At 60.2% G+C, this 922746-nt stretch carries 790 protein-coding genes, 20 tRNA genes, 3 rRNA genes, 25 pseudogenes and 2 riboswitches (2 of these 840 cut by a window edge); of the genes and pseudogenes, 493 read left to right on the top strand and 345 right to left on the bottom strand.

Annotation, left to right across the window (positions count from 1 at the left end; translation table 11 throughout):
* Positions 1–209 carry the 5' end (the start) of a bifunctional diguanylate cyclase/phosphodiesterase gene (locus GKKCFE_RS18450; protein ID WP_445576928.1) on the bottom strand. It extends 1573 nt beyond the left edge of the window, so only the first 209 of its 1782 coding nucleotides appear in the window; the start codon lies at positions 207–209; its stop codon lies beyond the left edge, outside the window.
* A 130-nt stretch (positions 210–339) separates the two neighbouring features.
* On the bottom strand, positions 340–2418 hold the full coding sequence (locus tag GKKCFE_RS18445; protein WP_173407522.1) for a carboxy terminal-processing peptidase: 2079 nt from the start codon (positions 2416–2418) through the stop codon (positions 340–342).
* Between the two features lie 139 nt (positions 2419–2557).
* Here GKKCFE_RS18445 and GKKCFE_RS18440 point away from each other — a divergent pair, with 139 nt between their 5' ends.
* From GKKCFE_RS18440 to GKKCFE_RS18425, 4 genes are all read left to right on the top strand, one after another.
* Positions 2558–3520, top strand: a complete 963-nt coding sequence (locus GKKCFE_RS18440; protein ID WP_139049396.1) for a zinc-binding dehydrogenase — start codon at positions 2558–2560, stop codon at positions 3518–3520.
* 257 nt (positions 3521–3777) lie between these two features.
* On the top strand, positions 3778–7032 hold the full coding sequence (locus tag GKKCFE_RS18435) for a hypothetical protein (protein WP_445576927.1): 3255 nt from the start codon (positions 3778–3780) through the stop codon (positions 7030–7032).
* Positions 7033–7320: 288 nt separating this feature from the next.
* Positions 7321–7956 carry a DUF1326 domain-containing protein gene (locus GKKCFE_RS18430; RefSeq protein ID WP_139049403.1) on the top strand — a complete coding sequence of 212 codons (636 nt, stop codon included), beginning with the start codon at positions 7321–7323 and terminating at the stop codon, positions 7954–7956.
* Positions 7957–7958: 2 nt separating this feature from the next.
* Positions 7959–8747 (top strand): DUF2182 domain-containing protein, encoded by a 789-nt coding sequence (locus tag GKKCFE_RS18425; RefSeq protein ID WP_316912073.1) that lies wholly within the window; start codon positions 7959–7961, stop codon positions 8745–8747.
* Positions 8748–8853: 106 nt separating this feature from the next.
* Here GKKCFE_RS18425 and GKKCFE_RS18420 read toward each other — a convergent pair whose 3' ends face one another.
* The 6 genes from GKKCFE_RS18420 to GKKCFE_RS18395 form a co-directional block, all read right to left on the bottom strand.
* Positions 8854–9507 carry an HAD family hydrolase gene (locus tag GKKCFE_RS18420; protein ID WP_107321754.1) on the bottom strand — a complete coding sequence of 218 codons (654 nt, stop codon included), beginning with the start codon at positions 9505–9507 and terminating at the stop codon, positions 8854–8856.
* A gap of 46 nt (positions 9508–9553) precedes the next feature.
* Positions 9554–10543 (bottom strand): ABC transporter ATP-binding protein, encoded by a 990-nt coding sequence (locus GKKCFE_RS18415; protein WP_047229650.1) that lies wholly within the window; start codon positions 10541–10543, stop codon positions 9554–9556.
* Positions 10540–11340 (bottom strand): ABC transporter permease, encoded by an 801-nt coding sequence (locus GKKCFE_RS18410; RefSeq protein WP_047229649.1) that lies wholly within the window; start codon positions 11338–11340, stop codon positions 10540–10542. Before GKKCFE_RS18410 ends, GKKCFE_RS18415 begins: the two co-directional genes overlap by 4 nt.
* Positions 11327–12163, bottom strand: coding sequence for an ABC transporter permease (locus GKKCFE_RS18405; protein ID WP_160893164.1), 837 nt, complete (start codon positions 12161–12163; stop codon positions 11327–11329). Before GKKCFE_RS18405 ends, GKKCFE_RS18410 begins: the two co-directional genes overlap by 14 nt.
* A 5-nt stretch (positions 12164–12168) precedes the next feature.
* Positions 12169–12975 carry an alkaline phosphatase family protein gene (locus tag GKKCFE_RS18400; protein ID WP_047229647.1) on the bottom strand — a complete coding sequence of 269 codons (807 nt, stop codon included), beginning with the start codon at positions 12973–12975 and terminating at the stop codon, positions 12169–12171.
* Positions 12976–13189: 214 nt separating this feature from the next.
* Complete coding sequence (locus GKKCFE_RS18395; protein WP_047229646.1) at positions 13190–14257, bottom strand: ABC transporter substrate-binding protein; 1068 nt, start codon at positions 14255–14257, stop codon at positions 13190–13192.
* Positions 14258–14606: 349 nt separating this feature from the next.
* On the opposite strand from GKKCFE_RS18395, the gene GKKCFE_RS18390 reads away from it, so the two are divergent.
* On the top strand, positions 14607–15338 hold the full coding sequence (locus GKKCFE_RS18390; protein ID WP_047229645.1) for a UTRA domain-containing protein: 732 nt from the start codon (positions 14607–14609) through the stop codon (positions 15336–15338).
* A 7-nt stretch (positions 15339–15345) separates the two neighbouring features.
* On the opposite strand, the gene GKKCFE_RS18385 is transcribed toward GKKCFE_RS18390, so the two are convergent.
* The 6 genes from GKKCFE_RS18385 to minC all read right to left on the bottom strand — a co-directional run bounded on the left by GKKCFE_RS18385 (position 15346) and on the right by minC (position 20040).
* Entirely contained in the window at positions 15346–15528 is a 183-nt protein-coding gene (locus GKKCFE_RS18385) for a hypothetical protein (protein ID WP_047229644.1), read from the bottom strand.
* A 232-nt stretch (positions 15529–15760) separates the two neighbouring features.
* Positions 15761–17050 carry a M18 family aminopeptidase gene (locus GKKCFE_RS18380; protein WP_047229643.1) on the bottom strand — a complete coding sequence of 430 codons (1290 nt, stop codon included), beginning with the start codon at positions 17048–17050 and terminating at the stop codon, positions 15761–15763.
* Positions 17051–17294: 244 nt separating this feature from the next.
* Positions 17295–17930, bottom strand: a complete 636-nt coding sequence (locus GKKCFE_RS18375) for an RluA family pseudouridine synthase (RefSeq protein WP_018612476.1) — start codon at positions 17928–17930, stop codon at positions 17295–17297.
* A 105-nt stretch (positions 17931–18035) separates the two neighbouring features.
* Entirely contained in the window at positions 18036–18290 is a 255-nt protein-coding gene (minE, locus tag GKKCFE_RS18370; RefSeq protein WP_003179111.1) for a cell division topological specificity factor MinE, read from the bottom strand.
* Positions 18290–19102 carry a septum site-determining protein MinD gene (gene minD, locus GKKCFE_RS18365; protein ID WP_042728954.1) on the bottom strand — a complete coding sequence of 271 codons (813 nt, stop codon included), beginning with the start codon at positions 19100–19102 and terminating at the stop codon, positions 18290–18292. The genes minE and minD overlap by 1 nt, the downstream gene beginning before the upstream one ends.
* A gap of 200 nt (positions 19103–19302) precedes the next feature.
* Positions 19303–20040 (bottom strand): septum site-determining protein MinC, encoded by a 738-nt coding sequence (minC, locus tag GKKCFE_RS18360; RefSeq protein ID WP_139049407.1) that lies wholly within the window; start codon positions 20038–20040, stop codon positions 19303–19305.
* A gap of 118 nt (positions 20041–20158) precedes the next feature.
* Here minC and GKKCFE_RS18355 point away from each other — a divergent pair, with 118 nt between their 5' ends.
* On the top strand, positions 20159–21091 hold the full coding sequence (locus GKKCFE_RS18355) for a lipid A biosynthesis lauroyl acyltransferase (protein WP_139049408.1): 933 nt from the start codon (positions 20159–20161) through the stop codon (positions 21089–21091).
* A gap of 35 nt (positions 21092–21126) precedes the next feature.
* Positions 21127–22287 carry a patatin-like phospholipase family protein gene (locus tag GKKCFE_RS18350; RefSeq protein WP_047229640.1) on the top strand — a complete coding sequence of 387 codons (1161 nt, stop codon included), beginning with the start codon at positions 21127–21129 and terminating at the stop codon, positions 22285–22287.
* Between the two features lie 74 nt (positions 22288–22361).
* On the opposite strand, the gene GKKCFE_RS18345 is transcribed toward GKKCFE_RS18350, so the two are convergent.
* The 6 genes from GKKCFE_RS18345 to puuE all read right to left on the bottom strand — a co-directional run bounded on the left by GKKCFE_RS18345 (position 22362) and on the right by puuE (position 28156).
* Entirely contained in the window at positions 22362–23147 is a 786-nt protein-coding gene (locus GKKCFE_RS18345; protein WP_316912069.1) for an outer membrane protein OmpK, read from the bottom strand.
* Positions 23148–23654: 507 nt separating this feature from the next.
* Positions 23655–24962: a urate hydroxylase PuuD gene (locus tag GKKCFE_RS18340; RefSeq protein ID WP_188252396.1), complete on the bottom strand. Its 1308-nt coding sequence runs from the start codon at positions 24960–24962 to the stop codon at positions 23655–23657.
* Positions 24963–25014: 52 nt separating this feature from the next.
* On the bottom strand, positions 25015–25518 hold the full coding sequence (locus tag GKKCFE_RS18335; RefSeq protein ID WP_047229637.1) for an ureidoglycolate lyase: 504 nt from the start codon (positions 25516–25518) through the stop codon (positions 25015–25017).
* A gap of 121 nt (positions 25519–25639) precedes the next feature.
* Complete coding sequence (alc, locus tag GKKCFE_RS18330) at positions 25640–26635, bottom strand: allantoicase (protein WP_188252397.1); 996 nt, start codon at positions 26633–26635, stop codon at positions 25640–25642.
* Positions 26636–26702: 67 nt separating this feature from the next.
* Positions 26703–27218, bottom strand: coding sequence for a 2-oxo-4-hydroxy-4-carboxy-5-ureidoimidazoline decarboxylase (uraD, locus tag GKKCFE_RS18325; protein WP_047229635.1), 516 nt, complete (start codon positions 27216–27218; stop codon positions 26703–26705).
* Positions 27215–28156: an allantoinase PuuE gene (gene puuE / locus GKKCFE_RS18320; protein WP_076383794.1), complete on the bottom strand. Its 942-nt coding sequence runs from the start codon at positions 28154–28156 to the stop codon at positions 27215–27217. Before puuE ends, uraD begins: the two co-directional genes overlap by 4 nt.
* A 412-nt stretch (positions 28157–28568) precedes the next feature.
* Here puuE and uraH point away from each other — a divergent pair, with 412 nt between their 5' ends.
* Positions 28569–28922 (top strand): hydroxyisourate hydrolase, encoded by a 354-nt coding sequence (uraH, locus tag GKKCFE_RS18315; protein ID WP_188252398.1) that lies wholly within the window; start codon positions 28569–28571, stop codon positions 28920–28922.
* A 97-nt stretch (positions 28923–29019) separates the two neighbouring features.
* Here the strand turns inward: uraH and GKKCFE_RS18310 are convergent, their stop codons facing one another.
* The 5 genes from GKKCFE_RS18310 to GKKCFE_RS18290 form a co-directional block, all read right to left on the bottom strand.
* Entirely contained in the window at positions 29020–30426 is a 1407-nt protein-coding gene (locus tag GKKCFE_RS18310; RefSeq protein WP_188252399.1) for a hypothetical protein, read from the bottom strand.
* Between the two features lie 266 nt (positions 30427–30692).
* A complete protein-coding gene (locus GKKCFE_RS18305; RefSeq protein WP_445576926.1) occupies positions 30693–34409 on the bottom strand; it encodes a calcium-binding protein in 3717 nt (1238 codons plus the stop codon).
* Between the two features lie 138 nt (positions 34410–34547).
* Positions 34548–35177: a LysE family translocator gene (locus GKKCFE_RS18300; protein ID WP_047229631.1), complete on the bottom strand. Its 630-nt coding sequence runs from the start codon at positions 35175–35177 to the stop codon at positions 34548–34550.
* Between the two features lie 63 nt (positions 35178–35240).
* A complete protein-coding gene (locus GKKCFE_RS18295) occupies positions 35241–36590 on the bottom strand; it encodes an NCS2 family permease (RefSeq protein WP_076383799.1) in 1350 nt (449 codons plus the stop codon).
* A 345-nt stretch (positions 36591–36935) separates the two neighbouring features.
* Entirely contained in the window at positions 36936–37367 is a 432-nt protein-coding gene (locus tag GKKCFE_RS18290) for a MarR family winged helix-turn-helix transcriptional regulator (protein ID WP_188252401.1), read from the bottom strand.
* Between the two features lie 83 nt (positions 37368–37450).
* Between GKKCFE_RS18290 and GKKCFE_RS18285 the strand changes: the two genes are divergently transcribed.
* Positions 37451–38617: an aminotransferase-like domain-containing protein gene (locus GKKCFE_RS18285; protein WP_188252402.1), complete on the top strand. Its 1167-nt coding sequence runs from the start codon at positions 37451–37453 to the stop codon at positions 38615–38617.
* Positions 38618–38760: 143 nt separating this feature from the next.
* Here GKKCFE_RS18285 and GKKCFE_RS18280 read toward each other — a convergent pair whose 3' ends face one another.
* From GKKCFE_RS18280 to GKKCFE_RS18260, 5 genes are all read right to left on the bottom strand, one after another.
* Entirely contained in the window at positions 38761–39132 is a 372-nt protein-coding gene (locus tag GKKCFE_RS18280; RefSeq protein WP_047229660.1) for a glutathione S-transferase N-terminal domain-containing protein, read from the bottom strand.
* A 104-nt stretch (positions 39133–39236) separates the two neighbouring features.
* On the bottom strand, positions 39237–39782 hold the full coding sequence (gene folE / locus GKKCFE_RS18275) for a GTP cyclohydrolase I FolE (RefSeq protein ID WP_003204506.1): 546 nt from the start codon (positions 39780–39782) through the stop codon (positions 39237–39239).
* Between the two features lie 77 nt (positions 39783–39859).
* Entirely contained in the window at positions 39860–40417 is a 558-nt protein-coding gene (locus tag GKKCFE_RS18270) for a Smr/MutS family protein (RefSeq protein ID WP_025214971.1), read from the bottom strand.
* A gap of 74 nt (positions 40418–40491) precedes the next feature.
* Positions 40492–40812 (bottom strand): hypothetical protein, encoded by a 321-nt coding sequence (locus GKKCFE_RS18265; RefSeq protein WP_047229627.1) that lies wholly within the window; start codon positions 40810–40812, stop codon positions 40492–40494.
* Between the two features lie 131 nt (positions 40813–40943).
* Positions 40944–41534 (bottom strand): cysteine hydrolase family protein, encoded by a 591-nt coding sequence (locus tag GKKCFE_RS18260; protein WP_188252403.1) that lies wholly within the window; start codon positions 41532–41534, stop codon positions 40944–40946.
* A gap of 266 nt (positions 41535–41800) precedes the next feature.
* Here GKKCFE_RS18260 and prmB point away from each other — a divergent pair, with 266 nt between their 5' ends.
* On the top strand, positions 41801–42709 hold the full coding sequence (gene prmB, locus GKKCFE_RS18255; RefSeq protein ID WP_047229625.1) for a 50S ribosomal protein L3 N(5)-glutamine methyltransferase: 909 nt from the start codon (positions 41801–41803) through the stop codon (positions 42707–42709).
* A 161-nt stretch (positions 42710–42870) separates the two neighbouring features.
* On the opposite strand, the gene GKKCFE_RS18250 is transcribed toward prmB, so the two are convergent.
* Together GKKCFE_RS18250 and GKKCFE_RS18245 are read right to left on the bottom strand one after the other, a co-directional pair.
* A complete protein-coding gene (locus tag GKKCFE_RS18250) occupies positions 42871–43659 on the bottom strand; it encodes a hypothetical protein (protein WP_047229624.1) in 789 nt (262 codons plus the stop codon).
* A 99-nt stretch (positions 43660–43758) separates the two neighbouring features.
* Positions 43759–44724 (bottom strand): alpha/beta hydrolase, encoded by a 966-nt coding sequence (locus GKKCFE_RS18245; RefSeq protein ID WP_445578055.1) that lies wholly within the window; start codon positions 44722–44724, stop codon positions 43759–43761.
* A gap of 143 nt (positions 44725–44867) precedes the next feature.
* Here GKKCFE_RS18245 and aroC point away from each other — a divergent pair, with 143 nt between their 5' ends.
* The 5 genes from aroC to mtnC are packed head-to-tail and all read left to right on the top strand — an operon-like array spanning position 44868 to position 49008.
* Entirely contained in the window at positions 44868–45959 is a 1092-nt protein-coding gene (aroC, locus tag GKKCFE_RS18240; protein WP_139049418.1) for a chorismate synthase, read from the top strand.
* A 34-nt stretch (positions 45960–45993) separates the two neighbouring features.
* Positions 45994–47139 (top strand): MFS transporter, encoded by a 1146-nt coding sequence (locus GKKCFE_RS18235; RefSeq protein WP_445576925.1) that lies wholly within the window; start codon positions 45994–45996, stop codon positions 47137–47139.
* Positions 47136–47756, top strand: a complete 621-nt coding sequence (locus tag GKKCFE_RS18230; RefSeq protein WP_107321768.1) for a methylthioribulose 1-phosphate dehydratase — start codon at positions 47136–47138, stop codon at positions 47754–47756. Before GKKCFE_RS18235 ends, GKKCFE_RS18230 begins: the two co-directional genes overlap by 4 nt.
* Positions 47757–47774: 18 nt before the next feature.
* Positions 47775–48320 carry a 1,2-dihydroxy-3-keto-5-methylthiopentene dioxygenase gene (locus GKKCFE_RS18225; protein WP_047229620.1) on the top strand — a complete coding sequence of 182 codons (546 nt, stop codon included), beginning with the start codon at positions 47775–47777 and terminating at the stop codon, positions 48318–48320.
* Between the two features lie 4 nt (positions 48321–48324).
* On the top strand, positions 48325–49008 hold the full coding sequence (mtnC, locus tag GKKCFE_RS18220; protein ID WP_274091340.1) for an acireductone synthase: 684 nt from the start codon (positions 48325–48327) through the stop codon (positions 49006–49008).
* Between the two features lie 42 nt (positions 49009–49050).
* On the opposite strand, the gene GKKCFE_RS18215 is transcribed toward mtnC, so the two are convergent.
* The gene (locus GKKCFE_RS18215) at positions 49051–49329 is read right to left on the bottom strand and encodes a DUF3509 domain-containing protein (protein WP_042732342.1); all 279 of its coding nucleotides are present in this window, start codon (positions 49327–49329) and stop codon (positions 49051–49053) included.
* A gap of 354 nt (positions 49330–49683) precedes the next feature.
* On the opposite strand from GKKCFE_RS18215, the gene GKKCFE_RS18210 reads away from it, so the two are divergent.
* The 4 genes from GKKCFE_RS18210 to GKKCFE_RS18195 all read left to right on the top strand — a co-directional run bounded on the left by GKKCFE_RS18210 (position 49684) and on the right by GKKCFE_RS18195 (position 53061).
* Positions 49684–51510, top strand: coding sequence for a long-chain-acyl-CoA synthetase (locus GKKCFE_RS18210; RefSeq protein ID WP_107321770.1), 1827 nt, complete (start codon positions 49684–49686; stop codon positions 51508–51510).
* A gap of 94 nt (positions 51511–51604) precedes the next feature.
* Complete coding sequence (locus tag GKKCFE_RS18205; protein ID WP_047229617.1) at positions 51605–52123, top strand: ankyrin repeat domain-containing protein; 519 nt, start codon at positions 51605–51607, stop codon at positions 52121–52123.
* A gap of 144 nt (positions 52124–52267) precedes the next feature.
* Positions 52268–52798: a hypothetical protein gene (locus tag GKKCFE_RS18200; protein WP_076383801.1), complete on the top strand. Its 531-nt coding sequence runs from the start codon at positions 52268–52270 to the stop codon at positions 52796–52798.
* Positions 52799–52869: 71 nt separating this feature from the next.
* Positions 52870–53061 (top strand): PLDc N-terminal domain-containing protein, encoded by a 192-nt coding sequence (locus GKKCFE_RS18195; protein WP_047229615.1) that lies wholly within the window; start codon positions 52870–52872, stop codon positions 53059–53061.
* Between the two features lie 63 nt (positions 53062–53124).
* Here GKKCFE_RS18195 and GKKCFE_RS18190 read toward each other — a convergent pair whose 3' ends face one another.
* The 9 genes from GKKCFE_RS18190 to gcl form a co-directional block, all read right to left on the bottom strand.
* Positions 53125–54330, bottom strand: a complete 1206-nt coding sequence (locus GKKCFE_RS18190; RefSeq protein ID WP_316912063.1) for an MFS transporter — start codon at positions 54328–54330, stop codon at positions 53125–53127.
* A 161-nt stretch (positions 54331–54491) separates the two neighbouring features.
* Positions 54492–55490, bottom strand: coding sequence for a sulfate ABC transporter substrate-binding protein (locus tag GKKCFE_RS18185; protein WP_047229613.1), 999 nt, complete (start codon positions 55488–55490; stop codon positions 54492–54494).
* Positions 55491–55584: 94 nt separating this feature from the next.
* Positions 55585–56406, bottom strand: coding sequence for an ion transporter (locus tag GKKCFE_RS18180; protein ID WP_047229612.1), 822 nt, complete (start codon positions 56404–56406; stop codon positions 55585–55587).
* A gap of 21 nt (positions 56407–56427) precedes the next feature.
* Positions 56428–57330, bottom strand: coding sequence for an urea transporter (locus GKKCFE_RS18175; RefSeq protein WP_445576924.1), 903 nt, complete (start codon positions 57328–57330; stop codon positions 56428–56430).
* A gap of 123 nt (positions 57331–57453) precedes the next feature.
* Complete coding sequence (gene pyk / locus GKKCFE_RS18170) at positions 57454–58869, bottom strand: pyruvate kinase (RefSeq protein WP_047229610.1); 1416 nt, start codon at positions 58867–58869, stop codon at positions 57454–57456.
* Positions 58859–60139 carry a glycerate kinase type-2 family protein gene (locus GKKCFE_RS18165; RefSeq protein ID WP_047229609.1) on the bottom strand — a complete coding sequence of 427 codons (1281 nt, stop codon included), beginning with the start codon at positions 60137–60139 and terminating at the stop codon, positions 58859–58861. Before GKKCFE_RS18165 ends, pyk begins: the two co-directional genes overlap by 11 nt.
* A 150-nt stretch (positions 60140–60289) precedes the next feature.
* Complete coding sequence (locus tag GKKCFE_RS18160; protein WP_047229608.1) at positions 60290–61180, bottom strand: 2-hydroxy-3-oxopropionate reductase; 891 nt, start codon at positions 61178–61180, stop codon at positions 60290–60292.
* 163 nt (positions 61181–61343) lie between these two features.
* Positions 61344–62126, bottom strand: a complete 783-nt coding sequence (gene hyi, locus GKKCFE_RS18155; protein WP_316912058.1) for a hydroxypyruvate isomerase — start codon at positions 62124–62126, stop codon at positions 61344–61346.
* Positions 62127–62263: 137 nt separating this feature from the next.
* A complete protein-coding gene (gene gcl / locus GKKCFE_RS18150; protein WP_047229606.1) occupies positions 62264–64039 on the bottom strand; it encodes a glyoxylate carboligase in 1776 nt (591 codons plus the stop codon).
* Positions 64040–64305: 266 nt separating this feature from the next.
* Here gcl and GKKCFE_RS18145 point away from each other — a divergent pair, with 266 nt between their 5' ends.
* Both GKKCFE_RS18145 and GKKCFE_RS18140 read left to right on the top strand, forming a co-directional pair.
* The gene (locus GKKCFE_RS18145) at positions 64306–64746 is read left to right on the top strand and encodes a GlcG/HbpS family heme-binding protein (RefSeq protein WP_139049429.1); all 441 of its coding nucleotides are present in this window, start codon (positions 64306–64308) and stop codon (positions 64744–64746) included.
* A 211-nt stretch (positions 64747–64957) separates the two neighbouring features.
* On the top strand, positions 64958–65416 hold the full coding sequence (locus GKKCFE_RS18140) for an REP-associated tyrosine transposase (RefSeq protein ID WP_139049430.1): 459 nt from the start codon (positions 64958–64960) through the stop codon (positions 65414–65416).
* Positions 65417–65546: 130 nt separating this feature from the next.
* Here GKKCFE_RS18140 and GKKCFE_RS18135 read toward each other — a convergent pair whose 3' ends face one another.
* Positions 65547–66152, bottom strand: a complete 606-nt coding sequence (locus GKKCFE_RS18135) for a TetR/AcrR family transcriptional regulator (RefSeq protein ID WP_188252411.1) — start codon at positions 66150–66152, stop codon at positions 65547–65549.
* Positions 66153–66283: 131 nt separating this feature from the next.
* Between GKKCFE_RS18135 and GKKCFE_RS18130 the strand changes: the two genes are divergently transcribed.
* On the top strand, positions 66284–67198 hold the full coding sequence (locus tag GKKCFE_RS18130) for a DUF808 domain-containing protein (RefSeq protein ID WP_076383808.1): 915 nt from the start codon (positions 66284–66286) through the stop codon (positions 67196–67198).
* Positions 67199–67331: 133 nt separating this feature from the next.
* On the opposite strand, the gene GKKCFE_RS18125 is transcribed toward GKKCFE_RS18130, so the two are convergent.
* Both GKKCFE_RS18125 and GKKCFE_RS18120 read right to left on the bottom strand, forming a co-directional pair.
* Positions 67332–68120: an MlaA family lipoprotein gene (locus tag GKKCFE_RS18125; protein ID WP_076383809.1), complete on the bottom strand. Its 789-nt coding sequence runs from the start codon at positions 68118–68120 to the stop codon at positions 67332–67334.
* Positions 68113–69411 (bottom strand): serine/threonine protein kinase, encoded by a 1299-nt coding sequence (locus GKKCFE_RS18120; RefSeq protein ID WP_188252412.1) that lies wholly within the window; start codon positions 69409–69411, stop codon positions 68113–68115. The genes GKKCFE_RS18125 and GKKCFE_RS18120 overlap by 8 nt, the downstream gene beginning before the upstream one ends.
* A gap of 429 nt (positions 69412–69840) precedes the next feature.
* Here GKKCFE_RS18120 and GKKCFE_RS18115 point away from each other — a divergent pair, with 429 nt between their 5' ends.
* From GKKCFE_RS18115 to GKKCFE_RS18105, 3 genes are all read left to right on the top strand, one after another.
* Positions 69841–70692, top strand: a complete 852-nt coding sequence (locus tag GKKCFE_RS18115) for a glycine betaine ABC transporter substrate-binding protein (RefSeq protein ID WP_047229600.1) — start codon at positions 69841–69843, stop codon at positions 70690–70692.
* A 317-nt stretch (positions 70693–71009) separates the two neighbouring features.
* Positions 71010–71321 carry a DUF485 domain-containing protein gene (locus tag GKKCFE_RS18110; protein WP_047229599.1) on the top strand — a complete coding sequence of 104 codons (312 nt, stop codon included), beginning with the start codon at positions 71010–71012 and terminating at the stop codon, positions 71319–71321.
* A complete protein-coding gene (locus tag GKKCFE_RS18105) occupies positions 71318–72976 on the top strand; it encodes a cation acetate symporter (protein WP_047229598.1) in 1659 nt (552 codons plus the stop codon). Before GKKCFE_RS18110 ends, GKKCFE_RS18105 begins: the two co-directional genes overlap by 4 nt.
* A gap of 306 nt (positions 72977–73282) precedes the next feature.
* Here GKKCFE_RS18105 and gltA read toward each other — a convergent pair whose 3' ends face one another.
* Positions 73283–74572: a citrate synthase gene (gene gltA, locus GKKCFE_RS18100; protein WP_003204440.1), complete on the bottom strand. Its 1290-nt coding sequence runs from the start codon at positions 74570–74572 to the stop codon at positions 73283–73285.
* 364 nt (positions 74573–74936) lie between these two features.
* Here gltA and sdhC point away from each other — a divergent pair, with 364 nt between their 5' ends.
* The 11 genes from sdhC to GKKCFE_RS18045 all read left to right on the top strand — a co-directional run bounded on the left by sdhC (position 74937) and on the right by GKKCFE_RS18045 (position 88902).
* Positions 74937–75311 carry a succinate dehydrogenase, cytochrome b556 subunit gene (gene sdhC / locus GKKCFE_RS18095; protein WP_024780620.1) on the top strand — a complete coding sequence of 125 codons (375 nt, stop codon included), beginning with the start codon at positions 74937–74939 and terminating at the stop codon, positions 75309–75311.
* On the top strand, positions 75305–75673 hold the full coding sequence (sdhD, locus tag GKKCFE_RS18090; RefSeq protein WP_003204438.1) for a succinate dehydrogenase, hydrophobic membrane anchor protein: 369 nt from the start codon (positions 75305–75307) through the stop codon (positions 75671–75673). Before sdhC ends, sdhD begins: the two co-directional genes overlap by 7 nt.
* A 3-nt stretch (positions 75674–75676) precedes the next feature.
* Complete coding sequence (sdhA, locus tag GKKCFE_RS18085; RefSeq protein ID WP_047230489.1) at positions 75677–77449, top strand: succinate dehydrogenase flavoprotein subunit; 1773 nt, start codon at positions 75677–75679, stop codon at positions 77447–77449.
* Positions 77450–77460: 11 nt separating this feature from the next.
* Entirely contained in the window at positions 77461–78165 is a 705-nt protein-coding gene (locus GKKCFE_RS18080) for a succinate dehydrogenase iron-sulfur subunit (protein ID WP_047230491.1), read from the top strand.
* 262 nt (positions 78166–78427) lie between these two features.
* Positions 78428–81259, top strand: coding sequence for a 2-oxoglutarate dehydrogenase E1 component (locus tag GKKCFE_RS18075; protein ID WP_047230488.1), 2832 nt, complete (start codon positions 78428–78430; stop codon positions 81257–81259).
* 42 nt (positions 81260–81301) lie between these two features.
* Positions 81302–82525, top strand: coding sequence for a 2-oxoglutarate dehydrogenase complex dihydrolipoyllysine-residue succinyltransferase (gene odhB, locus GKKCFE_RS18070; protein WP_445576923.1), 1224 nt, complete (start codon positions 81302–81304; stop codon positions 82523–82525).
* Between the two features lie 109 nt (positions 82526–82634).
* Positions 82635–84080, top strand: a complete 1446-nt coding sequence (gene lpdA, locus GKKCFE_RS18065; protein WP_445576922.1) for a dihydrolipoyl dehydrogenase — start codon at positions 82635–82637, stop codon at positions 84078–84080.
* Between the two features lie 196 nt (positions 84081–84276).
* A complete protein-coding gene (sucC, locus tag GKKCFE_RS18060; RefSeq protein ID WP_003179235.1) occupies positions 84277–85443 on the top strand; it encodes an ADP-forming succinate--CoA ligase subunit beta in 1167 nt (388 codons plus the stop codon).
* Positions 85443–86327 carry a succinate--CoA ligase subunit alpha gene (sucD, locus tag GKKCFE_RS18055; RefSeq protein ID WP_014339581.1) on the top strand — a complete coding sequence of 295 codons (885 nt, stop codon included), beginning with the start codon at positions 85443–85445 and terminating at the stop codon, positions 86325–86327. Before sucC ends, sucD begins: the two co-directional genes overlap by 1 nt.
* 316 nt (positions 86328–86643) lie before the next feature.
* Positions 86644–87957 carry a branched-chain amino acid transport system II carrier protein gene (gene brnQ / locus GKKCFE_RS18050; protein ID WP_047230485.1) on the top strand — a complete coding sequence of 438 codons (1314 nt, stop codon included), beginning with the start codon at positions 86644–86646 and terminating at the stop codon, positions 87955–87957.
* Positions 87958–88164: 207 nt separating this feature from the next.
* The gene (locus GKKCFE_RS18045) at positions 88165–88902 is read left to right on the top strand and encodes a DUF599 domain-containing protein (protein ID WP_139049436.1); all 738 of its coding nucleotides are present in this window, start codon (positions 88165–88167) and stop codon (positions 88900–88902) included.
* 73 nt (positions 88903–88975) lie between these two features.
* Here GKKCFE_RS18045 and GKKCFE_RS18040 read toward each other — a convergent pair whose 3' ends face one another.
* Complete coding sequence (locus tag GKKCFE_RS18040) at positions 88976–89239, bottom strand: hypothetical protein (RefSeq protein ID WP_139049437.1); 264 nt, start codon at positions 89237–89239, stop codon at positions 88976–88978.
* 158 nt (positions 89240–89397) lie between these two features.
* Between GKKCFE_RS18040 and GKKCFE_RS18035 the strand changes: the two genes are divergently transcribed.
* The 4 genes from GKKCFE_RS18035 (at position 89398) to GKKCFE_RS18020 (ending at position 93123) form a co-directional block, all read left to right on the top strand.
* On the top strand, positions 89398–89874 hold the full coding sequence (locus GKKCFE_RS18035) for a PaaI family thioesterase (protein WP_445576921.1): 477 nt from the start codon (positions 89398–89400) through the stop codon (positions 89872–89874).
* A complete protein-coding gene (locus GKKCFE_RS18030; RefSeq protein ID WP_188252025.1) occupies positions 89871–90332 on the top strand; it encodes a PaaI family thioesterase in 462 nt (153 codons plus the stop codon). Before GKKCFE_RS18035 ends, GKKCFE_RS18030 begins: the two co-directional genes overlap by 4 nt.
* An 87-nt stretch (positions 90333–90419) precedes the next feature.
* Positions 90420–92324 (top strand): molecular chaperone HtpG, encoded by a 1905-nt coding sequence (gene htpG, locus GKKCFE_RS18025; protein ID WP_445576920.1) that lies wholly within the window; start codon positions 90420–90422, stop codon positions 92322–92324.
* 70 nt (positions 92325–92394) lie between these two features.
* A complete protein-coding gene (locus tag GKKCFE_RS18020) occupies positions 92395–93123 on the top strand; it encodes a dienelactone hydrolase family protein (protein ID WP_047230333.1) in 729 nt (242 codons plus the stop codon).
* Positions 93124–93283: 160 nt separating this feature from the next.
* Here the strand turns inward: GKKCFE_RS18020 and GKKCFE_RS18015 are convergent, their stop codons facing one another.
* Positions 93284–94144, bottom strand: a complete 861-nt coding sequence (locus GKKCFE_RS18015; protein ID WP_445578054.1) for a pirin family protein — start codon at positions 94142–94144, stop codon at positions 93284–93286.
* A gap of 132 nt (positions 94145–94276) precedes the next feature.
* Here GKKCFE_RS18015 and GKKCFE_RS18010 point away from each other — a divergent pair, with 132 nt between their 5' ends.
* Together GKKCFE_RS18010 and GKKCFE_RS18005 are read left to right on the top strand one after the other, a co-directional pair.
* Positions 94277–95287: an amidohydrolase family protein gene (locus GKKCFE_RS18010; protein ID WP_047230335.1), complete on the top strand. Its 1011-nt coding sequence runs from the start codon at positions 94277–94279 to the stop codon at positions 95285–95287.
* A gap of 151 nt (positions 95288–95438) precedes the next feature.
* Positions 95439–95903, top strand: a complete 465-nt coding sequence (locus tag GKKCFE_RS18005; protein ID WP_047230336.1) for a DUF3859 domain-containing protein — start codon at positions 95439–95441, stop codon at positions 95901–95903.
* A 188-nt stretch (positions 95904–96091) separates the two neighbouring features.
* On the opposite strand, the gene fabB is transcribed toward GKKCFE_RS18005, so the two are convergent.
* From fabB to GKKCFE_RS17980, 5 genes are all read right to left on the bottom strand, one after another.
* The gene (fabB, locus tag GKKCFE_RS18000; RefSeq protein ID WP_047230337.1) at positions 96092–97312 is read right to left on the bottom strand and encodes a beta-ketoacyl-ACP synthase I; all 1221 of its coding nucleotides are present in this window, start codon (positions 97310–97312) and stop codon (positions 96092–96094) included.
* An 11-nt stretch (positions 97313–97323) separates the two neighbouring features.
* Positions 97324–97839: a 3-hydroxyacyl-[acyl-carrier-protein] dehydratase FabA gene (fabA, locus tag GKKCFE_RS17995; RefSeq protein WP_047230338.1), complete on the bottom strand. Its 516-nt coding sequence runs from the start codon at positions 97837–97839 to the stop codon at positions 97324–97326.
* Between the two features lie 248 nt (positions 97840–98087).
* Positions 98088–99995 carry an ATP-binding protein gene (locus tag GKKCFE_RS17990; protein WP_047230339.1) on the bottom strand — a complete coding sequence of 636 codons (1908 nt, stop codon included), beginning with the start codon at positions 99993–99995 and terminating at the stop codon, positions 98088–98090.
* Positions 99992–100924: an ABC transporter substrate-binding protein gene (locus GKKCFE_RS17985; RefSeq protein ID WP_139049440.1), complete on the bottom strand. Its 933-nt coding sequence runs from the start codon at positions 100922–100924 to the stop codon at positions 99992–99994. The genes GKKCFE_RS17990 and GKKCFE_RS17985 overlap by 4 nt, the downstream gene beginning before the upstream one ends.
* Positions 100925–103084, bottom strand: a complete 2160-nt coding sequence (locus GKKCFE_RS17980) for a TonB-dependent receptor plug domain-containing protein (protein ID WP_223194528.1) — start codon at positions 103082–103084, stop codon at positions 100925–100927. It lies immediately after the preceding gene.
* A 164-nt stretch (positions 103085–103248) separates the two neighbouring features.
* Between GKKCFE_RS17980 and GKKCFE_RS17975 the strand changes: the two genes are divergently transcribed.
* The 8 genes from GKKCFE_RS17975 to GKKCFE_RS17940 all read left to right on the top strand — a co-directional run bounded on the left by GKKCFE_RS17975 (position 103249) and on the right by GKKCFE_RS17940 (position 109588).
* Entirely contained in the window at positions 103249–104274 is a 1026-nt protein-coding gene (locus GKKCFE_RS17975) for an NAD(P)H-dependent glycerol-3-phosphate dehydrogenase (RefSeq protein ID WP_047230341.1), read from the top strand.
* 30 nt (positions 104275–104304) lie between these two features.
* Positions 104305–104652, top strand: a complete 348-nt coding sequence (locus tag GKKCFE_RS17970; protein WP_445576919.1) for a DUF4389 domain-containing protein — start codon at positions 104305–104307, stop codon at positions 104650–104652.
* Entirely contained in the window at positions 104649–105101 is a 453-nt protein-coding gene (gene sixA, locus GKKCFE_RS17965) for a phosphohistidine phosphatase SixA (RefSeq protein ID WP_047230343.1), read from the top strand. Before GKKCFE_RS17970 ends, sixA begins: the two co-directional genes overlap by 4 nt.
* Positions 105102–105155: 54 nt before the next feature.
* Entirely contained in the window at positions 105156–105599 is a 444-nt protein-coding gene (locus GKKCFE_RS17960; RefSeq protein ID WP_047230344.1) for a hotdog fold thioesterase, read from the top strand.
* Positions 105600–105895: 296 nt separating this feature from the next.
* The gene (locus GKKCFE_RS17955) at positions 105896–106690 is read left to right on the top strand and encodes an alpha/beta fold hydrolase (RefSeq protein WP_047230345.1); all 795 of its coding nucleotides are present in this window, start codon (positions 105896–105898) and stop codon (positions 106688–106690) included.
* Entirely contained in the window at positions 106687–107538 is an 852-nt protein-coding gene (locus GKKCFE_RS17950; protein WP_047230346.1) for an alpha/beta hydrolase, read from the top strand. Before GKKCFE_RS17955 ends, GKKCFE_RS17950 begins: the two co-directional genes overlap by 4 nt.
* 143 nt (positions 107539–107681) lie before the next feature.
* On the top strand, positions 107682–108488 hold the full coding sequence (locus GKKCFE_RS17945; protein ID WP_076386576.1) for a DUF4892 domain-containing protein: 807 nt from the start codon (positions 107682–107684) through the stop codon (positions 108486–108488).
* A gap of 62 nt (positions 108489–108550) precedes the next feature.
* Positions 108551–109588, top strand: coding sequence for an AI-2E family transporter (locus GKKCFE_RS17940; protein ID WP_047230347.1), 1038 nt, complete (start codon positions 108551–108553; stop codon positions 109586–109588).
* A gap of 117 nt (positions 109589–109705) precedes the next feature.
* Here GKKCFE_RS17940 and xopAW read toward each other — a convergent pair whose 3' ends face one another.
* The 3 genes from xopAW to GKKCFE_RS17925 all read right to left on the bottom strand — a co-directional run bounded on the left by xopAW (position 109706) and on the right by GKKCFE_RS17925 (position 112375).
* Complete coding sequence (gene xopAW / locus GKKCFE_RS17935; RefSeq protein ID WP_445576918.1) at positions 109706–110431, bottom strand: XopAW family type III secretion system calcium-binding effector; 726 nt, start codon at positions 110429–110431, stop codon at positions 109706–109708.
* A gap of 142 nt (positions 110432–110573) precedes the next feature.
* Positions 110574–111617 carry a sensor histidine kinase gene (locus GKKCFE_RS17930; protein WP_445576917.1) on the bottom strand — a complete coding sequence of 348 codons (1044 nt, stop codon included), beginning with the start codon at positions 111615–111617 and terminating at the stop codon, positions 110574–110576.
* Positions 111617–112375 (bottom strand): response regulator, encoded by a 759-nt coding sequence (locus GKKCFE_RS17925; RefSeq protein ID WP_047230350.1) that lies wholly within the window; start codon positions 112373–112375, stop codon positions 111617–111619. Before GKKCFE_RS17925 ends, GKKCFE_RS17930 begins: the two co-directional genes overlap by 1 nt.
* A gap of 291 nt (positions 112376–112666) precedes the next feature.
* Here GKKCFE_RS17925 and pyrF point away from each other — a divergent pair, with 291 nt between their 5' ends.
* The gene (pyrF, locus tag GKKCFE_RS17920; RefSeq protein ID WP_160893102.1) at positions 112667–113365 is read left to right on the top strand and encodes an orotidine-5'-phosphate decarboxylase; all 699 of its coding nucleotides are present in this window, start codon (positions 112667–112669) and stop codon (positions 113363–113365) included.
* 121 nt (positions 113366–113486) lie between these two features.
* On the opposite strand, the gene GKKCFE_RS17915 is transcribed toward pyrF, so the two are convergent.
* Positions 113487–114491, bottom strand: coding sequence for an NADP-dependent oxidoreductase (locus GKKCFE_RS17915; protein WP_445576916.1), 1005 nt, complete (start codon positions 114489–114491; stop codon positions 113487–113489).
* Positions 114492–114717: 226 nt separating this feature from the next.
* Here GKKCFE_RS17915 and GKKCFE_RS17910 point away from each other — a divergent pair, with 226 nt between their 5' ends.
* The 4 genes and pseudogenes from GKKCFE_RS17910 to GKKCFE_RS17895 all read left to right on the top strand — a co-directional run bounded on the left by GKKCFE_RS17910 (position 114718) and on the right by GKKCFE_RS17895 (position 119158).
* Positions 114718–115479: an SDR family oxidoreductase gene (locus tag GKKCFE_RS17910; protein ID WP_047230352.1), complete on the top strand. Its 762-nt coding sequence runs from the start codon at positions 114718–114720 to the stop codon at positions 115477–115479.
* A gap of 206 nt (positions 115480–115685) precedes the next feature.
* Complete coding sequence (locus tag GKKCFE_RS17905) at positions 115686–117083, top strand: aminotransferase-like domain-containing protein (RefSeq protein ID WP_160893095.1); 1398 nt, start codon at positions 115686–115688, stop codon at positions 117081–117083.
* 110 nt (positions 117084–117193) lie between these two features.
* Positions 117194–118249: pseudogene (locus GKKCFE_RS17900) on the top strand (HAMP domain-containing protein); the annotation flags it as partial.
* Between the two features lie 27 nt (positions 118250–118276).
* Entirely contained in the window at positions 118277–119158 is an 882-nt protein-coding gene (locus tag GKKCFE_RS17895; protein ID WP_370695205.1) for a methyl-accepting chemotaxis protein, read from the top strand.
* A gap of 79 nt (positions 119159–119237) precedes the next feature.
* On the opposite strand, the gene GKKCFE_RS17890 is transcribed toward GKKCFE_RS17895, so the two are convergent.
* Positions 119238–119996 (bottom strand): hypothetical protein, encoded by a 759-nt coding sequence (locus GKKCFE_RS17890; RefSeq protein ID WP_076383820.1) that lies wholly within the window; start codon positions 119994–119996, stop codon positions 119238–119240.
* Positions 119997–120367: 371 nt separating this feature from the next.
* Here GKKCFE_RS17890 and GKKCFE_RS17885 point away from each other — a divergent pair.
* The 4 genes from GKKCFE_RS17885 to GKKCFE_RS17870 all read left to right on the top strand — a co-directional run bounded on the left by GKKCFE_RS17885 (position 120368) and on the right by GKKCFE_RS17870 (position 120781).
* Positions 120368–120443 (top strand) — tRNA-Glu (locus tag GKKCFE_RS17885).
* A gap of 2 nt (positions 120444–120445) precedes the next feature.
* Positions 120446–120521, top strand: a tRNA-Gly gene (locus tag GKKCFE_RS17880).
* A gap of 105 nt (positions 120522–120626) precedes the next feature.
* Positions 120627–120702 (top strand) — tRNA-Glu (locus GKKCFE_RS17875).
* 3 nt (positions 120703–120705) lie between these two features.
* Positions 120706–120781: transfer RNA gene (locus GKKCFE_RS17870), tRNA-Gly, on the top strand.
* Between the two features lie 59 nt (positions 120782–120840).
* On the opposite strand, the gene GKKCFE_RS17865 is transcribed toward GKKCFE_RS17870, so the two are convergent.
* Positions 120841–121710 (bottom strand): response regulator transcription factor, encoded by an 870-nt coding sequence (locus GKKCFE_RS17865; RefSeq protein WP_188252034.1) that lies wholly within the window; start codon positions 121708–121710, stop codon positions 120841–120843.
* A 292-nt stretch (positions 121711–122002) separates the two neighbouring features.
* Between GKKCFE_RS17865 and GKKCFE_RS17860 the strand changes: the two genes are divergently transcribed.
* From GKKCFE_RS17860 to GKKCFE_RS17805, 12 genes are all read left to right on the top strand, one after another.
* Entirely contained in the window at positions 122003–122197 is a 195-nt protein-coding gene (locus GKKCFE_RS17860; RefSeq protein WP_008070254.1) for a Flp family type IVb pilin, read from the top strand.
* A 156-nt stretch (positions 122198–122353) separates the two neighbouring features.
* Complete coding sequence (locus GKKCFE_RS17855) at positions 122354–122548, top strand: Flp family type IVb pilin (protein ID WP_047228300.1); 195 nt, start codon at positions 122354–122356, stop codon at positions 122546–122548.
* A 26-nt stretch (positions 122549–122574) separates the two neighbouring features.
* Positions 122575–123105 carry an A24 family peptidase gene (locus GKKCFE_RS17850; protein WP_047228159.1) on the top strand — a complete coding sequence of 177 codons (531 nt, stop codon included), beginning with the start codon at positions 122575–122577 and terminating at the stop codon, positions 123103–123105.
* Between the two features lie 2 nt (positions 123106–123107).
* Positions 123108–124436, top strand: coding sequence for an AAA family ATPase (locus GKKCFE_RS17845; RefSeq protein ID WP_107322004.1), 1329 nt, complete (start codon positions 123108–123110; stop codon positions 124434–124436).
* 15 nt (positions 124437–124451) lie between these two features.
* Positions 124452–125264: a Flp pilus assembly protein CpaB gene (gene cpaB / locus GKKCFE_RS17840; RefSeq protein ID WP_188252035.1), complete on the top strand. Its 813-nt coding sequence runs from the start codon at positions 124452–124454 to the stop codon at positions 125262–125264.
* A gap of 76 nt (positions 125265–125340) precedes the next feature.
* The gene (locus tag GKKCFE_RS17835; protein ID WP_373685065.1) at positions 125341–126678 is read left to right on the top strand and encodes a TadE/TadG family type IV pilus assembly protein; all 1338 of its coding nucleotides are present in this window, start codon (positions 125341–125343) and stop codon (positions 126676–126678) included.
* 8 nt (positions 126679–126686) lie between these two features.
* On the top strand, positions 126687–127166 hold the full coding sequence (locus tag GKKCFE_RS17830) for a TadE/TadG family type IV pilus assembly protein (protein WP_047228162.1): 480 nt from the start codon (positions 126687–126689) through the stop codon (positions 127164–127166).
* Positions 127166–127660 carry a TadE family protein gene (locus tag GKKCFE_RS17825; protein WP_047228163.1) on the top strand — a complete coding sequence of 165 codons (495 nt, stop codon included), beginning with the start codon at positions 127166–127168 and terminating at the stop codon, positions 127658–127660. Before GKKCFE_RS17830 ends, GKKCFE_RS17825 begins: the two co-directional genes overlap by 1 nt.
* Positions 127654–128874: an AAA family ATPase gene (locus GKKCFE_RS17820; protein ID WP_047228164.1), complete on the top strand. Its 1221-nt coding sequence runs from the start codon at positions 127654–127656 to the stop codon at positions 128872–128874. Before GKKCFE_RS17825 ends, GKKCFE_RS17820 begins: the two co-directional genes overlap by 7 nt.
* A 3-nt stretch (positions 128875–128877) precedes the next feature.
* Positions 128878–130311: a CpaF family protein gene (locus tag GKKCFE_RS17815; protein WP_047228165.1), complete on the top strand. Its 1434-nt coding sequence runs from the start codon at positions 128878–128880 to the stop codon at positions 130309–130311.
* Complete coding sequence (locus GKKCFE_RS17810) at positions 130308–131294, top strand: type II secretion system F family protein (protein WP_047228166.1); 987 nt, start codon at positions 130308–130310, stop codon at positions 131292–131294. Before GKKCFE_RS17815 ends, GKKCFE_RS17810 begins: the two co-directional genes overlap by 4 nt.
* Before the next feature lie 27 nt (positions 131295–131321).
* Positions 131322–132287 (top strand): type II secretion system F family protein, encoded by a 966-nt coding sequence (locus GKKCFE_RS17805; protein ID WP_047228167.1) that lies wholly within the window; start codon positions 131322–131324, stop codon positions 132285–132287.
* Between the two features lie 585 nt (positions 132288–132872).
* Here GKKCFE_RS17805 and GKKCFE_RS17800 read toward each other — a convergent pair.
* From GKKCFE_RS17800 to GKKCFE_RS17785, 4 genes are all read right to left on the bottom strand, one after another.
* Complete coding sequence (locus tag GKKCFE_RS17800; protein WP_047228168.1) at positions 132873–133142, bottom strand: DUF3613 domain-containing protein; 270 nt, start codon at positions 133140–133142, stop codon at positions 132873–132875.
* Between the two features lie 22 nt (positions 133143–133164).
* Positions 133165–133875, bottom strand: a complete 711-nt coding sequence (locus tag GKKCFE_RS17795) for a tetratricopeptide repeat protein (protein ID WP_274090968.1) — start codon at positions 133873–133875, stop codon at positions 133165–133167.
* A gap of 56 nt (positions 133876–133931) precedes the next feature.
* The gene (locus GKKCFE_RS17790) at positions 133932–135155 is read right to left on the bottom strand and encodes a type II and III secretion system protein family protein (RefSeq protein ID WP_305466492.1); all 1224 of its coding nucleotides are present in this window, start codon (positions 135153–135155) and stop codon (positions 133932–133934) included.
* Between the two features lie 409 nt (positions 135156–135564).
* Complete coding sequence (locus tag GKKCFE_RS17785; protein WP_445576915.1) at positions 135565–136203, bottom strand: LysE family translocator; 639 nt, start codon at positions 136201–136203, stop codon at positions 135565–135567.
* A gap of 163 nt (positions 136204–136366) precedes the next feature.
* Between GKKCFE_RS17785 and GKKCFE_RS17780 the strand changes: the two genes are divergently transcribed.
* On the top strand, positions 136367–137323 hold the full coding sequence (locus tag GKKCFE_RS17780) for a LysR family transcriptional regulator (protein WP_139049453.1): 957 nt from the start codon (positions 136367–136369) through the stop codon (positions 137321–137323).
* Between the two features lie 30 nt (positions 137324–137353).
* Here the strand turns inward: GKKCFE_RS17780 and GKKCFE_RS17775 are convergent, their stop codons facing one another.
* Positions 137354–137761 carry a PA2817 family protein gene (locus GKKCFE_RS17775; protein ID WP_047228173.1) on the bottom strand — a complete coding sequence of 136 codons (408 nt, stop codon included), beginning with the start codon at positions 137759–137761 and terminating at the stop codon, positions 137354–137356.
* A gap of 88 nt (positions 137762–137849) precedes the next feature.
* Positions 137850–140297, bottom strand: coding sequence for an acyl-CoA dehydrogenase (locus GKKCFE_RS17770; RefSeq protein ID WP_445576914.1), 2448 nt, complete (start codon positions 140295–140297; stop codon positions 137850–137852).
* A gap of 381 nt (positions 140298–140678) precedes the next feature.
* On the opposite strand from GKKCFE_RS17770, the gene GKKCFE_RS17765 reads away from it, so the two are divergent.
* The 4 genes from GKKCFE_RS17765 to GKKCFE_RS17750 all read left to right on the top strand — a co-directional run bounded on the left by GKKCFE_RS17765 (position 140679) and on the right by GKKCFE_RS17750 (position 143849).
* Complete coding sequence (locus GKKCFE_RS17765) at positions 140679–141338, top strand: transglutaminase-like domain-containing protein (protein WP_445576913.1); 660 nt, start codon at positions 140679–140681, stop codon at positions 141336–141338.
* 45 nt (positions 141339–141383) lie between these two features.
* Entirely contained in the window at positions 141384–142007 is a 624-nt protein-coding gene (locus GKKCFE_RS17760) for a glutathione S-transferase family protein (protein ID WP_445576912.1), read from the top strand.
* Positions 142008–142140: 133 nt separating this feature from the next.
* Entirely contained in the window at positions 142141–143073 is a 933-nt protein-coding gene (locus GKKCFE_RS17755; RefSeq protein WP_047228177.1) for an ABC transporter ATP-binding protein, read from the top strand.
* A complete protein-coding gene (locus tag GKKCFE_RS17750) occupies positions 143070–143849 on the top strand; it encodes an ABC transporter permease (RefSeq protein ID WP_047228178.1) in 780 nt (259 codons plus the stop codon). The genes GKKCFE_RS17755 and GKKCFE_RS17750 overlap by 4 nt, the downstream gene beginning before the upstream one ends.
* A 101-nt stretch (positions 143850–143950) precedes the next feature.
* Here the strand turns inward: GKKCFE_RS17750 and GKKCFE_RS17745 are convergent, their stop codons facing one another.
* Entirely contained in the window at positions 143951–144466 is a 516-nt protein-coding gene (locus tag GKKCFE_RS17745) for a DUF2062 domain-containing protein (protein ID WP_047228179.1), read from the bottom strand.
* Between the two features lie 145 nt (positions 144467–144611).
* Between GKKCFE_RS17745 and GKKCFE_RS17740 the strand changes: the two genes are divergently transcribed.
* The 12 genes from GKKCFE_RS17740 (at position 144612) to GKKCFE_RS17685 (ending at position 156096) form a co-directional block, all read left to right on the top strand.
* Positions 144612–146852, top strand: coding sequence for a DNA internalization-related competence protein ComEC/Rec2 (locus tag GKKCFE_RS17740; RefSeq protein ID WP_445576911.1), 2241 nt, complete (start codon positions 144612–144614; stop codon positions 146850–146852).
* 102 nt (positions 146853–146954) lie between these two features.
* On the top strand, positions 146955–147590 hold the full coding sequence (locus GKKCFE_RS17735) for a MotA/TolQ/ExbB proton channel family protein (RefSeq protein ID WP_177513903.1): 636 nt from the start codon (positions 146955–146957) through the stop codon (positions 147588–147590).
* Positions 147587–148015: an ExbD/TolR family protein gene (locus GKKCFE_RS17730; protein ID WP_047228182.1), complete on the top strand. Its 429-nt coding sequence runs from the start codon at positions 147587–147589 to the stop codon at positions 148013–148015. Before GKKCFE_RS17735 ends, GKKCFE_RS17730 begins: the two co-directional genes overlap by 4 nt.
* Complete coding sequence (gene lpxK, locus GKKCFE_RS17725) at positions 148015–149025, top strand: tetraacyldisaccharide 4'-kinase (RefSeq protein ID WP_445576910.1); 1011 nt, start codon at positions 148015–148017, stop codon at positions 149023–149025. Before GKKCFE_RS17730 ends, lpxK begins: the two co-directional genes overlap by 1 nt.
* Positions 149026–149048: 23 nt before the next feature.
* Complete coding sequence (locus GKKCFE_RS17720) at positions 149049–149234, top strand: Trm112 family protein (protein WP_003179363.1); 186 nt, start codon at positions 149049–149051, stop codon at positions 149232–149234.
* Complete coding sequence (gene kdsB, locus GKKCFE_RS17715) at positions 149231–149995, top strand: 3-deoxy-manno-octulosonate cytidylyltransferase (RefSeq protein WP_445576909.1); 765 nt, start codon at positions 149231–149233, stop codon at positions 149993–149995. Before GKKCFE_RS17720 ends, kdsB begins: the two co-directional genes overlap by 4 nt.
* Positions 149995–150459, top strand: a complete 465-nt coding sequence (locus GKKCFE_RS17710; RefSeq protein WP_445576908.1) for a low molecular weight protein-tyrosine-phosphatase — start codon at positions 149995–149997, stop codon at positions 150457–150459. Before kdsB ends, GKKCFE_RS17710 begins: the two co-directional genes overlap by 1 nt.
* Positions 150456–151475 carry a UDP-N-acetylmuramate dehydrogenase gene (gene murB / locus GKKCFE_RS17705; RefSeq protein WP_047228186.1) on the top strand — a complete coding sequence of 340 codons (1020 nt, stop codon included), beginning with the start codon at positions 150456–150458 and terminating at the stop codon, positions 151473–151475. Before GKKCFE_RS17710 ends, murB begins: the two co-directional genes overlap by 4 nt.
* Positions 151476–151731: 256 nt before the next feature.
* Complete coding sequence (locus GKKCFE_RS17700; RefSeq protein ID WP_047228187.1) at positions 151732–152202, top strand: (2Fe-2S)-binding protein; 471 nt, start codon at positions 151732–151734, stop codon at positions 152200–152202.
* Positions 152199–154514 (top strand): xanthine dehydrogenase family protein molybdopterin-binding subunit, encoded by a 2316-nt coding sequence (locus GKKCFE_RS17695; RefSeq protein WP_139049460.1) that lies wholly within the window; start codon positions 152199–152201, stop codon positions 154512–154514. Before GKKCFE_RS17700 ends, GKKCFE_RS17695 begins: the two co-directional genes overlap by 4 nt.
* Positions 154514–155485, top strand: coding sequence for an XdhC family protein (locus GKKCFE_RS17690; protein ID WP_047228189.1), 972 nt, complete (start codon positions 154514–154516; stop codon positions 155483–155485). The genes GKKCFE_RS17695 and GKKCFE_RS17690 overlap by 1 nt, the downstream gene beginning before the upstream one ends.
* Before the next feature lie 20 nt (positions 155486–155505).
* Entirely contained in the window at positions 155506–156096 is a 591-nt protein-coding gene (locus GKKCFE_RS17685) for a nucleotidyltransferase family protein (RefSeq protein ID WP_107322015.1), read from the top strand.
* A gap of 308 nt (positions 156097–156404) precedes the next feature.
* Here GKKCFE_RS17685 and rne read toward each other — a convergent pair whose 3' ends face one another.
* Entirely contained in the window at positions 156405–159599 is a 3195-nt protein-coding gene (rne, locus tag GKKCFE_RS17680) for a ribonuclease E (RefSeq protein ID WP_445576907.1), read from the bottom strand.
* Between the two features lie 699 nt (positions 159600–160298).
* Here rne and rluC point away from each other — a divergent pair.
* From rluC to GKKCFE_RS17665, 3 genes are read left to right on the top strand one after another with little or no spacing between them, the layout of a single operon-like run.
* Positions 160299–161255: a 23S rRNA pseudouridine(955/2504/2580) synthase RluC gene (gene rluC, locus GKKCFE_RS17675; protein ID WP_047228192.1), complete on the top strand. Its 957-nt coding sequence runs from the start codon at positions 160299–160301 to the stop codon at positions 161253–161255.
* Positions 161245–161907: an HAD-IA family hydrolase gene (locus GKKCFE_RS17670; protein WP_281459946.1), complete on the top strand. Its 663-nt coding sequence runs from the start codon at positions 161245–161247 to the stop codon at positions 161905–161907. The genes rluC and GKKCFE_RS17670 overlap by 11 nt, the downstream gene beginning before the upstream one ends.
* Before the next feature lie 21 nt (positions 161908–161928).
* Entirely contained in the window at positions 161929–162918 is a 990-nt protein-coding gene (locus tag GKKCFE_RS17665; RefSeq protein WP_047228194.1) for a S49 family peptidase, read from the top strand.
* A 134-nt stretch (positions 162919–163052) separates the two neighbouring features.
* On the opposite strand, the gene GKKCFE_RS17660 is transcribed toward GKKCFE_RS17665, so the two are convergent.
* Positions 163053–163631, bottom strand: a complete 579-nt coding sequence (locus GKKCFE_RS17660) for a Maf family protein (protein ID WP_188252044.1) — start codon at positions 163629–163631, stop codon at positions 163053–163055.
* Between the two features lie 105 nt (positions 163632–163736).
* Here GKKCFE_RS17660 and GKKCFE_RS17655 point away from each other — a divergent pair, with 105 nt between their 5' ends.
* From GKKCFE_RS17655 to araH, 23 genes are all read left to right on the top strand, one after another.
* Positions 163737–164264, top strand: a complete 528-nt coding sequence (locus tag GKKCFE_RS17655) for a YceD family protein (protein ID WP_003204262.1) — start codon at positions 163737–163739, stop codon at positions 164262–164264.
* Positions 164265–164277: 13 nt separating this feature from the next.
* The gene (gene rpmF / locus GKKCFE_RS17650) at positions 164278–164460 is read left to right on the top strand and encodes a 50S ribosomal protein L32 (protein ID WP_003179396.1); all 183 of its coding nucleotides are present in this window, start codon (positions 164278–164280) and stop codon (positions 164458–164460) included.
* Between the two features lie 3 nt (positions 164461–164463).
* Positions 164464–165474, top strand: coding sequence for a phosphate acyltransferase PlsX (gene plsX / locus GKKCFE_RS17645; protein ID WP_445576906.1), 1011 nt, complete (start codon positions 164464–164466; stop codon positions 165472–165474).
* Positions 165475–165597: 123 nt separating this feature from the next.
* Positions 165598–166536, top strand: a complete 939-nt coding sequence (gene fabD, locus GKKCFE_RS17640; protein WP_107322018.1) for an ACP S-malonyltransferase — start codon at positions 165598–165600, stop codon at positions 166534–166536.
* 15 nt (positions 166537–166551) lie between these two features.
* Complete coding sequence (fabG, locus tag GKKCFE_RS17635; RefSeq protein WP_047228198.1) at positions 166552–167295, top strand: 3-oxoacyl-ACP reductase FabG; 744 nt, start codon at positions 166552–166554, stop codon at positions 167293–167295.
* A gap of 191 nt (positions 167296–167486) precedes the next feature.
* The gene (gene acpP / locus GKKCFE_RS17630; RefSeq protein WP_047228199.1) at positions 167487–167723 is read left to right on the top strand and encodes an acyl carrier protein; all 237 of its coding nucleotides are present in this window, start codon (positions 167487–167489) and stop codon (positions 167721–167723) included.
* A gap of 109 nt (positions 167724–167832) precedes the next feature.
* Positions 167833–169077, top strand: a complete 1245-nt coding sequence (gene fabF / locus GKKCFE_RS17625; RefSeq protein WP_047228200.1) for a beta-ketoacyl-ACP synthase II — start codon at positions 167833–167835, stop codon at positions 169075–169077.
* Positions 169077–169892 (top strand): aminodeoxychorismate lyase, encoded by an 816-nt coding sequence (pabC, locus tag GKKCFE_RS17620; RefSeq protein ID WP_047228201.1) that lies wholly within the window; start codon positions 169077–169079, stop codon positions 169890–169892. Before fabF (GKKCFE_RS17625) ends, pabC begins: the two co-directional genes overlap by 1 nt.
* A gap of 3 nt (positions 169893–169895) precedes the next feature.
* Positions 169896–170990: an endolytic transglycosylase MltG gene (gene mltG, locus GKKCFE_RS17615; protein ID WP_445576905.1), complete on the top strand. Its 1095-nt coding sequence runs from the start codon at positions 169896–169898 to the stop codon at positions 170988–170990.
* A 19-nt stretch (positions 170991–171009) separates the two neighbouring features.
* A complete protein-coding gene (tmk, locus tag GKKCFE_RS17610; protein WP_047228202.1) occupies positions 171010–171642 on the top strand; it encodes a dTMP kinase in 633 nt (210 codons plus the stop codon).
* Positions 171635–172621: a DNA polymerase III subunit delta' gene (locus GKKCFE_RS17605; RefSeq protein ID WP_445576904.1), complete on the top strand. Its 987-nt coding sequence runs from the start codon at positions 171635–171637 to the stop codon at positions 172619–172621. The genes tmk and GKKCFE_RS17605 overlap by 8 nt, the downstream gene beginning before the upstream one ends.
* A 42-nt stretch (positions 172622–172663) precedes the next feature.
* Positions 172664–173020, top strand: a complete 357-nt coding sequence (locus tag GKKCFE_RS17600) for a PilZ domain-containing protein (RefSeq protein WP_047228204.1) — start codon at positions 172664–172666, stop codon at positions 173018–173020.
* An 11-nt stretch (positions 173021–173031) separates the two neighbouring features.
* On the top strand, positions 173032–173826 hold the full coding sequence (locus GKKCFE_RS17595; RefSeq protein ID WP_445576903.1) for a TatD family hydrolase: 795 nt from the start codon (positions 173032–173034) through the stop codon (positions 173824–173826).
* 384 nt (positions 173827–174210) lie between these two features.
* Complete coding sequence (locus GKKCFE_RS17590) at positions 174211–174849, top strand: TetR/AcrR family transcriptional regulator (protein WP_003204240.1); 639 nt, start codon at positions 174211–174213, stop codon at positions 174847–174849.
* A 138-nt stretch (positions 174850–174987) separates the two neighbouring features.
* Entirely contained in the window at positions 174988–175956 is a 969-nt protein-coding gene (locus GKKCFE_RS17585) for a GTP 3',8-cyclase MoaA (protein WP_107322022.1), read from the top strand.
* 185 nt (positions 175957–176141) lie between these two features.
* Positions 176142–176747 carry a DUF4823 domain-containing protein gene (locus tag GKKCFE_RS17580; RefSeq protein ID WP_047228207.1) on the top strand — a complete coding sequence of 202 codons (606 nt, stop codon included), beginning with the start codon at positions 176142–176144 and terminating at the stop codon, positions 176745–176747.
* Between the two features lie 16 nt (positions 176748–176763).
* On the top strand, positions 176764–177324 hold the full coding sequence (locus GKKCFE_RS17575; RefSeq protein WP_047228208.1) for a DUF1285 domain-containing protein: 561 nt from the start codon (positions 176764–176766) through the stop codon (positions 177322–177324).
* Between the two features lie 168 nt (positions 177325–177492).
* The gene (locus GKKCFE_RS17570) at positions 177493–178239 is read left to right on the top strand and encodes a FadR/GntR family transcriptional regulator (RefSeq protein WP_047228209.1); all 747 of its coding nucleotides are present in this window, start codon (positions 177493–177495) and stop codon (positions 178237–178239) included.
* Positions 178236–179111: an SMP-30/gluconolactonase/LRE family protein gene (locus tag GKKCFE_RS17565; RefSeq protein ID WP_445576902.1), complete on the top strand. Its 876-nt coding sequence runs from the start codon at positions 178236–178238 to the stop codon at positions 179109–179111. Before GKKCFE_RS17570 ends, GKKCFE_RS17565 begins: the two co-directional genes overlap by 4 nt.
* Before the next feature lie 226 nt (positions 179112–179337).
* Positions 179338–180156 carry an SDR family oxidoreductase gene (locus GKKCFE_RS17560; RefSeq protein ID WP_445576901.1) on the top strand — a complete coding sequence of 273 codons (819 nt, stop codon included), beginning with the start codon at positions 179338–179340 and terminating at the stop codon, positions 180154–180156.
* Between the two features lie 175 nt (positions 180157–180331).
* Positions 180332–181336: a substrate-binding domain-containing protein gene (locus tag GKKCFE_RS17555; protein WP_047228212.1), complete on the top strand. Its 1005-nt coding sequence runs from the start codon at positions 180332–180334 to the stop codon at positions 181334–181336.
* A gap of 75 nt (positions 181337–181411) precedes the next feature.
* Positions 181412–182956: an L-arabinose ABC transporter ATP-binding protein AraG gene (gene araG, locus GKKCFE_RS17550; protein ID WP_047228213.1), complete on the top strand. Its 1545-nt coding sequence runs from the start codon at positions 181412–181414 to the stop codon at positions 182954–182956.
* A gap of 9 nt (positions 182957–182965) precedes the next feature.
* The gene (gene araH / locus GKKCFE_RS17545; protein ID WP_076383836.1) at positions 182966–183934 is read left to right on the top strand and encodes an L-arabinose ABC transporter permease AraH; all 969 of its coding nucleotides are present in this window, start codon (positions 182966–182968) and stop codon (positions 183932–183934) included.
* A gap of 178 nt (positions 183935–184112) precedes the next feature.
* On the opposite strand, the gene GKKCFE_RS17540 is transcribed toward araH, so the two are convergent.
* Positions 184113–184493 (bottom strand): Rho termination factor N-terminal domain-containing protein, encoded by a 381-nt coding sequence (locus tag GKKCFE_RS17540; protein ID WP_047228215.1) that lies wholly within the window; start codon positions 184491–184493, stop codon positions 184113–184115.
* A 66-nt stretch (positions 184494–184559) separates the two neighbouring features.
* Positions 184560–184901: a hypothetical protein gene (locus GKKCFE_RS17535; RefSeq protein WP_188252048.1), complete on the bottom strand. Its 342-nt coding sequence runs from the start codon at positions 184899–184901 to the stop codon at positions 184560–184562.
* A gap of 179 nt (positions 184902–185080) precedes the next feature.
* On the opposite strand from GKKCFE_RS17535, the gene GKKCFE_RS17530 reads away from it, so the two are divergent.
* Positions 185081–185563, top strand: a complete 483-nt coding sequence (locus GKKCFE_RS17530) for a GNAT family N-acetyltransferase (protein ID WP_047228217.1) — start codon at positions 185081–185083, stop codon at positions 185561–185563.
* 5 nt (positions 185564–185568) lie between these two features.
* Here GKKCFE_RS17530 and GKKCFE_RS17525 read toward each other — a convergent pair whose 3' ends face one another.
* The gene (locus GKKCFE_RS17525) at positions 185569–186201 is read right to left on the bottom strand and encodes a glutathione S-transferase family protein (protein ID WP_445576900.1); all 633 of its coding nucleotides are present in this window, start codon (positions 186199–186201) and stop codon (positions 185569–185571) included.
* A gap of 187 nt (positions 186202–186388) precedes the next feature.
* On the opposite strand from GKKCFE_RS17525, the gene GKKCFE_RS17520 reads away from it, so the two are divergent.
* The 5 genes from GKKCFE_RS17520 (at position 186389) to GKKCFE_RS17500 (ending at position 191571) form a co-directional block, all read left to right on the top strand.
* Positions 186389–187369 carry a 2-dehydro-3-deoxygalactonokinase gene (locus GKKCFE_RS17520; protein WP_445576899.1) on the top strand — a complete coding sequence of 327 codons (981 nt, stop codon included), beginning with the start codon at positions 186389–186391 and terminating at the stop codon, positions 187367–187369.
* A 19-nt stretch (positions 187370–187388) separates the two neighbouring features.
* Positions 187389–188009, top strand: a complete 621-nt coding sequence (locus GKKCFE_RS17515) for a 2-dehydro-3-deoxy-6-phosphogalactonate aldolase (RefSeq protein ID WP_047228220.1) — start codon at positions 187389–187391, stop codon at positions 188007–188009.
* 49 nt (positions 188010–188058) lie between these two features.
* Entirely contained in the window at positions 188059–189207 is a 1149-nt protein-coding gene (gene dgoD / locus GKKCFE_RS17510) for a galactonate dehydratase (RefSeq protein ID WP_047228221.1), read from the top strand.
* A 190-nt stretch (positions 189208–189397) separates the two neighbouring features.
* Positions 189398–190708 (top strand): MFS transporter, encoded by a 1311-nt coding sequence (locus GKKCFE_RS17505; RefSeq protein ID WP_445576898.1) that lies wholly within the window; start codon positions 189398–189400, stop codon positions 190706–190708.
* A gap of 59 nt (positions 190709–190767) precedes the next feature.
* Positions 190768–191571, top strand: a complete 804-nt coding sequence (locus GKKCFE_RS17500) for an IclR family transcriptional regulator (protein ID WP_013693986.1) — start codon at positions 190768–190770, stop codon at positions 191569–191571.
* 6 nt (positions 191572–191577) lie between these two features.
* Here GKKCFE_RS17500 and GKKCFE_RS17495 read toward each other — a convergent pair whose 3' ends face one another.
* Positions 191578–192630: an NAD(P)-dependent alcohol dehydrogenase gene (locus GKKCFE_RS17495; RefSeq protein ID WP_076383841.1), complete on the bottom strand. Its 1053-nt coding sequence runs from the start codon at positions 192628–192630 to the stop codon at positions 191578–191580.
* Positions 192631–192809: 179 nt separating this feature from the next.
* On the opposite strand from GKKCFE_RS17495, the gene GKKCFE_RS17490 reads away from it, so the two are divergent.
* Positions 192810–193700, top strand: coding sequence for an AraC family transcriptional regulator (locus GKKCFE_RS17490; RefSeq protein ID WP_047228224.1), 891 nt, complete (start codon positions 192810–192812; stop codon positions 193698–193700).
* 183 nt (positions 193701–193883) lie between these two features.
* Here the strand turns inward: GKKCFE_RS17490 and GKKCFE_RS17485 are convergent, their stop codons facing one another.
* Complete coding sequence (locus GKKCFE_RS17485) at positions 193884–195548, bottom strand: electron transfer flavoprotein-ubiquinone oxidoreductase (protein WP_445576897.1); 1665 nt, start codon at positions 195546–195548, stop codon at positions 193884–193886.
* 546 nt (positions 195549–196094) lie between these two features.
* Between GKKCFE_RS17485 and GKKCFE_RS17480 the strand changes: the two genes are divergently transcribed.
* From GKKCFE_RS17480 to GKKCFE_RS17430, 11 genes are all read left to right on the top strand, one after another.
* Positions 196095–196844 (top strand): electron transfer flavoprotein subunit beta/FixA family protein, encoded by a 750-nt coding sequence (locus GKKCFE_RS17480; RefSeq protein WP_007908338.1) that lies wholly within the window; start codon positions 196095–196097, stop codon positions 196842–196844.
* A gap of 1 nt (position 196845) precedes the next feature.
* Positions 196846–197775: an electron transfer flavoprotein subunit alpha/FixB family protein gene (locus GKKCFE_RS17475; RefSeq protein WP_107322026.1), complete on the top strand. Its 930-nt coding sequence runs from the start codon at positions 196846–196848 to the stop codon at positions 197773–197775.
* Between the two features lie 90 nt (positions 197776–197865).
* Positions 197866–198690, top strand: a complete 825-nt coding sequence (locus tag GKKCFE_RS17470) for a substrate-binding periplasmic protein (protein ID WP_076386580.1) — start codon at positions 197866–197868, stop codon at positions 198688–198690.
* Positions 198691–198699: 9 nt separating this feature from the next.
* The gene (locus GKKCFE_RS17465) at positions 198700–199059 is read left to right on the top strand and encodes a DUF4398 domain-containing protein (protein WP_139049474.1); all 360 of its coding nucleotides are present in this window, start codon (positions 198700–198702) and stop codon (positions 199057–199059) included.
* Positions 199056–199865: an OmpA family protein gene (locus GKKCFE_RS17460; protein ID WP_076383844.1), complete on the top strand. Its 810-nt coding sequence runs from the start codon at positions 199056–199058 to the stop codon at positions 199863–199865. Before GKKCFE_RS17465 ends, GKKCFE_RS17460 begins: the two co-directional genes overlap by 4 nt.
* 200 nt (positions 199866–200065) lie before the next feature.
* Positions 200066–201505 carry an aminotransferase-like domain-containing protein gene (locus GKKCFE_RS17455; protein ID WP_107322027.1) on the top strand — a complete coding sequence of 480 codons (1440 nt, stop codon included), beginning with the start codon at positions 200066–200068 and terminating at the stop codon, positions 201503–201505.
* Between the two features lie 89 nt (positions 201506–201594).
* Positions 201595–202071, top strand: coding sequence for a translation initiation factor 2 (locus GKKCFE_RS17450; RefSeq protein WP_445578053.1), 477 nt, complete (start codon positions 201595–201597; stop codon positions 202069–202071).
* 137 nt (positions 202072–202208) lie between these two features.
* Positions 202209–202463, top strand: a complete 255-nt coding sequence (locus tag GKKCFE_RS17445; RefSeq protein ID WP_107322029.1) for a YkgJ family cysteine cluster protein — start codon at positions 202209–202211, stop codon at positions 202461–202463.
* 37 nt (positions 202464–202500) lie between these two features.
* Positions 202501–203109, top strand: coding sequence for an START domain-containing protein (locus GKKCFE_RS17440; protein WP_188252055.1), 609 nt, complete (start codon positions 202501–202503; stop codon positions 203107–203109).
* Positions 203110–203247: 138 nt separating this feature from the next.
* Positions 203248–203484: a hypothetical protein gene (locus GKKCFE_RS17435; RefSeq protein WP_047228233.1), complete on the top strand. Its 237-nt coding sequence runs from the start codon at positions 203248–203250 to the stop codon at positions 203482–203484.
* A 201-nt stretch (positions 203485–203685) separates the two neighbouring features.
* Positions 203686–204027, top strand: a complete 342-nt coding sequence (locus GKKCFE_RS17430) for a ribonuclease E inhibitor RraB (RefSeq protein ID WP_047228234.1) — start codon at positions 203686–203688, stop codon at positions 204025–204027.
* A 95-nt stretch (positions 204028–204122) separates the two neighbouring features.
* Here GKKCFE_RS17430 and GKKCFE_RS17425 read toward each other — a convergent pair whose 3' ends face one another.
* Entirely contained in the window at positions 204123–204935 is an 813-nt protein-coding gene (locus GKKCFE_RS17425) for a c-type cytochrome (protein ID WP_419417506.1), read from the bottom strand.
* A 617-nt stretch (positions 204936–205552) separates the two neighbouring features.
* On the opposite strand from GKKCFE_RS17425, the gene GKKCFE_RS17420 reads away from it, so the two are divergent.
* The 3 genes from GKKCFE_RS17420 to GKKCFE_RS17410 all read left to right on the top strand — a co-directional run bounded on the left by GKKCFE_RS17420 (position 205553) and on the right by GKKCFE_RS17410 (position 209752).
* Entirely contained in the window at positions 205553–206758 is a 1206-nt protein-coding gene (locus GKKCFE_RS17420; RefSeq protein ID WP_445576896.1) for an acetyl-CoA C-acetyltransferase, read from the top strand.
* A gap of 25 nt (positions 206759–206783) precedes the next feature.
* On the top strand, positions 206784–208928 hold the full coding sequence (locus GKKCFE_RS17415) for a 3-hydroxyacyl-CoA dehydrogenase NAD-binding domain-containing protein (protein ID WP_445576895.1): 2145 nt from the start codon (positions 206784–206786) through the stop codon (positions 208926–208928).
* Between the two features lie 89 nt (positions 208929–209017).
* Entirely contained in the window at positions 209018–209752 is a 735-nt protein-coding gene (locus tag GKKCFE_RS17410) for an amidotransferase (RefSeq protein ID WP_047228238.1), read from the top strand.
* A gap of 99 nt (positions 209753–209851) precedes the next feature.
* Here GKKCFE_RS17410 and GKKCFE_RS17405 read toward each other — a convergent pair whose 3' ends face one another.
* The 3 genes from GKKCFE_RS17405 to GKKCFE_RS17395 all read right to left on the bottom strand — a co-directional run bounded on the left by GKKCFE_RS17405 (position 209852) and on the right by GKKCFE_RS17395 (position 212664).
* Positions 209852–210823, bottom strand: a complete 972-nt coding sequence (locus GKKCFE_RS17405; RefSeq protein ID WP_047228239.1) for a magnesium and cobalt transport protein CorA — start codon at positions 210821–210823, stop codon at positions 209852–209854.
* Between the two features lie 214 nt (positions 210824–211037).
* The gene (locus GKKCFE_RS17400) at positions 211038–211760 is read right to left on the bottom strand and encodes a lysophospholipid acyltransferase family protein (RefSeq protein WP_076383849.1); all 723 of its coding nucleotides are present in this window, start codon (positions 211758–211760) and stop codon (positions 211038–211040) included.
* A gap of 214 nt (positions 211761–211974) precedes the next feature.
* Complete coding sequence (locus GKKCFE_RS17395) at positions 211975–212664, bottom strand: crotonase/enoyl-CoA hydratase family protein (protein WP_047228241.1); 690 nt, start codon at positions 212662–212664, stop codon at positions 211975–211977.
* A 307-nt stretch (positions 212665–212971) separates the two neighbouring features.
* Here GKKCFE_RS17395 and GKKCFE_RS17390 point away from each other — a divergent pair.
* The 3 genes from GKKCFE_RS17390 to GKKCFE_RS17380 all read left to right on the top strand — a co-directional run bounded on the left by GKKCFE_RS17390 (position 212972) and on the right by GKKCFE_RS17380 (position 214621).
* Positions 212972–213061 (top strand) — tRNA-Ser (locus GKKCFE_RS17390).
* Positions 213062–213258: 197 nt separating this feature from the next.
* Positions 213259–213786: a hypothetical protein gene (locus tag GKKCFE_RS17385; RefSeq protein WP_439125146.1), complete on the top strand. Its 528-nt coding sequence runs from the start codon at positions 213259–213261 to the stop codon at positions 213784–213786.
* A 334-nt stretch (positions 213787–214120) separates the two neighbouring features.
* Positions 214121–214621, top strand: a complete 501-nt coding sequence (locus tag GKKCFE_RS17380) for a nuclear transport factor 2 family protein (RefSeq protein WP_274090953.1) — start codon at positions 214121–214123, stop codon at positions 214619–214621.
* A 77-nt stretch (positions 214622–214698) separates the two neighbouring features.
* Here the strand turns inward: GKKCFE_RS17380 and GKKCFE_RS17375 are convergent, their stop codons facing one another.
* From GKKCFE_RS17375 to GKKCFE_RS17365, 3 genes are all read right to left on the bottom strand, one after another.
* Positions 214699–215766, bottom strand: a complete 1068-nt coding sequence (locus GKKCFE_RS17375; protein WP_439125145.1) for an alpha/beta fold hydrolase — start codon at positions 215764–215766, stop codon at positions 214699–214701.
* A 179-nt stretch (positions 215767–215945) separates the two neighbouring features.
* Positions 215946–216422 carry a GNAT family N-acetyltransferase gene (locus GKKCFE_RS17370; RefSeq protein WP_076383851.1) on the bottom strand — a complete coding sequence of 159 codons (477 nt, stop codon included), beginning with the start codon at positions 216420–216422 and terminating at the stop codon, positions 215946–215948.
* A 104-nt stretch (positions 216423–216526) separates the two neighbouring features.
* Positions 216527–216877, bottom strand: a complete 351-nt coding sequence (locus GKKCFE_RS17365; protein WP_439125144.1) for a DUF7079 family protein — start codon at positions 216875–216877, stop codon at positions 216527–216529.
* 137 nt (positions 216878–217014) lie between these two features.
* Here GKKCFE_RS17365 and GKKCFE_RS17360 point away from each other — a divergent pair.
* The 5 genes and pseudogenes from GKKCFE_RS17360 to dapF form a co-directional block, all read left to right on the top strand.
* A pseudogene (locus tag GKKCFE_RS17360) lies at positions 217015–217398 on the top strand (GNAT family N-acetyltransferase); the annotation flags it as partial.
* Between the two features lie 96 nt (positions 217399–217494).
* Positions 217495–218070, top strand: a complete 576-nt coding sequence (locus GKKCFE_RS17355) for a GNAT family N-acetyltransferase (protein WP_445578052.1) — start codon at positions 217495–217497, stop codon at positions 218068–218070.
* Between the two features lie 75 nt (positions 218071–218145).
* Positions 218146–218547 carry a PaaI family thioesterase gene (locus GKKCFE_RS17350; RefSeq protein ID WP_047228246.1) on the top strand — a complete coding sequence of 134 codons (402 nt, stop codon included), beginning with the start codon at positions 218146–218148 and terminating at the stop codon, positions 218545–218547.
* 106 nt (positions 218548–218653) lie between these two features.
* A complete protein-coding gene (locus GKKCFE_RS17345; protein WP_445576894.1) occupies positions 218654–219019 on the top strand; it encodes a VOC family protein in 366 nt (121 codons plus the stop codon).
* On the top strand, positions 219010–219831 hold the full coding sequence (gene dapF / locus GKKCFE_RS17340; protein WP_439125143.1) for a diaminopimelate epimerase: 822 nt from the start codon (positions 219010–219012) through the stop codon (positions 219829–219831). Before GKKCFE_RS17345 ends, dapF begins: the two co-directional genes overlap by 10 nt.
* Here the strand turns inward: dapF and GKKCFE_RS17335 are convergent.
* Positions 219813–220550 carry a GntR family transcriptional regulator gene (locus GKKCFE_RS17335; protein ID WP_107322040.1) on the bottom strand — a complete coding sequence of 246 codons (738 nt, stop codon included), beginning with the start codon at positions 220548–220550 and terminating at the stop codon, positions 219813–219815. The two genes, dapF and GKKCFE_RS17335, sit on opposite strands and share 19 nt — an antisense overlap.
* A gap of 167 nt (positions 220551–220717) precedes the next feature.
* Here GKKCFE_RS17335 and GKKCFE_RS17330 point away from each other — a divergent pair, with 167 nt between their 5' ends.
* Together GKKCFE_RS17330 and GKKCFE_RS17325 are read left to right on the top strand one after the other, a co-directional pair.
* Positions 220718–221542: an amidohydrolase family protein gene (locus tag GKKCFE_RS17330; protein WP_445576893.1), complete on the top strand. Its 825-nt coding sequence runs from the start codon at positions 220718–220720 to the stop codon at positions 221540–221542.
* Between the two features lie 34 nt (positions 221543–221576).
* Positions 221577–222875, top strand: a complete 1299-nt coding sequence (locus tag GKKCFE_RS17325; protein WP_445576892.1) for an SLC13 family permease — start codon at positions 221577–221579, stop codon at positions 222873–222875.
* A gap of 145 nt (positions 222876–223020) precedes the next feature.
* Here the strand turns inward: GKKCFE_RS17325 and GKKCFE_RS17320 are convergent, their stop codons facing one another.
* The gene (locus tag GKKCFE_RS17320) at positions 223021–223182 is read right to left on the bottom strand and encodes a DUF2986 domain-containing protein (protein ID WP_076383854.1); all 162 of its coding nucleotides are present in this window, start codon (positions 223180–223182) and stop codon (positions 223021–223023) included.
* A gap of 101 nt (positions 223183–223283) precedes the next feature.
* Entirely contained in the window at positions 223284–224057 is a 774-nt protein-coding gene (gene glcC / locus GKKCFE_RS17315) for a transcriptional regulator GlcC (protein WP_047228250.1), read from the bottom strand.
* Between the two features lie 251 nt (positions 224058–224308).
* Here glcC and glcD point away from each other — a divergent pair, with 251 nt between their 5' ends.
* From glcD to GKKCFE_RS17285, 6 genes are all read left to right on the top strand, one after another.
* Positions 224309–225808 carry a glycolate oxidase subunit GlcD gene (gene glcD, locus GKKCFE_RS17310; RefSeq protein WP_445576891.1) on the top strand — a complete coding sequence of 500 codons (1500 nt, stop codon included), beginning with the start codon at positions 224309–224311 and terminating at the stop codon, positions 225806–225808.
* Between the two features lie 5 nt (positions 225809–225813).
* On the top strand, positions 225814–226872 hold the full coding sequence (gene glcE, locus GKKCFE_RS17305; protein WP_445578051.1) for a glycolate oxidase subunit GlcE: 1059 nt from the start codon (positions 225814–225816) through the stop codon (positions 226870–226872).
* A gap of 2 nt (positions 226873–226874) precedes the next feature.
* Positions 226875–228092 (top strand): glycolate oxidase subunit GlcF, encoded by a 1218-nt coding sequence (glcF, locus tag GKKCFE_RS17300; protein WP_445576890.1) that lies wholly within the window; start codon positions 226875–226877, stop codon positions 228090–228092.
* A gap of 12 nt (positions 228093–228104) precedes the next feature.
* A complete protein-coding gene (locus GKKCFE_RS17295; protein ID WP_047228253.1) occupies positions 228105–228506 on the top strand; it encodes a heme-binding protein in 402 nt (133 codons plus the stop codon).
* Positions 228507–228584: 78 nt separating this feature from the next.
* Positions 228585–230762, top strand: coding sequence for a malate synthase G (locus GKKCFE_RS17290; protein WP_445576889.1), 2178 nt, complete (start codon positions 228585–228587; stop codon positions 230760–230762).
* A 249-nt stretch (positions 230763–231011) separates the two neighbouring features.
* A complete protein-coding gene (locus tag GKKCFE_RS17285) occupies positions 231012–232709 on the top strand; it encodes an L-lactate permease (protein ID WP_188252067.1) in 1698 nt (565 codons plus the stop codon).
* Positions 232710–232849: 140 nt separating this feature from the next.
* On the opposite strand, the gene GKKCFE_RS17280 is transcribed toward GKKCFE_RS17285, so the two are convergent.
* From GKKCFE_RS17280 to GKKCFE_RS17270, 3 genes are all read right to left on the bottom strand, one after another.
* Positions 232850–233128: a short-chain dehydrogenase gene (locus GKKCFE_RS17280; protein WP_445576888.1), complete on the bottom strand. Its 279-nt coding sequence runs from the start codon at positions 233126–233128 to the stop codon at positions 232850–232852.
* Between the two features lie 264 nt (positions 233129–233392).
* Entirely contained in the window at positions 233393–234157 is a 765-nt protein-coding gene (locus GKKCFE_RS17275; protein WP_188252068.1) for a Fic/DOC family protein, read from the bottom strand.
* Positions 234154–234414, bottom strand: a complete 261-nt coding sequence (locus tag GKKCFE_RS17270; protein ID WP_139049492.1) for a hypothetical protein — start codon at positions 234412–234414, stop codon at positions 234154–234156. Before GKKCFE_RS17270 ends, GKKCFE_RS17275 begins: the two co-directional genes overlap by 4 nt.
* 392 nt (positions 234415–234806) lie before the next feature.
* Here GKKCFE_RS17270 and GKKCFE_RS17265 point away from each other — a divergent pair, with 392 nt between their 5' ends.
* From GKKCFE_RS17265 to GKKCFE_RS17240, 6 genes are all read left to right on the top strand, one after another.
* Positions 234807–236999 (top strand): response regulator, encoded by a 2193-nt coding sequence (locus GKKCFE_RS17265; protein ID WP_445576887.1) that lies wholly within the window; start codon positions 234807–234809, stop codon positions 236997–236999.
* 681 nt (positions 237000–237680) lie between these two features.
* Positions 237681–238097 (top strand): glycine zipper domain-containing protein, encoded by a 417-nt coding sequence (locus tag GKKCFE_RS17260; RefSeq protein WP_047228264.1) that lies wholly within the window; start codon positions 237681–237683, stop codon positions 238095–238097.
* A gap of 193 nt (positions 238098–238290) precedes the next feature.
* Positions 238291–238458 (top strand): hypothetical protein, encoded by a 168-nt coding sequence (locus GKKCFE_RS17255; RefSeq protein ID WP_171061338.1) that lies wholly within the window; start codon positions 238291–238293, stop codon positions 238456–238458.
* Positions 238459–238527: 69 nt separating this feature from the next.
* Positions 238528–238731 carry a hypothetical protein gene (locus tag GKKCFE_RS17250; RefSeq protein WP_076383858.1) on the top strand — a complete coding sequence of 68 codons (204 nt, stop codon included), beginning with the start codon at positions 238528–238530 and terminating at the stop codon, positions 238729–238731.
* A gap of 90 nt (positions 238732–238821) precedes the next feature.
* The gene (locus GKKCFE_RS17245; RefSeq protein ID WP_139049495.1) at positions 238822–239181 is read left to right on the top strand and encodes a hypothetical protein; all 360 of its coding nucleotides are present in this window, start codon (positions 238822–238824) and stop codon (positions 239179–239181) included.
* A gap of 196 nt (positions 239182–239377) precedes the next feature.
* Positions 239378–240073: an HAD-IA family hydrolase gene (locus GKKCFE_RS17240; RefSeq protein ID WP_047228267.1), complete on the top strand. Its 696-nt coding sequence runs from the start codon at positions 239378–239380 to the stop codon at positions 240071–240073.
* A 210-nt stretch (positions 240074–240283) separates the two neighbouring features.
* Here the strand turns inward: GKKCFE_RS17240 and GKKCFE_RS17235 are convergent, their stop codons facing one another.
* The 3 genes from GKKCFE_RS17235 to GKKCFE_RS17225 form a co-directional block, all read right to left on the bottom strand.
* The gene (locus tag GKKCFE_RS17235) at positions 240284–241012 is read right to left on the bottom strand and encodes an aspartate/glutamate racemase family protein (protein WP_445576886.1); all 729 of its coding nucleotides are present in this window, start codon (positions 241010–241012) and stop codon (positions 240284–240286) included.
* 62 nt (positions 241013–241074) lie between these two features.
* Positions 241075–242604, bottom strand: coding sequence for an NCS1 family nucleobase:cation symporter-1 (locus GKKCFE_RS17230; RefSeq protein WP_139049497.1), 1530 nt, complete (start codon positions 242602–242604; stop codon positions 241075–241077).
* 453 nt (positions 242605–243057) lie between these two features.
* Positions 243058–243801 (bottom strand): phosphoadenylyl-sulfate reductase, encoded by a 744-nt coding sequence (locus GKKCFE_RS17225; RefSeq protein ID WP_288912120.1) that lies wholly within the window; start codon positions 243799–243801, stop codon positions 243058–243060.
* Positions 243802–243974: 173 nt separating this feature from the next.
* On the opposite strand from GKKCFE_RS17225, the gene thrH reads away from it, so the two are divergent.
* Complete coding sequence (thrH, locus tag GKKCFE_RS17220) at positions 243975–244592, top strand: bifunctional phosphoserine phosphatase/homoserine phosphotransferase ThrH (protein WP_047228272.1); 618 nt, start codon at positions 243975–243977, stop codon at positions 244590–244592.
* A 138-nt stretch (positions 244593–244730) separates the two neighbouring features.
* Here the strand turns inward: thrH and pabB are convergent, their stop codons facing one another.
* From pabB to rloA, 4 genes are all read right to left on the bottom strand, one after another.
* Positions 244731–246074 (bottom strand): aminodeoxychorismate synthase component I, encoded by a 1344-nt coding sequence (pabB, locus tag GKKCFE_RS17215; protein WP_076383860.1) that lies wholly within the window; start codon positions 246072–246074, stop codon positions 244731–244733.
* 162 nt (positions 246075–246236) lie between these two features.
* Positions 246237–247223, bottom strand: coding sequence for an alpha-L-glutamate ligase-like protein (locus tag GKKCFE_RS17210; RefSeq protein ID WP_047228274.1), 987 nt, complete (start codon positions 247221–247223; stop codon positions 246237–246239).
* Positions 247223–248755 carry an osmotic stress tolerance membrane protein RloB gene (rloB, locus tag GKKCFE_RS17205; RefSeq protein WP_047228275.1) on the bottom strand — a complete coding sequence of 511 codons (1533 nt, stop codon included), beginning with the start codon at positions 248753–248755 and terminating at the stop codon, positions 247223–247225. Before rloB ends, GKKCFE_RS17210 begins: the two co-directional genes overlap by 1 nt.
* 5 nt (positions 248756–248760) lie before the next feature.
* Positions 248761–249297 carry a retropepsin-like aspartic peptidase RloA gene (gene rloA / locus GKKCFE_RS17200; RefSeq protein WP_047228276.1) on the bottom strand — a complete coding sequence of 179 codons (537 nt, stop codon included), beginning with the start codon at positions 249295–249297 and terminating at the stop codon, positions 248761–248763.
* Between the two features lie 284 nt (positions 249298–249581).
* On the opposite strand from rloA, the gene GKKCFE_RS17195 reads away from it, so the two are divergent.
* The 5 genes from GKKCFE_RS17195 (at position 249582) to prpF (ending at position 256372) form a co-directional block, all read left to right on the top strand.
* Positions 249582–250295 (top strand): GntR family transcriptional regulator, encoded by a 714-nt coding sequence (locus GKKCFE_RS17195; RefSeq protein ID WP_445576885.1) that lies wholly within the window; start codon positions 249582–249584, stop codon positions 250293–250295.
* Positions 250292–251176 (top strand): methylisocitrate lyase, encoded by an 885-nt coding sequence (prpB, locus tag GKKCFE_RS17190; protein ID WP_047228278.1) that lies wholly within the window; start codon positions 250292–250294, stop codon positions 251174–251176. Before GKKCFE_RS17195 ends, prpB begins: the two co-directional genes overlap by 4 nt.
* A gap of 43 nt (positions 251177–251219) precedes the next feature.
* Positions 251220–252347 (top strand): bifunctional 2-methylcitrate synthase/citrate synthase, encoded by a 1128-nt coding sequence (prpC, locus tag GKKCFE_RS17185; protein WP_047228279.1) that lies wholly within the window; start codon positions 251220–251222, stop codon positions 252345–252347.
* Between the two features lie 196 nt (positions 252348–252543).
* Positions 252544–255135, top strand: a complete 2592-nt coding sequence (acnD, locus tag GKKCFE_RS17180; RefSeq protein WP_445576884.1) for a Fe/S-dependent 2-methylisocitrate dehydratase AcnD — start codon at positions 252544–252546, stop codon at positions 255133–255135.
* A 43-nt stretch (positions 255136–255178) separates the two neighbouring features.
* Positions 255179–256372 carry a 2-methylaconitate cis-trans isomerase PrpF gene (prpF, locus tag GKKCFE_RS17175; RefSeq protein WP_107322049.1) on the top strand — a complete coding sequence of 398 codons (1194 nt, stop codon included), beginning with the start codon at positions 255179–255181 and terminating at the stop codon, positions 256370–256372.
* Between the two features lie 188 nt (positions 256373–256560).
* Here prpF and GKKCFE_RS17170 read toward each other — a convergent pair whose 3' ends face one another.
* The 10 genes from GKKCFE_RS17170 to soxR form a co-directional block, all read right to left on the bottom strand.
* Positions 256561–257460 carry a metal ABC transporter solute-binding protein, Zn/Mn family gene (locus tag GKKCFE_RS17170; protein ID WP_445576883.1) on the bottom strand — a complete coding sequence of 300 codons (900 nt, stop codon included), beginning with the start codon at positions 257458–257460 and terminating at the stop codon, positions 256561–256563.
* Positions 257461–258360 carry a metal ABC transporter permease gene (locus GKKCFE_RS17165; RefSeq protein ID WP_047228283.1) on the bottom strand — a complete coding sequence of 300 codons (900 nt, stop codon included), beginning with the start codon at positions 258358–258360 and terminating at the stop codon, positions 257461–257463.
* Positions 258360–259112 carry a metal ABC transporter ATP-binding protein gene (locus GKKCFE_RS17160; RefSeq protein ID WP_047228284.1) on the bottom strand — a complete coding sequence of 251 codons (753 nt, stop codon included), beginning with the start codon at positions 259110–259112 and terminating at the stop codon, positions 258360–258362. Before GKKCFE_RS17160 ends, GKKCFE_RS17165 begins: the two co-directional genes overlap by 1 nt.
* On the bottom strand, positions 259109–260035 hold the full coding sequence (locus GKKCFE_RS17155; protein WP_047228285.1) for a metal ABC transporter substrate-binding protein: 927 nt from the start codon (positions 260033–260035) through the stop codon (positions 259109–259111). Before GKKCFE_RS17155 ends, GKKCFE_RS17160 begins: the two co-directional genes overlap by 4 nt.
* A 35-nt stretch (positions 260036–260070) precedes the next feature.
* Positions 260071–260646, bottom strand: coding sequence for a DUF6162 family protein (locus tag GKKCFE_RS17150; protein WP_139049503.1), 576 nt, complete (start codon positions 260644–260646; stop codon positions 260071–260073).
* Positions 260643–260969, bottom strand: coding sequence for a hypothetical protein (locus tag GKKCFE_RS17145; RefSeq protein WP_076383865.1), 327 nt, complete (start codon positions 260967–260969; stop codon positions 260643–260645). The genes GKKCFE_RS17150 and GKKCFE_RS17145 overlap by 4 nt, the downstream gene beginning before the upstream one ends.
* Positions 260966–261508, bottom strand: coding sequence for a thiamine pyrophosphate-binding protein (locus tag GKKCFE_RS17140; protein WP_076383866.1), 543 nt, complete (start codon positions 261506–261508; stop codon positions 260966–260968). The genes GKKCFE_RS17145 and GKKCFE_RS17140 overlap by 4 nt, the downstream gene beginning before the upstream one ends.
* A complete protein-coding gene (locus GKKCFE_RS17135) occupies positions 261505–262719 on the bottom strand; it encodes a PepSY-associated TM helix domain-containing protein (protein WP_047228289.1) in 1215 nt (404 codons plus the stop codon). The genes GKKCFE_RS17140 and GKKCFE_RS17135 overlap by 4 nt, the downstream gene beginning before the upstream one ends.
* Before the next feature lie 276 nt (positions 262720–262995).
* Positions 262996–263457 (bottom strand): VOC family protein, encoded by a 462-nt coding sequence (locus tag GKKCFE_RS17130; RefSeq protein ID WP_047228290.1) that lies wholly within the window; start codon positions 263455–263457, stop codon positions 262996–262998.
* Between the two features lie 105 nt (positions 263458–263562).
* Complete coding sequence (gene soxR, locus GKKCFE_RS17125) at positions 263563–264015, bottom strand: redox-sensitive transcriptional activator SoxR (RefSeq protein ID WP_305466420.1); 453 nt, start codon at positions 264013–264015, stop codon at positions 263563–263565.
* A gap of 96 nt (positions 264016–264111) precedes the next feature.
* On the opposite strand from soxR, the gene GKKCFE_RS17120 reads away from it, so the two are divergent.
* From GKKCFE_RS17120 to GKKCFE_RS17105, 4 genes are all read left to right on the top strand, one after another.
* Positions 264112–264477, top strand: coding sequence for an antibiotic biosynthesis monooxygenase (locus GKKCFE_RS17120; protein ID WP_445576882.1), 366 nt, complete (start codon positions 264112–264114; stop codon positions 264475–264477).
* Between the two features lie 116 nt (positions 264478–264593).
* Positions 264594–264860, top strand: coding sequence for a hypothetical protein (locus tag GKKCFE_RS17115; protein WP_047228292.1), 267 nt, complete (start codon positions 264594–264596; stop codon positions 264858–264860).
* A 101-nt stretch (positions 264861–264961) separates the two neighbouring features.
* Positions 264962–265576, top strand: a complete 615-nt coding sequence (locus GKKCFE_RS17110) for a LysE family translocator (RefSeq protein ID WP_047228293.1) — start codon at positions 264962–264964, stop codon at positions 265574–265576.
* A gap of 109 nt (positions 265577–265685) precedes the next feature.
* Positions 265686–267494: an aminopeptidase P family protein gene (locus GKKCFE_RS17105; RefSeq protein ID WP_139049506.1), complete on the top strand. Its 1809-nt coding sequence runs from the start codon at positions 265686–265688 to the stop codon at positions 267492–267494.
* A gap of 9 nt (positions 267495–267503) precedes the next feature.
* Here the strand turns inward: GKKCFE_RS17105 and GKKCFE_RS17100 are convergent, their stop codons facing one another.
* Positions 267504–268094 carry a 2-hydroxychromene-2-carboxylate isomerase gene (locus GKKCFE_RS17100; protein WP_445576881.1) on the bottom strand — a complete coding sequence of 197 codons (591 nt, stop codon included), beginning with the start codon at positions 268092–268094 and terminating at the stop codon, positions 267504–267506.
* 36 nt (positions 268095–268130) lie between these two features.
* Complete coding sequence (locus tag GKKCFE_RS17095; RefSeq protein ID WP_047228296.1) at positions 268131–268859, bottom strand: SDR family oxidoreductase; 729 nt, start codon at positions 268857–268859, stop codon at positions 268131–268133.
* A gap of 90 nt (positions 268860–268949) precedes the next feature.
* On the opposite strand from GKKCFE_RS17095, the gene GKKCFE_RS17090 reads away from it, so the two are divergent.
* Entirely contained in the window at positions 268950–269519 is a 570-nt protein-coding gene (locus GKKCFE_RS17090; RefSeq protein WP_339491202.1) for a TetR/AcrR family transcriptional regulator, read from the top strand.
* An 8-nt stretch (positions 269520–269527) separates the two neighbouring features.
* On the opposite strand, the gene GKKCFE_RS17085 is transcribed toward GKKCFE_RS17090, so the two are convergent.
* Both GKKCFE_RS17085 and rhtA read right to left on the bottom strand, forming a co-directional pair.
* Entirely contained in the window at positions 269528–269809 is a 282-nt protein-coding gene (locus GKKCFE_RS17085; protein WP_047228298.1) for a hypothetical protein, read from the bottom strand.
* 166 nt (positions 269810–269975) lie between these two features.
* Positions 269976–270863, bottom strand: a complete 888-nt coding sequence (gene rhtA, locus GKKCFE_RS17080; protein WP_076383873.1) for a threonine/homoserine exporter RhtA — start codon at positions 270861–270863, stop codon at positions 269976–269978.
* Positions 270864–271534: 671 nt separating this feature from the next.
* On the opposite strand from rhtA, the gene GKKCFE_RS17075 reads away from it, so the two are divergent.
* The 5 genes from GKKCFE_RS17075 (at position 271535) to rrf (ending at position 276753) form a co-directional block, all read left to right on the top strand.
* A 16S ribosomal RNA gene (locus GKKCFE_RS17075) occupies positions 271535–273071 on the top strand.
* Between the two features lie 123 nt (positions 273072–273194).
* Positions 273195–273271 (top strand) — tRNA-Ile (locus GKKCFE_RS17070).
* A 10-nt stretch (positions 273272–273281) separates the two neighbouring features.
* Positions 273282–273357: transfer RNA gene (locus GKKCFE_RS17065), tRNA-Ala, on the top strand.
* 239 nt (positions 273358–273596) lie between these two features.
* Positions 273597–276487: ribosomal RNA gene (locus GKKCFE_RS17060) — 23S ribosomal RNA — on the top strand.
* 150 nt (positions 276488–276637) lie between these two features.
* A 5S ribosomal RNA gene (rrf, locus tag GKKCFE_RS17055) occupies positions 276638–276753 on the top strand.
* The 16S, 23S and 5S rRNA genes sit together here with 2 tRNA genes alongside, the layout of an rRNA operon.
* A gap of 102 nt (positions 276754–276855) precedes the next feature.
* Here rrf and GKKCFE_RS17050 read toward each other — a convergent pair.
* Positions 276856–277257, bottom strand: coding sequence for a lysozyme inhibitor LprI family protein (locus GKKCFE_RS17050; RefSeq protein ID WP_188251399.1), 402 nt, complete (start codon positions 277255–277257; stop codon positions 276856–276858).
* Positions 277258–277380: 123 nt separating this feature from the next.
* Here GKKCFE_RS17050 and GKKCFE_RS17045 point away from each other — a divergent pair, with 123 nt between their 5' ends.
* Complete coding sequence (locus GKKCFE_RS17045) at positions 277381–277839, top strand: SRPBCC family protein (RefSeq protein WP_047230567.1); 459 nt, start codon at positions 277381–277383, stop codon at positions 277837–277839.
* Positions 277840–278091: 252 nt separating this feature from the next.
* Here the strand turns inward: GKKCFE_RS17045 and GKKCFE_RS17040 are convergent, their stop codons facing one another.
* Positions 278092–278376, bottom strand: coding sequence for a hypothetical protein (locus GKKCFE_RS17040; protein ID WP_445576880.1), 285 nt, complete (start codon positions 278374–278376; stop codon positions 278092–278094).
* 181 nt (positions 278377–278557) lie between these two features.
* The gene (locus tag GKKCFE_RS17035) at positions 278558–279505 is read right to left on the bottom strand and encodes an AraC family transcriptional regulator (RefSeq protein WP_047230448.1); all 948 of its coding nucleotides are present in this window, start codon (positions 279503–279505) and stop codon (positions 278558–278560) included.
* 202 nt (positions 279506–279707) lie between these two features.
* On the opposite strand from GKKCFE_RS17035, the gene GKKCFE_RS17030 reads away from it, so the two are divergent.
* Positions 279708–280445, top strand: coding sequence for an SDR family oxidoreductase (locus GKKCFE_RS17030; RefSeq protein WP_047230449.1), 738 nt, complete (start codon positions 279708–279710; stop codon positions 280443–280445).
* Positions 280446–280542: 97 nt separating this feature from the next.
* Here the strand turns inward: GKKCFE_RS17030 and inhA are convergent, their stop codons facing one another.
* Complete coding sequence (gene inhA / locus GKKCFE_RS17025; protein ID WP_445576879.1) at positions 280543–281229, bottom strand: isonitrile hydratase; 687 nt, start codon at positions 281227–281229, stop codon at positions 280543–280545.
* A gap of 99 nt (positions 281230–281328) precedes the next feature.
* Between inhA and GKKCFE_RS17020 the strand changes: the two genes are divergently transcribed.
* A complete protein-coding gene (locus GKKCFE_RS17020; RefSeq protein WP_188251395.1) occupies positions 281329–282321 on the top strand; it encodes a GlxA family transcriptional regulator in 993 nt (330 codons plus the stop codon).
* On the opposite strand, the gene GKKCFE_RS17015 is transcribed toward GKKCFE_RS17020, so the two are convergent.
* Together GKKCFE_RS17015 and GKKCFE_RS17010 are read right to left on the bottom strand one after the other, a co-directional pair.
* Entirely contained in the window at positions 282290–283192 is a 903-nt protein-coding gene (locus GKKCFE_RS17015) for an alpha/beta fold hydrolase (RefSeq protein ID WP_139049519.1), read from the bottom strand. The two genes, GKKCFE_RS17020 and GKKCFE_RS17015, sit on opposite strands and share 32 nt — an antisense overlap.
* A gap of 28 nt (positions 283193–283220) precedes the next feature.
* Positions 283221–283598, bottom strand: a complete 378-nt coding sequence (locus GKKCFE_RS17010) for a hypothetical protein (protein ID WP_139049520.1) — start codon at positions 283596–283598, stop codon at positions 283221–283223.
* 604 nt (positions 283599–284202) lie between these two features.
* Between GKKCFE_RS17010 and GKKCFE_RS17005 the strand changes: the two genes are divergently transcribed.
* On the top strand, positions 284203–284571 hold the full coding sequence (locus GKKCFE_RS17005) for a DUF6124 family protein (RefSeq protein ID WP_445576878.1): 369 nt from the start codon (positions 284203–284205) through the stop codon (positions 284569–284571).
* A 153-nt stretch (positions 284572–284724) separates the two neighbouring features.
* Here GKKCFE_RS17005 and GKKCFE_RS17000 read toward each other — a convergent pair whose 3' ends face one another.
* The 4 genes from GKKCFE_RS17000 to tam all read right to left on the bottom strand — a co-directional run bounded on the left by GKKCFE_RS17000 (position 284725) and on the right by tam (position 289425).
* Positions 284725–286548 carry a glycoside hydrolase family 15 protein gene (locus GKKCFE_RS17000; protein ID WP_445576877.1) on the bottom strand — a complete coding sequence of 608 codons (1824 nt, stop codon included), beginning with the start codon at positions 286546–286548 and terminating at the stop codon, positions 284725–284727.
* Positions 286541–287341: an SDR family oxidoreductase gene (locus tag GKKCFE_RS16995; protein ID WP_445576876.1), complete on the bottom strand. Its 801-nt coding sequence runs from the start codon at positions 287339–287341 to the stop codon at positions 286541–286543. The genes GKKCFE_RS17000 and GKKCFE_RS16995 overlap by 8 nt, the downstream gene beginning before the upstream one ends.
* 107 nt (positions 287342–287448) lie before the next feature.
* The gene (locus tag GKKCFE_RS16990) at positions 287449–288582 is read right to left on the bottom strand and encodes a cupin-like domain-containing protein (RefSeq protein WP_173406727.1); all 1134 of its coding nucleotides are present in this window, start codon (positions 288580–288582) and stop codon (positions 287449–287451) included.
* A 72-nt stretch (positions 288583–288654) separates the two neighbouring features.
* On the bottom strand, positions 288655–289425 hold the full coding sequence (gene tam, locus GKKCFE_RS16985; RefSeq protein ID WP_047230458.1) for a trans-aconitate 2-methyltransferase: 771 nt from the start codon (positions 289423–289425) through the stop codon (positions 288655–288657).
* A 144-nt stretch (positions 289426–289569) separates the two neighbouring features.
* On the opposite strand from tam, the gene GKKCFE_RS16980 reads away from it, so the two are divergent.
* The 5 genes from GKKCFE_RS16980 (at position 289570) to GKKCFE_RS16960 (ending at position 322468) form a co-directional block, all read left to right on the top strand.
* Entirely contained in the window at positions 289570–290304 is a 735-nt protein-coding gene (locus tag GKKCFE_RS16980) for a thioesterase II family protein (protein WP_445576875.1), read from the top strand.
* Positions 290305–290566: 262 nt separating this feature from the next.
* A complete protein-coding gene (locus tag GKKCFE_RS16975) occupies positions 290567–302917 on the top strand; it encodes a non-ribosomal peptide synthase/polyketide synthase (RefSeq protein WP_445576874.1) in 12351 nt (4116 codons plus the stop codon).
* The gene (locus GKKCFE_RS16970) at positions 302917–316446 is read left to right on the top strand and encodes a non-ribosomal peptide synthase/polyketide synthase (protein ID WP_445576873.1); all 13530 of its coding nucleotides are present in this window, start codon (positions 302917–302919) and stop codon (positions 316444–316446) included. The genes GKKCFE_RS16975 and GKKCFE_RS16970 overlap by 1 nt, the downstream gene beginning before the upstream one ends.
* Positions 316443–319673 (top strand): non-ribosomal peptide synthetase, encoded by a 3231-nt coding sequence (locus GKKCFE_RS16965; protein ID WP_445576872.1) that lies wholly within the window; start codon positions 316443–316445, stop codon positions 319671–319673. Before GKKCFE_RS16970 ends, GKKCFE_RS16965 begins: the two co-directional genes overlap by 4 nt.
* 335 nt (positions 319674–320008) lie before the next feature.
* On the top strand, positions 320009–322468 hold the full coding sequence (locus tag GKKCFE_RS16960; protein ID WP_188251385.1) for a TonB-dependent siderophore receptor: 2460 nt from the start codon (positions 320009–320011) through the stop codon (positions 322466–322468).
* 810 nt (positions 322469–323278) lie between these two features.
* On the opposite strand, the gene GKKCFE_RS16955 is transcribed toward GKKCFE_RS16960, so the two are convergent.
* From GKKCFE_RS16955 to pvdM, 5 genes are all read right to left on the bottom strand, one after another.
* On the bottom strand, positions 323279–327436 hold the full coding sequence (locus GKKCFE_RS16955; RefSeq protein ID WP_445576871.1) for an amino acid adenylation domain-containing protein: 4158 nt from the start codon (positions 327434–327436) through the stop codon (positions 323279–323281).
* Positions 327437–327450: 14 nt separating this feature from the next.
* Positions 327451–329109, bottom strand: a complete 1659-nt coding sequence (locus GKKCFE_RS16950; protein WP_445576870.1) for a cyclic peptide export ABC transporter — start codon at positions 329107–329109, stop codon at positions 327451–327453.
* Positions 329110–329302: 193 nt separating this feature from the next.
* Positions 329303–330178, bottom strand: a complete 876-nt coding sequence (gene pvdO, locus GKKCFE_RS16945) for a dihydropyoverdine dehydrogenase (protein WP_445576869.1) — start codon at positions 330176–330178, stop codon at positions 329303–329305.
* Between the two features lie 24 nt (positions 330179–330202).
* The gene (gene pvdN, locus GKKCFE_RS16940; RefSeq protein ID WP_445576868.1) at positions 330203–331483 is read right to left on the bottom strand and encodes a pyoverdine-tailoring periplasmic protein PvdN; all 1281 of its coding nucleotides are present in this window, start codon (positions 331481–331483) and stop codon (positions 330203–330205) included.
* Entirely contained in the window at positions 331480–332850 is a 1371-nt protein-coding gene (gene pvdM / locus GKKCFE_RS16935; RefSeq protein ID WP_160891250.1) for a pyoverdine-tailoring dipeptidase-like protein PvdM, read from the bottom strand. Before pvdM ends, pvdN begins: the two co-directional genes overlap by 4 nt.
* Before the next feature lie 314 nt (positions 332851–333164).
* Here pvdM and pvdP point away from each other — a divergent pair, with 314 nt between their 5' ends.
* Positions 333165–334781 carry a pyoverdine maturation tyrosinase PvdP gene (pvdP, locus tag GKKCFE_RS16930; protein ID WP_445576867.1) on the top strand — a complete coding sequence of 539 codons (1617 nt, stop codon included), beginning with the start codon at positions 333165–333167 and terminating at the stop codon, positions 334779–334781.
* Between the two features lie 215 nt (positions 334782–334996).
* On the opposite strand, the gene GKKCFE_RS16925 is transcribed toward pvdP, so the two are convergent.
* From GKKCFE_RS16925 to GKKCFE_RS16910, 4 genes are all read right to left on the bottom strand, one after another.
* Positions 334997–335323, bottom strand: a complete 327-nt coding sequence (locus GKKCFE_RS16925; RefSeq protein ID WP_139049537.1) for a DUF6124 family protein — start codon at positions 335321–335323, stop codon at positions 334997–334999.
* A 549-nt stretch (positions 335324–335872) separates the two neighbouring features.
* The gene (locus GKKCFE_RS16920; RefSeq protein ID WP_445576866.1) at positions 335873–337267 is read right to left on the bottom strand and encodes an efflux transporter outer membrane subunit; all 1395 of its coding nucleotides are present in this window, start codon (positions 337265–337267) and stop codon (positions 335873–335875) included.
* Positions 337268–337277: 10 nt separating this feature from the next.
* On the bottom strand, positions 337278–339248 hold the full coding sequence (locus tag GKKCFE_RS16915) for a MacB family efflux pump subunit (RefSeq protein ID WP_445576865.1): 1971 nt from the start codon (positions 339246–339248) through the stop codon (positions 337278–337280).
* Entirely contained in the window at positions 339249–340400 is a 1152-nt protein-coding gene (locus GKKCFE_RS16910; protein ID WP_076383897.1) for an efflux RND transporter periplasmic adaptor subunit, read from the bottom strand.
* Between the two features lie 462 nt (positions 340401–340862).
* Between GKKCFE_RS16910 and GKKCFE_RS16905 the strand changes: the two genes are divergently transcribed.
* The 11 genes from GKKCFE_RS16905 to GKKCFE_RS16855 all read left to right on the top strand — a co-directional run bounded on the left by GKKCFE_RS16905 (position 340863) and on the right by GKKCFE_RS16855 (position 355110).
* A complete protein-coding gene (locus tag GKKCFE_RS16905) occupies positions 340863–341345 on the top strand; it encodes a sigma-70 family RNA polymerase sigma factor (protein WP_419418025.1) in 483 nt (160 codons plus the stop codon).
* Between the two features lie 145 nt (positions 341346–341490).
* Complete coding sequence (locus GKKCFE_RS16900; protein WP_445576864.1) at positions 341491–342825, top strand: lysine N(6)-hydroxylase/L-ornithine N(5)-oxygenase family protein; 1335 nt, start codon at positions 341491–341493, stop codon at positions 342823–342825.
* 197 nt (positions 342826–343022) lie between these two features.
* Positions 343023–346307, top strand: coding sequence for a transporter substrate-binding domain-containing protein (locus GKKCFE_RS16895; protein WP_445576863.1), 3285 nt, complete (start codon positions 343023–343025; stop codon positions 346305–346307).
* 128 nt (positions 346308–346435) lie between these two features.
* Positions 346436–346870 (top strand): chemotaxis protein CheY, encoded by a 435-nt coding sequence (locus GKKCFE_RS16890; RefSeq protein WP_047229284.1) that lies wholly within the window; start codon positions 346436–346438, stop codon positions 346868–346870.
* A gap of 115 nt (positions 346871–346985) precedes the next feature.
* Positions 346986–347600, top strand: a complete 615-nt coding sequence (locus tag GKKCFE_RS16885) for a response regulator transcription factor (RefSeq protein ID WP_339491173.1) — start codon at positions 346986–346988, stop codon at positions 347598–347600.
* A 180-nt stretch (positions 347601–347780) separates the two neighbouring features.
* Positions 347781–348647, top strand: a complete 867-nt coding sequence (locus tag GKKCFE_RS16880; RefSeq protein WP_160891261.1) for a pirin family protein — start codon at positions 347781–347783, stop codon at positions 348645–348647.
* Positions 348648–348838: 191 nt separating this feature from the next.
* Positions 348839–350281, top strand: coding sequence for a mechanosensitive ion channel family protein (locus tag GKKCFE_RS16875; protein ID WP_047229281.1), 1443 nt, complete (start codon positions 348839–348841; stop codon positions 350279–350281).
* A 111-nt stretch (positions 350282–350392) separates the two neighbouring features.
* Entirely contained in the window at positions 350393–350833 is a 441-nt protein-coding gene (locus tag GKKCFE_RS16870) for a carboxymuconolactone decarboxylase family protein (protein ID WP_047229280.1), read from the top strand.
* A gap of 218 nt (positions 350834–351051) precedes the next feature.
* Positions 351052–351552, top strand: coding sequence for a sigma-70 family RNA polymerase sigma factor (locus tag GKKCFE_RS16865; protein WP_047229277.1), 501 nt, complete (start codon positions 351052–351054; stop codon positions 351550–351552).
* 37 nt (positions 351553–351589) lie between these two features.
* Positions 351590–352573, top strand: coding sequence for a FecR family protein (locus GKKCFE_RS16860; protein WP_445576862.1), 984 nt, complete (start codon positions 351590–351592; stop codon positions 352571–352573).
* Positions 352574–352671: 98 nt separating this feature from the next.
* Positions 352672–355110 (top strand): TonB-dependent siderophore receptor, encoded by a 2439-nt coding sequence (locus GKKCFE_RS16855; protein WP_139049548.1) that lies wholly within the window; start codon positions 352672–352674, stop codon positions 355108–355110.
* 217 nt (positions 355111–355327) lie between these two features.
* Here the strand turns inward: GKKCFE_RS16855 and GKKCFE_RS16850 are convergent, their stop codons facing one another.
* Positions 355328–356479 (bottom strand): MFS transporter, encoded by a 1152-nt coding sequence (locus tag GKKCFE_RS16850; protein WP_188251373.1) that lies wholly within the window; start codon positions 356477–356479, stop codon positions 355328–355330.
* A gap of 177 nt (positions 356480–356656) precedes the next feature.
* Between GKKCFE_RS16850 and GKKCFE_RS16845 the strand changes: the two genes are divergently transcribed.
* On the top strand, positions 356657–357649 hold the full coding sequence (locus GKKCFE_RS16845; RefSeq protein ID WP_445576861.1) for a diaminopimelate epimerase: 993 nt from the start codon (positions 356657–356659) through the stop codon (positions 357647–357649).
* 174 nt (positions 357650–357823) lie between these two features.
* Here the strand turns inward: GKKCFE_RS16845 and codA are convergent, their stop codons facing one another.
* The 5 genes from codA to GKKCFE_RS16820 all read right to left on the bottom strand — a co-directional run bounded on the left by codA (position 357824) and on the right by GKKCFE_RS16820 (position 362957).
* Entirely contained in the window at positions 357824–359071 is a 1248-nt protein-coding gene (gene codA, locus GKKCFE_RS16840) for a cytosine deaminase (protein WP_076383904.1), read from the bottom strand.
* A gap of 14 nt (positions 359072–359085) precedes the next feature.
* Entirely contained in the window at positions 359086–360357 is a 1272-nt protein-coding gene (codB, locus tag GKKCFE_RS16835) for a cytosine permease (protein ID WP_445576860.1), read from the bottom strand.
* A 171-nt stretch (positions 360358–360528) separates the two neighbouring features.
* Entirely contained in the window at positions 360529–361359 is an 831-nt protein-coding gene (locus tag GKKCFE_RS16830) for an alpha/beta fold hydrolase (protein ID WP_445576859.1), read from the bottom strand.
* A 78-nt stretch (positions 361360–361437) separates the two neighbouring features.
* Positions 361438–361794 carry a 6-carboxytetrahydropterin synthase QueD gene (gene queD / locus GKKCFE_RS16825; RefSeq protein ID WP_047229269.1) on the bottom strand — a complete coding sequence of 119 codons (357 nt, stop codon included), beginning with the start codon at positions 361792–361794 and terminating at the stop codon, positions 361438–361440.
* Between the two features lie 83 nt (positions 361795–361877).
* The gene (locus GKKCFE_RS16820; protein ID WP_274090760.1) at positions 361878–362957 is read right to left on the bottom strand and encodes a patatin-like phospholipase family protein; all 1080 of its coding nucleotides are present in this window, start codon (positions 362955–362957) and stop codon (positions 361878–361880) included.
* Between the two features lie 163 nt (positions 362958–363120).
* Here GKKCFE_RS16820 and GKKCFE_RS16815 point away from each other — a divergent pair, with 163 nt between their 5' ends.
* The 7 genes and pseudogenes from GKKCFE_RS16815 (at position 363121) to GKKCFE_RS16785 (ending at position 369207) form a co-directional block, all read left to right on the top strand.
* Positions 363121–363426: a PepSY domain-containing protein gene (locus GKKCFE_RS16815; RefSeq protein ID WP_047229267.1), complete on the top strand. Its 306-nt coding sequence runs from the start codon at positions 363121–363123 to the stop codon at positions 363424–363426.
* Entirely contained in the window at positions 363426–363737 is a 312-nt protein-coding gene (locus GKKCFE_RS16810) for a PepSY domain-containing protein (RefSeq protein WP_047229266.1), read from the top strand. Before GKKCFE_RS16815 ends, GKKCFE_RS16810 begins: the two co-directional genes overlap by 1 nt.
* Positions 363737–364405, top strand: a complete 669-nt coding sequence (locus GKKCFE_RS16805; protein WP_445576858.1) for a response regulator transcription factor — start codon at positions 363737–363739, stop codon at positions 364403–364405. The genes GKKCFE_RS16810 and GKKCFE_RS16805 overlap by 1 nt, the downstream gene beginning before the upstream one ends.
* Positions 364402–365715: an ATP-binding protein gene (locus GKKCFE_RS16800; RefSeq protein ID WP_107322235.1), complete on the top strand. Its 1314-nt coding sequence runs from the start codon at positions 364402–364404 to the stop codon at positions 365713–365715. The genes GKKCFE_RS16805 and GKKCFE_RS16800 overlap by 4 nt, the downstream gene beginning before the upstream one ends.
* Positions 365716–365991: 276 nt before the next feature.
* Positions 365992–367308: a Na+/H+ antiporter family protein gene (locus tag GKKCFE_RS16795; protein ID WP_160891366.1), complete on the top strand. Its 1317-nt coding sequence runs from the start codon at positions 365992–365994 to the stop codon at positions 367306–367308.
* A 219-nt stretch (positions 367309–367527) separates the two neighbouring features.
* Positions 367528–368301, top strand: a pseudogene (locus tag GKKCFE_RS16790) (cache domain-containing protein); the annotation flags it as partial.
* An 84-nt stretch (positions 368302–368385) separates the two neighbouring features.
* A complete protein-coding gene (locus GKKCFE_RS16785; RefSeq protein ID WP_411157104.1) occupies positions 368386–369207 on the top strand; it encodes a methyl-accepting chemotaxis protein in 822 nt (273 codons plus the stop codon).
* A gap of 269 nt (positions 369208–369476) precedes the next feature.
* On the opposite strand, the gene trhP is transcribed toward GKKCFE_RS16785, so the two are convergent.
* Positions 369477–370802 carry a prephenate-dependent tRNA uridine(34) hydroxylase TrhP gene (gene trhP, locus GKKCFE_RS16780; protein ID WP_076386590.1) on the bottom strand — a complete coding sequence of 442 codons (1326 nt, stop codon included), beginning with the start codon at positions 370800–370802 and terminating at the stop codon, positions 369477–369479.
* 146 nt (positions 370803–370948) lie between these two features.
* Between trhP and GKKCFE_RS16775 the strand changes: the two genes are divergently transcribed.
* Positions 370949–372010 (top strand): AI-2E family transporter, encoded by a 1062-nt coding sequence (locus GKKCFE_RS16775; protein WP_139049554.1) that lies wholly within the window; start codon positions 370949–370951, stop codon positions 372008–372010.
* Here GKKCFE_RS16775 and GKKCFE_RS16770 read toward each other — a convergent pair.
* The 3 genes from GKKCFE_RS16770 to GKKCFE_RS16760 form a co-directional block, all read right to left on the bottom strand.
* Entirely contained in the window at positions 372007–372189 is a 183-nt protein-coding gene (locus GKKCFE_RS16770) for a hypothetical protein (RefSeq protein WP_139049555.1), read from the bottom strand. The genes GKKCFE_RS16775 and GKKCFE_RS16770 overlap by 4 nt on opposite strands.
* Before the next feature lie 88 nt (positions 372190–372277).
* Positions 372278–372472 carry a hypothetical protein gene (locus GKKCFE_RS16765; RefSeq protein WP_047229259.1) on the bottom strand — a complete coding sequence of 65 codons (195 nt, stop codon included), beginning with the start codon at positions 372470–372472 and terminating at the stop codon, positions 372278–372280.
* A gap of 245 nt (positions 372473–372717) precedes the next feature.
* Positions 372718–372793, bottom strand: a tRNA-Asn gene (locus tag GKKCFE_RS16760).
* Between the two features lie 234 nt (positions 372794–373027).
* Here GKKCFE_RS16760 and GKKCFE_RS16755 point away from each other — a divergent pair.
* Positions 373028–373255 carry a hypothetical protein gene (locus tag GKKCFE_RS16755; RefSeq protein ID WP_047229257.1) on the top strand — a complete coding sequence of 76 codons (228 nt, stop codon included), beginning with the start codon at positions 373028–373030 and terminating at the stop codon, positions 373253–373255.
* A gap of 109 nt (positions 373256–373364) precedes the next feature.
* Here GKKCFE_RS16755 and GKKCFE_RS16750 read toward each other — a convergent pair whose 3' ends face one another.
* Complete coding sequence (locus GKKCFE_RS16750; protein ID WP_107322238.1) at positions 373365–374561, bottom strand: amino acid aminotransferase; 1197 nt, start codon at positions 374559–374561, stop codon at positions 373365–373367.
* A gap of 332 nt (positions 374562–374893) precedes the next feature.
* Here GKKCFE_RS16750 and uvrB point away from each other — a divergent pair, with 332 nt between their 5' ends.
* The 11 genes from uvrB to GKKCFE_RS16695 all read left to right on the top strand — a co-directional run bounded on the left by uvrB (position 374894) and on the right by GKKCFE_RS16695 (position 383173).
* Positions 374894–376909 carry an excinuclease ABC subunit UvrB gene (gene uvrB / locus GKKCFE_RS16745; RefSeq protein WP_076383911.1) on the top strand — a complete coding sequence of 672 codons (2016 nt, stop codon included), beginning with the start codon at positions 374894–374896 and terminating at the stop codon, positions 376907–376909.
* Between the two features lie 230 nt (positions 376910–377139).
* Positions 377140–378621 (top strand): glutamate--tRNA ligase, encoded by a 1482-nt coding sequence (gene gltX / locus GKKCFE_RS16740; protein WP_014337445.1) that lies wholly within the window; start codon positions 377140–377142, stop codon positions 378619–378621.
* A gap of 146 nt (positions 378622–378767) precedes the next feature.
* Positions 378768–378843, top strand: a tRNA-Ala gene (locus GKKCFE_RS16735).
* A gap of 79 nt (positions 378844–378922) precedes the next feature.
* Positions 378923–378998, top strand: a tRNA-Glu gene (locus GKKCFE_RS16730).
* A 53-nt stretch (positions 378999–379051) separates the two neighbouring features.
* A tRNA-Ala gene (locus tag GKKCFE_RS16725) sits at positions 379052–379127 on the top strand.
* A 75-nt stretch (positions 379128–379202) separates the two neighbouring features.
* Positions 379203–379278 (top strand) — tRNA-Glu (locus GKKCFE_RS16720).
* 180 nt (positions 379279–379458) lie between these two features.
* On the top strand, positions 379459–379998 hold the full coding sequence (locus tag GKKCFE_RS16715) for a TetR/AcrR family transcriptional regulator (RefSeq protein ID WP_076383913.1): 540 nt from the start codon (positions 379459–379461) through the stop codon (positions 379996–379998).
* Between the two features lie 28 nt (positions 379999–380026).
* Complete coding sequence (locus tag GKKCFE_RS16710; protein WP_047229252.1) at positions 380027–380860, top strand: alpha/beta fold hydrolase; 834 nt, start codon at positions 380027–380029, stop codon at positions 380858–380860.
* A gap of 84 nt (positions 380861–380944) precedes the next feature.
* On the top strand, positions 380945–381394 hold the full coding sequence (locus GKKCFE_RS16705) for an acyl-CoA thioesterase (protein WP_445576857.1): 450 nt from the start codon (positions 380945–380947) through the stop codon (positions 381392–381394).
* 247 nt (positions 381395–381641) lie between these two features.
* Positions 381642–382601: a tRNA dihydrouridine synthase gene (locus GKKCFE_RS16700; RefSeq protein ID WP_092400391.1), complete on the top strand. Its 960-nt coding sequence runs from the start codon at positions 381642–381644 to the stop codon at positions 382599–382601.
* A 119-nt stretch (positions 382602–382720) separates the two neighbouring features.
* Positions 382721–383173, top strand: a complete 453-nt coding sequence (locus tag GKKCFE_RS16695) for an Hsp20 family protein (protein WP_003203872.1) — start codon at positions 382721–382723, stop codon at positions 383171–383173.
* 75 nt (positions 383174–383248) lie between these two features.
* Here the strand turns inward: GKKCFE_RS16695 and GKKCFE_RS16690 are convergent, their stop codons facing one another.
* Positions 383249–386527, bottom strand: a complete 3279-nt coding sequence (locus GKKCFE_RS16690) for an EAL domain-containing protein (RefSeq protein ID WP_047229248.1) — start codon at positions 386525–386527, stop codon at positions 383249–383251.
* Positions 386528–386596: 69 nt separating this feature from the next.
* Complete coding sequence (locus tag GKKCFE_RS16685; RefSeq protein ID WP_047229247.1) at positions 386597–387487, bottom strand: LysR family transcriptional regulator; 891 nt, start codon at positions 387485–387487, stop codon at positions 386597–386599.
* A 156-nt stretch (positions 387488–387643) separates the two neighbouring features.
* On the opposite strand from GKKCFE_RS16685, the gene leuC reads away from it, so the two are divergent.
* From leuC to GKKCFE_RS16590, 19 genes are all read left to right on the top strand, one after another.
* Positions 387644–389062 carry a 3-isopropylmalate dehydratase large subunit gene (gene leuC, locus GKKCFE_RS16680; protein WP_076383915.1) on the top strand — a complete coding sequence of 473 codons (1419 nt, stop codon included), beginning with the start codon at positions 387644–387646 and terminating at the stop codon, positions 389060–389062.
* A gap of 11 nt (positions 389063–389073) precedes the next feature.
* Positions 389074–389718 carry a 3-isopropylmalate dehydratase small subunit gene (gene leuD, locus GKKCFE_RS16675; RefSeq protein WP_047229245.1) on the top strand — a complete coding sequence of 215 codons (645 nt, stop codon included), beginning with the start codon at positions 389074–389076 and terminating at the stop codon, positions 389716–389718.
* Between the two features lie 148 nt (positions 389719–389866).
* Complete coding sequence (locus tag GKKCFE_RS16670) at positions 389867–390631, top strand: class I SAM-dependent methyltransferase (protein ID WP_288916052.1); 765 nt, start codon at positions 389867–389869, stop codon at positions 390629–390631.
* Positions 390632–390682: 51 nt separating this feature from the next.
* On the top strand, positions 390683–391765 hold the full coding sequence (gene leuB / locus GKKCFE_RS16665; protein WP_047229243.1) for a 3-isopropylmalate dehydrogenase: 1083 nt from the start codon (positions 390683–390685) through the stop codon (positions 391763–391765).
* Positions 391766–391819: 54 nt separating this feature from the next.
* Positions 391820–392932, top strand: a complete 1113-nt coding sequence (gene asd, locus GKKCFE_RS16660) for an aspartate-semialdehyde dehydrogenase (RefSeq protein ID WP_047229242.1) — start codon at positions 391820–391822, stop codon at positions 392930–392932.
* A 250-nt stretch (positions 392933–393182) separates the two neighbouring features.
* Positions 393183–394193: an aspartate-semialdehyde dehydrogenase gene (locus GKKCFE_RS16655; protein ID WP_076383917.1), complete on the top strand. Its 1011-nt coding sequence runs from the start codon at positions 393183–393185 to the stop codon at positions 394191–394193.
* Between the two features lie 208 nt (positions 394194–394401).
* The gene (locus tag GKKCFE_RS16650; RefSeq protein WP_445576856.1) at positions 394402–396966 is read left to right on the top strand and encodes a FimV/HubP family polar landmark protein; all 2565 of its coding nucleotides are present in this window, start codon (positions 394402–394404) and stop codon (positions 396964–396966) included.
* 304 nt (positions 396967–397270) lie between these two features.
* The gene (gene truA, locus GKKCFE_RS16645) at positions 397271–398095 is read left to right on the top strand and encodes a tRNA pseudouridine(38-40) synthase TruA (protein WP_047229296.1); all 825 of its coding nucleotides are present in this window, start codon (positions 397271–397273) and stop codon (positions 398093–398095) included.
* Positions 398096–398157: 62 nt separating this feature from the next.
* Entirely contained in the window at positions 398158–398781 is a 624-nt protein-coding gene (locus GKKCFE_RS16640; protein WP_076383919.1) for a phosphoribosylanthranilate isomerase, read from the top strand.
* A 265-nt stretch (positions 398782–399046) separates the two neighbouring features.
* Positions 399047–399967, top strand: a complete 921-nt coding sequence (accD, locus tag GKKCFE_RS16635) for an acetyl-CoA carboxylase, carboxyltransferase subunit beta (protein ID WP_047229238.1) — start codon at positions 399047–399049, stop codon at positions 399965–399967.
* Positions 399964–401271, top strand: a complete 1308-nt coding sequence (folC, locus tag GKKCFE_RS16630) for a bifunctional tetrahydrofolate synthase/dihydrofolate synthase (protein ID WP_445576855.1) — start codon at positions 399964–399966, stop codon at positions 401269–401271. Before accD ends, folC begins: the two co-directional genes overlap by 4 nt.
* Positions 401255–401923 (top strand): SPOR domain-containing protein, encoded by a 669-nt coding sequence (locus GKKCFE_RS16625; protein ID WP_417694782.1) that lies wholly within the window; start codon positions 401255–401257, stop codon positions 401921–401923. The genes folC and GKKCFE_RS16625 overlap by 17 nt, the downstream gene beginning before the upstream one ends.
* 99 nt (positions 401924–402022) lie before the next feature.
* Positions 402023–402583, top strand: coding sequence for a CvpA family protein (locus GKKCFE_RS16620; RefSeq protein WP_039593931.1), 561 nt, complete (start codon positions 402023–402025; stop codon positions 402581–402583).
* 41 nt (positions 402584–402624) lie between these two features.
* Positions 402625–404130: an amidophosphoribosyltransferase gene (gene purF / locus GKKCFE_RS16615; protein ID WP_047229235.1), complete on the top strand. Its 1506-nt coding sequence runs from the start codon at positions 402625–402627 to the stop codon at positions 404128–404130.
* Between the two features lie 56 nt (positions 404131–404186).
* Complete coding sequence (locus GKKCFE_RS16610; protein WP_047229234.1) at positions 404187–405398, top strand: O-succinylhomoserine sulfhydrylase; 1212 nt, start codon at positions 404187–404189, stop codon at positions 405396–405398.
* The gene (locus tag GKKCFE_RS16605; protein WP_047229233.1) at positions 405395–406168 is read left to right on the top strand and encodes an SDR family oxidoreductase; all 774 of its coding nucleotides are present in this window, start codon (positions 405395–405397) and stop codon (positions 406166–406168) included. Before GKKCFE_RS16610 ends, GKKCFE_RS16605 begins: the two co-directional genes overlap by 4 nt.
* Before the next feature lie 169 nt (positions 406169–406337).
* Positions 406338–406413 (top strand) — tRNA-Val (locus tag GKKCFE_RS16600).
* Positions 406414–406471: 58 nt separating this feature from the next.
* A tRNA-Asp gene (locus GKKCFE_RS16595) sits at positions 406472–406548 on the top strand.
* A gap of 89 nt (positions 406549–406637) precedes the next feature.
* A tRNA-Asp gene (locus tag GKKCFE_RS16590) sits at positions 406638–406714 on the top strand.
* 208 nt (positions 406715–406922) lie between these two features.
* On the opposite strand, the gene GKKCFE_RS16585 is transcribed toward GKKCFE_RS16590, so the two are convergent.
* Positions 406923–408206, bottom strand: coding sequence for an NAD(P)/FAD-dependent oxidoreductase (locus GKKCFE_RS16585; protein ID WP_445576854.1), 1284 nt, complete (start codon positions 408204–408206; stop codon positions 406923–406925).
* Positions 408207–408389: 183 nt separating this feature from the next.
* Here GKKCFE_RS16585 and GKKCFE_RS16580 point away from each other — a divergent pair.
* A tRNA-Val gene (locus GKKCFE_RS16580) sits at positions 408390–408466 on the top strand.
* 129 nt (positions 408467–408595) lie between these two features.
* Here the strand turns inward: GKKCFE_RS16580 and GKKCFE_RS16575 are convergent.
* A complete protein-coding gene (locus GKKCFE_RS16575) occupies positions 408596–408883 on the bottom strand; it encodes an antitoxin (RefSeq protein WP_445576853.1) in 288 nt (95 codons plus the stop codon).
* Positions 408884–409301: 418 nt separating this feature from the next.
* Here GKKCFE_RS16575 and GKKCFE_RS16570 point away from each other — a divergent pair.
* The 7 genes and pseudogenes from GKKCFE_RS16570 to GKKCFE_RS16540 form a co-directional block, all read left to right on the top strand.
* Positions 409302–409844: pseudogene (locus tag GKKCFE_RS16570) on the top strand (NlpC/P60 family protein); the annotation flags it as partial.
* A gap of 331 nt (positions 409845–410175) precedes the next feature.
* Positions 410176–411195 (top strand): hypothetical protein, encoded by a 1020-nt coding sequence (locus GKKCFE_RS16565; protein WP_339491153.1) that lies wholly within the window; start codon positions 410176–410178, stop codon positions 411193–411195.
* A gap of 179 nt (positions 411196–411374) precedes the next feature.
* Positions 411375–411719, top strand: a complete 345-nt coding sequence (locus tag GKKCFE_RS16560) for a hypothetical protein (protein ID WP_339491152.1) — start codon at positions 411375–411377, stop codon at positions 411717–411719.
* Between the two features lie 382 nt (positions 411720–412101).
* Positions 412102–413346 (top strand): serine hydrolase domain-containing protein, encoded by a 1245-nt coding sequence (locus GKKCFE_RS16555; protein WP_316911994.1) that lies wholly within the window; start codon positions 412102–412104, stop codon positions 413344–413346.
* A gap of 49 nt (positions 413347–413395) precedes the next feature.
* On the top strand, positions 413396–413866 hold the full coding sequence (locus GKKCFE_RS16550) for a hypothetical protein (RefSeq protein WP_316911993.1): 471 nt from the start codon (positions 413396–413398) through the stop codon (positions 413864–413866).
* Positions 413867–414724: 858 nt separating this feature from the next.
* The gene (locus GKKCFE_RS16545; protein WP_188251356.1) at positions 414725–415054 is read left to right on the top strand and encodes an MFS transporter; all 330 of its coding nucleotides are present in this window, start codon (positions 414725–414727) and stop codon (positions 415052–415054) included.
* A complete protein-coding gene (locus tag GKKCFE_RS16540; RefSeq protein WP_316911992.1) occupies positions 415051–415395 on the top strand; it encodes a hypothetical protein in 345 nt (114 codons plus the stop codon). The genes GKKCFE_RS16545 and GKKCFE_RS16540 overlap by 4 nt, the downstream gene beginning before the upstream one ends.
* A 71-nt stretch (positions 415396–415466) precedes the next feature.
* Here GKKCFE_RS16540 and GKKCFE_RS16535 read toward each other — a convergent pair whose 3' ends face one another.
* Positions 415467–415805 carry a YceK/YidQ family lipoprotein gene (locus GKKCFE_RS16535; protein WP_188251354.1) on the bottom strand — a complete coding sequence of 113 codons (339 nt, stop codon included), beginning with the start codon at positions 415803–415805 and terminating at the stop codon, positions 415467–415469.
* A 564-nt stretch (positions 415806–416369) separates the two neighbouring features.
* Between GKKCFE_RS16535 and GKKCFE_RS16530 the strand changes: the two genes are divergently transcribed.
* Positions 416370–416570: a hypothetical protein gene (locus GKKCFE_RS16530; RefSeq protein WP_188251353.1), complete on the top strand. Its 201-nt coding sequence runs from the start codon at positions 416370–416372 to the stop codon at positions 416568–416570.
* Positions 416571–416601: 31 nt separating this feature from the next.
* Here the strand turns inward: GKKCFE_RS16530 and GKKCFE_RS16525 are convergent, their stop codons facing one another.
* Both GKKCFE_RS16525 and GKKCFE_RS16520 read right to left on the bottom strand, forming a co-directional pair.
* Positions 416602–416817, bottom strand: a complete 216-nt coding sequence (locus tag GKKCFE_RS16525) for a DUF6434 domain-containing protein (protein ID WP_214914446.1) — start codon at positions 416815–416817, stop codon at positions 416602–416604.
* Positions 416818–416943: 126 nt separating this feature from the next.
* Positions 416944–417618 (bottom strand): annotated as a pseudogene (locus tag GKKCFE_RS16520) (AraC family transcriptional regulator); the annotation flags it as partial.
* Positions 417619–417892: 274 nt separating this feature from the next.
* On the opposite strand from GKKCFE_RS16520, the gene GKKCFE_RS16515 reads away from it, so the two are divergent.
* The 5 genes from GKKCFE_RS16515 to GKKCFE_RS16495 all read left to right on the top strand — a co-directional run bounded on the left by GKKCFE_RS16515 (position 417893) and on the right by GKKCFE_RS16495 (position 420530).
* The gene (locus tag GKKCFE_RS16515; RefSeq protein WP_139049567.1) at positions 417893–418399 is read left to right on the top strand and encodes an AAA family ATPase; all 507 of its coding nucleotides are present in this window, start codon (positions 417893–417895) and stop codon (positions 418397–418399) included.
* A 182-nt stretch (positions 418400–418581) separates the two neighbouring features.
* Entirely contained in the window at positions 418582–418779 is a 198-nt protein-coding gene (locus tag GKKCFE_RS16510) for a hypothetical protein (protein WP_047228562.1), read from the top strand.
* A 205-nt stretch (positions 418780–418984) separates the two neighbouring features.
* Positions 418985–419353, top strand: coding sequence for a hypothetical protein (locus tag GKKCFE_RS16505; RefSeq protein ID WP_047228561.1), 369 nt, complete (start codon positions 418985–418987; stop codon positions 419351–419353).
* A gap of 161 nt (positions 419354–419514) precedes the next feature.
* Complete coding sequence (locus GKKCFE_RS16500) at positions 419515–420225, top strand: AzlC family ABC transporter permease (protein ID WP_173406747.1); 711 nt, start codon at positions 419515–419517, stop codon at positions 420223–420225.
* The gene (locus GKKCFE_RS16495; RefSeq protein WP_445576852.1) at positions 420222–420530 is read left to right on the top strand and encodes an AzlD family protein; all 309 of its coding nucleotides are present in this window, start codon (positions 420222–420224) and stop codon (positions 420528–420530) included. Before GKKCFE_RS16500 ends, GKKCFE_RS16495 begins: the two co-directional genes overlap by 4 nt.
* A gap of 49 nt (positions 420531–420579) precedes the next feature.
* On the opposite strand, the gene GKKCFE_RS16490 is transcribed toward GKKCFE_RS16495, so the two are convergent.
* Positions 420580–420786, bottom strand: a complete 207-nt coding sequence (locus tag GKKCFE_RS16490) for a hypothetical protein (RefSeq protein ID WP_047228558.1) — start codon at positions 420784–420786, stop codon at positions 420580–420582.
* 204 nt (positions 420787–420990) lie between these two features.
* Positions 420991–422205 (bottom strand): MFS transporter, encoded by a 1215-nt coding sequence (locus tag GKKCFE_RS16485; RefSeq protein ID WP_445576851.1) that lies wholly within the window; start codon positions 422203–422205, stop codon positions 420991–420993.
* A 125-nt stretch (positions 422206–422330) separates the two neighbouring features.
* Here GKKCFE_RS16485 and GKKCFE_RS16480 point away from each other — a divergent pair, with 125 nt between their 5' ends.
* Positions 422331–422849 (top strand): anti-virulence regulator CigR family protein, encoded by a 519-nt coding sequence (locus tag GKKCFE_RS16480; protein ID WP_107322251.1) that lies wholly within the window; start codon positions 422331–422333, stop codon positions 422847–422849.
* A 99-nt stretch (positions 422850–422948) separates the two neighbouring features.
* Here the strand turns inward: GKKCFE_RS16480 and GKKCFE_RS16475 are convergent, their stop codons facing one another.
* A complete protein-coding gene (locus GKKCFE_RS16475; RefSeq protein WP_274090741.1) occupies positions 422949–424793 on the bottom strand; it encodes a sigma-54-dependent Fis family transcriptional regulator in 1845 nt (614 codons plus the stop codon).
* A gap of 418 nt (positions 424794–425211) precedes the next feature.
* Here GKKCFE_RS16475 and GKKCFE_RS16470 point away from each other — a divergent pair, with 418 nt between their 5' ends.
* The 6 genes from GKKCFE_RS16470 to GKKCFE_RS16445 are packed head-to-tail and all read left to right on the top strand — an operon-like array spanning position 425212 to position 431161.
* Positions 425212–426306 carry an ABC transporter ATP-binding protein gene (locus GKKCFE_RS16470; RefSeq protein WP_047228554.1) on the top strand — a complete coding sequence of 365 codons (1095 nt, stop codon included), beginning with the start codon at positions 425212–425214 and terminating at the stop codon, positions 426304–426306.
* Positions 426306–427415 carry an ABC transporter ATP-binding protein gene (locus GKKCFE_RS16465; RefSeq protein ID WP_047228553.1) on the top strand — a complete coding sequence of 370 codons (1110 nt, stop codon included), beginning with the start codon at positions 426306–426308 and terminating at the stop codon, positions 427413–427415. The genes GKKCFE_RS16470 and GKKCFE_RS16465 overlap by 1 nt, the downstream gene beginning before the upstream one ends.
* On the top strand, positions 427412–428278 hold the full coding sequence (locus GKKCFE_RS16460; RefSeq protein WP_047228552.1) for a carbohydrate ABC transporter permease: 867 nt from the start codon (positions 427412–427414) through the stop codon (positions 428276–428278). The genes GKKCFE_RS16465 and GKKCFE_RS16460 overlap by 4 nt, the downstream gene beginning before the upstream one ends.
* Positions 428279–428288: 10 nt before the next feature.
* Positions 428289–429089: a carbohydrate ABC transporter permease gene (locus GKKCFE_RS16455; protein ID WP_047228551.1), complete on the top strand. Its 801-nt coding sequence runs from the start codon at positions 428289–428291 to the stop codon at positions 429087–429089.
* Positions 429090–429099: 10 nt separating this feature from the next.
* On the top strand, positions 429100–429372 hold the full coding sequence (locus tag GKKCFE_RS16450; protein WP_047228550.1) for a DUF2160 domain-containing protein: 273 nt from the start codon (positions 429100–429102) through the stop codon (positions 429370–429372).
* Positions 429373–429418: 46 nt separating this feature from the next.
* Entirely contained in the window at positions 429419–431161 is a 1743-nt protein-coding gene (locus GKKCFE_RS16445; RefSeq protein ID WP_047228549.1) for an ABC transporter substrate-binding protein, read from the top strand.
* A 190-nt stretch (positions 431162–431351) separates the two neighbouring features.
* Here the strand turns inward: GKKCFE_RS16445 and GKKCFE_RS16440 are convergent, their stop codons facing one another.
* The 17 genes from GKKCFE_RS16440 to GKKCFE_RS16360 all read right to left on the bottom strand — a co-directional run bounded on the left by GKKCFE_RS16440 (position 431352) and on the right by GKKCFE_RS16360 (position 449723).
* Complete coding sequence (locus GKKCFE_RS16440; RefSeq protein WP_107322253.1) at positions 431352–432293, bottom strand: alpha/beta hydrolase; 942 nt, start codon at positions 432291–432293, stop codon at positions 431352–431354.
* Positions 432294–432573: 280 nt separating this feature from the next.
* On the bottom strand, positions 432574–433365 hold the full coding sequence (locus tag GKKCFE_RS16435; protein ID WP_445576850.1) for a ChbG/HpnK family deacetylase: 792 nt from the start codon (positions 433363–433365) through the stop codon (positions 432574–432576).
* Positions 433337–434515, bottom strand: coding sequence for a GNAT family N-acetyltransferase (locus GKKCFE_RS16430; protein ID WP_445576849.1), 1179 nt, complete (start codon positions 434513–434515; stop codon positions 433337–433339). Before GKKCFE_RS16430 ends, GKKCFE_RS16435 begins: the two co-directional genes overlap by 29 nt.
* Positions 434516–434520: 5 nt before the next feature.
* Positions 434521–435210 carry an N-acetyltransferase gene (locus tag GKKCFE_RS16425; protein WP_445576848.1) on the bottom strand — a complete coding sequence of 230 codons (690 nt, stop codon included), beginning with the start codon at positions 435208–435210 and terminating at the stop codon, positions 434521–434523.
* Positions 435211–435424: 214 nt separating this feature from the next.
* Complete coding sequence (locus tag GKKCFE_RS16420; protein ID WP_445576847.1) at positions 435425–436114, bottom strand: N-acetyltransferase; 690 nt, start codon at positions 436112–436114, stop codon at positions 435425–435427.
* Positions 436115–436353: 239 nt separating this feature from the next.
* The gene (locus GKKCFE_RS16415; RefSeq protein ID WP_445576846.1) at positions 436354–437658 is read right to left on the bottom strand and encodes a lipopolysaccharide biosynthesis protein; all 1305 of its coding nucleotides are present in this window, start codon (positions 437656–437658) and stop codon (positions 436354–436356) included.
* Complete coding sequence (locus GKKCFE_RS16410; RefSeq protein ID WP_107322255.1) at positions 437655–438659, bottom strand: polysaccharide deacetylase family protein; 1005 nt, start codon at positions 438657–438659, stop codon at positions 437655–437657. The genes GKKCFE_RS16415 and GKKCFE_RS16410 overlap by 4 nt, the downstream gene beginning before the upstream one ends.
* An 11-nt stretch (positions 438660–438670) precedes the next feature.
* A complete protein-coding gene (locus GKKCFE_RS16405; protein WP_047228542.1) occupies positions 438671–439807 on the bottom strand; it encodes a glycosyltransferase family 2 protein in 1137 nt (378 codons plus the stop codon).
* Complete coding sequence (locus tag GKKCFE_RS16400; RefSeq protein ID WP_160891307.1) at positions 439800–440756, bottom strand: glycosyltransferase; 957 nt, start codon at positions 440754–440756, stop codon at positions 439800–439802. The genes GKKCFE_RS16405 and GKKCFE_RS16400 overlap by 8 nt, the downstream gene beginning before the upstream one ends.
* Entirely contained in the window at positions 440753–442123 is a 1371-nt protein-coding gene (locus GKKCFE_RS16395) for an O-antigen ligase family protein (protein ID WP_445576845.1), read from the bottom strand. Before GKKCFE_RS16395 ends, GKKCFE_RS16400 begins: the two co-directional genes overlap by 4 nt.
* Positions 442120–443223: a glycosyltransferase family 4 protein gene (locus tag GKKCFE_RS16390; RefSeq protein WP_076383949.1), complete on the bottom strand. Its 1104-nt coding sequence runs from the start codon at positions 443221–443223 to the stop codon at positions 442120–442122. Before GKKCFE_RS16390 ends, GKKCFE_RS16395 begins: the two co-directional genes overlap by 4 nt.
* Entirely contained in the window at positions 443220–444812 is a 1593-nt protein-coding gene (locus GKKCFE_RS16385) for a GumC family protein (RefSeq protein WP_047228538.1), read from the bottom strand. Before GKKCFE_RS16385 ends, GKKCFE_RS16390 begins: the two co-directional genes overlap by 4 nt.
* 2 nt (positions 444813–444814) lie before the next feature.
* Positions 444815–445882 carry a polysaccharide biosynthesis/export family protein gene (locus GKKCFE_RS16380; protein WP_445576844.1) on the bottom strand — a complete coding sequence of 356 codons (1068 nt, stop codon included), beginning with the start codon at positions 445880–445882 and terminating at the stop codon, positions 444815–444817.
* Positions 445883–445903: 21 nt separating this feature from the next.
* Complete coding sequence (locus GKKCFE_RS16375; protein ID WP_445576843.1) at positions 445904–446548, bottom strand: CpsD/CapB family tyrosine-protein kinase; 645 nt, start codon at positions 446546–446548, stop codon at positions 445904–445906.
* Complete coding sequence (locus GKKCFE_RS16370) at positions 446549–447295, bottom strand: sugar transferase (protein WP_047228535.1); 747 nt, start codon at positions 447293–447295, stop codon at positions 446549–446551.
* A complete protein-coding gene (locus GKKCFE_RS16365; RefSeq protein ID WP_107322257.1) occupies positions 447292–448362 on the bottom strand; it encodes an NAD-dependent epimerase in 1071 nt (356 codons plus the stop codon). The genes GKKCFE_RS16370 and GKKCFE_RS16365 overlap by 4 nt, the downstream gene beginning before the upstream one ends.
* On the bottom strand, positions 448359–449723 hold the full coding sequence (locus tag GKKCFE_RS16360) for a UDP-glucose dehydrogenase family protein (protein ID WP_047228533.1): 1365 nt from the start codon (positions 449721–449723) through the stop codon (positions 448359–448361). Before GKKCFE_RS16360 ends, GKKCFE_RS16365 begins: the two co-directional genes overlap by 4 nt.
* Positions 449724–450101: 378 nt before the next feature.
* On the opposite strand from GKKCFE_RS16360, the gene GKKCFE_RS16355 reads away from it, so the two are divergent.
* The gene (locus GKKCFE_RS16355; RefSeq protein ID WP_445576842.1) at positions 450102–451853 is read left to right on the top strand and encodes a sulfatase-like hydrolase/transferase; all 1752 of its coding nucleotides are present in this window, start codon (positions 450102–450104) and stop codon (positions 451851–451853) included.
* A gap of 156 nt (positions 451854–452009) precedes the next feature.
* On the opposite strand, the gene GKKCFE_RS16350 is transcribed toward GKKCFE_RS16355, so the two are convergent.
* Entirely contained in the window at positions 452010–453929 is a 1920-nt protein-coding gene (locus tag GKKCFE_RS16350; RefSeq protein WP_445576841.1) for an acyltransferase family protein, read from the bottom strand.
* Positions 453930–454176: 247 nt separating this feature from the next.
* Here GKKCFE_RS16350 and GKKCFE_RS16345 point away from each other — a divergent pair, with 247 nt between their 5' ends.
* The 5 genes from GKKCFE_RS16345 (at position 454177) to GKKCFE_RS16325 (ending at position 458886) form a co-directional block, all read left to right on the top strand.
* On the top strand, positions 454177–454845 hold the full coding sequence (locus GKKCFE_RS16345; RefSeq protein ID WP_047228530.1) for an ABC transporter ATP-binding protein: 669 nt from the start codon (positions 454177–454179) through the stop codon (positions 454843–454845).
* A complete protein-coding gene (locus GKKCFE_RS16340) occupies positions 454845–457313 on the top strand; it encodes an ABC transporter permease (protein WP_445576840.1) in 2469 nt (822 codons plus the stop codon). The genes GKKCFE_RS16345 and GKKCFE_RS16340 overlap by 1 nt, the downstream gene beginning before the upstream one ends.
* Complete coding sequence (locus GKKCFE_RS16335) at positions 457303–458376, top strand: lipocalin-like domain-containing protein (protein WP_445576839.1); 1074 nt, start codon at positions 457303–457305, stop codon at positions 458374–458376. Before GKKCFE_RS16340 ends, GKKCFE_RS16335 begins: the two co-directional genes overlap by 11 nt.
* A 65-nt stretch (positions 458377–458441) precedes the next feature.
* On the top strand, positions 458442–458684 hold the full coding sequence (locus tag GKKCFE_RS16330) for a hypothetical protein (protein WP_047228527.1): 243 nt from the start codon (positions 458442–458444) through the stop codon (positions 458682–458684).
* Between the two features lie 31 nt (positions 458685–458715).
* Positions 458716–458886: a hypothetical protein gene (locus GKKCFE_RS16325; protein WP_445576838.1), complete on the top strand. Its 171-nt coding sequence runs from the start codon at positions 458716–458718 to the stop codon at positions 458884–458886.
* A 313-nt stretch (positions 458887–459199) separates the two neighbouring features.
* Here GKKCFE_RS16325 and GKKCFE_RS16320 read toward each other — a convergent pair whose 3' ends face one another.
* The 4 genes from GKKCFE_RS16320 to GKKCFE_RS16305 form a co-directional block, all read right to left on the bottom strand.
* Positions 459200–459718, bottom strand: coding sequence for an Hcp family type VI secretion system effector (locus GKKCFE_RS16320; protein WP_047228526.1), 519 nt, complete (start codon positions 459716–459718; stop codon positions 459200–459202).
* Positions 459719–459948: 230 nt separating this feature from the next.
* The gene (hglS, locus tag GKKCFE_RS16315) at positions 459949–461325 is read right to left on the bottom strand and encodes a 2-oxoadipate dioxygenase/decarboxylase HglS (protein ID WP_445576837.1); all 1377 of its coding nucleotides are present in this window, start codon (positions 461323–461325) and stop codon (positions 459949–459951) included.
* Between the two features lie 156 nt (positions 461326–461481).
* A complete protein-coding gene (locus GKKCFE_RS16310) occupies positions 461482–462411 on the bottom strand; it encodes an alpha/beta fold hydrolase (protein ID WP_047228524.1) in 930 nt (309 codons plus the stop codon).
* A gap of 16 nt (positions 462412–462427) precedes the next feature.
* A complete protein-coding gene (locus GKKCFE_RS16305; protein ID WP_445576836.1) occupies positions 462428–463882 on the bottom strand; it encodes a flavin-containing monooxygenase in 1455 nt (484 codons plus the stop codon).
* A gap of 182 nt (positions 463883–464064) precedes the next feature.
* Here GKKCFE_RS16305 and GKKCFE_RS16300 point away from each other — a divergent pair, with 182 nt between their 5' ends.
* From GKKCFE_RS16300 to GKKCFE_RS16290, 3 genes are all read left to right on the top strand, one after another.
* A complete protein-coding gene (locus GKKCFE_RS16300; protein ID WP_445576835.1) occupies positions 464065–465150 on the top strand; it encodes a diguanylate cyclase in 1086 nt (361 codons plus the stop codon).
* Between the two features lie 124 nt (positions 465151–465274).
* Positions 465275–465961, top strand: coding sequence for a cysteine hydrolase family protein (locus GKKCFE_RS16295; protein WP_076383957.1), 687 nt, complete (start codon positions 465275–465277; stop codon positions 465959–465961).
* Positions 465962–465965: 4 nt separating this feature from the next.
* Positions 465966–466853 (top strand): LysR family transcriptional regulator, encoded by an 888-nt coding sequence (locus GKKCFE_RS16290; RefSeq protein WP_274090733.1) that lies wholly within the window; start codon positions 465966–465968, stop codon positions 466851–466853.
* A 122-nt stretch (positions 466854–466975) separates the two neighbouring features.
* Here the strand turns inward: GKKCFE_RS16290 and GKKCFE_RS16285 are convergent, their stop codons facing one another.
* Entirely contained in the window at positions 466976–467893 is a 918-nt protein-coding gene (locus GKKCFE_RS16285) for an AraC family transcriptional regulator (protein ID WP_047228519.1), read from the bottom strand.
* 247 nt (positions 467894–468140) lie between these two features.
* On the opposite strand from GKKCFE_RS16285, the gene GKKCFE_RS16280 reads away from it, so the two are divergent.
* From GKKCFE_RS16280 to GKKCFE_RS16270, 3 genes are all read left to right on the top strand, one after another.
* The gene (locus tag GKKCFE_RS16280) at positions 468141–469163 is read left to right on the top strand and encodes an alpha/beta hydrolase (RefSeq protein WP_445576834.1); all 1023 of its coding nucleotides are present in this window, start codon (positions 468141–468143) and stop codon (positions 469161–469163) included.
* A gap of 121 nt (positions 469164–469284) precedes the next feature.
* Positions 469285–470505 carry an MFS transporter gene (locus tag GKKCFE_RS16275; protein ID WP_107322266.1) on the top strand — a complete coding sequence of 407 codons (1221 nt, stop codon included), beginning with the start codon at positions 469285–469287 and terminating at the stop codon, positions 470503–470505.
* Between the two features lie 123 nt (positions 470506–470628).
* Entirely contained in the window at positions 470629–470889 is a 261-nt protein-coding gene (locus GKKCFE_RS16270) for a hypothetical protein (protein WP_173406760.1), read from the top strand.
* Between the two features lie 75 nt (positions 470890–470964).
* Here GKKCFE_RS16270 and GKKCFE_RS16265 read toward each other — a convergent pair whose 3' ends face one another.
* Positions 470965–472116 (bottom strand): mechanosensitive ion channel family protein, encoded by a 1152-nt coding sequence (locus GKKCFE_RS16265; protein ID WP_047228517.1) that lies wholly within the window; start codon positions 472114–472116, stop codon positions 470965–470967.
* 192 nt (positions 472117–472308) lie between these two features.
* On the opposite strand from GKKCFE_RS16265, the gene arsN2 reads away from it, so the two are divergent.
* Positions 472309–472740 (top strand): arsenic resistance N-acetyltransferase ArsN2, encoded by a 432-nt coding sequence (gene arsN2, locus GKKCFE_RS16260; RefSeq protein WP_445576833.1) that lies wholly within the window; start codon positions 472309–472311, stop codon positions 472738–472740.
* Here arsN2 and chrA read toward each other — a convergent pair.
* The gene (chrA, locus tag GKKCFE_RS16255) at positions 472737–474092 is read right to left on the bottom strand and encodes a chromate efflux transporter (RefSeq protein WP_160891330.1); all 1356 of its coding nucleotides are present in this window, start codon (positions 474090–474092) and stop codon (positions 472737–472739) included. The genes arsN2 and chrA overlap by 4 nt on opposite strands.
* 299 nt (positions 474093–474391) lie before the next feature.
* On the opposite strand from chrA, the gene GKKCFE_RS16250 reads away from it, so the two are divergent.
* From GKKCFE_RS16250 to GKKCFE_RS16235, 4 genes are all read left to right on the top strand, one after another.
* A complete protein-coding gene (locus tag GKKCFE_RS16250; protein ID WP_445576832.1) occupies positions 474392–475963 on the top strand; it encodes a sensor domain-containing diguanylate cyclase in 1572 nt (523 codons plus the stop codon).
* 107 nt (positions 475964–476070) lie between these two features.
* Positions 476071–476865, top strand: a complete 795-nt coding sequence (gene xth, locus GKKCFE_RS16245) for an exodeoxyribonuclease III (protein WP_445576831.1) — start codon at positions 476071–476073, stop codon at positions 476863–476865.
* A gap of 110 nt (positions 476866–476975) precedes the next feature.
* Positions 476976–477794, top strand: coding sequence for an arylamine N-acetyltransferase family protein (locus GKKCFE_RS16240; RefSeq protein WP_107322271.1), 819 nt, complete (start codon positions 476976–476978; stop codon positions 477792–477794).
* A gap of 140 nt (positions 477795–477934) precedes the next feature.
* Positions 477935–479455, top strand: a complete 1521-nt coding sequence (locus tag GKKCFE_RS16235; RefSeq protein WP_445576830.1) for a nucleobase:cation symporter-2 family protein — start codon at positions 477935–477937, stop codon at positions 479453–479455.
* A 96-nt stretch (positions 479456–479551) separates the two neighbouring features.
* Here GKKCFE_RS16235 and GKKCFE_RS16230 read toward each other — a convergent pair whose 3' ends face one another.
* A complete protein-coding gene (locus GKKCFE_RS16230; protein ID WP_047228510.1) occupies positions 479552–479902 on the bottom strand; it encodes a hypothetical protein in 351 nt (116 codons plus the stop codon).
* Between the two features lie 161 nt (positions 479903–480063).
* Here GKKCFE_RS16230 and GKKCFE_RS16225 point away from each other — a divergent pair, with 161 nt between their 5' ends.
* Positions 480064–480882, top strand: coding sequence for a shikimate 5-dehydrogenase (locus tag GKKCFE_RS16225; protein WP_107322272.1), 819 nt, complete (start codon positions 480064–480066; stop codon positions 480880–480882).
* Here the strand turns inward: GKKCFE_RS16225 and GKKCFE_RS16220 are convergent, their stop codons facing one another.
* Positions 480883–481530: a YceH family protein gene (locus tag GKKCFE_RS16220; protein ID WP_047228508.1), complete on the bottom strand. Its 648-nt coding sequence runs from the start codon at positions 481528–481530 to the stop codon at positions 480883–480885.
* A 129-nt stretch (positions 481531–481659) separates the two neighbouring features.
* Here GKKCFE_RS16220 and GKKCFE_RS16215 point away from each other — a divergent pair, with 129 nt between their 5' ends.
* Positions 481660–482169, top strand: a complete 510-nt coding sequence (locus tag GKKCFE_RS16215; RefSeq protein ID WP_047228507.1) for a DUF1993 domain-containing protein — start codon at positions 481660–481662, stop codon at positions 482167–482169.
* 186 nt (positions 482170–482355) lie between these two features.
* Here GKKCFE_RS16215 and sstT read toward each other — a convergent pair whose 3' ends face one another.
* Positions 482356–483588: a serine/threonine transporter SstT gene (gene sstT / locus GKKCFE_RS16210; protein WP_339491133.1), complete on the bottom strand. Its 1233-nt coding sequence runs from the start codon at positions 483586–483588 to the stop codon at positions 482356–482358.
* 283 nt (positions 483589–483871) lie between these two features.
* On the opposite strand from sstT, the gene GKKCFE_RS16205 reads away from it, so the two are divergent.
* Positions 483872–485029 (top strand): MFS transporter, encoded by a 1158-nt coding sequence (locus tag GKKCFE_RS16205; protein ID WP_445576829.1) that lies wholly within the window; start codon positions 483872–483874, stop codon positions 485027–485029.
* Here GKKCFE_RS16205 and nhaR read toward each other — a convergent pair.
* Complete coding sequence (nhaR, locus tag GKKCFE_RS16200; RefSeq protein ID WP_076383964.1) at positions 485026–485922, bottom strand: transcriptional activator NhaR; 897 nt, start codon at positions 485920–485922, stop codon at positions 485026–485028. The genes GKKCFE_RS16205 and nhaR overlap by 4 nt on opposite strands.
* A 136-nt stretch (positions 485923–486058) precedes the next feature.
* Here nhaR and GKKCFE_RS16195 point away from each other — a divergent pair, with 136 nt between their 5' ends.
* Together GKKCFE_RS16195 and GKKCFE_RS16190 are read left to right on the top strand one after the other, a co-directional pair.
* Entirely contained in the window at positions 486059–486310 is a 252-nt protein-coding gene (locus tag GKKCFE_RS16195; RefSeq protein ID WP_445576828.1) for a hypothetical protein, read from the top strand.
* Positions 486311–486338: 28 nt separating this feature from the next.
* Positions 486339–487088, top strand: a complete 750-nt coding sequence (locus GKKCFE_RS16190; protein WP_305466302.1) for a TerC family protein — start codon at positions 486339–486341, stop codon at positions 487086–487088.
* A gap of 75 nt (positions 487089–487163) precedes the next feature.
* Here the strand turns inward: GKKCFE_RS16190 and GKKCFE_RS16185 are convergent, their stop codons facing one another.
* Positions 487164–487331 (bottom strand): hypothetical protein, encoded by a 168-nt coding sequence (locus tag GKKCFE_RS16185; protein WP_171061342.1) that lies wholly within the window; start codon positions 487329–487331, stop codon positions 487164–487166.
* A gap of 223 nt (positions 487332–487554) precedes the next feature.
* On the opposite strand from GKKCFE_RS16185, the gene GKKCFE_RS16180 reads away from it, so the two are divergent.
* Both GKKCFE_RS16180 and GKKCFE_RS16175 read left to right on the top strand, forming a co-directional pair.
* A complete protein-coding gene (locus GKKCFE_RS16180) occupies positions 487555–488232 on the top strand; it encodes a peptidase C39 family protein (protein WP_339491132.1) in 678 nt (225 codons plus the stop codon).
* Positions 488233–488331: 99 nt separating this feature from the next.
* Positions 488332–488535, top strand: a complete 204-nt coding sequence (locus tag GKKCFE_RS16175) for a DUF6021 family protein (RefSeq protein WP_076383965.1) — start codon at positions 488332–488334, stop codon at positions 488533–488535.
* 45 nt (positions 488536–488580) lie between these two features.
* On the opposite strand, the gene pbpG is transcribed toward GKKCFE_RS16175, so the two are convergent.
* Both pbpG and folD read right to left on the bottom strand, forming a co-directional pair.
* A complete protein-coding gene (gene pbpG / locus GKKCFE_RS16170) occupies positions 488581–489519 on the bottom strand; it encodes a D-alanyl-D-alanine endopeptidase (protein WP_076386598.1) in 939 nt (312 codons plus the stop codon).
* Positions 489520–489787: 268 nt separating this feature from the next.
* Entirely contained in the window at positions 489788–490642 is an 855-nt protein-coding gene (gene folD / locus GKKCFE_RS16165; protein ID WP_047228500.1) for a bifunctional methylenetetrahydrofolate dehydrogenase/methenyltetrahydrofolate cyclohydrolase FolD, read from the bottom strand.
* 281 nt (positions 490643–490923) lie between these two features.
* On the opposite strand from folD, the gene GKKCFE_RS16160 reads away from it, so the two are divergent.
* From GKKCFE_RS16160 to GKKCFE_RS16105, 12 genes are all read left to right on the top strand, one after another.
* Positions 490924–491000 (top strand) — tRNA-Arg (locus tag GKKCFE_RS16160).
* A 41-nt stretch (positions 491001–491041) separates the two neighbouring features.
* Positions 491042–491117: transfer RNA gene (locus GKKCFE_RS16155), tRNA-His, on the top strand.
* A 57-nt stretch (positions 491118–491174) separates the two neighbouring features.
* A tRNA-Leu gene (locus GKKCFE_RS16150) sits at positions 491175–491259 on the top strand.
* 1440 nt (positions 491260–492699) lie between these two features.
* The gene (ltrA, locus tag GKKCFE_RS16145; protein WP_445576827.1) at positions 492700–494403 is read left to right on the top strand and encodes a group II intron reverse transcriptase/maturase; all 1704 of its coding nucleotides are present in this window, start codon (positions 492700–492702) and stop codon (positions 494401–494403) included.
* A gap of 129 nt (positions 494404–494532) precedes the next feature.
* Positions 494533–495843, top strand: coding sequence for a trigger factor (gene tig / locus GKKCFE_RS16140; protein WP_047228499.1), 1311 nt, complete (start codon positions 494533–494535; stop codon positions 495841–495843).
* 93 nt (positions 495844–495936) lie between these two features.
* A complete protein-coding gene (gene clpP, locus GKKCFE_RS16135; RefSeq protein ID WP_003183177.1) occupies positions 495937–496578 on the top strand; it encodes an ATP-dependent Clp endopeptidase proteolytic subunit ClpP in 642 nt (213 codons plus the stop codon).
* A gap of 107 nt (positions 496579–496685) precedes the next feature.
* Positions 496686–497969 (top strand): ATP-dependent Clp protease ATP-binding subunit ClpX, encoded by a 1284-nt coding sequence (gene clpX / locus GKKCFE_RS16130; protein ID WP_047228498.1) that lies wholly within the window; start codon positions 496686–496688, stop codon positions 497967–497969.
* Between the two features lie 161 nt (positions 497970–498130).
* The gene (lon, locus tag GKKCFE_RS16125; RefSeq protein WP_076383967.1) at positions 498131–500527 is read left to right on the top strand and encodes an endopeptidase La; all 2397 of its coding nucleotides are present in this window, start codon (positions 498131–498133) and stop codon (positions 500525–500527) included.
* Positions 500528–500675: 148 nt separating this feature from the next.
* Positions 500676–500951, top strand: a complete 276-nt coding sequence (locus GKKCFE_RS16120; protein WP_047228496.1) for an HU family DNA-binding protein — start codon at positions 500676–500678, stop codon at positions 500949–500951.
* Between the two features lie 225 nt (positions 500952–501176).
* Entirely contained in the window at positions 501177–503048 is a 1872-nt protein-coding gene (locus GKKCFE_RS16115; protein WP_316911969.1) for a SurA N-terminal domain-containing protein, read from the top strand.
* A gap of 220 nt (positions 503049–503268) precedes the next feature.
* Positions 503269–504207: a DUF2242 domain-containing protein gene (locus GKKCFE_RS16110; protein ID WP_445576826.1), complete on the top strand. Its 939-nt coding sequence runs from the start codon at positions 503269–503271 to the stop codon at positions 504205–504207.
* A gap of 116 nt (positions 504208–504323) precedes the next feature.
* Positions 504324–504470 carry a hypothetical protein gene (locus tag GKKCFE_RS16105; RefSeq protein WP_171061343.1) on the top strand — a complete coding sequence of 49 codons (147 nt, stop codon included), beginning with the start codon at positions 504324–504326 and terminating at the stop codon, positions 504468–504470.
* Between the two features lie 41 nt (positions 504471–504511).
* On the opposite strand, the gene GKKCFE_RS16100 is transcribed toward GKKCFE_RS16105, so the two are convergent.
* Positions 504512–505549 carry an AraC family transcriptional regulator gene (locus GKKCFE_RS16100; RefSeq protein ID WP_305466299.1) on the bottom strand — a complete coding sequence of 346 codons (1038 nt, stop codon included), beginning with the start codon at positions 505547–505549 and terminating at the stop codon, positions 504512–504514.
* A gap of 4 nt (positions 505550–505553) precedes the next feature.
* Positions 505554–506684: a carbon-nitrogen hydrolase family protein gene (locus GKKCFE_RS16095; protein ID WP_439125111.1), complete on the bottom strand. Its 1131-nt coding sequence runs from the start codon at positions 506682–506684 to the stop codon at positions 505554–505556.
* A 209-nt stretch (positions 506685–506893) separates the two neighbouring features.
* Between GKKCFE_RS16095 and GKKCFE_RS16090 the strand changes: the two genes are divergently transcribed.
* Positions 506894–508933 carry an oxidoreductase gene (locus tag GKKCFE_RS16090; RefSeq protein ID WP_047228491.1) on the top strand — a complete coding sequence of 680 codons (2040 nt, stop codon included), beginning with the start codon at positions 506894–506896 and terminating at the stop codon, positions 508931–508933.
* 199 nt (positions 508934–509132) lie between these two features.
* Entirely contained in the window at positions 509133–510041 is a 909-nt protein-coding gene (locus tag GKKCFE_RS16085; RefSeq protein WP_281460004.1) for a 1-aminocyclopropane-1-carboxylate deaminase/D-cysteine desulfhydrase, read from the top strand.
* Positions 510042–510047: 6 nt separating this feature from the next.
* On the opposite strand, the gene GKKCFE_RS16080 is transcribed toward GKKCFE_RS16085, so the two are convergent.
* Together GKKCFE_RS16080 and GKKCFE_RS16075 are read right to left on the bottom strand one after the other, a co-directional pair.
* On the bottom strand, positions 510048–510596 hold the full coding sequence (locus GKKCFE_RS16080) for a cytochrome b (protein ID WP_107322278.1): 549 nt from the start codon (positions 510594–510596) through the stop codon (positions 510048–510050).
* A 189-nt stretch (positions 510597–510785) separates the two neighbouring features.
* A complete protein-coding gene (locus GKKCFE_RS16075; RefSeq protein WP_445576825.1) occupies positions 510786–512192 on the bottom strand; it encodes a type VI secretion system Vgr family protein in 1407 nt (468 codons plus the stop codon).
* A 220-nt stretch (positions 512193–512412) separates the two neighbouring features.
* Between GKKCFE_RS16075 and GKKCFE_RS16070 the strand changes: the two genes are divergently transcribed.
* A complete protein-coding gene (locus tag GKKCFE_RS16070; RefSeq protein WP_047228487.1) occupies positions 512413–513117 on the top strand; it encodes a YebC/PmpR family DNA-binding transcriptional regulator in 705 nt (234 codons plus the stop codon).
* Here the strand turns inward: GKKCFE_RS16070 and GKKCFE_RS16065 are convergent.
* The 8 genes from GKKCFE_RS16065 to GKKCFE_RS16030 form a co-directional block, all read right to left on the bottom strand.
* Positions 513114–514469 carry a leucine-rich repeat-containing protein kinase family protein gene (locus GKKCFE_RS16065; protein ID WP_445576824.1) on the bottom strand — a complete coding sequence of 452 codons (1356 nt, stop codon included), beginning with the start codon at positions 514467–514469 and terminating at the stop codon, positions 513114–513116. The two genes, GKKCFE_RS16070 and GKKCFE_RS16065, sit on opposite strands and share 4 nt — an antisense overlap.
* 152 nt (positions 514470–514621) lie before the next feature.
* The gene (locus GKKCFE_RS16060) at positions 514622–515683 is read right to left on the bottom strand and encodes an ABC transporter substrate-binding protein (RefSeq protein WP_047228486.1); all 1062 of its coding nucleotides are present in this window, start codon (positions 515681–515683) and stop codon (positions 514622–514624) included.
* An 18-nt stretch (positions 515684–515701) separates the two neighbouring features.
* A complete protein-coding gene (locus GKKCFE_RS16055) occupies positions 515702–516817 on the bottom strand; it encodes an NAD(P)/FAD-dependent oxidoreductase (protein ID WP_047228485.1) in 1116 nt (371 codons plus the stop codon).
* Positions 516814–518169 (bottom strand): FAD-dependent oxidoreductase, encoded by a 1356-nt coding sequence (locus GKKCFE_RS16050; protein ID WP_445576823.1) that lies wholly within the window; start codon positions 518167–518169, stop codon positions 516814–516816. The genes GKKCFE_RS16055 and GKKCFE_RS16050 overlap by 4 nt, the downstream gene beginning before the upstream one ends.
* Positions 518170–518323: 154 nt before the next feature.
* Positions 518324–518614 carry a (2Fe-2S)-binding protein gene (locus tag GKKCFE_RS16045; protein WP_047228483.1) on the bottom strand — a complete coding sequence of 97 codons (291 nt, stop codon included), beginning with the start codon at positions 518612–518614 and terminating at the stop codon, positions 518324–518326.
* Positions 518615–518621: 7 nt separating this feature from the next.
* A complete protein-coding gene (locus GKKCFE_RS16040) occupies positions 518622–519416 on the bottom strand; it encodes an ABC transporter permease (RefSeq protein ID WP_445576822.1) in 795 nt (264 codons plus the stop codon).
* A 6-nt stretch (positions 519417–519422) separates the two neighbouring features.
* Positions 519423–520292 (bottom strand): ABC transporter permease, encoded by an 870-nt coding sequence (locus GKKCFE_RS16035; RefSeq protein ID WP_139049602.1) that lies wholly within the window; start codon positions 520290–520292, stop codon positions 519423–519425.
* Positions 520289–521314, bottom strand: coding sequence for an ABC transporter ATP-binding protein (locus tag GKKCFE_RS16030; protein ID WP_445576821.1), 1026 nt, complete (start codon positions 521312–521314; stop codon positions 520289–520291). Before GKKCFE_RS16030 ends, GKKCFE_RS16035 begins: the two co-directional genes overlap by 4 nt.
* 246 nt (positions 521315–521560) lie before the next feature.
* Between GKKCFE_RS16030 and GKKCFE_RS16025 the strand changes: the two genes are divergently transcribed.
* Positions 521561–522397, top strand: a complete 837-nt coding sequence (locus GKKCFE_RS16025) for an IclR family transcriptional regulator (protein ID WP_076383978.1) — start codon at positions 521561–521563, stop codon at positions 522395–522397.
* A 44-nt stretch (positions 522398–522441) separates the two neighbouring features.
* On the opposite strand, the gene GKKCFE_RS16020 is transcribed toward GKKCFE_RS16025, so the two are convergent.
* Positions 522442–523194 carry an anti-sigma factor family protein gene (locus tag GKKCFE_RS16020; RefSeq protein ID WP_139049604.1) on the bottom strand — a complete coding sequence of 251 codons (753 nt, stop codon included), beginning with the start codon at positions 523192–523194 and terminating at the stop codon, positions 522442–522444.
* On the bottom strand, positions 523191–523697 hold the full coding sequence (locus tag GKKCFE_RS16015) for a sigma-70 family RNA polymerase sigma factor (protein ID WP_047228477.1): 507 nt from the start codon (positions 523695–523697) through the stop codon (positions 523191–523193). Before GKKCFE_RS16015 ends, GKKCFE_RS16020 begins: the two co-directional genes overlap by 4 nt.
* Positions 523698–523861: 164 nt before the next feature.
* Here GKKCFE_RS16015 and GKKCFE_RS16010 point away from each other — a divergent pair, with 164 nt between their 5' ends.
* Both GKKCFE_RS16010 and GKKCFE_RS16005 read left to right on the top strand, forming a co-directional pair.
* Positions 523862–524944 (top strand): catalase family peroxidase, encoded by a 1083-nt coding sequence (locus GKKCFE_RS16010; protein ID WP_445576820.1) that lies wholly within the window; start codon positions 523862–523864, stop codon positions 524942–524944.
* The gene (locus GKKCFE_RS16005; RefSeq protein ID WP_047228475.1) at positions 524941–525477 is read left to right on the top strand and encodes a cytochrome b; all 537 of its coding nucleotides are present in this window, start codon (positions 524941–524943) and stop codon (positions 525475–525477) included. Before GKKCFE_RS16010 ends, GKKCFE_RS16005 begins: the two co-directional genes overlap by 4 nt.
* 98 nt (positions 525478–525575) lie before the next feature.
* Here GKKCFE_RS16005 and GKKCFE_RS16000 read toward each other — a convergent pair whose 3' ends face one another.
* Together GKKCFE_RS16000 and GKKCFE_RS15995 are read right to left on the bottom strand one after the other, a co-directional pair.
* On the bottom strand, positions 525576–526727 hold the full coding sequence (locus GKKCFE_RS16000) for a M14 family metallopeptidase (RefSeq protein ID WP_445576819.1): 1152 nt from the start codon (positions 526725–526727) through the stop codon (positions 525576–525578).
* 491 nt (positions 526728–527218) lie between these two features.
* Positions 527219–527560 (bottom strand): DUF6124 family protein, encoded by a 342-nt coding sequence (locus GKKCFE_RS15995; protein ID WP_445576818.1) that lies wholly within the window; start codon positions 527558–527560, stop codon positions 527219–527221.
* A 129-nt stretch (positions 527561–527689) separates the two neighbouring features.
* Between GKKCFE_RS15995 and GKKCFE_RS15990 the strand changes: the two genes are divergently transcribed.
* The gene (locus GKKCFE_RS15990) at positions 527690–528337 is read left to right on the top strand and encodes a LexA family protein (protein WP_107322285.1); all 648 of its coding nucleotides are present in this window, start codon (positions 527690–527692) and stop codon (positions 528335–528337) included.
* A gap of 30 nt (positions 528338–528367) precedes the next feature.
* Here GKKCFE_RS15990 and GKKCFE_RS15985 read toward each other — a convergent pair whose 3' ends face one another.
* The 4 genes from GKKCFE_RS15985 to GKKCFE_RS15970 all read right to left on the bottom strand — a co-directional run bounded on the left by GKKCFE_RS15985 (position 528368) and on the right by GKKCFE_RS15970 (position 534013).
* Positions 528368–530317 (bottom strand): acetyl/propionyl/methylcrotonyl-CoA carboxylase subunit alpha, encoded by a 1950-nt coding sequence (locus GKKCFE_RS15985; protein ID WP_076383980.1) that lies wholly within the window; start codon positions 530315–530317, stop codon positions 528368–528370.
* Positions 530317–531132, bottom strand: coding sequence for a gamma-carboxygeranoyl-CoA hydratase (locus tag GKKCFE_RS15980; protein ID WP_316911959.1), 816 nt, complete (start codon positions 531130–531132; stop codon positions 530317–530319). The genes GKKCFE_RS15985 and GKKCFE_RS15980 overlap by 1 nt, the downstream gene beginning before the upstream one ends.
* Positions 531133–531145: 13 nt before the next feature.
* Complete coding sequence (locus GKKCFE_RS15975; RefSeq protein ID WP_288912745.1) at positions 531146–532750, bottom strand: carboxyl transferase domain-containing protein; 1605 nt, start codon at positions 532748–532750, stop codon at positions 531146–531148.
* Positions 532751–532849: 99 nt separating this feature from the next.
* Complete coding sequence (locus GKKCFE_RS15970; protein WP_256232995.1) at positions 532850–534013, bottom strand: isovaleryl-CoA dehydrogenase; 1164 nt, start codon at positions 534011–534013, stop codon at positions 532850–532852.
* Between the two features lie 187 nt (positions 534014–534200).
* On the opposite strand from GKKCFE_RS15970, the gene GKKCFE_RS15965 reads away from it, so the two are divergent.
* Entirely contained in the window at positions 534201–535898 is a 1698-nt protein-coding gene (locus GKKCFE_RS15965; protein ID WP_076383982.1) for an AMP-binding protein, read from the top strand.
* Between the two features lie 629 nt (positions 535899–536527).
* On the opposite strand, the gene GKKCFE_RS15960 is transcribed toward GKKCFE_RS15965, so the two are convergent.
* The 3 genes from GKKCFE_RS15960 to GKKCFE_RS15950 all read right to left on the bottom strand — a co-directional run bounded on the left by GKKCFE_RS15960 (position 536528) and on the right by GKKCFE_RS15950 (position 538998).
* Positions 536528–537427 carry a hydroxymethylglutaryl-CoA lyase gene (locus tag GKKCFE_RS15960; RefSeq protein ID WP_288912735.1) on the bottom strand — a complete coding sequence of 300 codons (900 nt, stop codon included), beginning with the start codon at positions 537425–537427 and terminating at the stop codon, positions 536528–536530.
* Positions 537428–537474: 47 nt separating this feature from the next.
* Positions 537475–537876: a MerR family transcriptional regulator gene (locus tag GKKCFE_RS15955; protein ID WP_047228465.1), complete on the bottom strand. Its 402-nt coding sequence runs from the start codon at positions 537874–537876 to the stop codon at positions 537475–537477.
* A 192-nt stretch (positions 537877–538068) separates the two neighbouring features.
* Complete coding sequence (locus GKKCFE_RS15950; RefSeq protein ID WP_047228464.1) at positions 538069–538998, bottom strand: LysR family transcriptional regulator; 930 nt, start codon at positions 538996–538998, stop codon at positions 538069–538071.
* 178 nt (positions 538999–539176) lie between these two features.
* Here GKKCFE_RS15950 and GKKCFE_RS15945 point away from each other — a divergent pair, with 178 nt between their 5' ends.
* Positions 539177–540406 carry an acyl-CoA dehydrogenase gene (locus tag GKKCFE_RS15945; RefSeq protein ID WP_445576817.1) on the top strand — a complete coding sequence of 410 codons (1230 nt, stop codon included), beginning with the start codon at positions 539177–539179 and terminating at the stop codon, positions 540404–540406.
* A gap of 73 nt (positions 540407–540479) precedes the next feature.
* Here the strand turns inward: GKKCFE_RS15945 and GKKCFE_RS15940 are convergent, their stop codons facing one another.
* The 8 genes from GKKCFE_RS15940 to GKKCFE_RS15905 form a co-directional block, all read right to left on the bottom strand.
* Positions 540480–541349, bottom strand: coding sequence for an isocitrate lyase/PEP mutase family protein (locus GKKCFE_RS15940; RefSeq protein WP_047228462.1), 870 nt, complete (start codon positions 541347–541349; stop codon positions 540480–540482).
* A 234-nt stretch (positions 541350–541583) separates the two neighbouring features.
* A complete protein-coding gene (gene astA, locus GKKCFE_RS15935) occupies positions 541584–542618 on the bottom strand; it encodes an arginine N-succinyltransferase (RefSeq protein ID WP_445576816.1) in 1035 nt (344 codons plus the stop codon).
* Positions 542619–542679: 61 nt separating this feature from the next.
* A complete protein-coding gene (locus GKKCFE_RS15930; protein ID WP_445576815.1) occupies positions 542680–543696 on the bottom strand; it encodes an arginine N-succinyltransferase in 1017 nt (338 codons plus the stop codon).
* A 111-nt stretch (positions 543697–543807) separates the two neighbouring features.
* Positions 543808–545157 carry an APC family permease gene (locus GKKCFE_RS15925; RefSeq protein WP_076383984.1) on the bottom strand — a complete coding sequence of 450 codons (1350 nt, stop codon included), beginning with the start codon at positions 545155–545157 and terminating at the stop codon, positions 543808–543810.
* Positions 545158–545231: 74 nt separating this feature from the next.
* Complete coding sequence (locus tag GKKCFE_RS15920; protein WP_047228458.1) at positions 545232–545984, bottom strand: N-formylglutamate amidohydrolase; 753 nt, start codon at positions 545982–545984, stop codon at positions 545232–545234.
* A complete protein-coding gene (locus GKKCFE_RS15915; RefSeq protein ID WP_445576814.1) occupies positions 545968–547320 on the bottom strand; it encodes a glutamine synthetase in 1353 nt (450 codons plus the stop codon). The genes GKKCFE_RS15920 and GKKCFE_RS15915 overlap by 17 nt, the downstream gene beginning before the upstream one ends.
* Positions 547317–547961, bottom strand: a complete 645-nt coding sequence (locus GKKCFE_RS15910) for an isochorismatase family cysteine hydrolase (RefSeq protein WP_274090712.1) — start codon at positions 547959–547961, stop codon at positions 547317–547319. The genes GKKCFE_RS15915 and GKKCFE_RS15910 overlap by 4 nt, the downstream gene beginning before the upstream one ends.
* A 2-nt stretch (positions 547962–547963) precedes the next feature.
* Complete coding sequence (locus GKKCFE_RS15905; RefSeq protein ID WP_439125103.1) at positions 547964–548818, bottom strand: MurR/RpiR family transcriptional regulator; 855 nt, start codon at positions 548816–548818, stop codon at positions 547964–547966.
* A gap of 299 nt (positions 548819–549117) precedes the next feature.
* Here GKKCFE_RS15905 and GKKCFE_RS15900 point away from each other — a divergent pair, with 299 nt between their 5' ends.
* Positions 549118–549696: a histidine phosphatase family protein gene (locus GKKCFE_RS15900; RefSeq protein WP_445576813.1), complete on the top strand. Its 579-nt coding sequence runs from the start codon at positions 549118–549120 to the stop codon at positions 549694–549696.
* Positions 549693–550448 carry a precorrin-6A synthase (deacetylating) gene (gene cobF / locus GKKCFE_RS15895; protein ID WP_139049617.1) on the top strand — a complete coding sequence of 252 codons (756 nt, stop codon included), beginning with the start codon at positions 549693–549695 and terminating at the stop codon, positions 550446–550448. The genes GKKCFE_RS15900 and cobF overlap by 4 nt, the downstream gene beginning before the upstream one ends.
* 63 nt (positions 550449–550511) lie before the next feature.
* Here the strand turns inward: cobF and ftrA are convergent, their stop codons facing one another.
* Entirely contained in the window at positions 550512–551486 is a 975-nt protein-coding gene (gene ftrA / locus GKKCFE_RS15890) for a transcriptional regulator FtrA (RefSeq protein WP_076383987.1), read from the bottom strand.
* A gap of 103 nt (positions 551487–551589) precedes the next feature.
* Here ftrA and GKKCFE_RS15885 point away from each other — a divergent pair, with 103 nt between their 5' ends.
* The 4 genes from GKKCFE_RS15885 (at position 551590) to GKKCFE_RS15870 (ending at position 554988) form a co-directional block, all read left to right on the top strand.
* Positions 551590–552024, top strand: coding sequence for a rhodanese-like domain-containing protein (locus GKKCFE_RS15885; protein WP_047228451.1), 435 nt, complete (start codon positions 551590–551592; stop codon positions 552022–552024).
* A gap of 186 nt (positions 552025–552210) precedes the next feature.
* The gene (locus GKKCFE_RS15880) at positions 552211–552990 is read left to right on the top strand and encodes an ABC transporter substrate-binding protein (protein ID WP_047228450.1); all 780 of its coding nucleotides are present in this window, start codon (positions 552211–552213) and stop codon (positions 552988–552990) included.
* 104 nt (positions 552991–553094) lie between these two features.
* Positions 553095–554207: a M14 family metallopeptidase gene (locus tag GKKCFE_RS15875; RefSeq protein WP_076383988.1), complete on the top strand. Its 1113-nt coding sequence runs from the start codon at positions 553095–553097 to the stop codon at positions 554205–554207.
* A 64-nt stretch (positions 554208–554271) separates the two neighbouring features.
* Complete coding sequence (locus GKKCFE_RS15870; RefSeq protein WP_107322292.1) at positions 554272–554988, top strand: alpha/beta hydrolase; 717 nt, start codon at positions 554272–554274, stop codon at positions 554986–554988.
* Between the two features lie 214 nt (positions 554989–555202).
* Here the strand turns inward: GKKCFE_RS15870 and GKKCFE_RS15865 are convergent, their stop codons facing one another.
* The 3 genes from GKKCFE_RS15865 to GKKCFE_RS15855 all read right to left on the bottom strand — a co-directional run bounded on the left by GKKCFE_RS15865 (position 555203) and on the right by GKKCFE_RS15855 (position 557632).
* Complete coding sequence (locus tag GKKCFE_RS15865; protein WP_445576812.1) at positions 555203–555790, bottom strand: hypothetical protein; 588 nt, start codon at positions 555788–555790, stop codon at positions 555203–555205.
* A gap of 70 nt (positions 555791–555860) precedes the next feature.
* Positions 555861–556646 (bottom strand): hypothetical protein, encoded by a 786-nt coding sequence (locus GKKCFE_RS15860; RefSeq protein WP_047228446.1) that lies wholly within the window; start codon positions 556644–556646, stop codon positions 555861–555863.
* A 53-nt stretch (positions 556647–556699) separates the two neighbouring features.
* The gene (locus GKKCFE_RS15855) at positions 556700–557632 is read right to left on the bottom strand and encodes a LysR family transcriptional regulator (protein ID WP_047228445.1); all 933 of its coding nucleotides are present in this window, start codon (positions 557630–557632) and stop codon (positions 556700–556702) included.
* Between the two features lie 111 nt (positions 557633–557743).
* Here GKKCFE_RS15855 and GKKCFE_RS15850 point away from each other — a divergent pair, with 111 nt between their 5' ends.
* Complete coding sequence (locus GKKCFE_RS15850) at positions 557744–558238, top strand: DMT family transporter (RefSeq protein ID WP_445576811.1); 495 nt, start codon at positions 557744–557746, stop codon at positions 558236–558238.
* A gap of 2 nt (positions 558239–558240) precedes the next feature.
* The gene (locus tag GKKCFE_RS15845) at positions 558241–558693 is read left to right on the top strand and encodes a DMT family transporter (protein ID WP_139049622.1); all 453 of its coding nucleotides are present in this window, start codon (positions 558241–558243) and stop codon (positions 558691–558693) included.
* 5 nt (positions 558694–558698) lie between these two features.
* Here the strand turns inward: GKKCFE_RS15845 and GKKCFE_RS15840 are convergent, their stop codons facing one another.
* Entirely contained in the window at positions 558699–558983 is a 285-nt protein-coding gene (locus tag GKKCFE_RS15840; RefSeq protein WP_076383991.1) for a hypothetical protein, read from the bottom strand.
* Between the two features lie 139 nt (positions 558984–559122).
* On the opposite strand from GKKCFE_RS15840, the gene selD reads away from it, so the two are divergent.
* Both selD and mnmH read left to right on the top strand, forming a co-directional pair.
* Positions 559123–560157 (top strand): selenide, water dikinase SelD, encoded by a 1035-nt coding sequence (selD, locus tag GKKCFE_RS15835; RefSeq protein ID WP_047228441.1) that lies wholly within the window; start codon positions 559123–559125, stop codon positions 560155–560157.
* Entirely contained in the window at positions 560157–561260 is a 1104-nt protein-coding gene (gene mnmH, locus GKKCFE_RS15830; protein ID WP_139049623.1) for a tRNA 2-selenouridine(34) synthase MnmH, read from the top strand. The genes selD and mnmH overlap by 1 nt, the downstream gene beginning before the upstream one ends.
* A gap of 104 nt (positions 561261–561364) precedes the next feature.
* Here the strand turns inward: mnmH and GKKCFE_RS15825 are convergent, their stop codons facing one another.
* The gene (locus GKKCFE_RS15825; RefSeq protein ID WP_047228439.1) at positions 561365–562039 is read right to left on the bottom strand and encodes a hypothetical protein; all 675 of its coding nucleotides are present in this window, start codon (positions 562037–562039) and stop codon (positions 561365–561367) included.
* A gap of 368 nt (positions 562040–562407) precedes the next feature.
* Between GKKCFE_RS15825 and GKKCFE_RS15820 the strand changes: the two genes are divergently transcribed.
* From GKKCFE_RS15820 to GKKCFE_RS15795, 6 genes are all read left to right on the top strand, one after another.
* Positions 562408–567249 (top strand): RHS repeat-associated core domain-containing protein, encoded by a 4842-nt coding sequence (locus GKKCFE_RS15820; RefSeq protein WP_445576810.1) that lies wholly within the window; start codon positions 562408–562410, stop codon positions 567247–567249.
* 3 nt (positions 567250–567252) lie between these two features.
* Entirely contained in the window at positions 567253–567654 is a 402-nt protein-coding gene (locus GKKCFE_RS15815) for a hypothetical protein (RefSeq protein WP_107322621.1), read from the top strand.
* Between the two features lie 126 nt (positions 567655–567780).
* On the top strand, positions 567781–568479 hold the full coding sequence (locus GKKCFE_RS15810) for a glutathione binding-like protein (RefSeq protein ID WP_076383995.1): 699 nt from the start codon (positions 567781–567783) through the stop codon (positions 568477–568479).
* A gap of 8 nt (positions 568480–568487) precedes the next feature.
* Positions 568488–569333, top strand: coding sequence for a PhzF family phenazine biosynthesis protein (locus GKKCFE_RS15805; protein WP_445576809.1), 846 nt, complete (start codon positions 568488–568490; stop codon positions 569331–569333).
* A gap of 113 nt (positions 569334–569446) precedes the next feature.
* Positions 569447–570421: a porphobilinogen synthase gene (hemB, locus tag GKKCFE_RS15800; RefSeq protein ID WP_047230550.1), complete on the top strand. Its 975-nt coding sequence runs from the start codon at positions 569447–569449 to the stop codon at positions 570419–570421.
* A gap of 436 nt (positions 570422–570857) precedes the next feature.
* Entirely contained in the window at positions 570858–571952 is a 1095-nt protein-coding gene (locus GKKCFE_RS15795) for a DUF1615 domain-containing protein (RefSeq protein WP_160894132.1), read from the top strand.
* Between the two features lie 149 nt (positions 571953–572101).
* Here GKKCFE_RS15795 and GKKCFE_RS15790 read toward each other — a convergent pair whose 3' ends face one another.
* Complete coding sequence (locus GKKCFE_RS15790) at positions 572102–572653, bottom strand: phage infection protein (protein WP_076383999.1); 552 nt, start codon at positions 572651–572653, stop codon at positions 572102–572104.
* Positions 572654–572915: 262 nt separating this feature from the next.
* Here GKKCFE_RS15790 and GKKCFE_RS15785 point away from each other — a divergent pair, with 262 nt between their 5' ends.
* Positions 572916–573545: a glutathione S-transferase family protein gene (locus GKKCFE_RS15785; protein WP_445576808.1), complete on the top strand. Its 630-nt coding sequence runs from the start codon at positions 572916–572918 to the stop codon at positions 573543–573545.
* Positions 573546–573649: 104 nt separating this feature from the next.
* Here GKKCFE_RS15785 and GKKCFE_RS15780 read toward each other — a convergent pair whose 3' ends face one another.
* The 5 genes from GKKCFE_RS15780 to GKKCFE_RS15760 all read right to left on the bottom strand — a co-directional run bounded on the left by GKKCFE_RS15780 (position 573650) and on the right by GKKCFE_RS15760 (position 577606).
* Entirely contained in the window at positions 573650–574186 is a 537-nt protein-coding gene (locus GKKCFE_RS15780) for a PqiC family protein (protein ID WP_047227756.1), read from the bottom strand.
* A gap of 17 nt (positions 574187–574203) precedes the next feature.
* The gene (locus GKKCFE_RS15775; RefSeq protein WP_445576807.1) at positions 574204–575862 is read right to left on the bottom strand and encodes a PqiB family protein; all 1659 of its coding nucleotides are present in this window, start codon (positions 575860–575862) and stop codon (positions 574204–574206) included.
* On the bottom strand, positions 575843–576502 hold the full coding sequence (locus tag GKKCFE_RS15770) for a paraquat-inducible protein A (protein WP_047227758.1): 660 nt from the start codon (positions 576500–576502) through the stop codon (positions 575843–575845). Before GKKCFE_RS15770 ends, GKKCFE_RS15775 begins: the two co-directional genes overlap by 20 nt.
* On the bottom strand, positions 576499–577095 hold the full coding sequence (locus GKKCFE_RS15765; protein WP_445576806.1) for a paraquat-inducible protein A: 597 nt from the start codon (positions 577093–577095) through the stop codon (positions 576499–576501). Before GKKCFE_RS15765 ends, GKKCFE_RS15770 begins: the two co-directional genes overlap by 4 nt.
* 70 nt (positions 577096–577165) lie before the next feature.
* Positions 577166–577606, bottom strand: coding sequence for a CBS domain-containing protein (locus GKKCFE_RS15760; RefSeq protein WP_047227760.1), 441 nt, complete (start codon positions 577604–577606; stop codon positions 577166–577168).
* A gap of 222 nt (positions 577607–577828) precedes the next feature.
* Between GKKCFE_RS15760 and GKKCFE_RS15755 the strand changes: the two genes are divergently transcribed.
* Complete coding sequence (locus GKKCFE_RS15755) at positions 577829–580192, top strand: DNA polymerase II (RefSeq protein ID WP_445576805.1); 2364 nt, start codon at positions 577829–577831, stop codon at positions 580190–580192.
* Positions 580193–580336: 144 nt separating this feature from the next.
* Here GKKCFE_RS15755 and GKKCFE_RS15750 read toward each other — a convergent pair whose 3' ends face one another.
* Together GKKCFE_RS15750 and GKKCFE_RS15745 are read right to left on the bottom strand one after the other, a co-directional pair.
* On the bottom strand, positions 580337–581158 hold the full coding sequence (locus GKKCFE_RS15750; protein ID WP_445576804.1) for an aldo/keto reductase: 822 nt from the start codon (positions 581156–581158) through the stop codon (positions 580337–580339).
* A 108-nt stretch (positions 581159–581266) separates the two neighbouring features.
* A complete protein-coding gene (locus GKKCFE_RS15745; RefSeq protein WP_445576803.1) occupies positions 581267–582418 on the bottom strand; it encodes an aldose epimerase family protein in 1152 nt (383 codons plus the stop codon).
* A 319-nt stretch (positions 582419–582737) separates the two neighbouring features.
* On the opposite strand from GKKCFE_RS15745, the gene GKKCFE_RS15740 reads away from it, so the two are divergent.
* The 3 genes from GKKCFE_RS15740 (at position 582738) to GKKCFE_RS15730 (ending at position 585180) form a co-directional block, all read left to right on the top strand.
* Positions 582738–583463, top strand: coding sequence for a hypothetical protein (locus GKKCFE_RS15740; RefSeq protein ID WP_370695203.1), 726 nt, complete (start codon positions 582738–582740; stop codon positions 583461–583463).
* Positions 583464–583565: 102 nt separating this feature from the next.
* A complete protein-coding gene (locus tag GKKCFE_RS15735; RefSeq protein WP_047227884.1) occupies positions 583566–584351 on the top strand; it encodes a sulfite exporter TauE/SafE family protein in 786 nt (261 codons plus the stop codon).
* 280 nt (positions 584352–584631) lie between these two features.
* Entirely contained in the window at positions 584632–585180 is a 549-nt protein-coding gene (locus GKKCFE_RS15730) for a DUF4174 domain-containing protein (protein ID WP_076384005.1), read from the top strand.
* A 67-nt stretch (positions 585181–585247) separates the two neighbouring features.
* On the opposite strand, the gene ampC is transcribed toward GKKCFE_RS15730, so the two are convergent.
* Positions 585248–586396, bottom strand: coding sequence for a class C beta-lactamase (ampC, locus tag GKKCFE_RS15725; RefSeq protein ID WP_445576802.1), 1149 nt, complete (start codon positions 586394–586396; stop codon positions 585248–585250).
* A gap of 252 nt (positions 586397–586648) precedes the next feature.
* Between ampC and GKKCFE_RS15720 the strand changes: the two genes are divergently transcribed.
* Both GKKCFE_RS15720 and GKKCFE_RS15715 read left to right on the top strand, forming a co-directional pair.
* Positions 586649–587527, top strand: a complete 879-nt coding sequence (locus GKKCFE_RS15720; RefSeq protein ID WP_047227767.1) for a Dyp-type peroxidase — start codon at positions 586649–586651, stop codon at positions 587525–587527.
* 91 nt (positions 587528–587618) lie between these two features.
* Positions 587619–588365 carry an SDR family oxidoreductase gene (locus GKKCFE_RS15715; RefSeq protein ID WP_076384007.1) on the top strand — a complete coding sequence of 249 codons (747 nt, stop codon included), beginning with the start codon at positions 587619–587621 and terminating at the stop codon, positions 588363–588365.
* A gap of 150 nt (positions 588366–588515) precedes the next feature.
* On the opposite strand, the gene mapR is transcribed toward GKKCFE_RS15715, so the two are convergent.
* The 3 genes from mapR to GKKCFE_RS15700 form a co-directional block, all read right to left on the bottom strand.
* Entirely contained in the window at positions 588516–589925 is a 1410-nt protein-coding gene (gene mapR / locus GKKCFE_RS15710; protein ID WP_047227769.1) for a GntR family transcriptional regulator MpaR, read from the bottom strand.
* A gap of 184 nt (positions 589926–590109) precedes the next feature.
* The gene (ccoG, locus tag GKKCFE_RS15705; protein ID WP_047227770.1) at positions 590110–591522 is read right to left on the bottom strand and encodes a cytochrome c oxidase accessory protein CcoG; all 1413 of its coding nucleotides are present in this window, start codon (positions 591520–591522) and stop codon (positions 590110–590112) included.
* Between the two features lie 248 nt (positions 591523–591770).
* Positions 591771–592007 carry a DUF3203 family protein gene (locus tag GKKCFE_RS15700; protein ID WP_076384009.1) on the bottom strand — a complete coding sequence of 79 codons (237 nt, stop codon included), beginning with the start codon at positions 592005–592007 and terminating at the stop codon, positions 591771–591773.
* A 136-nt stretch (positions 592008–592143) separates the two neighbouring features.
* On the opposite strand from GKKCFE_RS15700, the gene GKKCFE_RS15695 reads away from it, so the two are divergent.
* Positions 592144–592644 (top strand): MgtC/SapB family protein, encoded by a 501-nt coding sequence (locus tag GKKCFE_RS15695; RefSeq protein ID WP_076384010.1) that lies wholly within the window; start codon positions 592144–592146, stop codon positions 592642–592644.
* Positions 592645–592731: 87 nt separating this feature from the next.
* Here GKKCFE_RS15695 and GKKCFE_RS15690 read toward each other — a convergent pair whose 3' ends face one another.
* Positions 592732–592893, bottom strand: coding sequence for a hypothetical protein (locus GKKCFE_RS15690; protein ID WP_172833790.1), 162 nt, complete (start codon positions 592891–592893; stop codon positions 592732–592734).
* A gap of 221 nt (positions 592894–593114) precedes the next feature.
* On the opposite strand from GKKCFE_RS15690, the gene GKKCFE_RS15685 reads away from it, so the two are divergent.
* The 3 genes from GKKCFE_RS15685 to glgB all read left to right on the top strand — a co-directional run bounded on the left by GKKCFE_RS15685 (position 593115) and on the right by glgB (position 600896).
* Positions 593115–595115 (top strand): alpha-1,4-glucan--maltose-1-phosphate maltosyltransferase, encoded by a 2001-nt coding sequence (locus tag GKKCFE_RS15685; protein ID WP_076384011.1) that lies wholly within the window; start codon positions 593115–593117, stop codon positions 595113–595115.
* A gap of 190 nt (positions 595116–595305) precedes the next feature.
* Positions 595306–598650: a maltose alpha-D-glucosyltransferase gene (gene treS, locus GKKCFE_RS15680; RefSeq protein ID WP_107322631.1), complete on the top strand. Its 3345-nt coding sequence runs from the start codon at positions 595306–595308 to the stop codon at positions 598648–598650.
* Between the two features lie 11 nt (positions 598651–598661).
* On the top strand, positions 598662–600896 hold the full coding sequence (gene glgB / locus GKKCFE_RS15675; protein WP_047227775.1) for a 1,4-alpha-glucan branching protein GlgB: 2235 nt from the start codon (positions 598662–598664) through the stop codon (positions 600894–600896).
* 131 nt (positions 600897–601027) lie between these two features.
* On the opposite strand, the gene gudD is transcribed toward glgB, so the two are convergent.
* Positions 601028–602371 carry a glucarate dehydratase gene (gene gudD, locus GKKCFE_RS15670; protein ID WP_139049631.1) on the bottom strand — a complete coding sequence of 448 codons (1344 nt, stop codon included), beginning with the start codon at positions 602369–602371 and terminating at the stop codon, positions 601028–601030.
* A 45-nt stretch (positions 602372–602416) separates the two neighbouring features.
* Here gudD and GKKCFE_RS15665 point away from each other — a divergent pair, with 45 nt between their 5' ends.
* Complete coding sequence (locus GKKCFE_RS15665) at positions 602417–602590, top strand: hypothetical protein (protein ID WP_445576801.1); 174 nt, start codon at positions 602417–602419, stop codon at positions 602588–602590.
* 84 nt (positions 602591–602674) lie between these two features.
* Entirely contained in the window at positions 602675–603388 is a 714-nt protein-coding gene (locus GKKCFE_RS15660) for a FadR/GntR family transcriptional regulator (RefSeq protein WP_188251033.1), read from the top strand.
* 384 nt (positions 603389–603772) lie between these two features.
* On the opposite strand, the gene GKKCFE_RS15655 is transcribed toward GKKCFE_RS15660, so the two are convergent.
* From GKKCFE_RS15655 to GKKCFE_RS15645, 3 genes are read right to left on the bottom strand one after another with little or no spacing between them, the layout of a single operon-like run.
* On the bottom strand, positions 603773–604954 hold the full coding sequence (locus GKKCFE_RS15655) for an acetyl-CoA C-acetyltransferase (protein WP_173406782.1): 1182 nt from the start codon (positions 604952–604954) through the stop codon (positions 603773–603775).
* A gap of 11 nt (positions 604955–604965) precedes the next feature.
* Positions 604966–605631: a CoA transferase subunit B gene (locus GKKCFE_RS15650; RefSeq protein ID WP_003180355.1), complete on the bottom strand. Its 666-nt coding sequence runs from the start codon at positions 605629–605631 to the stop codon at positions 604966–604968.
* 35 nt (positions 605632–605666) lie between these two features.
* Positions 605667–606365, bottom strand: coding sequence for a CoA transferase subunit A (locus GKKCFE_RS15645; protein WP_047227779.1), 699 nt, complete (start codon positions 606363–606365; stop codon positions 605667–605669).
* A gap of 167 nt (positions 606366–606532) precedes the next feature.
* Here GKKCFE_RS15645 and GKKCFE_RS15640 point away from each other — a divergent pair, with 167 nt between their 5' ends.
* Positions 606533–607435, top strand: coding sequence for a LysR substrate-binding domain-containing protein (locus GKKCFE_RS15640; RefSeq protein ID WP_445576800.1), 903 nt, complete (start codon positions 606533–606535; stop codon positions 607433–607435).
* Positions 607436–607555: 120 nt separating this feature from the next.
* On the opposite strand, the gene GKKCFE_RS15635 is transcribed toward GKKCFE_RS15640, so the two are convergent.
* Positions 607556–608395, bottom strand: coding sequence for an NAD-dependent protein deacetylase (locus tag GKKCFE_RS15635; RefSeq protein ID WP_445576799.1), 840 nt, complete (start codon positions 608393–608395; stop codon positions 607556–607558).
* A 192-nt stretch (positions 608396–608587) separates the two neighbouring features.
* On the opposite strand from GKKCFE_RS15635, the gene GKKCFE_RS15630 reads away from it, so the two are divergent.
* From GKKCFE_RS15630 to GKKCFE_RS15585, 10 genes are all read left to right on the top strand, one after another.
* On the top strand, positions 608588–609097 hold the full coding sequence (locus GKKCFE_RS15630; RefSeq protein ID WP_139049636.1) for a ferritin-like domain-containing protein: 510 nt from the start codon (positions 608588–608590) through the stop codon (positions 609095–609097).
* Between the two features lie 61 nt (positions 609098–609158).
* Entirely contained in the window at positions 609159–609422 is a 264-nt protein-coding gene (locus GKKCFE_RS15625; protein ID WP_047227782.1) for a hypothetical protein, read from the top strand.
* 41 nt (positions 609423–609463) lie between these two features.
* Positions 609464–609658: a metallothionein gene (locus GKKCFE_RS15620; protein ID WP_316911940.1), complete on the top strand. Its 195-nt coding sequence runs from the start codon at positions 609464–609466 to the stop codon at positions 609656–609658.
* A 291-nt stretch (positions 609659–609949) separates the two neighbouring features.
* The gene (locus GKKCFE_RS15615) at positions 609950–610264 is read left to right on the top strand and encodes a general stress protein (protein WP_445576798.1); all 315 of its coding nucleotides are present in this window, start codon (positions 609950–609952) and stop codon (positions 610262–610264) included.
* Positions 610265–610594: 330 nt separating this feature from the next.
* Positions 610595–611476 (top strand): manganese catalase family protein, encoded by an 882-nt coding sequence (locus GKKCFE_RS15610; protein ID WP_047227785.1) that lies wholly within the window; start codon positions 610595–610597, stop codon positions 611474–611476.
* A gap of 107 nt (positions 611477–611583) precedes the next feature.
* Entirely contained in the window at positions 611584–612513 is a 930-nt protein-coding gene (locus GKKCFE_RS15605; protein ID WP_047227786.1) for a ZIP family metal transporter, read from the top strand.
* A 250-nt stretch (positions 612514–612763) separates the two neighbouring features.
* Positions 612764–613420, top strand: a complete 657-nt coding sequence (locus GKKCFE_RS15600) for a hypothetical protein (protein WP_445576797.1) — start codon at positions 612764–612766, stop codon at positions 613418–613420.
* Entirely contained in the window at positions 613417–613848 is a 432-nt protein-coding gene (locus GKKCFE_RS15595) for a phage holin family protein (RefSeq protein WP_047227788.1), read from the top strand. Before GKKCFE_RS15600 ends, GKKCFE_RS15595 begins: the two co-directional genes overlap by 4 nt.
* Positions 613845–614645: a DUF3618 domain-containing protein gene (locus tag GKKCFE_RS15590; protein WP_047227789.1), complete on the top strand. Its 801-nt coding sequence runs from the start codon at positions 613845–613847 to the stop codon at positions 614643–614645. The genes GKKCFE_RS15595 and GKKCFE_RS15590 overlap by 4 nt, the downstream gene beginning before the upstream one ends.
* A gap of 126 nt (positions 614646–614771) precedes the next feature.
* Complete coding sequence (locus GKKCFE_RS15585; RefSeq protein ID WP_445576796.1) at positions 614772–616178, top strand: saccharopine dehydrogenase C-terminal domain-containing protein; 1407 nt, start codon at positions 614772–614774, stop codon at positions 616176–616178.
* 74 nt (positions 616179–616252) lie between these two features.
* Here the strand turns inward: GKKCFE_RS15585 and GKKCFE_RS15580 are convergent, their stop codons facing one another.
* Both GKKCFE_RS15580 and GKKCFE_RS15575 read right to left on the bottom strand, forming a co-directional pair.
* Positions 616253–617497 (bottom strand): NAD(P)/FAD-dependent oxidoreductase, encoded by a 1245-nt coding sequence (locus tag GKKCFE_RS15580; protein ID WP_445576795.1) that lies wholly within the window; start codon positions 617495–617497, stop codon positions 616253–616255.
* A gap of 6 nt (positions 617498–617503) precedes the next feature.
* On the bottom strand, positions 617504–618922 hold the full coding sequence (locus tag GKKCFE_RS15575) for an aminotransferase-like domain-containing protein (RefSeq protein ID WP_188251040.1): 1419 nt from the start codon (positions 618920–618922) through the stop codon (positions 617504–617506).
* A gap of 294 nt (positions 618923–619216) precedes the next feature.
* Between GKKCFE_RS15575 and GKKCFE_RS15570 the strand changes: the two genes are divergently transcribed.
* The 5 genes from GKKCFE_RS15570 (at position 619217) to GKKCFE_RS15550 (ending at position 623560) form a co-directional block, all read left to right on the top strand.
* A complete protein-coding gene (locus GKKCFE_RS15570) occupies positions 619217–620182 on the top strand; it encodes a substrate-binding periplasmic protein (RefSeq protein WP_188251041.1) in 966 nt (321 codons plus the stop codon).
* 54 nt (positions 620183–620236) lie between these two features.
* A complete protein-coding gene (locus GKKCFE_RS15565; RefSeq protein ID WP_445576794.1) occupies positions 620237–621013 on the top strand; it encodes an amino acid ABC transporter ATP-binding protein in 777 nt (258 codons plus the stop codon).
* 3 nt (positions 621014–621016) lie between these two features.
* Positions 621017–621697, top strand: a complete 681-nt coding sequence (locus tag GKKCFE_RS15560; RefSeq protein ID WP_339492054.1) for an amino acid ABC transporter permease — start codon at positions 621017–621019, stop codon at positions 621695–621697.
* 1 nt (position 621698) lies between these two features.
* Entirely contained in the window at positions 621699–622346 is a 648-nt protein-coding gene (locus GKKCFE_RS15555; protein WP_316911935.1) for an amino acid ABC transporter permease, read from the top strand.
* Between the two features lie 194 nt (positions 622347–622540).
* Positions 622541–623560 (top strand): hypothetical protein, encoded by a 1020-nt coding sequence (locus GKKCFE_RS15550; protein WP_107322636.1) that lies wholly within the window; start codon positions 622541–622543, stop codon positions 623558–623560.
* A gap of 8 nt (positions 623561–623568) precedes the next feature.
* Here GKKCFE_RS15550 and GKKCFE_RS15545 read toward each other — a convergent pair whose 3' ends face one another.
* Positions 623569–623763 (bottom strand): hypothetical protein, encoded by a 195-nt coding sequence (locus tag GKKCFE_RS15545; RefSeq protein WP_047227792.1) that lies wholly within the window; start codon positions 623761–623763, stop codon positions 623569–623571.
* A gap of 279 nt (positions 623764–624042) precedes the next feature.
* Here GKKCFE_RS15545 and glsB point away from each other — a divergent pair, with 279 nt between their 5' ends.
* The gene (gene glsB / locus GKKCFE_RS15540; protein ID WP_047227793.1) at positions 624043–624951 is read left to right on the top strand and encodes a glutaminase B; all 909 of its coding nucleotides are present in this window, start codon (positions 624043–624045) and stop codon (positions 624949–624951) included.
* 53 nt (positions 624952–625004) lie between these two features.
* On the opposite strand, the gene GKKCFE_RS15535 is transcribed toward glsB, so the two are convergent.
* Positions 625005–625334, bottom strand: coding sequence for a hypothetical protein (locus GKKCFE_RS15535; RefSeq protein WP_417697443.1), 330 nt, complete (start codon positions 625332–625334; stop codon positions 625005–625007).
* 649 nt (positions 625335–625983) lie between these two features.
* Positions 625984–627930, bottom strand: coding sequence for a DNA topoisomerase III (locus GKKCFE_RS15530; RefSeq protein WP_445576793.1), 1947 nt, complete (start codon positions 627928–627930; stop codon positions 625984–625986).
* A 241-nt stretch (positions 627931–628171) separates the two neighbouring features.
* Here GKKCFE_RS15530 and GKKCFE_RS15525 point away from each other — a divergent pair, with 241 nt between their 5' ends.
* The 4 genes from GKKCFE_RS15525 (at position 628172) to GKKCFE_RS15510 (ending at position 632749) form a co-directional block, all read left to right on the top strand.
* A complete protein-coding gene (locus GKKCFE_RS15525) occupies positions 628172–628579 on the top strand; it encodes a response regulator (RefSeq protein ID WP_047227796.1) in 408 nt (135 codons plus the stop codon).
* Between the two features lie 113 nt (positions 628580–628692).
* Entirely contained in the window at positions 628693–629214 is a 522-nt protein-coding gene (locus GKKCFE_RS15520; protein WP_047227797.1) for a sigma-70 family RNA polymerase sigma factor, read from the top strand.
* Positions 629211–630170 (top strand): FecR domain-containing protein, encoded by a 960-nt coding sequence (locus tag GKKCFE_RS15515; RefSeq protein ID WP_339492048.1) that lies wholly within the window; start codon positions 629211–629213, stop codon positions 630168–630170. Before GKKCFE_RS15520 ends, GKKCFE_RS15515 begins: the two co-directional genes overlap by 4 nt.
* Positions 630171–630271: 101 nt before the next feature.
* Positions 630272–632749 carry a TonB-dependent siderophore receptor gene (locus GKKCFE_RS15510; protein WP_445576792.1) on the top strand — a complete coding sequence of 826 codons (2478 nt, stop codon included), beginning with the start codon at positions 630272–630274 and terminating at the stop codon, positions 632747–632749.
* A 42-nt stretch (positions 632750–632791) separates the two neighbouring features.
* Here GKKCFE_RS15510 and GKKCFE_RS15505 read toward each other — a convergent pair whose 3' ends face one another.
* Both GKKCFE_RS15505 and GKKCFE_RS15500 read right to left on the bottom strand, forming a co-directional pair.
* Entirely contained in the window at positions 632792–634414 is a 1623-nt protein-coding gene (locus tag GKKCFE_RS15505; RefSeq protein ID WP_445576791.1) for an MFS transporter, read from the bottom strand.
* Between the two features lie 204 nt (positions 634415–634618).
* Complete coding sequence (locus GKKCFE_RS15500; RefSeq protein ID WP_445576790.1) at positions 634619–636262, bottom strand: GMC family oxidoreductase; 1644 nt, start codon at positions 636260–636262, stop codon at positions 634619–634621.
* A 129-nt stretch (positions 636263–636391) separates the two neighbouring features.
* On the opposite strand from GKKCFE_RS15500, the gene GKKCFE_RS15495 reads away from it, so the two are divergent.
* From GKKCFE_RS15495 to GKKCFE_RS15480, 4 genes are all read left to right on the top strand, one after another.
* On the top strand, positions 636392–637276 hold the full coding sequence (locus GKKCFE_RS15495; protein ID WP_445576789.1) for a LysR family transcriptional regulator: 885 nt from the start codon (positions 636392–636394) through the stop codon (positions 637274–637276).
* A gap of 159 nt (positions 637277–637435) precedes the next feature.
* Positions 637436–637807, top strand: a complete 372-nt coding sequence (locus GKKCFE_RS15490; protein ID WP_047227803.1) for a c-type cytochrome — start codon at positions 637436–637438, stop codon at positions 637805–637807.
* Between the two features lie 115 nt (positions 637808–637922).
* A complete protein-coding gene (locus GKKCFE_RS15485) occupies positions 637923–639221 on the top strand; it encodes a D-arabinono-1,4-lactone oxidase (protein ID WP_274091027.1) in 1299 nt (432 codons plus the stop codon).
* A 74-nt stretch (positions 639222–639295) separates the two neighbouring features.
* A complete protein-coding gene (locus GKKCFE_RS15480) occupies positions 639296–640504 on the top strand; it encodes a DSD1 family PLP-dependent enzyme (protein ID WP_445578050.1) in 1209 nt (402 codons plus the stop codon).
* 139 nt (positions 640505–640643) lie between these two features.
* Here GKKCFE_RS15480 and GKKCFE_RS15475 read toward each other — a convergent pair whose 3' ends face one another.
* Positions 640644–641582: a SphA family protein gene (locus tag GKKCFE_RS15475; protein WP_445576788.1), complete on the bottom strand. Its 939-nt coding sequence runs from the start codon at positions 641580–641582 to the stop codon at positions 640644–640646.
* 206 nt (positions 641583–641788) lie between these two features.
* On the opposite strand from GKKCFE_RS15475, the gene GKKCFE_RS15470 reads away from it, so the two are divergent.
* From GKKCFE_RS15470 to GKKCFE_RS15440, 7 genes are all read left to right on the top strand, one after another.
* Entirely contained in the window at positions 641789–642829 is a 1041-nt protein-coding gene (locus GKKCFE_RS15470) for an AraC family transcriptional regulator (protein WP_445576787.1), read from the top strand.
* A gap of 76 nt (positions 642830–642905) precedes the next feature.
* Complete coding sequence (gene lexA, locus GKKCFE_RS15465) at positions 642906–643523, top strand: transcriptional repressor LexA (protein WP_047227808.1); 618 nt, start codon at positions 642906–642908, stop codon at positions 643521–643523.
* Positions 643523–644155, top strand: coding sequence for a translesion DNA synthesis-associated protein ImuA (gene imuA, locus GKKCFE_RS15460; RefSeq protein WP_047227809.1), 633 nt, complete (start codon positions 643523–643525; stop codon positions 644153–644155). The genes lexA and imuA overlap by 1 nt, the downstream gene beginning before the upstream one ends.
* A gap of 7 nt (positions 644156–644162) precedes the next feature.
* Positions 644163–645584, top strand: a complete 1422-nt coding sequence (locus GKKCFE_RS15455; protein ID WP_445576786.1) for a Y-family DNA polymerase — start codon at positions 644163–644165, stop codon at positions 645582–645584.
* Positions 645581–648658: an error-prone DNA polymerase gene (locus GKKCFE_RS15450; protein ID WP_445576785.1), complete on the top strand. Its 3078-nt coding sequence runs from the start codon at positions 645581–645583 to the stop codon at positions 648656–648658. Before GKKCFE_RS15455 ends, GKKCFE_RS15450 begins: the two co-directional genes overlap by 4 nt.
* Before the next feature lie 159 nt (positions 648659–648817).
* Positions 648818–650929, top strand: coding sequence for an ATP-binding protein (locus tag GKKCFE_RS15445; RefSeq protein ID WP_445576784.1), 2112 nt, complete (start codon positions 648818–648820; stop codon positions 650927–650929).
* A 95-nt stretch (positions 650930–651024) separates the two neighbouring features.
* Positions 651025–651306, top strand: a complete 282-nt coding sequence (locus tag GKKCFE_RS15440; protein WP_445576783.1) for a hypothetical protein — start codon at positions 651025–651027, stop codon at positions 651304–651306.
* 71 nt (positions 651307–651377) lie between these two features.
* On the opposite strand, the gene srmL is transcribed toward GKKCFE_RS15440, so the two are convergent.
* Entirely contained in the window at positions 651378–652538 is a 1161-nt protein-coding gene (gene srmL / locus GKKCFE_RS15435) for a PheS-related mystery ligase SrmL (RefSeq protein ID WP_173406788.1), read from the bottom strand.
* 445 nt (positions 652539–652983) lie between these two features.
* Here srmL and GKKCFE_RS15430 point away from each other — a divergent pair, with 445 nt between their 5' ends.
* Positions 652984–653910: a hypothetical protein gene (locus GKKCFE_RS15430; RefSeq protein WP_107322650.1), complete on the top strand. Its 927-nt coding sequence runs from the start codon at positions 652984–652986 to the stop codon at positions 653908–653910.
* A 243-nt stretch (positions 653911–654153) separates the two neighbouring features.
* Here the strand turns inward: GKKCFE_RS15430 and GKKCFE_RS15425 are convergent, their stop codons facing one another.
* Positions 654154–654675, bottom strand: coding sequence for a DUF4142 domain-containing protein (locus tag GKKCFE_RS15425; protein WP_047227815.1), 522 nt, complete (start codon positions 654673–654675; stop codon positions 654154–654156).
* 217 nt (positions 654676–654892) lie between these two features.
* On the opposite strand from GKKCFE_RS15425, the gene GKKCFE_RS15420 reads away from it, so the two are divergent.
* On the top strand, positions 654893–655129 hold the full coding sequence (locus GKKCFE_RS15420) for a YdcH family protein (RefSeq protein WP_047227816.1): 237 nt from the start codon (positions 654893–654895) through the stop codon (positions 655127–655129).
* Between the two features lie 64 nt (positions 655130–655193).
* On the opposite strand, the gene GKKCFE_RS15415 is transcribed toward GKKCFE_RS15420, so the two are convergent.
* The 3 genes from GKKCFE_RS15415 to GKKCFE_RS15405 form a co-directional block, all read right to left on the bottom strand.
* Positions 655194–656057, bottom strand: a complete 864-nt coding sequence (locus GKKCFE_RS15415; RefSeq protein WP_047227886.1) for a LysR family transcriptional regulator — start codon at positions 656055–656057, stop codon at positions 655194–655196.
* Positions 656058–656331: 274 nt separating this feature from the next.
* The gene (locus GKKCFE_RS15410) at positions 656332–656649 is read right to left on the bottom strand and encodes an SCP2 sterol-binding domain-containing protein (RefSeq protein ID WP_445576782.1); all 318 of its coding nucleotides are present in this window, start codon (positions 656647–656649) and stop codon (positions 656332–656334) included.
* A gap of 51 nt (positions 656650–656700) precedes the next feature.
* Positions 656701–657411 (bottom strand): histidine phosphatase family protein, encoded by a 711-nt coding sequence (locus GKKCFE_RS15405; RefSeq protein WP_047227818.1) that lies wholly within the window; start codon positions 657409–657411, stop codon positions 656701–656703.
* Positions 657412–657640: 229 nt separating this feature from the next.
* Here GKKCFE_RS15405 and sohB point away from each other — a divergent pair, with 229 nt between their 5' ends.
* Positions 657641–658672, top strand: a complete 1032-nt coding sequence (sohB, locus tag GKKCFE_RS15400; protein ID WP_445576781.1) for a protease SohB — start codon at positions 657641–657643, stop codon at positions 658670–658672.
* A 202-nt stretch (positions 658673–658874) separates the two neighbouring features.
* On the opposite strand, the gene GKKCFE_RS15395 is transcribed toward sohB, so the two are convergent.
* The 4 genes from GKKCFE_RS15395 to metH form a co-directional block, all read right to left on the bottom strand.
* The gene (locus tag GKKCFE_RS15395) at positions 658875–659369 is read right to left on the bottom strand and encodes a DUF934 domain-containing protein (RefSeq protein ID WP_339492039.1); all 495 of its coding nucleotides are present in this window, start codon (positions 659367–659369) and stop codon (positions 658875–658877) included.
* Complete coding sequence (locus tag GKKCFE_RS15390; protein WP_047227821.1) at positions 659353–661011, bottom strand: nitrite/sulfite reductase; 1659 nt, start codon at positions 661009–661011, stop codon at positions 659353–659355. Before GKKCFE_RS15390 ends, GKKCFE_RS15395 begins: the two co-directional genes overlap by 17 nt.
* A gap of 538 nt (positions 661012–661549) precedes the next feature.
* Entirely contained in the window at positions 661550–661768 is a 219-nt protein-coding gene (locus tag GKKCFE_RS15385) for a DUF2970 domain-containing protein (protein ID WP_047227822.1), read from the bottom strand.
* A 113-nt stretch (positions 661769–661881) separates the two neighbouring features.
* Entirely contained in the window at positions 661882–665592 is a 3711-nt protein-coding gene (gene metH / locus GKKCFE_RS15380; RefSeq protein WP_047227823.1) for a methionine synthase, read from the bottom strand.
* 154 nt (positions 665593–665746) lie between these two features.
* Here metH and GKKCFE_RS15375 point away from each other — a divergent pair, with 154 nt between their 5' ends.
* A complete protein-coding gene (locus tag GKKCFE_RS15375) occupies positions 665747–668038 on the top strand; it encodes a fatty acid cis/trans isomerase (RefSeq protein ID WP_445576780.1) in 2292 nt (763 codons plus the stop codon).
* Positions 668039–668132: 94 nt separating this feature from the next.
* Positions 668133–668717, top strand: a complete 585-nt coding sequence (gene nfuA / locus GKKCFE_RS15370; protein ID WP_003182850.1) for a Fe-S biogenesis protein NfuA — start codon at positions 668133–668135, stop codon at positions 668715–668717.
* A 191-nt stretch (positions 668718–668908) separates the two neighbouring features.
* Here the strand turns inward: nfuA and cobM are convergent, their stop codons facing one another.
* From cobM to GKKCFE_RS15350, 4 genes are all read right to left on the bottom strand, one after another.
* Positions 668909–669655, bottom strand: coding sequence for a precorrin-4 C(11)-methyltransferase (gene cobM, locus GKKCFE_RS15365; protein WP_316911924.1), 747 nt, complete (start codon positions 669653–669655; stop codon positions 668909–668911).
* A 75-nt stretch (positions 669656–669730) separates the two neighbouring features.
* Entirely contained in the window at positions 669731–670135 is a 405-nt protein-coding gene (locus GKKCFE_RS15360) for a cobalamin biosynthesis protein (RefSeq protein WP_076384038.1), read from the bottom strand.
* Positions 670132–670827, bottom strand: a complete 696-nt coding sequence (locus GKKCFE_RS15355; protein WP_047227827.1) for a CbtA family protein — start codon at positions 670825–670827, stop codon at positions 670132–670134. Before GKKCFE_RS15355 ends, GKKCFE_RS15360 begins: the two co-directional genes overlap by 4 nt.
* Before the next feature lie 11 nt (positions 670828–670838).
* Entirely contained in the window at positions 670839–671027 is a 189-nt protein-coding gene (locus GKKCFE_RS15350; protein ID WP_047227828.1) for a CbtB domain-containing protein, read from the bottom strand.
* A 102-nt stretch (positions 671028–671129) separates the two neighbouring features.
* Positions 671130–671352, bottom strand: a riboswitch (cobalamin riboswitch).
* Between the two features lie 200 nt (positions 671353–671552).
* Positions 671553–671766, top strand: a riboswitch (cobalamin riboswitch).
* A gap of 99 nt (positions 671767–671865) precedes the next feature.
* On the opposite strand from GKKCFE_RS15350, the gene cobW reads away from it, so the two are divergent.
* The 7 genes from cobW (at position 671866) to GKKCFE_RS15315 (ending at position 680966) form a co-directional block, all read left to right on the top strand.
* Positions 671866–672930 carry a cobalamin biosynthesis protein CobW gene (cobW, locus tag GKKCFE_RS15345; RefSeq protein ID WP_445576779.1) on the top strand — a complete coding sequence of 355 codons (1065 nt, stop codon included), beginning with the start codon at positions 671866–671868 and terminating at the stop codon, positions 672928–672930.
* 3 nt (positions 672931–672933) lie between these two features.
* Positions 672934–676695 (top strand): cobaltochelatase subunit CobN, encoded by a 3762-nt coding sequence (gene cobN, locus GKKCFE_RS15340; protein WP_445576778.1) that lies wholly within the window; start codon positions 672934–672936, stop codon positions 676693–676695.
* 194 nt (positions 676696–676889) lie between these two features.
* Positions 676890–677891, top strand: coding sequence for an ATP-binding protein (locus GKKCFE_RS15335; RefSeq protein ID WP_047227831.1), 1002 nt, complete (start codon positions 676890–676892; stop codon positions 677889–677891).
* A gap of 53 nt (positions 677892–677944) precedes the next feature.
* Positions 677945–678568, top strand: coding sequence for a vWA domain-containing protein (locus GKKCFE_RS15330; protein ID WP_370695202.1), 624 nt, complete (start codon positions 677945–677947; stop codon positions 678566–678568).
* A 165-nt stretch (positions 678569–678733) separates the two neighbouring features.
* Entirely contained in the window at positions 678734–680380 is a 1647-nt protein-coding gene (locus GKKCFE_RS15325; protein ID WP_445576777.1) for a phospholipase D-like domain-containing protein, read from the top strand.
* 66 nt (positions 680381–680446) lie between these two features.
* On the top strand, positions 680447–680695 hold the full coding sequence (locus GKKCFE_RS15320; RefSeq protein ID WP_107322657.1) for a type II toxin-antitoxin system Phd/YefM family antitoxin: 249 nt from the start codon (positions 680447–680449) through the stop codon (positions 680693–680695).
* Positions 680685–680966 (top strand): type II toxin-antitoxin system RelE family toxin, encoded by a 282-nt coding sequence (locus GKKCFE_RS15315; RefSeq protein WP_053121508.1) that lies wholly within the window; start codon positions 680685–680687, stop codon positions 680964–680966. Before GKKCFE_RS15320 ends, GKKCFE_RS15315 begins: the two co-directional genes overlap by 11 nt.
* Here GKKCFE_RS15315 and GKKCFE_RS15310 read toward each other — a convergent pair.
* A complete protein-coding gene (locus GKKCFE_RS15310) occupies positions 680942–681415 on the bottom strand; it encodes a thioredoxin family protein (RefSeq protein ID WP_139049656.1) in 474 nt (157 codons plus the stop codon). The genes GKKCFE_RS15315 and GKKCFE_RS15310 overlap by 25 nt on opposite strands.
* Positions 681416–681760: 345 nt before the next feature.
* Between GKKCFE_RS15310 and GKKCFE_RS15305 the strand changes: the two genes are divergently transcribed.
* The 8 genes from GKKCFE_RS15305 to GKKCFE_RS15270 all read left to right on the top strand — a co-directional run bounded on the left by GKKCFE_RS15305 (position 681761) and on the right by GKKCFE_RS15270 (position 688452).
* The gene (locus GKKCFE_RS15305) at positions 681761–682609 is read left to right on the top strand and encodes a transporter substrate-binding domain-containing protein (RefSeq protein WP_047227834.1); all 849 of its coding nucleotides are present in this window, start codon (positions 681761–681763) and stop codon (positions 682607–682609) included.
* Positions 682610–682663: 54 nt separating this feature from the next.
* Positions 682664–683326 carry an amino acid ABC transporter permease gene (locus tag GKKCFE_RS15300; RefSeq protein WP_047227888.1) on the top strand — a complete coding sequence of 221 codons (663 nt, stop codon included), beginning with the start codon at positions 682664–682666 and terminating at the stop codon, positions 683324–683326.
* Between the two features lie 9 nt (positions 683327–683335).
* Positions 683336–683998 (top strand): amino acid ABC transporter permease, encoded by a 663-nt coding sequence (locus tag GKKCFE_RS15295; RefSeq protein WP_047227835.1) that lies wholly within the window; start codon positions 683336–683338, stop codon positions 683996–683998.
* Entirely contained in the window at positions 683995–684786 is a 792-nt protein-coding gene (locus GKKCFE_RS15290) for an amino acid ABC transporter ATP-binding protein (protein WP_047227836.1), read from the top strand. Before GKKCFE_RS15295 ends, GKKCFE_RS15290 begins: the two co-directional genes overlap by 4 nt.
* A 42-nt stretch (positions 684787–684828) precedes the next feature.
* Positions 684829–685218: a RidA family protein gene (locus GKKCFE_RS15285; protein ID WP_047227837.1), complete on the top strand. Its 390-nt coding sequence runs from the start codon at positions 684829–684831 to the stop codon at positions 685216–685218.
* Positions 685219–685363: 145 nt separating this feature from the next.
* The gene (locus tag GKKCFE_RS15280) at positions 685364–686128 is read left to right on the top strand and encodes an IclR family transcriptional regulator (protein WP_047227838.1); all 765 of its coding nucleotides are present in this window, start codon (positions 685364–685366) and stop codon (positions 686126–686128) included.
* A 29-nt stretch (positions 686129–686157) separates the two neighbouring features.
* The gene (locus GKKCFE_RS15275; protein WP_107322659.1) at positions 686158–687375 is read left to right on the top strand and encodes an amino acid deaminase; all 1218 of its coding nucleotides are present in this window, start codon (positions 686158–686160) and stop codon (positions 687373–687375) included.
* Between the two features lie 153 nt (positions 687376–687528).
* Complete coding sequence (locus tag GKKCFE_RS15270; RefSeq protein ID WP_047227840.1) at positions 687529–688452, top strand: sugar kinase; 924 nt, start codon at positions 687529–687531, stop codon at positions 688450–688452.
* A gap of 37 nt (positions 688453–688489) precedes the next feature.
* On the opposite strand, the gene GKKCFE_RS15265 is transcribed toward GKKCFE_RS15270, so the two are convergent.
* Positions 688490–688765: a peptidylprolyl isomerase gene (locus tag GKKCFE_RS15265; RefSeq protein ID WP_076384045.1), complete on the bottom strand. Its 276-nt coding sequence runs from the start codon at positions 688763–688765 to the stop codon at positions 688490–688492.
* Between the two features lie 48 nt (positions 688766–688813).
* Positions 688814–691351: a PAS domain-containing protein gene (locus GKKCFE_RS15260; RefSeq protein ID WP_445576776.1), complete on the bottom strand. Its 2538-nt coding sequence runs from the start codon at positions 691349–691351 to the stop codon at positions 688814–688816.
* Positions 691352–691485: 134 nt separating this feature from the next.
* On the opposite strand from GKKCFE_RS15260, the gene GKKCFE_RS15255 reads away from it, so the two are divergent.
* Positions 691486–692604, top strand: coding sequence for a PilT/PilU family type 4a pilus ATPase (locus tag GKKCFE_RS15255; protein ID WP_047227842.1), 1119 nt, complete (start codon positions 691486–691488; stop codon positions 692602–692604).
* Between the two features lie 151 nt (positions 692605–692755).
* Here GKKCFE_RS15255 and GKKCFE_RS15250 read toward each other — a convergent pair whose 3' ends face one another.
* The 4 genes from GKKCFE_RS15250 to GKKCFE_RS15235 all read right to left on the bottom strand — a co-directional run bounded on the left by GKKCFE_RS15250 (position 692756) and on the right by GKKCFE_RS15235 (position 698738).
* Positions 692756–694711 carry an acetoacetate--CoA ligase gene (locus GKKCFE_RS15250; RefSeq protein WP_305466236.1) on the bottom strand — a complete coding sequence of 652 codons (1956 nt, stop codon included), beginning with the start codon at positions 694709–694711 and terminating at the stop codon, positions 692756–692758.
* A 134-nt stretch (positions 694712–694845) separates the two neighbouring features.
* Complete coding sequence (locus tag GKKCFE_RS15245; protein ID WP_445576775.1) at positions 694846–695622, bottom strand: 3-hydroxybutyrate dehydrogenase; 777 nt, start codon at positions 695620–695622, stop codon at positions 694846–694848.
* An 8-nt stretch (positions 695623–695630) separates the two neighbouring features.
* Positions 695631–697022: a GntP family permease gene (locus GKKCFE_RS15240; RefSeq protein WP_047227845.1), complete on the bottom strand. Its 1392-nt coding sequence runs from the start codon at positions 697020–697022 to the stop codon at positions 695631–695633.
* Positions 697023–697322: 300 nt separating this feature from the next.
* Positions 697323–698738 (bottom strand): sigma-54 interaction domain-containing protein, encoded by a 1416-nt coding sequence (locus tag GKKCFE_RS15235; protein ID WP_139049660.1) that lies wholly within the window; start codon positions 698736–698738, stop codon positions 697323–697325.
* A gap of 223 nt (positions 698739–698961) precedes the next feature.
* On the opposite strand from GKKCFE_RS15235, the gene GKKCFE_RS15230 reads away from it, so the two are divergent.
* On the top strand, positions 698962–699177 hold the full coding sequence (locus GKKCFE_RS15230; protein ID WP_160894197.1) for a TIGR02450 family Trp-rich protein: 216 nt from the start codon (positions 698962–698964) through the stop codon (positions 699175–699177).
* Between the two features lie 167 nt (positions 699178–699344).
* On the top strand, positions 699345–700679 hold the full coding sequence (locus GKKCFE_RS15225) for a methyl-accepting chemotaxis protein (protein WP_339492017.1): 1335 nt from the start codon (positions 699345–699347) through the stop codon (positions 700677–700679).
* Positions 700680–700690: 11 nt separating this feature from the next.
* On the opposite strand, the gene GKKCFE_RS15220 is transcribed toward GKKCFE_RS15225, so the two are convergent.
* The 6 genes from GKKCFE_RS15220 to GKKCFE_RS15195 all read right to left on the bottom strand — a co-directional run bounded on the left by GKKCFE_RS15220 (position 700691) and on the right by GKKCFE_RS15195 (position 707628).
* Positions 700691–702265 (bottom strand): ABC transporter ATP-binding protein, encoded by a 1575-nt coding sequence (locus GKKCFE_RS15220; RefSeq protein ID WP_288915348.1) that lies wholly within the window; start codon positions 702263–702265, stop codon positions 700691–700693.
* Between the two features lie 27 nt (positions 702266–702292).
* Positions 702293–703315, bottom strand: a complete 1023-nt coding sequence (locus tag GKKCFE_RS15215) for an ABC transporter permease (protein ID WP_047227850.1) — start codon at positions 703313–703315, stop codon at positions 702293–702295.
* Complete coding sequence (locus GKKCFE_RS15210; protein WP_188251063.1) at positions 703315–704373, bottom strand: microcin C ABC transporter permease YejB; 1059 nt, start codon at positions 704371–704373, stop codon at positions 703315–703317. The genes GKKCFE_RS15215 and GKKCFE_RS15210 overlap by 1 nt, the downstream gene beginning before the upstream one ends.
* Positions 704373–706241, bottom strand: a complete 1869-nt coding sequence (locus tag GKKCFE_RS15205; protein ID WP_445576774.1) for an extracellular solute-binding protein — start codon at positions 706239–706241, stop codon at positions 704373–704375. The genes GKKCFE_RS15210 and GKKCFE_RS15205 overlap by 1 nt, the downstream gene beginning before the upstream one ends.
* 130 nt (positions 706242–706371) lie before the next feature.
* Positions 706372–706653 (bottom strand): peptidylprolyl isomerase, encoded by a 282-nt coding sequence (locus GKKCFE_RS15200; protein WP_007898306.1) that lies wholly within the window; start codon positions 706651–706653, stop codon positions 706372–706374.
* A gap of 96 nt (positions 706654–706749) precedes the next feature.
* On the bottom strand, positions 706750–707628 hold the full coding sequence (locus tag GKKCFE_RS15195) for an esterase/lipase family protein (RefSeq protein WP_047227853.1): 879 nt from the start codon (positions 707626–707628) through the stop codon (positions 706750–706752).
* 287 nt (positions 707629–707915) lie between these two features.
* On the opposite strand from GKKCFE_RS15195, the gene GKKCFE_RS15190 reads away from it, so the two are divergent.
* On the top strand, positions 707916–709016 hold the full coding sequence (locus GKKCFE_RS15190) for a hypothetical protein (protein ID WP_445576773.1): 1101 nt from the start codon (positions 707916–707918) through the stop codon (positions 709014–709016).
* A 31-nt stretch (positions 709017–709047) separates the two neighbouring features.
* Here the strand turns inward: GKKCFE_RS15190 and GKKCFE_RS15185 are convergent, their stop codons facing one another.
* Positions 709048–710115 carry a 3-deoxy-7-phosphoheptulonate synthase gene (locus GKKCFE_RS15185; RefSeq protein ID WP_445576772.1) on the bottom strand — a complete coding sequence of 356 codons (1068 nt, stop codon included), beginning with the start codon at positions 710113–710115 and terminating at the stop codon, positions 709048–709050.
* A 692-nt stretch (positions 710116–710807) separates the two neighbouring features.
* On the opposite strand from GKKCFE_RS15185, the gene GKKCFE_RS15180 reads away from it, so the two are divergent.
* From GKKCFE_RS15180 to GKKCFE_RS15155, 6 genes are all read left to right on the top strand, one after another.
* Positions 710808–711242: a GNAT family N-acetyltransferase gene (locus tag GKKCFE_RS15180; protein ID WP_047227856.1), complete on the top strand. Its 435-nt coding sequence runs from the start codon at positions 710808–710810 to the stop codon at positions 711240–711242.
* A gap of 127 nt (positions 711243–711369) precedes the next feature.
* The gene (gene gacA, locus GKKCFE_RS15175; RefSeq protein ID WP_024781217.1) at positions 711370–712011 is read left to right on the top strand and encodes a response regulator transcription factor GacA; all 642 of its coding nucleotides are present in this window, start codon (positions 711370–711372) and stop codon (positions 712009–712011) included.
* A gap of 2 nt (positions 712012–712013) precedes the next feature.
* The gene (gene uvrC / locus GKKCFE_RS15170) at positions 712014–713837 is read left to right on the top strand and encodes an excinuclease ABC subunit UvrC (protein WP_047227858.1); all 1824 of its coding nucleotides are present in this window, start codon (positions 712014–712016) and stop codon (positions 713835–713837) included.
* Positions 713838–713869: 32 nt separating this feature from the next.
* Positions 713870–714430, top strand: a complete 561-nt coding sequence (gene pgsA, locus GKKCFE_RS15165) for a CDP-diacylglycerol--glycerol-3-phosphate 3-phosphatidyltransferase (protein ID WP_047227859.1) — start codon at positions 713870–713872, stop codon at positions 714428–714430.
* A 63-nt stretch (positions 714431–714493) separates the two neighbouring features.
* Positions 714494–714569: transfer RNA gene (locus GKKCFE_RS15160), tRNA-Gly, on the top strand.
* A gap of 226 nt (positions 714570–714795) precedes the next feature.
* Positions 714796–715095 (top strand): Arm DNA-binding domain-containing protein, encoded by a 300-nt coding sequence (locus GKKCFE_RS15155; protein ID WP_445576771.1) that lies wholly within the window; start codon positions 714796–714798, stop codon positions 715093–715095.
* 206 nt (positions 715096–715301) lie between these two features.
* Here the strand turns inward: GKKCFE_RS15155 and GKKCFE_RS15150 are convergent, their stop codons facing one another.
* Entirely contained in the window at positions 715302–715658 is a 357-nt protein-coding gene (locus tag GKKCFE_RS15150) for a type II toxin-antitoxin system RelE/ParE family toxin (RefSeq protein WP_024698770.1), read from the bottom strand.
* 2 nt (positions 715659–715660) lie between these two features.
* Positions 715661–715951, bottom strand: a complete 291-nt coding sequence (locus GKKCFE_RS15145) for a type II toxin-antitoxin system ParD family antitoxin (protein WP_024698769.1) — start codon at positions 715949–715951, stop codon at positions 715661–715663.
* A 445-nt stretch (positions 715952–716396) separates the two neighbouring features.
* On the opposite strand from GKKCFE_RS15145, the gene GKKCFE_RS15140 reads away from it, so the two are divergent.
* The 3 genes from GKKCFE_RS15140 to GKKCFE_RS15130 are packed head-to-tail and all read left to right on the top strand — an operon-like array spanning position 716397 to position 719999.
* Complete coding sequence (locus tag GKKCFE_RS15140) at positions 716397–717074, top strand: vWA domain-containing protein (protein WP_024698768.1); 678 nt, start codon at positions 716397–716399, stop codon at positions 717072–717074.
* Entirely contained in the window at positions 717019–717822 is an 804-nt protein-coding gene (locus GKKCFE_RS15135) for a PP2C family serine/threonine-protein phosphatase (protein WP_256349405.1), read from the top strand. Before GKKCFE_RS15140 ends, GKKCFE_RS15135 begins: the two co-directional genes overlap by 56 nt.
* Positions 717819–719999 carry a protein kinase domain-containing protein gene (locus tag GKKCFE_RS15130; protein WP_177091788.1) on the top strand — a complete coding sequence of 727 codons (2181 nt, stop codon included), beginning with the start codon at positions 717819–717821 and terminating at the stop codon, positions 719997–719999. Before GKKCFE_RS15135 ends, GKKCFE_RS15130 begins: the two co-directional genes overlap by 4 nt.
* A 60-nt stretch (positions 720000–720059) precedes the next feature.
* Here the strand turns inward: GKKCFE_RS15130 and GKKCFE_RS15125 are convergent, their stop codons facing one another.
* The 4 genes from GKKCFE_RS15125 to GKKCFE_RS15110 form a co-directional block, all read right to left on the bottom strand.
* Positions 720060–720230 carry a hypothetical protein gene (locus GKKCFE_RS15125; RefSeq protein ID WP_445576770.1) on the bottom strand — a complete coding sequence of 57 codons (171 nt, stop codon included), beginning with the start codon at positions 720228–720230 and terminating at the stop codon, positions 720060–720062.
* A 976-nt stretch (positions 720231–721206) separates the two neighbouring features.
* Complete coding sequence (locus GKKCFE_RS15120; RefSeq protein WP_445576769.1) at positions 721207–722022, bottom strand: hypothetical protein; 816 nt, start codon at positions 722020–722022, stop codon at positions 721207–721209.
* A gap of 236 nt (positions 722023–722258) precedes the next feature.
* Positions 722259–724511, bottom strand: a complete 2253-nt coding sequence (locus GKKCFE_RS15115; protein WP_445576768.1) for a Mov34/MPN/PAD-1 family protein — start codon at positions 724509–724511, stop codon at positions 722259–722261.
* Positions 724508–725680: a metallohydrolase gene (locus tag GKKCFE_RS15110; protein ID WP_223523711.1), complete on the bottom strand. Its 1173-nt coding sequence runs from the start codon at positions 725678–725680 to the stop codon at positions 724508–724510. Before GKKCFE_RS15110 ends, GKKCFE_RS15115 begins: the two co-directional genes overlap by 4 nt.
* A gap of 342 nt (positions 725681–726022) precedes the next feature.
* Here GKKCFE_RS15110 and GKKCFE_RS15105 point away from each other — a divergent pair, with 342 nt between their 5' ends.
* Together GKKCFE_RS15105 and GKKCFE_RS15100 are read left to right on the top strand one after the other, a co-directional pair.
* Entirely contained in the window at positions 726023–726916 is an 894-nt protein-coding gene (locus tag GKKCFE_RS15105) for a helix-turn-helix transcriptional regulator (RefSeq protein WP_405627153.1), read from the top strand.
* 6 nt (positions 726917–726922) lie between these two features.
* Positions 726923–727708, top strand: coding sequence for a hypothetical protein (locus tag GKKCFE_RS15100; protein ID WP_405627155.1), 786 nt, complete (start codon positions 726923–726925; stop codon positions 727706–727708).
* Between the two features lie 583 nt (positions 727709–728291).
* Here GKKCFE_RS15100 and GKKCFE_RS15095 read toward each other — a convergent pair.
* From GKKCFE_RS15095 to GKKCFE_RS15050, 10 genes are all read right to left on the bottom strand, one after another.
* A complete protein-coding gene (locus GKKCFE_RS15095) occupies positions 728292–728840 on the bottom strand; it encodes a GIY-YIG nuclease family protein (RefSeq protein ID WP_445576767.1) in 549 nt (182 codons plus the stop codon).
* Positions 728841–729094: 254 nt separating this feature from the next.
* Positions 729095–732496: a UvrD-helicase domain-containing protein gene (locus tag GKKCFE_RS15090; RefSeq protein ID WP_445576766.1), complete on the bottom strand. Its 3402-nt coding sequence runs from the start codon at positions 732494–732496 to the stop codon at positions 729095–729097.
* Positions 732493–735147, bottom strand: coding sequence for a PD-(D/E)XK nuclease family protein (locus tag GKKCFE_RS15085; protein ID WP_445576765.1), 2655 nt, complete (start codon positions 735145–735147; stop codon positions 732493–732495). Before GKKCFE_RS15085 ends, GKKCFE_RS15090 begins: the two co-directional genes overlap by 4 nt.
* A gap of 85 nt (positions 735148–735232) precedes the next feature.
* Positions 735233–737404 carry a DEAD/DEAH box helicase gene (locus GKKCFE_RS15080; protein ID WP_445578049.1) on the bottom strand — a complete coding sequence of 724 codons (2172 nt, stop codon included), beginning with the start codon at positions 737402–737404 and terminating at the stop codon, positions 735233–735235.
* A 43-nt stretch (positions 737405–737447) separates the two neighbouring features.
* A complete protein-coding gene (locus tag GKKCFE_RS15075) occupies positions 737448–738743 on the bottom strand; it encodes an ATP-binding protein (RefSeq protein ID WP_445576764.1) in 1296 nt (431 codons plus the stop codon).
* The gene (locus GKKCFE_RS15070; protein ID WP_445576763.1) at positions 738740–741163 is read right to left on the bottom strand and encodes a tellurite resistance TerB family protein; all 2424 of its coding nucleotides are present in this window, start codon (positions 741161–741163) and stop codon (positions 738740–738742) included. Before GKKCFE_RS15070 ends, GKKCFE_RS15075 begins: the two co-directional genes overlap by 4 nt.
* 378 nt (positions 741164–741541) lie before the next feature.
* A complete protein-coding gene (locus GKKCFE_RS15065; RefSeq protein ID WP_445576762.1) occupies positions 741542–742552 on the bottom strand; it encodes a Wadjet anti-phage system protein JetD domain-containing protein in 1011 nt (336 codons plus the stop codon).
* Positions 742553–742694: 142 nt separating this feature from the next.
* Positions 742695–746147: an SbcC/MukB-like Walker B domain-containing protein gene (locus GKKCFE_RS15060; protein WP_445576761.1), complete on the bottom strand. Its 3453-nt coding sequence runs from the start codon at positions 746145–746147 to the stop codon at positions 742695–742697.
* Positions 746104–746706, bottom strand: a complete 603-nt coding sequence (locus GKKCFE_RS15055) for a DUF4194 domain-containing protein (protein ID WP_445576760.1) — start codon at positions 746704–746706, stop codon at positions 746104–746106. The genes GKKCFE_RS15060 and GKKCFE_RS15055 overlap by 44 nt, the downstream gene beginning before the upstream one ends.
* Entirely contained in the window at positions 746706–748118 is a 1413-nt protein-coding gene (locus tag GKKCFE_RS15050) for a Wadjet anti-phage system protein JetA family protein (protein WP_445576759.1), read from the bottom strand. Before GKKCFE_RS15050 ends, GKKCFE_RS15055 begins: the two co-directional genes overlap by 1 nt.
* 96 nt (positions 748119–748214) lie before the next feature.
* Here GKKCFE_RS15050 and GKKCFE_RS15045 point away from each other — a divergent pair, with 96 nt between their 5' ends.
* The 5 genes and pseudogenes from GKKCFE_RS15045 (at position 748215) to GKKCFE_RS15025 (ending at position 753787) form a co-directional block, all read left to right on the top strand.
* Positions 748215–749060, top strand: a complete 846-nt coding sequence (locus GKKCFE_RS15045) for a WYL domain-containing protein (protein WP_445576758.1) — start codon at positions 748215–748217, stop codon at positions 749058–749060.
* Positions 749061–749553: 493 nt separating this feature from the next.
* Positions 749554–749820, top strand: a pseudogene (locus GKKCFE_RS15040) (Arm DNA-binding domain-containing protein); the annotation flags it as partial.
* Positions 749821–750715: 895 nt separating this feature from the next.
* A complete protein-coding gene (locus GKKCFE_RS15035; protein ID WP_445576757.1) occupies positions 750716–751036 on the top strand; it encodes a hypothetical protein in 321 nt (106 codons plus the stop codon).
* Positions 751037–751960: 924 nt separating this feature from the next.
* On the top strand, positions 751961–753403 hold the full coding sequence (locus tag GKKCFE_RS15030) for an ATPase domain-containing protein (protein WP_200868932.1): 1443 nt from the start codon (positions 751961–751963) through the stop codon (positions 753401–753403).
* Between the two features lie 21 nt (positions 753404–753424).
* Positions 753425–753787 carry a response regulator gene (locus tag GKKCFE_RS15025; protein ID WP_413795194.1) on the top strand — a complete coding sequence of 121 codons (363 nt, stop codon included), beginning with the start codon at positions 753425–753427 and terminating at the stop codon, positions 753785–753787.
* A 67-nt stretch (positions 753788–753854) separates the two neighbouring features.
* Here GKKCFE_RS15025 and GKKCFE_RS15020 read toward each other — a convergent pair whose 3' ends face one another.
* The gene (locus GKKCFE_RS15020; RefSeq protein ID WP_445576756.1) at positions 753855–754049 is read right to left on the bottom strand and encodes a hypothetical protein; all 195 of its coding nucleotides are present in this window, start codon (positions 754047–754049) and stop codon (positions 753855–753857) included.
* A gap of 126 nt (positions 754050–754175) precedes the next feature.
* On the opposite strand from GKKCFE_RS15020, the gene GKKCFE_RS15015 reads away from it, so the two are divergent.
* The 3 genes from GKKCFE_RS15015 to GKKCFE_RS15005 all read left to right on the top strand — a co-directional run bounded on the left by GKKCFE_RS15015 (position 754176) and on the right by GKKCFE_RS15005 (position 756039).
* Positions 754176–754847: a hypothetical protein gene (locus tag GKKCFE_RS15015; protein ID WP_445576755.1), complete on the top strand. Its 672-nt coding sequence runs from the start codon at positions 754176–754178 to the stop codon at positions 754845–754847.
* On the top strand, positions 754840–755547 hold the full coding sequence (locus GKKCFE_RS15010; protein ID WP_445576754.1) for an RES family NAD+ phosphorylase: 708 nt from the start codon (positions 754840–754842) through the stop codon (positions 755545–755547). The genes GKKCFE_RS15015 and GKKCFE_RS15010 overlap by 8 nt, the downstream gene beginning before the upstream one ends.
* 243 nt (positions 755548–755790) lie before the next feature.
* Positions 755791–756039 carry a hypothetical protein gene (locus GKKCFE_RS15005; RefSeq protein WP_445576753.1) on the top strand — a complete coding sequence of 83 codons (249 nt, stop codon included), beginning with the start codon at positions 755791–755793 and terminating at the stop codon, positions 756037–756039.
* Between the two features lie 133 nt (positions 756040–756172).
* Here GKKCFE_RS15005 and GKKCFE_RS15000 read toward each other — a convergent pair whose 3' ends face one another.
* Positions 756173–756385, bottom strand: a complete 213-nt coding sequence (locus tag GKKCFE_RS15000) for a hypothetical protein (RefSeq protein WP_445576752.1) — start codon at positions 756383–756385, stop codon at positions 756173–756175.
* A 269-nt stretch (positions 756386–756654) separates the two neighbouring features.
* A pseudogene (locus tag GKKCFE_RS14995) lies at positions 756655–756830 on the bottom strand (general stress protein).
* A 306-nt stretch (positions 756831–757136) separates the two neighbouring features.
* Here GKKCFE_RS14995 and GKKCFE_RS14990 point away from each other — a divergent pair.
* The 3 genes from GKKCFE_RS14990 to GKKCFE_RS14980 are packed head-to-tail and all read left to right on the top strand — an operon-like array spanning position 757137 to position 758334.
* A complete protein-coding gene (locus GKKCFE_RS14990; protein WP_445576751.1) occupies positions 757137–757358 on the top strand; it encodes a hypothetical protein in 222 nt (73 codons plus the stop codon).
* A gap of 14 nt (positions 757359–757372) precedes the next feature.
* Positions 757373–757882: a hypothetical protein gene (locus tag GKKCFE_RS14985; protein ID WP_445576750.1), complete on the top strand. Its 510-nt coding sequence runs from the start codon at positions 757373–757375 to the stop codon at positions 757880–757882.
* Positions 757883–757890: 8 nt separating this feature from the next.
* Positions 757891–758334, top strand: a complete 444-nt coding sequence (locus GKKCFE_RS14980; RefSeq protein WP_445576749.1) for a DUF421 domain-containing protein — start codon at positions 757891–757893, stop codon at positions 758332–758334.
* Between the two features lie 182 nt (positions 758335–758516).
* On the opposite strand, the pseudogene GKKCFE_RS14975 reads toward GKKCFE_RS14980, so the two are convergent.
* Positions 758517–759070, bottom strand: a pseudogene (locus GKKCFE_RS14975) (CheR family methyltransferase); the annotation flags it as partial.
* 181 nt (positions 759071–759251) lie between these two features.
* Here GKKCFE_RS14975 and GKKCFE_RS14970 point away from each other — a divergent pair.
* A complete protein-coding gene (locus GKKCFE_RS14970) occupies positions 759252–760109 on the top strand; it encodes an SDR family oxidoreductase (RefSeq protein ID WP_445576748.1) in 858 nt (285 codons plus the stop codon).
* A gap of 17 nt (positions 760110–760126) precedes the next feature.
* Positions 760127–761917 (top strand): thiamine pyrophosphate-requiring protein, encoded by a 1791-nt coding sequence (locus GKKCFE_RS14965; protein WP_445576747.1) that lies wholly within the window; start codon positions 760127–760129, stop codon positions 761915–761917.
* Between the two features lie 243 nt (positions 761918–762160).
* Here the strand turns inward: GKKCFE_RS14965 and GKKCFE_RS14960 are convergent, their stop codons facing one another.
* Positions 762161–762301 carry a hypothetical protein gene (locus tag GKKCFE_RS14960; RefSeq protein ID WP_155742057.1) on the bottom strand — a complete coding sequence of 47 codons (141 nt, stop codon included), beginning with the start codon at positions 762299–762301 and terminating at the stop codon, positions 762161–762163.
* A 1329-nt stretch (positions 762302–763630) separates the two neighbouring features.
* On the opposite strand from GKKCFE_RS14960, the gene GKKCFE_RS14955 reads away from it, so the two are divergent.
* The 3 genes from GKKCFE_RS14955 (at position 763631) to GKKCFE_RS14945 (ending at position 765574) form a co-directional block, all read left to right on the top strand.
* Positions 763631–764803: a zinc-dependent alcohol dehydrogenase gene (locus GKKCFE_RS14955; protein WP_445576746.1), complete on the top strand. Its 1173-nt coding sequence runs from the start codon at positions 763631–763633 to the stop codon at positions 764801–764803.
* Positions 764804–764806: 3 nt separating this feature from the next.
* Complete coding sequence (locus GKKCFE_RS14950; protein ID WP_445576745.1) at positions 764807–765238, top strand: DNA methylase; 432 nt, start codon at positions 764807–764809, stop codon at positions 765236–765238.
* A 102-nt stretch (positions 765239–765340) separates the two neighbouring features.
* Positions 765341–765574: a hypothetical protein gene (locus tag GKKCFE_RS14945; protein ID WP_445576744.1), complete on the top strand. Its 234-nt coding sequence runs from the start codon at positions 765341–765343 to the stop codon at positions 765572–765574.
* Positions 765575–765583: 9 nt separating this feature from the next.
* Here the strand turns inward: GKKCFE_RS14945 and GKKCFE_RS14940 are convergent, their stop codons facing one another.
* The 8 genes and pseudogenes from GKKCFE_RS14940 to GKKCFE_RS14905 form a co-directional block, all read right to left on the bottom strand.
* Positions 765584–766135: an ATP-dependent Clp protease proteolytic subunit gene (locus GKKCFE_RS14940; protein WP_445576743.1), complete on the bottom strand. Its 552-nt coding sequence runs from the start codon at positions 766133–766135 to the stop codon at positions 765584–765586.
* 93 nt (positions 766136–766228) lie between these two features.
* Positions 766229–766492, bottom strand: coding sequence for a hypothetical protein (locus GKKCFE_RS14935; protein ID WP_155742058.1), 264 nt, complete (start codon positions 766490–766492; stop codon positions 766229–766231).
* Between the two features lie 470 nt (positions 766493–766962).
* Positions 766963–767187, bottom strand: coding sequence for a hypothetical protein (locus tag GKKCFE_RS14930; RefSeq protein ID WP_058545198.1), 225 nt, complete (start codon positions 767185–767187; stop codon positions 766963–766965).
* 228 nt (positions 767188–767415) lie between these two features.
* Positions 767416–768717, bottom strand: coding sequence for an erythromycin esterase family protein (locus GKKCFE_RS14925; RefSeq protein WP_058545199.1), 1302 nt, complete (start codon positions 768715–768717; stop codon positions 767416–767418).
* Between the two features lie 32 nt (positions 768718–768749).
* Positions 768750–770093: an SDR family oxidoreductase gene (locus GKKCFE_RS14920; RefSeq protein ID WP_445578048.1), complete on the bottom strand. Its 1344-nt coding sequence runs from the start codon at positions 770091–770093 to the stop codon at positions 768750–768752.
* Between the two features lie 97 nt (positions 770094–770190).
* Positions 770191–770451 (bottom strand): metallothionein, encoded by a 261-nt coding sequence (locus GKKCFE_RS14915; RefSeq protein WP_445576742.1) that lies wholly within the window; start codon positions 770449–770451, stop codon positions 770191–770193.
* Positions 770452–770600: 149 nt separating this feature from the next.
* Positions 770601–770954, bottom strand: coding sequence for a general stress protein (locus tag GKKCFE_RS14910; protein ID WP_445576741.1), 354 nt, complete (start codon positions 770952–770954; stop codon positions 770601–770603).
* A 260-nt stretch (positions 770955–771214) separates the two neighbouring features.
* Positions 771215–771382: pseudogene (locus tag GKKCFE_RS14905) on the bottom strand (general stress protein); the annotation flags it as partial.
* A gap of 356 nt (positions 771383–771738) precedes the next feature.
* On the opposite strand from GKKCFE_RS14905, the gene GKKCFE_RS14900 reads away from it, so the two are divergent.
* Positions 771739–771909, top strand: a complete 171-nt coding sequence (locus GKKCFE_RS14900; RefSeq protein WP_155742059.1) for a general stress protein — start codon at positions 771739–771741, stop codon at positions 771907–771909.
* 523 nt (positions 771910–772432) lie between these two features.
* Here GKKCFE_RS14900 and GKKCFE_RS14895 read toward each other — a convergent pair.
* Positions 772433–772687: a hypothetical protein gene (locus tag GKKCFE_RS14895; RefSeq protein WP_445576740.1), complete on the bottom strand. Its 255-nt coding sequence runs from the start codon at positions 772685–772687 to the stop codon at positions 772433–772435.
* Positions 772688–772844: 157 nt separating this feature from the next.
* Between GKKCFE_RS14895 and GKKCFE_RS14890 the strand changes: the two genes are divergently transcribed.
* The 3 genes from GKKCFE_RS14890 (at position 772845) to GKKCFE_RS14880 (ending at position 774726) form a co-directional block, all read left to right on the top strand.
* Positions 772845–773033, top strand: a complete 189-nt coding sequence (locus tag GKKCFE_RS14890; protein WP_445576739.1) for a hypothetical protein — start codon at positions 772845–772847, stop codon at positions 773031–773033.
* A gap of 220 nt (positions 773034–773253) precedes the next feature.
* Complete coding sequence (locus GKKCFE_RS14885; RefSeq protein ID WP_445576738.1) at positions 773254–774138, top strand: manganese catalase family protein; 885 nt, start codon at positions 773254–773256, stop codon at positions 774136–774138.
* Positions 774139–774216: 78 nt separating this feature from the next.
* Positions 774217–774726: a ferritin-like domain-containing protein gene (locus tag GKKCFE_RS14880; RefSeq protein ID WP_445576737.1), complete on the top strand. Its 510-nt coding sequence runs from the start codon at positions 774217–774219 to the stop codon at positions 774724–774726.
* A 693-nt stretch (positions 774727–775419) separates the two neighbouring features.
* On the opposite strand, the gene GKKCFE_RS14875 is transcribed toward GKKCFE_RS14880, so the two are convergent.
* The 5 genes from GKKCFE_RS14875 to GKKCFE_RS14855 form a co-directional block, all read right to left on the bottom strand.
* Positions 775420–775635, bottom strand: coding sequence for a hypothetical protein (locus GKKCFE_RS14875; protein ID WP_445576736.1), 216 nt, complete (start codon positions 775633–775635; stop codon positions 775420–775422).
* Positions 775635–775934, bottom strand: coding sequence for a hypothetical protein (locus tag GKKCFE_RS14870; RefSeq protein WP_445576735.1), 300 nt, complete (start codon positions 775932–775934; stop codon positions 775635–775637). The genes GKKCFE_RS14875 and GKKCFE_RS14870 overlap by 1 nt, the downstream gene beginning before the upstream one ends.
* 2020 nt (positions 775935–777954) lie before the next feature.
* Positions 777955–782097: a CheR family methyltransferase gene (locus GKKCFE_RS14865; RefSeq protein WP_445576734.1), complete on the bottom strand. Its 4143-nt coding sequence runs from the start codon at positions 782095–782097 to the stop codon at positions 777955–777957.
* 466 nt (positions 782098–782563) lie between these two features.
* Positions 782564–782866, bottom strand: coding sequence for a hypothetical protein (locus GKKCFE_RS14860; protein ID WP_445576733.1), 303 nt, complete (start codon positions 782864–782866; stop codon positions 782564–782566).
* Positions 782867–782904: 38 nt separating this feature from the next.
* On the bottom strand, positions 782905–783669 hold the full coding sequence (locus GKKCFE_RS14855; protein ID WP_445576732.1) for an OBAP family protein: 765 nt from the start codon (positions 783667–783669) through the stop codon (positions 782905–782907).
* Positions 783670–783876: 207 nt separating this feature from the next.
* Between GKKCFE_RS14855 and GKKCFE_RS14850 the strand changes: the two genes are divergently transcribed.
* A complete protein-coding gene (locus tag GKKCFE_RS14850) occupies positions 783877–784941 on the top strand; it encodes a M42 family peptidase (RefSeq protein WP_445576731.1) in 1065 nt (354 codons plus the stop codon).
* 225 nt (positions 784942–785166) lie between these two features.
* On the opposite strand, the pseudogene GKKCFE_RS14845 reads toward GKKCFE_RS14850, so the two are convergent.
* The 4 genes and pseudogenes from GKKCFE_RS14845 to GKKCFE_RS14830 form a co-directional block, all read right to left on the bottom strand.
* Positions 785167–785347 (bottom strand): annotated as a pseudogene (locus tag GKKCFE_RS14845) (IS66 family transposase); the annotation flags it as partial.
* Positions 785348–785380: 33 nt separating this feature from the next.
* Positions 785381–785623: pseudogene (locus tag GKKCFE_RS14840) on the bottom strand (IS21 family transposase); the annotation flags it as partial.
* Positions 785624–785772: 149 nt separating this feature from the next.
* Positions 785773–786750, bottom strand: a complete 978-nt coding sequence (locus GKKCFE_RS14835) for a DMT family transporter (RefSeq protein WP_445576730.1) — start codon at positions 786748–786750, stop codon at positions 785773–785775.
* On the bottom strand, positions 786747–787319 hold the full coding sequence (locus tag GKKCFE_RS14830) for a TetR/AcrR family transcriptional regulator (protein WP_445578047.1): 573 nt from the start codon (positions 787317–787319) through the stop codon (positions 786747–786749). The genes GKKCFE_RS14835 and GKKCFE_RS14830 overlap by 4 nt, the downstream gene beginning before the upstream one ends.
* A 163-nt stretch (positions 787320–787482) precedes the next feature.
* On the opposite strand from GKKCFE_RS14830, the pseudogene GKKCFE_RS14825 reads away from it, so the two are divergent.
* Positions 787483–787629 (top strand): annotated as a pseudogene (locus GKKCFE_RS14825) (transposase domain-containing protein); the annotation flags it as partial.
* A gap of 161 nt (positions 787630–787790) precedes the next feature.
* Here GKKCFE_RS14825 and GKKCFE_RS14820 read toward each other — a convergent pair.
* Complete coding sequence (locus GKKCFE_RS14820) at positions 787791–788000, bottom strand: hypothetical protein (protein ID WP_445576729.1); 210 nt, start codon at positions 787998–788000, stop codon at positions 787791–787793.
* 221 nt (positions 788001–788221) lie between these two features.
* Here GKKCFE_RS14820 and GKKCFE_RS14815 point away from each other — a divergent pair, with 221 nt between their 5' ends.
* A complete protein-coding gene (locus GKKCFE_RS14815; protein ID WP_445576728.1) occupies positions 788222–788626 on the top strand; it encodes a response regulator in 405 nt (134 codons plus the stop codon).
* A 114-nt stretch (positions 788627–788740) separates the two neighbouring features.
* Here the strand turns inward: GKKCFE_RS14815 and GKKCFE_RS14810 are convergent.
* Positions 788741–788970: pseudogene (locus GKKCFE_RS14810) on the bottom strand (TerC family protein); the annotation flags it as partial.
* On the opposite strand from GKKCFE_RS14810, the pseudogene GKKCFE_RS14805 reads away from it, so the two are divergent.
* Both GKKCFE_RS14805 and GKKCFE_RS14800 read left to right on the top strand, forming a co-directional pair.
* A pseudogene (locus GKKCFE_RS14805) lies at positions 788926–789024 on the top strand (KUP/HAK/KT family potassium transporter); the annotation flags it as partial. The pseudogenes GKKCFE_RS14810 and GKKCFE_RS14805 sit on opposite strands and share 45 nt — an antisense overlap.
* 277 nt (positions 789025–789301) lie before the next feature.
* Positions 789302–789414, top strand: a pseudogene (locus GKKCFE_RS14800) (transcriptional regulator); the annotation flags it as partial.
* A gap of 179 nt (positions 789415–789593) precedes the next feature.
* Here the strand turns inward: GKKCFE_RS14800 and GKKCFE_RS14795 are convergent.
* Positions 789594–789998 carry a helix-turn-helix domain-containing protein gene (locus GKKCFE_RS14795; protein ID WP_445576727.1) on the bottom strand — a complete coding sequence of 135 codons (405 nt, stop codon included), beginning with the start codon at positions 789996–789998 and terminating at the stop codon, positions 789594–789596.
* Positions 789999–790359: 361 nt separating this feature from the next.
* Between GKKCFE_RS14795 and tnpB the strand changes: the two genes are divergently transcribed.
* From tnpB to GKKCFE_RS14780, 3 genes and pseudogenes are all read left to right on the top strand, one after another.
* Complete coding sequence (tnpB, locus tag GKKCFE_RS14790; RefSeq protein ID WP_445576726.1) at positions 790360–790599, top strand: IS66 family insertion sequence element accessory protein TnpB; 240 nt, start codon at positions 790360–790362, stop codon at positions 790597–790599.
* Positions 790600–790688: 89 nt separating this feature from the next.
* Complete coding sequence (locus tag GKKCFE_RS14785) at positions 790689–791054, top strand: histone-like nucleoid-structuring protein, MvaT/MvaU family (RefSeq protein ID WP_445576725.1); 366 nt, start codon at positions 790689–790691, stop codon at positions 791052–791054.
* A gap of 220 nt (positions 791055–791274) precedes the next feature.
* Positions 791275–791576 (top strand): annotated as a pseudogene (locus tag GKKCFE_RS14780) (Arm DNA-binding domain-containing protein); the annotation flags it as partial.
* 495 nt (positions 791577–792071) lie between these two features.
* Here GKKCFE_RS14780 and dksA read toward each other — a convergent pair.
* Positions 792072–792494: an RNA polymerase-binding protein DksA gene (dksA, locus tag GKKCFE_RS14775; RefSeq protein WP_445576724.1), complete on the bottom strand. Its 423-nt coding sequence runs from the start codon at positions 792492–792494 to the stop codon at positions 792072–792074.
* 289 nt (positions 792495–792783) lie between these two features.
* Between dksA and hisI the strand changes: the two genes are divergently transcribed.
* The 4 genes from hisI to GKKCFE_RS14755 are packed head-to-tail and all read left to right on the top strand — an operon-like array spanning position 792784 to position 795324.
* Positions 792784–793191 (top strand): phosphoribosyl-AMP cyclohydrolase, encoded by a 408-nt coding sequence (gene hisI / locus GKKCFE_RS14770; RefSeq protein ID WP_445576723.1) that lies wholly within the window; start codon positions 792784–792786, stop codon positions 793189–793191.
* On the top strand, positions 793188–793427 hold the full coding sequence (yidD, locus tag GKKCFE_RS14765; protein ID WP_175360070.1) for a membrane protein insertion efficiency factor YidD: 240 nt from the start codon (positions 793188–793190) through the stop codon (positions 793425–793427). Before hisI ends, yidD begins: the two co-directional genes overlap by 4 nt.
* Complete coding sequence (locus GKKCFE_RS14760; protein WP_420232900.1) at positions 793424–793984, top strand: gamma carbonic anhydrase family protein; 561 nt, start codon at positions 793424–793426, stop codon at positions 793982–793984. Before yidD ends, GKKCFE_RS14760 begins: the two co-directional genes overlap by 4 nt.
* A 2-nt stretch (positions 793985–793986) precedes the next feature.
* Positions 793987–795324, top strand: coding sequence for a dihydroorotase (locus GKKCFE_RS14755; protein ID WP_445576722.1), 1338 nt, complete (start codon positions 793987–793989; stop codon positions 795322–795324).
* 31 nt (positions 795325–795355) lie between these two features.
* Here the strand turns inward: GKKCFE_RS14755 and GKKCFE_RS14750 are convergent, their stop codons facing one another.
* The 6 genes and pseudogenes from GKKCFE_RS14750 to gstA all read right to left on the bottom strand — a co-directional run bounded on the left by GKKCFE_RS14750 (position 795356) and on the right by gstA (position 800366).
* Positions 795356–796207: a universal stress protein gene (locus tag GKKCFE_RS14750; protein WP_445576721.1), complete on the bottom strand. Its 852-nt coding sequence runs from the start codon at positions 796205–796207 to the stop codon at positions 795356–795358.
* An 11-nt stretch (positions 796208–796218) separates the two neighbouring features.
* A complete protein-coding gene (locus tag GKKCFE_RS14745; RefSeq protein ID WP_214994481.1) occupies positions 796219–797706 on the bottom strand; it encodes a SulP family inorganic anion transporter in 1488 nt (495 codons plus the stop codon).
* 371 nt (positions 797707–798077) lie between these two features.
* Positions 798078–798405: pseudogene (locus tag GKKCFE_RS14740) on the bottom strand (type II toxin-antitoxin system RelE/ParE family toxin).
* 519 nt (positions 798406–798924) lie between these two features.
* Positions 798925–799329: a nuclear transport factor 2 family protein gene (locus GKKCFE_RS14735; RefSeq protein ID WP_445576720.1), complete on the bottom strand. Its 405-nt coding sequence runs from the start codon at positions 799327–799329 to the stop codon at positions 798925–798927.
* Entirely contained in the window at positions 799319–799690 is a 372-nt protein-coding gene (locus tag GKKCFE_RS14730) for a Rid family hydrolase (protein WP_445576719.1), read from the bottom strand. Before GKKCFE_RS14730 ends, GKKCFE_RS14735 begins: the two co-directional genes overlap by 11 nt.
* 64 nt (positions 799691–799754) lie before the next feature.
* Entirely contained in the window at positions 799755–800366 is a 612-nt protein-coding gene (gstA, locus tag GKKCFE_RS14725; RefSeq protein ID WP_445576718.1) for a glutathione transferase GstA, read from the bottom strand.
* Between the two features lie 257 nt (positions 800367–800623).
* Here gstA and GKKCFE_RS14720 point away from each other — a divergent pair, with 257 nt between their 5' ends.
* Complete coding sequence (locus GKKCFE_RS14720; protein WP_445576717.1) at positions 800624–801538, top strand: transcriptional regulator GcvA; 915 nt, start codon at positions 800624–800626, stop codon at positions 801536–801538.
* A 426-nt stretch (positions 801539–801964) separates the two neighbouring features.
* Here GKKCFE_RS14720 and GKKCFE_RS14715 read toward each other — a convergent pair whose 3' ends face one another.
* A complete protein-coding gene (locus GKKCFE_RS14715) occupies positions 801965–802678 on the bottom strand; it encodes a LuxR family transcriptional regulator (protein ID WP_445576716.1) in 714 nt (237 codons plus the stop codon).
* Between the two features lie 389 nt (positions 802679–803067).
* Here GKKCFE_RS14715 and GKKCFE_RS14710 point away from each other — a divergent pair, with 389 nt between their 5' ends.
* The 5 genes and pseudogenes from GKKCFE_RS14710 to GKKCFE_RS14690 all read left to right on the top strand — a co-directional run bounded on the left by GKKCFE_RS14710 (position 803068) and on the right by GKKCFE_RS14690 (position 808030).
* Entirely contained in the window at positions 803068–803277 is a 210-nt protein-coding gene (locus GKKCFE_RS14710) for an acyl-homoserine-lactone synthase (RefSeq protein WP_223194377.1), read from the top strand.
* Between the two features lie 133 nt (positions 803278–803410).
* Entirely contained in the window at positions 803411–804010 is a 600-nt protein-coding gene (locus GKKCFE_RS14705; protein WP_139049693.1) for a histidine phosphatase family protein, read from the top strand.
* A pseudogene (locus GKKCFE_RS14700) lies at positions 804004–804318 on the top strand (transposase); the annotation flags it as partial. The gene GKKCFE_RS14705 and the pseudogene GKKCFE_RS14700, both read left to right, overlap by 7 nt.
* Before the next feature lie 628 nt (positions 804319–804946).
* Positions 804947–806638: an Hsp70 family protein gene (locus GKKCFE_RS14695; protein WP_445576715.1), complete on the top strand. Its 1692-nt coding sequence runs from the start codon at positions 804947–804949 to the stop codon at positions 806636–806638.
* A gap of 6 nt (positions 806639–806644) precedes the next feature.
* Positions 806645–808030: a J domain-containing protein gene (locus tag GKKCFE_RS14690; RefSeq protein ID WP_445576714.1), complete on the top strand. Its 1386-nt coding sequence runs from the start codon at positions 806645–806647 to the stop codon at positions 808028–808030.
* Between the two features lie 256 nt (positions 808031–808286).
* Here the strand turns inward: GKKCFE_RS14690 and GKKCFE_RS14685 are convergent, their stop codons facing one another.
* From GKKCFE_RS14685 to GKKCFE_RS14660, 6 genes and pseudogenes are all read right to left on the bottom strand, one after another.
* Positions 808287–809339 carry an alpha/beta hydrolase family protein gene (locus GKKCFE_RS14685; RefSeq protein ID WP_445576713.1) on the bottom strand — a complete coding sequence of 351 codons (1053 nt, stop codon included), beginning with the start codon at positions 809337–809339 and terminating at the stop codon, positions 808287–808289.
* A 215-nt stretch (positions 809340–809554) separates the two neighbouring features.
* Positions 809555–809842, bottom strand: a pseudogene (locus GKKCFE_RS14680) (transposase); the annotation flags it as partial.
* 257 nt (positions 809843–810099) lie between these two features.
* Entirely contained in the window at positions 810100–812490 is a 2391-nt protein-coding gene (locus tag GKKCFE_RS14675; RefSeq protein ID WP_445576712.1) for a TonB-dependent siderophore receptor, read from the bottom strand.
* 118 nt (positions 812491–812608) lie between these two features.
* Complete coding sequence (locus GKKCFE_RS14670; protein WP_445576711.1) at positions 812609–813589, bottom strand: FecR domain-containing protein; 981 nt, start codon at positions 813587–813589, stop codon at positions 812609–812611.
* Positions 813576–814091, bottom strand: a complete 516-nt coding sequence (locus GKKCFE_RS14665; RefSeq protein WP_445578046.1) for a sigma-70 family RNA polymerase sigma factor — start codon at positions 814089–814091, stop codon at positions 813576–813578. Before GKKCFE_RS14665 ends, GKKCFE_RS14670 begins: the two co-directional genes overlap by 14 nt.
* A 231-nt stretch (positions 814092–814322) precedes the next feature.
* Entirely contained in the window at positions 814323–815291 is a 969-nt protein-coding gene (locus tag GKKCFE_RS14660) for a cupin domain-containing protein (protein WP_445576710.1), read from the bottom strand.
* 102 nt (positions 815292–815393) lie between these two features.
* Here GKKCFE_RS14660 and GKKCFE_RS14655 point away from each other — a divergent pair, with 102 nt between their 5' ends.
* From GKKCFE_RS14655 to GKKCFE_RS14610, 10 genes are all read left to right on the top strand, one after another.
* Positions 815394–816644, top strand: coding sequence for an MFS transporter (locus GKKCFE_RS14655; RefSeq protein ID WP_445576709.1), 1251 nt, complete (start codon positions 815394–815396; stop codon positions 816642–816644).
* Between the two features lie 47 nt (positions 816645–816691).
* A complete protein-coding gene (locus GKKCFE_RS14650) occupies positions 816692–816886 on the top strand; it encodes a hypothetical protein (RefSeq protein WP_047229710.1) in 195 nt (64 codons plus the stop codon).
* Between the two features lie 806 nt (positions 816887–817692).
* Complete coding sequence (locus GKKCFE_RS14645) at positions 817693–821049, top strand: type III effector HrpK domain-containing protein (protein WP_047229709.1); 3357 nt, start codon at positions 817693–817695, stop codon at positions 821047–821049.
* 592 nt (positions 821050–821641) lie between these two features.
* The gene (locus GKKCFE_RS14640; protein ID WP_163006721.1) at positions 821642–821803 is read left to right on the top strand and encodes a hypothetical protein; all 162 of its coding nucleotides are present in this window, start codon (positions 821642–821644) and stop codon (positions 821801–821803) included.
* Positions 821804–821929: 126 nt separating this feature from the next.
* Positions 821930–822874, top strand: coding sequence for a SctD/MshK family protein (locus GKKCFE_RS14635; RefSeq protein WP_047229708.1), 945 nt, complete (start codon positions 821930–821932; stop codon positions 822872–822874).
* Positions 822871–823233, top strand: coding sequence for a hypothetical protein (locus tag GKKCFE_RS14630; protein WP_047229707.1), 363 nt, complete (start codon positions 822871–822873; stop codon positions 823231–823233). Before GKKCFE_RS14635 ends, GKKCFE_RS14630 begins: the two co-directional genes overlap by 4 nt.
* Positions 823230–823565 carry a tetratricopeptide repeat protein gene (locus tag GKKCFE_RS14625; RefSeq protein WP_047229706.1) on the top strand — a complete coding sequence of 112 codons (336 nt, stop codon included), beginning with the start codon at positions 823230–823232 and terminating at the stop codon, positions 823563–823565. The genes GKKCFE_RS14630 and GKKCFE_RS14625 overlap by 4 nt, the downstream gene beginning before the upstream one ends.
* Entirely contained in the window at positions 823562–825700 is a 2139-nt protein-coding gene (gene sctV, locus GKKCFE_RS14620; RefSeq protein WP_445578045.1) for a type III secretion system export apparatus subunit SctV, read from the top strand. The genes GKKCFE_RS14625 and sctV overlap by 4 nt, the downstream gene beginning before the upstream one ends.
* On the top strand, positions 825700–827034 hold the full coding sequence (locus tag GKKCFE_RS14615; RefSeq protein WP_047229704.1) for a type II and III secretion system protein family protein: 1335 nt from the start codon (positions 825700–825702) through the stop codon (positions 827032–827034). Before sctV ends, GKKCFE_RS14615 begins: the two co-directional genes overlap by 1 nt.
* A gap of 13 nt (positions 827035–827047) precedes the next feature.
* Positions 827048–827473: a hypothetical protein gene (locus GKKCFE_RS14610; protein ID WP_047229703.1), complete on the top strand. Its 426-nt coding sequence runs from the start codon at positions 827048–827050 to the stop codon at positions 827471–827473.
* Between the two features lie 11 nt (positions 827474–827484).
* Here the strand turns inward: GKKCFE_RS14610 and GKKCFE_RS14605 are convergent, their stop codons facing one another.
* Positions 827485–828264 carry a tetratricopeptide repeat protein gene (locus GKKCFE_RS14605; RefSeq protein ID WP_047229702.1) on the bottom strand — a complete coding sequence of 260 codons (780 nt, stop codon included), beginning with the start codon at positions 828262–828264 and terminating at the stop codon, positions 827485–827487.
* Positions 828265–828430: 166 nt separating this feature from the next.
* On the opposite strand from GKKCFE_RS14605, the gene GKKCFE_RS14600 reads away from it, so the two are divergent.
* From GKKCFE_RS14600 to GKKCFE_RS14535, 14 genes are all read left to right on the top strand, one after another.
* Complete coding sequence (locus tag GKKCFE_RS14600; protein ID WP_445576708.1) at positions 828431–829039, top strand: type III secretion protein; 609 nt, start codon at positions 828431–828433, stop codon at positions 829037–829039.
* Positions 829040–829104: 65 nt separating this feature from the next.
* Entirely contained in the window at positions 829105–829317 is a 213-nt protein-coding gene (locus GKKCFE_RS14595) for a hypothetical protein (protein ID WP_047229701.1), read from the top strand.
* Positions 829318–829326: 9 nt separating this feature from the next.
* Positions 829327–829776 (top strand): hypothetical protein, encoded by a 450-nt coding sequence (locus tag GKKCFE_RS14590; protein ID WP_445576707.1) that lies wholly within the window; start codon positions 829327–829329, stop codon positions 829774–829776.
* Between the two features lie 4 nt (positions 829777–829780).
* Positions 829781–830563: a type III secretion system inner membrane ring lipoprotein SctJ gene (gene sctJ, locus GKKCFE_RS14585; protein ID WP_047229699.1), complete on the top strand. Its 783-nt coding sequence runs from the start codon at positions 829781–829783 to the stop codon at positions 830561–830563.
* Positions 830560–831198 (top strand): type III secretion protein, encoded by a 639-nt coding sequence (locus GKKCFE_RS14580; RefSeq protein WP_445576706.1) that lies wholly within the window; start codon positions 830560–830562, stop codon positions 831196–831198. The genes sctJ and GKKCFE_RS14580 overlap by 4 nt, the downstream gene beginning before the upstream one ends.
* On the top strand, positions 831195–831788 hold the full coding sequence (gene sctL, locus GKKCFE_RS14575) for a type III secretion system stator protein SctL (protein WP_047229697.1): 594 nt from the start codon (positions 831195–831197) through the stop codon (positions 831786–831788). The genes GKKCFE_RS14580 and sctL overlap by 4 nt, the downstream gene beginning before the upstream one ends.
* Entirely contained in the window at positions 831785–833107 is a 1323-nt protein-coding gene (locus tag GKKCFE_RS14570) for a FliI/YscN family ATPase (RefSeq protein ID WP_047229696.1), read from the top strand. Before sctL ends, GKKCFE_RS14570 begins: the two co-directional genes overlap by 4 nt.
* 16 nt (positions 833108–833123) lie before the next feature.
* Positions 833124–833600, top strand: coding sequence for a hypothetical protein (locus GKKCFE_RS14565; RefSeq protein WP_107322709.1), 477 nt, complete (start codon positions 833124–833126; stop codon positions 833598–833600).
* Entirely contained in the window at positions 833597–834655 is a 1059-nt protein-coding gene (gene sctQ, locus GKKCFE_RS14560; protein ID WP_305466207.1) for a type III secretion system cytoplasmic ring protein SctQ, read from the top strand. Before GKKCFE_RS14565 ends, sctQ begins: the two co-directional genes overlap by 4 nt.
* On the top strand, positions 834652–835311 hold the full coding sequence (gene sctR, locus GKKCFE_RS14555; RefSeq protein ID WP_047229694.1) for a type III secretion system export apparatus subunit SctR: 660 nt from the start codon (positions 834652–834654) through the stop codon (positions 835309–835311). Before sctQ ends, sctR begins: the two co-directional genes overlap by 4 nt.
* The gene (gene sctS / locus GKKCFE_RS14550; protein WP_047229693.1) at positions 835311–835580 is read left to right on the top strand and encodes a type III secretion system export apparatus subunit SctS; all 270 of its coding nucleotides are present in this window, start codon (positions 835311–835313) and stop codon (positions 835578–835580) included. The genes sctR and sctS overlap by 1 nt, the downstream gene beginning before the upstream one ends.
* Before the next feature lie 5 nt (positions 835581–835585).
* The gene (sctT, locus tag GKKCFE_RS14545; RefSeq protein ID WP_305466205.1) at positions 835586–836398 is read left to right on the top strand and encodes a type III secretion system export apparatus subunit SctT; all 813 of its coding nucleotides are present in this window, start codon (positions 835586–835588) and stop codon (positions 836396–836398) included.
* A gap of 25 nt (positions 836399–836423) precedes the next feature.
* Positions 836424–837470, top strand: coding sequence for an EscU/YscU/HrcU family type III secretion system export apparatus switch protein (locus tag GKKCFE_RS14540; protein ID WP_076384085.1), 1047 nt, complete (start codon positions 836424–836426; stop codon positions 837468–837470).
* A gap of 215 nt (positions 837471–837685) precedes the next feature.
* Entirely contained in the window at positions 837686–840640 is a 2955-nt protein-coding gene (locus tag GKKCFE_RS14535; RefSeq protein WP_445576705.1) for a type III effector HrpK domain-containing protein, read from the top strand.
* Here GKKCFE_RS14535 and GKKCFE_RS14530 read toward each other — a convergent pair.
* Both GKKCFE_RS14530 and GKKCFE_RS14525 read right to left on the bottom strand, forming a co-directional pair.
* Positions 840556–840780, bottom strand: a pseudogene (locus tag GKKCFE_RS14530) (GMC oxidoreductase); the annotation flags it as partial. The gene GKKCFE_RS14535 and the pseudogene GKKCFE_RS14530 overlap by 85 nt on opposite strands.
* Positions 840771–841189: pseudogene (locus GKKCFE_RS14525) on the bottom strand (esterase/lipase family protein); the annotation flags it as partial. The pseudogenes GKKCFE_RS14530 and GKKCFE_RS14525, both read right to left, overlap by 10 nt.
* An 88-nt stretch (positions 841190–841277) precedes the next feature.
* On the opposite strand from GKKCFE_RS14525, the gene GKKCFE_RS14520 reads away from it, so the two are divergent.
* Entirely contained in the window at positions 841278–842717 is a 1440-nt protein-coding gene (locus GKKCFE_RS14520; protein WP_445578044.1) for an HD domain-containing phosphohydrolase, read from the top strand.
* Between the two features lie 23 nt (positions 842718–842740).
* Here the strand turns inward: GKKCFE_RS14520 and GKKCFE_RS14515 are convergent, their stop codons facing one another.
* Complete coding sequence (locus tag GKKCFE_RS14515) at positions 842741–843658, bottom strand: LysR substrate-binding domain-containing protein (RefSeq protein ID WP_445576704.1); 918 nt, start codon at positions 843656–843658, stop codon at positions 842741–842743.
* A 106-nt stretch (positions 843659–843764) separates the two neighbouring features.
* Between GKKCFE_RS14515 and GKKCFE_RS14510 the strand changes: the two genes are divergently transcribed.
* Positions 843765–844097 (top strand): nuclear transport factor 2 family protein, encoded by a 333-nt coding sequence (locus tag GKKCFE_RS14510; RefSeq protein ID WP_076384089.1) that lies wholly within the window; start codon positions 843765–843767, stop codon positions 844095–844097.
* Positions 844091–844867, top strand: coding sequence for an SDR family oxidoreductase (locus GKKCFE_RS14505; protein ID WP_047229688.1), 777 nt, complete (start codon positions 844091–844093; stop codon positions 844865–844867). Before GKKCFE_RS14510 ends, GKKCFE_RS14505 begins: the two co-directional genes overlap by 7 nt.
* A gap of 81 nt (positions 844868–844948) precedes the next feature.
* On the opposite strand, the gene GKKCFE_RS14500 is transcribed toward GKKCFE_RS14505, so the two are convergent.
* Positions 844949–845992: a LacI family DNA-binding transcriptional regulator gene (locus tag GKKCFE_RS14500; protein ID WP_305466202.1), complete on the bottom strand. Its 1044-nt coding sequence runs from the start codon at positions 845990–845992 to the stop codon at positions 844949–844951.
* Positions 845993–846154: 162 nt separating this feature from the next.
* Between GKKCFE_RS14500 and GKKCFE_RS14495 the strand changes: the two genes are divergently transcribed.
* From GKKCFE_RS14495 to GKKCFE_RS14480, 4 genes are read left to right on the top strand one after another with little or no spacing between them, the layout of a single operon-like run.
* Complete coding sequence (locus tag GKKCFE_RS14495; RefSeq protein WP_445576703.1) at positions 846155–847243, top strand: fatty acid desaturase family protein; 1089 nt, start codon at positions 846155–846157, stop codon at positions 847241–847243.
* 36 nt (positions 847244–847279) lie between these two features.
* On the top strand, positions 847280–847600 hold the full coding sequence (locus GKKCFE_RS14490; protein ID WP_445576702.1) for a MocE family 2Fe-2S type ferredoxin: 321 nt from the start codon (positions 847280–847282) through the stop codon (positions 847598–847600).
* 18 nt (positions 847601–847618) lie between these two features.
* Positions 847619–848860, top strand: a complete 1242-nt coding sequence (locus GKKCFE_RS14485) for an NAD(P)/FAD-dependent oxidoreductase (RefSeq protein WP_445576701.1) — start codon at positions 847619–847621, stop codon at positions 848858–848860.
* On the top strand, positions 848853–849719 hold the full coding sequence (locus GKKCFE_RS14480; RefSeq protein WP_445576700.1) for a sugar phosphate isomerase/epimerase family protein: 867 nt from the start codon (positions 848853–848855) through the stop codon (positions 849717–849719). Before GKKCFE_RS14485 ends, GKKCFE_RS14480 begins: the two co-directional genes overlap by 8 nt.
* Here GKKCFE_RS14480 and GKKCFE_RS14475 read toward each other — a convergent pair.
* Together GKKCFE_RS14475 and GKKCFE_RS14470 are read right to left on the bottom strand one after the other, a co-directional pair.
* Positions 849702–851393 carry a thiamine pyrophosphate-binding protein gene (locus GKKCFE_RS14475; protein WP_139049721.1) on the bottom strand — a complete coding sequence of 564 codons (1692 nt, stop codon included), beginning with the start codon at positions 851391–851393 and terminating at the stop codon, positions 849702–849704. The genes GKKCFE_RS14480 and GKKCFE_RS14475 overlap by 18 nt on opposite strands.
* Before the next feature lie 273 nt (positions 851394–851666).
* Positions 851667–852176: a hypothetical protein gene (locus tag GKKCFE_RS14470; RefSeq protein ID WP_445576699.1), complete on the bottom strand. Its 510-nt coding sequence runs from the start codon at positions 852174–852176 to the stop codon at positions 851667–851669.
* A gap of 426 nt (positions 852177–852602) precedes the next feature.
* Between GKKCFE_RS14470 and GKKCFE_RS14465 the strand changes: the two genes are divergently transcribed.
* Genes GKKCFE_RS14465 through GKKCFE_RS14450 form a run of 4 tightly spaced genes read left to right on the top strand, consistent with a single transcriptional unit; the run spans position 852603 to position 856914 of the window.
* Positions 852603–853460, top strand: a complete 858-nt coding sequence (locus tag GKKCFE_RS14465; protein ID WP_445576698.1) for a sugar phosphate isomerase/epimerase family protein — start codon at positions 852603–852605, stop codon at positions 853458–853460.
* Positions 853453–854502 (top strand): isopenicillin N synthase family dioxygenase, encoded by a 1050-nt coding sequence (locus tag GKKCFE_RS14460; protein ID WP_047229680.1) that lies wholly within the window; start codon positions 853453–853455, stop codon positions 854500–854502. The genes GKKCFE_RS14465 and GKKCFE_RS14460 overlap by 8 nt, the downstream gene beginning before the upstream one ends.
* A 23-nt stretch (positions 854503–854525) precedes the next feature.
* Positions 854526–855323 (top strand): transporter substrate-binding domain-containing protein, encoded by a 798-nt coding sequence (locus GKKCFE_RS14455; RefSeq protein ID WP_445576697.1) that lies wholly within the window; start codon positions 854526–854528, stop codon positions 855321–855323.
* Between the two features lie 49 nt (positions 855324–855372).
* Positions 855373–856914 carry an amino acid ABC transporter permease/ATP-binding protein gene (locus tag GKKCFE_RS14450; RefSeq protein ID WP_445576696.1) on the top strand — a complete coding sequence of 514 codons (1542 nt, stop codon included), beginning with the start codon at positions 855373–855375 and terminating at the stop codon, positions 856912–856914.
* A 153-nt stretch (positions 856915–857067) separates the two neighbouring features.
* Here the strand turns inward: GKKCFE_RS14450 and GKKCFE_RS14445 are convergent, their stop codons facing one another.
* Both GKKCFE_RS14445 and GKKCFE_RS14440 read right to left on the bottom strand, forming a co-directional pair.
* Complete coding sequence (locus tag GKKCFE_RS14445) at positions 857068–857766, bottom strand: SDR family oxidoreductase (protein ID WP_047229677.1); 699 nt, start codon at positions 857764–857766, stop codon at positions 857068–857070.
* A gap of 63 nt (positions 857767–857829) precedes the next feature.
* Positions 857830–859041 carry a multidrug effflux MFS transporter gene (locus GKKCFE_RS14440; RefSeq protein ID WP_160894257.1) on the bottom strand — a complete coding sequence of 404 codons (1212 nt, stop codon included), beginning with the start codon at positions 859039–859041 and terminating at the stop codon, positions 857830–857832.
* A gap of 114 nt (positions 859042–859155) precedes the next feature.
* Here GKKCFE_RS14440 and GKKCFE_RS14435 point away from each other — a divergent pair.
* Together GKKCFE_RS14435 and GKKCFE_RS14430 are read left to right on the top strand one after the other, a co-directional pair.
* Positions 859156–859317: pseudogene (locus GKKCFE_RS14435) on the top strand (hypothetical protein); the annotation flags it as partial.
* 636 nt (positions 859318–859953) lie between these two features.
* Positions 859954–860319 (top strand): MarR family winged helix-turn-helix transcriptional regulator, encoded by a 366-nt coding sequence (locus GKKCFE_RS14430; RefSeq protein WP_410479146.1) that lies wholly within the window; start codon positions 859954–859956, stop codon positions 860317–860319.
* On the opposite strand, the pseudogene GKKCFE_RS14425 reads toward GKKCFE_RS14430, so the two are convergent.
* Positions 860288–860587 (bottom strand): annotated as a pseudogene (locus GKKCFE_RS14425) (hypothetical protein); the annotation flags it as partial. The gene GKKCFE_RS14430 and the pseudogene GKKCFE_RS14425 sit on opposite strands and share 32 nt — an antisense overlap.
* Positions 860588–860658: 71 nt before the next feature.
* Here GKKCFE_RS14425 and GKKCFE_RS14420 point away from each other — a divergent pair.
* The 8 genes from GKKCFE_RS14420 (at position 860659) to GKKCFE_RS14385 (ending at position 868049) form a co-directional block, all read left to right on the top strand.
* On the top strand, positions 860659–861006 hold the full coding sequence (locus GKKCFE_RS14420) for a hypothetical protein (protein ID WP_188251092.1): 348 nt from the start codon (positions 860659–860661) through the stop codon (positions 861004–861006).
* Positions 861007–861492: 486 nt separating this feature from the next.
* Complete coding sequence (locus GKKCFE_RS14415) at positions 861493–861792, top strand: hypothetical protein (protein ID WP_188251093.1); 300 nt, start codon at positions 861493–861495, stop codon at positions 861790–861792.
* A gap of 271 nt (positions 861793–862063) precedes the next feature.
* A complete protein-coding gene (locus GKKCFE_RS14410; RefSeq protein WP_076384100.1) occupies positions 862064–862570 on the top strand; it encodes an RNA polymerase sigma factor in 507 nt (168 codons plus the stop codon).
* Positions 862567–863493, top strand: a complete 927-nt coding sequence (locus tag GKKCFE_RS14405; RefSeq protein WP_310662869.1) for a FecR family protein — start codon at positions 862567–862569, stop codon at positions 863491–863493. Before GKKCFE_RS14410 ends, GKKCFE_RS14405 begins: the two co-directional genes overlap by 4 nt.
* A gap of 131 nt (positions 863494–863624) precedes the next feature.
* Positions 863625–866024: a TonB-dependent receptor gene (locus GKKCFE_RS14400; RefSeq protein WP_188251096.1), complete on the top strand. Its 2400-nt coding sequence runs from the start codon at positions 863625–863627 to the stop codon at positions 866022–866024.
* A gap of 351 nt (positions 866025–866375) precedes the next feature.
* Positions 866376–866678: an ArsR/SmtB family transcription factor gene (locus GKKCFE_RS14395; RefSeq protein ID WP_047230144.1), complete on the top strand. Its 303-nt coding sequence runs from the start codon at positions 866376–866378 to the stop codon at positions 866676–866678.
* Positions 866679–866740: 62 nt separating this feature from the next.
* The gene (locus GKKCFE_RS14390; RefSeq protein WP_445576695.1) at positions 866741–867715 is read left to right on the top strand and encodes a zinc-dependent alcohol dehydrogenase family protein; all 975 of its coding nucleotides are present in this window, start codon (positions 866741–866743) and stop codon (positions 867713–867715) included.
* A gap of 40 nt (positions 867716–867755) precedes the next feature.
* Positions 867756–868049 (top strand): antibiotic biosynthesis monooxygenase family protein, encoded by a 294-nt coding sequence (locus GKKCFE_RS14385; protein WP_139049732.1) that lies wholly within the window; start codon positions 867756–867758, stop codon positions 868047–868049.
* Positions 868050–868510: 461 nt separating this feature from the next.
* On the opposite strand, the gene GKKCFE_RS14380 is transcribed toward GKKCFE_RS14385, so the two are convergent.
* On the bottom strand, positions 868511–869404 hold the full coding sequence (locus tag GKKCFE_RS14380) for a LysR family transcriptional regulator (RefSeq protein WP_445576694.1): 894 nt from the start codon (positions 869402–869404) through the stop codon (positions 868511–868513).
* A 94-nt stretch (positions 869405–869498) separates the two neighbouring features.
* Here GKKCFE_RS14380 and GKKCFE_RS14375 point away from each other — a divergent pair, with 94 nt between their 5' ends.
* The 7 genes and pseudogenes from GKKCFE_RS14375 to GKKCFE_RS14345 all read left to right on the top strand — a co-directional run bounded on the left by GKKCFE_RS14375 (position 869499) and on the right by GKKCFE_RS14345 (position 876971).
* Positions 869499–870665: an MFS transporter gene (locus GKKCFE_RS14375; protein ID WP_445576693.1), complete on the top strand. Its 1167-nt coding sequence runs from the start codon at positions 869499–869501 to the stop codon at positions 870663–870665.
* A gap of 150 nt (positions 870666–870815) precedes the next feature.
* Positions 870816–871289: a carboxymuconolactone decarboxylase family protein gene (locus GKKCFE_RS14370; protein WP_445576692.1), complete on the top strand. Its 474-nt coding sequence runs from the start codon at positions 870816–870818 to the stop codon at positions 871287–871289.
* Between the two features lie 46 nt (positions 871290–871335).
* Entirely contained in the window at positions 871336–871713 is a 378-nt protein-coding gene (locus tag GKKCFE_RS14365) for a MerR family transcriptional regulator (RefSeq protein ID WP_445576691.1), read from the top strand.
* A 412-nt stretch (positions 871714–872125) separates the two neighbouring features.
* A complete protein-coding gene (locus GKKCFE_RS14360) occupies positions 872126–873226 on the top strand; it encodes an ABC transporter substrate-binding protein (protein ID WP_445576690.1) in 1101 nt (366 codons plus the stop codon).
* A gap of 109 nt (positions 873227–873335) precedes the next feature.
* A pseudogene (locus GKKCFE_RS14355) lies at positions 873336–875516 on the top strand (ATP-binding protein); the annotation flags it as partial.
* Positions 875508–876113: pseudogene (locus tag GKKCFE_RS14350) on the top strand (ATP-binding response regulator); the annotation flags it as partial. The pseudogenes GKKCFE_RS14355 and GKKCFE_RS14350, both read left to right, overlap by 9 nt.
* On the top strand, positions 876087–876971 hold the full coding sequence (locus GKKCFE_RS14345) for a sensor histidine kinase (protein ID WP_445578043.1): 885 nt from the start codon (positions 876087–876089) through the stop codon (positions 876969–876971). The pseudogene GKKCFE_RS14350 and the gene GKKCFE_RS14345, both read left to right, overlap by 27 nt.
* A 34-nt stretch (positions 876972–877005) precedes the next feature.
* On the opposite strand, the gene GKKCFE_RS14340 is transcribed toward GKKCFE_RS14345, so the two are convergent.
* Positions 877006–877707 (bottom strand): hypothetical protein, encoded by a 702-nt coding sequence (locus GKKCFE_RS14340; RefSeq protein ID WP_139049737.1) that lies wholly within the window; start codon positions 877705–877707, stop codon positions 877006–877008.
* Between the two features lie 268 nt (positions 877708–877975).
* Here GKKCFE_RS14340 and GKKCFE_RS14335 point away from each other — a divergent pair, with 268 nt between their 5' ends.
* From GKKCFE_RS14335 to GKKCFE_RS14325, 3 genes are all read left to right on the top strand, one after another.
* On the top strand, positions 877976–878590 hold the full coding sequence (locus GKKCFE_RS14335) for a TetR/AcrR family transcriptional regulator (RefSeq protein ID WP_047230136.1): 615 nt from the start codon (positions 877976–877978) through the stop codon (positions 878588–878590).
* Positions 878591–878868: 278 nt separating this feature from the next.
* Entirely contained in the window at positions 878869–879648 is a 780-nt protein-coding gene (locus GKKCFE_RS14330) for a thioesterase family protein (RefSeq protein ID WP_445576689.1), read from the top strand.
* Between the two features lie 50 nt (positions 879649–879698).
* Positions 879699–880970, top strand: a complete 1272-nt coding sequence (locus GKKCFE_RS14325) for an OmpP1/FadL family transporter (protein ID WP_445576688.1) — start codon at positions 879699–879701, stop codon at positions 880968–880970.
* Positions 880971–881072: 102 nt separating this feature from the next.
* On the opposite strand, the gene GKKCFE_RS14320 is transcribed toward GKKCFE_RS14325, so the two are convergent.
* Complete coding sequence (locus GKKCFE_RS14320; RefSeq protein WP_047230133.1) at positions 881073–881858, bottom strand: SDR family NAD(P)-dependent oxidoreductase; 786 nt, start codon at positions 881856–881858, stop codon at positions 881073–881075.
* A 69-nt stretch (positions 881859–881927) separates the two neighbouring features.
* Positions 881928–883388, bottom strand: a complete 1461-nt coding sequence (locus GKKCFE_RS14315; protein ID WP_445576687.1) for an efflux transporter outer membrane subunit — start codon at positions 883386–883388, stop codon at positions 881928–881930.
* Between the two features lie 222 nt (positions 883389–883610).
* On the opposite strand from GKKCFE_RS14315, the gene GKKCFE_RS14310 reads away from it, so the two are divergent.
* From GKKCFE_RS14310 to fabF (GKKCFE_RS14300), 3 genes are read left to right on the top strand one after another with little or no spacing between them, the layout of a single operon-like run.
* On the top strand, positions 883611–884720 hold the full coding sequence (locus GKKCFE_RS14310; RefSeq protein WP_445576686.1) for an efflux RND transporter periplasmic adaptor subunit: 1110 nt from the start codon (positions 883611–883613) through the stop codon (positions 884718–884720).
* A complete protein-coding gene (locus tag GKKCFE_RS14305) occupies positions 884717–887797 on the top strand; it encodes an efflux RND transporter permease subunit (RefSeq protein WP_445576685.1) in 3081 nt (1026 codons plus the stop codon). The genes GKKCFE_RS14310 and GKKCFE_RS14305 overlap by 4 nt, the downstream gene beginning before the upstream one ends.
* Before the next feature lie 56 nt (positions 887798–887853).
* Entirely contained in the window at positions 887854–889143 is a 1290-nt protein-coding gene (gene fabF, locus GKKCFE_RS14300) for a beta-ketoacyl-ACP synthase II (protein WP_445576684.1), read from the top strand.
* 11 nt (positions 889144–889154) lie between these two features.
* On the opposite strand, the gene GKKCFE_RS14295 is transcribed toward fabF (GKKCFE_RS14300), so the two are convergent.
* Positions 889155–890858, bottom strand: a complete 1704-nt coding sequence (locus GKKCFE_RS14295) for an ABC transporter ATP-binding protein/permease (RefSeq protein WP_076384124.1) — start codon at positions 890856–890858, stop codon at positions 889155–889157.
* A gap of 199 nt (positions 890859–891057) precedes the next feature.
* Here GKKCFE_RS14295 and fhuF point away from each other — a divergent pair, with 199 nt between their 5' ends.
* Positions 891058–891741, top strand: coding sequence for a siderophore-iron reductase FhuF (gene fhuF / locus GKKCFE_RS14290; protein WP_310662878.1), 684 nt, complete (start codon positions 891058–891060; stop codon positions 891739–891741).
* Between the two features lie 214 nt (positions 891742–891955).
* On the opposite strand, the gene GKKCFE_RS14285 is transcribed toward fhuF, so the two are convergent.
* From GKKCFE_RS14285 to GKKCFE_RS14265, 5 genes are all read right to left on the bottom strand, one after another.
* Positions 891956–893602 carry a cyclic peptide export ABC transporter gene (locus GKKCFE_RS14285; protein ID WP_445576683.1) on the bottom strand — a complete coding sequence of 549 codons (1647 nt, stop codon included), beginning with the start codon at positions 893600–893602 and terminating at the stop codon, positions 891956–891958.
* A 1-nt stretch (position 893603) separates the two neighbouring features.
* Positions 893604–897440 carry a non-ribosomal peptide synthetase gene (locus GKKCFE_RS14280; RefSeq protein WP_445576682.1) on the bottom strand — a complete coding sequence of 1279 codons (3837 nt, stop codon included), beginning with the start codon at positions 897438–897440 and terminating at the stop codon, positions 893604–893606.
* The gene (locus GKKCFE_RS14275) at positions 897437–907642 is read right to left on the bottom strand and encodes an amino acid adenylation domain-containing protein (RefSeq protein ID WP_445576681.1); all 10206 of its coding nucleotides are present in this window, start codon (positions 907640–907642) and stop codon (positions 897437–897439) included. Before GKKCFE_RS14275 ends, GKKCFE_RS14280 begins: the two co-directional genes overlap by 4 nt.
* Before the next feature lie 93 nt (positions 907643–907735).
* Positions 907736–921682, bottom strand: a complete 13947-nt coding sequence (locus GKKCFE_RS14270; RefSeq protein ID WP_445576680.1) for a non-ribosomal peptide synthase/polyketide synthase — start codon at positions 921680–921682, stop codon at positions 907736–907738.
* Positions 921683–921740: 58 nt separating this feature from the next.
* Positions 921741–922746, bottom strand: the 3' portion of a protein-coding gene (locus GKKCFE_RS14265) for a non-ribosomal peptide synthetase (RefSeq protein ID WP_445576679.1). It continues 2057 nt past the right edge of the window; the window shows 1006 of its 3063 coding nt (coding positions 2058–3063); its start codon lies beyond the right edge, outside the window; it ends in the stop codon at positions 921741–921743.

The following is a 922746-nucleotide window of genomic DNA, read 5'->3' as shown; positions in this document are numbered from 1 at the left end:
AGTTCCAGCTCACTGAGGCGTCCGGCCTGGCGGGCCACGGAAAGCAGGGCGATGGGCGAGTGCAGCGGGCTGTTGGACGGGCCCCGGGTCAGGGCTTCATAACCGACGATGCGCCGTTCGGAAAGGCAAATGATGGGTTGGAACAGGCTGTGTAAACCGCTTTGAGCCAGGATCGAACTCAAGGCACTCAGCTGTTCTGTCGTGGTCATGGCAATCTCTGGCGATAAAAAAAGGACTGGGCGCCACCCGTTCAAGGGGGCGCCCAGTCCTGTATTTCACGACAGAATGATGTCAGTTTGATGACGCTCCGGGGAGCGTCAGCATTAAATGGCCATCATGTCAGTGCTTGGCAATCGCCGTGTTGAGTTTCAGGTAATCGATGAGGATACGACCGGTCTCGCTCAGGTAGGCATCGTCTTCCGGTTTGGTTTTTTCCGGCTCGGCGATCAGGTCTTCATCCTCTTTCTTCAGTTCCTTGAGCGGCTCTTCACCCTTGGCCTTGCGTCGCAGGTTTTCCATGGTCAGTTGCTTGGCTTCGATGTCGGCATGCTGTGCGCGACGCTCGGCTTCGTTGAGGGTGACGGTTTTCTCCAGCATCAACTTCTGCGCCAAAGCCAGCTTGTCGCGAATGAAGACAAACTCCGCGTCCTGGGACGTGCGAGCGTCATGATCGGACTTGAGTTGCGCCAGGAATGGCTTGAACGGATCCACGGCCGGCTTGATCGCAGGCCGGATGGTGTCCCACGGCATGGCCTCGGGCAGGGCGCTTTCACCGATTTCCTTGGTGTCGATGATCGACGGGTAATCGATGTCCGGCAGCACACCCTGGTGCTGGGTGCTCTGGCCGGAAACCCGGTAGAACTTGGCCAGGGTCAGCTTCAGTTCGCCATGGTTGAGCGGCTGGATGGTCTGCACGGTGCCTTTGCCGAAGGTCTGGCCGCCGATGATCAGTGCCCGGTGATAGTCCTGCATGGCGCCAGCGAAGATCTCCGAGGCCGATGCCGACAGACGGTTGACCAGCAGGGCCATCGGGCCTTTGTAGAACGCCCCCGGATTTTCATCCTCGAGCACATCCACGCGGCCATCGGCGTTACGCACGAGCACGGTCGGGCCCTTGTCGATGAACAGGCTGGTCAGTTCCGTAGCTTCCTGGAGGGAGCCGCCGCCGTTGTTGCGCAAGTCGATGACGACACCGTCGACTTTTTCCTTCTGCAACTCGGTCAGCAGCTTCTTCACATCGCGCGTGGTGCTCTTGTAGTTCGGATCACCGGCGCGGAAGGCCTTGAAGTCCAGATAGAAAGCCGGGATCTCGATCACACCGAGCTTGTAGTCCTTGCCATCCTGTTTCAGTTTGAGGACGGATTTTTTTGCAGCCTGCTCTTCCAGCTTCACCGCTTCACGGGTGATGGCCACGACTTTGCTGGTCTGGTCGTTCGGCGCATTGCTGGCCGGGATGACTTCCAGGCGCACCACCGAGCCTTTCGGGCCGCGGATCAGCTTGACCACTTCGTCCAGGCGCCAGCCGACCACGTCGACCATTTCCTTGTTGCCCTGGGCGACACCAATGATCTTGTCCGCCGGGCCGACCTGTTTAGTCTTGTCGGCAGGTCCTGCCGGCACCAGGCGCACGATCTTCACTTGATCGTTGTCGCTCTGCAGCACCGCGCCGATGCCTTCCAGGGACAGGCTCATGTTGATGTCGAAGTTTTCCGCATTGTCGGGCGACAGATAATTGGTGTGCGGGTCGTAGGACATGGCGAAGGTATTGATGTACGCCTGGAAGATATCTTCGGCGCGAGTCTGGTCCAGACGGGCCAGTTGGTTCTTGTAGCGTTTGGTCAAGGTTTCCTGGATCTGCTTGGAGTCCTTGCCGGCGATCTTCATGCGCAGCACTTCGTCCTTGACGCGTTTGCGCCACAGGTCGTCAAGTTCAGCGGTGCTTCTGAGCCAGGCGGCGTCCTTGCGATCCACCTGCAAGGTTTCCTTGGTATTGAAGTCGATCTTGTCGACGCCTTTGTTCAACTCGGCAAGGGTGTAATCCAGACGCGCCTTCACGCGATCCAGGTAGCGCTTGTAGATGATGAACCCGGCGTTCAGGTCGCCGCTCTTGAGGAAATCGTCGAACTGGGTTTTCCACTTGTCGAATTCAGCGATGTCGCTGGCCAGGAAATAGCTGCGCGAGGGATCAAGCAGCTTCAGGTAGCTGTCGTAGATGATGACCGAGCGCGCGTCATCGAGCGGCGGCTTGCTGTAATGATGGCGCTTGAGCAATTCAACGACGTTGAGGCTGGCAATCACCTCGTCGCGATCGGGCTGAAGCTTGTCCCAGCTATTGGCTGCGAACGTATCGCTCGACAGCGGCAACAGACCGAGGCCAATGACAAGCGCGAGGGCGGTGCTGGGGAACAGGTGCTTCATGCTGATTCGACGCAGGGACAATTGATAACGCATATTAGGCCGTCTTTGAAGTCGCCGGTTCCATGTGGCCCGGGCGCATAATGCAAGAAAGCCCGGCGTTACAGCAGCGGGCCCAGTCGAGACTCACTATGGAGGCACCGTGAAAGCATTGCAAGGCGTTGAAGGCCAAGTGGTATGGGCAGATGAGCCAAGTCCGACGTGTGATGTAGGGCAAGTCCGCATCCGTGTGGCGGCCGCCGGTCTGAATCGAGCCGATTTGTTACAAAAGGCCGGACATTATCCGCCGCCGCCCGGTGCCAGTCAGGTGCTGGGCCTGGAGTGCTCCGGGGTGATCAGCGAGGTCGGAGCGGGCTCCTCGTGGCAGATTGGCGATCGCGTTTGCGCCCTGCTGGCCGGCGGCGGGATGGCCGAAGAGGTGGTGGTCGATGGCCGGCATGTCCTGCCTGTGCCCGAAGGGTTATCCCTGGCTGAGGCGGCCGCGCTGCCTGAGGTTTACAGCACCGCGTGGCTCAATCTGTTTCAGCTGGCTGCACTCAAACCGGGGGAAAAGGTGCTGCTGCACGCCGGGGCCAGTGGTGTCGGTTCGGCCGCGATCCAGTTGTGCAAGGCCTTTGGCAACCCGTGCTGGGTCAGCGTCGGTTCGGCTGATCGTCTGAGTTATTGCGAGGCGCTGGGGGCCCAGGGCGGTGTGATACGCACCGATGGCCTCGAGAGCCTGAACGACTTCGCCCCCTTCGATGTGATCCTCGATCCGGTGGGCGCGAACTACGCTGCGTTGAACGTGAAACTTTTGTCAGTTGACGGCCGTTGGGTGTTGATCGGCCTGATGGGCGGGCGCTCGACCGAACTCGATCTGGCGCAGGTACTGGGCAAGCGTATCCAATTGCTCGGCTCGACCTTGCGCAGTCGTGACGATCAGTTCAAGGCCGACCTGATCAGTGAACTGGGGCACCAGGTGTGGCCGCTGTTCACTGACAAACGCCTGAGCCCGCAACTGGCTAGGACCTTTGCGATCAAGGATGCCGAAGCGGCGTTCGCGGAGCTGGCGACCAATAAGGTGTCTGGGAAGTTGGTGTTGGTGATCGATGAGAGCCTGAGCTGACTCCCGGAGCCGGGTGCGGACCAGTGGGAGCGAGCCTGCTCGCGATGGCGGTGTGTGGCATTCAGCGTGGACACCGCCAGCCCAGTCCCGGTAGGTGCTTTGTCGCTTGCACTTTCATTGTCCGATAAACGGCCCCTGCTTACCCCTGCAAACTGTCATTCCTGACAGTAGACGCAACGCCCCATCCGCCCGTTAATAACCCCACGGTTGTAGGCCACGCCCCCTCTGCGGCGAGCACCCGACGCAAGGGTATTTCCATGAAAAAGTCTGCTGACCCTGCCGCATCAGGCAATGACAACTTATTGCGCCTTGATCCGCTGCACATCCCCAACATGGCCCCTGCGTTCGAAGACTACGCCGGCGGCATCGGGGTCGGGCTGGTCGAGGATGGGTTGAAATGCTACGTCGATATCTGGTTCCCCAACGGCGACGGCGACGCGATTGCCTTCTACTGGGACGATGCACAAACCCCGGTCTGGAACCACACCATCGATGACAATCCCCCTGATCGGCTGCCGATTCAGCTCAACAGGGGGCTTGTCCGGGAAGGCGATGTCGACCCGGTGTTCTACAGCGTGACCCGTCCCTCGCAAACTCCCGTGGACTCGCCACGGCAGAAGTTTCTGGTCAAGCTTAATCGCCCCGGCGGCTATGACGATCAGCCGTCAATCCCCGGCCATTCCGGGCTGCGCTATGAGGTGCCCCAGGAGATTATCGACAACGGTGTCGGCCCCAGCGAAGCCGACGCCGGGGTGGACATCACCATCTTTCACTATGAACACATGCGCAAGAACGACCGTATTCGCCTGGCCTGGGGGCGAGCGACGGTGGAGCACCTTGTCCAGCCGGACGAGGTGGACACGGATATCACCATTCATGTCGACAGAGCGACGATCGAGGCTGGTCGTGAGGGGCAGGTCACCATCGCTTATCAGGTGGTGGATGTCTGCAACAACTACCCTGATGAACGCGCGCCCTGGTCTGCCGATACCACTGTGGTGGTCGATCTGAACGGTAATCGCCTCGACGCGCCGCAGGTGCTGGTCAATGGTATCCCCACCCAGACGATCGACCTCGAACAACTGGCCGGCGCCGATGTCATTTGCCGGGTGTACACCAGCCCAACCGACTATCTGGTGGGCGATACCTTGCGCCTGACCTGGGTCGGCACGCCTGCACAGGGTGATTCCCAGGTCATCGTCGGGCCGCTCGACAAAACCGTCGAGTACGTGCCGTTTCCATACGACTTTTCGATCCCCAATGAAGACGTGGTCGCCATCGCCAAAGGCCGGGCCTCAGTGTCCTACGTTCGGATCAGAAATGGCGAAGCGGATCGTCCATCGAACAATGCTTCCGTGACGGTCGTCGGCGACATCCAGCAGCCGGCCAGACCCGACATTATCGAGGCGACGGGCAGTGCCCTGGACCCGGACCTGAATTTCTACACCGTCTCAATCCCCTATTACCCAGGTCGCCAGCCCGGCGATCATCTCTACATCCTGTTTGAAGGCCTTGATGCCAGTAACGGCTCGACCAGCTTCGACGATAACGCCTACGTCGGCTCGGAGGCGGATGGCGATCCGGTTCTGCGCAACGTGAACAAGGCCGAAATCAAGAAACTCGATGGCGGCTCGCTCACGGTTTATTACTGGATCAACAGCCAACGCAAATCCTTGGAGCTGCAACTGGCCGTGGGCAGCGGGCAAGCGGAAATGGTAAAGCCCAACGTTATCGAGGCCGACAGCAACGATGTGCTGGACCCCGAGAAGGTGAATCCCAATGTGGGGGCCAATGTCATTGTTACTTTCACCGACACCGTGCCCGATGACATTATCGGGCTGCGCTGGAGAGGCTCGCGCATCAGTGCGCCGGTTGACGAGCGGCCGCTCAATGCCAACTCAGCGGGAGCCCCGGTGCCGTTCACCGTGGCTTACCGTTATGTGCTCGACAACTTGAACGGCACGGTGGACGTCGACTATTACCTCAAGCGCGGCGCAGAAGTGCCGCGTTACTCGCGGGTGCGTTCGCTGACCATCGGGGCGGCCATGAACCTGTCGGCGCCGAGCGTCAAGGAGGCCACGGGCATTGCGCCAAGTCAGCAATTGAACCCGGTGGCGGGCAAGGACAAGCTGACCGTGGTGATACCGGATTACGGGGTGCAGCCGGGCGATCAAGTCAGCGTGACCTGGGCGGGCACTGCCGGGGGCGGGTCCTACACCTCTCCTATGGAGGTGCTGTCCCCCGATAGGGAGATATCTATGCCAGTTTCAGTGATTGGCTACAATCTGAATAGAACAGTAACCATCACCTACAGGATTCGAAACAACGTCGAATCCGACCCTTCCAGTCCTCTCACCCTGAGAGTGCAGAGCATCCCTGAATCCGAACTGCCACCCTTGGTGATTCTGCAGGCCAGCACAGACCAGGTGGACGTTCACGGCATCGTGACCTTTCGAGTCGACGCTTGGCCGTTCTATCGGCAGGGTGATCGGGTGTGGCTGACATTGGAAAGTGACAACCCGAATGGGACGACCGATAAATTGTCCATTTGGACCGCTTCACCGATTACTGCCGCAGAATTTAACCGGAAATACCTGCAACGAGTAATTACCGACACGGCTGCTCATGCGGCATGGTTGCGGGCGCTGCCGGGCGGGAGGGAAGTACGGGTGGTGTTCAAGGTCGTGTTCGGTGGAGGATCCAACGAAGCGGATGCGCAGGTATTTCCAGTGTTGAAAATCGGTGTTGTGCCGCAGCCTCAATGGCCACGAAGTAAAATGAGCTATCTCAGTTGGCAGAATATGGCCGCCACCGAAACCTTGCATGTACCGACATGGGCCTTCGCTAAACAAGGTCAGCAAGTGTGGCTGACATTGGAGGGGCGCACAGGCCTGGGGGGCTCTCATAATTTGCCGATCGATAACGGTACGACGATTACAGCCACAGAAGCCAGATCAGGATTGAATCGCGCGATCCAAAAAAGCTATTTCGATCAACTGGGACATGACACCACGCTAAGGGTGGTCGGTCAAATCAGCCTGGATGGGGGAGTGACACGGGTGAATCTTCGGCCTCTGGAGGTGATGTTCACCCAGTATTTCCTGCTGGCGGCCAAACGCATGGACGGCGATGAGAGAGGGCGATTTGTTCCAGATGTGCCCGGAACCTTCGCATTTATCATGCCATCGGCAGAAATGGGCCCCACTGCATTGCGATGGGGAGGAGTAGGGTTCACGAACTTGAGTATTCCAGTTACCAACAGTCAGGGGACCGTTAGAAATGTTGTAGTGAGAGGTCAGCGATCGATGGGCGATGGGGGCCATGGTCCGTTTAATAACGCTGCAGGTGTAGCCGGTGGTGGGAGTACATTCATGCATCTTGACTTTGTGATGCAGGACAACAGCACCCTGCCAACGGGTAGCTATAAGGGGACCTTTCGAGCGATTTTGAAAGGCTACAATACACCCTCGTTCACACAAGATGTTTGGGTTCAGGTCCTCATCGAAAAGTAATGCGGCTCTAAACAAGCCCGGTGCGGTGCGCCGGGCAAATCCAATGACTGCAAAATAACTCCGCATGACCCACAAATATATCGGCTCAGTAAAAACCGCATGCCCCTGCAGGCTTGACTGGTTCCATTATCGCTATCGCCGGTGGCTCCACATCTGACTGGCGAACCCAGGCAAACCGACCTTTGGTCGGCAGCCCATAGCCGATGCGCGCACCCTGCTAGCGTTAATTAATGGAGGGATGGGGGTAACCGCAGCTTTCATTTCACCCACCAGGTGAAGAGGTTGATCATGACCATCGCCGAATGGCGTATGCAGGGCGTCGAATTCATTGCCTGCAACTGCAATTGGGGCTGTCCCTGTCAATTCGATGCGCCACCGACCCATGGCCACTGCCACGCGGTGGCGTCGATGCGGGTGGAACACGGGTATTTCAATCAAGTGGCACTGGGAGGCTTGTGTTGGGCCGCCACCTTCGCTTGGCCGGGCGCCATCCATGAGGGCAACGGCAGTTGTCAGGTGTTCATCGATGAACGCGCCGACGAGGCGCAACGCCAAGCCCTGCTGACCATCCTCTCTGGTCTGGAGAGCGACCCCGGGGCCAACGTGTTTCAGGTGTTCAGCAGCACCATGAGTGAAATGTTCGAACCGCAGTTCGTGCCCATCACCCTGTCCATCGATGTCGATCAGCGTTTGGCGCACCTGGACATTCCCGGCGTATTGCAGGCCAGCGGCGAGCCGATCCGCAGCCCGATCGACGGTTCACCTCATCGAGTCCGCCTGTCCCTGCCCAACGGCTTCGAGTTCCTTGAGGCTGAAGTGGCCAGCGGCAGCTACCAGACGCATTCAGCCCTCAAGCTTCAATCCCAGGACAGCCATAGCCACCTCGCCCACGTGCATTTCACCGGTCATGGCATAGAGCCGTAAAGATGGCAGAACCCCAGGCGGCGGCGCAGAGCAAGCGACTGACAGGCGAGCAGTTGTTGTTCCTGCTCTGCCTGCTCGCGCTGACCGCCTTGGCCTGGCTGGTACTGCTGCAGATGGCCCGTGACATGAGTGCGCCGGGCGGCATGGCCGATGCGGCAATGGCCGGTATGCTCATGCCCTGGAGCCTGGGCGATGCGCTGCTGATGTTCGCCATGTGGGCGGTGATGATGATCGGCATGATGCTGCCCAGCGCCTTGCCCATGCTGCTGATCTACCAGCAGATGCTGCGCAAGCGTATGCCGGCACCGCAGCGACACCTGGCCCTGCTGCTGTTCTGCAGCGCCTATGGCCTGGTCTGGGTTGGTTTCGCCCTGGGCGCCACGGCGCTGCAATGGGCGCTCGAGCGGCTGGCCTTGCTCAGTCCGGGGATGCGCAGCAGCAGTACCGCGCTGGGCGCTGGCCTGCTGCTGGTCGCAGGCATCTATCAGTGGTCGCCAAGCAAGGCGGTCTGCCTTGAGCATTGTCGCGGGCCACTGCATTTTCTTCTGGGCTACTGGCGCCCCGGCGTGCTCGGCGGCTGGCGCATGGGACTGGCCCATGGCGCTTACTGCCTGGGCTGCTGCTGGGCCCTGATGGGCCTGCTGTTCGTGGTCGGCGTGATGAACCTGCTCTGGGTGGCAGTGATCGGTGCCTTCATCCTGCTGGAGAAGAACCTGCCGCAGGGACTCTGGCTCAGTCGTATCTGCGGTGTGTTGTTGCTCGGCTGGAGCCTGTGGCTGTTGCTGGGCTAGGCTAAACCTGTGTGGGAGCGAGCTTGCTCGCGATTGCGATGGATCAGCAGGCATTGATTTAACTGACACACCACAATCGCGAGCAGGCTCGCTCCCACAGGGGGGCTTATTTCCAGGTATGAATCGGCCACCCGGCCGATTCGGCATGGGCCTTCAACACCGCATCCGGGTTCACCACATGGGGATAATCCACCCGCTGTAGCAGCGGCAGGTCGTTGCGCGAGTCGGAATAGAAACTCGCGCCCTCAAGGTTTTCTTCCTCGGCATCCAGCCAGTCCAGCAGTCGTGCGATCTTGCCTTCGCGATAGGTCAGGGTGCCGACGGTCTTGCCGCTGTACACCCCATGACTCACCTCAAGCTCAATCGCCAGGATCTCATCGATGCCCAGGCGTTCGGCAATCGGCTTGACCAGGTGCGTGCCGGAGGCGGAGATCACCAGGATCCGGTCACCGGCCTTGCGGTGTTCGGCGATGGTTTTGGTGGCATCGCTGAAGATAATCGGTTCGATGAAGTCTTCCACCCACGGCGTCACCAGGTGTTCGATTTCTTCCGGGGTGCGGCCGATCATCGGTTCCAGGCTGAAGTCCATGTATTCTTCCATGCGCAGCTTGCCGTGGCTGTAGGCGTCCATCAGCTCATTGTTGCGACGCATGAACGACTCTGGATCGACCCAGCCCAGGCGCCCCATCTGCTCGCTCCAGAGGGTGGCGCAATCGCCGTGGATCAGGGTTTCGTCCAGATCAAAAATTGCCAGGGCCATCAGCGCGTTTCCCTTTTCAAAATCAACTTCAAAATCAATAAAGCCATCAGGCTACCTCACACAGCGCCGTCGAATCGATGGAAAGTGACAGTCGTGTGCCATCGGGGTGCAAATCGGCGGCGGAACGATTGAGCACGTCGACCACCAGCTCTACGCCGCGAGCCTCGACCCGGTAGCGGATCACGTTGCCCAGCAGGCTGTGGCTGCGGATCAGGGCATCGGGCTCGCCGCTGCGGCTCAGTTCAATGGCCTCCGGGCGAATGGCGATGCGACCGGTCACTGGCCGTTGCAGCAGTTTGCTGGCGCTGTCGGCGTCCAGCAGGTTGTAGTTGCCGATGAAGCCGGCGGCAAAGACATCGACCGGCGCAGTGTAAAGGGTTTCGGCATCGCCGCTTTGTACGATCTTTCCCTGGTTCATCAGGAAAATCCGGTCGGACATGGTCAGCGCTTCTTCCTGATCGTGTGTGACGAAGATCGTGGTCAGGCCCAGTTCGCGTTGTATCTGTCGGATCTGCTCGCGCAAATGTTTACGAATCCGTGCATCCAGGGCCGACAGCGGCTCGTCCAGCAGCAACAGGCGCGGACGGGTCACCAGGGAGCGGGCCAGGGCCACGCGCTGGCATTGGCCGCCGGAAAGTTGATGGGGGTAGCGAGCGGCGAAGTCGTGCAGCTCCACCAGCCGCAAAATCTCCAGTACCCGTTGGCGGCTGTCCTCGGTCGCAACCTTTTGCATGCGCAGGCCGAAGGCGACGTTCTGTTCCACGGTCATGTTGGGAAACAAGGCGTAGCTCTGGAACACCATGCCGATCCCGCGTTTCTGCGGGCTCAGCGGGACGATGTCCTGGCCGTCCAGCAGGATCTGCCCGGCATCCACCGCGGTCAGGCCGGCAATGCAGCGCAGCAGTGTGGACTTGCCGCAGCCGGAAGGGCCGAGGAGGGTGACGAACTCGCCCTTGTGGATTTCGCAATTGATGTCGCTGAACACCGGTGTGCCGGCATAGCTTTTTTGCAGGTGTTGGACGCTGACGTAGCTCATTGGCTTTTGTCCTTGTTCAAGATGTTGGCCGCCCAGGTCAGGACCAGTACGAAGAAGAAGTAGGAAATCACCAGCGCACTGGTGAAGTGACCGCTGCTGTTGCGCATGTTGTTCAGGTACACCTGCAGGGTTTCATAGCGAGTGCCGACGAGAATGTTGGCAAACACGAACTCACCGAACAGAAACGAGAAAGACAGCAGCAGCGCCACCATCAAGCCCTTGCGCAAGTTCGGCAGTACCACCAGCAAAGCCGCCTGGAACGTGCTGGCGCCGAGCAGTTGGGCGGCGTCCATGAGGTCGCGCAGGTTGATGGCTTGCAGGTTGTTGGTGATCGCCCGATACATGAATGGCAGGGCAACGGTGAAGTAGCAACCGATCAGGATCCACGGCGTGCCCACCATCGCCAGCGGCCCGGAACCGTAGAGTTGCAACAGCCCCACTGAAGACACCACCGGCGGCACCGCGAAGGGCAGCAGGATGAGGATGTTCATCAGTGCGTCGAGCTTTGGAAAGTGGTAATGCACCACAAACAGCAGGGGCAGGATCAACACCACGGACAGCACCAGCGCCCCGACGCAGACGATCAGCGATTGGCCGAAGGCGTTGAGAAAGCGCGGATCGCTCCACAGCTGCACGTACCACTTGAAGGTGAAACCGCTGGGCAGCACGGTGGCCGACCAACTGCTGGCGATGGAGTAGATCAGCGTGCCGGCCAGGGGCAACAGCAGGATGGCGAACAGCAAATACACCACCAGCCGATGATAGAGCCCGGCAGAGCTCGATTCAGCGCGAGACATGGTAGCTCCTCTTGAGCAGCAACTGATGGACGACGGTCACCAGGGTCATCAGCGCCACCAGCACCACGGCCAGGGCGCTGGCCATGTTCGGGTCAAGGGAGATGTCCCCGGAGACCATGGCGGCGATGCGAATCGGCAGGACGTTGAAGTTACCGGTGGTCAGCGCATACACCGTGGCGTAGGCACCGAGCGCATTGGCCAGCAGGATCACGAACGTGCCCAGCAGCGCCGGCGTCAGCACCGGCAGGCCGATGTGCCGCCAGAACTGCCAGCCGTTGGCGCCCAGCAGCGCAGCGGATTCGCGCCAGTCCTCGCGCAGCGCGTCGAAGGCCGGGTAGAGCAGCAGTACGCCCAGGGGAATCTGGAAGTAGGTGTAGAGGATGATCAGCCCGGTTTTCGAGTACAGGTTGAAATCCTCAATGATCCCCGCCTGTTTGAGCATGATCGTGATGCTGCCGTTGAACCCCAGCAAAATGATGAAGGCGAAGGCCAGGGGCACGCCGGCGAAGTTGCTGGTCATGTTGGCGAAGGCGTTGACGAAGTTGCGCAGGCGCGAATCGACCCGACGCAGGGAATAGCTGCCGAGCACGGCGATGATGATGCCGAACACGCTGGACCAGAAACTGATTTCCAGGCTGTGCTGGATCGCTTGGCGGTAGAACTTCGAACTGAAAATCTTGCTGAAATTGGCCAGGCCCCAGCCGAACTCTTCCGATTCCAGGCTGTTGACCAGCACCCAAAGCAGCGGCGCGATCTGGAACACGATGAAGAAAATCGCGAAGGGCACCAGGCACAACGCTGCCAGCCATTTGCCGCGCGTCATGGCATTCACTTGAGCAACTCCTGGCAATAGGGTTTGTCGTGGGCAACGCCGAGCAACTGGCAAATGGTGCCGCACAGTTCAGTCTGTCGGGGTGCGGCGTCGGGGTTGAGGCTGAAGCCGTTGCCCAGCACAAACAGTGGCACTTCCCGTTCTTCAGCCAGCAGGCCGTTGTGGGAGCGGTCGTTGTTCATGCCGTGGTCGGATGTCACCAGCACCTGGTATCCGGCGTCGAGCCAGGCTTGCAGGTAAACCGCCAGGTTGATGTCGGCCGAGCGGGCGCTGTTGCGGTATTGCGGGGTGTCGAGGCCGTGCTTGTGGCCGGCATCGTCGATGTTCATGGGATGCACCAGCAAAAAATTCGGCAGGTAGCGCTGACGCAGGTGTTCGGCGTCGGCAAACAGATGAGAGTCGGGGTAGTGGTCATTCCAGTAGAAATGCCCGTATTGAATCGGCAGCTCGGGGTTGTCGGTATGACGATCGCGACCGGCCACGAACGGCGAAGCGTTGTACAGCTCGCTGACCCAGTGATAGGCCGCGGCTGCCGTACTCAAGCCGCCTGCGGTGGCGTAGTGGAAGATGCTGCGCTGGTTCGACAGGCGCGAGACATTGTTGTGCACGATCCCGCTGTCGAGGGGCACGACGCCGGTCAGAATGCATTCATAGAGCGGACGGGACAGGGCGGGCAGTTCACATTCCAGTGTGTAGAGCGCCGCGCGTCCTGCGCCGACATAGGCCTGCAAATGCCCCATGGCATGGCGGGCGACCTCGTAGTTGAGGCCGTCGAGCACCACCAGGATGACGTTGTGCTTCATGGGTAGCGGGACTCCGGACAGATACCAGGAAACTCGGATTCACCAGGGACCTGATGTGGAAGCCAGCTTCTGTGGGAGCCGAGCTTGCTCGCGATGAAGGCGACACGGTTCAACTGCAAGACCGTGTCATCGTTCATCGCGAGCAAGCTTTGCTCCCACAGTGCTCGCTCCCACAATTGGATCTCCAGTGGATTTCCGAGCGGGAGCTATTGCCTCACTCCATATTGATGATCACTTCTTCCTGCCACTTCTGCGGCAGTGTCTTGGAGGTTTTTTCCCACGCATCCGCATCCTTGATCGGGGTCACGCCTTTGTACTGTTCGTTGGGCAGCAACTTGGCCTTGACCTCTTCAGGCAAGGTCAGGTGCTCGGCGCGGATCGGACGGGCGTTGCCCTTGGCCAGGTTGATCTGGCCGGCATCGCTGAAGATGTACTCGCGAGCCAGTTTGGCGGCGTTCGGGTGCTTGGCGTATTTGTTGATGATGGTGGTGTAGCCGGAGATGACCGAGCCGTCGGATGGAATCAGTACGACGTAATCATCCGGGTTGGCCATCTTGGCCTTGTAGCTCAGGCCGTTGAAGTCCCAGACCACGCCGACTTCGACTTCACCTTTTTCCATGGTGGCGATGGTCGGGTTGGCCATGGACAGACGCCCTTGCTTGGCGATCTCGGCGAACATCAACAAGGCCGGTTGAACGTTTTTCTCGTTGCCGCCATTGGCCAGGGCCGCTGCCAGCACACCGTTGGCGGCTTGGGCGGCGGTGCTCACGTCACCAATGGAAACCTTGTATTTGCCGGTTTTCAGGTCGGCCCATTTGGTTGGCACTTCGGAGCCGTGCAACAGCTTCTTGTTGACGATGAAAGCAATGGTGCCGGTGTAGGCCAGGGCCCAGTTGCCGTCCTTGTCCTTGGCCCAGTCTGGAACCTGTTCCCAGGTGCTCGGTTTGTAGGGTTGAACCACGCCTTGCTTGACCGCGATCGGGCCGAAAGCTGCGCCGACGTCACCGATATCGGCGCTGGCGTTGTCTTTCTCGGCGGCGAACTTGGCGATTTCCTGGGCAGAGCTCATGTCGGTGTCGATGTGTTTCAAGCCATAGATTTTGGCCAGGTCATCCCAAGTGGCTTTCCAGTTCGCCCAGTCATCGGGCATGCCGACGCTGTTCACGGTGCCTTCCGCTTTCGCAGCGGCTTCCAGTGTTTTCAAATCGGTGTCAGCGGCCATGGCAACAGTGCACATGGCAATGGTCGAGCCTAACAGTGATGCCAGGAAAAACTGTTTCATCCGAAGCTCCTATGGGCGTTTTCAACGCTGCGATTGCGGTTGTGTTGGTCTAGGTCAGCAATACCTGAGCCAATGTAGGCGAGCCCTGTGACATTTTGATGTCGGTGCAGGAGATGCCGGCATGTGCCAGGCGGGGGCAAAGTGGCTGCCAACTAAGCGTAGACCATGGTTAACCGGCTGATCTGCAAGGAGTTGGCCGCTAACTTGCAGGGATGGCAATGAACCGTTCGGCGGTTCTGTCATCTACCAGTCATGTGCAGTGCCTAGGCTTGCAAGCATGAGAAACGGATGGATGTTCCATCGATTTCGCCCCGAAAGAGTGCTGGTCTAGTCCAGATAGGTAACGTTGATGCGCATCGAGACAACCAAAGCGGTGACAACCATCGGGCAAGTCCTGCAGGAGCAGCTCGACCATGGCTTGCTGGCGCCCGGTAGCAAGTTGCCGGCCGAGCGCAAGCTCAGTGAGTTGTTCGGCACTACACGCATCACTGTGCGCGAAGCGCTGTTACAGCTCGAAGCCCAGGGGCAGATCTATCGCGAGGAGCGCCGTGGTTGGTTTGTCTCGCCGCCACGCTTGGCCTATAACCTGATGCAGCGCAGCCATTTCCACGCCATGGTGACTGCCCAGGGGCGAGTGCCTTCCACTCAAGTGATCTCGGCCCGTCTGCAGCCGGCTTCGGCAGCAGTGTGTGCCTGGTTGCAATTGCCGGCACTGTCCAGTGTGATCCAGATCTGCCGCGTGCGGCGTATCGATGAGCGGCTGGTGCTGTATGTCGAGCACTACCTGAACCCGCAGTACTTCCCGGACATCCTCGAATTCGACCTCAATCAGTCCATCACCGAGTTGTACGCCCGTCATTACGACTTGCACTACGGCCGGGTGAAGTTCGAGATTGTGCCGACCTCGCTACAGCCTGAAGCGGCGGCGGCGTTGAAAGTCTCGGTTGGCAGCCCTGGCTTGCGGATTGCCCGGGTCAATTATGACCAGCATCAGCGGTTGATCGATTGTGACCTGGAGTTCTGGCGTCACGATGCGATTCACGTGGGGGTGGACGTGCCGGAGCAACCGTCGGCTGCCTGAGGTGAGGTCAGATCGATTCGTTGAGTTTGGCCAGGATCCTGAACACCACTGTGGCGAGGATCAACAACATGCCGATCCACATGGCAAACACCCCGACGTTCTTGTCTCGGAAGTTGAAGCCGATGGCCAGCAGGATCATGCCGGCGATGATGGGCACCAGCATGGCATTGAACGCAGACATCGGAATCATGGCGACGGCCTTGTCGGAGGGGATAAGGTCAGTCTAGTTGGGGTTTTGCCGGGGTGTGATGATGTATGTCATGGCCACCTCGAATCTTGAGGCGGACATCATTGTGGCGAGGGAGCTTGCTCCCGCTCCAGTGCGCAGCACTGGCAAACCTGCATTCAGTTGCAGGTAGGGGGCTGCTGCGCAGCCCAGCGGGAGCAAGCTCCCTCGCCACAGGGGTTAGCTGCAACGGCAGCTATGGCAACTCACGACAGGCATAAAACGCGCTCAACACTTTCACCAGGTGCGCCAGGTCATGACTGCCGCACAGCTCGCGGATCGAGTGCATGGCGAAGGTCGGCAAACCGATGTCCACCGTGCGTACACCCAACTGACTGGCGGTGATCGGGCCGATGGTCGAGCCGCAGCCCATGTCGCTGCGCACCACGAAGCTCTGCACCGGTACTTCCTCGGCCATGCACAGGTGACGGAAGAACCCGGCGGTTTCGCTGTTGGTGGCGTAGCGCTGGTTGGTGTTGACCTTGATCACGGGCCCTGCATTGAGTTTCGGGCCGTGGTTGGCGTCGTGTTTGTCGGCGTAGTTGGGGTGCACTCCGTGGGCGTTGTCCGCGGAAACCAGCAGGGATTTCTGGATGGTCCGTACGAACTCTTCACCTTCAGGCAGCAAACGACGCAGGGTTTGTTCCAGCATCGGACCATCGGCGCCACAGGCCGAGCAAGAGCCGACTTCCTCGTGGTCGTTGCACACCAGCACGCAGGTCTCTTCGGTGTCGGCGTTCAACAAGGCTTGCAGGCCGGCGTAGCACGACAGCAGATTGTCCAGGCGCGCGCCGGCAATGAAATCACCATGCAGGCCGATGAGCGCGGCGCTTTGGGTGTCGTAGAAACTCAGCTCGTAATCAAGCACCACGTCCGCATTCAGGCCGTGTTCGCGGGCCAGTTGATCGGTGAGCACGGCGCGGAAGTCGACGCGCTCGTCACCGGCGAACTGGGCGAGAATCGGTGGCAGCTCATTCTGTGGGTTGATCGCCCAGCCCTGGTTGGCTTCGCGATTGAGGTGGATGGCCAGGTTCGGAATCGTGGCGATCGGCGCCTTGAAATCGATCAGCTGGCTTTCGACCTTGCCATCGCGGCGGAAGGTCACGCGCCCGGCCAGGGACAAGTCGCGGTCAAACCACGGCGCCAGCAGCGCGCCGCCATAAACTTCCACGCCCAGTTGCCAGAACCCGTGGCGTTGCAGTTCCGGCTGGGGCTTGACCCGCAGGCAGGGGCTGTCGGTGTGGGCGCCAACCAGGCGGATGCCGTCGTGCAGCGGTGAGTTGCGGCCCAGCTTGAAAGCGATGATTGAAGAGTCGTTGCGCGTGACGTAGTAACGACCGTTGGCCTCGGTGGCCCAGGTCTCGCGTTCGTCAAGACGCTGATAACCCTCTGCCTCCAGACGTTGGGCAAGGCTGGCGGTGGCGTGGAACGGGGTGGGGGAGGCCTTGAGAAAGTCGATCAGGCCTTGGTTCAACTCTTCGCGCATAAATAACTCCAGACAGCAATGCGCGGGAGTTTACCGTATTGGGGGGCGATGGGGAGGGGAGAGGGGTAGGTATATGGGGAACTTGGGTTGTTGAACCCGTGGCGAGGGAGCTTGCTCCCGCTGGGCTGCGTAGCAGCCCCAACAGCGGCAACCCAACAAGCAGGCATGCCGAGGTGTCAGCCTTTAGGGCCGCTTCGCGCCCCAGCGGGAGCAAGCTCCCTCGCCACAGTGTCGGTGGCGTCTCTCAGAACGGCGCCGGGCACTCGAAGCGTAGGCGTTCGCCGCTTTGCGGGTGGGTGAAGCTGAGCATGCTGGCGTGCAGGCACAGCCGTGGCCACGCAGCGAGGGCCTGGGGATGGGCGTAGAGGCCGTCGCCCAGCAGCGGATGACCAATGGACAGCATGTGCACGCGCAACTGGTGCGAGCGTCCGGTAATCGGCGTCAGTTCGACCCGGCACCAGTCGCCGCAACGCTCCAGCACGCGCCAGAAGGTCAGGGCGTGCTTGCCCTGCTCATGATCCACCACGTGGCGCGGTTTGGTCGGCGGGTCGTAGCGCAGGGGCAGGTCGATGCTGCCACTGTCCAGCTCCGGTTGGCCCCAGCACAATGCTGTGTAGGCCTTTTCGGTTTCCCGGTCATGAAACTGCCGAGACAGTTCGCGATGGGTGTCCGGATCCCGGGCCAGCAGGATGATGCCAGAGGTTTCCCAGTCCAGCCGGTGCACGATTCGCGCTTCCGGATAGCCGTTTTCCTGCAGGCGGGTGATCAGGCAGTCTTTGTTGTCGTCGGCCCGGCCGGGCACGGACAGCAGCAGGGTCGGCTTGTCGACCACCAGGACGGCGGCGTCCTGATGGATGATGCGGATGTTGGACAGGGGCATTCAAACAGTCTCGTAACAAACGCCAACGGCGGCTCGGGCCCTTTTTCCTAACCCTGTGGGAAGGACTTTGGGACCCGGAGCCGCCGTGGGCACCTGCAGGATCGATCAGCGATCCGGCAGGGTGATATTGAGTTCCAGAATCGAGCAACTGCCCTGGCTTTCCAGCGCCACATGCACATCATCGGACCCGATGTTGACGTACTTGCGGATCACTTCCACCAGTTCTTTCTGCAAGGCTGGCAGATAATCAGGGGTACTGCGCTGGCCGCGCTCGTGCGCCACGATGATCTGTAGACGCTCTTTCGCGACCGAGGCGGTACTTGGCTTTTTGTTGGCACGAAAGAAGTCAAAAAGATTCATTACCTACCTCCAAACAGGCGCTCGAAGAAACCTTTCTTCGTTACATCGAGGAATCGATGCTCTACGGTTTTGCCCAGCAGGCGATCGACCGCATCGCTGTACGCCTGACCGGCGTCGCTCTGGTCGTCGAGAATCACCGGCACACCCGAGTTGGAGGCCTTGAGTACCGCTTGGGATTCAGGAATCACACCCAGCAGGGTAACAGCGAGGATTTCCTTGACGTCTTCGACGCCCAGCATTTCGCCATCGCTGACACGTTGCGGGTTGTAGCGGGTCAGCAGCAGGTGCTCCTTGATCGGCTCTTCGCCGTTCTCGGCGCGACGGGATTTGCTCGCCAGCAGGCCGAGCATGCGATCGGAGTCGCGTACCGACGAGACTTCCGGGTTGGTCACGACGATCGCTTCGTCAGCGAAGTACATCGCCAGGTGGGCACCTTTCTCGATACCGGCCGGGGAGTCGCACACCACGAACTCAAAGTCTTCCTTGAGCTGCATCAGCACTTTTTCCACGCCTTCCTGGGTCAGCGCGTCTTTGTCGCGGGTCTGGCTGGCGGCCAGCACGTACAGATTCTCAAGGCGCTTGTCCTTGATCAGGGCTTGCTGCAGGTTCGCTTCACCGTTGACCACGTTGACGAAGTCATAGACCACGCGACGCTCGCAACCCATGATCAGGTCCAGGTTACGCAGGCCGACGTCGAAGTCGACGATGACTGTTTTGTGGCCGCGCAGAGCGAGGCCGGTACCGATAGCGGCGCTGGTGGTGGTCTTACCCACACCACCCTTGCCGGATGTAACCACGAGAATCTTGGCCAAGGTGTTTCACCCCTAAGGAAACAGGACTTTTTCAGCCCCTGAAAAACATCTCTTGAAACTGCTGCAATTGGACAGGCTTGGCTGGAATCGGATGCGGGACGGGGTCTACCTCCGGTAAACACTGCCTTATCCTTTTTCCTACGTCGTTTAAGCCGTTTTCGCTACGTTTTAGAGATGCTTGGAAAATGCGGCAGTATCCGTTAAAGCCGAATGATGTTCAACACGTCGCCCGACAGGCTGACCTGGACACCGGCCCCCCACAGCGGGTCGCGACGCAGATCCTCGGAAACCTTGTACTGCCCGGCGATAGAGACCAGTTCAGCGCTCAACTGCTGACAGAAAATCCTGGCTTTCGTATCGCCCTTGACACCGGCCAGGGCACGGCCACGCATCGGGCCGTATACATGGATGTTGCCATCGGCCAGAAGTTCCGCGCCCGGGCTGACCGAGGACACCACGACCAGATCGCCACCCTGGGCATAGATCTGCTGCCCGCCACGTACCGGAGAGGTGATGACTCGGGTCGGCTTGATGGTCGGTTCTGGTGGCTTTTCCGGCTTCTTCCTGGTCTCGACCGGGCTCAGTTCCAGCACCCGTTCCCGGGCGCCGGAGGGCGGCAGCACCGGAATGTCCACGGCGATGGCGGCGGCGATGTCTTCGATACGGCTGGCCCGGATCGCCAGGGTGCGCAGGCCGTGCTGGCGACAAACCCGCATCAGGCCCGGCAGATCCACGGCACCTTCGCCGGCCGGCAGTTTGTCCAGCGCCAGCACCAACGGGGCATTGCTGAAAAAATTCGGGGCCTGGGCGACTTTTGCCGCCAACTGCCGGTCAAGGCTCTCCAGGTCGTTGCGGGCCAGCTCCAGCACCGTAATGGCGAGCATGCTGCCCTTCAGCTGGAACACGGGATCTTGGTCTAGCGGTTCGGTTTGGCTCATGGTCGGCGTACAACGGCTTGTCACTAAAAGTGCCGAGACTTATAGCGAGATCGTCTCCGGGCCGCAAGCCGGGTCGAACGATGTAGAATGCGCGGCCCATGTCTTTATGGAAGCTGTAATGGATCGCCCGCGTTTTCGAGCTGCATTTTTTCATCCGCGTTTCTGGCTGCTGTGGTGCGGTCTGGGGCTGTTGTGGCTGATCGTTCAGCTGCCCTATCCGCTGCTGCTGCGCGCCGGTCGTGTATTGGGTGCGCTGATGTATCGTGTGGCCGGCGACAGACGGCGCATCGCCCAGCGCAATCTGGAACTGTGTTTTCCTGAAAAGTCCGCTGCCGAGCGCAAGCGCCTGCTCAAGGAAAATTTTGCCTCCACCGGTATCGCCTTCTTCGAAATGGCCATGAGCTGGTGGTGGTCGCGCTCGCGCCTGGCGAAGCTGGCCCATGTCGAAGGGCTGGAGCATCTCAAGCAGGCCCAGCGCGAGGGCAAAGGGGTGATCCTGATGGCGCTGCACTTCACCACGCTGGAAATCGGCGCGGCATTGCTCGGCCAGCAGCACACCATCGACGGCATGTACCGCGAGCACAAGAACCCGCTGTTTGACTACATCCAGCGTCGCGGGCGCGAGCGGCACAATCTTGATTCCCTGGCGGTGGAACGCGACGACGTGCGTGGCATGCTCAAGCTGCTACGGGCGGGACGGGCGATCTGGTATGCGCCGGACCAGGACTACGGCGCCAAGCAAAGCGTCTTCGTGCCACTGTTCGGCATCCAGGCCGCGACGGTCACAGCCACCAGCAAGTTCGCTCGCCTGGGCAAGGCACGGGTGGTGCCATTCATCCAGGAACGCCTGGCTGATGGCAGGGGTTACCGTTTGGTGATCCAGACGCCACTGGAAGATTTTCCAGGGGAGAGCGAAGAGGCCGATTGCATCCGTATCAATCGATGGGTGGAGCAGTCGGTCAGCAGATGCCCCGAGCAATACCTCTGGGCTCACCGGCGCTTCAAGAGTCGTCCGCCGGGCGAGCCGAAGCTGTATGACAAACGCGGTTAAGCCTGTAGTCCACTTAATGAACACGGAGCGTTGCGATGACCCCACTTGAACCGGTGACAGGTTTGATTCTTTCCGGCGGCGGGGCTCGGGCAGCGTATCAAGTGGGGGTATTGGCCGCGATTGCCGAACTGTTGCCGGACGGGGCGGATAACCCGTTCCCGGTAATTGTCGGCACCTCGGCCGGGGCAATCAACGCGGTCAGCCTGGCCAGCGGGGCGATGGACTTCAAAACGGCCATTGAGCGCCTGACTGCCTTCTGGCAAGCGGTGCGCAGCCATCAGGTGATGCGCAGCGACTGGTGGGGCGTGATTGCCCAGGCGACACGTTTTATCAGCCACAGCCTGCTAGGCCTGGGCGCCCGGTTACCAGTGGCGCTGATCGACAGTTCGCCGTTGCGTGAACTTCTCCAGTCTCAATTCCACGCCTCGGGCATCGAACAGGCGATCGCGCAGCAGCAACTGCGGGCCGTGGCGGTGACTGCGTTCGGTTATGAGTCCGGCCAGGCCGTGACCTTCTACCAGGGCCGCGGCACCATCGAATCCTGGCTGCGGCACCGGCGCATCGGCGTGCCGACCCAGTTGTCGGTGGAACACCTGCTCGCCAGTTCGGCGATCCCCCTGCTATTCGCGCCGGTCAGGATCGGCCCGGAATATTTCGGCGACGGCGCGGTGCGTCAATCGGCTCCCATCAGCCCGGCCCTGCACCTGGGGGCCAATCGCGTGCTGGTCATCGGCGTCAGCGGCAATCCGCGTGGACTTGGTTCGCCAGAGCCGTTGCAGCGCAGTTACACCGGCCAGCAACCGACGCTGGCGCAGATCGGTGGCCACATGCTCAACAGTACGTTCATTGACAGCCTGGAAAGCGACATCGAACTGCTGGAGCGTCTGAATGGCTTCAGTCATCTGCTGCCCGATGACGTGCCGGCTCATGCGCTGGGCGCGGCGCCGGTGGAGGTGTTGGTGATTTCGCCGAGCCAGCCGATCGACGAAATCGCCGCCCGCCATCGCCTGGAATTGCCCCGCGCGCTGCGCATGTTCCTGCGCGGGCCGGGCGCGACCAAGACCAGCGGCGCCGGGGTGCTGAGTTATCTGCTGTTCGAAGCGGGCTATTGCAGTGAACTGATCGAGCTGGGACGCCAGGATGCGTTGGCTCAGCGCGAGGAGTTAAGCCGGTTCTTGCGGGTGACGGCGGGGTGATGCAGTAGCATCCACCGCCATCGCGAGCAGGCTCGCTCCCACAAGATTTCCTGAGCATCGAGGATCGATGTGGATCAGAAATGATACTTCAGCAAGAAGCTGGTATTGCTCTGATTGGTCTTGAAGCCTTCGCTGTCTTTGATCGCGTACTTGTTCTTCCAGTAGTCGTATTCCACGCCCACGTACAATTGCTTGGCGCCCAGCTTCAATGCCTTGCCCAGGTCATATTTGATCTGCGGGACGATGTGCAGGTTGGCGTGGTAGGTGCCCTTGGCGTTGCTGTCGTTATCCACGACCCAGTCGATGAAACCGTCGAACAGGATATCGGATGAGCCCACCGGGAGGGTGTAGGCCCAGACCGGGGTGATCTGCCAGACATTGTCGCCAGCGCGCGGACCTTCGGTCTGGCGGTTGTAGAAATTCAACTGGAAGTAATCGAAACCGGGAATCGCCAGGTCGAAGCCCGGACCGATCAGGTACGACTCGTTGTCGCCCTCCCCGAACTCGTAGGTCATGGCCAGCAATACATCTTTGATCGGACCCAGTTCCAGCTTCTGGTCGAAGATTTTGCCGAACGACAGGCGTGGGCTGAACTCACCGTAGTAGGTGTTCGGGCCGGAATTGCTGTCGTCCTGGCCGTTGTAGAAGATCCGGTCGAGGAAGAAGAAGTTGTCGCCGTATTTCCAGGCATCGGCGTGCTCGAAGGTCACGGTTTGCTGGATGCGCGGGTTGATCTGGAAATCCTTGCCGTACAGGTAGCTCAGACTGTTGTTCTGCCACTGCAGCAGGTCATCGGCCATCGCCTGGCCCCCGGCCAGCAAAGAGCCTGCAAGTATCAGCTGGGTAGACGTACGTTTCATTCAGTTTGCTCCCAAAGGTAAGTGGTACTGCATTTTTTTAAGATCAGCGCTCTGGTGTGGCGCTTTTTTTCTACGGAAAAAACATCCGTTCGGTCAGCTTTTTGTTTATGACAAGCGCTGACAGCAAGAGCTGAGCCAAGACCGGGATAAATCGGAAAAATGGCTTGTTCAGTGGTTTGAAGCGATCGAAAAAGTGTCTTCAGCGGGAACCGATATCTGCCAACACTGCAATAGTTGGCGTATCGGTCAGGATCCGTTGGTTTTACGCGGCACCGGACTCAAACGGCCGCGCAGGATACGGCCCTGCATTCATGGGCTCAAGTGCCCTGCAACGGCGCATTCGTGGCGAATTTGGGGCGTGATGGCGGGGCTGGTTCATCTGGTGCTTTCCTCTTGTTTTTATTGTTGAGGCGCAGGCAGGCGCTGACGGGCGACCGGTCGTGTGCCGGTCTGCCTGTCAGCGGTATTACGTGTAGCGGGTGATGTCAGGTTTGATGTCGGCGGGACTCAGTTGGTCCGCGCCCCCTGGCTGATCCACGCGCCGATCAGGTCGCGTTCCTGTTGGGTCATCTGGGTGATATTGCCCAGGGGCATGATCTGCGTGGCCACGGCCTGGGCCTGGATGCGCGCGGCTTGTTGCTGGATCTGCTGCGGGGTATCGAACATCACCCCGCCCGGCGCGGCGCTGAACAACGGGCTGGTGGGTTTGGCCGAATGACAGACCGAGCAGCGCTCCTGAATCACGCTGTGGACCTTCTCGAACGAAGGGCCTTGGGCATTGGCGGTCTGGGCCGGCGTCGATGCCGGTGCGGCCGCTGCCGCTGCCGTCGCCGGTTTTGCGCCGCCGCCCACCGCCGTTTCCGGCAACGGTTGGTACTCGATCACACCAGGGGTTTTGGCCACTTCCGGCGCTGTGGCCATGGGCTTGGGACCCGTGACATAAGCCAGGCAGATCATCGCCAGAGCGCCGACCGGCAGCGTCCAGGCATACTTGTTGCTGTCGTGGCGGGTATTGAAATAGTGCCGCACCAACACCGCCGCCACGGCGATCCCAGCCAGGATTAACCAGTTGTACTGGCTGCCATAAGTGCTCGGGAAATGGTTGCTGATCATGATGAACAGCACCGGCAGGGTGAAGTAGTTGTTGTGGCGCGAGCGCAACAGGCCCTTGGCCGGCAGCGCCGGATCCGGCGTGCGGTTCTCGGCAATGGCCGCCACCAGCGCGCGTTGGGCCGGCATGATGATGCGGAACACGTTGCCGACCATGATCGTCCCGATGACCGCCCCGACATGCAGGTAGGCACCGCGACCGCTAAACACCTTGCTGAACCCGTAGGCCGCGGCGATCAGCAGCACGAACAGGATCAGGCCGAGCAGGGCAGGACGTTTGCCCAGGGCCGAGTCGCAGAGAAAGGAATACACGAACCAGCCGACGAACAACGAGCCGATGCCCAGGGCGACACCTTCGGGCCCGCTCAGGCTGCTGCCCGGTGCCAGCAGGTACAGGGTCGGGTTCCAATAGAACACCAGGCACAGCAGGGCGACGCCCGACATCCAGGTGAAGTAGGCTTCCCATTTGAACCAGTGCAGGTTGTCCGGCATGGACGGCGGCGCGAGTTTGTATTTTTCCAGGTGGTAGATGCCGCCACCGTGGATGGCCCACAAATCACCGGCCAGACCGCTTTTGGGGTTGACGCGATTGAGGTTGTTTTCCAGCCAGACGAAGTAGAACGACGCGCCGATCCAGGCCACGCCAGTGATCATATGAACCCAGCGCACGCTCAGGTTCAGCCATTCCAGCATATGTGCTTCCACAGTCTTTACCTCTCGCCCGTCACGCTTGTTTTCGCGTGATCGGACGCTTCTCTTATTGGTGGGGGGCGAGGATCAACAACTCATCCTCTTTGAAAAAATGCTCATCGCAGTTATTGCCTGTGCCACTGCGATCAACCACCAGGAAGTCATCCCGCTTTTCGATCGTCAGCACCGGGTGGTGCCAGACGCCGCGATGGTAATTAATGCCCTGCCTGCCGTTGGTGACGAAGGCGCGGACCAAGCCTGATACAGGTACATCGCCAAGTGGCGCGACCACGATCAGAAAGGGGTTGCCGAGCAGCCCGATGAAAGCCTGGCTGCCCAGCGGATGGCGCTCCAGCATGCGTACGGTCAACGGCATCTCCAGCGCCTCGGCGCGGAAGATGCTGATGATCGCCTTGTCGTCCGGTTCGGCGGTTTCAACCGTCGCCAGGCGATGGAAGCGCATGGTCGAACCATTGTTGATCATGAAGTGATCGCTGCCGTCGGTTTCGATCACGTCACCGAACGGGGCGAAGGCTTCTTTGGTCAACGGTTCGATCTTGAGTGTGCGCATGCTGGTCTTCTTACCTTGAATTCTGTGTTGTTTGTTGTGCCGCCATCGCGAGCAAGCTCGCTCCCACAGGGGAATGCATTTCAAATGTGGGAGCGAGCTTGCTCGCGATTCGGGTTCACTCTTATTTCGACACCTTGCCAAGCACCCGCAGGCGACTCACGCCACCGTCCGGGAACACATTCAGACGGATGTGGGTGATCGGCCCCAACGCCTTGATCTGCTCGGCGAAGGTGTGTTCGGCGTGCATTTCCAGCTTCTGGCTGGGCAGTAATTCGCGCCAGAACAGCGACTGGGTTTCGATCTGGCTGTCGGTGCCGCCCTTGACGAATGCGCCCTGGATCGAGCAGCTGTCCGGGTAGTTGCCCTTGAAGTGCAGGGTGTCGACGATGACTTTCTCGACCTCGCCGGCATGGCCCAGGGCGACGATCACCCAGTCATTGCCCGGGGTGCGACGTCGGGCGGTTTCCCAGCCGTCGCCCATGTTCACCCCGCGACCGGGGTTGAGGATGTTGCTCATGCGACCGAAGTGTTCGTCGGAACAGGCCAGGGCGCGACCGCCATTGAGGGCCGCGGCGAGGTCGATCTGTTCGTTGTCGCCCACGGCCGACCAGTCGCGGTACGGAATGCCGTAGACCCGCAGGCGGGCCACGCCACCATCGGGGTAGATGTTGAAGCGCAGGTGGCTGAAGGCCTGGTCATTGCTGATTTCATGGTAGTGGTGGCTGTTGCCTTGCAGTTCCACGGCCGACAGCACTTCAGTCCATTGGGTATGTTCGTCTGGCTCGCCGGAGGTCAGGAAGCAGGCTTCCAGGGACGCCGACGGCGGGTAGTTACCGGTGAAGAATGAAGTGTCGATGTCCACGCCTTTGATCGAACCCGGCACGCCCAGGCGGATCACCGCGCTGTCGTAGCCTTCGAAGCGCTTGCGGCGCGACTCCCAGCCGTCCATCCACTTGCCGTTGTCATCGAACACGCCCTCCTTCCATACGGCCGGAGTCGGCTGGAACAGACGGTTGGCGTCGGCGAACCAGTCATCGGTGACCGAAATGATCTTGGTGCCCAGGCGGGCGTCGGCCAGGTTGACGAACTTCTCGAAGGGTACGGCGTAAGCTTTCATTCTTCTTGTCTGCCTTTAATAAGTTGGCTGGGGATGCTTGCAGGGGCCTGGGCCTCAGGGCTGCTTGCTAAAGAGTCAGTAATCGGAACAACGCGATCTTGTTGATCTCTGCCAGCGCGCATTTGAACTCGGTATCTGCCGAGTGGTGAATGCGCGTTTCGAACGCCGCGAGGATCTGATGCCGGTTGCTGCCTTTTACCGCCATGATGAAGGGAAACTTGAACTTGGCTTTGTAGGCCTCGTTCAGCTCGGTGAAGCGTTGGAACTCATCGCTCGAGCATTGGTGAATACCGGCGCCAGCCTGTTCGTTGGTACTGGCCTCGGTCAGTTGGCCCTGGACGGCGGCTTTACCGGCCAGGTCCGGGTGTGCGTTGATCAGCGCCAGTTGGCTGGCGTGATCGGCGCACAGCAGGATGTCGCTCATGCGCTGGTGCAGGGTTTCGATCTGGTCGATCGATGGGTCCTGGCCCAGGTCGAAAGCCTTTTCGGCCACCCATGGCGAATGTTCGTAGATGTCGGCGAAGGCTTTGACGAACGCTTCGCGGCTCAAGGTCGAAGGCTTGAGGGTCTGGAATGCGGTCATTTCGAAGCCCCTGATTTCAAAGCGCCCGGATGTGGGTGGGTCTGCTGCCAGTGGCGGGCGATGTCGACGCGACGGCTGAACCAGACCTGCTCATGACCCTTGGCGTATTCAAGAAACCGCTTGAGGGCCGCGAGACGGGCAGGACGGCCGATCAGGCGGCAGTGCAGGCCGATGGAAAGCATCTTCGGCGCCTCGCTGCCTTCGGCATACAGCACGTCGAAGGCATCCTTGAGGTATTGGAAAAAATCGTCGCCCTTGTTGAAACCCTGGACCTGGGTGAAGCGCATGTCGTTGGTGTCCAGGGTGTACGGAATCACCAGGTGCGGCTTGCCGGTGGGGGTGTTCGGTTCCCAGTAGGGCAGGTCGTCGTCGTAGGTGTCGCTGTCATAGAGAAAACCGCCTTCTTCCATGACCAGCCGGCGGGTGTTGGGGCCTGTGCGGCCGGTGTACCAGCCCAACGGACGTTCGCCGGTGATTTCGGTGAGGATACGGATCGCTTCGAGCATGTGCTCGCGTTCCTGGGCTTCATCCATGTATTGATAGTCGATCCAGCGATAGCCATGGCTGCAGATCTCGTGACCGGCGGCGACCATGGCACGGATCACATCCGGGTGGCGCTGGGCAGCCATGGCCACCGCGAAGATCGTCAGCGGAATATCGAATTCCTTGAACAGCTTGAGGATCCGCCAGACACCGGCGCGGCTGCCATATTCGTAGAGCGATTCCATGCTCATGTTGCGCTCGCCCTGCAGCGGTTGCGCCGAAACCATTTCCGAGAGAAACGCTTCGGACTCCTTGTCGCCATGCAGCACGTTACGCTCGCCGCCTTCCTCGTAGTTGAGCACGAAGGACAGGGCGATGCGGGCGTTGCCCGGCCACTGAGGATGGGGAGGGTTACTGCCGTAACCGATCAGGTCGCGTGGGTAGTCAGCGCTCACTGCAGTTTTCCTTCTTGTTCGAACCATGTAGGTGGCGCCTGGGCGATGAATCACAGGCTGGCGTCACAGCGATGGGTTGATTGTATACAACTTTATGCGCACTTTGTAAGCCTGATTTTTTGCATTTTTCACAGCTGCCTCTGGCGTGTCTACACTGCAAGAAACCTGCCCATTTGGTCAGCTAAGGTATGACAATCCTGTGTGTCTGTTGGTTTTATTACTGATCGGGTCTGAACCCTTCTCGAATATGGCAGGCGATAAATTTCTGTTTTTTATTGTGTACAATTTTTATTTAAAGTGTCTTAATTCGCTCATCGCCGCAGCGTTTCGTGCTCCGAAACGGTGCGGCCTGTCTTTCAACTGATTCAGGAGGCGTCGGGCCGGACTGCTTGCAGCGAGGCGCGCACAATCAATGGGACGTTTGACTACTCACGTTTTGGATGCCGCGCACGGCTGCCCGGGCAGCTCGATCAAAGTCGAGCTGTACCGCGTCGAAGGTACGCAACTGCAATTGCTCGCCAGCGCGCTGACCAACAGCGACGGCCGTTGCGATGCACCGTTGTTGCAAGGGGATGACTACCGTAGCGGCGTCTATCAGATTCAATTCCATGCCGGCGATTACTACCGTGCCCGTGGCATCCAGCTGTCCGAGCCGGCGTTCCTGGATGTGGTGGTGCTGCGCTTCGGCATTTCGGCCGAGCAGGAGCATTACCACGTGCCCCTGCTGATTTCGCCCTACGCTTACTCAACGTATCGAGGCAGCTGATCCCCCAAGCAGTTGCCTTGTCCTGGAAGCGACTGCGCATGTAGCTTCTTTGGTTTTTCGCCCGCTCACACTGCGGGCTTTTTTTTGAGCCGTGTATTTACAGCCTGGAATTGTCATCCCGGATGATAAAAATCGTGTCTGCAACGCCGGGACGGATTTCAGTACCGCCCTTGAGCCAGATGATTTTATTGGCACTGTGGGCATCGTTGACGGCTTTCGCAGCGACTCCGCCAACCTGGGTTTCCAGGCGCAGCTCGGCTGTCTTGGGATCCATATACATGGGGAGGGAAATCTTCGGAATTCTGGTGCGGTGCAGGCTCATGAAAAATACATAGTCATGCCCTGTGCGGCGAAATACCAAAGCGGGAAAACTGTTGAAAGAGTTGGGCTCAATGACTGTATAGCCATTACGCGTCAGAAGGGCGGCCATAAAGCGTTTGAATTCCACTGGCGAGTACGACGTCAGATAAAGAAGCCACTGTCGCTGGAACCGCAGGGGATCAAAATCCAACCGATTCAATATTCCTGTTGAGAAGGGGTTAGGCAAGGCTATCGAGCGGGCAGCGCCTCGGGACGCCGAAGAGGTTGGAAGAATCGGAAGCATCAACAGTGGATCGGACCATTGCGGATGTGGCGAGTGGGTCGCGTTTTCCCAACTGCTGTAAATCTGCCGGAGTGCGGTCAAACCCGCAGAGTCGGCGAACGGCGAATCATTGCTGAGTTCAAATTGCCTTCTTGCGATATTTTCCAGGGTGACGGTCGTGACTTCTGGAAAAAAATCCCTGACGTAGGCCGTCAGTGTTTTTTCAAAGGGTAGCCTGGCGTCAATTTCCCAATGGTTGTCCGGCGGAACTTGTATTGCGCCTCGGGGTTGCTCGTCAGGCATATGCCTGAGGGTGGCTTCCAGCAAGTCAAAATCATAGATGGGATGAGCGGGTGACTGAATGTAGGTGATCGGGGATTCTCGCGCGTCGGTACGTGTCACCACCTTATAGTGAACATTGTTTATGGTGATCAATTCGGACAGCGTGAATCTTGGGTCAACCCCCCAGTTTTTCCTGAATGCCCGTGTAGGCGGGAGATTGGAATCACTGTGGTGCGTCACGTCGCGGTGCGCAGTTGGACGCCATAGAAGGCTGCCCTCCACTTGTTCCAGGCGTGGTCCGGAGGCAACAAGTTCAGTGCCTGATCGGGCTCTGTAGTTCTGTTCGGAATCGCGTCCAAGCAGCACCGTCCCTCCCTCTGCAAGCTCAACGTAGGTGCGTGTCTTGAACGTTCGGATCCCAGAGGTTGCGTCCGGCTCCGATAACAGGGGCACCAGCTCGGGTGAAAGGTAATAATTGTCCAGCGATACCGACAGGGAGCCATCACTGATGGCTGTCGCGGATGCGATTTCGGATACCTGAACGGTCGGGCGCTGTGATTCAGTCGCTTCAGTTTGGCGTCCGGTTGGCGAGCCGGACGCCTGATCGGTTTCTGCGCCTCTCAGGGGATTGCCGAGCATTGTGTCCAGTGACGTATCGCGACTGGAGTGAGGCGTATCAGGGGACGACTTTGTAAGCGTGGGTCGGGTGTTTCGTCTTGGACTCATTGAAAATGTCTGCTCTTGAGTTTGAATATTGATGATTCAAGTAGGTATCAAGCTAATGGCCTGTCGTAGAGCCGGAGGCTGACAGGCCCTGGGTTCCAGGATGTTCGTGGAAAACCAGCAGACAGGTGCACTACATATGTATGGCGTGTGAAAGAAACCGTCGAAGACGTTCTTCAAGGTCAGGTAGGTTCGGGAGACGCCTCAGCCAATGAGAGGAACCAGCTCAATTGCGAGAGCCTTATGCCGAAGACCGCGCTCAGCGCTAACGCCCGCGCAAACATCACTGAGTTGTCCAAAGTGAAGCTTTCTATCAGCTCCACGCACTTTTCCCGCAACAGGCGAAGTGTGTCATCACCCAGGGGCGGCGTCTGATTGAGCCCCTCGCGGGCCAGATCCTGATAGATCTTGAGGGCGTGGTCACACAGGTCTGTTTTTTTCAGGTTCGCCGCCTCAATGACTCGGGACTTATCGGTGTCAAGGATCCATTTACGGGTTCTGAGGTTGTAGCTCAGTGTGCCGGGAGACCCATCTTTGACAGCAACGTGAAGAACCTTCAGTTCTTCGGATGTCAGGCTCGACAGTTCGCTGGGCAATGGGATGTTGGGGTCGGTGAGCGGGGCAAAATACCGGCCATCAAGCGCTTCTACATAAACCCGCTCAAACAGGCTGTCGACAGCATGAACAACGCCTTGTGCAGTGATGACTCGTATCGGGTCGACAAGGTCTTCAGCTTCATAGACGGGAAGATGGATGGTCGTTCCACCTATTTGCAGCAGGTTGGAGGACAGTTTTATCTCGACTTGGCCCAGGCGCGTGGCATCCAACTCCCATAGGGAAGCACGGGGTAACCGAGGATTGGCGCCGGCCAATGCACCTGGCGTGGACAGGCGTAGCGTCATGTTCGGGCTCAGGTGAACAAGGTAGGTGGCGCCTTCGCCAATCAGGACTTCGATACCCGTTTGTTCCGTGGGCGATGTCAGCAGGGCGCAGGTTGCCCAGCTGCGCATGTAATAAGGTTTTTTGTCCAAGGGTTGTAGATAGGCGTATTTCTTTTTGGTAGGCGTCAATGGCAATGGAACGTCTGTTTTCCATTCCACCGGATCTTTACCTATGAATGTTTCGTCCAGCAACAGGCCATAGTCGGGCGAGGGTTGGACCACGCGGTACGACGAGCCGTCGTTCAGGGTGAGGATAAAAGTATGATGCGAACCGAGGGCGGAAAATGCACGCCGACCGGTTTTTGCGTTTTGCGCGCTATAGCGCTCATCGGAACTTGCCAGATTTTTCAGTACGACTTGGCGAACACCAAAGTGCAAGGTCAGGCCGCATTCGCCATATTTGATGCTGTCCCCTTCATCTTTCTGAGTGACATGAGCCTTGTAGTAGGCCTCGATACGGGTCAGCTCGGCGTTGGCGTAGTCCAGATGAAGGGTGGTGGAAAATTCGCTTTTGTGTTTGACCTTGAGTGCGGTCAGTTCATTGAGATGTGAAACATAGTAGCTGGTGTCTTTGTCATGGCTGATCGGCTGCTCGCTTCGATCAGGCAGGATAGCCGGGTTGCGGGGTGTGCCTGGCTGCACCACAACTGTTTCAATGTCGAGCGGGCTGCTGGATTCGATCGTATCGGGCAGGTCGGGCACCAAATGGTAGCCATCCTGGGTGATGAACGTCAGTCTGTTGTTTTGTAAGGCTCTTGGAAAAGCAGAGTCTTCATAGACTTCCCTGATGGTGACTTTGCGCAACTCCCGGTCGCTTGCATCAAAGCATGAAGTAATGACCAGATGACCGTCTTCAATTCGCCAGCTTTCAATCAGGTCAGCTCTCCAGTCCAGCGCGATGACGCTATTGTCCACACCATTTTCGGTGATGGAAACGTGGCCGGGTTTATGAGCGATGGCATAGATATCTTCACCCGGTCCGCCGTCTGCGTTGCGGTTATTTCCATTGAGAATGAAAATTCGGTCATCTCCCGCGCCGGCGTCGATTGAATCGTTGCCGCGGGACCTGATGATGTTTGGGCCGGCTGTCCCCTTGATGATGTTGGCACCGCCCTCGGGAATTTCTACGTTTTCAATGCTTTCAAGGTCCGCATGGCGATGAGGCTTGCTCTGCGTGTCATGACTTTTTTGAGTGATGATGGACACTTGCCCGGCGTCCAGGTCGACCTGGTAACCCAGACGCGGCTCCTGATGACTGCTGCTACGGCCCGACAACACCACGGTGTCGTTGCCCAAGCCACCCACCAGGTTATTTGCTGACGTTTCACTGAGGGTTTCCGTGGAGCCTTCAAAGATAAACACGTCGTCTTTTGTGCCCCCGGTCAGTTTTTTAACGCCCGCCCCGTAGTGAAAGACGTTTGGCTTGTTTTCGACGCCTTCAACGATGTCGTTGCCGCCGCCGATGTACCAATGGATAGCTTTATGTTCGGCCGACGTTTCAATGACTGCGCCGGGCGTCTGAGCCGTAACGCCTTTACGCGCATCGATCCGGTCGTCGTTGTCTTTGATCTTCGGACGGACTGTCGTCGCCCGGTACCTGGCACCGGTCCACCAGTTCCAAGTGTTGTAGGGCACCGGTTCAAGCTCCACGGTGAATGTACCGTTTACGATTGCCTCAGTGCTGTCTTTCAGTGGGCCTTTGAGCAAGTGCGAGGCATTGGCCTGCAGCAGCTTTGTATGTTCGGCGGTAGCCTTGGCGATGGTGTAGCGATCCTGGATATCTTTATCAGGGCCCATTGCCCAGAAGGCCAACCAACCAGTGCGCAGACGCTCGTGTACGGTGAGTTCTATGTAGTCGTCGATGTCATCGACTTGACGAACCGCGCCCCAGATTTGTGAGCCAACCACCAGGATAAGTCCGGCGGCAAGGCCCGCAGGACCGGCTGAACCAAATCCCGCCAGCGCCGCTATGCCAATGGTTAAGGTCATCGCGGCGCTGGTGACGCTCAAGGCTGCGCTGACATAGTGATCGGTGGCTTCTTTGCCAGTGGCGTGGGCAGCCGCCTTGAAAGAATCAACCGCGGCGATGATATCGAAAGGAAGTGTCAGGACGCTGGCAATCAGCCCACTTCCACGGGCGAGGCGCGTGGCAAAGGTCGTTTTGGCAAAGTCCTCAAGGGAACGTTGGCCGGCCCTGATCATCTGAGAGGCTTGTCTGGTCACCGCAGCTTCGACACCGATTGAAGCGACTTCGGCGGCCACGCTGGTCCCATTGAAAATGGTCTGGTAGGAGTCCTTGTTACGGATGGCGTCTTGCAGGCCGCGCAGACCGCTATAGATTCCGAAGGCCTGAAGTCCAAGCCCTGTAGGGATGAGGATATTGCTCTTGGTTGTATTTGCCCAACTGAATGCTCTATGACTAAGCCCTTGTATATCGAGTCTTTGGGCCGATTTCAGGAGTTTTTCCAGTGTTCTCCGATGGCTGGCAGGTTCGGCCTGTGTTTCAGGCGTTTGCCTCAATAATGGGGGCGCGGCGGGTGAGCGCTGGCTCGCCATTTCAAACAGCAACGTGGGCAGCCGATAGTCGTTGGCGTCGGCGGTCAGTTTGAGCCGTGTTTCAATATTGTTTGCGTTGAACTGTAACGAGTTCACGAAAAAACGATTGAGGCTGCGGAAAAAAGTATTGTCGCCGTTCAGCGGCTGTCCATCGGTGGTTGCGCCTAACGCATCCAGGGCTGAACGGGTGACAGTCACGGAACCGATGTGCAGCGGGCCGTAAAGTTTATCGACGATTTCGAGTTGGGCTTGTCTATGTTTGTGCTCCGAACTCAGCTGCGTCCCATCGGCAGTCTTGAAATCGAGTGTTTCGATGGTGTGCTTATTTGTAGGCACGCCTAAGTCGGTAATGACTACGGCATAGTCGTCGGGCACCGGGCCGTGCTGGAAAATCTGGGCCATTGTGAACGTCCTTGTTCAACGATGATTGAGCGGCCCTATATGTAAGATGCTTCCTGGCGGGGTGTATATCGATGGGTTGTTTCTACGTTTTGCGAAAGCCTCGAGTAAAAGATGAGGCTGTTTCGCAAAATCAGGGACTCAGTGAGTGGACATCAACGAGGCCGCGCCCGCACCGCCAAAGAGTCCTGCACTGATGCGGTTGAACCAGCTCTGGCCTTTACCCGTTCGCAGATACCGCGCCGCGCCGTGGGCGCCGAGGCCGTAAGCCAGCTTGCAGAGCAGGTCAAGAACGGTCCAGGTGGCGATCATGATCAGCAGTTGCGGCAGGAACGGTTGTTCGGCGCTCAAGAACTGCGGCAGGAAAGCAGCGAAGAACAGAATGTCCTTGGGGTTGCTGGCACCCAGCACGAATGCCCGGCCGAACAGGGCGCGAAAGCGCGGGATGGCGGCGGCCTGGGGCACTTCGGCACCCTGGGACGGCTGGCGCGATTGCTGCCAGCTCTGCCAGGCCAGGTAAAACAGATACAACGCGCCGACCATCTTTAGGGCGCTGAACAGTTGCTCTGACGCCAACAACAATGCACCGAGCCCCAGCGCCGATGCGCTCAGCAGGCAAATCGAGGCGATCACGCCACCCAGGAACGCCGGATACGAACGGCGCAGGCCATAGTTCAGGCTGTTGCCGATCATCAGCAGCGACAGTGGGCCGGGGATGAGGATCACCACCAGAGCGGCGCCGCTGAACAACAGCCAGGTTTCCAGATTCATTGCTTTGCTCCTGATGCAAGAACGCCTCACCCGACGGGGTGAGGCTGATGAATAATCCCGTGCCTACAAGAAGATGAACTTGGCGATGAAGATCGCGCAGAGCACCCACAGACTGACAGAAATTTCCTTGTGTTTACCCGTGCCGGCCTTAAGCACCACATAGGTGATGAAGCCCAGCGCAATACCGTCGGCGACCGAAAAGGTCAGGGGCATCATGATGGCCGTGACGATGGCCGGGATGCTGTCGGTCGCTTCGTCCCATTCGATGTGGGCCATGCCCCCCATCATCAGCATGGCGACATAGATCAAGGCACCCGCGGTAGCGTAGGCGGGGATCATCCCGGCCAGGGGTGCGAAGAACATCGCGGCAATAAATAGCACACCGACCGTCACGGCGGTAAGCCCTGTGCGGCCACCCGCCGCGACACCGGCGGCGCTTTCCACGTAGCTGGTTACCGGCGGCACGCCGACCATGGCGCCGAACACGCTAGAGGCGCTGTCGGCTTTCAAGGCCTTGGACAGGTTCTCGATCTTGCCATCAGGTTTGACCAGCCCGGCACGCTGGGCAACGCCCATCAGGGTGCCGGCGGTGTCGAACATGTGCACGAACAGGAAGGCCAGCACTACGCTGATCATGCTGACGTTGAATACGCCGACCACATCCATCGCCATCCAGGTGGGCGCCAGGCTCGGAGGCGTCGACATGACCCCGTTGTATTGCACCAGTCCCAGGCCCCAACCGGCCAGGGTCACGGCGATGATGCTGATCAGGATCGCGCCGAACACGCGGTGATAGCTGAGCACGGCGATCATCAGGAAACACACCGCAGCCAGTAACGGGCCGGGCTCGTGCAGGGAGCCGAGCTTGATCAGGGTAGCGGGGCTGTCCACGACGATGCCGGCGGTCTTCAGGCCGATTAGTCCGAGGAACAACCCGACTCCCGCACCCATGGCATAACGCAGGCTCACCGGAATGCTGTTGAGCAGCCACTCACGCACCCGCGACAGGGTCAGGAACATGAATAGCACCCCGGAAACAAACACCGCGCCCAATGCGGTTTCCCAGTTGTAGCCCATGGTGCCGACCACGGTGTAGGTGAAAAACGCGTTCAGGCCCATGCCCGGTGCCAGGCCCACTGGCCAGTTGGCGTACAGGCCCATCAACAGGCAACCCAGGGCGGCGGCGATGCAGGTCGCGACGAATGCGGCGCCGTGATCAATGCCGGCGTCGGCCATGATGTTGGGGTTGACGAAAATGATGTAGGCCATGGTGATGAAGGTCGTCAGACCGGCAATCAGCTCGGTCTTCACCGTGGTGCCATGCAAGCTGAGTTTGAAGATGCGCTCCAGCCAGCCAGTGCGTAGTGGCGGCGAGAGGTCCAGCGTCCGGGCTTCGGGTTTGCGGCTTTCCACAGCGAGTACTCCTCAAGAGTTTTATTGTTATTTCCAGCACGCCCGCCCCCTGAGGGTGGCGGCGTTGCTTTGAGGCAGGTAAGGCAGGCGAGGTTTTTTGACCTTATGGTCAAGAACTCGCACGAAGCGAATTATGCTTTTGTATACAAATAAAGCAAATAATGTTTTCTGTGTTGTCGACGAAATGTCTGGCGATAGGGATATATCGCCCATGCGGGCGCTATCGCGAGCAAGCTCGCTCCCACAGGGGAACGCCGTCAAACACAAATTATGTGCTCACCACACTCCCACTGTGGGAGCGAGCTTGCTCGCGATAGCGCCAGTCCAGGCAAAGCCAATCTGAGCCTAGGCCTTGCCCAGTGCCAGATTCACCGCCAACCACCCATCCACCGCCTCCTCCCCAGCCTCGGCAAACACCCGCTCCAGCAATTTCACCTGCTCGCGACGCAACGCCTGTTCGAAGCGCTCGCCCTCGGCCGTCAGTTCCAGCAGCCGCTTACGCTTGTCCGTCTCGGACGCGACGCTGTTCACCAGGTGCATTTCCATCAACTGCCGCAACGGCATGTTCAACGCCTGTTTGCTCACGCCAAGCAGCGTCAGCAATTCCTTCACGCTCAGGGATGGGTAGCGGGCGATAAAAAAAACGATGCGCTGATGCACCCGGCTCAGCCCGCGACGCTCAAGCATTTCATCGGCCTTGGCGGTAAACGCCTGGTAACCGAAGAAGAACGCTTCCATAGCCAATTGCTGGGAGGCCGGGTTTTTAAGGTCAAGCATATTGACGTATCCAGAGAGGTCGGAGTAATTTCGGTCAACTAGTTTGACTCATTTTTTCAGTGACCCGCTACAGGTGACCCCCTATGGCTTTTTCCGAACGTGTTTCGCGCCTCAAAAGTTCTTTGATTCGAGAAATCCTCGCCGCCGCGCAGCGTCCTGAAGTGATGTCGTTCGCCGGTGGCCTGCCGGCCGAAGCCATGCTGCCGAAAGTCGAATGGGCGGCCATGCCGGTGTCCATGGGCCAATACGGCATGAGCGAAGGTGAACCGGCCTTGCGCGAAGCCCTGGCGGCACAGGCGCGGTCATTGGGCCTGGCGTGTGAAGCCAGTCAGGTGCTGGTGGTCAGCGGCTCCCAGCAAACCCTCGACCTGGCGGCCAAGCTGCACATCGATGTCGGCACTCAAGTCATGCTGGAAGCGCCGACCTACCTGGCCGCGTTGCAGATTTTCCAGCTGTTTGGCGCCGACTGCATCACGGTGCCCCTGGAGGCCGATGGGCCTGATCTGAAACAGTTGCGAGCCCGGTTGGAACAGCATCGCCCCGCGTTCATCTACCTGATTCCCACCTTCCAGAACCCTTCGGCGGTGCGCTACAGCGAGACCAAGCGCGATGCCGTGGCGGCGCTGCTGGATGAGTTTGGCGTGACCCTGGTGGAAGACGAGCCCTACCGTGAGCTGACCTTCGACGGCGGCAGCGCCACGCCGATTGTCAGTCGCTTGAAGAAAGCCAGCTGGATCTACACCGGCACTGTGTCGAAAACCCTATTGCCCGGGCTACGTGTGGGTTACCTGATCGCCAGCCAGGATCTGTTCCCACACCTGCTGCGGCTCAAGCAGTCGGCGGACCTGCACACCAATCGCATCGGTCAGTGGCAGGCATTGCAATGGATCGACACCGAGCAGTACCAAAGCCATTTGAGCGAGTTGAGGGATTTTTACCGGGATCGTCGCGACCGGTTCCAGGCGGCGCTGCAAACACATTTTTCCGATATCGCGCATTGGAACGTGCCTCAGGGCGGGCTGTTTTTCTGGCTGACCCTCAAGCAACCGCTGGACACCCGCACCTTGCTCGACGCCGCGCTGGCTGCCGACGTCGCGTTCATGCCGGGAGAGCCGTTCTTTCCCGAGCCGGACAAGCATCCGGGGCACCTGCGGTTGAACTTCAGCCACATCGACCCGGCGCGGCTGGATGAGGGGCTTAAGCGGTTGGCGGGGGTGGTGCGGGAGGCTTTGGCGGTAAAAGCAGCCTGACTTATGTGGTGACTGGACTGGCCCCATCGCGAGCAGGCTCGCTCCCACAGGGTTCAGAGTCGATCACAAAACCCAGTTATCCACAGTTCCATTGTGGGAGCGAGCCTGCTCGCGATAGGGCCCGCAAATACACCGTAAAACTATCAGACTGCCGCAAACCGCTTATCCAGATAATCAATGATCACCTTGGACTCATACATCCAGGTGGTTTCGCCGTTCTCTTCGATGCGCAGGCACGGTACTTTGATCTTGCCGCCTTGCTCCAGCAGCGTCTGGCGATCCTGCTCGTTGTTTTTTGCATCCCGCAAGGCCACCGGCACGTTGAGGCGGTGCAGGGTGCGGCGGGTCTTCACGCAGAACGGGCAGGCGTGGAACTGATAGAGCGTCAGGCTGCGGGCGGCCTGATTGACTTGCGCCTGGGCTTCGGCCGGACGTTGCTTCTTGCCGGGGCGGGTGATGAAGTCGATGAAAATAATCAGCTGGCCCAGGCCAACTCGCAGCGCTTTGACGATCACGGTATTAAGCCTCACGACAGGGAAGAAGAGGGCGCGCAGCTTACCTGATTTTTCACGGGCGAAAAAAAACCGGCGATCAATGCCGGTTTTTTTCATGCGGGGGGTTACTTGATCAGGCTGAGGAACTCGCTGCGGGTCGCGGCGTTTTCGCGGAACTCGCCGAGCATCACCGAGGTGATCATCGAAGAGTTCTGCTTTTCCACACCGCGCATCATCATGCACATGTGCTTGGCTTCGATCACCACCGCCACGCCCAGGGCACCGGTCACCTGCTGGACCGCGTCGGCGATCTGGCGGCTGAGGTTTTCCTGGATCTGCAGGCGACGTGCGTACATGTCGACGATGCGTGCGACTTTCGAAAGCCCCAGCACCTTGCCACTCGGAATGTAGGCCACATGGGCCTTGCCGATGAAGGGCAGCAAATGGTGCTCGCACAGCGAGTACAACTCGATGTCCTTGACCAGCACCATTTCGCTGTTGTCGGAGCTGAACAAGGCACCGTTGGTGACTTCTTCGAGGGTCTGTTCGTAACCGCGGCAGAGGTACTGCATGGCCTTGGCAGCGCGCTTGGGCGTGTCGAGCAGGCCCTCGCGGGAAACGTCCTCGCCCAGTTGGCCGAGAATCGCGGTGTAATTCTGTTCCAGAGACATGAAACTACCTGTGGGATTTTACGCAAAGGGCAAGGGTACGGTGGCGGACACGGCGCTGCAAGCTCGGCAATCGGGTGCTACTCGTCGCGGCCTTCCATCATGGTGCGCTTGAGCATCACGTACACCGCCCCGGCGCCACCGTGTTTCGCCTGGCAGGAGGTGAAGCCCAGCACTTGCGGGTGCTGGCGCAGCCAGGTGTTGACGTGGCTCTTGATCATCGGCCGCTTGCCGTCCAGCCGCACGGCCTTGCCGTGGGTGACGCGCACGCAGCGGATTTCGAATTTGGTGGCTTCGGCCAAGAAGGCCCAGAGGGTTTCCCGGGCCTTTTCCACGGTCATGCCGTGCAGGTCGAGGCTGCCTTCGAAGGGGATCTGGCCGACCTTCAGCTTGCGCATCTGGCTTTCCTGAACGCCGTCGCGAGCCCACATCAGCTCGTCTTCAGGACCTACGTCGATCACGAACTGGTCGGACAAGCCATCCACGGTGGTGGCGTCGGTGCGCACCGTGGCGGCCTGGCGCAGCTTGGCGATTTGTGCGCGATCCGCCTTGGGTTTGCCGGTTTCGGCACGGTCGTGCTTGATCGGTTTAACACCCTGGATTGCACTTTTGAACAGGGAAAAGTCGTCGTCTTGCATGTCAGCCTCCGCGAAGGCCGGCCAGTTTACCCAACTCCTGCGGGATCCGGCGCGACAAAACGTCGGGCGGCGGGTCAGTCGTGCTTTTTCATCAAGTGAGGAGCCATGGCCAGCTCCAGGGATTGGCGGGCCCGACGGCGGCAAAGACGCCACAGCCACACGCCCAACAGCAGTACCAGCAAGCCGATCACCAGAATGATCGTTGAGCCGAGCGGGGTTGCGTTCAACTCGCCCAGGGCGGGCGGGCGACCCAGCAGGCTGGCGGCGCCCGCCATCGACAGCAGTACACCGAGCGTTGCCAGGAGCGCCGCGAGCGCGGCACCGAAACGCAAGCGCCAGTTGCTCGGGCCTTTGGGCCGCAAGCGACGTGCGTCAAAACCATCGGATAACTTCATTCCGACCTTCCTCAATGGGTATCGGCCCTTCGACCGGAAGATGTTCGGGTTGTTCCTGACACTACGGCAATTGCGGCAAATGAGAGGCTTTTGCGGATAAGCGGCGCAACGGGCCGCTTATCGAAGGGGTGTCAGATGAAATCGCGGGTCAGGGCCAGGGTGGCGAAGTTGTCCGCCATGATCGCCATTTCGGTCTGGTGCACGTGTTCGGCGCTCAGGACACCGCCCTTGTACGGCAGATCGCGAGTGGCGCAGGCGTCTTCGACCAAGGTGCAACGAAAGCCCAGGTTCTTGGCGGCACGCACGGTGGTGCTGACGCTGGAATGGCTCATGAAACCACAAACGATCAGGTCCAGGGGGCCGAGGTCCTCCAGGCGCTTTTTCAGTTCGGTGCCGTGAAACGCGCTGGGCAGCAGTTTTTCCACCACGGTTTCGTCGCCCTGGGGTTCCAGGCCGTTAATGAACTCCCCGCGTTCGCCCTGTGGGTCGAACAGCCCGCCATGGGTGCCCAGGTGACGCACATGCACGATCGGCCGGCCGGCAGCACGGGCCGCGCCGAGCAATTGCTTGATGTTCGCGACCGCCGCATCCATGCTACTCAACGCCAGGGGGCCGGCGAGGTATTCTTTCTGGGCATCGATGATGATCAGCGTCGCTTGACTCAGATTGGCCGCCGCGTAACCGCGACCGCTGAGTTGAAACATCGTTTTTGGAACGGACATTCTGGGGCTCCTTCGAGTGGGGCTTTTGCGACATTCTCCTCTGGCTGAGCGGTTCTGTGAATCGCTTCCATCGCAAGGGCCGTCGTTGCTGGCCTACAGCCTTGTCAAGATGTCTGTCTTGTTCAATAGTCAGCGCGAAAAACGGATAAATCCTACATCTGCCCCGTCCTTTTTCGTGCGTGTTTTAGGTGTGTTTGAGGCGTGCTTTGGTGAGGGGAGTGTTTGGCTGGTAGACTCGCCAGTCGTTTTTTCTGGAGTTTGCCGCCGTGATCACTTCCCGTCTCCGTACCCTGCGCGACCATATACGTTGGGCCGTCAGTCGTTTCCATGGAGAGGATCTGTTTTTCGGCCATGGCACCGACAATGCGTGGGATGAAGCCCGGCAACTGGTGTTGGGCGCGTTGCATCTGCCGTGGGAGATTGCCGATAGCTACCTGGACTGCCGTCTCGAAGATGAAGAGCTGGTCCATGTGCAACGCCTGCTGCGCCGACGCATCGCCGAACGCATCCCGGCGGCCTACCTGCTGGGTGAAGCCTGGTTCTGCGGAATGTCTTTCATCGTCGACGAGCGCGTGCTCATTCCACGCTCGCCCATTGGTGAACTGATCGAAAACCGTTTTGCGCCCTGGCTGGGTCAGGAGCCGGCACGGATTCTCGACCTCTGCACCGGTTCCGGCTGCATCGGCATCGCGTGCGCTTTCGAATTCCCCGAGGCGGAGGTGGTGCTGGCTGACCTGTCGTTCGAAGCGTTGGAAGTGGCCAACCAGAACATCGAGCGTCACGGCGTCGACGAGCGCGTGTTCACTGTCCAGGGGGATGGTTTCGAGGGCTTGCCGGGCCAGCGTTTCGACCTGATCGTGTCGAACCCGCCCTATGTCGATGCCGAAGATTTCGCCGACATGCCCCAGGAGTATCAGCACGAGCCGGAGCTGGGCCTGGCCTGTGGCGATGATGGCTTGAACCTGGTACGTCGGATGCTGGCCGAGGCCGCCGACCATCTGACCGAGAAGGGTTTGTTGATTGTCGAGGTGGGCAACAGCCAGGTCCACGTCGAGGCGTTGTATCCGGAAGTCGATTTTGCCTGGCTGGACTTCGAACGCGGCGGGCATGGTGTGTTCATGCTCAGCGCCGAACAGTGCCGTCAGCATCAGGCGTTGTTTGCTTCGCGGGTTTGACGACAATTGATCTGACGGGCGCGCCCGGGTCTGTCACCGAGGATGCAAACCTGTGGGAGCGAGCCTGCTCGCGATGAGGGGGTGTCAGTCAGTTTGAAGACTGCTGACACGGCGCCATCGCGAGCAGGCTCGCTCCCACAGGGGTTAGTCGGTGTTCAGTCTTAGCTACGCGTCGCAATCCAGATCAACAACCCGGCCTGGAACATGGCAAATGCCACCAGGCAGGTGATGGTGAAACGCAGGCCGTTGTCTTCGCGTTTGAACTTGGCGACCTTTTCTTCCTGCTGCTTGAGTTTGACTTCCTGCTCCGCCAGGTTCTGCTCGGCTTGCTGGAGCATCTGCGCGGCTTCGAGAATTTCCACGAACTGCAGTTTTTCGGTGTTCCAGTCCCCCAGCAGATTGCCAACCTGGGCTGGCTTGACGCTGCCTTTGAGGTGCTGGGCGTCGGCGTAGACCACTTCGAAACCATGGGCTTTCAGGAAGTGGTCGCGGCGCAGGCGGGTGTCTTCGTTCAGCGCGTCCTTGTTATTCAGGTCGCTGCCATCGACCCGGTAGCTCGACCAGCGCTTCTTGGCCCAGGTAATGCCCTGTGCGGCGAGGAAGCGGCCAATGCCACGGTTCAGCGGCTCGACCTGCAAGCTGTCCGGGGAAAAATACAGGCGTTTATCGACGTGGTCGGCCCAGACGTCCAGGTGATTCTGTTCCTTGCGCACCCGCTGGCCCGGCAACTGGATGCTCATGCGCAGCAAACTGCGCTCCTTGCTGTGGCGCTCGGCATAGCTGAATTCGACAAACCGCAGCGGCCGCGCACCCGTGGCACGGTCGGTCTTGAGCGGTGCCAGCCGGAGCATTTTATGGTGCTCGGCCTGCACATCCGCCCAAGGCAGCTCCGCCACTGGAGCGGCGGGCGTTTCGGCGGGGGTGTCGGGTGAAGTTTGAGTGTCAGTCATAACGGCAAAATCCTGTCCAGGCCGGCCCGTCGGCAGCCATGGCGCTGTCCGACACCGGTCTATCGGCCGTTTTTGCCAGGACTGGAGGGGAAAAACCGCTTATCGAGCGGGTAATGAGCTAATAAAACCCAGAATGTGCGTACCCAGTTCGGCCGCCAGGGGCAGGTTTGGATTTTTGTAGGAGGCCAATTGCCGCTCCATGTCGTTGGGGACGATGCGCATGACATGGTTCATGCCCTTGATCAGCGCCAGCTCGGCGTCGGGTTTGGCGGCTTGCAACTGCCTGGCGTCATCGACGCTGACTTGAATGTCATGGCTGCCCTGGATAATCAACGCTGGCATCTTCAGCGCCGCGAAAGCCTGGGCCGGCGTCTGGCGGAACAGCGAGATCAGGTAGGGCTGCACGCTAGGGCGAAAGATGACCTGCAGTTGCGGCGGCACGTTCGGGTCGAGCCGACCGGCCTTGAGGCTGTCCAGCAGCTCATTGGCGCGCACCATCAGGGGGGGAGGGAGGCGGCTGCTCAGTTGTTGACGCAGCACCTGGTCGATCGGCCGGGCACTGCCGCACAGCGAGATGACCGCAGCTGCATTGGCCTGGGGCGCTGCGAGACTGGCGATCAGTGCGCCTTCGCTATGACCCAACAGGATCAATGGACCCATTCGCGGATCGGCAGCCAGTTTGCGGCTCCAGGCCACGGCGTCGGCCACGTAGGCTTCGACGCTCAGGTTGCGTTCGTCCGGGGTCGCCGCAAGGCTGGCGGCCACCCCGCGTTTGTCATAGCGCACGCTGGCAATGTTGTGCTTGGCCAGCACCCAGGCCAGGCGCTTGAGGCTATCGTTGCGCCCGCCGTCGGGGTTGTTTCCGTCACGGTCGGTAGGACCCGACCCGGAAATGATCAGGACAACCGGCACTGGTGCGTCGGATTTGGGTAACAGCAGCGAGCCGAAAAGCTCGCCGTTGCCGGTGTCGAGGCTGATCGGTCGTTGCAGGACGGTGGCCTGGGCCAGGCTGGAAAGCAGGCCGGTCAACAGGGCAAGGCTCAAGGCAAGCAGTTTTAACATCATCACGCCATTAGTTACGAAGGTGCCGGTTGGACTGACAGGCATCGATAAGGTTCGAGGATGAACTCGTCGGGGAGCCTGCGTATACTGGCGCCCACTACGAATCCAAGGTTGAGTCTCTCAGCGTTTTTCACGGAGCACCCTGCATGTCCGGCAATACCTACGGCAAGCTGTTCACCGTTACCACCGCGGGCGAAAGCCATGGCCCGGCGTTGGTCGCCATTGTCGACGGCTGTCCGCCGGGCCTGGAGATTACCCTGGACGATCTGCAGCGTGACCTGGACCGGCGCAAGCCGGGCACCAGCCGCCACACCACCCAGCGCCAGGAAGCCGATGAAGTCGAAATCCTCTCCGGCGTGTTCGAAGGACGCACCACCGGCTGCGCCATTGGCCTGCTGATCCGCAACACCGACCAGAAGTCCAAGGACTACTCGGCCATCAAGGATCTGTTCCGCCCGGCCCACGCCGACTACACCTACCACCATAAATACGGCGAGCGCGACTACCGTGGCGGCGGCCGCAGTTCGGCCCGGGAAACCGCCATGCGCGTGGCGGCCGGCGCGATTGCCAAGAAGTACCTGGCCAGCCAGGGCATCGTGATTCGTGGCTATATGAGCCAGTTGGGTCCCATCGAAATCCCGTTCAAGACCTGGGATTCGGTGGAACAGAATGCCTTCTTCTGCCCCGACCCGGACAAGGTGCCGGCCCTTGAGGCCTACATGGACCAATTGCGTCGCGACCAGGATTCGGTCGGTGCGAAGATCACCGTGGTGGCCGAAGGTGTGATGCCGGGCCTGGGCGAGCCGATCTTCGACCGTCTCGACGCCGAACTGGCCCACGCGCTGATGAGCATCAACGCGGTGAAGGGTGTGGAAATCGGCGCCGGTTTCGCTTGTGTCGCCCAGCGTGGCACCGAGCACCGCGACGAACTGACCCCGCAAGGTTTCCTCAGCAACAATGCTGGCGGCATCCTCGGTGGCATTTCCTCGGGCCAGCCGATCGTGGCGCACCTGGCATTGAAGCCAACCTCCAGCATCACCACGCCGGGGCGCTCCATCGACATCCATGGCAACCCGGTGGACGTCATCACCAAGGGCCGTCATGACCCGTGCGTCGGCATCCGCGCCACGCCAATCGCCGAGGCGATGATGGCGATTGTGCTGATGGACCACCTGCTGCGTCATCGCGGCCAGAACGCCGATGTGCGAGTCAGCACCCCGGTGCTGGGCCAGCTTTGATGGCTGACCTGCCGACCGCCGTGGCCTGACGACCATGGCGGCTCTGCCGTACTGGCGGCTCTCCAGTTTCTATCTGTTCTATTTCGCGCTACTCGGTTCGACGGCGCCGTTTTTGGCGTTGTATTTCGATCACCTGGGGTTCAACGCGGCGCGCATCGGCGAGCTGGTGGCGATCCCCATGCTGATGCGCTGCGTGGCACCGAATATCTGGGGCTGGCTGGGGGATTACACCGGTCAGCGCCTGGCGATCGTGCGTTTTGGCGCCATTTGCACGCTGCTGACGTTCTCGCTGATCTTCATCGATCAGAGCTACGCCTGGCTGGCGCTGGTCATGGCGCTGCACGCGTTCTTCTGGCACGCGGTGTTGCCGCAGTTCGAAGTCATTACCCTGGCCCACTTGAGCGGGCAAACTTCGCGCTACAGCCAGATCCGCCTGTGGGGCTCCATCGGCTTCATCATTACCGTGGTTGCGCTTGGCCGGCTGTTCGAATGGCTGAGCCTGGACATTTACCCGGTGGCGCTGGTGCTGATCATGGGCGGCATCGTGCTCGCCAGCTTCTGGGTCCCCAATGCCCAGCCGACACAGGGGCCGCGAGTCGCGGGGGTAGGTTTTCTGCGGCAATTGCGCAACCCTGGGGTGCTGGCGTTCTATGGGTGCGTGGGGCTGATGCAGGTCAGCCACGGGCCGTATTACACCTTTCTGACGCTGCACCTGGAAGGCCTGGGCTACAGCCGCGGGTTGATCGGTATGCTCTGGGCCATTGGCGTGGTCGCGGAAGTCTTGATCTTCCTGCTGATGAGCCGGATCCTGGCGCGGTTTTCCGTGCGTCGGGTGCTGCTGGTGAGTTTCCTGCTGGCGGCGTTGCGTTGGCTGCTGCTGGGCTCACTGGCCGAATTTTTCTGGGTCCTGTTGTTTGCCCAGGTGCTGCACGCGGCGACCTTCGGCAGTTTTCACGCCGCTGCCATCCATTTCGTGCAACGTAGCTTCGGCCCACGCCAGCAAGGCCAGGGCCAGGCGTTGTACGCCGCCCTGGCCGGCATGGGCGGGGCGTTGGGCGCGTTGTATTCCGGCTACAGCTGGAACGCCCTGGGTGCCAGTTGGACTTTCAGCATCGCCAGCCTCGCAGCCTTCGCTGCAGCCGTTATCATTGCCACACGTATGCAAGAGGACAGGCCATGAGCCTTACCCGTGAACAGCTCGCCCGGGAAATCATCGACGCCGGGCGTTTTTTGTATGGCCGCGGCTGGTCCCCGGCCACCAGCAGCAATTATTCGACCCGGCTTGCCCCTGACCAGGCCTTGCTCACCGTGTCCGGCAAGCACAAGGGGCAACTGGGCCTGGATGATGTGCTCGCCACCGACCTGGACGGCAACAGCCTGGAGCGCGGCAAGACACCCTCCGCCGAAACCCTGCTGCACACCCAGCTGTATCGCTGGCGCCCGGAGATCGGCGCGGTGCTGCACACCCATTCGGTGAATGCCACGGTGTTGTCGCGCCTGACCCACCAGGCTTTCATCGACTTTGAAGACTACGAACTGCAAAAAGCCTTCAGCGGTGTGTCGACCCACGAATCCTGTGTCCGCGTGCCGATTTTCGACAACGACCAGGACATCGCGCGCCTGGCCGGCCAGGTGCAGCCGTGGCTCGAGGCTCACCCCGATTGCGTCGGCTACCTGATTCGCGGGCATGGCCTGTATACCTGGGGGCCGAGCATGAACGATGCCCTGCGCCAGATCGAAGCGTTCGAGTTCCTGTTTGAGTGTGAGCTCAAGACCCGCGCACTCCTGAACCGTTAATTTGCTGGAGCCCTAACCATGAGCAGCCTGTCCGTCTATCACGTCTCAAGCCCCGACATTCCGAACAAGGTGCTGACCCATTTCGAAGACATCGCCGCGACCCTGGCCGATAAAGGTGTTCGCTTCGACCGCTGGGAAGCGGCAACGAAAATCCAGCCAGGCGCCGGCCAGGACGAAGTGATTGCCGCCTACAAGACCCAGATCGACCGGTTGATGACCGAGCGCGGCTACGTCACGGTCGACGTCATCAGCCTCAACAGCGATCACCCGCAAAAAGCCGAACTGCGGGCCAAATTCCTCGATGAACATCGCCATGCTGAAGACGAAGTACGATTTTTCGTCGCCGGTCGTGGCCTGTTTACCCTGCACATCGACGATTACGTCTACGCCGTACTGTGCGAAAAGAATGACCTGATCTCGGTGCCTGCGGGCACGCCGCACTGGTTCGACATGGGCGAGCATCCACATTTCGTTGCCATTCGCCTGTTCAACAACCCGGAAGGTTGGGTCGCGAAGTTCACTGGCGACGACATCGCCAGCCGTTTCCCGCGCCTGGAGGACTGAGCCTGTGTCGATCAAAGCCATTCTCACGGACATCGAGGGCACCACCAGTGCGGTGAGTTTCGTGTTCGATGTGTTGTTTCCCTATGCCGCCAGGCATCTTCCGGATTTCGTTCGTCAGCATGCCAACCGCGCCGACGTCGCCGAGCAATTGGCAGCGGTGCGGCAGGACAATGGTGAGCCGGGGGCTGACACCGAGCGCGTCATCGCGATCCTGCTGGAGTGGATCGCCGAAGACCGCAAGGCCACGCCGCTCAAGGCGTTGCAGGGCATGGTCTGGGAGCAGGGGTATCAGGCGGGGCAGTTGAAAGGGCACGTTTACCCGGACGCGGTGCAGTCACTGCAGCGCTGGCATCAGCAAGGTTTACGGCTGTTCGTTTATTCCTCGGGCTCGATCCAGGCACAGAAGCTGATTTTCGGTTGTTCCGAGGCTGGCGATCTGTCGCCGTTGTTCAGTGGTTATTTCGACACCACATCGGGACCCAAGCGGGAAGTCCAGTCCTACCAGCGCATCAGCGCGGCGGTGGGCGTAGCCCCGGAGGAGATTCTGTTTCTGTCGGACATCGTCCAGGAACTGGATGCGGCCCGTGATGCCGGCATGGCTACGTGCGGAGTGGCGCGCGAGGGCGGTGAGCTGCAAGGGCATGTCACGGTGGACAGTTTTGCCCGGATCGATCCTGCGCGTTTTTGATAGAGGAGTGTGGGAGCGAGCAAGCTCGCTCCCACAACACGATCAGGCGCTGTGATAGGTCGGCAGCGCAAAACGATGCTGGCTTTGCAGCATGGCGATCTGCGGCAACTCGCTGGCCTGTTCCGCCAGGTCGCGACGGATTGCGCTGATTGCCCAGGACAGTTGGTCCCCGGCGTGCAACTGGGCGTAGGAAATTGTGCGTTTAAACAGTTTGCCTTCGCTGTTGCGCAAGGTCAGCAGGATACCGCCATCCGGGCGGGCCTGAGTGGTCACTTCGTAGTTGGAGAAGAGGGACGCAAACTTTTCTTGAATCATGTTCATATTTGACTGCTCCATGGTGGTGGCAAACCGTGGAGAGGTAGTTGCAGTGTCTGTGCCAGCGTTGGGCTTGATTAAAAAACGTTATAAAACAATCAGTTAACAATTCCTCCTATTTTTGCTTTCGTGCAACTTGCATGAATGGCCATCGTGCATCCTGCATTTTGCGTGGTCGGCTGATCTTTTGTTGAACCAAATGGATTTCTGGCGCTCATGCTCCGCCTGTCCGGAACGGTGGATACAAAACATTGCAAAAACCGCATGTACAGCGCCGGAATCGCTGGCGTAATTTCGAGCGCAATTGAGCTCCAGCCCGACAACAAGAACCCAGACCCACGAGGTCGAACGGGAGTGACCATGAGTCGTACATCCAGCGACGCCATTACCTGGGGCAAGATGCTGCGCAAGCTACCCACTATTGCCAGAGCCATTCCCCGTATCGTCAAAGGCATGAAGCTCGCCAACGTCCAGGACCCGACCCAGCCTTGCGGCCTGGGCTGGTGTTTCGAACAGGCCACCCAGCGCAATCCCCAAGGGCCGGCGTTGTTGTGTGGCGACACGGTATTGAGTTACGCGCAGGCCAACGAACAGGCCAATCGCATCGCTCATTACCTGTTGGCACAGGGCATCGGCAAGGGCGACTGCGTGGCGATTTTCATCGAGAATCGGCCAGAGATGCTGGTGACGGTGCTGGCGGTGGCGAAGGTCGGTGCGGTCAGCGCCATGGTCAACACCTCGCAGACCGGGGACGCGCTGGTGCACAGCCTGGCGTTGGTCACGCCTGTCGCGGTGGTGGTCGGGGCAGAACGGGTCGCGGCCTTCAACGACGTGCGAGCCCGCACCTCACTGTCCGGCCACCGAACCTGGTGGGTCGCCGACCAGGACAGCGCCGTCGTTCCTTCCGGTTTTGTCGATCTGATAAGTAGCAGCGCCAGCCATCCAGGTGACAACCCGGCCAGCAGTCAGCAGGTTTTTTTCAACGACCCATGTTTTTATCTCTACACCTCGGGCACTACCGGGCTGCCCAAGGCCGGGGTGTTTCGCCACGGGCGCTGGATGCGCACTTCCACCAGTTTCGGCCTGATCGCCCTGGACATGCAGCCCGCGGATGTCTTGTATTGCACGCTGCCGCTGTACCACGCCACGGGCCTGTGCGTGTGCTGGGGAGCGGCGATCTGCGGCGCCTCGGGGTTTGCGATACGGCGCAAGTTCAGCGCCAGCCAGTTCTGGAGTGACGTTCGCCGTTACCGGGCCACCACCCTGGGCTATGTCGGTGAATTGTGTCGCTACCTGGTCGACCAGCCCGCCAGTGCCGAGGACCGGCGGCACGAGGTCCGGAAGATGATCGGCAACGGCTTGCGCCCCGGGGCATGGTCGGCCTTCAAGACGCGTTTTGGTGTCGACCATATCTGCGAGCTGTACGCGGCCAGCGACGGCAATATCGGCTTCACCAATGTGCTGAATTTCGACAACACCGTCGGATTTTCCCTGATGGGCTGGGAACTGGTGCAGTACGACCATGACAGCGGGGCGCCGTTGCGCAACCTGCAAGGCCGGATGCAGAAAGTACCCAAGGGAGAACCGGGCCTGCTGATGGCGCGCATTGACGACAAGGCGCCGCTGGACGGTTACACCGATCCGGCCAAGACCGAAAAAACCATCTTCAAGGATGTCTTCGTTCCTGGTGACCGTTACTTCAATACCGGTGACCTGCTGCGCAACATCGGCTTCGGCCATGGGCAGTTCGTTGATCGCCTCGGTGATACCTATCGCTGGAAGGGCGAGAACGTCTCCACCACGGAAGTTGAAAACGTATTGCTACAGCACGCGCAAATCGCCGAGGCGGTGGCTTATGGCGTCGAAATCAATGGCACCAATGGCCGCGCCGGCATGGCGGCGATTACTCCGTCCGAATCCCTGGCTACCCTGGATTTTGCTGAGCTGTTGCAATTTTTGCAGTGCAAGTTGCCGGCCTATGCGGTGCCGTTGTTCTTGCGCATCAAGGTAAAAATGGACACCACCGGCACCTTCAAATACCAGAAAAACCGCCTCAAGAGCGAAGCCTTCGACCCGTGCGCCACGGACGATGAGCCGGTCTACGCCTGGCTGCCCGGCACCGCGACCTACGTGCGGGTCGACCGGCAACTGGCGGCGCAGATTCAGCAGGGACAGTACCGTTATTGATTCTGACTATGCACGGTGCAGAGAAAAAAGGGATGACAGGCCTGGAGTCCCTCGGGAAACTAGCCGCTTTGCGAAGACTTAAGTGGAGTTTCCCATGTCCGATACAAGCCGCCAGATGACCCCGGAAGAGGCTGCGGAGTTTGCCGAACAGGTGTTCAATGTCGCACGCCAGGGTGACGCCGCCATGATGGCCGCCTTGCTGAGCAAAGGTTTGCCCCCCAACCTGCGCAATCACAAGGGTGACACCTTGCTGATGCTGGCCGCTTACCACGGGCATGTGGAGACGGTGAAGGTATTGCTGGAAAACAAGGCTGATCCGGAAATCCGCAATGACAATGGCCAGAGCCCGATTGCCGGTGCGGCGTTCAAGGGCGACCTGGCCGTGGTCACCGCGCTGGTAGACGGCGGGGCGCAGGTGGAAGGCTCGTCCTTCGATGGTCGCACCGCGTTGATGATGGCGGCGATGTTCAATCGTGTGGAGATCGTCGATTACCTGATCAGCAAAGGCGCCGACCCCAAGGCCAAGGATGCAAACGGCGTCTCGGCGCTGGATGCAGCCAGGACCATGGGCGCGGTGGATACCACGGCGCAGTTGGAGAAGTTGTTGGGTTGATCCCTATCTTTTAGGGCTGCTTTGCAGCCCAGCGGGGATAAATCCCCTCGCCACAAAAGCTCCCAGGCCACAGCTTTCTGACTCAATCAATGTGATGCGCTATCCTGCGCGCCCTCAAAACCCAATCGCCACAGGATTTTCCCCATGAAAGCCGCACTCGTCGAACTCATCAGCAAAATAAGCTCCGGCTGCCTGGGCGATGCGGACGTTGCGAAAATCGCTGACGAAGCGGCCCAGGCCTACGCCGACCCGGCGGCTTTTCTGGCGGCCAACCCGGACATCAACTACGACGACAGCTTTCCGATTCCACTGGGCGAGTGGGTGGTGGTGGGGAGTCTGCCGGACACCGTGTTGTTTCAGGCCGACACTTATGTAGAGCTGTTCGAACAGATCGTTGCCTCGTTCGGGCCCGGTGTGGCCTTCAACCTCAAGCCCAAGCAACTGGCGAAAACCGAAGCCCTGACGGCGCTCAATCGCATCCAGATCCAGATGAGCAGTCTGAACAAGGAAAACGGCGGTTATGTGCTGATGAATTTCAGCCAGTTGCTCGACGATGAACTGCAAATGGTTCTGGTGTATGGCAACGACGTGCCACGCGTGCTGGAGCTGTGCGCCGAAGTCGGCATCGCCGCCGCGCCGGCCCTGGAAGCGTTGAAGGTTGCGATCCACGTCTGACGCAATAAAACGGAACCCTCGCCGGGCCCCCGCTATCCTAAGTGGGCATATCACCATCTGGGAGCGACACCATGGGTTCCACCTTCAACGGCCTGATTGGCCTGATCATCCTGGCGCTCGATATCTGGGCGATCATCAATGTGCTCAAGAGTGGCGCGGGAACGGGGGCAAAAGTCCTGTGGGTGCTGTTGATCCTTCTGTTGCCGGTGCTGGGCCTGATCATCTGGGCGATTGCCGGGCCGCGGGGCAACGTGCGGATCTGACCGCTTTTTGATGTTGCCCGGCAGGCCTCGGCCGCCGGGCATTACGACCCTGTCGCGACGGTGTCAGGCTGTCGCCAGTGCGTGTTTTTTCGAGGTCTTCAGGAAACTCAGCAAGGCCAGCAGCGGGAAGCCGCTGCCGATGATCACCACCCATAACCAGCCGCCGTGCTCGTACACCGCGCTGGCAATCGATGAACCAAACGCGCCGCCGACGAAGATGCTGGTCATGTACAGCGCATTGAGACGACTGCGGCTTTTGGCATCGAGGGCATAGATGGTGCGCTGGCCCAGGACCATGTTCATCTGCACACAGAAATCCAGCACCACGCCCGTAACCGCCAGGCCAATAACGCTGTAGAGCGGATGGATGAACGCTGGCAGAAAACTCAGGCTGGCCAACAGCATTGCCAGCAACGAAGCGATGCGGGTATGACCGGCATCCGCCAGGCGACCGGCAATGGGCGCGGCGATGGCGCCAATGGCACCGACCAGGGCGAACAGGGCGATTTCAGTTTGCGACAGACCATGATTGCGCGACAGTTCCAGCGGCACGGCGGTCCAGAACAGACTGAAGGTGGCGAACATGCAGGCCTGGTAAAAGGCTCGTTGGCGCAACAATGGCTGCTGGCGCAACAGGGTGCCGAGCGAGCCCAGCAGCTGGCCATAAGAGGCGCTGTGGTCGGGTTGGCGCTTGGGCACGGTCAATGCGAGGACGATGCTGATCGCCGCCATCAAGGCGGCGGCGATCATGAACATCGCCCGCCAGCCGAAGTGATCGGCCACCACGCTTGAGATCGGCCGCGCCAGCAGGATCCCCAGCAGCAGGCCGCCCATGATCCCGCCCACGACCCGCCCTCTGGACTCTTCCGGGGCCAAGTGCGCGGCCAGCGGGATCAGGACTTGCACCGACACCGAACTGAACCCCACCAGCAGCGAGACCAGCAGGAACACGTTCGGCTGGTCGGTGAACGCTGCCGCCAACAGACTGGCAATCGCCACAACGGTGGTGAGGATCATCAGGCGACGGTTTTCCAGCAGGTCCCCCAGTGGCACCAGGAAAAACAGGCCCAGGGCATAACCGATCTGAGTCAGCGAGACGATCAGGCTGGCCATGGTGCTGCTCAGGCCGACGTCGGGTGCGATCAGTTCGATGATGGGCTGGGCGTAGTAGATGTTGGCGACAATGGCGCCGCAGCAGAAGGCGAAGAGCAGGACCATGCCGCGAGTCAGGCTTGTACCGGCGGGCACGGAGGAGGGATGGGCACTCATGGCAATCTCATCATTAGCTTGAAAGGATGGCGTGAGGCTAAAGAGTTAGCGGGCTCTGGAACAGGCTTTGTGGCTGATATCGGACATGCTTGCTATTGATGATGAAACAGGCCTGATCGTTCCCACGCAGAGCCTGGGAACGATCAAATGTGGATAGGACGTTATTGCCCGCTGTAGATCTGGTCGAAAACCCCACCGTCATTGAAGTGAGTCTTCTGCACCGTGCGCCAGTCGCCGAAGGTTTTTTCCACGGACAGGAAGTCCACTTTCGGGAAACGGTCGGTGTATTTGGCCAGTACCGCAGGGTCCCGCGGACGCAGGTAGTTGGCGGCGGCGATTTCCTGGCCTTCGGGCGACCACAGGTACTTGAGGTAGGCCTCGGCGGCCTCGCGAGAACCTTTCTTCTCGACCACTTTATCGACCACGCTCACCGGTGGCTCGGCTTCGGCAGAAACGCTCGGGTAGATCACCTCGAACTGGTCGCGGCCAAATTCGCGGGCGATCATCTCGGCTTCGTTTTCAAAGGTCACCAGTACGTCGCCGATCTGGTTGGTCATGAAAGTGGTCGTCGCGGCACGGCCACCGGTATCCAGTACCGGCGCCTGCTTGAACAGTTTGCCGACGAAGGCTTTGGCCTTGTTCTCGTCACCGCCATTCTTGAGCACATACCCCCAGGCCGACAGGTAGGTGTAGCGACCGTTGCCGGAGGTCTTTGGGTTGGGCACGATCACCTGCACGCCGTCCTTGAGCAGGTCGGGCCAATCCTTCAGCGCTTTCGGGTTGCCCTTGCGCACGATGAACACGGTGGCCGAGGTGAACGGGGCACTGTTGTTCGGCAAGCGGGTGACCCAGTTTTCGGGCACCAGTTTGCCGTTATCCGCCAGGGCATTGATGTCGGTGGCCATATTCATGGTGATGACGTCAGCTGGCAGCCCGTCGATCACCGAGCGTGCCTGCTTGCTGGAACCGCCGAAAGACATCTGCACGATGATGTTTTCGTTGTGCTCGGCCTGCCAGTGTTTCTGGAAAGCCGTGTTGTAGTCCTTGTAGAAATCGCGCATCACGTCATAGGAAACGTTGAGCAGGGGCGGGGCGGCGTGGGCCAGGCTGCCAAAGGTCAGGCCAGCGGCGAGAAGGGAGGCACCAAAGAAGTTCTTCACTGCGAATTCCTTTTTATTTGAAAGGGGTTCCGGGCAATTAGCCGGCACACTAGCGGCAAGCCAATAGGCCATCAAGCATTAAAAAGTGCTTTGCTTATTCCAATTTCTTAAACAGCGCATTGCCGCAACGGGAGCAGAAAGCAGCTCCATGATCGTGGTTGTTTTTGCTGCAGACCGGACAATCATGCTTGAGCTGGTCACCGCGCATGGCCGTGGCCAGTTCAGCGGTGAAAATGCCCGTCGGCACGGCGATGATCGAGTAACCGGTGATCATCACCAGGGACGAAACCACCTGGCCCAATGCCGTCTTGGGCACGATGTCGCCAAAGCCCACGGTGGTCAGCGTGACGATGGCCCAATAGATGCCCTTGGGAATGCTGGTGAAACCGTTCTCGGGACCTTCGATGACGTACATCAAGGTGCCGAACACGGTCACCAGGGTCGAGACGCTGACCAGGAACACGATGATTTTCTGCTTGCTGCCCCGCAGCGCCGCCAGTAGGTAGTTGGCTTGCTTGAGGTAAGGGCTGAGCTTGAGCACGCGGAATATCCGCAGCATGCGAATGATCCGAACGATCAGCAGATACTGGGCGTCGCTGTAGTACAGCGCCAGGATCCCGGGCACGATCGCCAGCAAGTCCACCAGGCCGTAGAAGCTGAACGCATAGCGCAGGGGCTTGGGCGAGCAGTACAGGCGCAGGCCATATTCGACGATGAAGATGAAGGTGAACCCCCATTCGATGGCGGCCAGCAGGGAGGCGTAGTTCTGGTGCACGCTGTCGATGCTGTCGAGCATCACGATCACCAGGCTGGCGAGGATGATCAACAGCAGTGTGCTGTCGAAGCGCCGGCCGGCCACGGTGTCGGTCTGGAAAATGATCACGTAGAGGCGTTCACGCCAGTTGCTGCTATCCATAACCTTCGCCTGAACCAATAGTCAGCGAAGCCTAGGGTGATTGCCCCGCAAAGCGCAAGGCGCAGTGTCCCGACTGGCCTGTTGCCACACTCGGTGGGTGGCATGAACCAGCCAGCAGGCCAGGATGAAGGGCGCGGTCAGCGGCGCCAGACCGAGGGCAAGAAAGCCCGGTGTGAGTATGAGCGCCAGCACAATACCCGCCAGCGGCAACCATCGCTGGCGGCGTTGTTGGCTGAGGGCCAGCGCCACCAGGGCCGGGTTATAACCGCCGAGCCCCGACAGGGCTTGGGTCGTGTCGTGATGCAGCAGGGAGAACGCCAGGCCTGCGGCTGAACCCAGCATCGCCCACCCGGCGGCGCGTGGATTGGCAATCAACAATCCCACAGCGATCAGCGCACCGGCGAATGGCTGGTCAAGAAACATGACCTGACCGAGTCCGCTCCAACAAGCGGCCAGCAAATTGGCCATCGTCAGTTCAACCGAAATGGGTGATGGCTGTGCCGGGGCAAAACTCAGCAGCAACCAGCCCAGCGCCAGGAACGGCGCGGTGTAGGCGGGCAGGCACTGAGGGCCGCGGCTGCGCTTGAGCCATTGCTCGGTCAACATCGCGCTGAGGCCGCCGCTGGCAATAATCAATGGCGGCAACACGGCTGACCAGGGTAACGCGAGGCTCAATAGCAGGCCCAGCAGGATGCCGTTGTAACTGAACAGTCCGGCCTGTCGATCAACCTTGGCATAACCGCGTCGCTGGGCGGTGAGCAACCCGGCCACGCCGCCGAGTAACGCACCGCCAAACAAGGCGGGTGCGGTGAAGAGAATCGCCAGCAGGCACAGCAGACCGCACAGCGGATGACGCTGGAGGAAAATCTGGCTGAAGCCGTTGAGCAGGGCTGTGGCCCAGTCGGGGCAGTGGGTGTAGGGCATGGTGGGTATGTCTGATGGGACGGAGTTGCCCTTATCGCGAGCAAGCTCGCTCCCACACTGGATTTGCGGCGATCACAAACCCCTGTGGGAGCGAGCTTGCTCGCGATGAGGCCAGTACAAACGCTAGATCAACGTCTCAATGCGCAACGAATTGGTCGACCCCGGCTGCCCGAACGGCACGCCGGCTGTGATCAGTAGGGTGTCGCCGCGTTGGGCCATGCCCTGGGCCTGGGCGATTTCCAGGGCGGTGGAACACACTTCGTCCACCTGGCGCAGCCGATCGTTGACCACCGAATGCACGCCCCAGGCCACCGTCAGACGGCGGGCTGCTTGCAGGTTGGGCGTGAGGTTGAGGATCGGCACCGTCGGCCGCTCCCGCGCCGCCCGCAGGCTGGAGCTGCCCGATTCGCTGTAGTTCACCAGCACCGCTACCGGCAGTACGTTGCTGATACGCCGGATTGCGCAACTGATGGCGTCCGACGCCGTGGCTTCGGCCTTCGGCCGGCTGACATCCAACTGCGCCTGGTAATCCGGGCCGTTCTCCACCTGGCGGATGATCTTGCTCATCATCTGCACGGCTTCGAGGGGGTAATCGCCCGACGCGGTTTCCGCCGACAGCATCACTGCATCGGCCCCTTCAGCCACGGCGTTGGCCACGTCGGTGACTTCGGCTCGGGTGGGTGCGGGAGAAAAACGCATGGATTCGAGCATCTGCGTGGCCACCACCACCGGTTTACCAAGGGCGCGGCAGGTGCCGATGATGTTCTTCTGGATCTGCGGCACGCTTTCGGCCGGCACTTCGACACCCAAGTCACCCCGGGCAACCATGATCGCGTCGCTCAGTTCGGCGATCTCCCGAAGCTGGGTCACCGCCGACGGTTTCTCGATCTTGGCCATCAGGAATGCCTTGTCGCCAATCAACGCACGCGCCTCGCGGATGTCCTCGGGGCGCTGCACGAACGACAGCGCCACCCAGTCCACGCCCAGCTCCAGGCCAAAGCTCAAGTCGCGACGGTCCTTGGCGGTCAGCGGGCTCATGTCGAGCACGGCCTGGGGCACATTCACGCCTTTGCGGTCTGACAATTCGCCGCCGTTGAGCACTTGGGTGTCGATGGCATCGGCGTGTTTGGTGGTCACACGCAGGCGCAGCTTGCCGTCGTCCAGCAGCAGGTCCATGCCCGGCTCCAGGGCCGCGATGATCTGTGGGTGGGGCAGGTTGACCCGCTGTTCATCGCCGGGCGTGGCGTCCAGATCCAGGCGCAGGGCCTGGCCGCGTTGCAGCAGCACTTTGCCGTCGGCGAATGTACCCACGCGAAGTTTCGGGCCCTGCAAGTCCATCAGAATGCCCAGTGGGTAGTTGAGCTGCTGCTCGACGTCACGAATCCACTGGTAGCGCTGGGCGTGGTCGGCATGCTCGCCGTGGCTGAAGTTCAGGCGGAAAATATTCACGCCGGCTTGCACCAGTTCACGGATGTCATCGATCCCACGGGTTGCGGGGCCAAGGGTCGCGAGAATCTTGACCTTTTTATCAGGCGTCATGTTTGGGGTTCTCAAGAATCAGGATGGCGCGAAAGTCGTTGACGTTGGTGCGCGTCGGCTCGGTAACGATCAACGCCTCCAGCGCGGCGAAGTAGCCGTAGCCATTGTTATTGTCCAGCTCGTCGCTGGCGCTCAGGCCCAGTTCGGCGGCTCGGCGATAGCTGTCCGGGGTCATGATGGCGCCGGCGTTGTCTTCGGAACCGTCGATGCCGTCCGTGTCACCGGCCAGTGCGTAAATGCCGGGATGGCCCTTGAGGCTGTCGGTCAGGCTGAGCAGGAATTCTGCGTTGCGTCCGCCCCGGCCATTGCCGTGCACGGTGACTGTGGTTTCGCCGCCGGAGAGGATCACGCATGGCGCCGCCAGAGGCTGGCCGTGCAGGGCGATTTGCCGGGCGATACCGGCGTGGACTTTGGCCACTTCCCGGGATTCGCCTTCCAGGTCGCCGAGGATCAACGGGCTGAAACCGGCCTGGCGGGCTTTCACCGCCGCCGCTTCCAGTGATTGTTGGGGACGGGCGATCAATTGGAAGTGACTGCGGGCCAGGCGCGGGTCGCCGGGTTTGACGGTTTCCGATTCCGGGCTTTGCAACCAGTTGCGCACCGAGGCCGGTACTTCAATGTTGTAGCGCTTGAGGATCGCCAAGGCTTCGGCCGACGTACTGGGGTCGGCCACGGTGGGGCCGGAGGCGATGACCGTGGCGAGGTCGCCGGGCACATCGGAAATCGCGTAGGTGTAGACCGTCGCCGGCCAGCAGGCCTTGCCCAGGCGCCCGCCCTTGATTGCCGAGAGATGTTTGCGCACGCAATTCATCTCGCCGATGGTGGCACCGGACTTGAGCAAAGCCTTGTTGATCGATTGCTTGTCGGCCAGGGTGATGCCAGCTGCCGGCAGCGCCAGCAACGCCGAGCCGCCGCCGGACAGCAGGAAAATCACCCGGTCGTCTTCGTTGAGGTTGCTGACCAGCTCCAGCACCCGTTGGGCCACCGCCAGGCCCGCCGCATCAGGCACCGGGTGAGCGGCTTCCACTACTTCGATCTTCTGGCAAGGCGCGCCATGGCCGTAGCGGGTCACCACCAAACCGGTGACGTCGCCCTGCCAGCAGCGCTCGACCACCTGCGCCATCGCCGCGGCGGCCTTGCCGGCGCCGATGACGATCACCCGGCCGCTGCGATCGCTGGGCAGATACTGTTCAAGGACATGCTGCGGATGGGCCGCATCGATGGCTGTGGCAAACAGCTCACGCAGCAATTGTTGCGGATCGACCGACATGGCGGGCTCCCGATTTTTATTATTGGATGAAGCGACTCGATTCCCTGTGGGAGCGAGCCTGCTCGCGATGGCGTTAATCCAGTCACTTTATGTGTTGAATGTAAGACCGCTATCGCGAGCAGGCTCGCTCCCACAGGGGTTAGTGCAGGTTTACTTGTCGCGAATCGAGAAATTCGCCATGTGCTCCAACCCCTTGATCAACGCCGAGTGATCCCAGTTGCTGCCGCCGATGGCCGCGCAGGTGCTGAACACTTGCTGGGCGTTGGCGGTGTTGGGCAGGTTGATGTTCAGCTCCTTGGCGCCTTGCAGGGCCAGGTTCAGGTCCTTCTGGTGCAGGCTGATGCGGAAGCCCGGATCGAAGGTGCCCTTGATCATGCGCTCGCCGTGTACTTCCAGGATCTTCGAGGAGGCAAAACCGCCCATCAGCGCTTCGCGAACCTTGGCCGGATCGGCGCCGTTCTTCGCGGCGAACAGCAGGGCTTCGGCCACGGCCTGGATGTTCAGCGCGACGATGATCTGGTTCGCCACTTTCGCGGTCTGGCCGTCGCCGTTGCCACCTACCAGGGTGATGTTCTTGCCCATGGCCTGGAACAGCGGCAGGGCGCGCTCGAAAGCGCCGCTGTCGCCACCGACCATGATGCTCAGCGTGGCGGCCTTGGCGCCGACTTCACCACCGGAGACGGGGGCATCGAGGTATTGCGCGCCTTTTTCATTGATCCTGGCCGCGAACGCCTTGGTGGCGGTGGGGGAGATCGAGCTCATGTCGATGACCACCTTGCCCGTGCCCACGCCCGCCGCGACGCCATCGGCCCGAAACAGCACGTCATCGACCTGCGGGGTGTCCGGGACCATGACGATGATGAACTCGGCTTCCTGGGCGACTTCCTTCGGGTTGGCCAGCGCCACCGCGCCGCCGGCCAGCAGATCGGCGGGGGCCGGATCGTGGTGCTGGCTCAGGAACAGACTGTGCCCGGCCTTTTGCAGGTTCATTGCCATGGGATGGCCCATGATGCCGGTGCCGATGAATCCGATTTTAGCCATGAGAAAATCCTCTCTTATTTAGATGTCCCGGGTCTCTGTGGCGAGGGAGCTTGCTCCCGCTGGGTCGCGAAGCGGCCCCAGAAATCCATGTTGGGTGAAAAATCATGCGTCTGCTTCGCAGCCGAGCGGGAGCAAGCTCCCTCGCCACAAAGGCCGTATCGGGTCAAATCGCGTTATGGCTTTTCAGCCACCCCAGACCCGCTTCCGTGCTGGTCAGCGGCTTGTATTCGCAGCCGACCCAGCCCTGGTAACCGATGCGGTCCAAGTGTTCGAACAGGAAGCGGTAGTTGATCTCGCCGGTTCCCGGCTCGTTGCGTCCCGGGTTGTCCGCCAGTTGCACATGGTTGATCTGACCCAGGTGCGCCGACAGGGTCCGGGCCAGGTCGCCTTCCATGATTTGCATGTGGTAGATGTCGTATTGCAGGAACAGGTTGGCGCTGCCCACCTGCTCGCGGATCGACAGGGCCTGGGCGGTGTTGTTCAAGTAGAAACCGGGAATGTCGCGGGTGTTGATGGCTTCCATCACCAGCTTGATGCCTTTGGCCTGCAGCTTCTCGGCAGCGTATTTCAGGTTGGCGACGAAGGTTTTCTCCACCAGGGCCTTGTCGCAGTTCTGCGGACAAATGCCGGCCAGGCAGTTGACCTGGGTGTTGCCCAGCACCTGGGCATAAGCGATCGCCAGGTCAACGCCCGAGCGGAACTCTTCAACCCGGTCCGGAAGACAGGCAATGCCGCGCTCGCCCTTGGCCCAGTCGCCGGCCGGCAGGTTGAACAGCACCTGGGTCAGGCCATTGGCCTGGAGCAGCGCCTTGAGCTCGGCGGAGCTGTAGTCATAAGGGAACAGGTATTCGACACCGGTGAAACCGGCCTTGGCGGCCGCTTCGAAACGGGCGAGGAAATCCTGCTCGGTGAACAGCATGGACAGGTTGGCTGCAAAACGCGGCATGATGGTCTCCTATAAATAGTTGGCAGGCCCCCTGTGGGAGCGAGCTTGCTCGCGATAGCGGTGTGTCTGCTTGCATCCATGTTGAATGTAGCGCCGTCATCGCGAGCAAGCTCGCTCCCACAGGAGTGCGTCGGCATTCAATCGAGCAACGAAATCGCTGTCGGCGCATCGTTGCCCACCAGCGCCAGGTCTTCGAATTCGTTGACGGCGTTGATCTCGGTGCCCATGGAAATGTTGGTCACCCGTTCCAGGATGATCTCGACGATCACCGGCACCTTGAATTCTTCGATCAACTCCTGGGCCTTGCGCAGCGCCGGCTGGATGCCGGACGGTTCGAACACCCGCAGCGCCTTGCAACCCAGGCCCTCGGCCACGGCGACGTGGTCCACGCCATAACCGTTGAGTTCCGGGGCGTTGAGGTTGTCGAAGGACAGCTGCACGCAGTAGTCCATGTCGAACCCGCGCTGGGCCTGGCGGATCAACCCCAGGTAGGAGTTGTTCACCACTACGTGGATGTACGGCAGCTTGAACTGCGCGCCTACCGCCAGCTCTTCGATCATGAACTGGAAGTCATAGTCGCCCGACAGCGCCACGACCTTGCGGCTCGGGTCGGCCTTGACCACCCCCAGTGCCGCCGGAATGGTCCAGCCCAACGGGCCGGCCTGGCCGCAGTTGATCCAGTGGCGCGGTTTGTAGACGTGCAGGAACTGCGCCCCGGCGATCTGCGACAGCCCGATGGTGCTGACGTAGCAGGTGTCCTTGCCGAACACCTGGTTCATTTCTTCGTACACACGCTGGGGCTTGACCGGCACGTTGTCGAAGTGGGTCTTGCGCTGCAGGCTGGCCTTGCGCTGCTGGCAGTCCTGCAGCCAGGCGCTGCGGTTTTTCAGTTTGCCGGCGGCTTGCCATTCGCGGGCGACTTCGATGAACGCCGTCAGTGCCGAAGCGGCGTCGGACACAATGCCCAGGTCGGGGGTAAACACACGGCCGATCTGGGTCGGCTCGATGTCCACATGAATGAAGGTGCGGCCTTCGGTGTAGACATCCACCGAACCGGTGTGGCGGTTGGCCCAGCGGTTGCCGATACCCAGCACCACGTCCGATTTGAGCAGCGTCGCATTGCCATAGCGGTGGGAGGTTTGCAGGCCGACCATGCCGACCATCAGCGGGTGATCGTCAGGGATGGTGCCCCAGCCCATCAAGGTAGGGATGACTGGGATGCCGGTCAGTTCAGCGAACTCCACCAGCAGCTCGCTGGCATCGGCGTTGATGATCCCGCCGCCGGCCACCAGCAAGGGGCGCTCGGCCTGATCGAGCATGGCCAGGGCCTTTTCGATCTGCACGCGGTTGGCGGCGGGTTTGGCCAGGGGCAGCGGTTGGTAGGCGTCGATGTCGAATTCGATCTCGGCCATCTGCACGTCGAACGGCAGGTCGATCAACACCGGGCCCGGCCGGCCGGAGCGCATCTCAAAGAAGGCTTTCTGGAAAGCGTACGGCACCTGGCCCGGTTCCAGAACGGTGGTGGCCCACTTGGTCACCGGTTTGACGATGCTGGTGATATCCACAGCCTGGAAATCTTCCTTGTGCAGGCGGGCGCGGGGCGCTTGGCCGGTGATGCACAGGATCGGGATCGAGTCGGCCGAAGCGCTGTAGAGCCCCGTCACCATGTCGGTCCCCGCCGGTCCCGAGGTGCCGATGCACACGCCAATGTTACCGGCCTTGGTGCGGGTGTAGCCCTCGGCCATGTGGGAGGCGCCTTCAACGTGGCGAGCGAGGACATGATCGATGCCACCCACCTTTTGCAGGGCAGAGTACAGCGGGTTGATCGCGGCACCCGGGATGCCGAAGGCGGTGTCCACGCCTTCACGGCGCATCACCAGAACGGCGGCTTCGATTGCTCTCATTTTGCTCATGATTTTGTGCCTCTTACGTTTTGTAATTGTATACAAGTGGCTTTGCGTTGAGTGTATTCACGGCGGACGGCGCAGGTCAATCCATTTTCTCAAGCACCTGTTTCATTCGTCGGAAGGCCGTAAATGCTGTGGCTTTTCGTCGATAAGGTTACGTTGTTGGATTTATTGTATACAAAAAATATTATCATTGTGTTCTATTGTTTGCGTCTGGTTTTGCCAAAGGCATTGCCAGGAACGCTTCCCACAACAAAAAAAGGACAGCACCCATGAGCGCTTTAACCTTGAAAGTCGCCGTCAGCCTGACGGGGCAAGCCCTTGCCGCAGGCCGTGAAATCAGCGCTGCACCGCTGACCATTGCGGTCCTGGACAGCGGCGGCCATCTGATTGCCTTGCAACGCGAAGACGGTGCGAGCCTGCTTCGCCCTCAGATCGCCATCGGCAAGGCCTGGGGCGCCATCGCCCTGGGCAAAGGCTCGCGCCTGCTGGCCCAGGACGCCCAACAACGCCCGGCGTTCTTTGCCGCTTTGAATGGGTTGGGCCAAGGCAACGTCGTACCGGCCCCGGGTGGGGTGTTGATCAGGGATCAGGAGGGGAGGGTGCTGGGGGCGATTGGTGTCAGTGGGGATGTTTCGGATGTGGATGAGCAGGTGGCGATCAGGGCCGTGGAGGCGCTGCAGTTGAGGGCGGATGTCGGGGTGGTTGCTTGATTTTGTGGTGAATGGACTGGCGTCATCGCGAGCAAGCTCGCTCCCACAGGGGTTGATGTTGGACACATAATGTCTGAACACCGCAAACCCTGTGTGGGAGCGAGCTTGCTCGCGATGATGACCTCCCAGACACATCCAGCCAAGAGTCTGCCCGGTATTCAAAATCCACTGATCTAGCCTTTGATGACCTGATCATTGGAGAGGCGAAGGAATGCCTGATTTACCTGCTTCACATCGCTTGCGTACTGGCCGTTACGGTGAGTTGAATCGAATCTATTTATTGACCTCTAACACGGCTGAGCGAAAGCCGATTTTTCAGGATTTCGCTTTAGGCAGGTTGGTCGTTGAACAGTTTCGATGTGCCCAGGATGAGGGATGGGCGAAGTCACTGGCTTGGGTGGTCATGCCTGATCATTTCCATTGGTTGATTGAATTGCAGCAAAGCCCGTTGAATGAGTTGATGCAAAAAACCAAGTCCTTGAGTGCTCGGGCGGTGAACATATCCACAGGGCAGAGAGGTCGCCTTTGGCAACCGGGATACCATGACCGCGCACTGCGGCGGGAAGAAGAGTTGATCATAATGGCGCGCTATGTCGTCGCTAACCCGTTGCGGGCAGGTCTCGTGAAGCGGCTTGGCGATTATCCGCTGTGGGATGCCATTTGGCTTTGACTTGAAATCGAGCTGTCTTCAATCGCGAGCAAGCTCGCTCCCACAAGGGATTCAGGTTTGCTAGCAGAACCTATATTCACAACAAAACCTGTGGGAGCGAGCTTGCTCGCGATAAAGGCAACTCGATCTATCAGCCTGGCTCACACCCCTTCAACACCAACCGAATAATCGTCTGCGCCGCCGCTTCGTAATCCGCCTCATCCAGCTTCGCCTTGCCGGTCACGGCGCTGATCTGCCAGTCGAAATCGGCATAGGTCTGGGTGGCGGCCCAGATGCTGAACATCAGGTGGTTGGGGTCGATGGGGGCGATCTGGCCGCGGTCGATCCAGGTCTGGATGCAGTCGATGTTGTGCCGGGCCTGGGCGTTGAGTTGTTCCACCAGGTCGGCACTCAGGTGTGGGGCGCCGTGCATGATTTCGCTGGCGAAGACTTTTGAGGCGAAGGGCAGGTCGCGGGAGATGCGGATCTTGGAGCGGATGTAGTGGCTCAGCACTTCGCCGGGCACGCCGTCCGCGTTGAACGGGGTCGAGGCCTGGAGGATTGGCTCGATGATACTTTCCAGCACCTCGCGGTAGAGGTTTTCCTTGGATTTGAAATAGTAGTAGACGTTGGGTTTTGGCAGGCCCGCCTTGGCCGCGATATCGCTGGTTTTGGTCGCCGCGAAGCCCTTGTCGGCAAACTCTTCGCTGGCGGCACGCAGGATCAGTTCTTTGTTGCGCTCGCGGATAGTGCTCATAAACCCAGGGGTTCCTTGCCTGTTCTGGCGGTTGCGCATGGTAGCACCGGCCTCGCGAAGCGCTCAAGAATGCCCCGCGGCCACGTCGGGCGCGCTATGCTGCGCAGCATTATTGTTCAAGGAGTTCCTCCATGGCCGGAAGCAGTTTGCTGTTACTGATCGACGATATCGCCACAGTGCTCGACGATGTTGCATTGATGACCAAGATGGCCGCCAAGAAAACCGCCGGCGTGCTCGGCGATGACCTGGCGCTCAATGCCCAGCAGGTGTCAGGCGTGCGTGCCGAGCGGGAAATACCGGTGGTCTGGGCGGTGGCCAAGGGGTCGTTCATCAACAAACTGATCCTGGTGCCGTCGGCGTTGGCCATCAGCGCTTTCGTGCCCTGGCTGGTGACGCCACTGCTGATGGTGGGGGGCGCCTACCTGTGCTTCGAAGGGTTCGAGAAACTGGCCCACAAGTTCCTTCACAGCAAGGCGCAAGACCAGGCCGAGCATGCGCAACTGGTCGAGGCCGTGGCCAATCCGGCGGTCGATCTGGTGGCCTTCGAAAAGGACAAGATCAAAGGTGCGATACGCACCGACTTCATCCTCTCGGCGGAAATCATCGCCATCACCCTCGGCACCGTCGCTGATGCACCGCTGACCCAGCAGGTGATCGTGCTGTCGGGTATCGCCATCGTCATGACCGTCGGCGTCTATGGTTTGGTGGCCGGGATCGTCAAGCTCGATGACCTGGGGTTGTGGCTGACGCAGAAGCCGGGGCAATGGGCCAAGAGCGTCGGTGGCGCCATCCTGCGCGCCGCGCCCTACATGATGAAAGGCCTGTCGGTGATCGGCACGGCGGCGATGTTCCTGGTGGGCGGCGGCATCCTGACCCATGGCGTGCCGGTGGTGCATCACTGGATCGAAGGTGTGACGGCCAGTGCTGGCGGCGCCGGGTTCATTGTGCCGTTGCTGCTTAATGCGGTGGCCGGGATTGTGGCGGGGGCGCTGGTGTTGGCGGGAGTGATGGTGGTGGGCAAGGTCTGGAAAGCGCTGAAAAGCTGAATCTGACAACAGATGACAACTGTGGGAGCGAGCCTGCTCGCGATAGCGGTCTACCAGCCAACATAAATGTTGAATGGCAGGCCCTCATCGCGAGCAGGCTCGCTCCCACAGTGGGTTTTGGGGTGGCCGGGAGTTACTCGGCAATCTGCAACTTGCGCGACTCGGTATACACGTAACGCACCTTCTCATATTCGAATGGCGAGTTCAGTTGGCCATAGCGGAAGCTGGTCTGGTGGCGCTTGTCCACGGCGCGCAGGAGCAGCAGTTCCGGGTGGTTGCCGCTGACTTCTGAAACGTTGAGGAAGTTGATCGCCGATTCAGCCGTGTAGTCCACCAGCAATCCCGAGGTATCGCGAAGGTTCGAAGGGCCGAAGATCGGCAGTACGAAATACGCGCCGCCGGGCACGCCATAGAAGCCCAGGGTCTGACCGAAGTCTTCGCTCTGGCGCGGCAAGCCCATGGCGGTGGCCGGGTCCCACAGGCCGGCGATGCCGACGGTGGTGTTGAGCAGCAGGCGTGCCGTGGTTTCCATCGAACGCTTGCCCTTGAATTGCAGCAGGCTGTTCATCAGGTTCGGCACGTCTCCCAGGTTATTGAAGAAGTTGCTCACCCCGGTGCGCAGGAAGCCTGGCGTGATGTAACGGTAACCATCGACGACTGGCAGGAAGACCCACTGATCGAATCGATAATTGAAGTGGTAAACGCGGCGGTTCCAGGACTCCAGCGGGTCATAGACGTTCAGGGCGTTGAGGGTCGAGCGTTCGAACTCGCGCTGGTCCAGCCCGGGGTTGAACTTGAGCTTGCTCAACGGTTCCTTGAAACCGTCGGAGTCCACCACCACAGGCGCGTTGGCCTTGCTGTTATCGGCGTGGACCATGCCAGCACTCATTAACGCGGCGATAAGCAGGAGATATTTAGCCACGGAAGAACTCCAGCATGGCGTCGCTGTTGACGCGGTAGTTTAGGTTGCCGCAGTGGCCGCCCAATGGGTAAACCGTCAGGCGGTCGCCAAAGGTCTTGCGCAGGAAGCCCAGATCGCCCGGGCCGAGGATGACGTCGTCGGCGTTGTGCATGACGGCAATCTTCGGACTGTCGTGCAGGTAATCCTTGAGCGCATAAAGGCTGACCTGATCGATCAGTTGCAACAGGCTGCCGCCGTCGGTGCGCGCGCGCCACATCGGAATCACCTGCTCGGTGAGATAGCAGTCGAAATCGCATTGCAACGCGCGCTTGAGGAACGGCGTCAGGCTGGTGCTTTCGGTAATCGGGAATTTGGGCGGGATGATCAGGCCGCGACGGTTGATCAGGTCCGAGGTGAATGCAATGTCGGCCGCCGAGAAGCGGAACGAAGTGCCGATCAGCATCGCCATCTGCTCGTTGGTCAGGTGCTGCTTGGACTGCTGGAAATCATAGAGCAGGGCATCGTTGAGATCGATGTAGCCTTTTTGCTGGAAATAACGAGTCAGCTTGTTGAGCACCAATTCATAAAAAGTGGTGGTGTTGTTGATGCCCTTGACCTCGGTCTGGACCAGTTTGTCCAGGTTGGTGATCGAGGTGTAGAGGTTGACCGGCGGGTTGAGCAGCAGCACTTTCTTGAAGTTGAAGCTGCGTCGGGTTTCGTCCAGATGGGCGACGAAGGCCGCGTCCAGGGCGCCGAGGCTGTAGCCGGTGAGGTAATACTCGGTCACGGGCAACTTGGGGTTCTGCGCGCGCACGGCCTGCATCACCCGGTACATGTCTTCGGCGTCTTCCTTGGTGATGCCGGGTGTGGCGAAGCGCGAAGCGGCACTCATGAAGTCAAAGCTGGTGGGCGACGACAGCTGCACCACGTGGTAACCGGCCTTGTAATAGAGGCGCTTGAGGTATTCGTTGAGGCTGCTGTCGTATCGTGCGCCGGTGCCAGCGATCAGGAAGATCAGCGGCGCGGGCTTGTCCTGGGTCGCCATGCGGTAGGTGAGGCTTTTCACCGGCCAGAAATTGTCTGGCAGGATGAACTCGCGTTCCGGGCGCAGGGTCAGGCTGTGGTCCGCCTGGTCGATATCTTCGATCAAGGGCAGTTCCGGGCGCAGGTCCGGTGGCGTAGTGGCGATGGTCGCCTCGAACGGGTTGGTCAAGGGGTAGCCATAGCTGGCGGCATCGATGTCCACCGCCAGCGCGGACGCACTCAGAATAAGGCCGCCGGCGAAGGCAGCGAAGCGCAAGGAATGGAGCATGACTGGATCCCTTAAAGGAAGATGCCGATTGAAGTTCGCAGGCTATGACCGCCGAAGTGAAGCCAAGTGCCATGATTGGCACAAAACAGGTACAAACGGGGCGCAATAGTAGCGCGAAGATACACGTTCACGCGTGGTAGCGGCTAGTTATCTGGCGGTTTGCCGAAGTCTGGCGTGACCGCCAGGACGGCATTTTTGTTGGCCCGAATGGCGCAGGCAGGTAGCTGGCGTTCTGATGTCGTTTCTCGTTGCTTCAACGTCGCAGGCAGAGCAGGTTCCAGATCGGCGCAGGTTGATGATCAACGAGTCAGTACTCCACTGACGTTCGAACCGGTTTTGCAGGCGAGCGTGATGGGGGCGCTGTGCACCATAACAATACGTTGACGCCGCTCGGCATCCGTCGGGCGCAGCACTTTCGGGGAAGTAACGATGAGAATGCGACGACTCTTGGGCGCAGGTGCCGCACTGGTACTGGCGATCAGCTCCACACTGGCCAGCGCCGAAACCAAAACCCTGAGCATCGGCTATGTCGATGGCTGGTCCGACAGCGTCGCGACCACCCATGTGGCGGCCGAAGTCATCAAGCAGAAACTGGGCTATGACGTGAAGCTGCAAGCGGTTGCGACCGGGATCATGTGGCAAGGCGTAGCCACTGGCAAACTCGACGCGATGCTCTCGGCCTGGCTGCCGGTGACCCATGGCGACTACTGGACCAAGAACAAGGATCAGGTGGTCGACTACGGTCCGAACTTCAAGGATGCAAAAATCGGCCTGATCGTGCCGGAGTACGTCAAGGCCCAGTCCGTGGCCGACCTCAAGACCGATGACAGCTTCAAGAACCGCATTGTCGGTATCGACGCTGGTTCAGGTGTCATGATCAAGACCGAGCAGGCCATCAAGGATTACGACCTGACCGGGTATCAACTCAAGGCCAGTTCCGGCGCCGGCATGATTGCCGAGCTGACCCGTGCCGAGAAGAAAAAAGAATCCATCGCCGTCACCGGTTGGGTGCCGCACTGGATGTTCGCCAAGTGGAAACTGCGCTTCCTGGAAGACCCGAAAGGCGTTTACGGCGCGGCTGAAACCGTGAACAGCATCGGCAGCAAGGAGCTGGACACCAAGGCGCCGGAAGTGGTCGCGTTCCTGAAGAAGTTCCAGTGGAACTCGAAAGACGAAATCGGTGAGGTCATGCTGGCGATTCAGGAGGGCGCCAAGCCGGACGCCGCTGCCAAGGATTGGGTTGCCAAACACCCGGATCGCGTGGCGGAGTGGATCAAGTAATCGACTTGGTCTGACTGTTCCGAAAGCCGCATGACTGTCTGTCATGCGGTTTTTTTGTGCCCGAAATTCCTGGATTCCCCACAATCCCCTTGTGGGAGCGAGCTTGCTCGCGATAGCGGTACATCTGCTTGCATCCTTGTTGAATGTAGCGCCTCCATCGCGAGCAAGCTCGCTCCCACAGGAGGGCAATTGTGAAAGTGTGCGGGAAACCGGCAGCACCGTCATGTCGTTCTAATACTAAGGTCGTCTGGAACCTGGCCTTCAGCCGCATAGAGTAGAGCTGTTCCAATTAAATCTGTGCTGCGAGGATAAAAACAATGAACGACAGCATTTACCTCTCGATTCAAAACAGCCCGCGCTTCAAGGAGCTGGTGAGAAAAAGAGAAAAGTTCGCCTGGATTCTCTCGGCGATCATGCTTGGGTTGTATTCAGGCTTCATTCTTCTGATCGCCTACGGGCCGCATGTTCTCGGGGCCAAGATTTCGCCCGAGTCCACCATTACCTGGGGTATCCCCATAGGTGTCGGCCTGATCGTCTCGGCCTTCATCCTGACCGGTATCTACGTGCGACGCGCCAACGGTGAGTTCGACGATCTGAACAATGCGATTCTCAAGGAGGCTCAGCAATGATCCGGCGTCTAATGGCTCTGTTGAGCATCGCAGCTTTCGCACCGGGGGCCTGGGCGGCTGAAGCCCTGACCGGTGCCGTGCAGAAACAACCGCTTAACGTTTCGGCCATTGTCATGTTCGTGGCTTTCGTTGGCGCGACCTTGTGCATTACCTACTGGGCGTCCAAGCGCAACAACTCGGCAGCCGACTACTATGCGGCGGGCGGGCGGATCACCGGTTTCCAGAACGGCCTGGCGATTGCCGGTGACTACATGTCGGCGGCGTCCTTCCTGGGGATTTCCGCGCTGGTGTTCACGTCTGGCTACGACGGTCTGATCTACTCCATCGGCTTTTTGGTCGGCTGGCCGATCATTCTGTTCCTGATCGCCGAGCGCCTGCGTAACCTGGGTAAATACACCTTTGCCGACGTGGCGTCCTACCGCCTGGGGCAAACCCAGATCCGCACCTTGTCTGCCAGCGGCTCGCTGGTCGTGGTGGCGTTCTACCTGATCGCGCAGATGGTGGGTGCCGGTAAGCTGATCCAGCTGCTGTTCGGCCTGGATTATCACGTTGCGGTGATTCTGGTCGGTATCCTGATGTGCCTCTACGTGCTGTTCGGCGGCATGCTGGCCACTACCTGGGTACAGATCATCAAGGCGGTGCTGTTGCTGTCGGGCGCTTCGTTCATGGCGCTGATGGTCATGAAGCACGTCAACTTCGACTTCAACATGCTGTTCTCCGAGGCGGTCAAGGTTCACGCCAAGGGTGAAGCGATCATGAGCCCTGGTGGCCTGGTCAAGGATCCGATCTCGGCGTTCTCCCTGGGTCTGGCGCTGATGTTCGGTACCGCTGGCCTGCCGCACATTCTGATGCGCTTCTTCACCGTGAGTGACGCCAAGGAAGCTCGCAAGAGCGTGCTGTACGCCACTGGCTTCATCGGTTACTTCTACATCCTGACCTTCATCATCGGCTTCGGCGCGATCCTGCTGGTCAGCACCAACCCGGCCTTCAAGGACGCGGCAGGTGCCTTGCTGGGTGGCAACAACATGGCGGCGGTGCACCTGGCTGACGCGGTGGGTGGCAGCATCTTCCTGGGCTTCATCTCGGCCGTAGCCTTTGCCACCATCCTGGCGGTAGTGGCGGGTCTGACCCTGGCCGGTGCCTCGGCGGTGTCCCATGACCTGTATGCCAGTGTCGTCAAGAAAGGCAAAGCCAACGAGAAGGATGAGATCCGCGTGTCGAAGATCACCACCATCGCCCTGGCGGTGCTGGCGATCGGCCTGGGCATCCTGTTCGAGAAGCAGAACATCGCGTTCATGGTGGGCCTGGCGTTCTCCATCGCGGCAAGCTGCAACTTCCCGGTACTGCTGCTCTCGATGTACTGGAAGAAACTGACCACCCGTGGCGCCATGATCGGCGGCTGGCTGGGCCTGGTCAGTGCGGTGGGCCTGATGGTGCTCGGTCCGACCATCTGGGTGCAGATCCTGGGGCACGAGAAGGCGATCTTCCCGTATGAATACCCTGCGCTGTTCTCGATGGCCATTGCCTTCGTCGGCATCTGGTTCTTCTCCGTCACCGACAAGTCGGCTGAAGGCGTGAACGAGCGTGCACTGTTCTTCCCGCAGTTTGTGCGTTCGCAGACTGGCCTGGGGGCGAGTGGGGCGGTTAACCATTGATGTAGCGAGAAGTGCTTGAAGAAATACCCCGGTCGAGAGGCTGGGGTATTTTTTTGTGCCGGGTTTAAGGATGGCAGGGCTGCCGTCATCGCGAGCAAGCTCGCTCCCACAGGGGATTTTCAGTGAGTACAGGTTCTGTGTTCACAACAGGTCAACTGTGGGAGCGAGCTTGCTCGCGATGACGTCGGACCGGTCAATGCCGCTTCTGGATCAGATGAAAAGAGGCACAAACAAAACAGCCCCTGCTCTTATATAAGAAGCAGGGGCTGTTTCGGTGCAGCTCAAGACCTCATTGCAAGGCAGGTCTTACTTGCGGTCTTCCAGCTGGGTGATGTCACGCGACTCGTAGCCGGTGTACAACTGGCGCGGGCGGCCGATCTTGTACGGGCTGGAGAGCATTTCCTTCCAGTGGGAGATCCAGCCCACGGTCCGCGCCAGGGCGAAGATCACGGTGAACATGCTGGTTGGAATGCCGATCGCCTTGAGGATGATCCCCGAGTAGAAGTCGACGTTCGGGTACAGCGAGCGTTCGATGAAGTACGGGTCGGTCAGGGCGATCTCTTCCAGGCGCATGGCCAGTTCGAGTTGCGGATCGTTCTTGATCCCCAGTTCCTTGAGCACTTCGTCGCAGGTCTGCTTCATGACGGTGGCGCGCGGGTCGCGGTTCTTGTAGACCCGGTGACCGAAGCCCATCAGCTTGAATGGATCGTTCTTGTCCTTGGCCTTGGCGATGAACTTGTCGATGTTCGAGACATCGCCGATTTCATCGAGCATGGTCAATACCGCTTCGTTGGCACCGCCGTGGGCCGGGCCCCAGAGTGCGGCGATACCGGCGGCGATACAGGCGAACGGGTTGGCACCCGAGGAGCCGGCCAGGCGCACGGTGGACGTGGAGGCGTTCTGCTCGTGGTCGGCGTGGAGGATGAAGATCCGGTCCATGGCCTTGGCGAGCACCGGGCTGATCGGTTTGATCTCGCACGGGGTGTTGAACATCATATGCAGGAAGTTTTCTGCATAAGTCAGGTCGTTGCGCGGGTACATCATGGGCTGGCCCATGGAGTACTTGTAGACCATGGCTGCCAGGGTTGGCATCTTGGCCACCAGGCGGATCGCGGAGATTTCGCGATGCTGGGGGTTATTGATGTCCAGGGAGTCGTGGTAGAAGGCCGAGAGGGCGCCGACAACGCCGCACATGACGGCCATCGGGTGGGCATCGCGACGGAAGCCGTTGAAGAAGGTCTTCAACTGTTCGTGAACCATGGTGTGGTTCTTCACGGTGCTGACGAACTGGGCCTTTTGCTCTGCGGTTGGCAGCTCGCCGTTGAGCAGCAGGTAGCAGGTTTCCAGGTAGTCCGACTTTTCAGCCAGTTGTTCGATCGGGTAGCCGCGGTGCAGCAGGATGCCGTTGTCGCCGTCGATATAGGTGATTTTCGACTCGCACGAAGCGGTCGACATGAAACCCGGGTCAAAGGTGAAACGGCCCGTGGCCGTCAGGCCCCGTACGTCGATTACATCGGGACCAACGGTGCCGGTTAAAATGGGCAGCTCGACGGGGGCTGCGCCCTCGATGATCAACTGCGCTTTTTTGTCAGCCATGTGGCCTCCTATTAATGCTTGGAATCATCAGACAGACCCCCCACGCAGGGCCCGCACCACTATAGTGAGATAAATTCGAATGTCAATTTGCCTAAAGTCTTGCTCCAGAAGGCTTTAACCGGACTTTTTCCGCGAAATTGCCTGCCGTTTACGCCTTTTGCTTCATATGTGCAATGCGCTATTAGGGGAAGGTGAACGCGTTGTCATTAGTAGCCTAACTGTCTATACTCGGCCACCGACCGCCAGGGGCTTTTGGGCCTGCTTTCTTGGGGGTCGTCACTCCCTGGGTGGTGAGTACCTGACCAGTGCGCGCCCCAACAACTTTGCCCTGATTGTTAGGGGCTCTTCAGTGTGAAAAAAAGCCGTGAAAAGCCAACGACCTGTAAACCTAGACCTAAGGACCATCAAACTCCCAGTCACTGCTTACACGTCCATTCTTCACCGTATCTCCGGTGTCATTCTCTTCGTCAGCCTGGCCATCATGCTTTATGCATTGGACAAGTCGCTCGACTCGGAAGAAGGCTTCGGTCAGGTGAAAGCGTGTCTGACCAGTCCGCTAGCCAAGCTAGTGATTTGGGGCATCCTGTCCGCCTTGCTGTATCACCTGGTTGCCGGTGTGCGCCACTTGATCATGGACATGGGCATCGGTGAGACGCTGGAAGGCGGCAAGCTGGGCTCGAAAATCGTTATCGCCGTTTCCGTGGTGGTAATCGTTCTGGCAGGAGTCTGGATATGGTAACCAACGTCACGAACCTTTCCCGTTCGGGCCTCTATGACTGGATGGCGCAGCGTGTGTCTGCGGTCGTTCTCGCGGCTTACTTCATTTTCCTGATCGGATATGTCGTAGCAAACCCTGGCCTTGGCTATGCCCAATGGCACGAACTGTTCGCAAACAACTGGATGCGTATCTTCAGTCTGCTGGCGCTTGTCGCACTGGGCGCTCACGCCTGGGTCGGCATGTGGACCATCGCGACCGACTACCTGACGCCGATGGCGTTCGGCAAGTCGGCGACTGCCGTACGTTTCCTCTTCCAGGCAGTATGCGGCGTCGCGATGTTTGCGTACTTCGTCTGGGGTGTGCAGATTCTTTGGGGTATCTGATTCATGGCTAACATTCCTACGATTTCTTTCGACGCCATCATTATTGGTGGCGGCGGTGCCGGCATGCGCGCTGCGCTGCAACTGGCACAGGGTGGTCACAAGACTGCCGTGATCACCAAGGTTTTCCCGACCCGTTCGCACACTGTTTCCGCCCAGGGCGGCATCACCTGTGCCATCGCTTCGGCTGACCCGAACGATGACTGGCGCTGGCACATGTACGATACCGTCAAGGGTTCCGACTACATCGGTGACCAGGACGCTATCGAATACATGTGTCAGGAAGGTCCGGCCGCGGTTTTCGAACTGGACCACATGGGCCTGCCGTTCTCGCGTACCGAAACCGGCCGTATCTACCAGCGTCCGTTCGGCGGTCAGTCCAAGGACTACGGCAAGGGCGGCCAGGCTGCGCGTACTTGCGCGGCGTCCGACCGTACCGGTCACGCACTGCTGCACACCCTTTATCAGGGCAACCTGAAAGCCGGTACCACGTTCCTGAACGAGTACTACGCCGTTGACCTGGTGAAAAACCAGGATGGCGCTTTCGTCGGTGTGATCGCGATCTGCATCGAAACCGGCGAAACCACCTACATCCGCGCCAAGGCTACCGTATTGGCGACTGGCGGTGCCGGCCGTATCTACGCGTCCACCACCAACGCCCTGATCAACACCGGTGACGGTGTCGGCATGGCGCTGCGTGCTGGCGTGCCGGTACAAGACATCGAAATGTGGCAGTTCCACCCGACCGGCATCGCCGGCGCCGGTGTACTGGTCACCGAAGGTTGCCGCGGTGAAGGCGGTTACCTGATCAACAAGCACGGCGAGCGTTTCATGGAGCGTTATGCTCCGAACGCCAAAGACCTTGCCGGTCGCGACGTAGTTGCCCGTTCGATGGTCAAAGAAATCATCGCCGGCAACGGTTGCGGTCCGAATGGCGACCACGTGATGCTCAAGCTCGACCACCTGGGCGAGGAAGTGCTGCACAGCCGTCTGCCAGGCATTTGCGAACTGTCGAAGACCTTCGCTCACGTCGACCCTGTCGTTGCGCCGGTTCCAGTAGTTCCAACCTGCCACTATATGATGGGCGGCGTTGCCACCAACATTCACGGCCAGGCGATCACCCAGAACGCCGAAGGCGTGGACGAAATCATCCCTGGCCTGTTCGCAGTGGGTGAAGTGGCTTGCGTATCGGTTCACGGTGCCAACCGTCTGGGCGGCAACTCGCTGCTCGACCTGGTGGTATTCGGCCGCGCTGCCGGCCTGCACCTGGAAAAAGCGCTGACCGAGGGTATCGAGTATGACGATGCCACCGACGCCAACATCGAAGCCGCCCTGGCGCGTCTGTCCGCTCTGAATGAGCGTACCGAAGGCGAAGACGTGGCGACCCTGCGTCGCGAGCTGCAAAACTGCATGCAGAACTACTTCGGTGTGTTCCGTACCGGCGAGTACATGCAGAAGGGTATCGCTCAGTTGGCTCAGTTGCGTGAACGAATCGCCAACGTGAAGATCAACGATAAGTCGCAGGCGTTTAACACTGCACGTATCGAAGCGCTGGAACTGCAGAACCTGCTGGAAGTGGCCGAAGCCACCGCCATCGCGGCAGAAGTGCGCAAAGAGTCCCGTGGTGCCCATGCCCGCGAAGACTTTGAAGACCGTGATGACGAAAACTGGTTGTGCCACACCTTGTTCTTCCCGGGTGAAAAACGTGTCGCCAAGCGTGCGGTGAACTTCTCGCCGAAGACCGTTCCGACGTTTGAACCCAAGATCCGGACTTACTAAGGGTGGCCGCCATGTTGCAAGTCAGTGTTTATCGCTACAACCCTGATCAGGACGCCGCGCCGTTCATGCAGGATTTCCAGGTTGATACCGGTGGTAAAGACCTGATGGTGCTGGACGTGCTGGCCCTGATCAAAGAGCAGGACGAAGGTTTTTCCTACCGTCGTTCCTGCCGCGAGGGCGTTTGCGGCTCCGACGGCATGAACATCAACGGCAAGAACGGCCTGGCGTGCATCACGCCGCTGTCCGCCGTGGTCAAGGGCAACAAGCTGATCGTTCGTCCGCTGCCAGGTTTGCCGGTTATTCGTGACCTGGTCGTCGATATGAGCATCTTCTACAAGCAATACGAGAAGGTGAAGCCATTCCTGCAGAACGATTCGCCGGCTCCGGCCATCGAACGTCTGCAGTCCCCGGAAGAGCGTGAAAAGCTCGACGGTCTGTACGAGTGCATCCTGTGCGCCTGCTGCTCGACCTCGTGCCCATCCTTCTGGTGGAACCCGGACAAATTCCTGGGCCCGGCCGCTCTGCTGCAAGCGTATCGCTTCCTGGCAGACAGCCGCGACACCAAGACGTCCGAGCGTCTGGCTGCACTGGATGACCCGTTCAGCGTATTCCGCTGCCGCGGGATCATGAACTGCGTCAACGTCTGCCCGAAAGGCCTGAACCCGACTAAGGCCATCGGTCACGTACGTAACATGCTGCTGCAAAGCGGCGTGTGATTCAGCTGCTGTACCCGTAGAACCGCTGTACCCGTACAGGTCGGGGCGTGGGCTTCAACCCGCGTCCTGGCTATAACCAGAACCGCCGCTCACAAAGCGGCAGTTCTTATTTTGAAGAAATGAGACAAGCAGGGGCATCCGGGCTGGTACCCGGACTATCAGCGTGATCCTAAGTGGCTTGTTTTGGTCGCTGCATTCGGACTTCTGCAAGTTTGCTCGGTGTTTTCGCCGATGGTGTTCCCCAAATCGAGGGTGACCAAGCATGCAAGAAAGCGTGATGCAGCGCATGTGGAACAGTGCCCACCTCTCCGGTGGTAACGCTGCCTATGTGGAAGAGCTCTACGAGCTCTACCTGCACGACCCTAACGCTGTGCCAGAAGAGTGGCGCACCTACTTTCAGAAGTTGCCGGCTGACGGTAACTCTGCCACTGATGTTTCGCACTCGACAATTCGCGATCATTTCGTGCTGCTGGCAAAGAACCAGCGCCGCGCTCAACCGGTGTCTGCCGGCAGCGTGAGCAGTGAGCACGAGAAGAAGCAAGTTGAAGTGCTGCGACTGATCCAGGCCTACCGGATGCGCGGCCACCAGGCAGCCCAGCTGGACCCGCTGGGGCTGTGGCAGCGTCCTGCACCTGCAGACCTGTCGATCACTCATTACGGCTTGACCAATGCCGATCTTGATACGACCTTCCGTGCCGGCGACCTGTTCATCGGCAAAGAGGAAGCGAGCCTACGCGAAATTCACGAAGCGTTGCAGCAGACATATTGCCGCACCATCGGTGCCGAATTTACGCACATCGTCGATTCCGAGCAGCGCCAGTGGTTCCAGCAGCGTCTGGAAAGCGTTCGTGGCCGTCCGACCTTCTCCGCTGACGTCAAGAGCCACTTGCTCGAGCGCGTCACTGCCGCCGAAGGCCTGGAAAAGTACCTGGGCACCAAATACCCGGGCACCAAGCGTTTCGGCCTGGAAGGTGGCGAAAGCCTGATCCCGCTGCTGGACGAACTGATCCAGCGCTCCGGTTCCTACGGCACCAAGGAAGTCGTCATCGGCATGGCCCACCGCGGCCGTCTGAACGTGCTGGTCAACACCTTCGGCAAGAACCCGCGCGAGCTGTTCGACGAGTTTGAAGGCAAGAAGAAGGTCGAGCTGGGCTCCGGTGACGTCAAGTATCACCAGGGTTTCTCGTCCAACGTGATGACCACCGGTGGCGAAGTTCACCTGGCGATGGCCTTCAACCCGTCCCACCTGGAAATCGTTTCTCCGGTGGTCGAGGGTTCGGTCCGTGCCCGTCAGGATCGTCGCAACGACCCGACTGGCGAAAAAGTCCTGCCGATTTCCATCCACGGTGACGCTGCATTCGCAGGTCAGGGCGTGGTCATGGAAACCTTCCAGATGTCGCAGACTCGCGGCTTCAAGACCGGCGGTACCATTCACCTGGTGATCAACAACCAGGTCGGCTTCACCATCAGCAACCCGGAAGACTCGCGTTCCACCGAGTACTGCACCGACGTTGCGAAGATGATCCAGGCACCGATTCTCCATGTGAATGGCGATGACCCGGAAGCCGTGCTGTTCGTGACCCAGTTGGCCATCGACTACCGCATGCAGTACAAGCGTGACGTGGTGATCGACCTGGTCTGCTACCGTCGTCGCGGCCACAACGAGGCCGACGAGCCAAGCGGCACCCAGCCTCTGATGTACCAGCAGATCGCCAAGCAGCGCACCACCCGTGAGCTGTATGCCGAGCGCCTGACCCAGAGCGGTGTGCTGGACGCTGAGCGCGTCCAGGAAAAAGTCGATGAATATCGCAATGCCCTGGACAATGGCCTGCATGTTGTAAAAAGCCTGGTCAAAGAGCCGAACAAAGAGCTGTTCGTGGACTGGCGCCCGTATCTGGGCCATGCCTGGACCGCTCGTCACGACACCCGTTTTGATCTCAAGACCTTGCAGGAGCTGTCCGCCAAGCTGCTGGAAATTCCGGAAGGCTTCGTGGTCCAGCGCCAGGTCGCGAAAATCTACGAAGACCGGCAGAAGATGCAAGCCGGCGGCCTGCCGATCAACTGGGGTTATGCCGAAACCATGGCATACGCGACCCTGGCGTTCGAAGGTCACCCTGTGCGCATCACCGGCCAGGACGTAGGCCGCGGCACTTTCTCGCACCGTCACGCGGCGCTGCACAACCAGAAAGACGCCAGCACCTACATCCCGCTGCAACACCTGTACAAAGGCCAGCCACGTTTCGACCTGTACGACTCGCTGCTGTCCGAAGAAGCCGTCCTGGCGTTCGAATATGGCTACTCCACCACCGAGCCGAATGCGCTGGTGATCTGGGAAGCCCAGTTCGGCGACTTCGCCAACGGTGCCCAGGTGGTTGTCGACCAGTTCATCACCAGCGGCGAGCACAAGTGGGGCCGTCTCTGCGGTCTGACCATGCTGTTGCCACACGGTTATGAAGGGCAGGGGCCGGAGCACTCTTCGGCACGTCTGGAGCGTTACCTGCAGCTGTGCGCCGAGCACAACATCCAGGTGTGCGTACCGACGACCCCGGCTCAGATCTACCACTTGCTGCGCCGTCAGGTGATTCGCCCGCTGCGCAAGCCGCTTGTAGTGCTGACACCGAAGTCATTGCTGCGTCACAAGCTGGCGATCTCGACTCTGGAAGATCTGGCCGAAGGCTCGTTCCAGACCGTTATCCCGGAAATCGACGCTCAGGATCCGGCCAACGTCGGTCGCGTGGTTCTGTGCAGCGGCAAGGTCTATTACGACTTGCTGGAAAAACGCCGTGCCGAAGGCCGTGACGATATCGCCATCGTGCGTCTCGAGCAGCTGTACCCGTTCCCGGAGGACGACCTGGTCGAAATCCTGGCTCCGTACAAAAACCTGAAGCACATCGTCTGGTGCCAGGAAGAGCCGATGAACCAGGGTGCGTGGTACTGCAGCCAACATCACATGCGCCGCATCATCAGCGCTCACGACAAGTCGCTCGTACTTGAGTACGCCGGCCGTGACGCTTCTGCTGCACCTGCTTGTGGTTATGCATCGATGCACGCCGAGCAGCAGGAACAACTGCTGCAAGATGCCTTTACCGTTTAATGCCTTCGCGCACCTGAAACCGAATTTAAGGAACCACAGATAATGGCTATCGAGATCAAAGCCCCCACTTTCCCGGAATCGGTTGCCGATGGCACGATTGCCACCTGGCACAAAAAACCGGGCGACGCGGTCAAGCGCGACGAACTGATCGTCGACATCGAAACCGACAAAGTTGTCCTGGAAGTGTTGGCCGAAGCTGACGGCGTCCTGGGCGCCATCATCAAGAACGAAGGCGACACCGTACTGTCGGCCGAAGTGCTGGGCTCCATCGAAGCGGGCGGCGCTGCTGCCGCTGCTCCGGCTGCTGCTGCCGCACCGGCCGCCGCTCAGGCTGCTGCTCCTGCCGCTGGCGGCGAAGACGATCCAGTCGCCGCTCCTGCTGCTCGCAAGCTGGCTGAAGAGAATGGCATCAACATCGCTTCCGTTGCCGGCACCGGCAAGAGTGGTCGTGTGACCAAGGAAGACGTGGTTGCAGCGGTTGCCGCCAAGAAAGCCGCTCCGGCCGCTGCGCCAGCCAAGGCTGCCGCGCCTGCCGCTGCCGCTCCGGTGTTCGCTGCCGGTGATCGCGTTGAAAAACGCGTTCCGATGACTCGCCTGCGCGCCAAGGTTGCCGAGCGTCTGGTTGAAGCCCAGTCGAACATGGCGATGCTGACCACCTTCAACGAAGTCGACATGACCGAAGTCATGGCCCTGCGTTCGAAGTACAAGGACCTGTTCGAGAAGAGCCACAACGGCGTACGCCTGGGCTTCATGTCGTTCTTCGTCAAGGCTGCCACTGAAGCACTCAAGCGCTTCCCGGCCGTCAACGCGTCGATCGACGGTTCCGACATCGTTTACCACGGTTACGCCGACATCGGTGTTGCGGTCTCCAGCGACCGTGGCCTGGTGGTTCCGGTCCTGCGTAACGCCGAACTGATGAGCCTGGCTGAAATCGAAGGCGGCATCGCCACCTTCGGCAAGAAAGCCCGTGACGGCAAGCTGTCCATCGAAGAGATGACCGGCGGTACGTTCACCATCACCAACGGTGGTACATTCGGTTCGATGATGTCGACCCCGATCGTCAACCCGCCACAAGCGGCGATCCTGGGCATGCACAACATCCTGCAACGCCCGATGGCGATCAATGGTCAGGTCGTGATTCGTCCGATGATGTACCTGGCATTGTCCTACGATCACCGTCTGATCGACGGTAAAGAAGCCGTGACTTTCCTGGTAACCATCAAGAACCTGCTTGAAGATCCGGCTCGTCTGCTGCTGGATATCTGATTCGCCGCAAGGGCCGGTCGGTTGACCGGCCTCTTGCTGAAATAACCGGTTTCGTCCCACGACGGTCTCCACAAGTGACCGTCCGGTTTGATTCGAGAAGGAATGACTCATGACTCAGAAATTCGACGTGGTAGTGATTGGTGCGGGCCCTGGCGGCTACGTAGCGGCCATCAAGGCTGCGCAACTGGGCCTCACCACTGCCTGCATCGAGAAATACACCGACAAGGAGGGCAAACTGGCCCTCGGCGGTACTTGCCTGAACGTCGGTTGCATTCCCTCCAAGGCGCTGCTGGACAGCTCCTGGAAGTTCCATGAAGCGCAGGATGGCTTGGCCATCCACGGCATTGGCGGTGTCAACCGCGAAAGCGTCACCATTGACGTACCTGCCATGGTTGGCCGCAAGGCCAACATCGTCAAAGGCCTGACCTCTGGCGTTGCCACCCTGTTCAAGGCCAATGGCGTGACCTCGATCCAGGGCCACGGCAAGCTGCTGATGGGCAAGAAGGTCGAAGTGACCAAGCCAGACGGCTCGGTTGAAGTGATCGAAGCCGAGAACGTCATCCTGGCACCGGGCTCGCGTCCGATCGACATTCCGCCGGCTCCGGTGGACCAGAACGTGATCGTCGATTCGACCGGCGCTCTGGAGTTCCAATCCGTACCAAAACGCCTGGGCGTGATCGGCGCGGGTGTTATCGGTCTGGAGCTGGGTTCGGTCTGGTCGCGCCTGGGCGCGCAAGTAACCGTCCTCGAAGCACTGGATACCTTCCTGATGGCCGCCGACGCCGCGGTTTCCAAGGAAGCGCTGAAAACCCTGACCAAGCAAGGCCTGGACATCAAGCTGGGCGCTCGCGTGACTGGCTCCAAGGTCAACGGCGAAGAAGTCGTGGTGAACTACACCGACGCCAACGGCGAACAGACCATCACCTTCGACAAACTGATCGTTGCGGTTGGCCGTCGCCCAGTGACCACTGACCTGCTGTCCGCCGATTGCGGCGTGACCCTCGATGAGCGCGGCTTCATCGCGGTTGACGAGCAATGCGCAACCGACGTTCCGGGTGTCTACGCCATCGGTGACGTGGTACGCGGCATGATGCTGGCGCACAAAGCGTCCGAGGAAGGCATCATGGTGGTCGAGCGCATCAAGGGCCACAAAGCCCAGATCAACTACGACCTGATCCCGTCGGTTATCTACACCCACCCGGAAATCGCATGGGTCGGCAAGACCGAGCAAACCTTGAAAAACGAAGGTGTTGAAGTTAACGTCGGCACCTTCCCGTTCGCAGCCTCCGGCCGTGCCATGGCAGCCAACGATACCGGTGGTTTCGTGAAAGTCATCGCTGATGCCAAGACGGATCGCGTATTGGGCGTTCACGTGATTGGCCCAAGCGCTGCCGAGCTGGTACAGCAAGGCGCGATCGGCATGGAATTCGGCACCAGCGCTGAAGATCTGGGCATGATGGTCTTCTCCCATCCGACCCTGTCCGAAGCCTTGCACGAAGCGGCCCTGGCCGTAAATGGCGGTGCCATCCACGTGGCCAACCGCAAAAAGCGTTAATAGACAATAAGAAACCACGGCGGTATGGCCCGTCGTGAGCCTTGCGAGCAAGACTCACCGCGGAATATCCGCTGGACGCAGCCTTGCGTAGCGGCACCGGTCAACCGGAACGCTACGCAAGCAGCAGTCACAGGTGGTGCGGCACCATAACGGTGCAGCACCGAATGCGCAGTACCTAACGAAGACGGTAATAAGCATGAATCTTCACGAGTATCAGGGTAAGCAGCTGTTCGCTGAGTACGGCCTGCCAGTATCCACCGGCTACGCGGTAGACACCCCGGAAGCGGCAGCAGAAGCTTGCGACAAAATCGGCGGCAGCGAATGGGTTGTCAAAGCCCAGGTTCACGCCGGTGGTCGCGGTAAAGCGGGCGGCGTCAAGCTGGTTCGCAGCAAAGAAGACGCCAAAGCCTTCGCACAGCAGTGGCTGGGCAAGCGTCTGGTGACCTACCAGACTGACGCCAACGGTCAGCCAGTCACCAAGATCCTGGTTGAATCGTGCACTGATATCGCTAAAGAGCTGTACCTGGGCGCTGTCGTTGACCGTTCGAGCCGCCGTATCGTGTTCATGGCTTCCACCGAAGGTGGCGTGGACATCGAGAAAATCGCTCACGATACCCCTGAGAAAATCCTCAAGGCCACCATCGATCCACTGGTTGGCGCCCAGCCATTCCAGGGTCGCGAGCTGGCATTCCAGCTGGGCCTGGAAGGCAAGCAGGTCACTCAGTTCGCCAAGATCTTCGTAGGCCTGGCCAAGCTGTTCCAGGACCACGACCTGGCGCTGCTGGAAGTGAACCCGCTGGTGATCAAGGCCGACGGCGATCTGCACTGCCTCGATGCCAAGATCAACATCGACGCCAACGCCATGTACCGTCAGCCTAAGCTGAAGACTTTCCACGATCCGTCGCAAGACGATCCGCGCGAAGCGCACGCTGCCAAGTTCGAACTGAACTACGTGGCCCTGGAAGGCAACATCGGCTGCATGGTCAACGGTGCTGGCCTGGCCATGGGTACCATGGACATCGTCAACCTGCATGGCGGCAAGCCAGCCAACTTCCTCGACGTGGGCGGTGGTGCTACCAAGGAACGCGTAACCGAAGCGTTCAAGATCATCCTGTCCGACACTAACGTCGCTGCAGTACTGGTCAACATCTTCGGCGGCATCGTTCGTTGCGACATGATTGCCGAAGGCATCATCGGCGCCGTGAAAGAAGTCGGCGTGAAAATCCCGGTTGTTGTTCGCCTCGAAGGCAACAACGCTGAGCTGGGCGCTAAAGTACTGGCAGAAAGCGGTTTGAACATCATCGCTGCTACCAGCCTGACCGACGCTGCTCAACAAGTCGTTAAAGCTGCGGAGGGCAAATAATGAGCGTCCTGATCAATAAAGACACCAAGGTTATCTGCCAGGGTATTACCGGTTCGCAAGGTAGTTTCCACACCCAGCAAGCTCTGGAATACGGCACCAAGATGGTTGGTGGCGTAACGCCGGGCAAAGGCGGCACCGAACACCTGGGCCTGCCTGTCTTCAACACCGTCAAAGACGCTGTTGCTGCCACTGGCGCTACCGCCAGCGTGATCTACGTTCCAGCTCCTTTCTGCAAGGATTCCATCCTTGAAGCAGCGTTCGGCGGTATCAAGCTGATCGTCTGCATCACCGAAGGCATCCCGACCATCGACATGCTGGAAGCCAAGGTCAAGTGCGACGAGCTGGGTATCACCCTGATCGGCCCTAACTGCCCAGGCGTGATCACTCCAGGCGAATGCAAGATCGGCATCATGCCAGGTCACATTCACTTGCCAGGCAAGGTCGGTATCGTTTCCCGTTCCGGCACCCTGACTTACGAAGCCGTCAAGCAGACCACTGACGCCGGTTTCGGTCAGTCGACTTGCGTCGGCATCGGCGGTGACCCGATTCCGGGCTCCAACTTCATCGACATCCTGAAGCTGTTCCAGGAAGACCCGAAGACCGAAGCGATCGTCATGATCGGTGAGATCGGCGGTTCGGCTGAAGAAGAAGCGGCTGCCTACATCAAGGCTAACGTGACCAAGCCGGTTGTTTCCTACATCGCGGGTGTGACTGCTCCTCCGGGCAAGCGCATGGGCCATGCTGGCGCAATCATCTCTGGCGGCAAAGGCACTGCGGACGAGAAATTCGCTGCTCTGCAAGACGCAGGCGTGAAAACCGTGCGTTCGCTGGCAGACATCGGCAAGGCCCTGGCCGAGCTGACTGGCTGGGAAATGAAGAAGTAAGCTTCGGCTGACTTTTTTGTTCCAGCAACAAAGGCCACCTTCGGGTGGCCTTTGTCGTTTTCGGATGAGGGAATTGCAGTCAGCAACCCATTTAGATGCAAAAACGCGACACGGAAATGTCGTGTATCGGATAGTTCGCCCTGTAACAGTGCGTTATTCACACTAATTCGTTAGGCTACCCGCCATTTTTGCGACCGCTACCCACAAGGAAGCGGCGCGCTAAACGGGTTGGTCTTATACGGATCGGCAGCATTTCCCTCCATCCTTAAGGGAAGTCCCTCTCTAAATTCCGATTCAGCAGTGTGGTTTCCTTAAAATGAAAGTGTTGAAAGGCCAGGACATCCTGGCGCTTGGTTTCATGACCTTTGCCCTGTTCGTCGGGGCTGGCAACATCATCTTCCCGCCGATTGTCGGTTTGCAGTCCGGGCCCCATGTCTGGATGGCGGCGCTGGGCTTTCTGGTCACGGCGGTCGGGCTACCGGTCATCACCGTCGTTGCGCTGGCCAAGGTCGGTGGGGCGATGGATGCCTTGAGCAGTCCTATCGGCAAGGTGGCCGGTGGCCTGCTGGCGGCTGTGTGCTACCTGGCCGTTGGGCCGCTGTTCGCGACTCCACGCACCGCCACCGTCTCCTTCGAAGTCGGGCTGGCGCCGTTGACCGGTGAAAGCCCGCTGGCACTGTTTCTCTACAGTGCGGTGTATTTCCTGCTGGTGTTCTTCATCTCGCTCTATCCCGGCCGCTTGCTGGACACCGTCGGGCGATTCCTTGCCCCGCTGAAAATCATCGCTCTGGCCGTGCTGGGCATTGCCGCGTTTGCCTTGCCCGCCGGCGATATCGGCGTGGCGACACCGCAATACGTGGCCGCGCCATTCTCCCAAGGGTTCATCAACGGTTACCTGACCATGGATACCCTGGGCGCATTGGTGTTTGGCATCGTCATCGTCAATGCGATCCGTTCCCGGGGCGTTGAATCGCCTGCCTTGATCACCCGCTACGCCATCATCGCCGGGCTGATCGCCGGGGTCGGGCTGGCGCTGGTCTATGTCAGTCTGTTCCGCCTGGGGTCTGGCAGTCATGAAGTGGCCGCGGGCGCGACAAACGGCGCGGCTGTGCTGCATGCCTATGTGCAACACACGTTCGGCAGCCTGGGCAGCGGTTTCCTGGCGGTGCTGATTTCCCTGGCGTGCCTGGTCACTGCAGTTGGCCTGACGTGCGCCTGTGCCGAGTACTTCAGCCGTGTCTTGCCGCTGTCGTACAAAACATTGGTGGTCATCCTGGCGGCGTTTTCGCTGCTGGTGTCGAACCTCGGACTGACCAAGCTGATCGCTTTCTCGATCCCGGTCCTGACCGCGATTTACCCACCGTGCATTGCCTTGGTGGCCCTGAGCTTCTGCAAGGACTTCTGGCATGAGCAGGGGCGCATCGTCGGCCCGGTCATGCTGGTGTCGTTCCTGTTCGGCCTGATCGATGCGCTTAAAGGCGCTGGACTGGCGGATTGGATGCCGACGCAAATGGCCCATCTGCCATTGAGCGAGCAGGGTCTGGCCTGGCTCGTGCCGTCGGTGATGACCCTGGCGGTTGCGTTGGTGTGTGATCGTCTGCTGGGCAAGCGCAGCGAAGCCTTGGCCTGAGTTGCCGCGGCCTGCCACGAGCGGGCCCACCGGTAAAAAACAAATGCCCCGTATCCATCGATACGGGGCATTTTTTATGGCGCGGGTGCAGTGTCTTTTTCCTTGGACTAACGTCGAAGCATTGTCTTGAAAGGCTTGTGCCGGCCCTGTGGACTGAGCAGGGTCAATCGCAAGCTGCTCCATGTTCTTCGTCAGATAAGGAATTACATGTCATTCATCCAAGCCAATCTGATCCATCTTCTGGCCGCGGTCTGGTTCGTCGTCTGCTGGGGCGGCTACACCCGTTATGCGTCGTTGAAAGCCCGCGATACGGCCTGTCTGGCCAGCGTCATGCACTTGTATCGCGAAGACTGGATGCGCCGCATGTTGCTGCGCGAAAACCGTATCGCCGACGCCAGCGTGATCGGCAACCTGGAGCGCAACGCGTCCTTCTTCGCCTCCAGCACGCTGATCATCCTGGCGGGCATCCTGACGGTGCTTGGGGCGTCCGATCGTGCGGTGTCGTTGTTGGCCGACTTGCCGATGGTGCAGCAGGCGTCCCAAGGCATGTCCGAGGCCAAGTTGCTGTGCCTGGCGCTGGTGTTTGTGTATGCCTTCTTCACCTTCAGCTGGTGCATGCGCCAATACAACTTCGCGGCGGTTCTGGTGGGATCGGCGCCAATGATCGGCGAGCGACATGTATCGGCGCAGGAACGCAAGGCCTTCGCGCTCAGGGCGGCGCGGGTGATCTCCATGGCGGCCAACCAGTTCAATTTTGGCCTGCGCGCTTATTATTTCGGCATGACCATGTTGGCGTGGTTCGTCAGCCCCTGGCTGTTCATGTTGATGAGTGCAGGCGTGGTGTTGGTGCTGTACCGCCGGGAGTTTCATTCCGACGTGCTGCAGGTCATGGTTTACACCCCCACCGAAGCGCCATTGCCTGATATAAGCAAGGACCCGGCCTGACAGGACGGTCACTACTAAATTGCAGACAAAAGAAAACCCGCGCCAGGCGGGTTTCTTTTAAGCCCAAACCGTATCAGTTGGTAGCTGGTGCGGTGGCGGGCGCTGTTGCAGGTGCTTGTTCCTGTGTAGCAGCTTCGTTCGATTCGGCCTGATCTTTGGCGGCTTCGGCGTTTTCTTTCGCTGCGTCGTTCACTTTATCCTGTGCTTCGTTCATTTTTTCCTGAGCTTGCTCAGAGTGTTCGGCGGCATCTTGAGCTTTGTCCTCGGATTTTTTATCGCAGGCAGCGAGACCGAGGGAGGCGGCCAACATCAAGGCAATAGCTAAAGTCTTACGCATGGGGTGTTTCTCCTTATGGAAATAACTACTGGCCTTTTGAACGCCCCCCCTTGGATTAAGTTCCTCTTTTGCTACAGATATATAACTTTGCATGGGAACGGAACTTTACAGGGCATGCTCGTTACCGCGACTGCTCATTAATAAAGGCGTTAAATCCAATGGCGCAAGACCCCGTTTTTGAGCGTGCGACACGCTTTCTGTCCGCACTGCGACATTGTCAGGTGCTGGGCTTGAAGTTGCACAGTGCCAGTCCCGAGGGGCTGACTGTGATCCTGCCTTACAGCCCCCAGATCGTCGGCAACCCCCTTACGGGCATCATCCATGGTGGCGCGTTGACCTCATTGATGGACACGGCGTGTGGCATGTCGACGTTGTGCGTGTTGCCGCAGTTCGAGGTCTGTCCGACCCTGGATCTGCGCATCGACTACATGCACGCCGCTGAGCCGAACAAGGACGTCTATGGCTTTGCCCACTGCTATCGGGTCACTCAGGACGTGATCTTCAGCCGTGGATTTGCCTATCAGGACGACCCCGAACAACCCATCGCCCATGTGGTGGGCACCTTCATGCGCCTGGGCCAGCACGCCAAGGGAATCAAAAGGGGTGGCCCGATGGCTGCCGTAGACAAGCCATGAGCGATATCACTCAGGAACAACTGCGCCACGCCTGCGAGCGGGGCGACTACGCGCTGCTGCTGGCCTCGATTCCTTATGCGCGGTTGATCGGCGTGGAATGCTCGCGTCAGGGCGAGGAGCTGCTGTTTCGCCTGCCGGCCAACCAGGACAACATTGGTAACCCTTTATTGCCGGCCATCCACGGCGGCGTCATCGCCGGTTTCATGGAGTTGTCGGCCGCGGTGTATCTGTTGATTGCCACCCGTGCGACGGGCGTGCCGAAAATCATCGATTTCTCCCTGGATTACCTGCGCGCCGGGCAGTTTCGCGACACTTATGCCAGATGCCAGGTCTGGCGCCAGGGGCGCCGGGTAGCCAATGTTGCGATCACCGCCTGGCAGGATCTCGAGGCCGAACCCATCGCCACCGCCCGGGCGCATTTCAAGATTCAGGAGTCTTCAAAAGCGCATAGCCCTTGAAATCATCAGCGTTGCCCCCACCTTGAGGACATCCCGCCGCCAATCTCTGCGAGGCGGACACCACCATCCACTTGGAGTTTGATGACCATGAGCGTGGAAACTCAAAAGGAAACCCTGGGCTTCCAGACCGAGGTGAAGCAACTGCTGCACCTGATGATTCACTCGCTGTATTCGAATAAGGAAATTTTCCTTCGCGAGCTGATTTCGAACGCCTCTGACGCTGTCGACAAATTACGTTTCGAAGCCCTGTCCAAGCCAGAGTTGCTGGAAGGCGGCGCCGAACTGAAAATCCGCGTGAGCTTCGACAAGGACGCCAAGACCGTCACCCTCGAAGACAACGGCATCGGCATGAGCCGCGAAGAGGTGATCACTCACCTGGGCACCATCGCCAAGTCCGGCACCGCCGATTTCATGAAGAACCTCTCCGGCGACCAGAAAAAAGACTCCCACCTCATTGGCCAGTTCGGTGTCGGTTTCTATTCCGCGTTCATCGTCGCTGATCAGGTCGAAGTGTTCAGCCGCCGTGCCGGCCTCGCTGCGAGCGAAGGCGTGCATTGGTCGTCCAAGGGCGAGGGCGAGTTTGAAGTCGCCACCGTCGACAAGGCTGATCGCGGTACCCGCATTGTGCTGCACCTCAAGTCCGGTGAAGACGAGTTCGCCGATGGCTGGCGCCTGCGCAACATCATCAAGAAGTACTCCGACCATATCGCGCTGCCGATCGAGCTGCCGAAGGAAGTCACCGCTGCCGAAGGCGAAGAAAAGCCCGAAGTGGAATGGGAAACCGTCAACCGCGCCAGTGCCCTGTGGACCCGTCCGCGTACTGAGGTGAAGGACGAGGAATACCAGGAGTTCTACAAGCACGTCGCCCACGACTACGAGAACCCGCTGAGCTGGAGCCACAACAAGGTCGAAGGCAAGCTGGAGTACAACTCGCTGTTGTACGTGCCGGCCCGTGCGCCGTTCGACCTGTACCAGCGCGAAGCACCACGCGGCCTGAAGCTGTACGTGCAGCGTGTGTTCGTGATGGACCAGGCCGAATCGTTCCTGCCGCTGTACCTGCGTTTCATCAAGGGCGTGGTCGATTCCAATGACCTGTCCCTGAACGTTTCGCGGGAAATCCTGCAGAAAGACCCGATCATCGACTCCATGAAGTCGGCGCTGACCAAGCGTGTTCTGGACATGCTGGAAAAACTGGCGAAAAACGAGCCCGAGCAGTACAAGAGCTTCTGGAAGAACTTCGGTCAGGTGATGAAGGAAGGCCCTGCCGAGGACTTCGCCAACAAAGAAAAAATCGCTGGCCTGCTGCGCTTTGCTTCGACCCAGGGTGATGATGGCGAACAGATCGTTGGCCTGGCCGATTACCTGGCCCGCGCCAAGGAGGGTCAGGACAAGATCTACTACCTGACCGGTGAAACTTATGCACAGGTCAAGAACAGTCCGCACCTGGAAGTCTTCCGCAAGAAAGGCATCGAAGTGCTGCTGCTGACCGACCGCATCGACGAATGGCTGATGAGCTACCTCAGCGAGTTCGACGGCAAGAGCTTTATCGACGTGGCCCGTGGTGATCTGGACCTTGGTAACCTGGATTCGGAAGAAGACAAGAAAGCCGCCGAAGAAGTCGCCAAGAGCAAGGAAGGCCTGGTTGAGCGGATCAAGACTGCCCTGGGCGATGCCGTCAGCGAAGTGCGGGTTTCTCACCGCCTGACGGACTCCCCGGCGATCCTGGCCATCGGTGAACAGGACCTGGGCCTGCAGATGCGGCAGATCCTTGAAGCCAGCGGCCAGAAAGTCCCGGACTCCAAGCCGATCTTCGAATTCAACCCGGCTCACCCGCTGGTGGATAAGCTCGACAACGAGCAGAGCGAAGAGCGTTTCGGCGACCTGTCGCACATCCTGTTCGATCAGGCCGCCCTGGCGGCGGGTGACAGTCTGAAGGACCCGGCGGCCTATGTGCGCCGCCTGAACAAGCTGTTGGTTGAACTGTCAGCTTAATCAAGTGCAGGAAAAACCCGCTTCGGCGGGTTTTTTCATTTCTGGTGTTCCGTTTCAAGAGGAGTCCGTCATGAGTCAGGTTACGGTTAGTTCGCTGGAGTATCAGATCGATGGTCGAACCTATGAGGGCCGCCTGGCCTTCGACGTTAGCCAGCAGGGCTCGCGCCCGGGTTTGCTGATGGCGCCCAATTGGATGGGCGTAGGGGCGGGGGCCGAGGAAATCGCCAGGTCAGTGGCGGCCAACGGCTATGTTGTGTTGATCGCCGATCTTTACGGCCAGGACGTGCGCCCGACCAATGCCGATGAAGCCGGGGCTGCGATGATGCCGCTCAAGAATGATCGTGCCTTGTTGCGCAAGCGCATGCAGGCGGCATTCGAGCAGCTGCAAAGTCAGGGTGAGGCGCAGGTCGATGCGTCGAGACTTGCCACGTTCGGTTTCTGCTTCGGCGGCTGCTGCTCCCTGGAGCTAGCACGCACAGGCGCACCGTTGAAGGCCGCTATTTCGTTCCATGGCACCCTGGACACACCCAATCCGGCGGATGCGCAGAACATCAAGGGGGCGGTGCTGGTCATGCATGGCGCCTCGGACCCATTGGTGCCCAAGGAGCAACTGCCGGCTTTCGAAGACGAAATGAACGCCGCCGGGGTGGATTGGCAACTGCTGAGCTACGGTGGTGCGGTGCATTCGTTCACCGATCCACAGGCCAATGTCCCGGGCAAGATGATGTACGACGCCAAGGTTGCCGCACGGGCGTTCCGGTCGATGCATAATTTGCTGGATGAAGTGCTCAGGGGCTGAGATCGGGCCTGGTGCTGAATAGGCTGTCGCCTGCCAGACTGCTATCGCGAGCAGGCTCGCTCCCACATTTGACCGAGGTGTTCGCGCCATTTGCGAATGGCAACGATCCAGTGTGGGAGCGAGCCTGCTCGCGATGGCGGCCTGTCAGACACCGCTGAATTCAGGGCAATTCGATCCGCTCACTTTCCCCCGGCACGGTCGGCCAGTCCCCGGCCGCCCAACGCCGGCGGGCTTCGTCTATTCGCGCCGGATCGCTGGAGACGAAATTCCAGTTGATCCGACGTGGCCCATCCAGCGGCGCGCCGCCGAACAGCACCGCATGGCAGTCGCTGTCGGCGAACAGTGTCATTTGTTCCCCGGCCGGGAGCACCACCAACGAGTGGCGCTCCAGCGGTTCACCGTCCAGCTGCGCCTCGCCGCTGAGCACATACAGTGCCCGCTCTTCATGCTCGGTGGGAATCAGCAGGGTCGTTGCGGTTTGCAGGTTCAGTTCGGCGTACAGGGTCGGGGACAGCGTCGGCACCGGTGATTCCAGGCAAAAACCCGACCCGGCGATCATCCGGATCTTTACCCCCAGGTTATCGCTGACCGGCAGGGTGTGCGCCGGATGATGGCTGTAGTGTCCAGGCCCCTGTTCGTGGGATTGGGGCGAGGCCAACCAGACTTGCAAGCCGTGCATGACGAAGTCGCTGCCCAGCAGTGATTCGGGCGTGCGCTCGACATGGGCGATGGCGCTGCCCGACGTCATCCAGCTGACGTCCCCGGCGTCCACCACTTGATCGGAGCCAAGGCTGTCCTTGTGCTGGAGCTGCCCTTCGAACAGATAGGTGAGGGTCGACAACCCGATATGGGGATGCTGACGAATGTTCATGCCTTGACCGGCTTTGTAGGAGGTTTGCAGCATGTGGTCGAAAAAAACGAACGGTCCGACGCTGCGACACTTGGCGGACGGCAGCGGGCGAAGAATCGGCTGGCCTTCCACATCTTCTGCGCGTGGGCGAATGGTCAGGGGCGTGATCATGATGTCTTCCAGGTTGAACAACGGATGGGCAAAGCATAACCCGACGGACAACTGACGGCACATGCGCCGTGAACCCGGACGCGACGGTCGGGGTCTATCCTGTTCATAACTTTCTGGAGTCCGCCCGTGCCCATGACCCGTCTGATCTTCGCCTGGCTGCTGGCCGTTTCGAGCAGTGGCGTCATGGCCCGCGAATATGCCTACAGCGATGCACACCTGCATTACGTCGATTTCTTTCAGGAAACCGCCGGCATGCCCGAGTTACTGAAGGCGATGGCCGACAATCGCATCGAGCATGTGATGATTTCAGGCATACCGGTGGCCAAGAAATGGCATGAGGATGAGCCCAAGCGCCCGCGTTACTACGCCGGTGACGATGCGGACGCCTATTGGTACAGCGCCACCGATGTAATTGTCGCGGCGGCGGTGAGCAAGTTGACCGCTGAACAACGCCAGCACTTTCATCCTTTTTTGTCCGGTTTCAACCCCAACGACAAAAACTCCGCCATGCACATCCAGCGCATGCTCGATCTGTATCCGGGTTTGTGGCAAGGCATTGGTGAGGTGTTCACCCGCCATGACGACCTGACGGCACTGACGTCGGGGGACACCCCGCGGGCCAACAACGAGGCCATGACGCGGATCTATCATCTGGCGGCGGAGAACGATCTGCCGGTGCTGCTGCACTCCAACATCACCTCCAAGCGTGAGAAAAATGCGCTGTATTTGCCGGAAATTGAAGAGCCGTTGCGCAACCATCCTCACACGCGGTTCATTTGGGCGCATGCCGGCACCAGCATGGAGATCCATCGTCACCAGACGCGGCTGGATTTTCTGTTGCCGACACTGACCCGGATGCTGGAGACCTATCCGAACCTGTACATCGACCTGTCCTGGAGCGTGCTCACGCCTTACCTGCTGGACGAGGCGGGCAAACCCCGCGAGGCGTGGCTCAAGCTGGTGGAGCGCTTCCCGGAGCGTTTTATGTTGGGGTCGGATGTAGTGGGGCGTTTCGACAATGTCGGTAAGGAATTACGCAGCTTCGATCCGTTCCTGGATGCGTTGCCGGAAGAGGTGGCGAAGAACGTAGCTCGGGATAATTTCCTGGCGGTGTTGTGTGGGAGCAAGGCTTGCCCGCAATGAAGGTATTGCAATTTCGCAATTGAGGGCGCCTGCAGCGCGAGCAAGCTTTGCTCCCACAGAAGCTCTCAGTGCACAAGGTGACCATCGCCTTGTCATCAGCCTGTCACCGCCGCGTCATACCCTCGCGCTCATCACAATCAAGGAGCGCACTATGCACCTCACCCGTTCAAGCGCACTGGTCGCGCTGTTGTCGGTCTGCGGCCTGGCCCAGGCGGAAGTCCGTGTCGAAGGCCCGGTGGAGTACGGTATCTTCGAAGGGCCCCAAGCCGAACTGCAATCAGGGGAGCGGGTTCTGCGCCGCAGCAACGAGCAGATCCGGCAGACTGAAAGTGTACCGGCCAAGCTGGGCACCAAGTTCGGTCTGCGCTACCGCTTGGCGGACAAGGTGGCTGACGACCAGCCATTGACCCTGTTGTATTTCACCCCAGGCATTCGCACCCCCGATGGCGTGCGCCACGATAAATTCGAAGTCACCCAGAAACTGGTGCCCGGTGCACCGCAGGATGTGATGGCCTACGAGTTCACCGAAAGCCACGAAGTGGTGCCGGGGGAGTGGCGGTTCATGGTGTTCCAGGGCGATCGATTGCTGGCGCAGCAACGGTTTGTCGTGCGCTGAATCTGTGAGAGCGAGCCTGCTCGCGATAGCAATCTGTCAGCCAACATAGATGTTGAATGTCAGGGCCTCATCGCGAGCAGGCTCGCTCCCACAAGGGAATTATCCACAGGGAATGTGGTGTGCAGAGCAGCCAAAAAAAACGCCCCGAACCAGTCGGGGCGTTTTTGTGTGTGGCGTTGCGGCGGGGCTTACTTGCCCTGCCAGCGCTTCAATACCAGGGTGGCGTTGGTGCCGCCGAAGCCGAAGCTATTGCTCATCACGGTGTCGATCTTGGCGTCTTCGCGAGTCTTGGTCAGGATCGGCAGGTCGGCCACTTCTGGGTCCAGTTCGTCGATGTTGGCCGAGCCGGCGATGAAGTTGCCTTCCATCATCAACATGCAGTAGATCGCTTCGTGAACGCCCGCGGCGCCCAGGGAGTGACCCGACAGGCTCTTGGTGGAGCTGATGGCCGGGGCGTTGGCACCGAACACTTCGCGCACGCCTTTCATTTCCGCAACGTCACCGACCGGGGTCGAAGTGCCGTGGGTGTTCAGGTAGTCGATGGGCGTGTCGACGGTGGACATGGCCATCTGCATGCAGCGGATGGCGCCTTCGCCGCTTGGGGCGACCATGTCATAGCCATCGGAAGTGGCGCCGTAGCCGACGATTTCCGCGTAGATTTTCGCGCCACGGGCCAGAGCGTGTTCCAGCTCCTCGACCACCACCATGCCGCCGCCGCCAGCGATGACGAAGCCGTCACGGTCGGCATCGTAGGCGCGGGAAGCTTTTTCCGGGGTGTCGTTGCGCTTGCTGGACAGGGCGCCCATGGCGTCGAACAGGAACGACTGGCTCCAGTGTTCTTCTTCACCACCGCCGGCGAACACGACGTCCTGCTTGCCCATCTGGATCTGCTCCATGGCGTTGCCGATGCAGTGGGCACTGGTGGCGCAGGCAGAGGCGATGGAGTAGTTCAGGCCCTTGATCTTGAATGGCGTGGCCAGGCAGGCGGAAACGGTGCTGCTCATGGTCCGAGTGACGCGGTACGGGCCGACGCGCTTGACGCCTTTTTCGCGCAGGATGTCCAGCGCTTCCATCTGGTTCAAGGTCGAGGCACCACCGGAACCGGCGATCAGGCCGGTGCGCGGGTTGGACACCTGCTCTTCGGTCAGGCCGGAGTCAGCGATGGCGTCCTTCATGGCCAGGTAGGCGTAAGCCGCCGCATGGCCGACGAAACGGTAGATCTTGCGATCGATCAGCTCTTCGAGGGGAAGGTCAATGGAGCCGGAAACCTGGCTACGCAGACCCATTTCGGCATATTCCGGATTGAACCGGATGCCAGGGCGACTTGCACGCAGGTTAGCGGAGACGGTCTCTTTGTCATTGCCCAGGCACGAAACGATGCCCAGACCAGTGATAACGACGCGGCGCATGCGGATAACCCTTAGAAGTTGTCAGTGGAGGTGAAAACGCCGACCCGAAGGCCTTCGGCGGTGTAGATCTCGCGACCATCCACAGCCACTGAACCATCGGCAATGGCCATGTTCAGCTTGCCCTTGAGGACGCGTTTGATATGAATGTTATAGGTAATCTTCTTCGCGCTCGGCAGAACCTGACCGAAGAACTTCACTTCGCCCGACCCCAGGGCGCGACCGCGGCCTGGCAGGCCTTGCCAGCCGAGGAAGAAACCGACCAATTGCCACATGGCATCCAGGCCCAGGCAGCCCGGCATCACCGGATCACCTTCGAAGTGGCAGGCGAAAAACCACAGGTCAGGAGTGATGTCCAGCTCGGCGACCAATTCACCTTTGCCGTACTTGCCACCCTCTTCGCTGATATGGGTGATGCGATCCACCATCAGCATGTTCGGGGCGGGCAGTTGCGCGTTACCTGGGCCGAACAGCTCACCGCGACTGCAGCGCAGCAGGTCTTCCCGAGTAAAGGCGTTTTGTTTGGTCATGCGAGCTCCTCAATAGTCCCATGCGGCAGGGTGGGGCAAATCTTCCCGGCCGATCGAAGCGTTCATGCCTCGAATCGACAGCCTACTCATAGACTATTGCGTTGTAGTGAAAGTCACAGCACACGGGAAATGAATGTACACCTGTGCACTGAAATTTTTATTCAAGCCCCAATCGGGACTTGTTCGGGTGGTTAAGACTGCCGCACTTTCGCCTTTCACGCCAGTCGCAGATGGTCGAAACGCCTGCACTAACGCACCCAGCGCTGCAGAATTTGCTGCAGATCAGCTCTTTTGAACGGTTTGGCCAGGTAATCGTTCATGCCCGCCGCGAGACAGGCTTCGCGATCGCCCTGTAGCGCATTGGCCGTCAGAGCGATGATGGGCACCTCGCCGCAGCCGGGTAACTGGCGGATCTGTCGCGTGGCTTCGTAGCCATCGATGATGGGCAACCGGCAATCCATCAGAATCGCCTCGAAAATCAGACTTTCGGCACTGCGGATGGCCTGGGCGCCGTCGGCGGCGATGCTGACGGTGAAGCCCAGGCTGCGCAGCATGGCTTCGATCACGGTCTGGTTCACCGGATTGTCTTCTACCAGCAGCACGTTGCGGCCCTCGCCATGACCGCTGCCGATGCCGTCGGGGAGCTTTGGCGCCAGGGCTATCGGTGCCTTTTTCGACAGGGCCAGAGGGATCTCCAGGGTAAACACCGACCCCTGGCCTTCTTCGCTCTGGGCGCGCAATGTGCCCCCCATGCGCTCAGCCAGGGTGCGGGCAATCGGCAGCCCCAGGCCGGTGCCACCGTAGCGCCGGGAAATCGAACTGTCGGCTTGCTGGAAGGCATCGAACATGCGCTCCAGGCTTTCGGTCGCGATCCCGATGCCGCTGTCGCGCACCGTGCAGGTAAACCACAGGAGTTCGTGATCCAGTGCCTGCCACTGGCATTGCACGGTGACGCGGCCTTGTTCGGTGAATTTCAGGGCATTGCCGATCAGGTTGACCAGGATCTGCCGGATCCGCGTCGGGTCGCCTTGCACCTGTAAGGGCTGCATGTCATCAGGGATCAGCAGGTCCAGGCCCAGCTTGCGTTGCGCGGCGCTGTGCTGGAACGACTGGGCGCAACTGGCGACCAGCTCCGCCAGATTGAACGGGATGTGTTCCAGTTCCAGGGCCGAGCGTTCGATGCGCGAGAAGTCGAGGATGTCGTTGATGACTTTCAGCAGGTGCTCGGTGGATTCGCTGGCCAGCGCCGTGTACTCGAATTGCTCCTCCGTCATTTCGGTGGTTTCCAGCAGTTGCAGCATGCCCAGTACACCGTTCATGGGGGTGCGCAGTTCATGGCTCATCATCGCCAGGAATTCGGACTTGGCGCTGTTGGCCTTCTCCGCTTCTTCCCGGGTTTTGATCAGTTGCGCCATGGCCTGGTGCTGTTCACGGCTGGCTTGCTCGAGACCGTCGGCCAGATTGTTGATATGCCGCGACAAGGCCCCCAGTTCGGCATCGTCGACGATGGGCAGCGGCGTACCGTAGTCGCCTTGCTGGATCGCCATGACTGCGTTGCCGATGTCGCGGATCGGCCGGGACAGGTTGGACGCCAGGCGACGCGCCACCAGGAAGGTGAACAGCAGGGCGAACAGCGCCAGGATCGCGGCCTTGAGGAGGATTTCCTGCTGCCGCTGGCTGAAGGCGTCACTGGACATGCCGACGATCACCCGGCCCAGGTAATCCTCATCGGGCGCCTCGATGGTCATGCTGTTGCCTTGCAGGAAATCATTGTTCAAGGCAATGCGCTGCAAGCGAACCGGCGCCTGGAAAACTTCGATCTGCTGGGAATGCTTGCGGCCTTGCGCGGGCTGCTCGACATACACCACAACCCGGTCCTTGCTGTCTTGCACCTCCAGAAAACGCACATGAGGCGTGGCCAGGGTGGCGGTGAGCAGGCTTTCCAGCACCTCGTTATTGCCCGATATCACCCCATACTCCGTGGCCGGGGCCAGTTGGTTGGCGATCAACTGCCCGGTGTGGTTGAGTTCCTGGCGCAGGTCCTGGATTCGCACAAAAGTAAAGAAGCTGATCAACAGCACCGTCAGCAGCAAGGCCGGGCCGAGGGCGATAAGCTGGGTGCGGGTATTGATGTCCCAGCGGCGACGCAAGGTCATGGGCGTTGTTCTCCTTCGGCCAGCTGTGCAGCGACGGATTCGGCGTCAATCGGCTCGATCCCCAGTGAGCGGGCGACCTGCTGGTTGCTCAGGACTTTGAAGCGGGCCGGATACAGGGTGCGGGGCCAGGTGGCGGCGGGACGGTCCAGCAAATCGTCGAGAATTGCCAGCCAGTCCTCCTGGTCGCTGTAGGTGCTGGCCAGGCTGCCAGCCTTGACGAAAGCGGCGTTGGGCCCGATCAGCGCACGTTGCCGGGCGTAGCTGCTGAGCAACAGATTCTTTACCGTCTTGGGGTTGTACAGATCGGGGTCGTCGAGCCCCAGCAGCACATCGCTGCGGCCCAACAGCTTTTGCAGAGGGCGGCTGTCACTGGTGTCGTCCCAGCGTTCACTCACGATCTCCAGCCCCAACGGCGTTGCTGCCTGGCGGATTTCCTTGAGCAGGAACTCGCTGTGCCCATCGAACAGCACGCCGACCCTGCGCATTTGCGGAAGGATCGCGCGGATCAGACGCAATTGCCGCGTCAGCGGCGGATCGCTCCACAACAGGCTCAGATGATCGGGCGTTGTCTCGCCCAGGCGGTCCCTGGCTTGTTGGCGGCTGATTCGCAGTACCAGGGTGGCGGGCCCGTGGGTTTCCTGCAGGCGCCAGTCGAGGCTGGGCAGGTCAAGCAAAATCAGGCGGACATTGCGTGGCAGTTTGCCGGGCGCCGGCAGGCTGGCCAGCGGAGTAAACCTGACGTCGTCCTCGGGGCGCAGGACTTTCAGGGCCTGGGTGAAAGACTGCACGCCAGGACTGTTACGCACGCCGGTCAGTACAATCTCGGCGGCCCGGGCCTCGATCGTTGCCAGCCAGCCTGCAAACACCAGGCACAGCGCCAGCGGCAGGCGGCCACGAAAGGGCGTCTTGCGCGATTGACCCCGGAACATCTAGAACGACAACTCCGCAGTGAAATACAGGACGTGACGGGAGTCGTAGCGGTTGTCGACAAACGTAGTGGGCTGGTTGTCGAGACGCTGTTGCAGGATGCCCGCCAGTTCCAGGTTGGCCTTGCCCAAAGAAATGCGTTTGGCCAGGCGGGTGTCGACTCGTTCAAAGCGATAGCCGTTGAGGTCGTCGGCGCCATAATAGAACACCGCGCTGTTCCAGCCTCGGCCCCAGTCCCGCAGCCAGCCGGCCGAACCGCTATTGCGGGCGGTCGGCTGTTCGTCGAGGGCGTTGCTGGCCAGCGCATCGACGTAGGCATAGGTCAGGCGCAGGCGGTCGGCGCTGGTGATGCGCCAGTCGAACTGGGTTTCGGCCCCGGAAAACTGTGATTCATTGGCGTTGCTGGCAATGTACTGATTGTTGCGCAGGGGTTCGCTGATCATGCCGGTGATTTCGTCATGGAACAGCTTCACATCGACGCTCAGCCCCAGGTTCATGAAATAACCGTTGTAGCCCAGTTCCCGGGAGCGCATGTGCTCCTGGTCCAGGTTCCCCGGCCCTCGGGTCTGGACAAAATAACGGGCACTGCTCTGGCCGAAGGCGGTGGGCTTGAGGTTGGTGACCTGATAACTCCAATTGACATTGTTCTCGAACATGTCCGGCGAGCGCACCGCCTCGGAGTACACCGCCCGCAGGCCATGGCGTGGCGTGATCAGGTAGTTGACCGCCACCCGCGGCGTCAGCGAGCTGCCGGTCAGGTGGGTGTCTTCGAACATCGCACCGCCCTGTACCAGCCAATGTTCGCTGGCCCGCCACTCCAGTTGGCCGAACAGGCGCCAAGTGGTGTCGTCCAGCGTGCCGTTGAAGTACGTCTCGGAGTCGGCCCGGTCGTAGCGATAGTTTGCCCCGGTGACCAGTCGCAGGCTGTCGGACAGGCTCAGGGTGTCCTGGATTTCCAGGTCGTAGCGCGACTCACGGGCGCTCTGGTCGATATCGCCGCACAAGGTTTGCGAGGCGCCGTTGCGCCATTGATCGAGCACCTGATTGGCCAGCGCCTGTTCTTGCGGGGTGCCGGGCGGCGCACCGGTGCCGGTGAAGCTGGGAATATTGCGCGCCAGCTTCTCGGCGTAGTTAGGGTTGAGCAACCACAGATCGGTCAACTGCGGGCTGAAGGAGACCTCGGCATCGCAGGCGCGCCAGGTCTGCTGGCGATCCCAATGCTGGAGCGAGCCTTGTACATAAAGGCTGTGGTTGGGGTTCAGGTCCAGGTTCCAGCGCAGCGAACCGGCGTAGTCCTTGGCGACGACATCGGAGTTATCCCCGGCGGCCGTAATCCCGGCGAACACTGGACGGTAGGTATAAGGCCGCTGATTGGTCCCGTCCTTGGCGTTCAGTTGCCAGTCGATGCTCTGCTGTTCGTTCAGGGTCTGGCTGACGGACAGGTTGAAACGGTTCAAGCGTCGACTGTCGCGGTAATCGGCGCCGGTGCGGTTGCTGTCAAAGCCGTCGTCTTCCTGGCCGGACAGTGACAGCCGCAGGTCACCGCTCTCCCAACCGCTGCCCTGGCTGGCGTACCAGTCGCTGATGCCACGCTGGCCTCGGGTGATTTTCAGGCGGGTGCCGTGGCTGTCGGCCGGAGCGCGGGTGATGATATTGACCACCGCCATCAGTGCATTGGCGCCGTAGCTGACGGTGTTGGGGCCGCGGAAAACTTCGATCCGCTCGATGTCTTCCATGGCCACTGGAATATCGCTCCAGTCCACCGTGGCCAGGCCGGCGCGATACACCGAACGGCCATCGATCAGCACCTGCATGCGCCGCGCTTCGGTGGCGTTGGTGCCGTGGTAGTTCACGGCGGCCTGGTTCCCGCTGATATTGCCGACCATCATGCCCGGCACCAGGCGCAGCAGTTCGCTGATGTCCCGGGCGCCACTGGCCTTGATCAATTCGCTGTCCAGCACGGTCATGCTGCCGGGGACCGCCGCCGGCGATTGTTTCAGGCGCGTGGCCGTCAACACTTGGGGCAGGGGCTGACTGTCGACGAACAAGTCGTCGGCCAGCACTGGCGGGCTGATGAACAGCGCCAATACGAGCGACGAACCTGAACGGGAAGGGCCAACGAACACGGCACAGCCTTTGATTAGGGAAAGGATGGCCGGCATGTTAACTGAGGTGAGCGACTTTTCCATTCACGTTGACAGCATTTTCCTAGGAATTGATGGTCAGCTTCCTACAACTGCCGGTAATTGTAGTCGGGGCTGGTCGCGGTGTGGCCGCTCCGTATAATGCCCGGCATTGCCACTTGGTATGGATGAACGGATTGCATATGACTGAACAGCGCCCGATTGCGGTCCTGGGGGGCGGGAGTTTCGGTACCGCCGTGGCCAATCTGCTGGCCGAGAACGGCCACCCGGTGCGCCAATGGATGCGTGACCCGGAGCAGGCCGAGGCCATCCGGGTCAATCGCGAGAACCCGCGTTACCTCAAGGGCATCAAGATCCGCCCTGAAGTTGAACCGGTGACTGATTTGCAGGCCACCTTGCAGGACTGCGACCTGTTTTTCGTCGCCTTGCCGTCCAGCGCCCTGCGCTCGGTCCTGGCGCCCCATGCCGAACGCTTGAGCGGCAAATTGCTGGTGAGCCTGACCAAGGGGATCGAAGCCCAGACCTTCAAGCTGATGAGCGAGATTCTCGAAGAAATCGCCCCAAAGGCTCGAATCGGTGTGATTTCCGGGCCGAACCTGGCGCGCGAGATCGCCGAGCATGCGCTGACCGCCACCGTGGTCGCCAGTGAAGACGAAGAACTGTGCCAGCGGGTCCAGGCCGCGCTGCATGGGCGAACCTTCCGGGTCTACGCCAGTGCCGACCGTTTCGGTGTGGAACTGGGCGGGGCGCTGAAGAACGTCTATGCCATCATCGCCGGCATGGCGGTGGCGCTGGGCATGGGGGAGAACACCAAAAGCATGCTGATCACCCGGGCGCTGGCGGAAATGACCCGTTTTGCCGTCAGCCAGGGTGCCAATCCGATGACCTTCCTGGGGTTGGCCGGGGTCGGCGATTTGATCGTCACCTGTTCCTCGCCTAAAAGCCGCAATTACCAGGTCGGCTTCGCGCTCGGTCAGGGGTTGAGCCTGGACGAGGCTGTGTCGCGCCTGGGTGAAGTGGCCGAAGGAGTGAATACGCTCAAGGTGCTCAAGGCCAAGTCTCAGGAGTCCGGGGTCTACATGCCATTGGTCGCGGGGCTGCATGCGATTCTGTTCGAAGGGCGCACGCTGGAGCAGGTGATCGAACTGTTGATGCGTGGCGAGCCCAAGACCGACGTCGATTTCATTTCCACCAGTGGCTTCAACTGAGCCTCTATTGATCAGAAGCGGGAGCAAACCATGAGCGATCCAAAAGAGCAGGCCCGATACGAGTCCATCCTGCTGCGTGTGTTGTGGATGGTGATTTACCTGCTGGTCTGGCAGGTGGCGCAGTTCATCCTGGGCGCGGTGGTATTGGTGCAACTGATCTACCGGCTGATCTATGGCGCGCCCAGTGCCAGCCTGATGAACTTTGGTGACAACCTGAGCCAGTTCCTGGCGCAGATCGGCCGTTTCGGCACCTTCCACAGCGACCAGAAACCCTGGCCATTCGCTGACTGGCCCACCCCGCGCACGCCGGAAGGTGAAGCGCCGCACGTGGTGGCGCCGGCTCCGCATCCGGTCCGGGACGAGGAGCCCAAGCTATGAAATTGTGGGTATTGCGTCATGGGGAAGCCGAGCCATACGGTGCCCGTCCCGACCCTGAGCGGGCGCTGACCGCTCACGGTCGCGAAGAAGCACTGCGCAGTGCCGCCGCGCTGATCGGCCAGCCGCTGAGCGCCATTTATGCCAGCCCGTACCTGCGCGCCCAACAGACCGCCCAACTGGTGCGCGAAGCCTTGGGCTTCGCGCCTGAGTTGATCACTGTTGATTGGCTCACGCCGGAAACCCGCCCGCAAAAAGTCCTGGAACAGCTGGTTGATCAGGGCGACGTGCTGCTGGTCAGCCATAACCCGCTGGTGGGCAGCCTGCTGGGCTTTCTGCAACACGGTCACCTGCAACAACCCGAACAGGTTAAAACGGCTGGCCTGGCCGAGCTGGAGGGTGACCTGCCGCTGGCCGGGGCGATGCAGCTCAAGGGCATTCAGCATCCCTGAGAGGTCTCTGGTCGCAGGGTTGAGCACAACAAAAAACATAAAGGAAGGACAACGATGAGTCTGTGGCGCACCACCCCCAACATCGAGCAACTGAACGCCGCCGGTAAAAACACCATCAGCGAAGTGCTGGACATTCGTTTCGAATCTTTCGACGACGAGTCCCTGACCGCCAGCATGGTGGTCGATCACCGCACCCACCAGCCATTCGGCCTGTTGCATGGCGGTGCATCGGTGGTGCTGGCTGAAACGGTCGGGTCCATGGCGGCCTATCTGTGCGTGGACACCAGCAAGTTCTATTGCGTGGGCCTGGAGATCAATGCCAACCACTTGCGTGCTGTGCGCAGCGGTCGGGTGACGGCCACGGCCCGGATGGTCCATCTGGGCCGCACCACCCAGGTCTGGGATATCCGCCTGACCAACGACGAAGGCAAAGTCAACTGCGTGTCGCGCCTGACCATGGCCGTGGTGCCGCTGGGTGAACAGCCGCCGGCGCGTTGAAACCCGAATGCATGTTTGTGACTGATGGGCCGCTCTTGTGGCGAGGGAGCTTGCTCCCGCTGTGCTGCGAAGCGGCCCCGCAAACCCATCGACTCGGTTAGCCTGCCACACCGCGACGCCTGGTTTTGGGCCTGCTGCGCAGGCCAGCGGGAGCAAGCTCCCTCGCCACGGGTTTACATCGCTCATACAACGCCATAGCCCAAGCCCGACTGTCATCATTGCTGTCAGTTACGGTCATTGCCGCGCCACCGGGATGTGCGGACAATCGGTTCCAGTTTCCCTATGGATCCACTGTCATGTCGCAACAGGTGTTTTTCGCCCACGCCAATGGTTTTCCCTCGGCCACTTACGGCAAGCTGTTCGCCGCGCTGGCGCCGCAGTACGAGGTCGCGCATCTGGAATTGCACGGCCATGACCCGCGTTTTCCGGCAGACGATAACTGGCACAACCTGGTGGACGAGCTCATCCATCACCTGGAACAACAACCTGAACCGGTGTGGGGCGTCGGCCATTCCCTGGGTGGCGTTCTGCATCTGCATGCCGCATTGCGCTGTCCACAGTTATATCGTGGCGTGGTAATGCTCGATTCGCCGGTGCTGACCCGCGCCGATCAGTGGGTGATCCTGGCCGCCAAGCGCCTGGGGTTCATCGATCGTCTGACTCCAGCGGGACGGACGTTGGGCCGGCGTGAAGAGTTCGCAGACCTGGAGTCGGCCCGGCAGTATTTTTCCGCCAAGACGCTGTTCCGCGGGTTTGACCCGGAATGCTTCGACGCCTACCTGCAACATGGCTTGCAGCAAGTCGGCGACCGCTTGCGGCTGCGCTTCGATCCGGCCACGGAGATCAGCATTTACCGCGGCGTGCCGCACACCAGTCCCGGCCGGGCCCGTATGCTCAAAGTGCCGTTGGCGGTGGTGCGCGGCCGGCAGAGTCGCGTGGTGATGCGCCATCACACCCGTTCGGTGGGTCGAATGCCCCATGGCGAATCCCTGAGCATGCCCGGCGGCCACATGTTTCCCCTGGAACGTCCGCAGGACACGGCCAGGTTGCTCAAGGATCTCTTTCAGCGCTGGGAAGGGCGCAGCTTATGAGTGGGGTTGAAGAAGTCCGTCTGAGCCTGCCCCACATTGAACTGGCGGCCCACCTGTTCGGGCCGGAGGATGGCCGGCCGGTGATCGCCTTGCACGGTTGGCTGGACAATGCGAACAGCTTCGCCCGGCTGGCTCCACGGCTTGAGGGCCTGCGGGTCATTGCACTGGACATGGCCGGTCACGGTCACTCCGGGCATCGCCCACCCGGTGCTGGCTATGCCCTGTGGGACTATGCCCATGATGTGCTGCAAGTCGCCGAACAACTGGGCCTGGCGCGTTTCGCCCTGCTGGGGCATTCCATGGGCGCCATCGTCTCGCTGGTGCTCGCCGGAGCCTTGCCCGACCGGGTCACGCACCTGGGGCTGATCGACGGGGTGATCCCTCCCACGGACAAAGGCGACAACGCCGCCGAGCGCATGGGCATGGCCCTGCAGGCGCAGCTGGATTTGCAACAAAAACGAAAACCGGTCTACAAAACCCTCGACCGGGCCATTGAGGCCCGCATGAAAGGCCTGGTGGCGGTCAGTCGCGAAGCCGCCGAATTGCTGGCCCAGCGCGGCCTGATGCCGGTGCCGGGAGGGTATACCTGGCGCACCGACAATCGCCTGACCTTGCCATCGCCGCTTCGCCTGACCGATGAGCAGGCCATGGCCTTCGTGGCGCGGGTCGCTTGCCCCGCGCATCTGGTGGTGGCTGCTGACGGCATGCTTGCCCGACACCCCGAGTTGCTGGAGCGTCTACCCTTCAGTCATGAACGGTTGCCCGGCGGTCATCATTTGCACCTGAACGACGAGGCTGGCGCCGCGCTTGTAGCAGACTGTTTCAATCGGTTCTTCACCGTTTCTTGACTTGCGCCTGGCAACTGTCGAGGCTGGGCGGGTTGAAAAAGGGAGACAACCATGACAGATCTCTGTTTAGCGGCCTCGCAGTGCATCGATGACACCGGCCTCACCCCAGAGACCCAGGCCATGCCGATCCGATGAAATTATCCATTCATTCACTCGCCTTGCTTACGCTGGCCTGCTTCAGCCCGGCATCGTTTGCCGCCGATGTTCCCGGCAGCCGGGACCTGGAGCGGGTGCCCCGCATGCCCGACGCGCAAATTGTCGATTACCGGCAAACCACTGACCTGGAGCGGATTTATCCCCTGGGTTCGATCCGCAAGATCAGCGGCCAGTTGCGCTTCGATGGGCAGGTCGATGCCCGTGGCAACACCACGTCGGTGACTTACGAACTTCCGCCGGAACACTCCGCCACCCAGGCCTTCACCGCCGCCCGCGAAGCCTTGCAGAAGCAGGACGCGCAACTGTTGTTCTGGTGCCAGGCTCGTGATTGCGGCGAAAGCAGCCTGTGGGCCAACGAAGTGTTCGGCAATGCCAAGCTCTATGGTGCCGATAACGGTCAGTCTTATCTGCTGCTGCGCCTGGCGCCGCCCGCGGACAACACGCTGATTGCGCTGTATGGCATTACTCGCGGCAATCGCAAGGCTTACCTGCATGTCGAGCAGTTCGAGGCAAACGCCTCGCTGGGGAACCTGCTGCCCACATCGGCCACGCTGTTGCGCCAGCTCAAGGACACCGGCGTGCTGGACTTGCCGCGTCTGGTCGGCGAACCGGACGAAACCTGGTTGCGCCTGCTATCCCGGGCGCTGAACCTGGACACGGGTCTTCGAGTCACTGTCGCCGGACCCCAGGCCGAGGCCTGGCGGCAAGCATTGATCGATCAGGGGGTCCGGGCGGCGCGAATGGAGGCCGCCAGGGGCGATGCGGCGGGCCTGCATCTTGAGCTGCTGCGTTAAGCTGTTTCGGGTGACGTGCTTCACGCCGTCAGCCCGGCCCTGTTTTTATTTCGAGACCTGACATGCTCAATAACGATCGGCTGTTGGTGCAGATCCTGCTCCTGGTGTTGTTCGGTGCAAGCTTCTGGGTGATGGCTCCGTTCTGGTCGGCGCTGTTCTGGGGCGCGGTGCTGGCGTTTGCCAGTTGGCCGCTGATGCGCCTGTTGACCCGCTGGGTCAATGGTCGTGAGTCGCTGGCGGCGGCTTTGCTGACCGTGGGCTGGATGGTGCTGGTGGCGGTGCCGCTGGTGTGGCTGGGCTTCAACCTGGCTGATCATGTACGCGACGCCACGGCATTTATCAAGAACGTGCAGGTCGATGGCCTGCCTGATCCCCCGGTATGGCTGGCGGGCTTACCGCTGGTGGGTGGGCGGTTGGTGGGCATCTGGAACAGCATCGATCAGCAAGGTGCAGCCATGATGGTGTCCGTCAGGCCGTACCTGGGTCAGGTCGGCAACTGGCTGCTGGCTCGCAGTGCCCAAATCGGCGGTGGCATTCTCGAACTGACCCTGAGCATTGTGTTCGTGTTCTTTTTTTACCGTGACGGCCCGCGCCTGGCGGTGTTCGTGCACGGGTTGCTGGAGCGTCTGATCGGCGACCGTGCCGGTTACTACATCGAACTGGTGGCCGGTACGGTGCAGCGTGTGGTCAACGGCGTGATCGGCACCGCGGCGGCCCAGGCGGTGCTGGCGCTGATTGGTTTCCTGATCGCTGGCGTACCGGGGGCATTGGTGCTGGGCATCGTCACCTTCCTGCTCAGCCTGATTCCCATGGGGCCGCCCCTGGTCTGGATCCCCGCCACGGCGTGGCTGGTGTGGAAGGGAGAATACGGGATGGCGGTGTTCCTGGGGATCTGGGGCACCTTCATCATCAGCGGTGTGGACAACGTGCTCAAACCCTACCTGATCAGCCGTGGCGGAAACCTGCCGTTGGTGATCGTATTGCTGGGGGTGTTCGGTGGCTTGATTGCCTTCGGCTTCATCGGACTGTTCATTGGCCCGACCCTGCTGGCGGTGGCCTACAGCTTGCTGACGGACTGGAGCAAGAGCCAGGCGCGATAACCCCACTCCTGAGACCAGCACCAACCTTTTTGTAGTGAGGGGATAGATCCCCTCGCCACCAATGGGCTTCGATCCAGCAGGCAAGCCTGGCTCTGAAAAACCAGGCTTGCCGGTCAATCACGTCGCCACGTTCAGGTATTTCCCCACGGGGGCGACATCATCCAGCGAGTATTGTCGACTGAGGTTGGCGATCATCCTGTTCAGCGCTTCACTGACATTGGTCTGGTCGGTGGAGCTGTCGCTGGTGCGGTTGGCCTGTACCGCGCTGGTCAGTTCGCTGGTGCCGGTGTTGCTCTGACCATCGGCATCGAGCTGGCTGAACAACGCCTCACTGGAGGCCTGTTGTGGCGGTGGCGGGGGGAGGCTGGCGGCGAGTTCGTCGAGGCTGACGGTACCGTCTTCATTCTCGTCCAGGGCCGAGAACAGTTCCTGGCTGTCGGCAGTGCTGCCGGCGCTCGCCAGACCATTGCTCAGCTCCTCGCTACTTACCTCGCCATCACCGTCGGCGTCCAGGGCGCTGAGCAGCGCATCGGCCAGTTCGGTCGTCGGTTCCTGGTCCCGTGGCGGCGGAGGCGGTGGCGCCATCGCGGCTATCTCATCACTGCTCAGGTCGCCGCTACTGTCGCTGTCCAGGTCGCTGAAATTGTCGCTCAGGCTGACCAGGATGCCGTCGTCACTCTTCTGCGACAGGGCCGTGCTCAATTCTTCCTGATCGACCGAGCCGTCGGCGTTGCTGTCGAGTTTGCTGAGCAGCTCCTTTTGAAACTGCTGGCTGCGGGCACTGCTGGTCGCGGTACTGCTGGTGCTGGTATAGGGCGAGTAACTGCTGACGCTACCGATCATGGGCGCTCTCCTTGGGCTGGAATGCCGGTGGGTGCACCGGCTTATGCAGCGTCGGCGGGGCAGTTGTCGTGGGTGTGTGGAGTTTGTACCGGCGGGTGTACAAACTCAGCCCCCGGCGCTCCCACATGGGATTGAGGTGGTTTCAGGCGCGGGGCAAGCGGATCACTGCCGTCAATCCACCCCCTGGCGTTTCTTCCAGGCTCAATTGCCCGCCCAAGCGTTCGGCGGCTTCCCTGGCGATGGTCATGCCCAGGCCGACACCGCCGGAGTTGCGGTTGCGTGAGCCTTCCAGGCGATAGAAGGGCTCGAACACTGCTTCGCGTTTATCCGCCGCAATCCCGGGGCCGTGGTCAATCACCCGAATCACTACCTGGTCGCGCTGGTCTTGCAGCGTAATCAACGCATGGCCGGCGTAGCGCAAGGCATTGTCCATGAGGTTGTTGATACACGAGCGCAACGCCATCGGCTGCACCTGTAACGGCGCGCAACCACCGCTGGCTTGCACGTCGGCACCCTGGTCCTGGGCGTTTTCGCTCAGCGATTCCACCAACGCCTGCACGTCCATCCATTGCAGCGCTTCGCTGGTGCGTTGCTCGTGCAGGTAGGTGAGGGTGGCGTCGAGCATGCCAATCATATCGTTCAGGTCCTGACGCATCTGGCCCTGCAGCTTGATGTCATCGATCTGTTCCAGGCGCAGCTTGAGCCGTGAAAGCGGAGTGCGCAGGTCATGGGATACCGCACCGAGCATGCGCGAACGCTGCTGCACCTGCTCGCGAATTCGCTGTTGCATGAGGTTGAACGTATGGGCAGCCTGGCGGGCCTCCCGAGGGCCGGTTTCTTCCAACGGTGGGCTGTCGAGGTTTTCGCTCAGGCGTTCGGCGGCATCGCTCAGGCGCTGGATTGGCCGGGTCAGCAGTTTGGCGCCGTACCAGGCGGCGACGATCAGGCACACAAACTGAAACGTCAGCGGTACCACCGGCCCACCTAACCATGGGCGCGCAGGGCGGTTGGGTGGGGGCCCCGTGGGCCCAGGGTGCTGGCCTTGCCGGGAAAATTCGGGGGGTGGCCCCAAAGGCGGTTTGTCGTATTGAGAAAACCAGGCAAAGGCCAACAGGTGCGCCAGGACGATCGCCAGTAACAGCACGCCAAACAGGCGGCCGAACAAGGTGTCGAGGCGCAAGCGCATCAGCCGATGTCCCGGGCGTCGAACAGGTAGCCTTCGCCGCGCACGGTCTTGATCAGTTGCGGCGCCTTGGGGTCGTCACCCAGCTTTTGGCGCAGGCGCGACACCAGCAGATCGATGCTGCGGTCGAACGCCTCGATGGAGCGCCCACGGGCGGCGTCCAGCAACTGTTCGCGGCTCAGTACCCGGCGCGGTCGTTCGATGAATACCCACAACAGCCGGAACTCGGCGTTGGACAGCGGCACCACCAGCCCGTCGGCGGAGATCAACTGGCGCAGTACGCTGTTGAGTCGCCAGTTATCGAAGCGAATATTGGCCCGTTGCTCGGTGCGGTCGTCGCGTACCCGGCGCAGGATCGTCTGGATCCGCGCCACCAGTTCCCTGGGTTCGAACGGCTTGGCCATGTAATCGTCGGCGCCCAGTTCCAGGCCGATGATGCGGTCGGTGGGCTCGCACCGGGCGGTGAGCATCAGGATCGGGATGTCCGATTCGGCGCGCAGCCAGCGACACAATTGCAAGCCGTCTTCGCCCGGCAGCATCAGGTCGAGCACAACCACGTCGAAATGCTCGGCCTGCATCGCCCGGCGCATGGCCGCGCCATCGTTCACGCCGCTGGCGCGTATGTTGAAACGGGCCAGGTAGTCGATCAGCAGCTCGCGGATCGGCACATCGTCATCGACGATCAACGCCCGGGTACTCCAGCGCTTGTCATCGTCGGGCGCTTTTTGATCGTCAGAATTTGCAACAGGGGTGTTCTGCATGGATGCATCATCTGCCAGATAGGCTGCCAACCGCAAAGAAGGCGGCGAGGTTGAGGCTTCAGCATAGGCTTCGTGCCGCTAGGCGTGAAGCGCTGAAAGGACGGGGGTGCGGCGCCAGACGGTAGCGTGCCGGCGTGTTGTGCGCGTGTCATGAGTGTATCGACTTCGACACAAAGGCCGGCATCGTCCATGCTGTCCGGACGCGATGAGGATTTACCGATCATCGGGTCCCGCACGGGCGCTGGTTCCGCTACAATGCGCGCCGATTTCGACTTGCCTGAGAGCCCACTCATGTCCGCCTGCCAGACGCCCATCATCGTTGCCTTGGATTTCCCTACCCGTGACGCCGCCCTGAAGCTGGCCGACCAGTTGGACCCCAAGCTGTGCCGGGTCAAAGTCGGCAAGGAGCTGTTCACCAGTTGCGCTTCGGAAATTGTCGGGACCCTGCGTGACAAGGGTTTTGAAGTATTCCTGGATTTGAAATTCCACGATATTCCCAATACCACCGCCATGGCCGTCAAGGCGGCCGCCGAAATGGGGGTGTGGATGGTCAACGTGCATTGCTCCGGCGGCCTGCGCATGATGGCGGCCTGCCGTGAAGTGCTGGATCAGCGCAGCGGGCCGAAGCCGTTGCTGATCGGCGTGACCGTGCTGACCAGCATGGAGCGCGAGGACTTGGCCGGTATCGGCCTGGATATCGAGCCTCAGGAACAGGTGCTGCGCCTGGCGGCGCTGGCGCAGAAGGCTGGCCTGGACGGTCTGGTCTGCTCGGCCTTGGAGGCCAGCGCCCTGAAAGCGGCGCACCCGTCGCTGCAACTGGTGACCCCGGGGATTCGTCCGGCGGGCAGCGCCCAGGACGATCAACGCCGCATCCTGACCCCGCGTCAGGCACTGGATGCCGGTTCCGACTACCTGGTGATCGGCCGACCGATCAGCCAGGCGGCTGATCCTGCCAAGGCACTGGCGGCCGTAGTCGCCGAACTGGCCTGATCAGACCTGAAGATCCCTTGTGGGAGCGGGCTTGCTCGCGAAAGCGGTGTGTCAGTTGGCATAAATGGCGCCTGACAATCCGCCTTCGCGAGCAAGCCCGCTCCCACAGGTGTTTTTGTGACTAGACCTTCAATACCAACTTCCCGAAATTCTCCCCACTGAACAATTTGGTCAGCGTCTCGGGGAATGTCTCCAGTCCTTCAACGATGTCTTCCTTGCTCTTGAGCTGCCCCTTGGCCATCCAGCCGGCCATTTCCTGCCCGGCGGCGGCGAACTGAGAGGCGTAGTCCATGACCACGAAGCCTTCCATGCGCGCCCGGTTGACCAGCAGCGACAAGTAGTTGGCCGGGCCTTTCACCGCTTCTTTGTTGTTGTACTGGCTGATGGCACCGCAGATCACTACGCGGGCCTTGAGGTTCAAGCGGCTGAGCACCGCATCGAGGATGTCGCCGCCGACGTTGTCGAAGTACACATCCACGCCTTTGGGGCATTCACGCTTGAGACCGGCATGGACGTCTTCATTCTTGTAGTCGATGGCGCCATCGAAGCCCAGTTCATCGATCAGGAATTTGCATTTGTCAGCCCCGCCGGCGATGCCCACCACGCGGCAACCTTTGATCTTGGCGATCTGCCCGGCGATGCTGCCCACCGCACCGGCGGCACCCGAGAGCACTACTGTCTCGCCGGCCTTGGGCGCGCCCACGTCCAGCAGGGCGAAATAGGCGGTCATGCCGGTCATGCCCAATGCTGACAAGTAGCGCGGTAATGGCGCCAGTTTCGGATCAACCTTGTAGAAACCACGCGGCTCGCCGAGGAAATAATCCTGCACACCCAGCGCACCGTTGACGTAGTCACCGACCGCGAAGGCCGGGTTGTTCGAGGCGACTACCTGGCCTACGCCCAAGGCGCGCATCACTTCTCCAATGCCTACCGGCGGGATGTAAGACTTGCCTTCGTTCATCCAGCCGCGCATGGCCGGATCCAGGGACAGATATTCGTTCTTCACCAGAATCTGGCCGGCTGCCGGCTCGCCGACCGGTACTTGCTGATAGGTGAAAGTCTCGCGGGTCGCAGGGCCTACCGGGCGTTTGGCGAGCAGGAACTGGCGATTGGTCTGGGCAGTCATGGCTGGCACTCAAGATGAATGAAGCCTTGTTGATAGACCTTCGAAGCGTTTGTCGCAAGGTTTGCTGATGCAGCGAATGCAGTTCGATCGAGCCCAGTGATAATGGCGCCGGGGCCGTTATCACTGGCGCCCATGAATACCCAAACGGCAATTGGATAGTGCTGCCGCATCGTCCGGACCTGTGACTAGACTGGCGTCATCTCCCGCACTCTTCGAGGATTTGACAATGAGCATGACGTTTTCCGGACAGGTCGCCGTGGTCACGGGCGCAGCCGCGGGCATTGGCCGTGCGACCGCCCAGGCATTTGCGGCAGAGGGCCTGAAAGTGGTGGCGGCCGACCTGGACGTGGCGGGCGGCGAAGGCACAGTGCAGTCGATTCGCGAGGCGGGCGGTGAAGCGCTGTTCGTGCGCTGCGACGTAACGCTGGAAAGCGACGTGCAGAACCTGATGAGCGAAGTGATCAATGCCTATGGCCGGCTGGATTACGCCTTCAATAACGCCGGGATCGAAATCGAAAAGGGCAAGCTGGCCGACGGCACCCTCGATGAGTTCGACGCCATCATGGGCGTCAATGTGAAGGGCGTCTGGCTGTGCATGAAGTATCAATTGCCTTTGCTGCTGGCCCAAGGGGGCGGTGCCATCGTCAATACCGCCTCGGTAGCGGGTCTGGGGGCGGCGCCGAAGATGAGCATTTATGCAGCGTCCAAGCACGCGGTGATCGGTCTGACCAAATCGGCGGCGATTGAATACGCCAAGAAGAAAATCCGCGTGAACGCGGTTTGCCCGGCGGTAATCGACACCGACATGTTCCGTCGTGCCTATGAAGCGGATCCGAAAAAAGGTGAGTTCGCCAACGCCATGCACCCGGTAGGACGCATCGGCAAGGTCGAGGAGATCGCCAGCGCGGTGCTGTATTTGTGCAGCGATGGCGCTGCATTCACCACCGGTCATTCATTGGCGGTGGACGGCGGCGTCACGGCTTTCTGAAGAACGTTGTATTTAGCGTGTAGGACTAGGCCCGCACTTGTTGTGGGCTTTTTCTTTGGGGGTTAAAAATGCCCCGTGTCAGCCCCTGAATGTGTTTCAAAGGGTGAGAATCGACCGTTTTGGTGACGTTGTCGTACATCGTCCAGAGACGGCCTGTGCTTAACTGTTTCCAGAGATAAAACAGTTGCTTAGGAGCTTGGTTACTCATGGAGTTGAGAATCGACCGGCAGGCCCTGGTGCCTGTCGTGCAGCAAATTGTCGACGCGCTGGCCGGCTGGATTCGACAGGATGCGGTGCAACCGGGAACCCGACTGCCCTCCATTCGCCAATTGGCCCGGGAGAATCTGCTCAGTCAGTCCAGTGTCAACGAGGCGTGTGAACGCCTGGTGGCCCAAGGGGTGTTGGCGGCGCGCCATGGTTCGGGTTTTTTTGTCGCGCCGCCTCCGTCGTCCAGCTACGAGCCCTCCGACAAAGACTGGCTGGAAGACGTGCAGATCACCCAAGACAGCGTGCCCCAGAACTCGCAGTGGGAGCTGAAGCTCGGCTGTGGCGGGCTGCCCGAGAGTTGGCGCGAAAGCGATGATCTGGGCTACGCGATCCGTCAAGTCACCCGCACCGATATGGCAGGACTGTTCAGTTACAGTACGCCGATGGGGCTGCCCGCTCTGCGGGAGCAACTGTCCAGGCGCCTGAAACAATTCAATATCCACGCCGATAAGAACCTGATCCTGACCACCACGGGCGCGACCCACGGTCTGGACCTGATTGTGCGCACACTGCTTGAGCCTGGATGCTGCGTTGTGGTGGAGAGTCCGGGGTATTCGAAGCTGTTCGACCTGCTCAGGTTTCATGGCATCGACATGATCGAACTGCCCAGGACTCCGCGCGGCCCGGACGTCGATGCACTCCAATGTCTCTTGGCGACGCACCGGCCCAGCGCCCTGTTCGTCAACAGCGCCTGCCACAACCCGACCGGCAGCAGCCTGGCCCCGGTCGTGGCCCAGCAACTGCTGCAACTGGCGAAAAAACACGCCATGTTGGTGGTCGAAGACGATGTCTATGCCGACTTCCAGAACTCAACCCGGACCCGACTGGCAGCGCTGGATACCGACGTGGTGTACGTGGGCAGCTTCTCGAAAACCCTGAGCAGCTCATTGCGAGTCGGTTTCGTCGTGGCCGGATCGTCTGTCATCGCACGCTTGAGGGACGTCAAGGGCATTACCAGCATGGGCAGTTCACGCTTCTGTGAGTCAGTGCTGGCCAATCTTCTGGCCAGCGGCGCCTATCGCAAACTGGTCCAGCGTCAGCGCCAGCGTTTGAGTGCCGACATGGCAGCGGTGTTGCAGGTGCTAGAGGATGCGGATTGGGAAGTGTTTGGCAGGCCGGCCGGCGGGCTGTTCATTTGGGCGCGTCCACCGTTATGCGACTACGCTGCATTGCAGCGCTTGGCCAAGCGGTTCGGTGTGGTGCTTTCTTCTCGTACAGCGTTCAGCCCGTCGGGTGCTGTCAGCGACTGGCTGCGGATCAACGTGGCCCACGCCTGCGATTCGAGGGCCCAGGCATTCTTCCGCGCGGCGGCTCTGGATCGACCTCAATTGTCCTGAAAACGACGGCGCTGTAGCTTTTTGCCATTATTCCGACGCCAGCATCTTGTGTTACAGGGCATCTCGTTGCGAATCTGCAATCAACACACACTGGCAGAGGACTGGGCGCAATGATTTCGGCCGTGCAAAGACGTTTTGCCAACCTGGGTATGGCAAAGAAACTGGGCCTGGGGTTTGTCCTGGTGCTGCTGCTTACCGCCGTGGTGGCGGCCATCGGTGTCTGGTCCCTGCAGACCATCAGCTATCGTTTCGATGGCCTGAAACAGATGTCATCCCTCAATAGCGGCTTGCTCAAGGTCCGCCTGCTTGAGCAGGAATACGCCTTGCGCTCGGACCCGAAAACGGTCGATGCCTTGCGGCTGGGCGTGGACGGACTGATTGCCCAGGCCAACGAGCTCAAGGCGCAATCGGCGGCCAACGTGCCGGTGATGAACGACGTGGAGCAAGCCTTGGCGGCTTATCGCAAGGCGTTCGACGAATTCGTCGAGTTGAGCCAGAGCAAGGATCTGGCACTGGAAATGGCCAGTTGGTCAGTGTCCAGCGTTGCCAATAACCTGGATGTGCTGCAAGCGGGCCTGGCAGATGATGGCGCTTATACCCTGAAAGAGTCCGAAGGCAAGGAGGGCGGCGAGTTCATTGAGCAAGCCAATCAGGTCAGCGAAGTGTCTCGGTTGATGTTGCAGGCCATGAACGAAGCGCGGGTACGCCTGGATCAAAGCCGCAAAGGTTCTGAAGAGGGCGGGCAGGGCACTATCGAACAGGCCGAGCAAGCCATGAAGCAGGCCGAGGTGCTCAAGACCACCGTCAAGGACCCGGGATACCAGACCGTGCTTAACGAAGTGGCCGGGCATATCGCTGGTTTCAACGAAAAACTCGCTGAATACACCGGCCTGCTGGCCCAGGAGAAAATCGTCTACCAGCAACTGCACGAGCGTGCCTCCCAGGTAGTGGAGCGGGTTGACCAGGCTTACACCGCCGAGGATGGTGCCATGCAGACGGAACTGAAGAAGAATTCGCTGCTGATCATCGGCTCGTCGGCCCTGGCGCTGCTGGTGGGACTGATTGCGGCCTGGGTCATTACCCGGTTGATCGTCGGGCCGTTGCGCAGCGTCATCCGTGTTGCACAGCAGATTGCCTCGGGCGACTTGAGTGCAACGGTGCAGGTGACGCGCCAGGATGAGATCGGTCAACTGATGCTCGCCATGCAACAGATGGGGGCGGGCCTGAGCAGTATCGTCAGCGGTTTGCAGGCCGGTATCGAACAGTTGGCCAACTCCGCCCAATCGCTGTCGGCCGTGACCGAGCAGACCAACCTGGAGGTCAGCAGCCAGAAGGAGGAGACCGAACAGGTCGCCACGGCCATGAACCAGATGACCGCCACCGTGCACGACGTGGCGCGCAATGCCGAAGAGGCGGCCCAGGCGGCCCAGACCGCCGACGATAAGGTTGAAAGCGGTCAGCAGGTGGTGCGTCAGAGCATGGTGCGCATTGAACAATTGGCCGACTCGGCCACTTCAGCCAGCAGCAGTATCGAAAGCCTCAGCGCTGAGATCCAGAACATTGGCACGGTGTTGAGCGTGATCAAGAGCGTGGCTGAGCAGACCAACTTGCTGGCGCTCAATGCGGCCATCGAAGCGGCCAGGGCCGGTGAGCAGGGCAGGGGCTTTGCGGTGGTGGCCGATGAAGTGCGGGCCTTGGCCAAGCGCACGCAACAGTCCACCGAGGAAATCGAACGCCTGGTGAGCGCCTTGCGCTCAGCAGCCCAGACCTCCGTGCAGCAGATCCAGAGCAGTGGCGAGCTGGTGAAGATGGCGGTCAGTGATGCCCTGCAAACCGAAAGCGCCCTGGGGAGCATTGCGGCGGCGGTGTCGCTGATCCAGCAGATGAATCAGCAAATTGCCGCGGCGGCCGAGCAACAGAGTTCGGTGGCTGAAGAGATCAACCGCAGTGTCACCAGCATCCGCGCCAGTGCCGATCAATCTTCCCTGGCGATGCAGGGCAATGCCGCGTCGAGCATTGAGCTGGCGCAGCTAGGGGTTGAGCTCAAGGGGATGGTGGGGCATTTCAGGCTGTGAGCTGTCGACGGACCCTGTGTAGCGAGGGGATAAATCACCTCGCTACACAGGAGTCAGGCTTGAGAGCCTAACCCGAATATCAGTCGTAAACCTTCTTCTTCTTCCACTCGTCGTTTACTTCGGCGTCCTTCAGCCCTTCGGTCAACTGGTTGACTTCGCCTTCGACCGGCTGGGTGCTGGCCAGAACCATGGCATTGGCGCGGGCCAGGAGTTTTTCCAGGTAGTCCAGTTGTTCGGCATAGACCTGCGGTTCCTGTTGCTTGCGCAGGTACTGCACACCCCGTTCGAACGCCAGGCGGGCCTGCCCCGGTTGTTCTTGCTGCAAGGCGTGTTGGCCGAGATTATTGAAGAACTCGATGTGCAACAGCACCAGGATGTGTCGCACTTCGCGGATCCAGCGCTTGGCTTCGTTGGGCGGCAGGAAACCATCCTGGGCGGCGCGGGTAATCTGACCGTGAAGGGCCTCGAGCAGAAACCGCACATCCTTGGCCTTGGCTTCGGTCTGGATCGGTGCCGGTGGGTTGTTCACCGGAATCGATTCACCCTGGGCGGCCAGCGCATTCAGTTCGTCCAGGCGCGCCTTGACCGCTGTATTGGTTTTCTCCAGGTTCAGCAGGCGCTGGCAGACGTTGATCTCAAGACGCGTGATCAACAGCTTCAGGGCCGGGGTCATCAATTGTCCGGGAAAGGTTTCAGTGAGCTCGCCACAACGACGCAAGCGGTCGTTGAGTTCAATCTTGGTACGGGCCTTTTCCAGCTTGTTGTTTTCCACCACATGGTTCATGTAGCCAATGGCGATCAACAGTGCGATCCCGGCTACGACGAGCAGGGTGATCATGAGTGGTGTCACCGGTAAGACCTCTTTATTGGGGTTCGCATATCAAGAGTGTAGTGGCTTGGCTTTTAAGCGCATAGGCCTGTGCGATGCGATTAGACAGGCGTGGCGCTGCGTATGGAAGTGCGGCGAATATGGATGCACATTGCCACTATTTGTCGGACACGACTATAACGTCTTGGCGGATGACAGAATATAGGCGCCAGAGACTGGACGGGCAAAATGTGCGAACAGCCCCTAAACCGGGCGAAGTCATTGATTTAAATAAATTTATATCTGGGGGTTGACGACCCAGCAATCCATCCATAGAATGCGCGCCACTTACAGCGTAAAGCACTTAGCCAAACGCGATAAGCAGTGAATGTTGTACGTGTGTCCCCTTCGTCTAGTGGCCTAGGACACCGCCCTTTCACGGCGGTAACAGGGGTTCGAGTCCCCTAGGGGACGCCAATGCGGGAATAGCTCAGTTGGTAGAGCACGACCTTGCCAAGGTCGGGGTCGCGAGTTCGAGTCTCGTTTCCCGCTCCAATTTTAAACAGCGTTGCCTTCGGGCAGGGCTGAGTGAAACCAGAATCGATATCTTCGGGTACGGATCTGGGCACTGGAACACACACCATGTGTTCCGGGCAGCGTGTCCCCTTCGTCTAGTGGCCTAGGACACCGCCCTTTCACGGCGGTAACAGGGGTTCGAGTCCCCTAGGGGACGCCATTTGCGGGAATAGCTCAGTTGGTAGAGCACGACCTTGCCAAGGTCGGGGTCGCGAGTTCGAGTCTCGTTTCCCGCTCCAAATTCAAAAAAACGCCGCTCATTGAGCGGCGTTTTTTTCGTCCGTGAAAAAAGCGTGCTTCAATCTTCGAGGCTCTCCACCAGGCTCTCAAGTGCGTCTGCACGCTCGTTTTCCGGCAGCTCGGGAGCGGGAATCATTGTTCGCATCTGCCGCGCCAGGCGGTATTCACTGGGTGTGCAGTTGGCGTACTGCTTGAAGGCGCGGGCGAAGTAGGAGGGATCCTTGAACCCGGCCTCATAGCCGATGCTGGTGATAGGCATCTGGCTATTGTCGAGCAGTTCCTTGGCAAAGCTCATGCGTTTGTTCAGCACGTAATCGGTGAAGCCAAGCCCGTTGGCTTCCTTGAACACACGGCTGAAGCGAAACGTGGTCATGCCGCATCGCTTGGCCAGGTCCCGCTGATCGATGCTGTCGCGAAAATGTTGGTCGATGTACAGCATGATATGGCTCAGGGCCTGGTGTTTCTGGTGCCCCGAGGTCAGGCGGATGCTGTCTGGCAGGGTTGGCGCGTGGTCGATCAACGAAGTCTTGCGCGGGCCACAGGTGTGGCGGCGTAACTCGCATAATTGCACCAGGGCAGTCAGGTAGCGCTTCCTCTCTGTGGCTGACAGGGGCAGTACCATGTATTCCCACACACTCGAGCGCATGGCCCAGACCGCCAGTTCTTCGGAGTGCTGCACGGTGAACATGGTGATGGGAGTGGCAGGGACGGTGCGTTTGATCTCCAGTAACCGCCTCAGGCCCGGCGTATCCGGGCGATCGAAATGGATGCAGATCATGTCCGCCTGTTCCCCGCCGGGCAGCAGGGCATCTTTTGCCTGGGTGCAGTCGCAAGTGTCCTCGAACTGGCTGACAAGTTCCGGGGTGGACCGATCGTGAGTCAGATCGAACCACAACAGCTTTGGCTTTCTGGTCAGATTCGACGGCATGTGCTTACCACTCAGCGTTGCGACTGCCCTTAAGCTAGCAGTATTGCCAATGTGCCATCACTTCGCCGAATAATTTTTTATAAAAAGCCGGTTTTTTAAGCGCCGTATGCTCAGAACGCCAGAGCGCGAATCGTTGCGAGTTGCAATCGCAAGGCATGCCTGGCTCCCCCCGCAAAATAATCCTAGCGATGTGCAAAATCCTCCTAACGGCTATCCCCACCCGCTGACTAGGGTTGCATCAGGCAGTTGCAAATGTACTGCCTCTGAAAACAACCCTGATGAGGTGCGCAAAATGACTCTTCAAACAATCAAGGCTTCGGTGCTGAAGTTCGCCAAAGATGAAGACGGCCTGACCATTGTGGAATACGCCGTGGCCGGTGGGTTGATTACGGTGTTGGTGGCCGCCGCCTTCGTTCTTCTGGGCGGTGCCGTGAATACCAAGATCCGCGCGCTGTGCCAGGCCGTCAACGGCAACGTTGCCTGCTGATAGCGATAACTGCGCGGGGACACGGCAGCTTTCAAGGAAGCCTCGCTTGCGACTCTTTTGCTGTGAGTACAACGAATCACTCAAATGGACTTGGCGTTGTCCCCGACAACTCAGTTCATGGCGTTACAACCTTTATTCAAAGGTGAGGTGAAAAAAATGACTCTGCACACAATAAGAACTTCGATCAGCCGGTTCGCCAAAGATGAAGATGGCCTGACCATTGTTGAATACGCCGTCGCGGGAGGTTTGATCACGGTGTTGGTGGCGGCAGCCTTCGTTCTTCTGGGCGGCGCGGTGGACACCAAGATCCGTGCGCTGTGCCAGGCCGTCAACGGCAACGTGGCCTGCTAACGATAACTGCAACAGGGAGACGCGCCATGTCCATGGAATTGCTGGTGTCGACGGTGCTGCTGCTAGGACTGCTGGGTGTGGCGGTGGTGAGCGATTTGCTTCGCCACCGCATCCCCAACACGCTGGTCCTGTTGGGCCTGGCCTTGGGTTTGGCCGGTCAGACTTATACAGGTGGGATCAGCGGAACGGGCGACAGCCTGCTGGGCATGCTGGTCTGTTTTGCGCTGTTTTTGCCCATGTATGCGGTGGGTGGCATGGCCGCCGGAGACGTCAAGTTGATGGCCATGGTGGGCAGTTTCCTGCCGGTTCATTACGCATTGTGGGCTGCGCTGTTCAGTCTGATTGCTGGTGGCGTGTGCGGTTTTCTGATCGTGCTGGCCCGCGGTCAGTTGCTCCAGACCCTCCAGCGTTACTGGCTGATTGTGCGGGCCCAGGCTTACCTGGCACCTACCGCGGATGAAGTGGCCGGCAAACCTTTTCCTTATTCGATCGCGATCCTGATCGGCACCTTGAACAGCGTCTACTGGCAGCTGATTGCCGATGGCTGGGGAGTCTAGTCATGCACGTCATCAACGATAGTGATGCCTACCCCAGTGAACGGGAAGCGGTGCAACGCCTGGCACCTCAGCCATGCACGATTCAAGACACCGGCCTGAGCGACAGTTTTCTCGGCGAGCTGGTCTGCAAGCATCTGCACGACGCCGGTGTGTTGGACCTGCCGCGGCTGGTGGAACGCCTGGCGCTGACCGGCGCGGTACTGGAAGAAGTCCTGGCGTTCCTGCGCAAGGACGGTCGTGTCGAAGTGCTCGGCCAGCTCGGGCAAACAAGTGTGCAGGCCTTGCGTTACGGCCTGACCGAACGTGGCCGCAGTGCCGCCCGCGATGCCCTGTCTCGCAGTGGCTATATCGGTGCGGCACCTTTTCCGGTGAGTAGCTATCGGTCCCTGATCAAGATCCAGACCATTCACCATGGGCGTATTACCGCCACCGACATGCAACGGGCCCTGGCCGGCATGGTGCTGTCGCAAGGCATGCTCGATCAGTTGGGTGTGGCACTGAATTCAGGGCGGGCGATCATGATTTACGGCCCGGCGGGCACGGGTAAGACCTATGTCAGCAGTCGTCTTATCCGGCTGTTCGCCGAGGCCATCTGGGTGCCCCATGCCATCGTCATCAATGAGTCGGTGATCGAGATCTATGACCCGCAAGTGCATCAGCGCCTGGATGACAAGAGTCAATCGAACAATCTGATGCTTAATGAAGGCATCGACCGTCGGCTGCTGTGCTGCAAACGCCCGATTGTCATCACGGGCGGCGAGTTGAACATGGAGCAGCTGGACGTTCGCTATGACCCCTTTACTCGCCAATACCAGGCCGCGTTGCAGCTCAAGGCCAGCAACGGCCTGTTCATCATCGATGACATGGGACGCCAGCGCATGGCCCCGGCCGAATTGCTCAATCGCTGGATCGTGCCGATGGAAGAGAAGCGCGACTTCATCAACCTGGGCGGTGGTCGCCATTGCGAGTTGCCGTTCGATCTGGTCCTGGTGTTTTCCACCAACCTCAACCCCCTGGAACTGGCTGACGAGGCCTTTCTGCGCCGCATTGGCTACAAGGTGCAGTTCGGTTACCTCAAGCCCGAAGAATACGAGCGCATCTGGCGCCAGGAGTGCGAACGTCTGGGCATTCCCCATGACCCGCTGCTGGTGCGCTATGTGCTGCAGCAGCTTTATGCCGGCGAGGGCATGCCGCTGGTGCCTTGCCATCCCCGTGACCTGTTGAACATGGCGCTCGACCGCCAGCGTTACCTGGGCGGTTCCGGGCCCCTGTTGCCGCAAGAGCTGGAATGGGCCTGGCACAACTACTTCGTTCAGCTCGACTTCCTTTGAATCGGAGATACCGACATGAGCTCTCGTACGCTTTCGCTGATTGGCGTTTCCCTGGTAATGGGCCTGGGTGCCGCATGGATGGCTGACTCCTGGCTGAGCGCACGACTTAACGCCAAACCCGATGACCACTTGCGAAGTGTGGTGGTCGCCACCGTACCAATTCCCTTCGGGCAGATGGTTGAGGCCCAACAGGTCACGACCGTGCGCATGCCCATGGATACGATCCCGGACGATGCCTTTGACTCCAGCGAACAGGCCGTGGGCAAGATCGCAACGTTCGACATTCTGCGCGGTGACATCGTGCGGGGTGCGCGTCTGAGTGAGCACCTGGGTGGCAGCACCCTGGCGTCTCTGATCGATCCTGACAAACGCGCCATATCGGTACGGGTCGATGATGTAGTCGGTGTGGGTGGGTTCCTGTTGCCGGGGAACCGGGTCGACGTGCTGGCAACCAAGACCACCAGCGCCGGCAGTAACAACGCCGTGTCCCGGACCATCCTTGAAAACCTGCGGGTGCTGGCGGTGGATCAGACGGCGGGCACCGACAAGACCCAGCCGGTGGTGGTAAGGGCCGTGACGCTGGAAATGTCGGCCACTGAAGCGGAGGCCCTGGTGACTGCGCAGACCGAAGGCAAGTTGCAACTGGCCTTGCGTAACCCGCTGAACCTGGAGAAAAAAACCGTGGTCGTGGCGCCCCCTCCGGCTCCGGTGATGGCGGTGGCGACTGCTGTGGTGCCAAAGCCCGTGGTGCAGCGCAGCCCCAAAGCGCAGGCCAGCGGGATCACGGTGATCCGTGGAGTTGAAAGCAGCGTCGTCAACGTTCACTGAAACGCGTAGAAAAATGCCTGGTCCCTTCGGCCATGGCGATGCCGATCCTCACGTGTCGGCAAACGAGGGCTCGATCATGAATCCCAGTATCCGGCAGCCTGTCACTGCGACGTCTCGGCGCCAGGAAGGAGCAGTGAGTGTATTGATGGTGATCGCGTTAATGGCGATTTCCATGATGGCGGCATTGGCCCTGGATGGCGGACACATGCTGCTGAACAAGACCCGTCTGCAAAATGCCGTGGATGCCGCGGCCCTGAGCGGCGCCAAGACCCTGAGTCAGGTGACGGGAGGGCTCAACATGGCCAGCACGACTCGGGCCGCTGCCCTGGACACGCTGACACGCAATGCCGACGCTGCGGGCAACGCTGAACTGGCAACCGCTGTCGCCGGCAACCCGGCTGCGTTCGCCGCAGTGGAGTTGGCCAGCAGCGTTTATGGCCCGTTCTCCTATCCTGGGCCGGCGGATGCCAAATACGTGCGAGTGTCGGTGTCCAGCTATCGGTTGAGCGGTTTTTTCTGGAGTTTCGTTCAAACGATGGGCAGTGCCGGCCTGGGCAACAAGGCCGTGGCGGCGATCGCCACCGCAGGCCCCAGCCCGACGGCTCCGTGTGATCTGGCGCCCTTGATGGTCTGCGGCGACACCAGCCAATACGACCCGGCTGCCGGGAATTTCTGGAGTTACCGCTTTGGCGACCTGACGGTGCTGAAGACGGCCGCGGGCAACACGTCGCCCATTGGCCCGGGCAATTTCCAACTGCTCGATTTCGGCTCCGGCGGCAGTGCCGTGCGCGAAGACCTGGCGGGCGGCGGTTCGGTCTGCCGCAGTGTCGGGGACAACGTCCAGACCGCACCGGGCAACAAAGCCGGCCCGACTTCCCAGGGCTTGAACACGCGATTCGGTATCTATAACGGGCCGGTCAGTTCTTCGGACTATCCACCCGACCTGGTCACCACTTCGAGCAACCCGGCGATGACCTATAACGATTCGCTCTCCCAGGCGCAATACAAAGGACAGCCCATTACTTCGAGCAGCGGTGATCTCTCGGCCGGCGGCGAGGCAATACTGGACTACAACGACTGGCGAACAGCGGTTGCCGCCTGTGTGGCCGGAGCTGGCAATGGCTGTGAGAGCAACGGGGTTTTCGAACGGCGGATGCTCAAGATCGTGATCGGTGATTGCACCGGCAAACTGAGCGGTTCTACCTCGATTCCCGTCCTGGGTTTTGGCTGCTATTTCGTCGTGCAACCGGTGAATGGCGGAGGTTCGGACTCCATCATCTTTGGCCAGTTCGTCCAGGAATGCGAAGGCGATAATGTGCCCGGCCCCACGCCGGTCAGCGATACCGGGCCGCAGGTCATTCAGCTCTACAAAACCTATCTCAACGGCAGCGGCACTCCGAGCACCGACTCGTAGGAGGCGTCATGAGACTTGCCCATTTCAAACCCGCGCAGGCCCAGCAAGGCGTGGCGCTGGTGGAATTCACCCTGGTGCTGCCGTTGTTGTTGCTGCTGTTGCTGGCTTTTGGCGAGTTCGGACGCATGCTCTTCCAATACAACGTGCTGCTACAGGCCAGCCGTGATGCCAATCGATTCGTCGCCAGCCAGGCCTGGAATACCACCCTGGGCACCATTGCCCTGAACAACACGCTGCAGACCCAGACGAAAAACGTCGCGGTGTATGGCACCCCGAGCCAGGCCGGCACCGCTGTGGTGGCCGGGTTGACCACGGCTAACGTGGAGGTCGCGGCGGTGGGGGCTGACCATGTGCGTGTCACCATCACCTACACCTTTTGCCCGGTGATTGGAGCGGGCAATTGCGGCGGAACAATCCCCGGTTTTTTCGGCAGTGCCATTGCGCTGGGTATCCCACTGGTCGCGACCACCGTCATGAGGGCGTTGTGATGAACAACAAGCACATGCAAGGCACCTATATCGTGGAGTTCGCCTTCGTTGGCCTGCTGGTGTTCATCCTGCTGTTTGGCGTGGTGGAGATGGGCCGGCTGTATTTCACCGCCAATGCCTTGGATGAGGCCGCGCGGCGCGGTGCGCGTCTGGCGGCGGTGTGCAACATCAACGATCCGGTGGTGTTGCGCCGGGCCATCTTCAACGCCGCGACGGACGCAGGCACCAGCCAATTGATCAGCAGCCTCGCCACCTCGAACCTGGCGCTGACCTATCTGGATGTGAACGGCGCGGTGGTGGCGAACCCCGCCGACACGGTCAGCGCCAACGGCTTCCGCGCTATCCGTTACGTCCAGTTGAGCGTGCAGAACTTCGTTTTCAATCTGTTCATTCCTGGGTTTGGCGTGCCCATTACCTTGCCCACATTCAGGGCGACCTTGCCACGCGAAAGCCTTGGGCGTCATTCCGATTCCGGGGAGATCACACCATGCTGAATACCAGGGAAACTCCACTGTCGACCGTCACCGGCAAAGCCGGGCTGCGGTTACTGATCAGCAGCCGTGACGCTTCGTCCCTGCGCGACTTGCAATGCGTCTGCCAGCGCATGCCTTGCCTGGAAGTGAGCACGCGCCTGGTGAGCAACGGCCATGTCGATCCGCTCTATGGCCTGGAGCGAATGCCCGATCTGCTGTTGTTGCGGGTCAGTCACTTGTGGCGCGAAGAGCTGGCGGCTTTGCTGCAGCGGCCTGCCCATGAGCGTCCTCCGATGCTGGTGTGCGGTCTGATGGGCGAGCAGGAAGGCATGCGGCTGGCAATGCAGGCCGGTGCCCGGGACGTGCTGCCCGAGCCTTTCGCCGAGACGGAACTGGTGGCCGCCCTGAATCGTCTGGTTGCGGAGGTCCGCGTCGGCCACGGCGCCGAAGGCAAGCTGGTCGCCGTGATCGGCGCCAAGGGTGGTTCCGGTGCAACGCTGGTGGCCTGCAACCTGGCCCAGCAACTCAGCGCCCAGGCAGGAACCACTCTGCTGCTGGATATGGACCTGCAATTTGGCAGCGTGACCCACTATCTGGATGTGGCCCAATCCCATAGCCATCTGCAAGTGCTGCAACAGGTCGAGGACCTGGACAGTATCGCCCTGCGGGGTTTTTGCAGCCACTTCAGTCCGACCCTGCACGTGCTGGGTGGCCGTAGCGGCGAGTTGTGCCTGCCACAGGACGCCCAGCCGGAACAACTCGACGCCCTGTTGCAATTGGCCCGTGCCAGCTATGACTGGGTGGTAGTGGACCTGCCGCGTCAGATCGACCACCTCACCGGCTCTGTGCTGGAGCAGGTCGACCGGGTCTACGTGGTGGTTCAACAAAGCGTCAGCCATCTGCGCGATGCCAGCGCCCTGGTGCGGATTCTTCGCGAGGACCTGGGCGTGCGCGGGGACCAGTTGCAGGTGGTGGTCAACCGCTATGACAAGGCGGCTGCGGTCAGCCTCAAGGATGTCGCAGAAGCTCTGCGGTGCACCAACCTGTCGAAATTACCCAATGACTTCAACCTGGTCAGCCAGAGTCAGAACACTGGCGTGCCGTTGGGGCTGCATGCGCCGAGGGCGGCCATCACCGTTGCCCTGCGCGATTTGACCGAAGACCTGGTCGGTCACCAGATGGCCGCAGACAAAGGCCTGCTCAAACGTGCCTTCAACCGTTTTTTCGGGGGATGACCCATGATCAGCGACTTCCGCAACCGCTTGCGTAAACAGTCCGGTAAACCGGCCATTGAACTGGCTGGCGACAGCCTGCCGGATCCGACAGAGCAATTGATGGCCTGGGAACATGCCATCCCCGACGTGCTCTACGAAACCCGTAGTCAGGTCACCCCGGTGGAAGCCCAATGGCGGGAAAAAATCTACCAGCAACTGCTCAAGGTCATGGACCTGTCCTTGCTCGACTCCCTCGAGCAGGCCGAGGCGGCGAGGCAGATACGCGATATCTGCCAGCGTTTGCTCGATGAGCATTCGGCGCCGGTAAGCTCCGCCAGCCGTCAGTTGATCATCAAGCAGATCACCGACGAAGTGCTCGGGCTGGGGCCTTTGGAGCCGTTGCTGGCCGACCATAGCGTGTCCGACATCCTGGTCAACGGTTTTGCCTCGGTCTATGTCGAGCGCTTCGGCAAGCTGCAAAGAACCGACGTGCGCTTTCGCGACGACCAGCATCTGCTGAACATCATTGATCGCATCGTCTCCAGCCTGGGCCGGCGTATCGACGAGTCGTCCCCTTTGGTGGACGCCCGGCTCAAGGACGGCTCGCGGGTCAACGCAATCATCCCGCCACTGGCCATCGACGGTCCGAGCATGTCGATCCGTCGTTTTGCGGTGGACCTGCTCAACACTGACAGCCTGATCCAGGTGGGCACCATGACCCCAGCCATTGCCTTGTTGCTCAAGGCGATTGTCCGTGGGCGCTTGAATGTGCTGATTTCCGGCGGCACCGGCAGTGGCAAGACCACCATGCTCAACGTACTGTCCAGTTTCATCCCTCACAACGAACGCATCGTTACCATCGAGGACTCGGCCGAACTGCAACTGCAGCAACCTCACGTGGTGCGCCTGGAAACCCGTCCTTCGAACATCGAGGGGCGCGGCGAGGTCAGCCAGCGGGAACTGGTGCGCAACAGCCTGCGGATGCGTCCGGACCGCATTGTCATCGGCGAAGTGCGCGGCGCCGAAGCGCTGGACATGCTCACCGCCATGAACACCGGCCACGATGGCTCGTTGACCACAATCCACGCCAATACCGCGCGCGATGCCTTGGGGCGAATCGAGAACATGGTGTCGATGACCGGCGCGACTTTTCCGATCAAGGCCATGCGTCAACAAATTGCCTCTGCCATCGATGTGGTGATCCAGCTGGAGCGTCAAGAAGACGGCAAACGTCGTGTGGTGAGCATGCAAGAGATCAACGGCATGGAAGGGGAGATCATCACCATGACCGAAATTTTCTCTTTCACTCGCCAAGGCATCGGGGAAAACGGCGAGGTGCTGGGGGATTATCGGCCCAGCGGCATGATCCCGGCCTTTCGCGACGTGTTGGCCAGGCGCGGCATCGAGTTGCCGCTGACCCTGTTCCGCCCTGAGTGGATGGAGGCTCGGACGTCATGAACAACATCCCCAGTGAGTTCATCCTGATTTTTCTCGCCATGGTGTTCATCGCCGTCTTCCTCCTGTCCCAGGGCGTGGTGGTGCCGGTGTTCGGCGAGGCCGGCAAAATGCGCAAGCGCATCCGTGGGCGCCTGCATGTGCTGGAGAAAGCCAACCATCTGCCCAACATGCAGACCGTGTTGCGGCAGAAGTACCTGACACGCTTGTCGCCCCTGGAAGCCCGGCTTGAACAATTGCCGTTCATGGCCAACCTGACCCAGTTGATCGAGCAGGCCGGCCACGAATACCGGGCCTATCGGGTAATGGCGCTCGGCCTGGCCCTGGGCGTAGCGGCCGGTGCCGTGGTGTTGATGTTCTGGCCGGTGTGGTGGATGGCGCTGCTGGCGGCCTTTGCGGTGACCTGGCTGCCGGTGCTGAAGATCATGCGTGATCGTAGCAAGCGCTTCGCCGCCTTCGAGGAAGGCTTGCCGGATGCGCTGGACGCCATGTGCCGGGCCTTGCGCGCCGGGCACCCGTTCAACGAAACCCTGCGCCTGGTTGCCGAGGAGCACAGGGGGCCGGTCGCCCAGGAGTTCGGCATGACCTTCGCCGACATCAACTATGGCAACGATGTGCGCCGGGCCATGCTCGGGCTGTTGGAGCGCATGCCGAGCATGACGGTGATGATGCTGGTGACCTCCATACTTATCCACCGCGAAACCGGCGGCAATCTGACCGAAGTGCTGGAGCGCCTGAGCCGCTTGATCCGCGGACGCTTCCGCTTCCAGCGCAAGATCCGGACCTTGTCGGCGGAAGGGCGCATGTCGGCCTGGGTGCTGGTGGCGATCCCTTTCGTGCTGGCGATCGCCATTGTGCTCACCAGCCCCAGCTACATGCCGGTGCTGATCAACGACCCTATAGGCCACAAGCTGATCATGTTCGCGTTCGGCGCCATGTTGCTGGGGATTCTCTGGATCCGAAAAATCATCCGGATCCAGGTTTAAGCGCCCTTGCGGCGAGAGGTATCAGTCATGGATTTTCTGCTCGGGTTGTTCAGTCGGTTTACGGGAAACGAGGAGGCGGCACGGCTGTTGTTCATCGCCGTGATCGGTCTCAGTACGGTACTGGCGGTCGTCGCCATGATCTTGCTGATGCTCGGCCTGCAGGACCCGGTGCAACGGCGTCTGGCGCTGATCAAACGGGGATATTCCGGCAGCACGCAAGGGCAGGAGGCGCCAGGTAACCTGCAACTCTTGCTGGAGCGGGTCGGCCAGCGGTTCGCAGCGACTGACCCGGCCCAGGCCAGCGCCACCCTGACCCTGCTCACACACGCCGGCTACCGTTCCGCATCGGCGGTGCAGATGTACTGGGCCGTGCGCCTGATGCTGCCGTTGCTGCTGCTTGGCGTTACGTTACTGCTGCTGCCGCTGATCAAGGTGTCCTTGATTGTCGGTTTGCTGGTGGCGACCTTGATGGCGGGTATCGGATGGTTGCTGCCGGCGCTGTACGTCGGCAAGCGTAAGCAGGCGCGACAAGCGCGGCTGCGGGCGGCATTTCCCGATGCGCTGGACCTGATGGTGGTGTGCGTCGAGTCAGGCCTGGCTCTGCCCACCACCATAGAACGGGTGGCCGAAGAGATGTCGGTCAGCCAGGTTGAGCTGGCCGAAGAGCTGGCCCTGGTGAACGCGCAGATCCGCGCGGGTATCACCAGCACCGACGCTCTCAAGCAACTGGCCCTGCGCACCGGCCTGGATGATATCCAGGGCCTGGTCAGCCTGTTGGCCCAGAGCATCCGCTTCGGCACCAGCGTGGCCGATACCCTGCGTATCTACGCCGATGAGTTTCGTGATCGGCGCACCCAGGCGGCCGAGGAAATGGGTGCCAAAATCGGCACCAAACTGATCTTTCCGCTGATCTTCTGCCTCTGGCCAAGCTTCTTCTTGGTCGCCATCGGCCCCGCCATGATTGGCGTGTTCAGGGCCTTTGGAAATATGTAGAGGGACATACGGTCCCGGTTGTACAAGCCTGTGGCGAGGGAGCCTACTCCCGCTCGAGCAGCGCTGCAGCCCCGGTTTGCGGCTGCTGCGCAGCCCAGCGGGAGCAAGCTCCCTCGCCACGATAGTGACAGTCTGAAAGCCAACACTCAGCCAGGGGTTATTTTTGATCGTTCCCACGCTCTGCGTGGGAATGCATCCCGTGACGCTCTGCGTCACCTTCCAGAAGCGGAACGCGTAGCGTCCCTGGCGACATTCCCACGCAGAAGCGTGGGAACGATCGAAGTCCATACCCAACCGAACTCCAACGCCCGTGGCGAGAGGGTTGATCCCCGCTGGGCCGCTTAGCGGTCCTGAAACCGGGGATTGGCGTCTCACCCATTGGCCGGACCTGCGCAAGACTCAGTTCGCATGGGCGGTTGTTTCCTGAAGGGCTGCGCAGTCCCGCGGGGATAGGGTCTCGCGCCACAAACAGGCGCGTTCAGCTTTATGCAAGGCAGAGCAAAAGATCGCAGCCTTCGAAAAGGCCTACACCGGATCGGATGTAGGCCTTTTCGAAGGCTGCGATCTTTTGTTTTCCACTGTGTTTCAGTTGCTGCTGGTGATTTCCCCACCCGAGTCCTGTTCGAAGAATTCCGGGATCGGGTAATTGAAGCTATTGAGCCAGCGCTGCATGGCCAATTCCCGTTCGGTGGCCGAGGCGGTTTGCAGGTGGGTTGAGGCCACCACCCCGCGAATCTGCAGCTGCATCCAGCTCTCCGTGCCCTGTTGCGCAGCCGAAGAGGGGCCGGGTTCAATGGCCCAGGCGGTGGCGGACAGGCAAGTCATGCACACGATCAACAGTTGTCTGGTTTTCATCTCTTGGACTCCTCGTAAGGCGCTACTTGACCGCATCGGATGAGGCGTCGGCCACATCGGTCAGACGGTTCGCGGGGGATGTCGCCCCGGCAGGGGCCGAGCCTCTGATTTTTTCCGCCCGGGCTTGAGCATCTGCCACTTGTTTGGGGCTCAGATTGGCCATGTTTGCCAGTTCGGCTGCCTGCTTCCAGTTGTCCTGGTAAATCAGCAGCGTCACCATGTTGAAGGCGGCCAGCGAGTCTGACTGTCTGAGCTCCATGGCGGTCATGAACTCGAAGCGGGCTTCAGGGATCCGTCGCTGATTGAGATAGACAACTCCCAGGTCATTGCGGATTTTTCCTTCGGTGGGGGACATTTTCACAGCGCGCTCAAGGTGTTCGGTGGCGCCAGCATGATCATGCCTGGCGGCAGCCAACTGGCCGAGGCCATGCTCGCCATCAGCGGCCAGGCAAGTGCCGAGTAGGCTCTGGTACAACGGCTCTGCCTCGTTACGTCCCATCAGACGCAGCACTCGCGCCTTGCGCAGGCGGACCTGGACCAGATCCTCCGGCAGACCTTCGAGGTTCGCCAGGCTGGCATACAAACGTCCGTCATTGGCCATGTCATCGGCCAGGTTCAGCGCCAGTTCCTGATCGGAGCCTGGCTTGGCGCAACTGGTCGGACGTGAAGCCACGCCGTTGCTGGCGCAGCCGACCAGCAGCACCGTTGCGGCTATCGCGATCACCGCTTTCATTGAATGTCCCCTCGTATCAGGTTGAACACGTGGACGCTTGCACTTCAGGCACCGGCTCATTGGGACAGCCCGTTACGGTTGTCGAAATCGCCGTTTTCAAGGAAGTACATGCGGTAGAAATTCGGGTCGTAATTGCGCAGCTGTTCGCCCGGCAACGTCGGCAGTTGTGCGTCGGCGGCCAACGGTTGGACCAAGTGCGGCGTGACGATCATCAGCAGCTCGCGTTCTTCGCGATTGATGGAGTTATCGCGAAAGAACGCACCGAGAATCGGAACATCGCCCAACCCCGGTAATTTGTTCACCTGAGAGGCATTACGTGTGCTGATCAGGCCGCTGATGACAAAGCTTTCGCCATCGGCCAGGGCAATACTGGTATCGGTACGGCGTACGGTGAGCGCCGGAACCAGCGTGCCAGCGATGTTCACCGCGTTGGTGAAATCCAGTTCACTGACTTCCGGTGCGACCTTGAGCATGATGCGGTTGGTTCCGACGACGGTGGGCGTCAAGGTCAGACGGATACCGAATTCCTTGTACTCGATGGACACGTTGTCGCTGCCGGCACTGGGCACCGGGATCGGCACTTCGCCGCCGGCCAGGAAGCTCGCGCTCTGCCCGCTCAGGGCCACCAGGCTCGGCCGCGCCAGGGTGTAGGCAAAGCCACTGCCTTCCAGCGCATTGATCATCAGCAGGGTTTGTCCGGTGGCAAAGGACAGGTTGAACATGTCGTTGTTGACCGGCAATGAAGGCCGCACCACGCCACCGATGGTGGGCAGGGTTCTCGGCGCGCCGAACAGGAAGTTGCCACGGCTGCCGAAAATAGAGGTTGAAGCTTCCTTGAGCTTGGTCCGACTGACTTCGACGAAACGGATGTCAGTCTGCACCTGGGCAAGCAGCATGGGGTCTTCGGAGGGTACGCTCGCGGCGCTGGTCAGTGCCGAGGTGGCTCTGCCTTTGACGAAGATCATGCTCTGGCGGGGGATTTTTGAGCAGGCCGTCCAGACCATCAGGCTGGTGGCGCCGGGCGCCAGGCCCGTAAGAATGAAGGCATCGCTGCCGCTGGGTTGCACGTCGGCAATTTTCGGGTCGCCCACTGCCAGCTTCGTTACGGGGGCCAGGATACGCAATTCGTTCTGAAGCCCTTGGCCAACCTCGAAGGTCGCCGGCAAATTGTCCAGCTGAGCACAATTTGCCGTTGCGGCCTGGGCCGCTTCCAGGCCAAGGCCCATCCAGAACAGACCATGGATCAAGTGCTTTAAAGCGGGCGGGGTACGATAGCTCATGAAGTGATCCTCGACAGAGAGGCCGTCCCTAGGCTTAACAAATGCCTCGGATCACTTAAGGGGCCCGGGCTGCCCCTTGTATTGCACCAGACCATTGAGCGGCGGCGGTGAGCGCCTCGTCGCTTCAAGCGAGCGAGCGCATCCCACCGGCCTGACTGAATGGCAGGCAGCTTTCGAAAAAACTGTTTGAGCCCCGCGATACCGGGGTGACGAGCAGGGGTGACCGGTGTTGATCGGGTCGCCCTAGGGGGTGATTTATTCACCGCCGTGCCCGCTTCTTTTTGAAGGTAGTTCATGCATGGCAAAGCGCCACGCCATAAACAAAAAAAACGACTAAAAAGTGACGGGAGGGAAATTCTCGGCAAAGTCGCCGTCAATAATTTGTCTTTTGTGCGATTTCGGGACGTATTTACAGCGAAAGGATCAACCGCCCGGCAAACAGAATCAGGATGACGCCCATGGTCCGTTCGAACCAATGACCCATGCGCATGAACACTTCCCGTACCCGGGCGCTGGAAAAAAACAACGCGATGACGACAAACCACAAAGCATTCACCAGGCACATCCAAACCCCGTACAACGCCTGGATCTGCAGCGGTGTGGTGGTGCTGATCAGGGTGGTGAAGATGGCCAGGAAAAACAGCGTGGCTTTCGGGTTGGTGGCGTTGGTCAGAAACCCGGTGACAAACGCTTTGAATGGCGTTTGCCGAGCAGCGTTTTGAGCGATGGGGTGTTCACCTTCAAGCGTGGATTTGGGTCTGCTGCGCAGCAGGCTGACGCCCAGGTAAAGAATGTAGGCACCGCCCACCACCTTGGCGACCATCAGTAACCAGGGGAAGGTGTGCATCAGCGCACCCACCCCGAGCAAGGTGTAGATCACATGCACCGAGATACCGGCGCCTATGCCCAACGCTGTGCAGATCCCGATCCAGCGGCCAAAACGGACGCTTTGGCGGATCGTCACGGCGAAATCAGGGCCGGGTGCGACCACCGCAAGAAAATGAACGGTGGCCAGGGCCAGGAATTCGCCCAGGTAGCTCGATAGCATTTCAACTCCGAACGGTCAGGGGCGAGGCATCGCGGCGCTAACCGATTAAAAAGAGAAAAGGCTCAGGTGCAGATATTTCATACCCGCATCGGAATGTGTGCGGGATTATAAGTTGTGTGTAAATTGATGATAATCCGTTCAAATTTCACAGGGCTTTTGCTCCATGAGCACAAATCAATCACTGGCCTTACTCGCCGAAATGGCCATTTTCGTCAAGGTCGTGGAGACCGGCAGTTTCTCCGAAGCGGCCAGGCAATCAGGCGTGTCACCGTCGGCTGTTAGCCGAAGCATCTCGCGTCTGGAAAAAGCCTTGGCGACCCGATTGCTGCAACGCACCACCCGCAAGCTGCGCTTGAGCGATGGCGGAGAAGAAGTGTTCAAGCGTTGTCGGGAAATGGTCGCCGCCGCCCGATCGGTGATGGAAATCAGTGGCCAGTTCGCCCATGAAGCCGAGGGGCGGATCCGAGTCAGCGTGCCCAAGGCGGTGGGGCGCTTTGTCATTCATCCCCACATAGCCGAATTCTTGCGTCGTTACCCCAAGGTCGATGTGGAGTTACTGCTGGAGGATCGACAGGTCGATCTGATCGACGATCACGTTGACCTGGCGCTGCGGATCACCGACCAGCCGCCGGTCGGGCTGGTGGGACGTCAGTTGTTGACCATTGACCACCTGCTCTGCGCAACGCCGCGCTACCTGGCCGAACACGGCATCCCCGAGCATCCCCACGACCTGCTGGAGCACAGTTGTATCTACCTGGGAGAAACCCCACACGACGCTCGCTGGAAATTCAAGAAAGGCACCAAGTCCGTCCATGTGGGCGTGCGCGGACGTTATGCTGCCAATCATACGGGCGTGCGGCTGGAGGCTGTCTTGCAGCACATTGGCATCGGCAGCTTGCCGTACTTCACCGCCCGTCATGCGCTGGAGCAAGGCTTGATCGTGCAGGTGCTGGCGGATTGGACGTTCCTGGCCTCTTACCAGGGTGGTTTGTGGCTGCTGCATTCGCCCACCCGTTACCTGCCGCCGAAGTTGCGGGTGTTCATTGATTATCTGGTGGAGTGCCTGGAGAAGGAGCCCACTTTGAACAAGGCGGGCCACAAAAAAGGCCCGCCGGATTAACCGTGCGGGCCTTTGCATGACTGATCGCAATCAGTGCTTGCTGTCCTGATCCGACATCGCCAGCAATTGCTTTTCCTGGTTCCAGTCGAAGGGTTCGTCATTTTGCTCGGCTTCGAAACGACGTTCTTCCAGAGCCTGGTACAAGGCGATTTCTTCGTCGGGCATGTAATGCAGGCAGTCACCGGCGAAGTACCACAACAGGTCACGAGGCACCAGGTGGGCGATCTGTGGATAACGGACGATGACCTGGCACATCAGGTCCTGGCCCAGGTACTGGCTTTCGATCGGATCAACGGGCAACTGCGCGCGCAATTCGTCGAAGCGCTCCAGAAACAGGGCATGGCTTTCTTCGGGAACCTGGTCTGCCTCACCCACGGCGACCAGGATGCTGCGCAAGTGGTCAAGCAAGACAAGGTGATCGGCAACGACGTTGGACACGAGATAAGTCCTCAAGAGCAAAACGGGCGCAGGAGTATAAAGCGCTTGCGCCCGTTTTTACATGGCACAGAGCACAGGGTCGACAGGATCAGCGGACCTTGTCCTCGGCGAGCGTGAGTTCCTCCTTGTCGAAATCATCCACGTCGATCACTTTACGTCGGGCCGCTTCGGCCTCTCGCAGGGTCTGGGCTTCGCCGGCCTGTAGCACGCCGGCTTCAAGGGCTGCGTCGATGACCTGTTCGCCTGGAGCGGGGTTGAGCTGACCCTGTTTGAGCGCGCCGTGCATTTTCTTGTGCAGCGGATGAGCCGCGGCCAGCAGGTCGCAAGCGTGCTGCAGCGCACCCACCGGATCGTCGACCGATTGCGGGCGATAGCAACCCTGCAGCAGCTCCTCGAGGGTCGGGTCGCCCTTGACCCGGCCGATCACTGCAGCCACTTCAGCGTCCAGCCTGTCGCTCGGACCTTTGTGGCGACGACCGAAGGGGAATACCAGCACGCGTAACAGGCCACCCAGCACCCGGTTCGGGAAGTTGTCCAGCAGTTCGTCCAGGGCCCGCTCAGCCTGGCCCAGGCTTTCTTCCATGGCCCAGGTGAACAGCGGTTCCATATGGTCCGGCGAGTCCAGGTCGTGGTAGCGCTTGAGCGCGGCGGAGGCGAGGTAGAGGTTGCTCAATACATCCCCAAGGCGCGCCGACAAGCGTTCGCGACGTTTGAGTTCACCGCCCAGCAGCATCATGCTCAGGTCCGCCAGCAGGGCGAATGCCGCCGCCTGCCGGTTGAGGGCGCGGAAATAACCCTGGCTCAAGGCGTTGCCGGGGGCTCTTTCGAAACGCCCCAGGCCCAGGTTCAGCACCAGGGTGCTGGCGGCGTTGCTGATGGCAAAACCGATGTGTTTGAGTAGCAACCCGTCGAATTCGATCAGCGCCTGGTCTTTGTCTTCACGCGTGGCCAAGGCCATTTCCTTGAGCACGAACGGATGGCAGCGAATCGCACCCTGGCCGAAGATCATCAGGTTACGTGACAGGATATTTGCGCCTTCGACCGTGATGAAGATCGGTGCACCTTGCCAACTACGCCCCAGGTAGTTGTTGGGCCCCATGATGATGCCCTTGCCGCCGTGTACGTCCATGGCGTGGCTGATGCATTCGCGACCGCGCTCGGTCAGGTGGTATTTGAGGATGGCCGACAGCACCGAAGGTTTTTCTCCCAGGTCCACCGCGTTGGCGGTCAGCATACGGGCGGCGTCCATCATCCAGGCGTTGCCACCGATACGGGCCATGGCCTCCTGAATACCTTCAAAGGCCGACAATGGCACGTTGAACTGCTCGCGTACCTGGGTGTACTGGCCGGTCACCAGGCTGGTGAACTTCGCCGCCCCGGTGCCCACAGCCGGCAGGGAAATCGACCGACCGACCGACAGGCAGTTCATCAGCATCATCCAGCCCTTGCCGAGCATGGGCTGGCCGCCGATGAGAAAGTCCAGCGGGATGAACACGTCCTTGCCCCAGTTCGGTCCGTTCATGAAAGCGGCGCCAAGGGGCAGGTGACGACGGCCGATATTGACGCCAGGGGTGTCGGTGGGAATCAGGGCGAGGCTGATGCCCAGGTCTTCTTCATCCCCCAGCAGGTGATCGGGGTCATAGGCCTTGAAGGCCAGGCCGAGGAGGGTGGCCACCGGTCCCAAGGTGATGTAGCGCTTTTCCCAGTTCAGGCGCAGGCCCAGGGTTTCCTGACCTTCCCATTCGCCCTTGCAGATGATGCCGGTGTCGGGCATCGCCCCGGCGTCGGAGCCAGCCAGTGGCCCGGTCAGGGCGAAGCAGGGAATATCGTCGCCACGGGCCAGCCGTGGCAGGTAGTGGTTGCGTTGTTCGTCGGTGCCGTAGTGCAGCAACAGTTCGGCCGGGCCGAGGGAGTTGGGGACCATCACGGTGGAAGCCAGATCGCCGCTACGGGTGGCCAGTTTCATCGCCACCTGGGAGTGGGCATAGGCGGAGAAGCCCTTGCCTCCATATTCCTTGGGAATGATCAGCGCAAAGAACCCGTGCTCCTTGATATGTGCCCAGGCGGCGGGTGGCAGGTCCATGGCCTGACCGATCTGCCAGTCGCTGACCATGGCGCAGAGTTCTTCGGTGGGGCCGTCGAGGAAAGCCTGTTCCTCCTCGGTCAGTTGCACCTTGGGATAGGCCAGCAGCGTGTCCCAGTCCGGCCGGCCACTGAACAGTTCACCGTCCCACCACACCGTACCGGCGTCGATGGCGTCGCGCTCGGTTTCTGACATGGGAGGCAGGGTCTTCTGGAACCAGTTGAACATCGGCGCGCTGAAATACTTGCGGCGCAGGTCCGGCAGCAGCAGTGGAGCCGCGACGGCGGCGAGCGCGATCCAGAAGATCAGCATCAGCCAACCGGGAGCGGGGCTGAACAGGCTCATGGCCAGCAGGTAGGCTGCGATGATGCCCAGCGCGGGCAGCGGGGCGGTACGCCGATGCGCCAGCCAGGCTTTCCCGACAACCAGAACCAGTATCCACAACAACAGCATATGTAATCCTCCGTGAACCAGGGCAAAACCGACCCTCAGAGCTTAGACGGCATCTGCAAAACCGGCGGTCGGCGCGATGTGATTGATTTCGTGGGAAACCCTGGATGCATTGCGCCAGTCTGGTTGGCAACATCCGTGGGAAATCGTTCGTTAACAAAGTGAGAAAGCGCCATTGTTTGGCGTAAACGCCGTTATTGCCGAGGGTGGGCTTTGGATAGACTCGAAGCAAGCCCTATAGGCGCTGCCGAAGGAGCAGGCCGCGTTCGGACGATCTTTTGATCTGTCTGTTTTCTCTCAGGGCTCAATGGTCCGGGAAAGATCGCCGCCTCGTTGCACTCGGCAGCTCCTACGGACGCAGGCGTTTTCCGTGAGGTCTTGACCATGCAGCAATACCTGAACCCCAGCCGCTTCATCGACAGCGATCACCCTGCGGTCATCGAGTTCGCCGAAACTCATCGCGGCACTGATCGCGACCCGCAGGCACAAGCAATCAGCCTGTATTACGCGGTACGCGAGGCCGTGCGCTACAACCCCTATACCTTCAGCCGCGATCCGCAGACCCTGCGTGGCAGTTACGCACTGGCCTGCGGTGAAAGCTATTGCGTGCCCAAGGCGACCTTGCTGGCCGGCTGCGCCCGCCATTGTGGTATCCCGGCGCGCATCGGCCTGGCGGATGTGCGTAATCACTTGTCCACTGCACGCCTGCTGGAGTTGCTCAAGAGTGACGTGTTCGCCATGCACGGTTATACCGAGTTCTATCTGAACGAGCGCTGGGTCAAGGCCACGCCGGCCTTCAATCAAGGCTTGTGTGAGTTGTTCGATGTGGCCCCCCTGGAATTCGATGGCCGCGAGGACAGCGTTTTCCACCCGTTCAATCGACAGGGCGCCAAGCTGATGGAGTACGTCACCGACCACGGCCAATTCGCCGATGTGCCCGAAGCGTTCTTCTTCGAGCACCTGGAAAAATGCTACCCGCACCTGTTCGGCGAGCAACTGCCGCCCCTGCTTGGCGACATGCAGGACGATTTGAGTCGCGGCTGATCCGGCGTATGCTGCTGCGGCATTTATTCATCGGAGCAAGCCGTGATGCTGAAGATCTGGGGTCGGAAAAACTCATCGAATGTGCGCAAGGCGCTGTGGTGCGCCGAGGAGCTGGGGCTGGCCTACGAGGCCATCGACGCAGGGGGTGCGTTCGGCGTGGTGGACACGCCCGAGTATCGCGCCAAGAACCCCAACGGCCGTGTCCCGATGATCGAAGATGACGGTTTCGTGCTCTGGGAGTCCAACACCATCGTGCGTTATCTGGCGTCTCGCCATGCTCCGGGTTCGGCCTGGTATCCGGCAGACCCCCAGGCTCGCGCCAGGGCTGAAAAATGGATGGACTGGACCACCTCCTCGTTTGCCGATCCGTTTCGCACCGTGTTCTGGGGCGTCTTGCGCACTCCCGCCGAGCAGCAGGACTGGGCGGCCATCCATGCGGCGATCAAGGTCTGCGATGGTTTGTTGGCGATGGCGGACCAGACGTTGAGCGAGCAACCCTACCTCTCCGGGGATGAAATCGGCATGGGCGATATTCCCTTGGGCAGTTTCATTTATGCCTGGTTCGAGATGCCCCTCGAGCGGGCTGCGCTGCCTCATCTACAGGCCTGGTACGCCCGGCTGCAGCAGCGTCCGGCGTATCGCAAGGCGGTCATGACCGCGTTGACTTAATACTTACTATCGACACGCTTGACTGTACTTGTGCGGCGACGCCACGCACCATTGCCTTCGTGCGCCGTGGTTGTATTGCTCGCCGTGCGCCCTTATCTAATTGTTTCTTCCCCTTCTTGGTGCGTAATCCGATATGAGTTCCGCTCTGTCCATCCGGCAGCTAACCAAAACCTACGGCAACGGTTTCCAGGCCTTGAGTGGTATCGATCTGGACGTTGCCGAAGGTGATTTTTTCGCCTTGCTCGGCCCCAATGGAGCCGGTAAATCCACCACCATCGGCATTCTTTCAACCCTGGTGAACAAAACCAGCGGTACGGTGAATATCTTCGGTCATGATCTGGACCGTGAGCCCGCCGCTCTCAAGCGCTGCATCGGCGTGGTGCCTCAGGAGTTCAATTTCAACCAGTTCGAAAAGACCTTCGACATCGTCGTGACCCAGGCGGGTTACTACGGTATCCCGCCGAAGATCGCCAATGAGCGCGCCGAGAAGTATCTGACTCAACTGGGTTTGTGGGACAAGCGTGATGTGCCGTCCCGTTCATTGTCCGGCGGCATGAAGCGGCGCCTGATGATTGCCCGTGCCCTGGTCCATGAGCCGCGCCTGCTGATTCTCGACGAGCCGACCGCGGGCGTCGACATCGAGTTGCGTCGGTCGATGTGGACCTTTCTGACCGAGCTGAACCAGAAAGGCATCACCATCATCCTCACCACCCATTACCTGGAAGAGGCCGAGCAGCTGTGCCGCAACATCGGCATCATCGACCACGGCACCATCGTCGAGAACACCAGCATGCGACAGTTGCTCAGCCAACTGCATGTGGAGACGTTCCTGCTGGACCTGAAGAACGATCTGAAGGCCGCGCCGCAACTGATCGGCTATCCGGCCCGGCTGGTGGACCACCACACGCTGGAAGTCCAGGTGGATAAAACCGTCGGTATTACCGGCTTGTTCTCCCAACTGGCGCTGCAAAACATTGAAGTGCAGAGCCTGCGCAACAAAACCAATCGCCTCGAGGAGTTGTTCGTGTCTCTGGTGGAGAAAAATCTGGCGAAGGTGGCTGTATGAGTTCCGAACTGCGACCCAACCTCATCGCCCTCAATACCATCGTTTATCGCGAAGTCCGACGCTTCATGCGGATCTGGCCGCAGACCCTGCTGCCGCCGGCCATCACCATGGTTTTGTACTTCGTGATTTTCGGCAACCTGATCGGTCGGCAGATCGGCGACATGGGTGGCTTCACGTACATGGACTACATCGTACCGGGGCTGATCATGATGTCGGTGATCACCAACTCCTACGGTAACGTGGTCTCGAGTTTCTTCGGCAGCAAGTTCCAGCGCTCGATCGAGGAACTGATGGTCTCGCCGGTTTCGCCCCATACGATCCTGATCGGCTACACCCTGGGCGGTGTATTGCGCGGGTTGGCGGTGGGCTTGATCGTGACCTTGCTGTCACTGTTCTTCACCGATCTGCAAGTGCACCATTTGGGCGTGACGATATTGGTGGTGGTGTTCACCGCCACGATCTTTTCGCTGCTGGGGTTCATCAATGCCGTGTTTGCGCGCAACTTCGATGACATTTCCATCATCCCGACGTTCGTGCTCACGCCACTGACTTACCTGGGCGGAGTGTTCTACTCGATTTCCCTGCTGCCACCGTTCTGGCAGACCGTGTCCCTGGCCAACCCGGTGCTGCACATGGTCAACGCGTTCCGCTACGGCATCCTTGGGGTGTCGGACATCCGGATCAGCGTCGCGATCACCTTCATGCTGGTGGCAACCGTGGTGCTCTATGTGGGATGTGCACGGCTGTTGGTCAGTGGGCGAGGGATGCGTACTTAGAACTCGGCAGGTGTGCTGACTGGTATACCGCTATCGCGAGCAGGCTCGCTCTCACATCGAAATGCAAAAAGGCCTCCATTCACTGGAGGCCTTTTTGCATTTCACATCCGGCTTTTCTTGCGCCGTTTCCATTGCCGCGCCACCCACCAGCGCCAATAGATCATGGTCATGAAATAGGCGAGGGCGCCGAGCACTAGGCCCGTCACCACCGACCCCAGCAAAAACGGCTGCCACAAGGTAGACAACTGGGTGGTGATCCATTCCCAGGTCAGTTCATCCGGTAACGTGCGGGCAGGCACATCCATCAACCAGGCCCCGGTCTGGTAGGTGCAGAAAAACACGGCGGGCATGGTGATGGGGTTGGTCAGCCAGACCAGGCTCACCGCAATCGGTATGTTGCCGCGTACGGTGATGGCCAGTGCCGCGGCCAGCAGCATCTGCAAAGGAATCGGCAAAAAGGCAGCGAACAGACCAACGGCCATGGCGCGTGCCACGGAGTGTCGATTGAGGTGCCAAAGGTTGGGGTCGTGCAGCAAGGAACCGAGAAAACGTAAGGACTTATGTTCCCGAATACTCGCTGGGTCAGGCATGTAACGTTTGAAAAGGCGCCGGGGCATAAGGCTTCTCGGTCGGTTCAAAGCGGTGAGGCCGCAAGTATGTCCGCATTCTACGGCTGACTGATTCAGACTTTGTGACAATTGTTAACGCGCACCGTGCCGTAGACCGACTATGCCTGAAGAGAAGACTCTCAAGGACAGGCTTATGCGCACAGGGATGGTCGCGCTTGCACTCGGGCTGCTGACCCCGGTTTTTTGCCCGGCGCTGCCGCCGCTGTGGCTGATTGCGGTCATGCCTGTGCTGGCGCTGATGGTTTTGCCGTTTCGAACTCATCCGCTGGGTTTTTTCCTGATCGGGCTGGCTTGGGCGTGTCTGTCGGCGCAACTGGCCATGGACGATCGGTTGCCTGCCGCGCTGGATGGAGAAACCCGCTGGCTCGAAGGGCGCGTCGTCGGTTTACCGCAATATAACGAAGGTGTGGTGCGCTTTGAACTGGCCGATGCCCATTCCCGCCGCACACGGCTGCCGTCGTCGATGCGCCTGGCCTGGTTCGGTGGACCGCCTGTGAGCAGCGGCGAACGTTGGCGATTGGCGGTAAAGCTCAAACGCCCCACCGGGCTACTGAACCCCAATGGCTTCGATTACCAGGCCTGGCTGTTGAGCCGCGGCATCGGCGCGACTGGCACGGTCAAGGACGGTCATCTCCGGCAACCTGCCCAAGGTGCCTGGCGTGACGGCGTGCGTCAGGCGCTGGCGCAAGTCGACGCCCAGGGCCGCTCCGGGGCGCTGGCGGCATTGGTCCTGGGGGACGGCGCCGGGCTGAGTCGTGATGACTGGCAGGTACTGCAAGACACCGGTACGGTCCATCTGCTGGTGATCTCCGGGCAGCACATCGGCCTGCTTGCCGCACTGGTGTACCTGCTGGTGGCAGGTGCGGCGCGCTATGGCATGTGGCCGGTGCGTCTGCCGTGGCTACCTTGGGCCTGCGCGCTGGCCTTTATCGCAGCCTTGGGTTATGGCTTGCTCGCCGGCTTCGAGGTGCCGGTGCGGCGCGCTTGCGCGATGATCGGCCTGGTGCTGCTGTGGCGTTTGCGTTACCGGCATCCGGACCCCTGGTGGGCGTGGCTGCTGGCTTTCAATGGGGTGCTGGTGTTCGATCCATTGGCCAGCCTGCGGCCAGGGTTCTGGCTGTCGTTCGTCGCGGTGGCGATCCTGATGTTTACTTTCGGCGCACGCTTGGGGCCCTGGCGCTGGTGGCAAACCTGGACCCGTGCCCAATGGCTGGTGGCAGTCGGACTGTGCCCGATCCTGTTGATATTGGGTTTGCCGATCAGCCTCAGCGGGCCTCTGGTGAACCTGGTGGCGGTGCCTTGGGTCAGCCTGCTGGTGTTGCCGCTGGCGCTGCTCGGTACGGCGTTGTTGCCGGTGCCGTTCGTGGGCGAAGGGCTGCTTTGGATCGCCGGCGGGTTGCTCGATCTGCTCTTCAAGGGGTTGGCGCTGGTGGCCGGACGAATACCCGCATGGGTGCCTGCGGCTATCCCCCTGTGGGTGTGGTGCATGGCCGCTCTGGGGGCTTTGTTACTGTTGCTGCCCAAAGGCGTGCCACTGCGGGTACTGGGATGGCCCATGGTGCTGCTGGTGGTTTTCCCTCCGAGGGAGGATGTGCCCCCGGGGCAAGCCGAAATCTGGCAACTGGACGTGGGCCAAGGGTTGGCGGTGCTGGTACGCACCCGTCACCATGCCTTGCTTTACGACGCGGGGCCGCGCTTTGGCGAGGCCGACGCGGGTGAGCGCGTGGTGCTGCCGACCCTGCGCAAGCTGGGCGTCGCCGGGTTGGACCTGATGCTGCTCAGCCATGCCGACGCCGATCATGCCGGCGGCGCCCAAGCGGTGCGCAATGGCTTGCCAACGGTCCGGGTGGTCAGTGGCGACCCCGCCGCGTTGCCTGCCACCCTGCAGGCAGAGGCGTGCGACAGTGGCGCGCGCTGGGAGTGGGACGGGGTCAGGTTCGAGCTGTGGCAATGGTCATCTGCCCTTGAAAGCAATCAGAGATCCTGCGTTCTGCTGGTCGAGGCCGGCGGTGAGCGGTTGTTGCTCACCGGCGACATCGATAGCCATGCCGAGCGCGCGTTGCTCGACGGGCCCCTGGCAGTGCCGGTCCAGTGGCTGGCGGCGCCCCATCACGGTAGCCGCAGTTCATCCTCGATGTTGCTGTTGTCGCGGCTCAAGCCCCATTCGGTGTTGATCTCCCGCGGCCAGGGCAATGCGTTCGGCCATCCTCATCCGCGGGTGCTGGCTCGCTATCGCCGCTTGGGCATGACGATCTACGACAGTGCCGAACAGGGTGCCATTCGTCTGCAACTGGGGGCTTTCGAAGCACCGCGCCTTCAGGCCGGCCAACGGCGCTACTGGCGCGACCCGCCGTCTGCGGGACCATGGCCGTAACCTTGACCCGGGTCATCCTTGACGACGGTGTTATCGGCGGGGCGGGCCTGCAAGGCGAGTCTGTATGATAAAGTGGCGCACTTTTTCGAGGGGGCTGTCACTGTGTGGGAATTGGTCAAATCCGGCGGCTGGATGATGTTGCCGATCATTCTGAGTTCCATCGTGGCGCTGGGAATCGTTGCCGAACGCCTGTGGACCCTGCGGGCCAGCCGCGTGACCCCGGAGCATTTGCTCGGGCAGGTCTGGGTCTGGATCAAGGACAAGAAACTGAACAAGGACCGGCTCAAGGAGCTGCGGGCCAGCTCACCGCTGGGTGAAATCCTCGCCGCGGGGCTGGCAAATTCCAAGCATGGTCGCGAGATCATGAAGGAATGCATCGAAGAAGCCGCCGCCCGGGTCATCCATGAGCTGGAGCGCTACATCAATGCCCTGGGCACAATTGCCGCCATGGCCCCGTTGCTGGGCCTGTTGGGCACGGTGCTGGGCATGATCGATATTTTCAGTTCGTTCACCGGCGCCGGCATGACCGCCAATGCCTCGGTGCTGGCAGGGGGGATTTCCAAGGCCTTGATCACCACGGCCGCCGGGTTGATGGTGGGGATTCCTTCGGTGTTTTTCCATCGCTTCCTGCAACGGCGCATCGATGAGTTGGTGGTGGGCATGGAGCAGGAGGCCATCAAGCTGGTCGAGGTGGTGCAAGGCGACCGTGACGTGGACCTGGCCGAGGGCAAGAAGTGAAATTCCGCCGCAAACCACGGGAAACCGTCGAGATCAACCTTGCGTCGCTGATTGACGTGGTGTTCATCCTGCTGCTGTTTTTCGTCGTGACCACCACCTTCACCCGGGAAACCCAGCTCAAGGTGGAACTGCCAGAAGCGGTCAGCGGCTCGCCTGCCGAAGACCAGCAACTCAAGAACCTGGAAGTCACGATCAGTGCCGAAGGGACGTTTTCGGTGAACAATCAGTTGCTGCCCAAGAGCGACCTGGCGAGTCTGATCGATGCGCTGCAGAAGGAGTCCGGCGGCGACACCAGCTTGCCGCTGTCCATCAGCGCCGACGGCAAGACCCCACATCAATCCGTCATCACCGCCATGGACGCGGCCGGCAAGCTCGGCTTCAGCCATCTGCGCATGACCACCGTCGAGGCGGCGCCGGCACCCTGATGGCCATGTCTGATCGATTGCTCGCCGCCTGGTACGAAGGTCACCCGGCCCTGACGCTGTTGCGGCCACTGGAGTGGTTGTACCGTCGGGTGGTGATGGGCAAACGCGAGCGTTTTCTGGCGGGCGAGGGTGAGATTTACCAACCGCCCGTGCCGCTGGTGGTCGTGGGGAACATCACGGTTGGCGGCACCGGCAAGACCCCATTGATCCTGTGGATGATTGAGCATTGCCAGCGCCGTGGCCTGCGGGTCGGCGTGGTAAGCCGGGGTTATGGCGCCAAACCACCCCATTTGCCCTGGCGAGTCGAAGCCGGGCAGGGCGCCGACATCGCGGGTGATGAGCCACTGCTGATTGTCCAGCGTAGCGGCGTGCCATTGATGATCGATCCGGATCGCAGCCGGGCGGTCCAGGCGCTGCTGGAGACTCAACCGCTGGACCTGATCCTGTCCGACGACGGCATGCAACATTACCGCCTGGCTCGGGATCTTGAATTGGTGCTGATCGACAACGCCCGCGGCCTGGGCAATCGACGTTGTCTGCCTGCCGGTCCGCTGCGTGAACCCGTGGAGCGTCTGCAATCGGTCGATGCCGTGCTATTCAACGGCGCCAGCGCCGACCGCGAAGACGGCTTTGCCTTCGAGCTGCGACCCACAGCTCTGGTGAACCTGGCCAACGGCGAACGGCGTCCACTGGACCATTTCCCGCCCGGCCAGGCCCTGCATGCCGTGGCCGGGATCGGCAATCCCCGGCGTTTCTTCAACACCCTCGAAACGCTACACTGGCGACCTATACCGCACGGGTTTGCCGACCACGCCCAATACAGCGCCCAGGCATTGAATTTCACGCCGTCGTTGCCGGTGGTCATGACGGAAAAGGACGCGGTCAAATGCCGTGCCTTCGCCGAGCCCCACTGGTGGTACCTGGCGGTGGATGCCGCGCCGTCGCCAGCCTTCGCGGACTGGTTCGATACCCAGTTGATGCGCCTGTTGCCGGATCGGCTTTTGCCTTAAACCATTCATCCAGGGAAATGTTCATGGACACCAAACTGCTCGACATTCTGGCCTGCCCGGTCTGCAAAGGCCCCCTCAAGCTCAGCGCCGACAAAACCGAGCTGATCAGCAAAGGCGCCGGCCTGGCCTATCCGATTCGCGATGGCATCCCGGTGATGCTCGAAAGCGAGGCCCGTACCCTGACCACCGACGAGCGCCTGGATAAATGACCGCAGCCTTTACCGTTGTCATTCCGTCGCGCTTTGCCTCGACGCGCCTGCCCGGCAAACCGTTGCTGTTGATCGCCGGCAAGCCGATGATCCAGCACGTATGGGAACAGGCCTGCAAAAGCAGCGCCCAGCGTGTGGTAGTGGCGACCGACGATGCGCGCATCGTGGAGGCCTGCAAGGGCTTTGGCGCCGAAGTGGTCCTGACTCGCGAGGATCACAACTCCGGAACCGATCGTCTGGCGGAAGTCGCCGCCAAGCTGGGCCTGGAACCCGACGCCATCGTGGTCAATGTGCAGGGCGATGAACCGTTGATCCCGCCCAGTGTGATCGATCAGGTTGCAAACAATCTGGCAGCCCATCCCGAAGCGCGCATGGCCACCCTGGCCGAGCCGATCGAGGATGTGCAAACCCTGTTCAACCCCAACGTGGTCAAGGTCGTCAGCGATCTCAATGGCCTGGCGCTGACCTTCAGCCGCGCCACCTTGCCCTGGGCCCGTGATGCATTTGCGCAAAGTCGGGACGTCATGCCTGACGGCGTGCCGTACCGCCGCCACATCGGCATCTACGCTTACCGCGCCGGTTTCCTCCAGGATTTCGTCGCCTGGGGCCCGTGCTGGCTGGAAAACACCGAATCCCTGGAGCAACTGCGTGCCCTGTGGCACGGCGTGCGAATCCATGTCGCCGATGCGCTGATTGCTCCGCCGACCGGCGTCGACACCGTGGAAGACCTCGAGCGCGTTCGTCGCCTGCTGGAGGCCTGATGCGGGTTCTGTTTGTCTGCCTCGGCAACATCTGCCGATCACCCACCGCCGAAGGCATCCTGCGGCACAAGCTGCGCGAGGCCGGACTGGCCGAGCAGGTGGAAGTCGCCTCCGCCGGCACCGGTGACTGGCACGTCGGCAAGGCCCCGGACAAGCGCAGCCAGGCTGCGGCCCTGCGACGCGGCTATGACCTGTCGGCCCAGCGTGCCCGCCAGGTCTGCCGGGCCGATTTCGCCACTTATGACCTGATCCTGGCGATGGACGGCAGCAACCTGCGCAATCTGAAAGCCCTGCAACCGAGCAATGGCAGGGCCGAACTGGATCTGTTCCTGCGCCGCTACGAGGCTGAACTCGATGACGTGCCGGACCCGTACTACGACGGCGAACAGGGTTTCGAGCAAGTGCTGGACCTGATCGAGCGTGCCACGGACCGCCTGGTGATCGAATTGAAGGGGCGGCTATGACCTTGCAGGTGCGGGCCGGCGTCAGCCTCAAGCCGTTCAACAGCTTTGGCGTGGACGTCACCGCCCGGTTATTCGCCGAAGCCCACAGCGACGCCGATGTCCGCCAGGCGCTGGCCTATGCCAGCGCCAATGACGTGCCGTTGCTGGTGATCGGTGGCGGCAGCAACCTGCTGCTGACCGGTGATATCGACGCGCTGGTGTTGCGCATGGCCAGCCAAGGGATTCGTCTGCTCAGCGATGATGGCGAGCGGGTGCTGATCGAAGCCGAAGCAGGCGAACCGTGGCACCCCTTCGTCCAGTACACGCTGGCGCAAGGCTGGTCGGGGCTGGAGAACCTCAGCCTGATCCCCGGTACGGTGGGGGCCGCACCGATGCAAAACATCGGTGCCTACGGTGTGGAGATCAAGGATGTGTTCGCCGGCCTTACCGCCCTGGATCGGCAAACCGGCGAGCTGCACGATTTCACCCTCGAAGAATGCCGTTTCGCCTACCGCGACAGCCTGTTCAAGCAGCAAGCGGGTCGTTGGCTGATCCTGCGGGTGCGCTTTGCCCTCAGTCGCGCCGCGCATCTGCACCTAGAGTACGGCCCGGTCCGCCAGCGGTTGACCGAACTGGGCATCGAACAGGCGACTCCCTCGGATGTCAGCCGGGCCATCTGCAGCATCCGCAGTGAAAAGCTCCCTGACCCGGCCGTGCTGGGCAATGCCGGCAGTTTCTTCAAGAACCCGCTGGTGCCGGCTTCGCACGTCGCGCAACTCAAGCTTCAATACCCGGATCTGGTGGCTTATCCACAACCCCAAGGGCAGATGAAAATTGCCGCCGGTTGGTTGATCGAGCGGGCCGGCTGGAAGGGCTTTCGCGAAGGCGACGCCGGGGTGCATAAGTTGCAGGCGTTGGTGCTGGTCAACTACGGCTGCGCCACCGGTCCACAATTGCTGGATCTGGCCCTGCGTATCCAGAAAGACATTGCCGAGCGTTTTCAGGTCAATCTGGAAATGGAGCCCAATCGGTACTGAACCTGGCTTTCACCGAGCGCCCTGCACAACCTCGCACAAGGATCATTTGTGCAGGATTGTGCAGGGCGTTTTGCTTAATCCTGGGTTAATTTAGTGAGCTAACGATGCGACCATCGCATCATTGAAGGCCCGGTGCAGACGTCTGCGTGTTTGCACAAGAGAGCCCGATTAGCCTGAGTCAGTCTGCGCCAACCGAACCGTTGTCCAAACGGCAGATTGCTCGACCCCATAATTCGATCACCGTGCGGGCGTGCTCATGATTACCTTGAAACTCAATGGAAAAGATCACCAACTGGATGTGACCGAGGACATGCCGCTGCTGTGGGCTATCCGGGATGTGGCCGGTTACAACGGCACCAAGTTCGGCTGCGGCATGGGCCTGTGTGGCGCCTGTACCATTCACATCGACGGCGCCCCGGCGCGCAGTTGCATCACCCCGATTGGTTCGGTGAAAGGCCAGAACGTCACCACCATCGATGCCCTTCATGTCGACCCGGTCGGGCAAATTGTCCAGAAGGCCTGGCTCGATACCGCCGTGGCCCAGTGCGGCTACTGTCAGGGTGGGCAGATCATGTCCGCGACCGCCTTGCTCAAGACCAATCCCAACCCGAGCGATGAGCAGATCGAAGAGGCCATGGTCGGCAACATCTGCCGTTGCGGCACTTATAACCGGATCAAGACTGCGATCCGCCAGGCTTCCACCCACCTGAAGGAGGCCAAGGCATGAGCCGCTTGCCCAATGATTTTGTGCTGAGCAACCTCAGCCGCCGTGGTTTCCTCAAAGGCGCGAGCGCCACGGGTGTGTTGGTGCTGGCCGCCAGTTGGGGCCTGCCGGACGCTTTTGCCGAGGACAAGAAGTTCGGCGGTGAGGGCATGCCCAATGGTGTGATCGACGACCCGCAGGTGTACGTGAGCATCGCCACCGATGGCAGCGTGACGGTGATCTGCAACCGTTCGGAAATGGGCCAGGGGGTGCGCACCAGCCTGACCATGGTGGTGGCCGATGAACTGGACGCTGACTGGGCGCAGGTCAAGGTGCGGCAGGCACCGGCGGATGAGGTGCGCTTCGGCAACCAGGACACCGATGGCTCGCGCAGTATGCGCCACTGGTACGAACCAATGCGTCGTTGCGGGGCCGCTGCCCGGACCATGCTGGAGCTGGCCGCCGCTGCCCAGTGGAATGTCCCGGCGAGTGAGTGTCGTGCTCAATTGCACAAAGTCGTGCACCAGCCTTCCGGTCGGGAACTGGGGTATGGCGCGTTGGCCGCCGCGGCCAGTGCCTTGCCAGTTCCCGCCCGTGACAGCCTGCGCCTCAAGCAACCTTCGGAGTTTCGCTACATCGGTAAGGAGTCGAGCCGGGCCATCGATGGCGAAGACGTCGTCAACGGTCGTGCCGTGTTCGGGGCTGATGTACATTTCGATGGCATGCTCTATGCCGTCGTGGCTCGCCCGCCAGTCTATGGTGGCAAGGTCAAGCGCGTGGACAGCAGCGCGGCGCTGAAAGTACCGGGCGTGGTCAAGGTGCTGCAGATCGAAGGACGTCCGTTGCCCTCCGAGTTCCAGCCTCTGGGCGGCGTGGCGGTAGTGGCGAAAAACACCTGGGCGGCTATCAAGGGCCGCGAGGCGCTGAAAATCGAGTGGGATGACGGTCCGAATGCCGGCTATGACTCCGTCGCCTATCGCAAGGAACTGGAAGCTGCGGCCCTCAAGCCCGGGAAAGTCTTGCGCAACACTGGTGATCTGGACGACGCGCTGGCCAAGGCTGACGCAACCCTGGAGGCGTCCTATTACCTGCCGCACCTGTCGCAGTCGCCGATGGAGCCGATGGTCGCCGTCGCCCGGTTCAAGGATGGCCAGTGCGAAGCCTGGGCACCGAGCCAGGCGCCGCAGGTCACCCGTGAACGCGTCGCCGAACGGTTGGGGATCCCTTTCGACAAGGTTACCGTGCACATCACGCTGCTGGGCGGTGGTTTCGGGCGTAAGTCCAAGCCCGATTTCGTCCTCGAGGCGGCCGTGTTGGCCAAGGAGTTTCCAGGCCAGGCGGTGCGGGTGCAATGGACCCGCGAAGATGACATCCATCATTCGTATTTCCACACCGTATCGGCCGAATACCTCAAGGCTGGCCTGAACCAGGACGGGATGCCGTCCGGCTGGCTGCATCGCACCGTAGCCCCGAGCATTACCGCACTGTTTGCACCGGGCATGACCCACGAAGCGCCGTTCGAAGTGGGCATGGGCGTGACCAACATGGCCTACGCAATTCCCAACATGCGCCTGGAGAACCCCGAAGCGGTGGCCCATACGAGGGTTGGCTGGTACCGCTCGGTGTCGAATATTCCCCACGGTTTTGCGATTCAGAGTTTCATCGACGAATTGGCCCACAAGGCCGGCCAGGATCCACTGGCGTATCACGTCAAATTGCTTGGCCCGGACCGTAAGATCGATCCGCGCACCTTGAATGAAGAATGGAACTACGGCGAATCCCCCGAGCGTTATCCCATCGATACGGCGCGGATCCGCACCGTGCTGGAAACCGCCGCCAAGGCCGCCGGTTGGGGCCGCAAACTGCCCAAGGGCCGTGGCCTGGGGCTGGCGGTGCACTACAGCTTCGTCACCTATGTGGCGGCAGCGCTGGAGGTGGAGGTCAAGGACGATGGTACGTTGATCGTGCACAAGGCCGATATTGCCGTGGACTGCGGCCCGCAGATCAACCCCGAGCGTATCCGTTCCCAGTTCGAAGGCGCCTGCGTCATGGGCCTGGGCAATGCGGTGGTGGGGGAGATCAGCTTCAAGGACGGCAAGGTCCAGCAAGACAACTTCCACATGTACGAAGTGGCGCGCATGTCCTTGGCTCCCAAGGAGGTCGCGGTGCACTTGGTCACGCCGCCGGGCGAGGTGCCGTTGGGCGGTGTGGGTGAACCGGGTGTGCCGCCGATTGCGCCGGCGCTGTGCAACGCGATTTTCGCCGCCACCGGCAAGCGCATCCGCGAGCTGCCCGTGCGTTATCAGTTGCAGGGCTGGCAGCAGGCCAAAACCTGATGGACAGCGTTGATCTGAACGTCCTGCGCAGCGTGCTTGAGTGGCGCCGCGCCGGGCAGCGGGTGGTGTTGTTCACCGTGGTCCAGACTTGGGGCACGGCGCCGAGGCCGCCGGGGGCGATGCTGGCCCTGCGTGAAGACGGCGTGGTGATTGGCTCGGTATCGGGCGGTTGTGTCGAGGATGACCTGATCGCCCGGCTGCACGACGGGCGTATTCCGGCGGACGGTCCGCCAGTGCAGCTCATCACCTATGGCGTGACTCGTGAGGAGGCGGCGCGCTTCGGCCTGCCGTGCGGCGGCACCTTGCGCCTGACCGAAGAACGGGTCGGCGATCCGCAATGGGTCGCGCAACTGTTGGAACGCTGCGACGGCCATGAGATTGTCGCCCGTGAGCTGACCGTCGCCACAGGCGAAGTGCTGCTGACGCCGGCCAGCAAAACCGACGCGCTGGTATTCGACGGTCAAGTCCTGCGGGCCATCTACGGCCCGCGCTGGCGGCTGCTGTTGATCGGCGCGGGGCAACTGTCGCGTTATGTGGCAGAAATGGCCCGGTTGCTGGATTTCGAGGTGTTGATCTGCGATCCGCGCAAGGAATTTGTCTACGGTTGGGAAGAGCAGCATGGCCGCTTCGTTTCCGGCATGCCCGACGAAGCGGTGTTGAGCATCCAGACCGACGAGCGTACCGCCATTGTCGCCCTGACCCATGATCCACGATTGGACGATATGGCGCTGCTCACGGCCCTGGACTCCAAGGCGTTTTATGTCGGGGCCCTGGGCTCTCGGGTGAACAGCCAGAAGCGCCGGGATAACCTGGCTCAGCTAGGCTTGTCTGCACAGGCTATCGAACGGCTGCATGGGCCGATCGGTTTGCACATCGGCAGCCATACGCCGGCGGAAATTGCCTTGTCTTTGCTGGCTGAAATCGTGGCGATCAAGAATGGCGTCGAGTTGCGTCAGAAAAAGCCGCTGTAATCGGCGGGCGAGGAGACGGGATGACTGAATCGATTGGCGTGATCATTCTCGCGGCAGGATCGGGCAGCCGTTTCCGTCAGGTTGCAGGCCAGGACAAAGATAAGCTGCTGGCCGATTGCACGGGGCGTGACGGCGCTGTCCGATCGGTCATCGAGCAGGTGCTGGTGAACTTGCCGCCTTCTCTGGAAAAACGCGTGCTGGTGACCCGTGAGGACCGTCCACAGGCTATTCGCATGGCCCAGGCTTACGGGTGCGATTTTGTACAACTGGACTCGCCTGGGCTGGGTGACAGTATCGCTGCGGGTGTCCAGGCTTGCCCGGACCTGGATGGCTGGTTGATCGTGCTCGGTGATATGCCGTTCATCCTGCCGTCAAGCATCGAGCAGGTAGTGGCGCAGATCAGCGAAGAGGGCATCAGTGTGCCGGTCCTGGCGGGTGAGTATGGGCATCCCGTGGGGTTTGGTCGTGCGTTTGGCCCGCAATTAATGGCATTGACCGCTGATCGCGGCGCCAAGGGGTTGTTTACCGGGGCGCGGGTGGTCGAGGTGGCAGTGGACGATCCTGGGGTGGTTTGGGATGTGGACGTGCCTGAAGCGCTGATCTTCAAGTAACAGCCGACGCGGATTCCTGTGGGGCAGGCAACATTGATACAAGCCGGGCCGGCGCTATCGCGAGCAGGCTCGCTCCCACATTGAATTTCGATGGTCGCGAAATTTATGCCTGCCGCCAATCTCCTGTGGGAGCGAGCCTGCTCGCGATAGCGCTGCGTCAGCTTGCATCAAGGGTGGACGCCGGGCCATGTTCGCCAGCAAGCCCGCTCCACACCATCCAGCTTCCAACACTCATGTAACTAAGTCTGAAGACATAAAAAAGCCCCGCCTGGCGTCAACCAGGCGGGGCTTTTTACTGGGCGGTGGAATCAGGCGTGAGGTTTAGGCTCGTGCTCTTTTTCCAGGGCTTCAGTGTGGCGAGGTGCGACTTCTTCAGCGGAGTGCTGAGGTTCGTCGATCACTGGCGCCGATTCAGCGGGAGCGGTTTCGCTGGTGGTTTCAGCGACCGGGGCAGGGGCTGCCTCGATTGCTTGCTCCACGGGTGCTGGCTCAGCGGCAGGCGCTTGAGCAGCGGCAGCGGCAGCTTGTTCGGCTTCCTTCTGCAGACGCTCGGCTTCACGCTTGCGACGACGCACTTCACGCGGATCGTTCGGAGCACGACCGTTGGGGGTCAGGGCGCTGGCAGGGGCAGGCGCCTCCACCTCTACCGGGGCTGGAGCTTCGGCAACCACAGGCGCTTGAACCGCTGGAGCTGGCTCGACCACGACCGGCTCGGCTGCTTTCACGGCTTCTGCTGCCGGCTCGGCTTCGACGACGGCTGGCTCGGCGTGCCAGTTGAACGCGGTCTGTTCTTCGCGAACCGGCTCCGGCGCTTTTTCCTCGATCACAGCTTCGATCACAGGTTCAGCGGCAACCACAGGTTGCTCGATGACAGGTGCAGGCTCGGAAACTGCTTCTGCCTGAGGCTCGGCTTCACGAACCGGGGCGAGTTCCACTTCTGGCGAAGCGGTGGTTTCTACCGGGGTAGTGGCTTCGACCACAGGCGCTTCAACCGATGCGTTTTCCACCACGGCGGTAGCGCGCTCGGCCTGTTCGTGAGCCTCGGCTTCAGCGGGGGCGCTGATCGAGCTGCTGGCAACCGCGGCGGTGACGGCCAGGCCGGCGGCCAGGTCGGCAGCGCTTGGCGCTTCGGCGTTCTCGGCGGATTCGGAGGCTTCCGAACCTTCGATCACATTGCCGTTGGCGTCGCGTTGACGCTCACGACGGTTGCTGCGGCGACGCTGCCCACGGGAGCGGCGGCGTGGACGATCGCCTTCGGCGTTGTCCTGACCGTCTTCCTGCAGTTGCTCTTCGCTGTTCAGTACTTCCTCTTCGGTGGCAGCGGCAGCCTGCTCGGCGCGTGGTTGACGCTCTTCACGTGGCGGACGCGGTGCGCGCTCTTCGCGAGGCTGACGGGCCGGACGCTCTTCAGCGGTGGCGGCAGCAGCGGCGGGAGCGGCATCCAGCGGTTCGCGCAGCTCGCGAACACGTTCTTCACGCTCGCCACGTGGCTTGCGATCTTCACGAGGCGCGCGGGGTTGGCGCTCTTCACGCGGCGGACGCGGCGCGCGTTCTTCGCGGGCTACGGCTGGCACTTCCTCACGGGCTTCGCGAGGCTGGCGTTCTTCACGTGGCTCACGTGGTGCGCGCTCTTCACGCGGTGCACGCTCTTCACGGGGTTTGCGCTCCTCGTCACGACGACCGTTGCGGTTGCGGGTCTGCTGACGACCATTGCGACGTTCTTCGTTGCGGGCTGGACGCTCGGTAGCCGCTGGCTTGGCGACAACGGTCGGCGCAGCCGGCTCTTCCTTGGTGGCGAACAGGCTGACCAGGGATTTCACAAGGCCTTTGAACAGGCTTGGTTCAGGTGCAGCGGCAGGTGCCGGTGCCGGCGCGGCTGCTTCGGTCGGAACCGGTGCATTGGCGCGGGCTGGAGCCGTCTTGACCGCAGCTTCCTGGCGAACCAGGGTGCGAGTGGCAGCAGCCGGCTGCACTTCTTCCACTTCGGCAGCGGCAGCAGCGATTTCGTAGCTGGACTGATTGGTGTGGGCTTCCGGGCTGTCATCACGCAGGCGCTGCACTTCGAAGTGCGGCGTCTCGAGGTGATCGTTCGGCAGGATGACGATACGGGCGCGGGTGCGCAGTTCGATCTTGGTGATCGAGTTGCGTTTTTCGTTGAGCAGGAACGCAGCCACCGGGATCGGCACCTGGGCGCGAACTTCGGCGGTGCGGTCTTTCAGGGCTTCTTCTTCGATCAGGCGCAGGATCGCCAGGGACAGCGACTCGACGTCACGGATGATGCCGGTGCCGTTGCAACGCGGGCAGACGATGCCGCTGCTCTCGCCCAAAGAAGGACGCAGGCGCTGACGGGACATTTCCAGCAGGCCGAAGCGCGAGATGCGACCGACCTGTACGCGGGCGCGGTCGGCTTCCAGGCACTCACGAACCTTCTCTTCCACGGCGCGCTGGTTCTTGGCCGGGGTCATGTCGATGAAGTCGATGACGATCAGGCCGCCGATGTCGCGCAGGCGCAACTGACGGGCGATTTCTTCGGCGGCTTCAAGGTTGGTCTGCAGGGCGGTTTCTTCGATGTCGCTGCCTTTGGTGGCGCGCGCCGAGTTGATGTCGATGGACACCAGGGCTTCGGTCGGATCGATGACGATGGAGCCGCCGGACGGCAGTTCGACGACGCGCTGGAACGCGGTCTCGATCTGGCTTTCGATCTGGAAACGGTTGAACAGCGGAACGCTGTCTTCGTAGAGTTTGATCTTGCTGGCGTACTGCGGCATGACCTGGCGGATGAAGGTCAGGGCTTCGTCCTGGGCTTCAACGCTGTCGATCAACACTTCGCCGATGTCCTGGCGCAGGTAATCGCGGATCGCGCGGATGATGACATTGCTTTCCTGGTAGATCAGGAACGGCGCGGAGCGATCCAGCGAGGCTTCCTTGATGGCGGTCCACAGTTGCAGCAGGTAGTCGAGGTCCCACTGCATTTCTTCGCTGCTGCGGCCAAGGCCGGCGGTGCGAACGATCAGGCCCATGTCGGCTGGGGCAACCAGGCCGTTGAGGGCTTCGCGCAGTTCATTGCGCTCTTCGCCTTCGATGCGGCGGGAGATACCACCGGCGCGAGGGTTGTTCGGCATCAGGACCAGGTAACGGCCCGCCAGGCTGATGAAGGTGGTCAGGGCTGCGCCCTTGTTGCCACGCTCTTCTTTTTCGACCTGGACGATGACTTCCTGGCCTTCGCTCAGGACGTCCTTGATGTTGACGCGGCCTTCAGGGGCCTTCTTGAAGTATTCGCGGGAGATTTCTTTGAGGGGCAGGAAGCCGTGGCGCTCGGAGCCGAAATCGACAAAGGCAGCCTCAAGGCTTGGTTCGATGCGAGTAATCCGGCCTTTATAGATGTTGGCCTTCTTCTGCTCGCGTGCACCGGATTCGATATCCAGGTCGTAGAGGCGCTGGCCGTCTACCAGTGCAACACGCAACTCTTCGGGTTGAGTTGCGTTAATCAGCATTCTTTTCATGTAGTACCGTCGGTTTCCGGGCTGCCGGAAACGGCGTTCGGCACACACGACTTCTCACGGTCGGTGTCAGGTGCGTCATGGAAGTGGCCGGGCCATTCCAGTGTCCAGCGAGTTCGACCCAATGATGGCGAAGTCGCGACGGACGCGTCCTGCTTGCTGGCTGTTCAAGCACTCAGTCAGGAGGAGGAATCAACCGGCGCCTGTGGACGAGATGAAGCGTCTAAATATAAGCCTAGTGCTACACAGTCCGACGGTTGTACATCTCCACCCTACACGTATCCCTGATAATCGGGTGCTGCCGCGCGCAGAATCCGCAGCGGGTTGGCATTTACCGTGAGCTCCGAAAGGGGAGGTCACGCATCATGGCTAATTTAGGCGTTGTTTCCGAAGCTCTCGCTCGGGGTCGTCTACCGGTGACTGCACTTTGTGAACTGGCCGTGAATGTGGCGCGCAAGGCGAGTCAAAACTCTGCTTTGCCGCGTATTTCAGGCCTCATGTCACCTGCGCTCGTTACACCTGCAAACTCTGCCGTTATCTAGCAAAAGCCCCGTAGGACGGCCTCTCGTCCTCGTGAATTGCGTTGGTCAGGGCCGGTTTTTGACCGTTAGTCCGCTGTCCGGCCGCTTTTGGCGGCGTTCGCGACTATAGCAGCAATGATTAAGTGCTTCAATTCCATAAAAAATTGTTATCATCGCCGCCATGACGACTACTGCCCCTTCGACCCCTGGCGTTCAACTGCTCGAGGTCTCGCCGGAATATGCCGGCCAACGAATCGATAACTTCCTTCTAGCCCGACTCAAAGGCGTGCCCAAGACCTTGATCTATCGCATTTTGCGCAAGGGTGAAGTGCGGGTGAACAAAGGACGGATCAAGCCCGAATACAAGCTTCAGGCGGGCGATATCGTGCGCGTGCCGCCGGTTCGCGTGCCCGAGCGCGATGAGCCCGTGCCCCTGGCCCAAGGCCTGTTGCAGCGCCTGGAAGCCTCGATCGTCTTCGAAGACAAGGCGCTGATCGTGCTCAACAAGCCTGCGGGCATTGCGGTTCACGGCGGCAGCGGCCTGAATTTCGGCGTGATCGAGGCCTTTCGTCAGTTGCGTCCCGACGCCAAGGAGCTGGAGTTGGTCCATCGCCTGGATCGCGACACCTCCGGCCTGCTGATGATCGCCAAGAAACGCAGCATGTTGCGGCATTTGCATGAGCAATTGCGCGGCGATGGCGTCGACAAGCGCTACATGGCGCTGGTGCGGGGACGTTGGGATACCTCCATCAAGCAAGTTCGGGCGCCGTTGCTCAAGAGCAACCTGCGTTCCGGCGAGCGCATGGTGGAAGTCAACGAAGAAGGCAAGGAGGCCCTGACAGTGTTCAAGGTCCTGCGCCGCTTCGGTGATTTCGCCACCATGGTCGAGGCCAAGCCGGTGACTGGCCGCACCCACCAGATTCGCGTCCATACGCTACATGCCGGGCATTGCATCGCTGGGGACAGCAAGTACGGCGATGACGACTTCACCCGGGAAATCCGTGATCTGGGTGGCAAGCGCCTGTTTCTCCATGCCTACATGTTGACCGTGCCGTTGCCCGATGGTGGTGAGCTGAAATTGCAGGCTCCCGTGGATGAAATGTGGGCCAAGACCGTGGAGCGGTTGAGTGCATCCTGAATACAAGCTGCTGATCTTCGATTGGGATGGCACTCTGGCGAACTCCATCGGTCGGATCGTGGAGGCAATGCATGCCGCCTCTGATCGTGCAGGTTTTGCCAGGTGTGATGATTTTGCCGTGAAGGGCATCATCGGCCTCGGCTTGCCGGAAGCGATCCGCAGTCTGTACCCGGAGATCAGTGACCCTGAGCTGCTGGTTTTTCGCCAGTATTACGCTGATCACTACATTGCGCTGGAGGCTGAGCCTTCGCCGTTGTTTGACGGTGTGGTAGACACTCTTGAAACCTTGAGGGGCGAGGGGTATCGCTTGGCTGTCGCCACCGGCAAGGCGCGTCGCGGGCTGGATCGAGTGCTGAAGTCCCATGGCTGGGACGATTATTTCGATATCACCCGGGCTGCGGACGAAACGGCGAGTAAGCCGCATCCGCTGATGCTCGAGCAAATCCTGGCTCACTGCGGCATGCAGCCGGAACAGGCGTTGATGGTGGGGGATTCCTCGTTCGACCTGCAGATGGCGCGCAACGCCGGTATGGGGTCGGTTGCGGTGAGCTACGGCGCGCAGACGATCGCGGCGCTGCAAGCCTTCGAGCCACGGCTGGCGATCGACCATTTTCCTGAATTGCACGCCTGGCTGAGCCGGCGGGCCAATTAAGTTTTTGCTGGGGATACTTGCATGACCGACGAATGGAAGGCACCGGCCAAGGCGAGCGCCGAGAACGGTGACGACAAAAGCTGGAAGCTGTTGGAGAAGACCTTGCTGGCCGGTGTGCAGGAGCAGCGTCGTTCCCGCCGCTGGGGCATTTTCTTCAAGCTGCTGACGTTCGTTTATCTCTTTGTCGCGCTATTGCTGTTCACGCCCCTGTTCGACATGGAAAAAAGCGCCGTGCGGGGTTCTGCGTACACCGCATTGATCGACATCGAAGGCATGATTGCCCATAAGGAGCCTGCCAGCGCGGACAATATCGTCGGTAGCCTGCGGGCTGCTTTCGAAGATCCCAAGGTCAAGGGTGTGATATTGCGCATCAACAGTCCGGGTGGCAGCCCGGTGCAGTCGGGTTATGTCTATGACGAGATCGTCCGGTTGCGCGCGTTGCACCCGAACACCAAAGTCTACGCGGTCATTTCCGATCTGGGGGCTTCCGGTGCGTACTATATTGCCAGCGCGGCCGATCAGATCTACGCCGACAAAGCGAGCCTGGTGGGCTCCATTGGCGTGACGGCGGCCGGCTACGGTTTTGTCGGGACGATGGAGAAACTGGGCGTGGAGCGTCGGGTGTACACCTCCGGCGAGCATAAGTCGTTCCTTGATCCGTTCCAGCCGCAAAAACCTGAAGAAACCGCGTTTTGGCAGGGTGTGCTCGACACGACCCACAAGCAATTCATTGCCAGCGTCAAAAAAGGCCGGGGTGAGCGCCTCAAAGACAAGGAGCATCCCGAGCTGTTCTCTGGGCTGGTCTGGTCTGGGGAGCAGGCCTTGCCGCTGGGCTTGATCGATGGCTTGGGCAGCGCCAGCTCGGTGGCGCGGGACGTGATTGGCGAAAAAGAGCTGGTGGATTTCACCATCGAAGAGTCGCCGTTTGATCGCTTCTCGAAGAAGCTGGGGGCGAGCATTGCCGAGCATCTGGCGATGTGGATGGGGTTCCAAGGGCCGTCATTGCGCTAGTTCGTTGGTTTGCGCGATCCCCTGTGGCTTGTCTGTGGGGGCAAAGCTTGCTCGCGATGAGCGATAACCAGGCTGGTCTGCATCATCGCGGCGCCTGCATCGCCGCGGGCAAGCCTTGCTCCCACAAATTTGGCTTAGGGAACCTGCACGCCCTCGACCAGCAACATATCCACAAGGCGAATCAGTGGCAGGCCAACCAGGCTGGTGGCGTCTGGCCCTTCCGTGCTCTGGAACAGGCTCACGCCAAGTCCTTCGGCCTTGAAGCTGCCCGCGCAGTCATAAGGTTGCTCGGCCAGCAGGTAGCGTTCGATGCGTGCAGGGTCCAGCGTGCGCATGTGGACGGTAAACGGAACGCAATCGACCTGGCAGGCGCCGGTCTGGCTGTTAAGTACCGCCAGGCCGGTCAGAAAGCTGATCCGGGCGCCGCTGGCGGCCAGCAGTTGTTCGCGGGCGTTCTCGAATGTATGGGGCTTGCCCAGGATGCGCTCGCCGAGCACGGCCACCTGGTCCGAACCGATGATCAAATGTGCCGGATGGCTGCTCGCCAGGGCCTGGGCTTTTTCCCGGGCCAGGCGTTTTACCAGGTCGAGTGCCGCCTCGTCAGGCCGGCGGCTTTCGTCGATGTCCGGTGAACTGCAGACGAACGGTAGCCCCAGACGGGCAAGCAATTGCCGGCGATACACTGAGCTTGAGGCGAGTAATAAAGGCAGCATGGGCATCTCCAAAAGGCAGGGGCGAATTCTAGCGAGGCGCGCAAGTGACGGACAGGGCTGAATTTCCTTTGACATGGCCGGGGGCATCCCTATAATGCTGCGCCTATGTTGAATGACCCGATTCCACCTCACGTTGACCCGCGCAAATTGGCTGACCGTGGCACCACCCTTCAAGGTGAACTGCTGCTGGCCGATTTGAAGAGACTCTGCGACCCGCTTTCCGACGATGTCGGTACGGTCCAGGCCAAATTCGTTTTTGAACGAGATGAACGTAAATCTGTGGTAATCCACAGCTTTATCGACACTGAAGTCAAAATGGTTTGCCAGCGTTGTCTTGAGCTGGTCACCCTGCCGATCCACAGCGAATGCAGTTATGCCGTGGTGAAGGAGGGTGCGAATACCCAGTCGTTACCGAAAGGTTATGACGTGCTGGAACTGGGCGAAGATCCATTGGATCTGCAGTCACTGATCGAGGAGGAGCTTCTGCTCGCCTTGCCCATTGTGCCTGCTCATCATCCGGAAGAATGCCAGCAGCCGGCGGGAGCAGATGAGCCCGAACCGAGCGAGGACGAGGTAACGCGGTCCAACCCGTTCAGTGTATTGGCGCAGTTAAAGCGTGACCCAAACGTTTAGGAGTTAATCAATTATGGCTGTTCAGCAGAACAAAAAATCCCGCTCTGCCCGTGACATGCGCCGTTCGCACGACGCTCTCGAGGCTAGCACCCTGTCTGTAGAAAAAACCACCGGTGAAGTTCACCTGCGTCACCACGTATCGCCAGAAGGCGTATACCGTGGTCGTAAAGTGATCGACAAGGGCGCTGACGAGTAATCCTTGTCCGCTCAAGTCATCGCGATTGACGCAATGGGCGGGGACTTCGGTCCCCGCAGCATTGTTCAGGCCAGCCTTGCTTGTCTGAATGCTACACCCTCGTTGCACCTGACCCTCGTCGGTCAACCCTCCCTTCTAGAAGAAATGCTCAACGGCCAATCGGCTGTGAATCGTTCGCGCCTGGCGATCGCACCTGCGTCCGAAGTCATCACCATGGACGAAAAACCTGCCCAGGTCCTGCGTGGCAAGCCTGACGCCTCGATGCGTGTAGCCCTTGAGCTGCTGCGCGATGGCAAGGTCCAGGCGTGTGTCAGTGCAGGCAATACCGGTGCACTGATGGCGCTGTCGCGTTACGTGCTCAAGACCTTGCCGGGCATTGACCGGCCGGCGATGGTCGCGGCCATCCCCACCCAGCGTGGTTTTTGCCAGCTCCTTGATCTGGGCGCCAACGTCGATTGCAGTGCCGAGCATCTACTGCAATTTGCAGTGATGGGCTCGGTAGCGGCTGAAACCCTGGGTATCGTGCGCCCTCGTGTAGCGCTGCTGAACATCGGTACCGAAGACATCAAGGGTAACCAGCAAGTCAAGCTGGCAGCCACGTTGTTGCAGGCTGCGCGGGGTATCAATTACATCGGCTTCGTTGAGGGCGATGGGTTGTACCGGGGTGAGGCGGACGTGGTGGTGTGTGACGGTTTTGTCGGCAATATTTTGCTCAAGTCCAGCGAAGGCCTGGCGACCATGATCGGCGCGCGTATCGAGAAGCTGTTCAGGCAGAACCTGGCCTCGCGGATGGTCGGCGCCCTGGCGTTGCCGTTGATGCGTCGGTTGCAGGCGGACCTGGCGCCGGCGCGGCATAACGGTGCAAGTTTTCTCGGGCTGCAGGGCATTGTGATCAAGAGTCATGGTTCGGCGGGCGTGCAGGGGTTTCAAAGTGCGATCAATCGCGCCCTGATCGAAATCCAGGAAAACCTGCCGGAGCGTCTTCATGGGCGCCTCGAAGATTTGTTAACTTAGGCGTTTTCGTCTGACAATGCTTAAATGTGACCGGTCGGTTCAAGCCGCCATCCAACTGTCAGTTTCCTAGCGCCCCCTGGGGCGTCAATTTTTGACGACAAGATCATTAGGGGCTTTGTTTTCATGTCTGCTTCTCTCGCATTCGTCTTTCCTGGGCAGGGTTCGCAGTCCCTCGGCATGCTTTCCGAGCTGGGCGCGCAATACCCGTTGATCCTCGAAACATTCAAAGAAGCTTCCGATGCTCTGGGCTATGACCTGTGGGCACTGACCCAGCAAGGGCCGGAAGAGCAACTCAATCAAACCGACAAAACCCAACCGGCCATCCTGACCGCCTCGATCGCACTCTGGCGCCTCTGGCTGGCCGAGGGCGGTGCGCGTCCGGCGTTCGTTGCCGGACACAGCCTGGGCGAATACAGCGCTCTGGTGGCTGCTGGCAGTCTGAGCCTGGGTGACGCGGTGAAGCTCGTGGAGCGTCGTGGCCAGTTGATGCAGGAGGCCGTTCCGGCCGGGCAGGGCGGCATGGCCGCGATTCTCGGCCTGGAAGATGCCGATGTGCTGGCCGCCTGCGCCGAAGCCGCGCAAGGCGAAGTGGTCAGCGCTGTGAACTTCAACTCACCGGGCCAGGTGGTGATTGCCGGTGCCAAGGCTGCTGTGGAGCGCGCCATTGAAGGGTGCAAGAGCCGTGGTGCCAAGCGTGCCATGCCGTTGCCCGTCAGCGTGCCGTCGCACTGCGAACTGATGCGTCCGGCCGCTGAGCGTTTTGCCGAATCTATTGCTGCCATTGACTGGCAGGCGCCACAGATTCCAGTGGTACAGAACGTCAGCGCCGATGTGGCTGCGGATCTTGAGACCCTCAAGCGCGATCTGCTGGAGCAACTCTACAAACCGGTTCGCTGGGTCGAATCGGTGCAGACCCTGGCGGCCAAGGGCGCGACCGAACTGGTCGAGTGCGGTCCTGGTAAAGTGCTGGCCGGTCTGAACAAACGCTGCGCCGAAGGCGTATCGACTTCCAATCTCAATACCCCAGATGCTTTCGCTGCCGCCCGTGCAGCGCAGGCCTGAACAGGAGAAGCTTGCATGAGTCTGCAAGGTAAAGTTGCACTGGTGACCGGTGCAAGCCGTGGCATCGGCCAGGCCATTGCCCTGGAACTGGGTCGTCAAGGCGCCATCGTTGTTGGTACCGCGACTTCCGCTTCGGGCGCCGAGCGCATCGCCGCTACCCTGAAGGAAAACGACATCCAAGGCACCGGTCTTGAACTGAACGTCACCAGCGATGAATCCGTTGCGGCGGTGCTGGCAAGCATTCAGGAACAGTTCGGTGCGCCGGCAATCCTGGTCAATAATGCCGGCATCACCCGCGATAACCTGATGATGCGCATGAAAGATGACGAATGGTTCGATGTGATCGATACCAACCTGAACAGCCTGTACCGGCTGTCCAAGGGCGTTCTGCGTGGCATGACCAAGGCCCGTTGGGGTCGAATTATCAGTATCGGTTCGGTTGTGGGTGCCATGGGCAACGCAGGCCAAGTAAACTATGCTGCGGCCAAAGCCGGTCTGGAAGGTTTCAGTCGTGCGCTGGCGCGTGAAGTGGGTTCGCGTTCGATTACGGTAAACTCGGTAGCCCCGGGTTTCATCGATACCGACATGACCCGTGAACTGCCGCAAGCGCAACGTGAAGCCTTGTTGACACAAATTCCGCTGGGTCGTCTGGGGCAAGCTCAAGAAATCGCGTCCGTGGTCGCTTTTCTTGCGTCGGATGGTGCGGCATACGTGACTGGGGCTACAATCCCGGTAAACGGCGGGATGTACATGAGTTAAATGTGACGGATTGCTTCAAAAAAATGTCATACGAGCTGTCTAAAATCCGTTATAAAGCTGCAATCTATTTATAGGCGGCGGGCTGCTGGGTTTGAGGAGTGAAGCTTTCGGTTGAAAAACCGAAAAGTCTTTCTATACACTTACCCACCGGCCAGCTGCCTGAATTTGTCCATTAGGAGTGAAAACAAGGTATGAGCACCATCGAAGAGCGCGTCAAGAAAATCGTTGCCGAGCAACTGGGCGTCAAAGAAGAAGAAGTGAAGAACGAAGCTGCCTTCGTTGAAGACCTGGGTGCCGACTCCCTTGACACCGTTGAGCTGGTGATGGCTCTGGAAGAGGAATTCGAGACCGAAATCCCTGACGAAGAAGCTGAAAAAATCACTACTGTTCAGCTGGCTATCGACTACATCAATAAGCATCAGGCTTAATTATTTTTAGTCGTCGCTAGCTGTCATGGAAAAACCGCACTGCCATCATGGCGTGCGGTTTTTTCTTTAGGCCTGATGCAAAGTCGTCATTAGAATAAAGGAGAGTGCTGTGTCGCGTAGACGCGTCGTAGTCACCGGTATGGGTATGTTGTCGCCACTGGGCACGGATGTGCCGAGCAGTTGGCAGGGCATTCTGGCTGGCCGTAGTGGCATTGGTCTGATCGAACACACCGACCTTTCTGCCTATTCCACCCGTTTTGGCGGCTCGGTAAAGGGTTTCAATGTCGAGGAGTACCTGTCGGTCAAAGAGGCCCGCAAGCTCGACCTGTTCATTCAATACGGCCTGGCAGCCGGATTCCAGGCCGTACGTAATGCCGGTCTTGAAGTCACCGATGCCAACCGTGAACGTATCGGCGTGGCCATGGGGTCGGGTATTGGCGGCTTGACCAATATCGAAGAAACCAGCCGTACGCTGCACGAGTCGGGGCCGCGACGGATTTCTCCGTTCTTTGTGCCGGGCTCGATCATCAATATGATTTCCGGTTTCCTGTCCATCCACCTGGGTGTGCAGGGGCCTAACTACGCTATTGCTACGGCGTGTACCACGGGCACCCACTGCATTGGCATGGCCGCGCGCAACATCATGTACGACGAGGCTGACGTGATGATTGCCGGCGGCGCCGAGATGGCGGCCTGCGGGCTGGGCATGGGTGGCTTCGGCGCATCCCGTGCGCTGTCGACCCGCAACGACGAACCGAGCCGCGCCAGCCGGCCGTGGGACAAGGGCCGAGACGGCTTCGTATTGTCCGACGGTTCCGGTGCGCTGGTACTCGAAGAGCTGGAGCATGCCAAGGCGCGCGGCGCGACCATTTATGCCGAGCTGATTGGCTTTGGCACCAGTGGCGATGCCTACCACATGACCTCGCCACCCGCCGACGGTGCCGGTGCTGCCCGCTGCATCACCAACGCACTGCGTGACGCGAAGGTCAACGCCGAGCAGGTGCAGTACATCAATGCCCATGGCACTTCGACCCCGGCGGGCGATCTTGCCGAGGCCCAGGCCATCAAGACCGTGTTCGGTGAGCACGCCTACAAACTGGCGGTCAGCTCGACCAAGTCCATGACCGGCCACCTGCTGGGTGCCGCGGGCGCGGTGGAAGCGATCTTCAGCGTACTGGCGATCAACAGCCAGGTCGCGCCACCGACCATCAACCTTGACGAGCCGGACGAAGGCTGCGATCTGGACTTCGTGCCACACACGGCGCGTGGCATGGACATCGATGTGGTGCTGTCCAACTCCTTCGGCTTTGGCGGTACCAACGGCTCGCTGGTGTTCCGCCGGTTCGCTGGTTGATGGAAAGCTGGGTCGACGGTCAGCCTGCCGACGTTCTGTCGCTCAAGGACCGCGGCCTGGCTTACGGCGATGGGTTGTTTGAAACCATCGCTGTGCGCAATGGCAAACCGGTGTTGCCTGAGCGTCACCTGCAGCGTCTGGCGCTAGGTTGTCAGCGGTTGACGCTCCAGGTTGACATGGGGGCGTTGGAGGCTGAGTTGCGCGCCTACGCGCAATGCCTGGGTGACGGCGTACTTAAGTTGATCGTGACCCGCGGTGATGGTCTTCGCGGTTATGGCGCTGATCCCTCGGCGCCGTCCCGGCGCATCCTGCAGGGCAGTCCGCCGGCCGCCTATCCTCCAGTGCATGCCGAGCAGGGCGTTCGCCTGTTTCCCTGTGCCACCCGCCTGTCCGAGCAACCCTTGCTGGCCGGTCTCAAGCACCTCAATCGTCTTGAGCAAGTGATGGCCCGCGCCGAATGGCGCGATGCCGAGCACGCCGAAGGCTTGATGCTGGACACGTCCGGGCGAGTGATCGAAGGCGTCTTCAGTAACCTCTTTCTGGTGCGCGATGGTGAATTGGTCACGGCGGACCTGAGCCGTTGTGGCGTGGCTGGCGTGATGCGGGCCGAATTATTGTATCAAGCCGAGTCTCAAGGCATCGCCACACACATCACCGACATCCGCCTCGAACAGCTGCACCAGGCCGACGAAGTCTTCGTCTGCAATAGCGTTTATGGCGTATGGCCGGTACGTGCATGCGGTTCGGCGCGCTGGTCGACCGGGCCGCTCACCCGTAAACTGCAGACCCTTGCCCGCACGCTATTGGATGTTTGATTCGTGAGACGTAAATTCTTGCTTCTGCTGGAAACCGGACTGGTTCTGGCGGTGCTGCTGTTGGGCACTTGCGCCTGGAAAATTCATTCGGCGTTGCAACAACCGCTGAACATCACCCAGGAAGAACTGCTGGACGTCCCCAACGGGACCACCCCCACCGGAACCCTCAAGCGCCTCGAAGCGGACGGCCTGATCAAGGACGCTTTCTGGTTGCGCGTCTATTGGCGCTTCAATCTGGCCGGCCAACCGTTGCATTCCGGTGAGTACCGGATGGTGCCGGGCATGACGATGGAAAGCCTGATCGAGGTCTGGAAGCGCGGGGACGTGGTGCAGTACAGCGTCACCCTGGTGGAGGGGTGGAATTTTCGCCAGGTTCGCGCGGCACTGGCCAAGGATGAAAAACTCCAGCAGACCCTCGCCGGTCTGAGTGACAGCGAAGTGATGGACCGCCTGGGTCATTCCGGGATATTCCCCGAGGGACGGTTCTTCCCGGACACCTATCGTTTCGTGCGTGGCACATCGGACGCTGACCTGCTGAAAATTGCCTACGACCGGCTCGAAGACGTGCTCGCCAAAGAGTGGGCGCAACGCGCCGCCGATTTACCTTACTCCCAGCCCTATCAGGCGCTGATCATGGCATCCCTGGTGGAAAAGGAAACCGGCGTGCCTGAGGAGCGTGGGCAGATCGCCGGTGTGTTCGTGCGCCGTATGCGCCTGGGCATGCTGTTGCAAACCGACCCTACCGTGATCTACGGGCTGGGCGAGCGCTACAACGGCAAACTCACCCGTGCTCACTTGCGGGAAGAAAACCCCTACAACACCTATCTGATTCCTGGCCTGCCGCCGACACCGATTGCGATGGTGGGACGCGAGGCGATTCACGCCGCGTTGAACCCAGTTGCCGGCAACAGCCTTTACTTCGTCGCCCGTGGTGATGGTAGCCACGTGTTTTCCGATGACCTGGATGCGCACAATAACGCCGTGCGCGAATATCAGCTCAAGCGCCGAGCCGATTATCGCTCCAGTCCGGCCCCGACTGTGCCGGACGAGGAGGCTGTCGACGAACCGAATGCCAGCGAGCCGCCGCGCTCGCAATGACTTTGTTTAAGGATCGCCCGTGACTGGCTTGTTTATAACGCTGGAAGGCCCTGAAGGCGCCGGCAAGAGCACCAACCGCGAATACCTGGCCGAACGCCTGCGAGCCGCCGGCATCGAGGTGGTGTTGACCCGCGAGCCCGGAGGTACGCCGCTGGCCGAGCGGATTCGCGAGGTGCTGCTGGCGCCGATCGAAGAAGTCATGAACCCTGACACCGAGCTGTTGCTGGTGTTCGCCGCCCGGGCACAACACTTGGCCGAAGTGATTCGCCCGGCGCTGGCCCGTGGCGCGGTGGTGCTCTGCGATCGTTTTACCGATTCGACCTATGCCTATCAGGGCGGTGGAAGGGGCTTGTCCCTGGAGCGCATCGCCGCGCTGGAAACCTTCGTCCAGGGTGACCTGCGGCCGGACCTGACCCTGGTGTTCGATCTACCGGTGGAAATCGGCCTGGCCCGCGCCAGCGCCCGGGGCCGGCTGGATCGTTTCGAATTGGAAGGCCAGGCGTTCTTCAACGCGGTGCGCAATGCCTTTTTGAGTCGGGCCAAGGCCGATCCGGCGCGTTATCTGTTGATTGATGCCGCTCAGCCGTTGGCGCAAGTCCAGCAGGCGCTGGACGGTTTGTTGCCGCGTTTGTTGGAGCGTGCCCGTGGCTGAAGCCTATCCCTGGCAGGACGGACTCTGGCAGCAACTGGCCGGAAGGGCACAGCATGCCCATGCCTATCTGCTGCACGGCCCGGTCGGTATCGGTAAGCGGGCGTTGGCCGAGCGTCTGATGGCCAGCCTGCTTTGCCAGCGCCCGGGTGTCTCGAACGCGTGCGGTGAGTGCAAGTCCTGCCTGTTGCTCAAGGCCGGCAGTCATCCTGACAATTACGTGTTGGAACCGGAGGAGGCGGACAAGGCGATCAAGGTCGACCAGGTCCGGGATCTGGTCAGCTTCGTGGTCCAGACCTCGCAGATGGGCGGGCGCAAGGTGGTGCTGATCGAGCCGGTGGAATCGATGAACATCAATGCCGCCAACGCCTTGCTCAAGAGCCTTGAAGAGCCTTCCGGCGATACCGTGCTATTGCTGGTCAGTCACCAGCCGAGCCGCTTGCTGGCAACCATCAAAAGCCGTTGCGTACAACAGGCCTGTCCGTTGCCCAGTGAGGCGATGAGCTTGAAGTGGTTGGCCGAGGCCTTGCCTGACAGCAGCGACGAAGAACGCGTCGAGTTGCTGACCCTTGCCGCCGGCTCGCCGTTGGCGGCCGTCAGCCTTCAGGCCCAGGGTGTGCGTGAACAACGGGCGCTGGTGGTGGATGGGGTGAAGAAGCTGCTCAAGCAGCAACAGTCTCCCACGCAACTGGCAGAAGGCTGGAACGCCATCCCGCTGCTTCTGCTGTTCGACTGGTTCTGTGACTGGTCGAGCCTGATCCTGCGCTACCAGCTCACCGAAGACGAAACCGGCCTGGGACTGGCGGACATGCGCAAGGTGATTCAGTACCTGGCGCAAAAAAGCAGCCAGGATAAAATCTTGAACATTCAGGACTGGATTCTTGGCCAACGTCAGAAGGTGCTGAGCAAGGCGAACCTCAATCGGGTGCTGTTGCTCGAGGCGCTGTTGGTGCAATGGGCGAGTTTGCCTGGTCGAAACTGACAGACACTGCCTAAACTCAGCTCAATCGCAGCGGAGATCAGCATGAACGAACCTGTCAGTCCCGGGCCACGCAACGGCATACTGTCCCTGACCATCAAGGACAAGTCGGTGCTCTACGCCGCCTACATGCCCTTCATCAAGAACGGCGGCCTGTTCATCCCCACCAACAAGAATTATCGCTTGGGCGATGAGGTGTTCATGCTCTTGAGCTTGATGGACGAAGCGGAGAAGATCCCGGTCGCCGGCAAGGTGATCTGGATGACGCCCAAAGGCGCCCAGGGTAATCGTGCTGCCGGTGTTGGTGTGCAGTTCAACGACGGCGACCATTCAGCCCGTAATCAGATCGAAACCCACCTGGCCGGAACCCTGAAATCCGACCGTCCCACCCATACGATGTAGCCCGGCCCTATATGCTTGTAGATTCCCATTGTCACCTTGATCGTCTCGACCTCGCCGCCCACGACGGCTCCCTGGATGCTGCACTGGATGCCGCCCGCCAGCGTGGTGTGGGTCACTTCCTGTGCATCGGCGTCAGCGCCGACAATGCCGCCGACGTCAAAGCCCTGGCCGAACGCTATGCAGATGTCGATTGTTCAGTCGGCATCCATCCTCTGGACGTCCAGCCCGAGGCTACGCCTGCCCTGGATTGGCTGTTGCGCGAGCTCGACCATCCACGGGTGGTCGCCATTGGCGAAACCGGCCTGGACTATCACTACGAACCGCAAGCCGCCGAGGTTCAGCAGGCTTCGTTCCGGCTGCATCTGGAGGCTGCGCAACAGACTGGCAAACCGGTGATCATCCACACCCGCGGCGCCCGGGCCGATACCCTGGCCTTGTTGCGTGACGCCGCGTTGCCCCAGGCGGGTGTGCTGCATTGCTTCACCGAGGACTGGGACATGGCCAAGGCCGCGCTGGACATGGGCTATTACATTTCCTTGTCCGGCATTGTCACGTTTCGCAATGCCGATGCACTGCGGGATGTGGCCAGCAAAGTGCCGGCAGATCGCCTGTTGGTGGAAACCGATTCACCGTACCTTGCGCCGATTCCGTATCGTGGCAAGCCGAACCTTCCGCAATACGTGCGGGAAGTGGCGGAGTTCCTGGCGATGTTGCGGGGCGAGTCCTACGAGCGATTTGCCGAACAGACTACAGAGAACTTCAAGCGGCTGTTTCCGCTGGCCCATGTCCGCGCGGCGTCTGCCTGAGTTTCAGGCAAAAAAAACCCGGGTTCTGGGGGGTGAATCCGGGTTAAGACCATTAGGAGTAAAACAAAGGCACGCGGTCCGTTGGTACCTTTACCGGCGCGTCACTTGGGGGAGATGTCGCGCCGACAGTTCAAGTATTGATCAGTATGCTGACGCGTCCAGTTTAGCCGGGCTGGTTTTTAAACAAATTTGGAATACGCTCGCTTCGGATAAGTTCTCACTGCCGTCAAAGCCAGTCGTTACGGTGCGGCGAAGCGAATGACAGGAAGCAGGAGGTGCACGGTTTTGTGAAGAACTGTGGTTGGGAACGGATGATCCGTGCATTTTTGCGTAAGTTAGGCATAATACTCGGCTTCGAATTTTGACCCTTCAGACCTTTTTCCTATGCACAAAGAACCCCGTAAGGTCCGTGAGTTTCGTCGCCGCGAGCAGGAAATTCTCGACACCGCGCTCAAGTTGTTCCTCGACCAGGGTGAAGACAGCGTCACCGTCGAGATGATTGCGGATGCCGTGGGTATCGGCAAAGGCACGATTTATAAACATTTCAAATCCAAGGCGGAGATCTACCTGCGCCTGATGCTTGATTACGAGCGCGATTTGAATGAGCTGCTGCATTCGGCCGATGTGGACAAGGACAAGGAGGCCCTGTCCCGGGCCTACTTCGAATTCCGCATGCGCGATCCGCAGCGTTATCGCTTGTTCGACCGCCTGGAAGAGAAGGTGGTCAAGGGCAACCAAGTGCCGGAGATGGTCGAGGAACTGCACAAGATCCGCGCCTCGAACTTCGAGCGCCTGACCCTGCTGATCAAAGGCCGTATCAGTGAAGGTAAGCTCGAAGACGTGCCGCCCTATTTCCACTACTGCGCCGCCTGGGCGTTGGTGCACGGTGCGGTGGCGCTGTATCACTCGCCGTTCTGGAGCAACGTGCTGGAAGACCAGGAAGGCTTCTTCCAGTTCCTGATGGACATAGGCGTTCGCATGGGCAACAAGCGCAAGCGTGACACCGACGTTCCGAGCAGCTAAGTCATTCAGCTGCCTGATTGCGCCATGTCCGCTTACATGGCGCAGTGTCCCAGGAATATACTCAGGCTTGGGCCTTGCGAAAACTTGAGTTCTGGGTCAAGTTTCGTAAGTCCGATTCTTCTTTCGCCGGAGTGATCCATGATCGTTGACCGTCAAGGCAGGCGTTTCCGCAATTTGCGAATCAGCCTGACTTCAGCCTGCAATTACGCCTGTACCTACTGCGTGCCCAACGGCAAGCGGCTGGTGGCTGCGCAGGATGAACTGTCGGCCGAGGCCATGGCGCGCGGTGTGGCCTACCTGATCGAAGCTGCCGGTATCGAGCGGCTGCGCATCACCGGCGGCGAGCCGCTGGTCAGCCCCAAGCTTGAAAGCTTCATGATGGCGGTGGGGCAGATGGGCCTGGAGGACATCAGCCTGACCACCAATGGTCAGTTACTGGCCAAAAAGCTGCCTTTGCTGGTAGATGCCGGCATCCGCCGCATCAACGTTTCCCTCGATACCCTGGACCCAGGGGCGTTTCGCAGTATCGCCCGCGGTGGCGATCTGGCAACCGTGCTCGACGGGATGGATCAGGCCCGTGCTGCGGGAATGAAGATCAAGGTCAACATGGTGCCGTTGCGCGGGCAGAACCTGGATCAGGTGATGCCACTGCTCGAGTACTGCCTGGAGCGCGGCTATGAGCTGCGCTTCATCGAGCTGATGCGCATGGGGCACCTGGCCAGCGACTCCAACGCGTTCCTGCAGCAATTCGTCAGCCTTCAGCAGTTGCTGAGCCTGATCGGCGACCAGTACGAGTACCTGCAAGCCGACGCTCCAGTGGATGCCACCGCAGTGCGCTATGAAATTCCGGGGCTAGGGCATTTTGGCGTGATCGCTAACGAAAGCGTGCCGTTCTGCCGTACCTGCTCACGGTTGCGGCTGTCCTCCACGGGTTGGCTGCATGGCTGCCTGTCGTCGAGCAACCGGCACTTTGTCGGCGATCTTCTGGACAAACCCCGGCATCAGGCCTTGCCGGCTCTGCAGCGCTTGCTGGTCAAGGCGTTGGGGGATAAGCAGGAAGTGGCGTTCTCTGGCGGCGCAACCATCATGAAAATCATCGGCGGTTGACGAATGCTATCGCGGGCAAGCTTTGCTCCCAGGTGAACACCGTACCTGTGGGAGCAAGGCTTGCCCGCGATAGCAATTTCCCCTTCACTTGGATGTGTCTGACACCCCCATTTCGATGAGCTGGCGCAAAAGCTGCATCCAATGGCCATTCGCCGGTTTTCCGTCACCGGTTTTTGGAGGGTAGGATGCGTAGCCTGGTTTTGCTGCTGGCCGTTTTGGCGCTCGGTGGCTGCATGAATGTCAGCGACATGGGGGAGGGCGTTCGCTATCACATGAGCGACGCCGGTTTGCTGGACCACAGCGACAGCCGGCGTGTGAATAACCTGCGCATCCAGCCGGATTCGTTCATCTACATTGCCCAGGGTGCCTTCGCGCCTCCCGGCAGTGCCTACCCACGGCCCAATGTCGTCGCTGAAGAGGCCTTCAACGGTTTCATCGAGTATTTCCCCATGGTGCGTCGTGCCCGGGTTCCCGAGGGTCTGGACCAGGCCATGGGCGAAGCCCGAGCCGCCGGTGCTCACTACTTGCTGTATACGCGGTTCGCCAAGGCAGACAACCGTATCGGCAACACCGACGAATGGCTGGATGAAGAGGCCGTGGACCGTTTGGGTGTCGACACCAGCGTCATTCAAATCATGTTGATCGAGACCAGCACCCAGTATTTGATTGATACTGCACGCATCAAGAGTCGTGGCGGTTTACTGACGTTGCACGACAAACAGCCAGAAGACCTGATCGCTCCCCCTTTGCGCGAGTATGCCCGCAGCCTGTTGGGAGTGAGCGACCAGTAACATTCAAGGAGTCACCATGAGCGGACCGCAAAAAGCCAATGACCTGCTGGGGCAGATCCCCAAGACCAAAGGTTTGCCGCCAGTCCACTTGTGGAATCCTGACTTCTGCGGCGATATCGACATGCGCATCGCCCGTGATGGCACCTGGTATTACCTGGGTACGCCAATCGGGCGCAAGCCGATGGTCAAGCTGTTCTCCACTATCATCCGCCGCGACGGCGATGATTACTTCCTGATCACTCCTGTGGAAAAAGTCGGCATCAAGGTCGACGATGCACCGTTTGTGGCGGTGACCCTGGAGGTTGAAGGGCAGGGTGAGCAGCAGCGACTGCGCTTCACCACCAACGTCGAGGAAACCACTGAGGCCGGCGGTGAACATCCGATGCGGGTGGTGATCGATCCGCAAACCCAGGAACCCGCGCCCTACGTGCACGTACGCAGCAACCTCGAAGCGCTGATCCATCGCAATGTGTTCTACCAGTTGGTGGAGCTGGCGGTCAGTCGCGAGATCGACGGGCAGAGGTGGTTGGGGGTATGGAGTGGTGGGGTATTTTTCCCGATAGGCCTGGAACCCTGAACCCTGTGGGGGCGAGCCTGCTCGCAGCATGGCCAACCTTGTCTTAACTGATCCACCGCTATCGCGAGCAGGCTCGCTCCCACCCGGGTGAAGCCGTAAAATTCAAATTGACACCCAATCATATGATGATTAGTTTGGGCCTCTATAGAAAGTGGCCCCGGGGTGTTCATGTCCAGCAGTTTTCACGCATCGACCGTCGATTGGCTGGGGGGCTGGATAGCCGCCGGTCAGGTCAAGCCTGGGCAGACCATCAAGGTTGAGGCCGACCTCGGCCAGCAATTGGGCGTCAGCCGCACGGTGATCCGCGAAGCGATCAAGACCCTGGTGGCCAAAGGCATGCTGGAAGTCGGCCCGAAAGTCGGGACACGGGTGCTGCCGGTGCGTCGCTGGAATCTGTTTGACCCGCAGGTGGTCGGTTGGCTGTCGCGCAGTGGGCTGCCGGAAAATTTCGTCGATGACCTGCTGGACCTGCGGCGTACCATCGAACCGATGGCGGTGCGCTGGGCGTGTGAGCGAGCGACGGCTGATCAGGTGCAGGCGATCCGCCTGGCCTACCATGCCCTGGAGCGGGCGGTGGACAGCGGGGCCGATTACAACCGTGCCGACCAGTTCTTCCATGAGTGCATCCTCGCTGCCAGCCATAATCAATTTATTGAGCAAATGGTCCCGGCCCTGGGCGCGCTGCTGGCGGTGTCGTTCGAGGTGTCCGCCGCCGACCCGGATGAGCTGCGCCGCACGTTGCCGATCCACAAGGATATCGCCGAAGCCATCGCTGCCCGTGACGCGGCGCGGGGCGTCTGGGCCTGCATGACCTTGATCGATAACGCTGACCTGGCGATCAAGCGTTTTTACCCTAACGTCATGGCCGGGCGGACAGAGATTGCCGGGCAAGCAGGAAACAGGAGTGTTCAATGATGTGGACGGCTGTGACGGAACACCGGGCGATATTGGGGGAGGGCCCCTTCTGGGACGAGCCGACCCAAGCACTGTATTGGGTCGACATTGCCGGTAAACAGGCGCTGCGGCTGATCGGCGCGAATGTGCAAATCTGGCAGATGCCCGAGCATGTGTCCGCTTTCATTCCGACACAAAGCGGCGACGCCTTGGTGACCCTGAGCAGCGGTGTCTATCGACTCGATCTGGATTCGCCGGGACTGGAACCGAGCCTGAAATTGCTGTGCATGGCCGATCCCCGGCCAGGGAATCGCGCCAACGAGGCCCGTTGCGATGCCCTGGGCCAGCTCTGGCTCGGCACCATGCAGAACAACATCGGCGAAAACGCAGAAGACCTGCCCATTGAAGGACGATTCGGGGGCCTGTTTCGCATTGGCGCCGATGGCCGGGTCATGCCGCTGCTGCGCGATCGGGGCATTCCCAACACGCTGTTATGGAGTCCTGACGGCACTACGGTGTATTTCGGCGAAAGTCTCGACGGCACGCTTTACCGACATTTCATTTATCCCGACGGCAGCCTGGCCCCCGCCGAGGTCTGGTTTGGCCCTCACCCGCGTGGCGGCCCCGACGGCTCGGCAATGGATGCCAGGGGCTATGTCTGGAATGCTCGCTGGGACGGTAGCTGCCTGCTGCGACTGGACCCGCAAGGTCAGGTTGATCGGGTGATCGAGCTGCCCGTCAGTCGTCCCACCAGCTGTGTGTTTGGTGGTGAGGACCTCAAGACACTGTACATCACCAGTGCGGCGAGCCCACTTAACCATCCACTCGACGGCGCGGTGTTGTCGATGCGAGTCGATATACCCGGTGTGGCTTGTACGCGGTTTGCGGGTTAGATCCCAAAATATGGGATGTAAATATATATATTGAGATTATTTGGCGAGCGGGTTTATAGTCGGTCCCATCAGCGACACGCACTCACACTAAAAAAACAAGACAGGTGAAGTGATGCAACGATCTTCCTCCGTACCGCCCGACGGCGTACGCGATTCCAAAAGCCTTTCGACCGGTCATCTCTGGATGTCCGGTTTTTGTCGTGCTTGCGGACAGGAGTCTTGAGTCATGGCCCACACCCTGTCCTTGTTACCGATGCCCGAACCCCCGAAAGGCGAACGCCTGAAAAACAAAGTTGTGCTGCTGACCGGGGCTGCCCAAGGCATTGGCGAGGCGATCGTCGCCGCGTTCGCCTCGCAGCAGGCACGCTTGGTCATCAGTGATATCCAGGCCGAGAAGGTTGAGACAGTCGCAGCCCTCTGGCGTGAACGCGGGGCGGATGTGCAGGCACTCAAAGCCGATATATCCAACCAGCAGGACCTGCATGCCATGGCCCGTCGTGCCGTCGAACTGCACGGTCGCATCGACGTTCTGGTGAACTGCGCGGGCGTGAACGTATTTCGTGACCCGCTGGAAATGACCGAGCAAGATTGGCGGCGTTGTTTCGCCATCGACCTGGATGGTGCCTGGTACGGCTGCAAGGCTGTGTTGCCGCAGATGCTTGAGCAGGGCGGGGGCAGCATCATCAATATCGCCTCGACTCATTCATCCCACATCATTCCCGGCTGTTTCCCTTACCCGGTGGCCAAGCACGGACTGCTCGGCCTGACCCGCGCATTGGGTATCGAATACGCGCCCAAAGGTGTGCGGGTGAATGCCATTGCGCCGGGTTACATCGAAACCCAATTGAATATCGACTACTGGAACGGCTTCGCCGATCCACATGCCGAACGCCAGCATGCGCTGGATCTGCACCCGCCACGCCGAATCGGCCAGCCGATCGAAGTGGCAATGACGGCGGTGTTCCTGGCCAGCGATGAAGCACCTTTCATCAACGCCTCGTGCATCACCATCGATGGTGGACGTTCGGTCATGTACCACGACTGAATATTTCGGGATTTCAGTCGGAAACTTCGCCTGTAATCCAATCATCATACGATATGACTATTTGGACCTATGCTGTACAGCAACATGTTTGACCGCCCAGCCTGCGCATTTCCACTGATGTTGGAGCAGGGCCCTGGACGTTTTGGCTTTCAATAAAAAAAACAAGGAGACAGCTATGAATCATCGTCGTGGGATCCGTTCCCTGTGCCGTGCCGCCCTGGCGGTTACTGCCGTCAGCCTCAGCAGCACCTTGCTGGCGGCCGAAGAAGTGAAGATCGGTTTTCTGGTCAAGCAGGCCGAAGAACCCTGGTTCCAGACCGAATGGGCGTTCGCCGAAAAGGCTGGTAAGGACCGGGGCTTCACGGTGATCAAGATCGCCGTGCCCGACGGCGAGAAGACCCTCTCGGCCATCGACAGCCTCGCCGCTAATGGCGCCAAGGGCTTCGTGATCTGCCCACCGGACGTGGCTCTCGGCCCGGCCATCGTGGCCAAGGCCAAACTCAATGACATGAAAGTGATTGCTGTGGATGACCGTTTCGTCGGCTCCGATGGCAAGTTCATGGAAGACGTGCCGTACCTGGGCATGGCCGCGTTCGAAGTGGGCCAGAAGCAAGGCGACGCGATGGCCGCTGAGGCGAAAAAGCGCGGTTGGGACTGGAAAGACACCTATGCCGTGATCAACACCTACAACGAGCTGGATACGGGCAAGAAACGTACCGACGGTTCGGTCGACGCCCTGAAGAAGGCCGGCTTTCCAGACGATCACATCCTTTATACCGCGCTGAAAACCCTCGACGTGCCGGGCAGCATGGACGCCACCAACTCGGCCCTGGTGAAACTGCCCAGCGGGGCGAAAAACCTGATCATCGGCGGCATGAACGACAACACAGTGCTGGGCGGCGTGCGCGCCACCGAAAGCGCCGGGTTCAACGCGGCCAATGTGATCGGGATCGGCATCAACGGCACCGACGCCATCGGCGAACTGAAAAAACCCAACAGCGGTTTCTTCGGTTCGATGCTGCCAAGCCCGCACATCGAAGGCTACAAGACCGCCGAAATGATGTACGAGTGGATCACCACCGGCAAAGAGCCACCGAAGTACACCGCCATGGACGAGGTGACGCTGATCACTCGGGAGAACTTCAAGCAAGAACTGGAGAAGATCGGCCTGTGGAACTGATGGTCGGTTGATTCAAAAGCGGCCCTGGCCTGACGAGTGCCGGGGTCGCTTGATCTCTGTGAGTTCGAGGTGGTTATGCAAGCGCAAACAGCGACACAGCAACACAACATGGGCGGCAGCTTGCGGTTCAACGGGATTGGTAAATCCTTTCCCGGCGTGCAGGCGCTGGCCAATATCAGTTTCGTTGCTCATCCGGGACAGGTCCATGCTTTGATGGGCGAGAACGGCGCGGGCAAGTCCACGTTGCTGAAGATCCTCGGCGGTGCCTACATCCCCAGCAGCGGCGACCTGCAGATCGGCGAGCAGACGATGGCTTTCAAAGGTACCGCCGACAGCATTGCCAGCGGCGTGGCGGTGATCCACCAGGAGCTGCACCTGGTGCCGGAAATGACCGTTGCCGAAAATCTGTTCCTGGGGCATTTGCCGGCCCGTTTCGGCCTGGTCAATCGTGGGCAATTGCGCCAGCAGGCGTTGGCGTTGCTCAAAGGCCTGGCCGACGAAATCGACCCCCAGGAAAAAGTCGGTCGCCTGTCCCTCGGCCAGCGCCAACTGGTGGAAATCGCCAAGGCCTTGTCCCGTGGCGCCCATGTCATTGCCTTCGATGAACCCACCAGCAGCCTCTCGGCGCGGGAAATCGACCGCCTGATGGCGATCATCACCCGCCTGCGGGACGAGGGCAAAGTGGTGCTGTATGTCAGCCACCGCATGGAAGAGGTGTTCCGCATCTGTAACGCGGTCACGGTGTTCAAGGACGGCCGTTATGTGCATACCTTCGAGAACATGAGCGAGCTGACCCACGATCAGTTGGTCACCTGCATGGTCGGTCGCGACATCCAGGACATCTACGATTACCGTCCCCGCGAGCGCGGCGATGTGGCGTTGCAGGTCGAGGGGCTGCTCGGCCCGGGCCTGCGTGAGCCGGTGAGTTTCCAGGTGCATAAAGGTGAAATCCTCGGCTTGTTTGGGCTGGTGGGTGCCGGCCGTACCGAGTTGCTGCGGTTGCTCAGTGGGCTGGAACGCCAAACTGACGGGCGCCTGGTTCTGCATGACCAGCAGTTGAAACTGCGTTCACCCCGGGATGCCATTGCCGCGGGCGTGTTGCTCTGCCCGGAGGATCGCAAGAAGGAAGGCATCATCCCGTTGGGCAGCGTGGGCGAGAACATCAACATCAGCGCTCGCGGCGCCCATTCCACCCTGGGGTGTCTGTTGCGGGGCGACTGGGAACGGGGTAACGCCGACAAGCAGATCAAGGCGCTGAAAGTGAAGACGCCATCGGCGGGTCAGAAAATCATGTACCTGTCTGGCGGCAATCAGCAGAAAGCGATTCTTGGTCGCTGGCTGTCGATGCCGATGAAAGTCTTGTTGCTGGACGAGCCCACGCGCGGTATCGACATCGGCGCCAAGGCCGAGATTTATCAGATCATCCACAACCTGGCGGCCGATGGCATTGCGGTGATTGTGGTGTCCAGCGATCTGATGGAAGTGATGGGCATATCCGACCGAATCCTGGTGCTCTGCGAAGGGGTTATGCGCGGCGAGCTGCCGCGTGACCAGGCCAACGAATCCAACCTGCTGCAACTGGCGCTGCCACGCCAACGCGTTGCCGACGCGGCGAACTGAGAGGTAAACATGACCATTCAAAACAATGCACTGCCAACGGCACGCAAACCCCTGGATCTGCGGCGCTTCCTGGACGACTGGGTCATGCTGCTGGCGGCTGTCGCAATCTTTGTGCTCTGCACCCTGATGATCGACAACTTCCTGTCACCCCTGAACATGCGAGGCCTGGGCCTGGCGATTTCCACCACGGGCATCGCGGCCTGCACCATGTTGTATTGCCTGGCTTCCGGGCACTTCGACTTGTCGGTGGGCTCGGTGATTGCCTGTGCCGGTGTGGTCGCGGCGGTGGTGATGCGTGACACCAACAGCGTGTTCCTCGGCGTCAGCGCAGCGCTGGTGATGGGGCTGATCGTCGGGCTGATCAATGGCATCGTCATTGCCAAGCTACGGGTCAATGCGTTGATCACGACGCTGGCGACCATGCAGATCGTCCGGGGCCTGGCCTACATCTTTGCCAATGGCAAGGCGGTGGGCGTGTCCCAGGAATCGTTCTTCGTGTTCGGTAACGGCCAGATGTTCGGCGTGCCGGTGCCGATCCTGATCACCATTGTCTGCTTTCTGTTTTTCGGCTGGTTGTTGAACTACACCACCTACGGGCGCAACACCATGGCCATTGGTGGCAACCAGGAGGCGGCGTTGTTGGCAGGGGTGAACGTTGATCGGACCAAGATCATCATCTTCGCCGTGCATGGTGTGATCGGTGCCTTGGCGGGTGTGATCCTGGCCTCACGCATGACCTCGGGCCAACCGATGATCGGCCAGGGCTTTGAACTGACCGTGATCTCGGCTTGCGTGTTGGGCGGGGTGTCGTTGAGCGGCGGTATCGGCATGATTCGCCATGTCATCGCCGGGGTGCTGATTCTGGCGATTATTGAAAACGCGATGAACCTGAAGAACATCGACACCTTCTACCAGTACGTCATCCGTGGCTCGATCCTGTTGCTGGCGGTGGTGATCGATCGAATGAAACAACGCTGAAATCTGCCCCGACCGGGCTGGACCCAATCGCGAGCAGGCTCGCTCCCACAGGATCTGTGCCGGATTCCGAACCCGAGCACGGCGCAGATCCCCCTGTGGGAGGCTCCGAACTCCAGTACGGCGCAGGACCCTGTGGGAGCGAGCCTGCTCGCGATGGCGTCATCCCTGACGCCAGCGATCAACCGGCCTTGCGCAGCGCTTCAACCAATTCCTGCTTACGCATCTTCGAACGTCCGGGAATGTTCTTCGCCCGGGCCTCTTTCATCAGGTTATCCACAGTCTGGGTCGCGCGGGAGGCCTTGCTGGTGCGCGGCTGACCCTCGCGGGTCTTGGCTGCGCGACGGGCCGATTCCTTGCGGTCGGTTTTCTTTTCTGCTGCCGGTTTTGTCTTCCCCGACCCACCGGAGCGTTCGCCACCGCCAGACTGCTTGTTGACCGTCGCCCAAGCACGAGCCTCGGCCTTGTCCTCGGATAACCCCTTTTTCTCATAACTTGCTTCAATGTGTTCGGCTTTGCGCTTTTGCTCGGCTGTGTATTTTTCTTTGCTTCCACGAGGCATGGGAATCTCTCCTCAAGTGTGTGAGCAGAGCCACCCGCCAGGAGCGCGTCGCTCGCTCCCTGGGGGTTACTGGCTGGCGCCGCCCTCGGAACCCGACCCGCCGGTGGTGGTTTTTGAGCCCGTGCCGGTTTCGGCGTTATCGGGCGCATTGGAGTCCGGCGTATTCATGCCGCCCTGACGACCAGCATCATTGCCCTGCACCCGCGGATCGGTGCCGTTGGCGGGAGGCTGACCATTGTTCAGGCCACCGCCGGTGCCATCGGTGTTCAACTTGGGCAGGCCCTCCGTGGCCGGGGAATTGGGCGCCTGTACCGGATCGGTCGGCCCGGTGCCGTCGGTGGTGGCTGCGAAAGCCGCCGAAGACAGCAGCGTGGCGAATGTGAATGCAGTCAGCCTTGATGAGATCATGGTGTCGCCTCCATTTTTTAGAATGCTTGCCTGATTTTGGGCTGTCCTGAATCCGGGTTGGTGCCTGACAGGCGACGAATGGTGCCGTAGGGGCCGTCACTCAAAATTTGTCTTCGAGGTGTGACGAGCGCAGCGTGGCGGCTTAGTATGGCGCTTTCAATTGGCTACAAGGCCCGTTCATGTCGATCCAGATTCGTCCTGCGCAACCCAGCGATGCGCCTCAAATCCTTGCCTTCATCACTGAACTTGCCGATTACGAAAAGGCCCGCCACGAAGTCATCGCCAGCGTGACGGACATTCAGCGCAGCCTGTTCAGCGAGGGCTCCACTGCCCATGGACTGATTTGTCTGCGTGATGGCGTGCCCATCGGTTATGCGGTGTTTTTCTTCAGTTATTCCACGTGGCTGGGCAGCAACTGCCTATACCTCGAAGACCTGTACATCACGCCTGATCAGCGCGGCGGCGGGGCAGGGAAGACGCTGCTGCGTCACCTGGCGAAAATTGCCTGTGACAACGACTGCGGTCGCTTCGAGTGGAGCGTGCTGGACTGGAACACGCCGGCCATCGAGTTCTACAAGTCCCTCGGTGCGCAACCACAGGAAGAGTGGGTGCGCTACCGGATGGACGGCAAGGTGTTACGGGATTTCGCTAACGGCAATTGAGCACTTCATGAGTGGGCGTCGGATGCCCACTCGGCAAACCCCGGCCGTTGTTCGAGTCGTTTGCAATAAGCGGCCACGGCCGGGTAGTCGGGGCGTTCCATGGGCGTCTGGCGCCAGCGATGCACCGACAGACCGATGAGCACATCCGCGAGGGAAAAATCCGCACCGGCCACGTAGGCGCCAGTGCGGCTCAACTGATCCTCCAGCAACCCCATCTTTTCGTTCCAGCCTTTGACCCCGGCGGCGATGCGTTGTGGGTCCTGAAACTCCGGGTTCTTGCGCACCAATGCATGAAACGCATAGCCCCATGACGGGTTGAGTTCGGTCGCTTGCCAGTCCATCCACTGTTCGATTCGGGCGCGCGCGGCCGGTTCGACGGGCAGTAGATCGTTGCCTCCATACTTGCCTACAAGGTAGCGACAAATGGTGTTGGACTCCCACAGCACACCGTTTTCATCAATGATCACCGGCACTTGGGCGTTGGGGTTGAGCGCCAGAAACTCGGGGTCATGGGTCGAGGCAAAGCCGATGCCCCAGTCTTCGCGCTCGTAGGCGATCTCTAGCTCCTGACAGGTCCACAACACTTTTCTGACGTTGATCGAAGAAGTGCGGCCGAGGATTTTCAACTGTTGTCCCATCCCTTTTTCCCTGAGTTGTTTGGCGTCCGATCAGAAACGTAGCAGGGTCTTGAGCAGATGGCGATTGGCTTTGTCGTCGATGCATTTAATCCCAATATATGGGAGTGATATTTATATATTGAGATTTTGTTGCGCTCAGGTTTATAGTCCGTGCACTCACTGCCAAAAAACAAAACAGGTGAAACGGATGCAGGCGCAATTGATTGCGCTCGATTGGGGGACCACCTCATTACGGGCTTACAAACTCGCCGCTGGTGGCGAGGTGCTCGAACAGCGCTCCCTGTCGTCGGGGATCATGCAGTTGCCCTCCGGGCCGCGAACGGTGGCCGGTCAGGTGTGCATCGACGGTTTTGAACTGGCCTTCGACGAGGCGTGCGGCGATTGGCTCGACGCCCAGCCAGGCCTGCCCGTGATCGCCTGCGGCATGGTCGGCAGCGCCCAGGGCTGGCGCGAAGCGCCTTACTGCGACACGCCTGCCAACGTCGCCAATCTCGGACATTCCCTGCAAATCATTCGTAGTCTTCGCGGTGTCGATGTGCACATCGTGCCGGGGGTGATCCAGCGTTCGCGGTTGCCCAATGTCATGCGCGGCGAAGAAACCCAAGTGCTTGGCGCCTTGCACAGCCTGCCGGATGAAGCGGTACTGATCGGCTTGCCCGGCAGCCATTCGAAATGGGTGGAAGTGGCCAACGGCTGCATCGTGCATTTCGACACTTTCATGACCGGCGAGATTTTCGCCGTGCTCAGCGACCACAGCATTCTCGGCCGCACCCAACAACGTGGCACGGCGTTCGATAGTCTGGCTTTTGATCGCGGCGTGCAGGTGGCGTTGTCGGTGGACGGCCAGATCGGCCCGTTGTCGACCGTGTTCAGTGCCCGCAGCCTGGGCTTGACTGGCGAGCTGAGTGCCAGCGCCCAGGCGGATTACCTTTCCGGCCTCCTGATCGGTCATGAGCTGACAGCCCTGGCCTCCGTGCAACGCCAACGGCGCGACAGCCGCCATCTGCCGACGGTGGTGCTGATCGGCAATTCTCAACTCTGTGCCCGTTATCAACGGGCCCTCGACGCCTGCGGTTTTGCCCGGGTGACCCTGGCCGAACAGGCCACCGAACGTGGTTTGTGGCAACTGGCTGTGGCGGCCGGGCTGCTCGCTTCCACCGCCCCCTGAACCTGACTGGAGGTCTGACATGCTCACACAAGCACTGGCGCACAACGGGCTGATCGCAATTTTGCGCGGTCTGCGGCCGGAAGAGGCCGCCGCTATCGGCGAAGTCCTTTATGGCGCCGGATTTCGCGTCATCGAAGTACCGCTCAATTCCCCCGAACCGTACGAAAGTATCCGCATCCTGCGCAGTACCTTACCCGCCGATTGCCTGATCGGGGCCGGCACGGTGCTCACGCCGGAACAGGTCGAGCAAGTGAAAGCCGCCGGCGGTCAAGTCATCGTTATGCCCCATAGCGATCCTAAGGTGTTGCGGGCGGCGAAAGCGGCAGGGCTGTACTTGTCGCCCGGTGTTGCCACGCCCACCGAAGCCTTTGCCGCACTGGCCGAAGGTGCCCATGTGTTGAAGATGTTTCCGGCCGAGCAAATGGGCCCGGCGGTGGTCAAGGCCTGGCTCGCGGTATTGCCGGCCGGAACCGTGCTGGTGCCGGTGGGCGGGATCACGCCGGACAACATGGCGGTGTTCGTCGAGGCCGGCGTCAAGGGCTTCGGCCTGGGTTCCGGGTTGTTCAAGCCGGGCCTGACGGCTGACGAAGTGGCGGTGCGCGCCAAGGCCTACGTGGCCGCGTGGAATGCCTTGAACTGAAGACTTTTCCAGCGCCCCGCGCGCTGCATCTGATAAGAGAGACAACAAGATGAAAATCACCAAACTGACCACGTTTATCGTTCCGCCGCGCTGGTGCTTCCTCAAGGTTGAAACCGACGAAGGCGTCACTGGTTGGGGCGAACCCGTGGTTGAAGGCCGCGCCCACACGGTGGCGGCCGCCGTTGAGGAATTGTCCGACTACCTGATCGGCAAAGACCCACGCAACATCGAAGACATCTGGACCGTACTCTATCGTGGCGGCTTTTACCGTGGCGGCGCGATCCACATGAGCGCCCTGGCGGGTATCGACCAGGCGTTGTGGGACATCAAGGGCAAGGCCCTGGGCGTGTCAGTCAGCGATTTGCTTGGCGGGCAGGTACGCGACAAGATCCGCGTGTATTCGTGGATCGGTGGCGACCGCCCGGCGGACACCGCCCGAGCGGCGAAAGAAGCCGTGGCGCGGGGTTTCACGGCGGTGAAGATGAACGGCACCGAAGAACTGCAGTTTCTCGACACCTTCGAAAAAGTCGACCTGGCCCTGGCCAACGTCGCGGCGGTGCGCGACGCGGTGGGGCCGAACGTCGGCATTGGCGTGGACTTCCACGGCCGTGTGCACAAACCGATGGCCAAGGTGCTGATGAAGGAGCTCGACCCTTACAAGCTGATGTTCATCGAAGAGCCGGTGCTCAGCGAAAACTACGAAGCCCTCAAGGAATTGGCGCCGCTGACCAGCACCCCGATTGCCCTGGGCGAGCGGTTGTTCTCGCGCTGGGATTTCAAACGGGTGCTCAGCGAAGGCTACGTGGACATCATCCAGCCGGATGCGTCCCACGCCGGTGGCATCACCGAAACCCGCAAGATCGCCAACATGGCCGAGGCCTACGACGTGGCGCTGGCACTGCACTGCCCGCTGGGCCCGATCGCCCTGGCGGCGTGCCTGCAACTGGATGCGGTTTGCTACAACGCGTTCATCCAGGAGCAGAGCCTGGGCATCCATTACAACGAGAGCAACGACCTGCTGGATTACATCAAGGATCCGCGGGTGTTCGACTATGACAAGGGTTTCGTGAAAATCCCTAACGGTCCAGGCCTGGGCATCGAGATCAATGAGGAGTACGTCATCGAACGCGCCGCCATCGGCCACCGCTGGCGCAACCCGATCTGGCGCCATGCCGATGGCAGTTTTGCTGAGTGGTGAGTCACGCCTGATCCACCCGCTTCCCCTGTGGGAGCGAGCTTGCTCGCGATGGCAATGTATCAGTCACACATGCGCCAACTGACACACCGTCATCGCGAGCAAGCTCGCTCCCACAGTCTGATCTTCGCAAGCAGGGAGATCTTCTTCGATGCGCCCGATTCCTCAATAAACATAAAAAGAGGCACCTCACATGCAAGCGCACACCCTGAGCGCGCAAGCGTCGTTGGTGACGCCCAGCCGCAAGCGTTTTTTCATCATGGTCCTGCTGTTTATCACCGTGGTGATCAACTACCTGGACCGCAGCAACCTTTCGATCGCCGCCCCCGCGCTGACCAGTGAGCTGGGCATCGATCCGATCCACGTCGGGCTGATTTTCTCGGCGTTCGGCTGGACCTACGCCGCCATGCAGATCCCCGGCGGCTGGCTGGTGGATCGGGTGCCCCCGCGTATTCTGTATAGCGTTGCACTATTGCTGTGGTCGGTGGCCACGGTGATGCTCGGTTTTGCCGCCAGCTTCATCGCGTTGTTCGTCCTGCGCATGGCGGTTGGCGCCCTGGAGGCACCGGCCTACCCGATCAATAGCCGCGTGGTGACCACCTGGTTTCCTGAGCGCGAACGGGCCACGGCCATTGGTTTCTACACCTCGGGGCAGTTCGTCGGGCTGGCCTTCCTGACGCCGGTATTGGCGTGGCTGCAACACGCCTTCGGTTGGCACATGGTATTTGTCGCCACGGGCGCGGTGGGCATCATCTGGGCGGTGATCTGGTACGCGGTGTATCGCGAACCGCGGGATTTCAAAGGGGTCAACGCCGCCGAGATCGAACTGATCCGCGAAGGCGGCGGGTTGGTGGATATCCAGGCCGATACAGCCAAGGCCAAGGCCAAGTTCAGTTGGGCGGACCTGGGGATCGTCCTGACCCAGCGCAAGCTGTGGGGCATTTACCTGGGCCAGTTCTGCCTGAATTCCACACTGTGGTTTTTTCTGACCTGGTTCCCGACCTACCTGGTGAAATATCGCGGCATGGACTTCATCAAGTCCGGCCTGTTGGCGTCATTGCCGTTCCTCGCCGCGTTTGTCGGTGTGTTGTGTTCCGGGTTCTTCTCCGACTGGTTGATCCGTCGCGGTTCCACGGTGGGGTTCGCCCGCAAGCTACCGATCATCGGCGGGCTGCTGATCTCTACGGCGATCATCGGCGCCAACTTCGTTGAGTCGACACCGTTGGTGATCGCTTTCCTGGCCCTGGCGTTCTTCGGCAATGGCCTGGCGTCGATCACCTGGTCGCTGGTCTCGACCCTGGCGCCCGCGCGGTTGCTTGGCTTGACGGGCGGGGTGTTCAATTTCATCGGTAACCTGGCGGCCATCGCCACGCCCATCGTCATCGGTTTCCTCGCCTGCGGCGATTCGTTTGCCCCGGCCATCACCTATATCGCCGTGCTGGCGTTGATTGGCGCGCTGTCCTACATCCTGCTGGTAGGGAAGGTCGAGCGCATCGAGTTGTAGTCCGACGGGGCGGGCGACCATAATGCCGCCCGTTCCCCGCTCACTGTTGAAGGCCGGATATGCAGCAAGACGATCCAAAAATCACCAAGGACGCGGCGCCCACAGGCACCCAGACACTGCTGCGTGGTCTGGGTGTGGTCCAGGCGGTCGCCAGCGGCGCCCGTGACCTGAAGGAAATCGCCCGGTTGATCGGCACCACCCGTAGCACCACCCATCGCCTGGCCAGTTGCCTGGTGGATGAGCGCTACCTGCGGGTGGTGCCGCAAGTGGGTTATCTGTTGGGGCCGAAGCTGATCGAGCTGGGTTTTCAGGCCCGGGAAGAGTTGCCGTTGGTGAGCCTGGCGGGGCCGTACCTGGACGAGTTGTCGGCGCTCACCGGTGACACTGTTCACCTGGCGATTCGCGAGGGCGACGAGGTGTTGTACCTGCTGAAAAATCCAGGGCGCAATGGCCCGGAAATGCGTTCGCGCGTGGGCCATCGCATGCCGCTGGCGCGTACCGGGATCGGTAAGGCGCTGATGCTCGATGATTCTCAGGAACAATGGAAAAGGCTGTATGAAATCAGCTTGCCGGCGGGAGGGAAGAATCAGTTCTGGCCCCAGCATCAGGAGCAATCCTGGGAGCAGTTCCAGCAGCGGATGGTGGAGTATGTAGCGGGTGGTTATGCCTTCGATCTGGAAGACAACGAGCCGTCGATTCGTTGCGTGGCGGCGCCGATCCGAGACGCCGGCAAGCGCATCGTCGCCGGTATCAGCATCGCCAGCACCGTACCGTATATGCCGCTGGAAAAAATGGCCGAGCTGATTCCCCTGGTCAAAGGGGTCACAGCCCGGCTGTCGGCGGAACTAGGCGCGAAGGTCTGACGAACGTCAGGCTTTGAGCGTCGCCATGTCGATGACGAAGCGGTACTTCACGTCGCCTGCGATCATGCGGCTGTAGGCCTCGTTGATCTGGCGGATGTCGAGCATTTCAATGTCGCAGCTGATGTTGTGTTCGGCGCAGAAATCCAGCACTTCCTGGGTTTCTGCGATACCGCCGATCAGCGAGCCGGCCAGGACCCGACGGCCCATGATCAGTTTGGCCGCGTGTACCGGCGGATCGATCGGCTCGACCAGACCCACCAGGATATGCACGCCGTCGAAACGCAAGGTGTCGAGGTAGGGATTGAGGTCGTGCTGCACCGGAATGGTGTCCAGCAGGAAGTTGAAATGTCCGGCGGCAGCGGCCATCTGTTCTGCGTCGGTAGACACGATCACGTGGTCGGCGCCCTGGCGTCGGGCTTCCTCAGCCTTGCTCGCCGAGCGGGTGAACAGCGTCACTTCCGCGCCCATGGCCTTGGCGAACTTGATGCCCATGTGGCCGAGGCCGCCCATGCCCAGCACGCCTACCTTGTCACCGGCTTTCACGCCATAGTGCTTGAGGGGCGAGTAGGTGGTGATGCCAGCGCAGAGAATCGGCGCGGCGCCGGCCGGGTCGAGGGTTTCCGGGATGCGCAGCACAAAGTGTTCGCTGACCACGATGCTGTTGGAGTACCCGCCCATGGTGTGGCCGCCGCTGATACGGTCCGGGCTGGCGTAGGTCTGCGTCATGCCTTGGTAGCAGTATTGTTCCAGGTCCGCGCGACAGGCTTCGCACTCGCGGCAGGAGTCGACCATGCAGCCAACGCCCACCAGGTCGCCAATCTTATAGCGGGTGACATTCGCACCAACGGCGGTGACTTTTCCGACGATCTCATGGCCGGGCATCAACGGATAAACGGCAATGCCCCATTCATTGCGGGCCTGGTGGATGTCGGAATGGCATACGCCACAGTAGAGAATGTCGATCGCCACATCGTCGGCTCGCGGGCTGCGGCGTTCGAACTTCATTGGGGCGAGGGGAGTGGTGGCCGATTGGGCGGCATATCCGATAGCAGTGTACATAATGGACCTCGCTAAGCAGTGAACGGTGAGGTGGACCATTGTGGGAGTCATGTCGCTTCGCGGCGATGGCGATTCCTACGCGTGTCGTGCCTATTCCTCCGACATTGGCTATGGTTTGATCCTACGAAGCATTAGACCTGCGATGATGCTTTCATCCCTTTTTTCGTGAAGTTTTTCCCATGTTGTTGACCCGTCATCTTGATGCCAATGCCCCTTTGGTCTCGCTGATTGAACCCCTGGCGACCCGCGACGGATTCGTGCCCACGCAGTTGCCGGGCGTACAGGTGCTCAGGGCCAGCCAGGACGTTGCCCGTGGTCCACAGCTCTACGAGCCGAGTCTGGTGATCATTGTCCAGGGCAGCAAACTGGCGTTCCTGGGGCCACGCACGCTGGAGTACGGTGCGGGGCATTATTTGATCCAGGCGCTGCCGGTGCCGTTCGAATGCGAAACCTACGCCATGCCCAATGCTCCGTTGCTGGGGGTTTCCGTGGCAATCGATCGGGCGATACTGGGGGAGCTGGTGCTGGCCATGGGACTGGTGCCGGGGCGCAGCCTTGCGCCGCAGACCCCGGAGTCGATGACGTGTGCGGTGCTCGATGACGCCATGCGTGGATGTGTCGAGCGCTTGTTGCACTGCCTGCACGATCCGTTGGAATGCCAGGTCATGGGGCAGGCGCGGCTGCGGGAGCTGCTGTTTGTCGCCTTGCGCGGGCCCCAGGCCGACGTACTGCGCGCGCTGGTGGAGCAGCAAGGACAGTTTGCCCGGATTGCCGCTGCCCTGAGCCATCTGCACGCGCATTTCACCGAGCCGTTGAACGTCGAGACGCTGGCCAGTTGCGCGAACATGAGTGCTTCGACCTTCCATGAACATTTCAAACGCAGCACGCTGTTGTCGCCGGTGCAGTACCTCAAACGACTGCGTCTGCTCAAGGCTCAGCGGTTGCTGCTGATCGAGGGCATGGGCGTGGCCCAGGTTGCGCACCAGGTGGGGTATCAGAGTTCGTCGCAGTTCAGCCGGGAGTACAAGCGTTACTTCGAGCGCAGTCCCGGGGAAGAGCGCGTCGCTTGATCACTCAGGATTCCTTGTGGGAGCGAGCCTGCTCGCGATAGCGCCTTGTCATTCAAGATGAATGTCGACTGACGCGCCGCTATCGCGAGCAGGCTCGCTCCCACATGGGTTCGGTGTGGTTGACAGAATCGCAGGCAACAAAAAGGCCCCCATGTCGGGAGCCTTGATGTTCAGCGAATCGGCTTACATATTCGGGTAAGTCGGCCCGCCGGCGCCTTCCGGCGAAACCCAGGTGATGTTCTGTGCAGGGTCCTTGATGTCGCAGGTCTTGCAGTGAACGCAGTTCTGGGCGTTGATCTGGAAGCGCTTCTCGCCATCTTCCTGGGTCACCACTTCGTACACCCCGGCCGGGCAATAGCGTTGGGCCGGTTCGTCATACAGCGGCAGGTTCTTGCTGATCGGGATGCTCGGATCGGTCAGCTTCAGGTGGCAGGGCTGTTCTTCTTCATGGTTGGTACCGGAGATGAACACCGAGCTGAGTTTGTCGAAGCTGATCTTGCCGTCCGGTTTCGGGTAGTCGATCTTCTTGCAGTCAGCCGCCAGTTTCAGGCAGGCGTAGTCCGGTTTGGTGTCATGCAGGGTGAACGGCAGCTTGCCGGCGAAGATGTTCTGGTCGAGCCAGTTGAAGCCGCCGCCGATGATAGCGCCGTACTTGTGAATCGCTGGGCCGAAGTTACGACTGGCGAACAGCTCTTCGTACAGCCAGCTGTTCTTGAAACTGTCGATGTAGGCGGTCAGTTCATCGCCGCCTTCGGATTCGGCGAACAGGCGATCGGCCACCGCTTCGGCGGCGAGCATGCCGGACTTCATGGCGGTGTGGCTGCCTTTGATCTTGGCGAAGTTCAGGGTGCCGAGGTCGCATCCGATCAGCGCGCCGCCCTTGAAGACCATTTTCGGCAGCGAATTCAGGCCGCCCTTGCAGATGGCACGCGCACCATAGCTGACGCGCTTGCCGCCTTCCAGGTACTGCTTGAGCACCGGGTGATGCTTGAGGCGCTGGAACTCGTCGAACGGCGACAGGAAAGTGTTGCTGTAGGACAGATCGACGATCAGGCCGACGACCACCTGGTTGTTTTCCAGGTGATAAAGGAAAGAGCCCCCGGTATTTTCGGTGCCCATGATGTCCAGCGGCCAGCCGGCGGTGTGCACCACCAGGCCCGGTTGATGCTTGGCCGGGTCGATTTCCCAGATTTCCTTCAGGCCGATGCCGTAGTGCTGGGCGTCGGCGTCGCTGTCCAGGTTGAAGCGCTTGATCAGTTGCTTGCCGATATGACCACGGCAGCCTTCGGCGAACAGCGTGTATTTGCCACGCAGTTCCATACCAGGGGTGTAGAGGCCTTCTTTCGGCTTGCCTTCACGGTCGACACCGAGGTCGCCGGTAATGATCCCGCGTACGACGCCGTTCTCGTCGAACAGCGCTTCCTGGGCGGCGAAGCCCGGGTAGATTTCCACGCCCAGGTTCTCGGCCTGCTGGGCCAGCCAGCGGCACAGGTTGCCCAGGGAAATAATATAGTTGCCTTCGTTGTGCATGGTCTTGGGCACAAAGAAGTCAGGGATTTTGCTCGCGGTCTCGGCGTTTCTCAGGACAAAAATGTCATCGCGCACGACGGGCGTGTTCAACGGTGCGCCGAGTTCTTTCCAGTCCGGGAACAATTCGTTCAGGGCGCGGGGTTCGAATACCGCACCGGAGAGAATGTGCGCACCGACTTCGGAGCCTTTTTCGACCACGCAGACGCTGATTTCCTTACCGGCTTCGGCGGCCTTCTGTTTCAGTCGGCAAGCGGCAGACAGGCCAGCGGGGCCGGCACCGACGATGACCACGTCGAATTCCATGTATTCGCGTTCCACAGGCTATCTCCTACTCAAGGCTCAACAGTTTTTTCTAATTGGAGGTTTGGCGTTGCATCCACGATCTGCTTCGCGAAATCGACGAAAGCGGCAATGAATGACCCGCGGTTCTCTCTTAAGCGGCGCATTATATCTACACCACTCTCAGGGTCCAATACAAACGTTTGTTTGAAATAGCCGCAGGCCAGATAAATCACTGACGTACGGCTTATGACTGACCATTTTGCCGTATTGACCGGAATGGGCGTTCCGGTCAAGATACGGGCGGTTTTGCGCTCGCCGTAGGCTGACTGTTGGTTCCAAGAGCACCTCTAAAGACAGGGCGAAGGCAGCACAAAGTGACGTATTGCGTGGTTCGGACGCGCAGTTTACACGCCGCGATAATGAATGACTCGTCGGTCATCACTGACGAACGGTCTTCACTCCCGTGAGCAAGGTCATGTGTGGTTCATGCCGGCGTTTTTAGAGGTGCCCTTGCGCCCATGAGCATCAACCGCCAGGTTCGCCTAGGCGACTTTCTTTTCACCGGAGAGTAACGAGGAATCCATGAAGGTTCTTGTAGCTGTCAAACGAGTGGTCGACTATAACGTCAAGGTTCGCGTCAAGGCGGACAACTCCGGCGTCGACCTCGCCAACGTCAAGATGTCGATGAACCCTTTCTGCGAAATCGCTGTAGAAGAAGCCGTACGCCTGAAAGAAAAAGGCGTGGCGACAGAGATCGTCGTCGTCTCCATCGGCCCGACCACTGCCCAGGAGCAACTGCGTACCGCGCTGGCGCTGGGTGCTGATCGCGCCATCCTCGTCGAATCCGCCGAAGACCTGACTTCCCTGGCCGTGGCCAAGCTGCTCAAGGCCGTTGTCGACAAGGAACAGCCACAGCTGGTGATCCTCGGCAAGCAGGCCATCGACAGCGACAACAACCAGACCGGCCAGATGCTCGCGGCATTGAGCGGCTACGGTCAGGGCACCTTCGCGTCCAAGGTTGAAGTGTCCGGCGACAGCGTTGCCGTGACTCGCGAAATCGACGGCGGCGCGCAGACTGTTTCCCTGAAACTGCCGGCCATCGTCACCACCGACCTGCGTTTGAACGAGCCGCGCTACGCGTCCCTGCCAAACATCATGAAAGCCAAGAAGAAGCCGCTTGAAGTGCTGACTCCGGACGCTTTGGGCGTTTCCACCGCCTCCACCAACAAGACCCTGAAAGTCGAAGCGCCGGCTGCACGCAGCGCGGGCATCAAGGTCAAGTCGGTGGCTGAACTGGTCGAGAAACTGAAAAACGAAGCGAAGGTAATCTGACATGACTATCTTGGTAATCGCCGAACACGATAACAAGGCGCTGGCTCCGGCCACGCTGAACACCGTTGCTGCCGCTGCGAAAATCGGTGGTGATGTCCACGTTCTGGTGGCCGGTCAAGGCGTTGGCGCCGTGGCTGAAGCCGCTGCGAAAATCGCGGGTGTGGCAAAAGTGTTGTCGGCCGACAACGCTGCCTATGCGCACCAGTTGCCGGAAAACGTTGCACCGCTGGTGGCCGAGCTGGGCAAGGGCTACAGCCACATCCTGGCTGCCGCCACGTCCAACGGCAAAAACATCCTGCCGCGCGTTGCAGCTGCGCTGGACGTCGACCAGATCTCCGAGATCATCTCGGTGGAAAGTGCCGACACCTTCAAGCGCCCGATCTATGCCGGTAACGCCATTGCTACCGTGCAGTCCAATGCTGCGGTCAAGGTCATCACCGTACGTGCTACCGGTTTCGACCCGGTTGCCGCCGAAGGTGGCTCCGCTGCTGTTGAAGCGGTGGCTGCTGCTCACGACGCCGGTATCTCCAGCTTCGTCAACGAAGAACTGGCCAAGTCCGATCGTCCGGAACTGACCGCTGCCAAGATCGTCGTTTCCGGCGGGCGTGGCATGCAGAACGGCGACAACTTCAAACACCTGTACGCCCTGGCCGACAAGCTGGGTGCTGCCGTCGGTGCTTCCCGCGCCGCGGTCGACGCAGGTTTTGTACCTAACGACATGCAGGTCGGCCAGACCGGCAAGATCGTTGCGCCACAGCTTTACATCGCCGTCGGTATCTCCGGCGCGATCCAGCACCTGGCCGGCATGAAAGACTCCAAGGTGATCGTCGCGATCAACAAGGACGAAGAAGCGCCGATCTTCCAGGTGGCTGACTATGGCCTGGTAGCGGACTTGTTCGAAGCCATCCCTGAGCTGGAGAAGCTGGTCTAATCCGGCGTCTTCACTTATAAAGAGCCCGGCCCTTTGGCCGGGTTTTTTATTATCTGCACGTTGTTGTCACTGCAAGGGGAGCATATCGCCATGGATCTTCGCCGTTTGGCTGGCGTGTCGTTGCTGTGGGCGCTGGCCGTCGTGCCAGGTCTGTCTGTCGCCGCCGGCAAGTGTGAACGTCTGATCGCCACCGGTAGCCCGGATGCGCCGCCCTACCTGTGGCAAGACCCCCAGGATCCCAAACACCTGATCGGCGCCAGCGCCGACCTGCTGGCGCAAGTGGCGACGGAGCTGGGGATCAAGATCGAATTGCTCTATGCCGGCAAGCGTGCTCAGGCCCTGGACGAAGTGCGCAGCGGACGCATGGACCTGCTCGTCGACGCCGCGCTGACCATCAGCGAGCTTGAAACCCTGGACTATGTTCATCCGCCCTTGCTGAATAACGATTACCTGGTGTGGACCCGCAAGGATTCGACATTGGTGATCGCTCAGCCCGAGGACCTTCATGGTCATCCCGGGGCATTGTCGCAAAAGGCGCGAATGACCCAGGCATTTGGCGTATTTGCCGAGCAGCAATTGTCCCTGACCCGTACCCCCAACCTGACTGAAGCCTTTCAAAAACTGCTGCTGGGGGAGGTGGAGTATGTCCTGGCAGGGCGTTACTCGGGCCTGGCGATGGCCCAGACATTGGGCATGGCCAATGACCTGCAGGCCGCGCCGCAACCAGTGGATACCCCGGGGCTGTTCCTCGCGGTTTCCCATAACTCCGCCTGCAATGACCCATGGTTGCGCGGACAGCTGGCGCAAAAGATGACAGAATTGGCCGCGTCCGGCCTGACGGAGGCTGTGTTGCAGCGCAATATCGAGCGTTGGAAAACACAGTTGCAGCCACCTGTTGGTGCCCCAAAACAGTAGGAAACATTAGTGACTATTCGACCTCTTTTCGCTGCCCTGGCCGTACTGGCTCTGGCGGGTTGCGCAGCCGATCCGGCGCCGAATGAACAGATTCGCCTGACCGAACAGGCGCTGGAGCAAGCCCGCGCCGTGGGCGCCACCTCCGAAGAAGTGCCCGAGTTGAAACTCGCCGAAGAAAAGTTCGCCCGCGCCAAGTCCAACATGGCCGATGAGTCGTTCAAGAAGGCCCGCATGCGCGCTGAACAAGCCGAACTGGATGCACGCCTGGCCGAAGCGAAGGTGCTGACCCTCAAGGGCGAGGAACACCTGAACGTGCTTAACACCCGCATCGAGCGCTTGCGCAAACAGTTGAGAGATGATGCCCAATGAAGCAGTCCCAAGTATTTGGCGGCCTGATTCTCGCGGGCCTGGCCAGCTTGTACGGTTGTGCGGGTCAGCGCAGCGAAGTGGCGCTGGAAAAGGCAGGTGCCGACTTCCAGAAGGTCAAGGAAGACTCCAACGTATTGCGAGCCGCGCCCAAGGATGTCATCCGCGCCGGTGAATCCCTGGCCCGGGCCGATCGCTTGTCCAGCTACTGGGGCAGCAGCGAGGATGTGCTGCATTACGCCTACCTGAGCCAGCGTTACAGTGAGATTGCCCGTGAGCACAGCAATCAGGTGCTCAATGAAGAGCGCGCGGCGAAGCTCGAACTGGAGCGCCAGCGCCTGCAATTGGCCCTGCGCGAGTCCAAGTTGCTGAGTGTCCAGCAACAGGGCAAGTGGCTTGAAGAGCAGATCATGGCGATGGCGACCACCCAGACCGATCGCGGCCTGGTGATGACGCTCGGTGACGTGCTGTTCGACACCGGCCAGGCGCAGTTGAAGAACTCGGCAAACCGGGTGGTGCTCAAGATCGTGCAATTCTTGCAGCTCAACCCCAAGCGTGTGGTGCGTATCGAAGGTTACACCGACAGCACCGGCGGCAAGCAGGAAAACCTCAAGCTGTCCCGTAACCGGGCCCAGGCGGTGGCGGACGTGCTGGTGGACCTGGGGATCGACGAAAAGCGCATTCAGGTCGAAGGCTACGGTGATGAGTTCCCGGTCGACGTCAACGCTTCCGAGCGTGGTCGGGCACAGAACCGTCGGGTTGAAATTGTGTTCTCCGACGAGAAAGGCCAGCTAGGCGCCGCCCGCTAAGGGCTGCGTTGCTGGAAAACCCGGCCCCTTCAGAGGCGCCGGGTTTTTTTGGGCCTGCGAATCAGTGATTCATGAGTACAGTTGGGGCTGTCACTGCCCTGTAGGGTCGGGTAATCTGGCAACTGTCCCAGTACACTTCTAAACTGTTCCGGTACTATCTCTCACAAAAATAAAATGCCCGTGAAATCGAGTGCTGCGTCATGACCAACCTCTTGCTCTATCAACGTATTGCCCAACAACTGGCTGAAGACATCCGGCGCGGTGTGTATCAGCCCGGCGAACGTGTGCCTTCGGTGCGCAAGATGAGCTCGCAGCTCAACGTCAGCCATGCGACGGTGCTGCAGGCCTACGCCAACCTTGAAGATCAGGGGCTGATCCGTGCGCGGCCGCAGTCCGGTTACTACGTGCATCAAACCCCGGCCCTGACGGCGCCGACGCCGGACATCGCGCGGGTCGAGCGTCCGGGGCTGGTCACGCGCAGCAGCATCATCCAGCAGGTGTTGGTTGAGTCGCGCCGCGAAGGGGTATTTCCCCTGGGCGCGGCGGTGCCGAGCGTCGACTACCTGCCTGTACGAGCGCTGCACCAGCAACTGGCCAAGGTCACGCGCTTCCACAGCCCGCGGGCGTTCAGCTACATGTTCAGCCCGGGCTTCGAACCCTTGCGCCGCCAAGTGGCGATTCGCATGCGCGATGCCGGGGTCGTGGTGGATCCCTCCGAGGTGGTGATCACTCACGGTTGCGTGGATGCCCTGCAAATGTCCTTGCGGGTGCTGACCCGGCCAGGAGACCTGATCGCCGCCGAGTCGCCGACCTACTACGGCTTGCTGCAACTGGCGGATCTGCTGGGCCTCAAGGTCATCGAGATCCCCAGCGACCCGGTCACCGGCATGAGCCTGGAAGCCCTGCAACTGGCGGCCAATCAGTGGTCGATCAAGGCGCTGGTGCTGACCACGCGCTTGAGCAATCCCCTCGGTGGGACGATGCCCGAGGAGCGGCAAAAGCAACTGTTGCGCCTGGCCTCGGATTTCGACATCCAGATTGTTGAAGACGATATTTATGGCGAGTTGATGTTCGAGCAGGGACGCACCAAGGCGCTCAAGGCCTATGACCGGTTGGACCGAGTCATTTACTGTTCGAGTTTTTCCAAGACGTTGTCACCGGGCGTGCGCATTGGTTGGATGATTGCCGGTAAATTCCAGCAGGAAATCCAACGGCTCCAGACCTTCAGCACGCACTCGGCATGCAGCGTCACGCAGATGGGCATCGCGGCGTACCTGGAAAATGGCGGCTATGATCGGCACTTGCGTTATATCCGCCAGGAGTACCGCAAAAACCTCAGTGCCTTTCAGTTGGCAGTGCAGCAATACTTTCCCGAAGGTACGCAAATGAGCCGGCCTAATGGAGGCTTCATTCTGTGGGTCAGTCTGCCGGGGCGGGTCAACACTCAGGAGTTGCATGTACGGGCGTTGCAGCAAGGTATCAGCATTGCACCAGGGCTGATTTTCAGTAACACCGAACAGTTCAACCATTGCATCCGCCTCAATTGCGGTACGCCTTGGAACCGCGAAGCTGAACGGGCCTTGATGACGCTCGGCTTGCTGGCCACCCAACTGTGCCAGGAGACCACCAGCGGTTTTTGATAGAAACTGGCGGCTCCTGCCTGATGTGCTTGTCAGCGGCTGAGTAACAGGCGAGCATGGGGATCTCTGCCGTAAGTGCCGTAGTGTCTATGAAAGCCATTGCTCCTGCCGCCTGGGTTTTGATCGGCCTGTTGACTGCCTTCCATTCGGAAGGTGTCGTGGCTGCGTCGGCGCAGGAGAAACCGGCCGCCAGTGCCACTAAAAGCGCCTCGAAGAAAAAACCGGCAGTTGTTAAAAAAGCGCCGGCTAAAAAAGCTGCGGCAGCGAAGAAAAAGCGCGCCCCTGTCGCTTCCAAGAGTCAATCTGCCCGCGAGGTCGCCAAAACCCGGTTACCGCCGGCCAAGCTGGATTTGAGCCTGCCTCAAGACATGGTCGAGGATCTGCAGCCTCCGGGGGCGGTGCCGTTACCCAAGCGTGAGCCTTTGTTGCCCTCCATGTTTGGGGAAAAACCGGGACCGTTTCAACTCAATGGCCGTTTGCTGAGCAATGAAATGCAATTGCCATTGCGCAATCAAGAGCGCAATGAAGTCGAAGGCGCGGCGTTGGATTTCGAATTCAAGCAGTAATCCTCCCTCTCGCCGCTGACTGTAGGGTCATCCTGGCGTAAAAGAAAAAACACACGGACGGTAATTTAAAACGAGTGTTTTAGCCGTTACTCTGTGTTCTGTTACCAATCATTACTTGCCGTGAGGATGTTGTCGTCATGAAATGCCGCGAAGGCTGTGGCGCCTGCTGCATCGCCCCTTCCATCAGTTCGCCGATTCCTGGCATGCCCCACGGCAAGCCGGCGGGCGAACGTTGCGTGCAGCTGTCAGTCGATAACCTGTGCCAGATATTCGGCCAGCCGGAGCGACCGAGGGTGTGCTCGGCGTTCGAGGCCGACATCGAGGTCTGCGGCAACAGCTCTGAAGACGCCATCCGGCTGATCGGTTGGTGGGAGCAAATCACGGCAGCGTAATGGGCCAGTTCGGAACTTCGATAACAAGGAAAAAACTATGGGTTCGCTGCATCGTATGGCTGTGTTGTGTGGTTTGACCGTGCTGCTGGCAACGGCTACCGCCCAGGCAGAAGACTGGAAAGTCGCCAAGGAAGAGGACGGCATCAAGGTTTCACTCAGTGAAGTGGCCGGTTCCAAGTACAAGGCCTACCAAGGCGTGACCGTCATGAAAACCACCATGGCCAAGCTGCAAGCGCTTCAGGAAGACGTTTCGGCTGCCTGTGCCTGGATTCACGAATGCAAGAGCCAGGAGCTGCTCAAGCATGAAGGGGACCAGAGCTGGACCTACACCCAGTTCAACACGCCCTGGCCGGTTACCCCGCGGGACTCGGTGTTGCAAGTGACCACCGTCAAAGGTGCCGATGGCAGCCTCACCCGCAACCTCAAGGGCGTGCCAACCTACATGCCTGAAAAAAAGGGTTTTGTGCGGGTCACTCAAGTTGAAGGCTTCTGGAAATTCACGCCCAAGGACGCCGGCCAGGTCGAAGTGATCTATCAGGTCCACACCGAACCAGGTGGCGATGTTCCTTCCTGGCTGGCCAACAAGTTCGTGGTGGATGCGCCGTTCAATACGTTGAAAGCCTTGAAAGCACGTGCCGAGAAATAATCACTTGCGCTGCATGAAAAAACCGCCCGTGAGGCGGTTTTTTCATGGCCGCCGTCCAACGACTGAGCGGAACGATTGTTCAGCCCTGAATGTCGAGATAGAGGTAAGTCAGGCCCTGAATTGATCGAGGAGACACCGATGCAAAAGTGGGAAATCACTTTCGTTGATGATCACGGCGAAGCCATCGCCGAGCGGTTCGACTATGAACAGGAGCCCACGATGGAGCAGGCTGCGCAGTTGATTCGCCAAAAGCTGCTCCCCGTACCCGCCAAGCTTGATCTCAATGACCTGGAGGGCCGCACCGCAGACCCTACGGTCAAGAATCTCAAATCCCAGCACAGTATCGAAATCATCAGCATTACACCGATTTCATGAAGTCACTGCCTGGCCCCGCTTGGCAGTGACCACTACTTGCAGCTACTCTGCAATTGAGATCAGCGAAAGGATCGCTTAGGTCCGGTCTTGTCAGCTACATGCTTGTGTCCCGACGGTAATTTGATGCCGTATCGCTGCAACCCAAGGGTTGCCCGCACGGGAAGACGGAAAGTCTATCCATCGGTTTGAGGAGGACGTTTCATGAGCACAGCCTATCAAGAAGACATCAGCACCAGTGTGCTTCGCCGCATGAAAGAAGGCGGTTTCGATTTCTCACAATTCCATCCCATCGAGTTCTACGCCATTTTCCCGGATGAGGAGCGGGCGCGCAGGGCGGCAGGTCAATTTCGGGGTGAGTCATTGAATGCACAGATCAGCGCACGGGATGACGGCGCCTGGTCATTGGAGTTGAGCCGGGTGATGTACGCCACCTACGATGACATTGGAGACTTCGAACAAAACTTCGAGGCGGTGGTGGAGCCTTTGGGTGGCATCATCGAGGGTTGGGGTGTCAAACAGGAAATACGGCGCCTGCACGCCTGACCGTTCATTCACGCAACCCGAGCAACGGCTGACCCATGTGTCGGCCGTTTTCATAGGTGTGCTCCCACCAGATTACTTCAGGCACAAAACCGACTTCATGGGGCCAACGGCTGTTTACGCCCCGCCATGTGCTTGAGATACCCCACCAGCAGATCCAGCTCCGCATCCGGCAGCACCGTGGCCGAGAACGCCGGCATCTTCCCTTGGGGCCAGCGACGCAGGCTTTGTGGGTCGCGGATATAGCGCTTGAGGAAATCCCCGGAAAAGTACTCGGTAGGATTGAAGGGGATGTTCAGGTCCGGGCCAAACTGCGCGTCGCCTGCGCCGTTGAGCCGATGGCAAGCCAGGCAGTTTTTCTGGAACAGTTCAAAGCCCTTATAGACCGGGTCAGCCTGAGTCACCGTGGGCGCCGGCAGCAGGGCAGGGAAGCGCTCGGCTACCGCTGACAGGCGCTTGATGGTCGCTACCGCGTACGGCCATTGTTCGGGGCTGATGTGACCTGCCAGGGGGTTGGTCCAGACCAGATAGAAAGGCCCGGCGCTGCCCTTGCCTTCACCCAGTGGGGGCCAGGGGTGGGCCGGGTCTTCGATCGCCAGCCAGGCTCGCGCGCCGTTTGTGTTGAGTAACGGTGCTGCGGGCAATTCGGCGGCAAATCCGTCCAGCGCCACGGCCTGGAGATGGTCGTCGGGCTCGACGCCAGTCAACAGCGCTGTCAGCGGCACGGCGCGATAATTCATCGGCTTTTTGTAGGAAACGTCTTCAGCGATCTGGATCGTTCGGGCTTCAGGATGCTGGAGCAGTTCTTCGGTCTGCCAGGTGCGGGCAGTCGTGCCCAGCTCCAGCACCAGCTGCGCGGCAAACAAGGGCGTGCTGAGCAGCAGCGCGCCGAACACAATGAGAGCTTTCACGAGGGTCGTCTTCCATGTCGAGGGAGTGCCGCAAAGGTTGGCACAGCCACCGCGACTCGAACAACGAACTCGTCACATTTTTTGATGATACAAGCGCTACCGCTTGCCGATGGTACAGGCACCCGCGCGCCGGATTCAGCCGATCACCTTGGTGATATTCGGCACAATCAACAGCAGCGTCGTGGCGAAGAGAATGAGTCCGGCTTGGCGAACTTTCGAATGTTTGAACATGGCTGACCCGCCTTTTTTGTTATTTCCTGAGGCCAGCCTGCATATCTCCTGACGGCTGGCGTTGCACTTCCTGTCTGACAAGCGCCTCGGCAAAACCCGACGACTATCTTGTACAAGGATTACATTAGGGGCCGCAGCCGCCTTGGCTTAGATCCAATTCGTATTAGTTTGCTGCCGTCCGCTCTTAAAGTGGTATGAGGCCTAGTGCCACCTTCGTGAAGGCCCTTTTGCTAGACACTTTGCTCACCTGAATCGGTTAACCCGATAGCATGCTACCGTTCGTCTGAGCGTGGCCGTCAACGTGGTTGAGCACTGCGGTCATTGAATCTCGGGCCGCTGGGCTTATGGTTGGAGCTATTGCATTGTCCCAGTGGTTTGAGGATGTCATGACCGAAGCTTTGATTTTTGACGCATTACGCACCCCCCGTGGCAAGGGCAAGGCCGATGGCGCTTTGCACAGCGTCAAGCCGGTGAACCTGGTGGGCGGCCTGCTCACCGCCCTGCAGCAGCGCATGGGCCTGGACACCAGTCAGGTTGACGATATCGTGCTCGGTTGCGTGACGCCGATAGGTGATCAGGGCGCCGACATCGCCAAGACCGCCGCGCTGATCGCCGATTGGGATGTCAGCGTGGCAGGCGTGCAGCTCAACCGGTTCTGCGCCTCGGGCCTGGAAGCGGTAAACCTGGCGGCGATGAAAGTGCGCTCCGGGTTCGAGGATCTGGTGGTGGCCGGAGGTGTCGAATCCATGTCTCGCGTGCCCATGGGCAGCGACGGCGGCGCTTGGGCGCTGGATCCTCAATCCAACCTGCAGGGCCACTTCACACCTCAGGGCATCGGTGCTGACCTGATCGCAACCCTGGAGGGCTTCAGCCGCGAGGACGTCGATGCTTTCGCGCTGCACTCCCAGCAAAAGGCCGCCCGGGCCCGGGCCGACGGTTCGTTCAACAAATCCCTGGTGGCGGTGCGGGACCAGAATGGCATCGTGCTGCTGGATCACGACGAATTCATCCGTGCGGACTCGACTCTGGAGGGCCTGGGCAAGCTCAAGCCGAGTTTCGAAGCCATGGGCCAGATGGGCTTCGACGCTACGGCGCTGCGGGTCTACAGCCATGTGGAACGGATCAACCATGTCCACACGCCGGGCAACAGTTCCGGCATCGTCGATGGGGCGGCGCTGATGCTGATCGGTTCCGAAGCCAAGGGGCAGGCGCTGGGGCTGCAACCGCGGGCGCGGATCGTCGCCACGGCTGTCACCAGCACCGATCCGACCATCATGCTCACCGGCCCGGCGCCGGCTACCCGCAAGGCCCTGGTGAAGGCTGGGCTGCGGGTGGAGGACATCGACCTGTTCGAAGTCAACGAAGCGTTCGCCTCAGTGGTGCTCAAGTTCATCAAGGACATGGCCGTCGACCCTGCCAAGGTCAACGTCAACGGCGGCTCCATTGCCATGGGGCATCCTTTGGGGGCTACAGGCTGCGCAATCCTCGGCACTTTGCTCGATGAGTTGGAGGCGCGTCACCTGCGCTATGGCCTGGCGACGCTGTGTGTCGGCGGCGGCATGGGCATTGCCACCGTTATTGAACGTCTCTGAGCCCCGATTTCAAGGAATACTTTTCATGAGCGATGCCATCCGTTACGAAACCGGCCAGGACCGGATCGTCGTCCTGACCCTGGACATGCCAGGCCAGAGCGCCAACATCATGAATGCGACGTACCGCGAGGCCATGGCTGCCTGCGTCGCTCGGTTGACCGCCGAAAAAGACTCGATTGCCGGGGTGATCATTACCTCGGCCAAGAAGACCTTCTTCGCTGGCGGTGACCTCAACGAGCTGGTCAAGGTCGGTAAACCCCAAGCCAAGGCATTCTATGAAATGGTGCTCGGCCTCAAGGCGCAACTGCGTGCCCTGGAAACCCTGGGAAAACCGGTGGTGGCGGCCATCAATGGCGCGGCCCTGGGCGGCGGCTGGGAAATCTGCCTGGCTTGCCATCATCGTGTGGCGCTGGATCACCCGTCGGTGCAGATTGGCTTGCCGGAAGTCACCCTGGGCCTGTTGCCAGGTGGCGGCGGGGTGGTGCGGATGGTGCGGTTGCTTGGCTTGGAGAAAGCCTTGCCGTATTTGCTCGAGGGCAAGAAGGTGCGCCCGCAACAGGCACTGCAGGCCGGTCTGATCGATGAGCTGGCGGTGGATCGCGAGGACCTGCTGAGCAAGTCCAGGGCCTGGATTCTCGCCAACCCCAGCGTGGTCCAACCTTGGGATGCGAAAGGCTATCAGATCCCGGGTGGCACGCCGTCTCACCCGAAAGTCGCGCAAATGCTGGCGATAGCACCTTCCATCCTGCGCAACAAAACCCAGGGTTGCCTGCCCGCGCCGGAGAAAATTCTCTGCGCGGCAGTGGAAGGTGCCCAGGTGGATTTCGACACCGCCCACGTGATCGAAACCCGCTACTTCACTGAGCTGACCACTGGCCAGGTGGCCAAGAACCTGATCGGCACTTTCTGGTTCCAGCTCAATGAAATAAAGGCCGGCGGTTCGCGCCCGCAGGGCTTTGCACCTTATCTGACTCAAAAAGTCGGGGTGCTCGGCGCTGGCATGATGGGGGCTGGTATCGCCTACGTCAGCGCCATGGCCGGGATTGCGGTGGTGCTCAAGGACGTCAGCCTTGCCGCCGCCGAGAAAGGCAAGGCCCGTACGGCGGCGCTGCTGGATAAGAAGGTCGCCCGCGGGCAGCTCACCGTCGAGCAGCGCGAAGCCACGCTGGCGCGGATTCAAACCACTGACAGCGACGCGGACCTGGCCGGTTGCGATCTGGTCATTGAGGCGGTGTTTGAGGATCGCGCCCTGAAAGCCAGCGTCACAGCCGCTGCCCAAGCGGTTGTTGGGGCGGACGCGGTGCTCGCCTCCAACACCTCGACCCTGCCCATCACCGGTCTGGCGACGGCTGTACCGGATCAGACGAAGTTCATCGGCCTGCATTTCTTCAGCCCGGTGGAGAAAATGCCTCTGGTGGAAATCATCAGGGGCGCCCGTACCAGTGGCGAGACCCTGGCACGAGGTTTCGATTTCGTTCTGCAAATCAACAAGACGCCGATCGTGGTCAACGACAGTCGTGGTTTCTTCACCTCTCGGGTATTCGGCACCTTTACCAACGAAGGCATCGCCATGCTGGGTGAGGGCGTGAGCGCGCCAATGATCGAGACTGAGGCGCGCAAGGCCGGGATGCCGGTGGGGCCTCTGGCGATCTCTGACGAAGTTTCCCTCAGCCTGATGAGCCATATCCGCGCGCAAACCGCCAAAGACCTGCAAGCGGAAGGGAAAACACCGATCGAGCACCCGGCGTTCGCCGTGATTGACTTGCTGCTCAACGAATACAAGCGCTCGGGCAAGGCAGCCGGGGCCGGTTTCTACGAGTATCCGGCCGACGGGCAGAAACACCTGTGGCCGGAGCTCAAGCATCGTTTCGAGAAAGCCGACGGGCAGATTTCGCCTCAGGATATCCGCGATCGCCTGCTGTTCATCCAGGCCCTGGAAACCGTGCGCTGCGTAGAGGAGGGCGTGCTCACCTCCACGGCGGACGCCAACGTCGGCTCGATCTTCGGTATCGGTTTCGCCGCCTGGACCGGCGGTGCGTTGCAGTTCATCAACCAGTACGGCCTGCGGGATTTTGTCGCCCGCGCTCAGTATCTGGCCGAGCAGTATGGCGAGCGATTTTCACCACCGGCCTTGTTGCTGGAGAAAGCCGCCAGGCAAGAACTGTTCTGACTGACAGGGGAAGGGGCTTGCCTTGGGACGGTATTTCAAGGCACGCTCAGGGGTGTGCAATATTCCCATCATCGTGTCAGGTATTTTTTATGTCGCTGCGCATCTGCATTTTGGAAACCGATACCCTGCGTCCGGAACTGATCGACCAATATCAGGGTTACGGGCAGATGTTCCAGCGCCTGTTTTCACAACAGCCCGTCGCGGCTGAGTTCATTGTGTACAACGTGATGCAGGGGCAATACCCCAACGATGATGAGTCGTTCGACGCTTACCTGGTAACCGGCAGCAAAGCCGACTCCTTCGGCACCGACCCCTGGATTCAAACCCTCAAGACCTTCTTGCTGGATCGCTACCAGCGAGGCGACAAGTTGCTGGGCGTGTGCTTCGGTCATCAACTGCTGGCGCTGTTGCTGGGCGGCAAGGCCGAGCGCGCCACTCAAGGCTGGGGCGTGGGCACCCACCGCTACAAGCTCGCGGCCAAGGCGCCATGGATGAGCCCGGTGATGGAAGAGCTGACCCTGCTGATCAGTCACCAGGACCAGGTCACCGAGCTGCCGGAAAACGCCACGGTGATCGCGTCCAGCGATTTTTGCCCGTTCGCCGCCTACCACATCAACGATCAGGTGCTGTGCTTCCAGGGCCACCCGGAATTCATCCACGATTATTCCCGGGCGCTGCTGGAGATCCGCCAGCAACACCTTGGCGAGCAGATCTACCGCCAAGGCATGGCCAGTCTTGAACAGGCGCATCACGGCACCACGGTGGCTGAATGGATGATGCGTTTCGTCGCGCACAAGCCTGAAACCGCAGCGGCCCAAGACTAAAACACCATCGCCCCCACACTTGATAGACAGGTAATCAAGTGTGGGAGCGAGCCTGCTCGCGATGAATGTCACGCCAGCCTCAACCGCCTACAAGCGCGCTTACAACCACCCCGAGCGCTTGAAGCTCCCCCACAACGCGGTACAGCCCACCGCGATAAACCCCAGCACCAGAAAGTACCCGTAGTGCCAGGTCAACTCCGGCATGTTCTCGAAGTTCATCCCATAGATTCCGGCTACCGCCGTGGGGAACGCCAGGATCGCCGCCCACGCCGCGAACTTGCGCTGCACCACGCTCTGGCGCGACGCTTCGAGCAGCACGCCGACTTCAATGGTCTGGCTGGCGATGTCCGCCAGAGTCGCCAGGTCTTCCATCTGCCGCGTGACGTGAATCTGCACATCGCGGAAGTACGGGCTCATGTTTTTGTCGATGAAGGGAAAGTCCAGTCTTTGCAGTTCTTCGCTGATTTCCACCATCGGTGCTGCATAACGGCGCAGGCGTAATACGTCACGGCGCAAGCTGTGCAAGTTCTGAATATCCCGCTCGTTCAGGGAGCTGCACAGTACGTTGCGCTCCAGTTCATCGATCTCGGCGTGAATGGCTTCACCCACCGGCTGGTAATTTTCAATGACGAAATCCAGGATGGCATAGAGAACGAAATCTTCCCCGTGCTCCAGCAGAATAGGCCGCGCCTCACAGCGTTGTCGCACGTGGGCGTAGGACGCCGAGTGGCCATTGCGGGCGGTGATGATGTAGCCGTTGCCGGCGAAGATATGAGTCTCGATGAACTGCAGCTTGCCGTCCTTGCGCACCGGCGAATACGTGACGATAAACAGTGCATCGCCAAAGGTCTCCAACTTGGGGCGACTGTGCTTCTCCATCGCGTCTTCAATCGCCAATTCATGCAGGTTGAATTGACGTTGCAGGTTGGTCAGTTCCTGGGCACTGGGCTCTTCCAGGCCGATCCATACAAAGTGGCCCGGTTTGGCTGCCCAGGCGCTGCCTTCGTCGAGGGTGATGTTGGTGACTTTCTTACCGGCGCTGTAAACCGCAGCAGCAACGACTCTACCCATGATGGTGGTTCACTTCTTCTTGGAAAATGGCAGTGGCAGGCAATCTGTAGCTTAGTGTGCCCTGCTGCTTGAGAGTCAGCAAAATCCACCGAGTTCGCCGGTGGAGTCAAATGCCCTACAGGTGGAATCAGAATCGTGCGGGTTTTTGTGGTGAGGGGATAAACCCCCTCGCCACAGGGTTATGTGCCCGGCTGGCTATTGTTTAACAGGCTCGTTAAACAGCCTGCACCTGCCGGTCCATCACCGCGATGCACTCGCGCATTTGCTCACGGCACTGGGCGATGAGCTGGGGCATGTCATCCAGGCTCAACCCCGCCGTGGGAATGGCCGGTAGCGAGCGTATGAGGATGTCGCCGCCTCGCCAGCGATTGAGGCGCATGTGCTTGATGTAGCTGCTGACGCACACCGGAACAATCGGCACCCCGGCGGCGATCGCCATCTGGAACGCGCCTTTCTTGAAGGGCAGCAGATCCTCGCCAAGATTGCGCGTGCCTTCCGGGAATACCCAGATCGATGTGTCCTCGTGCTGCAACGTGTGAGTGGTGGTCAACATCGACTGGCGCGCCTTGATCGCGTTACCCCGGTCAATCAGCACATTGCCCGCCAGCCAGAACAATTGCCCGAACAACGGCACCCACTTCAGGCTCTTCTTACCGATGCACACGGTGCGGTAGGGCACCACGTTACCGAACACGAACAGGTCATAGTTGGACTGGTGGTTGGCAATGATCACGCAGCTCTGGGACTTGTTTACCAGCGTGTCGACCTCGGCCTTCACCCGCAGACGCAAAATGCACATGGCGGGCCACGCATACAATCTGGCGCATAAACGGCTGTTGTCTGGATTGAACGGCCGACACAACCCCAGGATCACCCCGAGCACACCCGCCAGCACAAAATGCACACCCATCAACAACATACGCAATAAAAACAGCATCTACAGGCCCCGTCGGGACAAAAGGTGGCGCAGTGTACGGATGTGCACTGTTTTCGGCAATTGCCGCTATAGAGGTAGGAGATGGGCGATGTTTGAGCGCATGTTTCCGATTAACGTGTCAGAAGCAGGCTAGAGCGGTTGTCGGTTTTTAAACGGAGCATGTAAGAAAAAGCCCGACACAGCGGTCGGGCTTTTCGTTTTGCGCTGAGGCAAGTTAACCCATGTGCTCCTGATCCAGCAGGATTGCACTGTCCAGCGTCTCCAGCAGGGCCTTGCGCACTTTCAGCTTGGTGTTCTTGTGGGCGGTCATGTTGATTTTCTTCAACTGACGCGCGGCCTCCAGCGCCGCACCCTGCAGCTCATCGGTCGACACCACCTTGTCGAGGAAGCCGGCGTCCACCGCGCTCTGCGGGTTGAACATCTCGCCATTGATCACCGAGCGATGAAACGCGGATTTGCGCAGGCGATCGCGGGCCAGCTCGATACCGGCGTGGTGCATGGTCATGCCGATCTGCACTTCGTTCAGGCCAATGCTGAACGGTCCATCGACACCGATGCGATAATCCGCCGACAGCAGCAGGAACGCTCCCTTGGCCACCGCATGCCCTGGGCACGCGACAACGACGGGGAAGGGGTGCGACAACAGGCGACGGGCCAGGGTCGAGCCGGCCGTGACCAGACTCACCGCTTCCTTGGGACCGGCGGTCATCACCTTCAAATCATAACCACCGGACAGAATCCCCGGTTGCCCGGTAATGATCACCACCGCCCGATCCGTCACAGCCTGATCCAGCGCAGTGTTGAACGCGGCAATCACATCCGGCGAGATGGCATTGACCTTGCCGTTGTTCAAGGTCAGGGTCGCGATACCGTCTTCGAGATGGTAGGCAATCAGGTCGCTCATGGCGCTATTCCTTGTAAGAGAAGTGACGCAGACGTTACCCACCGGCGCAGGCCAGGTAAAGCGCTGTGACTGACTCACCGGTCAGCCCCCAGCCCCGACAAACCGCCTGACCGCCCCATCGCCCGCGCCTTGCTCCATGGAACACTGCACACACAAACCCGAAGATTGGCCGGTTTGCCATGCCCTGACGCGTTTGAAATGCCCGACCACCTTAACCGCATGAAAATTCTGAAAAAAACCTTTGCCATCGGAAAAGCTTTCGACTACATTAGCGCGCCTCGACAGACTGAACAGTTTGCCGAGACACGGTGAAGTGTCCGAGTGGCTTAAGGAGCACGCCTGGAAAGTGTGTATACAGGAAACTGTATCGAGAGTTCGAATCTCTCCTTCACCGCCACATTCTGCAAACACAAACCCCTGATTTTCCTAGAGAAAGTCGGGGGTTTGTGGTTTTTGGTGTCTGAAAAAGGGTCATATGGGACAGATTTGGGACGGAGCTCGATTTCTTGTGGTAATCCAATATCTCCCCGGACTATCGATTACAGACAGTCGACCCACGCCTAACTATGTAGACCGTTAATGGAGCGAAGCAGAATGGATCAAGAGGATTGGGACCAAATCGGACGTGTGGTGGATGCACACGCGGAAGCCATTGGCGAACTCAAGGATTTTCAGCAGCGGCTGGAAGAGGACAAACACGTGGCCCTGCTGATGCAATTGAACGAGAAACAGATGGCTAGTGCGGCTACGTACACAAATCTAATCTTAGTCGCAGGTTACGCGGGTTTTTTTGGGTTCTGGTCCACGCTTTCTCTGCGACTGCCGCTCTGGTTGTATTCCCTCTGCGGACTGCTTGCCCTTTTTTCTCTTATGCTGTTTGTTTCTTGGGAGATCGTCAAAATGATCTGGAGTAATTTCCATATCGCTAAAACGAACTCAATGATCAAGGCAATCGGAGGTGCGAAGCTTCTTCAGTTATTCGAAGCTTCGCAGTTGCAGTATCAAATTCGATCTCAGCGGGTCTGGTGGGTTTTTTTACTTCCCGCGGTGCTAAGCGGTTTGGCTGCTGGCTTTTTGCTCATTGGTTTTTTCTGCATTCAACTCTGGGAACAGCTTCATTAGCCCAATTCCACTGGGCCCGCTACGACTGGATACTTTAAAGGAGTGATCTGGAGGGTGGCAGTCAGAGCTTTAGCGCTAACTGCAACATCCCCGCAACATCCGGTCCATCCTCATTGATCCACGTCCCATAATGCTGGCGGATCATGTTCCCTAGGTATGGTGGCGGCACTCCATGAACCGTCATGTGGCGATAACACGGCAAGTCAAAGGGAGGAAAATTACCAAACAGCATCGGGCAATCTCACAGCAGTATCGAGCAAAAGCTTCCGAGCCCATGCCGTTAAGGTTCCTCTTGAAGAGGTTCCTATCAACGTATTGTTGTGAGAGAAAGATCATGACCCCATGGATGAGTTTGGCTGTGCGCCTTCAGGCTGTCGCGCTGTGTTTGGTGCTTTCAACGAACACGGTTTCAGCGTCGCAAGCCGCTGACCAAAACATCAATACCGACCTGGTGCGCCAAGCATTTACCCACTGGCAACAAGGCCAAGGCACGGTTTTCGATCTGCTGGCGCCCGACGCAACGTGGACCGTATCTGGATCAAGCCCGGTTTCTGGTGTGTATAACAGCAAGACGGATTTAATCGAACGAGCCGTACGACCGATCACCGCTCGGCTGGCAACGCCCATTTCCCCTACCGTGCAAAGCATTGTGGCTGAGGGCGATGTCGTAGTGGTTCTCTGGAAGGGAGAGGCCATGGCCCTTGACCGCAAGCCCTACAACAACACTTACCTGTGGCACATGACACTCAAGGATGGCCAGATCACAGAGGTAACAGCCTTTCTGGACACCTACGTGTTGAATGACCTTATGCGTCGGGTTGATCCTGTTCGGTAATAGCCCGCAAAAAGACGGCTCGTTGAATAAACGAGCCGTTTTTTTATGCCGGTGTTATCAAGGCAAGGGGCTGACTATCAAAGATGATCCGCATCAATCACAGCCTTGGCAAACGCTTGCGGATCTTCCTGCGGCAAGTTGTGGCCGATGCCGCCGCTGATCAACCGGAACTCGTATTTGCCGGTGAAGCGCTTGGCGTAATCCTCGGGAGCTGGGTGCGGCGCGCCGTTGGCATCGCCTTCAAGGGTGATGGTCGGCACGCTGATGGAGGGCGCCGTCGCCAGTTTCTGTTCCAGCGCGTCGTATCGGGTCTCGCCCTGGACCAGACCGAGACGCCAACGGTAGTTGAATACGGTGATCTCGACGTGGTCGGGGTTTTCCAGCGCCTTGGCGCTGCGGTCGAAGGTGGCGTCATCGAATGCCCATTTTGGCGACGCCAGTTGCCAGATCAACTTGGCGAAGTCGTGGGTATTTTTCTCGTACCCGGCGCGGCCACGGTCGGTGGCGAAATAAAACTGATACCACCATTGCAACTCGGCCTTGGGTGGCAGCGGGTTCTGACCGGCGGCCTGGTTGCCGATCAGATAGCCGCTGACCGCGACCAGCGCCTTGACCCGCTCCGGCCATAGGGCCGCGACGATGTCCGCCGAACGTGCGCCCCAATCGTAGCCACCGAGCACGGCTTGCTTGATTTTCAGCGCATCCATGAAGTCGATCACGTCACTGGCCAACGCGGCTGGTTGACCGTTGCGAAGCGTTTTTTCGGACAGGAAATGCGTATCGCCGTAGCCCCGGGCATAGGGCATCAGCACGCGGTATCCCTTCGCTGCCAGCAAGGGCGCGACTTCGTCATAGCTATGAATGTCGTACGGCCAGCCGTGCAACAGAATCACCACCGGCCCATCGGCGGGGCCGGTTTCGGCATACGCCACGTCCAGCAGACCGGCCTTGATATGCTTCAGCGCACCGAACGGGGAGGGCGTTGTATGCGTGACGCCGGACTTGTTCGCGGTTGGCTGCGCGGCGCTGGTGGATTGCCCGTGGGCTACCCCGAACGCGCCGAACAGACTGAGAGCGAGGATGGATGAGCCGAGCAGGCGGCGATGGGTTTTACCGGTTTTGCTGTGCTGCAGTGCCGTTTTCATGGTGATGCCTCCATTGCGAGCCATGGGTCAGGGGCTCTGGTTGATGCCCTTGAAACCTTGGGTGCATTTGAACGGGGCAACGTATCCGGGCTGTGTCGAATGGGAGGTAAAAGTGCAAGGTTATGTAGCGATGTATCCTCGGGATACACGAGGATACATCGCAGCAAGATTGCCGGCGGCTAACGATTTTGGCCGGCTGCAGGATCGTTCTGTCGCAGATAATAATTGTCGAACTCACCGCTTTCGATGAGTTGGAAACCGTGGCGGATGTAGAAGCGATTCGACGCGCTTTCTTTGAGAGCGCCCACTCGTAATGGCAGCGCAGCGGCATCCGCCTCTTTGAATATTTGGCTGAGAACAGCAGAGCCTATTCCTGATCCCTGCGCGTCAGGGTGCACGTACAAGTGGTCAAGCAAGAGTTCATTGTCGTGACGTTTGATGACTACGAACCCCACCCTCTGTCCTGTTACCACGATGTGGCGTGTGCAGTCTGGTTTAAAACCGCCTAGAAATCGCTCGCGTGCGCGCACGGGATCAAATCGCCCGACACGCTCAAGACTTTCGCGCATGGCTTCGATTCTGACGGCTACCAGATCGTCCAGGTCGCTGTTTTGAGCGGGGACCAAGGTGACAAGCGAATGGGGTGTGAGGGGCATTATTTCGTGCTCTATCATTTTGCCGAAAGACGTTGATCAGTGTGAGATTGTTGCCTGCCGGGTGCGGCATCCTGAGCGCGCGAGGGAGCGGATAAAAACCGGGATCAGGCATATCCCGATGGAAGCCGGGTCGCCACATGGTTCCAGCATCTGGCGATCTCCACGGCAATACTGCCGCTGGGTTTTCGGACCTCGAGTTGATCATTTATCGTGAGCTGCTCCAGCAGCCACTCATCCGTCCATCCCGCCCATTCGCCTGCGACGGACCTGAGGTTGGCTTCCAGGACCGGGAACACTTCATTCCATAGGATGCTGTGGATTACCTTAGGTGAATAGCCGGTTTCAAGGATCACGCGAGCGATGTAGTCGTAGGTTAATTCGTCGATCTCGGTGTCGAGAAACAGTGATGAAAGGGCTTGCCAGATTTTCAGGCGATTGGGGTCAGCGGTTTTCATGCTTTGACTCTTTTTGTTGATGGCAAGGCTGGGCGTGTTCGTTTGAGTAATCGGCAATAGCATCCGTGGTTCAGCCTTCGGCCTGGACGTCTTGAAACTATCTTTCTGTCGTGGTTTCTGTCCATTGTCATGCGTCTATGATCACTGATCACCCGGAGCGAGAACTTGAAATGGATGCCTACATTCGCCTCGCAACAGTCGAGGACGCGCAAGCAATAAGCAACGTTGTGATCAGCGCTCTGCGTCAGTCCAATACGAAAGATTATCCGGCCGATGTAATCGCCCGGGTAGAGCAGAACTTTTCTCCACTGGCGATTGAGCGATTGATGGCGCGGCGTCGGATGTATGTGGCATCTGTCGATCAGCGTGTCGTCGCGACTGCCAGCCTCGATGGAGATGTGATCAGAAGTGTTTTTGTAGCGCCGCGGTATCAAAGAGCAGGCCTTGGCAGACGGCTAATGTCGGTCATTTGTTCAGCCGCTCTCGACATGGGTCTGGTCACTTTGCATGTGCCATCCTCCATCACGGCAGAGAGCTTTTACACAGAGCTGGGATTTCAGAAGGTACGTGACGAATTTGACGGTGCTGAACGCACGATCATCATGCGTAAATCCATGATGGAAACCACCCCCACGATTCAGACCCGCCGTCTTATCCTCACGCCTTTACAACTGGCCGATGCACCGGCTATCCAACAGCTGTTTCCTCATTGGGAAGTGGTGCGTTATCTCGACAGTCGCGTGCCATGGCCCTATCCGGAAGACGGCGCGCTGACGTACGTTCGCGACCATGCGCTTCCCGCCATTGCGGCCGGGCGCGAGTGGCATTGGATGATCCGCACTTGCGAAGATCCGGCACATTGCATCGGCAGCATCAGCCTGTACGATCAACCGGGCAACAACCGAGGCTTTTGGCTGGCGCCTCAATGGCAGGGAAAGGGCTACATGCGCGAGGCCTGTGAGGTTATCAACGCCTATTGGTTTGAAACCCTGGGGCGTCCCGTCATGCAAGCCCCCAAGGCGGTGGGCAATCATGCTTCGCGTAAAGTTTCGGAACATGAAGGCATGCGCATGATTGCAACACGGCAGGGCGATTTTGTCTGTGGGTCGTTGCTAAAGGAAGTTTGGGAAATGACGCGGGAAGCATGGCTCGAGAAAAAAGCGGCTTTGGGGCCATTGAGCAGGGAGCAATGAGTCTGGTCGCTTTTGACGACCATTAATTACAGTCGCCGGACCTGAATATGCCTACAGGGTAAAGGAGTGAAAAAAATGGATATTCCACAGGATTTCAAACCGTTATTTCGGAGCAGCCCTTTTCTTGATCTACTGGGCCCTTTCTACTATCGGGAAAACGCCGAAGGATTCACCGTTGGGATTCGGGTCGAGGAGAAACACACCAATGCGCGTGGACTCGCTCACGGAGGGTTGTTCATGGCGCTGGCTGACATTGCTTTGGGCTACAGCGCTGCCTTCTCGAAAGATCCGCCCCTCAAGCTCGTGACGACCACAATGACCACTGATTTCGCAGGCTCCGCTAAGGTCGGTGATTGGTTGGAGGCGGCTGTCGATATTCAAAAGTCCGGTAGCCGACTGGTTTTCGCCAATACCTATATAAGCGCTGGGGAGGAGCGCGTGGTACGAGCCAGTGCGTCTTTTCTTGTGGTTGGTTGAAAACATCTGGAGACGCACTACAAACGTCGAGCTTTGCATCCAAGCCCCGCTGCGATGATGCACAGCGTGCTTAGTTTCACCGTCAGCAGTGATCAAGGAAGAACACATGGAACCGACACTTAATCGAATCATGCTGTACGTACGGAACGTCCCGGCAACCTGCGCTTTTTATGAGCAACATTTCGGCTTTGTCAGTGAAAAGCATGTCGATGATCGCGTCACGGAATTGAAGCCTGCAAACGGTGGCGCGATTCTGATGGTTCATGCGGCAGGGAAGAGCGTTAAAACGGGACAAGTCACAGTCAAGCTGGTTTTTGATACCCGGGATGTTGAGGGCTTCAAGGAGAAGTGCATGGCCCAAGGCTTGAAGTTTGGCGCCACCCACAAGGCCGACGGCTATTCATTCGCCAATGCCAAAGACCCTGATGGCAACACCATCTCTATTTCCAGTAGAGCGTTTGCATGCCGCTGAACTTTCACAAAATGCACGCCAACGGCGATGATTTTGTTGTCGTGGACGCGCGAAACTCAGCCAACCCCATAACCAGTGCCCTGGCCCGGCGGATGGGTGATCGCAACCGAGGCATCGGTTTTAATCAGCTCGCGGTGATGCTCGATTGTGAGGATGCAGACGCACGCCTGATATTCTGGAATGCAGATGGTTCCACGCTGGACGTTTGCGGCAGCGCGACGCGGGGCGCTGCGGATCGGCTGATGCGCGAATCGAATTTGACTTCGATAACGCTGCGCACCCATCGCGGTCTGCTCACGTGCGAACGAATTTCAACCGGTGCAATTTCCGTCAACATGGGGCAGCCGCTTTTCGGCTGGTCGGACATTCCCCTGGCTGGGGACCTGGACAGCGCTGTTCTGCCACTGGCGGGTAGCCCGATAGCGTGCAGCATGGGCAACCCACACTGCACTTACTTTGTGGACGATCTGGCCGACGTTGATATCGCGACAGTCGGACCGGCAATTGAAACCAGCGCGCTGTTCCCGCTCAAGACCAACGTGCATTTCGTTCAGGTCATCAATCGAAAGCACATTCGTTTGCGCATATGGGAACGAGGCGGTGGCATCGCACTGGGCTCAGGTTCCTGCTCTTGCGGCGCCGCTGTGAACGGGATTCGTCGTGGCTTGCTGGATCATTGTGTTGAGGTTGAATGTGATGGTGGAAGCGTGACGGTTCAATGGGATGGCCGGGGACCGGTGTTTCTCATCGGACCGGTAGAGGCAACGTTTTCGGGAGCTATCCCCGATAGTTTTCAGCAAATCTCCACCTGATAGCGAAAAGTGTCGGCTGCGCCGCGCGACAGTCGGTATTCCAGGGGTTGACGGTCGTAGCCCAGGGCCACCCGTTCGACTACCACCACTGGGCTGCCGGCGCTGACTCCCAGCGTGGCGGCCAGCGGCTCATCGGCCGAGGTGACGGTGAGGGTTTCCCGGGCTGATGCGACGCGCATGCCGCAGCGTTCTTCGTAAAAGGGGTAGAGCAGGGTGCCGAAGTCGTTCAGGTCGGTGTCGAGCAGGGCGCCGAATTGAGCGGCCGGTAGCCAGATCTGCTCGTGGAACAGCGGCCGGCCGTTCATGAGGCGCAGGCGCTCCAGGCGGATGGTGGCGTCGTGCTCGGTCAGATTCAGCGCCTGGCGCACGTGGGCGTCCGGGGTCTCCTGGGTGCGACTCAGGATGCGGCTTTGCGGCACTTGCGATTGACCGCTGGCATCGACCTGTCGAAAGAAACGAAACAGTGAACCGTCGAAGTTGGGTCGGCGCACGAATGTGCCACGGCCCTGGACGCGCAGCAGTAACCCTTCCCCGACCAGCGTTTCCACCGCTTTGCGTACCGTGCCTACCGCAACGCCGTAGTGGCGGGTCAGTTCTGCCTCGGTGGGAATGGCTTCACCGGGCAGCCATTCGCCTGCGGCGATTTTCGCCAGCATCTCTTCACGCAGTCGTTGATAGAGCGGCAGTCGCTCGTCATGTCCAAGGTGTGTAAGGGCCATACCGTCAATCCGAATCCAAGCAATGCGCCACTTTACCTCACTGGGCGCGTTGACAGGGATGGTTGTTTATAGATATGGTCATCCAGTCATCTATATGAATTTCAGGTCTGTAATCACCTTACATGCCTGGCGGGCTCCCACAAAAAATCAACAAAGGCAGCTTCCTGATGTCCCTGTCGTTCGAAGGCATAGATACTCACGCCCACATATTCCGACATGACTTGCCCATGGCGAGTGATCGTCGCTACAGCCCTGATTACGACGCCTTGGCCGAGCACTATCTGGGGCATCTGGATCGCTGCAACCTTGCCCAGGGCGTGCTCATCCAGCCGAGCTTCCTGGGAACCGACAACCGTTTCATGGTCGAGGCCCTGCAACGTTATCCGCAACGTTTGCGAGGCATCGCGGTGGTCGAACCGGACATCGAGGATGCACAGCTCCACGCTTTGGCCAAGGCTGGCGTGGTAGGCATTCGCTTGAATTTGATCGGCAAGGCGCCGCAGGACTACATCGATGCCCGCTGGCAGACGTTTTACCAGCGACTGGCCCGACTTGGCTGGCAGGTTGAAATCCAGTGCGGCTTCGACGCCTTGGTCCTGGTTGTACCGTTCGTTCTGGCGAGCGGCGTCACGGTGGTCGTGGATCACTTCGGTCTTCCGTCCAACGGTATCGACCCGAGTAACCTCGCCCATCAGGGCTTCCTGGCCTTGCTCGGCGAGGACCGGCTGTGGGTCAAGTTGTCTGCCGCCTATCGCAGTCAGTCAGACCTGCCCCGCGCGGCTTGCGTGTTGGCGCAATTGCGCCAGGCGTGTGGCGGTATCGATCGTTTTGTCTGGGGCAGCGATTGGCCCCATACCCAGTTCGAGTCGCGCACCGGCTATGACGCGCAATTGGCCTTTGTGCATGCCTTGTTTCCCGACCCGGTGGAGCGCCGGCAGGTGTTGGTGGATAACCCCACAACCCTGTTCGGCTTTGCTGCGTCGACGCGTTGAACTCCCCATAACAAAATAATACGGAACACACATCATGATGAGCCTGTACGTCGTCGCCGCGATCGTTCTTGCTGTCGCGCTGGGATACACCACCAAAATCAACATCGGCCTGTTCGCCATCGCCTTTGCCTATCTACTGGGCTGTTTCGGCATGGGCTTGAGTCCTTCCGAAATCATCGCCATGTGGCCGCTGAAGATTTTCTTCATCATCTTCTCGGTCTGCCTGTTCTACAGCTTCGCCATCGTCAACGGCACGCTGGAGAAACTGGCCGAACACCTGCTCTATCTCTGTCGTAACGTGCCGCACCTGCTGCCTTATGCGGTGTTCCTGACCGCTTGCCTGATTGCCGGGCTCGGTGCGGGTTACTACACGGTGCTCGCTTTCATGGCCCCGCTGACGCTGCTGCTGTGCCAGCGCACGGGCATGAGCCTGATACTCGGTGGCATGGCGGTGAACTACGGGGCCCTGGGCGGTGCCAACTTCGTGTCCAGCCAGAGCGGTATCATTTTCCGAGGCCTGATGACCGGCCTGGGTGTTCCTGAAAGTGAAGCCTTCATCAATGGCCTGGCGATCTTTGCCAGCACCATGGTCATTCCGCTGGTGGTCATCACTGCGTTCGTATTCTTCGCCGGCCACGGCCGTGCGCTGAAGAATGCGGCGGTCGCGATCGAGACGCCGAGCCCGCTCAACCGTGAGCAGAAAATCACCTTGTGGCTGACCTTGCTGATGATGCTGATCGTGTTGGCCGGTCCCATCGCGCACATCCTGTTCCCGGACAATGCGACGGTGACGTTCGTCAACTCGAAGGTGGACATCGGCCTGATCGCCAGCGTGTTCTCGGTGATTGCGCTGATGCTCAAGCTGGGCGACGAGCGCAAAGCCATCGCCTCGCTGCCGTGGGGCACGCTGATCATGATTTGTGGCGTGGGCATGCTGATCTCGGTGGCGATCAAGGCCGGCGCCATCGACGCTTTGGCATCGTGGATTGGCGGCAATATCCCGCCTGTGCTGGTAGCCTTGGTGTTCGGTGTCGTCGCTGCGCTGATGTCGATTTTCGCCAGCACCTTGGGAGTGGTTACACCCGCACTGTTCCCCATGGTGCCGACGCTGGCCGCCGCCATGTCGATCGACCCCATGGTGCTGTTCATCAGCATCGTGGTTGGCGCCCAAGCCACCTCCATCTCGCCGTTCTCCTCCGGCGGCAGCCTGATCCTGAGCTCCTGCGCCGATGAGCAGAGCCGAACCCGGCTGTTTCCCCAATTGCTGCTGCGTGCCGCGCCCATCGGCTTCGTCGCGGCCATGCTGTTTAACCTTGCGCTGACTTTTATCTGAAGAGTTCGCTTTGGCAGGTCTGGGAGGTGCAATTCACTCAAGACCTGCCTGACCACTGTGGCGAGGGAGCTTGCTCCCGCTGGGCTGCGCAGCAGCCCCACTTTCACCGCCATTGCTGATGCGACTGGCGCTTAAGATCGAAGACTCAGCTCTCAGGGGTTATGACTGACTCTGGAGCGGGCTCGGCAGCCAGTTTTAACCGGTCAGCCTTACTGATGTATTTGGATTTCTTCGGCGGGGCCAGTTTGGCACTCGCCTTTTTTGCGTGAGCTTTCAGTAACTGATTTATTTTTTTACGACGATTCATACTTTTCTACTCGGTTTGCAAAGTCTTGGATGATGGTGACAGTTTGGTGTGAAACCAGGCATTGATTTTGCGCTTCCCAGCCGGCCCTGCTGCCCAGAAACCTACCCCCAACCCTCAAGCCGCATGGTCGCACGTACCAGGCGTTGCTCTTCCTGTTCGATCTCCTTGAGGTTGTCGCGGATGCTGTGGATGTGTTCGCGCGCGGCGCGCTGAGCTTGTTCTGGCAGGCGCTCGATGACGGCGTGATAGAGCCGGGTGTGCTGGCGGTCGATCTGGCGTTTTTGCATCGGGCGATGGTAGAGGTTGTTGACCGAGGCGAACACCGTACTGAGCATCAAATCGGTCAACGACTGCAGGGTGTGCAGCAACACCGGATTGTGCGAGGCCTCGCAGATCGCCAAGTGGAATGCGTGGTCGAGGCGGGCATGTTCGCGCGGCTCGGCAGGTACGGGTTGGCTGTGGGCGGCGAGCATTTCTTCGTAGCGCCGGGTGAGCAGGACAAAGTCTGCATCGGTGCCGCGCAAGGCGGCCAGGCGTGCTGATTCGGCTTCCAGCAGTGCGCGCACTTCCAGAAGATCAAACAGGGTGCGCGGCTGCGAATTGAACAGGTGCATCAGTGGGCTGGCATCGCGGTTCCCGTTCAGCGTGGCCACCCGTGAGTCACGGCCTTGGGCGGTCTCGATAATGCCGCGCCCGCGTAGCACTTTCAGCCCTTCACGCAGGGCCGAGCGGGATATTCCCAGTTTCTCGCACAGGCGGCGCTCCGAGGGCAGCGCCTGGCCCACCTTGAGCACGCCATCGACGATCAATCGTTCGATCCGCTCGGCGACCACATCACTGACCTGGCGGCGAACGGCGGATGTTTCTTCGAGCATGTCAGGGGCCTCGGCTAACTGGTAGTACCAGTTTTATATGGTCATTTACGCTGCGCCCAATATAGCCACTAACCCCTTTATAAGTAAGGCCCTTGGCAAAGACGGGTTAGAGGCGGGCTTGAATAAACTGGTCATACCAGTTCATCCGGTGATAGACGACCACCCTGCAAGGCTCTACATATAGCGCATAACAAGCAGCCCGGCTCGCTACCGGCGCGGCACAAAAGAACAATAAAGCGAGAAAGCCTGCCATGAGTATTTTGTACGACGAGCGCGTTGATGGGGCGCTGCCTGAAGTGGACAAGTCAGCGCTGCTGGCGGAACTGCGCCAGCAGCTTCCTGACCTGGAAGTGCTGCACACCCAGGAAGACCTCAAACCCTACGAGTGCGACGGCCTCTCTGCCTACACCACCACGCCGATGCTGGTGGTATTGCCTGAGCGCATCGAACAAGTCGAACGCCTGCTCAAACTCTGTTATCAACGCCGTGTGCCCGTGGTGGCACGCGGGGCAGGGACGGGCTTGTCCGGTGGTGCACTGCCATTGGTCCAGGGGATTTTGCTGGTGATGGCGCGCTTCAAGCACATCCTTGAAGTCAATCCAGAAGGGCGCTTCGCTCGCGTTCAGCCGGGCGTTCGCAACCTGGCCATCTCCCAGGCGGCCGCCCCTTACGACCTGTATTACGCACCGGACCCATCCTCGCAGATCGCCTGTTCGATTGGCGGTAACGTCGCCGAGAACGCCGGAGGCGTGCACTGCCTCAAATATGGCCTGACCGTGCACAACCTGCTCAAGGTGGAAATCCTCACGGTTGAAGGCGAGCGCATGGCCTTGGGCAGCGAGGCCCTGGATTCGCCGGGCTTCGACCTGCTCGCCTTGTTCACCGGCTCCGAAGGCATGCTGGGGATCATCACTGAAGTCACCGTCAAGCTGCTGCCCAAGCCGCAGGTGGCCAAGGTGTTGCTGGCCAGCTTTGATTCGGTGGAGAAAGCCGGGCGCGCGGTGGGTGAAATCATTGCGGCCGGCATCATCCCCGGCGGCCTGGAGATGATGGACAACCTGGCCATTCGCGCCGCCGAGGACTTTATTCACGCCGGTTATCCGGTGGACGCCGAGGCCATCCTGCTGTGCGAACTGGACGGTGTGGAGGCCGACGTGCACGACGATTGCGAGCGTGTCCGCTCGGTGCTGGGCGAGGCCGGCGCCACCGAAGTGCGCATGGCCCGCGATGAGGTTGAACGGGTCAAGTTTTGGGCCGGGCGCAAGAATGCCTTCCCGGCCGTCGGGCGTATCTCGCCGGACTATTACTGCATGGACGGCACCATTCCACGTCGCGAACTGCCCGGGGTGCTCAAGGGCATCAGTGAGCTGTCCGAGGCGTTCGGCCTGCGTGTGGCCAACGTGTTCCATGCCGGTGACGGCAATATGCACCCCTTGATTCTGTTTGATGCCAACCAACCCGGCGAGCTGGAGCGGGCCGAGTCCCTGGGCGGCAAGATTCTTGAACTCTGCGTCAAGGTGGGCGGCAGTATCACCGGCGAACACGGGGTGGGGCGCGAGAAGATCAATCAGATGTGTGTTCAGTTCAACAGTGACGAACTGACCCTGTTCCACGCGGTGAAAGCAGCCTTCGACCCGCGCGGCCTGCTCAACCCCGGCAAGAACATTCCGACCCTGCACCGCTGCGCCGAATTCGGCGCCATGCACGTGCACCACGGCCAACTGCCCTTTCCTGAACTGGAGCGCTTCTAATGGTGATGCAGCACGACTGCGACGCCAGCGAGGCGTTGCTGGAACAAGTCAATCACGCCCTCAACAGTGCTACGGCGTTGCGCATTCAGGGGGGTAACAGCAAGGCGTTTCTCGGTCGCAAGGTCGACGGCGAAGTGCTCGATACCCGTGCCCACCGCGGCATCGTCAGCTACGACCCGACCGAGTTGGTGATCACCGCCCGCGCCGGCACGCCGCTGGTTGAGCTGGAGGCGGCGCTGGACGCGGCCGGGCAGATGCTCACCTGTGAGCCTGCGCAGTTTGGTGGCGCCGCGACCCTCGGCGGGATGGTTGCGGCAGGTCTGTCGGGCCCGCGCCGGCCCTGGTCCGGCGCGGTTCGTGACCTGGTTTTGGGCACCCGCTTGATCACCGGAACGGGCAAACACCTGCGCTTTGGCGGCGAGGTGATGAAGAACGTCGCCGGCTACGACCTGTCGCGGCTGCTGGCCGGGAGCTTTGGCTGCCTGGGAGTGATTACCGAGGTGTCGCTCAAAGTGCTGCCCAAGCCGCGTCAGTGCCTGAGTCTGCGGCTGGAGATGGATGCCGCGCTGGCCTTGCGCAAGCTGGCCGAGTGGGGTCAGCAACCCATTTCGCTGAGCGCCGCCAGCCATGATGGTCAGGCTTTGCACCTGCGCCTGGAAGGTGGTGAAGGCTCGGTCGCAGCGGCCCGTGAGCGTCTCGGCGGTGAGCTGCTTGAGAGCTCGTACTGGGTTGACCTGCGCGAGCAGCGCCTGGATTTCTTCGCGGACCTGCGCCCGCTCTGGCGATTGTCGGTGCCGACCAACACCGGCGTGCTGGCGCTGCCCGGTGAGCAACTGATCGACTGGGGTGGCGCCCAGCGCTGGCTCAAGTCCGATGCCGATGTCGCGCTGATCCGCCAGATCGCCGCCCAAGCCGGTGGTCACGCCACCTGTTTCGCCACCGGCCACTGCGACAGTCCATTCCATCCGCTGGCCACCCCGTTGCTGCGCTACCACCAGCAGCTCAAAACCCAGCTTGACCCCCAGGGCATTTTCAACCCTGGCCGTATGTATCGCGAGGTGTAGTTGTGCAGACCCATCTGAGTGAACAGTCCAAGCACCTGCCGCGCGCCGAGGAAGCCGAACGCGTCCTGCGCAGCTGTGTGCATTGCGGCTTTTGCAACGCCACCTGCCCGACCTACCAGCTTATCGGTGATGAGCTGGACGGCCCGCGCGGGCGCATTTACCTGATCAAGCAAGTGCTGGAAGGCAACGAAGTCACGGCCAAGACCCAACTGCACCTGGATCGCTGTCTGAGCTGTCGCAACTGTGAGACCACCTGCCCGTCGGGGGTGCAGTACCACAATCTGCTGGATATCGGCCGCGCGGTAGTCGATGCCGCCGTGCCGCGCCCGCTGGCTCAGCGCGTATTGCGTCAAAGCCTGCGTGCCGTGGTGCCTCATGCGCGGCTGTTCAAAGGGCTGATTGAGGTTGGCCAGGTTTTCCGTCCGCTGTTGCCGGCCAGCCTCAAGGCCAAATTGCCGCGCACCGCCAGTGCCGCCAAACCCCGCCCCGAGCCACGCCATGCACGCCGTGTGCTGATGCTTGAGGGCTGTGTGCAGCCTGGCCTGGCACCTAACACCAATGCCGCCACGGCGCGGGTGCTTGATCGCCTCGGCATCAGCGTCACGCCGATCAATGAAGCCGGTTGCTGCGGCGCAGTGGACTACCACCTCCACGCCCAAGAGCAAGGCTTGCAGCGTGCGCGGCGCAACATCGATGCCTGGTGGCCCGCCATCGAGCAGGGCGCCGAGGCCATTGTGCAGACCGCCAGCGGCTGCGGCGCCTTCGTCAAGGATTATGGCCATCTGTTGGCGCAGGACCCGGCCTACGCCGAGAAAGCCAGGCGCGTCAGTACGCTGGCCAAAGACCTGGTTGAAGTGCTCAGCGTCGAACCTCTGGAGCAACTGGGTGTGCATGCCGACAAGCGCGTGGCTTTCCATTGCCCCTGCACTCTGCAGCATGCGCAGAAGCTGGGGGGCGCCGTGGAAAGCGTGCTCGCTCGCCTCGGTTTCGGTTTGACGGCTGTGCCCGACAGTCACCTGTGTTGCGGCTCCGCCGGGACCTATTCGTTAACCCAGCCGCAGCTGTCCAGGCAGTTGCGCGACAACAAACTCAATGCCCTGGAAAGCGGTAAGCCGCAGGCGATTGTCACCGCCAACATCGGCTGCCAGACCCACCTCGACGGCGCCGGTCGCACCCCTGTGCGGCACTGGATCGAACTGGTCGAAGAAGCCCTGAATTAACCGGAGAACAGCATGCTTAGCAAAGCCGTATTAAGCCAGACCGAAGTCAGCAAAATCCTCGCCGCTGCCCGCAGTGAAGCGGAGAAAAACCACTGGGCCGTGAGCATCAGCGTGGTCGACGACGGCGGTCACCCGCTGGCCCTGGAGCGCCTGGATGGCTGCTCACCGATCGCCGCCTACATCGCCGCCGAGAAGGCCCGCAGCGCCGCCATCGGGCGTCGTGAAACCAAAGGTTATGAAGACATGGTCAATGGCGGGCGTAGCGCGTTCCTGTCCGCGCCGCTGCTGACTTCGCTGGAAGGTGGTGTGCCGGTGATTGTCGACGGCCAGGTGATTGGCGCGGTGGGCGTTTCCGGGGTCAAGGCCGATCAGGACGCCCAAGTGGCCAAAGCCGGTATCGCCGCACTGGGCTGATTACAAGGGCTAGGCGCTTGCTCAGTGAGCCGCGCTGACATCTGACGCCGGCCATCTACTGTTTTTTGGAGAGTGAAAATGACTGATCGCGTGAACTGCCAGCGCCTGCAAGTGGCCGTCAACCTGCAACGTTTCGTCGACGAGCAAGTGCTGCCCGGCACCGGGATTGAACGCGAGGCGTTCTGGGCCGGCTTCGACGCCCTGGTGCATGACCTGGCGCCGCACAATCGTGCGCTGCTGGCCGAGCGCGATGCGCTGCAGGCGAAGCTGGACAGCTGGCACCGCGCGCACCCAGGCCCGATCAGCGACATGCCGGCCTATTGCGATTTTCTCGAGTCCATCGGCTACCTGTTGCCGCAGCCAGACACGGTGCGGGTCAGCACCGCCAACGTTGACAGCGAGATCACCCACCAGGCCGGTCCACAGCTGGTGGTGCCGATGATGAATGCCCGCTACGCGTTGAACGCCGCCAATGCGCGCTGGGGCTCTTTGTACGATGCGTTGTACGGCACCGATGCCATCGCTGAAGACGGTGGTGCTCAAAAGGGCCCGGGTTACAACCAGGTGCGTGGTGACAAAGTCATCGCCTTCGCCCGTGCGTTTCTCGATCAGGCCGCGCCTTTACGCATGGGCTCGCATGCCGACTCGGTCAATTACCGGGTCAGTGAGGGGCAACTGCAGGTGACCCTGGCTGACGGCACCCAGACCGGTTTGGCCCAGGCCGACAAGTTCGTCGGTTATCAGGGCCAGGCCAGCGCGCCGACAGCGGTGCTGCTGAAAAACAACGGCCTGCACGTGGAAATCCAGATCGATGCCGGCAGCCCGATCGGCGCCAGCGATGGCGCAGGGGTCAAGGATCTGCTGGTGGAGTCCGCGCTGTCGACCATTCTCGACTGCGAAGACTCCGTCGCGGCGGTCGATGCGGCCGATAAAGTGCTGATCTACCGCAACTGGCTCGGCCTGATGAAAGGCGACCTCAGCGAAGCGCTGGAAAAGGGCGGCAAGTCTATCGTGCGCCGTCTCAACCCGGACCGCGAGTACACCGCTGCCGCTGGCGGTGCGTTGAAGCTGCACGGCCGTTCGTTGCTGTTTGTGCGCAACGTCGGGCACCTGATGAGCAACCCGGCGATCCTCGACGGCGAAGGCCACGAGATCCCCGAAGGCATCCTCGACGGGGTGATGACCAGCTTGATCGCCCTGCATGACCTCCAGCGCCACGGTAACTCGCGTACCGGCAGTATCTATATCGTCAAGCCGAAGATGCACGGCCCGGCTGAAGTGGCCTTTGCCGATCAGTTGTTCACGCGCATCGAAGACCTGCTGCACTTGCCCCGGCACACCCTGAAGATGGGGATCATGGACGAAGAGCGCCGCACCAGTATCAACCTCAAGGCGTGTATCGCCAGCGCGGCGGCGCGGGTGGCCTTCATCAACACCGGCTTCCTCGACCGCACCGGTGATGAGATGCACACCGCCATGGAGGCCGGCGCGATGCTGCGCAAGGGCGACATGAAGAGCAGCGCCTGGATCCAGGCCTACGAGCGCAATAACGTGCTGGTTGGCTTGAGCTGCGGTCTGCGTGGTCGGGCGCAGATTGGCAAGGGGATGTGGGCCATGCCGGACCTGATGGCCGCCATGCTCGAGCAGAAGATCGCCCATCCCCAGGCCGGCGCCAACACGGCCTGGGTCCCGTCGCCGACCGCCGCCACCTTGCATGCCTTGCACTACCACCAAGTGGATGTGCAGGCGGTGCAGCGCGAGCTGGAAGCCATCGACCTCAACAGTCAGCGCGACGACCTGCTCAATGGCCTGCTCAGCGTGCCGGTGGTGGCCGAGCCTGACTGGAACGCCATCCAGATCCAGCAAGAGCTGGACAACAACTGCCAGGGCATCCTCGGTTATGTGGTGCGCTGGGTCGAGCAGGGCGTGGGTTGCTCCAAAGTGCCAGATATCCACAACGTCGGCCTGATGGAAGACCGCGCCACCCTGCGTATTTCCAGCCAACACATTGCTAACTGGCTGCACCACAACGTCGTTAGTCAGACTCAGGTGCGCGCAAGCCTTGAGCGCATGGCCAAGGTGGTCGATCAGCAGAACGCTGGCGATCCGCTGTATCGCCCCATGGCCGATGACTATGCCGCCTCGATGGCGTTCCAGGCCGCCTGCGACCTGGTGTTCAAGGGCCGCGAGCAACCCAGCGGCTACACCGAACCGCTGCTGCACGCCTGGCGTCTGCGGTTCAAGCAACAGGCCTGAGGGAGACACGCTCTGCAATCGTCGAGGGGCTGCGGTGTGCATCGTGATCGCAACCCCGAAAGCCCCTGCTTTAGCGGGGGCGCAATACAACAGGCCCCGACAGCCCATGGCTGCCGGGGCCCTTGAGCATGAGCGCGGCGACGGGTGATCCCCTGTCGACGCGGTTCGCGGAGCACCTGTGCTCTGGATGCGTGGCGCCGGATACCCCCGGCAAACTGTGGTTCACAACAATAAAAAGGAACCAAAACCATGAGTCAAACACTGCTGTCCATCCTGGCCTTCGTGCCGCTGGTACTGGCGGGCGTGTTACTGATCGGCTTTCGCTGGCCAGCCAAATACGCCATGCCCGTGGTCTTCGTACTGACGGCGTTGATCGGCCTCGGGGCCTGGGACATGACGTTGAATCGGGTCCTGGCGTCCTCGCTGCAGGGCCTCGTCCTGACGGCGGCGATTCTGTGGATTGTTTTCGGTGCCATTCTGTTGCTCAACACCCTCAAGCATTCCGGCGGCATCAGCTCCATTCGCCGTGGCTTTGCCAATATCAGCCCGGACCGTCGGGTCCAGGCGCTGATCGTGGCCTGGCTGTTCGGCTGCTTCATCGAGGGCGCTTCGGGCTTTGGCACACCTGCGGCGGTAGTCGCGCCGTTGATGGTCGCGTTGGGCTTCCCGGCCATGGCCGCGGTGGTACTTGGCATGCTGGTACAGTCCACGCCGGTGTCTTTTGGTGCCGTCGGTACACCCATGGTGGTCGGGGTCACAGGCGGCCTTGACCAGACCGGTCTTGGCGCGCAACTGGCTGCTGTGGGCAGCAACTGGGACGTGTTCTTCCATTTGATCGTCTCGCGGGTGGCGATCATCCATGCCCTTTGCGGGATTCTCATGCCGCTGATCATGATCAGCATCATGACCCGCTTCTTCGGCAAGAACCAATCCTGGCGCGAAGGCCTGGTCATGGCGCCGTTCGCGGTCTTCACCGGCCTCGCCTTCGTCATCCCTTACGCCGCCGCTGGGGTGTTTCTCGGTCCGGAATTCCCCTCGATGATTGGTGCCCTGGTGGGCCTGAGCATTGTGATCCCGGCTGCCAAAGCGCGCTTCCTGTTGCCCAAGACCACCTGGGATTTTGCCCCGGCCAGCGAGTGGCCAGCGGAGTGGATGGGCAAGATCGAGATGAAGCTCGACGACATGGCCGGCAAAAAAGCGATTTCCGTCCCCATGGCGTGGGCACCCTATGTGCTGCTGGCCGTGTTGTTGGTGCTGTCGCGCAACATTCCACCGCTCAAGGCCTGGCTGCTGTCCCTGAGCTTCGGGGCCAAAGACATTCTGGGGGAGACGGGCGTGTCCGCCAGCCTGGAATTGCTCTACCTGCCAGGTGGTTTGCTCTGCGTGGTGGCGCTGATGACATTCTTCTTGCACCGCATGCGCGCCAGCGAATTGGTAGCGGCCGTGAGCGAATCGAGCAAAACCTTGCTGGGCGCCGGTTTCGTGTTGATCTTCACCATCCCGATGGTGCGTATCCTGATCAACTCAGGGGTGAATGGATCGGACCTGGTGTCGATGCCGGTGGCAATGGCGCGTCTGGTCGCAGACAGTGTCGGCAGCGTGTACCCGTTCTTCGCCCCGGCGGTGGGCGCACTGGGCGCATTCATCGCCGGCTCCAACACCGTGTCCAACCTGATGCTGGCGCAGTTCCAGTTCAACACCGCGCAACTGTTGGGCATCTCTGGCGCGCTGATGGTGGCGTTGCAATCGGTAGGCGCGGCGGCCGGTAACATGATCGCCATCCACAACGTGGTGGCGGCGTCGGCGACAGTCGGCCTGCTGGGCCGCGAAGGCATCACCCTGCGCAAAACCATGCTGCCGACGCTGTACTACATCGTCCTGGCCGGTATCATCGGCATGATCGGCTTCTATCTGCTGGGTATCAGCGATCCGCTGACGAAGTCCTGAAACCTGCAGGCTGCCCGCCGATGGGGCGGGCAGCTTCGGTCAGGCGAGCCCACCGGAGCTAAACCAGCGCATCTGTTGACAGGTTGTAAATGAAAGCCCCTGATTCGTGATGAATCAGGGGCTTTGTAGTGTCTGGCGTTTTATAGAAGGGTACCCGCTGGCGCCGCATCCAGTCGCCTGGCAATCACATCCATCACGTCGCAACCGTCACGCAGCGGAATGCAGCAAAGCTGTGTCAAATCCTGAAGAGTCGCAGGGTCGACGCTCTGCTCATCGCGCATCGCAAAGTTCTCAAGGAACTGAGTAGCGGCACGGATTCGGTAGGCGGCTGCATCGAGCAGGATGTGTAGCGGGGCGCAAGTATCGACGTAGAGGGGTTGGTCGTCGGCGTTGCTGGTAAGGCTCATGTATTGGTTCATATCAATTCCCTGTGTTGGTGAAGGAATTGTGTCAATCGAGTCGCCAAACCCGGTCGCCATTTGGGCGACGCCCAGACTATAGGTGCCACCGCAAAAACTACGCAAGGGATTGATAGGGAAGGGGATTCCCAATCATTTGTAGGACGGTGCCTTGGTTGTATGTGTCTGGGCTACACGTCTTACAACTCAGCCCCTAATCGAAGCAATCGCTCCGGCTGCCTGGATCTGTGAAAGCAACTATGCCCGAGTCGGTTTGCGGTTTTTTCAGTCATCCGAGTCAGGAGAGGCCTGAGAATTGATTGGCTGTGCCCGGTACGTCTTGTAGATCTGCTGGACTTGCGGGTTGTCGAGGCTTGCGTAAGTGATGTCTTCCTTATCCAGGCCATCCAAGCCTCTGATGCCGTTGATCGTTTCTGGCCACTCATCACGACTGGATATTTCCATTATGAACGGCTTCAGATAGTGATCGAGATGCCCCTTGAAAGGCTCTCGAATTTCGTCGCTGAGTGCCCGCAGGTAGTCATCCTTGCTTGTATTTGACCAGTCGATGGCAAATTTGGCTCGATAGGAGAGTTCCATAAAGACCAATAGAATCGTGCGGCCGTTGCCGTCCAGGAAGGGGTGTGCGAAAGCCAGCTGGCCCATCACCTCGCCAGGGCGATCTCTAAAGCGCTTTGTATCGGCTGCCAGCTTCAGCGCATAGTCAACGGACATTTTGATGAGGTCCGGGCGCTCGAAGGCGGTGCTGCGGGGATCGTGGTGTGACCCCTTGAAGACTGCAAGGTGAGGTACAAGCTCGTACCTATCTTGCCCTGCCCACGGGTAAAAGCCCGAGAAGAGGATCTTGTGAACGTTGAGTACTGACTTGTAGTCGATGGGCCTTTTCTTCGCCAAATAGGCAAGGGCGTCTTCGATACTCGACTCAAACGAAAGATGTTCGGATTCTTTTACTTCAAGGGGATCCTTGAGCTGTAGCGAGTTTCGCAGATATCCAGCCGTTTCGAAGTCGCCAAACGGATCAAAACTCATGCGCTCAGTTTCTTGGAACGCCTCTTCTCTTGAAGATAGCGTCCTTGGAGCGTCAATATCTCAGATTTGCTCAGAATACCCTTTCTCTTTAGATTGACGAGCAACTGTTCAATTGCGTCGAGCGTGACGCCATCCCCAGCCAAGCGGGTGATAGTCACGGCCATACGACTGATGCCATCAATTTCAGTCGTGACCTTATGGGCTTTAGCAAGCCTACGGACCTGATTTGCGACGCTGTCAGCAGTTGTTTGGATCATCGGAAAGTCCTCTACTTACAGCCAAACCATAGCATGGAGTGGTTTTTCTGTCTTCACCGGCCGCCAAGCCAATATCAAACCGAATCCGCCATGTCGATAGCATTAATGTTGCCGAGGATCCGCCGGGCCCCGTCTCACTCACAACCGCTCGGAATTCATGTGGAAAGACACCGGCACAATTCGTGCGAGCGCCTTGGCGAGAGGTTTCCCAATCACATGTGGGATATTTCCGTAGCTCAATCAGCCAATTCCGCCATTCCACCCCCATTTACAGCCCTACACGTCCCACAATCCAATCGCGCATTCCCCTCCGGCGCGGGATAATACGGCCCGGCTTGGGGTCACAACCGCTTCCCCCTGATTGTATTGGCGGCTGAGAAGGATCGATCGCAATGACAGACTGGCTGCAAAGCTATGGAGAGATGGCTGAACGGGTACGCGCCCACGATTGGGACGCCAGCCCGCTCGGGCCGCCGAAGCAGTGGCCCGATGTGCTGAAGACCACCGTAGCGTTGAGCCTCGCCTCGCATTTCCCTCAGGCCATCGTGTGGGGGCCGGACCTGATCACGTTGTACAACGATGCCTTCGTGCCCATCCTCGGCAATAAACCCCAAGCGCTGGGTCGGCGGTTCGATGAGGTGTGGAAGGAAGTCTGGAGCGACATCGGCCCGATTGTGCGGGCGGCCTTCGAGGGGCAGGCGACTTATATCGAGAATTTCCCCCTGATCATCGAGCGTGGCGGCGGCCTGGAACAGGCGTATTTCACGTTCTGCTACAGCCCCATCCGTGATCAGTTCGGCAAGGTCGTGGGCATGCTGGACACCGTCACCGAGACCACTTCCACGGTGTTCATGACCCAGCGCCTGGCGGTGCTGGATGCCATTGGCAATGCCGTGGCGAATGCCACCGACCCACAGGCCATCATGGCCACCACCACGCGGATTCTGGCGGCGCACCTGAACCTGTCCAATTGCGCCTATGCGGATATGGATGAGGACGAGGATGGCTTCACCATTCGCGGTGATTGGGCTCGGGCGGGGTCACCCAGTATTGTCGGGCATTACCGGCTGGCGGATTTTGGTCGGCTGGCGGTTGCCAACCTGCGCGCCGGCAAACCACTGGTGGTCAACGATAACCTCAAGGAGCTGGCGCCCGAGGAAGCGGCGACGTTCCAGGCGATCGGTATCGCCGCGACCATTTGCGTGCCGCTGATCAAGAACGGACGTTTGACCGCATTGATGGCCATCCACGACAAAACGCCGCGGGTCTGGTCCAGCAACGATCTGGCGCTGCTGATGGAAGTGACCGAACGATCCTGGGCTCACATCGAGCGGACCCGTGCGGACGCCGCCGTGCGCGAGGGGCTCGCGGCCCTGGCGGAACTGAACGCGACGCTGGAGGAGCGGGTCGAGGAACGCACCACGCGCCTGAAACAGACCGAAGCGGCCCTGCGCCAGTCGCAGAAACTTGAAGCCATCGGCCAGCTCACCGGCGGGGTAGCCCACGACTTCAACAACCTGCTGACGATCATTCGTTCCTCCGTCGACTTTCTGCGCATGCCCAATCTGTCCGATGAGCGTCGCAACCGCTACATGACGGCGGTTTCCGAGACGGTGGAGCGTGCCGCCAAGCTGACCAGCCAGTTGCTCGCCTTCGCCCGGCGTCAGCCGTTGAAACCGCAAGTCATCGATGTGGGCAAGCAGGTGCAAAGCCTCGGCGACATGCTGCAGACCGTCACGGGTGCGCGGATTCAGGTCAAAGTCGAGCTGAGCGACCGGCCTTGTTACATCCGCGCTGACTTGAGCCAGTTTGAAACGGCGCTGATCAACATGGCCCTCAATGCCAGGGATGCCATGGATGGGCAAGGCACGTTGTCGCTGCGGCTCATTGGCTGTGCTGGCATGCCGCCGATCCGAGGTCACGCGGGAGCCGGGCAGTCTTTTGCCGCCATTGCCCTGGCGGACACCGGCACCGGTATTGCGGCAGAAGTCCTGGAGCATATTTTCGAGCCGTTCTTTACCACCAAGGAAGTGGGCAAGGGCACCGGGCTGGGGTTGTCCCAGGTGTTCGGCTTTGCCAAACAGTCTGGCGGCAACGTGGATGTTTCGACCGTGGTCGGGGAGGGGACGGTGTTTACCTTGTACCTGCCGGAAGTCGAGCCCGAAGAGATTGATGAGCCCAACCGGGAGGAAACAACGCCCCTGCTGCTGGAAAAGGGCAAGCGTCGGGTGTTGATCGTGGAGGACAACCTGGAGGTCGGGCGTTTTGCCAATCAGATCCTGCAGGATCTGGGCTACGAAACGGCCTGGGCGACCAACGCCGAGGAGGCTCTGGACATGGTTGGCCCGGATGCGATGGCGTTCGACGCGGTATTTTCCGACGTCGTCATGCCCGGCATCAGCGGCATTGCCCTGGCCAAGGCACTGCGCCGGCGCCGCCCGGATCTGCCGGTGGTCCTGACGTCGGGTTATAGCGAGGAGCTGGCCCACCGTGGCCATGAAGATTTCGAGTTTCTATCCAAGCCCTATTCGGCCGATCAGGTTTCCCGGATCTTGAGCCGCGCGATGGCGGGGCGGATTGAATAAAGCGGTCCGTGGGCAAGTCACGCAGCTCCATTCGTCGGCCAGACGCTTGCCTGAATAATCAGTCCTTTGATGACCGACTAGTCTGAAAGTCGTGAAGGCCTATATTTTTCAGGCAACGGGTTGTTGCCGGTGTGGGCCTCTACGAAAAGGGGAAAGGCGATGGGAGCACCGTACAGCGAGGATAACGGAGCCGCATATCCGATCAATGAAGGTTTGCAGTGTGGGCAATCGGCCTATAGGGCGGACTTTGGCGACGAACCGATCAAATCCATCAGGACCAAGGTGTCCAAAGTGCCGCGAGGGGAAAAGGCCAAGTTCCTGCCCAGGGTCCCGGTCAGGAAGTAACGTTGCAACTCTACAATTCAGCCCTGTCATCGTGGCGAGGGAGCAAGCTCCCCGCCACGACACCATTCCAGCCTCTGGCATAAATATTTTTCATCTTTTTTCTCACGACGGTTTCTTTCACGTTTCTTTCACAAGCGGACGCGTAATCTTGGCTCATCCGTTAGAAAGCAGTAACCGCAGTACCTGCCCGTTTCCCCAGCGGGCTTTTTTTTGCCTGTCATAAAACTACCCCTCCGTTTGTTGTCCAAGTGACATGGCCCGACGCTATCTGGCGTAGACTGACGCCCGCGCGTACCGGCCATCTTTCCCCGATGCGGCATTCTTGAGGTTTCTATCATGCGTTTGACTTTATCCACCTTGGTGCTTGGGCTTGTGGTTGCTCAAGGCGCGATGGCTGCCGGTGACGGTACTGCTGCGGTTGGCGGTGGTCTGGGCGGTGCGTTGGGTAACGTAGTCGGCCAACAGATGGGCGGCAGCACAGGCGCGGCCATTGGCGCCGGTGTCGGTGGTGCAGCCGGCAGTGCGGTGGGGGCGCGTAAGGGCAGCCGTACGGAAGCGGCCATTGGCGGTGGTTTGGGGTCGGCCGGCGGTTCGATTGTCGGTAACAGCCTGGGCGGCTCGACGGGCTCCACCATCGGCGCAGGTATTGGTGGCGCGGCGGGTGGTGCATTGGGTAGCAACCTGTCCAATGACAACGATGGTCATTCGGGTGGTAAGAAGCACAAGCACAAACATAAGAACAAACATCGCTAAGCGCATGTTTGGATGAGAAAGACCCGGCCTGTGAGCCGGGTTTTTTGTTCGCCATGGGTTTGCGGTTTATCTGCTCACAGGGTTGTCTGGCCACAGGGCTGTCCGGCGTTTTCTTTACCGGGTTATTTACCCGGAACGTTTCCCCTCTGCGCACCTCGAACTCATACATCCATCAGCAATTGCGAGGTGCGTCATGACGCCGGAAACCGAAGGTACGGAAGAAAAAGGCCCGTCGGGCGTTCCTTTCGTCAATGATCCGGGCAATGAAGACCCCGGCTCGCTGATGGACGATGCCCAGGTGCCCTTGATCGAGGGTGAAGAGGTGGAAGACGCTGAGATCGAGGACGAGTCCTACGATTGAAGTCGCTCAAGCTGACCGCCCGTGTTCTCAAAACTGCATGACGTGTTGTCCCGTCATCAGGAGGTTGCCATGACTGCCGATTCGCCTGTCCCTGACGACGATGAAACCCCGGAATACCCGCTGCCCTCGCCAACCGACTCGCTGAGCCGGGACCAGCGCCCGCCTGACGACGACGCCGGGGTAGAGCAGGTGCCGAGTGAGGATGAGGATATCGAGGCGAGCCCGGACGATCCGGACATTGCCGGTAACGACGCCTCCGGCGAACCGAGCTGATTGCCGGTTCCGCCCGTCGATTTATCGGCACCATCGGCCATTCACGATTGCCACACATCAGGTAGGTAACCTTAAAAAGGGAGACTCACCATGATGAAATCAAATGTGACCGCGCTGACCCTGGCCGGGATTCTGTCGGTCAGCTCCATGGCGGTTTTCGCCCAGTCTTCGGGCGGCAATCCCCCCGTAGATAAGGGCGGGATGCCACCTTCCACCGAGATGGAAGCCGGCACGCCATCGGGCACGGGAGGCGCTTTGCCGCCGGGTTCCGTGGAGGGCGGTAATGGCAGCGACGCCAGTGGCAGCAGCACCAGTCCCGGTACGGGCAGCGGCTCAATGAGCGGCGGCAGTTCCATGGGGGGCGATGCCTCCAGCAGTGGAACCGGGGCCGGAACCAGCGACAGCGGTGGTAGCTCCGATGACGGCGGTTCGAGTGGTTCCAGCCAATAACGCATTGCTCATCATCTGAACCTGATCCTTGTTGCGGCGAGGGGGCAAGTGCCCTCGCTGCAACAGTCGCCCACACAGATTTCCCGTTGCCTGTGCCAAGCCACTCTCGTTATCCTGCTGAATCCTTTAAGGTGAACACGTTGCTCTGGCCAAACCTGAGCCATCTCTGGAACCTTGTGATAACGGATCAGATGCGATGAAAGCACCGCTGCAAGAGCTTGGCCCGATCAAAGCTGTGATATTCGACATGGATGGGCTGTTGCTGGACACCGAGGGCATTTACACCGAGGTGACCTCCATCATCGCCGAGCGTTACGGGCGCACGTTTGATTGGAGCGTCAAGCAGAACATCATCGGACGTGGGGCCGGGGATCTGGCCCGCTATGTCGTTCAGGCGCTGGAGTTGCCGATCACCCCGGAAGAGTTCCTGGTGATCCGCGAGCCCTTGATGCGCGAACGCTTTCCGCACGCCCTGGCGATGCCCGGTGCTGAAGAACTGGTGCGGCATTTGAAGGCCCATGACGTTCCGATTGCGGTGGGCACCAGTTCGTCGAGCCAGTCGTTTGCACTGAAAACCACGCTGCACCGGGACTGGTTCGCGTTGTTCGATTTCATCGTCACAGCGGATGACCCGGAGGTCGGCGCGGCGAAGCCGGCACCGGATATCTTCCTCACTGCCGCCCGACGCCTGGGCGTTGCACCCCGCGATTGCCTGGTATTCGAAGATTCACCGTTCGGGGTGACCGCGGCGAAAGCGGCGGGAATGACTGCCATTGCCATTCCGGATTCGGCCATGGCCGACGAAAAATACGCCCATGCCGACGCGATCATTCGTTCCCTGAAGATCTTCCAGCCAGGCCTGTGCGGTTTGCCAGAGCTGGAGTGGGCCTGACGACACATCGCGGCACAACAGAACGCCGTTCATGGTATTACCCATGAACGGCGTTTTTTTATGGCCTGGATCAGGCGCCGACCCCCCCCATCGCGAGCAGGCTCGCTCCCACATTGGTTTTGTGGCGACCGCACATGTTGCGACCACCCAAAATCCCTGTGGGAGCGAGCCTGCTCGCGATGGGGGGCGATGTGATTCAGAGCTGTGAATTCACCGCCCAAACCGCCCCGGCCAGCCAATAATGGTCTTGGGCCGAGGCGTGGCATAGGTGCGCACTTTCGAGGTGGACAAGCCCAACCGCAGCAGGGCTTCGGCAATGGTCACCGCCGCCGTCACGCCATCGACCACTGGCACCCCGGTGCGCTGGCGGATCTGCTCATCGAGCCCGGCCATGCCGCCGCAACCCAGGCAGATCACTTCGGCCTTGTCCTGACTGACTGCCAGTTCTGCCTGCTGCACGATGGCTTCCACCGCCCGTTGCGGGTCTTGCTCAAGCTCCAGCACTGCCAGGCCACTGGCGCGTACCGAGGCGCAGCGATCGAACAGGCCGGAGAGCTTTAGGCGGTCCTCGATCAGCGGCACGGTGCGGTCCAGGGTGGTGACCACCGAATAGGCGTGGCCCAAGAACATCGCGGTGCTGGCGCCCGCGTCGGTGATGTCCACCACCGGTACATTGAGCAGTTCCTGCAAGCCTTCGCGCCCATGTTCGCCGTAACCGGCCTGGATCACCGCATCAAACGGCTGATCGTAGGCCATCACCCGATCCATCACCGCGATGGCGGCCAGGTAGCTTTCGAAATTGCCTTCGATGGAGTCAGCGCCGAAGTACGGCGTGAGCCCGACGATCTCGGTGCCCGGCGCGGCCACGGCCTGGGCTTGTTGGGCGATGGCCCGGGTGATGGATTCGGTGGTGTTGACGTTGACCACAAGAATTCGCATGAGCTGTCCTCCTTAACGCAGAGTAAATAAGCGGCCCGCACCGGGCGGGCCGTTTTGAATCATCAATGACTGACGTTATCCACGGCGATGGACTCACCGCTGACGTCTTCGTAAAAGGGCTGGCGCTTGGCGATGATCAGGTACAGCAGCCCTGCAATCGAAGCGCCAATCAGCCAGGAGAACGGGGAAACGCTGTCGAAACCGGGCACCAGCGCCAGGACAATCGCGATCAGCGCTGCGGGAATAAACGCCGCCACGGCACGCAGATTGACCCCGTTGCTGTAGTAATACGCACCATTAGGGTCTTCGCTGTACAACTGCGGCACGTTGATACAACCTTTTCGCAACAGCCAGTAGTCGACCATGATGACGCCGTACAAGGGCCCGAGCAGGGCGCCGAGGCCGGAAAGGAAATACACAATCACCAGCGGGCTGTTGTAGAGATTCCACGGCAGAATCAGCACGGCAATGGCGGCGCTGATCAACCCGGCGCGGCGGAAGGTCAGGTACTTGGGCGCCAGGTTGCTGAGCACAAAGGCTGGGGCGACGAAATTAGCCATGATGTTCACCGCCACCGTGACAATCAAAAATGCCAGGCAGCCAAGCACCAGGAAAAAGGTGTTGGGGATCGAGGCGATGACTTGGGTCGGGCTTTCGATGATTTGCCCGTTGATCTGGAACTGCGCACCGCAGAGCAGGATGGTAATCCCGGCAAACACCAGAATATTGACCGGCAGCCCCCAGAAATTGCCCACGACGATGGTCCGGCGACACGGCGAGGAGCGAGCGAAGTCGCAGAAGTTGAGCACCAGCGTGCCGTAGATCGCCAGCCACAACGCGCCGCCGGCAAAGATGTTGCGCCACATTTCGCCACCGGTCAGTGGCTCGCGAATCGACCAGGCGATGTTTGCACCAGCCTGGGTGTACATCCAGCCGGCCAGCGCTGCGACAGTGACCAGAATCACCGGTCCGGCAAAACCTTCGTAACGGCGCACCATTTCCATGCCGTAGGCCAGGATCATCAGTTGCACGAACCAGATCGCCACGAAACACACCCAGCCCAGGCTCGACAGGCCCAGGATCGCGTCGCGGTCGTAGTCGGCGAAGCCTGGGTGTATCGCGATCAGCAGCACGCGCAAAACCACGGACGCCAGATAGGTCTGAATGCCAAACCAGGCGATGGCGATGACGGCCCTGATCAATGCAGGAATCTGCGCGCCGTGAATACCGAAACTGATCCGGCTGATCACCGGGAACGGTACCCCGGTTTTCTGCCCCATGTAGCCGGACAGATTCATAAAGCCGTAGACCAACGCTGCGCCGATCCCCAGGGACAACAGAATCTGCCAGCCACCGAGGCCCAAGGCATACAGGCCAATGGCAAAGGAATAGTTGGCGATGTTGTGTACGTCGTTGGTCCACAGGGCAAAGATGCTGTAGCGACCCCAGCGCCGCCCCTCGGCCTTGGTCGGCGCCAGGTCCTTGTTGTGCAGTCTTGGACTCAAGGTCAGCGTGGCGGCGGGTGCGCCATCAACGGCAGTGGGTGAGGAGGGCAGATCCAGCGCAATGTTATTGGAGAGACTTGTACGCATTCCGGCAGGCTCCTGATTCTCGATGCCGCGATGACTGTGCATGAGCGAAGGGCTCGACAAATCTTCGTCGCGGCGAGGTGAGCATCATTGGTTACGGGGCATCTGCAGCCTGTACGGGATAGGGCGCTTCAGGCTTGCGGATCTAAAAGTGTGTGTATGTTTTATTTAGGTTGTATACAAAACACTTGTCGACTAAAGCCAGATTTATGCCAGTTTCTTAACTAATCCCTGGGCACCTAATTTCATTTTGTTATGTGGATTTAGTAAGTGACTGAAAAATCGCCGTTATAAATTGACCGTTTGAACAGGTATTTATTTTTTAGGCTGGGCGTTGAAAAGGAGGGGGATAGCAGGAGGGGGAACCAGCGTGTAACTTTTCAGGGCGTTGGAAGAGTAACTGCACACAAAAATGGCACCTGAGTTGACATTTTTGTGTACAGCACAGGGGCGGCTCTACAGCGCCTTGGTTTTAGTGATGATATTGCCAGCGTGCAGCCCGCATTCTTTCTGCGTGGCTTCTTCCCACCACCAGCGGCCTTCGCGTTCGTGCTGGTTCGGCAGCACCGGGCGGGTGCAGGGCTCGCAGCCGATGCTGATGAAGCCGCGTTCATGCAGGCTGTTGTAGGGCAGTTCCAGCATGCGGATGTAGCCCCAGACTTCTTCGCTGGTCATCTGCGACAGTGGGTTGAATTTGTACAGGGTGCGTTCCGGAGTGGAGAACGCCGTGTCGATTTCCAGTACGGCCACCTGGCTGCGGGTGCCGGGGCTCTGATCGCGACGCTGGCCGGTGGCCCAGGCGCGGACATCGGACAGCTTGCGCCGCAGCGGTTCGATCTTGCGAATGCCACAGCACTCACCGTGACCGTCCTTGTAGAAGCTGAACAGGCCTTTTTCCTTCACGAAAGGCTCGAGTTTCGCAGGGTCCGGCGAGATCAGTTCGATATCGATCTTGTAGTGTTCGCGCACCTGTTCGATGAACCGATAGGTTTCCGGGTGCAGGCGACCGGTGTCGAGGCTGAACACCTTGACGTTCTTGTTCAGCTTCCAGGCCATGTCCACCAGCACCACGTCTTCGGCGCCGCTGAAAGATATCCACAGGTCATCGCCGAATTCGGCGAAGGCCAGTTTGAGGATGTCCTGTGGGGACTTGTTGGCATAGGTCGTGGCGAGTTCTACGACGTCAAACGATGGGCTCATCAGGGCGGCTTCCTACAGGTCGGTGGCGCTGGGCGCTCTATATGGGGCTGATGGTAACAAAAGCTGTCGGGGCTGGCGCGCTCCTGTGCGTTGCGCAGGCATCGGCGAATGGCTAGAGTCGGCAGTCCTTTTGTTCGCTCAACCGATAAACATCAAAAAAATGGGAGTGTCTTGTGGAAATTGCCTGTCTCGACCTGGAAGGTGTGCTGGTCCCGGAAATCTGGATCGCCTTCGCTGAAAAAACCGGTATTGAATCCCTCAGGGCGACCACGCGGGACATTCCCGACTACGACGTGTTGATGAAGCAACGGTTGCGCATCCTTGATGAGCATGGCCTCAAGCTCTCCGATATCCAGGAAGTCATCGCCACCCTCAAGCCGCTGGACGGCGCCATCGAGTTCGTCGACTGGCTGCGGGAGCGCTTCCAGGTGGTGATTCTTTCCGACACCTTCTACGAATTCTCCCAACCCCTGATGCGCCAACTGGGTTTCCCGACGTTGCTCTGCCATCGTCTGATTACCGATGACAGCGGACGGGTAACCGGATACCAACTGCGTCAGAAAGATCCCAAGCGCCAGTCGGTATTGGCCTTCAAGAGCCTGTACTACCGGGTGATTGCGGCGGGGGATTCCTACAATGACACCACGATGCTGGGTGAAGCCGATGCCGGGATTCTGTTCCATGCGCCGGACAATGTGATTCAAGAGTTCCCGCAGTTCCCGGCAGTGCACAGTTTTGCTGAGTTGAAGCAGGAATTCATCAAGGCCTCGAATCGAAATCTAAGCTTGTAAACCCAATCCCCCTGTGGGAGCGAGCTTGCTCGCGATAGCGTTGGGTCAGCAGCATTTGAGCCAACTGGCACACCGCTATCGCGAGCAGGCTCGCTCCCACAGGGTTCTGCGCCTGGTCAGGGGCTTGTTTGCGATGCTTTAAAGGTTCTGCAAAGTTTCGAGCAACACCCGCACCTTGGTAATAGACTCCTGATACTCCGCCTGCCAATCCGAATCCGCGACAATCCCGCCGCCGCCCCAGCAACACACCTGTCCATCCTTGACCAGCAAGCTGCGGATGGCGATGGAACTGTCCATCTCTCCGCGTACGTCCAGGTACAGCAACGAGCCGCAATACAGCCCGCGCCGGGTCGGTTCGAGTTCGTCGATGATCTGCATGGCGCGGATTTTCGGTGCGCCGGTGATCGAGCCGCCGGGGAAGCTGCCTGCGATCAAGTCCAGGGCGTCCTTGGCGTCGGCCAGCTCGCCGGTCACGCTGCTGACCAGATGGTGGACGTTGGGGTAGCTCTCCAGGCTGAACAACTCCGGCACGCGCACCGAGCCGATGCGGCAGGTACGGCCCAGGTCGTTGCGCAGCAGATCGACAATCATCAGGTTTTCCGCCCGGTCCTTGGGGCTGGCCAGCAACTCGGCGGCGTGTGCGGCGTCTTCGTCAGGGGTTGCGCCGCGTGGACGGGTGCCCTTGATCGGACGGGTCTCCACATGACCTTCGCTGACCTTGACGAAACGCTCGGGTGACAGACTCAGCACCGCGCCGCCGTCGGGCAAGCTCTGGAAGCCGGAAAACGGCGTCGGGCAAGCCGCCCGCAGCGCCTGATAGGCGGCCCAGGCATCGCCTTGGCACGGGGCGCGGAAGCGCTGGGCAAAGTTGACCTGGTAGCAGTCGCCGGCCTGGATATACGCCTGGATCCGCTCGAAGGCCAGTCGATAGGCATCGCTATTGAGGTCGGGCGCCATGGGCGCTTCGAGGCTGAAGGCGGTCACAGGCGCTGAGGTCGGCTGGTTGAAGAGCGCAATCAGGCGTTGGCGTTCGCTGTCGGCGCAGTGAGGGTGAAACACCAACTGGCTGGTCCCGGCCTGATGGTCGGTGACCAGCGCCCAGTCGTACACACCGAACCGCGCGTCGGGCAGGTGCAGATCGTCTTTGGCGTGGGACGGCAGGGTTTCGAGATGTCGGCCGAAGTCGTAGCTCAGGTAGCCGATCAGGCCGCCAGCGAAAGGCAATTGCACCGAGGCCGGCAGTACAGCACTCCCCAGTTGCGTCAGATGAATACGCAAGCGTTGCAGGAAATCGGCACCGCTCTCGTCTGACAGCACCGCCAACTGCTCCAGCGGCCAGGCACTGAGCAAATCATAACGCCCGCGTTCGGCACTCGGCCGGCCGCTGTCGAGCAGCACACTGCCCGGGGCATGGCGGATCACCGCGAAATACTCGGCGGGGTTGGCGCGGTAAGGCAGCGGGTGTACAGAGCAGGTTGACATGGGCGGGGTGGGTCAGCCGTTCAGGCGGGGTGGCGATTGTAATCCCTCTGTAGGATTTGCTCCTAGAGGGATGTCGGAGATGAGTAAGTATGGGGCCATCGAAACATTTGGCTGTGGACACCTTGTGGCGAGGGGATAAATCCCCTCGCCACAAGGAGGACTTCAACCCTCAACCGGCGGAATATGCCCAAACAGCTCCTGGGCAAACGCCACGCGTTCCTCGACGGTTTCCACCACGCCACGGGCCTTGAGTTCTTCCAGGCGGGCTTCCACCGCGTGGGTGCGCAGAGTCAGGCCGCAGTCGTTGGCGATCTGGATGTTCAGGCCCGGTCGGGCGTTGAGCTCCAGGATCAACGGACCTTTTTCCTGGTCCAGCACCATGTCCACGCCGATGTAGCCCAGCCCGCACAGTTCGTAGCAACCGGCGGCCAGTTTCATGAAGCCGTCCCAGTAGGGCAGCTGCACGCCGTCCACCGCGTTGGTGGTGTCAGGGTGTTTGGTGATGATGTTGTTCAGCCAGGTACCGCGCAGGGTCAGGCCGGTGGCAAGGTCGACACCCACGCCGATGGCGCCCTGGTGCAGGTTGGCCTTGCCGCCGGACTGGCGGGTTGGCAAGCGCAGCATGGCCATCACCGGATAGCCCATCAGTACGATGATGCGAATGTCCGGCACGCCTTCATAGCTGATGCTCTTGAAGATCTGGTCCGGGGTCACGCGATATTCGATCAGCGCCCGGTCCCGGTGGCCACCCAAGGAGTAGAGACCGGTAAGGATGCTGGACACATGGTGTTCGATTTCTTCATGGCTGATGATCTTGCCGGACACCGTGCGATAGCGGCCCTCGAAGCGGTCGGCAATGACGATGATGCCGTCGCCACCCGCGCCCTGGGCCGGCTTGATCACGAAGTCGGTGCGCCCGCCGATGATCTCGTCGAGCTTGTCGATTTCCTTCTCGGTGGAGATCACCCCATACAGCTCCGGCACATGGATGCCGGCAGCGATGGCTCGCTCCTTGGTGATGATCTTGTCATCGACGATCGGGTACAGGCTGCGCTTGTTGTATTTGAGCACATAGTCGGCGTTACGCCGATTGATGCCCATGATGCCCCGGGCCTCCAGGGCCTTCCAGGTCTTCCACAGGCCGAACATTATGAGTCAGCCTTGACGAAGGCCTTGAACCGTACCAGCTCGGTCAGGCGGTAGCCGCGGTAGCGACCCATGGCCAGCATGAAACCTACCAGAATCAGCAGGATGGCCGGGAAGGTGAACACAAAGTACACCAGCTCCGGCACGCTCATGATCAGGTGCGCCAGGGCGGCGGCGAACAGGGTGCCGATGGCCACCTTCATGGCGTGGCTGGCGCCGCGTTCTTCCCAGGTAATGGACAGGCGTTCGATGGTCATGGTCAGAATCACCATCGGGAACAGCGCGACCGACAGCCCGCGTTCCAGGCCCAGCTTGTGGCTGAACAGGCTGATGGCGGCGATCAGCACCACCACGAACGTCAGCACCACCGAAAGCCTTGGCAGCATTTGCAGCTTGAGATGTTCCAGATAGGAGCGCAGGGACAGGCCCAGCGTCGTGATCACCGTAAACAGGATGATGCCGAAGCCCAGCTGGGTTTCGCGGAAGGCCAGGGCGATCAACACCGGTGTGAACGTGCCCAGGGTCTGCAGGCCGATCAGGTTGCGCAGCACCAGAATCACCAGCACGCCGATCGGGATCATCACCATGATCATGAACGTCTGCTGGGTTTGTAGCGGCAGGCCGTAGAGCGAGTATTCGAGGAAGTTGGCGTCGGTGTTTTCGTCCGTCAGCTTGGCCAGGCGAATGGCGTTCATTTCGCTGTTGTTCATGGTGAAGGTGACGGTGGCTTTTTTGCCGCCATCGACGGTGATCAGGTTTTCATCACCGGTCCACCACAGCAGACGGTCGCTGGGCAGGCCCCGCTCAGCGGTATCCGGGTTGAAATACAGCCAGTCGGTGCCGTTGAAACTGCGCAGCCACAGTTCAGGCGACTGCGGTTGGTCGGCAACCAGGCGGATGGTATGGACCTTCTCCACCGGCACGTGGGCGATAGACAGCACCAGTTCGACGACTCTGGCCTTGCTGGCTATGGACGGATCGCCAGCCAGCAGCAGCTTGACGTTGTCGTCGTTGGGGTTGTTGACCCGTTTGATCGCTTCACTGATGAAGGTCTCGACGTCGGCCGAGTGCTGGCGGATCGGCGCGAGCAGGGCTTCGGCGGCCAGCTTCTCGGGGCCCTCGACGGCGATGCTGTCGCGGAAGGTCGGGCCCTTGATCTTGGATTTTTCCGAGGTATAGCGCTTGGTCAGCACCAGGCGGTAATACAGGGTCTGGTTGCCCTTGGCCCGACGGGCCGACCACGTGACCTTGCGGTTACCGTCCACCCGGTTCACCGCCACACCGTAGTTATTGGAGATGAAGCTCTCGTTGAGGCTGACGTAGTCCATGCTCAGCGGCGGCACGAACATCTGGATCTTCACCGGATCCTTGGCATTGGGGACGAACTCGATCTTGGCGTCGATGTTCCACAAGTCGTCGGTGGCGTCTTCGGTCACCGGAATGCCGAGCACGAAAATCTGATAGGCCGTCACCGACAGGCCCAGCACCACCAGGATGGCGATCAGCATTTTCAAATGGAGGGTAAGAGAGCGCATTGGAATTACTCTGCGGTTTGAGCGGCATTGGCGCAGGCGGGTTTGCCGGCAGCGTATTTGAGACTGGGGTCGACCAGCGCGTCGAAGCGTTTGAGGGCTTCGGAGCCGATCAGTAGCGGGTATTGGAAAGCGCTGCGGTCGGTGAGGTTCACTTCGATGCTGCGCAGGGCCGAGCCCATGCAGATGTCCAGCTCGATGACCGGCCGAGCCGTGTAGTTCTTGCCTTCTTCGGGGTCATAGTCACCGGCGCGGCGTTTGATCTTGCTGACACGGGCCAGCGGACGTTCGATAGGATGCGAATGCGCCGCGTCGATGGCCAGGTAAAAACGCACCCAGGATTCGCCATCGCGTTTGAAGCGCTTGATGTCCCGGGCGCTGAGCGAAGCGGTTTTGGCCCCGGTGTCCAACTTGGCGGCAACCTCCAGGTCGATGCCCTGCAGGGCGGCGTATTCATTGAGGCCGTACACGGTTTTTTCACCCGCCAGAACAAGCCCCGGCAGGCACGTGAAACAAAGGACAGCAGTTAAGGGCTTGAGTGTCATAAATCCTGATGCACAGTGTTCCGTTCGTCGGTTCAGGCCCTGGCATTGCTGCACAAGCTCCCTGGGTTGCCTTCTCTTAATAGATGCAGAGCGGCAAATTGCGGCGGCATTCTAGCACGGTGGTTTTCTGACGCCACCGCCGCCGGGACGCAACCGCTTATCCGACGCACTTGGTTATGGAGGCGGCCCTTATTAGACAATTGTCGACAATGTCTAATTTTACTTTGACGAAAGTGCAGTGATTGGTTAGTTTTTGCCTTATAGATTTATAAGGTGTCGACAATATGCTCGATCAGCTCGAATCACCGGTCTTGGCCCAAGAGGAATCGGAAACCCTTTCCGAGAACGTCTTCCGGCGTATCCAGGCCGCAATCGTGCGAGGCGATATCGCGCCTGGCAGCAAGATCTCCGAGCCCGAACTGGCACGCACCTACGGCATCAGCCGCGGCCCGCTGCGCGAGGCCATCCATCGCCTGGAAGGCCAGCGCTTGCTGGTGCGGGTGCCTCACGTGGGCGCCAGGGTGGTATCCCTGAGCCACGCCGAGTTGCTGGAACTCTATGAAATCCGCGAGTCCCTGGAAGGCATGGCCTGCCGTCTGGCGGCCGAGCGCATGACCGTGGAAGAAATCGACGAGCTGCGCCGGGTCCTGGAAACCCATGAGCGCGACGCGGCGTTCCAGGCCGGTGTCGGTTATTACCAGCAGGAAGGCGACTTCGATTTCCATTACCGGATCATCCAGGGCAGCGGCAACCGCACCCTGACGCAAATGCTCTGCGGCGAGCTGTATCAGTTGGTGCGCATGTACCGCATCCAGTTTTCCACCACGCCCAACCGTCCGCGCCAGGCCTTTGCCGAGCACCACAGGATTCTCGATGCCATCGCCGACCGTGACGGTGAACTGGCTGAATTATTGATGCGCCGGCACATCGGCGCTTCCAAACGCAACATCGCGCGTCATTTCCAGGACAGCGCCGCCACTGAACGAGGTGAGTCATGAGCAACAGCACTCCAGGCCAGCGTTTTCGCGATGCGGTCGCCAACGAGCATCCGCTGCAAGTGGTGGGCACGATCAACGCCAACCACGCGCTGCTGGCCAAACGCGCCGGTTTCAAGGCGATCTACCTGTCGGGCGGCGGCGTGGCGGCCGGCTCCCTGGGCGTGCCGGACCTGGGCATCACCGGCCTGGATGACGTGCTGACCGATGTGCGCCGTATCACCGACGTCTGCGACCTGCCGTTGCTGGTGGACGTGGATACCGGGTTTGGCTCCTCGGCGTTCAATGTGGCCCGCACGGTCAAGTCGATGATCAAGTTCGGCGCGGCGGCCATTCATATTGAAGACCAGGTCGGCGCCAAGCGTTGCGGCCACCGTCCGAACAAAGAGATCGTCTCGCAACAGGAAATGGTCGACCGCATCAAAGCCGCCGTCGACGCGCGCACCGATGACAGCTTCGTGATCATGGCCCGTACCGACGCCCTGGCCGTGGAGGGCTTGGAATCGGCCCTGGACCGCGCCGCCGCGTGCATCGAGGCCGGTGCCGACATGATCTTTCCAGAAGCCATCACCGAACTTGAGATGTACAAGCTTTTCGCCAGCCGCGTGAAAGCCCCGATCCTGGCCAACATCACTGAATTCGGCGCGACACCGCTGTACACCACCGAACAACTGGCGGGCGCCGACGTGTCCCTGGTGCTGTACCCACTGTCGGCCTTCCGCGCCATGAACAAAGCGGCCGAGAACGTCTATACCGCAATCCGCCGCGACGGTACGCAACAGAACGTCATCGACACCATGCAGACTCGCATGGAGCTTTACGATCGCATTGACTACCACACCTTCGAGCAAAAGCTCGATGCGTTGTTCGCGGCGAAAAAATGAACAGAGCGCAGCCTCTACAAATCTAAAAAAATGGAGACAGCAAATGGCCGAAGCAAAAGTACTCAGTGGCGCCGGGCTCCGTGGCCAGGTGGCCGGGCAAACCGCATTGTCCACCGTAGGCCAGTCAGGAGCCGGCCTGACCTATCGCGGTTACGACGTCCGCGAACTGGCGGCTGACGCGCAATTTGAAGAAGTGGCTTATCTGCTGCTGTACGGCGAGCTGCCGACCCAGGCGCAACTGGACGCCTACACAGGCAAACTGAGCCAATTGCGGGACTTGCCCCAAGCCTTGAAAGAGGTGTTGGAGCGCATTCCCGCCGACGCCCACCCAATGGACGTGATGCGCACCGGCTGCTCGTTCCTGGGCAACCTGGAACCGGAGCTGAATTTCTCCGAACAGCATGACAAGACCGACCGCCTGTTGGCCGCGTTCCCGGCGATCATGTGCTACTGGTATCGCTTCAGCCACGAAGGCCAGCGCATCGAGTGTGTGACCGACGAAACCTCCATCGGCGGCCATTTCCTGCACCTGTTGCATGGCAAGAAGCCGAGCGAGCTGCACGTCAAGGTGATGAACGTCTCGCTGATTCTGTATGCCGAGCACGAGTTCAACGCCTCGACCTTCACGGCGCGGGTGTGTGCCTCGACCCTGTCTGACCTGTTTTCCTGCATCACCGCCGCCATCGGTTCGCTGCGCGGCCCGTTGCATGGTGGGGCCAACGAAGCGGCGATGGAGATGATCCAACGCTTCCAGTCGCCGGAGGAGGCGATCAAGGGCACCCTCGGGATGCTCGAGCGCAAGGACAAGATCATGGGCTTCGGCCACGCGATCTATAAGGACAACGACCCGCGCAACGAGGTGATCAAGGGTTGGTCGAAAAAACTTGCCGACGAGGTGGGTGACACGGTGCTGTTCCCGGTTTCCGAGGCCATCGACAAGACCATGTGGGAGCAGAAAAAACTGTTTCCCAACGCCGATTTCTACCATGCCTCGGCGTACCACTTCATGGGCATCCCGACCAAGCTGTTCACGCCGATCTTCGTTTGCTCGCGCCTGACCGGCTGGGCCGCCCACGTCTACGAACAACGTGCCAACAACCGCATCATCCGACCGAGCGCCGAATACACCGGCGTCGAACAGCGCAAGTTCGTGCCAATCGAACAACGCTGAACTGGAGGGTTTTAGCCGCCGGAACTGATTACCCCGAAACCCTGTGGGAGCGAGCTTGCTCGCGATTGCGTACTGATATTCAACATTAATGTGGACGGATACACCGCTATCGCGAGCAAGCTCGCTCCCACAGTGGCCGGGGGGGCTTTGAGGCTGGCGTCAACCTTCTGAAACCACCGTGACCCGAGTGCTGACGATGAACACAGAATTTCGCAAACCGCTGCCCGGCACTTCGCTGGATTATTTCGACGTTCGCGGGGCCGTGGATGCCATCCGGCCTGGCGCTTACGATGGCCTGCCGTATACCTCCAGGGTGCTGGCGGAAAACCTGGTGCGTCGCTGCGATCCGGCGACGCTGGGCGAGTCGCTGCTGCAACTGATCGAGCGCAAGCGCGATCTGGACTTCCCATGGTTTCCGGCCCGGGTAGTGTGCCATGACATCCTCGGCCAGACCGCCCTGGTAGACCTGGCCGGCCTGCGCGACGCCATTGCCCTGCAGGGCGGCGATCCGGCGCAGGTCAATCCGGTGGTGCCGACCCAGTTGATCGTCGACCACTCCCTGGCGGTGGAAAGCGGCGGGTCCGATCCCCAGGCGTTCGCCAAGAACCGCGCCATTGAAGACCGGCGCAACGAAGACCGCTTTCACTTCATCAACTGGACCAAGAAAGCCTTCAAGAACGTCGACGTGATCCCGCCGGGCAATGGGATCATGCACCAGATCAACCTGGAAAAAATGTCACCGGTGATCCAGCAGCGTGACGGCGTGGCGTTCCCCGATACCTGCGTGGGCACTGACAGCCACACCCCCCACGTCGATGCCTTGGGCGTGATCGCCATTGGCGTTGGCGGCCTGGAAGCTGAAAGCGTGATGTTGGGGCGTGCCTCGTGGATGCGCCTGCCGGAAATCATTGGCGTCGAGCTGACCGGCAAGTTGCAACCGGGCATCACCGCCACCGACATGGTGCTGGCGCTGACCGAATTCCTGCGCAAACAAAAAGTCGTCGGTGCCTGGCTGGAGTTTTTCGGTGAAGGCGCCAGCGCCCTGACCTTGGGCGACCGCGCGACCATTTCCAACATGGCCCCGGAATATGGCGCCACGGCGGCGATGTTCTACATCGACCAACAGACTATCGATTACCTGAAGCTCACCGGCCGCGAAGACCAGCAAGTTCAACTGGTCGAGACCTACGCCAAGCAGGCAGGCCTATGGGCCGACACGCTCAAGGGCGCGCAATACGAGCGTGGCTTGACCTTTGATCTGTCGTCGGTGGTGCGCAACATGGCAGGCCCTAGCAACCCCCACGCCCGCGTCGCGGTGTCGGATCTGGCCGCCAAAGGTATCTCCGGTCAGTGGGACGATGTGCCCGGGCAAATGCCCGACGGCGCGGTGATCATCGCGGCTATCACCAGTTGCACCAACACCAGCAACCCGCGCAACGTGATCGCCGCCGGCCTGCTGGCGCGCAACGCCAACCGCCTGGGCCTGACCCGCAAGCCATGGGTCAAGTCGTCCCTGGCGCCGGGGTCGAAAACCGTAGCGCTGTACCTGGATGAAGCCGGTCTGACCAAAGAGCTGGAGCAATTGGGTTTTGGTGTCGTGGCCTTCGCCTGCACCACCTGCAATGGCATGTCCGGTGCGCTGGACCCGCTGATCCAGAAGGAAATCATCGACCGCGACCTGTACGCCACCGCTGTGTTATCGGGCAACCGCAACTTCGACGGGCGCATCCATCCGTACGCCAAACAGGCGTTCCTTGCCTCGCCGCCGCTGGTGGTCGCTTATGCCATCGCCGGGACCATCCGCTTCGACATCGAGAAGGATGTGCTGGGCGTGGTGGACGGTCGCGAGATCCGCCTCAAGGACATCTGGCCGAGCGACGAAGAAATCGATGCGGTGGTCAAGGCCTCGGTGAAGCCGGAGCAGTTCCGTCAGGTGTACATCCCGATGTTCGCCATCCAGGAGGACACCGGGCCAAAAGTGACGCCGCTGTATGACTGGCGCCCGCAAAGCACCTATATCCGTCGCCCGCCGTATTGGGAAGGAGCGCTGGCCGGTGCGCGGCCGCTCAAGGGCATGCGTCCGCTGGCGGTGCTGCCGGACAACATCACCACCGACCACCTGTCGCCGTCCAACGCCATCATGCTCGACAGTGCCGCTGGCGAATACCTGGCGAAAATGGGCCTGCCGGAAGAAGATTTCAACTCTTACGCAACCCATCGGGGCGACCATTTGACCGCCCAGCGTGCGACCTTCGCCAACCCGAAACTGTTCAACGAGATGGTCCTGGAAAACGGCAAGGTCAAGCAGGGTTCGCTGGCCCGGGTCGAGCCGGAAGGCCAGGTCATGCGCATGTGGGAAGCCATCGAAACCTACATGGAGCGCAAGCAGCCGCTGATCATCATCGCCGGTGCCGACTACGGCCAGGGTTCGTCCCGGGACTGGGCGGCCAAGGGCGTGCGCCTGGCCGGTGTCGAGGCGATTGCCGCTGAAGGTTTCGAGCGTATCCACCGCACCAATCTGGTGGGGATGGGGGTGTTGCCGCTGGAGTTCCAGCCGGGCACCGATCGCAAGACCCTGGGCATCGACGGCAGTGAGGTCTATGACGTGATCGGCGAGCGCACCCCGCGTGCGACGCTGACCTTGGTCATCACCCGCAAGAACGGCGAGCGCGTCGAAGTGCCGGTGACCTGCCGTCTCGATACCGCCGAAGAAGTGTCGATCTACGAAGCCGGCGGCGTATTGCAGCGCTTTGCCCAGGACTTCCTGGAATCGGCGGTTGCCGTCTAAATCACAGCTGCGGGCACCCTTGCGGGCCCGCTTGAGGAGCATCATGGCTCACGCACCGCAAATCAGAATCCCCGCCACTTACATGCGTGGTGGCACCAGCAAAGGCGTGTTCTTCAGCTTGCAGGACCTGCCCGAAGCGGCCCGCGTTCCCGGCTCGGTCCGGGATGCTTTGCTGCTGCGGGTGATCGGCAGCCCCGATCCATACGAGAAGCAGATCGATGGCATGGGCGGCGCGACGTCGAGCACCAGCAAGACCGTGATCCTGTCCAAGAGCACCCGAGCCGATCACGATGTCGATTACCTGTTCGGTCAGGTGTCCATCGACAAGCCGTTCGTGGACTGGAGCGGCAACTGCGGCAACCTGTCGGCGGCGGTCGGTTCATTCGCCATCAGCAGTGGTTTGGTGGACGCCAGTCGCATCCCACAAAACGGCGTGGCCGTGGTGCGGATCTGGCAAGCCAATATCAGCAAGACCATCATCGCCCATGTGCCGATCACCGACGGCGCGGTGCAGGAAACCGGTGACTTCGAGCTCGACGGCGTGACCTTTCCGGCGGCTGAAGTGCAACTGGAATTCATGGACCCGGCGGCCGAGGAGGAGGGCGGTGGCGGCTCGATGTTTCCCACCGGCAACCTGGTGGACGACCTTGAGGTGCCTGGTGTTGGTACCTTCAAGGCGACCCTGATCAACGCCGGCATCCCGACGATCTTCATCAATGCCCGGGACGTTGGTTATACCGGCACCGAATTGCAGGGCGCCATCAATGGCGATCCCAAGGCCCTGGCCATGTTCGAAACCATCCGCGCCCACGGCGCCTTACGCATGGGCCTGATTCAGCATCTGGACGAAGCCGCCCAGCGCCAGCACACGCCGAAGGTGGCGTTTGTCGCACCGCCGGCTGACTACCTCTCCTCCAGCGGTAAGGCGGTCTCGGCGCGGGACGTCGATTTGCTGGTGCGAGCACTGTCCATGGGCAAACTGCACCACGCGATGATGGGCACCGCGGCGGTCGCCATCGGCACGGCGGCGGCGATCAGCGGCACGCTGGTGAACCTGGCGGCCGGCGGCATCGACCGCACCGCTGTGCGCTTCGGCCATCCCTCCGGCACCCTGCGCGTCGGCGCTGAGGCCAGCCAGGTCAATGGCGAATGGACCGTGAAAAAAGCCATCATGAGCCGCAGCGCGCGGGTATTGATGGAAGGGTTTGTGCGGGTGCCGGGGGATGTTCTGAACTGACACTTGACCCAGGCAAACCCGTGGTGAACGTGGCGTCTGGAGCATCCGCGATCAAAACTGTGGGAGCGAGCCTGCTCGCGATAGCGATGGTACAGCCCACAAAGAGGCCGGCACAGTCAGCATTGATGTCGCCTGATCCACCGCAATCGCGAGCAAGCTCGCTCCCACAGGGGCGCGCATTCCTGCAATCAGCCCCCTGTCAACGCGGTGACGACCAGGTTCACATTGCTCTCCAGCTCCGCCACCGGGTCGGCGGCGTCGGTGCTCAGGAGCAGTAACTGACTGCCGCCCTCAGTGATGGCTGCTTTCACGGCATCCGCGGGCTGGCGATGATGCAGCACCCGCTTCACGTCGTTGTCTTTCAACGTGGCGGTCAATTGCTTGAGGGCTTCGGGTGTCCATTCGGCGTCGGGCCGGGCATCGGTGCTGATCCCGTCCAGATTCAAGCCGCTTATCAAGTAGCCAAAATGCTCGCTCAGGCTGACCACGCTCAGGTTGTCGGCACTGGCCAGGCGTTTTTCACTCTCGGCGCTGAGCTTGAGCAGGCGTTGCTTGAGCGCCGCCAGGTTGGCGTCGATCTTCGGTTTGGCCGTCGGTGCCAGGCGCACCAGGTCGGCGGCGATGACATCGGCCATCCGTCCCAGGTTATGGCTGGCCATCCACGGTTGGCTCGCCAGGCCATCGACCGATCCCGGTTGCACGGCAATGCCGGGCAGGGCGCCGTCCACCGGGCGGGCGGCATCGACTTCGACGATGCGGATGTTGCTGCGGCGGGCCATGGGGTACAGCGGATCGTCCGGCCACAACGAACGCAGCCCGATCACCGCGTCGGCATCGCTGGCCAGCTTGCTCAGGGCCGGCGCGCCACGGCCGCTGAAGTAGGCATTCTGGCGCGTACCGGGCAGATTGGCCGGCGCGGCGCGCTCCAGGCTGACATCGGTGCCCTTGAGCAACGCTTCACCCAAGCCGTAGGTGACCGGCAACGAAGCAAGCAGGCGCACCGGTGTGCCTTCGGCGGCGAAAGAAGGGCTGTTTACCAGACCGCACAGGGCCACGGCCAATGCCAGTTGTCGCAATGAAAAAACCATTTATCCAAGATTCCCTTTGAGGCTGGGGACAACACCCCGGGCAATGGCGGCCAGGGCAAATGCGATGCCGGCCACGAGAATGATCGCGGCACCGGACGGGATCGGCAGGTCGAAGACAATCGGTGCGAGAATCCCGCACAGGGTGCTGACGGTTGCGATCAGCACGGAGCACCAGAAAAAACCTTTCAACGACTGGCTGAGCAGACGCGCCGCAGCCGCCGGAATCACCAGCAAGGCCCCCACCAGAATTGCGCCGATGACCTTTACCGCCGCCACGGTGATCAGCGTCACCAACACCACGAACAGGTAATCCAGCGTCTTGACCGCCACCCCGCGCACCGCCGCCAGTTGCGGATTGAAACTGGCGAGCATGATGCGGTTGTACAGCGGCAACGCCAAAGCCATCACCAGTGAACCGACCACCGCCAGCACCAGCAGGTCATTGCCATTGACCGTCAGCACCGAGCCGAACAGCACGTTTTCCAGAATGTGCACGTTGATCTTGCCCGCCAGGATCAGCAGCAGGCTGGCGCCCAGGGCCAGGGACACCGAGAGGAAAACGCCGATCAGCGTGTCCGGTGCCAGGCCGGTGCGGTTGCGCAGGTAATTGAGCAGGATGCCGAACAGCAGGCAATAGCCGAACAGGCTGCCGTAGGGCCCGGTGTAGGGTTCGCCGAGCAGGATGCCGACCGCCACGCCGGTCAGCGCCGCGTGGCCCACGGCTTCAGAGAAAAACGCGAAGCGCTTGACCACCACCAGGGTGCCGAGGCCACCCAGCACCGGGCCGATCAGCAGCCCGGCCAGCAACGCATTGACCACAAACCCGTAAGCCAGCGCTTCGGGCAGATAGCCGGACGACGCCCAACCCTGGACCATCAAACGAAAGGCTTCGTAACTCATCAGGCGGCGCTCCCGTTCGGGCGTGGATGGGTGGAAAACAGCGTCAGCAAGCGCTCCGGCGTCAGGGTCTGACGCGGCGGGCCATCGAACAGCACGCGGCGGTTCAGGCCGGTGACGCGGTCAGCCAGGCGCCCGACGGCTTCCAGGTCATGTTCGATCCACAGCACCGTGATGCCGGCTTGGCGCCAGTCTCGCAGCAGGTGTTCAAACACCTGGATGCCGGCCTCGTCCAGCGCCGACATCGGTTCATCCAGCACCAGCAGTTGCGGCGCAGGAATCAGCCCCTGGGCCAACAACACTCGCTGGCGTTCACCGCCGGACAGCGCGCCCATGCGACGCTTGCGTTTGTCCTGCATGCCGACCCGTTCCAGGGCCTGGCCGATAGCGCCGACGTAATGCTTGCTCAGGCCGAGAAAGGCCGGCCGGCGTTGGCACATCGCTGCCATGAAATCATCCACGGTCATAGGCAGGCCGCGGTCGAATTCCAAGGCTTGGGGCACATAGCCGATGACACCGGGCTCACCCGGCCATTGCAGGCTCAAGCGTCCCTGGTGGGGCATCTGCCCGAGCAAGGTCTTGATCAGCGAACTCTTGCCTCCGCCGTTCGGACCCACCAGCGCATGAATGCTGCCCGGCTGCACCTGGAAGGCCACCGCATCGAGAATCGTGGTGCGGCCCAGGTTCAGGCTGACATCGTCGAACTCGATCAAGGGGCCGACGTGTTGCAAGGTGAGCGTTTCCTGGACAGTCATGCGCCGGACTCCTGAATGGCCCGGACCACGGTGTCGAGGTTGCCGGTCATTTCCTTTTCGTACTTCTCGGCGCTGTAGTCGCCGTAGGAAATGTGCGAGAGCGGGTACAGTTTGACCCCCGACTCCCGCTGGATGGTGTCGACGTAGGTGGACGGAAAGTCCATCTCCGAGAAGATCACTTTCACGTCCAGTTCGCGCAGTTGGTCGATGGTCTTCTTCAACTGGCTCGGGCTTGGCTCGATGCCATGGGCCGGCTCGACCACGGCGGTGACCTCCAGGCCGAATTCGCGCAGCAGGTAATCGTAGGCGGCGTGGACCGTGGCGACCCGCAACTCGGCATTGGGGGCCTGGGTCAACTTTGCCAGGGCCGCGGCACGCATTTGTCGCAGGCGCTTGCCATAGGCGCGGGCGTTCTGGGTGTATGCCTTGGCGTTGTCCGGATCAAGCTTGCCCAGCTCCCGGGCGATGTTATTGACCTGGGCAATGGAGGCGCTGATGGACAGGAAGGTATGCGGGTTCACGACCTTGCCGGCGCCCCGGGCGGCGATCCCGGTGGCAGCCAGCAGCGGTACGTTTTCATTGGCTTCGATCACGTTCACGTTCGGGGTTTCGCTGGCGGCGATCATCCGGTCGGCGAAATCGTCATGGCCCACACCGTTGAGCACGATCACATCGAGCCCGCTGATGCGCTTGATGTCCTCGGCACGAGGTTCGTAGGCGTGGGGGTTGAAGCCGGCCGGGATCAGCGGTACCACTTCGGCCTTGTCGCCGACGATGTTGGCCACGTAGCTGTAATAAGGATGCAGGGTGATGCCAATACGCAGGCGCTTGGCCGCTTCGGCGCTGGCCAGTGGTGTGAACAGACAGGCGAGCAGGCCGATCAGCAGGCCCAGCAAAGGGCGGCGTTGAAATGCAATAGACATGGGCAAACGGTCTTCTCTCGAATGAGGACGTGGGGTCAGTGCCGGTGCTGGCGGGTTACGCCGGCGTCGAACTGCGCGACGATCTGCTTCCAGCCGGCGGCGGACAAAGCGGTGTCGTCCAGATCGCTGGAGACGGCGACGCTGTTGCCGCGATTGAGCCAGATGTCCGGGACGGCGTCGGATGCTTCGCCGATGCGCATCAGAAATGAACCGGCGACGGATGGATTTGCACTGGCGCCGAAGTAGGCCCGGTTCTCCACCTGCTGCCAGACATGTCCGCCTCGGCTGACGGAACTGGCATCCTGAGCGAACGGGGCAAAGCCCTCTTCGGCCAGGATTTGCGGGGTAGGCAGGGACTGTTGCTCTTCGCGTAGCAGACGGATCTCATCCAGGGTCACCCGCAGGTCGGCATAGATGCCTTGCTCGGCAGCGCTGAGATCGCGGCGGGCGTCAACTTGATGGGCAGGCACCTCGCTGACGTCATGGGTTTCGCCGTGCCAGGCCACCACCGATCCGGCCACCAGAATGATGATCAGGCACAGCAGCAACACATACAGGGTTTCATGGCCGGCGCCGGCGGGACGGATCACTTGGGTGGTGGGATTGCTCATGGGGCCTCGATATCGGCTTGGTCGATTTCCACCACGTGGCCGGGGCCGGCGTCGAAGAGTACGTAGAACTCGGCGTTGGGCTTCTTGAATGTCAGCGTCGAATCGGCGCCGAGCTTGCCCGGCACCAGGATGGTTTCGTCGTAGCCGATCACATCCAGGGTCACGCCGGGCGCGCCACTGCCGTCGGAAAACCCGCCGGTGCACTGGATCTGCTCAGCGTCGATGGCCTTGCATTCACACATCGGGTTATGGGCCAGGGCGTTGCTGCTGGCACCTGCGCAGAGCAGCAGCACCAGGCTGTTGAGATAGCCGCGGGCAGTCATGGTTGGGCTCCTTGGGTTTTCAGCCAGGCGATGGTGGCCGGCGAGGCCTGGCTCAGGGGTATGGAAGCCTGGTGCATCGAGCCGTCCCAGCCTTCAAGGGTGATCCACAGTTCGGCGTCGAGCCGGGTCTTTTGCGGCACCGGCAACAAGGCGCCCATGCGATAGGGCGAGCCGAAGAAAATCACCCCGGCGGCCCGCAGGCTGCGAGGTTTGCCGATACGCAGATAAGTAGCCTTGACCTGGCTGATGCAGCTTTGGCACAGCGCGGCGTTGAAGTGCTTCATATGGCCTGCCGGTCCATCGAGACGTGGCGCTTCGTCGCGAAACTCTGCAAGGCGCAGGCTCCAGGGGCCGACCTGGACTTCACCGACCTCCCGCTCACCCAGCCCGGCATCACCGCGGAACAACGCGGCTTCGGAGAAGTACTTGGGCATGAAACCCAGTGGGATCAGCAATAGCAGCACGTTGAGGTGAAAGCGCCATTTTTGCCAGAACACACTTAGACGCGATGGCGGCGCGGTGGTGGTGGACGGGGTCACAGGTTGCCCTCCGGCGATTCACGGTGGATGGACGGCTGCAACAACGGCGCAGTTCGAGCTTGCCGGGAAGGTTTTTGGCTGCGCTTGAAGGCATTCGCGGTAGCCAGGGCGGTGCGTTTGGTCCAGATCAGCAGTCCGCTGAGGACCATCATGCTCATGATCAAACCGAAGAAGAACCAGATGAGCTTGATCCAGAGGCCGCCGAAGTCCCCGGTGTGCAACGGACGCATGGATTCGGTGACGAATTCCAGCGCTGTACGGTCCGACAGCAGTCGCGAGGCGGCGACCTCACCGTTATAGGGATTGATGGTGGCGGTCTGGAACATTAGCGGATACCAACCGCGTCCACCGATTTCCAAGTGGCTGTAAGCGTTGCCGGGCAGGCTGACGAAGCTGGTTTCCAGGCCAGGGATTTGCTGGCGGGCGATTTCAATCGCGCGGTCCAGGTTCAGTTGTGATGGCGCGGTACCGTCGGCTGACAGCGGGACACTTTCACGTGATACCACCGGTATGACCGGTGCGCTGGAAATGGAAATCTGGTTGTCCGACAGCAACGCCTCGATCAGGAACCAGGTACCGGTAATGGAAATGACCGCGATGAACCAGATCGACCAGATGCCGCTGAGCCTGTGGAAATCGCCCCAGAAAATGCGTGCGCCGTGGCGGATCCGCAGGGTCGGACGGAAAAAACCCTTCCAGAAACGCTTGTAGACCACCAGCCCGGTCACCAGGGATGCCAGCAGCGGCAGGCCGAGGAGTGACACCAGGTACCATCCCCAGCTGTAACCATTGGTGAACGGTACCAGCCACCAGCCATGCAGGGCACGGGTAAAACCTCTGAAATTGAACGTCGGCGCCGAGCCCTGGACGATGCCGCTGTATGGGTTGACGTAGATCTTGTCGGGGCGCCCGTCGGGGTAGGTCACGCCGACCTCCAGGGCAAAATGCGACTCATCCGGGCGTACGATGCTCTGCACCTGGGTTTGCGGCTGGGCTTGCTTGATGGCGGCGACGACCTGGTCGTAGCTGAGCAGCGCTGCGTCGTCCGAGGGTTTGCTGGCGCGCATCTCGGGATTGACCAGCCAGACGATCTCCTGGCTGACCACCGCCAGCGTGCCGGTGACGCAAACGATGAGGACGAAAAACCAGATGGGCAGTGCCAGCCAGCTATGAACCAGAAACCAGAGTTTGGAGCGGGATTTCTTCGACATGATTTGAACGTCTTGATTCGATGAAAGGCTCGGTATTACGGGCTTCGTAATCCCCTGAACCCTGAAAAGCCGGCCGTGGCTTTTGCCGACGCGACCTGCTGCATCTAATTAAGACGAACGAGCGATGGAAATCCTGAAGCGAAAGATGAAAGAAAATGTTTCGCGTTTGCGAACCGGATGTATTTCCCATCCTGGCTCCAGCAAATCGGCTGGGCGGAAATGTAAAAAAACTGCGGCAAGGGGATGGGGCCCCTCGCCACAAGAGCAGGTTGGCCGTCAGCCCTGCTGTTGAAACATCTCCCTGGCCCGCTGTTCAATCTGTTCCTGAGTCAGATCCTCCTTGTGCGTAGCCAGAAACCACACATGCCCAAAGGGGTCTTTCAAGGTGCCGCTGCGATCACCATAGAACTGATCCTTGACCTCGGAAATCACCGTGCCACCAGCGGCAATCGCTTGGGCGAATGCTTTGTCCACATCTTCGACATAGAGATGCAGGCCTACCGGCACCGATTGTTCTGGGTTACGCAACGGCCCTTGATCACAAGGCGTGCCGAGCATGATCGGGCAATCGCCAATCCGCAGCTCGGCATGACCGACGCCCCCGTCCGGCATGTCCAGGCGCATGACCTCGGTGGCATTGAAGGCTTTTTTGTAGAACTCGATGGCTTCAGCGGCTTTTTGAATGCCCAGGTAGGGCGTGATGCTATGGAAACCTTCAGGAATGGCTTTGACACCCATGACGTTTCTCCTTGTTGTTATGGGGAGGCGAAGAGGGCCTCGCCGATTTGCGCCCATCCACTATAGGACAGCGACTTGGGGGCGGCGCATGACCCGACGAACGTTTCACGGCGCGTCCAGCAGATGCGCTCCCGGCCCGCGCTTGCCCAACACATCGCCCTGGTTACGCAGCGGGCAACCTTCCATCGACAGGCAGCCGCAACCGATGCAACCGTTGAGTCGATCGCGCAGCGCCATCAAGTGGTTGATGCGCTGATCCAGCTCGCGGCTCCACTGGGCTGAGAGGATCTTCCAGTCGTTCGCCGTTGGGGCGCGGTCGTCGGGCAAGGTTTTCAAGGCGCTGCCGATTTCGGCCAACGCAATGCCAAGGCCTTGGGCGACCTTGATCAGCGCCACACGTCGCAACACTTCCCGTGGATAGCGGCGTTGGTTGCCCTGGTTACGATTACTTTTGATCAGCCCCTTGGATTCATAGAAGTGCAGGGCGGTGACGGCCACGCCACTGCGGGCGGCCACTTGGCCGACGGTGAGTTCCTTGTGGACGTTTATCTGTGTCATCGCCTGCATTCTCTGCTTGACCTTGAGTTAACTAGAGGTTTTACCCTGCACGCCATCGGACCGCAAGATCCGCCCTACGTACAGCGAGGACCTTTCATGCAATCACCAAGGAACAATCAGAGTTTTACCCAGTTGATGGAGTTCGACATCGAACCTCAATGGCAACAGGCGCTGGTGACGGCCCTGTCAGAGCAGACCGAGCGGCTGGCCCGGGGGCATGCAGGATTTCTGAGTGCCAGTATCCAGGTCAGCGAGGACGGACGACGGGTTCTCAACTATTTGCATTGGCAAAACCGCGAGGCGGGCGAAGCGGCGTTTCAGAGTTTCGAGCGTGGTGAGCAGGATTTCTGGCGGCTGATCCAGGCCCACAGGGCCAAGGCCGTGACATTCGGCTCGTTCCAGGTGTTGCGCAACATCGAACGCAGTGTCGACAACGCCCTGCATTGCCAGTTGGTCGGTTAAGCGCAGCGGACGATCCGAGCCAGCAATACCCACTATCAAACGGGTTGATTTCTGCCGCGTGAAGGCGGCGGGTAGCCTTTGTTCATCGCCCCACTTCAGAACATTGGATACTTGCCATGAATCGGACTTTTGCTGTTTTGCTGCTGTTAACGGCCACTGTGTTGAGCGGCTGCGCCTCTTCGTCGCCGGAGTTGCGCCCCTACACCGCCGAAGAAACCCGTGAACTGGCCCTTGAAGCCTTGAATCGCCGGGGCCTGTCGTTTGAGGAATATCACGCGAAAAAAGCCGAGTTGCTCGGTCCTTCGCAGAAAAACGTGGGATTCGACGACCAGGGGCAAATGAGCGCCGAGCGAGCCATGAAGCGGTCTGGGCGGCCGAGCTGAGGACTGTACTGCTCGAAGTTTTGCCTAACTGTCCATGGGTTTGGCTCAGGACGTGGGGTAGGGTCATGACTTGACTGACCGTCCCATTGGATATGCCTGCCATGACCCTTTCGCTTGACCTGTTGCTGGGCTTCGCCCTGTTTGCCCTGGTGACCTCGATCACCCCCGGTCCCAACAACACCATGTTGCTGGCCTCGGGCGTCAATTTCGGTTTCAACCGCACGATTCCTCACATGCTGGGCATCACCTGCGGCTTCTTTTCCCTGGTGCTGGCGGTGGGGCTTGGCCTGGGCGCGGTGTTCCAGACCTACCCTCTGCTCTACACCGTACTGCGCTACGTGGGTGCGACCTACCTGTTGTACCTGGCGTGGAAAATCGCCCACTCCGGGCCGGTCTCTGAAAACCGGCCAGGGGACAGCACGCCCATCAGCTATTGGGGCGCGGCGGCGTTTCAGTGGGTCAATCCCAAGGCCTGGATCATGGCCATCGGCGCCATCAGCACCTACACGCCGCTTCAAGGTTATTTCTTCAATGTGGTGGTTATCGCCGCGGTGTTTGCCCTGATCAACCTGCCGAGCGTAAGCCTGTGGGTGGTGTGCGGCAGTCTGTTACGCAATCTTTTGCGTGATCGTCGCTGGCTGCGCCTGTTCAACTGGGGGATGGCGCTGTTGTTGGTCGCCTCGTTGTATCCGTTGCTGCTCGAAAGCATCGGCTAAGGGCTGAGCTTGAGGCGGATGCCTGTTAAGCTCGCTGATCAGTCGCTGTGGTTGATATCCAGAGCCCTTGGTGCAAGCGAACAACACTATTTTACGAGCAGGAGAAACGATGAGTACCGAGCCTTTGACCCATGGACTGGTTCCCCAGCGCCTGGCCCGAATCCGCCAATTGATGAATCGCGAAGGCATTCACGCATTGCTGGTGCCATCGGCTGACCCGCATCTGTCGGAATACCTGCCGGGCTATTGGCAAGGACGGCAATGGCTGTCGGGGTTTCATGGCTCGGTTGGGACTCTGATCGTCACGGCGGACTTCGCGGGCGTCTGGGCGGATAGCCGTTATTGGGAGCAGGCCACCAAGGAGCTTGAAGGCAGCGGTATTGAACTGGTCAAGCTCATTCCCGGTCAGGCTGGCCCGCTGGATTGGCTGGCCGAACAGACGCCTGAAGGCGCAGCGGTGGCGGTTGATGGCGCGGTCATGGCTGTGGCCTCGGCCCGGACCCTGAGCGACAAGCTTGAGGCACGCGGGGCGCGGTTGCGCACCGACATGGATCTGCTCAAGGAGGCCTGGAGCGACCGCCCAAGCCTGCCGAGCCAACCGGTTTATGCCCATCTGCCGCCGCAGGCGACCGTCAGCCGGGTCGAGAAACTCGCCAAGCTGCGGGAAACCCTCAAGGAGCGCGGTGCCCAGTGGCATTTCATCGCCACGCTGGATGACATCGCCTGGCTGTTCAACTTGCGCGGTGCGGATGTGTCGTTCAACCCGGTATTCGTTTCCTTTGCCTTGATCAGCCAGCAACAGGCAACGCTGTTCGTGGCCCTGGATAAGGTCGATGCGTCGCTGCGTGCCGTTCTTGAACAGGACGGCGTGACCCTGCGTGATTACAGCGAAGCGGCGGCCGCATTGCGGGAGGTGCCCAGTGGCGCGAGCCTGCAGATCGATCCGGCGCGGGTCACGGTCGGTTTGCTGGATAATCTGGACAGTGGCGTGAAGCTGGTCGAGGGACTCAACCCTACGACGCTGGCCAAGTCTCGCAAAAGCCTGGCCGACGCCGAGCACATTCGTCGGGCCATGGAGCAGGACGGTGCGGCGCTTTGCGAGTTCTTTGCCTGGCTGGAAAGCGCCTGGGGTCGCGAGCGCATTACCGAACTGACCATCGATGAGCACCTGACCGCCGCCCGTACACGCCGGCCGGAATTTGTCTCACTGAGCTTCAATACCATTGCCGCGTTCAACGCCAACGGCGCGATGCCCCATTACCACGCCACGGAGCAAGCCCACGCGGTCATCGAGGGCGATGGCTTGCTGCTGATCGATTCTGGCGGCCAATACCTGGGTGGTACCACCGATATCACCCGTATGGTGCCAGTCGGAACGCCTACCGTGGAGCAGAAGCGGGATTGCACTCGCGTGCTCAAGGGCGTGATTGCCTTGTCTCGCGCCAAATTTCCACGGGGCATTCTGTCGCCCTTGCTGGACGCCATCGCTCGCGCGCCGATCTGGGCCGAGCAGGTGGACTACGGTCATGGCACTGGTCACGGCGTCGGTTACTTTCTCAACGTTCATGAAGGCCCGCAGGTGATTGCCTATCAGGCCGCCGCCGCGCCGCAAACAGCGATGCAGGCGGGCATGATCACCTCTATCGAACCGGGCACTTATCGTCCGGGCCGTTGGGGGGTACGCATCGAGAACCTGGTGTTGAATCGCGAGGCGGGGAGCAGCGAGTTCGGCGACTTCCTCGAGTTCGAAACCCTGACCCTGTGCCCGATCGACACGCGCTGCCTGGAGCCGTCCTTGCTGACCCAGGACGAAAAAGACTGGTTCAACGCCTACCATGCCGAGGTTCAGCGTCGATTGAGCCCGTTGCTGGAAGGCGACGCGCTGCAATGGCTGAACACGCGGACGCAGGCGATCTGATGTAAGGCATCAGCCCAGGGCTTCACGGACGAAGTCCAGCCGATCCTGGCCGAAGAACAGCTCGTCGCCGACGAACATGCTCGGGGCGCCGAACACGCCCCGTTTAATCGCTTCTTCGGTGGTGATCTTGAGTGCTTCCTTGACCTGCTCGTTGCTCGTCAGGGCCAGCACATGATCGGGATCAAAATGGCCTTGGCTCAACACCTCCGCGACTGTTGCCGGGTCGTTGAGGTTGCGGCCGTCCACCCACAGGGCGCGAAACAGGCAATCGATGAAGGCCTCGAATCGTTCGGGATGGTGCAGTTGCATGCCGGTCACGGCGCGCATCAGTAACAGCGTATTGATCGGGAAGTGCGGATTGAGCTTGAAGTCAACGCCGTAGAGGTTGGCGAAGCGATTCAAATCCTTGAATAGATAAGGCCCCTTGGCCGGCACGGTAACCGGTGACGCATTGCCGGTCGCTTTGAAGACGCCACCAAGCAGCATCGGACGGTAGATCAACTGACTGTTGGTTTGCGCGCACAGGGTCGGTAGTTGGGTATAGGCCAGGTAGGTGGTCGGGCTGCCGAGGTCGAAGAAAAACTCCACGGATTTGCTCATGGTATCTGCGCTCTTGTTATTGTGAGGGGGGGCGGTTTACCAGCGTTCGCTCCAGGGCCGCAGGTCCAGCTCGAAGGTCCAAGCGTCGCGGGGTTGGGCGTGCAGATACCAATAGTTGTCGGCGATGTGTTCGGGGTTGAGAATGCCGTCCGCATCCTTGGTTGCATATTTTTCCGGAAAGTTATCGCGGATGAAGTCGGTGTCGATGGCGCCATCCACCACCACATGGGCTACATGAATATTCATCGGCCCCAGTTCACGGGCCATGCTTTGGGCCAATGCGCGTATGCCATGTTTGGCCCCTGCGAAGGCGGCGAACCCTGAAGCCCCGCGCAGTCCTGCTGTGGCGCCGGTGAACAGAATCGTCCCGCGCTGGCGCGAGGCCATGCGTTTGGCCACTTCCCGAGCATTGAGGAAACCGGAAAAACAGGCCATCTCCCAAATCTTGAAATATTTGCGCGCGGTCTCTTCAAGGATGCTGCAGGGCACGTTGGCGCCGATGTTGAATACAAAGGCTTCAATCGGACCGATCTGGCTTTCGATTTGCTCGATCAGCGCGACCACCTCGTCTTCCTTGCGCGCGTCACAGGCAAAACCATGCGCATCACCGCCCTGAGCCCGAATTGAATCGACCAATGGCGCGAGTTTGTCAGCGCTGCGGCGGGTAACACAGGCCACGAAACCTTCCTGCGCAAAACGTTTGGCTATTGCGCCACCGGTGGCATCGCCTGCGCCAACAACCAGTACGACCTTCTTGTTATTCATGATTAGCCTCATTGGTAAACGATCGTTAGCTAAACGGACGTTATGCTAAGATCCGGCAAGCGTCAAGGTGGGCAATCAGAGGCCAGATATATGCGTTATTCAGCCAATCACAAATTGGAGACCCGAGAGAAACTGCTCGCCAGCAGTGCCATGTCCGCCAAGAAATCGGGGTTTTCCACTGTCGGTGTCGATGGCCTGATGAAGGCGATCGGCTTGAGCGGCGGGGCGTTCTACAGTCACTTCTCATCCAAGGATGAGCTTTTCAAGGCGATCGTCGAGCGAGAGTTGGCGCAAAGCCTGGAGCGCTTGAGTGGTGAGAAGGTTCTGGACTCACAGAAACTGGAGCGATGTCTCAAGCAGTACCTGAGCATGAGCCACGTCGAACAGCCGGAGGCGGGGTGTGCGCTGCCGGTGCTGGGCGCTGAGATCGCGCGGTCCGATGTGCAGGTGAGGGAGGCGGCGCAAACATGGATCTGTCGTTTGCATGAAAGCTGGGCGCGGATATTGGGAAGCGAAAGCCTGTCTTGGGTCATTCTGTCGCAATGCGTGGGCGCGTTGGTTGTCGCCCGCATGCTGGCCACGCCAGAGGTCCAGCGTGATGTCCTCAAGTCCAGTCATGATGAGATCAGTCGTCGAATAGCCCAGCAGCGACCCGACTGACCCGCTGCCTATTTACAGATGACGATCATGCTGCGACTGGTATAGCCGGCGGGGTTGAGTCCGAAAGGATAATCCCCCGGCTCCTCGACAGCGTCGCCCGACTTTGCGATCACCCTGTAACCTTTGGGGGCGCATGAATTGGCGGCGCTGGCGGCGCATTGTTCCCAGGACGAGGACAAGCCGGAGCAGTTGATGTGCAAACCCTTTTTACCGCGTTTGACTTCAGTCTTTGTTGTCGCTGCGCAGCCCGCAATTGCAAGCACAACGATCAATATCAAAATTCGCTTCATTCCCGTCCTTATCACCGCCGCGGATCTTATGTCTGCTTGCGATTGTGTTCGCTTTTGCTTTAAGCGTTCGTGACGTCCTGTATGAAAATTCCATGTCTGACATTAGGTTACGGGCTAAACATGGCCTAAATGTGCGGTAAATACCAGAGCTTCGTTAAATCCTGCCTCAATCAACCGCGATGGCGGGCTTCGCGGCGCTACCCATCGTCAGCGTTGCGCCGACTGACGCCAGGATGATGCAGCCAATGGCGGCCCATTGAGCCAGGGATAAGTACTCCTGAAGAAACACCAGTCCTGAGAGCGCACCGAAGGCAGGTTCTATGCTCATGAGTGTGCCGAAAGTACGGGCTGGCATCCGTGTGAGGGAGATCATCTCCAGCGTGTAGGGCAGGGCAGTGGACAGAATGGCGACGCCAATGGCGATCGGAATCAGGCTCGGCGTCAGTAATGCGGCCCCTGCGTGGACGATACCGATAGGCGCGACGAAGAGGGCCGCGATCATGACCCCCAGTGCGGCGGTTTGCACGCCGTTGTCCGCGCCAGCCTTCTGGCCAAACAGGATGTACAGTGCCCAGCAGAATCCCGCACCCAGGGCATAACCGGCACCGACCAGGTCGATACCGCTGCTGGTGGCTCCAGTGGGTATCAATAGAAGCAGGCCGGTGATCGCCAGGGCAATCCAGAGAAAATCGATGGCTCGCCGCGAAGCGTAAATGGCAACCGCCAGAGGGCCGGTAAATTCCAGTGCCACGGCAATTCCCAGCGGAACCGTTTGCAGCGACATATAGAAAAGAAAGTTCATGCCGCCCAACGCCATCCCATAAACGATCACGGTGCGCAGGGATTGAGCTGAGAGTTTGGCGCGCCATGGCCGCAGCAGCAACAGCATGATGAGGCTGGCAAAGATAAGCCGCAGCGTCGTGGTGCCTTGTGCGCCCACAACCGGGAACATGCTTTTGGCAAGTGAAGCTCCCGACTGGATGGATGCCATGGCAATCAATAGAAGGGCGACCGGGTAAAGAGTGGTTGCCAGGCTGCGATGTGGGAGAGTCATTGCTAAGCGTCGTCCAAGATAAAAGCGGGGGGAAGGCTGGTGTGCGCAATATACTGCGCAATCGCAGCGATTCCGTCTATATATAAGGAGGATTTCAGCGAGGTGCTTCTGGCTGGATAGAAAAATCAAATTAAGGGTTGACGGCAAATTCTGGACGTCTATAATTCGCCCCACTTCCGGCGCAGTCGAAACGGAAAACTCCTTGAGTTTCAATGAGTTAAACGATTTTAGACAGCGCAGGGCTTCAGGTCATCGAAGCTTGGGAAGCAGTTGGTGGGGCGGTTTTTCTGGCTCCGTTAACGATTCGATCTTCTCGATCGAAAGCGTCAAAAAGAGGTGTTGACAGCAGCGAGTAACGCTGTAGAATTCGCCTCCCGCTAACGAGAGATCGGAAGCGCAAGTGGTTGAAGTTGCAGAGGAAACTTTGAAAACTTCTTAAAATAACCGCTTGACAGATACGCTGGGCGCTGTAGAATGCGCGCCTCGGTTGAGACGAAAGGCTCAACCCACCGCTCTTTAACAACTGAATCAAGCAATTCGTGTGGGTGCTTGTGGAGTCAGACTGCTAGTCAACAGATTATCAGCATCACAAGTTGCTCCGCGAGAAATCAAAGATGTAACCAACGATTGCTGAGCCAAGTTTAGGGTTTTCTCAAAACCCAAAGATGTTTGAACTGAAGAGTTTGATCATGGCTCAGATTGAACGCTGGCGGCAGGCCTAACACATGCAAGTCGAGCGGTAGAGAGGTGCTTGCACCTCTTGAGAGCGGCGGACGGGTGAGTAAAGCCTAGGAATCTGCCTGGTAGTGGGGGATAACGCTCGGAAACGGACGCTAATACCGCATACGTCCTACGGGAGAAAGCAGGGGACCTTCGGGCCTTGCGCTATCAGATGAGCCTAGGTCGGATTAGCTAGTTGGTGAGGTAATGGCTCACCAAGGCGACGATCCGTAACTGGTCTGAGAGGATGATCAGTCACACTGGAACTGAGACACGGTCCAGACTCCTACGGGAGGCAGCAGTGGGGAATATTGGACAATGGGCGAAAGCCTGATCCAGCCATGCCGCGTGTGTGAAGAAGGTCTTCGGATTGTAAAGCACTTTAAGTTGGGAGGAAGGGCATTAACCTAATACGTTAGTGTTTTGACGTTACCGACAGAATAAGCACCGGCTAACTCTGTGCCAGCAGCCGCGGTAATACAGAGGGTGCAAGCGTTAATCGGAATTACTGGGCGTAAAGCGCGCGTAGGTGGTTCGTTAAGTTGGATGTGAAATCCCCGGGCTCAACCTGGGAACTGCATTCAAAACTGTCGAGCTAGAGTATGGTAGAGGGTGGTGGAATTTCCTGTGTAGCGGTGAAATGCGTAGATATAGGAAGGAACACCAGTGGCGAAGGCGACCACCTGGACTGATACTGACACTGAGGTGCGAAAGCGTGGGGAGCAAACAGGATTAGATACCCTGGTAGTCCACGCCGTAAACGATGTCAACTAGCCGTTGGGAGCCTTGAGCTCTTAGTGGCGCAGCTAACGCATTAAGTTGACCGCCTGGGGAGTACGGCCGCAAGGTTAAAACTCAAATGAATTGACGGGGGCCCGCACAAGCGGTGGAGCATGTGGTTTAATTCGAAGCAACGCGAAGAACCTTACCAGGCCTTGACATCCAATGAACTTTCCAGAGATGGATTGGTGCCTTCGGGAACATTGAGACAGGTGCTGCATGGCTGTCGTCAGCTCGTGTCGTGAGATGTTGGGTTAAGTCCCGTAACGAGCGCAACCCTTGTCCTTAGTTACCAGCACGTCATGGTGGGCACTCTAAGGAGACTGCCGGTGACAAACCGGAGGAAGGTGGGGATGACGTCAAGTCATCATGGCCCTTACGGCCTGGGCTACACACGTGCTACAATGGTCGGTACAGAGGGTTGCCAAGCCGCGAGGTGGAGCTAATCCCACAAAACCGATCGTAGTCCGGATCGCAGTCTGCAACTCGACTGCGTGAAGTCGGAATCGCTAGTAATCGCGAATCAGAATGTCGCGGTGAATACGTTCCCGGGCCTTGTACACACCGCCCGTCACACCATGGGAGTGGGTTGCACCAGAAGTAGCTAGTCTAACCTTCGGGGGGACGGTTACCACGGTGTGATTCATGACTGGGGTGAAGTCGTAACAAGGTAGCCGTAGGGGAACCTGCGGCTGGATCACCTCCTTAATCGACGACCGCAGCTGCTCCATGAGCTCCCACACGAATTGCTTGATTCATTGAAGAAGACGATAGAAGCAGCTTTAAGCTCCAAGCTGATAGCTCAACGCTAACAGTTACGCGCTCGAAATTGGGTCTGTAGCTCAGTTGGTTAGAGCGCACCCCTGATAAGGGTGAGGTCGGCAGTTCGAATCTGCCCAGACCCACCAATTTTGTTATGGGGCCATAGCTCAGCTGGGAGAGCGCCTGCCTTGCACGCAGGAGGTCAGCGGTTCGATCCCGCTTGGCTCCACCATAAACTGCTTCTGAAAGCTTAGAAATGAGCATTCCACCAAGACGGTGCTGAATGTTGATTTCTAGTCTTTTGATTAGATCGTTCTTTAAAAATTTGGGTATGTGATAGAAAGATAGACTGAACGTTACTTTCACTGGTAACGGATCAGGCTAAGGTAAAATTTGTGAGTTGCTCTTAGAGCATGCGAATTTTCGGCGAATGTCGTCTTCACAGTATAACCAGATTGCTTGGGGTTATATGGTCAAGTGAAGAAGCGCATACGGTGGATGCCTTGGCAGTCAGAGGCGATGAAAGACGTGGTAGCCTGCGAAAAGCTTCGGGGAGTCGGCAAACAGACTTTGATCCGGAGATGTCTGAATGGGGGAACCCAGCCATCATAAGATGGTTATCTTGTACTGAATACATAGGTGCAAGAGGCGAACCAGGGGAACTGAAACATCTAAGTACCCTGAGGAAAAGAAATCAACCGAGATTCCCTTAGTAGTGGCGAGCGAACGGGGACTAGCCCTTAAGTGGCTTTGAGATTAGCGGAACGCTCTGGAAAGTGCGGCCATAGTGGGTGATAGCCCTGTACGCGAAAATCTCTTAGTCATGAAATCGAGTAGGACGGAGCACGAGAAACTTTGTCTGAATATGGGGGACCATCCTCCAAGGCTAAATACTACTGACTGACCGATAGTGAACTAGTACCGTGAGGGAAAGGCGAAAAGAACCCCGGAGAGGGGAGTGAAATAGATCCTGAAACCGTATGCGTACAAGCAGTGGGAGCCCACTTTGTTGGGTGACTGCGTACCTTTTGTATAATGGGTCAGCGACTTATTTTCAGTGGCGAGCTTAACCGAATAGGGGAGGCGTAGCGAAAGCGAGTCTTAATAGGGCGTCTAGTCGCTGGGAATAGACCCGAAACCGGGCGATCTATCCATGGGCAGGTTGAAGGTTAGGTAACACTGACTGGAGGACCGAACCGACTACCGTTGAAAAGTTAGCGGATGACCTGTGGATCGGAGTGAAAGGCTAATCAAGCTCGGAGATAGCTGGTTCTCCTCGAAAGCTATTTAGGTAGCGCCTCATGTATCACTGTAGGGGGTAGAGCACTGTTTCGGCTAGGGGGTCATCCCGACTTACCAAACCGATGCAAACTCCGAATACCTACAAGTGCCGAGCATGGGAGACACACGGCGGGTGCTAACGTCCGTCGTGAAAAGGGAAACAACCCAGACCGTCAGCTAAGGTCCCAAAGTTATGGTTAAGTGGGAAACGATGTGGGAAGGCTTAGACAGCTAGGAGGTTGGCTTAGAAGCAGCCACCCTTTAAAGAAAGCGTAATAGCTCACTAGTCGAGTCGGCCTGCGCGGAAGATGTAACGGGGCTCAAACCATACACCGAAGCTACGGGTATCACTTAGGTGATGCGGTAGAGGAGCGTTCTGTAAGCCTGTGAAGGTAAGTTGAGAAGCTTGCTGGAGGTATCAGAAGTGCGAATGCTGACATGAGTAACGACAATGGGTGTGAAAAACACCCACGCCGAAAGACCAAGGTTTCCTGCGCAACGTTAATCGACGCAGGGTTAGTCGGTCCCTAAGGCGAGGCTGAAAAGCGTAGTCGATGGAAAACAGGTTAATATTCCTGTACTTCTGGTTATTGCGATGGAGGGACGGAGAAGGCTAGGCCAGCTTGGCGTTGGTTGTCCAAGTTTAAGGTGGTAGGCTGAGATCTTAGGTAAATCCGGGATCTTAAGGCCGAGAGCTGATGACGAGTTACCCTTTGGGTGACGAAGTGGTTGATGCCATGCTTCCAAGAAAAGCTTCTAAGCTTCAGGTAACCAGGAACCGTACCCCAAACCGACACAGGTGGTTGGGTAGAGAATACCAAGGCGCTTGAGAGAACTCGGGTGAAGGAACTAGGCAAAATGGCACCGTAACTTCGGGAGAAGGTGCGCCGGTGAGGGTGAAGCACTTGCTGCGTAAGCCCACGCCGGTCGAAGATACCAGGCCGCTGCGACTGTTTATTAAAAACACAGCACTCTGCAAACACGAAAGTGGACGTATAGGGTGTGACGCCTGCCCGGTGCCGGAAGGTTAATTGATGGGGTTAGCTAACGCGAAGCTCTTGATCGAAGCCCCGGTAAACGGCGGCCGTAACTATAACGGTCCTAAGGTAGCGAAATTCCTTGTCGGGTAAGTTCCGACCTGCACGAATGGCGTAACGATGGCGGCGCTGTCTCCACCCGAGACTCAGTGAAATTGAAATCGCTGTGAAGATGCAGTGTATCCGCGGCTAGACGGAAAGACCCCGTGAACCTTTACTATAGCTTTGCACTGGACTTTGAATTTGCTTGTGTAGGATAGGTGGGAGGCTTTGAAGCGTGGACGCCAGTTCGCGTGGAGCCATCCTTGAAATACCACCCTGGCAACTTTGAGGTTCTAACTCAGGTCCGTTATCCGGATCGAGGACAGTGTATGGTGGGTAGTTTGACTGGGGCGGTCTCCTCCTAAAGAGTAACGGAGGAGTACGAAGGTGCGCTCAGACCGGTCGGAAATCGGTCGTAGAGTATAAAGGCAAAAGCGCGCTTGACTGCGAGACAGACACGTCGAGCAGGTACGAAAGTAGGTCTTAGTGATCCGGTGGTTCTGTATGGAAGGGCCATCGCTCAACGGATAAAAGGTACTCCGGGGATAACAGGCTGATACCGCCCAAGAGTTCATATCGACGGCGGTGTTTGGCACCTCGATGTCGGCTCATCACATCCTGGGGCTGAAGCCGGTCCCAAGGGTATGGCTGTTCGCCATTTAAAGTGGTACGCGAGCTGGGTTTAGAACGTCGTGAGACAGTTCGGTCCCTATCTGCCGTGGACGTTTGAGATTTGAGAGGGGCTGCTCCTAGTACGAGAGGACCGGAGTGGACGAACCTCTGGTGTTCCGGTTGTCACGCCAGTGGCATTGCCGGGTAGCTATGTTCGGAAAAGATAACCGCTGAAAGCATCTAAGCGGGAAACTTGCCTCAAGATGAGATCTCACTGGGACCTTGAGTCCCCTGAAGGGCCGTCGAAGACTACGACGTTGATAGGTGGGGTGTGTAAGCGCTGTGAGGCGTTGAGCTAACCCATACTAATTGCCCGTGAGGCTTGACCATATAACACCCAAGCAATTTGCTGACCCGATACAGGGCACCAGATTGCGGTGTGTGAAGACGCTATGAACCGAAAGTTCGCACAACACACAAATCTATCGCATACCCATTCGCTGGAACGTGACCGCAAGGCACGCGCTGGCTACCGAATTTCTTGACGACCATAGAGCATTGGAACCACCTGATCCCATCCCGAACTCAGCAGTGAAACGATGCATCGCCGATGGTAGTGTGGGGTTTCCCCATGTGAGAGTAGGTCATCGTCAAGATTAAATTCCGAAACCCCTATCTGCTGATGCAGGTAGGGGTTTTGTTTTTGTGCCGAAAAAAAAGGATCACCTGAAGAGGTCATCCTTTTTTTGCATCAATGATTAAGCCCCTGGGACCGGGCAGCTCAGATCACCTTCTTCGCACTTGAGGTAGGTCTTGAACGTCTCGACCCGGGCCTTGGTTACGGCTGTGGTGCAATTGCTGTGGACCAGCGGATAGACGCTACCCCCTTCGACTCCGGAGGCAGAAAAATTGCATTCGGCGTCACGGAAGCTGATCCAGGCCCGCTGTGCCTTGACCAGTAGCTGCTTGGCCTGCGGGTCATCTTTAAGGCGTGCAGTGATCTGCTTGTACAGACTGTTCAGCTCGTCGTCAGCGGCTTTGTTCTCTTGGGCTGCGCACTGGTTCATTGCTCCCTGGGTGCTAGCATTGGCGCAGTCATCGGCTTGGACAATACTGATAAAAAGCAGCGGCGTCAGGCCCAGAAACAAGCGTGGGAACATGGTCGATCTCTCCTTGATGGGATTTCTAAATGCCGAAGGAGTGTACCCAAACGCTGGGTCGATACAACTTTCTGGTTGGCCTCGTGGTCTTACAGGCCTAGTGTTGAACACAGGAGGTGACTCATGCATTCATCTGATCGCATCGAAAGAAAAATTCTGCTCAAGGCGCCGCGCTCTCAGGTCTGGCGGGCCTTGGCCAATGCCGAAGCCTTCGGTCAATGGTTCGGCGTCGCGCTTGAGGGCAGACGATTTGTCGCGGGCGAGCGTACCCAGGGGCAGATCACCTATCCTGGTTATGAACACCTTATCTGGGACGTTGCGGTAGAGCGGGTCGAGCCGGAGCGGGTTTTTTCGTTTCGCTGGCATCCGTACGCCATTGAACCGCAGGTGGACTACTCTCAGGAACCCGAAACGAGGGTTCAGTTCGAACTTGAAGACATGGATGGCGGCACCTTGCTCAAAGTGGTGGAGTCGGGCTTTAACGGTATCCCGGAGGCACGTCGGCTTAAGGCTTTTCGTATGGACAGCCGTGGTTGGGACGAGCAGATGGCTAATATCGAAGCATTCCTGGCCAAGGCCTGATCCTCAGTGTTTGAGCACTCTAAGGGTTTACGGAAGGGCTGCTATAGCGAATGTCTTACACGCCATAGTTGCTATATCGTCTGTTGCGCTTTGGATCCGATGCGTATTCTGTACTCAACCACTGAAGCACAGGGAGTGCTTCAGGATCAGGGACGATCGACCTTGCAAGGATGGCTATCGACAGGGAGTCGTGATGGTCTTGGAAAAACCCGCCTCGGCGGGTTTTTTTTCGTCTGCAGAAAAGCCGACCTATCAAGCCAGGCGTTGCGCCATGGTGCGGTCCGAACCATCAGCGGCAAGTGCCTGCCCAGGTGTGCGGTCCGAGCCATCAGCGGCAAGAGTCTGCCCAGGCGTGCGGTCCGAACCATCAGCGGCAAGAGTCTGCCCAGGCGTGCGGTCCGAACCATCAGCGGCCACAGGCTGCTGATATCCGAGCGTTTGCGTAAAGAAACGGTCCTGCTGCTGGCTGGGCAGGGCAAAGGCGCTGACGCTCAGGACGAAAGTGGTAACGGCGATCAAGGAACTGAAAGTTTTCATGGCGATGACTCCGGTCATATCAAAAGGGGTTGAGTGCCGGGTCGTTCAGATGTCGCGATCTGCTGAACCCGTTGCAGCCCGGACGGTAGTCTTGCTGCATGGGTTCAGAGTAGGGGCGAGGAGGGGGACGCCGTTAGACGGATACTGCCCTTGGTTTGCCTGATCCTGTTTGTGTGAAGGATCAGGCGCGACTCATCTGCAAGGCCTCGGCACGTAGCCGGGCGATGTCCTTGCTCGGCGAGGCCCCGAATAGACGGCTGTATTCGCGGCTGAACTGCGAGGGGCTTTCATAGCCCATTTTGTAGCCGATTGACGAAACGTCGCTGTTCTCCGCCAGCAGCAGCCGTCGGGCTTCCTGCAGGCGCAGCTGTTTCTGGTATTGCAGCGGGCTCATGGCGGTCACGGCTTTGAAGCGATGGTGCAATGCCGAAGGGCTGAGATTGATCATTTGTGCCAGGCTATCGATGCTCAGCGGCTCGGCATAATGGGTGTTGAGCCACTCGATTGCGCGACTGATACGGTGGGTTTGCGTGTCGGGGATGGCAATTTCGTGCAAGCGCTGGCCCTGGGCACCCCGTAGCAGGCGGTAGAAAATTTCCTGTTGGGCCAAGGGCGCGAGCGTGGCGATATCGTCCGGACTCTCCAGCAGCCGCAGCAAACGCAACACCGCATCGAGCAGCGGCGCGTCGATGCGGTCCAGGAATAGTCCTCGATCGGTCCGTTGGGCCGGTACCCCAATGGGGCTTGCGTCGGCGATCAGACGGCAGATCTGCGCCGGGTCGATATCCAGGCGAATGCACAGGTAGGGGCGTTCGGGGCTGGCTTCGATCACCTGACCCGCCAACGGCAGGGTGACCGAGACCACCAGGTAGTTGAGCGAATCATAGACGTAGCATTCATCCGCCAGCCGAACCTCTTTGCGCCCCTGGACGATCACGCACAAACCGGGCTTGTGGATCGTGTGCAGGGCTTCGGTGGGCTGGTCGCTACGGATCAGGTGCAAGGTCTCGATGGCGGTGGGATGAACGCCGAATTCCGGGGCGAAGCGCTTCATCAGTTCCGCCAGTTCGGTGCGGCGCTGGTTGACGCCGTCCTCAGGCGTTACGTGTATGGACGTGGATACCGACATGCCGATCTATCTCCCTGGCCAAATGGGTGGACCGCGCTAGTAAAGCCGATTGTGCGTCCGGCGACCAGAGGCGGTTTTATCGCTACAGGATCGTGCAAGGGCGCAGGAGGATCCGGCTAACCCAGACACGGATCTGCTCCCTAATCTGGACCTGTCAAAACGCTCCCATCGGGGGGCCATACATCCAGACGAGGAAACCATCATGTCCGCTATTCAAAACAAAGTTGTGGTGATCACCGGCGCCAGCAGCGGTATTGGCGAAGCCGCCGCACGGTTGCTGGCTGCCCGGGGCGCACGAGTGGTGCTGGGTGCGCGACGCGTCGATCGCTTGCAGGCGCTGGTGCAGGAACTTGAAGCCGACGGCCAGCAGGCTGCTTGCAAAGCCGTGGACGTGACGCGCCGTGATGATGTGCAGAGCCTGATCGACTTCGCTGTCGAGCGATTCGGCAAGGTCGATGTGATCGTCAACAACGCCGGGGTCATGCCGCTCTCCAAACTCGAGGCGCTGAAAGTTGACGAGTGGGATCGCATGATCGACGTCAACATTCGCGGCGTACTCCACGGCATCGCCGCTGGTTTGCCTTTGATGCAACGCCAGCGCAGTGGCCAGTTCATCAACATTGCTTCCATTGGTGCCTACACGGTCAGTCCGACGGCGGCGGTGTACTGCGCCACCAAGTTCGCCGTGCGGGCGATTTCCGAGGGGTTGCGCCAGGAGGTCGGTGGTGACGTGCGGGTGACGGTGATTTCCCCTGGCGTAACCGAGTCGGAGTTGGCCGAAAGCATTTCCGATGAAGGCGGGCGCGCCGAGATGCGCGAGTTTCGCCGGATCGCCATTCCCGCCGAGGCGATTGCCCGGGCGATTGCCTACGCCATTGAACAGCCGGACGATGTGGACGTCAGCGAACTGGTGGTGCGCCCGACGGCCAGCCCGTTCTGAATTGAATCGATGCGGCAGGAGATTCTTCATGTCTTGTGTGGTGAGGGGATAAAACCCCTCACCACTTTTTTTTTGAGGGCCTGATTGGCGTTGATCGTTATTGCAATGCCAATCGTGCCGCTGCCCGTTGAGTAATCTGCGAGCGCACCCGAAACGACTCTGCTGCGCGTCGGTTGGCTTCTGCCAGCACTTGGGACGGCGCAGTGTCCGGGCCGCCGGCGGTGAACGGCGGGGCAGGGGCGTATTCAAGCTGTAGCTGGACCAGCTCGGCGGTGTTCTGGTCGAACAGTTCGGCCGCCAGGGTCAAGGCAAAATCTATCCCGGCGGTGATGCCGCCACCGGTGAACAGGTTGCCGTCGCGTACCACACGGTCCTTGACCGGTGTGGCGCCCAAGGTTTGCAGCAGACTGTGATAAGCCCAATGGGTGGTGGCCCGTTTACCCTGCAATAAACCCGCCGCGCCAAGCACCAGCGAACCGGTGCACACGGAGGTGATGTACTGCGCGTGGGCCGCCTGTTGCTTGATGAACGCCAAGGTCTGCTCATCTTCCATCAACGGCCCGACGCCGCTGCCGCCTGGGATGCAGATCACATCGAGCTTGGGGCACTTCTCGAACGTGGTGGTCGGTAGGAGTACCAGCCCGGTGCTGGCGGTGACTGGGGCCAGGTCTTTCCAGATCAGGTGCACCTTCACGTCTGGCAGCGAGGCGAGCACGTCATAAGGGCCGGTGAGGTCCAGTTGTTGAACCTGGGGGAATAACAGAAAACCGATCTGCAACGCCATGGCGCTTTCTCCTGAAGTGATGCCTGAGGGGGTGGACGGTTTAACTTTAGGCCCGTAGGCTCTGGCGTATACGCCTATAAGCCCACGAATTACGCCAATATGCCAAATCCACCGAAAACCGTTCATGTACTGGCCTTTGCCAACGTGCAGGTGCTAGATGTCACCGGGCCCTTGCAGGTTTTTGCTTCGGCCAACGACCTGGCACGCCAGCAAGGCTTGCCGTTGCCTTACGCCCCCACCGTGATTGCTGCCGGTGGCGGGGCGGTGATGTCGTCGGCGGGGCTCGCGCTTATGGCCGAGCCGCTGCCGAGCGAGGGTAGCGACACATTGCTCATCGCCGGCGGTTGGGGAGTGTACGAGGCGGCGCAGGACACGGCGCTGGTGGCCTGGGTCAGGGACCATGGTCTGCGCTCGCGGCGCGTGGCGTCGGTGTGCACCGGGGCGTTCCTGCTGGCCGCCAGCGGTTGGTTGGACGGACGCCGAGTGGTCACGCACTGGACCCGTTGCGAACAACTGGCCAGGCAGCACCCGCAACTGCGGGTCGAACCCAACCCGATTTTTATCAACGACGGCCCGGTCTGGACTTCGGCGGGCGTTACGGCCGGCATCGACCTGGCGTTGGCCCTGGTGGAGGACGATTTGGGTCGCGCCATCGCCCTGGAAGTCGCCCGGCAACTGGTGGTGTTCCTCAAGCGCCCGGGCGGTCAATCGCAGTTCAGCGTGACCTTGTCACTGCAGAATCAGGGCAGTCGTTTTGATGATCTGCACGCCTGGATCGCGGAAAACCTCACCCAGGACCTGGGCTTGCCGAATCTGGCGGCAGAGGCGGGGATGAGCGAGCGCAGTTTCGTGCGTCACTACCGCGCCGACACCGGCCAGACGCCAGCGCGGGCGGTTGAGCTGATTCGTGTGGAGACCGCGCGCCGGCTGCTGGCCGACACAGCGCTGCCGATCAAGCGGGTCGCGGTGCAATGCGGCTTTGGCAGCGAAGAAACCCTGCGCCGCAGCTTCCTGCGGGCCATGGGTGTGACGCCCCAGGCGTATCGCGAGCGTTTCGCGGTCAGCCCTCAAGCAGATCCAGCAATGCCCTGAGCGTGGCCTGGGGGGCTTCCTGGGGAATGTTGTGGCCGACACCGGCGAGCACTCGACGCTCGTAGACACCGCTGAAATGTTCGGCGTCTTCGTCGAACTCAGGTGCAGGTCCAACGCCGTCATCGGCACCGCACAGGGAGATGCTCGGCACGCTGATGGCCGGTTGCGCGGTCAGTCGTTCCTCCATCCACTCCAGCGTCGGGTCGCCGGGTGCGTACATGAAGCGATGACGGTAGGAATGAATCACCACCTCGACGAAATCCGGGTTGTCGAAGGACGGGGCACTGAGGGGATACAGCGCTGTGCCGCGTGTCCAGGTCGGTGACCACAGGCGCCAGAGCAACTGGCACAGTTCGCGCCGGTTCTGCGTCAGGCCCTCGACGCCCCGGGCGCTGTGGAAGTAATACTGGTACCACAATCTGTGCTCGGTCTCAGGGTCCAGCGGCTGAGTCGATCGGGGAATGTCCTGCACGTTATAGCCATCGCCGGTCACCAGGCAGCGAACCCGTTCGGGCCACAGCGCCGCCACGATGCACGCGGCCCGCCCGCCCCAGTCGTAGCCGCACAACGCTGCTTGGGGAATGGCGAGTGCCTGCATCAGGTCCAGCAGATCCTGGGCCAGCGCCGCTTGCTGGCCGGAACGCAGGATGCTCGGGTTATTGAACCGGGTCGGGCCGTAGCCGCGCAGGTACGGCACGATGACCCAATAGCCGCGCTGGGCCAGGGCCGGTGCGACTTCATCAAAGGCCCTGGGGTCGTAAGGGAACCCGTGCAGCAGGATCACTGGGGCGCCGCTGGCGGGGCCGTGCTCTTCGTAGGCGATGCGCAGCAGAGGCGTCACCGCGAAGTTGATTCTGGGCGCCTGGTTCATGTCGGTCTCCTGCACGGCTCGGTTGCCGTTATGCGGGTTCCTGATTCACATATTTGGCCCGATCCGGCGTGAAGGTCACGATCATGTTCGTGCTGGAGCAGGTCAGGGTGCGGTCCTGGGACAGATCGATGTCCAGGTCTTCACCGCGCAGGCCCTGCCATTGGGCGAGGTACTTGAGACAGCCGAACTTTTCGTTTTTCTTCAGGCTGCGGCTGACACCGCCTTTCCAGCCGAGCACCGGCAATTCACCGGCCAAGCAACGCTGCGCCAGCTCGGGAAACTTCAGCGCCCGGTCGCGGCCGATTTCCCAGCACTTGATCAGGCCCTTGTCCTGGCCTTCCCAGAGGTCTTCCCGGGTCAGGCCTGTTCGGGGCGGGGTGGTGATAGAGCGTTTTACATGGGTCATGTCAGATCCTTGAATCGGGTTTTGTCGGGCAGCTCCGCTGCACCCTTGAGTGCATCGATCTTAGGAGGGGTTTACAGGGCTGGCAACCTGAAACCGGCGGCAGCGATAGATGGAGAAATGTTGGTGCCCGCTTCTGTGGCGAGGGGATAAATCCCCGCTGGGCTGCGTAGCAGCCCCGAAAACGGTCAACTCGGTCTGTCTGGCAAAGTGGATTGGCCTATGGACGGGCTGCTACGCAGCCCAGCGGGGATAAATCCCCTCGCCACAAGGGTGTGGAGTTCCTACAAAAAAATAGGTGAACCGGAATTTTCCGACGAGTCGTGGCGGTTGCCGGTTCGGAAACGGCGGGGCTAGGCTGTGCCGGTCGCTGCAAAATCAGCGATCGGGTTTGGTCACCCGTCCAATGTCAGGCGCACACGCGCCAACCTCAGCATGTCGGCGCTTTTTTGTGTGCTTGTCGGTATGCTTTGCGGTGGGCTGTGCGCGGGGCACTTTCGAGTGCGCCGGGTGCCTGACTTCCCGGTTGACCAACCTGCGTATAGCCCACCACCCCTCGTTTGGTCACGAGGTGAGTGGGCTCAATTTCAAGTCAGGAGCTTCACAAATGATCAAGATCACCCCCAACCCTCCACGCGCCGAAAACCTGTCCGCCTACACCACCCTCGACACCAAAAAACTCCGCGAAGCCGCTGACCGGGCGCTGAATGTTCACTTGTCTCCCCCAGCCCCAGCCAAACCCGACACCCAGGACGGCCAGATATTTTCAGTGGTCCCCGGCCTCAACACCGAATCCGTGCTGACCAGCCTCAGCGAAACCCTGGCTTCGGCCAACGCCATGGTCAGTGACCTGGCATTCGAGCTGGAAGGTTCCCGTCGGCATGTTGCGCTGGGGATTCAGCAGTTGATTGAGCTGGGTACGTTGCTGGCTGACCGTGCGTTGGATGACATTGAAGTGGCGGAGCCTACGCGATAGTCATTGCACCCTGTCCTCTGTGGCGAGGGAGCTTGCTCCTGCTGGGTTGCGAAGCGACCCCCCTTGTGTCCTGGAGATTTTGCGCCTGCTGCGCAATCGAGCGGGAGCAAGCTCCCTCGCCACAAAAGATTTATGTTCATTCACACGTGCGACTCACGGCTGCCAATGCGTTTTGTCCCCGCTCAATTTGCGGTCCAGGAAACTGGCGGCGCTGATCAGCGCCAGGTGGGTCAAGGCCTGGGGGGTGTTGCCCAGGTGGTAGCCGTGGCTGTCGAACTCTTCGGCGTACAAGCCCAGCGGGTTGGCGTAGCGCAGCAGTTGTTCGAACTCCAGCTGGGCTTTTTCCACACGGCCGGCGCGGGCCAGGCATTCGACGTACCAGAACGAACACGCAGCGAACGAACCTTCAATGCCGCTGAGGCCGTCGACGGGGCTTTCGTCGTTGCGGTAGCGGTAGACCATGCCATCGCGCACCAGGTCTTTTTCAATGGCATCGAGGGTCGAGAGCCAGCGCGGGTCGCGCGCGCTGACGAAGCGCACAAGCGGCATCAACAACATCGAACCGTCGAGGGCGGTGCTGCCCAGACGCTGGATGAAATGCTGTTGTTCCTCGCTCCAGAAATTTGTCCAGATGTCTTCATAGATGGCCTGGCGAGTCTGGTCCCAGCGGGCGAAAGGCGCGGGCAAGGAGCGTTTGACCGCCAGGCGGATGGCGCGATCGACAGCGACCCAGCACATCAGCCGCGAATGCAGGAAGTGGTGCTTCTCCCCGCGCATTTCCCAAATGCCCACGTCTTTGTCCTGCCAGATATCACAGACCTGATCGACCACATTGACGACGTGTTTCCAGCCCTGATGGGAAATGGCTTCGCCGTATTTGTTGACCAGGTACACCGCGTCCATCAATTCGCCGAAGATATCCAGTTGCACTTGTTTGTAGGCCAGGTTGCCGATGCGCACCGGCTTGGCATGACCAAAGCCACTGAGGTGGGGCAGTTCGACTTCTGGTAGCTCCAACCTGCCGTCCAGGCCGTACAGGATGTTGAGTTTGATCGGCTGATCGCAGCAGTCGCTGACCCGGCTCCGCAGAAAACGCATGTAGGCGTTGGCTTCTTCAACAAAGCCCAGGCGCATGAACGCGTAAACGGTGAAGGAAGCGTCGCGGATCCAGGTGTAGCGATAGTCCCAGTTGCGCTCGCCGCCACGGGTTTCCGGCAGGCCGAAGGTCGCGGCGGCAAGGATGGCGCCGTGTTTGCGTGAGGTCAGCAGTTTCAGCGCCAAGGCCGAGCGGTTGACCATTTCCCGCCAGCGCCCGCGATAGGTGGATTGGCCAATCCAGCCGCGCCAGAACGCCAGTGTTCGCTCCAGGCATATTGCGCTGATGTCATCCTGAAGCCGCGGGTCGTCAATACCGCCCAGCAGGAACTCGGCGCTCTGGCCTTGTTCCAGCCTGAACTCGGCCACCGCCGCCCGGTCGTCCAGGGTCATGAGCTGATCGGAACACAAACGCAAGCCAGGTTGCCCCGAGGCTTCGAAGCAGATGTGATCGCCGTCACGATGTGCGCTGGTGAGGCTGCGGGCGTAGTCGTGGCGGACCGCGCAGCGCATGCGAAACGTCGCGCTGCCGACGGTCATGCTCACTTTGCGGATCAATACCGGCAGGTCATCCTCGCTGTCGCCGATGGGCAGCAGGTCGGTGATTTCCACCACGGCGTCATCACTCAGCCAGCGGGTTTGCAGTACGTTGGTGTCAGGCAGGTAGATCTGCTGGCGACGGGCATTAGGCAGGTCCGGCGCCAGTTGAAAGATCCCCGCGTCCGGCGTGTCCAGCAGCGAGCAGAAAATTGATGGGCTGTCGAATTCCGGCCAGCAGAAAAAGTCGACACTGCCTCGGTCATTCACCAGCGCAGCACTGCGCATGTCGCCGATGATGCCGTGGTTCTCGATAGGGCTTTGGGTTTCGTGATAGTCAGCCATTGCCGTGGAACCCCGGATAGAGGCTCATCCCGCCATCGATGAACAACGTGGTGCCTACCACGTAATCGGACAAGTCCGACGCCAGCCAGACCACCGCGTTGGCGACATCTTCCACATCGCCGATACGCCCGTAAGGAATCAGCTCCAGCAATTTCTGCTCCTGTTCGCCTTCAGTGACCTCGCGGTTGATGGCCGTGCGGATCGCGCCGGGCGCGATGCTGTTGATGCGGATGCGCTGGTGGCTGATTTCCTGGGCCAGACTCTGCATCAGCAGATGGACGCCGCCCTTGGAGGCAGCGTAGTTGATGTGACCGGCCCAGGGGATGCGCTGGTGCACTGAGCTCATGTGGATGATTTTGCCGGCAGCCCGGGACACGCCTTGGCGAATGCCCTGCTGGTTGAAAATCCGCAGGGCGGCGCGAGCGCAGAGGAATTGGCCGGTCAGGTTGGTGCCGATCACGGTGTTCCAGTCCTCCAGGCTCATGTCGACGGCGGCGGCGTCTTTTTGCAGACCGGAGTTGGCCACCAGGATGTCCAGCGTGCCAAAGGCTTCGACAGTCTGGGCGAACAGTCGCTCGACATCCGGCTCCTTCGACACATCGGCACCGACGGCGATGGCGCGTCCACCGTCGGCGTTGATTTCACGGGCCAGGTCTTGTGCCGGGCCGGCGCTGGAGTGGTAGTTGAGCACCACCGCGGCACCGGCGTCTGCCAATGCCCTGGCCGCGCCTGCACCAATGCCGGAACTGGCGCCGGTGACCAGGGCAACCTGTCGGGCGAGGGATATCTGCATGGTCTAGCACCTTGAGTTGAGGGCTTTACCTGCTGACTGGTATGAGGTGCGTGGAGTTCATTTGGGTGAAGCGATCTTCACAAAGGCAGCTCGCCTCAAGTCAGCGCTCACCAACCCCGCCCCGAATTCACCCAGAAGTTCACTGACAACGAAGTGGACACCGACTCCACCTGATGGAACCAGCCTTCAGGCAGGAACAGCAGATCCCCGGCCTCCAGCGTCACCCGCAGGAAGGTCACGTCACGGGCGCGGGGGAAGCGCTGGTAGTCCGGCGCGTCCGGGTTGAAATCGCAACCGTCCAGGCCGCCTTGGGGCGCCGTGGACCAGGTGCCGAGGGCTTCTCTGTGATGGGGGGCGGCGAGGGTGAAGATTTTCTGGCCCCAGACCTGGGCGAACAGGTTGTCGGTGTCGTCGCGGTGCAGCGGGGTGAGGGTGCCCTTTGGGCCGATCCAGATGCGTGGCGGGATGAACAGCGACGGGTCGAAATAGGGCGGGTAGTTGATTTGCTCCATCAATTGCGCCGGCAGGATGTTGTTGCCCATGTAGGCCGGCGGTTCACCATCGGCGCCCTTGACCGCCGGGCTGTCCAGAGAAGCAATGAAATCGGCCATGGACGTGGAGCGGAAGTCCCGCTCGGTGGAGAAGGTTTTCTTCACGTAGTCGCCGTGGCGGGTGATGCCTTGCAGCTCGGCAAAATGCACCAGGGATTCTTCGCGGCTGAGCTTGAACAACGGCCAGTCCTGCAAGGCATTGCTGATGACCACCGGAATGCCATGGGGCAGGTAGCGCGCTTGAAACGCTTGCACCGACAGCTCGCTGCGCGGGCGACGTTCCACGCTGCGCTGGGTCGGCAGGCTGGCGGTGAGCTTTTCGCTGAAGCGCGGCGGGGTGGGATAACGCTTGTTCATGTCGACCTTTTCCACCGCGCCACTGCCGTGGCGGGCATGCTCGATGATCTGCGGCAACAACGTCGCCAGGCCCATGTTGCCGCCGATCTTCAGGCGTCCGCTGGCGAACAGCTCCTCGACATTGGCCACACCGGCCATGATCCCGAGAAAGTCCTTTTCCGCCACTTCAATGGTCACGTCGGGGCTGCTGTGGCGACCGGCCTGGATGCGGCTGCTGGTTCTGACCTCGGACCAGTACGCCTGCTGGGGGCCGAACACGAATTGGAAAACACCTTCGATACCAACGGCGCCCGCGTTGGCGAACAGTTTGCCCAGAATGGTTTGCAGGTCCACGGCGGTCACTCTTGTGGGTTTTGGTCTGAGCAGGTAACGAGGGCCGGGACCGGAAATTTAACCCTCGCTGCTCTAGCGGGTCGCGACCATGAACACACGGGGAAATGGCAGCAGCACCGTTCCATCGTCCATGGCCGGATAAGCCTGTTCAACGGCGTTGAGATACTGTTGCAGGTATTGCCCGCGTTGCACCTCATCCAGCGGGTCGAGAAACGGCCGCAAGCCGCTGCCCTTGAACCACTCCACCACGCCGGCGGCGCCCCCGGCCAGCGGGTGATGGTAGGTGGTGCGCCACACATCGACGCGGGTGCAATGGGGCTTGAGGATCGAGTAGTACAGGCTGGCATCGGCCACTTCCGTGCGCGTATCGGCGGCTCCGGCCAGTTGGCTGGCCCAGGGCCCATTGGCGGCGATTTCCCGCATCAAGCGGTGGGACGGCTGGTGCAGGGTGTCGGGCATCTGGATCGCCAGGTTGCCACCCTCGGCCAGTTTGCTGACCAGTGACGGCAGCAGGGTTGCGTGGTCAGGCAGCCATTGCAGCACCGCGTTGGCGAAGATCACATCGAAGGGGCCGGGTTCGTCCCATTGGCCGATGTCTGCGGTGTCGAAGGCCACTTCGGGCAGGCGCTGGCGGGCGGCCTGTATCATGTCGCTGGAACTGTCCAGGCCACGCACCGTTGCCCCGGGAAAGTGCTCCACCAATAATTCTGTGGAATTGCCGGGGCCGCACCCCAGGTCGATCACCGAGCGCGCCTGCCCCGGCGGGATGGCCGCCAGCAGGTCCCGGGCCGGACGGGTGCGTTCCTGTTCAAACGTGACGTATTGCTTGGCAGACCAGGTCATGGCGTTCTCCTTTGCGATGGGCGAGCCGAGATGCCGCCAGTATAGGGGGCGTGTGAAGCCATGGGGCAGGTACGGCGACACTGACTAATTCAGACTGTCGCCAGTTCGTTATCTTCCATACACAACTGATCGGAGAAAACCGCAGTGACCCAACTGACCTTGCTATGCCTGCCGTATTCCGGCGCCAGCGCCATGGTTTACAGCCGCTGGCGGCGCAAGGTGCCGCAATGGCTGCAGGTGCAGCCGGTTGAGCTGCCGGGGCGCGGGGCGCGTTTCGGCGAGCCGCTGCACACCGACATGGGCCCGTTGGCGATGCAACTGGCCCGGGAACTGCGCCCCTCGCTCCAGGCCCCTTATGCGCTGTTCGGCCACAGCCTGGGCGCATTGCTGGCCTGCGAAATCGCCCATGCCTTGCGCGAGCTGGGTTGTCCGGAACCGGTAGCGCTGTTCGCCTCGGGCACCGCGGCGCCGACGATGCGCGCCGATTACGACCGCGGTTTTGCCACACCGAAAACCGATACCGAATTGATCGAACAACTGCGCACCCTCAATGGCACCAGCGAAGAAGTCCTGGCCAATGAAGAATTGATGGCCCTGACCTTGCCTGTGCTGCGGGCGGATTTTCTGCTGTGCGGGCGCTTCCAGCGGCGAACCCGAGCACCGCTCAAATGCCCGGTGCACGCGCTCGGCGGCACCACCGACAAGGCCAGCACCGAGCAACTGATCGGCTGGAGCCGGGAAACCTCCGGCAGCTTTTCGGTGGACATGCTGGCGGGCGGGCACTTTTTTATCCATGAGCACGAGGCCAGGGTGCTGCGCCTGATCAAGGATCAGTTGAGCGTGCATCATCGACGGTATGGGTTGGCAATCAGCGCCTGATGCACTGATTCACAAACAATCTGCTTTTGTGGCGAGGGAGCTTGCTCCCGCTGGGTTGCGAAGCGACCCCTGCCAGGCGTCGGTTCTTTTGCGCCGGGAGCTTCTGCGACTGCTGCGCAGTCGAGCGGGAGCAAGCTCCCTCGCCACGGATTTCCCTCTTTCCTGACCTCTATTCTCAAGCGCTAATTTTTCCGGTCTGCATTCGTTTTATAGGGACGACATGCCTTTGTGCCTTGTGCCCACTGATTCCGGATACCCAGAAATGAATGCTGAAGACGCCTTGAAACTTGCTCGCCGGTTTATCGGGTTGCCCCTGGACAAGCGCCGGATGTTCCTGGCGGCGCTGGACAAGGAGGGCGTCGAGTTCAGCGGTTTCCCCATCCCCCAGGGCGTTGAAGCCGAAGATCGCCAAGTCTTGTCCTACGCCCAGCAGCGCATGTGGTTCCTCTGGCAGCTGGAGCCCGGCAGCGCGGCCTACAACCTGCCGGGGGCGGTGCGGCTCAAGGGCGCGTTGAGCCTGACGGCGCTGGAGCAGGCCTTCGCCAGCCTCGTCGCGCGTCACGAAACCCTGCGTACGGTGTTCCAGCGTCAGGCGGACGATAGCCTGTTGCAAGTGCCGACCTGCGCGCCGCTGCTGATCGAGCAACAGGATTTCAGTGCCTTGCCGGCCGCCGAGCGCGAACGGGCAGTGGCCGAGGCGGCGCAGCAACAGTCACTGCTGCCGTTCGATCTGGCGGTCGGGCCGCTGCTGCGGGTCAAGCTGCTCAAGCTCGACGAGCAGGAACACGTGCTGTTGCTGACCTTGCACCACATCGTCTCCGACGGCTGGTCGATGAACGTGCTGATCGACGAATTCATCCGCTGCTACGACGCCCATGAAGCGGGGCAGTCGCCGCAACTCGCGCCGCTGCCGATCCAGTACAGCGACTACGCCCTGTGGCAGCGCCGCTGGCTCGAAGCGGGCGAGCAGGCGCGGCAACTCGAGTATTGGCAGGCGCAACTGGGCAGCGCGCATCCGGTGCTCGAGCTGCCGACCGATCACTCGCGCCCGGCCATGCCGAGCTATCGCGGCAGCCGTCATGAGTTTGCCATCGATGCCGCTTTGGCGGAGCAACTGCGCAGCACCGCCCAGCAGCATGGCATCACGCTGTTCATGCTGTTGCTCGGCGCGTTCAACGTGCTGTTGCATCGCTACAGCGGCCAGTCCGATATCCGCGTCGGTGTGCCGATCGCCAACCGCAATCGCGATGAAATCGAAGGCCTGATCGGCTTCTTCGTCAACACCCAGGTGCTGCGCACCGAACTGGACGGGCAGACGCGGGTTGCCGATTTGCTGCGCGCAGTCAAAGAGACCGCGCTCGGTGCCCAGGCCCATCAGGACCTGCCATTCGAGCGTCTGGTCGAAGCCTTGAAGCTGGAGCGCAGCCTCAGCCATACGCCGCTGTTCCAGGTGATGTACAACCATCAGCCGCACGTAGCCGACCTCACCACGGTCAGCACCGCGTCCGGGTTGGAACTCGGCATGCTCGACTGGCAGGGTCGCACCACCCAGTTCGACCTGACCCTGGACACCTACGAAAAGGCCGGCAAGCTGCACGCCGCGCTGACGTACGCCAACGACCTGTTCGAAGCGCCAACCATCGCGCGCATGGCCCGGCATTGGTTGCGTTTGCTGGCGGCGATGGTCGCCGATCCGTCGCAACGCATCGGCGAATTGCCGCTGCTCGACGCCGATGAGCACAAAACCCTGGTGCACGGTGGCAATGCCACGGCCCAACGCTATCCGACCGATCGCTGCATGCATCAACTGATTGAAGCCCAAGTGGCGCGCACCCCGGATGCTCCGGCGTTGTTGTTTGGCGAACAAAGCCTGAGCTACGCGCAACTGGATGCCCGCGCCAACCGCCTGGCCCATCTGCTGCGTGAGCGCGGTGTGCGGCCGGACACGCTGGTGGGGATCTGCGTCGAGCGTTCGGTGGAAATGGTGGTCGGTCTGCTGGCGATTCACAAGGCCGGCGGCGCCTATGTGCCGCTGGACCCGGAGTACCCGCAGGATCGCCTGGCCTACATGATCGAAGACAGCGGCATCGCCTTGCTGCTGACCCAGCGCTCGCTGGCGGCGGAGCTGCCAACCGATGGCGTCAGCGTGATTTTGCTCGATCAGCCGAGCGGCTGGCTCGACGGTTACAGCGAGCGTCGCCCCGAGGTGACGGTTGATCCGTTGAGTCTGGCCTATGTGATCTACACCTCCGGTTCCACTGGCAGACCCAAGGGCGCGGGCAACAGTCACGCGGCACTGGTCAACCGTGTGTGCTGGATGCAGCAGGCGTACGGCCTGGATGACAGCGATGCGGTGTTGCAAAAAACACCGTTCAGCTTCGACGTGTCGGTGTGGGAATTCTTCTGGCCGCTGATGGCTGGTGCGTGTCTGGTGGTGGCTGCGCCGGGTGCGCATCGCGACCCGCTGCAACTGATCGATATCATCAACCGTTACCGCATCAGCACGCTGCACTTCGTGCCGTCGATGCTGCAGGCGTTTATCCATGAACCGGGCGTGCAAACCTGTGAAGGGTTAAGGCGCATCGTCTGCAGCGGCGAAGCCTTGCCGCTGGATGCGCAGAAACAGGTCTTCGCCAAACTGCCGAACGCCAGCCTCTACAACCTGTACGGGCCGACCGAAGCGGCCATCGACGTGACCCACTGGACATGCGTCGACGAAGGTGCCGATTGCGTGCCGATCGGTCGGCCGATCGCCAACCTGCGCACCCACGTGCTCGACGCGCAATTGGCGCCGGTGCCGTACGGCGTGCCTGGCGAGTTGTACCTGGGCGGGGCGGGGCTGGCGCGCAGTTATCACCAGCGCCCGGCGCTGACCGCCGAGCGTTTTGTACCGTGCCCCTTCCATGACGGCGCGCGCCTGTACCGCACCGGCGACCGGGTGCGCCAGCGTGCCGACGGGGTGATCGAATACCTTGGCCGCCTCGACCATCAGGTCAAGCTGCGTGGCCTGCGCATTGAGCTGGGCGAAATCGAAACCCGCCTGATGCAGCACCCGCTGGTGCGCGAGGCGGTGGTGTTGGTGCAGGACGGCAAGCATCTGGTGGGTTATCTGGTGCTGGAAAACACCCACCCGCACGAGCAGTGGCAGCAGGACGTCAAAGCGTGGCTGCTGGGCAGTCTGCCGGAATACATGGTGCCGACCTACCTGATGCCGTTGGCCGGATTACCGGTCACCGCCAACGGAAAACTGGACCGCAAGGCCCTGCCGCAACCGGATGCGGCGCCACAGCAGGCGTTCGTCGCGCCGCAGGATGCGCTGCAGATCGCGCTGGCTGAAATATGGCAGGATGTACTCGGGCTGGAGCGGGTCGGCCTCGAAGACAATTTCTTCGAGCTGGGCGGTGATTCGATCATCTCCATTCAAGTGGTGAGCCGTGCGCGGCAGGTCGGTATCGGCATCAATCCGCGTGATCTGTTCCAGTACCAGACCGTGCGCAGCCTGGCCCTGGTCGCCAGCCTCGACTATCACAGTGCGGTGGATCAGGGGCCCATCACCGGCGCGGTTCTCCTCGGGCCGATCCAGCAGCAGTTTTTCTCGCGGCCGATGAACGCCCGTGAGCACTGGAACCAGTCGCTGCTGCTGACCGCTCGCGAGCCCTTGAATGGGCAATGGCTCGATGCGGCGCTGACGTGCGTGATCAATCATCACGATGCCCTGCGCCTGCGCTTTGTGCCGGGCGCGGACGGCTGGCAGCAGAGCCACGGACCGCTGCGGCAAAGCGCTGATCTGTGGTTGCGCGATGCCCAATCCGCCGAGCAACTGAATGCGCTGTGCGACGAGGCGCAGCGCAGCCTCTCCCTGCAAGAAGGGCCGCTGTTGCGCGCCATGTTGGTGAATCTGGCCGACGGCAGTCAGCGGCTGGCGCTGGTCATCCATCACCTGGTGGTAGACGGTGTGTCGTGGCGGGTGTTGCTGGAAGATTTGCAGCAGGCTTACGAACAACTGGCGGCGGGTGGCGGCGTGACCTTGCCGGCCAAGACCAGCGCATTCCAGAGCTGGACCGCGCGTCTGAACGCCGAAACGCCGCGCTTCGACGATCAGTTGGCCTACTGGAAAGCCCAGCACCAGGGCGCGTTGGACCTGCCGTGCGATCGGCCCCTAGGCAGCCTGGAAAATGCCCACGGCGCGAAGATCGAATGGCGTCTGGATGCCGAACTGACCCGACAATTGCTGCAACAGGCGCCTGCCGCGTATCGCACCCAGGTCAACGATCTGCTGCTGACCGCGCTGGCCTGCACCATCACTCGCTGGAGCGGGCAGCCGGACACGCTGATCGAACTGGAAGGTCATGGCCGTGAAGCGCTGTTCGATGACATCGACCTGACCCGGACGGTGGGTTGGTTCACCAGCCTGTTCGCGGTGAAACTGACGGCCAGCGACGATCTCGGTGGGTCGATCAAGGCGATCAAGGAACAGCTGCGCGGCGTCCCGGACAAAGGCCTGGGTTATGGCGTGCTGCGTCATTTGGCGGCACCTTCGGTGCGCGCCGAACTGGCGGACCTGGCGCCACCGCGCATCACGTTCAACTATCTCGGCCAGTTCGACCGGCAGTTCGATGAGTCGGCATTGTTCGTGCCCTCCAGCGAAGGCAGTGGCGTTGCCCAGGACCCGACGGCACCCCTGGCCAACTGGCTGACCGTGGAAGGTCAGGTCTATGGCGGCGAACTGGCGATGAGCTGGGGTTTCAGCCGTGAGATGTTCGACCACGCGACCGTGCAGCAACTGGTCGATCGATACGCCATGGAGCTCAAGGCGCTGATCGAACATTGCGCCAACCTGGTCACGCCGCAAGCCACACCGTCGGATTTCCCGATGGCGTCTGTCACTCAGGCGCAACTCGACGAGCTACCGGTGCCGGCCGGCCAGCTTGACGATCTCTATCCACTGTCGCCGATGCAACAGGGGCTGTTGTTCCACACCCTCTACGAGCAGGCCGCCGGTGAGTACGTCAACCAGTTGCGGGTGGACGTACAAGGCCTGGACACCGAGCGTTTCCACGCGGCTTGGCAAGCCACCGTCGATGCGCAGGACATCCTGCGCAGCGGCTTCGTCTGGCAGGGGCAATTGCAGCAGCCGCTGCAGATCGTCCACAAGAAGGTGCAATTGCCGTTCACGGTGCTGGACTGGCGCGAGCGTAGCGGCCTGTCGCAGGCCCTTGCCGCGCTGGCCGATAGCGAGCGCGCGCAAGGTTTCGATCTGAGCCAGGCGCCGTTGTTGCGCCTGGTGCTGGTGCAGACCGGCGCCGGCCAATGGCATTTGATCTACACCTATCACCACATCTTGATGGACGGCTGGAGCAATTCGCAGCTGCTCGGTGAGGTGATGCAACGCTACAGCGGCCGCACGTCGGCCAGCGCCATCGGGCGCTATCGCGATTACATCGCCTGGCTGCAACGTCAGGACGGGCAATTGAGCGAGGCGTTCTGGAGCGCTCAACTGGCGACTTTGCAGGAGCCGACCCGCTTGGCGCGAGTGATGTCCGCCAGCGAAATCCACAGCGGTCATGGCGATCACTTCCAGACCCTGGACGTCCCGCGCACCCAGGCCCTGGAACAGTTTGCCCGCCAGCAGAAAGTCACCCTCAATACCCTGGTGCAAGCAGCGTGGCTGTTGTTGCTGCAACGCTATACCGGTCACGACTGCGTGGCCTTTGGTGCCACCGTGGCCGGGCGTCCGGCGGACTTGCCGGGCATCGAGCAACAGGTCGGCCTGTTCATCAACACCTTGCCGGTAATCGCCGCACCGCGCCCGGATCAGTCGGTCGGCGCCTGGCTGCAAGCGGTGCAGGCGCAGAACCTCAGCCTGCGCGATTTCGAGCACACGCCGTTGGCCGACATCCAGCGCTGGGCCGGGCAGGGCGGCGAAGCGCTGTTCGACAACATCCTGGTGTTCGAAAACTACCCCATCGCCCAGGCCCTGCAAGAAGGCGCCGGGCAGGGCGTGGTGTTCGGTGAGGTCACGCACCAGGAGCAAACCCATTACCCGTTGAGCGTTGCGGTGACCATTGGCCAGAGCCTGGCGCTGCACTACAGCTTCGACCGGGCGCATTTCAGCCCGGCGGCCATCGCCGGCATCAGCGAGCACGTGTTGCAACTGCTGGAACGCTTCGCCGAATCGGCGCTGCGCAACCTGGGGGAAATCGCCTTGGCCGGCGCCGAGGAGCAGGCCCGGCAACAGGCGGCCAACCACCCGCAGCCATACCCGACCGACATTGCCGTACACCAGCGCATCGCCCATCTGGCAGCGCTAAACCCGCACAGCACGGCGGTGATCTTTGACGGTCAGCGTTTCAGCTATGGCGACATCGAGCGGCGGGCGAACCAATTGGCCCACGCACTGATGGCCCATGGTGTGGGCCCGGAAACGCGGGTCGGCGTGGCCTTGCCGCGCAGCGAAGGGGTGATTGTCGCGCTGCTGGCGGTGCTCAAGGCCGGCGGTGCTTATGTGCCGCTGGACACCGGCTATCCCCGTGAACGCCTGGCGTACCTGATCGAGGATTCAGGGCTGGCGTTGTTGCTCACCGACTCCCGGGTGTCGGCGCAGTTGCCGTTGGAAGGCGCCGCCCAGGTGCTGGAGCTCGATCGCCTGGACCTGAGCCAGCAACCGCTGAGCGCACCGTCCGTCCAGATCGACCCGCAAAACCTCGCCTATGTGATCTACACCTCCGGTTCCACCGGAAATCCCAAGGGTGTGAGTGTGGCCCATGGTCCGCTGGCGATGCACTGCCAGGCCATCGGCGAGCGCTATGAAATGCACAGCAGCGATTGCGAATTCCATTTCATGTCCTTCGCTTTCGACGGTGCCCATGAGCGCTGGCTCACCAGCCTGACCCACGGTGCCTCCTTGCTGATTCGCGATGACAGCCTGTGGACCCCGGAACAAACCTACAACGCCCTGCGCGAGCACGCTGTGACGGTGGTGGCGTTCCCGCCGGTGTACCTGCAGCAACTGGCCGAACACGCCGAGCGCGAAGGCAACCCGCCGAAAGTGCGGATCTATTGCTTTGGCGGCGATGCGGTGGCCAACGCCAGTTTCGAACGGGTCAAGCGCGCCCTGAATCCAGATTTCATCATCAACGGCTACGGCCCGACCGAAACCGTGGTCACGCCGCTGATCTGGAAAGCGGGTCGTGACGAGGTGTGCGGCGCCGCGTATGCGCCCATCGGCAGCCGCATCGGCGACCGCAGCGCTTACGTGCTGGACGCCGACCTGAACCTGCTGCCCCAGGGCATGGCCGGTGAGCTGTACCTGGGCGGCAGCGGTCTGGCTCGTGGTTACCTCAACCGTCCAGGCTTGACGGCCGAGCGGTTTATCGCCGACCCGTTCAGTGCTGGTGGTGGCTTGCTGTACCGCACCGGCGACCTGGTGCGCCAGCGCGCCGACGGCACGTTCGATTACCTGGACCGCATCGACAACCAGGTGAAGATTCGTGGTTTCCGTATCGAACTGGGAGAAGTCGAAGCCAGCCTGCAAGCCCTCGAGGGCGTGCGTGAAGCGGTGGTGGTCGCCCAGGAAGGCAGCGCCGGCAGCGGCAAGCGTCTGGTGGCCTATGTGGTGGCCGATGAATCAATGGCTCCGCGTGCCGATTTCACCGAGCACCTGCGCGATCAACTCAAGGCTACCCTGCCGGCGCACATGGTCCCGGCCTATCTGCTGCTGCTCGAACGCCTGCCACTGACCCCCAACGGCAAGCTCGACCGCAAGAACCTGCCCAAGCCTGACGTCAGTCAATTGCAGCAACGCTACGTGGCACCGCGCAGCACCCTGGAGCAGCAACTGGCGTCCATCTGGCAGGACGTGCTCAAGCTCGGGCAAGTCGGCCTGCGGGATAACTTCTTCGAACTGGGGGGCGATTCCATCGTCTCGATCCAGGTGGTCAGCCGCGCCCGTCAGGCCGGTATTCACTTCACCCCCAAAGACTTGTTCCAGCACCAGACCATCGAAGCGTTGGCGGTGGTGGCGCGTTCGGGTGAAACCACGCAGGTCATCGATCAAGGGCCGGTGAGCGGTACGCTGACCCTGTTGCCGGTGCAACGGCTGTTCTTCGGGCAGGCGATCCCTGAGCGTCAGCACTGGAACCAGGCGGTGATGCTCAAACCCACGCACGCCCTGGATGCCCGCGTGCTGGCGCAAGCCTTGAGCGCGCTGGTGGTGCACCACGATGGCCTGCGCTTGAGCTTCAGCGAACGCAGCGAGGGCTGGCAGGCCACTTACCGGTCCCCGGCCAGCCACTGCGCAGAGCTGCTTTGGGCGGTGGACGTGCCTGACGCCCAGGCGCTGGAAAACATTGCCAACCGCGCGCAACGCAGCCTGGACCTGCAAGACGGTCCGCTGCTGCGGGCGGTGCTGGCGACGTTGGCCGATGGCAGTCAGCGGCTGTTGCTGGTGATCCATCACCTGGTGGTGGATGGCGTGTCGTGGCGGATTCTGTTCGACGATCTGCAAAGCGCCTACCGGCAACTGGCCGACGGCGGGATGCTGCAGTTGCCGGCGAAAACCACCTCGGCACAGGTCTGGGCCGAACGTTTGCAAGGTTATGCCCGCAGCGCGTCGTTGCAGGAAGAACTGGCCTACTGGCAGACCCGGCTGGAGGGTGTCGATGGGCGGTTGCCGATGGACAATCCCCAGGGCGGCCAGCACAACCACCTCGCGCTGACGGTACGCACCCGGCTCGATGCTTCATTGACTCGCCAATTGCTGCAAGACGCGCCCAAGGCCTATCGCACCCAGGTCAATGATCTGCTGCTCACCGCTTTGGCCCGGGTCATGGTGCGCTGGACCGGCACCGACAGCGCGTTGATCCAGCTCGAAGGCCATGGCCGCGAAGCGTTGTTCGATGACGTGGACCTGACCCGCACCGTTGGTTGGTTCACCAGCCTGTACCCGGCCAGACTGACGCCGTCGATGGACCTGGGGACCTCTCTCAAGCAGATCAAGGAGCAGTTGCGCTCGATCCCCAACAAAGGCCTGGGTTTCGGTGCCTTGGCTCATCTGGCGGATAACCCGACGCAGGCGATCCTTGCCCGGCTGCCGGTACCGCAGCTGACCTTCAATTACCTGGGGCAGTTCGATGCCAGCTTCAGCGAAGCGCAAGGTGCCTTGTTCGTGCCGGCCAGCGAAGGCGCCGGCGATGAATTGAACGCCCAGGCTCCGCTGTCCAACGTCCTGGCGCTGAACGGCCAAGTGTTTGGCGGCGAACTGAACCTGGGCTGGACCTTCAGCCGCGAGCAGTTCAACGAAGCCACCGTCCAGGCCCTGGCCGACGATTACGCCCGCGAGCTGCAAGGCTTGATCGAACATTGCTGCCACGGCGAGCATGGCGGCGTGACGCCGTCGGACTTCCCCCTGGCCCGCCTGAACCAGCAGCAACTCGATGATTTGCCGGTGGTGACGGCGCAGATCGCCGACCTGTATCCACTGTCGCCGATGCAACAAGGGATGCTGTTCCATAGCGTCTACGGCGACGCCACGGGCGACTACATCAACCAATTGCGCCTGGACGTTGAAGGCCTGGAGCCGCAACGTTTCCGTCAAGCCTGGCAGGCGGCGGTGGACGCCCATGACATCCTGCGCACACGGTTTGTCTGGCAGGGTGACCTGCCAGATCCGGTGCAGATCGTCAGCAAGCAATTGGACTTGCCTTACCGCTTGCATGATTTGCGGGACGATGCGCAGCGCGATGAAACCTTGCAGGCCCTGGCCGAAGCCGAGCGTCGGCAGCTGGACCTGAGTGCGCCGGCGCTGTTGCGACTGCTGATCGTGCGGCTCGATGAGCAGCGCTATCAGTTGATCTACACCCATCATCACATCCTGATGGACGGCTGGAGCAATTCCCAGTTGCTGGGGGAAGTGTTGCAGCGCTACAGCGGCCAGAGCGTCGTTGCATCTGGCAGCCGTTACCGGGACTACATCGCCTGGCTGCAACGCCAGGATGGCGCCGCCAGCGAAGCGTTCTGGAGACCTGCGCTGCAGCGCCTGGAGACGCCGACGCGGCTGGCCGATGCCATTGCGCAGTCCGGGGAGGCCGACACGGGCTACGGCGATCACGTGCAGGTTCTGGACGAGACGCTGACCCGCCGTCTGGAAGCTTTCGCCCGTACCTCGAAAGTCACCGTCAACACGCTGGTGCAGGCCGCGTGGCTGCTGCTGTTGCAGCGTTACACCGGCAAAGACACCGTGGCCTTCGGCGCGACGGTGGCCGGTCGTCCGGCGGACTTGCCCGGTATCGAGCAGCAGATCGGCCTGTTCATCAACACCCTGCCGGTGATCGCCAGCCCTCGGGCCGAGCAGTCCCTGGACAGTTGGCTGCAAGCGCTACAAGCACAGAACCTGGCGCTGCGCGAGTTTGAGCACACCGCGTTGCTGGACATCCAGCGCTGGGCCGGGCAGGGCGGTGAAGCGCTGTTCGACAGTTTGCTGGTGTTCGAGAACTACCCGATTGCCCAGGCCCTGGAGCAAGGCGCGCCGGATGGCCTGCGCTTTGGTCCGGCGGCCACCCAAGAGCAGACCAACTACCCGTTGACGCTGTTGGTGGGCCTGGATCGGCAGTTGTCGGTGCACATGAGCTACCAGCGGGCCAGTTTCGAACCCGCCACAGTGACGCGATTGGCGACCCATCTGGCCCAGTTGTTGGGCCAGATGACCGCTCATGGCGAGCGCTGCCTGGGTGAACTGTCGATGCTGGAGTTCGATGAGCATCAGCGTCTGACCCACGATTGGAACCCGGTTGATGCGCCCTTCGAACAAGCGCTGTGCATTCACCAGATGATTGCTCGCCAGGCCGAGGCCACACCGGATGCCCTGGCGGTGACCTTCGCCAATACCCGACTGAGCTACAGCGAAGTCGATGGCCGCGCCAATCGCCTGGCTCACCAGCTCATCGAAATGGGCGTGGGCCCGGAAGTGCGTGTGGGCGTGGCGATGCCGCGCTCCGAGCACCTGCTGATTGCCCTGCTGGCGGTGCTCAAGGCCGGTGGCGCCTACGTGCCGCTGGACCCGGATTACCCGGCCGAGCGCGTGGCCTACATGCTCGACGACAGCCGCGCGCGGGTATTGCTGACTGAACAATCGGTGGCGGCAACGCTGAGCGTACCGGCCGAAACCGCCGTGCTCATGCTGGATCAGCTCGACCTGGCGCACTACCCATTGAGCGCACCCCACACAACCGTGACGCCCGACAACCTCGCCTACGTGATCTACACCTCCGGCTCCACCGGCCAGCCCAAGGGCGTGGCGATTGCCCATCGCAACGTGCTGGCGCTGATCGACTGGTCCAGATCGGTCTACAGTCGCGATGACATTCAGGGCGTGCTCGCTTCGACCTCGGTGTGCTTCGACTTGTCGGTGTGGGAGCTGTTCGTGACCCTGGCCAACGGCGGTTCGCTGATCATCGCCCGCAACGCCCTGGAGCTGCCGCAACTGCCGGCCCGCGATCAAGTACGGCTGATCAACAGCGTGCCCTCGGCCATCGCCGCGTTGCAGCGCAGCGGCGAGATTCCGGCCAGCGTGCGCATCATCAACCTGGCCGGGGAACCGCTGAAGCAAAGCCTGGTGGACTCTCTGTACTGTGAGAGCGGCATTGAGCACGTCTACGACCTTTACGGTCCCTCGGAAGACACCACTTATTCCACCTGGACCCGCCGCACTGCCGGCGGCACGGCGAACATCGGCCGGCCCGTCAAGCACACCTCCAGCTACCTGCTCGACGCCAACCTGCAAGCGGTGCCCCAGGGCGTTTCAGCCGAGCTGTACCTGAGCGGCGCGGGCATCACCCGTGGCTACCTCGGCCGCGCCGCGATGACGGCCGAGAAGTATGTGCCCAACCCATTTTCCACAAACGGCGAACGGCTGTACCGCACGGGTGACTTGAGCCGTTATCGCGCCGATGGCGTGCTCGAGTATCAGGGCCGCATCGACCATCAGGTGAAGATCCGCGGCTTCCGCATCGAGTTGGGAGAAATCGAAGCACGGCTGCTGCAACAACCCCAGGTGCGTGAAGTGGCGGTGCTGGCCCAGGACGTGTCGGGCGGCCAGCAACTGGTGGCCTACGTGGTCGCTCCGTCCCTGAACCTGGATGACACCGAGGAGCAACGCGCACTGCGCGATGAACTCAAGGCCAGGCTCAAGGAGCACCTGCCCGACTACATGATCCCGACCCATCTGCTGTTCCTCGAGCAATTGCCGCTGACCCCCAACGGCAAGCTCGACCGCAAGGCCCTGCCGGCTGTGGACACTGGCTGGTTGCAGGCCGGTTATGTCGCTGCGGTCACTGAGCTTGAGCAGCAGGTCGCGGCGATCTGGGCACAGGTGCTCACGGTGCAGCGCGTGGGCCTGAACGATCACTTTTTCGAGCTGGGCGGCCATTCGCTGCTGGCAGTCAATGTCGTCTCGCGCATGGCGCTCGAACTGGGGTTGACCCTGACCCCGCAACTGATTTTCCAGCACCCCGTCCTGAGGGATTTTGTCGCGCAACTGGACACCGGGGACGCGCCAATCAATGAACAGAAACTCAGCAAGCTGCAAGCCCTGCTTGATGAAATGGAGGAAGTCTGATGGACAAGAGTGTTGCTTTGACGATTGCCAAGCGCTTTATCACTCTGCCGCTGGACAAACGTAAGCTGTACCTGGAGAAGATGCTCGAAGAGGGCGTCTCGCCGGCCAATTTGCCGATTCCCCAGGTCCGTCTCGGGTTCGAACACATCCCGCTCTCCTACGCACAGGAACGTCAATGGTTCCTCTGGCAAATGGATCCCCACAGCTCGGCTTACCACATCCCCAGTGCCCTGCGCCTCAAAGGGCAGTTGGACGTGCCGGCCCTGGAGCGCAGTTTCAACGCACTGCTCGAGCGCCACGAAAGCTTGCGCACCACCTTCGGCGAGAACGGCGAGCAGACCGTGCAGGTCATCCACCGGCACATGCCCCTGGGCATCGCCGTGCAGGCCTTGACCGCCGCTCCGTTGGCCAGCGAGGACGACGCCATCAAGGCGTTCGTCGAGGCTGAAACCGCACGCCCGTTCGATTTGCGCCAGGGGCCGTTACTGCGGGTTTCGCTGTTGAAAATCGCCGAGGACGACCACGTGCTGGCGCTGATCCAGCACCACATCATTGCCGATGGCTGGTCGATGCAGGTGCTGGTGGATGAGCTGGTGCGTCACTACGCGGCCGACACCGCCAGCCAGCCGTTGGCGTTGCCAGCGCTGAGTGTGCAATACGCCGACTATGCGATCTGGCAGCGTCACTGGCTCGAGGCCGGTGAGCGTGAGCGGCAGTTGGCCTATTGGGTGCAGACCCTGGGCGACGAACAACCGGTATTGGAGTTGCCCCTCGATCATCCGCGCCCGCCCGTGCAGAGTTTTCGCGGGGCGCGCCTGGACCTGAACCTGCCGCCGGAACTGGGCGCGGCGCTCAAGCAGTTGGCCCAGCGCGAAGGTGCCAGTCTGTTCATGGTCTTGCTGGCCTCGTTCCAGGCCTTGCTGCATCGCTACAGCGGCCAGCCGCAGATCCGCGTCGGCGTGCCGGTGGCTAACCGCAATCGGGTCGAGACCGAGGGCCTGATCGGCTTTTTCGTCAACACCCAGGTGCTCAACGCTCATGTGGATGGACAACTGCCGTTCGACCGTTTGCTCGCGCAGGTCAAGCAGTCGGCCATGGCCGCCCAGGCTCATCAGGACTTGCCGTTCGAGCAGTTGATCGAGGCCCTGCAACCTGAGCGCAGCCTCAGCCACAGTCCGATCTTCCAGGTCATGTTCAACCACCAGACCGCCAGCGACACCCAGGACCGGCAACAGCAACTGCCGCACTTGAGCGTCGAAGACCTGGTGTGGGAAGGGCGCACCGCCCAGTTCGATCTGACCCTGGGCACTTATGAAACTGGGCAGGGTGTCGCGGCGGAGCTGACTTACGCCACCGACCTGTTCGAACCCCACACCATTGAACGTCTGGCCCGCCACTGGCTGAACCTGTTGCAGGGCATCGTCGATGCGCCGCAGCAGCGCATCGGTGAGTTGCCGCTGCTCGACACCGCCCAGCAGCGCCGCACACAGCAAGACTGGCACCGCGTGGTCGACCATGGCAGCGATGCCCTGTGCGTGCACCAGCGCATCGCCGAACAGGCGCGGATAACGCCTGATGCACTGGCGCTGAGCATTGATGGCCAGACCTTGAGCTACGGACAACTGGATACCCGCGCCAACCAACTCGCCCACCGCTTGATCGGCCTGGGCGTGACGCCGGACCAGCCGGTGGGCATCGCGGTGCAGCGCAGCGCCGAGATGCTTGTCGGCCTGCTGGCGATTCTCAAGGCCGGCGGCGCTTATGTGCCGCTGGACCCGGCGTACCCCGAGGATCGCCTAGCCTACATGATCCAGGACAGCGGCATCGAGTTGCTGCTGACCCAGGCCCGCTTGCAGGCTCAACTGCCGATCCCGGCGACCCTGCGCACCCTGTTGCTGGACCAGCCGGACGCCGCGTGGCAGGCCGCACCGTCCACATGCCCGGCGGTGCCATTGACCACCGAGCACCTGGCCTACGTCATCTACACCTCCGGTTCAACCGGTAAACCCAAGGGCGTCATGGTCCGCCATGGCGCGCTGAGCAACTTTGTCACCAGCATGATCGCCCGGCCAGGCATCACGGCCAGCGATCGCATGCTGTCGCTGACGACGTTTTCCTTCGACATTTTTGGCCTGGAAATCTACGGGCCGTTGTCGGCCGGCGCCAGCGTGGTGCTGACCGGGCAGGACGTGCACCAGGATCCACAAGCGGTGCTGGCGCTGATCGAGCGTCACGACGTGAGCGTGCTGCAAGCCACACCTTCGAGCTGGCGCATGTTGCTGGATCATGAGCACTCGGCGGTGCTGGCCGGTCGCACGTTCCTCTGCGGCGGCGAGGCGTTGCCCCTGGAGTTGGCGCAACGACTGCTGGCGCTTTCGCCGAAGGTCTGGAATCTCTATGGCCCGACCGAAACCACGATCTGGTCGGCGGTGCATCCGTTGAGTCGGGAAAACAGCCGTCCGTTCCTGGGCAAGCCGCTGGACAACACCGCCCTGTACATCGTAGGCAGTGACCTGACGCTCAACCCTCCGGGCGCCCCGGGTGAGTTGCTGATCGGCGGCGACGGGCTGGCCCGCGGCTACTTTCAACGTCCGGCGTTGACCGCCGAGCGGTTTGTGCCGGACCCGTTCTCCACCTCGGGTGAGCGGCTGTACCGCACCGGCGACCTGACCCGTTATCGGGCCGAAGGCGTGGTCGAGTACATCGGACGCATCGACCATCAGGTCAAGATTCGCGGCTTGCGTATCGAGCTGGGTGAAATCGAAGCCGCATTGCTGGCCCAGGACACTGTGCGGGAAACCGTGGTGGTGGCCCATGAAGCCCCGACCGGTGCACAACTGGTGGGTTACGTGGTGCCCGCGACCAGTGAAATAGCGGACGAGGCTTCGTTACGCGCTTCGCTCAAGGCCGCGCTCAAGGCGCAATTGCCCGAGTACATGGTTCCGGCGCACTTGGTGTTCCTGGCACAACTGCCGCTGACGCCCAATGGCAAGGTCGATCGCAAGGCGTTGCCGGCGCCCGATGTGGGCGAAGTGCAGCGGCTTTACGTGGCGCCCCGCAGTCAGCGTGAGCAACAGGTGGCGGCGATCTGGCAGGAGGTGCTCAAGCTTGAGCGGGTAGGGCTGGAGGACAACTTCTTCGAGTTGGGCGGGCACTCGCTGCTGGTCACCCAGGTGGTGTCTCGGGTCCGTCGAGCGTTGGCTATCGAAGTGCCGCTGCGCAGCCTGTTCGAACACAGCACGTTGCAGGACTTCGTCAATGCTCTCGACGCCGGCCAAGGCGAGCAGGCGCCTGCGATGGTGCCGGTGACGCGTGACGCACCGCTGCCGCTGTCGTTTGCCCAGGAACGCCAGTGGTTCCTGTGGAAAATGGACCCCGACAGCGCCGCCTACAATATTCCGACTGCGCTGCGGATGCGCGGTGCGCTGGACAAAATCGCCCTGCGCCACAGTTTTGAAGCGCTGCTGCAACGTCACGAAAGCCTGCGCACGGAGTTCGTGGAGGACGATGGCCGCACCTGCCAGGTGATTCGCCCACAGGGGCAGGTCCACTTCGTCGAGCAACGCCTGGCAGTGGCTGACGAGGCCAGTATTCAGGCGTTCCTCGAGCAGCAGACGCAACGCCCGTTCGATCTGCTGAGCGAGGCGCTGTTGCGCGTGGCGCTGCTGGATGTGAGCGAGCAGGAGCACATTCTGGTCCTGACCGTGCATCACATCGTTGCCGACGCCTGGTCGTTGCAGGTGATGGTCGACGACCTGATGAGCCTGTATTCGGCGTTCATTCAGGAACAGCCTGCGCAGTTGCCGCCTCTGGCGGTGCAATACGCCGACTATGCCGTCTGGCAGCGGCAATGGATGGCCGCCGGCGAACGGGAGCGACAACTGGCCTACTGGACCGGGCAACTGGGCAGCGAGCAACCGCTGTTGGAGCTGCCCACGGACCATCCGCGCCCGGCGCAGCAAAGCCTGCGCGGCGCGCGTTTGCCGATTGTGCTGGATCGCTCGCTGAGCGACGCCCTCAAAGCCCTGGCCCGACGGGAAAACGTCACGCTGTTCGTGCTGTTGCTCGGTTCTTTCCAAGCGCTGCTACATCGCTACAGCGGTCAGGCCGACATCCGCGTCGGGGTGCCGATTGCCAACCGTCATCGCCTGGAAACCGAGCGGTTGATCGGTTTCTTCGTCAATACCCAGGTGCTGCGGGCCGAATTCCACCGTGATCTGACCGGAGCGGATTTGCTGCAACAGATCAAACAGACAGCCATGGCGGCGCAGATGCATCAGGACCTGCCGTTCGAGCAATTGGTCGATGCCTTGCAACCGCAGCGCAACCTGAGCCACAGCCCGTTGTTCCAGGCCATGTTCAACCACCGCAACGAAACCGGTGCAGCACTGGCCAATGCCTTGCCAGGCCTGGCGGTCGAACCGCTTGGCTGGGCACAGCGCACCGCACAATTCGACCTGAGCCTGGATACCAGCGACAGCCCGCAAGGCCTGCACGCCGCCCTGACCTACGCGACGGATCTGTTCGAGCCGGCCACCATCGAGCGCATGGGCCGGCACTGGCTCAACCTGTTGCAAGGCCTGGTGCAGGACCTGCATCGGCCCGTTGCGCAGTGGGCGCTACTGGACGCTGACGAACGGCGGCGGATGCTGCTCGACTGGAACGCGACGACGGCGCAATACCCCCTCGATCGCAGTGTGCATGGGTTGATCGAAGAACAGGTGCGGCGAACCCCGGACGCCCCGGCGCTGGTTTTCGGCGAGCAACGCCTGACGTATGCCCAGCTCAATGCTCGGGCCAATCGCTTGGCTCACCGGCTGATCGAGCAGGGTGTCGGTCCGGATGTGCTGGTGGGCATTGCCGTGGAGCGTTCCGTGGAAATGGTGCTGGGGCTGTTGGCGATTCTCAAGGCCGGCGGTGCCTACGTGCCGCTGGACCCGGAATATCCACGGGAGCGCCTGGCCTATATGTTCGAAGACAGCGGTATCGGTTTGCTGCTGACCCAAAGCCACTTGCTCGAACAATTGCCAATCCCGCCGGGGCTGCGCAGCCTGGTGCTGGATCTGCCCGATGACGGGCTGCAAGCAGGCCGCGACGCCAATCCGCACGTCAGACTCGACGGCGAAAACCTGGCGTATGTGATCTACACCTCGGGTTCCACCGGCAAGCCCAAGGGCGCGGGTAATCGTCATTCGGCGTTGGTCAATCGGCTGTGCTGGATGCAGGACGCGTATCGGCTGGAGGCGGACGACAGCGTGCTGCAAAAAACGCCGTTCAGTTTCGACGTGTCGGTCTGGGAGTTTTTCTGGCCGCTGCTGACCGGCTCGACGCTGGTGGTGGCCGCGCCGGGCGCTCATCGCGACCCGACACAACTGATCGAACTGATCACCGCGCAGCGCATCACCACGCTGCACTTCGTGCCGTCGATGTTGCAGGCTTTCCTGCAGGATCCACACGTGGCCGAATGCACCAGCCTGAAACGCATCGTGTGCAGCGGCGAAGCCTTGCCGGTGGATGCGCAGCAGCAGGTGTTTGCCAAACTGCCGAACGCCGGCCTGTACAACCTCTACGGTCCGACCGAGGCGGCCATCGACGTGACCCATTGGACCTGTGTCGAGGAGGGGCGCGACAGCGTGCCGATCGGTCAACCGATTGCCAACCTCGGCACCTGCATCCTCGATGATGAACTGTCACCGGTGCCAGTGGGGGTGATCGGCGAGCTGTACCTGGCGGGCGAGGGCCTGGCCCGTGGTTACCATCGACGCCCGGCGCTGACGGCCGAGCGGTTCGTGATCGGCCCCTTCGGCAATGGTCAGCGCCTGTATCGCACCGGCGACCTGGCGCGCTACCGCGCCGATGGCGTGATCGAGTATGCCGGGCGGATGGATCATCAGGTGAAGATCCGTGGCCTGCGCATCGAGTTGGGTGAAATTGAAGCGCGCCTGGCCGAGCACGACGACGTGCGTGAAGCCGTTGTCATCGCTCAGGACGGGAGCTTGCTGGTGGCCTACGTGGTGCCGGCGCGCGCCGAGTTGCTGGCCGCCGAAGACATCGTTCGCCAGACACTGCAAGGTCATCTCAAGGAGCATTTGAGCCAGGCCTTGCCCGACTACATGGTGCCGCAGCACTGGTTGTGGCTGGAAAAAATGCCCGTCAGCCCCAACGGCAAACTGGAGCGCAAGGCGCTGCCCAAGGCCGATATCACCGCCAACCCCAAGGCTTACATCGCACCGGTCACCGCCATCGAACAGGCGTTGGCCGGTATCTGGCAAAGCGTGCTCGGGCGCGGGCAAGTGGGGCTCAGCGACAACTTCTTCGAGCTGGGGGGCGATTCGATCGTCTCCATCCAGATGGTCAGCCGGGCCCGTCAGGCAGGCATCCATTTCAGCCCCAAGGATCTGTTCATTCATCAGACCATCCAGGGTCTGGCCAGCGTGGTGACCCTGGGTGACAGCGGGCCGGCTATCGATCAGAGGCCGGTGACGGGAGAGACGCTGCTGCTGCCGTTCCAGCAATGGTTTTTCGACCAGCCCATGGCCGAGCCTCATCACTGGAACCAGTCGGTGCTGCTCAAGGGGTTGCGGCCTTTACACGCCGGGCATCTGGAGCAGGCGTTGCAGGCATTGGTTGCCCATCACGATGCCTTGCGCCTGGCCTTCAAGCGTGAGGACGACGCCTGGACCGCTCGCCATCAAACACTCGCTGAACAGCAGGCGATCTGGCGTCGCTCACCGCTGTTGTGGACGGCTGAGGTGGCAGATGCCCCGGCGCTGGAGCGCCTGGCCGAACAAGCCCAGCGCAGCCTGGACCTGGAAAGCGGCGCGTTGTTGCGCGGTGTCCTGGCGAACCTGGCCGATGGCAGCCAACGACTGTTGCTGGTGATTCATCACCTGGTGGTGGACGGGGTGTCCTGGCGCATTCTGCTGGAAGACCTGCAACAGGCTTATGAACAATTGCAGGCCGGCCAGACCCCGAAACTGCCGGCCAAGACCAGCGCCACCCAGGCCTGGGCGCAACGCTTGAAAACCCATGCGGGCAGTGCAGCGTTCCAAACCCAGATGGCGTACTGGCAAGGGCAACTTGAGGGCGCTCGCGGCGATTTGCCCTGTGACCGGCCGCAGGGCGAACTGCGCAGGTGTCATGGGGCGCAGGTCCAGACGCGGCTGGATAAAAACCAGACCCGCCAGCTCTTGCAGCAAGCGCCAGCGGCCTATCGCACCCAGGTCAACGATCTGCTCCTGACGGCCCTGGCACAGGTGATCGGTCGCTGGACCGGGGAGGCCTCGACCTTGATTCAGTTGGAGGGCCATGGCCGCGAGGCTCTGTTCGACGACCTGGATTTGAGCCGCAGCGTCGGCTGGTTCACCAGCCTGTTTCCGGTCCGGTTGACACCGGCCACGACCACCGAGGATTCGATCAAGGCCATCAAGGAACAATTGCGCGCGATACCCAACAAGGGCCTCGGATTCGCCGTGCTGCGCTACCTGGGTGATGAGCCGACGCGGTGTGCCCTGCAGGCGTTGCCGGTGCCACGCATCACCTTCAACTATCTGGGCCAGTTCGACAGCGGATTTGCTGATGACGCCGCTGGGCTGTTTGTTCCGGCCGGCGAATCGGCGGGCGCGCCACAGAGCCCGCTGGCGCCGCTGGACAATTGGCTGACGCTCAATGGCAGCGTCTACGCGGGTGAGTTGAGCGTCGACTGGACATTCAGCACGCAGATGTTCGATGAGTCGACGATCCAGGCGCTGGCCCTGGATTACGCTCAGGAGCTGCAGGCGTTGATCGAGCACTGCTGCCAGACTCGGCATCAGGGCTTCACACCGTCGGACTTCCCGCTGGCCGGGTTGACCCAGGCCCAGTTGGACGCGTTGCCGCTGGCTGCGCGGCAGATCGAAGACATCTATCCGTTGTCGCCCATGCAGCAAGGCATGCTGTTCCATACGCTGTATGAGCAACAGGCCGGCAATTACATCAATCAACTGCGTGTTGATGTCGCAGGCTTGGACGTCGAGCGCTTCCGCCAGGCCTGGCAGGCGGCCATGGACGCCCATGAAGTGCTGCGCAGCAGTTTCGTCTGGGACGGTGATTTCAAGCGGGCGTTGCAGGTTGTACACAAACAGATGGAGGTTGCGTTCCTGTTCCACGATGGGGGTGCCGCAGCGAATCCATCCCAGGACCTGGACGCCCTGGCGTTGGCGCAGCGCCAGCAGGGTTTCGAGCTGGATGCGGCGCCGCTGTTGCGCTTGCTGGTGGTGCGCGTGGCAGAGGACCGCTATCACCTGATCTACACCAGCCATCACATCCTGATGGACGGCTGGAGCAACTCGCAGTTGCTGGGGGAAGTGTTGCAACGCTACAGCGGCCAGTCACCGGCCCGACCGTCTGGACGTTACCGGGACTACATCGACTGGTTGTCGCTTCAGGACCCACAGGCCAGCGAGCAATTCTGGACGGCACAACTGGCCGAACTGGACGAGCCGACCCACCTTGCGGGGGCCTTTGCCCGGGACCATCGCGGCGAGGCAAGCGACGGCCACGGCGAATATGAGCAGGTGCTCGATACCCATGCCACGGCCCGGCTGCATGCCTTTGCCCGCGAGCAGAAAGTGACGGTCAACACACTGGTGCAAGCGGCCTGGCAGCTATTGCTGCAACGTTGCACCGGGCAGTCAGTAGTTGCCTTTGGCGCCACCGTGGCCGGACGTCCCGCGCATATTCCCGGCGTGGAGCAACAGATCGGTCTGTTCATCAACACCTTGCCGCTGGTTGGCAGCCCGCGGGCGGAGCAGAGCATCGGCCAGTGGTTGCAAGAGGTCCAGGGGCGGAACCTGAGCCTGCGCGAGCACGAACACACGCCGCTGTTCGACATCCAGCGCTGGGCCGGGCAGGGCGGTGCGGCGCTGTTCGACACGTTGCTGGTGTTCGAGAACTATCCGGTGTCCCAGGCGTTGCAGCAGGGCGCCCCGGACACGTTGCGCTTCGGTGAAGTCGCCAATCATGAACAAACCAACTATCCACTGACCCTGGCGGTGAACCTGGGTGACACGCTGTCGTTGCTCTTGAGCTACAACCACGCCAGCTTCGCGCCAGACGACATTGTCGGTATCGGCCAGTCCCTGCGTTATCTGCTGGAGCAGATGGTGCTCGGCGGCGAGCGCTTGGTGGGGCAACTGTCGTTGCTCAATGCAGGACAGCAACGGGTTCAGCAGGCTTGGAACGCCACCGCGACGCCGTACCCGCTCGATTGCAGCGTGCAGCGACTGATTGAAGCGCAGGTGGTCAAGACGCCTGATGCGTGTGCCCTGGTATTTGCCGGGCACCGGCTGAGCTATGCGGCCCTCAATGCCCAGGCCAACCAACTGGCCCATGTACTGATGGAGCAAGGCGTCGGGCCGGATGTGTTGGTGGGTATCGCCGTGGAGCGTTCGGTGGAAATGGTGGTCGGCCTGCTGGCGATCCTCAAGGCCGGTGGCGCCTACGTACCGCTGGACCCTGAGTATCCACAGGATCGCCTGGCCTATATGTTCGAAGACAGCGGCATTGGCTTGTTGCTGACCCAGCGCCACTTGCTTGAACAATTACCGCTGCCGGCGGGCCTGCGCAGCCTGGTGCTGGATCAGCCGGGCGACTGGCTGGCTGGCCGCAGCGAGGCCAATCCGGTGGTCGAACTCAGCGGCGAAAACCTGGCCTATGTGATCTACACCTCCGGTTCCACCGGCAAACCCAAGGGTGCGGGCAACCGGCATTCGGCCCTGGTCAATCGGTTGTGCTGGATGCAGGACGCCTATCAGCTGGACGCGAGCGACCGTGTGCTGCAAAAAACACCGTTCAGTTTCGACGTATCGGTCTGGGAGTTTTTCTGGCCATTGCTGACCGGTTCGACCCTGGTCATGGCGCCACCGGGTGCCCACCGCGATCCGGAGCAACTGATCGAGCTGATCACCACGCAGCAGATCACCACCTTGCACTTCGTGCCTTCGATGTTGCAGGTGTTCATGCAAGATCCCGCAGTCGGCAGTTGCCGGAGCCTGACGCGGATTATTTGCAGTGGTGAAGCCTTGCCGGTGGACGCCCAATTGCAGGTGTTCGCCAAGTTGCCGGCGGCCGGTCTGTATAACCTGTACGGTCCCACCGAAGCGGCCATCGACGTGACCCATTGGACGTGCGTGGACGAGGGCCGCGACGCGGTGCCGATCGGTCAGCCGATTGCCAACCTGAGTACGTTTATCCTCGACCACAACCTTTCACCGTTGCCGGTGGGGGTGACGGGCGAGTTGTACTTGGGCGGTGAAGGCCTGGCTCGCGGTTACCATGCTCGCCCGTCGTTGACGGCTGAGCGCTTCGTCACCAGCCCGTTCGGAGACGGCTCGCGCCTGTACCGGACCGGCGATTTGGCGCGCTACCGTGCCGACGGCGTCATCGAGTACGCCGGGCGCATGGACCATCAGGTGAAAATCCGTGGCCTGCGCATCGAGTTGGGGGAGATCGAGGCGCGGCTGGCCGAGCATGCGCAGGTCCGCGAAACCGTAGTGATCGCCCAGGACGGTGCGGTGCTGGTGGGCTATGTGGTGCCACAGCGTCAGGCGTTGTTGAGTGCCGAAGACGACATCCGCCACGAATTCGAGCAGGCATTGAAGGCCCACTTGAGCCAGCATTTGCCGGACTACATGGTCCCGCAGCACTGGGTATTGCTTGAGCGCATGCCGGTGAGCCCTAACGGCAAACTGGAACGCAAGGTGCTGCCTCGGTTCGACGCCAGCCAGTCGCAGCAAGGCTTCGTGGCGCCGGAAGGGGCGCTGGAGCAACAGATTGCCGGTGTTTGGCAAGAGGTGCTGGAGCTGGAACAGGTCGGTCGCAACGACCACTTCTTCGAGCGCGGTGGTCACTCATTGCTGGCGACCCAGGCCGTTTCACGCTTGCGTAAGCTGACCGGCTATCCGCTGAGCCTGCGTGACCTGTTCGATCATCCGCAGCTCAAGGCGCTGGCGGCGCTGATGGCCGGCACCGTCGATGGACCGGTCCGGGCGGGCGATTCCCGTGGGGTGCGGCTCCAGGCCCATGGGCCACGCCGTTCCGCGCCGCTGTCGTTGGTGCAGCGACGTTTGTGGGTCGCCGAACAATTGTCCGGCGGCACTTCGGCGTATGGCATGCCCATGGCGCTGCACCTGTGCGGCGAGTTGTCGGTGGAGCGTCTGATGAGCAGCTTTGCCGACGTGGTACGCCGTCATGACGTATTGCGCACTGCGTATCGCCAAAACGAAGAAGGGGATCCGGTGGCGCTGATTGCCGATGAGGTCCGACTGGACTTTCCGGTGATCGACCTGTCTGGCCTGTCGCCCAGTGCCCGGCAGGAACAGGTGGCCCAGGCGACGCTGGAAAATGCCCGCACCCCGATCGATCTGGAGCAGGCACCGCTGCTGCGCGGACGGATCCTGCACCTGGGGCCGACCGAACATGTGTTGCTGTACGCCATGCATCACATCATCTCCGATGGCTGGTCGATGGGGCTGCTGATCAACGAACTGGTGCAGGTCTACGAGGCATCCCTCAAGGGTGAACCGATGCCGCTGGCGCCCCTGGAGATTCAGTACCATGACTTCGCCTTGTGGCAGCAGGCGCTGGAAGAGCAGGGCGTACTGGCGCGTCAGGCTGACTACTGGAAACACCGGCTCAGCGGCTACGAGGGGCGCCTGAACCTGCCGCTGGCCCGCCCTCGGGGCCAGACCGCCTCCTATGACGGCGATGCGCTGCAGTTCCAGCTTCCCACCGGGCTGACCGGAGCCTTGCGCCGGTTGTCCAGCGAAGCCGGGGTCACGCTGTACAGCACGCTGCTGGCGTCCTTCCAGGTGTTATTGCATCGGCTCTGCGCTGCGCAAGATCTGGTGGTTGGCGCCGACGTGGCGGGTCGTGAACAGCCGGAGCTGGAGCGGCTGATCGGTTTCTTCGTCAACGTGCTGCCCCTGCGTTCGCGCTTGGACGCCGATGCCACGTTCGCAAGCTTTTTGGCGCAAACCCAGGACAACCTGCTTGGCGCCCTGGAGCATCAGGACTTGCCGTTCGACCAGATTGTCGAAGCCTCAGGCGTGCCACGACACAAGGGCATGAATCCCTTGCTCCAGGTGTTGTTCGTGATGAACAACGTGCCGGTGCGCACCCGCTCCATAAAGGGGTTGAGCGTGGAATTGCTGCCGGCGTTGGAGACCCATTCTAAATTCGACATGGCGTTGTTCGTTGACGAAGAAGAAGGGCAATTGCGCGGCACTTGGCAATTCGCCACAACCTTGTTCGGACATGAGCACATTCAGCACCTGATTCAGGCCTGGACCGCCCTGTTGGAACAGATCGTCGCTGATCAGGACATTCAATTGGGAGCTATCAGCATGCCAGTCGACAACTTGGCGGCCGCCGCCAAGCCTGCCACCGTCCCGGGGCCCAAGGCCGATAAGCTGGGCAAGTTTCTCAAACGCTCGGTGACACCGCTCGCCAAGCCTCGACCGGCGCGGGTGCGTGAATCACTGGTGGCAGCACCGCAGCGATTCCCGTTGATGCTGGAGCCGGGTGAACCCCAGCTGGATGTCATCGAGTGGATTCATCAGAACCGGCCGCTGATCGAGCAAAAGCTGGCCGAACATGCGGGCATTCTGTTCCGCGGTTTTGAACTGGATGGCATCCAGGGCTTTGAAGCGTTCGCCGAAGCGATCCAGCCCGGCCTTTATGGTCAGTACGGCGATTTGCCGAAGAAGGAAGGGGGCAAGAACACCTACCGTTCCACGCCGTACCCGGAGCGCAAGATGATTCTGTTCCACAACGAAAGCTCCCATCAGGACCGCTGGCCGCGCAAGCAAATGTTCTATTGCGAGCAAGCCGCGCCTGTGGGCGGTGCGACTCCAGTGGTGGATTGCCGGTTGATGTACGAAAAACTGCCGTCGGACCTTCGCGAGAAGTTCGAAGACAAAGGGCTGCTGTATGTGCGCACCTTCACCGACAAACTCGACGTGTCGTGGCAGCACTTTTTCAAGACCGAGGACCGCCGCGAAGTTGAGGCCCGGTGTCGGGCGGGCGGTATCCAGTGGCGCTGGCTCGACAACGACGAGTTGCAGACCCGCACACCGGGGCCGGCGATCATCACGCACCCGATCACCGGGGAGAAGTCGTTCTTCAATCAGGTGCAATTGCATCACATCTATTGGCTGGAGCCGGATGTGCGGGAGGACCTGCTGTCGATGTTCGGTCTGGAGCGCATGCCTCGGCATGTGTATTACGGCGATGGCACACCGATTGAGGATGAGGTGATGGCGCGCATCGGTGATTTGTATGAAGCCTGTGCGGTGCGTTTCGACTGGCGCAAGGGCGACGTGATCCTGCTGGACAACATGTTGGTGGCCCACGCCCGCGACCCGTTCGAGGGCCCCCGCAAGATCGTGGTTGCCATGGGCGATATGTATGAGCGCAGCGCGCTGGAGGGCCAGGCCGATGCCGGGACGGCCATCCAGGGCATCCGCAACCTGGAGGAAACCGGAGCATGAACGAGGTATTGATGGACCAGCAGGACCCCGGCTTTGCCTTGACCCCCGAGCAACAAGCGATGCTCGAGCAACTGTCGAGCACGGCGACCTGTGGCGAAGCATTGCGTTGGCTGAGCGTGGTCATCGACGGCGATCTCGATCCGCAGCGATTGCAGATCGCGTTCGATACGCTCCTGGCACAGCAGCCAATGCTGCTGGCGCGGCTGGACAAAGTGGCCGGTTTCCACGGCTTGCGTCAGGTCGCCAGCGGCGCCGCTCGTTTCCCGCTGACGATACAGGCAGGCGCGCAACGGACCGAGGATGTCCAGGCGCAGATCAAGGATTCGCTGGGCTGTGCTTTTGTGGTGGGCGAATCGCCAAACGTCCAGGCCGTGCTTTATCGTCTGGCGCCGCAGCAATGGCAACTGGTGCTGGGTATCGCTCGCTACAGTGCCGATGCGCAATCGCTGAATCTGCTGCTGGAGCAAATCCAGCAAGCGTACGCCGCAGTTCAGGCGTCGGAAGACGAAGCACCGGGCGAGTTTGCCCAGTACCTGGAATGGCGCAGTGAGGTGGTGCTTGATGAAGATGCCGCCACCGGACGAACCTATTGGCAGCATTACCTGCAAGGCGTGGAGACGGACATCGCCACACCGTGGTTGGCTGCGCGCAGCGCCGGCAGTGAGACGGGGGCCGCTGATACCAGTGTGTCGCTGACCCTGGAACCGGCCCAGCGCGATGCGTTGCAACGGTTGGCCGAGCAGCTCGGTCAGCCGCTTGCCACGGTGTTGCAAGGCGCGTGGTGGGTGTTGCTGGGACGTTTGAGCGGCCTTGATCAGGCGCTGGTGGGCGTGCGTCATGACAGCCGTGGCGACTATGAATACTTCGCCAATGCTGTGGGCGTGTTCGAGAAAACCCTGCCGCTTAGCGTTTCATTGCCCGCGACGGTGTCGTTCAGCGAGTGGCTGGACGAGCTGGCGGCGCGCCTGGAAGCCCATCGCACCTGGCAGGAATACTGGGCGCCGGAACTGTCGCCTGAGGCGGCGCGCCCGGCCTACGGCTTTACGCTGGGGCAGGCTAACCGGGCCGGCAACGGTGGCGGCCTTAACTGGGCTGCAGCAGGGTCCGTGTGGGTGCCGGCAGATCCATTCGAGTTGCTGTTGCAGGTGCAATTGAACGCTGCCCAGCAGCTTGCCGCGGTCAATCTGCATTACGCCAGCTCGCGTTACTCGCCGGCCTCGGCCAGCGCCGTGTTGGAACAGTACGGCGTGCTGTTGGCGTCGATCCTTGCCGCTCCACACACCGCATTGGCGCGGCTCGATCTGTTGAGTCGCACCGCAGAGCAGCGCTTGCTGGCAATCAACCCCGCCATGCACGCGTTAGCTGATGGCCGTTATCTGCCGCAGCGCATCGCCGATCTGGCGTCGCATACACCGAACGCCATTGCCCTGACCGACGCCCGTCAGCAAATGAACTACGGCCAGTTGCAAGCCCGGGTCGACAGCATGGCGCAGGGCCTCAAGCAGCAAGGCGTGGGCGCCGGTTCGATGGTCGCGCTGGCGTTGCCGCGCTCGGTGGATCTGGTGATTGCAATGCTGGCGAGCTGGCGCCTTGGTGCGGCGTATCTGCCCCTTGATGTGCAGTGGCCCCAGGCGCGTCAGGCGTTGATGCTGGAACAGGCCGGCGCGGCGTTGTTGTTGACCGATGCGGCGCATCTGCCGGCCTGGCAGGATCAGCCGTATAAGGCGCTGACCGCGGCTGAGCTGAGCCATCCGGCTACGCCACTGCCTGCGCTAGCCACACAGGGCAACGATATCGCCTATGTGTTGTTTACCTCCGGCTCCACCGGCGTGCCCAAAGGCGTGGTGATCGAGCATCGGCAACTGCTCAATTACACCGCCCAGGCCAGTCAGGCGCTGGGGCTTGCCCAGTGCAAGAACGTCGGTTTCAGTTCCAGCGTGGCGGCGGACCTGGGCAATACGGCGTTGTTTGGCGCGTTGTTCAACGGCGCGACCCTGCATGTGGCCAGCGATGAGCAGATGCAGGACGGCGCGTTGTTTGCCCAGTACCTGCAACAGCAGCAGATCGACTGCCTGAAAATCGTGCCCTCGCACCTCGCGGCGCTGCTCGACAGTGAACGGGCGAGGCTGCCGGGTACCCTGGTGCTTGGCGGTGAGCCGATTGCGCCGACCTTGGTCGAGCGCATCGCCCGGTTGCGCAGCGATTGCCGGGTGTTCAACCACTACGGGCCGACCGAAGCCACGGTGGGGGTGATGATTCATCCGCTGTCTCTGAACGGCGCGGCCGGCGACTGTTCGGCGCTGACCCAGGTGCTGGGCAACAACCAGGTTTACGTGCTGGACGCCGATCTGCATTTGGCGCCGGTGGGCGTGCTGGGTGAGGTGTACCTGGGCGGAGCGCAGTTGTGCCGGGGCTATCTGAATGCCGAGGCCGATGCGCAGGCGTTCATCCAGAGTCCCTTTGATCCGGCGCAACGGTTGTATCGCACCGGTGACCTGGCGCGTTATCGGCCGGACGGGGCGATCCAGCTATATGGTCGGCGCGATCAGCAGGTCAAGGTGCGTGGGTTCCGTATTGAACTGGCGGAGATCGAGGCCGTGCTTGTGCGCATGCCACAGGTGGCCGAAGCATTGGTGTTGCCGGCAGCGTCGGTCGAGCAGGGGCTGTTGGCCTTTGTCGTGGCGCAGCAGGGACTGTCGACGGGCTTGCTCGACGCCGCGCGCGCTGAGCTGAGCGCCCGCTTGCCCAGCGTGATGGTGCCGCAGCATTTGCATCTGATCGAACGATTCCCGCGACTGGCCAACGGCAAGATCGATCGCCACGCACTGCAGCAGTTGGCGGTGGCTACAGCGGACGATGAAGACGCCGCGCCACGCGATGCGCTGGAGCAATTGCTCGCCGCGCGCATGGCGCAGTTGCTTGGGCTTGAGCGATTGGGCATCGATCGCGACTTCTTCGCCGCCGGAGGTCATTCGTTGCTGGTGATCAAACTGGTGGCCGGTATTCGCAAGTTGTTGCAGTGCGAAATTCATCCGGGACTGGTCTTCGATCATCCGACCGTGGCGTCGTTGGCCCTGGCCTTGCGGGCGCTGGAGAGCAGTCCGGGGCAATTGGAAAAAATGGCCCAGGTGCGCCTGCGCATGGAGGCGATGAGTCCCGAGGAAAAGGCCCTCCTGACCGAACAGGCTCGGCAGCTGCAAGCCGCCAAGGCGGCCCAAGGCAGCTGACACTCGCATGAAACAAAAGGCCGACGCCCCTCTGCGCCGGCTTTTTTTTAACTTTTTTCGCGAATGATAAATAAACTCATTCCGGTTTTTGGCAGGTGCTGCGTCTTACTTAGGTATGTGGACAAATCGGGTCGGGCAGGACGCTCAGGCACCGGATGTGTTCAGCAAAAATTTCGCCGTCGTCCAGCCGGATGACCGTGCCCGGGGAGGGGCCGGTCGGCCCCGCACTGACACATTGCCCTTGGGGCAATCGACCGTGCGGGTTCTCTCGTGCTGGCGAGCGGCGGGCCCTTCGGCCCCATGGACTTTTACTTCTACCAATAATAGAGAGCACGATGTCATCCATTCATGAGTTGAAACCTCTGTTCAAGGCACTCGTCATGTCCCGCGGCCTGCGTTCGCGTCGGGTGTTGACCGGTCTGGGGCTGGTCTGCCTGCTGCCACTCAGCGCTCAGGTGATGGCTGAAGACGTCAGCATCGACATCCCTGCGCAATCGCTGCCCCAGGCACTGCAAGCGTTCGGTCAGCAGACCAACCAGCAAGTGATCTACAACGCCGGCGATATGGCCGGGCTGAAAAGCAACCGCGTCAGCGGCAAGATGAGCCCGCAGGCGGCCCTCACCGAATTGCTCAAGGGCACGGGGGTGCGGTACAGCGTTGAGGGCAATACCCTGATGCTGCTGCGCGGTTCTGCCCAAGCCCTTGAGCTGGGCGCGACCACTATCAGCGGCCAGCAATTGGGTGTGACCACCGAGGGCAGTAACTCTTACACCACGGGGGCGGTGACCATCGGAAAAGGGGAACAGAAGCTCAAGGATATCCCTCAGTCGGTCAGCGTATTGACTCGCAAGCGCATGGATGACCAGAACATCACCAACCTGACCCAGGCGATTGAAAACACCCCAGGAATGAGCTCGATCAAATCACCCGGTCCCGGCATGTTCATCTATGCCCGTGGTTTCGACATCGAAGCGCTGCAGTACGACGGTGTACCGGTCCCGCGTAACGTGTACTCGCTGGGCAGCTACATTACCGAAAACATGGCTATTTACGACCGCATGGAATTCTTGCGTGGCGCTGCCGGCCTGTTGCAGGGTGCCAACAGCCCTGGTGGCGCGATCAATATGGTGCGCAAACGCCCGCAAGCCGCGCCAACGGTTACGTTGAGCGCCAAGGCCGGTAGTTGGGATCGCTATGCAAGTCAAGCTGATGTCGGCGGCCCGCTGAACTCCGAAGGCACCATTCGCGGTCGGGCCGTGGTCAATTATGAAAAAGGCAATTCCTTCACCGACTACGTGTCGAACTGGGAGCAGACAGTCTATGGCGCTGTGGATTTCGACCTGAGCCCGGATACGGTGCTTGGCATCGGTGCCAGCAACAAAAAAGGCCACTCCACCCCTTATCTGATCGGTCTGCCGCGTTATAGCGATGGCACTGCCTTGAACTTGGGGCGCTCCTCGTTTGCCGGCGCCAGTTGGAACCGTGCGGTGAATGATCAGACCTCGGTGTTCCTGGATCTGGAGCACCGCTTCAATGATCACTGGAAGGCCAAAGCCGCTGCGATGGCGATGAACGAGTCCAATGAAGCGACGTATCAGTTCATCACCGGGACGATAGCGGCTGATGGTAGCGGTGCGCGTTATGCGGATTATTCCACCGACTTCTCCACCAAGACCCTTGGGTTCGATGCCTATGTCAATGGTGACTTCGAAGCACTGTCGTTCAAACAGAACGTGATGCTGGGTACCAACTACTCCAAGCTCAAAACCAACGATGCTTTCGCCCGGGCTTTTACTCCCGGCGTGGACATCGACAACATCGATCATCATCGACCGTTTCCAACCTTTGACAGCATCGCCGACAGTGCGAACTTGACCGAAAGCACCTATGACGTGCGGCAGAAGGGCATTTACGGCACCTGGCGCGTCAACGTGACTGAGCCGCTGACACTGATTGTCGGTGCGCGAGCCAGTTGGTATGACTTTTCCTATGATGCGCAGACCTACTTCGCCCGTGTTGCGAACGGTACCTCAAGCAGCACGGCCAAGCACAGCGGCAAAGTCACACCCTACTACGGACTGGTCTACGCCCTGAACGAGCAATGGTCGGCCTACGCCAGCTACTCTGATGTGTTCATTCCCCAAACCGTGCGGGATACAAATCAATCGATCCTCAAGCCGGTCGAGGGCACCAACTACGAGCTGGGCCTCAAGGGCGAGCTGATGGATGGCCAGCTCAATACCTCGTTTGCGATCTTCCGTTACGATCACGAGAACCGCGCAGTCAGCGACATCAGCGGTGGTTTCGCTTGTGATGGCTGGTACTGTTCGGTGGCCTCGGGCAAGGTCAGAAGCCAGGGCTTTGAAGCTGAAGTCAGTGGCGAAGTGGCGCCAGGCTTGCAGGTTTCGAGCAGCTACACCTACAACACCACCAAGTTTCTGGAAGACGTGGATAACAAAGGCAAGGTGTTCAGTACTTGGACACCCAAGCACATGGTACGCATCTGGGCCGACTATCGGTTGCCGGGTGATTGGCACAAGGTCAGCGTCGGTGCTGGGGTCAACACCCAGAGCAGCACGGTCAGCTACGATCGCCAATTCGATCAGCCCGGCTTCTCCATTTGGAGCTCGCGAGTGGGGTATGACCTGAACGATGAAGTGAATCTGGCGGTGAACTTCAACAACATATTCGACAAGAAGTACTTTATTCCGTCCTACAGTCAGCTCAGCGCGAACAATTACTACGGTGATCCACGCAACATGATGTTCAGCGTGACGTACAAACCGCAGTTCTGATCCTCGCGAGAGTGAAATAGACCTGCCTTGTGGGTGGTGCTGTTCACTTAAGGAAACGGCGCTTTTCGAGACGGGAAAGCGCCGTTTTCTTTGCCGAGGTGCCCACTGCGCAATGCCTGCGTTCGGCCAGCGTAGTTACGGGGCGCCGAGATCAACGTCCGACGCGAGGCGGCCTTATAGCCCACCTGTTCCTGCGGGAGGACTCAATCCAATTGTGGGAGCGAGCTTGCTCGCGAAAGCGGCGGGTCAGCTTGCGAGGATGTTGGATGTGCCTGCGTCATCGCGAGCAAGCTCGCTCCCACATGAGTTTGCTGGTGTTCTCAGCATCTGCAAACGACACAAAAACCTGTGGGAGCGAGCTTGCTCGCGAAAGCGGCGGGTCAGTTTGCGTTGATGTTGGATGTGCCGACGTCATCGCGAGCAGGCTCGCTCCCACATGAGTTTGCTGGTGTTCTCAGCATCTGCAAACGACACAAAAACCTGTGGGAGCGAGCTTGCTCGCGAAAGCGGCGGGTCAGCTTGCTAGGATGTTGGATGTGCCGACGTCATCGCGAGCAGGCTCGCTCCCACATGAGTTTGCTGGTGTCCTCAGCATCTGCAAACGACACAAAAACCTGTGGGAGCGAGCCTGCTCGCGATAGCGGTGGTTCAGGCACACCGAGCCTAAGCCAGGTGCCGAGTGGTGGGGCAGAAGCGCTTTGGCTACTTTCGCCTGGGCCGGCTTGCGGATTTTCGAAAGTGACCCGCCGTAACGGCGGAACCCTAAGTGGCGGTTACCGCAGCAACGGATATACAAACCGACCCCAAGCGCTATTCCCCTTCTATCGTACTGGCCCAAAAAGCCTCGACCAACGAATCAAGCAACCCATCATCAAAAATCATACTGCGGTGACGCAACGGCGAATGCACCGAGCACTGCAACTCCCCGGTCAGGCTGTAGCTCTTGATCAAGGCTTCGCAGAATGCCAATTCTTCCGGGGTTTTTTCTACCAGTGTCCACCAGCAGCTAGGCCGAACCCGTACCGGTTTGAAGGTGAACCCGTCGAAGGCTTCCAGCAAACGATCATGCACCGAGAACGCCTGGGCGTTCATGACTTCATCCTTGACGCTCTGTACGATCGCCAGCAAGTCGCCTCGCCCCGGCTCGATCTGGCTGGCGGCCCAGTCATGGAAGGCCTTGACCGTGCTCTCGGGGTGTTCCCGCCGATAAGTCGCCGTGCGTTCCGTGAGGGTCGGGAACAGCAGGTCGAAGTATTCGATGGCCTCCAGCAGATCCTGAGAGGCCGGGTCGGCTTGTTCAGCGCCTGGCAAATGCCGATGACGCGGCAACGCTGCCGGATACAGATGCTCGGGAACCGTGCTATCCACCAAACCGAGAAAACTCACGGTGTGGCCCAGGCTTTCCAGCGTCGCGGCGATGTCCAGCGCAATGGCGCCGCCCAACGACCAGCCCATCAGGTAATAGGGACCTTGCGGCTGGGCTTTGACGATTTCCTGGCTGTAATCGGCGATCATCTCGCCCCAGGCTTCAGGCCCGGCATGCGGTTCACTGAAGCCGCGGTGCATGACGCCAACGGTGCGCGCCCGCTGTTGGAGTTTGCGCGCCAGTGGCTGGTAACAGAACACGATGCCACCGCTGGGGTGCAGGCAAAATAGCTGCGGTGCGCTGGCCGGTGCGTTGTTCAGTTCGACCAGGCATTGGGTCTGTTCCCGATGTTTTTGCGAAATGAACAAGGCCAGCTCGGCGACGCTCGGGTTGGCCAGCAACTCTTGCAGCCGCACGCTGATATTCAGGCGTGCCTTGAGGTTGGCAATCAGTTCGATCGCCAGGATCGAATGCCCGCCCAGTTCAAAGAAGCTGTCGTTGACACCCACGCGCGCAACCTTGAGGGACTGTTGCCAGAGCTGTGCCAGGGCTTCTTCCAGCTGAGTGCGAGGCGCCAGGTAATGGGAATGCCAAAGACCGGCGTCGGGTTCCGGCAAGGCCTTGCGGTCGAGCTTGCCATTGGCATTGAGCGGGAAATGATCGATGAACAGCAGGTGGCTGGGCACCATGTAGTCCGGCAACTGCGCTTTGAGTGCGCTCAACAAGCCTTCGCGTAGCTCGGCCGTGGCCGGTTGTGCGGCAATCACGTAGGCGACCAGCTGCAGGCCGCCCGGGCCTTCATGGGTCAACACGACACCGTCTCGCACCGCCGGCAGCGTTTGCAGGCGCGCCTGGATTTCCCCCAGCTCGATGCGGAACCCGCGAATCTTGACCTGATGATCCAGGCGTCCGATGTACTCGATGCTGCCGTCGGTGCGGTAGCGGGCCAGATCCCCGGTGCGATAGAGGCGGCCACCCGGCAGCGGGTCGAACGGGTCGGGGATGAAGCGGGTGGCGGTCAGGTCGGCACGTCGGTGATAGCCGCGGGCCAGGCCGGCCCGGCCAACGTATAGCTCACCGATGCAACCCTTGGGCACCGGGTTCAGATGAGCGTCGAGCAGATACCAGGACAGGTCCCCGATGGGTTCGCCGATGGGGCTTGCGGCCTCGCTGTGCAAGTCACTCATCGACAACGGCCGCCAGGTGACATGCACAGTCGTTTCCGTGATGCCATACATATTGATCAGTTGCGGCGTCTGGTCGCCGAAACGTTCGAACCAGGGGCGAAGACTCTGTACATCGATCGCTTCGCCGCCAAAAATCACCTGTCGTAACCGGTGGGCAAGAGGTTGCCCAGGCTCGCAGGCGACCTGCAGCAACGCCTTGAACGCCGAAGGCGTCTGGTTGAGCACCGTGACGTTTTCCTGGCAAAGCAAGGCATGGAAATCCTCCGGCGAACGGCTCACGGCGTGGGGCACGATGACCAATCGGCCGCCGTGCAGCAGGGCGCCGAAGATCTCCCACACGGAAAAGTCGAAGGCATAGGAATGGAACAGACACCAGACATCCTGATGATCGAAGCTGAACCAGTGGTCCGTGGCCTGGAACAATCGGCTGACGTTGTGGTGCGCCAGCAGTGCGCCTTTGGGTTGGCCGGTCGAGCCTGAGGTGTAAATCACGTAGGCCAGGTTATCTGGGTCCATCGGCACATTCGGATTGTGCTCGGGATAGGGGCTATTGGCATCGACCGAATCCAGCAACAGACAGTTGATGTCAGCGGGCAGCGCCAGCGATTCCCGCAGATGAGCCTGGGTCAGGATCTGCGTGACGCCGCTGTCCGCGATCATGTAAGCCAGGCGGTCGGCCGGGTAGGCGGGGTCCAGCGGCACGTAGGCGCCACCGGCCTTGAGGATCGCCAGCAGGCCGATGATCATCTGTGGCGTACGCTCGACGGCGATGCCGACCAGCACATCGGGACCGACGCCTTGCTCGATCAGCCGATGGGCCAGTTGGTTGGCCTGTCGGTTGAGTTCGGCATAGCTCATGTGCTGCCCTTCAAAGGTCAGGGCGATGGCGTCGCCTGTGCTGGCGGCGTGGGTTTCGATCAACCGGTGCAGACACTGTTCGCTGCGCAGTTGGGTCGGCTGACGGTTCCAGTCGCCCAAGGTTTTTCGGTGTTCATCGGCGCTCAACAGTTGCAGTTCGCCAAGCGCGCATCCAGGCGTCTCGACCAGGCCCCGCAGCAGGTTCTGCCAGTGGCCGGCCATGCGCTCGACGGTCTCTGCGCGGTACAGATCACGGCTGTATTCGAACGTTGCCAGCAGCTGTTGCTGGGAATAATCGACATCCAGCGACAGGTCGAACTTGGCCTGGTTGTCACCGGTACTGAGAAACTCCAGCGTCAGTTGACCCAGGTTTGGCGCCGACGGTGAGGGCGACCCGGTGCGCCAGTTGAACAAGACCTTGAACAGCGCACTGGCGCCCTGTGCGCCGGGACGTTGCAACTGATCCAGGATCAGCTCCAGCGGGTAGTCGGCATGTTCCAGCGCGGCGAGCGACTGCGCGCGCAGGTCCCGGAGGAAATCCAGCGCGCTGCGGGTCGAGTCGATCCGCGCCCGATACACCTGGCTGCTGACGAAAAATCCCACCAGCTCCTGGCTCTCGTGGCTGTTGCGGTTGGCGTTCGGGACGCCGACGGTGAAGTCGTTCTGGTTGCTGTACCGAGCCAATAACAATTGCCAGGCCGCCAGGGCCACGACAAAAGGCGTAAGCCCCTCCCGCTGACAGAACGTATCCGAGGCCTGGACCATTGTCGGGTCTAGTGACACCTGCACGCGTCCGGCCATGTGTTGCTGATTGGCGGTGCGCGCAAACTCCTGAGGCAGTTCCAACGCCGGCAGCTCATGGCCCAGGTAGTCGCTCCAATAGGCGCCACTGCGGTGGCAGGCCGGGCTCTGCACATAGTCGCCGCGTTGCCAGCTCGCGTAGTCGGCGTATTGCAGGGGCAACGACGGCAGTGGCGACGAATCGCCGAGCAAGGCCCGGGCATAGGCCTGGGTCATGTCCTGCATGAGGATCGTGTTGGACCAGGCATCGGAAACGATGTGATGCATGTTGAGCAACAACACATGCTCGTCACTGCCCAGCCTGAGCAACGTTGCCCGCATCAGCGGCGCCTGGGTCAGATCGAACGGTTGTCGGGCGTGCTGTTCGATGCGCTGTGAAAGCGCCAGCTCCCGTGTTGGCTGATCGAGCGCGGCGAGGTTCTCCTGGTGCAGGGTCAGGCAAACGTTGCGCTCGATCACCTGGGTGGCGGCGCCGTCGATTTCGGTGAAGGCGGTGCGCAGGATGTCGTGCCGGTCGATGACGCGATTCAATGCCTGTTCCAGGGCGTCGGCATTCAGTTCGCCGGTCAGGCGCAGGGCGCGCGGCAGGTTGTAGGCTGATCGGCTCGGGTCGCGCTGTTGCTCCAGCCACAAGCGCTGCTGGGCGAAGGACAAGGGCGCGCGGTCCGGCCTGCTGCGGCTGGAGCGGGCTTGCATGGCGTCAGCGTCCTCCTCCAGCAGCAGGGTCAGCAGGTCATCATCTAGCAATGGGTTCATGGTGTTCTCATGGTTCAGGCAAAGGCTGCGGGGGCTTTCTCACTGATGACCTGACCGGCCTGCATCCGGACCAGTTGATCGGCTATGTCGAAATAGCGGTCGTCGTGGGAAATGACGATGATGGTTTTGCCCAACGCCTTCAGCTCCGGCAGCAGTTCGGTATAGAAAACCCGTCGGAACACCGGGTCCTGGTCGGCGGCCCATTCGTCGAACACCAGCACTGGGCGCTCCTCAAGCCAGGCGTTGAGCAACGCCAGGCGTTTGCGCTGGCCGGTGGAAAGATCGGTAGTGCTGAAGGCGCCGTCCTGAATGCGAACCTTATGAGCGATTTCCAGGCGCTCCAGGTAGCGGTTGGCGTCGTCAGGCACCTGCTGGTCACCCTGAACCAGGTCATCGAACAGGTAATAGTCGGCAAAAATCGTGGTGAACAACTGGCGATAATCGTCCCGTTGCGCGGCCCCTACCGGCGCGCCGTCGAGGAGGATTTCGCCGCCCTGGGGGAAATAGAGGCCCAGCAGCAATTTGATCAGCGTGGTCTTGCCGCCACCGTTTTCACCGACGATGAACACAATGTCGCCCTGGGCGATGGACAGGTTGACCGGTCCCAGGGCGAAGGGTTGGCTGCCTTCGACCGCCGGGAAGGCGTAGTGCACATCACGCAGTTCAAGCTGCTGGAGCGTTGGCCTGGAAAGGCTCTTGTCGTCCAGCAGCAGGTGCGGCTCCGGTGAGGAAAACTGCTCGTCCAGCTCGGCAATGCGCTTGAAGGCAATGTTTGCCCGGCTGATGACCGGCAAGGTCATCACCAGGTATTCCAGCGGGCCCTTCATGTACAGCAGCACCAGCACGAAGCCGCTAAGCACGGCCTTGTCGGTGCCCAGCCACAGCGATTGCAGGGCCAGCACCAAGCCAATGACCACAAAAAACAGCATCGAGCCGAAGGTCTTGGCCACCACGAAAGTGTTGACCGCGCGAATATTGGTGTCGCAAATATTATCGGCGGTGGCTTCGATGCGCTGGCTGAACATGCGCTGGCGGCGTGGGCGATGAATGCGCAGTTCCTTGGCGCCAGCGGCGATCGCGCTGTAGTGTTTTTGCAGCGCGTCTTCGGCCTCGCGGGCGGCTTCGAACCCCCTGATGCCACGAGCCCGGGCCAGGTATTGCACGACCGTGCCGATCACCAGCGCCACCAGCAGCAGCAAGAACATCGGCAGTGACAGGTAGGCCAGATAACCCAGGCAACCGAGGGTCACGGTGAAGGCGATGGCCAGCGGTGCGAACGAAAACGCGAAATTGCTGACGGTGTTGACGTCGTGGGTCAGTACCGGGATGAGCCGGTGGCTGCGATAACGTTCGATCTGTTCGATGGGCGCCAGTAGCACCTTCTTGCCAAGGGACTTACGCAACCCGGCGATGATGTTCTGACCGACGTGGTTGCTACCGATGTCGGAAAGAATCGAGGTCAGCAGCGCCACCGCGCAGAGCACCACGAACGTTACCAGCGTCTGGGCTGTGGGTTTGGCCGCGGCGTTCAGGGCGTCGTTGATGGTCGCCAGCAGGGCGGTGATGCTCAGGCCGCCAAGCATGCCCAAGAGGATGGAGCCTACGACAATCAGCCGGAAGGGTTTGAGCAGGATGAACAGTTCATTGATCACCCCGCGTGTTGGTTGGCTCATGGAGGTTTCCCTGCTTGATGAAAAGGGCGCAGGCCATCGCGGATGGTCGCCGGGAGGGCTTTAGGGCGCAGGCGCGTCTGTCTGTAAGACGGTTGATGTGGGAGGGGATTTAACGGCGAATGGCCTGAGGAACACCGTTTGTGGCGAGGGGATTTATCCCCTCGCCACAAGGTATTTGGGTGGGCCTGCCGATTTACATATCCCGTGCCACCCGAAAACCAATCCAGTCACCCCGATTGCCCGGCACCAGCGCGTTGCGGTTGCCGGAGCGGGAGAACACCGGTGCCTCGCCCCAGTCGTTGCCGCGGATACGCTTGAACTCGCATTTGCCGGTCAGCCAGGCGCTGCCATCGCTCGGGGCACCGATGTAGTTTTCGTTATAGCAATCGGCCGTCCACTCGTAGATGTTGCCGTGCATGTCGTACACGCCGAAGGCGTTGGGCGCGAAGCTGCCGGCCGGGGCGGTGAAGTTGTAGCCGTCGGCCGCGCCATAGGTGTTGGCATGTTGGGCGATGCTGTATTCCTTGCCCTCGTCGAACGGGAAGGGGAACGGCCCGCTGGAGCCGCCGCGTGCGGCGTACTCGCGCAGGGACTCGCTGACCAGGCGGTATGGCTTGCCGGTTTTTTTCGACAACCAGGCCACGTAAGCGTTGGCCTCTTCGAAATTCATGCACACCGCCGGATGCCGGTCGGTGTATTGCTTGCGCGGGTCACTGCCCTGATAGTCCGGGATGCCGGCCTTGCACGCGCGGCCGGGACGTTTATCGCCGTCGGGCATCGAGTACCCGGTGTCGCGCAGGTAGGCGAACCATTCGCCCTTCAAGACTTGGAAGCGGCTGATCGCCAGTGGCTTGGCGAACGTCACCGGGTGCATCGGGCCTTCGTCGGGCTCGCGACCCACTTCGTCTTCCGGGGTGCCCATCTGAAAGGTGCCGGTGGGCAGCACGACCATTTCCGGGCAGTCCTTGCAGTCGCGAAAGACCTGGCCCGGTTGCGAGGCCTGGGCACCGGAGGGCAGCAGGGCGGCGAGGGCCAGTGCCGGGAATAGCTTCAACGGAAAACTGTTCATCCATTTCTCTCGATAAAGTCAGGTTCAGAGTGTCTTGCCCAGCAAGCCCATGAAGCGATCGATCTCGGCTTCGGTGTTGAGCAGGCCCGGCGCGGTTCGAATGACAGGCCCGGCGTCGCGATGCACGGCGTCGGCGATCACCCGGTTCTGCATCAGGTAGGCGGCGATCTCGTCGCTCTTGCGGCCCTTGACCCGGAAGAAGGTGAAACCGGCCGACACGTCCGGGCTCATGGGCGTGACCAGCTCGATTTGCGGCAACGCCAGCAGCTGTTTTTTCAAGTAGGTGTTGAGCGTGTGAATGCGCGCCTGCACCTCGGCCTTACCCAGTTGCAAGTGCAGCTTGAACGCCTCGTCCGCCGCCCAGCGATGCTCGAAGGCGTGGTAGCCGCCGGGCGTCATGGTGGTGGAAAACGCCGTGGCTTCGGAGAAGGTCGGGATGATCGGCGTGACGTACTTGAGCTCTTCGCTGCGGCTGCACACCAGGCCGGTGCCGCGGGGGCCGAACATCCATTTGTGGGTGCCGGCGATGAAGAAGTCGCAATTCATCGCTGGGAAGCTCAGGTCTTCAACACCGAAGCCGTGCACGCCGTCCACCACGTAGATGATGCGTTGCGCATCGCTGCGGCCCTGGTTGTGCTTGTCCACCAGCGCGCCGATCTTGTCGATCGGCAGCTTCACGCCGCTGCCCGAATGCACCCAGGTCATGCCCAGTACGCGGGTTTCAGGACGGATGTTGCGGTCGATGGCGTGCAGGATGTCATCGTGGCTGGCGTTGTGGGCGTTCTCGAACAGTTTGATCTTGCGCACCCGGGTGCCGTCGCGTTGGTTGCGTAAATCAAGGATGGTATGGGTGGCGTAATGTTCGTGGGCGGTGCTGAGGATTTCCTGGTCGGCTGCCACATGGACGCCGCCGTAGATGATCGACAAACCTTCGGTGGTGCTGCCGGTGAGGGCGATCTGCTTCGGGGTCGCTTGCAGGTAGCGGCCGGCCCAGGTGCGGACGTTTTCCTCGCGCTCCTCGGTGACGCCCAGGTCCCAGTCCATCAACAGTCCCGGGTTTTTATCCAGCGCGGCGCGATGCCGGTCGATGGCCTCACGTACCGGGCGCGGGTGGGTGGTGACCAGGAAATTGGAGAAGTGCAGGTAGTCCGGGTCCTGGTTGAACAGCGAGCGCAACTGCGCCCATTTGTCCCGGGGCAATGGCGGCAGGGGATCGGCAATGGCCGGGGCGGGAAGACTGGCGGCCAGCGGCAGGCCGGCGGCAAGGATCCCGGCGTGCTTGAGAAAGGTCCGGCGCTCATTCATGGCTGGACGGCCCCCCGGGTCGAGGCCACGGCAGGCCGCGCGGCTTGCTGGACCTGATCCCAGACCCGCAGAAAGTTGCCGCCCCACAGTTTGGCGATGTCCGCTTCGGAGTAGCCGCGGGTCAGCAGTTCGGCGGTGACGTTGCGGATCTCGCCCACGTCTTCCCAGCCTTTGACGCCGCCGCCTTCGTTGAAGTCCGAACTGATGCCGACATGGTCGATGCCGATCTTGCGTACGGTGTAATCGATGGCGTCGCCCAGGTCCTTGAGGCTGGCCTTGGGTTCCTCCTCCAGAATGCCGTAGAGCTGGCCGGCGTATTCGCCGAATTTCTGTTCCGGCCACGCGGCGATGATCGGATCGCCCGGCATCAGCGCCATGGCCAGGTTGGGCAGCGGTGGCAGGTCGAAACGCTTGCGCAGGTCGTTGAGTTTGTCCTGGGTCTTTTGCGTCAGCGGGCGCAGGTATTGGGAGAAACCGACGACCTGTACCACGCCACCGCTGGCCTTGATCAGTTGCATTTCCTTGTCGCTGAGGTTGCGCGGGATATCCACCATGGCCCGGGGTGCGGAATGGGAGGCCACCAAGGGTGTGCGGCTCAGTTGCGCAACTTGCTCCAGGGCCTGGGTCGACATCTGCGAGACGTCGATGATTACGCCCAGGTCGTTCAGGCGCGTCACCGCTTGCTTGCCAATGTCCGATAGGCCGCCGAGGGCGTCAGGTGAGTCGTTGAAGAACGGCAGAGGGCGCGAGGAGTCGGCCCAGTCGTTGTTGCCGATGTAGCTGAAGCCGAACATGCGCATGCCCCGCGCCGTCCACAGGTCCAGCAGGCTCAGGTCATGGCCAAGGGGATAGGCGTTGAGCATGCTGATGAAAATCGCGAACTTGCCTTCGCCATGCAGGCGCCGGAAGTCATCCGGGGTGTAGGCGATGGCGACCTGGTTGGGAAAGTCGCGGACCATGCCGGTGATGATCTTGAAGCGCACTTCCTGTTGATTGCGCGCTTCCTCGACGAAGCCGGCGGTGGGCTTGTGCGGCGCGTTGGGGCCGTTCCACAACTCCGGCCAGCCGAAGATCGTCAGGGCCGCGCCGGACAGGTGCCCGCGGTTGGCTTTGACCAGATCGAACTGGCCTTTACCGTCTTTGTCCGCCTCGTGACCGGCGGTGCCGAAATTCAGTGGCACGGAGATGTGGCTGTCGAAGGACAGCAGGCGCTCGTGCAGTTCCCTGGCCTCTTTCATCACCTTGACCGGGTAGCCAGGGTTGTCCCGCCACCAGTGGTCCCAGGCCGCCAGGCCGCCGCCGACCGCCAGTGCAAGGGCCAGGGGCACGCCGATGAAGAGAGCTTTTTTCGAACGTGGTGTTGTCATTGCCGATCTCAGTCAGGTTCGCTGCGGGGGGGCTTTGCTATCTGGGGAGAACGAGTGATCGGCGGGGAAATTTAGGTGGGGCCAATGGCCCTATCGCGAGCAGGCTCGCTCCCACATTGAACGCGCTCACCTGTGGGAGCGAGCCTGCTCGCGATAGCGGTCTGACGGTCGACCGATCTCTCGCGGATGTACCAGATCCATTGTGGGAGCGAGCCTGCTCGCGATGAGGCCCTCACAGCCCCTATAAATTTGTCAGTCCCCCCATCGTTCTAGCTTGGATAAAGCCCGCTCCAGGGCCGAACACAGGTAAGGCAATGACGATTTCTCGACGATGGTTCATGGCGGGCCTGGCGCTGACCGGTGCCGCCGTGCCTGCGGTGTATTACGGGCATCGCGAACTGACCCGGCCGGACCCCACCATCACCCCCGGCGAGGCCTCATTCGATGTGGCGGACGTGGCGGGGCAGCGCCGGGCCGATACGCTGCGGGGTATCTGGACGATCCGTTTTTCAGGAAGCGACGCGGGCCTGGACGGTTTGCCCGGCGACGGTCTGCAAGTGTTCCTCGACATCGCCCACAAGGGCCGTGGCCTGGTGGGCTGCCTCGACACCGCCGAGCGGTTGCGCGCCGGTGATGAGCCGCATTATCGAGTGCTGGGCGACTTGGCGGGGGATGACAAGAAACAATTGAGCTGGCGCCTGATCGGGACCCGGCAGGACGCGCCGGTCTACGAATTCATCATGACCCTCGACGAGGTCTGGGCCGGCTTCGGCAATGCCGGCACTGCCACCCTCAGCGGTCGCGTGTTGCGCCTGGATCGCCCGTTGGCGCTGCCGGAACTCGACAATCAGTTCATCGCCCGCAAGCTGCCGTTCCCCGAAGCCCGGGAACGCACGCCGCTGAGCCCGCCATTGCTGGCCTGGCTGGTGTCGCCGGAGCATCGGTTGTTCCATCAGCTCTGGCACGCCTCGCGGGACAAATGGCACAGCCTGGACGAAGACAAGCGCAATGCCTTGCGAGGCATCGGCTGGCAGCCCGGCCCACGGGACCATGAACGTGACGCTCGTGGCAAGCGCAAGGATCGCAACGGCTCGGGCGTGGATTTCTTTTTCATGCACCGGCACATGCTCGGCACGGCCCGTTCGTTCCAGCCGCTGCCGTCGTGGCCGCGCTTCCCGTTGCCGCAGCCGGAACTGGAGCGTGATCGCCTGGGCTTTGCCCGGTATTTCGATAACCACGATGGCACAGCTTTGCCGCCCACCTGGCTGGCCAGTGGCGACGAGCAGTACGCCCAATGGGTGAGTGACATCAAGACTGCCGAGACCTATCACAGCAATTTCCAGGTCTGGGAATCGCGCTACCGCGACCCGCGCTACCTGTCGAAACTGACCCTTGGCCAGTTTGGCTCGGAAGTGGAACTGGGCCTGCATGACTGGCTGCACATGCGCTGGGCTTCGGTGCCCCGCGATCCTTCCAACGGCCACCCGGTGCCCTTCGCCCGCGCCCCGGCGGACTTCGCCCAGCGCTGGTACGAACCGGAAAACGATTTTCTCGGCGACCCGTTTTCCTCCCATGTGAACCCGGTGTTCTGGGCCTTCCACGGCTGGATCGACGACCGCCTCGAAGACTGGTTCCGCGCTCACGAACGTTTCCATCCGGGTGAAGTGAGCCGGCTGGAAGTCAACGGTGTGCCGTGGTTCGCCCCCGGCCGCTGGGTAGAAATCGCCGACCCCTGGCTGGGCCCGGTCACCCATGGCTGCAGCACCACACCGGGTTTGCAGCCCGGACGTTCGGTGGAAATGGACCCGGAAACCATGAAACTGGCCCTGCGCATCACCTTCGGCAGCGACGAAAAAAAACTCTCCGAACTGTTCCGCCGCGTGCCGCAGCGGCCGTGGTATGCGCGTAATCTCAAGAGTAAGCCGGTGTGAACCCTGGCTTGGACTGACCGAACCTGAGCGGTGTGAATGACTGCTTTTGTGGCGAGGGAGCTTGCTCCCGCTGGGCTGCGAAGCGGCCCCCAAACCAGCCCCCTCAAAAAAATCTGACCCACCGAGGTGCTGGCCATTGGGGCTGCTGCGCAGCCCAGCGGGAGCAAGCTCCCTCGCCACAGGTTTCACTAGGCTTGAGATTTGTTGGGAAAGTTTTATCGCGGCGCGGCAATGTCCAGGGCACGGTTCGCCAGCAGCTCACTCAGCTCGACCATCTGCTGGATCCCCAGGGCGAAACTCCGTCGCGCGCCTTCCAGATCAAAGGCCAGTTCGTTGGCCATGACATTGACCGAGGAAAGGGTTTCGCTGAGGTTGGCCAACAGGCATTCCAGGTCCGCACCTTCCGCAACGGTGAACAACTGGCCCGGCGGTAGAGTGGGGTTTTCAGGTTTGGGGTCGAGGTAAAAGGCGAGGGCGCGGTCGGCGGCTTCGTTGAGTTTTTTGGAATCGTCTTCGGGGGGATTGGGGGTGATCTTGAACATGGTGCAGCTCCTGATTATTCAAAGGGCGCTGCCAGACATCACTTGCAGATGATGGGGTGGCAGCTATGCGCGGGTCTGCAAGACCGGGAAACCAGGAACCCGGCAGACCCGAAGGTCTCCCGCACACAGCCGCCATAAAACGAACACGAACGTGTCGATTGGCTTCGGCTATGCGCCTGGTATTCGGCGGGCTTGCAGACCCGATCACTGATGAGCAGTGACGGGGAACAAGTTATCGGCAGGGGACCAAGCGCACAAGCCGACGGATTCTGGCGCAGTTGTAGGCAATGGCGCAAGGCAGCGTAGCCTTGCTCGGACGTCCTACATGGCCGGATAAACAGAACCTAAGCCGAACCCCCTTTAATGAAACGTGGAGAATTATCTGTGGCGAGGGAGCTTGCTCCCGCTGGGCTGCGAAGCGGCCCCAAAACCAGCCCCCTCAAACGATCTGACCCACCGAGGTACCGGCCATTGGGGCTGCTGCGCAGCCCAGCGGGAGCAAGCTCCCTCGCCACGGGTGTCACTTGGCTTGATAAGGCGGGCGAAGGTTTACATCACCCGCCAACCCCCACCCAGCGCCCTGTACAACGCCACGCTCGCCTGCACTCGCGCCAATCGCAATTGCACGTTCATGTCCTGGGCGGCGTACAGCGTGCGTTGGGTTTCCAGCACGGTGAGCAGGTCTTCGGCGCCGGCCTGATAACGGCTCTGGGCGATGTCGAAGGCGCTCTGGGCCTGGTGCAGTTCTTCGCTTTGCCATTGTCGCTGCTGGTCGAGCCCGTGGATGCCGTTCAGGGCTTTTTCGACGTCGGCGAAGCCGTTGATGATGGCGGCGCGGTAGAGCTCCAGCAGTTCTTCCTGGCGCGCGGTGGCTCGGTCGCGTTCGGCGCTCAGGCGGCCGTTGTTGAAGATCGGCACGGCCAAACCTGCGGTGAGGTTGTAGACGTTGTTGCGCAGCAACTGCTCGGCAATGTCGGCGCCGCTGGCGAGGCTCAGGCCCAGGGTCATGGAGGGCAACATGGCCGCGCGGGCTACGCTGATGTCGGCCTGGGCGGCGGCGAGGCGGGCTTCGGCGGCGGCGATGTCGGGGCGGCGACTGAGCAGGTCGCTGGGCACCCCGGCGTCGATGGCGGGCCAGTGCAATCGGTCGAAATTCTCATCGTCGAGTGTGACCGACTGCACCGGTTGCCCCAGCAGCGCCGCCAGGCTGATCAAGGCTTCCCGGGCCTGCTGCTGCACTTGAGGCAACCTGCGCTGTTGCGCCGCCACCAGGCTTTTTTGCTGGGACAACTCCAGGGCCGTGGCACTGCCGGCGTCGTAGCGGGTCTGCACCAGATCGAGTACGCGTTGGGCGTTGTCCAGGTTCTGTTCGGCGATGCGCTGTTGCTCGCGCAGGGACAACGCCTGGGTGTAGCTGTTGGCGACGCCGCTGAGCAGGGTCAATTCCACGGTCGCCCGGTCGAACTGGCTGGCTGACAGACTGCTCAGTGCACTGTTCCGGGCCGCCCGTTTGCCGCCCCAGAAGTCCAGCTCATAGCTGGCGCTGAGGTGGGCGTCGTAATAGTCGATGGTGCGGTTGTCCCGATTGACGTCCAGTTGGCTGTAACCCTTGCCCCGCAACAACTCTTGACGAGTGCCGTTGAGCCCGGCTGTGAGCGCTGGCAGCAGCGGCGCGCCGGCGATCACTGCGCTGGCCTCGGCCTGGCGCACCCGGGCCATGGCGGCAGCGAGGTCGTAACTTTCCCGGCGCGCCTGCTCGATCAAACGGTTCAATTGCGGGCTGCCGAAGTGCGTCCACCATTGCTGGTTATCGGTTCGAGCGGTTGCGGTGTCGAAACTTTGCCAGGCCGGTGGCGGCTGGATGCCGCTGTCTGGTGCCGACAAAGGGGTGCCGCAGGCCACCAGTAAAAGACTGGCGGCCAGAAGGGTCAGGTGCGCTTTCATAGAGTGGAGGTCATTCACTGGTGAGGGCCGCGACCGGGTCGAGGCGAGCCGCCTTGCGGGCCGGCATGAAACCGAAGACAACGCCGGTGACCAGGGCGCAGCCGAAGGCGCCGAACACCGCCAGCCATTCGAAGGCCACGGCGATCTTGCCCAGCAGCAACGCACCGCCCACCAGCAAGGCCAGGCCGATGCCGGCCAGCCCGCCGACCACCGAGAGCATCACCGCTTCGGTGAGGAACTGGCGCAGGATGTCCCGCTGGCGCGCGCCGGTGGCCATGCGAATGCCGATCTCGCGGGTTCGCTCGCGCACGGTCATGAGCATGATGTTCATCACGCCGATGCCGCCCACCAGCAGCGAAATCGCGGCAATGGCCCCGAGCATCAGCGACAGTGTGCCCTGGGTGCGTGCCTCGGCCTGGATCATCGCGGCGTTGTTGGTCAGTTCGAAATCCTGCTTGCCGTCATGCAGGCGCAACAGGGTGCGGGAGATGGCCTGTTCGGCCTCCCTGACCTTGCCCGCGTCCCGGGCGGCGATCACCACGTACTCGGGATGCCGGCTGCCGAACAAGCGCACGCTGGCGGCGGAGTAGGGCACGGCGATGCGGTTGTCGGCGTCCGAATCCCCGGAGCTGGCACCTTTTTCCGCCAGCACGCCGACCACCTGAAAGGGCACGTTCTCAATCAGGATGTAGCGGCCGATGGGGTCGTCGACCTCCTTAAGCAGCTTGTGCCGGACCTTGTGACCGATCACCGCCACTGCCGCCGCGCTGCGTTCATCGGCATCAGTGAAATAGCTGCCCTGGGCCACCGGCCAATTGAATATGGTCGGGAAGTTCGTGTCGTTGCCGCCGACGTAGCTGGTGTGGTCGAGGTTGCCGAAACGCACGCTGGCGTCGGCGCCGTTGACCGGCATGATGCGCTGCACCTCGGGCAGGGCGGCGAGGGCCGCCAGGTCGTGTTCGCTGATGATGCCCTTGGCGGCGCGCGGGGTGGGCGCGGTGCCGTTGAGGTAGATGATGTTGGAGCCGAAGGCGCCCATCTGGGCCATGACCTGGCGTTTGCTGCCTTCGCCCACCGCCAGCATCACCACCACCGAGGCCACGCCGATGACAATGCCGAGCAGCGTCAGGGCGGTGCGGAAGCGGTTGATCCACATCACCCGCCACGCCGCTTGCACGGCGTCGAGCAGTTCGCCTTTCCAGGCACCGTTGTGTTCGCTGCCGGCGCTCAGGCGCTGGCGCAGGTCCACCGCTTGCAGTGCCTTCGGATTGGCTTGCACGTCGTGCGGCAAAGCGCCGGCGCTGTCGCTGATGATCAGCCCGTCGCGGATTTCGATGATGCGTTTGGCCCGCGCCGCCACCTCGCGGTCGTGGGTGATCAGGATCACCACATGACCCTGGCTCGCCAGTTCATCGAGCAACGCCATGACCTCGATGCCGCTCTGGCTGTCGAGGGCGCCGGTGGGTTCGTCGGCGAGGATGATGTGGCCGCCGTTCATCATGGCCCGGGCAATCGACACCCGTTGCTGCTGGCCGCCGGACAGTTGATGAGGGCGGTTGCCGGTGCGGCTGGCCAGACCCAGGCGTTCGAGCAGGGCGCTGGCCCGGGCGTGGCGCTCGGCGGCCGAAGTGCCGGCGTAGATGGCCGGCATCTCGACGTTTTCCTGGGCGGTGCCGGACGGGATCAGGTGATAGCCCTGGAACACGAAGCCGAAGGCTTCGCGCCGCAGCCAGGCCAGTTCGTCACTGCCCAGGCCGGCGACGTCTTCGCCGGCAAACCGGTAATCGCCGCTGGTGGGGCGGTCGAGGCAGCCGAGGATGTTCATCAAGGTGGACTTGCCGGAGCCGGACGCCCCGACAATCGCCAGGAATTCCCCGGCGTGAATGGACAAGTCGATGCCGCGCAGTACCTCCACCCGAGGGCTGTCGCCACCGCCGTAAACCTTGCGAATGTCCCGCAGTTCGATCAGGGGCGCGTCCATTCAGCCTCCACTGCCGACGGCCGGACCGATCAGCACCCGGTCGCCTTCACTCAGACCGTCGAGAATTTCGGTACGCAGCCGATCGCTGACGCCGGTGCGAACAGTGCGCGGCTGGACATCGCCATTGTCGGCCACCACCTGCACTTGCCTGGCGTTGGCCTGCAACGCAGCGCTGGGCACGGTCAGGACATCGCGTGCCTGGGCGGCAACAAAAAACACCTGGGCGGTCATTTCCGTCATCAGGGCGCGGTCGGCGTTATCCACATCCAGCAACACGGTATAGAGCACCACCCGTTCGCTGCCACTGCGCCCGCCCGTGAGGCTGCCGCCCTGGCTCGCTTCCAGCGGGCGCGGCGGCACCGGCAGGATCTGGCGCACGGTGCTGCTCCAGCGCCGGGCGCCGCCGGCCAGGGTGGTGAAGTAGGCGGTCATGCCCGGTTTGACGTGGCCGATGTCCGCTTCCGAAACTTCGGCCCAGACCGTCATTGGCGACAGGCGTGCGATGCGCAGAATCAACGGGGTTTGCTGCTGGGCGTTGAGGGTCTGGCCTTCCCGGGCACCGACGGCGACCACGGTGCCGCTCATGGGCGCGAAAATGCGCGTGTAACCCAGCTCGGCCTCGTCACTGCGCAGGTTGGCCTGGGCCTGGCGGATCTGGGCCTGGAACATGTCGATGCGCGCCTGGGTCGCCCGCACTTCGGCCTGGGCGGTCTGCACGTCTTCCTCGCGGGTGGCGCCGCCGGCCTTGAGTTGCTGCTGGCGGCGGAATTTCTGCTGGGCCAGATCGTGCTGGGCTCGTTGTTCCTGGAGCTGGGCCTTGAGGTTTTCAATGGAGAAGCGTCCGGCGTCCAGCTTGGCCTTTTGTGTGGAGGGATCGATCTCAACCAGCAATTGGCCTTCGCGAACTTCGTCGCCGGCTTCTACATGAATCTTGCGGATCTGCCCGGACGCCTGGGCGCCGACGTCCACGTAACGCCGCGGTTGCAGGGTGCCCAGGGCGGTGACGCTGTTTTCGATATCGCCACGGGTGACGGGGGCGGTAATAAGCGATTCACGGCTCGGGGCCACCGCTTGCCAGGCGGCAAAGGCCACGGCTGGAAGCAGGGCGAAGGTTAAAAGCCAGGCGCGTCGGGTAGGGCGGGGACGTTTCATGCAGGGTTCCGGCCGGTGGTGTCGGGCCCGTTCCATGAGGGGCAGGGACGGGAGGCTGTCTTGGTAAACGAGCGCTTCGGACGGGAATTTACTGTGTGAAACACTTGGTAGCAGGTTGGAAAAATCAGTTGAAGCGCCACTGCCCCCCTGTGGCGAGGGAGCTTGCTCCCGCTGGGGCGCGAAGCGGCCCTAAAACCTGCCTCCCGGTTATGTCAGATTCAATGGTGTCGCCGGCCTTGGGCCTGCTGCGCAGTCCAGCGGGAGCAAGCTCCCTCGCCACAAAAGCAATACCTGGTGCCAGTAGAAATGAACGAATCAGCCTTGATACAAACCAAAGCTTTAAATCTATATGAGAATTACTATAAATTACGCGATGAAATCTGCCACTATCGTGCCATTGCCGATTTCAGGCACGCCGATCTGGCACAGGGATAGCTGTCGCAGCCATTGCGCAGGGGAGTCATGTTGGAAAACTACTATCGCGAGCTGGTGTGTTTCCTGAACGCCAGGCTAGGCAACCGCCAGGTGGCCGAGGATGTGGTGCATGACGCCTATGTGCGGGTACTTGAGCGCGCCAGTGACACGCCCATCGAACAACCTCGCGCGTTCCTGTACCGCACCGCATTGAACCTGGTGATCGACGGGCATCGGCGCAATACCCTGCGCCAGGTCGAATCCCTGGAGGTGCTGGACAGCGAAGAGCGTTTCTTCACGCCATCGCCCCATACCAGCCTAGACCACGGTCAACGCCTGGACATGCTCCAGCGCGCCCTGGCCGAATTGCCACCGCTGTGCCGCGAGAGTTTCCTGCTGCGCAAGCTCGAAGGCCTGTCCCACCCGCAAATCGCCGAACGCCTGGGCATTTCCCGGGCGCTGGTGGAAAAGCACATCGTCAACGCCATGAAGCATTGCCGCACTCGTATGCGGCAGTGGGACGCGCATTAATACGTCCACGCCGGTCGCATCGCGGTAAATTTTTTTTCACTGTCCTCGTTCCTCTCAACAGACGACTTGCCGGCTTGCCAAAGATCGGTCGGGTCACCCCAGGCTTTTCGCGCCCTGTTGAGGGGCCCTCCAGAGGACACTGGACATGACACAGGCAATTGCTTCGCCCAACGTTCACGACTTGATCGGTATCGGCTTCGGCCCCTCGAACCTGGCGCTGGCCATCGCGCTGCAGGAGCGGGGCCCGGTCCAGGGCGAACTGGATGTGCTGTTCCTCGACAAACAGGCCGACTACCGCTGGCATGGCAATACCCTGGTGACCCAGAGCGAGTTGCAGATTTCCTTCCTCAAGGATCTGGTGACCCTGCGCAACCCCACCAGCCCGTATTCGTTCGTCAATTACCTCAAGCATCACGGCCGCCTGGTGGACTTCATCAACCTTGGCACGTTCTACCCGTGCCGTATGGAGTACAACGACTACCTGCGCTGGGTGGCCGGGCAGTTCACCAGGCAGAGCCGCTACGGCGAAGAAGTGCTGCGCATCGAGCCGGTGTTGCACAACCAGCAGGTCGAAGCCTTGCGGGTGATTTCCCGTGACAGCCAGGGCGAAGAGCTCGTGCGCAGCGCCCGCTCGGTGGTGGTCAGTGCCGGCGGTACGCCGCGTATCCCCGACGCGTTCACCGCCTTCAAGGAGGATGCTCGGGTGTTCCACCATTCCCAGTACCTGGAGCGCATGGCGACTCAGCCGTGCGTGAACGGCCAGCCCATGACCATCGCCATCATCGGCGGCGGGCAGAGCGCGGCGGAAGCCTTCATTGACCTCAACGACAGTTTTCCTTCGGTGCAGGTCGACATGATCCTGCGCGGCTCGGCCCTCAAGCCTGCCGATGACAGCCCGTTCGTCAACGAGGTGTTCTCCCCGGAATTCACCGATCTGGTGTTCCAGCAGCCCCACAGCGAACGCGAACGGCTGGTCAACGAGTACCACAACACCAACTATTCGGTGGTGGACATCGACCTGATCGAACGCATCTACGGGATTTTCTATCGCCAGAAAGTCTCGGGCATCGCCCGTCATGCCTTCCGTACCCTCACCACGGTGGAGAAAGCCACGGCCACCGATGCCGGCGTGGAGCTGGCGGTGCGCAACAACGCCATCGGCGAGTTGAGCGTGCGCCGTTATGACGCGGTGGTGCTGGCCACCGGTTACGAACGGCAGATGCACCGCACATTGCTGGCGCCACTTGAGCAATACCTGGGGAATTTCGAGGTAGATCGCAACTACAAGTTGATCACCGACGAGCGCTGCAAAGCGGCGATCTACATGCAGGGCTTCTGCCAGGCCAGCCACGGTCTGAGCGATACCTTGTTGTCGATCCTGCCGGTGCGCGCCGATGAGATCGCCGGTTCGCTGTACGAGCACAGCAAGCATCGCGGACAGAGCCGTTCGGTGCGCGACCTGAAGCTGGCCACGGCGTAAGCAATCGGCAGTCTCGCCAGGAAATTCTTCAGAAACTTCCTACACTCACCTCACGTGTCCTGTCTTTCAGGCAGGCGCGTTGACGGTTCGCTGTTCCCTCGCTTTGGCAGTCTGAACCCATCAGCCGGTCTCCCTGACTTGACGTCAAGTCGGGGGTGTTCCGGGCCGACTACGCCAAACGAAACAACCTGAGCCAAATGACGCTGTTCTTACGCACAGGCCTGGTGGCGCTGTTGCTGGGCTTATCAAGTGTGACGCCGCAGGTTGGCGCGGCACCTGAGTCGCTGCAAGTGCTCGGGCGCTCCAGTGTGAGCGACTATTCGGTATCCCTGGGGGAGGCCGACTGGAACTGGCTACGCGGCAAGGGAACGTTGCTGTTGGGGGCCTCGGCGCCGGATTACGCACCGTTCGGTATCACCAGCAATGGCCGCGACTATGAAGGCCTCACCGCGGACTATGCCCAGTTGCTGGGGCAGATGTTGCACGTCGATGTGCGGGTGCAGCGTTACGCGTCACGGGAGGCGTCGCTCCAGGCGCTGCGCAGCGGTGAGATCGACATGCTCGGCACGGCCAACGGCTTCGAAGCCAGCGACCCGGCGTTGGCGATGTCCCAGGCCTATGCCGATGACCTGCCCACCCTGGTGGCCCGCGTCGCGGATAGCCAGGACTTGCCCACGGACCTGGCGGGCATGCGCGTGGCGATGCTGTATCACTATTTGCCCACCGAGACAGTCAAGGCGTTTTATCCGGATGCGGCCTTGCAGTTATACCCCTCGACCTTGAGCGCTATCGGCGCTGTGGCGTTTGGGCAGGCCGACGTTTACCTGGGGGATTCGATCAGCTCCAATTACCTGATCAGCAAGAACTACCTGAACAACGTCCAACTGGCTGATTTCTCACGCATGGAAGTACAGCCGTTCGCCTTTGCGGTCAGCCGCGAGAACACACGCCTGCTGCGCATTATCAACGCCGCGCTACAAGCCATCCCCGCCAGTGAACGCATGAGCATCCTGCGGCGCTGGAGCGCTGGCGGCGCGAGCATACCCGGTCAGCAACCTCTGCATTTCAGCGTTAAGGAACAGCGTTGGCTGAATGCACATCCGCGGATCACAGTGGCCGTCAACCAGAACTTCCCGCCACTCACGTTTATCGATGAACAAGGCCATTTGCGCGGTATCAGCGCCGATGTGCTGGCCCGGATCAGCCTGCGCACCGGCCTGAAGTTCGATATCCAGCGGGGTAACTCGCTTCATGATGTGATCGGGCGCGTCAGAAGCGGTCGGGCCGACGTACTGGCCGCCGCTCCACCGAGCACCGAGCTTGAGGGGGCGTTGCGTTTTACCCGGCCCTACCTGAGCAATCCGTTCGTGCTGGTGGCGCCCTTGAGGGGCAAGGTCCCGTTGACGTTGGACCAGATGGAGGGCAAACGCCTGGCGCTGATCCGGGGCAATGTGCTGCGTGAGTATCTGCTGGAACAGTTTCCCCGGGTGCACCTGGTGCCGGCTGAAAACGCGGCGGATGCGATGTCCATGGTCGCCGCCGGCACGGTGGACGGCGCGGTCAACTCGCTGATCAGTGCCCGCTATATGATTTCCCGCCAGTACCGCGGCAAACTGCAAATCACCAGCACCGTGGGAACATTGCCGGAGAGCGTGGCCCTGGCGACTCATCGTGATGCGCCGGAGCTGCATTCGATCCTGGACAAGGCGCTGCTGAGCATTTCTCCCGAAGAAATGGACGAGCTGACCAATCGTTGGCGCAGTGAAGTGGTGATCGACGACAACTACTGGTTGCGCAACCGCACCACCATCGTCCAGGGCTTCGCCATCGCCGCGCTGCTGTTGCTGCTGGCATTGGGGTGGGTCGTTTACCTGCGGCGTCTGCTGGAACAGCTGCGCGTGGCCAAGCAAAGCGCCGATGATGCCAACCGGGCCAAGACCACTTTCCTGGCGACCATGAGCCATGAAATCCGCACCCCCATGAACGCGGTGATCGGCATGCTGGAGCTGGCCCTGAAAAAAGCTGACCAGGGTGTCATGGACCGGTTCGCCATCGAAGTCGCGTCGGGCGCCGCTCGCGGCATGCTCGACTTGATCGGTGACATCCTCGACATCGCTCGCATCGAGTCAGGCAGGTTGTCGCTGACCCCGCAGCGGGCCAACCTGCGGGAACTGATCGAGTCGGTGGCGCGGATCTTTGAAGGCCTGGCCTGGCAGAAACACTTGCACTTGCAGCTGGAACTCGACGCTGCAATCAACCGCGACGTATTGATCGATCCGTTGCGTTTCAAGCAGATCGTGTCGAACCTGCTGAGCAACGCCATCAAGTTCACCGACCAAGGGCAGGTGCGCTTGAGTGTGCGAGCCGAACCGGGCGATGACGCGCAGTGCCTGCCAATCCGCCTGCGCGTCGAAGACACCGGCTGTGGTATTTCGGCCGAGGATCAGCGCCGCCTGTTCAGCCCCTTTACCCAGGCCAGCAACAACACCCAGTCGGCCCGCAGCGGCTCCGGGTTGGGGCTGGTGATCAGCCGCACGCTCTGCGAAATGATGGGCGGCACCCTGACGTTGAGCAGCGTGCCGGGGGAGGGCACGCAGATTGAAGTTCTGCTGAGCTTGCCGGCGCTCGATGCCTTGGCTCAAGCGCCGTCGGCGCAAGTCGAGGCGCTGGCACCGGTGCGGGCGCTGAACATTCTGGTGGTGGACGACTACCCGGCCAACCGTTTGCTGCTGTCCCAGCAACTGAGCTATCTGGGCCATCGCGTCCGCGAAGCCGACGATGGTGTCCAGGGGTTGCGCGCCTGGCGTGCTGAACGATTCGATGTCGTCATTACCGACTGCAACATGCCGTTGATGAGCGGCTACGAACTGGCCCGGGCCATTCGCGAGGCGGAGCGGGCCGAGGGTTTGTCGCCGGGGGTGATCCTGGGTTTCACGGCCAATGCCCAGCCCGAGGAAAAGGCCCGCTGTGTCGAGGCCGGCATGGACGATTGCCTGTTCAAACCCATCAGCCTCAAGGAACTGAACAGCTGCCTGGCTGCGGTCACGCAGGATTGCGCCGCAGTGCCCGATGAGCGGGTGCCTGCGCCGACCACCGGCGACATCGACTTGAGCAGCCTTGAACTATTGAGCGCAGGTGACACGGGCTCAATCAAAAAACTGCTAGGGGAAATGGTCAACAGCAATGCCGAAGACCTGGCGCAATTGATGCGTCTGCTCGCTCGACAAGACCTACCAGGGCTGGCGGACCTGGCGCACCGGGTCAAGGGTGGCGCGCTGATGATCAGGGCCCAGCGCCTGATTGCCGCTTGCGAAGCCCTGGAAAGTGCCTGCCGTGGCGGCGACCGGCCGTTGCTCGCCGCCGCGGTGGATGACGTGCGCCAAGCCATGGAGCACCTGACTGAACGACTGGAGGCCTATGTGGCGGGGGAGCTTGCTCCCGCTGGGGCGCGAAGTGGTCCCCGCGGGTCTTCTCATGGATAAGCGAGCCGCGTAGTCATCCCGAAGCTACATGCGAAGTACCTTTTTCCTCCCTTTTTTGGGATTCGTCCTACAGCGCCTCTCAAAAGCTTCCTCTAGCCTGACGCCCCTTAACGATTGGGATGCCTGTCATGCCGAACAAAGCATTACGTATCATGATTGCCGACACGCAACATGCTCATCGAATGAGGCTTGAGCACCTGTTCAATCAACAGGGTTATTTTCGGATCGCCCCCGTGAGTGGTCTGCAGGAGCTGTTGACGCTGGTGGAATACGGCAGCGAGCCGTTCGACCTGGTCGTGGTCAATGCCGGCTTGGCCAACGGCGCGCTGAACCTGCACGATTTCATTCTCGATAACCCACAGCTTCGTCACGCGATGATTTACAACACACCACAGGTCGGCCTGTCCTCGGCGGCGGTCGCGCGGCGGCCGGGCATGCACTTGAGCCCGGCCCAGTTGCCTGACCTTGCGTCATTGGCGAGTCTGATGGAGCGGATTGATCCCCAGGCCAGCGAGTTGACGCGACCCTGGCTTCGCCCTCTCAGGCAAGGTCACGCAGGATGAAGCTGCACCGTTGGTCGGCACTGTCAGACCTGACAGGTGGCATGGCCCGGCGCCTGTGCAACAGTCCGAAGCAGTCATGGCATCGGCGCCGTTTGCATTTACGTGGGGAGTTGCCTTGAAAGACGTATTGATCGTGGATGACCACCCTGTCATACGAGGGGCATTGCGGCTCATTTGCCAGAACGAGGGGTTTACCGGAGTCAGGGACGCGGGCGGTGTCGCCGACGCCAGGGCGTTGATCAAGGAAAAGGCCCCAGACCTGGTGATTCTGGACCTGGTGATGAACGGATTCGATGGCATGGACCTGTTGGTCTGGATCATGACCCAGTTCCCAGGGTGCGGGGTGCTGGTATTCACTTCCCAGGACGCGCAGCACTTCTGCAACCGCTGCATCTCGGCCGGAGCCAGGGGCTTTGTGACCAAGAAAAGCGACCTGAAAGAACTGATCAAGGCCATTCATGCGCTGAAATCCGGCTACTCCTATTTCCCTCAAATGCCGGTCAGGCTGGATTTTCAACAACGCACCGAACAGCAGACCCTGGAAAGTCTCTCGACCCGCGAGCTATCCATTCTGCGAATGCTGGCCATGGGAATGCGCGGCAAGGACATCGCCGAGGCCTTGTTCCTGAGTCCGAAAACCGTCAGCACCTACAAGACCCGTCTGCTGGAAAAACTCGGACTCAAGACGCTGGTGGGTCTGTCGGATTTCGCCAAGCGCAATCATTTGTGATCCCTGTGTGCGGGCTCATTGCAGCCCCGTGCGATGGCATATCAGTGAAGTTAGGGGTCGATCGTTCTCTCTATAGAACGCTAAGGCTGATTTTTGCAGTCTAGTGCGGCTGCGTTAGTGGTTTTAATCTGTGTCCATCGAATCGCAACGCCTGATTCGCAACACGATTGGAGCCACCGCATGAAAAACATCATCGGCGTCTACACCAGCCCCCGAGCCCATTGGGTCGGTGACGGCTTCCCGGTGCGCACGCTGTTTTCCTACGACAACCTGGGCAAGCACATCAGCCCGTTCCTGCTGCTGGACCACGCCGCTCCCACGCAATTCGAACCCACCGCCGAGCGTCGCGGTGTTGGCCAGCACCCTCATCGCGGTTTCGAAACCGTGACCATCGTCTACCAGGGCGAACTGGAACACCGGGATTCCACTGGCAGCGGCGGCAAGATCGGCCCTGGCGACGTGCAATGGATGACGGCGGCTTCCGGGATCATTCATGAAGAGTTTCACTCCGAGGACTTCGCCCGGCAAGGCGGGTTCATGGAGATGGTCCAGCTGTGGGTCAACCTGCCCGCCAAGGATAAAATGGCCCCGGCCGGCTACCAGACAATCCTCAAGAGCGACATTCCGAGCATCGACCTGAAGGACAACGCTGGCAGCCTGCGCCTGATTGCCGGTCGCTTCGAGGGGCATCAGGGCCCGGCGAAGACGTTTACGCCCATCGATGTCTGGGACATGCGCTTGAATGCCGGGAAAAACCTGACCCTCGACGTACACGATGGCTACAACACCGCGCTGGTGGTGCTGCGTGGCACGGTTCAGGTCAACGGTCGCGAGCGGGTCGAGGCCGGGCAACTGGCGTTGTTCGACCGGGCCGGCGAGCAGTTGCACCTGCACGCCAATCACGACGCGGTGGTGTTGTTGCTCAGCGGTGAGCCCATCGACGAGCCCATCGTCGGTCATGGCCCGTTCGTGATGAACAGCGAGCAGGAAATTCACCAGGCCTTCAACGATTTCCACTCCGGTCGTTTTGGCGCGATGGACGACTGAGGCGAAACAACAGTCAACCCAAAGCAATGTGGGAGCGAGCTTGCTCGCGAACGCGGTGTATCAGGCACATAGACGTTGACTGACACGCTGCATTCGCGAGCAAGCTCGCTCCCACACTGGTTTGGGGTGATCTCTACAGCGTGTTCAATTTGTGCCAATCTTCGCTCCATGACCTTCCTGGAGCTGTCGCGATGCTGTCTCTGATCTCCGATCACCCACTGCTGAGTGCCTTGGTGCTGTTGGTGCTCGACATTCTGCTGTGGCGGCTGGTCAGCGCTGATCGGACTTATTGGAAGATCGGCGGGCGGCTGCTGATTTTTTCGTTGTTCAGCGCGCTGCTGTTCAACGAAGGCCTCAACCCCCTGCAACCGGCGCAGTGGGTTGACGACGTGCCACGCCACTTGGCGGCCACCGGTTTACAAATTGCCTGGTGGCTGTTCGCTGCGCGGACCCTGACGGTGATGATCGGCGCGGTGATGATGCAACGGGTGGGTCATACCGGGCGGCTCTTGCAGGATCTGATCGGCGCGGTGATCTTCCTGATCGCCGTCATCGCTGCCCTGGCGTATGTGCTGGACTTGCCGGTCAAGGGCGTCCTGGCAACCTCCGGTGCGATGGCGATCATCGTCGGCCTGGCCTTGCAGAGTACCCTCAGTGACGTGTTCTCCGGGATCGTGCTCAACACCACCAAGCCCTATCAAGTCGATGACTGGATTTCCATCGATGGCACCGAAGGCCGGGTCACCGACATCGACTGGCGCGCCACGCGGTTGCAGACCGCCCAGGGCAGCATGGCGGTGATTCCCAACTCCTTGGCGGCCAAGGCCAAGATCGTCAACTTCAGCCGGCCCAGCGATGTCCACGGGTTATCCATCAGCATCCCGGTCAGCCCGCATGCACGGCCACAAACCGTGATCGATGCGCTGGAGCGGGCGATGATCGGCTGTCGTTCCCTGCTTGCCAGCCCGGCTCCCTGCGTGACACTCAAGAGCACCGGCAGCACCGGGGCGGAATATGAAATCAGCGGGTTCGTCGCGTCCATGGGCCAGAAGCGCGAGGTGCGCAATCAGTTGTTCGACCTGGCGTTCCGGCATTTGCAGGCATCGGGCGTAAGCCTGTTGTCCACCAGCGAAAGCGCGTCCACCAATGGCGTGTCGCGGCCCCGTGCGTTGCTGGAAAGCTCGAGCATTTTCTCCACCTTGCGCCAGGATGAGAAAGACACCTTCAGCCAGAACATGACCCTGCAGACCTTCCGTGCCGGCGACATGATCCTGCCGGCCGGGGAGGTCAGCGATCATTTGTTCATCATCGAGTCGGGGGTGGTCAGCGTGACCCTGTTTCGTAACGGCCAGCCGTTCGAGGCCGGACGCATGGGGCCGGGAGAGGTTATTGGCGAAGCCGGGATCGTTTCCGACCAGGCCGCGCTGGCGAACTTTTCCGCCAAGACCTTCTGCACCCTTTATCGCATCGAGAAGAGCTACCTCAAACCCTGCCTGGACGCTCGCCGCGACATCAACGACGCGATGAAAAACCTGCTGGACGTGCGCATGCACCTGGCCCAGAACCTGACCCGCGACGTCCCCAAACCGGTGGCCAAGAAGCGCTTCCTGCAATGGTTGCGCAGTCGGGCCTGAGCAAGTATTAAGGGCGTGCATTGGCCCCCCGAACTTCCCAATAATTGGCTATTTGTACCGCGCCACCGCGAGGCTAACGTAGCGCCACACCCAATTGTTCTGGAGTTCACCATGCAACCGCGTATCGATTTCTACACTGCCTCCCCTGAAGCTTTCAAAGCCATGCTGGCGTTCGAAACCGCTGTTTCGAAACTGGGCCTGGAAAAATCCCTGCTGGAACTGGTCAAGCTGCGTTCCTCGCAAATCAACGGTTGCGCCTTCTGCATCGACATGCACACCGCCGATGCCCGCAAGGACGGCGAGACGGAGCGTCGCCTGTATGCCGTGACCGCCTGGCGCGAAGCCCCGTTTTTCACCCCTCGCGAACGCGCCGCGCTGGCCTGGACCGAAGCGCTGACCCGCTTGAGCGACACCCATGCGCCAGACGCCGACTACGAACTGCTGAACCAGCATTTCACACCCAAGGAAATGGTCGACCTGACCGTGGCAATCAACGCCATCAATGGCTGGAACCGCTTGGCGGTGGGCTTTCGCAAGATGCCTGAGGCGTAATCGAAAGCAGACACTACCTGTGGGAGTAACGCTTGCTCGCGATAGCGGTCAGACAGTTCATGCACCATCGACTGGCACACCGCCATCGCGAGCAAGCTTTGCTCCCACATAGATTTAATGCTCGGCTTGAAAGCTTCGGACGACAGGCACTGCAATAGGTTTGCTTCGGCTTAATAGGAAGCATTACTATTCACGCCCCGTCCCCACAGCGCAGTGCGATGACCCCCAAGCCGCCCCGCAGACCTGGCTTTTTCGAGCATTACGAAGAGTTGATCGGCACCTGGACCCGTCGCCTGCGCAATCGCCAGCAGGCCGAGGACCTGGCTCACGATACTTTCGTGCGGGTGCTCGAGTCCGATTCGGCTGATGTCCAGCAGCCGCGGGCCTATTTGCACCAGACGGCGCGCAACATTGCAGTGGATGGCTATCGGCGCGAAGATCGGCGGGGCGCCATGGAGGAGGTGGCGCTCGATCACAGCCAGTCGCTTTCGGGCGACCCGGAGCACTACATGCACGCGATCCAGTTGGCAGACTCCATCGAAAGGGCACTGGCCGAGCTGCCGGCCAATTGCCGTACGGTGTTTGTCTGGCAGAAGATCGAAGGCTTGACCCAGGCGGAAATCGCCGAGCGCCTGGGCTTGTCAAAAAACATGGTGGAAAAGTATATGATCCGCACCCTGCGGCATCTGCGCGATCGTCTGGACGGGGCTGGCCAATGATCCGTCGTTATCTTCCACCTGAGCCACAGGACCTTCCATGATGGATAACCGTGAATGCCCGTGCGGGCAGAACCGGGTTCGCGACGAGGCGGCGCAATGGTTCGTACGCTTGCAAGCTCCCGTCATGGGGGTCGATGAGCGCCAGCGTTACGAGGCCTGGCTGGACGAACATCCTAATCACCGCGACGAAATTCTACTTCTGCAGGGGATCTGGAGCGCCACGGATCTGCTGCCCAAGGAACGTCTGCAAGCGTTGTGCGAACCACCCGCCAAACGTCCCCAGCGTCGACCGCTACTGCGCTTCGCCGTGGCCGCCGGGCTGTTGGCGATGGCGGTCGGGCTGGGGTTGTTCAGCGGCTTGGGTGCTTCCAGCGATTACAGCGCTGAATTTGCCACGGCCCTGGGCGAGCGCCGGCACATCGCGCTGCCGGACGGTTCGGTGATCGACCTCAACAGCCGCAGCCGCGTGCGTGTTCAGTTCGTCCACCATCAACGGCGCGTGGAACTGGCCGAAGGCGAGGCGTTGTTTCGCGTCGAGCATGACGCCGGCCGGCCGTTTACGGTGGAGGCGGGCAACGGCCGGGTGACGGTGACCGGAACGCGCTTCGATGTGCGCCGCGATGCCGACTCAACCCGGGTGGCGGTGGAGCAGGGCAGTGTCAAAGTCCAGGGGCGCGACGCGGCGCAGGCCGGGTTCGTCAGCCTCACGGCCGGCCTTGGCACTCGTATCGATGCGCAGGGCAAGGTCGCCGCACCTTATGCTATCAACGCCGATGAACTCACCGCCTGGCGCCACGGCAAACTGGTGTTCAACAACGCTCCCTTGAGCGAAGTCGTCCAGGAGGTTTCCCGTTATCGCGCTAAACCCCTGCGCATCGGCAGCGCGGCAGTGGGCAACCTGCGCCTGACCAGCGTGTTTCGTGCCGATAACCCCGAGGCGCTGCTCAAGGCTTTGCCGAACATCCTGCCGGTTGCCGTGCGTACCCTGGATGACGGCAGCCAGGAAATAATTGCGCGGTAAATTCAGGTTTTTTTCGAGTTCTTCGTCTTCTTGTCCAACTGCAACTGGTTTGCATTAACAGACGCGTATTCTTGCGATTCAACAGGACAAGGTTCGACGTGAAAACCACCTTCAAAAACAACAACCGCGCCCCCGCCCGCTGGCTGCCGCTGGCCCTGACCCTGGCCGTCAGTGCCGCATTGCCCCAGGCCTTCGCCGATCAGGCGGCCACGTCCATTCACATCCAGGCGCAGCCGCTGGGCCAGGCCTTGAGCCAGCTCGGCCAGCAGACTTCTTTGCAGGTGTTCTTCAGCCCGGAACTGGTGGCCGGCAAGCAAGCCCCGGCGGTGGACGGCAACTTGTCCCCAGAAGCGGCCCTGGGCCAACTGCTGCAAGGCAGCGGCCTGCAATACCAGATCAATGACGGTTCGGTGACCGTGCTGCCGGCGCCCTCGGCGTCCACTGACGGCCCGCTGGAACTGGGAGCCACCGACATCCAGGTGGTCGGTGACTGGCTCGGCGATGCCAATGCCGAGGTGGTGCAGAACCACGCCGGCGCGCGCACGGTAATCCGCCGCGAAGCGATGGTGGAGCAGGGGGCCATGAACGTCGGCGATGTGCTGCGGCGGGTGCCGGGTGTGCAGGTGCAGGATGCCAATGGCACCGGCGGCAGCGACATCTCCCTGAACGTCGGCGTGCGCGGTCTCACTTCGCGCCTGTCGCCCCGTTCCACGGTGCTGATCGACGGCGTGCCGGCGGCGTTCGCGCCTTACGGTCAGCCGCAACTGTCCATGGCGCCGATTTCTGCGGGCAACCTGGACAGCATCGACGTGGTGCGCGGCGCCGGGTCCGTGCGTTACGGACCGCAGAACGTCGGCGGCGTGATCAACTTTGTGACCCGCGCGATTCCGGAAAAAGCCACCGGTGAAATCGGCACCACCCTGGAAACCTCCCAGCGCGGCGGCTGGAAGCACATCGACAGCGCTTTTCTCGGCGGCACGGCCGATAACGGCATGGGCGTTGCGCTCCTGTATTCGGGGGTCAACGGTAATGGCTATCGCCGCAGCAACAACGACAATGACATCGACGACGTCATCCTCAAGACCCATTGGGCGCCCACCGAGGTGGATGATTTCTCGCTGAACTTCCATTACTACGACGCCAAGGCTGACATGCCCGGCGGCCTGACCCAGGCGCAATACGACGCGGACCCGTATCAGTCCGACCGTGACTGGGACAACTTCGCCGGCCGGCGCAAGGACGTGTCGTTCAAGTGGATCCGCGAGATCAGCGACCGCACCCAGGCCGAAGTGCTGACCTATTATTCCGACAGCTACCGTGGCAGCACCATCGCCTCCCGGGACCAGCGCAACCTGGCGTCCTACCCGCGTACTTACTACACCTTCGGCATCGAACCGCGGGTGTCCCATGTCTTTGACCTGGGCTCGACCACCCAGGAAGCCAGCGTCGGTTATCGCTACCTCAAGGAAGGCATGCACGAAGAGGCCAGTCGCCTGGCGCTGCGCGATAACCAGCCGGTGGTGCGGCCGGGGTCCGATGGTCACGTCTATCAGGACCGCACTGGTGGCACCGAAGCCCATGCGGTCTACATCGATGACAAGATTGATGTCGGCAAGTGGACCATCACCCCGGGTATCCGTTTCGAACGCATCAGCACCCAATGGCACGACCGCCCGGTGCTCGACACCGACGGCAGTCCGGTACAGGAAAAACGCCGCAGCATCGACAGCAACGAACCGCTGCCGGCCTTGAGCGTGATGTATCACCTGTCCGATGCCTGGAAGCTGTTCGCCAACTACGAGACGTCGTTCGGCAGCCTGCAATATTTCCAGCTCGGCCAGGGCGGCGACGGCAACAACACCGCCAACGGCCTGAACCCGGAAAAAGCCAAGACCTACGAGATCGGTACGCGCTACAACGATGACGTGTGGGGCGGGGAAGTGACGCTGTTCTACATCGACTTCGACGACGAGTTGCAGTACATCAGCAACGACGTGGGCTGGACCAACATGGGCGCCACCAAGCACCAGGGCCTGGAAGCCTCGGTGCGCTACGACATGGCCGCGCTGGACCCACGTCTGGAAGGCCTGAGCGCCAATGCCGGTTTCACCTACACCCGCGCAACTTATGAAGGTGATATTCCAAGCTTCAAGGGCCGTGACCTGCCGTTCTACTCGCGTCAGGTGGCGAACCTGGGCTTGCGTTATGAGATCAATCGCTGGACTTACAACCTCGATGCCTTTGCCCAGTCCAAGCAACGCTCACCCGGCAACAGCGTGAACCCCGACGGCAGCTTCAGCGACGATTACATCACCGACGGCAGCGCCGATGGACGCTACGGTGACATGCCGGGTTACGTGCTCTGGAACGTGCGCGCTGGCTACGACTTCGGATCGCAACTATCGAACCTGAAGGTCGGCGCCGGGGTGAAGAACCTGTTCGACCATCAGTACTACACCCGCTCCAGCGACAACAACTCGGGCATCTACGTCGGCGCACCGCGTACGTTTTTTGTGCAGGCGAGTGTAGGGTTCTGATCGGGGATCAGGCACTTTCCGGTGCTTGAAACACTGGAACGCAGCCCTGTGGCTTTGAGCCCAACCCTGTGGCGAGGGAGCTTGCTCCCGCTGGGGCGCGAAGCGGCCCCCAAACCTGCTGAATGCGGTGCGTCAGACACACCGCGTCCACCGGTTTACGACTGCTTCGCAGCCGAGCGGGAGCAAGCTCCCTCGCCACAGGAGGCAGTGGCAGGCTTCAAACCTTCAACACTTTCCCACTGACCGCCACCGCCACCAACGACAGCGCGATCAACCCGAACGCAAAGCTCAGGCTGCTGCCATGGGCGACGAATCCGATCAGCGCCGGGCCTGCGAGGATGCCGGCGTAGCCGATGGTGGTGATGGCCGGTACGGCGATCGCTTCAGGCATCAGCGTCTGCTTGCCGACCGCGGTGTACAACACCGGCACGATGTTCGAACACCCGGCCCCGACCAACGCATACCCCAACAGCGCCGCCTGCCACATCGGTGCCAGGGTCGCCAGCAGGAACCCGGCCGCAGCGGTCGCGCCGCCGTAGATAATCACGCGTTTGGCGCCCAGGCGATGCACCACCGAATCCCCCGTCAAGCGGCCGACGGTCATGGTCAGCGCGAACGCGGCATAACCGAGCCCGGCATAGGCGGTTTCCACTCCACGCTCGGCCGTCAGAAATACCGCGCTCCAGTCCAGCACCGCGCCTTCGGCCAGGAATACGATGAAACACAAGATGCCGATAAACAGCACCACGCCGTGGGGAATGGCAAACGCCGGGCCCGAACTTTCACTGCCATAGGGCAGCAGATGCGGCGCCGCCTTGAACAGCGCCACCAGCAACAGTGCATTGACCACCAGCGTCGCCCCCAGGGGCGAAAGGCCGAGGCCGAGCAGCGCGCTCACACCGGCCGCGCCAATGATCCCGCCGAGGCTGAACATGCCGTGAAAACCCGACATCATGGTCTTGCCGCTGGCCCGCTCGACGATCACCGCCTGCAGGTTGACGGTCGAGTCCACGGTGCCGAGGCCGGCGCCAAACAAGAACAAGGCTGCCACCAGCCAGGGCAAAGACGTCATCGTTGCCAGCGCGGGCAAGGCCAGGCAGATCAGAATCGTGCCGCCACTGAGCACCCGCCGGCAGCCAAATCGCGCCGCCAGTGCGCCGGAAATCGGCATCGCCAGAATCGACCCCACCCCAAGGCACAACAGCAGCAACCCGAGAGTGCCTTCGTCCAGGTTCGCCCGCACCTTGGCGTACGGCACCAGCGGCGCCCAGGCCGCGATCCCGACACCGGCGATGAGATAGGCAATGCGGGTGGACATCTGTTCCAGGCGTCCGGGGATGAAGGTTGGCGGTGGCGTAATGGCAGTCATGAAACGTCCTTGGTTTGGCGAGGCGATGGTGCGGGCGGGCCCTATGCTTGCACATCCACTGACCGCGCCGCGACCTCAAGGTGCCGAAGAGGTGCGTGGGTGGCAAGCACGCTTTGCCTGCACAGCCTTGGCCGGAATAAAGTACCGGCTTTCGCTGGCTGAATCCGGGTCTGGTCCATGACGCAGTTTTATGATGCACGGGGCAATATTTATGGCGTGGTCTCACCGCAGCAGGTCCGTGCCCAAGGCATTGACCTGCCGCCGACAGCCGCCCAGGCTGCCCAGGCCCGCCAGGCCTGGACCCGCGCCGCAGTGCAGGCCTTCTGTAGTTGGGCGCCGGGTCAGGCGCCGCCGGATGCCAAGGCCCATTGCAGCGATGGTCTGCTGATCGGCCCGTTCCAGAATGAGCCACCTTTTGACCTGTTGATCGTCAACACCGATGGGACCCTGGCCGAGCGCAGCGGCAATGGCCTGACGATTTTCTCCCAGGCGCTCAAAGAGCAAGGCTTGATGCCGAGCGACGGCGAATGTGTTCTACAGGTTCATCACGACAAACGTGAAGGCGTGTCACCGCTGCAAACGGCGGTCCGCGTAGCGGAGTTCGAAGGTCTCTCGGGTTTCTCGCTGGACTTGGGAAAACCACTTTTCGGCCCCGGCGCTGTCGCGGCTCAAGGCGTGCAAAGCGTGATCGTCAACCAGCGCGAAGTCAGCCGTGTGGCTGCGCTTCATGCTTTGAATCCGGCCTGGGGCAGCAGTCAGTTCGTGAACATTGGCAACCCGCACTGCGTGACCCTGGTGGACAGCGCCGAGACGTTGCCAAGTAACCCGCAGATGCGTGCCCCAGCGTTGGCCCAAAGCCTGACGCGCATTGCCTATGCGCCGCCCGGTGGGTCCGGGATTCCCTGCCCGGCGGGGGTGAATCTGCAGTGGGCCTGGCGCCAGGCCGAAGCAAGCATTGCCGCGCGGATTTTTGAACGAGGGGAAGGTCCCACCGCTTCTTCGGGCACCAGTGCCAGTGCGGTGGCGTGCGCCGCGTGGCGAGTGGGTTGGGTGAAGGCGGGGGCGGTGAGTGTGGTGATGCCGGGTGGCACTGCACCGATTCTGCTGGAAGAACAGGCGGGTGAGCTGATGCGGGTCAGGTTGTTTGGTGTTGCGCGGTCTGTGTCATAGACGATCTGCGCCGCAGCCAATGACGCCATCGCGAGCGGGCTCGCTCCCACATTCGATCTTCAGCGGGCACAAAAATGCGCGTACGGCGCCGCTCCACTGTGGGAGCGAGCCTGCTCGCGATGACGCAGGCACATCCAGCATCAATGCAACTGAACCACCGCTATTGCGATGACCTCAGCCTGGCTGAACCGCAAACTCCACCATCGGCATCTGCCGCTTCATCAGCACTTCGCCATTGCGAATGGAGTAAAGCGGTAGGCCCTGGCTACGGATCACTTCGTAGTCACTGTCGGCCGAGAGGATCAGCAGATTCGCCGGGCGCCCGGCTTCCAGGCCGTAGCGCTCGCCCAGGGCCATGGCCTTGGCGCTGTTGTCGGTGACCAGGTCCAGGGCGCTTTGCAGGTTGCGGTAACCCAGCATGTGGCAGATGTGCAGGCCAGCTTCCAGCACCCGCAGGATATTGCCGTTGCCCAGGGGGTACCACGGGTCGACGATGGAGTCCTGGCCGAAGCACACGTTCATCCCCGCTTCGAGCAATTCGTTGACTCGGGTGACGCCGCGGCGTTTAGGGAAGTTATCGAAACGTCCTTGCAGGTGGATGCTTTCGGTGGGGCAGGAAACGAAGCTGATGCCCGAGTGCCCGAGCAGGCGAAACAGCTTGGCGCAGTAGGCATTGTCATAGGAGCCCATGGCCGTGGTGTGGCTGGCGGTTACGCGGGCGCCCATGTCGCGGCTGCGGGCTTCTTCGGCCAGCACTTCGAGAAAGCGCGAGTGCGGGTCGTCGGTCTCGTCGCAATGCACGTCCACCAGGCAACCGGTGCGCTCGGCCAGGTCCATGAGGAATTTCACCGAGCTTACGCCTTGATCCCGGGTGTACTCGAAATGCGGAATGCCGCCCACCACGTCGGCACCCATTCGAATCGCTTCCTCCATCAGTTCGCGGCCGTTGCGGTAGGACTCGATGCCTTCCTGGGGAAACGCGACGATCTGCAGGTCGATCAGGTGACGACTTTCCTCACGCACCTCAAGCATGGCTTTGAGGGCGGTGAGGTCAGGATCGGTGACATCGACATGGGTGCGCACATGCTGGATGCCATGGGCGGCCAATGCCTGGATGGTTTTTTTGGCGCGGGTCTTGGTGTCTTCCTGGGTGATGGTGGCCTTGCGCTCGCCCCAGCACTCGATGCCCTCGAACAGCGTCCCGCTCATGTTCCAGCGGGGTTCGCCGGCGGTGAGGGTGGCATCCAGATGAATGTGCGGTTCGACGAACGGCGGCACCACCAGATTACCGCCGGCGTCGAGGTCTTGCGGGCCGAGGCTCGGGGCTTCGGTCTGGCGTGCAATGCTGGCGATCAGGCCGTTTTCCAGGTGCAGTTCATGCAAGCCTTCGCGGTTGCGCAGGCGGGCGTTGATGATGTGCATCAAGCGAGTCCTTCTCAAAGATCTTGGAGGGGGGTATCGGTGGCGCGAATTCCCAATAGGCCGATCAATATCACATACGTTAGCGCGCCGGTGGCGATTCCTACCAGTGGCGCAACCCAAGGCGAAGTGAACGCCGCGAGGGTGCCTGCGCCGTACGCAAACAGCCCCGGCCAGTTGAAGGCCAGCAGCTGCGCTTGGGCCAGACGCGGATAGCGGCCGCGCCAGCGGAAGAAGAAATCGGCCATGATCACTCCGCCAATCGGCGGGATCACCGTGCCCAGCAAAATCAGGTAAGGCACCAGCAGATCGTACATGCCCAGTAGGGCCAGCAGTGTGCCGATCGCCGCGCCGCCCAGGGTCACGGTTTTGCGCCGACGGGTGCGCAGCAGGTTGCAGCCGGCCACGGCAAAGTTATAGATGGTGTTGTCCTGGGTGCTCCAGATGTTGAGCAGCAGCATCGCCATCGCCGCCATGGCGAAGCCTTGCAACAGCAGCACTTCCACCACGTCCGGCTGCTGATAGACGATGGCTCCGTAGGCGCCGATCAATACCATCAGGCCGTTGCCGATGAAAAAGCCGATCAGGCTTGCCAGCACCGCGATCTTCGCCGAGCGGGAAAACCGCGTCCAGTTGGTCGCCTGGGTGGCACCGCTGACGAACGTGCCGAACACCAGCGTGATGGCGGTGGACCAATCGAGGCTGCCCGTCGGCACCACCGCCAGCAACCCATCCAGGCCACCGACCTTTACCGTCGCGACCCACATCGACAACATCAGCAACAACATCATGGCCGGCACGGCGATGTACGACAGGATCTCGAGCCCGCGATAACCAATGTAGGCGGTGACGCAGAACCCCAGGCCGAACAGCACCATCAGCCCCAGCACGGTGCCTTCGTTCAAATGAAAATACTTGCCCAGTACCACCGCCGCCGTCGCCGTGCCCCAGGCGTACCAGCCGATCTGGGTGAAACCCAGGATCAAGTCGCTGAGCTTGCTGCCCACCTCACCGAAACAGAAGCGACCCATCAGCACCGAATTGAGCCCGCTCTTGAAGGCGATATAACCCAGGCCGGCGGCGTACAGGCCCAACAGCAGATTGCCGATCACGATGACCGTGAGCATTTCGGCAAAACCGAACGCTACCCCCAGCTTGCCACCGGCAAACATCGTGGCGGTGAAAAAGGTGAAGCCCAGCAGCACCATGGCCGTGGAGGCCAGGCCCTTGCGGGCATGCATCGGGACTTCGCTCAAGGGATAGTCGTTGCCCGGATCGTTTTGAGTCATGTGGAGGTCCTTGCGCAGGAGGAAGATGTCGCAAGCGTGCAGCGCCCGTGCCAAGCGAGTGATCGCGAGGTTATTTATAGCCAATCCTTGGTATTGGGTAAGTGAAGAGAACGAAAGCAGTGCGGCGGTGGTTCAAGTTGGAACACAGTTTCCACTGCCTATGCGGTTTCTTCAGGTGGGAGAGTGCAGCGCTAGAAACCGCAACACTGCCGCGACGATGGCCTCCGGCGCGTCTTCCTGGACCAAATGCCCGGCATTGGGAACGGGATGAAACTGTGCGCCCGGTATCATCCGTTGCAACGCACGACCGCGTTCGATGGGGATCCACTGATCGTCTTCTCCCCAAAGGATCTGCGTCGGGCAGCGCACGGTTGCATACAGCGGTTCGACCTCGCGGGTATAGCGTTCGTCCATCTGCGCGATCTGCCGATAGAGCGCGGCCTGGCCGGTCTCGCCAAGCCAGGGCTGCACGTACGGCGCCAGTTCTTCATCGGGGATCTGCCTGTTGATCGCACCCCGGATATAGGTCGGTACGATGGCCCGCTGAATGTAATCGGGCAGGCCGCTGAACGCCGCTTCATACTGGCGCACATGCTGGACAAAGGGTGAACCCCAGGGCGACAGCGCCACCGGATCGATCAGGGTCAGGCTGCGGTAGTGCTTGCCGTTGAGCAGGTGCGTGCGCAGGGCGGTTGCGCCACCAAAATCGTGGGCCACCACGTCCGGGCAATCCAGGCCCCAGTGGTCCAGCAACTGTGCGAGCAACTGGTTTTGCACACCGAGGGAAACGTCGGCGTCCGGTTGTGCGGATTGGCCGTAACCCAGCAGGTCAAAGTAATACACTTTGTGAGTGGCGAAGAACAGCGGGGCGATTCGGTGCCACACGTAGGAAGAGAAGGGCGTGCCGTGGACAAACACCAGCGGCGGGCCGTCGCCGTGGACGGCGTAACGGATGCGGTGTCCGTTGAAGTTGTATTCGTGATCCAGGGGCCAGTGGCTCATGGTCGCGTCCTCTTGGCATGTTCGAGCCAAAAAGCATAGACACAAAAAAAGCCAATGCCACAGGTCCCTGTGGCCCGCTTACTCGCCGCGGTAGATGCAACCGCTGGTGCAGGTCTCATGGATGCGAATGGCACTGAGTTCCGGCAACAATGGCTTCAACTGTTCCCAGATCCACTTGGCCAGGACTTCGCTGGTGGGGTTTTCCAGGCCGGGGATGTCGTTGAGGTAGTTGTGGTCCAGGCGCTCGTAGAGCGGCTTGAAGATCGCCTTGATCTCCGAGAAGTCCCGAATCCAGCCGGTGTGCGGGTCGATGTCGCCGCTCAGGTGAATCGCCACTTTGAACGAGTGGCCGTGCAGGCGGCCGCACTTGTGACCGTCTGGCACGTGGGGCAGGCGGTGGGCGGATTCGAAGGTGAATTCTTTGAAAATTTCCACAGGTTCAGGCTCTTTAAGGTAGCGGTCGCGAGGCAGGCGGCGGAGTTTATCAGTTTGGTTCCGGCGTTGCGCGACCGTGCTGACTAAAGGGTCAGCAAACGCCCGCCCAGCCCACCGTTGGCCGCCAGTTCAAGAAACTCGTCACCGAGCCGGCGGCTTTCGTCCATCGCCGTGCGCCAGTATTTGCGGCGGCTCGTGTCATCGCCCATAAAACGCTTGAAGTCGTTACGGTCCGGCAGCTTGCCGAAGGGCAGGCGCGCCAGGTATTCACGGGACGGCGCCAGTAACAGCACGTCCTGCAGACGCTCGACGTTCCCCCGGCGCCATGGCAGGCCCTTGTCGAACCAGCCGGGAATGACCCGGTCGGTGAAGTGCGGATACAGCACGATGTCTTCGCCGCTGTAGGGCAGGTCCAGGTGGTAGTCCAACAGGCCGCCGTCGCGGTAGGTGCCAACGCCGGCGCCGGGTAGGTCGCGCACGCCCTCCATCACCATCGGGATCGAGCCGGATGCCAGCAGCGCCTGGCGCAGATTACCGGCCTCCAGTGGGACGAAGCGTGACGGAAAGTCATTCAACGGGTGCAACGGCGGCGCCCGGCGTGGGTCGTGGACGATCAGCCGTTCGAAATGCCGCGACAGGCGCGCTCTGCCGCGCAGGTTGTCGGCGATCACCGACGACAATCCCAGGCCGAGCCGCCCGCGATGATCCTGGGCCAGCAAACCGTGACTTTTGACCACCATGATATTGAGCCGGTAATGCGGGTTGTCGAGGATCGACGTGTCGCGGCCCTGGAGCAGATCATCGAGCATGCGCTGCGAACTCTGGCTCACCCCGGCCATAGTCACGCCTTTGGCAAAGCTTTGCTCGTTGTACAAGGTGCCCAGGCGCCGGATCCCCTCGGCGGCATCCGGCAGGCAGGCGCTGGCGAAGCGCCAGGAGCCCACCGAAGCACCGATCAGCGAGCGCTCCCGGGGCGCGGCGGGCAGCCACTCGCCAAACAGCGCCAAGTCCAGCCCCTGAATGCCCAAGGCCTTGGGGCCACCAGCGGCGCCCGGCAGAATGCCGACATCGGCAGCGTTCAGGCCAGCCTGGCGAATGCGTGCCAGAGCACGAGGGCCGGCCTTGAGGGTCAGGGCAGGGAACTTGATGTGGATGGCGGTCATACCGGTCTCGAATGGTGCAACGGATAATTTAACGGCGTCAGCCCTGTGGCAGCGAGCAGGCTCGCTCCCACATTGATCTGTGTTCAATGATGGCAATTCAGTTTCAGTTAAGTTCGCCCCGATACAGTTCCCTGGTGAAGATTACAAAAAAAGGAGACAACCCATGAACCGCCTGACTGCCTTTTTCATCGTTACCCTGATGGCCATCAGTGGCCTGGCCAGCGCACGAGATCTCACGGCCGACGAAGCCCAAAAGCTGCAGGACGCTGGTACCATTCTGTCGGTTGAAAAACTCAACGCCACTGCCTTGTCCAAACACCCTGGCGCCACCTTGACCGATACCGAGCTGGAACAAGAATACGGCAAGTACATCTATCAGGTGGACTTGCGCGATGCCCAGGGCGTTGACTGGGAACTTGAATTGGACGCGGTTGACGGCAAGGTACTCAAGAATCATCAGGATCTGTAATGAAGCTTAATTTACGCCCCCGCAGCCGTTGGGGGCTGGCGCTGCTGGTGTTCTGTTCACTGGCCGTCGCCCGAGACCTGGACCAGGATGAGGCCCTGCAATTGCGGCAGCAGGGCGTGATCCTGCCCCTGGAACATTTGCTGCAACAGGCGCTGGATCGCCACCCCGGCGCCAAACTGCTGGAGGCCGAGCTGGAAGAAAAACACGGCGTCTATATTTACGAGGTCGAATTGCTGGCTACCGACGGCGTTGTGCGCGAACTGGACCTGGAGGCCGCGACCGGCCGTTTACTCAAAGATGAGGAAGACTGATGCGCCTGCTTCTGGTGGAAGATCATGTTCCCCTGGCCGACGAAGTGATGGCCGGGCTGACGCGGCAGGGTTACGCCGTCGACTGGCTCGCCGATGGCCGCGACGCGGTTTATCAGGGCAGCAGCGAGCCTTATGACCTGATCGTCCTCGATCTCGGCTTGCCGGGGGTGCCGGGGCTTGAAGTGTTGGCCCAATGGCGCGCGGGCGGCCTGAGCACGCCTGTGCTGATCCTGACCGCCCGCGGTTCCTGGGCCGAACGCATCGAAGGCCTCAAGGCCGGGGCCGACGATTACCTGACCAAACCCTTTCATCCCGAAGAGCTGCACCTGCGGATCCAGGCGCTGTTGCGCCGCTCCCATGGCCAGGCCAACCAGCCGACCCTCCAGGCGGCCGGCCTGCATCTGGATGAAGGGCGCCAGTGTGTGAGCCGCGACTGCACCGAGATCCAACTGACCGCAGCCGAGTTTCGCCTGCTGCGCTACTTCATGCTTCATCCCGAGCAGATCCTTTCCAAGAGCCATCTCGCCGAACACCTGTATGACGGTGAAACCGAGCGCGATTCCAATGTGCTGGAAGTCCATGTCAATCACTTGCGGCGCAAGCTGGGCCGCAGCGTGATCGAAACCCGTCGCGGCCAGGGTTACCTGTTCGGCGGGCAGGCGCAGTGAGATCGATCCAGCGGCGTCTGAGCCTTGGCCTGATCGGTGTGATGGTGGTGGTCGGCCTGGTCTTGGCGCAGACCAGTCTGTGGTTATTCGAGCTGGGTCTGCAGCGGTATCTGGAGGCGGGGCTGCGCAACGACAGCGAGAACCTGCTGGTGGCCCTGGTGCGTGGTCCGCAAGGCCTGCAACTGGATGAGCGACGTTTGTCGCCGGCTTATCTGCGACCGTTTTCTGGGCATTATTTCCGCATCGATTTTGCCGATACGCATTGGCGCTCCCGCTCCCTGTGGGACCAGGAGTTGCCTCATCTCGACCATCCGGGGCTGCACAGCAACCTGCAATTGGGGCCTGAAGGTCAGAAACTGCTGGTCCTGCGTACCGACTATCGGCGTCTGGGCCAGGCCATTTCCATCAGCGTGGCCCAGGACTACACGCCCGTGCGGGACAGCTTCCTGCGCATGCAGCAGATCGGCCTGGGACTTGGGTTGGCGGGGTTGCTGTTGATTCTGTTGTTGCAACGCATCACGGTGCACCGCGCCTTGCGCCCGCTGGACAAAGCCCGGGAGCAGATCGCCCAGTTGCAGCGCGGGCAGCGTTCGCAACTTGACGAACAGGTGCCGCGGGAACTGGAACCGCTGGTGGCGCAGATCAACCATCTGCTGGCCCACACCGAGGACAGCCTCAAACGTTCACGCAACGCCCTGGGCAACCTGGGTCATGCCCTGAAAACCCCGCTGGCGGTGCTGCAAAGCCTGGCCTCGAATGAAAAACTCGACCCTTACCCCGAGCTGCGCAAGCTGTTGCTCGAACAACTGGAACAGGTCCGTCAGCGCCTGAACCGCGAACTCAACCGCGCCCGACTGTCCGGCGACGCCTTGCCCGGTGCCCATCTTGACTGCGACGCGGAACTGCCGGCGTTGCTGGCCACGCTGAACATGATCCATGGTGAGCACTTGCACTTGGCTTACGTCGCGCCGCCCGGCCTGCACCTGCCCTGGGATCGTGAAGATCTGCTGGAACTGCTGGGCAACCTGTTGGACAACGCCTGCAAATGGGCCGACGCGCAAGTGCGCCTGACCGTGAGCGAGACAGCCGAGGGGTTCAGCCTGGCGGTGGAAGACGATGGGCCAGGCATTCCCGCAGACCGCCGCGATCAGGTCTTCAGCCGCGGCACGCGGCTCGATGAGCAGACCGACGGCCACGGCCTGGGGCTGGGCATCGTGCGGGACATCGTCGACACCTGGGGCGGGACGCTGGCGCTGGGCGACAGCGAATGGGGCGGGCTGAAGGTCACGATCGGATTGCCCAAGCGCTGATATGGAGTACCAGTCCCTGTGGGAGCGAGCTTGCTCGCGAATGCGGTCCGTCAGGTAAAAATTCATGACTGGCACACCGCATTCGCGAGCAAGCTCGCTCCCACACTGGTTTGGGTTGATCTAAAAAACTCCGTTAATCGCGCCCATGTGGCGAATTCATGTATTGCGAACAACTTAAAACCCGCCGCATGACCCTTGCAGCTTCTCGCCGCTTCCTGCAAAGTCGCGACCTTTTTGTCCGGTGGCTCTCCATCGCTGTGCTTTGAGGTAATGATGATAAATGCAGTAATTGCCGCGGTTGGCGTGATGCTGGTGCTCAGTCTGTCCCGCGTGCATGTGGTGATCGCGCTGATTATCGGCGCTCTGGTGGGCGGTCTGACTGGCGGCCTGGGCATCGACGCCACGCTCAAGGCGTTCAATGCCGGTCTCGGGGGCGGGGCAACCGTGGCGTTGTCCTACGCTTTGCTGGGTGCTTTCGCCGTAGCGATTGCCAAGTCCGGCATGGCTCACGCCCTGGCCGACAAAGCCCTGGCCATGGTGGATCGCCAGGACGTCGCCGGTGGCTCGGGGGTCAAATGGGTCCTGATCGGCTTGCTGGGAACGGTAGCGGTTGCCTCCCAGAATATTCTGCCGATCCACATCGCCTTCATCCCGCTGTTGGTACCGCCGCTTCTTTATGTACTGACCAAGCTGCAGCTGGACCGCCGGTTGATTGCCTGTGTCATGACTTTTGGCTTGATCACGCCCTACATGTTTCTGCCGGTGGGCTTTGGCAACATCTTCCTCAACGAGATCCTGCTGGCCAACGTCGCCCGCAGCGGCGTGGACGTCAGTGACATCAACATCACCCATGCCATGGGCATTCCGGCACTGGGCATGGTGTTTGGTTTGGTCATGGCGTTTTTCACGTATCGCAAAAAACGCATCTACGACCTGAAAACAATCGCCAGGGCCGAACAGGTAACCGTGCGCTACAACCCGTTGAGCCTGTTGGTGGCGGGACTGGCGATCGCGGCGGCGTTTGCCATTCAGCTCCTGCTGGATTCGATGATCATCGGTGCCCTGGTCGGGTTCCTGATTTTCTCGGTGTCGGGGGTGGTGCGTTGGCGCGAAACCGACGACCTGTTCACCGAAGGCATGAAGATGATGGCGATGATCGGTTTCATCATGATCGCCGCCTCAGGCTTTGCCGAAGTGATGAAGGCAACAGGTGAAGTCCAGAGCCTGGTGGAAACCTCGGCGGCCTGGATCGGCCACAACAAGGGCATCGGCGCCCTGTTGATGTTGCTGGTGGGCTTGCTGGTGACCATGGGCATCGGTTCGTCGTTCTCCACGGTGCCGATCCTGGCGACGATCTTCGTGCCGCTGTGCCTGCAATTGGGTTTCAGCCCGCTGGCGATCGTCTGCATCGTCGGCACCGCCGGAGCCCTGGGCGATGCCGGCTCGCCCGCTTCGGACTCGACCCTGGGCCCGACCTCCGGGCTGAACATCGATGGCCAGCACCACCACATCTGGGACACCGTGGTCCCGACCTTCATCCATTACAACTTGCCGCTGCTGGTGTTTGGCTGGGTGGCGGCGATGGTGTTGTAATCCGGGACCCAGTCGCCTTCATCGCGAGCAGGCTCGCTCCCACAGGGGTGTTCACAGAATATCCAATGTGAGAGCGAGCCTGCTCGCGATAAGGCCCCCAAAATCCAGCACCTCTTTAGCTGACCACTCGGCGCAAGCCCTTCACCTTGTCCTACAGTTTTCCCGCGCCGTGCCGTTAACACAGTTAACCACGCCATAAAACCGATAAGAGTGAACAGTATGCGCCTGAGCCTGAAGGCTAAAGTTCTGTCCTTGGCAATACTGCCTGTATTGCTATCCGCCGCTATTATCAGCCTGACCACGGCCTTCATTCTGAAGGAGCAGGCCGGCAAAGAGGTTCAGCAAACCCGCGAGCGCTTGCTCAGCGACGCCAAGGCCACCCTGCAGAATTACGTCGCGGTGGGGCTTACTGCCATCAAGCCGTTGTACGACGCGTCGGCGCCGGGGGATAACGCCGCGCGGGCCGAGGCTATCAAGCTGCTGTCGAACGTCACCTACGGCAAGGACGGCTATTTCTTCGGTTACGACTCCGAAACTGTTCGTCTCTTCAAGGCCAACAGCCCCGACGGTGTGGGCAAAAACTTCAAGGACAACCGCGATCCCAACGGTGTCTATGTCAACCGTGACCTGGTGAAAGTCGCCAAGGACGGAACCCACTATCTGGAATACAGCTCGCCACTGCCAAACAGCAAGGAACTGGTGCCAAAGCTCGGCTACACCGACTACTTGCCCAAGTGGGACATGGCGGTCGGCAGCTCGGTCAACCTGGACGGCATTGAAGCTCAGGTAGCACTGGTTGAAGCCAAGGTTCAAGAACGTCTGCAAGGCGTTCTGCTGAGCATCGTGGGTATTGCTGTGGTGGTATTGCTGGTGATTGCGGTGGTGGGCATGTTGCTGGCCAATGCCATCCTGCGGCCGCTGCACCTGATGAAAGACAACCTCGATGACATCGCGGCGGGCGAGGGCGACCTGACTCGCCGCCTGGCGATCACCAGCCAGGACGAACTCGGCCAACTGGCCGGCTCGTTCAACCGTTTTGTCGACAAGATCCACGGTCTGGTCCGGCAGATCACCGAAATGACCTCGCAGCTGACTGGGCTGGTGGCGCAGGTTTCCGAGCAGGCACAGCGCTCCGAGCAGGCCATGGAGCGTCAGCGTCACGAAACCGACCAGGTCGCCACGGCGATCAACGAGATGTCTTCGGCCGCCCAGGAAGTGGCTCGCAGTGCCCAGGGTGCCGCGGTCGCGGCCCAGCAGACCGACGAAGAAGGCCAGTCCGCCAAGCGTGTGGTGGCCGGCAGCATCCAGCAGATTCATGCACTGGTGAGCGATATTCGCAGCAGCGGCCTGTCCCTGGACAGTTTGCAACAGGACGTGGCTTCGATTGTCAGCGTGCTGGGGGTGATTCGCTCGATCGCCGAGCAGACCAACCTGTTGGCGCTGAACGCCGCCATTGAGGCCGCTCGCGCCGGGGAAGCGGGCCGCGGTTTTGCCGTGGTGGCTGATGAAGTACGGGCCCTGGCCAGTCGGACCCAGCAAAGTACCCAGGAAATCCAGGGCATGATTGATCGCTTGCAGTCGGGCACCCACGCAGCGGTAGAAGCGATGCGCCGCTCCAGCGAAGCGGGCGATGGCACGTCGGTGCAGGCCAATGAGGCCGGGGCGTCCCTGGACACCATGGCGCAGTTGATCGGCACCATCAATTCGATGAACGCCCAGATCGCCAGCGCTGCTGAAGAACAGACCGCCGTGGCCGAGGAAATCAACCGCAGCGTGCACCAGATCGCCGTGGCGGTGGACAGCGTCGCCGACGAAACTCAACTCGGTGCCCAGACCTCCCGCAGCTTGGCCGATCTAGGCCAACGCCTGGGCAAACTGGTGGGGCAGTTCCGCATCTGAGTCGTGCAGCAGGAGCTGCCGAAGGCTGCGATCTTTCGTGCTCGATCCGGATGTTTCGCCTGGGCAACCGGGCCCTATCGGGAAAGGAGGATCGCAGCCTTCGGCAGTTCTTGCCGGACGCAGGCAAACACAACCTTGTGGGAGCGAGCCTGCTCGCGATGGCGGTAGATCAGTCAATAACGATGTTGACTGTGAAGGCGCTATCGCGAGCAGGCTCGCTCCCACAATTGTTTGGCGGTGTCTGCATTATTGGGGAGGCCGTGCAGGTGCTACGCTTCTCGCACATCCCGCATCAACAACCCAAACCGCAAATCCACCGCATCCGGAATCGGCACGTACACCACATGCCCGTCTCCCGGTGCCACGTCGATGCCCTGGCCGTTGACGTTCTGCAGTTGATGCAGGTCGAAGTGAAAGTTGCCCTTGGGGGTCATCAATTCCATGTGATCGCCCAGGCCAAAGCGGTTCTTGACCCGGACTTCGGCCAGACGCTCGCGCCGCTGGCCGGTCAATTCACCGACGAACTGCTGGCGCTCCGACACTGAGCTGCCGTTCTGATAGTTCTGGTACTCATCATGAACATGCCGGCGTAGAAAACCCTCGGTGTAGCCGCGCTGGGCCAGGGATTCGAGGTCGGTCATCAGGCTGCGGTCAAACTCCCGGCCGGCCACGGCGTCGTCGATCGCCCGGCGATAGACCTGGGTGGTGCGTGCGCAATAAAAGTGCGACTTGGTCCGCCCTTCGATCTTCAAGGAATGCACGCCCATGCGGGCAAGCCGCTCCACGTGTTGCACGGCCCGCAGATCCTTGGCGTTCATGATGTAGGTGCCGTGCTCATCCTCGAAGGCCGGCATCGATTCCTCCGGGCGGTTCGCTTCCTGAAGCAGAAACACCTGGTCGGTGGGCGCGCCGAGGCCCAGGGTCGGTTCGGCTGGCCAGGTCTGCACGATATCGCCCACCGCGTTTTCCTGCGCCGGTTGCGCCGAATATTTCCAGCGACAGGCGTTGGTGCAACTGCCCTGGTTGGCGTCGCGCCGGTTCAAATAGCCCGACAGCAGGCAACGTCCGGAATAGGCCATGCACAGCGCCCCGTGAACGAACACTTCCAGTTCCATGGCCGGCACCTGCTCACGGATTTCGGCGATCTCCTCCAAGGACAGCTCCCGGGACAGGATGATGCGGCTCAAGCCCTGCTGTTGCCAGAACTCGACGCTGGCCCAGTTCACGGTGTTGGCCTGCACCGACAGATGAATCGGCATCTGCGGGAAATGCCGGCGCACCAGCATGATCAAGCCGGGGTCGGACATGATCAGCGCGTCCGGTGCCATGGCAATCACAGGCTCCAGGTCTTTGAGGAAGGTGCGCAGCTTGGCGTTGTGGGGCGCTATGTTCACCACCACATAGAAGCGCTTGCCCATGGCCTGGGCCTCGCCAATGCCCAAGGCCAGGTTGGCGTGGTCGAACTCGTTGTTACGCACACGCAGGCTGTAGCGCGGTTGGCCGGCGTACACCGCGTCGGCGCCGTAGGCGAAGGCATAACGCATGTTTTTCAGGGTGCCGGCGGGGGCGAGCAGTTCGGGGGCAACGAAGGGCATGGTGGCGTCGGATCGCAAAAAGCGCCGAGAGTACGCCACGACGGGTACCGTGCAATTGATCTGGATCAACACCGGATGCAAAGGGAAAGGCACTCCGGCGAATCCTGGCTGACTAACGTTTATCGCGCCAAGGATATGGAAAAGAAATGAACCGAAAGACCCTGCAAGACAAGTCCCAGATGCTGATGTTGATTCTGGTCACCATCGCTTTCATCTGGATCCTCCTGCCGTTTTATGGCGCCGTGTTCTGGGCAGTGATCCTGGGGATTGTCTTTGCCCCGATGCAGCGCCGCCTGCAACTGAAACTCGGCTGGCAGCGCAACCTCACTTCGCTGCTTACATTGAGTATTTGCGTGGTGATCGCGATCTTGCCGGTGATCGTCATCAGTACGTTGCTGGTCCAGGAAGGGGCGGCGTTGTACAAGAGCCTGGAAAGCGGAGAGTTGGACATTGCCGATTACCTGGCCCGCTTCCGGGATGCCTTGCCGCCTTACTTCCAGAACCTGCTCGACCGTTTCGGCCTGGGTAACCTGAACGGGCTGCGAGAGCGGATCGTCAAAGGCGCGATGCAAGGCAGCGAATTTTTCGCCACCCAGGCGTTCAGCTTCGGCCAGGGCACGTTTCAGTTCCTGGTGAGCTTCTTCGTCATGATTTATCTGTTGTTCTTTTTCCTGCGTGACGGCCCTGAGCTGGTGCGCAAGGTCCGTACCGCCGTTCCCCTGGCGGAGTACCAGAAACGTCGCCTGCAGTTGAAGTTCAACCGTGTGGTGCGGGCAACGGTGAAGGGAAACCTGCTGGTGGCCATCACCCAAGGGGCATTGGGTGGGCTGATTTTCTGGATCCTGGGGATTCCCACGGTGTTGCTCTGGGCGGTGCTGATGGCCTTTCTGTCGCTGTTGCCGGCGGTGGGCGCGGGCCTGGTCTGGGCGCCGGTGGCAGTGTATTTCCTGCTCTCCGGGGCCATCTGGCAGGGCGTGGTATTGACCCTGTTCGGGATATTCGTCATTGGCCTGGTGGACAATTTCCTGCGCCCCATCCTGGTGGGCAAGGATACGAAGATGCCCGACTACATGGTGCTGGTCTCGACATTGGGCGGGCTGGCGGTGTTCGGGCTGAACGGATTTGTGATCGGCCCGCTGATCGCCGCGCTGTTCATGTCGTGTTGGGCGCTGTTCGTCGAAAGCAAGCCGCGGGTGCGGTTGCCCTAGGCGGTCAGCAGATAAGGGCCGATACGTTGTGACAGGGCTTGGGCGGCGGGCAGAGAAGTCAGCGGACCGCTGATGGTGACGCCGTCCTGCACCAGATACCAGCAGGCCAACAGACCACGCTCCCTGAGCGGGGTGGGCACGGCGCTGCCAATGACAGACATGATTTGAACCTTGGGCATGGGAACCTCCATCAATCGATGGAGTTACCTTACGACTCAGCAGGGGGGAGGAAAAATCAACCGCTTCAATAGTAGGAATCGATGCTGCTCAATCGACGACCAGATCGAGCATGTGCACCACTTCCTGCTCGTTGAGCAAGCCCTTGCGCACCAGGTGTTGCGTCAGCAGCGAAAGGAATTTGGCGCTGCGGTGGCCTTCCAGGTGCTTGAGTTCAGTCAGCGCGGTGTACACCTTGCTGGAGGTACACAGATCATTGTTGCGGTGCGGGTGTTGCGTGGGCATGTCTTCGTCCTTGTTGTTATGGAGATGTTTGTTGGCGGACAACGCCAGTTTGCGACGTCCTCATGACGTGCACGTGACGGTCGGGCCTGGCAAATTCAAGCAGGATTCAGACCATGATGCCTGTTCGGGCCTGACTGATTGTTCCGCCAGCGACATCGGCAAGCCTTTTCAATCAATCAGCCCTTTCTTTCGCCCACAAAAAAGCCCCTGAATCTTTCAATTCAGGGGCTTGATCTGCTGCTGTCTGGCTCCACGACCTGGACTCGAACCAGGGACCCAGTGATTAACAGTCACTTGCTCTACCAACTGAGCTATCGCGGAATGAAGCGTATGTTACTGATTGGAAAAGAGAAGTCAAGCTTCTCTTGCCGGCCGGCGCATTCCTCAGGTCCGTTGGCGATTAATCGGTGATTGACGGTTACCGCAACGGCAGGAGAGGGCTACCATGGTCCCCCGGAAGTGGCTGGACGCGCTGCCGGCCATTCGCCAAACAAAGGTTTGCGCCATGAATCATCTGTTACCCCTTCACACAGGCAACCACACTGAGGTGCGCCTATGAGCACCGCCCAGATCAGCTTGCCCAAGGGCGTGGGACCGCACGCGGAGAAACTCTACGATGCCATCACCCAGGCCAGCACCGCTGACGAACTGAACCGTGCCGGTGGCAAGGCCGAGGGTTTTGTCCTGGGGCTGGAAAGCACCAAGGCCATCAAGAGCCAGATTGCCGAGTCGTTGTATGTGATCTACGACGATGCCGCGAGTCAGCGGGCGACGGAGCTGTAATTTCGACGAGTTGCTTTTGTGGCGAGGGAGCAAGCTCCCTCGCCACGGGGTCAGTGTGAACGCAAAAAAAAGGGAAGCCTTGGCTTCCCTTTTTTCATCCTGGCGACCTTCAGATCACCTGAACAATCGCCTTGGTCACCGCATCGATGTTGTTCTGGTTCAGCGCGGCCACGCAGATGCGGCCGGTGTCCAGGGCATAGATGCCGAACTCGTTGCGCAGGCGCGTCACCTGTTCAACGGTCAGGCCGGAGTAGGAAAACATCCCGCGCTGGCGTGCGACGAAGCTGAAATCCCGCTGCGGAGCGGCTTTAGCCAGCATGTCCACCATCTGGTTGCGCATGCCGCGAATCCGCAGACGCATTTCGGCCAGTTCCGCTTCCCACTGGGCCCGCAGTTCCGGGCTGTTGAGCACGGCTGCGACAATGCTGGCGCCGTGGGTCGGCGGGTTGGAGTAGTTGGTGCGAATCACACGCTTGACCTGGGACAGTACCCGGGCACTTTCCTCTTTCGATTCGCTGACGATCGACAGGGCGCCAACGCGCTCGCCGTACAGGGAGAACGATTTGGAGAACGAGCTGGACGCAAAAAAGGTCAGGCCCGACTCGGCGAACAGGCGCACGGCGGCGGCGTCTTCGTCGATACCGTCGCCAAAGCCCTGATAAGCCATGTCCAAAAATGGAACGTGGTTCTTGGCCTTGACCACGTCCAGCACGTTTTTCCAGTCTTGCGGGCTCAGGTCCACGCCAGTGGGGTTATGGCAGCAGGCGTGCAGCACGACGATCGAGCGGTCGGGCAGGGCGTTGAGGTCTTCCAGCAGGCCGCTGCGGTTCACGTCATGGGTGGCAGCGTCGTAGTAGCGGTAGTTCTGCACCGGGAAACCGGCGGTTTCGAACAGCGCGCGGTGGTTTTCCCAGCTTGGATCGCTGATGGCCACGACGGCGTCAGGCAGCAGCTGCTTGAGGAAGTCGGCGCCGATCTTCAGTGCGCCTGTGCCGCCCACGGCCTGGGTGGTGATGACGCGGCCGGAGGCGATCAACGGCGAGTCCTTGCCGAACAGCAGGGTCTGGACCGCCTGGTCGTAGGCGGCAATGCCGTCGATCGGCAGGTAACCACGGGAAACGTGTTGGGCCACGCGGATCGTCTCGGCTTCGACAACGGCGCGCAGAAGTGGAATGCGCCCCTCCTCGTTGCAGTAAACACCCACGCCCAAGTTGACCTTATTGGTACGGGTGTCGGCGTTGAATGCTTCGTTGAGGCCCAGGATGGGGTCGCGTGGTGCCAATTCGACAGCGGAAAACAGGCTCATTATTGCGCGGCTCTGAATGGAGTGTGAGGGGACGTGTAGCGCTCCAGCCGAATGCACTAGAGCGGTGCACAAACGGGGAGCTAGTATAGAGGCCATCACCGGGCGCGGCGACAGGCGATTCAGTTTTTAAGGCAAGTATTTTCGTTTTTTTTCGACCGTTAGTCTCCTGGCGGCGTCAAAGACTTCAAGGCGTGTAGGACGTTCGTCTTGAAAGCGAAGGCATTCACCTCCACATTGTATGCATCCCAGTTTTTTCCTCGGGCGACATCAGTCGTTTCGGTCTTTCTCGTTCCTGTTGGCTGGCCGACAGGGGTGAACCCAGAGGTTATGTTATGTCTGAATTCCAGCTAGTCACCCGATTCCAGCCCGCCGGCGATCAGCCGGAAGCCATTCGCCTGATGGTCGAAGGCATCGAGGCCGGACTGGCGCACCAGACGCTGCTCGGTGTGACAGGCTCGGGCAAGACTTTCAGCATCGCCAACGTGATTGCCCAGGTGCAGCGCCCGACCCTGGTGCTGGCACCGAACAAGACCCTGGCGGCGCAGCTGTATGGCGAGTTCAAGGCGTTTTTCCCCAATAACGCGGTGGAGTACTTCGTCTCCTATTACGACTACTACCAACCCGAAGCCTACGTACCGTCTTCGGACACCTTCATCGAGAAGGATGCTTCGATCAACGATCACATCGAACAGATGCGGCTCTCGGCCACCAAGGCATTGCTCGAACGCAAGGACGCGATCATCGTCACCACGGTGTCATGCATCTATGGTCTGGGTAGCCCGGAAACGTACCTGAAGATGGTCTTGCACGTTGATCGCGGCGACAAGCTCGACCAGCGAGCCTTGCTGCGCCGCCTGGCGGACCTGCAATACACCCGCAACGACATGGATTTCGCCCGGGCAACGTTCCGGGTCCGTGGCGACGTGATCGACATCTACCCGGCGGAATCGGACCTGGAGGCGATCCGCATCGAGCTGTTCGATGACGAAGTGGAGAGTCTTTCGGCGTTCGATCCGCTGACCGGCGAGGTGATCCGCAAGCTGCCGCGCTTCACCTTCTACCCCAAGAGCCACTACGTTACGCCCCGGGAAACCCTGCTGGGCGCTATCGAGGGGATCAAGGTTGAATTGCAGGAGCGCCTGGAATACTTGCGGTCGAACAACAAACTGGTGGAAGCCCAGCGGCTGGAGCAGCGGACCCGATTCGACCTGGAGATGATCCTGGAGCTGGGTTACTGCAACGGCATCGAAAACTACTCGCGCTACCTGTCGGGTCGCCCGGCGGGCGCGCCACCGCCTACGTTGTATGACTATCTGCCGGCCGATGCCTTGCTGGTGATCGACGAATCCCACGTCAGCGTGCCCCAGGTCGGCGCCATGTACAAAGGCGACCGGTCCCGCAAGGAAACCCTGGTGGAATACGGCTTCCGTCTGCCTTCGGCCCTGGATAACCGGCCGATGCGTTTTGACGAATGGGAAAGTGTGAGTCCGCAGACGATTTTCGTCTCCGCCACCCCAGGCAACTACGAGGCCGAGCATGCCGGCCGGGTGGTCGAGCAGGTGGTGCGGCCCACCGGGCTGGTCGATCCGCAGGTTGAAGTGCGCCCGGCGTTGACTCAGGTCGATGATCTGCTCTCGGAAATCTCCAAGCGTGTGGCAGTGGAGGAGCGGGTGCTGGTCACCACGCTGACCAAGCGCATGGCCGAAGACCTGACTGATTATCTGGCCGACCACGGTGTGCGGGTGCGTTACCTGCACTCGGACATCGACACGGTGGAGCGGGTCGAGATCATCCGCGACCTGCGCCTGGGTACGTTCGACGTGCTGGTGGGGATCAACCTGCTGCGCGAAGGCCTGGACATGCCGGAGGTGTCACTGGTGGCGATCCTGGACGCCGACAAGGAAGGTTTCCTGCGCTCCGAGCGTTCGTTGATCCAGACCATCGGTCGGGCGGCGCGTAACCTCAACGGTCGGGCGATTCTTTATGCCGATCGCATCACCGGTTCCATGGAGCGGGCCATCGGCGAGACCGAGCGTCGTCGCGATAAACAGATTGCCTTCAACCTGGCCAACGGCATCACGCCGAAAGGGGTGTTCAAGGACGTCGCCGACATCATGGAAGGCGCCACTGTGCCCGGCTCGCGCAGCAAGAAGCGCAAGGGCATGGCCAAGGCCGCCGAAGAGAGCGCCCGTTACGAAGCCGAACTGCGCTCGCCGAGCGAAATCAGCAAGCGTATCCGTCAGTTGGAAGAAAAAATGTACCAGCTGGCCCGGGACCTGGAGTTCGAAGCCGCTGCGCAGTTGCGTGACGAGATTGGCAAGCTGCGCGAGCGGTTGCTGACTGTCTGAGGTTTTTCGGCGCCTTCGATAGCCTTTTCGCGAGCAAGCCCGCTCCCACAGTAGATCGCGTATAGCCTGCGCGACTCGGTCAACTGTGGGAGCGGGCTTGCTCGCGAATGGGGTGCCTCGGTCTGACAGATACCACACAAATCCCCCTCTCACTGGAGCCCGCCCACCATCGCCTGTTACCATTCGCCCCCTGTTTCATCTTCGCTTTTATATTCTTTCCGAGACATGCCATGACCACCGTCCGCACCCGCATCGCGCCTTCGCCCACTGGCGATCCCCATGTCGGCACCGCTTACATCGCTTTGTTCAACTATTGCTTTGCCAAGCAGCACGGCGGTGAGTTCATCCTGCGGATAGAGGACACCGACCAGTTGCGTTCGACCCGCGAGTCCGAACAGCAGATCTTCGACGCCCTGCGCTGGCTGGGCATCGACTGGAGCGAAGGTCCGGACGTTGGCGGCCCGCACGGTCCTTACCGCCAGAGCGAGCGCGGTGACATCTATCAGCAGTACTGCCAGCAACTGGTAGACATGGGGCACGCCTTCCCGTGCTTCTGCACCGCCGAAGAGCTGGACCAGATGCGCGCCGAGCAGATGGCCCGCGGCGAGACCCCACGCTACGACGGCCGCGCGCTGCTGCTGTCCAAGGAAGAAGTCGCCCGTCGCCTGGCCGCCGGCGAGCCCCATGTGATCCGCATGAAGGTGCCGACCGAAGGCGTCTGTGTGGTGCCGGACATGCTGCGCGGCGATGTCGAGATCCCGTGGGATCGCATGGACATGCAAGTGCTGATGAAGACCGACGGCCTGCCGACGTATTTCCTGGCGAACGTGGTCGACGATCACCTGATGGGCATCACCCACGTCCTGCGCGGTGAAGAGTGGCTGCCGTCGGCGCCGAAACTGATCCTGCTCTACGAATACTTCGGCTGGGAACAACCGCAGCTGTGCTACATGCCACTGCTGCGTAACCCGGACAAGAGCAAGCTGTCCAAGCGCAAGAACCCGACGTCGGTGACCTTCTACGAACGCATGGGCTTCATGCCTGAGGCGATGCTCAACTACCTGGGGCGCATGGGCTGGTCGATGCCGGACGAGCGCGAGAAGTTCTCGCTGCAGGAAATGGTCGAGCATTTCGACCTGTCGCGGGTGTCGCTGGGTGGTCCGATCTTCGATGTCGAGAAACTCTCCTGGCTCAACGGTCAGTGGTTGCGTGACCTGCCGGTGGAGGAGTTTGCTGCGCGTGTACAGAAGTGGGCATTGAACCCTGAGTACATGATGAAAATTGCTCCCCATGTGCAGGGCAGGGTGGAGACGTTCAGCCAGATCGCACCCCTGGCCGGCTTCTTCTTTGCCGGCGGCGTGACGCCGGATGCGAAGCTGTTCGAGTCCAAGAAACTTTCCGGTGATCAGGTGCGCCAATTGATGCAACTGATCCTGTGGAAGCTCGAAAGTCTGCGTCAGTGGGAAAAGGACAGCATCACCGCGACCATCCAGGCCGTGGTCGAATCGCTGGAGCTGAAACTGCGTGATGCCATGCCGCTGATGTTCGCCGCCATTACTGGCCAGGCCAGCTCAGTGTCGGTGCTCGACGCCATGGAGATCCTTGGCCCGGACCTGACCCGTTTCCGTCTGCGCCAGGCCATCGATCTGCTCGGTGGTGTGTCGAAGAAGGAGAACAAGGAGTGGGAAAAACTGCTGGGCGCGATTGCCTGAGTGCTCGATGAGGCAGGACATACCCCGGTTTTCCGGGGTTTGTCGGTAAGTGATTGTTATCCCGGCAAAAAACTTTCAAATTTGTTGAAAATAAATTTGACAGCCCTCTGATACGCCCTTAAGATTCGCCCCGTCCTCAGCGATGAGGGGCTATAGCTCAGCTGGGAGAGCGCTTGCATGGCATGCAAGAGGTCGACGGTTCGATCCCGTCTAGCTCCACCAATTTACACTTCAAGGGCTGGCCACACGGGTCTTGAAGCGATCAGCACTCAGCGTTGATCAGTTGTATAGAAGGGTTTGCGTCCCCTTCGTCTAGTGGCCTAGGACACCGCCCTTTCACGGCGGTAACAGGGGTTCGAGTCCCCTAGGGGACGCCAGTTTTACAGAAGCGATGTTGCAAGATGTCGCTCCGCCGCGAGGCGAAAAATCCGGGGCTATAGCTCAGCTGGGAGAGCGCTTGCATGGCATGCAAGAGGTCGACGGTTCGATCCCGTCTAGCTCCACCAATTACAGGTTCAAGGTTTGGCCACACCGGCCTTGAATCGATCAGTTCTCAGCGCTGATCAAGTTAGAAGGTTTGTGTCCCCTTCGTCTAGTGGCCTAGGACACCGCCCTTTCACGGCGGTAACAGGGGTTCGAGTCCCCTAGGGGACGCCACGATTACCCGCTCTGCGGGATTTTATAAGGGTCATTCAATTCTTGAATGGCCCTTTTGTTTGTCTGGCGTTCGGCCAATCTTCAATTCCTTTAACGATGCTTCTGACCAGCGGTCAAAATTTCCGCTTGCGGAAAATTATTACATGGATAATATTTCAGTCGTAATATTCGGAGGTAACGATGAGCGATAAAAAAGCGCAAACCCGCGAACGCATACTCAAGGCCGCCAGTGCTGCGCTGATTCAGCGTGGTCCGGCCGAGCCGAGTGTCGGCGAGGTGATGGGCGCCGCCGGGCTGACAGTGGGCGGTTTCTATGCCCACTTCGAAAGCAAGGATGCCTTGATGCTCGAGGCATTCAAGCAACTGCTCAGCCAGCGTCGCGGCTTGATCGCTGACATGGATGCCGAGCTGAGCGGTGAGGAGCGGCGAACCCTGGCAGCCGCGTTCTACCTGTCGCGCAAGCACCGTGATACCACCGATCTGGCCTGCCCGATCCCGGCATCGGTCGGCGAGCTCGGGCGGCTGCCGGATGAGTTTCGTGAGGTGCTCAATGAGCATATTGAGCTGATGGTTGCGCAGTTGGCGGCCAGCCCGGAAGACGCCGATAAGGCCTTGGCTGACATTGCCCTGATGGTCGGCGGCCTGGCCTTGGCGCGAGCGTTGGGCCCGGGAGAGCTATCGGATCGGTTGCTGCGCGCTGCCAAGTCGGCGGTGCGATGAGCTAAGGCGCAAGCCCTGGAGATGAGCGATGAACAGGTTTAGCTGGATTCGTGGCGTCAATGGCACGCTGGGATGGGTGGCTCCGGGCCTGGTGGCGAAGAAGATGCGATCGCTGTTCATGCGTCCCCGGGACTTGCCGCCAAGGGATTGGGAGCTGCCATTGCTGGCGACCTCCGAGCGCATCACCTTACGCTTCGGTCTGTCCGCCTTGCGCTGGGGCAAAGGCCCGACCGTCTTGTTGATGCATGGCTGGGAAGGGCGACCCACGCAATTTGCCGCGCTGATCACGGCGCTGGTAGGTGCCGGCTACACGGTGGTGGCGTTGGACGGCCCGGCCCATGGCCGCTCACCTGGGCGCGAGGCCAATGTCCTGCTGTTCGCCAGGGCCATGCTCGAAGCCGCGGCGGAGTTACCACCGCTGCAAGCCGTGGTTGGGCATTCCATGGGTGGTGCCAGTGCCATGCTTGCGGTTCAGCTGGGGTTGCGGACCGAGACTCTGGTCAGCATTGCAGCGCCTGCGCGCATTCTTGGCGTGCTGCGTGGGTTCGCCCGGATGATGGGGCTGCCGCCCAAGGCGCGATCGGCCTTCATTCGCCAAGTGGAAAACGATGTGGGCATGCCGGCTTCGAGGATGGATGTCGCCCATTACCAACTGGACGTGCCCGGGCTGATTGTCCATGCCGAGGACGACACCTTCGTTTCGGTCAAGGAATCGCAACTGATTCACGAAGCCTGGTTCGACAGCCGCTTGCTGCGCTTGCCGCAGGGCGGCCACCAGCGAGTGCTGGCCGATCCTCGCGTTATTGATGGTGTGTTATCCCTGCTGGCCGGGCGCAGTCTGCAAGCGCGGCAATCGGCTTGATCTGTGGGAGCGAGGCTTGCCCGCGATGGCGGTCAAGCTCGGATCCGTTACACTGGCCCCACCAAATTCGACTGGGAGAGGGGCATGGGCTGGGATCGGGCAACGCCGTTCATTATTGATCTTCAAGTAAATGCTGAAGACATCGACGGGCTGGGCCACGCCAATAACGCGGTATACGTCACCTGGCTTGAGCGCTGTGCCTGGCGCCATTCCCAGCGCCTGGGGCTGGATCTGGTGGAGTATCGGCGGCTGGACCGGGCCATGGCGGTTGTGCGTCATGAGATCGATTACCTGGCGGCGGCCTACGAAGGTGACGAGCTGCAACTGGCTACCTGGATCGTCGACTGGGATCAGCGATTGAAGATGAGTCGGCATTTCCAGCTGATTCGCCCCAGCGACAACACCACGTTATTGCGGGCCCAGACCACATTTGTCTGCATTGAACTGTCCACCGGCAGGCCCAAGCGCATGCCACCGGAGTTCATCGAGGGTTATGGTCCTGCGCTGATGACATCCGGCATTCTCATAGACTGACCCAGCGCTATCGCGAGCAAGCTCGCTCCCACAGGGATCTGTGGTGGATGCAGAATCTGTGAACACGCGGGATCCAGTGTGGGAGCCGAGCTTGCTCGCGATGACGGCCGCACATTCGGTATCAATGCAAGCTGACCCAGCGCTATCGCGAGCAAGCTCAACTCCCACAGGGGATTGGTGGTGAATTCCGATGTTGTGGGCAAAATCCGGTAAACTGCCGCACGTTTTTCGTTGAGTGTGTTTTTCCATGCAAATTGCCCTGGCGCCCATGGAGGGGTTGGTTGACAACATCCTGCGGGACGTTCTGACCCGTGTTGGCGGTATCGACTGGTGCGTGACCGAGTTCATTCGCATCAATGACCGTCTGCTCACACCGGCCTATTTCCACAAGCTTGCCCCTGAGCTGCTGACCGGTGCCCGGACCGCTGCCGGCGTACCGCTGCGGGTGCAATTGCTGGGTTCCGATCCGGTGTGCCTGGCGGAGAACGCCGCATTGGCCTGCGAGCTGGGTTCGCAGGTTATCGACCTGAACTTCGGCTGCCCGGCCAAGACTGTGAATAAATCACGGGGTGGGGCGGTGTTGCTCAAGGAGCCGGAGCTGCTCAACGAAATTGTCGAGCACGTGCGCCGCGCGGTGCCCAGGCACATTCCCGTTACCGCCAAGATGCGCCTGGGTTTCGACAGCCCGGATGGGGCGTTGGTCTGTGCCACGGCATTGGCCGAAGGTGGCGCGGCGCACATTGTGGTGCATGCGCGGACCAAGACCGACGGCTATAAACCACCGGCCCACTGGGAGTGGATCCCACGGGTTCAGGAGGTGGTCAAGGTCCCGGTATTCGCCAACGGCGATATCTGGAGCGTTGAAGACTGGCGCCGGTGCCGCGAGATCAGCGGCGTGGAAGACATCATGCTCGGCCGTGGCCTTGTGTCCCGTCCTGATCTGGCCCGGCAGATCGCTGCGGCCAGGGCCGGTGAAGAGGTGATCGAGCTGTCCTGGGCCGAGTTGCAACCCATGCTCCAGGACTTCTGGGTGCAAGTGGTCGAGCAATTGACCCCACGCCAGGCGCCCGGCCGGTTGAAGCAGTGGCTGGCGATGCTGACTCGCAATTATCCCGAAGCGGTGGAGCTGTTTACCGCCCTGCGCCGGGAAACCGACCTGGACGCGGTAGGCCGTTTGCTCGGCGTGCAGCGCACCGAAGCGGCCTGAAAAAATTTCAAAACAACCTCTTGAAAAGTTTTTGGCGGTCCCTAGATAGGGATTACGCGATGCCGAATTCGGGTCGCGGAGACAAAAAAACTTGCTGAACTTTTCAGGAGATTTGAATCATGAGTACTGCATTTTCCCTGGCCCCTCTGTTCCGTTCCTCGGTGGGCTTCGACCGTTTCAACGACCTGTTCGAAACCGCCTTGCGCAACGAACCGGGCAGTAGCTATCCACCCTACAACGTGGAAAAACATGGCGATGACGAGTATCGCATCGTGGTTGCCGCCGCCGGGTTCCAGGAAGAAGACCTGGACCTGCAAGTGGAAAAAGGTGTGCTGACCATCAGCGGTGGTAAGCGCGAAGCGAGCAACGACAGCGTGACCTACCTGCACCAGGGTATCGCCCAGCGTGCGTTCAAGCTGTCCTTCCGGTTGGCCGATCATATCGAGATCAAATCCGCCGGCCTGAGCAACGGTCTGTTGAGCATCGACCTGTTGCGAGTGATCCCGGAAGAGGCGAAAGCCAAGCGCATCCCGATCAACGGGGCGCAGCAACAACCCGCGCTGCAAAACTGATGCATCGCAACTAATGAAGAAGGGCGCCATTGGCGCCCTTTTTCATTTGTGGAGCCCTCATTGCGGGCTCCTCTGTCAGGGCAACAGTCGCTCAAACGCGTCTAGCGGCAACGGCCGACTGTGCAGGTAGCCCTGGTACAAATGGCAGCCCAGCCCCTGCAGGAAACTCAGTTGTTCCGGGGTCTCGACACCTTCGGCAATCACCTCCAGCTCAAGGCTGCGGGCCATGGCGACGATGGCGCGGATGATTTCGGTATCGTTGGGGTCGCTGGTGGCGTCGCGCACGAATGACTGATCGATTTTCAAGGTGTCCACCGGCAGACGTTTGAGGTAGGTCAGCGACGAATAACCGGTCCCGAAATCGTCCATGGCGAAGCTCACTCCCAATTTTTTCAGGCGACGCATCTTGGCGATGGTGTCGTCCAGGTTCTGGATCACGATGCCCTCGGTGATTTCCAGCTTGAGCATGGCGTAAGGCAGGCCATAGGTGGCGAGGCAGCTTTCGATGCGCTCGACGAAGTCGCTCTGGCGGAACTGCCGTGGGCTGATATTCACGCACAGGCTGAATTGCAGCGGATCGATCTTGCCCTTGGCGATCAGTTGTTTGAAGCCGTTGCAGGCTTCATCGAGAATCCAGGTGCCAACTTCCAGGATCAGCCCGCTGTCCTCCAGCACTTTGATGAATTCATTCGGTGATTGGGCGCCCAATTCTGGGTGATGCCAGCGCACCAGCGTTTCGGCGCCGATGATGCGGTTGTCCCGGGCGTCGACCTGAGGTTGGAAATGTACGCTGAACTCCCCGCGAGCCAAGGCCTGGCGCAGGTCGGTTTCCATGCGCAGCCGTTCGCTGGCGGCTTTTTGCATGGTGGTGTGGAACATCTGCGAGGTGTTGCGCCCCGAATCCTTGGCGCGGTACAGCGCAATGTCGGCGCGCTTGAGCAGGTCGGTGGGGGTGGAGCCATGGTCGGGAATCAGCGCCATGCCGATGCTCGGCGTGACTTGCAACCGTTGGCCATCGAGAAACATCGGCTCCGACAGTAATTCGCGCAGAGTGTCGGCCAGGTTCTGTACCTGTTGGCTGACTGCGCTGCGGGTGCCTTCCAGGCCGCTGAGCAGCACCACGAATTCGTCGCCGCCCAGCCTCGCCACGGTGTCTTCCAGGCGCACGCTGGCTTCCAGGCGTGCGGTGATGATTTTCAGCACCGTGTCGCCCACCGGGTGGCCCAGGGAGTCGTTGATGTGCTTGAAGTGGTCCAGGTCCAGAAACAGCAGGGCGCCCCGCAGGTTATGGCGCTTGAGCAAGGCGATCTGCTGGCTCAGCCGATCCATCAGTAAGGCGCGGTTGGGCAGGTTGGTCAGCGGATCGTGATAGGCCAGGTGGCGGATCTGTGCTTCGGCATTGCGCAACAGGCTCACGTCCCGGGCGGTCAGCAGCAGGCAGGCCGTCTCATTGAGCATGATCGGTTCGACCGAGACCTCCACCGTGAGGATCTCTCCGCGTTTATTGCGCCCGAGCATTTCCTGGTGATGCACCCGGCCCTTGAGCTCCAGTTCGGCCAGCAATGCCATGCGTTGTTTTTCTTCGGCCCAGATACCGACCTCGTAGACCGTATGCCCGATCACTTCGTCGGCGCGGTAGCCGGTCAGGCGGCAGAAGCCGTCATTGACTTCGAGGTAGCGGCCGCTGTCGCGTTCGGTGATGGTGATGGCGTCAGGGCTGGAATGGAAAGCCTTGGCGAATTTCTCCTCGCTGGCCTTGAGGGCCGCTTCGGAGCGCTGCTGCTGGGAGATATCCCGCAAGGTGGTGACGATGCAGGGCTGGTTGCCGACGTTGATCTGGCGACTGGAAATCACGCATGTCAGCGGCTGGCCGTTTTTATGGTGGACGACGACGGCCACGTTGTTCAGGGAGCGCTCGCGTATCACCCTTTCGATGCGTTGCAGGCTGCTCCCCGAGGCGTCCCACAGGCCGATTTCGTCGGCGCTCAGGCCGATCACGTCGGTGGCTGACCAGCCGAAGGTCTGGGTGAAGCTGGAATTGATTTCGAGGAACCGGCCACTATCCTGATGAGTTACGCAGATCGGGTCGGGGCTGACCTGGAACAGGGTGGCGAATTTTTCTTCCGACGCCGCCAGGCTCTGTTCGCGTTCTACCTGGTCAGTGATGTCCAGCAAGGTACCGGCCATGCGCAGCGGGCTGCCGTCGTCATTACGATAGAGACGTGCGCGGCTTTCCAGGTATCGGGCGCTGCCGTCCGGCATTTGGACGCGGTAGGTCAGTTGATAATTCCCCGCCGGGCCTTCCCGCAGGCTGCGGTAGGCGTTGCGCATATTGTTGCGCTCGTCATCGGGCACCCCTTCGAAAAACGCATCGAACGACTCGTGGAACGGCTTGGGCTCCAGGCCATGCAACTGCGCCGCCCGGGCCGAGCCGTAGAGCATGCCACTGGGAATATGCCAGTCCCAGGTGCCCAGTTGCGCCGAATCGAGGGCCAGATCAAGGCGTTCCTGGCTGTCCTTGAGGGCCTGTTCGGCGAGTTTGCGTTCGGTGGTATCGAGGAAGGTGCTCAGCAGATAGGGCTGGCCTTCCAGCTCGACCTTCTGGGCGCTGAGCAGGCCGCTGTGGATCTGACCATTGCTGGCCTGCAGTTCCACCTCCATGCTCGCCATTTCGCCGTTGGCCTTGATGATCTCCACCAGTTTTGCCCGCTGTCCGGGGTCGACCCATAGGCCCAGTTCCAGCGTCGTGCGGCCGATGATGTCGTGCAGCGGCCAGCCAAACAGACTTTCGAAATACTGGTTGGCCTCGATGATCAGCCCGTCTTCCTGGCGGGTCAGCAGCACCATGTTCGGACATAGATGAAAGAGCGTGGCGAAGCGTTTTTCCGAGTTACGCAGTGCCTGCTCCCGTTCGCGCTGGTGCGTGATCTCCCGGATCACTCCGATCATCCGCGGGCGGCCGTGTTTATCGGGTAATACGCTGCCGTTGATTTCCAGCCAGTGCAGGCTGCCGTCGGGCCAGACGATGCGGTGGTGCATGGCCTGTTCCAGGGGCGCACCGGCCACCGCCGCATGAAAGGCGCGGATGGCCTTTGCTCGGTCTTGGGGGAGCAACAGGTCCAGATAGTCCACATCCGCCGGCAATGGCTGGCGCGGATCGAAGCCGAACAGCGCCTGAGTGCCCCGTGACCAACTGATCCGCCCGGTATCAATGTCCCACGACCAGGCTCCCAGGCGCGCGCCGTTCAAGGCGGCCAGCAACTGGGGGGCGCTGTCCCAGCTTTGCTCGGACCGTTTCGGGTCTAGCGCCTGAATGCGCGGCAGGGGCGGGAATTGGTCAGCGGATTTGGGCATTATCTCGCGAGCCTTGGGCAATTTGGGGCGTTGGGCGCAGGCGTTTCGGCTCTATAGGAGTAGCACAACCTATGCCCTTTTCCCTGGCAGATCGATTTGTGCGTCCAGTAAGGACATGAAAGCCCGTGCAGCATTCGACAGCGTCCGTTCGGTGTGCAAGATATAGCCTAGCTGGCGACTGAGCTGTATGCCCGGCAAAGGAATGCGTGCCACCTGTTCATCGAGCATGGTGCGCGGCAGGACGCTCCAGGCCAGGCCGATGGAGACCATCATTTTTATGGTTTCCAGATAATTCGTGCTCATGGCGATGTTCGGCGTCAGGCCCTGGGCTTCGAACAGGCGTTGAACAATGTGGTGGGTAAAGGTATTGCCGCCGGGGAACACCGCCGGATGCAAGGCGATGTCTGCCAGGCTGACCGGGCCGTTGTCCAACAGCGCGTGTTCCGGCGCCACCACGAAATCCAGGGGGTCGTCCCACACCGGCGTGGCGCGTACCAGCGTGTGCGGTTCCGGGGCCAGGGTGATGACCGCCAGCTCCGCCCGGCCGTGGAGAATTTCTTCGTAGGCCACTTCCGAATCGAGGAACTGAATATCCAGCGCCACCTCAGGGTAGCGTCGGGTGAACTCCCTCAATAGAGGTGGCAGCCGATGCAGGCCGATGTGGTGGCTGGTGGCGAGCGTCAGGCGTCCGGTCACTTCACCGGTCAGGTTGGTCAGGGCGCGGCGGGTGTCATCCAGCACGTTAAGAATCTGATAGGCCCGTGGCAGAAGGGCTCGTCCAGCCTCGGTCAGGCCGACTTCTCGACCGAGCCGATCGAACAGGCGCACTTTGAGCTGTTGCTCCAGCCCGGCGATACGCTTGCTGATGGCCGGCTGGGTCAGGTGCAGGCGTTCACCGGCGCCGGAGAAACTGCCGGTCTCGGCGATGGCGATAAAGGCGTTAAGGCTGGCGAGGTCCATGGGCGTCCCGGTCGAATTCCAAATGGTTATGCAAAGCATGAAAAATATGAATTTGAGTTATTTAATGTAGCCTCATAAGATCAGCCTCACAAGCCAAGGGGTTATTGATTCACTCAAGACCCGGGGCATAGAAACAAGCTGATGAGGAACCGTCTGATGGCCGGCAAAACGCTCTACGACAAGCTCTGGGATTCGCATTTGGTCAAGCAGCGCGACGATGGTTCGGCGCTGATCTACATCGACCGTCACATCATCCACGAAGTGACTTCGCCGCAAGCCTTCGAAGGCCTGCGTCTGGCCGGGCGCAAGCCGTGGCGCATCGATGCCAATATCGCGACCCCGGACCACAACGTGCCGACCACACCGGAGCGCAAGGGCGGCATCGAAGCCATTGCCGATCAGGTGTCGCGCTTGCAGGTGCAGACCCTTGACGATAACTGTGACGAATACGGCATCGTTGAATTCAAGATGAATGACGTGCGCCAGGGTATCGTCCACGTCATTGGCCCGGAGCAGGGCGCGACCTTGCCCGGCATGACCGTGGTCTGCGGCGACTCCCACACCTCCACCCATGGTGCGTTTGGCGCCTTGGCCCACGGCATCGGCACCTCCGAGGTCGAGCACGTGCTCGCTACCCAGTGCCTGGTCGCCAAGAAAATGAAAAACATGCTGGTGCGCGTCGAGGGCAAGCTGCCGTTTGGCGTGACTGCCAAGGACATCGTCCTGGCCGTGATCGGCAAGATCGGCACCGCCGGTGGTAACGGCCATGCCATCGAGTTCGCCGGCAGCGCCATCCGCGATTTGTCCGTGGAAGGGCGCATGACCATCTGCAACATGTCCATCGAAGCCGGCGCTCGTGTCGGGCTGGTGGCCGCCGATGAAAAAACCGTGGAGTACGTCAAGGGCCGTCCGTTCGCCCCCAAGGGCGCCGAGTGGGACATGGCGGTGCAAGCCTGGAAAGACCTGGTTTCCGATGCCGACGCGCAGTTCGACACCGTGGTCGAACTCGACGCGACGCAAATCAAGCCGCAAGTCAGCTGGGGCACTTCCCCGGAAATGGTCCTGGCCGTGGACCAGAACGTGCCCGATCCTGCCAAGGAGATGGATCTGGTCAAGCGAGACTCCATCGTCCGCGCCCTGAAATACATGGGTTTGAGCGCCAACCAGGCGATCACCGACATTCAGCTGGACCGTGTGTTCATTGGCTCCTGCACCAACTCGCGGATCGAAGACCTGCGCGCAGCGGCGGTGATCGCCAAGGGCCGCAAAGTCGCCTCGACCATCAAGCAGGCCATCGTGGTGCCAGGCTCGGGCCTGGTGAAGGCCCAGGCGGAAGCCGAAGGTCTGGACAAGATTTTCCTCGAGGCCGGTTTCGAATGGCGTGAGCCTGGGTGCTCGATGTGCCTGGCGATGAACCCGGACCGTTTGGAGTCGGGCGAGCATTGCGCCTCCACCTCCAACCGTAACTTCGAAGGCCGTCAGGGCGCCGGTGGCCGTACGCATCTGGTCAGCCCGGCCATGGCCGCCGCCGCCGCCGTCAACGGCCGTTTCGTCGACGTCCGTGAATTGATCTGAAGGAGCGCAGCATGAAAGCTTTTACCCAGCACACTGGTCTTGTCGCGCCTTTGGATCGTGCCAACGTCGACACCGACCAGATCATCCCCAAGCAGTTTTTGAAGTCGATCAAGCGCACCGGCTTCGGCCCGAACCTGTTTGACGAGTGGCGCTACCTGGATGTGGGCCAGCCCTACCAGGACAACTCCAAGCGCCCGTTGAACAAGGATTTCGTCCTCAACGCCGAACGTTACCAAGGCGCCAGCGTGTTGCTGGCCCGCGAAAACTTCGGCTGCGGCTCCAGTCGCGAACACGCGCCATGGGCCCTTGAAGAGTACGGCTTTCGCAGCATCATTGCGCCGAGCTACGCCGACATCTTCTTCAACAACAGCTTCAAGAACGGCTTGTTGCCGATCATCCTGAGCGACGCTGAAGTCGATGAGTTGTTCCAGCAGGTCGAGGCCAACCCCGGCTATCAACTGCAGATCGACCTGGCGGCCCAGACCGTGACCCGTCCTGACGGCAAGGTGTTGCGTTTCGAGATCGATGCATTCCGCAAGCACTGCCTGCTCAACGGTCTGGACGACATCGGCCTGACCTTGCAGGACGGCGAGGCGATTGCCACGTTCGAGGCCAAGCACCGGGCGAGCCAGCCTTGGTTGTTTCGGGATGCTTGATTGATCTGAGATTGATGTCGTCAGTGCTGGCCCCTTCGCGAGCAAGCTCGCTCCCACAGGTGTTTTGTGAACACCATAAATCCCCTGTGGGAGCGAGCTTGCTCGCGATGGGGTCCGCCCAGGCAATAAAAAACCATAAGGACATCCCATGACCACCACCGCCCACAGTCAGGTCGTACAAAAGCAATTCGGTGAACAGGCTTCGGCCTATCTGAGCAGTGCCGTGCACGCCCAGGGCACTGAGTTCGCCCTGCTGCAGGCTGAGCTTGCCGGGCGCGGCGAGGCCCGTGTGCTGGACCTGGGCTGCGGCGCTGGGCACGTGAGTTTCCATGTGGCGCCGCTGGCCGGTGAAGTGGTGGCCTACGACCTGTCCCAGCCAATGCTTGACGTTGTAGCTACGGCGGCAGCGGATCGTGGCCTGAGTAACATCACCACGGTGTGCGGCGCCGCCGAACGCCTGCCGTTCGCTGACGCTGAGTTCGACTTCGTGTTCAGCCGCTATTCAGCGCATCATTGGAGCGACCTGGGCTTGGCGCTGCGGGAAGTGCGCCGGGTGCTCAAGCCGGGTGGAGTGGCGGCGTTCATTGATGTCCTGTCACCCGGCATGCCGTTGTTGGACACGTACCTGCAAAGCGTTGAGGTGCTGCGTGACACCAGCCATGTTCGCGATTATTCGGCCGGCGAGTGGTTGCGCCAGGTCAGCGAGGCGGGGTTGCATACCCGCAGCACCACGCGCCAGCGTCTGCGCCTGGAGTACCAGTCGTGGGTCGAGCGCATGCGCACCCCCGAAGTGATGCGTGGGGCGATCCGTGAGCTGCAGCGATCGATGGGTGTTGAGGTGCGTGAATATTTTGAGATTGAGGCCGATGGTTCGTTCAGTACAGACGTACTGGTGCTGTGGGCCGAGCGATAGCACTTTTTCCGGCCAGTCCAAGCGCGGGCCGACAGAGCAAACGAGGAAAACATGAGCAAGCAGATTCTGATTCTCCCAGGCGACGGTATTGGCCCGGAAATCATGGCCGAAGCGGTCAAGGTCCTAGAGCTGGCGAACGACAAGTACGGCCTGGGCTTTGAACTCAGCCACGATGTGATCGGCGGCGCTGCGATCGACAAGCATGGCGTCCCCCTGGCCGATGAAACCCTGGATCGCGCGCGTGCCGCCGATGCCGTACTGCTGGGCGCCGTGGGCGGCCCGAAATGGGACAAGATCGAACGCGACATCCGTCCTGAGCGCGGCCTGCTGAAGATCCGTGCGCAACTGGGCCTGTTCGGCAATCTGCGTCCGGCAATCCTCTACCCGCAACTGGCCGACGCTTCGAGCCTGAAGCCGGAAATCGTTTCGGGCCTGGACATCCTCATCGTCCGTGAACTGACCGGCGGTATCTACTTCGGCGCCCCGCGCGGCACCCGTGAGCTGGATAATGGCGAGCGTCAGGCCTACGACACCTTGCCGTACAGCGAGAGCGAAATCCGCCGTATCGCCCGGGTCGGTTTTGATATGGCACGGGTGCGCGGCAAAAAACTGTGCTCGGTGGACAAGGCCAACGTCCTGGCTTCCAGCCAGCTGTGGCGCGAAGTGGTCGAGCAGGTGGCCAAGGATTACCCGGACATCGAACTGAGCCACATGTACGTCGACAACGCCGCCATGCAACTGGTGCGCGCGCCCAAGCAGTTCGACGTGATCGTCACCGACAATATGTTCGGTGACATCCTGTCCGATGAAGCCTCGATGCTCACCGGCTCCATCGGCATGCTGCCGTCGGCCTCCCTGGATGCCAACAACAAAGGCATGTACGAGCCATGCCACGGTTCGGCGCCGGACATTGCCGGGCAGGGCATTGCCAACCCGTTGGCAACCATCCTGTCGGTGTCGATGATGCTGCGCTACAGCTTCAGTCTCAATGACGCGGCTGATGCCATCGAGAAGGCGGTCAGTGTGGTATTGGATCAAGGTTTGCGCACGGGCGACATCTGGTCGACCGGTTGTACCAAAGTCGGTACGCAGCAAATGGGCGATGCAGTAGTCGCCGCGTTGCGTAATCTGTAATCTTTGCGGCCCACCGCTTCGACGGTGGCCCACTTTTGTATAGGTGTAGTTGCGATGAAACGTGTAGGTCTGATCGGTTGGCGCGGCATGGTCGGTTCCGTGCTCATGCAGCGAATGCTGGAAGAGCAGGATTTCGATCTCATTGAACCGGTGTTTTTCACCACCTCCAATGTCGGTGGCCAGGGCCCGTCCGTGGGCAAGGACACCGGTGCGCTCAAGGATGCCTACAGCATTGACGAGCTCAAGACTCTCGACGTGATCCTGACCTGTCAGGGTGGCGACTACACCAGCGAAGTCTTCCCGAAACTGCGTGAAGCCGGCTGGCAGGGTTACTGGATCGACGCCGCCTCCAGCCTGCGCATGCAGGACGACGCCGTGATCATTCTCGACCCGGTGAACCGCAAGGTCATCGACCAGCAACTGGACGCGGGCACCAAGAACTACATTGGCGGCAACTGCACCGTCAGCCTGATGCTGATGGGCCTGGGCGGCCTGTTCGAGGCCGGTCTGGTGGAGTGGATGAGTGCCATGACCTATCAGGCGGCCTCGGGAGCCGGCGCGCAGAACATGCGTGAACTGATCAAGCAAATGGGGGCTACCCACGCCGCTGTCGCCGATGACCTGGCCAACCCGGCCAGCGCCATCCTGGACATCGATCGCAAGGTCGCCGAGGCGATGCGCAGCGATGCGTACCCGACCGAGAACTTCGGCGTGCCGTTGGCCGGCAGCCTGATCCCGTGGATCGACAAGGAACTGCCGAACGGCCAGAGCCGTGAAGAGTGGAAGGCCCAGGCCGAAACCAACAAGATCCTCGGTCGCTTCAAGAGCCCGATCCCGGTGGACGGCATCTGCGTGCGTATCGGTGCCATGCGCTGCCACAGCCAGGCGCTGACCATCAAGTTGAACAAAGACGTGCCGATCGCCGACATCGAAGGGCTGATCAGCCAGCACAACCCTTGGGTCAAGCTGGTGCCGAACAACCGCGAAATCAGCATGCAGGAGCTGAGCCCGACCAAAGTCACCGGCACCTTGAACGTACCAGTGGGTCGTCTGCGCAAGTTGAACATGGGCTCGCAATTCGTCGGTGCCTTCACCGTCGGCGACCAGTTGCTGTGGGGCGCGGCCGAACCGCTGCGTCGCATGCTGCGGATTCTGCTCGAGCGTTGATCGGTCTCTGCTGTGAAAGAGCCCGTGCCTTGTGAGAGGTGCGGGTTTTTTTATGGGAACGGTGTCGTCCGTGACATCGTCATCGCGAGCAAGCTCGCTCCCACAGTGGATCTTCAGTGGCCACAACACCTGTGGGAGCGAGCTTGCTCGCGATGGGGCCAGTACAACCACTGCAAACTCCCCAGCCAATTGCCTGCATACCCCCCACCCGGTAAAGTGCCGCTCCCCACGTTTTACCTGAGGTAGACCCATGAGCCAGTCCTTTGATATTGCCGTGATCGGCGCCACCGGTACTGTCGGCGAAACCCTTGTCCAGATTCTCGAAGAGCGTGACTTCCCGATCGGCAACCTGCACCTGCTGGCCAGCAGCGAGTCGGCGGGAAGCTCGGTGATGTTTCGCGGCAAAAATGTGCGGGTGCGCGAAGTCGACGAATTTGATTTCGGCAAAGTCCAACTGGTGTTTTTTGCCGCCGGCCCGGCGGTGACCCTGAGCTTCGCCCCGCGTGCCACGGCGGCCGGTTGCGCGTTGATTGACCTGTCCGGCGCCCTGCCGCCTGAGCAGGCGCCGCAGATCGTGCCGGAAGCCAACGCCGGGCTGCTGGCGGGTCTGAGCAAGCCGTTTCAAGTCAGCAGTCCCAGTGCGTCGGCGACCGCGCTGGCCGTGGTGCTGGCGCCGCTGCGCCAATGCCTGGCGTTGCAGCGTATCAGCCTGACCGCCAGTCTCGCTGTGTCCGCTCAGGGCCGCGCCGCCGTCAGTGAGCTGGCCCGTCAGACTGCCGAGTTGCTCAATGCACGTCCCCTTGAGCCGAAATTTTTCGATCGGCAAATGGCGTTCAACCTGCTGGCTCAGGTGGGTACCCCGGACGAGCAGGGTCACACGCTGCTGGAAAAGCGTCTGGTGCGTGAATTGCGTCAGGTGCTGGAACAGCCTTCGTTAAAGATTTCCGTCACTTGCATTCAAGCCCCGGTGTTTTTTGGCGATAGCTTTAGCGTGACTGTGCAGGCAGCCGGCGCCGTCGACCTGGCGAAAGTCAACGCAGCCTTGGAGGCGGCACCCGGCATCGAGCTGGTGGAGGCGGGCGATTACCCGACCCCGGTGGGCGATGCGGTAGGGCAGGATGTAGTCTACGTTGGACGTGTGCGCGGGGGGATCGATGACCCGGCGGAACTAAATATGTGGCTGACGTCAGATAACGTACGCAAGGGCGCGGCGCTCAATGCTGTGCAAGTGGCTGAGTTGTTGATAAAAGACCTGCTGTAAAAGATACTTGGCAACAATTTGTCGAATGATTCTAGCTGGGCGCTATGCTTGGCCAGAGTGCTGAAGGCGAACCTCCCTCTCGGGGCTTTCCCCGAGCATGAGTGAAACGATCGCGCGCGCCGTTGCTTCGGGGGGCGCGCAATGCCTTACGGCAGCGGCATCAACACCTTCTCGCTGGCCGAGGAATGTTCAAACAAAGGAAGAGGCTATGGTTCAAGTTCGCAAACTGGTGTTAGCAATAGCGGCCGCCTCGGCGCTGTCCTCCGGTATGGCGCAAGCACTCGGGCTCGGGGAATTGACCCTGAAGTCGCCGCCGAACCAGCCTCTGGTCGCCGAGATCGAGCTGCTCGACGTCCAGCAATTGACCGCCGCCGAAGTCGTGCCGAGCCTGGCCTCGCCCGAGGAGTTTGCCAAGGCCGGAATCGACCGCCAGGCGTTTCTCAATGACCTGACCTTCACCCCGGTAATCAATGCCAATGGCAAGAGCGTCTTGCGGGTGACTTCCAGCCAGCCGCTGTCGGAGCCGATGGTCAAGTTTCTGGTGCAGGTGATGTGGCCCAATGGCCGTCTGCTGCGCGACTACAGCGTGTTGATCGACCCTTCCAAATTCTCCCCTCAGGCGGCTGACGCCGCCCGGACGAAGCCGTCCCAGGTCGTCTCCACGCCGGTGACGGGCGCCACCAAGCCTTCCCAATACACCACCACGCCGCGCGATACACTTTGGGAAATTGCCGCCAAGGTGCGCAACGGCGGGTCGATCCAGCAAACCATGCTGGCGATCCAGGCGTTGAACCCAGACGCATTCATCAACGGCAACATCAATCTGCTCAAGACCGGCAAGGTATTGCGTCTGCCGGACCCGGTGCAAAGCACCGCGTTGCCGCAACCCCAGGCTATCGCTGAAGTGGCTGCGCAGAATGCCGCCTGGCGCCAGGGGCGGCGGGGCGTTGCGCGTTCCGGCCAGCAGCAGTTGGACGGTACCAAGCGTGGTGGCAGTCAAGCAGCACCGGCCCAGGCGGCCGGTCGCGATAATCTGAGTCTGGTCTCCGCCGAGGCCGCGAAGGCCGGCGCCAAAGGCGCTGCCGGCGATGCCCAAGCCCTGAGCAACCAGCTCGCGGTCACCCAGGAAAGCCTCGATTCGGCTCGCCGCGACAATGAAGAACTCAAAAGCCGCATGGCGGATCTGCAGAGCCAGCTGGACAAGCTGCAGCGCCTGATCGAGCTGAAGAACAATCAGCTGGCCAAAATGCAGGCTGATGGTGTCGCCGTACCGCCGCTCGATGAGTCGGCCCCGGCGATGTCGGCAGAATTGACGCCGGACCCAACGGCGCAAGCCCCTGCGCCCGCGCCTGAAGCGACGCCGCCCGTGACTCCCGTGGAGCCAGCCCCGGCAGCGTCCAGCGAACAAAAGTACAACGATCTGCTGACCAATCCGATCCTGTTGGGCCTGGTTGGCGGTGGCGCGTTGATCCTGCTGTTGTTGCTGCTGTTGCTGGCCCGTCGCCGCAAGGCGCAACAGGAAGCCGAGAAGCACTTGCGCATGGCCCGAGCCCTCGAGGAGGAGGCTGATTTCTCCCCGGAGCTCGATCTGCCCCCGAGCAGCTTCGAGGGCATTGAAGTTCCACCGCCAAGCGTAAAGCTCGAACCAAAACCCGCTCCCGCGCCAGCGCCCAAGCCAGCCCCGGTGATTGCGCCCGTGATCGTCACGCCGCCGATCGCCGCGCCATTGGTGGCTCCGGCTGCCGAGCGTTCCGACGATGTGCTGGGTCAGGCCCAGTCCCACATTGATCGTGGTCGTTTGAATCAGGCGGCCGATCTGCTTGAGCAGGGCATCAAGGCCGAGCCTCAGCGCAGCGACCTGCGCCTGAAACTGATGGAAGTCTACGGTCAGCAGGGCGACCGCGATGCTTTTGTTGCCCAAGAGCGCCAACTGGTGGCCAACGGCGAAAACTATGCCCAGGTCGAACAGCTCAAAAGCCGTTTCCCGGCCATGGTGGTCGCCACCACTGCCGGTCTGGCCGCCGCGGCAGTCGCTGCCGAGCTGGACGCCCAGTACGTCAAGGATTTGCTGGAAGATACGCCGCCCACCGATGAGGAGCTCGACAGCGCCTTCGACCTGAGCCTTGAGGATCTGGAAGCCGCACCGGCAACGCCTGAGCCAGAGCCTGTCGTCGAGCTGGATGCATTCCCGTCCGATGATGACTTGGACTTCGAATCGTTGCTCAAGCAGCAGACCGAGGCCAATGAAAGCCTGGATGACCTGTCGGAGTTCGACCTTGACCTGGGTGCCGACGCCCCGGCGCCGACGCCGGCCCTGGCCGACGAAGACTTCCTGCTGGACCTGGATGACGACCTCAAGGGCCTGGATGAGCCTGCCGTCCAAACCCCTGCGGTGACCGACACCCCGTCTGACGACCTTGAGCTGCCGGAAGATTTCGACCTGTCCCTGGCCGATGAAATGGACGTGCAAGACAAACCCAAGGACGCCTTCGAGTCCGAACTGGACGATGTCAATGCCGAGCTTGAGCGCCTGTCCGACAGCCTCGCTCAGCCGACTTTCACTGCCGAAGACGCGTTGGCCAGTGCCGACGATGAGCCGGATTTCGACTTCCTCAGCGGTACCGATGAAGTGGCGACCAAGCTCGATCTGGCCCAGGCCTACATCGACATGGGTGACAACGATGGTGCCCGGGATATCCTCGGCGAAGTCCTCAGCGAAGGCGATGCCACGCAGAAGAGTGAGGCGCAGGAAATGTTGTCGCGCCTGGCCTGAGGTGATCGGGTAAACAAAAGCGGCAGCCGGTGAGGCTGCCGTTTTTGTTTGGGCTGGAGTTTAGGTTGGCTGGCGGGCCTCATCGCGAGCAGGCTCGCTCCCACAGAGGTTCTCGGGTATTCACAAATCCTGCGCCCAGCACAGATCCCTTGTGGGAGCGAGCCTGCTCGCGATGGCGTCAGTACATTCAACACATGACCACCGGTTGGACTGGCATCCCATCCCGCCGGCCTTATAATGCCCGCCTTTGCGTACTTCAGCAGGCTGTAATTCCTTGGCAAACATAGACAACCCGGCCGCCGAAATGGCGGCCGACGGCTTTTTCCGGATCGCCCTGGGCGTTGAATATAAAGGCTCGCGCTATCGCGGCTGGCAGCGCCAGGCCTCCGGTGTGGCGACGGTGCAGGAAACCCTCGAAAACGCACTGTCCAAAGTCGCTGATTCGCCCGTGTCGCTGCATTGTGCCGGCCGTACCGATGCCGGCGTGCACGCCTGCGGCCAGGTGGTGCATTTCGACACCCAGGTCGAGCGTTCGATGAAGGCCTGGGTCATGGGGGCCAACATCAACTTGCCTCACGACGTCAGTGTCAGCTGGGCCAAGGCAATGCCGGCGCATTTCCATGCACGCTTCAAGGCCATCGCCCGGCGTTATCGCTACGTGATCTACAACGACCAGATCCGCCCCGCGCATCTGAACGAAGAAATCACCTGGAACCACCGTCCGCTGGACGTCGAGCGCATGGCTGAAGCCGCGCAGTACCTGGTCGGTGTTCATGATTTCAGTGCCTTTCGCGCCGGCCAGTGCCAGGCCAAGTCACCGATCAAAGAGCTGCATCACCTGCGGGTGACCCGCCACGGCAAAATGATCGTGCTCGATATCCGCGCCAGCGCCTTCCTGCATCACATGGTGCGCAACATCGCGGGGGTGCTGATGACCATCGGTGCCGGTGAGCGGCCGGTGGAGTGGATCAAGGAAGTGCTTGAAAGCCGCATCCGGCGTTCCGGCGGCGTGACGGCGCACCCGTTTGGCCTGTACCTGGTGCAGGTCGAATACCACGATGAATTCGAGCTGCCACAGCGTTACATCGGGCCACATTTCCTCACGGGCTTCTCGGAACTCGACGGCTGACGCCCTGCGCAGCATTTGCTACCATCCGGGACTTTCACGGATTTGCCTGAGGTTTTGACGACATGCCGGCCGTTCGCAGCAAGATTTGCGGGATCACCCGCGTCGAGGACGCGCTGGCGGCGGTGGAGGCTGGTGCCGATGCCATCGGGCTGGTGTTTTATGCCAAGAGCCCGCGCGCGGTGACGGTGCAGCAGGCGAGGGCGATCATCCGGGCCTTGCCTCCGTTCGTAACCCCCGTCGGCCTGTTCGTCAACGCCAGTCGTTGTGAGCTGGGCGAGATACTCGACGCGGTGCCGTTGGCCCTGTTGCAGTTTCACGGGGACGAGACGCCCGCCGATTGCGAGGGCTGGCATCGTCCGTACATCAAGGCGTTGCGGGTCAAGGCCGGTGATGACATCGCGGCCAGTTGCGATGCCTTTGCCGGTGCCAGTGGCATACTGCTGGACACCTATGTGGAAGGCGTTCCCGGTGGGACCGGTGAAGCATTCGACTGGTCGCTGGTGCCCCAGGGCCTGAGCAAACCGATTATCCTCGCCGGTGGGTTGACGGCGCAAAACGTGGCCGAAGCCATCCGTCAGGTTCGCCCTTACGCGGTCGATGTCAGCGGTGGGGTAGAGCAAAGCAAGGGCATCAAGGATCCGGCCAGGATTCGTGCGTTCATGGCCGCTGTACGCAGCAGCCAGTAGTCAATGTGACGGCTGGCAGACTGCCGCCGTCCATACCAGCACTGTACAAAGCAGGCAGGCGCCGCCTCCGGGTGGGCCGATAGCGTAGTGGTAGCCGCGGTGCCGCGGTTGCCGGGATGGCTGAGGAGGTTGGGCTGCACGCAGGTCATGCTTCGCGCTGATCGTGGTGGTCCCTCGACCCTCGCCGCACAATGAATTTAGCTCAAGGGCATACGCGGGACCGCGAACCAGAGCGTTCGGGTCACCGGTACTGGAGAAAGAAAGCATGAGCAACTGGTTGGTAGACAAACTGATCCCTTCGATCATGCGTTCCGAGGTGAAAAAAAGCTCGGTGCCTGAAGGTCTGTGGCACAAATGTCCATCCTGCGAAGCGGTGCTGTACCGCCCCGAGCTGGAAAAGACCCTGGACGTTTGCCCCAAGTGCAACCATCACATGCGCATCGGTGCGCGTGCCCGTATCGACATCTTCCTGGATGCCGAAGGCCGTGTTGAGCTGGGTGCCGACCTGGAGCCGGTGGACCGCCTGAAATTCCGCGACGGCAAGAAGTACAAGGATCGCCTGACCGCGGCCCAGAAGCAGACCGGCGAAAAAGACGCCCTGGTGTCCATGAGCGGCACCCTGCTGGGCATGCCGGTGGTGGTTTCGGCCTTCGAGTTCTCCTTCATGGGGGGCTCCATGGGGGCCATCGTCGGCGAGCGCTTCGTGCGTGCCGCCAACCATGCCCTGGAAAACCGTTGCCCGATGATCTGCTTTGCCGCTTCCGGTGGTGCGCGTATGCAGGAAGCGCTGATCTCCCTGATGCAAATGGCCAAGACCTCCGCGGTGCTGGCGCGTCTGCGTGAAGAAGGCATTCCGTTCATCTCGGTGTTGACCGACCCGGTCTACGGCGGCGTTTCCGCCAGCCTGGCGATGCTGGGCGATGTGATCGTTGGCGAGCCGAAGGCGCTGATCGGTTTTGCCGGCCCGCGCGTTATTGAGCAGACCGTGCGCGAAAAATTGCCGGAAGGCTTCCAGCGCAGTGAGTTCCTGCTGGAGCACGGCGCCATCGACATGATCATCCACCGCCAGGAGTTGCGTCCGCGTCTGGGCAATCTGCTGGCGCAACTGATGGGCCTGCCGACCCCGAAATTCGTCGCCGCCCCCATCGAGCCGATCGTGGTTCCGCCGGTGCCAGCGAACATATGACCCAACGTACCCTGGGCGATTGGCTTGCCTACCTTGAGCAGTTGCATCCGTCAGCCATCGACATGGGGCTGGAGCGCTCGCAAGCGGTAATGTCCCGCATGGGACTGGCCAAGCCGGCGCCCCGGGTCATCACCGTTACCGGCACCAATGGCAAGGGTTCGACCTGCGCCTTCGTGGCCTCGCTGTTGCGGGCCCAGGGGTTGAGCGTTGGTGTCTACAGTTCGCCGCACCTGTTGCGCTACAACGAGCGGGTGCAGATCAACGGCGTCGAAGCCTCTGACGCCGAGTTGTGCGAAGCCTTTGCTGCGGTGGAAGCCGGGCGGGGCGAGATTTCCCTTACCTATTTCGAGATGGGCACCCTGGCGGCGTTCTGGCTGTTCGCGGGTGCCGGTCTTGATGCCGTGGTGCTTGAAGTCGGCCTGGGTGGCCGGCTCGATGCTGTCAATCTGGTGGATGCGGACGTTGCGCTGGTCACCAGCATCGGTGTGGACCATACCGATTACCTGGGTGACACCCGTGAGTCCGTCGCCTTCGAGAAAGCCGGCATCTTCCGCCCGGGCGCGCCTGCGCTCTGTGGTGACCTCAATCCCCCTCAACCGTTGCTGGACAAGGTCCGCGAGTTGGGCTGTCCGTTCTTTCTGCGCGGGCGGGATTTCGACCTGGCAATGACTGAGCAGCATTGGCAATGGCGGGGCAGTGACGCCCGGGGCAATCCGGTGGAACTGCGCGATTTGCCGCTGCTGGAGCTGCCGATGGAGAACGCCGCGCTGGCGCTCCAGGCCTACCTGTTGCTGGACCTGCCATGGCATGCCGGGCAAATTATCGACGCGTTGCAAGCGACTCGCGTCGTCGGTCGTCTCGATCGCCGCCAGTTCGATTGGCACGGCAAACGCCTGAATCTGTTGCTTGATGTCGGCCACAACCCTCATGCGGCGCAGTATCTGGCCGAGCGCCTGGCGCGGCGGCCGGTAGCCGGGCGCCGCCTGGCGGTGTTCGGGCTGCTTGGCGACAAGGATCTGGATGGCGTTGTCGATGCGTTGGGTGCTAGTGTCCAGCATTGGGCGGTAGCACCGCTGGATTCTCCGCGCTCGCGCCCGGCTACCGAACTACGGGAAGCCTTGCAGCGTCGCGGCGCTTGCGTAGAGACTTATGACAGCGTGGCCGCAGCGCTGGAAGGGCAGTGCGCCCTGGCGACGGTCGACGATGAGATCCTGCTGTTCGGATCATTTTTTTGTGTTGCCGAGGCCCTTCAATGGCTGGCCCGGCGCTCCACGGAGGAAGCTGCAGATGGCATTGCTGGATAAAGCGTACAAGCAGCGCATGGTCGGGGCCCTGGTATTGGTGGCCTTGGCGGTGATTTTCCTGCCGATGCTGTTTTCTCGTCAGGATGAGCAGCGCCAGGTTACGGTCGACGCTCCGGCTGCCCCTCAGGCGCCGTCTATTGCGCCCGTGCAGGTCGAGCCGGTGGTGGTGCCTGAACCTGAAGCGCTACCCCAGGAACCCGTTCCGAGCGACGAGGAGCTGGCCGAGCAACCTGCGCCTTCCCTGCCGATCGAGCCTGCGCCGGCGGCGCCCGCCACGGCAGCGCCGGCTCCGAGCAAGCCGGCAGTCGCTCCAGCCCCGGCAGCACCGGTGGCCAAGCCGGCGCCGACCCAACCGATTACCGCAGCCCCGGCCAAGCCGGATACCACGCAAAGCCGCGTGGACGCCAACGGTCTGTCGGTCAGTTGGTCCGTTCAGTTGGCCAGCCTGAGCAATCGTGAGAGTGCCGAAAAACTGCAGAAAACCCTGCGCAGCCAGGGCTACAACGCCTATATCCGCACCGCCGATGGCAAGAATCGCGTATTTGTGGGGCCGCTGATCGAGCGTGCCGAGGCTGACCGGCTGCGGGACCTGCTCAGCCGCCAGCAGAACCTCAAGGGTTTTGTGGTGCGTTTTCAGCCTGAGCGCGGTTGACGGCGGTTTGCCTGATTTGAATCACACTGACAATCGCAGCTTACCGACAGCTCTGGCCTCTGCTAAAATGCGCCGCCTTATCCGTCTGTAGGCTGCACCGTGCCATTTACCTGGGTTGACTGGGCGATCGTTGCAATCGTCGCCATCTCCGCATTGATCAGTCTGAGCCGCGGCTTCGTCAAGGAAGCCCTCTCGCTGCTGACCTGGATCATCGCGGGGGTCGTAGCCTGGATGTTTGGTGGTTCGTTGTCCCAGTACCTCGCCGGATACATTGAAACTCCGTCGGCCCGCGTGATCGCGGGCTGTGCCATCTTGTTTATCGCCACCTTGCTGGTCGGCGCAATGATCAACTACCTGATCGGCGAACTGATTCGCGTCACCGGGCTTTCCGGGACGGACCGGTTCCTGGGCATGGCCTTCGGCGCGGCGCGTGGCGCGTTGCTGGTGGTCGTGGCTGTCGGGCTATTGAGCCTGGGGCCGGTACAGCAGGATACGTGGTGGCAGGAGTCCCGGCTCGTGCCACAATTTCTATTGGTCGCAGACTGGTCCAAGAACCTGATCCTGGGTTGGAGCAGTCAGTGGCTTGCCAGCGGTATCAGCGTACCCGCTGAAATACCGTTCAAGGAACAACTCTTGCCGATGGCCAAAACGCCGCAGTAAGAGTTGTTCAGTTCAGATCCATTAAGTAGGGGTTGTGTCGCATGTGTGGCATCGTCGGTATCGTCGGTAAGTCGAACGTCAATCAGGCGCTGTATGACGCGCTAACCGTGCTCCAGCACCGCGGCCAGGACGCTGCCGGTATCGTGACCAGCCATGACGGCCGGTTATTCCTGCGCAAGGACAACGGGCTGGTGCGTGACGTGTTCCATCAGCGTCACATGCAGCGCCTGGTCGGTCACATGGGCATTGGCCATGTGCGCTACCCAACAGCGGGCAGCTCGACTTCGGCCGAAGCCCAGCCGTTCTACGTCAACTCGCCGTACGGCATCACGTTGGCGCACAACGGCAACCTGACCAACGTCGAGCAGTTGGCCAAGGAGATCTACGAATCGGACCTGCGCCACGTCAATACCAACTCCGACTCGGAAGTGATGCTCAACGTCTTCGCCCATGAACTGGCCCAGCGCGGCAAGCTGCAGCCTACCGAAGAAGACGTGTTCGCCGCTGTGACCGATGTGCATAACCGCTGCGTCGGCGGCTACTCGGTCGTGGCGATGATCACCGGTTACGGCATCGTCGGTTTCCGCGACCCCCATGGCATCCGCCCGATCGTGTTCGGCCAACGTCACACCGACGAAGGCGTCGAGTACATGATCGCCTCGGAAAGCGTGTCCCTGGACGTGCTGGGCTTCACCCTGATTCGCGACCTGGCCCCGGGCGAAGCGGTCTACATCACCGAAGACGGCAAGTTGTTCACCCGTCAGTGCGCGACCAACCCGAGCCTGACTCCGTGCATCTTCGAGCACGTCTACCTGGCGCGCCCGGACTCGATCATCGACGGCATCTCGGTCTATAAGGCCCGCCTGCGCATGGGCGAGAAACTGGCCGACAAGATCTTGCGCGAGCGGCCGGACCACGACATCGACGTGGTCATCCCGATCCCGGACACCAGCCGCACCGCGGCCCTGGAACTGGCGAACCACCTGGGCGTCAAGTTCCGCGAAGGCTTCGTGAAGAACCGTTACATCGGCCGTACCTTCATCATGCCCGGCCAGGCCGCGCGGAAAAAATCGGTACGCCAGAAGCTCAACGCCATCGAACTGGAATTTCGCGGCAAGAACGTGATGCTGGTGGATGACTCCATCGTGCGCGGAACCACGTGCAAGCAGATCATCCAGATGGCCCGTGAAGCCGGTGCCAAGAACGTATACTTCTGCTCGGCGGCGCCGGCCGTGCGTTATCCGAACGTCTACGGCATCGACATGCCGAGCGCCCACGAGCTGATCGCCCACAATCGCACTACCCAGGAAGTGGCCGACCTGATCGGCGCCGACTGGCTGATCTATCAGGACCTGCCGGACCTGATAGAAGCGGTGGGTGGTGGCAAGATCAAGATCGAGCAATTCGACTGCGCAGTGTTTGACGGCAAGTACGTCACCGGTGACGTCGATGAGGCCTACCTGAACAAGATCGAGAACGCTCGTAACGATGCGTCCAAGGCCAAGACCCAGGCGGTCAGCGCGATCATCGATCTGTACAACAACTGAGTGACAAGCCGGCCCTGAGGGGCCGGTTTGCGTTTAATGACTACAGGAGCGACAGCATGAGTCAGGATTGGGATGCCGGTCGGCTGGACAGCGACCTTGAGGGTGTAGCGTTCGATACCCTGGCGGTCCGCGCCGGTCAGCACCGCACGCCGGAAGCCGAGCATGGCGATCCGATGTTCTTCACGTCCAGCTACGTGTTCCGTACCGCTGCCGATGCGGCGGCACGGTTTGCCGGCGAGGTGCCGGGCAACGTCTACTCGCGCTACACCAACCCCACCGTGCGGGCTTTCGAAGAGCGCCTCGCTGCTCTGGAAGGTGCCGAGCAGGCTGTGGCCACCGCCACCGGCATGGCGGCGATCATGGCCGTGGTCATGAGCTTTTGCAGCGCTGGCGACCACGTGCTGGTGTCGCGCAGTGTCTTCGGCTCGACCATCAGCCTGTTCGAAAAGTACTTCAAGCGTTTCGGCGTGGAAGTCGATTACGTGCCCCTGGCGGACTTGTCCGGTTGGGATGCGGCAATCAAGCCCAATACCAAGATGCTGTTTGTCGAATCGCCGTCCAACCCCCTGGCCGAGCTGGTGGACATCGCCGCGTTGGCGGAAATCGCCCACGCCAAGGGCGCCATGCTGGTGGTCGATAACTGCTTCTGCACGCCGGCGTTGCAACAGCCGCTGAAGCTGGGGGCCGACGTGGTGGTGCATTCGGCGACCAAGTTCATCGACGGCCAGGGTCGTTGCATGGGCGGCGTGGTGGCCGGTCGTGGCGAGCAGATGAAAGAAGTGGTGGGCTTCCTGCGCACCGCCGGGCCGACCTTGAGTCCGTTCAACGCCTGGATCTTCCTCAAAGGCCTGGAAACCCTGGGCCTGCGTATGAAAGCCCATTGCGCCAACGCCCAATTGCTGGCTGAGTGGCTGGAGCAGCAGGATGGCATCGAGAAAGTGCACTACGCCGGCCTCAAGAGCCATCCGCAACATGACCTGGCCGCGCGTCAGCAGCGCGGTTTCGGTGCGGTGGTGAGCTTCGAGGTCAAAGGGGGCAAGGAGGGCGCATGGCGCTTCATCGACGCCACCCGGTTGATTTCCATCACCGCCAACCTGGGTGACAGCAAAACCACCATCACTCACCCAAGCACCACCTCCCACGGTCGCCTGACGCCCCAGGAGCGTGAAGCAGCGGGCATCCGCGACAGCCTGATCCGCGTCGCGGTGGGTCTGGAGGACGTGGCTGACCTGCAAGCCGATCTGGCCCGTGGGTTGGCCGCCTTGTGATCGAGCTGGCAACGCCGCACGGCGGCACTCATGGCCGGGTAGCTCTGGTGACAGGCGCCGCGCGGGGTATCGGCCTGGGGATTGCTACCTGGCTGATCTGTGAGGGCTGGCAGGTGGTGCTGACTGACCTGGATCGTGAGCGCGGCTCCAAGGTCGCCAAGACGCTGGGGGAGAACGCCTGGTTCATCACCATGGATGTGGCGGACGAGACGCAAGTCGCCACGGGAATCGCCGAGGTGTTGGGCCAGTTTGGGCGGCTTGACGCGCTGGTGTGCAACGCGGCCATCGCCGATCCCCACAACATCACCCTGGAAAGCCTGGATCTGGCCTACTGGAATCGGGTCCTGGCGGTGAACCTGGGTGGTCCCATGCTGCTGGCCAAGCATTGTGCTCCTTACCTGCGTGCCCACAATGGCGCCATCGTCAACCTGGCCTCGACCCGTGCCGCACAATCAGAGCCCGACACCGAAGCCTATGCGGCAAGCAAGGGCGGCTTGCTGGCCTTGACCCATGCCTTGGCGATCAGCCTTGGGCCGGAGATCCGGGTCAATGCTGTCAGCCCCGGCTGGATCGACGCACGGGACCCGTCCCAGCGTCGCGCGCAGCCGCTCAGCGATGCCGATCATGCTCAGCATCCGGCAGGCAGGGTAGGCACGGTGGAGGATGTAGCGGCGATGGTGGCGTGGCTGTTGTCGCGCAATGCCGGTTTTGTCACGGGCCAGGAGTTCGTGGTGGACGGCGGCATGACCAAGAAAATGATTTATGAGTGAAGGCAGCTGCAAGCGGCAAGTTTTAAGCTGCAAGCAGGGCGGTGTGGATCCAGTGCTTTTAACTTGTAGCTTGGAGCTTGCCGCTTGAAACTGTTTTTGAAAAAAATCCAACCCTGCTATTGACTTAGCTTCGGTACCTGCGTAAATTTCGCGGCCTCAACGAAGCAAAGGGTGATTAGCTCAGCTGGGAGAGCGTCTGCCTTACAAGCAGAATGTCGGCGGTTCGATCCCGTCATCACCCACCATGTTTTACGAGAGTTTTGCGAAAGCAAGACGGAAGCTGTCAAAAGCCTCCACCGACGCGCAGCGGTAGTTCAGTCGGTTAGAATACCGGCCTGTCACGCCGGGGGTCGCGGGTTCGAGTCCCGTCCGCTGCGCCATATTTTCCGAAGCAGGTTCGCCTGGTTCGAGATCCAAACCCAAGAGGTTGGATCAGACGAGTTAACTGGACGCAAGTCCATAGCGATACGCAGCGGTAGTTCAGTCGGTTAGAATACCGGCCTGTCACGCCGGGGGTCGCGGGTTCGAGTCCCGTCCGCTGCGCCATATCTGCTTCGAGGCCCACTGAACGCCTTGAAGCTAAGAAGAAAGCTGAAAAGCTACTTCTAGTCGATAGCAAAGACCCTGGTCGAAAGACCGGGGTTTTTTGTTTTCGGGATAATGACACTGAAAGGTTGGAACGCGCCCGTGGCGAGGGAGCTTGCTCCCGCTGGGCTGCGCAGCAGCCCTTTTCTATGAAGTCGTCCGACGAGTCTCAGAACCCAAGCCTATCCCGCAGCCCGTAATACCAAGCCCCCATCGCCGCAAACGGCGTACGCAACAACTGACCGCCGGGGAAGGGGTAGTGGGGCAGGTCCGCAAACGCATCGAAACGCTCAGCCTGGCCACGCAGCGCCTCGGCCAGGACCTTGCCCGCCAGGTGCGTATACGTCACGCCATGGCCGCTGCAGCCCTGGGAATAATAAATGTTGTCCCCCAGGCGCCCGACCTGCGGAAGGCGCGACAGCGTCAGCAGGAAGTTTCCGGTCCAGGCGTAGTCGATCTTCACGTCCTTGAGCTGCGGGAATGCCTTGAGCATCTTCGGACGAATGATCGCTTCAATATTCGCCGGATCCCTCGCGCCATACACCACGCCGCCGCCGAAAATCAGACGCTTGTCGCCCGTGAGTCGGTAGTAATCGAGCAAGTAGTTGCAGTCTTCAACGCAATAGTCCTGAGGCAGCAGGCTGCGAGCCAGCTCATCGCCCAGCGGCTCGGTGGCAATAACCTGGGTGCCGCAAGGCATGGATTTGGCTGCCAGTTCGGGCACCAAATTGCCCAGATAAGCATTACCCGCCACGATGATGAACTTGGCCCTGACCTTGCCCTGCGGTGTATGCACAACCGGGCTGGCGCCACGCTCGATGCGCACCGCCGGCGACTGCTCATAAATCACCCCGCCAAGAGACTCCACCGCCGCCGCCTCACCGAGGGCCAGGTTCAGCGGATGAATATGCCCACCGCTCATGTCCAGCATCCCGCCCACATACTCCTCGCAGGCCACCACCTCGCGAATACGCCGCTGATCGAGCAACTCAAGCTGGGTATGCCCGAAACGCTCCCACAAACGCTTCTGCGACTCCAGATGGCCCATTTGCTTGGCGGTAAGGGCAGCGAACACTCCGCCATCCTTCAAATCACACTGAATCTGATACTTCGCCACCCGCTCGCGAATGATCCGACCGCCCTCGAACGCCATATTGCCCAGCAACTGCGCCTGCTGAGGCCCGACACTGCGCTCGATCACGTCGATGTCGCGGCTGTAACTGTTAACGATCTGCCCGCCATTACGACCTGAAGCGCCAAAGCCAACCTTTGCCGCCTCAAGGACCGTGACCTTGAAACCGTTCTCCAGCAGAAACAGCGCAGAGGACAGGCCGGTGTAACCAGCGCCGATCACGCAAACATCCGTTTCGACATCATCCTGCAGGGCAGGGCGAGCTGGAGCCGGATTGGCCGACGCGGCGTAATAAGATTCTGGATACGGTGTGTTCGCCATTCTGCAACCTCTGTTTTATATTTTTTACGAATGCGCCGATCCTACCCGAGATAAAAATCAGCCGCCAGCCACCGCCAAATCTTCGGTGCTTTGGCGAAATTAAATATTTTGCATATTCATAGGGTTAGGTGAAAAAAAGGTATTGACACCCCTTCGGAATTCCGTAGAATGCCGCCTCACAGCAGGCACGTAGCTCAGTTGGTTAGAGCACCACCTTGACATGGTGGGGGTCGTTGGTTCGAGTCCAATCGCGCCTACCAAACAAAATCCGCTCTGCTGGGCGGTCTAGAAGGGTCAACCGAGAGGTTGGCCCTTTTTTGCGTCTGGGGTTTGGGGAGGCTTGTTATAGTGGAAGCCACTGATAGCCGATACGCGGGCTTTTTCGCTACTCAACGGCCATTGGCGATATCTGCTTCGGCCTCGCCAATCAGATCGTCGAGAGATACTCGAACAGGTGTTTCGTTGGCGTCGAGACGTGCCTTGACCAGGTGTACGAGTTCCAGTTCGTCCAGGCGCTCGACCATCGCCTCATAGACATTCGCCGGGACCATGTAGCCCACAACGCGGTTGTGGTTCAGCACGGCCACAGGTAAGCCATTGGTGCTGCTCAAGGCGGAAGATGGGGGCTTCATGAGTTCAGATACGCTGACGGCCACATCGGCCAGAATATTTTGCATGGATATGACTCCTGAATAGGTCTTTATTCTGGTCTTTTTATTCTGGAGTGACCACTGCCCAGAATCTCCATGCGAGGCCCAAGTCCAGTCAAACCACGGGACATCGATCAGTCCGTCGTGCGTATGCCGCTGGCGTATTTGCTCCGCTACCTTCTTCACCAGTGAGCATCCCGACGCTTAGTTTTCATCCTTGCTGATTTATGTCAAAAGCGGGCGACTTATGAGTCGCCCGCTTTTTGTAGGTCTCAGTTTCTAAAAGCAAGGACTCGGTCCGATTGTCTACCGCTTGCGCTGACATCAATCCGCAGTAGAAAAGGGGACAGATTTATTTTTACTTCGCTGCGCTGAGAGTTTTCATCGAATGGATTCGCTTGGATCAACTGGCAGCCGGCTAGAAAATAAATCTGTCCCCTTTTTCCCGGACGCCACAAGCCGACCGTCACCGCGCGACCTGGCAATGTGCGAGGCGACGGTCATGCCCTGGCACATCCTGAGCTGGCCGGAGGGCGACTTGCGGACGGTGGTACCCGCCGGCGAGACGCCATTGCTGAAGCGCCCCTTCGTCCACGGTGCCTGGGACTGCTGGCAGGTCTGCGCCGACTGGTACAAGCGCGAGTAGGGGCTTGAGTTCGAAGCTTTCAAGCGCGCCGACGGCTGGTGGGAGAGCAAGGACAACACCAGCCTGTACGAGGTGAACTACGAGGCCGCCGGCTTCTACCGCGTCGACCAGCCACAGCGCGGCGACATGATCGTGACGGAGGTTGGCCGGGCGGCTCACCCGAACCATGCCGGGATTTTCCTCGGTGCTGACCCGGGGCTGCCTGGCGAAGACGCCGAGGCCTTCGGCCCCGGGTCTTTTATGTTGCACCACCTGTATGGGCGCCCGAGCGAAATCATCGTCTTCGGCGGGCCATGGCTTGACCGAACACGCCTGATACTCCGGCATAGCCAAACGAATTAGCCACGTGATCCGACAGGGCTGTGGGCGTGCGGACCAATCAGCGTTTCGTGCCGGGAAGCCCTGGAGCCATGAAGTCGTCAGTATCTGGCTCTTAATGCTAAAAAAATCAATGACTCAGAGTTAAAGCTAATTGATGCGTTTGCCTTGAACGTCAACTAGGACCGACTACTCTTGTCAGCAGTGCAGGTGCCAAGATGATTAGCTAGATTTAAGAAATGGAAATAAATATTAGACGGCACAGCATGGTGTTGTTCAAAGAGGATTTATGACTTTTAATCGTGATAATTGGTTTTGTTGGTGGTCTCAGTAGGATCAATATGGAGCGTGATCTATGAAATTCATCGTTTATAATGTGGCGCGTTCAGAGTTTCGCTTGGCTAAATCAATCTCTAAGCTAAATAGGTTTCCAGTTCAACTCGATTCTGGAACTGCTTGGGTACACATAGAAGATGGTGAGCTGAGTAAAGGAGAAAGGATTGCGTTAGGGGCGAAGTTTAGAATTGCGACATTCAGTTATTTTAGGGAGGCGTACGAGCTGGCAAATCTTCTAAAAATAAAATACCCAACAAGTAAGTTTGTAGTCCCCGGTGCCTCGCCAAAAATTCTCAAATGGGCATTGCTGAGGTTGAACTGCAATGTTGTAACTGTTGACGTAAGTGGGGTGGAGCCGTATCGAGTCTCTATTTTAACAGCGGACAGCAAACTTGATAAGGGGGATAAGGTGGTTGAAGATGGAGGCCGGAAATTTCATTTTAAGTTCGTGGCTCCTCAGTCCCAATTTATTCAGTACCTGAAGAGTAAGATCCAAAAAGATCCGCAAAAGCTGTTCAATACGATCGTTATTTTGGATTTCAATGACTCTGGTAGCGGGTTGTATGCGCTAAAAAGGGATACGGAGAGTCTGTTCAAGGACTTCGGCTTAAGAGTAAATTATAATGGGGTTGATATGGTGCCTGAAGTTATTGCTGTTTCAATTGCTGACTCGCCGGATCCCAGTGTAAATAACCCGACGGAAAAAGATGTGATAAGAAAGCAAATGCGCGACCTGTACTTTAAATCAATCGATGACTCCATTTCTCAGGGGCACAAGGCGGAATTTAAGAATCTTGGTGACGCGATGCAGCTTGGACACCTAAAGGCTAGCATTGGAAGAAATGCTGAGAAACGGGAGTATAATAACTCCGGGCACTGGGCAAACCCTAAAGTTTTGACCGCTGGAAAAGAGCAAGAGAACTACCAGCGTAATAAAAAGCTTTATCAGTCTGCGTTTCAGCTCGAAATCCCTAAACAGCTGTACCAGTACATAATAGATGCAACGTTTGTTGGCGATGGGCGACAAATCGATGCCTAAGTGTATCTGGTCGTTTTTACGGTCGATTCTTGCATAGACCTTGAGCAAACAGAGGTGATAATAGAATACAAGGCTCGTAAATCAAAATAGTTGGGGTGTTTGGACTGCACCGTCTAGTCCGGCGCGGGCTTTTTCGTTCCCAGTGATATTCTGCATCCGTTCCCACAGGAGTGACTTGCATGAAATTTATCCTAGGAGTGCTGGCGGTATCGATGTTGGTGGGGTGTGTATCTCCCGGCGACCTTGAGTTGAAAGCTCCGAGCATTTTGGCCAGTACCGATAAAGACCCTAAGCGTTATGCGCTGTGCGTATTTCCACGGTGGCAGGACGCCCGCAGCGATGTTTCTATGTCCGAGACGGAGCATGGCTATCGGCTGATCGCGGCTAGCAACAATCTGACGGACGAGTTACTGAGCGTCAGAAAGACACTGAAAGGCAGCTCGGTACAGCTGTACCAGCGTATGGCTTGGGCGCCAGGTTATGGGCGTAGCAATATGGAACTGGCGGTGAAAAGCTGCCTGTAAAGCGAACAACAACATCAAGCCGCCTCAGGGCGGTTTTTTTATGCTCGGAGAAATCATGTCAGCCATCATCGCTACCTCTCACGCAAGATCTGTAGAAAAGGGGCAGATTTATTTTTACTTCGCTGCGCTGAGAGTTTTCATCGAATGGATTCGCTTGGATCAACTGGCAGCCGGCTAGAAAGTAAATCTGTCCTCTTTTAGCCCCTATGCCAGAACTCGTGTCTGTCTGTAGTTGACGTTGAGTTGCACGCAATTCTTTATCCCTGACGAGACGCAAACAGCATCGTCCTTCAGCTCGGGCGCGATTCCAATGAGTAGGCTATGGTTCAAGCGGGCGCGTGCCTTAACGTGCGTGAATAGCAAAGCAAAAAAAGGATAGGTTATGCACTCATCCGCTATTTTTCGTGCGGCTTCGCCTGGTCGCTCGCTGCTTCTCTCGCTCGGTCTGCTCGCTGCGGGTATCACCTCGGACGCATGGGCTGAGGATTATCCCCACGCCCAGGAACCGATTGGCACCGTGGAGCAGATCTATGACGGCGCAATGCTCCCCGATCTGGCGGTCAGTACCTACCGCAACATCGACCGGCTGTTCCCCACCCACAGGATTAAAGCCGGCGATCACCCGTATGCGCTGCCGAAATCAGACAAACAGTTGCCCAACGTTCGCTTCACTGTCGGGGACAAAAAGTACGACCTGTATGACTTCGTCGCACTGGACAGCATTACGGCGATGCTCGTGCTCAAGGACGGCAAGATCGTGTTCGAGACCTACCAGCGTGGCAACACCGAGAAAACCCGATGGATGTCGATGTCGATAGCCAAGTCCATCACCTCCACGCTGGCGGCTGCAGCGATCAAAGACGGCCTTATCAAGGGTCTTGATGCGCAAGTGGTGGATTACGTTCCCGAGCTCAAGGGCAGCGCCTATGAAGGTGTGACCGTGCGCAACGTGCTGATGATGTCTTCGGGCGTGAAGTGGAACGAGACCTACACCGATCCGGCGTCCGATCGTCGCGCGCTACTCAAAGCGCAGATATCGCAGAAACCGCGTTCGGCCATGGCCTTGATGGCAAGTTTGCCGCGAGCGGCCGAGCCCGGCACGGCCAACACTTACAGTACTGGCGAAACGCAGGTACTCGGCGAGATCGTCCGTGGCGCTGTGAAGATGCCGCTGGCCGATTATCTATCGCAGAAGATCTGGCAGCCGTTCGGTATGGAGAGTGATGCCCGGTGGTGGCTCGATTCGCCTGATGGCGTGGAAATCGGTGGCAGCGGTATCAGCGCCACGCTGCGCGATTATGGACGCTTCGGGCTGTTTTTCATGAACGGCGGCAAGATCAATGGCACGTCGATTCTGCCCGATGGCTGGGTCAAGGAGGCGACGCTGCCGACCAGCCTCAAAGGCGGTAAGTCCCTGGATTACGGTTACATGTGGTGGACGGCGTGGACCGAGCCATCGGTGAAAGACGGCGCCTATTCGGCGGTCGGTATCCAGGGCCAGAACATCTACGTCAACCCTGCCAATAACGTGGTGATTGTCACCTTCGGTGCCCAGCCCAAGCCGGTTGACAAAGAGCCGATCGACCCGATGGTGTTCTTCGATGCCGTGGTAGCTGCGTTGAAGTAATTCGCGCGTCGGTGAGCCGACTAATCACTGGCTCCGTGGTGATAGCGCCATGCTGGCAGTTTTGTGGTGGGTGGGGTTGAATAGCGCAATCCACGAATGGAGTACGGGTCGGTTTATGCAGTTCAAGCGCGGGTTCAAGATCCTCGGTTTCGCTATGCTTATAGCTATGGCGGCTGGTTGTAAGTCTTACACTGAGAAAGCGGCGGAGGGGTTGCCAAACTCCCATACAGCAGGTATTCGGGCGATAGAGAAGACGCTCACTATTGCCAGCGTAGATGGAGCAGATACCCTATATGCTTTGTATACGCAGCGGACCGAATATCGCTTGTCCCCAGGAAACCATCGCCTGGAAGTAAAGAAGTGGACGGGAACGCGCGCGACTAGATCGATTTTTCGGGACGTTAATCTGAAGGCCGGGCGGGAGTACGGTCTTAAGGCTGTGCCAAGTGAAGACTGGTGGGACTTTAGGATTGATGATATGGAAACTGGTGAGCGGATAGATACTCCGATCATCCCCTAAGCGCTTCACTCGTCCCCCTAATTGCTGCGTTAATCTGACCCAAAAGGAGACAGGGGACAGATTTGTTTTTTGCTTCGCTGCGCTGAGAGTTTTCATCGAATGGATTCGCTTGGAGCAACTGACGGCTAGAAATAAATCTGTCCCCTTTTCCATCTGGCTGTACTACGGCGCTAAGTGGGCCGCGGTGCGAGTCGGCCGCCAATACGGCACGAGCGAAGGCAAGGCCCGGGAGCTGATCAAGGCCGGCGTTACCTGGGTGGATTGCGTCTTGGAGCGGATGAGGGAGGCAGCTTGAAAAAAGAGTTGTCCATATGGAATAGCTCTGTTTTCATAGCACCGTGTTCAGCTTTTCAAGCGCGACACCACAGAGAAAGCCCGGCCATTGCGCCGGGCTTTTTTGTGCTTATATGGAAAGAGAAAGAGCCGGCATTATCGGGCTTTTAGTTTCTGATTGGGCCGCCGATACATTCACCACTCATTTCAAATGGATGTAATCGGATGGTCATCTACTTGCTCCTGTCGGGGCTCGGCTTAATGGTTGCTATGCAGCTGGTCATTTTCTGCGTTGCCATAAAAAATTCGTTACCCCAAGCCATGCTCTGCTTAGTCATACCTTTTTACGTGTACGTCTATGCGAAGAAAGACTCACAAGCGAAGGTGTTCCTCTGGGGTTGGTATTTGGGAATTGTTTTGCTCACTGCGGGGGTCGTGGCCTCAGCTTAAAGATATCTCCACATATTTATGAGCCTCGGCATTTGCCGAGGCTTTTTCGTTTTCGGCTCCACTACACCCATTGCTCTGAGCTGGGAGTGCTGCTGGAGCTGATTCAAATTCAGTCATACCTACGGAGTTGAGCGCATGGAATTCCTGCATCGCCTGCTCGACAAGCTTCACTGGGCACTGGCCGGATTGATTGGCGCGATTGCCACCAGTTTCTGGCACCGTGATGACTTGGTAGACCGAAAGGCCTGGGCCATCTTCATTTTCTCGGGTGCGGTCTGTCCCCATTACCTGAGGGGCGTGATTAGTTCCTATTTCGGGATGGTGGAGCCGCGCAGCGTTTCCGGTGTTGGTTTCCTCTTGGGCACCTTCGGTGGTTCACTCATCGCCGCCATCACCCGGGCCATCAAAGCCGCTGACCTCTGGGCTTTTATTCGCCAGAGGTTCGGGGGAGGCAATCCACCATGAATCTTGAACTGATCAACTTCATCGCCTGCGGCATGATCGCCTTGTGGGCATTCTGGTGCGTGGTAAGTGGCAAGGTGAGGGACGGCATCCTCGGGAAGCTGATCTACTCGGCTATCGCCATCAGCGTGTACGTGGTCACTACCCGGCATGACAGCTTTCTGTTCGGCCCGACCACTGCCGGGCTGACGCTGCACATCGCCCTGGCTCTGGCCGGCATCCATCACCTGTTCATGGTCACCTACTGGCAGCGGGTAAAAGCCTGGATCTGCCGACATCTGAACTGTGAGCATTGCATGCGGTGTGACAAGGCGCCCGGCGGGGTCGAACGCCGACCCAAGTAAGTCGGGGTGCGCTTCTGAATATGCGAAGCCGGGACAGCTGCAAATGGTCCGCCCGTGATCAGCTTGCCTTGCTATTCGAAACGCGCTTTCCTGATATCGCCGTGCTTGTTTTGCAGATAGACGGAGTAAGGCAATAAGAGAGTGTCCGCGACAGCTGAGAGGCCCATGTCGAGTACAATAAGTGCTGGGGCGGGGTGTCCATCGAAGCCAGTGTTTTGCCGTGGTTCCGCATCCAGTGTGCAGTAATCAAAAACTGCACCGCTATAGATTCGTGGAACCGAGTCACAGTGGGAATGCCAGCGAGCCAGTTTACCGCTAGCCACAGCATCATCCCGAAAGGTCGTATTGATCGTCCCGCATCCCGACGCTGAAGCGACCGCGAGCACCAACAGAATGCACCTGAAATTCATTGATTCAAGTCCTTTAGAAGAATTTTGGATTGTAGACGAGTGGGTGGAATCGCGAATTCTCAGTTCATAGGTTTCGACACCTTTCGCGCATCAGCAAATTGTGTCGCGGCACTGGAGAGGGTTATGGCGACGATAAGCGTCAAGCTCAAGTCAACTCGCCGCCGGTGGGTTATTCCGTGGTGAGTTGCGCCGCCTACTTGATCGCCGCTGCCAAGAATGCCGGTTTGCCACAGGGTTTAGTTGTAGCAATTCTGCATGTGCAAGCTCCCGACGAGATAGCGCGTATGGCGACCTGAACGGCGAAGATGAACTAGTCCAGGTCAACACTCGCGAAACTTGTAGCAGAACTGCTTGTGGCGGATGCTGAGCTGGAAAGGCGTGAAACTTTGAAATTTTTGCTGGAACGGGCCCCTCCATTTGATCTCTTTCGAAGTGGTCTTGGGCTAGCTTTATCGCCGATTGGGGGCATCGGCGGTGGAATGGGTGGAACCCTGCATAGCGTTCTGCCGTGCGATGTATTCGCGTCGAAACTGATGAAGCAACACGCCCGAGGACGAATAATCAATGCCCAAGAAACTTCAGGAAAGCAAGACAGCGACGGCTGCTGAAATTGAGCGCTCCATCCAGGCACTGAACAAAGTGGCAGAACGCCTCTGGGGCGATGGTCGGGAGGCTGAGGCGAAAGCCCTGCTCGATGCCTTGGATGCTTTAAACAGGGCGCTCGACAGGATCAGGATTGGAGAGAGCCGCAGGGTTCTTCATTGAGCATTTAGAGTTTTACATGACGCCTGCTCGTTCAATGGGTATCACGATTGCGCTGCAGCCACTCATCGACGACCTCTCCAAGCGTTTTAGGTACGCCATCACGTATCCAGGCCATAAAGCCTTTATCAAATTTAAACTTCGCGCCGCAGTGCTCCACCATGAATCTACGGACGTTCTGTGTGTTTCGGTAATTCTTGCAAACTGGCGTATCTCTTGTGAGCTGATCACTGTGCCAATTAAAACTCATGGGCGCGGGCTCCATGCTGAGTGGTCTAATTTGTGAGTTCATGGCATGGGATGCTTGGCGTCTTGCAAGCGGTATCCACACGTCCACGTAACCCTTCTCTCGGGAGGGTTCGAAATCCGGACTGTACTGCTCGAACTCAGGCGCGTCGGCAAGCTCGTATTCGGATTCAGGCAGCCAGTGATTGAAAATCGTGAAGAACGTCTGATGGATCGTCGAGATGTGGCCTTGGTGTCGAAAAACCACATAGTCTTGCCGCGGCACCCTGAAATACCGAAAAGCCGAAGGAAGACCGTCAACGCAGGACACCTCTGTGCCGGCAATGTACTCAAAACTACCGTCCAGTTCAGGATTACAACACAGGCCATAGCTCCAGCTGTTTACCTGATCTAGAACCTGTCCCAGGTAGGGGGAGAACGCTTGCCATAGGCCGACGATGCCTTCGTTCCTATCGAAGGTAAAACGATCCCCAAGACCCGCTATGAAAAACGCTGCTCTGGTTTCAAAACGGGGTTTGGGGAGTGTTACAAGTTTCCTTTCTTTCATACGTAATGGCTCCACCAGCGAGAGATGTGCATCCTCGTGCCCACGCACCTGCTTCGGAGTGAACCCAAACAGATCGCAGAAGGCGCGCGTAAAAGCTTCATGGGAGCCATAGCCAGCATCCAGCGCTACTTGCAGGATATCCGGTGCGCCTCGACGCAAGGTCAGTGCCGCTTGGCTCAAACGCCGTGCACGGATGTAACGCATCACCGACCAACCCGTCGACACTGCAAACAAACGGGCCAGGGCAAAGGGAGACATGTTGCAATGGCGCGCGACACGTCCCAGATCGAGTTGGGATCCCAGTTCCAGCTCGATGTACCACAAGGCCCTTTCGATACTCAGCATGACGAATCTCGATGAATGCTGAAGCGACGTTATCAAATGAATGGGGACAGTATTTGATCGTTATTGCGGTTTCCGCTTTCCACGCTAGGGCATATGAACGACCTCCACGTCTGCCTGCGTGCATATCAAGGACGAGCCATAAGGCTACTGCCTACACTGGATTAACTCACTCATCGAAGGATATGGAATGCTCATCGTCTTCAGCGGCCTTCCCGGCACCGGAAAAACGACTATCGCCAATGATCTCGCCGCGACAACAGGCGCCATGTACCTGCGGATCGATACTATTGAGCAGGCGATTCGAAACTCGGGCGCTCTTGCGCAAGATGTGGGGCGCAGTGGTTACATGGTCGCCAATGAGCTTGCGCGGAGTAATCTTCGTTTGGGCCGCACGGTCATTGTTGATTGTGTCAATCCCGTCCTCGAAAGCCGAATCGCGTGGAGCGAAATCGCCTCACACGCTGGTGTCCTATTAGCAAATATCCAAGTGGTCTGTTCCGATAAAGATGAACATCGACGCCGGGTCGAAACAAGGATGGTTGATGTTCCAGGGCTGACTCCACCAACCTGGCAATCGGTACTGGATCATGAATATGAGCCATGGGATGAAGCTTCGTTTTGCATAGACACAGCCTTGGTCTCTCCGGTGCAAGCGGTCTCGATGATCATCGACCGATTCCTGTCCCGTGAGTAACGTCGGCGCGCGGCGCAGTCCACTCAGAACTCCGTGTCCAGCGCCAACGCTCCCTGAATCCACCGATCCAAACTCCGGTTTTTTCTGTACCTGCCGTTCATCCATTGCCCGGCACTTGCAGTTGCCCAGACATCTCTGATGTTTAAGCGTGGAAATCCCTCGCGTCAGAACGGAGAGCCAACATGGAAATCGACGAGAATGCCCCTGGGAACAAATCCCAGCAGGACGTAACCCGTGGCACGGATAATGAAACAGGCCACGATCCCAAGAAGGACGGCCCCGAGGTTCCATTGCCGGCGGATGACGAGGCTCCTGTCGAGGAGGATATGTCTGATGTGGAGGCGGCCGATTCGGTGGCGAGTGAGCATCCCGACGCTTAGCTTTTGTCCTTGCTGATTTATGGCAAAAGCGGGCGACTTATGAGTCGCCCGTTTTTTGTAGGTCTCAGTTTCTAAAAGCAACGACTCGGTCCGATTGTCTACCGCTCGCGCTGACATCAATCCGGGGATCTGCTTGATCTTGCGCGAAAAAATGATGCTGGTATGGTGGCGCCTCGTTTAAATCAGCGTTCAAGAGGGATCTTCTATGCACTCATTTTTCGCCAAGACCTTTGGGGGTCTTACTACCAGCTACTACATCCGCCAATTCCTTTTTGGGCTGGTGTTCGCTGTGATGATCATCTCTTTGGCCGCCAATGGCCCTGGAGGAATCGGTGCCAAGCCTGGGCTGATTGTGTTGGCGGTCATCAACTCATTGCTCTATCCGTATTCTCGGTTCGTCTACGAAAGCGTTGTTGGCTACATCATGGGTAACAACGTTTTTTTCGTGAATGCGCTGTTCATGCTGATAGTGAAGGTTTTCACCATGGCGATGTGCTGGTCGTTGGCGATTTTCATAGCACCGGTGGGGCTGGCGTATCTGTTCTGGCGTAATAGCCGGTCGGCGGTTGAGTAAGTCAGCAGTTCAGTGCGTTCGCAGTGATAACTGACGAGAATGGCTAAAGGAAGCCCTACATTGAATCGTAGGGCTCCCTATGACTTCTTTGTTGACACGGTTCCTGTCTTGCGGCCCTGGGTTGTTCAAGTGACGCAGCAAATATTTTAAGAGGCCATCTCTTGTCGAACGTAGAATCTCGCCTGCATGAACTAAAGCTCAATCACATCTACGACGGCTTCAAACAGCTGCTCCCCATTTCTCTGTTCGTCGTTGTATTCGGCGTCGCCTTTGGCCTGGCCGCAGCGCAGTCAGGGCTGAGTGATGTTTCAGCCGTGCTCATGAGCACGCTGGTATTCGCCGGCGCTTCTCAATTTGCTGCGCTGGATCTGTGGGGCCAACAGGTCCCGGTCGTTCCGTTGATGATCACCGTCTTTGCCATCAACGCCCGGCACCTGTTGATGGGCGCCACGCTCTACCCATGGCTACGGGAGCTGCCGGTTGCCAAGCGTTATGGGGTGATGCTGGTGGTCTCGGACGCCAACTGGGCCATGGCGATGCAAGCGTTCAGCCGTGGAAAACCTGGGCTGGGGCTTTTATTTGGCGGTGGCATCGCGCTCTGGGTCGCCTGGATCCTGGGCAGTTGGCTGGGGCTGCACTTTGGCAGCGCCATTGAAGACCCGGTCAGTTTCGGGCTCGACATGGTGATGGGGTGTTTCCTGTTGGCGATGGTCGTGGGCGGGAAGAAGAACCTGCGCATGCTCATCATCTGGACGGTGGCGGCCTGTTCATCGCTGTTGGCCTACTGGTATCTGCCGGCTAACAGTCATGTCGTGGTGGGGGCTTTGGCGGGAGGTATTCTGGGCGCGTTGTGGATGGAGAAAAAACAATGAATATCGACACGGCGGGCCATGGCACCCTGATCATCATCCTGATCATGGCCATCGTGACGTTGGCGACCCGCTGGGGCGGTGTTTTCGTGATGTCGTTCGTGCCGATCAACTATCGGGTGCAACAATTCATCACGGCGATGTCCGGCTCGGTATTGGTGGCCGTGCTTGCCCCGTTGGCGATCGAGGGTGACAACGGCGCGCGCCTGGCTTTGCTGAGCACTGCAATCATCATGGTGATCGTGAAGAAACCTCTGCCGGCGATTGCGGCCGGGATACTTGCAGCCGCTTTAGTCAGGCAGTTGTGAAGCCATGTCGCCCGCTCACAAGCGGGCGATGAATTCCAAGCAACACAGGTCAGAAGTTCAGGGCCAATGCCTCCCCAAACGAGTGGTCCTGAACGCCGGCCATGAAGTGCAGTGGCATCTTCTGTTTCGCCTCGACCGGCGCAATGTCAAAACTACCGACTATTTGACTGTGAAGTGCACGTAGCCGTATCGACTCTTCTTCCTTTGCCTTTGCCATTCTCGCGTGGTTCGCTGCGATTTCATTGAGAGTTGACACGGTACATCTCCGGTGACTGACCAGCAGTGATAAGACGGCCGCCGCGTCAGGGTTACGTCGCCCTGGGGCTGCCATGACAAGTCGGTGCAAACCCTGAGCCAGACGTGGCGGCGAAATGCGCGTCACCTTCCATTAGCGACGAATGGTGGGCACCGGGAAACTCTAACCGCCCACAGATGAATATTTAAAGACGCGGGGGACTTCTCAAGCGTCTGTGTCGGCGCCATAGCCGTCCGGCATGCCTGCCGTCTTGCTGAAGAACGCGACCACGGTGATGCCGATCAGGCTGGTGGCAAGCGCCAGCAGCAGGATCACCTGCTGCGTTCCGACGGGCGCTGCCAGCAGTGCGACCAGCAGCCCCGCCAAGGGCTGTGACAGGTTGTTGAGCAGGGTAATGACGCCGACGGTCTTGCCAAAATCCTTGGCTGGAATGACCTGCTGGCGAATGCTGCGCATGTAGACGTTGAACATCTTGTCGAAGCCGACGATCAGCAGAAATCCGACGACGTAACCCCACACTGTCGGGCTGAATGCTGTGATGAAGGCGCCGGCGGCGATCAGCGTGTAAGACACACTGCCCAAGACTCTCAAGGGCAAGGTCACCCGCGCCAGGAAGAACAGAATGATGATAGTGGTCACGGCCCCGGCTGCCTGTAACCAGGCGTAGTAGTCCTTGCCGGCGCTGTACTCGCCGATCACCATGGCCGCCGAGGTGGCGAGGGTGACGCCGATGATCAGGTTGACCCCTACGGCCAGGCCGATGATTTTTTTCAGCTCGGCCAGGTTGCGGATGTGACCGAAGGCAATGCGCAGCGGGTTCAGCCAGACGTCGTGATGTTGCTCGAAGGTTTCCAGCGTAACCGCGCTGGTGCGCTGCCAGAACAGCATGGCCAGGTCCGCCAGCAGGAACAGTACGGCAATCGCCAGCACCACCCAGTGCCAGGCCCATACCTCCAGCATCAGCGCGGCGATCAGCGGGCCCAGCACCAGCCCGGTCTGGTCGGCGATCTGCGAGTACGACAAGGTCTTGGTGTAGGTGTAATGCTTGAAGATGTAGGGCATCACCACTTCGCGAGCCATGATGCCCTGGGTGGTCCATACACCGCAGACCGCCGAGAGGGCGACGATCCAATAAATGCCGCCAAAAATCATGAAGAGCACCACGGCGGCGATGCACATCACGGCGCGATAAACCTGGCTGATGTGCAGGATTCGAATGGGCGAGAACTTGTCGCACAACGCCCCGCAGATCGGGAACGACAGAAAGCGTGGCAGGGATTCGACGAAGAAGGCCAGGCCCGCCCAGGAGACGCTTTGGGTGGTCTGGAAAACAATCAGCGGGACGATGAACAGCAGTATCTGGTCGGCCAGCCGTGAGAGGAACATTGAAACGAAAAAGGCCAGGTAATCCTTGCGCATGGAGCTCCTTGGAAACGTCGTTGTACGGTATCGGGCCTTGCTGTCAGCGCGCAGTATGATATGGAACTAATATCACTGTTAGCCTCTATATTCACAGGGATGTTCCCTTTTCAGTGAGAACCACCATGTTCAAATCGCGCTCGTTGATTGTTGCGGTTACCTGCTTCGCCCTCGTGGCGGGTTCTACCGCTGTAGTGGCGAACCCGGGTAACGACAAAGGGAACGCCAAATTCGATCAAGGCCAGGGTCAAGGACAAGGAAACAAAGGCGGGCAGGGCAACAAGGGCGGTCAAGGCAACCCAGGTAGCAATCAGGGCGGCAAAGGTAACCAGGGCGGCAAGGGCAACCCATCGGGTGGTGATTGGCACAACGGCCCCAGCATCGACCGCGGCGGCATTCTCGGCCTGGTGAGCGGTCACCGTGATTATTGGAGCCCCGGTCCGCCACTGCCGCCGGGTATCCAGAAAAACCTCGCCCGAGGCAAGCCGTTGCCACCGGGCATTGCCAAGAAGCTGGACGGGCGCTTGCTGGGGCGCCTGCCGCACTATGACGGGTACGAATGGCAGCAGGTGGGCACGGACCTGATTCTGGTGGCGATTGCCACCGGCATCATCTATGAAGTGCTTAACGGTGCGTTCGACTAAAGCGCCAATGGAATAAATAGCAGCCTCATTCGGAGTGATGCCAGTCAGTTAAGCGAATCGCCTGTGGGAGTGAGCAAGCCCGCTCCCACAGGTTTTGCATCAGCTTTCAAGTTGTCGCAGGCGCTTGTACAAGGTGTTGCGGCTGACCCCCAGCCGCCGCGCCAGGTGCGAAATGTTCCCCCCCACCGCCTGCAATTGGCGGTTCAGGTCCTCGACATCGTTCAGGTCGACCGTCAGCGGCTCCGGTGTTTCCACCGGCTCCATTTCAAGATCAATGAAGAAGTCGTCAGGCAGATGTTCCGGGCGGATCGGCTGCTCTTCGGCCATCGCCAGGGCCACTTGCAGCACGCTGCTGACCTGGCGCAGGTTGCCTGGCCATGGATGGCGTTCGAACAGATCCAGCACTTCGCGGCTCAGGCCGGCCCATTGTGTGGGTTCACGGTGGTGCTCCCAAAGACGTTTGAACAGGGCCTGTTTGTCATTGCGTTCGCGCAGGGGCGGCAGTTCCAGGGTCAGGCCGCCGATGCGGTAGTACAGGTCTTCGCGGAACCGGCCCAGTTGTACCTGTTCGCGCAACGAGCGGTTGGTGGCGGAGATGATGCGAATGTCCACCGGGAACAGCTCGGCGCTGCCCACCGGTTGTACGCAACGCTCTTGCAATACTCGCAGCAATCGGGCCTGAGTCGGGAGGGGCATGTCACCGATCTCATCGAGGAACAGGGTGCCGCGGTCGGCCTTGCGGATCAGGCCGATACTGCCTTTTTGATTGGCGCCGGTGAAGGCGCCTTTTTCATAACCGAACAGTTCCGATTCCACCAGCTCGGCGGGGATCGCCGCGCAGTTGACCGCAATGAACGGCTGCTTGCTGCGGGAGCTGGCCTGGTGAAGGGCTTTGACGAACACTTCCTTGCCGACCCCGGTTTCGCCGTGGATCAGCAGTGGAATGTCCTTCTCCAGCAAGCGCTCGGCCTGGCGTACGGCTTTTTCCACGCGGCTGTCGCCGAAGTGCAGGGTATTGAGGCTGATCACGTTCGCGGCGGGGGCGGACGAGGGCGCTGGCTCGCTGAAGACCCGGGCCTTGACCGTCACCTGTTGCGGGCGTCTGAGCAAACACTGGAAGCGATTGCTCCCCGACGCTTGCAGGGCGAACGGCAGGCCGTCGGGCTGGTTCAGCAGCTCCAGCAGCGAAACCTTGAACAGGCTTTCGATGCTCACCCGTGACAGGCGCAGGCCCAGCAGATTGTCGGCGCGGCGGTTGGCGGAGAGCACCTGGCCGGTTTCATCGAAAATCAGCAGCCCGGCCCATTGGCTGTCGAGGTTGTTCAAGCCGGTGTTGAAGGTCAGTTGGAAATGCTCACCGCGAAACAGGTTGAGGATCAGCCGGTTTTCCACGGTCTGGCTCATCATCTTGACCATGCCCAGGGTGTGGGAGGGCGGCAGGTAGCTGTCGCTGGAAACGTCCAGCACTGCGATGACCTTGCGCTCGGCGTCGAAGATCGGCGCGGCGGAGCCGGTCATGAAGCGGTTGGCCTTGAGGAAGTGTTCATCGTGTTCAATGTGCACCGCCTGTTCACAGGCCAGTGCCGTGCCGATGGCATTGGTGCCGCTGCAGCGCTCCATCCAGCTCGCCCCGGCGCTGAAACCATGGGCCAGTTTCGGTTCGATAAAGCGCTGGGTCCCCCACGAGGTCAGCACCTGGCCCTGGTTGTCGGCCAGCATGATCAGGCAATTGGAGTTGCTCAGGATATTCTCGTAATACGGCAGGACTTCCTGGTGGGTGGTCTGCACCAGCGAATGCTGGCTTTCCAGCAACTGGGCAATGCCTTCGGCGGGCAATTGATCGAAGGCAGGCACACTCTGGTGATTCAGGCCAAAGGCGCGGCAGCGGGACCAGGAGGCCTGGATGATGGCTTCGTGGGACAAGGCTGGAGCAGGTGCGGCCATGGGGCACTCTCGCAGATGTTGTTTTTATTGTTGTGATAAGTCTCGCACATCCTCCTTGTGCTGGGGCATGCCTGAATGCCACTTGATACACGAAACCTGTGGGAGCGAGCCTGCTCGCGATAGCGTTTGATCAGTAGCATTGATGGGCCTGACACAAAGCTATCGCGAGCAGGCTCGCTCCCACAGGATCGAAGTCAGGCCGGCCGAAAACCTTTATTCAGTGTTGTTCAAAATTGTTCATTGTCAACCAGCAATCTGTTCAGTTGTTCAGTCAGGTTGTTCATTTTCGTTCATCAACGAACGTTCTTTTCTGAAGGAAAAGAGAAAAAATCAGCAGGATCATGAGCTTGTGATTTCTGGCACGGCTTTCGCTTTTAGACTCGGGTCGCTTGACTCCAAATAATAAAAAGGCCGAGCCATGTCATTAACGCTTGAGCACATTTGTCGCACCGTCGAAGGCCAGACCTGGATCGACGATGCCAACCTGAGTTTCGAACCCGGATCGTTCAACGTTCTGCTGGGCCGCACGCTGTCCGGCAAGACCAGCCTCATGCGCCTGATGGCCGGTCTGGACAAGCCCGACAGCGGTCGCATCCTGATGAACGGCGTTGATGTCACCCAGCGCCCGGTGCGCCTGCGCAACGTGTCGATGGTCTATCAACAGTTCATCAACTACCCGACCATGACGGTGTTCGAAAACATCGCCTCGCCGCTGCGCCAGGCCGGTGTGTCCAACGAGGTGATCCAGAGCAAGGTGCTGGAAACCGCGAAGATGCTGCGTATTGAGAAGTTCCTGCAGCGTCACCCGCTGGAATTGTCCGGCGGCCAACAGCAGCGCACCGCCATGGCCCGGGCACTGGTCAAGGACGCCGAACTGATCCTGTTCGACGAGCCCCTGGTGAACCTGGACTACAAGCTGCGTGAGGAACTTCGCCAGGAAATGCGCGAACTGTTCCAGGCCCGCCACACCATTGCCGTCTACGCCACCACCGAACCCAACGAAGCCCTGGCTTTGGGCGGCACCACGACGATTCTGCATGAGGGTCGGGTGATCCAGAGCGGCAAGTCGGCCTCGGTGTATCACCAGCCGCAAACCGTACTGGCCGCCGAGCTGTTCTCCGAGCCACCGATCAATCTCATGCCGGGCCGCATCGCCGGCAATGAAGTAAGTTTCGCCAATTTCGTGCACTTTCCGCTGAACGTCGATCTGCGGCCGGTGGGCGAGGGTGAGTTCCGCTTCGGCGTGCGGCCCAGTCATATTTCCCTGGTGCCGAGCAACGACGACGACCTGGAACTGGCGGTGACCGTCGAGGTGGCCGAGATCAGCGGTTCGGAGACATTCCTGCACGTGCGCAACGAGCATTTCCTGCTGGTGCTGCACTTGTCCGGCGTCCATGAATACGACGTGGATGAGCCGATCCGCATCTACATTCCGACCCACAAACTGTTTGTCTTCGATGCCCAGGGCAAGCTGGTCCAAGCCCCAGGCCAGCGTATTGCGAGGGTTGCCTGATGGCTGAAATTCGTTTGCAGAACCTCGCCCACAGCTACACCAGCACCCCGGCGGGCCCAGAGGATTACGCGATCCGCGAGATGAACCACATCTGGGAGCAGGGCGGCGCCTATGCGTTGCTCGGGCCATCGGGCTGCGGCAAATCCACCTTGCTCAATATTATTTCCGGACTGCTGAGCCCCTCCGAAGGCCAAGTGATGTTCGACAGCAAAGTCGTCAACGACCTGACCCCGGAGCGCCGCAACATTGCCCAGGTGTTCCAGTTCCCGGTGGTGTACGACACCATGACGGTGTTCGACAACCTGGCCTTCCCACTGCGTAACCAGGGCATGGCCGAGGCGAAAATTCACACCAAGGTGCAGGAAATCGCCGAGGTCCTGGACCTGCAGAACCTGCTGGACAAAAAGGCCCGCAACCTCACCGCCGATGAAAAACAGAAAGTCTCCATGGGGCGCGGGCTGGTGCGCGACGATGTGTCGGCGATCCTCTTCGATGAACCGCTGACGGTGATCGACCCGCACCTGAAATGGAAACTGCGGCGCAAGCTCAAGCAGATCCACGAGCAGTTCAATATCACCATGGTCTACGTCACTCACGACCAGTTGGAAGCTTCTACCTTCGCCGACAAGATCGCGGTGATGTATGGCGGTCAGATCGTGCAGTTCGGTACGCCTCGGGAGTTGTTCGAGCGTCCGAGCCACACCTTTGTCGGCTATTTCATCGGCAGCCCGGGGATGAACCTGATCGAGGTCACGGCACAACCCGGCGGCGTCGGTTTCGCTTCCACCCACTTTCCGCTGTCCGAAACGTTGCAACGCGGTATTGCCCAGGCCGAAGGCAAAAGCCTGAAGGTCGGTATTCGTCCTGAATTTGTCCATGTCTGGGACGGGCCTTACGACGATGCGATGCGGGCCGATGTGGTCCACGTCGAGGACCTGGGCACCTACAAGATCCTCACCCTCAACCTCGATGGCGCGCCGATCAAGGTGCGCCTGGCCGAAGACAAACCGGTGCCCGAAGGCACTGCGTACATCAGTTTTCCGGGCCAATGGCTGATGGTGTATGCCGATGAATACTTGCTGGAACCGTTGAGCGAGGTGCAGCCATGAACAAGGTGCAGAACAACAAGGCCTGGTGGCTGGTGTTGCCGGTGTTCCTGCTGGTGGCGTTCAGTGCGGTGATCCCGATGATGACCGTGGTCAACTATTCGGTGCAGGACATCTTCGACCAGTCCAGTCGTTATTTCGTCGGTGCCGATTGGTACAGGCAGGTGCTGCTCGATCCACGGCTGCACGACTCGTTACTGCGCCAGTTCATCTATTCGGCGTGCGTACTGCTGATCGAGATTCCGTTGGGCATCGCCATCGCCCTGACCATGCCGACCAAGGGCAAATGGTCGTCCCTGGTGTTGATCATCCTGGCGATCCCGCTGCTGATTCCATGGAACGTGGTGGGCACCATCTGGCAGATTTTCGGCCGCGCCGACATCGGCCTGATGGGCTCCACGCTCAACGCCATGGGCATCAACTACAACTATGCGGCCAACACCATGGACGCCTGGGTCACGGTATTGGTGATGGACGTCTGGCATTGGACGTCCCTGGTGGCGCTGCTCTGCTATTCCGGGTTGCGGGCGATTCCGGACGTGTATTACCAGGCCGCGCGAATTGACCGGGCCTCCAACTGGGCGGTGTTCCGGCATATTCAGTTGCCGAAAATGAAGAGCGTGCTGCTGATCGCGGTGATGCTGCGCTTCATGGACAGCTTCATGATCTATACCGAGCCGTTCGTGCTCACCGGCGGCGGGCCGGGTAACGCCACCACGTTCCTGAGCCAGACCCTGACTCAGATGGCCATCGGTCAATTCGACCTGGGCCCGGCGGCTGCGTTTTCCCTGGTGTACTTCCTGATCATTCTGTTGGTGTCGTGGCTGTTCTATACCGCCATGACTCATTCCGACGCCAACCGTTGAGGCCCGCGCCATGAGCAAGAGAAAGCTGATTCCGTTGCTGATCTACATCCTGTTCCTGCTGGTGCCCATCTACTGGCTGCTGAACATGTCGTTCAAGAGCAACACCGAGATCCTCGGCACCCTGACGCTGTGGCCCCAGGATTTCACCTTCCAGAACTACAAGGTGATCTTCACCGACCCGAGCTGGTACACCGGTTACCTGAACTCGCTGTACTACGTCAGCCTGAACACGGTGATTTCCCTGGCTGTGGCGTTGCCGGCGGCCTATGCGTTTTCCCGCTACCGGTTCCTGGGGGACAAACACCTGTTCTTCTGGCTGCTGACCAACCGCATGGCGCCGCCAGCGGTGTTCCTGCTGCCGTTCTTCCAGCTGTACTCGTCCATCGGGCTGTTCGACACTCATATCGCTGTGGCCTTGGCCCATTGCCTGTTCAACGTGCCGCTGGCGGTGTGGATCCTCGAAGGGTTCATGTCCGGGGTGCCGAAAGAAATTGACGAGACTGCCTACATTGACGGCTACAGTTTCCCCAAGTTCTTCGCGAAGATCTTCATCCCGTTGATCGGCTCCGGCATCGGCGTCACGGCGTTTTTCTGCTTCATGTTTTCCTGGGTCGAACTGTTGCTGGCGCGCACCCTCACCTCGGTGAATGCCAAGCCGATCGCGGCGGTCATGACCCGCACGGTCTCGGCATCGGGTATCGACTGGGGCGTGCTGGCGGCGGCGGGGGTGTTGACTATCCTGCCAGGCATGCTGGTGATCTGGTTCGTACGCAACCATGTGGCCAAGGGCTTTGCCCTGGGCCGGGTCTGAGGAGACGATGATGGAATGGATGAACTGGACCGGCCCGACGGCGGCCTTCTTTGGTGTCATCGCCTTGCTGCTGGCAGGCATGACTACGTGGGAACTGCGTTCGCCGAGTATCCCTCGGCGCGGTTTCCTGCCGATTGCCACCACCCGTGGCGATCGGTTGTTTATCGGTCTTCTCGGTAGCGCCTACCTGCATCTGCTGGTGATCGGCGCCACCGACTGGAGCATCTGGATAGCGTTCGCGTTGTCTTTGGTGTGGCTGTTGGCAGTGATGCGGTGGGGCTAGTCGAAGGTTCGACGATCAGGCTCTTAAACCCAAACAGGAGGTCTCTATGTTCGATAAAAACAATAAGCTGCGACATAGCGTTTCATTGGCAGCCGTGCTGGCACTCAGCGGGTTGAGCGCTGCGGCCTGGGCCGACGCCTATGAAGACGCGGCGAAAAAATGGATTGGCAGTGAATTCAAGCCGTCTACCCTGACAGCCGAACAGCAGCTCGAAGAGCTCAAGTGGTTCATCAAGGCGTCCGAGCCATTTCGCGGCATGAAAATCAACGTGGTGTCGGAAACCATCGCCACCCACGAATATGAATCCAAGGTGCTGGCCAAGGCCTTCAGGGACATTACCGGGATCGAGCTGACCCACGACCTGTTGCAGGAAGGCGACGTGGTGGAGAAGCTGCAGACCCAGATGCAGTCGGACAAGAACATCTACGACGGTTGGGTCAATGACTCGGACCTGATCGGCACGCACTTTCGCTACGGCAAGACCGCATCGATCACCGATATGATGGCCAACGAAGGCAAGGCCTACACCTCGCCGACCCTGGATCTCAAGGACTTCATCGGCACTTCGTTCACCACCGCGCCGGACGGCAAGCTCTATCAACTGCCGGACCAGCAGTTCGCCAACCTGTACTGGTTCCGCGCCGACTGGTTCGAGCGGGCCGACCTGAAGGCCAAGTTCAAGGAAAAGTACGGCTACGAGCTGGGTGTACCGGTGAACTGGTCGGCTTATGAAGACATTGCCAAGTTCTTCACTGAAGACGTCAAGGAAATCGACGGTAAGCGCGTCTACGGTCACATGGATTACGGCAAGAAGGATCCGTCCCTGGGCTGGCGCTTTACCGATGCCTGGTTCTCCATGGCCGGTGGCGGCGACAAGGGCCTGCCCAACGGCTTGCCGGTGGACGAGTGGGGGATTCGCGTCGAGAATTGCCATCCGGTCGGCTCCAGCGTGACCCGTGGCGGCGACACCAACGGCCCCGCGGCTGTGTTCGCCACCACCAAATACGTGGACTGGATGAAGAAGTACGCGCCACCGGAAGCGGCGGGCATGACCTTCTCCGAATCCGGCCCGGTGCCGTCGCAAGGCAACATCGCCCAGCAGATCTTCTGGTACACCGCTTTTACGGCCGACATGACCAAACCGGGCCTGCCGGTGATGAACGCCGATGGCACGCCGAAATGGCGCATGGCGCCGTCGCCGCGCGGACCGTATTGGGAAGAGGGCATGAAGCTGGGCTATCAGGACGTGGGCTCCTGGACGTTCCTCAAGTCCACGCCTGAGAAGCAGAGGCTGGCCGCCTGGCTCTATGCGCAGTTCGTGACGTCCAAGACCGTATCGCTGAAGAAAACCATTGTAGGTTTGACGCCGATTCGTGAGTCGGACATCAACTCTCAGGCCTTGACCGATCTGGCGCCGAAACTCGGTGGGCTGGTTGAGTTCTATCGCAGCCCGGCCCGTGTGCAATGGACCCCGACCGGGACCAACGTGCCGGACTATCCACGCCTGGCTCAGCTGTGGTGGAGCCACATCGCCGAAGCCGCCAGCGGCGAGAAGACTCCGCAACAGGCACTCGACGGGTTGGCCAAGGATCAGGACGCAATCATGACCCGCCTGGAACGCTCCAAGGCCCAGGCCACCTGCGCCCCGAAAATGAACCCTGAGCGCGACGCGCAATACTGGTTCGACCAACCGGGCGCACCGAAGCCGAAACTGGCCAACGAGAAGCCTAAGGGTGAAACCGTGAGCTACGCCGAGCTGCTGAAATCATGGGAGGCGGCGCGTAAATAAGCTGGACCTGCAATGAATGAACGGCACCGCAAGGTGCCGTTTTTTTTTTGCTGCCGGCCCCTCGACGCGCAAAACGGTGGGAGCAAGGCTTGCCCGCGATGGCGGTGGCACATCCCGCATTAATGCCAACTGACCCGCCGCCATCGCAAGCAGGCTCGCTCCCACAGGGGGATTGGGTGGCGGAGTTGAATCAGCCCGCCTTGGCCGGGCTGGTAGGAGGGTGTCCGGCCACTGGCGATGGCCCGGCTTTCATCAGGGCCTCCAATGCTTGGCGGTAGGTGCTGCCCGCCAGGTTCATACTGTTGTTGTGGGTTGCGCCTGGCACCAGCAACAGACGCTTTGGCTCCAGGGCGGCGTTGAATAATTGTTCGCTCAAGCGTGGCGGGACGTAGCGGTCGGCGGCGCCGTGCACCACCAGCAACGGCATGTTGATCTCGCGGATCTTGTCGATGGAGTCGAACTTCTGCGACAGCAGCCAGCGCACCGGCAGGGAGGTGTTCGCCATGGCGGTGGCGACATCGCCCAGGGAGGTGAACGTGGATTCGATGACCAGACCTCGGGCGGGCACGAGGCTACCGTCTTTCGCTGCCTTCTGGCCAAGCTCCGCGGCGAGGTCTACCGCCACGGCGCCACCCAGTGAATGGCCGTAGATCAGCCGCAGGGCCGGGTCCGGTTGCAGCACTTCAAGACGCTGCCAGGCAATGCGCGCATCTTCATAGACGCTGGCTTCCGACGGCAGATCGCCCTGGCTTTTGCCGAAACCACGGTAATCGATGGCCAGCACCGAAAAGCCCAGGGCCCTTAACTGCCGAATACGAAACAACTGACCGGTCAGGTTCCAGCGCACCCCGTGCAGGTACAGAATCGCCGGCGCGTTCTTGCGTTCGGCCGGCCACCACCAGCCGTGGATATTTTCCCCGGCCTTGAAGCTCTTGGGCTTGAGGTCGAACTCCTGCACGTCGCCCGGCAAGCCGCTGAACCAGGTTGCCGTACCCGGCTCGATCCGAAACACCAGTTCACGTTCCTTGTGCTGCAACACGCCACAGCCCACCGGCAGCCCGACCACCATCGCGCTCATGCACAGCAAAGCCAGCCAGCGTCGCCCAAGACGGGAGATAAGAGACGAAGACATCGATGCGATTCGCTACTCAAGATCAAAGCTGCCTTTTAGCAGATTCTGCTCAGAGTACGCAGGGATTTCGGACGGTGTGCCCGTGGCGAGGGAGCAAGGTCCTGATTCTTTCTGATCACGCCCAAGTCGATGTCGACGTCCAGGAGACGCAGACTCATTGATTGCGCGAAGCGATCAACCAGCGTGCCTCGCTGATGCGGCGGGCTTTGGTGACTGAGATGATCTTGTGGGGAGGGAGTAAATCCCCCCACAAGATAAAGCCTTCATGGCAGCGGGGGAATTACGCACTCTCAAGCTGAACTGGCTCAAATGTCCGCTCAGTCTTGCCATACCCCACCTTCGGCACTCCCGCCAGGCGCTGATGCAGCACCTGGGTCAACGAGCAGCCAGGAGCCAGGTAGGCGTCGCCGAAGTCCCCATCCAGTTGCACCGGATGAACAATCACCTCCAGCAAACCATGGTCCGGTGCTGCGGTGTGCTGCAAATCGGCCGGCGTGCAGACATAGTCAGCCGTCGCGCCGCATAAACGACGCAGGCGGCGGTTGAGCAAGGCCTTGAAGATGCGCTTGGGTACAGTCAGGTTTGCTCCTAGGTTACGCGCCAGGCGAATGGGCACACCTTGGCGCGCAGCGAAGCGCGCGACCTGTTCTCCGATGGGCCAGATGTTGTGCACGTGCTGATGCGAGTCCAGGTGGCTTGGACGCAATCCGTGATCCAGGCAGCGTTGCCATTGCGCCTGAAGTTCGTCCTCTATTGCCGCGATGTCTTTTGAGCCCAGACGTAGGCAATAGCGTGACAGACTGAAGTCGAACTGGCCGTGCGCATCGCAAAACGCCGGGCGCGACTTTATAGCCTGGCTCAACGGCTGCCCATGGCTGAGATTGAAATGCAGGCCGATGCGCCCGTTGAGCCGGGGCTGTCGGGACTGTACGCACGCCTGCTTGAAGCCCGGCATATTGGCCATTATGGTCGCGGAACTGATGAGGCCTGCTTCGAAGGCTCGAACGATTATCGTGTTTTCACTGAAGCACAGTCCGAAGTCATCAGCGTTGATGATTACTTGGTGGGGCATGGGAGATCTCCTTTTCCTTGGGGATAGAAGGTGAATCTGTTGCGGTGGTTTTTTGGGGCGGGTGTTTGCGAAGCCAGGGTTTAAGACTTTTCCAGAGCCGCAAGGCGAGCCCGAGGATCAGGCCATCGGGTTGCCACGAATAAAAACTCCAACGCCAGTGCTCCAGTTGTCCGGTCATGCGTTCGTGCAATTGATGGCTGGAATTATCGAGACTGACCCGTGACGCATCGATCCACCGCCAGTTTTCGTCCAGCCCCCAGCGGATCCATTCTTCGAGCAATACACGGCCGCTGCCCAGGTCGGCATGCTGCGGCAGGAACGCCAGGTTGTAGTCATACAGTCGCCCCTGGTCCAACAGACCGAGGCGATAGCTTATGCACTCGCCGTTCAGTTCCAGCATCACTATCCGCACCAGGCCTTGGGCGGCGAGGGCGGTGAAGGCGTGATTCATCCACTGACGGCGCCTGGGGTCGGCGAAGATCCCGACACCTTCCTCGCCTTTCCAGCTGGCGGCCTCGACATCGGCAATCGCCCGCAACAGCTGCCCCATGCTGATAGCGTCCGGCGTCACTCGACGGATTTCGGCGCCGCAAGCGGCGATTCGCTTGCGCGCCCGGCGCAGTTTGTAGCGTGGATCGCCGGAAACTTCCTGATGGTCGCTGTCGCTGATCAGGTGCGCCGGAACCCGGCAACTGAGCCGCCGCTCTCCGGTGGAACTCAGTGCCATCCAGGCGCTAAGAACGCTTTGCTCGCCAACCGGCTCCACCACTTCATTCAGTTGCAGCATCGCGTGGGGCACATGCTGACGGATCTGCATCAGCGCCTGGCCCATGCCTTCGGCGTCCAGGCGCGCCATCAGAGCGATGCGGTCGGCCAGGGGGTAACCCAAGTGATGCAATACTCGGAACCGCAGTCCGCTGATACGCTCACGTCCCGAAACCAGGGGCAGGCATAGAGACAGGTCCTGGTCCTGCCAGCCCAGTAGCACATGCAATTGCTGATCGGGCAACAGGGCAAATTCCGCCGCTTGCAGCCAGGCCAGGGTGTTGAACGGTGTTGCGTCGGACACCTGGGATCGCAGCTGTTCGTAAGCTGAAACAGGAAAGTCCGCCGCGCCCAGAGAGCGACACCATTGAAAGCGGATCGCCATGGACGTCAGGCCGCCGCAGTCGATGCAACCGGCTTGGCCGGTTTACGAAAAGAGTCCAGTATCGAGCCGGTGTAAAACGTGTCACGGAAGAAACGCCAGCTGCCGAACAAGCAATACATATGGGTGATCTGGCCGCGCTCCTGATAGTCCATGCGCAGGTGCAGCTTGGCGGCTGGAATGTTCCGCCGCTCGAAGACGTCGACTACTCTGTTGCAACCCTGCCTGGCCATGGCTTTCCACAGATCCAGCTGGATATCCACCGATAGCTGGGTCCCCCAGTAAGCTCGGTACAGTTCACCGCCGAACTCGAAGAACTCACCCGGTTTGACCGGGAACCAGCAGCGAAAGAAATGGCGGTCGAAATAGTCCCGTGTACTGCCCCAGATGAAAGCGACGGTGTCGCCCTTGTCGTCCAGGTACATCAGTCCGGTGTGGCCTTCGGCAGCCAGTTCGCGCATGGTCTCGACACGGTCGCCAAAGTACCTGGCGAAGGCATCGGCATTGCTGGTGGTAATGGGTTCCCGGCGCAACGGCGTATAGGGCCTGAGGTTGTTAGGCTGTATCGGGCTGACCAGATCGCGTTCCATCCACACCAGTTGCTCGTGGAAATATACGTAGTGTCTGCACAGCTGCTTTAGAACGGCGCGCAGGCCTTTTTTCTGAATGAGATCACGCAATTTTTGCAGAACGTTCATGGTACCTCCTGACGGGGGGCGGGTTGGGGAGTGGCCCCCATCGCGAGCTGGCTCGCGATGGGGTTTTGGCTGACGAGCGCACTCATGCTGATGTCCCCATCAGCCTCCGGCGCATCGGCAGCAAGTCGCTGGGCAGGATGATCTGTGTCTGCCACGGCGCCACACCGCTGAGACGGCAAGGAGCGATACCCTTGGAGCCGGATCGCCATGGACATCAGGCCGCCGCAGTCGATGCAACCGGCGGGACCGGTTTTTGAAAAGCGCCCAGTGCCGAGCCGCGGTAAAACGTGTCGCGGAAAAACCGCCAGCGGCCAAACAGGCAATACACGTGGGTGATTTGGCCGCGCTCGCGATAGTCCATGCGCAGGTGCAGTTTGACGGCTGGAATGTTCTGCAGGTCGCAGACGTCGACTACCTTGTCGCTGCCTTTGTCGGCCATGGTCTTCCAGAGGTCCAGCTGTACGTCCACGGACAACTGGCTGCCCCAATAGGCGCGGATCATTTCCCCGCCGAACTCGAAGAACTCGCCCGGCTTGACCGGGAACCAGCAACCATAGAAGTGGCGGTCGAAATAGTCGCGTTGACTGGCCCAGATGAAGCCGATGGTATCGCCCTTGTCGTCCAGGTACATCAGGCCGGTGTGGCCTTCGGCTGCCAGCTCACGCATGGTCTCGACACGGTCGCCGAAGTGAGTGGCGAAAGCGTCGGCGTTGCTGGTAGTGATGACTTCCCGGCGTACCGGTGCGTAAGGCTTAAGCTTGCAAGGTCGCACAGGACTGACCAGATCACGCTCCATCCATATCAGTTGGGAGTGGAAAAACACGTAGTGTCTGCACAGCTGTTTGAACACAGCGCGCAGGCCTTTCTTCTGGATGCGATCACGCAATTTTTGCAGGGACTTCATGGTGCCTCCTGACGGGTGGCTTGTTGGGAGAAAAGGGGCGTGTTCCAGTCCATGGCAAAACAGGGTGTCTCCGGGCAGGAGAAACCCGATCTGATGGGTTTGCATCGGCACCGGGCCGACCCCATCGCGAGCAGGCTCGCTCCCACATTGGAGGTGTAGCGGCCGCAGCTCTTGTGCTCGGCGGCGAGCCACTGTGGGAGCGAGCCTGCTCGCGATGACGATCTGCCTGACGACGGCGTTCATGCGGATTTCCCCATCAGCATCTGCCGCATCGGCAGCAGGTCACTGGGCAGGATGATCAGCGTCTGCCATAGCGCCACGCCGCTGAGGCGGCAGTACATCGCCAGTAGCGCGACGGTCACGGCCATATAGGCGATCGAAGAAGCCGCGGCGGCCCCGACGATGCCGTAACGCGGAATCAGGATCAGGTTCAATGCCAGGTTCAATAACGCTCCCAAACCCATCAGCAGTGAAACCGTGCCGGGCCGGTTCTTGCCCAGCAGATCCAGGCGTAGGATGCTCGCGTAGCACAATCCGAACAGCCCCGGCAGGAGCGCCAGCAAGGCGGGATACGCCGGTTGGTAGGCCGCGCCGAACAGCGTGACGATCAGCCATTCACCAATCAGTGCCATGCCCAGGCAGGCGCCGAGCATGACCGTGGCGGTCAGGCGCAGGGCCAGAGGCGTCAGGCGTTTCATGTCGGAGTCCTGCTGCAGCAAACGCTTCATCAGCGGCGTGGTGACCGCCTCAGGCACAATCAGCAGCAGTTCGGCGGCGGCGCTGGCCATGGCGTAATGGCCCAGGGCAGTGCTGCCCAGCAGGGCGCCGATGAACAGGTAGTCCGAGCGCAGTACCACTTGCTGGAACAGTAAATCGGGGTGGCTGCGGGCACCGTAGCGCAACAGCTCCTTCTGGTTGGAGCGATCCCATTGCAGGGTGAACCTGTGGTCCCGCCGCAGCCAGACCCAACCGGCCAACACCACCAGGCTCAGACCCGCCAGCCAACTGATCAGCGCGGCCTCCAGGGCGGTGTCTTTCCACATCCAGAACAGCGCCAGAAACAGCAACAGCGGCGCCAGGGATTCCATCAGCCGCAGGGCATTGAAGGCACCCACGCCGCCGGACGCATTGTGCAGTGTCAGCAGGCCGCTCTTGAGCACCGTCAACGGCACGGCCAACAGCAGCAGCCACGCCAACAGTCCCAACTGTGTGGTGATGTCCAGTTCGCCGCCGAATTCGCGCACCAGTGCCACCACCAGCACCGTCAATAACCCGGCCAACAGGCAGCCGAAGACCAGCACCTGGCTGAGCAGCAGGCCCATCGAGCGTTGTTGAGCCGCTTGATAGCCCACGGCCGAATTCAAGCCGCCACTGGTGACGGCGCTGATCAGGTCCGGCAGGGTGCTCAGCAGTGCGAACAGCCCGCGTTCACTGGGCCCCAGGATCCGCGCCAGCAGCACATTGCGCAGCAGGCGCAGGCCGATCATCGCCAGGCGCGTGCCCATGCTCAGCGCCAAGTGCTTGAGGTAGTGGCCGCGGCTCATGGGCGTGTCCCCCGGCGAATGCGCCAGGCCAGCAATTCAGGGTGCTGGGCATTGCGTTGGCTGACGCCGAAGCGTGGCAGGTTCAATGGATCGCCGTCGGTGCGATACAAGCCGGTTTCGGTGCCCAGGGCAAATGGGAAACCGTGGGCTGCCACCTGTTGACGCACGCGCTCATCGTGATCGCCGTTGGGGTAGCAATACACCGGCAGCGGCTGGGCGCAACCGTTCTCCAGGGCCGCCCGACTGCGGCTCAGCTCTTCGTGCAGACGCTGATCATCCAGCGCGGTGAGAATCGCGTGGCTGGCACCGTGGGGGCCGAAGCGGATGAGCCCGGAGTCTTCCAGCATTCGTACCTGGAACCAGTCCAGGGCCTGGGGCTGGGCGCCCGTGGGACAGGCGTCGGTGAGGTCGTTCAAGACCTGCGGGTCAAGGCTCTTGAGGCTCTGCAGATAGTGCATCAGCGACAGGCTGCGGCGCTGCTCATCCAAGTCATCGAGCATCACCGGCAATGGCCGGCCGGCGTGCTGCAAATGCTCGATCAACGAGTGTCGCGCCACTTGGCCATGGCTGCCCCACAGGGTTTCGCCGATGCTTTCCCACCAGAAGTGCTGGCGGCTGCCGATGAAGTCGGTGGACAGGAAAATACTCGCCGGCACCTGGTATTGGCGCAGCAAAGGAAAGGCATTCATCGCGTTGTCGCGCCAGCCGTCGTCGAAGGTCAGCGCCACTCGCGGGCGATTCGGGACGCTTTCAGGATCGGCCAGCAGCAGGCTCATCAAGGGCACGCATTCGAAATAGCGTTGCAGCCAGATCAGCAAGCGCTCGAAAGCCTCAGGTCCCACGCACAATTCGTTGCGATGGGGCAGCTCGGCGGCGCGGTCATTGTTAAGGACCCGGTGCAGCATCAGAATCACGCCGGCGCCACGCAACGGACCACGGCCCAGGGACGTGTTCAGGTACAGCCAGCCGCCGGTGCGCTTGCAGACTTGTTTGATGGACATGGGCCGTCTCCTTAGCGGTTCTGCTCGGGGTTCCATTGGCTATAACGATGACCTCGCAGAAACTGCCACAGCCCGATGCTCATGCCCGCCAGCGTCACCAGCACGAACGCCGCCAGGCGAAAGGGCCTGGGCAATCGGTGGCCTACGTCCAGTAAGCCGATCATTGCAATGGCGTAGCCGAGCAGTTGCGCCACCAGGCTCAAGCGATAGAACAGATGTTCATTCCACAGCCAGGCGTTGCTCAGCAGCAGCGGCAATAGCAACACCGGCGCCAGACGGCGGATCAGTTTGTGACTGATCAGGCCGATGGCGTAGAGCCCGTGACGAAGAGGGTTGAGCAACTGCCGGCGCTGGGCCAGGCTTTGCAGGCCGCCAACGGTGACCCGCTGGCGACGGCGAAACTGTTTGTCGGCTTCGTCCACGCCTTGATCGGTGACCCGGGCCAGTGGCGCATACACGATGGACTTGCCCGCCGCCGGCGCACAGGTGCTGAGGAAGAAGTCGTCGTTGACCTGCGCCGGTATGGGTTCAAACAGTTCGCGCCGCAGGGCCAGCAAGGCGCCGTCGGCCGAGACCATGCAACCTGTGCGGCTCTCTACCTGACGCAGCCAGCCTTCGTAGTGCCGATACAGGCTATCGCCCAGGCTCAGGCCCTTGCCCGGCACGGGGATTTCCATATGCCCGGCACAGGCGCCGACTTGCGGATCGCCCAGCGGGGCCAACAGGTGGCCAAGGGTATCGGCGGCCCATTGGTTGTCGGCGTCGGTGAACACCAGGATCTCTCCAGTGCTGTGGGCCACGCCGGTATTCAGGGCGGCGGCCTTGCCCTGGCGCGGCAGGTCGAGCACGGTGATGCGCGGGTCGATGACCCGCCGAGCGCAGGCCACTGTGTCGTCGGTGGAGCCGTCGCTGGCCAGGATGATTTGCAGCGAGCGCGCCGGGTAGTCCTGGGCCAGCAAGGTGCGCAGTTTCTCTTCGATGTGCCGTGCCTCGTTGTGGGCGGCAATGACAATGCTGACGTCCATCGGCAACGCCGGCCCGTAGCGCCGGAGTGGAAAAAGTGGCGCCAGCAGACTCAGCATCAACGGATAACCGAGGTAGGCGTACACCGGCAGCAACAGGCACGACCAGTAAAGAAATTCAGCCACGGGCAGGTCTCCTGACGTTCCAATGACATAGGTTGAGAAGCAATGCGGCGCCGGTCAGGTGCAAGCGCACCCCGTGCAAGGCCCACAGTTGCAGCGTCAGGCGCAGGTCACGCCCGCTTTGACGCAGACTGAGGAACAACGCGGGCAGAGAGGTCAGCAACAGCAGCATCAGCGCGATGCGCGGCTGGCCCTGGAACAGAGCGACCAACGCCAGAAAGTCCAGGCCCCAGGCACCGATGGACATCGCCGGAAAACGCAGCAGGCGCAGACTCGGACCATGGCTGCGCAGCAACTGCAAATGGCTGCCCTGGCGCCACAGTTCCTTGCTCATCCACTCCCGCCAACTGCCTTCGTAACCCCAATGCAGGGCCACGTTTTCATTGACCAGCAGCAACTGCGCCCCGGCGTTGCGCAGGCGCAGGGAAAAATCCTTGTCTTCGCCCGTGCGCAGGGTTTCGTCGAACCCCCCGACCTGCTCAAACCACTGGCGACGCAACAACAGGTTGGCGCTGGGCAGCCACTGCACCCGGTGCAAGGGACGCGAGCCTGGCCGTTGGCTGCGGCGTTGCCAGGCTTGAGCGAACCAAGGCGCCTGAGCGGGGGTGTCCAGGTCCAGGCCCAGCACATCGCCCTGGCCTTGGAGTTCCAGCAGCAGCTTGAGCCAGTTGGCCGGCATCTCGATGTCGGCGTCGATGAACGCCAGCCATTCCCCATGGGCGATGGCCGCACCGCGGTTGCGCAGGGCGCCGATGTGCACGCCGGGCACGATCAGCACGCGCGCCCCCAGTTCGTTGGCAATGCGCGGCCCATGATCGTCCGAGCCGTTGTCCACCACGATCAACTCACAGTCCAGTTGCGCCTGGCGAGCGGCTTCCTGCGCCGCCAGCAACGTACGGCCAATGTGTCGGGCCTCGTTGAACATCGGGATCACAATGCTGATGCGGCTCATGGACGGGCCTCCTGCGGTGTTGCCTGTTCGGCGTCGTAGCGCAACACGCTGGTGATGGCGAGCATGATCCACAGCAACTTATGGTTGGGGGCGCTGAGGAACATCAAAAACAGCGCCAGCGACAGGAAACTCATGCCCAGGTGCGTCAGCAGGTCCGCCTGCACCCAGTCCCGACGTTGCAACCAGAGCTGGCGGGCGCGCCACAGGTTGTAGAGGCCCAGGCCGATCATGCCGACGAACATCAGCCCGCCAGGGATGCCGATCTCGCTGAAGATTTCCAGGTAAGTGTTGTGGGCCCGGCGATACAGATCCCCCAGCTTGCGATTGGCCGAGAACGCCTTGGCGTAGCCTGTGGGGGCGTAGTGCAGCGGGAACGTGCCCGGGCCGCTGCCCAGCACCGGGTTATCGCGGATCATTTTGCTGCCGACCACGATGTACGAGGCACGACGGCCCAGGGATTCGTCTTTGTGGGCACTGGCGCCGGCGCTGAGGATGCTCAGCGACTGGATGCGCGCCACGTAGCCGGCCGGCATCACCGCAATCACCAAGGGAATCATGATTGCCAGCCCGAGCATGGCGAAGCCCAGGTGTCGCGGGCGGATGCGCGGCATTTGGGCACGATAGTGATAGAGGCCAATCACCAGGCTAAGCAACAGCACCACCAGCCCCGAGCGCGATTCGGTCTTGGTCATGCCGCCCAGCAGCAGGATGAAACAGCCACCCCAGAACAATCGGTGTAGCAGGTTCGGGCTGCGCAACACCAGCAACAACGCCATCGGCACGGTAAAGGCGATCAACAGGGCAAAGGCGTTCGGGTCTTCCAGCAGGCCGGATGCGCGGCCCTGGTCCTGGTATTTGACCGAAAACATTGCCAGCACGCAGGTGGTGGTCACGCTCAGGGTCATCAGTCGGCAGAACAGGTCCAGGTTCAGCTCGCGCCCGATCAGCAGGGTAATCACGAACAGAATCAGCCCTACCATCAGTTCGCGCAGATGGGTCATGGACAGGCCCAGGTTCTGCGACAGCATCAGGCTCAGGCCATAGAGCATCATGAAGGCGATCAGCGGCCGCCAGATATTGCTGCGCAAGCGTGATGAGGGAATCTGGCGCAGGGCCAGTTGCAGCATCAGGATCAGAATCAGCGCCACGCCGAAGAATTTGCTGCCCGAAAAAGCGTTCTCCTTGAACAGACCTTCGAACGGCACCAGCGCCGCAATGCCCAGCAAGCCCCAGCCGGGTTTGCGGTACAGCACGGCGACGCCCACCAGGCCGAGCACCGCTCCCGGCGCCAGGAAGGGATAGGGGCTGGCCAGCAACGCCAGGCAAACCAGGCCCAGCAGACTGACGATCGAGAGCGGGACAATCATGGACGAGCCTCCCGTGCCGTGCGGATATAGAGCTGCGACCAGCGTTCGGCCAGGGCGCGCAGGTCATAACGGTCCCGTTGGGTACGGCGCGCGTTATCGGCCAGAATCCGCGCCAGGGGCGGTTCGCCAAACAGTGTTTCGATCTGCCGGGCCAGTTCGGCGCTGTCGGCCGGCGTCGCGAGCAGGCCGTTGTGGCGATCCTGCAGCACATCGGGAATGCCCCCCACTCCGAACGCCACCACCGGCACTCCGGCCTGCATCGCTTCGAGCAGAATCATCGGCGTGCCTTCTGTGCGCGAACTGATGACCAGCGCGTCGAGCTGACTCCACCAGGGGTTCATGTCGGTCTGATAGCCGGGCAGCTCGATGCGAGTAGGTAGGCCCGCGTCGGCAATGCGCTTGAGCAAGGCCTGACGTTCCGGGCCGTCGCCGAGCATCACCGCGTGCAGCGATGCATGCCGCTGGCACAGGGGGATCATGGCGTCGAGGAACAGGTCCGGGCCTTTCTCGTGGCTCAAGCGACCGACGTAGCCGACCCGCCAGCGCAGCCGGTCGTCACGATGAGGCAGCGGTGCTGTGATCGACGGCAGGCCGTTGGGGATCACGTCGAGTTTTTCCGCGCGCACGCTGGCCTGGCGGTGCAGCACGGCAATGCTTTCGGCCACGCAGACCACGCGCTTGACCGAGGCGGTGCGGCACAGTTGCAGGCTCAGCCACGTGTAGAATCGCTGCTTGGTGCTGCGAGGCGTAAAGCCGTGCTGAGTGATGACCAGGGGCAAGCGCAGCAGCGTGGCCGCAGCCCAGCCGAACAGCAGGCCCTTGAAGTTATGGGTATTGATCAGCGGCTGCTCGTCCCGTCGCTGGCGCAGGTGCTGCAACAGCTCGGCCCAACTGGCGCAGTGGCGGCAATCGACCCCGGCCTGGCGAAAGCGCGTGATCAAGGTCGGCGGCGCTGCCAGGAACAGCACCTGGTGCTGCCCTGGCGTGGCCAGGCAATGATCGAGCAACATCCGCTCGGCCCCGTAGAAGCCGCCGCTGTCGAGCAAATGAATGATCGGCAGGGCGCTGCTGCGGCAGGTCGGGCCAATCGGCGCGTTCAATTGCGCACCCAATGGACAAGGCTGGGCAGGCTCCAATTGCGGTGCGGGTTGACCTGTTCGGGGTTCTGCTCGTTGATCACCAGCAACACCGGTACATCCAGTTGCTGGGTAATCTGGGCAGGGTGCTTGAAGCGATGGTCGAAGAACTCACGCACATAGACCAGGGCGATCGCCAGGAGCAAGCCGCTGAACAGACCGAACGCAATAATCAGCATCGGCTTGGGAAACGCCGGGGCGGTCGGTTCGAACGGCGGGCTGAGGACGCGAGCATTGGACAGGTCGTTGTCCAGCGCGCGGGCGGTGCTGCTCTCGGCGAACCGCTGGGCGTAGGTGGAAAATGCCGCATGCAGGGCATTGATCTCGGTGTCCATCTGCCGCAGCTTGCTCTGGGTTTGCTGCAACTGATGGATACGCTCCTTGAACTCGGCGATGCGCGCGGTTTTCTGGTCGATCACCGAGCTGACGACTGCCAGGTCGTTGGTGCGTTCCTGGATGCGGTTGCTCACCACTTTGAGAAACTGCTGGCGGGTGCGCGCGATCTGCTCCCGAGTCAACAGCATCGGCTCGCTGCCGGGCTGGAAGATCGCCAGATCATTCATGTAGCGGCTGACCTGAGTGGTCAGTTGCTCGCCCAGTTGTTTGATTTCCCGGTCTTCGAAGGCGATGTTGTCCATGGTGGTGGTGAAGGTGAACGGGAAGGTGTAGTCGTTGAACCGTGAGTTGTTCGCCGCTGCCAGGCTGGTCTTGAGGTAATCAAGCCAGCGTTGGCTTTGCAGCAGACGATCGCGGTACAGGTTCAAGGCCTGTTCTTCGGTGTTGATGGCGTTCAGGCGGAAGGTGATCTCCTCTTTGGGATCGGAGGAGCTGACGTCTTCAAGCAGCGCCAGGCGGGTGCCCTCCAGTCCGTCGAGGCGTGTCTGGTACTGGGTTTTCTTCTGCTCATAGAAGGCTTGCGGCAGCTCGATCGATTGCAGGTCCTGGCGACCGGAGAGGTAGTTCTCCAGCAGTTGCGCCACGAACCGGGTGCCCTGGGCCGGGTCGCCGAAGCTGTAGACGATGGAGATGACGTTGGAGCCTGGCAGGGTTTCGATTTTCAGGTTGGCGATGGCTTCGTCGGTCAGCATGTCGAGCGTGGTATCTCGCACCGGATCGACTTCCAGCCCCAGGCCGTCGCGCAGCGGGTTGACGACGTACTCGCGCAGCGGCGTGGTGACATAGTGCTTGAGCGGCTCGCTCACCCATTTGTTGAAGATGCCGGGGCTAGGGGTGTACTCGCCCTGATCGCGCAGGGTGCTGATGGTCTGCCGGATCAGGGCCGGCGAGCGCAGGATATTGCTCTCGGTTTCCATGTCCGCCAGGGACGGTGGAATGAAGGTGGCGTCTTCCTGGTTCAGCGACGTGGTGGCGTCGCCCTGGGAGAGTTTTTTCGACTGGACGATGACCTGGGCGGTGATGTCGAAGCTCTGTTTGAGCATCAACGGCAGCGCCAGGGCGATCACGGCGAAGATCAGGAAGACGCGCTTCACCCACTGCTTGTTGGCGAAGAAAATCCTGAAGAACTCATGCAGATAGTTTTCCTTGGGATTCATGATCAATTACCTGCTGCCGAAGAAGTAGCGCTGCCGTTGTTGTCGGATCTGCCGTCGTCGCCTTTGCTGTCAAGGCGGTAGCCGAAGCTGACCCCCATGCCCTGGAACAGCACCACGTCGGCCAGTTGCCGAGCCATTTCACCGGCTTTGGCCAGCCCGGTCTTGGGCACGAAAAGCATGTCTTCGGGCTGCAGGTAGGCGATCTGCGAGGCGTCACCGCTCAGGGCTTTTTCCACATCATAGTGGCGGGCTTCGACCTGATTGCCGTTGCGGCGCATGATCACCACCGAGTCGAGTCGGGCCTTGACGTTGGTGCCACGGGCCAGGGTCAGGGCCTCGAGGACCGAGATCGGCCGGCGGATCGGGTAGGAACCGGGCTGGGCCACTTCCCCGAGGACATAGATCTCGTTGCCAGCGGTGGATTTGAGCAGCACATCGACGGACATGCGCCCCGGCAATTGGGCGTAGCGCTCGTTAAGGTAGGTTTCCAGTTGATTGACGGTCATGCCTTGCAGCGGCACGGCACCGATTTCGGGGAAGCTTGCGTAACCATCCCGGCCCACGGTGATCTCCCGACTCATGCCGGTGCCCGGGTGGGTCAGGGTGTTGCGCAGTTTTGTCTCGTTGCTCAACGGGCTGGTGACCTGCACCGTCAATTGATTGCGGTTGGGCTGGAACAGCATTTTGCGGTCATAGGCACGCTGTACCTCCAGGCGTGCTTCGTCCGTGGTCAGCCCGGCGATTTTTACCGAGGTGTTGGCCCCCGGCAGTTCGATACTGCCGTCGGGCATTACCTGTTGTGCGCCGTTGAGCTGGCTGGCGGCGGTGAAGTTCAAGGCCACCTGGTCACCCGGCTGGACCCGGTAGGCATCCGACCCGCTGGTGCTGATGTGAAAGATCACATCCAGCACATCCTGGGGACGCAGGGTCTGTTCGACCCGGGGCATGTCGGTGGCCTGGGCGTTGGCCGGTGCCGCCGTAAGGATCTGCACCGGCATGGAGCGGGTTTCGGTGTGGCTGGTGCAACCGGCAAGCGGCAACAGCAGCAGGACAAGCAATCTGGCGTTCATCTCGTCATCCTTTTTGCAGGCTTACAGGTTGTTGTAGAGCCACTTGGGCATGTAGTACTTGCGGCGGTTGAACACGCTGCCCACCACCTTGGCGCCGGCCTGGGTCAGACGCAGGCGAGCGGCCTGGGCCACCTCCCAGCGGGTGTCTTCACCGCGCACCACCAGCACCACACCGTCCACCTGGGTGCTCATGACCAGGGTGTCGCAGGCCGAGTACACCGCGTCAGCGTCGATCACCACAAAGCGGTACTGCCCGGCCAGTTGCTTGAACAGCGGGCGAAGCTGCTCGGGGTTCAGGCGCTCGGCATTACGCCCCAGACGACCGTTGGGCAGCACGTCGAAGGGCAAGCTGGAGGTCTGCACCACGCAGTCCTGCAACAGGGGCGGGGAAAGGCTGTTGAACAGCAGGTCGCTGAAGCCGCGCTCCTTGTGCAGCGACAATTGCTGGCTGAGGTTGCGCGGCGACTGGCTGGCGTCCACCAGCAATACGCGGCCGCTGCTCATCTGCGCCAGTTGAGCGGCCAGGGCCATGGCACTGGTACTGGTTCCGGTGCCGGTGTTGGCGGCCGTCAGAAGCAGAATCCGTATGGATGGGTCAAGCACGGTTGAGGTCAGGTTGGTCTCGCTCGGGCTTGCGATGCTCAGGATATTGGTTGAACCGTCCATTTAACTCGCTCCGTGGCCGCTGAAAACTTTGAAAGGGGTGATCATCAGGATCTTCAAGTCCAGCAACAGGCTTTGTTCGGCGATGTAGCTGAGGTCCAGTTCCACGCGCTGGTCGAAGTCGATGTTGCTGCGCCCGGAGATCTGCCACAGGCCGGTCAGGCCGGGGTAGATGCTCAGGCGGACAAGATGGTTGTCCTTGTAGCGGTAGGCGTTGAACGAGGTCGGCCGCGGGCCGACCAGGCGCATGTCGCCGGTCACCACATTGATCAGGTTGGGTAACTCGTCGAGGCTGCTGCGTCGCAGGAACCGACCGACGGGGGTGATGCGCGGGTCGTTGTCGATCTTGAAGTCGATGGCATCGGCGCCGTGCTTGTTGAGGTGGCGCAGTGATTCTTTGAGCGCCTCGGCATCAGCAACCATGGTGCGGAACTTGTACATGCCAAAGACCCGACCGCGGTATCCGGTGCGTTTCTGCACAAACAGCACTGGACCGGGGCTTGAGAACTTGATCAGCAGGGCCAGGCCCAGCAGCAGCGGGCTGAGCAGTACCAGGATCGACAGCGCGCCGAGACAGGCCACCACCCGATTGGTGCGTGAGACCGTCCAGGGTCGACCGCCGTCGCGACCGGTCAGCCAGCCGCGGCCCTGACGATGGATGGCCGCGTCCAGGCGTCGGCGGTGTTCGGGATCGACACGCTTGTCGCCCCCGCGGGCGGTGATAGGGATGCATTGCTCATGTCGGGTCATAGACTCCTCCGCTGAAGGTTGGTCGCATGCGTTGGGCTGCAAGCGGTGTCGGCGATAGGCAGGGCGTAGTAATCGAGGAACCAGGCAATGAAGCGCCCCAGGCCCTCGTCCAGCTCGATGCGCGGCTGAAAACCGGTGGCCCGCGCCAGGCCGCTGGCATCGGCGCAGGTGTTCAACACGTCCCCTGGTTGCAGGGGCAGCAGTTCGATCCGGGCGGTTTGCCCCAAGTGCTTTTCCAGCAATGCCACATAGGTGCGCAGCGCTACCGGGTGCTGCCCGCCGATGTTGTAGATCCGCCAGGGCGCTGCGCTGGTGGCCGGGTCCGGTTGATCGCGATCCCACTGTGGCGTGGCATGGGGCGGGCGTTCGATCAGCCGGGCGATGCTTTCGACGATGTCGTCGATGTAGGTGAAATCGCGCTGGTGCTCGCCATGGTTGAACAACTGCAACACGCGGCCTTCGGCGATGGCGCGGGCGAACTGGATCGGCGACATGTCCGGCCGGCCCCAGGGGCCGTACACCGTGAAAAACCGCAGGCCGGTGCATGGGATGCCAAACAGATGGCTGTAACTGTGGGCCATCAACTCGTTGGCTTTCTTGCTGGCCGCATACAGCGACAGCGGATGGTCCACGCCGTCCTGTACTGAGTAAGGTGTGCGCTGGTTGGCGCCATACACGGAGCTTGAGGAGGCGTAGATCAGGTGCTTGACCGGATGGCGACGGCAGCTTTCCAGAATGTTCAGGAACCCGCTGAGGTTGCTGTCGACGTAGGCCCGTGGATTCTCCAGGGAATAACGCACGCCGGCTTGGGCGGCGAGATGAATCACCACGTCGGGGCGGTGTGACTGGAACAACTCATCGATGGCCGAGGCGTCGGTCAGGTCCACCCGGGCCAACGCAAAGTCCCCCGCCTGGTCCTTCACCCACGCCACGCGGTCGTGCTTGAGCTGCGGGTCGTAGTAGTCGTTGAAATTGTCCAGCCCCCACACCTGATGGCCGTCGCGCAGCAGCCGCAGCACGCAATGGGCGCCGATGAAACCGGCCGCGCCGGTCACCAGAATGTTCATGCCCGTGGCCCCTGGGTCAGGCTGCTGGGCACGGTGTGACGCAATCCGATGCCGCGATACAAGAGGCCGGCGGCGGCCAGGTGTTCGGGGTTGTACAGGTTGCGGCCATCGATGATGACCCGGGCGCGCAACTTGTTGGCCAACAGAGCGAAATCCACGACCCGGAAGTTCTTCCACTCGGTGCAGATCACCAGGGCGTCTGCATCCTCCAGGGTGTCGTCGCGGGTGGCGCACAGGTTCAGGTCTTTGCGGTAGCCGTAGAGGCGGCGGCATTCGGACATGGCTTCCGGGTCGTAGGCATGGACCCGAGCGCCTTCGCGCCACAGCGCTTCCATCAGGTAGCGGCTGGGGGCTTCGCGCATGTCATCGGTGTTGGGTTTGAAAGCCAGGCCCCAAATCGCAATCGACTTGCCGGCCAGGCCGCCGGAGAACTGTTGCGTCAGTTTCTCGAAGAGAATGTGTCGCTGGCTGTCGTTGACGTCGGTGACACTGCGCAGCAGGCGCAGGGGCATGCCGCTCTGTTCGGCGGTATGCAGCAGGGCGCGCAGGTCCTTGGGAAAGCATGAACCGCCGAAGCCGCACCCGGGGTAGATGAAGTGATAGCCGATACGAGGGTCCGAACCGATGCCCTTGCGTACCGCTTCGATGTCGGCGCCCAGCCTTTCGGTGAGATTGGCCAGTTCGTTCATGAAGCTGATGCGGGTGGCGAGCATGGCGTTGGCCGCGTACTTGGTCAGTTCGGCGCTGCGGTTGTCCATGAACATCAGTTTTTCGCGGTTACGGCAAAAGGGCGCGTACAGCTCGCTCATCTGATCGCGGGCCAGCGGGTCGGCGGTGCCGATGATGATCCGGTCCGGGCGCATGCAGTCGGCCAGGGCGCTGCCTTCCTTGAGAAACTCGGGGTTGGACACCACTCGCACGTTCAGCTGTTGCAGGCCCCGGCGAGCCAATGCCTGATGGGCACATTCGGCGACCTTGTCGGCGGTGCCGACCGGCACCGTGGACTTGATGATCAAGGTGCGGTCGCTGTCCATGAAGTCAGCGATCTGGCGGGTGACCGCCAGTACATGGCTCAGGTCTGCCGAACCGTCTTCATCGGCTGGCGTGCCGACGGCGATGAAAATCAGTTCGCCGTGATTGACCGCATCGCTGGCCTGATCACTGAACAGCAGCCGGCCACTCTTGATGTTCTCTTCGAGCAGTTCGGACAACCCAGGCTCGCTGATCGGTGGCACCGCTTGCTGCAGCTGACGGATCTTGTTGGGGTCAATGTCGATGCACAAAACGCGGTGGCCGACGTCAGCCAACGCAGCCGCTTGAATCAATCCCACATACCCCGTACCAAATACGCTCACATCCATTTTTGGCGTGCCTCGCAAGACGGTTGATGTAACTCGGATGAAACTGTTTAGAGGGGTATAGCGCAGCTTCAGAAAAGCGTGTCAGCAAAATGACAGTTGTCACTGTTGGCAAACTCGAGAGAACTTGGCCTTTTGATATCAAGTCATTGACTGGTTTAGAAAAGTGCCGTTTTTAAAGGGCTGTAACGGCTTTTAACTAGGCGATGAACGGTATTTATCCATAGATTTTTACGTTTAACTGGCTTCAAGTGTGTCATTTTTGGGCTAACTTTTTTTTGACGCATTGGCCGTTCGTCCCTTTTCTTGCGCTTTGCAAAGCCGCTGCTAACGTGCAGAAAACGACCCTCTATCCAACGCCGCCCTATCGCCGAGAAACACATGCTCCGATACCTCAAGGAACTGTTGCTGGTGCTGTACTTGATCAGGGGATATGACTATTACCTTGATCGTCTGAATGCCTTGGGTCTGGGATTTGCCACGTTGCTGTTCGGCGCGATGTTCGTGGTGTTGGTGGTGGCGCTGTGGATGAGTGCGTACATCCGCCAGACCTCCGTGCGCCACCTGTTTGCCCTGGCGATGTTTGGTTCGGCGGTGTTTTTCGAGGTTTACACGAGGGTGACCGATAGCTATCTGACGTACAGCCAGTTTGTGTCGCTGGTGTATTCGGGTGGTTTTATCGGGGAGGCGGCTTCGCAGTACCGCGAAGTGATTGTCAGCGCCGCCACCGGTGGCCTGTTGCTGCTGCTGGGACTGGGTCTCAAGCCTCGGCGGTCGGTGTCATTGCCCGGTTATTTGCCAATCGCCGCACCTGTGTTGGGCGTGTTGTTGCTCAGTGGTGTTCTGTTCGTCCGGGCGGGCGAGGGCGCGCGGGGGTTACCGGTGATGTACACACCGCTGGCCTATCTGAATCTGTTCGTTTACGAAGCCCTGCACAACACCGTCGGTCCTCGGGAGCCGATCCGCCTGACGCGGCCAACATCGCCGATCGAGCATGATATTGTGCTGATTATCGATGAAAGCGTCGCTGGGAATTATCTGGATATCAATACGCCGTTCGGCGTGCACACGGGCCTCAAGACCCCGCCCGATGGGGTGCAGGTGTTCAATTTCGGCTACGCGGCTTCCATTGCCAACTGCAGCGCCGACACCAACGTCACCTTGCGTTACGGCGGCACCCGGGCCGATTACGTGCGCATCAACAGCACGTTGCCGTCGATCTGGCAGTACGCTAAAAACGCCGGGTTGCGCACGGTCTATATCGACGCCCAGCGTACCGGTGGTCACCTTCAGAACCTGATGACCGACACTGAAAAAAACGATATCGACGACTTCGTGCAGTTCGACCGCACCCCGGTGTTCGAGCGAGACATGGCGGTTGCCGCGCAACTGATCGAGCGGTTGGGCAATGACCGGGCCGAGCTGGTGGTGGTGAACAAGCTCGGTGCGCATTTTCCCGTGCACGACAAATACCCGGATGAGTTCATGAGCTATCGTCCCGCACTGCCGCGTGGGCGCTTTCTCGAAGTCGCCGATACTGGCCAGCGTGACGGTTTTGATGGCCGGACCCATGACTGGGAGCTGTACCGCAACGCTTACCAGAACACTTTGCTGTGGAATGTCGGAGAGTTCTTCAGGCGGATCTTCCAGCAGGCCGATTTGGGCAACGCCGTGCTGATCTACACCTCCGACCACGGCCAGGACCTTCACGAGCGCGGCAACCCTGGGCTCAATACCCACTGCGGCGGTGACCCGGTGGCGGAGGAAGGGCTTGTGCCGCTGGTGGTCATAGAAGGCGCGCGTTTGCAGACCCTGGATTGGCAGCGGGCATGGGCACAGAACAAGGACCGCTCCAGCCACTACAACATCTTCCCGACGCTGTTGCAGTTGATGGGGTACGACCCGGCCGGTGTTGAAGCGACCTATGGGAAATCCCTGAGCCAGCCGACCGAAGACGCCTTTACCTTCAACTACCGCTTCAATGCGCGGCTGGGGGCGATGCCTGAATGGAAACACATCGACCTCAAGCACATTGTCACACCAGGCCCGGTTCAGGCCGAGATGGCGGCGGGGCAGGCGGGGTCGATGTTGAATGTACCGCCGTCATCGCGAGCAGGCTCGCTCCCACAGTAGTCCGAGTTGTCCGCAGGTCTTGCATGCCGCCGCAAATCCCCTGTGGGAGCGAGCCTGCTCGCGAAGGCGGTGGGTCGGCTTGCAGCATAGAATCTCCCACAGTAGTCCGAGTTGTCCGCAGGTCTTGCATACCCCACAACCCTGCGGGGAGGGGGCTCACTGGGTTGTGGCGATCGGGCCGAGTCGGGCCGGGTCGTGCAGTAGGGAGAATCCCAGCTCGCGCAATGTGCGGCCGATGAAGCGTGAGCCCACGTCATTCAAGTGTGCGTCATCGCGGTACAGCAACTGCCCGTCCATGATCGGGCTGCATAGCCCCGCTGGGCAGATCACTTGATTGGGGTCGATAAAGCGCACCTGGGGCAGTCTGGCGCGTATCCCCTCCCAATACGGCGCGGTGACGTCCAGCGGTGCCGAGCATGGGCGATCGGTGCCGAACATCAAGCGGCGCACGGGGCAGGTCGCTGCATTGTCGATGTTCTGGTTGCGCAGAATCACGATGACCTGGCCGGTGTTGTTCGCCACGTGCTTGATGCTCGCTTCGATAATGTGCGCAGCCGACGCATCTCTGGGCCAGGCGCCGGCCAGCACGACGTATGGGTAGTGGTTCTGCTTGATCAGCTCGAACACTCGGTCGTTGCGCGCCATGCAACGGTCGCCATACGCCTCGGACACCTCGGTGGCATAGCCGAAAATCGGCGGGCAGGCGTCCAGTGTGTAGTCCATTAATCTGATGCCGTTGGGTTTGGCCAGGATATCGACCATGCCCGTGAAATGATTGGCGAACGAGTCACCCACCATCATTCCGTCCAGTTGCTCCTTGTGTGCACCGAGCTGGCAATCCGGATCAGGTTCGGCGCTGTACCGCGCACTGGGCATATGGCAACCGCTGCGAAGCCTGTTCGGTTTGCTCAGCGCCATGGCCTCGAGCCTCGACACTTCAGGCGCAAAACGCTGTGGGAAGCCGTTCCATTGCAGGCTCAAGGTCGCCAGGACGGCCAGCCCCAGGGCCGGGACCATGAATCGGCGGACCAGTACTCGGGGAAACTGCAATTGCGCGCCAGTGCGCCGAAAGGGAATTTCGACATACCGCCAGGACCACCAGGACAACAGAATCGACACCAGCGCCAGGGACATGCCCACAGAAAGGGTTATCTCGATGCCCAGGTAATTCAGGTAGGCAATCAACGGCCAGTGCCATAAATACAGCGAATAGGAAATCAGGCCTATGAACACCATGGGCCGGTTGGTCAGCAGGCGGGAGCGAGCCTCACCGCTGCCGGCCAGAATCAGCAGTGCCGCGCCCAGGCAAGGTATCAACGCATTGACGCCGGGGAAGGGGGTGTCCCGGCTCAGGGCAAACAAGGAAAAACCAATCAGCCCATACCCCGCCGCTGTATAAGCCAGCACTTCTATCCTGCCGAGTGTACGTGGCTGATAAAGATAGATACCCAGTGCTCCGCCTAGCATCAGCTCGAAAAAACGTGTGGGCAGCAGGTAATAGGAGGCCGTGGCGAAGACGTTCGTGGCGTATTCGGAAAGCCCCACCGCCGCCACGATACCGACGGCCAACACCGGCAGGACATAACGCGGTGTCAGGCGATAGAGCATCAGGATCAGCAGCGGCCAGATCACGTAGAACTGCTCTTCAATCCCCAGGGACCAGGTATGCAGCAGCGGCGCTTCGCTGGCATCGGCGGCGAAATAGTTGCCGTACTTCATCCAGATATAGATATTCGAGACCCCCAGCAGGGAGAACAGCGCACTGACGTTGAGCCGCGTCAGGTCGGCGGGGGAAAGGATGAAGGCCCCTGCGATCACGCTCGCCAACAACACAGTGACCAGTGCGGGCACGATGCGATTGATGCGCCGCTGATAAAAGCGCTTGAGCGAAAAGGTGTTGCCCTTGATCTCGGAAAACACCTGGGAAGTGATGAGGAAACCCGAGATGACGAAAAAAATATCGACCCCCACGAACCCGCCTGGCAGCAGGTCGGCGTTGAGGTGATGGATGAGTACGGCCAGCACTGCAATACAGCGAAGCCCATCGATATCGAGGCGATATTTTGTTTGAGGCATGTCGGCGATCGTCCTTGAATAGGAGGCAATCCAGGTGCGTCATGTTTATGACGAATTTGCCGACTGCATGTAAACGGCACGTATTAGTCATTGATTGATAGCTGGAAATTTATGCTTTGCAAGGCGTCGGGCAAAACAAGGCGGGGCAGACGACCAGCGGTGTTTGCCCGTCGCCTGAGCGCATCCTTGGTCTGCCCGTCAGCCAACTCCGCTATCCTGAGCCTCACGTTTACCCATGAGCCTTTTCATGCTTGAAGTTCGCGACGTATTTAAGAGCTATGCCACGCCGCAAGGGCCATTGCCGGTGCTGCAGGGTATCGACCTGACGTTGGCCCCTGGCGACAGCCTGGCACTGATGGGTGAGTCCGGCAGCGGGAAAAGCACCTTGCTGCATCTGGTTGCCGGTCTGGACAAGGTCGACCGTGGCAGCATTCGCTTTGGCGAGCGCAGGCTCGACGGCATGAGCGAAAGCCAACTGGCAAGCTGGCGACGTACACAGATCGGCCTGGTGTTCCAGCAGTTCAACCTCATCAGTAGCTTGCCGGTGGAGGATAATCTGGCGTTCCAGGCGCGTCTGTGCGGTCGCTATGACCCTGCCTGGCAGACCCATCTGGTGCAACGGCTCGGCCTTTCGCAACTGCTGCACCGCTATCCCGAACAGCTGTCCGGCGGCCAGCAGCAACGGGTGGCATTGGGGCGGGCACTGGCCTCGCGGCCGCCCTTGTTGCTGGCCGACGAACCCACCGGCAGCCTCGACGAAGCCACCAGCGACGAGGTGCTGCAACTGTTGCTGGAGTTGCTGGATGGCAGCCCGACGAGCCTGCTGATGGTGACCCACAGTCCCCGGGTGGCGGCCCGTCTGAGCCGTCGAGTGGTCTTGCAAGGCGGACGTCTGGCGCAGGTGGCCCAAGGGTGATGATCCTCCGCCAGACGCTCAAGGCCTTGCTCAGCCATTGGCGCCAGCACCCGGTGCAGTTTTTCAGCGTCCTGACCGGGCTCTGGCTCGCCACCAGCCTGCTCACCGGCGTGCAGGCGCTCAACAGTCAGGCCCGGGACAGTTACGCTCGAGCCAGCCAGTTGATTGGTGGCGAACCCCAGGCCAGCCTCAGTGCGCCCGGCGGCGGCACCTTTACCCAACAATGGTTTGTCGATCTGCGTCGCCTGGGATGGCCGGTGTCTCCCGTGTTGCAGGCTCGGGTGACGCTGCAGGGGCACGAGGATCAGCGCCTGCAGTTAATGGGCATCGACCCGGTGTCTTTGCCCCCCGGAGCGGCAGTGGCGGGGCAGGTCCGGGAGATGGCAGACGTGGTGGAGTTTTTCACTGAGCCTGGCCGCACCTGGATCGCTGCGCAGACCTTGCAGGCCTTGGGGCTGAGCGAGGGGGACCGGCCCCGGACGGTCGATGGACAATCCCTGCCACCGTTGCTTGTCCAGGCGGACATGGCGCCCGGCGTGCTGCTGATGGACATCGGCTTCGCCCAGCAGGTGCTTGGACGGCCGGACCAGCTGTCGCGCTTGCTATTGCCTGCCACGTTCAACGCGCCCTTGCCGACGGCGTTCAACGGCCGGCTGCAGTTTAAGCACGCCGATGAAGAAAACAATCTGTCGCGCCTGACCGAAAGCTTTCACCTGAACCTCGACGCCTTGGGGGTGCTGTCCTTCGTGGTGGGGTTGTTCATCGTTCACGCCGCCATTGGCCTGGCGCTGGAACAACGCCGCAGCTTGCTGCGAACCTTGCGGGCCTGTGGCGTCAGTGCGCGGTTGCTGGTCATCAGTCTGGCTCTCGAACTGGGCGCCTTGGCCTTGCTCGGCGCAATCGCAGGAGTGCTCAGCGGCTACTGGCTGGCGAGTCTGTTGTTGCCCGATGTCGCGGCGAGCCTGCGCGGCTTGTACGGCGCCGAAGTGGCCGGCCACCTGAACCTCAGCCCTTGGTGGTGGCTCAGCGGCGTGGGCTTGGGTTTGCTCGGCGCGTTATTGGCCGGCGCCGACAGTTTGCTGCGGGCGGCGCGCCTGCCGCTGTTGGCGCTGGCCAATCCCCAGGCCTGGCATCAGGCCCATGCCCGCTGGCTGCGGCGCCAGGGGTGGGTGGCGACATTGGCGGGGTTGCTCGCGGTATCGGCGTTGATCTGGGGTGACAGCCTGGGCAGCGGTTTTGTCTTGATGACGGCGTTGTTGCTGGGCGCTGCCCTGGCTTTACCGGTGTTGCTCAGTGGCACGCTGAAGTTGCTGTTGCGCCGCAGTCGTTCGGTACTTGGGCAATGGTTTCTCGCCGACTGCCGTCAGCAATTGCCGACGCTGAGCCTGGCACTGATGGCGTTGCTACTGGCTCTGGCGGCGAATATCGGTGCCGGCAGCATGACCGCAGGTTTTCGCCAGACCTTCAGTGACTGGCTCGAGCAACGGCTGACCGCCGAGCTGTACATCAATCCGCAAACCCCGGCCCAGGCGGGCGAGCTGCACGTCTGGCTCAAGGAGCAGCCGGCGATCACCACGATATTGCCCAACTGGCAGGTTTCGATCTCTTTGCAAGGCTGGCCGACGGACATCTACGGCATCATCGATCACAGCGCCTATCGTCAGCATTGGCCGTTGCTGGAGTCGGTTTCCGACAAGCCTTGGGAGCAACTGGCCGCGGCTGACACGTTGATGCTCAGCGAACAACTGGCCCGGCGTCTCAACGTGAATATTGGCGATCGATTGACGATCCCGACGCCCCAGGGACCCTGGACGCCGCGCCTCGTCGGGATCTATGCCGACTACGGCAACCCCAAGGGCCATGTGCTGGTCAATGCCGACCACTTGCTGCGGCATTGGCCGCAACTGACGCCGAACCGCTTCAACCTGCGCATCGAACCCTCCGCGATCCCGGCGTTGCTGACGGCGTTGCAGGCCCGGTTCAGCCTGGATGACAGCCGAATTGTCGATCAGGCGCGGCTCAAGGGCTGGTCGACGCAAGTATTCGAACGCACCTTCGCCGCCACCGCTGCCCTCAATAGCCTGACGCTGGCGGTGGCCGGGGTGGCGTTGCTTATCAGTCTGCTGACCCAGAGCCAAAGCCGCCTCGGTCAGTTGGCGCCGCTGTGGGCGTTGGGGGTAACGCGCCGGCAGTTGATGCTGCTCAATCTGGGCCAGACCTGGCTGTTGGCGCTATTGACCCTAGTACTGGCCTTGCCACTGGGCATCGCCCTGGCCTGGTGCCTGGATGCGGTAATCAATGTGCAGGCCTTCGGCTGGCGCCTGCCGTTGCGGGTATTCCCGTGGCAATTGGCGCAGTTGCTGGGCCTGGCGATGCTTGCCACGCTGCTCGCATCGGCCTGGCCGCTGTATGCGTTGTACCGCACGCAACCGGCGGATTTGCTGAGGACCTTTGCCCATGAAGATTAAACTGGGCTTGATGCTGATAGCGCTACTGCTCTGCGGTTGTGATAACCGGCAACCGCCGCCGAAGGGCTTCGCCGGCCTGGGTGAGCAGGCCGGCGCATTCACGCCCGTGGTGCCGGGGCGGGTATTCAGTTTTCCCGCCGATCATGGTGTTCATGAGGGGTTTCGCATCGAGTGGTGGTACGTCACTGCCAATCTCAAGGATGCCGAGGGCCGCGATTACGGTGTGCAATGGACGCTGTTTCGCAGCGCCCTGAACGCCGCGCCCCAGGCCAGCGGCTGGCGCAACCAGACGATCTGGCTCGGTCATGCCGCGGTCACTTCCAGCGCCGTCCACCATGCCGCCGAGCGCTATGCACGGGGCGCAGTGGGGCAGGCCGGGGTGCAGACGACTCCTTTCGACGCCTGGATCGATGACTGGCGGTTCGCTACACAAGCGTCGGGGGCCGATCCATTGGCGGACATGCAGCTCAAGGCCAGTGGCCCACACTTCAGTTATGAGTTGCGCCTCACGTCGACGCGTCCGCTGGTGCTACAGGGCGATAAGGGGTTCAGCCAGAAATCCGAACAGGGCCAGGCGTCGTACTACTACAGCCAACCGTTCTTCCAGGCCAGCGGCCACGTGGAAATCGATGGCCAGCGTTATACGGTCAGCGGCCCGGCCTGGCTCGACCGCGAATGGAGCAGCCAGCCACTGACTGCGAACCAGACGGGCTGGGACTGGTTTTCCCTGCACCTGGACAGCGGCGAGCATGTGATGCTCTACCGCATGCGCCACAAGGAGGGGGCGCCATACCTCACGGGCACCTGGATCGATGCCCAAGGCCAGACGCAAACCTTGCATGCCGGGCAGATCAGCCTTGAACCACTGGACACCGCCGAGGTTGCCGGGCGCTCAATGCCGGTGCGCTGGACGATCAAAATCCCCGGCAAGCGACTCGACATCACCACCGATGCCTTGAACCCCAACGCCTGGATGAACCTGCGCATTCCCTATTGGGAAGGGCCGGTGCATCTGAGCGGCAGCCACGGCGGCAACGGTTACCTGGAAATGACGGGCTACTGAGAATCGCCGGAACTCCCCGGGAACGTCGACCCTCATACCTTATGAATGCCTCTGAGGAGTCCGTCATGAGTGATGACCTCACACTTCCCTCGCTGGCCGACTGGCAGCGCTTGTTCGACGACAAGACCTACTGGCAGCAGTCGCCCGACGTCCATTTCACCGAGCTGATGCGGGTGGCCGATGACCTGTTCGGCCAGGGCGCTATCGACCTGGCACAGTGGCAGGAACTCAAGGCCAAGGCCGAACAACTGCACCATCGTTCACCCGACGCCAACGTCGCTGAAGAAGTCGCCGATCCTGACGCCTGACGCGCAGGCCCGAAAAACCAAGGAGTTCGCCATGAAACCCAGTGATCAAACGTCGCACAATCCAGACGAGCCGGCGATGCCGGGTGAGGTGGAGCGTGACAACGACGCCCTGCGCCCCAACGATCCGGCTAAACGCAAACAGCAGGAAGGCGATACTGAAGCGGGGGAGACGGATGCACAAAAGACCGGGCGACGGGGCTGAGGATTGATAGACCGCGGGGTCTTGAAAACGCATTTTTTAATGCTGCTTTACTTGCCCGGTCTTGTTCGGCGTAGCGGATATGTTTTTTTATACTGCTGTTGGATTTTGTATAGCTGTTTGTATAGCTGTTATTGATTGGGCGTTAATTATGACGACTAAAGATAAATAATTATTTAAACAAGCTCCCGGACATATTTTGCAAGTTCCACTATTATTATGCCCGTTCGCCCAGTGTCAGGCTCTTTACCAGTGCATGGAATGCCGAGGCCGTCGCACTGGGCGAACACCATCCTGAATCAATATCTATCGACGATTATCCAGCGACCGGTGAACGCCAGTCATCGGAGCCCGACGTGCCGCTGACTTCGTGGGTCCAGGTGATCTTGCGGTAGGTGAAGTGCACATCTTCCAGATGGGTGAAGTGCGCGTTCGCCGGGTCCTGGCAGTTGAGCATGTAGTCCTTGATATCGACGATGATCGCGTCCTCCAGAGTGGTGGTGTAGTAATGCTCCTGGGTGCCGGCCGCCGAGGTGCGGTACCACTGGATCTCGACTTTGGTCAGGCGTTCTCCGCAGGTCAGGGCCGCCAGCAGCAGCGGCGAGGCCTTGTCGAACACCTTGGTGATGACCAGGGGTTTATGCACGCGTTGGCCGGTTGGCTGACCCGACTGAGGATCGCGGGGGATGATGACCTGGTGCTCGAAGCCTTGCACCATGACTTGATCTTCATGACCTTCCTGGTAGGTGTTGCCCACCGAGTCGGCCGTAAAGGCGCCGGCAGTGATCAGACCTTGTTTGGTGCCTTCGATGGACATGTAAGCGGGGGTAGCCAATGGATGCTCTCCTTGCGGGATAACTAAAGGGACCTGGGAAGGGAATCGTCCCCAGGTGGCCTGACGGTTATCAAGAGCTATGCCAGCTTCTATAAAAGCTATGTATATCAATAGGTTGGGAATAATCGCCAGTCCATGAGCGCTCCGGCTACAGAGGAATGCGCGCGGGGAGTTGCGTAGTTGGCAAGCCGGATGCGCAACTTCTTACGCATTCGGCTTTCCGGTTTTTCCTACATTCCCAGGGCGGACATGCACTCATCCATCGAGCGCTGTTGCGTTTCGGCATACAACTGCAGCTCATCGATGGTCGGTTGTCCCAGCGCTTGCTCGAATGCCTGGCGATTGGACTGTCCGGCGTAGTGAATTTGGGCGGCATCGCCGAGGTTCGACTGGAAGATGCCGGCGGCGCTCACTGGCAGGAAGTCCTCGTACACCAGGGGTTCGGCGTGGAGGTATTGCGCTTCCAGCAAGCGTTCCAGCGAGACCGGTTGCTTGATCGTGCCTTTGGCAGCGAGGCCCTTTGGCGTCACGAAATAGCGAAAGTACGCCAATGCCTGTCGACGCAGCTCATCGTGGTTATCAGGGAACTGGGCAAAATGCTCGGTCATCAGTGCGTTATAGCGTTCGGCGTTGGCTTCGTTGGGAAACTCCCCCAGCGCATCCCGAGCGGCGTTCAGCAACTGATCGTAGAGTGCGCGACCTTTCGGGGTGAGGGCGGCGCCCCGTTGCTCGATTTCGCCGAAGCGGGCGCTGTGGCTGCCTTGGGAGTGGGGCTGGTCGGTGAACGCTACAGGTTCGTCGAGCGCCTTGAAGCTGGTCTGCCGCAGCAGGATCGGGCACTGCCGACGGGGCGGGCCTTCGACGACTGCCTTGGGGGTGATGCCGTGCACGGGCATCTGGGCCTGCACGATGTCGATGTCCAGGGTGCGTGGCGTCAGGTGATTGATGTGCGGGCCCTTGAAAGCCACCACGTCGGCGATCAGCCGATGCTGGGCGCTCAGTTGCCGATATTGCTCGGCCGTGACGGTGGCGCTGTGGTGCCAGCGAAAGGTTTCCAGGGCTTGCAGGACGAAGTCATCAGCCTGTGGTTCGGTCAGACCCCCTTGGCGTTCGGCCAGGTCGATGAGCTGGAGCGCCGTGGAGGTGAAGATCTGGCGCTTGTTCAGTACCGATTCGGCAAAGGCCCGAAGCTCGGCGTTTTCGATCAGCTCCAGACGCAGCAACGAGGTAAACACCCGGAACGGGCTGACCTGCAAGGCGCTTTCATGCACGGCTCGAAATGCCGTGGAATGCACAGGCACCCCGGCGGGCGTGAGGTCGTAGTAGCCCACTGGCTGCATGCCCATGACCGCGAACAGACGCCCCAGGGTTGCCAGTTCTGCGGCGGTGCCGACACGGATCGCGCCGTGGCGCTCCAGGTCCAGACGCTGGAGTTCACCGGTACTGCGCAAGTGTTCGGCCAAGTGCGGGTCGTTGACCAGCACCTGGGCATTGGTCTGTTCCACCAGGTTCATCAGTGCCCCGTACAGCGGCACCTCGTCGCGGTACATGTCGGACATCGCCTTGGAGAAGCGTTGGCGGATCAGGTCGGGACTGACGAAGCTCATTGTGAGAATTCCTGGCGCAAGCTGTGGGAAAGTGGAAGGAAAGATCGCAGCCTTCACCAGCGTCGACAAACGAAGAATCTTCAGGACTTCATTCTGTCAGGGACTGATCCGCCCACTTCACCGTGGCTCAGGCAGCCTTAAAGAGCGGCATCAAGGTCACTGGCCCAGGCCCTTGAGAAAGTCGCGATACAGCGCGGCGGTTCTCCCGGGTCGCTCGACCATGGGCATATGGCCTACCCCCTCCCAGATTTCCACACGCAAGTCGGCGATGCCCTTGCTCCATACGGGCACACTGCTGACGTCAATCAGCCGGTCCTTGCGACCCCAGAGCAGCAGCGAAGGCGCGCGGATGTCGGGCAGGCGCGGCTCCATCGGCGGGCTGGCGCGAAAATCCACGAAGATCTCTTCCAGTTCATCCCGGCGTTGCTCATAACGCTCGGCCAGCGCCGCCAGCACCACACTCGGCACCCACGGCGGCGAGGCCATCGTCATCGCGTAGAAAGGAGCGAAGTCGTCCCGCGAGCGCACCAGAAACGGGTTGTGGCCGGCTGCCAGGTGCCGCTCCATGTCGCTGGGTTCGGGCGCGGTGACGCCGGCCGGGTCGATCAGGGCCAGGGTGAGTATCCGTTCCGGGGAGGTCGCTGCCAGCCAGGCGGCGAGATGACCGCCCATGGAGTTGCCGATCACATGGACCTTGTCCAGGCCGCAGGCATCCAGCAGTTCGATCACCCGTCGGGCCTGGGTCGGGATGTCATAACCGCCGCCGGCCTTGAAGCCGGTTTCGCCATGACCGGCCAGGTCAGGAATCACCACCCGGTAGTCGCTGACAAAATGCCGGGCAAAACGCAGCCAGAGGTTCTTGTCGGCGCTGTAGCCGTGCAGCATCAATATGCTGCCGGACGCTTCGTAGGGCCCGCCTTGCCAGGTCGACACGGTCATCTCGCTGATGGGCACCGTGATCTTGTGCAGTCGGTACAGACGCGCTTCCAGGGCCATGCCCATGTCGTACAGCACATGGCCGATGCCTGGATACGTCAGCCAGCTCCAGGCGATAAACACGGCGAGGACTACCCACAACACCAACATGCTTTGCCCTCCAGGGTCAGGACAGAATGTGATCGGCCAACCGGAGCCGACGAGTCAGATAGTGATAAGTGAAGCTGAAACCGGGGAACATCGCGACGACGTGGCCGCTTTTGCTTTGATACCAGCTGTGACAGCCGCCGGATTTCCATACAGTGCGTTGCATTTCCCGGTGGATCATTTCGGTGTAGCGCTGTTCGGCGGCAGGCTGCACTTCGATGCTGCGCAGGTTTTGCCGGTTCAAGGTGCGGATGCAGTCCAGGATGTAGTTCATCTGCGACTCGATGATGAACAGTGCCGAGGTGTGACCGATGCCGGTGTTGGGCCCGGTCACGATGAACAGGTTGGGGAAGTCCGGCAGGCTGGTACCCAGGTAGGCGCGCGGGTATTGGGCCCAGACGTCGTGCAGTCGGGTGCCGTTGCGGCCGGTGACGGGATAGGAAATCACCCCGTCGGTGGCGTTAAAGCCTGTCGACCAGATGATCAGGTCCAGCGGGATGTGCTGGCCGTCCCGGGTGATGATGCCGGTTTCATCGAGGGCGGCGATGCCGTGCTCCTGGCCATGCACGCTGACGTTGGCCCGGCACAGGGCCGGATACAACGTACTGGACAGGATGACGCGCTTGCAGCCGATCAGGTAGTCAGGAGTCAAGCGACGACGCAGAACCGGATCCGGCACTTGGCGCTCAAGCATGTTCAGGGCCTGGCGCTGGACCATGCGAACCGCCGGCCGTGAATATTTGAACGCAATCACCCGGGTTTCGAATTGCCAGTAGATCGACCAGCGCAACAGGGTGCGCATCGGCGCCAGGCTCAGCAACCAACGTTCGAGACGGTTGAACGTGCGGTCGCGGCGTGGCAGTACCCAGTGGGGCGTACGCTGAAACACGTGCAGATGGGCGACTTCTGGCGCAATGGCCGGGATGACTTGGGCGGCGCTGGCGCCACTGCCGACGATGGCAACGCGTTTGTGGCGGTAGTCGTAGGTGTGGTCCCAATAATTGGTGTGAAACGTCTTGCCCTGGAAGCGATCCCGGCCTTCGAAATCAGGGATCACCGGTTGGCTGAGGGGGCCTGTGGCATTGATCAGGAATTGCGCATGAAAGGTCCCTAGGCTGGCGGTGTCGACGATCCAATGTCGGGCATTGTCGTCCCATGCCACCCGCTGCACATTCGCGCCCAGTTGTACCTTGTCCTGCAGGGCGAAGCGTTCGATCACGTGCCGGGTGTAGCGGTGCAGCTCCTCCTGGCCGGCGAACATCCGGCTCCAGTCGTAAGCGGCGAATGAGAGCGAATACAAGGGCGACGGCACGTCTACCGCCGCGCCGGGGTAGGTGTTCTGGCACCAAGTGCCGCCGAAGAAATTCCGTCGCTCCAAGAGCAGGAAATCCGTTATGCCCTCTTTGAGGAGATTGATTGCCGCGCACTGGCCCCCGAACCCGCTGCCGATGATCAACACCTGATAGCTGCGCATGGGCCTCCTTTCTGGTGGTGGTTGCCGATTCCCTTTGTCATGTATAGCCAAAATCCGAGCGGAGCCGTGCATTTGATGGCGAATAAATAACCCTTCATCGATGGTGGCTATTTGATGCTGCCCTGATAGACTCCAAATAACCCTATCCCACAACCCGGGAAGCCCTCGGTGCAGAGGCCTCTATGCAAAGAACGGGACGAAAGGGACTGTCATTGGCCAGGAGGCTTTACACCTCACGAATCCTGGGCCTGATGCTAGGGTTGTTGTTGGTGAGTGTCGCCGTCTATCCCCTTGACCCGGCACCTTGGGTCTGGTGGGCCATGCTGTTCAACGGCTTGTTATGGCCGCATGTGGCCTATCAGTGGGCCCGTCGCGCGGCGCTGCCGTACCAGGCTGAACGCCGAAACTTGCTGATTGACGCCTTTCTTGGCGGTTTCTGGGTCGTTGCGATGCAATTCAATCCGCTGCCCACGGCCGTTACGCTGGCAATGATGGCGATGAACAACGTCTCCATCGGGGGCTTGCGTTTTCTGTTCGCCGGGGCGGCGGTCCAAGTGACGGGCATCGCCCTGGGCCTGGCGATCTTCCCGTTGACCAGTGTGCCGATGACCAGTTCGGCGCAGCTCTATGCCAGTTTGCCTCTGTTGTGCATATATCCGCTGGCGTTGGGCTGGATCTGTTTTCGCCAGACCGCCATCCTGGGCCGGCAAAAGCGCGAGTTGTTGGCCCTGAGCCGTACCGACAGCCTGACCGGTCTGCTCAATCATGGGGCGTGGAAGGACCGGCTTAACGAGGAGTTCCAGCGCTGCCTGCGACAGCCACACGATGGGGCTGGTCACGGCGTGATTGCGCTGATGGACATCGACCACTTCAAAGCCATCAATGACACCTATGGCCATGGCGCTGGTGACATCGTGTTGCGTCAGCTGGGCAAGATGCTCAAGCAAAACCTGCGGGCCACCGACATTGTCGGACGTTATGGGGGGGACGAGTTCTGCGTGATTCTGCCGGACCTGACGTTGCACAATGCCGTGCTGGCCATGGAGGGCCTGCGTGAGCGGTTCGCCCTGCTCGGCTACGAGCAGGCCCCCGCGCTAAAGGGCAGTCTGAGCATTGGCCTGGCCGCCTTCAACCCGGCCTATGGCGACGCCACTCTCTGGCTCAACGACGCCGACCAGGCGCTTTACGAGGCCAAGACCGGCGGGCGCAACCGGGTCGTTTGCCATCGGCAGTGCCAGATGCTCGAGGAACCGGCGGTTTCTTTCTGATTCAACCGAGGAAGAGGGTTTATTTGTGCGTAACACAAACAAGTCCTGTTCCAGCCGCACTGTGTTCCGGCCTGAACTATCCCCCTAGGATTGCTTCACTCAACCACTTGTGAAGGAATCCCTCATGCAACGTTTTACCCGTCGTTTGCTCGCCGCTTGTGCGTTCTCCGGTATTGTCGCCAGCACCGGCGCATTGGCTGATGCCCATCCCACCATTCGAGCCATGGCTGGCGCGGAGCCGGTCAACCAACTCCCGGCCGGTAAAACCGCGTTACTGGTAATCGATTTTCAGAACGAATATTTCACCGGCAAAATGCCCATCCCTGACGGCGCTGCTGCGTTGGCCAATACTCGCGAACTGATTGATTTCGCCGATGATCACCACATGCCGGTGTTCCATATCCAGCACATTGCGCCGGCCGGTTCGGCGGTGTTTGCCGAGGGTGGCGAAACCGTGAAATTCCATCCGGACATGCAGCCCCGGGCCCAGGATGTTGTCTTGCAAAAGACCACTGTCAGCGTCTTCGGCAGTACCGACCTGGACAAGCGTTTGAAGAGCGCTGGTATCGAAAACCTGATCATCTCCGGTCTCATGACCCACGCGTGCGTGGCCGGTGCTGCCCGTGATGCGGCGCCGCTTGGCTACAATGTGTTGGTCGCCTCCGATGCATCGGCTACCCGTGCGATCACCCGGGTCAGTGGCGAAGCGATCGACAAGGACGCCTTGCACAAGGCCGCACTGGCCGAGGTCGAGGATACTTTCGGTGATGTGATGACCACCGCCCAAATCATCAAGCTGCCGGTACGCTGAAAATATGAATCAGATGCTCGCCATGCGCGTGTTTCGCTGCATCGTGGAGGCTCAGGGGTTTTCAGCCGCGGCCGAACGACTGGACACCACTCATTCGTCGGTGTCGCGCAACTTGCAGCAACTGGAGTCTGTGCTGGGCGTGCGTCTGATCAATCGCAATACCCGACGCATGAGCCTTACGGCAGCAGGCGAGCGCTACTACGCCGCTTGCGTGGATATTCTGGATCGCGTTGATGCCGCGTCCCAGGCGGTGACCCTGGAACAGGAACGGCCCTCCGGGCTGCTGCGCATCAGTTCACCGCTGGTGATCGGTACGCTGGAGCTGGCCCGTTGGTTGCCGGGGTTCCAGGAGCGCTATCCGGACATCCAGGTCGATTTGTCCTGCTCGGATCCGCTTGTCGATCTGGTAGCCGATGGGTTCGATGTGGCATTACGGATTTGCGGGCCGTTGGCCGACAGCAGTCTTGTCGCGCGCTTGCTCAGCGTTTCGCCGCTGGTTCTGGTGGCGGCACCGGCCTATGTCTTCAAGCGCGGGCTGCCTCGCGGCGTTGCTGAACTCAACGACCATCGGCTGCTGACGTATGCCTCGGCCACGCAGTGGGTGCTGGTGGGGGAAGCAGGGGAGTCGAGCACGGTGGATTGCGCCAGCAGCTTTCATACGGACACCATCACTGCCTTGCACGCCTGCGCTCTGGCGGGCGGGGGCATTGCCGCGTTTACCCTGGCGACGGTGCAAGATGACTTGCTGACGGGAAGACTGGTGCGGATTCTGCCTGAGTACACGCTTGGGCAGCGGCACTACTATGCGCTTTACCCGCATGCGCGGAATTTGCCGGCCAAGGTTCGAGTGTTTGTGGATTACATGGCGCAGTATTACGGCGCCAGGAACTGATGGACCTTGGACTGAACAGCGCCGGGGCCTGAAAAGCCCGGACAACGTTGCGACGATTTGAACGATGTAGCTGAGCCGTGGCGAGGGAGTTCCCTCGTCACAATGGGGCAAGCCACAATGAATCAAACAGCCTTGGTGTGATCGGCTGGCCCGCGCAACGTCGCAATATCCCGCTTGGGCGGCATGCCAAACAAACGGCCGTATTCACGGCTGAACTGCGAGGGGCTTTCATAGCCCACTTTGAAGGCCGCACTCGCCACGTCCATATGCTCATTGAGCATCAAGCGCTTCGCTTCGTTCAACCGTAGCCACTTCTGGTACTGCAGCGGACTCATCGCGGTGAGCTGGCGGAAGTGATGGTGGAAGGTGGGGGGGCTCATCTGCACACGCGCCGCGAGGTCCTCTACGCGGATGTGTTCGGTGTAATTCAATTTCAGCCAGTCGATGGCTTTGGCGATCCGGTAGCCCTGGCTGTCCACGGAGGCGATCTGACGCAGCCGCGAAGCCTGGTCGCTCATCAACAACCGATAATGAATTTCTTGTTGGATCAGCGGCGCCAGTACAGGGATCGCGTCAGGCTCATCCAGCAGCGCCAACAAGCGTGCGAACGGCGCCAGAAGCTCAGGTGTTGCTGTACCAATGCCTGCGCCAATTCCGATGGGCCGGTCTCGATACGGCGTCATGCCGCTCTGGGCGACCAGATCGGCGACCATGCGCAAGTCGAGCTTGAAGACCAGGCCCAGGCAAGGTTGCTCCGGGCTTGCCACCATCACTTCAGAATTGGCGGGGATGTCCAGCGAAGTGATGAGAAATCGTGTGGTGTCGTATCCATACGCCTTGCCACCTACCCATACCTGTTTCACGCCTTGGGCCACGAGCACGATGCTCGGTTCGATCATGCAGATGACGGGACGCGCCGGGGCTTCACGTCGAAAGAAACTAAGGCCGGCCACCGGCATATCAAAGTCCCCCGTCTGTGGGGTCCGGGCGTCAATGATTCCGGCGAGCGTCTCTTGCAGGGATTTGCGTTGGGTGGTCATGGCGGGTTCGGGGGTTGTCCAGGGCTGATAGCTATAGGCAGAACATTAACTCGCCAAGCGAAGCGCTGCCTACATGAAGTGGGCGAACTCATAGGATCGGGCAAGAAAAGCAGCGTAATGCGCTACCTGAAATCCGGGTTGGGCGCTGAGAATTTGATCCGACCTGACTCAGGAGATCATTACTCAATGCATGTTCGAGCCTACGCGGGCGACACCCCTCGAATCACTCAAACAGAAGGACTATCCAGTGAAAAGAATGCTGCTTGCCCTCGGTCTGCTTATCGTCTCTTGCTCATCCATGGGGGCTGATATGTCCAACGGTGCTGACAACTTCTACAAAAGTGACAAGGTGACAGTGGAAAAGGTCGCCTTCAAGAATCAATACGGGATGGAGGTGGCAGGTAATCTGTTTGTCCCAAAGGGACTGGACCCGAAGGCGAAAAGCGCCGCCATCATCGTGGGTCATCCCATGGGCGCGGTGAAGGAGCAGAGTTCCAATCTGTACGCGACCAAAATGGCCGAGCAGGGTTTTGTTACGCTCTCCCTGGATTTGTCGTTCTGGGGGGAGAGTGAGGGTACGCCGCGCAATGCGGTGTTGCCGGACATGTACGCAGAAGACTACAGCGCTGCGGTGGATTTTCTCGGCACCCGGCCGTTCGTCAATCGCGAGCGCATCGGCATCATCGGTATCTGCGGCAGCGGCGCTTTTGTCATCAGCGCAGCCAAGATCGACCCGCGCCTGAAGGCCATCGCGACGGTCAGCATGTACAACCATGGCGACTTGTACCGCAAAGGCCTGGGTAACTCGACAACGGCGGAACAGAAAAAACAGTTCCTGGCCACGGCAGCCGAGCAGCGCTATGTGGAGTTTATCGGTGGGAAAACCGCGTACACCTCTGGCTCACCGCTGAAATTGACGGGCGATGCCATCGCGGATGAGTTCTTTGACTTCTACCGGACCCCGCGTGGCGAAGTCACTCCCGCCGGCGCTTCGCCGCAGACCACGACCATGCCCACGCTGTCCAGCAACGTCAAGTTCATGAACTTCTACCCGTTCGATGACATTGAAAGCATCTCGCCGCGTCCTTTGCTGTTTATCACCGGCTCCGAGGCGCACTCGCGTGAGTTCAGTGAAGATGCCTACAAGCGGTCTGCGCAACCCAAAGAGTTGCTCATCATCCCGGGCGCCAACCATGTGGACCTTTACGACCGGGTGAACCTGATCCCGTTCGACAAGTTGGCCGGGTTCTTTCGCAACAATCTGAAGTAACTCCCTCAATCACGCCATCACTTGGCACCTCTTGTCCTGCGGCAGCGATCTTCGGTGCCGCAGTTCGTCCCCTCGAGTCTTCAGTGGACCCGACGCTCAAGAAACACAGGATTCATATCCCATGACCGATAGCGTATTGCCCATCTCCCAAGACCGCCCCACGTGGAGCGCGGTGCTTGCCATGTCCCTCGCTGCGTTCGCCCTCGTTGCATCGGAGTTCATGCCGGTCAGCCTGCTCACGCCCATTGCGGCCGATCTTCACATTAGCGAAGGGCAGGCCGGTCAAGGCATCGCCGTGTCTGGCGCCTTCGCCCTGATCACCAGCCTGTTCATTGCATCGATTGCCGCTAGGGTGGACCGTAAAAGTTTGCTCCTGCTGCTGACACTGTTGATGATCATTTCTGGAACCGTGGTCTCATTGGCACCCAATTACGCGGTATTCATGGCCGGACGCGCACTGATCGGCGTTGCGATTGGCGGCTTTTGGTCGTTGTCAGCCGCCACGGCCATGCGGCTGGTGCCGGATCAGCAGATCCCACGGGCCCTGGCGATCGTCAATGGCGGCAATGCGTTGGCGACGGTGGTGGCGGCGCCGCTGGGCAGTTTTCTTGGGCAGATAATCGGTTGGCGTGGCGCGTTCTTTTGCATTGTGCCTGTCGCCGCCACCGCTTTGGTCTGGCTGCTGTTACGCCTGCCCTCCATGCCGGCACAGACGAAGCAGGGTAGCGCCAACGTGTTCAAATTGATGGAGCGAGCCCCCATAGCCTTGGGCATGCTGGCTGCCAGCGCATTCTTCATGGGTCAATTCATGTTGTTCACCTATCTACGACCGTTCCTTGAAACGGTGACGCAGATGAGCGTGTCTTTGCTTTCGTTTGCATTGCTGGTGATTGGCGTGGCCGGTTTGCTCGGTACCTTTGTGATCGGTGCGTTCTTGAAAAATGGCCTGTACCGGACGCTCATCGTCATCCCGTTGCTGATGGCAGCGATTGCACTTGCCCTGGTGGGGTTCGGGGCGTCGGCAACCATCACGATTATCCTGCTGGGACTTTGGGGTTTAGTGGCCACCGCTGCCCCCGTCGGCTGGTGGACCTGGCTGGCGCGAACGCTGCCAGATGATGCCGAAGCAGGGGGTGGATTGATGGTCGCGATCATTCAGCTTGCGATTGCGGCGGGTGCCACGGTGGGCGGCATCCTTTTCGATCTGAGCGGCTATCAGGCGACCTTCGAAGCCAGCGCGGTTGTGCTGGGTGGTGCAGCCGTTCTCGGCATCCTGGCTGCACGGGCCGCGGTTCGGGATTGCCCAGACATCCGCGCCCGGGCGCAAGCCAAGGCCGTTTGAGCAGATGACCGTTGAGCGCCTGCGGTTGGTGGCACATTGATATATTGGTAGGCTAGGGGCTCGTTACCTATCGAGTGGGTCAGTGTGACTACCGAGCGAATTTTCCAGTTAGAGCAAGCCCTTATGGCCGTGATCGCTGCGGCGGGAAAGATGGGGGTCTGCAGTGATGAACTGTGCGCGCAGGCGGTGGGCGGGTTGATGTTTGAACACCATTGGAGCTGGGCAAACGCACAGTACGCGCAAGGGGCGGCCGACGAGATCGACAACGCGTTGAGCCTTCTCGTAGGGAAACCGCCGGTGGAAAACAGGTCGCCGGCGATTGAGACCGGCGCCAATGCGTTGCTCAATCCGCCAGCTAATTCGCGGTCTGTCAGTTTTATTTGATACGAGTGGGCGCCCATTTGCGTGTGCGCCCTCATCGCGAGCAAGCTTTGCTCCCACAGGGTAAATGCTTGGAGGTTAATGCTGCGAGCGATATTCCGGCGCGGCTTCCAGCGAGGTCTTGTGAGCGTTTTCCTTGGACGTTTGCCCCTGCGTATCGGGTAGCGAGGCGACATGAACGGTACGGGCCGGGATCGCAAATCGCACACCGATTCTGGCGAATTCTTCCATCATGCCCAGGTTGATCGCCTGTTGGACATCCATGTAAACGTTGTAGCTGGGGTCCAGCACGATGTACACCGTTTCGAATTCCAATGCGCTTTCGCCGAAACCGCGAAAGTGCGAGCGGTCGAAGCGGGTCTTTTCCTGAGCCTTGATGATGTTTTCGACGATGACCGGCACTTGCCTTAGCTGTTCTGTCGAGCAGTCATGGGGCAGGGCGAATTCAAAGACGATCCGTCGTTCCTGAAGCCGTTTGTAGTTCTGAATGGTGGTGCTGATCATTCCGGCATTGGCCATCACGATCTGCTCGCCACCCAGGCTGCGGATCCGCGTGGTTTTCAAGCCGACATGTTCCACGGTGCCGGCCAGGGAACCCACGACAATGAAGTCGCCGACCTCGAACGGTTTGTCCACGGCGATGGACAGCGAGGCGAACAGATCACCGAGGATGTTCTGCACCGCCAGCGCCACGGCGATACCACCGACCCCGAGGCTGGCGATAAAGGCGGTGATGTTCACGCCTAGGTTGGAGAGCATCGCCAGGAGCACCACGGCCCAGAGAAACACCTTCGCGCCCCACAGGCTCAGGGTGGCCAGCGCGCTTTTCTGGTGGATGTCGGAGTGGCTGTGGCGGGCGAAATAGTGCAGCAACGCCAGGGCAATTGCCCGGTTGGCCCAGAGCCCCACCTGCAAGGCTGCGACCACGAACCAGAGGCTGCTGACCCGGTCAAGCCAACGCTCCGGCAGGTCCAGGACGCCGACGCCAATGAGGATGGAGGCCAGTAACAACAGCGTATTGCTGGTACTGGACAGTACTTCGACGGCGATGTGGCTGACATACGCATCGGGTTTCTGTGCCCGGGCCTGCACTTTTCTCAACAGCAAGCCGATGCCGGCCCTGACGATGATAAAACTCACCACCATCACACCCAGGGCCAGGAGCCAGTTGGCGATGGAGATGCCGAGTAATTGGGTATCGGTAAGGAACTGAAGAGAGCTTGAGTCCATGTGAACGGTCACCTGTGCCATTGCTGTTCAGGTTTTGGCCCTTGCCGACTTTGGTGTGAGAACCTGGGCAGGGCATGAACCTGGTTAGTTCGCGCAAAGCACGGGCCGTTCAATTTTGTTCTGCGCGAGCAGTTGCGTAGGAGAGTGCTGGCGGCGTAGTTTCCTGGGCAGAACCTCTGTCAGAGCAATGCCATGCACATGACCGAACTGAGCAATGAGGAGTTGGAGCCGTTGCGCCAGGCGCTGATCCTGGCGGGTCTGCCTGTGGACGACCTGAACCAGCAGGGCCGACGTTTTTTCAGCTTCAGGCAAGCAGACGCTCAGACAGCGTTTGGCGGGATCGAGGGGGAGGGCGCGGACCGATTGTTACGCTCTCTGGTGGTCCCTGAGGGGCTGCGGGGGCGCGGCATAGGCGCAGCGATGCTGGTCGCTCTGGAAGACTTTGCGAAAAACCAAGGTGTGGAGCGCCTTCACCTGCTCACTGCCAGTGCTGCCAGCTTCTTTGTTGCCCAGGGGTATCAGGCGCGTGACCGTTCGCTGGCGCCGATGTCGATCAGCGAAACGGCGCAATTCAAGTCCTTGTGCCCGGCCTCGGTGACCTACCTGAGCAAATGCCTCATCTAACGCAGTAGATGCACGGCCAGGCCGGTCAGTCCGCATCCCAGCAGCACCTGGATGACGCCGCGTTTGTAGCGAAACAGCGCAATGGCGGCGGCGAGCGCGATGATTGCCGACGGCCAGTCCAACGCGCCGGAAAAACCGCTGGGCCAAAGCACGTGGTAACCGAAGAAGCAGGCCAGGTTGAGGATCACCCCGACCACGGCGGCAGTAATCGCCGTCAGCGGTGCGGTGAATTTCAGCTCGTTATGCGTCGACTCCACCAACGGCCCACCCGCGAGGATGAACAGGAATGAGGGCAGGAACGTAAACCAGGTCACCAGCGTGGCGGCAACCGCGCCAGCGAGGAAGGCCTGTTCAGGGCCGAACACCTGCATCACGTAGCCACCGACGAAGCCGACGAAAGCGACCACCATGATCAACGGGCCGGGAGTGGTTTCGCCGAGGGCCAGACCATCGATCATCTGCGTTGGGGTCAGCCAGCCGAAATGTCCGACAGCGCCTTGATACACATAGGGCAGAACCGCATAGGCGCCACCAAACGTCAGCAAGGCCGCCTTGGTGAAGAACCAGGCCATTTGCGTCAGGGTGCCTTCCCAGCCGAACAACAGGGTCAACACACCCATCGGCAAGGCCCACAGCAGGGCGCCGATGATCGCCAGCCGGGCCAGTCGCAAGGCGCTGAAGCGGGCATGCTCCGGGGGCGGGGTGTCATCGTCGATCAATGCCGGGCCAAAGGACTGATGCGTGGCGTTGTGCCCGCCCAGGCTGAACTTTTCCGGTGCCCAGCGGCCGCCGAAGTACCCGATGACCGCCGCTCCCAGCACGATCAGCGGGAAGGGGAGATTGAAAGCGAATATCGCGGTGAACGAGCCGGCGGCGATGGCCCACAGCCAACTGTTCTTGAGCGCGCGCGAACCTATCCGGTGGGCGGCATGCACGACGATCGCGGTCACGGCTGGCTTGATGCCATAAAAAATCCCGGCCACCACCGGCACTTCGCCAAAGGCGACATACAGCCAGGACAATGTGATGAGAATGAACAGCGAAGGCAGCACGAACAGCGCCCCGGCAATGATCCCGCCCCAGCTGCGGTGCATCAGCCAGCCCAGGTACGTCGCCAATTGCTGCGCCTCGGGGCCTGGCAGCAGCATGCAGTAATTGAGGGCATGCAGAAAGCGTCGTTCGGAAATCCAGCGTCGGCGCTCCACCAACTCCTGGTGCATGATCGAGATTTGTCCTGCCGGCCCACCGAAACTGATAAAGCCCAGCTTGAGCCAGAACCAGAACGCCTCGCGCAAGCTGATGGCCGAGGGGCTGGACAACGGGTCGTCGACGGTCGGGATGGGTTTATTCATGGTCGGCCGGTGCTTGGATGGCAAAGGCGACCTACGTTATGGGGCGTTACGCAATTTTGATAGCCCTGGCAAAGCGATTCATGAAAAAAACCGGCTTTCCGGGATTGTCGCCATTGGGGGGATTTTCCGGCCAGAACGGGTGAATTTGACAGGGCCATGCGCAGGATTTTGGATCCATTGAGCCACCCATCGGCTATGCCACACCGGCAAATTGCCGCCCCCCCAGGCGGTAGGCTAAGCTCACGAATATTGGGGGCTTTGAGGGTTTCGCTCATGCTTTGCCCCCCTCAGGAATTCGCTTGCCAATCCCCAATTTTGATCCGTTCCATGTCCCCGGCGGTGCCCTCAAGCGCCTGCCGTTGCTTAAGGCAGCGGTGGCGTTTATCGCGGCGGTCTGCCTGTGCCTGTGTGGCCTGCTTTTTTTGCAACTGGAACAGTCTCGTCGCTACGACCTGGAGTCGGCGCGCACCGCCTCAGCCAACCTCACCCGGGCCATGGCCCAACAGGCTCAGGACACGTTCCAGCAGACAGACCTGGTCCTGACCAGCCTGGCGGACTGGATAGAGAGCGACGGTTTCGGTCCGGCGCTGCAACCACGTCTGCAGAAAACCTTTGCCCGGCGCGTGCAAGCCCTGGAGCAATTGCATGGCCTGTTCCTGTTCGACAAGCACGGTCATTGGGTCATTACGTCCTTTGAACAACTGCACAGGGGCCCAGGGGTAGCAGATCGGGACTACTTTACGTTCCATCAGCAGAACACCGCCCTGATCGCTCATATCGGGCCGGCTATCCGCAGTCGACAAAATGGCGAGTGGATCATCCCGGTGTCGCGGCGCTTGAATGATCAGGACGGCAATTTCCAGGGCGTATTGTTGGCCGGGATCAAGATGTCGTACTTCGATCGATTCTTCGATAGCTTCAGCCTCGCTGACCAAGACGAGATGGTCCTGGCCTTGTCCGACGGGACCTTGCTGGCCCGGCGCCCCTTCGACGAGGCAAAAATCGGTCGATCCCTGGCCGAGGAACCGGTCTTTCAGCATGAGTTGTACAGCGAAAGCGCCGGTACCGCGACCATCCGCTCCGCTGCCGATGGCGTCCTCAGGCTCTATGACCACCAGCATTTACAGGCCTATCCGCTGGTGGTGACCGCCGCGATGTCCGAACAGGCGATCCTGGCGGGTTGGCACGACAGAGCCTTCAAATCCAGTCTGATCGTGGCGGTGGTGGTATTAGGTATCTGCCTGTTCGGCTGGGTGTTCGTGCGTCAGGTGCGCAACAGCGAACGGATCGAAGCGGACCTGCGCAAGGCCCAGGAGGCGTTGGAGCTGATTGCCACCCATGACAGCCTGACTGGGCTTGCGAACCGTCGGCTGTTCGAGCGGGCCCTAGACATCGAGTTCGGCCGGGGCGCCCGCCAGCGCAGCCCCTTGAGCCTGATCATGCTCGATATCGATTTCTTCAAGCGTTACAACGACACCTACGGCCACGTGGCCGGGGATCATTGCCTGGCAGAAATGGCGAAGGTGCTCAAGGGCTGCTGTCATCGCAAGGCTGACCTTGCCGTGCGTTATGGCGGCGAGGAGTTCGCGGTGCTGCTGCCCGATACCAACCTGCAGGGGGCCTTAGCCCTGGCCGAGCAGATCCGCCGCAGCGTTATCGACCAACACATCACCCATGCCGGCTCTCCTACCGGCTACCTGACGGTGAGCCTGGGCTGCTACGCGTTCGTGCCCAGCAGTTTGGACAGCATTGAAGTGTTCCTCCAGCGGGCCGATGCGGCGCTTTATCAGGCCAAGCACAGCGGACGCAACCGAGTGGCGGCGTTATCGATGGAAGACGGGTTTGATACGCTGGCGCGCTCGGATCGTTGAGGTCGCAGAAATCATCAAAATCGATGGCCGGGAGATCGTAAGTCGTTGCAACCACCACGGTGGCTTGTCGGTCACAGCTAGTGTCCTGGATCTGGAGCCCTGGCCCGATGAAAAACCTGCGCATAGCGACCTTCAATATCAACGGCATCCGGGCCCGACTGCCCAATCTGCTGGAGTGGCTGGAGCGGGAGAAACCCGACATTGTCTGCTTGCAGGAACTCAAGGCAGCGGACAAGGATTTCCCCACAGCGCAGCTGGAATCGGTTGGTTACGGATCGCTCTGGCACGGCCAGGCGTCCTGGAATGGCGTTGCGATCCTGGCCCGTGATGCGCAACCGCTGGAGAGCCGCCGTGGCTTGCCCGGTGGCGACGATGACCGCCACAGTCGTTACCTGGAGGCAGCGGTGCATGGCGTGCTGGTGGGTTGTCTTTATCTGCCTAACGGCAACCCGCAACCTGGGCCCAAATTCGATTACAAACTGGCCTGGTTCGAACGGCTGATCGCTTATGCCAAGGGGCTGCAGGCCAGCGATCATCCGGTGGTGCTGGCGGGTGACTACAACGTGGTGCCCACCGATCTGGACATCTACAACCCGCGTTCCTGGCTCAAGGATGCCCTGCTGCAACCCGAAAGCCGCGAGTGTTATCAGCGGCTGCTCGACCAGGGTTGGACCGATTCGTTGCGCCACCTGTACCCGGACGAGCGGGTATACACCTTCTGGGATTATTTCCGTCAGCACTGGCAAAAGAACTCCGGGCTGCGCATCGATCACCTGCTGCTCAACCCGGCGGCCAGTCCTTACCTGAGCGAGGCGGGCGTGGACGCATGGGTCAGGAATCAACCGCATCCCAGCGACCATGCTCCGACCTGGATCCGGCTCGCTTCGCGAAAACGTCGGTGAGGGAGCGAGGTCTGCGGTCGGTTATTGTCTCGCAAAGGCGAATGCCTTATATCTGCACCCCAGCAGCGGACTTTTTGTAAGCCCTGCACTGGACAGGAAAGGACATCCTCATGAGCCAAACCCGACTGAACGATTCGGGCCGTTATCTGCAACGCCTGGGCTTCGACACACCGCCAGCCCCGACCCTCGACACCTTGCGCCTGCTTCAACGACGCCACACCGCCGAGTTCCCCTTTGAAACCCTTTCGACGCTGCTGGGCCAACCCGTGCCCATTGACCTCGAATCAGTGGAGCGAAAAGTCTTCGAACAAGGCCGCGGCGGCTACTGCTATGAGCTCAATCAATTGTTCCTGGCGCTGCTGTTGGAACTGGGCTTCGAAGCCCGAGGCATCACCGGACGGGTGGTGATGAATGCCCCCGAGGGTGCCTGGCCCGCCCGCACCCACCGCCTCAGCCTGGTGACGCTTGACGGCGTGCGTTACACCACCGATGTCGGCTTCGGCGGCATGGTGCCTACTGCGCCGCTGCTGCTGGACAGCCGTGACATCCAGGCCACTCCCCACGAACCCTATCGCATCGAGGCTCACCCGGACGGCTATCTGCTGCGTGCCTGCGTGGCCGACGAATGGCGGCCGATGTACCTGTTCGATCTGCAGCGCCAGGAAGACATCGACTACACCGTCGGCAATTGGTACGTCAGCAACCACCCCGAGTCGCCATTCATGGGCCGGTTGATGGTGGCTCGCACTGGCGATGGATTGCGCAAGACCCTGAACGGAAACAGCTATGCCTTGCACCGGATAGGCGAGCAAAGCGAGCGCCGGACAATCACCGACGCCGACGAACTGATCGACCTGCTGGAAAACGAGTTTGGTCTGCGCGTACCGCCACGCGAGCTTTTACGGCCCGCCGTGGTTGGGCTTCTGTAACGAAGTGGGGTAGCAGGGGAGGCGCAAGGATCCGCGGGAGAGGATGGCTGTGCGCAATAAGTTGTATACAACTCTATGGACATTTGTCCTGAGTTTTGAATACAGTGTGCGCATAACAAAAAACAGGGAACTCCCGAACCATGAAAACGCCCCATGTTTCACTCCCACGGCCCGAGGACGAAAACCTTGGCGTCGGCGCGAATATGGCTTACGGCCTGCAACATGTGTTGACCATGTACGGTGGCATCGTCGCTGTGCCACTGATCATCGGTCAGGCCGCCGGTTTGTCACCGGCGGACATCGGCCTGTTGATCGCGGCGTCATTGTTCGCGGGGGGGCTTGCAACATTGTTGCAAACCCTTGGCCTGCCGTTTTTCGGCTGTCAGTTGCCTCTCGTGCAGGGCGTTTCGTTTTCCGGGGTCGCGACCATGGTGGCGATCGTCGGCAGCGGCGGAGAAGGGGGGTTCCAGGCCATCCTCGGAGCGGTGATCGCCGCGTCCTTGATCGGCTTACTGATTACTCCGGTGTTCTCGCGAATCACCCGGTTCTTTCCGCCGCTGGTCACCGGCATCGTCATCACCACCATTGGCCTGACCTTGATGCCGGTAGCCGCTCGCTGGGCGATGGGCGGCAATAGCCACGCCGCCGATTTCGGCAGCATGGCCAATATCGGTTTGGCCGCCGTCACCCTGGTCCTGGTGTTGCTGCTGAGCAAAATGGGCAGCGCGACGATCTCGCGGCTGTCGATTCTGCTGGCAATGGTCATTGGCACGGTCATCGCCGTATTCCTGGGCATGGCGGACTTTTCATCCGTCAGCCAAGGCCCGATGTTCGGTTTCCCCACACCTTTCCACTTTGGCATGCCGACTTTTCATGTCGCGGCCATTCTGTCGATGTGCATCGTGATCATGGTGACATTGGTGGAAACGTCCGCCGATATCCTCGCGGTGGGCGAGATCATCGACACCAAAGTCGACTCCAGGCGTCTGGGTAACGGCTTGCGGGCCGACATGCTGTCGAGCATGATCGCGCCGATCTTTGGCTCTTTCACCCAGAGCGCCTTTGCCCAGAATGTCGGGCTGGTGGCGGTGACGGGGATCAAGAGCCGTTTCGTGGTGGCAACTGGCGGGGTATTTCTGGTGGTACTCGGCCTGCTGCCGTTCATGGGCCGAGTGATCGCGGCGGTGCCGACTTCGGTGTTGGGCGGTGCCGGTATCGTGCTGTTCGGCACCGTGGCTGCCAGCGGCATCCGCACGCTGTCAAAAGTCGACTACCGCAACAACGTCAACCTGATCATCGTCGCCACCTCTATCGGTTTTGGCATGATTCCCATCGCCGCGCCGAATTTCTACGATCATTTCCCGAGCTGGTTCGCGACGATCTTCCATTCGGGCATCAGCTCTTCGGCGATCATGGCAATCGTGCTGAACCTGGCCTTCAATCACTTCACCCGGGGTAACTCGGATCAACAGTCCGTATTCGCCGCCGGTACCGAGCGGGTGTTGCGTTATCAGGACCTGGCGGCGCTGCGTGAAGGCGACTACTTCAGTGACGGCAAGCTGCACGACTGCGATGGCAACGAGATTCCGGTGGTGGCGGAGGCAGCCCATGTACCGGTAGAGCATGGCCCGGTACGATTGAAAAGCAGCGAGCACGTCTAGCCTCGTGACGACGGCGCTTGCTCGGCTTTATGTCTCTTAATAAGGAAAGGCCTGTGATCGAGGATCACAGGCCTTTCTTTTTGCCTCAGAGACTGATCACCAGCGCCCGTAATGACCGCGCGGTGGGCCGTAGTAATAGCCCCGTGGTGGCCCGTAATACACCGGCGCCGGACGATAGTAGACAGGGCGCTCGATGTAGACCGGCTGTGGCTGGTAGTAGACCGGTGGCGGCTGCTGCACATAAACCGGTTGTGGCTGGACGTACACCGGTTGCTGCACGTAGACCGGACGATCACGGTTGATGATCGCTGAGCCGACGATGGCCGAACCAACGATTGCGCCAAACACGGCGGGCCCCTCCCAACCACCTCGACCATGGGCGGATGCCTGGCCGGTGACCGCGAGAGCCCCCATGAGCAGGGCGATGATGGGGAGTTGACGGTTCATAACGATTCCTCGTTTTGGCCCCGGCGCCTGTGGTCTGCAACAGACCCGAATGAGGGTCGCGGGGATACTTGCTCTGACAGCGATTTTTTCAGAATTTGCCGTGCCGTTGGGTAAATATTGTGTAAGGTCTGTAGCGGTTTCTTTACTGCAAGGAGTCACGCATGCAGATCAACCCCAACAAAGACACTCAACTGTGCATGTCACTATCGGCGCGCCCTGGGAACTTCGGCCTGCGCTTTCACAATCACCTGTATGAGCAACTGGGGCTGAATTTTTACTACAAGGCATTCAGCAGCCAGGACTTGCCCGGTGCTGTAGGCGGCATCCGCGCCTTGGGCATCCGCGGGTGCGGGGTGTCGATGCCGTTCAAGGAAGACTGCATCGCCCTGGTCGACGAACTCGATCCTTCCGCCGCCGCGATCCAGTCCATCAATACCATCGTCAACACCGATGGCCATTTAAAGGCCTACAACACCGACTACATCGCGATCGCCCAATTGCTGCAAACCCATGCGGTGCCCAAGGATTCAACCTTTGCTCTGCGAGGTAGCGGCGGCATGGCCAAGGCCGTGGCCAGCGCCTTGCGCGACGGTGGTTACTCAAACGGTTTGATCGTGGCCCGCAACGAAACCGCCGGGCGAGCCTTGGCCGGCTCCCTGGGTTACGAGTGGCAGGCTGAACTGGGGCAGCGACGGCCGCAGATGCTGATCAACGTCACGCCGATCGGCATGACCGGTGGCCCGGAAGCCGATCAACTGGCGTTCGAGCCCGAGACCATCGCAGCGGCCGAGACGGTGTTCGATGTGGTGGCGATCCCGTCGCAAACGCCGCTGATCGTGCGCGCCCAGGCTGAGGGCAAACGGGTCATCACCGGGCTCGAAGTGATTGCGATCCAGGCCCTGGAGCAGTTTGTCCTGTACACCGGCGTGCGGCCCAGCGCGGAACAATTCAAGAAGGCCGTGGCGTTCGCTCGATCCTGATTACTCCAGTCGCGCCAGCCGTTCTTCCAACGCGGCGATCCGCGCTTCGAGTTCTTCGATGCGCTCCAGCGACACGCCGCTGCCGGCACCACGCTCCACGGGATGCTGGCGGGCGGCGAGGATCGCTTCGATATCCGCCGGGTCGCCCATGGCGTGCATGTAACGGTCTTCCCGCTGGCCGGGCTGACGCGGCACCAACAGCGCCAAGCCACGGGCGATCAGCCGTTCAAGCTGATGCACCACCTGTTCGGTGTCTTCGAAATCGTGCATCCGCCCGCTACGGGTCAGCAGTTCATTGACTGTCTGCGGGCCGCGCAAGAACAGCAACCCCATCAGAATCACTTGGGCCGGCACCAGCTCCAGGGCCTTGTCGACCCGATGCTCCCAGCGGTCGGCGCGGCTGCCCATCACCAGTTTGGTAAAGCCGCGACCTTCCAGCGCACGCAGGCTCTGGCCGACCTGGCCCGGATTGAGGTTCATGACCGGCTCACGGCTGGTCTTCTGGTTGCAGGCCAGCACCAGGGCGTTGAGCGTCAGCGGGTAGGTCTCGGGGTTGGTGGCCTGCTTTTCGACCAGCGCGCCGAGAATGCGGATTTCCGTGCTGTTGAGCCGCGGTTCTTCGGCCGGGCTTTGTTCTTCGATACTCATCGCGCGTTCCCTATGCTGTGGAAGCCGCCTAGCCTAATCCTTGCGCAATAAAAGACAAGGTGCGCAACAAGGCGTGGCTATAATCGCACCCGTTTGATTTGTCCTTTCTGCCACCTGCATGAGATCGCCATGACTATTTCCCTGTACGCCGCTTCCATCCCGGTTTTCAAGCAGATGCTCAACGCCCTGAGTGATGTCCTGAACAAGGCTGAAGCCCACGCCACTGCGAAAAACATTGACCCGAACGCGTTCCTGCAAGCCCGCCTGTACCCGGACATGTTCCCCCTGGTACGCCAGGTGCAGATCGCGGTGGACTTCGCCAAAGGCGTGTCCGCGCGTCTGGCCGAGCTTGAAGTGCCGAAATATGACGACAGCGAAACCACCTTTGCCGAACTGCAAGCCTTGATCACCAAGGTATTGGCGTTCATCGACGGCATCAGCCCCGAGCAGATCGACGGCAAGGAAGGCATCGAAATCGTCACCCGTCCGGGCACGCCGAAGGAAAAACGCTTTACCGGCCAGAACTACCTCCTGACCTATGGTCTGCCGCAGTTCTTCTTCCACGTCACCACCACCTATGCGCTGCTGCGCCACAATGGCGTGGAAGTGGGCAAACGCGACTACATGGGCGCGTTCTAAACCCGCCAGCATGAAAAAGCCCGGGACGGTGTGGGCCGTCCCGGGCTTTTTTATGGCGGTCTGTTTACACGGTGGCTGTGCCATCGCTATCGCGAGCAGGCTCGCTCCCACATTGGATTTGTATCTGCCACAAACCCTGTGGGAGCGAGCCTGCTCGCGATGACGGTCATACCTCCAGCGCCGCTGTCAGGCCACGCGTTCGCGCTTCTCTTCCTCACCCAAGCAAGCCGCCGCGGTGAACAGCACATCAGTAGAGGAGTTGAGCGCAGTCTCCGCCGAATCCTGCAGGACGCCGATAATGAAGCCCACGGCGACCACCTGCATGGCGATGTCGCTGGGGATACCGAACAGGCTGCATGCCAGGGGAATCAGCAACAGCGAACCACCGGCCACGCCGGACGCGCCGCAGGCACAAATGGCCGCGACGACGCTCAGCAACACGGCGGTCGGCACGTCGACCACGATACCCAGGGTATGCACCGCCGCCAGGGTCAGTACGGTGATGGTAATGGCGGCGCCGGCCATGTTGATGGTCGCGCCCAGCGGGATCGATACCGAATAGGTGTCTTCGTGCAGGCCCAGGCGTTTGCTCAGTTCCAGGTTCACCGGGATATTCGCCGCCGAACTGCGGGTGAAGAATGCGGTAATGCCGCTCTCGCGCAGGCAGGTGAAGACCAGTGGGTACGGGTTGCGACGCAGCTTCCAGAACACGATGAGCGGGTTCATCACCAGCGCCACGAACAGCATGCAGCCAATCAGCACGGTCAACAGGTGAAGGTAGCCCAGCAACGCGCTGAAACCTGAGGTTGCCAGGGTCGAGGCCACCAGGCCGAAGATCCCCAGCGGGGCGAAGCAGATGACCACGCGCACGATCACGGTCACGCCGTTGGACAGATCCCCGAGCACGGTACGGGTGGTTTCGCCAGCATGCCGAATGGCAATGCCCATGCCGATGGCCCAGGCCAGAATGCCGATGAAGTTGGCATTCATCAGGGCGCTGACCGGATTGTCCACCACGCTGAGCATCAAACTCTGCAGTACTTCGCTGATGCCGCCGGGGGCGGTGACGGCGACGTCATGGGACACCAGGACAAGGTTGGACGGAAACAGGGTACTGGCAACCACTGCGACCACTGCGGCGGCGAAAGTGCCGAGCAGGTACAGGAAGAGAATGGGCCGGATATGGGTTTCCTGACCGTGCTTGTGGTTGGCGATCGACGCCATGACCAGCACGAACACCAGGATCGGTGCCACGGCCTTGAGCGCTGACACAAAGACCTTACCGATGAAAGCGGTGGACTTGGCAAGGTCCGGTGCCAGCCACGCCAGGATGATGCCGGCGATCAGACCGATGACGATTTGCGTCACCAGGCCGGTGCGTTTGAGGCGGTGTAGAACGGAAGGAGACAAAGCAGTCATAACGGCATCTCTGATTTTTTTTGTGTGCAACGGTCGACCCCTCAGGGCAACAGGCGGGCAGGCCACGTGAGCGGGACCGAAAAGAAAGTACAGCGTTTGCAGGCCGCGGACTTTATCACAGCCCGCGGAAAAACCTGACGGACCTGTGACGATCCGTCGCTTGGGCGTTCACACGCGTTTGTCTGAGGGGCGCATTCTGTTAGGTTTTGGGCCAATCCCCTTTCTACTCTGCCAGCGACCCTTTTGGGCTGACGCTGGTGTCGTTGTTTTGCTGGAGTTCTGCATGTTGTCTGTTTTTCTGTTGTCGGCGGCTGGTCTTACAGTGCTGACCACCGAATTCATCATCGTCGGCCTGTTGCCATCCATTGCCCGCGACCTGCAAGTCACGATTGCCCAGGCCGGGCTGCTGGTCACGCTGTTTGCATTTACCGTGGCGGCATTCGGGCCGTTCCTGACCGCCTGGTTCGCCCGCTTTGAGCGGCGCAAGCTGTTTATCAGCGTGTTGGTGATGTTTGGTCTGGCCAACACACTGGCGGCGCTGGCCCCCAATATCGGCGTAATGGCCGTCGCCCGATTGATCCCAGCCTTGGGGCTACCGGTGTTCTGGGCATTGGCCAGTGAAACGGCAGTGGACATTGTCGGGCCGCAGTTTGCCGGGCGGGCCATCGCCCGGATCGGGTTCGGCATTGTCTGTGCCACGGTGTTCGGTATTCCGGTAGGCACGCTGATTTCTGATGCGTTCGGCTGGCGCAGCGCCTTTGCCATCCTGGCGTTCGTTGCGTTCGCCAAGGCCTTGCTGCTGTTTGTCTACCTGCCCAAAACCAATCTGCATCAGCACCAGGTCAGTTTGCGCTCGCAACTCAAGATATTGCGCAGCCCGTTGATGCAGGGCCATGTGCTGCTGTCGATCCTGGTGTTCAGCGGCATGTTCACCGCGTACACCTACCTGGCCGATATCCTCGAGCGCCTGGCCGGGTTCGACGGCACACTGGTGGGCTGGTGCCTGATGGGCTTCGGGGCCGTGGGGCTGGTGGGTAACTCTCTGGGCGGTCGCGCGGTGGACCGACACCCTTTGATCGCCTGGATGGTGTTTTGTCTGTTCCTGATCGGCGGCATGGTGGCGCTGGTGCCGAGCATTCATTCGACCGTCGGGCTGGCGGCAGCGATGGGCATCTGGGGAGTGACCCAGGCGGCCCTGTTCCTGGTCAGTCATGTACGACTGATGAAGGCCGCGCCTGAGGCTCCAGCCTTTGCCGCATCGCTGAACATCGCCGGGGCCAATCTGGGAATTGGCCTGGGGGCGATGGTCGGTGGGCGCGTCATCGATACCCTGGGCCTGGGCAGCGTTGGTTTTGCCGCGTCCGGGTTCATCCTCATATCGATCCTGCTGGCGTTGTTGCTGATGACCTTCAAGCCCCGTGCCGCCTGCGCGCAGTCCTAAGCGCTGAACAGCTCGCGTCGCGCACCTTCGGCGATGGCGACGATGCCCGGATGGCTGACCTTGCGCTCCACGGAAATGGCATAGAACGACTCGCTGACCGCATCGGTCTGGCCGATCACCTGTACGCCGTACTGACGCTGAACTTCTTCGGCGATCACGCTCGGGCCGATGAAAATTCCGCTGCCTGATTGCCCGAAGGCCTGCATCAGCGCGCTGTCGTCGAATTCGCCGACGATGCGTGGCTGGATCTGTTGCTCGGCGAACCAGCGTTGCAAGCGGCTGCGTACCACGGTTTCGGCACCTGGAATCAGCAGCGGGGCGTCATTCAGGCTGCGGGGGAAATCCTGCCCATAGCGCTCGGCCAGCGCAGCGGTGGCAAAGAAGCTGATCCCGCACTCTCCCAACTTCTGGCTATAACCCTTGATGTCCAGGTGGGTCGGCATCGGGCTGTCGGAAATCACCAGGTCCAGGCGCTGGATCGCCAGGTCCGCCAACAGCCGCTCGAGTTTGTCTTCGCGGCAAGTGATGCGCAGCGGCTCACTCAGCTCCATGGTCGGCGCCAGCAGCCGATAGACGATGGACTTGGGCACCACATCCGCCACCCCGACCCGGAACAGCGTCTGTTGCTCATTGGGTTGGGCCCGGAGCATAAGCTCCAGTTCGCCCCCCAACTGGAACATGTGTTCGGCATAGGGCAGCGTCTGGCGGCCAGCCTCGGTCAGTTCCAACTGTCGCCCGACGCGGCGAAACAACTTGATGTTAAACGTTTGCTCGAGCAGCGAAATCTGCCCGCTGATGGTTTGTGGTGTCAGGTTCAGTTGCTCGCAGGCCCGCACGATGCTGCCGGTCTTGGCCACCACCCAGAAGTAATGCAACTGTCGGTAATTGAGCATAAGGCACGCCGATTCGTAAAAATCGAAGTATAACCGCTGAAAATACGAATTTTCCTGAAGTATTCTCCTCTCTAGAATGCCGGGCCATCGGTGAGCCACCTTTGGTGCTCTGTTTAACCCTGAGAGGCATTTATCCATGACGTACAAAACCCTGGGTTTGGCGGCCTTGTTGGCAGTGTCTTCAATCGCCCTCGCTGGCTGCGAACAGGCCGAAAAAAGTGCCCAGCAGTTGATGGGGCAAGCCGCTGAAACGGCCAAGCAGGCAATCGATGACACCCATAAGGCTGCGGAACAGGCGATCAGCGAGGCCACTGGCGGGTTGATCAGCCCCAAGAAGAAGCCGGCGGATGAGGCTGAAGAATCCGAAACCTCCACCCAAACCATTTAACCCCGTCATATCGAGTCAGGACTGACCCATGGATTATCTTTTACAACTCGCTGCCAGCCCCACTGCATGGATCGCGCTGGCGACTCTGGTCGTCATGGAAATCGTGCTTGGCATCGATAACCTGATCTTCATTTCGATCCTGACCAATAAACTGCCCGAACAGCACCGCGCCAAGGCGCGGCGTATCGGCATTGGCATGGCGCTGATCCTGCGCCTGGGCTTGTTGAGCACCATTGCTTTCATCGTGCAGTTGACTGAGCCGGTTATCGAAATCCTCGGTCAGGCATTCTCCTGGAAGGACATGATCCTGATCGCCGGCGGCCTGTTCCTGCTGTGGAAAGCCACCACCGAGATCCACCACAGCATGGACCCGGCACCGAATGATCCGAAATCCGCCACCTCCGGCGTGACCCTCGGATTTGCCGCTGCGATCGGTCAGATCCTGATGCTGGACCTGGTATTTTCCATCGACAGCATCATTACCGCCGTGGGCATGACCGAGCATCTGCCGATCATGATCATCGCCGTCGTGATCTCGGTGTTGGTGATGTTGCTGGCGGCCGAGCCGCTGGCCAAGTTCATCAACGACAACCCGACAGTGGTCATGTTGGCGCTGGGCTTCCTGATCATGATCGGCATGACGTTGATCGCCGAAGGCTTTGGTGCTCATGTGCCCAAGGGCTATATCTACGCAGCCATGGCGTTCTCGGCAGCGATCGAGGTGTTGAACATGATGTCGCGTCGCCGTCAGCAAAAGGCGTTGGCTGACAAAGCCTGATTACAGGCACTCAAAAGCCGCCCGGGTCCATGCCCGGGCGGCTTTTTTTTGGATTTTTGAAGGGCGGCGGGCCGGTCAGTGTGCGGCGGCGTGGCGCCTGGCCGGTTTTGGTGCTTTTTCCGCCCGCGCTGGTCGTGGCGCAGGATGATGGCGGCGTGCAATGCGCAAAACGCCCCACAGCATGGCTGTGGCGACGCTTAACCAGCCGAATATCAGCATCAGGATTGTTGTGGTCAGGCTCATCTGTGCCTCCTTCTGCCCAAGTTCAGGGCGACGCACTCGTTACAATGGACAGTCTAGTCGCTAAAGTGTTGCAGGGAATCGATCGGTATTGATGACAGACGGACCGCTTCGTTCTATCGCCGCGATGGGACTGCTGTTTAAGGCTATACCCACGTCTGTCTGCACCTTATGATCGACGGCCCTTGCCTGGCCCGATGTCGGGTGCCTTAACAAGAGAGTCCTAATGTTTCCGGTAATTTCCTCTTTTCGATCACTGGTACTGGTGACGGCCTGCCTGGCGGCCCTGGCGGGTTGCGCAGGCAGTGTGTCGCCGCAGATTCAGCGCCTGCCCGAGCGGGTGGAACTCAACAGCGTGCCGTTTTTTCGCGGTGAGATGTACCAGGGTGGCCCCCAGTCGCTGGCCAGCCTCTTGACGCTGCAAGGCACGGTAATCACCCCGGGGCTGCTGGAGAAGCCTCTGCATCTGCCGGAAGGCGAGGCTCATCTGCAGCAGAACCTGCAGACCCTGGCGCGAGAGTATGGGCTGGTGGTGTACCCCCTCGACAGCGAACTGCCGGCACTGTTGGAGCAAGTCGCGGCAGGTTATCCCGTGTTGGTGCGCTATACGGAGGGGTCGGCTTTCTGGTCTGGGCCCAGGTACGGCATTCTCGTCGGTTATGACCGCCAAAAGCAGACGGTCTTGCTGCGATCGGGGATGAACCGGCGGCTGCTGATGAGCTTCAGTGGGTTTGAGTCGGCTCTCAAGGATGCTGGAGGCTGGGCGGTATTGGTCCAGCGACCTACGCAGCTCCCGGCCCAGGTAGACTCTCAGCGCTGGCTGAAAGCTGCGGGCGAACTGGCCGGGGCAGGGCAGGAGCAGGCAGCGGCCCGGGCGACTCAAGCCCTGAGCGGCGCACACTGATCTCACCCCCGTTCGTCACTTGTCGGGCACCACCCGCCATGCCAGAGGCTCCTAACCTCAGGGCCGGAATATCCGGCCCATGCTTGCGAGGAGAAAAGCATGGCACAGTCGAAAACACCTACGGGGCCACATTCTTCCGAACATTCTTCTGGCGATGATTTGGGGTTTGATCCCGACTCGCCGGATCTCGGCGATCCTCAAGTCGATCCGATAGGCCCCGCCAAGGCGCCTCTGGACGAAGAGGATGAGCAGGAGGAGCCCGGTTCCAGAGCGTATGACCCGTTGGGTGATCTAAAACCTTGAATAAAACAAAGCCCCGATGAGTCGGGGCTTTGTTTGCCTGGTTAATTAATTCGACGCTTCGACTACACCGGTTTGGCGGCTCTTGAGGTTCTTGGCTGCCTTGTATTGAAGGGCCGCGGCAGGGACGCTGGCGCTTTTGCCGGTTTCCACCCAGCTACGGATCCGGCTGGCATCGGCGAAGTGGGTGTATTTCCCAAACGCATCCAGCACCACCAGGGCCATCGGTCGATTGCTCATTTTCGTCACCAGTACCAGGCAGTGGCCGGCCTGATTGGTGAAGCCGGTCTTGGTCAGCTGGATGTCCCAGCCAGCCTTATGGACCAAGTGGTCGGTATTGCGAAAGCCCAGGCTATAAACCGGTTTGCGGAAGGTTACGGTCTTTTCCTTGGTGGTACTCAGTTCGCTCAGCAATGGATATTTGCGTGCCGCGATCAGCAGTTTGGTCAGGTCCCGGGCGGTGGATACGTTGTGAATCGACAGGCCTGTGGGCTCGACATAGTGGGTGCTGCTCATGCCCAGCGCCTTTGCCTTGGCGTTCATGGCCGCGATGAACGCTGCGTACCCGCCCGGGTAGTGGTGGGCGAGGCTGGCGGCGGCGCGGTTCTCCGACGACATCAGGGCAATCAGCAACACGTCCCGGCGTGACAGTTCGCTGTTGAGCTTGACCCGGGAAAATACTCCCTTCATCTCCGGTGTATTGGCGATGGTCATGGAGATGTATTCATTCAGATCCTGCTTGGCATCCAGCACGATCAGTCCGGTCATCAATTTGGTCACCGAAGCGATGGGCACCACTACGTCGGGATTGCTGGCATAAACGACTTTATTCGTCTGCAAGTCCAGCAGTATCGCGCTGCCCGAGGCGACTTGCAGTTTTGAGGTGTCTCGCGGGGTGGCGATGGTTTCCTGCGCCTCGACATTCTGCGTGATAAAGGTACCTGTGAAAGCGAAGAACAGGCTGAGGATAGAAAGACGGATTTTCACGCGAGTAGACTCGATAGAGTTGAAGGTGCCGTGCAGCAATGGCTTGTTAAAAAACGCTGCATTTTATGAGTATGGGCGACGACAGCGCCATATGCCTGCACCGCCGGGGCTTGCGATTAAATAAAGTTTAATGAAGGGCGCAAAAACTCCTGTGGGAGCGAGCCTGCTTGCGATAGCTGTGTGTCAGTCAGCATGGATGAAGGCTGAGACAAAGCTATCGCGAGCAGGCTCGCTCCCACAGGGATTGGAACTGCGCTGAAAAGGCGTATCAGCTATGCAGCGTTTCCGCCGCATACAAGGTGTTTTCCAGCAGGCAGGCACGGGTCATCGGACCTACGCCGCCAGGGACTGGAGTGATCCAGCCTGCACGGGGCAGGGCGGTTTCGTAGATCACGTCGCCGACCAGCTTGCCATCGTCCTGGCGGTTGATGCCCACGTCGATGACGATGGCGCCTTCCTTGATCCACTCGCCCTTCACCAAGCCAGGCTTGCCAGCGGCAACGACCACCAGGTCGGCGCGGCCGACGTGTCCAGCCAGGTCCTTGGTAAAGCGATGGGTTACGGTGACGGTGCAGCCGGCCAGCAGCAACTCCATGGCCATCGGACGACCAACGATGTTGGACGCGCCAACCACCACGGCATCGAGACCGTACAGGTCCACGCCGGTGCTTTCCAGCAACGTCATGATGCCTTTGGGGGTGCAGGGGCGCAGCAGCGGGATACGCTGGGCCAGGCGACCGACATTATAAGGATGGAAGCCGTCGACATCTTTGTCCGGGCGGATGCGCTCCAGCAGTTTGGAGGCGTCGAGGTGTTCAGGCAGGGGCAGTTGGAGCAGAACGCCGTCGATGTTCGGGTCGTCGTTCAGGCGATCAATCAGATCAGCCAATGCTTGCTGAGTGGTTTCGGAAGGCAGGTCGTAGGCCTGGGAAAGGAAGCCGACCTCTTCACAGTCTTTACGCTTGTGCGAGACATAAACCTGAGAGGCAGGATCGCTGCCGACCAGGATCACCGCAAGGCCGGGCGTGCGCAGGCCTTGCTGGCGACGTTCGGTGACTCGTTGGGCGATCTGCTGGCGCAGGCTGGCGGCGATCGATTTGCCGTCGATAAGTTGTGCAGTCATTGCGCGTGGTTAACCATCGAGAGGGGAAAAAAAGAGAACGCATTCTCGCATGCCGAGGCGTGAGGGCAAAGGCGCTTGGTCTGCAAATTCCCCTAACCCCTTTAATTAAATGAATTTTTTTTAAAAAAGAGTTGACGACCTATCAGGCCGTCTATAACATTCGTCGCACTTGTCGGGCACAGCCTAGCACTGGTTAAGAAGGTGGAGCAGAGTTGGTTGTTTTAACTCGGTAACACTGAAAGCACTTAGTTTGTAATCGTCCAAGAATACAGATTAAAAAGGCGCCCGTAGCTCAGCTGGATAGAGCATCCGCCTTCTAAGCGGATGGTCGCAGGTTCGAGTCCTGCCGGGTGCGCCAATTAGGCAGCTTTGGCACAAGTAAGGCAACAAGGCAATATGGTGGGCGTAGCTCAGTTGGTAGAGCACGGGATTGTGACTCCCGTTGTCGTGGGTTCGATCCCCATCGTCCACCCCATATTCTAGAAAGGCGCCAGATTAACAGTCTGGCGCCTTTGCTTTAAAAGCTTGATACGCGGATGTGGTGGAATTGGTAGACACACTGGATTTAGGTTCCAGCGCCGCAAGGTGTGAGAGTTCGAGTCTCTCCGTCCGCACCATACAAGTCGCTATTTAAATAGCAGAGAACGGCGCAGTACCTGAAGAGGGCTGCGCCGTTTTTGTATTCATGATTTTTTTGTCGCCGACCCTGGTTCAGGGTTGTGCGGGGTGCCCGGGTCGTCACGATTGTGTTTCCTGATGATGCGCGGCATGCCCGTTGGTCTCCTCGCGAGACCGGATGCCGGGCGCGCGGGTTTGCTGCTCCTATATATAGAAGCATTGACCCAGAGCCTTGCAGTGATCGACTGTATTTGCAATCCGGGTGAGGCATGACCGTATGTCCGCTCCTAAATTCGGCGCCTGTTTCCAGCCCTTTTTCAGTAGGGTGACTTCTTGAGTTTGACCTACTAGAATGCATGCCCTTGGTGCGACACGCGTGGCGTGTCTCCTAAACTTCGAGGTGTAGAGTCATCTTGAAGGGTTTTCGAAAGAGAACCGAGAGCTTGGGTACCCAACCCCAAGAAACAAAACCCTCCCAGAAGTCCAATGCCTTCAAGGACTTGCCGCAGCGGCGGTGGCAAACTCAAGGTCGATTAGCGCTCGGTAGCTCGACCGCAGTACTGGATTTTCCGGTATTGGAGTGCCTACTACACATCAGCCCTATTCAGGGCTAAACCCATGCGGGAGAGAATCCCCGCTGGGGTTCCCTCCTGCTTTTGAAACAGGAGGTAACAATTCTTTGGGCATGCTGCCTCGGCAGTCCCTGCTCACATCAAACCGGAGACATGAGCGAAAGCTCTGTCTGTCATTGTCCATCTACCTTGCTCGCAAGGTGGCAGCGGACTCGTTGTGCGACCAACGATAGCCTAGGAAGACATGCGTCACTGGTAACGGTGAGGTGTGAAGCTCTTCCAACAATGTAGCCCCCGTATGGGTGCGTCTTCGCCGTGAGGCGGAGCGCAGATGCTCGGAGCAGTACCGGGTTGAGGCGCTAGGCTGGCTGGTATGGGTAACACAAGTGAACTGCTAATAAACGTCGTCAGCATTACGGTGCCTAATCTGCTGATAGGCATTAACCAAAAAAGGTGATGCGGCCGGTTGTTCTGGTCAAGGGTCGGAACACGTCGTCACATAAGGTCGCCGGCGAATAGGCAGACTCTAACCCAGTCGTGTGACAGGCAGGGAACGTGGTAAGCCCGTATAGCTGCCTTCGGGCAGGTGAACCGCAAGGTGATCCGTTGGCTGTGCGGGTATGGGATCGCAGAGAAAGCGAAAGCCGGGCTGTAATGGCCCGGATAGGGGCTGGAACATTGCTCCACGGGAAACCGGGCAGACTTCTGCGTGGTCTTTCGTCGCATGAACTCTGAGTGAACCTGTCTCAATAAACCTAGAGATCCAGCTGTAACGGATCTTCTATTAATCCAACCCTGGCGGGAGCGTCCATTCCCGTCAGGGGATGTGTGCGTCTTTCGCTTGGGGCAACTTGAGAGGAAGGCAGCATGTTAGAACATAGCCAATTGGCCGTGTCTGCGCCTTCCGGCGCTCCGCAACAATGGCATGACATCGATTGGTGGCGTGTTCAGCGGAATGTCCGGGCGATGCAGATACGGATTGCGAAGGCTTGTCGGGAAGGCAACTGGCGCAGGGTGAAAGCCCTGCAACGGATGTTAACCCGCTCACGCTCGGCCAGATACTTGGCCGTACGGCGAGTCACTGAAAACCAGGGTAAGCGCACGGCGGGAGTCGACCGCGTGCTCTGGGATACACCCGATGCCAAATGGAAGGCGGCAAATGGGTTGAAGCGCCATGGATATAAGCCGCGGCCTTTACGGCGTGTGTTTATTCCGAAGTCAAATGGAAAGGAGCGTCCTCTGGGCATCCCGACCATGACGGACAGGACTATGCAGGCGCTGTATCTGCTGGCTCTGGCGCCTATTGCAGAAACCACGGGTGATCCAAATAGCTACGGCTTCAGGATCGAACGCTCTACGGCGGATGCGATGGGGCAGCTGTTCGTTTGCCTATCCAAGAAGGTTTCGGCCCAATGGGTTTTGGAGGCGGACATCAAAGGCTGTTTTGACCATATCAATCATGACTGGCTTATCGCCAACGTCCCAACGGACAAAGTGGTTCTCCGGAAATGGTTGAAAGCTGGTGTGATTCATAAAGGCCAGCTACAGGCAACGGATGCCGGTACGCCACAGGGCGGGATTATCTCGCCCACCTTGGCAAATTTGGTGCTGGATGGGCTGGAATCACAACTCAAGCTGTACTGGGGGGTGACAAAGGCCAAGAAGCTGAAAATCAATGTGGTGCGTTATGCGGATGACTTTGTGATAACTGGAACCTCGCGAGAGGTGCTGGAAACGGAAGTCAGACCTTGGGTAGAGCAGTTCCTAGCAGTACGGGGGCTGCAGTTGTCACTCGAGAAGACGCGTGTCGTCCATATAAAGGAAGGCTTTGACTTTCTAGGTTGGAATTTCCGCAAGTACGATGGGAAGCTTCTGATCAAGCCAAGCAAGAAAAACGTGAAAGCGTTCTATAGCAAGGTAAGGGAGGTCATCAGTACCAGCAAAACGGTAAGGCAGGAGGATCTGATCCGACAGCTGAATCCGATACTGCGTGGCTGGGCGTTCTATCACCAGCCTGTGGTAGCCAAGAAAGCGTATAGCCGCATGGATTACATGATCTTTCTGGCTCTATGGCGTTGGGCAAAACGGCGACACCCTAAGAAAACACTCCAGTGGATCGGAGCGAAATACTTTAAACCCATGAAGGGGCGCAAAGGGGTGTTTGCCACCGCGACGATGAATGACAAGGGAGAGATGCGAACGATCGAGCTGTACTCGCTAGCGAGCACTCCGATCGAGCGACACAAGAAGGTGAGTGGGGAGTACAACCCCTTCGACCCTTCTATGGAGGAAATGGGCGAGAAAAGGCGTATGGAACAGATGCTCAAAAGGCTGGCGTACCGTAAGCAAATCTTGAGCCTTTTCCAGAGTCAGAAAGGATTGTGTCCAATGTGTAAGTTACCGATTACGAAGGAGACGGGGTGGCATGATCACCACATTCTGTACCGCACAAAAGGCGGTGGAGACTCCCTAAATAACCGGGTACTATTGCACCCCCTTTGTCACCAGCGGCTACACGCTCGCGGATTGACAGTGAACAAACCGGCTCCCCTTACCGGGGGTTTTGATTAGGCCCGAGCCGTATGCGAAGAAACTCGCACGTACGGTTCTTAGGGGGAGGTGGGCCAGTAATGGCCCATCTCTACCCGACATTCTGGGGTCGGAAACGCCCGGCCAACGTCTGTGCAACGAGGAATATCCATGCAAGTTTCTGTTGAAAATACTTCTGCTCTTGAGCGCCGCATGAGCATCACCGTGCCGGCTGAGCGCATCGAGACTCAGGTCAACAAGCGTCTGCAGCAGACTGCCCAAAAGGCCAAAATCCCAGGTTTCCGCCCAGGCAAAGTGCCAATGAGCGTGATCCGTCAGCGTTATGAAGCTGACGCACGTCAGGAAGCCGTGGGCGATGTGATCCAGTCTTCGTTCTACGAAGCGGTCGTCGAGCAGAAGCTGAACCCGGCCGGTGCTCCGTCCGTCGAGCCTAAAGTGCTGGAAAAGGGCAAGGACCTGGAGTTCATCGCCACGTTCGAAGTGTTCCCTGAGTTCACGGTTGCCGGTTTCGAGTCCATCTCCGTCGAGCGTCTGAGCGCCGATGTTTCGGATGCCGACCTGGACAAGATGCTGGACATCCTGCGCAAGCAGAACACCCGTTTCGAAGTGGCCGATCGTGCTGCCCAGAACGAAGATCAACTGAACATCGATTTCGTCGGCAAGGTCGACGGTGAAGTGTTCGCCGGTGGTTCCGCCAAGGCTACTCAGCTGGTGCTGGGCTCTGGCCGCATGATCCCTGGCTTCGAAGATGGCCTGGTTGGCGCCAAGGCCGGTGAAGAGCGCGTTCTGAACCTGACGTTCCCTGAGGACTATCAGAACCTGGACCTGGCTGGTAAATCCGCCGAGTTCACCGTGACCGTCAACAGCGTTTCCGAGCCGAAACTGCCAGAGCTGAACGAAGAGTTCTTCGCCCAGTTCGGCATCAAGGAAACCGGTCTGGAAGGTTTCCGCGCCGAAGTTCGCAAGAACATGGAGCGTGAGCTGCGTCAGGCCATCAAGTCCAAGGTCAAGAACCAGGTCATGGACGGTCTGCTGGCCTCCAACCCGATCGAAGTGCCAAAGGCTCTGCTGGACAACGAAGTGAACCGTCTGCGTGTACAGGCTGTTCAACAGTTCGGCGGCAACATCAAGCCGGACCAACTGCCCGCTGAGCTGTTCGAAGAGCAAGCCAAGCGCCGCGTTGTGCTGGGCCTGATCGTTGCTGAAGTGGTCAAGCAGTTCGAACTCAAGCCTGACGAAGCCCGCGTTCGCGAGCTGATCCAGGAAATGGCTTCGGCCTATCAGGAGCCTGAGCAAGTCGTGTCCTGGTACTACAAGAACGACCAGCAACTGAACGAAGTCCGTTCGGTTGTGCTGGAAGAACAAGTTGTGGATACTGTTCTGCAGAAAGCTAGCGTGACCGATAAAGCGGTCTCTTACGAAGAAGCGGTCAAGCCGGTGGAAGCTCCACAAGCCGATTGATCGTTCTGCGGTAAGAAATACACACCCATAAGCCAGCCTTCGCGCTGGCTTATGCGTATTCAAGACATAACTATTTGGGAGTGACTGCGAGACATGTCCCGCAATTCTTTTTATCAGCAGAGCTCTGACATCCAAGCCGCAGGCGGCCTGGTCCCGATGGTTATCGAGCAGTCTGCCCGTGGCGAACGTGCCTATGACATCTACTCGCGTCTGCTCAAGGAACGCGTCATCTTCCTGATCGGCCCCGTTGAAGACTACATGGCCAACCTGGTTGCGGCGCAACTGCTGTTCCTTGAAGCGGAAAACCCGGACAAGGATATCCATCTGTACATCAACTCACCTGGTGGCTCGGTGACAGCAGGCATGTCGATCTACGACACCATGCAGTTCATCAAGCCTGACGTTTCCACCATCTGCATCGGCCAGGCCTGCAGCATGGGCGCATTCCTGCTCGCCGGTGGCGCAGCGGGCAAGCGTCACTGCCTGCCTAATTCGCGCATGATGATTCACCAGCCGTTGGGTGGTTTCCAGGGGCAGGCGTCGGATATCGACATCCATGCCAAGGAAATCCTCCACATTCGTTCGCGCCTGAACTCGCTGCTGGCCCATCACACCGGCCAAAGCCTCGAAACCATTGAGCGTGACACCGAGCGTGACAACTTCATGAGCGCTGAGCGTGCGGCCGAATATGGCCTGATCGACTCCGTGATCAACAAGCGTCAAATGCCTGCCTAAGCCGCTCAAAATGCAGGTGGTTGGGATGACCGGCCGCCTGCGGGCTTGAAAAAGCCCGCAATTGCCTTCATCTTGTGTTGCAAGCCTATCGGATTTGGATCGATCGAATGACTGACACCCGCAACGGCGAGGACAACGGCAAACTGCTTTATTGCTCCTTCTGTGGCAAAAGCCAGCATGAAGTACGCAAATTGATTGCCGGCCCCTCGGTCTTCATTTGCGACGAGTGCGTCGACCTGTGCAATGACATCATCCGCGAGGAGGTGCAGGAAGCCCAGGCCGAAAGCAGCGCGCATAAGTTGCCTTCGCCTAAAGAAATCAGCGGCATCCTTGATCAATATGTCATTGGTCAGGAGCGCGCGAAAAAGGTACTGGCCGTAGCGGTGTACAACCACTACAAGCGCCTGAACCAACGTGACAAAAAGAATGACGAGGTCGAACTCGGCAAGAGCAACATCCTGCTGATCGGCCCGACAGGCTCGGGTAAAACCCTGCTTGCCGAAACCCTGGCCCGTTTGCTGAACGTTCCGTTCACCATCGCCGACGCAACCACCCTTACCGAGGCGGGTTATGTGGGTGAGGATGTCGAGAACATCATTCAGAAACTGCTGCAGAAGTGCGATTACGATGTGGAAAAGGCCCAGATGGGTATCGTCTACATCGACGAAATCGACAAGATTTCCCGCAAGTCCGACAACCCGTCCATCACCCGGGATGTTTCCGGCGAGGGCGTGCAGCAGGCCTTGCTCAAGCTGATCGAAGGTACCGTGGCTTCCGTTCCACCTCAGGGTGGTCGCAAGCATCCGCAGCAGGAGTTCCTGCAGGTCGACACGCGTAACATTCTGTTCATCTGCGGTGGCGCGTTCTCCGGCCTGGAAAAGGTTATTCAAAACCGTTCCACCCGTGGCGGCATTGGTTTCAACGCAGAAGTGCGCAGTAAGGAAGAGGGTAAGAAGGTCGGTGAATCCCTGCGTGAAGTCGAACCTGATGATTTGGTCAAGTTCGGTCTGATCCCGGAATTCGTGGGTCGCTTGCCGGTCCTGGCGACGCTGGACGAGTTGGATGAAGCTGCACTGATGCAGATTCTGACGGAGCCGAAGAATGCCCTGACCAAGCAATATGCCAAGCTGTTCGAAATGGAAGGTGTAGACCTGGAGTTCCGTTCCGACGCGCTGAAATCGGTTGCCAAACGAGCCCTGGAGCGTAAAACCGGTGCCCGTGGGTTGCGCTCGATTCTGGAAGGCGTATTGCTCGACACGATGTATGAGATCCCCTCGCAGTCTGAGGTGAGTAAAGTCGTGATCGATGAAAGCGTTATAGAAGGTAAGTCCAAGCCTTTGTATATCTACGAAAACAAAGAGCCGGCTGCCAAGGCCGCGCCGGACGCTTAAGCGTCCCGGTGCCGGAATAAAGAAGGGGCCTTCGGGCCCCTTTGCTTTTTGCGCGTTTTAGACGTGTCTTTGCGCTTGTTTTTTTTCAAGGCTGCCCCCATCTTGGTTTCAAGCTTACTTCCATCTGTTTCCGGCCTTGTGGCCGCCGTAGAGGCGAAATCATGAAGACAACCATCGAATTGCCTCTCCTGCCATTGCGTGATGTCGTGGTGTATCCGCACATGGTTATCCCGCTGTTCGTGGGGCGCGAGAAGTCTATCGAAGCCCTCGAGGCTGCGATGACGGGTGACAAGCAGATTCTTCTGTTGGCGCAGAGAAATCCTGCTGACGATGATCCCGGCGAAGACGCACTTTATCGCGTAGGCACAATTGCAACAGTTCTGCAGCTGCTCAAGTTGCCCGACGGCACCGTCAAGGTCCTAGTCGAAGGTGAGCAGCGTGGCACGGTCGAGCGTTTCAGCGAAGTGGACGGCCATTGCCGGGCCGAAGTGTCGCTGATCGACGAAGTGGACGCGCCCGAGCGTGAGTCTGAGGTGTTTGTCCGCAGTCTTCTGTCGCAGTTCGAACAATACGTGCAGTTGGGCAAGAAGGTGCCTGCTGAGGTCCTGTCGTCGCTTAACAGCATCGACGAACCTGGACGGCTGGTCGATACGATGGCGGCCCACATGGCCCTCAAGATCGAGCAGAAGCAGGAAATTCTCGAAATCATCGATTTGTCTGCCCGTGTCGAACACGTGCTGGCATTGCTGGATGGCGAAATCGACCTGCTGCAGGTCGAGAAGCGCATTCGTGGTCGCGTCAAGAAGCAGATGGAGCGTAGCCAGCGCGAGTACTACCTGAATGAGCAGATGAAGGCCATTCAGAAGGAACTTGGCGATGGTGACGAAGGGCACAACGAAATCGAAGAGCTGAAAAAGCGCATCGATGCCGCCGGCCTGCCCAAGGATGCACTTGCCAAGGCCCAGGCCGAGCTGAACAAGCTCAAGCAAATGTCGCCTATGTCTGCCGAAGCCACTGTAGTGCGCTCCTATATCGACTGGCTGGTTCAGGTGCCTTGGAAGGCGCAAAGCAAGGTCCGTCTGGACCTGGCCCGCGCCGAAGATATTCTCGATGCCGACCATTACGGTCTGGAAGAGGTCAAGGAACGTATCCTCGAATACCTCGCCGTGCAAAAACGCGTGAAGAAAATTCGCGGGCCGGTACTGTGCCTGGTGGGGCCTCCCGGGGTTGGTAAAACATCGCTGGCAGAGTCGATTGCCCACGCGACCAATCGTAAATTCGTGCGCATGGCCCTCGGTGGCGTGCGCGATGAAGCGGAAATTCGGGGGCATCGCCGCACTTATATCGGGTCGATGCCAGGAAGATTGATTCAAAAGATGACTAAGGTTGGCGTGCGCAATCCGCTGTTTCTTTTGGATGAAATCGACAAGATGGGCAGCGATATGCGCGGCGATCCCGCTTCTGCGCTGCTCGAAGTGCTCGATCCGGAGCAGAATCACAATTTCAACGATCACTATCTGGAGGTCGATTACGACCTGTCGGACGTGATGTTCCTCTGCACCTCCAACTCCATGAACATTCCGCCAGCACTGCTGGACCGGATGGAGGTGATCCGTCTGCCGGGCTACACCGAAGACGAGAAGATCAACATCGCCGTCAAATACCTTTCGCCCAAGCAGATCCAGGCCAACGGCCTGAAAAAAGGCGAGCTGGAATTTGACGAGGAAGCGATTCGCGACATTATCCGCTACTACACTCGCGAGGCGGGTGTGCGTGGTCTGGAGCGGCAAATTGCCAAGGTCTGCCGCAAGGCGGTCAAAGAGCATGCGCTGGAAAAACGCTTCGCGGTCAAGGTTACTTCGGACCTGCTGGAGCACTTCCTGGGTGTTCGCAAGTTCCGCTACGGCCTCGCCGAGCAGCAGGATCAGATTGGTCAGGTGACTGGCCTTGCGTGGACTCAGGTCGGTGGCGAGCTGCTGACTATCGAAGCGGCCGTGGTACCGGGCAAGGGTCAACTGATCAAGACCGGTTCGCTGGGCGATGTGATGGTCGAGTCGATCACCGCAGCGCTGACGGTCGTGCGCAGCCGCGCCCGGAGCCTGGGCATCCCCCTGGACTTCCACGAGAAGCGCGACACCCATATCCACATGCCTGAAGGGGCTACGCCCAAGGACGGCCCGAGCGCCGGCGTAGGCATGTGCACGGCCCTGGTATCCGCGCTGACCGGCATTCCGGTGCGCGCCGACGTCGCCATGACGGGTGAAATCACTCTGCGTGGCCAGGTATTGGCCATCGGCGGTCTGAAGGAAAAACTACTGGCGGCTCATCGTGGCGGGATCAAGATCGTGATCATTCCCGAGGAGAATGTCCGCGATTTGAAGGAGATTCCTGACAACATTAAGCAGGATCTTCAGATCAAACCGGTTAAATGGATTGACGAGGTCCTGCAAATTGCGCTGCAATACGCGCCGGAGCCCTTGCCGGATGTGGCTCCGGAGATAGTCGCGAAGGAAGACAAGCGAGAGTCTGACTCTAAGGAAAGAATTAGCACGCATTAATACGCATTTGCCTGGGGGGCTTCCTTGACAGTTTTTTAGAGCCCTTGTTATAAAGCGGCTCTTAAGTGTCTGTAGGCCATTCAGCACTCGTTTTTGCTTTCACCAAAAAAACTTAGAATCATCTCAAATAGATATAAGGGGACTTAGAGTGAACAAGTCGGAACTGATTGATGCTATCGCTGCATCCGCTGATATCCCGAAAGCTGCTGCTGGCCGTGCGCTGGACGCTGTAATCGAATCCGTCACTGGCGCTCTCAAGGCCGGCGACTCCGTAGTTCTGGTTGGTTTCGGCACCTTCTCCGTGACTGATCGCCCAGCGCGTACCGGCCGCAACCCGCAGACCGGCCAAACGCTGGAAATCCCTGCTGCCAAAAAGCCTGGTTTCAAAGCTGGCAAGGCATTGAAAGAAGCTGTTAACGACTAAGGTTTCACCGAGTTTATCCGGGTCGGGGTCATGCCTGGCTTGGCAGCGGAGCGGTCATACAGCCGGTTTGTAGCCGGTGTGTCACGCCAGGACTCGCGGGTTTGAGTCCGGTCCGCTCCGCCAGTTACGAGAAGGCGCATCCTCGGATGCGCCTTTCTTCTATCCGGATTCTACCCACGCTCCACGGTTGCCTAAATTTGAAGTTCAACCGTTTCTGGGGGACGCATGCTGCAGAATATCAGGGACAATTCACAAGGCTGGATTGCCAAAACCATCATCGGGGTCATCGTCGTATTGATGGCGTTGACCGGTTTCGATGCCATTTTTCAAGCTACCACCAACAGTAATGACGCAGCCAAGGTCAACGGCGAAGAGATCAGCCAGAACGAGCTGAGCCAGGCGGTCGACATGCAACGCCGCCAGCTCATGCAACAGCTGGGCAAGGATTTCGACGCTTCGTTGCTGGACGAAAAAATGCTGCGCGACTCAGCGCTCAAAGGCCTGATCGATCGCAAGCTGTTGCTGCAAGGCGCGCAAGATTCGAAATTCGCCTTCTCCGAAGCCGCGCTGGATCAAGTGATCCTGCAAACGCCTGAGTTTCAGGTCGATGGCAAATTCAGCGCCGAGCGTTTCGATCAGGTGATCCGCCAGCTGGGTTACAGCCGCATGCAATTTCGTCAGATGCTGGCTCAGGAGATGCTGATCGGCCAGTTGCGCGCAGGTCTGGCGGGGAGTGGTTTTGTCACCGACGCCCAAGTGTTGGCCTTCGCCCGTCTGGAAAAACAGACCCGGGATTTCGCCACCTTGAATATCCAGGCCGACTCGTCGACGGTCAAACTGACCGATGATGAGGTCAAGGCTTACTACGATAAGCATGCCAAGGAATTCATGACGCCCGACCAGGTGGTCATCGACTACCTTGAGCTGAAGAAGGCTTCTTTCTTCGATCAGGTCAGCGTCAAGGATGAAGACCTGCAAGCGGCCTATCAGAAAGAAATCGCGAACCTGTCCGAACAGCGTCGTGCTGCGCACATCCTGATCGAAGTGAACGACAAGGTCACCGAAGCCCAGGCCAAGGCGAAGATCGAAGAGATTCAGGCTCGTTTGGCCAAAGGCGAATCGTTTGAGGCGTTGGCCAAGGAGTTCTCCCAGGACCCAGGTTCGGCGAACAGCGGCGGCGATCTCGGTTATGCCGGTCCGGGTGTCTACGATCCGGAGTTCGAAAAGGCTCTGTATGCGTTGAGCAAGGATCAGGTATCGGCACCGGTGCGTACCGATTTCGGTTTTCACCTGATCAAGTTGTTGGGAGTCGAAGCGCCTGAAGTGCCAACGTTTGCCAGCCTCAAGGACAAGCTTGTTCGCGAGCTGAAAACCCAGCAGGTTGAGCAGCGTTTCGTGGAGGCGACCAAGCAACTGGAGGATGCCTCTTTCGAAGCCTCCGACCTGGCACAGCCGGCTCAGGACCTGAAACTGACCGTCCACACTTCGGCGCCGTTCGGCCGTGAGGGTGGGGAGGGGATCGCGGCCAACCGCGCCGTGGTGACCGCCGCGTTCAGCCCGGAGGTACTGGATGAGGGTGCAAACAGCACCGCCATCGAGCTGGACCCGGAAACCGTGGTGGTGCTGCGGGCCAAGGAGCACCGCAAGCCCGAGCAAATGCCACTGGAAAGCGTGGACGGGGCCATTCGCGCTCAACTGGCGAAGGAACATGCCAGTGCGGCGGCCAAGACCCGGGCCGAGGAGTTGATTGCCGGTTTGCGCGATGGCAAGACGGCCCTGGATCAACCTGTCGACGGTCAGAACTGGAAGGTCATCGAAGCGGCGACTCGAAGCCAGGAAGGGATTGATCCGGCGGTGTTGCAGGCATTGTTCCGGATGCCTAAACCCGAATCGAAAGACAAGCCGACGTTCAGCAGTGTGACGTTGCCCGACGGCAGTCTGGTCATCGTGCGTTTGAACGGCGTAAACGAAGCGGCGGCGCCGAGCGATGAGGAGAAGGCGCAATACCGCCGTTATCTCGCTTCTCGTGTCGGCCAGCAGGACTTCGCTGCCTATCGCAAGCAGTTGGAGAGTGAGGCGGACATCGAGCGCTTCTAAGTGCTCTGATGTTTGCCCCACAACGACCCGGCCGAAAGGCCGGGTTTTTTGTGTCTGCTTGTTGCATCGGGCAGTATCTTCGTCGCTCCACCGAATTCGCGTCTTTTTCCCGCAAATAACCCCCAGTAGACTTGTAACCCGTTTGAGACAAGATTAGCCACGCGGCCTGGCAGCGTTCTGTTGCACAATACGCCCCGGATCGTTTTCCTCAGGATGTTCAATGTTCAAATCATTCCCTATGCGCACCGTCGGGTTGGCACTGGTGCTGGCCGCTGCAGCCGGTTGCTCGTCGAAGAAAACAGCTATTTACGAGCATGAAAACTTCGATGACTCCGGTACGTTCTCGCGTTCCTATTCAGTGAATGATGCGGCGACCTGCGAAGCCGGGCGCCGGGCATTGCTCAGCCAGGGCTACATCATTACCAGTAGCGATCCGAAGCTGGTCAGCGGTCACAAGAGTTTTCAGCAGACCGGCGAAACCCATATGGAGATCAGCTTCAATCTGGTCTGTGCTGAAGATAGTGGTCCCGGACACCGTGCGACCATGTTTGCCAACGCCTTGCAGGACCGTTATGCGCTGAAGAAAACCAACAACTCCGCCAGCCTGGGCGTGGGGGTGCTGGGATCGGTGTCGATGCCGATCGGCTCGTCCGATGATTCGATGGTCAAGGTTGCCAGCGAAACCGTGTCGTCGGCGAAGTTCTATGAGCGTTTCTTTGCCCTCGTGGAGTTGTTCCTGCCCCCCGAGGCGAAGAAACCCGTGGAAGAAACCGAAAAGCCCAAGGCTGAGCTTGGCGTTCCGGAACCCCAGGTCGAGCCGGCGGCGTTGTCACCGGTTTCTACTCCGCAGCCGACACCGATGCCTGTTCCTGCACCAGAGCCGGCACCGATGCCTGTACCTGCTCTTGCTCCAGAGCCGGAGCCGGCTCCCGAACCGGCACCAGCGCCAGTCGCGCCGGTGGAGGAGGCCACGCCCGCGCCTGCCGAGACTTCTCCGGCCAGTTCGGAGCCGGTCGCGCCGCCGGCAGAGCCCGCGCCCATCGCACCCAGCGAGCCTCAACTATCAGAGCCTGAGTCGTCGACGCAAGCCATTACACCGCCACCCTCCAGCGCCTTGCCGGCCCCCTCCGAGCCGATCCAGCCGCTTCCCGCCTCTTGATGCTCAGTGGCAAGGGTGGAAATCCCTTGCCACACCTGCACGCAGTAATTTCCCAGCGCTGTGCTACGTTTAATTCATGAAGCTTTTGCTTCATGTTTTGTTCATAAAGCGGCTTTATGCTGATTCCAGCGCCATCAGGCATCGGTTTCAACGTTACGTTATGGGAAGGATTCAAGATGGATGATTATCAGGAAGAGCTGCTGGAATATCAGGCGTATGAGCTTGATCCCCTGGAACCCGCCGAGGATGCGACAGAGCTGTAAATCCGCTAAAAACGACACGTTATCAGCGGCAGGTTTGCAGCCTAACTGCTTCTACGACTGCGCCGAAACTCGCCCGGAGTCTGGTTGTTCCAGCGCTTGAAGGCGCGTTGAAAGGCTTCCGCTGAGGCGAACCCCAGCAGGTACGCGATTTCACCGAACGCCAGTTCAGTGTCGCGAATGTAGGTCATGGCCAGGTCGCGGCGAGTGTCGTTGAGGATTGCGCGAAATTGCGTGCCTTCTTCGGCCAGTTTGCGACGCAGTGTCCAGGTCGGCAGCTTCAGACGCGCCGCCACTTCTTCCAGGTCGGGTTCCCGACCGCCGTTGAGCAAGGGCCCCAGCAGTTGGATGATGCGCTCGCGCAGGCTGCGGGTGCGCGTCAATTGCTCCAGCTCCCGTTCACACAACTGAACCAGGTGTCGCCAGGTGCCGGGGCAATGTTGGGGGTTGCGTTGGGCGAGACTGTCGAGTCCCAGGCGTAGCTGATTATGTTCGGCACCGAACTGGATCGGGCAGTCACCGAGCGCGCGATAGGCCTCCAGGTATACCGGTGCTTCGAACTCGATTTCCACACGTTCAGCCCTCAACGCGACAGCACTCACGCAGGACAGCTGCGCCAGCCAGCCGGCGATGATCGAATCCACGACGAAGCGGTTGTAGGCGTTATAGGGGCTGATGGAATAGAACCGCAGCCACGCGCCTCGGGCATCTTCATGAAAACTCGACTGACCGCGATAGTTGGAGCCGTACAGCGGCTCGAAGCGGATCATGCACCGCGCGGCTTCGCGCACCGTCGGTGCCTGAGCCGCCGTCACGCCTGCCAGCCCGGCCTGGCTCAAGCGGCTAAGTTGGCCCATGCGCAAACCCAAGGCAGGGTCCTGGGTCTGTTGGATGGCGGCGTGCCCCAGGCGCATGTAGCGCGGGATCGACAGACGAGCCCCGGGCTCGGCCAGGCGTGCCGCATCCAGACCGTATTGTTCAAGCAAAGGCTGGGGATCGTGGCCATGGCTGGCAACCGCATCGGCCAGGCTATGGACGAAGCTGACTGACAAGTCTCCCAGTCGCATCGGTTGCGGTTTCATGGTGTTACAGCCACAGGTTCAGCAGACGGGCGCCACGAGCTTCACCGTCGGGAAAATGCTCGCCGTCATGGCTGATGAAACTCTGCCCGGCGCTACCGTTGTCCCAGAACTGACCCCGCAGGAAGACACTGACGCCGCCCCTGGCCTGGCTGCTGGGCGGCTGGCTGGTCAGTGTCAGGCGATGCCAGGCCTGGCCTTCACTCACTTCCCCAGGCTTGAGGCTGACTTCGCTCGGTGTGGACAGGCCCCTATAGCCACCCCAGGGTTTTTCCCAGGTATGGCGACCGTTGACAAAGGCAGGCACTGCCACCAATTGCGCCCCCTGTTCATTCAACTGCCGATAATGAACCGGGTACCAACTGTCGCTGCCGATCAGCACGCCCAGGCGACCGGCAGGGGTGTCGACGACGCTGATTGTGTCCGGATGGTCTGGCCCAAGCACGCCCTGTTGCTCGAACATGGGGTGCTGTTGGCGCTGTGGCTGGCCCAGCGGCCGACCGTCGCGGCCGAACACCACGCTACTGTTGTACAACGGGCCCCGGCCAACTTTCAGTTGGCCATCGCTGACGCTTGGCTCGGGCAGCACGATGGAGCCGGCCACCAGAGTCACGCCGAACTCCTTGGCGAGTCCGCCGAACAGTGCCTGGTAGTCACGGGCCATGGTGTCGGCTTTCATGCGCAGGTAAGCATCGTCCAGCCGGTTGTCACCTTTTGCGCTGACCAGCGCCTGGATGAACGCCAGCGGGTTGCTGACCGCCAGCCAGTTCATCGCTTCCTTCAACGTGGCGGCCTGATACAACTCGTCTTTTTCCCCGGCGATCATCAACCAGGTGCCAATGTGCTCGGGCAAGACCACCACGGTTTTGTCATTGAGCAAGCCCAGGTCACGAGCGGTTTGCAGATAGGCCGCCAGTTTGCGGTGCAGGCGTTCGGGGCTCTGGTAGTCGGTGGGGAACAGTTCGGGCTGGATGCCCAGCAAGTTGCCTTGATCGGCGGGGGTGCCCTGGTTCACCGCCAGATTGATGCGAAGGTCTGACAGGTAATGACCCGCCGGACGATCCACCGTCCACAGTGCGTAGGTGATCAGGGCGGCAATCAAGGCCAGTGACAACAGCAGGTACAGAAATTTGCGCATGGGGAACAGTCAGCGGCCGTGTGCGGATTCACTGACTAGGGTAGGGCCCACGATGGGGTGTTGCCAAGGGGCGTTGCGCATTTGGATCATTAAGTTGTCAGTTACGGCCATTGAGCACGCAGCTTCCCGCTCTTAGGCTGTTTGGCATGACTGATGGAAGCCGCAGAGCCTCCGCATTTTTTCCGTGATCGCCCGTTGTGGAGTTATCGATGACCACCCCTCATTACCCGCACCTGCTGGCCCCGCTGGACCTGGGTTTTACCACGTTGCGCAATCGCACCCTGATGGGGTCGATGCACACGGGTCTTGAAGAAAAACCCGGTGGTTTCGAGCGCATGGCGGCGTATTTTGCCGAGCGCGCGCGTGGCGGCGTGGGGCTGATGGTCACCGGCGGAATCGGGCCGAATGACGAGGGTGGCGTTTACTCCGGCGCGGCCAAGCTGACCACCGAGGAAGAAGCCCTCAAGCACCAGATTGTGACCCGTGCCGTACATGAGGCCGGCGGCAAGATCTGCATGCAGATTCTCCACGCCGGGCGCTATGCCTACAGCCCCAAGCAGGTGGCGCCGAGCGCGATCCAGGCACCGATCAACCCGTTCAAGCCCAAGGAGCTGGACGAAGAGGGCATCGAAAAGCAGATCAGTGATTTTGTCACCTGTTCGGTCCTGGCCCAGAAAGCCGAGTACGACGGTGTCGAGATCATGGGCTCGGAAGGTTATTTCATTAACCAGTTCCTGGCGGCCCATACCAACCACCGCACCGATCGCTGGGGCGGCAGCTATGAAAACCGCATGCGCCTGCCGGTGGAAATCGTGCGTCGGGTGCGTGAGGCGGTCGGTCCCAACTTCATCATTATCTTTCGCCTGTCGATGCTCGATCTGGTGGAAGGTGGCAGCAGTTGGGATGAAATCGTTCAGTTGGCCAAAGCCATCGAGCAGGCCGGGGCGACGATCATCAACACCGGTATCGGCTGGCACGAGGCGCGGATTCCTACCATCGCCACCAAGGTTCCGCGGGCGGCGTTCAGCAAGGTCACAGCCAAACTGCGCGGCTCAGTGAGTATTCCGCTGATCACGACTAACCGCATCAACACCCCGGAAGTGGCCGAGCAGATCCTGGCCGAAGGTGACGCCGATATGGTGTCCATGGCGCGGCCTTTCCTGGCCGATCCGGAGTTCGTCAACAAGGCTGCCGCCGGGCGCGCGGATGAAATCAATACCTGCATCGGCTGTAACCAAGCCTGTCTGGACCATACCTTTGGCGGCAAGCTCACCAGTTGCCTGGTGAACCCGCGGGCGTGCCATGAAACCGAGCTCAATTACTTGCCGGTCACACAGGTGAAAAAAATCGCTGTGGTCGGTGCCGGTCCGGCCGGTTTGTCCGCTGCTACCGTGGCGGCCGAACGGGGTCATCAGGTGACGCTGTTCGATTCGGCCAGCGAAATTGGTGGCCAGTTCAATATCGCCAAGCGGGTGCCGGGCAAGGAAGAGTTCTTCGAAACCCTGCGTTATTTCAAGCGCAAGTTGCAGACCAGCCACGTCGAGCTGTGCCTCAACACGCGGGTGGATGTCGCGCAATTGGTCGCGGGCGGTTTTGACGAGATCATCCTGGCCACCGGTATCGCACCGCGAGTGCCGGCGATTCCCGGGGTGGAGCATGCCAAGGTCCTCAGCTACCTGGATGTGATTCTGGAGCGCAAGCCAGTGGGCCGCAGCGTCGCGGTGATCGGGGCCGGCGGTATCGGCTTCGACGTGTCGGAGTTCCTGGTCCACCAAGGGGTTGCCACCAGCCAGGACCGTGAAGCGTTCTGGAAAGAATGGGGGATCGATACCCTGCTCCAGGCGCGCGGCGGTGTGGCGGGTATCAAAGCCGAGCCCCATGCCCCGGCGCGGCAAGTGTTCCTGTTGCAGCGCAAGAAATCCAAGGTGGGCGACGGCCTGGGCAAGACCACCGGCTGGATTCACCGCACGGGCCTGAAGAACAAGCAGGTGCAGATGCTCAACAGCGTCGAGTACCTGAAAATCGATGACGAAGGCTTGCACATCCGCATCGGTGAAACCGGCGAGCCGCAGGTGCTGGCCGTGGATAACATCGTGATCTGCGCCGGCCAGGATCCGTTGCGTGAGTTGCAGCAAGGCCTGGAAGCCGCAGGGCAAACCGTCCACCTCATTGGTGGTGCCGACGTAGCGGCAGAACTGGATGCCAAGCGGGCGATCAATCAGGGTTCGCGATTGGCGGCGCAGTTGTAAAGACCGAATCTTCGGGGGCTGAGCCCCTGTGGGAGCGAGCCTGCTCGCGATAGCGATGAGTCAGTTGCATGAGTGTTTACTGACCCACCGCCATCGCGAGCAGGCTCGCTCCCACAAGGGGTTGCAATGAACACAGGCACTGAGGTCATCCGCGACCTAGCTGTTAAACTTGCGGCTCGTCCCGATTCGGCCTGCTGCAATGTTGCTTTCCTGCCTCGACTGGCACCCCCAACCCCGCCTGGAGCTCCTTCATCTGGACTGGCTCGCCCGTGCCGGAATAGAAGTGGCGGTGCTGCGTCTGGACCAGATTGACCCCCTGATCAGCGGCAACAAGTGGTTCAAGCTGGTTCACCATGTGCGCGCTGCCCATGAGGCCGGTGCCAAGGGGATCATGAGCCTGGGCGGTGTCTATTCCAACCATCTGCATGCGCTGGCGGCGGCTGGCAAGCGCTTCGGGTTCCCAACGGTCGGGCTGCTGCGCGGCCATCCCCAGGAAACGCCGACGGTCCTTGACCTCAAAGCGTTCGACATGGATCTGCACTGGCTGGGTTATGGCGGATACCGAGGGCGGCACGCCGCGGATTTCTGGCAACCCTGGCAGGCGCAATACCCGCACCTGCATCCGGTGCCTGAGGGCGGTTCAGGGTTGTCCGGCGCGCAGGGTTGCATGGATTGGGTGGCCGGGGCCCGTGAACAATTGGCGGCGTTGGGCTGGGTGGATTATCACGGCTGGTGGCTGGCCTGCGGTACCGGGACCTCCCTGGCGGGGCTGGTGTTGGCTGAAGCGGGGGAGCACCCGGTCTACGGCGTGTTGGCTGTGCCTGCGGATCACGGCGTGGCGCAGCAGGTCGAAAGCATCGTGGGGCAAGCAGGTCTCTGCAACCCGCGTTATGAGTTGTTCGACGGCAGCCGTGGCGGCTTCGCCCGGGTCGACGCCGAACTCGTCGCCTTCATCCACGCCACTGGCGCCATCGAACTGGAGCCGCTGTATACCGGCAAGGCGTTGATGCTGCTCAAGGCGCGGGTCGAGGCCGGACAGTTTGCTCGCGGCACCCGCTTGATTTTCGTTCACACCGGCGGCTTGCAAGGCCGCCGAGGGTTTGAATAACCAGCGTCAACCGCGTTTGGGCATCATCCGCAGCAGGGTGTTATCGCGCACGATGTAGTGGTGGTACAGACCCGCCAAGGCATGCAGGCCAATCAGCCAGTAGCCGATGGTGCCTCCCAACTCATGCCAGCCCTCCAGTTGTTTGGCAAAGTCTTTGTCCTGATCGATCAGCAGTGGCAAATCGAAACCATAGAACATCACCTGATGCCCTTCGGCACTGGTGATCAGCCACCCCAGCAATGGCATGGCGATCATGAACAGGTACAACGCCCAGTGCATCAGGTGGGCAAGGAAGGTCTGCCAGGCAGGCGAGGCGGGAAAGATGGCTGGAGCCTTCCCCATGCTGCGGGCGAACAGGCGTAGCCAGACCAGCACAAACACGGTCAGGCCGAGCATGAAGTGAGCTTCTTTGATCAGGGTCCGGCCGTCACTGCCTTTGGGGAATATCCCTCGCAGTTCGATGCAGGCATAAACCACGGCCAGTAGAATCAGCATCAGCCAATGCAGGGAGACCGTGACGGTACTGTAGCGGTTTTCCGAGCTTTTCCAGGGCATGCAGGTATCTCCAGTCATCAGGTAGAGCACCGTCTTATGCGGCGTAGTGCTCCTACTGTAAGCCCGTTTTTTCGGGTTCGCTTGAGCCAGATCAGTTTCGCCAGTATGAACAACCCCGATCAATGCATTCACAGGATGGCGGCTGTTGCGCCGCCGCGCGGGAGTAAGTGCCCTGGTCACGCAAGGAGGTCAGGGTGTCAGGTCTGGCGGATTCAGGAGCCAGTCCAATAGCAGCCTTGTGTCATTTTGACCCTGCACCGGTTTCGTTTGTATGGCGGGCTGCCCACCGCCGACATCGCCTACCCCCAGGCATAGCACCGGTCGGTCGGGGTCACCATCGAGAAAGCTCACCAGCACTACGCTGCCGGTCCTCAGGGCGGGCCGCTCATTCAGCGTCAGGCGTGACACCGGCAGGGTGATGCCTTCGTTATCCGGGGTCCACAGGCTGACAGTGACACGGCCGCGGTGATCGGGGCGTGTCGGCTGATGGTCAGGGTCGAGTACGTACGCGAGGTGATAGCCGGGGATGCAGGGTCTTGGATGCTTGAGGGCAGGCCTGAATACGGTGGACCATGGGATGGCCGAAAACCGGTTACGGTAATCGCGGGTCGCCGGTGTGGGCGACAGATTGGTTTCAAGGATGGAAAATTGCCGTCCGCGATGCTGGATATCGGTGATCAGCCACTGGTCGTTGAAAGTGGACTCCGGATGTTCACTGATCTGCACGATATGACCGCTGCGCAGGAAGGGCTGGTGGCTCTGGCCCTGGATTTCCCGCTGTCGACAGCGCAGCCGCTCAAGTCTGCGGCGGCCGGCCTGGTAGCGATGAGCCAACGTCGGACTGCTGCGTATCGTCTCGTGATTTTCACCTTCGAAGGCGTGATTGGCCGCGCTGTCTCCGGCTTGGCTTGTGTCGCGATCACTGAAACCGGCCGGCAGGCCATGGGTCATTGCGCAGTGTCGCTGGTACACCTGCCTGAGGGCTGGTTGCTGGCCAGGATCAGGGCGCAGGTTCAGTTCGACCGGACGGGCGGGAAAACTTTTCGGGTCTTCGGCGAACACCAGGACATGGCCATGAACGGTGTGTTCGAAGTGGTAATGAATGCCTTCTTCTTCACACAACCGGTGCAGCAACTCCAGATCGCTCTCCTCGTACTGGATACAGAACGGGCGGCACGGGTACTGCCCATGGGGCAGTTCAAAGCGGTAGCTGTGGGCCGGCAGCGCATTGTCTTCCAGCAGTCGATGCAGGATCTGCACAGCGCTAAGCCGGTAGAAAACCCGTCGCCGTGGGCCCTGTTCCAGGCGCTGGAGGTACGGCACCAGCGTCAAGCGATAGCCGATGCGCTGTGGGGCATGGCTCGTCACGCCGACGCTGTGCACAACGCCATGCACACCGCATTCGCCATCGAGGCGCAGGAAGGCAGGCTGGTCCAGCAACGTGTCGGGATTGATCGGCGGCGACAGCCCGATCAATTCAAGGTCGAAACGGTATGGCTGGTTGAGCGCTTCGCGACCGTTAAACCTCAGGACTTGCAGGCGCAAATCGCTTTGCGTGAGGGTCAGGCTGAAAGGACTTTCCGATTCGTTGCGCATCGCGGTTCTTACTGGCTGGGAAGATAAGTTCACGAGAGTACGAAACCGCAGGAGGAAAGGGGGCCCCAAATCGCCATTTCAGAAACTCCCTACAGCACGTCGGGGAAATGTTGATTCATCGGCGGTGATTTTTTGGTCGATCAGCCGGTTTAGGCCGTATAAACTTGCGCCACAGCGCCGGCCAGCAGATGTCTCGGCGCGACAGACAAGAGAGTGAGTAATGGGCGCACAGTGGAAGGTTAAACACAAAGAAGCGGCTGCCAACGCCAAGGGCAAGATCTTCGGCAAGCTGGTGAAGGAAATCACCATTGCCGCGCGCAACGGCGCTGACACTGCCACCAATGCGCATCTGCGACTGGTGGTCGAGCAGGCGAAAAAGGCCTCGATGCCCCGCGAGACCCTGGAGCGCGCGATCAAGAAAGGCTCCGGCCAGCTCGGCGAAACCGTGCAGTACCATCGTGTGACCTACGAAGGCTTCGCACCGCATCAGGTGCCGCTGATCGTCGAATGCGTGACCGATAACATCAACCGTACCGTCGCCGAGATTCGCGTTGCGTTTCGCAAGGGCCAACTGGGCGCCTCGGGTTCGGTCGCGTGGGACTTCAACCATGTCGGCATGATCGAAGCCGCCCCGGACAGCCCCGACGCTGATCCGGAAATGGCCGCCATCGAGGCCGGCGCCCAGGATTTCGAACCGGGCGAAGACGGCGCGACGCTGTTCCTCACTGATCCTTCCGACCTGGATGCGGTGCAGAAGGCGCTGCCGGAGCAAGGTTTCACCGTGCTGTCCGCCAAGCTCGGCTACCAGCCGAAAAACCCGGTCAGCGGCCTGACGGACGAGCAGATGGCCGAAGTCGAGGCGTTCCTTGAGGGCCTGGACAATCACGACGACGTGCAGGACATGTTTGTCGGGTTGGCCGGTTAAGCACCACAACCCCCTGTGGCGAGGGAGCAAGCTCCTTCGCCACAGTCGCGCAGTAAGCCTTCAATCTCCTCAAACCCCGGCCGCCCCAGCACCTGCGGCTGACAGCAGCGCGCCTGCAGATCCTGCAACGTTGCCAGTTCCTCAGCACTGAGCCCCGGTTCGATCCGCGCCAGCAGTTCCCCCAGCAAAATCCCGAACGCCCGCACTTCGATGCGTTGTAATGCACGGGTTTGCACCGTGTCGGCAGTGGCATGGAACGACGCCGCGCCAAAGTCGCCCAACAGACAGTCGCCCTGGTCATTGCACAAAATATTGTGCCCGTACAAATCACCGTGGGTAATGCCCTGGCGGTGCAGGTGCGCCGCCACCGAGGCGATGCCCAGGGCGATGCGCAAGGCCACGGGAGCGCTTAAACGCAGTGCGTCGGCATACACGTCGCGGGTGCAGGACTCCAGGCTCGGCAGCCCCGCCAGGTTGCGGTAGCTGGGCGCGATCAGGTCCATCACCAGTCCGGCCTGTTGCTCGGGGTGCCCGTTGATCTGGCCCAGCACGTCGATAAGGTTCGGATGACGACCTGCGGTGATGCAGGCGTGCATTTCATGCAATGGCGAGCCGTCGCTGGTCATCTGGCCTTTGTACAGTTTGAGCGCGACGTGTCGCGCGACCTGACCCGGTGGTTGCCATAGCGCCTGATGAATCACCCCCGAAGCGCCTTCGCCTAATTGTTGATGCACGTTCAGTTGCGACCAGTCGATGGGCGTCGTCCTCGCCAGGAGGTCGGCGTTGGCCTGGGTTTCCAGCGGGTTGCCGGCATAGGCCAGCCAACTCAGGCTTGGCAACTCGAGCAACCATTGCGGCAGCTCGGTCAATTGGTTGGCGGCGATGCGCAGCAGTTCAAGACGATGGCACTGCCCCAGGCTCGTGGGCAACTGCCGCAATCGGTTGCCGGCCAGCATGAGCTTTTGCAAGTGCGGGCGTTGGCCGAGCTCTTGCGGCAACAGACTGATGCGGTTGTCCGTCAGGATCAGCCAGCGCAATAGCGGAGGGAGGGCAGCGCCGGGCACGCGTTCGATGCGGTTGGCCTTGAAACCGACCATGGTCAATGCCGCGCAGCGACCCAGGCATTCGGGCAATTCAATGAAGTGGTTGTCCGAGCAGAACAACACCCGCAGGTGGGTCAACCGATGCAGATCATCGGGCAGCGCAGTCAATTGGTTGCCGCTGAGATTGAGGACTTCGAGCGAGTCGGCCAGGTCGAAGATTTCCCGGGGGAACTGTGCCAGGCCGCAGGACAGATCCAGCCGTTTGATGCCCGACAGCTGGCCGGCGCGCAGTTGAGCGAGGGTGTGCATGAGAGGTTCGCTGCTGATCAAGGGGCGGGCATCAAGCCCGAAGCCGCACAGTTAACCAATAATCAGTTCAACACAACACCCTGTGGCGAAGGTTTTATCTGTGGGAGCAAGACTTGCCCCCACAAAAGTCCCCTCGCCAGCGTCGAAGGTGTCTAGCGCTCGACGCTGCGGTTCCATCGTGCGTTCCAGGCCGGGCGTTGTTCGTTGACCTGGTCCCAATCCACCGCAATCGCCGTTTCCAGGTACTGCTTCATCGCCTCGACCTGGCCGCGGGTTTTGTCAGTGGTCGGTGTGGTGGGGTTGGACGGGATCTGGTCGCCTTCTTCCAGGGCGATGGCCTGGGCTTCGGGCGTCAGCAGGAAGGCGGCGAGCTTTTGCGCCAGTTCAGGCTGTGTGTTCTGGGCAATGGCGCACTCAGCGACATTGAGCACCACCGCGCCTTCCTTGGGTTGCGCGTACTCGACCGGCATGCCCTTGAGTTTGAGCGCGGTCACTTGGGTCGGCGTCAACGGGAACAGCGCGGCTTCGTCGGTTTGCAGCATTTCGGAGATCTTCGCTGAGCTGGGGATGTATTCCAGCACGTTGGGTCCGACGGTGTTTGGCCAGGCCTTGAAGCCCGGTTCGACGTCAGTTTCGCTGCCGCCCTGGATCCGGTTGAACATCAGAAAACCGTGCAGGCCGAAGGTCGAGGAAGCCAGGGACTGGAACACCAGTTTGTCCTTGAAGCGCGGATCGGCCATGTCCATCCAGGAGGTGGGCGCACTCCAGCCATTTTCCTTGAACAACCGTGTGTTGTAGGCAAGTCCCGTGACACCGAGGCTGACGGCCACGGCTTGATCCTTGATGCGGCCCTTGGCCGGAATCTGGGCCAGGGGCGGGCTGTCTTCGAGCTTGTCGCACAGCCCCATGGCGATGGCGCGGTACATGATGCCGTCGTCGAGGAACATCACGTGCATTTGCGGGTTGCCTTTACTGGCCTGGACTTTCGCCAGGATGTCGGCGGAGGTGCCGGGCACGATCACCACTTTGACGTTGTTGGCTTTTTCGAAGGCCGGCAAGACCTTGTCGGCGTAAAGCCGCTCCATGGTCCCACCGTTCATGCCCAGATAAAGCGTCGGCTCGGCCATCGCCTGGCTGACGGGGAGCAGGGCGCCCAGGCAGGAGAAACCCAGCGAGCAGAAACCGAACAGTGCACTGCGTTTGACGTTATTCATTGGCGCGACCTTCCTCTATCAAGCAACGGAGATGGAGTGAAACCGGGTGATTGAAAACGCATCCAGCGACGTTTTTGACGCGCCGCAGCAGATGATCTCGGTGAGCGCCTGGCCCACCGCGGGACCGATCTGAAAACCTGCGCCGGCAAAGCCGAACGCATGCAACAGGCCGGGTTGGGTGCTGCTGTGGCCGATCACCGGTTGGCGATCGGGCAGGTAACCTTCGGTGCCGCTCCAAGTACGAATCGCCTGGGCACCTTCCAAAAAAGGGTAGAGCTCGACGGCTTGGCGCAGGATGTCGACCACTGCGTTCTGGCCGGGGCGGGCGCGGGCATTGTCCAGGGCGAAACCTTGGCCGCCCCCCAGCACGCAATTGCCACGGGCGACCTGGCGGGCGTAGATACCGCCGCCCTCCACGCCGGTGCTGGCATCCATCACCAAGGGTAATGGCTCAGTGACCAGCATCGCTGGATGCCCGGCGTGCATCGGCACCGCTTCGCCAAATTGCGCGGCAAAATGGCTCGCCCAGGCGCCCGCGCAGTTCAGCAGCCAGGGGGCCTGAAGCACCAGGCCCGTTTCGGTACGCACACTAAAGTGCTGACCGTCATGCTCCACATGGCTGACTGCGCATTGTTCAAAGACCTGTGCGCCATGCCTGCGGGCCGCCTGGGCAAATGCCGGGGACACCAGTCGCGGATTGGCGTGGCCGTCGTCCGGGCAGAGGGATGCTCCGACTGCAACTGCACCGACCCATGGGAAGCGGGCGCGCAACTGGTCACGGTCCAGCAGTTGCAGATCAAGGCCGAAGCCCTGGCTGTTGGCGGCATAGTCGTGCAGGGCTCGCAAGTCGTCGGGGCTGCGGGCCAATTTCAGGTGACCGCTGCGCTGGTACTCCCCGTCGATGCCGATCAACTGCGGCAACTGGCTCCAGATTTCATGGGCCCGTTGCGACAGCGGCAGTTGTGACAACGGTCGACCCTGGCGCCGCACGCCGCCGTAGTTGACGCCGCTGGAGTGCGAGCCGCAGAAGTCTCGCTCCAGCAATGCCACCCGGCGTCCGGCCTTGCTCAGGAACAGCGCGGCCGAGGCGCCGACGATACCGCCGCCAATGATCACGACATCCACTTCGATCATGGCTCGACCTCCAGGCCAAACGGTACGGGTTTGACCGGTGCCTGTGCCCGCATCCGGCCGATTTCGCCGACCGGACGCCCGCTCTCGCTGGCAATGATTTCCGCCGCTGCCGCGCCGCACATTCTCCCTTGGCAACGCCCCATGCCGACTCGGCAATGGGCCTTGACCCGGTTGATTTCCCAATGGCCTTCACCTACTACCTGGCGGATCTCACCTGCGCTGACTTCTTCGCAGCGGCAGATCATCAGGTCGTCAGCGGCGTGGGCGGCCCAATCCGTGGGAAAGACAAAGGCGTGCTCCAGGCCCTGTCGGAAACGGCCGATGCGTTCCAGGGATTGTTCCAGTTGGGCGCAACGCTGCGGGTCGACCAGGTAGCCGAGGTCTTCGAGCAAGGCCAGGGCCGCACGTTCGCCGGCGATTTCCGCGGCGTCGGCACCCATGATTCCGGCCCCGTCGCCTGCCAGGTAGATCCCCGGCACGCTGCTGCGACCGGCAGGATCACGCTGCGGCAGCCAGGCGCGGTTTAGGGGGCTCCAGGAAAATTCGCAGCCCAGCAGGTCAGCCAGTTGGGTTTCGCTGCGCAAGCCGTGGGCGAAGGCCACCGCGTCGCAGTCGAGCGATTGCAAGCCTTTTGCATTGCGCCACTGCAATGACTGGACGCGCCGTTCTCCGTCGATACGCGACAGGCTCGCACCCTGATGCACAGCGATGCCGTGGCTGCTCAGCCAGGCGCGATAGTAGAGCCCCTTGGCCAGTGTGGCCGGTTGAGCCAGCAGGCCGGGCAGGGCGCGGGCCTGGGCGCTCAAGGGCGAGCTGTCGAGTACCGCGACCACCTTGGCGCCGGCCTTGGCGTATTGATAAGCCACCAGATAAAGCAAAGGGCCGCTGCCGGCGAACACCACCCGTTCGCCGATGGCGCAACCCTGGAACTTCAGGGCGATCTGCGCCGCGCCCAGGCTGTACACACCGGGCAGAGTCCATCCCGGAGCGGGAAGAATTCGGTCAGTGGCGCCCGTTGCGACGATCACGCTGGCGTACTCCAGGCGCGCGGCGCGGCCTTCACGCAAGGTATCCAGCAGGCCCGACTCGGCGTTCCACACCAGTGTGTCTGGCCGGTAATCGAGCTGTTCGCGCAACGCGTCGAAGGTTTGGTGCAGGGCGCTGGCTTTGTGCGCCTCAAAGCCATACAGCTTGGCCGGCGAGCGTTTGAAGTTGGCCGGTTGTTGCCGATAGATCTGTCCGCCACCGCGTGCGGCTTCATCCAGCAGGACGGGGTATACGCCGTGGGCGACCAGGGTCTGGGCGGCGCGGATACCCGCCGGGCCGGCCCCGATGATGGCTACCGGTTTCATAGCCACCTCGCAGGCGATGCTGTGGGATTTATGCTGCTATCGTCGCCGCCATCGCGAGCAGGCTCGCTGCCACAGGGGGACGGTGGTGATGCTTGCTGCAAGTCCCCTGTGGCAGCGAGTCTGTTCGCGATGGGGCCATTCCAGACGGCATTGTTCATGGCTGGCGCCCCGGTTCGCGGGTGATCTGCTGGCCGGCTTCAAGAAGCGTCGAGCAGGCGCGCACGCGGCGGCCGTCGCCCAGGCGGACCCAGCAATCCTGGCAGGCGCCCATCAGGCAGAAACCGGCCCGGGGCTCGGCGCTGAAGTCGCTGCCGCGCAAGTGTTCACTGCAGGTCAGCACAGCGGTAAGCAGGGTATCGCCCAGCAGACCGATGGCCGGTTTGCCGTCGAGGATAAAGTCCAATGCCGGGCGGTCGCCTTCGGCCAGTCGTTTCAACAGAGCCATGGCGCCCTCATTGTTTGCCCACCAGAACTCGATCCAGGCCATAGACCCGGTCGAGCAGAATCATGGTCAGCGCCGTGAGCGCGATGACCAGCGCCGACACCGCCGCCATCATCGGGTCGATGGATTCGGTGGCGTAGACATACATGCGCACCGGCAGGGTTTGCGTGGCCGGTGAAGTGACGAAGATCGACAAGGTGACCTCGTCGAAGCTGTTGATGAACGCCAGCAACCAGCCTCCGGCTACCCCGGGCAGGATCATCGGCAAGGTGATTTGCCGAAACAGCGTGAAGCGCCCGGCCCCTAGCGATTGCGCGGCCTGCTCGGCGCTGCGGTCCAGGCCGATGGCCGAGGCCAGCACCAGACGCAGTACATACGGTGTAATCACCAGCACATGGGCGAAGATCAGCCAGGTGAAGCTGCCGTTCACGCTCATCAGCGCAAACAGCCGCAGCAACGCCACACCCAGTACCAGGTGTGGAATGATGATCGGCGACAGGAACAGGCCATTGAAAAAATCCCGGCCAGGAAATTCGAGCCGTGTGATCGCCAGCGCCGCCGGCACCGCGATCAACGTCGCCAACGACGCCGCACTGAATGCCAGGATCAGGCTGTTGTAGAACGCATCGATAAAGTCGGCGCGTTCGAACACCGCACGGAACCAGCGCAGGGAAAACGCCGTGGTCGGCAGGCTCAGGGTATTTTCCGGGGTGAAGGCAACAAGACAGACCACCACCAGCGGCGCCATCATGAACACCACCACCAGGGCATGAAACAACAGGGCGAAAGGACCGTTCCTGGACATGACGAGTTACCCCAATGACTTCTTGTAGCGGCCTTCGATCATGCGGTTCCACGACAGCATGATCAGCAGGTTGAGCAGCAGCAGCGCGACGGCAATGGCCGCGCCCATCGGCCAGTTCAGCTCCGACAGGTACTGGTCGTAGATCAGCGTGGCGACCATTTTCAGGCGGCGCCCACCGAGCAGGCCGGGAATGGCGAAGGAACTGGCGGCGAGGCCGAACACGATGAGGGTGCCGGACAAGACGCCGGGCATGATCTGCGGCAGCACGACCTTGCGCATCACCGTCAACTGGCTCGCGCCCAAGGACAGTGCGGCCTGTTCGGCGGCCGGATCGAGTTTTTGCAACGAGGTCCAGACCGGGATGATCATGAATGGCAGCATCACATGCACCAGGGCGATGACCACGGCAAACGGCGTATAGAGCAGCTTCATCGGTGAGCCGCCCAAAGCTTGCAAAGTCTGGTTGACCAGCCCGTCGGCACCCAGCAGCAGGCTCCAGCCGAAGGCCCGCACCACCACCGAAATCAGCAGCGGCGTGAGAATCAGAATGAGGAAGATCGAGCGCCACGGCGCGCCCATGCGGCTGAGGATATAAGCCTCGGGCACGCCGATCAGCACGCACAAAATAGTGGTGAGTGCGCTGATCCAGAATGTGCGCAAGAAAATCTCGTAATAGTACGGGTCGCTCAGCAGGCTGGCGTAGTGGTCGAGGGTGTAGGCGTCCCCGTCGATGCCCGTGCCGTAGTCGAAGACATTGAACGACAGCACCAACGTCAGCCCCAAGGGAATGACCAGCAGACCCAGGTACCAGGCCAGGGCGGGCGCGGACATCAGATAGCCTTGCCTTCCCCGGCGCATTGCATCGATCAGCTTCATGCCGGCACCTCGTCCACGCTCAGCACCCGCAGCAGCGCCGGATCCCAGTCAAGACCTACCGCCGTGCCTTCGGTCATCGGCGCGCAGCCGTCGTTGCGTCGCACCACGCTGAGCTCGCCCAGGTTGGTCGAGACGCCGTACAGCCATTGGCTGCCGAGGAAGAAGCGGCTGACGATGACGCCTTGCAACCGACCCGAGCCGGCTTGGCACAGATCGATTTTCTCTGGACGCAGGCTCAAGACCAGTTCGCCGTGGCCCTGGCTGCAAGCTTGAACATTGCCCTGGCCGTCGCGCTCGCCGGGCAGCAGGTTGGCTTTACCGACGAAGCCGGAAATGAATTCGGTGCGCGGGTGTTCGTAGAGGGTGTACGGCGCGTCGATCTGAGTGATTCGCCCGGCCTGCATCACCACGACTCGGTCACTGATGGACAGTGCTTCGGATTGGTCGTGGGTCACCATCAATGTGGTGATGCCGACTTCCCGCTGAATGCGGCGGATTTCGTACTGCATCTCCTCGCGCAGGTTGGCGTCGAGATTGGACAGCGGTTCGTCGAGCAGCAGCACTGGCGGTTCGATCACCAGCGCCCGGGCCAGTGCCACGCGCTGGCGCTGGCCGCCCGAGAGTTCCCGCGGGTAGCGCTCGGCGTGCTGGTCCAGACGCACCAGCTTCAGCACCCGATCCACCCGTTGTTGCAGCTCGGCGCCGGGCACTTTGCGCATGCGCAGGCCGAAAGCGACGTTGTCCTTGACGGTCATGTGGGGGAACAGCGCGTAGCTTTGGAACACGACGCCCAGGCCCCGACTGGCGGGCTTGGCATGGGTGATATCGCGACCGTCCAGCAGGATGCGCCCACTGCTGACTTCGACGAAGCCGGCGATCATTTGCAAAGTGGTGGTTTTGCCGCAGCCGGAGGGGCCCAGCAGCGAGACGAATTCGCCTTTTTCCACCGAGAGATGGGTGTCCACCACGGCATCGATGGCGCCGTAACGTTTGCCAAGTCCTTCAAGTTGCACAAAAGCCATGATTGCGCTCCACCTGAGATTGTTATGCGTCGCCACAAGGCGCGCTTTTTTGTATGGGCAGATACGAAGGGATGCTGCGGGGTGCGTTGGCGCTCGACGTCAAGTCGGCTGCCGCTGTTGTTCGAATCGCCCCTGTATGGACGCAGAGTAGGACGAAGAATAGGATGGGCTCAATGGACTATTTCACTGAGACGACGACTATTTTCAGTTTCCTTCGGTGAGTAAATTTAACAAGCGAGAAACTTCATGCCTGATTCCACTGATCGGAATAGCGAAAAAAACGAAGTCGGGGTCGGCGCGGTCTCTCGACTGTTTGCCGTGTTGCGCAGCCTGGGTGACACCGTCGAGGGCGGAGAGCGGGTCACGCAACTGGCTCAGCGCATCGGTCTGTCTCAACCCACCACACATCGCATGCTGCGCAGTCTGATGGACGAGGGCATGGTCGAGCAGGACGCGCGCAGCAAACGCTATCGCCTGAGCCTGGACTTCTTTGCCTTGGCCGCGCGTGCCGGGAACACCGGCAATCTGCGTGAGTTGACGCGCCCTGCCATGCTGCGGCTGTCGGCGTCCCTGGGGGATTCGTTATTTCTGTTGGCGCGCAGTGGTTTCGATGCGATCTGCCTGGACCGCAGTGAAGGTCCTTTCCCGATCCGCACATTCACCGGCGACATAGGCGGTCGCGTAGCGTTGGGCGTGGGGCAGGGCAGCCTGGCGATCCTGGCGTTCCTGCCGGAAGAAGAGCGCGACACGGTGATCCAGTACAACCTGCCACGGCTCAAGGATTTTCATTTGTACGATGAAGTCTTCCTGCGCACGGAAGTGGAGAGCGTGCGCGCGCTGGGCTACGCCGGACGCAACACTGGCGTGTTGCAAGGCATGGCCGGGGTGGCTGTGCCAATCCTGGACCGGGAGGGCCGCGCCGTGGCGGCGTTGAGCGTGGCGACCGTGAGTGATCGACTGGGGCCCGACCGGCTGCCGACGGTGGTGGAAATGCTCAAGCGCGAGGCCGCCCTGATCGGACCGCGAGTCAACCCGTTCGACCCGCTGCTGCGCAGACCTTCGCAGGTGTTTGGGCAGGGTTGAATTTCACGGGCATCCCCGACCTCTGTGGGAGAGGGCTGCAGCGCTCAGAAATTCAGGGTCTGCTTGAGCTTTTGCGCCGCTGGCGTATCACTGGGTATGACCATCGCATAGTTGTATCCCGGCCCGGACCAATACTCGGCTTGCAACTCGCCGTCACGACGGCTGCCGCGCGGTAGCAGGAAATTTTTCGGGCCTGGCGGACGCACGTAGAAGCTGATCTTCTGGCCGCTCGGGTCCTGATAAACCACCATCGCCGCCGCCCCTTGCTCGGTGCTCAGCAATCGTCCGCTGACCGGCTTGAAACCTGCCGCCGACAGATCTGGCAGGCGGTCGGCCCGGGTAAAGTAACGGTCGAGCCACCCTTGCATGGTGCTCTCATCGCCGCCTTGGTAATCGGCCTGCAGGATGCCTTGCTGGGCAAACAATCGATACGCCTGCAAGGCGTCGCTCATGGGCAGCATAGCGCTGACGAGCGTCATCTCCCGGGCCTTCCAGCCGCTCAAACCGCCGACACTGACGGCCAACACCAACACTGCCGCGCTGGCCAGATGGCGATGGAACCGATGTTTCAGGCGTTGGCGGATCGCTGTCGGGTCGAGGTCCGGATTAGGCGCGTGTTGCAGGCCTGCGTTCAGGGCCGCGCGCAAGTGTTGTGCGTCCTGTTGCCAGGCCTGGACCCGGGCGGCGACTTCCGGGTGATTGGCCAGGTAGTTTTCCATCAGACGCTGGTCGGCTTCGCTCAGTTGACGATCGACGAAGGCGTGCAAGTCGTTGTCGCTGGGGGGCATGCTGATCATTTGAGTATCCGCAGGGCAGGGCGGGTGATTTCGCCGTCGCTGAGTTGGCGCAGGGCCTGGCGGGCGCGGGATAGGCGCGACATCACGGTGCCGGTCGGCACGTCGAGGATGTCGGCCACTTGTTGGTAGCTCAAGCCTTCCACCGACACCCACAGCAACAGCGCACGTTGTTCGGTCGTCAGTCGATCGAAAGCCTCGAGGGACGATTGGGCGATCACGCTGCGCTCGGCTGAAGGGTGAGCATCATCGCGACCGGTGAAAAATTCCAGCATGCGTGCATAGCGTCGGGAACGACGATGGCTATCGAGAAACTGTCGATAAAGAATCGAAAACAGCCAGGCCCGAAGGTCACCATCGGCCCGTTTGTCATTCCATTTTGACAATGCCCGCTCCAGGCACGCTTGCACCAGGTCGTCAGCATTGCTGGGGTTGCGCGTCAACGACACGGCAAAACGCCGTAGTCGGGGGATGAGCGTGCGCAACTGTTCGTCGAGTTCGTTCATGGCTGTGCTTCTTTGGCAGTCACTGCGCCGGGAGTGGAAAGACGACTCGCGAACGAGATTATTCCAGCCTGGGAAAAATAAATACGAAGTGTGGGAATAAACCCCTCTGGCTTTCGTCTGACGGGTCCTTTAGTACAAACGGCCTTGGGCCTTGGAGCTTCGTCATGGTTGACCCTTCCTTTGAACCGAGCCGGCCGCCGTTGAGTGCCGTCAGCCTGGCGCTGCGCCTGACCGGCATTGCTGTGATTGTTGCCGCGTTGGCCGGGACATTTGCCTACGTCAACGGAACCCTTGACCCACAACGCCTGACACCGAATGCGCTGGTCAACGTGCTGGAAAAGAACAACGGTGTGCACCCGGGCTTTCGTCGCAATCACTCCAAAGGGGTTTGCGTTGCGGGCTATTTCCAAAGCAGCGGTGAGGCTCGCCCCTATTCCAGTGCCCAAGTCTTCCTGGAGGCGCGCACGCCGGTCGTCGGGCGGTTTGCCTTGCCCAGCGGCAACCCCTACGCGCCGGACAACAGCGTGCCGATCCGCAGCCTGGCGCTGCGCTTCACCCAAGCCAACGGGCAGCAGTGGCGTACCGGCATGAACAGCATGCCGGTGTTTCCGGTGGGCACGCCCGAAGCGTTCTATCAGTTGCAACAGGCACAATCGCCGGATCCGGCCACGGGCAAACCCAACCCTGCGGCCGTACCCGCCTTCTTTGCCGCGCACCCGGAAGCCAAACCGTTCCTGCAATGGATCAAGACGGCCAGGCCATCGGCCAGCTATGCCACCGAAACCTACAACGGCATCAATGCGTTCTATCTGGTCAATCCTGCGGGACAACGCCAGGCGGTGCGGTGGGGCGTGGTGCCAGTGGCTTCGGATGGCACGGACGTGACGCCACCCCAGGGCGCTGACTTTCTGGAACAGGATCTGGTCAAGCGCCTGGCTGCGGGGCCGTTGCGCTGGCAGCTGAATATCACGTTGGCCAATCCGGGCGATCCGGTGAACGATGCCAGCAAAGCCTGGCCCGAAGATCGAACGGTGCTCAACGCCGGTACGCTGGTGCTGGAGCGCACCCAGTCACAGGACGACGGCGAATGCCGCGACATCAACTATGACCCGCTGATTCTGCCGAGCGGCATCGAAGGTTCAGATGACCCGCTTTTGGCGGCGCGCTCTGCCGCGTATGCCAGTTCGTACTTGCGGCGCACCAGCGAAGTCAGTCAATTGCCCGCCAACCAGGAGTCCCGCCCATGAGCGCCCCTCGACACTTCGCACCGCTGGCTCGACTGCTGCACTGGTTGATGGCATTGATGGTCATTGCCATGCTCTTTATCGGCGCGGGCATGGTGGCCTCGGTGTCCGAGCGCCATGAATGGCTGCTTCAGTTGCACAAACCCTTGGGCATCGCGATTTTGCTGCTGGTGATCGTACGCTTGGTGGTGCGCTTTACGACACGCCAACCACCATTGCCGGCCGATCTGCCAGGCTGGCAGGCGTTGGCGGCCAAGGCGTCCCATGCTCTGTTGTATGCCTTGATGTTGATTCTGCCCCTGTTGGGCTGGGGCATGATTTCAGCGGCGGGAGACCCGGTGATGCTCAGCAGCTCCCTGCAATTGCCTTCCATCGTACCGGCGGATGCCCAGACTTTCGCACTGTTGCGCAAGGCCCACGGCTACCTGGCTTATCTATTGTTCCTGACCGTGCTGGTGCATCTGGCGGCGGCATTGTTTCATGGTTGGGTGCGTCGGGATGAGGTGTTGGACAGTATGTTGCGAGGACGGGATTGAAGTCCCCGCTACCTGTCGACAAACGATAACTTGTGGCGAGGGAATGAGTCCCTCGCCACCGAGTGCCCACCACGGGGAGAGCGTTGGATGATGGAGCGTTAGCGCAGCTCGTCGACCATGTCCGCTATGGTGCTCAATACATCCTTGCCCAGTTGCATCGAACGCTTGCCGGACCAGCCGGTGCGAGGATCCGGGTGGTCGTCATGATCCTTGAACGGCATCTCCAGGGTCAGGGACAGGCAGTCGTATTTCTGGCCGACCGCGTTACAAGCCAGGGTCATGTTGGCCAGGCCCGGTGCGTCGCGGGTGTAGCCGTGAGCGGTCTGAAAGTCTTTGGTCTGGTGCTTGAGATCGCTGCGAAAGCGCTCTTCGAGTTCGGCAATGCGTGGCGTGTAGCCGGGGTTGCCTTCGCAACCGGCAGTGAAGACGTGAGGGATTTCCTCGTCACCGTGAACGTCCAGAAACAAATCTACGCCGTATTTTTCCATTTGCTGCTGTACGAAAAATACCTCAGGACTGATTTCCGGACTGGCGTTCTGCCAAGCGCGGTTGAGATCCTGCCCCATGGCATTGGTACGCAGATGGCCGTGGAAGGCACCGTCAGGATTCATGTTGGGCACCAGATACAGATCGGCCTTGGCAAGCAGTCGGTTCAAGCGCGTGTCGTCCTGATGCTGCAGGCGTTCGATCACGCCCTCCATGAACCACTCGGCCATGTGCTCGCCGGGATGCTGCTGGGCGATGATCCAGACTTTGCGTCGACCTTCGGCACCGCTGCCCTTGCGCAGTAGTTGAATGTCGCGGCCTTCCACGCTTTTGCCGACGGCCAGCAGTTCGGTCCCGGCCTTGTGCAGCGCCTGCTCGATCAACCAGTCGTGACGACCACGGCTGTAGGGTTCGAAATAGGCAAACCAGGCATGGGACTGTTCGGCTTCCAGGTGAAAGCGCAGGGCGTCGCCTTCGAACTGTGTGGGAATACGGAACCAGTTGACGTGATCATAAGAGGCAACGGCCTGGTAACCCGTCCATGCCTTGTTGTAGGACGATTGACTGACATTGAGCAAACGAAAGGAATATTCCTGGCCGACATGCAAGCCACTGGCCTTGAAGTGGAACCACTGGAAGTGGGCGCTACGGGTGTCGGGTCTGATCTTCAGCAGTGATTGCAAAGGATTGCTGATGTCGACGATCTCGATGTTGCCGCTGTCGAAATTGGCGCTGATATCAAAGGAAGATTTAGCCACGGTCACGATTCCTGTGATGGATTTTATGACCGTTACTTTACACGCAAGGAGGAGGATGTCGGGACGATTTGCGTGACAGAAAAGAGGGGGCGTCCTCCCTGGACGCTATTGGAGCTTAGTGAGTCCGCGATTGATTCTCAAGTGCTGCCTGTCGATAGTTTTCGTCGGGATGGCGTGGAGTGCTTGAAAAGGGATATTCATTTGCTATCATCGCCGCCATCGAATGAGCGACACCCAAAAGACTTCATTAGCCTGAAGCCATAAGCCGAAAAATCGGCAAAAAAAGACCCGGCAAAAAGCCGGGTCAAAAACCGTGATTAGCCTGATGAGGAGATATTCCAGAAGTCCGACCTAAGGTCTTCTGGCCTATCGACTGATCTCGCGACCAGCTGATGCAATAATAATCATTATCATTTGCAAGTCAAATGTTTTTATCCTGCCTATTGGAAAATATTTTCCTGGTCCCGCATTCGCGGTGCCATTCCCAAGTGTTACGCCTAGCGAGTAGGGTAGCCATCCAGTGACCGGTCAAGCATCACCTTGACCAGATCAATCATATGCACCACTGAAAAAGCCAGGTCGCGGCTCGACCCTTGTAGTCGGCTGGCGGATTCCTGGGCGGTGGCGGCCGCACAGCGCAGCAGGTCGCAAGCATGAACCAAGGCCTCTTCTGCGCTGATGTTGCGGTTTACGTCGAAGAAGCGATGTTCTGCAGGCGCTTCCGACATACCCGGTTTCAAGTAGTAGTCCAGAGCGCGTTGGGCCGCCGGGCAGTCCTTCAGCGAGGTGAGTGTACTGTCGAAAGGGCGGGTGGGCTCATCGTTGTTGAGTCTGTACATGGTGTCTAGATTCTCCGTGTAGGGGCTGAAATCCTGAATCCAGAATAGTACCTATCGTAATTGTGACGATAATTTAAATACTACATTTTGTGTTTTGATGGTCGGAGCCAGCCAAGTATCGTGCCGCTCATGGATAAATGGATAGAGTTGGTCAAGGCCAAGATGAAGGAGCTGCGCATCACGCAAGTGGTGCTCGCAGAACGTTTGGGGATGTCCCAGGGCGGCGTCGGCCATTGGCTGACCAAGCGCCGGCAACCCAGTGTCGACGACATGAACCGGGTCCTGCGGGAGCTGGGGCTGGAGTTTCTGGAAGTGGCGATGGTGATCCGCGAGCCGGACACCTCCACCGAGGAAGGCATGGCCTTGGCGCAGAAGTACAATCCGTACTTCCGCTACCCGGTAAGTGATTGGAGCGAGGTAGGCGGGATTCGCGAAGGCGATCTGGCGTCCTACAGCCAGGCGCGCTATGAGCTGACGGACTATCACGCTCAGGGGGACGCATTCTGGCTCGTGGTGGTGGGAGATGCGATGACGTCACCCAGCGGGTTGAGCATTCCCGAGGGTATGTCGATCCTGGTGGACCCGGCCATTGACGCGGTGCCAGGCAAACTGGTGGTTGCCCAATTGCCTGACAGCAGTGACGCCACCTTTCGCAAGTTGATTGAAGAGAGCGGGCAGCGTTACCTGGTCCCGCTCAATCCCACCTACCCGAAAACCCTGTACACCGAGCAATGCCGCATCATCGGTGTGGTCGTGCAGGCCACCATCAGGTTCTGACTGGGTCGGCCCGTGGGAGCGGGCCGATACTTACTCTTCGAACTCCACCAACGCGCAGCCCTCGCTGACCATTTCACCTTCCTGGCAATACAGTGCCTTGATCACACCGGCTTGGGGCGCGCGAATGCTGTGCTCCATTTTCATCGCTTCCAATACCACCAGTTGCGCCCCGGCTTCCACCGTCTGACCGGCGCTCACCAGCACCCGAACGATACTGCCGTTCATGGGGGCGGTCAGGCCGCCTTGGTGGCTGTGGCTGGCTTCGGCGGCGGCCAGCGGGTCGTACACGTCGACTCGGTGCAGGTCACCTTCCCATTGCAGATACAGGCTGTCGCCCTGGCGAATGGCGCGATGCCTGCGCCGCAGGCCATTGTGCTCGGTCACCAGTTGCTCACCCCGGAATTCTGTACGACCAGCCGTGACGTCCAGGGTCAATGCTCGATCCTGGCCCTCACAGCTAAGGTGCACAGTGGTCTGTCTTGGCAGCCCCAGACGCAGTCCGGCGGTGTTGGCCCAAGGTGAGTTGGCGTCATCGGACCGTGCATGCGGCGTCAGACTCAAGGCGAAGCCATGGGCCGCCGCGAGCCAGAAGTCGTCATCCAATTCGCCGGGCTCTGGCAATAGTTGCGTCTGGTAACGTGGGATAAATCCAGTGTCCAGCTCCGCCGCCGCAAAGGCGGGGTGGGCCACGATGCGTCGTAGAAATCCGATGTTGGTTTTCAGCCCGCCGATGGCAAACTCGTCGAGCATGCTCAAAAGCCGCAACCGCGCCTGTTCACGATCCTCGCCCCAGGCAATCAGCTTGCCGAGCATCGGGTCGTAGAACGGTGAAATCTCATCGCCTTCCTCCACGCCGCTGTCGACCCGACGACCCGGTGCCGCACTCGACTCGCGATACAACGCCAGGCGCCCGGTAGCCGGCAGGAAGTCGTTGGCCGGGTCTTCGGCGTACAGGCGCACTTCGATAGCGTGGCCCAACAGGGGCACTTGCTCCTGTGTCATGGGAAGCCGCTCGCCACGTGCCACGCGAATCTGCCATGCCACCAGATCGAGGCCGGTAATGGCTTCGGTGACCGGGTGTTCGACTTGCAGGCGCGTGTTCATCTCCATGAAGAAAAATTCGCCGCGTGCATCCAGCAAAAACTCCACGGTACCGGCACCGACATAACCGATGGCTTGAGCCGAGCGCACGGCGGCTTCGCCCATGGCACGCCGCAGTTGTGGGGTGAGGCCGGGGGCAGGGGCTTCTTCCACCACTTTCTGATGCCGACGCTGGATCGAGCAATCACGCTCATTGAGGTACAGACAGTTGCCGTGCTGATCGGCAAAGATCTGGATTTCCACGTGCCGTGGCTTGAGCAGATATTTTTCCACCAGCATCCGCGAATCGCCAAACGACGATTGCGCTTCACGCTGGGCCGAAGCCAGGGCTTCGGCCAGTTGGCTGACGTCCTCGACCACTTTCATGCCTTTGCCGCCGCCACCGGCAGTGGCCTTGAGCAGTACCGGATAGCCAATGCGTTCGCAGGCGTCGCGGAAGGTCTCCAGGTCCTGGGCTTCGCCGTGATAACCGGGCACCAGAGGCACACCGGCGGTTTCCATGAGGGCTTTGGCGGCGGACTTGCTGCCCATGGCATCGATGGCCGAGGCGGGCGGGCCGAGGAAGATCAAGCCGGCGTTTTCGATGGCCCGGGCGAACCCGGCATTTTCCGAAAGAAAACCATACCCGGGATGGATGGCCTGGGCGCCGCTGGTCTTGGCCGCGTCGATCAGTTTGTCGATTTGCAAATAGCTGTCAGCGGCCTTGCTACCGCCCAGGTCAACGCGGATATCGGCTTCACGGCTGTGACGGGCATCGCGGTCGGTGGCGCTGTGGACGGCCACTGTGGTCAGCCCCATGGCCTTGGCGGTGCGCATCACGCGACAAGCGATTTCACCACGGTTGGCCACCAGCAACGTGGTGAGGATGGGGGCGCTCATCAACGCGGCTCCTTGTTGTTCGATTCGGCCTGCCAGCTGGGCGAGCGCTTTTGCAGGAACGCTCGTAAACCTTCCTGGCCTTGCGCACTGACGCGGATGCGGGCGATGGCGTTTTCGGTGTAGCGCCGCAATGCAGGTGTGAGGGCGCCGTTGCCGACTTCACGCAACAGTTCCTTGCTGGCGCGCATGGCCGCCGGACTGTTGAGCAACAGGTTGTCGACCCATTGTTCGACCTGCTGGTCCAGTGTTTCGGCCGGGTAACTTTCCGACAGCAGACCGATTTCTTTTGCCCGTTGTCCGTCGAAGCGTTCCGCGGTCAGGGCGTAACGCCGCGCGGCCCGCTCTCCGATGGCTTGCACCACGAACGGGCTGATCACCGCCGGCGCCAGGCCAATGCGTACTTCCGACAGACAGAACTGCGCTTGATCAGCGCCAATGGCCATGTCGCAGGCGCTGATCAGCCCCAGCGCACCGCCAAACGCTGCGCCCTGGACCACCGCCACGGTAGGAATTTTCAACTTGGCGAGGTTGTACATCAGCTCCGCCAGTTCCCGGGCGTCGTCCAGGTTGGTGTGGTAATCGAGTTCGGCCGACTGCTGCATCCAGGCCAGGTCGGCACCGGCGCTGAAGTGTTTACCGCGACCACGGATCAGCAGAAAACGCAGGTTCGGATCACTGCTGACATGGTCCAGGGCAAGGATCAGCTCGCGGATCATTTCGGCGTTGAACGCGTTGTTTTTCTGCTCACGGCTGAGCCACAAGGTCGCAAAGCCGCGGGGGTCTCTGAGCAATTCGAGGGTGTTGAAGTTATCCATGTGCATTCCCCGTTTACATCCGGAACACGCCGAAGCGGCTCGGTTCGATGGGCGCGTTCAACGACGCGGACAAGGCCAGGCCCAGTACATCGCGGGTCTGGGCGGGGTCGATGACCCCGTCGTCCCACAGCCTCGCGCTGGAATAGTAGGGGTGGCCCTGCTCTTCGTACTGATCGAGAATCGGTTGTTTGATTTCAGCTTCCTGGGCGGCGCTGAACGGATGGCCGCTACGTTCGGCCTGTTCGCGCTTGACCTGCACCAGTACGCCGGCGGCCTGTTCGGCACCCATCACGCCAATCCGCGCATTCGGCCACATCCACAGGAACCGTGGGTCGTAGGCGCGGCCGCACATGCCATAGTTGCCGGCACCAAAGCTACCGCCGATGATGACCGTGAATTTCGGCACCTTGGCGCAGGCCACCGCCGTCACCAGCTTCGCGCCGTGTTTGGCAATGCCGCCGGCTTCGTATTTCTGCCCGACCATGAACCCCGTGATGTTTTGCAGGAACAGCAGCGGGATACCGCGTTGACAGGCCAGCTCGATAAAGTGCGCGCCTTTTTGCGCGGCTTCGGCGAAGAGGATGCCATTGTTGGCGAGAATCGCGATCGGGTAGCCGTGCAAGTGAGCAAAACCGCAGACCAGCGTCGTCCCGAACAGCGCCTTGAACTCATCGAACACCGAACCGTCCACCAGCCGCGCAATCACTTCACGCACGTCAAACGGCTGCTTGGCGTCCGCCGAAACCACGCCGTACAGCTCGTCGCTCGAATACAGCGGGGCGATGGGGGCACGTTGCTGCACTTCGCCGAGCTTGTGCCAGTTGAGGTTGGCAATGCTGCGGCGGGCAATGGCCAGGGCGTGTTCATCGCTGTCGGCGTAGTGATCGGCGACGCCGGAGATCTTGCAGTGCACATCGGCACCGCCCAGGTCTTCAGCACTGACCACCTCTCCGGTGGCCGCTTTCACCAGCGGTGGGCCGGCCAGGAAGATCGTGGCTTGCTGGCGAACCATGATCGCTTCGTCGGCCATCGCCGGCACATAGGCGCCACCGGCGGTGCAGGAGCCCATGACCACGGCAATTTGTGGAATGCCCATGGCGCTCATGTTCGCCTGATTGAAGAAGATCCGCCCGAAGTGCTCACGGTCGGGAAACACTTCGTCCTGGCGCGGCAGGTTGGCGCCGCCGGAGTCCACCAGGTATATGCACGGCAAACGGTTCTGTTGAGCGATGGTCTGGGCGCGCAGGTGCTTTTTCACGGTCAGCGGGTAATACGAACCACCTTTTACGGTGGCATCGTTGGCGACAATCATGCACTCGACGCCTTCCACCCGGCCGATCCCGGCAATCACGCCAGCGGCCGGCACGTCTTCGCCATACACCTCGTAAGCTGCCAATTGGCTGATCTCGAGAAACGGCGAACCCGGATCGAGCAAGCGATTGATGCGCTCACGGGGCAGCAGTTTGCCCCGCGAGGTGTGGCGCTCCTGCGCCTTGGGGCCGCCACCTTGTTGAACCTGAGCGAGCAGGGTGTGCAAAGCGTCGACCTGTTTGAGCATCGCCTCGCGGTTGGCAATAAATTCCGCTGAGCGCGGATTGAGCTGGGTATGCAGAATCATAGGGCTACTCCGTAGCAGCTATAAGCCACGAGCCACAAGCTGCAGGCAAGAGCGCGGTTCTCTTGCTGCTTTAAGCTTGTCGCTTGTAGCTGACGAAATTCATTTCGTCTCGTTGAACAGTTCACGACCGATCAACATCCGACGAATCTCACTGGTACCAGCACCGATTTCGTACAGCTTGGCGTCACGCAGCAGGCGACCGGCGGGGAATTCATTGATGTAGCCGTTACCCCCCAGAATCTGGATCGCGTCGAGGGCCATCTGCGTGGCGCGTTCGGCGCTGTAGAGGATGACCCCGGCGGCGTCCTTGCGGGTGGTTTCGCCGCGCTCGCAGGCTTGGGCCACGGCATAGAGATAGGCTCGGCTGGCGTTGAGTTGGGTGTACATGTCCGCGACTTTGCCCTGGATCAACTGGAATTCGCCGATGCTCTGGCCGAACTGCTTGCGGTCGTGGATGTACGGCACGATCAGGTCCATGCAGGCCTGCATGATCCCGGTAGGGCCGCCCGACAGCACGACACGCTCGTAATCGAGGCCGCTCATCAATACTTTCACGCCGCCGTTGAGCACCCCGAGGATGTTTTCTTCCGGGACTTCGACGTCATCGAAAAACAACTCGCAGGTGTTGGAGCCGCGCATGCCGAGCTTGTCGAATTTGTTGCTGCGACTGAAGCCTTTCCAGTCGCGCTCGACGATGAAAGCAGTAATACCGTGGGGGCCTTTTTCCAGGTCAGTCTTGGCGTAGATCACGTAGGTGTTGGCGTCGGGACCGTTGGTGATCCAGGTCTTGCTGCCGTTGAGCACGTAGTGGTCGCCGCGCTTGTCGGCCCGCAACTTCATCGACACCACGTCAGAGCCGGCGTTGGGTTCGCTCATGGCCAGTGCGCCGATGTGTTCGCCGCTGATCAGCTTGGGCAGGTACTTGGTTTTCTGTTCGTGATTGCCGTTGCGGTTGATCTGGTTGACGCAGAGGTTGGAGTGGGCGCCGTAGGAGAGGGCGACCGAGGCCGAGCCGCGGCTGATTTCTTCCATTGTCACCACGTGGGCCAGATAACCCAGGCCAGCGCCGCCATATTCTTCCGGGACGGTGATGCCCAGCAGGCCCATGTCGCCGAATTTGCGCCACATGTCGGCAGGGAACAGGTTGTCGATGTCTATCTGGGCGGCCCGTGGCGCTAGCTCAGCTTTGACGAAGGCCTGCACCTGATCACGGAGCATGTCGATGGTTTCGCCGAGGGCAAAGTTCAGGGATGGGTAGCTCATGGGACACCTTTTGGATTTTTTGTCGGGTGTGGAGAGGGGGGATGGGCTCTCACCTTTACGTTAACGTAAGCCTGTGACGAATGGCTGTCAATCACCCTTTACGTTAACGTCAACTTACGCCAAAGTAAGTGCGCTTGAGTCAGCAGGTTCACCGATACACCCACTAATAAAGACAAGAGGGGTCATCATGGATCAACCCGGTTCGCAATCGCAGCTCAGCTACACCCGCGGCTCCCAGGACAAGACTCTGCTGGCGCACACCATCGGCGAGGCCTTTGATCAGACTGTGGCCCGGTATCCCGATGGCGAGGCGTTGGTGGTTCGCCATCAATCGCTGCGTTATACCTGGCGGCAACTGGCCGAAGCCGTCGACTTGCATGCCCGAGCCCTGTTGGCGCTGGGCTTGAAAGCCGGCGACCGTCTTGGCGTGTGGGCCCCCAACTGTGCTCAGTGGTGCATCAGCCAGTTCGCCAGTGCGAAGATCGGTGTCATTCTGGTCAACATCAACCCGGCGTATCGCAGTTCCGAACTCGAATACGTGCTCAAGCAGTCAGGTTGCCAATGGCTGGTCTGCGCCGCAGCGTTCAAAACTTCGGATTATCACGCCATGGTGCAAGCGCTCGCGCCTGAACTGGCGGAGCAATCGATAGGCCAGTTGCACAGCGAGCGTCTGCCGCTGCTACGAGGCGTGATCAGTCTGGACGCCCAACCACCGTCAGGCTTTTTACCCTGGTCACAACTGGCAGCCCTTGGCGCTGCGGTTTTGCCTGAGCAACTGGTCGAGCGCCAGGCCAGCCTGCATCATGATGACCCGGTGAATATCCAGTACACTTCCGGCACCACCGGGTTCCCCAAGGGCGCGACCCTCAGCCATCACAACATCCTCAACAATGGTTACATGGTCGGCGAAAGCCTGGGTCTGACGGCGAGCGACCGGCTGGTGATCCCGGTACCGCTCTACCATTGTTTCGGCATGGTCATGGGCAATCTGGGCTGCATGACCCACGGCAGCACCATGATCTACCCCAACGACGCCTTCGATCCGTTGCTGACCCTGCGTACCGTGGCCGAAGAAAAAGCCACGGCGCTGTATGGCGTGCCCACCATGTTCATCGCCATGCTGGACCAGCCGCAACGAGGCGATTTTGATTTGTCCAGCCTGCGCACCGGGATCATGGCCGGGGCCACTTGCCCTATTGAGGTGATGCGCCGGGTCATCAACGAGATGCACATGGCCGAAGTGCAGATTGCCTACGGCATGACGGAAACCAGTCCTGTGTCGTTGCAGACCGGTCCTTCAGACGAACTGGAATTGCGCGTGACCACCGTTGGCCGTACCCAGCCGCAGTTGGAGAGCAAGATCGTCGACGAGGCCGGCAATATCGTTGCCCGTGGCACCATCGGCGAGTTGTGTACCCGTGGCTACAGCGTGATGCTCGGCTACTGGGACAACCCCAGCGGCACTGCTGACGCCATCGATCAGGACGGCTGGATGCACACCGGCGACCTGGCGACCATGAACGAACAGGGTTATGTCTGCATCGTCGGACGCAACAAGGACATGATCATCCGAGGCGGTGAGAACATTTACCCGCGTGAGCTGGAAGAATTTTTCTTCACCCACCCCGCAGTGGCTGATGTGCAAGTGATCGGCATTCCGTGCTCGCGCTACGGTGAAGAAATCGTCGCCTGGATCAAGTTCCATCCCGGCCACAGCGCCACCGAGCAAGCGTTGCAGGCCTGGTGCAAAGAGCGCATTGCCCACTTCAAGACGCCACGTCATTTCAAGTTCGTCGAGGAGTTCCCGATGACCGTGACCGGCAAGATCCAGAAGTTCCGCATGCGCGAAATCAGCATTGAAGAACTGCGCGAAAAGGAAAGCTGAGAAAAATCCCCTGTGGGAGCGGGCTTGCTCGCGAATGCGGTGTGTCAACCAAGGTGATATGGCTGACACATCGGCGCGGAAAACCCAAATCCCAGATAGCACAAAGGGGAGCCGAAGCTCCCCTTTAATTTTGTCGTTACGTGCTCTTTTTTTTATTATTGAGGGGCGGCCTGTTGTTGTTTTTAGTAGCCGTGACCCTTTACCGCTGTTTTGGTGATCCCCATCCGGGATCAAGAGCAAACGTATTTTTTTGAGCGCTGACCTGCTTTTTCGCTTCGCGATCCAACCGATTCGGGGGCTACCTGAAGGTAGTTTTATTGTTCTCTGCCCGGTTGCGGGTTGCTCCTGAAAGCACCCTGAAAAGCCCATCTTCTCCAAAAAAATCTGTTAGCTGCGCCTCTGTCGTGTTGTTTTTGTTATGTCAGAGTCGTTTCGTCTTGTTTTTATTGGGTGTATCGCATTTTTTATTTTTGTTATGCCAAAGGTATAGCAGGGTGCGTGCCAACTTTTATGAATGCTTTATAAATCAATGACTTGGGCTTTTTGTCGGAAATATCCGCCCGTCCAGACCTGACAAATTGTTTCCGTGTTACTCGTTTCGTAGCTGTTACACCGGGAGCGGTAACACCTCACTGTGCGGCGCGCGCCTTGGCTACCCGCGAACCGGTAGGGCGACCCAGTACGTCACAGATCTGCTGGCCGGCAGCCATCAGTGCGTCCAGGTCGACGCCAGTTTCAATGCCCAGGCCATTGAGCAGGTACAACACGTCTTCGGTGGCAACGTTACCGCTGGCGCCCTTGGCATACGGGCAACCGCCCAGGCCTGCGACAGAACTGTCGAACACGGCGATGCCTTCCAGCAGACTGGCGTAGACGTTGGCCATGGCTTGGCCGTAGGTATCGTGGAAGTGCCCGGCGAGCTTGTCCCTGGGCACTTCAGCCGAAACCACCTCGAACATCTTGCGTGTGGCGCCAGCGGTGCCGGTGCCGATGGTGTCCCCCAAGGACACCTCGTAGCAGCCCATTGCGTACAGTTCGCGGGCGACCCACGCCACTTGTTCGGGCTTGACCGCGCCTTCGTACGGGCAGCCCAGCACGCAGGAGACGTAACCGCGCACGCTGACACCGTTCTGCCGGGCGGCTTCCATGATCGGCGCAAAGCGCTCAAGGCTTTCCTTGATGGAACAGTTGATGTTGCGCTGGGAGAACGCCTCGGACGCGGCGGCGAACACGGCGACCTCTTTCACGCCGGCTGCCAGCGCGTCTTCAAAACCCCGCAGGTTCGGCGCCAGGGCGCCATAGGTGACGCCGGGTTTGCGCTGTATCTGCGCGAACACCTCGGCGGAGCCGGCCATTTGCGGTACCCACTTGGGCGAGACAAAACTGCCGACTTCGATATAACCCAGGCCGGCGGCGCTCAGGGCATCCACCAGGTGCACCTTGTCGGCGACACTGATGGGTTGTGCTTCATTCTGCAGGCCGTCGCGAGGGCCAACTTCAATCAGGCGTACAAAGGAGGGAAGGGACATGGGGATTGACCTGTAGTGGGCTGCCAGTATCAAGAGGATGACGATGATTACTGCACGGTTTCCTGACCTTTGATCGTCTGCTCCAGGGCCTGGATGCAGCGTTCTTCGGCGGTGTCGAGTTCCAGCTTCATCTGTTCGATGTCCAGCAGTTGCTGTTCGAGCTGTTCCCGACGTTCGGTGATCTTCGCCAGCATGCTGTGCAGTTGTTTCTGGTTGCCGCTGGTGGGGTCGTAGAGTTCGATCAGTTCACGGCACTCGGCCAGGGAAAAACCGATGCGCTTGCCCCGCAGGATCAGCTTCAGGCTGACCTTGTCCCGAGGCGAATAAATGCGTTCCTGGCCACGTCGCTCCGGGCTCAGCAGGCCTTGCTCTTCATAGAAGCGGATGGCCCGGGTGGTGATATCCAGTTCGCGGGCGAGGTCGGAGATGCTGTAGGTCTGGCTGCTCATGGAAGCGCTCGAAACGAAAGGGGCTGGCGCTAAGCTAATGGCAGGTTGACGTTCACGTCAAGCAATCAGATCCCAATGCAGACACACCCCTTGTGGGAGCGAGCCTGCTCGCGATAGCGGTATACCTGTCAGCATTAATGTTGACTGACCCGGCGCCATCGCGAGCAGGCTCGCTCCCACAATTTTGATCGCCTAAACCTTGTCGAGCTTCTTCTCATGCGCCGTCACCTGCTGGCACAGCTCGATCATCTGTTCGCGCATCCAGCGATTGGCCGGGTCCTGGTCGGTGCTTTCATGCCAGTAGAGATGGGTTTCCACGGGGGGCACATCGTTGACCGGCAACACGAAGGCATGCAGATCGTGACGACGGGCAAAGCGCTCGGGGACGGTCATGACCATGTCGGTCTGTTGCAACACCTGGGACGCCATCAAGTAATGCTGGGAGCGTAGGGCGATCTTGCGCTGGATGCCCATCTTGCCCAGGGCCAGGTCGACATAACCCAGACCGTTACGGCGGCTGGAAATATGCACATGAGTCTGGGCCAGGTAATCATCGAGGCTGATTTTTTCCTTGCCCGCCAGTGGGTGCCCCTTGCGCATGGCGCACACGTACCGGTCTTCCATTAGCTTGACGTGGCGCACTTGCGGGTCGGTATTGAGTGGCGCGTCGACGGCGAAGTCGAGGCGACCGGCGGCCAGTTCCTTGGTGGTTTCACGGCGCTTGGACAGGAAGCTCTCGATGGCCACGGTCGGCGCCAGGCGTCGCAGGCGCTGGAACAACAGAGGCAGGATCACGCCTTCGGTGAGGTCGGTCATGCTGATGCGGTAGGTCTTGACCGCCTGCAGCGGATTGAAAATCCGGCTTTCCTGCACCGACACTCGCAGCAACGATAAGGCATTGCGCACCGGGCCAATGATGTTCTGGGCCATGGGCGTGGGCACCATGCCCTGGGCCGTGCGCACGAACAGCGGGTCATTGAAGGTCTCACGCAAACGCGCCAGGGCATTGGACACCGCCGGCTGAGTGATGCCGACGATCTGTCCGGCGCGGGTCAGGTTGGCTTCGGTGTAGATCGCGTCAAAAACGATAAAAAGGTTGAGGTCGACCTTGCTCAGATTCATGGCGCTGCACTCTTGTTCTTGGGCTTGTTGTGAGGTGCCGGGTGGCGATGCAAATCAGTGAACCATATATCGGTGATGAATGTTAATACACGCCGAGAATAGGTTAGGTAAATTTTCGTAGCTGAACTAGCATCGATTTCATGACCTAAAAACAACCTCTGCCAAGAAGGTGCTTCTCATGGATTTTGCGTATTCCCCCAAGGTTCAGGAACTGCGTGAACGTGTCACCGCGTTCATGGACGCCTACGTATACCCGGCTGAAGCAGTGTTCGAACGACAAGTGGCCGAAGGCGACCGCTGGCAGCCCACCGCCATCATGGAAGAGCTCAAGGCCAAGGCCCAAGCCGAAGGGCTGTGGAATCTGTTCCTGCCCGAGTCTGAGCTGGGCGCTGGCCTGACCAACCTCGAATACGCGCCGTTGGCAGAGATCATGGGCCGTTCGTTGCTGGGGCCGGAGCCGTTCAACTGCTCGGCGCCGGACACGGGCAACATGGAAGTGCTGGTGCGTTACGCCAATGAAGAACAGAAACAACGCTGGCTGGAACCGCTGCTGCGCGGCGAGATCCGCTCGGCCTTCGCCATGACCGAGCCGGACGTTGCTTCTTCGGACGCCACCAACATGGCCGCCCGCGCCGAGCGCGATGGCGACGAGTGGGTGATCAACGGCAAGAAGTGGTGGACCTCCGGGGCCTGTGATCCGCGCTGCAAGATTCTGATCTTCATGGGCCTGAGCAACCCCGACGCGCCGCGTCATGCCCAGCACTCGATGATTCTGGTGCCGGTGGACACGCCAGGGGTAAAAATCGTACGTCCGCTGCCGGTATTCGGCTACGACGATGCGCCTCACGGCCACGCCGAAGTGCTGTTCGACAATGTTCGGGTGCCGTACGAAAACGTCTTGCTGGGCGAAGGGCGCGGTTTTGAAATTGCCCAGGGTCGCCTCGGCCCGGGCCGGATCCACCACTGCATGCGTTCCATCGGCATGGCCGAGCGTGCATTGGAGTTGATGTGCAAACGTGCCGTCAGCCGCACCGCCTTCGGCCAGCCGTTGGCGCGCCTGGGCGGCAACGTCGACAAGATCGCCGATTCACGGATGGAAATCGACATGGCGCGCCTGCTGACCTTGAAAGCGGCGTACATGATGGACACCGTCGGTAACAAGGTCGCCAAGAGTGAGATCGCCCAGATCAAGGTCGTTGCGCCGAACGTGGCCTTGAAGGTCATCGACCGGGCCATCCAGATCCACGGCGGGGCAGGGGTTTCCAACGATTTCCCGCTGGCCTACATGTACGCCATGCAACGCACCTTGCGCCTGGCCGACGGCCCGGATGAAGTACACCGCGCCGCCATCGGCAAGTTCGAAATCGGCAAGTACGTGCCCAAGGAGATGTTGCGCAGCGGCCGCTAGGAAGTAGCCCACCATGAGCCTTTGTGGGAGCAAAGCTTGCTTCCACAGGCTCATCTTGTGGGGGGGAGCTCGCTTACTCCTTGACGCTCATATATTCCTCGGCCCAACGGATGTAATCCTCGGGCTGGGTGTAAGTGTGGGTCAGCTCGGTGGCGCTCAGGTCTGACGCCTGGGTGAAGATCTGCCGCTGTTCGCGCAGGCTGTCATAGGTGGCCTTGATCGCGGCGAAGTAGGCACCGTGACCATCGATGGTGACGCGCACGCCGAGTTCCGCCAGGCGTTTGTCGTCACGCAGCAACGGATTGCCATAGGTGACGAGCATCAACGGCACGCTCAGGTTTTCGCTGATCTGCGCCAGGTGGTCGAAGTCCTGCACACCCACCATGCAAATCCCGTCGGCGCCGGCACGTTCGTATTGCTGGGTCCGACTGATGATTTCCTGGACCGGTAGGATCCCGGCGTTGGTGCGGGCAATGATCGCCATTTCCGGGTCGACCCGGGCTTCCAGCGCTGCGCGAATCTTGCCGACACCTTCGGCGACGCCGATCAGGTCGGTGGATTTGCGCCCGAACTGGGCCGGCAGCAGCGTGTCTTCGATGGTCAGGGCCGCCACCCCGGCGCGTTCGAGCTCGATGATGGTGCGCATCACGTTCAGGGCGTTGCCATAGCCGTGATCGGCGTCGGCAATTACCGGCAGTTGGGCTACGCGGCCAATGCGCGTGGCCTGCTCGGCGAATTCGCTGAGTGTGATGAGGGCAAAGTCCGGCGCCCCCAACACTTGCAGCGACGCGACCGAACCTCCCAGTATCCCTACTTCAAAACCCAGGTCGGCGGCGATGCGCGCTGACATCGGATCAAACACCGAGGCGGTGTGATAGCAGGTTTCGCTCGCCAGCAGTTGGCGAAAGTTGCGACGCAAGTCTTGATGGGAAAGCCTGGGCATATGAGTTCCACCATTGGAATGGAAAGGCTTGAGCAAAAGTGTCAACGCCGAAAGATCCAAAGGCTATCACGCGCAAGGCTTAAAGATGATGACGAATGTGCATGGGCTATGTGTGTGCCGGATTGCAGAGGATCCCGACAGGCTGTCAGCGATGATCGAGCTGACCAAGGTGCAGGCAAAGGGGGCGGAGGTTAATGCGTGTCAGTGGGTAAGGTATTTGTGCTCGAACCCAGCCTATGCCGCCGCCGCTTGCCGCCCCTGTTGAAGCAACGCCACGGCGCGCACCGTGTCACCTGGTTGCATTTGCAGACGTTTGGCCGTGAGACGGTCCACCAGCAGGCTGTGACCGTGCTGGTGGGCTCGGGCACTGGTAACGCGGCAACTCGCCAGCCGTCGGTTATGGATCAGCCAGACCGGTGCCTGTTCGTCCGGTGTGCCGATGGCCAGGGTCAGCGACTGGCTGTCGCGCACGGTCCGGATTTTCGCCACTGGCGCTTCGATCACCGGGCCGCCATCGAAAATGTCGATGTAGCCTTTATGGGTAAAACCCTCGGCGCCGAGGATTTTCAGGGCCGGCTCGGTATTCGGGTGGGCCCTGCCGATAGCCGCCTGGGCCTGTTCGGTGAGCAGGCAGGTGTACAGGGGCTGGCGCGGCATCAGCTCGGCGATGAAGGATTTGTTGCCCATGCCGGACAATTGGTCGGCGTAGCTGAAGTCTTTCTGGAAGAAGTGCCGGCCCAGGCTGTCCCAGAACGGTGAACAGCCGTGCTCGTCGGCGTGTCCTCGCAATTCGGCGATCAGTTTTTCACCGAACAGCTGGGAAAACTCGGCCACGAACAGCAAGCGCGCCAGGGACAGCAGGCGTCCGTTATGGCCGCGGCGGTGTTCGGGATGCAGAAACAAGGAGCAGATCTCCGATTGCCCGGTCATCTCATTGTTGAGGAACAGTGTGGGTATCTGCCGCTGGATGCCCAGTTCAGGCGCGGAGCTGACGGTGACCCCGACTCGATAGTTGTACCAGGGCTCACGCAGCCCGACCGCACCGGTCAGGGCGCTGATACCGACCACTTGCCGGTCATCGTCCTCGAGCACGAACAGGTAATCGGCATCGGCGCGTTCGACTTGTCCGGCAAAGGTGCGCTGGGCCCAGCGCACTCGATGGGCCAGGCGTTCTTCGTTGGCCGGTAGGCTGGTGAACCCGGGGCCCGCGCAATGGGCCAGGTCCAGCAAGGCGGGCAGATCCGTCAGAGCGACCGGGCGCACAATCATGATGCAGCTCCTTCATCGTGCCAATCGGGGCGCTGATGCCAGGTGAGGAATCGCGTCAGGTTCATAACGCAACCACCCGGGCCCGCTCGCCGTCGGTGATACCCAGTGCTGCCAGCATCTGCGGTGTCAGGGACACGGTGCCCTCGGCACTGACGTCAAGCTCGGCCACGATGGCCCGGTAATTCTCCAGGCCGTCGTTGCTCAGCAGAAAGCGGCCGCCGAGGTCAATGTCTGAGCATTGTCGGGCCGTGGCTATTCGGCTTTGGGTGATCGAGCGGATGTTCGCCACACGAGCATGCAGCGTCGGCCCGCCGTCGAAGATATCCACGTAGCTGTTGGTTTCGAAACCCGCGCGTTCCAGGATGTCGAAGGCTTCCTGGCCGTCGGGATGCACCCGGCCGATACAGGCTTGGGCCGCCTGGGACAGCATGGGTACATAAATCGGGTATTGCGGCATCAGTTCGGCGAGAAAGGTGCGGCTCTGCAGACCGCACAAGCGTTCGGCTTCGGCGTAGGGCAGGTCGAAAAAATGCTGGCCGACGGCATCCCAGAACGGCGACTGACCGTCATCGCTGCTGAAACCAACGATCTCGGTGATCACCGATTCGGCAAAACGTTGCGGATGGGCGGCGATGAACATCAGCCGCGCCCGGGACAGCAACTCCGATTCCGGCGTGCGTACCCGTCCGGCGTCGATATGAAAACCGCGCAGCAGCGTCTGGCCATTGAGGTCCTGGCACAGCGACAGCGCGGGTACGCCGTGCTGGATGTTCAGTTCCCGGGACTCGCTGGTAAACGGGCGATGCCGCAGGCTGTAGAACGGTTCATTGCAGCCGGTGCTGGCGAGAATCTCGGAACAGCCGGTCAATTGCCCGGATGCCAGGTCCTCCAGGACGAAGAAATAATTCTCTGCGCCCGGGCTCTGCACGTCGGTCTCGAACGAGGCACATGAATCGAGGATTTTGTCCCTCAGGCGTTCGGTATCGTCGGGAAGCGATGTGACGCCCACCAGGCTGTCACGGGCCAGTTGCTGCAATTGCGGCAGGTCGCTTAATTGAACTGGACGTAAGGCCAGCATGGATTGCACTCCTTTTCCAAAGAGCCCGGTGACATGCACCGGGCTTGACGATCACTGTCGATGTCCACGCATTGTGACGACGGCTGGTCGAACCCCTTCGACCGCCGATCCTCACTGTCCCGCAGGGTCAGGCAGGGCAGTATCGGTGCCGAACTTATTGAGCACGGCCAGATAGACCAGGCCTGCGGCAATCCATATCAAGCCGAGCTTCTGCGCATCCACGCCCATGTTGTACATGATGGCCGCGACGATGGCGAAGCCGATCAAAGGGCAGATCAGGTGGCGAATCACTTGGCCGGACCGCTGGCGGCGCCAGTGATGGTTGATCACGGTGATATGCAACAACATGAAGCCGCTCAAGGCGCCGAAATTGACCAGGGAAGTCAGGGTGTCCACGGCATCGATGAACAGGTAGCAGATCAACAGCGACAGCACTGCTACCAGATAGATGCTCAAGTATGGGGTGTTGTGTTTCGGATGGACCTTGGCCAGCACCTTGGGGAGCTTGCCGTCCCGGGCCATGCCGAACAACAGGCGCGACACTGCTGCTTGCGAGGTAATCGCCACAGCCACGCCCCAGGCCAGCGCCGTGGCGACGGCGGTCAAAGTGGCCAGCCAACTGCCGGCCGCCAATTCGGCGATTTCATAAAACGCGGTATCGGCGGACTTGAAGCCCATGCCGGCCGCCAGGTCGGTGGCAATCCAGGTCTGCACGACGAAAATCACCCCCATCACCAGCAGTGTGATCAAAGCCGCCTTGCCCACGCTGCGCCCCGGATCATTCTTGATTTCTTCGGCCAGGGTGGAAATGGCATCGAAGCCCAGGAACGACAACACGGCGATAGACACGGCCTGCATCAACAGCGCGAAATCAAAACGTTCCGGGCTGTACAGCGGCGCCAGGGTCAGTTGGCCGTTACCGGCGCCCCCTTGCAAGGCATTCCAGGCGTAGAACAGGAAAATGGCCAGCACCATCAGTTGCGCCAGCAGGAAAATGATATTCATCCGTGCGGTGAAGGTGATGCCCCGCAGGTTGACGAAGGTCGCGCTGACCAGGAATGCCAGAATGAAACCGACCTTGGGAACGTCCGGGTACAGATGGTTCAGCGCCATGGCGGCGTAGACATAGAGCAGGGGCGGGATCAGCAGGTAGTCCAGCAGCATCAGCCAACCGGCGATGAAGCCCACGTGTGGGTTAAGGCCCCGTTGCGCATAGGAATAGACGGAGCCGGCCACCGGAAAAGCTCTGGCCATGCTGCCGTAGCTCAAGGCCGTGAAGAGCATCGCCACCATGCCGATGATATACGCCAACGGCACCATCCCCGGCGCCTCGGCGTTAACGTAGCCATACACGCCGAACGGTGCGATGGGGATCATGAAAATCATCCCGTACACCACCAGGTCCGTCAGCGACAGGCTGCGCTTCAATTCCTGTTTATAGCCAAATGCCTCGATACTCATAAGCCGTTCTCCTTCTCAGCTGTGTGGGTGTGCTCTTGCTTGTCGCTTGCCGCTCGAACCTTGCCGCTGCTTTCCTACAACAATGGCGCCAGGTAAGCGCTCCAGGCCTGCACCGCTGTCGGGCTGCGTAGCAGGTCGTTGCGCACTTCGATCAACACCGAATCCAGGCCGCGTCCATCGCCATGTACCGGAACCGTCATATCGGTCGAAGGGTTGATCTTGTACGGCTGGTTGCCGGCTACCCGCAGCGAGTGCCGGCTTAGCCCGTCGACGATGCGCTGGGCATAGTCCTTGGCCTCGCCGAACAGCACGCCCGCTTCCAGGGCGCGCGGTTGGCCGTAGAACACTGGCGTAAAACTGTGGATGCCCACCACCCGCACCGTCCGGTTGTCGGCCAGGCGCTGGTCGATCAACGCTCGCAGTCGATCATGGAAGGGATGGAACAGGCACCGCTGGCGATATTCACGGGTGGCCTCATCCAGGGACTGGTTGCCCGGAATCTGGTAGATCTCGCTCTGGTGCGGGATGCTGTCGGCGACGTGAAGGGGACGGTTCAGGTCGATCAGCAGCCGTGAATAGTTGGCCGCGAGCAAGGTCGCTCCAAGGGTTTCGGACAGTTGTTCGGCCAGCGCCAGGGCACCTATATCCCAGGCAATGTGCTCCTGGGCCGCCGTCTCATCCAGGCCAAGGTCGTTCAACGCGGCGGGGATAAAGCGGTCGGCGTGTTCACACACCAGGATCAACGGGTGTTCGGCGTCTTCCCGGATCAGGCGATAAGCCGGCCCGGTATAAAGGCCCGATTCAGCACATTCAATAGATTCGCGCATAGTGCTCACACAGCTCGGCAGGTGACAGCGCCTGGGTCAAGGCCAGCTCCTGGGCCTTCAAGGCGAAATAGGTTTCGACCAGCGGGCCGGGCAGGGCTTCGAACAGCGCCCCGCTGTGGCGCAGGCAATCCAGCGCCTGGGCCAGGGTCGTCGGCAGGGCGATAATGCCACGGGCACGACGGTGTTCTTCGTTCAATTCATCGGGTATTTCATCGGTGACCGCCGTGAGCGCCAGCCGTTGCTCGATGCCCAGTCGCCCGGCGATCAACAGCGCCGCCAGCGCCAGGTGCGGCGAAGCGGTGGCATCCATGGCGCGAAATTCCAGGTTGTACTGGGTCGCCACCGGTTTGCCGCTCACGCTCACCGTCGGGCAGATGCGCAGCGCCGCTTCGCGGTTACGTTGCCCCAGGCAGGCGTAGGACGCGCTCCAGTGATGGGGTTGCAGGCGTTCATAGGACACCGGTGTCGGCGCGGTGATTGCGCACAGGGCGGGCAGATAGTGCAGCACCCCCGCGGCCCAGTGCTGGCCCAGGTCCGACAGCCCGTTGGCGCCGCCAGCATCATGCAGCACGGGGACGCCGTCCAGGTCTTGCAGGCTCATGTGCAAATGCACGCCGTTGCACACGGCATGTTCCGAAGTCTTGGGGGCGAAACTCACATCCAGGCCCATCTGCCGGGCGATCTCCCGGGTGATTTCCCGCACGTTCACCGCACGGTCGGCGGCGGCCACGCCCAGGGTCGGGCGGCAGGTGATTTCATACTGATGCTTGCCGTATTCCGGCAGGAACATTTCCGGTTCCACGCCGCCTGCCCGCAATGCGCTGAGCAACCATCCGGCGAACCCGGCCTGCTGGCGCTGGGCCTGGAGGCTGAAGGCCAGGCGATCCGGTTGGGGTTGAGGGGTATCGAGGCTGAATTCATGCTCGAACGCGGCGAACACCTGCAAGCCCAACTCGGCGCGATAACGTTGCACTTCGTCATGCAGCAAGGTGCGAGGGCAAGCGGCCCAGGGCCGACCATCGGTTTCCCGCACATCGCAATGAAGGAAATCCAGGGCAGGCGCCTGGGCATCCGGGCCATTGTCGACAGTGACCCGGCTGGCCAGGTCCGGGATCAGTCGCAGGTCGCCATAGGCCCCCCAAGGGTTGGCCGATGCAATGATGTCCTGGGGCGTCAGCGCACTGTTGGCCGGCACCCAGCCACAACCGGCGTCGACGTAGTGGGGCAGTTCATCACTGGGGAACGAGCGGCCGCGGGTCACGCCGATCAGGTCGGTGCAGACCAGCGTGGACACGGGCAGCGGGGTCAGCGGCGTTGCGGCATCGAGACGGCTCACGGCTGCATCTCCTGCAACCGACCGAGCACGGTGTCGGTATCGGTGATCCAGCAATAACCTTTGATCGCGTTCAGGCAGGCCAGATGACGTTGTTCGCTGTAAGTGGCGCAGGCATCTTCCACCAGCGTGACCAGGTAGCCGCGGTCGGCGGCGTCACGCACGGCCATGTCGACACACTGGTCGGTGACGATGCCGGCGATGATCAGATGACGGGTCTGCAGATTGTGCAGCACGTAGTCGATGTTGGTGGAGTTGAAGACCCCCGAAGACGTCTTGGGCAGCACGATCTCGTTTTCCCGCGGCGCCAGCTCGGCGATGATCTGGGCTTGCGGGCTGTCTTTGGGCAAATGCATGTCCGACAGCTTGTGGTCCAGCGAGCGATCGCGACCATCGGCAGTCAGGCTCTGGATGTGGGTGTGCAACACGTTTTGCTGCGCCGCCCGCACCGCTTCGAGCAGGCGCTGCTGATTGGGGATCACCTGTTGGCGGGCACGGCGGATGAAATAGTCGGCCTCGGGCGTGGCCAGGTGGGCATCGAATTGCGGTTCCAGCCAGGCGCGTTGCATGTCCACCAGCAGCAAGGCGGTATGGTCGCAGGTGAATGGCAAATCCCGAGGGGAGTGGTGAGGGAGCGAGAACATCCTTATTTTTCCTCCAGCAGGTGCGTGTTGAACGCCGTGCGCAAGGTGTCGATACCTTCCAGGCGCTCGGCCAGATCAGGGCATTGCAAGGTCAGGCAGGCGATAAGCGCTTCGACCTGGGCCAGCGCCGGCACCAGGCTGTCGAAGGCCGAGATCGATTCCACCGGAGCGCTGATGATCAGGTCGGCCAGTTCCCGTAGCGGTGAGGTGTAGACGTCGCTGAACAGTACGACCCGCGCGTGGCGCTCCTTGGCCGCGCTGGCCACGCGTTGGGCCTGGGCCTGGTAGCGACGATAATCGAAGATCAGCACCACATCCTGGCGCTGCACGTCGAACAACCGGTCGGGTAACTGGGCGTTGTCTTCCAGGGCAAAACAACCCGCACGCAGCAAGCGCAAGTGGTTGAGCAGGTATTGGGCGAGGAAGCTGCTGAAGCGCCCGCCAAAACAATGCACCTGATGCCGGCTGTCGAGCAGCCATTGCACGAGAATACGCACGTCTTCGGGTTGAGTCAGGGCTTGGGTGTCGGTGAGGATGCGCTGGCTGGTTGCCAGGTACTGGCTCCAGGTGTCGCCTTGCTGCAATTTGGCCCGCGGTTGCAACAGGGTGCGAGGGGAGCGCAGGCGATGGTCCATGTCACTGAGCAGCGCATCCTGGAATTCGGCATAACCGCCAAATCCGAGTTTTTTCACCAGCCGCACGATAGTCGGATCGCTGACCCCGGCATGATCGGCCAGGCGCGACATCGGCCCGAGGCCGTTGCGCGGGTAATGATCGAGCAGGGCCCGTACGACCTTGCGTTCCGACGGCGTCAAAACCAAGCCCGAATCGGTAATCAGGTCTCGAAGAGGCGGCATCCGTGCTCCTTGCCTGGATGGGTGTTGGATTTCTTTCATAACTCCTGAAAATAGTATTTATGTAGCGGGTACTACATGTCCAGCGGTTTTTACGTTCTGTTTAAAATGCACGAAAGTAGTGCGAAAGCCTTGTAGGACGGGGACTTGATCGCATAGATCCGATATGTCAGTTGATGCCTCTGTCGGTGTAAGACATAACGCCTTTTTGTCTCAGTTATTTGATTTCATATAAGGTGCTGTACAAGAAAAAGCCGGAGTATCACCTCCATGAAACCCGTTCGACTGTCTGAGTACCGTGCGTGCAAGCCACTCGCCTGACCCTGATCTGCCATGCCCGCACCGTCGCCCAGAAGCAGGCGTGTTTTGGCCTGGATGAACCGCTGGATGCCGACTGGCTGGGCAAACGCCCGGAGCCGGGCCACGGCTACCGAAATGTCCGGCAGTTGCTCTGCGGGCCGGAGTTGCGCACCCGGCAGACTGCCGCCCTGTTCGGCGACGAGGCCCAGGTGGTCGCCGACCTGGCCGATTGCGATCTGGGTCGCTGGCGTGGCTTGTCCATCGACCAGTTGCTCAAGGTCGAGCCGCAACCTCTGCAAGCCTGGCTCGACGATCCCGATGCCGCTCCCCATGGCGGTGAATCCGTCACCCGCTTGTGCCTTCGTGTCAGCGACTGGCTGGCCAGCCTGGAAGGCCGGCCGGGGCATGTGTTGGCCGTCACCCATCCGTTTGTGATCCGCGCGGCCGTGGTGACCGTATTGGGCTGTTCGGCAGCGGCCTTCAACCGTCTCGACATCGAACCGCTGTCGACTGTCGAGTTGCGTTTCAACGGGGTGTGGCGGTTGCGCACCGAGGGTCCCGGCCAGGAGTCACTCGAATGAAAAAACTGTCAGTCATCGGTATCGGTGCCGGCGATCCGGATTACCTGACGATCCAGGCAGTGAAAGCCTTGAATCGGGTGGATGTGTTCTTTCTCATGGACAAGGGGCCTGCCAAGCAGACGTTAGTGGATCTGCGGCGGGAAATCTGCCAACGCTACATCGTTGATCGTACCTACCGTTTCGTCGAAGCCTACAGTCCCGAACGACAACGCGGCGACGTGGACTACGCCGCCAGTGTCGAAGATCTGAACCGGGCGAAGCAGGCCACCTTCGAGCGGTTGATCGATGAGCAGTTGTCTGACGGGCAGTGCGGCGGTTTCCTGGTCTGGGGCGATCCGTCGTTGTACGACAGCACCGTGCGTATCTTGCAGTCGATTCTCGACGCGGGTCGCTGCGCCTTCGAATTCGAGGTGATTGCGGGCATCACCAGCGTCCAGGCCCTCGCGGCGCAACATAAGGTGCCATTGAACAGCATTGGCGGTTCACTGGAGATCACCACGGGCCGCCGGCTGGCGGCAGGGCAGGTCGGTGACTCGGCAAGCGTGGTGGTGATGCTCGATGCTGAAGATGCGTATCGCCAGGTATCCGATCCGGATACGCACATCTACTGGGGGGCCTATGTAGGCACACCGGATCAGATCCTGATCGCCGGTCGGCTGGAGGAGGTGGCTGAAAGCATCGAACGCACCCGCAAGGCCGCACGGCAGGCTAACGGATGGATCATGGATACTTATTTGTTGCGCAAACCTTGATAACTCAACCCTTGATACGACAGACCTTGATACGTCAGACCCCAATGTTCGACAGTTTCCACGTCAACTGACCGCCTTCGCCCCACGTCCAAACCGCTCCCGGTACACCGACGGCGCCAGCCCCACCACACTGCGAAATGCCACGCGAAAGCTTTCCACCGAGCGGTAGCCGCACAGCTGGGCGATGTTGTCGGTGTTGTCTTCGGTGCTTTCCAGCAACTCGCGAGCCCGGGCCAGGCGCTCATGTTGCAGCCAGGCCTTGGGCGACAGGCCGCAGGCCTGGGTGAAGTGCCGCAGGAAGGTTCGCTCGCTCATGGCCGCCTGGCTGGCCAGTTCGCGCACACCGAGCGGTTCGTGCAGGCGTTCGCGGGCCCAGTGCATGACGCCGGACAAATCGCTGCGTGGCGTACGGCTGACCGGTGAAGGAATGAACTGCGCCTGGCCGCCCGTGCGTTGTGGTGACATCACCAGTCGCCGCGCCACGGCGTTGGCAACCTGGGTGCCGAAATCCCGCGCCACCAGGTGCAGGCAGGCATCAATGCCCGCGGCGCTGCCGGCCGAAGTAATGACTTGCCCCGAATCCACGTACAGCACATCCGGGTCTACCAGGATGGCGGGAAAACTTTTGGCCAGTTCATCGGTGTAGCGCCAGTGAGTGGTAGCGCCCAGTCCATCGAGCAAGCCGGCGGCGGCCAGCACGAATGCCCCTGAGCAGATCGACAGCAGGCGCGCGCCCCGGGCATGGGCGCAGCGCAATGCCTCAAGCAGCGCCGGCGGCGGTGGTTCGTCGCGACTGTGCCAGCCGGGAACCACGATGGTTTGCGCCGTTTGCAATAATTCCATGCCGCCATCGGCCAGGATCTGGAAGCCGCCCATGGCCCGCATCGGGCCGTCATCGACGGCAACGATCCGATGTTTGTACCAAGGGAAATCGAACTCAGGTCGGGCAAGGCCGAATATCTCGATGGCGATGCCGAATTCGAAGGTGCACAGGCCGTCGTAGGCGAGGATGGCGACCAGACCGGGATTGGGCTGCATATGGCGGAAAATTCCCACAGAGTGTCTTGTGCGCCACTGTAGCGGTAAGCATCGGCCGGATAAAGTCTGCTCACCCCCTCATTTGTCTGTGGAGTACACACTCATGACCAGCCTGGTTCGCCAAGTGCCTGCTGCCCCGTCCGACCTAGCCCTGCAACATTTCAGCCGGCGTCTGACGTTCGAAACCGATTGCTCCGACGTTCACGCCAGCCAACAGGCTGGAGAAGTCGATTTCGTCCTGGTGGACGTGCGCGGGCCACTGGCTTTCGAGCGCGGGCATGTGCCCGGGGCGATCAACCTGCCAACCCGCTCGCTGACCGCCCAGGCGCTGGCGGCTTATCCCAAGACCGCGCTGTTTGTGGTCTATTGCGCGGGCCCGCATTGCAATGGCGCGAACAAAGCGGCAGTGCGTCTGGCGACCTTGGGTTATCCGGTCAAGGAAATGATTGGCGGTGTCATGGGCTGGCTGGACGAAGGCTTCCGTCTGACAGGCGCAGTGCAATGCGCGGCGGACCAGGCTGTCGGTTGCGACTGCTGATCCTTTCCAGCCAGCAGGGTGCAATCCCTGTGGCCTGGTTGTTTCTATAAATATTTGTCGCCTCAACACAATTCGCCTCCTGAGTGCCCCTCTAGACTGCCGGCCACTTCGGTTTTTAATGACCGAACGCTGCCTAAGAATCTGCCGATAACCCGCTAATAAAAACCTGCGCACTCAGGAGCAAAAATGAACAAGCTAGCAATGTTTGGTGCCTTGGCACTGTCCGTGTTGTCCTTGTCGGCCGTGGCCGAAGACGCCAAGCCGATCCGCCTCGGAATCGAAGCCGGTTACCCGCCGTTCTCGATGAAAACCCCCGACGGCAAGCTGACGGGTTTCGATGTTGATATCGGCGACGCGCTGTGCGAGCAGATGAAGGTCAAGTGCACTTGGGTCGAGCAGGAATTTGACGGCCTGATCCCAGCGCTGAAAGTGAAGAAAATCGACGCGATCCTGTCGTCCATGACCATCACCGATGATCGTAAGAAAAACGTCGACTTCACCATCAAGTACTACCACACCCCGGCGCGTTTCGTGATGAAGGAAGGCAGCGACGTCAAGGACCCGCTGACCGAACTCAAGGGCAAGAAAGTCGGTGTGCTGCGTGCCAGTACCCACGACCGTTTCGCCACCGAGGTGCTGGTGCCCGCCGGTATCAATCTGGTGCGTTACAGCTCCCAGCAAGAAGCCAACCTGGACATGGTCGCCGGTCGTCTCGACGCCATGCTCGCCGACTCGGTCAACCTCGACGACGGCTTCCTGAAAACGGATGCCGGCAAAGGTTTTGCCTTCGTGGGCCCGACCTATGAAGATGCCAAGTACTTTGGTGGCGGCGCCGGCATTGCGGTGCGCAAGGGTGATAAGGCCCTGGCCGAGAAATTCAACGACGCCATCACGCAAATCCGCGCCAACGGCACGTACAAGAAAGTGCAGGACAAGTACTTCGCTTTTGATGTCTACGGGCATTAATCGCTGAAACCAAGGTGGCCCGCCGTTGACCCGGTCGGCCACCTTTTTCATGGGCGAGTGTTTTACCCCAGCGCCCGTCGAAATACCGTTATTGGGAGTTCCTCATGCAACGCATCGACCATACCCTGCCATGGAGCCACCTGGGCACCGAGCGCCGGCTCAGTGTGTTTCGTTACGGCCACGGTCCACGCAAGGCGTATATACAGGCCAGCCTGCACGCCGATGAATTGCCCGGCATGCGCACGGCATGGGAGCTGAAACAACGACTCAACGAGCTTGAGACCCAAGGCTTGCTCAACGGCGTGATTGAACTGGTGCCCGTGGCCAACCCCATCGGCCTGGACCAGCATCTGCAGAGCGCGCACCTGGGGCGTTTCGAACTGGGCAGCGGCAAGAACTTCAATCGGGCTTTCGTGGAACTCAGCGCGCCGGTGGCCCAACGCATCGGTGATCGCTTGGGCGACGACCCGGCCGCCAATATCACGCTGATCCGCCAGACCATGGTTCAGGTGCTGGACGATTTGCCGGCGCCGCCCTCACAACTCGAGGCCCTGCATCGCCTGCTGCTGCGCCATGCCTGCGACGCCGATGTCACCCTGGACCTGCATTGCGACTTCGAGGCGGCGATTCACTTGTACGCCTTGCCGCAACACTGGCCGCAGTGGCGCTCCCTGGCCGCGCGGTTGAAGGCGGGCGTGGCGTTGCTGTGCGAAGACTCTGGCGGCAGTTCCTTCGACGAGTCCTGTTCCTCGCCCTGGTTGCGTCTGGCCAAGACCTTCCCCGAGGCCGCGATCCCGCCGGCCAACCTGGCGACCACGCTGGAACTGGGCAGCATGGGCGACACTCGGGTGGATCAGGCCCAGGCCAATTGCGAAGCCATTCTCGGGTTCCTGGCCGAGCAGGGTTTCATCGGTGGTGACTGGCCGCCCGCGCCAGCGCACTGTTGTGAAGGTTTTCCGTTCGAAGGCACTGAGTACCTGTTCGCGCCGCATCATGGGGTGGTGAGCTTCCTGCGCGAGGCCGGTGAGTGGGTGGAGCAGGGCGATCCGTTGTTCGAAGTGGTCGATCCGTTGAACGATCGGGTTACTACTGTTCGGGCCGGCACCAGCGGCGTGTTGTTTGCGCTGGACCGTGGGCGCTATACCCAGCCTGGAATCTGGCAGGCGAAAGTGGCCGGGCGAGCGCCGATTCGCGCGGGGAAATTGATCAACGACTGATAACTGCTGTCTATCTCAGCGCACGCGCGTTGCCGTGCGGCTATCGAATGATGGAGGAAGACTGATGTTCAAAGCGCTCGCCCTGTTGCTGTTGGTAGTGTCTTGCGGTTTGCAGGCTCAGCCTGCGCTGCACACCGATTTGCCCCTCAATTACCTGGCCCATGCCGATGAGCAGGCCAGAAACCGGCCGCTGGTGATCTTCCTGCATGGCTCCGGCGGCAGCGAGCAAGACCTGTTCGATCTCAAGGATGAGTTGCCCAGTGACTACAACTACCTATCGGTACGAGCGCCCAAGACCGTGGAGCGGGGCCAGTATCAATGGTTTGCCAAGAAGGGCGAGGGCGCCTACGACGGTGATACCGCGGACCTGAAGGCCAGCGGCCAGATGCTGTTGGATTTCATCGAGAAGGCCCGGGTCAAGTACCCGACCGATGCGAGCAACGTATACCTGGTCGGTTTCAGCCAGGGCGCGATGATGAGTTACGAGGTCGCCCTGCGCCATCCCGAGGCCGTCGGTGGCATTGCCGCGCTGGGCGGGCGGGTGCTGTCGGTACTGCGGGCCGAACTGACACCCGACGAGTCGCGCCGGACGCTGGCGGTATTTATCGGTCATGGTACGGCGGACTCGGTGATCCCATACCACGACGGCACCGAGGCGGACAGCTTCCTCAAGACCCTGGCCCTGGAGCCCGAATTCCATGCCTATCCGGGCGTTGGCCACAGCGTCAGTGCCATGCAGGTGCGGGATCTGCGCGCCTGGCTGGAGCGGCTTAATCCCTGATTCAGTGACAGAGGTGTTGAGTGTGCCGCCGTCATCGCGAGCCGGCTCGCTCCCACCTTTTTCCCGAGTTGCTCCCAGAAACGGGATTGCCTCCAGTCCTGTGGGGGCAAAGATTGCTCGCGATGAATAGCAGATTGGATATCAAGATTCATGTCGCCCCAGAATCTCTGTGGGAGCGAGCCTGCTCGCGATGAAAACCACCCGGTCCATCAAGTCACTGACCAGCGACGATCTGCTTCACCAGCGCCTCATGCCCGGCCTTGTCGCTGGCCCGGGAAATGATCTGTACCACTGCCATGCGCGTGCCGGAAGCGCCCAGCAACGTGGTATCGAGGGTCGGCCCACCGCCTTGGGTCGCCTTGGTATCGAGCTGGCGCAGACCCAGGCCGGTGCCTTTTTGGGTCAGGCTTTTCTCGCTCAGGATCTTGGCATCCGGCAGGGCCTTGATTTTCTGGACGGCGAAGTCGGCCATGGTGGCATCGAGGAATGTGCTGTCGTCGTCTTTCACATTCGAGCCATCGATGATGGTGTTTTCAGCCGTGATCACCACGGTTTTGCTGGTGGCATTGCTGTACATCGTCCCCTTCGCCCCCGCCGTGCCCTGAGCGGCATCGCCGGCCGGAAGCGGTGTGGCAATGAAGCCCTTGGGCAGGGTGAAGTTGAACTTGCTTCCCAGCAGGGAAACCTTTTGTACCGGTGCTGCGCCGCTGGTTTTGGGCTGGGCGGCATAGGCAGGCACCACCACCAGACTGGCGATGGCCGTCAGCACCAGGGCGGCGACTTGTTTACTTACCAATGACATTGAAACGCTCCACAGAGGGGTGTGCTTGAGCGCGATCATCCCATGGGCGTCCAACCGGCTCCAGCGCCGGTCACGAGTGCGCCACATCATTGGCCCGTGGGGCAGAGGCGCGCACCAGCAGGCGGCGGGTCACCAGCAGCATGACCACCGACACCGCGACACTCACCACAAAGGCCGGCATGCCGAGCAGCGGCAGGGTGAGGGCCAGGGTCAGGCAGAACGCGGTGAAGCAATACATGCCAGTGGCCGTGGCCCGCAGCAACGCGGCGGTGAAGGCCGCGCCACGGGTTTGCTGGGAGAACACTGCCATGACGCTGCCTAGCACCGGGAACACCGCCAGTAGCCCGCTCCAGCGTTCACCCACGGTGCTGGCCAGCAGCGTCACCGCCAGGGTCAACAGCGCGCCGGCGACCATGCGTAGCAGCAGCTTGTCGGATTTGGGAGCCGGGCCGCTCATCACCGGTCGAACCGTCGGGAACAGATAAGGCGCGGCCAGCAATGCCACAATGGCGATCACGCTCGACAGCGGCAGCGAGGCCGGCAACCAGGACAGCACCATCGCCACCAGCGCCCAGACACCCAACGCGATACCCAGCGCCCAAGGCCAGTCACGATGCTGGGCGACCCGGGCGTACACCACACAGAATGCAATCATTGCAAACATGGCCGACAGCGCCGCTGTCGCCGACTGAGCGGCAAACGCCTCGCCCTGTTCCAGGGCCAGGAACAACAGAATCGGACCCACCACCACCGGCAACCCCGACAGCCAACCGGCCACGCTCGGTCCCCAACGCCGGCCCGCCAGGGAAATCAGCAGCAGGAAAGCGGGAATCACCAATAATTTGAGCAGCAGCACGGGGTTATCCTTGTCAGGCGACGGGTCGACACGTTAGCACCGACCTCGCAGTTTCAGCGATCCCAGTAAGGTACTTCGCCAAAACACTGTAGAAAAAAGTCGATCACGGTACGCACTTTCACCGACAGACGTCGGCTGCCCGGCCAGAGAATGGCGATCTGTTGGGGCTCAAGGCTGTTGGAGGCTTCGTAGTCGCGCAATACCGGCACGAGGGTGCCGTTGCGCACGGCTTCGCCGATCAGCCACGACGGAAACATCACCAGCCCCAGGCCTTGTTCGGCCGCCTGGGTCAGGGTGTCGGCATGGTTGCCGGTGATCGGCCCTTTGACGCTGTAGGGTGTCCAGGCCTGACCCGGACGTCGGAAAAACCAGCGTTGCTGGCCGGCCACGCCCTTGTAGGCCAGACACTGATGGTTCGCCAGGTCCTGGGGTTTGAGCGGCGTGCCGCAACGCGCCAGGTACGCGGGGCTGGCGGCGATCTGAAAGCGGTGCGGGGCGAGGATTCGCGCCTGCATGCCTGAATCATGCAGCGGGCCGATGCGAAACAGCAGGTCCGCGCCTTCCTGCAGCGGGTCGACGTAGCTGTCGGTTTGCTGGATGTCCAGTTGCAGCTTCGGGTAGCGCTCACACAATGACCCCAGCCACGGCGTCAGATGACGCTGGCCGAACACCACCGGGGCATTGATCCGCACCAGTCCGGCCGGCTCACTGTGTTGTTCCTGCAGCGCCTGTTCGGCTTCTTCGAGTTGCACCAGCAACAGGCGTGCATGATGACCCAGCAGGCGGCCGGCTTCAGTGGGCGAAACAGCGCGGGTGTGTCGATACAACAACTGCTGGTTGAGGGCCTGTTCCATCAACTGGATCTGCCGGGAAATCGACGACGGCGCCAGGCCTTCGCGCCGGGCCACCTCCGAGAAGCTGCCGTGATCGAGCACGGCGACAAACAACCGCAGGGCCTTGAAGCCGAGTTCATTGAGACCGTGCATGGACTGCTCCGCTGTGCGAGTTGCGCAAAAGTGTTGTCGGGATGCTCCCATTTATCGCACAGCTGCGCCAGCCGATAATCCCGCTCATTGTTCTTCTCAGAGGTTCTGATCATGCAAGCGTCTTCACTCAACGCCGCCGCCCCGGCGGCTGCCTCCAAACCACGAGCGCTTTTGCGCTGGCTGTTGCTGCCCCTGGTGATCCTGGCCGGCATGGGCCTGTCGGTAGAGGCCGGTCTACTGGGGCCGCTGGGGGTTCAAGTGGGGCATCTCTGGGCAACCCTGAGCATATTCGGCGTCGGTTCGGCGATTCTGTTTCTGCTGTTGCTGCTCAGTGGCCCGCAACAAGGCCCGGCCTTGAGTGAGTTGCCGCGCTGGCAGTTGATCGGCGGTTTCCTGGGGCCGATCTACGTGGTGGTGCTGACGCTTGCCACGCCCCACATCGGCATTGCCATGACCATGGTCGCAATCCTTTCCGGGCAAGTGGGCAAAAGCGTGCTGATCGACCACTTCGGCTGGTTCGGTGCGACCCGCAAGCGGGTCAACGGCGAGCGCTGGCTCGCCTTGGCGCTGATCGTCGTAGCCCTTGTCCTGATTGCCCGAGGTTGAATATGAATCTGTTTTTGCTATTGCTGCTGGTCGTTGTTGCCGGTGCGGTGTTGAGCGTGCAGGCGGCCATCAACGGTCGCCTGGGCCAGACGGTCGGTGTGCTGCGCAGCAGTCTGCTGACATTCGTGGTGGGCACGGTGGTCACCGGGTTACTGATCGTGTTTTTTGAACCCGCTCACGCCGTCAGCCTGCTGGACGTGCCGAAATGGCAACTTGGCGGTGCCTTGTTTGGTGTGGTGTACATGATGGTCATGGTCGGCGCGGTGCCAAGGGTCGGCACCGCCGTGGCGACCGTGGCGGTGATCCTCGGGCAGTTGGCCATGGGCATGCTGATCGACAATTTCGGCTGGTTGGGCAACCCCGCTATTGAGTTGTCCGGGAGTCGGGTCCTGGCAATGGCCTGCCTGGCGCTGGCGCTGGTATTCATGTATCGCAGCAGTGCACGGCAGGCCTGAGAACCTCAGTCGGGCTCGACTTCCAGTCGCAGGCTGCCATCGTCCAGACGCTTGGCAAGCCGGACAATACCGCCAATGTGCCGGCCTTCGGTGCTGAAGACCACGATCTGGGCTTTTTCCAGATCATCCGGCAGCGGTGGCTGAACGTGCAGGGCGAACCACACCGGTTCACCGTCATCCAGGCGTTGGACATCGTAGCGGCAATCGACGCTTTGGGTCTGGCGACCAAACAGCGTGTCGAGGCCATACTTAAGGTCGGTGCTGTCGTCGGCAGCAGGGGCGAGGGACATCGGCGGTCTCCTGGGATGAATGCTCGGCTGGTCTTCTAGTGATTCCTCTGGTGGGGGAAAATTCAATGGGTTCGCGCCGGCACTGAACCGGCGGCGTTGCTGCTAGAATCGCCCACCTTGACTTACGAGAGGTATGCCCATGAGCGAGCCGATTCGCCTGACCCAGTACAGCCACGGCGCCGGTTGCGGCTGCAAGATTTCGCCACAGGTGCTGGAAGTGATCCTGGCCGGCAGCGGTGCGCAGAACCTTGACCCCAAGTTGTGGGTTGGCAATGCCTCCCGGGACGACGCCGCGGTTTATGCCATCGACGAAGAGCGCGGGGTGGTCTCTACCACCGATTTCTTCATGCCGATTGTCGACGATCCTTTTGATTTCGGTCGCATCGCCGCCACCAATGCCATCAGCGACATCTACGCCATGGGCGGTGATCCGTTGATGGCGATTGCGATTCTCGGCTGGCCGGTCAATGTACTGGCCCCGGAAATCGCTCGCGAAGTGATTCGCGGCGGTCGTTCGGTATGTGACGAAGCAGGCATTCCCCTGGCGGGCGGCCATTCGATCGATGCGCCCGAGCCGATTTTCGGCCTGGCGGTCACAGGCCTGGTGCAAAAGCGTCATATGAAGCGCAACGACACCGCCACCGCCGGTTGCCGCCTGTACCTGACCAAGCCCTTGGGCATCGGCATCCTCACCACCGCGGAAAAGAAAGGCAAGCTGCGCGCCGCCGATGTTGGCCTGGCCCGCGACTGGATGTGCACCCTCAACAAGCCGGGCAGCCGCTTCGGCAAGCTCGACGGCGTGGCGGCGATGACCGATGTCACCGGTTTCGGCCTGCTCGGGCATTTGGTGGAAATGGCCGATGGCAGCCAGTTGACGGCGCGTATCCGCTACGACGCGGTGCCGCGTCTGCCGGGCGTCGAGTATTACCTTGACCAAGGCTGCGTGCCGGGCGGTACGTTGCGCAACTACGACAGCTACGCCAGCAAGGTCGGGCGCGTGCAGGAACTGCACAAGCGAGTGCTGTGCGACCCGCAGACCAGCGGCGGACTGCTGATCGCCGTCACGCCCGAGGGCAACGAAGCGTTTCTGGCGGTCGCCGCTGAACTGGGGTTTGCACTGGAGCCGATCGGTGAACTGGTCGAGCGACAGACCTACGCGGTCGAGGTGTCTTGATGACCCATGACATCACCGATTACCGCGACATTTTTCTCAATGACCGACCGATGATGGACACCCGTGCCCCTGTCGAATTTCTCAAGGGCGCATTCCCCGGTGTGGTCAATCTGCCGTTGATGACCGACATCGAACGGCAACGGGTCGGCACGTGCTACAAGCAGCAGGGCCAGCAGGCGGCCATTGTCCTGGGGCATCAATTGGTGTCCGGCGACACCAAGGCGCAACGCATCCAGGCCTGGGCCGAGTTCGCAACGGCCCATCCTGACGGTGTGCTGTATTGCTTCAGGGGAGGCTTGCGCTCACAGATCGTCCAGCAATGGCTCAAGGACGAGGCGGGCATTGACTATCCCAGGGTCGGCGGCGGCTACAAGGCCATGCGTACATTCCTGCTCGACACCGTCGAGCAGGCGGTTGCCCAATGCGACCTGGTGTTGCTGGGCGGCATGACCGGCACCGGCAAGACAGAAGTGCTGACTCAACTGGGCAACAGCCTGGATCTGGAAGGTTACGCCAACCATCGCGGTTCGAGCTTCGGCAAGCGCGCCACCGGGCAGCCTTCCAATATCGATTTCGAGAACCTGCTGGCCGTGGATGTGCTGAAAAAACGTGCCGCTGGTATCGAACAGTTCGTGCTGGAAGATGAAAGCCGCATGGTCGGCAGTTGCGCCTTGCCACTGTCTTTGTACCAGCGCATGCAACAGGTTCCGATGGTCTGGCTTGAGGACAGCCTGGAGCGGCGGGTCGAGCGGATCCTGGGCGATTACGTCATCAACCTGTGCGGCGAATTTGTCGCAGTCCATGGCGATGAAGGGTTCTCGCTGTTTTGCGAACGATTGCTGGCAAGTCTCAATAACATCCATAAGCGCCTGGGTGGCGACCGCCATCGACGTTTGCTCCAAATCATGGAAGCGGCCCTGGCCGAGCAGGCGACCAGCGGCGCCGTCGACTTGCATCGCGGCTGGATCGAAGGCCTGTTGCGTGAGTATTACGACCCGATGTACGTGTTCCAGCGCGAGAAGAAGGGCGGGCGGATCGAATTCGCCGGTGAGCAGGTGGCGGTGCTGGAGTATCTGCGTGAGCGAGCGGCCCGCAAAGGGTGATCGCTGCCCACCGCCAATCCCCTGTGGGAGCGAGCCTGCTCGCGATAACGGTGGGGACCAGTGGCGGTGATTGAGGAGGTATTGTCGAAAGTAATGTCCGCAGCCTATGTCGGACAAGTTTCCTGCCCGTTGTCCAGGCCTTGCTTGTAGTTCTGGCTGGTGAGACTGGCCTTGCCGTTGTGCCAGGTCAGGGTCAGCACGTACAGCGAATCGAAATCCCCCGATTCCCAATCATCGGTAATCGTCTGCTTCTTGCCCATCGCGTCGCTGGCGACCTGGTTGATCAGCTCCGGCAGGTAGCCGTGCGACCAAGCGGTGTAGATGGTCGAGTTGTGGTACTTGTCGTGCAGCAGTTCGTCAGCCAGGTCACTGGTGTCATTGGCTGAATACTCGATGTTCACCGGCAGCCCGAGCTTGATGGCACTGGGGCTTATGGTCATCAGTGGGCGGATGTAGCTGTAGGAATTGTCCAGCTCGCCCTCTTCGACGTTGCGGGTAGGGTTGGCCGCGAACACATAGTCGGCCTTGCCGAATTTCTCCGGTAGCAGGGTGGCCAGGTCGATGGCGCGATTCAGCCCCTGGCAATTGAGCTGGCCCAGGCCGCCGGCGGGTTTCTCGGCGTGGCGCAGGAACACCAAGGTCTGGATACCGTCGGCCGGTTGGGCGCGACTGACGCTCGACTCCAGCAACAGCGCCAGGCCACAAGCGACAAGCAGCGTAGGCAACATCAGCCACGGTCGGCGCTTGAAGCGTTTGGCGAAATTCAGTGGGTTCATCATTGAATAATATTCTTCGGCTCTCGCAAATCAGGCTGACAAACCCGGGCACCAGGAAGTTTTTGGCTTCCGGTGTTTTCCTTGTCGTGACGCCGCTTCGATTTCTCGGGGCATTGCTCAGAGTCTTCTGGCGCCCTTTGGTTCGATACCGACCGATTCCGTGCACTGTAAGGCCTCCTGCCAGGAGGTAGGGCGAATGTTAGCGACAGGATGTTGCGAATTTAAGAATGGAGCGTGCGAGTTTCGTGACGCGTTCATTTGGGTTTCGTATTTAAAGAATCGCCTTACACCTGCCGTCTCCTCCTCTGACTTATTTTCCCTGCCGTCCTCGGCAAAGTCTCGCGTCCGTCCCCGCACCGCGAGATTTCCGCATGTTTGCCCCCGACAAACTCCTGGCTTTGAACAACGTCATCGGCTCGCTGGTGATTGCGGCCATGGACCCCGAGCAGCCGGACATCGAAGCGGTGCTGGCGGACTTCCGCACTTGCCTGAACGACTACGACGCCTGGGCTGAAAGTTTCTGGGCCGGCTGGGCGCTGGATATCGAGCAGGTGTTCAAGGTCGGCAACGAAGTGTCCCTGGCGGCCCCGAAGGACCTTGATCAACCTGTCAGCGCCACGGTGGTTGCTTGTCCGGCGGAGGGGCCGCTGACGCTGGTGCACATGTTCCAGGCGGCGCGCTTCGTGCCGATTGGCGACACACCGGTGATGCTGGAACCGGTCACCGGGGGCGAGCCGGGGAAGGAAATCTTCGGCGAACCGGTTCATCACGTGATCGGCCCCAGCGGCATTCTGGAAGTCCCCGACTGCTGGCGGGGCCAGCGTTATCGCATCACCTTTTTTCCCCATGTGACGGCCGAGCATGTCAAGGCGCTGTACGCGTCCTACCGTGACGTGATTGCTCAACTGGAAGGTTGGCTGCAAGCGGAGTGGGATGAATTTCAACCGCTGTGGTTGGAGTTTTCCGACAGCGGATTTCTCGAGCGCTACAGCGCATTGCAGCAAGCTGATTGGCGCGGGTTCACAAACGCCCTGCATCAGTTGTGGGACGACGTCAAACAGGTCTTCGAACTGCTGGCGGACCTGCAGGCTAACAGCGAGAAGTTGTTGGAGTACCTGACTCAAACCGAGCTTGAGCAGCTACTGAAGGCGTCCTCCGAGGCAATCGCCAAAGGGTTGATGGTGTTGGGCGACGAGCCGTTGCTCTTCGTGCATATGGCGGCCTTCGCCAGTTGGCTACGGATGTTGCCGCCCCAGCACGTCGCTGAAGTCGTGGGCGAGATGCGCGCCTCGGTGCTGATCAACTTCCTGCTGATGCGTTTGACCGGGGGGCTGGGCCTGGGTCTGCGCATGAGCGGTAATGTGCTGGGCCGGGTCCGCTCGGAGCGGGCCCGGGAGTGGTTGCTGGCATCGAGCCTGAGATTGGGCCAACTCACCCCCGACCGGCTCGATCAACATGCCGATGTGCTCAAACCGTTGGTGGTCAGTCAGCGTGCGCCTTTAAAACCGACGCCTGTCGGACCTTTGCAGATTACCCCTGAGAATTCTGCGCCAGTATCCGTGAGCAATCCGGCCGCCGTGGCGCGGGAAAAATCCCAGCCTTCTACACGCCTGAGCGAACACGAACCCCACGACGACGCCCCCAACCAATCGAAAAACCCCAACGGTGACAGCGCCGACACCGCGGCCCTGACCCAGACCAGCGGCTGCCCGGTGTCGATGGTCACCGGCGAGGAGCTGCTGACCCTGGACGACGGCACCCTCGATGGCCGGCTGCCGTTTGTCTTCACCCGCTTGTACCGCACCAGCGCGGTGGACCTGGACATCGGCCTGGGCCGCGGTTGGAGCCATGCCCTGGCGCATCGCCTGTTGCTTGAGGGCGAGCAGGTCATCTGGATCGACCAGGAAAACCGCCGTACGACGTTTCCGCTGCCCAGCGAGCAACGCCCGGCGATCCACAACAGCCTGGCCCGCTCGGCGATTTACCTCGGAGTGGAACCGGACGAACTGATCATCGCCCAGCCGGGCGAAGACGCGCCTTTCCTACACTTTCGCGACGGCCATCTGACCGCCCTCAGCGACCGCTACGCCAACCGCCTGACGATCAAGCGCAACATCCATGGCGACATCAGCCGCCTGGACAACGGCGCCGGACGCGCTCTGCGCTTGCGTTATGAGCAACGTCATCTGGTCGCCATCGACTACCAGAGCTTTCACCCGGCCCTGACCCTGGACGACGCCTGGCGCACCGAACAGACCCTGGTGGCTTACCGCTACGACGCCCGCTGGCGACTGATCGAGGCGACCAACGCCGCCGGCGAAAGCGAACGCTACGACTACGACGACCAGCACGTCATCCTGCAACGGCAACTGGCCGGCGGTGCGAGTTTCTTCTGGGAATGGCAAGGGGCAGGGCGCGCAGCCCGCTGCGTGCGGCACTGGGCCTCGTTTGCGCAGATGGACAGCCGCTACACCTGGGGCGAGGACGGGCAGGTCACGGTCCAGCATCTGGATGGCAGCCAGGAGGTGTACGTCCACGACGAGCGGGCACGGCTGGTGCGCAAGGTCGAGCCCGATGGCGGCGAGCACCTCAAGGCCTATGACCCCCAGGGCCGGCTGATTGCCGAACAGGACCCGCTGGGCGCCGTCACCGAATACCGCTACGACGAAGCCGGACGGCTGGTGGCACTGATTCCGCCGGACGAGGAACCGACGTCCTACGAATACCGCCACGGTTTCCTGCACGCCCGCTCGCGCGGCAAAGCCGTGTGGCAATACCGGCGCAACGCCCAGGGCGATGTGATCGAGGCCATCGATCCGCACGGCCAGGGCACCGGCTATGACTACGACGCCCAAGGACAATTGCTGGCGATCCGTTACCCCGACGGTAGCGAGCATCGGTTTACCCGCAATCAACTGGGCCAACTGACCGAAGAAACCCTGCCCGACACGGGGCGCCGGTGTTTTTCCTACGACGCCCTGGGGCGTTTGCTGACCCGCCAGGACGAACACGGCGCCCTCACGCACTACCAGTGGGACGCGGTGGGCCGGCTGCTCGAAACCACCTTGCCGGGTGGTGCGACCCGCGCCTGGCACTACAACGCCTACGGCAAGGTCACCGCCGAGCGCGATGAGCTGGGGCGGACCACCCGCTATGAATACGCCGACGACCTGCACCTGATCAGCCGTCGGCTCAACCCCGACGGCAGCGAACTGAAATATCGCTACGATTCGGCGCGGCTGTTGCTGACTGAAATCGAAAACGAATCCGGCGAAAAATATCAGCTGGACTACACGCCGAACGGATTGATCCGACAGCAGATCGGCTTTGACGGCCAACGCACCGCCTACGCCTACGACCTCAATGGCCACCTGCTGGAGAAAACCGAGCACGGCGCGGACGGCGCCCAATGGGTCACCCGCTACCAGCGCGACGGGGCCGGGCGGCTGCTGGTCAAGACCTTGCCCGACGGCCAGGCCATCGAATACCGCTACGACGGGCTGGGCCGGCTGGTCCACGTCAACGACGGCACCGATCACCCGCTGGCCTTCGAATACGACGCCCAGGACCGGCTGATCAGCGAACACCAGGGCTGGGGCACCCTGCGTTATCGCTACGACGCCTGCGGGCGCCTCAACCACCTGCGCCTGCCGGACAACAGCCAGCTCGACTACCACCACGCCCGGGGCGGCGTGCTGACGGCCATCGACCTGAACGGCTCGCGCCTCACCGAACACCAGCTCAGCGGCGGGCGCGAACGCCAGCGCCGCCAAGGCCTGCTGCTCAGCCAGTACGACTACGACGAACAGGGCCGGCTCAAGGCCCAGACGGTGTGGCAGAACCAGCAGCAACTGTTCTGGCGCGATTATGCCTACAGCGCCAATGGCAACCTGCAGTCCATTTCCGACAAGCGCAACCGCCGCCATTACCAATACGACCCGCTGGATCGCCTGATCGGCATCGACTATTCCCACAGCGAGCCGCCGGAACACTTCGCCCACGACCCGGGCGGCAACCTGCTGATGCAGGACCGCCCCGGCCCGGCTCGCCTCAAGGGCAACCGCCTGCTGATGGAGGGCGACCGCCACTACGACTACGACGCCTTCGGCAACCTGATCCGCGAACGGCGCGGCAAGGCCCAGTGCCTCGTCAGCGAATACCGCTACGACAGCCAACACCGGCTGATCGGCGTCACCACGGCGCACGGGCGCGAAACGTCCTACCGATACGACGCCTTCGGCCGACGCATCAGCAAGACCGTGGACGGCCTGACCACGGAATTTTTCTGGCAGGGCGACCAGGTCGTCGCCGAAAGCAGCCCGCGCCACCACCGCAGCTATGTCTACGAACCGGGCACCTTCCGCCCCCTGGCCCTGCTCGACGGCAAAGGCCCGAACGCCTGCCCGTTCTACTACCACCTCGACCACCTGGGCACACCCCAGGAACTGACCAACTACGGCGGCACCATCGTCTGGTCGGCACGCTACAGCGGCTACGGCAAAACCACCGAACTGGTCCACGGCGGCGGCGAACAGCTGGAACAACCGTTGCGCTTCCAGGGCCAATACTTCGACCCCGAAAGCGGCCTGCACTACAACCGGCACCGCTACTACAATCCGGAAACCGGCCGCTACCTGACGCCTGACCCGAGCAAACTGGCGGGTGGCCTCAACGGGTATCGCTACACCCTGAACCCGACGGGGTGGGTGGATCCGTTGGGGTTGGTGGATTGTCCGGGGAAGGGTGGGTGCAGGTCGGCGGTTGGTAGTCAGGATCCGGCGGCTAAGGTTGGGGTGGATGAGGGTGAAAAATCGCTACCCAAACCTACCTACCTTTATCGTGGAGATTTGAGGGGGCCGGAGGTCATTTTTAAAGAAGGTTTTATGAGCTTGGGAAAAAGTACTGACCTACTGCTTCATATTTGGGATAACAGAAATCCACCGAGTAATTTTGTCAGCACAACAACTAGCGTTGAAGTGGGGCTTGATTTTGGAACAAAATATGGAACGCGGAAAGGGTATCTGTATGTTCTGAAAAAAATTCCTGGGCGTGATGTTAATAAGGAGCTACCGCCAGAGGACGTTCCCTATAGCTATGAGTATGAGATTGCAATTCCAGATCGAGTAAGAACGGAAGATATTATTGGCGTTACGCCGCTTAAAAGAGATGGTTCCTACGTAGGGTATTCTTTGCCCAACCCCCAGAGGAAATAACACATGAAAAGACAGCTTGTTCCAGTTATTAAAGATGGCCAGAGGGAAGAGGTGGTGCTGGACGTGAACGCACAAAAATCCACTATTCTGCTGACTTTTAAAAGTGGCTGGTCAAAGAAATACTCGGGAGCGGATGTGTATGAGTGTCTAGGGAAAATTATTAAGGAGCATACGGATATAAAATTTTTGTGCAAAGGAGCCAAGCTTAGTGTGCGTCCTTCAAGTATGTCCTCGCAAATGTCATCAGGAATAGCGGCTTATGAGCATGTTCTAGGTAAGCGTGCATCGAGAGCAGATCTAGTTAATATATTTGATTATGAGGATCGGGATATAGTGAGTGATCCTCAGCTGCAGAAAGATTATTTTTTTCTATGGCTGGAATCTATAAAAAATGTGGATGAGTAAGTTGTGGTCGTATGGGAAGTTAGGCCTGCTTGCAGCGGGGTGGTTCATGTAGATGCTTTCCTGATGTCACGGCAATCATTCTGAACTATGCTCCGCTTTTTTCTTCCCCCTCTGGAGTCCGCTCCCATGCCCAACCTAACCCCATTCCCCATCACCCAAAAATGGCCCGCCCAGTTCCCGGAGTGGATCCAGCTCTACTCCCTGCCGACCCCCAACGGCGTGAAAGTCTCGATCATGCTGGAAGAAATCGGCCTGCCCTACGAACCCCACAAAGTGGACTTCGGCAGCAATGACCAGCTATCCCCGGAGTTCCTCTCCTTGAACCCCAACAACAAGATCCCGGCGATTCTCGACCCTCATGGGCCGGGAGATCAGCCGTTGGCGTTGTTCGAGTCGGGGGCGATTCTGATTTATCTGGCGGACAAGAGCGGGCAGTTGCTGGCTCAGGAGTCGGCGGCGCGCTACGAGACGATTCAGTGGCTGATGTTCCAGATGGGCGGGATCGGGCCGATGTTCGGGCAGTTGGGTTTCTTCAACAAGTTTGCGGGCAAGGACTATGAAGACAAGCGACCTCGTGATCGTTACGTCGAGGAAAGCAAGCGCCTGCTCAAGGTGCTTGATGGTCGTCTTGAAGGCCGGGACTGGATCATGGGCGAGCGCTACACCATCGCCGATATCGCCACGTTTCCCTGGGTGCGCAACTTGATCGGTTTTTATGAAGCGGGGGATCTGGTGGGTATCCAGAATTTCCCGAATGTAACGCGGGTGTTGGAGCGTTTCCTGGCGCGGCCGGCAGTGGCACGCGGGTTGAAAATTCCGGAATGAGTGGACTGATGACGAGCTGTTTCAATTTCAAGCAATTGGACGTGTTCAGCGAAGTGCCGCTCAAGGGGAATCCGCTGGCGGTGGTGCTCGGGGCGGACGAGATCAGTGACGAGCGCATGGCCGCTTTTGCCAACTGGACCAACCTCAGCGAAACCACTTTCCTGCTGGCGCCGCAGCATCCGGAGGCGGATTACCGGGTGCGCATTTTCACCACCTCGACTGAACTGCCGTTTGCCGGTCATCCGACTTTGGGCAGCTGTCATGCCTGGCTGGAGGCCGGAGGCGTGCCGAAAGGGCCGCAGATCGTGCAGGAATGTGGCGTTGGCCTGGTAAGAATTCGCCGCAGCGATTTCGGGTTGGCTTTTCAGGCGCCGCCCTTGCTCAAGTCCGGCCCGCTGGAGGCTCAAGTGCTGGAGCGAGTGCGCAAGGGACTGGGGTTGCAGGCCGAGGCGATTGTCGAGACGCAGTGGGTTGATAATGGTGCCGGCTGGCTGGCATTGATGCTCAAGAATCGCCAGCAAGTGTTGGCACTAAAGCCCGATTACCAGCAGTTGCGGGATCTGGCCGTGGGCGTCATCGCGCCGTGGGAACCGGCCGTGGATGGCGCTGAGGCGCAATTTGAAGTGCGCGGTTTCATTGCCGGTGACGGCATGCCGGAGGATCCTGCCACCGGCAGCCTGAACGCCGGGCTGGCCCAGTGGATGCTGGCCAAGGGGCTGGCACCGTCGCGCTATGTGGTCAGCCAGGGCTTGACCATGAGCCGGGCGGGGCGGATTCATGTTGAGCAGGTGGGCGAGGACGTCTGGATTGGTGGTGCGGTGGTGACCTGCGTCAATGGCTCACTGACCTTGTAAGCCGATTATTGCCCGGCCGGTAAAACTCTGTTTTCCGGTCGGCGTTTGTGCCCAGGCGGGTGAGGGCATAAGCTTTGTCCCCTGCGATCGAGCACCCATTTTTCAGGAGTCCCATGTCCAGTCAGTTCCCCGAAGCACGTCCACGCCGTCTGCGTCGCAATGCGAGCCTGCGCAGTCTGTTCCAGGAAACCGAGTTCACCCTGAACGACCTGGTGCTGCCGATTTTCGTCGAAGAAGAAATCGATGACTTTGTACCGATCAAGAGTATGCCGGGCGTGGCGCGCATTCCTGAATCGAAACTGGCCGGTGAGATCGAGCGGTATGCCCGTGCCGGTATCAAGTCAGTGATGACCTTTGGCGTGTCCCATCATCTGGATAGCGATGGCAGCGACACCTGGAACGAGCGCGGCCTGGTGTCGCGCATGGCCGGGATCTGCAAGGACGCGGTGCCGGAAATGATCGTGATGTCTGACACCTGTTTTTGTGAGTACACCGATCACGGCCATTGCGGGGTGCTTCACGGGCATGAAGTGGACAATGACCGGACCTTGCTCAACCTGGGTAAACAGGCCGTGGCGGCGGCCCGTGCCGGGGCCGATGTGATCGCGCCGTCCGCCGCCATGGACGGGCAGGTCCAGGCCATTCGCAAAGCCCTGGACGAAGCCGGTTTCAGCCAGACGGCAATCATGGCGTATTCAACCAAGTTCGCTTCAGCGCTCTACGGTCCGTTCCGCGAGGCGGGCGGCAGTGCCTTGAAAGGCGACCGCAAAAGCTACCAGATGAACCCGATGAACCGCCGCGAAGCGCTGCGCGAATCCTTGCTCGATGAGCAGGAAGGGGCCGATGCACTGATGGTCAAACCTGCCGGCGCGTACCTGGATATCATCCGCGATATTCGCCAGGCTTCGAACCTGCCCCTGTCGGCCTATCAGGTCAGCGGCGAGTACGCGATGATCAAATTCGCCGCCCAGGCCGGCGCCATCGACGAAGCCCGCGTCGTGCGAGAAAGTCTCGGCGCGATAAAACGAGCAGGGGCAGACCTGATCTTCACCTATTTTGCGATGGATCTGGCGCTGAGCGGGATCTGATCGACGCTGGATTTCCTGTGGGAGCCTGCTCGCGATAGTGGGGGGCCAGTTGGTATCAATGTCGGATGTGCCGCCGTCATCGCGAGCAGGCTCGCTCCCACATGGGACTTGTGGCGTGGGATGAAACTGTGAGCATCCGCGGTCAACCCTGTGGGAGCGAGCTTGCTCGCGATAGTGGTAGGCCAGTTTGCATCAATGTCGGATGTGCCGCCGTCATCGCGGGCAAGCCTTGCTCCCACAGACACCCACCCAAATCTACTGTGGAGTCTTGCTCCCACACTGATGGTGTTAGGCCACCCATCTCTCACGTCAGCTTTTTGCTGCTGTCGAGCCTTCTTTGCTCTCAAGACCCCTTTTGGCTCTGATGAACAGAACATAGCCTGTACCGGCTTTTGATCGTATGGTTGCTGAGCAATAACAGACTTGATGGAGCAACATGCAACTCAATCGATTGATGATCAGCCTCACCGCGTTGTTGACCCTGGCCGGTTGCGGCAGCCGTCAGGCCCAGGAACCGGAACGCCAGCCCGCCGAGGTCAAGGCGCAGATTGTGCGGTTGTTGCCGGCCAAGACTGTGGATCGCGAGGGCTGGGCGACGGATATCTACGTGGCTTTTGCCGCTCAGCAAATCTCACCCACGACGCAGAATATCTGTTCCGTCCTGGCGGTGACCGAACAGGAATCGACGTTCCAGGCTGATCCGGCGGTACCGGGGTTGGGCAAGATCGCCCGGCAGGAAATCGATCGTCGCGCGGCAAAGATGCACATTCCGGGTCTATTGATCAGCGGCGCCCTCCAGGTGCGTTCGCCTAATGGCAAAAGCTACAGTGATCGGCTCAATGCCGCGCGCAGCGAGAAGGAGTTGAGTGCGATTTTCGATGACTTCATTGGCATGGTGCCCTTGGGCAAGACACTGTTCGGCAGCTTCAACCCCGTGCACACTGGCGGGCCGATGCAGGTCAGCATCGCGTTTGCCCAGGCTAATGCCCGGGATTATCCCTATGCGGTGGATGGGTCGATTCGTCGGGAGGTGTTCAGTCGTCGCGGCGGGATGTATTTCGGTATTGCGCATCTGCTGGGGTATCCGGTGAGCTACACCGAACCGCTGTATCGTTTCGCCGATTTCAATGCCGGATGGTACGCCAGCCGCAACGCGGCATTCCAGCATGCAGTGAGTCGTGCCTCAGGCATTCCCCTGGCTCTGGACGGCGATTTGATCTTGCATGATTCCATCATGCCAGGCAGCACCGAGTTGGCGGTGCGCACCTTGGGCAGGTCGCTGGGGATGCGCAACCCGACCATTCGCGACCAGTTGGAGCAGGGCGACAGCCTGGCGTTCGAGGACAGCAAACTGTACAAGCGGGTCTTCGAATTGGCTGAGAAGGCCGAGGGCAAGCAGTTACCCCGGGCGGTGTTGCCGGGAATCGTGCTCAAGAGCCCGAAAATCACGCGCAAGCTGACCACGGCGTGGTTCGCCAAGCGAGTGGATGAGCGTTACCGGCGTTGTATGACGCGGGCTGCGGGACGCTAGGCAATCGGTGGGCAATGAAAAAGCCCGGCGGATAAGGCCGGGCTTTCATGGTGATGCGTTAGGTTCCAGAGGTGTTTGAAGCATTGTGGCGAGGGGGCTCCTTCGCCACACATTGAGTTGGGTTTCGTCACGCATTTGGATTGAACAACTCATACACGGTTCTGAGTCAGACGATCGGAACCACCTTCAGCAACGCGGTTCTGTTGCAGGCGATCGGAACCACCTTCAGCAACGCGGTTCTGTTGCAGACGATCGGAACCACCTTCAGCAACGCGGTTCTGTTGCAGACGATCGGAACCACCTTCGGCAACGCGGTTCTGTTGCAGGCGATCGGAACCACCTTCAGCGACGCGATTCTGTTGCAGACGATCGGAACCACCTTCAGCAACGCGGTTCTGTTGCAGACGATCGGAGCCACCTTCAGCAACGCGGTTCTGTTGCAGACGATCAGAACCACCTTCAGCAACGCGGTTCTGTTGCAGACGATCGGAGCCACCTTCGGCAACGCGGTTCTGGATCAGGCGATCGGAGCCGCCTTCGGCAACGCGGTTCTGGATCAGGCGATCGGAGCCGCCTTCGGCAACACGTTTTTCGATCAGTCGATCAGAACCACCTTCGGCAACGACCGGGTGGGAGGAGGCGGCGAATGCGTTGGCTGCCAGTACCGAGAAAGCGAGGCTGAGGATGATTTGGCGTTTCATGATGGTGTGCTCCGGGGATGCAGTGGGTTGGTGTGGAGCCATTGTTGTCCGGAGCGACAATCAAGAGAACTTCATTGGCCTGATGGTGAATATCGACGGCGGTGATACCTCGCCGAGCGGTTGGCAAGCAATATTGATGTTGACTGATCCGCCGATATCGCGGGCAGGCTCGCTTCCATGGAGAGTGCGTGTCGTCTGCCGGGTGGAACACTGGCGGGCCCGCGGGTTCTACCGGCTACCCCCAAGCGCAGGAGGCAAGTTCATGTATCAGTTATTCGGCTACCGGCAATCCGGCTCTTCGGCTGTGGAGATCGCCCTGTGCCTGTGTGGCGTGCCTTATCGCCGTGTCGATGCCTATTCGACCGAAGACAACGAGGCGGCGAAAGAGCTTCAGGCATTGAACCCTCAGATGCAGGTCCCGACCTTGCTGTTGCCGGACGGTTCGGTGCTGACCGAAGCCGCGGCGATTTTGATCCATCTCGGGCTGGTGTTTCCTGAATCGAAGTTGCTGCCGGACGATCCGACCCAACGTGCTCAAGCCATACGGGGCCTGGTCTATATCGTCGCCAATTGCTACACGCCCATCGGCATCATCGATTTTCCAGAGCGCTGGCTGGTCGACGCGGATGAAGCGACTCGGCAGCAATTGGTATCGGGCACCCGGCAGCGGCTACATCGCAACTGGGCGCTGTTTGCCGACCAGTTTGCGGCTCGTCCTTTTCTCAGCGGTGCCGAGCCGGGAGCACTGGATATCCTGGCCGCCGTGGTCACGAAGTGGGAAGACACGCGGGAGGCCATGCTGAATGCCCGACCGCCGTTCTACGAGCTACTGGAGCGCATCGACCGCCATCCGCGCATTGCGCCGGTGCTGTCGCTGCACTGGCCCTTGTAGGCGCTGTCGAGCGTAGCGAGGCTGCGGTTTTTCCGAGTAGCAAACGAAAGATCAAAACAGAAGATCGTCCAAACGCGGCCCGAGCCTTCGGCAGCGCCTACGGGTCAAGGGCATGTCATTTTGGTGGCGGCTTGCTCAACGAGGCCGACAAACTGTCGGACATTCTGCTGATGGGCCGTCACCAGCTCATCGATGCTGCTCCCCGCCGGTGTTTGCAGGCTGTTACGGCAGGTCAGGGTATGGGCTTCGTTGCCCAGCTCGCGCAGGCGCCACTGCACGTCCATGCGGGCATATTGGCCGGGGATCGAATCGAAGCGCTGCACATCCACCCGCAGCAATAACTTCGCTGCACCTGGGTTGCTCAATTGTTCGTCCAGGCTGCTGCGCAGTTCATCGGCCAGACTGGCGCCCCACCATTGTGTTTCCAGGATCGCCAGCCCGCTGTTGCCTTGGCGGATGACCATTTGCGCACGGTCCACCTGAGGCGGAACGCTCACCTGCTCGAGCTGGATGTCCATGTTCGTGCGTGGCTGGCCGGCAGGTTGAGCCGGGCTCAGGGTGTGGTACTGGATCGGATCGCCGCGGCAGGCAGCAAGCAGCAGCACCAAGGCAACCAGGGGGAGTTTCAGCATCAGCGGCATGGGGCGTGCTCCTGTGGTCATTCGTTCGCCGGCAATGTGAGGTTCTGCGCCGGTGCATCCTTGGGACGGCCGCGAAGCAGTGATTCGGGATGGCGGCTCAGGTAGTCGGACAGCTCTCGCAACGAACGCGACATGCGCCCAAGATCGTCCAGGGTCTGCGTCAGTTGTTCGCGTTGCGGCGAATCTTCGGCCAGGGTCGAGTTGGCCGATTGCAGGGTCTTGCTCACGTCCTGCAGCGTGTTTTGCACGCTTGGCAGGGTCTTGCTGTTGAACTGGGCCAGGCCTTTGCGCAATTCCACCAGGTTGCCGTTCAGGTTGTTGGCAACGCTTTCCAGGGGCAGCTTGTTGATTCGCTCGACCATCGCCTGCAGTTGTTCCTGCAGTTGCTGGAGACTGCCCGGGATGGTCGGTATACGGACCGGGCGGGCGTTGGCGTCGAAAGTGACTTTTTCAGCCTTGGGGTAGAAGTCCAGCGAGATGTATAACTGCCCGGTCAGCAGGTTGCCGCTGCGGGCCTGGGCACGCAGGCCGCGTTCGACGAAACTGCCGATCAGGCGAGCGCCGGCAGCTTCGTCATCCGGGTTGTGATTGAGCGCCTTGAGCAGTTTTTCATGGGCTTTGCCCAGGCGCTGAGGGTAGAACACCACGCCGACATTGACCGGGAAGCTGCGCAGCTTCTCGTCGAAATCCAGATTGATGGCTACGACCCTGCCCACTTCGACGCCCAGGAATTCGACCGGCGCTCCGACCCGCAATCCGCGCAATGCCTGATCGAAGCGTAAAGCCAGGTATTGCGCCTTGCCATCCGGCGGGGCCAGGGCGCTCTGCTGGTCGGCAAACAGCTCGAACGTCTTGTCCTCGCTAGCGGGGCTGTCGTTGGGGCTGTATTCCGGTGCCCGAAACGCGATGCCGCCCACCAGCAGCGCCGAGAGTGACTCGGTCTTGACCGCAAAACCGTTGGCGCCGACGTTCACGTCCACGCCGCTGACGTTCCAGAACCGGGTGTTTTCGGTGACGTAGACATCGTTGGGCGCATTGACGAATACGTCGATGTTGACCCCTTTGCCATCGGCATCCAGCGCATAGGACACCACTTGGCCCACCGGAATCTTGCGCAGGTACACCGGCGAGCCGATGTCCAGTGAACCGAGGTCCTGGGAATGCAGGGTGAAGCGCTTGCCCGGTTCACCGTAGGTGATCGGTGGCGGGGCTTCCAGGCCGGTAAAGGACTTGGCACGAATCTTCGATTGACCGGCGTCGGCCCCGATGAAATCCCCTGACAGCAGGGTATCGATCCCGGAAATTCCGCCGGCTCCGATGCGCGGCCGTACGACCCAGAACACCGAGTCCTCGTGCGTGAAGGTATCCGCCGTCTTGGCCAGCTTGACCGTGGCGGTGACGTTCTTCTGGTCGTCGCTCAATTGCACGTCGGTGACCTGGCCGATGACCACGTTGCGATATTTGACCGGTGTCTTGTTGGCGGTCAGACCCTGGCCGGTCTTGAAGGTGATGGTGATGGTCGGACCTTCCTGCAGCCAGTTGTTGACCACCAGGGACAACCCTACCAGCACCGCGATGATCGGCACTATCCATACCAGCGACACCGTCCAGCGGCGGCTGGTGACATGGGCGCGACCTGGTGCCGGTTGCTGCCCGTCAGTGGCTTGCGACTTCATCCATGGCCTCCTCGGATGGTTGGGTGTCCCAGATCAGGCGCGGGTCGAAGCTCATGGCCGACAGCATGGTGAACAGCACCACGAGGCCGAAAAACAGGATGCCCGGTCGCGGCTCGATATCGCTCAGTGCCTGGAATTTCACCAGCGCCGCGACCAGCGCCACCACCAGCACGTCGAGCATCGACCAGTAGCCGATGACTTCCACCAGCCGATACAGTTTCGCTCGCTGGACCTGGGCCCAGGTGCTGCGCCGCTGCACGGTGACCAACAGCAAGGTCAGTACCACGAACTTGATGCCTGGTACCGCGATGCTGGCGATGAAAATGATCAGGGCGATGTCCCAGGCGCCGCCCTGCCAGAATTCGATGACGCCACTGATGATGGTGCTGTCAGCGCCATCCCCGAGCATCTGGGTATTCATCACCGGCAGCAGGTTGGCCGGAATGTAGAACACCAACGCCGCCAGCATGTAGGCCCAGGTACGGGTGAGGGTGTCGGGTTTGCGCCGGTGCAACGGGGCGTCGCAGCGGGGGCAGGTCTCGGGCTCGTCGCTCATGTCACAGGCCAGGCCACAGCTGTGGCACAGGCACAGGTTCAGGTCGCGGGCCAAGGGCGGGGGAGGCAACGGTTCGCGGTTCATAGGTTGTCCCACAAATCGCGCACGTCGCGTCCGGCGATGCGGATCATCAGCAGGCTCAGGGCGGCCAGGGCAAACAGACCGATGCCCGGCAGCACGTCCAGCAGCCCGGCGAGTTTGATCACCGCCACCAGCGCACCCAACAGGCACACCTCCAGCATGCTCCACGGCCGCAGGGTTTCCAGGCTGCGCATGCACAGGCTGAACCCCGGCGCCCGTTGATTGGCGTAGGCGTAGACCAGCACCCAGATCAGCAATACCAACTGAAAGACCGGGGCAATGATGATCGCCACCGCGGCCACCAGGGCGATGAAGGTGATGGGGCCAAGGCTCAGCGCCACGATGGAATCCCACAGCGTCGCGCTGTTGCTCAGGCCCTGGAGGCGGATGCTCATCACTGGATAGATGTTGGCGAAAGCCCACAACACCGCTGCCGTCACACTCAAGGCCAGGCGCTGTTCAATGGTCAGGCCGTTGTAGCGCTGGATCACCGCGCCACATCGCACGCACGAGGCTTTCTGATGCGCAGCGAGCACCATCGGCTCGTACACCGCATCACAATGTTCGCAAATGATCAGTCGGTCGGTATCGGCCATCGGGATGCTCGGCAGGAACAACTCCTTCAATATAGAAGGAGGTTGAGATTGAGCAACCCGCCTGAACGGATCATTCGCCGCGAATGTATTGCTCCAGTTGTCGGATCAGGTCCGCCTGCTCGGCAATCGCTTCCTTGACCAGATCGCCAATGGACAGCAGACCGACGAGTTTGCCGTCTTCGACTACCGGCAAATGCCGCAAATGCTTTTCGGTCATGATGCTCAGGCAGGTTTCGACATTCTGGTGGGGGTCTATCGTGATCACGGGCGATACCATGATGTCGCTCACTTTGGTGCCTACTGAAGAGCGGCCATGCAAGACCATTTTACGCGCGTAGTCGCGCTCACTGATGATCCCCAGGACTTCGCCGTTCTTTACCACCAGCAGGGCACCGACGTTTTTCTCGGCCATGCGCATCAGGGCCTGCAGCACCATGTCGTCCGGTGAAATGGTGTGCACTTGCTGGTTTTTCTCGTCTTTGATCCGGAGCAACTGCGCGACGGTTTTCATGGGCAAGCCTCAGGTGTTGTTTTTGCGGGTGGTTTAAGAATCGTAGACCCAACGGCGCAGGGCAAGCGCTAAAGCGGCAGTCAGTCGTCCAAAAGCGTCATTGCCGGTGAGTTCACCACCGAAGTGAGGCCATACACTGTTGGGCGAGGGGATTGCTCCCACAGATAAATCCCCTCGCCACAGGTAGAATCGTCGCTTACGCAAAAAATCGAGGTTGCAGCGGTGGATTTACAGCAGGGCTTCGTCCTGACCCGGCATTGGCGCGATACCCCGGCCGGCACCGAAGTCGAATTCTGGCTGGCGACCGACACCGGCCCCCGGCGCGTGCGCCTGCCGGTGCAGCCGTCGGTGGCATTCGTGCCGCAGATTCAGCGCGGTCAGGTCGAAGCCTTGCTGCAAGGGGAGAAGGACGTTGAATTGCGGCCCCTGGACCTGCTGGATTTCGAGCATCGACCGGTGCTGGGCCTGTATTGCCGGCAAAATGCCCAACTGATGCGCCTGGACACCACCTTGCGCCGTGCCGGCGTGGATGTGTTCGAAGCTGACATCCGTCCACCGGAACGCTACCTGATGGAGCGTTTCATCACCGCGCCGGTCTGGTTCGGTGGCACAAAGGCCGCTGAGGGCCTGCTGCTGGACTCCCAGATGAAACCGGCACCCGAGTATCGTCCGCCATTGCGTCTGGTGTCCCTGGACATCGAAACCACCGCCCAGGGCGATTTGTACTCCATTGCCCTTGAAGGCTGCGGCGAGCGTCAGGTGTATATGCTCGGCCCGCCCAATGGCGACGATACTGCCGTGGATTTCCAGCTCGAATATTGTGAATCGCGCACTTTGCTGCTGAAGAAACTCAACGATTGGTTCGCCCGTTTCGACCCTGACGCGATCATTGGCTGGAACCTGGTGCAGTTCGATTTGCGCGTGTTGCATGAGCACGCCCGGCGCCTGGCGGTGCCGCTACGCCTGGGGCGAGGCGGGGAGGAGATGCAGTGGCGCGAACATGGCGCGCGCAACAATCACTTTTTCGCCTCGGCGGCAGGCCGGCTGATCATCGACGGCATTGAGTCGCTGCGTTCGGCGACCTGGAGTTTCCCTTCGTTCAGCCTGGAGAATGTCGCCCAGACGTTGTTGGGAGAGGGTAAGTCCATCGACAACCCATACCAGCGCATGGACGAGATCAATCGCATGTTTGCCGAGGACAAACCGGCCCTGGCTCGTTACAACCTCAAGGACTGTGAGCTGGTGACGCGGATCTTCGCCAAGACCGAGCTGCTCAAGTTCCTGCTGGAGCGGGCCAGTGTCACCGGTCTGCCGGCGGACCGCAGCGGTGGTTCGGTGGCGGCCTTCACACACTTGTACATGCCACTGATGCACCGCCAGGGTTTCGTTGCGCCGAACCTTGGCCAGCGCCCGCCCGAGGCCAGTCCGGGTGGTTTTGTCATGGATTCCCAGCCGGGGCTCTACGAGTCGGTGTTGGTGCTGGACTACAAGAGCCTGTATCCGTCGATCATCCGCACCTTCCTGATCGACCCGGTAGGCCTGATCGAAGGCCTGCGCCACCCGGACGAAAGCCAGTCGGTGCCAGGTTTTCGCGGGGCACGTTTCTCCCGCACGCGGCATTGCCTGCCGGCTATCGTGGCGCGGGTGGCCGAAGGCCGGGAAACCGCCAAGCGGGAACACAATGCACCGCTGTCCCAGGCATTGAAAATCATCATGAACGCCTTCTATGGCGTACTCGGTTCCAGTGGCTGTCGTTTCTTCGATCCGCGGCTGGCGTCCTCCATCACCCTGCGCGGTCACCAGATCATGCAGCGCACCCGGCAGTTGGTCGAAGCCCGGGGGCATGTGGTGATTTACGGTGATACCGACTCCACGTTCGTCTGGTTGCGCCGGGCCCACGGCCAGGAAGAGGCGGCGTCCATCGGCCAGGAACTGGTGGCATACGTCAATCAGTGGTGGCGCGAACACGTGCGTGATGAGTTCGGGCTGGAGAGCGCACTGGAGTTGCAGTTCGAAACCCATTTCAAACGTTTTCTGATGCCCACCATTCGTGGCGCGGAAGAGGGCAGCAAGAAGCGCTATGCCGGGCTGGTCACCCGCGCCGACGGCAGCGACGAGATCGTCTACAAGGGCCTGGAAACCGTGCGCACCGACTGGTCGCCGCTGGCCCGGCAGTTCCAGCAGGAGCTGTATGGGCGGATCTTCCACCGCAAGCCTTACCAGGATTATGTGCGCGATTATGTGCACCAGACCCTGGCCGGAGCGTTCGATGATCGGCTGGTCTACCGCAAGCGCTTGCGCCGGCCTCTGGAAGACTATGAACGCAACGTACCGCCGCATGTGCGCGCCGCGCGGCTGGCTGACGAGTTCAACCAGCGCCAGGGCCGTGCGCGGCAATACCAGAACGGCGGGTGGATCAGCTACGTGATCACTGTCGCCGGCCCTGAGCCGCTGGAAACCCGCAGCGCACCGATCGATTACGACCATTACGTGACAAGACAGCTGCAACCGGTGGCGGACGCGATTCTGCCGTTTGTGGATGACGATTTCTCGACCCTGGTGGGGGGCCAGATGGGCTTGTTCTGACGGATGCGCCAGTGTTGCGGGCGGGAGGCTTTTGTGGCGAGGGAGCTTGCTCCCGCTGGGGCGCGTAGCGGCCCCTTCTGGCGGTTGCTGCGCAACCGAGCGGGAGCAAGCGCCCTCGCCACAAAAGCGCTTTGCTCGTGAGAACTAGACCATCGCCAAGCGCTGCTTGCCTTCGGGCTGCGGGAATATCAAATCCAGCGCCGCCAGATCCTGGGGTGCGAGCTTCAGGTTGGCCGCTTCGGCGTTCAAGCGCACATGTTCGCTCTGAACGGCTTTGGGAATGGCAATGACATTGTCCTGACGCAACAGCCAGGCCAGGGCGATCTGCGCTGGGGTTGCGCCATGGCGTTCGGCGATCTGGCCCAAGGTGTGGTCCTTGAGCAGTTGCCCGCCCTGGCCGACCGGGCAGTAAGCCATGACTGGCATGCGCTGCTGTTGGCACCAGGGCAGCAGGTCGAATTCGATGCCACGCTCCTGCAGGTTGTACAGCACCTGGTTGGCGGCGCAGGCCGGTGAAGCCAGTTCTTCAAGGTCCGCGACATCAAAGTTCGACACGCCCCAGCGGCCGATCTTGCCTTCTTCGCGCAGGCGTTCGAACGCTTCGACGGTTTCTTCCAGCGGGTATTGCCCGCGCCAATGCAGCAGATAGAGATCGATGTAATCGGTGTCCAGTCGGCGCAAACTGCGTTCGCAGGCAAGCGCAATGCCTTTGCGGCTGGCATTGTGGGGATACACCTTGCTCACCAGGAAAACCTGGTCCCGCAGGCCGGTGATCGCTTCCCCAACGACCTCTTCGGCGCCGCCCTCGGCGTACATCTCCGCCGTGTCGATCAGCGTCATGCCCAATTCAATGCCCAGGCGCAGGGCCGCCACTTCCTTCTTGTGAAGCGACGCTTCTTCACCCATGCGCCAAGTGCCCTGGCCAATCACCGGTACGGCCTCGCCAGCCAGTTCCAGAGTCCTCATGTCTACCTCCTGTTTGCAGAACATCAGACGTGTGGCAGCAGGATAGACCAGGTGTTCAAGGTTGATCGTCCCCACCGCCGTGGGAACGATCTTTTCGAAGGGCAGGATTTATTGCGCGGAGAACTTCAACACCATGGTCTGGGTGTAGGTCTGGCCGGGGTCAAGCCGGGTCGATGGGAAGTTCGGCTGGTTTGGCGAGTCGGGGTAGTGTTGGGTTTCCAGAGTGAACGCGCCCCAATGCGGATAGACCTTGCCGTGCTTGCCCTTGATCGTGCCGTCGAGGAAGTTGCTGGTATAGAACTGCACGCCAGGCTCGGTGGTGTAGAGCTGCAAGCGCCGTCCGGACTGTGGGTCGTGGACATCAGCGGCCAGTTTGCTCACGTCACCCTTGGCATCAAGCGCCCAGTTGAAATCGAAACCGCCCTGTTTGGGTTCGGCGAATTTGAGCTGCGGGTGATCGGCCTTGATATGGGTGCCGATGGCGGTGGGCTTGGTGAAGTCCATCGGCGTACCGGCCACGGGGGCCAACTCACCGGTGGGGATAAGCTTGTCGGTCACCGGGGTGTAATGGGCAGCATGCAGGGTCGCGACCTGTTTGAGTATGTCGCCGTTACCGGCACCGGCGAGGTTGAAATAGCTGTGGTTGGTCAGGTTCAGCACCGTGGGTTTGTCGGTGGTGGCCTGGTACTCGATACGTAATTCGTTCTGTTCATTGAGGCTGTAGGTGACATCCGTTTTCAGTGCGCCTGGGAAACCCATCTCGCCATCCGCCGACAGGTAGGTCAGGGTCACGCCCACCGAGTCCTTGCCGTCATGGGGTTCGGCCTTCCAGACGCGCTTGTCGAAACCTTGCGGTCCGCCGTGCAGGGAGTTGCTCTTGTCGTTCTGCGGCACCTGGTAGCGCTTGCCGTCCAACTCGAATGCGCCGCCAGCCAGGCGATTGCCGAAGCGGCCAATGGTTGCGCCGAAATACACATTGCCGTTCTTCTGGTAACCCTGCACATCGTCGAAGCCCAGCACAACATCGGCGGCCATACCGTTCTTGTCCGGCACGATCAGTGACTGGAGGATCCCGCCGTACGTGATGACAGTAGCCTCCATGCCGTGGCTGTTGCGCAGGACGAATTTTTCCACCGCGGTACCGTCGCTGGTCTTGCCGAACGCTGCGCGTTCATTGCTCAGGCCGGCGGCCTGGGATGCAGAGGTGGCGATCATCAGAGACACTCCGAGAGCCGTGAGCAGATGTCTGGATTCAAGCATGGTGTGACCTTCCTTCCTGTCTTGTTGTTGTTTGGAACGCGGGTCGAGTCCGGTGTTTAGTCGGACAGCGATGAAGGTATATTCGGTTAGTAGTCTTTCTATTTGAAAGGCTAGAAGGGATATATAGCCATTAATCGCGATTAATCAATTAAAAAGTCATACTAATTGAGTGGGACGGATCTTTCCCATCTGTGTGGTTTTCCCTCGTCCATCGCACTTTTACGTTTTTTGCCGCTCTATCCATGGCCAGGAAGCGGCGACCCCCACCGCCTCCCCAAGCCCAGACCGAGACTCGATGGCCGGTGTTTTTCATTTCGTGATGGTGTCGCGACGTCGCTGTTCAGCGCTGTTGGTCGGCGTGTTGATGTTGCTTGGCGGCGGTTGCAGTCATCAGCAGGGGCAAGACATGGTCACGCAGTTCAGCAACACCAGGCCTCAGGAACTGCTGCAGACCAGCGTTGACCGCATGGCCACACTGGCGATGCATGACAACCTGCAAAGCCTCTATCTGCTGATGAACAAGCTTTATCTGCGCAACCCCGAAGAGTTGCGCAAGTCCGGATTTCTCGACGCCCGTGCCGCGGAAAAGCAGGTGCGCCTGGCCATCGAGCAGCAACAGCCGTTACCGACCCTGGGCGGCAAGAAGGACCTGGCTGCCCTGAGCTATGCCATGAGCCCTGAGTTCCTGGGGGATCGGGTGGGGGCGTTCATTTACGCCATTGGCAGCATGCTGGTCACGGCCCATGGCAATCGTCTCGAGTTCTACATGACCGACGCGATCGACCCACGCTTTGTCAGCAACGCGGCGCGCAACATCGAAAAAGCCACTTGGATACTCAGCCAACGACTGGACAAAGACGGCAAACCGCTGCTGTTTTCCAATGAGATTTCGGAGGAGGGCAGCAATCTCAGCTTTGCCGTGGAGTTTGGAAAAATCGTTGCGCGCCTGGACCTGCTCACCCAAATGCTGGACGAGCGCTACCGGCGGATCGGTCTGAACTATGCCCAGAGCCTGCTCTTTCTTAACTTCCTGCCGGTTCAGTAACGTCAGAGGAAAAGGGAATAAAGATAGATCACATTGGTATAGGTGGTTATAAGAAAAATCGCTATGCTCGCGACCAGATTTTATTTCATGCGGTCGCGCTTAATGGATTTCGGTAATGTCGGTTTAGTCATAGCGGGCTTGGTCGTCGGCTTTATCGTCGGGATGACCGGCGTGGGCGGCGGTTCGCTGATGACCCCCATTCTGTTGTGGTTTGGTATCAACCCTGCAACCGCAGTGGGTACCGATCTGCTGTACGCGGCGATTACCAAGTCCGGCGGTGTATTGGTTCACGCCAAGAACCGTAACATCGATTGGGCCATCACCGGCTGGCTGACCTTGGGCAGTGTGCCGGCGGTAGGATTGACGCTGTGGTTTCTCAGCAGTCTGCACAGTTCGCCCGACGCCATGAACGCGATCATCAAGCAAGCCCTGGGTTTTGTGCTGTTCGCCACCGCCCTGGCGATTCTGTTCAAGAAACGCCTCCTGCAATTTGCCCATGATCGTGCGGGCGGCCACTACAACCCCACCGGCTCGCGGCTCAATGTACTCACCGTCGTCACTGGCCTGATATTGGGCGTCATGGTCGCACTGACCTCCATTGGCGCTGGCGCACTGGGCACTGTCGCACTGTTCATTCTCTATCCATTCCTGGTCACCAAGCGCCTGGTGGGCACTGAAATCGCCCACGCAGTACCGCTGACCCTGGTCGCTGGCCTGGGCCACGCCAGCATGGGCAACATGGACTGGCACATCCTGGGTTACCTGCTGGTCGGCTCGTTGCCGGGCATCTACCTGGGCAGTCACTTGTCGGGCCGCATTTCCGATGAGGTGCTGCGCCCATGCCTGGCAGTGATGCTGGCGATGATCGGGTTCAAGTTGGCGTTCTAACTAACCTGCGCACCAATCAATGTGGGAGCGAGCCTGCTCGCGATGAGGCCGGTACAGCAGAACATCTGCTGGATTGACTGTGCGCCATCGCGAGCAGGCTCGCTCCCACATAAGTTGTGCCCGACTCCTGTCACGAAATTGTTCATCTCCCACGCCACGGTTGCGCAATGACCCCTCTGGCCTAAGCTTCAAGGCAGGCAGGCGCGGTATTGGGCGACTGTCGCGGAACAATCGCCGCCATGCGCAATCAGTACAGCGTAGATATCAAAAGGAGAGGCGCATGCTCATTCGGTCGTTGACCTTCGCTACCTTGTTGGCCATTGCAGGTCCCTTGTTCGCCGCGGATGGCGACTCACCCTTGGCCGCGGACAAGGGCAAATCCCGCCCGTTGATTGTCATCGCGCCGAGCACCGTCGATCCTGCATGGGTCAGCCTGAAAAAAGCATTGGAGGAACCGGCCGGCAAACAGGGTTTTTCCGAGCGCAACCTGGTGCTTTACACCGTGCTCAACACGATGGGGCAGCGCGATGGCAAAGACCTGGACCCGCAAAGCACCATGGCGCTGATCCGTTCACTCAGGTTGGGGGCCGGTGCCCAGACCAAGATCATCCTGGTGGGCAAGGACGGAGAAAAGAAGCTTGAGCACTCAGGTGCGATTGAGCTGAAGGATATCTTCGACACCGTCGATAAACTGCCTCCAGCAGAAAAGGAAGCGGCGGCGCCAGCCCCGACTCCCGCGCCTGAAGCTGCGCCGGCCCAGGAAGGCAAGGGTGCCAAGGCAGGCAAGACGGGCAAACCGGTGACTGCGCCGAAGCCGCTGGAGGATTGATCGGGCAGGCGATGAGCTCCCTTTGTGGCGAGGGAGCAAGCTTCCTCGCCACAGTAATTTGCGTAGCCTATTGTTTCTCCAGCGCCGTCAGGATCTTGTGCGCGGCCTTCACCCGTTCCTCGATCGGGTAGTTTTTGTTTGCCAGCATCACGATCCCCATATCCTTTCCAGGAACGAACGCCGCATAGGCACCAAAGCCACCGGTCGAGCCAGTCTTGTTGATCCAGCTGTCGGCCGGCGCAGGCAGGGGTGGGTTGAGCGGCTCCACTTTTTGTGGCATCAGGGCCATCTGCGGTGCATTGCCGGCCAATAGCGCGTCAAGCGTGACGGGGTAGGGGTAGAACTCCCAACCCAACCCCTGGGTCATGCCATTGGCCATGTAGAACCCGGTATGCGTCGTGGCGATGGCCTGTCGCAGATCGGCGTCCAGCTTTTCAGGCCGCAGGTTAGCCTCGATGAAGCGGATCAGGTCCGATGAACTGGTTTTCACGCCATAGGCCTCGGCGTCCAGCGCTCCCGGTCCGACCCGCACTGGCTTGCCGTCCTTCGCGTAGCCTTGGGCGTAACGGCTCAATTGATCCTTGGGCACCCGTACATAACTGTGCTTGAGGCCTAATCCCGGCATCAGTGTCTGTTCCATCACCTCATCGAACGGTCGTTCCAGGCTGCGGGCCGCCAGGTAGCCGAACAGGCCGATGCTCGGGTTTGAATAGAGCCGCTGGGTACCGGCCGGATAGAGTGGTTTCCAGGTCTTGTAGTAACTGAACATCCGGTCCGGATGGTCCGCTTCGCCAGGAAACTGCAACGGCAGGCCGCCCGGCGTGTAGGTGGCAAGGTTGAGCAGGCTGATGCCTTGCAGGGCGCTGCCGCTCAGCTCGGGGGCGAAGCGACCGGCCGGGTCCGACAGCGACAGCTTGCCTTGGGCCTGGGCGTAGGCGCCGAGGGTGGCGGTGAAGGTCTTGCTGACCGAGCCGATTTCGAACAGCGTCTGGTCGGTCACTGCCTGCTTCGTGTCCTTGGAGGCCACCCCGTAATTGAAGTAATGACGTTCACCATTGTGAGTGATTGCCACGGCCATGCCGGCGATGTCCTGTTGTTTCATCAAGGGCTGGATCACGGCATTGACGGTGTCTTCAACGCGCTCCTGGGCAAAGCCCGTTGTCGTGCCGCAGGCGATGAAAAAAGCGCCCGTAAGTATCGATTTGGCAATGTGCATGTCTGACCGTTCTCCATGAGTCCTGAGGGTGCCAGCCGCTCTGCCAGCAGCTTTGGGGGCACCCAATCTAGGGAGTTTTCCGATGTCCGGCAATCGGGATCCTTGCAGTTCGAACCGGGTTCCGAGTCATCTGACCGGGTTGCAAGAGACTTCCTACGAAAATCTTTAGCGTCCTGGCCTTCGACAGCCCATGGCAAACCACACAAACCACTGGTCGCCGGGTAAACTTGCGCTCTTTCTAAAGGAGTCCACATGAGCTACTACCAGCCCGGCATTCTCGCCACCCCTGTTCCGCCTCAGGCCCGTCACTTGTTTTTTGCCCTGGAATCGGTCGAGGCGCTGCCGGCTGCGATCGATAAGCTTTTGTTGCAAGTCGATGATCGAGTAGTGATCGGCCTGGGCGAGTCGCTGGTCCAGGCGCTGGGTGCGCAGGTCGAAGGCCTGCGGGCGTTTCCGGCCCTGGCCGGCGTGGGCGTGGACAACCCTTCGACCCAGCACGCGCTGTGGTGCTGGCTACACGGCGAAGACCGGGGCGAGCTGCTGCACCGCAGCCGTGCCATCGAGGCCGCTCTGGCCCCGGCGTTGCGCCTGGTGCAGATGAACGAAACTTTCCGTCATATGACCGGCCATGACCTGACCGGTTATGAAGACGGCACTGAGAACCCTCACGATGAAGCGGCCATCGCCGCTGCCCTGGCTCAAGGTGTCGATGGAGTGCGCGGTGGCAGTTTTGCGGCGATCCAGCAGTGGCAACACGATCTGGATGGTTTCGCCGCCATGCAACCCCATGAGCGCGACAACATCATGGGCCGGCGCCTGAGCGACAACGAGGAAATCGACGATGCCCCGGAGTCGGCCCACGTCAAACGCACCGCCCAGGAAAGCTTCGCCCCGGAAGCCTTCGTCGTACGCCGTTCCATGCCGTGGATTGAAGGGGATCGCGCAGGCCTGATGTTCCTGGCGTTCGGTTTCTCCCTCGACGCTTTCGAGGCTCAACTGCGGCGCATGAGCGGCCTGGAGGACGGTATCACCGACGGCCTGTATCGCATGAGCCGGCCGATCACGGGGGGCTACTACTGGTGCCCGCCGTTGCTGGATGGACGTCTGGATCTGCGGGCCTTGAGCCGCTGAGGCCGGCGCCACGCGCAATGGCTTGTGCAAAAGCGCAGCGTGAACGCTATTCTTGGGCCGGACGTCTATCCGTGCAATGGGGAGAGCAAACGTGGATAAAGTCATCGTTATCACCGGTGGCGGCCGCGGGATCGGGGCGGCCACGGCGCTGTTGGCTGCCGACCTGGGCTATCGGATCTGCATCAATTACCAGTCTGATGAAGGCGCCGCGCAGGATGTGCTCGGACAGGTCCGGGCCAAGGGCGCCCAGGCGATTGCCGTGCGGGCGGATGTCAGCATCGAAGACGAAGTGGTCGCGCTGTTCGATCGTGTGGACGCTGAGTTGGGTCGCGTCACCGCTTTGGTGAACAACGCCGGCACGGTCGCTCACAAGTCCCGACTCGACGAAATGTCCGAGTTCCGCATTCTCAAGATCATGAAGACCAACGTGCTGGGGCCAATCCTCTGCGCCAAGCACGCGGTGTTGCGCATGTCGCCCAGGCATGGCGGGCAAGGTGGCAGTATTGTGAACGTCTCCTCGGTGGCCGCCCGCCTGGGCGCGCCGGGCGAGTATGTCGACTACGCGGCCTCCAAAGGCGCGCTGGACACGTTCACCATTGGCCTGTCCAAGGAAGTCGCTGGAGAAGGTATCCGCGTCAATGCGGTTCGCCCAGGTTATATCTACACCGATTTTCATGCCCTCAGCGGCGACCCGGACCGGGTCAGCAAGCTGGAGTCGGCAATCCCCATGGCCCGTGGCGGCCGTCCCGATGAAGTGGCTGAAGCGATTATCTGGTTGCTGTCGGACAAGGCTTCGTATGCGACCGGGACGTTTGTGGATTTGGGGGGCGGGCGCTGAGCTTTGAAATATCAGTTGTCTGTTCTGCCGCCATCGCGAGCAGGCTCGCTCCCACATGAGATCTGCTGAGTAGCTGAGAGATTCGTCTCGCCGCAAACCCACTGTGGGAGGGAGCCTGCTCGCGATGGGGCAATAACAGACAACCCCATATCAAAACGACCGAATAATCCGCCCCAACGTCTCCATGGCTTTCTCCGACACTTCGGTCCACGGGCTGCCGTAGTTCAAACGGATGCAATTGCCGAAACGCCGGGTCGGTGAAAAGATCGGCCCAGGAGCGATGCTGATGCCTTGGGCCAAGGCCATCTGGAACAGTTTCAGCGAGTCCATCTGCTCTGGCAGTTCCAGCCACAGGAAATACCCGCCCGCCGGCTGACTGACGCGGGTCTGTGCGGGGAAGTAGCGGGCGATGGCGGCGAGCATGGCGCTTTGCTGTTCTTCCAGGGCGTAGCGCAGTTTGCGCAGATGACGATCATAACCACCGTGTTGCAGGTAATCGGCGATGGCCGCCTGGGCCGGCATCGAGGCGCACAGTGACGTCATGAGTTTGAGCCGTTCGATCTTCTGTGCGTAACGCCCGGCGGCGACCCAGCCGATGCGATAGCCCGGCGCCAGGCTCTTGGCGAACGAACCGCAATGCATCACCAGCCCTTCGGTGTCGAACGCCTTGGCCGGCTTAGGTGCCTGCTGGCCGTAATAGAGTTCTGCGTACACGTCGTCCTCGATCAGCGGCACCTGATGACGGCGTAGCAACTCCACCAACGCCTGTTTTCTTTCCTCGGGCATGGTCGCGCCCATGGGGTTCTGGAAACTGGTCATGCACCAGCATGCTTTGATCGGGTGGCGCTCCAGCGTCTGCTCTAATACATCCAGATCGATGCCGTCGCGTGGGTGCACCGGAATTTCCACTGCCTTGAGCTTGAGCCGCTCCAGCACTTGCAGGCTGGCGTAGAACGCCGGCGCCTCGATGGCCACCAGGTCGCCGGGCTCGGTGACGGCTTGCAGGCACAGGTTCAAGGCTTCCAGGGCGCCATTGGTGACCAGCAGTTCTTCCATGGGCAGCATCAGCCCGCCGACCATGTAGCGCAGGGCGATCTGTCGGCGCAATTGCGGATTGCCCGGTGACATGTCCGTGACCACCATTCGGGGGTCCATATCCCGCGTTGCGCTGGACAGCGAGCGGGACAGTCGTTGCAGGGGAAACAGGGTCGGGCTGGGGAACGCCGAACCGAACGGTACGGTGGCTGGATCCTTGATCGAGTCCAACACCGAAAACACCAGCTCGCTGACGTCGACTTCGGTGCTGTCGTGCACCTGGGTGCTGATCACCGGCTCGGCGAACGGATTCGGTGTATGGGCGTTGACGAAGTAGCCGGAGCGCGGACGAGCCCGGATCAGGCCACGACGCTCCAGCAGGTAGTAGGCCTGGAACACCGTGGACGGGCTGACGCCGTAGGTCTGGCTGGCATAACGCACCGATGGCACACGCTGCCCTGGGCCCAGCACGCCGGAGCGGATCAGCTCAGCAATGTCGTCGGCGAATTTCTCGTAGCGTTTCATAGCGGGCTCAGCCTTGAGTGACACAGGGTTTGGGCTTTTTAAACGGTGGGAGCGGTCTTGTGGGAGCAAAGCTTGCTCGCGACGCAGGCGACACGGATATCAATAGTAAGGTCGCGTCATCGTTCTTCGCGAGCAAGCTTTGCTCCCACAAGCTCGCTCCCACAGGTGCCGGGCATCTTAAGCCTCAACGATTTATCGGCGCCACAAAGCGGCTCGTGGCCTCACTGAAAGTCCCAGGCTCGTCACTGTCGGCCACCTTGAAGACCATTTCCCGGGAGCCGCTACGGGGCCGTTCGCTGAGCATTGCCACCGACACCGGTACGTCGAGGATCTCCCCCGGCGCCAGGCTCAGTTGCGTTTTGCCCTGCAGGACAAAACCTTCGGCGTCCGCCAGGGACAGCTGATAATCCTGGCGCTGCTGGGTCTTGTTGATGATTTTCAGGCTGTAGATGTTCTCGATCTGGCCCAGGCTGTTTTCGCGGAACAGCCCACGGTCCTTGGTCACGTCCAGCGACACCATGGGGCGTTCTGCCAGCGCCACGGCCAAGGCCCCGATCATCACCAGCAGCACGGCGGTATAGCCAATCAACCGCGGTCGCAGCAGGCGAGTCCGGCCACCTTGCAACTGATGTTCAGAGGTGTACTTGATCAGGCCACGGGCATAACCCATCTTGTCCATGATCGAATCGCAGGCATCGATGCAGGCGGCGCACCCGATGCACTCCATTTGCAGGCCGTCGCGAATGTCGATGCCGGTGGGACAGACCTGCACGCACATCTGGCAATCGATGCAATCGCCCAAACCCACATTGGCCGGGTTCACTTCGCGCTTGCGCGGGCCCCGGATTTCGCCACGTGCGGTGTCATAGGAAATGGTCAGGGTGTCTTTATCGAACATCACGCTCTGAAACCGTGCATAGGGGCACATGTGCATGCACACCGCTTCACGCAGCCAGCCGGCGTTGAGGTAGGTGGCGCCGGTAAAGAACAGCACCCAGAACAGACTGACACCGGCCATTTGCAGGGTCAGAAGTTCTTCGGCCAGCGGGCGGATCGGCGTGAAATAACCGACAAAGGTCAAGCCGGTGAGCAGGCTGATTGCCAGCCACAACGTATGTTTGGCTGAGCGACGCAGCAGCTTGTTCAAGGTCCAGGGCGCCGCCTGCAGCTTGATCCGCTGGTGCCGTTCGCCTTCGGTGATTTTCTCGCACCACATGAAAATCCAGGTCCAGGAACTCTGCGGGCAGGTGTAGCCGCACCACACCCGACCGGCAAATACGGTGATCGCGAACAGGCCGAAGGCGGCGATGATCAGCAGTGCCGACAGCAGGATGAAATCCTGGGGCCAGAAGGTCGCGCCAAAAATGTGGAATTTGCTTTCGGCGAGGTCCCAGAGCACCGCCTGGCGGTCGCCCCAGTTCAGCCACACCGTACCGAAAAACAGCAGGAACAGAAGCCCTGCACCGCTGATGCGCAAGGTGCGGAACAAACCGGTGAAGCTGCGGGTGTGGATCAGGTTATCGGTGGTCCGGGCCTTTATCTTCGTCGGCGCGGGTTCGAAGTGCTGTATCAACTGGACGGGGATTCTTTCGCTCATGGTCGGTCGCTCCTCAGCCTGTAACTGGCCGGCGCACTATGACCATCGAACTGTTTTCATAACAGACTCAGGTATATCGATAAAAACCGGATCAGATGCCGTGAGGCCCTTGCCCTGCGACACTTTGATGCATCCAGATCAGGCGAACAGATCTCGTTGGCGAAGACCGCCGTGGGAGCAAGGCTTGCTCCCACGCAGCCTCTCTGCACAGAGGACGATTTTCTCTTCAATCAAAGGGACAAAGGGATTCAGATCACCGAATCGCTATCAGTCGCCTTGAGGTTCTTACGCCCATCGACCGCCCCGGCCACGGTCAGGGCATCGGCTTGCGCCTCGGTGATGTACACCCGGCCGCCGTTGAGATCCACCGCCGACATGGCTTTTTCCGCATCAGTGATAACGGTCAACTCGTTGGCGGGCCGCTGTTCGTTGAACTCTTCGGTGTCGAAGGTGCAGATTTGGTTGCTATCGATATTGAAACTCATGGTTAGGTTTCCTTCTGGATGTCCTGAACGTTAGGCGTCGGCCCGCAGCCGCGGTTCGTTGCGTCTGATCAGCGGTCGAGCGCACCTCTGGCCTGGCTTGCGGTCCATCGTTTATCGACCGGAAAGAGGACCGTTCATGGACGCCTGGTGGCATGAAGTCTGGATAACCCTGCAATCGGAATTCGCCGATATCACCGATGCGCAGCAGATGACGCGGGTAACCGTACGCCTGCTGATGGCTGCGTTGTTGGGCGGCATCCTGGGTTTTGAGCGTGAACACAAGGGCAAGGCCGCCGGGGTCCGGACCCATATGCTGGTGGCCTTGGGGGCGGCGCTGTTTGTGCTGGTGCCGCAGATGTCCGGCTCCGAGGCTGACGCCATGAGCCGTGTGGTGCAGGGTGTTATCGCCGGCATCGGTTTCCTGGGCGCGGGCACTATCCTCAAGGGCAACGATAGTGACGAAAGCCATGTAAAAGGCCTGACCACCGCCGCCGGCCTGTGGATGACCGCCGCCATCGGTGTCGCCGCCGGGCTGGGGCGCGAGTCCACGGCAGTGCTCAGTACGGTATTGGCGCTGGCGATCTTCAGCGTAATGCCGCTGATTGTCCGGGCGCTGGAGAAGGAGGAAAAGCCGTGACCGCGATCTCCAGCCAGAACACATAATCCTGTGTGGAGCGAGCAAGCCCGCTCCCACAGGTTTTTTGTTATCCACTAGGCTGTTGGTTCAAACCCGCTCCGGCGCCTCGCTCGGCGGGTCGCCCAGAGGAGGCTGGGGATCAAGCGGCGGGTCTTTTTCCGGGATCGGTTCCGGCTCGGGGCCGGGTGGCGGCAGGGTGGGGTCGTCAATGTTGGGGTCGGGTGTTTCAGCCGGGATGGGAATATTCATCAGGACGGGTCTCCGTGACGCACATGGCTTGAGTCGTGCTTAACCTTGTTGACCACCCTGCGCCTGGTTTGATCCCGCTGCCATCGGGGCAAATCACTCTGAACTTTTAACCGTCGGTTCGGTTCGGAGTTTAAGTGAGTTTTTTCAGGGATCCATCCTTTCAAGGACTACTGGGCCTTTACCGCCACAACGTCCATGGGGCGTAAAAGGAGCGATGCTCGATGACTGCTGAACAACACCCGACTGACCTGTCGTACAACCCGCATTTGCCATTGTCCCAGGCCCTGTTACTGCCGCGTATTGCCATTGAAAGCACCATGCCGGTCATCGAAGGCGGGCAATTCGCCGCCAAGGCCGTGGCCGGGCAGGACGTGACGGTGACCAGCAAAGTCTTCGCCGACGGTCATGACAAATTAGCCGTGCATATCCTTTGGCGCGCGCTGAAGGATGAGTCGTGGAACAGCGCGGTCATGACCGAGCTGGGCAATAACGGCTGGCTAGGCCAGTTCAATGTGCCCGAGCAGGGCTTCTATGTGTTCCGCATCGAGGCCTGGATCGACCAGTTCGCCAGTTTCCGCTACGAGCTGGAGAAAAAATTCGCGGCCGGCGTGCCCATCAGCCTGGAATTGCAGGAAGGACGCAATCAGGTGCAGATGGCGGCCGAGCGCAGCGAAGGTGAGCTGAGGGAGCAATTGACCGCGTTGCACCATGAGCTTTCCGGCCTGTTGCCAGCTGAGCAGGTGGCATTGTTCCTGGCACCCCGCAGTGCCGGTCTCATGTCCCAGGCCGATCATCGCCCCTATTTGAGTATCAGCCCGCAATACCCTCTGGACGTCGAACGCAAGTTGGCCGAGTTCGCCAGTTGGTACGAGCTTTTTCCCCGCTCGATCACCGATGATCCCAAGCGTCATGGCACCTTCAATGACGTGCATTCGCGTCTGGCGGTGATCCAGGACATGGGGTTCGATGTGCTGTACTTCCCGCCGATCCACCCCATCGGTCGCAGCTTTCGCAAGGGCCCGAACAACTCCCTCACCGCCGGTCCCGACGATCCGGGCAGCCCTTATGCCATCGGGAGCGAGGAGGGCGGTCACGAAGCGATTCACCCGCAGTTGGGCTCGCGCGAGGATTTTCGGCGTCTGGTGGCCGCGGCGGCCGACCATGGCCTGGAGATCGCGTTGGACTTTGCTATCCAGTGTTCCCAGGACCACCCGTGGCTCAAGCAGCATCCGGGCTGGTTCAGCTGGCGGCCGGACGGCACGATCAAATATGCGGAAAACCCGCCGAAGAAATACCAGGACATCGTCAACGTCGATTTCTACGCCGCGGATGCGATTCCCAGCCTGTGGCTGGAGCTGCGGGACGTGGTGGTGGGGTGGGTCAATGAGGGCGTGAAGATCTTCCGTGTCGACAATCCCCACACCAAGCCGTTGCCGTTCTGGCAGTGGTTGATTGCCGATGTGCGGGCCCAGCACCCTGAAGTGATGTTCCTCGCCGAAGCCTTCACCACGCCGGCCATGATGGCGCGCCTGGGCAAGGTCGGTTATTCCCAGAGCTACACCTATTTCACCTGGCGCAATACCAAGACCGAACTGGCGACGTATTTCACCGAGCTCAACGAATCTCCGTTACGCGAGTGCTACCGGCCGAACTTTTTCGTCAACACGCCGGACATCAACCCGGCGTTTCTCCATGAGTCGGGGCGCGCCGGGTTTCTGATCCGCGCGGCCCTGGCGACCATGGGCTCGGGCCTGTGGGGCATGTACTCGGGGTTTGAATTGTGCGAATCGGCGCCAGTGCCGGGCAAGGAGGAATACCTCGACTCGGAGAAGTATGAGATCCGCCCCCGGGACTTCACCGCGCCGGGCAACATCATTGCCGAAATCGCCCAGCTCAACCGCATCCGCCGGCAAAACCCGGCGCTGCATACGCACTTGGGCCTGACGATCTACAACGCCTGGAACGACAACATCCTGTACTTCGGCAAACGCACCGCCGATGGCAGCAATTTCATTCTGGTGGCAGTGAGTCTCGACCCGCATACCCCGCAGGAAGCCAATTTCGAGTTGCCGCTGTGGGAAATGGGGCTGCCGGACGATGCCCAGACCCAAGGCGAGGATTTGATGAGCGGGCATCGTTGGACGTGGTATGGCAAGTACCAGTTCATGCGTATCGACCCGGCCTACCAACCGTTCGGGATATGGCGGATCAGCGTGGCGTAAGGCTGTGGGAGCAAGGCTTGCCCGCGATGAAGTTGACGCGCTCTTCAGGGGAATCGAGGCGCCTGTATCGCGAGCAAGCTTTGCTCCCACAAAGTGAGGATAAATCCCCTCGCCACAAAAAGGCCCCACGACACAAAAAGACCTTACAAGCCTGTTTCAGCGGCTTTACAGAATTTCTCAGGAGTTGCAAATGGCGAAGAAACCCCGGTCTGCCACCTTTATCAAAGACCCGCTCTGGTACAAGGACGCGGTGATTTATCAGGTCCACGTCAAATCCTATTTCGATTCCAATAACGACGGGATCGGTGACTTTCCCGGACTGATCGAAAAGCTCGACTACATCGCCGATCTGGGCGTCAACACGATCTGGCTGCTGCCGTTCTATCCTTCGCCCAGGCGCGATGATGGCTACGACATCGCCGAGTACCGAGGTGTCAGCCCCGACTACGGCACCATGGCCGATGCGCGGCGTTTCATCGCCGAAGCCCACAAGCGTAATCTGCGGGTGATCACCGAGCTGGTCATCAACCACACCTCCGACCAGCATCCATGGTTCCAGCGCGCGCGCAAAGCCAAGCCGGGTTCGAAGGCGCGGGATTTTTACGTCTGGTCCGACGACGACCACAAGTACGATGGCACGCGGATCATTTTTCTCGACACCGAGAAATCCAACTGGACCTGGGATCCGGTAGCCGGCCAATACTTCTGGCACCGTTTCTATTCCCACCAGCCGGACCTCAACTTTGATAACCCCCAAGTGATCAAAGCCGTACTGTCGGTGATGCGCTACTGGCTGGACATGGGCATCGACGGCCTGCGCCTGGACGCGATCCCGTACCTGATCGAGCGCGACGGCACCAACAACGAGAACCTGCCCGAGACCCACGACGTCCTCAAGCAGATCCGCGCCGAGATCGATGCCAATTACCCCGACCGTATGCTGTTGGCCGAGGCCAACCAGTGGCCGGAAGACACCCAGCTGTACTTCGGCGATGTCGACGCCCAGGGTTTGAACGGTGACGAATGCCACATGGCATTCCACTTCCCGCTGATGCCGCGCATGTACATGGCGCTGGCCCAGGAAGACCGCTTCCCCATCACCGACATTCTCCGCCAGACCCCGGAAATTCCGGCCAATTGCCAGTGGGCGATTTTCCTGCGCAACCACGATGAGTTGACCCTGGAGATGGTCACCGACAAGGAGCGCGACTACCTGTGGAATTACTACGCGGCCGACCGTCGGGCGCGGATCAACCTGGGGATTCGTCGACGTCTGGCGCCGCTGATGGAGCGCGACCGCCGCCGTGTCGAGTTGCTCAACAGCCTGCTGCTGTCGATGCCCGGCACGCCGACCTTGTACTACGGCGATGAAATCGGCATGGGCGACAACATCTACCTGGGCGACCGCGACGGCGTGCGCACGCCGATGCAGTGGTCGATCGACCGCAACGGCGGTTTCTCCCGCGCCGACCCGGCCAGCCTGGTGCTGCCGCCAATCATGGACCCGCAATACGGCTACCAGTCGGTCAACGTCGAGACCCAGGCCGGCGACCCTCATTCATTGCTGAACTGGACCCGGCGGATGCTGGCGGTGCGCAAGCAGTCCAAGGCCTTTGGCCGTGGCACGCTGAAGATGCTGTCACCGAGCAACCGCCGGATCCTGGCTTATACCCGCGAATACACCGGCCCGGATGGCAAGCACGAAATCATCCTGTGCGTGGCCAACGTGTCCCGTAGCGCCCAGGCCGCCGAACTGGACCTGTCGGCCTATGCCGGGATGGTCCCGGTGGAAATGCTGGGGGGCAATGCCTTCCCGCCCATCGGCCAGCTAAATTTCCTGCTGACCCTGCCGCCGTACGGCTTCTACTGGTTTGCCCTGGCAACAGAAAACCAGATGCCAAGCTGGCATGTGGAGCCGGCCCAGAGCCTGCCGGACTTCACCACCCTGGTGCTGAAGAAACGCCTGGAAGAACTGCTTGAAGCACCGTCGCGCACCACGCTGGAGCAAACCATCCTGCCGAGCTGGCTGCAGAACCGTCGCTGGTTTGCCGGCAAAGACAGCGCGATCGAGAAGGTCAATATTGTCTATGGCGTGCGTTTCGGCGATCCACAGCACCCGGTGCTGCTCAGCGAAATCGACGTCACCAGCGCTGGCCAGACACTGCGTTACCAACTGCCCTTCGGTCTGCTGGCCGAAGACCAGGTGGGCGCGGCGTTGCCGCAGCAATTGGCACTGTCTCGGGTTCGCCGGGTCCGTCAGGTCGGTTTGATCACCGATGCGTTCAGCCTGGAAAGTTTCGTGCGGGCGGTTCTGCAAAGCATGCAGGCCAATACGGTGCTGCCTTGCAGCGAGGGCGAGTTGCGGTTTGAACCCACCGAAGGCCTGGCCCCATTGAACTTGGGAGACGAGCCGGAGGTGCGTTACCTGTCCGCCGAGCAGTCCAACAGTTCGGTGGTGGTGGGCGGCAGTCTGGTGCTCAAACTGATCCGCAAAGTGGCGTCGGGCGTACACCCGGAGCTGGAAATGAGTGCCTACCTGACAGCCGCAGGTTTCAGCAATATTTCGCCGCTGCTCGGTTCGGTGATTCGCCGTGACACCGAGGGCGAAGATGCGCTGCTGATGATCGCCCAAGGCTACCTGAGCAATCAGGGCGACGCCTGGGAATGGACCCAGAACAACCTCGAACGCGCCCTGCGTGATGAGCTGGCCGATGCCGTGTCCGAGCAGGAACAGCACTACAACGCCTTGGGCGAACTCAAGGACTTCGCCGGCATGCTCGGCCAGCGCCTGGGGGAAATGCACGAGGTACTGGCTCAGGCCACCGATAACCCGGACTTCGCGCCCCAGGCCACCAACGCCAAGGAGGCCCAGGCCATCGGCAAGGATGTGGCCGCGCAGGTTGAGAACGCCTTGCGCCTGCTCAAGCAGAACCAGGGCCAATTGAACCCGGCGGACCAGGCCTTGGTCGCCCGCTTGCTGGAACACAAGAAGACCGTTCTGGCGCACATCCAGGAACTGGCCGGCAAGGCTGTCGGTGGCTTGCGCATCCGCGTCCACGGCGACCTGCACCTGGGGCAGGTACTGGTGATCAAGGGCGACGCCTACCTGATCGACTTCGAGGGCGAGCCGGCACGACCACTGCATGAGCGCCGCGGCAAGCATAGCCCGTACAAGGACGTCAGCGGCGTGCTGCGCTCCTTCGATTACGCAGCCGCCATGGCGATCCACCTGAACACCGTCGACAGCACCGCCGACGCCGACGCGGCGCGGCAACGGGTGGCTGATCGTTATTTGAAAGAGGCCCGTCAGGCATTTGTTGAGGCATATCGGCTGGCGGCAGCTAGTCTTGCCCATGAGTGGAAGGATGCTGAAGGCGAAGACGCCGCACTGGCGTTGTTCGGCCTGGAGAAGGCGGCCTATGAAGTGGCCTATGAAGCCGAGAATCGCCCCGCCTGGCTGCCCGTGCCATTGCACGGTCTGTACGGGTTATTGAGCGGGCTGAAACCCTTTTCCGACTTAGCCGGACCGATTTAGTGGAGAGAATCATGAGTGTCTCGAACAAAGAACCACAGGGGCAGGCCAAAGAGTCGTTGCTGCCGTCCCCCCATGACATCGACGCGCTGGTGCGCGCAGAACATCAGGACCCGTTTTCCATCCTTGGTCCCCACGGCGATGGTGCCGGCGGGCAGTTCATCCGGGCGTACCTGCCCGGCGCCTTGAGCGTGCAAGTGTTGGCCCGCGAAGGCGACGAAGTCCTGGGCGATTTGCAGCTCAGCGAAACCCCGGGGCTGTTTGTCGGCCATTTCGACCGCGCCCAACCCTACCTGTTGCGCACCCGCTGGGCCGGCGGTGAGCAGGTGGCCGAAGACCCCTACAGCTTCGGGCCACTGCTGGGGGAAATGGACCTATATCTGTTTGCCGAAGGCAATCATCGCGACCTCAGTTCCTGTCTGGGGGCGCAGTTGACCACTGTCGATGGCGTCGACGGCGTGCGCTTTGCCGTATGGGCACCGAATGCGCGACGAGTCTCGGTGGTGGGCGATTTCAACGTCTGGGACGGGCGCCGGCATCCAATGCGCATCCGTTATCCGTCCGGGGTATGGGAGTTGTTCATCCCGCGGCTTGGCGCGGGCGAGGGTTACAAATATGAAATCCTCGGCGCCCACGGCATTTTGCCGCTCAAGGCTGACCCGGTGGCGCTGGCCACTCAAATGCCGCCGGATACCGCTTCCAAGGTCGCCGCGCCGCTGAAAATCGAGTGGCAGGATGGGCAATGGATGCAAGATCGTCGCGAGCGGCAGTTGCCTGGCGCACCGCTGTCGATCTACGAATTGCACGCCGGCTCCTGGCAGTGCGAAATCGACGAGGCGGGAGAAGTTGCCCGGCAATACACCTGGCACGAAATGGCCGAACGGCTGATTCCGTACGTCAAGGACCTGGGGTTCACCCACATCGAGCTGATGCCGATCATGGAGCATCCGTTCGGGGGGTCCTGGGGTTACCAGCCGCTTTCACAGTTTGCCCCGACGGCGCGTTTCGGCTCGCCGGACGATTTCGCGGCGTTCGTCAATGCCTGTCACCAGGCCGACATCGGCGTGATTCTCGATTGGGTGCCGGCGCATTTCCCCACCGATACCCACGGTCTGGCCCAGTTCGACGGCACCGCGCTGTACGAATACGGCAACCCGCTGGAAGGCTTTCACCAGGATTGGGACACCCTGATCTACAACCTGGGACGCACCGAAGTCCATGGTTTCATGCTCGCTTCGGCGCTGCATTGGCTGAAGCACTTCCACATCGACGGCCTGCGTGTGGATGCCGTCGCCTCGATGTTGTATCGCGACTATTCACGCAAGGCCGGCGAATGGGTGCCCAATCGCCACGGTGGACGGGAGAACCTGGAAGCCATCGACTTCCTGCGGCACCTCAATGACGTGGTGGCGCTGGAAACCCCCGGTGCGTTGGTTATCGCCGAAGAGTCCACCGCCTGGCCCGGCGTCAGTCAGAGCACGCAACAGGGCGGCCTGGGTTTCGCCTATAAGTGGAACATGGGCTGGATGCACGATTCGCTGCATTACATCCAGCAGGACCCGGTGTACCGCGCCCACCATCACAACGAACTGAGTTTCGGCCTGATGTACGCGTGGTCCGAGCGCTTTGTCCTGCCTATTTCCCATGACGAAGTGGTGCATGGCAAACGCTCGCTGATCGACAAGATGCCGGGCGATCGCTGGCAGAAATTCGCCAACTTGCGGGCCTATCTGAGTTTCATGTGGGGCCATCCCGGCAAGAAGCTTCTGTTCATGGGCTGCGAGTTCGGCCAATGGCGCGAGTGGAACCACGACCAGCAGCTGGACTGGTACCTGTTGCAATACCCGGAGCACCGTGGGGTGCAGAAGCTGGTGAGCGACCTGAACCGTCTCTATCGCGAAGAGCCGGCGCTGCACGATCAGGACGACGCGCCCCAGGGTTTCCAGTGGCTGATTGGTGACGATGCGGTCAACAGCGTCTACGCCTGGTTGCGTTGGAGCAAGGAAGGCCGACCGGTGTTGGTGGTTGCCAACTTCACGCCTGTGCCGCGCGCGGCATACCGCATCGGCGTGCCGTTTGCCGGGCGCTGGGTGGAATTGCTCAACAGTGACGCCGACACCTATGCCGGTTCCAACTACGGCAACAGCGGCGGTGCCTTCACCGAAGAAGTGCCCAGCCATGGCCAGGCGCTGTCGCTGGAACTCAACTTGCCGCCATTGGCGGTGTTGATTCTGCGGCCGGAGGGTTAGGAGCAGCTCCTATCATGCACTAACCCTGTGGGAGCGAGCCTGCTCGCGATGCGGTTGCGATGTTGGATGTGCCGCCTTCATCGCGAGCAGGCTCGCTCCCACCTGGATAGGTGCTCGGCCAGAAGGTTCGTTCAGCGCACCAGGCACGGCTGCTTGTTGTTGAACGTCCAGCCCGGAATCAGATACTGCATTGCGACCGCATCATTACGTGCGCCAAGCCCCATCCCTTTGTACAGTTCATGAGCCTTGGCCAATTGGTCGGTGTCCAGCTCGATCCCCAGTCCCGGTTTTTTTGGCACCTGTACGCAGCCACCCTGGATCTGCAACGGAGCCTTGGTCAGCCGCTGGCCATCCTGCCAGATCCAGTGCGTGTCGATCGCCGTGATGTCACCCGGTGCGGCCGCCGCTACGTGGGTGAACATCGCCAGGGAAATGTCGAAGTGGTTGTTGGAGTGCGAGCCCCAGGTCAGACCCCATTCGTTGCACATCTGCGCCACTCGAACCGAACCTTGCATGGTCCAGAAGTGTGGGTCGGCCAGGGGAATGTCCACCGACTGCAAGGTGATGGCATGGCCCATTTCGCGCCAATCGGTGGCGATCATGTTAGTGGCGGTTTTAAGACCGGTGGCGCGGCGGAACTCGGCCATCACCTCACGGCCCGAATAACCGTTCTCGGCACCACAAGGATCTTCGGCGTATGCCAGGACCTTGTGCTGGTCCCGGCAGAGGCGGATGGCCTCCTTGAGTGACCAGGCGCCGTTCGGGTCCAGGGTGATACGTGCCTGAGGGAAGCGTTCGGCCAGGGCGGTGACGGCTTCGATTTCTTCGTCGCCCTTGAGCACGCCGCCCTTGAGCTTGAAGTCCTGGAAGCCGTAACGCGAATGAGCGGCTTCGGCCAGGCGCACCACGGCGTCGGCGTCCAGGGCTTTTTCGTGGCGTACGCGGAACCAGTCGTTGTCGGCGTCCGGCTCGCTGCGGTAGGGCAGGTCAGTTTGCTGGCGATCACCCACATAAAACAGATAACCGAGCATTTTCACTTCATCACGCTGCTGGCCTTCGCCGAGCAGGGCGGCTACCGGTACATCCAGGTGCTGGCCCAGCAGGTCCAGCAACGCCGCTTCCAGGCCGGTGACCGCGTGAATGGTGATGCGCAGGTCGAACGTCTGCAAGCCACGACCACCGGCATCCCGGTCGGCGAAGGCTTGGCGTACGGTGTTGAGAATCTTCTGATAGGTGCCGATGGGGCTGCCGACCACCAGCGAGCGGGCGTCTTCGAGGGTCTGGCGAATGCGCTCGCCGCCGGGCACTTCGCCCACGCCGGTGTGGCCGGCGTTGTCTTTGAGAATGACGATGTTGCGGGTAAAGAACGGGCCATGGGCGCCACTGAGATTCAGCAGCATGCCGTCATGACCGGCCACCGGCACGACCTGCATGCTGGTGATGATGGGGGCTTTGGTGGCTTCTTGGGTCTGCATGTTTTTCCCACTCGTTGTTTTTATGCGGGGCATCGCAGGAGGGCGATGTTGATAGACATCATACAACTTGATTTTTTTATCTTACAAGGGAGGCTGGTCGGTTTTTTTGGATGGTTTGCCTTAAAAACTCGGAAACACCTTTATTTGCTGGATTTTTTAGCAAGGAAAAGAAACATGGGGAAGATCAGTTTAGCGCTGGCGGAACCGTTCGATGACTGAGATGATTGCACTTGTCATACAAGCTAAGGGGCGTGGAGTTTTTACCTCACGACCCGCCTGCTCCGTTTCGAGGACCCACGGCCCATGCACCCAGACATCGAGGCAACGCCGCGCAAACGCACCCACAACCTGGCCCATGACCTGGTGGCGAAGCTGAGCCAGAGCATTTTGCTGGGGCAGTTGAAACCGGGGGAAAAACTGCCGTCGGAAGGTGCCATTGTGCAGGCCCATGGTGTCAGCCGCACGGTAGTGCGCGAGGCGATATCCAAACTGCAGGCCTCGGGGCTGGTGGAAACTCGCCACGGCATCGGCACCTTTGTGCTGGAGCAGACCGGTGAGCCGGGCCTGAGGCTCAATGTCGACACCGCCGCAGGTGTGCGGGGGATTCTGGAGCTGCGCCTGGGCCTGGAAACTCAGGCAGCGGCCCTGGCGGCCTTACGGCGCAACGAACGCCAACTGCAGCAGATGCGCCAGGCCCTGGATGATTACCAGCGGTTGCTCAGCAATAACGACAGTTGCGTCGACGCCGACCGGCGCTTTCATTTGCTCATCGCTGAAGCCACGGACAACACCTGTTTTGTCGAAATCATGCAGCACCTGGGCGGTGCGATGATTCCCCGAACCCGGGTGAACGTGGTCGAACGGGGTCAAGCGGACCTAGGGAAACTGGCGCAGTTGGCTAATTTGGAGCACGAGGCCATTTTCAATGCCATCAAACGCCAGGACCCGGACGCCGCCCGCGCCGCCATGTGGCTGCACCTGACCAACAGTCGCGACCGGTTTGGCGCGGGGGCCTGAAGGCTCATCGTCGCCTGACCCACCGCCATCGCGAGCAAGCTCGCTCCCACAGTGGATCGGTGGTGTTCTTCGATTTTGTGCTTAAAACCCAATCCCCCTGTGGGAGCGGGCTTGCTCGCGATAGCGTCGTGACAGTCAACATTGAGTCGGCTGATACATCGCCATCGCGAGCAGGCTCGCTCCCACAGTGGATCGGTGGTGGACGCCAGTCTTGTAATCGCCCGAGATCCCTGTGGGAGCGAGCCTGCTCGCGATGAGGCCGGCAGATCATGCTCAAAACCAGCAGGCAAAAAAAACCGGCGCAACCCAGGTTGCGCCGGTGTGTTGCCAGTGGATGTGCGGATGTTCGTGGGTCCGCGCATTCACTGTCGGGCTCTTTGCCGGTTACGCTCGTTCCAGCGCCAAGGCCACGCCTTGACCGCCGCCGATGCACAGCGTGGCGAGGCCTTTCTTGGCGTCGCGCTTGATCATTTCATGGAGCAGCGACACCAGCACTCGGCAACCCGAAGCACCGATCGGGTGGCCCAGGGCGATGGCACCGCCATTGACGTTGACCTTCTCCATGTCCCATTTCAGCTCTCTGGCCACGGCCAGTGACTGGGCGGCGAAGGCTTCGTTGGCTTCGATCAGGTCCAGTTGCTCCAAAGACCAGCCGGCCTTGTCCAGGCAGCGGCGGGTAGCCGACACCGGGCCGATGCCCATGATTGCCGGGTCTACCCCCGCATTGGCATAGGCGCTGATTTTCGCCAGTACCGGCAAGCCCAGTGCCTTGGCTTTTTCCGCGCTCATCAGCAGCACGGCGGCGGCGCCATCGTTCAGCGACGAGGCATTGCCGGCGGTAACGCTGCCGTCCTTCTTGAACGCCGGCTTGAGCTTGCCCAAGGATTCGGCGGTGGTGCCGGCCCGGGGTTGTTCGTCGGTGGCGAAGGCCACAGGATCGCCTTTGCGCTGGGGAATCAGGATCGGCGTGATCTCATCAGCAAACCGGCCACCTTCAATCGCCGCCACGGCCTTCTGCTGGGAAGCGGCGGCAAAGGCGTCCTGCTCCTCGCGGCTGATCTCGTACTTGTCCACCAGGTTTTCGGCGGTGATGCCCATGTGGTAATCGTTGAACGCATCCCACAGACCATCGGTAATCATGCTATCGATCATCTGCGCATGGCCCATGCGCAGGCCAGTGCGGGCAGCCGGCAGTACGTACGGAGCCAGGCTCATGTTTTCCATGCCGCCGGCAATGATCACCTCGGCATCGCCACAGCGGATCGCCTGGGCACCCAGGTGCAAGGCCTTGAGCCCCGAGCCGCAGACCTTGTTCAGGGTCAGCGCCGGCACCGCGTGGGGTAGGCCGGCGAGGATCGACGCCTGGCGCGCCGGGTTCTGCCCGCTGCCAGCGGTTAGCACTTGGCCAAGAATCACTTCATCGACTTGCTCGCCGGACAGACCGGTCTGTTCCAGCAACCGACGAATCACCGCGGCACCGAGTTGCGGTGCGGGAATGGAGGCCAGCGAACCCTGGAAACTGCCAATGGCGGTACGGGTGGCGGCGACAATCACGACTTCTTGCATCGAATCTCTCCTCACTGGGCAGCGAACTGCATTTCAGGCACGTGGTCCGGCACGATCAGTTTGCCGGCAGTCTTGGCGACGATTTCCTCGACGCTGACGCCTGGGGCACGTTCTTTGAGAATGAAGGCGCCGTCCTGGATTTCCAGGTAGGCCAGGTCGGTCAGCACGCGCTTGATGCAACCGGCACCGGTCAGCGGCAGGCTGCACCGGGGCAGCAGTTTCGACTCACCGTCCTTGGACGCGTGAGTCATGGTGACGATGATGTTCTCGGCACCGGCCACCAGGTCCATCGCGCCGCCCATGCCCTTGACCAGCTTGCCAGGGATCATCCACGAGGCAATGTTACCTTCCACGTCTACCTCGAAGGCGCCCAGCACGGTCAGGTCGATGTGCCCGCCACGGATCATGGCAAAGGATTCTGCCGAAGAGAAGATCGAGGCGCCGATGCGTGCGGTGACGGTCTGCTTGCCGGCGTTGATCATGTCGGCATCGACCTCGGCTTCGGTAGGGAACGCGCCCATGCCGAGCAGGCCGTTTTCCGACTGCAGCATGACTTCCATGCCTTCGGGGATGTAGTTGGCGACCAGGGTCGGAATGCCGATGCCCAGGTTCACGTAGTAGCCGTCCTGCATTTCGCGGGCGACGCGTTGAGCCATTTGTTCGCGGGAAAGTGCCATGTTGTTATTCCTTCATTCGGGCCGGGGGCAGGGGATCACTTACGCACGGTGCGCTGTTCGATGCGCTTTTCGAACGTGCCGCAAATGATCCGGTCGACGTAGATGCCTGGGGTATGGATCTGCGTCGGGTCCAGCTCGCCCGGTTCGACGATTTCTTCGACTTCAACCACGGTGATCTTGCCGGCTGTGGCCGCCAACGGGTTGAAATTCTGGGCGGTATGGCGATAGACCACGTTGCCGAAATGGTCGGCTTTCCAGCCTTTGACGATGGCGAAGTCGCCGGTGATGGATTCTTCCATCAGGTACTGGCGGCCATGGAATTCACGCACTTCCTTGCCTTCGGCCACTGGCGTGCCGACCCCGGTGGCGGTGAAGAAGGCCGGAATGCCCGCGCCGCCGGCGCGCATTTTTTCGGCGAGGGTGCCTTGCGGGGTGAGCACGACTTCGATTTCGCCGCTCAGCAGCTGCTTTTCGAAAAGAGCGTTTTCGCCGACGTAAGACGCGACTACCTTGCGGATCTGCCGATCTTCCAGCAATACACCCAGACCGAAACCGTCGACGCCGCAGTTATTGGAAACCACGGTGAGGTCGCGGATGCCCTTGCGCTTGATCTCGGCGATCAGATTCTCCGGGATGCCGCAGAGGCCGAAGCCGCCGGCGATCACCGTCATGCCGTCTTGCAAGCCTTCCAGCGCTTCTTCGTAGCTACTCACACGTTTGTCGAAACCTGCCATAGACACCTCTTTTATTCTTGATGGGGTCGCAATGAAATGCAGTGTTGCGCCAAGTCATATATTTGTTAAGTTGATTTTTAGGTTTGATTGATTGATAAAACTCAATAATTGCCGCGATCCGCTTGCGGCTTGAAACTGACCGCTTGCCGTCGGGAGCGCAGCGACCCATGACCCTCAAGCAAATTCGCGCTTTCCTCGCCGTGGCCCAAAGCCTGAGCTTCGCCGTGGCCTGCGAGCGGCTGCACCTGTCCCAGTCGGCCCTGAGCTTGACCATCAAGGCCTTGGAAGAAGGCTTGGGCGGGCGCCTGTTCAGTCGCAATACCCGCAACGTGGCGCTGACGCCAGAAGGCGAATCGCTGTTGCCCCTGGCCCGGCGCCTGGTTGCCGATTGGGACAACGCCGAGGATGAAATGCGCCAACGCTTCACCTTGCAACGCGGCCGCGTCACCTTGGCGGCAATGCCGTCCTTTGCCGGCAACCTGCTGCCGCCGATCCTCAGGACCTTCCGCGCCCGCTATCCGAATGTCAACGTCACGGTCAACGATGTGATCAACGAACAGGTGCTGGAAATGGTTCGTGATCGGCACGTTGAACTGGGGGTCGCGTTCGAGCCGATGCAGAGTTCGTCGCTGGCCTTTACCCCGTTGTATCTGGACCGCTTCGTCGCGGTGGTGCCGCTGGACTCGCCACTGGCGCAGCGCAGTGAGATCCAGTGGCAGACGCTGCTGGAGCAGCCGTTTATCACGCTGCAAAGGCCCTCCACCGTGCGGGTGATGCTGGAGGAGCATTTGCAAAGCCGAGGCATGAAACTGCCGGTGGAATTCGAGAGCCATCAGTTGGCGACAGTTGGACGGATGGTCGCCAGCGGGTTGGGGGTGAGTGCGGTCCCGGCGCTGTGTGTCGGGCAGATGCATGAGCTGGGCGCCCGCTGCATTACCCTCAGCGATCCAGTGATAGAACGGGCCATCGGTGTGCTGACCAAGCCGGGGCATGAACTGTCGGCGGCGGCGCAGGCGTTGTTCGATACGCTCAGGGATCAGGACATCGGTGCGCAGTTGACCACGCGGTAAACCACGGTTCACTTGTGGGAGCGAGCCTGCTCGCGATAGCGGTGGTTCAGCTAGCCTCTATGCTGGATGTGCCGCCGCAATCGCGAGCAGGCTCGCTCCCACAGGGGGGCTGCGGTGCTGTTAGAACTGGCGTTGAGTCAGCAGCGGCAGCAGTTGCTCACAAGGCTCTTCAAACTTGAGATCCAGCAACTCATCGGCGCGTGTCTTGCCTCGGTTGATCGCCAGCAGCGGCTTGCCCCGTTCCTTGATCGCCCGGCACAGGCGAAACGCCGACCAAGCCATCAGCGACGAGCCCACCACCAGCAGGCCGTCCGCCTGTTCGACGGCTTGCATGGCGCGAGTGGCGGTGACGGCGGCGACGTTTTCGCCGAAAAACACCACGTCGGGTTTCAAGCGCTCGCCGTCGCAATGAGGGCAGCGGGGCACCTGGAAGCGCGCCTCGAACGCGGCATCCAGCAGGGTATCGCCGTCCGGCGCCTGAACCGCGTCGACACCGGCCAGGTAAGGATTCTGCGCTTGCATCAATAGCTGGATCTGCTGGCGCTCGCTGTGCTGCTCGCAATCCAGGCACACCACCCGATGCAGGCTTCCGTGAAGTTCGATCACGTCGTGGCTGCCAGCCTGGTCATGCAGGGTGTCGACATTCTGGGTGATCAGGCCGCTGATGCGTTGGTGCGCCTGCAACATCGCCAACGCCTCGTGGGCCACGTTCGGCCGGGCCTGACGGACCCGCGGCCAGCCCAGCATCGCCCGCGCCCAGTAGCGCCGCCGTGCTTCGGGTTTGGCGAGAAACTCCTGGTACATCATGGGTTGCCGACCCCGTCGCACACCCTCGCTGTCCCGGTAGTCGGGAATGCCCGACGGGGTGCTGATGCCGGCACCGGTGAGCACCAGAAAACGGCGCCCGGCCATATGCTCCAGCAATTGATCGATCGGTTGACGGTGAAAGTCGTCGGGCATAGAGGTCGCTCCGCTGGCCTGGAGTCGTTGAGGTTAGCACCGTGGTTCGTCGAGAGGGCGGTGGGAATGCCTTTCGTCGCACTGCGTTGTTGTTTCTTCAAACTTTCCCCGGTTGCGCGACATCCACCTCTTGACGGCACTTCAAAACTGTCGCGCTCCAAGGCAGTGACGACCCTGGCTAAGGAGAAGCAAATGGCTACGCCTAAAGAGAACCTGTTGGATTGGCTCAACGACGCCCATGCCATGGAACAGCAGGCGGAAAAAATGCTCAAGGCCCAGGCCGAGCGCCTGGAACACTATCCGCAGCTCAAGGCCCGGATTGAGGAGCACCTGCAGGAGACCCTCGGGCAACAAAAACTGGTGGAACAATGCATCCAGCGCCTGGGTGGCAGCACTTCGATGCTCAAGGACATGGCCGGCAAACTCATGGCCTTCGGTCAGGCGGTGGGCGGTATGACGATGAGCGATGAAGTGGTGAAAGGGGCCATGAGCGGCTACGTGTTCGAGAACCTTGAAATCGCCTCCTACACGGTACTCATTGAAGCAGCAAAAGTGGCCGGCGATATGGAAACACAGAGGGCTTGCGAACAGATCCTGCCGCAGGAAGTCGCCATGGCCGAATGGCTGCGCGAGCACCTGCCGCAGATCACCCAAGCGTTTCTGGAGCGTTCGGCCAACCCGCACACCGAAGCCAAACGCTGAGCGTGAGAAAGCGGCCGGCGAGGTGTGTCGGTCGCTTTTAACGCGCCGAGAGAGGAGGCGTATGAAACAGACCACCGGTGAAGTACGGGCCATCAATCGACAGAGAGCAATGGTCGGTGTGTACGTCGAGGAAGAAGACAACCACACAGTCCTTGAGCTCGATTCCGCCAACGACATCGATATTGGTGACGTCATGGAGTGGGACAGTGGCAAGGCCTTGGGCACCCAGTCTTATCGCAACCTGACCAAAGGCTGGACCGCCGAGGTCTATGTGGCGAACCATGGCGTTGCGGCGGCGAACCTTGAGGTTCAATTGCTGGTGTGATCCTGACGACAGCTTTAAAACCGGAACCCAGGAGAACGAACATGAGCGAGTTAAAGTGCGGTTGCCCCGATTGCCAATGCGATGTGGACCCGCAACAGGTGTTCAATCGCGATGGCGAGGCCTATTGCAGTCAAGCCTGCGCCGACCAACATCCAAACGGTGAACCTTGTCCGGCACCGGATTGCCATTGCGAACGCAGCGGCAAGATCGGCGGGCCAGATGGGAATGGCAATTAACGGGATGACGCGTTGGAGGAAACGTTTACGACCAGCGATCCCATTTCATCCTGAATATAAACCGAGATTGCGGCCCGCTAACGATGGGCATCGCTCAAGTTGAGTAGTTGAATTCATTATTGGGCGTCATTTGTTTGAAAGGCCGTTGTAACTCGACGCCGCAGTGAGAGTGTGGGATTGCATGAGCCGTTCGTCGCTGTTTTCAAGATGTGTTTAAAACCTTGTCGGCGCCAGACTTTCAGATTGTTAGGAGTCAGCAGGTTCGCAACATCAACTAACGAGGTGAATGAAATGGCTAATACAGGAAATAAGAATCCTGGCAATTTCGCTAACGATCGTGAAAAGGCATCGCAAGCCGGGAAGAAGGGCGGCCACGTGTCAGGTGGTAACTTCGCGAATGATCCGCAGCGCGCATCCGAGGCCGGGCGCAAGGGGGGGCAAGCTTCGGGCGGCAATTTTGCCAATGACCCGGAACGAGCAGCCGCCGCCGGCCGAAAAGGTGGCCAGGCCTCGGGTGGCAATTTTGCCAAAGACCCTGAGCGGGCCTCCGAGGCCGGTCGAAAGGGCGGTCAGGCATCCGGCGACAACGTTGCCAGCGACCGATAGTCAGTTTCCGAAATAAGTCAAAAAGGCCCTGGAAACAGCGAGGATGATGGGCGCAACTCTGAATACCCAATGACGTTACGGGCCCTGTGTTAATCGCATGGGGCCTGTCGGATTTATATACAACGGGATCGCGGCAAGGAATGTCTTCAAGCGAGAGGGAGTGTAAGTTGTTCAGTTACCTGGCATTTCTGCAAGTGCGCCTTACCGATTACCGTTCGTCTCGTTTATTAAATAAAAGATAAATTTTAACTGTTTAACTTCTTCAGATTTTCTGTGGGCCTGCCCCCGGCAGTGTCCCTTTGGCTTGTGTCCTGAACGAGGAGTTTCATCATGTTCTTACATAACAAAAGACTGCAGTACACCGTACGTGTCGCCGAGCCTAACCCAGGGCTGGCTAATCTGTTGCTTGAACAGTTCGGCGGTGCCCAGGGCGAGTTGGCGGCGGCGTCGCGCTACTTCACCCAGGCCCTGTCCGAGGATGATCCCGGCCGCAAGGATCTGTTGATGGACATTGCCACCGAAGAGCTCAGTCATCTGGAGGTGATCGGCTCGATCATTGTGATGCTCAATAAAGGCGCCAAGGGCCGAATGGCCGAGGGTGTGGAAAAGGAAGGCCAGCTGTACCGGGACATCAACGGAGCCGGCAACGACTCTCACATCACCAGCCTGCTTTATGGCGCCGGTTCCCCGCTGACCAATTCGGCCGGTGTACCTTGGACAGCCGCTTACGTCGACACCATAGGTGAGCCGACAGCGGACATGCGGTCCAACATCGCCGCCGAGGCACGGGCGAAAATCATCTATGAGCGCCTGATGAATCTCACCGATGATCCTGGGGTAAAAGAAGCGCTGGGCTTTTTGATGACCCGTGAAATCGCGCACCAGATGTCCTTTGAAAAAGCCCTGCACTCGATCCAGCCGAATTTCCCTCAAGGTAAACTGCCAGGCATGCCAGAGTTCACCAACGTGTACTTCAACATGTCCCAAGGCGAGCCTTCGGTGCGTGGCCCATGGAACCAGGGCGATGAGTGGGAATTCGTCGAGAACCCAACGCCGGCGGTGGATGGCGGCGATGGTCTGGCAAGTGTGCAACTGAGCAAGAAAGACGAAGCGCTGCTGATGGACATGAAGGCGCGGACCATGTCCAACCCGGAAAGCGACCCCATGACAGGTGCCGACTTGGGTTCAGGGATGCAAGGTGACAAACTGTAGAAAACCGGCGAGGGGGCCTGGCTCCTTCGCCTGAAAATTGCGTTTGAGCGTACCCTCGTTGCGGGACGATCAGACATGACCTGGCGCAAAACCAGTAAGGATATTCGATGGACCAGCCCACCTCCCGGATCCGATCGCCCTGGCGTACCTGGCTGGATCCTGTGCAAAACAACCTGCTGCTGGGGGTGAGCTTCTGGCTGGGGCTGGCGGTGATCGCCGCGTTGTTGCTCTACAGCGGTTACAACGCATTGGTGGGGGCCGACCGGCACAACCTGGGCTACGCCGTTCTGGGCGGCACTGCCGGTTTCGCCGCCACGGCGCTGGGCGCGTTGATGGCGGTGGTGCTGCGTGATATCTCCTCGCGGACCCAGGACATCATGCTCGGTTTCGCCGCGGGCATGATGCTCGCTGCCAGTTCGTTTTCGCTGATCCTGCCAGGTATCGAAGCGGCACAAAGTATCGTGGGCAATCAACTGCTCGCCGCGTTTGTCGTTGTGGTCGGCCTGGGTCTGGGCGTGCTCCTGATGATCGGCCTTGACCGTTTCGTGCCCCACGAACATGAAGTGAGTGGCCGGCGCGGTCCGCAATCGGAACGCATCAACCGTGTCTGGTTGTTCGTGCTCGCCATCACCTTGCACAATTTGCCCGAGGGCATGGCCATCGGCGTCAGTTTTGCTAACGGTGATCTGCGGGTCGGCATGCCCCTGACCACTGCCATTGCGATCCAGGACATCCCCGAAGGGCTTGCCATCGCCATGGCGCTGCGAGTCACCGGGATCAGTGCGCTGCGTGCCGCGCTGATCGCGGTGGGCTCGGGGCTGATGGAGCCGCTGGGTGCGGTGATCGGGTTGGGCATGTCCTCGGGCGTGGCCGTGGCGTATCCCATCAGCCTGGGGCTGGCGGCGGGGGCCATGATCTTCGTGGTGTCCCACGAAGTGATTCCGGAAACCCACCGCAACGGCCACGAAACGCCAGCCACGCTGGGGTTGATGATGGGGTTTGCGGTGATGATGTTCCTCGACACGGCACTGGGTTAGCAGGCCGTCGAGCACTGAACCACGAAGGGTATCAGCAGGATCGAAATCGGGCCTGGCGAATGCGCCAGGGCCCGATTTTTTTTGTGCCCGCAGACAAACCAGCGGCCTGTGATACCGCACGGCGTCCCGCAGTGAAACTCGTTTGAACTACGCCTCAACCTGCTCCGTCATCTGTACTGAGAGGCACGTAGTCGGGCACCCCTCGGGGCTTCCCGGTATCGAGTATTCATCACGGAGGCGATGGGCAGACATGACTATCCCGGACAACAACCCAGAGCGAGAAAACGGCACGTCGGGCCAGGCCCGACCCGAGGATCACCTGAACCACATCAAGGACGACGTGAGCGAGGCCATAGGCAGCGCTCGTGAGCAGGCCGATGCGCATTTCGGCCAATACCGCGATACGGCAGCGGATCAGATCGATGCACTGGCGCGTGGTGCCAAGTCAGCCGTGTCGGAAATCGAAGCCAACGACACCCTGGGCCTGTCCCACTATCTGGCAGACATGGCCGATTCGATGAGCGGCCTGTCCAGCAAATTACGCCACATGAGCGCCGAGCAATTGCTGCACGATGGTTCTCGACTGGCTCGGGAAAACCCGGGTCTGTTCCTGGTCGGCAGCGTAGCGGTGGGGTTTGGCCTGTCGCGGTTTCTGAAGGCCGGCAGCTCGCCTGTCCCGGCCGAAGTAGTCGATCCCGCCGCCGGCCACTCAAGCCCGCCAAGCGGAGGATTTGCCGCCCGTGGACCCTTTGATCCGAACCCGGATCCTATCGCACCGGGCGTCAATTCTGCCGGCGGCCACGCCACCGCCAGCACTCCCGCTGCGTCCGGCACCCAGGACCAGCCCAGTGATGCCACTACCGGCTCGTTGCCCGGTTCGGCCAATACCCGAGGAGAATTGCAATGAACCGACCAGACCCAGATATTCAGCGTCCCGTCGGGACGTCGGTGCCCGATCACGATGCGTCGGTGATGGGGCTGTTAAAGCAATTGACCCACGAAGTCCCCTCGCTTTTTACCAAGGAGCTGGCACTGGCCAAGGCCGAATTCCAAGCGAGCCTGAACACTTTGAAAGCGGGTATCGCCGGGGTGGCCGGTGGCGCGATGGTGCTGCTGGCCGGTTTTATCATCCTGCTGATGGCGGTGGTCTACGGCTTGAGCACTATCATGCAGCCCTGGCTCGCGGCGTTGATCGTCGGCGCAGTGGTCATGATCATTGGTTTCATTATGGTGCAGTCGGGCAAGAAGCAATTCGAACCGTCCCACTTCAAGCCTGAGCGAACGCTCGATGCGTTGAACAAAGACCAGGAAGCCCTGCGGAGGAAAGTCTCATGAAGGATGAATTCAAAACCGAATCCCAGAAGAGCCCGGAAACCATCGAGCGCGAGATCGACGAGCAACGGGCCCACATCAGCCATATCGTCGACGCCCTGGGCAGCAAGTTCACGCCGGGGCAGATGCTCGACCAGGCGCTGACCCTGGCCAAAGGCAACGGGTCGCAGTTTTTTGGCAACCTGGGTACCACCGTGCGCAACAACCCGGTACCCACCGTGCTGACCACCGTGGGGCTGTGCTGGCTGATGCTGGGTCAGAATCGTCCGCCACGGGTCGGTTATCGCGTCGGGCCGGACCAGGATGCCAGCGGCTGGAGCGAAGGGCTTGCCGGTGGCCTGGACAGTGCCAAGGAGCATCTGCACAGCACCACCGATTCGTTGCGCGACGGGTTTCATCATCTCAAGGACAAGGCTTCGCATTTGGCCGACGGTTTGGGCGCCAGCGCCAGCCATGCCCGGAGCAAAGCTCACGAGACGGGTGAGCGCGTGGCCCATGGCTCGCAGGACCTGGGTGATCAATTCAGCCGTCTGCTCAAGGAGCAACCGTTGATGATGGCGGCCGCGGGAATCGCGCTGGGCGCCATGCTCGGCGCCGCACTGCCCAGTACTGCCACTGAGCAGCGGGTGATGGGCAAGACCAGCGCCGATCTGGCCGACAAGGCCAGGCAAGCGGCACGCGAGGGGTATGCAACGGTGCGCGATAGCGTGAGCAAGACCACCGAGCATCGTGACGAAACTTCACCGCGTGCTCAGGCGCGTTCCGGTACGGACCTGTCTGAGGGGCTGGGCACGTCTTAAGTTGAACGCGGTCCACGGCGCAGGGCCGGCAACGCCTGCGCCGGGTGCCTGTCGAGCCTGACAGTAGCCAAAGTCCGGTGACCGGTATTTCATGGCTCCATCGTCAACGTTCCGGGGAGACTGCACATGAAGCACCGGGTCAGGTTTTCGGGCCATCTGATCTTCATCGGATTTGGCTCCATTACCCGGGCCACGCTGCCGCTGCTGTTGCGGCAGGATCACGTCCCGGTCAATCAGATCACGGTCATTGCGCCCGTGATCGAGAAAAATATCTGGTTCAAGGAGCGGGGCATTTGCTTTGTCCGCAAAGCGCTGACTGAACACACCTTCACGCAGACTCTGGACCGCTTCATCAAACCCGGCGACTTCATCGTCAACCTGTCGGTGGAAGTCAGTTCGCTGGCCCTGATGATTTATGCCTTCGGCAAGGGCGCGCTGTACCTGGATACCTGCATTGAGCCTTGGGCCGGTGGCTACGATGACCCTTCATTGGATTTATCGCATCGCACCAATTACGCGTTGCGCTACCAGATGCTGGGCCTGCGCAAAAAACTGGGCCATGGCCCGACCGCCGTCGTGGCCCATGGCGCCAACCCCGGTTTGATCACTCATCTGCTCAAGGCTGGCCTGGTGGAACTGGCCGTGCAATTGAACCATCGCTTGCCACAGAACCGCGAAGGCGTGGACTGGGCCAGGCTGTGCATGGAGACAGGCATCAAGGTGATTCATTTTGCCGAGCGCGACACTCAGCGCTCCAGCCGCCTCAAGCAGGACGATGAGTTCGTCAATACGTGGTCGGTGGAAGGCTTGATCAGCGAGGGCCACCAACCGGCCGAGTTGGGCTGGGGCACCCACGAGCGCACCTGGCCAACGTCTGCCAGGCGCCACCGCTTCGGCAGTCGCAATGCCATCTACCTCGAGCGCCCGAGCGCCACTGTGCCGGTCAAGACCTGGACACCGTTGGGCGGGCCGTGCCTGGGGCTGATGATCACCCATCACGAAACCGCCTCTACAGCAGATCTGCTAACACTCAAGGACCAGCAGAAACTGATCTATCGCCCCACACTGCATTACGCCTATCACCCGTGCAACGATGCCTTGCTGTCGATCCATGAGTTGATCGGTCGAGGCTGGCAGAGCCAGCATCAGCAACGGATTCTCAACGGTGAAATCGACAGCATCGGAGCCGATGCGCTGGGCGTCTTGCTGATGGGGCATGAACTCAATGCCTACTGGTTCGGCTCGGTATTGACCATCGATGAAGCCCGGGCGCTCTTGCCCTTCAACAATGCCACCAGTTTGCAAGTGGCGGCGGGGGTTTTGTCGGGGATTGTCTGGGCGGTGGAAAACCCGGATCGCGGCGTCGTCGAGCCAGAGCACATGGACTACGAACGTGTGCTGGAAGTGGCCAGGCCTTACCTCGGCACCTTGGTGGGCAAGCAGACCGACTGGAGGCCGACCGGCGCGGTGCACACGTGTTCCCTGGACGGGGCGGCGGATGATTGGCAGTTCGAGCATTTCACGCGGTTTTGAGCGAGACGCCAACCGCGAACGCAGCCGCCTAAGCACAAAATCGGCATCGTCCTCGCTACACAAAACGGCAGGCTTCAGAAGCGTTGCACGGAAAACCGCTCGAGCCAGTCGGGGGCGGTGCCGGCGATGCACTCGGTGACCAGTTGTCCGGTCGCTCCGGCAAGGGTCAGGCCCAGGTGTTGATGGCCGAAGGCGTAGATCAGTCGTGGCTCGTGTGGTGAGGGACCGATGACTGGCAGCGAGTCGGGTAGCGATGGACGAAAACCCAGCCAGCGGCGGGCAAACGGTTCCTTCAGGCCAAGCACGCGGCGCACATGCTGCTCCAGATAATCGAAGCGGCGAGGATTGGCCGGATCATGGATCGAACCCAGTTCCACCGTGCCGGCTACGCGCAGGCGTCCGGCCATGGGCGTCATGTAGAAAGCACTTTCCACCGGGCAGCAAGGGCGATTGAGCAGGGTGTCTGGTAGATCGAATTCGATGTGATAGCCCCGTTCGGTGTCCAGTGGTATGCGATCGCCCATCTGTGCCGCCAGTGCACCGGACCAGGCCCCAGCGCACAGTACCACCCGGTCGGCCTGGTAGTGCTGGCCCTCGGCGCTGTGCAGATGAAGCCCGTTGGCTTTGCGTTTTATTCCGGTAATCGTCGCCTTGCGCAGCGCTCCCTCGGCCACCAGCGGCGCTGCCAGGGTTTCGATAAACCGCTTCGGATCGTCCATGTGGGATGATTCGGGAAACAGGAGCCCGGCCACTGACTGGCCCGCCAGCGCCGGTTCGAGTTGTTCGACTTCAGCGACGCTCAACACCTGCTGGGCAATGCCCAGCGAACGCCGCAGTTCGATGGCAGCTTGCGCGGCTGCGAACCCTTGACGGGTGCCGTAGGTATACAGGCAGCCCCGGTGCTGCAAGCCTTGCCTGGCGAGCGGCGTGTCAGCCAGCAATGGCTCATACCCGCTGTAAGTACGTTGCAGGATCGTCGCCAGCGCCTGGGTGTTTGCGGTGCAGCGCGAGGCCCGACATTCATTGAGAAAGCGCAGCAGCCACGGCATCAGACGTGGCAGTCGGGCCCAGTTGATCACGAAAGGCGAATCACTGGAAAACAGCAGGGATGGAATGGCTCGCAGCAACGCAGGCTGGGCGATTGGCATCACCCCGTACGGCGCCAACGTCCCGGCGTTGCCATACGAAGCGCCGGCGGCAATGCCGTCGCGCTCCAGCACCACCACTCGATAACCCTGGCGGCGTAACCAGAGCGCCGTGGCCACGCCAACCACACCGGCACCGATAACGGCGATTTCGCAATGAATGGGCTGTGTCATCACGGCTCAGATCCGGTTGTGCATGTGAAGGTGACCCTGGCGCGCCAATTGGCTGATCACGGTCAGGGCCTTGACCAGTTGCTCACGGGACAATGCCGCCGAGATGTTGATGCGCACCGCTTGTGGTGACAGTTCCGGGCTGAGGGTAAATGCCCCGCCCGGCAGCAGCACCACGCCCTGCTCCTGGCAGAGGCGGGCGAAGCGTGAGCTGTTCCAGGGTTCGGGCAGCAGCAGCCAGGCGTGGGTGCCGGTGGCGCTGTGCTGAAACGCCAGGCCTTGCAGATGCGTGGCCAGCAAGGCTTGGCGAATGCGCAGTTCTTCGCGCTGTTCCGAGACCAGTTGCTCGGCCAGGCCTTCCTCGATCAGTCGTGTGGCGATCAGCGCGGTCAGCGGCGAGTTGCTCCAGCAGTCGATGCGTTGCATGGCCGCGATGCCTTGCAGCAGCGCAGGCGGGGCCATGACAAAGCCCATGCGCAAGCCGGGGGCGATGCATTTGGACAAGGCGCTGATATAAATCGTTTGTTCGGGCAGCAAGGCAGCGAAGGGCAGGGGCGACTGCTCCAGCAACGGCCTGTAGACATCATCCTCGATCACCAGCACATCGGTCTGGCGGATGACGGCCGCCAGGGCTTCGCGACGCTCGGCGTCGAGGGTGATTGCCGTGGGGTTGTGAATCGACGGTATCAGAAACAGCAACCGCGGCTGATGCTCGGCGCAGGCTTGGCGCAAGGCTTCGGGACACATGCCTCGCGCATCGGCATCGACCCCCAATAGATTCAGGCCGAGGGTACGGCACAACCCGTTGATGCCCTGGTAGGTGATGTTGTCGGCTAGCACCGTGTCGCCACTGCTGGTGAGGCTGCGCAGGGTGTGGGCAATGCCGTGTTGCGCGCCCTCGGCGATCAGTATGTGTTCAGCCTGGGCCTGGACGCCGGTGTGCTGCAACCATTGCGCAATGGCCTGCCGGGCCCAGAGCGGTCCCTCGCTGGGATGGTAATCCTTCATGTCGACAAAGCGCGGGTCGTCGGCCAGGCGCGGCAACAACTGGGAGAGTACCCGGTTGTAGCCGTCCGTGGCAGGGCGGTTGACGCTCAAGTCGGCGGTGCCGGGGTCGTTGCTGGGAGCGGACTGGAACTGCGCCGCCGGATGACGGCCTTGCGCCACTTGCGTGCCGCGGCCGGGCCGGCTTTCCACCAGGCCCTTTTGCTGCAGCACCGCCATGGCTCGGGTCACCGTGGTGATGTTCACCCCCAAGGCGCTGGCGAATTCACGATGGGGTGGCAGCCGATCACCTGGTTTCAACTGACCGTGAAGGATTGCATGGGTCAGCGAGTCGGCCAGCTGCGCGTACAGCGTCTCGGACTTTTCCCGATGCAGGCTGGCGTGGTTTTTCAGTTCCTTCAGCAGTTTTTCAAATTGACTCATGGGCCCTTAATCCTGGTTGTCATGCTTTTTTGTGCGCCTTAAAGCTGACTTGTCATGCTTTTTATCCGATAAAAAGGCCATTGACAAGCCAAAATAGCGTGATTAGTGTGTGAATTGTAATGCTTGTAATGCACCTAAGCATGACAAGTGGATGATCCATTCTTCAAACCGTTGATCTGCACCAGCGCTGCATGGACGTCGAGGCAGGGAGGGGCTCAGGGACAGAGCAAGGTCGTGGTTGAGTGTGTATGGCTTGTACCGGTCAAAAACAATCAGTTGCCAATAGGTGAAGCTATGTCCGATTCCAAATTCGATGTCCCTGGTATTTCCCGGCGTTCGGTGCTCAAAGTCGCTGGCTACGGTTCACTCGCCGCCATTGCCGGTTCGGCCCTGGGGCCGGTGCCGTTCGCCTTCGCGGCCGGGCAACCGATCAAGACCATTCGCCCCGGCTACCTGACCGCCGCCTGCCTGGGGGACATGCCCTTGGGGGCTCTGCGCGACGGTGTGCCGGTGGGCACTGACCTGGAGTTGCTGAAGATCATCGCCGACCGTCTTGAGCTCAAGCTCGACGTGCTCACCATGGGCTTCCCGGCAGTGATCGAAGCCGTGCGTTCGGGGCGCGCCGACTGGTTCGGCGGCAACTTCGCCTGGAACCCGATGCGTTCCAAGATCCTGCTGCTCACCGACGCGGTGTTCTACACCGGCGCGTACGTGATCATGCGTGACAGCGAGCCGTTCCAGAGCAGCATCAGTGTCAATGACATGAAGGGCCGCACGGTGGGCAGCAACACCGGTTATTTCACCATCCCCGATATGAAGCGAATCGATGGCGTGAAAGAGGTGAAGCTCTACGACAACACCGACGCCTGCCTGCGCGACGTGCGCGCCGGACGGCTGGATTTTGCCGTGCTCGACGCCCCCACCATCGACTACATGATCCTGCAGGACCCCAGCCTCAAGCTCAAGCAAGTGCCCATGGCCTACGATGAAAAATTCCCCAGCCTGACCGCCAAGTTCGAGGCGATCTGGGGTATTCATCCGCAGAATCAGGACCTGTTCGATGGCGTGAACCAAGGGCTGCGCTGGTTGCGCGACACCGGTCAGATCGGCCCGGTCCTGGCCCGGTATGGCATCAAGAATCCCGACTATCTGGTGCCGCTGCCCAAGGACCAGCGCGTCGGCGTGGACCGCGACGAACAGGGCAACCTCATCGGCCCGTTCAAGCACACGCCCCGGGATTTCAGCCAGGTTTTTGCCTGATACACCTTGGCGGCTGCGCTCACGTTTTGTGTCATCTACTTGCGGACATTGCTCATGGCTGAATCTCATCCACTGGTGCGGGTCGAGGGTCTTCACAAGTCCTTCGGCCGGCTGGACGTCTTGAAAGGCATCGACCTGCAGGTGCAACAGGGGCAGAAAATCTCTCTGATCGGGCCCAGCGGTTCGGGCAAGACCACGCTGTTGCGCTGTATCAACTACCTGGAAGAACCGACCCGGGGCAGCATCTACATCGACAATGCGCTGATTGGCCAGCGCAAAGTGGGTGAACGCACGGTGCCCATGGGTGACAGGGACCTGGCCCGGATGCGCGCCAACATCGGCATGGTGTTCCAGCGTTTCAATCTGTTCCCGCACCTCAGCGTGTTGGACAACATCATCCTCGGGCCGTTGAAGGTACAGCAACGCAACCGCCAGGAAGCGGTGGAACAGGCCGAGGACCTGTTGAACAAGGTCGGCATGTTTGCCAAGCGCGACGCTTACCCGGACCAGCTCTCCGGCGGCCAGCAACAACGCATCGCCATCGCCCGCGCCCTGGCGATGCGCCCCAAGCTGATGCTGTTCGACGAGGCCACTTCGGCGCTCGACCCGGAGCTGGTGGGTGAAGTGTTGACGGTGATGCGCAAGCTGGCCGAGGAGGGCATGACCATGATCATCGTGACCCACGAAATGCGCTTTGCCGAAAGCGTGTCCGATCAGGTGATTTTCATGGCCGACGGCAATATCGTCGAGCAGGGACCGCCCCGCCAGATATTCCGGGAAAGCCAGGTGGAGCGTACGCGCGCCTTTATCAGCGCTGTTCAGGAGCATTGATCGATGTTCGATTCAAGCGAGCTGAGCAAGTCCGTCGACCTGCTGCCTTATTTTCTCGAAGTGCTGGGCATCGGCGCACTGACCACCCTGGGCCTGACGGCAGCGTCCTTTATCGTCGCGGCGCTGCTGGGGTTCGGCCTGGCGTTGATGCGCCTGTCGCGCAACCGAGTCCTGCAGTGGGTGGCCAGCGTTTATCTGGAGGTGTTCCGCAATATCCCGATCCTGACCCAGCTGTTCATCCTCTATTTCGGCCTGACGTACATCGGCATCACCTTGCCGGCCATCGGTGCGGCGATCATCGGGTTCGGTCTCAATGGGGCAGCGATGCTCTCGGAGGTGTTCCGTTCCAGCATCCTCAATGTTGATCGCGGGCAAAGCGAAGCGGCGTTCTCCATCGGCATGACCCGGGCCCTGGCGATGCGCATGATCGTGTTGCCCCAGGCCTTGAAAGTCTCGATTCCAGGCATGGCGAACTTCGCCATTGGCCTGCTCAAGGACACCTCGCTGGCTTCGGCCGCTGCCGTGCCGGAGCTGACGTTCAAGGCCAAGATGCTGGTGAGCGAGACCTACCAGACCAACCTGATTTATTTCCTGCTGGCCATCATTTACCTGGCGCTGAGCCTGGTGCTGTCCCACTGGGCGGCGCGCACCGAGCGGCGCCTCACCGTGATCAAGGAGCGCTGACATGGGCTATGGCGAGTTGTGGGAAGCCACCCACGTCGAATTGCTGCAAGCGGCCTGGGCCACGTTGCGGCTGGCCTTTGGCGCGCTGGTGATCGGCCTGGCGGTCGGTTTGCTGGTGGCTTTGGCGCGATTGTCCGGCTCAAGGGCGTTGCGCCGATGCGCACTGTTCTACATCGAGATCTTTCGTGGGACGCCGGCGCTGGTACAGCTGTTTATCGTTTATTTCAGCCTGACGGCGGTAGGCGTGCAGTTCAGCTCGTTCCAGGCGGCGATGATCGGATTGGGGCTCAATGCAGCGGCGTACCTGTCGGAGATCTATCGCTCGGGCCTGGAGGCTGTGCCCAAGGGCCAGGTCGAGGCGGCGAAGGCCATCGGCATGCCGCGGCTTCAGGTGCTGCGTTGGGTCGTGTTGCCCCAGGCGATTCGCATTGTGCTGGCGCCCATTGGCAATGTGGCGATCTCCTTGCTCAAGGATACCTCCGTGGCCTCGCTGATCGCCGCGCCGGACCTGATGCTACGGGCGCAGGATCTGAGTTCTGTGTATTTCATGCCGCTGGAGACCTACGTGTTGGTGGGGGCGATGTATTTTGCCATGTGTTATCCGCTGTCGATGGTTGTGCGCAGGTTGGAGCGGCGGCGTAAATACTGATCACCCTTCACGCAGATCCTTGTGGGAGCGAGCCTGCTCGCGATGGCGGCGTATCAGTCGATATCCCTGTTGCTGATACACCGCTTTCGCGAGCAGGCTCGCTCCCACATTGGTTTGTGTTTTTCCTCCAGGCCCGTGTTCCTCGCGACCTATACTCAACCCCGTGGATGACTTGACCTCGGGATGGCGCAATCGTGCTGCGTTCACTGATGCTGGCCGTTTTGTTGGTTCTGGCGGGGTGCGCCACGTCGCCGCGCGAGCAGCAGGTCGCCACCGTGGCGGTTTCCCAGGACACCTGGCGGCAGGTTGACCGGCAGATCGTCGCCGCGTCGAAAAGCGCTATCGAACAGGCCGGGCTCTACGCGCGCGGCTCGATGGAGCATTGGCGCCGGCTCGTGTATGAACGGACCGAGATTCAATTCATCCCCTGGTTCAGCAGCTACTGGACCCAGGAATGGCTGGCGGTGAAGGTCAGTTGGTATGCCGCCAGTGCCGAAGGCGAAGAGGACTCCGCGGCCAGACGTCTGGCGGTTTATCTGCAAGAGCAGTACCGCGAGCAGGTGCTGGCACCTGTGGCGGTGGAAATCGACCCCGAGGCGATCAGGGCCAACGCGACGGGCTACTACGTGCGCCTGCTCAATCAACAGGTCCAAGTGATTGCCCGCCAGCACCGAATCCCGCCGGAGCTGATGAGTCGGCGCCTGCACGGCATTCCTGCCATCAGCCTGGGGCCGCCAGCGGCGCGTAACGCCTCGTTGTATGAGATGGCGCATACCGAGCCCCTCAATACATTGCCGGCGTACGCCGCGCTGATCGACCACGTCAACAAAGCCGCTGTGACAGGTTCGGGGCCATCGGATGCGGTGATCGCCACGGTGGCACAACGCACCAGTGAAAAAATCGAAGCGCAATTCGCCACGCGAGGTGCGGCCGGGGCGGCGGCAGCCGTGGCCGGGAAAGCGGCGGGGGCGTTGATCTCAGTTGGCGTGGCGGGGATTCGCGCGATCATTCATGAGGGCGAGCGCCCGGAAATGGAGACTCAAATCCGCAAGAGCCTCAGCGCAGCGTTCGACGAAGCCTGGTTCCAGTCGCTCAAGCATCCCCTCAGCGGGGTGATGGCACCGGTGTACTACCTGGCCGAGGAAATCGAAGGCAGCCTGGTGGCGGCGGACCTGGCCAATCGCGCGGTGGAGTTGCCAGCCATCAAACCGTGACGGACGGTTCATTCTGCCCCGAGGGTGACGCGGCAACCCTTGCGATGACGGATCTGTTCGTCCGAGGGCCGCTCCTTGATGAATTCGAAGCGCGGCTCTCCTTCGCTGTAGATCACCAGCCAGCCCCATTCCAGCTCACTTTCATCTTGACCGGGTCTGGGGGGCGAGGCCCACCAGGGTTCCTTCTGCATGATCTGTCGCATCGATGTCTCCTGCCGATTTATCCCTTCAACTATAGACCGCTCGATTGGATGACAAGCGCCCATGAAATCTCTTGAATTCTGTGGGAGCAAGGCTTGCCCGCGAAGCAGGCGATTCGGTTCCAGACAGACCGCGTGAGCTTGATCGCGAGCAAGCTTTGCTCCCACGGATCGCCTCGCAACAGATGTTGCTGGTCTATTGAGTGTGCTCTGATCGCACCCATCAGCGTCTAGCGTCTGTATCCCCGCACTCGAACGGGGAATGATTGGACCCATGCGCATATGCAAGCATTGTTGAACGAGATCCTCGATGCGGTTCGCCCCCTGATCGGTCAGGGCAAGGTGGCCGACTACATTCCAGCCCTTGGCACCGTTGCGGCCAACCAGTTGGGCATTGCCGTCTACGGCAACGATGGCGAAATGTATTGCTCAGGTGACGCTGAAACGCCGTTTTCGGTGCAGAGTATTTCCAAGGTTTTCAGCCTGGTGCAGGCCATCGGCCATTCCGGCGAGGCAATCTGGGAGCGTTTGGGCCATGAGCCCTCCGGCCAGCCCTTCAATTCTCTGGTGCAGCTGGAATTTGAACGCGGTCGGCCGCGCAACCCGTTCATCAACGCCGGCGCCTTGGTGATCTGCGACATCAATCAGTCGCGTTTTGCCGCGCCAGCGCTTTCGATGCGTGATTTCGTACGGCGCCTGTCGGGCAATCCACAGGTCATGGTGGACGGCAAGGTTGCTGAGTCGGAATACCAGCACCGCGCCCGCAATGCGGCGATGGCCTACCTGATGCAGTCCTTCGGTAATTTTCATAACGACGTGGAAGCGGTGCTGCGCAGCTATTTCAGTCACTGCGCGTTGCGCATGAGCTGCATCGATCTGGCCCGGGCGTTCTGCTTCCTGGCCAACGACGGCTTCTGCAAGCACAGTGGCGAACAGATCCTGAGCGCCCGCCAGACCCAGCAGGTCAACTCCATCATGGCCACCAGCGGGCTGTACGATGAAGCCGGCAATTTTGCCTATCGCGTTGGCCTGCCGGGCAAGAGCGGGGTGGGCGGCGGGATTGTTGCCGTGGTGCCGGGGCGTTTCACGGTGTGCGTCTGGTCGCCGGAACTCAATGTCGCCGGCAATTCCCTGGCAGGCATGGCGGCGCTGGAATTGCTCAGCCAACGAATCGGCTGGTCGGTGTTTTAACGCCCAAAAAAGGGCCCGTTCCAATCAGGAACGGGCCCTTTTTTTAAGCACGATCAGCAGAGGCGGTCGATGACCCGAACTTCAGATGTGTTCTGCATCGACTGCCACGCCTGGGTCAGCGTTTGCAGCACGCGACCCATGAAGTCTTTGTCGGCCGCGGCCTTCTTGCCGACGTAGCCCTGGCCACGACGATACATCTTCAACCGGGCACACAGGTCCTGCCGATTCTTCTCGAATTCGTCTTCCTGGGTGAACGGCGACAGGCAGTCCATATGGACCTGGCCATTCTTGCTGATCCACAGGATATGGCTGTCCAGGGTGTCTTTGTGTGCTGCGAACATGCGAGCCAGTTCATCAATAGATGGTTGATTATTCAGATTCATGTGTAAGCCCCTTGACCATTTGGTTGATCTGTCTGGTGGTTCGCAAAAACTTCGCTTCTTTCGGTAAGTGCCTGTCCAGTGCTGCATGGCTAGCACCGAAACCAGGCCGTCAGCACCCGGCCGTCTGACTTCGACGGGGTCGTGCATCGGTTGTGTAGTGTTATCGAAGGGCTGCTACGCAAATGCGCTACAACGAAGAGAAACAGCGAAGAACCTTCAGGCATTGTCAACTTTCGAGGGTCGACCACGTGCGTCATGAGGATCGTCGCCGACGTTTCTCGTCCTTGTCACCGGACGGTCATGCCAGGTCAGCACCTTCAATCTGCCTTGTGGGCAGTCCCTTATCCAAAAAACAGCTCGGCGGTCAGACGAGCTTGCTCAAGCATTTACCTGTACTCCCGATCGGGGAGACGTCTGCATCATGCAAGGCCAAATCGGAGGCGTCAACGGTTTTGTAGTGATTATTTTTGGTCACTACATATTGTCGGACAAAATGGTTTTGTTATGAAAATTCTGGATCAGGGCAGATATCCCTGTGGGAGCGAGCCTGCTCGCGATGGCGGTGTATCAGTCGGTATCCATGGTGACTCACATAACGCTATCGCGAGCAGGCTCGCTCCCACAGGGCGACGCGTCGAACATGTATTTATCAGGTCGTCTTGGCTTTGCTCGCCTTGCGAGGTGTACCGCTGGCCTTGCGCTTGGCCGGCTTGCGTTTGCTTTTCCATGGGGTGGCCCCTCGGCCGGCAGGGCTGGCCGGGCCGTGGATGGTCAGGCTCATGCCCTGGCAGCGGGCGATGTGTTTGCTCATCCAGGCGGCCTGGCGGGTCACGAACTCTTCCAGGCTCATCTCTCCGCTTTGCACCATGTCCAGCGCCTGCTCCCAGATGGCGGTAGTGCCTGGATCGGCGATGGCGCGGGGCACCGCATCGATCAGGCTGAAGGCCGCCGGTGTGGCGGACAGGGCCTTGCCGTTTTTCACCAGGTAACCGCGGTCGAGCAGGCCCTGGATGATCGAGGCCCGGGTCGCTTCGGTGCCGATGCCGGTGGTGTCCTTGAGCTTTTGCTTGAGCAGCGGATCCTCCACCAGCCGGGCAACGTTCTTCATCGCCTTGATCAGGTCGCCCTCGGTGAACGGCTTGGGGGGCTGGGTCCACAGGTCCTTGAGTTTGACCTCGTCCACGGCGCAGTCGCGACCTTCGACCAGGGCCGGCAAGGTTTGTGGTACCGGTGCTTCACGGCCTCGTGCCGGAGCCAGCGCTTCGGGCAGGGCGCGTTTCCAGCCGGGTTCGATGATTTGCTTGCCCACGGCCCGCAATGCCTGGGCGGCGCAGTCGAAGTCGGCCTGGGTCCGGTCGTATTCGTGGTTGGGCAGGAACTGCGCCAGATACCGCGCCCGTATCAGCGTATAGACGGCCCGCTGCTTGCCGGCGAGCTTGTCGAGGTTCTTCGCCGCAGCGGTAGGGATGATGCCATGGTGGGCGCTGACCTTGGCGTCGTTCCAGGCCCGGGATTTGCGTTGGGGCTGCAAGTGCTCGCGCAGCGGCGCAAGACCCGGGTCGGCCTGGGCGAGGGCGGCGAGGATGGCCGCAGCTTCGCTGTGCTGGCTCAAAGGCAGGAAACCGCAATCGCTGCGCGGATAGGTGATGAGCTTGTAGGTCTCATAGAGCGACTGGGCAATGTCCAGGGTTTCCTGGGCGCCGAGGCCGAGTTTCTTCGAGCAGACTTCCTGCAGGGTGCCCAGGTCGAACGGCAACGGCGCCGCTTCGCGCAAGCGCTCGGTGCGCACTTTCATCACCCGGGCGGTGGCGGCGTTGCCCATGGCCTGGGCAGCGTCGCGGGCCAGTGCCTGGTTCAGGCAACGTTCCTGATCGTCGCAGGCATCCGGGTCGGCGCGCCACTGGGCGGTGAACACAGTGCCGTCGTGGCGCAGTTGCACGTCGATGGCCCAATAGGCGACCGGTACGAAATCCGCGATGCTGCGGTCGCGATCCACCACCAGGCGCAGGGTGGGGGTCTGCACGCGGCCCACCGGCAGCACGCCTTGATAACCGGACTGGCGCCCCAGCAGCGTGAACAGGCGGCTCATGTTCATGCCGATCAGCCAGTCGGCCCGGGAGCGGCCCAGGGCCGAATGGTAGAGGTTGAAGGTTTCGGCGCCCGGCTTGAGTGCGGCCAGGGCCTTGCGGATCGACGCTTCGTCCAGGGCCGACAGCCACAGACGCTGGATCGGCCCACGGTAGCGGCAATGCTCCACCAGTTCCCGGGCAATCATTTCGCCTTCACGGTCGGCGTCGGTGGCGATGACCAGCGTCTTGGCTTCCCCCAACAAGCGCTTGACCGCCTTGTACTGGCCCGCGGTTTTCGGCTTGACCGTCATTTTCCACTGCGTCGGCACGATAGGCAGGTCTGCCAGTACCCAGCGCTTGTAGCGGGCATCGTAGGCGTCGGGCGGGGCGGTCTCCAGCAGATGGCCGATGCACCAGGTGACTGTGATGTTCGCGCCCAACCAGCAACCGTCACCGCGGCGCGTGGCACCGAGCACGGCAGCGATGTCTTTGGCCTGGGACGGTTTTTCACACAGGTACAGCTGCATAGCGCCCTTTTCCTAAGCAGTTTTCATGGGGCTGTAGCATGGTCATGGATGGGCGTCGGAGCAAGTTTTATCTGTATGGATATACAGATAAAGCGTTGCGATGCGTTGCTCCAGGGCGGTTATCGCAACGTTTGGCGGTGTATTTGCACGCAGAATGAATTTCTCGCAAGGGCATCGCTCATAACTTGCAGAGCGGTTGAAACCGCAAAGAACGTTTATGGGGTCAAGGAGAGTCACTTACATGAATTCGATGCCAAAGGGCAACGGACAGGCGGCCGCGCGTTTGATTCTCGTCGTTGAAGATGATCAGACCATTCTGGAGTTCCTGTGTGAGATCCTGCAAGACGAGGGCTTTGCCGTGGAGCCCCGCGAAAGCGCCGACGCGGCGCTGGAATTCCTCAAGCAGAGCGCTGACGATGTGGACTTGTTACTCACCGATATCACCATGCCCGGCAAACTGAACGGCGCGGACCTGGCCAATTTGACCGGCGACCGGTGGCCACAGATACCCTTGTTGATCATGTCCGGTTTCGAAACCCCGGAAAGCGCCGGGATCAAGCATCACGCCTCGTTCATCGCCAAGCCCTGGGCGCTGGGGCAGATGCTGGATCTGGTGGAGAGCACGGTGAAAAATCACTCTGTGCACTGAGCAATGCCAAGAGGGTGAGGTGGCAGGTCCGGTACCGTGCATGTTTGGGTTGCAAGCGGCGATGTGCTCCATGACAATGCGAGTCATTATCAGTCGCGAATTATTCCATTGCCATGCCCGCCAACGATCTGTCCTTACGCAGTGCCGTCGACGTTCTGTACAGTGATCATCACAGTTGGCTCCAAGGCTGGCTGCGCAAGCGCTTGGGCAATGCTTTCGATGCCGCGGACCTGACCCAGGATACCTTCGTGCGTGTCATCAAGGCTCGCTCCGCGTTGGATATTCGTGAGCCGCGACCGTACCTGTCGATGATCGCCAAGGGGCTGTTGATCGATCTGTTTCGCCGCCGTTCGTTGGAACAGTCCTACCTCGAAGCCTTGGCCGCCATGCCGCAAGAGCAGCACCCGTCGCTGGAAGAACAGGCCATCCTGCTCCAGGCCCTGATGGAGATCGACCGCTTGCTGCTGGGGTTGGGGCCGCGTGTCAGGCAGGCGTTCATCCTGTCGCAGTTCGACGGCCTGACCTACCCGCAAATTGCCGAGCGCCTGGGCGTCAGCGTACGTACGGTGAATAACCACATGGCCAAGGCCATGGAACATTGCTGCCTGATGCAGATTCAATTGCAACTTTCATGAACCTGCCAGCCGAAGAGTTGCAAGCCATCCGTGTGGCGGCGCAGTGGTACGCCCGGCTTCACTCCGGCATCACGACCGACGCGGATCGAGCCGGGTGGAATGCCTGGCTGAGTGCAGACCCGCTGCATAGCCAGGCCTGGCAACGAATGACAGCGGTGGCTGAACAGATGGCGAGTGTGCCGGGCGCCCTGGCGGCACCGACCTTGAACGAACGCCACAATCGATCCCGTCGCCAGGTATTGCGCAGCGTCTTGTTGCTCACGTCCGCCAGCGGCCTGGGTTGGTTGGGCTGGCGCAGCCAGGCTACGCAGAACCTGCTTTGCGATTACCGCACCGCAGTGGGCGAGCGCCGCGAGTTTCAGCTGGCGGACGGCAGCACCGTGCTGCTCAACACCGACACCTCGGTCAATGTTCGTTTCGATGGGCGCCAGCGGCTACTGGAGCTGTTGTGGGGGGAGATCCTCGTCACGACGGCGATCGATCCCTTGCAGCGGCCTTTCAAGGTCATCACCGGTCATGTCGAAGTGCTTGCGCTGGGCACGCGTTTTATCGTCCGAGGCCAGGCGCGGGGCGGTGAGGTGGCGGTGCTTGAAAAAGCGGTCGAGGTGAGTCTCCCGACGATTGGCTCGAGGATGCGCGTCGAAGCCGGCCAGCGCCTGGATTTCAATGACCGGTCGCTGGGTACGCTGCGCGGCAACGATGTGTCGGTCGGTGCCTGGCAGAAGGGAAGCATCATCGCCATTGACCGTCCTCTGGCGGCGCTGCTGGACGAACTGTCGCGTTACCGCAACGGCGTGTTGCGTTGTGATCCGGCCATTGCCGACTTGAAGGTTTCCGGCGTGTTTCCCGTCGATAACACCGATCTCGCCCTGGCGGCGCTGGAGAGTGGCTTTTCGTTACGCGTGACCCGCTACAGCCGATTTTGGGTCCGGGTATCGAGCGGCGATCAGCGCTGACGTGGCGGCGCGATAAAAAAGAACACTGTCCTGCACTTTTTATCTCCATCGTTCGGCTCTTCCTCATTGAGTTTTTATCGACCGTTTGGGGGAGGGGAAGCATGTCTTGGGTAAGCGCGCCAGGTCGTCTGGTGTTTGCAGTGAAAATCGGCTTGCTGGCAGCCGTGACCGGCAGCGTCGGGGTCGTGAATGCCAGTCCGGCTCCAGGTGCCTCGGCGCAGCAGCGTTCGGTGCAGGCCTACGATATCGGGGCCGGCAGCCTGGTGGATGTCCTGACCCGGTTCTCCAGTGCCGCCGGTGTCGCCATTTCGTTTGATGCCCGGCAACTCCAGGGCCTGCAATCACCCGGCCTGAGAGGTTCGTTCGGCGTGGGCGATGGGTTTGCCCGCATTCTTGGCGGTAGCGGCCTGCAAGCCGACCTCCAGGCCAATGGCACGTACGTGCTGCGCTCCGTGCCAGCCAACGGTTCGGCCATGCAACTGGGAGCAACCACCATCGAGGCGCAGATGCTCGGAGCGACCACCGAGAACAGTGGCTCCTACACGACGGGGGCGGTCACGATCGGCAAAGGCGAGCACTCCCTGCGCGAGACGCCGCAATCGGTGACAGTGATCACTCGCAAGATGCTCGATGACCAGAACCTGAACACCATCGATCAAGTGATGGAAAAAACGCCCGGCATTACCGTCTACGACTCGACCATGGGCGGCAAATATTTCTACTCCCGTGGGTTCCGGATGTCCGGTCAGTATCAATACGACGGTGTTCCGCTGGACATGGGCAACAGCTATGTCCAGGCCGACAGTTTCAGCAGTGACATGGCGTATTACGATCGGGTCGAAGTCCTGCGCGGTGCCGCCGGGATGATGAAGGGCGCCGGCGGCACGTCTGGTGGCGTCAATTTCGTCCGTAAACGCGGCCAGGCCACGGCCCAGACCGAACTCAGCCTCTCGGGCGGCACCTGGGACAACTACCGCGGGCAGGTCGATACCGGTGGCCCGCTGAATGATTCCGGCACCCTGCGGGGCAGGGCGGTGATCGCCGAACAGAGCCGGCATTATTTCTACGACGATGCTCGGCGCAAGGACCAGATTTACTACGGTGCCCTGGACTTCGACCTGACGCCCGACACCACCCTCGGCCTGGGCCTGGCCTATGAGGACGTCGATGCGAGTCCTTGCTGGGGCGGGCAGCCGCGCTACAGGGATGGCAGCGATTTGAAACTCAGTCGCTCTACTTGCCTGGATCCGTCGTGGAACACCTGGCGTAGCCAGCGGACCACGGTGTTCAGCGATCTCAAGCATCAACTCAATGACGACTGGGCCGTGAAGGTGGCCGGTGTCTATACGAAAAACACCCAGGACATCAAATACGCCTTTGCATCCGGCTCGGTGACGCCGGGCGTCTCGACCACCAACGTGCTGGGCAGCATGTACGACTATGACCAGGTCGATTACGGCCTCGACGCCTACTTGGACGGCAAGTTCGACGCCTTCGGGCAGCAGCATGAATTGATCGTCGGCTTCAACGCCAGCCGTTCGGACAAGGATGATTTTTTCTCGGTCGCCTTCCTGCCGCAGCAACAGAACGTATTCGATCCGGATCGACATATTCCGGAGCCGGACGACAGTTACTTCATCGAGAACTCGACGCGCGGTGGCCCGGTGAAAACCGTCACCCGGCAACAAGGCCTGTATTCGACCCTGCGCCTGAAACTGGCGGACCCATTGACGTTTGTCGTGGGCAGCCGGGTGAGCTGGTACAACTCCAAGACCGACTCGGTGTTCCTCACCGGCGGTTCGGAACACGCCAAGAGCACGGAGACAGGCCAGGTCACCCCGTTTGCCGCCGTGTTGCTGGACCTCAACGAACACCTGACGGCCTACGCCAGCTACTCGGACATTTTCACGCCCCAAGGCAACTACCGTTCCGAAAGCGGTTCGGCACTCAAGCCCCTGGTGGGTGAAAGCTATGAGCTGGGGATCAAGGGCGAATGGTTCGAGGGACGCCTGAACAGCGCCTTCAACCTGTTCCGCACGTTGCAGAAAGACCAGGCCCAGACCGACTACAACTCAAGCTGTGCGTCCTCGGACGGTTACTGCTACGAGAACGCCGGCAAGGTTCGCGCCCAGGGCTTCGAAGCCGAGATCAGCGGTGAAGTCATCGAGCGCCTGCAACTGCTTGCCGGTTACACCTACACCCAGACCAAGACCCTGAACGACATTGATACCAGCCTCAACGGCGGCTCGTTCAACAGCTATGTGCCGCGTCATGTGCTGCGACTGTGGGGCGATTATGCCCTGGGTGGGGCGTTCGAACGGTTCAGCGTCGGTGCGGGGGTCAATGCCCAAAGCGACAATTTCCGGGTATCGCCGGCGACGGGGGAGAAGATCACCCAGGCCGGTTATGCCGTGTGGAACGGTCGCGTCGGCTACCGCATCGATGACACCTGGTCGCTGGCCCTCAACGGCAACAACCTGTTCGACAAGCGCTACTACAGCACCATCGGGACCGAGAGTTTCGGTAACTATTACGGTGAGCCGCGCAACTTCACCATGACCCTGAAGGCGCACTTCTGATCCGCTGGCGAGGGAACAAACGCCCTCGCCACGGTTTTGCCCTCAGTTTTTATCCAGGTCCACGTTCCGGGTTTCCCGCAGGCAAATCATGCCCACCACCAGGCTCACCCCGGTGATCATCACCGGGTACCACAGCCCGTAGAAAATGTCCCCGGTGTAGACCACCAGGGCAAACGACACGGTGGGTAGGAAACCGCCGAACCAGCCGTTGCCGATATGGTAGGGCAGGGACATGGAGGTGTAGCGGATCCGAGTCGGAAACAGTTCGACCATCAGCGCCGCCAGTGGGCCGTAGCACATGGCTGAAATGATGATCAGCGCCACGATCAGTGCCACGATCATCGGCCGGTTGATCTGCTGGGCATCGGCCTGTTGCGGGTAGCCCGCCAGGGTCACCGCGCCGCGCAGGGCGGCTTCGTCGTAGCCTTCAAGCTTCACATCACCGACGCTGACCTGCACATCACTGCCGGCCGGCGCCGCGACACTGCTGTAGGGCAGGCCTTGCTTGACCAGGAAGGTCTTGACCTTGTCGCATGCGCTATCGAAACGGGCCTTGCCCACCGGGTCGAACTGGAAGGTGCACGTGGCCGGATCGGCGATCACGGTGATTGGCGCCTGACGGCTCGCCAGGTCAATGGCCGGGTTGGCGTAGTGGGCCAGTGTCTTGAAGATCGGAAAGTACAACGCCGTCGCCAGCAACAGGCCAATCATCAGTACCGGTTTGCGCCCGACCTTGTCCGACAGCCAGCCAAAAAAGATGAAGAACGGTGCGCCGATGACCACGCTGACGATCAGCAGGCTGTTGGCCAGGGCCGGATCCATCTTCAGGAACTGGGTGAGGAAAAACAGCACATAGAACTGCGCGGCGTAGAAGGTCACCGCTTGCCCGGCGTTGATGCTGAACAGCGCGATCAGCACCACCTTGAGATTCTCCCACTTACCAAAGGATTCGCGGATCGGCGCCTTGCAGCACTTGCCTTCTTCTTTCATTTTCAAGAAGGACGGCGATTCATGCAGGCTCAGGCGAATCCAGGTGGAGATGCCCAGCAACACGATCGACAGCAGAAACGGAATGCGCCAGCCCCAGACTTCGAACTGATCGCCCGTGAAATAACGACAGCCCAGTACCACCAGCAGCGAGAGCAGCAGCCCGAGGGTGGCGGTGGACTGAATCCAACTGGTGTGGAAACCGCGCTTGCCCATCGGCGCGTGTTCGGCGACGTAGGTGGCAGCACCGCCGTACTCACCGCCCAAGGCCAGGCCCTGGAGCATGCGCAGCACCACGAGGATGATGGGCGCGGCAATGCCGATGCTGGCGTAGTTGGGCAACAGGCCGACGCAGAACGTCGCCAGGCCCATGAGTACGATGGTGGCCAGGAAGGTGTATTTGCGTCCGATCATGTCTCCCAGCCGTCCGAATACCAGTGCGCCGAAAGGCCGCACGATAAAGCCGGCGGCGAATGCCATCAGGGCGAAGATGAATGCCGTGGTGTCGTTGACCCCGGCAAAGAACTGCTTGCTGATGACCGCCGCCAGGGCGCCATAGAGGAAAAAGTCATACCACTCGAACACCGTCCCCAAGGACGAGGCGAAGATGACTTTCTGGGTTTCCTGGCTGGTGCCGGCGCTGCGCGTGGCTTCCAGGGACTGAACATGTTCAGACATTTGGGTATCCCTCACAGTGATTGTTTTTGTTGTTCCACTGTCGACGCCGGGGTGGCGTCTCCTGCTTTGATGCTTTCCTTGAATCGACGCATTTCCCTGTGGGAGCGAGCTTGCTCGCGATGACGGCAGCACATTCAACATGTATGTGACTGATAGACCGCTATCGTGAGCAAGCTCGCTCCCACAGGGGGACTCTGTTGTTCTTCAGACCGTGGCAGCCTCCTTCTGGATCGTGGTGCTCCTGGTGTCCTGTTCAAGCATCATCTGCGCCGCCTTCTCGGCAATCATCAGCGTCGGCGAGCAGGTGTTGCCCGAGGTGATGCGCGGCATGATCGAGGCGTCGACGACGCGCAGGCCGTTGATGCCGTGAACCCGCAGTTGCGCATCCACCACCGCATCGCGGTCCGGGCCCATGCGGCAGGTGCCTACCGGGTGGAAAATCGTCGTGCCTATACGGGCGGCGGCCTGGTGCAGTTCTTCCTCGGTTTGCAGGCTTGGTCCCGGCAGGTATTCCACCGGCTTGAAGGCGCTCAACGCCGGGGCGGCGACGATGCGTCGGGTCAGGCGGATGGCGTCGGCGGCGACCCGCAAGTCTTCGGGATGGCTCAGGTAGTTGGGCTGGATCAGCGGTGCCTCGTGCGGGTCGGCCGAGCGAATGTCCACCCGGCCACGGCTTTGCGGACGCAGGTCACAGACCGACGCAGTGAACGCCGGGAAACTGTGCAGTGGTTCGCCAAAGCGTTCCAGCGACAAGGGCTGCACGTGGTATTCGAGGTTGGCCGAGGTCTGTTCCGGCCCCGAGCGGGCGAACGCGCCGAGTTGGCTGGGGGCCATGGACAGCGGGCCGCTGCGATCATAGAGGTAGCGCAGCCCCATGCCCATCTTGCCCCATAAAGTGCCGGCGATCTGGTTCAGGGTACGGGCGTTTTCCAACTGGTAGATCAGCCGCAGTTGCAGGTGGTCCTGCAAGTTGCCGCCCACGCCGGGCAGCTCATGAACCACGCCAATGCCCAGGCGTTGCAACAGGTTGCGCGGACCGATTCCCGAGCGCTGCAAAATACCCGGCGAGCCGACGGCGCCGGCGCACAGCACGATTTCCTTGCGCGCCTTGAACGTCATGCCTTTGCCTTGCCAACGGGCGCTGACGGCGTGGGCCCGGTTGTCACGCAACAGCACGCGGTCGACTTCGACATCGGTCATTACCGTGAGGTTGGGGCGCTGGCGAACCGGTTTGAGGAAGGCCTTGGCCGCGTTCCAGCGCACCCCGGCTTTCTGGTTGACCTGGAAATAGCCGCAGCCTTCGTTGTCGCCGCCGTTGAAGTCGTCGACGCTGGGGATACCGCTTTGTTCGGCGGCGGTGCGAAACGCATCGAGAATCGGCCATGACAGGCGCTGGCGTTCGACCCGCCATTCCCCGGCGGCGCCATGGAGCTCGGAGTCTCCGGCAAAGTGGTTTTCGCTCTGTCTGAACAACGGCAGCACGTCTTTCCAGGCCCAGCCAGGGTTGCCCTCGGCGGCCCAGCTGTCGTAATCCGCGGCCTGGCCGCGCATGTAGATCATGCCGTTGATGGAGGAGCAGCCACCCAGCACCTTGCCCCGTGGGTAACTCAGTGCGCGCCCTTGCAGACCCGCTTGCGCCTCGGTCTTGAAGCACCAGTCGGTGCGCGGGTTGCCGATACAGAACAGGTAGCCGACCGGGATGTGAATCCACGGATAGTTGTCGCGCCCGCCCGCTTCAAGCAACAGCACCCGGTGTTGCGCGTTGGCGCTAAGCCGGTTGGCCAGCAGGCATCCGGCAGGGCCGGCGCCCACGATCACGTAATCGTATTCATCGACGACAGGTTGCATTCGCGACCTCATTTTTGTTCTTGTGGGATGCATCCTAGTTGTTAGGTTTCGTCAAAAGAATGTTAGTTTTTGCGCAACCGCTGTGCGTTTTTAAACAGTCCTGCCTTCAGGCGTGTTCAAGGATGGCCCATGTTCGACTGGAATGACCTGCGCTACTTTCTGGAACTGCAACGCAGCGGCCGTTTGCTCACCGCCGCACGACGCCTGAACACCACCCATGCCACTGTGGCCCGGCACATCGAAGCCATCGAGAAAAGCCTGGGCACTGCGTTGTTTGTCCAGCATGCCCAGGGTTATGAACTGACCCCCGCGGGCGAATCGTTGCTCAAGCACGCCGAAGCCATGGAAAACGTGGCGCTACTGGCTCAGGAGGACATCACCCAGTCCAGCGCGCCCTTGGGCAAGATCCGCGTGGGGGTGACGGAAGGGCTGGGCATCATGTTTTTAGCCAGCCGCATGGACGGTCTGTTCCAGCGCTATCCGGGGCTGGAGGTGGAGTTGGTGGCGGTGCCGCGTTTTGTCAGCATCCTCAACCGCGAAGTGGAAATCAGCATTCACCTCGAACGCCCGGTGGCCGACCTGCTGGTGACCCGCAAGCTCACCGACTACAGTCTGGCGCTCTACGCCAGTCAGGCCTACCTGGACCGCTCGCCACCGTTGCGCAGTCGCGAAGACCTGGCCCGCCATGCCTGGATCGGGTATGTCGACGACCTGCTGTTCAGCCAGGAACTGATGTTTCTCAACAGCTTTTGCCGCAACCCTCGGGTGGTGTTCCACAGCACCAGCGTCATCGCCCAGCAACAGGCTGCACGCTCGGGATTGGGGATTGCCGTACTGCCTTGCTACATGGCCAGCGGCGACCCGGCCCTGGTCCCCTTGCTGCCCGATGAAACCATCCGCCGCAGCTACTGGATCAGCACCCGCCGCGAACTGCACAAATCCGTGCGCCTGCGGGTGCTCTGGGATTATGTGGTGCAGTTGTGCGAGCGCGAGCAGGGGCTGCTGCTGCCCTGATCGCCAATGTCCCTGGCCATCGATCATCCAGCGCTGGCCGCGCAAGTCCCCTTTTATGGCCCCCAATGACCTCAAGCCAACGCGCGGGCGTGCCTTAGTGTGAGTCTGTCTGACCCAACACAATAAAGGCGTGCTCATTGCGCCACCAAGAGGGGCCCCATGTCGGTACCAACGTCTTCAGCCTGGACTCACGCCGCGGCGATTCTTTCGCTTGGCGTATTGCTCGCCGGTTGCGGCGAAGAGGCCAAAACGAGCCCGCCCAGGGCCTTAACGAGTGTGCCTGCCGACGGAGCGCTGGCACAAATCTACGACAGCAGTTGCAAGCTCTGCCACGCCAACCCCGGTGCCGGAGCGCCCCTGACCGGCGACGCCAACGCCTGGGCGCCGCGAGTGGCCCAGGGCAGCGACACCCTGCTTGATCACACGATCAACGGCTACAACGGCATGCCGCCGATGGGGCTGTGCATGCACTGTTCCGAAGAGCAGTTCCTGGCCCTGATCGGCTTCATGTCCGGCCAGCCATTGCAATGACCAACAGGGGAACGACGGCATGACGATGGACTATTCACGGCGCCAGTGGCTGCAACGGGCCGCCGCTGTCGCGGCCCTCACGGCGCTGGGCAGCCAGGGCGCCCTGGCCGAGTTGATGCGCGCCCCGCGACTGATTCCGTGGCGCAATTGGTCCGGTGCGCAAAGTTGCCTGCCGGCAGCGCGTCTGGCTCCCAAGAATCTGGATGAACTGGTGCAAATCGTGGCCCGCGCCGAAGGGCGGATTCGTCCGGTGGGTTCAGGCCATTCCTTCAGCGCCCTGGTGCCCACGGACGGGACTTTGCTGTCGCTGAGTTTTTTCAGCGGTCTGCTGGATCACGATGCCGTCAGCCTGCAGGCCGAGTTCGGTGGCGGCACGCCCATGTCGCGCATGGGCCCGGCGCTCAAGGCCATTGGTCAGGCGCTACCGAACATGGCCGACGTGGATTACCAGACCCTGGCCGGGGCCATCGCCACCTCGACCCACGGCACCGGCAAGGCATTCGGTTCGTATTCGGCGCAGGTGGTCGGGCTGCAACTGGTGACGGCCGGCGGCGAGGTGCTTGATTGCGATGCCAACCGCCATCCCGAAGTGTTCAAGGCCGGGCGGGTGTCACTGGGTGCGCTGGGGCTGGTGACCCGTGTGCGTTTGCAGAACCGTCCTGCTTATCGGCTGCGCGAGCGCCAGTGGGTGGCGAAAACCGAAGAGTTGCTCGAGGACCTGGACACCAACACTCGGGACAACCAGCATTGGGAAATGCAGGTGGTCACCCATTCCGACTATGCGTTGTCGATTGCCTTGAACGAAACCACCGATCCGGCCACTGCACCGGTGAGCCCCGAGGAGGAGGGTGGCAACGAATTCGTCACCCTGATCGAAAAGCTCGACAAGTATGGCAGCGACTTTCCGACGATCCGGCGCACGTTGCTCAACAGCCTGCGACTGGTGGCCGACTTCGAGGATCGGGTTGGCGATTCCCACGACATCTACGCCAATGCGCGCACCGTGCGCTTCAACGAGATGGAATATTCGGTGCCAGCTGAACACGGTCCGGCGTGCCTGCGGGAAATCCTCAAACTGATCCGCGACAAAGACCTGCGCACCTGGTTTCCCATCGAATACCGCTACGTGAAGGCCGACGACATCGCCCTGAGCATGTTCGAAGGCCGCGACAGTTGTTCGATCTCCGTGCACCAGCATTACCAGATGGACCATCACAATTTCTTCGCCGCCATCGAGCCGGTCTTCTGGAAATACCAGGGGCGCCCGCATTGGGGAAAACTGCATTCCTTGAACGCCAGGACGCTCCAGGCGCTCTACCCACGCTGGAATGAGTTTGCCCAGGTGCGCCAGGCCCTGGACCCTGGCGGAAAATTCCTCAACGGGCATCTTTCAACAATTCTGGGAGCGAGCTGATGGGTTTCAATCGTCGAGGGTTCCTGGCTGGGACGGTGGGCGCCGGACTGTTGCTGGCCGGCGTCGGTGCCTGGCTGCGACCGCGGGACCAGGGCGGGCCGTACAGCGATTATTTCCGCCAGTTGAACCGGGAACTCAAGGCCCACGGTCCCATGCGACCGGTGATGCTGATTGACCTGGACCGACTCGATCACAACATCGACGTGGTAATGGCCTCGGTCCGGCGCGCCGGCAAACAGCTGCGCTTGGTGGAGAAGTCCCTGCCATCGCCGGGGCTGTTGAACTACATTGGCCAGCGAGCCGAGACTCGACGGTTGATGTCGTTCCACCAACCGTTTCTCAACCACGATGCGTTGCAGTTTCCCACGGCTGATATTTTGCTGGGCAAACCTCTCCCAGTGCGCAGCGCCGCGTTGTTCTATGAGCTTCACAAAGGACCCTTCGATCCGTCACGCCAGTTGCAGTGGCTGCTGGACACACCTGAACGGCTTGAGCAATACCGGGCCCTGGCCCAGGGGCTTGGTACTCGCTTGCGGATCAATATCGAACTGGATGTAGGCCTGCACCGGGGCGGAGTAGCCGACGATGCCACGCTGGAGGCGATGCTCAAGCTGATCCGGGCGAACCCGACGCACTTGGAATTTGCCGGGTTCATGGGCTACGACCCGTTCGTGGGCATGGGCGTGCCCGAGCTGCTGGCAACCCATCAGGAGCTGCTGGCGCGGGTCATGGCGATCTACACCGCACGGGTGGATTTCGTGCGTCTGCGCTACCCCGACCTCTGGCATCCTGGCCTGACCCTCAACACCGCCGGCAGCCCCAGCTATCGCTTGCACGAACGGGAGAAACTGAGCAGTGAAGTCTCGGTGGGCACGGCCATGCTCAAACCCAGCCACTACGACCTGCCATCGTTGAGCGAGCACGTTCCGGCGGCCTACATCGCCACGCCTGTCTTGAAGCGCACCGGCCCGGTCAACATCCCCGCGCTGGACGACAAGTCGCGGATTTTTTCCTGGTGGGACGTGAACCAGCGCGGGACTTTTTTCATCTACGGCGGCAACTGGATGGCCAATCTCGAATCACCCTCAGGCTTGAAGCACAACGACCTCTACGGTCGCAGCTCCAATCAGGAAATGGTCAATGGTTCTGAAACGGTGGGGCTGGCGGTGGAGGACCAGGTGTTCCTACGACCGACCCAGAGCGAGTCGGTGCTGTTGCAGTTCGGTGATCTGCTGGCCGTGCGCGGAGGGCGGATAGTCGAGATGTGGCCGGTCTATAACTGACGACGGATCCTGTGGGAGCGAGCCTGCTCGCGATGACGGCGGTACATTCAGCATCAATGTAGGCCGATCCACCGCTATCGCGAGCAGGCTCGCTCCCACAAGGGATTGCTGGTGAGCCTGCCGGAACCGAATAGAGCGTTCACAACGCAAACGGAATACTGATCTTGGCCCAGAGCATTTCGCCTTCGGGGCGGTTCTCTACGTTGAACTCCTTGGCCCAGCGGATCTCGGCGCTGGCGTATTTGAGAAAGGTCAGGTGCAGCGCCGGACCGATGGCGAACACCTGGCCGCGCACGCCGTCATCCACGTCCTGACCGGCGAACTGCACGGTGCGGCCGTATTGTTTGTCGTCGGTGGTCTGCTTGAGGTAGTAACCGTTGAGCCCCAGCATCACGTTGTCCGTCAGCCGGTAACTGGCGGAATAATCGAAGTGGAAAATCTGCCCTGAGCGGTAGTCGGTGTCCTTGTTCTCGCGATTGAAACTGTAAGTGCTTTTCATCGACACCTCGGTGTTTTCCGTGGGCAACCAGGTGAAGGAAAACAGCGGCTTGTAGGTGTAGAAATTGGTGCTGGTGTTGGCCAGGCGGTCGGTGCTGTATTCGCCGGTCGGCACGGTGATTTCCAGTGCGGCGGCCAGGGTCAGGTTTTTGCCCATGTCCCACAGCACGATGGGCGAAATGGTGGTGTCGCCCATGCCTTCGCGAGTGTCCTGCAGGCCGAACACCGAGATTTCCTGTTTGATCCAGGGCTGGCCAACGTAGATACCCAGGCGTCCACCGGCCACCCGCAAAGGGCTCAGGTAATCGATCCGGGGGACCACCGCCGTGGATTCGATTTCGACATCCGGGACTTCGCCGCCCAACGAACTGATGTTGAATTTCCTGGCCTTGTAATGGTTGTAGTAGAGGTTGAACGCAAACATGTGGTCGGGAAGGTTGCCGACGTCCAGCGGCAACACGAAGAAACCGTCGGTGCCGGTGCCGATGTTATCGACTCCGGTTTCGGTGGCCAGGGCCGGCAGGGCACAGGCCAGGCCGAGGGTCAGTTGCAAGGCGAATGTCGTGCGGGTCGGGTTCATGCGGGGGCTCATTATTATTGTTGGAAATGCACCAAAGGTCCGAGCCATACAAATAAGCCGTTCGCCGCCGGTAGGGCAGGGTATTGGCGGCCACACAGGGGACATGGGCGGCCAGATTTTTGTGCCCCTCTATACGCTGGGTCATGCTAACGTTTATGAAACAACCGGTTACAAAAACGCCGCCTAACGTACCCCGGAACCCGCCCATGCAGATGAAAGTCATCGACCCGACCTATGAACTGGCGCTGGTGTCGCCGTTTCTTTTGCAAACCTTGGCCGACGTGGTGGCAGACCAGGGTTTCGATGCCGCCAGCCTGTGTCGCGGCCTTGGTTTCGGGCTCGACGATCTGCAGGATCCTGCCCAGCGGATTTCCTATCGCCAGGCCGTGGTCATGATCCAGCGGGCGCTCAAGCTGTTGCCTGATCGGGGCCTGGGCTTGTGGGTTGGCGATCGCAATGTATTGGGTACCCTGGGCCTGCTGGGCCACGTGTTGTCGCTGTGCGAAACCCTGCGCGATGTCTTTGCCCTGGGGATTCGGTATCAACACACCACCGGCGGTATCGCAGTATCGAGTGTTGAAGAGGCCAGTGACCGGATCATGGTCGAGGCGACTTGCCGCCTGCCTTTTGCCGAGGTCCAGGTTTTTGCGGTCGAAGAGTTTTTCGCCAGCCTGATGGTGTACGGCAGGGCGTTGGCAGGTCCTGACTTCAGGCCCCAGGCCGTGGAGTTCATGCACGCTGCGCCGTCTTATGCCCAGGAATACCATCGGGTCCTGGGGCCGGATGTGCGTTTCGGTTGTCGTCACAATCGCATGCTGATCGATGCCTGCTGGCTCGGCGTACGCCTGCCCAACCATCATCCGCTGGCCTTGCGTCAGGCCCTGGCCTTGCTGGAACAGGAGGCCACTGAGGTCCATCGCAAGATCGATCTGATCCAGGCGGTGGAGCGGGCGATTGCCCGGGACCTGACCCGTGGCAGCCACATCGAGAAAATCGCCAGCGACCTCAACATGAGCAGCCGCACCCTGCGCCGACGCTTGACCGAGCACAACCTGACCTTCGAAGCCTTGCTGGAACAGGTGCGTCGTGGCCGGACCCTGAACCTGCTGGCCAACCCCGACTGGTCCATCGAGCGCATCACCGAAGAGGTCGGCTACAGCGATGTGCGCAGTTTCCGCCGGGCGTTCCGGCGCTGGACCGGGATGAGCCCGAGCGCGTTTCGGACCGAGGGGTCGACACCGGCTTAGCCGGGACGGTCAATGGTCGGCTCCCTGTGGTTGACTGACTGGCGGTGCTTGTCAGAAAAAACCGACAAGAGTACAAATGTACTCCATGACGACTCTCACCCCCCGCCGTACCGCCATCCTGACCTTCATCCGCGAACGCATCGCCGAGCAGGGGCAGCCCCCCAGCCTCGCTGAAATCAGCGAGGCGTTCGGTTTCGCCTCCCGCAGCGTGGCGCGCAAGCATGTGCTGGCGTTGACCGAAGCCGGTTTCATCGAAGTCAATCCGCACCAGGCCCGGGGTATTCGCTTGCTGAACCAGCCGCCGCGTCCCGAGCTGCTGGACGTACCGGTGCTGGGGCGGGTGGCCGCCGGCCTGCCGATCGGTGCGGATGCCGAGGTCCACAGTCGCCTGATGCTCGACCCGGCGATGTTCACCAAGGCGCCGGATTACCTGCTACGGGTCCAGGGGGACTCGATGATCGAGGATGGCATTCTCGACGGCGACCTGGTGGGCGTGCAGCGTACGCCCCAGGCCTCCAACGGTCAGATCGTCGTGGCGCGCCTGGACGGTGAAGTCACCATCAAGCGCTTCGAGCGAATCGGCGAGCGGATACGTTTGCTGCCGCGCAACCCGGCCTACCAGCCGATCATTGTCGAAGCCGACCAGGACCTGGCCATCGAAGGCGTGTTCTGTGGCTTGCTGAGGCAAGGCTGATGGGCGCTGTCGTTGCGCTGGACACGCTGTTCAACGGTGGCCAGGTCTGGAAGGGCCGGCCCGCGCCCCCGGCTGCCAGCCCGCAGCCCACCGGTCATGCGGCCCTGGACGCGGCGTTGCCCAGCGGTGGCTGGCCGGAAGCGGCGCTGACGGAACTGCTGGTCGCCGCGCCGGGCGTGGGCGAGTTGCAACTGGTCTGGCCAACCTTGGCGCGACTGACGGCGGCGGGGGAGCGGATCGTGCTGGTGGCGCCGCCATTCGTGCCCTATCCGCAGGCCTGGCAGAACGCTGGGGTGGACCTGCGCCAGTTGTCAGTGATCCGGGCCGATGAGCGCGATGCCTTGTGGGCCGCCGAACAATGCCTGCGTTCGGGCAGTTGTGGCGCGGTGCTGTGCTGGCCCCGCCAGGCTGATGATCGCGCCCTGCGCCGCTTGCAAGTGGCGGCGGAAACCGGCCAGACCCTGGCGTTCGCCTGGCGCTCGATTCAGGAAGCCATCAACCCCTCGCCGGCGGCCCTGCGCATCGCCATCGATGGCCGGCCAGGGCAATTGCGGGTGCTCAAGTGCCGGGGCGGACTGGCCCGTTCCACGCCCATTGCCTTCGCCACGCTCAGCACACCGACCGAGCATTGAGGTTGCGATGCGCTGGGTCTGCATACTCTTCCCGCAACTGGCGCTGGACGCCGCGCTGCGTCAGCGGCCCGATCCCGACGAGCCCTTGGCGCTGTTGACCGGTCCGGCCCAGCGCCGGGTCCTGCAAGCGGTCAATGACCCGGCACGGGCCCTGGGTTTGCGCCCCGGCCAGACCATGACGGCCGCCCAGGCCCTGAGCAAAGGCTTCGCCACGGCCGAATACGATGCGGCGCAGATCGAACACTGGCAACAGTTCCTGGCGGCCTGGGCCTACCGTTTCAGCTCCCAGGTCAGCGTGCATTACCCGCGCACGGTGGTGTTCGAGATCGAGTCGAGCCTGGGCCTGTTCGGCCCCTGGCCGGTGTTCGAGAAGCGCCTGCGGGCCGAGCTGACGCAACTGGGATTCCGGCATCGCATTGTCGCCGCCCCCAACCCGGTGGCGGCGCGGGTGTTGGCCAATGCCTACGACGCCCTGGTGGTGCCCGATATTGAAACCCTGCAAGCCTGCCTGGGGCAGATGCCGGTGGAGCGTATCGGCCTGGAACCCGACGTCGCCACGGCACTGTCACGCATGGGGCTGCGCCAGTTGAGCCAGGTCCAGGCCTTGCCCCGACACACCCTGGCGCGGCGTTTTGAGGCCCAGGTGCTCAAGCATCTTGACGCGCTGACGGGCAGCCGCACCCTGGCGCTGTCGTTTTACCTGCCGCCGGACCGTTTCGATGTGCGCATCGAGCTCAATTACGACGTGCAATCCCACCAGGCGTTGTTGTTTCCGTTGCGCCGGTTGACCGGTGATCTCTCGGCTTTCCTGTGCGGTCGCGACAGCGGCGTGCAACGCTTTGACCTGCGCCTGGAACACGCCGGGTTGCCGGACACGCTGATCAAGGTCGGCTTGCTCAGCGCCGAGCGGGATCCTGCGATGCTTTTCGAACTGGCTCGTGGTCGGCTGGAACAGGTGCAGGTCGAGGCACCGGTACGTGGCTTTCGCTTGTGTGCTGAAGACCTGCCCAGTTTCGTGCCCCAACGCCTGGAGCTGTTCGACGAGCGCCCCCAGCAGTCCTTGCCTTGGGAGCAATTGCGCGAGCGGCTGCGGGCCCGGCTGGGGGACGACGCAGTGCAGGGCCTGGGGTTTCGCGATGACCATCGGCCTGAATGTGCCTGGCAGATGACCTCTCAGCGCCAGCCCCAGGCATGTCCGGTGCGCGAGGGCGTCCGGCGTCCCGGCTGGCTGCTGGACGAACCCCAGGCCTTGCAGGAGAGCCAGGCGCGAATCCTCATGGGCCCGGAGCGCATCGAGTCCGGCTGGTGGGACGGCGCCGACGTGCGCCGTGATTACTATCTGATCGAAACCCGCGCGGGCCAACGGGGCTGGGCCTATCGACCGGTGGGCGAGGGTGGCCCGCTGTGGCTGCAGGGCTGGTTCGCATGAACATCGAATATGTCGAGCTGCATTGCCTGTCGAACTTCAGTTTCCAGCGCGGTGCCTCCAGCGCCCTGGAGCTGTGCCGTCGTGCGCAACAACAAGGTTACAAGGCCCTGGCAATCACCGATGAGTGCACCCTGGCCGGGATTGTCCGGGCCTGGCAGGCTGCCCGGGAGCTGGACCTGCACTTGATCATCGGCAGTGAGATCCAGATCGAGAACGGTCCGAAACTGGTGCTGCTGGTGGAAAATCTGCAAGGCTATCAAGCCTTGTGCCGGCTGATCACCCGCGCCCGCCGCCGCAGCGAGAAAGGTCGCTATCGCATCGTGCGAGAAGACTTCGACGAGCCCTTGCCGGGGTTGCTGGCGTTGTGGGTGCCCGGTGACAACGATTCCGAAGAGCAGGGGCGCTGGTTGCGGAAGATATTTGCCGAGCGCTTGTGGCTGTCGGTCCAGTTGCATTGCGGGCAGGACGACCGGCGTCGGCTGGCGGACTTGCTAGCGCTGGCCGAGCGTTTGGACCTTCCGGCCGTGGCCACGGGAGACGTGCACATGCATGTGCGCGGCCGGCGCGCCCTGCAGGACACCATGACCGCCATCCGGCACCACGTCACGGTGGCCGAGGCCGGCCAGCGCTTGCACCCCAACGGTGAGCGCCACCTGCGCAGTCTCCCGGCCCTGGCCGAAATCTACCCGCGCGCCTTGCTCGACGAAACGTTGAACATCGCCCGGCGCTGTACGTTCGACCTTGGCCAACTGCGTTATCAATACCCCCGTGAACTGGTGCCTGAGGGGCATGATCCAGCGTCCTGGCTGCGGGAATTGACCGAACGCGGTATGCGCGAGCGATGGGCCAAGGGTGTGGAAGACAAAGTACGGGTACAAATCGATAAAGAACTGACTCTGATCGCCGATCTGGGCTACGACAGCTATTTCCTCACCGTGCAGGACATCGTCAGCTTCGCCCGCAGCCGCAATATTCTTTGTCAGGGGCGTGGCTCGGCGGCCAACTCGGCGGTGTGCTACGCCTTGGGGATCACCGAAATCGACCCGAGCCAGACCAGCATGCTGTTCGAGCGATTCCTGTCCCGGGAGCGCAACGAGCCGCCGGACATCGACGTCGATTTTGAACACGAGCGTCGTGAAGAAGTGCTGCAGTACGTGTTCCAGCGCTACGGTCGCCATCGTGCGGCATTGACGGCGGTGGTCAGCAGCTACCACGGTGCCGGCGCGGTGCGGGACGTCGCCAAGGCCTTGGGCTTGCCGCCGGATCAGGTCAACGCGCTGGCCGACTGTTGTGGGCGCTGGAGTGACGAGGCGCCGCCGGTGGATCGCCTGCGCGAAGGTGGCTTCGACCCGGACAGCCCGGTGTTGCGCCGGGTCCTGAGCCTGACCCAACAACTGATCGGTTTTCCCCGGCATCTGTCCCAGCACCCTGGCGGCTTCGTGATCTCCGAACAGCCTCTGGACACTCTGGTGCCGGTGGAGAACGCCGCTATGGCCGAGCGCACCATCATCCAGTGGGACAAGGACGACCTGGACGCGGTCGGGTTGCTCAAGGTGGATATCCTGGCCTTGGGCATGCTCAGTGCAATTCGTCGCTGTTTTGATCTGATCGCGCAGTACCGCGGCCAGCACTACACCTTGGCGACGTTGCCCAAGGACGACGCGGCCACTTACGAGATGATCACCCGCGCCGACACCATTGGTGTGTTCCAGATCGAGTCGCGCGCGCAGATGGCGATGCTGCCTCGGCTCAAACCCGAGTCCTTTTATGATCTGGTTATCGAAGTGGCCATCGTGCGACCGGGGCCGATCCAGGGCGGGATGGTGCACCCGTATCTGCGGCGTAAAAACAAGGAAGAGGCGGTGACTTACCCCTCCAAAGCGTTGGAAGAAGTGCTCAAGCGCACCTTGGGCGTGCCCCTGTTTCAGGAGCAGGTCATGCAGATCGCCATCGTTGCGGCGGATTACAGCCCCGGCGAAGCTGACCAGTTGCGTCGTTCCATGGCGGCCTGGAAACGCCACGGCGGCCTGGAACCGCATCGGGAACGCCTGGCGGCGGGGATGGCGAAAAACGGCTACACCGCCGAATTCGCCGCGCAGATATTTGAACAGATCAAGGGGTTCGGCAATTACGGTTTTCCAGAGTCCCATGCCGCCAGCTTCGCCTTGCTGACCTACGCCAGCAGTTGGCTCAAATGCCATGAACCGGCGGCGTTCGCCTGTGCCCTGATCAACAGCTGGCCCATGGGGTTCTACAGCCCGGATCAGATTCTGCAGGATGCCCGCCGGCATCAGTTGCAGATCCGCCCGGTGGACGTGCGCGCCAGTGACTGGGATTGCAGCCTCGAACCCATGGAAGGCCGACAACCGGCGCTTCGCCTGGGGTTGCGCATGATCAAGGGCTTTCGCCAAGAGGATGCCCATCGCATCGAAGCGGCCCGCCGGCATCGGCCCTTCAGTGACGTGGCCGACCTTGGCGAGCGCGCGCAACTCGATGCCCGGGCCCAGGCGCAACTGGCCGACGCCGGTGCCTTGCGGGGCTTGGCCGGTGATCGTCATCGCGCTCGCTGGGAGGTGGCCGGGGTACAGAAACAACTGGGCTTGTTCGCCGGTTTGCCCAGCCAGGAAGAACCGCCCGTGGACCTGCCAAAACCTACGGTGGGGGAGAATCTGTTCGCCGATTACGCCAGCGTCGGTACGACACTGGGCCCCCATCCACTGGCTTTGCTGCGCCCCGAACTGCGCGCCCGGCGCTGTCGCAGCTCGCGGGAACTGCAGGATGTGGAGCATGGCCGCAACGTCAGCGTCGCCGGGCTGGTCACCGGCCGCCAACGGCCAGGCACGGCCAGCGGCGTGACGTTCGTCACTCTGGAAGATGAGTTTGGCAACCTCAACGTGGTGGTCTGGCGCGATCTGGCCGAGCGCCAACGCAAAGCGTTGGTGGGTTCGCAATTGCTCAGGGTCGACGGGCGTTGGGAAAGTGTCGGTGAGGTTCGTCACCTGATCGCCGGCCGCCTGAGCGACCTGACCGAGTTGCTGGCGGGTATCCAGGTGCATAGCCGCGATTTCCGCTGAACCCAGCTGCCACCCAGCAAGCATGTTCCCAGTCTGGACAGGTTTGCATCATGACCTGCCCATGAAACCAAACGCCAGCGCAGCGCTCGAAGCTCTGAGCACAAGGGACTTGTGGTATGCCGATTCCCTGCTGGCATTTTCGAGGTTCAGAATCGACTCATGCAGTTCTTATCCCAGAATCATGGATGCCCCGGTTGGGGCGGTGAAATGGCCGGGCGTATCCGGTCGTTCGATTGGAGCCAGACCGAACTGGGCGCCATCGAGCACTGGTCCGCCAGTCTGCGCAGCGCAGTCCAGGTGCTGCTGGCGTCGCCTTTGCCGATGGTCATGTTGTGGGGCCGTCAGGGCTTCATGATCTACAACGATGCTTATGCCGAGTTCGCCGGCGGGCGCCATCCGTACCTGCTGGGCTGCGCGGTAGAGTTGGGCTGGCCGGAGGTGGCCGAATTCAATCGGCACGTACTGGATGTCTGCCTGGCTGGTGGCACCTTGTCCTATCGCAGCAAAGAGCTGGTACTGCTACGCAATGGCAAGCCCGAAGATGTCTGGATGGACCTTTATTACAGCCCGGTGCCCGACGATGATCAGTCTCCGGGCGGCGTTTTGGCGATCGTCGTGGAAACCACCGAGCTTGTGCTGACCGAGCGTGCCCGCCAGGAGGCCGAACGCAGCTACCGCGCCGTCAACGAGCGCATTCAGTTGGCCCTCTCGGCCGGGCCACTGCTGGGGTCGTTTGTCTGGGACATCCAGAACGACACACTTTCCGGCGATGAGCGTTTTTCCCGCACGTTCAATTACCCGCCAGACACGCCGCTGGATGCACTGCCTGTCGAGATTGCCCGCCAGAACATCCACCCCGATGACCTGGAGGAGGTGAACCGGCGGGTCGAACTGACCTTGCGCACCGGAACCCCCTACAACGCTGAGTATCGGGTGCGTCGACTCGGCGGTGATTACCTGTGGGTGCTGGCCAGCGGCCGATGTGAATTCGATACGTTGGGCCGGCCGTTGCGTTTCCCCGGTGTGCTGATTGATATCAACGAACGCAAGGAGGCTGAAGCCTCACTGCTCAAGTTCACCCGTGATCTGGAGCAGCGTGTCGCCGAGGAAGTGCATGCGCGGTTGACGGCTGAAGAGCAGTTGCGCCAGTCGCAGAAACTCGAAGCCATTGGCGGACTCACCGGCGGTGTGGCTCACGACTTCAACAACTTGCTGCAGGTGATCGCCGGCAACCTGCACCTGTTGGCTCGCCACGAACCGCAAAACGCCAATGTGCAGCGGCGGGTCAGTGCCTCCATCGAAGCGGTGGAGCGGGGTGCCAAACTGTCCTCGCAATTGTTGGCGTTTGCCCGCCGCCAACCGTTGTCACCGGCGGTCTACAACCCACGACGAATCTTCGACGGTCTGGGCGAATTGTTGCAGCGGGCCTTGGGCGAAACCATCCAGATCGAAGTGACCTTGCCCGCCGAGCCCTGGTGCATCCACGTCGATCGCAATCAGCTTGAAAACGCTTTGCTGAACCTGGCGATCAATGCCCGCGATGCCATGTGTGGTGAGGGCACCATCGGCCTGATCGGCGAAAACATCGTGCTCGACGAATCGTCCTGCGCCGGTAAAGACATTCCGGCCGGTGACTATGTGCGCCTGTCGGTGATCGACCGCGGCGCGGGCATGCCACCCGATGTCCTGGACCATGTGTTCGAGCCGTTTTTCACCACCAAGACTGACGGCCAGGGCACCGGGCTTGGGTTGAGCATGGTGTTCGGGTTCGTCAAGCAAAGTGGCGGGCATATCGAGATTACCAGTGACGTGGGAGAGGGCACGCGAGCGCAGATGTATTTCCCCCGCAGTCGGCAACCTGAAACAGGTGAAGAGGCGCCCCACGGCCCGCTTCTGGCCGGTGGGCAAGAGACGATTCTGGTGGTGGAGGATAACGAAGAGGTGCGCAGCGCGTCGGTGGAGCTGCTGGAACAGTCCGGTTATCGAACCCTCACGGCCGCCAACGCTGATGCGGCCATGGCGCTTTTGCTCGAAGGTGCCTCGGTGGATCTGATTTTTACCGATGTGGTCATGCCTGGCCTGATCAAGAGCTCTGACCTGGCGGCCTGGGCCAGGGTACAGACTCCGCCTATGCCCATACTGTTCACCTCGGGCCACACTCGGGACATCATTTCCCGCAACCACCAATTGAGCCCCGATACCCATCTGCTGAGCAAACCTTACGGCCCGGATGCCTTGATCACCATGGTGAGGACTGTGTTGGGCAGTTGATCGCGGCGCGCTAAACAAATGGAACCGAAGCCGCCATGCCACCTTCAAATGACCATGACCGGTCATCAATCCGGCCTGTCATGAATGAGGTGCCTATGAACCAAGATCCTGCAAACACCCAGCAACAAGGCCAGACGCAGGCCCCGTCACCGCGCAATGATCCGGCGATCGATCCTCAGGTTTCCCCTGAGCCCGCTGGCACCCAGCCAGTCAGCCCGGCTGGGGCAGGCAAGGCCCAAAGCGCCGACAGCGAAGTCGATCAAAAACATCACCACCAGGACAACGACAACACCTTCAGCCCTGGCTTCAAGCCTGACCCGGACCGCCCGGAATCCGGTGAGAGCACTGACGCCGATATCGATACGGATGGCGGTTAGCCAATGAGCCCTGCTTCTTTTCTTGAAGCTGGGCTTTCGGATTTCACGACGCCGTTGGGTGGCTGGCGCATCTATTGAGTGGATGAGTGAGGCGACAGGTCCATCCGATACCCAGCCCCCGGCTTGCCTTCATGTAATGCCGACTGGATTTTTTCATACAATGCATTGGCCTCGGCAGTCGTGATTGACCGCGAGCAATCCCGCAATACGACGCGCAACAGAGCATTTTCCTGGCCGGGTAACAGCCCGAGTCGCTCGATGGCTTGTGGTGGTAATTCAGACGAAGTCCAACGACCTTTGACTTGCATCTCCTCAATCCAACCAGAGCAGTCGCCAGCCGCCTGGAGCATTTTCTCAGTCAGTACTTCCTCACTCAAACCCGGAGTCACGGCCACTGAAATGTCCCGAGTAATTGAAGGCAAACGCGAAACCGTACTCCAAGGACGTAAGTCTTGCATCTGGGCCTGAACTCGCTCATTAGGGTCACGCAACAGGCGAATATCCGGGATTCCCTTTCGTAGCATAGTCAACCGGTCCAGCCCCATCCCCAACGCCAGACCGCCATGACGCTGCGCATCGATTCCCAGCCGTTGCAATAACGAAGTGGCAATAAGCCCACACTCCAGCACTTCGACAGCAGAACCATCGTTTATCACATTCACCTCAATGCCACCTTCGGTGTAATGATGCGGACTGTCGCTGTAAACCCAAGGTTTATCGGGGACGGCGACCCCAAGGATATCGCCGACCAAGCGCAAAAGGTGTCCGCGCGCCGAGAGCTCGGGTTCACCCAGCACCCATATGTCCATCTGATGTGGCTCGGCGCAGTGCCAACGATCACGACTGTCGCGGCGGAACGTGATGCCCGGAGCGGCCAGCAAAATGACCTCTCCAGGCTTGCGTTCCTGAGCCGAACGTTGCAGCACAATTGGAATCTGGCTAGTGGTTTGTGTACGCAACAGTGAATGTTCGTCTATCCACCGGGTGTGTTCGCTGCCTAGAGTGATTTCTGCCGGGTCATAACCGAGCAGTCCGTAGTTCTCTTCGGCGGATACGATTCGTGGGCCGGTCTGTATTAGAGCCTGCGGCCACCCAGCACTGACCAGCCCTTCAATTATTTCGTTCATGATCAGGCGGACTGCATGTGCGGGCGAGTGCGCCTCAGTCAGATCTGTAATGGATAACGCCTGCTGAAGCGCGACGTCAGTCAGGTATTTCTTGGTAACACCCATTATTGGCCCCTTTGAATCAGTGTTTGCTACGGCTTGAACAGTCGGAGGAAAAACCTATCAACACTAGACCAAACAAACAACTTAATAAGGCGGATTTTAGTGTTTTCAGAACTCAGCTACAGATGCTTCCTACATAAATAATCTATTTTTATTGTCTGCTATTCTCAGTAGAAGTATTGGTTCTAAAAAGCGATCAAAAAATCATTTAAAAATCAGCATGAATTTGAGCTAATACGACCACCCCCTTGAGCCGCAAGGGGGAAAATAAGGTAAAGGTGAAATCATGAAGAAGCAGAAAGTAATTCAGGAAAAACTTAATCGTATTACCTCAGGTCCAGAAAATTTTGGGTGGGCTCCATTGGCTTGGGCCTATATGGGTGATTGATATCGTTTGATTCAGAAGGGTGGCATGGATCAGGCACCCTTTTTCATAAGGAGCTACTTTATGTCGTCCATGACAAATATCCATACACTTTTTGGCGCTGAGGAATTCTGGGTTGTCGCCGATTCAGAGCAATTTCTTAACAAGTGTTCTAATCAAGGGCTAAAAACTGCGCATATCACCAAGGTCGAAGCTCTACCTCGCAATAGCATAATTTTCTCCTTCAGCAACAGTGCCGCCAAACTCACATTAGAGATTGCGCAAGCCACACCCAGAAAGAGAAGTGTTTTTTGTGCTGCACAAGTTTTCGAGCCCTCCCTGAGTTGTGCAAGTTATAGTCTGAATTTATTGCTAAATAGCGATTTCAAGAAGGCGCTGAAAAAACAGCGCGCCGTATTAAATATGCTTAATTCTTATGATTTGTTTTCAGTTACAGGCAACGGTTCTTGCGGGCGCGTTACTCTATTGCCCAAGGCAGAGCCTTATGCGCTGATTGCCGAGGATGTCTCTGGCGATTTCATACATTCCGTCGCCGAATTTTTCGAAGTTCATTATGCTCACATGAAGCCTCAAGAACCCTGCCCATTTTTTTTTAGTGGGGAGCTAAATATTTCTGGAATTCTGACTGTCCTGAGAAAGCCTAATCCGATGTTGCCCGAAGATATGAAAATGAAACTTCAGCAGCTATCTGATACCCTTTCTGAGAACGGAGGATTGCTGACTGTCGTGGAGAATAAGGTAACGTCTCTACGAACTGGTAATGGTGAATATATAGAAGTCTTGAAAATGGCCGCAGGAACTCGAGGTCTCGAATTAACCGAATTCGCCATCGGTGTCAACGATGAAATAGCGCCTCTTATAGATTACAAGATGAACTCGCAATTGAATGAGGGTGTCGGCGGTGTTCACTTGGCTATCGGAGATGGCTCTAGTGGTTATCACATTGATTTTCTTAGCCCAGCGGCCAATGTCAGCCCCATAACTCAATAACCTTAATAACGGCGTATGGCAAAGAGAGCAACTCCTCACTGGGGCAGGACTAATGCTCTTTTTGGTGAAGTAAAATATCAAGGGGGCGCTTCTCGAAGTTGCTCAGAGGCATTTCGGTATGCTGAGAGGTCCTCACGTTTGAAACCAAGAATGCCCTGCCAGATTAAACCAGCAGGGCTTCTCGGTCAGGCTGATGATCTCGTTAAACCCTACGTTATGATCGGGCTTTTTTTACATTCTCTGCTATTTACTTGGATGAGCGGCCTGGAGTTTCTTGGCCATTTCCAGATGTTTTTCCAGGTCTGGAAGCATTTTCTGCGCGAACGCCTTCAGCTCGGTGTTGCCGGGCTTCTTGTCGTCAGTGACGGTCTCGGCTTCTTTCTTGAACAGGGCAATGGTTTCTTCGTGGGCCATCACCTGGTTGTTGGCGTAGGCCGCATCAAACGATTCCTCGCGCATATCGAGAATCTTGGCCTTGGCCTTTTTCACCAGCGTGGTTTCGTCCGGCACTTCGATATCGTGTTTTTTCGCCAGCGAGATCAACTCCTCGTTGGCTTTGGTGTGGTCGGAAATCATCATGTTGGCGAATTCCTTGACGTCCGCCGAACTGCTTTTTTCCAGGGCCAGTTTGCTGGTTTCGATTTCCGCGATACCACCGGCCGCCGCGTTGTCGACGAAGTCGCTGGAAGTCGCGGCCCAAGCCATTCCCATACTGGTGCTCAAGGCAACTGCCAGGCCGAGTTGACGCAGGTTGAATCCGTCCATAGGTAAGTCTCCACACAGGTTGTACAAGGGACTTGTGTCGTCCTGTTCAATGGAGAGCGGCGGGCGGACAAAGGTTTGATTGCAAAGCGGTGCGGTACGACGAACGGTCACCGCTGGTCGGATTGGCGGTCGACAGAACCCCGTCGGCGAGGCCATTCTGATAGTCGACGAGCGCCGTAGAAGGCGTTAGCCATCGTTCTACCAAAGGAGGTGTTCCATGCCGGTGATCCACGATTTGTGCCAGGATCTCAACTGCACAAAAGACGACATCCAGCAAAAGCGCAGCGAGAATCCCAGGCTCGACTCGTTACTTCTCAAGTATTCCCAAATAGATGCCGAAGTGGTCGACGCCGAGAAACCGTCCTCCGCGGCACTGTCCGATGTTGCCCTGAAGACGCTCAAGGAGAAACGTTTGCAGGTCAAGGACGAGATCGCGCAGTACTTGCAGGGATAGTCCTAGGGCCGGGCTGTCGGTGAGGAGCCCTCTGCTTGCAGGAGGGCTTTTTTCGGCAGACTCGTCAGGTCAGCGGGTCCCAGCGCTGGGACCAGTCGCTGCCGGTCGTGACGATCTGGCGCAGCACTTCGAACGCTTGCTGCAACGCCGCCGAATCCCGATCCCTGGAGTACACGAGGTAAGTCGGGTAGTTGAATTCCGGCGCCTTGGGCACCCGCTCCAGGATGCCGCTGTCCAGATAGCTCTGCACCACTCGGGTCCGGAAGTAGCCGCTGCCGCCGTTCTCCAGGATGTACTGCAGGGCCAGGGGGCCGAGGTTGAACGTCACGGCCGCCTTGGCCTTGTCCGGCAGCGCAGTGTCGTGCTGACGACGGAAGTCGGCACTCCAGTCGATGTACACGTAGGGCTCGGGACGGGTCGCCAGGCGCACCAGGATCAGTTTCTCTTCCAGCAACTGTTCCACTTGCAGCCTCGGCCAGTATTCGGGCTGATACACCACGGCGGCATCCAGCAGGCCCAGTTCCAGTTGTTGCAGCAGTTTTTCGCCATCGCGGATGTCCATGCGCAGGGCATGGCCGGGGATTTTATGGCGCAGTTCCTCGGCCCAGGCGAGCATCAGGGGGTTGCACAGGCTGACCTCGCCACCGAGGTGCAAAACGTTGCGAAAGCCTTCGGGCAAGGGCAGGTCCCGGCGGGCCGCTTCCCAGGTCTGCACCAGTTGATTGGCATACACCACGAAGGTTTCACCGTCGGCAGTCAGGCGCGCGCCGGCACGGTTGCGCACAAACAGCACGCAGCCAAGCTGGCTTTCAAGCTTCTGGACTCGCGCCGTGATAGCCGTCTGGGTGACGTGCAGCTTGTCGGCCGCGGCGGCGAGGCTGCCGTGGCGGACGATTTCCAGAAAGGTGCGGGCGAGGTCGATGTCCATGGTCAGGCCGATACGGGGAAAGCGGGGATTGTACGACACCTGCGAACTACCGCAGGGTCCTTTGCTGAATGTACCGGCGCTATCGCGAGCAGGCTCGCTCCCACAATTGCTCCGGGTGATGAGGATTGAGCGTCGCTCCAGATCCCCTGTGGGAGCGAGCCTGCTCGCGATAGCGATGGACCGGCCAGTGGAAATGCTCAAGTAAAAACACAAATCCCGCCACAGAGGCGGGATTCGTTTGCAGCCAGGGCGCCCGTAGAAAGGGCAAGCAGACTCAGGCCGGGAACAATTCGGACAGCTTCATCGACAGCATCATGTCGCCTTCGACGCGCAGCTTGCCGCCCATGAACGCTTGCATGCCGTCGGTATCGCCGCTGACGATGCCCTTGAGGGTTTCGCTGTCCATGATCAGCGTGCAGTTGGCGTTCTCATTTTCGCCTTCTTGCAGCTCACAGGTGCCATCCTTGACGATCAGGGCGTAGTGCTTGTCTTCGTCGGTGATGTTGAAACCAAATACCAGGTCCAGGCCGGCAGCGGCGGCAGGGTTGAACTTGGCTTTCATGGCTTGTACGGCGTCGGCTACGGAGGTCATGGTTTCGATCCTTATTTGGGTTATACAGCAAGGGTCTACAGTGATCCGGACTCAGCGAAAGGTGATGAGGTCCGGGGCCTTCAGCAGTTGCAGGTGGGCATGACTGTTGAAGGAAGCCAGGGCCACCTCGCGGCCCCTGAATTTCAGGTGGTTGAGCGAGGTGTTGACGATTTGCCAGTTCAGTTCGAAGGCCTGCCGCGCAGGCATCTGGGTGATCAGGTGGAGCAGGGCGGTGATGGTCCCGCCGGAAGTGAACACGGCGATTTTCTGGGAATTGTCGGCTTGCTCCAGAATGCGCTGCAGGCCGGTCTGCACGCGTTCGACGAAACCCAACCAGCTTTCCAGTTCGGGCGGGTCGTACTGGCCGCTGAGCCAGCGCTCGATGATCAACGCGAAGATGCGCTGGAACTCGGCGCGGTTCTGTGCGGCATTGCGCAGGATGTACAGGGCTTCGGGTTCCTGGGGCAGCATATCCGGCAACAGGGCGCGGATCACCGCGTCGGCGTCGAACTCATTGAACGCCGAATCGATCTCCAGCCCGGGAACCGGCAGCCCGGCGGCGGACATCTGGCCCAGCGCACCGGTGGCGGTATCCTGCTGGCGACGCAGGTCGCCCGAGAGGCAGCGATCGAACACGACACCCAGTTCGGCCAGGTGGCTGCCCAGCACTTGGGCCTGGCGTACACCGTTTGGCGAAAGGACATCGTAGTCGTCCGCACCAAAGGAGGCCTGGCCATGTCGAATCAGATAGATACTGCCCACGTCCGCGTCATCCCGGTACGTTGAAGGTCTGGCGAGGTTATGAGGATGGCGGTGAGCTGTCAATGAAAAAACATACGCTTGTTTGAAATGCCTGTTACAGCCTTGTCCAGCTGCGCTCCCGTTAAGGTAACCACAGGTTTCACGGCTGGTCGTGGCGCAGGCGCATGGGTATGCTGAACGTGTTGAGTGCCCGCCCTTGAGCGGCGTTTTGAATTTATTAGGAGCCATCGTGGAGTTTTTCATCGAATACGCCAGTTTCCTGGCCAAGACCGTGACGCTGGTGATCGCCATCCTGGTGGTGCTGGCCAGTTTTGCTGCCCTGCGCAGCAAGGGCCGGCGCAAGTCTGCCGGCCAGTTGCAGGTGAGCAAACTCAACGACTTCTACAAGGGACTGCGTGAGCGCCTGGAGCAGACGCTGCTGGATAAAGACCAGCTCAAGGCCCTGCGCAAGACCGAAGGCAAGGCTGAAAAGGCCGCCAAGAAACACAAGGACAAGCCGGCGGCCAAGCCTCGGGTATTCGTGCTGGATTTTGACGGTGACATCAAAGCCTCGGCCACCGAGAGCCTTCGTCATGAAATCACCGCATTGCTGACCCTGGCGACCCCGAAGGATGAAGTGGTGTTGCGCCTGGAAAGCGGTGGCGGCATGGTCCACAGCTACGGTCTGGCCTCCTCGCAACTGGCCCGGATCCGTCAGGCCGGCGTGCCGCTGACGGTGTGCATCGACAAGGTCGCGGCCAGCGGCGGCTACATGATGGCGTGCATCGGCGAGAAGATCATCAGCGCGCCTTTTGCCATTCTTGGCTCCATCGGCGTCGTGGCCCAGTTGCCAAACGTCAACCGTCTCCTGAAGAAGCACGACATCGATTTTGAAGTGCTGACGGCCGGTGAATACAAGCGCACGCTGACGGTGTTCGGCGAAAACACCGAGAAGGGCCGGGAGAAGTTCCAGGAAGACCTGGACATCACCCATGAGCTGTTCAAGAACTTCGTGTCCAACTACCGTCCGCAACTGGCCATTGATGAAGTGGCGACCGGTGAAGTCTGGCTGGGCGTCGCAGCATTGGACAAGCGCCTGGTGGACGAGCTGAAAACCAGCGATGAATACCTGGCTGAACGGGCCAAGAGCGCCGAGCTGTACCACTTGCACTACGCCGAGCGCAAAAGTTTGCAGGAGCGTATTGGCATGGCGGCCAGCGGTTCGGTGGACCGGGTCCTGCTGAACTGGTGGAGCCGCCTGACCCAGCAGCGGTTCTGGTAACGGCTAACCCTGTGGGAGCGAGCCTGCTCGCAATGACGGTGGCACATCCAGCATCACCTGCTCAGGCTAGCCGCTATCGCGAGCAGGCTCGCTCCCACATTGGGTTCAGGGTGGGCTGAAGATCAGGTTCCGCACCAATCATCCATCCATAAAAAAGCCCTGAACCGGTACACCCGGATCAGGGCTTTTTTTGTATCAGGTTTCAGCGACGACGAAACAACGGCAACGGTTCGTCAGTGGCAGCCTGGTAGGTCACCGAGAAGTCCTTGAGGCTTTCGAGGGCTTCAAAGGGGTCCTTGTCGGCGCGCAAGGCAAAGGCGTCGAAACCGCAACGGCGCATGTAGAACAATTGGTCGCGCAGCACATCGCCAATCGCCCGCAATTCGCCCTTGAAGCCATAACGCTCACGCAGCAGGCGAGCGTTGGAGTAGCTGCGCCCGTCGGTGAAGGCCGGGAAGTTCAGGGCGATGACCTGGAGCTGATTGGCGTCATCACCGATTTCCTCCGCCTCTTCGTCGGCGTCCAGCCACACACCCAGGCCGCCATCGCGAGCCTTGAGGGCGTGAGCATGATCGCGCCACAGGGCCAGGGGCACGATCAGGTCGTCGCAGTTGGAAATACCATCGAGGGTCGCGTCCTTGGGCAGCAGGTGCCAGGTTTCGTCGATAACCTCGTCGTTCTTAATTATTCGCTGCATAGACGCGTTCCTTGAAGAGGTCGATGCCGATACGTTGATAAGTGTCGATGAAACGCTCGTCTTCGGTACGTTGTTCGATGTAAACGTCGATCAGCTTCTCGATCACGTCAGGCATGTCGTCCTGGGCAAACGATGGGCCGAGGATCTTGCCCAGGCTGGCGTCGCGGCTACCGCTGCCGCCCAGGGAGACCTGGTAGAACTCCTCGCCTTTCTTGTCCACGCCCAGGATGCCGATGTGGCCGACGTGGTGGTGACCACAGGCGTTCATGCAACCGGAAATGTTCAGGTCCAGCTCGCCGATGTCGAACAGGTAGTCCAGGTCGTCGAAACGACGCTGGATCGACTCGGCGATAGGGATCGACTTGGCGTTGGCCAGGGAGCAGAAATCGCCGCCCGGGCAGCAGATTATGTCGGTCAGCAGGCCGATGTTCGGCGTGGCGAACCCTTGCTCGCGCAACTCGCCCCACAGGGTGAACAACTGGCTCTGTTCAACGTCCGCCAGGATGATGTTCTGTTCGTGGGAGGTGCGCAGTTGACCGAAGCTGTAGCGCTCAGCCAGGTCGGCCACGGCGTCCAGCTGCTTGTCGGTGATGTCGCCCGGCGCGACGCCGGTCGGCTTCAGGGACAGGGTCACCGCGACGTAGCCAGGCTTCTTGTGGGCCAGGGTGTTGCGGGTGCGCCAGCGGGCGAAGCCCGGATGTTCTTTGTCGAGCGCGGCCAGCTCGGCGTCCTGGTTGCTCAGGGCCTTATAGTCCGGGTCGACGAAATGCTTGGCTACGCGATGGACTTCGGCTTCGGTCAGGGTGGTCTGGCCGCCGCGCAGGTGAGCCATTTCGGCCTCGACCTTTTCGGCGAACACTTCTGGCGTAAGGGCCTTGACCAGGATCTTGATCCGCGCCTTGTACTTGTTGTCACGACGGCCGTAGCGGTTGTACACCCGCAGGATGGCGTCTAGGTAGCTCAGCAGGTCTTGCCATGGCAAGAACTCGTTGATGAACGCGCCGACCACCGGCGTACGGCCCAGGCCGCCGCCCACCAGCACACGGAAGCCCAGCTCGCCGGCGGCGTTGTAGACCGTCTCCAGGCCGATGTCGTGGACTTCAATGGCCGCACGGTCCGAGGTCGAGCCATTGATGGCGATCTTGAACTTGCGCGGCAGGTAGGCGAATTCCGGGTGGAAGGTGGTCCACTGGCGAACGATCTCGCACCAGGGGCGCGGGTCGATCAACTCATCGGCCGCGACACCGGCGAACTGGTCGGTAGTGACGTTGCGCAGGCAGTTGCCGCTGGTCTGGATCGCGTGCATCTGCACGGTGGCCAGTTCAGCCAGGATCTGGGGCACATCTTCCAGGGCCGGCCAGTTGTACTGGACGTTCTGGCGGGTACTGATGTGGGCATAGCCTTTGTCGTAGTCGCGGGCAATCTTGGCCAGCATGCGCACCTGACGCGAGGTCAGTTGGCCATAGGGCACCGCTACGCGCAGCATCGGGGCGAAGCGCTGGATATACAGGCCATTCTGCAAACGCAGAGGGCGGAATTCTTCTTCGCTCAGCTCGCCTGCCAGATAGCGTCGGGTCTGATCACGGAACTGCTTGACGCGGTCCTCGATGATCCGCTGATCGTACTCGTCATATACGTACATATAAGTCTCGTTCTCAGGCTTGGGCCGATCAGAAACAGCTGCGTGTTGGCTCGCTGGAATCGGATTCTGCCTCGGCAATTCTGCGCGCACGGCCGCGCACTCCTACAGGAGCCGGTGCAAGATACCTGTTTTGAGTTATGCGCAAAAGTGATGTTTGAGTATATGTAAAGAACCAAATCGACTAATGGGATTGATTATTGCCTAACCCACATTTGTCGTGCGGGCAATCATCGTCTTAACTGTGGTCGAGTCCCTATGCAATCACCTACAAAACCGACAAGAGGCGATGCAATGAGCAATCCGACCAAAGCAAGGAAAAGCGACAGTACTGTTGATGCCTGGGCCATTTTGTTCCTGATTATCCTGGTGGTGGGCACTGCGGTGTTCTGGGTCAGTCACCAATAGAGCGGTGGTGAAAAAACGGTGGGAGCGAGCCTGCTCGCGATAGTGGTGGTTCAGTCAATCATGAAGTGACTGACAAACCGCTATCGCGAGCAGGCTCGCTCCCACAGGGGGGTTACGTGTGTCGTAGACAGATTTACAACCCCGCCAGATGCACCACCAGCTTGACGATGCCAAACAGTGTCAGGGCGAAGATCACCGTGAAGGCGATGCCCAATACCACGAAGTGACTCGGCTTGCCGTGGGTGAAGTCACGGGCGCGATTCTTGCCGCTCTGCACGCCGAAGGCGGCAGCCAGCACGCTGTGCACCATCTGCCACAGGGTCGGCGGCTTGTTGTCGATCGGATCGTCCATAAATCCCTCGTCTGCCATGGGTTTGGAACAAGCATAGACAAAAGATCGCAACCTGCGGCAGCCCCTACAGCAATACACAAAACCCTGTAGGAGCCTGCGATCCTTTAAGGCTCTTAGTTGTCGTAACCCAAATTCGGCGCCAACCAGCGCTCAGTCACGCTCAAGTCCTGGCCTTTGCGCGCGGTATAGCTCTGGACCTGATCCTTGTCGATCTTGCCCACGGCGAAGTATTGCGCCTGGGGATGGGCGAAATACCAGCCGCTGACGGCTGCCGCCGGGAACATGGCGTAATGCTCGGTGAGGAATACGCCGCTGCGTCCAGCCTTCAGTTCGCTGGCCTCGGGGTCGAGCAGGCGGAACAAGGTGGCCTTTTCGGTGTGATCCGGGCAGGCCGGGTAGCCGGGGGCAGGGCGGATGCCGGTGTATTGCTCTTTGATCAGGGCGTCGTTGTCCAGGCTTTCGTCCTTGGCGTAACCCCAATGTTCCTTGCGCACCTGCTGGTGCAGCCATTCGGCGCAGGCCTCGGCCAAGCGGTCGGCCAGGGCCTTGACCATGATCGAGTTGTAGTCGTCGCCGGCTTCCTGGTAGGCCTTGGCGACTTCTTCGGCGCCGATGCCGGCGGTGGTGATGAAGCCGCCCACGTAGTCGGTCACACCGCTGTCCTTGGGCGCGACGAAGTCGGCCAGGGAGAAGTTCGGCTTGCCATCGGTCTTGATGATCTGCTGGCGCAGGTGATGTAGGCGGGCCAGTGGCTTGCCATCCTCGCCATAGACTTCCAGATCGTCGTCATGCACCTGGTTGGCCGGCCAGAAGCCGAACACGGCGCGGGCGCTGATGAGTTTCTCGTCGATGAGCTTGCGCAGCATCGCCCGGGCATCGGCGTACAGGGCAGTAGCCGCTTCTCCGACCACTTCGTCGGTCAGGATGCGCGGGTACTTGCCGGCCAGGTCCCAGGAAATGAAGAACGGCGTCCAGTCGATGTATTCGGCCAGGACGTTGAGGTCAATGTTGTCCAGCACCTTGGCGCCGGTAAAGGTCGGCTTGACCGGCTGGTAGCTGCTCCAGTCGAACTGCGGCTTCTTCGCCACGGCGGCCGGGTAGCTCAAGCGTTCGGTACGGGCGCTGCGGTTGGCGGTGCGCTCGCGAACGTCGATGTACTCCAGGCGGGTTTTCTCGACGAATGCCGGCTTGAGTTCCTTGGACAGCAACTGGGTGGCCACGCCCACGGCGCGCGAGGCGTCGGTGACGTAGATCACCGCGTCGTTGCTGTACTTGGGTTCGATTTTCACTGCCGTGTGGGCCTTGGAGGTCGTGGCGCCACCGATCATCAGGGGCAGGTGGAAATCCTGGCGCTGCATCTCGCGGGCCACATGCACCATCTCGTCCAGGGACGGAGTGATCAGGCCGGACAGCCCGATGATGTCGCACTTCTGCTCCTTGGCCACCTGCAGGATCTTCTCTGCCGGCACCATCACGCCCAGGTCGACCACGTCATAGCCGTTGCAACCGAGCACCACGCCGACGATATTCTTGCCGATGTCGTGGACGTCGCCCTTGACCGTGGCCATGAGAATCTTGCCCTTGGCTTCTGGCTTGTCGCCTTTTTCCGCCTCGATGAATGGAATCAGGTGGGCCACGGCCTGCTTCATCACCCGGGCGGACTTCACCACTTGGGGCAGGAACATTTTGCCGGCGCCGAACAGGTCGCCGACGATGTTCATGCCGGCCATCAACGGGCCTTCGATGACTTCGATCGGCCGGGCGAACGACAGCCGCGATTCCTCGGTGTCTTCGACGATGTGCGTGGTGATGCCCTTGACCAGCGCGTGTTCCAGGCGCTTGTTCACTTCCCAGCCACGCCACTCTTCGGTTTCCGCTTCCTTGACGCTGCCGTCGCCCTTGTACTTGTCGGCGATGGCGAGCAGGGCGTCGGTGCCTTCAGGCGTGCGGTTGAGGATCACGTCTTCCACCGCGTCGCGCAGTTCCACCGGGATCTGGTCGTAGATCTCCAGTTGGCCGGCGTTGACGATGCCCATGGTCAGGCCCGAGCGGATTGCATACAGCAGGAACACCGAATGAATCGCCTCGCGCACCGGGTTGTTGCCCCGGAACGAGAAGGACACGTTGGACACGCCACCCGAGGTCAGCGCATAAGGCAGTTCGTCGCGGATGTAGGCGCAGGCGTTGATGAAATCCACGGCATAGTTGTTGTGCTCTTCGATACCGGTGGCGACGGCGAAGATGTTCGGGTCAAAGATGATGTCTTCCGGCGGGAAGCCGACTTCATTGACCAGGATGTCGTAGGAACGCTTGCAGATTTCCTTCTTGCGCGCTTCGGTATCGGCCTGGCCGGCTTCGTCGAAGGCCATCACCACCACGGCGGCGCCGTAGCGTTTGCACAACTTGGCGTGATGGATGAACTGCTCGACGCCTTCCTTCATGCTGATGGAGTTGACGATGCCCTTGCCCTGGATGCACTTGAGGCCCGCTTCGATCACTTCCCACTTGGAGGAGTCGATCATGATCGGCACGCGGGAGATGTCCGGTTCGCCGGCAATCAGATTGAGGAAGGTCACCATGGCCTTCTTCGAATCGAGCATGCCCTCGTCCATGTTGATGTCGATCACCTGCGCGCCGGCCTCGACCTGCTGCAGGGCCACTTCCAGGGCTTCGGTGTAGTTGTCTTCGCGGATAAGGCGGGCGAACTTGGCCGAACCGGTGATGTTGGTCCGCTCGCCGACGTTGACGAACAAGGAGCTGCGATCGATGGTGAACGGTTCCAGGCCCGACAGGCGGCAAGCCCGCGGGATCTCCGGAATCTGGCGCGGTGCGTAGCCGGCCACGGCCTTGGCGATGGCTTCGATGTGCGCCGGGGTGGTGCCACAGCAGCCGCCGACGATGTTCAGGAAGCCGCTTTGGGCAAACTCTTCGATGACTTTGGCGGTGTCCACCGGCAGTTCGTCGTATTCACCGAATTCATTGGGCAGACCGGCGTTCGGGTGCGCCGATACGTGGGTGCTGGCCTTGTTCGACAGTTCTTCGAGGTACGGGCGCAGTTCGCTGGCACCGAGGGCGCAGTTCAACCCAACGGAGATCGGCTTGGCGTGGGCGACGGAGTTCCAGAAGGCTTCGGTGGTCTGGCCGGACAGTGTGCGGCCGGACGCGTCGGTGATGGTGCCGGAGATCATGATCGGCAGTTCGACGCCTAATTCCTCATACACCCCTTGCACGGCGAAAATCGCTGCCTTGGCATTAAGCGTGTCGAAAATGGTTTCGATGAGGATCAGGTCGGCGCCGCCTTCGATCAGGCCCTTGGTGGCCTCGGTGTAATTCTCCACCAGCTCGTCGAAGGTCACGTTGCGGTAGCCGGGGTTGTTCACGTCTGGCGACAGCGAGCAGGTGCGGCTGGTCGGGCCCAGCACGCCGGCTACGAAGCGCGGCTTGTCCGGTGTTTCCAGGGTCTTGGCGTCGGCGACCTTGCGGGCCAGGCGCGCGCCTTCCAGGTTCAGCTCGTAGGCCAGGCCCTGCATGCCGTAGTCGGCCTGGGACACCTGGGTGGCGTTGAAGGTGTTGGTTTCCAGAATGTCGGCACCGGCATCCAGGTAGGCTTTTTCGATGGCGCCGATCACATCCGGACGGCTCAGGACCAACAAATCATTGTTGCCCTTGACGTCGCTCGGCCAGTCGGCGAAACGCTTGCCACGATAGTCCTGTTCCTCAAGCTTGTAGCTCTGGATCATCGTACCCATGCCGCCGTCGAGGATCAGAATGCGTTCCTTGAGGGCCTGCTGGAGAAGATAAAGGCGAGCGCTGCGATCGGACATAGGACTACCTGGAAAAAGACCATTACGAAGGCGGGGATGATAGCAAACCTGTACAGGATTTGATCATGGGTGGCTTTTGCATGAATCCTGCTCATGTTTGCATCGCGATGGCGGCCCGGTAGAATCGCCGGATTATCTCTTAGGGACCCGAGACATGCCGTACCGCGTCTTATTCGGCAGTCTGTTGCTGCTGTTGTCTTTTCACTCAGTGGCAAAGGATCCCGCCCCGGCGATTTCCTACACTCGCGATATCCAGCCGATCTTCACGGAAAAATGCGTCGCCTGCCACGCCTGCTATGACTCTGCGTGCCAATTGAACCTGGGCAGTGGCGAAGGCGTGTCCCGGGGCGCGAGCAAGCTGCCGGTCTATGACGGTGAACGACGCCAGGCTGCCGAACCCACACGTTTGTTCTATGACGCCTCCGGCCAGCGGGCCTGGCAGCGCAAAGGCTTCTATTCCGTGCTGGATGCTCAAGGCAGTCAGGCCGCGCTGATGGCGCAGATGCTCGAACTGGGCCACAACACACCGTTGCAGCCCAACGCCAAGCTGCCCCAGGACATCGTGCTTGGGCTTGAGCGTGACAACAGCTGCCCGATGCCGGGGCAATTCGACGAGTACGCCGCCGCGCATCCCAAGGAAGGCATGCCTCTGGCGGTCACTGGCCTGACCGACCAGCAATATCAGACCTTGCAGCGCTGGTTGGCCGCGGGTGCACCCATCGATCAGCAAGCGCTGGCGCCGAGCGCCGCCGAAGCCTTGCAGGTGGTGCAGTGGGAAAACCTGCTCAACGCCCCCGGCGCCCGGGAAAGCCTGGTGGGTCGGTGGTTGTTCGAGCACTGGTTTCTGGCGCACATCTATTTCAAGGATGGCGAGCCGGGGCATTTCTTCCAGTGGGTACGTTCGCGCACGCCTACCGGCCAGCCAATCGATCTGATCAACACCCGCCGCCCGAACGATGACCCTGGCACCCGTGTGTATTACCGGCTCTGGCCGGTACAAGGGGTGATCGTGCACAAGACCCACATTACCTACGGGTTGAGCGCGGCAAAAATGGCGCGGATCAAGAGCCTGTTCTACAGCGGCAGATGGCAGGTCACTGCGTTGCCAGGGTACGGCCCGGAGCGCCGGGCCAACCCGTTTTCCACCTTCGAGGCGATCCCGGCCCAGGCCCGCTATCAGTTCATGCTCGATAACGCCGAGTATTTCGTGCGCACATTTATCCGCGGCCCGGTTTGCCGGGGCCAGATCGCCACGGACGTGATTCGCGACAACTTCTGGGCGTTGTTCCAGGCCCCGGAACATGATCTGTACATCACCGACCCCAATTACCGCGGCCAGGCCACGCCGTTGCTGGCGATGCCGGGGCAGAATGACGACGTGGGCAGCGTCCTGAGTCTGTGGCTGGACTACCGGGACAAGCGCAACGAGTACGAAGCCTTGCGTCGCGACAACTACGCCGACCTGCCTGCGCCCAGTTGGTCGACGCTGTGGGCCGGCAACGACAATGCCTTGCTGAGCATTTTCCGGCATTTCGACAGTGCTTCGGTCACCAAGGGCCTGATTGGCGAGGTGCCACAGACGATGTGGCTGTTCGACTTTCCATTGCTGGAGCGCACTTATTATCAGTTGGCGGTGAACTTCGACGTGTTCGGCAACGTGTCCCACCAGGCCCAGACGCGACTGTATTTCGACCTGATTCGCAACGGTGCGGAGCAGAACTTCCTGCGCCTGATGCCAGCCGATTCCCGCGAGGACTACCTCAACGATTGGTATCAGTCGGGCGGAAAATTCAAGATGTGGCTCGATTACGAGGCTATCGACGACGATAAACCCACCGCTCTCAAGCTTGACGAAGATGACCCCAAGCGCGATTTCGTCCAGCAATTGCTGGTTCGTTATGGCGACTTGAACGCGCGGCCCGATCCGATCAACCGGTGTAATGGCGCCTATTGCTCGCGTCCGAACATTGATCCGGCCTTACAGAACGCCGAACAGGCCCTCAGTCGCCTGGCTTCCAGACCGGCGGCGGGCCTGAGCGTCATCAACCAGTTGCCGGAAGCGACCATGTTGCGCGTCGAAACCGTCAGCGGTCGCCGTGAGGTCTACAGTCTGCTGCGCAACCGCGCTCACAGTAACGTGGCGTTTTTGCTCGGCGAGGCGCTGCGATACCAGCCGGGGCTGGACACCTTGACGGTCTATTCGGGCGTGCTGAGCAGCTATCCGAACTTCATCTTCAACATCCCCGCCGAGCAAGTGCCGGCCTTTGTCGACGCCATGGAGGGCGCCCGGGACGGGCAGGCGTTCGAGCGGATTGTCGAGCGCTGGGGCATTCGGCGCAGTCACCCGCAGTTCTGGCAGTACTTCCATGACCTGAGCCACTACCTGCAGGAGACGGCGCCGCTGGAAAGTGGGGTGCTGGACATGAATCGCTACCAGAACCTCTGACCAGGATATCCGGGCGCTTTCCTGACAAAAATACTAGGACTTTGTCCGGCGCGATGATTGGCGTAAACTGCCGACAAGCCTGCGAGGAGTTTCCATGACCGCCATTACCATTACCGATGCCGCCCACGATTACCTGGCCGACCTGCTGTCCAAGCAGAACACCCCAGGTATCGGGATCCGCATCTTCATCACCCAGCCCGGCACCCAGTACGCTGAAACCTGCATTGCCTACTGCAAGCCGGGGGAAGAGAAACCTGAAGACACCGCGCTGGGGCTCAAGAGCTTCACCGCATACATCGACTCGTTCAGCGAAGCGTTCCTGGACGACGCGGTGGTCGACTATGCCACCGACCGCATGGGCGGCCAGTTGACCATCAAGGCGCCGAACGCCAAGGTGCCGATGGTCAATGCCGACAGCCCGGTCAACGAGCGCATCAATTATTACCTGCAAACCGAAATCAACCCGGGGCTGGCCAGCCACGGCGGCCAGGTATCGCTGATCGACGTGGTGGAAGACGGCATCGCCGTGCTCCAGTTCGGCGGCGGTTGCCAGGGCTGCGGCCAGGCCGACGTGACCTTGAAGGAAGGCATCGAGCGCACCTTGCTCGAGCGTATCCCGGAACTCAAGGGCGTGCGCGACGTGACCGACCACACGCAGAAAGAAAACGCCTACTACTGATAGGTGTTCGCTGCGGATATAAAAAAACGGCGCCCGTGAGCGCCGTTTTTTTATGGGCGGATCCGACATCCGCGCAAGCTGATTCACCGCTTTCGCGAGCAAGCCCGCTCCACATTGGGGCGGCGGTGATGTTCGATTTTTTAATCGCCGCAAATCCCTGTGGGAGCAAGCCCGCTCTTAAAGTTGTATTTTCAGGGCCTGTAGAGATGCGCGTGCCCGGCGCGGTAGAGCGACGACTCACTGAACACATCATTACCCAGTACGCGTCCCACCAGAATCAGCGCCGTGCGTCGAAAGCCCTTGGCCTGGACCTTTTCGGCAATATCAGCCAGCGTACCCACCACCCAATCCTGGTCCGGCCATGTCGCGCGGTGAATCACGGCAATCGGGCAATCCGCGCCGTAGTGGGGCAGCAGTTCGCTGACGATTTTTTCCAGATGATTGACGCCCAAATGAATCGCCATGCTCGCCCCGTGCTGCGCCAGGCTGCCCAGTTCTTCGCCGGCGGGCATCGCGGTTTTGTCTGCGTAGCGGGTGAGGATCAGGCTTTGGGACACGTCCGGCAAGGTCAGTTCGGCGCCCAGCAGGGCGGCGCAGGCGGAGGTCGCGGTCACGCCGGGGATGATCTCGAACGGGATGTCCAGTTCCCGCAGGCACCGAATCTGCTCGCCAATGGCACCGTACAGGCTCGGGTCGCCGGAGTGTACCCTGGCCACGTCCTGGCCCTTGAAGTGAGCGGCCTTGACCAACTCGATAATCTGCTCCAGGTGCAGCTCGGCGCTGTTGACCACCTGTTCGGCGCTGTGGCCTTCCAGCACGGCTGTGGGCACCAGGGAGCCGGCGTAAATGATCAGCGCGCAGCTGCGGATCAGTCGCTGACCTTTGACAGTGATCAGTTCCGGGTCGCCAGGGCCGGCGCCAATGAAATAAACGGTCATGACCGGTTCCTAAAGGTGAGTGGGCGACCCTTTGAATGAAGATCGCTCATGATCCAGGGCGCGAATTATCGGGTTTTACGACGTCACCGCCAATGCCAGCGTGGCGCTTGGGGTCTTTTGGCGAGGAATCAACAGCGTCGCAGGTGTCGCGCCCAACCGGTCGGCCAGGGCCAGGGCAGCGCTTTCGGCGATGCCATAGCAACCGGTGCGTTCAAAAGCGATCTCGGAGCGGTGACTGAGCCGCTGCTGGTAGCTGGACAATTGCTCGGCATTGAAACAGGTCAGCGGCAACTCCAGTTGCTCGGCCAGCTCCAGCAGGCCCGGCTCGTCACGCTTGAGGTCGATACTGGCCAAGGCGCGAACCTCAGAGAGCTCGATGCCGTGTGCCCGCAAAGTCTGATCAAGCAGTTCTCGCAGCGTGCTGGCCGGGCAGCCGCGTTGACAGCCCAGGCCGACCACCAGGATCGGCCCGGTGCTCATGCGTCGTGCTGAGCCTGGTCGCCACGCCGGAACAACCATGCGCTGACCAGGCCCAAGGCCAGCCAGAACGCGACGTTGGTCACTTGCGAGGCGAGCTTGAACTGGCTTTCAAGTGCTTCGGGCGCCAGCATCGAGTGGACCTCAGGCTGCGGCGCACCGATGACATGGGGCACCAGCAAGGTCGCCACGCCCAACAGTTTGAGCAACCAATGCCTGCCGAAGACAATCAGGGCGATACCTACCGCAGTGGAGGCCGCCGTGCCGATCCACCACATCTGCCGTTGGGCCAGATCGGCCGCAGCCGTGCCGGGCAGCTCCGGTGGCAGGCCGAGGGTGGGGGCCAGGACAAACGTGGCATAACCGGCCAAACCCCAAAGCAATCCCTGGGACGTGCGAGTCGGCGCCCGCAGCGTGTACAAGCCCGCCAACATCAGGGCGAAACCCACTGCGACCACCAGATTGCCGCCGGTGGTGGAGAGCAGTCGTTGCCAACCGTCTTCCGGCTCCCACGCTTGGGCATCATGGGAGTGAACGGCCCCAGCGGCGTGCTCATGGTGCTCGGTAGCCGGTGCGCTTTCGTAGGTTTCGGCCTGCAGAATCAGCGGCGATACCCAGAAACTCTGGAGGAGGGTTAGCAGCAGGGCGGCCAGCAATCCGCTGAAACCGGCGGTTTGCGCGATACGCTTGATCATGTCGTCAGGTCTCAATGGCACGGGAATGCGGCGCTGTGGCGGGTGTCGTGGGCCGCGTTGTGCACCGCTTCGATGTGGGAGAAACCGGCGAAATAGACCAGGCCTGCACCGAGGATCGAGGCGAAAATCGCCGCGCTCAGGCGCTGGCTCAGGGTCGTGGAGCTGCTGGCGGTACGGGCGGTGCTGCTGATGGTCGACATGGCGCTTCCCTATGGTCTCTTGTCATCGGGTGAAGCGAGCGCAATGAAACCCCGGGCGCAGGCCCGCCAAGGTTCGAACAGCGCCCGCCCACCGCGGGTTTGTTGATGCATGAGTCATGGGCCGGTCTCCGGGCTCGCGAGGGGCAGGGCTTGTGCCTGGCCGACAAGCGTCACCTTCCCATACCGTGAGGCACAGTGGATCTGACGCTTCTCTCGCTTACCGTTGCGGGGGCAGCACCGGACTGACGTGGCCTTGAAGTAAAGCACACGATTCACCGGTTTCCCGTTTCACCCTGTGAAGGGCACCCGTAACTAGGCGCACAGGAGAGCATGGGCGGGGGCGGGGCGTCAATTGGCTGATACCCGTTGCGCCCATCGCGAGCAGGCTCGCTCCCACAGTTGAGCTTTGTTGAACATGAATTTTGTGATCGGCGAGATTTACTGTGGGAGCGAGCCTGCTCGCGATAGGGCCCGCAAGACACCACAGAACTCACCTGCGGACATTGACCCGCCCCCACACCCTGCGTAGCCTTGCGCCTTCGAGGTTCTTCGGCATTGGCCGAAGCTAAGAAGGGAACGCGGTCCAAGCCGCGGCTGCCCCCGCAACTGTGAACGGTGATGTTTCTGCAAGGCCACTGTGCATGCTCTTGACCAAGGGTGCACGGGAAGGCGCAGTAACTGCCAGTCGAATGACTGGCCCGCCGTCAGCCAGGAGACCTGCCTCGACACAGATTCTCACTACAACCGGGCGGGGTGATCCGGTGGCGAAATCTTCCGCGTGCACCCATGCGTGCGGATTGTCGTCCCGTTTGCCCGCCACCTTGCCAAAGGGCATCCGATGAAAACACTGGCCAAACTCCCTGTCACCATCGTCACCGGCTTCCTCGGCTCGGGTAAAACCACCTTGCTGCGGCACATGCTCGACAACGCCCAGGGCCGCCGCATCGCCGTGATCGTCAATGAGTTCGGCGAGCTGGGCATCGACGGCGAGATCCTTAAGCAGTGCTCGATCGGCTGCACCGAAGAAGAAGCCAACGGTCGCGTCTATGAACTGGCCAACGGTTGCCTGTGCTGCACCGTGCAGGAAGAGTTTTTCCCGGTGATGCGCGAGTTGGTGGCGCGGCGCGGTGACCTCGATCACATCCTTATCGAAACCTCCGGCCTGGCCCTGCCCAAACCGCTGGTCCAGGCTTTCCAGTGGCCGGAAATCCGCAGCGCCTGCACCGTCGATGCGGTCATCACCGTGGTCGACAGCCCGGCCGTGGCCGCCGGCACGTTCGCCGCGTTCCCGGACCAGGTCGATGCCCAGCGCAAGCTTGACCCCAATCTGGACCACGAATCACCGCTGCACGAGCTGTTTGCCGACCAACTGGCGAGCGCCGATCTGGTAATCCTCAACAAAGCCGACCTGATCAGCCCTGAAGACCTGGCCAAGGTGCGCCTGGAAGTGGCCGAGGAACTGCCGCCGGCGGTCAAGATCATCGAAGCCAGCAGCGGCCGCTTGCCTTTGGAAGTGTTGATCGGCCTGGGCGCCGGCTCCGAGGAGCACATCGACAGCCGCCACAGCCATCACGATCATCACCATGACGGCGACGATGACGACCATGATCATGACGCGTTCGACTCCATTTCCATCGAACTGCCCCAGGCCGACGAAAGCCTGCTGCTGGACGCGCTGACCCAGCTGGTGGTCCAGCACGGCGTGCTGCGGGTCAAGGGGTTCGCGGCCATTCCTGGCAAGCCGATGCGTTTGCTGATCCAGGGCGTGGGCACGCGCTTCGACAAACATTTCGACCGGCAGTGGGGCGCCGATGAAGCGCGGGTGACCCGTCTGGTGCTGATCGGCCAGGCGCTGGATGCCGGGCTGCTCGAAGCGCAATTGCGCGCCGCCCTCAGCGTCTAAGCCATGCACCTGCTCAGGACCCAGCCCGGCGGTTTCGTGTCGGACGACAACATTGCCGATCTCGGACAAACCCCCGCCGAGCTGGTGATCCTGTGCAGCGGCGACTCCAGCCTGGCGCTGCTGGCCGAAGCGGCGCGGCAGTTGCCGGACGACTATCCGCAGTTTCGCCTCGCCAACCCGATGCAGGTGCAAAACCACGCCTCGGTGGATCTGTATTTCGACGACGTGTTGCGTCACGCCAAGGTCATCCTGCTTTCCCTGCATGGCGGCATCGGTTATTGGCGCTACGGCATTGAACGTCTTATGGAACTGGCCGAGCGCGGGGTGAAGCTGATCCTGGTGCCGGGGGACGATCGACCCGATCCGGAACTCAGCGACCTGAGCAACGTGCCCAATGAGGATCGGGACCGGCTCTGGCAGTTCCTGCGCCAAGGCGGTTTGGGCAATGCCCTGGACCTGTTCCATAACCTGGCCAGCCAATGGTTCGGTCGCGACTATCCTTGGGGCGAACCGCAAACCCTGCCGCGCACGGCGATCTACCATCCGGAACGAACCAACGCCAGCCTGAGTGATTGGCAAAGCGACTGGCGGGCCGGGCAGCCGGTGGCGGCGGTGCTGTTTTATCGCTCCCACCTGCAAGCAGCGAACACGGCGTTCATCGACGTGTTTTGCCAGCGTCTGCAAGCGGCGGGGCTCAATCCCTTGCCCATTGCCGTGGCGAGCCTCAAGGAGCCTGCTTGCCTGGCCTTGGTTGAAGACTGGCTGGATGAGGTGGCGGCGGGGGTGATCCTCAACACCACCGGTTTCGCCCAATCGAGCCCCGAAGCGCCGCACTTGCGACCGTTTCGCCGCAACATCCCAGTGATCCAGGCGATCTGCGCCCAGGACAACGAGCCTGGCTGGCGCGCCAGTGAGCAGGGTCTGGGCCCGCGGGACCTGGCGATGCACATTGCCCTGCCGGAACTGGACGGGCGGATCATCAGTCGCCCCATCAGTTTCAAGGACCTGGCCTGGCGCAGCGAGCGCAGCCAGAGCGATGTGGTCTGCTACCGGGCCGTGCCCGAGCGCATGGATTTTGTCGCTGAGCTGGCGTGGCGCTGGACTACCCTGGCGTGCCTGCCCAACTCGCAAAAGCGTGTGGCGCTGATCCTCGCCAATTACCCGACCCGGGATGGGCGCATCGGTAACGGCGTCGGCCTGGACACCCCGGCGGCGGCAGTGAATATCCTGCGGGCCTTGCAGGCCGAGGGTTATCCGCTGCCGGCTGAACTGCCTGCGAGCGGCACCGCGCTGATCCAGCAGTTGCTCGGCGGGGTCAGCAACGACCTGGACAGTCTTGACCAGCGGCCCTGTCACCAGAGCCTGGCGCTGGATGCTTACCGGGCCATGTTCGACGCATTGCCCGAGGCCAATCGCCAGGCGGTGCTGGAGCGCTGGGGCGCGCCCGAACAGGACCCGATGTTCCGCGATGGCCGGCTGATGATTGCTGGCGTGCGCCTGGGCCTGACGTTCGTCGGCATCCAGCCGGCTCGAGGCTATCAGGTCGATCCGAGCGCCGTGTACCACGACCCGGACCTGGTGCCGCCCCACGGCTACCTGGCGTTTTATTTCTGGCTGCGCAACACCTACGGGGTCCACGCGCTGATTCATGTCGGCAAGCACGGCAATCTCGAATGGCTGCCGGGCAAGGGCGTCGGGCTGTCGGAAAACTGCTGGCCGGATGCGCTGCTGGGACCGTTGCCGAACATCTATCCGTTCATCGTCAATGACCCGGGCGAGGGCGCCCAGGCCAAGCGTCGCACCCAGGCCGTGATTATCGATCACTTGATGCCGCCGCTGACCCGGGCCGAAACCTATGGGCCGCTGCGTAACCTCGAGCTGTTGGCTGACGAATACTACGAAGCGCAACTGCTCGACCCACGCCGCGCCCGGGAACTGCAGCGAGACATTCTGAATCTGGTGCGCGAAACCCACATCGACCGCGAGTTGCAACTGGACGGCGACGCTGACGTGGCAGTCTGGCTGCCGCGCCTGGACACTTACCTGTGCGATCTGAAGGAGTCGCAGATCCGCGACGGCCTGCACATTTTTGGCGAGTCGCCCACACAACGGTTGCGCATCGACACCTTGCTGGCGTTGCTGCGCATTCCCCGGGGGGATGGCAAGGGCGCGCAGTCGAGTTTGCTGCGGGCGCTGGCCAAGGCCTTTGCGCTGGGTTTCGATCCGCTGGATTGTGCGCTGGCCGAACCCTGGACCGGCGCGTGTCCCGAAGCCTTGGGTCGGCTCAGCGCCGAACCTTGGCGGACCGCTGGCGATACTCGTGAACGTTTGGAATTGTTCGCCGGGCAATTGATCGAGCAGGCCCTGGAGGGCGTGGTCGCGCAACTTGAGGCGCCGGGTTGGGAAACGGTGAACAGCATTATTGAAAACCTGCGCGGCGTCGTGGCTCCGCGTCTGGACGCTTGCGGCCCGGCGGAAATGCGCGGTTTGCTCGATGCCTTGAGCGGGCGCTTCGTGCCGGCCGGCCCCAGCGGTGCGCCCAGTCGCGGCCGCCTGGATGTGCTGCCCACCGGGCGCAACTTCTTCTCGGTGGACGTGCGCAACCTGCCGACTACCACAGCGTGGCGCATCGGTTTTCAGTCGGCGTCCCTGATCCTTGAGCGGCACTTGCAGGACCACGGCGATCACCTGCGTCAATTGGGGCTTTCGGTGTGGGGCACCGCCACCATGCGCACCGGCGGTGACGACATTGCCCAGGCCATGGCGTTGATGGGCGTGCGTCCGGTGTGGGCCACGGGCAGCCAACGAGTCGACGATTTCGAGATCTTGCCGTTGAGTCTGCTGGACCGGCCTCGGGTCGATGTCACGCTGCGGGTCTCCGGGTTCTTCCGGGACGCCTTTGCCAATCTGATCCGCCTGTTCGATGCAGCGGTGCAGGCCGTCGCCGCCCTCGACGAACCGGACGACATGAACCCCTTGGCGGCGAAGGTGCGCAGCGAGCGCCAGGCCCTGTTGGAATCGGGCCTTGAACCCGAGGTCGCGGCCCGTCAGGCCGGGTGGCGGATCTTCGGCGCCAAGCCTGGCGCCTACGGCGCGGGTGTGCAGGGCGCCATCGACGGCCGCCTGTGGCAGAGCCGCGAAGACCTGGCGCAGGTCTACCTGAATTGGGGTGGCTACGCCTACGGCGCCGGCGATGAAGGCACTGCCGCCCGGGAGCAGTTCTCCCGGCGCCTTAGCCAGGTGCAGGCGGTGTTGCAGAACCAGGACAACCGCGAACACGACCTGCTCGATTCCAACGATTACTACCAATTCCAGGGCGGCATGCTGGCGGCGGTGGAGACGCTTGGCGGCGCAACGGCGGCCAGTTACCACGGCGACCACAGCCAGCCGGACTTGCCCAAGATCCGCACGTTGAAAGAAGAGCTCAACCGCGTCATTCGTTCCCGGGCGGCCAATCCGAAGTGGATCGACGGGATCAAGCGCCACGGCTATAAAGGTGCGTTTGAACTGGCGGCGACGGTGGACAACCTGTTCGCCTTCGACGCCACCACGCAGTTGATCGACGATCACCAGTACGCCTTGCTGGCCGAGGCTTATCTGCTCGACCCCGATACCCGCGATTTCGTTCGCCAGCACAACCCCGATGCCTTGCGCGACATGACCGAGCGCATGCTCGAAGCGCAGCAGCGCGGAATGTGGCAGGAGCCCGGGGAGTATCGAGAGGCGCTGGAGAACTTGTTGTTGGACATAGAAGAAGACAGCTGACCTGCCCATTCGACGGGCTATACACAACCCCTGTGATGGGTTGACCTGTGGCGAGGGGATTTATCCCCGCTGGGTTGCGAAGCGACCCTCTTGTCCACATTGGGAGGCCTGCTTTGCAGTCCAACGGGGATAAATCCCCTCGCCACAAGTACTCTGTTCACATCGACGTTACCGACCACCTTTGAGAATTAGATATGACCGACACCCCTCATTTCCCGCTCTGCGCCGTGGTCGGGGCCGATGACCTGAAACTTGCCCTGTGCCTGGCTGCGATCGATCCGAAAATCGGCGGTGTGCTCATCGAAGGCCCACGGGGCATGGCGAAGTCTACGCTGGCCCGGGGGCTGGCGGACCTGTTGGCCAGCGGTCAGTTCGTCACCTTGCCTTTGGGCGCCACTGAAGAGCGGCTGGTGGGCACCCTGGATCTGGACGCGGCCCTGGGGGAGGGGCGCGCGCAGTTCTCTCCCGGCGTTTTGGCCAAGGCCGACGCCGGGGTGTTGTATGTCGATGAAGTGAACCTGCTGCCCGACCACCTGGTGGACCTGTTGCTGGACGTGGCTGCCAGCGGCACCAACCTGATCGAGCGTGACGGCATCTCACACCGGCATCCGGCACGTTTTGTATTGATCGGTACCATGAACCCGGAAGAGGGTGAATTGCGTCCGCAGTTGCTCGACCGTTTCGGCCTGAACGTGGCCCTGGACGGCCATACCGCACCGCTTGAGCGCGGGCAGATTATTCGTCGGCGGCTGGATTTCGACAGCGATCCGGCGGCGTTCTGCGCAGAGTGGGAACCGACCCAGCAGCAGTTGCGCGAACGCTGCCAACAGGCTCGCGACCGGTTGATGCAGATTCCTCTGGATGACCAGGCGCTGGCGCAGATCACCGAGCGTTGTTTTGCCGCTGGGGTCGATGGCTTGCGCGCGGACCTGGTCTGGCTGCGGGCCGCCCGGGCCCATGCTGCGTGGCGCGGGGCGGATGCCATTGCCGTTGAGGACATTGATGCGGTCGCCGAGTTTGCATTGCGTCATCGCAGGCGCGAGCCTTCGGCCCCTGCGCCGTCCCAGGCGCCGCCAGCCACCGCCGATCAAACCGCCAGGCCTGACGAAGGCCAGGGCCAGTGGGGTGACCTGCCGGCCCGGGCATTGCCCACCGGCACTCGGCGTGACGTGCCGAGCTGGCCAAAAAAGCCCTAGGCATTCGCCCCCGTTCGCCCGCGGGGGTGAATGCCAGACCCCGTGCGGGACGGTTGGACCAGGGGCGCCAGGGCCGCAGCAAAGCGGCGGCCAGCGGGGCGGTGAACTGGCCAGGCACCTTGCTCGCTGGCCGTCCACGCCTGCGTGAAGACCTGCGTTTTCAGCAACGCCATCGTTCGCCCCATGAACTGTGGCTGGTCATCGTCGACGCCTCGGCCTCGACTCGTCGTCATCAAGCCTTGAGCGATGGCAAAGGCCTGCTGGCGCAACTGTTCGATGACGCCTACCGCCAGCGCGCCCGGCTGGCCTTGCTGACGGCCAGCGGCAGCGCACCAGCCTGGCAGGTGCAAGGGCTCAAGGCCTCGGCGGGGCTACGGGACTGGCTCGACGGCCTGGGCGCCGGCGGCGGCACGCCGTTGCTGGCGGCGCTGAACGAGGCCGGACGCTGGTTGACGGCCCGGCGCAAGCGCTACCCGACCGAGCAACAGCGGGTGTTGCTGATGACCGACGGGCGAGTCAAACAGCAGCTGACACTGCCGCCCCTTGATTGCCCAAGCCTGTTGATCGACATCGAACGCGGACCAATTCGCCTGGGCCGGGCCCGGCAATTGGCGGGGCAGTTGGGGGCGCAGTATCGGCATATTGATGAAGGACTACCGGGCTCGGATGTTCGCTGACTGACATGGCCTCATCGCGAGCAGGCTCGCTCCCACATTTAACACTCGATCGATGAATCCCCTGTGGGAGCGAGCCTGCTCGCGATAGCATCGCCCCGGTGTCAGATCCGCACGCTCAATAAGCATCGCTGTTCTATGCTCAGCCAGACCTCACAGGAGTGAACCATGCGCGTACTCGTCACCAACGCCCAGGACGATTTTCGGGTCAAGGCCTACGCTGGCACCAACGGTGTATTGCTCGCCATGGACCTGGCCGAACCCCGGCGCAAGGGCTTGCTCGGCTTTGCCATCGAGAAGCAGCACGGCGCCAAGCCCTGGCTGTTCCTGTTCAACAGCCTGACCTTCCCCGACAAGGTGCACACGTTCCCGCAATTTCGCGCTACGCCGAGCGATAAAGCACCGTTGCAGAAATTTCGCTGGGCCGACTACGCCATCAACCCAGGCGTGGCAATTCACTACCGTGTGCACCTGGCCTATGGCAGCCCTGACGCGCCGCAACTGGGGGAATCACTTGAGGTGTCAGTGACCAGTGACGATGGCCAGCCAAGCAACCAGGGGGTCATCTTCAATCGTGCCGTGGCCGCGAGCCAGGCCTTCCAGCGCAAATTTCCCGAGCTGGATGCGCTGATCGACGCCAACAAAAACCTGTCCATCGATGCTTGGCCCGACGCGCCGCGCCGCTGGCTGGAAAACGGTTTGCTAGGGCGCTTGACCGGTTTTATCGACCGGGCCCTGAACGCCAGTTGGGCCCTGGACGTCGCCATCTATGAATATGAACTGCCAGTGATCGTCGAGGCTGTGAACGCCGCTTTCGCACGGGGGGCGCGGGTACGGGTGCTGTACCACGCTGAGCCGGGAGACGACGGCACACTGCGCAACGAAGCCAGCCTGGCAACATTGCCGGCGGCCAACAAGCGCGGGCGCGTCACGCACAATATTTTCCACGACAAGTTCATCGTGCTGAGCAAGGTCGACGACACCGGTTCATTTCACCCCGAGGCCGTGCTGTGCGGCAGCACCAATTTCACTGCCAACGGCGTCTACCGCCAGGCCAACGTTATTCATGTGCTGGACGACGCGCGGGTCAGCAACAGCTATCGCCAGGTGTTCGAGCAGATCTGGGCCGCACCCGAGGACGTCGGGGCCACGCGGCAGTGGATCAACCGGAACAACCCCATGGTCCCCGAGGAGCCATTGTTCACCGGGTTCTCGCCGCGTACGGGAGAGGGCGACCTGGATCGCTTCGTCGATATCATCAATGGCGCTCGCAAGGACCTGCTGTTCGTCACGGCCTTCGCCTTGCCCGACCGGATCCTCGATGCCTTGCTCGGTCAACCCAACGACGACGTGCTGCGTTACGGCCTGCAGAACACCACCAGCCGCATCACTGGCTTTCATGCCGACCGCACCGCCGAATTCGCCGCCACCGCGCTGCTCAATACCGGCCTGGAGGGCTGGCTCAGGGAAAACATGAAAGGCCAGAAAGGCAATCTGCTGGTGCACACCAAAGCCGTCGTCACCGACTTCACCAGCGACACGCCGACCATCATCAGCGGCAGCCACAACCTGAGTGCCGCGGCCAGCAGCGGCAACGACGAGAACTACCTGATCATTCAGGGCGACACCGACCTGGCCGACCGCTACGGGCTTGAGCTGCTGCGCTTCTACGAGCATTACCGCTTTCGCTATTTCGCGAAAAAACTGGCGCTCAAGCAGGTCAAGCCGCTGGCGGTGGATGACAGCTGGACGGACGATTATTACCGCGACGGGGATTTGCGGATGTTGTCCAGAGTGAGGTTTTGCGGACGCTGAACTGTGGTAAGAGGTGTTTTAGAGTGCTATTTTTAGCGCCATTAAGAGTGCTCAAGGACTCACCTCATGACACATATTGTACTTTCTCAAGTTGTAGCCAGCATTTCCGAACTCAAGAAAAATCCGATGGGCACTGTTGCTGCCGGTGGAGGATTATCCGTAGCAATCCTCAACCGCAATGAGCCGGCATTTTATTGCGTCCCCGCTCGAGAATATGAAGCCATGATGGATCGGCTTGAAGATCTGGAGCTGGTTGCTCTTTGCCGCGAGCGTGAAAATGATCCAACGATAAAGGTTTCTCTTGATGACCTATGAGTTGGAATTTTCTGATAAAGCCTGGAAGGAATGGCAAAAACTGGGTGCAACACTCAAAGAGCAATTCAAGAAAAAGCTCGAGGAGCGACTGGTGAATCCGCATGTCCAGGCAGACCGTCTGCATGGGCTGGGCAACGCCTATAAAATCAAGTTACGTAGCGCCGGCTATCGATTGGTTTACCGAGTGGTAGATGATTTGCTAGTTGTTACAGTGATTGCGGTTGGTAAGCGCGAGCGCGGTCAGGTTTATGACGAGGCGGCCAAGCGGTAGGCGCCCGGCTTTCCTCGCCGCAACCTTTGGAGTCCCCGTGCCCGAGAGACCAGGCACAAGGTTCGCAGTTGCTCGTGCAACCAGTGCAAGTCACGGCGAGGCGAACGACGCGGCCGTCTGGGTTTGGTTCGGCCGATGTGTTCGGCAAAGTTCTGGGTCAGCGAGGCCTGATCACCGACGCCCTTGAGCTTGCGGCGTAACTTCCCATCCTTATAAAACAGCACCGTGGGTGTCCCGGTAACATCCGGGTGTCGGGGCGATTCGCTGGTACTCAATTTGTAGATCACCGCCCGATCCTTGAATGTCTCGGCAACGCTGCAAAACAGCGGCTCGGCCCAGCTACAGGCGTAGCAGTAGGGGTGGCCGAAATAGAAGACTACCGGGCGCCAGGTCTTGAGAGCCGTGCGGTAGTCCTTCGATGAGGCGATGTGGGTGATGAACGAACTCATGGCGGGTTTCCCTTCATCGATAGGGTGTTTGCAACCATAAGCAACACGGCCGGGCATCGCTACTGTCAGAGTTGACAGTTGAACGGCTCCCTTTTGGTGCGCAAAAGCCTCGCTTGCTCCCTGTCTGGGGCCTTGCTACCCGAGGCTGTAGCCAACAGTAGCAGTCCCTGCGCAGATGCCCGCGTTCCTATTGAAACGTCTGGGCGTGCCATCCTTTTGATTTCATTGGTTTTCCATTTTCCTTATCCATACACCGCATGCCTGTGGCACACTTTCTGCTGTCTATTCCGTTGTTACATACTAAGTTCCGGTATAGCGGAATAAACTGACTCAGGAGTGCTTGCCATGCATCGCCGACCTTCCTTGTTCAAAGCGTGTGTTTTTATCTTCGCGGCCACGACGGCTGCCATGGGTGTCGCTCAGGCGGCGGACAGCAAGCTCGATAGCGTGCTGCAGCGCGGGAAATTGATCGTGGGCACGGGCAGCACCAATGCGCCGTGGCACTTCCAGGGAGCGGATGGCAAGTTGCAGGGTTTTGATATCGACATCGCACGGATGGTGGCCAAGGGTCTGTTCAATGACCCGGAGAAAGTCGAGTTTGTGGTGCAGTCGTCCGATGCACGCATTCCGAACCTGTTGACCGACAAGGTCGACATGAGCTGCCAGTTCATCACCGTCACCGCCAGTCGTGCCCAGCAAGTGGCGTTCACCCTGCCGTATTACCGCGAAGGCGTGGGCCTGCTGCTGCCGGCCAACAGCAAGTACAAGGAAATCGAAGACCTCAAGGCCGCCGGCGATGACGTCACCGTGGCTGTGCTGCAGAACGTCTACGCCGAGGAATTGGTGCACCAGGCGCTGCCCAAGGCCAAGGTCGACCAGTACGACAGTGTTGATCTGATGTATCAGGCGGTGAACTCCGGCCGTGCCGATGCCGCTGCCACCGACCAGTCTTCGGTCAAGTACCTGATGGTGCAGAACCCTGGTCGCTATCGCAGCCCGGCCTACGCCTGGAGCCCGCAAACCTATGCCTGCGCGGTCAAGCGCGGCGACCAGGACTGGCTGAACTTCGTCAACACCACCTTGCATGAAGCCATGACCGGCGTGGAATTCCCCACCTATGCGGCATCGTTCAAGCAATGGTTCGGCGTCGAGCTGCCGTCGCCGGCCATCGGTTTCCCCGTCGAATTCAAATGATCCCGTGAGCCCGGGGCGCCGCTTGAAGGCGCCCCGTTGAAGGTACTGCCGACCATGAATTATCAGTTGAACTTTGCCGCCGTCTGGCGCGATTTCGACACCTTGCTGGCGGGGCTCGGCCTGGGGCTTTCCCTGGCGCTGGTGTCGATCGCCATCGGTTGCGTGATCGGCCTGTTGATGGCGTTCGCGCTGCTGAGCAAGCACCGCGTGTTGCGGGTGCTGGCCTCGGTGTATGTCACGGTGATCCGCAATACGCCGATCCTGGTGCTGATCCTGCTGATCTACTTCGCCTTGCCAAGCCTGGGTATTCGCCTGGACAAAATTCCCTCGTTCGTCATCACGCTCTCGCTGTACGCCGGGGCCTACCTGACCGAAGTGTTCCGCGGCGGGCTGCTGAGCATTCACAAGGGCCAGCGTGAAGCGGGGCTGGCCATCGGTTTGGGCGAGTGGCAAGTGAAGGCCTACGTCACCGTGCCGGTGATGCTGCGCAACGTGTTGCCGGCGTTGTCGAACAACTTCATTTCGCTGTTCAAGGACACCTCACTGGCGGCAGCGATCGCTGTGCCGGAGCTGACTTATTACGCCCGCAAGATCAACGTGGAGAGCTACCGGGTGATCGAAACCTGGCTGGTGACCACGGCCCTGTATGTCGCGGCCTGTTACCTCATTGCCATGCTGCTGCGTTATTTCGAGCAGCGTCTGGCGATCCGCCGTTAGGAGTGTTCCATGTACGAATCCCCCAGTTGGTTGCATGAGTTGTGGGTCGCCCGGGAGACGCTGTGGGCCGGGTTCCTGACCAGCGTGCAGTGCTCGGTACTGGCGATTTTGTTAGGCACGCTGATCGGCCTGTTCGCCGGGCTGGTGCTGACTTACGGTCGCTTCTGGATGCGCGCGCCGTTTCGTTTCTACGTCGACGTGATTCGCGGCACTCCGGTGTTTGTGTTGGTGCTGGCCTGTTTCTACATGGCCCCGGCCCTGGGCTGGCAAATCGGCGCATTCGAGGCTGGTGCCTTGGGCCTGACACTGTTTTGCGGCTCCCATGTGGCCGAGATCGTGCGCGGGGCCTTGCAGGCCTTGCCCCGTGGGCAGATGGAGGCAAGCCAGGCCATCGGCCTGACGTTTTTCCAGGCGCTGGGTTACGTGCTGTTGCCCCAGGCACTGCGGCAGATCTTGCCGACCTGGGTCAATTCCTCCACCGAAATCGTCAAGGCTTCGACCCTGTTGTCGGTGATCGGCGTTGCCGAACTGCTGCTCAGCACTCAGCAGATCATCGCCCGGACCTTCATGACCCTGGAGTTTTACCTGTTCGCCGGTTTTCTCTTTTTCATCATCAACTACGCCATCGAATTGCTCGGGCGGCACATTGAAAAGCGGGTGGCCTTGCCATGACTGATGTTTCGACCTCTACCAATGCTCAACCGCTGCTGGACATTCGCGGTCTGCGCAAACAATACGGCCCGGTGGAAGTGCTCAAGGGCGTGGACCTGAGCATGCAGCGCGGCAATGTCGTCACCCTGATCGGCTCCAGCGGCTCGGGCAAAACCACGTTGCTGCGTTGCGTGAACATGCTTGAGGAGTTCCAGGGCGGGCAGATCGTGCTCGATGGCGAGGCCATCGGCTATGACGAGGTGGGCGGCAAGCGCGTGCGCCACCCGGAAAAAGTCATCGCCCGGCACCGGGCCATGACCGGCATGGCCTTCCAGCAATTCAACCTGTTCCCGCATTTGACGGCGTTGCAGAACGTCACCTTGGGCCTGCTCAAGGTGAAAAAGCTACCCAAGGACGAAGCCGTGGCCCTGGCCGAGAAATGGCTGGAGCGGGTCGGCTTGCTGGAGCGGCGCAATCATTTTCCCGGTCAGTTGTCCGGCGGTCAGCAGCAGCGTGTGGCGATCGCTCGGGCGATTGCCATGAACCCCAGCCTGATGCTGTTCGACGAAGTGACCTCGGCCCTGGACCCGGAATTGGTGGGTGAGGTGCTGAACGTGATCAAGGGGCTGGCCGAAGACGGCATGACCATGCTGCTGGTGACCCACGAAATGCGTTTTGCCTTCGAGGTGTCCGACAAGATCGTATTCATGAACCAGGGCCGCATCGAAGAACAGGGCCCGCCGAAAGAACTGTTCGAACGGCCACAGTCGCCACGACTGGCTGAGTTTCTCAAGAACACCCGTTTTTAATTTTATTGAACCTCTGATTGATACAGGCAAGGAGAAACACCCATGAGCATTACGCGCTACGGCACCGGCAGCACCGCAGGCGGCGGTCAGCCACGGCCCTTCGCCCGAGCCGTTGAGGCCGACGGCTGGCTGCACGTGTCCGGTCAGGTGCCGGCGGTCAACGGCGAGATTATTGTCGGCGGGATCGTCGAGCAGACCCACCAGACCATGAAGAACCTGATCGCGATTCTTGAAGAAGCCGGATACGGCCTTGAAGATGTGGTGCGCTGCGGCGTATGGCTGGAAGATCCGCGGGATTTCTGGAGTTTCAACAAAGTATTTGGTGAATACTTCAGCCCCGAACATGCCCCTGCCAGGGCTTGTGTGCAAGCGAACATGATGGTTGATTGCAAGGTTGAGATTGATTGCATCGCCTACAAGAAAAAGGCCTGAGTCACTGAGGACTCATCGCGGGCACGCCTTGCTCCCACAAGGGAATGCAAACTCCTGTGGGAGCAAGGCTTGCCTGCGATAGCAATCTATCAGGCGGTGCAGCACTCTGGTTAAACTCCCGGCCAATTGAATGGGAATCCAAGACATGACCGAAGACACCATCAAACGCCGGGCCCGAGGGTTGGACCGGGCGTTCGATATCCTCGACTTCCTCAAGGAAATCGGCCAGCCGTTGCGCCCCAATGACATCGCCAGCGGCATCGGCAGTCCCAAGTCCACGGTCTACGAGCTGGTGGCGTCGCTGCTGGAGCGACGCATCCTGGAGCCGGTGGGCAAGGACGGCCACGTCTATCTGGGCCGCCAGTTGTACTTTCTCGGGCAGGCGCACCTGCGGCATTTCGACCTGAGTCGCGAGGCCGATCACGCCTTGCAGGAAATCGTCAGCCAGACCCGGGAAACCGCCCAGATGTGCCTGCTCAACGGGCGCAAATACACGGTGGCGCTGATGAAGGAGGGGGAGCGGCATTTTCGCATTTCCTCGGACATCGGCGAGAACGCGCCGATTCCCTGGACCGCATCCGGACGCCTGCTGCTGGCGCATCTGAGTGACCAGCAGATCGTCGACCTGATCGACCCCGACGACTTCATCCTGCCGGACGGCGAGCGCCTGCCCCTGGAGCGGTTTCTTGCCGAGATCCGCCAGGCCGGGCTCGATGGATTTTTCTCCTTCGACAGTGTGGCTGACACCTTCACCCACTGCTTCGCCGCGCCGGTCAAAGACGCCAATGGCGTGGCCATCGCGACCCTGTGCATCGTCGCCCCACGGGCCGACGCCAAGAACAACTACGCCGACTACCGCCGGGTGCTGATCGAAAGCGCCAACAACCTGGCCCGTCGCATCAATGAATAGACAGCCGCGGCTGTGTGAGGAGTGTGAACATGTCTTCTGCCATTCATAACGCTGCCGTGGAGAAGGGGGCCGCCCAAGCGGGCGATCACCTGCTGCGCGACATCAGCCTGCCGGCGCTGGTGCTGCATCGCCAAGCGTTGGAGCACAACATTGACTGGATGCAAAAGTTCGTCACGGACAGTGGTGCCGAACTGGCGCCCCACGGCAAGACCAGCATGACCCCGGCGCTGTTTCGCCGCCAACTCGAGGCCGGCGCCTGGGGACTGACCCTGGCCACCGCAGTGCAGACCCGTGCCGCTTACGCCCATGGCGTGCGCCGGGTGCTGATGGCCAACCAATTGGTGGGCACGCCAAACATGGCGCTGATCGCGGATCTGCTGGCAGATCCAGCGTTCGAATTCCATTGCATGGTCGACCATCCCGACAACGTTGCCGAGCTGGGCGCGTTCTTTGCCTCTCGCGGCGCGAAGTTGAACGTGATGATCGAATACGGTGTGGTGGGTGGCCGGTGTGGCTGCCGGACCGAGGCCGAGGTGCTGGCCCTGGCCGAGGCGATCGGGGCGCAACCGGCGCTGGCGCTGACCGGTATCGAAGGCTACGAAGGCGTGATCCATGGTGACCACGCCATCAGTGGCATCCGTGCGTTTGCCGCATCCCTGGTGGGGCTGGCGGTGCAACTGCAGGACAACGGTGCGTTCGCCATCGACAAGCCGATCATCACCGCCTCGGGTTCAGCCTGGTACGACCTGATTGCCGAGTCTTTCGAGGCTCGGAACGCCCACGGACGTTTCCTCAGTGTGCTGCGTCCTGGCAGTTACGTGGCCCATGACCATGGCATCTACAAAGAGGCCCAGTGCTGCGTGCTGGAACGGCGTAGCGACCTGCACGAAGGTCTGCGCCCGGCCCTGGAAGTCTGGGCCCACGTGCAATCGCTGCCTGAACCCGGCTTTGCGGTGATCGCCCTGGGTAAACGCGACGTGGCCTACGACGCCGGGCTGCCGGTGCCGCTCAAGCGTTACCAACCTGGCTCCGACTCGATAGCGGGGCAGGACCTGGCCGGCTGCAAGGTGACGGCGGTGATGGACCAGCATGCGTTCATGACCGTGGCGCCCGGGGTGGCGTTGCGGGTTGGCGACATCATTTCCTTCGGCACGTCGCATCCGTGCCTGACCTTCGACAAGTGGCGGGTGGCGTGCCTGGTGGATGAGCAGTTGCAGGTGGTCGAGAGCATGGAGACTTGTTTCTAGCCTTGAAACCGAGTCGCGGCTATCGCGAGCAGGCTCGCTCCCACAGTGGGGGCGGTTGTGAACAGAGGATTTATGTTCACCAATATCCCCTGTGGGAGCGAGCCTGCTCGCGATAGCGGCCTGGCAGACACTATCGAAATATCAGGATCGCCCATGAGCTACCCCAACCCAAAACCTCGCATCGCCCTGATCGGCGAGTGCATGATCGAACTGCAGCAGCGCGCCGATGGCAGTCTGCAACAAAGCTTCGGCGGCGACACCCTGAACACCGCTGTGTACCTGTCCCGCGCCCTGGGTGACAAGGGCGCGGTGGATTACGTTACCGCCTTGGGCGACGACAGTTTCAGCGATGCCATGTGCCAGAGCTGGGCCGCCGAAAATATCGGCCTGGATCGGGTCCAGCGCCTGCCCGGTCGTTTGCCGGGTTTGTATTGCATCCAGACCGACGCGGCGGGTGAGCGGCGGTTTTTGTACTGGCGCAACGAGGCGGCGGTGCGTGATTGCTTCACCACCCCGGCCGCCGCACCGATCCTGGCGGCGCTGCCGGATTACGACGTGCTGTACTTCAGCGGCATCACCCTGGCCGTGCTCGGGGAACAAGGTCGTGGCAAGCTCATCGAAACCCTGATCCAGGCCCGCCGGCGCGGGGCCGAGGTGGTGTTCGACAATAACTACCGGCCAAGGCTCTGGGCATCAGTGGATGCAGCCCGTGCGGCCTATCGCAGCGTATTGCCTTATGTCGAGCTGGCGCTGCTGACGGTGGACGACGAGCAGGCGCTGTTCGGTTATGCCGACAGCGCTGAGGTGTTCGCCGCGTACGCGCAGTTGGGCACGTCGGAAGTGGTGCTCAAGCGCGGTGCCGAGCCCTGTCTGATCTGTTGTGATGGTGAGTCTTTCGAGATTCCGGCCCAGCGAGTGGAGCGGGTGGTGGACACGACGGCGGCGGGGGATTCATTCAGTGCTGCTTACCTGGCAAGCCGCCTGCTCGGTGGCAGCCCGGTGGAGGCCGCCGAGGCTGGACATCTGTTGGCGAGCCGGGTCATCCAGGTGCCGGGGGCGTTGATGCCCAAGGACTGAAGGGGCCGCGAAGTACCTGTGGGAGCGGGCTCGATCATTAGTCCCGGTAGAACACCTGCACCAGGTGATAGCCGAACTTGCTCTTGATCGGCCCATGCACCACCCGCAGGGGCTTTTTGAAGATTACCGTATCGATCGCACCGACCATCTGCCCGGGCCGTACTTCACCCAGATCACCGCCGCGTTTGCCCGAGGGGCAGGTGGAGTATTTCTTGGCCAGTACATCGAAGGCTTCGCCTTTGGCGATGCGTTGCTTGAGCTGTTCGGCTTCTTCGGCGGTTTTCACCAGGATATGGCGGGCTTGGGCTTTCATTGCAGCAGTGACCTGAACGGTGCGACGGGGCGGCGATTATGCCTCAAGTCAGGCGCCATGGTTGATCATCGTCCGAATCTTGTTCGCCAGCAGATCGAGGCTGAAGGGCTTGGCAACCATATCCATGCCCTGCTCGAGAAAGCCCTGGCGCTCGGTGGCCTTCTGCGCATAACCGGTCATGAACAGCACCTTCAGATCGGGCCGATGCTGGCGGGCGATTTCCGCCAGTTGCCGGCCATTCATGCCTGGCAGGCCGACATCGGTCACCAGCAAGTCGATGCGCTGGCTGGACTCCAGTAGCCCAAGGGCAGCCTTGGCGTCCTGGGCTTGGAGAGTGGTGTAACCCAGGGCGTCGAGCAGATCGAGCACCAGCATGCGCACGGCCGGTTCGTCTTCGACCAGCAACACGGTTTCACCGGCGACGGCGGCCGGTGCATCCAGCGCTACCGGCGCCGCAGTCTGCTGGACAGACGCGACGTACAGCCGCGGCAGGTACAACTGCACCCGCGTACCCTGGTCCGGCACACTGTCCAGGCTCAGCAGGCCACCCGACTGTTGGGCAAACCCGTAGATCATCGACAAGCCCAAACCGGTGCCCTGGCCGATGGGTTTGGTGGTGAAGAACGGATCAAAGGCCTTGGCCAGCACGGATGGGGTCATGCCGCTGCCATTGTCGCTGACGGCAATCATCACGTAGTCACCGGCCTTGACCGGTTCCAGGGCACTGAGGTCATTACCGTCGAGGTAGACGTTGGCGGTTTCGATGGTCAATTCGCCACCCTCGGGCATGGCGTCCCGAGCGTTGATCACCAGGTTGAGCAGGGCGTTTTCCAGCTGGCTGGCATCGGTGCTGACCGGCCACAGTTCATCGGCCAACTGCAGGCGCAGCGCGATGTGATCGCCGGTGGTTCGGCTCAGCAAGTCTTCAAGTGAACGCACTAGGTCATTGGGGTCCAGCGGTTTGCGGTCCAGCGACTGGCGTCGGGAAAACGCCAGCAGGCGGTGGGTCAGGGCCGCCGCACGATTGGCCGAGGACACGGCCGCTTCGGTGAAACGACCGATCTCGGCGGTGCGACCGCTGGCAATGTAGCGTTGCATCAGGTCGAGGCTGCCGAGGATGCCGGTGAGCATGTTGTTGAAGTCATGGGCAATGCCGCCAGTGAGTTGGCCCACGGCCTCCATTTTCTGGGCGTGTCGCAGCGCCTCCTCGGCACGTTCGCGTTCGAACATCTCGTTTTGCAGGCGGTGGTTGGCTTCAGCCAGTTGCTGGGTGCGGGCGATGACGCGTTCTTCGAGCGTTTCGTTGAGGTTGCGCAGGGCCTCTTCGGTTTTCTTGCGCTCGGTCTCGTCGATCACAAAGATGTAGAAACCGTTCACCGCACCATCGGCCCCACGGCGCGGTAGGTAGTTGATCAAGGCATGGCGGGGACGGCCGTCGCGGTGATCCGATTGCACGGTGAAGCTGCACGGCTTGCCTGCCAGGGCGTCGGCGATCTGCTCGGCGCGGGCGGCGTAGGCTGAATCGCCGAGCACTTCGCGAATGGTCTTGCCATATAGCTCTTGGGGCGTCAGGCCATACCAATCCAGATAGGCGCTGTTGTTGAGGCGAAAACGTTCTTCCCGGTCCACATAGCTGATAAGGATCGGCATGGCGTTGATGATCAGTTGCAGTTCGGTCTGGCTCTGGCGCAGGGCCTGCTCGGTACGCTTGCGATCGGTCAGGTCCAGGGCCGCGCCGAGAAAGCGTTTGGGCCGGCCATGGCGATCCTTGTAGCAACGACCGCGCACGAACACCCAGCGCAGTTCGCCGTCAGGCCGCAGGAGACGGTACTCCTCGGCGTATTCAGTGCTGTGGGTGATGCAATGCTTGATGCTGCGGGTGACCATGGCCCGGTCTTGGGGATGCACGCCTTCAAGGTAAGCGCTGATGGGCAACTGGCGCGACAGGTTCGGGTCGACGCCATGCAGCACCGCGAAGTGCTCGTCGGCAACAAAGCGGTCTTCGCTGATGTCCCAATCCCAGGTGCCTAGCGTATCGGCAGCGGCCAGGGCCAGTTGCAGGCGTTCCTCGCTTTCCTGCTGGGCCTTGAGGCTGGCTTCTGAGCGTCGCTCGAACTCCAGGGCCAGGCGTCGTCGTTCACCGGTCTCGATGGCTGTGACCAGAATACCGGCCACGGCGCCGTCTTCATCGCGCACGGGGCTGTAGGTCAGGTCCAGCCAGACATCGCAGAGGCGACCGGCGAAGGGCACTCGCCATTGCTGATCGCGACAGGTGTGCCCGTGGCCTTGCAACACGCGGTGATAAATCGGCCCGCTCAGGTCTTTGAGTTCGGGCCATGCTGAATGGGTCGGCTGGCCGAACGCCTGGGGGTGTTTGTCGCCCGTCAGGCGGGTAAAGGCGTCGTTGTAGAAATGAATCAGCTGTGGCCCCCACAGCAGGGACATCGGCAGCGGCGAGTGGAGCACGATGTCCAGGGCGGTACGCAGGCTCTGGGGCCAGGTTTGGGCAGTGCCCAGCGGGCTGTTGGCCCAGTCACGTCGGGCGAACAGGCTTTGTATGTCAATGCCGGTGGGTGTTGCGTTCATCACGCAAACCCTGCAAATCGTGTCGCAGCCACGGTGTCTACTATCCTCTGAAGAAGGTAAGCGCGGGTTGGTCTGAAAAGTTTGCTCATCGGGTCAGCTTGTTTCATTGAAGTCTCGCGGAAGTCAATCAGGCCATGGAAATCGATCCCTTGTTACGCATCCTGGCGAGCCAGGATGGCTCCGACCTCTATATGTCCACCGGTGCGCCGCCGTGCGCGCGTTTCGAGGGGGTGCTCAAACCCTTGAGCAACCAGCCCTTCAAGGTGGGCGACATCGCCGGGCTCGCCGAGTCTTTGATGGACGCCGAACAGCGGCTTGAGTTCGATCGAGAACTGGAAATGAACCTGGCTATCTCCCTGGCTGGGGTCGGGCGGTTTCGCGTCAATATCTTCAAGCAGCGCAATGACGTGTCCATGGTGATCCGCAACGTCAAGCTCGACATCCCGCGGTTCGAGGACCTGAAACTGCCAAATGTGTTGCTGGACACCATCATGCAGAAACAGGGGCTGATGCTGTTCGTCGGCGCGACAGGGTCGGGCAAGTCGACTTCCCTGGCGGCGCTGATCGATTACCGTAATCGCAACAGCAGCGGCCATATCATCACCATTGAAGATCCGGTGGAGTATATCCATCGACACAAGAAATCGATCATCAATCAGCGGGAAGTCGGTGTCGACACCCGCAGCTTTCATGCCGCCCTGAAGAACACCTTGCGCCAGGCACCAGACGTGGTACTGATCGGCGAAATTCGTGATCGCGAAACCATGGAACATGCCCTGGCCTTCGCCGACACCGGGCACCTGGTGATCTCCACCCTGCATGCTCACAATGCCAACCAGGCGCTGGACCGGGTGATCAATTTCTTCCCGGAAGAACGCCGGCCGCAGCTGCTCAATGATCTGGGCAACAACCTCAAGGCGTTCGTGTCGCAACGCCTGGTGCGCACTCGCACCGGCCAGCGCCGGGCTGCGGTGGAGGTCATGCTGGGCTCGCCCACGGTGGCCGACCTGATCCGCCGCAATGAGTTCGGCGAGCTTAAGGGCATCATGGAAAAGTCAGAAGAACTCGGGATGCAAACCTTCGATCACGCCCTGTACAACCTGGTGGTGGAGGGTGCTATCGATGAGGAGGAAGCCCTGAAAAACGCCGATTCGGCGAACAACCTGCGGTTGCGCCTGAAGTTGCATGCCGAGTCGGGGGCAGCGGTGCCCCCGGCCGATCCGGCGGCGGGGGAGTGGGGGTTGATGGATTGATGGTTCTACAGGCATACCGCGTTGTCGTTCATCGCGAGCAGGCTCGCTCCCACAGGGAATCGATGGTGATTGCCAATCCTGTGTTAACCACCGACCAACGTGGGAGCGAGCCCGCTCGCGATGAGGCCAGATGGCCCATAAGGCTTTAACCTCAGGTGGTCAGTTCCAGCCGATCCCTGAACTGCTCCAGCGCCTCGGGATTGGCCAGGGCATCGGTGTTTTTCACCACCTGCCCATGCACCACGTTGCGCACCGCCAGTTCCACCACCTTGCCGCTGATGGTCCGCGGGATGTCGCTGACTGCCAGGATCTTCGCCGGCACATGACGCGGTGTGGTATTGGCGCGGATCACCTGGCGGATCTGTTGCTCCAGGGCCTCATCCAGAGTCACGCCGTCGCGCAGGCGCACAAACAGCACCACGCGTACATCACCCTGCCATTGCTGGCCGATGGCAACGCTGTCCAGCACCTGCTCGACCTTTTCCACCTGCCGATAGATTTCCGCCGTGCCGATGCGCACGCCACCGGGGTTGAGCACTGCATCCGAACGCCCGTGGATCAAGAAACCGCCGTGAGGCAGTTCCTCGGCGTAGTCCCCCTGGGCCCACACACCGGGGAACTGGCTGAAGTAGGAGGCCCTTAGCTTTTCCTGCTGCGGATCATTCCACAGGCCAATGGGCATGGCCGGGAAGTGCCGGGTGCAGACCAGTTCACCTTTCTCACCGATGACCGCCTGGCCTGCCTCGTTCCAGACCTGCACCGCCATGCCCAGGCTCTTGCCCTGCATCTCGCCACGGCGAACGGCGGACAAGGGATTGCCATTGACGAAGCACGACACAATGTCGGTGCCACCGGACATCGAGGCCAGGCACACCTGGGTCTTGAAGTCGCGATACACGTAGTCGTAGCTATGGGGCGCCAGGGCCGAGCCGGTGGACAGGATGGTTTTCAGGCTGCCCAGGTCATGGGTCTGTCGCGGTTTCAAACCCTGGCTTTCCAGGGCCGCCAGGTATTTGGGGCTGGTGCCGAATACGCTGATGCGCTGCTGGTCGATCAGGTCCAGCAGGCGCTTGGGGCCAGGGTGAAAGGGCGAGCCGTCGTAGAGCACCACCGCACTGCCGACGGCGAGGGCCGACACCAGCCAGTTCCACATCATCCAGCCACACGTGGTGTAGTAGAACAGGCGATCTTCGGGGCCAAGGTCTACATGCAGGCCATGTTCCTTGAGGTGTTGCAGCAATACGCCGCCGGTGCTGTGGACGATGCACTTCGGCACGCCGGTGGTGCCACTGGAATAGAGGATGTACAGCGGATGATCGAACGGCACGTCAACGAACGCCGGTTCGCCGCCACAGCGGTAGAAGTCGCTCCACAACGCGACGCTGGCCGTTGTCTTGAAGTCTTCGGCGCGGGCGTCAGGGCATGCGTAGGGCAGGATGATCAATTGCTGCAGCGAAGGCAGGCGCTCGAGGATTTCGTTGACCTTGGCTCGCTGGTCGATGACCTTGCCGGCGTAGCGGTAACCGGCGCAGGTAATCAGCACCTTGGGCTCGATCTGGCCAAACCGGTCGATGACCCCGTGGGTGCCGAAGTCAGGCGAGGAGCACGACCAGATCGCCCCCAGGCTGGTGGTGGCGAGCATGCCCACCAGGGTCTGCCAGGTGTTGGGCATGCACGCGGCTACCCGGTCGCCCTTGCTCACACCTGCCGCTTGCAGGCTTTTTTGCAGGCCAGCGACGTGGGCGGCAAGTTCGGCCCAAGTCAGTTGTTCTTGCCCGCCACTTTCGTCGAGGGCAACCACGGCCACGGCGTCATCGCGCCGGCGCAGCAGGTGTTCGGCAAAATTCAGTGTCGCCCCGGGAAACCACCGGGCGCTGGGCATTTGCTCACCTTCGACCAGCACATCGCTGGGCGCCTGGTGAAAACGGATCTCGAAGAAGTCGACGATGGCCTGCCAGAAGGCTTCACGCTGGTCGATGCTCCAGGCGTGCAGCGCCGGATAATCGCTCAGTTGCAGCTGATGCCGTTCGTTGATGAACCGGCGAAAGGCGTCCATGCGTGACTGGGCGATGCGATCGGGGGTGGGTTGCCAGAGGATGTCGGACATGGGGTGCCTCTTTTTCTTTTATGTACACACAAACTATAGAGCGACCCAATCTTGTGGCGAGGGGATTTATCTGTGGGAGCCTTGCTCCCACAAGTCGGGGATAAGTCCCCTCGCCACAAGGGATCGCAAGCGATTTACTGAGCCAGCCACCCACCATCAATATTCCACGCCGCGCCACGTACCTGGCTACCGGCTTCGCTGCACAGAAACAGCACCAGCTCCCCCAGTTGCGGCGGGGTGACGAATTCCAGGGAAGGCTGCTTCTCGGCCAGTAGGTCATGCTGCGCCTGTTGCGGATCGACGCCCGTGGCAATGCGGTCGTCGATCTGTTTCTGCACCAGCGGTGTCAGCACCCAGCCAGGGCAGATGGCGTTGCACGTCACGTTGCTGGTGGCGGTTTCCAGGCCGACCACTTTGGTCAGGCCGATCACCCCGTGTTTGGCTGCGACGTAGGCGGCCTTGCCCATCGAGCCGACCTGGCCGTGCACCGAGGCAATGTTGATGATCCGCCCCCAGCCCTTGGCGCGCATGCCCGGCAGGCTCAAGCGCGTGGCATGGAACACCGAGGACAGGTTGATGGCGATGATCGAGTCCCAGCGCTCCACCGGAAAATCTTCCACGGCGGCCACATGCTGGATACCGGCGTTGTTCACCAGAATGTCCACGCCGCCGAACTCCCGTTCGGCGTAAGCGAGCATGTCGGCGATCTGCGCCGGATCACTGACATCGGCCGGATGATGGCCGACCTTGCCGCCGAACTGTTTCACCTCGGCGATCACCGTCGAGGCATCGCCGAAGCCGTTGAGGATCAGGTTGGCGCCGGCCTTGGCGAGGCTCAGGGCGATGCCCAGGCCGATGCCGCTGGTAGAGCCGGTGACCAGGGCGGTCTTGCCCGAAATAGGGGTTGTCATGGGGAGCCTCACACAATGCCAGTGGCGTAGAACACAGCGATCACGAAGAACACCGCGAGGGTCTTGATCAGCGTAATGCAGAAAATGTCTTTGTAGGCTTCACGGTGGGTCAGGCCGGTCACCGCCAGCAGGGTGATCACCGCGCCGTTGTGGGGCAGGGTGTCCATGCCGCCGCTGGCCATGGACGCGACCCGGTGCAGCACTTCCAGAGGAATGTTGGCGGCGTTGGCGGCGCTGATGAACGTTTCGGACATCGCCGCTAGGGCGATGCTCATGCCGCCCGAGGCTGAACCGGTGATGCCCGCCAGCAGCGTCACGGTCACGGCTTCATTGACCAGTGGATTGGGGATGTTCTTGAGCCAGTCGGCCAGCACCAGAAAACCCGGCAAGGACGCGATGACCGCGCCAAAACCGTATTCCGAAGCGGTGTTCATTGCCGCCAGCAGCGCACCGCCCACCGCGCTCTTGCTGCCTTCGGCCAGCTTGCTGCGAATGGTGCTGAAGGCGAACAGCAGCACCAGGACAATGCCCACCAGCAACGCGGCCTGCACGGCCCAGATCGCGGTGAGCTTGGCGATGTCGCTGGTCACCGGTGTGGTCATGCCCGGCAGCGCCAGGCTGTGGGTCTTGCCATACCACTGGGGAATCCACTGGGTGAACAGCAGGTTCATGATCCCCACCGCCAACAGCGGCGAAATGGCGAGCCAGGGATTGGGCAGTTTGATGTCTTCGGCAGTCTCCGGCTCGTTGCGCAGTTCGGTGCCGTAGCCTTCGCCTAGGCGCTGGGCCTTGTTGCGCTGGCGTTGCAGGAACAGCATGCCGAAGCTGAACACGAAGATCGTGCCGATCACACCCAGCCATGGTGCAGCCCAGGCGGTGGTGTTGAAGAAGGTGCTGGGGATGATGTTCTGGATCTGCGGTGTGCCGGGCAGGGCGTCCATGGTGAACGAGAACGCGCCAAGGGCAATGGTGGCTGGGATCAGCCGCTTGGGAATATTGCTCTGGCGGAACATCTCGGCGGCGAACGGATACACCGCGAACACCACGACGAACAGCGACACGCCGCCATAGGTCAGCAAAGCGCAGACCAGCACAATCACCAACATGGCCTGGCGCGTGCCCAGCAGGCGAATCGCCGCCGCGACGATAGAGCGGGAGAAACCCGACAGCTCGATCAGTTTGCCGAACACCGCGCCGAGCAGGAACACCGGGAAATACAGTTTGATGAAGCCGACCATCTTCTCCATGAACACCCCGGTGAAAGCAGGCGCGACGGCGGAAGGGTCAGTGAGCAGGACGGCGCCGAGGGCGGCGATGGGGGCAAAAAGGATAACGCTGTAGCCACGGTAGGCGGCCACCATCAGCAGCGTGAGTGCTGCCAAGGCAATGATCACACTCATGGTGTGTCTCCTGGATTGTTATTTTTGTGGTGAAGCGGTGCGGAGGGCTTTAGCGAGATTTGTGCCAGGTATGTAATTTATTGAAATATAAGAGAATTATTGATTTTGGTGAGGGTGGCTCGAGAGTTTTGTCTCTGTTTGGAGATTTTCAGAGGCTGTGCTGGCCTCATCGCGAGCAGGCTCGCTCCCACAGGTTGACCGAGTTCGTCAGGAAAGTACGGCCACTGTGGGAGCGAGCCTGCTCGCGATGAGCGCGAAGCGCTCAAAAGGAGCTGTCTATATCTAGAGATATGAGTCTCTTTATTGAGACTCAGCAATCCCCAGCGCCACCATTTTCTTATACAAGGTCGACCTCCCCAGCCCCAACCGCTCGGCCGCTTCAACTACCTTGCCGCCGCATTGCGCGAGGGTGGTTTCGATCAAGTGGCGGTCGAATCGTGCCCGGGCCTGGCTGAAGGTTTCTTGCGGCAGCGGTTCCTGATGTGGATTCAACGCACGGGTGACCGGCGTGAAAGTCCCAATGGCCGCTCGAATATCGGCGGCAGTGAGCAGCAGGTCGTCGCTGAGCAGCGCGGTTCGTTCCAGCACATTGCGCAACTCCCGGATGTTGCCCGGCCAAGCGTGTTGCCCCAGCAGGTCGAGTGCGTCGCGGTCCAGTTCGTGCTGGCTGCGCAGTTCTTCGAGGATCGCCTCGCTCAGGGCCGGCAAATCATCCAGGCGTTCGCGCAGCGGCGGGACCTGGATCGGCAACACATTGAGGCGGTAATACAGGTCGGCGCGAAATTCTCCGCGTTTGATCGCCGCTTCCAGATCCATGGACGTGGCAGCGATGATCCGCACGTCACTTTGCAGCACCTCGTTGGAGCCCACGGGTTCGTATTCTTTTTCCTGCAAGACCCGCAGCAGTTTGCTTTGCAGCGGCAGTGGCATGTCGCCAATTTCGTCCAGGAACAGTGTGCCGCCCTGGGCGATCTGCAGCTTGCCGGCGCGGCCTTTGCGGTCGGCGCCGGTGAAGGCGCCCGGGGCGGTGCCGAAAAACTCGGCTTCCAGCAGGGCCTCCGGGATCGCCGCGCTGTTGATGCTGACGAACGCCTTGTGCGCCCTCGGCGAAGCACCATGGATCGCTTGGGCCAGCAGTTCCTTGCCGGTCCCGGTTTCGCCGAGCAACAGCACCGGCGAATCGGCGCTGGCGCTGCGCCGGGCACGACGCTTGACCTCCAGGCTGGCGCTGCTGGTGCCGATGAAGTGGGCGAAGTTGTACCGAGTCTGCCGTGCCCGCAACAGCGAGCGGGTGGAGGCCAGTTCCTCCTGCATGCTCAGGTAGCGCTTGAGCATCGGCGACAGGCTGCGCAATTCATCGAACAGGGCAAAACCGATGGCGCCGATCACCGCGCCCGCGCTGTCGTGGATCGGCAGGCGCATCACCACCAGCGGTTCCTTGGGCGTGTCCTGCATGTCCAACAGAATCGGTCGGCCAGTACGTACCACTTCGCGCAGCAGGCTGCTGGGGATCACGCTCTCGCACGCCCGGCCGATGGCTTCTTGCGCTGAGTTCAGGCCGAAGCGCCGGGCGTAGCGTTCGTTCATCCAGACGATGTTCGCGTCACGGTCGACAATCACCGTGCCTTCGCTGGACTGTTCGATGATCTCGAACAACGAACGGATCGCCAGCGTGCGCACGCGCTTGTAATCCTTGAGGCTTTCGGTGGGGTTCATCGGGCATTTCCAGAAGGTGGGATTTGCCGGCATCCTCCGATCAAAGGGGTTGCCAAAGAGCGGCATTATGCCGGGAGGGGCTGGCCGAGCACTACTCCGCCCGCATCCTTTGCCGTGGCGTATCAATGGCAAACCCTAAGCCTTAGTGGATCTGCTCAGTGGTGGGCAGTCTGATAAACTTGTACAGTTTTTACTAATATGTACATTTTTTCTGAGAGCGCTCATGAATAAATTCAACCCTCGAAAGCTGCAGCTCTCCAAATGGACGGCCTGTGCGCCGACTGATCGGGAAAAGCATTTTCTCGTCACCAAGCTGCTCTGTGATGAGGAGGGGACACCCATTCAGATTGAGCTTGAGGCTGTATACAGCGCTCGTGTGACGTTGCTCGACTGGCGCGAGTTGCGCGACAGCAAGCATTGGAAAATGGGCTGGTGCTGAATGGCTTGGGCTGTGCCATAGAGATCCGTATGACTTCTGATAGTTATACATAATAATAAAGTTGTACAAGTTTTCCCGCGATAGTGGCTTAATGCAGCTATCTAGCGATGGCATCTCTGCCTTCGTGTGGCTACAGCCACGCATTCACGCCTCCGGGAGCGCCACCCATGTTCATTCGTACTCGCAAGCATCAGGACGCCTTGCACGAAATCCAGGCCAGGCAGGCTATTCTCGAAGCCGAACGGACGGCCTTGCAGCAATGCATGGCGATCATCGAGTTCACCCCGACGGGCGAGGTGCTCGACGTCAGCCCGGCTTTTTTGAAAATGATGGGGTATTCACTCAGCGAAACCCTCGGTCAGCATCATTCGATGTTTTGTGAGCCTGCCTATTCACGCAGTGCCGAATGCTCGGCGTTATGGCGGCAGTTGGGGCAGGGTTCTTCAGCCGACAGCCAGTTTCTGCATTTGCGGCGTGATGGAAGCTGGCTGTGGGTGCACGCAAGCTACGTCCCTGTGCTGGATCACCATGCAAAGGTGCAGCGCATCATCCTGATTGTTCGCGATATCAACGAGCGGGTGTTGCGCGCCCAGGCCGAAACCAGTTTCATGCAAGCGATCGACCGTTCCATGGCGGTTATCGAATTTGATCTGAGCGGTCAGGTCGTGAATGCCAACGAGAATTTCATGAACGTCATGGGGTACCGCCTGCAAGAAATTCGGGGCCAGCATCACCGGATTTTCTGCAAACCCAGCGAGGTCCAGAGTGAGGCTTATCGTGGCTTCTGGGCCGGGCTCAATCGCGGTGAATACAGGACCGGCCTTTTCGAGCGCGTCGACAATCGAGGCGCGACTGTCTGGCTGCAGGCTACCTACAACCCTCTCTACGATGCACGGGGGCGCTTGTATGGCGTGGTCAAGTTCGCCACTGACAGCACTCGCGAAGTCGAGCAACGCCAAAGTGAATCAAAAGCCGCCGGACTTGCTTTCGAGACGTCCCGGCAGACCGATGAGCAAACCCGGCTCGGCACGTGTGTGGTTCAGCAAACCGTTACGGTGGTGCAAAGCATCGCCGATGAGCTTCAGCAGGTGTCAGCCGGGATAGGTGCCCTGAGCGCGCAGTCCGAAGAAATCGGCAGCATCGTCGATGCCATCCGGGGCATTGCCGAACAGACCAATCTGCTTGCCCTCAATGCCGCCATTGAAGCGGCTCGCGCCGGGGAGCAGGGACGCGGTTTCGCGGTGGTGGCCGATGAGGTGCGCAATCTGGCGCGACGTACAAGTCAGTCAACCGTGGCCATTACTCAGGTCGTCGCCAAGAACCGTGAATTGGCCAGGCAAGCGGTGAGCAGCATGCAATCGAGCACGCTCAAGGCAGAGCAGGGGGTGAAACTGGCTAACCAGGCCGGCACTGTCATTCTGGATATTCATCGAGGCGCGCAGCAGGTGGTGGAGGTGATGGGTGAATTCGCTCAAGCGCTGGATCAACGACGTGGTGCCTGAGCGAGCCCGGATTACTGCGGCTGCGCCGCCGCCAACAGCTCCTTGGTGTAGGGATGCTGGGGCGAGTCGAACACTTCATGGCTGGCGCCGTGCTCCACCACTTTACCGTCCTTGATCACGATCATGTCGTGGGCCAGGGCGCGGACCACCGCCAGGTCATGGCTGATGAACAGGTAAGTCAGGCCATGCTTTTCCTGGAGCTGGCGGAGCAGGGCGACCACTTGCTTTTGCACGGTGCGGTCCAGGGCTGAGGTCGGTTCGTCCAGCAGAATCAGGGCCGGCTTGAGCACCAGCGCCCGGGCGATGGCGATGCGTTGGCGCTGGCCACCGGAGAATTCGTGGGGGTAGCGGTGGCGGCTCTGCGGGTCGAGGCCGACTTCCTGCAGCGCCTGGATCACCTGCGCTTCACACTGCTCGGAACTGGACGAGCTGTGGACCTCAAGGCCTTCACTGATGATCTGCTGCACCGACATGCGAGGGCTGAGGCTGCCGAACGGGTCCTGGAACACCACCTGCATCTGCTTGCGCCACGGTCGCAGGTCTTTCTGCGACAGGTGATCGAGGGCTTGTCCCTGGAAGCGGATGCTGCCTTCGGATTCGATCAGTCGCAGGATCGCCTGGCCGAGGGTGGATTTGCCGGAACCGGATTCACCGACGATGCCCAGGGTCTTGCCGCGTTGGATCGTCAGGCTGATGCCGTCCACGGCGCGCAGGTATTCCTTGCGCCGGAACAGCCCGCCGCCCAGGGCAAAGCTGACGCGCAGATCCTGCACCTGCAAGACGTCTTCGCGTTCGTCACGGGGCAGGGCTTCGCCTTCCGGTTCGGCGTGCAGCAACTCGCAGCTGTAGGGATGTTTCGGCGCGCTGAAGAGCGTTTCGCACGGCGCCTGTTCGACGATTTCCCCGGCCTTCATCACGCACACCCGTTGCGCGATGCTGCGCACCAGGTTCAGGTCGTGGCTGATCAGCAGCAGTGACATGCCGAGTCGTTGCTGCAGGGACTTGAGCAGCAGCAGAATCTTGCGCTGCACCGTTACGTCGAGCGCGGTGGTCGGTTCATCGGCAATCAACAATTCCGGTTCGCAGGCAAGGGCCATGGCAATCATCACCCGCTGTCGTTGGCCGCCGGAGAGTTGATGCGGGTAGGCCTTGAGGCGTTCGGTGGGTTTCTGGATGCCCACCAGGGCCAGCAACTCCAGAATGCGCTGGCGCGCGGCCTTGCCGCCCAGGCCCTTGTGCAGCATGAGGGTTTCGCCAATCTGCTTTTCGACGCTGTGCAGCGGGTTCAGCGAGGTCATGGGTTCCTGGAAGATCATCGCGATCCGGTCCCCGCGCAGTTCGCGCAGGACCCTGGCCTCGGCGCCCACCAGTTCCTGGCCGCGATAGCGAATGCTGCCGGTGGTACGGCTGCCGGTTTGCGGCAGCAGTTGCAGGATCGAATGGGCCGTTACCGACTTGCCGGAGCCTGACTCGCCCACCAGGGCCAGGCATTCGCCGGGGCGGATATCCAGGCACAGGTTGCGCACCACGGTTTGGTCGTTGAAGGCCACGCTCAAGTCGCGGATTTCGATCAGGTTGTCGCTCATCTCAGGGTTCCGCTTCATGGCCGTGGATCAGGATCGGGGGTCGAATGCATCGCGCAACGCCTCGCCAATGAACACCAGCAGAGAAAGAATCAGCGCCAGCGTGAAGAACGCCGTCAGGCCCAGCCACGGCGCTTGCAGGTTCTGTTTGCCCTGGCCGATCAACTCGCCCAGCGACGCGCTGCCCGCCGGCATGCCGAAGCCGAGGAAGTCCAGGGCGGTGAGGGTGGAAATCGCCCCGGTGAGGATGAACGGCAGATAACTCAGGGTGGCGTTCATCGCGTTGGGCAGGATATGCCGCACGATCACCTTGCGGTCGGACAGGCCCAGGGCTCTGGCGGCCTTGACGTATTCAAGGTTGCGCCCGCGCAGGAACTCGGCGCGCACCACATCCACCAGGGCCAGCCAGGAAAACAGCGCCATGATTCCCAGCAGCCACCAGAAATTCGGCTCGACGAAGCCGGACAGAATGATCAGCAGATAGAGCACCGGCAGCCCGGACCAGACTTCCAGCAGGCGTTGCCCCAGCAGGTCCACCCAGCCGCCGTAATACCCCTGCAAGGCACCGGCGCTGATGCCGATCAGCGCGCTGATGGCCGTCAGGGCCAAGGCGAACAGAATCGACACCCGTGCCCCGAAGATCACCCGGGCCAGCACGTCCCGGGCCTGGTCATCGGTGCCCAGCCAGTTTACCGACGAGGGCGGGCTTGGGGTCGGCTGGTTCAGGTCGTAGTTGGGGGTGTCGTCGCTGAACGGGATCGGCGGGAACAACAGCCAGCCGCCATCCTTATGGATCAGATCCTGCACGTAGCTGCTGCGGTAATCGGCCTGGAACGGCAGTTGCCCGCCAAACTCCTGTTCGGTGTAGCGCTTGAACACCGGGAAATACAGCGACCCCTGGTAACTCACCAGCAGCGGCTTGTCGTTGGCGATCAATTCGCCGCCCAGGGTCAGCATGAACAGGCCGATGAACAGCCACAGCGACCACCAACCCCGGCGATTCTTCTTGAAACGCTCAAAACGCCGGCGGCCCAAGGGTGACAACTTGAACATCAGGCGTTCCTCGCGGCGAAGTCGATACGCGGGTCCACCAGGGTGTAGCACAGGTCGCCGATGAGTTTGATCAGCAAGCCGAACAGCGTGAAGATGAACAGCGAACCGAACACCACCGGATAGTCCCGGGACACCGCGGCTTCATAGCTCATGCGTCCCAGGCCATCGAGGGAGAAGATCACCTCGATCAGCAAGGAACCGGCGAAAAACACGCTGATGAACGCTTGGGGAATCCCCGACACCACCAGCAGCATCGCATTGCGGAACACATGGCCATACAGCACGCGTCGTTCGCTCATGCCCTTGGCTCGCGCGGTGACCACGTACTGGCGGGTGATTTCGTTGAGGAACGAGTTCTTGGTCAGGATCGTCAAGGTGGCGAAACCGCCGATCACCAGCGAAGTGACCGGCAGGACCAGATGCCAGAAATAATCGGTGATCTTGCCCAGTGTCGACAGCGACTCGAAGTTGTCCGACACCAGCCCGCGCACCGGAAACCAGTTCAATGACGTGCCGCCGGCAAACATCACGATCAGGAACATGGCGAACAGAAATGCCGGCATGGCGTAGCCGATGATGATCGCCGTGCTGCTCCACACATCGAAGGCCGAGCCATGGCGCACCGCCTTGCGGATGCCCAGGGGAATCGACACCAGGTAGGTGATCAGCGTGGCCCAGAGCCCGAGGGAAATGGTCACCGGCATCTTCTCCAGGATCAGGTCGGTCACCGTGGCGCCGCGAAAGAAGCTCTTGCCAAAGTCCATTCGGGCGTAGCTGCTGAGCATCAGCCACAAACGCTCGTGGGCCGGTTTGTCGAAGCCGTATTGTTTTTCGATGTCCTTGATCAGCTGTGGATCGAGGCCGCGACTGGCTCGCGAACTGCCGGTCATGGCAGTGCCCGAACTGCCGACGCTGGCGCCGCCGATGCCTTGCAGTTGGGCGATGGCCTGTTCCACCGGCCCGCCGGGAGCGGCCTGCACGATGACGAAGTTCACCAACAGGATGATGACCAGCGTCGGAATGATCAGCAGCAAGCGCCGCGCGATATAGGCCCACATCAATGCCGCCCTCCAGGGGAGCCGCGTTTGAGGCGTTCGGCGGCCATCTGCTCGTTGGTCAGCGGTGTGGTGCTCATTTCCCACCAGCTCTCGATGGCTTCGTCATTGCTGGCCTGCACTTTGGGTCTGCCAAAGCGGTTCCACCAGACGGTCGAACTGCCCGGCGGGTAGTAGTTGGGGATCCAGTAGTAATTCCATTGCAGCACCCGGTCGAGGGCGTGGGCATGGCGGAGCATGTCGCGCTGGGTGGTGGCTTTGACCAGCCCGTCGATCAGGGCATCGACGGCCGGATTCTGCAAGGCCATGTAATTGTTGGCGCCCGGATCGTTGGCCGCCGCCGAGCCGAAATAGTTGTAGAGCTCCATGCCCGGCGAAGTGCTGACGGGATAGCCGGTGATGATCATGTCGTAGTCGCGACTCATCAGGCGATTGACGTATTGGGAGGCGTCGATGCGCCGGATGCTCATGTCGATGCCGATCTGTGCCAGGGTGCGCTTGTAGGGCAGCAACAGCCGGTCGAGGCCGTTCTGGCTGATCAGGAACGTGAAGCTCAGCGCTTCCCCCTCGGCATTGACCAGGCGGTCGCCGTCGGGTTTCCAGCCGGCCTGTTGCAGCAGCGCCAGGGCTTGCAGTTGTTTGTCACGGATCACGCCGCTGCCGTCGGTTTTCGGTGCGTGGAAGACCTGGCTGAAGACTTCCTCTGGGACTTTGCCGCGCAACGGCTCGAGAATCGCCAGTTCATCGGCATCGGGCAGTTGCCGGGCGGCCAGGTCGGTGTTGGAGAAAAAACTCTGCTGGCGCACATAGAGGTTGCGCATCATCTGGCGGTTGCTCCACTCGAAATCCCAGAGCATGGCCAGGGCTTGGCGGACACGCCGATCCTGGAACTGCGGTTTTTGCAGGTTGAACACGAAGCCTTGGGCCGTTTGGGGAGCCTCGGTGGCCAGGTGGGCCTTTTGCAGGCGACCGTCATGCAGGGCCGGGCTGTCATAGCCGATGGAATAACCGGTGGCGGAGAACTCGCGATTGTAGTCATAAGCGCCGCCACGCAAGACCTGCCGCGCCACATCGGTATCGCCGAAATACTCGATGCTGAAATGGTCGAAATTGTAGAGCCCGCGACTGACCGGCAGGTCCTTGCCCCACCAGCCGGGGTTGCGCTCGAAGGTGATGCTGCGTCCCGAGTCGATCCGGCCCACCCGATAGGGGCCACTGCCCAGCGGGGCTTCGTAGCCACCTCCACTGGCAAAGTCGCGGGTTTTCCACCAGTGCTCGGGAAAGACCGGCAGTGTGGCGATGTCCAGAGGCAGGGTACGGTTTTCGTTGTTCTTGAAGTCGAAGCGAACGGTGCGCTCGGATTCCACTTCGACGCCTTTGACGGCGGCGAACTGGGTGCGATACCGCAGGCTGCCCTGGGTCATCAACAGCTCGAAGGTGTAGCGTACGTCCTCGGCGGTGATGGGCTTGCCATCGGCAAACCGGGCCTTGGGATTGAGGTAGAAGCGCAAGGACAGGCCATCGTCGGCGCGTTCCATCTTCTGCGCCACCAGGCCATAGACGGTGTAGGGCTCGTCCAGCGAGCGCTGAGCGAGCGGCGAATACAGCATTCCATCGATCTGGCTGACGCCGATGCCTTTGTCGATGTAGGGCAGGACGTGGTCGAAATGGCCGATCTCGATGGCCGAGCGGCGCATGGTGCCGCCTTTGGGGGCCTGGGGATTGGTATAGGCGAAGTGGCTGAAGCCCTGGGGGTACTTGGCCGGTTCGCCATACACCGTCAGGGCATGTTGCGGTGTGGCATCCACACCGGCGGCACCTGTCAGCAGGACCACGGCAGTGAACAGCAGTGAAGGGAACGCCAGTCGCATTGTCAGCCTTAAAGCCGGGTGATAGATGACCACGATTTGTACGCGAGCTACGCCTTGATCGCTAGCCCCTTGGCCTGACACAAACACAACGGCCCACCGAAGGGCGGGCCGTTATGTCGATAAGCCGGGATCAGTCCTGGCGGCTGGTCACTTCCAGCAGGTGATAGCCGAACTGGGTCTTGACCGGACCCTGCACCACATTGATCGGGGCGCTGAATACCACGGTGTCGAATTCCTTGACCATCTGGCCTGGACCGAACGAACCCAGGTCGCCGCCCTGACGGCTGGACGGGCACGAGGAGTTGGCTTTGGCAACTTCAGCGAAATCGGCGCCGGCTTCGATCTGAGCCTTGAGTTCGTTGCACTTCTCTTCGCTGGAAACCAGGATGTGGCGGGCAGTGGCTTTGGCCATGGGTAAAATTCCTTTCAATAGCTTTAAAGGTGTTGAGCCTACCGGAATCACTGACCGGTTGTTGTCAAAAATGCGTCAAAACCTTGAGTCTGTCGATCAAAGGCCGGCTTTGCGCAGGCGTTCGGCGTGGCGCACGTAAAGCTCCACCGGGTCTGTACCCTTGCGGCTGCAACCGGCTGTCTGGTTGATGGCGTCCATGTGGTCCAGTGGATAGTCAGAGCGAATGACCTTGCCCAGGTGCGAGCTGAAGCGTCCCACCAGGCCGTCGTTCTGCCCAGCTTCGGTGATGAAATACTCGGAAAAGGCCCGGCAGAAACCCTGCAGTGGGTCCATCGCATTGCATGCTCCGTTCTCGGAGTCCGGCAACGTGCCGCTCCATGAGTAGTAGCGCACCCCGTTGACCCTTTGTGCTCCGTTGCCGCCCCAGTGTTTGGGCAGGCCTTGGGGGTATTTGTCATTGAACGCGCCTACGCCTTCGGTGGTCAGCGCCGCCAGTGCTGCGATGGCTGCGTGTGGCAGTTGAGCCTGGCCGCCCAGCAGCGAGATGAAGTCTGCAAAAAGCGTGGCGACTTTATCCGCCACATGCTCTGGCAGGCGCCCCGGGGTCAGGGCTTTGTAGAGGAAATCAATCAGTTCGGAGCCATGATTGGGGCCGCTGACCGAGGTCACCGAGGCCACCCTGTCGGGGGCAACAGCGCCGGCGTATCGGGCGGCCAGCGCGCCCTGGCTGTGACCGATCAGGTTGACCCTGGTGGCGCCGGTGCCGCTCAGGATCCGATCGATCTGTGCCAGCAGTTGTTCACCACGGGCTTCATTGGAATGTGTCGCTGACAAATAGGGGATGAACACCCGGGCACCGGCGGCGCGTAATGCCTGTTTGATCCCGTGGAAGAGTTCGAAGCCGCCGACCCTGTCAAACCCGAACAACCCATGGACCAGCAGGATGGGAAATTGAGTGGTTGCATTCCGTTGCATGTTCGTACCTTTTTCGAAGAGGTTCCTGTTGAATTCGCGACGTCACTCTAATGCAGGCTTGTGCTGGACGGTGTAGGAAGAAACCGCAGTGCTCTGCTGAAAACGGAATAGAAGAAGTGGGAAGGGTCGGACTGGAGCCGGACGGATCTGAGCGTATCGGGATACTTCCGATTGCCCTTGGCGCTTGCGGCTACAACTTCACCGGCACCAGGCCACTCCCGTGGTCGTCTTGTCTGACTGTGGGTTTGGGACGGTCGAGGTTTAATGGCTTCATCGGGTGCCGCGATATGAACGCGGTGCCTTTATCCAAGGACTGGAGCCTATGTATGACCATTTACCCATCTGCCCCGCGAGCCCGGCTCGCACCCCTGACGAAATTGCCGGCCCCGTTTCTGGCAGCGGCCACGGCAGGGGTGATCAACCCCGCTTGGCGCAAGGTCGTCATCACCGTCAAGCCATATCCAATGATGACGTGCGGAGATGAGGTGCTGCTGTTCTGGCACGGACTCAATTCAGACGCCGAACCCTATCGGCATGAAGTGCGAAGGTTCATCACTGAGCGGCATGTGGGGCGAGATGTCGTTTTTGTTGTGCGCGAGCCGCATATCACCGAGCTGGACGGCGGCTCGCTGGAGATCAGCTACCAAGTGACGAGCAAACGGCTGCCGGCCACGCTGGTCTCCCAGCCTTTGCAACTGGATATCGGCGATGTTTCCTTGCAACTGCCGGCCGCCTTTGCCAACGATGCCGTGGGCGGCAGCCTGGACCCGGCGCGGGTGCCCGAAGGAACGTGCGTGACCATCAAACCCTATTCCAGAATGGCCGTCGGCGACCGGTTGATCCTGATTGCCAGCAACGATTCCAGGGCCGTTTGGCGCGATGTGCTGGATATCGAGGCTCATGCCGTCGGCCGCGAGGTAGCGTTCTGGATCGATCATTCGCTGATTGCCCCTCATGAGGGTCAAAGCCTGAGCCTGACCTATGTCGTCCGGCGCGGACATTCGGTGCGTCGCGCCGAGCCCCTGTCGTTGCACCTGGGGCCTTTGCGACGTCCTGCTCTGAAGGCGCCGCGGATTGCGGGATTGAACGCGGGCGGGCTGGATGTCGACGGGTTACAGGAAGGGGTGAGTGTCGTCATCGAGGTTGCCGGGCTTGAGGCTGGCGAGCTGGTCTGGCTGCAGTGCAACGGCAGTTACGCGCATGTCGCCGAGCGCGAAATCACCGCGGCGACGGCAGGTCAAGCGCTGACCTTTGTAGTGCCTGCGGCGTTCTGGCAGGACCAGCGCGGCAGGTCGGTGCACTTGTTTTATCAGGTCGAGCGCCTGGACGATGTGAGCCAGCATTCGGAGTGGGTCACCGTCCAGGTTCGCTCCGAGACAAAAAGCTGAGCGCCCTCGCTGGGGAGGGCGCTTTCAGGATTCAGGCTGACACCAGTTGGCGATGGGCCTGACGCAGCAGTTGCTCGGTGGACGCCCAACCCAGGCAGCCATCGGTCACCGATACGCCGTAACGCAGCGACGGGCTCAACGACTGGCAACCTTCGAACAGGTGGCTTTCCAGCATCATGCCGATGAGGGAGTGGTTTCCTTGCAGGCGCTGTTCCAGGACATCGTTGAACACCTGAGGCTGGCGCAACGGATCTTTGCCGCTGTTGGCGTGGCTGCAATCCACCATGATCCGGGCCGGTATTTTCAGGCGGGTCAGGTCATTGTGTATCTGTGTGACGCTCTGGCGGTCATAGTTCGGCCCGCGATGGCCGCCGCGCAGCACCAGATGAGTGTCGGGGTTGCCCTGGGTCTGGATGATCGCCGGATGCCCCTGGCTGTCGACGCCGAAATGCCGATGAGGATGGGCTGCCGAGCGCATGGCATCGCAGGCGATGCCAACACCGCCGTCCGTGCCGTTCTTGAAACCGACCGGCATGCCCAGGCCGCTGGCCATTTCCCGGTGGATCTGCGATTCGGTGGTACGCGCGCCGATGGCGACCCAACTGAGCAGGTCATCGAAGTAGTTGGCGGCCATGGGTTGCAGCAGTTCGGTGGCCACCGGCAGGCCCAACTGGAGCATTTCGCGCATCAGTTCCCGGGACAGCGTCAGGCCGCCGGCCATGTCATCGCTGCCATCCAGGCCAGGGTCGTAAGCGAGGCCTTTCCAGCCTACCGTCGTGCGGGGTTTTTCCACGTAGGCGCGCATCACCAGCAGCATGCTGTCGCTGACTTCATGGGCCACGCGCGCCAGGTTGGCAGCGTATTCGAGGGCCGATTTCGGGTCGTGGATGGAGCAGGGGCCGACAATGACCAGCAGGCGGGCGTCCTCGCCGTCGAGGATCGCGCGGATTGCCTGGCGATGGGCATTGACCTGTTGGCTCAGCGCCGAGCTGAGGGGCAATTGTTGCTTGAGTTGCAATGAGCTGGGCAGACGCAGGGTCAGGGCTTCATTGGCGGGGTTTAGCGTGGACAGCGGCAAAGCAGAGACGGACGAATTCATGATCTGGTTTCCTGGGCGGGCAGCGGGTTCATTCCCGCGCGCCGGCCCTATTGGGGTGTTCGACAATTGGCCGTATTGGCCCGCAACTGAGGCTTGCCACCGGTAGGTGACCGATCGGAGGCGGCAGGCTGTCCCGAGCGGTGGCTGGTAAATCGCCAGGCGGAAAAACTGTCGTAACGGTAATAAGTGGCGTAGTTCATGGCTCAATCCTCAAGTTTGTCTGGTGTCGCAAAAATGTGTGGGGCTGAAAAAACAAAACCCCCGGTCGGGAGGCCGACCGGGGGTTAGAAAACTCTGGAAGGCGACCCGTTTAAATTGGGCGCCGGTTGGGTATCAGGCGCGCCAGTGGCTAAACCAATACCCAAAATAAAAGCTGACCGGAGTCTGAACACTGTTCGCCCAGGCAGCCGCAACCGAGCGCGGGGCGCTGGCGGTTTGAAGCGATGCGAGGGCGTTGAACATGGTCTGTCTCCGATGAATGGCCCTGAGCTTACTAGAGCAGGGCGGGCCGGTTCAATCAGAAAATTCTATCGTGGGCATGTGATTGTTCATCCTGGCTTGAGTCCGGCGGGCTTTATGACAAACTTTGGGTTTGCACCTTCTCTCGATCTGGCTTTCGGCCTGAGCGAGTTGCGGTGCCCGACGGTTATCGGGCCCAGTCGTATGGGTGACCACGCTTTGAAGAGGTACACATGAGTTTCCAGTGGCGTGCGGCAACGGCCGAGGACATCGCCTTTGCCCGGCAACTGACGTGCATCAACATGCTTCCCTATTACTTGCACCATGATTTGTTATGGCAGGACGAAGCATTCGATCTGGCCTGGATCATTCGTCAGAACTGGATCATCTGCCGCGAGGGGCAAGCGTTGGGTTTTGTCAGCCTGAGTCGTGATGCCCGGGCGTTGTATATCCGGGAGCTACAGATTGCCGAGGCGTTTCGGGGGCAGGGCGCCGGCACCTGGGCGATCGGTCAGGTTTGGGACATGGTGATGCAGGAGCGTCGCCCGGCGTTACGCTTGACGGTTTTCAAGAACAATCCGGCCAGGGTGCTCTACGAGCGCATGGGGCTGCAGGTGGTCGGCGAGGATGAATGTTTCCTGAGGATGGAGCGGGCCGCCAGGGCTTGAGGCCTCGGATTGCGTGCCTGTGAAAGACGCGCTGTAACTTTTATATGTCCCTTTGCGCTAGGTCTGCCGGATGGTTTTTGCTAAGGTGTTGGGCAACCCAAATAAGACCAAATCGTGAGGTGTCTGCTTGATTAGGGTGTTAGTGGTCGACGACCATGATCTCGTCCGTACGGGCATTACACGAATGCTGGCTGATATCGACGGTCTGCAGGTGGTTGGTCAGGCTGAATCCGGGGAAGAGTCCCTTATCAAGGCGCGTGAACTGAAACCCGACGTGGTACTGATGGACGTCAAGATGCCAGGCATCGGCGGTCTTGAAGCCACGCGTAAACTGCTGCGCAGCCACCCGGACATCAAGGTGGTCGCGGTGACCGTGTGTGAAGAAGATCCGTTCCCGACCCGGTTGTTGCAGGCGGGTGCTGCGGGTTACCTCACCAAGGGCGCCGGCTTGAACGAGATGGTCCAGGCCATTCGCCTGGTATTTGCCGGTCAGCGTTACATCAGCCCGCAAATTGCCCAGCAGCTGGCAATCAAGTCGTTCCAGCCGACCAATGAATCGCCCTTCGATGCGCTGTCGGAACGGGAAATCCAGATTGCCCTGATGATTGTCGGTTGCCAAAAGGTGCAGATCATCTCCGATAAGCTGTGCTTGTCGCCTAAAACCGTCAACACCTACCGTTACCGAATCTTCGAGAAGCTGTCGATCAGCAGCGATGTCGAGTTGACGCTGCTGGCGGTGCGCCACGGCATGGTCGATGCCAGCGCCTGATAATGACTGAACTGTTTGATCCAAGTGCTTTCCTGTCCACATGCAGCGGTCGCCCAGGCGTCTATCGCATGTTCGACAGCGATGCGCGTCTGCTTTACGTCGGTAAGGCCAAGAACCTCAAGAAGCGTCTGGCCAGCTACTTTCGTAAAACCGGCCTCGCGCCAAAGACCGCCGCCCTGGTGGGGCGCATCGCGCAAGTCGAAACCACCATCACCGCCAATGAAACCGAGGCCTTGCTGCTCGAGCAGACGCTGATCAAGGAATGGCGGCCGCCGTACAATATTCTGCTGCGTGATGATAAGTCCTACCCGTACGTGTTTCTGTCCGACGGGGCATTTCCGCGTCTGAGCATCCACCGCGGGGCCAAGAAGGCCAAAGGCCGGTATTTCGGCCCTTACCCCAGCGCCGGGGCGATCCGTGAAAGCCTGAGTCTGCTGCAGAAGACCTTCTTCGTTCGCCAATGCGAAGACAGCTATTACAAGAACCGTACCCGACCATGCCTGCAATATCAGATCAAACGCTGCAAGGCGCCTTGCGTCGGGTTCGTCGAACCCCAGGTCTACGCCGAAGACGTGCGCCACTCGGTGATGTTTCTTGAAGGTCGCAGCAATGCGTTGACCGACGAACTGTCGGCGGCGATGGAGGACGCGGCGGTCAATCTTGAGTTTGAGCGGGCTGCCGAGCTGCGTGACCAGATCGGGCTGCTGCGCCGCGTGCAGGATCAGCAGAGCATGGAAGGTGGCAGCGGCGACGTTGACGTGATCGCCGCGTTCATCAACCCGGGTGGCGCCTGCGTTCACCTGATCAGCGTGCGCGGCGGTCGGGTGCTGGGCAGCAAGAACTTCTTTCCCCAGGTGGGTATCGAGGAAGACGTGGCCGAAGTCATGGCGGCGTTTTTGGGCCAGTACTACATCAGCAGCCCGGAACGCGACCTGCCTGCCGAGTTGATCGTCAATGTGGTCCACGAAGACTTCCCAGCCCTGGTCGAGGCCATTGACAAGCTTCGTGGTCGTGAACTGACCATCAGCCATCGCGTGCGTGGCACCCGGGCGCGCTGGCAGCAACTGGCCGTGACCAACGCCGAACAGGCCCTTGGCGCACGCTTGGCCAACCGCCAGCATGTGGCGGCACGGTTCGACGCCTTGGCCGACGTCCTTAACCTGGACGAGCCGCCGCAGCGGCTGGAGTGCTACGACATCAGCCACTCCAGTGGCGAAGCGACCGTGGCATCTTGTGTGGTGTTTGGTCCGGAGGGCCCGATCAAGTCCGATTACCGGCGCTACAACATCGAAGGCGTTACCCCGGGCGATGATTATGCGGCGATGCATCAGGCGCTGATGCGCCGGTTCGGCAAGCTCAAGGACGGGGAGGGCAAGCTGCCGGACATCCTGCTGGTGGACGGCGGCAAAGGCCAGCTGTCCATGGCTCGCGACGTATTGAACGAGCTGATGGTCCCCGACCTGATCCTGTTGGGCGTGGCCAAGGGCGCCACCCGCAAGGCTGGCTTCGAGACCCTGTACCTGAACGATGCGGCCCATGAGTTCACCCTGAAAGGGGATTCGCCGGCGCTGCACCTGATCCAGCAGATCCGTGACGAAGCACACCGTTTCGCCATTACCGGACACCGTGCCCGCCGGGGCAAGACCCGCCGCACATCGACGCTGGAAGGTGTGGCAGGGGTCGGGCCGACGCGACGTCGCGATCTATTGAAACATTTTGGTGGATTGCAGGAGCTGTCTCGTGCCAGCATCGAAGAGATAGCCAAAGCTCCCGGTATCAGTAAAAAGCTCGCTGAGTCGATTTATGCAAGCCTGCATAGCGAGTAGAATGCCCGTCAACCTCGCAGCCAGTTGTGCCGATGAATATCCCAAATCTGATTACCGTACTCCGCGTCCTGCTCATCCCGATCTTCATTTTGCTGTTCTATTTGCCGTACCACTGGAGCTATGTGGCCTCCGCCTCGGTCTTTGCCTTCGCCGCCGCCACCGACTGGCTGGACGGCTACCTGGCCCGACGCCTGGAGCAGAGCACGCCTTTCGGCGCCTTCCTGGACCCTGTGGCCGACAAGCTGATGGTCGCGGTCGCCTTGGTTCTGCTGGTGCAGGAGCACGGCAACCTCTGGCTGACCCTGCCGGCGGCGGTGATCATCGGCCGCGAGATCGTCGTATCGGCACTGCGCGAATGGATGGCCGAACTGGGCGCCCGTGCCCAAGTGGCGGTATCGAACCTGGGCAAATGGAAAACCGCCGCGCAAATGCTGGCGCTGGTGATCCTGCTGGGCAACCCGGCCAACTTCAATTTCTGGGTGCTGTTGGGCTATGCACTGCTGCTGATCTCCGCAGGCCTGACATTGTGGTCGATGGTTCAGTACCTGCGCGCCGCCTGGCCGCATCTGCGCACTGACGTAGACCCGAAATAAAAGTTTTTTGAATCAAAGGGTTGACGGCGTAATCTGAATCTATAGAATGCGCCACACCAAGACGCGGGAATAGCTCAGTTGGTAGAGCACGACCTTGCCAAGGTCGGGGTCGCGAGTTCGAGTCTCGTTTCCCGCTCCAATTATTGTTCTACAGGCTTCTATTGAAATCTGTAGAGACTGAAAAAAAGAGGCTTCGGCCTCTTTTTTCGTTCCAGTAAGTTCCACTCGAAAGCACTATCAGTCACGTTTTTTTAGTACATTTTTTAGTACATTAATCCGGTGCTTGGTAGATCATTTTTTCGTGGGACTCGCCTCTCTGGAAGCCGTACAAATCTCCTCTATTCAAACGAGACGGAGATTGTACGATGGCTCTCACCAATACGGCAGTCCGGCACGCCAAACCCCGTGCCAAGGACTACACCCTCCCTGACTACAACGGCCTCGCCCTTTTCGTTAATATGAAAGGCGCCAAGTGCTGGCACTTCCGCTTTTCCTGGGCGGATAAGCAACCCCGTATTTCTCTTGGTACCTATCCTGAAATTAGCTTACGAGATGCTCGTGCTCTACGTGATATTGCAAGGGCCCTGGTCGCCAAGGGCATCGATCCGCGTGTCCATCGGCAGTTGGAGCGTAACGCCAGGCGCCAGGCCACGGAAAACGCCTAAGAAGCGGTTGTTCAGCATTGAAAGTGGTACGCAAAATTGAACATCGTGTTCTGGTCGTGGGTCTCGATAGTCCGGCCGGGCCCAGAACCTCCCGCTTCAATTGGCCGCCGAGTCGGCTGACAGCGAGGGCGCTCAGATTGAGATGTAGAGGGGGCGCCAGACCTTCGCTGTTCATGGCCAGTTAAGCCTTTGGGCTAGGTCGGTGATCAGTCGTTGGGCAGGTGCAGTTGCACTTCCATTGCGTCATGAAGGAGTCGGACGACCTCGATCACGTCGTCGTTTGCCACGCGATAGAACACGACATGCCGCGGGCTTTTGACCGTTCCATGGGGGTGTTTAGCCTGCTGGCGTGAGTAGATGAGGTGATAGCTGCGTAGACCCGGTGCAAGCTCATCGCGGTCGTGGCTGCCAATGCGATAGGGCGTGTCGGCGATAGCTTGTAATGCGGAGAGGATCAGCGCCAGGTAGCGCTGGCGTGCTTGATCGCCGAACTGCGTCTGGGAGAGCCTGAGGATGTCGACAATGTCGGCGCGCGCCGCGTTGGAAATCCGATACGGCGGCATGCTCAGTGTTTCTCGCGCGCGGGGAGGGTTGCCTCCAGGCTCAAGCCCTCGAGGTAGTGCTCCAGATCCCCTTCGTTCAACTGAGTAAAGCGCCCGTGCTCAAGATCCATGATGCCGATCGAGGTCGCCTGACGCAGGGCCTCAATTTTGGCAGTGTCTTCGGCGACGCGCTGTTCCAATAGGCGCAAACCTTCTCGCATCACTTCGCTGGCATTCTGATAACGGCCGGACTGCACCAGGTCCTGGATAACCTGTTCCTGATGAGGGGTGAGCACAACGTTTCGCGTCGCCATAATTAGCTCCAGCTCTGGGCAAACAGGTTCTTTTGACCATTGGCATATTATGCCATTTTACCTGCGAGCACATAGTTTTGGATTTGTATCTGACGAATTGTGTCGTACGGGGTCATCCTTCGCGCCGAACAGCACGTGCTGGCTCCGGACTGCATGTGCATAGAGTCCAAAAAAGGGTGTTGAAGGCGGGACGTCGGGGACAGCTTGATTAGTGTGGGCCTTGGGCCCTCAGCTTGGCCAAGCCCTGTTTGATGTGTCCGGCGTTCTCACCGTTCGAGTGAAGCGAACCTATATGCATCTTAGTAATTAGCCATTATGCACTGACAGCATCCGTGACAGCTCACATGAGATAGGCGCTGTTCTGATCAATTTTGTGCGTTTTTTAGTACGTGCTGGTATCGTGCTATCACGACAGTCTCGTCATGGAAAAGGATAAAGGGACAAGATGAGCGATTTCGAGCAGCAGCCGTTTGCAGACGCGGAGTTTGCTGAAAATCCCGAGCAACGGTGCCCTTGCATACTTCTGTTGGACACATCTGGATCTATGAATGGGGCGCCAATCCAGATGCTGAACGATGCTTTGCAGTCATTCAAAGATGACTTGTACGCTGATGCGATGGCGGCGAAACGTGTGGAGTTGGCAGTGGTGACCTTTGGTCCCGTCAACGTTCGTACCGAGTTCACGACAGTCGACGGATTTTTCCCCGAGGTGTTGGAAGCAAGTGGTGTAACGCCAATGGGGGAGGCTGTTGTGCGGGCACTGGATCTGTTGCGCGAACGCAAGGATCGTTACCGCTCCAATGGCGTCAAGTACTACCGCCCTTGGGTATTTCTTATTACCGATGGTGCTCCGACTGATGATTGGCAGGAGGCGCGTCGACGCGTCCATGAAGGGGAAGAGCGTAAAGAATTCATGTTCTACTCCGTTGGTGTTGACGGTGCGGATATGTCGTCTCTCTCGCAGTTGGGTACACGTCAGCCATTGAAGCTGAAGGGATTGGCGTTTCGCGAGCTCTTTGCTTGGCTTTCCAGCTCGCTAAGCGCTGTATCGCAGTCCAATCCAGGGGATGCCGTTCCACTTGCCAATCCGACTGGTCCAGAGGGTTGGGCCATTGCTGGATAATCCTCGCTGGCGTTGGGCGGCTGCGTCGTGTATCGGCACGTCCCATCAGCGCATTGGGACGCGAAAGCAGGATGCCTACAGCGTTACTCGGATCAACTCGCATACGTTCTGTGCGGTAGTCTCCGACGGAGCGGGCAGCGCAAGTTACGGCGGGCAAGGCGCGTCCTTGGTTTGCCGCAGCCTGATAGCTAACTTCCGATCATGGTTCGAACGTAATGACAGCTTGCCGGATAATGAGCTGATCCTGTGTTGGATTGATCTGGTGCGAGACCGTCTATCCGAGGCAGCCGCGCGGCGTGGTCTGACTCGGCGACAATTCGCTGCGACGCTGGTGATGCTGGTGGTTTTCAAAGGGCGTGTCTTGGCTTTGCAGATTGGCGACAGTGCGCTTGTCGCTCGTAAGGCTGGTGTATGGGAGGCCTTGTGCTGGCCAGAAAACGGAGAGTTTGCGTCGACGACCTATTTCGTTACGGATGACCCTGAGGTTCGGCTGCGTACCTTCAATTTGGATCTTGAGTATGACGCCTTCGCTTTATTTTCGGATGGATTGGAGTCAGTCGCTTTGGAGCAAGCAACACAGCAGCCCTTTGCTCGGTTCTTTGATCCGATGATTAATCCGGTCGACCAAGTAGCAGGGGAGGGACGCTTGGTTGAATTGTCAGGCGCACTTGCGCGATACCTGAACAGTCCTGCGTTCTGCGAGCGAACGGATGACGACAAGACTCTCATCCTCGTTTCATGTCGATGAACTCTCCACCGGTACGTATCGCCGGTAAGAATGAGCAACTCGATAAGCGCCTTGGCAAAGGAGGCGAGGGGGATGTGTACGCGCTGGTGGGACGTACCGATCGTGCAGTGAAAATCTACAAGGCTGAGCTTCGGCGCTCCCGCGAAAGTAAGGTTAGGGCGATGGTAGAAGGGCGGTTGGCGGACGCGACCACTCTTGTGGCTTTCCCATCTGAGGTGGTTACTGATTCCTCGGGCAACTTCGCTGGTTTTTCTATGCGACTGGTTGCGGGGTATAGGCCGCTCCATGAGCTGTACAGCCCGAAGTCACGCAAAATCCAATTTCCCAAAGCTGACTATCGGTTTCTAGTACGCGTGGCGCAAAACGTCGCGCGTGCCGTCGCAACGGTGCATCAAGCTGGCTGTATTATTGGGGATCTCAACCATTCCGGGGTTCTGGTAGCGCAGGACGCCACTGTCGCACTGATTGATGCCGATAGTTTTCAGTTTAGTTTGAATGGGCAGTCCTATCCCTGTGTTGTTGGCATGGAGGACTTTACGCCCCCAGAGCTCCATGGTGTCAGCTTTAGTAGCGTCAAGCGTACTCAGGCGCATGACAACTTTGGACTCGCAGTTGCCATCTTCCAATTGCTAGTCATGGGCAAGCATCCCTATTCCGGCCGTTTTAGTGGTGCGGATCTTAGCCTGGGTCAGTCGATTGCACAGCACCGCTTTGCCTTTTCAATTGTCCGACGCGACGAAACACGTACCACACCACCGCCCGGCTCGGTGCTTTTGGCGGATTTCCCGTCGTCGGTTGCCGCTGCATTTGAGTCGGCGTTCGGTCTTGCTGCTACTTCCCGTCCGGATCCGGCTGCGTGGGTGAGTTTGCTTCAAGGTCTCGAAGCTGGCTTGCGTCAATGTGTAAATGTCCCGACTCACTACTTTCCTAGTGCGGCAGGAAGTTGTCTTTGGTGTCGGCTAGCAAGTCAGTCTGGTTTCGAAATGTTCCCATTGGGGCTTGTCGTGGGGAATGTTCTTACGGCAGGGCCCTTCGATCTTGAAGCTGTATGGGCGGCTATCCGCGCGGTGCGGATTCCTCGGCCGGAAGAAGCTCTGCCTACCTGGAGCGGAAATGTAGGCCCGCCCAGTGCGGCAGTTACTCAGGCAAAGAGCAACGGTCCAGAGAAAGCTATCTACGGTGTCCTGGCACTATTGGCGGCAATCATCGGCTTTTTCAACGTGCCGCAGTTAGGACTCCTTTGGGGAGGCCTGGGCGTTTACGGTTTGGTAGCATTGCTCACTAAGGCCAAGGTAGATCCAGCGCCGTTTCGCAGGGCTTACGTGGATGCTGATAGTCGGGTGCGTTTGCTATCGATGGCACATTTGCAGCGCATTGGCCTGAAGGAGATTTTTGTTCTACGTGCCGACTTGGAAGACTGTGTGACCCGATATCGGCAGGTTGAGGGGGATCTCGCGCAGGTACTGATAAAACTGAAGTCGACACGAGAGGCGCGTCAGCGAATAGACTTCTTGGATCGGTTCCTGATAGGACGGGCAACAATACCGGGTATCGGGCCTGCGAAGACTGCTACGTTGACCTCCTTTGGTATTGAAACTGCTGCTGACATAACGGCATCCGCGGTTCGTGCGGTGCCGGGGTTTGGTGAGGCATTGACTGGAAAAATGCTTGCATGGCGCCAAAGTCACGAGGCTAAGTTCCGTTACAACCCCTCGCCAGATCCATCTGATATCCAAGCCGAGAACGCAGCGCGCTCTGCATCAGCGGCTAGACAGATTGATTTGCAGAAAAAACTTCGTTCGGGCCTGGCTGCTTTACAAACTGCGGCGCCACGATGCCTATCCGCTAATTCTGCGCCCGATCAATCTCTCTTGCAGGCACTTGCCGAGCGTGCAAAGGCCCAAGAGGATTGCGCGGTCTTGGGAATCAATGTGCCCACACCTGCAGTCGTCACCATCGAGGTTCCCAAAAGAGCTCCAGTTCAACCTGCTCGAAGCCCGGCGCCGCTGACCCCAACACACTCATCTGCAACTGGCCCTGCGCGTTCGCCAGCATCGAATGCCTGCCCCATATGTGGTGCATCTATGGTTCGTCGGACGGCTCGCAAGGGAAAGCGTGCTGGAAGCCAATTCTGGGGGTGTTCCAAATATCCCTCATGTAAAGGAACAAGAGGCTGAAGTGTAGTGGTCTTGTTCTGGGCCATGGGCAGCTCAGTTAGGAGGTGGGAGTTGGGGGGCTCAGGATTTATTCGCTTTCGCTTTTTGCCGTTCGGCAAACTTCGCGGCTTCACCAGATTCCATGAACTCGAACAAGAAATTCTTGGCGGCGAGTACGGTTGTGAAGGTCTTTCGGCCCTGAACATCATTAATGATCAGCTTGCATCCCTGTTGTTCTAAGACAACCGCCACGATGAGTCCACAATGTCTTATCTTGAGAAGGTCGTTCCCGGCTGTCCATTTGGCGGAGGATATGAATCGTCTATACCGCCCTAAACGTCGTCGGCCTTCTGCCGCCTCTCTCGTCCCTGTGAGATTGTCACAGCAATGAGTACCGACCCCCATTTGCTCCCAGTGCTCGTGCTGCACGTAGTGAACATAACGAATCGAGTTGTCACACAGTTCACAGTTGCCGCTCAGGTCGCCTAGATCTTCTTCGCCTACATACTCCCACCCAGCATCCGGTCGTATCTCACCATGCTCTCGAGCATGGCACCCTTGATAAGGTCTCGCATTCGGAGGTTTCGTATTCCCAAGGCTTACGTCCACTGATGTAGCGTTTGTGGTGAACCTGCAGGACGACGCCATCGTCCCTTGATCGCCCGCATTCGACGCACTGGCTACCGTCCAATTCGATAACTTTTCTCCTGAACGCCGCCCATAATTTGTGCGCATAAAGATTTGCCATTACTAGCCTCCAGTCCTTGGCATGGCGCTGTTAGCGATCGAGGAAACGTCAGCTATTAGGGGGACCTGAGCTCTGCCTCGGCTTGCAGTGTGTTCATGTTTGCGGATGACCTCTTGAAGCACCAGTTGCTTCTCCTGGGCCCGGCGCCGTAACGAAGTGATCTCTTTCTCGACCTTCAAGGCCAATGACTCTCTGACTTCGACATTATTCAAATCAATCACCGCTAGGCGCTGGCGAATGTCGGCATTGAAAGATCCTGCTTAGTGTCCGGACTCACTTTGCGCGAATTGCAGTGGCGTGAGCCCACCCAGCTCGGTTTTTGGGTGGTTCAGACAAGCGTCCGCTTTTTGTTTGTTGTCAAAGATTTTCTTCGTTCGACGCTGAAGAAGCCCGACATCAATCATGAATATAAAAAGTCGGGTCAATGCAGGCATAAGCCGCCTGGGCGGCTTATGTTTTGAACTGTCGAACTCTCTTCAACTACTCCAGTGTCTCCTCGCGGCGTCTTCTGCTGATTTCACTGCGAATTTTGATTTCTTCCTGGAACTGACGTTCCTGTTTGCGTTTCTCTTCGTCTTTGTCTTCCAGGGCGTTATGTAATGGCGGGCAATAGATCCATCGTTTTTCGTAGGTGTCATCGTGCAACGAATGGAATGCTATGACGGCGAAAACAGATAGGCTTAGCCAAATGTGTGTAGTCGTTGAAAAGTATGTAATGCTCATCTGGGCCAAGGTCTGCGCTTGAGGTGAGCTAGGTAGGCAGCAATTCAGTACGAGAAAGCACAGTGTACAAAATGCAAAAAAATCGACTCTTCGTTGGTTAATTTGCTCTTGCTTTCGAGTCGTGTCATAGGTGTTATAGAGCTGAATGAGGAAGTCGCTTTGTGTTTTGTGTGCTTCCTCTCGCAGTTCCCATGGACGAACACGATCACGTTCGCGTCTTTTTGGCCCTGTATAGTGTATAGGCTCATTGTCCGGTTCGATTTTCTGCTTCAACCACAGACAGAAACTATAGACCGTAGCAATATAGAGTTGGATCGATGCTATGTATAAAAAAGGCAGAATCATTGAAGCCAAACCTGAGAAAGCCAGGAAGGTCAGAATCAAGGTGATGCCAACGGTTGAAGTGCTCAGGTTCGAAGTGCCTAGTTCAAAGAGTCCGACGTGGTGAAAACGTACTAGCGAAGCATCGAAGAGCAAAACGAAACTGAATATGAGCAAAAAGAACTGAGGCTTGACCGCTTTTTCAACCAGGGAAAATAATTCTTCTTTCGAAAGCTCTACTGATCCAGACATGGGATGACCTATTCGTTTGTTTAAGATTCGATGCTTTTTAATTATTTTAACGAGATTATTAGTTGATTTTTCCTTTCCTGGTTCTCGAATTATTTGGCGAGCAAATTTGATACCGGCAGATCATTTCTCCTAGGTTGAATGCTGTTTCCGCAAGCAGAGGGGCAACCTGCCATGCCCCTTTGGCTAGTGCCTTATAGGTGCTGCATCGTGGGTGTTAAGGACGCCGCGCTGGCTGATCACTCAACATGGAAAGTGATCTCATACTCGCCCACGATGATCATGATGGCGGGTAGCCCCTCACTGGACATCAAGCCCGCCAGCGACGTGATTAGCGTTCGATCATCGACACTGGGGGTCGCAGGGTAACCATCAGGATGTGAATGCCATTCGCCCACGTAGTCGACGACTCGAGCCGTGCGTTCGTGTACGTCTGCTAATGCGGCTTCCTGACCGACCTTGCCTCGGATGAAGTGGTGGGGAGTTGCTTGGCTGTCAGCGGGGGGGAGTAACGTGTCGACCAACAGGATGGTTTTAGACTTCAGGTCTGTCACCCCAAGTAATACGCCACCCGTTTCGTTGGGAAGGGCTGCGCCACGAATCTGCTTGAGCTTGGTGATCAACGCATCGTCATAGGTAACCGTCCAACCATTCTGAGCGTGTGAGCTCACCGGATGGGGGGTGATTTCCATCGGGGTTACAGCTTCCGTCTCTTCGTCCACTGTCCACACGCAGATTCGTGCGCCATCGCCCAGAACACTTTTGCGCAGTTGCTTCGAAAGGATTGCTGCATGCAAGTGAATGCGCTCAAGCGGAATCCGAAACGAAATGTCACGGCAGCCACCACCTATCCATAAATCCCCCAAGTGACCTTGAAGGTGCGGTTTTCCCCAGGGGCTGTTGAGGATCGCTCGGTAATATTGTGCCTCCAATGCGGGGGAGCGCAGGGTACGACTCGCGTCCTCCAACAGCATCACGCTGGCAAGGCCTGAAGGGGTGAGGAACACGCTGGCGGTGCGGGGGGCATTTTCACGCTCAGCCAAATCGCGAGGCGCGTCGAAAGTCGTCGTCGCATCGATCACTAAACTCGCTGAACCCAACGCGCTGATCACCTCTTCACTTTGGCTTGTCAGGCTACCCGCAATCGCTTTAGGTGCAGGTTCGTCGGGAAACACCATTTGGGCATGGTGCCGGACTACATCGACTTTCGCGTAGCCCACTTCACTGTCCAATCCGACATGTCGTGCCAGGTTGTGGGGAAGCAACTGATCCGGATCGATGTACGTCCAGCGGCCCCAGCCTTCACGCAGCCAGATGTCTGCAAGTGTTCCGCCCAAAGAGCCTACGCCGGCGAGCACCCCATCGAAGTCAGCATCGTCAGGGTTGATCGCGGACATTTGGCGTCCGCCTTCGGCTCCGATCCCCCAGCGGATTTGCACTGAAAGGATTTCCAGATCTCGCCATGCGCTATCTTCATCGCTCTGTGCGGCATCGCCAATCAAAGTCGTGCGATGCCAGCGACGCTTTTCACTGTCGAAGTGCAACATACCGAATGCGTTACCGAGTGCTTGCAGCGAACTCTGGAGCGCATAGCCCAGCACGTCGTACCGTTCAATGCCATCCTTACCCGTGCGCGGCACCCAGACCAGGATAAGTATCGCCTTGATATCGCCAGCCTGTTCAGGGACTAATCCCTGATCGGTCACCGCATCAAACACGCTGCTCAACAATGGCTCCTTTAGCCCACTTCCACGGGAGACCAAGCGGTCATGGAGTTGACCAAGTGTCTGGGGGGCGGCTTCCACCTGTGATGAACCGACACCGTCGACAGACAGCTTCAGTGACTGCAGGCCCACACCTCGAGGATTGTTTGAGTCATCGAACCTTCCCCGCAAGGTAACCTGACGTCCCGGTGCTCCCGTGATTTCCTCGATAATCAGGTTTTTGCCGCTGTCCTCAGACTGCTTCAAATAATTTGAAGGCAGGATCAACTGGTAGCGACTGCTGTAAAACAGTTGCTCCAGTGGTTGATCGTCCCGATGCAGCCGTAGCTGAGACGTCTCGCGTAACCACCAGAACATCCGTTCCAAAAAGCGTTCTGGCGTCCAGCTGCGTTCAACAGCGCTCCACACGATATTGTAGAGGCAGAGGGCGCGTGGTGTGTTCAGGTGTGTGCCGTGTTGATGGGAGTGTCCCGGGAAATCCTTGCGCAGAGTACGCACGACCACCGGGACATCGGTCTGCGGATTCACTGTAATCGCCAGGGTTTCTCGCCTGCGGATGCGACCCGGGTTGCCTGACTCAATGGTGCCATCACCCGCCTCAATGACGATGGCCTGCTCCGGCCCCAAACCTTCATCGACGGTTCGGATGTCCAGCACCTCGATGCACGGATGATCCTGACAGGCCTGAATCAGGCCAAGCGTCATTGGATGTAGCGAATCCTTTTGTCCTTCACCAATCGGTGTTCCCCATTCGTAGATCTCATTCATGTGCGGCCCGCCCTTGGCGCAGCGGAAGCCACGGCACTAGCTCCTACCCCTGCAGCGACACCGGCGACAATTTTGGACACTCCAGTGGAGGTGATTTCGAACTCGATCGTTTCCGGGCGCTTACCGTCCCCCGTGCAATGGAAGATGCCATCCACTGGCCTCAAGATAGACAGGTATTCGCGCTTGGCCCGGATGCACGGCGGGTTGTCATCGTTGTCCAGTATCTTCTTGCTGCTCGCAACAATAGTTGCACCTTCTCGAGCCTGCCCGAGTGCGTTACGGGCTTCCAGGCAGAGCTCGGCGTCATTGCCGTAGGTTGACCAGCTGTCGACAGAAAGGGAGTGCCATGAGCAGTGGTGGGGCGCTTGAAGCAAATCGTATTCAAGCACTTCTGGAGTGTCTTCGTACTTTTCCCACAGACGTTTCCAGATGGCCACTTCTGCGTCCCCTCCGGTCAAGAACCTGACGCGCTTGGACGAATAGATTGAAGCCTGCAGTTCAATGTTCAAAATGACGCTGGAGTGGTTTTTGGACAGCATTTCTTCAGTGTCATCGTCCTGCAGAGGAGCGGGCGCAAGCAGGTGAGCCGAGAACAGGAACGAGGGCTCGCCATTGATCTGGGTAAATTTCTCACCAGTCTTGATCACGATGGGCAGCAAATCGTCGGTTTTGCCTTTCTCATCCTCACCCATGATTTTGATGCGGTCGCCTTCCACTGCAGACCGCAATGTGCGCCAAAGCCCAATCCTGCGATGGACTTCCTTATTGAAGGCGACGGCATCCAGGCAGAGCGTGTGGTGTTTCGAGCGGCGTCTAAACACCATCGGAGATGACCACATTTCGCGAATGACAATGCGCTTTTCATGCCACTGTAGATTGTCATCGGGGTAGTCATCGAGTGATCCCAACCAAAAGTGTTTCGCCAAGCCACTGATATGATCCTTGTCCGGGTGGCTCAGCAACAACGCGTCAACGTAAGGCCGTTTTTTTTGATCAAACCGAAGGCGCTTTCGCAGCTCCGTTGCAACGTCTGGAGTCGAGTCCGCTGGGTCATCGGCCGCGACACGAATGTTCATGTCGATCAGCAGCGTGGTGGCTGCCGTGTCGGCTAGCTGCACCAGCGTCATGTCGCCGTTGTCCACCGGGAAAAACGTAATTTTCGCTGACATTCAGTTCCCCAAAGCGTTGCTAGAAATTTGATCGCACGACAGAAGATACGCATAGAAATTATGCTCGTCTAGTTTTTATACGAATATTTTTTATACTCGATTTAGGGTCGGCGACCTAAGGGCTTGGGTTACGACCCATTGACTGGATGAAAGGAGACCCGGCCTCAAGGGAATAGCGAGATAGTCGCCCTGAGGGAGTGCGGGGCGAGACCAAGGGGAAGTAAGGGAAATCTTGCGCCAAGCGGCTTGTGAACTCAGGAATATCGGCTGGACGAACAGCCATTAAACGCGTATATATTAATACGAATAGTTTTTATATCCGTTTATTTTTTGGATCAGTCAATGCAACCGTCGTCTGTAAATACATCACCTTCCACGGAAACCAAAAGTCGAAGCTGGGGCGCGGATCGTCGTCTTCAGTTCATCGATTTTCGACTGCGCTGGGAAGGGCGTATCAATAGAGCTGACTTGACGGAATACTTTGGTGTGTCGGTGCCTCAGGCTTCGCTCGACATTGCCAAATACACTGAGTTGGCGCCGAACAATCTTGAATATGACCGCAGCTCCAAAACCTATGTGGCTCCACAAGACTTCCAGGCAGTGTTCCCACAATCATCCGCTCACCAGTATCTGACGGAATTGCTCGCTACCAGAACCGGGATCATTGATGCTTCGAGCAGTTTTTTAGGGGCGGTACCTGAAGCTGATTTTGTGCCCAGACCTGGTCGAACTCTGGATGAAACGATCGTTGCCGCCGTCATCAAGGCCATCCGCGAAAAGTTGTCGATTCATGTCAGTTACCAGTCGATGACTTCTTTGGAGGTGTCCAAGCGTTTGTTGTCGCCCCATTCGCTGGGACATGACGGTTCCCGTTGGCATGTGCGAGCGTATTGTCACAACCGCAAACGGTTTAGCGATTTTGTACTGATCAGGATCTTGAGCCTTGATGGGATTGAAGAATGTTCTGTCGACCCGGCCCAGGATACCCAGTGGCATACCTATGTAACCTTGATCCTTGCCGCAAACCCCGAGTTGGAGACGCCCAAGAAGAGGGTGGTTGAGCGAGATTACGGCATGCGCGACGGAGAGGCCGAGTTGCCGTGCCGCCAGGCGTTTCTTCTCTACACGCTCAAAAGTCTTGGATTGCTGGACGAATGCCTCGACCCGAAGGTGCAGCACATCTATCTAAAAAATCGCACAGAAATTCAACCCTTCATCGATGAACTAAACCCATAGGCTTTTATGATCGCGATATTTGAATTGGTCAAAGACCCGTATGAGCGAAAAGCTCGGGTCATTCCGGGATTGCTGGTTTCGTTACCGTTACTCGTCCCCTTGTTGTGTGTTTACGGCGCAAAACACCCGGTACTGACCAGTGTCATTGGCTTACTTGGCGGATGTGGTGCCATTTACGCGCTCGCCAGCGTGGCCCGCGGGCGTGGGAAAAAGCTTGAAGAAAAGCTGGTCGCGCTATGGGGTGGGATGCCGACCACCTTGGCGCTACGCCACAGTGACAAATTTTTAGATCGCATCAGCAAACAGAGGTATCACGCCGCGATCACTTCAAAGCTAGGCATTGCTATGCCAACCGCGCAGGAGGAGGCGAGCGATCCGGCCAGTGCAGACGACATCTATATCGGTGCAACAAAACGACTCAGGGAACTCACTCGCACCAACAAGCAATTGCTGCTCAAGGAGAACATCGCTTACGGCTTTCACCGCAACATGGTAGCCATGAAAGCCGTCGGCATTTTTTCCTGCCTTTGCGGACTTGTTTATGGCTGTTTGATTGCCGGCGTTCTTCGTGTAAAACCTCCACAAATCGAGTTGATCCACTTTGCTGACCCGGGTCTTGCCGCTGGGCTTACCATTCTCATTTCAGGTGCCTTATTGCTGGCATGGCTCTTTTATTTCGACAAGGATGCGGTCAAGCGAATGGGTTTTGTGTACGCGGAGCGTTTGTTTGAATGCCTTGTGACTATGCCGGCGCCAAGAGGGCACAAGGCCAAAGTCGCCGCGGGAGAGTAGGGCAGGCCAGTGTTGCGAGCGGCTCTAACTAAGTTCAGCCGGACCGTCTCGGTTGATGATGCTATCGCGGCAGCCAGCAGGCTCGACTGGGTTGCAGTTGCTATTAACAGGCGTACGTATTGGTGAGCTTCGCTTTGCGACACCAAGTCAATTTGATCTGGAGCGAGGGCTCTGGATTTCTCCATCCGAGGTTTTGAAATAGTCACAGCTGATGATGTGCAAGCAAAGCAAGCGGCCGCAAGACGTTCCTCCTTACTCTGTGCCAGCCTTAGCCCTGGCTCGAAATCGAGCGTCATCTGCTTGGCGCGATGCGCTCTGGTCACGGCTATCTATTTGCGAGCCGTGGCGGTCCGATTAAACCATCGGTGAGAACACTCTGGGTCTAGCTTACCGGCCATGGTAGCCGAGCCACGATCACAATAGCCTGGGTATCCCAAAGCCTGTGGATCGTCGTTGGGGGGCGGCGGACGATGACGCATGCGGCTCTGATAGACGTCTGTTGTGCCTGCGAAAACCAATGCCTGATGCCATCGAGGTCTCTCATAGTGCTACCGCGCCTGGAGTTGTAGGCTGGTAAAAGACCTCATCGTGCACCTTTACGTCCAAACATAGGATTACTCTCGGTCCATAGACCATCCTCCACCGCTTGAATGACCTCAGCAGGGACGTCTGCTGAAAATCGCCAGACCTGAATTTGCAGTTCACCCTCAATATCGGGTAGCCAGCGGTTGATGTGCATAGCGTATGTGTCTTTGTGACCCATCCCCAAGTGTTGTTTGAATCTGCTCATCAAGGAACTGGAGCTGCCAACATAAAATATGTTTGACTCCTTATGAATACGTGCATAGGCGCGCCCCTCATGCTTCGTTGATTTTGCGTGGCTGAACGCGTCATAAAATTGCTTGCTGGAGGTGCTGTCTTCTGTCGATATCCGATAAATGTAAGAAGTGCGGGTTGGAGAGCTTTTTACCCAAGCTTGCAATTCCTTCATATGTTCCTCGAGGCAATTTTTGTGAATCGCCGAAAAAGGAATGCTTGCTTTCATTTCAGATTCAAAGGTGAGCTTCTCTATTTGCTTGGCAAGCCTATTGAAATGGCTTGCGATGCCGCTCAGTAACGACTGATCGATCATTTTTCCTTAGGTCCTGTTTTTTCTGGGGCTTGTTATACCGCTATCGTAAGTGCAGCTGTCTGCTGCAGTTGGCGAGCGATTGCATTCATTTTCGTCAGGCAATGCAGCCAATGCTTCGGAGCCACTTGGGGCATTGGCGCAGCTTGCGGAACTCACTTTTACGGAAGTCGTGTGGCGGAAGACGGACGGTGTCGGCTGGAGTCACTACAGCGGCCGTCTTCACGCCAGTCGAAGGGCGACTTTTCGTTGAAGCGTTACAGGATTGAATCCACGAGAGCCTTTGTGGGCCGTACCTCAACGACACGGCCAGTACTCATGAATACGATCATTCCGCGCATGGCGTGGGTAATATCAAGGTAGGTCTGTACCTGTTCCTGATAGTGCTTGAGCGCGCCAGGTGCAGGGTCTACATCACTTTTCCAGTCCACTACGACGTCCGGTAATCCAGACTCCGTAAATGTCAGCGCGTCAGCGATACCGACGGTAGCAGTTTCCTGCCCGTCTTCGGCCTTCGCTGAATAGATCACGAATTCTGGAAGTAGAAATTTCCGCAGAGCGGCGACCTCGGGTAGCTCCAGCGTCCTGGTTACACAACTAGCCAGCTCCTCAGCGGCAAGACCTGTGGCTGGGTCGGCGACAGGCGTCTGTCCAAGTGCCAGGATCAGTTCACGAGCGCGATCAATGAGCGACACCAGCTGCGCATCGGTTTCGCCAGTCAGCACTTCCTCCATAAGCTTGTGCAGAATAAGCCCACGTTCGCGGCCGCCTTGCACCTGTGGCGACGTTTCCAAATCGTGCGTTTGATCATCGAAGGTGCCTGTCCAAATTTCTATCGTTTCCTCTTCAAGTACAGCTCCACCGGTTCCTTCATTGCGACTCGGTGCAAGCCAACACAGCTGCGGCTGGCTCGCAGCAATGGCTTCAGCTTCCCTAGCAAACCTTTCGCGGGTCTGGTAGTTGCTGTCTAGCCCATTCGTAACAACGGCATGCGCTGGCCAATCCGCGAGGTGAGGTTCCGGAAGGTTCGCTAGGTCCAGGTCGAGCAGACTGGCCCATGCAGATTTCGAAGGAACTGTGTCGTGACGCGTAAGTACCAGCAATTCTCGAGCACGCGTCGCCGCTACGTACCACAGTCGGATACGCTCGCGTTCAAGTTCCTCTTTCTCTTTATCCATAGCCGCTTCATAACCCGCCGGTGCAATTTTCAGCACCTTGCAATAGAGGGTGTCGCTATGTCGATCAACTATGGCACCGCTTGCCGACATGATCTGGGTCATTGTGTTGATGGGAATTACAATGGGCCACTCCAAGCCTTTTGCGGCGTGCATCGTCACCAGCGCAACTGCTTCTTCCTGGGCATCTGGGCGGCCTTCCACGGCCCGGGTCTCATCTTCCCAGGCTGCGGTCATCGCTTCAGAGAAGGCGCGTAAGCCGGCGCCTGCATAGGTAGTCGAAAAGCTTAAATAAAGGTCAATATTGGCTAGGGCTCGTTCGGCTTGGGCCCCATGGCGCTGCAATAGCAACGGGCGCACCTGCAGCATATCCACGGCCTGGGATAACAGTGCATGCGGTGTGGTTGAGTTCGCCCGCCGATTGAGTGATTGCAGCTTTTCGATAATCTCACGGGCCAGTGGATGAGTGACGTCTGCGCTCCCAGTGCTCAGATCCAGGGAGGGAAGTCGCTCCGGTGTATCTGCATTTCGTGGCAGCGCCCACACCACATCCAGAAGTTCTTCCTCGCTCAACCCGACCAGCGGGCCACGCAGCAGCGAGCCTAGTGCTAGCGTATCGCGCCGGTCGGCCAGCACTCGGGTTAGCGCGATCAAATCTTGAATTTCTTGACGCCGATAGAGTCCTTTGCCGGCCTGCGTAGCCACCGGTATCCCGCGCTGCTCTAGCGCTTGTTCGTAACGCCACAGATCAGTCCCGGTGGGCGCGAGGAGAGCGATGTCTCCAGGCTGGCAGGGTCGGGTGGCGGTCCCATGGCGGTCTGCGACTGGTTGGCTGCCGATCAGGCGCGCACAGAGATCGGCGACGGCTTCGGCTTCTGCATCGCGTTGTTGTTCGGAGCTGGACTTGCCGTCGGCACCTGCAGCAGCAATATTCAGTGCAGCAACGCAGGGCGTTTCACGCTCGCCATGAAAAGCCTCAAGCGCGGTGAAGCCGGGTTGCCCGGGTGACGATAAGATGCCCTGGAAGCGCTCATTGACGTAAGTGAGGATCGACGAGCATGAGCGGAAGTTGGTGCTGATAGTGAGTAGGCTGTCTGGGGCCTGCTCCTTGAATGCCTCGCGAGCCTGCACATAGGCGCTGACATCGGCGCCGCGGAATCGATAAATGGCCTGCTTGGGGTCCCCCACCAGAAAGAGCGCGCCAGGGCGGATCTGGAACGTTGTCCAGTCGTCAGGCGTACTGCTCGGCGTTCCACAAAGCCGCCAGAAGATCTCTGCCTGAAGCTGATCGGTGTCCTGGAATTCGTCGACCAGTACATGTACAAAGCGTTGCCCTAATGCACTGCACACCTCGGGATGATCGCGCAACAAATCGCGCGCTGTATAGATCAGATCGTCGTAATCAAGCCTCGCAGTGGAACGTTTGTACTCACCGTATTTATCTACGGCCTGTTGAGTTTCTTCGATCACGGCTGCCAAGGCTTGAGCAGCAGCCGATTGCTGTACCTCAGTCCATGCTTGGCGGCACGCCTCATAGTGAGCTTGTGCCTGATCGTTGAGCTGAGCACCCTCTGCCTTCGACAAGCCTGCCAGCTTGGCAGCTGTCTCCCATTTTCCTTTGAATTTATAGGCTTTGAAATCGCCCGCTTGGGTACAAAGTTCCTGGTGGGGTCGTAGCGCCAAAGCCCGAACCGTCCCCGTAGACGTCTCCAGTGATGCGCCTGCGCTTAGTTCGGCTGCAAGCTCAGCCAATTGTGAGGCTTTAATCACAGTTTCAGGTTCATGCGCACTCGTGCTGCTGGTGAAGGCTACAAAGTTGGCGGCTGCGCGTTGGAGTGCTATTTGAGCGAGCTGGATAGGGGCCGCAGCGGGAGCCGAAACCCCACGGTGCTGGCGCAGTTTGTCGGCGACAAGGTGGATGAGTGTCAGGGTCTCATCAGGGCTATGCATCACCATCTCGGCGATAACGCTGCTTCTGTTGGTATTCAGCGTCTCTCGCAGCCAGTCATCTACGATCCCATTGAATGTACGTTCAGCCGCTTGGGCGTCCATGACAACAGCGCCCGGATCGAGGTTAGCTTCAACCGGGTAGGGTTTGATCAAGCGCTGGCAGAAGCCATGAATTGTTGAGCATGTGGTTTCATCAATTGCGGCGCGGGCGGTGTGAAGGTTTTCGAGCTGCGCCTCGGACAACCCATTGGGGAGCGCAACGCGAAGTTCGGCTGAGATGACACTGGAGCAAAGCTCGGAAACGAAGTTACGTACGCGCACCAACAGCTCGCTGGCGGCGAGCTCGGTGAAGGTCACCGCAGCAATATTGCTCGGACGAATGCCATCGGCCAGCATCAGCGCGATGCGCCCGGCCATAACAGCAGTCTTGCCGGAGCCTGCTCCGGCCTCCACTAGAAACGAGCGATCGTGCTGGCTTATCGCCTGCCAGCGCGCATTGTCATCCTTGAGAACCCTGGTTAGCGCGCTCATCATTTTTCCTCCCAGATATTGGCGGCTTCGCCCAATGCTTCCGTTGCGGCCGGTAGTTTGCGTTTGCAGTAAGTGGCGCTTGCATTGGCGGGCAATGCGAACGCGAGCTCGTCATAGTTGATGCCCGCGTCAGTGCCCGGTACCGCCACGCCACTCACCAGGCTTGTCCTTGCCGCCTGGAGATAGTCGGTGAGTCTGTTCATTACGTCTTGGGAGTCAGCGAGGTGAAGACTGGTCTTATCACGCGGATAAAGCAGTGAAGCGCTCACCGCAACCTGATCCCCTAACAATGCCTTTACCGCAAAGGAGTAAAGGCAGCGCTGCAGTTCGCGCCCGCCATCCAGCTCTATTTCATCCTTTGGCTTGCGGCCGGTCTTGTAGTCGCGAACAAATGCTTTAGCTCCATCAGCGGATAGGTCCAGTCGATCGATGTAGCCGGTGATATTGAACCCCGTACCAGGAATTGGCACTGATTCGGCGGTGTTCCAGGGCGCTGTTACTGAAGGCTCAGAGCTTGAGCCGCCGAAGGGCACTTCGGCATAGGCACGAGAATCCGACGGCAGTCCTTCGCGTTCACTCAGTGCCCAATTTGCCATCGTGCGAGCAGCTTCCAGCGTACGTTCCCAGATAATTAGGGGAGGCACTGGGTGTTCGGTTTCCCATTGAGCGGCAACATCAGCCACCGCGGTGGCAACTGCGGTTTCGATCAAGGTCTCAGGGGCATTCGCCAGGCCGTCTGATTTTTCGATGATGAGCAAGGCCTTCTCGAGAATTTCGTGGACCAGGTTGCCGTTCTGTGCGCCATCGAGCACCAAAGGCTCGCTAGCGCTTTGTGGGGCGCGCCAGCCCAATCCATAGGCCCATACGAAACCAATCGGATTGCGAAGCAAATGGCGAAGTGAACTGGCCGATTGGGTACGATCGAGGATCGCATCGATCAAGGGGTGCTTGGCCCGAACAAGGCCGTCATGGGCGGTTATGGCCGTGCTTCTCCAATTGTTCCAGCAACGCTGCGCGCTCAACGCTTGTGGTTGTGCCTGTAGCTCGTTCGGGCGCGCCATGAGCCGGTCGGTCTCGCTGTAAGCATGCTCAGGTACGGCGTGGCGGCGCAAATAGGCGTCTTCGGGCTGCGAGCCGAGCAGCGGACTTCGTCCTAGCAAACGTCCGTCCTTGTCTCTGCGTGCGCGGGACAGCACGACTTCTCCGTCGGTGCTGGCCAGGATGATCTCGAAGTCTCGACGATCAGCGAGATTGAGCGACAGTGGATCGAGCAGCGATGTGGGAATGACATGGGTCGGGATCAGCCGATCCTCGTCCACAGCACGCGGCCACTGGGACGCGTTCAGACCTATCAAACGTACGTAACGTCGTGGCGACGCAGCTAGGGTGCTGGCAGGCATCCAGGCGATCGATATGCAGGCATCTAGCCCATCATCCTGCTTCAAGGTTTCCAGGGTTTGGTCGATGGACACCGCCGGCCCGGCCTGAAGCGCCTTGTTCCATATGGTCAACGCGCGTCCTTTGAGAAACATTTTCCCGAGCTGCTTGGCCGCTTCGGGGCCTTGGCTCAGCAGTTCAATACTGGTACGCAATGTAGGTGTATGGTCCTGACCATCCACCCAGGAGATGGCCTCCAGGCGCGAAAAAAGTTGCTCCCACGACTTCACTTTCAGAAGTGGCGCGTCGTTTGGCAGGATGCGTTGCCAGCCTTTGGGTAGCGATTCCCAGGCTGCCGAATCACGGCAAAGAGATGCCAGGCGGCGGACACGCGACTGCGACAGGCCGTAGACCACGATATCGGCTAATGCAGCCGCTGCTTGGCCTTCACGAGTACTGACGGTCTTGATTCCGTGAACGAAATGCAGATCGAGGTTGGCATCAGCGCGCAAAGCCAGGAAGTGTTCATCGTATTCGGTGGTGGACGAGGCGGCGATCGCGATCTCGGAGGGAGGCACACCAGATACGAGCAGTTTTCGCACCCACCGCATCGCCTCAATGGACTCGTGGTAGGTCGTTGCCGCGCTAACTGCGCAGATTGCAGGTGTTTGCGCGGGTGCCTGTCGAACGCTGACTGCACTGCCATCCAACCAATCGGGCACTGGTCTCGGACCGAAGTTCCACTGTACCGAAACGTTTTGGGCCAGTGCTATGAGTAGCGGCCGCCAGCAGGGAGGTAGGTCGCTCAAGCCTTCAATAAGCACCTCGCCGAGGACTACTGCGGCATGAGCAATACGATTCTGGGCGGCGGCAGCGATATCGAGCGGGCGCAGCGCCGCCGCAGGTAGTTGATCGAGTACTGCTGCTTCCAGGCGAGCGATGGCATCCAACCGGGGATGTTTGGCCGCGCGCGTGTCAAACTCGATCCCTGCATACCAAGCTTTACGCAATGTTTCCGTCGCTGCGTTAGTCATCCCGGGAAGCGTTTTGATGCTGTCCAGTTCACCCAAGCCTACACAGGGTAGGGCCATTTGAATGGCCGCGCGCAGGCTTTCGTCGTCTATCGGGCAGGTGAATCCACCTGCCAGTCGAACCGCCAACTGCTCAAAAGTCATCACTTGGACGCCATGGCGGCCTTCTCGGGCCAAGGCCAGACGTTGATGGCGCATGGCTAGGCGGCCCTGCACTACAACGGTCGAACGTTTCGCAAAAGACATCGCTGCTCCTTCAGAGTGATACGTAATGATCAAGCGCTTGTATTGTGCTGGCCCACCAATCCAATAGGCCTCAACTAGCTTAAATTCAGCTCGCGGACTGTCTCTGGGCAAAAAATACTGCGGTAGAAATATCGAGCGAGATTGAAGCGAAAGACTTCACGAGCAACGGCTCTGGCAACGCCCAATCCCATTTTTCGCGCAGCATGTTCTCCACATCTGCGAGAGTCGAATCGAGATCGCTTGGGTCCAAACTACCCACGGCCTTGAGTCCGGCTTTTGCCTGATCGATGTTCGCGTCGATCTCTATAGCAAGGCCCGAGTTATCACAAGAAAGGCCCACATGATTGAGCAGCAGGCGTAGCGCGTCATTGGCGTAATCACCTAGCCAACTGATCAAATAACATTTTCCGCTCGATTCGATGAGGTAACGCTTGCCAAGACCCAATGAGACAAATGTCTTTCGAGCTTCATCGAGTAACGCTTGAGCGCCGCGATCGATAAACGGGCAAGCGGCCGTGTCTGCCAGGACTGCGCGCATCTCTTCGCGCACAGTGTCATGCACCATAGCGCCCAAACCATCGAACTGAGGAGGGGCACCACCGCGTGCGGCTGAAACAATAATGACCTTGGCCTGGAGATCAACATCACGCACCTGCCATCTCCGGCCTCCAAAGATGATGCGTTGATCCTTGGTCAACGGGCGGCTTACGGGGACTGATCCGAGTGCTTTTCCATCACACACCAAGCGGAATTCTTCATCGCTGGTGAATGCGCTGTAGAACTCATAGTGGTTGATTAGTCGCTCTCCAACCGTTCCTGGAAGCAATAACCCAGAACTGTCTTGAACAATGAGTTCATGCTCACCCAGGGATTTGAGCAGCCTCATGAAGTCTGACTTCTCGACATTCGGAAACACCCCCTCTGCAATCAAGACTTTCCAGAGGTCTGCTGCAGATGCGCCGCCACACTGGGCAATGATGGAAAGGGATTGCTGAACAAGGGTGGATGCGTGGATGCCCTGAGCCCTGGGAGGTTCAAACCATCCCCTGACCAGCAGTCTGACCATGGCAATGGTCTGGACCAGCCCTTGGCGCAACTGATCCGATAGGCTAGCCCCATCTGTGAGTGGTGACTCTTTGCAGTAAACGCGAAGTGTCGCTTTTTCTCCCGGGCGTCTGCCTGAACGCCCTAAACGCTGTCGCAGACTCGCCACCGATGGTGGGGCACCAATCTGCACCACTGTTTTGATGCTGCCGATGTCTATTCCGAGTTCAAGCGTCGTGGTGCAAATCGCCGATGCCGCCTGGTTGCCCGCCTTGAGCGCACGCTCAGCTTGCTCCCGCAGATCCTTTGAAAGGCTGCCGTGATGAGGCCAGAATTCGTTGGGCACGCTATCTTTCTCGCAACGGCGACGCAGTTGGTCCGCGTACCATTCAACCTGAGACCGACTGTTCGGGAAAATCAGGTTATTACTGCCGCGTAACACCTTGTATAGATGATCAGCAATCGCGAAGTCAGGGCTTGCCTCGTTTTCCGTCTCGTCTTCATTTCCCTCCTGATCAGAGAGCTCAACGGGCTTCTTTTTGAGCTCGCTCATTGGCGGCTGGATGTAACCGCGAACTTGCACCTGAAGTGTTTGGTTGGAGTTTTTTGATTCAATGACGGTAACCCCATCGGCATTTCCCGGACGCAAAAACTCCGACGCCATCTTCATATCGCCGAGTGTCGCTGACAGCCCTACCCTAGGGAGACGGTGTCCGGTGACAAGTTCTACCCGATGCATCAGTGACTGAAGTTGTTTGCCTCGTTCGCTACCGATGAACGCGTGCAGTTCGTCCACGACGATATAGCGCAGGTGCTGGAATACCCCGCCGAGACTTGAACCGCGGTTGACGAACAGTGCTTCAAGGGATTCAGGGGTGATCAGCAGCACCCCCTCAGATGACTTTAGGAATCGGTGTTTTTTGCTTGATGAAATATCCCCGTGCCAAGCTACTACGGGAATCTCAAGCTGCTCACAGAGGCGGCTTAACCTGTCCCATTGATCGTTGATTAAGGCCTTGAGAGGGCTGATATACAACACAGCGCCAGGCGGGTCATCGTCGTTAAGCAAATTCGTCAGTATGGGAAGAAAGGCGGCCTCGGTTTTCCCCGCCGCTGTTGCTGCGGCGATGATGACATCCTGATCGGCATCCACCAGAACAGGCACAGCCCATTCCTGGGCGTCGCGCAAGGAAGTCCAGCCTTCAGCCCAAATCCATCGCTGGATTCGGGATTCTAGCTGGTCGAAACCCGATGAGTCAGAGCGTGAAGGTGGCAAGTTCATCGTCCGCGTCGACTTTCGTGTCGTCTTCGCCGCCCAAGTCCTGGGCGACCTCGACGCCTCCAAGCAGCGTCCGCCAATCGGCACCTGGGTTTTGCTCCAGAATGGCCAGCAGGTTGATGAATGCTGTGATCGTGGTGCGCGGTGTACGGAAATAGGCTTCACCCAAGCGTTGGTTGCAGTGCGCCATGAACAGCGGGAGGGCCTCGTCAGGCAGTAAATATTTTTCAGCATCGCCGCCAGCGTATACGTGACGAAGCTTCTGAAGCAGTACGTAGAAGTCTTCCGGCGTAAGACTGGTGAGACGGATGACAGGCCCCGAAAGATCCACTAGCCCGGTTTTGGCAAACGAGTTCTCGGCCAGTCGGGATTGCAGGGCAGGGTAGCTGAATAGACCTCGGCGAGTGTCCATCAAAAACTCAGGCGTGCCACCCAATACGAAACCAAGTCCATCAGACGACCCCTGCAACGAGTCATTGAGGATGCGCAGAATCTGCTCGTAGTTGGCGTTACGAGCCTGTGTGTTTGCTAGCTTGTAGAGGTTAACCAGCTCGTCGAGACAGACCATCAGCCCACCAAACCCTGCGAGCCTGACGAACCTCGAAAGCAGCTTGAGCTGATCGTAGACGGAGGCATCATCGATGATGGTCCGTACACCCAAGGCCGCTCGGGCATCCGTCTTGGTGGTGAACTCGCCACGCAACCAACGGATCGCGTCGGCCTTGAGTTGCTCATTGCCTTCCTCGAAACCGCGGCAATACGCAGCAATCACTTCGGCGAAATCATATCCATTGACCATCTCGGTCAGCTCGCTCAGATGTGCACGGATGACAGTCTCGCTGTCAATACCTGCTGCCTTTGCTTCGGTTTTGGCTTGGGAGATGAATTTCTCAACGATGCCTTGCATGGCCCCGCCGTCGGGCTTCGTGCGCGTCGACATGTTCTTGGCCAGCTCGGAGTAAAGCGAGCGTGCCTGCCCCCCGGTGGCATGCAGTCTTCGATCAGGGTTCAAATCAGCGTGCATGGTCACGAGTTTTCGCTCCATAGCGATGGCTCGCACCAAGTTCAGAAAGAAAGTCTTTCCTGCACCGTACTCACCAATCACAACCCGAAAGGCTGAGCCACTATCGACTAGACGACTGACGTCCTTGATCAGTGCGTCGAGTTCGCCCACCCGGCCCACCTGAATCAAGTGTTGGCCGACGCGAGGAACAAGGCCGGCGCGCAGCGATTGAATGACCGCGTCGCGATCCTTGGCTCTGATCGTGCTCATAGGGCTAACTCTTCCAGAATGTCTGTATTGATCTCGACGGGGTCATCACCTTCAGTGACGGGCATGTCGAAACGTTCAAAAGCCATGTCGTTAATTTGTTCCAAGGCGCCATCAAGCATCAGTTCCATGTCGCTGGCAGCGGCTTCAAGTTCGGAGCGGCTCCACTCAGGACGTGAGATCAACAAACGAAGGAATGCAGAGTGCTCCAAATCGAGTCCCGCAACGTCAGCGCTCGACTCCGGCGCCGATTCTGTATTTTCAACGGGTTGCTCAGCCTCCTCGATCTGATCATCAGTGAATACCTGGGCAAGTAGGGCGGAGACCTCGGCCGTCTCTCGTTGCAGCTGCGCAATTCGATCATGATCGAGCACGAAACCTTGTTTCGCATTTGCGGAGACCTGTGCGCCAGGTTCGGATTGGGGATAGCTGGTTGCTGGCTTAACGGACGCAATACTTGCTCCTGATGCTGCCCCATGGAGATCGCCGTAAAGCAGCTGACTATCCAGTTGCAACGCCTTATAAACTCGCTCAAGAAGCTTCACCTCCGACGGGCTGACGGTGCCATCGGCTTGCGCCAGGTGAGACAGGAAACTTGCGATTGTGCGCTTTGCTTCGATGGTCAAGGGATCGAGCTTTTTCTTCAGACTTGCGAGCGTTGGTGGTTGCTGGAGCTGGATTCGCAGATGTGCCTTGAGACGCTTGCGATGGGCAACGCTCAGGTGACTCCATGAGTCGATGTGCTGAGCAAGCAGTGTGACCTCCTCATTGGAGGTGTCACCATCGGCAGATGCCACTGCACTGGCCAGGTCAAGGGTTACTGATGCAGCGTTGTAAGCCGCAGAGGCCCGGAGTGATCCGTCTTCGGGCTGGGTCACGAACAATGCAACTCGGTCTTCAGCTTTTGGTGTCCTGCTGCCAGCCAGGACGTCGGGTTCCATACCGATATGAAGCGATTCCAGCGCGCGGGCAAGCGCGAGTACCTTGTCGCGAGACAACGCGCCTGCGCTCTTGAATCGACCCGCGAGTTCGCCAAAGCTCATGACAATCAGATCGTCGCCAATCCTAGATTGCAGCTCGTCCAACTCTCTACGTGCCGCCGCGGGCCAGAGGGTGACTGGAAGCTGCAGGAGGCCCTCAAGGGCTTCTGCGCTTTCAGGGTTTCGTCCCAAATAACGGCTGTAGGGCTCAAGCTCGCTGGTGCATAGCTCCACAAGCAGTTGCAAATTTTTACGTGTTCCTGAGGTTGCCATGACGTCAGGAAGATCACCCAGATTTAGCGTGGGTGCCTTTAACACCGCAGATGCTGGGCGGTAGCTGGTCTTAAGCTTGGTCTTGTTTTGCGCTAGGATCAGACCCGCGGGATGGAAGCTTGCGTATTTGAGCTTGAACAGTGTTGAGAAGACTTCTTTGCAGCGTGTCACCGGGGTGCGTTTACCGATGTTGGGGTCGGCTAGCGCCCATGCCAACGCCCAATCGGCATCCAGTGGACGCTTGTTGGAGGCGTGTTGCCCCAAACCTATGCGCAGCGGCAGCGGCATTTCGTAGTTTAAAGCAGCAGCTTCGGGAGGCTGACCAAGATAGAGATTTGGGTCAACAGCAGTATTTTCCAGGTAGTCCAGTAAGCCGCCCGCGTACCCCCTGAACGACCGGTTTTCCCCATAAATACTCAATAGGCGCTGCACTTCTTCGACTATCAAAGGAGTCTCAGCAAATACCTTGGGATTCTCTACGCTATCAACGAGTACCCGGCGCTCCAGTCCATAGAAAAACAAAAAGACGTAGCCGGTGTCCGCCAGTGGATCATTACGCCCACCTGCAAGCCATTGAAGGTATCCGCGCCGAGCCTCCGGTGTAATGGAATGAAAACTTGGCCAGTAAGACATCAGTTGCTCTTCAATATCGACGTATGTCTTGGCAATCCGGAGTTTTGGGTTGATCAGTGAGGGCTCTTGCGCGTCGTATCGGCCACCCAGCGTACTCCCGACATAGAACATACCGCCGGGAAGCGAAAAGCCAGAAACAGTGACAGACTCGCCTGCCGGCACCCAGCGGGCATCAGACCTCTGTGAGTCTGCATCTGGAATTGTAAAGGAGGTGGAGGGGCGCGAGCCGAGTTGGACGGTATAAAACTCGGGACTTTCTTCAACGTCCATATTGCTCGTCGAAACCTCACGCATAGAGAACGTAAGGCTTATACCTTGTGAGTTCTGCGGGCGAGTTAGCTCTGGAGGCGATGTCGGGATTTGATTGAGCTGTCGCTTTGTGCGTTGAGCCAGCAGCCACATAATCACGCCGATACCGGCTATGACACCGATGGAGATCCAAGCATTCTTCGGGACCGCAGCGACTGCACTAAAGGCCAGCGCAAAAATAATCAGGATGCCGGTGCCACTGGAGTTTTTTGCCTTCTTCCTTGCCATGAGTCATTTCAACCTTGAAAGATGGGTGCTGGCGCAATGGCAGTATCCGACAATTTCAAGGCCTGAGCCATGGGGTAAACAGAGCGAGTGGTCGGAAAAATTAATCATCCCTCAGATGAATGTCACAACTGCTCACCATGGTAGATATTCATTTATGACCCAAATGGAGACTCGAACTAATTCAAGGTCCTGCCTTGGTTCGCGGATTATTTCGCTAGCCTGAGGCCGTCGTTCACGCGATGCAGGCTTGATTAAGTTCAGTTCTATTCTTTACGAATCTGTGGGGGGAGAAGGTGACTGCCATTTTTACCGTGACAAGCCCACACGACCGGTGACTTGAATACTTTCCGCCCGCATATGTGGAAGACTCGCAAATTTTCAAAGGGGTAAAAAAAGCGTTTGGCCTTCCTGCTCAAACAGCACTGGGCTAATCCGCGAGGCTAGCTCGATCCATCCTGCTCGCTCTGCACTCTTGACCATAGAGCGATGTTGGTCAGACTTGGCTGGTTCGCCGATTTTTCCCCATTGCGATGCGTCCATGGACCACGGTTTGAGGTGACGCTCGACTGCAGCTGCAAACTGCGCCACCCGTGCAGCAATCCGGAAGCCGCCCTCGTCGTGGTCGCCCCAGTGGTAAACGCTAGCATCAGTCGGGAGCGACGAAAGTATATGGGAATAGGCCCTGCCCCAACTGGGCGAAGGCATGCCTGCGGTATAGATGACAATTCCTTGCCGTGTATTGCCAAGTGCGCGCGCGGCCTGGTGAAAGGTAGTCAAGTTTTCGATCGATAGCAGCCATGCTGGAGTACCCGAGTAACCATGTACCGCTGTGTTTGCCACTCCTACGAACGGACGGACAATCGGGCAATCAATACCGTCGGAGAGTCTGAGCGCTCCGATGCCTGAGACCAGAAATGGCTGCGGTTCTTTGGAAAGTCCGATAGCGCCAAAGACTTCACTCCAGTGCCTTGCCGGCGCATTCAGCGCTTCGGACGTGAGTAGATCCAGATGCTTGCATAGCGCTTCAATACGCTTGGAGTCGCGGAACAACTGAACGCTGAGCTGGCGTACGATGCGGTCCTCACTCGCGACGGCCATGCTGTCGAGAACGCGCAAGGCGTCAGCAAAGTCTGCAGCGGAGTTTGGCCCTAGTGATCGCACCTGTTTAAGACGCCTCCAACAATCGAGCAACTCTTCCACCCGACCATTCATGCTCCATGGTGCAAGGATGTTCCCCGCTTGAGCAACGGACGCATTTACGGTGGAGCGGCCCAGGTACGCCGCCAGCCTGTCGAGGTCCTGGAGTACGACTGCATCAAGAGGGCGGTCATCTCCACCCTGTCGGGCCCATTCAAGCCTGATAGCGCCCGCCGACGAGGCTGCTTGCATGTGAACGTGCATCCGGTCACGCTCGTCCAGGCTCTGCTGCCAGTAAGGGGAGAGAGAGGACTTGAACGACTCGCGAAGGACTCGGGTATTTCCGCTTAGCCGGGAGCGCTCGCCCCGCAAGAGGAGTCGATCAAGTACGGAGTCAGCCAGTGACATTGTCGGCCTCGGTAAGACGATCAATCTCCTGCTGTAGTAAGTTTGGATTGACGAAGAAATTGTCGCTCTGTAATAGGTCACGGGCGCCGTCGAGCACTATATTCTTCTTGAACTGCACATTCCGCGACCCGAAGCGGGACATATCGTAATAGATGCTCAGAAACGACGACAACTTGGCCTGGTCGGATTCGGGGCCGGCCATGATTAATTGCAGGCCCAGTGCGTTGAGATATTGGACCGTGGCTCGGACGTTTTGCGGATCCATCTTCTCGAATGCTTCATCCAACAACATGATCCCGCCGCCCGCCGTACTTCCCTTGGACTTGCCGTAGGCGGCTGCGAGCGCCGCCCCGAAAATAAGGTAGACCGGAGTCCGATGCTCGCCGCCAGATGCCGGCCCGAAGCGCTTACTGAGCCATCCGACCGAGGTGCCATCTTGGAAGACCTCAATGTCGTAGCTGAAGAATCGGCGGTGGTCATTGAGTGGGCTGGTTTCGTGCAAGAGTGGTGAACTGCTGTCTCCTTCTACCAGCATGCGGAACTCCTCCGGGATATCTCCAGGTCCGCCGAAGAGGTCGTCTTCTGAGCTACCCTGTGTTCGCACTCGGCGAAGGAAGTCGTAAAGGCTCCGGTGTTCGTCAACCACCTTGTGCTTGAACTCATATCGTTCGTTGTTCGAGAAAGCGGGTGCCGACTTCAGTACTGATGTGAGACCGTCAATCTGTTCTTGAATGCGGTCGAACCCTGTGAGCAGTGTCTGTGCTACGTCCGTGCGGAACACCTTCACTGCCGCCTGGTAAGCCTCTTCGGCTTTTTCCTCCTGCTCGGCCAACTCCAAGTCTTGCAGTCGCTGCCGTTCGGCCAAGATGAATTCGAATGCGCGCAACCAGTCGCCACTGCTGACGTCGATGTTTTGAAGGTTGTAATCCCGAGTGTAGTTAGCAAACAAATACCATGCTTCACGGTCCGCGTTATCGGCTGCCGAGCGCGCCTGCTGGAGTGCACGGTCCAGACTGGACAGCTTCTGGGCCCAGTTCTCCCTGTGGCGTTCGTCCAGTCTGGCACGGTGGCGCTCCACTTCGTTCGCGTTGTAGAGCGTGTTCTGACGACATTCTCGCTCCCGTAGCGATTCGACTTCCAGTTGCTGTTGCAGACCCGCCACTTGGGTGTTTGTATGCGTCAGCTTCTCTCCGAGACGGGTAACCTCCCTAGTCCACTGCAATTCCTTTTCTCGGGCGTTGACCGCGTTGCTGTCAGCCGCTGCTTTCCTCGCCTGCAATCCGGCCAGGGAATCAGTCTGTGTGCTTTCGAGCGCAGACTTCAGATTCGCGGTGGCACCAGCCGTTTGGGCTACGACCAAAAACTGGCTCTCGAGGGTGCCCTGCAGCACCGCAGCGTCCGCGAACGGCGCCAGCTTTTGCTGACCAGCCAACAGCCGGTCTACGGCAGCAGTCGTTATTCTTAGTCGCTCTTCTACCACCTGGAGATCCTGTTCGGCCCGTTGGCGCGTCGCGCCACTATCAGTGCGGCCGAGCCGTAGCTCGCCTGCACCCGGGAGGCGCCGGCGTTCTATGCCGCCGCCCGAACTGGCCATGCCTTCCTTGGAAATCGCCTTGGCGCCAGCACGAAGCTGCTCATTCGATTCGACCAACACCGTACGGCCGAGCTCGCCCTGCAGGTATTGCACTGCCTCTGTGCTCTTGCCCTGGATTAGCTCTGCCGCATATTGCTCATTGCCCATAGCACGCCATTCACGGGTACGGGACGGTAGGGCCAACTTTACGCCGTAAATGCCGGTGGCTGCCTTGCTGCGATAGATGGCAATCGCATCAAGCTCTTTCTCAGCAGGAACTAGCAAGGCCTCAATGTGCCGGCCTAGCCAGGACTCGATGGCGGGCTGCCAACTGGGGTCCGAAACAGTTACCAAGTCGCAAACGGGAGTAACGTCGATACCCGCATCGGAGAGCACACCCATCAGTTGCATCGTGGACTGATGTAGAGACGTAAGTCCGCGACTGGCACGTTCACGGGCGATCATCGCCTCGCGGCGTTTTTCAGTCGCAAGCTTATGCTCTGCTTCGGCCTCCGCTACCGCGCGGCGTACCACATCGTAGGCCTGAGCCATGGAACGAAGGGTAGCCTGAATCGCAACCGCTGGAGGGACCCTGCCGTCATCGCGTATACGCTCAAGGTCTTGCACCTGCGCAGCTGCCTCTTCGAATGCGCCACGGTGGGCTTCCATGCCTGGCAAGTCGGTGGCTGCAATCAGAGCGGCCAACATAGCGAGGAACTGCAATCGAAGTTGAGCTTGCCTCTGTTCAAGCGTTGATTCCAGTTGCTTCAGATTCTCGGCATGGCCAGCTTGTTTGCGAAAATCGGGATCGCGGTTGAGTTCGGCAATCACCCGATCTCGTGCCTCGCTGGCCAGCGTTAATTCGGCCTCGGACCGGCCCAACTCCAGCTTCGCTCGCTCAATATCTTCAGCCAGCTTCTCTATTTCCACCTCGGCAGAGTCCAGCGTTTCGCCTAGCCGCTCGGTGGAGTAAGTGTGCTTGAGTACTGCCAGATTTGCGTCGGCGGTGCGCTCGCGCTTGACTACCCCGTACTTGTCGGCAACCTCGGTTGCACGATCGATTCGCTCCTTAAGTCGCGTGATGAGATCACGTAGGTCACGAACCTCGTCCAGGCGGGCCCGAAACTCTTTTACCCCCGTAGGCATAGGCTCAATCAGGTGTTGCCGCAGTGTCTCGCTCAGATCGGTGATGTCCTCATTGAGCTTGAGTGAGCGCGCAAAGGCGGCACGAAGAGACTGCGAATTCGGTTTGTCGCCGGGCCCCGCCAAGTGATCGATTAGAAGGCGTCGGACGAAGTCGTCGCGGTTCTGGGTGAACACCGGCACGGTCTTCGCTTCGAGCCGACAAAGATCGGTCGCCATGTGTTGAAAAGCACGCCACGGCATTACCGTCTCACGCGGACCTTCAGTTTGCAGGTGGTGCTTCGCAGTCATTGCGACGCCGGGCAGGATGTAGAGGCCGTTCACCTCTGCCTTCGGATCGTCAATGTGAGCACTGAGGGAAACCCCCGCAGTGAAGGGGACTCCGGTCTTGGCATCGCGAAACACTAGGTCCACGTACGTGTTTGCGGACGTTCGGGCGTAGGAACTACCGCCTGGAATGTAAGAGCCGAGACAGTAGTCCCGCAGCGTACGGGAGCGCTTCTTGCCTTCGCTGGCCGCATTGAAGTGCGTGCGGTTGCCGTCGGCCGCAAGCATGACCACTTGGATCGCATCCAGTAGGGCGGACTTGCCGGTACCGTTGGGACCCAAAAAGGCGGTGTTTATGCCGGTCTCCAGGTCCTTTGCCTCGTAAAGGAAAAACTGGACCAGGGCGATGTTCTCAAGCAACTTCAATGTCGTTCTCCCCATCCAGTTCTGGCGCATGCGCGGCCAACTGATGCAATGCGCTTTCCCCCAACACATCAGCGATTCCAGGACGAATCGCAATCTTGAAGGGCTGTCCGTCCTCGGAGTCCAGTACTCGCACCAGTCCATAGCGTCTTAGGGCAACGGCTAGTTCGCGCAGATCACCCCGCTCGGGAAGCTCTCGACCGAGCCACTCCTTGTAAGCGCGTTCCAGTTCTTCGAGAAAGATATAGGCCTCGCCGTCAGTGATCTCCGCCGACTGCATCCGGTCGTCGTAGAGACGGCGCAGCACCAGCGCCAGACGGGTTTCGCTAAGGCGCATTTTCTCGGCAACCTGATGGGTCGGAATAGCGGCTACATAGGAATGGTGATGATTGTGTATCAGGCTCATGCCCAACTTGGACAAGACGTCCCGGTATGCCGTGAAATGCTTGACTATCAAGTGATACGACACACGGCTAAAACGGTCGCTGGCATATAGCACCTGCTCCACGATTAGCCGATAGGCCGCTTTCTCGAAGTCGGCGACCACGTACTCACCTTGCGTCTGTTCTGACAATCGCTCCCAGCTGACCATCACTTCCTCCCCACTCGAATCACGAACTGTTGATGTTCCATGTATTCATTCCTCGTATTGGTTTCGGGCACGAATGTGACGTGCATACCCGGAACCATCTGCAGGTGGGGATCCGACTTGCGCTTGCCCTGAGGGCAACCGTCGCGTGAGGCAATTAGCAGCAGTCGCTGATAGCAGCAGAGATCAATGATCGAATCAATACTCAACTCATCCGAGCGGATTGCGCTCTGGTCGCCTAAATGCCGCGCCACGTATTGGGCCAGTTTCAATGGCGTGACGTTGCGATCAGCGTTCATCCGCTGCCGGAGCGCTTCCTTGGCGAGCTCCTCGATGGTCGGGACGAACTCTGCGACCGTGGTCGATACATGCTCTCGCAGCGGTGTGCGGGGCTTAGCTAAACCAAACTCGGACGCGTGATAGATCCCTGCGATGCCAGGTAATGCAATATGGCCTTCCTCCAATACCTTCGCGGCACTGATGGCCTGGTCGATCAGCTTGTCGAAGTTGCCCGGTGATCGCAGCTTGTACTCGAAGAATGCCATGGCGCGCTGATGCGCCACGCGAATCTCTTCATCCAGCCGACGCAGGTGCTCCTCGACATCGCGTAAGCGCAGAAGCAAACGGGTGTCCCGCTCGTACAAGGCTTCTGCTCGCAGGAGGTCACCATCTGCCTGCTTTTCGGCATACCAAGTGATCAAGGATTGGCGCAGATTGGCATCGTGCTGGAACTGGAGTGTCAGGCTGACGATATCCGATCGGTACTGCAGTGGATGGTTATTGGTGCGGAAGTCGCTGTAATCCGCAATGAAAACTTTCTCGATGTATTCCTCAAAGAAGCCTCGAACGAACTCACTAGCCGTGGTCTTGGTCACGAGTACGTCCATCAAGTCCTGAACGCGGCAGCTGGTGTTGATTATGTGCGCCATGCACTGCTTGGCCTGCCGGGCAGCCTCGGGATAGAGTTCGGGAGCCTTCCCGGCAGAGACCTCGCGTAAGTTGAGGAAGATTGATCGAACCTTGCCGCCAAGGAACTCGGGCTTGTGGTGAGCGAATTCGGTCAGAACTGTGAAAAATTGGGCGACGACTGGCCGCACCGTGACGTGATCGATGACACCACGGCGACGTTGGCTGAGCCATCCGCTCTCGCAAAAAAAGTTGAAGATGCTGTGGGCGCGGATAGTGATAGGACTTTCCACGTCCTCCCATGGATCGTCCGCCACCAGGAAGGACTCAATGGCGCGAATTACTGTTGTTTTGGGAGCTTCTTCACCGGGAGAGCGTCCGCCATCGCCCCACATTTCTATCATTAGTCGGCATAGAAGATCCCAATAACGTAGATTGTTGGTCGCTGCTAAGGGTCGGAATAGGTCCTTGGGTAGGCGCTCAAAAAGCGGTGGCGTGCTGGCTTCCATTTCCAATGCCCCGGTTTGATTTACTCGGATAACCGCAGCATAGGTCTATTGCTACATCTATGCTACGGCTCTAAATGTTCTCATTGGTTTCCGGATATGACCCGTCGCAACTCTGCTCCAAAGGAGCGCTTTGAAGCTATCGAGATTCTGCTCCTCTGGGAAGGGCGCGTTTCGCGCTCTCGACTGCTTGACCTGTTCAACGTCCACGAGACGTTGGCCAGCCGGGACATTGCGGGGTTTCGGGCAGAGTATCCGGATGCTTGCGAGCCCGATAGTGGTAGCAAGAGCTATGTGGGTTCTTGGAGCCTACGTCCTACACTCACTCGTGGCACTTTCGATGAGTACCAGAGACTCATCGGAGCGATTGGAAGCTTAGATGCGGTATCCGCAGGTGTGGGGGTTGAGAGCATTCAGGTCGATGCCACATCGATCCGGCACCCGCTGTTTGCTCAGATTCACCGTGCAATGCGGCTAGGTTGCTGCATCAGAGTGCTCTATCGCTCCATGAGTAATCCTGAAGCACATGAACGAGTAATTCGCCCGCACTCGCTTATTCAAACTGGACTGCGGTGGTACATCCGGGCGTACTGTTCGAAAGCCGAGGCATTCTGCGACCTAAATCTTGGCCGAATTTCGGCGGTAAGTGCATCTGAAGACGCCGGCCTCCCAGGGCTGGATCGAGACGTAGATTGGCACAGGATAGTTGCAGTGCGTCTGGTGCCACACAGGGATCTGTCGGCCGAACAGGCCCGTATGGTCCGTGAGGAATACATGGGGGGTACTGCAGCAACGGTTTTTAACGTCCGCGCCCCTATCGCCAAGTATTTAATCCAATCCTTCCGAGCGGCCATTGATCCTGAGCGGGAGAGGGCTCCAGAACATCTGCTCATGGTCTACCAACCCGAAGAGTTGCCTCCGGTAGCCGATATTCGTCGATTGTGAGTTGACTGGTGAGCGGGGGAGGTTGGGACGTCTTTTCGGGGGGGCTTATACCCTGTTGATCCTGTGAAAATGACACTGCCAGCTTGATGGTCGTTCGTCCATTGGCTTTGGGTAAAATCCAATAGCCTTGCTTAGAATTACCCCTTTTTCGCTCTTGAAACACCCCAAAAACAAGTCCAGAATTGAGTCTTTTCCTGCTCCGGCAAGAAAAGAAACCCCTTAGATTTCAATGGGTCGGACGCTAGATGCGAGTCTCGTTTCCCGCTCCAATTATTTTTCTATAGACTTCCATTGAAGTATTTAGAAGTCAAAAAAAGAGGCCTCGGCCTCTTTTTTAGTTCCAGTAAAGTCTACTCTGATACATTAGTATCCACGATTTTTTAGTACATTTTTTAGTACATCAATTCGACGCTTGGTAAATCAGTTTTTTGAGCAGCTTGGTACTCTGAAAACTGTACAACACACCTTCATTTCACATGAGGGAGTTAATACGATGGTCCTTACCCATACGGCGATCCGGCACGCCAAACCTTGCGCCAAAAACTATACCCTTCCTGACTTTGATGGCCTCGCACTTTTCGTGAATACGAAAGGCACCAAGAGCTGGCACTTCCGCTTTTCCTGGGCGGGCAAGCAGCCTCGTATTTCGCTCGGTACTTATCCTGAAATAGGTCTGCGCGATGCTCGCGCTCTGCGTGATATCGCCAGGGCGCTGGTCGCGAAGGGTATCGATCCCCGCGATCAGCGACACCTTGAGCGCAATGCCAAGCTGTTGGGCCTGCAAAGCACCTCCTGAACGTCGTTTTAGCGTTGATGTGCTGCAAATCCTCGGTCCTTGGGAGAGAGGTGCCACCCGAAGATTTTGCCGTCGAGCACTGAGGTTCAAGCAATGCTGAATCGGGTTATGCCAACTCTCGTTCCACCGTCGCTGGGCTTGAGAGAGACCGCGTGCAACACATCTGAATGCTAACTTCGTGTCCTTCTTCTCGCCTCTACGCCATTGCACTGTCCGACGGCAGGGCGTGCTCCTTTAACCCTATCTATGCATCGGGATGAGTGGAGGGCGGGTCAGGTGCAGCCACTGCACTTGGCTGATTTGTCCGGCGTGCCCCTGGGTAAGCTAGGCGTCACTCGCAAGCAATTTATCGACGCTGAGACAGATCAATACCCCGCGGCTCGCAAATGGGCAGAGGTGATCCACCGTCAATAGCTTGATGTACGAGGGCTGTCTTGGGTGTCGCGACAAGATGACTCTGCACGTGCGGTGGTGCTTTTCGGTGACCTGATTCCTGAGAGTGCGCTCCATCCGCAGGGGGCATCGCGCAGCTTGACTGAGGATTCGAGTGTGTTCGACACGGTGCTAGATTTGGCGGACCTGATCGGACGTCATCATCGCGGGGAAAACTGAGTCAAAAATGACCGAGCAGCGCCCCTCGAATTCGCTCTCTAAAGCCGAACTTGGCGCCAATCGCAGCATCGCGCAGCAAATTTTTATCGACATTCTCGCCCGCGGTTCACCGGCAAGCTGGTAAAAAGAGGCGCGGGCCTGCTAATACCGTGCCGCGCGATTATAGTTCAATAAAAAGTTCGATTTCTTTACTTTTCGGATTAAATAAGGAGTAAAAGATACAAATAACTCCCCAAGGCCACGACAGATGTATTTAAAACAACGAAGGCGGGTGTTTTGGGATTGGTCCGATAGCGAGCTTCACAATCGTTGTCATGATGGCTTGCTCTCAGACGGTGGGCAGATTGATGTGCAGGTGCGGACTTCCCGCACCGGGGCGGTTCAATTGTTTGTTGGTGCCTACGACGGAGAAGGTTCGATGCTTTTTGAGGAGTACTATAAGGAGCGGCCGGGGGAGTCTATGAGTACAGCGCTAGCGTTCGGTGTAGGGAGGGCCATGACTCTCACGTCGACGAAGCTGTTACCCCTTCCATCTACGGCTCGACTGGGTATTTATCGCAAGGCTTGATGCCTACAAATCCTCAACGTGGCCCCCCTGGAGATTACTTAGACCATGTGATGCGGCGGGAAATCAGGGCATAATCTTCAGGTCGCCGAAGCGTTCCAGCAGCTCGCGCTCAGCCTGCTTAGCGAGGGCGTCATAGTCACTGCGTCGAATTGTCCGCATGCGCTTAACACTGAATGGCGCGGGCTTGCTGAGGAAGCTGTAGCGTTCTACGCGCGGTCCATCAAGGATGGAGCGGACAAGTTTTAACAACAAAAAAAGCAGGAACCCGCCTAGTGGCGGGCTTTGTATTGCGGTGGGATGGTGGTGCCGGATTGATTACTCACATTGCCCAGCGGTTGCGCTCTGTGAGTTTTCAAGCCCTGTCGGGCTAGCTGAATATCTCCAAAGATATGTTTCGCGAGGATTTTTAATCCAGCCTCACCTCGGTAGTCGCTTCTCACCAATCCCACAACTGCAAATGACTCCCCGGTCTCACCGGTTACCGTAAGTGAGGCAGTACCGTCAGCGCACAAGATACATTTGACCGTGCTACCAGGCAGTAAGCGGCCCAGGGCATCTTCTATTTCGGCCCTACTTAGTCTATCCATGATGCAGCCTCGGGATTGTAGGGATCAGAGGATAAGTCAGAAATACAGCTAGCACTATAGGTGGCTGGAGCCTCGTTAACGTCATTTTATGCCGCCGAGAACTCGCCCGTTCATCGGCCATGTCTGAGACAAGCCAATCCTAGCGAAGGCTAGGCGAAAAGCTGCATCGACTGGCAGCTTAGGATCGGAAGCGTTCGCTTTTGGGTGGTTACTTAGCACCCAAAGCGAACGATCTTCCTCGTCTACTTTCTACTCAACCTGAATAGCCTCGAATTAGGAATGGCGGTAGCATTTCGTTCATCCGGCTAAAAAAGCCTGTTTTTCAGATCAGGGTCACATTGTGGAAAAGCTAAAACGCCTTCAAAGCGGAATCGACGGGCTCGACGCTCTGCTTAATGGAGGGCTGGTCGAGGGTGCTTCATACATAGTCCAAGGCCGCCCAGGTTCAGGCAAGACTATCCTAGCCAACCAGCTTGGATTCCATCACGTACGCAATGGAGGTCGTGTTTTAGTCGCCACCTTGCTGGCCGAGTCACATGATCGTCTGTTTCAATTTCTCTCTACTTTGAGCTTTTTCGACTCATCCAAAGTTGGGGCTGAAATCCAGTTCGTCAGCGCATTTGATACGCTGGAAAACGAAGGTTTGGATGAAGTAGTAAAATTGCTTCGGCGTGAGATCAGTCGGCAGAAGGCTACCGTCATGATCGTCGATGGTTTGCTCAATGCACGCTCGAAGGCCGACTCGCCTATCGATACCAAGAAATTCATCTTAGAGCTGCAAGGCCACGCAGCGTTCGCTGGTTGTACCGTATTGTTCCTCACCAGTTCGCGGCTTGACGATGGTAGTCCAGAGCACACGATGGTCGATGGTGTGATCGAAATGGGAGAAGAGCTATTCGGTTCTCGTTCGGTACGTCGTATTCAACTACGCAAGACGCGAGGCAGCAGCGCATTGACCGGCCTCCACGAGTGCGAAATCAATGATGACGGCTTAGTTGTCTACCCGCGTCTGGAAAGCTTGTACAGTCGTCCTTCGTCGTCCGACAGTGCAGACATGACGCGTATCGCCAGTGGGATTGATTCATTGGATGACATATTGGGCGGAGGCCTACACAGCTCTAGTGTGTCTCTGGTCATGGGGCCATCCGGGATCGGTAAAACGACACTGGGTCTCAAGTTTTTGGCTAAGTCGACGGCAGATGCCCCAGGCCTACATTTTGGATTCTATGAAAGTCCACAGCGACTACGTCTAAAAGGGCTCTCGCTGGGCATCGACATCGAAGCCATGGAAGAAAGCGGTGCACTGAGCATCGTCTGGCAGCCCACCACTGAAGGTTTGTTGGATGGACTCGGCTCAAGACTGTTGAGCATCGTTAAAGAAAAGGGCATCAAGCGCCTGTTCATCGATAGTCTGAGCGGCATGACGCGCGTTTCGACAAATCCGGGACGGATTACAGACTTCTACAGCGCCCTAATGAACGAGCTGCGCTCCAGGGGCGTTACGGTATTCGCTTCATGGGAAATGCGTGACCTATTCGGTTCCGAGGTCAGTTCACCAAACTCTGACCTATCAAGCATCGTCGATAACCTGATGCTCATGCGTTTCTTTGAGAGTCGCTCTGAACTAAGCAGGACGCTTTCCATTCTTAAAGTACGAGATAGTTCTTATGACCCCTCGCGATTTGAGGTGGTCATTCGTGATCAAGATGTTTTCCTGAAAAAGGCTTTGAGAAATGAACCTTCAGTCGCGACTGAGCCCTTGCCTGGTTCAATTTCATAAGTCTTTGAGCAGGTTGAAAACATGACCACCATTCTGGTCGTCGACGACGAGTATTTGATCGCTGACATTCTCAGCTTCGCGCTGGAGGATGAGGGCTTCATGGTCGTAAAAGCCAGCAATGGCCGGAAAGGACTCGAGGTGCTCGAAAGGGAACGGCCGGCCTTGATCCTTACCGACTTCATGATGCCGGTTATGGACGGCCAAGAATTCGCCACGGCTGTGCGAGCTCTTCCTTCCGGCAACCATTTGCCAATCATTTTAATGAGCGGTGCTCAGGCACACATCGGTATGCAGAGATCCGATTTGTTTGATGTGGTGCTGCCAAAGCCATTCGACATAGATGTCATCATCGCAGAAGTTAAAAAGCTCTTGGCTTTGGAGTAGTTCGTACCCGGTAGGGCGTGATGAGTATCGAGTCAAAGCACCTCCAGGGCGGCCTTAGGCGTTGACGTCATGCAGTTTCAATCTCGTGGTGCGCTGAATTGTTTGCAATGATGAGATTGTGGTCTGCTGACGGCGCCACATTGCTATGCCGCTCCTTGCGGTTTCCAACGCATGTCTTGAACGAGTTCGCTCGCAGCATCTGAATGTCAAGGTTGTGTCCTTGGGCTTCTCGCCTCAACGCCATTTCGCTGATCGACGCCATGGGCTTGCTCCACTCAAACCTACCTATGCATCCAGACGAAAGGAGCTTTGGCTAGAGCTAGGGTTATCGGGGATATGCTAGAATTAGATAGCGTATATAGCGCAGATCACTAGTGAGGAGGTTTCCATGAGCGTTACAGAGCAGTCGGGCGTCTCCACCTTGGTCGGTACGCCTAAGGAGGCTCGGGCTAGCTTAAGCCGCTCGCATGCGGACCGTGTGCTGGTCGTGTCTTTCGATCAGGTCAACCTCAATGTATTTGAGGCGTTGGCGGAAAACTTCGCCAACGTGGCTTCTTCGATGTACGAGGTGCTGCAGGAGCGTCAGGACCCTAAGGCGCTCGAGCGACTGGCTGAAGTGTTTGTGACGCGCAAGCCGCCGTCGCCTCGCCTGCTCAAGGAAGCGGCAATGCTGGTCCAAGCCCGCAAAGCGGTGTTGGAAAGCGGTGATTGGTTGACCGCCGCAGACATCGCGCAGGTGGCTCAATTGAGTACTCGTAACCCGAGTGCCCAGCCTAACAAGTGGAAAAAGCAGGGACAGATTTTTGCCATTAATCACGGAGGGGCCGACTATTTCCCGGGTTACGCCTTGGATCCGGACGCGGGCTATCGGCCGTTCAAGGCGTTAGCCAAAGTTATTGAGGCTTTCGCTGGCCATAAGGACGGCTGGGGGATGGCTTACTGGTTCCGCTCAGATAACAGCTTTCTGGGCGGCAGAAGGCCCCAGGACCTCCTGGCATCGGCGCCTGATCGGGTGATTGCTGCCGCACAGGATGAAATCCAGGGCATTGTCCATGGCTAAGCAGCGTAACGAGTCCAGTGAGGGTAGGGCGACGGCTGCCACCGATTTGACGGCGTCCGTTACCCCAGCGCCTGCGGCTACGTTGCACGTCACTTTCACCGTGATCGCCAAAGGCGATGTACTTCATCGTGTGCACCAGGATAAGTATCAGCCTGATCAATTCAATCCTGGTGTGCACGGCAACGCACGCTTCAGCCCGATCCAGGATGATCAGGGACGGGCGATTCCCACCTTGTATGGCGGCACAACAGTCGATTGCGCCTTGATGGAGACCGTCTTCCACGACGTTCCCCATACGGCTGGGTTTAAGAGCTTCGACAAAGGCAAGCTGGCTGGCCAGGTGCATTCAGCCGTCCAGGTTGGCCAGCCGCTGCACCTGGTTGATCTGTCCAGCGTGCCCCTGCGTAAACTGGGCATCACGCGCAAACAACTGATCGACACTGAGAAAGATCAATATCCTGCGACGCGCAAATGGGCCGAGGCAATCCACCGTCAGTGTCCAGATGCCCAAGGTCTGTCTTGGGTGTCGCGACAAGATGATTCGGCACGTGCGGTAGTGCTCTTCGGTGATCGTATTCCTGAAGGGGCACTCCACCCACGGGGGGCGTCACGCAGCTTGACCGGCGACTCGACTGTGTTCGACACGGTGCTCAATCTGGCAGAGCGGATTGGGGTCGTTATCATCGCGGGAAAAAGCTGAGAAAATGACCGAACAGTGGTCCTTGGAATCCGCTCTCTGAGACTGAAATCGTCAGTCACCAGTCATTAGATCTCGCTGAAGTCGGCGGGCTTTGATGGGGCGTTGATGGGATTCCTTACAAATTTTATGTGGCGTCGACGGCCAGACACGTCTGCGTACATCCCAAGGGATTGGTGGTGCTTGCCACAGAGCGCAGCAACAACGATGGCTGGTGCCGTGCTGGCCTAAAATGCGGAGCTCGTTATGAAGGTCAACCAGATGTTAAGTGATGAACTGGTGAGCCGGCTGGAAGAGAAGATTCCAGCCATGGTGAAAGGCGCGATTAAGGCGGCCTATATCGATACGCTGGCGGCCGGACTCAGTGTGATGGAAATCAGGAATGGCATGCTCGTTGAAACAATGGCCGATGGTCAGCACAAGGTTATTCGAGTGGCCAAGCCCAAGCATAAGGTAGCTTCGGACAGGACTATCAAGGTGCGCCGCCTTTCATAACAAGAGGTTGAGCGCGCCCGTATCTTGGCGATGTCGCCGCGCAATGCGGAAAATCTACCATTTTGACATGTCAGTTTTTGTGCTGCGCAGGGGGAGGGTGCCGACAAGCTCGCCGCCGCATTGGGGCGTTAAATCAGTGACCCTGGGCTTTCAACTTAGCCAAGCCCTGTTTGATGTGTCCGGCGTTTTCTCCGATCGTTTGAAGCGCACCGCGGACATTGTCTCCAGTGTCCGTCGCACCCTGGCGCTCAATCCTCAAGGTCAACTCCATCACGGCCGCCTCTAATGCGAGTTGGTTTTGGTACAGTCGCTCAAGAACATCAGAAAGTGAATATTCAGTGGGCATTGTTTTGGCTCCAATTGAGAAGTCAAAAGCGTAGCAGCAGGCAGGGCGGATTTCCTAAGGCGCGGACGAGGTAAATGTATGATCTGGCTTGGAGCAGTGATAGCAATCGGTTAAAAGCGATCAAGCGGGTCGTTGGCCAGCATCTTCAATTTATCGTCATAAATTTTGTATGTGGTTAAGATTATTGCACGGCTCAAAATCTTCTACGCTAGTTCTATGTCCCGTGATTGTATGACAGAAGGGCAGACAAGCCGCACCAGTTCGCTCACTTACGACTTGCGGCCGCCACGGTGGCTGTGTTGATCGCCTTTACGTCCAGCCCCGGAGATCTTTTCCCTATCATTGGGAAAGTTGCCATCCGACGCTTGACCGCCTTTTTGCCGGCCTCAGACGCTTTTTTGGGATCGTTGGCGTAATTCCCGAGATTCTTATTACTTGTGGTCATAGCCTCTTTCCATACCTGGATAGTTGGCTGTCGTTTCGCTAGTTACCCATGAGTCCGCGAGCATTTACTCCTATATCTCGAAGACGTTTTAATAGCTTGCAAAAGGCCGATAAAATATCGGTTAATAAAGAACTTATATAGCTCGCGCAAAATTCTGCCGCTTCGTCTAAGTTTATAAGGCTGATGATGTTGGATTGAAAGCACTTCTCCGCTTCGCTTAGTTAACACGTTTGTCTGAAAATATCGAAAAAATAATGAACCCCTGGCCCCCTTGCAAAATCAAATGTGGATCAACAGAGGTGCACCATGCAATTCACTTATTTCTGGATTTTCCTGGCAGTCATTTTGTTATTGCTCGACCTGTGGGTCATCAACAGTGTCTGGCGAAGCGACAATTCATCGGGCAGCAAAGCGGGTTGGACGGCTTTGGTCGTATTGCTGCCGTTTATAGGGCTGGCTATCTGGAGTATTACGGGGCCGCGGGGTCTGACCAAAGGCCCGTCCTCGCCCGAACATAGCAAAGGCTGAGCCCGAGGCACCGTATGAAACCCCATGGCGACCTGCACAGCCGACGCTACCCGGTCAACGAAGACATGGCCCTGCAGCGCAAGGTCTGGCGCTTCGAGCGATGGGGCTGGTATGGATTGGTTGTGTTAATTGCGCTGACATTGGCCGGACTGTTCTCCAAGGGGCCGCTCAGCACTGCAGAAGTGCGCAGCGCAGATGGGCTATTGCGCATTGAACACCAACGTTTCCTGCGCAATGGATCTTCTGATGTGCTGGTCATCCGTCTGCAGGGCAAAGCGCGCGAGCCCCTGGAGGTAACCCTCAATGGCGAGTTGTTGCGCGGCTTCAATGTTGAAATGCTGCAGCCGCAACCTCTTATGGCCAGCACCGCCGGCGAGGGTGTGAAGCTTTGGCTGCTCAGCGACAAGGACGGTCAGGCGGTGCTGTATCTGACTTTGCGCAGCGACGGTGTGGGCCGCTTCGACACCCAGGTGGCACTCGCCACCGGCGCGTCCGTGCGCTTCTCACAATTTATTTATCCGTAGGGGCGCTCATGGACTCGGTATTGCGCGCAGTCGCCATTTATCTGGTGTTGATGATTCTGTTCAAGATCGCCGGGAGGCGCTCCCTGGCGGAACTCACTACCTTCGATCTGGTGCTATTGATGGTGATCGGTGAGGCCACTCAGCAGGCGTTGCTGGGCGATGATTTTTCATTGACCAACGCCGTCTTAGTCATTGTCACGTTGATCGCCATCGACATTGGTTTTTCATTGGTCAAGCAGCGCTCACGCTGGTTTTCCCGGGTGTTGGATGGCGGGCCGACGATTGTGGTCGAAGACGGCAAAATACTCGCTGAGCGCGTCAAGCATGCGCGGCTGGATGAGAGCGATATTCTCGAAGCGGCCCGCTCCGCTCAAGGCATCTTGGAGATCCATCAGATCAAGTTTGCGATCCTTGAGCGCAACGGCAAAATCTCGATTATCCCCTATGAATAAGCCCAGCCTAACGCTGTGAGCTGCACAGTTTATTTCGATTAGGTTGATCAACAAATCATGGGCCACGGGCTTACTGACATGGGTGTCAAAGCCCGACTCGGCGGTCTTTTTTCTGATCGTTGCTGGTACCGTATCCGGGCAGGGCGATGGCCGGAACCTGCTGCGGATAGCAGATCTTGCGCCAAGGCGCACAGATGGATATCGACGAACGAAGCCTTGTTGAGGCAGGCGTAGCGGGGGCCATGATCGTGGTGTTCGGGCGTAACCCACTTCGCGGCATGGTGTGGGCGGACGGCGCACCGCGGAGGAGCCGGCTCGCACGCGAAAGATCCGGGTGCGCTTGTCCAGCGGCACAACAGCTTCAGGCAGCCGTCGGCTGACGCTGAAGATCTGAGGAACAGATAGCCACCGGGGCGCAACGCAACAGTTGCAAAAGATATCGCGCTGCACCTCACGGTCCAGGTAGATCAACAAGTTTCGGCACACGATCAGGTCAAGCTGTGAAACGGCGGATCAGCCAACAAACTTGTGTTTAGCGGACAACCATCTTCGCGAATCTGCTTACGCACCCGGTAGTGCTGGTTTTTCTCCTTCGGCGAAGTACTGGCGCAAGTATGACGGCGGCGCGTCAGTGATGATCGCTTCCGGATACACGCCGTTGCGGCCATGGGTAATGGCGCGCTCATTGATCGGTGGCGAACACCTGCGCCTTCGCGCTGCTGCCATCCAACATCAGTGTCCCCTCGCTAGTTCTGCGAAGTTCTACCTCCGGTTGAGGTGCGCACTATACAGAGGGTTTATTCAGGCTGACGAATGGAAACGCTGTGTCGGGAGGGTTATCCGATTTTTCACAATCCGTCTGAACTTACCCTCTCCGCCAAGCCTCGCAAAAGTAATCACAGCCAGGAGGAAATCCGATGAACAGTTATCCGAAACCACCCTTCAAGACACAACAGCAGCCCGTGCCCGGTGAACAGCGCAAGATGGACCCGCTGCCCGATTGTGGTGAGCAGACTTATAGGGGATCGGGCCGCCTCGCCAATAAAATAGCCTTGGTCACCGGCGCCGACAGCGGAATTGGCCGTGCGGTGGCCATAGCCTTCGCCCGTGAAGGCGCGGATGTGGCGGTCTCCTATCTGGATGAGCATGAAGACGCCAAGGAAACCGCACGGTGGGTCGAGGCGGCGGGTCGTCAATGCCTCTTGTTGCCCGGCGACCTGGGCAGCGAGGATCAGTGCACTACGATCGTCAACGACACCGTGGAGAAGTTTGGACGCATCGATGTGCTGGTCAATAACGCGGCGTTCCAGATGACTTACGAAACGCTGGAAGACATCCCTGACGAGGACTGGCTGAAGACCTTCAACGTCAATGTGACCGCGATGTTCCGCATCTGCAAGGCCGCGTTGCCGCACATGGTTGAAGGCAGTTCAATCATCAATACCAGTTCGGTCAATTCCGACGCGCCCAACCCCACGTTGTTGCCATATGCGGCGACCAAAGGCGCGATAGCCAACTTCACCGCGGGCCTGGCGCAGATGCTCGGCAAGCGCGGTATTCGTGTCAACAGCGTTGCCCCAGGGCCAATCTGGACGCCGTTGATCGTCTCGACGATGACCGAGGACTCGGTGAAAGATTTCGGTGGCAATACGCCGCTGGGACGCCCCGGCCAGCCGGTTGAAGTGGCGCCGATCTATGTGCTGCTGGCGTCGGAGGAGGGCAGCTATATCTCCGGTGAACGCTACGGCGTGACGGGTGGCAAACCCATTCTTTGAATGAAGCGAGGCATTCGATGACGACAGTAGGCGACTTTCTGGTTGAGCGGCTCAGCCAATGGGGTGTGACCCGAATCTTTGGTTACCCGGGCGACGGTATCAACGGCGTATTCGGCGCGTTGAGCCGGGCGCAGGGCAAGATCGAATTCATCCAGGCCCGTCATGAAGAAATGGCCGCGTTCATGGCCTCGGCGCATGCCAAATTCACTGGCGGGCTGGGTGTGTGCATCGCTACTTCAGGGCCCGGGGCCTCGCACCTGATCACTGGGCTGTATGACGCACGCATGGACCATATGCCGGTGCTGGCGATTGTCGGGCAGCAAGCGCGGGCGGCACTCGGTGGCCATTATCAGCAGGAGCTGGACCTGGTCTCGATGTTCAAGGATGTGGCGGGGGCATTCGTGCAAGAGGCTTCGGTGCCGTCCCAGGTGCGTCACCTGGTGGATAGGGCCGTACGCACGGCGGTGGGTGAGCGCCGAGTGACGGCAATCATCCTGCCCAACGACTTGCAGGAGGCGGCCTATGAGCCGCCGGCCAGAGCGCACGGCACTGTCCATTCAGGGGTTGGATATTCAAAGCCTCGGGTGGTGCCTTATGCGGCTGATCTACAGCGCGCCGCAGACGTATTGAATGCTGGGGAGAAAGTGGCGATTCTCGTCGGCGCAGGGGCGCTGGCGGCCACCGATGAAGTCATCGCCGTTGCCGACGCGTTGGGCGCTGGGATCGCCAAGGCGTTACTTGGCAAGGCCGCAGTCCCCGACGATTTGCCCTGGGTCACCGGCAGCATTGGCCTATTGGGCACCGAGCCCAGCTACAAGCTGATGACTGAATGCGACACCTTGTTGATGATCGGTTCGGGGTTTCCCTATTCCGAGTTCCTGCCCAAGGAAGGCGATGCCCGTGGCGTGCAGATCGACCTGCAACCTGACATGTTGAGCCTGCGTTATCCCATGGAGGTGAACCTGGTGGGCGATGCCGCCGAGACGCTGTCGGCGCTCATGCCGTTGCTGACTCACAAGACGCAACGTAAGTGGCGCAAGAAGGTTGAAGGTTGGCGCGCGACTTGGGAGAAAACCCTGGAGAAACGCGCCCTGGCCAAGGCCAAGCCGATCAACCCACAGCGGGTGGTATACGAGCTGTCGCCACGCTTGCCCGACGGCGCCATCATTACCAGTGATTCTGGCTCCTGTGCCAACTGGTATGCCCGCGACTTGAAGATTCGCCGTGGTATGCAATGTTCATTATCCGGCGGTCTGGCTTCCATGGGGGCGGCTGTCCCCTATGCGATTGCCGCCAAGTTCGCCCATCCGCAGAACACGGTGATCGCGCTGGTGGGCGACGGTGCGATGCAAATGAACAACATGGCTGAGCTGATTACTGTCGCCAAATACTGGCGACAGTGGCAAAGCCCTAAATGGATTTGCGCGGTGTTCAACAACGAAGACCTGAACCAGGTCACCTGGGAACAGCGCGTGATGGAAGGCGATCCCAAGTTTGAGGCGTCGCAAACCATTCCTGACGTGCCGTATCACCTGTTTGCGATTTCGCTGGGGCTCAAGGGGATTTTCGTCGAGCGCGAGGAGGATGTCGCTGCGGCCTGGGAGCAGGCGTTGGCGTCGGATGTGCCGGTGCTGCTCGAGTTCAAGACCGACCCCAACGTGCCGCCATTGCCACCGCATATCAAGCTGGAACAGGCCAAGAAATTCGCCTCCACCTTGCTCAAGGGCGACCCGGATGAGGCCGGGGTGATTGTGCAGACCGCCAAGCAGGTGCTGGCCAACGTACTGCCGGGAGGCACAAAAAAATAACGAACACCTGCGCGACCGCGTAGCCAAAGCTGTAAGGACATGGATATGAGAATCCGGCGATGACGCAGATTTTCAGGCGCTCGGCCGATACTTGGCTGCACGTGGGACTGTTGCTGCTGATCGTGGGCCTCTCGGGAGGCTTACTTGTGGCGTTGACCCTAGACAACACCGACTACCGCACCGGGCGTAACTGGGAGGTCGAGTAGCCGCTGCCCTTCAGCTATGCCCACCATGCGGGCAAACTCAAGATTGACTGCCGGCCTGGCTCTTGCCGAAAGCAGACAGGATCCATACGCCTCCGGCGTTTTGAATTCGGTAGTCGTGATCGTCCAGCGTATCGCGCCATTGCTGGATTCTAGGCGCTTTGGCTTGTTCAAAATTCATGGAGGGAGTCGTTTGCTGATCTGTCAGGATCTACAGTATCTGAGACGTGCCAATTCTAGCGAGGCCGCGGCGGCGAGTTGCATCGACCAGTTGGATCGACGGCCCTTAGCTGAGGGTCGCTCCAGATAAAATTCCTGATAGCTGCTTTCATAGATGCGTCGTGGGCTCCACTCGTCGCAATGCTTGAACACACACGCTTAACGACGCCTCTATTATTCTAACTTTGTGGAGATTGTTGTCGTGTACGAAGATAGGAAAGTGCATGCAATCACAACTTGGCACCGCCTTCTTGAGCATCCAGCGAGCGGAATGAGCGCTCCCGAGCAGTACGATGAATTGCTGCGCCTTGCTGAGGAGTACTTCGAAGAGGGGTTTATAACTCGGGAAGATCGCAAAGGGATGATAGAAAAAGCCACAGCGAACTACAGGCAAGCGGTAGAGGACCTTGGACAACGTACATAGCGTCATACGCTGACCCAAGATCCTGACCTTTTCACGGGCAAAAATTTTGCAAATGGACGCTTACGGAACTAGGCCTAGTCACATACCTTCAGGTCAAGTTCGACGACTGGCGAGACATAACCATCTCCTCCAAAATCTCGCGCACTAGCCGGTTAGTCCCGGATTCACCGTGGTATTGGGTTCGGTCGATGTTAGCAATCAGGAATTGTTGCTCGTCCGGACCGGTCACTTCGACCGATAAGCTACTATCAGCGTTTATCGAGCAAACGATAGAGCACTGAGGTAGGCGGCTCGAAAGTACTGCTTCGAGTTCACTTTTACTCATCGTATCCATGGCCCATTGCTCCTTCTCCTCGCTGAAAGGGGATAAGACTAGAACAATCTTGTGCGGTGCCAATGATGGCGAATTAATGCTAGGGGACAGGCCGGGTGGATACAAGAAGGTCGGTGCTACATTGGCACTTCTTCTTAGAAGTCGTTTGCGCTTGTTGGGTACGAATCCAGCCCGTTGGAGATGAGAGTCAAAGGGCGAGATGCCGTGGCTGGCATTATAAGCGCTCACCGTGTCGCCGGGCACCGCGCAGGAATCTGATATTGCAGCACGCTTAGGGAGAATCGCCTCCGGCCGGAGACAAGGTTCGTATCTGACGTTGTTCGTCGGGGCCTTCGTACCGAATAGATAAGGGGCAAGGTACCAAGAAAGATCGAAAGCATTTCACGAGTGGTTAGATGGTCGCTGAGCGCATAGTCCCCAGACTTCGGTTGAGTTTGACCATTTGTCCGGCGTGACAGTCTTCGATGAAACCTTGGGCCGCACTCACTTTTCAACTCTGTTAGAGCCCTTGACTCAATGCGCAGAGGTGAACCATGAAAGCAGTCGTATTTCACGGCGTTGGCGATATCCGCTTGGACGAAGTGCCGGACCCGATCTTGCAGGCACCGACCGATGCAATCGTGCGGGTGACCGCGTCGGCAATTTGTGGAACAGACCTGCACTTCATCCGTGGCAGTGCGCCAGACATGCTGCCTGGGACGATTTTAGGCCATGAGGCCGTAGGCATTGTCGAAGCGCTTGGCGAGGACGTGCGCAATTTGCAGATTGGGGACCGCGTGCTGATACCATCGACCATCGCCTGCGGCAATTGCTCATACTGCCGTGCCGGTTATTTCGCTCAGTGCGACGTTGCCAATCCCAACGGTAAAACCGCTGGCACTTCTTTTTTTGGTGGGCCGAAATCCACCGGCCCCTTCGATGGTTTGCAGGCTGAGAAAGCGCGCATCCCTTTTGCTCACATCGGCCTGATCAAACTGCCGCAGGAAATCACCGACGACCAGGCCATCGCCATGTCGGATATTTTCCCAACCGCGTGGTTCGGCGCCGAAATGGCGCAGATCAAAGATGGCGACACGGTGGCGGTATTCGGTTGCGGCCCGGTCGGGCTGTTCGCAATTTACAGCGCTCGATTGATGGGTGCCGGCAGAGTCTTTGCCATCGATAGCCTCGAAGACCGGCTCGCCCGGGCGCGAGAGCTGGGCGCCGAATGTATAAACTTCGAGAAGGAAGATCCGGTCGAAACGATCGCCCGGTTGACGTCAGACATTGGCACCGACTGCGCAATCGATGCCGTCGGTATCGATGCCGACCATGCGCATCACGGTGGGCAGGAGCGCGCGCAATGGCAACCCGGTGATGAGCCTTCGCAAGCTTTGCGATGGGCGGTCGAGTGCGTCGCCAAGGCCGGCACGATTTCCATTATCGGCGTTTATCCGGCCGGCTTTGACAGCTTCCCGATTGGCGCCGCGATGAACAAGAACATTCGTCTCAACATGGGCAACTGTCACCATCGCAAATACATACCCAAGCTGATCGAAATGACGCTCGCCGGGCGAGTCGATCCCTCGCGAGTCCTGACTCAGCAAGAACCGCTGATCGATGCCATTTCAGCGTTCAAGGCGTTCGACAAACATCAGGCTGGCTGGATCAAGGTTAAGCTTGAACCGGGCGCCAGCGGCTCGGCCACTGCGCGCTCGGGAAATTGAACAATGGCCAGAACCATCACCGCGCGAGACCTGCGAATCGAGCTCGGCCTCGGCGATGACGCTGCGTTGTTCAAATGGTTGCTCGCCAGTTACCTGATGGGCAAACGCATCCAGGCCGACATTGCTGCAAATGCCTATCGGGTAATCGTCGATAAACACGGGTGCGATACGCCAGTCAAACTTGCACAATGCAGCCATCGTGAACTGGTCGCCATGCTTGGCGAGGCGCATTACGTGCGTTATGACGAATCGACCGCCGAACGCCTTTATGCTCTGGCGCGCAAGCTGAATGGCGAATACGCGGGAAAGGTCGGCAACATCGCGCGGGCAAGCAATGATCGTACTGAGTTCGAAACGCGCCTTGAGACGTTTGATGGAATTGGGCCAAAGACTGTGGAAATCTTCATGCGCGAAGCCGCGGCCGTCCTTTTTTAACAGGCTGTGCGAGGGCCAATTGGCAGTGTCACCATCGGGATGATGAACACAAACTGGCCGTGCAAAGCGGTCGAGGCTTATTACAAGAACAGAGAGATCGCAATGAACTGTCTGATTTGCGTGGGCGCGGCGCGGCGTATTCAATGCTCCGGGCCATGGGAAGAGCGCGACTGCCCAGAATGCGGGCGCTATCGGATCTCAGATGAGTTGATATTGTCGATGATCAACGAAGGGGAGATTTTCGACATCAACAGAACCCGTCATTGGCTGGAAATCCAGCGCATGAGGGTGGCAATCCCGTCGATAGAAATGAGCGAGGCTCTGCTGGTGACATGAAAGACCCATTCATGAATGAATGATCGAGCTCACTGACTGCGCATCGATTCGCGGCGGTTCGACGGCCTGTATCAGCCCGCACTCAAGTGCTTGTTGGGGGTTGAGAATGCGCGAGGCGGCGGTCAGATATTTTTCCGTTTCCAGTGTTTCCCTAGCATCCACCGTGCGTTCGGCGACGATGCGCGAGTATAGAATGAGATCGTAATCCAGGCTCATGGCGTATTCCGACATGCGCGAATGATCGACCGAACCTTGTACGTGCCAGTGAAACGGATGGAAAAGGAACTTGCTGTGAATGCAGGCCGAGCGATGCTCGCCGGCTAGGAACACGATATTGCCCATCGATTCGACAGTACCTAGATTATGGGTGTGCACCGGAATAGGCAGGGACAGTAGAAAGTTGTACATGGTAAAACCGTAACTGCATTCACCACCCATGGTCGCGATATTGACGATCAATCTGCTGGCACCTTGTTGCACTGCAGTCGACGCTTTTTCGATTAGTTGAGCGCAGGTAGCCGACGTGATCGGGGCGGTGAAATTGATGACGTGGATAGGCATGGGTCACCTCGTAAATTGGATGGGGCCTCACTTAGGATGGAATGGAGTTGCGATTTGGTAAGGCTAGCTGAATGTAAGAGGGGCGCGAATTCGTCATCCGCCACGCTCACAGACCGGGCGAGTATGCGACGCTCCTGAACTGCGCTCCGTCTGAGCGACGCCTTGTCGGTGTTCGTAGCAACGGCTGGAGGTGGCGACGGACTCGTGGCGGCCCAGCTCGGGGGCACGAATGCTGTGCTCGACTGGGCGCTCGTTGAGTGCAGCACCTGGTAGGGACGTCGACTCGGTTTCGTGGGCCGGTTCTTCAGCTTTTTCCGGGTGCATCGCGCAGCACTGGTGTTCGACAATATTTTTCATGTTCGACCTCTGGCGCCTGGAGAAGGGCCGCGATGCCGCCCTCTAGGGATCTCAGATTTGCGTCCACCGCTAGGGCCTGACTGCCCGCCGTTGCGACCGGCTTCCAAACGTTCTCGCGGTCATTAGCGAAATCGCTGCCATGGCCGCGGCCCGCTAGACGAACCCTTATCAGGTCCCGTGATTTTATTACTGTTAGTCATGAGAACTCTCCACCACTTAATAAGGTTCACTGATGCCCTTAAACACAGCAGACACTTACTCGGATAATCTAAACACTTACATCGTTTTGATTGTTTGACAGTCGCCCGATAGGCGGTCTGGCACCGGTTTTCGTTGCGATGCGGCAGCGCTCAACTGAAGCGAAAACTACAAAGTGGCGACGGGGCGCTGTCGGCAGTCGCCCCGTCCGAGTCTTGACTGGCTGAGCCGCTCGGCTCTCGGTCGGCACCTCCATGCGCAGTTAGGACGGTTCACGGCTGCTGATAGTGTCCCGGAATGTTGTCTTCCTCCTCGGGTTTGGTGCGTTTTTGCACCTGGATATCGCTGAGCTCGGCATCGTTGAGTTCAGGAAATGTCGTCTTGACCAGGGTTGCCGCAAGCGCCGTTTCCAGCGTCTCCCGGTCATGCAGGAGCGTGCGGCTCTGCGGCTGATTGTTGACGATGAAACTGACGATGTAGCGGTGTTCAGTGGACATGGGAAACTCCTTATGTGAAACGGATGCTGCCATTGGGCAAACGGCTGGTGACCTGTGGCAGACGGCTTAATGCGTCATTGCCCATGAGTCCGAGCGCCACCGGATTTTCAGCTGAAACCGCGACAGGCGTGGTGATCACCAAACAGCTTGATGTCAACCAGCAGGTGCCTCCAAGACTGTAGGAAAGATCAGTTATGCGGTTCAGCGATGGGCTTCCCGTCAGCGTCGTCACAGGCCGAAGGGGAAGGTGTCTTCCTCGTGGCTGGTCGACGGCACCGTGCTCAGCGCCGTGATGGCATGGGTATTGGCGAACCAAAGCCACGCGTCAAATTGTTCGCCCAGGGTAGCGGCGAAGTAATGACTTTGGCGCTCGGTCTGCGGTTGGTAAATGACGCCGATGGCGCGCTCCTGCAGGCGCTGGGACAGCGCCTCACGCAGCACGACGCGCTTGGCATCACGCCAGTCATAAAAGGTGCACGGGATACCTGCTTCGATAAAGGCGCGCTCCCAACTGCGTGGCAGCGCCGGGGTGACGTCTTTGATGCGCATTGGTTGATCCCAGCCGTCGGCCGCCGCGACCGTGCCGTGGTCGGTCCCCATGCCGATCAGTACCGCGTCTGAACCGAACGCCTCGCGGCATAACTGGCCCAGCGTCAATTGACCGCTGTCACCCATCTCGGTCGCGCGGGCATCGCCGACGTGAGAGTTGTGCGCCCAGACGATCACTTTCGCGTTGCGCTCCTGTCGCGAGCGCAGCGCTTGCAGCGTTTCGAACATGTGCTGGTCGCGCAGGTTCCAGGATTCGCGATTGCCGCGATACATCGCTCGGTAATACTGCTCGGCGGCATGCACCACCCGCGCATTCTGGGTAGCATTGAACAATGCTTCACCGTCATTTTCTATGAGGCCCAGGCGTCGGTTGAGCATGGCCTGCAGTTGCTCAAGCACAGCACTTTCACAGGTGGTCATGCCGCCGACTTCGGTGAAATGTCCGTACAGCGCCGGCTCATCGTGCCAGGGCATCAGGCAGGCATACCGTTCCCGCGCTTCTCGGGCCATCGCCGGATCGGTGTCTTGTAAATAGCCGAGCACCTCGCGGATCGAATTACGCAGGCTGTACACGTCGAGGCCGCGAAACTCCACACGCTGATTGGCTGCCCGGGTTTGGTTGAAGTCCAACAGCCAGCGCGCGAACGCCTGTACGTCGGTGTTGCGCCACATCCAAGTCGGAAACCGGGAGAACGCAGCCTCATGCCAATGACCTTTGTCGCGCCCGCGGACGCAACGGTCGATCTGGTCGGCGTCCGGCCAGTCCGCCTCGACCGCAACCACGGTAAAACCGTGATGGGCGATCAGTTGCCGCGTGATCGCCGCACGCGCCTGATAGAACTCGTGAGTTCCATGGCTGGCCTCGCCGATCAACACGACCTGCGCATCGCCATAGCGGTCAAACAGAGTGGCAAACCCGGTGCTGTCGAGGTCAGAAAACGCCTCGGCATGTTCCTTCAAAATCTCGATCAACCTGTCCATTGTCGTTTCTCCTGGCGAACTTCGGGCGCCGGTCAGTGGCTTCCCCGCGAGCGATTGACGGCTAGCAAGCAACCACCTACCAGCAACGCAGCGCCGGCCACTAGCAATGCGGAGGATTTCGGCCCAGGTTTGCGCCAGCCACCTTCAACCAGGCGCTCGCCATCGGGTGGCGCGAACAGATTGCCGCTGGATGTTGGCGCCGTGGGGCTGCGCTTGAGTGCCAAACGCGTCAACCAGCCAGACAATTGCGGGAAACCAGGTATGAGAAAATGCGCCACACGTGCGACAGTAGCGGCACTCCCCACGCTCGTGGTCGGTTTGGGATTGATGGCGCACGCGACCATAGCCTTGGCAACACGGCGCGGATCATACGTGGGGGCCGGTGGCTTAAGCGCGTGCCCGGTGAAATTGGCGCCGTCGCGAAACCCGGGGGTGTCGATGACGGCCGGGTAAATATCGCAGACATGAATATTCGGCGACCCTGCGAGTTCGCCGCGCAGTGCTTCGGTCAAACCGCGTAAACCATATTTGCTCGCCGAATAAGCTGCGGCATAGGGCTGTGCCACCCAACTGCCGAGGGACAGTGTATTAATCAAAATACCACTGCGTTGCGCCTTAAAGTATGGCCATACGACATAGGCGCCGCGCAGGTAACCGAGCAAATCCGTTTGCAGCACTTGCTCATGGATCTCGAGCGGTGTGTCTTCAAAACTGCCTACTGCGCCGACGCCGGCATTATTGATCCAGACGTCGAGGCGTCCGTTACCGAAGCTGGCGGCCTGCTCGGCCAGCGCTTGCATCTGCTCACTGTCGGTGACATCGGTGCGCACCGCCACGGCAGCCGCACCGCGATCAGTGCATTCGTCGACGACCTCGGCCAGCGCAACGTCATCGCGCGCAGCCAGCACTAGCCGCGCACCCTCACTGGCGAACGCTTGTGCTGTCGCCCGACCGATGCCGCTGGAGGCACCGGTAATCACAACGAGTTTGCCGGCTATCGATGACCGCGTCTGACGCTGCGCGAATGAAGAGGCGGATGAGGAGGACGTTGAGTTCGCCTCGCTGGCCATTGACTTGGGCGTGGCGTTATCAGGCAAGAAGGGCACCTCGGTCAGTTCGAGGCGCAAGCCGTCGTCGAGGATCAATTTCAGGTTTTCAATTTTGCCGACACGTCGATTGGGGTAAGTCGGTTCGCCAGACGGGTCGAGCTGGTCGTAAATGAAATCTTGCTCCTCGAGCCAGCCCACAGCAGTCTGCAATTCGGGGCCCAGGTAATATTTACCATCCAGAAAAAAGCCAAGGAACTGCGGGGCTCGCTCGACGCTTTCAATGACGTAGCGCTCACCCGGTTTCATGCCGGTTGCTGGGTTGATCATGGTGAAGTCCTCCGCGGTTGGTTCTGGGTAGAAAACAGCGCGCATACCGGGTTTCCATCTGAAGAAGGACGACAGCATGCCCCTGTCGAAGCGGCGCTCAGGGTGATATCGGATCGCTGGCGGGGAACGTCTCTTCGACCGCTTCGTCCAGTTTCGAATCACTGACGCTGCGGTCTCCCAGCGTAATGCTGCGTTCGCAGTGACAATCGGAGGAAGGGCAGGGTGTTCCGTTCGGGTGAAGGTCTGCGCAAGCGTCGCTGCAATACTGTTTGCCGTCGCGCTCGACCGCCTTGTCGGCGGCTAAACTGCAGGTGCAATCCGGGCATGCGCAAGGGAAGTTCGGTTTGGCGTTCGTCATGATGGGTGTCTCCGGGAAAGACGTCCTCCATTCGGAAGCGTCGTTTCTAAGGGGGATCAGATCGCGTTAAACAAACGTCAGGCTAAAAAGAGTTTGTCGCCGCGGGTGCACAAACGGCAGGGGAGCAAGGCTCCCCTGCCTCTGGCGCATCAGCTGTTGCTATCACGCCCACCACCGTGGCTGCTTTCGCCACCCTTGCGACCAGCCTCAGAGGCCTTTTCCCGATCATTGGCAAAGTTACCGCCACTGTTCTGGCCACCTTTGCTACCGGCGTCAGCGGCTCTTTGCGGATCGTTTTTGAAGTTGCCACCGCTGTTCTGGCCGCCCTTGCTTCCGGCCGCTGCTGCACGTTCGGGATCGTTTTTAAAGTTGCCACTACTGTTTTGGCCACCTTTGCTGCCAATGTCCTGATAGAACTCTTTGTCATGGGAGGCCGATGTGGCTTCACCACCTTTTTTACCCGCCTCGTTTACAGACATGCCGCCTTGTTTGTCTTGTGCCATTTCAATTTACCTCGTGTTTACACAGGCGATCACGCAGGCAAACATATTCGTATATTGAATATGCTCAAGCCTCGCAATAGCTATGAATCATCTAGTATCGATTTGCTTCTTCACCTACTGCTCACTTGTCAGCCAAGTAACACTCGCCGTTTTGCAACTGCGAGACGCTTTCATGGATCGTCGGTGTAAGCCTTCAATGATCGCATCCCGCCTATTGCCTCTGGCGAATACTTAGAGCCGCAGGGCTGCCTTAGTGATCGTTAGGATTTACGCCCGCCACCATGGCTGTTCTGGCCTCCTTTGCGTCCTGCTTCCGAGGCTTTTTCACGGTCGTTGGCAAAGTTTCCGCCCGATGCCTGCCCACCTTTTCGTCCGGCCTCGGATGCTTTCTCGCGATCGTTGGAAAAATTACCCGGGTTTTTACTACCTGTAGTCATGATAGGTCTCCAATTCATTTTAAGTTTCGTTAGTTGCCCATTTTCACAACGGACACCTACTCCGATATCGCGCAGTTGGAAAATGCTTGGAGAATTTTTTGCGTACCCGATGAACGGCATCGATCCCCCAAAAAGTTATACAGGTGGCCGAATTGAGCACCGCTTCGTATAAGTTTATGATGGCGAATTGGATTGCCATAGCCGCGCGAATCGCTTCGCTTAGTTGCCCTTTTGTCGCCCTGGGAAGTGTGTATAGAACTTTAACTGCTAGTGTTTATTCAGGAGTGGTCTGCAGCTTATTGGGCATCTCTATTAAGATAAACCTCACAATAGTGGAGAGTAGAACTATGACCGGGAAACATCGAAGCGAGCATTCCTTTGCCGACGATCCACAGAAAATCAAGGGTGCGGGTAAGAAGGGCAGTAATGCCGTCGACGTCAAACTCGATCGAGCGGAAAAGGCGCGGGTGGGAGGACAGCACAGTCATGGCGGAACCCGCACCGGCAAGGAGGGCTGAAGCGGGTTTGCGGCAGCGACATATACGCCACCAGAGACGAAGCCCGAATAGGTGCGCTGGTTTTGGTTCAGCGCTTGGTTATAGGCTGGCCGGTCGGCGCGGGGACCGCTGGTTATTATTTTCGGGCGCGCGCAAGCACCTTTGGCATGTGCAGCTTGTGATCCGTTTCGCCGGCGCTGCTCGGTGTGCGCCAGTCATTGTTATTGAGCGTATGCAACGAGGACGCAGAACCACGCCGCCAAGGTCAGCTCATCTTGATGCGCGGGCAGACGTCGGGCGTGCGCAACTCCAGTCGGATAACGCACCACAGCCGGACGCCCCGCCAGCATCGGCAGCGTGGCTGTTCGCGACGATGCGCATAAACAAAGCGATGTGTTCATCCTTACGAGTCGGCCAACGAACAGCGGCGGCATGCCCATGGATGGTTCGTCGCACGCCGCCTGGCTATGACCCATGGATCCACAGTTCGCGCCACCCCACATAGGATGGGTCATAACTGGACCCGCAAGGCAGGCTGACGGAGTCAGTGTCGGTGATAATCGTGGCCGGCTACGGCGTTCAGGTAGGCCTGATCGGCCTTGATGCGCAAGTCGCGCCATTCGTTCCAAGTGATGATCCCCCGGCGATCCATCTCATCGCACTGGCGCAGCAGCTCTTCGTGATAACGGTCGGGGCATTCCATGCGTAGCGCCTGATTTTGGAAGGTTTGGTGCCAGACATCGAGCGCGCGCAGTCTGGTTTCTTCTGCAACGGACAGCAGGTTCTTGAAAGCATTCATGGCATCTGGCTTCCACGTATGTTTTCACTGGGAGCCGTGTATGCCGAAAGTGGTTCAAACGAAGTGACGAGATGAAATGCACGCCGTTCGCTCTATGCGTCGCACCCGGGAATTCAGCACCATTCCAAAAGTTCGATCTGCGCTAATTGGGCCAGCCATGAATAAGCCATCCTGCCCGGACGAATTGCTCGAAAACGATCTGGGGCCGAATGATGGCAGTTCCATGTCCCGCACTGCCGGCCGTGACGAAGCCTCGAACGCGACGACCGATTTGCAGCATCCGCTGGAAAGCGGCGAATCGGTCGACCGATATCGACGCCATAGATCAGAGACATTTGAACCGTGATCCGGATCTGAAGCCGTAATATCGAGTCGGCGAAGCGGGCCTTTGCAAGTCAGCCTCCACGCCAATATTTGCTAGCCGTTTCGCTTGTTTAACGATTTTAACCATTTGTCCTAAAAGTCGATTTTTTTTGAATTTTCTGCACCACCAATCTTTCCCAAAAGAGTAGGCAGTGTTTAACCCGTGAACGCCGCCGCGCTTATCAAGACTGAGGAGATTGGTGATGTTTCTACATAACAAGCGACTTCAATATACCGTGCGTGTTGCCCAACCTAACCCTGGTCTAGCCAACCTTTTACTGGAGCAGTTCGGCGGTGCGCAAGGCGAGCTGGCGGCGGCGTCGCGCTACTTCACTCAGGCTCTTTCCGAGGACGATCCAGGTCGCAAAGACTTGTTGATGGACATCGCCACCGAAGAACTCAGCCACCTGGAAATCGTCGGTTCGATCATCGTCATGCTCAATAAAGGCGCAAAGGGACAGATGGCCGAAGGCGTCGAGCAGGAAGGTGAGCTTTACCGCTCGCTGAATGGCGCGGGCAATGATTCGCACATCACCAGCCTGTTGTATGGCGCCGGCTCGCCGCTGACCAATTCGGCAGGTGTACCCTGGACAGCGGCATACATCGACACCATCGGTGAGCCCACGGCCGACATGCGCTCGAACATCGCTGCAGAAGCGCGGGCGAAGATCGTTTACGAACGTCTCATGAATGTGACAGATGATCCGGGCGTAAAAGAAGCGTTGGGCTTTCTGATGACCCGTGAAATCGCCCACCAATTGTCCTTCGAAAAAGCCCTGCACGCGATCCAGCCAAACTTTCCACAAGGCAAGCTGCCCGGCATGCCTGAATTCACCAACGTCTATTTCAACATGTCGCAGGGCACGGAAAGCATGCGCGGGCCTTGGAACCAGGGCGACGACTGGGAGTTCGTTGAAAGCCCATCGCCGGCCGTCGACGGTGGCGATGGTCTGGCCACGGTGCAACTGGACAACGCCGACGAAGCCCTGCTGGAAAACATGAAAATGCGCACAATGTCAGACCCCAACAGCGAGCCAGTCACCGGTGCCGACCTTGGCTCCGGTGCGCAAGCCAAGCTTGGTCTGTGACGAAGCTCAGCCGCACGCGCCGACCCGTAGTCGGCGCGCCTTGCCCATCACTGGAAATCATCAAGAGAGGATTCGACAATGGCTACTCCACAGGAAAATCTGCTCGACTGGCTGCGTGACGCCCACGCCATGGAGCAACAGGCCGAGCAGATGCTCAAGGCGCAATCCAAGCGCCTGGAACATTATCCGCAGCTCAAGGCGCGCATCGATCAGCACATTGAAGAGACATTGGGCCAGCAGAAGCTTATCGATGAGTGTGTGCAACGTCTGGGCGGCGATTCGTCGACCCTCAAGGATCTGGGCGGCAAGCTTATGGCCTTCGGTCAAGCCGTCGGCGGGACATTGATGAGTGACGAGGTGATAAAAGGGGCGATGGCAGGTTATGTGTTCGAGAACATGGAAATCGCCAGCTACACCGTGCTGATCGCGGCGGCAGAAGCGGCCGGTGACACGCAGACCCGACAGGCCTGTGAAAAGATCCTGCCGCAAGAAGTCGCCATGGCCGACTGGCTGCTCAAGCACTTGCCGCAGCTCACCGAAGCGTTTCTTGCACGCTCGGCAGACCCGGACAAAGAAGCTAAGAAATAACCATCAATGCGCGTCCGTTCCAAGCGATCGGACGCTACTTTTTCTCAAACGCTGGTCTTACCAAGCTGTTTGCGATCAGTGGCCACCGGTTGCAAACGGCTGAACTGGTCAAGACGATAGCGTTTTAAATCTCGCGCAAGCGCCCACTGACCGTGACAAAGCGCTGCTGCTTCGCTGTGAACGTCCTTGATCGAAGGACTTGCGCCGACGCAACAATCGGCCGGCCTGTGAGACTTCATGACTTGTGGAAGGTGCCCCGGATTGCTCCGCATTCGATGCCTTCGTTCACCAAGTGTTGCTCATTCAGGCGGAGGGCAGGGTCGATTCGGTGAACACGTAACCGGGGCACGGCACGCAGTGGGACAACTCGACGGTCGTCACCTGAACATTACTGTCGTGCCAGTCGTGGAGGGTTTCAACAGGAAGCAAACGGACTTCGAACGTCAGACGGGATCGAGGTCAAAGTAAGACTCACCGTCAACTACTCCTGCAAGGCTGACGGTGGAATGATGTCCAGCGCCCGGTTCCGCCCGGACAAAAAAGTGCGACCGTGCGAGTAGTGACTTTGAACGTGGCGAATCGACCTCCAATAATTCGGTGCGACCTGCGCATCCGGTAGTAAAGCTTAGAAAAACAAACGGGAAGGACTGCGCGCTTGGGCCGGGCGCTTACCAGACCACAAAACGATTAGGTCTATGCAACTTCGGGAGGCTTGGTAGGGCGCTGCAAGCTACTGATGCGCTGCGCGTGCTCGGATAGATTTGACTCACTCTGAAGCGCCTCTTCAAGGGCCTCTAGATGCCTCTCCAAGATTTTTATTGAGCCGCTTATGTTCGCAGGATCGAAAGGAATTTTTCCGCTGGCGACAAGAACCATCGCCAGTTCCCAAGCTCGCTGTGAATTAGTCATCACGCCATCTCCTTATCAACTGTTGTGCTATTCGATACCCCGGTTGCGGAACGCGAGGAAGGTGGGGGAAAGTGTTCATTGAGGGCGCTGAGATGCTCAATGGCGTCACGAAACAGCGACTCGGCCTTGTGACGTATGTGCAGGTACTCTTCGAACATTTCGCAGTCAAAGTCGGGATGCTCCAAGAGATCGAACGCGCGTCGGCTGTATGCGTTCGCCTCATCAAAAAGTCTTTCATTCTGCTCAAGCGCCAAGCGACGGCAAGCCATCAATTTTTCAGCTGTGTTATTGAATTGCATCACGGCCTTCCTTATTGAGTAGCTCCTTTGGATTAACAAGGGCAGCAGGGGAGCTGTACCTGATACCAGCAACGGGAACGAGTCCGATAAAGGTGGGACTCTTACTCTCGGCACGGGTATCAAACTTGTTATCTTTGAAATATCGATAATTTTCGAAGCGCGAGGGCTGCAAATTATCTCTTTCTTAGATGGGCGCTCGGACATGAAGTGGTGAGTCGTTTCAGCTTTCAAAAAAACTACTGGTTGGCTTTTTGCCATTTGTCAGTCTGGCAATATGTAGGTGTCGACGGCCCACCCGGTGTAGCCAAAGGCCCGTTATCGCCGGAACATAGCCAAGGCGGAAGGACAATGGATATGCTGAGCTAAAGTATAGTGACGTGCACAATCGTACTCAGCCAGTGCATGAGGATGCGGTTTTGCAAAGCAAGGTTCAGACTCTTCCCTTGGATGGTATGGCCTTGGACGGTCTGCTCGCCAAATGGTCGCGGAGCCCCATAGTATTCCCTGGCGCCAGGGGCACGTGTGTGTCGAGTAAACAATTATTCCACGACGGCATTGCGAGGGCCTGGCAACCCGCCGTGAAATAAAGTGCGGGAGGGACTCAAGGTCCGGGCGTCGACTGGCTTTTGCGCGGAGCGCCCAGCGCGCGGTGTCCGCGGTCAGTTAATCGACGCTCTCGACCCAGCGCAGTAGAGGGCTGATGTTCTCGGACTTGGTGAGGCATACAGCTATTCCGTCCAAAGCGCGGCCCATCGTGATGCTGTGAATGATCGCCTCGATGACTGGCCAGGGATGTGCGGTGCTGAACGGCTGTTCGAATGGTGTCGGAGTTAGCGCCTGCTTCAGCGTAACAACGGCCGGCGGGGCCACGAAACACGCAGTAGACGTCCGCCGTGATCTGGAGTAAGCCGCTCAACCCACTCTGCGCCAGTTGTGAAACAACAGTGCCGCGCGCCGGCCATGAGAGAATGCGTGCGCTCAGCCTTGCTCGTCTCGCCGCGTCGGCGGATGCTTTGACCGATGTGGGTCGCTATGAGCAGATGATCAATCAGGACCCGCTCCCCCAACGGATGCGTCTGTGATAGAAAAACGAACGCCGTTTGAGGGGCCACTGCATTTTAAAAATAGGACAGAAGGTCTCTATGAAAATTGTGGGGGGGTGTTGCAGATGCAGCTGCCGATGGTGAAGCGGACTATTCGGCGTTCGGCCCCGGAGACGGTCCCGCATCGAAGTCAGCCTCGAAACCAGTGTCATCTTCTGCTCCTGCAGCATCTCCCTTTGCCGCTGAACATATCCATCACCTGAATTAGTAGGGAATTCAAAAATCTATGTGTGCATTCAAGCACAGCTAGGGTTGAATACAGGCATCGGTATTTTTTCGGCGCTCCTGAAGTGTGTATAACTTCTGAGCATTGCGTTGAAGTGCAGCTGTGATGACTTCGTCTGAGTATTTATTCTCGCACTTATGACAGCGTACTTCAGAGGCTGACGAAACCAGGTGTACAAATTTATCCATAGACGGCTCGTAAGGCTGTCTGTATTCCTCGCAACTGCGGTTCGCTTGGATAAGGGGCATATTGGTCTCCTCCTTGAGTGGATCGAGTATTCACAATCAGATATAAGATCTTTTTTTTCAACAAAAAAATACAAAATTTCAAACAAGCAATTATTTGATATTCTAACGCCACTATCGCCTGTCGTTTTTTTGGTTGGGGTCGTTGCATAACAAGCGAAGCGTTCGATGGTGGCGGTTGTGCCGAGCGATCATGTCGACAGAGCTTTGAGCCGGCTGCAACGTTCAGGGATGCAGGCTCGGACCGACCGCCCGACGTTGTAAACTGGGCCTACGTCGCTGGCGCGAATAGTCGTCAACGAATGCGAGGTTTGAGACATGATCGATTCGTTGGTCGATCAAGGGCTCAGCGTCAAGCATAGGGCGCTCGCTGTGACGCAAATTGCTTTGATGGGTGGACGCCTGCTCAACTGATTTTCGGAGTCTTTAATTTTAGTATCGATGTGTTATTCCCCCGAGCAGCACAGCCGCTCAATCAGTTCAATCAGGACATCATGAGAGACGGGCTTGCTTACATGGTGATTGAAACCTGATTCGGCCGTTTCATTACGGTCAGTTTCGGCCCCATAACCCGTCAGCGCAATGGCCGGGGTTTGTCCTAAATGCTTCATCTCACGAATTTTTTTAATCAGTTGGTGGCCATTCATTACTGGCATGCCTATGTCCGAGATGATCAGGTTATAGACATTAGTCTGTGCGGCATTGAGCGCTTCTTGTGGATCGCCGAAGGCGTTCACCTCGGCGCCCTCCATCTCCAGCAGCATGTGCAACACTTCAAGCACATCTCTGGAGTCATCCACCAGTAATACCTTCAGTCCGCTCAGGCGCTCATCTGCGGCTGTCGTCGAGTTGTCGGCCTCATTTTGTTTTTGGGATTCACAAAGCGGCAGCAACACCGAAAACGTACATCCGTAACCCAAGCCCTTGGAGCGGACACTGACCGAACCATCGTGCGCCTCCACCAACTGGCGGACTAGGGACAATCCGATACCCAATCCTTCACGCTGATGGGGCTGGTGGTGGTTTTCCGCCTGCCCGAACAGATCGAAAATTTTCTCCATGTTTTCTTCGGTCAGACCCGCGCCGCTGTCAATCACGTCAAATTGGGCATACCCGTCTACACGGCTGACAACCAGCTGCACACACCCTCCGGCAGGAGTGAACTTCAAGGCGTTGTTAACAAGGTTCCAGATCACCTGTTCCAAGCGCGTGGGGTCCGCATCCACCATGACCGGCACGTGCTTTGAAATATCCAGCGTCACCTGACAATGGTGACCGGCTGAAAGCACAACGTTGTAAATCTCCTGCAGTGCGCTGGTCAGGTCAACTGGCTGTTTTTTCAGCTTGAGCTTGCCGGTACGCATACGCGCCACATCGAGCAAGTCGTCAATGATACGCGCCTGGCTGGACACCGCGTCGCAGATAGTATTCACGGCCTTGATCGCTGGGACTGTAGCCTTGGTTGCAGGCAAGCGACGCAGCAATTCGGCGTTCAGTTGGATCAGGTTCAACGGGTGTTTGAGTTCGTGCGACATCACCGCGAAAAATTCATCCTTGAGATGGCTGTTGGTTTGGGTTTCCATCAGACGCTGGTTCTGCTCATCCTGGGTGCGTTTGTGGCCAGTGAGGTCGCGGGCAATCTTGACGTAGCCTTGCAAACTGTTGCTCTTGAGTTGGGTGACTTCACCACTGCAGTAAAACTGGCTTCCATCCTTGCGTACGTGCCAGCGTTCATCCTCGCCACGTCCATGCTCGCGGGCTGCGCGCAACTCGTTCTCAGGGACCCCACCGGCGCGGTCTTCGGGAGAGAAAATCAAATCGTAGTAAGCGCCGAGCACTTCTTGCTTGGTATAGCCAAATATCAGTTCGGCCCCGGTGTTCCAGTCGGTGATTAGACCATCCTCATCCAGAATAATGATCGCAAAGTCATGGGTGCTCTCGGCGACCAGACGCATGCGCTCTTCACCCAGGCGCAACTCCTCTTCAGCGTGGCGCCGCTTGGTGATGTCGATGAATGTCAGCACTGTGCCATCGATGTGGTCTTCGCTCGAGCGATAGGGCAGCAAGCGCGCGATGTACCAGCGGCCATCCTTACTGCTGATTTCACGTTCGATCATGCTGAGCGATTCAAATACCGACGTGGCGTCTTCGGCCATTTCCGAGTAGTTGAGGCGGTGTGTGATATCCATCAGCGAGCGTCCGGTATCAACCGGCAACATGCTGAAGATGTCCGTTGCGCGCGGGGTAAACCAGCGAATGCGCATGTTGCGATCGACGAACACGGTGGCAATGTCGGTGGAGGCTATTAGGTTGGTCAGGTAGTCATTGACTTGGTCGGTCTCTTCAACCTTGGTTTTGAGTTCGAAATTGACTGTCAGCAGTTCTTCGTTGATCGACTGCAACTCTTCCTTGCTGGTCTCTAGCTCCTCGGTAGCGGAGCGCAGCTCTTCGTTGACCGCTTGCAGCTCCTCGTTGGAGGCTTTGAGTTCTTCGCTGGAGAGTTCCGATTGCTCGATAGTTTCCTGCAGGTGCTGCTTGGTGCGGTGCAGTTCGCGCTCCAGATGGCTCATTATTTGGACTTCGGCGTGGCTGGTGTTTTCGTCATCAAGCGGTTGCCGGTCGATATGCCGCTCTTTGAAGATGACCAGTGCATAGTCGCTTTCGGTCGCTTCGTCGTGGTAAGGAAGGGCCGTGATATCAATTAGGTAATGGTTTTCTCCGCGCGCGATGCGCACTTTGCGCGACGTCACGGCAGCCCCCGACTGCTGGGCCTGAAACAGTGTAGTGCGGATATCGAGGCGCAAGTCAGGGTGCGCCAGGGCCAACAAGCTTCGCGTCATTTCCCCTGCCACATAACGCAGAAAGCTGCCCGCGCCCTCGCTTATGTGCAAGATGTCACCATGGACATCGACAATCACGCTGGGCGGCGCGGCTTTTTCCAAGGCACGAAGATGAATATCCGCGAACGAAATCTTGTTTGATGTCTTGGTTTCAGCCACAACGGTTAGGGCGTTAGATCGCACGTAGCCGCTACGGGGCATGGAGGGCGCTCGGCGCATGGCGCTCGAACCGGCCCGTACACGAAAAATGCGGTTGCGCTTGTCCACCGGCACAAATAAATCCTGGCAGCCGTCCGCTGATTCCGATGACCCCAGAAACAAATAGCCGCCAGGTCGCAGCGCGAAATGGAACATTTGAAGGATATCGCGCTGCACCTCGCGATCCAGGTAGATCAATAGGTTCCGGCACACGATCAGGTCGATTTGCGAGAAGGGCGGGTCGGCCAACAAACTGTGTTTAGCGAACAGAACTTTTTCGCGGAGCTCCTTGCGCACCCGATAGTGCTGATTTTTTTCCTTGGCAAAGTACTGGCGCAAGCGAGACGGTGGCACGTCTGTGATGATCGCCTCGGGATATACACCATTGCGACCATGGGAAATCGCGCGTTCATCGATGTCGGTGGCAAACACCTGCATCTTTGCGCTGCTGGCATCCTGTGCCAATTGATCCGTCACCAGCATCGCAAGGCTGTAGGCCTCTTCCCCAGTGGAGCAGCCAGCCGACCATACGCGTACCTCTTCGCGATGTGGAACGGCGTCTTCCAGTGACTTTATCAAGTTTGGAATAACGTCACGCTCAAGCGCTTCGAAGGCCTCGCGGTCACGGAAAAAGTTAGTCACCCCGATCAGCATATCGCCGAGCAAGGCCTTGGTTTCTTCCGGGTGGCCTTGAAGGTAATTGTAGTAGGCGGTGAGATCCTGCTGGGCGTTGACTTGCAGGCGTCGCTCAATGCGGCGTAATACGGTGGCGCGTTTGTAATGCTTGAAGTCGTGCCCAGTAGTGGCACGCAGTTGGGTCAGAATATCAAGCAGTACTTGTTCCGCCGCGGCCGCATCGCGTTCGGTGGCGGGGGAAAGGGTATTGATCTCGGGGTCATTGGCCGTGGGCAGGATAATCGACTGAGCGTTGCGCCACAGATCTAAAAGCTTCTGTGGCATCTCCACCACCGGCAGCACCAGATCGACCATTTGGGTTTCGATCGCAGCGAGCGGCATGCCATCGAACTCGGCATCTTCCGGCGTTTGTGCCAGGGTGATGCCGCCTTGCTCCTTGATGCGCGACAGCCCCACAGCACCATCAGTGCCGGTACCAGACAAGATCAGGCAGAACGCGCGATCTTTGTGGGTATCCGCCAGGTCTCGGAAAAAGAGATCAATGGCGATATGCGAGCCGCCTTGGCGTACCGAGGGTGAGACGGACAGATAGCCATCATTCATCGTCAAGTGCTGGGCGGGTGAGATTACATAGACCCGATTCTTTTCGATGGACGTAGTGGCATTGACTTGGAGCACCGGCATGCGAGTCGACTGCTGGATGATCTTATCCGCCACGCTCTCGTGATCGGGCGACAGGTGCAGTATCACCACAAAAGCCATGCCGCTGTCTTGAGGCATGTGTTCGAAAAACGACCTCACCGCCTGCAGCCCACCCGCTGATGCACCAATGCCGACCACCGGAAAAGCGAGGTGGCTGGGGATCAGATCTTTGCGTTGCGGTACATTGGGGGACCGCTGAGGTGCAAACTTCATAAATACTAACCTTGGATAACATCGCAAGACGAATAAAGCACGATTTCCAGCGAAGAAGAGGGCAAAAAGAATGACGGAATATAGCTGAAAAGGCGCCCGCGATAGAACGCTTCGACCCGACGTGGCAAATCCAGCGACTCTGTACCCTTCGGTTGAGGCATGAAACCTCGCTTAGGTTTGTTCGAACTGACGAGTGGTTCAGCATTTTGGCGGCTATCGTATTTTCTGCCCGTTGGTCTGACTCCCTTACAGTCCACCCTGCAAGACTCAAGCGTAGAAGGTACATTCATGGACGGCTATCCAAAACCACCTTTTCAGTCTTGGCGGCATCACGGCTGGTAAATGTCGCATATGGGTATCTGCTAACCCATGCAATTACCCGTGTAATGCCGAGCTAAGGGCCATATTTGCGCGCTGATTAAGCGACGGCATGGGGCTGCGCCACTCACTGGCCAATGACAGAGTATTAATCAACCCCGCTTTTTTGCGTCTTCAAATAGGCCCAGGCCACATTGACATCAGAAAGATAACCCGACAGATCCGTTTGCAACATTTGCCCATGGGCTTCCAAGAGGATGTCGTCGAAATTGGCTGCGACATTGACAACAGCATTATTGACCCAGGATAAATCCACCAATACTCGACGTTCGATCCGGATCTTGAAACCGCGTATCGTTCGCCGTGCCGCATTCTGGTTGCTGAGTCGATCAGCATGACATCTTTCCATCCCGTGTCTTGCGATAAAGAGCTCCGCAAAATGGTCGTTCAATCCAAATAATCGAGGCACTGTCAGTGTCAGTGTCAGTGTCAGTGTCGGTGCGGTGTTTGGGTTGGATCGACGATCTGAATGATGTTGCCCTGCTGCCATGCATCTGCGCCCGGTGCAATTGCCGGAGCAACTATGTCAGCGCGCGCTTTCTTTTTCTTGGCGCTGTCGATTTCCAGCCGTTGATCCCGTTGCATGATCATGTTTGGGTCCGCCTGACCTTCTGCGGTGAACCCCATCATGAGCTGAGGTACTCCCAGCGGTAAGTGTTTATTGAGATCGGTATGCCAGGTGTGCCAGGTCTTGCCATAGGTATGCACCAGTTTTTTCATCAGTGCATGTTCGGCCACTTCAGGGATGCCTGGGGCGATCAGTTGCCCTGATTTCACCTCATGCACATGGCTGTGCCATAGGGCTTTCTCAGCCGGGGGCAGGGTGTTGAACAGGTGCTCGCTGACGATGTATTCGACGCCCATGAGTTTGGCATCCTTGCGGGTGCCGTCGTAAATCACACACTGGATCACTTCTTCATTGAGAATCGCACAGTAGTGATGAGCTTCCATTTGCATTTCGAGGCGACCGTTATAGAAGTGGAATCCATCCAGGTACGCATTCAGGGCCTCCACCGGAGGGCGCGACTGGAGAAGGGCCGCGCCGGCATCCAACGTTTGAGTCGTGGGCGTTTTAGGCTTTCCGGGTGCCTCGACGTTTGAGAAGGAGGTGGTGCCCGCGCAGGCGCTGAGCAGAGTAAAGGAGGCTACCCAAAAGAGTGATTTGGCTGCCTTACCGGTTTCAATGTCTGTCATCGGAGATTCCACCTGTCGTTCCTTTAAGAATGAATGATTCAAGCCAGGCTTGACCTTGTAGTGGTTGGAAAGTTGGAGGGGGGACGCGTTCAAAACTTTGGATATTGCATTTGAACGCCCAATGATTCCGCCAGTCCTTGTTAAGGGCGGCGTTGGGCAACTGCTGCTTTCAACACGGTCCCTCTTTTGGATAGGAGTATCAGACAAATGAAAATCACCGAAGGGCAGGATTTGGCGTTGCTTTCGCAGTTATTGCTCGCGCGCGGACCGGGAGGTCAAGAGGATGAAGTGCGCGCTATTTGTCATGAGTATTTGAGGCCTTTGTGCGACGACGTATGGGTTGATCCGGCGGGAAATGTCGTTGGTCTGATCAAGGGCAAGCAGAGAGACGGCATTGCAGGTCGTGCTGTCAAAGTCATGGCGCATATGGATGAAATTGCGATGGTTGTTAAACGCATCGAAACTGACGGCTCATTGCGGGTGACCGCGCTGGGTGGGGCGAATCCGGTTAATTTTGGTGTCTGTCCGGTGGATATTTTGGGGGATCAGAAAATAATTCCAGGGGTCCTGTCCTTTGGTTCGATGCACGCTACGCGTAACACCGCCCAGGGAGCTGATGTGCTATCCGGTAATGTGCATTGGAGAGACGTTCACGTGATCACGCGTTCCTCGGTTGAGAAGTTGAAGGCCCACGGTATCAGAGCGGGGAGCCGGGTAGTGTTGAGTCGCCATTGGCGTGAGCCATTTCGAGTGGGGGACGCTATTGCTGCGCATTTCCTGGACGACCGGGCACCTATCGCCGCGGTAATCCAAGCCGTGCAGAGACTTGATCAACGTCGGCTGGAGCTCGCGTGCGATGTGTATTTCGTATTCACCACGCTCGAAGAAGAGTGCAATGCCGGGGCCATGTATGCAGCAGCGACATTACCTGGCGATACTACGATCGCCGTGGAGGTTGGCCCTGTAATGACGGAATATGGGACGCGTCTTAGTATTGATCCAATCATCAACACGGGTGACCAAAAAAGTTATTACACTCGATCAGTGGTGGACGGTTTAGCGACTGCCGCGCAACGCTGCGGCTATACCCCTCAACATGCGCTGTTGGTAGATTTTGCCTCCGATGCCAGCGCTGTCATGAGCAACGGAAGTTCGGCCCGCGCCGGTTGCTTGGCCATCCCAACAGAAAACACACATGGCTATGAACTGATCGTGGATGGAGCGATTCAGGCATGCGCGGCGACTTTGGCCGAGTACCTCACAACGCTCTGAACAGTGCACGGGCGGTCCTGCCGATTGCTGTCACCCCGCCGAGAGGCAACGGGATGCTCTTGCAGAATCAGCTGAAGCCCTAATTCCCGCCAAACTAGCTCAATGAAGTACCGAACATATAATGCCGCATCAGCGTGACTCCTTTCCCATGCCCCCCTGCCGCAACGGATAGTCGCCTGGGCTCTGCCGGAAAAGCGGTGTCGAACTCATTTTCTGGCGTAATCACCAGCGGTCTTCGTCACTCGTTTCTTTGGCTTTTCGCTCGACTTCATAAAGCCCCCTAAATCGAGTGAAACGCCTGCTCCGCCAACTAGTTTTTATTCGCCACGTGCAGGTGGCGGCGCGCATGGGCCATACAGCTAATTTCGGTGATGCTTAACTTAAAGCTGGTCTTGTAGCCTGCGAAGCCGCCGTCATAACCTTCGGCCTTGATCTGCTAGAAAAGTGCTTTGGCGCTTCTGCGATTGTGCTTTGCCCGAAACGACTCGGCTTTCAGCGCCTGTTCCAGGGTATCCTGGAAGAAGATGAGTTTGTTGAAGCTCGCGCACCGCAGGTACGCCGGCTGAGTTACTTCGGACGCGCAGACCTATTTTGGACGGTGTTTCTCGATAGCCCGGTACGCTTGGGTATCTGTGCGGCGAGAGTTTGTCGCGGAAATACATCCGCCGGATTTTCACAACATTTCCATGCTGAGCACCTGTGTTCCTGCTCGGAAAGTGAGCAGAAGTTAACCTTCCACCAAAACACATCTTCCCGATTCCGGCGCTCAGGGCAATGATGCCAAATCAATCCAAAGTGGGCACCTGAAATGCTCATACCGGCACAGTCGCATTAGTTTTGGCTAAGGTCAGTGATCCCACCACGCGTTGCGAGGTGTGGTTGCCTGCGATAAAAGGCATGAATAGCCCAAACCACCCCTACGAATAGCAACCCTGTCCCAAGCGCTTCCATAGGAGAGGGCCAGCGTTGGTTGATGAGCAGGCCCATCGTGGATGCATAAATGGTTCCGCTGGCGATCAATTGCCCGCTTAGCGCCAGAGGTAGACGTCGAGTGGCGATTGACCATGCCCAGGCACCTGCAAGGGTAGCCCCTAACCCCTGAATCAATCCACAGACTATTAGCGCTTGAGTACCTGCTAACCCGCTCGGCTGGCTAGCGAAGTGGGATAGTTTCAAGTACAGCCCCACTGGGATGAAGGCCATCATTTCGACGCTGCACATGAAGATCAGCATGGCTGACCACAACATGGGGGACATGCTTGGGCGTTGAGCCAAAGCACTCTCATTGAACAATCCAAAACAAGTCCAAAACCCGATTGCCATTAACGATGCGAGCAGCCCAAGCAGAATCGAATCGGTCGGGAGCACCACCGTTGAGCTGCTAAAATCAAACACGCTCAGATTGACCAAACTTATTCCCAACGCCGCGACCAACAACGGCCCGGCAATGGCGCGCCAGGGCACGCTGGAGCTTCGCATGTTGCCGGCAATCGCGAGCACAATCGGTACTGACCCCATCATAACCGGAGGGATCACCGGCCCAGCTGCCAAGACCGCAGTGGTGATCAGGAAGAAGTAGCCGATGTATCCTAGGAAGCCCAGCAGTGCGGCACAGGCCCAGTCGCTCAATCGCAGTTGCTGCACTTCGCTACGGTAAACAAACAGTAGGAACAGGCTACCTAAACCGGCAAAGGCATAGCTCACCACAGCCAGATCAAAAAGGCTGTAATCGCCGACCAAACCCGGAAAGATGTAGAGCAGCGACCATGAAAACGTGGCGGCAATGGCCGCCAATAAGCCTAGGGTCATACGTTCTGCTCCTGCTGGCCCTGCTTCCGGATCCAACAATGAGCTACATGTCGAGCGGTGTCGAATACCCGCACGTCCTGGCCCATGGCGCCCCTGACAAAACTGCCCTCCAGCAAGATGAAGAGCCCCTCAGCAACTACGTCAGGGTCGCTTATACCGGCGCTCATGGCCAAGGCAGTAAGATTTTCGCGTATCCCTTGCTTATGCCTGCTCACTGCCAAATGCACAGGGTGACTAAACTGGGGGAATTCAGCCGCACTGTTGACGAACAGGCACCCGCGTTCGCTATCTTGCAAAAGAAAGCGTTGATACAAATCGAAAAAAGCGAGCATGCCACCGACCGGGTCAGGATGCCCTGCCAAAGTGTGCGCTACCTCTTCACGCCAGCGTCGGTCACGCTCCTCAAGGCAAGCCACAATCAGAGCATCCTTGGAAGGGAAATGGCTATAGAGTGTCATCTTGGTAACACCCGCCATCGCGGCAATAGCCATCACACCAGTCATGTATATGCCTTGTGACAGAAACAGCTTCAGCGCGGAATCAATCAAGCGTTCACGGGTATTGTCCAATTTAAGGCGCTCCGGCAAAGATACGAAGCTGACTATACTGACCGGTAAGATTTGGGGACATCCAAATACGACCTGAATCATGGCCGCTACGACACAGGCGGCAGCAGGGCAGTAAATTGTGGGATTTGGCCAATCAGGATGTTCGTCACACAGCGTTTAATGGGCAGCAGCGATCATGCGCTTGATCCAGTCAGCGCGGCTGACGGGTCACGATGCGTCTGCGTATCTGAAGGACGTTCTGACACGTCTGTCGACGCAGCGGGCAAGTGAGATTAGTCGATTGTTACCCGATCAGTGGCGACCGGCGTAGTGGCAAACGGTGCGTCAATACAGGGACGTTGGCTTTCTTGGCTTTCTTGGCTTTATTTCCAGCGCCCTTGATAAAAACTCTTCTCTCCGATTCATAGGATTCTCCAAAATTAGACAAAAAGTATTAATCCACCTACCAAAATCGGCTTGTGAAAGGATCGTTTATGAGTCGGCGGGCTGAATAATCGCATTAGACGCATTCATAAAAACATCCCAGCTTTGGTAGGCATCGTGTTGCCTCTTGCTGGCAAAATCCCAGTCCGGCCCCGATACACATCTGGAAGAAACCAGCGTCATCATTCCCATAGTAGCGGCGTCGAGCTCTATCAGGAGCTCGTGTGATTTGATCCTGAAATCTTCGATCGATGCCATTAGCCTTGCCTCGGAGCGGAGTTCACCGCCATTAAGAAACAACTGCTCCTCGGGCGGTGGAGTGCGGAGACGCCAGATAATTCATACCGTCTGACCGCTGGCCCGTTTTGCTCGAACCAGTCCCCCACCAGCCACGCCAAAGCTCGCTTTCACACTGCAGCATTCAAAAGCGCTTACACTGAAGCTTCAACCATAAGCAATCTGGAGAAGGAATCTCGCAAGTGAGCGTGCGTTTAGCTGAACAATTGCCAACAGCCGGGCATATAATCGCCATTGAGGACAATCCGGTGGTGCGGATGCTGCTTGAAGAAACTCTTGCTGAGCTTGGTTTTTCATCAGCGGCTTTCGACAACGCAGCCGCAGCTTTGACCCACCTCGTAAGAATCAAAGGTGAGTGCATCTTGATCATCGCGGACCAAGGGCTTCCGGGAGGAATTCAGGGATCTGAATTCATCCGACTGGTAAAAGAACAATGGCCTTTGATCCCGTCGATTCTCACTTCTGGCTATGCCGTCGATGAACAGGTGATCCACCCCTCGACGATTTTTCTGCGTAAGCCTTTCACACTCGATCAATTGGAAATGACCATTGGTTCTGCTCTCCAACAGCAACGTCCACTGGCGTGAAGTGAGAGATATCACTGGCTTGATGGGTACTCTGGGTCAATTTCTTCCCGTCGCCATCGGCAGCTAAGGGGCCAGAGTGCGTAAAAATGGACGTCTAGCCGCATTACATTAAAGGATGCTCGCCAGCAAGCCAAGGCGCATCAGCAATGCGAAGGACAAGCCGATCACACAGGTACGATTGCGCTGCTCGGGGGAGATGGTCTTCTCATGATGGTGATGAATACGAGGTTATCGATGCCGAGCACCAGCTCCAGCACGATCAAGGTCGGCAAGCCCAGCCAGGCCGTGGGGGCACGATTCTGTTTGCGTTTCTGTTGAAGAATGCCAGCAGCAACCTGAAACATTTCAAGCCGCCGTTGAACCGGGTGATAGAAATTGGTACTCAGGTTGAGATGTAAGGGGCTGATACGGGTACACGGGCGAATCGACAAGTTTAAGCCAGGCAGGTAGGCATTGGAACGCTCCTTTCAGCGCTTACTCGGACCACCAACCTTTTTCCACTTGGCCGTATTGTGTACCACTGAACCAGCTTTCCAGCTGCACGTCTAAATTGGTGATCTGCGTGAGATTATCCTGGAGTGGATCTAAGAGGTCAGCCTGCTTGTGAGCCCAATCAATCCATCTCTGGGCCATTTCGGGATCTGCCAGAGAAGCAGATTTAAGGCGATCTTTACAAAAAATCTACACAACGGGGAAGTGATAGAAACGAAAGGTAGGAACCATCGCCTACTGAAGCAGTGGAAAGACCAGTACGGGGCAGGGAAGTGGAGGCTTGGCTGGGGAAATAGCCAAAACCCGGCGAGCTCATGATCCATTTGCCTAGAAAGCCTCGCTTAGCGGGGCTTTTTTTACAGTGACCCTATTCAGGTCAAGATCGAAATTACGCATTACTCGACCTCTTGATTTTCGAATGAGTGCCACAATCGCAACCCTGTCTGCCATCTGATCATGCGGCAATAAAATGCGTTTATTCAGCGAAGCAGAATTCGACTTGCTGGGACTTCATCACTGAGCGACGAATTGAGGGCTCAGTAGAGGGGCGTGGAATTAGTGACTCAGCCCCCGACGAAATCGCCAGATTCTCAAGTACACCCTCGTGGGCTAGATCCGCCAGTTCCTCTTGGGTACGACGCAGCAAAGCGTTTACGGACTGACCTGACTCGGCGCAAAGAGTAATAGCCACCAGAGTCAGAGGATTCACACTGAGTGAGCCACTCAAAGCCGTGATCATCTCTAGCGTTGGGCTTGACTGGGCTCGCTCTAATTTTGAGATGTATGTTCGACTGCTGACTTCGGCGAGATTTCTCTGAGTCAATCCTCTGCCGGCGCGCATCGCTTTAAGCACAGCAGCAAAAGCATTTTTGAGCGACATAAACACGTTCCTGATTCGAGCCTACCTCTTTGAGCGTCGATACGCTGGAGAGAGCCATTCTAGACGACCCGAAGCCTATCACGGTATCGCATGCGCTCGATGTTCCTGAAGCCTGCGGCTTGCCAGAGTAAGCTGCGCATGGATGGTGTCGTCGAGGGTGCAGCGTTGACGATGGGAGCGTGGGTAAACCGGCACCAAGGCGCGCAACAGCAGAGATGGTGATCATCTTGCTGCTTCTGGGCGATAAATCCGTCATCGTAAAATGGCCCGCTTCGGAGCCGGAAGGCTGCGCGTGTTTTATTCTTGGCCTAGCCCAATGATTCGCGTCGATGCCATATGGCTTGCTACCGAGCCCAGGGACATGCGTGCCGGCACTGAGACCGCATTGGCCCGGGTGGTCGCGGTGTTCGGTGCAGCGAAGCCGCACTGCGCCTACCTCTTTGCCAATCGCCGGGCCTACCGCATGAAGGTGCTGGTGCATGACGGCATCGATATCTGGCTGGCGGCGCGCCTCTTGAACCAAGGTAAGTTTCATTGGCCAGGCATCCATCGTGGAGCGGAAGTCGAACGCTACATGTTAACCAGCTTTCCAACGTGTTAACTGCACAGGTTTACACATCAGAGAACTGGTTAACAACGGTGAGGGGGGCTTTGGTGTATCGTTAGCGAATAACTACGTAGAGAATCAACATGTCCAAGCTCGCAGAATTTCGCCAACTCGAAAAACACCTCGCCGAACAGCTCGAAGCCCTCGAAGCCCTCAAAGGCGACGCTGGCCTGAAGCAAGAAATCGAATTTGAAACCAAACTCCGTGCCTTGCTGGCTAAGTACGGCTATAGCTTGAAAGACATCATCAATCTGCTTGACCCACAGGCCGGTCGTCGTGCTCCAACTGCCCAGCCGCAATCGGGAGCCCGCAAGCCTAGACAGGTGAAGGTTTACAAAAACCCTGAGTCTGGTGAGGTCGTGGAAACCAAGGGTGGCAACCACAAAATATTGAAAGAGTGGAAGGCAAAATACGGCTCCGACAAAGTGGAGTCCTGGCTAACCAAGTAATTTTTGAGTACAAACGGAGGGCTCGAAGAGGGCTCTCTTTATTGATGCGTGCTGAATGGTGCTTTGGGGCAAAGAAGCTAAGCTGAGCCTTTCCATCACAACGCGCTCGATAGCGAAACCTGAATAGGTAATTCGACGCTTGGTAAATCAGTTTCTAGAGCCGCTAGGCACTCTGAAAACTGTAAAACACTCCTTCATTCATATGAGTGGAGTTAGTTCGATGGTCCTTACCAATACGGCGATCCGGCAGGCCAAATCTCGCGCCAAAAACTACACCCTTTCTGACTTTGATGGCCTTGCGCTTCGTGAATACCAAGGGTACCAAGAGCTGGCCCTTCCGCTTTTTCTTGGACGGTAAAGCAGCTTCGTACTTCACTCGGTACCTATCCTGAAATAGGGCTACGCGATGTTCGCGTTCTGCGTGATATCGCCAGGGCGCCGGTTGCGAAAGGTATCGATCCCCGTGATCAGCGTCGCCTTGAGCGCAATGCCAAACTGGTGGCCCTGGATAGTACAAGCCGTGCTGAACTCGGTTATGCCAACTCTTTCGGTCCACCGTCGCAGGGCTTGAGCAAGACCGCTCGCAACACATCTGAATGCCAAGATCGTGTCCTTGGGCTTCTCGCCTCAACGTCATTGCGCCGATCGACAGCACGACGAGCTCCCTCAAACCGAATCCGCACCCTTCGCGGGGCTGGGGCGTTATCGCCTTCTATTCCATCGAGCCTATCAGACAAGGCAGGATTTCCGGAACCTCTCATCTTTTTGCTTCCCGCGGAGTGTGCGCCTTTGCCTTCCCGTGTGAATCATGTTTCAGGGAGAACCATTTCAGCCATGAGTGACATGATGCCCTGGAAGCGACCCGGACGAGTTACTAGCGCGCTGCGTTAGTGGTTGGCTGGGACCGTAACCTCCGCGAAGCAGCAGAACGGCCCCTGCACTGTTCGACGCATCTTCGTCGTCGTGATGCCGACCAGGAACTGTCTTGTATGACATCCATTAAGCAATAGTTTCAAGTCAGGGCAAGTCGTGGCGCAGGTGTCTTTCGCGTTGCTCCTCGCGTTCTTTGGCCTCAATACACAGGCTTGCGGTAGGCCGTAGCAGCAAACGCTTGAGTCCGATGGGCTCACCCGTCTCCCGGCACCAGCCATATTCTCCGCGGGCCAGGCGGTCCAGTGCTCGATCGATTTTATCCAGCAGCTTCTTTTCTCGCTCCAACAAGCGCAGTTGCCATTGACGCTGCTCTTCAGCGCTACCGATGTCGACGGGATCGCTATTGGCTTCGCATTCGCGCAAACCTTCGAACTCTTCGGCGATACGCGCCTGTAGCTCGCCGCGTTGGTTCAACAGCAGAGCACGAAAGAAGTGCTGCTGCTCCGCATTCATATAGTCCTCTGCCGGCAGCGCGAGCAGCTCGGCCTCGGTAAGTACAGTGGGCATGGGGATGGACCGCTCCTATTGATTTTAGCCAGCCTTGAAACGACGAAAACCGATAAATATGTGGAAGTCGCAGAGGATGCGATTGCCTCGGATCGCCGAAGCTTCCTTCGTGCCCAATAGCTGACATCAAAGAAAGATTTCCTATAATGTTATAGTGTAACATTATGGCGATGAAGCAGTTGGGCAACGTCGCCCGCTCTAACGAAACTTCAGCCAATCTCAGGGCGGCTTTGATCGGTCCTGATGCTGGCTCCAGGTCAAAACTCGACTCCGATACGGTTCCAGACTCATGAATTTATGGCTCGAACTCGAACAGAAACGGTGCGGTGATAATTTGCCTCTGGCCACCGTACTGAACGCCATCCCTTGGAACGCTGACGGGTTGATCGGCGCCATCGCCCAGCGGCACAACACAGACGAGGTCCTGATGCTGGCATGGATGAACCGTGCGGCGCTGGATGAGACGCTCGCCACCGGCCAGGTTTGCTACTGGTCGCGCTCGCGCCAGCAACTGTGGCGCAAGGGCGAGACCAGTGGCAACCACCAACGCCTGATCGAAGCGCGTCTGGACTGCGATGGCGACGCCATTCTGCTGCTCGTCGAGCAACAGGGCCCGGCCTGCCACACCGGGCGACCCAACTGCTTCTACAACGCCATCCGCAATGACCGGGTGACAGTCATCAGCGTGGCGCCATGAAGCGCCTGTTGATTGGCCTCGTACGTCTCTACCAATTTCTGATCAGCCCCTTGCTCGGGCCGCGGTGCCGCTTCTATCCGAGCTGTTCGCATTACGCCATCGAAGCCGTGCAAAGCCATGGCGCATTTCGGGGTGCCTGGCTGGCTGTGCGTCGCCTGGGGCGCTGCCATCCTTGGCATCCGGGGGGGTATGACCCGGTGCCTGCGCACAATCCAACTACAGAGCAGAAGCCATGATTCGCAAAAACCCTTCCGGCCATTTACCGGTCATTGCCGAGTCCGCCTACGTGGATAAAACCGCGATCATCTGCGGCAAGGTCATTATTCACGACAACGTTTTCGTCGGCCCCTATGCGGTGATACGTGCTGATGAAGTGGACGAAACCGGTGATATGCAACCCATCGTCATCGGGGCCAATTCCAACATCCAGGATGGGGTGGTCATCCATTCCAAGTCCGGTGCAGCGGTGACTATCGGCGAGCACAGTTCCATTGCGCACCGCTCAATCATCCACGGCCCTTGCCAGGTTGGAAATCGGGTGTTTATCGGCTTTAACAGCGTGTTGTTCAACTGCACCGTTGGCGACGGTTGCGTGGTACGACATAACGCGGTGGTCGACGGTTGCGATCTGCCGGCTGGTTTTCACGTCACCTCCACTCAGCGTATCGGGCCAAAGACCGACCTGGCCAGCCTGCCGCGTGTCAGCGTCTCGGCCAGCGAGTTTTCCGAGGACGTGGCGCGCACCAACATCGATCTGGTGCGCGGCTACAAAGCCCTGCAGAACGAGTTCTGAGCATGAGCAGCGTAGTCATCCGCAACGCCCGCCTGGTCAATGAAGGACGAGAGTTCGACGCTGATGTATGGGTGCGCAATGGCCGTATCGAACAGATCGCCAGCAGCATGGGCGGGCGCAATGCCGACGTCGAAATCGACGCCGCTGGCCAGTTCCTGCTGCCGGGGATGATCGACGATCAGGTGCATTTCCGTGACCCCGGCTCGCCGGCAAAAGGCAGCTTCGCCACCGAATCTAGCGCGGCGGTAGCCGGCGGCATCACCAGCGTGATGGATATGCCCAACACCAATCCGCCGACCCTGAGCCTGGAAGCCCTGGTCGCCAAGGAGCACCGCGCCGCATCCTTTTCCAAAGCCAACTACGGTTTTCACTTCGGCGTCAGCAAGGACAACCTGGACACCGTTGCCGCCCTGGACCCCAACCGCGTGGCCGGGGTGAAGGTGTTTATGGGCGCATCCACCGGCGACATGCTGGTCGATGACCTGCCCTCCCTGGAGCGCCTGTTCGCTAACTGCCCGACGATTCTGCTGACCCACTGCGAGTACACGCCACGTATCCGCGAACGCGAAGCCGAATTCCACGTGCGCTATGGCTCGCAGATTCCGCCCGCCATGCACCCGCTGATTCGCGACGCCGAAGCCTGCTATCAGTCGTCCAGCCTGGCAGTGGCCCTGGCCAAGCGTTTCAACACCCGTCTGCATGTGCTTCATCTGACTACGGCGCGAGAACTGGCGTTGTTCAGTACCGGGCCGCTGGCCGGCAAGCGCATCACCGCCGAGGTTTGCGCCCATCATCTGTTGTTCGATGACAGCGACTACGCGCTGCTTGGTCACCTGATCAAGTGCAATCCGGCAATCAAAACCCGCGCCGACCGTGACGCCCTGCGCCAGGCCTTACTTTGCGGTCGGCTGGATGTGATCGGCACCGACCACGCCCCGCACACCCTGGAAGAAAAACAGTGCCCCTACGCCCAGGCTCCTTCTGGTCTGCCATTGGTGCAGCACGCCTTGCCCGCGTTGCTGGAGTTGGTCGCCGACGGCGTGTTGCCGCTGACAACCCTGGTGGAGAAAACCAGCCATGCGGTTGCCAAGCTGTTTGCCATTGAAGAGCGCGGTTTTCTACGCGAAGGCTATTGGGCTGACCTGTGCCTGATCGAGCGTCTGAGCGAGCCGAGGCCGGTGCATGCCGACCCGCTGCTCGCCCATTGCGGCTGGACGCCATTTCAAGGCCAAAGCATGCGGCACAGAGTGCGCACCACGTTCGTGTCCGGCCAAGTGGCCTGGCACCAGGGGCGCGTGCAAGGTAACTGCCAAGGCTTGCCGCTACGCTTTAAGCGATAACATCTCGACTAGAACGCTGAACGCCTACCAATCAGCGAAGCACTAGCACCGAAAGGGTGGCTGTTCGAAGCATCGTCGCAGTCGTGCTGCCCACCAGGAACTGCCTGATACGCGAGTGTCCGTACGCGCCCATTACCAACAGGTCAATCATATGCTCGGCTTGATAGGCTTGCAGAACCGTCTCTACCTCACCTGGCAGGATCTCGGCTTCAGTCTTCATGCCAGACGACACCAGTGTACTTCGTGCTTTCTCCAGCTCTTTTCGGTTGTCTTCGGAATCTGCTCCAACCATGACGATATGAATCGGCAGCTCTGTGCACAGTGGACTTGAGGCAAACATCTGCACGGTCTTATGAGCCGTGGCGCTTCCGTCAAATGCCAGCATGACTTTTTCAGGTTTTTTAAAGTGGCTGGCGGTGATCAGGATGGGGCGGTGGATAGTTCGGACTACCGCTTCAATCTGGCTGCCAAGACTTTGGGCACTGCGAGTGCTGTCCTCACCGACTCTTCCAATCACCAGTAATCGAATATCGTCTTGGAGATCGCTCAGGCTCTCGACGAGATGGCCATGGCGCTGCTTCAGATCAGGTGATATGGCGCCAGAGATGAGTGTTCGCTCGCGAGCTTTTTCAAGCATGTGCTGCCCATGCTCCAAGGCCAGTTTTGCCCGCTGCGCATCCAGCGTGGCCAACTCTTCCAGTAGATGTTCTCTGCTACCGAGACCGATATTGCCGCTGAGGTCAGCGGATGCAGGATATTTCTCCTTATCCAGCACATGAAGCAAGGTCAGGGGAGCGCTGAGTCGTTGCGAGGCCCATGCTGCGTAATCGCAGACCGCCAATGAGGATTGTGAGTTATCAATGCATGCCATTACGTGGGTCATTGTCGTTCTCCTTAGTGGCTCATGAGCTTGTCGATGGCACCGGGTTTGTCATGCACGCCGAAGCGGTCAACGATTGTTGCGCTGGCTTCATTGAGACCGAGCACTTCAACCTCAGCGCCTTCGCGTCGGAACTTGATCACGACCTTATCCAGCGCTGCGACGGCGGTGATATCCCAGAAATGCGCCTGTGTGAGATCGATGGTGACCTTGTTGAGCGCTTCCTTAAAGTCAAAAACCTCAGTGAACTTGTCCGCAGAGCTGAAGAACACCTGGCCCACGACGTGGTAAGTCCGATGGGATTTCGTCTCTTCCAGAGTGCTCTTGATATCCAGGTAGTGCCCGACCTTATTGGCAAAAAACAGCGAAGCCAGCAGCACACCTACCAGTACGCCGTAAGCCAGGTTGTGAGTGGCCACGACGACCACGACGGTCGCCACCATGACAAGGTTGGTCGACAGCGGATGCTCTTTCAGATTACGCAAAGAATCCCAACTAAAGGTGCCGATGGACACCATGATCATCACAGCCACGAGTGCCGCCATAGGGATTTTGGAGAGCCATTCGCCAAGAAATACCACCATCAGCAGCAGGAAAACGCCGGCACACAATGTCGAGAGACGGGTGCGGCCACCAGATTTCACGTTGATGATCGACTGGCCGATCATGGCGCAACCTGCCATGCCGCCAAGCATGCCGGCAGCGATGTTGGCCACACCCTGGCCTTTGCACTCGCGGTTTTTGTTGCTGGTGGTATCGGTAAGGTCGTCGACGATGGTCGCGGTCATCATTGATTCGAGTAGACCCACTACTGCCAACGCAGCCGAGTACGGGAAAATGATGCGCAGGGTTTCAAAATTCAGCGGAACTTCAGGCCAGAGGAAGATCGGGAGCGTATCAGGCAGTTGGCCCATGTCACCGACGGTGCGGATATCCAAACCGAGGTAAATGGCGATGGCAGTCAGCGTCAGAATGCACACCAATGGAGAGGGGATCAGCTTGCCGATTTTCGGTACATACGGAAACAGGTAGATGATCCCCAGGCCCGCTGCGGTCATGGCATAGACATGCCAGGTGACATTGGTCAGCTCAGGCAATTGCGCCATAAAAATCAGAATCGCCAATGCGTTTACGAAGCCGGTGACTACCGAGCGTGAAACAAAGCGCATCAACGAGCCAAGCTTCAGGTAGCCGGCAAGGATTTGAAGTACGCCACATAGTAGAGTCGCGGCCAGCAGGTACTGGAGTCCATGCTCTTTTACCAGCGTAACCATCAGCAGTGCCATGGCGCCTGTCGCCGCCGAGATCATTCCGGGGCGACCGCCGACAAAGGCGATGACAGCACAGATACAGAAGGAGGCGTAGAGACCGACTTTGGGATCTACGCCGGCGATGATGGAAAAGGCGATGGCTTCCGGGATCAGCGCGAGTGCGACCACCAGCCCCGCGAGCACGTCGCCACGGACGTTGGAAAACCACGTTTGTCTAAGTTTTTGCAGCATAGAAATATCCAAGGCAAAGCATCGCGCACGCCAAGGGAATGGCGAGCGAATCGATACAAATTCAAATTTTGAGGATTCTTTGCTGTGTGCTTAAGGTGTAAAACCAGGCGTACAGCAGTGCGCGCCCGCGAGCGAGGCTAGCGGAAGCAAGGTGTTGCGAGGGGGCGTAGCGCTAAGGCGGCGTAGGCTGCCAGTAGATCGTTTGGAGTACAGTCATGCTGATGTTCCTGTAGCTCAAGGGGTATGCGGAGCCGAAGTATACAATGAAGCCGCCGGCGATTGCGACTCGGCTGACTGCGAGGGCGCTCGGGTTGAGATGTAGAGGAGGGTGCTCTACCTCTGCTGTCCATGGCCGGTAAAGCTACGACTTGTTAGGTCAGTGATTGGTCCCTAGGCAGTGCAGCTGCGGGCCCATGGACCTCATGAATAAGTCCGACGACTTCGACCACACCACCGTTTGTAATACGATAAAACACGATATGACGCGGGCTTTTGACCGTCCTATGGGCGTGTTTGGCCTGCTGACGTGATAGATGAAGTGATAGCTGCGAAGACCAGTTGCAAACTCAATGCGTTCGTTGCTGCCAAGCCGAAGAGCATGTCGGCAATAGCTTGCAGCGCCGCGAGGATTAGCGCCCGATAGCGCTGACGTGCTTGGTCGCCGAATTGCGTCTGGGAGAGCCTGAGAGTATCGACAATGTCGGCGCGTGCTACATTGGAATCCTATGCTGCAGCATGCTCAGTGCTCCTCCCTCGCCGGGACGCTGGCCTCCTGGCTCAACCCCTCAAGGTATTTTTCCAGATATCGTTCATGGACGCTTCCCGTCCGGTTGGCTATGGGTTGAGAGAAATGGTACAGCCCGGAATCCCGCTTTCTTGACCCTTGATACGCCCCAAAAACAAGTCCAGAATTAAGTCTTTTCCTGCTCTGGCAAGAAAAGAAACCCCTTAGATTTCAATGGGTCGGACACCAGATGCGAGTCTCGTTTCCCGCTCCAAGATTCAGAAAAAAGCCACTCAGATGAGTGGCTTTTTTTTGTGTGCTGAGAATGCCTTAGCGCTGGATACACTGACTGATGAATGTTCGGACATTTCAGTGGGGGGCATTCATTAAGTTCATTGGTTGGCTCAACGCCATGAGACTTGACCCCGCTCGCGCACCGATCTCGCGGGGGCACGATTAAGGGCTATTCGACCTATGGGCGTGCGTCGGATCGCTCACGATGTCTCGAGTACCACGGCCGGCTTGAGCGGTGTCGCCTGGTAGACCAGTAGTTGCCATTGCTCACCGGTTTTCTGCCACGCCGTGAGCGTTCGATTGTGCAGATGTTTTCTTATTCCTCCGGAGGTGACTATGGTGACCATTTCACCTAACGCGATCGCTAGGTCACCCACCCGCGTCACATTGTCGATCTGATGATTGAGGGCGTGATAGATGAACTCCCGAGAACGGCATTTCTCAAGATAACTCTTGAGATCGTCCACCACACCAGTGGCGTGGATGTAGGTCAGGTCCGGGTGGAACAAGTAGCTGAAGATATCCAGGTGCCCGCCGAGCATGGCGGCACTGCGTTGTGCCTCACAAGTCCGAATGACCAGGTCGATCTGATCGTTATGCGTCATTAGCCGTTCCTCGCGCCGCAGTGACGATGATTTCAATCAGAAGTTTGCCGCCTAGATCGACACCGTAGCAGGCACGCTGGGGCCAGTGCTGAGGGTTGTCGCCGATCCATCCGCCCCAGATTTCATCGACTGTGGATTTGCTGCCCATGTCTGCCAGCAGCACCTGAGCCGATAGCATGCGCGAAGCGTGAGAGCCAAGGCCTTTGAGGCTGATGCTCAACGCGGCGAGGGCTTGGTGAGTCTGGCCGACGATGTCCAGTGAGGTGTCCGCGGAAGTTGCCACGGTGTAAACGATATCTGCGTAGGCGCAGGAACGGCTACCTCCTGCGTGGCCGCTTGGGGCGCGTTCAATTGTCTGCATAGGGGACTTCATCCAAGTTGAAGTAAGGCAGAAGCTAGCATCGACCAGCTTCTGTCATCCGTGATTAAACCGGCTGTGTTGCTTCTTCTGCGGCAATGGCGGCCTGCACGCTTGGACGTGCTTCCATGCGCGCCATGAACGACGCCAGTTCAGGCCAGTTCTTGATGTCGATATTGAAGAACGGCAGCCACTTCAGCACCGTGAACAGGTAGGCATCGGCCAGGCCGAAGGCGCTCAGCAGGTAGTCTTGGTTCACCAGGCCCTGGTTCAGGTAGTCCAGGCGCTTGAACAGTTTCTGGCGGAAGATTTCTTTGGTGGGCTCAGGGATATCGGCATTGAACAGCGGTGCGCTACCGCCATGGATTTCTGAGGTGATGAAGTTCAGCAGTTCCTGCAAACGCGTGCGCTCCCAGGTGCCGTTGGCCGGTGCCAGTGAGTTGCCCGGAACCTGATCGACCAGGTATTGCACGATGGCCGGACCTTCGGTCAACACTTGGCCATTATCCAGCATCAGTGCGGCGACGTATCCCTTTGGGTTGATGTCGCGAAAGTCACGCCCGTCTGCCGTTGCTTTGGTCTTGTTGTTGACTCGGATCAGTTCGAAAGGCAGGCCCAGCTCACGCATCACGATGTGTGGCGACAGGGAACAGGTCATAGGGGCAAAGTACAGTTTCATATGCATCTCCGTATTAAGCGGGCGGCGCGTGTCCGAACGTGTTGCCGTTACAGGTCTGAAACGGCTGTGAGCCTTGTTCAGACACTGTTGGAAGGGAGGGAAATCGACGAGTTTATGGCGATATCAATCGTTAAACATGCCCGGTCAAACCGTTGTGGCTCGAGAGCAGCGCTAGGATCCATGACCATGCAGACATCTTGCAAAGGACTTCTTCAATGCTACCTTATGACAAAATCTCATGAGCATTACAGAATCTTATGGCTGTTAGAATTCCTTCCCTCAATGGATTGAAAGCGTTTGAATCTGCTGCTCGCCATATGAGTTTTACCAAGGCTGCCGAGGAGCTCAATGTCACGCAGACGGCCATCAGTCATCAGATCCGACGACTTGAAGATGAACTGGGTATTCGCCTGTTTCTGCGGCTCAAGGATGGTCTGGCGCTAACCACCGAAGGTCATGCTTATTTGCCTGGCATTCGCTCGGCGTTTCATGAATTACGCTATTCCACGGAAATGTTGCTCGAGTCGACCAACAACAGCGCATTGACTATTAGCACCCTGGTTTCCCTGGCGTCTAAGTGGTTGTTGCCCCGCCTGGCATCCTTTCAAGATGCTTTTCCCAACATTGACGTGCGGGTCACTGCATCAACCGAACTGGTCGATTTTCGCAAAGGTGGGATCGACGCTGCCATCCGCTATGGGGTCGGCGACTGGAAGGGGTTACGGGCGGACTGGCTCATGTCCGACGAGATATATCCTGTGTGCAGCCCCAAGCTCCTGACCGGTCAAAAAGCCTTGAAAAGCCCGGTCGATCTGGCCAGCCACACGCTTTTACAGGTCAGCGGCATGACCAGCAACGACTGGAATATGTGGTTGAGCGCAGCAGGGCAACCGAAGAAACTCGCAGAAGGCACGCGGCTAACGTTCGATCTGGCAATGATGGCAGTGCAGGCTGCCATTGACGGGTTAGGGGTGTGCATCGGGCGCTCCACCTATGTCGATGATGATTTGAAGAGCGGTAAACTGGTTGCGCCATTCAATCTCAAGTTGAAGTCCGATCTGGGATTCTACTTGGTGACGCCGTTGGAAATTGCCGACTCGAAAAAAGTCGTGGCATTCCGTACTTGGTTGATTGATCTGGTGCGGAGCGCAGAATCTAAGTCACCTGTGTAAATAAATCAGCTCTGCATTTTGTTGTTGGTGAGCCCTGCCTCAGCGTTGAAACTTTCGGTATTCGCAGGAAGGGCGATTCATATTACCCATTCCGGGGCTAGGCCACCGTTGGGGCTTGGGAGCAAGCGTGACCTTATTTACTAGTTGTGAAAAGCGATCAACAGGCTTGATACATTATCCTGTCGTATCTATTGATAAGCTCCATGAAAAATTCGAACGAATCATGGAGGACTGAGGACCTGGAGGTCATGTGGGTATCCGCGCGCAGCACCGAGGACGGCAACTTTCGAGGCCTCGACAACCAGGCCTTCGGCGCGATGTTCCCTACAGCCTGGCGGGCCATGCGTGGGCCTGGGCTATCAACGCATGAGCGGCGACGACCCATGAGAGGCGTGGTCATCATTCGAGCTTCAGAACATTTGCGTCTCAGGACAACAAGCCAGATAACGACGCCTTGACCGCCGCTTCAGTCTTGTTCGACGCCCGCAACTTGCGCATCGCATTCACAAGATGGAACTTCACCGTTCGTATGTCGATGTTCAGGATGATCCCGATTTCGACATAGGTTTTTCCCGATGCCGTCCACCTGAGGATTTCCTTCTCCCGGGCGGTCATTGGCTTGTAAGTATCGACCATGGTTTTTGCGGAGAAAAACTGCGCCATGGCCTCATGTACCAGATGAGTCAGCCAAATCAGCTTGGTCTCTTTGCTTTCCATTTCCTGTATTGAAATGCGTTCGCTTGAGCGGGAGACGGAGAGCAGACCGATCGAGTTATGTTCACGCCGCGAAGAAAGGCACCAGCCATGGTTGAGGTTGTAATGCCGCGCTTCTTCCCAGAACCCGCGCCCTGGATTTTGCTGCTGCGCAGACCAGCGCAATGGAATCGAACGGGTCAGTCCATGTTCAACGGTGGGGTCTTGGGAGAAATAATCGCCGGCAATGTACTTTTTTTCCCAGGCGTCCGGGTAATTTGAAAGCAGAAAATATTGCGCCGGCGCTAACGGCGAACTTAGTCTTAACCCATAAGAGCAAAACTCGAAGCCTAAGTCTGTTGTAATTTTAACGAGCTCGTTAAATAGCTGGTTTTCGTAAGTACAGCCAGCCACAAGCGCTATAAAGTCTTCACGCCAATCAATCACCAATATTACCTTCCGTGGTCAGCGCTCTTTCCGTGACAAGAGCGGGGCTCATTATACAGGATTAAAACGCTGTCGGGAGATGTAGTGGCCTTCCGATGGTAATCCTTCAGACCGATAAGGCCTGCAGCCCGACGCTTCCAAACATTCGGCATCGCCGACGCGTCTAGACAGAGCAATAGCTGGCAGAGCTAATGGCGCACTTTTTAGTACGAAAGTGCTAGAAAAGCTGGCAAGAGACGGCATTATTCTTTTGTCGTAGATACAATTCGGTGTTTTCAAGAAGTATCTTGTGGCGACTCGCTGATTTACCTGACCTGCCCATTCGGGCAGCTACCCACACAGACCCCGGTTTGTTGTACTGGCGGAATAATCTTCGTCAGGAGGTAGTTATGCTGACCGCGGTAACAGGGACTGTTAGCGATCTTTTGCCAGGAATGGAAATTGCGCTGGCTAAATATAGATATCAGGTATTCGTTAAAGAGTTAGGTTGGCCTTTGCCCTGTGAAAAAGGGATTGAATTAGATGCCTTTGATCGTTCTGACACAGTGTATGTCCTGGCCTGTGATGATAATCAGTGTTGTTCAAGGATTACTTCGTAGGGCATCAGTTCGTATTGCTGTGCGCCGTTTTTCCTCTCGCGCTGACCCTGGCCGAAGCGAAGTCCCCTCACACGTGGGATACACCGTTCTTGTTCATGGTCGGCAATGCCATTGTCACCGGTGTCTATTTACTATGATTTATTTGATACGCCATGCCACCCCCCTGATCGACTACGGACGCTGCGGTGCTGTCTCGGCCAAAGTGCTGCTGGATGAGTACAACCAGACTTCGTCGATCGACGAGGCCGAAATTGCCGACTTCCTGAGCCGTGCGGAGTTGTCCGGGCCGCTGATGACGCCAGGGCTGAACATCATTTCATCGCCGATCAATCGAGCCTATGCCACGGCCTGCCGGCTGTTCGATGCCGGACGTATCCGGCAAGACAACCGATTGAAGGAGTTCGACCTGCGGCTGGGTCGCGTGCCTTTGTTGAAGATGGGCTTGAGGCAATGGTTTGCCTTGCATCGCGTGCTATGGCTGATGGGTATTTCGTTGGGGGCCGCATCCCGAAGATCGGAACACCTGCGTGCCGTGGGGGTGGCCGATGAGCTTTATACCGCGTGCACTACGACCGGGGAGACCACGGTCGTGGTCTCCCACGGTATGTTCCTGAGGACCGTGCGCAAGACGCTGCAAAGACAGGGCATGCAGTTCCGTACGGTGTATCGCTCGGGGTGTTTTACGGTTGAGGCTTTGGCGCCAGGAAAAGGACCCGCCGCGAGCGTTTGCTGATCGAGATGGATCAGGTGGTGCCCTGGAAAGGCCCGATTGCATTGATTGAACCGCACTATCCGAAGGGCGAAGGCAGTCGTACGGCCTATCCGTTGACGATCATTCATGCACCGAGTTCGACCAAGAACAAGGACGGTAAACGTGATCCCGAAATGCATAAGACAAAGAAAGGAAACCAATACTATTTCGGAATGAAGTCGCACATTGGCGTGGATGCCGACTCCGGTTTGGTCCACGGCCTGATCGGCACGGCGGCCGATGTCGCGGATGTCACCCAGGTTGATCGGCTGCTCGATGAAGGCGCTGTCGGCCTAAAAAATGCTGATTTTGGCCCGTCCTAGAGGCTGTAAAAGCCGCACTGATGTGCTCCAGGTCACAACCGATGCGACAGGCAGCATCGATCGGGCAATCCCTCAGCCAACGAGTGTCGATAATCCAAGAGGATGAGGTCGTGAGCGTTTTTACACACTCTGGGCCGATAGCAGCCAATTGTGAGTTGACCTGTGAGCAGGGGGAAGGAGTAGCAGCCAGCAGGCGATTTTTGGGTTAGGGCTCGTCTCGAATTGGTCCTTTGCAATTGATACTTAGCGCGGGCTTTTGACTGTTCCTAGGGCCGGTTTACATGCCGGCGTGAGTGGATGAGGTGATTACTGCGCAGGGTTTGTATAAGGTCGTCGCGATTTTGGGTACCAACACGCGGGAGCATGTTGGCGATTGCTCGCAACGTGGTGAGGATTAGTGTCTGGTATCGCTGGCGTACTTGATTGATGTTGGCTATGTTCTCCGATCCCGCAAAAGGTATTGCGGACGGGTTAAAGCCACCTTTAGCTCTGCCGATAACTCCGACCGTGAATCCGTAACCGCGTCCAGTGTAATGTCTGGGCCTACGACCAAGTTCCGCTGCTGGGCGGTCGCCTCATTTAAGGAAAAGTGACTGTGATCATAGGTATCGACCTGGGCACTACCAACAGCTTAGTGGCTGCTTGGGATGGCGAAAGCGCCAGGCTACTCCCTAATGCCTTGGGCAATCTTCTCACACCCAGCGTGGTTGGCCTCGACGACCACGGCCAACTGATCGTCGGGGAAATTGCCCGCGAACGGCTGCATACCCACCCGCACCTCACTACGTCTCTATTCAAGCGTTATATGGGCAGCGCCCGTGAAACGTTACTGAGCGGGCGCGCTTACCGTGCGGAAGAACTCTCGGCGATGTTGCTACGCAGCCTCAAGGCCGATGCCGAGCGTGCATTAGGCGAACCTGTTCACGAAGCGGTGATCAGCGTACCTGCGTATTTCAGCGACGCTCAGCGCAAGGCCACTCGTATTGCTGGTGAGTTGGCCGGACTGAAGATCGAAAAGCTAATCAACGAACCTACTGCAGCAGCCTTGGCCTATGGCCTTCAAGAGCGAAACGAAACGACCTTCCTGGTGTTCGATCTCGGTGGTGGCACCTTCGATGTGTCCATCTTGGAGCTGTTCGAGGGCGTCATGGAAGTGCGCGCCAGCGCGGGGGACAACTTTCTTGGGGGGGAAGATTTCGATGACCGGCTCGTGGAGCATTTCATCGCCAGAATCGGTGTCGCTGATCTTCCCGACACAACCCACCCCGCCATAGCACAGCGGTTGCGGCGCGAGGCTCAGCGGGTTCGTCATGCATTGGGGCAAGCGCAAGTCGCCCACTTTATCCTTCGCGAGCAAACGCGGGAGTGGAGTCTGGAACTGACCCAGAGTGACCTGGCGGACATTGTCCAGCCTTTGTTGGAGCGCCTGCGCACGCCGATCGAACGTGCGCTGCGCGATGCCCGGATCAAGGTCGCGGATCTGGACGAAATATTGTTGGTGGGCGGCACCACGCGCATGCCCCTGGTACGTAAGTTGGTCGCGACTCTGTTCGGGCGAATTCCGGCAATGCAACTCAACCCGGACGAGGTTGTTGCGCAGGGAGCGGCCATCCAGGCGGCGCTGCAGGCGCGCCATGCTTCCCTCGAGGAAGTGGTTCTTACCGATGTATGCCCCTATACCTTGGGGATCGAGACCGTAGTACAGCTAGGCACCGATTACCAAAGCGGTCACTACCTGCCAATCATCGAGCGCAACACTGTGGTGCCCGTGAGCCGTTCCCGTGACGTGTCGACCGTCAGCGATAACCAGAAGGTGGTCAGGCTGGGTATCTACCAGGGCGAAAGCCGGTTGGTGGCCAACAACATTTTCCTCGGTGAACTGGAAATTCCCGTACCACCACGCAAGGCCGGCGAGGTCACGCTGGACGTACGCTTTACCTACGACAATAACGGTTTGCTCGAAGCCCAGGTGCATTTGCCCATCAATGGCGAAACCCGCCGGCTGGTTATCGAGAACAATCCTGGCGTACTGGCTCCCGAGGAAATCGCGCAACGGCTGGCCGCCCTCGAAGCGCTGAAAGTGCACCCGCGCGACCAGCAGATCAATACCCTGCTGCTGGCTCGATTGGACCGCCTTTATCAAGAAAGCCTTGGCGATGGCCGGCAGTACATCGCCGGGCTGGCGAACCATTTTCAGCAAGTGCTCGATACCCAGGATGAACACCGGATCCGTAAAGCCCGTGGCGATGTTATCCAGCGCCTTGCTCATTTCGAGCAAGAGGGGTAAGCCGTCATGAGTCATTGGCAAGTGCTGGGCCTCACCCCGGACGCGGACGAGCGCAGCATCAAACGCGCCTATGCACGGCTGCTCAGAATCCACCGCCCAGACGAAAACCCCAATGAGTTCCAGCGCCTTCGTGAAGCCTATGAAGCCTCGTTGGCCGAGGCGCGCTGGCGTGCGCAGGCCGGAAGGAAAGTCGTTTACGCCCCGTCAGCCGTAAGCGCGTCAACTCCCGAGCGCTACCAGCCGGCGGAAGATCCCACGCTGGTCATCCACAGAGAGCGCGTCGATATTCCAACTACCGCCAGCCCACCGGAACCGTCCCTGGGCCAGATGCAGCAGTGGTTGACTGAGGGCAAAGATCGTCAAGTAATGGACGCGCTACGCCTCTGGCTGGCCAGCGACTGGCTATTGCCGTTCGAGCGCCGGCAGCAGTTCGAGCAGAACATATTGGATTGGCTCGAATCCGCAGAGGGATGGTCGCCAGCCTTCTTCGATGGGGTGTGCCAAGTGATGGGCTGGGACGAAACCCAGGGCAACCTACCCTGCGAGTACTGGCGCTGGGATCGCCTGATCCGGCAGTGCGAGGCACAAGCCTTGTCAGAGACCGTACTCAGTGATTTGGCCAAGTTCGACGACGATAAAATCCACGGGCAGGCAGCCGCTATGCTGTTCAAGCCCATGACTGACGGCCGTCGTCGTGAAATGGCCGACGGCTTTAGCGCCCTGGACTGGCAACGTTTTGCAGAGCTCGGCCAAGCCATCGAATATCAATATCCTGAAGTGCCCCAGCGTCTTGGGTTGCAACCACTCGACAACTGGCGGGATTGGTTACCGCCCACTAGCTATCGAGGGGTCTACCTATTCCTGTGGTTGGCGCTGTCTGCAATTCTTGTCGCTTCGGGGACTATCGGGCCGAAAAAGAACGATGTGCTGGGCGTGGTGGTTTTAATGCCGCTGATGATGTTGTTCGTGAATTGGATCGGCATGAAGGCATACCACGTTTGGGCTATGGTAGCTGTGGTAGCGGGCCGCCTGGATGTGCTGATCAGTCGATGGTTACTCCCGCGCCGCTGGTACCGGCGAGGCGCTGGGCTCCTATTGCTGCGCCACGTACTCCCCAGCGCAGTGCCCGCAGCCCTGGCATGCTTATGGTCCAGTGATGTCCTGTGGCTGCGGTGGGCAAGCCCAGTGGTGGTGTTCCTCGGTACGATCTACTTCACGAATGGCGCACTGAGCGGCGGCAGGGCTTCAATGTGGACTCGAGCATTACGAGCGCTAAAACTGAGGATCGGACGGTTGCCTTGGCACCTGTTGAAACGCGAGGGCCTTCTAGCTGTGATTGCAGTGGCGGTGATGGCTGCCACAGTCTATTTCCGTATGAAAGCTGTTGTTTAGGACGGCACGCGCAGTGGCTGACTGATTGTATTCGATTGCTACCCGCCAAGCGCAGTTCTGATCAATCACAGTCGACCGTATGAGTAAGTAATTTGCGACGAAGTGCCGTGTAGAGGCGGGCCACACGCACGCTGAGGGTCTGCTTTTGGCCGAGGCTGTGTAGAAACGTTTTGATCGTAATAGGTGGCTGGATTCGACACAAAAATTGGCTCCTACGCAAATTTCAGGTCTGCTGAGTTGCCGAGTGCCAGCAATCCTAGAACTCCACTTTGTTGTTCGCGGACTGCGTCAGAAACTCGGTGATCAGTGACGTAACCTGCTGTTGAATTACCTCGCGCGGGCGAGCATTGTCGCCATCCCCGCAAATGATCCCATCGCCAGGAATGTCCTCTTCGAGCAATGCCACTGCAACTGGTTTGCAAATCGGCAAGAAGCTGAAATGGCTGGCGTCACTGATCTCGACATAGCGGCTGGACGCTTGGGGCAGGCGTGTGGCCAGGTTGGCGGACTCCAACTGAGCAGGCAGTTCCACCGATGGTGCACCGGCAGCGATAACCAGCACCGGCACCGGCAGTGCCGCAAGGCTCTCATCAGTCATCCCGCGCGAGAGTCCCAGGTCCAAAGAAACCACAGCGGTGACCCGTTGATCGCGCAAATCGCCGGCCAGACCAGCCTTTAATACCGGAGTACCCTCCGAGTTGATCTTTTGATAAATGGTACAACTGGATAACTGCGGATGGAGTTCGCAGTCACGGGCAAATAGGGCTGGGTCGAAACGAGCGCCGGCGATCTCCATTGCAGTCCAGCCGCCTAGTGAATGGCCTATTACAGCAATTTGATGCTTTGTGGTCACGCCAAATTTTTCAGGTTGAGTGGTGACCGCCTCAATGGCCCGATGCAGGTCAATGGGCCGCTGCCATAACTGCGCGGCCGCTTGCGGGCTTCGATCATGGGTCGTGGTGCCGGGGTGGTTGACCGCTGCGACAATGTAACCTTTATGGGCCAATGCACTCGCCAACCAGTTCTGATTGTTCCAATTGCCTCTGAATCCATGGGAGAGCACCACCAATGGGTGCTCGCCAGCAGAGGGCGGCGCGTTGCGAACCGCAGAAGCACCGACAAACACCACATTGTCGCCGATCAACTGTGGGGTGGCGGTCGTTGTGCTGGGATACCAGACGACCATCTCCAGCGGACGCTCATTGCGTGGGTCCGGTAGGGTGTAGGATTGGAAGCCGACAGAGTTGACGTCAGCGAGAGCGCTGGTCGTCAGACACGTTAAAAGCAGGGCGCCGAGAGCTGTTTTCAATGGGTTGTCGTCCTTGATTTAGACAGGGGTTCAGAACTTGGAACCCACCGATAGCGTGCATCACATCTCGCAAATTATAGAAATCCTGCGCCGTGAGCAGTTGAGTCTGCTCCGACATTAAAGCCGATACTCCGCCTAACATGCATAGTTTTCGTTATCTGCATTGACCGGTCAGCAGGCGAGCTTTTAGGGCAAGTCCGAAGGGCCGCTATTGGTAGCCACATCAGCTCGACGTTGCGTTGGGCTTCTGGTTCAAGACACCGGCTCGATGGAATGCGGTTCAGATAACCGTAGATGTGGATCTTCAGCAGGATTGCGGGATGGTAAGCCGGCCGGCCAGTATCAGGCGGTATGGCGCCCTCGAAACCCAGTTTGATCGGGTCGAGTTCGTCGACAAAGACATCGACTACGCGCACCGGATTGGTATCGCTGACGTAATCGTCGAGGCTCTCCGGAAGGAAGGTACCTTGGCCTCGATGTTCACCTTGGATAAAGCGCTTCATGAGCGGTCCCTGCGATGAAATCCTCAGAAGTCATAGCAAGGGTTTGCGAAAGCGTTTTTACACACTCTGGGCCGAAAGCAGATGCTCGAAAACAGGTTGATGTTATCTCGCGCTACTGGCGCTTAGTTAACAGCTGGCGCGTAACGATGAAAATCGAACGCCCTTGTTTTTCATCTCGCACAATGATGGCCAAGTTGACGGTGCCCGCCGTATAGCGGGCACCGCTTCCTATATGGGGAAAAGGCTTAAACGCCTGCTTACCAGCTGTAACTCACCTTGGCGGTAATCTCGCGACCCGGGTTGTAGAAGTTCGCTGTGCCGGAACCGACCACGTGCTGCTCATCCAGCAGGTTGCTGACGTTCACCGCAAGGTCGGTGCCCTTGGCGATCTCGTAGTTGAAGGCGGCGTCGAACAGCGTAGTGCCATCGCTTTTGCCGGAGTTGGCTGCATCGAAGTAGTAAGAGCCGACATAGCGCGCACCCAAGCCAACGCTGACATCAGTGCCAGGCACGTCGTAATAACTCCACAGCGAAGCGGAATGCTTGGGTGCCGTGGTGAACTCATTACCCTTCAGGGAGCTGCCGTCGTACAACGAACCGCGCAGTACCTCGGACTCCATATAGGAGTAGCCACCAATCAGGCTGAGGTTCCGCGTCACCTGCGCCTTGGCCTCCAGGTCGAGGCCACGCGCCCGCGATTCGCCCACCGTTTGTTGTTCAATGATGCCGCTCGGCAGCACCACGGCGATGGTGACGTTTTCCTGGGTCAAGTCATAAACGGCTGCGGAGAACAGTGCGTCCATCCCCATCGGCGCATACTTCACGCCCACTTCGTACTGCCTGCCCGTCTGCGGTGTTACGCCAACCTGAGGCGGCGAGACGGATTCCACCATGCTCACATAGGTGGACACCTCATCGTTGACGATGTAGGTCAACGCACCTCGGTAGGAGGTTTCGGAGAAGTTGTCTTTCTCAGTGGATTGCAAGCCTTTGCTGGTAAGGTCCATCGAGTCGTTGCGCATACCCCCGGTGACGATGAAACGCTCGTAGAACGATAGGTTCTGCTGGAGGAACACGGCCTTGGTGGTCGCGTCTCGCTTGTTGACGGCATACGGCGTGATTGAGCGTGGAACGCCAGTAAACACGGGATTTGCAATGTCAATCGGGGTCGTCAGGGCGTAGACCGAGCTTTCCTTGGTGGTCGAATCGAGGTACTCCACGCCCACCAGGCTACTGCTGTCGATGTTCTCGAAGCGGGCATCGTATTGCAGCATCAGATTGCCGTTGAACTGGTCGGCCTCACTGTCCGTTCCAAACAGATACCGGTCAACGCTAGTACCGACACGTGCGGCGCTGTCGCTGATGTAAACGTAGCCAAAATCATCGGTCAATTTGCTGTAACGCAGGTTGCTGCGCAGTACGAAGCCGTTGTCGAAGTCATGGGTGACGTTACCGCTGAGGCTGGTGCGCTCGACATCGTGAAAGTTGTAGCTGGGCTCACCATAAAACTTGCTGCGGTCGTATTCCTTGTCCAGCGGATAGCCGCCACTGTTGGGCGAACTTTCAGTTTTCAGATAGTCCAGAATCACGGTGGCTGATGTGTAATCCGTGGGTGCCCAGGTGAGGCCACCCATCACCAACCGATTGTCGTCCTGTGAGTGATCGTACTCGCGGTCGCTGTTTTGACCTTTGGCAGTAAAGCGGCCAGCCAAGGTTTTCTCGTCGTTCAGCGCATCCCCCACATCGATGCCTGTCTCGACATGGTCAAACGAACCGTAGGTCACATAGCCTTGGCCAAACTGCTCGAAGCGCGGCTGTTTGGTCACGAAATTCACCGAACCGCCCGGGTCCGCTGGGCCAAACAGCGTGGAGTTGGCGCCACGCAGAATCTCTATGCGTTCATAGGCGAATGGATCTTCGCGTACGCCGCGCATCGAACTCAGGGTCAAGCCGTCACGGTAGGTAGTAGCCTGGAAGCCCCGGATCTGGAAATAGTCGTTGCGGTCATCCGTACCATAGAAGTCACTGACCACGCCCGGCGTGTATTGCAGCGCCTCTTCCGTGGTACTGACGCTGCGTTGCTCCATTTCCTTGTTGGTAACAACCGACACCGAGGCCGGTGTATTGAGAATGCTGGTTGCCACCTTGCCGCCAACCCAGAGCTCCTTGGCGACCACCGAGTTGGCGTCGTCGTCGGCACTGACCCTGACCTTGGCATTGATGATGAGGGGGGCAAGGCGGTAGTCCTCGACGTCTGTTGCGTCGAGCTCCAGCGGGCCGGCGGGCTTTGGTTGAGGGAACAGTAGATAGGCATTCGGACCTTGCTGTTCGATTTGCAATTCGCTCCCCTGCAGCAACGATGACAGCGCTGCCGACGTATCGAGCGTGCCATTCACGCCAGCAGTGGTGCGGTTCACTACACTCGACGCGTCGAAGGAAAGACTGATGCCAGCTTCGCGCGCAAAGCGGTCAAGCGCCGGTGCCAGTGGGCCGGCAGCGATGTTCCACTGTTTCACTTGATTGCTGTGGTCAGCGCTCGACGTTTGCGCCAGCGATGGCAATGCGTAGCTGCTTACGATCAAACCCAAAATCGCACCGTGCAAGGCACGATTTAATGGATGGCGCTGTGAAACAGGGGACGAACTCATTTTCTCGCTCCAAGAAAGGACATCGGCAGACTGGCCTGTATTCCGGCCTTCCTTAGAGGTCGAACGAGAATGAGAAGCTACCTCATTATTTTTCAGGTAGCACAAAGTTATGATGGGCTCAGGTGGCAGCGGTCACGGTCACCCAATAACGGGTCCGATAATCAATGTGCAAGTGCAGTGACTGCGCGATCAATGCCAGGACCTGATCGTTGTCGGCGAGCTGGAAGGTGCCGGAAACGCGACGATCAGCGACCTCTTCGGCGCAGCGCAGTACCCCGGGGCGATAACGCGACAACTCCGCGATGAAATCATTGAGGCGCATATTGCGCGCACTGATCACCCCGTCACCCCAGCTCCATAGATCAAGGCCGTTGTCCCTGAACATTCGGGCGCCACTTGATGTGAACAGCAGGTGATTTCCTGCCTGGACGCTGCGGCTCGCAGGAGTTTGACCGGAGCCGGGGAAAACCGTGACTGATCCTTCCTGAGCCGCGACCAGAGTGCCATCGTCCAGCTCGCGTGCCAGAAAGCGGGAACTCTGGGCGCGGATGAGCCCGTCACGTGATTGCACCCAGAACGGTCGTGCTCGAGGCGAGTGTTGATCCGCGCCGACATTCACGATGATTTCCCCACGTCGCAGGATTATCAGGCGTCGCTGGGCGTCGAAATCGCTGTCGACGGCGCTATCGCTGTTGAGCTGGATAAGGCTGCCATCATCGAGTTGGAAGCGTCGTTGCTCGCCGGTACTACTGCGCTGCTGCGCAAGCATGGCGGGTACGGGTGTATAGTCCCGGCCGAGCCAGGCTGCAGCGCCAACAGTCGCCAATATGCCCAGTAGCTTCAGGCTTTCCCGCCGCCGCATTCCATGATTGGTGCCATTAAGGGTTTGTCGGGCCAATTGAGCTGGCACGCCTGCGAATTCATCCCCAAGCGTTTCCACACGCTGCCACGCCACCACATGCTCCGGGTGCTGCTGCAGCCAGTGCTCAAAAGTGCGCTGTGTCTGTTCATCGGCTTGATTGAAGCGAAGGCGCACCAGCCATTGGATTGCCTGCTCAACAATGGCCGGATTGAGCGCCTGCGGCTCACGCCTCGACATAACGCAAGCGATAGCAGTGTTGCAGGGCCGTGGCCAGGTCGCGTTCCACCGTCGCGCGGGAAACACCCAGCTTTTCGGCTATTTGCGCGCAGGTTAGACCGTCGAGTCGGGCAAATAAAAATGCCTGGCGAACTCTTGGTTTAAGCATACCGAGCATGCGGTCTATGCGATCGAGCGCATCAAGAATCATCAGCCGGCTTTCTTCCGAGGGAACCTCATGTTGAGGCAGCAACGTGATGCTTTCCAAGTACGCACGTTCGAGTTCGCGACGACGATACTGATCAATCATCAGTCCGCGGGCGATACTGCTCAAATAGGCGCGTGGTTCGCGCAAGGGGCTGGACTGACGGGATTTGAGCAGACGTACGAAGGTGTCCTGCGCCAAATCTGCAGCGTTGTCGCGACATCCAATGCGTCGGATTAGCCAGCCGTGTAACCACGAGTGGTGGGTTCGATAGAGCAGCCCTAGATCTGCAGTACCTAGTGTTTCATCGCTACGCATCGGAATCCCGGCAAATACATGATTGATAATTAATCGCATTCTACTCACGCGGTAGGCCTTAGGCAAATACGTGGTGCTCAGTGTCCGCTTTTGGGTGAAGGCGATCATTCTGTAGAGGCTGCGAGTGAAAGAATGCATCCAGCGTTTAGGAGATTTGAACGCTAGTCACCGAGCACTTTGAATTTCAAAGTACTTTTATTCCGCCGGCTCCTCCACGACTCCCGCTCGGCTTCAGGAAACAGCGGACCGCCTCGACTGACGACTTAATCCAGGCGTCTTGCCCGTAATGCGCTTGAATGCGCGACTGAACGCGGCCTGAGAGGTATAGCCCAAGCGCTGCGCCACCTCTTCAATCGGCAGCCTTTCGAGCGTCAACCACTGGCTCGCAAGCCGCATCCGCAACTCAGTCACATAACGCAGTGGGGCCATGCCAATAGTCGCCTGGAAACGGTCTGCGAAGACCGAGCGAGAGGTATTGCATTGCTCCGCCAACTGCGCAACGGTCCAGTCGCGTCCCGGTTGTTGATGGAGCGCGAGAAGCGCGCTTGCCAAGCGTGGGTCGCGTAATGCAGCGACCAGGCCAGAGGCATTACCGCAGGCGCACTCCACCCAACCGCGAACGACCATGGCGGCCACCACATCGGCCAAACGCGCGAGGATACCGGCGAAGCCGACACGGGCGGCGCTGACCTCGCGTTCCATGGTGGTCAGGATAGGCACGAGACCGGGGTAACGCTGGCCGCCGGCATCAATCAGCATCAGGCCCGGCATCAGCCTGCCAAGGCCATGAATACTGCCCAGTTCAAACTCCATGCAGCCACTGAACAAAATGGTGGTCGGCGTGGCGCTGGCATCGGTTCCGGTATCCACCGCGCTGACCGTATCACCGAGGGGGGCGCCGTCTAAACGGTCGATGTCCTGAACAGGCACGTCCGTATGGGAAAGCAGTTGATGGGCTGCGCCATGGGAGATGAATACGGCGTTGCCGGCAGACAGCGCGTACGTTGTCCCGTCCTCCATCCGCAGCACTGCATTACCGACCGCCAAGAAGTGAAACCAGGCATGCCCAGGCTTGTCGGCGAAGCCCAGGCCGAAGGCTGGACCGGCTTGGATACGCCGGTACTCGACGCCACGCAGACGCATGCCGCGCAACAGTTCGTTGATGAGATCTGAGGAGAGGGCAAACTGATCGGTAGGCATCGTTTCGGTGTTTTAGTCAAAAAATCGAGGTTTTCGATCATAGATCATCCAGATTCTCGCGCCTAGACTGCGGGTCGCAATGAAGATTGGGAGATCCGTGCAATGACTGACTGTGTTTGTAATGCCATATCCAACAACCGTCCCGGCGCCGCGCTGGATATGGAACCTGCGGCCCCTGCGTGGATGGCAGTCTTCTCGTTGGCAATGGGCGTGTTTGGATTGCTCACCGCTGAGTACCTGCCGGCCAGCCTGCTGACGCCGATGGCTACCGATCTGGGGGTGTCCGAAGCGCTGGCTGGCCAGGCGGTAACGGTGACAGCGGTGGTGGCACTGTTCGCTGGCTTGTTGGTGCCAGGCCTGACCCGCGGTATCGACCGCCGCTGGGTGCTGCTGGGTTTTTCCACGTTGATGATCGCATCCAATCTTTTGGTCGCCGTTTCCTCCAGTTTTGCGGTGCTATTGGTAATGCGTATCTTGCTGGGCATTGCCCTTGGCGGGTTCTGGAGCATGGCGGCAGCGGTGGCGATGCGCTTGGTTCCGGGGGCTTTGTTGCCCCGAGCGCTCTCGATCATTTTCAGCGGCATTGCCGTCGGGACGGTGGTTGCGGTCCCGCTGGGCAGCTACTTAGGCGGCCTATATGGCTGGCGCAGCGCGTTCTTTGCAGCGGCGGCGGTAGGTCTGGTGACCCTGGCTTTCCAGTCGTTCACGCTGCCGCGCCTTGCGCCGCGCACGCCGGCACGCCTGCGCACCGTACTTGAGGTGCTGCAGCGCCCGGGCATCGCCATGGGGATGTTCGGTTGTGTGCTGGTGCACAGCGGTCACTTCGCGATGTTCACCTATGTTCGGCCATTCCTCGAGGGTACTACCGGCATCGGTCCGCAAGGGCTGTCGCTGATGCTGCTGGGTTTCGGTGTGGCGAACTTCGGCGGCACGCTGTTGGCCGGGTGGCTGCTTGAGCGTCACCCGCTGGCCACTCTGGTGTTGATGCCCGCACTGGTGGGCGTTGCAGCACTGGCGTTGGTGCTGTTGCCGGCCTCGGTGCCGGGGCAGGCGGTGCTGCTGGCGATCTGGGGCCTGGCTTTTGGCGGTGTGCCGGTGGCGTGGTCGAACTGGGTGGCCAGCGCAATACCTGATCAAGCGGAAAGCGCCGGGGGCATGGTAGTGGCTTCTGTGCAGTCGGCCATCGCAACGGGCGCAGCCGCTGGCGGTGCGATGTTCAGCCTCGGTGGCAGCGCAGGCGTATTCGTAGCGGCGGCCGTGCTGATGCTGCTGGCCGCGTTGCTGATTGCGTTGCGTGTCCGGGTCCCTTCTGCCCATGGCAGTGCCCAGGCCGGGCAAGCGCTGCACCTTTGATCCGGCTCCCCAGCCGCCCCCGTTCCATCCGTAACCCGGAGATAGACATGAACAATACGACGTCTCACCAAGGACGCCTGAAATCCTTGCGCGCGGCAGGTATAGGCAATGCGCTCGAGTGGTTCGACTGGACGCTTTACGCAACCGCCACGTGCGAATGGGTGCATGGGCTTATGCAGGCAGACATTTACACCGTGATGATCACAAAAAACGTGCTCGATCGTTTCTTGCGCAATACGTAGAAGGTTCGCCGATGTCCATGATAGGCGGTTGATGCTTTGGAATAACGTCAAGCTGCGATGCTCTAGGATTTCTCCGTGCATCACCAAGCATGCTTGGCACTTGGTTAGGCGGCGTAGTACGGCTTGAACGCGTCCAGCAGCGAAGTGAAGTCGGCTCAAATCACTGAGCTGACTACCGTTGCCAAGACCGAGTTGGATTCGTCTAAGCAGCGTCCGCAGAACTGATTAAATGCTATCGGTCAGCCTGGCCCCTGCTGGCTGATCCCCTGCCTACCGTCCGCCTCCCTTTCGAGCGCATTCTGCCCTGACCAACAGCCCTGCAAAGGATGGGGGCGCACGCTCTATTGGAACACCATCAATGGCGGTTTTTGTCAGTGCTAAGTCAAGGTTATACGTAACGAAGTCTGGTCTTCAGGCAAGTATTACATTGCAAGATACACGCAGGATATTGGCGGCATTGCATCTGGATGAGTGCGAGGGCAGGGGCTTATAAGTTTAATGCGAACGCTGAATAACTGATCTTAAGTAGGGGGGAGCCAATAATTATAAGATAGTGGTGTGCCGAGGCGGCATATTGATATCAATTTAAAAGTGCAGTGAAAGCGTCATGTAAACTTAATGTGAGCGTTTTTTCATGCTGTAACACTCTCCCGTGATACTCCTTTGATGATGCTGGTGTATGCAGAGCTAATCATCCAGTTAATATCAAACTAATGGCACCTCTAAGCAGGCGTGTTTTTGCTGGCTGATCTGCTGCAGTTGTTCAGCCTCTGCGCTTGTCCATACCCTAGAAAAAGGAGTCTTTCATGTCCGTTCAAGATGTCAGTTTTGTAGGCATAACTTCTAAGCCGCAAGACCCTAAACTTGCCGAAGCCTGGGACCAGGCGATCAAGCAGGCCAAGGACGCGGGCATTGAATGGGAGCGGCCAAAAGGCGACGACCGCTCGGCCCAGGACATCATTAACGACACGCCGGTGCTCAAGAACCTGGGTAACCAGAGCGATGTGAAGGATAACCTCAAGGACCGTGTCGGCGATTTTGAGACTGACCCCGATGCGGCCTACCGTGCCAAGCAGGTGCTGGAGCACGTGGAAAAATATGATGAAGGTGGTGAACGGATCGCCAGCAAGGACATCGATAACGGCCGGGTCGACGGCTTCACAAAGGGCGGCGACGCCAAGCATGGCACTGAGGCGGGTCGCCTGCAGGACTTTGGCCGGCAAGGGTTCTCGCACCTCAAAGGCGAGCTCAAGGATCTGTCCAAGCCCGGCGATGATCCCAAGGTACGCGAACAAGCCGAGGCCTTGGGCATCAAGTGGGAGCGCCCTGAAGGCGATGATCGCTCCGCGCAGGACATCATCGATGGCAATGCCTTGCTCAAGAACCTCGGCAATCAGAGCAGTGTCAGGGACATGCTCAAGGAGCAGGTCGGCGATTTCGAAAATGATCCGGACGCCGCTTATCGGGCGACCCAGGTGCTCGAGCATATCGAGACCCTCAATGGCGAAGGAGGCAAGATTGCTGGCAAGGACGTAGGCAACGGTCGTGTCGATGGTTTCACCAAGAGCGGTGAAGCGAAGCATGACACCGAAGCCGGTCGCCTGCAGGACTTCGGCAAGATGGGGTTTTCTGCCCTCAAGGGTGAAATCAAGGACTCGTCGTCGGCGGGCGACAACAAGGAAGCCCGCGAGCAGGCGGAAAAGGTTGGCATCGTCTGGAAGCGTCCGGAAGAGGATAAGCGCTCGGCCCAAGACATCATTGAAGACAACCCGCTGCTCAAGAACCTGGGCAACCAGAGTGGCGTCAAGGACATGCTCAAGGACCAGGTCGGCGATTACGAGAACGACGCCGACGCCGCCTACCGGGCTGCGCAGGTCTTGGATCGCATCACGATGTTCGATGACAAGGGCAATGCCCAGTCCGGTGGTGATGTGTTCAACAGCAGCGTGGACGGTTTCACCAAAAGTGGCGAAGCCAAGCACGGCACCGAGGCGGGGCGGCTGCAGGACTTCGGCAAGGGAGGCTTTTCGACTCTGCCGGAACTCAAGAAAACCGATGATATCGCCAGCTACAAGGATTACCTCAAAACCAACAAAGATGCCGATCCGGCGTCGCAGCAGATCGCCAAGTACGCAGCGATCCTCGATGAAAACTTTGAGGCGATCAAGGGCAAGACCGGTGCGGGCAAGTACCTGACTGCTGATGACATCAAGGAGTACAGGAACCAGAATTCACAGCTGAGCGAGGAGACCAAGCAGGCACTGGATTTCTGGTCTCAGCCAGGTGCGTTCAAGGTCATCGATAACGCCAAGAACCCACTGGACAAGAATCCTGATGGTGAACTGAGCAGGGGTGATGTCCAGGGTTGGCTCAAGAGTGCCAACGTGCCCAAGGATGCGACCTCCGTGACCGCACTGCTTTCTGGTATCGCTGGCAACAATGCCTTGGCCAGGGTCGATACCGCAGGCTTGAACAAGGACGTGTTCGATCACCCGGAGAAATACTCGGCAGAGGAAAAAGCCGCTGTTCTTCAGGATCTCAAGGCCGCCCAGCAGTTGATCATCCAGGGCAGCGCCGCCGGGATGTGGAGGGATGACAAGTCGCAGGTCACGATTGCCAATAAGGTGCGCAGCCATCCCGATGCCCAGAAGCTGTTGGACGATGTCAACAAGCACATTGGTATCTTGGAAAGTGACCCTGCGGTCAGTCAATACATGAGCGAGCACGGCTCCAGTGAGCTGACCAAGCTGGTGGACGATAACAAGGGGCTCAAGGAGTCCCTGCAAAAAACCTACGATGACGAAATCAAGTCCGGCAAGTCACTCGATACCCTGTGGGAGACTAAGTCCAAGGATGGCAAGACGACTCACACGGAAATTCTTGCCGAGTTCTTCGGTACCGCGCAGACCCTCCAGGGCGCGCTGGGCATCAATAATGCCGGTGAGATCCAGGCCGCCGTCAAAGGCTCCAAGGCGAATGCGGAGTTGGAAAGCTTTTACGAGAAGTCGCTGGCTTCAGGCGATCGCCTGAATGAGTTGCTCAAGGAGCATACCCCTGACGAAGCCATGAGTGCCTTCAGCCTTGAAGTCGCGCTTTACAACTCGGCGCTGGACCCCGAGTTCACCGGCAAGTTCGACACACAGCTCAACGATAACTTCACCAGGATCGCCAAGGACAATGCCTTCAAGGATGCGTCCTTCGACGACATGAAGGCGGCCTTCGGCGTCAATGGCGGAAGTGAGCTGGACGAGGAGAAGGTCAAGAAAATCATTGAGCAGATCAGCAAGGAAAACCCGCAGATGCTGGTCAATGCCGACGGCACCGTCGCCACGCCAGACCAGATCCTTGCTAACTTCAGGGGCGACTGGGACCTGCTTCGCCAAGGCACCAAGACCCTGGATGCGTTGGATGTATTCAGCAAAGACTCCTCGATCAAGGACGCTGCCAACAAAGGCGTCCTACACGGTGTGAGTGGGCTGTTCATGGCCGGCGTTACCATCGCCAAAGGCGCCAACAACGCCGGTAAGCTGACCGAGCGGCAGATCGTCGACATTGCCACCGGCTCAGTGCAGGCCGCCACGCTTCTGGCTGAAGGGGGCCTGAAAAACTATCAGGATTACCTCAAGGATGTGAAAGGCAAGCTGACAGGTGATCGGCTCGGCGATCTGGGCAAAAAGCTGGACGATCCGCTCAAAAGCGTGACTGCCAACCTCAAGGGTATGGAAAACGCGGCTAAGGGGATCGGTGGCATTGCCGCTATCACTGCCGGTGCCTACGGCATCTTCGATGGCGTCAAGGCGCTCAGGAAAGGCGATACGGTATCCGGTGGCATGAATATCACGGCCGGTTCGCTGGGGATCATGGCGGGCTTGGCTTCGGTGGCTGAGGTGGGCGCCAGCGCGATGAGCGTTTCGGCGATTGCCGCTTCGCGTATCTCGATGATAGCCGGTGGCCTGGGCTTCGCGGCGGCGGGTGTGGCCGCGCTGGCACTGCTCGTCCCGGGCTTGATCGAGGAAGGCAAGCAGGAGACCCGGGTGGGCAAATTCTCGGATGCCTTGAGCGATTACCTGACCCAGTACGAAATCGACGGTGTGCCGCAAGGCGATATCTGGGATATCCCTTACGAGGAGTGGCCGGGCGAAGATAGCACCATCGCTTCATGACGCCGGGCCAGTCGACCGCTGATGCGGCATGACGTGTGGAATAACCCCCGGGCGATTGCCTCAAGGCATCGCTCGGGGCAATCAGGGCACTGGCGAGTGTGCGCGTGTAAAAGACCGGTGCTATCCGGGCAGTAAAACGTAACTGAATTTGTGTGAAGTTGATTGCAACTGGCCATCAATGCTGAGTTGCGTGGTGTTTACTCGGAAAAAGTTCCGTAGATATTTATTTTATTTGATCTCGAGCTTTGAATGTCGGTGTAAGCGCTGTTTATGCCGTCTGCGCAAAGCCTGTAAGTAGTTGTTCGCCAGAGGTGTCAGGTGGCGTACTGATTTGAGCGGTGGTGCGGTTTAGCCTAATTAATGCAGGGCTTGCGACAGTCTCTGCACGCCCTGATCTAACTTTCCTCTGCCAAGCAAAATATTCCCCAAGTGTGATGCAGTTCTTGTTTTTCATTCGGCCAATATAGTGAGGGGGGCTGAGATTAAAACACGTGTTAGACGTTGAACTGTAATGTTTGGCCCTTACTCTTCGCTTGGCAACATTAGTTGGCCGCTTGGCGGCTCAAATATTTCTTACGTTAGGAGAAACAACATGAGCACAACTCCCCCAGTAAGTTCCGGCAATGCTGACTCGGCTATCGCTAAGATGGAAGCCACCTTCAACATGGCGATCGAGAAATCGGCCAAGATCACCGAGCTGTCCACGGCCAAGAAAGCTGAGCTCGACGCTACCAAACAACGGCCTCAGAACTGATGCCGTCATGCAGGCAGCCCGACGGCTGCCTGCATGCTTGTTGGTTGCGGTGCTAAATCTGGAAAACGACAGCTTCACCTGTGCCTCACGGGTGCCTCTCCGCATGCCTTATTCCGGTAATACACCATGACAGCCCTGACTTTTTTCGCCACGACTCCAGTCGTCGCGGCCACGGACAAGGCTCTGCCAGTGCTGAGTATCACCCACGGTTTACATCAGGGGGTTTGCCTGTCCCTGGAGAAGCCCGCCTACCTGCTTGGCAGCGCCGCCAGTGCTGATCTGCTGCTCAGCGACGCAGGCATTGTCGAGCGTCATGTGGCGCTACGTTTCACCGACGGCCAAGTGGCCGTTGAGGCAATGGGCGGCGATGTGTTCGTGCGTGGTCCCCATGCCCGGGAAATTCTGATTCCCACAGGCAAGGGGCATCGAGCGCACTTGCCCGTGGATATCCGCATCGGCAAGGCCCGCCTGACCCTCAGCCACGGCACCGCGAGCCTGGAGCCGATAGCGGCTGCGATCACATCGCCCCCCCAGCACAAGACACGGTGGTTCATCGCGTTGCTGCTGATGTTCCTGTGCGTGGGCGCTTTTGCTTTTCGGGACGAGTCGGTTTCGCCGTTGGCGTTGAGTACCGCCGACAAGGTCGCTCTACCGACCGTGCACCCTGAATCGACGAACACCGTCGCGCAGGCCAGGGCTTGGCTCGAGCAGCAGCTTGGCACGTTGGGCCTGCGCCACATCAAGGTCGGCGAAATCGATGGTCAGCTCAGTGCCCATGGTTTTTATGGCCCGACCCAGAAGAGCCAGTGGCTGGGTCTGCAGCAAGCCTTCGATAGCCGCTTTGGCCAGAAGGTAATGTTGCTTCCCGAGGTGGTGGCACGTAAAGAAATCGCCAAGCCTCGCGTGCGTTTTCAAGCGGTGTGGTTCGGCGATAACCCTTACGTGATCAACGACAACGGTGAACGCCTGTATCCGGGGGCCGCCCTGACCGATAACTGGATGCTCGAACGCATCGAGAACCATGAGGTGGTTCTCGCCCGCGGTGAAGAAAGGTTCACGTTAACCTTATGAGAATTGATCCTGGTGCTCCCTTACCGGCAACCGCCGAAAGAACCCCTGCGGTAGAAAGCCTTCAGCCGGCCAAGGCGCGCCAGGATGGACGCTTCGATGCGGTGCTGGGCAAGCGCGCGGTGTCGGCACGTCGTTCGCTGCGTGCCGACATTGAACAGTCGGGCATCGTTGAGGGCATGACCGCAGAGTTGTTCGGCAGTCGCCGCTCGATGGAGATTCTCGAATACGTCTTGGACAACGTGATCCCCACCCTCGATGCGGAGCCCGAGATCAAAGCGTTGGCCCATGAGCTCATCAGCGAAGAAATCGACCTGCGTCGTTTACTCGAAGAACAACGTGCCCAGGTGATCGAGTCATGAATCGCCAAGAGCAGGACTGCGTCGATCTGCTCAAGGGCATGGGTGAGCTCTATCGCCGTAGTGGCCAGTCGCAGCGTGCCTTGGTGCTGCTGTTGATCGCCGTCCAGATGACGCCCGCCGACACTGCGCTGCTGCGCAATCTGGTCATGGCCTTTACCGACAGCGGCCAGGCCGAGCGTGCCCTGTCGGCGCTGGATCGCCTGCTCGAACTGGAAGGCGAGTCCAGCGGCCTGTTGCTGTTGCGCAGTCGTGCGCTGTGGAGCGGTGGCCGCAAAGATGAGGCGCGTCAGTGCTTCAAACGTTATCTGACCGCCCGCAGAGCCGCGCAATAATGTTCCTCGACCGCCTCAACGCATTGGCCCGCATGGCCGCCCAGCGCAGTGACGTGATCGTTGTCGCCTTCATGCTGATGGCCATCGTGATGATGATCATTCCACTGCCCACCTGGTTGGTGGATACGCTAATCGGCCTGAACATCTCGCTGAGCATCCTGATCCTCATCGTCGCCTTTTACATCAAGCACTCGGTGGAGTTCTCGGCGTTGCCGCCGTTGATTTTGCTAAGCACCTTGTTTCGCCTGTCCCTGTCGATCACCACCACGCGCCTGATTCTGCTCGATGGCAACGCCGGTCACATAGTCAAGGCGTTCGGAGATTTCGTCATCGCCGGCCAGGTCGTGGTCGGTCTGGTGGTATTTCTGATCATCACCGTGGCCCAGTTTGTGGTTATCACCAAAGGTGCCGAGCGCGTGGCCGAGGTCGCGGCGCGCTTCACTCTGGATGCGATGCCAGGCAAGCAGATGAGCATCGACAACGACTTGCGCAACGGTGATATCGATCAGCATGAAGCCCGCCGTCGACGCTCGCGTCTGGAGCGGGAAAGCCAGATGTTCGGCGCAATGGATGGCGCTATGAAATTCGTCAAGGGCGATGCGATTGCCAGCCTCGTTATTCTGGCGGTCAACCTGCTGGGTGGCATGATGATCGGCATGGTCGATCGCAATATGTCGTTTGCCGATGCGGCGCACACCTATTCGCTTCTGACCGTCGGTGACGGCCTGATCGCGCAGATCCCGGCGCTGTTGATCTCGGTCGCGGCCGGTATGGTGGTGACCCGGGTCAACAGTGGCACGACCGAAGGCAACCTGGGCAACGAAATCTTCCATCAGTTGGGATACAGCCCCCAGGCGTTGGGTTTGACCGCGTTTATCCTGCTGGGCGTGGCGTTGTTGCCGGGCTTTCCGGCCATCGTGTTCATCGGGCTGTCGGCCTTGCTGGGCGTTGCCGCGTTCATGATCTACCGCCGCGACAAAGCGCCCCGGGAAGAGGTGGTCGAAGGCGCCAGCGAAGTCGCGGCGCTCGAAGACGAACCGCTCGAACAATACGAAACCCTGGCTAAGCCACTGGACAGCCGCGTGCTGCTGAGCATTGGCCTGGCGCTGGCCCAGGCTGCGCCAGAACTGCCGTTGCGCCAGCGCATCGAAGCCTTGTGCCATGAGATTCGCGGCGACCTGGGGATCGACGTGCCGGTGCCGGACATCTACATCGACCGCAGCCTGCCCGCCAACGGCTTTTCGGTCGAACTCGAAGGCGTGCCCATCAGCGAGGGCGAGATACCGGTTGATTGCCTGATGCTCAAGGACGATCTGGTGCACGTTCAACTGTTGGAGATTCATGCGTTGGAGGCGCCGTCGCCGTTGCACAGTCGCCCGGCGCAATGGATTGAACGCACTCACCAGCCGCTGCTGGAGGAGGCCGGTATCGGTTTTCTCAGCGCCGCTGAAGTCCTGCGGGCCATCCTCGAGCGCAGTCTGCGCCGCAATGCCGCGACCTTTCTGGGCATTCAGGAAACCCGCAGGATGCTGGAGCGCATGGAAGCCAGCTATGACGAGTTGGTCAAGGAAGTCGCGCGCAGCGTGCCCTTGCAGCGTCTGGCTGAAACCCTGCGTTTGTTGGTCGCCGAGGGTGTATCGATTCGCAACCAGCGTGCCTTGCTCGAAGCCATGGTCGAGTGGGGCGCCCGCGAGCCGGATGCGGCGCGCCTGGCCGACCACTTGCGCGCCAGTCTGGCGCGGCAGATCAGCCATCAGTACGCCGACCGCAACCGGGTCATCACCGCCTTCGTGCTGACCCCCGCGGTGGAAGAACAATTGCGTGCTTACCTGCGCCGTGCCGATAACCCTCGCGAGTTGCTCAATGAGCATGCCAGCCGTTCATTGCTGATCCAGTTGCGTGCCGTTTGCAAGGACTTGGCCGAGGGGGATCGCACCGTCCTGTTGGTGCATCCCGAGTTACGTCGCAGCCTGCGTCGACTGGTGGTGCGGGGCGAGCTGGAGCTGGCGGTGCTGTCATTCCGTGAGCTGGCCGGCGAATACAACCTGCAGGCCATCGGTTCCATCAGCCTGACTGAAACGACCGGCCGCCGGACAGCCGACGGCGCTTCCCTTACTTCAATGGCGACTGCTTGATGATGTGTTTTGCGCTGTTTCGCGTCCCTGTCTATGTCGGCTTCTGGATCGCTGCCGCGTCATTTGTACTGCTGGCGCAACAGGCCAGCGCACAGTCCATCGCTCCGGGCAGCCGGGCCACGCTGGACCTGGCCCAGGGCGAAGGGCGGATCCTGCATTTCCAGGATCCGGTCGAGTCGGTGCTGGTCGCAGACCCTGGCATCGCCGATCTTCGGGTGGTTTCGCCTGGCGTGATCTACGTGTTCGGCAAGGCGCCCGGACAAACCAACCTGATTGCCTTGAGCGCCGAGGGTGAGGAACTGGCCAGCCTGAGCCTGGCGATCAACAGCGGCACCCAGGCCGTGACGCGGTCCATGAAAGACCTGCACCCCGCAAGCAATGTCCAGGTGAGCGGTGCCGGCAATCGCATGGTGGCCAAGGGAATGGTCCAGAGTGTCGGTGAAGCCACCGACCTCAACAGTCTGCTCAACACCGAAGGCCAGGGCTTGGGCTCGGCCCTCAACACGGCCTCCTACGTGGGCTCGGCCCAGGTGAACCTGCGGGTGCGCTTCGCCGAAGTCTCGCGCTCGGAGTTGCTGCGCTACGGCGTGAATTGGAATGCCCTTTTCAACAACGGTACCTTTTCCTTTGGCCTGTTGACGGGCGGTGCCCTGGCCTCCAGTGCGGCGTCTGGTGCCTCCAATGTGGTTAGCGCCGGGCTGACCTCGGGCAATGTCAACATCGATGCGATGCTTGAAGCATTGCAAAGTAACGGCATTCTGGAAATCCTCGCCGAACCCAACATCACCGCCATGACCGGCCAGACAGCCAGCTTCCTGGCCGGAGGCGAGGTCGCGGTGCCTGTTCCGGTCAACCGCGACACTGTCGGGATCGAATACAAACCCTATGGTGTTTCGCTGCTGTTCAACCCGACCCTGCTACCCAACGGGCGCATCGCCCTGCAAGTGCGCCCGGAAGTCAGCAGTCTGATGGGCTCCAGCACTGTGGACGTGAGCGGCTACCAGGTGCCCTCGTTCCGCGTGCGGCGTGCCGATACCCGCGTCGAGGTTGGCAGCGGCCAGACCTTCGCCATTGCCGGGTTGTTTCAGCGCGAGAGCACCCAGGACATCGAGAAAGTGCCGATGCTGGGCGAGATGCCCATCCTGGGCAATCTGTTTCGCTCCAAGCGCTTCCAGCGCAACGAAACCGAACTGGTGATTCTGATCACGCCGTACCTGGTGGAACCGGTTCGCACCCGCAGCGTGGCCACGCCGCTCGATGCTCAGCCCGAGGGCGCGACCCATGCGTCTGGTGGGCCGCGCAGCAGTGACATGTTCGGTTTCTACATCAATTGAGCCAGGAGCGAGCATGAACCCTAAATCGTCCCATCTGTCCCTGGTCGCTGTGGCGTTCGGCGCGCTCGTGCTGTTGACCGCATGCAACACCCAGCTTGAACCGGTGAGTTATTCACCGAACTACCAGGCGTTCACCCACGCCGATGGGCGGATTGAGTGGGTGCCGGTGGCTTGCTTAGAGCCGCCGGTCGAAGACAACTTCTATACCGATGATGCGCGTTACGTGCGCCGGCTGCCGCCCGGTTGTGCGAATAACCGGACGCTGCTGCAGATGGTGGAGCAGCGCTCGGATGTGATCGAGGGCCGGGCAACCGGCCCAACGATGGCCGCGCCGGTGGGCCGGGCGGCCCAGGTTTACATCGAAGGTTATGACCGTGAGGAGCTGCGTCGCCGGCTGGCCGAACAGCAGGCCAAGGCCGACAAGCAGGAGGGCCAATGAAACCTTTTGGCTCAGCGACTGCCGACCAACCCCAGCTCCCGGGCCTGCATCGCAGGGTCCCGAATGGCCTTGATGCGTCGGGCCTCTGTCAGCAACCGGGCGTATTGCTTGGGCGTGATGTCTTCCAGGTTTTGAGTCTTGAGGTCCTCTTCGCGGCCGGCCAGCACCATGACCAGCAGGGCGTTGCGTTGGTGACTGGCTTGGGCGCGGGGCGAGTCGCGAACCTCCTTGATGGTTTGCAGCGCCTGTTGCGACTGGCCGCCCAAAGCGTAGGCCAGTGCCAGGTTGCATTGAGTGTCCAGGTTGGTGGGCGCCAGGACCAGACTTTGGCTGAATGCCACCTGGGCCGCTGCTGGCTCACCCCGCAGCATCTGCGCCACACCCTGGCGATTGAACGCTTCGGGGTGGTTGCCCGCGCTGGCCTGGGTCAGGGAAGTCACCGCTCGATCCAGTTTGCCCTGGTGCAGTTGGGCTGTGCCCACACCGAGCAATGCCGCGGCATTGTCGGACTGGCGTTCCAGCGCTTGCTGGTAGGCGCGCTCGGCGGCCCGCGCATCGCCGCTGGCCAGGCGCGCCTCGCCCAGTTTCAACCAAGCGTCGATCCGGGCGTCCGGTTCCTGGGTGGCTTTTTCGTACAACGCTGCGGCAGATCCCGCATCACCACGCTTTTGCAGGTCGCCGGCCAGTTGCATGTAGCGCTGGTAGCTGCCATCGGAGGCCGGTTGGTGGGCGCAGGAAGCAAGGGTGATGCTGGCAAACAACAACGATGTGCAGGCAAAACGATTTGGCATGAACAGAGCTCTTTCGGCGAATTTTGCAGTGGGCAAAACCAAGGAGTGTTGACCACTCAGACCGGACAGGTTGACCGACGTTTAAGTCATCTTCTTGACATCATCCATAAGAGTGCCCGTTTTTTGTTCGGGGCGTGTCTTCAGGCCGGCGGCGGAGGGCGGTTTCATGCATGAGGTGTCGCGGGCGGCGATCGGCGTGGCGCTGATGGTGATCGCGCTTAACCTGCTGGCCGCCAATCAAACGCAAGTCGACGATGCCAACCCGCAGCCGGACTGGTTCGTTCGGCCCTATGCCTATGTGCTGGTCGAGCAGGACGTGCGCGCCGCGCTGCAAGAGTTTGGCCAAAACATGGGCCTGAGCGTCGTCATGTCGGACAAGGTACGCGGCAAATCGCGCAGCCGGATACGTGCCGAGTCCGCCGGCGACTTCCTGACGGCGCTGTGCGACTTCAACGGTTTGACGTGGTACTTCGACGGCAATGTGCTTTACCTCTCCGCCGACTCCGAAACCGATACGCGACTCTTCAAAGCCCAGGGCCGGCAGTTGGAGCAGTTGCAGGATTACGTCACCAGCCGGGATGTCTACGGCACGCATATGTCGGTGCGCACCGGACCCGATGGCGATGAGTTGTTCGTTTCCGGGCCGCCGGCCTGGCTGGCCATGATTGAGCAACACTTCGACCAGCAGCTTACGCCGACGCCGACGCCGATGGCGACGACGACTCGCGAGCGCGGCGTGCGTGTGTTCAGGGGCGGTGCAGTGACACAAGAGTGAAAGCACTCGCCTGTAGGCTCCATTAACCGATCGATCTGTCATCAACCCCGTCAAGGAGAACCACCATGTCAGTTACCCCCATCAGCGAAAATACCGCTGTCACTGCTCACTCCGAAGCGCAGTTCAATGCAGCGGTGGACAACGCCAAGAGCGAGCTGAGCGATGAAGAACTCACTGAGGCCCTGATCACTCAGGCCGTCACGATTGGTGGCCAGTTCATCATCATGCCTCGTGCCCAGGAAATCCTGAATGAAGCCCAGTCGGATGATGACGAATAGGCCCACGCCATGACTGTAAGTCTCGGAACAACAGCCACGGCGGCGCTGCCGCCGTCAGGAGGGCAGGTCGATTTGCAGGCCTCCCAGAACTTGTTCGAACACATGACAAACAGCGCCAAGGGCATGCCTGCCGGCGCCAGTCCGCACCAGATTGGCGAAGGCTTGATGGAGCGCCTGAACGGTTTCATCGACCGTTCGCAAAACTTCGCCAAGCGAGCCGATGCGCTGACCAATGGGCCGACGGCTGGCAACGCTGTGGCTCCTCCCGGCACGCAATCGCTCGCCTCACTTCCTGAGGGGGCGGCGGGCGAGTCGGGGAAAAAGGTCGGCGATCAGCAGGTCGACCAGATCGTCCAATCGTTGGGCCGCATGTTCGATTACTCCATTGAAACTCAGATGGTCGTTCGTGGCGCGACGCAGATTTCCGGCGCAGCCAACACGCTCTTGAAAGGTCAATAAAGCCATGTTCCGCCGTTGCCATGCCGTGCGCCTGATGATTGTCCTCGCCTTTGCCTGCATGCTGCAGGGCTGCGATATCGACCTGTACACCAACCTCAGCGAGCGTGAGGCCAATGCCATGGTTGCAGTGCTGCTGCGTGAGGGTGTGCCGGCCTCGCGCAAGGTCCAGGAAAACGGCCAACTCACCGTGGTGGTGGACGAAAAACGCTTTGCCGAGGCCATGAGCCTGCTCGACGAAGCTGGCTTGCCGGGCCAAACCTTTTCCAACATGGGCGCCGTGTTCAAGAGTGGTGGCCTGGTGTCTTCTCCCGTGCAGGAAAGGGCCCAGATGGTCTACGCGCTCAGTGAAGAACTCTCGCACAGCGTCTCGCTGATCGACGGTGTGGTTTCTGCCCGGGTACATGTGGTGCTGCCCGACAATGACCTGCTCAAACGGGTGATTTCCCCGTCGTCGGCTTCAGTGCTGGTGCGCTACGACCCCAATACCGACATCAACCCCCTGATCCCGCAGATCAAAACCCTGGTGGCCAACGGCATCTCCGGCTTGAGCTACGAAGGGGTGTCGGTCACGGTAATCAAGGCCGCCACCGGCAGCGGCCGGGCCAACGCACAGCCGCGCCTGGCCAGCTTCCTGGGCATATGGATGCTCGAAGACAACCTGCCCCGTGCCCGGATGCTGTTCGGCGTCCTGCTGCTGGCCGCGCTGTCGATGGTCGGTGTGTTGGGCTGGCAGTACTGGCAACGACGCGCCTCCCGCGCCTTGTATGAGCTGGAGGACGTGAAATGAGTGCCGCCGCTTTGCCGCAGTGGCAAAACCTGCTCGAGCAGCCGCTGGATTTCGTCGGCACGCAGCCTCTTGCGGCGTGCTTCCCCGAGACCTCCGGCAGTGCGCTAAGCGCAATGCGCAAACAGCCGCGCTTCCAGGCGCGATTGATACGCTTGTTGCTCAGCCGTCATGAGCTGCAGGCTCCCGGTAGCCTGCCACTGCCCGATGTCGACGATCTACCGGTTCTGATGCTGCCTCCCGAGGCCTTCAAGCGCCTGCCGCGTCTGTGTGGCGCGATTTTGCATAGCACCACCTTGAGTCGCGAGATCCGTGGCGATGTGGTCAACCAGTTGCGCGATTTGCTGGGCAGTGATGTGTTTGCCCTGGCCCTGGCAAACCGTGCCCTGGGCAGCGGTGCCGACTTGCTGCGCCAGCCGGTCGAACTGCTTGAAGCCATCGACCATGATGGCGCCCGCTGCATCACCGCTTGGCTGAGCGCCCAGCCAGCGCCACTTCGGCCCTGGCTGCGCCTGCGTTTTGCCGAGCTTCCAGTTGAGAGCGGACCGGTAAGTGCCACACCTGTGGCCAATGCCTTGGCCATCGTGCGCAGCGCCGCCTCGAACCTTCCACAGCTTGAGGAGCAGGGGACCCGATGAGCGAGCTTCCGACCCGTCCTGCCGCCCGTATTCTGCGTGCCGAACAGGCAGACCTGTGGATAGACGGCTACGCCTTCCTGCAGGCTGCCCGTGACGAGGCTGAGGCCATCAGGCAAGACAGTGAGCAGTGGCTGCAACAAGCCCATGCCGAAGGCTTTGAAAGCGGGCGCCGGGAGGGTGCCGAACAGGTCAGCGCACTGCTGGGCGAAACGTCGTTGAGGATCGATGCCTGGCTGGCCGGGCTGGAAACGTCCCTGGCCGATCTGGCGCTGGGCATTGTGCGCGAAATACTCGATGACATGGACGATGCCGAGCGCGTGATGCGTTGCGCCCGCAAGGCATTGGGGGCGTTCCGCCAGGATCAGGCCCTGACCCTGTTCGTCTCCCGTCAGGACGCCGAAGCGGTGCGTCAGCAACTCAAACTGCAAGAGGACGGCTTGCCGACGATTGCCGTGGAACCGGACGATCGGTTGCAAGGTGGTCAGGCACGGCTGAGCAGTCCGGTGGGTTCAGTGGAGCTGGGGCTTGAAGCCCAGTTGCTCAACCTGCGCCGCAACCTGCTGCCGTTTGCCGACGAGGCACAGCCATGATCACGATCCCCCACGACCTGCTGCCGCGCCTGACCGAACGTCTGGCCAATGCCCGACCGCGCCCCATGAAGGGCACCATCCGCAGTATCCGCGGAGTGCTGCTGCGCGCTAGCGTCGCCGGTGTGCACATCGGTGAACTGTGCCAGTTGCGCGAACCCGGCAGCGGCCGCAGCCTGGCTGCCGAAGTCATTGGTTTTGAAGATGACGAAGCGATCCTTTCGCCCATCGGTTCGATGGACGGCCTGTCGACCCGCACCGAAATCATCGCCACCGGCGAGACCCTGGGGGTAAGCGTCGGCGATGCGCAGCTGGGCCGGGTGATCAGCCCCATGGGCGAATTTCTCGATGGCAGCCCGCCGCTGGGCGTGTTGCAGCGTTACCCCTTGCATGCCGAGCCTCCAGCGCCGTTCAGCCGCCAACTGATTGCCCACCCGATGTCCTTGGGGGTGCGCAGCATCGACGGCCTGCTGACCTTGGCCCAGGGCCAGCGCATGGGCATCTTCGGTGAACCGGGGGTGGGTAAGTCTTCGCTGCTGGCGAGCATCGTGCGCAATACCAGTGCCGATGTCATCGTGATCGCCCTGATCGGTGAGCGCGGCCGTGAAGTGCGCGAGCTGCTCGATGTGCAGTTGGGCGCCGAGGCCCGGGCGCGTACCGTGGCCGTGGTCGCCACCTCCGACCGTCCGGCTGCCGAGCGGGTACGCGCCGCCTTTGTTGCCACTGCGCTGGCCGAATATCACCGCGACCAGGGCCGCAACGTGCTGCTGTTGATGGATAGCCTGACCCGCTTTGCCCGGGCCCAGCGTGAAATCGGCCTGGCGGTGGGCGAGCCGCCAACCCGTCGCGGTTACCCACCCTCCTTTTTCTCCGCCTTGCCGCGCCTGCTTGAACGCGCCGGCCCCGGCGAGACCGGCAGCATCACCGGGTTGTATACCGTGCTCACAGAAGGCGATGCCTCGATGGACCCGGTGGCTGAAGAAACCCGCTCAATCCTCGACGGGCACATCGTGCTCAGCGCCGAACTTGCGCAACGCAACTTTTTCCCGGCGGTGGATGTGCTGCAAAGCCGTAGCCGGTTGATGGACCAGGTGTGTGGCGACGAGCAACGCCACCTGGCCATGCGCATGCGCGAGCTGATGGCGCGGCGCAACGAGATCGAAATGCTCATCCGGGTCGGCGAATACGCCGCCGGGAGCGACCCACTGGCCGACGAGGCGATTGAGCGGCATGACGCCATTGAAGCGTTCTTGCGCCAAGGGGCCAACGAGCCAAGCAATCCCAACGAAACCCTGCAACACATGCGCAGGGTGATGGCATGACAACCATGGAGGTCTTATGAAAACCAGTGACATGCGTAGCCTTCAAGCGTTGCGCAAGTTGCGTGAGCAACGTGCGTCCAGCCAACTGGTCGCTCAGCAGCGACGCTGCCGGCAGACCAACGTGGCGCTGGATGACGCCAAGGAAAACCTGCGCCTGCATCGTGAGGCCCTGGCCCGTGAAGCCGAGCGCATCTACGGCTCGATCAGCGAAGGCATGTCGATCAGCGACTGGCGTATGGCCCAGGAGCATCTGGAGGAGCTGTACGAGGGCGGGCAGCGAAAGCTGGAAGTGAGCGTCAGTGAAGTGGCGCGCACCCTGGAAATCCACGAGCACGAGCGCGAAGTGTTTCGGGTTGCCCATGTGGCTCGACAGCGCCAGGCGCAAGCCTGCGACACCTTGCTCGAAGGCCGCGAGCGCGTCGAGCGCCTTGTCGACGAACACCGTTTGGAGGCCGACGAAATTCCTCGCGCTGCTATCGGAGGCCGTGCGTGAGCTGTCACCAGAACCCACTCTGGACACCCTTTGCCGAACAATTGACGCCTGTCGACCCCCAATGGGTGGACCTGCACAATCGCCTGCATCGTAGCCGCGAAACCTGGAAGGGAGAATGCGCAGGCCAGGTGATTGGCGTGCGCTGGGGCTCCGTTGCCGAACCTGACGTCACGGCAGTTGAGCTGTTGCTGGGGCTGGGCGAGGAGGGCGACGCGTCGGCCATCAGGCTGCACCTGCCAGCGCAGGCGCTGCACGCCCTGGGTGTGCCCGTTGCCCTGGACTTTCAAACCTTGCCTGGCGCGATGCTGCTGGAGCTGGCCCTGCTGAGCCTGATCGAACCGTTGGAGCGCCTGACCGGGCAATCGATGCGTTTCATTGACCACGCCGACCCGGTTCACGCCGCCCTGGCCGCGCAACCTTGCCCGTTGCGCCTGGTCACCCAAGTCCAGCTCGACGGCTCGTCCATGCTCGTTGTGCTGCACTTGAGTGCCAATGCTGGCGAGCAGGTCGCGCAGTGGCTCGATCGGTATGCACCGCCGGCTCCCCATGCGCTAACAGACCTGCTCCTGTGGCTGGCGGTCGAGGCCGGCGAAGCCGAGCTGAGTGTCGGCGAGCTGCGCAGCCTCAATCCGGGCGATGTGGTGATGCTCGATCCTTGGCCCATGGGCCAGGTGCGGCTGGTGGTGAACCATCGTTTGCACGCCCGGGCCGGCCAGGACGGCACCAGGCTGACACTGCTTGAAACACCGATGAGCATCAATCTTTCCAAGGAATTTTCTGTGAACGAAGCACCCACCATGAGTGAAACCGCTGACGGGCGAAACCTGGATTCGCGCTTGGACGAACTGCCACTGAAAATGGTTTGCCAGGCCGGCAGTGTCGAGTTGACCCTGGCGCAGCTGCGCGAACTGGGGGAGGGCAGCCTGCTGTCGTTCACCGAGCAACGCCAGGACAGCGTCGACCTGATGATAAACGGGCGTCGCGTCGGCCAGGGGCAATTGGTCAGGATCGGTCCAGGCCTGGGCGTGCGCGTGTTGAGCATCGCCGCGTCATGAATGGCTACCAGCCCAACCTGATTGAAATCATTGTGGTCGTCGCCACCATCGGTCTTATTCCGCTGGCAGTGGTGACCCTGACCGGTTTCATGAAAATCTCCGTGGTGCTGTTCCTGATTCGCAACGCCCTGGGCGTGCAACAGACACCGCCTAACATGGTGCTGTACGGCATCGCCCTGATCCTGTCGGTCTACGTCACCACGCCGTTGCTGGGCGACATGTACCGGCAGGTGCAGGGCCGTGATCTCAACATCGAGAGCATCGAGCAACTTACTGCCTTCGGGGACGCACTGAGGCCGCCATTGCAGGCGCACCTTTCGCGTTTCGCCAACGAAAGCGAGCGTGGTTTTTTCATCCAGGCCACGGAGACCATCTGGTCTCCTGAAGCCCGGGCCGATCTGCGCGACGATGACTTGGTGGTGCTGGTGCCGGCGTTCGTCAGCTCCGAACTGACCCGGGCGTTCGAAATCGGTTTTCTGCTGTACGTTCCCTTTCTGGTGGTGGATTTGCTGGTGGCGAACGTATTGATGGCCATGGGCATGTCCATGGTTTCACCTACGCTGATTTCCATACCGCTGAAGCTCTTTCTGTTCGTCGCCTTGAGCGGCTGGTCGCGCTTGATGCATGGCCTGATTCTTAGCTATGGGGGCACCTGATGGGCCAGGATGTATTTCTTTCGTTGATGAATCAGGCGCTGATGACGGTGCTGCTGTTGTCCGCCCCGGCACTGGCTGTTGCGATCATCGTCGGCCTGGGAGTGGGGTTGCTGCAGGCACTCACCCAGATCCAGGACCAGACCCTGCCGCAGGCGGTCAAGCTGGTGGCGGTGCTGCTGACGATCGTGTTCGTGGGGCCGCTGCTGGCGAGCCAGGTGGTGGAACTGGGTAACCAGGTGCTGGACAACTTCCCGTTGTGGACGCGCTGAATGGCATGAATATCGAGCTTGCCAACCAGTTCATCGAAGTCGCCTATCCGGTCATCAGCTCGGCGGCACTGTCCGCCAGCCGCGCCATGGGCGTGGTGGTGATTACCCCAGCCTTCAACCGCCTGGGCCTGACCGGCATGATCCGCAGTTGCGTCGCGGTGTCCATTGCCATCCCCATGTTTATTCCGGTGTATGGCGCTTTCACTGCACTGCCAGAACATGGTGGGTTCTTCCTGGCCGGCCTACTGATCAAGGAATTCCTGATCGGTATCCTCATCGGACTGCTGTTCGGCATCCCGTTCTGGGCGGCGGAAGTGGCCGGCGAGTTGGTAGATCTGCAACGCGGTTCGACCATGGCCCAGTTGGTGGATCCCTTGTCATCGGGCGAGTCCAGTGTCATGGCCACCTTGCTGACGGTGATGTTGATCGCCCTGTTCTTCATGTCCAGCGGCTTCATCATGATGGTCGACGGCTATTACCACAGCTACCTGTTATGGCCGGTGACCGAGTTCACACCGTTGTTTGCCAGTTCGGCGTTGATGGCGGTGCTGCGGATTCTCGACCAGGTGACCCGCATCGGCGTGATCATGGTCGGGCCGCTGATCATCTGCATGCTGGTCACTGACCTGATGCTCGCTTACCTGTCGCGCATGGCGCCCAACTTGCACATTTTCGATCTGTCGCTGCCGGTGAAAAATATGTTCTTCACTGTATTGATGGTGGTCTACATCAGCTTCCTGATTCCGGTGATGATCGAGCAACTCGGCGAATTCCGCGGTACGGTGGAGCTCCTGAAGACGCTGGCCGATTCGGTATGACTTCCCTGTTTCGGGCGAAGCGTCCATGAGCGATAGCAGCGAAGAGAAATCACAGCCGGCCACCAGCAAGAAGCTCAGCGAGGCGCGCAAGAAAGGCCAGGTGTCCAAGAGTCAGGACCTGGTCTCCGGCATGGTCATCCTGTTTTGCACGCTCTGTATCTCGATCATGGTGCCCAAGGCCCAGGCACAGATCACCGCGTTGCTGGACCTGATCGCGCTGATCTACATCGAACCTTTTCACACCGTCTGGCCACGGGTGCTGGACATCGCCGGGCAGTTGCTCATCAACCTCACCCTGCCGGTGGTGGCCGTGACGGTGGGGGCGGTGATCCTGACCAACATCATCAGCATGCGCGGCGTGGTGTTCTCGGTCGAACCCCTCAAACCGGACATCAAACGTATCAATCCGATCGATGGCTTCAAGCGCATTTTTTCGATGCGCAGTTTCGTTGAATTCCTCAAGGGCGTGATCAAGGTCGTACTGCTGGGGCTGGCGTTCTACGTGATCGGGCGTGGGGCGTTGCAGGCGCTGATGGAGTCGTCGCGCTGCGGCGCCGGCTGCATCGAATCAACTTTCTACCTGGTACTCAAGCCTCTGGTGTTCACCGTGCTGGCTGCCTTTCTGCTGGTCGGGGCGGCAGACGTGATGATGCAGCGCTGGCTGTTCGGCCGTGACATGAAAATGACCCGCAGCGAACAGAAGCGTGAGCGCAAGGACAGTGACGGCGATCCGGTGATCAAACAGGAACGCCAGCGTCAACGTCGGGAAATGCAAGCCCTGGCCACCAAGCTGGGCGTGGGGCGTGCATCGTTGATGGTCGGCTCCGACCCTGGTTGGGTGGTGGGTATACGTTATGTACGCGGCGAAACTCCGGTACCGGTGGTGGTGTGCAAGGCCGAGCGCGAGGACGCGGCGCAGTTGCTTGCGCAGGCCCGGGGCCTGGGGATTGCCCATAGCCTCGATACCGTCCTGGCCAAGGACATCGCCCGACGGGCAGTGCCGGGGGACCCTGTGCCGGATAACACCTTCCAGGCAGTGGCGGATATCCTGGTGGCCGCTCGGTTGATTTGAGCGTACCTGCTGGTGAGTGCCTCACAAATGGACGGAGCGAGTTTGAAAGTCCCTGTAAACCGGCATGACGTTTGGTCGTCCAGCCGCTCTCCCGATCCATCGGGTCTTTTGCGCGTTTAAGGTTGCGATTCGAGCCGAGTCATTCCCCTGCAATGTTCAATGGTCAAAGTTGATTCCTCTAGCGCTATCGGCGCCATTGTCAGGAGGACGTCCCCTTGCGAATCGACAGCAATGCCCGCCCCACAGATAGCCAATCCCCTGATTTTGAAGCGGGTCAGCGCTTTGAGAAAATGCTTGGCGCGGCCCGCATGCAAATCAGCGATAAAAAGCCTGACCCACGCGGTGCGGCAGACAAAGAAGTTTTGCCGTCCCTGCCTGAGAGCGTGCTCTTGGCGTTGCGAGAAGCGGGCGGCGCCATCGCAGAAACGCTGAAGCAGTCAGATGGACGTACGTTACGCAACGACGAAACCGTACCGCTCCAGGATCTCGAGATTTTCATGGGGTGGTGGGTGGATGGCGAGGTGACGGCGTACTCCGCGCGGGACAAAGAGGGCAATGAATTCACCATCAGCAAAGAGGCGACGCCTGATTACTTCGCCAAGGTTGATGCGTTGCAAAAAGGTAACGACGAAGGCTTTTTGTTGCGCGCAGATGGCGCGCTTCTATCAGCAGAAGCACTGGCGAGCGCAGAAATTTTGCCCCCGGATGAACACACCGGTTTTATCCGCCTGACGATCAATGGCGAAAAGATCCATGTCTCGAAGGACGTGACGCCCGACCTCTACAACCAGGTGGTCTGGAAACAGGAAGGCTACCAGAGCAAGTTTTACGAGCAGAACAGCGAGATCATCGACACGATCCGTGATCGATGGGACGACTGGAACGCCTCCGACAGCATCGTCAGTGACAAGGATTTGAGGAAGTACGCTGCCGATGAAAATCGAAGCGCAGAAGATCGCGAGGCGGCGCAGTTCCTGCTCGATAACAAAGGATTTTTTGACCTGCTTGATACCAAGGCACACAACAACAAGGCCGACGGCAAAATCAGCAGTAACGACCTGAATGCATGGCTACGACCTGTTGCTGTCAAAGCCGAAGACATCGGCGCCTATAACGACTTTCTGAAAGCCTCCCCGAATGCTGACGCGACCTCCCTGGAACTTGCGAAGCATTCGGCGCTGCTGCTGGAGAACTTCGACGAGATCAGCGATCGGACGGAGAGCGGTAAATACCTGACGCGTGAGTCCTTGCAGAAGTACCTGGATGAAAACCCGAACATCAGCGATGACTTGAAGCAAGCCCTGACTTTTTGGTCGCAGACGGGGGCGTTCGAAACGCTTGAAACCAGTGGGAAACCATTGGAGAGCAAACCCGATGGCGCGCTCGACAAGCGCGACATCCAGAATTGGTTGAAGGCCTCCAGCCCCAAAACCGCTGGAGACGCTCTGCTGTTCATCAACCAGGTAGCGAATGCCAGTGGGGTCTCCGGCATTGATACCGGTGACCTGGGCAAGGACGTCTTTGAAAACCCTGGCAACTATTCCGCCGAACAGCGGGCTGCGGTGTTACAGGATCTGCTCAAGGCGCGACAGTTGATCATCGACGGTGCGGCTGCCGGTCTGTGGAGTGATGACTACGGTAAGGTGTCCATCGCCAACGCTGTGCGCAGCCATCCAGATCCCAACAAGCTGCTTGCCGATGTCAACAGCCACATTGAGCAGCTACAAAGTGATCCCGAGGTGGTCAAATTTCTTAATGAAACCACCTCGACGCAGATGACCAATCTATTTGAGGCAGTTCCTGGGTTAAAGGACTCGGTGCAAAAAAACTACGATGACATCAAGTCCGGTGCAGCTCTTGATGCGCTATGGGAAAAGCATACGAAAGACGGCAGCACCGACCAACAGGCGGTGCTGGCCGAATACTTCTCGACGGCAACGCTTTATCAGGAAGCGCTCGGCATCAATGATCGGGCAGAAATTCAGAAGGGGCTCGCTGCCTCTCAGCATGCCCAGGCGTTCCAGGATCATTACGAGCAGTCGCTTGTTTCCGGGACGCGACTGGAAGAACTGATGAAAACGGGCACCTTCGAAGAAGCGGTCGGCACCTTCTCCGCGGAGGTCGCGCTCTACAACGCGGCGCTGGATCCCAGCGTCACCGCAGGTTTAGACCCGCAGTTGAACGACAATTTCAGCCGGATCGGGCGCGACAACGCCATGAAAGACGGCACTTTCGAGGATGTCAAGCAAGCCCTGGGTATCAATGGCGGTGACGAGCTTGACGAGGCAAAAGTCAGGACGATGGCCGAGACGCTTATCCAGTCCAATCCAGAACTCGTGACCAATCCGGATGGCACCGTCGCAACGGCTGATCAGATCGTCGCGGGTGTCCGTTCGAATTGGGACATCCTGCGCCAAGGCACAAAGTCGCTTGCGGAATTGAAGTCGTCCTGGCTCAACCCCGACCTCAAGAACTTGTCTGACAAAGGGGGACTGCATGGCGTTAGCGGCATCTTCATGGCTGGCGTGACGATCGCCAAAGGCGCTCAGAATGGCGCAAACCTGACCGAACGAAACATCATAGACATCACCACCGGATCGGTCATGACGACGACCCTGCTCACCGAGGGTGGTGCCAAGAACCTGAAAAGCTACCTGAAAAACAAAGGAAACATTGATCTTGATCCGAAAATCAGAGCCTTTTTCGACGACCCCATAAAATCTCTCACTGGCACTGCCGACAAGTTTGAAAGCGGTGCCAAGGGTATCGGCGGTTTGGCCGGCATGGTTGCGGGTGCGTACGGAATCTTTGATGGCGTTCAGTCGATTCGCAAGGGCGACCCCGTCAGTGGTGGTATCAGCATCACTTCAGGCGCACTGGCGTCATTGTCAGGCCTGGCATCAGCGATTGAGGGCGGCGCAGGCCTTTTTGGCCATCTGGCAGTCAGGGCGGCGATGGCCCCGCTGGCTGGAGTCCTAGGCACCGTGGCGGCAGGCGTCGGCGCGGTTGCCCTGTTGCTTCCGGGCCTTATTGCGGAGGGCAAACGGCAGACTCAGCAAGACCACTTCGGCGACCTGCTTGGCGACTATCTGACACAGTACGAAATCGATGGCGTGGAGGGCGGTGATTTCAGTGACGTTCCCGACGAGGACTGGCCGCAAACCGATTGAGGGCTGTGCTGGCTTGCGGTAATTCGCGGCATGATCGAGGCATCAGCGATGCGCAGTTTATCGATGCCATATACGCGCAGTTGATGGTCGACCACCGATATCGTGTCTCGGCCCATTTTCGCGGAGCAGGACTGGTGCCAGGGGGCGTGGGCGCGCCTTTACCTTGTTCGCCGCTGGTTTGCCCGGTCTCTGGCGCGAAGGCGGCGACATACACCAGCGCGCTGACCTTCGGATCGCTACCGGCCTCGGTAATCACGGTGCCATCCCAAGAGTGCCCGACTAGAACCACCTTGCCCTGCTGGTTGTTCAAGGCGCGGCGCGTCGCGGCAACATCGTCGGCAAGCGAGGTGAGCGGGTTTTGCACACCGTAACTGCCACCCCTTGGGCTTGGAGCAGTGGCACCACTTTGGCCCAATCGGAGCCGTCGGCGAACGTGCCGTGTACGATCACCACGGAGGGCGTTGTATCCTGCGCGTGACTGGCGCTTGCGGTGAAGGTGCCGGCCAGGGCAAAAGCGACGGTAGCGATTTTCGATTTGATTGTTTTCATTGGATGAGCTCCTGTTCGGGAGTTCAAATTCCGCTGACCGGCCTGCGATGTGGGCATCGGTCAATTAGCCGACCCCGGGACATTTTTCATGGATAGTGAGTTGCAACTGGATATCTCCCTGGGTGGGGCACTGGCGACGATCGCCCAGGTCGGTGACCTCAGCATGGGACAACCTCTCGGTCATTCCCGGCGCGTTGCCGCACTGGCGCGGATGCTTGCGCAGGCCCAGCACGGCGACGGTGAGCACCTGAGGGTAGCGGAACAGGTTGCCTTGCTGCGCTGGTCCGGTTGCACCGCCAATGCCGAAGGCTTTGCGGATCTGCTGGGCGACGACGTCGATGGCCGCCGCGCGATGCTCGATTTGACGCTGGGCAATGAGCAAATGAACGCGGTGCATCAGGCAACCCCGCTTGCCGTTGTGCACTGTGAGGTGTCTGGAGCCATTGCCAAAACCCTCCAGCTCGGTGCCACCGTCGAGGCGGGGTTGTGTCGCGTGTTCGAAACCTACGACGGCACTGGCCGGCCGCTAGGTCTGACCCATGAGCACATTCCGGAGGTCGCCTATCAGGTAGTACTTGCAGGCGATCTGGATATTCTCAGTCGTGCACACGGCCTGGATGCGGCGTTACGCTGGATCAGAGAGCAGTCGGATCGGCGCTATCCAGCGTCGCTGGTATCGTTGCTTCTGGACAACGCAAAGGACTGGCTGGCGGATCTGGAAACGCTGTGGAAAACCGTTGATCACGGGCATGAGCAGCGTTGCGTCTCACTGACGTTGGTGGGGGACATAATCGACTTGAAGCTGCCGTGGTTGGCAGGGCATTCGCGGCAGGTCGCGCATGTCGCCGTGGAAGCTGCACGCCTGTGGGGGCTGCGTGAAGCGACTTTGACAGACATTGGCAAGTCCGCGCTCATCTACGGTCTCGGCCGGGCAGCCGTTTCGAACCACCTGTGGAATACCGCAGGAACGCTGCCATACAGCGCTGCGGAGCGGGTGCGCCTTGTCCCTTACTGGACGCAACAGGCGCTTAGACCTATCACTGAACTGGCTGTGCCCGCAGAGATTGCAGCCCATGCCTATGAACGGCTCAACGGCAGTGGCTATTTTCGAGGCGTGGCGGGTGATGCGCTGAGTGCCGAGCATCGCCTGTTCGCCACATCGGTAGCCTGGGTCGCGCTAAGGGAAGCCAGGCCATGGCGATCGGCTTACGGCGAAGCGGATGCAGCCAGGCTGCTCAAACAGGATGCTGGCAATGGCTTGTTCGACAACGATGTTTGCGAAGCAGTCATTGCCGCCGCAGGTGGCGAGCGGCGGATGCGGCAACCGAAGGCTTCGTTACTCACGTCTCGCGAGTGCCGCATCCTGCTGGAGATCAGCCGTGGCGCCAGCAACAAGGAGGTGGCGCGGCTGCTGGACATCAGTCCGAGCACGGTTCGCACGCATATGGAAAGCATCTTTCGCAAACTGGAATGCTCGACCCGGGCAGCCGCTACCTTGAAGGGGCTGACACTGGGGTTGATTGCCTGAGCCAGGTCAAGGTCAAGCCTGAATCAGGCGAGCCCGTCCAGTTTGGCTTGACTGGCGCGTGCCAGGTCGATGAATGCCTTGGCTGCCGCGCTGGGGTTGCGGCGGTTCGGGTAGTACAGGCACAGCTTGTCTCTGGGCGGTGTCCAGTCTTCGAGAGTCCGCACGAACTGTCCGGTGCGGATTTCGTTGTGAACGTCCTGCTCCATGAAAAAACCGAGCCCCATGCCTTCCTGCACCGCCACCTTGACCACGCTGGATTCATCCAGCGTAAGCGGCCCGTTCACATCGAGGCGAGTCACTTCCCCGTCCCGCTCGAAATGCCACGGGAAAATCGCTCCATTCGGTAGTCGAACGCGGATGCAGCGATGCTTGAGCAGCTCGGATGGCGTTCGCGGTTTGCCGTGTTTTTCGAAGTACGCCGGCGAACCGACCACCGCGTACCGTTGCGGCTGGCCGAGCGGGACCACAATCACGTCGTTCGGAACGAGGCTTGCTGAGCGCACGCCGAAATCGAAGCCGTCAGCCACGATATCCACCAGACGGCCTTCGGTGACGAGGTCGATGTGTACTTGCGGATGATGCTGCAAGAACTCCATCACCAGTGGCAGGAGCGCCGATCGGGCAGCGCTGGCGAACGCATTGATACGCAGCGTACCCGAGGGCCCGGCGTTATGCGATCGCACTGCATCGAGTGCAGCACGCAGATCCTGCAAGGCTGGCCCCACCTGCTCCAGAAATATCCTGCCGGCTTCGGTGATGGCCACGCTACGGGTCGTGCGATTGAACAGCCGCGATTCGAGGCGGGTTTCCAGTTGCGCGATGGTGTTGCTCAGCGCGGTGGTGGAGACGTCGAGATCGATAGCGGCTTGCCGAAACGAGCCCCTGCGTGCGACCGCTATAACAGCGTCCAGCTCACTGAGGCCTAAACGATCGTGTGGCATGGATTGTCCTGAATTTCGGGATTGGTCATAAAGGTTTGTCCCAGTTGAACAAACTATCCGTCAGGCAGCAAGATTGCTCCAGGACATTCATCCAGGAGATCGGCAAATGACCCTTCAGCTTCCCGACGTCGTGCAGACGTACTTTGCAATCAGCAATGGTGGCGATACAGCGCAACTTGCGAGCTGCTTCCGCTCTGACGCCACGGTTTGCGATGAAAGAAAAACGTACGAAGGAACGGCTGCCATCGAAGCCTGGCAACAGGAGGCACGCAGAGCCTTCATCTATCAGGTCCAACCACTGCAAGCCCTGCAAGGGCAGGGCGAGCTGACGGTCATTGCGCGCCTTGTTGGGAATTTCCCCGGTAGCCCGGTTCAACTGAGTTACCTCTTCACACTGGAAGACGGTCTAATCCGTTCCCTGGAGATCACGCCATGCTGAATCTAGGTTTGACTGGCAAGCGGGTCCTCGTCACCGGTGGCACCAAAGGCATCGGCAAGGCTGTCGTCGAGTTGTTACTGGCCGAGGGTGCGAAGGTCATTACCTCGGCCAGGCAGGTGGACGTGGAAATGCCGGGCGCTCTTCTGATTGCGGCTGATCTTTCGACCCGGGAAGGTTGTGATGTACTGATCGCCGCGATCCAACAGCGGCTGGGTGGCGTGGACATCATGATCCACGTCCTGGGTGGTTCGTCGGCACCCGGCGGCGGTTTCGCTGCGCTGGATGAGGAACAGTGGCAACGAGAGCTCAGCTTGAACCTGTTGCCGGCGGTGCGCCTCGATCGCGCTTTGCTCCCGGGGATGCTGGAGCGCAGGGAAGGGGTCGTCATCCACGTCACCTCCATCCAGAGTCGGCTGCCACTGCCGGAGGCTACAACAGCTTACGCGGCGGCCAAGGCCGCGCTTTCGACGTACAGCAAAAGTTTATCGAAAGAGGTTTCGCCCAGAGGCGTCCGCGTGGTTCGGGTTTCGCCGGGCTGGGTTGAAACCGAAGCGTCGGTCGCATTGGCCGAGCGACTCGCGCAGGAGGCAGGTACTGACTACCAAGGTGGCAAAGAGATCATCATGAAAGCACTTGGGGGTATCCCGCTCGGCCGGCCATCGACGCCTTGCGAAGTTGCTGACCTGATCGGTTTCCTGGCTTCGCCGCGAGCGGCATCTATCACGGGAAGTGAGTTTGTGATCGACGGCGGAACAGTACCAACGGTTTAGCCCGGAGGTAGATCCGACAGGCATAAGCAGGAAGGCCGTGCCATCAAAGACCGAGCAGGTTGTACCGCCAGCCCATCAGCTTTAGGTATTTTCCGATGTCACAATCTGCAGCGGAATATGCACCCGGTGACGCACAGGATCGAACTGCTGCGCAGTCTGCAATTCCACCAACAGATTCACCAGCGCCGTTGCGGTCTGGCGCGGCTGAGAGTCGATCACCACGTCGACCAAACCCTGAGCCAGGGCTTGGCGTGACAGCTCGGTGGACTCCTGCAAAATGCAGCACAGCGTCGGGCGCTTGGGCAGTTGCGCCAACGCGTTGATGATCCCGTCGCCACCGCCGCCTACCACGCATAACCCGCGCAAATCGCTATGCCGAACCAGCAGGTCGAGGGTTGCTTCCTCGGTGATGTCGCAGTTATCCAGATTGATCAGCGGCTCCAGCGGGCGCAACCCAGGTGCGTGTTCGGCCAAGTAACTGTGCAAGCCTTCGACTCGCTCCTGGTGGCCAAGAAAGCGATGGCCACCGAGCAGAATGCCGATGCTGCCTTTGCGCGCGCCACAGGTGCGGGCCAGCAGCCACCCCATCGTGCGCCCGACTACTTGATTGTCCTGGCCGACATAGGGCTCGGCCGCCGCCTCATGAATGCCCGACAGCAGTGCCACGACGGGCACTCCGGCCCCGCGAATCTGGGCAAGGGCGGCGTTGATCAGCGGGTGGGCGAAGCTGACCACCGCCAGGCCGTCGCATTGCACTGCCAACTGTTCGATCTGGGCAATGATGGCGCTGGGGGTGCGATCAAAAACGTATTCGAATTGGCAGGTCAGGTTGGCTCCGGCCTGGCGCTGCGCGGCCTCGGTGATGGCTTGGGCCAGGTTGGCGTAGAACGCCTGGGCGGTGCCCAGCAGCAGGATGCCGAAACGGTACGTGGGGCGACGTTCGAGAATGCGTTGGCCGATCAGCCGCGCGGCAAAATAACCCACGGCTTCGGCGGCCTGAAGCACCTGTTCGGCAGTGGCTGGATTAACCGGGGCGCGAGCGTTGAGCACGCGGTCGACGGTGGCGACACTTAAGCCTGCGTGTTCGGCGACCGTGGCGATGGTGGGGCGTTTATTGTTATTCATGATGAACCTTCAAAGCGTCTTGATAGAAAACTATCAAGCCCCGCAGGAGCTGGATGATAGCTTGATAGGGAATGTATTCAAGCCCTTGAGGGGGTCTTCCACGCTCTCTATATTTTCTTACGCAAAGCACCTGACATCTCACGCTTGCGGAGAACAATAACAATGTCTCAAGACAACACCGCCTCTACTCGGGACTATCGCCTGACCGGCCCTGAAGCCGCACGCGCGGCTGAAAAAGGCCTTGTATCGGCCAGTTGGTACCAGTCGCCCATCTCCCGTCAACGCATGAAGCAACTGATGCAGCGCCGCGACGGTCCGGCCTTGCTCGACACCGCCATTTGGCTGCTGGCCCTGCTGATCACCGGCTTCGGCGGCTACTGGTTCTGGGGCACTTGGGCTTGTGTGCCGTTTTTTCTTGCGTATGGCGTTCTGTACGCCACCGCCTCCAACCCGCGCTGGCATGAAACCGGCCACGGCACAGCTTTCAAGACTCGCTGGATGAATGATGTGCTCTACCAGGTGGCGAGCTTCATGTGCATGTTCGAGCCCCATGTGTGGCGCTGGAGCCATGCCCGGCACCATACCGACACCATCGTCGTCGGCCGCGATCCGGAAATCGTCGAACCGCGTCCACCGAGCTTGTTCATGATGCTACTGAGCCTGTTCCAGATCCCGTTGTTGCTGAAGACGATGGGGGGCGTGTGCCGGCACGCGGTTGGCAAAATGGATGCGCAGGAACAGACGTTCATTCCTGAGTCCGAATGGTCCAAGGTGTTCCTGGCGGCCCGTATCTGGCTCGTGATTTACGCCGTTATCTTTGGCGCGGCACTTTACCTGCACAGCTGGTTGCCGCTGATGTATATCGGCCTGCCCATCCTGTATGGCGGCTGGTTGTCCTATTTATTTGGCCTCACCCAACATGTAGGCCTGGCGGAAGACGTGCTGGACCACCGCAGCAACTGCCGCACCATCTATATGAACCGGGTACTGCGCTTTCTGTACATGAACATGAATTATCACCTTGAGCACCACATGTACCCGATGGTGCCGTACCACGCCCTGGCGCAGCTCCATGAAGAGATCCGCCACGACTGCCCGCCGCCTTACGCCAACATAGGTGAGGCCTTCAAGGAAATCATTCCGACCCTCTTGAAGCAGCGCAAGGACCCGACGTATTTCGTGCGCCGCCCCGTCGGTAGCTCAAGGCCTGCCACCGACGCTCATCCACAGGCTGAAGCCACCCTGGGCTGACACCCTCCGGCTGTATCCCGAACAAGAGAAAACGCCATGAACGATCAATGGATCGATGTATGCGCCGTGGGCGAAATCAATGAAGAAGATGTCATTCGCTTCGACCACGGTCCGCATACCTATGCCATCTACCGCTCTGCTGACAACGAGTTTTTTGCCACTGCTGGCCTGTGTACTCACGAGTCGATCCACCTGGCTGACGGCCTGGTGATGGACCACGTCATCGAGTGCCCCAAGCACAACGGGCGCTTTGACTATCGCACCGGCAAAACCTTGGGGGCGCCAGTGTGCGTCAACCTCAAGACCTTTCCGGTACGGGTCGACGCGGGGCGGGTTCTGCTCGCCATTTCAGCTTGACCGCCAGGAGTGCACGCCATGAATGCTCCACTGATTATCGTCGGCGCCGGCCATGCCGGTGGCCGCGCGGCGCTGACCTTGCGCGAGCAGGGTTATACCGGTCGGTTGATCCTGATCGGCGATGAACTCCATTTGCCGTACGAGCGTCCTCCGCTGTCCAAGGGCTTGCTGCAGGGCACGATGGACCTGGACGATTGCAGCCTGTGGAGGGATAGCCGGCTCACTGAACTGAACATCGAACACCTGGCGGGCAACCCGGTAAAAAGCCTGGATCCGCAGCACCACCGCCTGCAATTGACCGACGGACGTTGGTTGCCCTACAGCCGATTACTGTTGGCGACCGGGGGCAGAGCGCGTCGCTTGTCCCTGGTGCCTGAACCTCTGGCCAACGTGCTTTACCTGCGCACCCATGACGAAGCCCTGGCCCTGCGCAGCGCATTGATACCCGGCACGCGCCTGGTGATCATCGGCGGTGGCTTTATCGGCCTCGAAGTCGCGGCAACGGCCCGAACCTTAGGCTGTCAGGTGACGTTGCTGGAAGCCGGGCCACGACTGGCCGGGCGAGTATTGCCTGAAGCTGTGTCCCAGGCCTTGTTGGAATTGCATCGGCAACAGGGCGTAGACGTGCGGCTGAACGTAGCGCTTGAAAGGGTACAAGGCATCGAACGCGCTGAGGCGGTGCAACTGGTGGATGGCCAGGTGTTGCCCTGTGACTGGGTGGTAGTCGGTATCGGCATGCAACCCAACATCGAATTGGCCGCGGCGGCGGGGCTGGAAGTGGGCCAGGGGATTCGAGTCGATGCCCAGTTGCGCACCAGCGCGCCAGACATCTTTGCCGCTGGCGATGTGTGTGAGTTTCGCCTGCACGCCGACGCGTTATTCCAGCGCCAGGAAACCTGGCGCAATGCCGAGACCCAGGGCCGTCACGCGGCATTGAATCTGTTGGGCGGCGAGTTGCCGTTCGAGGGGGTTCCCGGCTTCTGGTCTGATCAGTACGACTGGGGCTTGCAGACGGTGGGCGTGATCTCACCGACGCCACCTTCGGCCGTTCGCACCCTGGCAGACGGTGGTCTGCTGCTGTTCTACCTGGACACCGAGCAACGTTTGCAAGGCGCCTGCGGTTGGGGGCAGGGCAACAGCGTTGCCAAGGACATCAAGTTGTGTGAACGGCTGATTGCCAACTTGACCCCACTCTCTGTGGACGCATTGGCCGACGCCGATGTGTCGCTCAAACATCTGCTAAGGCCCAGACATGCGTGAATTCCTGGTATTTCAGTCCCTGTGGGCCATGCAAGATCACCGTGGTCAATGCGATCTTTCCCTTGAGGCGCAGGTGGAGAAGATTGCCGCTGCTGGCTTCGATGGGGTCACCGACCATTTCTGGGTCGCGCCACAGGCCGAACGTCTGCATGCCGCTGCCAAGGCGCAAGGCCTGCAAATCGAAGGTCAGCTGTTTCCCCGCACCGTGAGTGACTTGGCGCAAGCGCTTGAGGTGGCCTCCCGCTACGGCTGCCACCACCTCACGCTGCAAGCCGACGTCCGGCCGCGCACGCTGGCACAGGCGATCACTCTGATCGAAGGCTGGCAGCGTCTGGCCGAGCAGGTGGACTTTCCGATCCTGCTGGAAACCCACCGCTATCGTCTCACCAGTGACCTGTTGTTCACCCTCGACTTGCTCGCACAGATGCCCGACCTCAAGTTGTTGGCTGACTTGTCCCATTACGTTGTGGGCCGCGAATTGCCTGAGCCGGCCGCGGCCGAAGACGACGAACAGATTCACACCATCCTACGACACAGTTGGGGTTTTCACGGGCGAGTCGCTAATGGTGAGCAGGTCCAGGTGCCCTTGACCTTTGCCCAGCATCGCCCCTGGTTGGACCGGTTTCTGGGCTGGTGGCGCTACGGAATCAAGGATTGGCTCGCGCGACCGAACACTCCTGCGAGCCTGTCCTTCACCTGTGAACTTGGCCCGCCACCCTATGCGATCACAGGGAGTGATGGGCGCGACATAACGGATCGCTGGAGCGAGGCGCTGCTGCTGAAGGAACTGATGCGTGGTGTTTGGGGTGAGTGTCAGCAGGGACAAGGTGCGCCCATTCCTTCAGGGCATGATCGGTAGTTCAATGAGATTCGGGCAGCCTGAGCGAATACCTTCTTCGACAGCTCCTGCAATATCGCTGGCGCGCTCGATCCTGCGGGAAGGGATCCCCATGGAAGAGGCGAGGGCCAGGAAATCGATCGCCGGGTCGCAGAGGTCCATGCCGATGAACTGGTGAGTGCTTGCACTCAGATAGTGCGCCTGGCTACGAGCGTAACTCTTCAAAATATTGTATTCGCCGTTGTTCATGACAACGAACGTGATCGGCAGCCGTTCATGCGCCGCCGTCCAGAGTGCTTGCGGTGAGTACATTGCCGAGCCATCACCGACCAGACAGACTACCGGGCTGCGGTCCAGGCCAAGCGACGTACCGACAGCCGCCGGCATGCCCCAGCCCAGGATGGCGCTGCGGGTAAAAAGATACTGGCGGGCCGAATGGGAGTCCAGGCAGGCACGGACATGAGGAATCGTGGCAGGTGCTTCGTCGACGATCCAGACGTCCGGCCCGATTGCCCGGATAGCCTCGTGGGCAGCCACGAAAGGCGTTGTCACCGGCGTGTTGAATTCGCGACTGACGCGAGCGACGACGTCGGCACGACGTGTATCGCGTTCTTGGCCTGCGACGTTTCGCAGCGTTGCGATTGCCTCGCTGTGTGGGACCAATTTCTTGTCCAATATCGGCAACAGCGTTTGCAAGGAGAGTCTTAAATCTCCGATCAGCCCTAGCGCTGTCTCGTGGACTCTGCCTAATTGGTGTCCATCGCCGGTCAATTGGATAAGGCGACAGTGAGAGGGAATAGCGGGGCCCTGGGAATATTGATAGCTGATCAACGAATGGCCGCCGAGCAGGAAGACTGCGTCGAAGTCAGAGAACGTCTCTCTGATATCGGAAGCCTTCGCAGGCAGCGTTCCCCGCCACTGCGGATGAGCCGTCGGAAACGGAATATGCCCGGGCCAGGATGGCCCGTAGACCGGCGCGCCGAGTGCTTCGGCGAGCTTCACGGCTTCAACTTCCGCGCTCGACTGGAACACTTCCTCTCCAACGATAATCGCCAGACAACCGGGGGTAATTGCCGCTAAGGCAGCGGCCAATTCCTCAATCGCCCCGGTCACGGCACCGCGCTCGATTCGCGATGGCGGGCCGGCCGTTACATCCGTGTGTTGCTCCATCACGTTTATCGGCAGGGAAAGGAAAACCGGACCGGCCGGCCCTGTGCGACAGTCCTGAAACGCACGACGCAGCAGCATCGGGATGTGTTCGGGATGATGAATTTCTTCCGCCCATTTGACGCTCGGTCGGGCGAGAGCGACGAGGTCTCCGTGGAGCAGCGGGTCGGTCACGCCATGTCGCGTGTCTTGTTGGCCCGCCGTGACGACAAGCGGCGTATTCGCCATCTTCGCGTTGAGAATTGCGCCCATTGCATTGCCGAGTCCACCGGCCGTATGGAGGTTGACGAAGCCGGGGCGACCGGATGCCTGCGCATAACCGTCGGCCATCGCTACGACTGAGGCCTCTTGGAGGCCGAGGATGTATTGGATGTCTGAGGCGCCTGAGAGGGCGTCGAGCAAAGGCAGTTCGGTTGTTCCTGGATTGCCGAAGACGTAACGTACCCCCTCGCTGCGAAGCACTTCTACGAACAGGTCCGCGCCGCGTTGCCCGCGGCTGTTGAAAAAAACATTGGATCCTGAAGGCATGGCGCAGAACCTCATCTGATCTGGAAGCTTTAATTGAGCTGGCTTGCTGTGGCGACGGTTAGCTGGCTCCGGACCGAACCGTTACCCGTGGCCTTCAAAATCGCATTGCACAAGGCCCGGGCGACAGGTGCGTAACTGGTCTGGCTGGGCTGGCCGGCTTCGGGAGCCCCGGTGGGATTGATCAGGTGCACCGCGATCTGTCCTGGCAGCCATGAGACGAGTGGCCAACGGGTGCGATAGGCAGGTTTAGGCCGGGTATCTCCGAGGGTCGGCTCAAAATCGCAGGATGTCACGAACGCTATCCCCATCATGAAAGCGCCTTCGAGCTGCGAGCGCACGCGACCAGGATTTTTCAAGAAAACCCAAGTCCGCGACAACGACCGCGTCATGAATGATCAAGCGGCCTTCGTCGCTCACTTCGATATCGAGAACGACCGCCATGCAGGTCTGCGCGTCATAGTGGGCAGCGATGCCTTGCGCCCGACCATGTCTTGGGGGCTTGCCCCAATGAGCTTTCTTTGCCGCTTCGGTGATGACGCTCTGCATTCGATGGCCGTCGACGCTTGATGAGTGCCGAGTGCCATCGTTCACCGTCGATGCCGGATCAATCAGCGAAAGCAGATAGTCCCTGTGATCCAGCTTGCAGGTTCGCACCTGCGCGGCCATGAATCGCTGTTCGGCGAACAGGCGGAGCAACAGGCCTTTTCTGTCCAGATTGCTGTCGAGCGTCGATTGCCAAGTAAATGGATCAAGAGCACTAGCGTGCGCATCAGGATGGCTCATTGCGTTTCTCCTTCCGGCGGATGGCAAGAGGTCCAGCTAAAGCGATGTGTCCTTGGTGCCTGTAACGCTGGCACCGTAGGGCAGTCATTGGGGTACTTTAGGGGCAAGGATCTGACGTCAGAGTGACCGGAGGCTGACAGGAACATGTCAGGCGTTGGGCTGGTCGGCTTTGGTCCAGGCGTCGTTAGGAAACGCACGATAGACGTGCACCGGCGTCCCGGGTTCACGCACCAGGTCGATGTTAGTTCATGGATTTCTGAACTAACTATTTGCTACAGCCTATTCAATCATTTGTCACGATGGCCTTAGGATCCTCCCCACGGGACCGCCGCCATCAGAGCAGCAGCCCGCAGCAGCCCCTTTTCGACTGCCCAGCAACGCCACCAGCCCAATCCGCCAGTGGCCCGACGCAGTCGAGAGGAATGCATGAAGCTAGAGATTTTCCGTACCTTATGGGGCTATACCGCCGGCCATTCATCCGCCCTGGATGAACTGCTCGCCGCCGGTTTTGATGGGATCGAAGCACGCCTGCCACTGCCGGCCAATGAGCGTGGCGAGTTCGGCGCTTTCCTGCGTAGCAATCACGTCCCCTACATTTGCACCCTGTTCAGTGCTTACGATGTCTTGCCTGATCAGCGCGCCACACCTGCCCAGCACTTGGTCGACATCGATCGCAAGCTCGGCTGGGCCACGGAGCTGACACCCCGTTTCGTCAATCTGCTTGCAGGCAATGATCGCTGGCCTCTGGCGCAGCAGGTCGAGTTCTTCGGTCAGGCCCTGGAGCTGGCCGCCAGGCATGGGGTGTTCTGCAGTTTCGAGACTCACCGCGCCCGCTCCCTGTATAGCCCTTGGGTGACTCTGGAACTGATTCGCCAACTGCCGGAACTGCGTTTCACCAGTGACATCAGCCATTGGGTGGTGTGCTGTGAGCGGTTACTGGACGACCCGGCCGACGATCTGTCGTCCTTCGTCGAGCGCGTTCATCACATTCAAGCTCGGGTCGGTTATGACCAGGGCCCGCAAGTTCCCCATCCCGCCGCCCCGGAATATGCCCGTGAACTGGTGTTTCACCAGCGCCACTGGGAGGCGGTCTGGGCTTCTCAATTTCAGCGCGGCTATGCAGTCAGCACCCTGACCCCGGAGTTCGGTGCCGACGGGTATCTGCATCACTTGCCCTTCACCAACATGCCAGTGGCCGATCTCTGGACCTTGAACCAGTGGATGGCGCGAACCGAGCGCGAACACTTCAACCGTTTTACCTGTGAAGGAGCCCACCATGAATAAGACTTCGCTGACCCAGGCCAACTTCAATCGCATTCCGGTGGTGAACATCGCCGGCCTCTTCAGTATCGAACTGGAGCATCGCCTTGCCGTGGCCGAGCAACTGGGGCGTGCCGCCAGCGATGTGGGGTTTCTGTACATCACCGGACACGGTATTGATCCGGCACTGATCGAGGGTCTGCGCCAGGCGAGCGAGGATTATTTCGCGCAGCCCCTGGAGACCAAGATGCGCCATTACATTGGTGCCTCGGAAAGCCACAAGGGCTTCGTGCCCGAAGGTGAGGAGGTGTACTCCAAGGGCAAGCCGGACCACAAAGAGGCCTTCGACATCGGTTTCGAAGTGCCGGTGGACGATCCGCTATTCCTGAGTCGAACGCCGCTGCTGGGCCCGAACCACTGGCCCGACGTGCCGGGTTTTCAGGCTGCAGTACAAAATTACTATCAGGCCGTGTTTGCCCTGGGCCGCCGACTGTTCGATGGCTTCGCCCTGGCCCTGGGCCTGGAAGAGGGCTACTTCGACGCACTGGTCACCCGGCCGCCTTCCAAGCTGCGGCTGATCCATTACCCCTTCGACGCCACTGCTGTGGATGCTCCCGGCATCGGCGCGCATACCGACTACGAGTGCTTCACCATCCTGCACGCCGATCAGCCGGGGTTGGAGGTGTTAAACGACCAGGATCAGTGGATCGATGCACCGCCAATGCCCGATGCGTTTGTGGTGAACATCGGCGACATGCTGGAAGTCATGACCGCTGGGACCTTTGTGGCCACCGCTCACCGAGTGCGCAAGGTGGCTCAGGAGCGCTATAGCTTCCCGCTGTTTTACGCCTGCGACTACCACACGCTGATCAAGCCGTTGCCGGCATTCATCAATGACGCTCAGGTCTACGAGGCGTTGACGATTGGTGAACACATGTGGAGTCAAGCCCTGCAGACCTATCAATACCTGCGCAAACGCGTCGAGAACGGCGAGCTTGAACTGCCGTCCCGAGCCCGCAAGCCATCGAGCTTCGGTCGCCTGAAAAACACTGCCACTCATTCCTAAAAAAACCAACGGAGCTTCCCAACATGAAAACCCCCTACGCCTTGACCCGACTGAGTCTGCTCGCCGCTAGTCTGTTCTGTGCCAGTACCGCCTTCGCCAGCACCGCGACCCCGGGTGTATTGAAGGTCGGTATGGAAATCACCTACCCACCGTTCGAGTCCTATGACGCCAACAAGAATGTGGTCGGCTCCGACCCGGAGTTGGCCCATTCCCTGGCCAAGGCAATGGGCGTCAAGGCCAACTTCGTCGATACCAAGTTTCCCAATCTGCTCAATGGCCTCAACGCCGGGCACTACGACGCAATCATCTCCGGCATGTACATCACCCCGGAGCGCCAGGCCCAGGCCCGGACCATTGCTTATGCCAACACCGGCGCGGCGATCATGGTGCCCAAGGGCAGTGAGTTGAACCCGCAGGTTCCTGAAGACCTGTGTGGCCTGAAAGTCGGGCTGGAGCAGGGCACCACCTGGGTCGGCAAGTTCCGTCAGTTGTCCAGCGACTACTGCGTCCCGAACAACAAGGGTGCCATCACCGTCAGTGAGTTTCCCTCGGCACCCGAGGTGACGCAGGCGCTGCTGTCAAAGAACATCCAGGCTCAAGTGGAAATTGCCGGCGCCGCGCACATGATCGCTCAGCGTACCAACGGCCGTGTGATCGTCAGCTCGCAGAAGTTGGTTTACCCGCAAACTTTGGGCATCTACGTCAAGAAAGACGCCGACGCGACCTATCAGGCGCTGGTCAAGGCGTTGGCTGAGAGCAAGGCCAACGGCGAGTACGCCGCCATTCTCAAGGCGTATGACCTGGAACCAGTCTCTGAGTAATGCCTGAAACCGCGCCCTCGATCGGGGGCGCGGCTTGCGCGAGGTGTCTATGCAATTCGATTGGGCTTACTTTTTTTCGCTGTTCTCCATGGCTGACTTCTGGGCGGCGAGCCTGACCGTCATCGAACTGAGCACCCTGGCCTGGTTTCTGGGCATGCTGCTGGGTTTCGTCCTGGCATCGGCCAAACTGTCGAGCGTGCGTTGGCTGCGCATACCCGCATCACTCTACATCTGGTTCTTTCGCAGCATTCCGCTGCTGGTGCTGGTGGTCTTCGTCTACAACCTGCCGCAGTTGCTGCCCGGTGCCGGGCCGGTGCTGTCGGTGCCATTTTATTCCGGCCTGTTGGCGCTGGTGGTCACTGAGGCCGCCTACATGGCAGAAATTCATCGTGGCGGGCTGATTTCGATCGCCAAAGGCCAGAAGGAAGCGGGCCGTGCCCTGGGACTTGGGCTGCTTGGCGTGCAACGGCTGATCGTTATTCCTCAAGCGTTTCGTATCTCACTGCCGACGTTGATTAACGAATACATCACGGTGGTCAAACTGACCTCGTTGATCTCGGTGATTTCACTGACCGAACTGCTGACTGTCGGCCAGCGCCTGTATGCCCAGAACTTCCTGGTTATGGAGACCCTGGCGGCTGTGGGCGTGTACTACGTGCTGATCGTTACAGTGTTTGGCTTTGCCTTGCAGCGTCTGGAACGTTACCTGGACCTGAACCTGCGTACACCGCAAACCCTGGAGAGCGCCTCGACACAAGTGCTGCGTGACAGTCTGGCACCTAGGGTATCGAGCAAGGTCAGCCTCCCAGCCAAAGGTGCGGCCCCGGCCCTGCATCTGCAGGACGTGCACAAACGCTACGGCGATCATCATGTGCTCAAAGGTATCGACCTGAAGGTGCAAAGCGGCCAGGTGATTTCCATCATCGGCCCGTCCGGCTCCGGCAAGACCTCGTTGATCCGCACCATTAATGGCCTGGAAGGCATCGATCAGGGTGAAATCCTGTTGTTCGGGGAGGGCTTCATTAATGCCGAGGACAAACCGGATGGCTCTCGGGTTCGTCAGGGCGTGCAGCGCATCGGCATGGTGTTCCAGAACTTCAACCTGTTTCCGCACCGGACACTGTTGGACAACATCAGCCTCGCCCCTCGTTATCATGGCGTCAGCCGCACACTGAGCGAGCAACGGGCCTGCCAGCTGCTCGACAAGGTCGGCCTGCTGGCCCACGTTCACAAATATCCGCATCAACTGTCTGGCGGCCAGCAACAACGTGTGGCGATCGCCCGGGCCATGGCCATGGACCCGGACATCCTGCTGTTTGACGAACCGACCTCGGCGCTGGACCCGGAACTGGTCGGCGAGGTACTTACGGTGATCGCCGACCTGGCTCGCGAAGGCATGACCCTGCTGATTGTCACTCACGAAATGGAATTTGCCCTGTCGATCTCTGACCGGGTGATTTTCATGGAAAACGGCAACGTGCAGCTGGATGCCTCGCCACAGGCAATCCGCGAAGGGCATGGCGCCCAACGGGTGCGACGGTTTATCGGGTTGGAAGAGTCAGAGGAGGAGCGTTGCCTGTTGATGAGCTGAATTGAGCGCGTTTGGTCGCATGATCCGCTTTATGCCGTGGGATTTTGACCGTCCCATGGTTCATTGCGGTCGTGGCTGCCAATGCGATAAGGAGATTGCAAAGCCCAGATGAGCCGGCGATGAAAGCTGCCGGATCTTTCGGGTCACTCGGTTTTACGATATCGGTCGCAGGTAGATACCGTTGCTCAGATTTTGCTTGAGCTGCTGGCTCGTCTCGTCCGCCAACACTTCCGGCTGGTCGTTGGCAACGCCATCCAGTGCGCGCTGGACCACATCGTGAGGGTTTGCCTTTGGCACGCCTTCGATACCGCGCGTCATGTCGGTGTCCACGAACGCAACATGCACGCCCACGACCAGGGTGCCCTGACTTGCCAATCGCAGGCGCAGGCCATTGGTAAGCGACCAGGCCGCCGCTTTGCTTGCCGAATAGGTAACGGTGGTGGGCAGGTTGATCCAGCTCAGGGCCGAGTGCATGTTGACGATTGCACCACCGCCGTTGGCGGCCAGGATCGGTGCGAAAGCCAGGCTGATGGCGAGCGGGGCGACCGCGTTGGTCTCGAACTCGTGGCGAAGGGTTTCCAGGCTAATGCTGTCATGCGCTTCGCCGCTGATGCCGGCGTTGTTGATTAGCAGCGTGAGGTCGTGCGCCTGTTCAGTCGCCGCCGCGATATCTTCGGGACGGGTCACGTCGAGTTTGATTGGCACCACGTTGGCCTGGGCTTCGAGAGTGGCGGGGTCACGTGCCGCGGCGTAGACCTTCGCGGCACCCGCCGCGAGCAGTGCTTGCACGAAGGCCTTGCCCAACCCACGGTTGGCGCCGGTCACCAGCGCCACGCTACCTTTGATCTGCATGTTGATTCTCCAGTTGTTGGTCATGACGCAAACAAGAAACGACGCCTCAGCGCTTTAGCGTGTTTATTTCGCGAGACTGCCCCTTAGAAGGAACAGCGCCAGTGCGATCAGACAGGCTGTCGTCTGGACACCGCCCAGTGCTGTAACCGGTGCAAGCGTCAGCACCGAGACCAGCCAGGTTGTCAGTGCAGCCGCCCCCATGGAAACAAAGCCCAACAGGGCGGAAGCCATCCCGGCTTCCTTACCAAAAGGTCCCATGGTGATGGCCGTGCCCAGCGGATTGGCCAGGCCCATGCCCCAAAGAAACGTGACCATTGAAAGGGCATACCACCCAAGGCTCGGATCGGCCGGGCCTGCGAGCAGGAGCCCTCCGCCCGCCATGGCACAGGCAATGCCCAGCGTGGTAATGAGTCTTGGGCCGTAGCGGTGCGCCAGGCGCGGGGCCGCCATGCCGGCTGCGAACACAACGAACACCGTGCAAGCGAAGTACAGGCCCGTCTGCAACGACGTCAGGCCGATCCCTTTCATCAGAATAGCGGGGGCGGCGGCGAACGATGCGAACAGTCCGCTCATCAGCAGGCTCATCGAAAGGGCAGGCAGGATGAAGCGCTTATCCAGCGTCAACCGCCGATACGCGAGCACCACGCTCTTGGCTGAATGCGGCGCGCGGCGGTCGGCGGGATGGGTCTCGCCAAGGCCGCGAACGTAGAAGAAGGCGAGCGCAACGGCGGCCAGCCCTACCAGGATAAAAATCGCCCGCCATCCAAGCGTGACCGACAGCAGGCTACCCGCCAGTGGTGAAAAACCTGGCGCAGCGGCGGTGGCAATCATGGTCAGCGACAACGCGCGAGCGAGTGCCTCTCCCTCAAACAGATCCCGTGCAATTGCGCGCGACAGCACTGAGGCGGCACACACGCCCAATGCCTGGATGACGCGTCCTGCAATCAGCGTATCGAGGGTGTTGGCGAGGCCTGCGACGACGGTGCCCACCACGAAAATCGCGAGTCCTCCCAGCACCAGCTTCTGGCGCCCGTAGCGGTCAGCCAGCGGCCCGACCACCAACTGGCCCAGTGCGAAGGTGATGAAGAAGCTGGACAGCGTCAGGCCAAGCGCGCGGGCGTCCACTCCCAGGTCTTCACCGATGACGGGGAATGCTGGGAGGATGATGTTGGTGGAGAGCATACCGATAGCAGCCAGGCCAGCGAGCAGTGCCACGATTTTTCCGGTCAATGGCTGGATGGCCTGGACGGGGGCATTCACAAAAGTTGTCGTCATGGATTTACATCCCTTGGCGCTTATGGAAGCGGTAGTCGTGGAATTGGCCGTCAGGCGGAAGTCGGCCCGCACTCTGGCTACGGCGTATGATGGTTGTCATATTTTCAGCCAAGCATGATGATCATCATGTTATTCGTCAAGCATAAATATCGAGGTCCACCGATGAGATATCCTGCAAGCCAGACTGCAGAACGGCGCGAGAAAATCCTTGAGGAGGCCTCCCGGTTGTTTCGCGGCAAGGGCATCGCAGGGGCGAGCATTGCGCAGGTCATGAAGGCATCGGGCCTGACTCATGGCGCGTTTTATGCGCACTTCGATTCGAAGGATGCGCTGGCTTGTGCCAGCCTTGAGCATGCGATGGACCAGTTGGCGCTACGGTTGCGCGACACTGTCTCCAGCAGCGATACACCCAAGCAAGCCTTTCTGGACAGGTACCTAAGTCAGGGTCACCGCGACCACCCGGAAGCAGGCTGCGCAATGCCTGCGTTGGCCATTGATGTCGCACGCGAACCGGGGATGCGGCGTTCGTTCACGAGCCGGGTCGCCGGAATGATCGAGTCGTTCAGCGCCAGTCTTCCCTGGCGGCGTGACCGATCCAGGGAAGACCAGGCGATCGGTTTCATGTCGGCGATAGTCGGCGCCATGGTGCTCGCCCGAGCGGTCGACGATCAACCGCTGTCCGACCGCATTCTTCAAGCGACACGTGACGAACTGCTTGCGGGTGAGCAGGCTGGGGCAGCAGCAGCACAGGCTTTGGACAATATCCCCGACATCAGCCGACCCGTAGCCCGGAAAATATCTAGTGAGCTAGATAATGTTGAGCTACAAAAGCGAGTTCCTGCCAAAAAGGCTGCAGTGCAACGGGAAGTCGGAACCCAACTGTCCTTTGCTCTGTACGGTGCCGCCAATCGGATGATTCGCCTGCACAAACCCTTGCTGGAGCCCCTTGGGCTGACGTTCCCCCAGTACCTGGTCATGCTGGAACTGTTCACGGACGCGCCCAGGACCGTGGGCGATCTGGGCGCTGCACTTGGGATGGATACCGGGACGATCACGCCCTTGCTCAAGCGTCTTGAAGCGTCGGGCATGGTGACTCGAGCCCGCGACAAAAGCGACGAACGCCGCGTGCTGATTGCGCTTACCGACGCTGGGGAAGGCCTGCGCGAAGAGCTTTGGGCCGTCACGGACAAGATCAAGACCGCCTGTCAACTGACTGAGGATGGGTTGGAAGCTCTTCGCGGCACGCTTAAGGCTTTTGCGCGTCCCGCTGGCGAATGAGGGCAGCCCTCCCGAAGATAGGCGTCGATGCGGCAAGTGCATCCTTCACGTCCAACCGTTTAGGCAACAGCTTGTTGGCATAAAACAGATCTGCTGTGGCCTGCTGCGCTTCGATGATTTTTTCATCCATGGGCAGTACCGGTGACGGCTGCCGATTATCCACGTAACGAGCGATCACGGCTTCGGGCAGCCCCATGGATTGAGTCAGCCCCCGAAGGCTTGCTTCTCGTTGGCTGCGAGTCAGGGCTTCGGCTGCGGTAAGCTCATCGTTTCGCGGGTAACGCGATACCTAATTCAATGTGTCAAGATTCGGCCACCAAGGATGAGTACCCATCGAATATGCCTAGCCTGACCTCCAATGCCGATTTCATGCAGCTTGCCCTTGCCCAAGGGCGCTTAGCCTTACCCGACTGCCTTCCAAACCCGCCAGTAGGTTGCGTGCTGGTAAACAGCGGGGTCGATAAAGTTTTTGTTGGATTGCTTGATCCCGATCCAAGAAACTCGGGAGCGGGCATAAGAATGCTACGAGATGCAGGCATTACAGTCGTTGTCGGCTTACTGGCGGAGGAAGCTGCTGAGGACTTAGCTGATTTTTTGGTAAGTAATTGCGGTGGATCGTTGGATCGCAATGATCAGCAAATCGTTAGTCCCTCAGCGCAAGGTGGGATGCCCGGACGGTTACATTGAAAAGTATGTGGCTGGCGACGATCGTTGCTTGCGTCATCAGTGTGAGCTTTTGGCTGGCGGCGTCATGGTTGGCCGGAGTGAATGAGCCTTGGGACGCGCAATGTTATTGGGCTGTTCTATATCCTGCGTCCCTGGCGCTGACATTGACGCTTGGTCTGCTGTTTCAAAAACGCGGATGGCTGGCAGGCCCTATCGTAATGTTCGGGCAGATTCCGTGTGTGATGATGACATCTGGAGCGGGGCCGCTACTGGCAGTTGGCATTTTGTATTGCATTTTGCTTTCGATCCCAGCAGTGATGCTGTCTTGGGGCACGTGCGCGATCTATCGGCGGCTCGCCGCTAGCTGATGCAGATCGAACCGTGGTGAGCGCGCGGGGCGCAATTGTCCAGACGAACCAGCGCATCCCCTTGTCTCGATTCTGCTGGGGAACGACCCCCTGTGCTTGTAAGTCTACCTGTATCTACTCATTGGTAAGGTACAGCGCAATGGATAAGACAATCACCGTGGATCAACTGGCTACCACTGACCTTGGATCATTCAATGAGATATGGCTCGGCGGGACTCATACCCAGCTATGCCTGTGGCGTGGCGCCCAAGTCTTCACTCACGAAATGCTCAGCGAAGGCACTCACGATCAGAATGTCCGACGCCTGTGCTTGCAGTTGGTCAACCCTGACGATCAGGCCGCAGTGGCCAGCGTTGAGCTGATTGCGCGCGAACGGCTGAAAAAGATGGGGAAGGAAGGCGAGTTTTATCCGGCTGAGGAGGCGGACACCCATCAATAGTCGCTCTGCAGTTCTGATAAAAAAAAGGAATACCGGCTAGTCATGAGGGTCTCAGTACGTCACATGATTTAGTGGCTACTGCCCCAGCGACCATCGCTTCTGGCCTAGAGTGTGGTCTCTCAATAACGATCCCTATCGTAGTCTCCCGATTGGTTGCCCCTGATTGTTCCACTGTTGGTCATAACCAACGAAATGTCGCAAACGCCTCATTAATTGAAAGTCATTATCATTTGAGATAATCTCGCGGTTCTTCCTCGCTTGAGTCGCTTGCGTGTCCTGGCCACCTGATCCTCATTCCGCTGACGGCGAGTTCGAGAGCCATTCGAGCGAGCTGCTGCGCTTCCTCACGCGGCAGGTGAAGTGCGCAGAACTGGCAGCCGACCTGCGCCAGGAGACTTGGTTGCGCTTTCGCCGGCGCGAGTCCGGGAAGGAGATCGGCAATCTTCGTGCTTTCCTCTATCGCATCGCGCGCAACCTGATCATTGACTACCGCCGTCAGCAAAAATCGCGCCCTGTCGAAGAGGAGATATCCGTCGAATTGGTCAGTGCCCAGCCTGGTCCGGAGCGAGCGGCAAGCGACGCCCAGCGCCTGGAGCTATTGCAGCGCGTAGTCCAGGATTTGCCACCGCATCTGCGTCAGGCGTTGTTGTGGAATCGCCTGGACGGGCTGACCCAGCGTGAGATCGGCGAGCGCCTGGGTGTCTCGGAAAGCATGGCCGGACGTTATATTTTGAAGGCCCTCGAACACTGCCAGCAGCAGATGGACCCGCAGCCGTGACTCATCCTTCGCTTCTCGATCAGGCCCGGCAATGGCAGGTGTTGCTGCATTCTGGTCGCGCCACCGCTGCCGATCGCGAGGCCGCGCATGCCTGGCGCCAGGCGGCGCCCGAGCACGAGCAAGCATTTCGTGAGGTGGAAGGGCTGTGGTCTTTGCTCGGCCAGATAGAACGTCCGGCCGAGCAGCCTCAGGTGCGCGTGATGCGTCGCCATCGACGTTGGGCGACTCCGCTGGCCTGCGCCGCGATGCTGTTGCTCGCCCTGTGGCTACCGCGCGGCACCTGGATTGGCCTGTATGCCGATATCAGCACCCAGCCGGGGGAGGTGCGCGAGTTGCGTCTGGCAGATGGTTCGTTGTTGACCCTCAACGGTGATTCGGCGCTGGACTGGCAGTTTGTCGACGGTCGCCGCGAGGTCAGGCTGTACCGCGGCGAGGCGGATTTCCAGGTAGCCCCTGACCCGGCTCGGCCGTTCACTGTCACTGCCGGCGAAGCGCGCATACGCGTCACCGGCACGCGCTTTGATGTGCGTCTGGAGGAGGGCGGTGTCGACCTCGCGGTCAGCGAGGGCCGAGTGTTGGCCTCCAGCGAGGGGCGCGAGCCGCTGCCGGTGGTCGGCGGGCAACAGGTGCAGTGGCGCGGTGGGGAGTTGCAGGTGCCGCAGGCATTGGATGCGCGCCAGCGCTTGGGCTGGCAGCGCGGCAAGCTGATATTCCGTGACAGGCCACTGGAGCAAGTGTTCGCCGAACTTGAGCGCAGCCAGTCTGCGCGCGTGCTGTTTGTTGACGAAGCCGCTCGCAGGGTACAGGTGACCGGTGTGTTCGCCCTCGACGATCCACAGGCGGTGTTAAGTGCTGTTGAAACCACCTTGCCTGTGCGTCTGGTGCGCTTGCCGGGGTTGATTCTGGTCGCGTCACGCCGCTGAGACTCGCGCCGCGCCTGGGCCTTCAAGAAAACAGAAAATATTTAGGCGGCGATGGTTCAGAAATCATCGGCCCCTTCGTCTTCTGTTCCTGCAAATGCGACTTCTTCGCATTGATAGCCAAGGACATCAGCATGCGGTCGACCCCCTTCCTCGCGGCGCTAGCCGTACTCCCCCTGGCCATGGCTGCCGCACAGGCGCAAGCCGTACAGCTCGACGTGCCCGCCCAGCGACTCGACGCGGCGCTCATCGATTTCGCCGAGCAGGCCGACGTGCGTCTGCTCTATGAGGCCGGCCTGACCCGTGGCAGTGGTGTGGCGCAGGCGCTCAAGGGCGACTATTCGGTGGTCGACGGCCTGCAGCGGTTGTTGGAGGGCAGTGGCCTGAGCTTCCAGACTGGCGACGACGGCACCATCACTCTGGTGCCGCTGCCCGAGCAAGGTGTGTTGGAGCTGGGCTCCACCACCATCAGCGGGATCGCCGACGGCCGTGTCGATCTGCCGGCGGAGTACGCCGGTGGGCAGACGGCGCGGGGTGCCCGCATCGGCGTGCTGGGCAACCAAGACATGCAAGATGTGCCTTTCGCCTTCTCCAGTTACACCTCCGAGCTGATTGAGACGCGCCAGGCGCAGACCCTGGCCGAGGTGCTGGCCAGCGATCCGGGCGTGCGTCAGTCGTTCGGCTTCGGTAACTTCTCCCAGGTGTTCGTTGTGCGCGGGTTCCAGCTGTTCAGCGACGATATTGCCTTCAACGGGCTGTACGGTATTCTGCCGCGACAGATCATCTCCACCGAGTCGGTCGAGCGGGTCGAGGTGTTCAAGGGGGCTAACGCCTTTGTGAATGGCGTGTCGCCGTCGGGCAGCGGTGTCGGCGGGGCGATCAACGTGGTCTCCAAGCGTGCCGAGGACAGCCCCACGCGCCGCGCCACCTTGGACTATGCCAGCGACAACCGAGTGGGTGGGCACCTCGACCTGGGCCAGCGCTTTGGCGAGGAAAACCGCTTCGGCGTACGGGTGAACCTGGCCCAGCGCGAGGGCGAGACAGCGGTGGACGAGGAGCACTCGCGCTTCAGTCTCGCCACCCTCGGCCTGGACTACCGCGGCGACCGTCTGCGACTGTCTGCGGATCTCGGTTACCAGAAGCAACGGGTCAACGAGGGGCGCTCGGTGGTCTATCTGACCACGACGGGGCCTACCAGCACTCTCAACGGCAAGACGCCGTCGGCACCCGACTCCGACCACAACTACGCGCAACCCTGGAGCTGGTCGCAACTCGAAGACACCTATGGCATGTTCAGCGCCGAGTACGACCTGTCGCCCACTTGGACGGCATACCTAAGTGCAGGCGGCAAATACACGCGGGAGAACGGTATCTACGCCTCCAACTATGTCTACGGCGCGAACGGCGACGCACGTATCGGTCGCCTCTATTCGCCGCTGGACCAGGAGACCCTGAGCGCCGTCACGGGGCTGCGCGGCGAACTCACCACCGGGCCGGTCAGTCACCGCATCAACCTGGCCGGCAACGGCATCTGGCAGGAGAAGCGCAACGCGTTCGAGTCCACCGCGGCGGGCAGTCGCGGCTTCGGCAATCTGTATGAGGGCCAGCCCATCGCCGAGCCGCCGGCCACCAGCATCTCCGGCGATATTCACGACCCGGACACCACCGCCAAGGTGCAGAACCGCAGCCTGGCGGTGTCCGACACCCTGGGCTTGCTCGACGACCGGGTGCTGCTGACCCTGGGCGTACGTCGCCAATCCATCAGCTCCGATGCCTGGAGCGCGGCCAGCGGTGCCCGCACCTCAAACTATCAGGAAAGCATCACCACGCCGGCCTATGGCCTTGTGATCAAGCCCACCGAGTTCCTGTCGCTCTATGCCAACCGCGTCGAGTCCCTGCAGCAGGGGCCGACCGCGCCGGGCGCCGCGCTCAACAGCGGCGAGATGTTCGCGCCCTATCGCTCCAAGCAGATCGAGATGGGCGCCAAGCTTGACTGGGGCACCTTCGGCGGCAGTCTCAGCCTGTTCCGCATCGAACAGCCGCAGGGCGTGCTCGGCGGCGACGGCTATTACCGGGTGGATGCCGAGCAGCGTAATCGCGGCGTGGAGCTGAGTCTGTTCGGCGAGCCGCTGGACGGCCTGCGCCTGCTGAGCGGCGCCACCTGGACCAAAGCCGAGCTGCGCGGCACAGCCGGCGGCCGCGACGATGGCAACCAGGCGGTGGGTGTGCCGCAGTTCCAATTCAATCTGGGCGCCGACTGGGATGTGCCCGGCTTGTCCGGGTTGAGCCTGAACGGCCTGCTGCTGCGCACCGGCGGTCAGTTCGTCGACAGCGCCAACGAATACAGCATCCCTGCCTGGACCCGTGTCGACCTCGGCGCGCGCTATCGGACGCAACTGGAGGGCCGCGCACTGACCTTCAACGCGATGCTGGAGAACGTCGCCGACGAGAACTACTGGGCCTCTGCCAACGGTGGCTACCTGACTCAAGGTGCGCCGCGCACGCTCAAAGTGTCGGCCACCGTTGATTTCTGAGTTTGCCCACGATAAAGAGGGCGCCGTTGCAAGCTGTGCGAACACGCTAAAGGCGATTTCACCAGACGCTCCGAGAGGCTGCATTCGCGGCCTCTGTCGTCGTTGCTGCGATCGCACCAGAACCAGTCATGGGGTAGCGTCAAAGAGGGCGGTGAATTCGCCCTTGACGCTTTTGACCTGCTTGGCCCGTTATCGTGGTTTTTTTCAGAAAAGCCTTCACTCATGGCCACAGGCTGCTTTCGGCTAGAAGCAGGCACCCGCTCCAACCTGTGAAACCGCTGGCAATCCGAACCCCAAAATTATTCTAACCTTTCGTATTGACATATCGGTAAATCTCGATATCCTGAGTGCATGGAACTGATCGAAATATTCAAAGCCCTCTCGAACCCTACGCGTCTTCAAATCCTGAAAGGTTTGAAGGATCCCGTAAAGAACTTCCCTCCGCAGGATGAGGGTGACGTTCTCACGGTCGGCGTCTGCGTCAGTAGTATTCAAGAGGGTATCGGACTGTCGCAGTCAACGGTCTCCGGTTATCTTGCCACGTTGCAACGAGTGGGCCTGGTTGAAGTCAGGCGTATCGGTCAGTGGACCTACTACAAGCGCAATGAAGCAACCATCAGCGCGCTTGCCGAGGTCATAGGGAAAGATTTGTAATTTTTTTACCTTAACATATCGAGATATCTCGATATTCAATTTTATAGATGCGAGGATTTACCATGAAAGCGATGATACTGAAGTCATTTGGCGGTCCTGAGTCGTTCGAGCTCCGCGACGTGCCCAAGCCCGTGCCGGGCGCGGGACAGGTCCTGGTCCGGGTACACGCAACCTCGATCAACCCGTTGGATTATCAGGTTCGACGTGGCGACTATGCCGACCTGGTGCCACTGCCGGCCATTACCGGACACGACGTATCGGGCGTTGTCGAAGAAGTCGGGCCGGGTGTGACCAGCTTCGCTCCAGGAGACGAAGTCTGGTACACCCCGCAAATTTTCGACGGCCCAGGCAGTTATGCCGAGTACCACGTTGCGGCCGAAGGCATCATCGGGCGTAAGCCGCAATCACTGAGCCACCTTGAGGCAGCAAGTCTGACCCTGGTTGGCGGGACGGTATGGGAAGCACTGACCGTGCGAGCGGCGCTCAGAGTGGGGGAGAGCATTCTGATACACGGCGGCGCGGGAGGCGTAGGGCATGTCGCGATCCAGGTGGCAAAAGCCATTGGAGCGCGGGTCTTCACGACCGTGCGCGAAGCAAACTTTGAGTTCGCACGCAGCACGGGTGCCGATGTGCTCATCGACTACGAAAAGGAGGATTACGTCGACGCCATCATGCGCGAAACCGGTGGTCACGGCGTGGATGTGGTGTTCGACACCATCGGCGGCAACACACTGACGCGTAGCCCCGACGTGCTCGCCCAACTCGGCCGCCTAGTCTCGATTGTGGACATTGCCCAGCCGCAAAACCTTGTTCAGGCGTGGGGCAAGAACGCGAGTTATCACTTCGTTTTTACCCGACAAAACCGCGGCAAACTTGATGAGCTGAGCGCATTGGTAGAGCGCGGTCAACTGCGCCCGCACGTTGGCGCGGTCTATTCGCTGGCCGACATTGGACTTGCCCACGCTCGACTGGAGAGCCCCAACAACGGCCTTCAGGGAAAAATCGCGATTGCAGTCGAGCCATCGCTCATCTCGTGAGTGCGTACTTTTAATCAACTGAGCTTGTTGGAGGAATGCCATGATTTATGAAATCGCTCTGCTCCCTGTTCACAAAGAACGCATTGAAGCGTTCAGACACGCATTTGCCGAGGTCGCCCCTTTGCTCACCCGCGCAAAGGGTTACGGCGGCCACTTGCTAGCGCAAGGGATTGAAACCCCCCAGCAATTCAACCTGATCGTGCGCTGGGCTTCACTTGAGGATCACACGCCGGGCTTCGAGGCGAGTGAAGACCATCGGCTGTTCATGATGGGCCTGGAGGAATATTTTTCGGAAGAACCGAAGGTCTACCATATTGAGGGGGGGAGCTTTTAGGACTGACGAACATGATGCTTCCAACAATGCCGTCGGCATGGATGCTGCCGGCGCCTTGAGGGGCTTGAACTGGGACTAGGTGCCGGGTTTGAAGTCTTCTATGAAAGGCCCTAGATGTTTAGATCTAGACGTTTGAGCTGACTATCGTCCGCTTCTAGCCGATTCTGTTGAAAAAGCCGGCTTCGGTTTCCAGGGCAGAAAAGTACGCGTCGTAGATTGAAATTCTAACTTTCGGCATTGGCTTTCTAGCTCAGATTTCACGTAGCAGCGCGCAAAAGAGGTGTTTCCACCCATCAATTTTCGAGCAGTTTGGGGGAACCGACTTTTTCAACACAATCAGCCGAAAGCCGCCTCTCGCCAATCGCCACCGGCCAATCTCGGCTATAGCTCCCGATTGTTCCAGTCAGGCAAAACTCCCACAGCATTACGAGCATCCGGAAGGGGCAGGTGACGTTACCCGTTTACATCCGGTGATGTTCCAGCAAGAAGTCCACGAATAACCGCACCCGCGCCGGCATTGCCGAACCACCTACGAACACCGCATGAATCGGCTCCCGGTCTCCGGGGTTCCAGGCTTCCAGCAGCGGTACCAGATCGCCGCGCCGCAGGTCCTCGGCTACGGTGAAATCGCCGATACGCGCGATGCCAGCGCCTACCCGTGCGAGTTGTGCCAGCGCTTCACCACTGCTGCATTCGATGTTGCCGCTAACCTTCAGGGAAAACTCATTTCCCTCGCGGATGAACGGCCAGTTGGGTTCGGCACGCCGGAAGTTGAAGCGCAGACAGTTGTGCCGTAGCAGATCTTCCGGTTCCTGGGGGATGCCGTGGCGCTGCAGATACTCGGGCGATGCCACCACGACCTGGCCGGTGTCGCCGATCCTTCGTGCGGTCAGCGGGCTGTCGGGCAGATGGCCAAAGCGTACCGCCACGTCGGCCTGGCCGCCGAGGATGTCGACCACTTCGTCGCCGAGGGTGAGGTCGACGACGATGTTCGGGTAGCGGGCGCTGAATGCTGCCACCAAGGGAACGATGGTCTGGCGCCCATGGCCGAGGGCGGCACTGACCCGCAAACGGCCCCGGGGCACGCCCTGGTCGGCGATGGCTTCTTCGACCTCGGCCATGTCGGCCAGGATACGGCGGGCGCCGCGCAGGTAAGCCTCGCCCTCGGCGGTGAAGGTGATCGCTCGGGTGGTGCGCAACAACAGGCGAGTGCCAAGACGTTGTTCAGTACGCGCGATGATCCGACTGACCGCCGAGGGGGTCAGCCCCAATGCACGCGCGGCGGCTGACAGGCTGCCTTCCTGCGCCACGGTGGCGAACACGCTCATTTCACCTGATCTGCCGTTGAAGTCCATTTGTGCTCCGTACGCAAAGGTGATTGCCAGAAATGCTATCTACCGCCTGAAAAAGTTGGATCGTAGCATTGGCGGCATAGATAAGGAGCCTTCCATGCGTATCAATCCACCGCTTGTCGCACTCGCCATTGGTGCCTTTGGCATCGGCGTTACCGAGTTCGCCCCCATGGGCATGTTGCCGGGCATCGCTGCGGATCTCGGCGTATCCATTCCCGCCGCAGGTTTGTTGGTCAGTGCCTACGCCTTGGGCGTACTGCTCGGCGCGCCGCTGATGACCCTGACCACCGGCAGGATTCCCCGGCGCTATTTGCTGATCGGACTCATGGCGATTTTTACCCTGGGTAATCTGATGTCAGCCCTGGCTACCGATTACTACAGCCTCATGGTCGCCAGAGTGGTGACCTCACTGAACCACGGTGCATTCTTTGGCGTCGGCTCCATCGTCGCCGCTAGCGTGGTCGCCCCGGAGAAACGCGCCGGGGCGGTTGCGGCCATGTTCTTGGGCCTGACCCTGGCCACCATCGGCGGTGTGCCGCTGGCCGCCTGGTTTGGAGAACTGTTCGGCTGGCGCACCGCATTCTGGGGTATTACCGGACTCGGCGTGGTAACCATGGCCGCGTTGTGGTTCGCGCTACCGAACCTGCAGGCGCCACAAAGCGTCGGTGTACTGGCCGAAATTCGGGTGCTGGGCCGTGGACCGGTGCTGGGGGCGTTGGCCCTGACCGTAGTCGGCTCGGGTGCAATGTTTACCGTCTTCACCTACATCGCGCCGATCCTCAGCAGCGAAACCCATGCATCAACCGCCTACATCACCGCCATGCTGATGCTGTTCGGTGTGGGGTTGACGCTGGGCAACATGTGGGGCGGCAAGGCCGCCGACCGCTCGATAGATCGCACCCTGATCGTTTCGCTGAGCGCGCTGATTCTGGTCTTGTTGGCATTCACCGTACTGATGCGTTGGCCGCTGCCGGCCGCCGTTGCCATCCTGATATGGGGGATCGCCAGCTTCGCCCTGGTGCCGCCGCTACAGATGCGCGTCATGGAAGCCGCCAAGGACGCACCCAATCTGGCCTCGGCGGTGAACATCGGCGCCTTCAACTTGGGTAACGCGATGGGTGCGGCGCTGGGCGGAGCGGTGATCAATACCGGGCTGGGTTATCCGGCGATTTCCCTGGCTGGAGCGGCAATGGCGGGTCTGGGGCTGCTGATGGTGTTGGCTTTTGCCTGGCGTTCCAGAACGATTGCAACTGCGGTGGTGTGACGATGATGTGAGGGGGGCTCCCTTTAGCTGCGGGCCCTTTTAGCTGAAAGCAACTGGCGCTTGACTTAGAGCGCACTCTAACCAATAGCCTCCTTGTTGCACCGCCAAAACGGCCAGGTCCGTTGCGCGGCTTAAACAAGGAGACAGGTCATGACATTAAAAAAACTGAGCGCTGTAACCGGGCTCGTGCTTTCAGCAATCGCAATTCCGGCGTCGGCAACTGAACCGGATAGTCGACGAGTGAAAGGGGTCGAGACCCTGGAAAGAATCACCGGGACCACCGGCAACAACGTGGTCAAGTCGCTTAGCGATATCTCGCCCGAGCTGGGTGAATGGATAGTCGATTTCGCCTATGGTGATGTGTTTTCCAGGCCTGGTGTTGCTCTGTGCACACGTGAGTTGGCAACCATCGCGGCCCTCACCGCATTAGGGAACGCGCAACCTCAACTCAAGGTGCATATAGAGGGGGCGCTGAATGTGGGTTGCAAACCTGAGGAGATCGTTGAAATCATCATCCAGATGGCGGTGTATGCTGGTTTTCCCAGCGCGTTGAATGGCATCAGCGCAGCGCGGGAAGTGTTTGCCAAACGAGGCATCAAAGTTGTTGCCGCACCTCCCGAGTGAGCGGGACGGGTGCATTACCGAACACCGATGGCCAAGGATTGTGCTTATGAACGCCTACCAGACGATTGACCAGGTCGCCAAGCGCACCGGCCTTACGGCCTATACCCTGCGCTACTACGAACGCATCGGCCTGTTGGCGCCGGTCGCCCGTACGGCCGGCGGGCAACGGCTTTATGCGCCGACTGATATGGCGTGGCTGGAGTTTCTGCTGCGTTTACGCACCACTCACATGACCATCGGCAAAATGCAAACATTCGCCAAGCTGCGCAGCGCTGGGGATTCAACGATTGCCGAACGCCGCCAGATGCTGGAGAGCCATTTACAGGATGTACAGGCCGAAGTTGCTGCCATGCAAAAGGCCGTTGCTGCACTGCAAGTCAAGATTGACCACTACCGTGCGCTTGAGTCCAAGGAGGAAGGTTAGGATCTGCTCTGTTGGTCGACTCCCGCCCATCACGACAAGCAGAGTCTCGCTGAAATCCTTCATGGCCGCGAGCGAAGTGGGCACCTTGAGACTATGCTCAGTGTCACTGCAGGCAATGTACTGATTTCGGTTTTCAGCCGCCAAGGAAAGGAGTCTGTATGTCTCTGGTTCTTCGTGCCCGGTTCTATGATTGGAATGACCGAATGAGCAATCCGGTAACCGGTGCCCAGGGGCGCAGCTTGATCAATGGGCAATATCTCCTCAGTTCGTGAGCGTTTGGGCGCTTCATTCACAGGGTCGACGATCTCCAATCTGAAGGCCGACTTCTCCAACCAGGTCGAGCAGTCGATCCAGACTGTCGGCAAATGCAGGTGGATTACTTTTGGTAAATCCCAAGGACATGGAGAGCCGCATGAACACTGAACCACTCCACAAAATCTTATGGCGCCTCGCCGGCTGCGTGACCGGGCTGGCGATGGTTGTCGCCAATCCAGCCCAAGCTGCCGATGGCGGCATCGCCGGCGGCCCTACCTCAAGCTATAGCATTGCCTTCAGCAACTCCTACGCGGGCAGTGATTTCCGCAAAGTGATGGTGCGCAACTGGCAGGAGGTGGCGGCCCAAGCACAAAAGGATGGCTTGGTCCGCGAGGCTCCGGTGGTCAGCGCCAATAACTCCGCAGCGGAACAGGCGGCCCATATCCAGGACATGATCGTCAAAGGCGTGAACGCCATCGTCATCCTGGCCGCGTCCGACACGGCCCTCAACGGGGTGATTCGCGATGCATGCAACGCTGGCATCGTGGTGGTCGTCATGGCCAGTCTGGTCTCCGAAGGCTGCGTCTATACCGTGGACTACAACTGGTCCGCCATGGGCCGCGTGGAAATGGATTATATTGCCGAGCGCCTCAAGGGGAACGGAACACTGCTGGAGATCCGCGGCATTGCCGGCGATGCCACCGATAAAAACATCAGCGACGGCATTCGCAAGGCCGCCAGCGACTACCCGGGCCTGAGGTTCGCCAAGACCGTGTACGGGAACTGGACGGCGTCCGTCGCACGCAAGGAGGTGGCGCTGGCACTGCCGTCGCTGCCCAGCATTGATGCCGTCGCGACTCAGGGGGGCGACGGCTACGGCGCGGCCATGGCGTTCAAGGCGGCGGGGCGCCCTTTGCCGATTATTGTGATGGGGAACCGTCAGGACGAACTTGCCCTGTGGAAGCAGGAGCGCGATGCCAATGGCTACGAGACCGTCTCGGTCTCCGCCTCCCCAAGCGTTTCCCAGGTGGGGTTCTGGGTGGCCCAGCAGATTCTGGCGGGCAAGCAAGTGCCGAAGTTCGTCGAGGTGCCGCTGGTACGCATCGATGCGAAGGACCTGGACGCTTGGCTCGCCACTATGCCGGTGGGCGGCGCCGCCAATCCTTTCTACAGCCAGGCTTCCGTTGCGGCGATGATCGACGCGGCCGTCCACCATACGGCGCCGCCGGCGCCTTTGCCGGAGGTAACGAAGCAGTAGTGGTGGGCGGGGAGCGAGGAGGCGAGGCGCCGTGCTGACATTCAGACCCACCACGGACAGGCCCATTGCCGTCAGGATCGGGCTGGCAGTCGCCGCACTGGTGTTTCTGATGCTGGCGGTATCGCTAGTGAACCTCTATGGCCTGCGAGGCATGGTTCGTTCGGTGGATTCGGCCAGCCATTCCGCAGAAATTCTGGCCTCGGTCAACGGGGCCACCGAGCGGGTGGAAAACTTCATCGCCACCCGCGACCAGGAAAGCCTCTCCCAAGCCGAAGGCATGGTGGCGACCGCTATTGCCGGCCTTACCGCCATTGCGGTGGCAGAGGCGCAATCGCTCAAGGGCGGTCTGGACAGGCTCGCCGCGGCGATCGCCGCTTTGCGGGCGGCGACCCTGACCATGGATGGCGAAACGGAGAACATGACAGCCCACTACGGCCGGATGCGAGAGGCGACGATCCTGGTCGAACAGGGCATCGCCGATGGGCTGAAGGGGCTTGACGCCCGCACCGCTGAGCACCAGGCGCAGGTGAGCAACATTGAAAGCGCCCATCGCATCCTGGATATCCTGCGCAACGGCGAACGGATCATCATCGCCAATGTGGCCAAGATGCTGGTGACCGGTGACGGGGCGGCCGCGGCGCACAGCGCCTGCGCGGCACTCCCGCCGGTGGTCGAGCAATTGCGCGAGGTGATGGGGGAGCCGCAGGAGAGAGAGCCCCTCGACCAGTTGGCAACAGCGGTCGTTGCTACCTGCGTGACGGTAGAGCACCTTGGCGAGGCGCCCAAGTTGCGGGGAGGCGAGGCGTTGCGGCAGCTCGCCGTCGTCGGGGATGTGGTCGAGCACCTCGAGGCAATGTTGAGTGAGGTGGATGGGCGCGTTGCTCATGATGCAAGCGACATTCAGGCAGCCACCGGCTTGCTGCACAATGCCGCCGCGTTGTCCAAGCGTTTCGCCGAGCGTGTTGCCACCCTGGAGGCGCAGACCTTGTCGTTTCGCCTGTCACCGTCAGCCGAGGTCGCCAGCTCTGTCGGCCACATCCTTGATGAACTTTCCCGTCTCGCGCGCGTTCTGCCTTCGTCCGTGGGGCCGCAAGCCAAGGCTACGCCCCTGACGGTCAGCGATCAGATTGCCGGCTACCGGGCGGCATTCGCCAGGTTCCATCAGGCAAGCAACGCTTTGAGCGATGCACGCGATCAGGTTCGCGACGAGGCTCGCAGCGCCGGCCAGTTGGTTGCGCGCTTCGCTGGAGAGGCGCGCTCCGACGCCTTGGTCCACAATGATCGCGGCATGCTTGCGACGATAATTGCAGGTACCGTCGCCATCCTGCTAGCCGGCGCCATCGCCTGGAGCACGTCGCGATTTATCGCACAGCCCATCGTGGCCCTGGCCTCGGTCATGCGCAGGCTTGCGGCCGGCGACCTGAACGCCGAGATCGCCAGCGCCGCACGCGGCGACGAGATTGGAATCATGACCCGCGCCGTACGGGTGTTCCAGGAGAATGCCCTGCGCATCCGGGTGCTGGAGGCTGAGGCTGAGGCCGAACGACAGCAAGTGCAGGCCTCCTTGGAGAGAATGGTCGCCGAACGGACCGACACGCTGCATCAACAGACCGAGGTGCTGGAGGCGCAGGCCGTCGAGCTCATTCAGGCGCGCAATCAAGCCGAGACGGCCAACCAGGCAAAGAGCGATTTCGTCGCCACGGTCAGCCACGAACTGCGCACCCCCCTGACCCTCATTCTCGCCCCCCTGGAGCAGCTCTCGGCGGCGTCCATCCCGCCGGCGGACTGGCATGTGCAAATCGACCGCGCCCAACGCAACGCACTGCGCTTGATGAACCGGGTGAATGACATTCTCGATTTCTCCAAAGCCGAAGCGGGCAAGTTTGAGGTGTGTCCGGCGCCAATTGACTTGAACAAGATGGTGGGTGTGCTGGCCGAGGATGCCGCCATGGTGGCCGAGGGCAAAGGCTGCACCCTGACCAGCAGCATCGATCCTGCGCTCGGCACGGTGTTCCTGGACCCCCGACACTTCGAGAAGATTCTTCTCAACCTGGTGAGCAATGCCATCAAGTTCACGTCCGCTGGCGGCACCGTGCACCTGGCAGTGACGCTGATTGATGGCGAGCGTTTTGAACTCGCGGTGCAAGACTCGGGGATCGGCATTGCGCCTGACAAACTGCCGTTGCTGTTCCAGCGTTTTTCCCAGATCGACAACTCCGCCACGCGCCACTACAGCGGCACAGGCATCGGTCTGGCCCTGGTCAAGGATCTGGCCGAACTGATGGGGGGCGAAGTGGGCGTGAACAGCGAGCCTGGACGGGGTTCGTGCTTCTTTGTTCGACTTCCGCTGGGGGCCGAGCAAAACACCGTGCCGAGCGAAGCCAGCAATATGCAGGAGCGATCGTCATCGAGCACAACAAGCACTATTGAGCAGCGCCACTTGCGTTTCGACGACGGCCACCAAGGCAGTCGCAACGACCAAGTCGCGACGCAAGGCGCAGGCGACGAGCAGCACCCGGAACACGCCTTGCGATCCAGAGTGCTGGTGGTCGACGACAGCCCGGAAATGCTCAGCTATCTCAGAGAACTTTTGCAAAACGATTACATCGTCGCCACCGCAGTTGATGGCGAGCAGGCCTGGGCACTCCTGCAGCGTCGACCCATCGATGTGGTCGTTTCGGATGTAATGATGCCGAAACTCGATGGCTTTGGCCTGACAGCCAGAATCAAAGCCAGCGCCGGCTTTGCCCATTTACCGGTGATCCTGGTGACCGCCCGCGGTGGTAGCGAGGCCTGCGTCTCCGGGCTGGAGAGTGGCGCCGATGACTATATCGCCAAACCCTTCTCGCCGCTGGAGCTCATGGCTCGCGTGCGCGCGGCGCTACGTATGAGCCAAGTGCAAACCGAACTGCATGCAAAATCCCGTCAGGCGGGCATGGCCGAAATCGCTACGACTGTGCTGCACAACGTCGGCAACGTCCTTAACAGCGTGAACGTATCGGCAGAACTGGTCAGCAGCCTGATGCGCACCTCCAAAGCCCAGGGGCTGGGCAAGGTGGCTCAGATGATGAACGAACACGTCCATGACTTGAGCGATTTTCTCACCACAGACCACAAAGGAAAGATGCTGCCCGGCTACCTGCTCAAGCTGGCGGAGGTGGTGGCGATAGAGCAACAGGGCATCATCGAAGAGCTCGGACAACTCACCAAGGGCATTGACCACATCAAAACCATTGTCGCTGCCCAGCAGTCCTATGCCGTTGCTGTCAGTATCGTCGAGACAGTACCGGTCCCGGAGTTGATCGATGATGCCTTGCGCATGAGTGCTGGATCACTGGCGCGCCAGGAGGTGACGGTGGTCAAGGACATTGCCGACTTGCCCTTGCTGCCGCTGGACCGGCACCGGATGCTGCTGATTCTGGTGAACCTGATCCGCAATGCCAAACAAGCAATGAACGGCGTGATCGATCGCAGCCCGTGCATCACGTTCAGCGCCTTCCTGGCTGACGGGCCAGCATTGCGTATCACCGTGACCGACAACGGCAATGGGATTGCACCAGAGCATCTGGCGCGGCTCTTTTCCCATGGCTTCACTACTCGCAAAGACGGTCACGGTTTCGGCCTGCACAGCTGCGCGCTGGCCGCGCAGGAAATGGGGGGCAGCTTGACCGTGCACAGCGACGGGGCTGGACAGGGCGCAACCTTCATCCTCGATATTCCCCTTGATGATCCGCAGATTAAGTGATGAACACCGAACCGGCACAGTTGCGTACGAAAGACTATTTAAGATATTCCATGCGTTTTTTTGCCCTGTAACAGTCATTGATATCGATAGCTTTCTGGTAATACTCCAAGCGCTGTGCGCGATTGCTATCGCCTTGTAGCCGGTAGATTTCTGCCTGGTAATCCCGACCATCGCCCCACTGCATGGCGAAGCCCACAGGTTCTTCACGCCTGCACTCAAGCCTGACAACAGGCTGAGGAAAATATTTTTCGTAAAGTGGCATGCTGGTTTCTGTGGCCTTCAAGGCTTTTTGGTACTCGGGCGTATCGGTGAATGCCAAGCACCAGTAGGCAATTTCAAGTGCCGGTGGAGCAAAGCCTTGGGCGAGGCTTCGTTCAAACAAGGGACAAGCTTTCTCTTTGATCACTTCGCTTGGAGACAGCATCACGTAGATCAGTCCGAGACGATATTGAGCTACGGGATGATCAAGGACCGCTGCTTGTTCAAGAAGAGCAAACGCGGGCTTGAGTAATAGTCCTCCTTCTTCCGCTAAGGTCAGGGAGCGCTGCCGCTCCTCTTCGCTTGTAGCTGGAGTATCAGCGGTCACTGCTTCGAGCTTGGAATTCGCTTGTAGTAGGTAGGGGACAGCTTTTTGGTAAAGGCTCTCGGCTCGAGGGTCTATGTGCAGTGTGCTGGCCGAGCTCAACTGCGGCAGCAGACAGGCCAATAGGGTGTAACTCCAACGGTTCAGATGCACAGATTGACCTTCCAACTATTTTTTTTGGGGGGGGGCGGGCGGTGCGGATTATCGTAATTGACGTTAGCACCCGGTGCTACGTCAGCTTGCGCAGCGATGAGGAAAAGCATTGGAAGCGACTCCCAGATACGCCCGGTACAGCAGGGCAGTTGCGCCGATGGCAGCTCCTGACATGCAAACGGCTATCCAGCCAAATCGCCAGATATGTGACTTAATTACAATGTGGTCACAAGTTGTCAACCGCCTTTGAGGTGAGTAAGCTGACCGCATGAACCAGCCAATATCCCCCAGCGTCCGTGGCCCAGTCGACCATGACATCCGAGACCAGATTGTCGCGGCGGCCAATGAGCATTTCAGTCAATACGGTTACGGCAAGACCACGGTGTCCGACCTGGCCAAGGCCATCGGGTTTTCCAAGGCTTACATCTACAAGTTCTTTGATTCCAAGCAGGCAATCGGCGAAGCCATTTGCAAAAATTGTCTGGCGCAAATCGTTGCCGCCGTGGAGCAGGCCATCAACGTGGAAGGCCTCTCACCTACGGAGCGCTTTAGACGCATGGTCAAAACACTGATGGTCACGGGCGCGGACCTGTTCTTCAACGACCGCAAGCTTTATGACATCGCCGCGTTCTCGGCCTCGGAGCGTTGGCCAAGCTCGCAGGTTTATAATGCCCGGATCAAAGACTTTGTTCTGCAGATCGTACGAGAGGGGCGAGAGCTCGGTGAGTTCGAGCGCAGGACGCCACTGGACGAGACGGTAGACGCGATACATCTGGCGCTCCAGCCTTTCGTCAATCCTTTGCTGTTGCAGTACAACCTCGATCGCATCGAGGATGCCCCGACGCTCACCTCCAATCTCATCCTGCGTAGCCTCATGCCCTGAGCTTCGGCTGAGGGTTGCATTGCCGTTGCAACCTATCCCCGTGGTCCCTGCGATTTTACCTTCTGAATGAAGGTATCTATTTGTCTGGATTGTGACTGTTGACACAAATGGTCACATGAATAAGTATGGCGCATCTGTTCTCAAGAGATCGCCATGATCCAGCGCCGCCTTCAGCTTAGGTCTTCACCGATTCCATCCACCCGTTTCGATTGGGAGAGGGCGACGCCTGCGTGCTGCTTGGTGGGGATCACGACCGGTCAGTTCAGGGGAGCGTTGATATGACCAGCTTTGCCCAGATGCTGCAGCAATTCGATCCAGACTCACCTTTTATTGCACCACCCAACTGGCTACAGGGGCGCACTGTCTTTGGAGGCCTGTCTGCGGCGCTGTCGCTGCAAGCGGTTTTGCGTGAGTGTCCGACAGATTTCCCGCCGTTCAGGTCAGCCCAGGTGTCGTTCATTGGTCCTGTCACACAGGCCCAGACATTCGAAACCAGCGTGTTGCGTCAAGGGCGGTCAGTCACCTCGGTAGCGGTCGACTGTATGTCGGGCGATGACCTGGCACTGCGCATTACGCTGCTATTCGCTCAGCCGCGCGCGAGCAAAATCACCCACAACTCCTGGGGAAGACCGCTTGTAGAGGGGCCATCCAAATACCCCACGCTGGTTCTGGATAGCAACGTCGCACCGGCTTGCGCCCATAACTTCGAGATGCGCGCGGCGGGCGGTTCATTGCCAGTATCTGGCGCAGAAAATCCCGAACTGTTGATGTGGGTGCGCCACCTGGATGCACAGGGCGTGGACCCGGCCGTCGCCTTGGTTGCGCTCGCTGACAGTTTGCCGCCGGCCGCCATGACCTGCTTCACCGAGCCCGCCGCCATCAGCTCTGCGTCCTGGATGATTGATCTACCGCAGCCGGCCGGTGCTGGTGAATGGTTTCTCATCAGTTCTTTCAGCCAGCAGGCTCTGGAAGGTTACTCATTGCAAGATATGGAAATCTGGGACGAAAGCGGTCGACGAGTGCTTTGGGCGCGTCAGACCGTGGCAATTTTCACATAACACAACCACCCGCTTCATTCACCTCAGCTACTGCTGTAAGAGTTCTAATAATGAAAAAAATATGGCTCAAGACCCCGCTAGGTCTCGCTGTTGCGCTCGCCACTTCTCATGTGCTGGCGAGCGGTTTCGCGCTCAATGAGCAAAGCATCAGTGGGATGGGATCCGGGTTTGCCGGTCGCTCGTCTTCTGCTGAAGATGCGAGCACCGTTTTTGGCAATCCGGCGGGCATGTCTCGCTTGAAGAGGGAGCAGGTCAGTCTGGGGGCGGCGACGCTTTTCGCCAAGTCCGACATCAGCCAGACTCGCAGCACCTTCGGTGGCCAGCAGGACGGCGATATGGTGCCAGCGACCACGGTGCCGATGGGTTACTACGTCAAACCCATTGATGAGCACTGGGCGTTCGGTATTGGTTTTTATGTTCCTTTCGGCCTGATTACCGACTATGGCAGCGGTTTCGCCGGGCGTTATTACGCCAACAAAAGCGAGGTCACGACCCTCACGTTCCAGCCCACTATCAGCTATGCCTTTAACGACAAAGTGTCGATCGGGTTCGGTCCTACCATCAACCGTATCAGCGGTGAGTTGTCCGGGATGGTGCCCAATCCACTCAGCCCTGGGCGCAATGATGGAAAACTCAAAAGCACCGGCGACGACACGGCCCTGGGTTTCAACGCGGGGATCCTGGTGCAGGCTACTGACCGAACCCGCTTAGGTCTGACGTACCACTCCAAAGTCAGTTACCACTTGGACGCCAAGACTAAGGTTACTGGTGGAGTCTTCAGCTTGCTGGGCGTCAGCGGCCAGAGCTATGACGCTTCGCTGGATGTGGATACACCGGAGTCGGTGGACTTTTCGGTGACTCATCAGCTCAACGATGACTGGACGCTTTATGCGGGGAGCACCTGGACACGCTGGAGTCGCTTCAAGGAGTTGGTCATCCAGAACTCGGGTTTGCCTCCTTTGCTCAGTGGCTCGCTGGGCACCGTTGCCGAAGAGCAGAACTGGCATGACACGTGGGCCCACGCCATCGGTACGGCGTACCGGTTGAACAACCAGTGGGTGCTTCGCGCAGGCTTGTCGGTCGACCAGTCGCCCGCCAACAACACCGACCGCGGGCCACGTATTCCTACGGGCGACCGGACGGTGATCAGCTTCGGTGCAGGCTGGACGCCGGTGGACGATGTCACGATCGACGTTGCCTATTCTTATCTGTGGGAAGAGAGCGTGCAGGTCAATCACACCTCAGCGACCCGGGGCGCCTACAGCTCCACGTATAAGAACAGTGCCAGCGGCCTCGGTGCCTCTGTCAGCTATCGCTTCTGATTGATTGCCGCTTTACGATAACGAAAAGGCCGGGGGCACAGGTTGCCTCCGGCCTTTTTGTAGGCATTCCTTTCCCTTCGGGAAGGCCTTCACATCGCCCACTCAGACGCCCATGACGTGCGCCATGATGCCTTGGTGAAACCGGCGAGGCGTGGCCCAGGTCAAGACCGTAATCGCTTTGTTGCCAAAGCCTGGCACGACACTCATGCGTCCGGCTTGCAGCGCACGGATTCCCGCAGCGACAACGGGCTGGGGCTGCATCATCACCATTTTCAGGGCCGGTGTGAGTTTTTGCCTGGCGCTTTGTGCAAATCCGGTGTCCGACATCCCGGGGCAAAGTGCGGTCACGACGACGCCGTCGGTTTTGAGTTCACGATGAAGCGCGTCAGAGAAGCGAAGCACATAGGCCTTTGCGGCAGAGTAAACGGCGAAATTCTTTACCCCCTGGAAGGCCAGCAGGCTGGCAACCATCAGGATATGTCCGCGTTTTCGGGCCCGCATGTCAGTCGCGAAGAGGCGCGTCAGGGCTGTCAGGCTGGCGATGTCCAAATCGATCATGGCCAGGGATTGTTCTACGGATTGATCCAGAAAGGGCCCTTGCAAGCCATGACCGGCATTGTTGATGAGCACATCGATCACGACACCGCGCTCGCTCAGTCGCTGATACAGTTCGATGATCGCCGGAATCGAGGACAGGTCGACTTGCTCGACGAGCACCTCAACGCCGAAGCGTTCGCGCAACTGCGCCGACAGCGCCTGAAGTTTATCCAAGCGGCGTGCTACCAGGACCAGCGATTTCCCTTGTGCTGCGTACTGCCGGGCAAACTCCTCGCCAAATCCGCTCGACGCGCCCGTGATGAGCACCCAAGAGTTATCGTTCGTTTTCATATTGCTGTTCTCTGCTGGTTTTAGCTGAAGGAGGAGGGCGCGCAGGTGGTGCCACGTCACCTGGTTACGTCATCGACTTGCCACAGGCTCGGCGTGAGAAGGCTGCCAGCCACCACCCAGTGCCCTGAACGCGGCGACCGCCGCTCGTGCCGATTCGGTTCGCGCTTGCGCTCGGGCATCGGAAGTTCGCAGCAGTGTTTCGTCGGCTTGCAGGACGTCGATGAGACTGGCGGTGCCTTTCTCATAGGCAATGAACGAGGATTGACGAGCCTGAGTCAGAGCTGTCTCTGCTGCGGTGAGGGTGGTTGCCTGGGCTTCGCGATTGACCAACGAGGAGAACGCGTTCTCGACATCCTCGCTGGCGCGCAGCGCGGACTGGCGATAAGCGGCCAGGGCCTCGGCTTCCTGCCCCTTGGCTTGATCGATCTGTGCGTTGATACGGCCAAAGTCGAAGAGCCTCCAGCGCAGTCCCAATACACCCGCCGACTGGCTGGCGCCGCCGGTAAAAAGGTTGCCGGCGGATACGGCGGTGGCGCTACCGAGCAGCGCGCTGAGGGAGAATTTTGGATAGTACTCAGCAACGGCCTCTGCGATGCGTGCATTGGAGGCCGCTAGACGGCGCTCGGCCACGATGAGATCGGGCCGGCGGCGCAGCAGATCGGCAGGCGTTCCCATGGCGGTTATCTGGGGTGCCAGAGGAATGCTCCGCGCATTGGCCAGTTGTGTGCGATGCGTGCCGGGCGGCGTGCCAAGCATGATGTCCAGTGCGTTCATCGCAGCATCCAGGCCAATTTGCAGGACCGGCACTGTCGCTTGGACCTGTGCCAAGGCGCCCTCGGTCTGGCGAACCTGATAGCTGGCGGCGAGGCCCTTGCTGTAGAGCAGTTGGACCTTCTCCAGCAGTTCCTGTTGCGTTTTGACCTGTTGGTTCGCAATGCCCAAACGGGTCTGCAATCCGCGGACAGTGATGTAGATGTCGGCGGTCTGCGCAGCGACGGCCAGGCGGGTGGCCGTGGCGCCCGCTGCGGACGCCTGGTATTCGGCCAGGGCGGCCTCGCGTGACCGGCGCAGGCTGCCAAACAAATCGACCTCCCAGCTGGCCCCGAGGTTGAGTTCGTAAGCGCTTCCATACCGATCATAGCCAGGCGTTGAATTCAGCACCTGGCCGAGTGGGGTTTCGACTGACTGATAGGCTCGCGCGGCCTGGCCGCTGATATTGCCCGAGGGCAGCAAAGCAGCATTGGCCGCACCCAGGCCGGCCCGCGCCTGCGCGACGCGCGCCGAGGCCTGCGCCAGGTCCAGGTTCTGCTCAAGTGCCTTGGCGACGAATTCGGTCAGCGCTGGGTCATCAAAGCCTTCCCACCAAGCTACGAGACTGGCCGGCATCGTCGCGGGCCGCTGTTCGACAGAGGGCTGACCGAGGAAACGGTCCGATAGCGCAGTGTCCGGACGGTGATAGTCCGGACCAACGGCGCAGCCTGCCATCAAGCTGGCACTCAGTATCAGAGCAGCGGGGTGGAGTGGCGACATGGAGATTCCTGAAGTGGAGATTGATGTGTGACCATATTATATATTGGTCACTTTCTGTCAATGAACTCCTCATGGGTGGGTGCTCTCGCTGGTGGCTATAGTCGCAATAAGTGTTGAGAGAATTGTAATTTAGTCTCTGGCCACAATAGTTGTGACCATTGACAGTATTGGTCACACGCCAGAGAATGTGACACCTGTTTCTATTCTTCAAGTAGGGAATCTATGCGCCGGCTTCGACCTGTCACCCTTGCCGCTTGCTTGTTGCCTCTCGTCCTGACGGCGTGTGGCGACTCTTCCACCGTCCAAGATCCGCGCACGCTCGCTCCTTTGGTGAGGGTCTCTGAAGTTCAGGATTCGTCCGGCCTTTGGCGTTCATTCACCGGAGTCGTGGCGGCTCGCGTCCAGAGTGACCTGGGTTTCCGAGTGTCGGGCAAGGTGCTTGAGCGTCTGGTCGATACCGGTCAGACCGTCAAGCGTGGTCAGCCGCTCATGCGTCTGGATCCCATCGACTTAGGCTTGCAAGCACGAGCGCAGCAAGAAGCGGTCACTGCCGCCAAAGCCCGAGCCAAACAGACCGCAGATGACGAGGCTCGTTATCGTGAGCTGGTGGCCGCAGGCGCCATTTCCGCATCGGGCTACGATCAGATCAAAGCCGCAGCCGATACCGCGAAAGCACAACTCAGCGCCGCGCAAGCTCAGGCTGACGTGGCCCGGAATGCGTCGGGCTATGCCGTACTGCTGGCAGACGCCGATGGCGTGGTCATGGAGACGCTCGCCGAACCCGGGCAGGTGGTCAGCCCTGGGCAGCCGGTGGTTCGACTGGCACGGGCCGGTCAGCGCGAAGCCATCGTGCAATTGCCAGAAACCTTGCGTCCGGCCGCAGGGTCCACCGCGCAGGCGACGCTTTACGGCAACACTTCGGCCGCTGTCACTGCCAAGCTGAGGTTGCTGTCGGATTCGGCTGACCGTGTGACGCGCACCTTTGAGGCGCGGTATGTATTGGCGGGCGGGCTGGCCAATGCGCCGCTGGGTTCGACCGTCACCCTTCGGATCGCCGAAGACGCCGCGCAAGGGCCGGTCCTGCAAGTTCCGATCGCTGCCCTCTATGACCCGGGCAAGGGAACCGGTGTGTGGGTCATTGCCGGCGAACCGGCGAAAGTCAGCTGGCGGCCTGTTCAGGTCCTGGGCTTGAGTGACGACGCTGCCCGAGTTGCAGGTGAGCTCAAGGTTGGCGAGCGCATTGTCGCGCTGGGCGCGCATCTACTGCGCGATGGCGAGGAAGTGCGACTGAGCCCACAGGGTGACGTGAAGGTTGCCGGGGGCCGTCAATGAGTCTCAATTTATCGGCACTCGCCGTTCGCGAGCGCTCCATTACCGTGTTCCTGATCTTCCTGATTGCCGTCGCGGGTACCTTGGCGTTCTTCCAGTTGGGGCGTGCCGAGGACCCGCCGTTTACGGTCAAGCAGTTGACCGTCATCACTGCATGGCCGGGCGCGACTGCCCAGGAGATGCAGGACCAAGTCGCCGAGCCGTTGGAAAAGCGCCTGCAAGAACTGAAATGGTACGACCGCACGGAAACCTACACCCGTCCAGGTCTGGCTTTCACCATGGTCTCGCTGGTCGATCGCACGCCACCCTCGCAAGTGCAGGAGGAGTTCTATCAGGCGCGCAAGAAACTCGACGATGAGGCCACTCGGCTGCCGGCGGGCGTCATTGGGCCGATGGTCAATGACGAGTATTCGGACGTTACCTTCGCGCTGTTCGCCCTGAAGGCCAAAGGCGAACCGCAGCGCCTGCTGGTGCGAGATACCGAAGCGTTGCGCCAGCGCCTGTTGCATGTGGCGGGCGTGAAGAAGGTCAACATCATCGGTGAGCAGCCCGAGCGAATCTTTGTGTCGTTCTCCCATGATCGACTGGCGACCTTGGGCGTCTCGCCCCAGGATATCTTCGCCGCGCTGAACAGCCAGAATCTGCTCACGCCTGCTGGCTCGATCGAAACCAAAGGGCCGCAAGTCGTCCTGCGGGTGGACGGTGCCTTCGATAAATTGGCGAAAATTCGCGACACACCGCTTGCGATCCAGGGGCGCACGCTGAAGCTCTCGGACGTCGCGATAGTCGAGCGCGGATATGAAGATCCGGCCACTTTCCTGGTTCGCAATAACGGCGAAGAGGCGCTGCTGCTGGGGATCATAATGCGCGAGGGCTGGAACGGCCTGGACCTGGGCAAGGCACTGGACGCCGAGACGACCAAGATCAATGAAGGCATGCCACTGGGCATGACGTTGACCAAGGTCACCGATCAAGCCGTGAACATCGACTCGGCCGTCGGTGAGTTCATGGTCAAGTTTTTTGTCGCGCTGCTGGTTGTCATGCTCGTTTGCTTTCTCAGCATGGGCTGGCGTGTAGGCGTTGTGGTCGCAGCCGCCGTACCGTTGACGCTGGCGATAGTGTTTGTGGTGATGGCGGCCACCGGAAAGAACTTCGACCGGATTACCCTGGGTTCGCTGATCCTGGCGCTTGGGCTGTTGGTGGACGACGCGATCATCGCGATCGAAATGATGGTGGTAAAAATGGAGGAGGGCTACGACCGGATCAAAGCGTCCGCGTATGCCTGGAGCCACACCGCCGCGCCGATGCTGTCCGGTACCCTGGTGACGGCGATTGGCTTCATGCCCAACGGCTTTGCGCAATCGACCGCCGGCGAATACACCAGCAACATGTTCTGGATCGTCGGCATCGCCCTGATCGCCTCCTGGGTCGTCGCGGTGGCTTTTACCCCTTATCTTGGGGTGAAGCTATTGCCGGATATCAAGCCGGTCGAAGGCGGTCACGCGGCTATCTACAACACCCGCCATTACAATCGCTTTCGCCAGCTCCTGACCCGCGTCATCGCGCGCAAATGGTGGGTGGCCGGCACCGTGGTCGCGACATTTGTCGTGGCGATTCTCGGCATGGGCCTGGTCAAGAAGCAATTCTTCCCGACCTCAGACCGTCCCGAGGTGATGGTCGAGGTGCAGATGCCCTATGGAACCTCCATCGAGCAGACCAGCGCCGCCACGGCCAAGGTCGAGGCCTGGTTGCAAAAGCAGGATGAGGCGAAAATCGTCACCGCCTATATCGGTCAAGGTGCGCCACGCTTCTACCTGGCGATGGCGCCGGAACTCCCTGACCCGTCCTTCGCCAAGATTGTGGTGCTGACGAGCAGCCAGGAGGCCCGTGAAACCCTCAAGTTCCGTCTTCGCGAAGCGGTCGCCGAAGGGCTTGCCCCGCAGGCGCGGGTGCGGGTGACTCAACTGGTGTTTGGTCCGTATTCGCCATTCCCCGTGGCTTACCGGGTGATGGGCCCCGATCCGTCAACGTTGCGCGAGATCGCCGGTCGGGTACAGGACGTCATGCAAGCGAGCCCGATGATGCGGACCGTCAATACCGACTGGGGGCCACTGACGCCGACGCTGCATTTCAGTCTTGATCAAGATCGTTTGCAGGCGGTGGGCCTGACCTCGAATGCCGTCGCCCAGCAGTTGCAGTTCCTGCTCACGGGGGTGCCGATTACGGCGGTTCGCGAGGACATCCGTTCGGTGCAAGTGGTTGGTCGCGCTGCGGGCGATATTCGACTCGATCCCGCCAAGATAGAAGGTTTTACCCTGGTGGGCACGGCGGGACAGCGTATTCCGCTGTCCCAGGTCGGCGAGGTGGATGTGCGCATGGAGGACCCAATCCTGCGGCGGCGTGATCGCACGCCGACCATTACCGTGCGCGGCGACATTGCCGAAGGCTTGCAGCCACCGGACGTCTCGAGCGCAATCCTCAAACAACTGCAGCCGATCATGGACACCCTTCCTGACGGGTACCGGATCGAGCAGGCGGGGGCCATCGAGGAGTCGGGCAAGGCCGGCCAGGCGATCGTGCCGCTGCTGCCGATCATGGTTGCCCTGACGCTGCTGATCATCATCCTCCAGGTACGCTCAATCTCGGCGATGGTCATGGTGTTCTTCACCGCGCCGCTGGGATTGATTGGCGTGGTGCCGACCTTGCTGATCTTCCAGCAGCCGTTTGGAATCAACGCCCTGGTCGGCCTGATCGCGCTCTCGGGTATTTTGATGCGCAATACGCTGATTTTGATTGGGCAAATCCACCACAACGCGCAAGAAGGGCTGGACCCGTTCCACGCGGTGATCGAGGCCACCGTGCAACGGGCCCGGCCGGTGCTGCTGACGGCGCTGGCGGCCATCCTGGCATTCATCCCCCTGACACACTCCGTGTTCTGGGGGACGCTGGCCTACACGCTGATCGGAGGGACCTTCGTCGGCACCATCATGACGCTGGTGTTTCTGCCGGCGATGTATTCCATCTGGTTCAAGATCCATCCTGACAAACAGGTCCAAACTGAAACAGCGAGGCTGGCGTAAGTCAGCAGACGCATGCTGTTGTCAGTGGATGTCGACTGAGAAATGAAGAGGTTTTTATGATGACTGCCGAAGGTCAAAAGCGAATCGTCGTCACAGGCATGGGCATTGTCAGCCCCCTGGGTTGTGCAGTGGAAGAAGTCTGGCAGAGGTTGCTGGCAGGACGTTCCGGTATCCGTAACCTGTCTGGCGATATCACCGAGGGTACCGGCGTTGCGGTGGGCGGCCAGGTGCCGTCTCTGCAAGAGGATGCCGTTGCGGGGTATGACCCCGAGCGCTTCATCTCGGTCAAGGATCGCAAGAAGATGGACCGCTTCATCGAGTTCGCCCTGGTCGCTGCCGATGAAGCCCTGGCGCAGGCAGGCTGGCATCCGACGCAAGCCTCAGACCAAGAGCGCACCGCGACGATCATTTCATCGGGCGTCGGTGGCTTTGGCGCAATTGCCGACGCTGTACGCACCACCGATGCGCGTGGCCCGCGCCGCTTGTCGCCATTCACCGCGCCGGCCTTTCTCGCCAACATGGCGGCCGGGCACGTTTCCATCCGGCATGCGCTCAAGGGGCCTCTCGGTGCGCCTGTAACGGCTTGTGCCGCCGGGGTGCAAGCCATTGGAGATGCGGCCAGGCTCATCAGAAGCGGTGAGGCGGATATCGCCATATGTGGCGGTACCGAAGCGGCGATAGACCGTGTGACCCTGGGCTGTTTTGCCGCCGCACGCGCACTGTCCACGGGCTTTGCCGAGCACCCTCAGGAGGCCTCGCGTCCCTTTGATCGCGACCGTGACGGTTTCGTCATGGCCGAAGGGGCCGGGCTGCTGGTGATCGAGTCGCTGGAGCATGCCCTGGCCCGTGGTGCCAAGCCCCTGGCCGAACTGGTTGGCTATGGCACCAGCGCCGATGCCTATCACCTGACCGCAGGCCCGGAAGACGGCAGCGGCGCACGGCGCGCCATGCAGCAGGCTCTGCGCCAGGCGGGGGTTAGCCCTGCCGACGTGCAGCATATCAATGCCCACGCGACCTCCACACAGGTGGGCGACAACGGGGAGTTGGCAGCGATTCGCTCGGTGTTCGGGGCTGACTCTGGCGTGGCTATCACCTCGACCAAGTCCGCCACCGGGCATCTTTTGGGGGCGGCGGGGGGCATTGAAGCGATCTTCACCGTGCTCGCGCTGCGTGATCAGGTCGTACCGCCGACGCTGAACCTGCTTCATCCCGGTGAAGCCGCAGAAGGGCTCGATCTGGTCGCCCTGAATGCCCGGAAGATGCCGATCACCCATGCGCTCTCAAATGGATTCGGGTTCGGCGGCGTTAACGCCAGCGTCCTGTTTCGTCGTTGGGATGCAAAATAGAGACGGCGAACTCACACCGGTTGTGTCACCTTCCGATGCACCCATCGTGCTTCGCTTTGCAGCTCCAGGACCTGCCAATGGAAGCGCTCAAGCGAAGCATTGTGGCCGACGCTGATCAGGATCGTTTCTGGCAGCGTCTCTTTGAGCAGTTGATAGCAGCGCGCCTCGTTGGTTGAATCCAGTGCCGAACTGCTCTCGTCGAGGAACAGCACCGTCGGGCGGGCCAGCAAGGCCCTGACGAACGCACAGCGTTGCTGTTCGCCGACGCTGAGGGTCTGCGCCCAGTCCCGCTCTTGCTCCAACAGATCGCTCAGGTGCTGCAGGCCAACTTGCTCCATGGCCTGGCGCAGCGCGGCATCTTCTTCGCGACGGGGTGGGTTGGGGTACCACAGCGCTTCACGCAGACTGCCCAACGGCAGGTAGGGTTTCTGCGCAAGCGTCAGGGCACGCTCACGGTCATAACAGCTTGAGCCGCGAGCGTGATGCCAAAGTCCGGTAATCGTGCGGATCAGCGTTGATTTGCCGTAGCCGGACGGCGCGCGGATCATCAGGCTGTCACCGGGCTTGAGCGACAAATTGAAGTCTTTGAACAACGGCCGGCCGTTCGGCAGCCAGATGTCCAGGTCCTTGATGTCGAGACCGTCGGCCTGTTGTTCGAGCCTGACCTGGGACTTGACCTCAACGTTATCCAGGCGCTCCTGGAAGCCGATCAAGCGGTCGATCACCGACTTCCATTCCGACAGCTCCGGGAACACGCTCACCAGGTAGGCGATGGCGGCGTGCACTTCGCCGAAGGCCGCGCTTATCTGTGTCAGGCGGCCGAGGGGAAAGGCGCCGGCGAAGAACTGTGGCGCCATGATGAACATCGGGATGACCGTCGCGCTGCGCAAGTAGAAGGTCGAGTAGCCCATGATCAGTTTCTGTTTTTTCACCAGCGCCCAGAAGTTTTCCAGCGCCGCCTCCAGGCGGTGGTTGAAGCGTTCGTTCTCTACGACTTCGCCGCGGTATTGCGCTACCGAGTCAGCGTTCTCCCGCAGGCGGATGAGCGAAAAACGAAAATCCGCTTCACGTCGCTGCTGCATGAAATTCAGGCTGGGCAGCGCGCGTCCCAGCCAGAAGGCCAGGCCGGTGCCCAGGAGCGCATACACCAGGGCGACCCACACCAGCAGTCCCGGAATGATGATGGACTGGTCGTTGAACGGCACGCTGACCAGGCTTGAGGCCTGCCAGAGGATATGCAGGAAGGAAAACAGCGACACCACCGACGTCAACAGGCCCAGGCTCAACTTGAGCGACTTGACGATGAACAGGTCGATGTCTTCGGCGATCCGCTGATCGGGGTTGTCGACCTCGGTTTCGGTCAGCTTCAGCTTCTGGTAGCGCTGGCTGCCCAGCCATTGATCAAGCATGTTGCGGGTCGCCCAGCGCCGCCAGCGGATGGTCAGCTTCTGCTGGAAGTGGAACGCGCCCACGGTGAAGGCGGCCGTGCCGATCTGCAGCAGGATGAACTGCAGGCTGCCGATCAGGAAACCGTGGTAGTCCAGGGCCTGCAAGGCATTATAGAAATGCAGGTTCCAGAAGTTGGTGAGGATGTTGACCCCGACCAGGCACAGGGTCATCAGCACGGTGGCCAACAGCAGTAACAGGGCCGGGTACTTTTCCTCGGATGCCCAGAAAGGCCGCGCGAGACGCCAGAAATTGCGGAGTGTGTGCATGTGGTCTTGGTGAGCCTGGTCGCTAACGACGTTGAGTTTGCAGGGGAGGGAGGATAGGATCAGCCAATGCTAATCGTTTGCATTAATTAGGGAAAGCCACGGGAGCCCCGTTATCGAATTTCCAGAATGGCTTAACCAGGCCTGGCCGCCGATACAGCGGGTCATTCGGCAGGAACCTGGTGATCAGCCTGCCATCGCGTTGAGCCAGCTTGCCGACCCTGGCGTACTGCAACCCTTGCTGACCCGGTTTGCCTTGCGTTACCCAGGGGTGAACCGCGCCGCCGTGGTTTCGCAGTGGTCGATGAACTACATGAGTATCGTCCTGCCGGCCACCCTGGCCTGTGTGCTGACGCGTCGCTGCGCGATCGAGTTCTGGGGCGAGGAGGCATTGCTGTTGCACGACGATGGCCAACCTGCGGCGCTGGGCCTGGCCGCCGGACTGTCAGCCTTGGACGCGGATGGCCGTGCGGTGTACTGGTCGCGGTTGATCCACGAGCACCTGGCGCCGCTGTTCAGCACATTGGCCACCGCCGGTGGCCTGGCCCCGAAAATATTGTGGGGCAACTTCGTTGCTATCTGGGACGGTGCCTTCGCCAGGATGGACCCTGACCTGTCCAAAGACGGTTTTGCCGAGGCGCACCAGTGGCTGGAGCAGGTCACGGTGAACAACGGGCGCTTGAAGCTGCGAGGCCTGCAACGCATGGTCGAATCACCGGCGCCGCAGATTTGCCCGTGCTTGCCATTGCGCCGGCATTGTTGCCTGCATTACCAACTGCACGAGCCGGTCGAAGGCCAACCGCCGGTGCTCTGCGAATCCTGCCCCAAGCTGCACCGCCTGCCGCTGGCGGAGCAGGTGAGCTATTTGCATTACATCTATGAGTAGGGTTGGGCGCAGGTTTTGAACAGCCGCGGCCAGAAGAGCCCCACATTGTGTGGCTTGCATGAGTTCTTGTGGCGAGGGAGCTTGCGCCCGCCCGGCTGCGCAGCAGTCGTAAAACCTGGCAACTGTTTTTCCTGACACACCGTGCTCAATGGTTTTGGGGCTGCTGCGCAGCCCAGCGGGAGCAAGCTCCCTCGCCACAGGGTTTAAAGTTTCCTCACGAAAGCATTTGCGCCAGGGGCGCGGCGTCAGCCTGGGGAGCGACTTCACTGAGCTTGCCATGTTCGATGCGGATCAGCCGGTCGGCCAGGCCGAAGTAGGCGTCGTCGTGGGAGATGACGATCAGTAGTTTGCCGCGTTCGCGCAGGTCCGGCAGGATCCGGGTGTAGAAGAAGTGCTTGAACACCGGGTCCTGGTCGGCCGCCCATTCGTCGAACAGGTAGCAGGGGCGATCATCCAGATACGCACTGAGCAGCGCCAGGCGCTTGCGTTGCCCAGTGGACAACGCCAGCGTCGTCAGCTTGCCGTTCTCGATTTGCACCTTGTGGTCCAGTTGCAGGTGCACCAGGTAGTCCTGAGCCTGTTTCACCAGGTGCGGATCGTCGCCATCGAACAGGTTTTCGAACAGGCAGAAGTCGGTGAAGATCGCTGAGAAGTGCTGTCGGAAATGGTGATTGTCATTGATCGAGGACACTTGCTCATCAAGCATGATGTCGCCGCTTTCCGGCCGGTACAGCCCGGTCAGCAACAGCGCCAGGGTGGTCTTGCCGCTGCCGTTGCCGCCGGTGATGAACACCACTTCACCGGCATTGAGGGTGAGGTTGATGGGGCCCAGGGTGAAGTGACCGTCCTCGCGCTCGCGGTAGTAAGTGTGGGTGACCTGGCGGCACACCAGGCTGCGAACCTGGGTCGGCGAGATCGTCTCGACGGTTTCGTCGGCGGTTTGCATCTCGCCTTCCAGGGCGCGGATCTTGTTCAGGGCCACGCTGGCCCGACCGAGGGTCGGCAAGGCGTGCATCAGCTCCGACAACGGCGTGATCATGTAGAGGATCGCCAGGATATAGCCGGTGACCAGGCTCGCGCTCAGGTCGATGAAATGCGGCGCGGCGAACAGCACCACACCGATCAGCATGTAGAACACCGCATTGCCCCAGTTCAGGACCAGGGCGTAGATGCTCATGCCCCGCACGAAATCGCGGCGGTATTGCTGGCTCACCGGTATCAGCAGGCGGGTGAAGAAGTGCTGCCGGCGCGGATGGTTGAGTTGCAGTTCCTTGCTGCCATCGGTGAGCAGGCGGTACTGATTGAACAACTGGTCCTTGAGCTCGCGAGCACGGGAGATCGAGGTCAGCGCCCGGCGTTGCGGCCAGTGAAAGCTCAGGCTGCCCAGGACGATCAGCAGCAGCGTCAGGCCGAGCAATGGCATGCTGAGCCAACCCAGGTAGCCGAGGCACGCGGCGATGATCCCGACATTGACCAGCAGGATCGGCACCAACTCCACCGCCTGGCTGATGGTCTGCGTATCGTCGGTGAGCATCGCCAGCAGGCGATGCTTGCCCAGGCGCTGCAATTGCGCGTAAGGCGTGTCGATCAGCTTGGCGCTCAGGTGCAGGCGCATGTCGTTGACCGCAGCCTGGCCCAGGCGCAACAGGCTGATGTCGGAGATGATCCGTGACACCGCGACCAACACCACCAGGCCAGCGAAGAGCAGGCCATCCACCGGGCGCAGCTTGTCGAACACCTCCAGGCTGTGGTTGATGTTGGCGATCAGGCCGGCAGCCGCGAGGCCGCAGATCAACCCCGTCAGGGTCGCCACCAGCAGTGCGCGCCAGGAGCGTTTAGCCATGAGTAACAACAGATCCATTTCAAACCGCTCCGTGTGTAGCAATGGCCGTGAGATGCGCCGCCAATTGTTCGTGCAAGGCGCGCTGCTCAAGGATGGTCAGGTGTTGCGCCGTGATGACCTCGCGGGTCAACGGCCCGCTGCTCAGGTCTTCCCAATGCGGGTCGGCGAAGTCAGCCTGGGCCAGGGTGTCGCTGGCCCACCAGACATGCACCGGGCAGCTTAGCCGGGCAGGCTTGAAGGTCGCCAGCAGATGCTGCGTGTGCTGCTGGTAGCGCAGCCGAGTTTGCAAATGCTCCCAACTGTCGCCATCGAGTTGCAGGCCTTGCTGGCGTGCCCACTGCACCAGCTCCGGCAGGCGTGCCGCTGGGGGCAGGGCGTCCAGTTGCTCCAGCAATGCGGCCATGATCGGCGGCGGCAACTGGCGCAACACGCTCTGGCTGTCCGGTGTCAGTGCTTGGGAGGCTGATTCCAGCAGCGCCTCGACACTGTCTTCTGGCGCTTGATGCTGGTACTGCGAGTCGATGATACCGAGAAACGCCACTGCTTGGCCCTGGCTTTCCAGGCGCGCGGCCGCGGCAATCGCCAGCAGACCACCGAGGGAGAAGCCCAGCAGGTGGTACGGCCCCTGGGGTTGCTGGTGGCGCAGGTGCTCGACATAGAGCGCGGCGAGGCTCTCGATATCGCCGCCCAGCGTTGTGCTGTCGTCGCTCAGGTACGCCGCCTGCAAGCCCCACAGATGCCAGGCCGACAGCGGCGCCAGCAGCGTGCGGTAATCCTGCACGTGGCCGGTGGAGGGGTGGAAGCAGAACAGGTTGGCGGCTTCGACAGCGTTTGGCGCCGACAACCGCACCAGTGGCGAGAGTTTGAGCTCGGCCTGCACCAATGCTGCAAATGCCGAGACGCTCGGGGCGTTGAACACCGCATTGACCGTCACCGGTGCCGACAGCGCGGTCTGCAGGCGACTGGCAAGCGTCACCGCCGCCAGGGAATGGCCGCCCAGCTCGAAGAAATCATCGTCGATGCCCACTCGCTCCAGGCCCAGCACCTGTGCCCAGACCTCGGCGAGCAAGGCTTCCAGCGGCGTGCGTGGCAAGGCACTGCCGACCGTGTCGAGGACTTTGTCAGCCCATTGCTGCAGGGTCTTGCGGTCGAGCTTGCCGTTGCCCATCAGGGGCAAGGCTTCGACGATCCGCAGGGTGGGCAGCATGTAGTCCGGCAAGCAATCCTGGGCCTGGCCATGCAGCCTGGCGACTGTGGTCGAATGCCCGGGCGCCAGGGTCATGAAGGCGAACAGTTGCTGGCCGAGCTCGCCGCGAGGGATGCATTCCACCGCGGCCTGGGCCACACCGGGAAGGCTGGTCAACTGCGCCTGGATCTCGTCGAGTTCCACGCGGAACCCACGGATTTTCACCTGACGGTCGGCCCGCCCGGTGATCTCCAGGCTGCCGTCATGGCGATAGCGGGCCATGTCGCCGGTGCGATAGAGGCGTTCGCCCGGCCGATGTGCCAGCTCGATAAAACGCCCGGCGCTTTGTTGCGTGTCCAGGTAGCCGCGGGCCAGTTGCGGGCCGGCGATATACAGCTCGGCGCTTTGCCCTGGGGCGGCCAACGCTTGCTGCTCGTCGAGCAGGTACAGGCGCATGCCGTCGAGGCGGTCGCTGAGGGGCTGGCGACGATAATCTACGCTCGGATCGGCTTTGTGCATCACCACCCCAACGGTGGTTTCGGTCGGGCCGTAATGGTTGAAGACCGTTAGCGCCGGAGCAAGGCTGCGAATGCTTTGCAGCAGGCGCCGCGAGCAGCTTTCGCCACCGAGGATCAATTGCTTGCGCGGCAACACGGCAGCGCTTTGGGCATGAATCAACCAGGCGTCGAGCAACGACGGCACGATCTTCAAGTGGTCGATCGGGTACTGCGCCTGCCAGGCTGCCCAGGCCTGGGCGTCCATGGCCGTCTCCTTGTCCAGCAGGTGCAATTCGCCGCCGCTGAGCAGGGCCGGGAACAGCAACGTGTAGCCCAGGTCGGCCGCCAGTGAGGTGACCACTGCACTGCGTTCGCCTGCGGCCAGTTGCAAGCGCCGGGATACGCTGGCGACATAACTGGCCAGCTGTCGGTGCTCGACGATGACGCCTTTGGGTGTACCGGTGCTGCCGGAAGTGAACAGCACGTAGGCCGCGTCCTGGCCTTGGATCTCGACGTTGGTTGCAGTCGTTGGCGCTTGCTGCCAGGCCGCTTCCTCGCGCAGGTCGAGGCTGCCGATGCCCGGCAACGCAGGGGCGCTGCCGGCCGAGCCGCTGAGTATGAAGGTCGGCTGGGCTTGTTGCAGGATCGCCAGCGAGCGTTGTGCCGGCTGATGCACATCCAGGGGAACGAACGCCGCGCCGCTCTTGAGCACGGCGAGCATGGCCAGGACCATCTGTGCCGAGCGATCCAGGTACAGCGCCACGCGATCTTCGCGACCCACGCCCTGGGCGCGCAGGAAATGCGCCAGTTGGTTACTGCGGGCCTGCAGTTGGGCATAGCTCAACTGCCCATTGGGGTCGCGCAGGGCCAAATATTCGGGAAACTGCGCGGCACATTCATCGAAACTCGCCGGCACGCTGGTAAACGGCAGTGCCGCAGCGTCGGATGGCGCCTGCAGGGCGGTCAGCGTTGCGGTAAAACTCGGCGCCTGCACTGACAGTTCGGCCAGGGGCTTGCCTGGGTTGGCCAGGGCATCGAGCAGCAGCGATTGGAATTGCTCCAGCAGGACCAGGGCGGCCTGTTCGCTGTAGCGGCCCGGCAGGTGGCAGAGGTTCAGGCGATAGCCGCCAGCGGTCGTTTCGGCCACCAGTAGCAGCTCCATACCGGCGGGGATGGCCTGTGCGTCCAGCACCGTGAGCGTCGACGCCATGCTGCCCAAGGTGTCGAGTCGATCGGGCAACTGCCCACCCCACTGGAAGCCGTACTGCAAAGTGTCGGCCGGCAGTGCAGCGCTGACGCCGCAGTATTCCTGCCATTCGGTGGCTTGCTCGCAGAGCACCTGAAGGTTCGCCAGCGCCTGGGCAAAATGGCTGTCCGCCGCCGCTTGCCAGCGCAGGGGCAGGGGCTTGGCGAACAATCCCCAGCAATCGGCGAGTTCTTCATAGTCGTCACGGCAATCGTGGACCCAGTTCAAGGTCAGTGCCGGGCTGTCGCCGCTACTCAGGCGCTGCAACAGCACGCCCCAGGCCGTCATCAGCACTTGTTCGGGCGATGCGTCGTGACGCTGGCAAAAGCTTTCCAGGGCCATGCTCAACTGTGGGTTGGCGCTCAAGCGAGTGGTTACCGGGGCGTCGGAGCGGTCGCTGCGAACCTCACGGTAGAGCAACTCGCTGGCGGCCGCTTCGTCCAAGGCCTGGCTGGCCCAGAAACGCCGGCCAGGCTCGGCGTCTTCATCGGCCTGCAATTCGTAGAGCCAGGCGCTGTACTGGGTATAGGTCATGGCCTCGTCATCGACGGTCGGCGCATCCGTCGAAGCCAATGCCTGCGCCAGGCGCAGCAAGGTCCCGCGATCCGCGCTCAGCGCCGGCAGTTGCAGCGTGACCCGCTGCCGATCGCCGTCGAGCGCTTGCACCTCGACGCTGATGGCGTCCGTGGCCGTGACCGTGGATTCAACCACTTGCAAGGGCATCAGCAAGCCTGGCTCTGGCCGTACCCGCAGGCGCAGGGCCTCGTGGCACACGCTCAGGGCGGCGAGTCGTTGGTGCAGACGCTCCAGGGCCAACGGGCCTTTTATTTCCAGTTCCAGGCGCGCCGCCGGCAACCCCGCCAACCACTGGCTGCGTTGTTGGGGCGAGAGGGCGAAGGCTTCTTCGCGAGTTTCAAAGGCGCTCATGCCTGCACCTCCGCAGCCAGCGGCGGCTGTGCTTCGGGCAGGCAACCGGTCAATTGTTCGCGACGCATCATCTGGCCCATGGCGACACAGATCTTGCGCTCACCCTCGAAGGGATCCCGGGCGTGGGCCACCAACATATTGTCCAGCATCACCATGTCACCCTTTTGCCAACTGAAACGTACCGCGCAGTCTTCATAAGCCTCGCCGATCACTTGCATCACCGCGTCTTCAATCACGCTGCCATCGCCGTAGTACACGTTGCGTGGCAAATGTCCGGGGCCGAACAGGCTGATCAGGTTGCTGCGCACTTCCGGCTCCAGGCAGGCGGTGTGGTGCAGTTGCACCTGGTTGAAGAACGACAGTTCCAAGGTCTCGGGATGTTCGACGATGGCCGGGCAGTGCTGGGCGATCCGCAGGTTGTCGGCCCCCAGCCATTCCCAGCGCATGCCCGACGCCAGGCATTGGCGCTCGACTTCCTCGCGCTGTTCGGTCTTGAAGAAGTCCTGCCAGCGCACATCCAGCTTGTCGGTGAAGTGCCGCACGTACAGCAGCCCCAGGGCCTTGAAGCGAGCGACGATGTCCTCGGGCAAGCGCGCCAGCACCTGCCGGCAATCGACGATGGGCGTGCAACCGCCACGCGGCGCCGGCGTTTCGCAATAGAACCACTGCTTGCGTGGCCACTGCGGCAGATGGGAGCTCTCGTTGTGGAAGAGAATCATGTGCTGTTCCGGGTACGGCGTGGAGTGGTAGATGTTCTTGCCGGACTTGTTTTTCGGCAGGTCACCGTAGGTCCCGTAGAGGTCGGGTTCGATGGCCTGGGCGAACTGTTCGAAAGCGCTGGCATCCGGCAGGTTGAAACCCCGGAACAGCAGGCCGCCGTGGGTCAGCAGTTGTGCATTGATCCATTCCCGCGCTTGCAGCGCCCAATGCACCGGGTCCAGGTCGCCGAGCAACGGCTCGATCACCAACGGCAAGGCTTGCCCGGCGTTAAGGGTGCGGGTACGGACCTGCTCATGGGCCACCTGGCTCACAGCGGTTGCACGGGTCTGCTTGAGCTTGCTCAATTTGGACTGCTTGCGAGCGCTGCGGGCCGTGGCCTCGTCGAGTGACGAATCCGCCAGGGACGCTGCGCTGGCGTTGCCACCCTCAAGGCGCCACGACCAATTGTCCAGCGCTTGCCCCGGGGCCGAGACGATCTGCTCCAACAGGCTCTCGAAGCCTTGTTCGAGGCGCTGGATGGTCGGCTCCTGCAACACGCTGGTGCGATACACCCAGCGCACGTTCAGGCCTTGATCTTCGTCCTCTTCGACAAACACGGCGAGGTCGAACTTGCTGCTTTCCTGGCGTGATACCAAGTGTTCCACCTCAAGGTCCGGCAGGCTGGCATTGCCGCTGGGGGTGTTCTGCATGACGAACAGCACCTGGACCAGGGGATTGACCCCTGGTGTACGCGGCGGTTGCAGTTCCTCGACCAGTTTGTCGAACGGCACCTGTTGGTGCTGGAACGCCGACAGGCAATCCTCGCGCAAGCGTTGCAGGCGGGCGTCAAAGCTTTCGCCCTCGCTCAGGCGGGCACGAATCGGCAGCACGTTGACGAAGAACCCGATGAGATGTTCCAGGGCCGGATGTTCGCGGTTGGCCAGGTCGGTGCCGACGATAAAGTCGTTGGTCCCGGTGACCCGTTGCAACAGGCTGTTGAAGGCATTGAGCAGGACCATGAACAGCGTCGCCCGCTGCTGTTGAGCATAGGCCTTGAGCACCTGGGCCTGGGCCGGAGTGAAGCGTTGCTCCAGGGCCGCCCCCTGATAGTCGGGACGCGCCGGGCGTGGCTGGTCAAGCGGTAGCGGGATCAGCGTTGGCGCGCCGTCGAGCTGGCGGCGCCAGTAGTCGATGGCCCGTGCCAGCAGGCGCTGTTGGGTTTCGCTGCGTTGCCAGTAGGCATAGTCGGCGAACTGGATCGGCAACACCGGCAGCACCGGTGTCGAACCGCTGGTACGAGCCTGGTATCCGACGATCAGCTCCTGCATGAGGATGCCCATGGACCACGCATCGGTGGCGATATGATGCAGCACCAATTGCAGCACATGATCGTCGGCGCCCAGGCGCAGCAGACTGGCGCGCAACATCGGCGCCTGTTGCAGATCGAACGGGCGTGCCGCCTGTTCATCAATCAAGCGTTGCAGGGTTTGCGCTTGTTCCTCGTGGTCGAGGTGACTCAGCTCGGTCGGCGTCAGGTCAACCCGCGGTGCCGGGCTGATGACCTGGCAAGGCTGGTCGCCGTGGAGATGGAACGCCGTGCGCAAGGACTCATGGCGTTCGAACACGGCCTGCAACGCCGCTTGCAGCGCTGCGACGTCCAGCGCACCACGCAGCCTGATGGCGGTGGTCATGTTGTAGGCGGCGCTGGGGCCTTCGAAGCGATCCAGGAACCACAACCGTTGCTGGCTGTAGGACAGCGGCAATGGCTGGTTGCGTGGCGCTAGGGCAATCTCGCTGTTGCCGTCGGCCTCGGTCTGGGCGTCGCGTTGCTGATCGACCGCTTCGGCCAATTGTTCCAGGGTGCCACGCTCGAACAGCGTGCGCAGCGGCAGGTTCACGTTCAACCGTCGGCGAATCCTCGACAACACCTGGGTGGCCAGCAGCGAGTGACCGCCGATGGCGAAGAAGTCGTCGTGCACACCGACGGTGTCCAGGCCGAGAATTTCCTGCCACAGCTCGGCCAGGACCTGCTCGGTCGGCGTGCGCGGTGCCAAGCATTGCGCCTGCGCCGTTTCGTCCTGGGGCACACCCAGGGCGGCGAGGGCGCGACGGTCGACCTTGCCATTGGCGTTCAGCGGCAATTGCGCAAGGGCCAGCCAACGGGCTGGAACCATGTAGCTTGCCAGTTGCTGGCCCAGGTAAGCGCTCAAGACCTGTTGCGCGGACTCGCCGCCCAGGTTGGCCGTGTCGTCGAGCACATACCAGGCCACCAGTTGCAACGCCCCGCGCGCGTCGGGCAGTGCCAGCACCGCCGCGCTGTCCACCGCTGGGTGTTGCATCAGGCGGTTTTCGATCTCGCCCAGTTCGATGCGGTGGCCACGAATCTTCACTTGCTGGTCGCGCCGCCCGAGGTATTCGATCACGCCATCGGCGCGCATCCGGCCGATATCACCGCTGCGATACAGCCGCGCATCGGCCTGGAACGGGTGCGGAACAAAGGCTTCGCGGGTGCGTTGCGGGTCGCGCAGGTAACCGCGACCGACGCCGACACCACCGATGCACAATTCGCCGGGTACACCGACAGGGACCAGGCGCAGCGCCGAGTCGAGAACGAACACCTGGTTATTGGCGGTCGGCTTGCCGATGGGCATGTGCAGGCAGTCGTCGGCGGGCGCTTCGGTGATGGGGTAGAAGGCAACGTCGTCCGAGCATTCGGCGGGACCGTAGGCGTTCATCAACGGGATCGCCGGGAAGCGGGCGAACCAGTCCCGCGCCAGGGCCGGCGGCAATGCCTCACCGGTGGGCAGGAGCCAGCGCAGGCTCGCCAAGGTGTGGTGCGTCTGGCTTTCCTGGAGCATGCCGCGAATCAGCGCCGGCACGGTTTCCAGCAGTGTCAGTTGCTGCTCTTGAACCGCATCGAGCAGAGCCACAGGGTCATGGGCCTGGGCATCGGGAAGAATGTGCACGGTGGCGCCGAACAGTGGCGCGGCGAGGAACTGCCACACGCTGATATCGAACGCCGCTGAAGCCGTCTGGGCAATCCGGTCGTGCTCACCCAAGCCCAGGCTCGGGACCTTGCCGAACATGTTGTTGAGCATCCCGCGTTGTTCAACCATCACGCCTTTTGGCGTGCCGGTGGAACCCGAGGTGAAGATCACGTAGGCCAATTGATCCGGGTTGTGCGCATAGGTGACCGGCGGCTGTTCGCGGCCTTGCCAGAGCGCCTGGGCGATCAGGCAGGTGGGTTGCTGGCGCATCTGCGGCAGGACGTTGTCCAGCGTCGAGCTTGCGTGCTCGCAGACCAGCAACAGCGGTGCTTCGCCCAGGTCCAGCAGCTCCGCCAGACGTGCATGGGGCTGTTGGATGTCCAGGGCCTGGAACGCCGCGCCGACCTTGAGCGTGGCGATCATCATCGTCAGCAAGGCCAGGCCTCGCTCAGCGAACAGCGCCACCAGGGTTTCCGGGCCGGCACCGGCCGCTTGCAGCGCATGGGCGATGCTGTTGGCGCGGCGGTCCAGTTCGGCGTAGGTCAGCGATTGCCCCTGGCATACGGCAGCGAGGTGTTGTGGACGGTTGCGCACTTGTTCGGCGAACAGCGCCGCATAGCCGCGCTCCAGCGGGAAGTCGACGTCGCTGCGGTTGCAGTCGATCTGCAACTGCCGGCGTTCCGCCTCGGGCAGCATGTGCAGGCTGCCCAGTGGCGCTTGCGGCGTCTCCAGCATGCCCGAAAGCAGCTGCACCAGATGGCCGAGCATGCGCTGCACGGTGTCAGTGCTGAAACGCATGCTGTCGTAGGACAGGCGAATGCCCAGGCGGTCGCCGGGGTACAGCACCACCGTCATCGGGAAGTTGGTGTGCACCCGGTCTTCATAGATGTCGATGCTGAAGGCATCCAGTTTCACGCTGCTGATATCCAGCGGCGCGTTCTCGAACACCACCAGGCTGTCGAACAACTGCTGGCCGCGCGGCACTTGGCTGCAACGCTGGATGTCCACCAGCGAAGCGCTTTCGTGTTCGCGCAATTGCGCGTTGTGGGACAGCAGCGCCTGCAACCAGTCGGCCACTGGCACCTCGGGGTCGACATCGATGCGCAGTGGCAGGCTGTTGATGAACAGCCCGACCATTTCTTCTACGCCGGCAAGGTCAGTCGGGCGGCCGGCGACGGTCACGCCGAACAGCACATCGCGGTTGCCGCTGTAGCGCGACAGCAACAGCGCCCAGGCGCCCTGGATCCAGGTGTTGGGGGTCAGTTGGTATTGCTGGCACAGCTGCTGCAGCCGCTGGGTCTGGGCGATGCTCAGGGTCTGGTCGAAATCGCCAACCTGTTCCGGTGCCTGCTCCGGACGCGCCACGGGGCTGTCCACATGCAGCGGTGTCGGTTCGCTGAAACCGGCCATTTCGGCCTGCCAGAACGCATGGGCGGCGGCCATGTCATGGCGTTCCAGCCAGCTCATGTAGCCGCGGAAGGAGCGCAGGCGTGGACGGGCCACCGGCTCCTGGCGCACGATGGCCTGATAGATCGCCAGCAGGTCTTCCATCAGCAGGCCGAAGCACCAGGCGTCGGTCAGGATGTGGTGGAAACTGCGCACCACGGCGAAGCGTCGCTCATCGAGTTGGAACACCCGCAGGTGGGTCAGCGGCGCACAGGCCATGTCGAAACCTTGCAGGCGCTGTGCTTCGAGGGCCTGGTCCATCGCCAGGCGCTGCTGTTCTTCATCGAGGTGGCGCAGGTCCTGCCAGTCGAACGCCCGATGGGTTTGGCGGTATACGCATTGCAGCGGCTCATGATCGTCCTGCCACCAGAAGGCAGTGCGCATCATGGGGTGGCGCTCAAGGAACAACTGCCAGGCCGCTTCCATCGCCGGGCGCTGCAGTACCCCGTCCCAGCTGTAGCGTTGCTGCATCAGGTAGATGCCGCTGTGGGGTTGCAGCAGGGTGTGCAACAGCATGCCCTGTTGCATGGACGACAGCGGGTAGACGTCTTCGATGTTCGCCCAGTCCAGCGGTTCGGATGCCAGGGTTTTCGCTTGCTTGTGGCACAGCGCAAATGCCTGGCTGGCGGGGCGCAGGTCGGCTGCGCTGGCCAATCCGGCGAGTTCGTTCAAGCGTTGTGCCAGGCGCGGTGCCCAGTCGGCGGCGAGGGCGCCGTGGTTGCGCAGGTGCAGGCAATCGTCCTGCCACCAGGCGTCCAGGGTCAGCGGGCAAGTCGAAGCTGTCGCGGGGCTTGCGGCTTCGACCTGGGCCAGGATGCCACGCTCTTCGCGATGGCTGTCGAGGTTGCCGAGCCAGCGAATGGCCACCGATGCCGCCGGCAGATCACGCAGCGGTTCTTGCAGGTAGGTGTTGTCCGACAGGTAGCGCAGGGCGCCATAGTCGACGCCGTGCTGCGGGTAGGCGCGCATTTGCGCGGTCAGGGCCTGCAAGCGTTGCAGCAGGCTGTCGCCTTCGGGCTGGAGGAAGTACGGCACAGCCAGGGCCAATGGTCCCATGATGCGTGCCGGGTCGAGGTCGGCCACGGCAATCGGCGCATTTACCGGCAGGCGCTCGGCGCTTGGACGGGCATCGTGCACGCTCAGCGCAACCAGGCCATTGCCGCACAGTTCACGGCACTGTTCGACCACGGCAGCGGCCAACAGGCTGTTCCAGTCCAGTTGCAGCACTTCGCCCAAACGCTTGAGCTCACCTGAGGTGGCGACCGGCAGGGTCTGCTCGACCACACTGGCCGGCTGCTGGCTGTCCGGCAGTTGCAGCGTTTCCGTGCCGGCGTATTGCAGCCAGTGTTCCCAGGCGTCGTCCAGGGCATCGCCCTGTGCATGGGCCTGCTGGTGCCGCGTCCACTGGGTGAAATCGCCACCGGTGTAGGACAGGCGCACCGGCCGCTGATAGCGCAGTTGCGCCAAGGCCAGGTTGAGGTCGGTCAGCAGCAGCGCCCAGGATGCCTCGTCCAGACACAGCGGATGAGCGGCCAGCAGCAGGGCGTGTTTGCCGTCCACCTCCAGCAGGCGGGCATGCAGGGTTTGGCCGGCGTCCAGTGCCAGCGCGTCGACACCGGCCTGGGCCAGGGCTTGCAGTTGCGCCGGGGCGCAGGTCTCCAGTTTCTCGGTGGCGATGACCGGGGCCTTGGCCGCGACCAGTACCCGTTGCTGCCACTGACCCTCCGGCAGGGCCTTGAGCGCCAGGCGCAAGGCCTGGTGGTGTTGCTGCAAGGCGCAGATGGCCTGGGTCAGCAGCTCGCTATCGAGCGTCTGGCTCAGCGCCACGCAACGCCAGGTGGCGTGCAACGGCCCTTGTTGCAGGCGCGCCAGTTGCCCGGCGGCCAGCGGCAGGTCATAGCCATCGGCAATCTCGTGTGCCACGCCATGGCTGGCATCGGCGCCCAGCACCCGGGCGATATCGGCGATGGTGCGGTTCTCGAAGAGCTGGCGGGGCGTGAGTTTCAGCCCTTGCTGGTTGGCGCGGGCGATGATCTGCAAGTTGATGATCGAATCGCCGCCCAGGGCGAAAAAGTTGTCGTGCACGCCGACACGTTCCAGCTTCAGGACTTCCTGCCAGATAGCGGCCAGCTGCGCTTCGACTTCATTGCGCGGCGCGACATGGGTGGCGCTGTCGTCCGTGGGTTTTTGCGGGAGCGGCAAGCGCTGGACATCGACCTTGCCGTTGCGGGTCAGGGGCAGTTCGTCGAGGGTGATGAAGTGCGCCGGCACCATGTAGTCCGGCACCCGCGCACCCAGGTCGTTACGCAGTTTCGTGGCGGACAGCGACTGGCTGGCGACCAGGTAGGCCACCAGGCGCAAACTGCCGTCCAGTTCCACGGCACGGACCAGCGCCTGTTCGATCAGCGGCGACAGGCGCTTGAGCTGCGCTTCGACTTCGCCCAGCTCCAGGCGGTTGCCGCGGATCTTGACCTGACTGTCGACCCGACCGAGGAACGCCAGTTGGCCGTCCACTTGCCAGCGCACGCGGTCGCCAGTGCGATACCAGCGTTGCTGATCGGCGTCGAGATGGAAGCGTTCGGCGGTCAGGTCTGGGCGGTGCAGGTAACCCCGGGCCAGGGCGCCGTTGATCAGCAGTTCGCCGGATACCCCGGTGGGCACCAGGCGGCCGTTGGCATCGACCACTTGCAGTTGACGGTTCGGCAGTGGCCGGCCGAGGGCGATGCTGCGCAGGCCCGCCGGCAACTCGGTGGCAATCGCCCCGACTGTCGCTTCGCTCGGCCCATAGTGGTTGAACACCCTGAGCCCTGGCGCCAGGCGGTTGACCTGTTCCAGCAGCGCCGGGCTGAGGGCGTCGCCACCGAAGACCAGCAGGGCGCGGGGCAGCAGGCGGGCATCGGGCAACGCCTGCAACAGGCCGGCCAGATGACTTGGGGTGATCTTCAGCACATCCACCGGGTGTTGGTCGAAGAGTTCGGCCAGTGCCAGGGGGCTGAAACCGCTGTCTTCATCCACCAGCAACAAGCTGGCGCCGCTGCACAGGGCGCCGAACAGTTGGGTGTGGCCCAGGTCGGCGGCGATGCTGGACAGCAAGCCGTAGCGAGCCGCTGGTGGCGGGTTGAGCACTGCGTGCACCGCCGTCAGGTAATCGACGATGGACTGGTGCTCGACCACCACGCCCTTGGGGGTGCCGGTGGAGCCCGAGGTGTAGATCACGTAGGCAGCATCGGTCGGGCTGTGGACCACGACCGGTGGCGTGTCTGGCTGGGAGGCGATGGCGTCGGTCTGTTCCGCCAACCACAGCGTGGGCGTGTGCTCGGCCAGGTCTTTGAGCAGGGGTGAAGCGGCGGCACCGATCAGCAGTGCGGCGCGGCTGTCCACCAGCACGTCGACCAGGCGCCCGGCAGGCTGCTTGAGGTCCAGCGGCAGATAGGCGGCGCCGGCCTTGAGGGTGGCCAGCAGGGCGATCACGAACTCGGCGCTGCGTTCCAGGGCCAGTGCCACCACGCTGTCGTGGCCGATGCCCTGGGCACGCAAGTACTGGCTGAGGCGGTTGGCCTGCTGGTCCAGTTCACGGTAAGTCAGGGCGCTCTGGCGGTCGCGCACCGCCAGCTGTTGCGGGTGGGCGGCCACCTGTTGTTCGAAGCGCTGGTGCAGGCACGTAGCGGCTACCGGCAGTTGCACGCCGCGACCCTGCACGAGCAATTGTTGGCGTTCTTCAGGGCTCAGCCATTCAAGCTCGCTGACCCGGCACTGCGCGTGCGCCGTCATCGCCAACAGGATCGCGCGCAATTGGGCCGACAACACCGCGACCTCGGCATCGCTGAAGCGACTGCGGTCGTAGCTGATCAGGTAGTGCAGTTGTTTGTCCGGCACCACGATCAGCGACAACGGGAAGTGGTTGCGGCCTTGGGTGTGGGTGATGCCATCGACCTGCTGGTCGCTGCTCGGGGCACTGAAACTCAAGCCACCGGTGTCCTGGTTAAGTGCGTCGGTGACCGGGAAGTTCTCGAACACCAGGATCGAGTCGAACAGCGCCTGTTCAGCGGCGATGCGCGTCATCGACTTGAGTTTGCCCAGGGGCAGGTAGGCGTGGTGGCGCAGATCGCTGTTGGCTTGCTGCAAGTGTTGCAGCCAGTCCACCAGGGTCGGCTCGTCGGCCCATTGCACGCGCAGCGGCAAGGTATTGATGAACAGCCCGACGGTGCTGTCTACCGCCGCCAGGTTCTCCGGACGCCCGGCGACGGTGACGCCATAGACCACGTCGTCACGCCCGGCGTGTTGGCCCAGCAGCAGTGCCCAGGCACCCTGGATCAGCGTGTTGATGGTCAGGTCATGCTGACGGGCGAAGTGCGCCAGTTGCTCGGTTTCGCTGGCGGCCAGCAGGCTTTCCCGTTCGGCGAACGGTGCCCCCTCAGGCGCTGGCTGGCGTACGGCGAAGCTGGGCAGTGGGGTCGGCTCGCTCACGTCCTGCAACTGTTCGCGCCAGAAGCTTTCGGTGGCGGCCATGTCCTGTTCCGCCAGCCAGGCGATGTAGTCTCGATAAGGGCGGGTTGGCGCCAAGTGGGCGGGGCGGCCATGGGCTTGTTCGTAGTACAGCGCCAGCCATTCCTGCACGGCGATGCCGACGCTCCAGCCGTCCATGAGGATGTGATGGAAGGTCCAGATCAGGTGCCAGCGCTCGGGGGCCAGGCGCACCAGGCACACGCGCATCAGCGGTGAGTCATTCAGCTCCAGGGGTTGTGCCCGCTGTTCCAGTGCCAACTGTTCGAGCGCGGCCTGCGGCTCGGCGCGGTCCTGCCAGTCCAGTTCAGTCAAGGGCAACTCAACGTCCTGTTGCACCACCTGATAGGCATCGTCCAGTTCTTCCCAGAGAAACGCACTGCGCAGCACCGCGTGACGCTGCATCAGCGCCTGCCAGGCACCACGAAAAGCGCTCAATTGCAGCGGGCCGTTCATGTCCAGGCTCAACTGCTGGTAATACACCCGCGAATCCGGTTCGTAGACGCTGTGGAACAACAGGCCGTGCTGGGTCGGCGAAAGGGAGTAGATGTCTTCGATGTTGTTCATGCTTGTTTGGTCCATTTCAAAGTCTTGAAAACTCAAGTGAGTCGATCAGGGCGCCGCGCCGGTCCGAGACCTGCGCGGGCGCGGCGTCGCTCGCTAGCTTTGGGAATTGGGTTTGGTCTTGAGTTTGCCCAGCAGCTTGTCCAGGGACTTCTGGTTCAGCGCCTTGGCCAGCGGGAAATCCGCTGGCATCAGCGAACCGGCCTGCGGGTCGAGGCAGTGCTCGACCAGCGCCTGCAAGTGTTCCAGCAGACGAGCGGGCAAACGGCTGTCGGCGTTCGGCGTGACGCTGTGCCATTCGACACGCAGCACGCCGTCCTCCAGCCAGGCCACTACTTCACGGGCATGGGTCACTCGGTTCACCGGGGCCACCTCCGGCGGCGGGGTCAGGCTGCTGGCGCGCAACCAGCCCTCTGGCGTTTGCTCATGCCCCAGGTAGTTGAACAGCACATCACCGTGGCTGGCCGGCAACTCGCCGCGCTGACGCAGCAAGCCGTAGCCAAGGCCTTGGCCGGGTACGTCACGCAAGGCTTGCTTGGCGTTGCGCACCTGCTCGCCCGCGGCACCGCGGGCGTTCACCCGCAGTGGGTACAGCGTGGTGAACCAGCCGACGGTGCGGCCGACGTCCAGCCCGGCAAACGGTGCGTCACGTCCGTGGCGCTCAAGGTCCACCACGATATCGCTGCGCTGTTCGACTTCGGCCAGGGTCGCGGCGAGGGCGGCGATCAGCAGTTCTTCCGGTTGCGTGCGGTACGCCGCGTGGGACTCGGTCAGCCATTGCTGCGTGCGGCTGGCATCCCAGCGAGCCGCCAGTGTCTGGCGCTCGGCGACCGTGGCCATGGGCGGCCGGTTCGTGCCGACCTGGGCACTCCAGTAGCGATGCTCGGTAGCAGCCTTCGCGGCATGGGCTTGCAGGTGCTCGGCCCATTGACGGTACGAGGTGGTTTTTGCCGGCAACGCCGGGCTTTCGCCACGTTCCAGGGCGGGGTACAGCTGTTGGAAGTCTTCCAGCAGCGGCGTCCAGGACACCGCATCGACCACCAGGTGATGGGCCACCAGGTACAGGCGCTGCGGCGTACCCTCCAATAGGGCTGCGGCAAACAACGGGCCGTGTTGCAGGTCCAGGCTCTGCGCGACGTGCAGCAGTTGTTCCGGGCGCTCGCAGCGGGTCAGTTGGGCCGGGGCCACCGGCGCGATGTGCGCCTGCCATTGCCCGTCGATGTTGCTGAAACGCAAGCGCAGGGCGTCGTGGTGGGCCACCAGCCGGTCCAGCGTGGCTTGCACGATGGCCGGTTCCAGGCGACGGTCGCTGTCGGCCAGCACCGATTGGTTCCAGTGGGCGGCCTGGACCTGCTGCTGGTCGAAGAACCACTGGTGCAACGGCATCAGCGGCATTGGCCCGCTCACGTCGCCTTGCTCGGCCTGGGTCAACAGAGTCGTGGTCACGTGGGCCAGCGCCGCCGGGGTCGGCGAACGGAACAGGTCCCGTGGCGTGAGCGAATAGCCCTGTTCACGCAGGCGCGAGATCAGTTTCAGGCCGAGGATCGAGTCACCACCCAGGGCAAAGAAACTGTCCGAGGTGCCGACTTCACGGCCGCCGGTCAAGGTGTCGCCGAGCAGTTCGCCGAACAACTGGCAGAGCAGGCGTTCCAGCTCGTTGCGCGGTGCCGCGTAGTCTTTCTGGGTGCTTGGCAGGCGCAGGGCAGCCAGGGCCTTGCGGTCGATCTTGCCGTTGGTGCTCAGGGGCAGGGCCGGGATTTGCACCCACACCGCCGGCACCATGTACGCCGGCAGTTCGGCCGCGAGCTGGGTGTCGAGGTCCGACTGCGCGGTGCTACTGCTGTAGAACGCCACCAGGCGGTTGTCGATGACCAGGGTGCAGGCGCCGGTGATGGCCGGCAGGTTAAGCAGCGCTGAGTCGATTTCCCCCAGCTCGATGCGCTGGCCGCGCAATTTCACCTGATGGTCGAGACGCCCCAGGTACTCGATGTTGCCATCGGCCAGGAAGCGGCAGCGGTCGCCGGTGCGGTACAGGCGGTCACCTTCGATGAATGGGCTGGCGAGGAAGCGTTCCTCGGTCAGGTCCGGGCGTTTCAGATAACCCCGGGCCACGCCGACACCACCGATGTACAGCTCGCCGATGCTGCCAATCGGCAACGGCTGCATGGCCTCGTCGAGGATGTACAAACGCAGGTTGGCGATGGGTTTGCCGATCGGCACGATCACGTCGTTGGCCGAGCAACGCCAGACCGAGACGTCGATGGCCGCTTCGGTCGGGCCGTACAGGTTGACCAGGGCCGCCGGGTGCTGGCCCATGAAGCGCCGCACCAGATCCACCGGCAGGGCTTCACCGCTGGCGAACACCTGGCGCAGGCTGTGGCAGTTGACCAGGCTCGGTTCCTCGACAAAGGCACGGAGCATTGACGGTACGAAGTGCAGCGTCGTGACCCGCTCCTTCTGGATCAACTGGCTGAGATAGGCCGGGTCGCGATGCCCGTCCGGACGGGCGACCACCAGGGTCGCGCCGGTGATCAGCGGCCAGAAGAACTCCCACACCGAGACGTCGAAGCTGTACGGGGTCTTTTGCAGAACACGGTCGTTCGGGCCAATCGGGAAGGCGTCCTGCATCCAGTGCAGGCGGTTCATCAAGGCGCCGTGTTCGTTCATCACGCCTTTGGGTTGGCCGGTGGAACCGGAGGTGTAGAGCACGTAGGCCAGGTCATGAGCTTCGACGTTGATCGGCTCGAACGCTGGGGCCTGGGGCAGGGCGTCGAGGGTCCAGGCCTGATGCCCGGCGGGCAGGCGCGCCAGCCACTGCGCCTGGGTCAAGGTGACCTTGGCATCGGCGTCTTCGATCAGGAACGCCAGGCGTGCAGCCGGCAATTCCGGGTCCAGCGGCAACCACGCGGCGCCGGCATGGACGATGCCGAGCAAGGCCACAACCATTTCCACCGAACGCTCCATGCACAGCGGCACGATGCTGTCGCTGCCTACACCGGCGGCGCGCAGGGCCCGGGCAACGGTTTGCGCCCGTTGATCCAGTTCGGCATAGCTCAGGCGCTGGCCTTCGAACACCAATGCCGGGGCGTTGGGGCTCAGGGCGGCTTGTTGGCTGAGCGCGGTGTGCAGGTTGGTCGGGCCGCTGTAGTGACGTTCGGTGGCGTTCCAGCGATCCAGTTGCTGCTGATCCTGCTGTTGCGGGAACAGTTCGACCAGCGTGCGCCCAGGGGTTGCCACCAAGGCATCAAGCAGCGCACACCACTGCGCGCTCCAGCGTTGCATCGTCGTTTCGTCGAACAAGGCCGATTGGTATTCCAGCGCCAGCGTCATGTCGCTGCCATCGTCCTGGACTTCCCAGCTCTGTTCGAACTTGGCGTCGATCACCGGCAGCATCTGCTCTTCGACGTTCAGCCCCGGCCATTGGCTGCTGTCCACCCGGCCATAGTTGAGGGAGAACAGCACCTGGAACAGCGGTGTACGGTTCAGGTCGCGGTTTTGCGCGACAGCACCGACCAGGGTGGCGAAGGGCAGGTCGGCATGGGCCTGGGCTGCGCGCAGGTCGGCCTCGAGGCTGGTGAGCAATTGCTCGGCCGGAGCCCGTTGGTCGACGTCGCTGCGGATCACCAGGGTGTTGACCAGACAGGCCAGCAGTGTCTGGGCTTGCGGTTGATCACGCTGGTCCGCCGGGGTGCCGAAGCGAATGTCCCGTTGACCGCTGTAACGCGCCAGCAGCGCGCTCAAGGCCGTGGCGAGCACTACATAGGTGGTGGTGCCGCGCTGACGGGCGAACTGACGGATGGCTTCGGCGCGCTGGGTGCCGAGACGGAGGGTCAGTTGCCGGGCGCGACGATCTGCTTCGGCGCCACGCGGATGGTCGATGGGCAGGTCGAGTTGGTAGTCTTCCTGGCCCAGGTGGTTTTTCCAATAGTCCAGGCTGTCACTGCGTCGGGCCTGGGTGTCCGGGTGCTGTTGCCACAGGGCGAAATCGACGTAGTCGATCTCCAGCGGCGTCCAGGCCGGCGACTGCCCGTTGAGGCCGGCGGCGTAGGCCTGGGTCAGTTCGTCGATGAGCAACTGCATGGCCCAACCGTCGGTGGCACTGTGGTGCAGGCACACCAGCAGCAGGTTTTCGTCGCTGCCCTGACGTTGCAGCAGATGCGCGCGCCAAGGTGCGGCGGCGGCCAGGTCGAACGCTGTCATCAGTTCGTCCTGGGCGTTGGCGCAGGCCGAGGCCCAGTCCTGGGTCGCGACGTCAGTGACCGCGAGCGCCGGCCCGTGGTCGTCGATCAGCAGTTGCGGCTCGCCGTCGACTTCGACAATCCGGCTGCGCAGCACCAGATGGCGCTGGCTGAGCTGCTCAAAGGCCTCGCGCAAGACCTGGACCTGCAGCTCACCGCGCAAGGTCAGGGCAAACGGCATGTGGTACTCGCGGGATTCCGGCACCAGGCGACTGAGCATCCAGAATCGGCGCTGGGCCAGACCCAGGGGCAATTGCGCCGGGCGCGGTTGCGCGCTGATCCTTTCACCGGGGATGGCCGCGCGCAGATGCTCGGCCAAGGCCGCCACCGTCGGTTGGGCGAACACCAGCGGCAAGGGCAGCGAAACCCCAAGGCGTTCACGGACCCGACTGACCAGGCGGGTGGCCAGCAAGGAGTGGCCGCCGAGTTGGAAGAAGTGATCTTCGATGCCGACTGGCGAACAACCCAGCACTTCGCCGAACAGTTCGCAGAGTACGCTTTCTGTGGCGTTGCGCGGTGCTGTGCGCGGCTGGTCGCTTTGGCTCTGTGGCAGCGGCGTGGTGGCCAATGCCTTGCGGTCGAGCTTGCCGTTGCTGTTGAGCGGCAGGCTGTCGAGCTGCACGAACAGGCTTGGCTGCATGTGCGCGGGCAGGCTGTCGCTCAACTCGGCACGCAGGGTCGCCTCATCGGTGTCTCCGCACCAGAAACTCACCAGGCGCTGGTCGAGCAACAAGGTGGCGGCATCGCGAACACCGGCCTGCGCGAGCAGTGCAGCGTCGATTTCCCCCAGTTCAATGCGCTGGCCGCGCAATTTCACCTGATGGTCGAGACGCCCCAGGTACTCGATGTTGCCATCGGCCAGGAAGCGGCAACGGTCGCCCGTGCGGTACAGGCGGTCACCGGCCACGAATGGACTGGCGAGGAAGCGTACCTCGGTCAGGTCCGGACGTTTCAAGTAACCACGGGCCACGCCGACGCCACCGATGTACAGCTCGCCGATGCTGCCAATCGGCAACGGTTGCATGGCCTCGTCGAGGATGTACAAGCGCAGGTTGGCGATGGGCTTGCCGATCGGCACGATCACGTCGTTGGCCGAGCAACGCCAGACCGAGACGTCGATGGCCGCTTCGGTCGGGCCGTACAGGTTGATCAGGGCCGCTGGGTGCTGGCCCATGAAACGCCGCACCAGATCCACCGGCAGGGCTTCACCGCTGGCGAACACCTGGCGCAGGCTGTGGCAGTTGATCAGGCTCGGTTCTTCGACAAAGGCACGGAGCATCGACGGTACGAAGTGCAATGTCGTGACCCGCTCCTGCTGGATCAACTGGCTGAGGTAGGCCGGGTCGCGATGCCCGTCCGGACGGGCGACCACCAGGGTCGCGCCGGTGATCAGCGGCCAGAAGAACTCCCACACCGAGACGTCGAAGCTGTACGGGGTCTTTTGCAGAACACGGTCGTTCGGGCCAATCGGGAAGGCGTCCTGCATCCAGTGCAGGCGGTTCATCAAGGCGCCGTGTTCGTTCATCACGCCTTTGGGTTGGCCGGTGGAGCCGGAGGTGTAGAGCACGTAGGCCAGGTCGTGAGCTTCGACGCTGATCGGCTCGAACGCCGGGGCCTGGGGCAGGGCGTCGAGGGTCCAGGCCTGATGCCCGGCGGGCAGGCGCGACAGCCACTGCGCCTGGGTCAAGGTGACCTTGGCATCGGCGTCTTCGATCAGGAACGCCAGGCGTGCAGCCGGCAATTCCGGGTCCAGCGGCAACCACGCGGCGCCGGCATGGACGATACCGAGCAAGGCCACGACCATCTCCACCGAACGCTCCATGCACAGCGGCACGATGCTGTCGGTGCCTACACCGGCGGCGCGCAGGGCTCGGGCAACGGTTTGCGCCCGTTGATCCAGTTCGGCATAGCTCAGGCGCTGGCCTTCGAACACCAATGCCAGGGCGTTGGGGCTCAGGGCGGCTTGTTGGCTGAGCGCGGTGTGCAGGTCGGTCGGGCCGCTGTAGTTGCGCTCGGTGGCGTTCCATTCGACCAGTTGACGCTGACGCTCGGCCGCTGGCAACGGTGACCAGTCGCCGAGACGGGTCTGCGGTGCTTCGAGCATGGCTTCCAGCAGTTGTTGCCACTGTTCCAGCCAACGCCGGGCCGTGGTTTCGCTGAACAGCGCGGCGCGGTACTCCAGCAACACCGACAGCACCTCGCCGTCGTGCACTTCCCAGTTCAGGTCGTACTTGGTGGCCTGGGCGGTCACCGCCCGTTCGCTGACCTGCAACTGCGGCCATGGCTGGCTCGACGAATCGGCGTTCTGCATGGCGAACAGCACTTGGAACAGCGGCGTCTGGCCGAGGCTGCGCGAAGGTTTCAGGTGCTCCACGACCTGGTCGAACGGCACGTCCTGATGCTGCTGGGCATCCAGCACACGGTTGCGCACCTGGCCCAGCAAACCTTCGAAATCCAGCGTCGGATCCAGATCGGCGCGCATGACCACGGTGTTGACGAAGCAGCCGATCAGCGGTTGCAGCTCGGCGAATGGACGCTGGGCCACCGGGCTGCCGACCCGTACGTCGCGCTGGTTGGCGTAGCGCCCCAAGAGCAACTGCGCCGCACCGAGCATGAGCATGTACAGCGTGGCGCCGCGTTGCTGGGCGAACTGCCGCAGGCGTTCCACCAGGGCAGACGGCAGTTGCAGTTGCACTGCGCCGGCCGTCGGGGCGAGCTGGTTTGGACGGCCCTGTTCGGTCGGCAGGTCCAGCAGGTAGTCGCCGTCCTCCAGTTGGTTGCGCCAGTATTCCAGTTGGCTGCTGAACGCGGTCTGTTGACTGGGCTCGCGCTGCCAGAGGGCATAATCGGGGTATTGCAGCGCCAGCGCCGGGAGTGCCGCCGGAGTGCCCTGGCACTGGGCGGTGTAGAACTGTCGCAGTTCATCCAGCAGGTTCTGGCTGGAGGCGTCATCGGTGGCGCAGTGGTGCAGGCTGAGCAACAGCAGCGATTGGGCGCCGCCGCTGCGTTGCAGCAGTGTGGCACGCACGGGCACTTCGGCGGCGAGGTCGAAACGGCGGCCGGTTTGCGCGTGGATCGCCGCGTCGGTCAGTTGTTGCCACTGCTCGTCGCTGGCGGCCTGCAGTGGCGTGACTTGCAGGGTGATATCGACTTGGGGTTCGACGATCAACGCCAACTCGCCGTCGCTATCGCGCACGATGCGGCTGCGCAGGATTTCGTGGCGTTGGACCACATTGTTCAGGGCCATTTGCAGGGCCTGGACATCGAGTTCGCCGTCCAGTTGCACGGCGCTGACCACGTTGTATTCACCACCGCCGGCGCTCAGTTGTTCGAGGAACCACAAGCGTTGCTGTTCGAACGACAGCGGCAGGCGTGCCGGACGTGCCGGTGCAGCGAAGGTCGCCGCCGGGGCTTGCAGGGGATCGCCCAGCAGCGCGGCCAAGGCTTCAAGGGTTGGGTGTTCAAATACCGAGCGCAACGGTGGCACGCTGGTGAACTGTTGACGCAGGCGGGCAAACAGCGCCGCCGCCAGCAGCGAGTGGCCGCCGAGGTAGAAGAAGTGGCTATCACGGCCGATCTGCGACGACGGCACGTTCAGCAACTCGGCCCACAGGGCAGCCAGTTGCTGTTCGGCGACGCTGCGCGGTGGCTGCAGAGCGTCTGGTGCGGCTTGGATGTCCGGGGCCGGCAAGGCCTTGCGGTTGAGTTTGCCGTTGTCGGTCAGTGGCAACTCATCGAGCAGCACGAATGCCGAAGGCACCATGTAGTCGGGCAGGGCGGCGCCAATGGCGTTGCGCCAGGCGTGGATGTCGGCCTGCTGGTCGCAGGTCACGTAGGCCACCAGACGCTTGTCGCCGGGCACGTCTTCACGGGCTAACACCACGGCCTGGCGCACGCCCGGTTGGGCGCCGATCAGGGTTTCAATTTCCCCCAGTTCGACGCGGAAGCCACGAATCTTCACTTGATGATCGATGCGTCCCAGGTATTCGAGCTGGCCGTCGGGCAGCCAGCGCACCAGATCGCCGGACTTGTACATCCGCGCACCGGGCAGCGACGAGAACGGGTCTTCGATGAACACCTTCGCGGTCTGTTCGGCACGGTTGAGGTAGCCCAGGGTCACGCCGGCACCGCCGATGTGCAGTTCCCCCGGGACGCCCACCGGCATCGGGTTGAGGAACGCATCGAGCACGTAAGTGCGCACGTTGGCGATCGGCCGGCCAATGATCGGCCGCAGCGGGAAGTCATCCACCGCGCAACCGGTTGCATCGACCGTGCATTCGGTTGGGCCGTAGGTGTTGAAGAAGCGGCTGCCGGCAATCGACGGCAAGCGTTGCCATAGCTGTGCATCCACCGCATCGCCACCGAACAGCACGAAGCGCGGCAGGTACACCTCGCCACGGCGAACACCGTCGCTTTCAAGCAGGGCCTTGAGCTGTGCCGGGGTGCACTCGAAGGCTTCCAGACGGGTGTCGCGGAAGAACCCGGCCAGGGCCTCGGGGTCGTAGCGCACGTCTTCCGGGGTCAGGTACAGGCTGTGGCCGTCGAGCAGCAGGATCAGCTCGGCCACCGAGCTGTCGAAGGCGAACGAGTAGTTGAAGCTGGTGCGCATCGGCTGGTCGGTGTAGCGGCGATACAAGCCATGGATGCGCGCCCAGGCCAGGTTGACCACCGAGCCGTTGGTTACCAGGGTGCCCTTGGGCTTACCGGTCGAGCCGGAGGTGTACATGATGTAGGCCAGGTCTTGCGGGCCGGCGAGCGGGGCAGGGTTGCTGTCCGGCTGGTTGGCGAACAGCGCTGCGTCGCTGTCCAGGCGCAAGCGTGGCAGTTCGGCGCCCAGCTGTTCCAGCAGGCCTTGCTGGCCGAGGAACAGTGCCGGCTGCGCGTCTTCAAGCATGTACGCCAGGCGATCCACCGGGTAGGTCGGGTCCAGCGGTACATAAGCGCCGCCGGACTTGAGAATGCCCAGCAGGCCGACCAGCAGTTCCAGCGAACGCTCGACACACAGCGCCACCGGGCGGTTGGCACCGACACCACAGCTGCGCAGGTAATGCGCCACCTGGTTGGCGCGCCGATTCAGTTCGCCGTAGCTCAGGCTGCGGCCTTCGAAACACAGGGCGTCGCGTTCCGGGGTGCGCTCGGCCTGTTGTTCAAACAACTGGGCAAAGGTCAGGTGCGTCGGCACCTGCATCTCGGTGCGGTTCCACTCGACCACGGTGCGTTGCCACTCCGCGTCCATTAGCAGCGGCAAGGCGGCGACCGGGCGCTGTGGCTCGGCGAGCATGTGTTCGAGCAGATGCTCCAGGCGCGCGAGAGTCTGGCGGGCGCTGTCGGCGACGAACAGGTCGAGGGCGAACATCAGCTCCAGCTGCATCGGCGCATTGGCCGGGCACAGCACGTGCAAGTCCAAGTCGCATTCGGAGTGCCGCAGCGGCGTGTCCAGGGCTTCGAATTCCAGCCCCGGGAAACGCAACCGCGACTCCATGGCCAGTTGCTGGGCGACCATCACCTGGTACAGCGGCGCATGGCTGAGGCTGCGCGGCAGTTGCAGGCTGTCGACCAATTGTTCGAACGGCAGGTCCTGATGCAGCAAGCCATTGCGCAGACGCTCGGCCACTTGTTTGACCAGGGCGGTGAAGTCGGCTTGCGGCTCGAAGTCCGCGCGAATCGCCAGGTTGTTCAGCAAGATGCCCAGCAGGCCTTCGGTGCCCGGTTGGTCCCGGTGGGTGACCGGGGTGCCGACCAGCACCGTGGCATCGCCGCTCAAACGGTGCATCAGCACGGCAAAACCGGCGAACAGGACGGTGAACGGCGTGGTGCCGAGGCGACTGGCAAAGGCTTGCACCCGGCCACTGAGGTCGGCGCTGAGTTCGCGCTGCACGATCCCGGCGCGGTAGCTTTGCGCCGATGGCCGTGGATGATCGGTGGGCAAGGCCAGCAGCGGGCTGGCGTCGCTGTCGCGACGGTCCAGGGTGGTGGTCCAGTAATCGAGTTGGCGCTTGAGTTCCGCGCCTTGCAGATGTTCGCGCTGCCAGAGGGCGAAGTCAGCGTATTGCAGTGGCAGGGCCGGCAGGGCGGCGGGCGCGCCGTTGCAACGGGCTTCATAACCCAGGGCCAGCTCGCGCAGGGCGATGGTGGCCGACCAGGCGTCCGAGACCAGGTGATGCAGGGCGATGCCGAGCACATGCTCGTCCGGCGCCAGGCGCAGCAAGCGCGCCCGCAGCAACGGAGGGCAGGTCAGGTCGAACGGTTGCTCGAAGGTGTCTTGCAAGGCATTGAACTGCGCGCCGGCGCGCGCGGTAGCGGTCAGGCTCGACAAGTCTTCGAAGGGCAGCGAGATGTCCAGCGCTGGGCTGATGCGCTGGCAGGGCACGCCGTTATTATTGTGGATGCCGGTGCGCAGGATTTCGTGGCGCACCAGCAGGTCGTTCAGGCTGGCGTGCAGCGCCTGGACGTTGAGTTCACCCTTGAGGTGCAGGGCGAACGGGATGTTGAACAGGGTGGTGCCCGGCGTCAGTTGCTCGATGAACCACAGGCGCTGTTGCGAGAACGACAGCGGCAGCAGCGTCGGGCGTGGCCGGGCCTGGGGCACGTTGAGCGCGCTGCTCTGCGGTGCGGCGGCCTCGGCCTGGCGGGCGCCGATGGCTTCGGCCAGCAAGGCCACGGTCGGCTGTTCGAACAACACCCGCAACGGCAGGTCGAGCTTGAATTGGGTGCGCAGGCGGGCAACGATCTGGGTCGCTAGCAGCGAATGGCCGCCGAGGGTGAAGAAGTTGTCTTCCACGCCCACTGTGTCGCGCCCCAGGACCTCGGCCCAGACAGACGCCACGCTGGTTTCCAGCGCGTTGCGCGGGGCGATGCTGTGCTGGGTGTCGGCCTGCCAGTCCAGCTCACGGGCGGCGAGGGCCTTGCGATCGACCTTGCCGTTGTTGTTCAGAGGCAGCTTGTCCAGGCAGACGAAGGCCGCCGGCACCATGTACGGCGGCAGTTGCGCGCGCAGGTGCTCGCTCAGGTCGTCGCTGCCCACGGACTCGTCATGGGCCGCCCAGTACGCCACCAGCCAGGCTTCGCCGGCGGTGTTTTCCCGCAGCAGGACCGCGGCTTCCCGCACGTTCGGGTGCTGCGCGAGACGGTGTTCGATTTCCGTCAGCTCGATCCGGTGCCCGCGCAGTTTGACCTGCTGGTCGCGGCGGCCGAGGTATTCGATCACCCCGTCTGCACGCCAGCGCCCCAGGTCACCGGTGCGGTACAGGCGACCTTCGAGTTGAGGATGGTCGATAAAGGCGTCAGCGGTGCGTTGCGGGTCGTGCAGATAGCCGCGGCCGACGCCGACGCCCCCGACACAAATTTCCCCGGCCACGCCAACCGGCACCGGACGCAGGGCTTCGTCCAGCACATACAGGCGGTTGTTGGCGGTCGGCTGGCCGATGGGCATGTGGCTGACTTCGGCCCCTGGTGCTTCGAAAATCGGCTGGAAGGCCACGTCGTCGGCGCATTCAGCCGGCCCGTAGGCGTTCATCAAGGCAATGTCGGGGAACCGGGCGAACCAGTCGCGGGCCACGGTCGGCGGCAGGGCTTCACCGGTGGGCAATACCCAGCGCAGGTCCGGCAGTTGCAAATCGCATGGGCACAGCGCGAGCAGGGTGCGCATCAGACTCGGGACGATTTCCAGCACGTTCAGGCGCTCGCTGGCGAGCACTTGCAGCAGGCGTTGCGGGTCGTGGGCGACCTCATCCGGGAGAATGTGCACGGTGGCACCGAGCACCGGCGCGGCGAGGAACTGCCACACCGAAATGTCGAACGCCACCGAGGCGGTCTGGGGTATCCGGTCGGCGGCGCTGAGGCCCAGGGCCGGTACTTTGCCGAAGATGTTGTTGAGCATGCCGCGCTGTTCGATCATCACACCCTTCGGAGTGCCGGTCGAACCGGAGGTGAACAGCACGTAGGCCAGGCTGTCCGGACCGGCGAGCACCGGCAGAGGCGCGTCGTTGCCCGACGTCCAGCAGGCCTCGGCGAACAGCGCCTCGGGCGCCCGGTCGAGGTCGCTGAGCAGTTGATCGAGCAGGCCGCTGCAGGCTTCGCTCGCCACCAGCAGAGGCGCGCGGGACAGCCCGAGGATTTCCCGCAGGCGCTCGGGCGGGTGATTGACCTCAAGGGGCAGCATCGCTGCGCCCGCCTTGAACACGGCCAGCATCATGGTCAACAGCGCCAGGCCACGAGGGGCCACCAGCGCGACCAGTTGATCTGCACCGGCGCCGGCCTCGCGCAGGGCATGGGCCAGGCGCGTGGAACGCAGGTCCAGCTCGGCGTAGGTCAGTGACTCACCGGCGCAGATCGCGGCGACCTGATCACTGCGCTGGGCGACCTGGGCGGCAAACAGCTCGGCGTAGCTTTGATCCAGCGGGAAATCGTGGCGGTTGAGTGCCCACTCGCCCAGCAACTGTTGGCGCTCCTCGGCGGCCAGCAGTTCGAAGCTGGCCAACGGCGCGTCGGGGGCGGCGAGCATGCTGCGCACCAGGCTGGCGATGTGGCCCAGCAGGCGCTGCACGGTGGCGGCCTCGAAACGTTCGCGGTCATATGACACGCGGATGCCCAGCTGTTCCCCCGGCAGGATCACCACGGTCAAGCCGTAGTGGGTGTGCACGCTGTGGTCCATGCCTTCGAGGCTGAACTGGAAGCCGCCTTCGAGGATCTGTTCGTCGATGGGGGCGTTTTCGAATACCAGGATGCTGTCGAACAGGGTCTCGCCCCGGGGGAAATCGCTCCAGCCCTGGATGTCGGTCAACGGCGTGTGCTCGAAGTCACGCATGTCGACGTTGAGCTTTTGCAGGTCGCCCAGCCAATTGCCGAGCGTGGCATTCGGGTCCACCGACACCCGCAGTGGCAGGGTGTTGATGAACAGGCCGATCATTTGCGCGACGCCGGTCAGGTCGGCCGGACGCCCGGCCACGGTGACGCCGAAGACCACGTCCTGTTGCCCGCTGTAGCGCGACAGCAGCAGTGACCAGACGCCCTGGAAAAACGTGTTCGGGGTGATCCGCCGATTGCGGCAGAACGCCGCCAGCGCCTGGGTTTCCTGCTCGTTCAGGTGAATCAGTTGGTCGTCCACCAGCACCGCATCGGTATAGCGGTCGCGGGTCACGCCGTTGTCCACGGTCAGTGGCGTGGGCGCGTTTAGCCCTTGCAACTGGCCGCGCCAGAATTGCTCGGCCTTGCCCGCATCCTGGCGTTGCAGCCACTGGATGTAATCGCGAAACGGCCGAGGGCTTTTCAGCTCTGGCGTGCGGTCATTGCACAGTGCTTCGTAGACTTTGAGGAAGTCCACGGTCACCAGGGAAATGCACCAGGCGTCCATCAGGATGTGGTGGAAGCTGCGAATGAATTCGTAGGACTCGTCAGCCAGGCGCACCAGCCGGAAGCGAATCAGCGGTGGCTTGGACAGGTTGAAGCCGACTTTCTGCTCGTCTTCCAGCAGGGTGCGGATCCGCGCTTCCTGCTCATGGGGGGCGAGCCCGCGCAAATCGAGGGTGTCCAGCGGTACCTTGACCTGACGATGGATCACCTGCACCGGTTGCTTCTGGCTTTTCCACTGGAAACTGGCGCGCAGGGAAGGGTGCAGCGCCACCACCTGGCGCCACGATTCGAGGAACGCGCCTTCATCGATGGCCCCGCCGATGCGGTAGCGATCCTGCATCAGGTACACACCGGAGTCTTCGTGCAGCAGGGAGTGGAACAGCATCCCTTGTTGCAGCGGCGACAGCGGGTAAATGTCTTCGATCGGGTTACCGGTGGTTTTTTCGCTGGTCATTGAAAGGATCCTGCGTAAATAGGGGCGACGGTGATGGCGTGGTGACGAGAAGAACCGCTCACAGGTCGGCCTCGTCCAGTTCGGCCATCAGCGCTTGCATTTCGTCATCGGACAGGCCCGAGGCGCTGAATTCGGTGCTGTCGGCTTGCGGCTCGGCGGCGCTCGGATCCAGCGGTTGCGCGACCTCGGCCATGGCTGCGACGGTCTGGCGTTCGAACACTTGCTTGGCCGACAGCGCGATGCCTCGCTCATGGGCCTGGGCCACCACTTGCAGGCTCAGGATCGAGTCGCCGCCGATGGCGAAGAAGTTGTCGGTGACGCTCACTGTCGAGAGTTTCAAGACCTTGGCGACGATGGCTTGCAGGGTGGTTTCCATGGCGTTGCGCGGCGCCACGTGGGCGCTTTCGTCGAGCTGCTCCGGGTCGGGCAACTGGCGGGTGTCGAGCTTGCCGTTGGGCGTGCGCGGAAAGCTCGTCAGGGTCAGCACCAGGGCCGGCACCATGTACGACGGCAGACGCTCGCCGAGGAAACGCTTGATCGCCTCCGAGTCCGGTGCGTAGCCGTGGGCGGCCAGGACATAGGCGAGCAGGCGCTTGCCGGCGGCATGTTCCTGGACGATCACCGCGGCTTCGCGCACATCGCTGTGGCTGCACAATTGGCGTTCGATTTCGCCCAGCTCGATGCGGTAGCCGCGCACCTTGACCTGATGGTCCTTGCGCCCCAGGAATGCCAGGCGCCCGTCGGCTAGCCAGCACGCCAGGTCGCCGGTGCGGTAGGCGCGAGTGCCGTCGGTCAGGGTGACGAAGGCCTTGGCGGTTTCTTCGGGTTTGTGGCGATAGCCGCGGGCCAGGGTGGGGCCGGCGAGGACGATTTCACCCGGTTCGCCAATGCCGCAAGCCGTGTCGAATTCATTCAGCAGGCGCAGGTCCATGCCGGCGATCGGACGGCCGATGCTGACGTTCCGGCGTGGGTCCAGCACCTCATAGGTGGCCCAGACGGTGGCCTCAGTGGGGCCGTATTCGTTCACCAGATGTGCGTGTGGCAGGGTCTTGCTGTGTTGCGCG

This window comes from Pseudomonas sp. E141, from assembly GCF_052659885.1.
Note: the sequence above shows the minus strand (reverse complement) of the source record. Positions and strands in the feature narration are given on the sequence as shown.

Coding starts and splice junctions, on each gene's coding strand:
- GKKCFE_RS18445 (WP_173407522.1), bottom strand. CDS start 2,418: ATGAAGCACCTGTTCCCCAGCACCGCCCTCGCGCTTGTCATTGGCCTC.
- GKKCFE_RS18435 (WP_445576927.1), top strand. CDS start 3,778: ATGAAAAAGTCTGCTGACCCTGCCGCATCAGGCAATGACAACTTATTG.
- GKKCFE_RS18430 (WP_139049403.1), top strand. CDS start 7,321: ATGACCATCGCCGAATGGCGTATGCAGGGCGTCGAATTCATTGCCTGC.
- GKKCFE_RS18425 (WP_316912073.1), top strand. CDS start 7,959: ATGGCAGAACCCCAGGCGGCGGCGCAGAGCAAGCGACTGACAGGCGAG.
- GKKCFE_RS18420 (WP_107321754.1), bottom strand. CDS start 9,507: ATGGCCCTGGCAATTTTTGATCTGGACGAAACCCTGATCCACGGCGAT.
- GKKCFE_RS18415 (WP_047229650.1), bottom strand. CDS start 10,543: ATGAGCTACGTCAGCGTCCAACACCTGCAAAAAAGCTATGCCGGCACA.
- GKKCFE_RS18410 (WP_047229649.1), bottom strand. CDS start 11,340: ATGTCTCGCGCTGAATCGAGCTCTGCCGGGCTCTATCATCGGCTGGTG.
- GKKCFE_RS18405 (WP_160893164.1), bottom strand. CDS start 12,163: ATGACGCGCGGCAAATGGCTGGCAGCGTTGTGCCTGGTGCCCTTCGCG.
- GKKCFE_RS18400 (WP_047229647.1), bottom strand. CDS start 12,975: ATGAAGCACAACGTCATCCTGGTGGTGCTCGACGGCCTCAACTACGAG.
- GKKCFE_RS18395 (WP_047229646.1), bottom strand. CDS start 14,257: ATGAAACAGTTTTTCCTGGCATCACTGTTAGGCTCGACCATTGCCATG.
- GKKCFE_RS18390 (WP_047229645.1), top strand. CDS start 14,607: ATGCGCATCGAGACAACCAAAGCGGTGACAACCATCGGGCAAGTCCTG.
- GKKCFE_RS18385 (WP_047229644.1), bottom strand. CDS start 15,528: ATGATTCCGATGTCTGCGTTCAATGCCATGCTGGTGCCCATCATCGCC.
- GKKCFE_RS18380 (WP_047229643.1), bottom strand. CDS start 17,050: ATGCGCGAAGAGTTGAACCAAGGCCTGATCGACTTTCTCAAGGCCTCC.
- GKKCFE_RS18375 (WP_018612476.1), bottom strand. CDS start 17,930: ATGCCCCTGTCCAACATCCGCATCATCCATCAGGACGCCGCCGTCCTG.
- minE (WP_003179111.1), bottom strand. CDS start 18,290: ATGAATCTTTTTGACTTCTTTCGTGCCAACAAAAAGCCAAGTACCGCC.
- minC (WP_139049407.1), bottom strand. CDS start 20,040: ATGAGCCAAACCGAACCGCTAGACCAAGATCCCGTGTTCCAGCTGAAG.
- GKKCFE_RS18355 (WP_139049408.1), top strand. CDS start 20,159: ATGGATCGCCCGCGTTTTCGAGCTGCATTTTTTCATCCGCGTTTCTGG.
- GKKCFE_RS18350 (WP_047229640.1), top strand. CDS start 21,127: ATGACCCCACTTGAACCGGTGACAGGTTTGATTCTTTCCGGCGGCGGG.
- GKKCFE_RS18345 (WP_316912069.1), bottom strand. CDS start 23,147: ATGAAACGTACGTCTACCCAGCTGATACTTGCAGGCTCTTTGCTGGCC.
- GKKCFE_RS18335 (WP_047229637.1), bottom strand. CDS start 25,518: ATGCGCACACTCAAGATCGAACCGTTGACCAAAGAAGCCTTCGCCCCG.
- alc (WP_188252397.1), bottom strand. CDS start 26,635: ATGAAAGCTTACGCCGTACCCTTCGAGAAGTTCGTCAACCTGGCCGAC.
- uraD (WP_047229635.1), bottom strand. CDS start 27,218: ATGACCGCATTCCAGACCCTCAAGCCTTCGACCTTGAGCCGCGAAGCG.
- uraH (WP_188252398.1), top strand. CDS start 28,569: ATGGGACGTTTGACTACTCACGTTTTGGATGCCGCGCACGGCTGCCCG.
- GKKCFE_RS18310 (WP_188252399.1), bottom strand. CDS start 30,426: ATGCTCGGCAATCCCCTGAGAGGCGCAGAAACCGATCAGGCGTCCGGC.
- GKKCFE_RS18305 (WP_445576926.1), bottom strand. CDS start 34,409: ATGGCCCAGATTTTCCAGCACGGCCCGGTGCCCGACGACTATGCCGTA.
- GKKCFE_RS18300 (WP_047229631.1), bottom strand. CDS start 35,177: ATGAATCTGGAAACCTGGCTGTTGTTCAGCGGCGCCGCTCTGGTGGTG.
- GKKCFE_RS18290 (WP_188252401.1), bottom strand. CDS start 37,367: ATGCTTGACCTTAAAAACCCGGCCTCCCAGCAATTGGCTATGGAAGCG.
- GKKCFE_RS18285 (WP_188252402.1), top strand. CDS start 37,451: ATGGCTTTTTCCGAACGTGTTTCGCGCCTCAAAAGTTCTTTGATTCGA.
- folE (WP_003204506.1), bottom strand. CDS start 39,782: ATGTCTCTGGAACAGAATTACACCGCGATTCTCGGCCAACTGGGCGAG.
- GKKCFE_RS18270 (WP_025214971.1), bottom strand. CDS start 40,417: ATGCAAGACGACGACTTTTCCCTGTTCAAAAGTGCAATCCAGGGTGTT.
- GKKCFE_RS18265 (WP_047229627.1), bottom strand. CDS start 40,812: ATGAAGTTATCCGATGGTTTTGACGCACGTCGCTTGCGGCCCAAAGGC.
- GKKCFE_RS18260 (WP_188252403.1), bottom strand. CDS start 41,534: ATGTCCGTTCCAAAAACGATGTTTCAACTCAGCGGTCGCGGTTACGCG.
- GKKCFE_RS18250 (WP_047229624.1), bottom strand. CDS start 43,659: ATGACTGACACTCAAACTTCACCCGACACCCCCGCCGAAACGCCCGCC.
- GKKCFE_RS18245 (WP_445578055.1), bottom strand. CDS start 44,724: ATGATGTTAAAACTGCTTGCCTTGAGCCTTGCCCTGTTGACCGGCCTG.
- aroC (WP_139049418.1), top strand. CDS start 44,868: ATGTCCGGCAATACCTACGGCAAGCTGTTCACCGTTACCACCGCGGGC.
- GKKCFE_RS18235 (WP_445576925.1), top strand. CDS start 45,994: ATGGCGGCTCTGCCGTACTGGCGGCTCTCCAGTTTCTATCTGTTCTAT.
- GKKCFE_RS18230 (WP_107321768.1), top strand. CDS start 47,136: ATGAGCCTTACCCGTGAACAGCTCGCCCGGGAAATCATCGACGCCGGG.
- GKKCFE_RS18225 (WP_047229620.1), top strand. CDS start 47,775: ATGAGCAGCCTGTCCGTCTATCACGTCTCAAGCCCCGACATTCCGAAC.
- GKKCFE_RS18215 (WP_042732342.1), bottom strand. CDS start 49,329: ATGAACATGATTCAAGAAAAGTTTGCGTCCCTCTTCTCCAACTACGAA.
- GKKCFE_RS18210 (WP_107321770.1), top strand. CDS start 49,684: ATGAGTCGTACATCCAGCGACGCCATTACCTGGGGCAAGATGCTGCGC.
- GKKCFE_RS18205 (WP_047229617.1), top strand. CDS start 51,605: ATGTCCGATACAAGCCGCCAGATGACCCCGGAAGAGGCTGCGGAGTTT.
- GKKCFE_RS18200 (WP_076383801.1), top strand. CDS start 52,268: ATGAAAGCCGCACTCGTCGAACTCATCAGCAAAATAAGCTCCGGCTGC.
- GKKCFE_RS18195 (WP_047229615.1), top strand. CDS start 52,870: ATGGGTTCCACCTTCAACGGCCTGATTGGCCTGATCATCCTGGCGCTC.
- GKKCFE_RS18190 (WP_316912063.1), bottom strand. CDS start 54,330: ATGAGTGCCCATCCCTCCTCCGTGCCCGCCGGTACAAGCCTGACTCGC.
- GKKCFE_RS18180 (WP_047229612.1), bottom strand. CDS start 56,406: ATGGATAGCAGCAACTGGCGTGAACGCCTCTACGTGATCATTTTCCAG.
- GKKCFE_RS18175 (WP_445576924.1), bottom strand. CDS start 57,330: ATGCCCTACACCCACTGCCCCGACTGGGCCACAGCCCTGCTCAACGGC.
- pyk (WP_047229610.1), bottom strand. CDS start 58,869: ATGACGCCTGATAAAAAGGTCAAGATTCTCGCGACCCTTGGCCCCGCA.
- GKKCFE_RS18165 (WP_047229609.1), bottom strand. CDS start 60,139: ATGTCGGTCGATCCGCAACAATTGCTGCGTGAGCTGTTTGCCACAGCC.
- GKKCFE_RS18160 (WP_047229608.1), bottom strand. CDS start 61,180: ATGGCTAAAATCGGATTCATCGGCACCGGCATCATGGGCCATCCCATG.
- hyi (WP_316912058.1), bottom strand. CDS start 62,126: ATGCCGCGTTTTGCAGCCAACCTGTCCATGCTGTTCACCGAGCAGGAT.
- gcl (WP_047229606.1), bottom strand. CDS start 64,039: ATGAGCAAAATGAGAGCAATCGAAGCCGCCGTTCTGGTGATGCGCCGT.
- GKKCFE_RS18145 (WP_139049429.1), top strand. CDS start 64,306: ATGAGCGCTTTAACCTTGAAAGTCGCCGTCAGCCTGACGGGGCAAGCC.
- GKKCFE_RS18140 (WP_139049430.1), top strand. CDS start 64,958: ATGCCTGATTTACCTGCTTCACATCGCTTGCGTACTGGCCGTTACGGT.
- GKKCFE_RS18135 (WP_188252411.1), bottom strand. CDS start 66,152: ATGAGCACTATCCGCGAGCGCAACAAAGAACTGATCCTGCGTGCCGCC.
- GKKCFE_RS18130 (WP_076383808.1), top strand. CDS start 66,284: ATGGCCGGAAGCAGTTTGCTGTTACTGATCGACGATATCGCCACAGTG.
- GKKCFE_RS18120 (WP_188252412.1), bottom strand. CDS start 69,411: ATGCTCCATTCCTTGCGCTTCGCTGCCTTCGCCGGCGGCCTTATTCTG.
- GKKCFE_RS18115 (WP_047229600.1), top strand. CDS start 69,841: ATGAGAATGCGACGACTCTTGGGCGCAGGTGCCGCACTGGTACTGGCG.
- GKKCFE_RS18110 (WP_047229599.1), top strand. CDS start 71,010: ATGAACGACAGCATTTACCTCTCGATTCAAAACAGCCCGCGCTTCAAG.
- GKKCFE_RS18105 (WP_047229598.1), top strand. CDS start 71,318: ATGATCCGGCGTCTAATGGCTCTGTTGAGCATCGCAGCTTTCGCACCG.
- gltA (WP_003204440.1), bottom strand. CDS start 74,572: ATGGCTGACAAAAAAGCGCAGTTGATCATCGAGGGCGCAGCCCCCGTC.
- sdhD (WP_003204438.1), top strand. CDS start 75,305: ATGGTAACCAACGTCACGAACCTTTCCCGTTCGGGCCTCTATGACTGG.
- sdhA (WP_047230489.1), top strand. CDS start 75,677: ATGGCTAACATTCCTACGATTTCTTTCGACGCCATCATTATTGGTGGC.
- GKKCFE_RS18080 (WP_047230491.1), top strand. CDS start 77,461: ATGTTGCAAGTCAGTGTTTATCGCTACAACCCTGATCAGGACGCCGCG.
- GKKCFE_RS18075 (WP_047230488.1), top strand. CDS start 78,428: ATGCAAGAAAGCGTGATGCAGCGCATGTGGAACAGTGCCCACCTCTCC.
- odhB (WP_445576923.1), top strand. CDS start 81,302: ATGGCTATCGAGATCAAAGCCCCCACTTTCCCGGAATCGGTTGCCGAT.
- lpdA (WP_445576922.1), top strand. CDS start 82,635: ATGACTCAGAAATTCGACGTGGTAGTGATTGGTGCGGGCCCTGGCGGC.
- sucC (WP_003179235.1), top strand. CDS start 84,277: ATGAATCTTCACGAGTATCAGGGTAAGCAGCTGTTCGCTGAGTACGGC.
- sucD (WP_014339581.1), top strand. CDS start 85,443: ATGAGCGTCCTGATCAATAAAGACACCAAGGTTATCTGCCAGGGTATT.
- brnQ (WP_047230485.1), top strand. CDS start 86,644: ATGAAAGTGTTGAAAGGCCAGGACATCCTGGCGCTTGGTTTCATGACC.
- GKKCFE_RS18045 (WP_139049436.1), top strand. CDS start 88,165: ATGTCATTCATCCAAGCCAATCTGATCCATCTTCTGGCCGCGGTCTGG.
- GKKCFE_RS18040 (WP_139049437.1), bottom strand. CDS start 89,239: ATGCGTAAGACTTTAGCTATTGCCTTGATGTTGGCCGCCTCCCTCGGT.
- GKKCFE_RS18035 (WP_445576921.1), top strand. CDS start 89,398: ATGGCGCAAGACCCCGTTTTTGAGCGTGCGACACGCTTTCTGTCCGCA.
- GKKCFE_RS18030 (WP_188252025.1), top strand. CDS start 89,871: ATGAGCGATATCACTCAGGAACAACTGCGCCACGCCTGCGAGCGGGGC.
- htpG (WP_445576920.1), top strand. CDS start 90,420: ATGAGCGTGGAAACTCAAAAGGAAACCCTGGGCTTCCAGACCGAGGTG.
- GKKCFE_RS18020 (WP_047230333.1), top strand. CDS start 92,395: ATGAGTCAGGTTACGGTTAGTTCGCTGGAGTATCAGATCGATGGTCGA.
- GKKCFE_RS18015 (WP_445578054.1), bottom strand. CDS start 94,144: ATGATCACGCCCCTGACCATTCGCCCACGCGCAGAAGATGTGGAAGGC.
- GKKCFE_RS18010 (WP_047230335.1), top strand. CDS start 94,277: ATGACCCGTCTGATCTTCGCCTGGCTGCTGGCCGTTTCGAGCAGTGGC.
- GKKCFE_RS18005 (WP_047230336.1), top strand. CDS start 95,439: ATGCACCTCACCCGTTCAAGCGCACTGGTCGCGCTGTTGTCGGTCTGC.
- fabB (WP_047230337.1), bottom strand. CDS start 97,312: ATGCGCCGCGTCGTTATCACTGGTCTGGGCATCGTTTCGTGCCTGGGC.
- fabA (WP_047230338.1), bottom strand. CDS start 97,839: ATGACCAAACAAAACGCCTTTACTCGGGAAGACCTGCTGCGCTGCAGT.
- GKKCFE_RS17990 (WP_047230339.1), bottom strand. CDS start 99,995: ATGACCTTGCGTCGCCGCTGGGACATCAATACCCGCACCCAGCTTATC.
- GKKCFE_RS17985 (WP_139049440.1), bottom strand. CDS start 100,924: ATGTTCCGGGGTCAATCGCGCAAGACGCCCTTTCGTGGCCGCCTGCCG.
- GKKCFE_RS17980 (WP_223194528.1), bottom strand. CDS start 103,084: ATGCCGGCCATCCTTTCCCTAATCAAAGGCTGTGCCGTGTTCGTTGGC.
- GKKCFE_RS17975 (WP_047230341.1), top strand. CDS start 103,249: ATGACTGAACAGCGCCCGATTGCGGTCCTGGGGGGCGGGAGTTTCGGT.
- GKKCFE_RS17970 (WP_445576919.1), top strand. CDS start 104,305: ATGAGCGATCCAAAAGAGCAGGCCCGATACGAGTCCATCCTGCTGCGT.
- sixA (WP_047230343.1), top strand. CDS start 104,649: ATGAAATTGTGGGTATTGCGTCATGGGGAAGCCGAGCCATACGGTGCC.
- GKKCFE_RS17960 (WP_047230344.1), top strand. CDS start 105,156: ATGAGTCTGTGGCGCACCACCCCCAACATCGAGCAACTGAACGCCGCC.
- GKKCFE_RS17955 (WP_047230345.1), top strand. CDS start 105,896: ATGTCGCAACAGGTGTTTTTCGCCCACGCCAATGGTTTTCCCTCGGCC.
- GKKCFE_RS17950 (WP_047230346.1), top strand. CDS start 106,687: ATGAGTGGGGTTGAAGAAGTCCGTCTGAGCCTGCCCCACATTGAACTG.
- GKKCFE_RS17940 (WP_047230347.1), top strand. CDS start 108,551: ATGCTCAATAACGATCGGCTGTTGGTGCAGATCCTGCTCCTGGTGTTG.
- xopAW (WP_445576918.1), bottom strand. CDS start 110,431: ATGATCGGTAGCGTCAGCAGTTACTCGCCCTATACCAGCACCAGCAGT.
- GKKCFE_RS17930 (WP_445576917.1), bottom strand. CDS start 111,617: ATGCGCTTGCGCCTCGACACCTTGTTCGGCCGCCTGTTTGGCGTGCTG.
- GKKCFE_RS17925 (WP_047230350.1), bottom strand. CDS start 112,375: ATGCAGAACACCCCTGTTGCAAATTCTGACGATCAAAAAGCGCCCGAC.
- pyrF (WP_160893102.1), top strand. CDS start 112,667: ATGTCCGCCTGCCAGACGCCCATCATCGTTGCCTTGGATTTCCCTACC.
- GKKCFE_RS17915 (WP_445576916.1), bottom strand. CDS start 114,491: ATGACTGCCCAGACCAATCGCCAGTTCCTGCTCGCCAAACGCCCGGTA.
- GKKCFE_RS17910 (WP_047230352.1), top strand. CDS start 114,718: ATGAGCATGACGTTTTCCGGACAGGTCGCCGTGGTCACGGGCGCAGCC.
- GKKCFE_RS17905 (WP_160893095.1), top strand. CDS start 115,686: ATGGAGTTGAGAATCGACCGGCAGGCCCTGGTGCCTGTCGTGCAGCAA.
- GKKCFE_RS17895 (WP_370695205.1), top strand. CDS start 118,277: ATGCTCGCCATGCAACAGATGGGGGCGGGCCTGAGCAGTATCGTCAGC.
- GKKCFE_RS17890 (WP_076383820.1), bottom strand. CDS start 119,996: ATGATCACCCTGCTCGTCGTAGCCGGGATCGCACTGTTGATCGCCATT.
- GKKCFE_RS17865 (WP_188252034.1), bottom strand. CDS start 121,710: ATGCCGTCGAATCTGACCAGAAAGCCAAAGCTGTTGTGGTTCGATCTG.
- GKKCFE_RS17860 (WP_008070254.1), top strand. CDS start 122,003: ATGACTCTTCAAACAATCAAGGCTTCGGTGCTGAAGTTCGCCAAAGAT.
- GKKCFE_RS17855 (WP_047228300.1), top strand. CDS start 122,354: ATGACTCTGCACACAATAAGAACTTCGATCAGCCGGTTCGCCAAAGAT.
- GKKCFE_RS17850 (WP_047228159.1), top strand. CDS start 122,575: ATGTCCATGGAATTGCTGGTGTCGACGGTGCTGCTGCTAGGACTGCTG.
- GKKCFE_RS17845 (WP_107322004.1), top strand. CDS start 123,108: ATGCACGTCATCAACGATAGTGATGCCTACCCCAGTGAACGGGAAGCG.
- cpaB (WP_188252035.1), top strand. CDS start 124,452: ATGAGCTCTCGTACGCTTTCGCTGATTGGCGTTTCCCTGGTAATGGGC.
- GKKCFE_RS17835 (WP_373685065.1), top strand. CDS start 125,341: ATGAATCCCAGTATCCGGCAGCCTGTCACTGCGACGTCTCGGCGCCAG.
- GKKCFE_RS17830 (WP_047228162.1), top strand. CDS start 126,687: ATGAGACTTGCCCATTTCAAACCCGCGCAGGCCCAGCAAGGCGTGGCG.
- GKKCFE_RS17825 (WP_047228163.1), top strand. CDS start 127,166: ATGAACAACAAGCACATGCAAGGCACCTATATCGTGGAGTTCGCCTTC.
- GKKCFE_RS17820 (WP_047228164.1), top strand. CDS start 127,654: ATGCTGAATACCAGGGAAACTCCACTGTCGACCGTCACCGGCAAAGCC.
- GKKCFE_RS17815 (WP_047228165.1), top strand. CDS start 128,878: ATGATCAGCGACTTCCGCAACCGCTTGCGTAAACAGTCCGGTAAACCG.
- GKKCFE_RS17810 (WP_047228166.1), top strand. CDS start 130,308: ATGAACAACATCCCCAGTGAGTTCATCCTGATTTTTCTCGCCATGGTG.
- GKKCFE_RS17805 (WP_047228167.1), top strand. CDS start 131,322: ATGGATTTTCTGCTCGGGTTGTTCAGTCGGTTTACGGGAAACGAGGAG.
- GKKCFE_RS17800 (WP_047228168.1), bottom strand. CDS start 133,142: ATGAAAACCAGACAACTGTTGATCGTGTGCATGACTTGCCTGTCCGCC.
- GKKCFE_RS17795 (WP_274090968.1), bottom strand. CDS start 133,875: ATGAAAGCGGTGATCGCGATAGCCGCAACGGTGCTGCTGGTCGGCTGC.
- GKKCFE_RS17790 (WP_305466492.1), bottom strand. CDS start 135,155: ATGAGCTATCGTACCCCGCCCGCTTTAAAGCACTTGATCCATGGTCTG.
- GKKCFE_RS17785 (WP_445576915.1), bottom strand. CDS start 136,203: ATGCTATCGAGCTACCTGGGCGAATTCCTGGCCCTGGCCACCGTTCAT.
- GKKCFE_RS17780 (WP_139049453.1), top strand. CDS start 136,367: ATGAGCACAAATCAATCACTGGCCTTACTCGCCGAAATGGCCATTTTC.
- GKKCFE_RS17770 (WP_445576914.1), bottom strand. CDS start 140,297: ATGCTGTTGTTGTGGATACTGGTTCTGGTTGTCGGGAAAGCCTGGCTG.
- GKKCFE_RS17765 (WP_445576913.1), top strand. CDS start 140,679: ATGCAGCAATACCTGAACCCCAGCCGCTTCATCGACAGCGATCACCCT.
- GKKCFE_RS17760 (WP_445576912.1), top strand. CDS start 141,384: ATGCTGAAGATCTGGGGTCGGAAAAACTCATCGAATGTGCGCAAGGCG.
- GKKCFE_RS17755 (WP_047228177.1), top strand. CDS start 142,141: ATGAGTTCCGCTCTGTCCATCCGGCAGCTAACCAAAACCTACGGCAAC.
- GKKCFE_RS17750 (WP_047228178.1), top strand. CDS start 143,070: ATGAGTTCCGAACTGCGACCCAACCTCATCGCCCTCAATACCATCGTT.
- GKKCFE_RS17745 (WP_047228179.1), bottom strand. CDS start 144,466: ATGCCCCGGCGCCTTTTCAAACGTTACATGCCTGACCCAGCGAGTATT.
- GKKCFE_RS17740 (WP_445576911.1), top strand. CDS start 144,612: ATGCGCACAGGGATGGTCGCGCTTGCACTCGGGCTGCTGACCCCGGTT.
- lpxK (WP_445576910.1), top strand. CDS start 148,015: ATGGCCATGTCTGATCGATTGCTCGCCGCCTGGTACGAAGGTCACCCG.
- GKKCFE_RS17720 (WP_003179363.1), top strand. CDS start 149,049: ATGGACACCAAACTGCTCGACATTCTGGCCTGCCCGGTCTGCAAAGGC.
- kdsB (WP_445576909.1), top strand. CDS start 149,231: ATGACCGCAGCCTTTACCGTTGTCATTCCGTCGCGCTTTGCCTCGACG.
- GKKCFE_RS17710 (WP_445576908.1), top strand. CDS start 149,995: ATGCGGGTTCTGTTTGTCTGCCTCGGCAACATCTGCCGATCACCCACC.
- murB (WP_047228186.1), top strand. CDS start 150,456: ATGACCTTGCAGGTGCGGGCCGGCGTCAGCCTCAAGCCGTTCAACAGC.
- GKKCFE_RS17700 (WP_047228187.1), top strand. CDS start 151,732: ATGATTACCTTGAAACTCAATGGAAAAGATCACCAACTGGATGTGACC.
- GKKCFE_RS17695 (WP_139049460.1), top strand. CDS start 152,199: ATGAGCCGCTTGCCCAATGATTTTGTGCTGAGCAACCTCAGCCGCCGT.
- GKKCFE_RS17690 (WP_047228189.1), top strand. CDS start 154,514: ATGGACAGCGTTGATCTGAACGTCCTGCGCAGCGTGCTTGAGTGGCGC.
- GKKCFE_RS17685 (WP_107322015.1), top strand. CDS start 155,506: ATGACTGAATCGATTGGCGTGATCATTCTCGCGGCAGGATCGGGCAGC.
- rne (WP_445576907.1), bottom strand. CDS start 159,599: ATGAAAAGAATGCTGATTAACGCAACTCAACCCGAAGAGTTGCGTGTT.
- rluC (WP_047228192.1), top strand. CDS start 160,299: ATGACGACTACTGCCCCTTCGACCCCTGGCGTTCAACTGCTCGAGGTC.
- GKKCFE_RS17665 (WP_047228194.1), top strand. CDS start 161,929: ATGACCGACGAATGGAAGGCACCGGCCAAGGCGAGCGCCGAGAACGGT.
- GKKCFE_RS17660 (WP_188252044.1), bottom strand. CDS start 163,631: ATGCTGCCTTTATTACTCGCCTCAAGCTCAGTGTATCGCCGGCAATTG.
- GKKCFE_RS17655 (WP_003204262.1), top strand. CDS start 163,737: ATGTTGAATGACCCGATTCCACCTCACGTTGACCCGCGCAAATTGGCT.
- rpmF (WP_003179396.1), top strand. CDS start 164,278: ATGGCTGTTCAGCAGAACAAAAAATCCCGCTCTGCCCGTGACATGCGC.
- fabD (WP_107322018.1), top strand. CDS start 165,598: ATGTCTGCTTCTCTCGCATTCGTCTTTCCTGGGCAGGGTTCGCAGTCC.
- fabG (WP_047228198.1), top strand. CDS start 166,552: ATGAGTCTGCAAGGTAAAGTTGCACTGGTGACCGGTGCAAGCCGTGGC.
- acpP (WP_047228199.1), top strand. CDS start 167,487: ATGAGCACCATCGAAGAGCGCGTCAAGAAAATCGTTGCCGAGCAACTG.
- pabC (WP_047228201.1), top strand. CDS start 169,077: ATGGAAAGCTGGGTCGACGGTCAGCCTGCCGACGTTCTGTCGCTCAAG.
- GKKCFE_RS17600 (WP_047228204.1), top strand. CDS start 172,664: ATGAACGAACCTGTCAGTCCCGGGCCACGCAACGGCATACTGTCCCTG.
- GKKCFE_RS17595 (WP_445576903.1), top strand. CDS start 173,032: ATGCTTGTAGATTCCCATTGTCACCTTGATCGTCTCGACCTCGCCGCC.
- GKKCFE_RS17590 (WP_003204240.1), top strand. CDS start 174,211: ATGCACAAAGAACCCCGTAAGGTCCGTGAGTTTCGTCGCCGCGAGCAG.
- GKKCFE_RS17585 (WP_107322022.1), top strand. CDS start 174,988: ATGATCGTTGACCGTCAAGGCAGGCGTTTCCGCAATTTGCGAATCAGC.
- GKKCFE_RS17580 (WP_047228207.1), top strand. CDS start 176,142: ATGCGTAGCCTGGTTTTGCTGCTGGCCGTTTTGGCGCTCGGTGGCTGC.
- GKKCFE_RS17575 (WP_047228208.1), top strand. CDS start 176,764: ATGAGCGGACCGCAAAAAGCCAATGACCTGCTGGGGCAGATCCCCAAG.
- GKKCFE_RS17570 (WP_047228209.1), top strand. CDS start 177,493: ATGTCCAGCAGTTTTCACGCATCGACCGTCGATTGGCTGGGGGGCTGG.
- GKKCFE_RS17565 (WP_445576902.1), top strand. CDS start 178,236: ATGATGTGGACGGCTGTGACGGAACACCGGGCGATATTGGGGGAGGGC.
- GKKCFE_RS17560 (WP_445576901.1), top strand. CDS start 179,338: ATGGCCCACACCCTGTCCTTGTTACCGATGCCCGAACCCCCGAAAGGC.
- GKKCFE_RS17555 (WP_047228212.1), top strand. CDS start 180,332: ATGAATCATCGTCGTGGGATCCGTTCCCTGTGCCGTGCCGCCCTGGCG.
- araG (WP_047228213.1), top strand. CDS start 181,412: ATGCAAGCGCAAACAGCGACACAGCAACACAACATGGGCGGCAGCTTG.
- araH (WP_076383836.1), top strand. CDS start 182,966: ATGACCATTCAAAACAATGCACTGCCAACGGCACGCAAACCCCTGGAT.
- GKKCFE_RS17540 (WP_047228215.1), bottom strand. CDS start 184,493: ATGCCTCGTGGAAGCAAAGAAAAATACACAGCCGAGCAAAAGCGCAAA.
- GKKCFE_RS17535 (WP_188252048.1), bottom strand. CDS start 184,901: ATGATCTCATCAAGGCTGACTGCATTCACATTCGCCACGCTGCTGTCT.
- GKKCFE_RS17530 (WP_047228217.1), top strand. CDS start 185,081: ATGTCGATCCAGATTCGTCCTGCGCAACCCAGCGATGCGCCTCAAATC.
- GKKCFE_RS17525 (WP_445576900.1), bottom strand. CDS start 186,201: ATGGGACAACAGTTGAAAATCCTCGGCCGCACTTCTTCGATCAACGTC.
- GKKCFE_RS17520 (WP_445576899.1), top strand. CDS start 186,389: ATGCAGGCGCAATTGATTGCGCTCGATTGGGGGACCACCTCATTACGG.
- GKKCFE_RS17515 (WP_047228220.1), top strand. CDS start 187,389: ATGCTCACACAAGCACTGGCGCACAACGGGCTGATCGCAATTTTGCGC.
- dgoD (WP_047228221.1), top strand. CDS start 188,059: ATGAAAATCACCAAACTGACCACGTTTATCGTTCCGCCGCGCTGGTGC.
- GKKCFE_RS17505 (WP_445576898.1), top strand. CDS start 189,398: ATGCAAGCGCACACCCTGAGCGCGCAAGCGTCGTTGGTGACGCCCAGC.
- GKKCFE_RS17500 (WP_013693986.1), top strand. CDS start 190,768: ATGCAGCAAGACGATCCAAAAATCACCAAGGACGCGGCGCCCACAGGC.
- GKKCFE_RS17495 (WP_076383841.1), bottom strand. CDS start 192,630: ATGTACACTGCTATCGGATATGCCGCCCAATCGGCCACCACTCCCCTC.
- GKKCFE_RS17490 (WP_047228224.1), top strand. CDS start 192,810: ATGTTGTTGACCCGTCATCTTGATGCCAATGCCCCTTTGGTCTCGCTG.
- GKKCFE_RS17480 (WP_007908338.1), top strand. CDS start 196,095: ATGAAGGTTCTTGTAGCTGTCAAACGAGTGGTCGACTATAACGTCAAG.
- GKKCFE_RS17475 (WP_107322026.1), top strand. CDS start 196,846: ATGACTATCTTGGTAATCGCCGAACACGATAACAAGGCGCTGGCTCCG.
- GKKCFE_RS17470 (WP_076386580.1), top strand. CDS start 197,866: ATGGATCTTCGCCGTTTGGCTGGCGTGTCGTTGCTGTGGGCGCTGGCC.
- GKKCFE_RS17460 (WP_076383844.1), top strand. CDS start 199,056: ATGAAGCAGTCCCAAGTATTTGGCGGCCTGATTCTCGCGGGCCTGGCC.
- GKKCFE_RS17455 (WP_107322027.1), top strand. CDS start 200,066: ATGACCAACCTCTTGCTCTATCAACGTATTGCCCAACAACTGGCTGAA.
- GKKCFE_RS17450 (WP_445578053.1), top strand. CDS start 201,595: ATGAAAGCCATTGCTCCTGCCGCCTGGGTTTTGATCGGCCTGTTGACT.
- GKKCFE_RS17445 (WP_107322029.1), top strand. CDS start 202,209: ATGAAATGCCGCGAAGGCTGTGGCGCCTGCTGCATCGCCCCTTCCATC.
- GKKCFE_RS17440 (WP_188252055.1), top strand. CDS start 202,501: ATGGGTTCGCTGCATCGTATGGCTGTGTTGTGTGGTTTGACCGTGCTG.
- GKKCFE_RS17435 (WP_047228233.1), top strand. CDS start 203,248: ATGCAAAAGTGGGAAATCACTTTCGTTGATGATCACGGCGAAGCCATC.
- GKKCFE_RS17430 (WP_047228234.1), top strand. CDS start 203,686: ATGAGCACAGCCTATCAAGAAGACATCAGCACCAGTGTGCTTCGCCGC.
- GKKCFE_RS17420 (WP_445576896.1), top strand. CDS start 205,553: ATGACCGAAGCTTTGATTTTTGACGCATTACGCACCCCCCGTGGCAAG.
- GKKCFE_RS17415 (WP_445576895.1), top strand. CDS start 206,784: ATGAGCGATGCCATCCGTTACGAAACCGGCCAGGACCGGATCGTCGTC.
- GKKCFE_RS17410 (WP_047228238.1), top strand. CDS start 209,018: ATGTCGCTGCGCATCTGCATTTTGGAAACCGATACCCTGCGTCCGGAA.
- GKKCFE_RS17405 (WP_047228239.1), bottom strand. CDS start 210,823: ATGGGTAGAGTCGTTGCTGCTGCGGTTTACAGCGCCGGTAAGAAAGTC.
- GKKCFE_RS17400 (WP_076383849.1), bottom strand. CDS start 211,760: ATGCTGTTTTTATTGCGTATGTTGTTGATGGGTGTGCATTTTGTGCTG.
- GKKCFE_RS17395 (WP_047228241.1), bottom strand. CDS start 212,664: ATGAGCGACCTGATTGCCTACCATCTCGAAGACGGTATCGCGACCCTG.
- GKKCFE_RS17385 (WP_439125146.1), top strand. CDS start 213,259: ATGGATCAAGAGGATTGGGACCAAATCGGACGTGTGGTGGATGCACAC.
- GKKCFE_RS17380 (WP_274090953.1), top strand. CDS start 214,121: ATGACCCCATGGATGAGTTTGGCTGTGCGCCTTCAGGCTGTCGCGCTG.
- GKKCFE_RS17375 (WP_439125145.1), bottom strand. CDS start 215,766: ATGAAAACGGCACTGCAGCACAGCAAAACCGGTAAAACCCATCGCCGC.
- GKKCFE_RS17370 (WP_076383851.1), bottom strand. CDS start 216,422: ATGCCCCTCACACCCCATTCGCTTGTCACCTTGGTCCCCGCTCAAAAC.
- GKKCFE_RS17365 (WP_439125144.1), bottom strand. CDS start 216,877: ATGAAAACCGCTGACCCCAATCGCCTGAAAATCTGGCAAGCCCTTTCA.
- GKKCFE_RS17355 (WP_445578052.1), top strand. CDS start 217,495: ATGGAAACCACCCCCACGATTCAGACCCGCCGTCTTATCCTCACGCCT.
- GKKCFE_RS17350 (WP_047228246.1), top strand. CDS start 218,146: ATGGATATTCCACAGGATTTCAAACCGTTATTTCGGAGCAGCCCTTTT.
- GKKCFE_RS17345 (WP_445576894.1), top strand. CDS start 218,654: ATGGAACCGACACTTAATCGAATCATGCTGTACGTACGGAACGTCCCG.
- dapF (WP_439125143.1), top strand. CDS start 219,010: ATGCCGCTGAACTTTCACAAAATGCACGCCAACGGCGATGATTTTGTT.
- GKKCFE_RS17335 (WP_107322040.1), bottom strand. CDS start 220,550: ATGGCCCTTACACACCTTGGACATGACGAGCGACTGCCGCTCTATCAA.
- GKKCFE_RS17330 (WP_445576893.1), top strand. CDS start 220,718: ATGTCCCTGTCGTTCGAAGGCATAGATACTCACGCCCACATATTCCGA.
- GKKCFE_RS17325 (WP_445576892.1), top strand. CDS start 221,577: ATGATGAGCCTGTACGTCGTCGCCGCGATCGTTCTTGCTGTCGCGCTG.
- GKKCFE_RS17320 (WP_076383854.1), bottom strand. CDS start 223,182: ATGAATCGTCGTAAAAAAATAAATCAGTTACTGAAAGCTCACGCAAAA.
- glcC (WP_047228250.1), bottom strand. CDS start 224,057: ATGCTCGAAGAAACATCCGCCGTTCGCCGCCAGGTCAGTGATGTGGTC.
- glcD (WP_445576891.1), top strand. CDS start 224,309: ATGAGTATTTTGTACGACGAGCGCGTTGATGGGGCGCTGCCTGAAGTG.
- glcE (WP_445578051.1), top strand. CDS start 225,814: ATGCAGCACGACTGCGACGCCAGCGAGGCGTTGCTGGAACAAGTCAAT.
- GKKCFE_RS17295 (WP_047228253.1), top strand. CDS start 228,105: ATGCTTAGCAAAGCCGTATTAAGCCAGACCGAAGTCAGCAAAATCCTC.
- GKKCFE_RS17290 (WP_445576889.1), top strand. CDS start 228,585: ATGACTGATCGCGTGAACTGCCAGCGCCTGCAAGTGGCCGTCAACCTG.
- GKKCFE_RS17285 (WP_188252067.1), top strand. CDS start 231,012: ATGAGTCAAACACTGCTGTCCATCCTGGCCTTCGTGCCGCTGGTACTG.
- GKKCFE_RS17280 (WP_445576888.1), bottom strand. CDS start 233,128: ATGAACCAATACATGAGCCTTACCAGCAACGCCGACGACCAACCCCTC.
- GKKCFE_RS17275 (WP_188252068.1), bottom strand. CDS start 234,157: ATGAGTTTTGATCCGTTTGGCGACTTCGAAACGGCTGGATATCTGCGA.
- GKKCFE_RS17270 (WP_139049492.1), bottom strand. CDS start 234,414: ATGATCCAAACAACTGCTGACAGCGTCGCAAATCAGGTCCGTAGGCTT.
- GKKCFE_RS17265 (WP_445576887.1), top strand. CDS start 234,807: ATGACAGACTGGCTGCAAAGCTATGGAGAGATGGCTGAACGGGTACGC.
- GKKCFE_RS17260 (WP_047228264.1), top strand. CDS start 237,681: ATGCGTTTGACTTTATCCACCTTGGTGCTTGGGCTTGTGGTTGCTCAA.
- GKKCFE_RS17255 (WP_171061338.1), top strand. CDS start 238,291: ATGACGCCGGAAACCGAAGGTACGGAAGAAAAAGGCCCGTCGGGCGTT.
- GKKCFE_RS17250 (WP_076383858.1), top strand. CDS start 238,528: ATGACTGCCGATTCGCCTGTCCCTGACGACGATGAAACCCCGGAATAC.
- GKKCFE_RS17245 (WP_139049495.1), top strand. CDS start 238,822: ATGATGAAATCAAATGTGACCGCGCTGACCCTGGCCGGGATTCTGTCG.
- GKKCFE_RS17240 (WP_047228267.1), top strand. CDS start 239,378: ATGAAAGCACCGCTGCAAGAGCTTGGCCCGATCAAAGCTGTGATATTC.
- GKKCFE_RS17235 (WP_445576886.1), bottom strand. CDS start 241,012: ATGCGAATTCTTGTGGTCAACGTCAACACCACCGAATCCATCACCCGG.
- GKKCFE_RS17230 (WP_139049497.1), bottom strand. CDS start 242,604: ATGCGTACAAGTCTCTCCAATAACATTGCGCTGGATCTGCCCTCCTCA.
- GKKCFE_RS17225 (WP_288912120.1), bottom strand. CDS start 243,801: ATGAGCCCATCGTTTGACGTCGTAGAACTCGCCACGACCTATGCCAAC.
- pabB (WP_076383860.1), bottom strand. CDS start 246,074: ATGTCAACCTGCTCTGTACACCCGCTGCCTTACCGCGCCAACCCCGCC.
- GKKCFE_RS17210 (WP_047228274.1), bottom strand. CDS start 247,223: ATGTTCGGCCTGTGGAAGACCTGGAAGGCCCTGGAGGCCCGGGGCATC.
- rloB (WP_047228275.1), bottom strand. CDS start 248,755: ATGCGCTCTCTTACCCTCCATTTGAAAATGCTGATCGCCATCCTGGTG.
- rloA (WP_047228276.1), bottom strand. CDS start 249,297: ATGACACTCAAGCCCTTAACTGCTGTCCTTTGTTTCACGTGCCTGCCG.
- GKKCFE_RS17195 (WP_445576885.1), top strand. CDS start 249,582: ATGCTCGATCAGCTCGAATCACCGGTCTTGGCCCAAGAGGAATCGGAA.
- prpB (WP_047228278.1), top strand. CDS start 250,292: ATGAGCAACAGCACTCCAGGCCAGCGTTTTCGCGATGCGGTCGCCAAC.
- prpC (WP_047228279.1), top strand. CDS start 251,220: ATGGCCGAAGCAAAAGTACTCAGTGGCGCCGGGCTCCGTGGCCAGGTG.
- acnD (WP_445576884.1), top strand. CDS start 252,544: ATGAACACAGAATTTCGCAAACCGCTGCCCGGCACTTCGCTGGATTAT.
- prpF (WP_107322049.1), top strand. CDS start 255,179: ATGGCTCACGCACCGCAAATCAGAATCCCCGCCACTTACATGCGTGGT.
- GKKCFE_RS17170 (WP_445576883.1), bottom strand. CDS start 257,460: ATGGTTTTTTCATTGCGACAACTGGCATTGGCCGTGGCCCTGTGCGGT.
- GKKCFE_RS17165 (WP_047228283.1), bottom strand. CDS start 258,360: ATGAGTTACGAAGCCTTTCGTTTGATGGTCCAGGGTTGGGCGTCGTCC.
- GKKCFE_RS17160 (WP_047228284.1), bottom strand. CDS start 259,112: ATGACTGTCCAGGAAACGCTCACCTTGCAACACGTCGGCCCCTTGATC.
- GKKCFE_RS17155 (WP_047228285.1), bottom strand. CDS start 260,035: ATGTCTATTGCATTTCAACGCCGCCCTTTGCTGGGCCTGCTGATCGGC.
- GKKCFE_RS17150 (WP_139049503.1), bottom strand. CDS start 260,646: ATGAGCAATCCCACCACCCAAGTGATCCGTCCCGCCGGCGCCGGCCAT.
- GKKCFE_RS17145 (WP_076383865.1), bottom strand. CDS start 260,969: ATGACTGCCCGCGGCTATCTCAACAGCCTGGTGCTGCTGCTCTGCGCA.
- GKKCFE_RS17135 (WP_047228289.1), bottom strand. CDS start 262,719: ATGTCGAAGAAATCCCGCTCCAAACTCTGGTTTCTGGTTCATAGCTGG.
- GKKCFE_RS17130 (WP_047228290.1), bottom strand. CDS start 263,457: ATGGGTGTCAAAGCCATTCCTGAAGGTTTCCATAGCATCACGCCCTAC.
- soxR (WP_305466420.1), bottom strand. CDS start 264,015: ATGACACAGATAAACGTCCACAAGGAACTCACCGTCGGCCAAGTGGCC.
- GKKCFE_RS17120 (WP_445576882.1), top strand. CDS start 264,112: ATGCAATCACCAAGGAACAATCAGAGTTTTACCCAGTTGATGGAGTTC.
- GKKCFE_RS17115 (WP_047228292.1), top strand. CDS start 264,594: ATGAATCGGACTTTTGCTGTTTTGCTGCTGTTAACGGCCACTGTGTTG.
- GKKCFE_RS17110 (WP_047228293.1), top strand. CDS start 264,962: ATGACCCTTTCGCTTGACCTGTTGCTGGGCTTCGCCCTGTTTGCCCTG.
- GKKCFE_RS17105 (WP_139049506.1), top strand. CDS start 265,686: ATGAGTACCGAGCCTTTGACCCATGGACTGGTTCCCCAGCGCCTGGCC.
- GKKCFE_RS17100 (WP_445576881.1), bottom strand. CDS start 268,094: ATGAGCAAATCCGTGGAGTTTTTCTTCGACCTCGGCAGCCCGACCACC.
- GKKCFE_RS17095 (WP_047228296.1), bottom strand. CDS start 268,859: ATGAATAACAAGAAGGTCGTACTGGTTGTTGGCGCAGGCGATGCCACC.
- GKKCFE_RS17090 (WP_339491202.1), top strand. CDS start 268,950: ATGCGTTATTCAGCCAATCACAAATTGGAGACCCGAGAGAAACTGCTC.
- GKKCFE_RS17085 (WP_047228298.1), bottom strand. CDS start 269,809: ATGAAGCGAATTTTGATATTGATCGTTGTGCTTGCAATTGCGGGCTGC.
- rhtA (WP_076383873.1), bottom strand. CDS start 270,863: ATGACTCTCCCACATCGCAGCCTGGCAACCACTCTTTACCCGGTCGCC.
- GKKCFE_RS17050 (WP_188251399.1), bottom strand. CDS start 277,257: ATGTTCCCACGCTTGTTTCTGGGCCTGACGCCGCTGCTTTTTATCAGT.
- GKKCFE_RS17045 (WP_047230567.1), top strand. CDS start 277,381: ATGCATTCATCTGATCGCATCGAAAGAAAAATTCTGCTCAAGGCGCCG.
- GKKCFE_RS17040 (WP_445576880.1), bottom strand. CDS start 278,376: ATGAAAACTTTCAGTTCCTTGATCGCCGTTACCACTTTCGTCCTGAGC.
- GKKCFE_RS17035 (WP_047230448.1), bottom strand. CDS start 279,505: ATGTCGGTATCCACGTCCATACACGTAACGCCTGAGGACGGCGTCAAC.
- GKKCFE_RS17030 (WP_047230449.1), top strand. CDS start 279,708: ATGTCCGCTATTCAAAACAAAGTTGTGGTGATCACCGGCGCCAGCAGC.
- inhA (WP_445576879.1), bottom strand. CDS start 281,229: ATGGCGTTGCAGATCGGTTTTCTGTTATTCCCCCAGGTTCAACAACTG.
- GKKCFE_RS17020 (WP_188251395.1), top strand. CDS start 281,329: ATGCCAAATCCACCGAAAACCGTTCATGTACTGGCCTTTGCCAACGTG.
- GKKCFE_RS17015 (WP_139049519.1), bottom strand. CDS start 283,192: ATGAACCAGGCGCCCAGAATCAACTTCGCGGTGACGCCTCTGCTGCGC.
- GKKCFE_RS17010 (WP_139049520.1), bottom strand. CDS start 283,598: ATGACCCATGTAAAACGCTCTATCACCACCCCGCCCCGAACAGGCCTG.
- GKKCFE_RS17005 (WP_445576878.1), top strand. CDS start 284,203: ATGATCAAGATCACCCCCAACCCTCCACGCGCCGAAAACCTGTCCGCC.
- GKKCFE_RS17000 (WP_445576877.1), bottom strand. CDS start 286,548: ATGGCTGACTATCACGAAACCCAAAGCCCTATCGAGAACCACGGCATC.
- GKKCFE_RS16995 (WP_445576876.1), bottom strand. CDS start 287,341: ATGCAGATATCCCTCGCCCGACAGGTTGCCCTGGTCACCGGCGCCAGT.
- tam (WP_047230458.1), bottom strand. CDS start 289,425: ATGACCTGGTCTGCCAAGCAATACGTCACGTTTGAACAGGAACGCACC.
- GKKCFE_RS16975 (WP_445576874.1), top strand. CDS start 290,567: ATGAATGCTGAAGACGCCTTGAAACTTGCTCGCCGGTTTATCGGGTTG.
- GKKCFE_RS16970 (WP_445576873.1), top strand. CDS start 302,917: ATGGACAAGAGTGTTGCTTTGACGATTGCCAAGCGCTTTATCACTCTG.
- GKKCFE_RS16965 (WP_445576872.1), top strand. CDS start 316,443: ATGAACGAGGTATTGATGGACCAGCAGGACCCCGGCTTTGCCTTGACC.
- GKKCFE_RS16960 (WP_188251385.1), top strand. CDS start 320,009: ATGTCATCCATTCATGAGTTGAAACCTCTGTTCAAGGCACTCGTCATG.
- GKKCFE_RS16955 (WP_445576871.1), bottom strand. CDS start 327,436: ATGAACCCATTGCTAGATGATGACCTGCTGACCCTGCTGCTGGAGGAG.
- GKKCFE_RS16950 (WP_445576870.1), bottom strand. CDS start 329,109: ATGAGCCAACCAACACGCGGGGTGATCAATGAACTGTTCATCCTGCTC.
- pvdO (WP_445576869.1), bottom strand. CDS start 330,178: ATGAACAGTTTTCCGTTGAAGCTATTCCCGGCACTGGCCCTCGCCGCC.
- pvdN (WP_445576868.1), bottom strand. CDS start 331,483: ATGAATGAGCGCCGGACCTTTCTCAAGCACGCCGGGATCCTTGCCGCC.
- pvdM (WP_160891250.1), bottom strand. CDS start 332,850: ATGACAACACCACGTTCGAAAAAAGCTCTCTTCATCGGCGTGCCCCTG.
- pvdP (WP_445576867.1), top strand. CDS start 333,165: ATGACGATTTCTCGACGATGGTTCATGGCGGGCCTGGCGCTGACCGGT.
- GKKCFE_RS16925 (WP_139049537.1), bottom strand. CDS start 335,323: ATGTTCAAGATCACCCCCAATCCCCCCGAAGACGATTCCAAAAAACTC.
- GKKCFE_RS16920 (WP_445576866.1), bottom strand. CDS start 337,267: ATGAAAGCGCACCTGACCCTTCTGGCCGCCAGTCTTTTACTGGTGGCC.
- GKKCFE_RS16915 (WP_445576865.1), bottom strand. CDS start 339,248: ATGGACGCGCCCCTGATCGAACTGCGGGACATTCGCAAGGTTTACGGC.
- GKKCFE_RS16910 (WP_076383897.1), bottom strand. CDS start 340,400: ATGAAACGTCCCCGCCCTACCCGACGCGCCTGGCTTTTAACCTTCGCC.
- GKKCFE_RS16905 (WP_419418025.1), top strand. CDS start 340,863: ATGTTGGAAAACTACTATCGCGAGCTGGTGTGTTTCCTGAACGCCAGG.
- GKKCFE_RS16900 (WP_445576864.1), top strand. CDS start 341,491: ATGACACAGGCAATTGCTTCGCCCAACGTTCACGACTTGATCGGTATC.
- GKKCFE_RS16895 (WP_445576863.1), top strand. CDS start 343,023: ATGACGCTGTTCTTACGCACAGGCCTGGTGGCGCTGTTGCTGGGCTTA.
- GKKCFE_RS16890 (WP_047229284.1), top strand. CDS start 346,436: ATGCCGAACAAAGCATTACGTATCATGATTGCCGACACGCAACATGCT.
- GKKCFE_RS16880 (WP_160891261.1), top strand. CDS start 347,781: ATGAAAAACATCATCGGCGTCTACACCAGCCCCCGAGCCCATTGGGTC.
- GKKCFE_RS16875 (WP_047229281.1), top strand. CDS start 348,839: ATGCTGTCTCTGATCTCCGATCACCCACTGCTGAGTGCCTTGGTGCTG.
- GKKCFE_RS16870 (WP_047229280.1), top strand. CDS start 350,393: ATGCAACCGCGTATCGATTTCTACACTGCCTCCCCTGAAGCTTTCAAA.
- GKKCFE_RS16865 (WP_047229277.1), top strand. CDS start 351,052: ATGACCCCCAAGCCGCCCCGCAGACCTGGCTTTTTCGAGCATTACGAA.
- GKKCFE_RS16860 (WP_445576862.1), top strand. CDS start 351,590: ATGATGGATAACCGTGAATGCCCGTGCGGGCAGAACCGGGTTCGCGAC.
- GKKCFE_RS16850 (WP_188251373.1), bottom strand. CDS start 356,479: ATGACTGCCATTACGCCACCGCCAACCTTCATCCCCGGACGCCTGGAA.
- GKKCFE_RS16845 (WP_445576861.1), top strand. CDS start 356,657: ATGACGCAGTTTTATGATGCACGGGGCAATATTTATGGCGTGGTCTCA.
- codA (WP_076383904.1), bottom strand. CDS start 359,071: ATGCACATCATCAACGCCCGCCTGCGCAACCGCGAAGGCTTGCATGAA.
- codB (WP_445576860.1), bottom strand. CDS start 360,357: ATGACTCAAAACGATCCGGGCAACGACTATCCCTTGAGCGAAGTCCCG.
- GKKCFE_RS16830 (WP_445576859.1), bottom strand. CDS start 361,359: ATGAGCCACTGGCCCCTGGATCACGAATACAACTTCAACGGACACCGC.
- GKKCFE_RS16820 (WP_274090760.1), bottom strand. CDS start 362,957: ATGACCGCCATCCACATCAAGTTCCCTGCCCTGACCCTCAAGGCCGGC.
- GKKCFE_RS16815 (WP_047229267.1), top strand. CDS start 363,121: ATGAACCGCCTGACTGCCTTTTTCATCGTTACCCTGATGGCCATCAGT.
- GKKCFE_RS16810 (WP_047229266.1), top strand. CDS start 363,426: ATGAAGCTTAATTTACGCCCCCGCAGCCGTTGGGGGCTGGCGCTGCTG.
- GKKCFE_RS16805 (WP_445576858.1), top strand. CDS start 363,737: ATGCGCCTGCTTCTGGTGGAAGATCATGTTCCCCTGGCCGACGAAGTG.
- GKKCFE_RS16785 (WP_411157104.1), top strand. CDS start 368,386: ATGACCTCGCAGCTGACTGGGCTGGTGGCGCAGGTTTCCGAGCAGGCA.
- trhP (WP_076386590.1), bottom strand. CDS start 370,802: ATGCCCTTCGTTGCCCCCGAACTGCTCGCCCCCGCCGGCACCCTGAAA.
- GKKCFE_RS16775 (WP_139049554.1), top strand. CDS start 370,949: ATGAACCGAAAGACCCTGCAAGACAAGTCCCAGATGCTGATGTTGATT.
- GKKCFE_RS16770 (WP_139049555.1), bottom strand. CDS start 372,189: ATGCCCAAGGTTCAAATCATGTCTGTCATTGGCAGCGCCGTGCCCACC.
- GKKCFE_RS16765 (WP_047229259.1), bottom strand. CDS start 372,472: ATGCCCACGCAACACCCGCACCGCAACAATGATCTGTGTACCTCCAGC.
- GKKCFE_RS16755 (WP_047229257.1), top strand. CDS start 373,028: ATGAGCACCGCCCAGATCAGCTTGCCCAAGGGCGTGGGACCGCACGCG.
- GKKCFE_RS16750 (WP_107322238.1), bottom strand. CDS start 374,561: ATGAGCCTGTTTTCCGCTGTCGAATTGGCACCACGCGACCCCATCCTG.
- uvrB (WP_076383911.1), top strand. CDS start 374,894: ATGTCTGAATTCCAGCTAGTCACCCGATTCCAGCCCGCCGGCGATCAG.
- gltX (WP_014337445.1), top strand. CDS start 377,140: ATGACCACCGTCCGCACCCGCATCGCGCCTTCGCCCACTGGCGATCCC.
- GKKCFE_RS16715 (WP_076383913.1), top strand. CDS start 379,459: ATGAGCGATAAAAAAGCGCAAACCCGCGAACGCATACTCAAGGCCGCC.
- GKKCFE_RS16710 (WP_047229252.1), top strand. CDS start 380,027: ATGAACAGGTTTAGCTGGATTCGTGGCGTCAATGGCACGCTGGGATGG.
- GKKCFE_RS16705 (WP_445576857.1), top strand. CDS start 380,945: ATGGGCTGGGATCGGGCAACGCCGTTCATTATTGATCTTCAAGTAAAT.
- GKKCFE_RS16700 (WP_092400391.1), top strand. CDS start 381,642: ATGCAAATTGCCCTGGCGCCCATGGAGGGGTTGGTTGACAACATCCTG.
- GKKCFE_RS16695 (WP_003203872.1), top strand. CDS start 382,721: ATGAGTACTGCATTTTCCCTGGCCCCTCTGTTCCGTTCCTCGGTGGGC.
- GKKCFE_RS16690 (WP_047229248.1), bottom strand. CDS start 386,527: ATGCCCAAATCCGCTGACCAATTCCCGCCCCTGCCGCGCATTCAGGCG.
- GKKCFE_RS16685 (WP_047229247.1), bottom strand. CDS start 387,487: ATGGACCTCGCCAGCCTTAACGCCTTTATCGCCATCGCCGAGACCGGC.
- leuC (WP_076383915.1), top strand. CDS start 387,644: ATGGCCGGCAAAACGCTCTACGACAAGCTCTGGGATTCGCATTTGGTC.
- leuD (WP_047229245.1), top strand. CDS start 389,074: ATGAAAGCTTTTACCCAGCACACTGGTCTTGTCGCGCCTTTGGATCGT.
- GKKCFE_RS16670 (WP_288916052.1), top strand. CDS start 389,867: ATGACCACCACCGCCCACAGTCAGGTCGTACAAAAGCAATTCGGTGAA.
- leuB (WP_047229243.1), top strand. CDS start 390,683: ATGAGCAAGCAGATTCTGATTCTCCCAGGCGACGGTATTGGCCCGGAA.
- asd (WP_047229242.1), top strand. CDS start 391,820: ATGAAACGTGTAGGTCTGATCGGTTGGCGCGGCATGGTCGGTTCCGTG.
- GKKCFE_RS16655 (WP_076383917.1), top strand. CDS start 393,183: ATGAGCCAGTCCTTTGATATTGCCGTGATCGGCGCCACCGGTACTGTC.
- GKKCFE_RS16650 (WP_445576856.1), top strand. CDS start 394,402: ATGGTTCAAGTTCGCAAACTGGTGTTAGCAATAGCGGCCGCCTCGGCG.
- truA (WP_047229296.1), top strand. CDS start 397,271: ATGGCGGCCGACGGCTTTTTCCGGATCGCCCTGGGCGTTGAATATAAA.
- GKKCFE_RS16640 (WP_076383919.1), top strand. CDS start 398,158: ATGCCGGCCGTTCGCAGCAAGATTTGCGGGATCACCCGCGTCGAGGAC.
- accD (WP_047229238.1), top strand. CDS start 399,047: ATGAGCAACTGGTTGGTAGACAAACTGATCCCTTCGATCATGCGTTCC.
- folC (WP_445576855.1), top strand. CDS start 399,964: ATGACCCAACGTACCCTGGGCGATTGGCTTGCCTACCTTGAGCAGTTG.
- GKKCFE_RS16625 (WP_417694782.1), top strand. CDS start 401,255: ATGGCATTGCTGGATAAAGCGTACAAGCAGCGCATGGTCGGGGCCCTG.
- purF (WP_047229235.1), top strand. CDS start 402,625: ATGTGTGGCATCGTCGGTATCGTCGGTAAGTCGAACGTCAATCAGGCG.
- GKKCFE_RS16610 (WP_047229234.1), top strand. CDS start 404,187: ATGAGTCAGGATTGGGATGCCGGTCGGCTGGACAGCGACCTTGAGGGT.
- GKKCFE_RS16585 (WP_445576854.1), bottom strand. CDS start 408,206: ATGGCGAACACACCGTATCCAGAATCTTATTACGCCGCGTCGGCCAAT.
- GKKCFE_RS16575 (WP_445576853.1), bottom strand. CDS start 408,883: ATGCAAAATATTCTGGCCGATGTGGCCGTCAGCGTATCTGAACTCATG.
- GKKCFE_RS16565 (WP_339491153.1), top strand. CDS start 410,176: ATGAAATTCATCGTTTATAATGTGGCGCGTTCAGAGTTTCGCTTGGCT.
- GKKCFE_RS16560 (WP_339491152.1), top strand. CDS start 411,375: ATGAAATTTATCCTAGGAGTGCTGGCGGTATCGATGTTGGTGGGGTGT.
- GKKCFE_RS16555 (WP_316911994.1), top strand. CDS start 412,102: ATGCACTCATCCGCTATTTTTCGTGCGGCTTCGCCTGGTCGCTCGCTG.
- GKKCFE_RS16550 (WP_316911993.1), top strand. CDS start 413,396: ATGCTGGCAGTTTTGTGGTGGGTGGGGTTGAATAGCGCAATCCACGAA.
- GKKCFE_RS16545 (WP_188251356.1), top strand. CDS start 414,725: ATGGAATTCCTGCATCGCCTGCTCGACAAGCTTCACTGGGCACTGGCC.
- GKKCFE_RS16540 (WP_316911992.1), top strand. CDS start 415,051: ATGAATCTTGAACTGATCAACTTCATCGCCTGCGGCATGATCGCCTTG.
- GKKCFE_RS16535 (WP_188251354.1), bottom strand. CDS start 415,805: ATGAATTTCAGGTGCATTCTGTTGGTGCTCGCGGTCGCTTCAGCGTCG.
- GKKCFE_RS16530 (WP_188251353.1), top strand. CDS start 416,370: ATGCCCAAGAAACTTCAGGAAAGCAAGACAGCGACGGCTGCTGAAATT.
- GKKCFE_RS16525 (WP_214914446.1), bottom strand. CDS start 416,817: ATGAGTTTTAATTGGCACAGTGATCAGCTCACAAGAGATACGCCAGTT.
- GKKCFE_RS16515 (WP_139049567.1), top strand. CDS start 417,893: ATGCTCATCGTCTTCAGCGGCCTTCCCGGCACCGGAAAAACGACTATC.
- GKKCFE_RS16510 (WP_047228562.1), top strand. CDS start 418,582: ATGGAAATCGACGAGAATGCCCCTGGGAACAAATCCCAGCAGGACGTA.
- GKKCFE_RS16505 (WP_047228561.1), top strand. CDS start 418,985: ATGCACTCATTTTTCGCCAAGACCTTTGGGGGTCTTACTACCAGCTAC.
- GKKCFE_RS16495 (WP_445576852.1), top strand. CDS start 420,222: ATGAATATCGACACGGCGGGCCATGGCACCCTGATCATCATCCTGATC.
- GKKCFE_RS16485 (WP_445576851.1), bottom strand. CDS start 422,205: ATGCGCAAGGATTACCTGGCCTTTTTCGTTTCAATGTTCCTCTCACGG.
- GKKCFE_RS16480 (WP_107322251.1), top strand. CDS start 422,331: ATGTTCAAATCGCGCTCGTTGATTGTTGCGGTTACCTGCTTCGCCCTC.
- GKKCFE_RS16475 (WP_274090741.1), bottom strand. CDS start 424,793: ATGGCCGCACCTGCTCCAGCCTTGTCCCACGAAGCCATCATCCAGGCC.
- GKKCFE_RS16470 (WP_047228554.1), top strand. CDS start 425,212: ATGTCATTAACGCTTGAGCACATTTGTCGCACCGTCGAAGGCCAGACC.
- GKKCFE_RS16465 (WP_047228553.1), top strand. CDS start 426,306: ATGGCTGAAATTCGTTTGCAGAACCTCGCCCACAGCTACACCAGCACC.
- GKKCFE_RS16460 (WP_047228552.1), top strand. CDS start 427,412: ATGAACAAGGTGCAGAACAACAAGGCCTGGTGGCTGGTGTTGCCGGTG.
- GKKCFE_RS16455 (WP_047228551.1), top strand. CDS start 428,289: ATGAGCAAGAGAAAGCTGATTCCGTTGCTGATCTACATCCTGTTCCTG.
- GKKCFE_RS16450 (WP_047228550.1), top strand. CDS start 429,100: ATGGAATGGATGAACTGGACCGGCCCGACGGCGGCCTTCTTTGGTGTC.
- GKKCFE_RS16445 (WP_047228549.1), top strand. CDS start 429,419: ATGTTCGATAAAAACAATAAGCTGCGACATAGCGTTTCATTGGCAGCC.
- GKKCFE_RS16440 (WP_107322253.1), bottom strand. CDS start 432,293: ATGTCTTCGTCTCTTATCTCCCGTCTTGGGCGACGCTGGCTGGCTTTG.
- GKKCFE_RS16435 (WP_445576850.1), bottom strand. CDS start 433,365: ATGCCCCACCAAGTAATCATCAACGCTGATGACTTCGGACTGTGCTTC.
- GKKCFE_RS16430 (WP_445576849.1), bottom strand. CDS start 434,515: ATGGCGATCCGCTTTCAATGGTGTCGCTCTCTGGGCGCGGCGGACTTT.
- GKKCFE_RS16425 (WP_445576848.1), bottom strand. CDS start 435,210: ATGAACGTTCTGCAAAAATTGCGTGATCTCATTCAGAAAAAAGGCCTG.
- GKKCFE_RS16420 (WP_445576847.1), bottom strand. CDS start 436,114: ATGAAGTCCCTGCAAAAATTGCGTGATCGCATCCAGAAGAAAGGCCTG.
- GKKCFE_RS16415 (WP_445576846.1), bottom strand. CDS start 437,658: ATGAGCCGCGGCCACTACCTCAAGCACTTGGCGCTGAGCATGGGCACG.
- GKKCFE_RS16410 (WP_107322255.1), bottom strand. CDS start 438,659: ATGTCCATCAAACAAGTCTGCAAGCGCACCGGCGGCTGGCTGTACCTG.
- GKKCFE_RS16400 (WP_160891307.1), bottom strand. CDS start 440,756: ATGAGCCGCATCAGCATTGTGATCCCGATGTTCAACGAGGCCCGACAC.
- GKKCFE_RS16395 (WP_445576845.1), bottom strand. CDS start 442,123: ATGATTGTCCCGCTCTCGATCGTCAGTCTGCTGGGCCTGGTTTGCCTG.
- GKKCFE_RS16385 (WP_047228538.1), bottom strand. CDS start 444,812: ATGAATCCCAAGGAAAACTATCTGCATGAGTTCTTCAGGATTTTCTTC.
- GKKCFE_RS16380 (WP_445576844.1), bottom strand. CDS start 445,882: ATGAACGCCAGATTGCTTGTCCTGCTGCTGTTGCCGCTTGCCGGTTGC.
- GKKCFE_RS16375 (WP_445576843.1), bottom strand. CDS start 446,548: ATGGACGGTTCAACCAATATCCTGAGCATCGCAAGCCCGAGCGAGACC.
- GKKCFE_RS16370 (WP_047228535.1), bottom strand. CDS start 447,295: ATGACCCGACATGAGCAATGCATCCCTATCACCGCCCGCGGGGGCGAC.
- GKKCFE_RS16365 (WP_107322257.1), bottom strand. CDS start 448,362: ATGAACATTCTGGTGACCGGCGCGGCCGGTTTCATCGGCGCCCATTGC.
- GKKCFE_RS16360 (WP_047228533.1), bottom strand. CDS start 449,723: ATGGATGTGAGCGTATTTGGTACGGGGTATGTGGGATTGATTCAAGCG.
- GKKCFE_RS16355 (WP_445576842.1), top strand. CDS start 450,102: ATGCTCCGATACCTCAAGGAACTGTTGCTGGTGCTGTACTTGATCAGG.
- GKKCFE_RS16350 (WP_445576841.1), bottom strand. CDS start 453,929: ATGCCTCAAACAAAATATCGCCTCGATATCGATGGGCTTCGCTGTATT.
- GKKCFE_RS16345 (WP_047228530.1), top strand. CDS start 454,177: ATGCTTGAAGTTCGCGACGTATTTAAGAGCTATGCCACGCCGCAAGGG.
- GKKCFE_RS16340 (WP_445576840.1), top strand. CDS start 454,845: ATGATCCTCCGCCAGACGCTCAAGGCCTTGCTCAGCCATTGGCGCCAG.
- GKKCFE_RS16335 (WP_445576839.1), top strand. CDS start 457,303: ATGAAGATTAAACTGGGCTTGATGCTGATAGCGCTACTGCTCTGCGGT.
- GKKCFE_RS16330 (WP_047228527.1), top strand. CDS start 458,442: ATGAGTGATGACCTCACACTTCCCTCGCTGGCCGACTGGCAGCGCTTG.
- GKKCFE_RS16325 (WP_445576838.1), top strand. CDS start 458,716: ATGAAACCCAGTGATCAAACGTCGCACAATCCAGACGAGCCGGCGATG.
- hglS (WP_445576837.1), bottom strand. CDS start 461,325: ATGAGCTTCGTCAGTCCCGACCTGATCCGCCAACGCTTCTCCAAGGCG.
- GKKCFE_RS16310 (WP_047228524.1), bottom strand. CDS start 462,411: ATGTTGGTGTTGTGGGTAGTCCTCGCCGTGTTTATCGCCTGGAGCTGG.
- GKKCFE_RS16305 (WP_445576836.1), bottom strand. CDS start 463,882: ATGCGCAGCTATCAGGTGTTGATCATCGGCAGCGGGTTCGGGGGCCAG.
- GKKCFE_RS16300 (WP_445576835.1), top strand. CDS start 464,065: ATGCAAAGAACGGGACGAAAGGGACTGTCATTGGCCAGGAGGCTTTAC.
- GKKCFE_RS16295 (WP_076383957.1), top strand. CDS start 465,275: ATGCAACGTTTTACCCGTCGTTTGCTCGCCGCTTGTGCGTTCTCCGGT.
- GKKCFE_RS16290 (WP_274090733.1), top strand. CDS start 465,966: ATGAATCAGATGCTCGCCATGCGCGTGTTTCGCTGCATCGTGGAGGCT.
- GKKCFE_RS16285 (WP_047228519.1), bottom strand. CDS start 467,893: ATGACCACCCAACGCAAATCCCTGCAAGAGACGCTCGCCGGAATCATT.
- GKKCFE_RS16275 (WP_107322266.1), top strand. CDS start 469,285: ATGACCGATAGCGTATTGCCCATCTCCCAAGACCGCCCCACGTGGAGC.
- GKKCFE_RS16270 (WP_173406760.1), top strand. CDS start 470,629: ATGGCCGTGATCGCTGCGGCGGGAAAGATGGGGGTCTGCAGTGATGAA.
- GKKCFE_RS16265 (WP_047228517.1), bottom strand. CDS start 472,116: ATGGACTCAAGCTCTCTTCAGTTCCTTACCGATACCCAATTACTCGGC.
- arsN2 (WP_445576833.1), top strand. CDS start 472,309: ATGCACATGACCGAACTGAGCAATGAGGAGTTGGAGCCGTTGCGCCAG.
- chrA (WP_160891330.1), bottom strand. CDS start 474,092: ATGAATAAACCCATCCCGACCGTCGACGACCCGTTGTCCAGCCCCTCG.
- xth (WP_445576831.1), top strand. CDS start 476,071: ATGAAAAACCTGCGCATAGCGACCTTCAATATCAACGGCATCCGGGCC.
- GKKCFE_RS16240 (WP_107322271.1), top strand. CDS start 476,976: ATGAGCCAAACCCGACTGAACGATTCGGGCCGTTATCTGCAACGCCTG.
- GKKCFE_RS16235 (WP_445576830.1), top strand. CDS start 477,935: ATGAAAACGCCCCATGTTTCACTCCCACGGCCCGAGGACGAAAACCTT.
- GKKCFE_RS16230 (WP_047228510.1), bottom strand. CDS start 479,902: ATGAACCGTCAACTCCCCATCATCGCCCTGCTCATGGGGGCTCTCGCG.
- GKKCFE_RS16225 (WP_107322272.1), top strand. CDS start 480,064: ATGCAGATCAACCCCAACAAAGACACTCAACTGTGCATGTCACTATCG.
- GKKCFE_RS16220 (WP_047228508.1), bottom strand. CDS start 481,530: ATGAGTATCGAAGAACAAAGCCCGGCCGAAGAACCGCGGCTCAACAGC.
- GKKCFE_RS16215 (WP_047228507.1), top strand. CDS start 481,660: ATGACTATTTCCCTGTACGCCGCTTCCATCCCGGTTTTCAAGCAGATG.
- sstT (WP_339491133.1), bottom strand. CDS start 483,588: ATGACTGCTTTGTCTCCTTCCGTTCTACACCGCCTCAAACGCACCGGC.
- GKKCFE_RS16205 (WP_445576829.1), top strand. CDS start 483,872: ATGTTGTCTGTTTTTCTGTTGTCGGCGGCTGGTCTTACAGTGCTGACC.
- nhaR (WP_076383964.1), bottom strand. CDS start 485,922: ATGCTCAATTACCGACAGTTGCATTACTTCTGGGTGGTGGCCAAGACC.
- GKKCFE_RS16195 (WP_445576828.1), top strand. CDS start 486,059: ATGACGTACAAAACCCTGGGTTTGGCGGCCTTGTTGGCAGTGTCTTCA.
- GKKCFE_RS16190 (WP_305466302.1), top strand. CDS start 486,339: ATGGATTATCTTTTACAACTCGCTGCCAGCCCCACTGCATGGATCGCG.
- GKKCFE_RS16185 (WP_171061342.1), bottom strand. CDS start 487,331: ATGAGCCTGACCACAACAATCCTGATGCTGATATTCGGCTGGTTAAGC.
- GKKCFE_RS16180 (WP_339491132.1), top strand. CDS start 487,555: ATGTTTCCGGTAATTTCCTCTTTTCGATCACTGGTACTGGTGACGGCC.
- GKKCFE_RS16175 (WP_076383965.1), top strand. CDS start 488,332: ATGGCACAGTCGAAAACACCTACGGGGCCACATTCTTCCGAACATTCT.
- folD (WP_047228500.1), bottom strand. CDS start 490,642: ATGACTGCACAACTTATCGACGGCAAATCGATCGCCGCCAGCCTGCGC.
- ltrA (WP_445576827.1), top strand. CDS start 492,700: ATGTTAGAACATAGCCAATTGGCCGTGTCTGCGCCTTCCGGCGCTCCG.
- tig (WP_047228499.1), top strand. CDS start 494,533: ATGCAAGTTTCTGTTGAAAATACTTCTGCTCTTGAGCGCCGCATGAGC.
- clpP (WP_003183177.1), top strand. CDS start 495,937: ATGTCCCGCAATTCTTTTTATCAGCAGAGCTCTGACATCCAAGCCGCA.
- clpX (WP_047228498.1), top strand. CDS start 496,686: ATGACTGACACCCGCAACGGCGAGGACAACGGCAAACTGCTTTATTGC.
- lon (WP_076383967.1), top strand. CDS start 498,131: ATGAAGACAACCATCGAATTGCCTCTCCTGCCATTGCGTGATGTCGTG.
- GKKCFE_RS16115 (WP_316911969.1), top strand. CDS start 501,177: ATGCTGCAGAATATCAGGGACAATTCACAAGGCTGGATTGCCAAAACC.
- GKKCFE_RS16110 (WP_445576826.1), top strand. CDS start 503,269: ATGTTCAAATCATTCCCTATGCGCACCGTCGGGTTGGCACTGGTGCTG.
- GKKCFE_RS16105 (WP_171061343.1), top strand. CDS start 504,324: ATGCTGATTCCAGCGCCATCAGGCATCGGTTTCAACGTTACGTTATGG.
- GKKCFE_RS16100 (WP_305466299.1), bottom strand. CDS start 505,549: ATGAAACCGCAACCGATGCGACTGGGAGACTTGTCAGTCAGCTTCGTC.
- GKKCFE_RS16095 (WP_439125111.1), bottom strand. CDS start 506,684: ATGCGCAAATTTCTGTACCTGCTGTTGTCACTGGCCTTGATTGCCGCC.
- GKKCFE_RS16090 (WP_047228491.1), top strand. CDS start 506,894: ATGACCACCCCTCATTACCCGCACCTGCTGGCCCCGCTGGACCTGGGT.
- GKKCFE_RS16085 (WP_281460004.1), top strand. CDS start 509,133: ATGTTGCTTTCCTGCCTCGACTGGCACCCCCAACCCCGCCTGGAGCTC.
- GKKCFE_RS16080 (WP_107322278.1), bottom strand. CDS start 510,596: ATGCCCTGGAAAAGCTCGGAAAACCGCTACAGTACCGTCACGGTCTCC.
- GKKCFE_RS16075 (WP_445576825.1), bottom strand. CDS start 512,192: ATGCGCAACGAATCGGAAAGTCCTTTCAGCCTGACCCTCACGCAAAGC.
- GKKCFE_RS16070 (WP_047228487.1), top strand. CDS start 512,413: ATGGGCGCACAGTGGAAGGTTAAACACAAAGAAGCGGCTGCCAACGCC.
- GKKCFE_RS16065 (WP_445576824.1), bottom strand. CDS start 514,469: ATGCACACCCTCGCTCAACTGCGCGCCGGCCAGCTGTCGGGCATCAAA.
- GKKCFE_RS16060 (WP_047228486.1), bottom strand. CDS start 515,683: ATGAATAACGTCAAACGCAGTGCACTGTTCGGTTTCTGCTCGCTGGGT.
- GKKCFE_RS16055 (WP_047228485.1), bottom strand. CDS start 516,817: ATGATCGAAGTGGATGTCGTGATCATTGGCGGCGGTATCGTCGGCGCC.
- GKKCFE_RS16050 (WP_445576823.1), bottom strand. CDS start 518,169: ATGAAACCGGTAGCCATCATCGGGGCCGGCCCGGCGGGTATCCGCGCC.
- GKKCFE_RS16045 (WP_047228483.1), bottom strand. CDS start 518,614: ATGGCTCTGTTGAAACGACTGGCCGAAGGCGACCGCCCGGCATTGGAC.
- GKKCFE_RS16040 (WP_445576822.1), bottom strand. CDS start 519,416: ATGTCCAGGAACGGTCCTTTCGCCCTGTTGTTTCATGCCCTGGTGGTG.
- GKKCFE_RS16035 (WP_139049602.1), bottom strand. CDS start 520,292: ATGAAGCTGATCGATGCAATGCGCCGGGGAAGGCAAGGCTATCTGATG.
- GKKCFE_RS16030 (WP_445576821.1), bottom strand. CDS start 521,314: ATGGCTTTTGTGCAACTTGAAGGACTTGGCAAACGTTACGGCGCCATC.
- GKKCFE_RS16025 (WP_076383978.1), top strand. CDS start 521,561: ATGCCTGATTCCACTGATCGGAATAGCGAAAAAAACGAAGTCGGGGTC.
- GKKCFE_RS16020 (WP_139049604.1), bottom strand. CDS start 523,194: ATGATCAGCATGCCCCCCAGCGACAACGACTTGCACGCCTTCGTCGAT.
- GKKCFE_RS16015 (WP_047228477.1), bottom strand. CDS start 523,697: ATGAACGAACTCGACGAACAGTTGCGCACGCTCATCCCCCGACTACGG.
- GKKCFE_RS16010 (WP_445576820.1), top strand. CDS start 523,862: ATGGTTGACCCTTCCTTTGAACCGAGCCGGCCGCCGTTGAGTGCCGTC.
- GKKCFE_RS16005 (WP_047228475.1), top strand. CDS start 524,941: ATGAGCGCCCCTCGACACTTCGCACCGCTGGCTCGACTGCTGCACTGG.
- GKKCFE_RS15995 (WP_445576818.1), bottom strand. CDS start 527,560: ATGTACAGACTCAACAACGATGAGCCCACCCGCCCTTTCGACAGTACA.
- GKKCFE_RS15990 (WP_107322285.1), top strand. CDS start 527,690: ATGGATAAATGGATAGAGTTGGTCAAGGCCAAGATGAAGGAGCTGCGC.
- GKKCFE_RS15985 (WP_076383980.1), bottom strand. CDS start 530,317: ATGAGCGCCCCCATCCTCACCACGTTGCTGGTGGCCAACCGTGGTGAA.
- GKKCFE_RS15980 (WP_316911959.1), bottom strand. CDS start 531,132: ATGGATAACTTCAACACCCTCGAATTGCTCAGAGACCCCCGCGGCTTT.
- GKKCFE_RS15975 (WP_288912745.1), bottom strand. CDS start 532,750: ATGATTCTGCATACCCAGCTCAATCCGCGCTCAGCGGAATTTATTGCC.
- GKKCFE_RS15970 (WP_256232995.1), bottom strand. CDS start 534,013: ATGAGCTACCCATCCCTGAACTTTGCCCTCGGCGAAACCATCGACATG.
- GKKCFE_RS15965 (WP_076383982.1), top strand. CDS start 534,201: ATGGATCAACCCGGTTCGCAATCGCAGCTCAGCTACACCCGCGGCTCC.
- GKKCFE_RS15960 (WP_288912735.1), bottom strand. CDS start 537,427: ATGTCCCTTCCCTCCTTTGTACGCCTGATTGAAGTTGGCCCTCGCGAC.
- GKKCFE_RS15955 (WP_047228465.1), bottom strand. CDS start 537,876: ATGAGCAGCCAGACCTACAGCATCTCCGACCTCGCCCGCGAACTGGAT.
- GKKCFE_RS15950 (WP_047228464.1), bottom strand. CDS start 538,998: ATGAATCTGAGCAAGGTCGACCTCAACCTTTTTATCGTTTTTGACGCG.
- GKKCFE_RS15945 (WP_445576817.1), top strand. CDS start 539,177: ATGGATTTTGCGTATTCCCCCAAGGTTCAGGAACTGCGTGAACGTGTC.
- GKKCFE_RS15940 (WP_047228462.1), bottom strand. CDS start 541,349: ATGCCCAGGCTTTCCCATCAAGACTTGCGTCGCAACTTTCGCCAACTG.
- astA (WP_445576816.1), bottom strand. CDS start 542,618: ATGATTGTGCGCCCGGTCGCTCTGACGGATCTGCCCGCCTTGCTGGAC.
- GKKCFE_RS15930 (WP_445576815.1), bottom strand. CDS start 543,696: ATGCTGGCCTTACGTCCAGTTCAATTAAGCGACCTGCCGCAATTGCAG.
- GKKCFE_RS15925 (WP_076383984.1), bottom strand. CDS start 545,157: ATGAGTATCGAGGCATTTGGCTATAAACAGGAATTGAAGCGCAGCCTG.
- GKKCFE_RS15920 (WP_047228458.1), bottom strand. CDS start 545,984: ATGCGCGAATCTATTGAATGTGCTGAATCGGGCCTTTATACCGGGCCG.
- GKKCFE_RS15910 (WP_274090712.1), bottom strand. CDS start 547,961: ATGTTCTCGCTCCCTCACCACTCCCCTCGGGATTTGCCATTCACCTGC.
- GKKCFE_RS15905 (WP_439125103.1), bottom strand. CDS start 548,818: ATGCCGCCTCTTCGAGACCTGATTACCGATTCGGGCTTGGTTTTGACG.
- cobF (WP_139049617.1), top strand. CDS start 549,693: ATGAAAAAACTGTCAGTCATCGGTATCGGTGCCGGCGATCCGGATTAC.
- ftrA (WP_076383987.1), bottom strand. CDS start 551,486: ATGCAGCCCAATCCCGGTCTGGTCGCCATCCTCGCCTACGACGGCCTG.
- GKKCFE_RS15885 (WP_047228451.1), top strand. CDS start 551,590: ATGACCAGCCTGGTTCGCCAAGTGCCTGCTGCCCCGTCCGACCTAGCC.
- GKKCFE_RS15880 (WP_047228450.1), top strand. CDS start 552,211: ATGAACAAGCTAGCAATGTTTGGTGCCTTGGCACTGTCCGTGTTGTCC.
- GKKCFE_RS15875 (WP_076383988.1), top strand. CDS start 553,095: ATGCAACGCATCGACCATACCCTGCCATGGAGCCACCTGGGCACCGAG.
- GKKCFE_RS15870 (WP_107322292.1), top strand. CDS start 554,272: ATGTTCAAAGCGCTCGCCCTGTTGCTGTTGGTAGTGTCTTGCGGTTTG.
- GKKCFE_RS15865 (WP_445576812.1), bottom strand. CDS start 555,790: ATGTCATTGGTAAGTAAACAAGTCGCCGCCCTGGTGCTGACGGCCATC.
- GKKCFE_RS15855 (WP_047228445.1), bottom strand. CDS start 557,632: ATGCACGGTCTCAATGAACTCGGCTTCAAGGCCCTGCGGTTGTTTGTC.
- GKKCFE_RS15850 (WP_445576811.1), top strand. CDS start 557,744: ATGCAAGCGTCTTCACTCAACGCCGCCGCCCCGGCGGCTGCCTCCAAA.
- GKKCFE_RS15845 (WP_139049622.1), top strand. CDS start 558,241: ATGAATCTGTTTTTGCTATTGCTGCTGGTCGTTGTTGCCGGTGCGGTG.
- GKKCFE_RS15840 (WP_076383991.1), bottom strand. CDS start 558,983: ATGTCCCTCGCCCCTGCTGCCGACGACAGCACCGACCTTAAGTATGGC.
- selD (WP_047228441.1), top strand. CDS start 559,123: ATGAGCGAGCCGATTCGCCTGACCCAGTACAGCCACGGCGCCGGTTGC.
- mnmH (WP_139049623.1), top strand. CDS start 560,157: ATGACCCATGACATCACCGATTACCGCGACATTTTTCTCAATGACCGA.
- GKKCFE_RS15825 (WP_047228439.1), bottom strand. CDS start 562,039: ATGATGAACCCACTGAATTTCGCCAAACGCTTCAAGCGCCGACCGTGG.
- GKKCFE_RS15820 (WP_445576810.1), top strand. CDS start 562,408: ATGTTTGCCCCCGACAAACTCCTGGCTTTGAACAACGTCATCGGCTCG.
- GKKCFE_RS15815 (WP_107322621.1), top strand. CDS start 567,253: ATGAAAAGACAGCTTGTTCCAGTTATTAAAGATGGCCAGAGGGAAGAG.
- GKKCFE_RS15810 (WP_076383995.1), top strand. CDS start 567,781: ATGCCCAACCTAACCCCATTCCCCATCACCCAAAAATGGCCCGCCCAG.
- GKKCFE_RS15805 (WP_445576809.1), top strand. CDS start 568,488: ATGACGAGCTGTTTCAATTTCAAGCAATTGGACGTGTTCAGCGAAGTG.
- hemB (WP_047230550.1), top strand. CDS start 569,447: ATGTCCAGTCAGTTCCCCGAAGCACGTCCACGCCGTCTGCGTCGCAAT.
- GKKCFE_RS15795 (WP_160894132.1), top strand. CDS start 570,858: ATGCAACTCAATCGATTGATGATCAGCCTCACCGCGTTGTTGACCCTG.
- GKKCFE_RS15790 (WP_076383999.1), bottom strand. CDS start 572,653: ATGAAACGCCAAATCATCCTCAGCCTCGCTTTCTCGGTACTGGCAGCC.
- GKKCFE_RS15785 (WP_445576808.1), top strand. CDS start 572,916: ATGTATCAGTTATTCGGCTACCGGCAATCCGGCTCTTCGGCTGTGGAG.
- GKKCFE_RS15780 (WP_047227756.1), bottom strand. CDS start 574,186: ATGCCGCTGATGCTGAAACTCCCCCTGGTTGCCTTGGTGCTGCTGCTT.
- GKKCFE_RS15775 (WP_445576807.1), bottom strand. CDS start 575,862: ATGAAGTCGCAAGCCACTGACGGGCAGCAACCGGCACCAGGTCGCGCC.
- GKKCFE_RS15770 (WP_047227758.1), bottom strand. CDS start 576,502: ATGAACCGCGAACCGTTGCCTCCCCCGCCCTTGGCCCGCGACCTGAAC.
- GKKCFE_RS15765 (WP_445576806.1), bottom strand. CDS start 577,095: ATGGCCGATACCGACCGACTGATCATTTGCGAACATTGTGATGCGGTG.
- GKKCFE_RS15760 (WP_047227760.1), bottom strand. CDS start 577,606: ATGAAAACCGTCGCGCAGTTGCTCCGGATCAAAGACGAGAAAAACCAG.
- GKKCFE_RS15750 (WP_445576804.1), bottom strand. CDS start 581,158: ATGAGGACTCTGGAACTGGCTGGCGAGGCCGTACCGGTGATTGGCCAG.
- GKKCFE_RS15745 (WP_445576803.1), bottom strand. CDS start 582,418: ATGCTTGAATCCAGACATCTGCTCACGGCTCTCGGAGTGTCTCTGATG.
- GKKCFE_RS15740 (WP_370695203.1), top strand. CDS start 582,738: ATGGTGTCGCGACGTCGCTGTTCAGCGCTGTTGGTCGGCGTGTTGATG.
- GKKCFE_RS15735 (WP_047227884.1), top strand. CDS start 583,566: ATGGATTTCGGTAATGTCGGTTTAGTCATAGCGGGCTTGGTCGTCGGC.
- GKKCFE_RS15730 (WP_076384005.1), top strand. CDS start 584,632: ATGCTCATTCGGTCGTTGACCTTCGCTACCTTGTTGGCCATTGCAGGT.
- ampC (WP_445576802.1), bottom strand. CDS start 586,396: ATGCACATTGCCAAATCGATACTTACGGGCGCTTTTTTCATCGCCTGC.
- GKKCFE_RS15720 (WP_047227767.1), top strand. CDS start 586,649: ATGAGCTACTACCAGCCCGGCATTCTCGCCACCCCTGTTCCGCCTCAG.
- mapR (WP_047227769.1), bottom strand. CDS start 589,925: ATGAAACGCTACGAGAAATTCGCCGACGACATTGCTGAGCTGATCCGC.
- ccoG (WP_047227770.1), bottom strand. CDS start 591,522: ATGAGCGAAAGAATCCCCGTCCAGTTGATACAGCACTTCGAACCCGCG.
- GKKCFE_RS15700 (WP_076384009.1), bottom strand. CDS start 592,007: ATGAGTTTCAATATCGATAGCAACCAAATCTGCACCTTCGACACCGAA.
- GKKCFE_RS15695 (WP_076384010.1), top strand. CDS start 592,144: ATGGACGCCTGGTGGCATGAAGTCTGGATAACCCTGCAATCGGAATTC.
- GKKCFE_RS15690 (WP_172833790.1), bottom strand. CDS start 592,893: ATGAATATTCCCATCCCGGCTGAAACACCCGACCCCAACATTGACGAC.
- GKKCFE_RS15685 (WP_076384011.1), top strand. CDS start 593,115: ATGACTGCTGAACAACACCCGACTGACCTGTCGTACAACCCGCATTTG.
- treS (WP_107322631.1), top strand. CDS start 595,306: ATGGCGAAGAAACCCCGGTCTGCCACCTTTATCAAAGACCCGCTCTGG.
- glgB (WP_047227775.1), top strand. CDS start 598,662: ATGAGTGTCTCGAACAAAGAACCACAGGGGCAGGCCAAAGAGTCGTTG.
- gudD (WP_139049631.1), bottom strand. CDS start 602,371: ATGCAGACCCAAGAAGCCACCAAAGCCCCCATCATCACCAGCATGCAG.
- GKKCFE_RS15665 (WP_445576801.1), top strand. CDS start 602,417: ATGTTGATAGACATCATACAACTTGATTTTTTTATCTTACAAGGGAGG.
- GKKCFE_RS15660 (WP_188251033.1), top strand. CDS start 602,675: ATGCACCCAGACATCGAGGCAACGCCGCGCAAACGCACCCACAACCTG.
- GKKCFE_RS15655 (WP_173406782.1), bottom strand. CDS start 604,954: ATGCAAGAAGTCGTGATTGTCGCCGCCACCCGTACCGCCATTGGCAGT.
- GKKCFE_RS15650 (WP_003180355.1), bottom strand. CDS start 605,631: ATGGCACTTTCCCGCGAACAAATGGCTCAACGCGTCGCCCGCGAAATG.
- GKKCFE_RS15645 (WP_047227779.1), bottom strand. CDS start 606,365: ATGGCAGGTTTCGACAAACGTGTGAGTAGCTACGAAGAAGCGCTGGAA.
- GKKCFE_RS15640 (WP_445576800.1), top strand. CDS start 606,533: ATGACCCTCAAGCAAATTCGCGCTTTCCTCGCCGTGGCCCAAAGCCTG.
- GKKCFE_RS15635 (WP_445576799.1), bottom strand. CDS start 608,395: ATGCCCGACGACTTTCACCGTCAACCGATCGATCAATTGCTGGAGCAT.
- GKKCFE_RS15630 (WP_139049636.1), top strand. CDS start 608,588: ATGGCTACGCCTAAAGAGAACCTGTTGGATTGGCTCAACGACGCCCAT.
- GKKCFE_RS15625 (WP_047227782.1), top strand. CDS start 609,159: ATGAAACAGACCACCGGTGAAGTACGGGCCATCAATCGACAGAGAGCA.
- GKKCFE_RS15620 (WP_316911940.1), top strand. CDS start 609,464: ATGAGCGAGTTAAAGTGCGGTTGCCCCGATTGCCAATGCGATGTGGAC.
- GKKCFE_RS15615 (WP_445576798.1), top strand. CDS start 609,950: ATGGCTAATACAGGAAATAAGAATCCTGGCAATTTCGCTAACGATCGT.
- GKKCFE_RS15610 (WP_047227785.1), top strand. CDS start 610,595: ATGTTCTTACATAACAAAAGACTGCAGTACACCGTACGTGTCGCCGAG.
- GKKCFE_RS15605 (WP_047227786.1), top strand. CDS start 611,584: ATGGACCAGCCCACCTCCCGGATCCGATCGCCCTGGCGTACCTGGCTG.
- GKKCFE_RS15600 (WP_445576797.1), top strand. CDS start 612,764: ATGACTATCCCGGACAACAACCCAGAGCGAGAAAACGGCACGTCGGGC.
- GKKCFE_RS15595 (WP_047227788.1), top strand. CDS start 613,417: ATGAACCGACCAGACCCAGATATTCAGCGTCCCGTCGGGACGTCGGTG.
- GKKCFE_RS15590 (WP_047227789.1), top strand. CDS start 613,845: ATGAAGGATGAATTCAAAACCGAATCCCAGAAGAGCCCGGAAACCATC.
- GKKCFE_RS15585 (WP_445576796.1), top strand. CDS start 614,772: ATGAAGCACCGGGTCAGGTTTTCGGGCCATCTGATCTTCATCGGATTT.
- GKKCFE_RS15580 (WP_445576795.1), bottom strand. CDS start 617,497: ATGACACAGCCCATTCATTGCGAAATCGCCGTTATCGGTGCCGGTGTG.
- GKKCFE_RS15575 (WP_188251040.1), bottom strand. CDS start 618,922: ATGAGTCAATTTGAAAAACTGCTGAAGGAACTGAAAAACCACGCCAGC.
- GKKCFE_RS15570 (WP_188251041.1), top strand. CDS start 619,217: ATGTCCGATTCCAAATTCGATGTCCCTGGTATTTCCCGGCGTTCGGTG.
- GKKCFE_RS15565 (WP_445576794.1), top strand. CDS start 620,237: ATGGCTGAATCTCATCCACTGGTGCGGGTCGAGGGTCTTCACAAGTCC.
- GKKCFE_RS15560 (WP_339492054.1), top strand. CDS start 621,017: ATGTTCGATTCAAGCGAGCTGAGCAAGTCCGTCGACCTGCTGCCTTAT.
- GKKCFE_RS15555 (WP_316911935.1), top strand. CDS start 621,699: ATGGGCTATGGCGAGTTGTGGGAAGCCACCCACGTCGAATTGCTGCAA.
- GKKCFE_RS15545 (WP_047227792.1), bottom strand. CDS start 623,763: ATGCGACAGATCATGCAGAAGGAACCCTGGTGGGCCTCGCCCCCCAGA.
- glsB (WP_047227793.1), top strand. CDS start 624,043: ATGCAAGCATTGTTGAACGAGATCCTCGATGCGGTTCGCCCCCTGATC.
- GKKCFE_RS15535 (WP_417697443.1), bottom strand. CDS start 625,334: ATGAATCTGAATAATCAACCATCTATTGATGAACTGGCTCGCATGTTC.
- GKKCFE_RS15530 (WP_445576793.1), bottom strand. CDS start 627,930: ATGCAGCTGTACCTGTGTGAAAAACCGTCCCAGGCCAAAGACATCGCT.
- GKKCFE_RS15525 (WP_047227796.1), top strand. CDS start 628,172: ATGAATTCGATGCCAAAGGGCAACGGACAGGCGGCCGCGCGTTTGATT.
- GKKCFE_RS15520 (WP_047227797.1), top strand. CDS start 628,693: ATGCCCGCCAACGATCTGTCCTTACGCAGTGCCGTCGACGTTCTGTAC.
- GKKCFE_RS15515 (WP_339492048.1), top strand. CDS start 629,211: ATGAACCTGCCAGCCGAAGAGTTGCAAGCCATCCGTGTGGCGGCGCAG.
- GKKCFE_RS15510 (WP_445576792.1), top strand. CDS start 630,272: ATGTCTTGGGTAAGCGCGCCAGGTCGTCTGGTGTTTGCAGTGAAAATC.
- GKKCFE_RS15505 (WP_445576791.1), bottom strand. CDS start 634,414: ATGTCTGAACATGTTCAGTCCCTGGAAGCCACGCGCAGCGCCGGCACC.
- GKKCFE_RS15500 (WP_445576790.1), bottom strand. CDS start 636,262: ATGCAACCTGTCGTCGATGAATACGATTACGTGATCGTGGGCGCCGGC.
- GKKCFE_RS15495 (WP_445576789.1), top strand. CDS start 636,392: ATGTTCGACTGGAATGACCTGCGCTACTTTCTGGAACTGCAACGCAGC.
- GKKCFE_RS15490 (WP_047227803.1), top strand. CDS start 637,436: ATGTCGGTACCAACGTCTTCAGCCTGGACTCACGCCGCGGCGATTCTT.
- GKKCFE_RS15485 (WP_274091027.1), top strand. CDS start 637,923: ATGCGCGCCCCGCGACTGATTCCGTGGCGCAATTGGTCCGGTGCGCAA.
- GKKCFE_RS15475 (WP_445576788.1), bottom strand. CDS start 641,582: ATGAACCCGACCCGCACGACATTCGCCTTGCAACTGACCCTCGGCCTG.
- GKKCFE_RS15470 (WP_445576787.1), top strand. CDS start 641,789: ATGCAGATGAAAGTCATCGACCCGACCTATGAACTGGCGCTGGTGTCG.
- lexA (WP_047227808.1), top strand. CDS start 642,906: ATGTACTCCATGACGACTCTCACCCCCCGCCGTACCGCCATCCTGACC.
- imuA (WP_047227809.1), top strand. CDS start 643,523: ATGGGCGCTGTCGTTGCGCTGGACACGCTGTTCAACGGTGGCCAGGTC.
- GKKCFE_RS15455 (WP_445576786.1), top strand. CDS start 644,163: ATGCGCTGGGTCTGCATACTCTTCCCGCAACTGGCGCTGGACGCCGCG.
- GKKCFE_RS15450 (WP_445576785.1), top strand. CDS start 645,581: ATGAACATCGAATATGTCGAGCTGCATTGCCTGTCGAACTTCAGTTTC.
- GKKCFE_RS15445 (WP_445576784.1), top strand. CDS start 648,818: ATGCAGTTCTTATCCCAGAATCATGGATGCCCCGGTTGGGGCGGTGAA.
- GKKCFE_RS15440 (WP_445576783.1), top strand. CDS start 651,025: ATGAACCAAGATCCTGCAAACACCCAGCAACAAGGCCAGACGCAGGCC.
- srmL (WP_173406788.1), bottom strand. CDS start 652,538: ATGGGTGTTACCAAGAAATACCTGACTGACGTCGCGCTTCAGCAGGCG.
- GKKCFE_RS15430 (WP_107322650.1), top strand. CDS start 652,984: ATGTCGTCCATGACAAATATCCATACACTTTTTGGCGCTGAGGAATTC.
- GKKCFE_RS15425 (WP_047227815.1), bottom strand. CDS start 654,675: ATGGACGGATTCAACCTGCGTCAACTCGGCCTGGCAGTTGCCTTGAGC.
- GKKCFE_RS15420 (WP_047227816.1), top strand. CDS start 654,893: ATGCCGGTGATCCACGATTTGTGCCAGGATCTCAACTGCACAAAAGAC.
- GKKCFE_RS15415 (WP_047227886.1), bottom strand. CDS start 656,057: ATGGACATCGACCTCGCCCGCACCTTTCTGGAAATCGTCCGCCACGGC.
- GKKCFE_RS15410 (WP_445576782.1), bottom strand. CDS start 656,649: ATGACCTCCGTAGCCGACGCCGTACAAGCCATGAAAGCCAAGTTCAAC.
- GKKCFE_RS15395 (WP_339492039.1), bottom strand. CDS start 659,369: ATGCAGCGAATAATTAAGAACGACGAGGTTATCGACGAAACCTGGCAC.
- GKKCFE_RS15390 (WP_047227821.1), bottom strand. CDS start 661,011: ATGTACGTATATGACGAGTACGATCAGCGGATCATCGAGGACCGCGTC.
- GKKCFE_RS15385 (WP_047227822.1), bottom strand. CDS start 661,768: ATGGACGATCCGATCGACAACAAGCCGCCGACCCTGTGGCAGATGGTG.
- metH (WP_047227823.1), bottom strand. CDS start 665,592: ATGTCCGATCGCAGCGCTCGCCTTTATCTTCTCCAGCAGGCCCTCAAG.
- GKKCFE_RS15375 (WP_445576780.1), top strand. CDS start 665,747: ATGCCGTACCGCGTCTTATTCGGCAGTCTGTTGCTGCTGTTGTCTTTT.
- nfuA (WP_003182850.1), top strand. CDS start 668,133: ATGACCGCCATTACCATTACCGATGCCGCCCACGATTACCTGGCCGAC.
- cobM (WP_316911924.1), bottom strand. CDS start 669,655: ATGACCGTTTATTTCATTGGCGCCGGCCCTGGCGACCCGGAACTGATC.
- GKKCFE_RS15360 (WP_076384038.1), bottom strand. CDS start 670,135: ATGAGCACCGGGCCGATCCTGGTGGTCGGCCTGGGCTGTCAACGCGGC.
- GKKCFE_RS15355 (WP_047227827.1), bottom strand. CDS start 670,827: ATGATCAAGCGTATCGCGCAAACCGCCGGTTTCAGCGGATTGCTGGCC.
- GKKCFE_RS15350 (WP_047227828.1), bottom strand. CDS start 671,027: ATGTCGACCATCAGCAGCACCGCCCGTACCGCCAGCAGCTCCACGACC.
- cobW (WP_445576779.1), top strand. CDS start 671,866: ATGAAAACACTGGCCAAACTCCCTGTCACCATCGTCACCGGCTTCCTC.
- cobN (WP_445576778.1), top strand. CDS start 672,934: ATGCACCTGCTCAGGACCCAGCCCGGCGGTTTCGTGTCGGACGACAAC.
- GKKCFE_RS15335 (WP_047227831.1), top strand. CDS start 676,890: ATGACCGACACCCCTCATTTCCCGCTCTGCGCCGTGGTCGGGGCCGAT.
- GKKCFE_RS15325 (WP_445576777.1), top strand. CDS start 678,734: ATGCGCGTACTCGTCACCAACGCCCAGGACGATTTTCGGGTCAAGGCC.
- GKKCFE_RS15320 (WP_107322657.1), top strand. CDS start 680,447: ATGACACATATTGTACTTTCTCAAGTTGTAGCCAGCATTTCCGAACTC.
- GKKCFE_RS15315 (WP_053121508.1), top strand. CDS start 680,685: ATGACCTATGAGTTGGAATTTTCTGATAAAGCCTGGAAGGAATGGCAA.
- GKKCFE_RS15310 (WP_139049656.1), bottom strand. CDS start 681,415: ATGAGTTCGTTCATCACCCACATCGCCTCATCGAAGGACTACCGCACG.
- GKKCFE_RS15305 (WP_047227834.1), top strand. CDS start 681,761: ATGCATCGCCGACCTTCCTTGTTCAAAGCGTGTGTTTTTATCTTCGCG.
- GKKCFE_RS15300 (WP_047227888.1), top strand. CDS start 682,664: ATGAATTATCAGTTGAACTTTGCCGCCGTCTGGCGCGATTTCGACACC.
- GKKCFE_RS15295 (WP_047227835.1), top strand. CDS start 683,336: ATGTACGAATCCCCCAGTTGGTTGCATGAGTTGTGGGTCGCCCGGGAG.
- GKKCFE_RS15290 (WP_047227836.1), top strand. CDS start 683,995: ATGACTGATGTTTCGACCTCTACCAATGCTCAACCGCTGCTGGACATT.
- GKKCFE_RS15285 (WP_047227837.1), top strand. CDS start 684,829: ATGAGCATTACGCGCTACGGCACCGGCAGCACCGCAGGCGGCGGTCAG.
- GKKCFE_RS15280 (WP_047227838.1), top strand. CDS start 685,364: ATGACCGAAGACACCATCAAACGCCGGGCCCGAGGGTTGGACCGGGCG.
- GKKCFE_RS15275 (WP_107322659.1), top strand. CDS start 686,158: ATGTCTTCTGCCATTCATAACGCTGCCGTGGAGAAGGGGGCCGCCCAA.
- GKKCFE_RS15270 (WP_047227840.1), top strand. CDS start 687,529: ATGAGCTACCCCAACCCAAAACCTCGCATCGCCCTGATCGGCGAGTGC.
- GKKCFE_RS15265 (WP_076384045.1), bottom strand. CDS start 688,765: ATGAAAGCCCAAGCCCGCCATATCCTGGTGAAAACCGCCGAAGAAGCC.
- GKKCFE_RS15260 (WP_445576776.1), bottom strand. CDS start 691,351: ATGAACGCAACACCCACCGGCATTGACATACAAAGCCTGTTCGCCCGA.
- GKKCFE_RS15255 (WP_047227842.1), top strand. CDS start 691,486: ATGGAAATCGATCCCTTGTTACGCATCCTGGCGAGCCAGGATGGCTCC.
- GKKCFE_RS15250 (WP_305466236.1), bottom strand. CDS start 694,711: ATGTCCGACATCCTCTGGCAACCCACCCCCGATCGCATCGCCCAGTCA.
- GKKCFE_RS15245 (WP_445576775.1), bottom strand. CDS start 695,622: ATGACAACCCCTATTTCGGGCAAGACCGCCCTGGTCACCGGCTCTACC.
- GKKCFE_RS15240 (WP_047227845.1), bottom strand. CDS start 697,022: ATGAGTGTGATCATTGCCTTGGCAGCACTCACGCTGCTGATGGTGGCC.
- GKKCFE_RS15235 (WP_139049660.1), bottom strand. CDS start 698,738: ATGAACCCCACCGAAAGCCTCAAGGATTACAAGCGCGTGCGCACGCTG.
- GKKCFE_RS15230 (WP_160894197.1), top strand. CDS start 698,962: ATGAATAAATTCAACCCTCGAAAGCTGCAGCTCTCCAAATGGACGGCC.
- GKKCFE_RS15225 (WP_339492017.1), top strand. CDS start 699,345: ATGTTCATTCGTACTCGCAAGCATCAGGACGCCTTGCACGAAATCCAG.
- GKKCFE_RS15220 (WP_288915348.1), bottom strand. CDS start 702,265: ATGAGCGACAACCTGATCGAAATCCGCGACTTGAGCGTGGCCTTCAAC.
- GKKCFE_RS15215 (WP_047227850.1), bottom strand. CDS start 703,315: ATGTTCAAGTTGTCACCCTTGGGCCGCCGGCGTTTTGAGCGTTTCAAG.
- GKKCFE_RS15210 (WP_188251063.1), bottom strand. CDS start 704,373: ATGTGGGCCTATATCGCGCGGCGCTTGCTGCTGATCATTCCGACGCTG.
- GKKCFE_RS15205 (WP_445576774.1), bottom strand. CDS start 706,241: ATGCGACTGGCGTTCCCTTCACTGCTGTTCACTGCCGTGGTCCTGCTG.
- GKKCFE_RS15200 (WP_007898306.1), bottom strand. CDS start 706,653: ATGGCCAAAGCCACTGCCCGCCACATCCTGGTTTCCAGCGAAGAGAAG.
- GKKCFE_RS15195 (WP_047227853.1), bottom strand. CDS start 707,628: ATGCAACGGAATGCAACCACTCAATTTCCCATCCTGCTGGTCCATGGG.
- GKKCFE_RS15190 (WP_445576773.1), top strand. CDS start 707,916: ATGAACGCGGTGCCTTTATCCAAGGACTGGAGCCTATGTATGACCATT.
- GKKCFE_RS15185 (WP_445576772.1), bottom strand. CDS start 710,115: ATGAATTCGTCCGTCTCTGCTTTGCCGCTGTCCACGCTAAACCCCGCC.
- GKKCFE_RS15180 (WP_047227856.1), top strand. CDS start 710,808: ATGAGTTTCCAGTGGCGTGCGGCAACGGCCGAGGACATCGCCTTTGCC.
- uvrC (WP_047227858.1), top strand. CDS start 712,014: ATGACTGAACTGTTTGATCCAAGTGCTTTCCTGTCCACATGCAGCGGT.
- pgsA (WP_047227859.1), top strand. CDS start 713,870: ATGAATATCCCAAATCTGATTACCGTACTCCGCGTCCTGCTCATCCCG.
- GKKCFE_RS15155 (WP_445576771.1), top strand. CDS start 714,796: ATGGCTCTCACCAATACGGCAGTCCGGCACGCCAAACCCCGTGCCAAG.
- GKKCFE_RS15150 (WP_024698770.1), bottom strand. CDS start 715,658: ATGCCGCCGTATCGGATTTCCAACGCGGCGCGCGCCGACATTGTCGAC.
- GKKCFE_RS15145 (WP_024698769.1), bottom strand. CDS start 715,951: ATGGCGACGCGAAACGTTGTGCTCACCCCTCATCAGGAACAGGTTATC.
- GKKCFE_RS15140 (WP_024698768.1), top strand. CDS start 716,397: ATGAGCGATTTCGAGCAGCAGCCGTTTGCAGACGCGGAGTTTGCTGAA.
- GKKCFE_RS15135 (WP_256349405.1), top strand. CDS start 717,019: ATGCCGTTCCACTTGCCAATCCGACTGGTCCAGAGGGTTGGGCCATTG.
- GKKCFE_RS15130 (WP_177091788.1), top strand. CDS start 717,819: ATGAACTCTCCACCGGTACGTATCGCCGGTAAGAATGAGCAACTCGAT.
- GKKCFE_RS15120 (WP_445576769.1), bottom strand. CDS start 722,022: ATGTCTGGATCAGTAGAGCTTTCGAAAGAAGAATTATTTTCCCTGGTT.
- GKKCFE_RS15115 (WP_445576768.1), bottom strand. CDS start 724,511: ATGAATGAGATCTACGAATGGGGAACACCGATTGGTGAAGGACAAAAG.
- GKKCFE_RS15110 (WP_223523711.1), bottom strand. CDS start 725,680: ATGTCAGCGAAAATTACGTTTTTCCCGGTGGACAACGGCGACATGACG.
- GKKCFE_RS15105 (WP_405627153.1), top strand. CDS start 726,023: ATGCAACCGTCGTCTGTAAATACATCACCTTCCACGGAAACCAAAAGT.
- GKKCFE_RS15100 (WP_405627155.1), top strand. CDS start 726,923: ATGATCGCGATATTTGAATTGGTCAAAGACCCGTATGAGCGAAAAGCT.
- GKKCFE_RS15095 (WP_445576767.1), bottom strand. CDS start 728,840: ATGATCGATCAGTCGTTACTGAGCGGCATCGCAAGCCATTTCAATAGG.
- GKKCFE_RS15090 (WP_445576766.1), bottom strand. CDS start 732,496: ATGATGAGCGCGCTAACCAGGGTTCTCAAGGATGACAATGCGCGCTGG.
- GKKCFE_RS15085 (WP_445576765.1), bottom strand. CDS start 735,147: ATGTCTTTTGCGAAACGTTCGACCGTTGTAGTGCAGGGCCGCCTAGCC.
- GKKCFE_RS15075 (WP_445576764.1), bottom strand. CDS start 738,743: ATGAGCACGATCAGAGCCAAGGATCGCGACGCGGTCATTCAATCGCTG.
- GKKCFE_RS15070 (WP_445576763.1), bottom strand. CDS start 741,163: ATGGCAAGGAAGAAGGCAAAAAACTCCAGTGGCACCGGCATCCTGATT.
- GKKCFE_RS15065 (WP_445576762.1), bottom strand. CDS start 742,552: ATGCAAGCAGCCTCGTCGGCGGGCGCTATCAGGCTTGAATGGGCCCGA.
- GKKCFE_RS15060 (WP_445576761.1), bottom strand. CDS start 746,147: ATGCGCCAGAACTGGATGGGGAGAACGACATTGAAGTTGCTTGAGAAC.
- GKKCFE_RS15055 (WP_445576760.1), bottom strand. CDS start 746,706: ATGGTCAGCTGGGAGCGATTGTCAGAACAGACGCAAGGTGAGTACGTG.
- GKKCFE_RS15050 (WP_445576759.1), bottom strand. CDS start 748,118: ATGGAAGCCAGCACGCCACCGCTTTTTGAGCGCCTACCCAAGGACCTA.
- GKKCFE_RS15045 (WP_445576758.1), top strand. CDS start 748,215: ATGACCCGTCGCAACTCTGCTCCAAAGGAGCGCTTTGAAGCTATCGAG.
- GKKCFE_RS15035 (WP_445576757.1), top strand. CDS start 750,716: ATGTATTTAAAACAACGAAGGCGGGTGTTTTGGGATTGGTCCGATAGC.
- GKKCFE_RS15025 (WP_413795194.1), top strand. CDS start 753,425: ATGACCACCATTCTGGTCGTCGACGACGAGTATTTGATCGCTGACATT.
- GKKCFE_RS15020 (WP_445576756.1), bottom strand. CDS start 754,049: ATGGCGTCGATCAGCGAAATGGCGTTGAGGCGAGAAGCCCAAGGACAC.
- GKKCFE_RS15015 (WP_445576755.1), top strand. CDS start 754,176: ATGAGCGTTACAGAGCAGTCGGGCGTCTCCACCTTGGTCGGTACGCCT.
- GKKCFE_RS15010 (WP_445576754.1), top strand. CDS start 754,840: ATGGCTAAGCAGCGTAACGAGTCCAGTGAGGGTAGGGCGACGGCTGCC.
- GKKCFE_RS15005 (WP_445576753.1), top strand. CDS start 755,791: ATGAAGGTCAACCAGATGTTAAGTGATGAACTGGTGAGCCGGCTGGAA.
- GKKCFE_RS15000 (WP_445576752.1), bottom strand. CDS start 756,385: ATGCCCACTGAATATTCACTTTCTGATGTTCTTGAGCGACTGTACCAA.
- GKKCFE_RS14990 (WP_445576751.1), top strand. CDS start 757,137: ATGCAATTCACTTATTTCTGGATTTTCCTGGCAGTCATTTTGTTATTG.
- GKKCFE_RS14985 (WP_445576750.1), top strand. CDS start 757,373: ATGAAACCCCATGGCGACCTGCACAGCCGACGCTACCCGGTCAACGAA.
- GKKCFE_RS14980 (WP_445576749.1), top strand. CDS start 757,891: ATGGACTCGGTATTGCGCGCAGTCGCCATTTATCTGGTGTTGATGATT.
- GKKCFE_RS14970 (WP_445576748.1), top strand. CDS start 759,252: ATGAACAGTTATCCGAAACCACCCTTCAAGACACAACAGCAGCCCGTG.
- GKKCFE_RS14965 (WP_445576747.1), top strand. CDS start 760,127: ATGACGACAGTAGGCGACTTTCTGGTTGAGCGGCTCAGCCAATGGGGT.
- GKKCFE_RS14960 (WP_155742057.1), bottom strand. CDS start 762,301: ATGAATTTTGAACAAGCCAAAGCGCCTAGAATCCAGCAATGGCGCGAT.
- GKKCFE_RS14955 (WP_445576746.1), top strand. CDS start 763,631: ATGAAAGCAGTCGTATTTCACGGCGTTGGCGATATCCGCTTGGACGAA.
- GKKCFE_RS14950 (WP_445576745.1), top strand. CDS start 764,807: ATGGCCAGAACCATCACCGCGCGAGACCTGCGAATCGAGCTCGGCCTC.
- GKKCFE_RS14945 (WP_445576744.1), top strand. CDS start 765,341: ATGAACTGTCTGATTTGCGTGGGCGCGGCGCGGCGTATTCAATGCTCC.
- GKKCFE_RS14940 (WP_445576743.1), bottom strand. CDS start 766,135: ATGCCTATCCACGTCATCAATTTCACCGCCCCGATCACGTCGGCTACC.
- GKKCFE_RS14935 (WP_155742058.1), bottom strand. CDS start 766,492: ATGAAAAATATTGTCGAACACCAGTGCTGCGCGATGCACCCGGAAAAA.
- GKKCFE_RS14930 (WP_058545198.1), bottom strand. CDS start 767,187: ATGTCCACTGAACACCGCTACATCGTCAGTTTCATCGTCAACAATCAG.
- GKKCFE_RS14925 (WP_058545199.1), bottom strand. CDS start 768,717: ATGGACAGGTTGATCGAGATTTTGAAGGAACATGCCGAGGCGTTTTCT.
- GKKCFE_RS14920 (WP_445578048.1), bottom strand. CDS start 770,093: ATGATCAACCCAGCAACCGGCATGAAACCGGGTGAGCGCTACGTCATT.
- GKKCFE_RS14915 (WP_445576742.1), bottom strand. CDS start 770,451: ATGACGAACGCCAAACCGAACTTCCCTTGCGCATGCCCGGATTGCACC.
- GKKCFE_RS14910 (WP_445576741.1), bottom strand. CDS start 770,954: ATGGCACAAGACAAACAAGGCGGCATGTCTGTAAACGAGGCGGGTAAA.
- GKKCFE_RS14900 (WP_155742059.1), top strand. CDS start 771,739: ATGACCGGGAAACATCGAAGCGAGCATTCCTTTGCCGACGATCCACAG.
- GKKCFE_RS14895 (WP_445576740.1), bottom strand. CDS start 772,687: ATGAATGCTTTCAAGAACCTGCTGTCCGTTGCAGAAGAAACCAGACTG.
- GKKCFE_RS14890 (WP_445576739.1), top strand. CDS start 772,845: ATGAATAAGCCATCCTGCCCGGACGAATTGCTCGAAAACGATCTGGGG.
- GKKCFE_RS14885 (WP_445576738.1), top strand. CDS start 773,254: ATGTTTCTACATAACAAGCGACTTCAATATACCGTGCGTGTTGCCCAA.
- GKKCFE_RS14880 (WP_445576737.1), top strand. CDS start 774,217: ATGGCTACTCCACAGGAAAATCTGCTCGACTGGCTGCGTGACGCCCAC.
- GKKCFE_RS14875 (WP_445576736.1), bottom strand. CDS start 775,635: ATGACTAATTCACAGCGAGCTTGGGAACTGGCGATGGTTCTTGTCGCC.
- GKKCFE_RS14870 (WP_445576735.1), bottom strand. CDS start 775,934: ATGCAATTCAATAACACAGCTGAAAAATTGATGGCTTGCCGTCGCTTG.
- GKKCFE_RS14865 (WP_445576734.1), bottom strand. CDS start 782,097: ATGAAGTTTGCACCTCAGCGGTCCCCCAATGTACCGCAACGCAAAGAT.
- GKKCFE_RS14855 (WP_445576732.1), bottom strand. CDS start 783,669: ATGACAGACATTGAAACCGGTAAGGCAGCCAAATCACTCTTTTGGGTA.
- GKKCFE_RS14850 (WP_445576731.1), top strand. CDS start 783,877: ATGAAAATCACCGAAGGGCAGGATTTGGCGTTGCTTTCGCAGTTATTG.
- GKKCFE_RS14835 (WP_445576730.1), bottom strand. CDS start 786,750: ATGACCCTAGGCTTATTGGCGGCCATTGCCGCCACGTTTTCATGGTCG.
- GKKCFE_RS14820 (WP_445576729.1), bottom strand. CDS start 788,000: ATGGCATCGATCGAAGATTTCAGGATCAAATCACACGAGCTCCTGATA.
- GKKCFE_RS14795 (WP_445576727.1), bottom strand. CDS start 789,998: ATGTCGCTCAAAAATGCTTTTGCTGCTGTGCTTAAAGCGATGCGCGCC.
- tnpB (WP_445576726.1), top strand. CDS start 790,360: ATGCGTGCCGGCACTGAGACCGCATTGGCCCGGGTGGTCGCGGTGTTC.
- GKKCFE_RS14785 (WP_445576725.1), top strand. CDS start 790,689: ATGTCCAAGCTCGCAGAATTTCGCCAACTCGAAAAACACCTCGCCGAA.
- dksA (WP_445576724.1), bottom strand. CDS start 792,494: ATGCCCACTGTACTTACCGAGGCCGAGCTGCTCGCGCTGCCGGCAGAG.
- hisI (WP_445576723.1), top strand. CDS start 792,784: ATGAATTTATGGCTCGAACTCGAACAGAAACGGTGCGGTGATAATTTG.
- yidD (WP_175360070.1), top strand. CDS start 793,188: ATGAAGCGCCTGTTGATTGGCCTCGTACGTCTCTACCAATTTCTGATC.
- GKKCFE_RS14760 (WP_420232900.1), top strand. CDS start 793,424: ATGATTCGCAAAAACCCTTCCGGCCATTTACCGGTCATTGCCGAGTCC.
- GKKCFE_RS14755 (WP_445576722.1), top strand. CDS start 793,987: ATGAGCAGCGTAGTCATCCGCAACGCCCGCCTGGTCAATGAAGGACGA.
- GKKCFE_RS14750 (WP_445576721.1), bottom strand. CDS start 796,207: ATGACCCACGTAATGGCATGCATTGATAACTCACAATCCTCATTGGCG.
- GKKCFE_RS14745 (WP_214994481.1), bottom strand. CDS start 797,706: ATGCTGCAAAAACTTAGACAAACGTGGTTTTCCAACGTCCGTGGCGAC.
- GKKCFE_RS14735 (WP_445576720.1), bottom strand. CDS start 799,329: ATGACGCATAACGATCAGATCGACCTGGTCATTCGGACTTGTGAGGCA.
- GKKCFE_RS14730 (WP_445576719.1), bottom strand. CDS start 799,690: ATGCAGACAATTGAACGCGCCCCAAGCGGCCACGCAGGAGGTAGCCGT.
- gstA (WP_445576718.1), bottom strand. CDS start 800,366: ATGAAACTGTACTTTGCCCCTATGACCTGTTCCCTGTCGCCACACATC.
- GKKCFE_RS14720 (WP_445576717.1), top strand. CDS start 800,624: ATGGCTGTTAGAATTCCTTCCCTCAATGGATTGAAAGCGTTTGAATCT.
- GKKCFE_RS14710 (WP_223194377.1), top strand. CDS start 803,068: ATGCTGACCGCGGTAACAGGGACTGTTAGCGATCTTTTGCCAGGAATG.
- GKKCFE_RS14705 (WP_139049693.1), top strand. CDS start 803,411: ATGATTTATTTGATACGCCATGCCACCCCCCTGATCGACTACGGACGC.
- GKKCFE_RS14690 (WP_445576714.1), top strand. CDS start 806,645: ATGAGTCATTGGCAAGTGCTGGGCCTCACCCCGGACGCGGACGAGCGC.
- GKKCFE_RS14675 (WP_445576712.1), bottom strand. CDS start 812,490: ATGAGTTCGTCCCCTGTTTCACAGCGCCATCCATTAAATCGTGCCTTG.
- GKKCFE_RS14670 (WP_445576711.1), bottom strand. CDS start 813,589: ATGTCGAGGCGTGAGCCGCAGGCGCTCAATCCGGCCATTGTTGAGCAG.
- GKKCFE_RS14665 (WP_445578046.1), bottom strand. CDS start 814,091: ATGCGTAGCGATGAAACACTAGGTACTGCAGATCTAGGGCTGCTCTAT.
- GKKCFE_RS14660 (WP_445576710.1), bottom strand. CDS start 815,291: ATGCCTACCGATCAGTTTGCCCTCTCCTCAGATCTCATCAACGAACTG.
- GKKCFE_RS14655 (WP_445576709.1), top strand. CDS start 815,394: ATGACTGACTGTGTTTGTAATGCCATATCCAACAACCGTCCCGGCGCC.
- GKKCFE_RS14650 (WP_047229710.1), top strand. CDS start 816,692: ATGAACAATACGACGTCTCACCAAGGACGCCTGAAATCCTTGCGCGCG.
- GKKCFE_RS14645 (WP_047229709.1), top strand. CDS start 817,693: ATGTCCGTTCAAGATGTCAGTTTTGTAGGCATAACTTCTAAGCCGCAA.
- GKKCFE_RS14640 (WP_163006721.1), top strand. CDS start 821,642: ATGAGCACAACTCCCCCAGTAAGTTCCGGCAATGCTGACTCGGCTATC.
- GKKCFE_RS14635 (WP_047229708.1), top strand. CDS start 821,930: ATGACAGCCCTGACTTTTTTCGCCACGACTCCAGTCGTCGCGGCCACG.
- GKKCFE_RS14630 (WP_047229707.1), top strand. CDS start 822,871: ATGAGAATTGATCCTGGTGCTCCCTTACCGGCAACCGCCGAAAGAACC.
- GKKCFE_RS14625 (WP_047229706.1), top strand. CDS start 823,230: ATGAATCGCCAAGAGCAGGACTGCGTCGATCTGCTCAAGGGCATGGGT.
- GKKCFE_RS14615 (WP_047229704.1), top strand. CDS start 825,700: ATGATGTGTTTTGCGCTGTTTCGCGTCCCTGTCTATGTCGGCTTCTGG.
- GKKCFE_RS14610 (WP_047229703.1), top strand. CDS start 827,048: ATGAACCCTAAATCGTCCCATCTGTCCCTGGTCGCTGTGGCGTTCGGC.
- GKKCFE_RS14605 (WP_047229702.1), bottom strand. CDS start 828,264: ATGCCAAATCGTTTTGCCTGCACATCGTTGTTGTTTGCCAGCATCACC.
- GKKCFE_RS14600 (WP_445576708.1), top strand. CDS start 828,431: ATGCATGAGGTGTCGCGGGCGGCGATCGGCGTGGCGCTGATGGTGATC.
- GKKCFE_RS14595 (WP_047229701.1), top strand. CDS start 829,105: ATGTCAGTTACCCCCATCAGCGAAAATACCGCTGTCACTGCTCACTCC.
- GKKCFE_RS14590 (WP_445576707.1), top strand. CDS start 829,327: ATGACTGTAAGTCTCGGAACAACAGCCACGGCGGCGCTGCCGCCGTCA.
- sctJ (WP_047229699.1), top strand. CDS start 829,781: ATGTTCCGCCGTTGCCATGCCGTGCGCCTGATGATTGTCCTCGCCTTT.
- GKKCFE_RS14580 (WP_445576706.1), top strand. CDS start 830,560: ATGAGTGCCGCCGCTTTGCCGCAGTGGCAAAACCTGCTCGAGCAGCCG.
- sctL (WP_047229697.1), top strand. CDS start 831,195: ATGAGCGAGCTTCCGACCCGTCCTGCCGCCCGTATTCTGCGTGCCGAA.
- GKKCFE_RS14570 (WP_047229696.1), top strand. CDS start 831,785: ATGATCACGATCCCCCACGACCTGCTGCCGCGCCTGACCGAACGTCTG.
- GKKCFE_RS14565 (WP_107322709.1), top strand. CDS start 833,124: ATGAAAACCAGTGACATGCGTAGCCTTCAAGCGTTGCGCAAGTTGCGT.
- sctR (WP_047229694.1), top strand. CDS start 834,652: ATGAATGGCTACCAGCCCAACCTGATTGAAATCATTGTGGTCGTCGCC.
- sctS (WP_047229693.1), top strand. CDS start 835,311: ATGGGCCAGGATGTATTTCTTTCGTTGATGAATCAGGCGCTGATGACG.
- sctT (WP_305466205.1), top strand. CDS start 835,586: ATGAATATCGAGCTTGCCAACCAGTTCATCGAAGTCGCCTATCCGGTC.
- GKKCFE_RS14540 (WP_076384085.1), top strand. CDS start 836,424: ATGAGCGATAGCAGCGAAGAGAAATCACAGCCGGCCACCAGCAAGAAG.
- GKKCFE_RS14520 (WP_445578044.1), top strand. CDS start 841,278: ATGGATAGTGAGTTGCAACTGGATATCTCCCTGGGTGGGGCACTGGCG.
- GKKCFE_RS14515 (WP_445576704.1), bottom strand. CDS start 843,658: ATGCCACACGATCGTTTAGGCCTCAGTGAGCTGGACGCTGTTATAGCG.
- GKKCFE_RS14510 (WP_076384089.1), top strand. CDS start 843,765: ATGACCCTTCAGCTTCCCGACGTCGTGCAGACGTACTTTGCAATCAGC.
- GKKCFE_RS14505 (WP_047229688.1), top strand. CDS start 844,091: ATGCTGAATCTAGGTTTGACTGGCAAGCGGGTCCTCGTCACCGGTGGC.
- GKKCFE_RS14500 (WP_305466202.1), bottom strand. CDS start 845,992: ATGAATAACAATAAACGCCCCACCATCGCCACGGTCGCCGAACACGCA.
- GKKCFE_RS14495 (WP_445576703.1), top strand. CDS start 846,155: ATGTCTCAAGACAACACCGCCTCTACTCGGGACTATCGCCTGACCGGC.
- GKKCFE_RS14490 (WP_445576702.1), top strand. CDS start 847,280: ATGAACGATCAATGGATCGATGTATGCGCCGTGGGCGAAATCAATGAA.
- GKKCFE_RS14485 (WP_445576701.1), top strand. CDS start 847,619: ATGAATGCTCCACTGATTATCGTCGGCGCCGGCCATGCCGGTGGCCGC.
- GKKCFE_RS14480 (WP_445576700.1), top strand. CDS start 848,853: ATGCGTGAATTCCTGGTATTTCAGTCCCTGTGGGCCATGCAAGATCAC.
- GKKCFE_RS14475 (WP_139049721.1), bottom strand. CDS start 851,393: ATGCCTTCAGGATCCAATGTTTTTTTCAACAGCCGCGGGCAACGCGGC.
- GKKCFE_RS14470 (WP_445576699.1), bottom strand. CDS start 852,176: ATGAGCCATCCTGATGCGCACGCTAGTGCTCTTGATCCATTTACTTGG.
- GKKCFE_RS14465 (WP_445576698.1), top strand. CDS start 852,603: ATGAAGCTAGAGATTTTCCGTACCTTATGGGGCTATACCGCCGGCCAT.
- GKKCFE_RS14460 (WP_047229680.1), top strand. CDS start 853,453: ATGAATAAGACTTCGCTGACCCAGGCCAACTTCAATCGCATTCCGGTG.
- GKKCFE_RS14455 (WP_445576697.1), top strand. CDS start 854,526: ATGAAAACCCCCTACGCCTTGACCCGACTGAGTCTGCTCGCCGCTAGT.
- GKKCFE_RS14450 (WP_445576696.1), top strand. CDS start 855,373: ATGCAATTCGATTGGGCTTACTTTTTTTCGCTGTTCTCCATGGCTGAC.
- GKKCFE_RS14445 (WP_047229677.1), bottom strand. CDS start 857,766: ATGCAGATCAAAGGTAGCGTGGCGCTGGTGACCGGCGCCAACCGTGGG.
- GKKCFE_RS14440 (WP_160894257.1), bottom strand. CDS start 859,041: ATGACGACAACTTTTGTGAATGCCCCCGTCCAGGCCATCCAGCCATTG.
- GKKCFE_RS14430 (WP_410479146.1), top strand. CDS start 859,954: ATGATTCGCCTGCACAAACCCTTGCTGGAGCCCCTTGGGCTGACGTTC.
- GKKCFE_RS14420 (WP_188251092.1), top strand. CDS start 860,659: ATGCCTAGCCTGACCTCCAATGCCGATTTCATGCAGCTTGCCCTTGCC.
- GKKCFE_RS14415 (WP_188251093.1), top strand. CDS start 861,493: ATGGATAAGACAATCACCGTGGATCAACTGGCTACCACTGACCTTGGA.
- GKKCFE_RS14400 (WP_188251096.1), top strand. CDS start 863,625: ATGCGGTCGACCCCCTTCCTCGCGGCGCTAGCCGTACTCCCCCTGGCC.
- GKKCFE_RS14395 (WP_047230144.1), top strand. CDS start 866,376: ATGGAACTGATCGAAATATTCAAAGCCCTCTCGAACCCTACGCGTCTT.
- GKKCFE_RS14390 (WP_445576695.1), top strand. CDS start 866,741: ATGAAAGCGATGATACTGAAGTCATTTGGCGGTCCTGAGTCGTTCGAG.
- GKKCFE_RS14385 (WP_139049732.1), top strand. CDS start 867,756: ATGATTTATGAAATCGCTCTGCTCCCTGTTCACAAAGAACGCATTGAA.
- GKKCFE_RS14380 (WP_445576694.1), bottom strand. CDS start 869,404: ATGGACTTCAACGGCAGATCAGGTGAAATGAGCGTGTTCGCCACCGTG.
- GKKCFE_RS14375 (WP_445576693.1), top strand. CDS start 869,499: ATGCGTATCAATCCACCGCTTGTCGCACTCGCCATTGGTGCCTTTGGC.
- GKKCFE_RS14370 (WP_445576692.1), top strand. CDS start 870,816: ATGACATTAAAAAAACTGAGCGCTGTAACCGGGCTCGTGCTTTCAGCA.
- GKKCFE_RS14365 (WP_445576691.1), top strand. CDS start 871,336: ATGAACGCCTACCAGACGATTGACCAGGTCGCCAAGCGCACCGGCCTT.
- GKKCFE_RS14360 (WP_445576690.1), top strand. CDS start 872,126: ATGAACACTGAACCACTCCACAAAATCTTATGGCGCCTCGCCGGCTGC.
- GKKCFE_RS14345 (WP_445578043.1), top strand. CDS start 876,087: ATGGCTCGCGTGCGCGCGGCGCTACGTATGAGCCAAGTGCAAACCGAA.
- GKKCFE_RS14335 (WP_047230136.1), top strand. CDS start 877,976: ATGAACCAGCCAATATCCCCCAGCGTCCGTGGCCCAGTCGACCATGAC.
- GKKCFE_RS14330 (WP_445576689.1), top strand. CDS start 878,869: ATGACCAGCTTTGCCCAGATGCTGCAGCAATTCGATCCAGACTCACCT.
- GKKCFE_RS14325 (WP_445576688.1), top strand. CDS start 879,699: ATGAAAAAAATATGGCTCAAGACCCCGCTAGGTCTCGCTGTTGCGCTC.
- GKKCFE_RS14320 (WP_047230133.1), bottom strand. CDS start 881,858: ATGAAAACGAACGATAACTCTTGGGTGCTCATCACGGGCGCGTCGAGC.
- GKKCFE_RS14315 (WP_445576687.1), bottom strand. CDS start 883,388: ATGTCGCCACTCCACCCCGCTGCTCTGATACTGAGTGCCAGCTTGATG.
- GKKCFE_RS14310 (WP_445576686.1), top strand. CDS start 883,611: ATGCGCCGGCTTCGACCTGTCACCCTTGCCGCTTGCTTGTTGCCTCTC.
- GKKCFE_RS14305 (WP_445576685.1), top strand. CDS start 884,717: ATGAGTCTCAATTTATCGGCACTCGCCGTTCGCGAGCGCTCCATTACC.
- fabF (WP_445576684.1), top strand. CDS start 887,854: ATGATGACTGCCGAAGGTCAAAAGCGAATCGTCGTCACAGGCATGGGC.
- GKKCFE_RS14295 (WP_076384124.1), bottom strand. CDS start 890,858: ATGCACACACTCCGCAATTTCTGGCGTCTCGCGCGGCCTTTCTGGGCA.
- GKKCFE_RS14285 (WP_445576683.1), bottom strand. CDS start 893,602: ATGGATCTGTTGTTACTCATGGCTAAACGCTCCTGGCGCGCACTGCTG.
- GKKCFE_RS14280 (WP_445576682.1), bottom strand. CDS start 897,440: ATGAGCGCCTTTGAAACTCGCGAAGAAGCCTTCGCCCTCTCGCCCCAA.
- GKKCFE_RS14275 (WP_445576681.1), bottom strand. CDS start 907,642: ATGAACAACATCGAAGACATCTACTCCCTTTCGCCGACCCAGCACGGC.
- GKKCFE_RS14270 (WP_445576680.1), bottom strand. CDS start 921,682: ATGACCAGCGAAAAAACCACCGGTAACCCGATCGAAGACATTTACCCG.